This is a genomic window from Marivirga tractuosa DSM 4126 (genome assembly GCF_000183425.1).
In the GTDB taxonomy this organism is placed as follows: Bacteria; Bacteroidota; Bacteroidia; order Cytophagales; family Cyclobacteriaceae; genus Marivirga; species Marivirga tractuosa.
Genome location: NC_014759.1, coordinates 2,418,701 through 3,341,446 on the forward strand (window position 1 = coordinate 2,418,701; position 922,746 = coordinate 3,341,446).

Annotated in this window: 817 protein-coding genes, 7 tRNA genes, 3 pseudogenes and 1 riboswitch (1 of these 828 running past the window's edge); of the genes and pseudogenes, 380 read left to right on the plus strand and 447 right to left on the minus strand. The window is 35.8% G+C overall.

All coding sequences use genetic code 11. The annotated features are described in order from the left end of the window. From FTRAC_RS10155 to FTRAC_RS10195, 8 genes are all read right to left on the minus strand, one after another. Positions 1-1,447 carry the 5' portion of a YfcC family protein gene (locus FTRAC_RS10155; RefSeq protein WP_013454156.1) on the minus strand. Its footprint begins 38 nt before the window's first position, so the window shows 1,447 of its 1,485 coding nt (coding positions 1-1,447); the start codon lies at positions 1,445-1,447; the stop codon falls past the left edge of the window. A 181-nt stretch (positions 1,448-1,628) separates the two neighbouring features. Then, positions 1,629-1,994, minus strand: coding sequence for a DUF2200 domain-containing protein (locus tag FTRAC_RS10160; protein ID WP_013454157.1), 366 nt, complete (start codon positions 1,992-1,994; stop codon positions 1,629-1,631). 93 nt (positions 1,995-2,087) lie between these two features. Next, the gene (locus FTRAC_RS10165; RefSeq protein WP_013454158.1) at positions 2,088-2,762 is read right to left on the minus strand and encodes an MBL fold metallo-hydrolase; all 675 of its coding nucleotides are present in this window, start codon (positions 2,760-2,762) and stop codon (positions 2,088-2,090) included. A 59-nt stretch (positions 2,763-2,821) separates the two neighbouring features. Next, positions 2,822-3,406, minus strand: coding sequence for a Crp/Fnr family transcriptional regulator (locus FTRAC_RS10170; RefSeq protein ID WP_013454159.1), 585 nt, complete (start codon positions 3,404-3,406; stop codon positions 2,822-2,824). Between the two features lie 58 nt (positions 3,407-3,464). Further along, a complete protein-coding gene (locus FTRAC_RS10175; RefSeq protein ID WP_221405898.1) occupies positions 3,465-4,589 on the minus strand; it encodes a glycosyl hydrolase 53 family protein in 1,125 nt (374 codons plus the stop codon). A 281-nt stretch (positions 4,590-4,870) separates the two neighbouring features. Then, positions 4,871-5,743: a DUF808 domain-containing protein gene (locus tag FTRAC_RS10185; protein ID WP_013454162.1), complete on the minus strand. Its 873-nt coding sequence runs from the start codon at positions 5,741-5,743 to the stop codon at positions 4,871-4,873. Positions 5,744-5,971: 228 nt separating this feature from the next. Then, positions 5,972-6,823 (minus strand): ChaN family lipoprotein, encoded by an 852-nt coding sequence (locus FTRAC_RS10190; protein ID WP_013454163.1) that lies wholly within the window; start codon positions 6,821-6,823, stop codon positions 5,972-5,974. Between the two features lie 176 nt (positions 6,824-6,999). Continuing rightward, positions 7,000-7,722 carry a 1-(5-phosphoribosyl)-5-[(5-phosphoribosylamino)methylideneamino]imidazole-4-carboxamide isomerase gene (locus tag FTRAC_RS10195; protein WP_013454164.1) on the minus strand — a complete coding sequence of 241 codons (723 nt, stop codon included), beginning with the start codon at positions 7,720-7,722 and terminating at the stop codon, positions 7,000-7,002. A 226-nt stretch (positions 7,723-7,948) separates the two neighbouring features. Between FTRAC_RS10195 and FTRAC_RS10200 the strand changes: the two genes are divergently transcribed. Further along, positions 7,949-8,566: a SprT-like domain-containing protein gene (locus FTRAC_RS10200; protein WP_013454165.1), complete on the plus strand. Its 618-nt coding sequence runs from the start codon at positions 7,949-7,951 to the stop codon at positions 8,564-8,566. Positions 8,567-8,808: 242 nt separating this feature from the next. On the opposite strand, the gene FTRAC_RS10205 is transcribed toward FTRAC_RS10200, so the two are convergent. The 3 genes from FTRAC_RS10205 to FTRAC_RS10215 form a co-directional block, all read right to left on the minus strand. Then, positions 8,809-9,378 carry a hypothetical protein gene (locus tag FTRAC_RS10205; RefSeq protein ID WP_013454166.1) on the minus strand — a complete coding sequence of 190 codons (570 nt, stop codon included), beginning with the start codon at positions 9,376-9,378 and terminating at the stop codon, positions 8,809-8,811. Between the two features lie 299 nt (positions 9,379-9,677). After that, complete coding sequence (gene murQ / locus FTRAC_RS10210) at positions 9,678-10,490, minus strand: N-acetylmuramic acid 6-phosphate etherase (protein ID WP_013454167.1); 813 nt, start codon at positions 10,488-10,490, stop codon at positions 9,678-9,680. Then, the gene (locus FTRAC_RS10215; RefSeq protein ID WP_013454168.1) at positions 10,487-11,335 is read right to left on the minus strand and encodes an acetate and sugar kinases/Hsc70/actin family protein; all 849 of its coding nucleotides are present in this window, start codon (positions 11,333-11,335) and stop codon (positions 10,487-10,489) included. Before FTRAC_RS10215 ends, murQ begins: the two co-directional genes overlap by 4 nt. 82 nt (positions 11,336-11,417) lie before the next feature. On the opposite strand from FTRAC_RS10215, the gene FTRAC_RS10220 reads away from it, so the two are divergent. The 3 genes from FTRAC_RS10220 to FTRAC_RS10230 are packed head-to-tail and all read left to right on the plus strand — an operon-like array spanning position 11,418 to position 12,954. Next, entirely contained in the window at positions 11,418-11,777 is a 360-nt protein-coding gene (locus tag FTRAC_RS10220) for a phage holin family protein (protein ID WP_013454169.1), read from the plus strand. 24 nt (positions 11,778-11,801) lie between these two features. Next, on the plus strand, positions 11,802-12,203 hold the full coding sequence (locus FTRAC_RS10225; protein WP_013454170.1) for a hypothetical protein: 402 nt from the start codon (positions 11,802-11,804) through the stop codon (positions 12,201-12,203). Next, positions 12,181-12,954, plus strand: a complete 774-nt coding sequence (locus FTRAC_RS10230) for a geranylgeranylglyceryl/heptaprenylglyceryl phosphate synthase (protein ID WP_013454171.1) — start codon at positions 12,181-12,183, stop codon at positions 12,952-12,954. The genes FTRAC_RS10225 and FTRAC_RS10230 overlap by 23 nt, the downstream gene beginning before the upstream one ends. 83 nt (positions 12,955-13,037) lie before the next feature. Here the strand turns inward: FTRAC_RS10230 and FTRAC_RS10235 are convergent, their stop codons facing one another. The 7 genes from FTRAC_RS10235 to panC form a co-directional block, all read right to left on the minus strand. Continuing rightward, entirely contained in the window at positions 13,038-13,961 is a 924-nt protein-coding gene (locus FTRAC_RS10235; RefSeq protein WP_013454172.1) for an AraC family transcriptional regulator, read from the minus strand. Between the two features lie 211 nt (positions 13,962-14,172). Further along, positions 14,173-15,312: an acyl-CoA dehydrogenase gene (locus tag FTRAC_RS10240; protein ID WP_013454173.1), complete on the minus strand. Its 1,140-nt coding sequence runs from the start codon at positions 15,310-15,312 to the stop codon at positions 14,173-14,175. A 79-nt stretch (positions 15,313-15,391) separates the two neighbouring features. Beyond that, positions 15,392-16,087 (minus strand): zinc metallopeptidase, encoded by a 696-nt coding sequence (locus FTRAC_RS10245; RefSeq protein ID WP_013454174.1) that lies wholly within the window; start codon positions 16,085-16,087, stop codon positions 15,392-15,394. A 4-nt stretch (positions 16,088-16,091) separates the two neighbouring features. Beyond that, complete coding sequence (rfaE2, locus tag FTRAC_RS10250) at positions 16,092-16,562, minus strand: D-glycero-beta-D-manno-heptose 1-phosphate adenylyltransferase (protein ID WP_013454175.1); 471 nt, start codon at positions 16,560-16,562, stop codon at positions 16,092-16,094. Next, entirely contained in the window at positions 16,549-17,571 is a 1,023-nt protein-coding gene (locus FTRAC_RS10255; RefSeq protein WP_013454176.1) for a lysylphosphatidylglycerol synthase transmembrane domain-containing protein, read from the minus strand. The genes rfaE2 and FTRAC_RS10255 overlap by 14 nt, the downstream gene beginning before the upstream one ends. Before the next feature lie 3 nt (positions 17,572-17,574). Further along, on the minus strand, positions 17,575-17,922 hold the full coding sequence (panD, locus tag FTRAC_RS10260; protein ID WP_013454177.1) for an aspartate 1-decarboxylase: 348 nt from the start codon (positions 17,920-17,922) through the stop codon (positions 17,575-17,577). A gap of 126 nt (positions 17,923-18,048) precedes the next feature. Further along, positions 18,049-18,897, minus strand: coding sequence for a pantoate--beta-alanine ligase (gene panC / locus FTRAC_RS10265; protein ID WP_013454178.1), 849 nt, complete (start codon positions 18,895-18,897; stop codon positions 18,049-18,051). Positions 18,898-19,022: 125 nt separating this feature from the next. Here panC and FTRAC_RS10270 point away from each other — a divergent pair, with 125 nt between their 5' ends. From FTRAC_RS10270 to FTRAC_RS19785, 4 genes are all read left to right on the plus strand, one after another. Continuing rightward, positions 19,023-19,835 carry a glycogen/starch synthase gene (locus FTRAC_RS10270; protein ID WP_041650598.1) on the plus strand — a complete coding sequence of 271 codons (813 nt, stop codon included), beginning with the start codon at positions 19,023-19,025 and terminating at the stop codon, positions 19,833-19,835. Continuing rightward, on the plus strand, positions 19,774-21,258 hold the full coding sequence (locus FTRAC_RS10275; RefSeq protein WP_041649722.1) for a hypothetical protein: 1,485 nt from the start codon (positions 19,774-19,776) through the stop codon (positions 21,256-21,258). Before FTRAC_RS10270 ends, FTRAC_RS10275 begins: the two co-directional genes overlap by 62 nt. A gap of 8 nt (positions 21,259-21,266) precedes the next feature. After that, positions 21,267-23,102 (plus strand): glutamine--fructose-6-phosphate transaminase (isomerizing), encoded by a 1,836-nt coding sequence (glmS, locus tag FTRAC_RS10280; RefSeq protein WP_013454181.1) that lies wholly within the window; start codon positions 21,267-21,269, stop codon positions 23,100-23,102. Positions 23,103-23,295: 193 nt separating this feature from the next. Beyond that, the gene (locus tag FTRAC_RS19785; RefSeq protein ID WP_013454182.1) at positions 23,296-23,448 is read left to right on the plus strand and encodes a hypothetical protein; all 153 of its coding nucleotides are present in this window, start codon (positions 23,296-23,298) and stop codon (positions 23,446-23,448) included. Here FTRAC_RS19785 and FTRAC_RS20195 read toward each other — a convergent pair. The 71 genes from FTRAC_RS20195 to FTRAC_RS10610 form a co-directional block, all read right to left on the minus strand. Then, positions 23,403-23,612 (minus strand): hypothetical protein, encoded by a 210-nt coding sequence (locus FTRAC_RS20195; protein WP_394359117.1) that lies wholly within the window; start codon positions 23,610-23,612, stop codon positions 23,403-23,405. The two genes, FTRAC_RS19785 and FTRAC_RS20195, sit on opposite strands and share 46 nt — an antisense overlap. Then, positions 23,567-23,713, minus strand: a complete 147-nt coding sequence (locus tag FTRAC_RS19915) for a sodium:calcium exchanger (RefSeq protein WP_221405900.1) — start codon at positions 23,711-23,713, stop codon at positions 23,567-23,569. Before FTRAC_RS19915 ends, FTRAC_RS20195 begins: the two co-directional genes overlap by 46 nt. Before the next feature lie 26 nt (positions 23,714-23,739). After that, positions 23,740-24,534 carry a cation diffusion facilitator family transporter gene (locus tag FTRAC_RS10290; RefSeq protein ID WP_013454183.1) on the minus strand — a complete coding sequence of 265 codons (795 nt, stop codon included), beginning with the start codon at positions 24,532-24,534 and terminating at the stop codon, positions 23,740-23,742. Between the two features lie 7 nt (positions 24,535-24,541). Continuing rightward, positions 24,542-24,748, minus strand: a complete 207-nt coding sequence (locus FTRAC_RS20010) for a GDCCVxC domain-containing (seleno)protein (RefSeq protein WP_013454184.1) — start codon at positions 24,746-24,748, stop codon at positions 24,542-24,544. A gap of 153 nt (positions 24,749-24,901) precedes the next feature. Next, positions 24,902-25,111 carry a heavy-metal-associated domain-containing protein gene (locus FTRAC_RS10295; RefSeq protein WP_013454185.1) on the minus strand — a complete coding sequence of 70 codons (210 nt, stop codon included), beginning with the start codon at positions 25,109-25,111 and terminating at the stop codon, positions 24,902-24,904. A gap of 33 nt (positions 25,112-25,144) precedes the next feature. Further along, entirely contained in the window at positions 25,145-27,409 is a 2,265-nt protein-coding gene (locus FTRAC_RS10300) for a heavy metal translocating P-type ATPase (protein WP_013454186.1), read from the minus strand. Between the two features lie 146 nt (positions 27,410-27,555). Further along, positions 27,556-28,128: a helix-turn-helix domain-containing protein gene (locus FTRAC_RS10305; RefSeq protein WP_013454187.1), complete on the minus strand. Its 573-nt coding sequence runs from the start codon at positions 28,126-28,128 to the stop codon at positions 27,556-27,558. A 132-nt stretch (positions 28,129-28,260) separates the two neighbouring features. Further along, the gene (locus tag FTRAC_RS10310) at positions 28,261-28,701 is read right to left on the minus strand and encodes a hypothetical protein (RefSeq protein WP_041649725.1); all 441 of its coding nucleotides are present in this window, start codon (positions 28,699-28,701) and stop codon (positions 28,261-28,263) included. A gap of 52 nt (positions 28,702-28,753) precedes the next feature. Next, positions 28,754-29,704, minus strand: a complete 951-nt coding sequence (locus FTRAC_RS19920; RefSeq protein ID WP_013454189.1) for a DUF2911 domain-containing protein — start codon at positions 29,702-29,704, stop codon at positions 28,754-28,756. Between the two features lie 28 nt (positions 29,705-29,732). Next, entirely contained in the window at positions 29,733-30,785 is a 1,053-nt protein-coding gene (locus FTRAC_RS10320; protein WP_013454190.1) for a class I fructose-bisphosphate aldolase, read from the minus strand. 24 nt (positions 30,786-30,809) lie between these two features. Next, on the minus strand, positions 30,810-32,045 hold the full coding sequence (locus FTRAC_RS10325) for an MFS transporter (protein WP_013454191.1): 1,236 nt from the start codon (positions 32,043-32,045) through the stop codon (positions 30,810-30,812). After that, positions 32,045-34,132, minus strand: a complete 2,088-nt coding sequence (locus tag FTRAC_RS10330; RefSeq protein WP_013454192.1) for a copper-translocating P-type ATPase — start codon at positions 34,130-34,132, stop codon at positions 32,045-32,047. Before FTRAC_RS10330 ends, FTRAC_RS10325 begins: the two co-directional genes overlap by 1 nt. A gap of 12 nt (positions 34,133-34,144) precedes the next feature. After that, complete coding sequence (locus FTRAC_RS10335; protein ID WP_013454193.1) at positions 34,145-34,876, minus strand: PPK2 family polyphosphate kinase; 732 nt, start codon at positions 34,874-34,876, stop codon at positions 34,145-34,147. Then, positions 34,873-35,196, minus strand: coding sequence for a hypothetical protein (locus tag FTRAC_RS10340; protein WP_041650602.1), 324 nt, complete (start codon positions 35,194-35,196; stop codon positions 34,873-34,875). The genes FTRAC_RS10335 and FTRAC_RS10340 overlap by 4 nt, the downstream gene beginning before the upstream one ends. A gap of 13 nt (positions 35,197-35,209) precedes the next feature. Continuing rightward, positions 35,210-36,514, minus strand: coding sequence for an APC family permease (locus FTRAC_RS10345; protein ID WP_013454195.1), 1,305 nt, complete (start codon positions 36,512-36,514; stop codon positions 35,210-35,212). A 24-nt stretch (positions 36,515-36,538) separates the two neighbouring features. Further along, positions 36,539-37,216, minus strand: a complete 678-nt coding sequence (locus FTRAC_RS10350) for a hypothetical protein (RefSeq protein WP_013454196.1) — start codon at positions 37,214-37,216, stop codon at positions 36,539-36,541. Further along, positions 37,209-38,105 (minus strand): ribose-phosphate pyrophosphokinase, encoded by an 897-nt coding sequence (locus tag FTRAC_RS10355; protein ID WP_041649728.1) that lies wholly within the window; start codon positions 38,103-38,105, stop codon positions 37,209-37,211. Before FTRAC_RS10355 ends, FTRAC_RS10350 begins: the two co-directional genes overlap by 8 nt. Before the next feature lie 3 nt (positions 38,106-38,108). Then, entirely contained in the window at positions 38,109-39,629 is a 1,521-nt protein-coding gene (locus tag FTRAC_RS10360) for a thymidine phosphorylase family protein (RefSeq protein WP_013454198.1), read from the minus strand. After that, entirely contained in the window at positions 39,629-40,999 is a 1,371-nt protein-coding gene (locus FTRAC_RS10365) for an MBL fold metallo-hydrolase RNA specificity domain-containing protein (RefSeq protein WP_013454199.1), read from the minus strand. The genes FTRAC_RS10360 and FTRAC_RS10365 overlap by 1 nt, the downstream gene beginning before the upstream one ends. A gap of 8 nt (positions 41,000-41,007) precedes the next feature. Further along, positions 41,008-41,856: a restriction endonuclease gene (locus FTRAC_RS10370; RefSeq protein ID WP_013454200.1), complete on the minus strand. Its 849-nt coding sequence runs from the start codon at positions 41,854-41,856 to the stop codon at positions 41,008-41,010. Positions 41,857-42,012: 156 nt separating this feature from the next. Further along, entirely contained in the window at positions 42,013-42,561 is a 549-nt protein-coding gene (locus FTRAC_RS10375; protein WP_013454201.1) for a hypothetical protein, read from the minus strand. Beyond that, positions 42,548-43,915 (minus strand): dicarboxylate/amino acid:cation symporter, encoded by a 1,368-nt coding sequence (locus FTRAC_RS10380; protein WP_013454202.1) that lies wholly within the window; start codon positions 43,913-43,915, stop codon positions 42,548-42,550. The genes FTRAC_RS10375 and FTRAC_RS10380 overlap by 14 nt, the downstream gene beginning before the upstream one ends. After that, the gene (locus FTRAC_RS10385) at positions 43,915-44,934 is read right to left on the minus strand and encodes a type II glyceraldehyde-3-phosphate dehydrogenase (RefSeq protein WP_013454203.1); all 1,020 of its coding nucleotides are present in this window, start codon (positions 44,932-44,934) and stop codon (positions 43,915-43,917) included. Before FTRAC_RS10385 ends, FTRAC_RS10380 begins: the two co-directional genes overlap by 1 nt. 1 nt (position 44,935) lies before the next feature. After that, the gene (locus FTRAC_RS10390) at positions 44,936-45,496 is read right to left on the minus strand and encodes a potassium channel family protein (RefSeq protein ID WP_013454204.1); all 561 of its coding nucleotides are present in this window, start codon (positions 45,494-45,496) and stop codon (positions 44,936-44,938) included. Between the two features lie 6 nt (positions 45,497-45,502). Then, positions 45,503-46,831 (minus strand): Na+/H+ antiporter NhaA, encoded by a 1,329-nt coding sequence (nhaA, locus tag FTRAC_RS10395; protein WP_013454205.1) that lies wholly within the window; start codon positions 46,829-46,831, stop codon positions 45,503-45,505. A gap of 122 nt (positions 46,832-46,953) precedes the next feature. Beyond that, positions 46,954-48,636 (minus strand): vitamin K epoxide reductase family protein, encoded by a 1,683-nt coding sequence (locus FTRAC_RS10400; protein WP_013454206.1) that lies wholly within the window; start codon positions 48,634-48,636, stop codon positions 46,954-46,956. A gap of 38 nt (positions 48,637-48,674) precedes the next feature. Then, the gene (locus tag FTRAC_RS10405) at positions 48,675-49,715 is read right to left on the minus strand and encodes an NAD-dependent epimerase/dehydratase family protein (protein WP_013454207.1); all 1,041 of its coding nucleotides are present in this window, start codon (positions 49,713-49,715) and stop codon (positions 48,675-48,677) included. A 48-nt stretch (positions 49,716-49,763) separates the two neighbouring features. Continuing rightward, the gene (locus FTRAC_RS10410) at positions 49,764-50,045 is read right to left on the minus strand and encodes a DUF5676 family membrane protein (protein WP_013454208.1); all 282 of its coding nucleotides are present in this window, start codon (positions 50,043-50,045) and stop codon (positions 49,764-49,766) included. Continuing rightward, a complete protein-coding gene (locus FTRAC_RS19615; protein WP_013454209.1) occupies positions 50,026-50,256 on the minus strand; it encodes a hypothetical protein in 231 nt (76 codons plus the stop codon). The genes FTRAC_RS10410 and FTRAC_RS19615 overlap by 20 nt, the downstream gene beginning before the upstream one ends. A 12-nt stretch (positions 50,257-50,268) precedes the next feature. Continuing rightward, entirely contained in the window at positions 50,269-50,757 is a 489-nt protein-coding gene (locus tag FTRAC_RS10415; protein ID WP_013454210.1) for a hypothetical protein, read from the minus strand. Positions 50,758-50,761: 4 nt separating this feature from the next. Then, the gene (locus tag FTRAC_RS10420) at positions 50,762-51,595 is read right to left on the minus strand and encodes a universal stress protein (protein ID WP_041649734.1); all 834 of its coding nucleotides are present in this window, start codon (positions 51,593-51,595) and stop codon (positions 50,762-50,764) included. Between the two features lie 97 nt (positions 51,596-51,692). Further along, positions 51,693-52,037: a P-II family nitrogen regulator gene (locus tag FTRAC_RS10425; RefSeq protein WP_013454212.1), complete on the minus strand. Its 345-nt coding sequence runs from the start codon at positions 52,035-52,037 to the stop codon at positions 51,693-51,695. Then, entirely contained in the window at positions 52,034-52,246 is a 213-nt protein-coding gene (locus FTRAC_RS10430) for an SHOCT domain-containing protein (RefSeq protein ID WP_013454213.1), read from the minus strand. The genes FTRAC_RS10425 and FTRAC_RS10430 overlap by 4 nt, the downstream gene beginning before the upstream one ends. Positions 52,247-52,385: 139 nt before the next feature. Then, positions 52,386-52,664: a YHS domain-containing protein gene (locus FTRAC_RS10435; RefSeq protein WP_245545947.1), complete on the minus strand. Its 279-nt coding sequence runs from the start codon at positions 52,662-52,664 to the stop codon at positions 52,386-52,388. 75 nt (positions 52,665-52,739) lie between these two features. Further along, positions 52,740-53,129, minus strand: a complete 390-nt coding sequence (locus FTRAC_RS10440; protein ID WP_013454215.1) for a DUF302 domain-containing protein — start codon at positions 53,127-53,129, stop codon at positions 52,740-52,742. A 16-nt stretch (positions 53,130-53,145) separates the two neighbouring features. Further along, on the minus strand, positions 53,146-53,646 hold the full coding sequence (locus FTRAC_RS10445; protein WP_148230069.1) for a hypothetical protein: 501 nt from the start codon (positions 53,644-53,646) through the stop codon (positions 53,146-53,148). Positions 53,647-53,854: 208 nt separating this feature from the next. After that, entirely contained in the window at positions 53,855-54,718 is an 864-nt protein-coding gene (locus FTRAC_RS10450) for a helix-turn-helix domain-containing protein (protein ID WP_013454217.1), read from the minus strand. Between the two features lie 234 nt (positions 54,719-54,952). Then, positions 54,953-55,417 (minus strand): hypothetical protein, encoded by a 465-nt coding sequence (locus FTRAC_RS10455; RefSeq protein WP_245545949.1) that lies wholly within the window; start codon positions 55,415-55,417, stop codon positions 54,953-54,955. Between the two features lie 112 nt (positions 55,418-55,529). After that, positions 55,530-56,189 carry a hypothetical protein gene (locus FTRAC_RS10460; protein WP_013454219.1) on the minus strand — a complete coding sequence of 220 codons (660 nt, stop codon included), beginning with the start codon at positions 56,187-56,189 and terminating at the stop codon, positions 55,530-55,532. Positions 56,190-56,284: 95 nt separating this feature from the next. Next, positions 56,285-56,608, minus strand: a complete 324-nt coding sequence (locus tag FTRAC_RS10465; protein ID WP_013454220.1) for a hypothetical protein — start codon at positions 56,606-56,608, stop codon at positions 56,285-56,287. Positions 56,609-56,633: 25 nt separating this feature from the next. Continuing rightward, positions 56,634-57,794, minus strand: a complete 1,161-nt coding sequence (locus FTRAC_RS10470) for a permease (RefSeq protein WP_049784106.1) — start codon at positions 57,792-57,794, stop codon at positions 56,634-56,636. Between the two features lie 254 nt (positions 57,795-58,048). After that, positions 58,049-58,270, minus strand: a complete 222-nt coding sequence (locus FTRAC_RS10475; protein ID WP_148230070.1) for a hypothetical protein — start codon at positions 58,268-58,270, stop codon at positions 58,049-58,051. A gap of 35 nt (positions 58,271-58,305) precedes the next feature. Beyond that, entirely contained in the window at positions 58,306-58,824 is a 519-nt protein-coding gene (locus FTRAC_RS10480) for a hypothetical protein (protein ID WP_013454222.1), read from the minus strand. A 3-nt stretch (positions 58,825-58,827) separates the two neighbouring features. After that, positions 58,828-60,522 carry a multicopper oxidase family protein gene (locus FTRAC_RS10485; protein WP_013454223.1) on the minus strand — a complete coding sequence of 565 codons (1,695 nt, stop codon included), beginning with the start codon at positions 60,520-60,522 and terminating at the stop codon, positions 58,828-58,830. Between the two features lie 17 nt (positions 60,523-60,539). Then, positions 60,540-60,662, minus strand: a complete 123-nt coding sequence (locus tag FTRAC_RS20100; RefSeq protein WP_262492794.1) for a hypothetical protein — start codon at positions 60,660-60,662, stop codon at positions 60,540-60,542. Positions 60,663-60,673: 11 nt separating this feature from the next. Beyond that, complete coding sequence (locus FTRAC_RS10490) at positions 60,674-61,990, minus strand: APC family permease (RefSeq protein WP_013454224.1); 1,317 nt, start codon at positions 61,988-61,990, stop codon at positions 60,674-60,676. A 3-nt stretch (positions 61,991-61,993) separates the two neighbouring features. Next, positions 61,994-62,206, minus strand: coding sequence for an SHOCT domain-containing protein (locus tag FTRAC_RS10495; protein WP_013454225.1), 213 nt, complete (start codon positions 62,204-62,206; stop codon positions 61,994-61,996). Between the two features lie 129 nt (positions 62,207-62,335). Then, positions 62,336-63,022, minus strand: a complete 687-nt coding sequence (locus FTRAC_RS10500) for a rhodanese-like domain-containing protein (protein WP_013454226.1) — start codon at positions 63,020-63,022, stop codon at positions 62,336-62,338. A gap of 391 nt (positions 63,023-63,413) precedes the next feature. Then, complete coding sequence (locus FTRAC_RS10505; protein WP_013454227.1) at positions 63,414-63,779, minus strand: YHS domain-containing protein; 366 nt, start codon at positions 63,777-63,779, stop codon at positions 63,414-63,416. Positions 63,780-63,835: 56 nt separating this feature from the next. Then, a complete protein-coding gene (locus tag FTRAC_RS10510) occupies positions 63,836-64,426 on the minus strand; it encodes a hypothetical protein (RefSeq protein WP_013454228.1) in 591 nt (196 codons plus the stop codon). 69 nt (positions 64,427-64,495) lie between these two features. Beyond that, positions 64,496-64,735, minus strand: coding sequence for a hypothetical protein (locus tag FTRAC_RS10515; RefSeq protein WP_013454229.1), 240 nt, complete (start codon positions 64,733-64,735; stop codon positions 64,496-64,498). Next, complete coding sequence (locus tag FTRAC_RS10520; RefSeq protein WP_041649737.1) at positions 64,732-64,974, minus strand: DUF302 domain-containing protein; 243 nt, start codon at positions 64,972-64,974, stop codon at positions 64,732-64,734. Before FTRAC_RS10520 ends, FTRAC_RS10515 begins: the two co-directional genes overlap by 4 nt. 32 nt (positions 64,975-65,006) lie before the next feature. Further along, the gene (locus tag FTRAC_RS10525; RefSeq protein WP_041649740.1) at positions 65,007-65,195 is read right to left on the minus strand and encodes a hypothetical protein; all 189 of its coding nucleotides are present in this window, start codon (positions 65,193-65,195) and stop codon (positions 65,007-65,009) included. A gap of 9 nt (positions 65,196-65,204) precedes the next feature. Continuing rightward, positions 65,205-65,591, minus strand: coding sequence for a DUF302 domain-containing protein (locus FTRAC_RS10530; protein ID WP_013454230.1), 387 nt, complete (start codon positions 65,589-65,591; stop codon positions 65,205-65,207). A gap of 92 nt (positions 65,592-65,683) precedes the next feature. Beyond that, on the minus strand, positions 65,684-67,984 hold the full coding sequence (locus tag FTRAC_RS10535) for a multicopper oxidase domain-containing protein (RefSeq protein WP_013454231.1): 2,301 nt from the start codon (positions 67,982-67,984) through the stop codon (positions 65,684-65,686). Positions 67,985-68,138: 154 nt separating this feature from the next. Next, positions 68,139-68,708, minus strand: a complete 570-nt coding sequence (locus tag FTRAC_RS10540; RefSeq protein WP_013454232.1) for an AraC family transcriptional regulator — start codon at positions 68,706-68,708, stop codon at positions 68,139-68,141. Beyond that, a complete protein-coding gene (locus FTRAC_RS10545) occupies positions 68,698-69,138 on the minus strand; it encodes a hypothetical protein (RefSeq protein WP_245545953.1) in 441 nt (146 codons plus the stop codon). Before FTRAC_RS10545 ends, FTRAC_RS10540 begins: the two co-directional genes overlap by 11 nt. A gap of 90 nt (positions 69,139-69,228) precedes the next feature. Continuing rightward, complete coding sequence (locus FTRAC_RS10550; protein WP_013454234.1) at positions 69,229-69,651, minus strand: hypothetical protein; 423 nt, start codon at positions 69,649-69,651, stop codon at positions 69,229-69,231. Between the two features lie 11 nt (positions 69,652-69,662). Then, complete coding sequence (locus FTRAC_RS10555; RefSeq protein ID WP_041650616.1) at positions 69,663-70,181, minus strand: DUF3347 domain-containing protein; 519 nt, start codon at positions 70,179-70,181, stop codon at positions 69,663-69,665. Between the two features lie 156 nt (positions 70,182-70,337). Continuing rightward, positions 70,338-72,128: an efflux RND transporter periplasmic adaptor subunit gene (locus FTRAC_RS10560; protein ID WP_013454236.1), complete on the minus strand. Its 1,791-nt coding sequence runs from the start codon at positions 72,126-72,128 to the stop codon at positions 70,338-70,340. A gap of 1 nt (position 72,129) precedes the next feature. Next, a complete protein-coding gene (locus FTRAC_RS10565) occupies positions 72,130-73,362 on the minus strand; it encodes a TolC family protein (protein ID WP_013454237.1) in 1,233 nt (410 codons plus the stop codon). Continuing rightward, on the minus strand, positions 73,359-77,183 hold the full coding sequence (locus FTRAC_RS10570) for an efflux RND transporter permease subunit (protein ID WP_013454238.1): 3,825 nt from the start codon (positions 77,181-77,183) through the stop codon (positions 73,359-73,361). The genes FTRAC_RS10565 and FTRAC_RS10570 overlap by 4 nt, the downstream gene beginning before the upstream one ends. Positions 77,184-77,295: 112 nt before the next feature. After that, the gene (locus FTRAC_RS10575) at positions 77,296-77,715 is read right to left on the minus strand and encodes an HYC_CC_PP family protein (protein ID WP_013454239.1); all 420 of its coding nucleotides are present in this window, start codon (positions 77,713-77,715) and stop codon (positions 77,296-77,298) included. Between the two features lie 192 nt (positions 77,716-77,907). Continuing rightward, the gene (locus FTRAC_RS10580; RefSeq protein ID WP_013454240.1) at positions 77,908-78,096 is read right to left on the minus strand and encodes a hypothetical protein; all 189 of its coding nucleotides are present in this window, start codon (positions 78,094-78,096) and stop codon (positions 77,908-77,910) included. A 58-nt stretch (positions 78,097-78,154) separates the two neighbouring features. After that, complete coding sequence (locus tag FTRAC_RS10585; RefSeq protein WP_041650617.1) at positions 78,155-79,423, minus strand: hypothetical protein; 1,269 nt, start codon at positions 79,421-79,423, stop codon at positions 78,155-78,157. A 51-nt stretch (positions 79,424-79,474) separates the two neighbouring features. Then, entirely contained in the window at positions 79,475-79,765 is a 291-nt protein-coding gene (locus tag FTRAC_RS10590; RefSeq protein ID WP_013454242.1) for a hypothetical protein, read from the minus strand. Between the two features lie 375 nt (positions 79,766-80,140). Further along, a complete protein-coding gene (locus FTRAC_RS10595) occupies positions 80,141-81,484 on the minus strand; it encodes a dihydrolipoyl dehydrogenase family protein (protein ID WP_013454243.1) in 1,344 nt (447 codons plus the stop codon). After that, the gene (locus FTRAC_RS19620) at positions 81,484-81,702 is read right to left on the minus strand and encodes a GDCCVxC domain-containing (seleno)protein (protein ID WP_013454244.1); all 219 of its coding nucleotides are present in this window, start codon (positions 81,700-81,702) and stop codon (positions 81,484-81,486) included. Before FTRAC_RS19620 ends, FTRAC_RS10595 begins: the two co-directional genes overlap by 1 nt. A 2-nt stretch (positions 81,703-81,704) precedes the next feature. Beyond that, a complete protein-coding gene (locus FTRAC_RS10600; RefSeq protein ID WP_013454245.1) occupies positions 81,705-82,037 on the minus strand; it encodes a heavy-metal-associated domain-containing protein in 333 nt (110 codons plus the stop codon). Positions 82,038-82,044: 7 nt separating this feature from the next. Beyond that, on the minus strand, positions 82,045-82,695 hold the full coding sequence (gene merTP / locus FTRAC_RS10605; RefSeq protein ID WP_013454246.1) for a mercuric transport protein MerTP: 651 nt from the start codon (positions 82,693-82,695) through the stop codon (positions 82,045-82,047). Continuing rightward, positions 82,692-83,066, minus strand: coding sequence for an ArsR/SmtB family transcription factor (locus FTRAC_RS10610; RefSeq protein ID WP_013454247.1), 375 nt, complete (start codon positions 83,064-83,066; stop codon positions 82,692-82,694). Before FTRAC_RS10610 ends, merTP begins: the two co-directional genes overlap by 4 nt. A 1,150-nt stretch (positions 83,067-84,216) precedes the next feature. Between FTRAC_RS10610 and radA the strand changes: the two genes are divergently transcribed. Then, on the plus strand, positions 84,217-85,581 hold the full coding sequence (radA, locus tag FTRAC_RS10615) for a DNA repair protein RadA (RefSeq protein WP_013454248.1): 1,365 nt from the start codon (positions 84,217-84,219) through the stop codon (positions 85,579-85,581). A gap of 237 nt (positions 85,582-85,818) precedes the next feature. On the opposite strand, the gene FTRAC_RS19790 is transcribed toward radA, so the two are convergent. Next, the gene (locus FTRAC_RS19790; protein WP_013454249.1) at positions 85,819-85,974 is read right to left on the minus strand and encodes a hypothetical protein; all 156 of its coding nucleotides are present in this window, start codon (positions 85,972-85,974) and stop codon (positions 85,819-85,821) included. 135 nt (positions 85,975-86,109) lie between these two features. On the opposite strand from FTRAC_RS19790, the gene FTRAC_RS10620 reads away from it, so the two are divergent. Further along, the gene (locus tag FTRAC_RS10620) at positions 86,110-86,562 is read left to right on the plus strand and encodes a hypothetical protein (RefSeq protein WP_013454250.1); all 453 of its coding nucleotides are present in this window, start codon (positions 86,110-86,112) and stop codon (positions 86,560-86,562) included. Between the two features lie 4 nt (positions 86,563-86,566). Here FTRAC_RS10620 and FTRAC_RS10625 read toward each other — a convergent pair whose 3' ends face one another. The 3 genes from FTRAC_RS10625 to FTRAC_RS10635 form a co-directional block, all read right to left on the minus strand. Further along, a complete protein-coding gene (locus tag FTRAC_RS10625) occupies positions 86,567-88,339 on the minus strand; it encodes an ABC transporter ATP-binding protein (protein WP_013454251.1) in 1,773 nt (590 codons plus the stop codon). A gap of 9 nt (positions 88,340-88,348) precedes the next feature. Then, positions 88,349-89,092 carry a tRNA pseudouridine(38-40) synthase TruA gene (gene truA / locus FTRAC_RS10630; protein ID WP_013454252.1) on the minus strand — a complete coding sequence of 248 codons (744 nt, stop codon included), beginning with the start codon at positions 89,090-89,092 and terminating at the stop codon, positions 88,349-88,351. 158 nt (positions 89,093-89,250) lie between these two features. Further along, positions 89,251-89,925, minus strand: a complete 675-nt coding sequence (locus FTRAC_RS10635; RefSeq protein ID WP_013454253.1) for a hypothetical protein — start codon at positions 89,923-89,925, stop codon at positions 89,251-89,253. A gap of 314 nt (positions 89,926-90,239) precedes the next feature. Between FTRAC_RS10635 and FTRAC_RS10640 the strand changes: the two genes are divergently transcribed. After that, positions 90,240-93,194: a glycosyltransferase family 117 protein gene (locus tag FTRAC_RS10640; protein ID WP_041649746.1), complete on the plus strand. Its 2,955-nt coding sequence runs from the start codon at positions 90,240-90,242 to the stop codon at positions 93,192-93,194. A gap of 165 nt (positions 93,195-93,359) precedes the next feature. Here FTRAC_RS10640 and FTRAC_RS10645 read toward each other — a convergent pair whose 3' ends face one another. From FTRAC_RS10645 to FTRAC_RS10655, 3 genes are all read right to left on the minus strand, one after another. Continuing rightward, entirely contained in the window at positions 93,360-94,382 is a 1,023-nt protein-coding gene (locus FTRAC_RS10645; RefSeq protein WP_185094393.1) for a carboxypeptidase-like regulatory domain-containing protein, read from the minus strand. A gap of 2 nt (positions 94,383-94,384) precedes the next feature. After that, positions 94,385-95,542 carry a 6-bladed beta-propeller gene (locus FTRAC_RS10650; RefSeq protein WP_013454256.1) on the minus strand — a complete coding sequence of 386 codons (1,158 nt, stop codon included), beginning with the start codon at positions 95,540-95,542 and terminating at the stop codon, positions 94,385-94,387. 64 nt (positions 95,543-95,606) lie between these two features. Beyond that, positions 95,607-95,846 (minus strand): hypothetical protein, encoded by a 240-nt coding sequence (locus FTRAC_RS10655; RefSeq protein WP_013454257.1) that lies wholly within the window; start codon positions 95,844-95,846, stop codon positions 95,607-95,609. Positions 95,847-96,314: 468 nt separating this feature from the next. On the opposite strand from FTRAC_RS10655, the gene rlmB reads away from it, so the two are divergent. Continuing rightward, positions 96,315-97,091: a 23S rRNA (guanosine(2251)-2'-O)-methyltransferase RlmB gene (rlmB, locus tag FTRAC_RS10660; RefSeq protein ID WP_013454258.1), complete on the plus strand. Its 777-nt coding sequence runs from the start codon at positions 96,315-96,317 to the stop codon at positions 97,089-97,091. Between the two features lie 84 nt (positions 97,092-97,175). Here the strand turns inward: rlmB and FTRAC_RS10665 are convergent, their stop codons facing one another. Then, positions 97,176-98,312: a DUF6340 family protein gene (locus tag FTRAC_RS10665; protein WP_013454259.1), complete on the minus strand. Its 1,137-nt coding sequence runs from the start codon at positions 98,310-98,312 to the stop codon at positions 97,176-97,178. 71 nt (positions 98,313-98,383) lie between these two features. Between FTRAC_RS10665 and FTRAC_RS10670 the strand changes: the two genes are divergently transcribed. Further along, positions 98,384-99,283: a 1-aminocyclopropane-1-carboxylate deaminase/D-cysteine desulfhydrase gene (locus tag FTRAC_RS10670; protein ID WP_013454260.1), complete on the plus strand. Its 900-nt coding sequence runs from the start codon at positions 98,384-98,386 to the stop codon at positions 99,281-99,283. 42 nt (positions 99,284-99,325) lie between these two features. On the opposite strand, the gene FTRAC_RS10675 is transcribed toward FTRAC_RS10670, so the two are convergent. The 3 genes from FTRAC_RS10675 to FTRAC_RS10685 all read right to left on the minus strand — a co-directional run bounded on the left by FTRAC_RS10675 (position 99,326) and on the right by FTRAC_RS10685 (position 102,324). Beyond that, the gene (locus FTRAC_RS10675; protein ID WP_013454261.1) at positions 99,326-99,709 is read right to left on the minus strand and encodes a hypothetical protein; all 384 of its coding nucleotides are present in this window, start codon (positions 99,707-99,709) and stop codon (positions 99,326-99,328) included. 430 nt (positions 99,710-100,139) lie between these two features. Next, the gene (locus FTRAC_RS10680) at positions 100,140-101,330 is read right to left on the minus strand and encodes a THUMP-like domain-containing protein (protein WP_013454262.1); all 1,191 of its coding nucleotides are present in this window, start codon (positions 101,328-101,330) and stop codon (positions 100,140-100,142) included. After that, entirely contained in the window at positions 101,314-102,324 is a 1,011-nt protein-coding gene (locus FTRAC_RS10685; RefSeq protein ID WP_013454263.1) for an aspartate-semialdehyde dehydrogenase, read from the minus strand. The genes FTRAC_RS10680 and FTRAC_RS10685 overlap by 17 nt, the downstream gene beginning before the upstream one ends. Before the next feature lie 106 nt (positions 102,325-102,430). Between FTRAC_RS10685 and FTRAC_RS10690 the strand changes: the two genes are divergently transcribed. Next, complete coding sequence (locus tag FTRAC_RS10690; RefSeq protein ID WP_013454264.1) at positions 102,431-106,111, plus strand: lamin tail domain-containing protein; 3,681 nt, start codon at positions 102,431-102,433, stop codon at positions 106,109-106,111. A 349-nt stretch (positions 106,112-106,460) separates the two neighbouring features. Here the strand turns inward: FTRAC_RS10690 and FTRAC_RS10695 are convergent, their stop codons facing one another. The 5 genes from FTRAC_RS10695 to mfd form a co-directional block, all read right to left on the minus strand. Next, a complete protein-coding gene (locus FTRAC_RS10695) occupies positions 106,461-107,039 on the minus strand; it encodes a hypothetical protein (protein WP_013454265.1) in 579 nt (192 codons plus the stop codon). A gap of 55 nt (positions 107,040-107,094) precedes the next feature. Further along, positions 107,095-108,615 carry a 2,3-bisphosphoglycerate-independent phosphoglycerate mutase gene (gpmI, locus tag FTRAC_RS10700; protein ID WP_041650619.1) on the minus strand — a complete coding sequence of 507 codons (1,521 nt, stop codon included), beginning with the start codon at positions 108,613-108,615 and terminating at the stop codon, positions 107,095-107,097. Between the two features lies 1 nt (position 108,616). Then, the gene (locus FTRAC_RS10705; protein WP_013454267.1) at positions 108,617-109,699 is read right to left on the minus strand and encodes a hypothetical protein; all 1,083 of its coding nucleotides are present in this window, start codon (positions 109,697-109,699) and stop codon (positions 108,617-108,619) included. A gap of 3 nt (positions 109,700-109,702) precedes the next feature. Next, positions 109,703-111,049, minus strand: a complete 1,347-nt coding sequence (locus FTRAC_RS10710) for a DNA cytosine methyltransferase (RefSeq protein ID WP_013454268.1) — start codon at positions 111,047-111,049, stop codon at positions 109,703-109,705. Positions 111,050-111,120: 71 nt separating this feature from the next. Next, a complete protein-coding gene (mfd, locus tag FTRAC_RS10715) occupies positions 111,121-114,489 on the minus strand; it encodes a transcription-repair coupling factor (protein ID WP_013454269.1) in 3,369 nt (1,122 codons plus the stop codon). Between the two features lie 149 nt (positions 114,490-114,638). On the opposite strand from mfd, the gene FTRAC_RS10720 reads away from it, so the two are divergent. Together FTRAC_RS10720 and FTRAC_RS10725 are read left to right on the plus strand one after the other, a co-directional pair. Next, positions 114,639-114,983: a tRNA-binding protein gene (locus FTRAC_RS10720; protein ID WP_013454270.1), complete on the plus strand. Its 345-nt coding sequence runs from the start codon at positions 114,639-114,641 to the stop codon at positions 114,981-114,983. Between the two features lie 23 nt (positions 114,984-115,006). Continuing rightward, a complete protein-coding gene (locus FTRAC_RS10725) occupies positions 115,007-115,624 on the plus strand; it encodes a cytochrome c oxidase subunit 3 (protein ID WP_013454271.1) in 618 nt (205 codons plus the stop codon). Positions 115,625-115,804: 180 nt separating this feature from the next. On the opposite strand, the gene FTRAC_RS10730 is transcribed toward FTRAC_RS10725, so the two are convergent. The 5 genes from FTRAC_RS10730 to FTRAC_RS10750 all read right to left on the minus strand — a co-directional run bounded on the left by FTRAC_RS10730 (position 115,805) and on the right by FTRAC_RS10750 (position 120,383). Continuing rightward, positions 115,805-117,616: a MutS-related protein gene (locus FTRAC_RS10730; RefSeq protein ID WP_013454272.1), complete on the minus strand. Its 1,812-nt coding sequence runs from the start codon at positions 117,614-117,616 to the stop codon at positions 115,805-115,807. A 53-nt stretch (positions 117,617-117,669) separates the two neighbouring features. Continuing rightward, a complete protein-coding gene (locus FTRAC_RS10735; protein ID WP_013454273.1) occupies positions 117,670-118,260 on the minus strand; it encodes a DNA-3-methyladenine glycosylase I in 591 nt (196 codons plus the stop codon). After that, positions 118,250-119,014, minus strand: coding sequence for an SDR family NAD(P)-dependent oxidoreductase (locus FTRAC_RS10740; protein ID WP_013454274.1), 765 nt, complete (start codon positions 119,012-119,014; stop codon positions 118,250-118,252). The genes FTRAC_RS10735 and FTRAC_RS10740 overlap by 11 nt, the downstream gene beginning before the upstream one ends. A 128-nt stretch (positions 119,015-119,142) precedes the next feature. Further along, positions 119,143-119,322: a CPXCG motif-containing cysteine-rich protein gene (locus FTRAC_RS10745; RefSeq protein WP_013454275.1), complete on the minus strand. Its 180-nt coding sequence runs from the start codon at positions 119,320-119,322 to the stop codon at positions 119,143-119,145. Between the two features lie 5 nt (positions 119,323-119,327). Beyond that, a complete protein-coding gene (locus tag FTRAC_RS10750) occupies positions 119,328-120,383 on the minus strand; it encodes an acyltransferase family protein (RefSeq protein ID WP_013454276.1) in 1,056 nt (351 codons plus the stop codon). Positions 120,384-120,495: 112 nt separating this feature from the next. On the opposite strand from FTRAC_RS10750, the gene FTRAC_RS10755 reads away from it, so the two are divergent. Beyond that, positions 120,496-121,047 (plus strand): hypothetical protein, encoded by a 552-nt coding sequence (locus FTRAC_RS10755; RefSeq protein WP_013454277.1) that lies wholly within the window; start codon positions 120,496-120,498, stop codon positions 121,045-121,047. Between the two features lie 127 nt (positions 121,048-121,174). Here FTRAC_RS10755 and FTRAC_RS10760 read toward each other — a convergent pair whose 3' ends face one another. Beyond that, entirely contained in the window at positions 121,175-122,059 is an 885-nt protein-coding gene (locus FTRAC_RS10760) for a diacylglycerol/lipid kinase family protein (RefSeq protein WP_013454279.1), read from the minus strand. Between the two features lie 104 nt (positions 122,060-122,163). Here FTRAC_RS10760 and FTRAC_RS10765 point away from each other — a divergent pair, with 104 nt between their 5' ends. Next, complete coding sequence (locus FTRAC_RS10765) at positions 122,164-123,093, plus strand: App1 family protein (RefSeq protein WP_013454280.1); 930 nt, start codon at positions 122,164-122,166, stop codon at positions 123,091-123,093. 103 nt (positions 123,094-123,196) lie between these two features. Further along, positions 123,197-123,829 carry a peroxiredoxin gene (locus FTRAC_RS10770; protein ID WP_013454281.1) on the plus strand — a complete coding sequence of 211 codons (633 nt, stop codon included), beginning with the start codon at positions 123,197-123,199 and terminating at the stop codon, positions 123,827-123,829. A 91-nt stretch (positions 123,830-123,920) separates the two neighbouring features. On the opposite strand, the gene FTRAC_RS10775 is transcribed toward FTRAC_RS10770, so the two are convergent. After that, positions 123,921-124,148, minus strand: a complete 228-nt coding sequence (locus tag FTRAC_RS10775; RefSeq protein ID WP_013454282.1) for a hypothetical protein — start codon at positions 124,146-124,148, stop codon at positions 123,921-123,923. Positions 124,149-124,417: 269 nt separating this feature from the next. Here FTRAC_RS10775 and FTRAC_RS10780 point away from each other — a divergent pair, with 269 nt between their 5' ends. Next, a complete protein-coding gene (locus FTRAC_RS10780; protein WP_013454283.1) occupies positions 124,418-126,196 on the plus strand; it encodes a chloride channel protein in 1,779 nt (592 codons plus the stop codon). A gap of 477 nt (positions 126,197-126,673) precedes the next feature. On the opposite strand, the gene FTRAC_RS10785 is transcribed toward FTRAC_RS10780, so the two are convergent. Genes FTRAC_RS10785 through FTRAC_RS10800 form a run of 4 tightly spaced genes read right to left on the minus strand, consistent with a single transcriptional unit; the run spans position 126,674 to position 131,805 of the window. Continuing rightward, entirely contained in the window at positions 126,674-127,741 is a 1,068-nt protein-coding gene (locus FTRAC_RS10785) for a S41 family peptidase (RefSeq protein WP_013454284.1), read from the minus strand. Then, a complete protein-coding gene (locus FTRAC_RS10790; protein ID WP_148230071.1) occupies positions 127,738-128,532 on the minus strand; it encodes a hypothetical protein in 795 nt (264 codons plus the stop codon). The genes FTRAC_RS10785 and FTRAC_RS10790 overlap by 4 nt, the downstream gene beginning before the upstream one ends. Beyond that, entirely contained in the window at positions 128,525-129,733 is a 1,209-nt protein-coding gene (lysA, locus tag FTRAC_RS10795; RefSeq protein ID WP_013454286.1) for a diaminopimelate decarboxylase, read from the minus strand. Before lysA ends, FTRAC_RS10790 begins: the two co-directional genes overlap by 8 nt. 41 nt (positions 129,734-129,774) lie before the next feature. Continuing rightward, positions 129,775-131,805: a cation:proton antiporter domain-containing protein gene (locus FTRAC_RS10800; protein ID WP_013454287.1), complete on the minus strand. Its 2,031-nt coding sequence runs from the start codon at positions 131,803-131,805 to the stop codon at positions 129,775-129,777. Between the two features lie 54 nt (positions 131,806-131,859). Here FTRAC_RS10800 and FTRAC_RS19795 point away from each other — a divergent pair, with 54 nt between their 5' ends. The 6 genes from FTRAC_RS19795 to FTRAC_RS10820 all read left to right on the plus strand — a co-directional run bounded on the left by FTRAC_RS19795 (position 131,860) and on the right by FTRAC_RS10820 (position 137,200). Next, entirely contained in the window at positions 131,860-132,006 is a 147-nt protein-coding gene (locus FTRAC_RS19795) for a hypothetical protein (protein WP_185094394.1), read from the plus strand. Between the two features lie 35 nt (positions 132,007-132,041). Then, on the plus strand, positions 132,042-134,426 hold the full coding sequence (locus tag FTRAC_RS10805; protein ID WP_185094395.1) for a TonB-dependent receptor: 2,385 nt from the start codon (positions 132,042-132,044) through the stop codon (positions 134,424-134,426). A 185-nt stretch (positions 134,427-134,611) separates the two neighbouring features. Further along, positions 134,612-134,776, plus strand: a complete 165-nt coding sequence (locus FTRAC_RS19800) for a hypothetical protein (RefSeq protein ID WP_013454289.1) — start codon at positions 134,612-134,614, stop codon at positions 134,774-134,776. 8 nt (positions 134,777-134,784) lie between these two features. Then, positions 134,785-135,786: a sensor histidine kinase gene (locus tag FTRAC_RS10810; RefSeq protein WP_013454290.1), complete on the plus strand. Its 1,002-nt coding sequence runs from the start codon at positions 134,785-134,787 to the stop codon at positions 135,784-135,786. A 2-nt stretch (positions 135,787-135,788) separates the two neighbouring features. Then, positions 135,789-136,448 carry a DUF2306 domain-containing protein gene (locus FTRAC_RS10815; protein ID WP_013454291.1) on the plus strand — a complete coding sequence of 220 codons (660 nt, stop codon included), beginning with the start codon at positions 135,789-135,791 and terminating at the stop codon, positions 136,446-136,448. Then, a complete protein-coding gene (locus FTRAC_RS10820) occupies positions 136,445-137,200 on the plus strand; it encodes a LytR/AlgR family response regulator transcription factor (RefSeq protein ID WP_013454292.1) in 756 nt (251 codons plus the stop codon). Before FTRAC_RS10815 ends, FTRAC_RS10820 begins: the two co-directional genes overlap by 4 nt. Positions 137,201-137,238: 38 nt before the next feature. Here the strand turns inward: FTRAC_RS10820 and FTRAC_RS10825 are convergent, their stop codons facing one another. Further along, positions 137,239-137,997 carry an SDR family NAD(P)-dependent oxidoreductase gene (locus tag FTRAC_RS10825; RefSeq protein WP_013454293.1) on the minus strand — a complete coding sequence of 253 codons (759 nt, stop codon included), beginning with the start codon at positions 137,995-137,997 and terminating at the stop codon, positions 137,239-137,241. A 201-nt stretch (positions 137,998-138,198) separates the two neighbouring features. Between FTRAC_RS10825 and FTRAC_RS10830 the strand changes: the two genes are divergently transcribed. Beyond that, positions 138,199-139,845 (plus strand): RluA family pseudouridine synthase, encoded by a 1,647-nt coding sequence (locus FTRAC_RS10830; protein WP_013454294.1) that lies wholly within the window; start codon positions 138,199-138,201, stop codon positions 139,843-139,845. Between the two features lie 63 nt (positions 139,846-139,908). Here the strand turns inward: FTRAC_RS10830 and FTRAC_RS19290 are convergent, their stop codons facing one another. After that, complete coding sequence (locus FTRAC_RS19290; protein WP_013454295.1) at positions 139,909-143,442, minus strand: PKD domain-containing protein; 3,534 nt, start codon at positions 143,440-143,442, stop codon at positions 139,909-139,911. Between the two features lie 184 nt (positions 143,443-143,626). Between FTRAC_RS19290 and FTRAC_RS10840 the strand changes: the two genes are divergently transcribed. Then, on the plus strand, positions 143,627-144,010 hold the full coding sequence (locus FTRAC_RS10840; RefSeq protein WP_041649753.1) for a DUF6438 domain-containing protein: 384 nt from the start codon (positions 143,627-143,629) through the stop codon (positions 144,008-144,010). Positions 144,011-144,012: 2 nt separating this feature from the next. Here the strand turns inward: FTRAC_RS10840 and FTRAC_RS10845 are convergent, their stop codons facing one another. After that, entirely contained in the window at positions 144,013-144,537 is a 525-nt protein-coding gene (locus tag FTRAC_RS10845; protein WP_013454297.1) for a hypothetical protein, read from the minus strand. Then, the gene (locus FTRAC_RS10850) at positions 144,530-145,066 is read right to left on the minus strand and encodes a helix-turn-helix domain-containing protein (protein WP_013454298.1); all 537 of its coding nucleotides are present in this window, start codon (positions 145,064-145,066) and stop codon (positions 144,530-144,532) included. Before FTRAC_RS10850 ends, FTRAC_RS10845 begins: the two co-directional genes overlap by 8 nt. Positions 145,067-145,179: 113 nt before the next feature. Between FTRAC_RS10850 and FTRAC_RS10855 the strand changes: the two genes are divergently transcribed. From FTRAC_RS10855 to FTRAC_RS10870, 4 genes are all read left to right on the plus strand, one after another. After that, the gene (locus FTRAC_RS10855; RefSeq protein ID WP_013454299.1) at positions 145,180-145,437 is read left to right on the plus strand and encodes a YtxH domain-containing protein; all 258 of its coding nucleotides are present in this window, start codon (positions 145,180-145,182) and stop codon (positions 145,435-145,437) included. A gap of 51 nt (positions 145,438-145,488) precedes the next feature. Further along, complete coding sequence (locus FTRAC_RS10860) at positions 145,489-145,980, plus strand: Dps family protein (protein WP_013454300.1); 492 nt, start codon at positions 145,489-145,491, stop codon at positions 145,978-145,980. A 156-nt stretch (positions 145,981-146,136) separates the two neighbouring features. Further along, positions 146,137-146,913, plus strand: coding sequence for a UDP-2,3-diacylglucosamine diphosphatase (locus FTRAC_RS10865; protein ID WP_013454301.1), 777 nt, complete (start codon positions 146,137-146,139; stop codon positions 146,911-146,913). Between the two features lie 15 nt (positions 146,914-146,928). Next, positions 146,929-147,321 carry a T9SS type A sorting domain-containing protein gene (locus FTRAC_RS10870; RefSeq protein ID WP_013454302.1) on the plus strand — a complete coding sequence of 131 codons (393 nt, stop codon included), beginning with the start codon at positions 146,929-146,931 and terminating at the stop codon, positions 147,319-147,321. An 11-nt stretch (positions 147,322-147,332) separates the two neighbouring features. Here the strand turns inward: FTRAC_RS10870 and FTRAC_RS19295 are convergent, their stop codons facing one another. Next, on the minus strand, positions 147,333-149,834 hold the full coding sequence (locus FTRAC_RS19295; protein WP_013454303.1) for a serine/threonine-protein kinase: 2,502 nt from the start codon (positions 149,832-149,834) through the stop codon (positions 147,333-147,335). A gap of 5 nt (positions 149,835-149,839) precedes the next feature. Then, positions 149,840-150,418, minus strand: a complete 579-nt coding sequence (locus FTRAC_RS10880; protein WP_013454304.1) for an ECF-type sigma factor — start codon at positions 150,416-150,418, stop codon at positions 149,840-149,842. Positions 150,419-150,780: 362 nt separating this feature from the next. Between FTRAC_RS10880 and FTRAC_RS10885 the strand changes: the two genes are divergently transcribed. From FTRAC_RS10885 to FTRAC_RS10900, 4 genes are read left to right on the plus strand one after another with little or no spacing between them, the layout of a single operon-like run. Further along, entirely contained in the window at positions 150,781-151,383 is a 603-nt protein-coding gene (locus FTRAC_RS10885) for an RNA polymerase sigma factor (RefSeq protein ID WP_013454305.1), read from the plus strand. Then, entirely contained in the window at positions 151,361-151,600 is a 240-nt protein-coding gene (locus FTRAC_RS10890) for a hypothetical protein (RefSeq protein WP_013454306.1), read from the plus strand. Before FTRAC_RS10885 ends, FTRAC_RS10890 begins: the two co-directional genes overlap by 23 nt. 3 nt (positions 151,601-151,603) lie before the next feature. Next, positions 151,604-152,263 (plus strand): endonuclease III, encoded by a 660-nt coding sequence (gene nth / locus FTRAC_RS10895; protein ID WP_013454307.1) that lies wholly within the window; start codon positions 151,604-151,606, stop codon positions 152,261-152,263. A gap of 2 nt (positions 152,264-152,265) precedes the next feature. Continuing rightward, entirely contained in the window at positions 152,266-153,708 is a 1,443-nt protein-coding gene (locus tag FTRAC_RS10900; protein WP_013454308.1) for an SLC13 family permease, read from the plus strand. 275 nt (positions 153,709-153,983) lie between these two features. Here the strand turns inward: FTRAC_RS10900 and FTRAC_RS10905 are convergent, their stop codons facing one another. Continuing rightward, positions 153,984-155,237 carry a 1-acyl-sn-glycerol-3-phosphate acyltransferase gene (locus tag FTRAC_RS10905; RefSeq protein WP_041649755.1) on the minus strand — a complete coding sequence of 418 codons (1,254 nt, stop codon included), beginning with the start codon at positions 155,235-155,237 and terminating at the stop codon, positions 153,984-153,986. Between the two features lie 238 nt (positions 155,238-155,475). On the opposite strand from FTRAC_RS10905, the gene FTRAC_RS10915 reads away from it, so the two are divergent. Beyond that, positions 155,476-155,679 (plus strand): PspC domain-containing protein, encoded by a 204-nt coding sequence (locus FTRAC_RS10915; protein WP_013454310.1) that lies wholly within the window; start codon positions 155,476-155,478, stop codon positions 155,677-155,679. 6 nt (positions 155,680-155,685) lie between these two features. Here FTRAC_RS10915 and FTRAC_RS10920 read toward each other — a convergent pair whose 3' ends face one another. The 4 genes from FTRAC_RS10920 to FTRAC_RS10935 all read right to left on the minus strand — a co-directional run bounded on the left by FTRAC_RS10920 (position 155,686) and on the right by FTRAC_RS10935 (position 159,737). Beyond that, a complete protein-coding gene (locus FTRAC_RS10920; protein ID WP_013454311.1) occupies positions 155,686-156,090 on the minus strand; it encodes a DUF4783 domain-containing protein in 405 nt (134 codons plus the stop codon). A gap of 174 nt (positions 156,091-156,264) precedes the next feature. Next, entirely contained in the window at positions 156,265-156,867 is a 603-nt protein-coding gene (locus tag FTRAC_RS10925; protein ID WP_013454312.1) for a DUF2179 domain-containing protein, read from the minus strand. A gap of 436 nt (positions 156,868-157,303) precedes the next feature. After that, complete coding sequence (gene gldJ, locus FTRAC_RS10930; RefSeq protein ID WP_013454313.1) at positions 157,304-158,509, minus strand: gliding motility lipoprotein GldJ; 1,206 nt, start codon at positions 158,507-158,509, stop codon at positions 157,304-157,306. Between the two features lie 205 nt (positions 158,510-158,714). Continuing rightward, the gene (locus FTRAC_RS10935; RefSeq protein ID WP_013454314.1) at positions 158,715-159,737 is read right to left on the minus strand and encodes a radical SAM/SPASM domain-containing protein; all 1,023 of its coding nucleotides are present in this window, start codon (positions 159,735-159,737) and stop codon (positions 158,715-158,717) included. A 44-nt stretch (positions 159,738-159,781) separates the two neighbouring features. Between FTRAC_RS10935 and FTRAC_RS10940 the strand changes: the two genes are divergently transcribed. Beyond that, positions 159,782-160,429: a DUF4230 domain-containing protein gene (locus tag FTRAC_RS10940; RefSeq protein WP_013454315.1), complete on the plus strand. Its 648-nt coding sequence runs from the start codon at positions 159,782-159,784 to the stop codon at positions 160,427-160,429. Positions 160,430-160,474: 45 nt separating this feature from the next. On the opposite strand, the gene FTRAC_RS10945 is transcribed toward FTRAC_RS10940, so the two are convergent. The 9 genes from FTRAC_RS10945 to FTRAC_RS10985 form a co-directional block, all read right to left on the minus strand. Continuing rightward, positions 160,475-161,251, minus strand: coding sequence for a TIGR00266 family protein (locus FTRAC_RS10945; protein WP_013454316.1), 777 nt, complete (start codon positions 161,249-161,251; stop codon positions 160,475-160,477). Between the two features lie 430 nt (positions 161,252-161,681). Beyond that, on the minus strand, positions 161,682-173,003 hold the full coding sequence (locus tag FTRAC_RS10950) for a T9SS type A sorting domain-containing protein (protein ID WP_013454317.1): 11,322 nt from the start codon (positions 173,001-173,003) through the stop codon (positions 161,682-161,684). Between the two features lie 22 nt (positions 173,004-173,025). After that, positions 173,026-174,204, minus strand: coding sequence for a hypothetical protein (locus tag FTRAC_RS10955; protein ID WP_013454318.1), 1,179 nt, complete (start codon positions 174,202-174,204; stop codon positions 173,026-173,028). After that, entirely contained in the window at positions 174,201-175,238 is a 1,038-nt protein-coding gene (locus tag FTRAC_RS10960; RefSeq protein ID WP_013454319.1) for an outer membrane beta-barrel protein, read from the minus strand. Before FTRAC_RS10960 ends, FTRAC_RS10955 begins: the two co-directional genes overlap by 4 nt. Then, positions 175,225-178,356, minus strand: coding sequence for an nSTAND1 domain-containing NTPase (locus FTRAC_RS10965; RefSeq protein WP_013454320.1), 3,132 nt, complete (start codon positions 178,354-178,356; stop codon positions 175,225-175,227). The genes FTRAC_RS10960 and FTRAC_RS10965 overlap by 14 nt, the downstream gene beginning before the upstream one ends. Before the next feature lies 1 nt (position 178,357). Then, positions 178,358-179,818, minus strand: a complete 1,461-nt coding sequence (locus FTRAC_RS10970; protein ID WP_013454321.1) for a DUF4062 domain-containing protein — start codon at positions 179,816-179,818, stop codon at positions 178,358-178,360. Further along, positions 179,815-182,955: a cyclic nucleotide-binding protein gene (locus FTRAC_RS10975; RefSeq protein ID WP_013454322.1), complete on the minus strand. Its 3,141-nt coding sequence runs from the start codon at positions 182,953-182,955 to the stop codon at positions 179,815-179,817. Before FTRAC_RS10975 ends, FTRAC_RS10970 begins: the two co-directional genes overlap by 4 nt. A 256-nt stretch (positions 182,956-183,211) precedes the next feature. Further along, on the minus strand, positions 183,212-183,403 hold the full coding sequence (locus tag FTRAC_RS10980; protein WP_013454323.1) for a hypothetical protein: 192 nt from the start codon (positions 183,401-183,403) through the stop codon (positions 183,212-183,214). Between the two features lie 5 nt (positions 183,404-183,408). After that, complete coding sequence (locus FTRAC_RS10985; protein ID WP_013454324.1) at positions 183,409-184,539, minus strand: serine hydrolase domain-containing protein; 1,131 nt, start codon at positions 184,537-184,539, stop codon at positions 183,409-183,411. 155 nt (positions 184,540-184,694) lie between these two features. On the opposite strand from FTRAC_RS10985, the gene FTRAC_RS10990 reads away from it, so the two are divergent. Next, positions 184,695-185,291 carry a LemA family protein gene (locus FTRAC_RS10990; protein WP_013454325.1) on the plus strand — a complete coding sequence of 199 codons (597 nt, stop codon included), beginning with the start codon at positions 184,695-184,697 and terminating at the stop codon, positions 185,289-185,291. 221 nt (positions 185,292-185,512) lie between these two features. On the opposite strand, the gene FTRAC_RS10995 is transcribed toward FTRAC_RS10990, so the two are convergent. Then, positions 185,513-186,841, minus strand: a complete 1,329-nt coding sequence (locus tag FTRAC_RS10995) for an ATP-binding protein (protein ID WP_041649759.1) — start codon at positions 186,839-186,841, stop codon at positions 185,513-185,515. Positions 186,842-186,937: 96 nt separating this feature from the next. On the opposite strand from FTRAC_RS10995, the gene FTRAC_RS11000 reads away from it, so the two are divergent. The 26 genes and pseudogenes from FTRAC_RS11000 to FTRAC_RS11125 all read left to right on the plus strand — a co-directional run bounded on the left by FTRAC_RS11000 (position 186,938) and on the right by FTRAC_RS11125 (position 216,778). Then, entirely contained in the window at positions 186,938-187,444 is a 507-nt protein-coding gene (locus tag FTRAC_RS11000) for an FKBP-type peptidyl-prolyl cis-trans isomerase (protein WP_013454327.1), read from the plus strand. Between the two features lie 66 nt (positions 187,445-187,510). After that, positions 187,511-187,948: a TPM domain-containing protein gene (locus FTRAC_RS11005; RefSeq protein ID WP_013454328.1), complete on the plus strand. Its 438-nt coding sequence runs from the start codon at positions 187,511-187,513 to the stop codon at positions 187,946-187,948. A 267-nt stretch (positions 187,949-188,215) separates the two neighbouring features. After that, positions 188,216-192,676 carry a fibronectin type III domain-containing protein gene (locus tag FTRAC_RS11015; RefSeq protein ID WP_148230072.1) on the plus strand — a complete coding sequence of 1,487 codons (4,461 nt, stop codon included), beginning with the start codon at positions 188,216-188,218 and terminating at the stop codon, positions 192,674-192,676. Continuing rightward, positions 192,651-193,349 (plus strand): hypothetical protein, encoded by a 699-nt coding sequence (locus FTRAC_RS11020; protein ID WP_013454330.1) that lies wholly within the window; start codon positions 192,651-192,653, stop codon positions 193,347-193,349. The genes FTRAC_RS11015 and FTRAC_RS11020 overlap by 26 nt, the downstream gene beginning before the upstream one ends. 116 nt (positions 193,350-193,465) lie before the next feature. Beyond that, positions 193,466-193,612: a hypothetical protein gene (locus FTRAC_RS19805; protein ID WP_185094396.1), complete on the plus strand. Its 147-nt coding sequence runs from the start codon at positions 193,466-193,468 to the stop codon at positions 193,610-193,612. Further along, positions 193,590-194,108: a hypothetical protein gene (locus FTRAC_RS11025; RefSeq protein WP_013454331.1), complete on the plus strand. Its 519-nt coding sequence runs from the start codon at positions 193,590-193,592 to the stop codon at positions 194,106-194,108. The genes FTRAC_RS19805 and FTRAC_RS11025 overlap by 23 nt, the downstream gene beginning before the upstream one ends. 316 nt (positions 194,109-194,424) lie before the next feature. Continuing rightward, positions 194,425-195,342, plus strand: a complete 918-nt coding sequence (locus tag FTRAC_RS19300) for a hypothetical protein (RefSeq protein ID WP_013454333.1) — start codon at positions 194,425-194,427, stop codon at positions 195,340-195,342. Positions 195,343-195,539: 197 nt separating this feature from the next. Further along, positions 195,540-196,064, plus strand: coding sequence for a UpxY family transcription antiterminator (locus FTRAC_RS11035; RefSeq protein WP_013454334.1), 525 nt, complete (start codon positions 195,540-195,542; stop codon positions 196,062-196,064). Between the two features lie 499 nt (positions 196,065-196,563). After that, positions 196,564-196,761, plus strand: a complete 198-nt coding sequence (locus tag FTRAC_RS11040; protein WP_013454335.1) for a hypothetical protein — start codon at positions 196,564-196,566, stop codon at positions 196,759-196,761. A 37-nt stretch (positions 196,762-196,798) separates the two neighbouring features. Next, positions 196,799-197,086: a nucleotidyltransferase family protein gene (locus FTRAC_RS11045; protein WP_013454336.1), complete on the plus strand. Its 288-nt coding sequence runs from the start codon at positions 196,799-196,801 to the stop codon at positions 197,084-197,086. A gap of 32 nt (positions 197,087-197,118) precedes the next feature. Beyond that, positions 197,119-197,429: pseudogene (locus tag FTRAC_RS20200) on the plus strand (HepT-like ribonuclease domain-containing protein). Positions 197,430-197,564: 135 nt separating this feature from the next. Next, positions 197,565-198,782, plus strand: coding sequence for an ABC transporter ATP-binding protein (locus FTRAC_RS11055; RefSeq protein ID WP_013454337.1), 1,218 nt, complete (start codon positions 197,565-197,567; stop codon positions 198,780-198,782). After that, positions 198,760-199,467, plus strand: a complete 708-nt coding sequence (locus FTRAC_RS11060) for a TylF/MycF/NovP-related O-methyltransferase (protein WP_013454338.1) — start codon at positions 198,760-198,762, stop codon at positions 199,465-199,467. The genes FTRAC_RS11055 and FTRAC_RS11060 overlap by 23 nt, the downstream gene beginning before the upstream one ends. Position 199,468: 1 nt before the next feature. After that, positions 199,469-200,257 carry a class I SAM-dependent methyltransferase gene (locus FTRAC_RS11065; RefSeq protein WP_013454339.1) on the plus strand — a complete coding sequence of 263 codons (789 nt, stop codon included), beginning with the start codon at positions 199,469-199,471 and terminating at the stop codon, positions 200,255-200,257. After that, positions 200,254-201,330, plus strand: coding sequence for a glycosyltransferase (locus FTRAC_RS11070; protein WP_013454340.1), 1,077 nt, complete (start codon positions 200,254-200,256; stop codon positions 201,328-201,330). The genes FTRAC_RS11065 and FTRAC_RS11070 overlap by 4 nt, the downstream gene beginning before the upstream one ends. After that, on the plus strand, positions 201,320-202,264 hold the full coding sequence (locus FTRAC_RS11075; protein ID WP_013454341.1) for a glycosyltransferase family 2 protein: 945 nt from the start codon (positions 201,320-201,322) through the stop codon (positions 202,262-202,264). Before FTRAC_RS11070 ends, FTRAC_RS11075 begins: the two co-directional genes overlap by 11 nt. A gap of 16 nt (positions 202,265-202,280) precedes the next feature. Then, positions 202,281-203,183: a glycosyltransferase family 2 protein gene (locus FTRAC_RS11080; RefSeq protein WP_185094397.1), complete on the plus strand. Its 903-nt coding sequence runs from the start codon at positions 202,281-202,283 to the stop codon at positions 203,181-203,183. Beyond that, positions 203,180-203,953, plus strand: a complete 774-nt coding sequence (locus tag FTRAC_RS11085; RefSeq protein ID WP_013454343.1) for a sulfotransferase family protein — start codon at positions 203,180-203,182, stop codon at positions 203,951-203,953. Before FTRAC_RS11080 ends, FTRAC_RS11085 begins: the two co-directional genes overlap by 4 nt. Then, entirely contained in the window at positions 203,954-204,898 is a 945-nt protein-coding gene (locus tag FTRAC_RS11090; RefSeq protein ID WP_013454344.1) for a glycosyltransferase family 2 protein, read from the plus strand. After that, entirely contained in the window at positions 204,895-205,989 is a 1,095-nt protein-coding gene (locus tag FTRAC_RS11095; protein ID WP_013454345.1) for a glycosyltransferase, read from the plus strand. Before FTRAC_RS11090 ends, FTRAC_RS11095 begins: the two co-directional genes overlap by 4 nt. Next, positions 205,982-207,106, plus strand: a complete 1,125-nt coding sequence (locus FTRAC_RS11100) for a glycosyltransferase family 61 protein (RefSeq protein WP_013454346.1) — start codon at positions 205,982-205,984, stop codon at positions 207,104-207,106. Before FTRAC_RS11095 ends, FTRAC_RS11100 begins: the two co-directional genes overlap by 8 nt. Before the next feature lie 103 nt (positions 207,107-207,209). Beyond that, complete coding sequence (locus FTRAC_RS11105) at positions 207,210-207,878, plus strand: hypothetical protein (RefSeq protein ID WP_041649763.1); 669 nt, start codon at positions 207,210-207,212, stop codon at positions 207,876-207,878. Continuing rightward, complete coding sequence (locus tag FTRAC_RS11110; RefSeq protein WP_013454348.1) at positions 207,875-208,957, plus strand: glycosyltransferase; 1,083 nt, start codon at positions 207,875-207,877, stop codon at positions 208,955-208,957. The genes FTRAC_RS11105 and FTRAC_RS11110 overlap by 4 nt, the downstream gene beginning before the upstream one ends. Before the next feature lie 25 nt (positions 208,958-208,982). Further along, a complete protein-coding gene (locus FTRAC_RS11115) occupies positions 208,983-209,762 on the plus strand; it encodes a glycosyltransferase family A protein (RefSeq protein ID WP_041649765.1) in 780 nt (259 codons plus the stop codon). A gap of 132 nt (positions 209,763-209,894) precedes the next feature. After that, positions 209,895-210,959 carry a glycosyltransferase gene (locus FTRAC_RS11120; RefSeq protein WP_185094398.1) on the plus strand — a complete coding sequence of 355 codons (1,065 nt, stop codon included), beginning with the start codon at positions 209,895-209,897 and terminating at the stop codon, positions 210,957-210,959. Beyond that, positions 210,956-216,778 (plus strand): PKD domain-containing protein, encoded by a 5,823-nt coding sequence (locus tag FTRAC_RS11125; protein ID WP_013454351.1) that lies wholly within the window; start codon positions 210,956-210,958, stop codon positions 216,776-216,778. The genes FTRAC_RS11120 and FTRAC_RS11125 overlap by 4 nt, the downstream gene beginning before the upstream one ends. A gap of 217 nt (positions 216,779-216,995) precedes the next feature. Here FTRAC_RS11125 and FTRAC_RS11130 read toward each other — a convergent pair. From FTRAC_RS11130 to FTRAC_RS11155, 6 genes and pseudogenes are all read right to left on the minus strand, one after another. After that, a pseudogene (locus FTRAC_RS11130) lies at positions 216,996-217,373 on the minus strand (endonuclease domain-containing protein). Between the two features lie 329 nt (positions 217,374-217,702). Further along, positions 217,703-219,115, minus strand: a complete 1,413-nt coding sequence (locus FTRAC_RS11135; RefSeq protein ID WP_013454352.1) for an aldehyde dehydrogenase family protein — start codon at positions 219,113-219,115, stop codon at positions 217,703-217,705. Positions 219,116-219,739: 624 nt separating this feature from the next. Continuing rightward, positions 219,740-220,177 (minus strand): 3D domain-containing protein, encoded by a 438-nt coding sequence (locus tag FTRAC_RS11140; protein WP_013454353.1) that lies wholly within the window; start codon positions 220,175-220,177, stop codon positions 219,740-219,742. A gap of 256 nt (positions 220,178-220,433) precedes the next feature. Then, on the minus strand, positions 220,434-220,784 hold the full coding sequence (locus tag FTRAC_RS11145) for a DUF4260 domain-containing protein (protein ID WP_013454354.1): 351 nt from the start codon (positions 220,782-220,784) through the stop codon (positions 220,434-220,436). Between the two features lie 15 nt (positions 220,785-220,799). After that, positions 220,800-221,285, minus strand: a complete 486-nt coding sequence (locus FTRAC_RS11150) for a hypothetical protein (RefSeq protein ID WP_013454355.1) — start codon at positions 221,283-221,285, stop codon at positions 220,800-220,802. After that, entirely contained in the window at positions 221,285-221,665 is a 381-nt protein-coding gene (locus tag FTRAC_RS11155) for a RidA family protein (protein WP_013454356.1), read from the minus strand. Before FTRAC_RS11155 ends, FTRAC_RS11150 begins: the two co-directional genes overlap by 1 nt. A gap of 49 nt (positions 221,666-221,714) precedes the next feature. Between FTRAC_RS11155 and FTRAC_RS11160 the strand changes: the two genes are divergently transcribed. Beyond that, positions 221,715-222,386 carry a 3-hydroxyacyl-CoA dehydrogenase family protein gene (locus FTRAC_RS11160; RefSeq protein WP_013454357.1) on the plus strand — a complete coding sequence of 224 codons (672 nt, stop codon included), beginning with the start codon at positions 221,715-221,717 and terminating at the stop codon, positions 222,384-222,386. Positions 222,387-222,418: 32 nt separating this feature from the next. After that, positions 222,419-223,837, plus strand: coding sequence for a Glu/Leu/Phe/Val family dehydrogenase (locus FTRAC_RS11165; protein ID WP_013454358.1), 1,419 nt, complete (start codon positions 222,419-222,421; stop codon positions 223,835-223,837). A gap of 181 nt (positions 223,838-224,018) precedes the next feature. Here the strand turns inward: FTRAC_RS11165 and FTRAC_RS11170 are convergent, their stop codons facing one another. Continuing rightward, positions 224,019-225,599: an amidohydrolase family protein gene (locus FTRAC_RS11170; protein ID WP_013454359.1), complete on the minus strand. Its 1,581-nt coding sequence runs from the start codon at positions 225,597-225,599 to the stop codon at positions 224,019-224,021. Positions 225,600-225,783: 184 nt separating this feature from the next. Here FTRAC_RS11170 and FTRAC_RS11175 point away from each other — a divergent pair, with 184 nt between their 5' ends. Then, entirely contained in the window at positions 225,784-227,913 is a 2,130-nt protein-coding gene (locus FTRAC_RS11175; protein WP_013454360.1) for a glycoside hydrolase family 97 protein, read from the plus strand. 57 nt (positions 227,914-227,970) lie between these two features. Here FTRAC_RS11175 and FTRAC_RS11180 read toward each other — a convergent pair whose 3' ends face one another. Both FTRAC_RS11180 and FTRAC_RS11185 read right to left on the minus strand, forming a co-directional pair. Continuing rightward, a complete protein-coding gene (locus FTRAC_RS11180) occupies positions 227,971-228,672 on the minus strand; it encodes a methyltransferase domain-containing protein (RefSeq protein WP_013454361.1) in 702 nt (233 codons plus the stop codon). After that, the gene (locus FTRAC_RS11185) at positions 228,669-229,823 is read right to left on the minus strand and encodes a type III polyketide synthase (protein WP_049784115.1); all 1,155 of its coding nucleotides are present in this window, start codon (positions 229,821-229,823) and stop codon (positions 228,669-228,671) included. The genes FTRAC_RS11180 and FTRAC_RS11185 overlap by 4 nt, the downstream gene beginning before the upstream one ends. Between FTRAC_RS11185 and FTRAC_RS11190 the strand changes: the two genes are divergently transcribed. Then, entirely contained in the window at positions 229,806-230,699 is an 894-nt protein-coding gene (locus tag FTRAC_RS11190) for a UbiA family prenyltransferase (protein WP_013454363.1), read from the plus strand. The genes FTRAC_RS11185 and FTRAC_RS11190 overlap by 18 nt on opposite strands. Positions 230,700-230,741: 42 nt before the next feature. On the opposite strand, the gene FTRAC_RS11195 is transcribed toward FTRAC_RS11190, so the two are convergent. Next, positions 230,742-231,347: a hypothetical protein gene (locus tag FTRAC_RS11195; RefSeq protein WP_013454364.1), complete on the minus strand. Its 606-nt coding sequence runs from the start codon at positions 231,345-231,347 to the stop codon at positions 230,742-230,744. A 144-nt stretch (positions 231,348-231,491) separates the two neighbouring features. Between FTRAC_RS11195 and FTRAC_RS11200 the strand changes: the two genes are divergently transcribed. Further along, positions 231,492-232,139 (plus strand): SDR family oxidoreductase, encoded by a 648-nt coding sequence (locus FTRAC_RS11200; RefSeq protein WP_013454365.1) that lies wholly within the window; start codon positions 231,492-231,494, stop codon positions 232,137-232,139. 49 nt (positions 232,140-232,188) lie between these two features. Here the strand turns inward: FTRAC_RS11200 and recO are convergent, their stop codons facing one another. The 4 genes from recO to FTRAC_RS11220 form a co-directional block, all read right to left on the minus strand. Then, complete coding sequence (recO, locus tag FTRAC_RS11205) at positions 232,189-232,878, minus strand: DNA repair protein RecO (RefSeq protein ID WP_013454366.1); 690 nt, start codon at positions 232,876-232,878, stop codon at positions 232,189-232,191. 3 nt (positions 232,879-232,881) lie between these two features. Further along, positions 232,882-235,044 carry a type IX secretion system anionic LPS delivery protein PorZ gene (gene porZ, locus FTRAC_RS11210; protein ID WP_013454367.1) on the minus strand — a complete coding sequence of 721 codons (2,163 nt, stop codon included), beginning with the start codon at positions 235,042-235,044 and terminating at the stop codon, positions 232,882-232,884. A gap of 268 nt (positions 235,045-235,312) precedes the next feature. Further along, the gene (locus tag FTRAC_RS11215) at positions 235,313-235,891 is read right to left on the minus strand and encodes a thymidine kinase (protein ID WP_013454368.1); all 579 of its coding nucleotides are present in this window, start codon (positions 235,889-235,891) and stop codon (positions 235,313-235,315) included. A gap of 153 nt (positions 235,892-236,044) precedes the next feature. Continuing rightward, complete coding sequence (locus FTRAC_RS11220; RefSeq protein ID WP_013454369.1) at positions 236,045-236,368, minus strand: 2Fe-2S iron-sulfur cluster-binding protein; 324 nt, start codon at positions 236,366-236,368, stop codon at positions 236,045-236,047. Between the two features lie 32 nt (positions 236,369-236,400). On the opposite strand from FTRAC_RS11220, the gene FTRAC_RS11225 reads away from it, so the two are divergent. The 4 genes from FTRAC_RS11225 to FTRAC_RS11240 all read left to right on the plus strand — a co-directional run bounded on the left by FTRAC_RS11225 (position 236,401) and on the right by FTRAC_RS11240 (position 241,062). Beyond that, positions 236,401-237,357 (plus strand): hypothetical protein, encoded by a 957-nt coding sequence (locus FTRAC_RS11225; RefSeq protein ID WP_013454370.1) that lies wholly within the window; start codon positions 236,401-236,403, stop codon positions 237,355-237,357. An 85-nt stretch (positions 237,358-237,442) separates the two neighbouring features. Next, positions 237,443-238,603: an imelysin family protein gene (locus FTRAC_RS11230; RefSeq protein WP_013454371.1), complete on the plus strand. Its 1,161-nt coding sequence runs from the start codon at positions 237,443-237,445 to the stop codon at positions 238,601-238,603. Positions 238,604-238,619: 16 nt separating this feature from the next. Beyond that, complete coding sequence (locus tag FTRAC_RS11235) at positions 238,620-240,008, plus strand: di-heme oxidoreductase family protein (RefSeq protein ID WP_013454372.1); 1,389 nt, start codon at positions 238,620-238,622, stop codon at positions 240,006-240,008. Position 240,009: 1 nt separating this feature from the next. After that, on the plus strand, positions 240,010-241,062 hold the full coding sequence (locus FTRAC_RS11240; protein WP_013454373.1) for an imelysin family protein: 1,053 nt from the start codon (positions 240,010-240,012) through the stop codon (positions 241,060-241,062). A gap of 2 nt (positions 241,063-241,064) precedes the next feature. Here FTRAC_RS11240 and rodA read toward each other — a convergent pair whose 3' ends face one another. The 6 genes from rodA to purH form a co-directional block, all read right to left on the minus strand. Continuing rightward, a complete protein-coding gene (rodA, locus tag FTRAC_RS11245) occupies positions 241,065-242,333 on the minus strand; it encodes a rod shape-determining protein RodA (protein WP_013454374.1) in 1,269 nt (422 codons plus the stop codon). Further along, positions 242,330-244,141 carry a penicillin-binding protein 2 gene (gene mrdA, locus FTRAC_RS11250; RefSeq protein WP_013454375.1) on the minus strand — a complete coding sequence of 604 codons (1,812 nt, stop codon included), beginning with the start codon at positions 244,139-244,141 and terminating at the stop codon, positions 242,330-242,332. Before mrdA ends, rodA begins: the two co-directional genes overlap by 4 nt. Further along, positions 244,138-244,659: a hypothetical protein gene (locus FTRAC_RS11255; protein ID WP_013454376.1), complete on the minus strand. Its 522-nt coding sequence runs from the start codon at positions 244,657-244,659 to the stop codon at positions 244,138-244,140. The genes mrdA and FTRAC_RS11255 overlap by 4 nt, the downstream gene beginning before the upstream one ends. Continuing rightward, complete coding sequence (gene mreC / locus FTRAC_RS11260; protein WP_013454377.1) at positions 244,649-245,485, minus strand: rod shape-determining protein MreC; 837 nt, start codon at positions 245,483-245,485, stop codon at positions 244,649-244,651. The genes FTRAC_RS11255 and mreC overlap by 11 nt, the downstream gene beginning before the upstream one ends. A gap of 106 nt (positions 245,486-245,591) precedes the next feature. Next, the gene (locus FTRAC_RS11265; protein ID WP_013454378.1) at positions 245,592-246,620 is read right to left on the minus strand and encodes a rod shape-determining protein; all 1,029 of its coding nucleotides are present in this window, start codon (positions 246,618-246,620) and stop codon (positions 245,592-245,594) included. A 112-nt stretch (positions 246,621-246,732) separates the two neighbouring features. Then, positions 246,733-248,259 (minus strand): bifunctional phosphoribosylaminoimidazolecarboxamide formyltransferase/IMP cyclohydrolase, encoded by a 1,527-nt coding sequence (purH, locus tag FTRAC_RS11270; protein WP_013454379.1) that lies wholly within the window; start codon positions 248,257-248,259, stop codon positions 246,733-246,735. Between the two features lie 375 nt (positions 248,260-248,634). On the opposite strand from purH, the gene FTRAC_RS19305 reads away from it, so the two are divergent. After that, positions 248,635-249,222 carry a hypothetical protein gene (locus FTRAC_RS19305; protein ID WP_013454380.1) on the plus strand — a complete coding sequence of 196 codons (588 nt, stop codon included), beginning with the start codon at positions 248,635-248,637 and terminating at the stop codon, positions 249,220-249,222. Positions 249,223-249,794: 572 nt separating this feature from the next. Here FTRAC_RS19305 and FTRAC_RS11280 read toward each other — a convergent pair. Continuing rightward, on the minus strand, positions 249,795-250,700 hold the full coding sequence (locus tag FTRAC_RS11280; RefSeq protein WP_148230073.1) for a TIGR01777 family oxidoreductase: 906 nt from the start codon (positions 250,698-250,700) through the stop codon (positions 249,795-249,797). A gap of 172 nt (positions 250,701-250,872) precedes the next feature. Here FTRAC_RS11280 and FTRAC_RS11285 point away from each other — a divergent pair, with 172 nt between their 5' ends. Further along, positions 250,873-251,565, plus strand: a complete 693-nt coding sequence (locus FTRAC_RS11285; protein ID WP_013454382.1) for a coiled-coil domain-containing protein — start codon at positions 250,873-250,875, stop codon at positions 251,563-251,565. Between the two features lie 167 nt (positions 251,566-251,732). Then, complete coding sequence (locus FTRAC_RS11290) at positions 251,733-254,207, plus strand: DUF5916 domain-containing protein (protein WP_013454383.1); 2,475 nt, start codon at positions 251,733-251,735, stop codon at positions 254,205-254,207. A 140-nt stretch (positions 254,208-254,347) separates the two neighbouring features. Here the strand turns inward: FTRAC_RS11290 and FTRAC_RS11295 are convergent, their stop codons facing one another. Then, positions 254,348-255,607, minus strand: coding sequence for a S8 family serine peptidase (locus FTRAC_RS11295; RefSeq protein ID WP_013454384.1), 1,260 nt, complete (start codon positions 255,605-255,607; stop codon positions 254,348-254,350). 690 nt (positions 255,608-256,297) lie between these two features. Here FTRAC_RS11295 and FTRAC_RS19310 point away from each other — a divergent pair. Further along, positions 256,298-257,311, plus strand: coding sequence for a PAS domain-containing protein (locus tag FTRAC_RS19310; RefSeq protein WP_013454385.1), 1,014 nt, complete (start codon positions 256,298-256,300; stop codon positions 257,309-257,311). On the opposite strand, the gene FTRAC_RS11310 is transcribed toward FTRAC_RS19310, so the two are convergent. The 6 genes from FTRAC_RS11310 to FTRAC_RS11335 form a co-directional block, all read right to left on the minus strand. After that, on the minus strand, positions 257,308-257,544 hold the full coding sequence (locus FTRAC_RS11310) for a hypothetical protein (protein ID WP_013454386.1): 237 nt from the start codon (positions 257,542-257,544) through the stop codon (positions 257,308-257,310). The two genes, FTRAC_RS19310 and FTRAC_RS11310, sit on opposite strands and share 4 nt — an antisense overlap. Before the next feature lie 79 nt (positions 257,545-257,623). Continuing rightward, the gene (locus FTRAC_RS20225; protein ID WP_013454387.1) at positions 257,624-258,436 is read right to left on the minus strand and encodes a J domain-containing protein; all 813 of its coding nucleotides are present in this window, start codon (positions 258,434-258,436) and stop codon (positions 257,624-257,626) included. Further along, on the minus strand, positions 258,429-258,584 hold the full coding sequence (locus FTRAC_RS19810; protein ID WP_013454388.1) for a hypothetical protein: 156 nt from the start codon (positions 258,582-258,584) through the stop codon (positions 258,429-258,431). The genes FTRAC_RS20225 and FTRAC_RS19810 overlap by 8 nt, the downstream gene beginning before the upstream one ends. Further along, positions 258,581-260,323 (minus strand): M14 family metallopeptidase, encoded by a 1,743-nt coding sequence (locus tag FTRAC_RS11320; protein ID WP_013454389.1) that lies wholly within the window; start codon positions 260,321-260,323, stop codon positions 258,581-258,583. The genes FTRAC_RS19810 and FTRAC_RS11320 overlap by 4 nt, the downstream gene beginning before the upstream one ends. Before the next feature lie 360 nt (positions 260,324-260,683). Beyond that, a complete protein-coding gene (locus FTRAC_RS11330; protein WP_013454390.1) occupies positions 260,684-261,925 on the minus strand; it encodes a DEAD/DEAH box helicase in 1,242 nt (413 codons plus the stop codon). Between the two features lie 164 nt (positions 261,926-262,089). Beyond that, on the minus strand, positions 262,090-262,461 hold the full coding sequence (locus tag FTRAC_RS11335) for a nuclear transport factor 2 family protein (RefSeq protein WP_013454391.1): 372 nt from the start codon (positions 262,459-262,461) through the stop codon (positions 262,090-262,092). A gap of 119 nt (positions 262,462-262,580) precedes the next feature. Here FTRAC_RS11335 and FTRAC_RS20105 point away from each other — a divergent pair, with 119 nt between their 5' ends. Continuing rightward, entirely contained in the window at positions 262,581-262,706 is a 126-nt protein-coding gene (locus FTRAC_RS20105) for a hypothetical protein (RefSeq protein ID WP_013454392.1), read from the plus strand. 14 nt (positions 262,707-262,720) lie between these two features. Here the strand turns inward: FTRAC_RS20105 and FTRAC_RS11340 are convergent, their stop codons facing one another. The 6 genes from FTRAC_RS11340 to FTRAC_RS11365 all read right to left on the minus strand — a co-directional run bounded on the left by FTRAC_RS11340 (position 262,721) and on the right by FTRAC_RS11365 (position 271,172). Further along, positions 262,721-263,110, minus strand: coding sequence for a response regulator (locus tag FTRAC_RS11340; protein WP_013454393.1), 390 nt, complete (start codon positions 263,108-263,110; stop codon positions 262,721-262,723). Further along, on the minus strand, positions 263,103-264,128 hold the full coding sequence (locus FTRAC_RS11345; protein WP_013454394.1) for a response regulator: 1,026 nt from the start codon (positions 264,126-264,128) through the stop codon (positions 263,103-263,105). The genes FTRAC_RS11340 and FTRAC_RS11345 overlap by 8 nt, the downstream gene beginning before the upstream one ends. Position 264,129: 1 nt before the next feature. Continuing rightward, positions 264,130-264,573, minus strand: coding sequence for a response regulator (locus tag FTRAC_RS11350; RefSeq protein ID WP_013454395.1), 444 nt, complete (start codon positions 264,571-264,573; stop codon positions 264,130-264,132). A gap of 338 nt (positions 264,574-264,911) precedes the next feature. Next, positions 264,912-270,380, minus strand: a complete 5,469-nt coding sequence (locus FTRAC_RS19315) for a PAS domain S-box protein (protein ID WP_013454396.1) — start codon at positions 270,378-270,380, stop codon at positions 264,912-264,914. Positions 270,381-270,552: 172 nt separating this feature from the next. Next, positions 270,553-270,626: transfer RNA gene (locus FTRAC_RS11360), tRNA-Ala, on the minus strand. 48 nt (positions 270,627-270,674) lie between these two features. After that, positions 270,675-271,172 carry a C40 family peptidase gene (locus FTRAC_RS11365; protein WP_013454397.1) on the minus strand — a complete coding sequence of 166 codons (498 nt, stop codon included), beginning with the start codon at positions 271,170-271,172 and terminating at the stop codon, positions 270,675-270,677. Between the two features lie 27 nt (positions 271,173-271,199). On the opposite strand from FTRAC_RS11365, the gene FTRAC_RS11370 reads away from it, so the two are divergent. From FTRAC_RS11370 to asnB, 6 genes are all read left to right on the plus strand, one after another. Further along, positions 271,200-272,615, plus strand: a complete 1,416-nt coding sequence (locus FTRAC_RS11370; RefSeq protein ID WP_013454398.1) for an FAD-binding oxidoreductase — start codon at positions 271,200-271,202, stop codon at positions 272,613-272,615. A gap of 73 nt (positions 272,616-272,688) precedes the next feature. After that, positions 272,689-273,369: a TetR/AcrR family transcriptional regulator gene (locus tag FTRAC_RS11375; protein ID WP_013454399.1), complete on the plus strand. Its 681-nt coding sequence runs from the start codon at positions 272,689-272,691 to the stop codon at positions 273,367-273,369. Between the two features lies 1 nt (position 273,370). Beyond that, positions 273,371-275,104, plus strand: a complete 1,734-nt coding sequence (locus tag FTRAC_RS11380) for a peptidase domain-containing ABC transporter (RefSeq protein WP_013454400.1) — start codon at positions 273,371-273,373, stop codon at positions 275,102-275,104. Further along, positions 275,097-276,473, plus strand: coding sequence for an HlyD family secretion protein (locus FTRAC_RS11385; protein WP_013454401.1), 1,377 nt, complete (start codon positions 275,097-275,099; stop codon positions 276,471-276,473). Before FTRAC_RS11380 ends, FTRAC_RS11385 begins: the two co-directional genes overlap by 8 nt. Continuing rightward, a complete protein-coding gene (locus FTRAC_RS11390) occupies positions 276,470-277,894 on the plus strand; it encodes a TolC family protein (RefSeq protein WP_013454402.1) in 1,425 nt (474 codons plus the stop codon). Before FTRAC_RS11385 ends, FTRAC_RS11390 begins: the two co-directional genes overlap by 4 nt. A gap of 30 nt (positions 277,895-277,924) precedes the next feature. Continuing rightward, entirely contained in the window at positions 277,925-279,820 is a 1,896-nt protein-coding gene (gene asnB, locus FTRAC_RS11395) for an asparagine synthase (glutamine-hydrolyzing) (protein WP_013454403.1), read from the plus strand. Positions 279,821-279,833: 13 nt separating this feature from the next. Here the strand turns inward: asnB and FTRAC_RS11400 are convergent, their stop codons facing one another. Next, positions 279,834-280,709, minus strand: a complete 876-nt coding sequence (locus FTRAC_RS11400; RefSeq protein ID WP_013454404.1) for a cation diffusion facilitator family transporter — start codon at positions 280,707-280,709, stop codon at positions 279,834-279,836. 133 nt (positions 280,710-280,842) lie between these two features. Continuing rightward, complete coding sequence (locus tag FTRAC_RS11405) at positions 280,843-282,753, minus strand: CocE/NonD family hydrolase (protein ID WP_041650654.1); 1,911 nt, start codon at positions 282,751-282,753, stop codon at positions 280,843-280,845. A 170-nt stretch (positions 282,754-282,923) separates the two neighbouring features. On the opposite strand from FTRAC_RS11405, the gene FTRAC_RS11410 reads away from it, so the two are divergent. Continuing rightward, positions 282,924-283,622: an ABC transporter ATP-binding protein gene (locus FTRAC_RS11410; protein WP_013454406.1), complete on the plus strand. Its 699-nt coding sequence runs from the start codon at positions 282,924-282,926 to the stop codon at positions 283,620-283,622. Positions 283,623-283,632: 10 nt separating this feature from the next. After that, a complete protein-coding gene (locus tag FTRAC_RS11415) occupies positions 283,633-286,158 on the plus strand; it encodes an ABC transporter permease (RefSeq protein WP_013454407.1) in 2,526 nt (841 codons plus the stop codon). A gap of 53 nt (positions 286,159-286,211) precedes the next feature. On the opposite strand, the gene FTRAC_RS11420 is transcribed toward FTRAC_RS11415, so the two are convergent. From FTRAC_RS11420 to FTRAC_RS11430, 3 genes are all read right to left on the minus strand, one after another. Next, positions 286,212-286,991: a class I SAM-dependent methyltransferase gene (locus FTRAC_RS11420; RefSeq protein WP_013454408.1), complete on the minus strand. Its 780-nt coding sequence runs from the start codon at positions 286,989-286,991 to the stop codon at positions 286,212-286,214. Between the two features lie 10 nt (positions 286,992-287,001). Next, complete coding sequence (locus FTRAC_RS11425) at positions 287,002-287,757, minus strand: 2OG-Fe(II) oxygenase (protein ID WP_013454409.1); 756 nt, start codon at positions 287,755-287,757, stop codon at positions 287,002-287,004. A gap of 196 nt (positions 287,758-287,953) precedes the next feature. Further along, positions 287,954-288,529 (minus strand): methyltransferase family protein, encoded by a 576-nt coding sequence (locus tag FTRAC_RS11430; protein ID WP_013454410.1) that lies wholly within the window; start codon positions 288,527-288,529, stop codon positions 287,954-287,956. A 190-nt stretch (positions 288,530-288,719) separates the two neighbouring features. On the opposite strand from FTRAC_RS11430, the gene FTRAC_RS11435 reads away from it, so the two are divergent. Further along, entirely contained in the window at positions 288,720-289,283 is a 564-nt protein-coding gene (locus FTRAC_RS11435) for a DUF4256 domain-containing protein (protein ID WP_013454411.1), read from the plus strand. Positions 289,284-289,285: 2 nt separating this feature from the next. On the opposite strand, the gene FTRAC_RS11440 is transcribed toward FTRAC_RS11435, so the two are convergent. From FTRAC_RS11440 to FTRAC_RS11460, 5 genes are all read right to left on the minus strand, one after another. Continuing rightward, positions 289,286-290,014, minus strand: coding sequence for an NYN domain-containing protein (locus FTRAC_RS11440; RefSeq protein ID WP_013454412.1), 729 nt, complete (start codon positions 290,012-290,014; stop codon positions 289,286-289,288). Positions 290,015-290,082: 68 nt separating this feature from the next. Then, a complete protein-coding gene (locus tag FTRAC_RS11445; protein ID WP_013454413.1) occupies positions 290,083-290,763 on the minus strand; it encodes a hypothetical protein in 681 nt (226 codons plus the stop codon). Between the two features lie 116 nt (positions 290,764-290,879). Further along, on the minus strand, positions 290,880-292,064 hold the full coding sequence (locus FTRAC_RS11450; protein ID WP_013454415.1) for an MFS transporter: 1,185 nt from the start codon (positions 292,062-292,064) through the stop codon (positions 290,880-290,882). Positions 292,065-292,337: 273 nt separating this feature from the next. Next, positions 292,338-293,156, minus strand: a complete 819-nt coding sequence (locus tag FTRAC_RS11455; RefSeq protein ID WP_013454416.1) for an SDR family oxidoreductase — start codon at positions 293,154-293,156, stop codon at positions 292,338-292,340. Between the two features lie 53 nt (positions 293,157-293,209). Next, on the minus strand, positions 293,210-293,662 hold the full coding sequence (locus FTRAC_RS11460; RefSeq protein WP_148230074.1) for a hypothetical protein: 453 nt from the start codon (positions 293,660-293,662) through the stop codon (positions 293,210-293,212). Positions 293,663-293,776: 114 nt separating this feature from the next. On the opposite strand from FTRAC_RS11460, the gene FTRAC_RS11465 reads away from it, so the two are divergent. Both FTRAC_RS11465 and FTRAC_RS11470 read left to right on the plus strand, forming a co-directional pair. Then, positions 293,777-294,325: a toxin-antitoxin system YwqK family antitoxin gene (locus FTRAC_RS11465; RefSeq protein ID WP_013454418.1), complete on the plus strand. Its 549-nt coding sequence runs from the start codon at positions 293,777-293,779 to the stop codon at positions 294,323-294,325. A gap of 74 nt (positions 294,326-294,399) precedes the next feature. Beyond that, positions 294,400-296,067, plus strand: coding sequence for a formate--tetrahydrofolate ligase (locus tag FTRAC_RS11470; RefSeq protein ID WP_013454419.1), 1,668 nt, complete (start codon positions 294,400-294,402; stop codon positions 296,065-296,067). Positions 296,068-296,160: 93 nt separating this feature from the next. Here the strand turns inward: FTRAC_RS11470 and FTRAC_RS11475 are convergent, their stop codons facing one another. After that, entirely contained in the window at positions 296,161-296,706 is a 546-nt protein-coding gene (locus FTRAC_RS11475; protein WP_013454420.1) for an RNA methyltransferase, read from the minus strand. A gap of 47 nt (positions 296,707-296,753) precedes the next feature. Here FTRAC_RS11475 and mutS point away from each other — a divergent pair, with 47 nt between their 5' ends. The 8 genes from mutS (at position 296,754) to FTRAC_RS11515 (ending at position 305,326) form a co-directional block, all read left to right on the plus strand. Then, positions 296,754-299,357 carry a DNA mismatch repair protein MutS gene (gene mutS / locus FTRAC_RS11480; protein ID WP_013454421.1) on the plus strand — a complete coding sequence of 868 codons (2,604 nt, stop codon included), beginning with the start codon at positions 296,754-296,756 and terminating at the stop codon, positions 299,355-299,357. Positions 299,358-299,628: 271 nt separating this feature from the next. After that, entirely contained in the window at positions 299,629-300,648 is a 1,020-nt protein-coding gene (locus tag FTRAC_RS11485; RefSeq protein ID WP_013454422.1) for a PAS domain-containing protein, read from the plus strand. 99 nt (positions 300,649-300,747) lie between these two features. Further along, a complete protein-coding gene (locus FTRAC_RS11490; protein ID WP_185094399.1) occupies positions 300,748-302,451 on the plus strand; it encodes a toxin-antitoxin system YwqK family antitoxin in 1,704 nt (567 codons plus the stop codon). Beyond that, complete coding sequence (locus FTRAC_RS11495; RefSeq protein ID WP_013454424.1) at positions 302,448-303,224, plus strand: transporter; 777 nt, start codon at positions 302,448-302,450, stop codon at positions 303,222-303,224. Before FTRAC_RS11490 ends, FTRAC_RS11495 begins: the two co-directional genes overlap by 4 nt. Positions 303,225-303,235: 11 nt before the next feature. Further along, the gene (locus FTRAC_RS11500) at positions 303,236-303,982 is read left to right on the plus strand and encodes a hypothetical protein (protein WP_013454425.1); all 747 of its coding nucleotides are present in this window, start codon (positions 303,236-303,238) and stop codon (positions 303,980-303,982) included. Between the two features lie 120 nt (positions 303,983-304,102). Continuing rightward, on the plus strand, positions 304,103-305,035 hold the full coding sequence (locus FTRAC_RS11505) for an acyl-CoA desaturase (RefSeq protein ID WP_013454426.1): 933 nt from the start codon (positions 304,103-304,105) through the stop codon (positions 305,033-305,035). 75 nt (positions 305,036-305,110) lie between these two features. Next, a tRNA-Gly gene (locus FTRAC_RS11510) sits at positions 305,111-305,183 on the plus strand. Between the two features lie 59 nt (positions 305,184-305,242). Continuing rightward, a tRNA-Leu gene (locus tag FTRAC_RS11515) sits at positions 305,243-305,326 on the plus strand. Positions 305,327-305,377: 51 nt separating this feature from the next. Here the strand turns inward: FTRAC_RS11515 and FTRAC_RS11520 are convergent. From FTRAC_RS11520 to FTRAC_RS11540, 5 genes are all read right to left on the minus strand, one after another. After that, complete coding sequence (locus FTRAC_RS11520; RefSeq protein WP_013454427.1) at positions 305,378-306,352, minus strand: NAD(P)H-quinone oxidoreductase; 975 nt, start codon at positions 306,350-306,352, stop codon at positions 305,378-305,380. Between the two features lie 179 nt (positions 306,353-306,531). Beyond that, complete coding sequence (gene tamL, locus FTRAC_RS11525; RefSeq protein ID WP_049784118.1) at positions 306,532-308,868, minus strand: translocation and assembly module lipoprotein TamL; 2,337 nt, start codon at positions 308,866-308,868, stop codon at positions 306,532-306,534. Continuing rightward, on the minus strand, positions 308,838-313,778 hold the full coding sequence (locus FTRAC_RS11530; RefSeq protein ID WP_041649784.1) for a translocation/assembly module TamB domain-containing protein: 4,941 nt from the start codon (positions 313,776-313,778) through the stop codon (positions 308,838-308,840). The genes tamL and FTRAC_RS11530 overlap by 31 nt, the downstream gene beginning before the upstream one ends. Before the next feature lie 326 nt (positions 313,779-314,104). Continuing rightward, positions 314,105-314,419 (minus strand): type II toxin-antitoxin system RelE/ParE family toxin, encoded by a 315-nt coding sequence (locus tag FTRAC_RS11535; protein WP_013454430.1) that lies wholly within the window; start codon positions 314,417-314,419, stop codon positions 314,105-314,107. After that, positions 314,401-314,637: a hypothetical protein gene (locus tag FTRAC_RS11540; RefSeq protein WP_013454431.1), complete on the minus strand. Its 237-nt coding sequence runs from the start codon at positions 314,635-314,637 to the stop codon at positions 314,401-314,403. The genes FTRAC_RS11535 and FTRAC_RS11540 overlap by 19 nt, the downstream gene beginning before the upstream one ends. A gap of 187 nt (positions 314,638-314,824) precedes the next feature. On the opposite strand from FTRAC_RS11540, the gene FTRAC_RS11545 reads away from it, so the two are divergent. Continuing rightward, positions 314,825-316,012, plus strand: coding sequence for a thiolase C-terminal domain-containing protein (locus FTRAC_RS11545; protein ID WP_013454432.1), 1,188 nt, complete (start codon positions 314,825-314,827; stop codon positions 316,010-316,012). Between the two features lie 84 nt (positions 316,013-316,096). Then, on the plus strand, positions 316,097-317,452 hold the full coding sequence (locus FTRAC_RS11550) for a TlpA family protein disulfide reductase (protein WP_013454433.1): 1,356 nt from the start codon (positions 316,097-316,099) through the stop codon (positions 317,450-317,452). Positions 317,453-317,664: 212 nt separating this feature from the next. Here the strand turns inward: FTRAC_RS11550 and FTRAC_RS11555 are convergent, their stop codons facing one another. Both FTRAC_RS11555 and FTRAC_RS11560 read right to left on the minus strand, forming a co-directional pair. Continuing rightward, on the minus strand, positions 317,665-319,509 hold the full coding sequence (locus FTRAC_RS11555; protein ID WP_013454434.1) for a PLP-dependent aminotransferase family protein: 1,845 nt from the start codon (positions 319,507-319,509) through the stop codon (positions 317,665-317,667). A 221-nt stretch (positions 319,510-319,730) separates the two neighbouring features. Continuing rightward, positions 319,731-321,587 carry a vWA domain-containing protein gene (locus tag FTRAC_RS11560; RefSeq protein WP_013454435.1) on the minus strand — a complete coding sequence of 619 codons (1,857 nt, stop codon included), beginning with the start codon at positions 321,585-321,587 and terminating at the stop codon, positions 319,731-319,733. A 262-nt stretch (positions 321,588-321,849) separates the two neighbouring features. Here FTRAC_RS11560 and FTRAC_RS11565 point away from each other — a divergent pair, with 262 nt between their 5' ends. The 3 genes from FTRAC_RS11565 (at position 321,850) to FTRAC_RS11575 (ending at position 324,284) form a co-directional block, all read left to right on the plus strand. Then, positions 321,850-322,425 carry an RNA polymerase sigma factor gene (locus tag FTRAC_RS11565; protein WP_013454436.1) on the plus strand — a complete coding sequence of 192 codons (576 nt, stop codon included), beginning with the start codon at positions 321,850-321,852 and terminating at the stop codon, positions 322,423-322,425. Next, entirely contained in the window at positions 322,412-323,782 is a 1,371-nt protein-coding gene (locus FTRAC_RS11570) for a TonB family protein (protein WP_041649786.1), read from the plus strand. The genes FTRAC_RS11565 and FTRAC_RS11570 overlap by 14 nt, the downstream gene beginning before the upstream one ends. 157 nt (positions 323,783-323,939) lie before the next feature. Next, positions 323,940-324,284, plus strand: a complete 345-nt coding sequence (locus tag FTRAC_RS11575) for a hypothetical protein (protein WP_013454438.1) — start codon at positions 323,940-323,942, stop codon at positions 324,282-324,284. A 172-nt stretch (positions 324,285-324,456) separates the two neighbouring features. Here FTRAC_RS11575 and FTRAC_RS11580 read toward each other — a convergent pair whose 3' ends face one another. Continuing rightward, a complete protein-coding gene (locus FTRAC_RS11580; protein WP_013454439.1) occupies positions 324,457-324,885 on the minus strand; it encodes a response regulator in 429 nt (142 codons plus the stop codon). A gap of 73 nt (positions 324,886-324,958) precedes the next feature. Then, positions 324,959-328,081, minus strand: coding sequence for a PAS domain S-box protein (locus FTRAC_RS11585; RefSeq protein WP_013454440.1), 3,123 nt, complete (start codon positions 328,079-328,081; stop codon positions 324,959-324,961). Positions 328,082-328,433: 352 nt separating this feature from the next. Here FTRAC_RS11585 and FTRAC_RS11590 point away from each other — a divergent pair, with 352 nt between their 5' ends. Beyond that, entirely contained in the window at positions 328,434-332,924 is a 4,491-nt protein-coding gene (locus FTRAC_RS11590; protein ID WP_013454441.1) for an ATP-binding cassette domain-containing protein, read from the plus strand. A gap of 172 nt (positions 332,925-333,096) precedes the next feature. Here FTRAC_RS11590 and tnpA read toward each other — a convergent pair whose 3' ends face one another. Both tnpA and FTRAC_RS19815 read right to left on the minus strand, forming a co-directional pair. Next, positions 333,097-333,555, minus strand: coding sequence for an IS200/IS605 family transposase (tnpA, locus tag FTRAC_RS11600; RefSeq protein WP_013454442.1), 459 nt, complete (start codon positions 333,553-333,555; stop codon positions 333,097-333,099). A gap of 764 nt (positions 333,556-334,319) precedes the next feature. Further along, positions 334,320-334,490, minus strand: a complete 171-nt coding sequence (locus FTRAC_RS19815) for a hypothetical protein (protein ID WP_185094400.1) — start codon at positions 334,488-334,490, stop codon at positions 334,320-334,322. A 209-nt stretch (positions 334,491-334,699) separates the two neighbouring features. Here FTRAC_RS19815 and FTRAC_RS11605 point away from each other — a divergent pair, with 209 nt between their 5' ends. Together FTRAC_RS11605 and FTRAC_RS11610 are read left to right on the plus strand one after the other, a co-directional pair. Continuing rightward, complete coding sequence (locus tag FTRAC_RS11605) at positions 334,700-335,320, plus strand: hypothetical protein (protein ID WP_013454443.1); 621 nt, start codon at positions 334,700-334,702, stop codon at positions 335,318-335,320. A gap of 26 nt (positions 335,321-335,346) precedes the next feature. Beyond that, positions 335,347-336,747 (plus strand): hypothetical protein, encoded by a 1,401-nt coding sequence (locus FTRAC_RS11610; protein WP_148230075.1) that lies wholly within the window; start codon positions 335,347-335,349, stop codon positions 336,745-336,747. A 215-nt stretch (positions 336,748-336,962) separates the two neighbouring features. Here FTRAC_RS11610 and FTRAC_RS11615 read toward each other — a convergent pair whose 3' ends face one another. The 4 genes from FTRAC_RS11615 to FTRAC_RS11630 all read right to left on the minus strand — a co-directional run bounded on the left by FTRAC_RS11615 (position 336,963) and on the right by FTRAC_RS11630 (position 341,110). Beyond that, complete coding sequence (locus FTRAC_RS11615) at positions 336,963-338,954, minus strand: elongation factor G (protein WP_013454445.1); 1,992 nt, start codon at positions 338,952-338,954, stop codon at positions 336,963-336,965. A gap of 201 nt (positions 338,955-339,155) precedes the next feature. Further along, on the minus strand, positions 339,156-339,359 hold the full coding sequence (locus FTRAC_RS11620) for a hypothetical protein (protein WP_013454446.1): 204 nt from the start codon (positions 339,357-339,359) through the stop codon (positions 339,156-339,158). After that, positions 339,349-339,909, minus strand: coding sequence for an HXXEE domain-containing protein (locus tag FTRAC_RS11625; RefSeq protein WP_013454447.1), 561 nt, complete (start codon positions 339,907-339,909; stop codon positions 339,349-339,351). The genes FTRAC_RS11620 and FTRAC_RS11625 overlap by 11 nt, the downstream gene beginning before the upstream one ends. A gap of 31 nt (positions 339,910-339,940) precedes the next feature. Beyond that, the gene (locus FTRAC_RS11630) at positions 339,941-341,110 is read right to left on the minus strand and encodes a DUF3179 domain-containing protein (protein ID WP_013454448.1); all 1,170 of its coding nucleotides are present in this window, start codon (positions 341,108-341,110) and stop codon (positions 339,941-339,943) included. Positions 341,111-341,519: 409 nt separating this feature from the next. Further along, positions 341,520-341,613, plus strand: a riboswitch (TPP riboswitch). 44 nt (positions 341,614-341,657) lie between these two features. Between FTRAC_RS11630 and FTRAC_RS11635 the strand changes: the two genes are divergently transcribed. From FTRAC_RS11635 to FTRAC_RS11650, 4 genes are read left to right on the plus strand one after another with little or no spacing between them, the layout of a single operon-like run. Further along, entirely contained in the window at positions 341,658-342,383 is a 726-nt protein-coding gene (locus FTRAC_RS11635) for a class I SAM-dependent methyltransferase (protein ID WP_013454449.1), read from the plus strand. After that, a complete protein-coding gene (locus tag FTRAC_RS11640) occupies positions 342,383-343,447 on the plus strand; it encodes an AIR synthase-related protein (protein WP_013454450.1) in 1,065 nt (354 codons plus the stop codon). The genes FTRAC_RS11635 and FTRAC_RS11640 overlap by 1 nt, the downstream gene beginning before the upstream one ends. Beyond that, entirely contained in the window at positions 343,444-344,070 is a 627-nt protein-coding gene (locus FTRAC_RS11645; RefSeq protein ID WP_013454451.1) for a thiamine phosphate synthase, read from the plus strand. Before FTRAC_RS11640 ends, FTRAC_RS11645 begins: the two co-directional genes overlap by 4 nt. A gap of 27 nt (positions 344,071-344,097) precedes the next feature. Beyond that, a complete protein-coding gene (locus tag FTRAC_RS11650) occupies positions 344,098-344,397 on the plus strand; it encodes a Trm112 family protein (protein ID WP_013454452.1) in 300 nt (99 codons plus the stop codon). Positions 344,398-344,480: 83 nt separating this feature from the next. On the opposite strand, the gene FTRAC_RS11655 is transcribed toward FTRAC_RS11650, so the two are convergent. The 16 genes from FTRAC_RS11655 to FTRAC_RS11730 all read right to left on the minus strand — a co-directional run bounded on the left by FTRAC_RS11655 (position 344,481) and on the right by FTRAC_RS11730 (position 358,752). Beyond that, positions 344,481-345,410 (minus strand): hypothetical protein, encoded by a 930-nt coding sequence (locus FTRAC_RS11655; RefSeq protein ID WP_013454453.1) that lies wholly within the window; start codon positions 345,408-345,410, stop codon positions 344,481-344,483. Positions 345,411-345,514: 104 nt separating this feature from the next. After that, a complete protein-coding gene (locus tag FTRAC_RS11660; protein ID WP_338373899.1) occupies positions 345,515-346,780 on the minus strand; it encodes an AAA family ATPase in 1,266 nt (421 codons plus the stop codon). 195 nt (positions 346,781-346,975) lie between these two features. Then, complete coding sequence (locus tag FTRAC_RS11665; RefSeq protein ID WP_013454455.1) at positions 346,976-347,338, minus strand: hypothetical protein; 363 nt, start codon at positions 347,336-347,338, stop codon at positions 346,976-346,978. Positions 347,339-347,810: 472 nt separating this feature from the next. Next, positions 347,811-348,521 (minus strand): ATP-binding protein, encoded by a 711-nt coding sequence (locus tag FTRAC_RS11670; protein WP_013454456.1) that lies wholly within the window; start codon positions 348,519-348,521, stop codon positions 347,811-347,813. 316 nt (positions 348,522-348,837) lie between these two features. Continuing rightward, the gene (locus tag FTRAC_RS11675) at positions 348,838-349,515 is read right to left on the minus strand and encodes a porin family protein (RefSeq protein ID WP_013454457.1); all 678 of its coding nucleotides are present in this window, start codon (positions 349,513-349,515) and stop codon (positions 348,838-348,840) included. Positions 349,516-349,907: 392 nt separating this feature from the next. After that, positions 349,908-350,120: a YgaP family membrane protein gene (locus tag FTRAC_RS11680; RefSeq protein ID WP_013454458.1), complete on the minus strand. Its 213-nt coding sequence runs from the start codon at positions 350,118-350,120 to the stop codon at positions 349,908-349,910. A gap of 77 nt (positions 350,121-350,197) precedes the next feature. Beyond that, positions 350,198-350,824, minus strand: a complete 627-nt coding sequence (locus FTRAC_RS11685) for a Crp/Fnr family transcriptional regulator (protein ID WP_013454459.1) — start codon at positions 350,822-350,824, stop codon at positions 350,198-350,200. Between the two features lie 118 nt (positions 350,825-350,942). Continuing rightward, a complete protein-coding gene (locus tag FTRAC_RS11690; protein WP_013454460.1) occupies positions 350,943-352,457 on the minus strand; it encodes a glutamate synthase-related protein in 1,515 nt (504 codons plus the stop codon). A 67-nt stretch (positions 352,458-352,524) separates the two neighbouring features. Next, complete coding sequence (locus tag FTRAC_RS11695; RefSeq protein WP_148230076.1) at positions 352,525-353,070, minus strand: Crp/Fnr family transcriptional regulator; 546 nt, start codon at positions 353,068-353,070, stop codon at positions 352,525-352,527. A 100-nt stretch (positions 353,071-353,170) separates the two neighbouring features. Next, positions 353,171-353,983, minus strand: a complete 813-nt coding sequence (locus FTRAC_RS11700; RefSeq protein WP_013454462.1) for a crotonase/enoyl-CoA hydratase family protein — start codon at positions 353,981-353,983, stop codon at positions 353,171-353,173. Between the two features lie 208 nt (positions 353,984-354,191). Beyond that, entirely contained in the window at positions 354,192-354,704 is a 513-nt protein-coding gene (locus tag FTRAC_RS11705) for a lactoylglutathione lyase family protein (protein WP_013454463.1), read from the minus strand. Positions 354,705-354,727: 23 nt separating this feature from the next. Then, entirely contained in the window at positions 354,728-355,522 is a 795-nt protein-coding gene (locus tag FTRAC_RS11710; protein WP_013454464.1) for a type 1 glutamine amidotransferase domain-containing protein, read from the minus strand. Between the two features lie 19 nt (positions 355,523-355,541). Then, complete coding sequence (locus FTRAC_RS11715; RefSeq protein ID WP_013454465.1) at positions 355,542-356,543, minus strand: NADP-dependent oxidoreductase; 1,002 nt, start codon at positions 356,541-356,543, stop codon at positions 355,542-355,544. 175 nt (positions 356,544-356,718) lie between these two features. Beyond that, on the minus strand, positions 356,719-357,147 hold the full coding sequence (locus FTRAC_RS11720; protein WP_013454466.1) for a DUF1801 domain-containing protein: 429 nt from the start codon (positions 357,145-357,147) through the stop codon (positions 356,719-356,721). 4 nt (positions 357,148-357,151) lie between these two features. Beyond that, entirely contained in the window at positions 357,152-358,117 is a 966-nt protein-coding gene (locus tag FTRAC_RS11725; RefSeq protein WP_013454467.1) for an NAD(P)-dependent alcohol dehydrogenase, read from the minus strand. Positions 358,118-358,278: 161 nt separating this feature from the next. Beyond that, positions 358,279-358,752, minus strand: a complete 474-nt coding sequence (locus tag FTRAC_RS11730) for a hypothetical protein (RefSeq protein ID WP_013454468.1) — start codon at positions 358,750-358,752, stop codon at positions 358,279-358,281. Positions 358,753-358,921: 169 nt separating this feature from the next. On the opposite strand from FTRAC_RS11730, the gene FTRAC_RS11735 reads away from it, so the two are divergent. After that, positions 358,922-359,122 (plus strand): YwbE family protein, encoded by a 201-nt coding sequence (locus FTRAC_RS11735; protein WP_013454469.1) that lies wholly within the window; start codon positions 358,922-358,924, stop codon positions 359,120-359,122. 50 nt (positions 359,123-359,172) lie between these two features. Here the strand turns inward: FTRAC_RS11735 and FTRAC_RS11740 are convergent, their stop codons facing one another. The 5 genes from FTRAC_RS11740 to FTRAC_RS11760 form a co-directional block, all read right to left on the minus strand. Continuing rightward, positions 359,173-359,547 (minus strand): DUF1801 domain-containing protein, encoded by a 375-nt coding sequence (locus FTRAC_RS11740; RefSeq protein ID WP_013454470.1) that lies wholly within the window; start codon positions 359,545-359,547, stop codon positions 359,173-359,175. A gap of 78 nt (positions 359,548-359,625) precedes the next feature. After that, positions 359,626-361,659, minus strand: coding sequence for a M13 family metallopeptidase (locus FTRAC_RS11745; protein ID WP_148230077.1), 2,034 nt, complete (start codon positions 361,657-361,659; stop codon positions 359,626-359,628). A gap of 99 nt (positions 361,660-361,758) precedes the next feature. After that, positions 361,759-364,617, minus strand: a complete 2,859-nt coding sequence (locus tag FTRAC_RS11750) for a M16 family metallopeptidase (RefSeq protein ID WP_013454472.1) — start codon at positions 364,615-364,617, stop codon at positions 361,759-361,761. A gap of 205 nt (positions 364,618-364,822) precedes the next feature. After that, entirely contained in the window at positions 364,823-365,410 is a 588-nt protein-coding gene (locus tag FTRAC_RS11755; protein WP_013454473.1) for a hypothetical protein, read from the minus strand. Between the two features lie 188 nt (positions 365,411-365,598). Then, positions 365,599-365,958, minus strand: a complete 360-nt coding sequence (locus tag FTRAC_RS11760; RefSeq protein ID WP_013454474.1) for a MotA/TolQ/ExbB proton channel family protein — start codon at positions 365,956-365,958, stop codon at positions 365,599-365,601. Positions 365,959-366,155: 197 nt separating this feature from the next. Between FTRAC_RS11760 and FTRAC_RS11765 the strand changes: the two genes are divergently transcribed. The 5 genes from FTRAC_RS11765 (at position 366,156) to purN (ending at position 370,150) form a co-directional block, all read left to right on the plus strand. After that, complete coding sequence (locus FTRAC_RS11765) at positions 366,156-367,163, plus strand: sensor histidine kinase (protein ID WP_013454475.1); 1,008 nt, start codon at positions 366,156-366,158, stop codon at positions 367,161-367,163. After that, positions 367,160-367,837: a LytR/AlgR family response regulator transcription factor gene (locus tag FTRAC_RS11770; RefSeq protein ID WP_013454476.1), complete on the plus strand. Its 678-nt coding sequence runs from the start codon at positions 367,160-367,162 to the stop codon at positions 367,835-367,837. The genes FTRAC_RS11765 and FTRAC_RS11770 overlap by 4 nt, the downstream gene beginning before the upstream one ends. A 222-nt stretch (positions 367,838-368,059) precedes the next feature. Beyond that, a complete protein-coding gene (nadC, locus tag FTRAC_RS11775) occupies positions 368,060-368,920 on the plus strand; it encodes a carboxylating nicotinate-nucleotide diphosphorylase (RefSeq protein ID WP_013454477.1) in 861 nt (286 codons plus the stop codon). An 85-nt stretch (positions 368,921-369,005) separates the two neighbouring features. Further along, a complete protein-coding gene (locus FTRAC_RS11780) occupies positions 369,006-369,479 on the plus strand; it encodes a YcxB family protein (RefSeq protein WP_013454478.1) in 474 nt (157 codons plus the stop codon). An 89-nt stretch (positions 369,480-369,568) separates the two neighbouring features. Then, positions 369,569-370,150, plus strand: coding sequence for a phosphoribosylglycinamide formyltransferase (gene purN / locus FTRAC_RS11785; RefSeq protein WP_013454479.1), 582 nt, complete (start codon positions 369,569-369,571; stop codon positions 370,148-370,150). A gap of 89 nt (positions 370,151-370,239) precedes the next feature. On the opposite strand, the gene FTRAC_RS19320 is transcribed toward purN, so the two are convergent. From FTRAC_RS19320 to FTRAC_RS11820, 7 genes are all read right to left on the minus strand, one after another. Then, on the minus strand, positions 370,240-371,682 hold the full coding sequence (locus tag FTRAC_RS19320; protein ID WP_013454480.1) for a TlpA family protein disulfide reductase: 1,443 nt from the start codon (positions 371,680-371,682) through the stop codon (positions 370,240-370,242). 88 nt (positions 371,683-371,770) lie between these two features. Then, entirely contained in the window at positions 371,771-372,130 is a 360-nt protein-coding gene (locus tag FTRAC_RS11795) for a hypothetical protein (RefSeq protein ID WP_245545958.1), read from the minus strand. A gap of 40 nt (positions 372,131-372,170) precedes the next feature. Then, positions 372,171-372,923, minus strand: a complete 753-nt coding sequence (locus FTRAC_RS11800; protein ID WP_013454482.1) for a class I SAM-dependent methyltransferase — start codon at positions 372,921-372,923, stop codon at positions 372,171-372,173. Next, positions 372,914-373,648 (minus strand): DUF2071 domain-containing protein, encoded by a 735-nt coding sequence (locus FTRAC_RS11805; RefSeq protein WP_013454483.1) that lies wholly within the window; start codon positions 373,646-373,648, stop codon positions 372,914-372,916. The genes FTRAC_RS11800 and FTRAC_RS11805 overlap by 10 nt, the downstream gene beginning before the upstream one ends. Then, positions 373,645-374,049 (minus strand): DoxX-like family protein, encoded by a 405-nt coding sequence (locus FTRAC_RS11810; protein WP_013454484.1) that lies wholly within the window; start codon positions 374,047-374,049, stop codon positions 373,645-373,647. Before FTRAC_RS11810 ends, FTRAC_RS11805 begins: the two co-directional genes overlap by 4 nt. A gap of 94 nt (positions 374,050-374,143) precedes the next feature. After that, on the minus strand, positions 374,144-374,644 hold the full coding sequence (locus FTRAC_RS11815; RefSeq protein WP_013454485.1) for a DUF3368 domain-containing protein: 501 nt from the start codon (positions 374,642-374,644) through the stop codon (positions 374,144-374,146). Further along, on the minus strand, positions 374,644-374,904 hold the full coding sequence (locus tag FTRAC_RS11820) for a UPF0175 family protein (protein ID WP_013454486.1): 261 nt from the start codon (positions 374,902-374,904) through the stop codon (positions 374,644-374,646). The genes FTRAC_RS11815 and FTRAC_RS11820 overlap by 1 nt, the downstream gene beginning before the upstream one ends. Before the next feature lie 267 nt (positions 374,905-375,171). Between FTRAC_RS11820 and FTRAC_RS11825 the strand changes: the two genes are divergently transcribed. After that, positions 375,172-376,944, plus strand: coding sequence for a hypothetical protein (locus tag FTRAC_RS11825; RefSeq protein WP_013454487.1), 1,773 nt, complete (start codon positions 375,172-375,174; stop codon positions 376,942-376,944). Between the two features lie 115 nt (positions 376,945-377,059). Here FTRAC_RS11825 and FTRAC_RS19325 read toward each other — a convergent pair whose 3' ends face one another. The 7 genes from FTRAC_RS19325 to guaB form a co-directional block, all read right to left on the minus strand. Beyond that, positions 377,060-377,986: an alpha/beta fold hydrolase gene (locus FTRAC_RS19325; protein WP_013454488.1), complete on the minus strand. Its 927-nt coding sequence runs from the start codon at positions 377,984-377,986 to the stop codon at positions 377,060-377,062. Between the two features lie 24 nt (positions 377,987-378,010). Next, the gene (locus tag FTRAC_RS11835; RefSeq protein WP_013454489.1) at positions 378,011-378,604 is read right to left on the minus strand and encodes a hypothetical protein; all 594 of its coding nucleotides are present in this window, start codon (positions 378,602-378,604) and stop codon (positions 378,011-378,013) included. A 260-nt stretch (positions 378,605-378,864) separates the two neighbouring features. After that, positions 378,865-379,545: a hypothetical protein gene (locus FTRAC_RS11840; protein WP_013454490.1), complete on the minus strand. Its 681-nt coding sequence runs from the start codon at positions 379,543-379,545 to the stop codon at positions 378,865-378,867. A gap of 269 nt (positions 379,546-379,814) precedes the next feature. Next, entirely contained in the window at positions 379,815-381,857 is a 2,043-nt protein-coding gene (locus tag FTRAC_RS11845) for a M3 family metallopeptidase (RefSeq protein WP_013454491.1), read from the minus strand. 301 nt (positions 381,858-382,158) lie between these two features. Beyond that, entirely contained in the window at positions 382,159-382,581 is a 423-nt protein-coding gene (locus FTRAC_RS11850; RefSeq protein ID WP_013454492.1) for a nuclear transport factor 2 family protein, read from the minus strand. A gap of 109 nt (positions 382,582-382,690) precedes the next feature. Then, positions 382,691-383,899, minus strand: coding sequence for a hypothetical protein (locus tag FTRAC_RS11855; protein WP_013454493.1), 1,209 nt, complete (start codon positions 383,897-383,899; stop codon positions 382,691-382,693). Positions 383,900-384,039: 140 nt separating this feature from the next. Next, the gene (gene guaB, locus FTRAC_RS11860) at positions 384,040-385,512 is read right to left on the minus strand and encodes an IMP dehydrogenase (protein ID WP_013454494.1); all 1,473 of its coding nucleotides are present in this window, start codon (positions 385,510-385,512) and stop codon (positions 384,040-384,042) included. A gap of 111 nt (positions 385,513-385,623) precedes the next feature. On the opposite strand from guaB, the gene FTRAC_RS11865 reads away from it, so the two are divergent. Further along, the gene (locus FTRAC_RS11865) at positions 385,624-387,252 is read left to right on the plus strand and encodes a carbon starvation CstA family protein (RefSeq protein ID WP_013454495.1); all 1,629 of its coding nucleotides are present in this window, start codon (positions 385,624-385,626) and stop codon (positions 387,250-387,252) included. A 6-nt stretch (positions 387,253-387,258) separates the two neighbouring features. On the opposite strand, the gene FTRAC_RS11870 is transcribed toward FTRAC_RS11865, so the two are convergent. The 10 genes from FTRAC_RS11870 to FTRAC_RS11915 all read right to left on the minus strand — a co-directional run bounded on the left by FTRAC_RS11870 (position 387,259) and on the right by FTRAC_RS11915 (position 399,913). Then, entirely contained in the window at positions 387,259-389,070 is a 1,812-nt protein-coding gene (locus FTRAC_RS11870; RefSeq protein ID WP_013454496.1) for a tetratricopeptide repeat protein, read from the minus strand. A 349-nt stretch (positions 389,071-389,419) separates the two neighbouring features. Continuing rightward, positions 389,420-391,303 carry an Ig-like domain-containing domain gene (locus FTRAC_RS11875; protein ID WP_013454497.1) on the minus strand — a complete coding sequence of 628 codons (1,884 nt, stop codon included), beginning with the start codon at positions 391,301-391,303 and terminating at the stop codon, positions 389,420-389,422. Beyond that, positions 391,300-392,184 (minus strand): class I SAM-dependent methyltransferase, encoded by an 885-nt coding sequence (locus FTRAC_RS11880; protein ID WP_013454498.1) that lies wholly within the window; start codon positions 392,182-392,184, stop codon positions 391,300-391,302. The genes FTRAC_RS11875 and FTRAC_RS11880 overlap by 4 nt, the downstream gene beginning before the upstream one ends. Before the next feature lie 3 nt (positions 392,185-392,187). After that, the gene (mnmG, locus tag FTRAC_RS11885; protein ID WP_013454499.1) at positions 392,188-394,053 is read right to left on the minus strand and encodes a tRNA uridine-5-carboxymethylaminomethyl(34) synthesis enzyme MnmG; all 1,866 of its coding nucleotides are present in this window, start codon (positions 394,051-394,053) and stop codon (positions 392,188-392,190) included. Positions 394,054-394,146: 93 nt separating this feature from the next. After that, entirely contained in the window at positions 394,147-394,575 is a 429-nt protein-coding gene (gene ybeY / locus FTRAC_RS11890) for an rRNA maturation RNase YbeY (protein WP_013454500.1), read from the minus strand. Further along, positions 394,575-394,976: an ATP-binding protein gene (locus FTRAC_RS11895; RefSeq protein WP_013454501.1), complete on the minus strand. Its 402-nt coding sequence runs from the start codon at positions 394,974-394,976 to the stop codon at positions 394,575-394,577. The genes ybeY and FTRAC_RS11895 overlap by 1 nt, the downstream gene beginning before the upstream one ends. Further along, positions 394,973-398,218 carry a DUF4175 family protein gene (locus tag FTRAC_RS11900; RefSeq protein ID WP_148230078.1) on the minus strand — a complete coding sequence of 1,082 codons (3,246 nt, stop codon included), beginning with the start codon at positions 398,216-398,218 and terminating at the stop codon, positions 394,973-394,975. The genes FTRAC_RS11895 and FTRAC_RS11900 overlap by 4 nt, the downstream gene beginning before the upstream one ends. Before the next feature lie 207 nt (positions 398,219-398,425). Then, a complete protein-coding gene (gene xth / locus FTRAC_RS11905; protein ID WP_013454503.1) occupies positions 398,426-399,193 on the minus strand; it encodes an exodeoxyribonuclease III in 768 nt (255 codons plus the stop codon). A gap of 23 nt (positions 399,194-399,216) precedes the next feature. Then, a complete protein-coding gene (locus FTRAC_RS11910; protein ID WP_013454504.1) occupies positions 399,217-399,570 on the minus strand; it encodes a hypothetical protein in 354 nt (117 codons plus the stop codon). Then, complete coding sequence (locus FTRAC_RS11915; RefSeq protein WP_013454505.1) at positions 399,563-399,913, minus strand: carboxymuconolactone decarboxylase family protein; 351 nt, start codon at positions 399,911-399,913, stop codon at positions 399,563-399,565. Before FTRAC_RS11915 ends, FTRAC_RS11910 begins: the two co-directional genes overlap by 8 nt. A gap of 202 nt (positions 399,914-400,115) precedes the next feature. Here FTRAC_RS11915 and FTRAC_RS11920 point away from each other — a divergent pair, with 202 nt between their 5' ends. Then, positions 400,116-400,673 (plus strand): ComF family protein, encoded by a 558-nt coding sequence (locus FTRAC_RS11920; protein ID WP_049784123.1) that lies wholly within the window; start codon positions 400,116-400,118, stop codon positions 400,671-400,673. A 9-nt stretch (positions 400,674-400,682) separates the two neighbouring features. On the opposite strand, the gene FTRAC_RS11925 is transcribed toward FTRAC_RS11920, so the two are convergent. The 3 genes from FTRAC_RS11925 to FTRAC_RS11935 all read right to left on the minus strand — a co-directional run bounded on the left by FTRAC_RS11925 (position 400,683) and on the right by FTRAC_RS11935 (position 402,898). Beyond that, a complete protein-coding gene (locus tag FTRAC_RS11925; protein ID WP_041650668.1) occupies positions 400,683-401,540 on the minus strand; it encodes a substrate-binding periplasmic protein in 858 nt (285 codons plus the stop codon). 361 nt (positions 401,541-401,901) lie between these two features. Continuing rightward, on the minus strand, positions 401,902-402,267 hold the full coding sequence (locus FTRAC_RS11930) for a hypothetical protein (RefSeq protein ID WP_013454508.1): 366 nt from the start codon (positions 402,265-402,267) through the stop codon (positions 401,902-401,904). A 10-nt stretch (positions 402,268-402,277) separates the two neighbouring features. Then, positions 402,278-402,898, minus strand: coding sequence for a ParA family protein (locus FTRAC_RS11935; RefSeq protein ID WP_013454509.1), 621 nt, complete (start codon positions 402,896-402,898; stop codon positions 402,278-402,280). Positions 402,899-402,984: 86 nt separating this feature from the next. On the opposite strand from FTRAC_RS11935, the gene FTRAC_RS11940 reads away from it, so the two are divergent. The 5 genes from FTRAC_RS11940 to FTRAC_RS11960 all read left to right on the plus strand — a co-directional run bounded on the left by FTRAC_RS11940 (position 402,985) and on the right by FTRAC_RS11960 (position 408,268). Then, entirely contained in the window at positions 402,985-403,575 is a 591-nt protein-coding gene (locus tag FTRAC_RS11940; protein WP_013454510.1) for a nitroreductase family protein, read from the plus strand. A 483-nt stretch (positions 403,576-404,058) separates the two neighbouring features. Then, the gene (pheS, locus tag FTRAC_RS11945) at positions 404,059-405,084 is read left to right on the plus strand and encodes a phenylalanine--tRNA ligase subunit alpha (RefSeq protein WP_013454511.1); all 1,026 of its coding nucleotides are present in this window, start codon (positions 404,059-404,061) and stop codon (positions 405,082-405,084) included. 25 nt (positions 405,085-405,109) lie between these two features. Further along, the gene (locus tag FTRAC_RS11950; protein WP_013454512.1) at positions 405,110-405,967 is read left to right on the plus strand and encodes a 3-hydroxyacyl-CoA dehydrogenase NAD-binding domain-containing protein; all 858 of its coding nucleotides are present in this window, start codon (positions 405,110-405,112) and stop codon (positions 405,965-405,967) included. Further along, entirely contained in the window at positions 405,954-406,418 is a 465-nt protein-coding gene (locus FTRAC_RS11955; RefSeq protein WP_013454513.1) for a hypothetical protein, read from the plus strand. Before FTRAC_RS11950 ends, FTRAC_RS11955 begins: the two co-directional genes overlap by 14 nt. A 494-nt stretch (positions 406,419-406,912) precedes the next feature. Beyond that, positions 406,913-408,268 (plus strand): deoxyguanosinetriphosphate triphosphohydrolase, encoded by a 1,356-nt coding sequence (locus FTRAC_RS11960; RefSeq protein WP_316928227.1) that lies wholly within the window; start codon positions 406,913-406,915, stop codon positions 408,266-408,268. Here the strand turns inward: FTRAC_RS11960 and FTRAC_RS11965 are convergent, their stop codons facing one another. From FTRAC_RS11965 to FTRAC_RS11980, 4 genes are read right to left on the minus strand one after another with little or no spacing between them, the layout of a single operon-like run. Continuing rightward, positions 408,269-409,192, minus strand: coding sequence for a Brp/Blh family beta-carotene 15,15'-dioxygenase (locus FTRAC_RS11965; RefSeq protein WP_013454515.1), 924 nt, complete (start codon positions 409,190-409,192; stop codon positions 408,269-408,271). A gap of 42 nt (positions 409,193-409,234) precedes the next feature. Beyond that, positions 409,235-409,684, minus strand: a complete 450-nt coding sequence (locus tag FTRAC_RS11970) for a hypothetical protein (protein ID WP_041649803.1) — start codon at positions 409,682-409,684, stop codon at positions 409,235-409,237. After that, positions 409,681-410,346 carry a hypothetical protein gene (locus FTRAC_RS11975; protein WP_013454517.1) on the minus strand — a complete coding sequence of 222 codons (666 nt, stop codon included), beginning with the start codon at positions 410,344-410,346 and terminating at the stop codon, positions 409,681-409,683. The genes FTRAC_RS11970 and FTRAC_RS11975 overlap by 4 nt, the downstream gene beginning before the upstream one ends. Before the next feature lie 33 nt (positions 410,347-410,379). Continuing rightward, on the minus strand, positions 410,380-411,333 hold the full coding sequence (locus FTRAC_RS11980; RefSeq protein ID WP_013454518.1) for a threonine ammonia-lyase: 954 nt from the start codon (positions 411,331-411,333) through the stop codon (positions 410,380-410,382). A gap of 92 nt (positions 411,334-411,425) precedes the next feature. Here FTRAC_RS11980 and FTRAC_RS11985 point away from each other — a divergent pair, with 92 nt between their 5' ends. Together FTRAC_RS11985 and FTRAC_RS11990 are read left to right on the plus strand one after the other, a co-directional pair. Then, positions 411,426-412,679, plus strand: coding sequence for a hypothetical protein (locus FTRAC_RS11985; protein ID WP_013454519.1), 1,254 nt, complete (start codon positions 411,426-411,428; stop codon positions 412,677-412,679). Between the two features lie 58 nt (positions 412,680-412,737). Continuing rightward, positions 412,738-413,151 (plus strand): response regulator, encoded by a 414-nt coding sequence (locus FTRAC_RS11990; RefSeq protein WP_013454520.1) that lies wholly within the window; start codon positions 412,738-412,740, stop codon positions 413,149-413,151. Here FTRAC_RS11990 and FTRAC_RS11995 read toward each other — a convergent pair. The 6 genes from FTRAC_RS11995 to FTRAC_RS12020 form a co-directional block, all read right to left on the minus strand. Then, positions 413,148-413,963 carry a hypothetical protein gene (locus FTRAC_RS11995; protein ID WP_013454521.1) on the minus strand — a complete coding sequence of 272 codons (816 nt, stop codon included), beginning with the start codon at positions 413,961-413,963 and terminating at the stop codon, positions 413,148-413,150. The genes FTRAC_RS11990 and FTRAC_RS11995 overlap by 4 nt on opposite strands. Positions 413,964-413,970: 7 nt before the next feature. Continuing rightward, positions 413,971-414,639, minus strand: a complete 669-nt coding sequence (locus FTRAC_RS12000; RefSeq protein WP_013454522.1) for a FecR domain-containing protein — start codon at positions 414,637-414,639, stop codon at positions 413,971-413,973. 43 nt (positions 414,640-414,682) lie between these two features. Further along, entirely contained in the window at positions 414,683-415,168 is a 486-nt protein-coding gene (locus FTRAC_RS12005) for an RNA polymerase sigma factor (protein WP_013454523.1), read from the minus strand. A 67-nt stretch (positions 415,169-415,235) separates the two neighbouring features. Then, a complete protein-coding gene (locus FTRAC_RS12010) occupies positions 415,236-415,895 on the minus strand; it encodes a Tll0287-like domain-containing protein (RefSeq protein WP_013454524.1) in 660 nt (219 codons plus the stop codon). 1 nt (position 415,896) lies between these two features. Beyond that, the gene (locus tag FTRAC_RS12015) at positions 415,897-417,816 is read right to left on the minus strand and encodes a GAF domain-containing protein (RefSeq protein WP_013454525.1); all 1,920 of its coding nucleotides are present in this window, start codon (positions 417,814-417,816) and stop codon (positions 415,897-415,899) included. Between the two features lie 96 nt (positions 417,817-417,912). Beyond that, positions 417,913-418,431 carry a YfiR family protein gene (locus tag FTRAC_RS12020; RefSeq protein WP_013454526.1) on the minus strand — a complete coding sequence of 173 codons (519 nt, stop codon included), beginning with the start codon at positions 418,429-418,431 and terminating at the stop codon, positions 417,913-417,915. Positions 418,432-418,688: 257 nt separating this feature from the next. On the opposite strand from FTRAC_RS12020, the gene prfA reads away from it, so the two are divergent. The 3 genes from prfA (at position 418,689) to FTRAC_RS12035 (ending at position 422,393) form a co-directional block, all read left to right on the plus strand. Continuing rightward, positions 418,689-419,756, plus strand: a complete 1,068-nt coding sequence (prfA, locus tag FTRAC_RS12025; protein WP_013454527.1) for a peptide chain release factor 1 — start codon at positions 418,689-418,691, stop codon at positions 419,754-419,756. Then, positions 419,743-421,131: a choice-of-anchor Q domain-containing protein gene (locus FTRAC_RS12030; RefSeq protein ID WP_041649805.1), complete on the plus strand. Its 1,389-nt coding sequence runs from the start codon at positions 419,743-419,745 to the stop codon at positions 421,129-421,131. The genes prfA and FTRAC_RS12030 overlap by 14 nt, the downstream gene beginning before the upstream one ends. Before the next feature lie 122 nt (positions 421,132-421,253). Next, positions 421,254-422,393, plus strand: coding sequence for an acyl-CoA dehydrogenase family protein (locus tag FTRAC_RS12035; protein ID WP_013454529.1), 1,140 nt, complete (start codon positions 421,254-421,256; stop codon positions 422,391-422,393). Between the two features lie 46 nt (positions 422,394-422,439). Here the strand turns inward: FTRAC_RS12035 and FTRAC_RS12040 are convergent, their stop codons facing one another. Next, the gene (locus FTRAC_RS12040) at positions 422,440-425,256 is read right to left on the minus strand and encodes a T9SS type A sorting domain-containing protein (RefSeq protein WP_013454530.1); all 2,817 of its coding nucleotides are present in this window, start codon (positions 425,254-425,256) and stop codon (positions 422,440-422,442) included. 425 nt (positions 425,257-425,681) lie between these two features. On the opposite strand from FTRAC_RS12040, the gene rpsU reads away from it, so the two are divergent. From rpsU to FTRAC_RS12065, 5 genes are all read left to right on the plus strand, one after another. Further along, complete coding sequence (gene rpsU / locus FTRAC_RS12045; RefSeq protein WP_013454531.1) at positions 425,682-425,873, plus strand: 30S ribosomal protein S21; 192 nt, start codon at positions 425,682-425,684, stop codon at positions 425,871-425,873. An 80-nt stretch (positions 425,874-425,953) separates the two neighbouring features. Continuing rightward, entirely contained in the window at positions 425,954-426,835 is an 882-nt protein-coding gene (locus FTRAC_RS12050; RefSeq protein WP_013454532.1) for a tyrosine-type recombinase/integrase, read from the plus strand. A 24-nt stretch (positions 426,836-426,859) separates the two neighbouring features. Then, on the plus strand, positions 426,860-427,159 hold the full coding sequence (gene hpf / locus FTRAC_RS12055) for a ribosome hibernation-promoting factor, HPF/YfiA family (RefSeq protein WP_013454533.1): 300 nt from the start codon (positions 426,860-426,862) through the stop codon (positions 427,157-427,159). A 174-nt stretch (positions 427,160-427,333) separates the two neighbouring features. Then, entirely contained in the window at positions 427,334-428,503 is a 1,170-nt protein-coding gene (locus tag FTRAC_RS12060) for a tetratricopeptide repeat protein (RefSeq protein WP_013454534.1), read from the plus strand. 9 nt (positions 428,504-428,512) lie between these two features. Beyond that, positions 428,513-429,835 carry a hypothetical protein gene (locus FTRAC_RS12065; RefSeq protein WP_013454535.1) on the plus strand — a complete coding sequence of 441 codons (1,323 nt, stop codon included), beginning with the start codon at positions 428,513-428,515 and terminating at the stop codon, positions 429,833-429,835. A 3-nt stretch (positions 429,836-429,838) separates the two neighbouring features. On the opposite strand, the gene FTRAC_RS12070 is transcribed toward FTRAC_RS12065, so the two are convergent. The 5 genes from FTRAC_RS12070 to FTRAC_RS19820 all read right to left on the minus strand — a co-directional run bounded on the left by FTRAC_RS12070 (position 429,839) and on the right by FTRAC_RS19820 (position 436,273). Then, positions 429,839-432,271: a TonB-dependent receptor gene (locus FTRAC_RS12070; protein ID WP_013454536.1), complete on the minus strand. Its 2,433-nt coding sequence runs from the start codon at positions 432,269-432,271 to the stop codon at positions 429,839-429,841. After that, complete coding sequence (locus FTRAC_RS12075; RefSeq protein WP_013454537.1) at positions 432,268-433,605, minus strand: HTTM domain-containing protein; 1,338 nt, start codon at positions 433,603-433,605, stop codon at positions 432,268-432,270. Before FTRAC_RS12075 ends, FTRAC_RS12070 begins: the two co-directional genes overlap by 4 nt. Beyond that, positions 433,592-434,707, minus strand: coding sequence for an imelysin family protein (locus FTRAC_RS12080; RefSeq protein ID WP_013454538.1), 1,116 nt, complete (start codon positions 434,705-434,707; stop codon positions 433,592-433,594). The genes FTRAC_RS12075 and FTRAC_RS12080 overlap by 14 nt, the downstream gene beginning before the upstream one ends. Before the next feature lie 6 nt (positions 434,708-434,713). Then, the gene (locus tag FTRAC_RS12085) at positions 434,714-435,808 is read right to left on the minus strand and encodes a DUF4856 domain-containing protein (RefSeq protein WP_013454539.1); all 1,095 of its coding nucleotides are present in this window, start codon (positions 435,806-435,808) and stop codon (positions 434,714-434,716) included. A 303-nt stretch (positions 435,809-436,111) separates the two neighbouring features. Beyond that, a complete protein-coding gene (locus FTRAC_RS19820) occupies positions 436,112-436,273 on the minus strand; it encodes a hypothetical protein (protein ID WP_185094401.1) in 162 nt (53 codons plus the stop codon). A 186-nt stretch (positions 436,274-436,459) separates the two neighbouring features. Here FTRAC_RS19820 and fumC point away from each other — a divergent pair, with 186 nt between their 5' ends. The 5 genes from fumC to FTRAC_RS12110 all read left to right on the plus strand — a co-directional run bounded on the left by fumC (position 436,460) and on the right by FTRAC_RS12110 (position 441,862). Next, complete coding sequence (gene fumC, locus FTRAC_RS12090; RefSeq protein WP_013454540.1) at positions 436,460-437,860, plus strand: class II fumarate hydratase; 1,401 nt, start codon at positions 436,460-436,462, stop codon at positions 437,858-437,860. 74 nt (positions 437,861-437,934) lie between these two features. Beyond that, the gene (locus FTRAC_RS12095; RefSeq protein ID WP_041649809.1) at positions 437,935-438,585 is read left to right on the plus strand and encodes an SPOR domain-containing protein; all 651 of its coding nucleotides are present in this window, start codon (positions 437,935-437,937) and stop codon (positions 438,583-438,585) included. 142 nt (positions 438,586-438,727) lie between these two features. Then, a complete protein-coding gene (locus FTRAC_RS12100; RefSeq protein ID WP_013454542.1) occupies positions 438,728-441,193 on the plus strand; it encodes a bifunctional UDP-N-acetylmuramoyl-tripeptide:D-alanyl-D-alanine ligase/alanine racemase in 2,466 nt (821 codons plus the stop codon). Between the two features lie 104 nt (positions 441,194-441,297). Beyond that, positions 441,298-441,522: a hypothetical protein gene (locus tag FTRAC_RS12105; protein WP_013454543.1), complete on the plus strand. Its 225-nt coding sequence runs from the start codon at positions 441,298-441,300 to the stop codon at positions 441,520-441,522. 1 nt (position 441,523) lies between these two features. Then, positions 441,524-441,862 carry a hypothetical protein gene (locus FTRAC_RS12110; RefSeq protein ID WP_013454544.1) on the plus strand — a complete coding sequence of 113 codons (339 nt, stop codon included), beginning with the start codon at positions 441,524-441,526 and terminating at the stop codon, positions 441,860-441,862. A 5-nt stretch (positions 441,863-441,867) separates the two neighbouring features. On the opposite strand, the gene FTRAC_RS12115 is transcribed toward FTRAC_RS12110, so the two are convergent. The 4 genes from FTRAC_RS12115 to FTRAC_RS19330 form a co-directional block, all read right to left on the minus strand. Continuing rightward, positions 441,868-442,881 carry an endonuclease/exonuclease/phosphatase family protein gene (locus tag FTRAC_RS12115; protein ID WP_049784128.1) on the minus strand — a complete coding sequence of 338 codons (1,014 nt, stop codon included), beginning with the start codon at positions 442,879-442,881 and terminating at the stop codon, positions 441,868-441,870. Positions 442,882-443,076: 195 nt separating this feature from the next. Continuing rightward, positions 443,077-444,402 (minus strand): ABC transporter permease, encoded by a 1,326-nt coding sequence (locus FTRAC_RS12120; protein WP_013454546.1) that lies wholly within the window; start codon positions 444,400-444,402, stop codon positions 443,077-443,079. An 18-nt stretch (positions 444,403-444,420) separates the two neighbouring features. Next, complete coding sequence (locus tag FTRAC_RS12125) at positions 444,421-445,350, minus strand: ABC transporter ATP-binding protein (protein WP_013454547.1); 930 nt, start codon at positions 445,348-445,350, stop codon at positions 444,421-444,423. Positions 445,351-445,443: 93 nt separating this feature from the next. Continuing rightward, positions 445,444-446,862: a GAF domain-containing protein gene (locus FTRAC_RS19330; protein WP_013454548.1), complete on the minus strand. Its 1,419-nt coding sequence runs from the start codon at positions 446,860-446,862 to the stop codon at positions 445,444-445,446. A 255-nt stretch (positions 446,863-447,117) separates the two neighbouring features. On the opposite strand from FTRAC_RS19330, the gene FTRAC_RS12135 reads away from it, so the two are divergent. The 5 genes from FTRAC_RS12135 (at position 447,118) to FTRAC_RS12155 (ending at position 450,465) form a co-directional block, all read left to right on the plus strand. Continuing rightward, positions 447,118-447,675, plus strand: a complete 558-nt coding sequence (locus FTRAC_RS12135) for a YceI family protein (protein ID WP_049784129.1) — start codon at positions 447,118-447,120, stop codon at positions 447,673-447,675. A gap of 31 nt (positions 447,676-447,706) precedes the next feature. Further along, on the plus strand, positions 447,707-448,996 hold the full coding sequence (locus tag FTRAC_RS12140; RefSeq protein ID WP_013454550.1) for a hypothetical protein: 1,290 nt from the start codon (positions 447,707-447,709) through the stop codon (positions 448,994-448,996). Positions 448,997-449,176: 180 nt separating this feature from the next. Next, complete coding sequence (locus FTRAC_RS12145; RefSeq protein WP_148230079.1) at positions 449,177-449,674, plus strand: hypothetical protein; 498 nt, start codon at positions 449,177-449,179, stop codon at positions 449,672-449,674. Between the two features lie 53 nt (positions 449,675-449,727). Continuing rightward, entirely contained in the window at positions 449,728-450,252 is a 525-nt protein-coding gene (locus FTRAC_RS12150) for a DUF2975 domain-containing protein (protein WP_013454552.1), read from the plus strand. Between the two features lie 3 nt (positions 450,253-450,255). Then, positions 450,256-450,465, plus strand: a complete 210-nt coding sequence (locus tag FTRAC_RS12155) for a helix-turn-helix domain-containing protein (protein WP_013454553.1) — start codon at positions 450,256-450,258, stop codon at positions 450,463-450,465. 163 nt (positions 450,466-450,628) lie between these two features. Here FTRAC_RS12155 and cysQ read toward each other — a convergent pair whose 3' ends face one another. Continuing rightward, entirely contained in the window at positions 450,629-451,441 is an 813-nt protein-coding gene (gene cysQ / locus FTRAC_RS12160) for a 3'(2'),5'-bisphosphate nucleotidase CysQ (protein ID WP_013454554.1), read from the minus strand. Between the two features lie 135 nt (positions 451,442-451,576). Between cysQ and cysC the strand changes: the two genes are divergently transcribed. The 4 genes from cysC to cysN all read left to right on the plus strand — a co-directional run bounded on the left by cysC (position 451,577) and on the right by cysN (position 454,907). Next, positions 451,577-452,173 (plus strand): adenylyl-sulfate kinase, encoded by a 597-nt coding sequence (gene cysC, locus FTRAC_RS12165; RefSeq protein WP_013454555.1) that lies wholly within the window; start codon positions 451,577-451,579, stop codon positions 452,171-452,173. 100 nt (positions 452,174-452,273) lie between these two features. Continuing rightward, positions 452,274-453,179, plus strand: a complete 906-nt coding sequence (cysD, locus tag FTRAC_RS12170; protein WP_013454556.1) for a sulfate adenylyltransferase subunit CysD — start codon at positions 452,274-452,276, stop codon at positions 453,177-453,179. Positions 453,180-453,211: 32 nt separating this feature from the next. After that, complete coding sequence (locus tag FTRAC_RS12175) at positions 453,212-453,559, plus strand: four helix bundle protein (RefSeq protein ID WP_013454557.1); 348 nt, start codon at positions 453,212-453,214, stop codon at positions 453,557-453,559. 55 nt (positions 453,560-453,614) lie between these two features. After that, positions 453,615-454,907, plus strand: a complete 1,293-nt coding sequence (gene cysN, locus FTRAC_RS12180) for a sulfate adenylyltransferase subunit CysN (protein ID WP_013454558.1) — start codon at positions 453,615-453,617, stop codon at positions 454,905-454,907. An 85-nt stretch (positions 454,908-454,992) separates the two neighbouring features. On the opposite strand, the gene FTRAC_RS12185 is transcribed toward cysN, so the two are convergent. The 3 genes from FTRAC_RS12185 to FTRAC_RS12195 all read right to left on the minus strand — a co-directional run bounded on the left by FTRAC_RS12185 (position 454,993) and on the right by FTRAC_RS12195 (position 459,104). After that, positions 454,993-455,466 (minus strand): regulatory protein RecX, encoded by a 474-nt coding sequence (locus tag FTRAC_RS12185; RefSeq protein ID WP_013454559.1) that lies wholly within the window; start codon positions 455,464-455,466, stop codon positions 454,993-454,995. Positions 455,467-455,561: 95 nt separating this feature from the next. Next, on the minus strand, positions 455,562-456,710 hold the full coding sequence (locus FTRAC_RS12190) for an aminotransferase class V-fold PLP-dependent enzyme (protein WP_013454560.1): 1,149 nt from the start codon (positions 456,708-456,710) through the stop codon (positions 455,562-455,564). Positions 456,711-456,755: 45 nt separating this feature from the next. Next, positions 456,756-459,104 (minus strand): glucosidase family protein, encoded by a 2,349-nt coding sequence (locus FTRAC_RS12195; protein WP_013454561.1) that lies wholly within the window; start codon positions 459,102-459,104, stop codon positions 456,756-456,758. Between the two features lie 357 nt (positions 459,105-459,461). Between FTRAC_RS12195 and FTRAC_RS12200 the strand changes: the two genes are divergently transcribed. Next, positions 459,462-460,904 carry a hypothetical protein gene (locus FTRAC_RS12200; RefSeq protein ID WP_013454562.1) on the plus strand — a complete coding sequence of 481 codons (1,443 nt, stop codon included), beginning with the start codon at positions 459,462-459,464 and terminating at the stop codon, positions 460,902-460,904. Positions 460,905-460,978: 74 nt separating this feature from the next. Here the strand turns inward: FTRAC_RS12200 and FTRAC_RS12205 are convergent, their stop codons facing one another. The 4 genes from FTRAC_RS12205 to FTRAC_RS12220 form a co-directional block, all read right to left on the minus strand. Then, positions 460,979-461,386, minus strand: a complete 408-nt coding sequence (locus FTRAC_RS12205; RefSeq protein ID WP_013454563.1) for a response regulator — start codon at positions 461,384-461,386, stop codon at positions 460,979-460,981. A gap of 107 nt (positions 461,387-461,493) precedes the next feature. Beyond that, complete coding sequence (gene amaB / locus FTRAC_RS12210; RefSeq protein WP_013454564.1) at positions 461,494-463,044, minus strand: L-piperidine-6-carboxylate dehydrogenase; 1,551 nt, start codon at positions 463,042-463,044, stop codon at positions 461,494-461,496. Positions 463,045-463,237: 193 nt separating this feature from the next. Beyond that, a complete protein-coding gene (locus FTRAC_RS12215; RefSeq protein WP_013454565.1) occupies positions 463,238-464,716 on the minus strand; it encodes a trypsin-like peptidase domain-containing protein in 1,479 nt (492 codons plus the stop codon). A 121-nt stretch (positions 464,717-464,837) separates the two neighbouring features. Continuing rightward, a complete protein-coding gene (locus FTRAC_RS12220; RefSeq protein WP_013454566.1) occupies positions 464,838-465,278 on the minus strand; it encodes an Hsp20/alpha crystallin family protein in 441 nt (146 codons plus the stop codon). 268 nt (positions 465,279-465,546) lie between these two features. Here FTRAC_RS12220 and FTRAC_RS12225 point away from each other — a divergent pair. Further along, a tRNA-Asn gene (locus FTRAC_RS12225) sits at positions 465,547-465,620 on the plus strand. Between the two features lie 163 nt (positions 465,621-465,783). Here FTRAC_RS12225 and cysS read toward each other — a convergent pair. Then, a complete protein-coding gene (gene cysS, locus FTRAC_RS12230) occupies positions 465,784-467,271 on the minus strand; it encodes a cysteine--tRNA ligase (RefSeq protein WP_013454567.1) in 1,488 nt (495 codons plus the stop codon). A 192-nt stretch (positions 467,272-467,463) separates the two neighbouring features. On the opposite strand from cysS, the gene FTRAC_RS12235 reads away from it, so the two are divergent. The 7 genes from FTRAC_RS12235 (at position 467,464) to FTRAC_RS12265 (ending at position 477,844) form a co-directional block, all read left to right on the plus strand. Further along, positions 467,464-467,937, plus strand: a complete 474-nt coding sequence (locus tag FTRAC_RS12235; protein WP_013454568.1) for a ribosome maturation factor RimP — start codon at positions 467,464-467,466, stop codon at positions 467,935-467,937. Position 467,938: 1 nt separating this feature from the next. Beyond that, complete coding sequence (gene nusA / locus FTRAC_RS12240; protein ID WP_013454569.1) at positions 467,939-469,180, plus strand: transcription termination factor NusA; 1,242 nt, start codon at positions 467,939-467,941, stop codon at positions 469,178-469,180. A gap of 51 nt (positions 469,181-469,231) precedes the next feature. Further along, the gene (gene infB / locus FTRAC_RS12245) at positions 469,232-472,267 is read left to right on the plus strand and encodes a translation initiation factor IF-2 (protein ID WP_013454570.1); all 3,036 of its coding nucleotides are present in this window, start codon (positions 469,232-469,234) and stop codon (positions 472,265-472,267) included. A 327-nt stretch (positions 472,268-472,594) separates the two neighbouring features. Next, complete coding sequence (locus tag FTRAC_RS12250; RefSeq protein ID WP_148230080.1) at positions 472,595-473,215, plus strand: hypothetical protein; 621 nt, start codon at positions 472,595-472,597, stop codon at positions 473,213-473,215. Between the two features lie 34 nt (positions 473,216-473,249). Continuing rightward, a complete protein-coding gene (locus FTRAC_RS12255) occupies positions 473,250-476,231 on the plus strand; it encodes an esterase/lipase family protein (RefSeq protein ID WP_013454572.1) in 2,982 nt (993 codons plus the stop codon). 243 nt (positions 476,232-476,474) lie between these two features. Then, positions 476,475-477,260: an SH3 domain-containing protein gene (locus FTRAC_RS12260; protein WP_013454573.1), complete on the plus strand. Its 786-nt coding sequence runs from the start codon at positions 476,475-476,477 to the stop codon at positions 477,258-477,260. A gap of 98 nt (positions 477,261-477,358) precedes the next feature. Continuing rightward, positions 477,359-477,844, plus strand: coding sequence for an SgcJ/EcaC family oxidoreductase (locus tag FTRAC_RS12265; protein WP_013454574.1), 486 nt, complete (start codon positions 477,359-477,361; stop codon positions 477,842-477,844). A 159-nt stretch (positions 477,845-478,003) separates the two neighbouring features. Here FTRAC_RS12265 and FTRAC_RS12270 read toward each other — a convergent pair whose 3' ends face one another. Then, positions 478,004-481,195, minus strand: a complete 3,192-nt coding sequence (locus tag FTRAC_RS12270) for a T9SS type A sorting domain-containing protein (protein ID WP_185094402.1) — start codon at positions 481,193-481,195, stop codon at positions 478,004-478,006. A gap of 527 nt (positions 481,196-481,722) precedes the next feature. Here FTRAC_RS12270 and FTRAC_RS12275 point away from each other — a divergent pair. The 5 genes from FTRAC_RS12275 to FTRAC_RS12295 all read left to right on the plus strand — a co-directional run bounded on the left by FTRAC_RS12275 (position 481,723) and on the right by FTRAC_RS12295 (position 488,390). Then, complete coding sequence (locus tag FTRAC_RS12275; protein ID WP_013454576.1) at positions 481,723-484,953, plus strand: WD40/YVTN/BNR-like repeat-containing protein; 3,231 nt, start codon at positions 481,723-481,725, stop codon at positions 484,951-484,953. 736 nt (positions 484,954-485,689) lie between these two features. Then, on the plus strand, positions 485,690-486,271 hold the full coding sequence (locus FTRAC_RS12285) for a Crp/Fnr family transcriptional regulator (RefSeq protein WP_013454578.1): 582 nt from the start codon (positions 485,690-485,692) through the stop codon (positions 486,269-486,271). A 66-nt stretch (positions 486,272-486,337) separates the two neighbouring features. Next, on the plus strand, positions 486,338-487,282 hold the full coding sequence (locus FTRAC_RS12290; protein ID WP_013454579.1) for a ketopantoate reductase family protein: 945 nt from the start codon (positions 486,338-486,340) through the stop codon (positions 487,280-487,282). A gap of 10 nt (positions 487,283-487,292) precedes the next feature. After that, complete coding sequence (locus tag FTRAC_RS19825; RefSeq protein ID WP_185094403.1) at positions 487,293-487,448, plus strand: hypothetical protein; 156 nt, start codon at positions 487,293-487,295, stop codon at positions 487,446-487,448. A gap of 216 nt (positions 487,449-487,664) precedes the next feature. Continuing rightward, on the plus strand, positions 487,665-488,390 hold the full coding sequence (locus FTRAC_RS12295; protein WP_013454580.1) for a DUF6090 family protein: 726 nt from the start codon (positions 487,665-487,667) through the stop codon (positions 488,388-488,390). A gap of 56 nt (positions 488,391-488,446) precedes the next feature. On the opposite strand, the gene FTRAC_RS12300 is transcribed toward FTRAC_RS12295, so the two are convergent. Both FTRAC_RS12300 and FTRAC_RS12305 read right to left on the minus strand, forming a co-directional pair. After that, entirely contained in the window at positions 488,447-489,001 is a 555-nt protein-coding gene (locus FTRAC_RS12300) for a hypothetical protein (protein WP_013454581.1), read from the minus strand. Between the two features lie 47 nt (positions 489,002-489,048). Next, entirely contained in the window at positions 489,049-491,397 is a 2,349-nt protein-coding gene (locus tag FTRAC_RS12305) for a TonB-dependent receptor (RefSeq protein WP_013454582.1), read from the minus strand. A gap of 147 nt (positions 491,398-491,544) precedes the next feature. Between FTRAC_RS12305 and FTRAC_RS12310 the strand changes: the two genes are divergently transcribed. Next, the gene (locus FTRAC_RS12310; protein ID WP_013454583.1) at positions 491,545-493,776 is read left to right on the plus strand and encodes a M1 family metallopeptidase; all 2,232 of its coding nucleotides are present in this window, start codon (positions 491,545-491,547) and stop codon (positions 493,774-493,776) included. Positions 493,777-494,179: 403 nt separating this feature from the next. Here the strand turns inward: FTRAC_RS12310 and FTRAC_RS12315 are convergent, their stop codons facing one another. Further along, positions 494,180-495,307 (minus strand): NAD(P)/FAD-dependent oxidoreductase, encoded by a 1,128-nt coding sequence (locus FTRAC_RS12315; protein WP_013454584.1) that lies wholly within the window; start codon positions 495,305-495,307, stop codon positions 494,180-494,182. 156 nt (positions 495,308-495,463) lie between these two features. Between FTRAC_RS12315 and FTRAC_RS12320 the strand changes: the two genes are divergently transcribed. From FTRAC_RS12320 to FTRAC_RS12335, 4 genes are all read left to right on the plus strand, one after another. Further along, positions 495,464-497,902, plus strand: a complete 2,439-nt coding sequence (locus FTRAC_RS12320; protein ID WP_013454585.1) for an efflux RND transporter permease subunit — start codon at positions 495,464-495,466, stop codon at positions 497,900-497,902. A gap of 2 nt (positions 497,903-497,904) precedes the next feature. Then, the gene (gene ileS, locus FTRAC_RS12325) at positions 497,905-501,267 is read left to right on the plus strand and encodes an isoleucine--tRNA ligase (RefSeq protein WP_013454586.1); all 3,363 of its coding nucleotides are present in this window, start codon (positions 497,905-497,907) and stop codon (positions 501,265-501,267) included. Positions 501,268-501,269: 2 nt separating this feature from the next. Next, on the plus strand, positions 501,270-501,866 hold the full coding sequence (locus FTRAC_RS12330) for a lipoprotein signal peptidase (protein WP_013454587.1): 597 nt from the start codon (positions 501,270-501,272) through the stop codon (positions 501,864-501,866). A gap of 123 nt (positions 501,867-501,989) precedes the next feature. Next, positions 501,990-502,733, plus strand: a complete 744-nt coding sequence (locus FTRAC_RS12335; protein WP_013454588.1) for a TMEM175 family protein — start codon at positions 501,990-501,992, stop codon at positions 502,731-502,733. Positions 502,734-502,760: 27 nt separating this feature from the next. Here the strand turns inward: FTRAC_RS12335 and FTRAC_RS12340 are convergent, their stop codons facing one another. The 3 genes from FTRAC_RS12340 to FTRAC_RS12350 form a co-directional block, all read right to left on the minus strand. Then, positions 502,761-503,423 (minus strand): hypothetical protein, encoded by a 663-nt coding sequence (locus FTRAC_RS12340; RefSeq protein ID WP_013454589.1) that lies wholly within the window; start codon positions 503,421-503,423, stop codon positions 502,761-502,763. 213 nt (positions 503,424-503,636) lie between these two features. Beyond that, positions 503,637-504,557, minus strand: coding sequence for a YihY/virulence factor BrkB family protein (locus FTRAC_RS12345; RefSeq protein WP_013454590.1), 921 nt, complete (start codon positions 504,555-504,557; stop codon positions 503,637-503,639). A gap of 196 nt (positions 504,558-504,753) precedes the next feature. Continuing rightward, the gene (locus tag FTRAC_RS12350; protein WP_013454591.1) at positions 504,754-505,977 is read right to left on the minus strand and encodes a PDZ domain-containing protein; all 1,224 of its coding nucleotides are present in this window, start codon (positions 505,975-505,977) and stop codon (positions 504,754-504,756) included. Positions 505,978-506,151: 174 nt separating this feature from the next. Between FTRAC_RS12350 and FTRAC_RS12355 the strand changes: the two genes are divergently transcribed. Then, the gene (locus tag FTRAC_RS12355) at positions 506,152-506,694 is read left to right on the plus strand and encodes a hypothetical protein (RefSeq protein WP_013454592.1); all 543 of its coding nucleotides are present in this window, start codon (positions 506,152-506,154) and stop codon (positions 506,692-506,694) included. Positions 506,695-506,722: 28 nt separating this feature from the next. Here the strand turns inward: FTRAC_RS12355 and FTRAC_RS12360 are convergent, their stop codons facing one another. The 4 genes from FTRAC_RS12360 to FTRAC_RS12375 all read right to left on the minus strand — a co-directional run bounded on the left by FTRAC_RS12360 (position 506,723) and on the right by FTRAC_RS12375 (position 511,212). Further along, complete coding sequence (locus FTRAC_RS12360; RefSeq protein WP_013454593.1) at positions 506,723-507,598, minus strand: CPBP family intramembrane glutamic endopeptidase; 876 nt, start codon at positions 507,596-507,598, stop codon at positions 506,723-506,725. A 13-nt stretch (positions 507,599-507,611) separates the two neighbouring features. Next, positions 507,612-508,364, minus strand: a complete 753-nt coding sequence (locus FTRAC_RS12365; RefSeq protein WP_013454594.1) for a zinc-dependent peptidase — start codon at positions 508,362-508,364, stop codon at positions 507,612-507,614. Positions 508,365-508,427: 63 nt separating this feature from the next. After that, on the minus strand, positions 508,428-510,215 hold the full coding sequence (locus FTRAC_RS12370) for a glycoside hydrolase family 15 protein (RefSeq protein WP_013454595.1): 1,788 nt from the start codon (positions 510,213-510,215) through the stop codon (positions 508,428-508,430). 70 nt (positions 510,216-510,285) lie between these two features. Continuing rightward, positions 510,286-511,212 (minus strand): M20/M25/M40 family metallo-hydrolase, encoded by a 927-nt coding sequence (locus FTRAC_RS12375; RefSeq protein WP_013454596.1) that lies wholly within the window; start codon positions 511,210-511,212, stop codon positions 510,286-510,288. 121 nt (positions 511,213-511,333) lie between these two features. Between FTRAC_RS12375 and FTRAC_RS12380 the strand changes: the two genes are divergently transcribed. The 3 genes from FTRAC_RS12380 (at position 511,334) to FTRAC_RS12390 (ending at position 513,775) form a co-directional block, all read left to right on the plus strand. Continuing rightward, entirely contained in the window at positions 511,334-512,338 is a 1,005-nt protein-coding gene (locus tag FTRAC_RS12380; protein WP_013454597.1) for a hypothetical protein, read from the plus strand. Positions 512,339-512,441: 103 nt separating this feature from the next. Continuing rightward, entirely contained in the window at positions 512,442-513,164 is a 723-nt protein-coding gene (locus FTRAC_RS12385) for an SIMPL domain-containing protein (protein WP_013454598.1), read from the plus strand. Positions 513,165-513,310: 146 nt separating this feature from the next. Beyond that, positions 513,311-513,775, plus strand: a complete 465-nt coding sequence (locus FTRAC_RS12390) for a MaoC family dehydratase (RefSeq protein ID WP_013454599.1) — start codon at positions 513,311-513,313, stop codon at positions 513,773-513,775. A 58-nt stretch (positions 513,776-513,833) separates the two neighbouring features. Here FTRAC_RS12390 and FTRAC_RS20110 read toward each other — a convergent pair whose 3' ends face one another. After that, positions 513,834-513,968: a hypothetical protein gene (locus FTRAC_RS20110; RefSeq protein ID WP_013454600.1), complete on the minus strand. Its 135-nt coding sequence runs from the start codon at positions 513,966-513,968 to the stop codon at positions 513,834-513,836. A gap of 348 nt (positions 513,969-514,316) precedes the next feature. Here FTRAC_RS20110 and FTRAC_RS12395 point away from each other — a divergent pair, with 348 nt between their 5' ends. Then, positions 514,317-515,309 carry a M28 family peptidase gene (locus FTRAC_RS12395; protein ID WP_013454601.1) on the plus strand — a complete coding sequence of 331 codons (993 nt, stop codon included), beginning with the start codon at positions 514,317-514,319 and terminating at the stop codon, positions 515,307-515,309. Positions 515,310-515,387: 78 nt separating this feature from the next. On the opposite strand, the gene FTRAC_RS12400 is transcribed toward FTRAC_RS12395, so the two are convergent. From FTRAC_RS12400 to FTRAC_RS12430, 7 genes are all read right to left on the minus strand, one after another. Further along, the gene (locus tag FTRAC_RS12400; RefSeq protein WP_013454602.1) at positions 515,388-516,230 is read right to left on the minus strand and encodes a geranylgeranylglycerol-phosphate geranylgeranyltransferase; all 843 of its coding nucleotides are present in this window, start codon (positions 516,228-516,230) and stop codon (positions 515,388-515,390) included. 334 nt (positions 516,231-516,564) lie between these two features. Further along, positions 516,565-517,350 carry a Rossmann-like and DUF2520 domain-containing protein gene (locus FTRAC_RS12405; protein WP_013454603.1) on the minus strand — a complete coding sequence of 262 codons (786 nt, stop codon included), beginning with the start codon at positions 517,348-517,350 and terminating at the stop codon, positions 516,565-516,567. Further along, positions 517,347-519,878 carry a cytochrome c biogenesis protein CcsA gene (gene ccsA / locus FTRAC_RS12410; protein WP_013454604.1) on the minus strand — a complete coding sequence of 844 codons (2,532 nt, stop codon included), beginning with the start codon at positions 519,876-519,878 and terminating at the stop codon, positions 517,347-517,349. Before ccsA (FTRAC_RS12410) ends, FTRAC_RS12405 begins: the two co-directional genes overlap by 4 nt. A 15-nt stretch (positions 519,879-519,893) precedes the next feature. Then, the gene (locus FTRAC_RS12415; protein WP_013454605.1) at positions 519,894-520,295 is read right to left on the minus strand and encodes a cytochrome c maturation protein CcmE domain-containing protein; all 402 of its coding nucleotides are present in this window, start codon (positions 520,293-520,295) and stop codon (positions 519,894-519,896) included. Positions 520,296-520,345: 50 nt separating this feature from the next. After that, complete coding sequence (locus tag FTRAC_RS12420; RefSeq protein WP_013454606.1) at positions 520,346-520,600, minus strand: CcmD family protein; 255 nt, start codon at positions 520,598-520,600, stop codon at positions 520,346-520,348. Beyond that, complete coding sequence (gene ccsA, locus FTRAC_RS12425; protein ID WP_013454607.1) at positions 520,587-521,252, minus strand: cytochrome c biogenesis protein CcsA; 666 nt, start codon at positions 521,250-521,252, stop codon at positions 520,587-520,589. Before ccsA (FTRAC_RS12425) ends, FTRAC_RS12420 begins: the two co-directional genes overlap by 14 nt. A gap of 102 nt (positions 521,253-521,354) precedes the next feature. Further along, positions 521,355-522,020: a heme exporter protein CcmB gene (locus FTRAC_RS12430; protein ID WP_013454608.1), complete on the minus strand. Its 666-nt coding sequence runs from the start codon at positions 522,018-522,020 to the stop codon at positions 521,355-521,357. Positions 522,021-522,099: 79 nt separating this feature from the next. On the opposite strand from FTRAC_RS12430, the gene rfbC reads away from it, so the two are divergent. Beyond that, positions 522,100-522,651 carry a dTDP-4-dehydrorhamnose 3,5-epimerase gene (gene rfbC, locus FTRAC_RS12435; protein WP_041649817.1) on the plus strand — a complete coding sequence of 184 codons (552 nt, stop codon included), beginning with the start codon at positions 522,100-522,102 and terminating at the stop codon, positions 522,649-522,651. Here the strand turns inward: rfbC and FTRAC_RS12440 are convergent. Continuing rightward, positions 522,619-523,698: a hypothetical protein gene (locus FTRAC_RS12440; protein WP_013454610.1), complete on the minus strand. Its 1,080-nt coding sequence runs from the start codon at positions 523,696-523,698 to the stop codon at positions 522,619-522,621. The two genes, rfbC and FTRAC_RS12440, sit on opposite strands and share 33 nt — an antisense overlap. A gap of 123 nt (positions 523,699-523,821) precedes the next feature. Between FTRAC_RS12440 and rfbB the strand changes: the two genes are divergently transcribed. The 5 genes from rfbB to FTRAC_RS12465 all read left to right on the plus strand — a co-directional run bounded on the left by rfbB (position 523,822) and on the right by FTRAC_RS12465 (position 529,922). Further along, positions 523,822-524,877 carry a dTDP-glucose 4,6-dehydratase gene (rfbB, locus tag FTRAC_RS12445; protein WP_013454611.1) on the plus strand — a complete coding sequence of 352 codons (1,056 nt, stop codon included), beginning with the start codon at positions 523,822-523,824 and terminating at the stop codon, positions 524,875-524,877. Between the two features lie 87 nt (positions 524,878-524,964). Continuing rightward, positions 524,965-525,834: a glucose-1-phosphate thymidylyltransferase RfbA gene (gene rfbA / locus FTRAC_RS12450; RefSeq protein ID WP_013454612.1), complete on the plus strand. Its 870-nt coding sequence runs from the start codon at positions 524,965-524,967 to the stop codon at positions 525,832-525,834. A 59-nt stretch (positions 525,835-525,893) separates the two neighbouring features. Continuing rightward, complete coding sequence (locus FTRAC_RS12455) at positions 525,894-527,642, plus strand: ABC transporter ATP-binding protein (protein WP_013454613.1); 1,749 nt, start codon at positions 525,894-525,896, stop codon at positions 527,640-527,642. A 474-nt stretch (positions 527,643-528,116) separates the two neighbouring features. Beyond that, positions 528,117-528,677, plus strand: coding sequence for a hypothetical protein (locus FTRAC_RS12460; RefSeq protein ID WP_013454614.1), 561 nt, complete (start codon positions 528,117-528,119; stop codon positions 528,675-528,677). A gap of 279 nt (positions 528,678-528,956) precedes the next feature. Further along, positions 528,957-529,922: a TerC/Alx family metal homeostasis membrane protein gene (locus FTRAC_RS12465; protein ID WP_013454615.1), complete on the plus strand. Its 966-nt coding sequence runs from the start codon at positions 528,957-528,959 to the stop codon at positions 529,920-529,922. 61 nt (positions 529,923-529,983) lie between these two features. On the opposite strand, the gene FTRAC_RS12470 is transcribed toward FTRAC_RS12465, so the two are convergent. Beyond that, positions 529,984-531,237 carry an LETM1 domain-containing protein gene (locus tag FTRAC_RS12470; protein WP_013454616.1) on the minus strand — a complete coding sequence of 418 codons (1,254 nt, stop codon included), beginning with the start codon at positions 531,235-531,237 and terminating at the stop codon, positions 529,984-529,986. 110 nt (positions 531,238-531,347) lie between these two features. Further along, on the minus strand, positions 531,348-532,361 hold the full coding sequence (gene gldB / locus FTRAC_RS12475; protein ID WP_013454617.1) for a gliding motility lipoprotein GldB: 1,014 nt from the start codon (positions 532,359-532,361) through the stop codon (positions 531,348-531,350). A gap of 44 nt (positions 532,362-532,405) precedes the next feature. On the opposite strand from gldB, the gene FTRAC_RS12480 reads away from it, so the two are divergent. Beyond that, positions 532,406-533,038, plus strand: a complete 633-nt coding sequence (locus FTRAC_RS12480; RefSeq protein ID WP_013454618.1) for an outer membrane beta-barrel protein — start codon at positions 532,406-532,408, stop codon at positions 533,036-533,038. Here the strand turns inward: FTRAC_RS12480 and FTRAC_RS12485 are convergent. The 5 genes from FTRAC_RS12485 to FTRAC_RS12505 form a co-directional block, all read right to left on the minus strand. Then, positions 533,035-533,958, minus strand: coding sequence for a lytic transglycosylase domain-containing protein (locus FTRAC_RS12485; RefSeq protein WP_013454619.1), 924 nt, complete (start codon positions 533,956-533,958; stop codon positions 533,035-533,037). The two genes, FTRAC_RS12480 and FTRAC_RS12485, sit on opposite strands and share 4 nt — an antisense overlap. A 23-nt stretch (positions 533,959-533,981) precedes the next feature. Then, the gene (locus tag FTRAC_RS12490) at positions 533,982-534,713 is read right to left on the minus strand and encodes an LOG family protein (RefSeq protein WP_013454620.1); all 732 of its coding nucleotides are present in this window, start codon (positions 534,711-534,713) and stop codon (positions 533,982-533,984) included. A 77-nt stretch (positions 534,714-534,790) separates the two neighbouring features. Then, complete coding sequence (locus tag FTRAC_RS19335; protein WP_013454621.1) at positions 534,791-535,702, minus strand: lysophospholipid acyltransferase family protein; 912 nt, start codon at positions 535,700-535,702, stop codon at positions 534,791-534,793. A gap of 3 nt (positions 535,703-535,705) precedes the next feature. After that, positions 535,706-537,502: an ABC transporter ATP-binding protein gene (locus FTRAC_RS12500; protein WP_013454622.1), complete on the minus strand. Its 1,797-nt coding sequence runs from the start codon at positions 537,500-537,502 to the stop codon at positions 535,706-535,708. A gap of 331 nt (positions 537,503-537,833) precedes the next feature. Then, on the minus strand, positions 537,834-539,876 hold the full coding sequence (locus tag FTRAC_RS12505; protein WP_013454623.1) for a protein-disulfide reductase DsbD family protein: 2,043 nt from the start codon (positions 539,874-539,876) through the stop codon (positions 537,834-537,836). Between the two features lie 82 nt (positions 539,877-539,958). Between FTRAC_RS12505 and FTRAC_RS12510 the strand changes: the two genes are divergently transcribed. From FTRAC_RS12510 to FTRAC_RS12525, 4 genes are all read left to right on the plus strand, one after another. Beyond that, complete coding sequence (locus FTRAC_RS12510; protein ID WP_013454624.1) at positions 539,959-540,189, plus strand: hypothetical protein; 231 nt, start codon at positions 539,959-539,961, stop codon at positions 540,187-540,189. Positions 540,190-540,348: 159 nt separating this feature from the next. Beyond that, positions 540,349-540,630 carry a DUF427 domain-containing protein gene (locus tag FTRAC_RS12515; protein WP_013454625.1) on the plus strand — a complete coding sequence of 94 codons (282 nt, stop codon included), beginning with the start codon at positions 540,349-540,351 and terminating at the stop codon, positions 540,628-540,630. Positions 540,631-540,704: 74 nt separating this feature from the next. Continuing rightward, positions 540,705-541,667, plus strand: a complete 963-nt coding sequence (locus FTRAC_RS12520; protein WP_185094404.1) for a potassium channel family protein — start codon at positions 540,705-540,707, stop codon at positions 541,665-541,667. A 126-nt stretch (positions 541,668-541,793) separates the two neighbouring features. Then, positions 541,794-542,621, plus strand: a complete 828-nt coding sequence (locus FTRAC_RS12525; protein ID WP_013454627.1) for an ABC transporter permease — start codon at positions 541,794-541,796, stop codon at positions 542,619-542,621. Positions 542,622-542,655: 34 nt separating this feature from the next. Here the strand turns inward: FTRAC_RS12525 and FTRAC_RS12530 are convergent, their stop codons facing one another. From FTRAC_RS12530 to pdhA, 4 genes are all read right to left on the minus strand, one after another. Beyond that, positions 542,656-543,975: an aspartate kinase gene (locus FTRAC_RS12530; protein WP_013454628.1), complete on the minus strand. Its 1,320-nt coding sequence runs from the start codon at positions 543,973-543,975 to the stop codon at positions 542,656-542,658. Then, positions 543,972-544,460 carry a 6,7-dimethyl-8-ribityllumazine synthase gene (ribH, locus tag FTRAC_RS12535; RefSeq protein WP_013454629.1) on the minus strand — a complete coding sequence of 163 codons (489 nt, stop codon included), beginning with the start codon at positions 544,458-544,460 and terminating at the stop codon, positions 543,972-543,974. The genes FTRAC_RS12530 and ribH overlap by 4 nt, the downstream gene beginning before the upstream one ends. An 83-nt stretch (positions 544,461-544,543) precedes the next feature. Next, positions 544,544-545,242, minus strand: coding sequence for a tetratricopeptide repeat protein (locus FTRAC_RS12540; RefSeq protein WP_013454630.1), 699 nt, complete (start codon positions 545,240-545,242; stop codon positions 544,544-544,546). A 170-nt stretch (positions 545,243-545,412) separates the two neighbouring features. Continuing rightward, positions 545,413-546,432 carry a pyruvate dehydrogenase (acetyl-transferring) E1 component subunit alpha gene (gene pdhA, locus FTRAC_RS12545; protein WP_013454631.1) on the minus strand — a complete coding sequence of 340 codons (1,020 nt, stop codon included), beginning with the start codon at positions 546,430-546,432 and terminating at the stop codon, positions 545,413-545,415. Positions 546,433-546,541: 109 nt separating this feature from the next. On the opposite strand from pdhA, the gene recF reads away from it, so the two are divergent. Further along, entirely contained in the window at positions 546,542-547,636 is a 1,095-nt protein-coding gene (gene recF, locus FTRAC_RS12550; protein WP_041650698.1) for a DNA replication/repair protein RecF, read from the plus strand. 97 nt (positions 547,637-547,733) lie between these two features. Further along, positions 547,734-548,057, plus strand: coding sequence for a DUF721 domain-containing protein (locus tag FTRAC_RS12555; protein WP_013454633.1), 324 nt, complete (start codon positions 547,734-547,736; stop codon positions 548,055-548,057). A 48-nt stretch (positions 548,058-548,105) separates the two neighbouring features. Here the strand turns inward: FTRAC_RS12555 and FTRAC_RS12560 are convergent, their stop codons facing one another. Next, on the minus strand, positions 548,106-548,795 hold the full coding sequence (locus FTRAC_RS12560; RefSeq protein WP_013454634.1) for an arylesterase: 690 nt from the start codon (positions 548,793-548,795) through the stop codon (positions 548,106-548,108). A 57-nt stretch (positions 548,796-548,852) separates the two neighbouring features. Between FTRAC_RS12560 and FTRAC_RS12565 the strand changes: the two genes are divergently transcribed. The 5 genes from FTRAC_RS12565 to FTRAC_RS12585 all read left to right on the plus strand — a co-directional run bounded on the left by FTRAC_RS12565 (position 548,853) and on the right by FTRAC_RS12585 (position 552,871). Further along, entirely contained in the window at positions 548,853-549,743 is an 891-nt protein-coding gene (locus FTRAC_RS12565) for an SMP-30/gluconolactonase/LRE family protein (RefSeq protein WP_013454635.1), read from the plus strand. A 69-nt stretch (positions 549,744-549,812) separates the two neighbouring features. Beyond that, on the plus strand, positions 549,813-550,499 hold the full coding sequence (locus FTRAC_RS12570; RefSeq protein WP_013454636.1) for a DUF2490 domain-containing protein: 687 nt from the start codon (positions 549,813-549,815) through the stop codon (positions 550,497-550,499). A gap of 7 nt (positions 550,500-550,506) precedes the next feature. Continuing rightward, complete coding sequence (locus tag FTRAC_RS12575) at positions 550,507-550,992, plus strand: DinB family protein (RefSeq protein WP_013454637.1); 486 nt, start codon at positions 550,507-550,509, stop codon at positions 550,990-550,992. A 119-nt stretch (positions 550,993-551,111) separates the two neighbouring features. After that, positions 551,112-552,656, plus strand: a complete 1,545-nt coding sequence (gltX, locus tag FTRAC_RS12580; protein WP_013454638.1) for a glutamate--tRNA ligase — start codon at positions 551,112-551,114, stop codon at positions 552,654-552,656. Then, positions 552,653-552,871: a hypothetical protein gene (locus FTRAC_RS12585; protein ID WP_013454639.1), complete on the plus strand. Its 219-nt coding sequence runs from the start codon at positions 552,653-552,655 to the stop codon at positions 552,869-552,871. Before gltX ends, FTRAC_RS12585 begins: the two co-directional genes overlap by 4 nt. A gap of 49 nt (positions 552,872-552,920) precedes the next feature. Here FTRAC_RS12585 and FTRAC_RS19340 read toward each other — a convergent pair whose 3' ends face one another. From FTRAC_RS19340 to FTRAC_RS12605, 3 genes are all read right to left on the minus strand, one after another. Beyond that, positions 552,921-555,920 carry an endonuclease gene (locus FTRAC_RS19340; protein WP_013454640.1) on the minus strand — a complete coding sequence of 1,000 codons (3,000 nt, stop codon included), beginning with the start codon at positions 555,918-555,920 and terminating at the stop codon, positions 552,921-552,923. A gap of 293 nt (positions 555,921-556,213) precedes the next feature. Further along, entirely contained in the window at positions 556,214-558,385 is a 2,172-nt protein-coding gene (locus FTRAC_RS12600; RefSeq protein WP_013454641.1) for a bifunctional alpha,alpha-trehalose-phosphate synthase (UDP-forming)/trehalose-phosphatase, read from the minus strand. Positions 558,386-558,640: 255 nt separating this feature from the next. Continuing rightward, on the minus strand, positions 558,641-559,924 hold the full coding sequence (locus tag FTRAC_RS12605; protein WP_013454642.1) for an acetyl-CoA hydrolase/transferase family protein: 1,284 nt from the start codon (positions 559,922-559,924) through the stop codon (positions 558,641-558,643). Between the two features lie 366 nt (positions 559,925-560,290). On the opposite strand from FTRAC_RS12605, the gene FTRAC_RS12610 reads away from it, so the two are divergent. Next, positions 560,291-560,764 carry a hypothetical protein gene (locus FTRAC_RS12610; protein ID WP_013454643.1) on the plus strand — a complete coding sequence of 158 codons (474 nt, stop codon included), beginning with the start codon at positions 560,291-560,293 and terminating at the stop codon, positions 560,762-560,764. Here the strand turns inward: FTRAC_RS12610 and FTRAC_RS12615 are convergent. The 5 genes from FTRAC_RS12615 to FTRAC_RS12635 form a co-directional block, all read right to left on the minus strand. Beyond that, positions 560,757-561,161, minus strand: coding sequence for a SpoIIAA family protein (locus tag FTRAC_RS12615; RefSeq protein WP_013454644.1), 405 nt, complete (start codon positions 561,159-561,161; stop codon positions 560,757-560,759). The genes FTRAC_RS12610 and FTRAC_RS12615 overlap by 8 nt on opposite strands. A gap of 174 nt (positions 561,162-561,335) precedes the next feature. Further along, positions 561,336-562,799 (minus strand): glutamate synthase subunit beta, encoded by a 1,464-nt coding sequence (locus FTRAC_RS12620; protein ID WP_013454645.1) that lies wholly within the window; start codon positions 562,797-562,799, stop codon positions 561,336-561,338. Between the two features lies 1 nt (position 562,800). Beyond that, complete coding sequence (gltB, locus tag FTRAC_RS12625) at positions 562,801-567,324, minus strand: glutamate synthase large subunit (protein ID WP_013454646.1); 4,524 nt, start codon at positions 567,322-567,324, stop codon at positions 562,801-562,803. Between the two features lie 221 nt (positions 567,325-567,545). Continuing rightward, positions 567,546-568,661: a PQQ-dependent sugar dehydrogenase gene (locus FTRAC_RS12630; RefSeq protein ID WP_041649820.1), complete on the minus strand. Its 1,116-nt coding sequence runs from the start codon at positions 568,659-568,661 to the stop codon at positions 567,546-567,548. A 427-nt stretch (positions 568,662-569,088) separates the two neighbouring features. Then, on the minus strand, positions 569,089-570,849 hold the full coding sequence (locus FTRAC_RS12635) for an AMP-dependent synthetase/ligase (RefSeq protein ID WP_013454648.1): 1,761 nt from the start codon (positions 570,847-570,849) through the stop codon (positions 569,089-569,091). Positions 570,850-571,035: 186 nt separating this feature from the next. Between FTRAC_RS12635 and FTRAC_RS12640 the strand changes: the two genes are divergently transcribed. Next, on the plus strand, positions 571,036-571,359 hold the full coding sequence (locus FTRAC_RS12640; protein WP_013454649.1) for a hypothetical protein: 324 nt from the start codon (positions 571,036-571,038) through the stop codon (positions 571,357-571,359). Positions 571,360-571,418: 59 nt separating this feature from the next. On the opposite strand, the gene FTRAC_RS12645 is transcribed toward FTRAC_RS12640, so the two are convergent. Further along, on the minus strand, positions 571,419-571,838 hold the full coding sequence (locus tag FTRAC_RS12645) for a nucleoside-diphosphate kinase (protein WP_013454650.1): 420 nt from the start codon (positions 571,836-571,838) through the stop codon (positions 571,419-571,421). Between the two features lie 194 nt (positions 571,839-572,032). Between FTRAC_RS12645 and FTRAC_RS12650 the strand changes: the two genes are divergently transcribed. The 17 genes and pseudogenes from FTRAC_RS12650 to FTRAC_RS12725 all read left to right on the plus strand — a co-directional run bounded on the left by FTRAC_RS12650 (position 572,033) and on the right by FTRAC_RS12725 (position 586,102). After that, entirely contained in the window at positions 572,033-573,076 is a 1,044-nt protein-coding gene (locus FTRAC_RS12650; protein WP_013454651.1) for a DHH family phosphoesterase, read from the plus strand. After that, the gene (locus FTRAC_RS12655; protein WP_013454652.1) at positions 573,063-573,998 is read left to right on the plus strand and encodes an FKBP-type peptidyl-prolyl cis-trans isomerase; all 936 of its coding nucleotides are present in this window, start codon (positions 573,063-573,065) and stop codon (positions 573,996-573,998) included. The genes FTRAC_RS12650 and FTRAC_RS12655 overlap by 14 nt, the downstream gene beginning before the upstream one ends. A 13-nt stretch (positions 573,999-574,011) precedes the next feature. Beyond that, complete coding sequence (locus tag FTRAC_RS12660; RefSeq protein ID WP_013454653.1) at positions 574,012-574,500, plus strand: FKBP-type peptidyl-prolyl cis-trans isomerase; 489 nt, start codon at positions 574,012-574,014, stop codon at positions 574,498-574,500. A 10-nt stretch (positions 574,501-574,510) separates the two neighbouring features. Beyond that, positions 574,511-575,014, plus strand: a complete 504-nt coding sequence (locus FTRAC_RS12665; protein WP_013454654.1) for an FKBP-type peptidyl-prolyl cis-trans isomerase — start codon at positions 574,511-574,513, stop codon at positions 575,012-575,014. Positions 575,015-575,018: 4 nt separating this feature from the next. Next, positions 575,019-575,597: a non-canonical purine NTP diphosphatase gene (locus FTRAC_RS12670; RefSeq protein WP_013454655.1), complete on the plus strand. Its 579-nt coding sequence runs from the start codon at positions 575,019-575,021 to the stop codon at positions 575,595-575,597. Positions 575,598-575,626: 29 nt separating this feature from the next. After that, positions 575,627-576,244, plus strand: coding sequence for a uridine kinase (gene udk, locus FTRAC_RS12675; RefSeq protein WP_013454656.1), 618 nt, complete (start codon positions 575,627-575,629; stop codon positions 576,242-576,244). Beyond that, on the plus strand, positions 576,241-576,933 hold the full coding sequence (locus tag FTRAC_RS12680) for a potassium channel family protein (protein ID WP_013454657.1): 693 nt from the start codon (positions 576,241-576,243) through the stop codon (positions 576,931-576,933). The genes udk and FTRAC_RS12680 overlap by 4 nt, the downstream gene beginning before the upstream one ends. Before the next feature lie 64 nt (positions 576,934-576,997). Then, positions 576,998-577,147, plus strand: coding sequence for a hypothetical protein (locus FTRAC_RS19830; RefSeq protein ID WP_013454658.1), 150 nt, complete (start codon positions 576,998-577,000; stop codon positions 577,145-577,147). A gap of 100 nt (positions 577,148-577,247) precedes the next feature. Further along, the gene (locus tag FTRAC_RS12685) at positions 577,248-578,546 is read left to right on the plus strand and encodes a carboxypeptidase-like regulatory domain-containing protein (protein WP_013454659.1); all 1,299 of its coding nucleotides are present in this window, start codon (positions 577,248-577,250) and stop codon (positions 578,544-578,546) included. Between the two features lie 124 nt (positions 578,547-578,670). Next, a complete protein-coding gene (locus tag FTRAC_RS12690; protein WP_148230082.1) occupies positions 578,671-578,946 on the plus strand; it encodes a hypothetical protein in 276 nt (91 codons plus the stop codon). Positions 578,947-579,352: 406 nt separating this feature from the next. Further along, positions 579,353-580,267, plus strand: a complete 915-nt coding sequence (locus FTRAC_RS12695; RefSeq protein ID WP_013454661.1) for a patatin-like phospholipase family protein — start codon at positions 579,353-579,355, stop codon at positions 580,265-580,267. Next, a complete protein-coding gene (locus FTRAC_RS12700; RefSeq protein ID WP_013454662.1) occupies positions 580,245-580,862 on the plus strand; it encodes a class I SAM-dependent methyltransferase in 618 nt (205 codons plus the stop codon). The genes FTRAC_RS12695 and FTRAC_RS12700 overlap by 23 nt, the downstream gene beginning before the upstream one ends. A gap of 234 nt (positions 580,863-581,096) precedes the next feature. After that, positions 581,097-582,785 (plus strand): sensor histidine kinase, encoded by a 1,689-nt coding sequence (locus tag FTRAC_RS19345; protein WP_013454663.1) that lies wholly within the window; start codon positions 581,097-581,099, stop codon positions 582,783-582,785. Positions 582,786-582,837: 52 nt separating this feature from the next. Next, the gene (locus tag FTRAC_RS12710; RefSeq protein ID WP_013454664.1) at positions 582,838-584,316 is read left to right on the plus strand and encodes a glycine--tRNA ligase; all 1,479 of its coding nucleotides are present in this window, start codon (positions 582,838-582,840) and stop codon (positions 584,314-584,316) included. A 115-nt stretch (positions 584,317-584,431) separates the two neighbouring features. Beyond that, positions 584,432-584,755, plus strand: a pseudogene (locus tag FTRAC_RS12715) (thioredoxin family protein); the annotation flags it as partial. Further along, positions 584,736-584,993 (plus strand): DUF6952 family protein, encoded by a 258-nt coding sequence (locus tag FTRAC_RS12720; RefSeq protein ID WP_013454666.1) that lies wholly within the window; start codon positions 584,736-584,738, stop codon positions 584,991-584,993. The pseudogene FTRAC_RS12715 and the gene FTRAC_RS12720, both read left to right, overlap by 20 nt. Positions 584,994-585,235: 242 nt before the next feature. Continuing rightward, positions 585,236-586,102 (plus strand): substrate-binding periplasmic protein, encoded by an 867-nt coding sequence (locus FTRAC_RS12725; protein WP_013454667.1) that lies wholly within the window; start codon positions 585,236-585,238, stop codon positions 586,100-586,102. A gap of 111 nt (positions 586,103-586,213) precedes the next feature. Here the strand turns inward: FTRAC_RS12725 and FTRAC_RS12730 are convergent, their stop codons facing one another. Further along, entirely contained in the window at positions 586,214-586,522 is a 309-nt protein-coding gene (locus tag FTRAC_RS12730; RefSeq protein ID WP_013454668.1) for a hypothetical protein, read from the minus strand. Between the two features lie 609 nt (positions 586,523-587,131). Here FTRAC_RS12730 and FTRAC_RS12735 point away from each other — a divergent pair. The 3 genes from FTRAC_RS12735 (at position 587,132) to FTRAC_RS12745 (ending at position 590,317) form a co-directional block, all read left to right on the plus strand. Continuing rightward, complete coding sequence (locus FTRAC_RS12735) at positions 587,132-588,445, plus strand: NAD(P)/FAD-dependent oxidoreductase (RefSeq protein ID WP_013454669.1); 1,314 nt, start codon at positions 587,132-587,134, stop codon at positions 588,443-588,445. A 99-nt stretch (positions 588,446-588,544) separates the two neighbouring features. Further along, positions 588,545-589,579: a sensor histidine kinase gene (locus FTRAC_RS12740; RefSeq protein ID WP_013454670.1), complete on the plus strand. Its 1,035-nt coding sequence runs from the start codon at positions 588,545-588,547 to the stop codon at positions 589,577-589,579. An 18-nt stretch (positions 589,580-589,597) separates the two neighbouring features. Next, positions 589,598-590,317: a LytR/AlgR family response regulator transcription factor gene (locus tag FTRAC_RS12745; RefSeq protein ID WP_013454671.1), complete on the plus strand. Its 720-nt coding sequence runs from the start codon at positions 589,598-589,600 to the stop codon at positions 590,315-590,317. Between the two features lie 151 nt (positions 590,318-590,468). Here FTRAC_RS12745 and hemW read toward each other — a convergent pair whose 3' ends face one another. After that, the gene (hemW, locus tag FTRAC_RS12750) at positions 590,469-591,599 is read right to left on the minus strand and encodes a radical SAM family heme chaperone HemW (protein WP_013454672.1); all 1,131 of its coding nucleotides are present in this window, start codon (positions 591,597-591,599) and stop codon (positions 590,469-590,471) included. On the opposite strand from hemW, the gene FTRAC_RS12755 reads away from it, so the two are divergent. From FTRAC_RS12755 to porN, 8 genes are all read left to right on the plus strand, one after another. Continuing rightward, on the plus strand, positions 591,583-593,241 hold the full coding sequence (locus tag FTRAC_RS12755) for a BamA/TamA family outer membrane protein (RefSeq protein ID WP_013454673.1): 1,659 nt from the start codon (positions 591,583-591,585) through the stop codon (positions 593,239-593,241). The two genes, hemW and FTRAC_RS12755, sit on opposite strands and share 17 nt — an antisense overlap. A gap of 29 nt (positions 593,242-593,270) precedes the next feature. Continuing rightward, a complete protein-coding gene (locus FTRAC_RS12760) occupies positions 593,271-594,359 on the plus strand; it encodes a DUF4271 domain-containing protein (protein WP_013454674.1) in 1,089 nt (362 codons plus the stop codon). 25 nt (positions 594,360-594,384) lie between these two features. Next, a complete protein-coding gene (locus FTRAC_RS12765; RefSeq protein ID WP_013454675.1) occupies positions 594,385-595,164 on the plus strand; it encodes a uroporphyrinogen-III synthase in 780 nt (259 codons plus the stop codon). A 113-nt stretch (positions 595,165-595,277) separates the two neighbouring features. Next, entirely contained in the window at positions 595,278-596,234 is a 957-nt protein-coding gene (locus FTRAC_RS12770) for a PorP/SprF family type IX secretion system membrane protein (protein WP_013454676.1), read from the plus strand. A gap of 170 nt (positions 596,235-596,404) precedes the next feature. Next, positions 596,405-597,442: a T9SS ring complex lipoprotein PorK/GldK gene (gene porK / locus FTRAC_RS12775; protein ID WP_013454677.1), complete on the plus strand. Its 1,038-nt coding sequence runs from the start codon at positions 596,405-596,407 to the stop codon at positions 597,440-597,442. Between the two features lie 58 nt (positions 597,443-597,500). Next, positions 597,501-598,313: a type IX secretion system motor protein PorL/GldL gene (gene porL, locus FTRAC_RS12780; protein WP_013454678.1), complete on the plus strand. Its 813-nt coding sequence runs from the start codon at positions 597,501-597,503 to the stop codon at positions 598,311-598,313. Positions 598,314-598,343: 30 nt separating this feature from the next. Beyond that, positions 598,344-599,927 (plus strand): type IX secretion system motor protein PorM/GldM, encoded by a 1,584-nt coding sequence (gene porM / locus FTRAC_RS12785; protein ID WP_013454679.1) that lies wholly within the window; start codon positions 598,344-598,346, stop codon positions 599,925-599,927. A 21-nt stretch (positions 599,928-599,948) separates the two neighbouring features. Beyond that, positions 599,949-600,827: a type IX secretion system ring subunit PorN/GldN gene (gene porN, locus FTRAC_RS12790; protein WP_013454680.1), complete on the plus strand. Its 879-nt coding sequence runs from the start codon at positions 599,949-599,951 to the stop codon at positions 600,825-600,827. A 32-nt stretch (positions 600,828-600,859) separates the two neighbouring features. On the opposite strand, the gene uvrC is transcribed toward porN, so the two are convergent. The 3 genes from uvrC to porW are packed head-to-tail and all read right to left on the minus strand — an operon-like array spanning position 600,860 to position 607,613. After that, positions 600,860-602,668: an excinuclease ABC subunit UvrC gene (gene uvrC, locus FTRAC_RS12795; protein ID WP_013454681.1), complete on the minus strand. Its 1,809-nt coding sequence runs from the start codon at positions 602,666-602,668 to the stop codon at positions 600,860-600,862. An 11-nt stretch (positions 602,669-602,679) separates the two neighbouring features. Then, positions 602,680-604,962 carry a penicillin-binding protein 1A gene (locus FTRAC_RS12800; RefSeq protein ID WP_013454682.1) on the minus strand — a complete coding sequence of 761 codons (2,283 nt, stop codon included), beginning with the start codon at positions 604,960-604,962 and terminating at the stop codon, positions 602,680-602,682. A gap of 53 nt (positions 604,963-605,015) precedes the next feature. Beyond that, positions 605,016-607,613, minus strand: coding sequence for a type IX secretion system periplasmic lipoprotein PorW/SprE (gene porW, locus FTRAC_RS12805; protein WP_013454683.1), 2,598 nt, complete (start codon positions 607,611-607,613; stop codon positions 605,016-605,018). A 114-nt stretch (positions 607,614-607,727) separates the two neighbouring features. Between porW and FTRAC_RS12810 the strand changes: the two genes are divergently transcribed. The 10 genes from FTRAC_RS12810 (at position 607,728) to atpG (ending at position 614,769) form a co-directional block, all read left to right on the plus strand. Continuing rightward, positions 607,728-608,579 carry a M23 family metallopeptidase gene (locus FTRAC_RS12810; protein WP_245545962.1) on the plus strand — a complete coding sequence of 284 codons (852 nt, stop codon included), beginning with the start codon at positions 607,728-607,730 and terminating at the stop codon, positions 608,577-608,579. A gap of 23 nt (positions 608,580-608,602) precedes the next feature. Further along, on the plus strand, positions 608,603-609,043 hold the full coding sequence (locus FTRAC_RS12815; RefSeq protein ID WP_013454685.1) for a bactofilin family protein: 441 nt from the start codon (positions 608,603-608,605) through the stop codon (positions 609,041-609,043). Beyond that, positions 609,021-609,233: an AtpZ/AtpI family protein gene (locus tag FTRAC_RS12820; protein ID WP_221405904.1), complete on the plus strand. Its 213-nt coding sequence runs from the start codon at positions 609,021-609,023 to the stop codon at positions 609,231-609,233. Before FTRAC_RS12815 ends, FTRAC_RS12820 begins: the two co-directional genes overlap by 23 nt. Positions 609,234-609,239: 6 nt before the next feature. Continuing rightward, positions 609,240-609,620: a DUF6168 family protein gene (locus FTRAC_RS12825; RefSeq protein WP_013454687.1), complete on the plus strand. Its 381-nt coding sequence runs from the start codon at positions 609,240-609,242 to the stop codon at positions 609,618-609,620. Positions 609,621-609,740: 120 nt separating this feature from the next. Continuing rightward, positions 609,741-610,811 (plus strand): F0F1 ATP synthase subunit A, encoded by a 1,071-nt coding sequence (atpB, locus tag FTRAC_RS12830; protein WP_041650705.1) that lies wholly within the window; start codon positions 609,741-609,743, stop codon positions 610,809-610,811. A 41-nt stretch (positions 610,812-610,852) separates the two neighbouring features. After that, on the plus strand, positions 610,853-611,041 hold the full coding sequence (gene atpE / locus FTRAC_RS12835; RefSeq protein ID WP_013454689.1) for an ATP synthase F0 subunit C: 189 nt from the start codon (positions 610,853-610,855) through the stop codon (positions 611,039-611,041). A gap of 84 nt (positions 611,042-611,125) precedes the next feature. Beyond that, positions 611,126-611,626, plus strand: a complete 501-nt coding sequence (locus FTRAC_RS12840) for a F0F1 ATP synthase subunit B (protein ID WP_013454690.1) — start codon at positions 611,126-611,128, stop codon at positions 611,624-611,626. A gap of 9 nt (positions 611,627-611,635) precedes the next feature. Continuing rightward, the gene (gene atpH / locus FTRAC_RS12845; RefSeq protein ID WP_013454691.1) at positions 611,636-612,193 is read left to right on the plus strand and encodes an ATP synthase F1 subunit delta; all 558 of its coding nucleotides are present in this window, start codon (positions 611,636-611,638) and stop codon (positions 612,191-612,193) included. 29 nt (positions 612,194-612,222) lie between these two features. Further along, positions 612,223-613,797, plus strand: coding sequence for a F0F1 ATP synthase subunit alpha (atpA, locus tag FTRAC_RS12850; protein ID WP_013454692.1), 1,575 nt, complete (start codon positions 612,223-612,225; stop codon positions 613,795-613,797). A gap of 90 nt (positions 613,798-613,887) precedes the next feature. Continuing rightward, on the plus strand, positions 613,888-614,769 hold the full coding sequence (gene atpG, locus FTRAC_RS12855; RefSeq protein ID WP_013454693.1) for an ATP synthase F1 subunit gamma: 882 nt from the start codon (positions 613,888-613,890) through the stop codon (positions 614,767-614,769). A 53-nt stretch (positions 614,770-614,822) separates the two neighbouring features. Here atpG and FTRAC_RS12860 read toward each other — a convergent pair whose 3' ends face one another. The 5 genes from FTRAC_RS12860 to FTRAC_RS12880 form a co-directional block, all read right to left on the minus strand. Beyond that, on the minus strand, positions 614,823-615,293 hold the full coding sequence (locus FTRAC_RS12860) for a CBS domain-containing protein (RefSeq protein WP_013454694.1): 471 nt from the start codon (positions 615,291-615,293) through the stop codon (positions 614,823-614,825). A gap of 83 nt (positions 615,294-615,376) precedes the next feature. After that, positions 615,377-615,910, minus strand: coding sequence for a class I SAM-dependent methyltransferase (locus FTRAC_RS12865; RefSeq protein WP_221405905.1), 534 nt, complete (start codon positions 615,908-615,910; stop codon positions 615,377-615,379). Between the two features lie 111 nt (positions 615,911-616,021). Beyond that, a complete protein-coding gene (locus FTRAC_RS12870; RefSeq protein ID WP_013454696.1) occupies positions 616,022-620,044 on the minus strand; it encodes an AAA domain-containing protein in 4,023 nt (1,340 codons plus the stop codon). Between the two features lie 67 nt (positions 620,045-620,111). Then, a complete protein-coding gene (locus FTRAC_RS12875; protein ID WP_185094405.1) occupies positions 620,112-620,954 on the minus strand; it encodes a ComEA family DNA-binding protein in 843 nt (280 codons plus the stop codon). A gap of 181 nt (positions 620,955-621,135) precedes the next feature. Continuing rightward, positions 621,136-621,669, minus strand: coding sequence for a 2'-5' RNA ligase family protein (locus FTRAC_RS12880; protein ID WP_049784136.1), 534 nt, complete (start codon positions 621,667-621,669; stop codon positions 621,136-621,138). Between the two features lie 68 nt (positions 621,670-621,737). Here FTRAC_RS12880 and FTRAC_RS12885 point away from each other — a divergent pair, with 68 nt between their 5' ends. The 5 genes from FTRAC_RS12885 (at position 621,738) to purE (ending at position 627,237) form a co-directional block, all read left to right on the plus strand. Beyond that, a complete protein-coding gene (locus FTRAC_RS12885; protein ID WP_013454699.1) occupies positions 621,738-623,324 on the plus strand; it encodes a hypothetical protein in 1,587 nt (528 codons plus the stop codon). Between the two features lie 11 nt (positions 623,325-623,335). Then, positions 623,336-624,760: a DUF5723 family protein gene (locus FTRAC_RS12890; protein WP_148230083.1), complete on the plus strand. Its 1,425-nt coding sequence runs from the start codon at positions 623,336-623,338 to the stop codon at positions 624,758-624,760. Positions 624,761-624,837: 77 nt separating this feature from the next. Continuing rightward, on the plus strand, positions 624,838-625,446 hold the full coding sequence (locus FTRAC_RS12895; RefSeq protein ID WP_013454701.1) for a SiaB family protein kinase: 609 nt from the start codon (positions 624,838-624,840) through the stop codon (positions 625,444-625,446). Between the two features lie 136 nt (positions 625,447-625,582). Continuing rightward, positions 625,583-626,719 carry a 5-(carboxyamino)imidazole ribonucleotide synthase gene (locus tag FTRAC_RS12900; protein WP_013454702.1) on the plus strand — a complete coding sequence of 379 codons (1,137 nt, stop codon included), beginning with the start codon at positions 625,583-625,585 and terminating at the stop codon, positions 626,717-626,719. Continuing rightward, a complete protein-coding gene (gene purE, locus FTRAC_RS12905) occupies positions 626,716-627,237 on the plus strand; it encodes a 5-(carboxyamino)imidazole ribonucleotide mutase (RefSeq protein ID WP_013454703.1) in 522 nt (173 codons plus the stop codon). The genes FTRAC_RS12900 and purE overlap by 4 nt, the downstream gene beginning before the upstream one ends. Here purE and FTRAC_RS12910 read toward each other — a convergent pair whose 3' ends face one another. Beyond that, positions 627,238-629,286 carry a tetratricopeptide repeat protein gene (locus FTRAC_RS12910; RefSeq protein WP_013454704.1) on the minus strand — a complete coding sequence of 683 codons (2,049 nt, stop codon included), beginning with the start codon at positions 629,284-629,286 and terminating at the stop codon, positions 627,238-627,240. It abuts the gene before it with no gap. A 151-nt stretch (positions 629,287-629,437) separates the two neighbouring features. Here FTRAC_RS12910 and FTRAC_RS12915 point away from each other — a divergent pair, with 151 nt between their 5' ends. Further along, entirely contained in the window at positions 629,438-630,007 is a 570-nt protein-coding gene (locus tag FTRAC_RS12915) for a hypothetical protein (RefSeq protein WP_013454705.1), read from the plus strand. A 30-nt stretch (positions 630,008-630,037) separates the two neighbouring features. Here the strand turns inward: FTRAC_RS12915 and FTRAC_RS12920 are convergent, their stop codons facing one another. Both FTRAC_RS12920 and uvrB read right to left on the minus strand, forming a co-directional pair. Further along, the gene (locus FTRAC_RS12920; protein WP_041649833.1) at positions 630,038-630,808 is read right to left on the minus strand and encodes a S1/P1 nuclease; all 771 of its coding nucleotides are present in this window, start codon (positions 630,806-630,808) and stop codon (positions 630,038-630,040) included. A 45-nt stretch (positions 630,809-630,853) separates the two neighbouring features. Next, on the minus strand, positions 630,854-632,878 hold the full coding sequence (gene uvrB / locus FTRAC_RS12925) for an excinuclease ABC subunit UvrB (RefSeq protein ID WP_013454707.1): 2,025 nt from the start codon (positions 632,876-632,878) through the stop codon (positions 630,854-630,856). Between the two features lie 222 nt (positions 632,879-633,100). Between uvrB and FTRAC_RS12930 the strand changes: the two genes are divergently transcribed. Further along, positions 633,101-633,490 carry a DUF302 domain-containing protein gene (locus FTRAC_RS12930; RefSeq protein WP_013454708.1) on the plus strand — a complete coding sequence of 130 codons (390 nt, stop codon included), beginning with the start codon at positions 633,101-633,103 and terminating at the stop codon, positions 633,488-633,490. A gap of 32 nt (positions 633,491-633,522) precedes the next feature. Here FTRAC_RS12930 and FTRAC_RS12935 read toward each other — a convergent pair whose 3' ends face one another. The 4 genes from FTRAC_RS12935 to mutY form a co-directional block, all read right to left on the minus strand. Further along, positions 633,523-634,494, minus strand: coding sequence for a CNNM domain-containing protein (locus tag FTRAC_RS12935; RefSeq protein WP_013454709.1), 972 nt, complete (start codon positions 634,492-634,494; stop codon positions 633,523-633,525). A gap of 35 nt (positions 634,495-634,529) precedes the next feature. Further along, positions 634,530-635,852 carry a gliding motility-associated protein GldE gene (gldE, locus tag FTRAC_RS12940; RefSeq protein WP_013454710.1) on the minus strand — a complete coding sequence of 441 codons (1,323 nt, stop codon included), beginning with the start codon at positions 635,850-635,852 and terminating at the stop codon, positions 634,530-634,532. Between the two features lie 16 nt (positions 635,853-635,868). Next, positions 635,869-636,321, minus strand: a complete 453-nt coding sequence (gene ssb / locus FTRAC_RS12945) for a single-stranded DNA-binding protein (RefSeq protein ID WP_013454711.1) — start codon at positions 636,319-636,321, stop codon at positions 635,869-635,871. 103 nt (positions 636,322-636,424) lie between these two features. Then, on the minus strand, positions 636,425-637,471 hold the full coding sequence (gene mutY / locus FTRAC_RS12950) for an A/G-specific adenine glycosylase (protein ID WP_013454712.1): 1,047 nt from the start codon (positions 637,469-637,471) through the stop codon (positions 636,425-636,427). 232 nt (positions 637,472-637,703) lie between these two features. Between mutY and FTRAC_RS12955 the strand changes: the two genes are divergently transcribed. From FTRAC_RS12955 to FTRAC_RS19350, 4 genes are all read left to right on the plus strand, one after another. Next, on the plus strand, positions 637,704-638,003 hold the full coding sequence (locus tag FTRAC_RS12955) for an HU family DNA-binding protein (protein WP_013454713.1): 300 nt from the start codon (positions 637,704-637,706) through the stop codon (positions 638,001-638,003). 8 nt (positions 638,004-638,011) lie between these two features. Beyond that, entirely contained in the window at positions 638,012-638,848 is an 837-nt protein-coding gene (locus FTRAC_RS12960; RefSeq protein WP_013454714.1) for a tetratricopeptide repeat protein, read from the plus strand. Between the two features lie 187 nt (positions 638,849-639,035). Then, the gene (locus tag FTRAC_RS12965) at positions 639,036-640,589 is read left to right on the plus strand and encodes an Rne/Rng family ribonuclease (RefSeq protein ID WP_013454715.1); all 1,554 of its coding nucleotides are present in this window, start codon (positions 639,036-639,038) and stop codon (positions 640,587-640,589) included. Between the two features lie 158 nt (positions 640,590-640,747). Continuing rightward, positions 640,748-642,997 carry an ATP-binding protein gene (locus FTRAC_RS19350; RefSeq protein WP_013454716.1) on the plus strand — a complete coding sequence of 750 codons (2,250 nt, stop codon included), beginning with the start codon at positions 640,748-640,750 and terminating at the stop codon, positions 642,995-642,997. A 4-nt stretch (positions 642,998-643,001) separates the two neighbouring features. On the opposite strand, the gene FTRAC_RS12975 is transcribed toward FTRAC_RS19350, so the two are convergent. From FTRAC_RS12975 to FTRAC_RS19355, 3 genes are all read right to left on the minus strand, one after another. Further along, positions 643,002-644,546: a tetratricopeptide repeat protein gene (locus FTRAC_RS12975; protein WP_013454717.1), complete on the minus strand. Its 1,545-nt coding sequence runs from the start codon at positions 644,544-644,546 to the stop codon at positions 643,002-643,004. 58 nt (positions 644,547-644,604) lie between these two features. After that, entirely contained in the window at positions 644,605-645,633 is a 1,029-nt protein-coding gene (hemH, locus tag FTRAC_RS12980) for a ferrochelatase (RefSeq protein ID WP_013454718.1), read from the minus strand. Between the two features lie 124 nt (positions 645,634-645,757). Beyond that, complete coding sequence (locus FTRAC_RS19355) at positions 645,758-647,989, minus strand: GAF domain-containing protein (RefSeq protein ID WP_049784141.1); 2,232 nt, start codon at positions 647,987-647,989, stop codon at positions 645,758-645,760. Positions 647,990-648,104: 115 nt separating this feature from the next. Here FTRAC_RS19355 and FTRAC_RS12990 point away from each other — a divergent pair, with 115 nt between their 5' ends. From FTRAC_RS12990 to FTRAC_RS13010, 5 genes are all read left to right on the plus strand, one after another. After that, complete coding sequence (locus tag FTRAC_RS12990; RefSeq protein WP_013454720.1) at positions 648,105-649,532, plus strand: DASH family cryptochrome; 1,428 nt, start codon at positions 648,105-648,107, stop codon at positions 649,530-649,532. A 187-nt stretch (positions 649,533-649,719) separates the two neighbouring features. Further along, complete coding sequence (tpiA, locus tag FTRAC_RS12995) at positions 649,720-650,481, plus strand: triose-phosphate isomerase (RefSeq protein WP_013454721.1); 762 nt, start codon at positions 649,720-649,722, stop codon at positions 650,479-650,481. Continuing rightward, positions 650,481-651,329: a 50S ribosomal protein L11 methyltransferase gene (gene prmA / locus FTRAC_RS13000; protein ID WP_013454722.1), complete on the plus strand. Its 849-nt coding sequence runs from the start codon at positions 650,481-650,483 to the stop codon at positions 651,327-651,329. Before tpiA ends, prmA begins: the two co-directional genes overlap by 1 nt. Next, positions 651,326-656,137: a hypothetical protein gene (locus FTRAC_RS13005; protein WP_013454723.1), complete on the plus strand. Its 4,812-nt coding sequence runs from the start codon at positions 651,326-651,328 to the stop codon at positions 656,135-656,137. The genes prmA and FTRAC_RS13005 overlap by 4 nt, the downstream gene beginning before the upstream one ends. Before the next feature lie 33 nt (positions 656,138-656,170). Further along, the gene (locus FTRAC_RS13010) at positions 656,171-657,550 is read left to right on the plus strand and encodes a dipeptidase (protein WP_013454724.1); all 1,380 of its coding nucleotides are present in this window, start codon (positions 656,171-656,173) and stop codon (positions 657,548-657,550) included. Positions 657,551-657,606: 56 nt separating this feature from the next. Here the strand turns inward: FTRAC_RS13010 and FTRAC_RS13015 are convergent, their stop codons facing one another. Next, the gene (locus FTRAC_RS13015) at positions 657,607-658,653 is read right to left on the minus strand and encodes a sodium:calcium antiporter (protein WP_013454725.1); all 1,047 of its coding nucleotides are present in this window, start codon (positions 658,651-658,653) and stop codon (positions 657,607-657,609) included. 84 nt (positions 658,654-658,737) lie between these two features. Further along, complete coding sequence (locus FTRAC_RS13020; RefSeq protein ID WP_148230085.1) at positions 658,738-660,102, minus strand: hypothetical protein; 1,365 nt, start codon at positions 660,100-660,102, stop codon at positions 658,738-658,740. Positions 660,103-660,252: 150 nt separating this feature from the next. On the opposite strand from FTRAC_RS13020, the gene rbfA reads away from it, so the two are divergent. The 11 genes from rbfA (at position 660,253) to FTRAC_RS13075 (ending at position 671,761) form a co-directional block, all read left to right on the plus strand. Next, complete coding sequence (gene rbfA / locus FTRAC_RS13025; RefSeq protein ID WP_013454727.1) at positions 660,253-660,645, plus strand: 30S ribosome-binding factor RbfA; 393 nt, start codon at positions 660,253-660,255, stop codon at positions 660,643-660,645. A gap of 18 nt (positions 660,646-660,663) precedes the next feature. Next, complete coding sequence (locus FTRAC_RS13030; RefSeq protein ID WP_013454728.1) at positions 660,664-661,890, plus strand: ABC transporter permease; 1,227 nt, start codon at positions 660,664-660,666, stop codon at positions 661,888-661,890. A gap of 105 nt (positions 661,891-661,995) precedes the next feature. After that, positions 661,996-664,926, plus strand: coding sequence for a DEAD/DEAH box helicase (locus FTRAC_RS13035; RefSeq protein WP_013454729.1), 2,931 nt, complete (start codon positions 661,996-661,998; stop codon positions 664,924-664,926). A 36-nt stretch (positions 664,927-664,962) separates the two neighbouring features. Beyond that, entirely contained in the window at positions 664,963-665,589 is a 627-nt protein-coding gene (locus FTRAC_RS13040) for a hypothetical protein (protein WP_013454730.1), read from the plus strand. Positions 665,590-665,685: 96 nt separating this feature from the next. After that, complete coding sequence (locus tag FTRAC_RS13045; protein WP_013454731.1) at positions 665,686-666,255, plus strand: TetR/AcrR family transcriptional regulator; 570 nt, start codon at positions 665,686-665,688, stop codon at positions 666,253-666,255. Positions 666,256-666,258: 3 nt separating this feature from the next. After that, the gene (locus tag FTRAC_RS13050; RefSeq protein WP_013454732.1) at positions 666,259-667,377 is read left to right on the plus strand and encodes a hypothetical protein; all 1,119 of its coding nucleotides are present in this window, start codon (positions 666,259-666,261) and stop codon (positions 667,375-667,377) included. Positions 667,378-667,388: 11 nt separating this feature from the next. Beyond that, positions 667,389-668,096, plus strand: a complete 708-nt coding sequence (locus FTRAC_RS13055; protein ID WP_013454733.1) for an ABC transporter ATP-binding protein — start codon at positions 667,389-667,391, stop codon at positions 668,094-668,096. Positions 668,097-668,191: 95 nt separating this feature from the next. Further along, positions 668,192-669,355 carry an ABC transporter permease gene (locus FTRAC_RS13060; protein WP_013454734.1) on the plus strand — a complete coding sequence of 388 codons (1,164 nt, stop codon included), beginning with the start codon at positions 668,192-668,194 and terminating at the stop codon, positions 669,353-669,355. After that, a complete protein-coding gene (locus FTRAC_RS13065; RefSeq protein WP_013454735.1) occupies positions 669,352-670,626 on the plus strand; it encodes an ABC transporter permease in 1,275 nt (424 codons plus the stop codon). The genes FTRAC_RS13060 and FTRAC_RS13065 overlap by 4 nt, the downstream gene beginning before the upstream one ends. After that, the gene (locus tag FTRAC_RS13070; RefSeq protein ID WP_013454736.1) at positions 670,623-671,369 is read left to right on the plus strand and encodes an outer membrane lipoprotein-sorting protein; all 747 of its coding nucleotides are present in this window, start codon (positions 670,623-670,625) and stop codon (positions 671,367-671,369) included. Before FTRAC_RS13065 ends, FTRAC_RS13070 begins: the two co-directional genes overlap by 4 nt. 47 nt (positions 671,370-671,416) lie before the next feature. Then, on the plus strand, positions 671,417-671,761 hold the full coding sequence (locus FTRAC_RS13075; RefSeq protein ID WP_013454737.1) for a hypothetical protein: 345 nt from the start codon (positions 671,417-671,419) through the stop codon (positions 671,759-671,761). Between the two features lie 83 nt (positions 671,762-671,844). Here FTRAC_RS13075 and rpiB read toward each other — a convergent pair whose 3' ends face one another. From rpiB to FTRAC_RS13090, 3 genes are all read right to left on the minus strand, one after another. Further along, a complete protein-coding gene (gene rpiB, locus FTRAC_RS13080) occupies positions 671,845-672,273 on the minus strand; it encodes a ribose 5-phosphate isomerase B (protein ID WP_013454738.1) in 429 nt (142 codons plus the stop codon). Between the two features lie 148 nt (positions 672,274-672,421). Continuing rightward, positions 672,422-673,612 (minus strand): GlmU family protein, encoded by a 1,191-nt coding sequence (locus FTRAC_RS13085; RefSeq protein ID WP_013454739.1) that lies wholly within the window; start codon positions 673,610-673,612, stop codon positions 672,422-672,424. 267 nt (positions 673,613-673,879) lie between these two features. Then, positions 673,880-674,125, minus strand: coding sequence for a type B 50S ribosomal protein L31 (locus tag FTRAC_RS13090; RefSeq protein ID WP_013454740.1), 246 nt, complete (start codon positions 674,123-674,125; stop codon positions 673,880-673,882). 141 nt (positions 674,126-674,266) lie between these two features. Between FTRAC_RS13090 and FTRAC_RS13095 the strand changes: the two genes are divergently transcribed. The 6 genes from FTRAC_RS13095 (at position 674,267) to FTRAC_RS13120 (ending at position 681,153) form a co-directional block, all read left to right on the plus strand. Then, a complete protein-coding gene (locus tag FTRAC_RS13095) occupies positions 674,267-675,979 on the plus strand; it encodes a capsule assembly Wzi family protein (RefSeq protein ID WP_013454741.1) in 1,713 nt (570 codons plus the stop codon). Positions 675,980-676,096: 117 nt separating this feature from the next. Beyond that, a complete protein-coding gene (locus FTRAC_RS13100) occupies positions 676,097-677,926 on the plus strand; it encodes an ABC transporter ATP-binding protein (RefSeq protein WP_013454742.1) in 1,830 nt (609 codons plus the stop codon). A 119-nt stretch (positions 677,927-678,045) separates the two neighbouring features. Beyond that, entirely contained in the window at positions 678,046-678,435 is a 390-nt protein-coding gene (locus FTRAC_RS13105) for a hypothetical protein (RefSeq protein WP_013454743.1), read from the plus strand. Between the two features lie 9 nt (positions 678,436-678,444). Next, complete coding sequence (gene lpcA, locus FTRAC_RS13110) at positions 678,445-679,026, plus strand: D-sedoheptulose 7-phosphate isomerase (protein ID WP_013454744.1); 582 nt, start codon at positions 678,445-678,447, stop codon at positions 679,024-679,026. After that, entirely contained in the window at positions 679,016-680,554 is a 1,539-nt protein-coding gene (locus FTRAC_RS13115; protein WP_013454745.1) for a YifB family Mg chelatase-like AAA ATPase, read from the plus strand. Before lpcA ends, FTRAC_RS13115 begins: the two co-directional genes overlap by 11 nt. Beyond that, on the plus strand, positions 680,542-681,153 hold the full coding sequence (locus FTRAC_RS13120) for a DUF6134 family protein (RefSeq protein WP_013454746.1): 612 nt from the start codon (positions 680,542-680,544) through the stop codon (positions 681,151-681,153). The genes FTRAC_RS13115 and FTRAC_RS13120 overlap by 13 nt, the downstream gene beginning before the upstream one ends. Here FTRAC_RS13120 and FTRAC_RS13125 read toward each other — a convergent pair. The 8 genes from FTRAC_RS13125 to FTRAC_RS13160 all read right to left on the minus strand — a co-directional run bounded on the left by FTRAC_RS13125 (position 681,133) and on the right by FTRAC_RS13160 (position 691,619). Then, complete coding sequence (locus FTRAC_RS13125) at positions 681,133-683,283, minus strand: sensor histidine kinase (protein ID WP_013454747.1); 2,151 nt, start codon at positions 683,281-683,283, stop codon at positions 681,133-681,135. The genes FTRAC_RS13120 and FTRAC_RS13125 overlap by 21 nt on opposite strands. Positions 683,284-683,462: 179 nt before the next feature. Next, positions 683,463-684,803, minus strand: a complete 1,341-nt coding sequence (locus FTRAC_RS13130) for a RagB/SusD family nutrient uptake outer membrane protein (protein WP_013454748.1) — start codon at positions 684,801-684,803, stop codon at positions 683,463-683,465. Positions 684,804-684,814: 11 nt separating this feature from the next. Next, a complete protein-coding gene (locus FTRAC_RS13135; protein WP_041649837.1) occupies positions 684,815-687,739 on the minus strand; it encodes a SusC/RagA family TonB-linked outer membrane protein in 2,925 nt (974 codons plus the stop codon). Between the two features lie 156 nt (positions 687,740-687,895). Beyond that, positions 687,896-688,981: an ArsO family NAD(P)H-dependent flavin-containing monooxygenase gene (locus FTRAC_RS13140; protein WP_013454750.1), complete on the minus strand. Its 1,086-nt coding sequence runs from the start codon at positions 688,979-688,981 to the stop codon at positions 687,896-687,898. Between the two features lie 70 nt (positions 688,982-689,051). Continuing rightward, entirely contained in the window at positions 689,052-690,089 is a 1,038-nt protein-coding gene (arsB, locus tag FTRAC_RS13145) for an ACR3 family arsenite efflux transporter (protein ID WP_013454751.1), read from the minus strand. Then, on the minus strand, positions 690,086-690,700 hold the full coding sequence (locus FTRAC_RS13150; protein WP_013454752.1) for an arsenate-mycothiol transferase ArsC: 615 nt from the start codon (positions 690,698-690,700) through the stop codon (positions 690,086-690,088). The genes arsB and FTRAC_RS13150 overlap by 4 nt, the downstream gene beginning before the upstream one ends. Before the next feature lie 38 nt (positions 690,701-690,738). Then, the gene (locus FTRAC_RS13155) at positions 690,739-691,215 is read right to left on the minus strand and encodes a DUF6428 family protein (protein ID WP_013454753.1); all 477 of its coding nucleotides are present in this window, start codon (positions 691,213-691,215) and stop codon (positions 690,739-690,741) included. A gap of 68 nt (positions 691,216-691,283) precedes the next feature. Further along, positions 691,284-691,619: an ArsR/SmtB family transcription factor gene (locus tag FTRAC_RS13160; protein ID WP_013454754.1), complete on the minus strand. Its 336-nt coding sequence runs from the start codon at positions 691,617-691,619 to the stop codon at positions 691,284-691,286. Positions 691,620-691,856: 237 nt separating this feature from the next. Between FTRAC_RS13160 and mbhE the strand changes: the two genes are divergently transcribed. From mbhE to mnhG, 7 genes are read left to right on the plus strand one after another with little or no spacing between them, the layout of a single operon-like run. Continuing rightward, on the plus strand, positions 691,857-694,145 hold the full coding sequence (gene mbhE / locus FTRAC_RS13165) for a hydrogen gas-evolving membrane-bound hydrogenase subunit E (RefSeq protein WP_013454755.1): 2,289 nt from the start codon (positions 691,857-691,859) through the stop codon (positions 694,143-694,145). Further along, positions 694,142-694,552 carry a Na+/H+ antiporter subunit B gene (locus FTRAC_RS13170; RefSeq protein ID WP_013454756.1) on the plus strand — a complete coding sequence of 137 codons (411 nt, stop codon included), beginning with the start codon at positions 694,142-694,144 and terminating at the stop codon, positions 694,550-694,552. Before mbhE ends, FTRAC_RS13170 begins: the two co-directional genes overlap by 4 nt. 3 nt (positions 694,553-694,555) lie before the next feature. Then, positions 694,556-694,891, plus strand: coding sequence for an NADH-quinone oxidoreductase subunit K (locus FTRAC_RS13175; RefSeq protein ID WP_013454757.1), 336 nt, complete (start codon positions 694,556-694,558; stop codon positions 694,889-694,891). Positions 694,892-694,895: 4 nt separating this feature from the next. Further along, positions 694,896-696,419, plus strand: a complete 1,524-nt coding sequence (locus tag FTRAC_RS13180) for a Na+/H+ antiporter subunit D (protein WP_013454758.1) — start codon at positions 694,896-694,898, stop codon at positions 696,417-696,419. A 31-nt stretch (positions 696,420-696,450) separates the two neighbouring features. Next, entirely contained in the window at positions 696,451-696,945 is a 495-nt protein-coding gene (locus tag FTRAC_RS13185; protein ID WP_013454759.1) for a Na+/H+ antiporter subunit E, read from the plus strand. Then, positions 696,942-697,214, plus strand: a complete 273-nt coding sequence (locus FTRAC_RS13190) for a monovalent cation/H+ antiporter complex subunit F (RefSeq protein ID WP_013454760.1) — start codon at positions 696,942-696,944, stop codon at positions 697,212-697,214. The genes FTRAC_RS13185 and FTRAC_RS13190 overlap by 4 nt, the downstream gene beginning before the upstream one ends. After that, positions 697,211-697,546: a monovalent cation/H(+) antiporter subunit G gene (gene mnhG / locus FTRAC_RS13195; protein WP_013454761.1), complete on the plus strand. Its 336-nt coding sequence runs from the start codon at positions 697,211-697,213 to the stop codon at positions 697,544-697,546. Before FTRAC_RS13190 ends, mnhG begins: the two co-directional genes overlap by 4 nt. A 10-nt stretch (positions 697,547-697,556) precedes the next feature. Here the strand turns inward: mnhG and FTRAC_RS13200 are convergent, their stop codons facing one another. Further along, complete coding sequence (locus FTRAC_RS13200; protein ID WP_013454762.1) at positions 697,557-698,513, minus strand: hypothetical protein; 957 nt, start codon at positions 698,511-698,513, stop codon at positions 697,557-697,559. A gap of 164 nt (positions 698,514-698,677) precedes the next feature. Between FTRAC_RS13200 and glmM the strand changes: the two genes are divergently transcribed. Together glmM and FTRAC_RS13210 are read left to right on the plus strand one after the other, a co-directional pair. Next, positions 698,678-700,072 carry a phosphoglucosamine mutase gene (gene glmM, locus FTRAC_RS13205; protein ID WP_013454763.1) on the plus strand — a complete coding sequence of 465 codons (1,395 nt, stop codon included), beginning with the start codon at positions 698,678-698,680 and terminating at the stop codon, positions 700,070-700,072. 4 nt (positions 700,073-700,076) lie between these two features. Further along, complete coding sequence (locus FTRAC_RS13210) at positions 700,077-701,225, plus strand: cysteine desulfurase family protein (RefSeq protein WP_013454764.1); 1,149 nt, start codon at positions 700,077-700,079, stop codon at positions 701,223-701,225. Positions 701,226-701,277: 52 nt separating this feature from the next. On the opposite strand, the gene FTRAC_RS13215 is transcribed toward FTRAC_RS13210, so the two are convergent. Next, positions 701,278-702,192, minus strand: a complete 915-nt coding sequence (locus FTRAC_RS13215; RefSeq protein WP_013454765.1) for a universal stress protein — start codon at positions 702,190-702,192, stop codon at positions 701,278-701,280. A gap of 23 nt (positions 702,193-702,215) precedes the next feature. After that, the gene (locus FTRAC_RS13220; RefSeq protein WP_013454766.1) at positions 702,216-704,099 is read right to left on the minus strand and encodes a M1 family metallopeptidase; all 1,884 of its coding nucleotides are present in this window, start codon (positions 704,097-704,099) and stop codon (positions 702,216-702,218) included. Between the two features lie 223 nt (positions 704,100-704,322). Here FTRAC_RS13220 and FTRAC_RS13225 point away from each other — a divergent pair, with 223 nt between their 5' ends. Continuing rightward, positions 704,323-704,688 (plus strand): DUF1987 domain-containing protein, encoded by a 366-nt coding sequence (locus FTRAC_RS13225; protein WP_185094406.1) that lies wholly within the window; start codon positions 704,323-704,325, stop codon positions 704,686-704,688. Between the two features lie 199 nt (positions 704,689-704,887). On the opposite strand, the gene FTRAC_RS13230 is transcribed toward FTRAC_RS13225, so the two are convergent. The 3 genes from FTRAC_RS13230 to atpD all read right to left on the minus strand — a co-directional run bounded on the left by FTRAC_RS13230 (position 704,888) and on the right by atpD (position 708,122). Continuing rightward, a complete protein-coding gene (locus FTRAC_RS13230) occupies positions 704,888-706,102 on the minus strand; it encodes a pyridoxal phosphate-dependent decarboxylase family protein (protein ID WP_013454768.1) in 1,215 nt (404 codons plus the stop codon). Positions 706,103-706,354: 252 nt separating this feature from the next. Continuing rightward, positions 706,355-706,603 (minus strand): ATP synthase F1 subunit epsilon, encoded by a 249-nt coding sequence (atpC, locus tag FTRAC_RS13235; RefSeq protein WP_013454769.1) that lies wholly within the window; start codon positions 706,601-706,603, stop codon positions 706,355-706,357. 10 nt (positions 706,604-706,613) lie between these two features. Then, the gene (gene atpD, locus FTRAC_RS13240; RefSeq protein WP_013454770.1) at positions 706,614-708,122 is read right to left on the minus strand and encodes a F0F1 ATP synthase subunit beta; all 1,509 of its coding nucleotides are present in this window, start codon (positions 708,120-708,122) and stop codon (positions 706,614-706,616) included. 258 nt (positions 708,123-708,380) lie between these two features. Between atpD and FTRAC_RS13245 the strand changes: the two genes are divergently transcribed. Beyond that, entirely contained in the window at positions 708,381-710,825 is a 2,445-nt protein-coding gene (locus FTRAC_RS13245; RefSeq protein WP_013454771.1) for a zinc-dependent metalloprotease, read from the plus strand. Between the two features lie 569 nt (positions 710,826-711,394). Here the strand turns inward: FTRAC_RS13245 and FTRAC_RS13250 are convergent. Further along, positions 711,395-712,618, minus strand: a complete 1,224-nt coding sequence (locus tag FTRAC_RS13250) for a sensor histidine kinase (RefSeq protein ID WP_013454772.1) — start codon at positions 712,616-712,618, stop codon at positions 711,395-711,397. Between the two features lie 585 nt (positions 712,619-713,203). Between FTRAC_RS13250 and FTRAC_RS13255 the strand changes: the two genes are divergently transcribed. Continuing rightward, a complete protein-coding gene (locus tag FTRAC_RS13255) occupies positions 713,204-713,890 on the plus strand; it encodes a DUF6962 family protein (RefSeq protein ID WP_013454773.1) in 687 nt (228 codons plus the stop codon). 805 nt (positions 713,891-714,695) lie between these two features. Here the strand turns inward: FTRAC_RS13255 and FTRAC_RS13260 are convergent. After that, positions 714,696-715,298 carry a DUF3244 domain-containing protein gene (locus FTRAC_RS13260; RefSeq protein WP_013454774.1) on the minus strand — a complete coding sequence of 201 codons (603 nt, stop codon included), beginning with the start codon at positions 715,296-715,298 and terminating at the stop codon, positions 714,696-714,698. Between the two features lie 165 nt (positions 715,299-715,463). Between FTRAC_RS13260 and FTRAC_RS13265 the strand changes: the two genes are divergently transcribed. Beyond that, entirely contained in the window at positions 715,464-716,336 is an 873-nt protein-coding gene (locus tag FTRAC_RS13265) for an AraC family transcriptional regulator (RefSeq protein ID WP_013454775.1), read from the plus strand. A gap of 410 nt (positions 716,337-716,746) precedes the next feature. On the opposite strand, the gene FTRAC_RS13270 is transcribed toward FTRAC_RS13265, so the two are convergent. From FTRAC_RS13270 to tviB, 13 genes are all read right to left on the minus strand, one after another. Beyond that, complete coding sequence (locus tag FTRAC_RS13270) at positions 716,747-717,832, minus strand: glycosyltransferase family 4 protein (RefSeq protein ID WP_013454776.1); 1,086 nt, start codon at positions 717,830-717,832, stop codon at positions 716,747-716,749. Further along, positions 717,813-718,898 (minus strand): O-antigen ligase family protein, encoded by a 1,086-nt coding sequence (locus tag FTRAC_RS20210; RefSeq protein ID WP_013454777.1) that lies wholly within the window; start codon positions 718,896-718,898, stop codon positions 717,813-717,815. Before FTRAC_RS20210 ends, FTRAC_RS13270 begins: the two co-directional genes overlap by 20 nt. 93 nt (positions 718,899-718,991) lie before the next feature. Then, positions 718,992-719,816 carry a glycosyltransferase gene (locus FTRAC_RS13280; protein ID WP_013454778.1) on the minus strand — a complete coding sequence of 275 codons (825 nt, stop codon included), beginning with the start codon at positions 719,814-719,816 and terminating at the stop codon, positions 718,992-718,994. An 11-nt stretch (positions 719,817-719,827) separates the two neighbouring features. Continuing rightward, entirely contained in the window at positions 719,828-720,934 is a 1,107-nt protein-coding gene (locus FTRAC_RS13285; protein WP_013454779.1) for a glycosyltransferase, read from the minus strand. Then, positions 720,909-721,703, minus strand: coding sequence for a hypothetical protein (locus FTRAC_RS13290; protein WP_185094408.1), 795 nt, complete (start codon positions 721,701-721,703; stop codon positions 720,909-720,911). The genes FTRAC_RS13285 and FTRAC_RS13290 overlap by 26 nt, the downstream gene beginning before the upstream one ends. Before the next feature lie 369 nt (positions 721,704-722,072). Further along, on the minus strand, positions 722,073-722,681 hold the full coding sequence (locus FTRAC_RS19700; RefSeq protein ID WP_148230088.1) for a hypothetical protein: 609 nt from the start codon (positions 722,679-722,681) through the stop codon (positions 722,073-722,075). Between the two features lie 614 nt (positions 722,682-723,295). After that, positions 723,296-724,624, minus strand: coding sequence for a phenylacetate--CoA ligase family protein (locus tag FTRAC_RS13300; protein ID WP_185094409.1), 1,329 nt, complete (start codon positions 724,622-724,624; stop codon positions 723,296-723,298). Positions 724,625-724,634: 10 nt separating this feature from the next. Further along, positions 724,635-725,087: a ParB N-terminal domain-containing protein gene (locus FTRAC_RS13305; protein WP_013454783.1), complete on the minus strand. Its 453-nt coding sequence runs from the start codon at positions 725,085-725,087 to the stop codon at positions 724,635-724,637. A gap of 2 nt (positions 725,088-725,089) precedes the next feature. Next, positions 725,090-725,731, minus strand: coding sequence for an HAD family hydrolase (locus FTRAC_RS13310; protein WP_013454784.1), 642 nt, complete (start codon positions 725,729-725,731; stop codon positions 725,090-725,092). Then, a complete protein-coding gene (locus FTRAC_RS13315) occupies positions 725,728-726,900 on the minus strand; it encodes an aminotransferase class I/II-fold pyridoxal phosphate-dependent enzyme (protein WP_013454785.1) in 1,173 nt (390 codons plus the stop codon). Before FTRAC_RS13315 ends, FTRAC_RS13310 begins: the two co-directional genes overlap by 4 nt. Further along, positions 726,890-727,948, minus strand: coding sequence for an NAD-dependent epimerase (locus FTRAC_RS13320; protein WP_013454786.1), 1,059 nt, complete (start codon positions 727,946-727,948; stop codon positions 726,890-726,892). Before FTRAC_RS13320 ends, FTRAC_RS13315 begins: the two co-directional genes overlap by 11 nt. Positions 727,949-727,959: 11 nt before the next feature. Then, positions 727,960-729,258 carry a UDP-glucose dehydrogenase family protein gene (locus FTRAC_RS13325; RefSeq protein WP_013454787.1) on the minus strand — a complete coding sequence of 433 codons (1,299 nt, stop codon included), beginning with the start codon at positions 729,256-729,258 and terminating at the stop codon, positions 727,960-727,962. Then, positions 729,259-730,542, minus strand: coding sequence for a Vi polysaccharide biosynthesis UDP-N-acetylglucosamine C-6 dehydrogenase TviB (gene tviB, locus FTRAC_RS13330; RefSeq protein WP_013454788.1), 1,284 nt, complete (start codon positions 730,540-730,542; stop codon positions 729,259-729,261). It abuts the gene before it with no gap. Positions 730,543-731,053: 511 nt separating this feature from the next. On the opposite strand from tviB, the gene FTRAC_RS13335 reads away from it, so the two are divergent. The 5 genes from FTRAC_RS13335 (at position 731,054) to pyrF (ending at position 736,382) form a co-directional block, all read left to right on the plus strand. Further along, positions 731,054-731,129 (plus strand) — tRNA-His (locus FTRAC_RS13335). Positions 731,130-731,559: 430 nt separating this feature from the next. Next, entirely contained in the window at positions 731,560-731,934 is a 375-nt protein-coding gene (locus tag FTRAC_RS13340; RefSeq protein WP_013454789.1) for an endonuclease domain-containing protein, read from the plus strand. Between the two features lie 345 nt (positions 731,935-732,279). Next, complete coding sequence (locus FTRAC_RS13345; RefSeq protein ID WP_013454790.1) at positions 732,280-734,757, plus strand: FtsK/SpoIIIE family DNA translocase; 2,478 nt, start codon at positions 732,280-732,282, stop codon at positions 734,755-734,757. 18 nt (positions 734,758-734,775) lie between these two features. Next, complete coding sequence (locus tag FTRAC_RS13350) at positions 734,776-735,411, plus strand: LolA family protein (RefSeq protein ID WP_041649840.1); 636 nt, start codon at positions 734,776-734,778, stop codon at positions 735,409-735,411. Positions 735,412-735,566: 155 nt separating this feature from the next. Then, the gene (pyrF, locus tag FTRAC_RS13355; RefSeq protein ID WP_013454792.1) at positions 735,567-736,382 is read left to right on the plus strand and encodes an orotidine-5'-phosphate decarboxylase; all 816 of its coding nucleotides are present in this window, start codon (positions 735,567-735,569) and stop codon (positions 736,380-736,382) included. A gap of 401 nt (positions 736,383-736,783) precedes the next feature. On the opposite strand, the gene FTRAC_RS13360 is transcribed toward pyrF, so the two are convergent. From FTRAC_RS13360 to FTRAC_RS13395, 8 genes are all read right to left on the minus strand, one after another. Next, a complete protein-coding gene (locus tag FTRAC_RS13360; protein WP_013454793.1) occupies positions 736,784-737,518 on the minus strand; it encodes a shikimate dehydrogenase family protein in 735 nt (244 codons plus the stop codon). Further along, complete coding sequence (locus tag FTRAC_RS13365) at positions 737,515-738,462, minus strand: DUF368 domain-containing protein (RefSeq protein ID WP_013454794.1); 948 nt, start codon at positions 738,460-738,462, stop codon at positions 737,515-737,517. The genes FTRAC_RS13360 and FTRAC_RS13365 overlap by 4 nt, the downstream gene beginning before the upstream one ends. A gap of 12 nt (positions 738,463-738,474) precedes the next feature. Continuing rightward, positions 738,475-739,248, minus strand: a complete 774-nt coding sequence (locus FTRAC_RS13370) for a phosphosulfolactate synthase (RefSeq protein WP_013454795.1) — start codon at positions 739,246-739,248, stop codon at positions 738,475-738,477. A gap of 3 nt (positions 739,249-739,251) precedes the next feature. Next, entirely contained in the window at positions 739,252-740,661 is a 1,410-nt protein-coding gene (locus FTRAC_RS13375) for a tetratricopeptide repeat protein (protein WP_013454796.1), read from the minus strand. A gap of 205 nt (positions 740,662-740,866) precedes the next feature. Then, positions 740,867-741,850 carry an NAD-dependent epimerase/dehydratase family protein gene (locus tag FTRAC_RS13380; protein WP_013454797.1) on the minus strand — a complete coding sequence of 328 codons (984 nt, stop codon included), beginning with the start codon at positions 741,848-741,850 and terminating at the stop codon, positions 740,867-740,869. Next, positions 741,850-744,222, minus strand: coding sequence for a GumC family protein (locus FTRAC_RS13385; protein WP_013454798.1), 2,373 nt, complete (start codon positions 744,220-744,222; stop codon positions 741,850-741,852). Before FTRAC_RS13385 ends, FTRAC_RS13380 begins: the two co-directional genes overlap by 1 nt. 9 nt (positions 744,223-744,231) lie before the next feature. Continuing rightward, positions 744,232-744,969 carry a polysaccharide biosynthesis/export family protein gene (locus FTRAC_RS13390; RefSeq protein WP_049784151.1) on the minus strand — a complete coding sequence of 246 codons (738 nt, stop codon included), beginning with the start codon at positions 744,967-744,969 and terminating at the stop codon, positions 744,232-744,234. Between the two features lie 116 nt (positions 744,970-745,085). Beyond that, the gene (locus tag FTRAC_RS13395) at positions 745,086-746,240 is read right to left on the minus strand and encodes a glycosyltransferase family 4 protein (RefSeq protein ID WP_013454800.1); all 1,155 of its coding nucleotides are present in this window, start codon (positions 746,238-746,240) and stop codon (positions 745,086-745,088) included. A 190-nt stretch (positions 746,241-746,430) separates the two neighbouring features. Between FTRAC_RS13395 and FTRAC_RS19660 the strand changes: the two genes are divergently transcribed. The 3 genes from FTRAC_RS19660 (at position 746,431) to FTRAC_RS13410 (ending at position 748,485) form a co-directional block, all read left to right on the plus strand. Then, positions 746,431-747,096, plus strand: a complete 666-nt coding sequence (locus tag FTRAC_RS19660) for a c-type cytochrome (protein ID WP_013454801.1) — start codon at positions 746,431-746,433, stop codon at positions 747,094-747,096. Between the two features lie 105 nt (positions 747,097-747,201). After that, complete coding sequence (gene hflX / locus FTRAC_RS13405; RefSeq protein WP_013454802.1) at positions 747,202-748,380, plus strand: GTPase HflX; 1,179 nt, start codon at positions 747,202-747,204, stop codon at positions 748,378-748,380. 33 nt (positions 748,381-748,413) lie between these two features. Next, positions 748,414-748,485 (plus strand) — tRNA-Arg (locus FTRAC_RS13410). A 102-nt stretch (positions 748,486-748,587) separates the two neighbouring features. Here the strand turns inward: FTRAC_RS13410 and FTRAC_RS13415 are convergent. The 9 genes from FTRAC_RS13415 to maoP all read right to left on the minus strand — a co-directional run bounded on the left by FTRAC_RS13415 (position 748,588) and on the right by maoP (position 757,102). Continuing rightward, positions 748,588-749,496, minus strand: a complete 909-nt coding sequence (locus FTRAC_RS13415) for a ribose-phosphate diphosphokinase (RefSeq protein ID WP_013454803.1) — start codon at positions 749,494-749,496, stop codon at positions 748,588-748,590. A 48-nt stretch (positions 749,497-749,544) separates the two neighbouring features. Beyond that, positions 749,545-750,468 (minus strand): NAD(+)/NADH kinase, encoded by a 924-nt coding sequence (locus tag FTRAC_RS13420; RefSeq protein ID WP_013454804.1) that lies wholly within the window; start codon positions 750,466-750,468, stop codon positions 749,545-749,547. Further along, positions 750,465-751,454 (minus strand): SPFH domain-containing protein, encoded by a 990-nt coding sequence (locus tag FTRAC_RS13425; RefSeq protein ID WP_245545968.1) that lies wholly within the window; start codon positions 751,452-751,454, stop codon positions 750,465-750,467. Before FTRAC_RS13425 ends, FTRAC_RS13420 begins: the two co-directional genes overlap by 4 nt. A gap of 20 nt (positions 751,455-751,474) precedes the next feature. Beyond that, positions 751,475-751,909, minus strand: coding sequence for a hypothetical protein (locus FTRAC_RS13430; protein ID WP_013454806.1), 435 nt, complete (start codon positions 751,907-751,909; stop codon positions 751,475-751,477). Then, positions 751,875-753,341, minus strand: a complete 1,467-nt coding sequence (locus FTRAC_RS13435; RefSeq protein WP_013454807.1) for a nicotinate phosphoribosyltransferase — start codon at positions 753,339-753,341, stop codon at positions 751,875-751,877. The genes FTRAC_RS13430 and FTRAC_RS13435 overlap by 35 nt, the downstream gene beginning before the upstream one ends. Positions 753,342-753,365: 24 nt before the next feature. Continuing rightward, a complete protein-coding gene (locus FTRAC_RS13440) occupies positions 753,366-754,250 on the minus strand; it encodes an NUDIX domain-containing protein (RefSeq protein ID WP_013454808.1) in 885 nt (294 codons plus the stop codon). Positions 754,251-754,366: 116 nt separating this feature from the next. Beyond that, positions 754,367-755,053 carry an NUDIX hydrolase gene (locus tag FTRAC_RS13445; protein WP_013454809.1) on the minus strand — a complete coding sequence of 229 codons (687 nt, stop codon included), beginning with the start codon at positions 755,051-755,053 and terminating at the stop codon, positions 754,367-754,369. Between the two features lie 45 nt (positions 755,054-755,098). Next, positions 755,099-756,652 carry a class I SAM-dependent methyltransferase gene (locus FTRAC_RS13450; RefSeq protein ID WP_013454810.1) on the minus strand — a complete coding sequence of 518 codons (1,554 nt, stop codon included), beginning with the start codon at positions 756,650-756,652 and terminating at the stop codon, positions 755,099-755,101. Between the two features lie 60 nt (positions 756,653-756,712). Then, positions 756,713-757,102: a DUF413 domain-containing protein gene (maoP, locus tag FTRAC_RS19360; RefSeq protein ID WP_013454811.1), complete on the minus strand. Its 390-nt coding sequence runs from the start codon at positions 757,100-757,102 to the stop codon at positions 756,713-756,715. A gap of 176 nt (positions 757,103-757,278) precedes the next feature. On the opposite strand from maoP, the gene FTRAC_RS19365 reads away from it, so the two are divergent. Continuing rightward, entirely contained in the window at positions 757,279-758,325 is a 1,047-nt protein-coding gene (locus tag FTRAC_RS19365; RefSeq protein ID WP_013454812.1) for an AAA family ATPase, read from the plus strand. A 117-nt stretch (positions 758,326-758,442) separates the two neighbouring features. Here FTRAC_RS19365 and FTRAC_RS13465 read toward each other — a convergent pair whose 3' ends face one another. The 7 genes from FTRAC_RS13465 to FTRAC_RS13495 all read right to left on the minus strand — a co-directional run bounded on the left by FTRAC_RS13465 (position 758,443) and on the right by FTRAC_RS13495 (position 766,326). Beyond that, positions 758,443-759,150, minus strand: a complete 708-nt coding sequence (locus FTRAC_RS13465) for a VIT1/CCC1 transporter family protein (RefSeq protein ID WP_041650726.1) — start codon at positions 759,148-759,150, stop codon at positions 758,443-758,445. 134 nt (positions 759,151-759,284) lie between these two features. Beyond that, positions 759,285-759,734: a DUF2141 domain-containing protein gene (locus FTRAC_RS13470; RefSeq protein WP_013454814.1), complete on the minus strand. Its 450-nt coding sequence runs from the start codon at positions 759,732-759,734 to the stop codon at positions 759,285-759,287. Positions 759,735-759,740: 6 nt separating this feature from the next. Beyond that, positions 759,741-762,851, minus strand: a complete 3,111-nt coding sequence (locus FTRAC_RS13475) for an efflux RND transporter permease subunit (protein WP_013454815.1) — start codon at positions 762,849-762,851, stop codon at positions 759,741-759,743. Between the two features lie 12 nt (positions 762,852-762,863). Beyond that, the gene (locus tag FTRAC_RS13480; RefSeq protein ID WP_013454816.1) at positions 762,864-763,919 is read right to left on the minus strand and encodes an efflux RND transporter periplasmic adaptor subunit; all 1,056 of its coding nucleotides are present in this window, start codon (positions 763,917-763,919) and stop codon (positions 762,864-762,866) included. Positions 763,920-763,923: 4 nt separating this feature from the next. After that, a complete protein-coding gene (locus FTRAC_RS13485; RefSeq protein ID WP_013454817.1) occupies positions 763,924-765,261 on the minus strand; it encodes a TolC family protein in 1,338 nt (445 codons plus the stop codon). A 31-nt stretch (positions 765,262-765,292) separates the two neighbouring features. After that, positions 765,293-765,742, minus strand: coding sequence for a hypothetical protein (locus FTRAC_RS13490; RefSeq protein ID WP_013454818.1), 450 nt, complete (start codon positions 765,740-765,742; stop codon positions 765,293-765,295). Further along, positions 765,739-766,326, minus strand: a complete 588-nt coding sequence (locus tag FTRAC_RS13495) for a TetR/AcrR family transcriptional regulator (protein WP_013454819.1) — start codon at positions 766,324-766,326, stop codon at positions 765,739-765,741. Before FTRAC_RS13495 ends, FTRAC_RS13490 begins: the two co-directional genes overlap by 4 nt. A gap of 204 nt (positions 766,327-766,530) precedes the next feature. Here FTRAC_RS13495 and FTRAC_RS13500 point away from each other — a divergent pair, with 204 nt between their 5' ends. The 29 genes from FTRAC_RS13500 to FTRAC_RS13640 all read left to right on the plus strand — a co-directional run bounded on the left by FTRAC_RS13500 (position 766,531) and on the right by FTRAC_RS13640 (position 795,256). Continuing rightward, a complete protein-coding gene (locus FTRAC_RS13500; RefSeq protein ID WP_013454820.1) occupies positions 766,531-767,244 on the plus strand; it encodes a Crp/Fnr family transcriptional regulator in 714 nt (237 codons plus the stop codon). Positions 767,245-767,387: 143 nt separating this feature from the next. Next, entirely contained in the window at positions 767,388-768,875 is a 1,488-nt protein-coding gene (gene nirK / locus FTRAC_RS13505; RefSeq protein ID WP_013454821.1) for a copper-containing nitrite reductase, read from the plus strand. A 6-nt stretch (positions 768,876-768,881) separates the two neighbouring features. Continuing rightward, positions 768,882-769,670 (plus strand): formylglycine-generating enzyme family protein, encoded by a 789-nt coding sequence (locus FTRAC_RS13510; protein WP_013454822.1) that lies wholly within the window; start codon positions 768,882-768,884, stop codon positions 769,668-769,670. Positions 769,671-769,783: 113 nt separating this feature from the next. Continuing rightward, positions 769,784-770,386 (plus strand): SCO family protein, encoded by a 603-nt coding sequence (locus tag FTRAC_RS13515; protein ID WP_013454823.1) that lies wholly within the window; start codon positions 769,784-769,786, stop codon positions 770,384-770,386. Between the two features lie 43 nt (positions 770,387-770,429). Further along, on the plus strand, positions 770,430-770,816 hold the full coding sequence (locus FTRAC_RS13520) for a hypothetical protein (protein WP_013454824.1): 387 nt from the start codon (positions 770,430-770,432) through the stop codon (positions 770,814-770,816). A 63-nt stretch (positions 770,817-770,879) separates the two neighbouring features. Then, positions 770,880-773,144: a TonB-dependent receptor domain-containing protein gene (locus FTRAC_RS13525; protein WP_013454825.1), complete on the plus strand. Its 2,265-nt coding sequence runs from the start codon at positions 770,880-770,882 to the stop codon at positions 773,142-773,144. Positions 773,145-773,374: 230 nt separating this feature from the next. Further along, positions 773,375-774,109, plus strand: coding sequence for an iron-sulfur cluster repair di-iron protein (ric, locus tag FTRAC_RS13530; RefSeq protein WP_013454826.1), 735 nt, complete (start codon positions 773,375-773,377; stop codon positions 774,107-774,109). 23 nt (positions 774,110-774,132) lie between these two features. Beyond that, entirely contained in the window at positions 774,133-775,347 is a 1,215-nt protein-coding gene (locus FTRAC_RS13535) for a hypothetical protein (RefSeq protein WP_013454827.1), read from the plus strand. A gap of 56 nt (positions 775,348-775,403) precedes the next feature. After that, positions 775,404-775,919 carry a c-type cytochrome gene (locus tag FTRAC_RS13540; RefSeq protein WP_013454828.1) on the plus strand — a complete coding sequence of 172 codons (516 nt, stop codon included), beginning with the start codon at positions 775,404-775,406 and terminating at the stop codon, positions 775,917-775,919. Between the two features lie 38 nt (positions 775,920-775,957). Further along, the gene (gene nosZ, locus FTRAC_RS13545; protein WP_013454829.1) at positions 775,958-777,985 is read left to right on the plus strand and encodes a Sec-dependent nitrous-oxide reductase; all 2,028 of its coding nucleotides are present in this window, start codon (positions 775,958-775,960) and stop codon (positions 777,983-777,985) included. A gap of 60 nt (positions 777,986-778,045) precedes the next feature. Continuing rightward, entirely contained in the window at positions 778,046-778,630 is a 585-nt protein-coding gene (locus FTRAC_RS13550) for a hypothetical protein (protein WP_013454830.1), read from the plus strand. Then, the gene (locus tag FTRAC_RS13555) at positions 778,630-779,040 is read left to right on the plus strand and encodes a nitrous oxide reductase accessory protein NosL (RefSeq protein WP_013454831.1); all 411 of its coding nucleotides are present in this window, start codon (positions 778,630-778,632) and stop codon (positions 779,038-779,040) included. The genes FTRAC_RS13550 and FTRAC_RS13555 overlap by 1 nt, the downstream gene beginning before the upstream one ends. A 23-nt stretch (positions 779,041-779,063) precedes the next feature. Further along, positions 779,064-780,308 carry a nitrous oxide reductase family maturation protein NosD gene (nosD, locus tag FTRAC_RS13560; protein WP_013454832.1) on the plus strand — a complete coding sequence of 415 codons (1,245 nt, stop codon included), beginning with the start codon at positions 779,064-779,066 and terminating at the stop codon, positions 780,306-780,308. Continuing rightward, complete coding sequence (locus tag FTRAC_RS13565) at positions 780,295-781,014, plus strand: ABC transporter ATP-binding protein (RefSeq protein ID WP_013454833.1); 720 nt, start codon at positions 780,295-780,297, stop codon at positions 781,012-781,014. Before nosD ends, FTRAC_RS13565 begins: the two co-directional genes overlap by 14 nt. Further along, on the plus strand, positions 781,007-781,774 hold the full coding sequence (locus tag FTRAC_RS13570; protein WP_013454834.1) for an ABC transporter permease subunit: 768 nt from the start codon (positions 781,007-781,009) through the stop codon (positions 781,772-781,774). Before FTRAC_RS13565 ends, FTRAC_RS13570 begins: the two co-directional genes overlap by 8 nt. Then, the gene (locus FTRAC_RS13575) at positions 781,775-782,839 is read left to right on the plus strand and encodes a hypothetical protein (protein WP_013454835.1); all 1,065 of its coding nucleotides are present in this window, start codon (positions 781,775-781,777) and stop codon (positions 782,837-782,839) included. It begins immediately after the preceding gene. Between the two features lie 59 nt (positions 782,840-782,898). After that, positions 782,899-784,011 carry a sensor histidine kinase gene (locus FTRAC_RS13580; protein WP_245545970.1) on the plus strand — a complete coding sequence of 371 codons (1,113 nt, stop codon included), beginning with the start codon at positions 782,899-782,901 and terminating at the stop codon, positions 784,009-784,011. Then, a complete protein-coding gene (locus FTRAC_RS13585) occupies positions 784,008-785,330 on the plus strand; it encodes a sigma-54-dependent transcriptional regulator (RefSeq protein WP_013454837.1) in 1,323 nt (440 codons plus the stop codon). Before FTRAC_RS13580 ends, FTRAC_RS13585 begins: the two co-directional genes overlap by 4 nt. 885 nt (positions 785,331-786,215) lie before the next feature. Beyond that, positions 786,216-786,602 carry a GreA/GreB family elongation factor gene (locus FTRAC_RS13590; RefSeq protein WP_041650738.1) on the plus strand — a complete coding sequence of 129 codons (387 nt, stop codon included), beginning with the start codon at positions 786,216-786,218 and terminating at the stop codon, positions 786,600-786,602. Positions 786,603-786,654: 52 nt separating this feature from the next. After that, positions 786,655-787,665 (plus strand): rod shape-determining protein, encoded by a 1,011-nt coding sequence (mreB, locus tag FTRAC_RS13595; RefSeq protein WP_013454840.1) that lies wholly within the window; start codon positions 786,655-786,657, stop codon positions 787,663-787,665. Positions 787,666-787,822: 157 nt separating this feature from the next. Continuing rightward, the gene (gene nadA, locus FTRAC_RS13600) at positions 787,823-788,758 is read left to right on the plus strand and encodes a quinolinate synthase NadA (RefSeq protein ID WP_013454841.1); all 936 of its coding nucleotides are present in this window, start codon (positions 787,823-787,825) and stop codon (positions 788,756-788,758) included. Further along, complete coding sequence (gene nadB, locus FTRAC_RS13605; RefSeq protein ID WP_013454842.1) at positions 788,755-790,278, plus strand: L-aspartate oxidase; 1,524 nt, start codon at positions 788,755-788,757, stop codon at positions 790,276-790,278. The genes nadA and nadB overlap by 4 nt, the downstream gene beginning before the upstream one ends. Positions 790,279-790,393: 115 nt before the next feature. Continuing rightward, positions 790,394-790,828, plus strand: coding sequence for an RrF2 family transcriptional regulator (locus FTRAC_RS13610; RefSeq protein ID WP_013454843.1), 435 nt, complete (start codon positions 790,394-790,396; stop codon positions 790,826-790,828). Positions 790,829-790,881: 53 nt separating this feature from the next. Next, complete coding sequence (locus FTRAC_RS13615) at positions 790,882-792,660, plus strand: cbb3-type cytochrome c oxidase subunit I (protein ID WP_013454844.1); 1,779 nt, start codon at positions 790,882-790,884, stop codon at positions 792,658-792,660. 12 nt (positions 792,661-792,672) lie between these two features. Further along, positions 792,673-793,695 (plus strand): cbb3-type cytochrome c oxidase subunit II, encoded by a 1,023-nt coding sequence (locus tag FTRAC_RS13620; protein WP_013454845.1) that lies wholly within the window; start codon positions 792,673-792,675, stop codon positions 793,693-793,695. Beyond that, positions 793,692-793,967 (plus strand): hypothetical protein, encoded by a 276-nt coding sequence (locus FTRAC_RS13625; protein ID WP_013454846.1) that lies wholly within the window; start codon positions 793,692-793,694, stop codon positions 793,965-793,967. The genes FTRAC_RS13620 and FTRAC_RS13625 overlap by 4 nt, the downstream gene beginning before the upstream one ends. A 5-nt stretch (positions 793,968-793,972) precedes the next feature. After that, positions 793,973-794,395, plus strand: coding sequence for a hypothetical protein (locus FTRAC_RS13630; protein WP_013454847.1), 423 nt, complete (start codon positions 793,973-793,975; stop codon positions 794,393-794,395). Next, a complete protein-coding gene (locus FTRAC_RS13635; protein ID WP_013454848.1) occupies positions 794,395-794,790 on the plus strand; it encodes a group III truncated hemoglobin in 396 nt (131 codons plus the stop codon). Before FTRAC_RS13630 ends, FTRAC_RS13635 begins: the two co-directional genes overlap by 1 nt. Position 794,791: 1 nt before the next feature. Next, entirely contained in the window at positions 794,792-795,256 is a 465-nt protein-coding gene (locus tag FTRAC_RS13640; RefSeq protein ID WP_013454849.1) for a hemerythrin domain-containing protein, read from the plus strand. Positions 795,257-795,560: 304 nt separating this feature from the next. Here the strand turns inward: FTRAC_RS13640 and FTRAC_RS13645 are convergent, their stop codons facing one another. After that, positions 795,561-795,995, minus strand: coding sequence for an RrF2 family transcriptional regulator (locus FTRAC_RS13645; protein ID WP_013454850.1), 435 nt, complete (start codon positions 795,993-795,995; stop codon positions 795,561-795,563). Between the two features lie 38 nt (positions 795,996-796,033). Then, a complete protein-coding gene (gene queD / locus FTRAC_RS13650) occupies positions 796,034-796,465 on the minus strand; it encodes a 6-carboxytetrahydropterin synthase QueD (protein ID WP_013454851.1) in 432 nt (143 codons plus the stop codon). Between the two features lie 354 nt (positions 796,466-796,819). Here queD and FTRAC_RS13655 point away from each other — a divergent pair, with 354 nt between their 5' ends. The 8 genes from FTRAC_RS13655 (at position 796,820) to ccsA (FTRAC_RS13685) (ending at position 808,537) form a co-directional block, all read left to right on the plus strand. Then, the gene (locus tag FTRAC_RS13655) at positions 796,820-798,928 is read left to right on the plus strand and encodes a ribonucleoside triphosphate reductase (RefSeq protein ID WP_013454852.1); all 2,109 of its coding nucleotides are present in this window, start codon (positions 796,820-796,822) and stop codon (positions 798,926-798,928) included. A gap of 125 nt (positions 798,929-799,053) precedes the next feature. Further along, entirely contained in the window at positions 799,054-799,215 is a 162-nt protein-coding gene (gene nrdD / locus FTRAC_RS19705) for an anaerobic ribonucleoside-triphosphate reductase (RefSeq protein ID WP_013454853.1), read from the plus strand. Next, a complete protein-coding gene (locus FTRAC_RS13660) occupies positions 799,208-799,897 on the plus strand; it encodes an anaerobic ribonucleoside-triphosphate reductase activating protein (protein WP_013454854.1) in 690 nt (229 codons plus the stop codon). The genes nrdD and FTRAC_RS13660 overlap by 8 nt, the downstream gene beginning before the upstream one ends. Positions 799,898-800,259: 362 nt before the next feature. Beyond that, positions 800,260-801,618, plus strand: coding sequence for an ATP-binding protein (locus FTRAC_RS13665; protein WP_013454855.1), 1,359 nt, complete (start codon positions 800,260-800,262; stop codon positions 801,616-801,618). Positions 801,619-801,868: 250 nt separating this feature from the next. Beyond that, complete coding sequence (gene nrfH, locus FTRAC_RS13670) at positions 801,869-802,525, plus strand: cytochrome c nitrite reductase small subunit (protein ID WP_041650740.1); 657 nt, start codon at positions 801,869-801,871, stop codon at positions 802,523-802,525. Further along, complete coding sequence (gene nrfA, locus FTRAC_RS13675) at positions 802,522-804,015, plus strand: ammonia-forming cytochrome c nitrite reductase (RefSeq protein WP_013454857.1); 1,494 nt, start codon at positions 802,522-802,524, stop codon at positions 804,013-804,015. Before nrfH ends, nrfA begins: the two co-directional genes overlap by 4 nt. Positions 804,016-804,038: 23 nt before the next feature. Then, positions 804,039-805,382 (plus strand): alginate export family protein, encoded by a 1,344-nt coding sequence (locus FTRAC_RS13680; RefSeq protein ID WP_013454858.1) that lies wholly within the window; start codon positions 804,039-804,041, stop codon positions 805,380-805,382. Further along, positions 805,382-808,537, plus strand: a complete 3,156-nt coding sequence (gene ccsA, locus FTRAC_RS13685; RefSeq protein ID WP_013454859.1) for a cytochrome c biogenesis protein — start codon at positions 805,382-805,384, stop codon at positions 808,535-808,537. The genes FTRAC_RS13680 and ccsA (FTRAC_RS13685) overlap by 1 nt, the downstream gene beginning before the upstream one ends. Positions 808,538-809,042: 505 nt before the next feature. On the opposite strand, the gene FTRAC_RS13690 is transcribed toward ccsA (FTRAC_RS13685), so the two are convergent. From FTRAC_RS13690 to FTRAC_RS13720, 7 genes are all read right to left on the minus strand, one after another. Continuing rightward, entirely contained in the window at positions 809,043-809,297 is a 255-nt protein-coding gene (locus FTRAC_RS13690; protein WP_013454860.1) for a cytochrome C oxidase subunit IV family protein, read from the minus strand. Between the two features lie 193 nt (positions 809,298-809,490). Further along, entirely contained in the window at positions 809,491-810,090 is a 600-nt protein-coding gene (locus FTRAC_RS13695; protein ID WP_013454861.1) for a cytochrome c oxidase subunit 3, read from the minus strand. Next, complete coding sequence (locus FTRAC_RS13700; RefSeq protein ID WP_013454862.1) at positions 810,081-811,046, minus strand: DUF438 domain-containing protein; 966 nt, start codon at positions 811,044-811,046, stop codon at positions 810,081-810,083. Before FTRAC_RS13700 ends, FTRAC_RS13695 begins: the two co-directional genes overlap by 10 nt. Before the next feature lie 2 nt (positions 811,047-811,048). Then, complete coding sequence (locus tag FTRAC_RS13705) at positions 811,049-812,812, minus strand: nitric oxide reductase activation protein NorD (RefSeq protein WP_013454863.1); 1,764 nt, start codon at positions 812,810-812,812, stop codon at positions 811,049-811,051. A gap of 68 nt (positions 812,813-812,880) precedes the next feature. Further along, positions 812,881-813,657, minus strand: a complete 777-nt coding sequence (locus FTRAC_RS13710; protein WP_013454864.1) for a CbbQ/NirQ/NorQ/GpvN family protein — start codon at positions 813,655-813,657, stop codon at positions 812,881-812,883. A gap of 140 nt (positions 813,658-813,797) precedes the next feature. Beyond that, entirely contained in the window at positions 813,798-815,195 is a 1,398-nt protein-coding gene (locus tag FTRAC_RS13715) for a cbb3-type cytochrome c oxidase subunit I (RefSeq protein ID WP_013454865.1), read from the minus strand. Positions 815,196-815,219: 24 nt separating this feature from the next. Further along, on the minus strand, positions 815,220-815,663 hold the full coding sequence (locus tag FTRAC_RS13720) for a c-type cytochrome (RefSeq protein WP_041649845.1): 444 nt from the start codon (positions 815,661-815,663) through the stop codon (positions 815,220-815,222). Positions 815,664-816,126: 463 nt separating this feature from the next. Here FTRAC_RS13720 and FTRAC_RS13725 point away from each other — a divergent pair, with 463 nt between their 5' ends. The 3 genes from FTRAC_RS13725 (at position 816,127) to FTRAC_RS13735 (ending at position 820,640) form a co-directional block, all read left to right on the plus strand. Next, positions 816,127-817,935, plus strand: coding sequence for a hypothetical protein (locus FTRAC_RS13725; protein ID WP_013454867.1), 1,809 nt, complete (start codon positions 816,127-816,129; stop codon positions 817,933-817,935). Positions 817,936-818,027: 92 nt separating this feature from the next. Further along, the gene (locus tag FTRAC_RS13730) at positions 818,028-818,477 is read left to right on the plus strand and encodes an OsmC family protein (protein ID WP_013454868.1); all 450 of its coding nucleotides are present in this window, start codon (positions 818,028-818,030) and stop codon (positions 818,475-818,477) included. 114 nt (positions 818,478-818,591) lie between these two features. Continuing rightward, positions 818,592-820,640, plus strand: a complete 2,049-nt coding sequence (locus tag FTRAC_RS13735) for an acetate--CoA ligase family protein (protein WP_013454869.1) — start codon at positions 818,592-818,594, stop codon at positions 820,638-820,640. 64 nt (positions 820,641-820,704) lie between these two features. Here the strand turns inward: FTRAC_RS13735 and FTRAC_RS13740 are convergent, their stop codons facing one another. Next, positions 820,705-821,409: a hypothetical protein gene (locus FTRAC_RS13740; protein WP_013454870.1), complete on the minus strand. Its 705-nt coding sequence runs from the start codon at positions 821,407-821,409 to the stop codon at positions 820,705-820,707. A 14-nt stretch (positions 821,410-821,423) separates the two neighbouring features. Continuing rightward, positions 821,424-821,855: a VOC family protein gene (locus tag FTRAC_RS13745; RefSeq protein WP_013454871.1), complete on the minus strand. Its 432-nt coding sequence runs from the start codon at positions 821,853-821,855 to the stop codon at positions 821,424-821,426. Between the two features lie 83 nt (positions 821,856-821,938). On the opposite strand from FTRAC_RS13745, the gene FTRAC_RS13750 reads away from it, so the two are divergent. Further along, positions 821,939-823,180, plus strand: a complete 1,242-nt coding sequence (locus tag FTRAC_RS13750; RefSeq protein WP_013454872.1) for a parallel beta-helix domain-containing protein — start codon at positions 821,939-821,941, stop codon at positions 823,178-823,180. 1 nt (position 823,181) lies between these two features. Beyond that, positions 823,182-824,267 carry an SO2930 family diheme c-type cytochrome gene (locus FTRAC_RS13755; RefSeq protein ID WP_221405907.1) on the plus strand — a complete coding sequence of 362 codons (1,086 nt, stop codon included), beginning with the start codon at positions 823,182-823,184 and terminating at the stop codon, positions 824,265-824,267. A 130-nt stretch (positions 824,268-824,397) separates the two neighbouring features. On the opposite strand, the gene FTRAC_RS13760 is transcribed toward FTRAC_RS13755, so the two are convergent. Further along, positions 824,398-825,195, minus strand: coding sequence for a (Fe-S)-binding protein (locus FTRAC_RS13760; protein WP_013454874.1), 798 nt, complete (start codon positions 825,193-825,195; stop codon positions 824,398-824,400). 34 nt (positions 825,196-825,229) lie between these two features. Next, positions 825,230-826,543, minus strand: coding sequence for a 4Fe-4S dicluster domain-containing protein (locus tag FTRAC_RS13765; RefSeq protein WP_013454875.1), 1,314 nt, complete (start codon positions 826,541-826,543; stop codon positions 825,230-825,232). A 95-nt stretch (positions 826,544-826,638) separates the two neighbouring features. Here FTRAC_RS13765 and FTRAC_RS13770 point away from each other — a divergent pair. Together FTRAC_RS13770 and FTRAC_RS19370 are read left to right on the plus strand one after the other, a co-directional pair. Then, positions 826,639-826,711: transfer RNA gene (locus tag FTRAC_RS13770), tRNA-Phe, on the plus strand. A gap of 237 nt (positions 826,712-826,948) precedes the next feature. After that, positions 826,949-828,370: a sensor histidine kinase gene (locus FTRAC_RS19370; RefSeq protein WP_013454876.1), complete on the plus strand. Its 1,422-nt coding sequence runs from the start codon at positions 826,949-826,951 to the stop codon at positions 828,368-828,370. Between the two features lie 176 nt (positions 828,371-828,546). On the opposite strand, the gene FTRAC_RS13780 is transcribed toward FTRAC_RS19370, so the two are convergent. The 5 genes from FTRAC_RS13780 to dusB form a co-directional block, all read right to left on the minus strand. After that, positions 828,547-829,407, minus strand: a complete 861-nt coding sequence (locus tag FTRAC_RS13780) for a pseudouridine synthase (protein ID WP_013454877.1) — start codon at positions 829,405-829,407, stop codon at positions 828,547-828,549. A 73-nt stretch (positions 829,408-829,480) separates the two neighbouring features. Continuing rightward, positions 829,481-830,044, minus strand: a complete 564-nt coding sequence (gene scpB / locus FTRAC_RS13785) for an SMC-Scp complex subunit ScpB (RefSeq protein WP_013454878.1) — start codon at positions 830,042-830,044, stop codon at positions 829,481-829,483. After that, positions 830,044-830,430 (minus strand): TraR/DksA family transcriptional regulator, encoded by a 387-nt coding sequence (locus FTRAC_RS13790; protein WP_013454879.1) that lies wholly within the window; start codon positions 830,428-830,430, stop codon positions 830,044-830,046. The genes scpB and FTRAC_RS13790 overlap by 1 nt, the downstream gene beginning before the upstream one ends. Before the next feature lie 146 nt (positions 830,431-830,576). Next, entirely contained in the window at positions 830,577-831,470 is an 894-nt protein-coding gene (locus FTRAC_RS13795; RefSeq protein WP_013454880.1) for a DMT family transporter, read from the minus strand. Further along, on the minus strand, positions 831,467-832,465 hold the full coding sequence (gene dusB, locus FTRAC_RS13800) for a tRNA dihydrouridine synthase DusB (protein WP_013454881.1): 999 nt from the start codon (positions 832,463-832,465) through the stop codon (positions 831,467-831,469). The genes FTRAC_RS13795 and dusB overlap by 4 nt, the downstream gene beginning before the upstream one ends. Positions 832,466-832,503: 38 nt before the next feature. On the opposite strand from dusB, the gene FTRAC_RS13805 reads away from it, so the two are divergent. From FTRAC_RS13805 to FTRAC_RS13850, 10 genes are all read left to right on the plus strand, one after another. Then, the gene (locus FTRAC_RS13805; protein ID WP_013454882.1) at positions 832,504-833,442 is read left to right on the plus strand and encodes a CPBP family intramembrane glutamic endopeptidase; all 939 of its coding nucleotides are present in this window, start codon (positions 832,504-832,506) and stop codon (positions 833,440-833,442) included. Continuing rightward, a complete protein-coding gene (locus FTRAC_RS13810) occupies positions 833,439-833,645 on the plus strand; it encodes a putative signal transducing protein (protein WP_013454883.1) in 207 nt (68 codons plus the stop codon). Before FTRAC_RS13805 ends, FTRAC_RS13810 begins: the two co-directional genes overlap by 4 nt. Further along, entirely contained in the window at positions 833,626-834,459 is an 834-nt protein-coding gene (locus FTRAC_RS13815; RefSeq protein WP_013454884.1) for a phosphatidate cytidylyltransferase, read from the plus strand. The genes FTRAC_RS13810 and FTRAC_RS13815 overlap by 20 nt, the downstream gene beginning before the upstream one ends. Positions 834,460-834,548: 89 nt before the next feature. Beyond that, entirely contained in the window at positions 834,549-835,823 is a 1,275-nt protein-coding gene (locus FTRAC_RS13820; protein ID WP_013454885.1) for a Glu/Leu/Phe/Val family dehydrogenase, read from the plus strand. 413 nt (positions 835,824-836,236) lie between these two features. Then, positions 836,237-836,899, plus strand: a complete 663-nt coding sequence (locus tag FTRAC_RS13825) for a phosphatidylserine decarboxylase family protein (RefSeq protein WP_013454886.1) — start codon at positions 836,237-836,239, stop codon at positions 836,897-836,899. 2 nt (positions 836,900-836,901) lie between these two features. Then, positions 836,902-837,354 (plus strand): ATP-dependent zinc protease family protein, encoded by a 453-nt coding sequence (locus tag FTRAC_RS13830; protein ID WP_013454887.1) that lies wholly within the window; start codon positions 836,902-836,904, stop codon positions 837,352-837,354. Between the two features lie 75 nt (positions 837,355-837,429). Further along, the gene (hemC, locus tag FTRAC_RS13835) at positions 837,430-838,365 is read left to right on the plus strand and encodes a hydroxymethylbilane synthase (RefSeq protein WP_013454888.1); all 936 of its coding nucleotides are present in this window, start codon (positions 837,430-837,432) and stop codon (positions 838,363-838,365) included. A 4-nt stretch (positions 838,366-838,369) separates the two neighbouring features. Next, positions 838,370-839,245, plus strand: coding sequence for a peptidylprolyl isomerase (locus FTRAC_RS13840; protein WP_013454889.1), 876 nt, complete (start codon positions 838,370-838,372; stop codon positions 839,243-839,245). Continuing rightward, complete coding sequence (locus tag FTRAC_RS13845) at positions 839,242-840,138, plus strand: SDR family oxidoreductase (RefSeq protein WP_013454890.1); 897 nt, start codon at positions 839,242-839,244, stop codon at positions 840,136-840,138. Before FTRAC_RS13840 ends, FTRAC_RS13845 begins: the two co-directional genes overlap by 4 nt. A 195-nt stretch (positions 840,139-840,333) precedes the next feature. Next, positions 840,334-840,546 (plus strand): hypothetical protein, encoded by a 213-nt coding sequence (locus FTRAC_RS13850; RefSeq protein WP_148230090.1) that lies wholly within the window; start codon positions 840,334-840,336, stop codon positions 840,544-840,546. Positions 840,547-840,560: 14 nt separating this feature from the next. Here FTRAC_RS13850 and FTRAC_RS13855 read toward each other — a convergent pair whose 3' ends face one another. Beyond that, positions 840,561-842,162 (minus strand): hypothetical protein, encoded by a 1,602-nt coding sequence (locus FTRAC_RS13855; RefSeq protein ID WP_013454892.1) that lies wholly within the window; start codon positions 842,160-842,162, stop codon positions 840,561-840,563. Positions 842,163-842,406: 244 nt separating this feature from the next. On the opposite strand from FTRAC_RS13855, the gene FTRAC_RS13860 reads away from it, so the two are divergent. Beyond that, positions 842,407-843,432, plus strand: coding sequence for a hypothetical protein (locus FTRAC_RS13860; protein ID WP_013454893.1), 1,026 nt, complete (start codon positions 842,407-842,409; stop codon positions 843,430-843,432). A 142-nt stretch (positions 843,433-843,574) separates the two neighbouring features. Here FTRAC_RS13860 and FTRAC_RS13865 read toward each other — a convergent pair whose 3' ends face one another. Then, positions 843,575-844,096 (minus strand): hypothetical protein, encoded by a 522-nt coding sequence (locus FTRAC_RS13865; RefSeq protein WP_013454894.1) that lies wholly within the window; start codon positions 844,094-844,096, stop codon positions 843,575-843,577. Between the two features lie 176 nt (positions 844,097-844,272). Here FTRAC_RS13865 and FTRAC_RS13870 point away from each other — a divergent pair, with 176 nt between their 5' ends. Beyond that, entirely contained in the window at positions 844,273-845,082 is an 810-nt protein-coding gene (locus tag FTRAC_RS13870) for a VanW family protein (protein WP_013454895.1), read from the plus strand. On the opposite strand, the gene FTRAC_RS13875 is transcribed toward FTRAC_RS13870, so the two are convergent. The 8 genes from FTRAC_RS13875 to FTRAC_RS13910 form a co-directional block, all read right to left on the minus strand. Then, positions 845,079-846,530, minus strand: coding sequence for a hypothetical protein (locus tag FTRAC_RS13875; protein WP_013454896.1), 1,452 nt, complete (start codon positions 846,528-846,530; stop codon positions 845,079-845,081). The two genes, FTRAC_RS13870 and FTRAC_RS13875, sit on opposite strands and share 4 nt — an antisense overlap. Further along, a complete protein-coding gene (locus FTRAC_RS13880; RefSeq protein WP_013454897.1) occupies positions 846,523-847,257 on the minus strand; it encodes a M15 family metallopeptidase in 735 nt (244 codons plus the stop codon). The genes FTRAC_RS13875 and FTRAC_RS13880 overlap by 8 nt, the downstream gene beginning before the upstream one ends. Beyond that, positions 847,229-848,776, minus strand: coding sequence for an NADase-type glycan-binding domain-containing protein (locus FTRAC_RS13885; protein ID WP_013454898.1), 1,548 nt, complete (start codon positions 848,774-848,776; stop codon positions 847,229-847,231). The genes FTRAC_RS13880 and FTRAC_RS13885 overlap by 29 nt, the downstream gene beginning before the upstream one ends. Before the next feature lie 112 nt (positions 848,777-848,888). Beyond that, the gene (locus tag FTRAC_RS13890) at positions 848,889-849,599 is read right to left on the minus strand and encodes a LytR/AlgR family response regulator transcription factor (RefSeq protein ID WP_013454899.1); all 711 of its coding nucleotides are present in this window, start codon (positions 849,597-849,599) and stop codon (positions 848,889-848,891) included. A 149-nt stretch (positions 849,600-849,748) separates the two neighbouring features. Beyond that, positions 849,749-850,477 carry a YwaF family protein gene (locus FTRAC_RS13895; RefSeq protein WP_013454900.1) on the minus strand — a complete coding sequence of 243 codons (729 nt, stop codon included), beginning with the start codon at positions 850,475-850,477 and terminating at the stop codon, positions 849,749-849,751. A gap of 29 nt (positions 850,478-850,506) precedes the next feature. Next, positions 850,507-852,264 (minus strand): histidine kinase dimerization/phosphoacceptor domain -containing protein, encoded by a 1,758-nt coding sequence (locus FTRAC_RS13900; protein WP_013454901.1) that lies wholly within the window; start codon positions 852,262-852,264, stop codon positions 850,507-850,509. A gap of 215 nt (positions 852,265-852,479) precedes the next feature. Continuing rightward, on the minus strand, positions 852,480-853,688 hold the full coding sequence (locus FTRAC_RS13905; protein WP_013454902.1) for an NAD(P)-dependent oxidoreductase: 1,209 nt from the start codon (positions 853,686-853,688) through the stop codon (positions 852,480-852,482). 74 nt (positions 853,689-853,762) lie between these two features. Then, entirely contained in the window at positions 853,763-854,398 is a 636-nt protein-coding gene (locus tag FTRAC_RS13910) for a deoxynucleoside kinase (protein WP_013454903.1), read from the minus strand. A gap of 239 nt (positions 854,399-854,637) precedes the next feature. Here FTRAC_RS13910 and FTRAC_RS13915 point away from each other — a divergent pair, with 239 nt between their 5' ends. Continuing rightward, entirely contained in the window at positions 854,638-855,396 is a 759-nt protein-coding gene (locus FTRAC_RS13915; protein ID WP_013454904.1) for a bacteriorhodopsin-like, read from the plus strand. A gap of 54 nt (positions 855,397-855,450) precedes the next feature. On the opposite strand, the gene FTRAC_RS13920 is transcribed toward FTRAC_RS13915, so the two are convergent. Continuing rightward, positions 855,451-856,122 carry a DUF2461 domain-containing protein gene (locus FTRAC_RS13920; RefSeq protein WP_013454905.1) on the minus strand — a complete coding sequence of 224 codons (672 nt, stop codon included), beginning with the start codon at positions 856,120-856,122 and terminating at the stop codon, positions 855,451-855,453. An 81-nt stretch (positions 856,123-856,203) separates the two neighbouring features. Here FTRAC_RS13920 and FTRAC_RS19375 point away from each other — a divergent pair, with 81 nt between their 5' ends. Then, a complete protein-coding gene (locus FTRAC_RS19375) occupies positions 856,204-857,400 on the plus strand; it encodes a J domain-containing protein (protein ID WP_013454906.1) in 1,197 nt (398 codons plus the stop codon). Beyond that, complete coding sequence (locus tag FTRAC_RS13930; protein WP_013454907.1) at positions 857,400-858,629, plus strand: M28 family metallopeptidase; 1,230 nt, start codon at positions 857,400-857,402, stop codon at positions 858,627-858,629. Before FTRAC_RS19375 ends, FTRAC_RS13930 begins: the two co-directional genes overlap by 1 nt. Here FTRAC_RS13930 and FTRAC_RS13935 read toward each other — a convergent pair whose 3' ends face one another. The 3 genes from FTRAC_RS13935 to serS all read right to left on the minus strand — a co-directional run bounded on the left by FTRAC_RS13935 (position 858,630) and on the right by serS (position 862,430). Then, positions 858,630-859,853, minus strand: a complete 1,224-nt coding sequence (locus FTRAC_RS13935) for a glycosyltransferase family 4 protein (RefSeq protein ID WP_013454908.1) — start codon at positions 859,851-859,853, stop codon at positions 858,630-858,632. A gap of 66 nt (positions 859,854-859,919) precedes the next feature. Further along, positions 859,920-860,900, minus strand: a complete 981-nt coding sequence (locus tag FTRAC_RS13940) for a YpdA family putative bacillithiol disulfide reductase (protein ID WP_013454909.1) — start codon at positions 860,898-860,900, stop codon at positions 859,920-859,922. Between the two features lie 255 nt (positions 860,901-861,155). Beyond that, positions 861,156-862,430, minus strand: coding sequence for a serine--tRNA ligase (gene serS, locus FTRAC_RS13945; protein WP_013454910.1), 1,275 nt, complete (start codon positions 862,428-862,430; stop codon positions 861,156-861,158). A 252-nt stretch (positions 862,431-862,682) separates the two neighbouring features. Here serS and rho point away from each other — a divergent pair, with 252 nt between their 5' ends. The 5 genes from rho (at position 862,683) to FTRAC_RS13970 (ending at position 868,173) form a co-directional block, all read left to right on the plus strand. Then, entirely contained in the window at positions 862,683-864,263 is a 1,581-nt protein-coding gene (gene rho / locus FTRAC_RS13950; protein ID WP_013454911.1) for a transcription termination factor Rho, read from the plus strand. Beyond that, positions 864,256-865,398, plus strand: a complete 1,143-nt coding sequence (gene corA / locus FTRAC_RS13955; protein ID WP_013454912.1) for a magnesium/cobalt transporter CorA — start codon at positions 864,256-864,258, stop codon at positions 865,396-865,398. Before rho ends, corA begins: the two co-directional genes overlap by 8 nt. A gap of 45 nt (positions 865,399-865,443) precedes the next feature. After that, on the plus strand, positions 865,444-866,154 hold the full coding sequence (locus FTRAC_RS13960; RefSeq protein ID WP_013454913.1) for an SAM-dependent methyltransferase: 711 nt from the start codon (positions 865,444-865,446) through the stop codon (positions 866,152-866,154). An 82-nt stretch (positions 866,155-866,236) separates the two neighbouring features. Further along, a complete protein-coding gene (metK, locus tag FTRAC_RS13965; protein WP_013454914.1) occupies positions 866,237-867,493 on the plus strand; it encodes a methionine adenosyltransferase in 1,257 nt (418 codons plus the stop codon). A gap of 155 nt (positions 867,494-867,648) precedes the next feature. After that, positions 867,649-868,173 (plus strand): hypothetical protein, encoded by a 525-nt coding sequence (locus tag FTRAC_RS13970; RefSeq protein ID WP_013454915.1) that lies wholly within the window; start codon positions 867,649-867,651, stop codon positions 868,171-868,173. A 76-nt stretch (positions 868,174-868,249) separates the two neighbouring features. On the opposite strand, the gene FTRAC_RS13975 is transcribed toward FTRAC_RS13970, so the two are convergent. Beyond that, on the minus strand, positions 868,250-869,551 hold the full coding sequence (locus FTRAC_RS13975) for an ammonium transporter (protein ID WP_013454916.1): 1,302 nt from the start codon (positions 869,549-869,551) through the stop codon (positions 868,250-868,252). Positions 869,552-869,956: 405 nt separating this feature from the next. Further along, a complete protein-coding gene (gene mazG, locus FTRAC_RS13980; RefSeq protein ID WP_013454917.1) occupies positions 869,957-870,766 on the minus strand; it encodes a nucleoside triphosphate pyrophosphohydrolase in 810 nt (269 codons plus the stop codon). Positions 870,767-870,889: 123 nt separating this feature from the next. Between mazG and FTRAC_RS13985 the strand changes: the two genes are divergently transcribed. From FTRAC_RS13985 to FTRAC_RS13995, 3 genes are all read left to right on the plus strand, one after another. Further along, positions 870,890-871,111, plus strand: coding sequence for a hypothetical protein (locus tag FTRAC_RS13985; protein ID WP_013454918.1), 222 nt, complete (start codon positions 870,890-870,892; stop codon positions 871,109-871,111). Between the two features lie 161 nt (positions 871,112-871,272). Beyond that, positions 871,273-872,007, plus strand: a complete 735-nt coding sequence (locus FTRAC_RS13990; RefSeq protein ID WP_185094410.1) for a head GIN domain-containing protein — start codon at positions 871,273-871,275, stop codon at positions 872,005-872,007. A gap of 179 nt (positions 872,008-872,186) precedes the next feature. Continuing rightward, positions 872,187-873,257, plus strand: coding sequence for an alpha/beta hydrolase family protein (locus tag FTRAC_RS13995; protein WP_013454920.1), 1,071 nt, complete (start codon positions 872,187-872,189; stop codon positions 873,255-873,257). Between the two features lie 85 nt (positions 873,258-873,342). On the opposite strand, the gene FTRAC_RS14000 is transcribed toward FTRAC_RS13995, so the two are convergent. After that, complete coding sequence (locus FTRAC_RS14000; RefSeq protein ID WP_041649852.1) at positions 873,343-873,888, minus strand: inorganic diphosphatase; 546 nt, start codon at positions 873,886-873,888, stop codon at positions 873,343-873,345. A gap of 89 nt (positions 873,889-873,977) precedes the next feature. On the opposite strand from FTRAC_RS14000, the gene FTRAC_RS14005 reads away from it, so the two are divergent. Further along, positions 873,978-874,868 carry a mechanosensitive ion channel family protein gene (locus FTRAC_RS14005; protein ID WP_013454922.1) on the plus strand — a complete coding sequence of 297 codons (891 nt, stop codon included), beginning with the start codon at positions 873,978-873,980 and terminating at the stop codon, positions 874,866-874,868. A 494-nt stretch (positions 874,869-875,362) separates the two neighbouring features. Continuing rightward, on the plus strand, positions 875,363-876,244 hold the full coding sequence (locus tag FTRAC_RS14010; RefSeq protein WP_013454923.1) for a PQQ-binding-like beta-propeller repeat protein: 882 nt from the start codon (positions 875,363-875,365) through the stop codon (positions 876,242-876,244). Positions 876,245-876,374: 130 nt separating this feature from the next. Here FTRAC_RS14010 and FTRAC_RS14015 read toward each other — a convergent pair whose 3' ends face one another. The 9 genes from FTRAC_RS14015 to FTRAC_RS14055 form a co-directional block, all read right to left on the minus strand. Further along, positions 876,375-879,272 carry a TonB-dependent receptor gene (locus FTRAC_RS14015; protein WP_013454924.1) on the minus strand — a complete coding sequence of 966 codons (2,898 nt, stop codon included), beginning with the start codon at positions 879,270-879,272 and terminating at the stop codon, positions 876,375-876,377. Positions 879,273-879,443: 171 nt separating this feature from the next. Beyond that, complete coding sequence (locus tag FTRAC_RS14020; protein WP_013454925.1) at positions 879,444-880,703, minus strand: hypothetical protein; 1,260 nt, start codon at positions 880,701-880,703, stop codon at positions 879,444-879,446. A 278-nt stretch (positions 880,704-880,981) separates the two neighbouring features. Then, positions 880,982-881,965 carry an AAA family ATPase gene (locus FTRAC_RS14025; RefSeq protein ID WP_013454926.1) on the minus strand — a complete coding sequence of 328 codons (984 nt, stop codon included), beginning with the start codon at positions 881,963-881,965 and terminating at the stop codon, positions 880,982-880,984. A 129-nt stretch (positions 881,966-882,094) separates the two neighbouring features. After that, positions 882,095-882,625, minus strand: coding sequence for an adenine phosphoribosyltransferase (locus FTRAC_RS14030; protein ID WP_013454927.1), 531 nt, complete (start codon positions 882,623-882,625; stop codon positions 882,095-882,097). Positions 882,626-882,645: 20 nt separating this feature from the next. Further along, the gene (locus tag FTRAC_RS14035) at positions 882,646-883,662 is read right to left on the minus strand and encodes a threonine aldolase family protein (protein ID WP_013454928.1); all 1,017 of its coding nucleotides are present in this window, start codon (positions 883,660-883,662) and stop codon (positions 882,646-882,648) included. Positions 883,663-883,797: 135 nt separating this feature from the next. Beyond that, positions 883,798-884,058, minus strand: coding sequence for a hypothetical protein (locus FTRAC_RS14040; RefSeq protein WP_041649854.1), 261 nt, complete (start codon positions 884,056-884,058; stop codon positions 883,798-883,800). Positions 884,059-884,062: 4 nt separating this feature from the next. Next, entirely contained in the window at positions 884,063-885,580 is a 1,518-nt protein-coding gene (locus FTRAC_RS14045; protein ID WP_013454930.1) for a carbon-nitrogen hydrolase family protein, read from the minus strand. A 117-nt stretch (positions 885,581-885,697) separates the two neighbouring features. After that, positions 885,698-886,585, minus strand: coding sequence for a lipoyl synthase (lipA, locus tag FTRAC_RS14050; protein WP_013454931.1), 888 nt, complete (start codon positions 886,583-886,585; stop codon positions 885,698-885,700). Between the two features lie 25 nt (positions 886,586-886,610). Continuing rightward, positions 886,611-887,330 (minus strand): hypothetical protein, encoded by a 720-nt coding sequence (locus FTRAC_RS14055; RefSeq protein WP_041649857.1) that lies wholly within the window; start codon positions 887,328-887,330, stop codon positions 886,611-886,613. 63 nt (positions 887,331-887,393) lie between these two features. Here FTRAC_RS14055 and FTRAC_RS14060 point away from each other — a divergent pair, with 63 nt between their 5' ends. Beyond that, the gene (locus FTRAC_RS14060) at positions 887,394-887,798 is read left to right on the plus strand and encodes an OsmC family protein (protein ID WP_013454933.1); all 405 of its coding nucleotides are present in this window, start codon (positions 887,394-887,396) and stop codon (positions 887,796-887,798) included. A gap of 36 nt (positions 887,799-887,834) precedes the next feature. Here FTRAC_RS14060 and ytxJ read toward each other — a convergent pair whose 3' ends face one another. The 3 genes from ytxJ to FTRAC_RS14075 form a co-directional block, all read right to left on the minus strand. Then, positions 887,835-888,176 (minus strand): bacillithiol system redox-active protein YtxJ, encoded by a 342-nt coding sequence (gene ytxJ, locus FTRAC_RS14065; protein ID WP_013454934.1) that lies wholly within the window; start codon positions 888,174-888,176, stop codon positions 887,835-887,837. 12 nt (positions 888,177-888,188) lie between these two features. Continuing rightward, complete coding sequence (locus tag FTRAC_RS14070; protein WP_013454935.1) at positions 888,189-889,562, minus strand: hypothetical protein; 1,374 nt, start codon at positions 889,560-889,562, stop codon at positions 888,189-888,191. A gap of 128 nt (positions 889,563-889,690) precedes the next feature. After that, complete coding sequence (locus tag FTRAC_RS14075; RefSeq protein ID WP_013454936.1) at positions 889,691-891,670, minus strand: alpha-ketoacid dehydrogenase subunit alpha/beta; 1,980 nt, start codon at positions 891,668-891,670, stop codon at positions 889,691-889,693. Between the two features lie 170 nt (positions 891,671-891,840). Between FTRAC_RS14075 and FTRAC_RS14080 the strand changes: the two genes are divergently transcribed. From FTRAC_RS14080 to FTRAC_RS14120, 9 genes are all read left to right on the plus strand, one after another. Then, complete coding sequence (locus tag FTRAC_RS14080) at positions 891,841-893,079, plus strand: M16 family metallopeptidase (protein WP_013454937.1); 1,239 nt, start codon at positions 891,841-891,843, stop codon at positions 893,077-893,079. Continuing rightward, positions 893,076-893,579, plus strand: coding sequence for a 2-C-methyl-D-erythritol 2,4-cyclodiphosphate synthase (gene ispF, locus FTRAC_RS14085; RefSeq protein ID WP_013454938.1), 504 nt, complete (start codon positions 893,076-893,078; stop codon positions 893,577-893,579). Before FTRAC_RS14080 ends, ispF begins: the two co-directional genes overlap by 4 nt. Before the next feature lie 2 nt (positions 893,580-893,581). Further along, positions 893,582-894,262: a tRNA (5-methylaminomethyl-2-thiouridine)(34)-methyltransferase MnmD gene (gene mnmD / locus FTRAC_RS14090; RefSeq protein ID WP_013454939.1), complete on the plus strand. Its 681-nt coding sequence runs from the start codon at positions 893,582-893,584 to the stop codon at positions 894,260-894,262. Between the two features lie 32 nt (positions 894,263-894,294). Then, a complete protein-coding gene (locus FTRAC_RS14095; RefSeq protein WP_013454940.1) occupies positions 894,295-894,495 on the plus strand; it encodes a hypothetical protein in 201 nt (66 codons plus the stop codon). After that, a complete protein-coding gene (locus FTRAC_RS14100; protein WP_013454941.1) occupies positions 894,488-894,961 on the plus strand; it encodes a nucleotidyltransferase in 474 nt (157 codons plus the stop codon). The genes FTRAC_RS14095 and FTRAC_RS14100 overlap by 8 nt, the downstream gene beginning before the upstream one ends. 65 nt (positions 894,962-895,026) lie before the next feature. Further along, positions 895,027-896,184: a formimidoylglutamase gene (locus tag FTRAC_RS14105; RefSeq protein WP_013454942.1), complete on the plus strand. Its 1,158-nt coding sequence runs from the start codon at positions 895,027-895,029 to the stop codon at positions 896,182-896,184. A 22-nt stretch (positions 896,185-896,206) separates the two neighbouring features. Beyond that, positions 896,207-896,941 (plus strand): DUF6503 family protein, encoded by a 735-nt coding sequence (locus tag FTRAC_RS14110; RefSeq protein WP_013454943.1) that lies wholly within the window; start codon positions 896,207-896,209, stop codon positions 896,939-896,941. Continuing rightward, complete coding sequence (locus FTRAC_RS14115; protein WP_013454944.1) at positions 896,938-897,384, plus strand: hypothetical protein; 447 nt, start codon at positions 896,938-896,940, stop codon at positions 897,382-897,384. The genes FTRAC_RS14110 and FTRAC_RS14115 overlap by 4 nt, the downstream gene beginning before the upstream one ends. Before the next feature lie 163 nt (positions 897,385-897,547). Further along, entirely contained in the window at positions 897,548-899,050 is a 1,503-nt protein-coding gene (locus FTRAC_RS14120) for a sodium-dependent transporter (protein WP_013454945.1), read from the plus strand. 164 nt (positions 899,051-899,214) lie between these two features. Here FTRAC_RS14120 and FTRAC_RS14125 read toward each other — a convergent pair whose 3' ends face one another. Further along, positions 899,215-899,760 carry a DUF1543 domain-containing protein gene (locus FTRAC_RS14125; protein ID WP_013454947.1) on the minus strand — a complete coding sequence of 182 codons (546 nt, stop codon included), beginning with the start codon at positions 899,758-899,760 and terminating at the stop codon, positions 899,215-899,217. Between the two features lie 82 nt (positions 899,761-899,842). Between FTRAC_RS14125 and tpx the strand changes: the two genes are divergently transcribed. After that, entirely contained in the window at positions 899,843-900,343 is a 501-nt protein-coding gene (gene tpx / locus FTRAC_RS14130) for a thiol peroxidase (protein ID WP_013454948.1), read from the plus strand. Positions 900,344-900,427: 84 nt separating this feature from the next. On the opposite strand, the gene FTRAC_RS14135 is transcribed toward tpx, so the two are convergent. Continuing rightward, positions 900,428-901,366, minus strand: coding sequence for a hypothetical protein (locus FTRAC_RS14135; protein WP_013454949.1), 939 nt, complete (start codon positions 901,364-901,366; stop codon positions 900,428-900,430). A 418-nt stretch (positions 901,367-901,784) separates the two neighbouring features. Between FTRAC_RS14135 and FTRAC_RS14140 the strand changes: the two genes are divergently transcribed. Then, positions 901,785-902,549: a hypothetical protein gene (locus FTRAC_RS14140; RefSeq protein WP_013454950.1), complete on the plus strand. Its 765-nt coding sequence runs from the start codon at positions 901,785-901,787 to the stop codon at positions 902,547-902,549. Between the two features lie 70 nt (positions 902,550-902,619). On the opposite strand, the gene FTRAC_RS14145 is transcribed toward FTRAC_RS14140, so the two are convergent. Further along, complete coding sequence (locus FTRAC_RS14145; RefSeq protein WP_013454951.1) at positions 902,620-904,059, minus strand: aldehyde dehydrogenase; 1,440 nt, start codon at positions 904,057-904,059, stop codon at positions 902,620-902,622. A gap of 1 nt (position 904,060) precedes the next feature. Continuing rightward, a complete protein-coding gene (locus FTRAC_RS14150; protein ID WP_013454952.1) occupies positions 904,061-904,843 on the minus strand; it encodes an SDR family oxidoreductase in 783 nt (260 codons plus the stop codon). Positions 904,844-905,202: 359 nt separating this feature from the next. Here FTRAC_RS14150 and FTRAC_RS14155 point away from each other — a divergent pair, with 359 nt between their 5' ends. The 7 genes from FTRAC_RS14155 (at position 905,203) to FTRAC_RS14185 (ending at position 911,382) form a co-directional block, all read left to right on the plus strand. Next, a complete protein-coding gene (locus FTRAC_RS14155; RefSeq protein ID WP_013454953.1) occupies positions 905,203-905,733 on the plus strand; it encodes a 3-hydroxyanthranilate 3,4-dioxygenase in 531 nt (176 codons plus the stop codon). Further along, the gene (locus tag FTRAC_RS14160) at positions 905,733-906,782 is read left to right on the plus strand and encodes an amidohydrolase family protein (RefSeq protein ID WP_013454954.1); all 1,050 of its coding nucleotides are present in this window, start codon (positions 905,733-905,735) and stop codon (positions 906,780-906,782) included. The genes FTRAC_RS14155 and FTRAC_RS14160 overlap by 1 nt, the downstream gene beginning before the upstream one ends. Then, entirely contained in the window at positions 906,769-907,251 is a 483-nt protein-coding gene (locus tag FTRAC_RS14165; protein WP_013454955.1) for a methylated-DNA--[protein]-cysteine S-methyltransferase, read from the plus strand. The genes FTRAC_RS14160 and FTRAC_RS14165 overlap by 14 nt, the downstream gene beginning before the upstream one ends. A gap of 62 nt (positions 907,252-907,313) precedes the next feature. Next, a complete protein-coding gene (gene kynU / locus FTRAC_RS14170) occupies positions 907,314-908,624 on the plus strand; it encodes a kynureninase (protein WP_013454956.1) in 1,311 nt (436 codons plus the stop codon). 7 nt (positions 908,625-908,631) lie between these two features. Next, positions 908,632-909,969 carry an FAD-dependent oxidoreductase gene (locus FTRAC_RS14175; protein ID WP_013454957.1) on the plus strand — a complete coding sequence of 446 codons (1,338 nt, stop codon included), beginning with the start codon at positions 908,632-908,634 and terminating at the stop codon, positions 909,967-909,969. 64 nt (positions 909,970-910,033) lie between these two features. Then, positions 910,034-910,699: an FAD-binding oxidoreductase gene (locus tag FTRAC_RS14180; protein WP_013454958.1), complete on the plus strand. Its 666-nt coding sequence runs from the start codon at positions 910,034-910,036 to the stop codon at positions 910,697-910,699. Between the two features lie 14 nt (positions 910,700-910,713). After that, entirely contained in the window at positions 910,714-911,382 is a 669-nt protein-coding gene (locus FTRAC_RS14185) for an SDR family NAD(P)-dependent oxidoreductase (RefSeq protein ID WP_013454959.1), read from the plus strand. Between the two features lie 46 nt (positions 911,383-911,428). Here FTRAC_RS14185 and FTRAC_RS14190 read toward each other — a convergent pair whose 3' ends face one another. Beyond that, positions 911,429-911,647, minus strand: a complete 219-nt coding sequence (locus tag FTRAC_RS14190) for a hypothetical protein (RefSeq protein WP_013454960.1) — start codon at positions 911,645-911,647, stop codon at positions 911,429-911,431. Between the two features lie 154 nt (positions 911,648-911,801). Here FTRAC_RS14190 and FTRAC_RS14195 point away from each other — a divergent pair, with 154 nt between their 5' ends. The 3 genes from FTRAC_RS14195 (at position 911,802) to FTRAC_RS14205 (ending at position 914,465) form a co-directional block, all read left to right on the plus strand. Further along, positions 911,802-912,515, plus strand: coding sequence for a Crp/Fnr family transcriptional regulator (locus tag FTRAC_RS14195; RefSeq protein WP_013454961.1), 714 nt, complete (start codon positions 911,802-911,804; stop codon positions 912,513-912,515). 78 nt (positions 912,516-912,593) lie between these two features. Continuing rightward, entirely contained in the window at positions 912,594-913,676 is a 1,083-nt protein-coding gene (rlmN, locus tag FTRAC_RS14200; RefSeq protein WP_013454962.1) for a 23S rRNA (adenine(2503)-C(2))-methyltransferase RlmN, read from the plus strand. A 93-nt stretch (positions 913,677-913,769) separates the two neighbouring features. After that, positions 913,770-914,465, plus strand: a complete 696-nt coding sequence (locus tag FTRAC_RS14205) for an energy transducer TonB (RefSeq protein ID WP_013454963.1) — start codon at positions 913,770-913,772, stop codon at positions 914,463-914,465. Between the two features lie 44 nt (positions 914,466-914,509). Here FTRAC_RS14205 and FTRAC_RS14210 read toward each other — a convergent pair whose 3' ends face one another. Further along, positions 914,510-914,941 carry a (4Fe-4S)-binding protein gene (locus tag FTRAC_RS14210; RefSeq protein WP_013454964.1) on the minus strand — a complete coding sequence of 144 codons (432 nt, stop codon included), beginning with the start codon at positions 914,939-914,941 and terminating at the stop codon, positions 914,510-914,512. Between the two features lie 216 nt (positions 914,942-915,157). Here FTRAC_RS14210 and FTRAC_RS14215 point away from each other — a divergent pair, with 216 nt between their 5' ends. The 3 genes from FTRAC_RS14215 (at position 915,158) to FTRAC_RS14225 (ending at position 920,039) form a co-directional block, all read left to right on the plus strand. Continuing rightward, a complete protein-coding gene (locus FTRAC_RS14215; RefSeq protein ID WP_013454965.1) occupies positions 915,158-915,673 on the plus strand; it encodes a hypothetical protein in 516 nt (171 codons plus the stop codon). Between the two features lie 252 nt (positions 915,674-915,925). Beyond that, a complete protein-coding gene (locus FTRAC_RS14220; protein ID WP_013454966.1) occupies positions 915,926-918,331 on the plus strand; it encodes a TonB-dependent receptor in 2,406 nt (801 codons plus the stop codon). Between the two features lie 124 nt (positions 918,332-918,455). Further along, entirely contained in the window at positions 918,456-920,039 is a 1,584-nt protein-coding gene (locus FTRAC_RS14225; protein ID WP_013454967.1) for a peptide chain release factor 3, read from the plus strand. Between the two features lie 333 nt (positions 920,040-920,372). Here the strand turns inward: FTRAC_RS14225 and FTRAC_RS14230 are convergent, their stop codons facing one another. Continuing rightward, positions 920,373-921,710 carry an aspartate kinase gene (locus FTRAC_RS14230; RefSeq protein ID WP_245545972.1) on the minus strand — a complete coding sequence of 446 codons (1,338 nt, stop codon included), beginning with the start codon at positions 921,708-921,710 and terminating at the stop codon, positions 920,373-920,375. Here FTRAC_RS14230 and fbp point away from each other — a divergent pair. Next, complete coding sequence (gene fbp / locus FTRAC_RS14235; RefSeq protein WP_013454969.1) at positions 921,709-922,689, plus strand: class 1 fructose-bisphosphatase; 981 nt, start codon at positions 921,709-921,711, stop codon at positions 922,687-922,689. The two genes, FTRAC_RS14230 and fbp, sit on opposite strands and share 2 nt — an antisense overlap. Positions 922,690-922,746: the final 57 nt, after the last annotated feature.

Sequence of the window (922,746 nt, forward strand, 5' to 3'; positions counted from 1 at the left end):
GGGCCAGTATCGCATATAGAGGTAACATAAATTTTAGGTATTTTTCATATCCAATCTTGACCAATCCTAATGACGCCAAAACCAATCCAGTTGGGCTAATGCTGTTAAACAAGCCATTTCCCAATTGATAGGCATTTACTATTACTTCACGACCTATATTCACATTGTCAGCAAGTGGGGATAGGATTGGCATAGTTAATACTGCCATTCCTGAACTGGATGGGATGAAAAAAGTCAAGCCTTGATAAATAAAGAAGAGCACATTTACGAAAACGCCTTTATTCATCCCAGTTGTAAATTCACTTGCATAAAATAAAATGCTATCACTTATTAATCCATCATTCATCAGGATTGTAATGCCTCTCGCAAGTCCTATAATGAAAGCCACGCCAAGCAAGTCGCCAGCACCTTGTATGAAAGAATTGATAAATGCACTTTCTTTCATTTTGGCTATAAATCCGATTACAATTGACCCTGCAAAAAAGACCGTGGTCATTTCCACAAACCACCAATCCCATTGCGAAACTCCCATTATCATAATGATGAAACAAGCAGTGAAAACCAGCAGAATTGCACGCAATCTTAATGTTAAAGGAATTTCATTGTCTTTGCTGGCTTCATTAATGTAACTTAAAGATTTGGTAGCCTCAGCATCCACCAATGATTTTGCTGGATTCCTCTTTACCTTTCTAGCATAAAGTAGGATATAAATAATAGTGACCGACATACAAATCACATAAATGGCCATTCGCCCATCTAAACCACTCGTCCAGCTAATGCCTGCTGCATCGGATGCGATGATCGTGGCAAAGGGATTTACTGTGCTGCACATTACGCCAATAGCAGAGCCTAAGAAAATACTGGCGAGTCCAACCATAGAATCATACCCTGCTGCTATGAAAATTGGAATCAATATGGGATAAAAGGCCAAAGTTTCTTCTGCTAATCCAAATGTGCTTCCTCCCAATGAAATCAATAAAGTTGTGAAAATGATTAATAAAAACTCCCTTCCCTTTAATGCTTTCGACAACCAACTCATTCCTGCATTAAATGCTCCTGTTGTATTCATGATGCCGATCATCCCACCAATAATCAAAACCAGGAATATGATATCTGCTGCTTCAATAATTCCTTTTATAGGAGCAGATAGAAAGTCGATCGCTCCTTGCGGCTCGGAGGGAAGTTGCTGATAAGTGTTGGGAATACTGATAGGTTTATAAATTGCCCCACTTGTGAATTTCTCTAAAGGAATCTTAATGTTTATGTCTTCTAAACTCGATTGGCTGGCGGGCAAAATATAACTTGAATCTTGACTATTTATGCTAAATTGATCTGAAGCTGTATCATAACTCAATGAATCATAACTGCCAGCTGGAATTAGCCAGGTTAATATAGTGACTAATGCTGCAATGATTAAAAGAATACTTTGTGCCGCAGGGAATTTCATCTGTATCTTATTGTTTATTTTAGCCACATGGAATCTTTGATTAAAAATTCTTCTTCGATTTGTGTAAAATTGGAAGCTGAATTTTTAATGTCGATTTCATTAAGCTTTGCGATTAGTGAAAAACAAATATAAGAGTATTCACAATAATTCAACCTTTGTATCTATTATTCATTTGTTCCAGCTACTCTCCCCGTAAAATCTTCTCCATCTTCTTTCCTTTTGCTAATTCATCTACTAATTTATCAAGGTAGCGCACTTGCTGTGTTATCCTATTTTCAATTTCCTCCACTCTGTAGCCGCATATTACTCCTGTAATCAACCTAGCATTAGGATTTAAATCAGCTCTTTGGAAAAACTCTTCAAAAGTCACTTTCTCTTCCATGAGTTTTTGCTGCAAGCTTTCATCAAAGCCCGTTAACCACTCAATGACTTGATGTAATTCTGCTGTTGTTCTGCCTTTTTTCTCCACCTTGGAGACATAATGTGGATAAACCGAAACGAAGGTCATTTGAGCTATTCTTTCATCGTGTTTGTGTGTGGTTTTCATCAGAGGCTATTATATAAAATTATCAATTGTTATTATTTCAAGTTAATAAATTTAGCTATAATTTACTTGATGTCTCCTTTAAAATGGCACCAATTACACGCTGACTTTATCGACAAATTTCTCAAAAGAATTATCATTATTTTTCAATACTGGTCCATGGCCAAAGCAAATAATCCGAGGATTTAACTTCGATAACTCCTTTAAAGAATTGATGTTTTCTTCTTTGTCTGAAGTGAATATGGCTGGTGGAAGATACAATCCTGAAATAGTAGTCAATAAGTTCATATTTGTTGCTACATCTCCTAATATCAACACCCCATCCCTTTCTCTAAAAAAAGAAATGTGTCCAGAGGAATGGCCTGGTGTTTCAATTACTTTAAAGCCTTCAACGGAGTCCCCATTTTTCAATGTTTTAGTTACTATATGACCGGATCCTGCCCAATATCTTTGTTGAAATCGAGCAATAATACTTTTATTCGATGGATATTCACTGGTAACTAAACCGGTTTCTGTTCTGACAACTTCCTTTTCATGACACAATAATGGCACCCAATGCTTTTTGCAAATCAGATCACTACACCCTTGATGATCTGGGTGGGCATGCGTTAAGGCATGACTATGAATGGAGACTTCTTTTATGCTTTTTTGAATTTTATTATATGAAGTTCGGATACCTGAGTCAACTAAAACGCCCTCAATTATGTAACAATTTATACTGTTTCTTGGCATTAATGGAATGTGAAAAACATCCTTTGCGATTTTCTGCATTTTTTTCTCTTTTTATGCAAATCTACCGCAGCATTTAGGATACAAAAAGGACATTTGTCCTATGATGTTGTATAGATAGTATCTTTCCTGACTCTGCTTAACGTTCTATGCGTGACACCTAAATAAGAAGCAATATAGCCAATTTGTACTCTTTTGATGATTTCAGGTGAGTGCGTTAAGGTATGAAGATATTTTTCTTTGGCTGATTTATTATTGAGGGTTCTAAGATGTTGCTCTTTTTCAAGGTATTCTTGTTCCATAACCCATGCTAAAATGGATTGCCAAGCGGGATTTTTTTTCAATAACTGATGAAACTGCTTGTAATTGATTACTTGTAATTCACAATCCTCTATAGCTTGAATACTTATTTTTGAAGGCTTTTTCTGGCTAAAGCTTTCATAAGAAGTGATAAACTGATCCTCAAATTTAAAGCAAGTCGTATTTTCCTCGCCATCGGGTTGAATAGCAAAATTTCGTACTGCTCCTTTTATAACAAAGCCGATTTGATTGCATATTGATTGCTCTGCAACAAAAAAATCCCCCTTTTTGAGTCTATCCAGTTCAAATAGTGAAATGGAATAGTCTAGCTCTTCCTGACTCAAAACATTGAATTTTGATAGATATTTATGTAATACTTGGCTCATTTTTTCCCATCAAATTTGATTTATTAATGCTATCATAAAATGCTAATATCACCATTTCCTACAAGGGATTCAAGACTGATTCCCAGGTTTCATATGAGCGCCTTCCTCTTCCATCTTCATCTAACAATCCAGTATCTCTCCATATCCGCCCAAGATCTTTAACTTCCTCGGGAAATGTTTCCCAAAGCGCATCAAAATCTCTGTGAGCCCACCAAATGATATATTCGTAATCGTGGATTTGCGCCTGCGTAAATAATGTCTTCAGATAATCATTTTGTTCGGATTCATTGCCTGCAATAAACAGATTCAATGATTCAACTGATAAATCTTCTGCCAAATGGCTTGTTTCTGCTATTGCAATGGGCTTTTTGATTTTTTCGTGCAAAAAGTCAAATGCTCTCTTAAAGTCTTGCTCTGACTTTAAGCCTTTAAAAAACGGATAAAAACTAATCGTTACTAAATCCATAGTGTTAGCATAATTAGCTATTTCTTCAATAAAACCATCCGGATTAGGAACATCTGGCTGGTAAAAATTGTGCAAAGTAATTGACTCTGAAATTTGCAGGGTGGGAAACTCCTCTTGAATTCTCGGTCTAATTTTAGCCATTAGTATTTTATAGGCCTCCCATTTTTCAGGGGCATTTTTCAATAATTCGTTCACCTCTATAGCTAACAACAGATAATCAGGATTTAATTGCTCAGCTATATATTGTAAGTGCTGAAAATAAGCATCTTCAATTTCCTTATCATTTAAGGCCGTATAATTCGGTATGCTCCCGTCATAATCAAATGCCAAGTCACTTCTCGAACTGTTCAACAAACTTACCGATACGGTGAGTTTGGTATTAGTTAATTTCTTGGAAGCTCTAGACGCTATATCATTTGTAAACTCAGCAGGTAAGGACAAATCATTGATCCATGCATTCCAAGGGATATTGGAATCAATATGTTCTGAATAGATATCACCATTTTCTCCAATGAAGTCATAAGTGTTTTCAACAGATGCTATAGTAGAGGCGTAGGGCCAAGTGCTAAAACCCATTTCAAAATTCCTGGAGTCGAACTCACAGAAAAACTCCTCATTCTCACATTCTGCTACGGGATTATCCTTTTCAGTTTTGCATGAGAAGAAAAGCACCATGACGATGACTATCAAAAATAGATTTACTTCAAATTTCTTCATCCTTCTAAATCTTAAACTAAATGTATCTACACATCTATATTTCATCATTAAGTTAGTTAAAATTTCACAAAATGATTTTCAGAGCTCAGATAGGCAAAACCGCAAATGATCCATCTTTATTGCTCTTCACATGTAGAATGCCATCCATAGCTCTAGAAATTGTGACCTACTGTGCTAGTTTTTCGGTATTAGAAAGTGAGGGAGTAGAGGAGCTAAAAGTTCATAAGAGTACTTTGACTACAGTAATAATTTTAAAAATAATCAACTAAAGCCAGCACTTTCTATTTCAAAGCTCCTTTCACCAGCTTATATAATTCGTAGAGCAATAAGGCAATAACACCCACTAATAACCCTACAATCAGTTCCGCCAACATGGAAGGCAATGCATGAAGAAGTTCATGTAAATACGCTATGTTATGAAGGAAAAGCCCTCCACCAACCAACAGCATGGCAATGGTACCCAAAACTGTTAAGCCTCTTATTATTTTGGGTAAGCTTTTGACCAGAGCTCGACCCATTTTAGCCATGAAGTCTGTTTTATCATCGCTTCGGGCAATTAGGCCAAGACCTAAGTCATCCATTCGTACCAGCAGGCCAACCAATCCATAAACCCCAACAGTAGCTAAGATCGCCACAATAGTCACCACAATAATCTGCATCAAAAGCTCCTCATCCTTCACATTTCCTAAAGCAATCATGACAATTTCAGTGGAAAGGATAAAATCTACCAAAATAGCAGATTTGATCTTTTTCTTTTCAAAAGCTAAGATTTCTTCCTTGCTCATTTTAGCTTCCAAATTTTGATGCTTTTTCTCTTTTTTATGAAAAAAATAAGCATAAATCTTTTCTACACCCTCAAAGGATAAGTAAGCACCACCAATTAAAAGTATGGGCGTAATGACTACAGGTAAATATGCGCTTAACAGAAAAGCGATGGGCAGTATAATCAATTTGTTAAGAAATGAGCCTTTTGTTATTTCCCATAATACTGGCAATTCTCTAGCCGCCACAAATCCAGAAGCCTTTTCTGCATTAACAGCCAGATCATCAGCCAGTAGTCCCGCAGTTTGTTGGGTAGTGCTTTTACTCATTGCTGCCACATCATCCATAAGTGTGGCGATATCATCAAAAAGGGCAAAAAATCCTGAAGCCATAAGCGGTATACTATTTAAAAGGCAAAACTAAGGTATTTTTACAAATTAGCGATTTTTAAGGCTTAAGACTTAGTATGGTCTAAAAGCTGAAAAATACTTGATAAATGCCTGATAAACTTAGAAGGAATTACCTAAATTTAATTTTAAACATAGACCTTTTGGAGTATTACATCAAAATGACAGGCCACTCCTCTTTTATCGATCCAGCACACTTAAGAAATAAAATGATCAATAAGTGGTGGTCATATTATTATCTACGCAAATAATAAAATCAGCAATATTTTTATTCTCGTTCAGCAACTTATTCACGTTTTCTTGGGAAACCGTGGTGATGGTACCATATTTTAAGTTAGGTTCTTTTCTTTTTAAATACCATAAAATCCCTTCATAATTGTCTGAGTGGTACGCTCCATTATAATGTATAAATAAATGTTCTTTCTGATAATTCTTTAAAATAAAATGTGCCATTGTTGCATCCTTTGTGGCTTGTGCTTTTACTAATTCTGGAGTACCATGATCGCCCATCATTTCCAGTATATTTTTATATGTTTTAAGCTCACTGTCAAAGGGTATAGGTAAAGGAGCTATCCATTCCTTCTCCTGATTTGAGAGGGAGTCAAGCACCTCAAAGCCTCCTTTATAGACCTTGTTAGCATATCTTCTTGGAATATTCGTTGCTATAAATGGCAATTGATTATCTTTTGCATAATCAACTAGTGGAGCATAATCCGTTTTATAATTAGGCCATAGTCGGGCAAGCGAATCTAGTGCTTGGTAATTAATTGAGTCTTTAAGATATTGATTCAGTAACACTTGATTGTCTGCTTCTAGCATCTCAGCACCAAGAATTAATTTCCGGCTTGCATTCAAATCATGAGTAAGTTCGTATTGCAACCAGTGAGCTATTGGGTTATTATGTAATTCACCGAATAGCACAATATCCTTATCCTCAAGTTCCTTAATCATCTTTTTGTAAGTGACTTTTTTGCCTTTGGAATTATATATTAAATATGCAGGTTTTTGGCTGTATAGGTTACCAGCGAACAAAAGTAAAACTAGAGCGACTACAATTCTTTTCATTTATTAGTGTTTTTATTGACGGTAACAGCTTAATCAAATCCCCCCTGATGACTAAAAGGAAATGGACAAAATCCAATTTTAAATTACAAGCCTGTATTTTACATTAAATTGAATGCGCTTGGCAGCATACAATACCCCTCCAATCAATTAGATAGGCTAATTTACTTCCGTAAATTCTAAACCAAAAACTCCTTTAAATCAGCAATTTTGATGTTTCCTTCATAATAAGCTTTTCCAAATATTACGGCAAAAACACCCATATCATTTAGCTTACGAATGTCATCCACATTACGTACTCCCCCACTGGCTAAAACGCATATATCAGGAAATTCATCCAAAATGCTTTGATATAAATCAAATGCTGGACCTGACAAAGAACCTTCTTTGCTGATGTCAGTAGTTTTTACATATTTTAAGCCTCTATCATAGAAATAACGGATATGCTCAATAATATCAATATCAGTGTTTTGCATCCATCCTTTATAGGCAATCTTACCATTCAGGGCATCAGCTCCCAAAGTGATTTTCTCCCTTCCATAAGACACAATCCAAGATGCAAAAAGCTCTTTTCTTTCTACCGCAATACTGGCTGCTGTAATATAGTCAGCACCGTATTCGTATGCTTTGCTAATATCACCATCCGTATTAATCCCTCCTGTGAAATCAAGCTCCAAATCGGTGTATCCATGAATGGCTTCCAAAATGTGATAATTCACTGGCGAACCTCTATGTGCGCCATCCAAATCTACTATATGAACGACTTTGATACCACTATCTTCCAGCTTTCTAGCCACATCTATTGGCGAATCATCATACACTTTAGCACCAGCAATATCTGCGCCCTCAACTCTAATAATTTTACCGTCTCTGATGGCGATGGATGGAATAATTTGAATCATAGTTAAAATGGTTTTAAGAGTATGATATTATAAAAAGTTGGCGATTCTACAAGCCTTAGCCCTGTTAATATTTAGTTAAGCTTTAAAGGGCTTTGAAATTACAGCTTAAAATGGAATTTACAAAAGAAATGAGAAGAGAAAAATTCATCTGTATGAATTTAAAATCATGGATTAAGTGTATTAAAAGCAAATTTTACAAGATTTTCTACTTAATTTTGAGCACTTTATGACGCACTACGAAAAACAAATCCACCATAGAATAAGTCGCTTCGTTCCTGAAAATTCTGTTGGTTTAGCTTTTGGTTTGTGGAAGAAGAAACCTTTTCGCTTTGTAATTGCCAAAGCCAGAAATAGCAAACTTGGAGATTTCAGAAAAAAACCTAGCGAAGATTGGGCAGTAATTACGGTAAATGAAAATCTAAATCCTTATTCTTTTCTGATCACCTTTGTGCACGAAGTAGCGCATCATTGGGTTTATGAAAAACATAATGGCAGAGTCTCCCCTCACGGTAAAGAATGGAAAGATGCCTTTAAAGCATTAATGTTACCATTTCAAACACCGGATATTTTCCCAGAAGGAATTTTACGAGCATTAAATCTTTATATGATAAATCCGAAAGCTGCTTCTCTGTCGGATATAAGGTTAGCAAAAGCTTTAAAAGCTTATGACCCAATAAATCCTGATGAGGTTAGTTTATTGGAATTAGCACATGGACAAAAATTCATGCTTGAAAACAGGCTATTCGAAAAGCAAGAAACCCGCAGAACGAGAGTTAGATGTAAAGAAGTAAAATCAGGAAAGTATTATCTAGTTCATAAAATGGCGATGATTATCCCTGAGTAGGGTTCAATTCCGTATAGTTAGGAGCCTCCCTTACTGCGTGTAATTTTCAACCAAAACAAATATAAAGGTAGCCAAAGGCTACTATTACTTCAACCACGGAGATACACAAAGTTTTTCACTAAGTTTCACAAAGAACATAATTTATTAATGACAGCCTTAAGCTGTTACTTTGTGGTCCCTGTGAAATTCATAGAGATACTCGAATGTTCACAATTGTTAAAAATAATAAGGGTTGATTATAATTAGAAATCCAATCTTTTCATCACATGCTCTTCCACCCTTTCACAGAAAACTTGCGGCTTCAAGGTTCGCCAATTTAAATGCTCAAACTGTCCTCCGCAATTGATATAATTATCTACATTGAACTGAGCCCATTCTTCTAAAACAAAATCTCGGAAATTCACACCCACTATCCATCCGTCTTCTACTTCATCGAACCATTCGGCATAATATTCATCATCAGAACCGTGGAAATTCAATATATTTTCGCCTATCAAAACAAATTTATTGATGCCCTGCAATATCATATGCTCAATAATATTCCTTTTCAAATGCATGATGTCATTATGCAAAGTATCATTCCATTCACCGATCAGTTCAATTACTGCAATTCCATCATCATAATTGGCATAAAGAATTTTGATATAAAGCGTTTCCGAACCAATTGCATCCCAAGCCGGATCTATATAATAGCCATAAATAGTATCAGTGTATAGCTCATAATTATATTCTTTTCCGTGGAAAGGAGACAGTTCATCGGATGATGAATCATAATATTTTAGCCAGTTGTAGTAGGGCTCGATGTGGTGCATTTTGCAGTACTAATTTATAGGTTTTAAGTAATGAGTTTAAGAATGGTTTTTGGGACAAAAAAGTTTTAGAAAATCGTGATTTGTTTTTTATTTGGAAGCAAAATTAGAGAGGTTTTACAAGTTTTGGTAAATTATAGATTTTAGTTTCTGGTCGGTGTGCCACCGACTTGGGTAGAATCCGTGGTTGTGTGGCACACCAATGTCGTTAAAGTTTTGGTGAAAACACCAAAACGGGGGACAGTGGTGAGTTGAAATATTCATTTAACGAACCCCTCTTGGAGGTGTTTTCACCTCCAATTTCAAAGCTTTGATTCTTTTCTTCTCTCAACAGCCTTCCTTACTGAGCCATGTTCTAGCAATAGTTTCTTGGCTTCTTCATATCCAATTTCAAGTTCATGCATAATCATTTTTGTGCCTCGATCCACTAACTTATCATTGCTCAGTTGCATATCCACCATTCTATTGCCTTTCACATGTCCCAGTTGGATCATGGCAGTTGTAGAAATCATATTTAATACCATTTTTTGTGCTGTACCCGCTTTCATTCTGGTGCTTCCCGTCACAAACTCAGGGCCAACGGGAACTTCAATCGGATAATCCGACACTTCCACCACTTCAGAATTTGGATTGCAGGTAATACAAGCCGTTTTAATTCCTTTTTCCTGCGCCATTTTCAAACCGCCAATTACATAAGGTGTTCTTCCAGATGCGGCAATTCCAATTAAAAAATCTTTCCTAGAGATATTATATTCTTGCAAATCTTTCCATGCCTGAGATCTGTCGTCTTCTGCAAATTCAACAGCTTTTCGTATGGCACTATCTCCTCCTGCTATGAGACCAATAACCTTGTCATAACCAACTCCAAAAGTAGGCGGACATTCAGATGCATCTAAAATCCCCAGCCTCCCACTAGTGCCTGCTCCTATATAAAAAAGTCTGCCGCCCAATTGCATCTTTTCTACTATTTGCTCCAAAGCTTTCTCGGTTTGAGGCAGTGCTTTTTGAACGGAGTCAGCTACGGTCTGATCTTCTTGATTGATTCCTTTAAGCAATTCGCTAATAGAAAGATTTTCTAAGTTATTGAAATTCGATTCTGACTCTGTTATACTCATGAATGTTTATTTTTATGATAAAGTGTCAAACCTGCTATGGGGCTTTCCATAAAATTTCCTGCTGTTAAATTATTTTTTGTCAACACCATTCGCATGATGGTATTGGCATTAAAGGCCACTCCTCCTACAAAATGAATAGGCAAGTTCTGGTGACTGCTAAATTTCAAAACGGATTTTTCCAGAAATAATTGAAATGCTTTTGAAATGAGCTCAAAAAAGAACCTCTCCTTCTGATGCAATAATGCAAATTGAAAAAATTGAGCAAAAAACCGGTTTGGATATGGCTTCTGATAAATATGTTCTAAAGCAGTTTCCAAATTGATCTCAGGAAAATCATTGCTAAACTTTTCCGCAAGTTTGCTCGGAATTTCATTTTCCAAAAATGATTTTACAGTTAATTTGCCAATATAAGCCCCGCTCCCCTCATCGCCTAAAGCGTATCCTAAAGAAATCATTCTTTCTGAAATATTCTTCCCATCATAATGGCATGCGTTTGCTCCAGTTCCTAAAATACATACAATTCCTTCTTCACTACCACAGCTTGCCCTTGCTGCAGCTAGCATGTCGTCATCTACAAAGATTTGATCGCAATTGAAAAACTCATTAAAAACAGATTTTATTTTTTCTCTATTTTTATGTTGACCGCATCCCGCTCCATAAAAACTAATTTCTTTTATCTCTCGAAAAGCGATATTTTTAAAATCAGCCTCTAAGCTCTCAAAAAGCTCATTTTCTGAAATCAAGTATGGGTTTATCCCACTTGTTTTCAGCTGCTCAATGGTATCATCTTCCTTAATAAGGCGCCAATCTGTTTTACTCGAACCACTATCTGCTATAAGCTGCATTAATCTTTATAATTATTTTACCGTGTAAATTTAACATGAACTGAAATTTATATAACTTAGGAATCAATTAATAGGTAAAGTTGTGAAAAAAAGTAAACTGTTAGGACTTTTGGGACTAGATAAAATAATAGAATCATTACAAAAATTGCTTGAAGTACGCATAGCAATGATTAGAGAGGAGATTGAAGAAAAAATAGCTGAAAAATTAGCTAAGCTTCTGCCACTACTTTTAGTATTTGCCTCCTTAACTCTTCTCATTTTGTTTGGCAGTTTGACCTTGGCATTTTATCTAACAGAAATTATGGCAAGTTATGTTTATGGATTTGGCATTGTCGCCTTAATTTACCTATTATTGACGGTTTCTTTTTTTATACTAAAGGACAGTAAGTTTCTTAAGAAAGTATTTAGTGATTCTATAAGCAAACCAACCAAAGAAGAGTAATTTTAATTTTTAAATTCGAAAAGCATGAGTAATCAGGAAAAGCTATTGGAAAGAAGCAAAAAATACGAACAAGACCTATCGGAACAACTAAAAGAATACTCTGGTAAAGCTGAAAAGTTTGGTAAAAATGCTTTGATGATTGCTGGAGGAGTGTTTTTGGCTTATCAGGCTGTTAAGCTTATCACAGGAGGAAGCAAAAAGAACAAGAAATCACAGGTTTATAAGGAAGTGAATGAAGATGAAAATGAATATGATGACTCACCCCGAATTATTATAAGAAGAGAAGAAAGCAGCGGTGGTGGAATTATGGATGCTCTCAAAGCTGAAGTAGGCGGGATTTTAGTTGCCATAGCCAGAGAAAAAATATTAGAGTTTTTAAGTCAATTAGAAAATCACAAGTCAAATGACAGAGAAGAAGAAGCTTAATCATCTAATTGAGGGCAAAGCAAACGGACAGAAATTTTTTGCTTTGCTTATTGACCCCGACAAGGTTCATGACAGAGCTTCACTGCAACGCTTGATCAATGTGGCTATTGAAAATGAAGTAGACTTCTTTTTTGTGGGGGGAAGTCTCATCGTTTCAGATTTTCTAAGCAGCTGCATTTCCGATATCAAATCTGCCACAGATATTCCCATCATTCTATTTCCTGGTAATAATCAATATATAGATTTGCAATCTGATGCTATCCTGTACCTTTCTTTAATTTCAGGTCGAAATCCTGACTTACTTATAGGGCAACATGTTCTTTCTGCTCCCATATTAAAAAGAAGCAAAATGGAAGTTTGGCCAACGGGCTATATGTTAATTGACGGTGGTAATAAAACATCAGTTTCCTACATGAGTAATACCAACCCCATTCCTCACGATAAAAGTGACATTGCTGTAAGTACTGCAATAGCTGGTGAACTATTAGGACTTCAACTTATCTACATGGATGCTGGCAGTGGTGCAGATAAAATGATTAGCGAGAAGATGATCGCCTCTGTGAAAAGAGCTATTGATATTCCCTTAATTATCGGTGGTGGTATAAATTCAGTTGCTAAAGCAAAAAACGCCTGGAAGTCAGGTGCTGATGTTGTAGTGGTGGGTAATGCCATAGAGCAAAACTCTCAATTATTGATAGAAATGACTGAGGCAAAAATCTTGCTGAATCAACAGTTGCAGAGGATGCAATAAGTAGTATTTAAAACTTGATCATTAAACTTGGGATATTTATCCCGACAGGAAGCTGCCGGGATAAACTTGACTAAAGAGCCCTATTAAACATTCATTAAAGATTCCCTTCTTCTCATCTTCCCAGCAGGAATACCGAACATCATTTTAAATCTTCGGCAGAAGTATGCAGTATCTTTATATCCAACTTCATGACCAATATCTCTGATACTCTTTTTAGAAGTTCTCAGCAGTGTAACGGCTTCTTCCATTCGTTGATATTCGATATAATCCTGAGGATTGATACCTGTCAACATTTTAAAATATTGCCCTACATAATCTTCGGAAACATTTGCTACCTCAGCAAGCTTCTTATTTGATAAATCACCTCCTAAGTGTTCATTAATATAATTGAATATATCAATTAAGCGTGGATCTTTGAAATAGGTACTATTAGTAGCCAATTGCTCCACAAATAATTTATTGCGAACAATATGTCTAAATAATTCTACTAATAAGTATTCCGTTAAAACCTTTACCATACGATCCGAGCCAGGCTCGTCACTTTTCAATTCATCAAACACCTTATCGTGTAAAGATTTGATGGTATCATTACTGAAAATAAATGGAGGAATATCAAGAGAGGCAAAAAAGTTTACCGAATCAAATACTTTAGCTTCAAAAGAAATATAACTAAAACTGTCACCACCTTCAACCAATAATTCATCATGGCTAATAGAATTAAAATATTCCGATTTTCCAGTAATGAATTTATCATTTGTGATAGTTTCAATTTGGCTACCTCTTCCGTAAGTAATTTGATGTACTTTTCCACCAGGAATAAAAGCGAAATCACCTTCCTTCGCTAATAGTTTTTCTTCTCCCAATAGTACTTCTCCTTTATTTACCCAAATTACTTTGTTCTCTACTTCATAGAGATTATTTACTGTTACAGGCTTTTGGATTTTGATATTTTTTGCTTTGACGAATTTAACGCCCAAAGACTCAATGATTTTGTTGTAATCTTCCATTTTCTTGTTTTATGAATGGATTAACTATAAAAAGTAAAAGTATTGTTTTGAATAATTGTATAAATCTAATGAATAATAGCTTTATATCAAAACAAATAAAAAACGCACAACCTATATTTGTATGTAAGGTTGTGCGTAATAACGAGGTTTTTATTGAATTATTTTAAGATTAACACTATGTGAAACCTCTAGATCTTAAAAACAATATGGCTTACTTCAGTATATTTCTTGAGATAACAATCTTCTGGATTTCCGATGTACCCTCGTAGATTTGAGTAATTTTAGCATCTCTCATTAATCGCTCAACATGATATTCTTTAACGAAACCATATCCACCATGAACTTGCACTGCTTCTACAGTAGTATCCATTGCAACTTGAGATGCATATAATTTCGCCATTGCACTAGCTTGGGAGAAATCTTGCTTTTGGTCTTTCAACCATGCTGCTTTCAAGCAAAGTAAGCGAGCCGTTTCAATTTGAGTTGCCATATCTGCTAATTTGAAAGCGATGGCTTGATGCTGGCTGATTTCTTTGCCAAAAGCTTTTCTTTCTTTCGAATATTTTAAAGCCAATTCATAGGCACCAGATGCAATACCCAATGCTTGAGCAGCAATACCAATTCTACCACCGTTTAAAGTCGACATTGCAAAGTTAAATCCAAAGCCATCTTCACCAATTCTATTCTCTTTTGGAACTTTCATGTCTTGGAACATCAAAGAATGCGTATCAGAACCTCTTATTCCTAATTTCTCTTCTTTCTTCCCTACTACAAAGCCTTCCGTTTCTCTTTCAACTATTAAAGCATTGATGCCTTTATGACCTTTTTCTTTATCAGTCTGAGCAATTACCAAATAAACAGAAGCACTGTTTCCGTTAGTAATCCAGTTTTTAGTTCCGTTTACTAAATAATAATCTCCTTTGTCTTCTGCGGTTGTTCTTTGAGAAGTAGCATCAGAGCCTGCTTCTGGCTCAGAAAGACAGAAAGCCCCTAGAATTTCACCAGTCGCTAATCGCTTCAGGTATTTTTCTTTTTGCTCTTCAGTTCCGTACTTTTCTAGTCCCCAGCAAACCAATGAATTGTTAACAGACATGGCTACAGAAGCAGAACTGTCTACTTTGGAGATTTCCTCCATTGCCAATACATAAGAAACAGTGTCCATTCCGCCACCATTATATTTGGGATCCACCATCATTCCCATGAATCCTAGTTCTCCCATTTTCTTAATCTGTTCAGCTGGGAATTTTTCGTGAGTATCTCTCTCGATTACTCCAGGTAATAAGTCATTTTGTGCAAAATCTCTTGCAGCAGCTTGTACGGCTAACTGCTCTTCTGTCAGTTGAAAATCCATCTATTATTTATTTTTTAGTCGTATCGGTGCAAAAACAGAATGTTCCTGCAAAAGTTTTGCAAATATAGGAAAAATCCATTTAATCCCGACTGCCTAGGAACATCATCACATAGTAAAGCAATGTAACTAGTGAAGCAATTGCTGCAACTAAATAAGTTCTTGCCGCCCATTTTAAAGAATCTTTGGCCATATCATGCTCTTGTGGAGTCGTAACACCAGAGGTGGTCATCCAAGCTAGTCCTCTTTTGCTGGCATCATATTCTACTGGTAAAGTGATAAATGCAAATAATGTAAATACAGTATAGCACCCGATTATCACCATCAAAGCTAATTGAGGATTGATTAATTGCGGTAAAGCAAAAGCTCCGAAAAGCATTGCCATAAAAACAAAGTTAATGATTTTAGCACTTACATTCTGCAGTGGCACCAATGCAGAACGCAATTCTAAGAATGAATAAGCTTTTGCATGTTGAACAGCATGACCTACTTCGTGTGCAGCAACTGCAACTGCTGCTGCAGAGCGGTTATTGTAAACATCTGAACTTAAATTTACTGTTTTATTTGCTGGATTATAATGGTCTGTTAATTGCCCTTCAACGGACATTACTTTCACATCATAAATACCATTATCTTTCAGCATTTTTTCAGCAGCCTCTCTACCTGAAATACCAGAGCTTAAAGTGATTTTAGAGTACTTTTTAAATTTACTCTTCAACTTGGATTGCACAGCATAACTAATGATGGCGAATCCGATAATAATTACAATCAAAAACATTCTATTATTGGTTTATTTTATTAATAATATTGGTAGTGGAATAGCCCTCTACCAACTCAATAGTCTCTACTTTTCCACCGTTTCCCATAACGACATCTGCTCCAACAATGTTGCTGATTTTGTAGTCACTACCTTTGACTAAAACATCGGGTATAAGTTGTTTAATCAAAGATATTGGGGTCTGCTCTGAAAAAAACACAACGGCATCTACAAATGATAAAGCGGCAATTATTCTGGCTCTTGCTTCTTGATTATTGACAGGTCTTGTTGGCCCTTTTAGTTTGCTAACTGAAGCATCAGTATTTAAGGCTACTATCAATTTATCTCCTTTAGTACCTGCCTTTTCTAAATAATCAACATGCCCTAAATGCAAAATATCAAAACAACCATTAGTAAACACCACTTTCTGGTCTTTCCAGTCTTGTCTTTTTTTTATCAGAGCTTCTAACGAATATATTTTATCAGCTGTTGGCATAAGCTTGATTTGATTTTCTTTTAGGTATGATCATACTTAAGAATAAAGATAGTGACCCTACTGCAATAATTGCTATTGAATTGGTAGTATGAAGGACAAAAGCAAAAATAATCCCTTCTTTTTCTGGAACACCATATAATAATAAGCCTGCTCCAACCAAATAATGGAAGGCTCCTATCCCACCTTGAACTGGTGCCGCCATTCCAATCCCTCCTAAAACTAACAAAATAAAGCCGGCTGAATACCCAAGATTAGCAGTTGATTCCATGCTAAAAAACACCACATAGGTCATAAAGAAATAGCAAACCCATATTCCTAATGTGGCCGTCCAAAACAGTAATGGACTTTTTAATTTTCTTACGGAGGTGATACCTTCTACTAACTGCCGCAGAAAAGCAGTTAATTTATTGTAATACTTATTTTTTCTTAAAAAAGCTTGATTTCTTTTCAGCAGAAAGAAAATTACAATAGCACCAACTAAAAATGTGATCCCAATTGCGGTTAAAGTAAGAAAGTTTTCCTCCAAACCAGTAGCTTTATCCAAAAAGAGATCTAAGAAAAAGTCATTTAATCTTCGAAATTCAATCACTAGCGTAAATGCAATGATTGCAAGCAAACAAAGCATATCGAAAACTCGCTCAGTTACCACACTACCAAATGCCCTACTAACAGAAACATCATCCGTTTTCTTTAAAATACCACATCTAGAAACCTCTCCCATTCTGGGCACCACAAAATTGGCTAAATATCCCACCATCACAGCCAAAAAAGTCCTTGATGTCTTTAAGTTATAACCCATCGGCTCCAACAACATATTCCAGCGCCAAGCTCTTAATAGATGGCTGACCATAGCCAAGGCTATCGAAAGATATATCCAATTCAGATTTGCTTCTCTGAACCTTGCCACCATATCATTGAAATCAATATCTTTATAGAGATACCAAAACAGAAAGACCGCTATTGCTAAGGAAAAAGTGTATTTAAGAAATGATTGAAGTCCTTTTCTCAATTATCAGGGAAGTTTATTATTGGCATCAGGAAATATTAAAGAAGGCTTGAATGATTTTGCCTCTTCAAAATCCATATGTGCATATCCAATGATGATGATGATATCACCTACTTGCACTTTTCTTGCAGCAGGACCATTTAAGCATACCATGCCAGAGCCTCGCTCTCCCTTAATGACATAAGTCTCCAATCGCTCACCATTATTGATGTTCACAATCTGGACTTTTTCGTTTTCTATAAGATTAGAGGCTTCCATCAGATCTTCATCGATGGTGATGCTTCCAACATAATGTAATTCTGCCTGAGTAACCTTTACTCTGTGAATTTTTGATTTACAAACTTCAATTAACATACTATACTCTTCAAATTGGGGTGCAAAGTTATGAAATTAAATAGAGCCTATAAGGCAATTACATAAGATAATATTATACCTATTGGAAATTCAGCTTCAAATCATAATTATTTATAAAATCGAATACTAGTTTTCATTTAAGTACATATTATCTATTAATCTCACATTTCCCATAAACCCTGCAATGCACAGAACGGTATCTGGTGCCAAGTAGTTCTCTGTTTTTGGAAGTAAATCCTTGTCGCTTACAATTTCAAAATATTCTAACTGCGCTTTATGATTGCTGAGGAGCGAATTTACTTTTTCCTTTGCTGCTACCGCTGATTGGCCTTCCTTTAATATTGCTTTTGCCTCTGATAATGCTTTGTAGAATATTTTTGCTTCCTCCCGCTCTTCTTTACTTAAGCGCTCGTTCCTTGACGACATTGCCAAGCCATGATGCTCCCTTTTGATAGGGACGGAAATTATTTCTAAGTTAAAAAATAATTCCTCTACTAGCTTTTTGATAATAGTCAACTGCTGCAAATCCTTCTGACCAAAAAAAGCACAATTAGGAAGAACTATATTAAAAAATTTCGATACAATTAAAGCCACCCCACTAAAATGTCCTGGGCGAAATTTACCTTCCATTACTCTATCCAAATCCCCAAATTCAAATTTAATAGTATTTCTCCCCGCATACATCACTTCATCAGAAGGTAAGAAAAGAAGGTCGCAGCCATTTTCAGCTAGTAAATTTTTATCCGCATCAATATTTCGAGGATACTGCTTGAGATCATCTTGGTTATTAAACTGAGTAGGGTTAACATAAATACTGCAGACAACGATATCCACAGTTTCTTTGGCAGTAGCAACTAAACTCAGATGTCCTTGGTGCAAAGCGCCCATCGTAGGAACGAAACCAATTTTTTTTCCCGCAGATTTAAATTGAGAGATAAGAGCTTGTATTTCAGCGATTGAGCCAGTTGATATCATAAAAAATGCGCTAAATTAGAAAGTTTTGGAACAAATCTAGCTTATTAATCAAAAAAATAATGGAAAGTGAGTATTTTTTTGTATTTTTGTGCTTCGTTTATGAATTAATCAAATCCAATAAGCATATGTCAAAGCTTCGAATTCTTTACGTAGCCAATGAAATCAATCCATTTTTAAAAACATCAGAAGTAGCAGAATTTGTACGAAAGCTCCCTCAAGCCATGCAGGAAAGAGGAATGGAGATTCGTATTTTAGTACCCCGCTTCGGACTAATTAACGAGCGGAAGAACAGATTACATGAGGTAGTCCGTCTTTCGGGAATCAATATCTCTGTAGGAGAAGAAGAAAAACCTTTAATTATTAAGGTAGCTTCTATTCCAAACGCTAAACTTCAGGTGTATTTTATTGACAATGAAGATTACTTCCAGCGTAAATTTGTATTTCATGATAAGGAGAACAATTTTTATCCTGACAATGATGAAAGAGCAATATTTTTCTGCAAGGGAGCGTTGGAAACAGTTAAGAAACTAGGCTGGGCACCTGATGTAGTACATTGCAATGACTGGATGACCAGTTTGATTCCAATGTATTTAAAAACCACTTATAAAAACGATCCAATATTTAAAGATGCAAAATCTGTATTTACTGTGTATAATACAGAATTCTCTCATAAATTTGGGACAGATTTAGTGGACAAGGTAAAAATGCTTGATATCGATGATAGCATGCTGTCCAATCTAGAATCAGCCGATTATGAAGGGTTCATAAAAATCGGTGCAGAATATGCAGACGCAGTTATTAAAGCAGGTGATGAGTTTAAAGGAAACCTTGATGAATTATTTTCAACATTCGACAAAGAAAAGAAAGTTGACACCATTGAAAAAGGAGAAGATTTTGAAGAATCCTATTTCAACCTATATACAGAATTGGCAGGCTAATACCGCCACCTCAATAATTACAGGGCCAGCTCTCCTGCTGGCCTTTTTTTTCGCCTCTTGTGAAGAGCCAATAGAAGTAGAAAGCGACTTAGTCCCTGGGGGAAACAATGCTGAAATCCGGTATGTTGAAATCCCCTTGGAAATAAACCATGCTGCCTATGATACGCTATTGGTCAGCACAAATGTATCAATACTGGAGGGAGCCAGAGGACAAGTTTTTGTAGGACATCAAAACAACCCAGAAATAGGAAATTTCTCTGCACAAGCCTATTTTGGCGCTATTTTGAGTAATAGTGTTAATAGAGATAGTGTTAAATTTGGAAGTGAAGTTATTGAAACAAGACTTCACTTAGGTTTTAATTACTATTATGGCACTGAGTATGGCAATCCGCAGAAGTTTAGACTCTACCAATTAGCGGACACCTTGAAATCCTCTGGTATAAAATCGATAGAAAATAATAAGGTTAATTATTATACTGTAAATGACGAGTTGAGCACTTCGGAAGAGATAGCAGTGAACGGCACTACTATTATTAATCCTAAAGATACCATTCCTGATTACATCTCTCTTGGAAATAACTTTGGAAATGATCTATTAGACTTAGTTAGAGACGAGGATTTAACACCAGAAGAAATCTATAGTACCTTAAAAGGCTTCAAATTAGAGGTTGAACCAGGTCAAAATAATTTACAGGCCTTAAGTTTAGCGGGTCAGAGCTCATATTTTGAGGTTATCTACCAATCACCCACTGCGGATACACTACAAAGTGTGACCTTTAATTTATCTAGTTCAAGTTTCACACATGTGGATTTCCAGCCAGGAAGCCTGATACCTAGTACGTTTAGCGGAAATAATTCTTTCGATTTAACTGATCCAAGTAAAGCTTACTTCAATAACTTACTTGGTATCAGTCCAAAAATTAATTTGGATCCTTATTTATCTTTTATTGATTCTGTAGATTACATGCAAATTAATAAAGCTGAAATAATTATTGAAAGTCAAAATTTCACCACTTTGGATACTCCTTTTGAACAAGTACGACCCGCTCAAGCAATTATTCCGTACATTCTTGAAGAAACTGGAGGATTTAAAAAGCAGGGTAGAGACTTTTGGGCAATCCAGTCAAATTTTACTTCCAATGGAGGAATAGCAAACCAAAGTGCAGGTACCTCACCAACAAATTTAAGCTATGATGATAGCAAAAATCAAATTAGAGGGGATATCAGCTTTTTCTTACAAGAAATTTACAATGACCCTTCGTTTTGGACTGAGGGAAATAATTTTGTTTTCACTGGTCAATTCATCCGAGTAAACAATGATGCCTTTACAGAAAATCCAATTATCAATATTGGAAACTTTGATAACTTTTTAGTTGACAAAGAGAATATAAAATTAAGAATATATTACACTACTTTTAAATAAATCGCAATATGTGTGGAATTGTAGCATATGTAGGTCATCAGAATGCTTCTGAGATCATCATTAAAGGATTAAAAAGATTAGAATATAGAGGTTATGACAGTGCAGGTATTGCACTTATGAATGACGGTCTTAAGGTTTATAAAAAGCAAGGGAAAGTTAGTGAACTTGAAGCGCATCTTAAAGATAAAAATACTAAAAGCACAATAGGAATTGGTCACACAAGATGGGCAACTCATGGTGCACCAAGTGATCTAAATGCTCATCCGCACTTTTCTGAAAGTGGAGATTTAGCAATTATTCATAACGGAATTATTGAAAATTATTCCTCACTTAAAACTGATCTAGAGAATAAAGGCTATACATTCAAAAGTGAAACCGATTCTGAAGTATTCATCAATTTTATAGAAGATATCTATAAAAATAATGATGGAACATTAGAAGAAGCAGTTAGATTGGCTTTAACCAAAGTAATTGGTGCTTATGCGATTGTGATAATGTCAACTAATCATCCTAATCAATTGATTGCTGCTCGTAAAGGAAGCCCTTTGGTAATTGGTGTGGGTAAGGATGAGTTTTTCTTAGCATCTGACGCAACGCCTATAGTAGAATATACCAATGAAGTGATCTATGTAAATGATTACGAAATTGCTTTAATTAAAGATGGCGAAATCAGTATTAGAGATACTAAAGATGTAAAAACCACCCCATACATTCAAAAAGTGGACATGGAACTAGAAGCTATTGAAAAAGGTGGGTTTGAGCATTTCATGTTAAAAGAGATCTTTGAGCAACCAAAATCTATTAAAGATTGCTTTAGAGGAAGGTTGATTGCTGATGAGGCTAAATTAGTTTTGGGCGGAATAAGAGATTATGCCACTGCTCTAATTAATGCAGAGAGGATTGTAATTGTTGCTTGTGGTACTTCTTGGCATGCTGGGTTAGTAGCTGAATACATTTTTGAAGAATTTTGTAGAATTCCTGTCGAGGTAGAGTATGCTTCAGAATTTAGATACAGAAATCCTGTTATCAAAGAAGGAGATATTGTATTTGCAATTTCTCAGTCTGGTGAAACAGCCGATACCTTAGCTGCTATGGAATTAGCAAAATCAAAAGGAGCTATTGTTCTTGGAGTTTGTAATGTAGTGGGTTCATCCATATCAAGAGTTTCTCATGAGGGAGTTTATACACATGCTGGACCAGAAATTGGGGTTGCCAGTACAAAAGCCTTTACAGCTCAGTTGACGGTGTTGACTATGATTGCTTTAAAGACAGCTTTAAGAAAAGGAACTATTGCTGAGCAGCGTTATAGAGAAATTTTAGTTGATTTAGAAAATATACCAAAAAAGGTAGAGAAAGCTTTAAAAACTGACGAACAGGTTAAAAAGATTGCTGAAATTTATAAAGATGCTAGAAATTTCTTGTATTTGGGCAGAGGTTATAATTTTCCAGTTGCTTTGGAAGGTGCTTTAAAATTAAAAGAGATTTCTTATATTCATGCAGAAGGCTACCCTGCTGCAGAAATGAAGCACGGGCCAATTGCTTTAATTGATGAGGAGATGCCAGTTGTAGTAATTGCAACTAGAGATAGTTCTTACGATAAAATTGTTTCTAACATACAGGAGGTTAAAGCAAGAAAAGGAAAGGTAATTGCAGTTGTTTCAGAAGGCGATTCCTTGATTCCAGGCATGGTAGATCATACAATTGAAGTGCCCGGAACCCACGAATCTTTAATGCCAATGGTTTCCACTATTCCTCTTCAATTACTTTCTTATCACATCGCAGTTATGAGAGGATGTAATGTAGATCAGCCGAGGAATTTGGCAAAATCTGTGACTGTAGAGTAAGGTAATTACATATGCATTTCGCACAACATTAGCTGGAAAGTAAAAGCTAACTTGAAAGACCGAAGCAAATTCTGCTTCGGTCTTTTTAATTCTAACGAGAAATATTTTGCCGCAATTTCGTCTTTATTTAAAATCTCAAAACATTGCGATCAAACAAGACATTTATTAGGTCTAATCAAAATGTTATCAGTTTATGCCAAATTTTACAATCGTTTTCAAAGATGATTCTATAAAGGAGATTGAAGCAGAAAGCAAGGAAGCACTTATCAGAGATTTCAGTTTAGCAGATGCAACCGCTTTTCAAGAAATGGGGTTGTTTTTGAATTGTTTGCGTGAAGCAAAATAGGCTATCGTAACCATGAGGGGAATGGAGATAATATTAGAACCCAGTAAGTTTCCTAAGCCTATATTTGATACACCCCGGGCAGCACTGGTGATGTTAACTGCTACTTCGGGGCTTGCCGTTACAATCGCCAAAAAGCAGCTCCTGCCGAAGCGGTGAGTCCCCATTGTTTCCGCAACATTTTGAGCGGTGTAAGCAATTGGTCAGCTCCCCAATGTGCAGCCCATGCGGCTATTACTAAAACTCCTACCCATAACCATGCATTCATATCTTCTATTTTTATCGGTCAATTATTTATTTAGCTATTTTCAATATCCTTACAGCCCCTCGCATTACGAAGGTGAAAACAATTGCCCCAATGGCCAAATCGGGCCATTTGCTATCAAGAAAATAAACTAACACACCGGCCAGGATCACTCCGCCATTTACAATAATGTCATTGGAAGTGAATATGGCACTAGCCTGCATGTGAGCTTCATCACTTTTAGCTTTATTGATCAGCCAGAGCGAAACCAGATTGCCGATGAGGGCCAGTACTGATATGATAATCATCCATTGAAACAGAGGTGTTTCGCTTTCTCTGAAAAACCTGCGCAATACTTCTGAAAATCCTAATAGCGCCAGTACCATTTGAAAATAACCACTGATTTTGGCTACTTTTTTCTTGCGAGACATTGCTGCACCTACAGCAAATAAGCTCAGGCCATAGACGATGGAATCTGCCAGCATGTCAAGTGAGTCAGCTACTAACCCCATGGAACGGGATATCCATCCGGTAGTCATCTCTACCACAAAGAATCCGAAATTGATACCCAGTACCCACCAAAGTATTTTCCGCTGTTCGGAGTCGTCAGCAGCCAACGGCAACTCAGCTTCATCTTCCGTACTTTCTAACCGGTCATTGAGTTTAAGTTCAGTAATGGCCTGATGGATCTTGTCCACTTCGTCTGTGTGATATACTTCCAGTCTGCGATTGGGTATATCAAATGAAAGTTGCTTTACCTCATTATAAGGCTCCAGCTTCATGCGGATCATTTGCTCCTCTGAGGGGCAGTCCATTTTACTGATATGGAAGGTGGTTTTCTTCATAACTTTTTTAGCAACAACTCCTGTCTTGCTGAATTGGTGGACATTGTTCTGTACCATAGCTACAAAATACACAACAGTCTCCTTGTTTTGGTTTCAGTACTGCTTTGCAGCTTTGACATTCATAAAAGAACTGACAAGCGTCAGTTGGCATTTCTTCTTCTTTTTGATATCCGCAGTTTGGACAGTTAACAATTGATTTATTCGTTATTTCCATCTCTTTATTGCTCTTTTCATAAGTCTTGCGTCTCAGGTAACTGCAAATGATCAAATCAAAAAACTGCCTTTTTATACTTTTAAATAACACGAAAACCTCAGAGATTTTTTCTACCTCTGAGGTTTATTTTAAATTGATTGCAATTATTCTGCACTACACTGCCTCAGCCTTAAAACCCGCTTTCTGTACCGTTTTCTTTACTTCTTCTTCAGTCAGATCAGAAGTTTCTACAGTAAGTATGCGGTCATCACTTTCAAGGTTGACATCCCATTTTTTTATGTTCTTTTCCTCGTTCAAGAAGGGAGTCACTTTTGAAAGGCATCCGCCACAATTGATATTGGTTTTGAATTTTAAAGTGTTCATTATTTAGTCTATTTAAAGTTTATAATTTGATTCTTAAATTTTTGCTGCTTTCAACCGCAGACTATTGGCTACTACCGATACCGAACTGAAGGCCATCGCCATGCCCGCAATCATCGGATCAAGTAAAAAGCCGTTTACCGGGTATAAAAGCCCGGCTGCTATCGGGATACCGATAATGTTGTAAATGAATGCCCAAAAGAGGTTCTGACGAATACCCAATACGGTTTTCTTAGATAGCTTAAGTGCTTTGGGTATGGACTGCAGGTCTGAAGTTATCAACGTCATCTTCGCCACATCCATTGCTATGTCAGAACCTTTGCCCATCGCAATACTCACATCGGCTTGTGCCAGAGCGTGTGAGTCGTTGATGCCATCTCCAACCATCGCCACAATTTTTCCTTTGACTTGTAGCCCTTTTACAAAATCTGCTTTGTCGGAAGGCAATACTTCTGCTTTAAACTCCTTAAGGCCTACCTGTTCGGCAACTGCATGGGCTGTTTGCTGATTATCACCGGTGAGCATGTACACGTTAATGTTTCTTTCCTGAAGGGTTTCAATAGCTTTTTTAGATGTTTCCTTAATCTTATCGGCAATTGCCAGCACAGCTAAAGCCTGATCTTGATTGGCAAAAAAGATGACTGTTTTAGCTTCCTCCCGAAGTGTTTTGGCTTTTTTGTCAAGTTGATTACTCACACTGATATTATGTTCGGCAAGCAATCTTTGGTTACCGATATAGAAGCTCGTGCCATTTTTATACTTTGCTTCAACCCCCCGCCCCGTAATGCTGTTAAACTGTGAAATGGTTGTAGATTTAATGCCTTCCTCTTTTAGCTTTTGAACCACCGCTTCTGCCAAAGGATGTTCCGATTGCGACTCCATGGCCAGTACCATGGGCTTGAGCTTTTCGGATTGCTCCTCATCTTCCCAAAAGATATCCGTAACGACCGGCTTCCCTTCGGTGATGGTGCCCGTTTTGTCTAAAACAACAGCATTTACCTGATATCCTAATTCCAGGCTTTCAGCGTCTTTGATCAGAATATTGTTTTCAGCGCCCTTTCCGACACCAACCATAATAGCCGTTGGGGTAGCTAGCCCCAAAGCACAGGGGCAGGCGATCACCAATACAGCTACCGAGGTAAGCAATGCATGCGTGAAGGCATCATCTCCACCTACCAACATCCAGGTAATAAAAGTCACGATGGAAATAACCATTACTATCGGCACGAATATTCCGGCTATCTTATCCACCAGCTTTTGAACCGGGGCTTTACTCCCCTGGGCTTCTTGCACCATTTTGATTATTTGGGCAAGTAAGGTCTCCCCGGCTACTTTCTCAGCCGTAAAGCGAAAGCTACCTTTCTGGTTGACCGTCCCTGCAAACACTTTTTCACCTTTGCTTTTCTCCACCGGTATGGGTTCTCCTGTAATCATGCTTTCATCCACAAAAGAATTTCCCTCGGCCACTTCACCATCTACAGGTATCTTCTCCCCCGGACGAACCAAAATGGTATAACCCACCTCAACCGAGGCAATGGGCATTTCCACTTCCTCTCCATCCACAATCACTCTCAATGTTTTCGGCTGTAAACCCATTAGTTTTTTGATGGCAGAAGAGGTATTGGATTTCGCTTTTTCCTCCAATACTTTTCCCAGTGAGATGAAAGTGATGATTACGGTAGCCGCTTCATAATACACATGTGGATGTATGCCCCTATTGTGCCAAAACTCAGGAAATAAGGTATTGAACAAGCTGAAAATGAATGCAATCCCCGTACTCAGGGCCACCAACGTATCCATGTTGGCCTTCCCGTGCCTGGCTTGTTTATAGGCATTAATGAAAAAACTTCTGCCAAACCAGAATAAAACCGGAATGGTAAATGCCAGAGAAATCCATCTGCCCGGCACCCAGTCCATGTAGAACATGCCCAGAATGAATACCGGTAGCGTTAAGATAGCAGACCAAATGGTTCGTCTTTTTACTTCCTGATAATGCTTTTCCTGAAGCTCCTGCTGCGCTTCTGATGGGTTTTCAGCGTCAACAATCAAATCATAACCAACTGACTGTAGCGCCTTACGCAAATCCTCTGAGGTGAGTGAATCGTTATATTCTACTAATACCGAACTATTAGCGAAATTGACACTTGCCTTGGCCACACCTTCAGTATGGGTAAGGATGGACTCCACGCTGGAGGCACATGAGGCGCAAGTCATCCCCGTTACAGGAAAGGATTTTTTTAGTGTCTTGTCCATCTTTTGAGATGGTCTTCTTTTTGGTTCAATAATATCTATGGCTTCCATATATCATTTTTAATCTATATGTTCTGAGATGAACAATACAAAATTAGGAAGTGCAGAAGGAATAAGTACTATAGGATTTGCTGAAGGTTTTACAAAATTGTCAGTATGCCGAGCACACGGGATTTCAATATTGAATAATTATATGTTTATATGTTATCCAATGTGTTTCTTTTTCTATCAATAGTACTTTTAAACTGAGAAGGTGTCATACCAGTGACTTTTTTAAATTGACTACTTAAATGTGCCGAACTGCTGTATCCTAACTGAAAGGCTATTTGGCTCAGTGTAAGTTCATCATAGATCAGCAATTCTTTGATGCGCTCAATTTTCTGGCGGATGATATATTGCTCAAGGGTAATGCTTTCTACGGATGAAAAAAGCATGCCGAGATATTTATAGTCATAGTTGAGTTGGTCAGCGATCAAATCAGCCCACTTCACATCTAAAACCTCCTGTGAATGATGAATCTTTTGAACAATCAAATTTTTCATCTGCTCTATCAGTCTGCTTTTGCGATCATCTATAAGCGAAAAACCCACTGTTTCCAGCCCTTCATTTAACCTGCTTTTTTCCTCATCCCCTAATCCTTTTTTGAGTTCAATCTTACCCAGTTCCACATTTTGAAAGGGTATCTCTAATTCTTCCATGAGTTGCTTAACCGCTGTTATACAGCGCGGGCAAACCATATTTTTAATATGTAGAATTTTACTGTCTGTCATTTAGATATGGCATTTATCATCATTTAAATAAACACTTTTTAGTGCGTTATGATTTATAAAATTCGGTGTTTGATGTACGAAATTATTGGCTTATACGGTTTGATGGTTCACTATTTTTATTCAATGAAAATACTACGAAAAAACAATTTTACGAGCGCATATAAAACTCAGTATTGGATTGACTATAATAGCCAGGAATGGTGACAGTCCTATATCTAAGAAAGGTACAACAGGCATTCTTTCATTGTAGCTCCAAAAGTCTAGTTCTACAGCCACCCACTCTGCTGTTAACGAGACTAAGCTGGCCATTATGAGGACGATTAGCAATATTTTAAAATTAAAATTTCTAATCCAGTACTTGTCTTTGAGGACAACAGCAACAAGGCCGTATATGATGAATGTGAGTACAACATCTCCAATCGTGCATCCGAGGAAGTAGATGCTTTTCATAAAGAGATTGTACTCATTATATAAACCGGCATGAAGGTTTTCCCAGATAAAGTTCAGAACGAAAGCTATCAGCGCCATCCATGTTAATAAACTTTTAGCTTTAATTGTCTTAGACTCCTCCATGTTTAAAGTTCAGGAATGGCTTTAATGCAATACCATTCCTGCTATTCTGATTTTACAGTGATTTCACCTCAAAAGAAACCTTCAGCTTTTCCCATACGATAGTTACTTCTGCTGTTGAATTGCCCGTTTCATTCACCGCATAGGTAAGCGCTTCCTGGTTTTCTGATAGTTTCTCAGGGTTCACTTTTATTCTTACTACATCAAGGGATGGATCATAGTCATCACTCATGTGCTGATCCCAGTTTTTATTGATGATCAACGTCCATTCGTTTTCACCAGGAATAGTGAAAAAACCATATTTTCCTGCTGGAACTTTGGTGTTATTAATCTCTACATCTTCTGAAAAATTGATGGCTGTTGCCCTGTGTGCGCCAGTGGCCCATACTTTGTCATATTCTACCAGGCCTCCCCAGATTGTTCTACCCCGCACACTTGGGGAAGAATAATCAATGTGTATGTGTGTATCTCCTGCATTTCCCATAGCTGCCGTCTTTGGACTCTTGGGTTTAGACTTATCATCATTATCTGCACCATGGGCAGCATGATCGTTTGCAGGCTTGTTACAACCTCTGGAGAACTGAAGGTGAACAATCTTCCACATACCTTCCTCTACCTGCATGGAAAGGGTTACCAATCCGGCAGAATTAATCTGCTGGCCTTGCATCTCGCCCTTAATCAAATAATTGCCTCGCAATAATGTCATCTCTTTGTTGACCAGAGATTCGGCAACTTCAACAGAGAATGTCATCTCCTGCATCTCCTCAATTTCTTTTCCCAAATGACCGTCTCTGTAGTGCTCCCAGGAATCATCAACCGATCCCTGTTCGTATATTTTTGCTTTTGGAGAGAAAACTGCATTCAACGGCTCCAGATTTTTATCATTTACTGAACTGACAAATAAGTCCAGCACTTCGTTGGCTGTATTTTTGGGTTTGACTGAATCATTGCAAGAAATCATTAGTACTGATAAAGCCAAAATAGCGGTGGTAAATAATTTTTTCATTATAGATTATTGGGTTAGTTATAAATATTTAAGCAATAGTGATTTTTTCATCCAGGTAAACCTGCTGGATCAGATTAAGCAGTTCAACACCTTCGTTTCTAGGTCTTTGAAATGCTTTTCTTCCTGAGATAAGGCCCATTCCTCCGGCTCGTTTATTAATAACAGCCGTTTTTACAGCTTCAGCATAGTCCGAATCACCGGATGATGCCCCTCCCGAGTTGATCAGGCCTATCTTGCCCATGTAACAGTTGGCTACCTGGTAGCGGCACAGATCAATTGGATGATCCGAAGTATATTTCTCATACATTTCTTTAGAAGTCTTACCAAAATCCAAAGCCTTAAAACCGCCATTTGTTTCAGGCACCTTTTGTTTGATAATATCTGCCTGAATGGTGACTCCCAGATGGTTGGCCTGGCCTGTGAGGTCAGCGGCTGTATGGTAATCCTTGTCCTTGGTTTTGAAGGCTTCATTTCGGGTATAACACCACAAGATAGTGGCCATCCCTAATTCATGGGCATAAGCAAAGGCTTCTGAAATTTCACGGATCTGCCGGTTTGACTCTGCCGACCCAAAGTATACGGTAGCCCCAATGGCGCAAGCCCCCATATTCCAGGCATCCTTTACCGTTCCAAATAAGATCTGGTCATGCTTGTTGGGATAGGTTAGAAGCTCATTATGGTTGATTTTTACGATATAAGGAATTTTATGCGCATACTTTCGGGCGTTAAGCCCTAATACACCAAAGGTAGAGGCTACACCGTTACAACCTGCTTCCAAACCAAGCTGTACAATATTCTCCGAGTCAAAGTAGTCCGGATTGGGGCCAAAAGCACTCCCAGCGGAATGTTCAATACCCTGATCTACCGGAAGAATTGACAAGTAGCCCGTGCCTGCCAGGTTACCACTATTATACAATCTTGATAGTGAATTAAGCACCTGCGGATTTCTGTTTGTATTCAGAAAAACCTGATCCAGATAATCCGGTCCGGGTATGGTAAGCTTTGTTTTGTCAAAGGTTTTGCAGCTGTGCCCTAACAGGTATTCAGCCTGATCTCCTAAATATTCATTTATCTTTTTCATATCCATTCTATTTACAGTTGACAATTATTGACGTTTTGTACTTGTAGATTTTAACCTCGGGACGACCAGAACGGTTACAAGTAGTAATACTGTTCCGATGATCGGGTATGGCCAGGATTTGCCAAAGGTGTACAACCAAATACCCAAAATAGGCCCCAGTACCTGACCGATGCTATTAACAGATGTTTGTAGCGAAAGATTAGCTCCGGTATGATTTTTATCAATGAAAGAAATCATAGCGATAAGATTTGGCGTAACCATGGCTCCTCCTACCGCAAAAACGATGATCATAGCGTAGACAAACAAGTTGTGTGTCCAGAAAGAAAAAGCGAACATGGCCAATGAGGCTATTGCAAAGCCGATAAATAGTTGTGTGTTTATAGACAATTTTTTCTCATCAAGACTGGCAAAGAGGGGCTGTAGTGCCGCCATGATCAAACCACAAAGCATAAAGCCCAGGCCTATCTGTGAAGTAGTAAAAGTAAGGACATCCTTAGCGTATACGGAAAAGACCGTTTCAAATAAGGTAACTGCTAATTGAATAACCAATGACATCAGTAACAGTAATATAAAATCTAATCTGATGCTCAATCTTGATTGCTGTACTTCTTGTAGAATATCAAGGTTACGTCTTTCGGGATTTTTCAACCATCCGATGGTTAGAAACAAAATCAATACCCCTAATAATGCCACCGCAAGGAAAGGAACGCTGAATTTATCTAGCAGTAAATGCCCGAAGCTGGTATTAAAATGCAGGTTGGTTTGAGCGAGATAACCACCGATCATCGGCCCGGCTATCACTCCCGTACTTACAGCCACCCCGGACCATGCCAAGACTTTCCTTCGCTGCATGCTGTTGGTAATGTCACTGAGGTAAGCATTACCAACGGGGATAACCGAAGATGAGAAGATCCCTCCAAGGATACGGGCCATGTACAGCATGGTTAAAGAAGTAGCCAGGCCGGTTAATGCCTGCATAACAACAAAACCTGTCAGCCCCATAATGATGAGTAGTTTACGACCGAAACGGTCAGATAACTTACCCCAAACTACCGCAAATAATAGTTGAAAAAATGGGTATATGCTGGTAAGGATACCAATGTGATAGTTGATATCCTCATCCGCCACTACACCGGACTTTAAAGCAAGTCTTTCCGTATAGTAGGGTAAAACGGGCAGCAGTACGCCATACCCGCTCATAACCACAAAAATACTCAACAGGACAATTATTATCCTGCCAAGGATTTCTCTATTACCCATTACTTGCTACCAATTTTTTTCTTTAAAAGTTGGGCATTGATTGCCACTATAATGGTACTCAAACTCATAAATACCGCACCTACAGCAGGCCCTAATACAAAGCCGGATGTGTAAAGCACCCCTGCCGCAAGAGGAATGGCAACCGCGTTGTATCCCGTAGCCCATATCAGGTTTTGGATCATCTTATTGTAAGTAGCTTTTCCAAACAGGATCAGATTGGCAATGTCTTGCGGGTTGCTATTGACCAAAATAATGTCGGCTGTTTCGGCTGCCACATCGGTTCCTGAGCCCACGGCAATACCTACGTTGGCCTGTGCCAGTGCAGGCGCATCGTTCACCCCATCACCGGTCATAGCGACAAATTCATTCTTAGCTTGTAGGTCTTTTACGATTTCAACCTTCTGGTGTGGCAATACCTCTGAGTAGTATCCGTCCAGGCCTAGTTCTTCACTTACTGCTTTGGCGACTGTTTCATTGTCACCGGTAGCCATCATCACTTTAATGTTATTGTTTTTGAACACTTTAATTGCCTGGGCACTTTCCGGCCTGATCTCATCGGCCAGGGCGATGTACCCGGCCAGTTTATTATCCACCAGCACAAATACAACTGTCTCCGCAGCACTGCTGTAGGCACCATCAGGTAGGGAAATATTCTCATCTTTCAGATAACCCGGGCTCACTACTTTTACATCTTTTCCTTCCACTTTTGCTTCTACCCCTTTACCGGTAATGGCATTGAAGTTTTCCGGTTTGGGTACGGCTATGTCTTTCTCTTTTACTTTTTTGATAATACCAACGGCAATAGGATGTTCCGAACTTTGCTCCAAAGCACTGGAAAGCCGAAGTAGTTCGTCTGCCTCAAATTGCTGATCTACCGCTTCTACACGGGTAACGCCAAAATCGCCTTTGGTCAGGGTTCCGGTTTTATCAAAAACGAGGGCCGAGATCTTTCTTGATTCCTCAAAAGCAGTCCTGTTTCTAATCAGCAGACCATTCTGTGCCGAAACCGCAGTGGATATGGCTACCACTAATGGTATGGCTAAGCCAAGCGCATGCGGACAAGCAATGACCATGACGGTAACCATTCTTTCCAGGGCATATACGAAAGGAAAGCCTAAAAACAACCAGGTAGCCAGCGTACCAAAACCAATGGCCAATGCAATATAGGTAAGCCACTTGGCGGCACGGTCTGACAAATTCTGCATTTTTGACTTAGACTTTTGCGCCTCTTGTACCAGCGTAATTACCTTATTGAGGTAGCTGTCTTTACCTGTATGCTCTACTTTTACTTTTAGTGAGCCATTGCCATTGAGTGACCCTCCGATTACTTTATTCTCAAGGCCTTTTTTTACCGGTTTGGATTCCCCGGTCAGCATAGACTCATTCAGGTAACTTTCCCCCTCTACGATAATGCCATCAGCCGGAACTTTTTCACCGGGTTTAATCAAAATAATATCATCTTTTTGCAAGTCTTCCAGCTTCACATCTTCTACCGTGTCACCTTTGACCCGATGCGCTTCTGAGGGCATCATGCTTACCAATAACTGCAGGGCTTTTGAAGCTCCCAGTACGGATTTCATTTCCAGCCAGTGGCCGAGTAGCATGATATCAATCAGGGTGGCCAGTTCCCAAAAAAAGTCTTCTCCTTCAAGGCCGAACACTGTTGCGGAACTATAAAAATAGGCAACACTAATGGCCATGGATATTAAAGTCATCATGCCCGGGGCACCTTCCTTCAGCTCATCCTTCAATCCTTTCAGAAAAGGCCAGCCTCCGTAAAAATAAACGATGGTAGAAAGCCCGAACAGAATGTAAGCATTGCCCGGCAGCAGCCACTCATAACCGAAAAATCCCTGGATCATTGGCGAAAAAACAAGTATAGGGACAGTGAGTACCAGCGATATCCAGAATCGCTTTTTGAAGTCCTCTATCATCATTTTATGATGATCATGTCCCATTTCACCATGCCCGGGGTTGTGACCCGAATGACTACTATGCCCATGTCCTTCATGTCCGGAATGATTTTCATGCTTTTTACTTTCTTCGTGCTTATGGTGTTTGTGATTATGCTCTTTATGATTTTCCATAACGTCTATATTTTATTTGTCGGGGTACTCTAAATTAAGTTTTTCAAGCTGTTCGGCTAAAATTTTGGCAGCTGTATAATTACGAAACCAGCGCTTGTCTGCAGGGATGATATGCCAGGGCAAGTGATCACAGGCATTAAGTACTGTATGGTATACTTTCCTAAAATCATCCCATTGTTTGGGTATCAGTTCATCTTCCTTCGCGTACTTCCAGCGTTTGTGTGGTTTCGTTTTACGTTCTTCAATACGCTCTATCTGCTCATCAGCAGATATATGCAGGTAAAATTTTAATATCAATGTATTATTGGCCAGCAGGTGATGTTCCAGTTCGTTGATCAAATTGATACGGTGCTCCAATACTTCAACTGACAGGCTTTTATTGACGGTAGGCACCAAAATGTCTTCATAGTATGAGCGATTAAAGACCTTGATCATTCCTTTTTCTGGAAAGTGGGGATAAACACGCCATAAGAAATCATGCTTGACTTCATCTGCGGTAGGTTTCTTAAAAGATTTAACCTGCACTCCTTGCGGGTTCATACCGCTAAAGGCATGACGGATTGTACCGTCTTTACCTGAAGTATCAAGACCTTGTAAGACGATAAGCATGCTGTACCTGCCATCAGCGTAGAATTTATTCTGCAACTGAAAAAGCTCTTTTTGAAGTTTTTTCAGTGTTTTTTTAGTTTCCGCTTTATCAGCATGCTCAGGTGGAAGGGTGGATATGTGATCTAGCTCAATCATCTATCGGTCATTTTAAGTCTTTGAACCATTGCTTCATTTAGGCTACTACTGTATAACCCATAAGCATCAACCAATACACCCTTCATACCATTCTTACCGCTTATGGCAAACACAATGCTATTGTCATCAGGGTTACTCATGCCTTCGAACCGATAAAAAGCATCCACTTCAAAATCTTCCGGATGTAATTGTAGTTTGGAAGTGAGGCATTCCAAACATTCAGGCTTTAGATTGAAGTCTTCTGTATAACCTTCTTTTCTCAAGGCGTTAGTAGCTTCGCTCAGTGTGTCGTAAGATGTATTGCTATTTGCTTTGGTCATGATTTTTAAATTTTTAGTCCTTCTCATTTGTTTCCCATTGTAAAAACCACCTTTCTCCAACAAATACTAAAAACATTAGTACGATGGAAACCACTATTACCAAAGGATCACTGGAGGCCTTTATCCAGAGAAATGCACTCAAAACAATCAGATCAAGTAGAATGGCGATCATGACAATTGCTACGTTGACATTTACTTCTTTTCTAAGATTTTTTAAAACGCCCCACTGGAGTATTATATCCATGGTTAAGTAAAAAATAGCTCCAAGGGAAGCAATACGAGACAGGTCGAAAAATGCCGTGAGCAAAATGGCAATTATTACAGTATAAACTAACAGGTGCTTTTGCAACCCACCGGGCATTCCAAAATGTTTATGTGGGATTAGATTTATTTCCGTAAGCATAGCGGTCATCCTAGAAACGGCAAATATACTGGCAATAACTCCTGAAATAGTAGCTACAATGGCTATACCCACAGTAAACCATAAACCATATTTACCAAATGCAGGTTTAGAAGCTTCTGCTAGTGAAAAATCTTTTGCAGCAATAATCTCTGGGATTGACAAATTAGCTGAAACTGCCAAAGCCACAAGTAAATACACCAGAGTGCAAATAAAGAGTGAAATCATAATGGCACGCCCCACGTTTTTATTAGGGTTCACGATTTCACCACCACTGTTTGTGATAGTAGTAAAGCCCTTAAAAGCCAGAATGGTGAACGCCAAAGCTCCTATGTAACTTGTTAACGTATAATCACCAGAAATGGAGGAAGGTAGGGCTTCACTAAATGAAAAACCTGCTGCCCACAGGCCTCCAATAGCGAAGATGGCTAAGCCTCCTATTTTGATAACTGCCATCATCAGGGAAGACCGTCCAATCACCTTATTGCCAGAAATATTTACTAAAAAAGCAACTACTAATAATAAAACCCCCAAAATAGGTATCCAAATACTATTTTCTTGTACATCAAAAAGCTGTAAGGTATAGGATCCAAATGTGCGTGCCACTAAGCTTTCACCAATCACCATTGAAAAAGCCATTAAAAGAGATCCTGCGGCAGTGATAGTACCTGGCCCATACGCTTTTTTCAGGTACATGGCAATGCCCCCGGCTGATGGATAAGTATTGGATAATTTTATGTAGGTATAAGCACTAAAGCCAGAGATAATGGCACCTACCAAAAAAGCCAGGGGAAACAAATCTCCTGAAAGATCCGCCACCTGACCAAGTAAGGCAAAAATACCTGCACCTATCATCACTCCAGTACCTAGAGCCACAGCTCCAGTTAGACTTAAGCTATTCTTTTTGTAATTTTCCATACTTTTCGTTCAACTATTTAGACACTAATAGCTATCGTCATATTCCATCGTAAAATAAGTTCCATCGTCCTGTATGAATTTCTGACGTTGCAATACAAAATTTTCAGTCAGATATTCTTCAACTGAATAGTTGATGGTTTTAATTTTCAATCCCATCATGTACGCTTCTATCACTGCTTTACTCCTGATAACCAAATTACCATTTTCTGTCCTCTTATCTCTATCTTTTATTGTAATTAGGCTCTTAGAACCGAAAAAACTTAATATTCCTGACTCTATGCTCATCTTCAAATGGATATCCCTCAATTCAGGACTACGTTGCAAATCATACAACTGTTTAAAATCTTTCGAAGTGACATCCACTGTTATCTTTGCATCACGAGGATCGGCAAACGGAAATACATTCAATAGCACATCAAACTCATTGGGATTGCACTTATATGTGGTCGTGTACTTTTCCGTAAGCCGGCCGCTTTCGTCATAGAGCTCGGTTATTACCTTTATCCGATAAGTTTTACCCTGCTGCTCTAACTCACCCGTTAAAAATATCTGCTTGCCCTGCAGGTCTCCATTTTGATCATAGTTTTCACGTACTATTCTTTTTTGCGCTATTTGCTGAATGAACATTTCTTTCTCCTGACCATACAAAATTGCAGGGGCAAGTTGCAGACACGCTATTAAGGTGAGTAGCGCACTACGCATGATGCTTCATCAGTTGGTTAATCTCTTTTGCCAGAATATCTGAAAGGTCAATCTGATTACTTTCATGAGGGATGGTGTTGCACGTGACGACCTGTTGTACCCCTGCATTTTTTAGATCCGCATAGGCTGAGCCAGCAAATACGGCATGTACCCCAACACAAACCGGTGGGTGCATTCCGGCTTTTTTTAAATGGCCGACTGTCTCTATCATCGTTCTGGCGGTGGAAATTATATCATCCACCAGTACCGGGGTGTGGTCTTTGTATTTTGCTACATCGGGGACGGACACTTCCACATCCCTGTCACCGTGCCTCACCTTCTCTAACACCGTAAAAGGTGCTCCGGCTTCTTCTGCTACCTGAGAAACCCATTGCTCACTTTCACCATCCGGGCCGATGAATACCGGCTTTTCAATATTATCGCTCACCCATTTTGAAATGTGTGATGCCGCATGGATCAGTTTATTAGGTACGGTGTAAATCTCACTTAACGAACTTCTACGGTGAAGGTGTGGGTCAACGGTGGTCAACGTTTCTGCAAAGCCTGATATTAATTCAGCAAAATACGTAGAGGTAATACCTTCTCCCGGATTAAACTGCTTATCCTGACGCATGTAGGCCAGATAAGGCGCTACCAGGCACGTACAGGCAGCACCAAGTTCTTTGGCCGTCTTACTTAAAAAGTACAGGGGCAGCAATTTGGCATCCGGCTCGTGTAATGTGCATACCATTACCACGCATTTATCTTTAACCTCAGAGTGAATCTGCACATAGCTTTCCCCATCGGGAAACTGCCGGATGGTTGCCTCTCCCTTTTCAGCCTTAAGGTGTCCTGCTATTTTTTTTGTAAGTTCTTCGTTGCCCGGTAAGGCAAAAACTATCATTTCCATATTTTAAGTCGCTTTGATTTTAATAATTTGTTTTTGTGCATCCAGGTAAGAAAGGGCGTATTCAAGCTCTCCTTGTGACTCAGCATGGATTTCAAACAGAGTATCGTTCTCTTCCACATGAGTACCCAATGGTGTAAGCAGCAAAATGCCTGCTGTCATCGCACCTGGAGCACCGGCCAGCTTAGCCACTTTGGCCAGTCTGCGATTATCAATTTCTGAAACTACTCCACTTGCTGCGGATCTAATCCTATGCTTATGGGGCGCTACCTCAGGTTCCCTGAAAAAACCTTGTGCCTCGCAGATAGCAGTGAATTTTTTGTAGGCGGCTCCACTTTTCAAAACTCTCAAAGCTTCAAGAGTACCTGACCCTTCGGCTGCTTTTCCTCCCATTTCAAGTAACCTGCCTGCCAATATTATTGCTCTTTCTCGCAGGTCATCAGGTGCATTGTTTTCATTTCTCAAGACGGATAAAACATCCTTAGCTTCCAAGGCAGGCCCTATACCCCTCCCCACAGGTTGTGACCCATCGGTTAATACAATATCAATATTCAGCCCGATGGCTTTGCCTACCGCAACCATCTTTTCTGACAGATGCACAGCAGCCTCCTGCGACCGCACCTTAGCCGTAGCTCCAACAGGAATATCAATCACCACATCGGTAGAACCTGCTGCCGCCTTTTTAGAAAGCACGGAAGCGATCATCTGCCCTTCGCTATCAATATCCAAAGCTTTTTCTACACGGATGAGTATATCATCTGCCGGACTTAGCTGTACTGATCCGCCCCAGGCAAGGCAACCGCCTTCCTGTTCCACGACATTTTTCATTTGCCCGGTGGTGAGATTTACGTTGGTGACTACCTCCATGGTGTCAGCAGTACCGGCAGGAGAAGTAATGGCACGGGAAGAAGTTTTAGGGATGGTCAACCCAGCTGCGGCAACAATAGACACTACCAATGGAGTAGTTCTGTTACCAGGCAAGCCACCGATGCAGTGTTTATCATAAACTTTATCCTTGCCCCAGTCCAGTTTAAAACCCACGTTAATCATGGAACGGGTCAGGGCAATCACTTCGTCCTGATTTAATGAGTTTCCAGTGCTGGAAGCCAGAAAGGCGGATAGTTGGATATTGGATAGATTCCGATTGACAATATCTCCGATTATCCTGTCAAACTCGGCTTGGTTCAGTCGGTGTCCATAAATTTTCTTACGGACATCACTCATGGAATCAAGCGCATCTAAATGGCTCAGCCTAAGTAAGTCACCTTCTTTAGTTTCCAAGGCTTCAATAGCGGCATCAGAAAGGCCCAATTGGTCATGACTTAATTGTGACTCATCATCCCAAACGATAAGAGATGCTACAATGGTTTTTTCTCCTTTTGTAACTTTTATACGATTTAAAGCCTCAAACCCTTCCGATATACAAACCGGGCAGTCCTTACGCATAAATACCATATATTCATTGCGGGCATCTATGCCTAGTCTTACTAGTTTTAATACGTTATGTCGGGTATCCTTTGCTTCCATCACAATTCTACCTTTTGATTAAGTTGAGGGATCTCACTGTCCCATTGGTATACTTCTTTGATGTGCTGCTGAAGGGCACTGGCTTGCTCTGCTTCCCCATGAATAATAAACACCTTTTCGGGTTGTTTTTTAATTTCAGAGAGCCAATCAATCAAATCGTTTTGATCACCATGGGCACTCAGTCCTTCAATGTGTTCCATCTGCATGTTGAATGGCAGCCATTTGCCATACACTTTAATTTCTGTTGCACCTTCAAGTAGTTTTCTTCCTCTTGTTCCTTCTGCCTGATAACCTACAAAAAGTAAGGTGTCGTTACTATTGCCTGATCTTGTTTCCATGTAGTTGAGTATTCGTCCGCCCGTCATCATACCGCTACCGGCAATGACGATCTTGGATTTATTGTCTTCCCGCAGTGCCAGGGTTGCCCGATAGTTGCTCACTACCTGAAAATGAGAACACATTTCATCACATTCTTCCGGCTTTAGCTTGTGCCAGTCCCTGGAAGCATGAATTAGATGGAGTACATTAGCACCCATAGGACTATCCATGATCATGGGTATTTTCGGAATCTTTTTCTCTTTCAAAAGCCTCCAAAGCATTAGCATCATGAGCTGAGTGCGCTCTACGGCAAAACTGGGAATGAACAAGCTTCCTCCACGCTCTACCGTTTCGTTGACTATACGTTCCAGTTCCGGGACAATACTTTCTTCTTCAGGATGAATCCTTCCTCCATAGGTGGATTCAATAAGCAGGACATCCGCTTTTTCAGGTTTTTTTGGCGTATACAAAAGCAAATCTTTTTTTCTGCCTATATCACCTGAAAACACCAAGCGGCTATCATTGGTCTCTACTTCAATAAAAGTTGATCCGATGATATGGCCATTGTATTGCCACCTTACTTTAAAGGCATCATCAATTACATGCCATTTACCTTCTGAAACAGGGTTGAAAAGCGGAAGGGTATTTTCAACGTCTTTTAAGTCATAGAAAGCCTCTGCCGGACTGTGCTTACTATAACCCTCTTTATTTGCCCTGGCTGCCTCTTCTTCCTGTATTTTAGCGCTATCCTTTAAGATAATTTCTGCGATCTTAAGTGTTGGAGCACTGCCATATATTTTTCCATTAAACCCAAGCTTAACCAAACGAGCCAGGTAACCGGTATGATCAAGATGTCCGTGAGTAAGCAGGACAGCATGGATAGATTTAGGATCATACTCAGGCTGTTCCCAATTGAGTAAACGTAATTCTTTTAATCCCTGAAACATACCGCAATCCACCATCAGTTTTTTATTTCCGGATTCAAGTAAATATTTGGAGCCTGTAACCGTACCAGCGGCTCCTAAAAAGTTTATGGTCATTTTATCATTCATTTGTTGTGTTACGTACTACCTGAGCAAATTTCCTCTCCCTCTTTGATGATTCTTTTGACTCGTGTATGAGAAATGCCCATTTCTTCAAGTACTTCGGGTTTATCGCATAGCTCCTTACAAAGCACGATCATCTTATCAATCAGCTTTTGCTTCTCAGCCTTTGTAAGGCTGGTAAGACATGTAACAGGGTGCAGACCAGACATATTTATCCGGTCGCTAATGCTTCCTTGCTGTGGATAATCCCAACCTATCAGTATTAGACCTGAACATTTGCCATATTGGATGGCATCTTCGGTAAACCGGGTATTGGTCACCACCCAGCCTTCATGAAATTTTGTCGCGTGTCCTTTGCGCTTTTCCCATTGCTTTTTCACATCCTCAAACCGGGATTTGATATAAAGTGGAATTTTCACATCACACTTATAACCTTGGCGGTTATGAAATTTGCACTCCACCATGAAGTGCTGATTATCTTTCTCAGCCTCCACATCTATTTCATGAGAGACGCAATGCCCCTGAATGATTACCCCGACTTTAGTACGGTACCCCTGATGTTTTAAAATTTCACCTACAAACTTTTCAAAGGGATATCCTGAAGGGCCCAGCTCCAGAATCGCCTGCTTGATCTTATACCTGCCTGCTACAGGTTTTGAGTGCTTCCGTAGCATGGAGAATGCTTGGCTGTAGATTTTCTTTGTGGACATGCCCTCAACAAGCTGCGCTTCAATCTCACTCACAATCCGATCAATAACGGCAGAACCGGCCCCGGCCCTTTCAAGGGAGTGCCTAAGTTTTGTTGGTGAAAATGGTGCTTTTTCTCCGGAAGCCTTGGTTATTAAAACGGTCTTTTCTGGCATTCAGTCTACTTTAACAATCGAATGTTAAAGTTAGAATTTTACACTCGGAGGTATTTATGATATCTCACTTTCGATGTACGAAATTATGCTATTCAAAGTCAGTCTCTGATCACTAGTTGAACACCTAAAATCAAGCCTCAAATAAGTCTTGATTTATTAGTTCCACGTATAGTATCTAATAAGATCTTCCTGATAAATCCAGAAAAATTTACTTATATCAAAGTAGTTCAAAGGAGCCAGGTTGTGCTTTGATTTCATTTCTTTAACTACGGCACCATACTCTAAATAATCATCGGGAGAAAAACAACTTTGAGAAAAAGCTTCAGCAATTTTTAAAGAATGACTGTTCCATAGTGGAAAGTAAGCAGGGCAATGAACTGCACAATATCTTGAGGCAAATTCTATGTTTTCATAATCGATAGAGTTGTTCCCGTTTTGAGCCACGCTAACTGCAATTAATAGCTCACCTTGACCTAACGAACTATCAATTTGCAATTTTTTGATATTATTTTGGAAACCACACCTTATGAAATAATCAGCTTTATCATGGTTGGCCACTGCCATCACCTTTTCTTTGATCACATCAATATCCTGATTGCCCGGTCGGAACCTGATGAAATTGATGAGTTTTTTATCAGTAAGAAAGTAGCCACGAATATCTTTAATATGGTTGATATGTTCCTCTATCATCTTATCCATCTTCATTATCAGCTATTGAGGTTTTATGAGTCATCTTGTTTTTGGTAATGCTACCATACCATTGATTGAAAACCACACAAGCAGTCAGGTCTCCCGTTACGTTTACTGCCGTTCGGAACATACCCAACAAGCGCTCCACCCCAATAATAATGATGATACCTTCGGCAGGAATACCTGCACCACCAAGTACGGAAGCCAGAATAACTACACCTCCACCGGGAATGGCCGGAGTACCTATTGAAGCTGCAACAATGGTTACTATTACCACAATGATGTTCAACAAGCTCATCTCCAGCCCATACGCCTGGGCGATAAATAAAGTGGTTATGGTTTGATAAAGTGCTGTACCATCCATGTTGACGGTAGCGCCTATAGGGATAATAAAGTTGCTGATTGCGGGATCAACTTTCAGTTTTTCTTCTGCTGTTTGCAATGAGAGTGGCATAACGGCTGCCGAACTGGTCGTAGAAAAAGCCAACAATTGTGCATCCCTGATTTTTCCTAGAAATTTTAGTGGATTCCTTCTGCCTGGCAAACTCACTATTAACAAATAGATACCTACAAGAATAAGTAATCCGGCTAGTACAACGGCCACATAATAACTCAGTCCGGCAAGAGAACTTAAGCCTACACTGGAAGTAAGTTGAGCCATAAGCCCAAAAACAGCAACAGGCACTAAAAGCATGGCCCACTTGACTACTGTCATACAAATTTCCTGTATTGCACTCAGCAGCAACCTCACAGGTCTTAACAAGTCTGAGGGTAGTGACAGCACTGCCACCCCAATGATAATGGTGAAAATAACAATACTCAACATTTCTCCGCTAACCATGGAAGCCAGGGGATTTTCGGGGAGCAGATCGGTGATGATAGTTGGCACATCGTTTATCCCAAATGACAATTCTGCACCTTGAGTTCCTTTTGCCAAGGCCTCTTCATGTTCAGCTGCTGCCTGCTGGTGCAAATAGCGTCCCGGTTTGAAAAGTGTGGCCAGGACAGTTCCAATGCTAACAGAAATAATGGTTGTTGCCACAAAATATAAGAGTACTCCTCCTCCAAGCTTTTTGAGGTTGTCTTTGTCATTGCTGGCAATGCCTGTAATGATAGATGCCACAATCAATGGAATCATGATCATCTGCACCAGCTTAAGAAATAACATGCCGGGCAGGGCTAGCCAGTTGCCTAAAACATCTGCAGTAGCTTTGCTTACCCATCCATTTTGTGGGCTTAAAATAAGACCAAAACCCACTCCTAAGAAAAGTGCAATGAGTACCTTTAACCAGAGCTTACCTGCTACCAGTTTTTGAAGATAGGTATTAAGTGATTTGAGAGATTTTATTTCTGTATCAAACAAGCTCATTATATAATCCCTAAACTTTCATTCGTCTTTTTAATAGAGCTTACTGCGCTTTTCTCTATTCCCGTCAATGCCCTTATAGCATCAATTGTTTCCGGTATAACAATAGCCTGGTTATCGACCACATACGCGTAATAGAGTTCATCTCCCTCGACTTTAAGCATATCTTGCCAAAGGGCTACTTCATACATATCGCCCCAGGGTCGTCCCATATCCAGGTACTTTTCTTTGATCGTATTATTGGAAACCAGACCATCGCTGTAATTGATCAAGGTGATTCGCGTAGATGTCTGAAATGCTTCTATCACCTCTTTTTTATCAGCTTTCCAGGTAAGGCGGACATTCCAATAATGCAGGTGGCTAAGGGTTTGAGGTACTTTCACAGCCATGGTTACTATATCCAGTTCAGAGTCCACGCTCTGAGCGTCCGGCCCTTGGTGGCTGGGAATATCTTTCTCCGGAACGAGCGTATTCATGATGCCACCTAAATGGCTTTCCCAGGGATCTGTAGCCCTGCGTAGCAGAGTACCACGAGCACTCTGCAGCAGCCCTGCTTTTTTAAGAGCGGTAAGTGTACGCAAAATGGAGGTAGTGTTGCAAGAGACTACTCGGGTACTGTCCCGGTTCAGGGCAGATGCATAGTTGTTTTCTGCGCTAAAAGAATGGCCGGTGGTTTCATGTTTTTCTCCACCTTGCAGGATAAATTTTATTCCCCGCTCTTTATAAATTTCTACATTTTGTGCAGCTATCTTCTTTGGTGTACAATCTACCACCAGGTGAGCAACCCCTAATAGGTCTGCCATATTACCAGCCAGGGAAATACCGGCCTTTTGCATACTATCTTGGGCATCTTCAGTAGCTGCATATACAGAGTACCCTTTCTTTACTGCAGTTTGTATCCGCCAGTCGCTGATCACATCACATACCCCGGCTAATTCCATATCGTCTTGTCGCGCGATTGCATCGGCTACTCTTTTGCCAATTACGCCATATCCTATAAGTGCTATTTTCTTTTTCATCATGTTATTGATTTCTAATTGTAGTATGAATGTTATTTATGTTGGACAGTCCGAATACGATCAGCACAAAGCTTTGACCGATCTCCATCATCACTAAAATTTTGGCAGGGGTAGTTATTGGCACAACATCTCCATAACCGATGGCAGCAAATGTTACCACACTGAAATAAAATGTCTCGAATAAATACTCGAAGTAATTGAAGCTTTCAAATAGTTTAAACCCCAGAAAAGAAGATCGATTGGCAGCGACCAAACAAGTGAAATCTGCCGCATAGGAGAAAATAATGAGCATGACGAGCAGTCCGAAAATCCAGAGAAGTTGCCCAAAAGAATGACAATGTTTAATGGACTTATTGACCTGCCTGAAGGTAAAAAAGGTAAAGTACCCAGTCTTGATAAAGGCCAGAAAAATAACAAGATAAGGCACCCAGCTTAGGGCATGATCTACAAACTGCATAAGATAGACATACACAAGTGCTACAGTTGCGACCAAAACGAGTGCGGAGCGCATCTGTTTAATAAGTTGTTTTAAAAAATTACTTCTGGTTATTTTATAAGTCATCATGTATCGTCAGTTAATTACCTTTTGTTTTTTGATAATAGCTACTTTCCGGGATTGTCGAAGAATACTTACACCTATCACTCCGGCAAGCACCGAAGCAAATAAAATGGTTAGCTTGGCAATGAAGGTATACTCCTCATTCTGGAAGGCCAATTCCGTGATAAACAGTGACATGGTAAAGCCAATGCCTGCTATCATGGATACTCCGGAAATGTGTCTCCAGGAAACCCCTTGCTGCAACTCTGCCAGCCTAAACTTGACTAAAAGCCAACCGGCTCCTAAAATCCCGGTAAATTTCCCTACCAAAAGGCCAAACGTAATACCCATGCTTACCGGGTGACTCAAAATTTCAATTATATCCCCATGAATATGAATACCGGTATTGACCAGGGCAAATATTGGTAGTATGAAAAACCCTACTATGGGCGCCAGGTGATGCTCTATCTTTTGCAAAGGAGTTTCCGCGTCATCTGATTTTTGTTTGATCTCTTCCAAAATCCCAAGTTGTTCTTCCGAGATGAAATTGCCCTTGATGGCCTTTGTTTCTAAAAATTTTAGATGAAGCTTTTGAAGGTTTTTCAGGTAATCCTCTTCCTTGATTTTGACCCTGCCGGGAATCGTAAAAGCAGTGAGAATACCTGCAATCGTAGGATGTACTCCTGAGAAGAAAAATGCGAGCCAAACACCTCCAATCCCGATAAGTGCATAAAACCAGGCTTTACGAACTCCAATATAATTACCGCCAACCAATAGCAGTATGAACAGTACACCATGAAGTAAATCCACATAAGAAATACCGGAAGTATAGAAAATAGCGATGATGAGTACGGCACCAAGGTCATCAACTATGGCTAGTGCTACCAAAAAAACTTTGAGCCCTGCCGGTACTCGATCTCCCAATAATGAAAGCACTCCAATGGCAAAAGCAATGTCTGTAGCCATGGGGATACCCCAGCCGTGCTCTGTAGGGGTATTTAAATTGAAAATGAGGTAAATGAGTGCCGGAACAACCATGCCGCCAATAGCTGCTCCGATAGGCAAAATAGCTTTTCTGAAAGAAGACAGTTTTCCTCCTATAATTTCCCTTTTCAACTCCAGGCCTACCTGTAGGAAGAAGATCGCCATTAAGCCATCATTCACCCAAAGTAGTAAAGTCTCGGAAAGGAAGAATGAACCAACACCTATTGATATTTCGGTGTGAATAAAATCCTGATATGATTCTTGAAAGGGAGAATTGGCCCAGATCATGGCTGCCAGTACCGCTAGAAAAATCGCAATACCGGAAGCTGACTGGTTGTTTACCAGATTATTTAAGGAGTTGTTTAGGCGGGTAATCATTCAGGTGCATCCTTTTCCAGGTCTTTTTGTAGTGTAAGCATTGGGCTTTTTTAATTATACCAGGACTGGTTTAACCTTTATTGGTCCTTGCGCCCCTACAGTATTCACAAATAAATCTTTCATTACACCACATATTTATCCCACAGGCCATATTTTTCCTTTATTTTTCCTTTTGAAAAAGAAAGTGCCATTACCAAAAGTCCGGTTAAGCTTGTGCTCAACGTAAACGCTACATTGATATCTTCAATAAACCATGGCAATACGACCAGTACCAGGCCGAGCAATACATTTAAGTAGCGTAAACTTCTAATTACTTCAGCCATGGCCATTACCGCAAATACAATTGCAAGGGCTCCTCCCAAATGATTTAAATCGGCAAATGGAGTTTCTATCCCAATCCCGAAAACCGTGGGAGAGACCATCAACCAAATCCCTAAAACTGTTGATATCGTCAACATCCAAGGGAAGCTCATCCCCCAGATTGAAGATTTAAATACCTTCCAAGGACTGTCATTAAATTCTGCTATTTCGGGGGAACGCTGATCCGTTTCAGTGGACAGTGCTTCTCCACCTTTCCAAAACACCTTCCATAAGGAATCCCCTTTTTGTTTTCTTTGAACCATATGTTGCCACATGGCAATCACTTCATCAATTTGTAATGGGATCATTGGAAGCATTACAATAGCTGAAAACAGGCATATCGAACACCATGCCCCTACTGAAAGCGGCTGTGAAACAATTAAAAAAATACTCACGAACCCAAGTGGGATTACCAAAATCCCAAAAAGGGTAACCATCCACGGCATAGTACGCCAACGGGAGGTTCCACCCATATATCCCATCAGAAATTCTAAGGTATATGCAAGTGTTCCCAATGCAGCATCAGAAATTGGAAAAGAGTGAGACATATCGGAATCTAAAACGGTCATGGTGCCGTCACCAAAAAAAGGATCCCAGGCATAATCTATATACCCTAATTGAAAAGCTCCCAGATACCGGGATGCCAGCCACCCGATAAATGCCAGGCCAATCATAATAGAGCGCTGTGGCCAGCTTGAAGGATTATAGCTCCAACCCGTAGGTACGTCACCGCCCATTTTCATAAACATGATCATATTGGGCATACCAGGAATGAGAATCGACAAGGCAATAATCAAGGCACCGACCAGGGTACCGTTATAATAGGCAACAGCCGTTGGAGCCCAGAAAATAAAGGGAGCCATACTGATCCATATCCCGATAAAACAAAGAATCCAAACGCTATAGGGACGGTTAGGCTTGAGGGAACGCCATCCAAAAATTACCAGCAATATCCCACTGATAATATCGCTCCAGCGCATTGCGGCAATACGATCACTAAGGGAAAGCCATACATCTCTTCCGCCACTGGGGTCGACCACATTCTTTCCATAATCAAAAGTGAGTGGTGAAGTAATCATCCAGAAACCAAGCAATACGATTGTCCAGTAAACCCAGAGCGTTTGCTTATGGTGGTCTTGGAGCATCGTAAGGCGGTCATCAGTAGACATTTTCATACCGCCCATGTCCATGTGTCCATGACCGCCATGCTCTTCCGTATGCATCATAGGACGTGTGATGCCTCTTGAGCCCATACCTTCCATTTTGTGGCCTGACATTTCGGTTTTTGCTTCGTCCTTTTTCACTAAGGTCATTCCGCATTTCGGGCACTTGCCTGGTTGATCAGTAACGACCTCAGGGTGCATAGAACAAGTGTATTGTATCTTTTTAGAAGATTTATCCCCATCATCCTGATGGGACATTGAGGAGTGGTCGTGGCTTTTCATACTATGACATAATTAAGTGTTTGGGAATCTATTTATAGCTACTTTTTCAGGTTATTCTCTTGATAAAATTTCTTGGGATTAGCCTTTAAGTTTTCAATCATCTTGGGCAATGTCTCTCGTAAACCGTGTTTAGGCTTCCAACCCAGAATCATTTTAGCTCTGGAACTGTCCATTTCAAAATGATCATTAGCCAGATCAATCATCCAGGGTTTAATAAAAGCTTTGCCAAACAGGTTCTGCATAAATGCCCCCATTTTGGCAAACCACTTAGGAATTGAGATGATAGGCATTTTCTCACCATGGATTTCTGTACTGATGATGTCTTGCAACTCCTTGTACGATAAAGTTTCGTCATCTCCAATATTAATAATCACTTCTTTCGGGAGCTCTTTTCTTTGGTCTACCGCCAAAGCCATTGCATCGATGACATCATCTCTGTGTACATAGGTGCTGCCATGGGCTGTATTGGCCGGATAGAGTCGTGCTGAAATTTGTTTTTCGTAAATACGCTGAACCTGATTGGTGATAGGTATTGAACTACCATCTTCGCTGTATACGCCTGCTATGCGCATCATCACAACAGGTATTTCGCCCCTTTGCTCTTGCATCACTTTTTCTGTAGTAACTTTTGATTTGGGATAATCCCATTTAGGTTCTAACGGTGATTCTTCTGTGATAAGTACTCCTGGTGAGGATGGTTTATAGACCAGCATACTACTTGAGAAAATGAATTGCTCCACTTCAAAATCCTGTAGGAATTTCAATAATCGTTCTGTGCCTTTGACGGTCACTTTATCGTATAGATCGGAGGGTTCCCCTAAAAAATCATAATAGGCGGCCAAGTGCACCACCGCAGCTATTTTGTTGCCGTAGGCGTAGCGGATTCTTTTGAATGCAAACTCCATTCGCTCATCGCTGGTGAGATCCACACATACGCATTCTGCTTCTACGGGCGGAAACGGATAGCCATCTTTGTCGAATCCAACGACATGGTATTTTTCAGCCAGCTTATGAATTACAGAAGAGCCTATCATTCCACTACTTCCTGTTACAATGACAACATCAGTTTTATCTTTCATTTTATAATTATATTTCTTGACTTTTCATGCACTATCAAACTAACTCAATCATCGGTACTTTTTATTAAAAGATATATTGTAGACCGTAGCTATCAGTGCTCCAAATAACCAGCCCAGAATGAACATTTCTATCAGTCCGATGAGTGCTTCAGTCCAGGGCACGTCCATTCTAATCACAGCACTTGTATCCAGCCCGTGTAACAGGCTATTAAAAAACAAGATGGTACCCTCACGGCCTACTGTTGTCATTAAAATAATACAACCCAGGTAAAATATGGCTCCTGCTACTCCCCAGGCTAATGCGAATTTCTTAATGTTGATGTGTTGCATGATCGTTTTCTTTTTTTGATTGTTTATCTTCATGACTTCCGTGCCCTCCATGTCCCCCATGACTGCCCATCATAAAGAGGTGAGCTACGAAAAATATGATGATGAATATAAAAAGTGAATTGGATCCGTTGAACCCAAAAACGGGTAGTAGGAACAGTAACAGGAATATCCCCAGACACCCTATTAACATCCATAGCATGTGATTTTTCATAGTTTTTGTGTTTTAGTGATGGCCAGCATGTTTTTCTGCCCCAATCTTTTCTTTGTTCTTCATCATTGTTTCCTTATCCATCATGCCTTCTTTGTGCATCATCTCCATCATCTGCCCCATCATATTGGGTTTATCTTTCATCATGTCCATCATATGGGCACACATGGACGAATCCGAGTCAGCCATGTTCATCATGTTGCTCATCATATTATGCATCATATCAGGCTTATCTTTCATCATGGCCATCATTTGATCATTGTCTGACATCATCATACCCATCATCTGCTCATTGCCTTTCATCATCATTTGGGTATGATCATCCTCCATCATTTTGGTCATCAATTGTTCAGCGTATTCATGATCGGAAATGATGGTATTAAAAATTTCATTTCGGGTGTCATCATTTTCTAACATTGTGCTTACATCCTTTTGTTGCTGACAGGCAGATAAAGCCGCTATCAATAAAGTGAGTGTTACCACTGTTTTGAAAGTATTTTTCATATCGTTATCGGTTAAGGTTAATGCTTAGTATAGGTATATCGGCATGGTTAGCCAGGTTTTCAGTAATGCTCTTTCCTATCAGGTTAAAAAAGCCGGACCTGCCATGTGTAGTTAATGCAATAAGGTCAGCATTTACAGATTCGGAAAACTTAAGAATGCCGCGTTCTTCATTTAGCGAATTGTAGATGTTGGTGGTGCAGGTTCCTCCACGAGGACAGGTTTCATGAAAATCATGCATTTTCTCAAGGCTCCTGTCCGTCTCCTCAAATGAAAATGGCACATTGACATAAAGAAGGTGAATATTGGATTCGTTGAGATCAGCGAACTTCACCACCGTTTTGAAGGGTTCTTTGACATCTTCTTCAAAATTGGATGCAAAAACCACATTTTTAACGGGCCACTTAGACTTTTCTTTGATGATCAAGACAGGAACCGTAGCGTCTCTTAGTACCTTTTGGGCATTAGACCCGACAAACAATTCTTTTGCACCAGATGCGCCATGGGAACCCATGACCACAAAATCATGATGATGAAAGGGAATATGTTTGAGGATTTCCTCTCTACCCACATCAAACACGAGAAACTGTTCAGCTTTCAAACCTTTGTTTTCCGCTTTCTTTACCAGCTTATTAAGCTCGCTCTTCGCATGCCCGATTTCCTTTAAAGTTTCGGGAAATCGCTGCTCCTTCTCCTTATTAAGTTTGACCCACTGCACTGGCGTGATCTGTAGGTGCAAAAAATGAATCTCCGCACCTGATTTCTCGGCTATGGCAATGGCAATATCCGCAGCCCGGTTAGCTGTTTCTGAAAAGTCGGTTGGAACTAAAATATTTTTCATGTGTATGTAGTAAATTTTCAAAGGCCACATGGAATTCCCATAAATTTATTCACCCTTCCACTGGCATATTTAAGGATGCCTAAAGTTTATGCTCATTTCATAAGTCTCTGTTCTCCAAGTCGGGTTCTAATGTTTTTACTTTGACCATCTCACTAACCTCTGTGATATAAATAATACCGTCCCCGGAGTGTGCTGTTTTTCCATTTTGATGTATAATCTCTAGTGATTTCTTCACTTTCTTGTCGGGTAAAACAACTTCCAGTTTTGCTATTTTAGCATGTGAAAATGGATGCCTCAAAGACGGAAAATCCTTACGCTCATCGGTATAGTGACCGGTTCCCTCTCCTTCAAAGACCGTTAAGCAACAAACTCCTTCTTCACGCAGATGATTTACAATATCAGGTAATCGATCCGGCCTGACGAAAGCCTTTATTTCTTTCATTTTTGCAACGTCTTTTTTATGTCTTCATACTCTTCTTTGCTGATTTCTCCTTTGGCATACCTTTTTTTCAAAAGGTCTAACGGTGTTTCCTTTTTCGTTCTTTGTCCGGGTATATCCCATGGTGTGGCGAAAATCCAGATTATAAATATCACCCAGATCACCCACCAGATGATGTGCATACCCCAATAGTGTCCTTCAAACCAATGCATGATTTCTTATTTTATGATTTCAAATAATTTATCAACCTTTGCTTGTTGGTTGTTATTCAAAATTACGAGAAAGTACCGCTATCTATTTTTGAAATCTTGTCTTTGATGTATGATATTTTGCTATCAAAACATCAATAGCTTAGTGGTTATCACCACTTAGGATCATAACCGTACCCATACCTACTACCATCACTCCGACCATTACAGGAACCCACCATTTACCACGAAAAAGTCCGTGTCTGTCCCCTGAAGCCATACTGAATTTTTCAGGGTTCTTCTTAAATACCTGGAGACATTCTTCACTGTCGAAGTAATACACGTCATCATTATATGAATACTGAAGTGCTGCGTTTACGTCAACGTTATTCTCACAAACAGGATCAGCATGTTTCTTAGATGCCTGGTGATGACGACCCACCGAGCAGGAGGTATTTATGATCACTATAGGCCACACCAAAGTATATAATATTGCTTTTCTTAAGGTTAACATGACCTATACATTTTGTAAGACATCGAGTAATTTCTGGCGAATATTCAAAGCCACTATTTCAAGGTCTTCATTGGCAATTGCCTGCATAGAGCTTATCGGGTCTACAACTGACACCTCGATATGACCATCCATAAGATCCTGCACAATCACATTACAGGGTAACATGGTGCCTACTTTATCTTCGGCCTTTAATGCTTTAAATGCGTACTCGGGATTACATGCACCTAATATCTTGTAGGGATTAAAATCAATGTTAAGTTTGTGTTTCATAGTATCCTGAACATCGATCTCGGTTAATACTCCAAAACCCTCTTTGCCCAATTCTTTAACCACATGATCTACTACATCCTGAAAAGAACTGATTTTAACAAGTTTACTGTGATAATACTCCATGAAAAATCTTAATAAATTATAGTGTTTGATCTAATACCAACTGGTGAATATGTACTTTAATATTTTTGCTTTCCGAAAGCCTGTTTTGAAGAAATTCTGCACTAACCTCAAATGTTAACCCAAGAACACATTTGAGGTGTGACCCTCCTTCAATATGTTCCAGGGAACCTGTTCCACTTATTGGCAGGTCTGACGTTTTATAGTTAAGGGTTGCCCTAAACTCAAAAGTTTTAGGTGGATGCTTGCCTGTATCTATCTTATCTTCACCGCTTTTTGTGATGTTCAGCTGCCCTGCCAATATAATTTTAGCATCCTCCATAGAGGAAATTACAGCGTCCAGAGAATCTACACCGGAATACAAAGAATTGGCGGGAAGGGTCATTTTAAAATAAGCCTCTTTGTAATCCAGTTCTGCAAATAGTTTTTGAGAATGCAGGTTGATCACAGAGTCACCAACTGGGACGATTAATAACACACGGCCATTAGTTGTATGGTATAAATCCTGAGCTTTTGCCATATTTACGCTAAAGAAAATCATACTCGTAATTGCCAATGTGTAAAGTATATTCCTAGTAAAAGAGTCATTTCCCATTTATGAACGAAATGTTAAAATTGGTTTGATCATAGCTTTCCTTTTTATTCAGTCTCTATCAAAAATAAGTGGATTAATGCATGATCTTTTTTCGAAATCTTGTCTTTATTGTATGAGATTAAGGTTATCATTTTCAACCCATTTTTTCACCAGACCCATCTCTCAACTTGTCAGAAAGTCTCCTGAATAGTGCCTTGTTTTGAAGGTTACTATTGTCAATGAGTAGTCCTTTCAAACCATCTTTTGTTTCGATCCCATAAATAACAGACTTACCTGCTGCATCTTCATTTTCATCAAACCGGTAGAACTCTGAAATATTCAATTCCTCAATTTGAAAGCTGGCACACAGATCCTTACATTCCAGGCAATCTTCCTTCCTGTTGAAATTATAGGTGTAGCCTTTTTCTCTTAAGTCGCCCAGTGCTTCAGATAAGTTCTTGTAGTACCGGTTCTCGTTTTTCATTACTTCTTTATAATCAGATACAGAAAGACCGGTAACACGCTTAAATTGACTGGATAGGTAATGGACGGAACTGTATCCGAGCTTAACAGCAATCTCACTTAAGTTCAGTTCATCATACTTTATCAGTTCTTTCACCCTGTCCACTCTTTTGTTTATGTAGTAGGTCTCTATCGTAAGCCCCTCAATTTTTGAAAAGAGCTTGCTTAGAAAATTGTAGTTTTTACCTATTTCGTGTGCCAGAAAATCAGACAACATGATCTCTTTGGTAGATTTTTCCAGCATTTCTATATAATGTTGAATTCCAAGCTTAATCTGTTCCATCAGGATTTCTTCTTTGTCTTCAAGAAGTTCAAAGCCATAAGTATCTAATCTGGACGCAATTTTATCTTTGGTCAGGGTCTCAGGCACTTGTATTGTAGCATGGCCAAGCTGAATTGTTGAAATAAATGCTCCGAGTTCCTCTAATTCATTTTTTACAACCAGAATGCATCTCGGACATACCATATTTTTAATGTTCAGATTTAATGTTTTCATCTGTTATAGGGGTTAAACTTCTTCTGATCCTGGATTAAATCCAGTGAAGGAGTATGGGCCGGTTAAAATCTTTGCTTATTGCGAAATGAATTACTTCAACAATAATTTTTGGCCGGCAATAGATTGCTCTGCGCAGAAAAAGTGATTAAGAATTTTTGAAAAGAATAGAATAAGGCTGAAAAAGCATGGAAGCTAGAAAATGGCAAACTTCATGATTAGCCTAACAGATGAATGCTAATTGAGGAAGGATTGAATAAAAATACGAATATGGTTACCACTAACGGGTGGTGGCAAATTGGTATATAAAAACGGGAGTAATTGTTTATTAAAGATCTCTGCTTCAACATCTAAATTATAAATACGATAAAGCATTTGAAAGGCTGGAGCCTCAACTGGTGTTTGCTTCAACTCATATTTGATTAATGAGGCATACAGGTTATTCACTACTTCGTCACAGCACTCCTCCTCGTCAGCATCATGGCTATGCTTATCATCGTGATGATGATCTTTAGGGGCATTGTGATGATCATCAAGGTCATATACTTTTATTGAATGATGAACCATCTCATTAGTACTAGTTGGGTAATTGCCCCAAGAAATCACTCCAAAATCACAAAAAGCATCACAAACAAATACACTAATAAAACCTGTGAGGAGCAAGGTTACTATGTATTGTTTTATGTTGTGCAATTTTATCATCATACCAATAGAAGTGATAACTACTGCATAAATGTCGGTAAAAATTAGGTATAAATCAAATGATAAATGTTAAGTAAAAACATGATATAAGTCACTATATTGACAAAAAATTTCAATGAGCATGTCCTTCTTCAGATTCAAGGAATTTGCCTTGCGGTCCTACCGCTTCTATATGTACCAGTTGTGCCCCGTAATGACCGGTGCGCGACACCACATAGCCGGAAGCAATAAGTAACAAGGCAACCACTGCTACAGCCCAACGTTTCTGTCTAAAAATAAATTGACTGACCGCCTGAGCCACAAAGCCGGCAATGCTCAAGTATATAGTCCAGTCGGCCCATAGATCATGCTGCGCAAGCACCTGTTTCGCATGCTCCGTTAAATCATGTGTGTGTGGGTGGAACGTTCTCCCTGAAAGATAAGCACCCAACGCACCTACTAAAACCATTCCCGTGATGACCCAATCTACTTCTTTTTTTAGGAGAATCACGTTAACAATAGCTAAGACAGCTCCAATCAATAACAATACGATTGGGAAGTGAACCATAAGCGGATGCAGATTAGGGAAATCGTCCAGGTCTGCTGTGACTTTCTTAGTCTCATGCTCATCGTGTTCATGCTCCTGTTGTGCTTGTATATGAGAATAATCCACTTGGGGCTGCTCCAAATGTGTGGAATCTTCTTTTGTGCTTTTTTCATGTTTCTCCCCTTCATGAGCAGAGAGCACAATGCATGACAACATGAAGTATAATAGTAGTCCTAATTTTTTCATAGCCCTTCAATAATTAAGAAAATTTAAAGCTATGCCCTTTGCCTGGAAACTTCAGTACAAAATCTCAACTTAGATGTATAATATTCTTCAGCAGACTAGCGATTAACAACCAATTTATTGATCATTGCTTCACTCAACGCTTCGGAATAAACACCATAGGCATCTACTAATACGCCTTTAAGTCCATCGGTAGATTTAATGGCGTAAAGAATGGAGTTATCATCCGGGTTGCTCATGCCTTCAAACCGATATACTTCTTTTACTTCAAACTGCTCAGGATGTAGCTCGAGCTTATCGGCCGGGCATTCAATACAATGCGGTTTGAGATTAAAATCGTTGGAATATCCTCTTTCTTTCAGGTCTTTTAATGCTTCAGATAGTGTTTCGTAGGTTTTCATTTTTTTCTTTTTGAAATTCATCCCAGTTACCATGCCATTCAACGGATTATAAAAGGAATATTACCAAGCCAATGCCCACAATCAGTACGAAAGTATATACAACGACTCTTTTGAAAGAAATACCGCCACCTCCGTGTTCATGATCATGGCCTCCATCGGTTTCCATCTTTTTTGTCCTGAAATTGAAGTATAGCATGAGTGCAGTAAATGCAGCAAACACGATGTTAAAATAGAAAGTGTAATCAATCTTGAATTGTGTCACTTCTTTTACTTTCCGGCTGCCTTCGGGTAATACGCCTAATAGATCAAAGCTATAATTGAGGATCAATGCCGTAATGACAATGCTGACGTACATCACCCCTGCAATGTAAAGGGCTATGCGGGTACCATAATATTTTCTATTCATATTGACCAGCGGTGGCACCATTAAGTCAGAGTAAATAAAGCCCATCAATCCGGCAAACAGAATGCCGTTCTCGTTGAGCACAGTCGCCAGCGGTATGTTTCCCATGGATCCAATGAATGTAGCTGCCGCTACAAATGGGGCTACCAGCGCGTTTTCCAGCCGGATCACAAAATCAGGTAATTCCCCCTGCATACCATTTAAAAAAATTGCTTCCCAAAAAGACTGAGGGACTAATACAGAAACGAACCCCGCGATGGTAAAGCCAATAAGAATATCCTCCCAGGCCATTTTCCATTCCATCACAAATTTCTTTCCCACTAAAAACCAGCCCTCTTTCGACTTAATCCTTTCCTTCCAATCAAAATCCTCCTCTTCGGCAGATTCATCCTCAACTTTCTCTCTGGCAGCTTTAATCCATTTTTTAGGGGACGTAAGCTTGATGATAAGTCCACTAATAGTTATCAAAATTAGTCCTCCTATTACTTCAGCTACTATAAACTGCCACCCTAAGAAAATGAATATAAGGATACCAAGCTCAATGACTAGATTGGTGGAAGCAAACATAAATGCGACCGTACTTATGAAATGTGCTCCTTTTTGAAAAAGAGACCTCGCTGCTGCTAAGGCAGCAAATGAGCAGGAAGAAGAAATGGAACCAAACAAAGTAGAGAGTGAAATACTTTTAACATTTCCTTTACCCATTTGCTGAGTCAATTTCTTCTTTGGAACAAAGGCCTGAATCATTGAGCTTATTATATATCCTAACACAAAAGCCCAGCCTGATTTCCAGAAAAACCCAATTGCAGTTTTTGAGGATTCTCCCTACAGATCTAATATATCATTCATAATTCCCATGATTTGATTGTCTTTATTGAAATTTTATAAAATAGCTTTAGGCCACAATAATTTCATTATTCAGGTAAACTTTTTGAATCAAACGAAGCACTTCAATCCCTTCCTTTTGGCCTTTTTTTCGAGCTATGATCTCGTATTTTTCATAACATTAAATGGTTAAACGGATGATTATTCGAAATTAGCTTACAGGTAAAAATTTCTTATTTACCTTCATTTTTGTAATGCTTATAATTCTCAAATCCTTTGAAAACTTTAAAACACCCGACAGCAGATAGAGCTAAAGCAACGATATGGTAGATAAACATTTCAATTTTACCTAAATACATAAGTGTTTCAATTAATCCAGCTAAAAAAAACCACATCATGGCATAGCCAATTTGTCCTTTTACTTTATTTAATTTTGCTTGTTTTTCGTGCTTCATAATTAAAAGTCTAAAATAGTAGTATACTACCCCATTCATATTTTTCTTCTGCTTATGAGAAATATGATCAACGGTAAAATAGAAAATTGTAGGACTGGTGAAAGGCCAACTTCTATGAGAGGAAGCATTGGCATCGTATCAGCATATGACCAATCTCCTCGCCATGTATGCCAAAACTCACCTAAAATAGCCCCTAGAAACCCTACAAGTACTAATAGTAAAGTTCTGGTAAATTTTAAACGTCTGATCCAATAAACGTTGTTGTATATAAGTCCGAATAAGAAGAGTAAAACCAGAACCATGAGCACATCCGCTATTGAGGCCAATGCACAAAAAGAAACGTGTTCAAGATCGTATTGAAAATTTTCATACAAAAATCCGTGAGCTACCTCCCAGCCAAAATTTAGCACAAAAGCTACAACAGATGTTCTAGCTACGAAATACTGATAATTACGCTTATCTGCTGCCTTCCTGAAAAAATGGATATATAACATTATAATCAACGTTAACGTAATAATCGGCACAACAAAAATACCAAAGCTTAGATTATCCATTACTTACACTATTTTAAAATTTCGCATCATTCCCATGTCCTCATGCTCCAGATTGTGGCAGTGGTATACAAACAAGCCTTTAAAATCTTTGAACTGCATGATAACTTTGGCACTCATCCCCGGCATCAACAAAACGGTATCGTGCCAGCCTTCATCAACAAAACCATCTTTTACGGCATCCCATAATTGGGGATCTACATCAGTGACATTTCTTTCTAAAATATTGAACTGCACCTGGTGAATATGGATCGGGTGGGGCATCTGCATCATATTGCCCATCATTCCTCCCCCGCTCATCATACCATCGTCACCTCTCATCATGCCCCCATTATCCATCGTGCCGTGACCATCCATCATGCCGCCACCATCGTCATCATTGTCCATCATACCTCCGCCATTGATCAGTTCCCAAACTTCAATGCTTCCAAGCTTGACGATTTCTTCATCAGCTACTTCAGTCGTTTCCCAGGTACGTCCGTTAATCGTCCATTCCATGTGGCCCATCGCGAAGGTAAATTGCCGCGGGGCGTTTAGATTTCCAGCAGTTGAGGGGTCAATGTAATCCGGCTGAGCTAATTGCCGCGGTAAGGTATAATCATTACTCCCCGAAGCATTGGCAAGCACGGTAAACACAGGATATTCGCTACCTTGTGGCAGGACACTTTTAGCACCTTCCATCATTCCTCCATTGCCCATCATTCCACCAGACATTAACTCAAGAGGGAAAGATGTGTTTTTCATGGTCAATTCAGTGCCTTCGGGTTTGTTGGTCAAGTCCAGCCAAACGTCCGCCCTTTTTGCCGGGCCGAGCATGAGATAGGATAATTCTTTGGGTGCATTTAACAAGCTTCCGTCCATGCCAAAAACAGTCACTGGACTTCCATCTTCCCAGGCCAGTTTGTAGATCCTTGAGTTTGACCCGTTCAGTAACCTCAACCTGTATTTGCAACCTGCTTTCAGGTTTAACCTTTGTTCAGGTCTGCCATTAATCAGTATCCGGTTTCCTAAAAACCCAGTCATGCGGCCCATCTGGCCATTTTCAAGATAGACCAGTTGATTATTATCATCAAAAGTTCGGTCTTGGATCACGACCGGAAGATCAAACTCCCCTTGCGGTAAGTTGAGTTGCTGTTCTTCCTCATCGGTGACCAGTAGAAGGCCTGCCAGACCATTATACACCTGTGGACCGGTGCGTCCATGTGGATGGGGATGAAACCAATAGGTGCCTGCCCGGTTCATTACTTCATATTCGTAGATGTATGTTTCTCCACTATCAATTACATCTTGCGGGTGGCCATCGTACCGTTCCGGCACATGCATGCCATGCCAGTGGACAATACTCTCTTCCGGCAAGTCATTTTGAAAGCGAATACGGACTTTCTGCCCTTTACGTACTTTGATAATCGGTCCCAGATAGCTCCCTTGCAAGGGTAGGAGTGCCTCTTTGTTGCCCTTAATTAATTTTCCTTCATACACCCACACCTTTGTTTTTGAGCCTGGTAAAATAGATAAGTCGCGCTGAACCGCTTTCAGTTCCAAATCTATATCAGGCTGAAAATCCTTGCTGAGTTTAGGCTTTGCTGTAGTAGAAGATTGACTGTCACAGGAAGAAAAGAAAGGCCATATCATGGTTACCGCAGCCCCTGCTCCAGCCTTTGCCAAGAATTTTCTTCTGTTTATTCTGAAAGGTTCTTTCATATCTCTTTAGGTTTAAATTATTTGCGTATCTGCTTTACCAACCAGACAATCAAAAGCACCAGCACTACCAGCAACAGCCCCCAAAAGAGCCACATCCAGCCTCCACCGTGCATACCAAAATTTGTTCCCTGATCCATCATGATTTTCTGTTTTAGTTATTACTTGATTCCACCTTAAATTTCCTCATTTTCAAAAACCACTTTTCACCTGCGATAATCAGGGTTAGCAAAACTGCCGATACTATAATCAGTAGCATGTCACTCTGTGCTTTCATCCAAATGAAGGCTGCCAAAACAACTACGTCAAGCACAATAGTAGCTAAAAGTATGGCTCCATTAGCCTTTATTTCTTTCCGTAAATGTTTAAAGACACCCCATTGTATAATAATATCCATAATAAGGTAAAAAATTGCTCCTAAAGATGCAATCCTGCTGAGATCAAAAAATATGGTTAGTGCAATGGCGATGACTATGGTATAAGTCAACATATGCTGTTGCAGGTTACCCGGCATACCAAAATGCTTATGAGGTATCAGCTTCATTTCGGTAAGCATCGTAGTCATTCTGGAAATAGCGAACACGTTGGCCAAAACACTGGATACGGTAGCAATGATGGCGATTCCAACAGTGAACCATAGGCCATATTTTCCGAAAGCCGGCCTGGCCGCTTCAGCCAGGGAGTAGTCTTTTGCCTCTATAATCTTGGGAACGGAAAGATTGACTGATACCGCAAATGCGACCAGCAAATAGACAATGGTACAGATAATCAGTGATATCCATATCGCCCTTCCTACATTCTTGTGAGGCTCAACAATTTCTTCACCGCTATTGGTGATGGTGGTAAATCCTGCGTAAGCCAGGATAGCAAGCGCGAGGGCACCTAAGTAACTCCCTACGGAATAGTCACCTGAGATTTCTGAAGGAATAGCTTCTCCAAATGAAAAACCAGCCGCCCAAAGTCCACCAATCGCAAAAATGGCTATACCGCCAACCTTGATGATTGCCATGAAGAAGGAAACTCTGTCGATGACCTTATTGCCAGCAAGATTGATCAAAAAAGTGATGACCAATAAAATCACACCCAGCAAGGGTATCCAAAAATCGTTCTGATTCCCATCAAATAACTGCATGGTATAAGACCCGAATGTACGTGCTACCAAGCTCTGGTTAATGACCATGGCGAAAGCCATCAATAGCGCAGCTACAGCCGTGGTAATACCTTTACCATAAGCCTTCTTTAAGTACATGGCTATACCCCCGGCTGAAGGATAAGCATTTGACATCTTTATATAGGCATATGCACTAAACCCTGCTATGATTGCTCCGACCAGAAAAGCTATCGGAAACAATGAACCGGATAATTCAGCCACTTGTCCCAGCAAGGCAAAAATAGCTGCTCCAATCATCACCCCGGTACCTAAAGAGATAGCTCCTGTGAGTGATAGGCTGTTCTTCTTATATTTTCCCACTTTCTATTTGGTCTTTTTCAGTTCTGCTTTTTTTTCTTCAAACTCCGCTTTGTCAATTTCTCCTCTGGCATAGCGGTTTTTGAGTGTCTCCATTGCTGAATCATCATGGTGACTGTCAGCAGTTTCTCCGCTGTTCTTTTGGAAGATACCGCCCCTGCCCAACGCCACAATTAAAACTACAATGAGTATTACCCCAATAATCCATCCGTACATCATAACCTTATATATTTATTTAGTGTAACAATTACAAATATTTTACATGCTCTATAGGTTCACTTGATAAAATAGATTGTACAAGCCTGTCAATGTTGAGCCTGAGCCTTACTTCTTTTTCGCTCATCATTTTTATACAGAGATTTCCTCTACTGGTAAACCTAATGTAATCCAGTCATGCATCCCTCCTCTATAATATAAAATTTTATCAGCTGGATAGCCTGCCTTCAAAAGGTTCTTTATAGCTGTTGAAGATTGAGGGCATTGCGGGCCATTACAAAAAAATATACTGGGATGATTTTTATCTATTTCATCTATTCTTTTTACCACTTCATCGAAAGGAATATTCTTTGAACCAGCAATGCTTATTGCGTCATTTGTATCTGGTTTTCGCGCATCAATAATAGGCAGATTCATTTTTTGGTGATAATGTACTTTCAATTCTTCAACTGTAAGGACACCATGTGCAACCTGCATTGGCTGGATACTTCCCCACGTAGTATCAACCTCTACTAAACCCGGCTCAGCTTTTACACGGTTGGGGATCATGTGGTTATTATCCCTTTTAGGGATTCTTATTTGCGATAGGTCCACATTTCTTGTTTTTAACTCTTCTATTTTTTCCATTCCTGGCATGCCTATAGATTCTACTTGCTCATCTACTATCAACAATGGGGAATGTTTTAATTGATATTTTTCAAGCAGTTCTGGATGCTCATCAAAGTAAATTACTTTGAATGGCAGCCGTGCATGCTTAAGCTCATTTTCAAGAATTGGCCGGTGTGGACACGTCTTGGTTGCAGCTATTGAAATTTCCATAAAAATCTTCTTAAATTAAAAAATCTATTTCTCTCTAGTATTACCTCCTCGCTACGGCAATTTATCTTCATTAACAAATTCGATAACACTAATTGTTTCTTTTTTTTGACCACTCTTAATACTCTAATACAATGTCACACTATACCGGAAATGAGGATTGTCGGGAAAAACACTTGACTTGTATATTTTTGAGTTCAGTATCATTTCTCCAGTTAAGTCGTTATTTCCTAAATCTCAACCATGTTGATTTCGTTCTCAGCATAGCTATCTTTCGATGTTGTCCAGTGCCACTCTTTATTACCTGCCTTACCAAGTATATCGGAATTCCCAAGACTAATAAGCCAGATGAGCAATACAGTCCATCCAAACATCGTAGTATTTCATGTTTGTTTTAATGATTTAATCCAAGAATCATAGCCAGAGTCATCCCAACCACCATTATACCCCCTGTCGCAGGAAGCCACCAACCCATATGTGAAGCATTTACATTCCAGTTTCCACGTGAATCCTTGATAAATTTATTTGGATTTTTCTTAAACACCGAAAGACACTCTTCTGTATCAAAATAGTAGATAGTCCCTTGGTAAGAATAAGAAATAGCCGTATGCTCGTTAACAACTATTCCGCACGTTGGGTCCATGTGTTGACCTGCTGCAAGAGCTATATGTTGACTGCTGCTACAAGAGACCTGAGTAAGCAATAATGACATCAAAGCCAAATATACTGCCATCCTATTGGATTGTTTGAAGTATTTCATAGTGTTACTTTTTAATAATGAATACAAAGATTGTTATACTGTGTACTATTGTATTTTTAATGATGATCTTGAGCACTATCTTTCATTTTATCCATCATTTCATTCCCCTTCATCATTGAACTTTTGTCCATCATGCCTTTGTCATGCATTTTTTGCATCATCTTCTTCATCATTTCGGGATTATCCATCATTTTCTCCATCATTTGGTCGTGGTGTTTTTCCATCAACTGTTGCATCATCATGTCTTTCATGGATTTATCTCCCATCATTTTCTCCATCATTTGTTTTCTACCCTCTTTGTCACCCATCATGTTTTCCATCATCATCTGCTTTTTTTCTTTATTGGCCATCATCTGTTGCATCATCATCTGGCCTTCCTCCCTATTTCCCATCATATCTTTCATCATCATCTTTCTGTGCTCCTGGTTTTGCATCATTTGCTGATGCATGGCCTTCATCGCTTCAGGGTTACTGGAGAGTTGTTGCATGAATTTGTTCATCATCTCACTATCATTCATAATAGTAGTGAATACCTCTTGCTGCTTATTCTCTTTTTTCATCATTTTTTCCACGTTTTGCGCATGCATAATGGTACTTAGTGAAAAGAAGAATAGAGTAGTAGCAGTTGTTAAGATTTTAGTATACATGATTTTATTGTTTAGTTAAAAAATAGATTTATTTTCAATTTGGAATATGTTGTACCATACAGGGTACTATCATCGTTCCATTTCATCGTTCATGTCCATCGAAGTGGTATCGCTCATTATGTGTTCGTCAGACTGCCCATCCTCATGCATGTGATCATTATCACCTTCCATCATTTCGGTCTGGTTATCCTCCATAACATCGCCATGATCCTGGTTTCCATTTCCCCCGGGATTATTGCACGCAGTGGCAAAAACACCAACCAGCATGACCATTAGGACATTTAAAATTTGATCTTTTGTCTTTTTCATAATTTATTGTTTTGATGTTCAACTTCATTTAATGCTTTTTGCAATTGGTCCTTAGCCCTCTTTCCGAGTGATTTTAGTTTTCCATTATCAGCTATCTCCAATGCGGCCAACGGGTCGGTTACAGCTACTTCCAGCACGCCCTCTTCTCCGGTTTCCTGAATGATGATATTGCAGGGAAGCATGATACCCACTTTGTTTTCTACGGACAGTGCATCTATTGCTAATGCAGCATTGCACATGCCCAAGAGTGTATATCGCCTGATGTCTTCATCTAGTTTTTTTTAATATGATTCTGTAAGTCAAAGTGCATGACTACTTCAAAACCATTATTTTCAAAAGCCTTTTTGGAATAATCGATAGCTTCCTGGAAGGTCATGGAACCGAACCTCTTGCTGATGCAATAGCTGGTCTCCATGCTTTCCTTATAATTTTCCTTAGCTATTTTATTTTTATCGCTCATGACAGGAAGTTATAGACCTTCAATAACTGATTCCAATTTGGATTGAATTTCTTCGGCTATTACGGCTAGGTCTTTGTTATCTACTGCCTGCATGGAGGCCAGCGGATCTACTGCCGCAACCTCAACGCCATCATCAACTTGCTGTACAATTACATTGCAGGGCAGCATCGCGCCAATCTTATCTTCGGCTAATAATGCTTTATGAGCAAAAGGCGGATTGCAGGCACCCAGAATCTTGTAAGGCCGAAAATCTTCATCCAGCTTTTTCTTCAGGGTTTCTTTTACATCGATCTCGGTAAGGATACCGAACCCTTCTTCCTTCAGAGCATCCGTTACTTTTTGAATCGCTTCTTCAAAGCTTACGCCTTTTAATGTTTTTTCGTGGTAGTATTTCATGTTTTTAGCTTTTGTTCTTTCTATCTATATAATGAAATTTTGAGTGAAAGTCTGTAACATTTATTACATAACTATCTTACCTAAACTCATAATTAAAAACGGATGGACAAGCCTCCACCTGCACCAAAGCGGTTATCGTAGCTGCCCATTAGTGAGAAATTTCTAGACAGAAAATATTCTACTCCTGCAGACCAAGTGGTTTCTCCTTTATAGTCAATTGGTTCGTTAGTTCCTTCATCCGTCAAAGTATTTACCCAGCCGAAATCGGCCTGATACTCGTAGTTTCCAAAAATGGCGGTTCGCGGGAAGATCATGATCTCCCGACTTATCCTGATTTCAGGCCGTAATTTATTATCTACCCTTACATCAAGATTGAACATATAGGGAGTGAAAAATCGAATACCTGCTATAGCGGTTGCTGAAATTTCATCCAGGCTGTTCTCCGTTTCATTCTCCAGGTTAACTCCGGCAAATACTCGAAAGTAGTCGTATAAATACCGCTCATATGTAAATTCGGCTTCCATATTCTCATTGTAACCCACTTCGGTATTCAGGTTGAATTGATTTCTTATATTGGAGGATACAAGGTTCAGTTCAGTCATGTGCGAAGCGACATCAACCATCCCCCAGTTATAAAAGCGGTTGCCTTCTTTAAATAAGTTTTTGGCTGGATATTTTGCCATACGTGGATCACGTTCTGTATCATAGCTCACTGCTCTGGCCATACCACCAATCATGTGATAAAGCACATGACAATGCAAAAACCAATCACTATCTTCAATAGCGTCAAATTCTATTACCGTCTTTTGCATTGGCGGCACATTTACCGTGTGTTTTAAGGGAGAATATTCACCATGCTTGTTGATGACCCTAAAAAAATGACCATGAAAGTGCATAGGGTGGTGCATCATCGTTAAGTTATTGAAAGTGATTCGCACTTTTTCCCCTTTGGAAATCTTTATCATGTCAGCCTCGGATAGCGGGACACCGTTCATGCTCCAGATATACCGCCACATGTTACCTGTCAGGTTGAGCAAAACGTCCCTTACGGGTTTATCCTCATCTATAACGGTACTGGAAGGGGCTTTTAAGTAATCATAATTATACTCGGAGAACATGTCCATTCCCCGTATTTGATTTTTTGATGAAGCTTTCTTCATGTTCTTGTCATTTTCGAGTTCCATTTGAGAATGATCCATCTCTTCCATTCGAGAATCTACTTTATCACTCTTCATATCTTGGTTCATCTCCATATTCATTTCATCATCCATCTGCATTCCCCAATTTTTCATTAATTCATGAGGCTCCTCTTCAGCAGGATTAAATTTCATAGCGGGAGCGCCCATACGCATGTCCATCTGTGCCATTTGTTTCATCATTCCAATTTTGTCTGGTCTTTCAACCTCAGGTGCCACAATGACCTCACCCTTTCCTAAGAAAGCTGAAGTATATCCCGATCCATCTTGGGCAGTAGCTCTAAATTCAATTTTACCTTTTTCTGGAATGGTGACTATAAAATCATATGTTTCAGCAATCCCGATAAATGTTTTATTATGTTTAACCGGTACCACATTCAATCCATCTGCAGCTACCAAAAGCGGGGCTTTACCTCCAAAAGTCATCCAGTATTGGGAAGAAGCCGAACCATTGATGATGCGCAATCTTACCTTCTCACCCGGTTCAAATTGAGGATACTCTTGTGCTTGTTCTCCATTGGTCAGGAATGCTGGATAATAAATATCTGCTATATCAGCACTTTCCATTCGTTGTCTCCAAAAATTTAACTGCGCACCAAAGGCTCCCCGTGCTATGACCCGATTGAGTGGTGTTGCAGTTCCTTTTTTAATGTTGTACCACTCATTTCCACGCTTGAGGTTTCTCAGGACATTCATTGGCTTTTGATTGGTCCAGTCAGAAAGCACCATGACAAGTTCTTTATCATATTCTAAAGTTTCACCTTCTTTAGGGTCAATGACAATGGAACCGTACACTCCGCTTTGTTCTTGCAGCATGGTGTGTGAGTGATACCAGTAAGTACCAGACTGTATCAAGGGAAACTCATACTTTTGTGTTTCTCCAGGGTGTATAGGCGGTGTCGTTAAATAAGGAACTCCGTCATAAAAATTAGGGAGCAATAAACCATGCCAGTGAACAGAGGTTTCTTCCTCCATTTCATTTTTCACGTATATTATGGCATAGTCCCCCTCCTTAAACCTCATGGTAGGTCCTGGAATGTCTCCATTCACAGTCATGCCCACAACTTCTTTACCAGCTTTATTAACTGTTTCCTGTCTTATGGTAAGGTTGTAGACAGTGGTGTCTATTTGCGCTGACGCAGTAAAACCAGTTAGAATAAATAAAATAATTATAGTTAAGCTATTTTTTATTTGCATAAGTCTAGTTTTCTATGTTGCTATTTAGTTGTTGCTCCAAGATTACGTGAATTTTTAACGTTTGAAAGCTTGATATGGGCAATCTAAAGATAGATTTTATGTATAATATTGTGTTTAATATGTATAAACTTCATACCCAATTGCAAAATCTAAACTAGAGGCCATCAAGAAAAGTCCTATCTGTCCCCGATTTCTTTTTATAATCTGATATTGAAAAGCCAGTGACGTTCTTGAATTGGTTAGATAAATAGTGGACACTGCTATATCCCAAATTCACGGCTATTTCAGAGACGTTGAGCTCATTATAATCCAATAGTTCCTTGACCTTCTCCACACGTAAATTGATGTAATATTTTTCCAATGTATCACCTGTTTGCTTTGAAAATACCTTACTTAAATAATTATAGTTCCTCCCGATTTGGAGGGAAATATATTCGGACAGTTTTTTAGCCCCTTTACCTTTTGAATGTACATGCTTTAGGTAATCCAATATAACTATCTTAATCTGCTCTGTCAATATGCCTTCCGGGTCATGAATAAGCTCAAAACCAAACTTTTTCATTTGCAAATCAATCTGCTCAAGAGTGAGGGTAGCTGGTATTATTACATCGGCATATCCCAACTTAACATCCCTTACCTTGGCACCTAAGGTTTTCAACTCATTTTCAACGACCATAATGCACCTTGGGCACACCATGTTTTTTATGTGGAGCTTAGTTTTCATCCTTTTTCAAGTAAGCCTCCATATTATTTTTAGAAATGAAGTAAAGAACTTCCTTGCCTTGACCTGGCTTCAGCGTAATAAATGCCACTGCTTTATCTACTTTTTCTCCTGAATAGGGATCTGTAGTGTACCGAACGTTACCGGTATTTTCGAGAATCTTGCTTACACACATCTGGCAGCATCCATAGTAAGTTTTGCCATCCGCTTCAACTGGAATTTGCTCTATCCCCATGAATGCGTCATTGACCATACATACCAGTTCATTAGGGATTTGTTCCTCTTCGCTAATATCGACCGGTATTTGACTAAAGTTAAATGAAAACGACCGAAAGAGGGCAGCAATAATTATCGCACCAAATATTGACAGGATTAATATCGATTGCCTATCCATTTTGGTTTTTATCCTGTTCGATTCTCTTTTCTTATTCATGCCTCAACATTTCAGTTCTGTGATAAGGGTACCAGCCAGATTTCACCACCAACCTCTAACTGGGACCACTTGGTCAGGAACTATTACTTCCTAATGTGTGCTAGTTTCATGATCATCCATTAGATCATCCATTGATTGGTGATCGTCATCATGGTGCCCATCTCCCTGATCGTGGCCATTCATCGCATTGGAGCCCATGTGCATGCCGTCTGCATCATGATGATGGTCGTCATGGTCGTTGGAGTGAGAATAATCCTCATGATGTTCTTCAAACAACCCCTCATAATGGTGAAAAACTGAATCATGGAAGTGAATTCCATCAAAATCACCTTGTTGAATAGATCCTTTTAATTCCAAATTTGCATCACTTGCCCTTGTATAAGCTTCTCTGAAACCTTCGAGTGCCACGATGTCATCTTCGGACAGCTTGTTTTGCATGTCATCATCATTGCAGGAATAAAGGCTAATCGATAGTCCCATTACTGCTGTTAATATGATCTTAGTAGTTTTCATAATATTGTATTTTAATTGATTGTTTCTTTTACACTTCCGCACTTCAGCATTTTGTCACCGAAGTAGGGGTTTTTGATTTCCTTTTCGCTTGATAGCCAGTAAGCACCAGTATTTTCATTTGCCATCGGGCAATATTCCAAGTATATTTCACCCATAGAAAGTTCACCACCTTTCACTAAAGTGGACATTTCATTACTCAATGAAGCAAAAGCTTTGCGCTGGCCATCTAAAGTAGCAGCTGAAACCACATTTGCCGCCTCCGCCTTAGCTTCCTGCCCGGAATCTACCGAGACTAAAGATGCTTCTAGTTTGGTTGCAGCCTTTCTTACCTCATTCATCTGTGAGGCAACCAGGGCTTCTTTCAGATGGATATAATGACCGTAAGCAATGCCCAAATCTTTGTCCTTGAACATAGGTTCCATTTTTTGACCCATTCCCTTTTGGTCATCATGATTGCCATGATCGTGCTGTGCAAATGCTCCATAGCTTACTAAGGCCATTGCCATTACTACGATTGTTTTTTTACTCATTACGTTTTTCATTTCATTAACTTTTAAAGGTTTAACATTTAAACAGGGGCTATCCCAGTCATCAGAAGGACTACTGTACCCCAGACGATTCGTCCAGCCCATATTCTTAATTTTGAAGGGGCTTTTTCATTCCCTCTTTTACAGCATTCTTTCATTTTATTTGATATTTTCCTGTACCTCTCCGCAAGTGAGCATAGATTCTCCGAAGTAGGGATTGCGGATTTCCTCTTCGGTACTCAACCAATTTGCTCCCTTATTATCATCTGCCATAGGGCAAAACTGAACGTACAGTGTCTGATCCATGGGTTTAAAGGCTTTGGTCATGGCAATCATTCCTTCAGATACCTGCTGAAATGTAGTGCGTAGTTCGGCTATCGTTTTAAGGTGCTGAACATGTTGCAGTGCATTTTTCAGGTCGCTGCTATGACTCATCCAAGCATTGTGTGACTCACCGGTAAAAGCAGCCATATTCACCTTATCCAGTGTTGTTTTGAGATCAGAAGCGGCTTTTTGAGCCTGATCAAATTCATCAGCCGTTAAGGCATCCTTAAATTTGAGGTATTCAGTATAAAGGGGCCGCAATGCTTCTTTCGCCTTCTGACTAATTGACACTGGCTTAGTCTCTTTTTTATTGACCTGGCCTGACGAAGCTGGCGTATCCATACCCCCGTGGTTATGCCCTGTCATTGCCGGGCCTCCTTCCGGATTCATCATGCTTGGCTTACCAGCCAACTGTGCTGCCGCATCAATGCTGAAGGTGCCATTGACTGCTATCTCTTCACCTTCTTCAAGGCCACTCTCCACAATAAAGCTGTCACCTAAACCCGGCCCAAGCGTCACATCACGCATCATGAAACTTACTCCACTACTAGTGGTATTTTTTACATAAACTACCGAACGCTTGCCTGTCCACATAACAGCAGTTTTGGGAACCACTATGTTATTTGACTTTTTCGGCAATGTAGCTTCTACCGTACCGGATGCAAACATTTCAGGTTTTAGCTGATTGTCTTTGTTGGGCACTTCTACCCTTGCTTTTGCTACTCTTGTCTTAGGATCAATAACAGGATCCAGGAAGGTTATCTTACCTTCAAATGTCTCTCCCGGTAGAGAGGCCACTGTAAAGTTTACCTTATCACCTTTTTTGATCCAGGGCATATCCGATTCATAAACATCAAACAATACCCATACCTTTGAAAGGTCTGCAATCTCATAAATAGCCTCTCCCTTTCGGATGTAATCACCCAGATTTACCATTTTCTCAGTTACATAGCCCGAAACATCAGCTTGAACAGCAAATTCCTCTTTCGGTGTCCCCACTTTGAGAATTTGCTCTACCTGACTGTCGGAAAGTTTCCAATTTTTGAGCTTTTCTTTGGCGGAATTAAACAATTGCGGCTGTGTATCTTTAATTTTTTGTGCTTCAAATAATTCCTCCTGTGCAGTAACCAAATCTGGAGAGTATATATAAGCAATGGCCTGCCCTTTCCTTACGAACTCACCTGTGAAATTGACCATCAGCTTTTCTATCCTGCCCGGTATATGGGAAGACTGAGAAAAAACCAGTCGCTCATCTTCCTGTACCTTTCCGTTCAGTCTAACCGACTTAACCGGATCCATGGTTCCTACAGCGGCAGTTCTAATATCAGCCAGTTGCATGGCCGTTGGAGACATACTAACAGCCATCGGGTCTAGCTCCTCACCATCATCATTATCCAATGGGATCAAATCCATACCACAAATAGGGCAGTCTCCGGGTTCACCCTGACGGATCTGAGGATGCATGGAGCAGGTCCACACGGTCTCTCCGGCTATTTCTGTAGTGTGCTGGTGCTCATCATCCATTTTACTTTCGGATGATGAACCACCAAAAATCAACCAACCCAGCAATAAACCTATTGCCAGCGTTGACAGTGCTATGATTATTATTTTTTTATTTGTGTTCATCTTAATATGTTTTTGCAGTTAAGTAATTGAGTTTGGCCAGGGCAATTTGGTACTGCGTTGCGGCCGTTGCCTTCATCTTTTCATATTTTAAGAGCTGCTGTTGCATACGCAGTACCTCTTCAAATTCATTTCCTGAATTACTGTAAGCCGTAAATAATAGATTTAAAGCCTGATTGGATTCCTGAATTTGTTGATCGTATAGCTCAATCAATTCTTGCTGTTGTTGAATTTCAAACCAGGCCATTTCGTAGTTTGACGTTAGGGTATTGGCAAAGTCCTTTTTTTGGAGTGAATAGCTTTCCTGCATGAGCTGTGCTTCTTTAACAGCGGCTTTATATTTACTCCTGAAAATGGGAATGCTGACAGAAACCATAGGCATTAGAATGTCCTGACCATTGTCGGGAAGTTCCACTTCAGGTCTGTTTCCCACAATAGCATAATCCAATCCTACACCAAATTTTGGAAGCCCTTGTTTGTAAGCGACCTCCTCACTTGCCTCACTGGAGGCTATTTTTAAGTCCAGTTCTTCCAGTACAGGGTTGTTCGTAAGCAAAGAGTCCTTTCTGAAATTATCAGGCAAGGCTTGAGCAACGAGTGAATCCTCTACGGTTACCAATGCGTCCTCCTCTCTGTTGAGTAGTTTATTAAACCGGGTCAGCAGAGGAGCTTCCTTATCGTTCAGAATGGAAAGGTTTGTAGTGGCGTCTTTCAACATAATATCCACACGCAAGAAGTCAACCATCGTACCCACTCCATTTTCAAACTTTTTGTTGGTAATGGTTTTATAAGACTCCAGTATTTCAATATTCTCCCGCTCAATCTCTTTCCATTGATTAAGTTCATAAAGCGGATAATAGGCCGCTGCCACTTGGTAATACAACCTATTCCGAGCGTCTAAGAAGGCTTGATATTTTGCTTCCGCCATTAAAGCTGCGGCATTTCCCTGTGCCCGTAGCGTCCCAAACCAGGGGAACATCTGCGTTAGGGAAAACCTTGCCTTTTGTGGTCCTACCCTCGTTTCCACCGGTGAAATGAAATAACCAAAAGAGAAATTAGGGTCCGGTAAAGTATTTACCTGCTCCACCTTCTGTATGGCCGCTTCAAATTCCCGATATTTCGCCTGTAATCCCGGATTGTTTTCCGCTGCTATTTTAAAATAGTCATCCAGGACCTGCGCCTGACTTACGCTGGTTCCGAGAAAAACAAGTATTACAATATTTACAATAATCTTCATGGTTGTGTCTTTTTAAATTTTCTTTCTTCCCTCATAGCGTATAAAACCGGCACGATGAAGAAGGTGACAGCTGCGAAGAACATACCTCCGAATGCTGGAATAGCCATTGGGATCATGATGTCTGCTCCGCGACCCGTTGAGGTAAGTATAGGCAGCAAGGCAATGATGGTGGTGGCGGAGGTCATCACGGCAGGTTTTATTCTTCGTTGACCAGCTTCCACTGTTGCCGCTCTTATTCCTTTCAGACTGTCTGTTTTATTACGATTAAAACTTTGATCTAAATAAGTAGCCATTAATACCCCATCATCAGTGGCTATACCAAACAAGGCAATAAACCCGACCCAAACAGCCACGCTCAAATTGATAGTATGTATTTGGAACAAGTCTCGGAAATTCGTACCGAAAAGGGAGAAGTCCGCAAACCAGGTCTGGCCATACAACCATAGCATGATAAAGCCTCCACTAAATGCCATGGCAATACCAGTAAACACCATTAATGAAGTCGCTACAGACTTGAATTGGAAGTAAAGGATGAGGAAGACGATACCCAATACCAACGGAACAATGATTGAAAGCCTCTTTTCAGCCCTTACCTGATTTTCATAGCTTCCTGAGAACTTGTAGCTGACCCCGGCAGGAACGACTAAATCACCTGTATCTATTCTTTCCTGAATAGCTGCCTGGGCATCATTCACCACTCCAACTTCCGAGTATCCGTCCCTTTTGTCAAATAGTACATAACCCACCAAAAAGGTTTCCTCACTTTTGATCGCCTGTGGTCCCCTCACATACTCAAAGTCCACCACCTGGCTGATCGGTATTTGTGCTCCTGTAGGTGTAGGCAAAAGGATCTTACCCAATGCTTCAGGATCGTCCCTGAGTTCGCGTGGATAACGTACCCTCACTGGAAAACGCTCCCTTCCTTCCACAGTTGAAGTAATTTTCATTCCTCCAATGGCTGTTTCAATGGTCTGCTGTACATCTTCCACATTAAGCCCATAGCGTGAAATCTCATCCCTGTTGATGTTAAGATGAAGATAGGGCTTACCTACAATTCTGTCGGCAAACACGGCTTCCGCTTTTACCGAAGGAACATTTTTAAGCACTTCCTCCAGTTGCAGCCCAAAGTCTTCTATCGTTTTCAGATCCGGACCATATACTTTGATACCCATGGGGGCTCGCATACCTGTTTGTAGCATCACCAAGCGGGTTTCAATAGGCTGCAGCTTAGGTGCTGAAGTTACTCCCGGTATTTTGGTGACCTTAACAATTTCATTCCAGATATCATCTGGAGATTCAATTTGCGGCCGCCAGTTGCGGAAATAATTCCCGTTATCATCAGGGATGAGTTCCTCCAAAACAACACCTCGGTTAATGGCTTCTTCATTAGAAAGGCTATCACCGCTATTGAGTATGAAGCGATCTTCCTTATCAACTTTGAACCTTATTCGGTGCCCTTTTTCACTGAGCATGTACTCCGGTTTATAGTTGATGACATTTTCGTACATGGAAATAGGTGCCGGATCAAGGGCAGATTCTACCCGTCCTAATTTGCCTACCGTTAATTCTACTTCCGGGATGTTGGTCAGGAGCATATCCAACTGACCAACTACTTTACGGTTGAACTCAATACCGGAATGTGGCATGGAGGTGGGCATGAGCAAGAAACTTCCTTCGTCCAGAGAAGGCATAAATTCTTTTCCTACACCCGGGAAAGTATGGGTCAAGCCTGACCAAACTGTAGTTGTCCGGACATCCCAGCCGAGATTGTCCAATGCTTTAGGAATAAACCCGAAAATGGTATTAAAACCCAACCAAACATTAGCGCCAAGCAAAATCAAGAAAGTAGGTATCAATAAAAAAGTTATTTTATTATCCAGGCACCATTTTAATATAGATTTGTAGTAATATTCTAAAAGCGTGAACGACCCCAGGATAAATCCTACCAATAAGGTCACAAAAACAAAGTTGAGTAACAGAGACTTTGAGGCTCCTAGCGGTAGCCAGTATTTAGCTAAAAGCCAGGTTACGCCAATTAGTACAATGATCAGCTCGGCATAATTGAAGAGAAATAATACAGGCCTGGAAAAGCGTTCCTTTTTAGCGTCAAAGATATTCTTTACAATTGCGATTGCACCAAACAGTACCAGCAGTACACCACCCCATATCTGAGCGGTAAAGAGCCCTATAATTCCAAATAATACTAATGCATAACCACCATATTTCTTAAGAAACCTATTATTGATTTTGAACCCAAAGAACCAATGTGCCAAGGTAGGCATGATCAATAGACTCACCAACAGCGCAGCTACCAAAGCGAAGGTCTTTGTGAATGCCAAAGGCCCAAATAACTTTCCTTCGGCAGCTTGCATGGTAAAGACCGGAATGAAGCTGACAATTGTGGTAGAAACAGCGGTGAGAATAGCGGTACCCACTTCTGAAGCTCCATTATAAATGGTATCTATCAGTTTTTGACCGGGAGGAGCTTCATCTATATGTTTAATAATGTTTTCAGAAAGTATAACTCCCAAATCCACCATCGTACCAATGGCAATGGCAATACCTGAAAGTGCAACTATGTTGGCATCAACACCAAAATAGCGCATGGCTATAAATACCATCAATACCGCAATCGGCAGGATACTTGAAATGAGAAATGAAGCCCTGAGATTATACACCATCACGATCACTACCAAAATGGTAATGAGCACTTGAAGCGAAATGGCTTCTTCCAGGGTTCCCAATGTTTCATAAATAAGCTCGGAGCGGTCATAAAACGGAACGATAGTCAACTGGCTTTCCCTTCCATCTGCCAACGTTTTTTTAGGCAGTCCCGGGGCTATTTCTTTGATCTTATCCTTGACGTTGTTAATGACCTGCAAGGGATTGGCACCATAGCGGGCCACCACTACGCCACCTACCACTTCAGCACCATCTTTATCCAGCAGGCCTCTACGGGTGGATGGCCCCAGGGTAACTACACCTATGTCTTTAATACGGATGGGAACATTTTCCTGAACGGCAACTACGGCCTTTTCAATGTCTTCTACTTTTTTGATGTAACCCAAACCACGCACCAGGTATTCTGCCTTGTTTATTTCAATGGTTTTAGCCCCCACGTCTTTGTTTGATTTCTGTACCGCCTGCATTACTCTATGCAATGGGATATCATAGGCTTTTAGAGCATCAGGGTTAACATCAATCTGATATTCCTGTACAAAGCCACCAATAGAAGCCACTTCCGAAACGCCTTCTGTTGCGTTTAATCCATATTTGACGTAGAAGTCTTGTACGGTACGGATTTCGTGGAGATCCCATCCTCCGGTAGGGTTTCCATCCTTATCTCTGCCCTCAATGGTATACCAATACACCTGGCCCAGTGCAGTGGCATCAGGCCCGAGTGCAGGCTGGACCCCTTCCGGTAATAAGCCGGAAGGCAAGGAACTTAGTTTCTCAAGGATACGGGAACGTGACCAGTAAAACTCTACATCTTCACTGAAAATAATGAAGATACTGGAAAAGCCAAATATAGAAGAACTCCGTATAGATTTTACGCCCGGAATACCTAATAAATAGGTAGTCAGCGGATAGGAAATTTGGTCTTCTATGTCTTGTGGTGATCGGCCCTGCCACTGGGTAAAGACAATCTGTTGGTTTTCTCCTATATCCGGAATAGCATCTACCGGAACGGGATCAGAAGGTAATGCGCCTATCTGCCAACCGAAAGGGGCGGTCACAATGCCCCAGGCAATGAAGCCAATTAAGATGAGAACGGTAACTAATTTATTCTCAAGAAAGTATTTAATAATTTTATTTAGCATATTCTTAATATTCAAATTTGAACGGATTTACAAGGCATATTAATCAGGCATATCAATAATGCCTAAGGGCTTAACGAACTAAGCCTTGACTGCAATCAAGTGAATGGAATGCTTAAATAAGGAACGACTGAACGAGCACAGGTATATCACGTTCAATCAGCGGGGGAGCATAATTTGTAAACTCTGCTTTATGCTTCGTAGAAAGAAATGACCTGCCTGTAAAAGTAACGACAAAAGTAGAGATGAATTCTAAGTTCAAAGAACTACCAAATACTTGATGCTGAAATTCATCTGCCATCTCAAGAGATTGATACTCATTTTCACAGCAAGGTTTTTTCTTGATTTGCTTTTCTTCGGAAGAACCGTTTTCACAAATCTTATCCATATCGGACATTCCACAATTTAATTCGGCATGACCGAGAACAAATTGCGATTCCACGGCCGATCCTCCACAATAGTGAGTAGCTACTGCCAGACCGGAATTACCGATAAGCAAGATAAATAGTAGCGTTATGGAGATTGTTTTTTTCAAAAAGTTGATTTTCGTCCTGTTAATAGTTTCTGAAACGTAAAATTAAGAATAAATGATTCCAGATTCTGTTTAATATCATGTTTTAAATGTATGAAATTTCGCTCCGACATACCTTCCTCTCAAAGGTAATACCGCTATTTAAGCAATTCATTCAACTGACACTTTTACTATAATTTTTGCAATTAACCACCTTTAATCGGTCTTTCCGTTACCTGATGACTTGCGTGAATTATTCTCAAACCTTTCATTATACCATTGATCTAGTAGATCGGCTTTCTCATCAGAAAGAGATTTCAAGGCTTTTTCATACTCCTTCGTTAAAAGTGTTTTATCAAAACTCACTTTTTTAAGAATATCTTTACAGTATTCAAGCTTGTCCATTTTGTAAATCAGTATTCAGAAAAGTGCCGGAAATAGTATCCGGCACATCTTCCCCTGTTTAAAAGCTAATTACTGCCTCAATGTTGATACCATCAAATTCGCCCCCATTATATTTGGTGCCTGTCCAGCCTTCACCTTCATACTTTTGATTTACATATTCCAGTTTGGCCATTACGTTTTTGGTCATATACCAGCCACCTCCTATATTCAGCCGATTTATTTCTTGCGTTAAAGCACTTTCTACCATTTCTCCGGAAACAGTGTTGTATCGTCCTCCCAGATAAAACTGTTCCGTACTTCCAAAACGATAAAGAAGTTCTCCTGCTAACTGTGTAAAAGCTCCTCCGCCTTGATCGTCACTGTTTGAGGCTACCTCGTATATGCCAAAAAATTCCAAACCTTTATATTTGATAAACGGGTTGATCTGAATAGCAGTTAATTCTCTGAATCTTGGGTTAAATCGTCCTTCAAAAGGCCCTCCATCACCATCTAAGGTCTCCATTACGTTATAATATCTGCTCCCTGCACGGTCTCCACCATAGATCCAGGTTCCTGTAGTGGTTCCTTTGTTAATATACCAGGAGCTTGTCAAACGCAATCTGAAATCATCACTCAACTGGTTATCATAACCCAGTTTTCCGAAAAAGGAAGCTTTGTTGTCAGAGTTGTCATTGACTACTACATTTTGATTCAATTTACCATTTGTTATTCCAATGACTCCCAAAAAACCATTTTTCATAATAGTAAGCTCACCGAAAGCCTCGGTAGAAAAAGCATCCATGATATAATTGCCTACAAATGGGTTAAAAATGGCCCGTGCATTATCACTTCTTCTGAAGTGGGCATCTCCATAATTGAACTCGTCCAAGCCAATGGTTATACGGGCTACATCCATAAAACCTTGTAGAAAACCCGGTTTTATAAAGTCTAATTTGTCAATTTGAAGATAACCTCCTTTTACCCATGCCTCCTGGTGATTTTTGGATGATAAATAAGTTCTCAAATGCATTCTCAATCCATCATATAGCTGGACATCAATGTTAAGATTGGCTGTAGGGAGGTTGAAATTTGTACCCAAATCTACCAGACTATCCAATGAGTTGGTTTGGTTTATACTTTGGAACTGCATGGCAAAATCACCTCCGATTCGTACTCTCACTCTATCAAACTCCACGGTGTCTTGCTTGGAAGGTTCAAATACATTAAGCCCGGCTTTATTATTAGGCCGGAAATGCTGTAGGGCAGGCTGCTGCGCATATGCTACACCTGTTGTAAGAAGCACCATTGAAAGTATGGTGGTTCTATACCAATTGTTGCTCGTTTTCATCATTATCTGAATTTTAATTTATTAACTTAAATGTTATTTTAAAGGAAATTTCTAGTTCATCATCGGCTTTGATTGTTCCAAATACAGCTTTTGGAGAATCAATTTTATATTGCGTGAAAGTAATGGGAAATCCCTTACTAACGGAATCGCCCATTCCGAAACCTTGTACTTAATTTGAAGTGGTATCATGCAGGTGCTGGTTACTGCAAGAGTGATTTCACCTTCTCCCTTAAATCCCTGATTTGGGGCAAGTACAAGGGTTTGTTGTGCTATTGACTGCCTGCCCGACATCAACCAAACAACCAGGACAAGAATCCAAATGTATTTTCTAGTGCGTCTCATTAGTTATTTTAGTTTCGTAATCATATCCTATAGGTATATATGAGAAAAAATGCATGATTATTATCTTTTTAGAAATCCCCTTCAAATGTATTTAGATATGCTTGAGTAAGCTGTATAGTATTGTGTCTATTATGTATGAATTCTTGTTTTGACAGGGCTGAATGAAAAATATTGATTTGCCCTGCCTGCTAAGGTGACTCCGGACGAATGCCAATATCAGGAATGGAAGGTGTGAAAGAAGAAGGGCAGGTACAATGGTATAAATTGTATTTGCGGAATTACTGATTAGTATTTAATCTCAGAAGCTAAAAAGGAAATTGCAATTAAGAACATATAGTTGATTTCAGATTTTACGTTTTGATTTCAACACCTTTTTTAAACCATAGATCCGATATCAGATGCCATAGACGGATAGGAATAGACCATGTCCCTGATGTCCGAGACCTTAAGCTTTGCCTTAATTGTCATAGCAAAAAGGTTGATCATTTCTTCAGCATGAGGGCCAATGATGTGGGCTCCTAAAATGTACCCTTCTTTATCGGAAATGATTTTATAAGCATAAGTTGATTCATTGATCCGTTTGGCATTGTACCAACTTGATGCTGAGCTGGCTTTTACCTGATATTCTAAACCTGCCTTCTTTGCCTGTGCTTCCGTCATGCCAACTGCGGCAAGTGTGGGCAAGGTAAAGACTGAACTGGGCATTTCCGTGTAGTCAGGCTTTTTGGAGTTACCCCGTATAATATTGGTTGCCACTGCATGGCCTTCCATAACTGCAACAGGTGTGAGATTGAGACCTTTGCTATCAGCCGCATCACCTGCTGCATATACCCGTTCATTGGTTAAACTTTGTAGGTATTCATTTACGTCAATCCCTTTCTTGCCGTAGGAAATGTTTGCCTTTTCCAGGTTCATGCCATCCAACTCCGGTACTCTACCTGCTGCATTCACCACCAAATTCGTTTGAATAGTTTTTTCACCCCCTTTTGATTCTGCCTTTACGGTATAGCCACTATCCTTTTTTTCAACTGCAACCACATCCCACTCAAGGTGAAGTTCAATCCCCAATTCCTCAGTAGCTTTGACCAAGTGCTTCACGATATCAGACTCAAAGCTTTCTAAAGGCATTTTGCCTCGGTGGAATATGGTCACTTTACTTCCGGCCCTGACAGCCAGGTGGGCAAACTCCATCGCTATATATCCGCCTCCAATAAAGGTGATGTGCTCAGGGAGTTTTCCCAGATTTAGAAAATCTGTGCTGTCAATTGGTAAATTACCCCCTGGAATATCAAGAACAACAGGTCGGGCACCTGTAGCTATCACTATTTTATCAGCTTCCAGTAGGTCGTCTCCGATGCGCACCGTGTTTTCAGATTCAAAGCTGGCTGTTCCATGATACATTTCTACACCTGACTTTTCATAGCCTTTCTCCACATTTTTAGGCATTTTGGAAACTAACTCATTTTTGTAAGCCATCAAATCCTGCCAATTGATGGAGATATGTCCTTGAATACCGATTCCCTTCATTTTATTGGCCCGGTCTATAATTTCAGCAGCTCCGACTAATATTTTCTTAGGATCACAACCGCGTAGTGCGCACGTTCCACCATACGGTCTGGAATCTGTAACGGCAGTCTTTAGTCCTTTTTTAGCACATTTATTGGCAATGGTCATTCCTCCCATGCCTGATCCGATTACAATTACATCGTATTTTTTCATCAGCAGCAATTGTTTTTACCACCTTCCTGAATGGGAGGACAGGCATTTGTTCCATAGCTGCAATACACGCAGCAATCACCTTGTTTTGGCTTTAATACTTCTTGGCAGTTTTCACATTCGTAAAAGTATTGGCATGCATCCGTAGGCATGATTTCTTCTTTTTGATGTCCACAGTTTGGACAGGTAATGGTGGATTGTAATACGATCTCTTTTTCCATTATTAATCGATTTTAGGTTTTAGTACTTCTGCTTTATAGGTTGTTTTTTCTTCAATTGCTGCAATAAGCTGTTCAGGTTGGGTTTGTTTGGGGTCATAATCCACTACAGCTATATCTCCGGGATATTGCACTGAGTTGTCAATCACCCCTTTTGTTTCTTTCAAAACCTTGTAGAGATGACTGGCACAACCGGCACAGGTGAGCCCGGTGACTTTGAGCTTAACTGTCTCACTTTTCTGAATAGTTTTGACTGTTTTTTGAGGATCAGCAGATTGTGCCATTCCATGTCCTGCAAGCAAGAAGATGAATGCTAGGCTGAAAATTATGGGTTTCATTTTTCTATTAATTTAAGGTTACTTCTTTTATAATTTTCTTGCCAGTGACTTTATAGCCAGTGGCTTCCTCCACCGCAGTTGCCAATTGCTCAACAGATACTTTTGATTGATCAAACTTTACCAATGCAATACCGTTTTCGTAGGAAGAAGAAGCTTCGAGAACGCCTTCGCTATTATTAAGTGCTGCATTCACGCTATGCTCACAACCGGTGCAGGTCATGCCTTTGATACTAAGCTCAGCATTCAGAATATCATTTTCACTTACCACGATAACATTGGATGTATTGCTATTGTCAGAGAAAAAGATGCCGGAATAAGTCGGAAAAGCAAGCATCAATACAGCAAAGACGGTAACGATTCCAAGAAACTTCTTAGACTGCCAAAAAGTGGGCTGTTCATCGTCCTCGCAAGCGCATTCAATTTCTTCCTGTGTCCTTGGCTTTAATTTCTGGTACCAGGCAAACCCTAACACCAAAACTGTAAGACCTATTAAATAAGGCCTGAATGGCTCCATCCATGAAAAGGACGATGCAATGCCTCCTATGCCTGCGAGTGTCGCAAAAACAGGGGTGACACAGCATAGTGAAGAAGTGAATGCCACTAACAATCCGGCTCCAATGTTTTTTGATGAGGTATTTGATTGGTTTGAACTACTCATGATATTGGTTCTTTCTTATTGTCAATAAACAAGCTCTCTAATACATGTCTTATGATCTGGATACTACCTTCTACCAAAAAGTAGAACACGGTTTGCCCCACCTTCTCACTTGTTACAAGCCCACCTTCTCTCAATTTCTTCAAATGTTGGGAAATGGCAGGTACGGTCATTTCCAAAATGTCGCTCAGGTCACAGGGACAAAGTCTGGTTTCTTTGTTAAGCAGGTACAGAATTTTTAATCGGACTTCATTGCCCGACAGTCTCAATGCCTTAGCTGCCGTAGTTATTGATGGTGCGACTCTGTTAATTTCTTCTTTGCACTGTTTGATCTGTTCAACATCTGCAAAAACTCTGATACACGATTTACTCATACTTCTAGTTATTTAAGCAACTACTTAAACAACGAAGATAAGAAATAAAAGTTTAAGCAATTGCTTAAATAAAGTGAATTTCAAAAAAATAACTTTAATGCAACTTCGTATGCCAGTTCAATGCCTTTTGAGAGTGTAAGCCTCTGCCACATTGCAAACATTTGAAATGTCTATCTTGCCCGTTTACAGTGTGGCTTTTAGGTTTGTAAACGGGTTTTCTTCTAGCTGATAGCAGATTTTCTGCCACTTTTCCAACAAATAGCTCGGCATAGTTATAGCAGGTCACCGCCAGTACTCCGGATAAAAATACTTTGGTGAAAGCAGTGATTAATTATGGTTCGAGGAATGAAAAAGGATTGTTGTAGGAGCAGCTGATTACGGATTCCTATTTTGAGCGTTACCTGCTTCATTTACTACTGCCGGATTTTTTTGAAACCATTGCGATCATTGATGGGATGAAACTAGGGGTGGGGTTTGGGTATCCGGTGATAGGGGCTTCTCGTCAGCCAACGAGCCACTGTGTTGATTCTGCTAAATGCTGTTCCTTGGTAATTGAGCCACTCTTTTTCTGTGCCATTCCTTTGAATCCTGCCGTAAGTCTTCTCCCAGACCAGTTTGAGGATTTATCGTTCTTCCGGCTCTGAAAACACTAAATCTAGATAAAGCACTTTTCGGGTATACTCCCAGAACTGCAGGATGAGTGAAAGTAAGAAAATACGCCCCGCCTCTAGCTTTTGTTTCTGTTTTTCGGCATTATAATGTCTAACTTGCCTTTTTAAGGTAGCTTTAGCATTTCTTAGAATTTAATGCTTCAAAAGCACCTCAAAAAAATTGGGTTTAAATAGTAATTGGAAAGGATTTTAAATCGTGATTTTATTTAGGGATAAATATTTCGCAAGTATTTATTAGCTTTGAAATGTTAATGTTTGAAAAAATCTTATTATAAGTCTAAATTAGTAACTAATACCTTTGATTCATTTCCTATAGTTAAGATTTTTTGTTCAAACTTTTTTAAACAAAGTCTAAAAATTATGTTCAAACCTTTTTAAACAAGTGTTCAAACTTTATTGTTGAGCCCTATAACTTTAAGGAGCTTATTCAGCTCCTTTTTTTATTTCTTTTTGAATCTATTATTTTAATTTCATAACAATTGGCTAAAGTAAAATCAGCATATTTCTGTCAGGAATGCGGACACGAATCACCTAAATGGGCTGGGAAATGCCCTTCTTGCGGACAATGGAATACCTTCGTGGAAGAGGTAATCACCAAAGAGCAATCCTCAAGTGGCTATCAATCATCTAGCAAAAGAGCCAATAAACCAGTAGCGATACAAGAAGTAGAAAGTACTAGTGAAGCCAGAATCAAAGTAGCTGATCGCGAACTAAGTCGTGTTTTAGGTGGAGGAATTGTACCTGGTTCATTGGTTTTAATTGGCGGGGAACCCGGTATTGGAAAATCTACTTTGATGCTTCAGATTGCCCTTCAACTTTCTAATCTTAAGGTTTTATATGTAAGCGGTGAGGAAAGTGCTCAGCAGATTAAAATGAGAGCTGATAGAATGGAACATGATTCCAAAAACTGCTTTATTCTGACCGAAACCCATACTGCTGATATTTTCAGGGAAGTGGAAGCTTTAGGGCCTGATTTGCTGGTGATTGATTCTATTCAAACTTTACATTCCCCAAAAATTGAATCTGCTGCAGGTAGTGTTGGTCAGGTGAAAGAATGTACCGCTGAATTAATGCGATTTGCTAAGGAAAATAAAATCCCCGTATTTTTGATTGGACATATTACAAAAGATGGAGCAATTGCTGGACCTAAAGTTCTGGAGCATATGGTAGATGCTGTATTGCAATTTGAAGGGGATCGGCATCTTACTTATCGTATTTTGCGGACCACCAAAAACAGATTTGGTTCTACCAATGAATTGGGAATTTATGAAATGATGCAAAACGGTTTGCGTCAAGTTAGTAATCCATCCGAAATACTAATTTCCCAGAAAGATAAGAACAGCAGCGGAACTGCAATTGGTGCTACTTTGGAAGGTAATCGCCCTCTTCTAATTGAAATTCAAGCATTGGTAAGCCCTGCTACATACGGTACTCCCCAACGATCTGCAACAGGTTATGACAACAAAAGATTGAACATGTTGCTGGCAGTTTTGGAAAAAAGAGGAGGCTTTCGATTAGGCATTCAAGATGTGTTCCTAAATATTGCAGGAGGAGTTCGAGTCGAAGATCCCGCTATTGACCTGGCAGTTTGCGTAGCCATTATTTCTTCCTTAGAGGAAATCCCTTTGTCTTCCAAAACTTGCGTTGCCGCAGAAGTTGGATTAAGTGGAGAAATTCGTGCTGTAAACCGTATTGAAAACAGAATAGCGGAAGCAGAAAAATTAGGCTTTACAGAAATATTGGTTTCCAAATTTAGCATGAAAGGAGTAGACACTTCTCGCTACAGTATAGAAATCAAAACTTTTAGTCAGCTTAGTGAGGTAGTGAGCTATTTATTTGGGTGAAAATTGAATTCTAAGGTCTTCTGATTAAAGATATAACTCCTATCAGTAAATACTTTTACAAAATAGATTTGAAATGCTAAATAATCCGGTTCACTGAAAATTTAATATGAAATTAATGGCCTTTGACCGATACTATGGGCAATTACAATAGCGGTGGTTCCATTTGTCGGATGGAGCCTTCAACCGTCCCGAGGGCTTAGCAGGTTTTTTGATTATTTTTACTTCTTAAAAAGAAAGTCATCCCCCGCAACCCATGAACTTTTTAAAATCCATCCCTTCTGGAATAATTCCGTTTCTCTCCTCTTCTTCTTTTTTAGGCTTTTCTTGCTCCTTTTTTTTAGGAGTTATATTTTCAGACTTCTCCTTTCTTTTAAATTGAGTTTCCTTATCCATACATTAAAATACGGGAATCAAATCTATTAGTTCTTAAAAAAAGCTGTCTTTGCTAAATATCATAAACATCGATAAAACTAATTGCTTTGTGAATTTCCTGCCTTTTCGTATCTTTTGGTTTTAATACTAAATTTTATGCTCAAAAAAAGAATTTTTGTAGGTCTTGCCATCAGCTTAGCTCAGATTTTATTGTTTTATGGGGTTTATCAATCGCTTTTTCTATTTGAATCCTTCTTTAGTGAAGAAGCAAAAAGAACAGTTTTTGAGAACCTATTTCTAGATTGGTTTTTTAATGATTACGTTTTGGTATTTGCTTTACTTATTGTTTTGCAAAATACTTTGATCATCATCACATGGCGTAAAAGATGGACTTTTATTCTTCGCATCATCACTAGTATTCTGCATGCCCTATTCTGGATCCAAAACATGGATGCGCTTTACAGTGAGTCTTTAATTTTAGGAGGAACGGGTATTTTACTTATTTGGCTTGGCCCTGCTTTTGAGACAATTTTAATTTCTGCACTTGGTATTAAACATCCTTATAGAGAAAGAGAATTTTACGAAGATTTAGATCAAAAGGAGAAATAGCTTACTAGGACATTTCTTTATATTGCATATTATGTAATTGATGATAAAATCCACCTTTTTCAAGAAGCTCTTGGTGTGTACCTGTTTCTTTGATTTCACCTTTGTCCAAAACAATTATTTTGTCGGCTTCCTGTATGGTAGATAATCGATGAGCTATCACTATACTGGTCCTTCCTTTCATCATTTTCTCTATCGCATTTTGAATCATTTCCTCTGTTTCCGTATCCACAGAAGATGTGGCTTCATCCAAAACAATAATTTTAGGATTGTAAACCATTGCTCGAACGAAGGAGATTAGTTGCCTTTGCCCAACTGATAATGTTGCTCCTCTTTCCATCACATTATAGTCATAGCCACCAGGTAACCTTTCAATGAATTTTCTTGCCCCCACTAGTTCAGCTGCCGCTTTCACTTCCTTTAGGCTTATATCCGGGTTTCCTAAAGTGATGTTGTAGAGTATAGTATCCGAAAAGAGAAAAACATCTTGCAAAACCACTCCTATATTTTGGCGTAGTGCATATAAATCATAATCCTTCAAATCTTTCCCGTCCAATGTGATTTCTCCTTTTTGGATATCATAAAATCTGCTTAGCAAATTAATGATTGATGATTTTCCGGCCCCTGTTGCACCTACTAAAGCAACAGATTGACCTTCTTTTACATCAAATGAAATATTTTTCAATACTACATCTTCTTCATTATAGGCAAATTCCACATTCTTAAATGAAATGTCTCCTTTAACCTTTTCAGGTGCATAATCTCCGCTATTAGGGATGTTCTCTTTGTTATCCAATAAGTTTAAAATTCTGGACGAACTCACAATCCCCATTTGCAAAGTGTTAAATCGATCGGCAATCAAGCGGATAGGTCTGAAAAACATTTGAATATAGAGAATGAAAGCAATCAACATACCTAAAGTAATGCCGGTTTCTACTTCATTAACTACGCCTTTGGCACCATACCAAACCAATAATCCTATTCCGGTTGCTTGAATTACTTCCGCTACAGGGAAATAAATGGAATAATATAAAACAGAGCGAATATTGGCTTTTTTATGTTCCATATTGATCTTTTTAAATTCCTCATATTCCCTTTTCTCAGCGGTGAAAATCTGAACAATAGACATGCCCGTTACATGTTCCTGCACGAAGGAATTTAAATTTGAAACTGCATTTCTTACTTGATTAAAGGCAACTTTCACTTTTTCTTTAAAAATATAAGTGCTTAAGAATAGTAATGGCAAAGTGGCCAGAGAAACCAATGTAAGTTTCCAGCTCATGGCAAACATCATCCCCAGTATAAAAAGGATTTGAAGAATATCTCCAATCATGGCGGCAAGCCCTTGACTAAACACATCGGAAAGCGTTTCCACATCGGATACATTTCGGGTAACTAATCTTCCGATCGGTGTTTTATCGAAAAATTTCAAACGTAAGTTCAGAAGGTGGCGGTAAAGTTTAATCCGGATATCACGAATGATATATTGACCCAACCAACCAGATAAATAAGTGTGGCCGTATTGTACTATGGCTTGCATAACTAGTAGACCGACCAAAATCAAAGTCATGTTTATCAGCCCCTGAAAATCTCCCTGTGCAATGGGGTTATCTATAGCTTTTTGAATAACAAACGGCCTGGCTGGAGCTAATACTGCCAAAGCTAAGGTTAGAAACACTAAAAAGTAGAAGCGACCTTGATAGGGCTTAACAAATTTGTACAAGCGCCTCAGGACACTAGTATCAATTATATTTCCACTTTTTATATCGTCTTTCTTCACTACCTTGTTTTATAAATAAATATCCTTAGGATATTGAACTTCGGTTAAATATAAGCCATGAGCCGGAACTGCTCTCCCCGCTGATTTTCTGTTTTTAGCTTTTATGATCTCCTCAAAATTCTCTATGCTTATTTTATGTTGGCCCACATCCAATAATGTACCGACAATAGCTCGTACCATTCCTCGCAAAAACCGATTTGCTTTGATGTGGAAAACCAAAGAATCTACCTCTTGTTTCCAAATGGCTTCGAATATACTGCAGTTGAACGTAAAAACGTCTGTTTTCACTTTGCTAAAGCTTTCAAAATCTTGATAGTTTAACAATTTTTCTGCTGCCAAATTCATTTTTTCAATTGCCAGCTCTTGAGTAAAAAAATAAGCTTGATCAATAGCAAATGGATTTTTTTCAGTCACAATATGATATTGATAAGCTCTGCTTTCAGCATCAAAACGAGCATGGGCTTCCTCTTTCACAAGCTTCGCATGCTTTAAAGCTACGTCCTTAGGAAGCATTTTGTTGGCTTTAAATACCAATTGCAGTGGATCCAACTCTCCAGAATAATCAAAATGGAATACTTGAGCGGTAGCATGCACGCCACTATCCGTTCTTCCACTACCTACAATCTCTGATTTTTGGTTTAGTATGGTCGAGAAAACTTCTTCAATTTTCTGCTGAACACCAATGGCATTGGGCTGCTTTTGCCAACCATGATATTGTGTGCCTTTATATGCTATGGTGAAAAAATATCTCATAAAAAATGAAAAGCAAATTTAAGGGATTTTATAGGAGTGAGATAATAATATTGATTCTATCTGTTTAAAATTATCGAACCATGTATAAAAAAAGTCTTTGGTTAACGCTGTGCTAAACCAAAGACTTTAAACTCAACCTACAAATATGGTGTTAGTTTTTACAAGACTTTAACATAAGCCTTGATGTAACCATAAGGGTTTTCTTCATTGTATTGAATCTCATAATCCCCAGCTAAAATCATCATTCTTTTAAATTCTGAATTTTTCGATTTTTCCCGGAATTGCTCAACCAACTTATCAGATAAAGGACTGTCTTCTGCAAAGCTTATGGTATTTACAATGGCTTTTGCTAGGCTTTCTTTATCATCAGATTGTACCTCTTCATCTTCCTTCAGCTGTTTTAAAACTTCCTTATAACTTGGAGCATCCCTCTTATCAAGAGCAATATTGACAATTCCAATATCACCTGAATTGATTTCAACAGGATCTCCGTTTCCTCCACCTCCTGAGGTACTTCCAGTCACTATTATTGTTCTACAAAAGCCATTTGGAAATCTACATGGTACAATAGTTTCAGAAACTGGGTCGCAAGGGATGCTATTTCCAAATTCATCTTCACAAGGTCCAACGGGATAAATCCTAACCAGACCTCTAATGGCTGGCAGATCTATGTCAATGTCAATCCAGCCATAGTAAGCATATTGAGCTCGTTGACTTTCAGTTTCAGGTTCATTACCATCTGGTTTAGTCGGTAATTTCAATTCCTCTTCTTGGCAACTAATCATTAAACCAATAGTGATTAGCGCAATCAGCGTTAGTGTTAAATTTTTCATGATTTTAAAATTTATAGTTTAAATAAAACCAAGCTTCGTTGCCTGATTCACTAACAGATCAAGCATTTTTAAAATTGTTACCTGTTTTTTTATTTTTTTTAGAATGTGGCTTTAAAGGTGCTTAAGTGGGCATATTTCATAACTTAAAAATGTCTAATCGAGATATTTACTTACTCTATTTATTAAAAATAACTAAGATTGTAGCATCAAAATATTAGGCTTACTCATTACAATCCTGAATTAATCGTATCGTTCTAATGCCCGAAAGCATGAAATTTCTTATTTTCGCCTCTGTTATAAAAACAAAATTATTTATGATGTCATATCAAAAGATTAACAACATCAGTGGCTGGATCATTTTCTTGATCGCTTCTGCCGTTTATATCTTCACTTTAGAGCCAGTAGCCAGCTTTTGGGACTGTGCAGAGTTTATTGCAAGTGCCTACAAATTGCAAGTTCCACACCCAGCAGGAGCTCCCTTCTTCTTACTTGTTGGCAGGATGTTCTCCATGTTTGCCAGCAGTGATGTAGAGTCGGTAGGCTTTGCGGTAAACCTTGTTTCGGCTTTGAGTAGCGGGTTTACCATTCTTTTTATGTTTTGGTCTATCAACTTGCTTTCTCATAAAATCATGAAGGTTAAAGTTGGAGAAGCAAATACGGCTCAAACTATAAAAATTATTGCAGCAGGAGCTATTGGTAGTTTGGCCTTTACTTTTTCGGACTCATTTTGGTGGTCAGCAGTAGAGGCAGAGGTATATGCCATGTCTTCTTTCTTAATTGCCTTAGTATTTTGGGCAATGTTGAAATGGGATTTGATTGAAGATGAATCTGCAGAAAACCGATGGTTAATTTTGATTGCTTATATCATTGGTATTTCAATTGGAGTTCACTTATTAAACATAGTGGCGCTTCCTGCGCTAGGATTGATTTACTATTTCAAAAAATATAAAAATGTAACCTTCAAAGGAATTTTCTTTGCGCTATTAATCAGTAGTGCAATCCTTATCGTCATATGGCAATTTATCATTTTAGGTGTTCCTAACTTGATTGGTAAATTTGAAATCTTCTTTATTAATTCTATTGGTTTACCTTTTGGTTCAGGTGCTTTAATATTTGGATTATTAATTATTGGTGGACTTACCTATGGAATTTATTATGCGGTTAAAAATGAAAAAATAACACTTCACACATTCCTTTTAGCCTTTACATTTATTCTGATTGGGTATTCTTCTTACTTTATCGTTTTAATTAGATCCAATTACAATCCTCCGATCGATCAAAATAATCCTGAAAATGTAATGACCTTATTATCTTATTTAAATAGGGATCAATATGGATCAAGACCTTTAATTCATGGCCAGTATTTTGATGCTGAAGTTGTTTCACAAGACAAGGGAGAGGCTGTTTACAGCAAAGGTGAAGAAGAATATGAAGTTACAGATTATAAAATCACAACTCAGCACGATCCTAAAAGAACCACTATTTTTCCTAGGATGTATAGTGGCGCTCCCGGTCATCCGGAAGAATATAGAAGGTGGACAGGTTTGCGTCAAAATGAAAAGCCAAACTTTGCAGACAATATCAAATTCCTATTTCGCTACCAGTTGGGTCACATGTATTTCCGTTACTTGATGTGGAATTTTGCAGGAAGGGAAAGTGATATTGAAGGTGCTGGCTGGAAAACCATGTTTCAAGACACCAGTGAAATGCCTGAAATAATGAAAGAGAATAAGGCGAGAAATAATTTTTATATGCTTCCCTTCATTTTAGGTTTAATTGGCATATTCTTCCAATATAGAAAGGACGTGAAAGGCTTTAGTGTGGTGGGCTTATTCTTTTTCTTAACAGGAATAGCCTTAATTCTCTACTTAAATTCACCAGCAACCGAGCCTCGTGAAAGAGATTATATTTATGCCGGTTCTTATTATGCTTTTGCTATGTGGATAGGTTTTGGTGTATTGGCAGTGGCCTCCTTAATAGAAAGAGCCCTCAAAAAACCAAAAGTTGCAGGTGTTGTAGCCGGAGTGATTTGTTTGATTGTGCCTGGTATTATGGCATCTGAAGGTTGGGATGATCACGATCGTTCTGATCGATATTTCTCAGTTGATGCAGCTCGAAATTACTTAGCATCATGTGAGCCAAATGCAATCCTATTTACTGGTGGAGATAATGATACATTCCCGCTCTGGTTTGTGCAGGAAGTAGAAGGCTTTAGAACTGATGTTAGAGTAATCGTTTTAAGTTACTTTAATACAGATTGGTACATCAATCAAATGCGTCAGAACGCTTATGATTCTAAACCATTGCCATTAACTTTAAGTGAAGAACAAGTAGCGCAGGGTGGTAAAAATGATTATTTACCTTATATGGGCAACACAGGTATATCGGGCGCAATTCCTATTGATCGATATTTAAGTTTAATCAGAAATAATAATAAGAGCCTAGAGGTACCGACTTCAGTGGGTAGCTACAACATGCTTCCTTCTAAAGAATTAAGCTTGAAAGTCGATACTGAGCATGTCAAAAGTTTGGGTATTGTTCCTGAAGATAAAAAAGATATGCTAGTAGATAGAATGGTTTGGAATGTGAAAGGTAATGGATTGGAAAAGAAAGACCTGATGATATTGGACATCATGAATGAAAATAATTGGGAGCGACCAATTTATTTCAACACTACCTCACTGAATGGTATCAAAATGGATTTAAGAAAGTATGTAATCCAAGAAGGATTGACATACCGTTTGTTACCAATTGAAAGGAATGATGTTCAATCTGAATTTGTCAATACAGAAGTGATGTATGAGAATTTGATGAATGACTTCCATTTCACTAATACAGCTGATCCAGATGTTTATTATAATGAAAATTATAGAAATTTCTTCTTAAATCATCGCTCTGTTTATACTGCACTGGCCAAATCATTGGTGGCAGAAGGTGATGAAAAGCGAGCGCTTGAAGTGATTGATTTCATTATCAAAAAAGTACCAAATGAAGTTGTACCGTATGATATGACGGCATTAGATTATGTTCAAGTTTACCTAGCAACTGGAAATGAAGAAAGAGCTAATGAAATCATCAATATTTTATGGGAGCAAAACTATGAGCAATTCCAGTATCTTGTGAATAATGAATTGATGTATATGGGCAGAGAAAGACAGATTAGCTTTGCAATTTTAAGTCAGATTGTCCAAATCATGCGACAATATGGAATGAATGAACAAGCGGTAGAATACCAAGATCAACTTAGAGTACTTTATGAGAGGATGTGATATTCAATAGGTAAAAAAAACCATTCTAAAATTGGAGTGGTTTTTTTACTTATCTTTTAAAAAGAACACTTTAATTACGCTCAATATTTAGTTGCATATTTAAGGGTTCTCCCTTATGATTTAAAAGCTGTTTTTGATACAGTGCTTTTTGATAAAGAAACTTTTCTAATACCCCTCTTTTTTTCCCATCAGTTCAAAATTCATTTTAAGATTTTTTGGTATTAATTTTCCATTACTCAAAAGATGATACTGTTGATATATCTCTAGCTTATCAATAGATTTAAGTTTACGTTTTGTTGCTATTCTAAAAAGCGACTTGAATACAAGTTTTTTTGCTTGTAAACTTTCACTTTTTGCAAGGTCAAAATGTAATTCTAAAGCTAAATTAGTTTTGATATCGTAGCATAAGTATCCCAACTTTTCACTTTTTTCCATTATGTAAAGGGTATCTACCCTAGAACTGCCTCTATAATTAGAAAAATCCAAGTGGATTTTTTCATCATTCAGTAAGTTTTCAAAAAGCAAATGATTAAAATAAATGGAATTGTACAAATCAGTTAGGTTACCATATGAAAAGGATAAACTTCCCATAGTATTAGTTAACTCAACGTCATAACTATTAAGTTTAATTTGGCTATCTCTTACATTTACTATATCATCTTCTCTTGTATACTCAATTAAACGTAACTGCTCCCATGCTTTTTGGTCATTTAATGAGGCTTCATAAATTTCATAATAATTTTTGTTTTTTTGTTCAGATAGAGCTTGGCTAGTTTCTTTTTTTATTTTGATAAATATTTCTATTGGGGTTAATGAGTAGACTTCAATGCTTTCAAGCTCCTTTTTTCTCGAATGCAAAGTAATACTGTTAAAGACTTCCAGATTTTTGTATGGAATTTTTAGCGTTTCAAAGCTTACATGACTAATAATCAGCGTATCTTTTTTATCAAGCTTTTGCAGTTGTAATTCAAATTGTCCAGAATCACTACTGTAAGTTCCAACCTTGGATTGTTGAAAATAAACATGGGCATAAGGTATTGCTCGATTTTCATGGTCTTTGATTATCCCCTCTGTAATTTGGGCTTGGATATAATTAGGAAGGAAGCATATCAAGCCAATCATTAGGATATTTTTTATTATTTTTTCTAGTCTTTTAATAAAAATATCACATTGGGGTCTAGGTACCATGTTCATAATTTATCTTTAAGATTAATTGTTACAATAGCATATGATGCTTTCCTATGTTTTTCAAAATCTTTTTCATTAAAATGTAGTCTTTCGCTTTCGTTTTTAACTTCAAAAAGTTGTTGGATAAGTTCTATTTCAGCTAAAAACTTAATGCTATTATTTGTGACTAAATTTTCTTCCATTAGTGCTTCTAGTATTAATAAATCAAACATGTTCATGTTGCTTGGACTTAAATAATAGGAACCATTATCAAGATTTTGTAGTAGTACTTTTACTTTTCCATTGTCTACAATAACTGAAAGAAAGTAATCCTTTAACATGGCCGGATATTCCCACAAAATAGTTCGGTTTCTCTCATTATACTCATCTACCTGAGATGCGTTGGTAAAGGTAGATAGATCGATATCTTTAGCAGACTTAGATTGAAAGTCTAGGAGAAGTTTATTTACAGTATGATTCTTTTTGTTTAAGTAATAAAGAGTGTCATTCATCCACGATGAGAAGTATATCGCATTTTTGTTCTGAAAAACAGCACTTGCGGGTTCTCGATTAAATTTTTCTTCTATTGATTTAAATGGAATTTGGCTTGCTGTTAGCCCATAATCGTTGTTTAAAAGATTGTAGCGATGAAAATTACCTTGTTCAAGAGGTCTTGAATCATTCCAAACAATATAATTATTGTCAAAATAATCTAAGCGATCAGGATTATAATTAAATGGCACTGATCTTAGAAATTTTCCATCAAGATCATACTCAATCATTTTTTTTAAATCCATTATAACGAGCTTTTCCTTTTTGGCAATATAAATCACATCGTATATTTCAAGGTATTCCTTAGGTCCTCCACCAAAGGCATTAATTATATTTATGACATGCAGTTTGTTGTTTAAAACATATATTTCCTGCGCATTTTTTGAGTCAACTAAAATTAGTCCATCATCATATTCAATAATTTTGTCAGGGTAGCCTTCAATAGGAATGACGGAGTCATTTATGAAATCTACTTTAAAATCATGAATGAATTCATCCACACTTTCTTTTCTTTGATCTCCATTTAAGTCTATTCGTATTTGGTTAGTTAATTTATTTTCCTGTGGGGTTTGTTTTGAGCAGGAAAAGAGAAATGTGATACCAATTAAATATAAATACTTCTTAATCATCTACTATGTTTTATGAAATAAGAAAAACAAGAGCCTTGAAACTATGGCTCTTGTTTTAAAAAAATTATCCACAAAGCTGAGGCGTACATGAGCCAGATCCTGATTTGCATTTGACTTGACCTCCTGCCTCAAATGAAACTTCAATAGCCCCATCGCCAGTTGTGTTTCCACCAAGTTTAATAGAGAAACATGCAGCTGTTTTCTGACGATACTGACAATCATCACAATCTTGGGCTTGAAGCTTGGTCGGTGTATTTGCTGTTATCAAAAAAAGGACAGCAAATAAGGTTAATAGGTTTTTCATAAAACATTTATTAATGGTTAAAAAAAATTTAAATCAACTCAATTAACCCTTAATTGTATTCAAATGAAAATTAAATATATCTTTTGGCGCCTTCAAGATAGGAATAATAGTCATTTGCTTTATAAGGGTTTGCTCCAGTTAAACGGAGATAATCTTAACTTTTTACAGTTAAAATTATGTTGATAGTCGAAATAAAAAAAACAAATTACCTTTCCAAACTAATTATTGAAATTTTCAAGAATTATTATATAAAACCTTCTAGAAAAATTATTTATTAAGAGACTTAAAGATTTAAAGAATGTATTGAGAAATATTTACGATCTCCATTCAGTATTAATTTTGGTATGAACATGACAGTGCAGATTGTTATAGTTTTCGAACTCTTTCGTCAAATAGCATTTATTTTATGAAGAGGAATTAGCATTTCCCACAATAGATTCGGAGTTTTGTCATTTAATCTATCATAGTATGACAGCATTTAACAAAAGACCAAAACTTAACGATAAGGATTATATTTTCGGCACTCGTGCTGTCATTGAAGCTATTCATGCCGGCAAGGAAATGGATAATATTTATATTGATAAAGAGGTTCGAAATGATTTGGTGAGTGAGCTGATGGATTTATGTAAAGAACAAAAAGTGCCTTTCACCAAAGTCCCTATAGAAAAATTAAATCGCATCACCATGAAAAATCACCAAGGAGTCATTGCTATGGTTTCTGCTGTGAGTTATGCCTCTTTGGATAATGTGATCAATGAAGCTTATGCCAAAGGGAAAGATCCATTGATCTTGATTTTGGATCGAGTTACGGATGTGAGAAACTTTGGCGCCATTGCCCGTTCTGCAGAATGTGCGGGAGTAGATGCGATAGTAATTCCATTCAAAGGAAGTGCCCAAATAAATTCCGATGCAGTAAAAACTTCTGCTGGAGCATTGCATTATATTCCTGTTTGCAGGGAGAACAGTTTGAAAAACACTGTAGAATATTTGCAGAAAAGTGGCTTACAAGTGGTGGCTTGCACGGAAAAAGGGAAAGATTTAATTTATAATACACCTATGGCACAGCCATTAGCCATCATTTTAGGCTCAGAGGAAGATGGAATTAGCAATGATTTAATCAGAACAGCTGATTTTCTAGCCAAAATTCCCATGACCGGAAAGATAGCTTCTTTGAATGTTTCCGTATCTTGTGCGATTGCAGTTTTTGAAGCGGTTCGCCAACGTAGTGTAATTAATAATTTATAGTTGGATAATTAGTAATTGACTTTGTTCAATGCATTGTTAAAGAGTTCCTAATTATTAATTCGTAATTACGAATTAATAATTAAATCAATTGTCTTTTATTTTAATCTTAATGGTAGGCTTATCTTGTTGCTCTTTACTGTTGGCCTTATTATTACCTTCAGAATTTGGTTCTGGTAAACGTAATTGTTCGTCCAAAATCTCCTCAGTGATCATGCGGTTATTCAGCTGACTAGCATAACTTCTCCCTTTTTTATTTCCATAATCAACATATGATCTTCCAGCCCATTCATGTGCCAGAAATAAGTCTCCAATGATTTCATAACCTACCGCAATATTATAAGCCATTCTGCCTGACTCCTTCCTATCATTAGAATTTCTTAAACCAGTTTTCCATGTATCAATGGCTGATTCCCATTGATTAACACTTGCTTGCCTGGCACCTTTACTTAAATAAATATTATTTTTAGGTTTCGCATAATAACTACGAGAAATCCTAACAGGCATAGGGGCAATTTTGCCAGCATAGGTATTGCCAACAGACTGGGCTAGATACTTTGTAGCTTGTGATTTACTAACTAGTTGAGCTAAAGCTTCTTTTAAACTTGTAGCTGAAGCTTCCCAAGTTTTATTTTGAGTATAGATATCCTGATCAATCACTGTTCTATTTTTAGCATCGTATAATCGAATACCTATTCTGGTGTTTCCAACGCCTTCAGCAAAAAATTCAGTAAATTCTTCTTCTCTTTTATTACCATCTTTATCTTCAACAGTTCTTGTATTCTTCCTTTTCCCATTGGTTACTATAAAGTTGCTGTCAAATATTTCTATTGCCAACAAGGCATCTGTATTGTACTTTCTAGTTAATTGATCTACCTGTCTCCAATCGAGTGGGTCGGGAAAAGAGCCTAATATATTTTGACCTCTTAGTTTTTCCGATGCTAATATCACATCAAAACGAGGAGAAACCCTTAAGCTATTCTGCAGACTTGAAAACATCACCATCACACCATCTTGATCTTCATTAATTCCTTCTCCAGTGAGGATACCTTCAATTACACCAACAGCATCTCTATCGTAAGCAGTTCTGTCCACTAATACTATAGACTGTATATCATTGGGAATAGTAATATCTGCTGGACGTAGCGTATTAATGGAAACAGATTTCATACAAGACGAAAAACCAATTGCCAACAGAATTATAAAAATGGAATATCTCTTCATAAATTTAATTTTATTTCAACAAATATGCGTTGAACAGAATAAATTTAGCTAATTACCCATAAATTAGTCGCATGTCTGTCAAAAAATTCTTTACACCTGACCATGTACCCATTCAAAGAGTTCAGTTTGCTGGATTGATATTTGATATACTTCGCTTAGACAAAATACATGAAGGAGCATCAGGAAACAAGTTTTTTAAACTCAAGTATAATTTTCTTGAGGCAGAAAAGAAAGGGTTTAAAAAAATCTTGACTTTTGGTGGAGCCTTTTCAAATCATATAGCTGCTACCGCCATTTCAGCAAAAGCTTGCGGGTTTCAATCTATAGGAATAATCAGGGGAGAAAAAGTAAATAATCCTACCTTAGAGCTGGCTATAAAGAACGGAATGCAACTGCATTTTATTGATAGAGAAGATTACCGAAATAAAGATCAAAAAGATTTCTTAAATGACTTAAAAAACAAATACGACAATCCTTTCATAATTCCTGAAGGTGGAACCAACGAGAAAGCTATAGCAGGAACCTCGGAAATCCATGAATTTATTCCTGATCATTATAATTTAATTACCGCTTGTTTTGGAACTGGAGGGACTTTGGCAGGCTTAATAAATGCTAAAGCTAGTCATCAAAAGATTTTGGGGTTTTCAGTTTTGAAGGGGGATTGGGTCAAAGATGAATTAAGAAATCTAGTAGATCAAGAAAAAGAAAACTGGGAATTGTCTATTCTCTATCACTTCGGTGGATATGCTAAATGGAAACAGGAGTTGATAGATTTTATAATTGAATTTTATGAGAAAACGGCTGTTCCTCTTGACCCCGTCTACACTGGCAAAATGATGTTTGGACTAATGATGGAATGGAAGAAGGACAACATTTCTTCTGATGACCATATTTTAGCGGTTCATTCTGGGGGATTACAGGGTATTGAAGGCTTTAATAAAAGGTTTGGATTTGACTTGGTTAATAAATAGTTGACTCGAGCATATTCCCAAGCCCTATTTCTAAAGCCTTACTTATGCGTCAAGCCATTTTAAGGCTTCCTCCTTGTTATTAAAATTTTTCTTTGGCATTCCGCTCTCACTAGACACTCCGTCCAATTGCATACTTGCCACACTCTTACTATGCAGTTCTGCTACTTTTTTTACCCCGGCATTAATGATTTTTTCCTGTGCTTTAGAATGAACATCTCTCACATCACCAGGATGGATAGTCATATCAGTAGCATCTGTTAATAAAGTAAAGTCTTTTGTTAATTTATGGATGGCCTCATCCCAATCATGCAGATAGCCAGGAATGTCTTCTTTATTTCTCCAGAAACCATTGATTTTCAAGAAAGCTCTGTTTTTAGAGATATCTACTTTTAAAGAATACTGCGCATTTTCTGCAATTGTGATCATATTAAAAAATTTGTTTGATTCAAATATCGCACAAATGCCTATTTTTGTTTAGGCATAAATGCCTTTTTCGATAACCATTATATTTAACCGGATAAGTAATTGTATTATATTGATTTAATTTTGTTTTGCTTTGGGATACCGCTTTTTATGGGTTACATAAAGCCTTGGTGGGTGCTGTGGTGGAATGATGCACCAAATAGACTGAAGGTGCTGAAATACTTTGGAATTCCTTTTTTGCTTTTACTTATATTAAGATTTATTATTTTGATTCAATCCGGTCTGACTATCGTCTGACCTAAGGAACTATAAAGGTCAGAAGGTAGTCAGACCAGCCTTTTTTACCTACTCCAAACCACCGAAACTTTTATATTTTTATATCAATTTCTTACTTCACAATAAAAATAAGCTAATGCAAGCTCCCAGATCGTGCTTATTTCACCTTTTCACATATCAACAGAGCTTTCTCTTCTCCTTTCATAGTGGTAGCAAAAAGATAATGCTCCCCGCCATCTTTCAAACCCAACTTCTTCTTCAACTGCGCAATAGGCATAGGAAAATTTCGGCTAGCTAAATTGGCTTTCATTTCAGGTAAATATTTTTTCAGCTCCTTTTTTTGCACTGGAATCTGATTTTCTATTTTGAAAACCCTGCCCGGAAAATCTTTTTTAATTTCCTGGCAAGTAAATAGATGAGTATTGGGATGTAGCTTCGAAAGTTGAAATTTTTGAGCCAATTGTTTGAATAACCCTGCTTTCATCATAACTGGAGAAGGTTCGTATAAAAATTGTTGAGGTATTCCGATCTTGATGGAGCTTTCCTCTTCTTTTAGTTTATCCCCGTTAAATGAGAAAATAGGCTTTCCTTCATCCGATAATTGAACTGTATGAATTTCCGGATATTCAACTGCTTCTTTATTTAAAATATAAAGTAATTCCTTTACTTCGCCTTGCCATTCGATGATGTAAACCGATTTAACTTTACTTTCAAGTTCAGCTATTGCTCGGCTAATGTCCTGCATTGGCGCAGCTTTTACCAAGATGTTTTGTGCTTTTTCGAAAATTAGCGGCAAAAGCTCTACTAAGTTTGGGCTGCAATCTTCCCATAAAAAAACTTTCTGGTTACGATCTCCTCTTCTAGCAGGATCAAGGTAAATCCAATCAAGACGGTCTGAGATGGAGGAGAGAAATTGCTCTGAACTTATATTGTGAACAGAAATATCAGCCCCTAGTTCCTGAAAATTATTTTCAGCTAAATCACATAAGTTTTGCTGCTGTTCTACATAATGCCTTTTGGCAAAATTTTGGGATAGATAGTAGGTGTCAATTCCAAAACCACCCGTTAAATCCGCAAAACTACTTCCTGAAATTAGATTTGCTTTGTACTTTGCGGTAGCCTCAGAGCTGCATTGCTCTAAAGACAGTTTGGGTGGGAACCAAACTTTTTCAGAATACCATTCTGGTAATTTCGTCTTTGCTTTTTGTCTGGCCGCAATTTGTAAAGCAAGCTCTTTTAAAGGTAAACTAGGAAATTGCTTTTGCTTTAAAACCAATTGAGCAGGATTATCCTGCTCATGGTCTTTTATAAATTTCCAGTATTCTTCGTTTTTAACGTTCAATTCCATAAGGATGAACTAAGCTGTGCTCAATCATATATTCTGCAATCTGTACGGCATTGGTGGCGGCTCCTTTCCGGAGGTTATCCGCAACTATCCACATATTTAAGGTATTAGCAGCCGATTCGTCTCTTCTGATTCTACCAACAAAAACCTCGTCTTTTCCATGTGCATTCAATGGTAATGGATAAAGGTTATTTTTTGGATCATCTTGCAATACTACTCCCGGAGTATTGGCTAGAATTTCTTTTACTTCTGCGACATCAAAATCATTTTCAAAGGTAACATTGACAGATTCGGAATGTCCGCCCATTACCGGTAAACGAACACATGTGGCGGAAAGCCCAATGGAATTATCACTAAAGATTTTCTTGGTTTCGTTTACCATTTTCATTTCCTCTTTGGTGTAATCATTTTCCATGAACACATCTATATGAGGTAATGCATTCATATCAATTGGGTGTGGATACACTTTCTCACCTACTTTTCCAGCTCTTTCATCCATTAATTGGTCAACCGCTGCCTTTCCCGTTCCAGTGACGGATTGATAAGTGGAAACCACAATGCGTTGCATTTTATATTTTTTATGCAAAGGAGCTAAAGCCATGACCATCTGAATGGTAGAGCAATTTGGATTAGCGATAATTCTATGGTCAATTTTCAATTCATGACCATTAATTTCTGGCACAATCAATTTGATGCGGTCATTCATTCTCCAGGCCGAGCTGTTGTCTATTACCACAGTCCCAATTTCTTCGAATTTTGGAGCCCACTCCAAAGAGGTATTACCTCCGGCAGAAAATAAAGCTAAGTCAGGTTTGGCTTCCACGGCTTCTTCCAAAGTGATAACGGTATATTCCTTACCCTTAAAGCTCATTTTCTTACCCGCAGAACGAGCAGAAGCTACTAAGAGTAATTCATCAAATTGGACATTTCTTTCATCCAAAACCTTTAACATTTCACCACCCACTAAGCCAGTGGCGCCTACAACAGCTATTTTCATGTGTATATCTTTTTAATCCCTATTACAATTTAGCTCAGAAATTTGTTTCGTTTTATGATTTAGAGGCAAAAATAGTATATTTGAAACAGAACCAAGCCAAAACCTGATGATAAAAAACTTACTGACCCTGAGTCTTTTATTTTTCTGTTCATATTTCAACCTGAACGCCCAATTACTCCAAGATGATTTTTCGGATGGTGATTTTAATAATAATCCTGAATGGACAGGAGATACCAATGATTTTATTGTAAATGAATCCTTTCGATTACAACTGAATTTTGAAGAAGATTCATTAAGACCGGCTCATTTATCCACATTAGCAGAAAACGGAAAACTCGATGAAAAAGAATGGCGTTTTGATGTGAGTTTGGATTTCAGTCCTTCCAATTCTAATAAAGTGGAAATTTATTTAGCCAGTACCACTTCCGATTTACGGGATTTTGAAAATGAAGGGAGCATTCAAGAAGGGTACTATTTGGAAATTGGAGAAAACGGAAGTGATGATGGTATCAGTCTATTTTATAGAAATGGAGATAACAAAACATTAATCTCTAGAGGAGGTGACGGAGATTTTGCCTCTGTTTTTGATGTTCGCATTCGTGTGAGAAGGGATGCAGATGCGAATTGGGAAATTGCAGTTGATCCAAACAAAGGTGAAAATTTCACTACAATTGCCGCTGGAAATGAAGCCAGCTTAAACGAACCAGGGTCTCTGGGTTTTATCTGTTATTTTACTTCCAGCAGAAGCACTAGTTTTTATTTTGATAATGTCTATTTGGGAGATTATGTTTTTGATACCATACCTCCGCAGATTTTGGAATATGAAATTTTAAGTGAAAATGAAATTCAGTTATTGTTTTCAGAGGAAATTGCAGAATTATCAGCAATGGATATAAATAATTATGTTTTAAGCCCGAATGACATATCAGCCGCAAGCATTCAACATAAGGAGGATACTGTTTGGTTGCGATTTGAAAATGATTTTGAAAGTGGATTAGATTATAGTTTAGCCATTGAAAATATAAGCGATTTAGAAGGAAATGTATCTGAAAGCGATACCCTTGAGTTTTTCTACTTTATAGTCGAGCAGGCTGAAATTGGCGATGTCATCATTAGTGAATTTTTCCCAGATCCTACTCCAGTTTTGGGTTTACCGGATGAGGAATTTGTGGAAATTTATAACCGCTCCGATAAGTTTATTGATTTAAATGATTGGGAAATCTCCGATAATACAAGCTCTACAGGAATTTTACCAGCTTATATTTTATATCCTGGTGAATATTTGATTTTAGCGCCTTCCTCAGCAGAAGAAAAATATGCAGCGTTTGGAGAGGTGTTAATTCCTTCATCCTGGAGAGCTCTGAATAATGGAGGAGATAGTGTGACCATCTCAAATGCTAAAGGTGTGAAAATTGATAGATTGGGCTATAATTTAAGCTGGTATCAAGATGAAGAAAAATCGGAGGGAGGCTATTCTTTGGAAATCATAAATCCTGATTTAGCATGTTTTGACCAACAGAATTGGAAGGCTTCAGAAGCTACTCAGGGAGGAAGCCCGGGAAGCCAGAATAGCGTATTAGATTTAGAATTTACCGGTAATGCTCCAGAGATCCTTTCAGTAATAGCAACTTCCTCCACTCAATTAGAATTACAATTTAATAAAAGCATGAATTCAAATTCCTTATTGGATGCAGAGTATAATCTGACTCCTGGAAATGATATCTCAGAAGTTTTGGTGGAGGAAGCCGATAATTTAGTAAAATTGAATTTAGCGAGTGAGCTGGTGAATCAGATTAACTACGAACTCAATATTAGCGAAGTCGAAGATTGTCACGGAAATATTTCCACAAATCTATCTTCAAGCTTTTTATATGATATCCTACCACCACAACTGGATTCTTTACTATTCCTAGCCGATTCTCTATTGCTTTTAACCTTTAATGAGTCATTGGATACAGTAAGTGCAGAAAATACTGAAAACTATGCTTTATCTCCTCAAATTAATCTGCATGAGGCCAGGCTATGGAGTGAAAACCAAGTGGTCTTGATATGGGGAAATGATTGGATAGCTGGTTTTCCTTATAATTTAAAAATAGATGGGGTATCCGATTTATCGGGAAACCCAATATTTGATTTTCAAGAAGAGATTATTTTGGTAAGCCCTGCCAAGCCGGGTTTTAATGAACTCATCATCACAGAAATTATGGCCAATCCTAATCAGGATCAGGAACTGCCCAACAGACAATATTTGGAAATTTACAATTCGACTGATGAATTATTGTCTCTTGTGGATGTAAAATATATGGATGAGCGAGATACTGTCTCATTAGGTTTGAATTATATTGAAGCTGGGGAGTATTTGCTCTTAGCCCCTAGTTCGGCTGTAGAAGATTTGAACCCTTATGCTCAAGTAATTGGTTTAAGCCCTTGGCCCAATCTGAATAATAGAGGAGATGATCTACAGTTAATAACCGATGAGACCATTATCAATCAAGCCTTTTATAGTGATCAGTGGTATAAAGAAAATATTAAATATGATGAGGGAGGTTGGTCGTTGGAAATGGTTGATGTCCGAAATCCGTGCTTGGGCATTTCGAATTGGAGAGCATCTATAGCCGATGCACAGGGGACGCCAGGAATGGAAAATTCGGTGACAGAAGAAAATATAGACCAATCTGGTCCTGAGCTGGAAAAAGCTTTTGCTCCTAATCCAAAAACAGTATTTGCCTATTTTAATGAGGTAATTGACATAACCCAAATTCGAAGAAATCAATTTCGTATCAGCCCTTCCATTCAAATTGAAAGCGCAGAAATGCTTGATTTGAGTTCAATAAAACTAACCCTTGCAGAAGAATTAAAAGTAAAAGTTCGCTACAGTTTAAATACTAATAATCTAACGGATTGTGTCGGAAATATTATTAATTCTAATGCTAATCAAGTGAATTTTGCTTTAGCAGAACTACCTCAACAGGGAGATCTGGTATTGAATGAGGTGCTCTATGATCAAAAATCTGGTGGCGCAGATTTTATAGAATTGCTTAATATTTCTGATAAATATATTAATCTCAGCGGTTGGACAGTAGAAGGTAATAGCGATGAAAATGTGATTCTGGAAAATGAAAATATAATCATTGCACCGGGACAATACTTGGCCTTAACACCTGATAAAACAAGTATCATTAAAGATTATCCTACATCTCATAATGAGGGAAATATAGTAGAAGCCAACTTGCCTACATTGACTAATGGAGAAGGAATAGTGAGAATAACTTCAGCCAATAAAGAATTGGAGGAATATTTAGAATATTCAGATGACTTGCATTTGCCTTTTTTACGCACAGTGGATGGAGTTTCATTAGAAAGAATTCATCCCGAAGCGCCAATCAATGAAGCGGATTCATGGAACTCCGCTGCATCAGCGGTAGGTTATGCCACACCGGGTAAGGAAAATTCCCAACTGACGGATGAAAATACGAGTTTTGGAAATATTGAAGCCAATCCAAAAACCTTTGCGCATAATCAGCCCGGCAGAAATTTCACTTTAATCAATTACAGATTAGATGATGCTGGAACAAAAGCAACAGTAAAAATATTTGATATGAAAGGTACCATGGTTAATACCCTAGCTAATAATGAAACCCTCAGCAATACTGGTTTTTTCCGCTGGGATGGAGTAGATTTTGATGGCAGAAAAGTAAGAACTGGTTATTATATTATTTATTTTGAGCTTTTCACAGCGGAGGGAAATAAGAGGGTGGTGAAGGAACGAGTAGCTGTGGGGTTTTAGACCCAGCCCCTTAACCCCCAATGGGGGAAAATCGCTAGGAATTTCTCTGGTTTTTTAATTTGATATTGTTGTCTTGAGTTCAAAGAAGTATTGATTTAAACTGAAATACAAAATTAAATCGGAGCGTCAGTCCTGCGAAGGCAGGAATCTTTTCTTATTGAAACGAAATTTCAATAAGCTTTTGTAAAGCAGAGACTTTATTATCTAAACAAACCCATGGATAGTTTCTTATTAATATCTAATCATAGATTAAAATGGATAGATTCCTGCCTTCGTAGAAATGACGGACAGTGAAAAATAATTAGACTAAGATAAATCATGTAGCAAGGACTTTTTGTTTTCGTACTGATCATTCAACCACTTCACTCTCAATAGAAAAAATCACCTCATCTTTCATGGCCATTTTTTGACGACCGTAGATTTTGTAAGAGTCTAAAACACTATAGTCTTCAGATTTTTTGAAGTTGATTTCAAAATTTCTTTCTGAAACATAAAGTGCGTTATTTTCATGATAGCGGGCTTCCAGTTTGGTTACCGTACTATCACTGTCGAAGTATAAATATAAATACTCTATTCCTAAAGATGGTTTTTCAGTGGTATATCGCCAGATTTTTCCCTCGCTGGTCTGCTCCTCTGTAGCTTCATAAGCATCATATAAAGTAGGCTTATTGATGTCCGCTAATTTGAAAACTTCCAATTCATTTTTCCAACCTATTGAATCGAATTCCATAGTGTCAGTCTCTTGTTTTCCATCTACTTCTATAGACTTTTCAATAGTCGGTTGTAGTTCAGTCAGTAATTGGGACTGTTTGTCAATTAAGCCATCCACATCATAATACTCATTGATGGGTTTTTCCCTTACTGCTGTTTCGCAAGCAAAAAAGGAAACTATAATAATTGCAAAAAGAATACTGTTGAGGTTTTTCATATTTTATAAATGAAAATTGAAAGGGATTTGTTTTTTCAAACCCCTTTTAGATTTATTAATTGATCAGAATATCGCCCGTCATTTCTTTAGGGATTTCAACATCCATAATTTTTAAAATAGTAGGCGCTAAATCTCCTAATTTACCGTCTTTAATGGTGCCATCAAAACCAGGGTCAACCAAAATACAAGGCACTAAGTTGGTCGTGTGAGCAGTATTTGGACTCCCGTCTTCATTCACCATATAATCGGAATTTCCGTGGTCAGCAATAACAATGGTTGCATAGCCATTTTCCATAGCTGCTTCAGTCACTAATTTAGCACAACTATCCACTGTTTCACAAGCTTTCACGGCTGCTTCGAATACTCCGGTATGTCCCACCATATCAGGATTTGCAAAATTCAAGCAAACGAAATCAGCTTCTCCTTTTTTTAATTCAGGGATAATTTTATCACGAATGTCTCCTGCACTCATTTCGGGCTGTAAGTCATAAGTAGCCACCTTTGGTGATGGGCACATAATACGATTTTCCCCTTCAAATTCAGTCTCTCGACCACCGGAAAAGAAAAATGTTACGTGAGGATACTTTTCAGTTTCGGCAATTCTAATCTGCTTTTTACCGTTTTTTTCCAGCACCTCACCTAAAGTGTTGGTCAAATTATCTTTTTCAAAAAGCACTTTCACCCCTTTAAATGTATCATCATATTTAGTCATGGTAATATAATGCAGATCTAAAGGATGCATGTTTTGCTCATGGAATGCTTTTTGAGTTAAAGCTTGGGTTATCTCTCTACCTCTATCAGTTCTGAAATTAAAAGAGATGACTACATCCCCCTCTTCAATTTTTGCAATTGGCTCTCCGTTTTCTGTATTGATAATAGGTTTGATGAACTCATCCGTCACGTCTTCATCATAGGAAGCTTGAATAGCATCTGAAATGGACTCAGTTTGCTTTCCTTCGCCATGAACCATCGCATCATAAGCTAATTTTACTCTTTCCCATCTGTTATCACGATCCATTGCATAGTAGCGACCTGTAACAGAAGCTATTTTGGCCCCAGTTTCTTTTGCATGCTTCTCTACATCTTCCAGATAAGCTTTGCCGCCATTTGGGTCAGTATCTCGTCCATCAGAAAAAGCATGTACAAATAACTCTTTTACGCCTTCTTCATGAGCTAAAGTCATTAAACCTTTCAAATGCCCGATATGAGAATGAACCCCACCATCAGATACTAAACCAATGAAATGGACTTTTTTATTATTTTGTTTGGCATAGCTCATCGCTTCTGACCAAACGGGGTTTTCTTTAATAGACTTTTCTTCTATTGCTTTATTGATTTTCACTAAATCCTGATAGACGATTCGACCGGCACCAATGTTCATGTGGCCTACTTCAGAATTTCCCATCTGTCCTTCGGGCAAGCCCACTGCCAGACCAGAGGCATCAAGTTTACTGTTTTTATATTTTCCATAGAGGCTATCCACGAAAGGCGTGTTAGCTTTGTCTATTGCAGAAACTTCTTTGTTGGTGGCTATGCCCCAGCCATCCAATATCATTAAGATTACTTTTTTGTTCATGTTATTGTAGGTCATTATTTAAATAATCTGATTTCATTTGATGTAAAATCAATTCATAAGTGTCTAATTTACCCTTTAAAAGAAAATTAGCATTAATTAATATTAATTCTATCCAATCATCAATTTTTGAATTTTCATTTGTTGGTGTGTTCCAAAATCCTGACAATTTTTCCTCATCAGTCTCAGTAATGTGATTAAAAACTGATTGAATATTGTTCAATAGGTTAAAATATATCTTGGGTATTTTTTTTAGTTTATGGTTTTTATATTTGAAATCCTTTTTTCCGCCTGCAGTAAAAACATCCCTCAAATTAGGACAAACGATTGACTTTTCTTTAACGAGCCAGATTGCAATTCGCGCAAATTTATCATTGCTATTACCAAATATTTCAGGAAAATATATCATTGATTTTATCATCAATTCAGATTTGTGATCTTGCGATAAGTTTTTCCAAATATTGATGACAAAAGTTTTCGATGAGTCATCATCTTCCCCTATCCACCATAAATCCTGACCAGGTTTCAATCTATTTTTATAATAATTAACAATAGGCTGAATAGGTTTGCTTTTCATTCTAATTTCATCGTAAGGGATTTTAATTTTGTCAAAAATTGTTTTCCCCTCTTCAAGCTCCATATCGATCAAATATCTTGGAGAATGTGTAACTACCACCTCAGCTAAACATTCTTCATATTTTCTAAATTTAAATTCTATTGGCTCTCCTAATTTTCCAAATAACATAAAAATTCTTTCCACATCCTCAACTCTTGTGGATTCCAGTACACTATTTCCGGTCGTTTTCCAATGATTTTTAGTGGTAGTTTTAACCTCAACCCCAAAATATTTATTGGCAATTATATCGGGAAATTTTTGTCCTCCTATTAATTCTATGGTGTTTTCAAATGCTGTCCCAATAGCATTTTTAGCCATTATTTCCTTTATGTACGGTTCCAATTTAATACCGCTTAATTTTTCAATCGAGTTTTTCGAATCTTTTGAAAGAACATTCAATTCATTTACAGTCTTTTCTAAGAGATGTTCGAAATCTTCCAGATTTGAATCAGAATTTAAAGAAATCACCATGCCTTAAATGAAATAGTTATCCCAAACTTCCTCAATTCTTTTAGCAATATTATATGCAAGTAGTGGAGGTACAGCATTCCCAATTAATTTATAAGCTTTAGAGGGACTTACTAAATAAGAGCCTTTCCTGCCGTTTTTGTTTTCGATTACAAATTCATAATCTGAAGGAAATGTTTGAATTAATGCACATTCCCTTGGGGTTAATCTTCTTTCAGCTAATCCGTTTCTTAATTCACTAAGATTTTTTCCTCCGTTTTCAATGGATAACCTTCTGAATTCAATATTGCCATGATGTTCAGCTCTGATTGTGGGGCCAATATGGTTTAATTTTACTTCTGTTTGACCTTGACAATGCTTCCCCATAAACTTGGCTTTGGAATAGTGTCTTTGAGATAAGTCATCGGACTGCTCAGGTTCTTCCAAACCATTAAGAATATCATTTAAGCTTACTGGCTTTTTCAAATAAGGCTCATCTTTTGTGAATGAATGAGTAGGGCTTGGATAGGGGTCAAAAGCAGAAGGAATATAATCATTGCTCAAAGCCTCAAGTGCCTCTTTTTTTAATGCAGATTTTTTAATCCCTATAAAGAAAACCCTCTCTCTTGATTGCGGAACACCATAATCAGCAGAATGCAATACTTTAGGTTTTAAAACTATATATCCATTTTTGCCGATGGTTGAAAAATCTTTTTGAATAATCTCTTTTACGTTCTTTAGGTTGACTAAGCCTTTTACATTTTCAGCAATAAAAATTTTGGGTTTAGTAATTTCAATGACTTCCTTCATCCACATATAAAGATGCCCTCTTGTTTCTGTAGAGGGGTTGTTTTCAGAATATAAATTACCTCTATGGTCTTTATTGGAATTGAAGCCATTTCTTTTCCCAGAAACACTAAAATCTTGGCATGGAAAACCGCCTGTTACTACATCCACATTTTCAGGGAATACATTGACGCCTGATTTATGCAGTTTAACTAAGTCCACTATGCTATCAGTATGAAATACCTCTGGATTAGGTTGGGATTTTTTGAAATAATGCACCCATGCATTTCTTGCCTCTGTTAAAATATCATTTGAAAAGGTCGTTCTAAATCGTGTTTTTTTTAGTTTAATATAACCATTGGCACAAAAACTTTCTATAAAGTCTTTATTTAGGATTTCGTTAACAGATTCTTTTTTTACCTTAAAACCACCTTCAAACCCCAAATCCATTCCACCACAACCAGAAAAAAGTGAAACCACATTTAATTGGCCTTTCTCCTCCTTTTTTTTGGAGACATTATGAAGTTTAAGGGCAATTTGTGGCTCTTTTACTTTACTAATAGTATTGTCTTTGATTTGATTAATCATTCCTAAAGTTAAATATAAGCAAGATTATTTAAGTTATTAAAATAGTCTTTATTAAACAATATATAGTTTAACTAAACCGCCCCGACTTCTTCCCCAGCCATATCAAATATGATCGATTTGGCCTGTTCTATATTTTCTATGTTCTCTATTTTAAGTATTAGTCTGCCTTTATAGTCTTTCATTTTGCATTTTTTTGAATGCATTTGCACGAAAGTTAAAATTCTGCCGAAAATATCTGACTTAAAATATTTTTCATTATCGGCTGGCACGAAATAAGCTTTTAAGCTACCATTTTTAATTAGCAATTTCTCAAAACCAAGGCTTTCAGCTTTCCAGCGTATCCTAACAGTCTCAATTAAATCATAGACTGGCTCAGGAATTGGTCCAAAACGGTCTTGCATGGATTTTTCAAAAACGCCTAATTCTTCTTCATTTTTGATATTATCCAATTGAGAATATAGACTCAATCTTTCCGTGATATTGCCCACATAATCCTCAGGAATCAGAATTTCCAAATCAGTTTCTATGGTGCAATCTTGAGCGATAATTTTAGCCTTTTTGGCTAATTCATCTTTAAATAAATCGGCAAAATGACTTTCTTTCAATTCGGCAACAGCATCATCCAAAATTTTATGATACATATCAAAACCTAAATCGGTGATAAACCCACTCTGTTCTGCGCCCAGCATATTCCCAGCTCCACGGATATCCAAATCTCGCATTGCCACTTTAAAACCATCTCCCAAATCGGAAAATTCTTCTAAAGTGGTCAGCCTTTTTCGGGAATCGGAACTTAAGCCGATGGTTGGCGGAGTTAACAAATAGCAAAACGCTTTTTTATTGGAACGTCCAACTCGTCCGCGCATTTGGTGCAAATCGGACATGCCAAACATGTGGGCATGATTGATGATGATGGTATTCGCATTGGGGATATCCAATCCGGATTCAATGATATTAGTAGAAACCAACACATCATATTCTCCTTCAATAAAGCGCATCATTACTTTCTCCAATTTGGCACCATCCATTTGGCCGTGCGCTACACCTATCCGAGCGTCAGGCACTAATTTTAGAATGATATTGCCAACCTGTTCTATATCTCCAATTCGGTTGTGCACAAAAAACACTTGTCCGCCCCTTTGCAACTCAAAAGCGATAGCATCTCTTAATATTTCTTCATTAAAAGTATGGAGAGCAGTGGTGACGGGCTGCCGGTTAGGTGGAGGCGTCTGAATTACGCTCAAATCCCGAGCTCCCATCAAACTGAAATGCAATGTTCGTGGAATTGGGGTGGCTGTTAGGGTCAGAACATCAACATTAACGCGGAACTGCTTGAGTTTATCCTTTACCGAAACCCCAAATTTTTGCTCTTCGTCAATCACCAATAAGCCCAAATCCTTAAATTTCACATCTTTGTTTACAATTCGATGCGTTCCGATAAGAATGTCCACTTTTCCTTCCTCGGTGCGTTTTAGAATTTCTTTTATCTGTTTCGTGGATTTAAATCGGTTGATGTACTCTACTGTAACCGGCATTTTTTCCAGTCTTTCCGAGAAAGTTCTGAAATGCTGCATGGCTAAAATGGTGGTCGGCACTAAAACCGCGACTTGTTTATTGTTATCCACCGCTTTGAAAGCCGCTCGAATAGCAACTTCTGTTTTCCCGAATCCTACATCACCGCAGACCAACCGGTCCATAGGATGTGGCTGTTCCATATCTGATTTTACGTCCGCTGTGGATTTGGCCTGGTCGGGTGTATCTTCATAAATAAAAGAGGATTCTAATTCGGCCTGAAGGAAACTATCATCATTGCATGCAAAACCAGGAGCCGATTTTCTTTTTGCATAAAGCTCAATTAAATCTTTTGCAATGTCCTTAACCTGCTTTTTGGCTTTCTTCTTTTTATTTTCCCATTCAGGTGAACCTAATTTGCTTATGCTCGGAGTGCTCCCTTCTTTTCCACTGTATTTTGAAATTTTGTGGAGGGCATGAATGCTGACATAAAGCAAATCATTATCACGATATATTAAACGGATGACTTCCTGCTTCTTACCATTATTGTCCACCTTATCCATCCCGGCAAAACGCCCCACACCATAATCAATATGGGTCACAAAATCTCCCGGCTGAAGGTTTTTCAACTCACGAATGGTGATGGCTTTGGATTTGCTTTGCTTGTCTTTAGTTTTATATCGGTGGAAACGCTCAAATATCTGATGATCTGTATAGCAGGCTAGTTTTAATTGTTCATCAATAAATCCAGCCCTTAAAGTGTGGGGCAAAGACTGAAACTTGATGAAGGGATCAATTTCTTCAAAGATATTTTTCAGTCGCTCGGTTTGCGTTAAAGATTCCGAAGAAATGATATTGATTAATCCCGCTTCTTGGTTGCTAGAAAGATTATCCGCTATCAAATCAAAATTTTTATTGAATGAAGGTTGTGGTTTCGCTTGATATTCAAATTCCTGATTTGCCTTTAAATAAAAACGATTGCCAAATTCTATTTTTAGATATTTTTCCAGTCCTTTTTTGAAACTGTCGGGCGTTTCAAATAACATATGGGGCTCTAGGACCACTTTCGTTTGCTGTGTGGTTTCCAATATTTCTTTGAAAGACTGTGAAGCTTTGTCGTAGTATTGCGCTAGCACATCTAACGTTTGCTTATAATCCTTGAACCATATTTTTGTATTGTTAGGAATGTATTCCAGTAAAGATTCTCTGCTTTCTTCCAATAGCTTCGTTTGCACATTGGGAATAATATTGATTTGTTTTACTGTGTCGGTAGAAAGTTGGGAAGCAACGTCAAATGTTCGAATGCTATCAATTTCGTTCCCGAATAATTCTATTCTGTAGGGTTCATCACTGGCATAGGAAAAGATGTCTATAATACCCCCACGAATGGCATATTGCCCGGGTTCGTACACAAAATCAGTAGGCTCAAAATCGTAAGTCTGTAATAATTCTGCAATGAATTCCACATCCAAACTTTCCCCTACTTTGGCAGAGAAGGTATTTAACTTTAATGATTTTTTATTGATTACTTTTTCAGAAAGTGCCTCCGGATAGGACACAATAATTTCTCCTGTGGAGGATTTGTTATTGATGCGGTTTAAAATTTCCGCTCTCATTAGCACATTGGCATTTTCTATATCATCAAACTGATAGGGTCTTTTGTAAGAAGTGGGAAAAAGCAGAGGCTCTTTAAAATCTAAAAGGTTTTGCAAGTCATTTTGAAAATAAGCGGCTTCCTCCTTATCATGCAAAATAATAAGCTGGTTCTGATGATTTAATAGATGTGAAACCGCAACGGCTATGGCATCCAAACTACCCACTAATCCTTTAAATTGGATAGTCTGGTCTTCATTGGGTTTGAGGGAAGCCACCATCGTTTGCAAGATGGCATCATCTCTATATAATTTTAGAAAGTCTTTAATCTTCAATTTATGTGCTATTTAAATTTTGTGCTCACTTTTTCGTTCTAAATTCGTAAACACCCTGCAAAGGTAAAACAAACTAATGGGAATGGGGCATAGTTCAACTTTCACAGAAGGATTTAACAATAAAATAACTAAACGCATTACAAAGAGTTATGAATGAAGAGACTAAAGAAATCAACTGGGATGATTTTTCCAAGATCGAAATGCGGGTTGGCACAGTAGTTAAAGCGGAGGAATTCCCTAAAGCCAAAAAGCCTGCCTACAAATTGCAAATTGATTTTGGTCAGTTGGGAATGAGAAAAACTTCCGCTCAGATTACCAATCTCTATAGTCTGGATGATTTACCAGGTAAGAAAATAGTAGCGGTTGTTAATTTTCCGCCTAAACAAATTGCGAACTTCATGAGTGAATGTTTGGTTTTAGGAGCAGTGGATGGAGACGAAATTAGTTTGTTAAGCGTTGATAAAGACGCCAAAAATGGATTAAGAATTGGATAAATAAGCAAAAGTGTTTTAAAGAAATGGATAAGAATACGAAAAAAGAGGATTTATCATTTTTTGAAAGGGTAGAGAAAATGCACCCTTATAAAATGATTTTTATTTTGAGCTTATTGGGAAGCTCTTTAATCTTTTTATTTCTTCTTTTTTCATTTTTTATGAGCTTGGGAAATGAAGGGCAAAAAGACATTGAAATCCCTGCAGTTTTTGCCTTAAGCACTGTTTTGATTGGGGCTTCTAGTTTTATGATTCATCCTATTCACAGTCTTTTCAAAGCCGAAGAGATTTCATCCTTATTAACCGCCTTGCGATTCACTTTCTTTTTGGGCTTAGGCTTTGCTTTATGTCAGTTTCTAGGCTGGAAAGCCTTGAGGGAATCAGACGTACTATTTTCATCTGACGTAACCTCTTCCTTTTTTTATGTCCTGACTGGCGTGCACGCTCTTCACTTTTTAGCAGCTCATACTTACTTAGGATATCTAATCCTCCAAACGCAAAGAATTTCTAAAGATCCTGTTCAATATCTGATAGCCGAAACGAATCCCTTTTGGCATTTGAAATATGAACTGCTCACCAAAGGCTGGCACTTTCTGGGTATTTTGTGGGCTATTTTGATATTAAGTTTTTGGATTTTTCTTTAGCCCAGCTCCAGCCCCCTAGCCCCGAAAGGGGGAACAGCGCACTGAAATACTTTCGGTTTTTAATTCAATTTAGTGTCGCTTTGTTCATTGTATTGTAAGATCATAGAGGAAAATAGTGATAGTGTCTTAGGTTTTCAACAGATGTAAATCCGTGAGAAAAATTCCCCGCCAGCTGGCGGGCTAGGGGGCTATAATCTCAATCCCCATTTTCCTCATCAACGGCACGGCATTAAAAGTATGGCATGGAGCATTATGCAATTTGTAATCAAATAATATTTCCTGTCCGCTTACATCACTGTTGAAACTATAATTTTGGAAATTATCTAACTCATTTTCCAATTTGGCGAGCGACAAATCATGTGTAGAAATTAAGCCCATACTATTTGTTTTCATCAATTGCCTGATTAAACTTTCAGCGCCAATGTTTCTGTCTTCAGAATTGGTTCCTTTTAAAATTTCATCTAGTAGATAGAAAATGGGACGCTCTTGCGGTACTTTTGTCATATCCACTAATTGTTTTAATCTCTTCAGCTCGGCATAGAAAGAAGAAGTATTTTCTTCCAGATTATCTTGAGTTCGCATGCTGGTAAATAATTGTAAAGGGCTTAATTCAAAACTTTCAACGCAGCATACAGCCCCCATCTGAGCCAAAATCATATTTACACCAAGAGAGCGCTCAAATGTACTTTTTCCACTCATATTCGCACCAGTAATTAGCGTAACTGCACCTGGTCCTGTCATGTTGAAATCGTTGCAAACCCTTTGATCATGAGGCAAAAGCGGATGTCCTAGGTCTTGAGCTCTTAATTCACACTTGGAGTCAGAGATAGTAGCATTTTTATAGCTTTCATGAGCAAAAGCAAAATCAGCCATGCTCATGATGGCTTCCCAATCGCCAATGGCAGTAAACCATCCTTGAATTGATTTTCCGTATTGATTTTTCCAGTTCACTACATTATTGAGCACCCAATAGTCAATCAGCAGAAATGGATTAATGACCCAATACATCATACCTGCTCTAGAATGCATCCAATTAAGGATTTTGGATAATGTATTGATTTTCTGAGAAGCATTAGGATTTTGAAAATGATTCTGTAATCTCTTAAACAACTTTGCTTCCACTTTCTTTTCCTCTGCCATCTTGAAGAGGTTTTTATGCTGTTCCAAATGAACTGCAATCTGTTCCGTTTCAGACTGAAGCCGCATAATGGTTTTCTGAATGGGGATTAATAGCAATATGTTGATAAGAAAGCCTAAGCCTACAAATGACCAAGGTAAAAAGCCAGTCAGTGATAAAAGGAAAAAAATTAACAATTGAGCAATAGCTATAAATGGGATGAATTTGAACACCGGTTTAATTTTTTCCTCTTCTGATCTGGAGAAAAAGTTAAAAAGACCTTTTAGGTCCTCTTCTTCACCCTTTCCTTCTTTCAAACGGCTTTCTGCCCACCACTCTAACCGCCACTCGAATTCATGCTTAATTTCTTCTACTGCTTCCTGTCTTTCTAAGATTTCCTCCTTCTTAGCTGGATTTTTAAACCAATTCGCTAAGCTTTCCTGACCAAAAGTTAAAGCACTTCTATTGACCAATGAAAATACAGAATGTCTACCAAAAATATCCATATCTGGTGCGTATTCGTGCAAAGTTTCATTAAATCGAGCACCTCTTGGAAGACTATCCAATTTTAAATATAGTCGATCAATTTCTTCATTTAAAATCAAGATTCTGTTTCGACCAAGCTCCAATAATCTTTTCTTCGATTTATGTCTATTGACCAGCCATCCGAATACTAAAGGAAAAGGAATAAGCACTAAAGAAGTAGCGAATCCATCTCTTTCATTGATGAAATAAACAGACAAAACAATGGTGGCTAAAAAATAGAAAACACGAAAAGTCCCGAATCGATTGGTAAGCTTTCGGTATTTTTCAACTTCATTTTTAAATAGGTTTATTTTCTTGCTGTAGAATTCAGATTTATCAGCTATAGTCATTTTAATGGCTTTTACTTTAAACCGTAAAGGTAGGGCATGAATGGCATTAAATCTTAGTATTCCTTTACTTCTTTATATCTAAAACAAGAAGTTAAGTGATCATTAACTAAGCCACAAGCTTGCATATGGGCATACATTATGGTGCTACCAACAAATTTAAAACCTCTTTTCTTTAGGTCTTTGCTTAAAGCATCTGATTCGGGGGAAGTGGCAGGTGCATCTTTCATAGATTTTAGTTGGTTGATGATGGGTTTATGATTGACGAATGACCAAATGTATTTATCAAAGCTCCCAAACTCTTTCTGTACTTCCAAAAATTTCTGAGCATTGATGACTGCAGCATTTACTTTTAATTTATTTCGGATGATACCGGGATTTTGTAGTAATTCATCAATTTTATCTTGATCAAATTCAGCCACTTTTTTAGCGTCAAAATTGGCAAAGAGTTTTCTGTAATTTTCTCTTTTCTTTAAAACAGTAGCCCAGCTTAGGCCTGCCTGAGCACTTTCCAAAACTAAAAATTCGAAGTGTTTTTCGTCATCATGAACAGGGACTCCCCATTCTTCATCATGATATTGAATGTATTGCTCAAAACCCAAGCACCATGGGCACCTTTCCTTTTCTTTTGAAATATCAGTGAACATAACTTCCAGCATTAATATCAATAGTAGTTCCAGTGGCGTGATCCATGAGGCCAGACATCAGCATGGCAATAGTGGGGGAGACATCTTCCGGCTCAGTTAATTTTGTAAGCGCAATATCATCCAATGCAAATCCTTCCCCATATTGATCTATAAATTGTTGCGCCATATCCGTTCTGACAAAACCTGGGGCAACGGTAAAGGCTTTTATATTTTGTTTTCCAAAAGCTCTAGCAATGGATTTGGTTAAGGACACTATTGCCCCTTTGGAAGTGGCATAAGCCAAATAATCTGCAGTATCGCCTCTAAAAGCTGCTCTAGAAGAAATGTTAACTATCCTACCACCACTTTCTTGTTTTTGAAATTGTACTACACTTCTTTTACACAATAGACCAACTGCATTAACATTTACATCCATGGTTTTCAACCAATCGTCTGTCCATTCTACAGCATTTTTATGAATATCGGATGATAGTGCGATTCCTGCATTATTCACTATGCCATCTAATCTTCCATTAAAATATTCTAAAGTTTCGCTAAATAATCGGGCTACTTCCATAGCTCCTGATAAATCTGCTTTAATGAGATGGATGCTAGAACCTAATTCCTTTTTTAGCTTCTGAGCACACTCTTCATTTCTATTGTAATGCGCAACAACAGTAGCTCCACACTCTATTAAGGTTCTGGTAATTGCCGCACCAATTCCTCTGGTCCCGCCTGTTACTAATATATGCTGATGTGAACAATCGATTTTCATAATTTTAGGGAGTAGGTTTATTTCATTTCAATTTAGTAAAAATTAAATTCTATTGAAGTCTTAAAACCTGAATTCGAATATTAATTTAGGATTCAGACCGTTTGTAAATAGTGAGTTTAAAACTAAAATCATTGAGCAGGATTTGCCTCGAAATACGCAATCTCACCTTCTTCAATTTCTAAACTTATTTGTAATGGATTGCAGCAGACTTCACAGTCTTCAACATAAGATTGGTTTGAAACACTTAAATCAATCAGCATACTGATTTCCTGAAAGCAATGTGGACAATGAAAGAAATGTTCCAGCATAGGTTTTATTTTCTAAATGATAAAAGTGCTCTTTGTATAGGTAGCTCCAAAAATCTATAAATCAATACTGCTAAAATATTTAAACAGATAAATCGAATGAGTAAATTACTGGAGATTTGAAAATATACAAACTCCGAAAAATAGCCAACATGAATAAGATAAAATGCATAGGCTGAATTGCCCAAAAGAATCATGAATGGTGTGGATAAGAATTTGGAGAAATAAGTTCTTTCAGCGCAAAGCCCTATTAAAAATAATCCTATTGAAAAAGGAAGAAGAATGTGGTTTAACATTAATCCAATAGGATGAGCTATCCCATAAGTATTTTCAGCATCTTGAAAATTTGAAATGATAATTAGCATAATTAGATAAATGAGAGCGCCAGCAAAAGTTGGTTTGAATTTGAGAATTCTTTCGGACATTCTATTATACCATAATTTAGCTACCAGAGTCCCAATTGTAAACTCAAATACTCGCCCGAAAAAGGTATAAATCATTAGGAAATCAAAGTTTGCTAGAAATCCATGAAATGAGATAGTGGAAAAGGAAAACATTAAGCCTAAACCTAAAAGCAAAACCGATAATGGCCAAAACAAAAACCAGTAGTTATATTTCTTAATGCAAAAGAAAAACATTGGCACAGTAAGGTAGAACATCAATTGGACGGGTATAGTCCATGCTTGCCCAACGTAAGCAAATTTAAAATCTTCAAAATAGCTTTGTAGAAGAAGGAACGACAGGATAAAAGATTTTATGGATTCCCATTGCCAAATAGCAGCGATCAATAAGAGAATCCAATATAGTGGCAGAAGTCTTGCTAGGCGCTTTTGAATAAATTTTTTAAATGAGAACTCACTATTATTATACTTATCAAAATAAAGGATGTAGGTTAAGAAACCACTAATAGTAAAGAATATACCCACATGGAATTCTTTAAAAATACTGCTTAGCCGACCGATTTCTACTTCTCCAGCAATATGATGTAAAAATATCATCCATGCTGCTATAATTCTAATTCCTGCTAATGCGGGGAAGAATATTTTGTTTTCTGATTTTTGCATTCTTGCAGCAATTTAGGACTAAAAGCATATTATCAAAAAGTACTATGGGCTATGTGTTTGAATTTTGTAGTTTTGAATAAAACAGAAATCAATAACCAACGTTTCGAATTGTATGAAAAGATTAAGCTTAACACTCGCAGCCTTATTTATTGTAATTAACATATCAAACGCTCAAGTTGGAGATTCTTTTCCTGAAATGACGGGAACCAGTTTGACAGATGATGAAATTACTGTTCCATCTGCCACTCAAGATAAGATGACTCTGATTGGTATTGCATTCAGTAAAAAAGCAGAAGATGATTTAAAAACCTGGTTTCAGCCAGTATGGGAAAGATTTATTAGAGAAGCAGATCCTAATGCATTAATTCCTGAGATGAAGCCTGATGTAAACGTGGTCTTTATTCCAATGTTTACGGGTTTAAAAAGAGGTGCCTCGGGATCAGCTTTAAGAAAAATGCAGAAAGATGTTGATGAAAAATTACACCCGCACGTGATAGTTTATAGTGGTAAAATGGGAGACTATGAAGATCAGCTGAACATGACAGAGAAAGACCAACCTTACTTTTTTGTGGTGAATAAAAAAGGCGAAATCATTTATGCAACAGCAGGCCGATCCTCAATGAAAAAATTAAATGAGGTGGAGGAATTGGTAACAGATTACTAAAGGATTCCCATATATTTAAGAAATTCAAGTACAATATTATATAAGCCAAAAATTGCAATGGCTAATACCAAGATAGCAACAAAGCCCTTTCTGAATGGGGCTTTTTCTTTTTCGAACTTTCTATTTTTCATTTCTGTGAAATTACCCTGAGTGCTCCTTGAAGAATCTCGGCTTTAATTTCTTGATTTACGCCTTTAAGCTCACCATCAATCTGCAATAATTCTGCTTCCTTACAGTAAATCTTCGCTTTTTCAACTTTATAAATTTCAACGTAGGGAGAACTTTTAATATCTCCTAAAAAGGATTCTAAGGTTAAGGAAAGTAAATCTTTTAGCGGAATAGGTTTGAAAATAACTAGCTCAAAAGTGCCATCATCTAATTTGCTTTCAGGATTAATCACAGCACCGGTACCATAACTGGAAGCATTTGCCATCACGATCATTTCCGCCTTTACCGTTTTTTCTGAGCCGTTAAATTCAATTCTAAATTCGTTAGTCTTTTTCTCCATCAAAGATCCAAAAAATGATTTGGCATATGAGAGCATTCCTCTTTCACCACTTTCTTCAAAATCTTTAATCATTTTAGCGTTAAAACCCAGATCACTTAAATGAAGACAGATGAATTCATCATTAATTTGAATTACATCCATTGAAATCGAATTTCCTATCATCAGTAATTCTAAGCTTTCTTCAACATCCTCTTCTATATCCAATTCATAGGCCAATCCATTGGCTGAGCCTAAAGGTATAATCCCCAATTGTGCTGGAGAATTTAACAAAAGCTGTGCAATCATATTTACAGTTCCGTCTCCACCGCAGGCTACCAGCGTATCCGCTTGATATTCATCCTGTTTTTCTTCTATTTTTTCCTTATCATTTTCGCCTGTGGTATAGAAAAGAGCATATTCCTTCTTATTTTTATCACAGACTCTAGAGATTTGCTTTTCCAAAGTGGATTTATCATTATTACCTGACTTAGGGTTGATGATGAAAAGAAGCTTTTTGGGTTGCATAAAAATAAAAATTAGAAATTATTCTACGTACGCTAAATATACGATTTGCCCTTTATTTAAAGCGACTATTAGGTATTATTTCTCCACCTAAAATTGTTCCTTTTATGGGCTATGGAAATCAAAATCTGATTTACCTTAAAGGCGGAGTGCTTGAAAACAGGCCTGAATTTTATTCTAAAGCTACCGATAAGAGAAGAAAGAATTTCAGAATCATGTTATCGCGTTATTTAAGCTCTCCAATTCCTGAAATGAAAGTACTTATTACTTTAGGAGAAGAAAAATTCACAACTCAAACGGATGATTACGGCTATTTCAGCGCATGGATTGAACCTAAACAGGCTTTTAGAGCTGGTTGGCATCAGGTGACATTCAGTATAAATGATGAGAATGAAGAAATATGTCGAGTTCAGGGTGAGTTTTTGATTATTGGAGATAAAGCTGAATTTGGCACAATTTCAGATATAGATGATACCATCTTAGTATCCCATGCCACTCAGCTTTTCAAGAAATTTCGTCTCATCATGACTAAAAATGCTAAGACAAGGCTACCTTTTGAAGGCGTAGCTGAATTTTATAAAAAATTAAAAGGCGCAGAAAACCCTTTTTTCTATGTAAGTAGCAGTGAATGGAATCTATATGAATTCCTACAGGATTTTTTCAAAGTTAGAAATATTCCGAAAGGTCCCTTTCTTTTACAAGAGTATAAATCTGGATTGCGAGATTTGCTTTTTACAGGAGGAGGTAGTCACCAACATAAGCAAGATAAAATTAAAAGACTAATGACACTCTTACCCAATCTTAAATTCATATTGATTGGAGACAGCGGGCAAAGAGATACCGAAATTTATAGACAAGCATTGCACGAATTTCCGAATAGAATTTTAGCAGTTTACATCCGTAAAATTGGAAAGAAGGATGATTTTGATGAAAAAACCACTCAGGAATTTAAGGAAAAAGGAGTGCCTTTGTTGCTTATAGAAAACACCGAAGAGGCAGTAGCACATGCTAAGAAAGTCGGTCTAGTTAAGGATTGATTATCAGTATGGTAGCTAATGTTACATTAAGATACATTTAGGCAAACACATCCCTAAACAAAGCGTTATATTCCTATAATTTAACAAACCAAATTTAAAACTTATGGGACTTAGAATAGGAGATACCGCACCGAATTTTCAAGCGGATACTACAGAAGGAAAAATTGATTTTCATGAATGGTTAGGTGATAGCTGGGGGATATTATATTCTCACCCAGCAGATTTTACACCTGTTTGTACTACAGAAATTGGAAGGACAGCACAATTAAAAGATGAGTTTGCAAAACGTAATACGAAAGTGGCTGTGGTTAGTGTGGATGATGTAAAATCACATAATGAGTGGAAAAAGGATGTAAATGAAACTCAAAATACGACCGTAGAATTTCCAATTATAGGAGATGAAAATAGAGTAGTCGCCAATCTTTATGATATGATTCATGAAAATGCCTCAGCGACTGCTACCGTTCGTTCCGTGTTTTTCATCGGGCCAGATAAAAAAATAAAAGCAAGTATCACTTATCCGGCCAGTACAGGAAGGAATTTTGCTGAGATTTTAAGAGTGATCGATTCGTTGCAGTTAACTGCAAAGCATCAAGTGGCAACTCCTGCTGATTGGAAGTTTGGTGAAGATGTTATCATTACTCCTGCAGTAAAAGATGAAGAAATAGCAGCCAAATTTCCAAAAGGTCATACCATAATTAAACCATATTTAAGAACTACGCCCCAGCCAGAATAAAGAGTTGTACATAAAAAAACCGAAGTTTACACTTCGGTTTTTTTATGTACAATATTAAAAACTGCCTCCAAACGGATAGTTATATAATCCTTCAGGCAGAATTTTTAACGTATTGATTTTCTTGAACTAATTCGAAGTACTCTTCAAATAGAGATTTTGAAATTAATTTGCTTTCAGTTCCTGAGCCCCATTTTGCATTTATTTCAAATAATCCGTTATAAGCTCTTCCTTCGTAATTCTCACCTAATTTAAAACCACTTAATCCAGTTTTCTGGTCAGGTAACTTATTACAAACAAAATTTATTCTATACCTATCCATAACTTAAAAGTTTTTGTAAAACTATACACTAAAGACCAAGATGTGTGCCAAAAGGTTGTGATTTCTAATTTATTTATCGATTAACAGGGTGAATTTTAGGATGAGTAAGAAAACTATAAAATTAAAAGAGGAAGAAAGTGAACTTCATTGAAGTGCAAAAATTCATTATAAATCAGTTGAAAAGCCACCTATCGCCCTCCCTTGCTTTATGTATTAAATTACATTTATTTAAAGCTTGTATAGCTTCATAATTATTTACCTTTGCATTTATGAAATTTAAAGGCCTCTTGCTTAAGTTTCTTATTTGGCGTGTTAAGCATGTCAGCACCACTAATTTTGTAATCATTACTAGTGGGATTATTGGCATTATAGCTGGCTTGGCTGCTGTAACGCTTAAGGAAAGCGTACATGTGCTTCAAAATTTTTTAACTCGAGACTTTCAGCAGGAATTTGGGAATTACTTATATCTCAGTTATCCACTCATTGGCATTGTACTTACACTCCTTCTATCTAAATATATTTTAAAGGAAAAATTGGGGCACGGTATAACTGATATTTTGTATTCCATTTCCAAAAAGTCAAGTATTGTGAAGCGCACTAAAACTTTTTCGAGAATGCTTACCAGTACGCTTACTGTTGGTTTTGGCGGATCAGTTGGGCTAGAGGCACCTATTGTGGTGACTGGTTCAGCCATTGGTTCAAATATAGGACGACTAGTTCACCTAAATTATAAACAGAGAACATTACTAATTGGATGTGGATCAGCTGGTGCAATTTCAGCTATATTTAATTCGCCCATAGCAGGTGTGATTTTTAGTATTGAAGTAATATTAGCGGAAGTCACCATAAGTTCTTTCATTCCACTTTTGATAGCCTCAGTATGTGGAGCATTGGTTTCCTTGACTCTACTAGGAGATGATGTCCTTTTTTCTTTTAACCTAACGGATGAATTTATTGCTTCCGACACTCCTTTCTACATTTTCTTAGGAATTTTTACAGGCTTGGTTGCTTTGTATTTTACTAGAGTTGTCGGAAAAGTAGAAGGAATGATAAAAAATGTGAAAGGTGATTTAAACCGAGCAATTTTAGGTGGTGTATCCTTAGGCTTTTTAATATTCCTGTTACCGCCTTTATATGGAGAGGGCTATGATACGATTACCAAATTACTGGAGGGAAATGCACAAGACATCTTAAATAACAGCTTGTTTTTTGATGATATTGAGTCATTCTTTTTAATAGTGCTCTTTGCTGCAGGTATTATACTAGTAAAACCTGTAGCAACTGCTTTAACTATAGGTTCTGGCGGTAGTGGTGGAATCTTCGCTCCTTCTTTGTTTTTAGGTGGCGTTACAGGATTCTTATTTGCATATTTGATCAATAAGACGGGAATTACGGCTCCTATTAGCCTTAGTAATTTTACTCTGGTCGGGATGAGTGGTGTTATGAGCGGAGTTTTGCATGCACCGCTCACCGCTATTTTCTTAATAGCAGAGATCACCAGTGGTTATACCCTTTTTGTTCCTTTAATGATCGTATCAGCCATTTCTTATAGCACTATATCTTATTTTGAAAAGTTCTCTATCTACACTAAGCCATTGGTGGAGAAGGGAGATTTGATTTATCATGATAAAGATCGACAAGTATTAAGTTTAATAGACTTGAAAAAAGTAATAGAAACAGATTTACTAACAATTGATCCTGATGCTACCCTAGGAGAGCTGGTCGACTTGGTTAGGTTCTCAAAACGTAATATTTTTCCTGTTGTAAATCAAGAACGTGAATTGATGGGGATAGTGACCTTGGATGATATTCGAGAGATCATGTTTGATGAGGAATCCCGAAAAAATATTATTGTAAACACACTGATGCACAGTCCGCCAACCTTCGTTACTGGCAAAGAAAACATGCGCTCTGTCATGATGAAGTTTGAAAAAACTGGAGCATGGAACTTGCCAGTGCTAGAAGAGGGTAAATATGAAGGATTTGTTTCCAAGTCTAGAATATTCAATGCCTATCGCAAAAAACTGATCAGGCAGCAGATCGAATAAGCTAAATTTATAAAATATTACATCTATTACTTCGGTAGTTGTTATATGCTTGGTTTTATGCTAAGTAGTTGGCTTTCTGATCCTTGTCCACATTTTACAATACGCTATAAATATTTTAAAATACTGACCATCAACCATTTATATTATAGATGTGGATAAATGTGGATAACTTACTCATATTGTGGATAAATTATTCTTTGATAACTTGAATCTTTTTTTTGTTAAATATACTGGCTGGTTGCTCCTTCTAATGTAAGGTTTTATAAGCATGGTAACATGTTCTATTAAAGTGCGAAATAATTAAACAAAACACGCCTAAGTAAAAATACTTAAGTTAAGATTACCCCATTTTTATCAGTATGAATTAAATGTTTACTTTAAGTTAACTTTTGCATGAATTGTAAATACTAAAATTCAAGTTGAATTAACATCGGAAAATGGTTTAGACTAGAACACCACCTTATTAGAAAAGTACAATTATTGATCTTTAATAAAATTAATTGCTTCTTCAATCATTCTGTCTTTTCCTCCAGCCAAGTCAGCGGAATCTAATTCTACTGCTATTTCAGGTTTTACACCAAATTCAATGTTGTTTCCATTTGCATCTAAAGTTCGAGTAGAAGAAAACCTGTATCGCCAACCATTTGGTAGTTCATTGTTGATAGGTAGACCGCCACCACCACCAGTTTGGTCACCCATAATTGTGACATTTGGTAAGAAGCTCATCATACTAGCAAAGAAATTTGCCGAACTATAACTGCTTCTATTCACCAAAACTACAATTGGCTTATCAAATTTATACTCCTCATCACCTTCAAATTCAAGGAACTTTTCTTCCGCTTGGGAAAATTCGTCATGTTCTGGACCTATTTTATAAAACCAATCGGCAACTTTTATTTTTTCATCTGCAAATCGATTGGCTATTGTAAAGGCATTACTGATACTGCCACCGCCATTATTTCTCACATCAATTATTAAGCCTGCCACCGGTCCTTTTAAACTATTGAGTTCAAAACTTCCTTCCCGCTCATTGATTAAAAATTTAAATACTAAATAATCCATTAAGGAGGTACTTACATTATCAGAAAAGCTTTCATAATACATATAACCAACCGAGTCGATGATAGTATTATGGATCGGACCCGATATTTGATAATCTTTACTTGGTACTAAATAGTTTCTTTCAATCACATCAAAATTAAAATTCGAAGGATACTTTAAAAACCAATCCCAATTTCTTGATAAGTCAATTCCTGCTGATATATTGACATGCCCGTCTTTCAGTATAAACAACATGTCAGCCAGCACATTAAATAGCTCTATGCTATTCCTTGCTTTTACGGCTTTTGGTCTAAAAACATCTCTGGCGGAATCCCAATCAATACTCTTATCTATGAAAAAGGAGTATTTTTCATCTACAGTTTCCCATAAATGATCAAAAATCACGGCATTCTCTGGTTCTGTTTCCTCTTTCATAAAAAGTCTTTCACAAGAAGAAAAACCTAGAGATATGATCAGTAATATGAGAATATGTTTTTGTTTCATATTTTAAAGAATGTACTAATCATGATTGAATGTTCCCCAGTCTTGATAGGGTTCTGTGCTTTATAGCTTTCATAACTCCACAAATAATCCAACCTTAAGCCATTTCCATTTTTAAAAGGATAATACAAATAATATTGAGTAGACCATTTAAAATAATTGCCAAAACTTATGATTTCCCCGTCACGCACATAATCAAAAAATCCGATTTCCTCTTTATTGACAGAGGCTGGAAAACGAGTAGAAGCAAATAATGGGCGTGTTGCATACGTAAGCAGGGGAACACTATAGAATAAACCCAATTCAAAATTTCTATCCCAAAGTTCAAATGGTCTTGCCAGCATAAGGGCAGGAGCCACAGAAAATCGGGTTTCAATATGTTGGCTGTTGTTCGTAAAACTAAGATGTTGCCTTAGAGCCCATTTGGCTGAAAGATCCAATCCTGACCTTATTTTCCAACTTTTATTGGCGTCATCTGACAATTTCCAGTATCGCTGATAATGTCCTTCTAATCGATAGGTATACATTTCAGCATTGCTAATGCTGCTGGAAGGATTATTGAAATCAAACTTTGCAGAAGAGGTATTTATACTATTTTCTTTTTCTTGAAAATGCCCCAAAATCACATTTCCTCCAATGCCTTTATAAAGTAGAGGGGAAATGCCTTCATCAATCACATTGACATAACTCCCTCCAATCCCTGTTATAAAATGCGTTTGTTTTACCTGCCCCAAACTTGGATGGCAAAAAACGAAAGTAGCAAAGGCGAGGGAGATTATGTATAGTTTATTCAAAGTCAACAATTACTTGGTTTCTTAATAGGTCATCTAAAGACTCTCTTTTCCGAACGAGTTGGTCTTTACCCTCATGTACTAAAACTTCTGCCGGTCTATATCGAGAATTATAGTTAGAAGCCATTGAAAAGCCATAAGCACCAGCATTTTTGATGGCTATTATATCGCCTTGTTTAACTTCTGATAGTCTTCTGTCTGTTCCAAAAGTATCGGTTTCACAAATATAGCCCACTACCGTATAAACCCGCTGTGTATCCGATGGATTTGAGATGTTTTCGATATGATGGTAAGCATCATACATCATGGGGCGCAATAAATGGTTCATTCCTGTATCTAACCCAACAAAGACAGTAGCAGGTGTGGTTTTTATCACATTTACTTTAGATAGAAAATATCCTGCTTCTGAAACCAGAAACTTCCCTGGTTCGAACCATAGTTCTAGATCTTTTCCTCTACTTTTGCAGAATGCCTTAAACCTCTTGCTTACTTCTTTCCCAAGTTCTTCTATGTCTGTAGTGACATCGCCTTCTTTATAGGCTACTTTAAAGCCACTACCAAAATCTATGAAATCTATATTAGGGAAATCTTCAGCTGCTTCAAAAATAATTTCTGTGCCTCTTAAAAAAACTTCAGAATCTAAAATGTCAGAACCTGTATGAATGTGTAATCCCACAACATTGATATTGTAGTTTTCAATAACTCTCAACAAATGACGCATTTGCAATATGGAGATACCAAATTTTGAATCAATGTGACCAGTAGAGATTTTAGAATTTCCACCTGCCATGATATGAGGGTTCAACCGAATGCAAACCGGAACTGTATCGTGGTATCGATGACCAAATTGCTCTAAAATGGAAATATTGTCGATGTTAATCATCAATCCTAAATCCACAGCCTCTATAATTTCATCTATGGAAACACAATTAGGTGTGTACAATATATCTTTAGGCTCGAAACCAGCTTTTAGTCCCAAATAAGCCTCTTGAATAGAAACAACATCTAATCCAGTACCATGTTTCTTCATCCATTTCAACACAGAAACATTACTTAAGGCCTTGGTAGCATATTTAAGCTTTAAATTAATACCTGAAAAGGCATCATTAAGTCTCTTAATTTGAGATGCAATTTTGTCTGCATCATAAACATATAAAGGGGTGCCGTATTTTTTGGCAAGTGATGTTAAAACTGTATTCTCCACTGAATGAAATTTAGTATATAATTGATTCTAAAGTAACTCTTTCAAATGCTGATTTTATCGTAAAATTGTTCCAAATCTTCGGGTTTACCAAATACAAAAATGGTATCTCCTTTTTTTGGAGTGGTTTCCGGTCCAATTTGGGTAGTTAAATCACCCTCTCTTTTCAAACCTATCACTGTAACACCGAATTTATGGCGAATGTTAGTTTCTGCTATCGGTTTATCGGTGATTTCATTGTGGTCTTTTTCAATTTCATAGCAAGCGGTCGTTAAATTTGGAAATTCCTCCGTCAGTTTTTGCATTGGACTCCTTTTGAGAACACCTCTGAGCATTTCATAATTATCTGCTCGTACATTACGGACAAACTCTTTGATTTTTTTCTGGGGGATAAAATATTGATTCAACACCCTGGTGAAAATTTCAACCGAAGTTTCAAATTCCTCTGGTATAACTTCATCTGCTCCTAAGCGAAGATTCTCTTCGGTTTCAGCTATGAATCTAGTTCTCACTATTATATGAATAGTATTGCTAATCGTTCTGATTTGAGTGACAATTCTCTTAGTTGCCAGGGGATCTGAAATAGCAATAACCACTACTTTTGCTTTATAAACGCCAAGACCTTTTAAAACTTCAGGCTGAATAGCATCTCCGTAGTGAATCGGTTCTCCCAATGCTTTATATTTTTTGATCGTATCAGGATTCATTTCACAAATGACATAAGGAATGCCTGCACTTTTAGCTGCTTTAGCCACGTTCTGACCATTCAGTCCAAATCCTATAATCACAATATGTTTATCTAGCTCTTCCTCTGGTATTTCAGCACCTTCTTCAGGGGCTTCGGGAAAAGAGAAGAACATTCTTTGTGTCTTATTACCAATTGCAGAAGCCAATCTACTAGCGGCTAACTTATCTGCCAATTTTGGAGAAATACTCATCATAAAGGGAGTAATTCCCATGGTGAAAAGTGAAACTGATAAGAAATATTGATAGGTCAAATCTGAAATTACAGCATATGTAATTCCTACTGTGGATAAAATGAATGCAAATTCACCTACTTGAAAGATTGAAAAGCCAATTCTGTAGGAAGTTCTCCCTGGATACCCTAAAAAAGCTCCAGCGAGTGTAGCAATTAATGACTTTCCAATTACGGTAGCTACCATCAATCCAATTATGATGAGGAAATGATCTGCTACAAAAAAGATATCCAAAAGCATCCCTATTGACACAAAAAAGAAGGAGGTGAATAGCTCATGAAAAGGTAAGATATTGCTTGCTGCCTGGTGACTATATTCTGATTCAGATACAATAAGTCCAGCTAAGAAGGCACCGAGTGCAAGAGATAGTCCTAAAGCAGAACTCAGCCATGCTATGGAAAAACAGATTAATACGATTACGAGTATGAACAGCTCCTTACTTCTGGTTTTAGCAATTTGATAAAACAGCCATGGCACGATATATCTTGCACTTACTAAAACGAATGCAATTAGTAATGCTGCCTTTAGCACCATCATGAGGATTTCCATCCAGATGTTTTGAGATTCCCCAGCCAAAAGGGGAGTAAATAACATCATTGGGACTACTATGATATCCTGGAAAATCAATATAGCCAAAATGGTTTTCCCATGTGGAGTAGTAGTTTCTCCTTTATCTTGAATGATTTTGAGTACAATAGCCGTACTACTCAGTGAGAAAAGAAAGCCAAGAAAAATAGCGGCACTCAAATCAAATCCTGTATTGAGTGCAATAAGCATTACCAGCAAAATAGTACCCACCACTTGCACTGTTCCGCCTATGAATACGGCACGTTTGATGGAGATTAAGCTTTTGATAGAAAACTCAATTCCAATAATAAATAACAAGAGGATTACACCTATTTCTGCAAATACTTTTACGCCTTCCGTGGCATCAATCAACTGGAAGCCATAAGGCCCAGCTATTATACCCGTGATTAAGAACCCGATGATTGGCGGCACTTTTAGTTTTCGGAAGAGAAGAATTACAAAAATAGAAAGTCCTAAAATGACTACGATGTCACTTAAAATAGGAATATCTACACTGGCAGCTAAAATCATAGGATCTTTAATTTAACCTCAAAAATAATCATATATACTAAACTTTTCAGTTGAATGCCCAACTCAATTATAAATTATTTGTCTTTTATCCTCCATGATAAATACGGTGGAGAAAAATTCAGTTATGATTTTTACGGATTCATCATGAAAATCATCGTCTTGAGTCAGTATTTTTATTTAAGAAAGAATACTCGCCTTTAATTTGCTAACATAAATCAACAGAAATTATGCGAGCTATGAGAAAAATAATTATCACCACGATATTATCCATGACCATATTCATTGGATTTGGTCAAGATGAAAATACAGAAGCAGAACTTTCGCAAAATGTAAGGGGAACCATTGTCGATAAGGTGACTCAATCCCCGCTACCGGGCGCTAGTATCAAAATTATTGATAGTGATCCACTGATTGGTACCACCACAAATGTAAATGGTCAATTTTTGCTTAAAGATATTGCTATTGGGAGAATTAGCCTAAAAGTATCCTACATCGGATATGAAAGCATTTTTATCAATCAGCTGCAAGTTACCAGCGGAAAGGAAGTTGTATTAGATTTAGAATTGCAAGAAAGCATTGAGCAATTGTCAGAAGTAACGGTTAAGGCTAAGCAAAACCCTCAGAATGCTTCTAACGATTTGGCTTTAGTAAGTGCCAGAGGATTTGATATGGAGGAAACCAACCGTTATGCAGGGGCAAGAAATGACCCTGCGCGGATGGCGCAAAACTTTGCGGGTGTTAGCGGAGCCAATGATTCTAGAAACGATATCATCATCAGGGGAAATTCTCCAAGTGGTGTTCTGTGGAGATTAGAAGGAATCGACATTCCTAATCCCAATCACTTTGGTGCTTTGGGAACTACAGGCGGACCTGTCAGTATTCTTAATAATAACCTTTTAGCGAAAAGTGATTTTATGACTAGTGCATTTCCAGCGGAATATGGAAATGCCACGGCTGGTGTATTTGACTTGAAAATGAGAAAAGGTAATTCATTTAAGCGAGAACATATTTTTCAGGTAGGTTTTAACGGCTTCGAATTGGGAACAGAAGGCCCCATCGGAAAAGAAGGCGGAGCATCTTATTTATTAAATTACAGATATTCCACCTTAGCTTTGATGGATGATGTTGGTTTATCGCCCGGAACTGGAAATGCAGTCCCATTTTATCAGGATTTTTCTGCCAAAGTAGATGTGCCAACCGAAAAACTGGGAAAATTTAGCTTGTTCGCTATCGCAGGTAAAAGTAATATTGATTTGCTAGGATCGGAAACCGACTCTACAGAAACTGATTTGTATTCTGAAGTATCTCAAAATATATATAATTCTGCTAAAATGGGAGTAGTAGGACTTTCCAATACGCAATATTATAATGAAGATGCATACGGAATCATCAGCCTTTCTGCTGACTACACTTATACTGGCAATATTGTGGATTCATTAAGTACTGAGAATAGAAATCCGCAGCCGTTTTACAGAAGTAATTATGGATTGACCAAATACAGAGCGCAGTATCATTTTCATCAGAAGATTAATGCAAAAAACAACTACGTGGCAGGTTTCAACTATGATGTTTTATCTTTCAACTTACAAGATAGTATTTATAGAGCCGCGAGCGATGATTTCAGAGAACTGAGAGATGAACAAGGTGTTTCGGGACTAGCTCAAGGATTTTTTCAATGGCAGTTAAGGCTAAGCGAAAAACTGGAAGCAACAGCCGGATTACACTATCAATATTTTGCTTTTAATGGCGCTCAACAACTGGAGCCACGATTAGGGGTGAACTATCAAATGAACAACCGCAATAGCTTGAAACTGGGTTATGGTTTACATAGTCAACTTCAAGCGATGCCGATTTATTTCCTTGAATCGGAAAGGAACGGAGATAAAATCAGAACAAATGAAAATTTAGATTTCACAAAATCACATCATTTTGTTGCAGGCTTCAATCATCAGTTTAATAAGAATTTCAAATTGAGAACGGAAGCTTATTATCAGCATCTCTATGACGTGGCAGTGGAAAGAAATAGCAGTTCTTTTTCAATGCTAAATGCAGGAGCAGATTTTGGCGTTCCTGATGTGGATAGCTTAGTCAATACTGGAATAGGTCACAATTATGGGTTAGAATTGACCTTGGAAAAAAGCTTTAGTAATAATTACTATTTCTTAGTTACCGCATCAATTTTTGAGTCAAAATATCAAGGAAGTGATGAGGAATGGAGAAATACAGCCTTTAATAGTGAGTACGTATTCAATGGATTATTTGGAAGAGAATTTGAATTGGGTTCTAAGAACCGGGTGTTGGCATTGGATATTAAAAGTACTTATGCAGGCGGACAATATGTAACGCCTATTGATTTAGCAGCTTCAAGACAAGCAAAAGAGGCTGTTTATGATACTAAAAATGCCTATTCGATGAAAAATCCGGACTATTTCAGAACTGATTTTAAAATTAGTTTCAGAATGAATAGTAAACAATTGACCCATGAATGGGCGCTGGATATTCAAAATGTATTCAATACGCAAAATCTATTCAGAAGAATCTATAATCCTGTAACGGAAGAAATAGTAAGAAATAACCAATTAGGAATCTACCCAATTCCGCAATATAGGTTAACTTTTTAACAAGATGTTCAGCACTAAAACACCCCTATAATCCCCTCGAGGGGATAGTCCTCACAGATTAAAATTAGAAGTAAATCCGTGTGACTCCCCCCTTGAGGGGGGCGAAGGGGGGTGTTAATTTTGGCAGAGTGCTTTTTAAGAACATCGTTAGCAGAAAAAATATCTTTAATAAAAAAAATCAAATTATGTCAAAAATCCAAAATTTGGAAGGAATCATGAGAAAGAAATGGAATAATCTAAGCAAATTAGAAGTAGCAATTTTTAAGATAATCATTATACTGCTATTAGGACTATTCATTTTTACAATGGGCATAGAAGCAGGAAATACAATTTATAAAGCCATTAATTAAGGTTGAAAATGAAAATTAGGGAGCCATACGATCGATATTTAATGATGCTGGGATTAGCGACTGTCTTAACAGCCACTAATCCCAAAGGCTCTTTTTGGACAGTATTTGTCATCACCCTTCTCTTTACTTTTGCCTATTGGGAAGGCAATTATCATATAGTAAGTTGGGTAAGAACAAAATTTCCTGCATTGAAAGACACCAAAAAGAGGATATCTACCCAAATAACCTGGTCTTTTTTGTACACAATTGCCGTTGCTAGCTTTTTGGTTGTTTTACTACACTTTTTAGGATTTGTGCCCTATTCAGCGAAGTATCACCTATTCAACCTGGCACTTGGATTGGGGATTACCGTGATCATATCCATCATTTACGAAACGATTTGCTATTTCCAACTTTGGAAAGAGGCACTTTTAGAAAGTGAAAGATTGAAGAAAGTAGAAGCTCGATTGCAGTATGAGAGTCTTAAAAATCAAGTCAATCCGCATTTTCTATTCAATAGTTTAAATACGCTATCATCTTTGATTTCGGTCAATCCTGAGAAAGCAGAATTGTTTGTGCAGGAGTTTTCCAAAATATATAGATATGTGCTGGAAGTAAGGGAAAAAAGTTTTGTGCCGCTTAAAAATGAAATCGACTTCGTGGATTCTTATATTTATCTACAGAAAATCCGATTCGATGATAATTTATACTTTGAAAACAGTATTAAAACCGAATTAGATGACTTATTTATTCCACCCTTAATCCTTCAAAATTTAGTGGAGAATTGTATAAAGCATAATACTATTAATGAGAATAATCCACTCAAGATTGAATTGAAGTTGGAAAAGGGCATACTAAAAGTAGTGAATAATTTACAGCAACGAAGTGAGGATTACCCTTCAACGAAAACGGGCTTATATAATATCGAACAAAGATTTAAACTACTCAACGGTGAAGCGCCAAAATTTTATAAAGATAATGGGCATTTCATAGCAGAAATTAAACTTCAAACCCTAAGTACGGGGAATTAAAAATGGAAAGGATTTATGACATATTGTTGGTTATTCATATTGCAGCAGGGTTTGCAGGTTTGTTAAGTGGCCTGCTCAATATGAGTATGAAAAAGGGAGGCAAAACGCACCGAATTGTAGGTAAATTCTTTGTGGGCGGGATGATGACTTCTTCGATTATTGCACTAATCATGGCCAGTATCAAAATCAATTATTTTTTGTTTGTGGTAGGAATCTTTACGATATACCTCGTGGGTACAGGCAACCGCTATATTTATTTAAAGATGTTAGGCAACTCTCAAAAACCAAAAATGATAGATTGGCTATTGACAATAGGAATGTTTTTAATGGGAATAGCTTTTATCATGCTTGGCGTTATTCTGTTAAAAGACCAGAATAATTCTTTTGGGATCGTCCCAATTGTTTTTGCTTTTGTGGGATTTGGAAGTGTGCGTGAGGATATTTTAAATTATAAAGGAAGGATAAAATCACCAAAATTTTGGCTTAAAGCCCATATTTCTCGTATGTCCGGAGGCTTTATTGCGGCTTCAACCGCATTTTTGGCAGTGAACGCAGCTAAAATACCTTTGGAAATTCCAACATTTGTGTATTGGTTGCTTCCGACCATTTTGATTACGCCATTGATTTCTATGTGGCAAAGAAAATTAAGAGCAAAGAGATGAATGCAGTAATTATTGAAGATGAAAAATTAGCCGCTCAAAAGCTTCAAAAAATGCTTGCTAGAATTCAACCTGGTTTGAAGATAGTAAAAGTGATGGGGAGCATTGAGGAAGCAGTGGATTTTTTTCAAAATGAGCATGATGTAGAATTAGTGTTTTTAGATATTCACCTTTCAGATGGCAGTAGCTTTAATATTTTTGATAAGATTGAAATAAAAGCACCTATCATTTTCACTACTGCCTATGACGAATATGCCCTTAAGGCATTTAAGGTTAATAGCATTGATTATCTTTTAAAGCCTATAGCCGAAACTGATTTATTGAAAGCTTTGGATAAGTTAAAAAACATCACTGAGAAGGAAGAGAAAGTAAATGTGGAAAAATTTCTGTCTGCCTTTAAAGAAAACAAACCAGCCTTCAAGCAGCGGTTTTTAGTTTCTTACGGAAGCCAGATCAAATCAATAAAAGCAGAGGAAACAGCATATTTTTATGCAGACAATAAAATGGTGTTTCTGGTTAGTCATTCTGGTCATAAATATGTTACAAATGACACTTTGGATCACTTAGAACATTCTCTTGACCCCATGGAATTTTTTCGAGTCAACCGAACATTCATGATAGGAATCAATTCAATTAAACAAATGCACACCTATTCTCGAAGTCGCATCAAAATCGATTTACTTCCAGAATGTGAGAAGGAATGTATAGTCAGCACAGAGAAATGCGGTGGTTTTAAAGAATGGTTAGGTAAATGAAAGCTATTTTGTCATTTCAAGCAAAATAGCTTTCCAAGTTATGCAGTCATTCCCCCGTCAACAGGATTAACTGTTCCTGTAATAAAGCTACTATCATCACCTCCTAAAAACAACATCAGTTTTGCTACATCCTCGTTTGTAGCATAGCGCTGCAAAGGGATGCTTTGCTCAAATCCTTTTTTAGCTTCTGCTCCTGCACCGGGTGCAAAGCCTTCTTCCAAAGAACGCATCATTCTATTATCGACTGGAGATGGGTTTACAGTATTCACCCTGATTTTATGTGGAGCTCCTTCCAAAGCAGCAGATTTCATCATGCCAATTACTGCATGTTTGCTAGTTACATAAGGTAAAACATTGGGTGTTCCCATTAATCCCGCTACTGAAGAGGTGATGATAATACTTCCGCCATCTTTATTTTTCTTCATAACTGGAAATACATGTCTTAATCCATAATAAACACCTTTAATATTGACATTTACTAATTGATCAAAGACGTCTAAAGGATAATCATCTAGTGGCGATACCTTTCCTTCAATTCCTGCATTATTATAGAAAACATCTATGCCTCCCATCTTGTCTACAGCATATTGAACATATTTTGCGACTTCAGTTTCTTTAGTTACATCAGCTCTAAAGGTAAAAAGTTGCTCTGAAGCTAATTCAGATTTAGCTGTTTGTAAATCCTCATCCTTGAGGTCGGTAATCAAAACTTTGGCTCCTTGGCCTAATAAAGCTTTAGCAAGTGCCTTACCAATTGCCCCACTACCTCCAGTAATTACTACTCGTTTGTTTTTCATGTCTATTGAGTTAGGTTCTAATAATCAAAACGTTAGGATAGCAATGGAGTTGGTGAGCTTAGTTACATTTGGAAATGATTTATATCATGCTTTTTGAATCTAAATAACATTTGACGATAGCTATTGAGCTAAGATTTTATTTACTTAATTTTGTATTAGTAATTTCTATAAAGTCTATAGCAATACATTCTTATCCAATCTATGCAGGATTCCTACTTCATAAAGTTCAAAACTGACACATCTGAATACTCACTACCTGAGAAATTTACATTCCCTTTTTCATATGAACCTCACCCGCTCACTGAATTAGCAGCAAATGAATTGCAAGAAAATCTGAAAGCTGCTAATATTAAAAATGAAATAAGTGGCAAAATGTATGGCGTATTAGTGGTTCAAAATCAATCCGGTGAATTAGGATACTTAACATCCTTCTCAGGACAGGATTATGATGGTGATCCACCTGTCAATTTTGTTCCTCCCATTTATGATCGGTTGGAATTAAAAGGATTTTATAAGAAAGGCGAAGAAGAACTGGTGAAAATCAACCGAAAAATCAAACAACTTGAGGAAGACCGAAATTTCAATAAATTGATGGCGGAGCTTAAAGAGCAAAGTAAAAAATCAAATTTGGAATTAAAATCCGCACAAGAAAAAAAACAAATGGCTAAGGCTTTAAGAAAGGAAAAACGAGAGGAAGGCATGGTCAATCTTAGCCCTGAAGCTTTTGATAAATTGGATGAACAGCTGCGAAAAGAAAGCATCAATGAAGATTACAACTACAAGAAATTAAATAAAGGGTGGAAAAAGAAAATTGCTTCCATACAATCCAAAGTAGCGGTTTATGAATCTCAAATTCAGCGATTAAAGAAAGAACGAAAGCAGAGATCCATCAAATTGCAAAAGCAGATTTTTGATCAATATCAATTTTTAAATGTAAAAGGGCAAAGAAAAGGCTTGGAAGAAATTTTTGAACCGCTTGTTTATCCTCCTTCTGGTGCAGGAGATTGTGCATTACCCAAATTGCTGCAATACGCCTTTGTAAGTCAATATAAGCCAATTGCCATGGGAGAATTTTGGTGGGGAAAAGCACCAAAATCAGAATTACGTAAAGAAGGTAGGTTTTATCCTGCTTGCAGCGGAAAGTGCAAACCTATTTTAGGTCACATGTTAAAGGGCTTAAATCTAGAAGACGATCCTTTGCTACAATACACAGCTGAGGACAAAGTGATTGAAAAACTTTATGAAGATGAGCAAATAGTAGTAATAGTGAAGCCAGCAGGATTGCTTAGCATTCCATCGAAAGAGATAAAAGATTCTGTATTAACTAGAATGCAGAAAACATATCCTAAAGCTACGGGTCCGTTATTAGCGCATAGATTGGATAAAATGACCTCTGGAATAATGCTGATTAGCAAGGATTTGGATAGTCATAAATTTTTGCAAAAGCAATTCATGGATAAAACCATTCAAAAAAGGTATTGTGCTGTATTGGAGGGAACGTTGGATAAAAGTGAAGGAGAAGTAAATTTGCCATTAGCGGTGGATGAAGACAATCGACCTATGCAGAAGGTAGATTTTGAATCAGGAAGAAAGGCATTAACCAAATGGAGGCTTATCAGTAACAATGATAAAAAAAGCATGGTGACTTTTATCCCTGTCACGGGAAGAACACACCAATTAAGAGTTCATGCTGCCCATCCAAAAGGTTTGGATGCTCCTATCATTGGAGATACGCTTTATGGAAATAAAGCTGAAAGATTGATGTTACATGCAGAATATATTCAGTTCAAACATCCTCAAAATGGTAGAATTATGCAATTTGAAAACATGGCATCTTTTGGTATTTAGTCAAAAATAAACCCACAAGATTTGAAATCTTGTGGGCTTAATGTAAATAGAATATTTACCATTCTACTCAATTAGAACCTTAATTTGAGTACTTTGACTTCCTGTAGTAACTCTAACCAAATAAAGCCCTTCAATCGCCTTCTTTAGATCTATTTCTTGGACTTCTTGAGTACTAACTTTATTAAACTTCTCTGAAAATATTCTTCGGCCATTTAAACTGTAAACTTCTACATTATAGTCGCCTAAATATTCATTTTCAAAAGAGATATTTAATGCTCTATTTTTATTTAATGGGTTAGGAAAAGCAGAAAAGCTTCTGGCTAATGGGGAATCATTAGAGGTGATGATATTATCCACATTTGAAAAACCAACACAATTTTCAACAAGAACCGCAACATAATATTGACCATCTTCAATTGCCAAATATGTTTGTTCTGTTGCATCAGGTATTGAATCCCCATTTAAAAACCATTGATAGCTTTCGCCTTCACTTGCAGTTAGTAATACAGTAAAATCATTACTTCTTTCCCCTATTGATATAGAAGGAAAATGATTTAATCCAATATTAATAAACTCCTCTTTTGTCTCCGTTACAAATGCTCCATTCAAGTCCTCTGCAGTCAAAGTAACATCATAACTTCCAGCAGTGCTAAATTTAATTTCATGAGGGCCAGTGCCACTTGCAAATTGTGGTTCAGCACCTTCACCAAAATCCCATTGCAAATCTTTTATAGACCCCAAAGATTCATTACTAAATACTATTGTAGCTCCTTCACAGGCATACTCAACTTCAGCACTAAAATCAGGTATTGCTGGCCCAGCAAGTGGCCCCAATATTTCAAAATTGTCAATTGCCATTCCGGCATCTACTTCAGCCGCATCTGTTAGAAACTTAATTCTAAAACTAACCCTTTCAGCACCTGCTAGGAAAGACACATCAGTAAATTTTTTCACAAATTCATTTTCTGTATTTCCACTAAAAATCGGAACTTCATTACCAAATACAGACTGCGGATCACTTATTTGAGTGTACCAATTATCTTCAAGTTCATCTTTAAGTTTAATCCAATTTTCTCCTCTATCAACTGTATATTCAACAATAAAACCATCCCAATTGTCTTCAAACTGATAATTAGTTTCAAAAGAAAATTGATAATCTCCTAAGCTTTTAAAGTCAAATTCTGGTGTATAGATATAGGCTTCAGAATTGTTTTCATATAATTCTGCATCAGGTGCAGTAACAAAAGCGAAATCACCACTTGCCGTACCTGCCTTTCCAGTTATTTCGCTTCGGCCAAGTACAAAACCAGTTCCGGATACGTTTTGAATGCTAAAATCTACTTCAGCCTGTTCTAAGTTACCACCATCTTCCAACTGATAAGGAACCTGTCGAGTTGGAATAATTTTAATTAAATTTTCCTTTACAACAGTAGCATTACCCGCATCACTAGTTATTGTCAAACTAACATCATAAACCCCACCGCTAGCATAGCTATGGCTAGGATTCTCTTGATTTGAGGTGTTGCCGTCTCCAAAATCCCAACTATATGAAGTTGCTCCTGCTGAAATATATTCGAAATTGATTTGATCCCCCGTGTAATTCAATGCGGTAGAAGTACTAATAAAATCAGCTGTAGGATCAGAACTTAAAATTTCAAAATCATCCACTAATACGCCATCAGCTTCATATCCTGCCTCAGGGAAATCTTGTACTACATAAAATACTAATCTGAAATTCACATTTTGATTACCCCCCAAAAAGCTGACATTATATTTAGCGTTTAAAGGAAGCAATGTAGTATCTCCATTGTTTACTTCATAAGTTTGTTCAATCCAACCAGAATTGTCATTTATAGAAAAAACGCTCGGGGAATTTTCTCTGAAATTATACCAGTTTTCTGCTCTTGGGTCATCTTGAGTTCCTAATACTTCCCACGTTTGACCCCTGTCCAAAGAAAACTCCATTTGAAGCCCAAAAGGCCCCTGATTGAAGAAGCCGTTCGTTGTAGTGGCATTGGCCATCATAAAATTAAAGCTTAATTCTATGTTTTCATTTTCTGAACTAAAATCAAATGTTGGCGAAACCAAAGCACTACTTGAGTTTAAGTCTGCAAATCCAATATCTTCAGATAGCTTCGTTTTCCATACGTTATTACCTGAAATGGCTGAATTTAAAACATTACCTGGTTGGCCGTATTCCCAATGGTTCTCATTACCATTTATTATGATGGATTGCCAATCAGACGCATTTGTTTCGAAATCACCACCCTCAGCAAGTGTATAAGGCAACGACTTGTCTTGTAGTGCTACAATATTTACAGTATAAAATTTGTTCGGTGCATCTGCTGGTGCTGTATAGTTTCGGCCAGTTCCATCTTCAACTCCCTGAAAATAGTATTTGATAGTAGAAGTTTCACCAGGGTTAGGAATACTTGCTGTAAAATCTTTCCCATTTCCTGTATCAGTCATCACTATATTATTACTTGACTGAAAATCATCAAGTGAATAAACTAGCTCGGGAACTTTTTCATTGAATGTAGTATCAGAAAAAACAGATAAATCCACTACAAAATCATCGTTGATATTCTCAGTGATTTGGTTTCCATTTTGATGCTGCATATAGGTATGAATCCAACCCATATCAGCAAAAAGTTCATAAGTGATTCCAGGAGCATGAATAGCTTCACCTGCACCAAATTGAGGAGACATTAGAGAATTTTCATTTCCTGGACCATATTCATTTTCATCCAAGTGAGAATAGCTGGAACCACCATTCCATGTGGATGGAGTATATAATTTTGGCTCTTCTCCTAATTGGTTCACGGAGATAGGCCCATTAAAAAACAAATTGTTGCTTGTTAGAGCATCACCAGTTTCTTCCGAATTATCAGGTAAATCTATTATAGGAGTTCCATCTCCTAGATTTACAAATTCTGTATAAATTGAGGTTTTGCCAGTTTCGCCAGCAGACCACGATCCCTGTGAATTTTCATAGGAGGCCAAACCTATAAATCCTAATCCGTGGCCTAGTTCATGCAAGACGATAGATACAAAATCATATTGTCCAGCAGGAGGATTTCCATCCGTGCCTAAATAAAAATTGAAATCACTATTGAAATTTGAATTGATGTCAGGATTGCCAGGCTTATTCAAATCTTTTCCTGCAATTTTTTCGGCTAGCGCTATTGGATAAAATGTGTTTTGAACAGGCGCCCCGTCAAAATCTCTAACGAAATCTGATGGTCCAGCAGAACCTAAAACCCCTTGACCTAGTGGCACATAGTTAGCATTTACATGAATTGTCACAGGCGATTTAAGAATTGATGCCCATATATCAACTGCATATTGATATGCTACTTTAGCTTCTTCACTAAAGCCATTGTAATTAACAATTATATTAGCAGTGCTTTCGGTGCTTTGATTAGTAACACCTCGAGCAGCTAGTGCCTGAAATTTTTCCGGTGGTGGAACAAAAGTATCGTAAGAATTGTGATCAACTGGACAAATTACAGGATCAAATTTTTTAAATACTTGGGCGTTTACCGCATTAAATCCAAGAAATATAATGCAAATAGCTAAGGTAAATGTTTTTTTCATAATGTAATTTTTAATTAATTTGACTAAAATTAAACATCTTATTTCGTAATTGTAACTTATTAAAAAAATTTCTTGTATGAATAAGATGTCGTTTATAAACCATATGGATATGTATAAATTCTCGTTATTTTTTGTAGTCCCACTCTTTATATTATTATTAATTGCTTGTAAAAGCAACAAAAGCATGAGTTCACAACAAGCAGAGGAGATATTTAGTTTAAACACTACTGCTTGCATGGGGCCATGCCCTGTGTTTGAATTATCGCTTTATGGTGATCAAAAATTAGTTTTTAATGGTAAGGAAAACACAAAAATCAAAGGGAAGAAAGAAGTAAAATTGGACGATGAGCAATTTGAAGCACTTCTAGGTATAATACAAACTGCCGACTGGGCGAATTTAAAAGAAGAATACAAATCTACTATGCAGGATTTACCTACTCAAAACTTCACCTACAACAATAACGGTGTTGTAAAGCAGGTATCAAGGTATGGCGGTGGCCCTGCTTCGATTTCTAATATGAGTGATACTATTTTGACATTTGTGGAAGAGCAAGTCTTTGCAAACTGATTCTATTTTTCGTTAGTTAAATATTCCCGAGGGATTTTCTCATCATCTGATTCATTGCTCCAAAAAACGGATATGATATACCATCGGTCTTTTCCTCTGAGCAATTGAATGCTATTGATTCCACGCCTCTCAATAGGGCCGTTTTCTGAGGTTCGTACTGCATAAGTACTGAAACAGTGTGCTATATTTCCAAATGATTCTGTGATTCTGTGTAATTCTTGCTCGTAAAAAGCTGTTCCACCTCGGTTTTTCTGATACATTTCAACATATTCCTGAGGTGTCCAATAATGATAAGTTACCTCCCCGGACTCAATTTTTTGAGTGGGAATCAATTTGGCATCTTCTGAAAACAGATACTCAAATCTATTCCAATCCCTTTCTCTATCGGCAGGTCCAGAAATTACATCAGTTAATGCTGACATAATGGATTCAATAGATTTGACATCCTCATCATATTCTTGGGCGAAATTTGCCTGTGAACTAGATATTGTTAAAATCAGAACCAGAAGCCTTTTAATATTATTCATCTTTTTTATCAATAATTTTTATCAAATCGGTATTGCTCTTTAATACTGTCTGTAATATGTCCAATAAATTGACATAATCCGCAGATAATTTTTTACTAAGTTCTTCCGTGCTTTCATTTGAATTCATTCGCATTTTATGAAAAGCTCTAAAACCATCAACCATTTTCTGGATATCCTTGTTTTGATCTTTTAACCGTTTGACTTTATCCTCTGCATTATGGTTTCCTTTTAAGGCATTAACACGATCTTTTAGTCCTTGAATGGGGAAGTTTTCTTCAAATATTTTAAAGGGATTTCTATCGTGTTTTACTTTTTTGGTAGAATATTGTAAATCTTCATTTACAATTTGGTGAATATCTATGCCAAAATAATCTGCTATATTAACCAAATTTTCAATACTCGGCTGTGCCAACTCCTTTTCATAAGAAGCAATATTACCTCGTTTAAGCCCAACAGCCTCTGCCATAGCGGTTTGGCTTAATCCCTTTTCAGTTCTTAAATACTTTATGTTATTCGATATTTTTGTCATTTGTCAACAATATTAACATTTTTTGAGTAAAAATGTCAATATATGTAACATTTTGTATAAATGAAGGTTAGTATAAGTAGAATTTAATCAATAACCTTTAAATAAATATCACTATGAATAACGGAGTAAAAATTTTAACAGGATTCAGTTTAGGATTATTAACAGGAGCAGTTGCAGGATTACTTTATGCACCTGAAAAAGGAGATAAAACAAGAAAAAAATTAAAAAAGAATGTTGACAAATCGTATAAAGATTCAATCAAGAAAATTGATGAGTTGAAATCAACATTAAATAAAGAAATCGATAGTGTTTCAAGCAAAGGAAAAGAAACAATCGATCAATTGAAAGAATCAGTAAATTATAAAAACTGATAATTATACTGATATTTTAATTTTTTTTGAATTGATAAATAGATTAATTATATGAGTACTACAGTAGATAAAAGATATAGAAAATTAGGATTTGATAAGTCAGAAACAGAAAGATTGGTAGAGGTAATGAATGCTTTATTAGCAAATTACCATATGCATTATCAGAAATTGAGGAATTTCCACTGGAATGTGAAAGGAGCTGATTTTTTCGATTTGCATGAACAATTTGAAGAACGCTATGACATAGCGAAAGAAAGTATTGATGAAATAGCAGAAAGAATCAGAGTTTTCGGTCACACTCCATTAAGTAATTTGAGTGACTATATGGAGAACTCCAATATTAAAGAGTCACCGACAGATTTACCGGCTGAAGAAATGGTGCAGGAGATCTTAAATGATTACCAAATCTTATTATCGTATCTGACTGATGCCATGAATGCAGCGATAGATATAGGGGATGTAGGTACTGAGGATATGTTGAATACCTTCATCCAAGACATGGAAAAACACCACTGGATGTTAAGTTCTTTCTTAGGCAAATAATTAAATAATAGTTTTTTAATTAAAAGCTGAATCTTGAAAAGGATTCAGCTTTTTTTTTGAGCTAACTTTATACCCCGAGCCCGTGTAAACTATTATTTGTTAAAATGGCAAAAATAGATAAGTTTTAATATGCTTTTTTTAGCTTTGTAACCGAAGATGAAAACCCTAAAACTGGACATACCGGAAGATAAGAAAATATATTTTGCATCAGATTTTCATTTGGGCGCACCCAATTTACAAGAAAGCCATTTAAGAGAGCAGAGGATAGTTAGATGGATGAATCAAATTCAAGCGGATGCTGCTGCTTTGTTTTTAGTTGGAGATATATTTGATTTCTGGCATGAATATAAAAAGGCTATCCCTAAAGGTTTTATTCGGTTTCAAGGCAAATTAGCAGAATTAGCAGATGCAGGATTGCCTGTCTATCTGTTTACAGGTAATCATGACATGTGGATGTTCGGCTATTTTACAGAAGAACTAGGTATTGATGTTTTCCGTGAACCGATTACGTTGCAAGCTAATGGAAGTAAGATACTAGTTGGCCATGGAGATGGCTTAGGGCCTGGTGATCGACAATATAAATTTCTAAAGAAGGTTTTTGAAAATAAATTATGCCAATGGTTATTCAGACAAATTCATCCTGATTTAGGAATAAGCATCGCCAATAAATGGTCAGCAAGCAGTAGAATAAGTAGTAGTACAGATGAAACTGAAAAATTTTTAGGTGAAGGAGAATGGCTATGGACCTACGCAAAGAAAAACGAAGAGCATACTCATTATGATTTCTATGTTTTCGGACATCGGCATTTACCGCTTGATTTAGAAGTCAACAAAAATTCGCGTTATATAAATTTAGGGGAATGGGTTAATTATAATACTTTTGCATCTTTTGATGGCAAAGATTTTGTACTAGATAAATTTAATGAAGAATAATTACCGCCTTTAAATATGATAAGAATTTTACTTATACTTTCTGTACTTTACTTTACGCTATCTATTTCATACGCTCAAGAAGGCTCAAAAGATAGTGTTGAAGTGGAAAGTGTAGAAAAAGACGGCAGAGTAAACTACCCTAAAAAGCTACTGGTAAATCCAGAGTTCGATTTTAAGCTAAAAAAAACAGAAACAGGAAAATTCACCCTCAGCTTTTATAAAGACACTGATAAGTCCACTACAATTAAGATTTATGATTTAATAGGCAATTTAATTAAACAAGAGACGGTCTCTAAAGCCGGGTTGTTTACGAAAGAGTATGATTTAAGCTACTATAACCCAAAGTTTTTTGTTGTGGAAGCGGGAAGTTCGGAGTACAATAAGACAAAATCGATCATAGTAGAATAGTTAAAGAGATTTTACATTCTATTAATACTACTCTTCATAATTTCAGCAATTCGCTCCACATCTTTTTTGTAAAGTTGAGTGTATCGATGTTCTTTTCCTAAGTACTTATTAGCTAAATTGTAGGACTCTTGATAATATATCTGCGCCATTGTGTAGTTTTCCTGCTTTTCAAATAGCTCCCCAAATTTATTATATAAATAAGAAGTCTTTTGATGACTTTCATCAAATTTTTCCTCAATTATATTTTCTGCTTTTTTGAGGTATTCGTATGCTTTATCCAAAGCATTTAGTTCTTTGTAGCAATTAGATAATGAGATATAATCATCAGCAACATAAGGATGATCCAACCCAAAATTGACTGTGTCAACTTTTAGAATTTCCTTATATTCAGACAAGGCTTTTTCAAATTTCAATTGATTATAGTAGATATTTGCCAAACTGTAGCGAGTGGATACAATGAAATTATTATCTGGTTTTAGTTGAGTACTAAATATATCAATAGCTCGGTTGAGAATTGCAGAGGCACTATCGTAATTCTTTTTTTTATAATATGTTCCTCCCAAATTACTTAAAGTAATAGCGATATCTAGATTTGCTTTAGATGCTATTTCCCTTTTCAGACTAATTGAATGTTCAAATGAAGCAATAGCAGAATCATAGAGAGACATATCCCTAAATAGATTTCCTTGATTATTGTAATAAACTGCGAGTGCAGTCTGACTTTCAGGAGTATTTTTCGCTTCTAAAATTTGTATTGCTTTCTTCTGATAGAAAGCAGCAGAGTCAAACTTGGACAAATCTTTAAATACTGATGCGTAATGATTGAATATATCAGCTTTATCTTTTTCAAGAATATCTTCTTCTATCAGCTGACTTGCTTTATTTATAAAATATAGAGCGGTATCATAATTGCCTTGAATCTGTTTTGATTTTCCAAGAGCCAAAATATTTTCAATCTTAAAATCTAAGGGTAGGTTTTCTTGAGGATCATCAATCTTTCGTAGTAATATACCAAATACTGAATCGGCTTTTTGGTACTCTGATAATTCACGGTAATTACCAGCTAGAGTGCTCATGATTTTCAATTTACTAATGTTGTCAACGTCTTGATAATCATTCAATACTTTTTCCGCAAGCGTTCTAGAATCATTCCACAGATAAACATTGGTATAAATATTAGTCAACCTATCATATAAACCAAGCTTAAAAGCACGATCGTCAAACTTTGCCTCAATGCTGCTGGTGCTATTATCTAAAATATCTTTAACCGTTAAACCTCCTTCAGTTTGAACCGGATCTGCATTTTTGAAAATATCCAACAGAAATTCACTTGTCTTAACAGCTTTTTGTTCGTTTTCCTTTGCTATACTAGCTTGATAAGCAGAAATTATGGTTCCTGATACCAATGATATTATCACTAAGAAGGAAAGAGCAATCTTGATCATATTTCTCGCTAGAAACTTTTCGGCTCGGTAAGACCAGTTTTTAGTATGAACATCAACAGGAATGTTATTAGTGTAATTTATAACATCCTGAATGAGAGCTGAAACTGACACATACCGATCTTCTGAAGATTCCCTCAAACAAACCTTAATAATGGAAATTAGTTCTTTAGGGGCTGAATTTGATAGTATCACTTCCCTATCATAAGGATTTTTTTCATGAGGATTTAACGGATTCTTAGATGTTAGGACAATATGAAACAATACTCCCAACTGAAAAATATCTGTCGCTGTTGTGATATCCCCCATTTTAATTTGTTCCGGGGCGGCATAGAAAGGGGTTGCTTTATGAGTGTGTTTTTGAAGCTTAGTCCCGATTTTTTGCGCAATACCAAAATCTAATAATTTAACTTGCCCTTCCCTATTTACTAAAATATTAGAAGGCTTTATATCTAAATGTAGGATTAACCTATTATGTGCATAATTAATGGCTTCACAGATACTGAGATAAAGCTTGATCTTTTCTTGAATACTTAATTGATGATTTTTCAAATATTCATCTATTGGCAAGCCATCCACATATTCCATGATAATGTAATGAATTCCATCATCTGTAACACCTCCGTCTAATATATGAGCTATTCCTGCATGATTAAGATTAGCAAGAAATTGTTGTTCATTTCTAAAATTTTCAAAGAAATTCTCTTTTACCTCTTCAGGAGAAAAGCACTTGACAGCCACTTTTTGTTCAAATTGTTGGTCATTTCTTTCCGCCAAATAGACTTGACCCATGCCACCATGACCTACTTGCTCAATTATTTTATATTTATCAATTATATCACCAGATTGATATATATTTTCCTTTTTTTCCTCAAACCCATCTGCTATCCCTTCTTGAAGTTTGTCAAAGTATTGATCAGCATTTTCTACATCTCTTAGCATCATGAGAACAGTTTGTTTTAAACGCTCATCATCTTTTGCTCTATCTTTAACAAAATTTTCCCGCTCTGAGGCCGGTATTTTCAATGCGCTTTGGAAAATATCTTCCAATTCACTCCAAGAATATCCCATTATTTTTAAGCCGTTTTTCTAGCCTGAATCTGACTGTAAATCCAAGCCTTGATTACTTGCCAATTTCTTTTTACTGTGGAAGGTGAAATATCAAGTACTGCTGCTGTTTCTTCTATAGTCATATTGGCAAAAAACCTACACTCCACTAGTTTTACCTGTTTGCTGTCTTTTCTCTCTAATTCATTCAAGACCTCATCTAATCTTAATAATTCATCTGAACATTCATCCGACAAATTAATTTTTTCTTCCCATTCTTCAAAGCAAAGATGTTGGGCATCACGACCTCTTTTAATGGCATTTTTCCTTCTTGCTGCATTCAATAGAATATGACGCATGGCTTTGCCTGCCACTCCATAAAAATGAGCGCGACTATTCCAATTAGCCTCTGAATTTATTATTTTCAAATATGCTTCATGGACGATCGCAGTGGTGTTCAATGTTTCTATACCAAAATATTGAAAACGAATTCGATGCGCAATATGTCGTAATTCACCATAAATCACAGGGAATATCTTATTGTAAGCATTCATATCCCCTTGATTTACCTGAACTAATAGCTGTGTTATTTCTCCTTGGTTTATCATAATAATTCGATAAATATACCAAATAAACTGTACAAATCTACTATTTTTTAAGATAAAATAAAGATATGTAAAAAACCTTACATAAACAGACTAAATACATTTTATAAAAACAGAAAGCTCTGATTTTAGGCAGAAAAGCATTCTAATTTAAAATTAAGAAACCACTTCTAACGGCTTGAAATTTATTTTATTATATGAATTCCAACCTTTTTTGTATTTCTTCTGTCACTATAAAATAAATCGAAAAATATTTTTGTGATTTAAAATCATTTGAATACTTTCGATGCTATAAAAGAATGTTATACCTCTAAATTTTGACGCTATAGAATAAACTTTTACCAAACTAAACAAGGTGTTTTAAGATGAATAATCAAAAAACAATGCTGGACGACAGCCAATTGGTCGGTCAGTATATCAATGGTAATGAAGTAGCGTTTGAAGAATTAGTAAACCGCCACAAATCAAGAATTTTCACTACTATCTACATGATTGTTAAAGATCATTACGTAGCTGAAGATTTAATGCAAGAAGTTTTCATCAAGGCTATACGAACTTTGAAATCTGGTCGTTATAACGAGGAAGGTAAATTTTTGCCCTGGATTTTAAGAATTGCACATAATTTAGCAATTGATAAGTTCCGGAAAAATAAAAGGTACCCTACCATCGTTATGGATGATGGAAATAGTGTATTCGAAACCCTCGAATTTGCAGAAGGCACTTTTGAGGACGCACAAATGAAGAAAGATGTGCATAAATCGCTTCGTAAATTGATATCGGAATTACCGGAAGCACAAAAACAAGTGCTGATCATGCGCCATTATATGGATATGAGTTTTAAGGAAATTTCCGATCAAACGGGCGTTAGCATCAATACTGCATTAGGCCGAATGCGCTATGCCCTCATTAATTTGAGGAAAAAGATGCAACAATATAATATAGCCTATGACCAAAATTTTTACTCATGACGATTTAATCCGATATGTTTATGAAGAAACAGAGCCGGAGGAAAATCGGCAAATCGAACTGGCCTTAAGTGAGGACATGGAACTTTTAGAACAGTATCATGAACTATTATGGCTGAAAAAGCAAATGGACGGGGGAATGATGGCTCCTTCAGAAAAAACCATCAATACTATTTTAGAATATTCAAAAGCTGTTAATTTGCATCCTGTAAAGGAATAGCAAATGACAAGAAAAGAACGCTACGAAGCATTTTTAGAATATTTTTCTAAAAACCAGCCACAAGCAGAAACGGAATTACATTACGAAAATCCGTACCAACTGCTTGTGGCTGTTATTTTATCTGCCCAATGCACAGATAAAAGAGTAAACATAGTTACCCCTGCGCTTTTCGAGGCTTTTCCCACACCGGAGCATTTAGCCAGCTCACACTTTGATGAAGTACTTCCCTATATCAAAAGTATTTCTTTTATGAATAATAAAACCAAGCATTTGCTTGGTATGGCCAAAATATTGGTAGAGGAATTCAATTCTGTTGTGCCGGAATCCATAGAAGATTTACAGAAGATGCCGGGAGTCGGAAGAAAAACAGCCAATGTAATTGCTTCTGTCATTTATAATCAGCCGGCCATGGCGGTGGATACACATGTTTTTAGGGTTTCCAAAAGGTTGGGTTTGGTCAATCAAAATGCTAAAACGCCTTTGGAAGTAGAAAAAACTTTAATAAAACATATTCCTTCTGAGTATGTGCATGTTGCGCATCACTGGTTGATCTTGCATGGTAGGTATGTGTGTGTGGCAAGAAGACCGAAATGCGAAGAATGCAAAATCACTCATTTATGTAGGTATTTTGAGAAGAACAAACCATTGGAAAATCAATTATAACTATGGATCAAAAAGCCATTTTGAAATATTGGGCTTTGGCATTAGGACCATTACTATTCCTAATAATCCAAATTGCGAATCCCCAATTTTGGTTTCCTGAAATAGGTTGGGATGTATTTTCCATTGCTCTATGGATGATTGTTTGGTGGGTATTTGAAGCTATCCCGATCTTTGCTACTGCTCTTTTGCCAATGGTTTTATTTCCCAGCACAGGAGTATTTAATCTCTCTGATGCTACAACTCCCTATGCTAGCCCAATTATTTTCCTTTTTATGGGTGGATTTATGTTGGCTTTGGCAATGGAAAAACATCAACTCCATAGAAGAATTGCATTAAATTTAATTCGCCTTACAGGCACTAATGCCAATGGAATTATTTTAGGGTTTATGTTGGCTACAGCCGTCCTCAGTATGTGGATAAGCAATACAGCCACAGCGGTAATGATGTTGCCCATCGCGCTATCGGTGGTTAAATTATTGGAGGCACATGAAGACACCTTTTCAGGCTTCAACCGCTTTAAAGCAGCTCTTTTCTTAGGTATTGCATATTCCGCAAACGTTGGAGGTATGGCAACTATCATTGGGACTCCTCCAAATGTAGTTTTAGTAGGATTAGTAAAAAGTATTTTGGGCAAAGAAATTAGCTTTGCAAGCTGGTTAATAATTGGCATTCCAACAGTGGCGATTATGTTGATCATTATTTATCAAATGTTAACTAAAGTGCTTTTCCCACATGGGATCACTAAGATTGAGAAAGCAGAATTATTTATTGGTCAGGAAATAAAGCAGCTCGGAAATTGGAGCAAAGAAGAAAAATGGGTAGCCATCATTTTTAGTATTACAGCTTTATGTTGGATATTCAAATCTCAAGTCAATTCGGTATTGGGAATTGAAATTTTAAATGATACGGTTACTGCTATGTCAGGTGGATTAGCTACATTTTTAATTCCACTCAATAAGTCAGGTAAAATGTTGATGAACTGGGAAGACATGAAAAATCTTCCCTGGGGTATTTTAATATTATTTGGGGGCGGAATGACACTAGCCAAAGCAATGGAAACAGCTGGCTTTGTAGATATGATAGGGGAAGCTATTCGTCAGTATCAAAATATTCCACTATGGTTGTTGCTTTTAATATTAACTACCTTGGCACTTTTCTTAACTGAGGTGATGAGCAATGTTGCGCTCACTACTATAGCGATTCCGATGGTGTTAAGCATAGCTACTGGCTTGGATGTAGACCCGCTGTTGCTGGCTATTCCAGTAGCCATGGCCACAAGTTGCGCTTTTATGATGCCTATTAGCACTCCGCCCAATGCCATTGTCTTTTCAAGTGGTTATATCAGCATAAAGCAAATGGTAAGAGCTGGAATTTTATTAAATTTAATAGCAGTGATTGTATTAGTAGTTGCAGGATATTTTCTCGCGCCCTTTGTTGGGGGTTAACATTACTTGTAAACAGTCAAAGGCTACTTTTATATTGCCACAAAGTGACACAAAAGTTTAACACAAAATTTCTTTAAGATTTCCACAACTTGTCCCATATTTATTTGGAAGGAACACAAAGTAAATGTCTGTAGCTGATCAATAGTGTTTACTTGTTTCTATGGGATTGATAAAAATCCGATTTAACAGCACATTTCTTAGCGTCCTTTGTGAAATTCTCAGTACAATCTTTGTGGTTAAATCATTTCAGCTTTAGCTGAAATATCTTTTATTTTCTATTTGTTTCGCATCAATAGGTCTTTAAACTCCAGTATCAATTCTTGTTCTTGCTTCAAAATTTGCGGTTTTTTAAATATTATAAAGGCATTTTTCAGTTTTTTGAAATGATATTCTGTTTCGTACATTATAATAGAGATTAAAGGGAATGAGCAGACTATCATCCCAGCTAATATCCAACCTATACTTAAACCTAATGCTATAAAAGTTAACAAGTAGTAAATAGGATAAAGGAACATTGCAATTCCTGTTCTTAATGAAATATGCCATGTAATATCTTTAACTCCAGCTATTACTTTTTTTTCAATTATAAATTCGGGTATGAAATTGATGATTTTAGCTACGAACCAAAAAGGTAATCCAGCCAAAACTCCAGTGGCTTTAAAAAACAGTTTAAAAACAGATGGTTTTTCAGCGATATAATCCTCTGTCAGATTATTTTTCTTTACTGATTCAAAATATGAGTTAGTATTCTCCTGCAATACAACTGATTTTTGCTCATCATCCTGCAGCTGGTCTGCGATTTTATTTACTAATTCATTTTCTGCATGAACAATAGATCTATTATTCTCGGCCCATTTTAGAGCATAAGGCTTAAGCAGCGTCCGAACTTTTTCCATGAATTCATATTCTGAATGCCACTTGATATCTATCATTTCAGCTGAAATATCTATTCCTATTTTAGCGGTAAATTGCTTTTGAGCTTTGGTCGGATTTTCCTGATATACTTCTTGGAAATCCTTTACTCGAAAAGCCTCACCAAAATGAATATGTAAATCATACCATCTCTTGGGATGATTTGTATAATGCAAACCAAAAGGAGCCACATTCAGGCCTAATTCGAAATTATTCTCTTCTTCTGCTTGAAAAGCAATTCTTGCTGGCCCTTTCTGCATTGACCTCAAAAATCTCTTAATGGCGTGATTTCCTTCGGGAAAAATTAATAAGGTTTTCCCTTGGTTGAATAAGTCAAAACACTTTTTAAATATTTCATTGTTTTGAGCCACACTTCCCATATTGTCTTTCTTTCTGTATATCGGGATCAAGTGAATAATGTCCAATGCAATAGAAGCCCATTTTGATTTGAAAATATCAGCTCTAACCAGAATATTGGGATTGATATTTTTTGCAACTTTAACTAGAGCCAGACCATCCATAAAAGTGTTTTGATGATTGCTGACAAATAAAGTGGGTTTGCGATCTTTTATTTTATCATAACCTGTCACTATGATATTTCGATAACTAAAGGACATACTTGCATTTAAGAAAATGCGAAGAATGGCATATATTGAGGACTTTATTATATTGTACATTAGGCAAAGTAAAACTTAAAGCCACAAATATAATGATTTTAGGCAGTGTTCAATATGAAAATTATGCGTCCGATTATGAACACTTTAAAAGATTGAAACCGCATTTAAAGCTTACTGGAGCTATATTTGCTATTTGGCATTCATATTGAGTTAATTTTTTAAATAAGAAAATAAAAAAATGGAAAAGAATTTAGAAAGAACAAGAGAAAGAGTTTTTGCCGGTGTTTGCGGAGGAATAGCAAAATATTTTGGCTGGGATGCAGGTAAAGTTCGTCTGCTTTATGTATTGATATCAATTCTTAGCGCAGCATTTCCTGGTATATTAGTTTATATAATACTGTGGTTTGTGATGCCAGAAGAGAAATTGAGTTGGAAAAGGTAAGCTGAGTTACTCCTTAGAAAAATCTATTATATATATTTTTTCTTTGCCATTAATTTTTTTTGCTCTTATTAGAACAAGATAAGTGCCTTCGGAATGGACATAATTTCCTATTGCGTAGTTCAACCCTTCGGGCGAACTTCCTTGATGAGCATATTCAAAACTAATGGGTTCATGCTTTTTGAAAAACTCTTTTAGATATATTTCAGCATGTACATTGCTATAATTTCCTGATTCTCCATTGATGTTCAGCTCAATATTATCATGGAAATGTTGAGATAATTCTTTTGAGCTCCCTGCTTTTAGTGCAGATCTAACATCAGCAAAAAGAGATTCACTTTGTGCATGACTATTACTCAAGCAGAAACCTGAAATAATAATTATTAAGAAATATTTAATAGCAAATTCCTTCATTAGGATTTTAATTCAATTTAAATAGGTCAATAAGCTAAAATTATGCCATACATTGCATATAGTACTTTTATTTCTCTTTATTCAATAGATAATTATAATATTTACACAAAATAGCATAATGGAATTGAGTATGCAAAAAGCATTCATTTATTTTACCTATAAACCGGATTAAATTTATTTACTTCTAATATCTAGCATTTTACCAATTAATATTCCTTTGTTTTCCTTAAAAGAAACCTCTTCATCACTAACTTTTTTCACACCTTCGATAGTGAAAAATGCTTTTGGATTATATTCATGAATTTTAGGAATCAGTTCTTTTAAAGTGTTTCTTTTCACTACAGTAAAAATAATATTTACTTTTCCATCATTTCCAGTAGCATCAATGTTTGAATACCTATGGTTCTTTCTTTCAAGATAATCAATTAAATCATTGGCAGGTAATGCAGTAATGACTCTTACCACTACTCTTCCGATTGCCATTTTCTCTTCTAAGATGATACCTACATAGGTTCCAAAGGCATAGCCTAATGCGTAAGAGATATAACTCACCGGATTATCAATATGCTGAAAAATCTGACCTATAGCCAACAACCATATCAAAGACTCGAAAAAACCTAAGAGAGGAGCCAGTCCTTTTTTACCTTGCATTACCAATATTACTCTTATGGTTCCTATGGAAACATCCGCAACCCTTGCCAAAAAGATCAATAATGGTAGAATTACAAACGCAAATATATTATTGGTGAACCCCAATTCTTGAAAAAACTCTTGCATAAATATCTATTTTGGAGAGAAACCTAAATATCTGAAAATTATTCCAGTTGGAAAAATGGATTGATTTCCATTGAGATATTACTAAATAGGTATCTACTGTATGGCTTAAATGTTTGTAGTAAGCTTTGACAATTTTTTATCGGAATGTTGCGCTGTCATTTCATTTCTCAGCTAGACGATTCCAAGCATACTAATTTCCTTCTCAGTTTCAATGACTTTAAAGATACGAGCTGGTAAGCTCATTCCACTACTCACTTAGCCACTAGCGAAATTCACTACTTTTACAATATGAGCCGGAATCTAAATCTATAAACGTTAAGAAGAGCCAGCTCCGTATAAACTAGCCATCCTGCTATTAATCTGGATATAAATCAAAAGAGGCTATCAAAATTGAATTTGACAGCCTCTTCTTAAAGACAATTAAAACGAATATAAATTATTTATTTCCACCAGCCCTAATCATGGCACAACGGAAACCGATGGTAGCAGTAGATGAATCTTGTTCGATGAATCTTCTTGTTCCCGGAGACAACCAATAAGCAACATCTGCCCAAGATCCTCCTTTGTAAACTCTGATATTGTCATTGATCAAAGAATTAATCGAATTGGGATCTCTAGCACCATTATCATAATTGTTTTGAGGATCTAAAGTTCCATCTCTTCTAACTGGGTTCAAATCTTCGAAATCTTGGAATGACAATGGACGATATAAATCCCAAACCCATTCATTCACATTTCCAGCCATGTTGTATAGGCCATAATCATTTGGAGGGAAATTATAAATGTAGTCAGTAATAAAAGCACCATCGTTTAATTTTCCTGCAATACCACCATAGTCACCACGACCTCTTTTAAAATTAGCAAGGAAGTATCCCATTTCTTTTCCGTACGGGTTTCTTAAAGAATGTCCATCCCAAGGATAAATTCTTTTATAAAGCTGCACTTCATCAACCCACTGTGTACCAATTAAAGCAGTTGCAGCATATTCCCACTCCGCCTCAGTTGGCAAACGATAATCAGGCAAAACGACTCCTGTTTCTAAAGGTATTCTACCTCCTGATTCGGCAGGAACTTCAATTCCAGCTTCTTCAGCTAATTTATAATTCACCATTATAGATCTCCACTTGGCATATTCATTAGCCTGCTCCCAATTCACCCCTACAACAGGATGGTATCGGAAACCTGGATATCTCAAATAATGATCTACGTAAGGATCGTTATAAGCTAGTTTTCTCGCCCACACAGTAGTGTCAGGGTGAACAGACTCATAATAATCTCGAGAAGAATCTAATTTAACGTAATGCAAGAACTCAAGCCAGTGGATGTTGGCTACCTCCGTTTCGTCCATGTAAAAGGAAGAAACTGTTACCGTTCTTTCAATATTATCTCTAGTATGAAGAATATCTTCTTCAAATGAACCTAGTACGGTTCTACCCCCTTCAATGTAAACTAAGTTAGGTCCATCAGGTTGTCCGCGAAACTCAGCCACCTGAAAGCCTTCCTCGCTATTATATTCTAAACCTGTTGTCGTACTCAATACTCCCGGCCCTTTGGCTGTTGGGTTGCCACTACCGCATGCAAACAATAAACCTATTGCTAATGCAAGCATGGCATTTTGGATTTTAAACACAAACTTTTTCATATCCTGTTATTGTATTCGTTTAATATACACTGTTTAATCACTTATATATCAATGCAATATATAAATTATTGGTAAATATAAGCTTACCAAACACTAAATTCAACTATTAAAATGAAATTTTAAAGTATTTTAGTACAAATTCGACCAATATGTAATAATTTTAAATCAGTTACAGTAAAACGTCTGTCGGATTTGCTTTATTGTTTCACTCTTCAGCCCAAACTTTAGTGCCTTCAGTACAATTTGTACAAATATCGATCTCAGTTCTCGATTTTAAAAGTTTATTTCTAAAATCTTCGTATAGCTTGCCTTCCCATATTGATTTAAAACTCGCTTGGTTTAAGTTTCCCAATTGATGACTGGCATCTTTGTCGAAACAACAAGGCACCACCCTACCGTCCCAAGTTACTACACAACTATGCCACATTTTCCAACATTGGTTTAATAGCTTATTTTTGATGGCATATATTCCATTCTCCAATTTTCTATACCTGCTATATTTGGGATTATTGGGTATTAATGGAGAACCATTTTTGTAATCATAGATTTGCGCTGTTTTTAACTTCACCTCATCCACGCCCAGTTCATCAGCTAATTTATAGATTTGAGGAATATCTTGCTCGTTAGGCTTTACCACCAAAAACTGAAAAATAATATGGGGCGTACCGGATTTCAACTCTTTCTTCCATTTGACCACATTTCTTGTGCCTTCCAATACTTTTTCAAGCTTCCCTCCGATTCTATAGGATTCATAAGTCTCTTGGGTTGCTCCATCAATAGATATGATTAACCGATCCAAACCACTTTCAACCGTCTTTTTAGCTATCTCATCATCTAAAAAATGGGCATTGGTTGAAGTAGCGGTATAAATATTGTGTTTGGAGGCGATTTTTACTAAATCCAGAAAATTTTTATTGACATAGGGCTCTCCTTGAAAATAGAACAGCATATAAATTAAGTGTTCCTTGAGCTGCACTAACATATTTTCAAAGGTTTCGGCTTTCAACATCCCAACTGGGCGAGAAAAAGACCGGAGCCCACTGGGACATTCTGGACAGCTTAAATTGCAGGAAGTAGTCGGCTCAATGGCAATAGAAATGGGCTTTCCTTTTAATTTGGAATAGCCAGCATTTTTGGATTGATGATAGCTCCACCATAACAAAAAGCTATTCAGGGCTTTTTTAAATGTTATCTTTTTCAGTAGATTAAGGCTATCTTTATAATGCATAAATATTTTATTGCTTAACGCAAAAACGAACTTAATAAATCCTCATGAACTTTAAAGCAATCATTCGATTAATTCCATGGATTATTGTGCTTGTTCTTCTAGTTTTTCTTTGGCTTAGAAGATTAGGGAACTACACAACACCAGAGCGCACCGAATTTGAGAGCACTTTAGTATTGCAAGAAATTGAAAAGTTGGGCAAATTGGAACTAGTAAAATATAATTATAAGGAAGTAGTGGAGATGGAAAACGTAGCCAAACGATACTTAGATTTGGGCTACTTTTATATTCCAGGTGGACAAGATCAAAAGGCTATACTAATTGCGCAAGGGGAAGCAGTTGCATGCATTGATTTGCAAAAGATCAAAAAAGAAGATATTGAATTAAGGCAAGATACTTTGTACGTAAATCTACCTCAACCTGAAATCTGTTATTATAAGGTCAATTTAGAAAACAGTAAGTTTTATGACCTAAAAACCAGCAAGGACCAGAAGAAAGCTGGCGAATTCGTGGATGAGGTTTATGCTAAAGCTGAAGCCCAAATAAGGGAAGCAGCTGTGCAATCAGGAATATTGGCAGACGCCAAAACAATGAGCAATAGTGTACTGAAACCTTTTCTAGAAAACATTACTGGGGTAACCGTAATACTTAATTTTTCTGAGCAACCAAATCCTATTCAGTTTGAAGTGGATTGAATTGGATTGTAGATGCAGTGTATATCCTGCATCTACAATGTAAATCTACCTCTCCAAAAATTCCCCTAGCAATGAACCCCCTTCTTTTCTGGAATTTTTACTGTAGGGTGCAATTGCCTGAATTAATTTTCTAATTGGCATCGATTGCAACCATACTTTTCCAGTACCTCGTAATGTAGCTAAGAATATTCCTTCTCCACCAAATAGCATAGATTTGATTCCTCCACTTGTTTGAATATCAAAGTCTAAAGAAGATTCATAAGCCACTACACAGCCTGTATCCACCTTTAGTGTTTCATTATTTAACTGCTTCTCAATAACTGTCCCTCCCGCATGTACAAAAGCTCTTCCATTTCCTTGGAGTTTTTGCATAATAAAGCCTTCTCCACCTAATAGACCAGAACCAATTTTCTTATTTAAAGTGATAGAAACTTTAGTACCCATAGCAGCGCATAAAAAGCCATCTTTTTGTACAATTACTTCATTATTGTAGTGGTCTTTCAAATCCAATGCAATTACAGTTCCTGGGTATGGACCCGAAAAAGCTACATGTGCTTTCCCTTGTCCTTGGTGTGTGAAATGCGTCATAAACAATGACTCCCCAGTGAAAATCCTGCTTCCAGCAGACATTAATTTCCCCAGAAAGCCTTCATTGGGATTAGAGCCATCACCCATTTTCGTTTCGAATAAAATCGAATCATCCATGTAAACCATAGCGCCTGCTTCTGCTATTACGGTTTCTTGAGGATCTAGCTCAATTTCTACTAATTGAACTCCATCTCCTAAAATCTTATAATCTACTTCATGTGATTGTGCATGCATAATTTTTAAAGTTTATCAGGCTAAAATACTAAAATAGTAACTATTCAGCTACATTTATAATATAATCACTTACCATTTCTTGTACAACTACGATTTTTTAAGGTGCTTTCGTCTTAAAGTTTCATTGAGATCTAATGGGCTACTCTACGCGTAAGATCGGTTGAAAACACTCACCCCCCCTGCGAGTCCTAAATAAGTATAGATTCAAACGATATTATGAAGGACTGTAAACATACTAGACTTTTTAACCTGAGTTCGACATTAATTTGGAAATTCAGATTTTTAAGTGGACCCTAACTCAAGGGCATTAAGAGTGCTACAGCTATAAGCTTGCTTGTTGGAAGAAAAAGTCCAGATTTCAGGAAGTTAAAACTGATCTCTAAAATCTAGACTGATTAATGTTTGACAAATTAGCAATTCGCAATTTCATTTAATTGGTGACTGCAAATTTCATCATTTTACGCTCTCCATTTTGGTTGGTGAGGATTAGATTATACATTCCTGTTTTTAAAGAAGATGTTTTCATTTCATAATAGCGCTGGCTTTGCAACAGGCTAAATTCTATGATAGTTTTTCCAGTTACATCAATCACTTTAGCTTTAACCTCCTCTTGAAGTGGGCTATCTAATTGAATCTTCAAAAAGTCATGTGCCGGATTTGGATATAGTTCTATATTTAAGGCCCCTAATTCTTTATTCAATGCAGTAACATTTGATAAAGAAAGCAATGGCAAATCCCCTAAGTAAGCTGACTGAATTACTGCTTTTGTGTTAATATTTTGCAAAAATGCCACTACCGCCAAAGGATTTTCATCCGCACTGCTACTCGCTTTGAAGGTAACCGTTTGCTGTCCACTAGTACCGGAAACCTTTGCACCACCATTTCCTGGTAATAATTTGCGTAAAACATTATGGTAGGTAATGCCTTCTTCAGTGCCTTGCTCACCTCCAATAATTTCTTTTTGAAGAACTGCGATGAATAAATTCACATTTTCTCCTACTGGTTCGACAGAATTGAATTTAGCCACTATTTCTAGCTCACTCTCATTAATTTTAGATGCCTCCACATCTATACTTGAGATACTACTAAATAATCGAGCTCGGCTTAACTCATTTATTCCAAAATCACTATCTCCATCTTCACCGGCAAATGAAAAATCATTTATTGCTCCATCAATTGCAAATTGATCCTCGAAAGAATAAGCCTCATAATAGTAAATTCTTGACAGCATCGAAGAGGATGCTTGCTTATAGAGCGGATCGTTTTCATTAATTCTGTAGTTGATCCAAGCAAAATTACCTACGTCATTAAATACAGAATTGATAGTTTCCATTTCCTGAGGATCAGCACTACTTTCAAAATCACCAAAATATTCAACCAATACATTTCTATTTAGGCTTTCAATCTTAAAATTATCAAAAGCAGCTCCATCCCTGTTCCCAAATTCACTTTCACTTAAAGTAGATTTAAATTGGAATCTGAATATTAAATTTTCGCTTCCGTCTAAAGCTTCCAATGAGTGCTTAGCATTAACAGGGACAATGCTTTCAGCATCATTCTCTTCAGACCATCCCACAAATAAGCCATTATTATTAATCCCATCAAGGTTGATGGTTCCAGGTTGAGATTCAATTCGGTCATCATTATACCATTGCAATCCTGAAGAAACATCTCCCAAGAGACGCCATTCCTTCTCAGGATCTTCAATCACTTTTCCATCAGTAGAATATTCTAAAATCAGGCCGTCATCCCCTTCCGCCATATTCTGCCAAAGATCAAAACTCACCACAGGGCGATCAATATTACTGATATCCATAGAAGGGGAATAAACATAAGAAACTACTCCGGATTCGTAAGAGCCTTCAGCATTAGTGATCCATAGGTGTTCGTTAGATTCAATGTTGGATTCTCCAGATGGTATAGCAAAATCCCACAGCCTTTTTTCAGTATTAGCTGTATTCCTTTTAAAGCCATTACTTACCCAGCCCTCCGATGATGTATCAAAATTAAAAACATAGCGATCTGCTACCGTTTCCTCGGGTAGAATAACTATCTCTTTACTTACTTCAGCTGAACAACTCTTTAGGCTAGAAACATTGAAATTAACTCTGTATCGTCCTGCACCATAGCTATTGAAATCTACTGCTATGGTAGAATCATTAACTTTAGTAAAAGCATCCGCCCCAACTAATTGCTCTACCTCACCACTAATATTAGTAATTGTCCATTCAGTAGAAGCTAATGCAGCTTGATTAGGTTTGCCTGTAAAAATAATAGGCTCTTGCCCAAAAGTAGATTTGTTCCAGTCAAAATCAGGATTGTCAATTTTTCTAAAGGTAACTTCAGTAGCATTACTAACACACGGCACTTCTTCCTCTCCTTCACTATCAACATTTCTTCGGATAACATTGAAAGTTATTTCATCTACTGTAGTGAAGAAATCTGGGGTTGGCGAATAGCTTCTACCTTGATGAATTGGCTCGGCATTAAAATCAGTTCCCGTAAACCACAATAATTCCTCATTAGCTTTATCCCCATCATAATTTTCTACTATGGCTGTATCCATTACACCATCCACAAAACATAAATCTGTTGAATTAACAACGGGTTTAGAGGGCTGTCTCCATACTAGAAAATTATATTCTCTTGAGTTCTCACAAGAATTACCATCTTGGTAAGTATAGTTTATAAAAATCCTAATGGAGTCTTCACCATTATCAACAAGATAAGCTAACAATGGTGCCGGGTCAAATTCAAAACCATCTAAACTGTCACCAATGACAAGGCTATCAGGCAATCCTTCATTAATCAACTGAAAGGAATAGTTATTTCCGGTAATACCAATTGGTTCAAACTCAATTTTTTCATCATAGGTACATATACCGGCTTCAATATCATCTATTTCTAATACTGGTAAAGGATTTACAATTACGATTTGCTCTCCCACATTGTCAGCATTATTTGAAGCATCATTTGGATCTTCAATAGAATAGGTAATGGAAATTACACTTGGATTTTCAGAGTTAGGATTACTTTCATAAGCAGTTTCTGGGTCAAAAATCGCTCTTAAAACAGAGATTGTATCATTTCCTACCACGACATCTGTATAGCCAATTTCCGTAATACCTGGTCCATTTATGGCACTTACTATAAACCCATCAGGAACAATAGCATTATCAACGCTTATGGTGTCGGCTGCATCCAATTGACAGTATTCTTCCGCCAAGGCAGGGAAAATTCTTTCGGCATCAAACACATTAAATGCTATTGTATCGGTAGCAGAACAACCAAATTCGTTTGTAAAAGTAAAAAATACTTCATGCACATCTTCCTCGTCCGTGATATCAGTAACACCTAATTGACTGCTATCCAAGAAATAATCACCATTGCTGTTTTGAATAACTCCTTTACCAGAAAACTGTCCGTTTTCACTTGTGGCATCTACCAAATTCCCAGCTGTGCCACCTTCCCCTTCTAGTGGAATTAATGCTGTAGTATTTGAAATGGTAGTGGTGGAATTATACTTAATATTGGCTATTGGCAATGGTTTTAAAGCAATAAAGAAGGTATCTGGTTTACTTATACAGCCCGTATTAGGGTTTAATTCTTGAACTACTAAAGTATCGGTGGTTTCTGTTGTCACCTCTCTAAAATTAACAAATACAAGATTGCTATTGGTAGCACCGTCAAACTGATTTAAACCATTAGTAAAACTCCATTGGAATGTATTTCCAGGAGAAGTTGCATTCATTCTAAAACGTACTTCTTGTTCTCCAGCACAAATAATTTCAGGACCAGAGGATTTAGTTGGGTCAGGTATATCATTTATTCTAATATTGACTTCCCTTGGAGCTGGAATAGCTCCACATCCAACCCCTGAAACCAAAACTGGCAAAACTTCCAAAGTTGATCGTCCTTCAAGCATTTCTTGCGGACTGGCTTTATAAATTGGGTTAAGTACATTAGAAGTTAATGAATAAGCGACTTGGTCTTCATCGTCTTTAAAACCCCATGTGCCATCGTGTCCTGCTTCTTCATTAAAATCATCTACTCTTGTCCACTCCACAGATAGGTCATCGGATGCACTTCCGCCAGAAACTGTACTGGATAAACTTGCAATTGCAATTTGATTTCCATTTTCATCTTCATCCAAACAAATTGCCACGTTTCGATCAGAATTAACGGAAATGCTTTCTACAAATCGAACGGTTACAAAATCACTAGTTCCCACACAAGGGTTTAGTCCTCCAGGGTCATCCGAGGTTAATTCTAGCACAATTTCACCTCTTACTCCATCAGCAAAGCTTGCATAATATTTTACTGTATCGGGTCTGTCCGTTTGAACTGATTTAAGTGTGAAGTCTGGTGAAAAACCACCACCGTTTGAACTTGGCCCTTCATCAATACTCCAAGTACCCTGCTGCACAGTACCTGTTATTTCCGGACTGTTAGTGACTAAACTTAGATCTGAAAAATCAATAACACTTGTATTTGCACCGCACAGTTCAATAACTCCAAATTCTTCATCTTGAGATTGAAAGCCACCTGCATCCACTCTAGAACGGATATATTTTACGACCTCAACATCAGATCCCAAATCAGGCGCACTACAAGTATTGAGATCATCATCTTCATCCGTCAAAGACACAATTCTAACATTATTTTCTGCAGAATCTGGTGGTACGATAGAAAACGTCTGTCCCTCTTCATAACCCGTAATAGTAATAGGATCATTGGTATTAACTTGATAAACCAAAGTATAAACTCCAGAACCACCTACTATATCAACCGAAAATTCAACGTCAATTACATTACCTAGGTCATCAATATCACATATTGCATCATCAGTTGGTTCTACCAGGGCTAATTGCGCACTGCTAGGCCCTACCTTAATAGGATCAACAGAAGTAGTGCTTGCATTTTCTGTATTTCCCGCTTGACCCGTTTGTTTGTCTAATGTAATAGTACCCGGTACCGTACCAGCCGGCACTGTAAATTCAATTGTTTCATCGTCTACCACGATAAAAGTGGAGATGGTAAAAGGAGAAGCACCATTAATATTGGTGCGAATTCTACTAACCCCTGTGAAGTACTCGCCTTGAATAGTGAATGTTTCTCCGACACAAGCACCAATAGAAAAGTTATCGATTCTGGCAGGGCCAAAAGTGGTAAATGACCAAATATTATCTGCTGTGAATCCAGCAAATTCATTTCCTGCACGATCTACCAAAGCACCCGCATCGAATTGGATATAATACTCGGTAGAGTCTTCCAAAATATTTCCAAAGGAACTAAATTCTAAAATAGAGCTGGTATTATTTGTAAAAGCAGTACCAGCATCCAATACAGCCAATACATCTAATGTTTGCTTATCAATTATTGATATGTTATTTGTTCCTTGTCCTGAAACAGGCTCGTTTAATTCAATTGTAAATGTCAATGAATGAGAAACATTGAATTCGCCATTGAAAGGAGTGAATGGATCATTGGCTAATTCAGGGTCTTGTGTATCAATAGTGATGTCGGTATTCCCACTTAAGGAGTTTGCACTTCCAACGGCTGGCAATCCTAAACTTGCATTAATTCCTGCCAAATCCTCAATTGTACCACCATTTAGGTCTATGCTATTTACAGTAGCATATTCTAAATCTGTAACATCCAGAATTGCGCCTCCATCAGAGGCCTCAACAGTATAATTAAAGGTAAGAATGGTAGAATTGGAACCACTCACATATTCAGCATTGGAACCAGTATTTAAAGTGAGCAATGGAATTCCGCTAACCTTCACTGTTTCGTCAAACTCTATTGTTATACCGATTTGATCTCCTGTTGTAAAGAATCCTTGATCGGTAGTTGCTGTCACATTCACAATATCCGCAGGATCGGAATCCACTTGAATATCAGCATTGTCTTGAAGGCGGTTTGGATCAGCAGGCAAAACAATATCAGCTTCATTACTGACTAAATCCCGAATATTACCACCATTCATATCGAATGCATTTACATCCAAATCAAGCGTGTTTTCACCAGAACTAACGCCTCCAACGGTGTAAACAAAGTTCACTTCATTTCCATTTGTAACACTTTGGAAAGAAGCTTGCCCACTTGAATTTAAATCCAATAAAGGATTTCCACCGACCGTTACATCTTCATCGAAAACCAACTGAATATTAATATTGTCACCAGGACTGTACAAACCGTTGGCACTAGCAGAAACGATTTCAAGTATTCTTGGTCTTTGAGTATCTATGGTGAAAGTTCCAGATGTGTTGGTAATGGCAGTATTGCCAACTAAATCTGTCGCTCCAGAAACCTCTATGGTTACATTTTGAATTTCTTCTTCTGTAGGATTATGTATAAAAGTAGCGATATATTCGGTTGCAGAATTCCAGCTTCCATTATCCAATATCAAATTGTTAGATCCTTGCACACTGAAATTTGGAGTTGTGTTTTGATCCATATCTTCATTATAGGTTGCAGTAAGGATCAGTTGATTATTATCACGAGTAATCACCGTTTTATCTAAACCGATTGTTAGGGTTGGTGAAGTAGTATCAATAATTAAATCAGAATTATCAAGCAAACGATTCGGGCTGGTCGGTAAAGTTAAAACGGAAGAGTTGTTCACCAAGTCCAGTATCTCAATCTGAGAATTTGATATCGCAGTCACATTCAAATCAGTAGCGTTTTCTCCTGAAGCAGTGGCTCCTATTGTATAAGTGAAATTTAGTTCGTTCCCGTTTGTGATATTATCGAAAGTAGCCGTAGCCCCAGTATTTAAGGTTAAAGTAGGGGCAGTTCCTATTTGTTGAATAGCTTCATCAAATACAACTTTAATATTGATGTTATCACCAGGGCCGTAGGTTCCGTTTGGAGTTGAAGCTGTAATTTCAGTAATCCTCGGGCTTTGAGTGTCAATATCAAAAGGATCTGAGTCAGCAGTAACCGCTGTATTACCAACTAAATCAGTTGCGCCACTAATTTCAATGATCACATTATCAAATTCTTCTTCAATTAATAAATCATGTTCAAAATCAGCTTCATAAGTCTGAGCATCTAACCAAATGCCGCCTTGAAAGCTAATGTTACTACTATTACTAAATGAGAAGTTATGAGTACTGCTTTGATCCATATCTTCATCATAATTGATTTCTAAAGTAAAGGTCGAATTAGTTTGACTTACCGTAGATGGCGTTATGGTTGTACTACTAATTTCAGGTGCTCTAGTATCAATCTTGATTGGCTTGAGAGTTGATAATTCATCGGCTGGATCAGTAGGTAAAGTTAAAACTGCTTCATTATCTATCGTATTTGTAACGCTTGCTCCTTCTAGATTAAATGCATTTACGTTCAATAAAGCAACATTCTCCCCAGCTAATACTTCATAATTAAAAGTTAGGATGTTATTGGATACATTATCAAAAACAGCAGTTCCTCCTGAATTCAAGCTTAATTCTGGTGTCCCAGAAACAACCTTCATATCTTGATCAAAATAGACTTCAATGTAAATGATATCCCCCGCTTTATAAGTACCAGTTACATTAGAAGCTGTTATAGACTCCAATCTTGGTCGAGAAGTATTGATATTGAAAATATTGGATTCACTAGGATCCATTATATTTCCGGCCATATCTGTGGCTCCTGAAATAAGTAACTTATCAGATATCTCTTCTTCCACAGTCAAATCATGAGTAAGCGAGACGGTATAAATGTTAAATCCATTGCCCACTACTTCCTCTGTCCAAACACCATCATTATTATTATCTAAATTATTGGAAGTGTTGGCCTCTACAGTTGGGTCAATGGTGTTATTCATAGATTTATCGAACTTGACAGACAATTCTATGGTGTTTTGAGGTCTATTCACCAAAGTTTTGTTCAGGCTTACATTTACAGTTTTAGGATTTTCAGTATCTATAGTAAATAGATCTAAAATAGTAGCATCATCGAGTTGATTTCCTGATATATCAGCAGCATTAGAAATCAAAACATCAATATTTTCAACCAACTCATCTTGATCGGATAAATCAAAAAAGAAAGTGTAAACAGTATTTCCAGCGGACCAGCCCCCAGTACCGTTTGGCCCTGCTAGGCTACCACCAGTAATAGGATGCTCATTTGGAAATGAAATTTCAGGATTGAAAAGAATGCTATTATCCATTTCCTCATTAAAAGTAACTTGGATTTCAAGTGCATCTGTTCCTAAATGAGCACCAGATAAAACAGTTGGGGAAGCCGTTACCTGACTGACTTCCGGTTTAGTGATATCCTCAAATGCATAAGTCTTGGAAAAGTTAGATGCATTTATGTTAGCTGAATTAGTGAAGGTAATATGGGCAATATCCAGCCCGACAGTTAAATCAGGTGTATCAAATTCATTAACTGTATTATCCACATCCACAATCAGGAAGTAATTTTTGGTTTCAGAACTTAGGTTTTCAGTTAAGCCTGTAAAAGTAATTGTGTTAGCACCATTATCGATCGTTGGTGAAGAGGCAATTACAGCATCTGTAATAGTTCCGTCATAGGTATTATCAGCTGAAGCGGCCAATCGAATATTATTCACCTTATTGCTTAAATCGAGATTGGTTGAGAATTCGATTGCTTGCATTTGGGTAGTCCCTAATGCATCAATTGCTAAGCCCAATAAAGCCTGATCAGTAGCTCCACTCTGAAGAGTACCGCTATTCAACCCATTCGTAAGTTCTGCTAAACCTAGTGTTGGATTTACTGTAACCTGAGTAGAAGAAACATCAAAGAGACTACTGCCATCTGTTACGGTTAATGTTCCATCACCACTGCCCTGGTAATTAAAATTTGCAGGAAACTCAAATTCTCCATTAGTAAAACTTGGATTCAACGGCAAATTACTCATTGGAATATTATCTGCATTTGTAATGCTAAAGACGCCATAATCTAAGTCTAAATTTCCATTGGCATCCTTAGCCTCTACTATTGCCTGAGGTGTTACATTTTCGCCAGCATTTACTGCAGCAGGAGGGTCAGCTGTAAACTCAAATTCAGTAGCTTCTACAACAATTTCATTATTGCCGTTTCCTGACGAAATAGTTGGAGAAGTAGCGTCAAATTTCGTTGAATTAGCCTCCACCAAAACGTCCGCTGGAGCTAACTCAAACACTAAATTTTTATTGTCAATTTCAGCAGCACTGATTACTTCATTTAATCTGACTTGAAGTTGAAATCTGAGAGAGGTACTTTCCTCTAAAAATCCAATTTCAGTATCATTATCATTTTCATTGCTTGGAATATCAACTGTAATATTATCATTATTCACGGTTATGTTACTTGTCTGTGTTATGCTGCGCGTCACATTAACCAATCTAGCCTCAGCAATTACATCACTCCAGGCTATATTTAAACTACCGAAATAGTCGCCAGCTGCTCTTGAAAAAGTAAAAAACTCAAGTTTAGTATTCACCCCATCATTACCACCTTCAACAGCATCAAAATCTAAAACAGTAATGAAATTTCCACCTGTATCATCATTGTCTACTGAGCTTATAGTTGAGGCTGCCCCATTAAAAGTCAGGGTGTTATTAGATGCTACACCATCTGTTGTTGCTGTGGCTGTTCCAGGAGAGGCAGGAGTTACATAGCAATAACCGTTTGAATTGTAGGCAAAAACAGCAAAATAATATTGCGTATTAATATTTAAGCCTGAAACAGACACGGAATTAGTCGTTCCATTATATACTGCATTATTCCCTCCTGATCGAACTTCAACAGCTTGAGAATAATCACTGTCAACACCTGTTTCGTAAGCTGTGCCTAGATCTGGTTCAAAATTAACCGGATTTCCTTGTCTCACTACCACCAAATACTTATCTGCACCAGTAACAGAGGTCCAGCTAACATCAATGGAAAGTGGATTTATATCTGCTGGATCAATAGTGTTAAAAGAAGACTGCGAGTCAGGGGGAGCACAATCAGTAGTGGATAAGACGGTTTTCTTATCAGTATTATAGCAAAAACCATTAGGATTGTACTCATAAATATCAAATGCATAGTCAGTGAGGGCAGCCAAATTTGTAATTGTAACACTGGTTCCACTACCTGAGTAAACCACAAAATTACCAGTTCCAGTCTGAGCCGTACCTCCTCCGTCTCCAAAACTGGAATTTACATCATAATTAGTATTTAGAGACGGAAGTTGAACTGCTGATGATGCCAGCCTTGCGACCACTAATACGTCTACAGCTCCTGAACTTTTAGACCATTCCACATCAAGTTGACTGGAAGAAACATTGTTAGCTTGCTCTCCGCTAACTGTAGTAGTCGCAGGATCACAATTCGTCTGTTGCGTTATTATTTGCTTACTACCATAACATTCCCCATTATCATTATATAAATAAACATCAAAGGTGTAATCTTCAAAATCACTTAGACTGGTCACATTTACGCCAGTTCCGGCACCATTGAAAACCACATAATTTCCAGTGCTTCCAATTTCTTCTGAAGAGTAACTACTATTGGCATTATATATTTGACCGTCAACAATTGAGGCTGCCGTTTCACCAGTTAGACGTGCTGCTACTAAAACATTTAAGCTATCTGGGTCATCCCAAGTGAGTTGAATACTATTTGAAGTGACGGTTCCTAGTTGAAGATTACTTACAGTTTCTGTTGGCGTAATACATGAAGTTTGGAAAGAGCCTTCATTTGGAGCAGTCTTAGAAACGTAGTTTATGGTAGAAGGATCTGCTCCTTCTGCATAAGGAATTACATAGTAATAATAGGTTCTATCTGCCTGTAATCCTGTTAAGGTAGCCAGGCTATTGGTGACATTTTTTGTTCCCACAATTCCCGAGAAACTAAGATCATTAGGAGTAGTTCCATCTAATACATTGTCTATTTCTGTATCAATAGCATTCTGATCCTGGGTATAAATTACCAAATAACCAGTAGCACCTGTCACATTACCCCAATCAAGATCCACAGAATTAGCTGCAATATTAGTTTCAGTACCTAAAGTAGTAATACCAGCAGGTGCTTCGGATAAGGTCCAATAAGTGCCAGTAGGCGCTCCACTTTTTAAATAGTGAATTGTTTCATCATCGTTGCCATTACTATTGTATATAGGAAGAATAAACGAATATTCAGTTGCAGGATCTAATCCTGAAGTACCTATGACAGTTTTAGTATCATCTGGCTCAAACACGAAATTATCGCCTGGAATCTGCCCAGTCGGTCTACTTCCATTTGTTAAATTAGATAAATCTTCTGGAGAATTTCCTTCTTTATAATATAAAACAAACCCACCATTAGTCGGAAATGTGTAACTATTGAATGTAAAGTATATACTATCAGTAAATCTGTTTTCTCCCAATTGGAAGTTACTTACTGGCGTTAAGGGTTGAGTTGCAAGTGTCCAAAAAGAGCTTTCTGCAGTTGATTGAGTTGAAGCAGGTGAAGTGGTAGTAGCCGTAAACCTATAAAAGTATTGCTCGCCAGGAGTTAAGTTGATAAGACCTTCGCTTACATCACGGCTTGTATTTACAGCAGTTTCCGAGCCTGAAACAGTTGTATATGGACCACCTGAAGTAGTCCCATATTCAAAAGAGTAATTCACATCGGCTGAAGCATCGGTATTAATAGTTGCATTCAGTGTAATAGACACATCCGCTGTATCAGTAGGGTCAAGTAAACTTACACTACTCACCACTTGTGCGTAAAGTTTTTCAGCCCTGCAAACAGCTAAAACAATAAATAATATCAGTAAAAATTTCTTCATATTAAAATTTCCTTTCAACCTTCTAATTCACCAATCTTCCGAACTTATCTGTTTTAATCAACAATAATGTGTTTTCTATCCCAATCTCCGTTGATCCAATAGAATAAATCTGATCATTGATCATTACCGCATCATGCAATTCCTCGTCTTCATCACTTCCAAAAGAATTTGAAAATGACTCTCCACCATTTGGCCCTCTTCTTGACAAATAAAAATCTAAATGACTTCCACCTTCTTGTCCAATAACTTCGGTAGAACCCGCCACTAAATATCCATTTTCAATTTTCTTAGCCCCATTCAGTCGATTTTCACCCTTTTCTCCAAAAATGACGGGATCAGCAGCTGAGAATACTTCATAGAAAAACAACATTCTTTGTTCTTCCTTTTTATTATCAAGCTCCCCTAAGATTACTATTTTGCCCTCTTGAGTTTTAATTAATTTTTTGGACAAAATATTTTCACTATCATCAAAACTTAAAGCATCTATATCATCAATCTGTTGCATACTTCTATTAGGGCTTCTCACTAATTCAGAGTTTCCTGTATTATAAGCCCAAATCAGACCTCCAGTGGCATCTTCTAAAATAGGAGTAGAAGGTAGTGCTTTTGCCTTACTAGTAGTGTACGTTTGATCAATTGATAAATCAGATGCATTTAATTGACCATATAATGTATACCTTTCTGAATCATTCCATTCGGAGCCTCCAAAATATATTTTCGAAGAGGTTTCATCATAAGATATTCCGGTAAGGTCATAATTCTCCATATCCGAACTGTAAAATCCACTTTTTACAGAATCGAGCTGTGCATTAAGCTCTAAAAAAAATAGGCTTTCATTATTATTCCCCACAGTTCCACCTAAAACAATCCTTTGATTTTCTATTACTATAACATCCTTTACGTTCCAAGCTTGATTCAATCCTTCGGGAAAATACTTATCACTACCATTAATCACAGTACCATTTAAATCTGTTCTCAGTATTCTAATTTTATTAGATGAATTACCTCTAATCGTGCTATTTGACACAATCAGCAAACCTCCGTTAAATTCATTGACAGATAATGGCGCATCAGTACCTTTTCCCTGAATGATTTTTATATAGGAATTTTGAGAAACGGGACTTAAGTCTTCTTCTGTATTGCAAGCACCAATTGCCAATATTACCAAGCATGAGAATATGGTATATATTAAGTATTTCATTTTATTAACTCAGGATTAAAACGTGGAAAACGAAAGCCTATTCTCAGTATCAAAGCATGTCCTTTTAATTGCCCGTCTGCATAACCAGCTTGGATTAAATCAGGAAGTGTTTCTAAACGCTCATCAGGATTTAACTCTCTGTTCTCTTCTAGAAATCTATATTGAAAAAGCGCTTCAACTGTCATGAAATTCCTTCCGATTATCTTAAAATTAGCCCGCAGCCCCAAAAGAGCGCTCAAGTTCATTTGGTTTCTATACTCAAGCATATCTTTATTATTAATTTCCTCATTAACCCCCGTTACGCTTAAACTTGAAGAAATTAAATAATGAAAAGAAGGGCCGCCAGTGGCTTCTAAAAGAAAGCGGTTGACCATTGGTATTTTATAATTTACTAATAAGGGTACTTCTACCCACTGTTGAGTTTCACTAATTATTTGAATACCATCTGAATTCCCTTCTGTTCTTTGTATTTGCCTTTCTAGTACTGTTCTTCTAAAATTATAGTGAGTTTCAATATTAGCGGAAAAATCCTCATTGATTGGATACTGGAAGAACAATCCTCCTGAAAGACCAATTGGAGGATCATAACTACCTGGCTGAGCTGATCTGTAAACAAAATTAGGTGCAATGTCTAATATGTTATAAGCAGCAGCACCTTTAAGCCCAAAGAAAAACTTAGGTTTTGTATCATATCTTTCAGATAAAATAATAAGCTCTGTTGGATCTGATTCAAGGTTCACTTGATATTCAGGTTCTATTTTCAGTAATCTCAAATAAGAAGCTTCCGCTTTTTGCTCTTCTTCATCAAATAAATAGGAAAGCGTTACTAATCTTAAGGCTTCTACTTTTTCTTCTTTCGTAAAACCATTATCAATACATGTCAGTAAAAGCTTGGGTAACTCATTTAGTTTTCCTGCATCATAAAAATTTCTGGCTTCTCTCAGGTTTTGTACGCAAGAAGTTTGTGCTGAACCATAAAAAGGAACTAGAACTACCAAAGAGCTCAGAAACAATATAATTTTAATTAGCCGCATCGGATAGTTTTTCTAAATTTTCACATGTTTTTTCATAAGGTAGATCGCTACCCACATAAGTTGCCCATTCAGTTGTGCTCATATTTCGATCCAATTCGTCACACAGCTGATTGCCCATTAAGTCAATAGAATAAGGCCAAACATGAACCATCCCATCTTCAGATACTGAAAATATCCACTCATTATTAGCACTAAAATCTGTAGACCAGACCCAGTCACTATGGTCAGATAATACAATCGGAGCTTGTGTGATTTCTGAGAGATTCCATACCCTAACGGTCTTGTCTTTACCAGCTGATAACATGGCTGCGCCATTGCCGCTTATTTTTAGCTCATCTATTCCACCTATATGACCCGTTAGAGAATTAAAACTAGTGAAATTGTAGTCAGAGAATAATCTTACACCTCCATTCACATCTCCTATTGCTAAAAAGTTATATTTAGAGGTGATAGCTGTAATTGTTTTTCCATTTTGATACATTACGGTATCATTTTCACCAGTTTTATTAATGCGGTATAAATCACCATTATCAGCCGCTAACCATACATACGGCTTATTTTGATCAACTGCAAAATCATTTATTTTAACCTTAGAGTTATATACATTTTGACTTTTTCCATTCTCCATGATTTTAATGGCCTTTCCACCTTCATCCAAAATCCATAACTTATCATCCGCAAAATGCATTTTAACAAAAGAGCCTTTTACTCCTTTAATTATTTCTGGATCTCTACCGTTTTCATTAAGGTCATATTTCTCTATGATCGACTCTCCTGCTTCGTTAATGAACTGACCTGCCGCATAGATATGATTTTTATCTTGATCAAAAATCATTGATTTTACAACTCTTCTATTTCTTATGGAAGCAATAGTATCAGCCACCCATTGATTTCCGGTCTTTTCCCATTTTAAAATACTTCCTTGGGAGCCAGCAGAGAAAAATTCATTATCACTGGTTCCTCCCAGCACTACTTTTGCTGATTTATTGTGACCATTAATTTTATTAGCTAATGGGTGATTAAATTCTTTGAGTGCATAATATAACCCATCGTATATTTCAGGATCATAATTATAGCTGCTATTGCGCTCATCAAATTCGTAGGCTTGTTGTGCCATCAATCCTTGTAATTGCGGATCATTTAATTGCGTTGATTTTACGGCCATAGCATTGGCAATGGCTAAATAACGCAATTGATCTGCTCTGGCTTTTTCTTGTTCAGCCCTTTCTTTTTCCTCTAGTGCCACTTTTTCCTGTTCGCGTGCCTTTTTTGCTGATTCGCTTGCTTCTCCTTCTGCTTTTTCCGCTGCAATTCTCTGTTTTTTGGCGATCTCTGCTTGCTCAGTTGCTCTTATCTCCTGAATTCTAGCAATTTCTGCACTTTCTATTGCTCTCTCTCTTTGCTCATTTGCTTCTTTTTCCTTTTCCTCTGCCAATTTCCTTTGTTGCTCTGCTATTTCTGTTTGTTCCTTAGCACGTGCTTCTTCTTGTTTGGCTAAGTCTAAATTTTTCTCAGCTATAGTTTGTTGATAAAACGCATATACAAGAAATAAAATTGAAACTACCGCAGCTGAAGCCATAATTAAAGCAGTAAGTCTGGCTGTTCTTAGCCTTCTTTTTTGTTGTAATTCCTTAGCTCTTTGTTCTATTTCATATTCCTCCTCAGAATGCTCCAAGAAAGAAATAGTTCTTTCATAAGCTGGATGATAGCGTTGCCCCCAAATCAAGGTTGGATTATGCTTTTCCTGCCAATTCATTGCCAATTGCAAATCAGGTGGACGCCACAAACTGGTTTTGCCTTGCTGAAACATATCAGCAGCCTCGGCTAATCTCTTATACATTGCCACAGCATCTGCTTCATCGTTTACCCAGTTTTTCAGACGGTTCCAAATTCTCATTATACTTTCATGAGAAATATCAATAATTGATTGACTATGCAATGGAACACCATATTGAGGTGTTAATAAAGATCTTCCCGGATCACGGAACTTCTCAATTACTTGGATAATCTTTTCCTCGGAAGTATTGGCAATTGCGGCAATTTCATGAAGCTGGGTTGGTCTTCTAATTCCATAGCTGCCTCCCCCTCTTTTTTCGGTTATTGCTTTAAAAAGAAACTCACAAATTCTTTGTTGCTCCTCATCAAGCTCTTCATAGGCTTCGTTGGCATGCATTGACAATGCCTCTGACATTGTACCAATAGCTTCATAATGCTTGATATCAAGTGGTTCCTCATCATAATCCCTAAAGTGGCTCCAATAATCCCAAGTACGCATTAATGCATGTTGCAAAATAGGCAACTGGTCTGGGTTATCGCCTAAGTCATTTAACAATTGCTGTGTCAATCTTGGAGCTATTTCTGCACTTCCTACCGCTACTGGTCCAGTAATAGCTCTTCTCTTTTGTTCCCGGGTCATTTGCGGGATCAAATATTGGCTGTCATTGATTTGCTTGGTCAATTCAGGAAATTGAGAACACTCCCCAATAAAATCCGACCGCATAGTAATAGCTATATAGATGGGCACATCTGCATGATTGATAGCTTCCATTAATAAGTTAATAAAAGCTAGCGTCTCATTTACTGACTGCAAATTGGAAGAATCTTTAAAGCGGAACAATTCTTCAAATTGATCGACCAGTATTAGATAATTTTTTTCTTTGTCCCCTTTAAATTGCATGATGGTTTCTACCAAACCAACCGAAGAACTCCTTAGGAGTGAAGAAATTATGGTTTTCTTGATTTGTTTATCTTCTTCGGACAATTTTTCATCCACTAAATCTGTTTTAAGAAGGGCTTGAGCCAAATTGTCTATAGGTGCTGCTCCTGGTCTTGTTACAACCACTTCCCATTCTGTGGATCTTCCAGTCAAAAAACCACCATATAAAATTGGCAATACCCCACAATAGATAAATGAAGATTTACCACTTCCAGAAGGACCTATAACACCAACAAAGCGATGTTTTGAAAGCTTTAACAATACCTCATCACTTTGACCTTCCCTGCCAAAAAACAGGTGGCTTTCTTCAATTTTGAATGGGCGCAAGCCCGGGAAAGGATTGTTTTTCTTCCCGTATTTCGATTTCGGTTTTTCTAATATGGTAGTGTTTTGATCCTTCATTTTAGCTATCTCCTGCCATTTCTAGCTGCGTTTTATCAAATGCCGCTTTTATATCCTTTATAAATTTATTCAATTTTTTTGAATCTTCACTAATATCTACCTCAACTTCGTATTGGTTAACATACTCATTCTCAGAGCCCTTTGCCTTCTTAGATTTAAACATTTTGCCTAAAATGGGCTTTGATCTTCCAAAACCGGGCGCCTTCAACAAATCCAACAATTTCATGTAAACCCATTGATTATTAACATTTTCTTGGAATACTATAGCAGCATCCATCTGCTTCAAAGCATCGATATGCTTATTCCTCAATTCCATTAATCCTCCCTGACTTTCCAAAGTCAATATTTTAACTTGTTGGTCATCAATTTTAGAGATTAATCTTTCAGCTTCCTTTTGATCCGACTCATCATAAATTAAATATATGATAGGTAATTTTTGGTCTTCCTGGGGATAGGCGTTTCTTAACTTTTTATTTAATCCGCTATCTAAGAGTTCCTCCCATAAAGTGTTTTTGAAATCTTCAAGAGAGGTTTGCAATACCTCGGCTCCTAAAGAAGATTTATCATCTCTTTTTATATTATGAATGAATGATTTTTGCTTTTCGCTGGCAAATTTCAATGAAGGGCTGATCCATATTAGGCGATTAAAACTATTTGGCGACTCTTCATATTGATCTGCTGCTAAGCCATTTTGAATATCCATAACAGATGAGTCTGAACCATGCGGTATGGAACCATATGAAGCGCCAACCATATGAATGGAAAACTGGCACTTTTTCAAATCCTCTTTAATGGATTTTTTCATTTCTGTGAAATTATGTGGTAATAATCCCTTAGGATAAACCTCATATCCATGACGGCTTAATTCCCGTTTGATTATATTCCTTGCGCCTGCCAAATCTTGACCAGTGTCCGCCAAGTATACCGACCTTCTATTATGAATTAAATCTCCATTATTATTCTCATTGCCCATTTTCAATACGGTTTCATAAATATCAAAGCATAAATCCACCATCTTCATCCAATAGCCCTTTTCAGCCTCTTTGCTGAAAAAGTCTGAAAGTTCCTTTTCGTGATTTTCATAATCCAAATAGAAAATGTAAGCTCTTAATGGACGAAGTTTTTCAGGAATGTCAACAAAGTCTAAAGGGGATTTAAACACCGGAAATACTCTGTCGTGTATCTTTTCACTACTTTTGTTAAGGAACAAGGCTTCTAGTCTATCTAAACTTACTCCAGATAAAATAAAATCTGGTGAGAGAATAGGAATATATATTCCATCCTTCGGTGAAGAGTTTTCAAAAGAATCAGACATCAAATGAATTTGAAATTGCCTGTTCATGGTCTGCTTGAGCATCATACTGAGGAATTTCTCAAAAAAGCTTACCCACCCCCTATTTTGCATGATAGGCTTATTATCATCTTCAGCGTATATAATATTTATATTCAGGTTTTCACTCATACTATTGATTGATAATGTTGGGTTATAGCAGTAAAAATTTGATTAGTAAACTCCTGACTTCTAGACATCAGCGTGTAGAAATTATTAATATTCAATTGGAAAATAACGGAATCAGAGTCAGCTGTAATTTTAGTAGCTTTAAGGTGCTTCTCAGGTACAAATAATTCACCATAAACATCATTCTCTTCCAAGATAATATCTGCTTCAAACTCAGCTTCTAATTTGAATCTTCCTTCAGCTACAACATAGATTGCATTATTTTCAGCATCTGTTAAATCTATTGACTCTCCTTCAGTCATTCGAAGTATATGAGTATTATCAGCCAGATCACAGAGCTGTGCCCCGTTTATGTGAGAAAACACCTTAATTTTCTTCAAAAACATTACTATTTCTACTAAAAGAAAATAGCCATCATTTAATCCATCTTCTAATTGATTGTGAGCAATGGTCTCAATTAAATCATCTTGATCTTCCTGTTTTACCCTTTCAATTACGGCCTCAAATTTATTGGGTGACCTATGGTAAAGTAGCCAGGCAGCAACTTCTTGTAACAATCTATCATCATTAAATATATGGGCTATTACAGCATAGTCGGGTTCATATTCATTCTGAAAAGCCAAATTGTATAATGCACAAGCCTTTATCCATCTGGATAACTGATTAAAATCTCGGTTTAATATATTATTTAGAAGTCTTAACGGCTCAAAATGCTCTCTAGGAAAGAAATGATCTAATGCTTTAATTTTTTCACTTACAGAAATATCATCAATTAAGGGAAAGAGCTTAGATTTTAGTTCTGAATTAATAAACATATCAAGCAGCTCAATTCCATAAGCAATTCCCTCAGATGTTTCAGACAATATATTTTCCTTGACCAACGAAACTGATTCTGTATCATATATCAAGGATAGAAATAAGAAAATCTGCTCATAATTATGACTGATTTCTTCTTTGAAGGCTTGACGAAGAACATAATACTGATCTTCTTTTGGCAGTTCGGTTAAAGCCGCCATGTTCCAAACCGTTTTTCCAATTTCTTCTTCAATTAGAGTAATAATAATTTGTGCTTGATTCCCTTGTGCATTGAAATCTTCATAGCCAAAGCCATTCAGCATTTCGTATACAATTCGTTTGTCAGGAAAGTCAATCTTCTTTAAAAGGAGCTTTTCAGCTTCATCTCCTCCTATTTTACCCATTATCCGAACTACTGCCATTTTTATTTTATCGGATTGTCCCGATTTATGAAAAGCTGACTCCAAATGATGAAGCACATCTCCTCTTGCAGCAACCAAAGCCGCTGCTGCAGCATGCCCGAATTTTTCTGAATCCAACATGTCAATCAATACATTCCAAGTTTCATGGCGCTTCAGAATCCTGGCGGTTTCTATAGCATCCATCCTAACTCTTAGATTTGCATCCTTTAAGAGATCTAGTAGTAAGAAAATATTTTTAGCATCGGCATGTTGCCTAAAAATTCTTGCTGTGTAGAGCCTTTTGTCAGCTTCCAATGATCTTGCCCAGGTACTTAATTGCTCAAATGTTACTGGGGTTACATCTCTCGATTGACTCTCTTTCAAGGCTTTTTCAGCCAACTTTCTTAATGTTAAGCCTGATCCTTCTGAAGAAGCTTGGTTCTTTTCACCAATGTATTCTTGCATCTTGGGTGAAATATCGCCTTTAAAATTCTCTTTAAAAGATGAAAATTCCTCTGGCTCAAGCTTTTCCATTAGCTTTAAACTATAAAGCCTCTTATGTTCCTCCTTGCTATTGACCTGCTTCTGCAATAGTCTGCTGATAGAATTTTCATTTTCATCAACCTTATTCTTTTCTTTATTCCTTACTAATGTGCCTTGCAGCGTTGATCGATAGCCTTTATGTAGTTTTTGTGTCACTAAATACCATATTAGCAATAATGGAATAACTGCGATTGAAATTGTTAAGAGATTAAAGACCTCTACATTGTTTAGTAAAATAATGATAGCACCGGCTATCATCCCTGCAAAAGCATTTACTAAGCCTTGAATTTTTACTTGAATATCAAACCTACTTTCCACATCAAGCGGAAGGAAATAGAGCTTGAACGCAGGCTCATCCAAGGCATCTTTTAGAGAAGTAACAAAGAGTTTACTTACTGCAATAATCACAAAGAAGAAAATAAAAGTTGGGTCATCTGGAGTGAAACCGAAGCCAGCGCCAATCAGACAGGCTGCACCAACCATAATGAGGATCAAGATAGGATTGATCAGTAAGGACACTTTCAACCCATAAAGAGCAATGATCTTATCCGTTGCAAATGTTTGAAATAGAAAGCTGAAAATAATGATTGTACCATTGAAATAAGCTAAAAAGGTAGCTAAGTTGCTCTCATTAAACTGAGCGGAGGCAACACTGAAGAATGAGTAATCAATAAAGGTAATGGCCACAACACTCACTAAAACAAAGCCCACCATCAACAGCATATATTTGTCTGTGAGTACTTTTTTGTACGGAACAAATTTATTTCTACCTGCTTTAATTAAGAATTCTTTCGAACTATTCATTAGCCACAGGAAGGATAAAAACATTCCGCCAAGGCTAATAACACTCATGGTAATTAAATCTTTTTCAGCAAAATCAGGTCGGTTCAATAAATAGGGTATAATGATCAATAAAGCCAAAATCGATGCCGTCAATTGGCCAGTATCAATTCCACCAATAATTCTTTTGGATTGACGTAAATCAAATAAGCGACCAAAAGCACCCCAGAATATCAGTAATATCAGGTATGTAAATGGAAGTACGAAGGTGAAAGTAATAAAATATAAAGGTGATACATCTGGAAGGTACGAATAAGCTATTTCCACTGCAATTAAGAGTAAAAATATGATAAGTAGGGTATATCCTGCTAATCGAACAAAACTGGTTTTTGATTGAAAATAATTGAAAAGATAAGTTGCCACTACTCCAATTGCACCAGAAACCACAATGGCTAAAGGTAAATCGGTCTCTTCATTGAAGTTGTTCAAAAACAAGGACTCTGCACCTACCGAAAGACCAGACACAAAAAAGCCCATAAAGAATCCCATAAGGAGCAATAAAAATACTCGCTTGGACTCCGGCTCTTCTGCATTTAAAATGTTGAGGACCAGCTTCTTCAATTAGACTTAGTTTTCTTAGTTAGTGAATCGAAATTAAAACAAATATTCGTATTGTAATATTTTATCTACAAAAAAGTACTTTTAATTTCGATGAGCGGCAAATATGTGAGGATGGTTATTAATAAGTGTTACAACACATAAGTTCGTTTGGAAAATCTTCTGTAAGGTATGTCACCTCAATCAATAAAACCAGAAAGCAATTTGAAATACTGATAAAACCCTACATCATACTACTTGAATTTCAAGTTCTGAATATCTAATCTTCCTCTTGAGATTTTTTCTTCCTAATATATCTATTTAAAACAAAGGCAGCAGTCCAGAAGGCAAGTGCCACGAAAGTATACTCCATTGCTTGTTCTCCTGCATAACGCAAACTATAGTAGAATACCATAATCATGATGACAACCAATATCCAATATACAATTCTTAAAATCTTTGTAAATTCCATTTCCTCTACTTTAATAATTCATAAGCTGCTTCTACATAGGTAAAAACATCATTTGGATGTTCATCTGTGTAAAGTTTACTTCTACTTTTTCCTAATCTTACTACCACAGCATTTTTATCTTTCAAAACAAAGATGTATTGTCCTAAAATGCCTCTTGCATAAGGAATTTGCTTGCCCTTATAATTCAAAATCCACCACTGATAACCATAATGAGGAATAAGTTCTCCTGATCTGATCAATCGAGCAGGCATAGTGGCCATTTCAATATATTCAGCTGGAACTACTTGCTCCCCATTCCACTTTCCTTTGTTCAAAACTAACTGACCAATTCTGGCAAAGTCTCTGGCCGTGCTATTAAAACAACAAAATGCTTTTTCCATTCCTCCTGCTCTGTCCAAGCTCCAAAGCGCATCTTGCTCAGCCCCTATTTTTCTCCATAAGCGGTTGGTAGCATAGTCGCTTATAGATTGACCAGTAGCTGATTCTAGCACTTCCGCTAAAATTTGTGTATTGATACTCTTATAAGCAAATTCTTGAGAAGGTTCACCTGAAACCTCCAATTCAGCCACTAAACTTTTTAAGTCATTTCCATAATAGGCATCCGTTGTTTTAGAAAAAGGACTCATATAAGCTTCGTTCCAATCAATGCCTGAACTCATGGTCAGCAAATTCTTTATCATGATCTTCGACTTTTCACCTTCTTGAAAAGATTCTAAAAAATCGGAAACAGGCTGAAATACGCTTTCGATTTTACCCTCTTCAATTGCAATTCCTATTAATAAACTTACTATGCTTTTGGCAGCAGAAAACGAATTGGAAATTTCAGTTTCATCATAGCCTAAATAATATTTTTCATAAAATAGAGCTGTATCTTTCACAACCAAAAATGCAGTAGTTTCATAAGACTCAAGCTCTTCTTGATAGGTCTGCCCCATTTCATATTGATTGTATTGAGGGGATTTTTCCCAGGCTTCAGGATTGCTGGCTGCTATAGTTCTATTCTCAAAAATTTCATAATCATCAATATTAGCAGTTAAATGAAGAAATGCCTTTTGTGCATAATTGGGTAAGAAGAAATAAATTATTCCTAACAATATAACTACCAAAATACTGTAGCCGCCAATCTTTTTCAACATAATTTTATTGCTTTGTTTCTAGACTCGATGTAAAAATAAGGTTTCAAAAATCATTTATTGGCATTAATGTAAAATGAATTTAAAAATCAACATTTCTCTGCTACCTTCGTAATCAATATGCTAATGATTTAAATAAAAAACCTAATCTAACTAATATGAAAAAAGGACTTTTAATTACCATAGGCGTAATAGTCGTTATTGTTTTTATACTTTATCGACTTTTTGCAGGTTCCTACAACAATATGGTGAATAAGGAAGAACAAGTGACGGGCGCATGGGCGCAAGTTGAAAATGTGTACCAAAGAAGAGCGGATTTAATTCCCAATTTGGTGAATACAGTGAAAGGATATGCTGATTTTGAGCAAGAAACTTTGCAAGGTGTAATTGAAGCACGATCTAAAGCAACAGGCGTAAACGTTAATGCTGATGATTTGAGTCCTGAAAAATTGGAACAATTTCAGCAAGCACAGCAAGGATTAAGTTCAGCTTTATCCCGACTGATGGTGGTAGTAGAAAGATATCCTGACCTGAAGGCAAATCAGAATTTCATTAAGCTTCAAGATCAACTGGAAGGAACTGAAAATAGAATTGCAGTAGAAAGAAGAAGGTTCAATGAAGTGACTCAGGAATACAATACCTACATTAGAAAGTTTCCACAAACGATGCTAGCGGGAATGTATGGCTTTGAAAAGAAAGGATATTTTGAAGCAGACGAAGGAGCTGATGAAGTGCCTGAAGTGACTTTTGACTAAAAACAATTTAACTTATAAAAAAAAGGCATATCGTCTCTCATTCTAGAAGGTGTTTTCTATTAATCCACCTACCCCCCTTGAAGGTGTTCTCACCTTCAAGATTCTGAGAGACTCAAGAGGCGTTCATTGCAAATTTTTGGGTGAAAACACACAAAAGTAGAAGAGTTTTAGCTTAACAGGATTTTGAATACATTAGGCTTCTGGGAGATTTTCAGAAGCCTTTATTTGTTTTTCCGCTGCATATCTTCTAATGATAAGCCGGTATATTCAATTTTATACTCTTTAAAATCTTTCAATAATTTCTCTGATTTACTTTCAAGCTTTTTTAAATCAATTTTCTTTTTATTAAGCTTCACCTCAGCTAAAATCATCTTTTTTTCTAGCTCATTTATGGCGATTAAATCAATTTCATTTAGATTCCCTTTTTCCCAGTAGTTACCTACCATTGAAAAATTGCCAGACTCCTCAAACTGCTGCCTAAAATACCGTTCCAGCATATGACCGCTGAAAGTATTAAAATCACGATTTACTATTTCTTTTACATAATCATAATTTCCTATTTCAATTGCACTTCTGTTTTTATAAATAAAACGAAACCAAAAATTTAGAAAATTATCTTTTATCTGATATTTGATTTTACGACTGTTTGGCTTTGCAAAAATCGGTTTTACTTTTTCAATAATCTGATATTCATTTTCTAGTCTATCTAAAAAACCTCCTATTGATCCTCCCAGTATAGACTCAATTTCAGTTCGGGATGTTTTGGAAGAAGCTATCAGGGTCAAAATCGAAAAATGAGTATGATAATCTTTTCCTAATTCATCTGTCAAAACATTTTTACCTTCATCTAGAAATAGAGAATTCTCTCTAAATATCTCATTTAAGATAGATTCTAAATCAAAAGCTTCTGCCATAATTAAGTTTTCAACATATTTAGCAACACCTCCAGTAAAAATATAGAATGGAAAAATATTTTGATACGATGCATTCTTCACTTGATCTTGCAGGATTTCCTGAAGCACATTAATCTTAAAAGGTTTTATGTTCATCCGAGCGGTAGCTCTTGAAAAAAGCGGTTCTTTTGAGTTTTCAAAAATGCGCTTCATTAAGGAATAGATAGAGCCACACAAAATTAAATTAATCTGACTTCCCTCTTTATTACTATCCCAAATATTTTGCATTTCACTCATGATTGAAGGATTTATAGATAGAAATTCTTGAAATTCATCAATTGCTAGCGTAAATGGAATTTCTTTAGAAATATCCATCAACCATGAAAAGAGCTGACTGAATTGGGTAATTTCACCATGAGGTTGTTTTTTTAGTTGAAATTGAATAAGTTCTAAAAATTCAGCACATAGAAGTTGCTCGGACTTTTTGGCAACAAAAAGATATACAGCAGTGGAATCTTGATCTATGCTTTTTTTAATCAAACTGGTTTTACCGATCCTTCTCCTTCCCACCATTACAGTCATCTGAGCATTAGTTAGTGACCGCTTTTTAATAAGTGCTAAGTTCTCTAGTTCTGATTCTCTATTGTAAAATCTCATGATTAATTTATTGTAATGCAAATTACGGTAATTTATATTACAATAAAAACAGTTAATTCTAATCAAACATCCGCACTTCTAACAAGTTGATATAATATGGAAATTCAAGAAAACACAGTGGTCACTTTATCCTATCATGTGCGAAAAAAAGATGAAGAAGGAGAATTGGTGGATTTCTCGGGACAATCCTATCCATTAAGGTTTTTATTCGGGACAGGCAAAATGCTCCCTTATTTTGAAGAGCAACTAAAAGGAAAAACTCATAATGAAACCTTCGCATTTAGGCTTCCTGCTGATTTTGCTTACGGCAAAAAAGATGAAAGCCTCATAAAAACAATTCCTATTGAAGAATTTACTGAAAAGGAAGGCTATACGAAAGAGACTTTGGAAGTAGGTGCTTACATTCGATATGAAAACAGTGAAGAATCTCAAAGCGGAAAAATCATAGATAAAAACAAAAAGGAAGTTAAAGTTGATTTTAATCATCCTCTTGCTGGGCAAGATCTTTTTTTTAAAGGAAATATAATCTCTGTCAGAAAAGCTTCTTTTGAGGAGATTGAAAGGCAGCACCATATTGAACCAGATGGTATTCGCTTTCAATAATTGTCATAATCAATAACAATTGCATTTCCTTACCGTATTCCTCTCAAGATTTATTATTTTTACATCATGGCAAAAGACGCATTTACCGAAGAGGAAAAGAAACAAATTGTAAACGCAATTAAAGAAGCGGAAAAAAACACATCAGGTGAAATCCAGGTTCATTTGGAAAATCATTGCAAGGAAGATGTGATGGATCATGCAGCCCATATTTTCAAAACCTTGAAAATGCACAAGACTGAATTGCGTAATGGGGTTCTGTTCTATATGGCCATCAAAGATCACAAATTTGCCATTTTAGGTGATGCAGGTATCAACAATAAAGTGCCTGAGCACTTCTGGGACGACATTAAAGAACATATGCTTTCCCATTTTAAAAATGGAGATTTAACTGCAGGATTGAGCGAAGGCATCAAAATGGCCGGAGAACAGCTGGCTTCCCATTTTCCATATCAGAAAGATGATGAGAATGAATTGCCTGATGAAATTTCATTCGGAAAGAATTGATTAATAAACCTCGCTAAAAATGCTAAGATCTATTCCACAAAAAATTAACATCCAAATCTAGTTAATACTAAAAAATCTCAATAGTTTTTTGAAATCGCCCCAAAACCCATACTTTTGGATTTAAAATAAAGAAAGAAAGAACCAAAGAAATCCCCAGACATTAAACTTCAACCAAAACCATACCTGATAGCGCGAGCTTCCAGCACCAAAATGTTAGCGCGAGCTTCTAGCTCGTGCTCCAAGTACATTTCAAAGCTAACGCACCTTGTGTGCTCATTATCAATTGCCATCATCTTATTAATACCAGCAACGGTATATTCCCAAAACGCCTCCAACCCTGTCCAAGTCACTTCCAACCTGATGACTCCTTATAGCCTGTACCTCTCAGACTACAGCGATGCAAGCCAAAAGAAGTGGAACATCCAGTTGTTGTTGAAGGATTTCACCAAGACCGATTATCAAGCAAAACTTCGAATCACCATAGAAGGGGCAGGAATTAGACTCAGAACCAGGCAAGGCTTCAGTCCTGGTCCAATCAGATTGAACCCCGGAATCCCCTACCAAGTGGATGCCACCGACCTGACCCAATACCTCAACATCCAAAATATGGAAGTCAGCGGCATTAATCGCAGCAAACTGGCCTCTACCCAGAAACTGCCAGAAGGCTTTTATCATTTTAAGATTGAGGTATTGGATTATAACAGAAACAATAGGGTCAGCAATATCGGTACTTCCATAGCGTGGCTGGTGCTCAACGATCCGCCATTGCTGAATCTTCCCTTTCAAGAAAAAATCCGCATACAAGACCCGCAGCAAGTACAGTTCCAATGGACGCCAAGACATACTTCCTCTCCCAACAGTGCCTTCGAAACCGAATATATCTTCAAGCTTTGGGAGATCTGGCCAGAAGGACGGGATGCCAACGAAGTGGCAAGGACAACCCGTCCACTGTTTGAAAGGAGAATCATGACTACCAGTTATTTTTATGGATTGAACGATGCCATGCTGATCCCGGGAAGGAGCTATGCCTGGCAGGTACAAGCTGTTAACCTTAACGGTAGGGATTTATTTAAAAACCAAGGCAAGAGCGAAGTGCGCTGGTTTAAATATGGGGATGAGTGCCTTCCTATTACCAATTTGGGGGCAGAGGCACTGGGCACCGACCGGATCCGCATCACTTGGGAAGGTGGCTGGAACCACAATCGTTATGTAGCCCAAATCAGAGAGAAAGGAGAAGAAAAATGGATCAACTATGGCACCAACATAGAAACCAAGGTGGTCTATGATCTACAAGCTAATACAGAATACCAGATTAGAGTATTGCCTAGTTGTGGTGCCCTAGAGGGAACGGCAGAAAACACCTTGACACTCTCCACTCCTGAACAGGATGTACAAGACTTAGATTGCGGAGCAGAATCTGATCTTCCTTTAATAGAGAACAGGGAGCCCATAGCACAACTAAACGCAGGTGACCAGATAACGGCAGCCGGCTTCACCGTCATCCTGACGGAAGTGATCAAAACAGGTGAAACCTATACAGGCATGGGGTTGATCGAAGTCCCGCTTTTCAACTCCGCAAGAGTGGAAGCAGTCCTGAATGATATCAAGGTAAACACTGACAAGCAATTGATAGGTGGGAATGTGGAAAGCACGCTCAATCCGAACGGTCCATTTATTTTAGATACGGATGAAGTGATTGAAGAACTCAGCGAAGAAGGAATAGGCGAACAGACAGAGAATGCGGATAGTAGTTTCGAGGAGCTACCCGACACCGATATCGATATAGAAGGAGAAATAGCGGATGTGGAATATGATGAAGAAGAGGGCACCATCACCGTGACCGATACGGAGGGCAATACCACTGAAATAGATCCAGAAACAGCAGATGAAAATGAAGATGGGGAAACTGTGCTAGAGGATGAAGAGGGGAATGTGTATGTGGTGGGTGATGATGGGGAGGTGAGTGGGCCTTATAATGACAATCCATCAAATCCGGATGCTGTACCTGAGGATGTTACGATCGATTACCTTGTCCAATTTAGTGCAAGCCCACAGCAGCAATATGGCTTTGATAGTAAACAGTATGAAACCTTAGCGGGAAATTATACCCAAACGACCCTCAATGGAGAGGCTTATTGGATGGCTTGGAAATCAATTTCCAGTGGAAGTGCAGACCCTGTGCTGGCTGAGGCAAAAGGAACGGATGAATTTCCAGAGGAGGTGGTTTTTAAAAACTTATCGACTAACCTTGGGTTTGCACCGGCAGAGGAAGCAAATGAAAAAAGTGTAAGCGTGCAAACGAGCACAGATGATGAAGAAGTAACCGCTTTTGTATTGCAAGAAAGAACCAATGCTGAAGGTGAAACCGAAGAAGAGCAAGTGACGGTAGGGAAGTTGAAGGTGAAGCAATACGATCTAATTAGCAATAAGGTAGTGATTGTTCCAGTGAATGATGCACAAGTTCCAGTTGCTTCCAGTCTTCAACAAGAACTAAATCAAATTTATGGACAAGCAGTAGCTAGTTGGGATTTAAACATAGCTGAACCTTACGAAGTAGGCTCAGAAGTGTTGGAGAGCTTAAATGAAGGAGAGAGTGGATGGCTGGCGAGCTTCCCGCAAAATATGCGGCAGTTTAATCGCGACTATAAGCGCAGTGTAGAATTTGATAATGATGCCTATTACCTCTTTATAATAAATGAAGAGGTAGCCGATATAGCCGGCTTTATGCCCTTTAAAAGACAGTATGGTTATATTTATTCCAGTAATACCAGCAATTTGAGTAAAACAATAGCTCATGAATTAGGACATGGTGCCTTTAGGTTATACCATACATTTAGTGATGAAGGCTACGTATCAGCAAAGAATACCACAGACAACCTAATGGATTACAAAGAAGAGGGCACCGACCTCTACAAACACCAATGGGACTTGGTTCATGATCCGGAGGCTATGGTGAGTTGGTTTGAGGATGATGAGGAGAGTGCGCATATATCAGATAATTTAGATGATAAATTTATTACTTTATTTGATAAAGTATATTCAAATAATAACTCAAGTAATTTAAACTATTTTAACTCCATAGTTAGTGGAATTAATAATGGCGAAACAGCAAACATCCAAATAGAATTTAAAAAATCAGAAATAGAAGGATTAAATGAGGAAGATATAGGTTGGATTGAAAATTGGGAAATAAGAATGAGAAAAAGCCCAGATGTTTTAAAAGATATAATTGAGGCTATAAGAGAAACTGGAAATGGAAAGAGAATTTCTAATATAATAGCACAGAAAAATAAGGTTTATATTGTTAAGGCAATTTATAATGAAGTCGAATATAATGTCGCTATTTATGGAAATGCTTCAGCTACATCCATGAACAATGTTTTCACAAAGGTCGTGGTAAACAAAATGTCAGATTTAGCATTAAGCGAGAACCGAAAACACTTGTATGTAGATTCAAATGAAAGAAAAGATTATTGGATTATTGGACTACTAGAGGAAGGCAAAACTGAACCGTCTTTAATAATTCAAATATGTAGAAAGTATGATAATTTAGAAGCAGAAAAATGGCTACGTTTTCTAAATATACTATTCCCACAACTAGATAATAGTGATTCATTTGACTGGATGGATGATATAGATCTTTCTTCCTCACCAATATCAGATGATGTTTTATCTGGTATAGAAGAAAATTTAAATAAAATTAATGATAGAAGAAATAAAAGTATATATGGAATCAATACATTGAAAGAGTACGGTGATGGAGATGTTTATTTTGGAACTGATTTGGGTTCCCCTACATTTTCTGGAACCGATTTTGAGAAAATTGTAAAAAAAGAGATTTTTAATGAATTGAATAACGAAGGTTCCTATAGTGCAATAAATACATATGATAATGAGCATTTTACCTGGGGAAAAGGTTTCGCAGTAACTGGAGACTTAATGAAAGTTATAAAAAACTTAATAGAGAATGAGTACATCGATTATGATCAAATTTTTGCTAATGTTGGAATTAAAATAGTTGATGGAAAGTTTTGGGTATTAAATAAGGAAGGTGCCTGGTTAAAAGATTCACCTCCTAACTACCAAGCTGCAGATTATATTGCCCGTGATAATCGATTGTTAAGCTTCTTTATTGAATTAGCGGAGAAGTCAGATTATTCTCAAGATATAATTAATGCGCAATATGAAGCAGTAAATGATGGCGGAGCTGGTGATTATCCAGATTATATTTTAAATGAAGATAAGTCAGACTACTCAGATAATTGGAATCATGAATCCGTGACTGTGATTTCACATTTATCTCATTGGGCAGGGTACAGATGGCACGAAGGGCAGGATAGATATAAAGATACCAAAGGTGACCTGGATAAGATACTTTATAAGTATTTATATAATACATTGAAAAATTATTCTGTTATGAGAAGTGGTTCCATCATTCAAACAAATATTTATAGATGGAACAATAATTATAATGTTTTAAGAAACTTAGATCATTGGGGAAATCCTAAATCATGTGGAATTAATAAAATAAATGAAACATGGACTTCTCATGAAATTGATTTAAAATTTGAGGAAGATGTAGATAATATACTAAGAGCCAAAAAGAGTAATGAGAATAAATTCATTAAAAATTCTGAAATTGTAATAATAGAAGCAGATTCAAAATTTTTAATAATCACTGAAGACGCAAACAGTATTTTATATGAAGATTTTGAAGCAAAAGACTAATATCATTTATTTATTTTTCCTAATCTCAACTCAAGGATTTGCACAGGAAACAAATAATGAAATCGATTTGAAGAAAGTTCGTGAAACCATTCTAGAATCAGGAAATTACATGTTCCCTAAATCATTTATTGAAAATCTTGAGTTAGATAAATATAAAACTTTCTATTTTGATGATAACTGTTTAGTACATATACCATATAAAAATAGAGAAGCTAAAAGCTGGGAAAAATTGTCTTTAATATGTTTATTTAAAAAATCGGGTACTACTTGGCAATTTCACTCTATTTTTCCATACTATTACGATTTAAAAAAAATTAAAGAAAGCTCACATTTGTTTATGTCTACTAATTTATTCTGCGAACCCGATGGGTCTTGTAATAAATTTGTAGTGGTAAGTTTATTTAAAGATAACACATTGTCAGATTTAATTAAGGAGCGAGGATTCAATAATGAGCTGTATTTACAACGTTTACAGGTATTCAATCATATTTCACAGGTTAAAACTTACCAAGGAGATACAATATGTAACTTACCTAGCCTTTCTGCATTAGATTTTTATAATTCAAGTTTAAAATCATATACAGTTGAACGAAAGATTATGATATTAGAAAAAGTTACCCAAGATTCTCTCACAATTAAGAAATTTTTAGATGAGGAATTTATAAAAGAGTAAGTGAAGAGTGGAATAAGAGATATCCCAATGATAAAAAAGAATTTCATGGTAAAGACATTGATGAACTAGAAAATAATGTTGAAATAGCAATGAAAGCTTCCTTGATTATGTAGGAAATGGATGATATGAATGATCTAGCCGATGAAGGAACTGACTTTTCTACAATTAAATTAGTTACTAAAAAAGTAAATGGAGGATATAATGGTTTACCAACGAGGAAAAAATATCCGGACAAAGCAAATGAAGTATTTGATAACGATTAGAAATATAAAGAAATTAACTTTGTGTGTTTTTCTTTTAATTACTTATCATGTAAGTTATTCTCAAAATAGTTTGGATAAAGCACAAGGGTTTTGGGAAGAGGAAACTGAAGGATTTGAATCATATATAGTTATTGAGAACCATTACCTGTATTCGATAACTATTTTTGAGGGGGTAATGGACATTTCAAAGGAGCTGTTTGGATTCTATGATGATTCTGAAGCTAGTAGAATTAATCCTAAAAACCTTTCTGATAGTGGAAAGTACGCTGTTTTTTTGATCTATAGAAGTTCAATCAAAAACTATAATGACAGTATTAAGAGAGGATATTATAACTTTTATGAATATGATCTAAATGATGATTACTTTATTTATTATGCAAATGTGCCGGTAGTATTGAAAAAAATTGAGACTTTACCTAAGAATATTCAAAAGGACTTTGAAACTAAAAAATCTGAACTTGAAGATCAATTTACTTTTTTTGAAGGTAAGAATTAAGATGATCCCACTTTCGTTTTCGTCTGAAAGGTGGATGCTTAGTGCAAACTTTGGCAATACTTTCAATATCTCTTAATATTTAAACATAAAAGTAGCAGAAGTAATAGTTGATAAGTCTGTTATTCATTCTTCTCCAAATAAACGTACTAAAATGTAAATGGCGTCAGGAGATGTGCCTACTATATTAAAAGATAAAGGTGATTGGCTTAAAATAGAATATTTGGGATCTCGATTAGTTACAGGATGGATACAAAAATCAGATGTAGATTTTTAAAAAGTTTATTATTTAGGAAAAAATCATAATTTTAACCCCCCCATGAAAACCCTCCTAACCATAACCCTACAATTTATCTCGATTATAGTTTTAGCACAATCCCCAGTTGCTCCACTCAACCAATATTTCCAGGAAGCCAAAAATGGTAGCTATGCCACAGCACCTCAAAGCCTGTTTGATCAGGAAAATAATTTTGATGTGTTGCTTTCGGAACTGGTAAAATATCAATCCGATAGCACAGCTCGGATTCGTGCGAAGGCCTATCGTTTAGGCAGTAGATTTGCTCAGGTTTCTGATGATGAAGCAGTAAAACAAAAAGCAATTGATCAGCAAATAAATGCATTAAATGATAAGGATAGAGGAATAGCAGGAAATGCTATCTCGGCTATGACCAATTTCAATAATACCATCTTCACAGAAGACCAAAAGACTCGAATTCTAAGCCAGCTAGATGCTGAAACACCTCACTTTAATGATTTTGTAAAGCTCATAGGCTTTTTACAAATCAAATCTGCAATCCCAAAACTTGAGAGTTTTTTAACTGTAAAGAAGAACGCAGTAACAAGATGGAATATCAGATTAGCTTTAGCCCGAATGGGAGATGAAAATGCTATCGACTACATCAGCAAACGATTACAAAAAGCGCCCATAAATGATGCTTTGGCCTATGATATTGTACCCGGTCTGGTCTATACCCGACAGCCGACAATATTTGAATTTTTAGAAACCCAAATTCAATCTAATGAAGCCAATTGCAGTGTGCCCAACCCAAATAGCAATCAAAAAATCACATGCGCCTATCGAATTATGGAAGCTTTGCCACATGCTATAGAAGATTTCCCTATTCCCACGGATGAATTTGGAGAGTTAATGGTAAGCGATTACGAAAAAGCCCTTCAAGACTTAAGAAGATGGTTTAATGAAAATGAATCCTATGACTTTAATAACAAGGTGTACTAGTTGAACATAGATTAAATGCATAATTCAATATCAGCGATTAGCAAGGGTGCAACTTCTAGCTTCCAACTCCCCTCTTCAAACATATCAACCACGAAACCTGCTATCTCGTCAACTTGCCAAGCTAATCCATCGAAATCACTAAAAATCCTTTTTATAAAGTCTATGAAAGCTTAATTTTGTATATTATAATGAATAATATGGAGTATTGGTTTGCCATTTACACGAAATCCAGAACGGAGAAGAAGGTTGCAGATAGGCTTGCCGATCAGCATATAGAAGTCTATTGCCCTACTCAAACGGTGATGAGGCAATGGTCCGACAGAAAAAAGAAAGTAAAAGTAGCCGTTTTCCCGTCCTATGTATTTGTAAAGTTTCAAGATGACAATGAGCGCTTACGGATATTGCAAACTCCCGGAGTGGTGAATTTCGTACGTCATTTGGGTGCTGATGCAAAAATTCGTCCAAAGGAAATTGAAGCCATACAAAATTTGTTAGGGGAATATGAAGAAGTGAGTGTAGAGCCTTTTCAAGTTGGTGATAAAGTGCAAATACAGCACGGAGGTATGAAAGGACAGGAAGGTAAAGTAATTTTAGAGCAGAAAGACAGAGTAATTGTATATATTGAAAGTTTAGGCTTAAGCTTAAAAGCAGAAGTAAGTAAAGCTAAGGTTAAAAAAGTAGGAAAAGAGGAAGACAATAAAGGTGGGAAGTACCATTTTTAATGGAGTTACTGCAATAGCGCAGGCGTCCGCTTGTGCTTGTTTGCAGATACTGAAAAGCTGGTATTGTCGAGAAAGCTGGTCCAAGCGGATGCTTGAACCATTGAGAGGATTGTTTTAGCATATTAGTCTGACGGTTGTAACCGTTTGACTGCTAAAAAGAGAATAGTGATAAATTTTCTTTCTACTACTTAATTAAATTCTGTGCCCATCCCCCTTTGGGAGATTATAGGGGGCTAGCTAAGTTCCAAAAATGGGACTGAAAGGGCGGAGCCGTAGGTAATTAGTAATTAATAATTACATAATTAAAATAGCCAGAAGTGAAAATTCTGAAACAAAGGATTTAAGTATTAATTTCAATACTATAGTTCAAATCGGACGCTTGAAACATTTGCCAGATAGAATCAAACTGAAATAGCACAACAATAGCGCAAGCGTCCGCTTGTGTTTGTGCATATTCCGAAGCCGAACCTCCATGACCTAAACATTGTTAAATTAAATTATGACAATAAAAGAAAAACTAATACAGAAGATTAATGCGCTGGAAAAGCAAGAAAATTTGCTGAATGAAACATATAACTATCTTTCTTATCTTGAATCACAAGAAGAAGATGATGTTTTCAGAAAAGCTTACGAGAATAGTCTAAAGAAAGTTTGGGATAATACAGAAGATGACATCTACAATCAATTTGTTAAATAGATAAATACTAGGACAAGTCAATTAATTCTATATAAAAATGACTTCTGAACAATTGTATTCAAAGCTTACTTCCTTAAAAACTGAGTTAAAAGAAAAATATTCAGTTGAGCAATTAGCCATTTTTGGTTCTTATGCTAAGGGTATGCAAAAACCAGAATCGGATATTGATATATTAGTTTCATTTAAAAAACCAATTGGATGGTCATTTTTTGATTTACAAGATTATTTGGAAAGTCAACTTGGAAAAAAAGTAGATTTAGTTACCCCCAATGCTTTAAAAGAATTGATAAAACAAAATATTCTTGATGAAGCCCATTACCTATGAAAAATAGACCAATGCTACTTTACCTTTTGGATATGCAAACTGCTATCCAACGAATATTAGATTATACTAAGGATTTGGACTATGATGGTTTCGCTAATAACTTCAAGGTCGTGGATGCAGTTATCAGAAATTTTGAAATTCTAGGTGAAGCGGCTAAAAATATTTCACCACAAATTAGAGAGGAGTATCCAACTGTTCCATGGAAAAAATGTATGCGCTGAGAAACATGGTAATACACGAGTATTTTGGGATTGACCATTATCTAATTTGGGATATAATCAAAAATTATCTTCCTGAAAATCTTGAAGATTTAAATGAGGCAATTGAAGAAATAAAAGACTAACCAGCCTATATAAACTGCTGTGAACTTTATTTTTTTAATATTGAGTAATCTTTGTGCCTTTGCGACTCCCGACTAAAGTACGGGACAGGTTTTGTGGTTAGCCCAAAGCCTTAGGCTTTACATTAAAAACATAATATGACAGACACCGCCATCAGCGTACAAGGCTTAGGCAAGCAATACATCATCGGCCATAAAAAAGAAGGAGACTTCCGGCATGCCATTGGCAATAAACTAAGAAATATTTTCAAACCCGATGCCAGCGAAAAAGAAGTCTTTTGGGCACTAAAAGATATCGACTTTGAAATTAAGAAGGGTGAAGCAGTAGGCATTATTGGCAGAAACGGAGCAGGAAAAAGTACACTCTTAAAAATACTCAGTCGCATTACCGATCCTAGTACAGGCCGCTTTGAAATTAACGGGCGAGTTTCTTCTCTACTTGAAGTCGGCACTGGTTTTCACCCAGAACTTTCAGGTAGAGAGAACATCTACCTCAACGGCACCATCTTGGGTATGAAGCGAGCCGAAATCAGGCAAAAATTTGACGAGATAGTGGACTTTAGCGGTGTAGAAAAGTTTTTGGATACCCCTGTAAAGCACTACAGCTCCGGCATGAAAGTACGTCTAGCTTTTTCAGTTGCTGCCCACTTGGAACCCGAAATTCTCATTGTAGATGAAGTACTGGCAGTAGGGGATGCCGAATTTCAAAAGAAGTGCTTGGGTAAAATGGATCAAGTAACCAAAACCGATGGAAGAACAATTGTTTTTGTAAGTCATAATATGGGTGCAGTACAGAATTTATGTAGTAGGGGGGTATATTTAAAAGATGGCTTAATGGAGTTTAAGGGTGGAATAGAAGCCACTTTGGAAAATTATATGTTTTCAGTAAATAACCAAATTAAATCTAGCGAGTGGATTAATGATAAAGAATCAGATTCAGTAATTCACCTTAAGAGATGCAAAATTAAATTGATAGGAAAACAGCCAAATTTAATTTTAGAAATTAATACAGAGATAGCTTCAAATAAAAAACATAATAAATTATTTGTAGCATATGATATCACATCGGCAAGTGGCACACCCATATTTCAATCAATACCTATTCAAACACCGTTTATTGAATATAATTTATCATTGCAAATTGTAACTTCAAAAATTGAATTACCTAAACTAATTCCGGGGTTATATTCTGTTTCTGTTTGGTTTGGGGAGCACTTTTCAAGAGGAGTACTTTGGGAAAAAGAAATAGTAAATTTTGAAATAGAGAATTCCCCAGAATTAAATAGAACCTACCCACATAACCATAAGAATGGATTTTTAATAGAAAAATCAGATGTCACAATCACTCAGAAATAAGATTAATTCATTATTGCTAATAATTAATATTCAATTAATTAGAGTTAAGCCTATAGAAAAAATTGCTGATAAATTATTTAATAAATATCGTCAATATACTATGGTTCCTCTAATTACTTTTAAGGATAATTTGACCTTGATAGAGGATCATGTTCATAAAAAAGATGGTATAGTTGTGGAATGTGGCGTATGGAGAGGTGGAATGGCTGCTGCCATAGGTGAAATTTTACCAAATAAGAAATTCTTTTTATTTGACAGTTTTGAAGGCTTGCCAGAAGTACAAGAGATTGATGGAAAAGCAGCAAATGAATGGCAAAGCAATAAGGAAAGTATCAGGTATAGAGATAATTGCAAAGCAGAGATGTATGAAGCAGAAACAGCAATGAAAAAGGCAAGGGCTAATTTTCAATTAGTAAAAGGATGGTTTAATCAAACGCTTCCTGATTTTAAATTTGATGATAAAATAGACTTGTTACGTTTAGATGGTGATTGGTATGATTCAACAATGGATTGTTTTGTAAATTTATATCCTAAGGTTAAAAAAGGAGGGCTTATAATAATAGATGATTATTTTGCATGGGATGGATGTTCCAGAGCTACCCATGATTATTTAAGTCAAATTAAATCAGAATCTAGGATTCAAATGAGTAAAAACGGAGTTTGTTATATTATTAAAAAGGATTAGAATGAATCAAATTGAGGTAAAGCATTTTTATGATTCATTTAAAAATAAACTAATAAATGACTTTTTAGCCCCAAATATTAGAATTGAAAATGCAATCAAATTAGCTATAAAAAATATTCCAAAAAGTTCTAAATCTGTTTTAGATTTGGGGTTTGGTTTAGGGTGGAGTTCCTATGAAATAGCTAAGCATTTTCCAGAAGCCCAAATCAATGGTTTTGATATCAGCGAAGAGTTAACCAGAACAGCTAAGGACTTATTTAAAGTTTCTAACTTAAGTTATAAGTCTATGGATTTAACACAATTCTTTCCTAAAGGAAGTTTTGACGCTATTGTTTTACTTGATGTTTTTGAACATATTCCTGTTTCTGCTAGAGAGACTTTTTATGTGAATATTCAAAATTCATTAAGTGAACAAGGAAGAGTTATTCTAACTTGCCCTACTATTTTTCACCAGAATTATCTGAGAAAAAATAATCCAGCGGGGCTGCAACCAGTAGATGAAAATGTTGATTTAAATGTTATTTTGGATTTTGCCTCTAAAACAGAAACGAACTTAGCTCATTTCGAATATTTAAATATTTGGAACAGTCGAGATTATTTTTTTGCTATAATTGAACGTCCTTATAAATATCATACTAGTCATATAAATCAATATGAAAAAAAGATTAATTTACTAGATTTTTATTCTAAATATTCACTTCTGAAAGTAAGTAATTTATCAAATAGCATGCTCCCTGAGCTCAGCTTGAAACAAAAATTAAAACTTCGATTAAAATCCACTGCGAATTGAAAAGACTCTGCATTATAACACCATCATTAGGTAAATATTCAGAAACATTCATTCAAAATCAAATAGATTATTTGCCATTCGAAAAGTTTGTTGTTACTACTGGAACAGGTGAGTTTGCAGATAAAAATGGCATACCTCTAGCTAGTCCCAGTTTTTATGCAAAGACTAAGAGAATATTAAATAGAAAAATAAAAAAAGAGGATTATAGGATTCAACAAATTAAGCTACTGGAGAAGTTTTTTCAGCAAAATATAATTGACCATGTTTTATTTCAGTATGGCACTACTGCTGAAAAAGCTTATTTGGCTTGTGTTAATTTATCCATACCATTTACAGTTCATTTTCACGGTTATGATGCATACTCTCTTAAATATGGAAAAAGCTATTATAAGTATATCTTGGAATATTGCTCAAATGTAATTGTAGTATCTCAACACATGAAGAACCAACTTATTTATTTAGGTTGTCAAGCAGATAAAATATCACTTATCCCGTATGGGAGCAATTTCGAGATTGATCATAATTTAGTTGAATATAAAACTATAAAGAGAAAGTTTTTAGCTGTTGGAAGGTTTGTTGAGAAAAAAGCTCCATATATAACTATTTTGGCGTTTGCTGAAGCGTTAAAAATAAATAAAGAAATAACCTTAGATATGGTTGGCGAAGGTGATTTACTCCCTGTTTGCAAAGACATTGTGATTGGATTAGGGTTGGAAAACAATATAAAGTTTCATGGGGCTTGTAGTCACGATATGGTTAAAAGGATGATGCATGAAACCGATGTTTTTATTCAACATTCCAAGAGAGCTGAAAATGGTGATTGTGAAGGATTGCCAAATTCAATTATTGAAGCTTTAATGTTAAAAAAGCCAGTTATTTCAACATTTCATTCTGGCATACCTGAAATTGTAAAAGATAGTGTGAATGGATTTTTAAAGAATGAAGGAGACTTAATAGGGACCAAAGATAAAATATTAGAAGCAATTGAATATGATTTTGAATTTCCTGAAATGGAATATTTAAAATTAGAGAATAGCATTAAGAGATTGACATCAGTTTTAAATGGGCAGTAAAATAGAACCGGTATTATCCATAATAATGCCAGCTTATAATGCAGAAAAGTATATTTCAGAAGCAATTGAATCAATTATAAATCAAACTTATACAAATTGGGAGCTATTAATATGTGATGATAATTCTACAGATAAAACTTATGAAATTGCAAAAAGTTTTATGGATGAAAGGATAAAACTATTTAAAAATCCTGTAAATAAAAAAAAACCGAAAACGACTAATTGGTTATTTACTAAATCTAAAGGAGAAATCATCACAATACATGATGCCGATGATATTTCGCATCCACTAAGATTTGAGAAACAAATAAACCAAATTTTAAAATCACCAAATTATTTCTGTGGCTGCGATATGCAGTACATCAAAGAAAATGGCAAATTATTAAATAGAGGCATAAAAAAAATAAATATTTTAAATAGAAATTATCCAAGAGTTGGAGATGCAACTTTAGTTTTTTATAAATCTGCAATTGATAATGGTGTTATTTATAGAGATTTTTTTTCAAATAATATGGATTACGATTTTGGATTAAGATTATTAAAAAATTATAGTTATAAAAATGTAAATGAGTATTTGTATTACTACAGGAATGTCCCATTTTCTATAAGTAAGAATCATTTAAAAAAAGATATTTTTATAAATCCAGAACTTGTTAGGTATTTTCATGATCAAAGAACAGTCAATAATATTGATTCATTAGATTTAAATAATTTTGAGGATATTGAAAACAAAACAAAAAATATTCTAATAGAACTTCAGTCTGACAAATCAGCCTTGGAACGTAAGGCTGTAGGGTTTTTATTAAATCTTAAGATGAATAAAACAGCCCTTCGAATTTGGATGGTAGGCTGGAGAAAAGACTACTTGAACATTGATATTTATAAGAATTTATTGTGGCTCATTAGGAACACATTTCTAAGGAAATATGATTGAAAAATTGTCAATTATAATGCCAGTTTATAATGCTGAAAGATATTTGGAGCAAGCAATCCAGTCACTTATCAATCAAACTTTTCAAAATTGGAAATTACATGTTTGTGATGATGCGAGCCATGACAATAGTTGGGAGCTAATAAAAAGATTTGAAAAACTTGATTCTCGAATTCAAATTTATCGAAATGAAGCGAATAAAGGGAAAGTAAAAACAGTAAATGATTTACTCAAATATTGTAACAGTAAATATTTAACGGTTCATGATGCTGATGATTGGTCAGAGCCAGATCGATTTGAATATCAAGTTTCTTTTTTAGAGGGTAATCATGATTTTTATCTTTGTGGGACTTCATTTTATGAGCATAATAGAAGAAATAAAGAAATTATTCACCAACCCACGAATTATTCTTTAATAAAAGAAAAGTTGCCAAAAACAAGTCAATTTCACGGACCAACAATTGTTTTCAAACAAGAAATAATAAATGAGATTGGGGGTTTTTATAGATACTTTAAATGGGGAGAAGATATTGATTTTTGTGCCAGAGTTGTTGAAAAATATAAGGCGACAAATATTGACCGTCCTTTATATAATTATAGAGTTCATGCAAATTCACTCACTAACAATATAAATCAATTATCACTTGAAAGATTTATTGGTCCAAAGATCCGAATATTCTTAGCAAATCAAAGAATAACAGAAGGTTCTGATTTTTTAATGCGAGGAGAAGATTATTTATTAGAAAAATATGTAGACAAACTTCTTAGTAACGTAAATTATGGACAAGTCTATAGGGAATTTAGTAATTATCTTTATCATAAGGGTTTCAAAAGAAAAGCAATCTTAGCAGCTCTAAAGAGTATAATTAATACTCCTTCTTTCTCAAATTTTAAAAATCTATTAGTATTATCCATTAAATGAATTTAGAAGATAATATTTTATGGTTTAAATCATTAAGAAAATTCAACTACTTAAATGTATTGAAATTTGCTAAAATATATTTCAACCCAATTATTATAGTAGGGTGTGGTCGGTCTGGCACTTCCCTTTTATTATCCATAATATCTTCCCATTCAAATGTATTTGGTTTTAATAAAGAAACCGAAGTGTTAATGCATGAAATAAAATATGGCAAATTATTAACTTTAATAAATAATTTTAGAAAATTATTACCATACACAGGCAAAATTCCTATTAAAAAATCAGCAATGTACTGGTGTGAGAAATCTCCAAGGAACATCAGGTTTATAAAAAGTATATTACAAACTTATCCTAATGTTAAAATAATTCATATTGTAAGGGATGGTAGAGCAGTAATTACATCTAAACATCCTCTCACTAAAAATTACTGGTTGAGCAAAGAGAGATGGATATATGATGTTAATAAAGGATTGAAATATAAAAACGATCCAAATATTATGACCATCAAATATGAAGATTTAATAAATCAAACAAAGAACGCAAGCATTCAACTTTGTGAATTTTTAAATATACCATTTGATGAAAAGATGTTGAATTATGATCAACATTCTGATGTGAAAAATATGCATTCTTTTCATGGTGGAGCAGTAAATAAAATTTATAAAGATGCACTATTGAAGTGGAAGAATCCCGAACACGAAAAGTTAATAGCTGAAGCCTATAGTGATAAAAGTTTTTTGGACTTACTTAAGAAATTAAATTATATCTAAATGTTAATCAGTGTTTTAATGCCGGCCTATAATACTGAAAAATATTTAGCCGAAGCTATAAATTCTATTTTAGATCAAACGCACCAAAATTGGGAATTACTAATATGTGATGATGCATCCACAGATAAAACATATCATATTGCTAATTCATTTGAAGACAGTAGAATCACGGTGTTTAAAAATGAAGTTAATTTAAAAAAACCTAAGACAACTAATTGGTTGTTTAAGCAATCTAAAGGTCAAATTATAACAATACATGATGCGGATGATTTAAGTAGCTGTGATAGATTTGAGAAAATCATAGATAAATTTAAGAAAGACAAAAGTATTTATGCTTGTGGGCATGAAATTCAAAGAATATCAGAAAAAGGAAAACATCTAAATTTATATAGAAGAAAATCTGTTCAATTTGAGGAAATACAGGAATTAATGGCTCATGATAATACGGATGGAGATCCTTCCCTCTTCATAAAAAGAGAGGTTATTGAAAATTTAGGTGAGATTTACAGACCGTATTTTCAAAATAATATGGATTACGATTTGGCACTAAGGATTATAGAAAATTACAAAACTACTAATATTACAGAAGTATTATCCTACTACAGAAATGTGCCGGATTCTATATCAAAAGAGGTAAAAAGTTACAAAAAATTAATTACCCAAGATATAACCAAATTTCTAGCTAGTGAAAGGAAAGAAATTGGTTTAGATGCGTTACAAAGGCAGGATTGGAGTCTAATAAAAGCAAAAGAAGAGGAGTTTTCCAAACCATATGTAAAGGATAAAACTCTTCATTTAAGGAAAATGGCATCTTTTTTCATGTATGTTAAGATGAATAGAACCGCTATAGATTATATGCTAATTGCAATTAGAAAAGAGCCATTTAAATTTGAAAACTGGAGAACAATTCAATATTGCCTGAGAAAATCAATATTTAAAATATGAAAATTCTTCATATAACTAATTGGTATCCTAACCAATTTAATAAATATGAAGCTAAATGGATAAAAGAACATATTGATGCATTATCTGTAAAAACTGAAAATAGAGTTATTCATTTTGAATTATTTAAACATGAAAGGTTTAGAGTTATAAAAAATAAAACTAAATACTTATCACAATATCTAATTCAAATACCTTTTGAAAAGTGGTTTATTTATGAAGTTATTCACTTTTCTTTTTTGGTTTATATTCTTTTAATTAAGAGGAAAAGTAAAGAATTTGATGTTATAAATTTTCACATTGCCTATCCTATGCTTACTTATTGGCATTGGATTAAGCGCTTTATAAAAAAGCCAATCGTCATTACAGAACATTGGAGTGCTTATCATTATAATTTTGGGGTGAATAAAAATCTCCCAAGAATAAAAAAGATATTTAGTCAAAAATTACCAGTAATTACAGTTTCAAAAGCTTTAGCAAATGATATCAAACAATTTGCAAATTCGGATTTTCCCTCATTTTTGATACCTAATGTTGTTGACGAAAATATATTCTATCCTGGAAACAATACAAAAGAAAATTTCTATTTTATGGTGAGTCAATGGAAATCACCTAAAACTCCACTACTTGCCATGAAAGCATTTATTAACTCTTCATATGTAAATGATCACCAATTAATAATTGGTGGATATGGTTCATTATGGAATGAAATGAAACAATATGTGAGCTCAAATAATCTTGAAAGTAAAATAAAATTTGTAGAAAAGCTGAACTCTAGTCAAATCGCAAATTATATGAGAAAATGTAAAGCATTTCTTCATCCAACTGATTATGAAACTTTTTCTGTAGTATGTGCTGAGGCCATTGCTTGTGGTGCATTTGTAGTTGCTCCAAATTCAGGGGGTATTCCAGAAGTTATCAAGAGTAATGGTTTTTTATTATCGAAAAATACATTAGATGCATGGGAAAAGGCTTTTGAACTAGCGTCATTTAAATTTAACAGTATTTCTGTTAATCAATTTTCAGCAAAGACCATAGGAGACAAGTATTCAAAAGTTTTAGAATCTCTAGTTAGGAATAAAATTAATGATTAAAGGGCTGTTGATTGAGTTTTTAGTTTATCTTATTGATAAAAAATTCACTTTAAAATCCATTAACAAGTATTTATATGATTGGGATTATAGTTTTAAAGAAACTATATATTATAATAGTTCCTACACTAAAGATTATAATTCAGAAAATCATAATTTCGACTTTTCATTCTTAAATAAGGTTTTTAAATTAAATCATTGGGTTCTGTTTTTACCCAAAGCAACAGTTTTTAATGAGACAGGAGTGATTGTTATAAATGGGAAAGTTCTATGTGATACAATCTATAATTCAAAAGGATATATAAAAAAATCAGGGCTTATTAAGCCTTACTTCAAATCAATCATAATTAAACCTAAAATACTTTCTGGTATTTATTTTCATCTTTCGGGATTATTTAATTACAATTTCTTTCATTTTTTAATAGAAGTCTTGCCTAAGATACTTGACTACATGATTTTGAGAAAAAAGAAACCTGAAATAAAATTGCTAATAAACAATAGAAATCCTTTTATAGAACAATACTTAAGCTTAATTGGAATACAGGATAGCGAAATTAAATATTTCCAAAATAACGTGATGGTTCAAAACTTATATTATTCTAATAATAAGTTTGTGTATGAGAAATTATTGGATGGCTATTGGAATAAACATATTTACTCAAAATACTATTTGAGAAAGATGGCTGAAAAGTTTCTATTATCTAATAACCCCAATTTAAATATTAGCAAAATAATTTACTTATCAAGAGCAGATTCAAATCGTGTTTTAATAAACGAGAGTGAATTCATGGAACATTTTAATCATTTTAAAATTAAAAAACTTGTACTAAGTAGGATGTGCATTTCCGATCAAATATTTTATTTTAAAAACGCATCTTTAGTTATTGCAATCCATGGTGCTTCATTGTCTAATTTAATTTATTCAAGTAATTGCAAAGTTATAGAGCTCTTTCCAAAAGGAAGAAATTCAAGTACCTTATATCAATTAAGGCAGATTAGTCAGATTGGAGAAAATAATTCCCACCACTTAGTTGAAATAAGTAATGTTGATAAAAATCAAAATATTTTAATCAATCAAGACGAGATACTTAAAGTAGAGAAGTTAATGTATGGCTATTAAATTTATATTTTGTATCAACTCTGGTAGATCCGGATCTAATTATTTATCTCACCTATTTAACGAGTCCTACAATTGCAATTCCTTTCATGAACCAAAGCCAGTAATGAATGGAGATTTCATTTATAAATATTTAAATGGTGGGAATTATGATTTTAATGCAGCTTTAAATATTAAATTTGAAACCATTATAAAAAGTAAAACAAAGGCTAAATATTTCGAAGCTAACCATACTTTTATAAAAGGATTTGGGTGGTTTACAAATAAATTTTTAACTCCTGAAGAAGTTGCAATAATAATATTGAAAAGAAATCCAAAGGAGGTAGCATTAAGTTTTATTAAAAACAATGTTTCACCTTATAATGTTGTTGGAAGAAATTGGATAATTCTTCCTACCTGTAAAAATCCAATAATATCTCCAAAAAAATTTGTAAGGCATTCGTTTTTAGTCTTTCACATTCACAAATTTATTTATTATTGTATTTATTGGGCTCATAAATTCTTTAAAATTCAAATAAAAAAGCCAAGTATTTTAAGGAATACCGAGTTAAAGTTTCTTAGATGGTACGTGGTTGAATTAAATGCAAGAGCAATTAAATTTCAGACAGACTTCCCAGAGTATAAGTATATTCATTTAGATTATAGTGAACTGAACAGTAGAAAGAAGATACTCGATATTGCCAAAACTTTGGGTTTAAATATAAATCAAAATTTCATAGATTTTATTGGTAATAGAAAAAATGCAACTGGTGATAGGAATAATGATCTATCATGAACTTAAGTAATAAAAATATTCTATTAATCTCCCCTGAATCATGGGATCATATTTTTGTTTCTAAACATCACTATGCTACGCATTTGGCAAAAAGCAATAATAAAGTTTATTTTTTAAATCCCCCTAAAGAGATAAGTTCTATATCGGTGAATAAAACTACTTATGAAAATCTATTCACCATTGATTATAAAGGATTTATCAAGGGGTTAAGGTTTTTACCAAGGATAATTCGAAAATACTTTATCGGACAAAAATTCAAAAAATTGGAGAAGGCTGCTAATGTTAAATTTGATTTGGTTTGGTCTTTTGACAATTCTGTTTTTTACGATTTTGACTCTTTACCGAAAGAAATTTATTCTATCTCTCATATAGTAGATTTGAATCAGGATTTTAACACTAAAATTGCAGCAAAATCAGCTGATTTATGTATTGGGGTGAAAAAAGAAATTGTGGATAGGTTGAAATGCTTTAATAAAAATACAATATTAATTCCTCATGGGGTCCAAGAATTTACACAAAGTTCAGAAAAAGTAATCCTACCAGGTAAAAATAGAATCAAAGCACTCTATATGGGTAATTTAGCAATGAAGCATATTGATTGGGAGTTATTGAATATGGTAGTAAATAAGAATGTCAATGTTGATTTCATATTAGTGGGTGATGGAATAGATCAAAACGAAAATAAATTTAATATTACTGAACAAAACAACATTTACTTAATAGGAAGAATTTTCTCTACTGAAATTGGCTTATATTTAAATAGCGCTGATATACTTTTGAGTTTATATGATGGATCTTATTCATCAAACTACGCTACACCACATAAAATAATGGAATATTTAGCTTCTGGAAAAATTATTTCTTCGACATGGATGGCGGAGTATGACCTGCTATATGAAAATGGTTTAATATTAATGTCTAAAACACAAAAAGAGTTTTTGGAAAATTTCAAAAAATTAATTGAGAATTTGGATGAGTTTAACAGCAAAGAAGATCAAGATAAAAGAAAAGTAATTGCTGAATCTAACTCTTATTTCAAGCAATTGGAAAGGATTAGCGAAAGCATAAAATCTATATGATTTGAGGAATCTAGTTTCGATAATTATGCCTGTATATAATGCAGAAAATTATTTAGAAAATTCGATTAAATCTGTTTTAGATCAATCATATAGAAATTGGGAACTAATCATAATTAATGATGGCAGTACTGACAAATCAAAATTAATTGTATCTAGTTTTCAAGATTCTAGAATCCGATACTTTGAACAGCCTAACAATGGAGTTAGCTCTGCAAGAAATCTTGGTTTAGCTAATATGAGAGGAGATTATTTTTGCTTTCTTGATGCAGATGATGCGTTTCCAGTTCATAGTTTAAGATCTAGATATAATCTTCTTAGAAGACATCCCTTATTAATGTTTGTTGATGGAGAAGTAAAAAAATTTGACCAAAGTATGAGGCAAATTATACAAACTTGGAACCCAAACTTAAAAGGTAATCCTTTTACAGATTTAGTGCGGCTTGAAGGGAATAGTTTTTTAGGACTTACTTGGATGATTAGGAGGAAACATGAAATAAATTATAGATTTCATGAAAATATTACTCATTCTGAGGATTTATTATTCCTGATGGAATTAACGAAAAGTGGGGGAAATTATGCTTATACTAATGAAACAATATTGTATTATAGAAATACTCCTGATTCAGCGATGAAGAATTTAAAGGGATTAGAGGCTGGATACCGATATATTGAAAATCAAATAAAACATTGGCTAGAAGTAAATGATACGGATTTAAGAATTTATCAAACACGTTATAAAAGAGCTATGGCTCTGTCTTACCTCCGTAAGAAATATTTTAAAGATGCTTTTAAAGTTTGGCTATAAATTATTATATCTAAATTCAAGAAATTTAATTTGACTTATAAAATACTTTTTTTAGGCTACTGGAATTTGGATGATGGTTTAACCCATTCAACTATTTTTCCTCATTTAAAAATTCTTAAAAAAATCCAAAGTGTGGAATATTTACATTTTTGTAACACACAAAGAGAGGAAATTACGGAAGAAAATCTTAAAAAAATTTCAAATTTAGATATTGACTACAGTCCTTTATATTCTAAAAATCTATCTTTTAATCATCTGAATAAAATCTACGACTTTATTCATTTCCCTAAATTAATTCAGCGGTTATGCGTTAAACATAAAATTAATTTGATCATTAGCCGAGGTGCACCAGCTGGCTCGTTAGCTTTTTTGGCAACCAAAAAAAATAAAATTCCTTTTGTAGTGGAATCTTTTGAGCCACATGCTGATTATATGAAAGCTGCTGGACAATGGAAAAGTTATGGTTTAAAATATTTATTTCAAAAGCATTGGGAAGCACAGCAAAAAAAATATGCCAAAGCTGTAATCACGGTAGCAGAGAATTATCGAAATTGTTTAATAGAGGAAGGAGTTAATAAAGGTAAAATTTTTGTAGCCCCCTGTGCGGTTGACCAAAATATTTTTTATAAAGATATAGGATTAAGGAAAAAAATTAGATTAGAATTAAATATTCCTGATAATGCAGTGGTAGGGGTATATGCTGGAAAGTTTGGCGGCTTATATTTAGAAGAGAAAGCTTTTCAAATTTTCAGCAAAGCTTTTGAGGAAATTAAAGACTTTCATTTATTGCTTTTGACTAATACAGATTCAAATTGGCTGAATGAAATGATATCTCAATATAATTTACCTTCCAACCGAATATATATAAAATTCGTCTCTTATAATGAGGTAAACAATTATTTGAATGCTGCTGATTTTGCTTTTGCACTATATAAAATTAATATAGTTAGTCAGTATTTAAGCCCCGTAAAAATTGGAGAATATTGGGCTTGTGGTTTAGCAGCTTATATAACTCAAAATTTGGGAGATGAAATGCATTGGATAGAAGAGAAAAAATTAGGAGTTATCTTAGATGGAAATGAGCAAAATATATTTAATAATTTAATGGATTTTTCCTCTCAGGAAATAATAAGAAATGGAATTGAAATCAGAAGTATAGAAAAAGTAAGTCAAGTATATAAACAAATATTAAATTGATTAAAGGAATATACATATTGATTTTATGCACTCTAATACCTTATCAATTATTTGCTCAGGTCTCTGCGGATTTTAATTTACCATCTGAGGTTTGCTTAGAGCAACAATTTCAATTAGAGAATACCTCAGTTAATGCTGATAACTATGAATGGGATTTTTGTTTTGAGGACTTTTCTACTTTAACCCCTAGTTTTGATTCTTTTTCCAGTTCGGGACTGTCATTGCCATTTGAGGCACGAATCATTCAAAGTGATACAAGTTCTTTCGTTTTCATCCCTAACCGTAATGGCAATACAATTAGAAGGTACCATGTATCAAATGATTTTAACACTATATATTCAGAAAATAATGTTGAAAACATTAATTCTTATTTTCAAGAACCTATTTCAATAGATATAAAACATATTAACAACAAATGGATAGGTTTTGCTTCTGATTTTTCTTTAGATAAAGTGTTTATATTGGATTTTGGGAACAACCTAAATGCTGCACCCAGCATTGAAGAATTGCAATTGAATACCATTGCATTAGATGGTGCGACCAGGATCCACATTGAAGACGGAAATGACTCTACATTTTTGTTTTTAAGTAATTTCGGAACCGCTAAGCTGTCAAAAATTGTATTAGAAAACTCAGACTTACTAACAACAGTTGTTGAAAATGAATATACAATACCAGGAGCTGGTGGCCTTTCCTCATTTGATATTATAAAATACAATCCCAATAACTGGCTGATGTTGCTTGGTCAATCAAGTGGGAACACTCTAATTAAATTAAAATTTAATTCTTCACTAAATTCAGATCCTGTAATTGAAAATTTAGCAAATACAGGAGATGCTTATACTAAACCTACTGGGCCACAAATTTTTAGGGAAGGGGATAATTTTTATGCCTTACTAATAAACAGAGGTGGACAGTTTTTCAGATTGGATTTTGGCAATGATATAGAGTCTGTTCCTGCGGTTACTAATTATGGTATTGCCACAGGGTCCAATGCCAGTTGGTCATTTGATCTAATAAAAAATGATAGTTCAAGGTTTATTGGGTTCTTTACAAAATTTAATTCAAATCTAGCAATTAAAGTTAGTTTTGATGATCCTTGTAGTGCTAGTCCAGTTTATTCTAGTGAAGTAGAACCTATTGTTAAATACAATTCTTCAGGCACAAAAAACATTAATTTAAATGCGTTTAACTCTAATGGAGAAGTTAATACAATTTCAAAATCATTAAATGTTACAGTTGACAAAGCACCTATCGGTCAAATTATATTAGACTCTGTCTATTGCATAGCTGATAATATTAGTTTTTCCTTCGATACCCAAGACGATATAAAAATCTATGACTGGGATTTTGGGGACGGCAATACAAATACTACTATTTCCCCCACGCATCAATATGCAACAGAGGGGGAATATATTATAAGTTTGGAAGTAGAAAGCGCGGCAGGGTGTCCCAATATTTTTTATGATACCTTGACTATTTTGCCTGAGCCCCAGCCGGAATTCTCCACGACAGATACAGAATACTGCACTTTTGAATCCATTGCCTTTAACAATACCACTCCTTTTGATTTTGGTGAGAATGTAGATTGGTCATGGGATTTTAATGGAGAGGGGGGCAGTACGGAAGAAAATCCTGACTTTATTTTTGAAAGTGCTGGCACTAAAACCATCACCTTGGAAGCTAATGTATTGGGCTGCTTGCAGACTTTTCAATCCACCTTGGAGATAATAGAGGGCCCGGAAGTAGATTTTTCTTATGACAGTAATTGCTTGGGAGAGGCGATTCAATTTACAAATCTAAGCACGGGGGCGAATATAACGGGTTACCAGTGGGATTTTGGAAATGGAGAAAGCAGCACCTCCGAAAATCCACAAATGACTTATAATAATGGGGGCATTTACTCAGTAGCTTTAACTGTCACTAATGCCAGTGGCTGTGAAAATATCACAACCCAAAACATTCAAGTTTTTGAGCAAGTAGTCGATAGCATCATGGCTACCGAAGCAATAGAAAACCTTCCATTTAATTTGGGTATTGACTGGAGAAATGATTTTGATAGCACTCAAACCCTTAGTTACGAATGGAAAATTGATGGAGAAACTCAAGTAGCGGATACCGCTACCTATACTTTACCTCAAGGAATATACTCAGTGAATTTAGAGATTACAGCAGAAAGTAATTGCCTTTTTACAACACAAAGCTTTGTTGAAGTTAAAGTCTCAGAAAGCCCGACTCCAGATTTTAACTTACCTTCTGAAGTTTGTTTACAGGAACAATTTGAAATAGAAAACACCTCGATAAATGCAGATGCATTTGAATGGGTCTTTTGTGTAAATGATTATGATAGCCTAAATCCCAATTTTAATTTAGTATTGGATAATAAATTGTCTCAGGCTTATGAATCTCGAATATTTTCTAGTTCTGAAAGTGAATCATATGTTTTTATTCCAAATAGAGGCAGTGGAGAAATAAGGAGATTAAAATCTTCTGATGATTTTGAAAGTATTGATTCGGATAACCTACTAAGTTCAAAATATTCTAATCAAAACGGGCCTGTTTCAATCGACCTTATCAAGCTTAATGATAGTTGGCAGGGGTTTGTAATTGATTTCTTTAATGAAGAATTATTCTATGTGAATTTTGGTAGTTCGCTGGATAATGAGCCTAGCTTTTCAAAGGTTCCCATAACAGGCGCTCCATTGAATGGCCCTTTTAGAGTTGAATTAGTTGAAAATGATTCTGAACATTACTTAGTCATTTCTAATTATACTAGTCAGATATTGAAGGTTATTAAATTTCAAAATTCAGTCCTCACTGAAATTGAATCAGAACAAGATATCTTTATTCCTGATGTCACTAATTTGACTAGTTTTGATATAATGAATGTAGAAGGAAATAAATTTATACTTTTACTCGGTGCCCAACAAAATAATTTAGTCAAACTTGAGTTTCCAGATGGACTGAATTCAAATCCCTCTATTTCAAAAATTAACCCCAATAACTTAACGCTTCAAAGGTCAACAGGGGTATATATGTTTGAAGTTGCTGGTAATTATTATTCTTATATTCAAAGTAGAGATGGAGATTTTTATTTGTTAAACTTTGGCAATAGTTATTTAAATGTGCCAATAGGAAGAAATTTCGGAAGTATTGATGATTCTAATATAACTTGGAGTATAGACTTTTATAGAACAAATTCTATCCGTTTGGTTGGATTAATTCCAAAATTTTCAAACAACAATCTTTATAGGGTTTCTTTTGAAGATGAATGTTCATCAAGTTTACCCAAATCTGAAGATGTGAATCCCGTTACATCCTACTCCCAACCCGGCACCTACCCCATCACCCTAACCGCCTACCATCCCAACGGAAATTCCGCTTCCATCACCAAAGAAATCACCGTAACAGAAAACCAAGCTCCAGAGATAGTATTTGCTACAGGAGAGGATTTATGTGTGGGTGCACCTATTCAGTTTTCAAGCGAAAGCAATAAAGAAATAAGTTCCTATAGCTGGGATTTTGGGGATGGCAATACTTCCACCGAAGCCAATCCCGACCACCTTTTTAGCAGTGCTGGGGAGTATTTAGTTGAGCTATCCGTAACCGATACGGCAGGCTGCAATAATCTTTTTCAAGATAGCATAAGCGTTTATGCTGAGCCGCAGCCCGATTTTCAGGCAAGTGCACAAGGCACTATCTGCTCTCAAAAGCCAGTTGTTTTTGAAAATACAACCTCTTTACCTACTACCGCCTCTTTCCAATGGGATTTTGGAGATGGCAGTACTTCAACAGAAGAAAACCCCGAACATATTTATGCAGAAGAGGGCGAATACATCATTAATTTTCAAATTGAAATGGCGGGCTGCCTGGTAGAGAAAACCGATACCATTTCGGTAAACCCTGGTCCTTTGGTGGATTTTAATTATAATGATGATTGCTTTGGTCAGGTGGTTAATTTTGAAAATAGCAGCACAGGCGAGTTCCTGCAAAGTTTCCAATGGAATTTTGGGGATGGCTCGCAGTCCACCCAAACAAGCCCCAACCATAGTTACGATTCCGCTGGCAGCTACAATGTAAAGCTCAGTGCTTTCACCAGCAATGGTTGTGATTATACCTTCGAAAAGCAAGTAGTCGTTCATCCGGTAGCCACCGTAGCTTTTCAATCGGAAGTAGCTTGTGCTAATCAGGCCGTGCAATTCAATGAGCAGGTTACTTTACAGCAATCCAATGTCACCGATTACCTCTGGGATTTTGGCGTTGCAGGAACCACTTCTGATGTATCCACTTCAGCCAATCCGCAATTTGCTTTTCCAGCTGCGGGTAATTATCAAGTACGTTTACAAGTCACCACAGCAGATGGCTGTACCACATCGGGCACGCAAACGGTAGCCGTGCAAGCCCTTCCGCAGCCAGCCTTCACTTATGAAGACAATTGCCTCAGCAATGCCATTTTGTTTAGCCCTCAAAATACAGATAACATTATTGCCCATTTCTGGGAACTACAAGATGAGACCGGAGCTGTAGTCTTTACGGCTCAGTCTGAAAATTTCTCTTACGCATTTGAAAATCCCGGCACTTATCAATTGCGCTACCGACAGCAGAATGAAAACCTATGCAGCAATTCCATAACGGAAAGCATTGAAATATTGCCACTACCAACCCCTGATTTTCAAGTAGGGAGCATTTGTGCAAACGCGGCCATTACTTTTGAAAATTTAACGGATTTAAAAGGGAATATTTTGAAAAATTATAACTGGAGCATTAACGGGGACGTGATTTCCACCGATTTCCGGCCGCAGTACAGCTTTCAGAATAGCGGAGACTTTCTCCTCGGTCTTCAGGTAGAAACCCAAAATGGTTGTATCCAAAGCATCGAAAAAACCATTACCGTTTCCCCATCACCAGAAGCCTTTTTCGAACTCGAACAAACCCTAGCCGCCTATCCCTACACCCTCAGCCTCAATGCCGAGGAGTATCAAGTATCAAGTATCAAGTATCAAGACGAACAAGCTACAAAAATGGCTAACCGCACTGTCCCAGTTTCCCCTTTGGGGACTAAGGGGCTTTCAACTTCCCCTTTGGGGATTGAGGGGCTTTGGACCCTAAATGGCGATACCATCTCCACGACTCCAGCACTCAACCACACCATCACCCAAACCGGCACCTACCTACTAGGCTTAATCCTAACCAATGAGGCAGGCTGTACAGATTCGCATTTTGAGCAAATCAGAATACGAGAGCCAAATTTGGATATTGCGCTAAGTAATTTAAGCATTACGCAAGATGACGATTTCACAAGTTTTGTATTAAATATCAGCAACAAAGGAACCTTGGTGCCAGAAAGACTGGACCTAGAGATTGATTTAGGCAGCTATTCGGTTACTGAAACCATAGAAGAGCCCTTATTGACAGAGAGAAATCGAAATGTGGCCTTGAGCATAAAGCTGACGGAAGAACAAATCAGAGGCTTAGCCAAAATTTGTATTCGAGCAATTCCGCAGTCTGCGGCATCGGATGAACGCAACGAAAGCAACAATAGAGTATGCACCAATATAGAAAGCGGATTAAATATCATGGAAATTTATCCAAATCCGGTAGTCACCAACTTTACCCTTCCCATGATCCTTCCTGAAAATGCCAATGTCACGCTAAGCTTAGAGCAAAGCAATGGACAAAACGTTAAAGTCTATTCCTATGATTTGGAAGCTGGCTATAACGAAATCCAACTAGACAGAGAAAACCTCAAGCCTGGCATCTACTTCCTCCGTATCCGCTACCAAGGCGAAGAAAAAGCCAAAAAGATTATTTTTCAGTAGTGTATTCAATACCGCTGCAGTCCTTCAAGCAACACCCCTATAATCCCCTCAAGGGGATATTCCTCACTGATTTTATTTAGCAGTAAACATTACCTTCCTCACTATTGTTCATTGATTTTCCATTCTAAAAAATTTAGAAAAGCATTTAGCTTTCAAATTAGAATACAAAGGTAATTCCGAGCGACTCCCCCCTTGAGGGGGGCGAAGGGGGGTGTCTTTAACCCAAAGACAGCTTTTCAATACAATCCTCAATTGACTTCAATATTGATTCAATTTGACGTTTAACATCTAAATCATCAAATCTTAAGAATCTAACGCCAAATTTCTCCAGCCTTTTTTGCCTCTTTTGGTCATACTTAACAGTATCTTCATTATCATGCGAAGACCCATCTATCTCAATTGCCAACATTAATTAGTGACAATAAAAATCTACAATATAATGATCTATTGGAACCTGTCTATGAAACTGAAAGCCTAGTTTTCTTCCTTTAATTTGCTCCCATAGCAATATTTCAGATAGGGTACTATTTTTCTTTAACTCTCTAGCTAATTCTTTAAGATAAGGTTTATAGGGGATGATTTTATTTTTGGTCAAAACAGAATAAATTTTTAATTTTAATACAAGTCTAATTAGATTATATCAGTACAATATCAAATTTAAAAAAAATAAATATTTCTGTGCGACTTTCTTCTCCTCTCAATTTCAAGAAACACCCCTATGGTCCCCGCCAGCTGGCTGGACAATCTCATGGATTAAATATAGCAGTGAACAATAACTTTCATCATTATTAATCATAGATTTTCCCTTCTAATATAATTCAGAAAAGCATTTAGCTTTCGAATTAAAATACAAAAGTACTTCTGTGAGAATCCCCCCTTGAGGGGGGTGAAGGGGGTGTTCTTAGTGAATAGAAGGGTATAGGCCTACTTCATCAAAAACCGAATCATCTTCATACTATTTTGATCGAAAGGCGGATATTTTTTCCTTAAATCAAACCAGGTGCCCGATTTCAAAATGGACTTTTCATTAGAAAACGCCAGAAAGCCTGCCCTTCCATGATAACTACCATTTCCACTATTGCCTACCCCACCAAAAGGCAATTCAGGATTTGCTAAATGAACAATGGTATTGTTCACGGAACCACCGCCAAACCTGACCCTATCCAAGAAATAATTCTCTGTTTTTTTATTAGAAGTGAAAATATAAAAAGCCAGTGGATCAGGATTTTTTTGAATAAACTCCAATGCTTCCTCATTCGTTTTATAAGTAAAAACAGGTAAAATCGGCCCGAAAACCTCTTCCTGAAATAAGGAATCCTTCTCTGTAATTCCTTCAATAATAGTCGGTTCTATTTTCCTTTTTTCATCATCAAAAGCCCCTCCAAAAACAATTTTCCCTTCTTTCAAGTAAGTCTTTAATTTATCATACCTTTTTTGATTGACGATTTGAGCTAAATCCTTACTTTCTGTTGGTGAGATGCCATAAAACTCCATAATAGTAGCCCGCAACTCATCTACGAACGCATCCTTTATTTTTTCATTTATTAATAAGTAGTCAGGCGCTACACAGGTCTGGCCTGCATTAATTAATTTACCAAAAGTTATTCTTCTGGCCGCTACCGTTAAATTGGTTTTTTCATCTATAATGGCCGGTGACTTACCTCCCAATTCCAGAGTGGCCGGAACTAATTGTTCTGCTGCCATTTTCGCAATAATTCTTCCTACTGGAACACTGCCTGTAAAGAAAACATGGTCAAAACGGTGGTTTTGCATAAGCTCTGGCACCACAACTTTTCCCTCCCCCATGATTACTGCTAAAAACTCTTCATTGAAATATTGAGGGAATAATTTCGCAACTAAATTTGAGATATGAGGCGTTTCTTCAGGCGGTTTAATAATGCAGGTATTCCCTGCTGCGATGGAAGCAACTACTGGGGCTAATAATAATTGAAAAGGATAATTCCAGGGCCCTATAATTAAGGTCACCCCTTTGGGTTCATAAATAATCTTGCTTTTTGAAGGAAAATGAACTAGTCCAGTACCCACCTTTTTAGGCTTCATCCAAGACTTCAGATGCTTTAAAGTGTAATTGATTTCATCATACAAAAAGCCGATTTCCGTCACGTAAGTCTCAAAGTTTGGCTTGCCAAAATCTTTAGCCAATGCCGACATGATGTCCTGCTCATTAGCTTTTATCATTTCCTTCAATCGCAATAATTGCGCTTTCCTAAAGTCGTAACTTTTGGTTTCTTGATTATTGAAAAATGATTTTTGTGCTTGAAATACAGCTGATTGCTTTTCCAGCGGACTGTTTACTATTGCAGAGGCTTCTTTCATATTATTCAATTTACTGTCCGTTTAGAAGAGTCAATTTATCATTTTAATTCTGAATTCGGAAAAGCAGTTGAATTTTAGTTTTACAAACAACAATCATACTCTAAATACTTTGATGGCGGCTATTCAGTAACAGATGATCGGGAAACCAGCTGAGCAAGCTTTCCAGCTCTAGCTGGTAAGAAATACCCAGCTGGAGCTTCCCTTGCTGGTGCGAGCTCAATGTCGTTAAGTTAAGGATTTTATTATATCTCGGGCATCTGTTTTTACTCATGCCTGACATTTCAGTTTAATTATATCTTAATAGAAAATTAATAAAATCCGCCAGAGGCGGTAGTAATTTCCACTAGCCGGAGGCTAGCGGAAGGAAATTATTTTTCTATCGCCATCCTCTGGATGGTGATGGTTACTTGCGCCTCTGGCGCTGGATAATAAGACTGCAAAAGTTTCTTTGTCTCCAATTATTCAATAAATGCTTCAGGTTTTTTTGAATAGCGATTTGTATTCATTTTTGAAGTCTCATACTGGTGTAAAAGTATTAAACTAGAGCAGTTTTTCTTAACTTAACGGCATTGGGTGCGAACTTCCCCAGCTGGTGCGAGTTTCCTAGCTGGTACCAGCTCGTACCTATTCCATTTCCACAGTATCAACAGGAATATAGAGCTCAACTTCTTGCTTACCCCAATTTCTTGCAGCTTCCTCATCAAGTCCCATATAAATATCAATTTTGCGGGTCCATCTTTTATTCATCTTGTCTAAAACAGTATAAGTGCTGTCTAGGCCTTCGATCTTAACCACTGAATTATGCTCTAATAAATCTTCTTTCAGGAAATCTCTGGAAATCGCAATGGCTTTCATGCCTGGTTCCAAGGTATCTCCCCAAGCTGCTAGCGCTGGGTTTCCCTTCTTAGTTTGTGCCTCAATAGAATTGTAAGCCGTGGCAGTTACTTTTATCGTGTCATACTGAATCACCTGTTTTTGCTGTTTGGATTGCTTTTCAGTGCTGCATGCAGCTAAAATTGATATACTTAATATTATAACTACTTTCGGAAAATTATTCATCATCAATCTACCCTCTTTGTTTCAGTTATTTAACTTATAGAAATTGATGATGTTCAATTTTATTCTAAATCACGAGCTCAGAAGCTTTAGCAAGTTCTAAAGCCTTCAGTTAAACTTTTACAAAATCAACTGCATTCTTAAATTTTTGTCTTAGTTGAATAAGTTTTATCTTTTGTTATAAAAGCCATAATAACAAGAGATTATTACTTGAAATATTGTTAAAAGAAGTGACAAATCGTCTTAGCTGACCCTGCTTTCTTCATTTGCCAATCTCCCCCAAATGCGTAAACTTAAAGCCTTTCTCGTATTTTAAACCGTAGCCAAATATTCTATCCAAACTGGCATGACCGAACAATAGAATTCCAGAAAACAATAAATAATCATTGCTTAACACCCAGCCTAGGGCGTAAATTAAAATGGCAATTCCTTTATGGTGAAAAATATTATAGGAATAAGCCCCTATTTTATCATTAAAAGCGTATCCAATCATTCCGAGATCTGGAGCTAGAATTAAGACAGGAAACCACCACCATGCGAATGGTAGATTAGCGAAAAGTAAAATGGATAAAGCAAACATTGCTGCCTCCTCCAAACGGATCAAGTTTTTCATGAGTATATTATTGTTTTAACCAATTAAGCGCATTAATTCCTTTCGGCTTTTTTGATAGGCATCATTAAAACGAGAAATGATTAAGGCATAACTTGCTAGCAAGATAACAAGAGGAAAGATTATGGTCAATAAATCATCTTCTTGAACTATAGAAATAATTGAAAACAAAAGCATCAACATTATCCAGAAAAGCAAAAAGTATTTGATGCTAGGGAATAAACTGAACTCTAAATGAACTAAACTGCCACTTTCACCTCCTTCTATTCTTCCTTTAATCAAGGGCAAAAAATTATTGGGTCTACTAACAATTTTAGAAATTGCAAAACCGTTGGATCCAACCTTACCATTAAAAAGGAAAGCTTCCTCCTCAATTTCTCCTAAAGATCTATTTGAAAAAGATTGGAACTTTACCGGCTTTACGGCCAGCTCCATACGTCTAATTATTTCATGCTGCCCATGTGGGCTCAGAAACATTTCCGTTTTAGCTGGCCATAATTGCATTACTTTATGGCTATGCAGCTGATTTCCACATTCACGTCTTTGGGTAAACGTGCTACTTCAACCGTTTCTCTTGCTGGTGGGTTTTCTTTAAAATACATGCCGTAAGCTTCATTTATTGTAGCAAAATTACCCATGTCCTTTACGAAAATACTGCACTTTACCACATCCGAAAAACCCATTCCTGCTTCTGAAAGGATTGCTTCTAGGTTTTTCATCACTTGATGTGTCTCTTCTGTAATATTCTCATTAATCAATTCCCCGCTTTGTGCATCCAAAGCTATTTGCCCTGAAACGTATAGCGTTCCACCCGCTAAAATCGCCTGATTATACGGCCCGATGGGAGCTGGTGCTTCTTTTGTTTGAATGATTTGTTTACTCATCTCGCTTTTTATGATTAGTTCCTTAACTTTGGTTCAAAACTAACAAATTATGAACATACTTGTTGTTGGAGACCCGAAAAACCAAGAGGAAATCACAGCAAAATTTGGAGAAAAACACCAAATCATTTCTTTTGACGATTTAACAGAGATCACTAAGGAAGCTTTTTTTGAAGCAGATGTAGTTTTTGATTTCTTCGTAGCAGAAGAACCCGAAGCACTGGATTTTTATGAGCAACGTCCTGATTTGACCATCTTCACTAATATGGCGATGAGTTGTTTTGGAAATTTGACCTTATTCCAAGAGAAAACCCAAAACACAGTATTTGGATTCAATGGCCTTCCTTCCTTTATTAATAGAAGCGTCTTGGAATGCACACTTCAAGACGAGAAGGAAAAAGAGAAATTAAATCTGCTCTGTGGGAAATTAGGAACCGATTTTGAAATAGTTGAAGACCGAGTTGGAATGGTAACGCCTAGGATTATTTGTATGATTATTAATGAGGCTTATTATACCGTGCAGGAAGGTACAGCAGAAAGAAAAGACATTGATTTAGGTATGAAGCTAGGTACCAACTATCCATTTGGGCCATTCGAATGGTGTGATAAAATTGGTGTTGAAAAAGTTTATGAACTTTTGGAAGCCGTTTACGATGATACTAAAGAAGAACGCTATAAAATCTGTCCAATCTTAAAGAAAGAATATTTAGCTGCAATTCATTAACAATAAATTAAACTAAAAAATATAAGCTTACTATGGCACACAATGAAGAGTATAGCCTGTTTGAAGATGTTTGTAGTTTCGTAGATGATGCTGCACAGCACATGGAATTACATCCTGGTTTATTAGACCAAATCAAACAATGCAACAGTATTTATAAATTTCATTTCCCTATTCGCATGGAAGATGGTTCTTATCAGGTAGTGAAAGGCTACAGAGTCCAACACTCTCATCACAAGCTTCCAACCAAGGGCGGTATCCGATTCAGTGAAATGGTAAATGAGCAGGAAGTAATGGGATTATCTGCTCTAATGACTTATAAATGTGCAATGGTTAATATTCCTTTCGGTGGTGCCAAAGGCGGTGTAAACATTGACCCCCTAAAGCACAATACTCGTCAGCTAGAAAAAATTACCAGAAGATATACTTCAGAACTAATCAAAAAGAAATTTATAGGCCCCGCAATTGATGTTCCAGCTCCTGATTATGGAACTGGCGCTAGGGAAATGGCTTGGATCGTGGATACTTATGAAGCTTTTAATCCGGAAGCCATTAATGCTAAGGCTTGTGTAACAGGAAAGCCACTTTCTCAACACGGAATTGAAGGCAGAACTGAAGCAACGGGTATGGGGGTTTATATCGGAATTCGTGAAGCCGTTAGCGTAGAAGAGGACATGAAAGAATTAGGTCTAACCACTGGGCTAAAAGACAAGAAAATCATCATTCAAGGACTCGGTAATGTAGGATTTTACTCTGCAAAATACTTGACAGAAGCGGGCGCCAAGGTAATTGGCGTGGCAGAATGGAATGGCGGTATTTGGAACGAAGATGGTATTGATATTGAAGATTTAAAGAAGTATCAAGTTGAAAACAAAACTTTTAAGGGCTATGGAAAAGGGAAGTTTGTGGAAAACTCAATAGATCTATTAGAAAATACTTGTGATGTATTAGTGCCTGCTGCATTGGAAAATCAAATTACAAGCGAAAATGCTCCGAGAATTCAAGCCAAAATTATTGGAGAGGCTGCCAATGGCCCTATCACGAAGGAAGCAGAAAAAATACTTTTGGAAAAAGGAATCATGGTGATTCCTGATATGTATTTGAATGCTGGTGGTGTTACAGTATCCTATTTTGAATGGCTGAAAAACTTGTCCAGAGTTTCTTTTGGTAAATTAGAGAAGCGTTATGATATGGAAAAATACAAGTTTTTGGTAGATAGCATAGAGAATGCTACCGGTGATGCCTTTAATCAAGAACAAAGAGATGCGATTATTAAAGGAGCAAGTGAGCGTGATTTGGTAATTTCAGGATTGGAAGAAACCATGGTGACTGCTTATCATGACATGAACCAAAAACGAAAAGATAAGAAGATTAAAAGTTTGAGAACAGCCGCTTTCATTTTAGCTATTGATAGAATAGCGGTTAGTTATACTGATATGGGAATTTTCCCTTGATCAATCATTTTTAAAATCTGTCAGGTTAAGAAGCCTGACAGATTTCCTATCCTAGTCCAAGCGTCTCGCTTGGACCTTTAATTACCTATAAGTCATTGTCTCCTGCTACTTTTGAAACTATGGAGATAGAGGATAGAGTATTAGCGAAACGCTAAGACTAGAGAAGAATTAAAAGGGGGCTTTATTCCATGCCCGGCTGCTTAATTTCATAGCCCGTTTTATCCTTTTCTTCTTTCACCATCTTTTTAACATCTTCCAAAAGCTTTTTAGCATCATAAATAATACCATCTTTAATGGTATATTTCACTCCTCCTGCTCTAATTACTTCATTATCTTCTGTTAATTTGATGGCACCAGTTCCGTACAAGACCTTCAAATTCTCTAGTGGATTTTCCTCCACAATCACAAAATCAGCCATTTTCCCTATTTCAACAGTTCCAATTTTGTCTTCCATTCCCAAGGCTTCAGCACCATTCATAGTAGCCGACATCATAATTTCCAATGGGTGAAAGCCAGCCTCTCTGAGTAATTCCATTTCTCGGATGTAGGCAAAGCCATAGAGCTGGAAAATAAAACCTGAATCAGAACCCGTAGTCACTCTTCCTCCTCTATTTTTGTATTCATTTACAAATGTCATCCATAAATCATAATTTTTACGCCAGCTGGTTTCTTCTTCAGTTCCCCAATAATGCCAATAAGAACCATGTGACACTTTACTTGGCTGATAGAATTCCCAAAGGGATGGAAGCGTATAGTCATCATGCCATTCTGCTCGGCTTGTGCGCATCAAGTCACGACTGGCTTCATAAATATTGAAGGTAGGATCTAAAGTAAAATCAAGTTCAAGCAGTTCATTCATTACCTCGTTCCATTTGTCGGAATAAGGAGGAGCCGCTTGTTCCCATAATTTTCCAGCCTCAGAAAAACGATCCTGTTCATTGTTGTAATTATAGTCTAATTTGTAATGCTGAACAGTTCTATCTGTAAATAATGCTTCTGGCAATCCATACCAATGTTCCATAGTGGTCAAGCCTGCCTTTGCAGAATTTACCACATTCCAACGTGCTACATCCATTTGCGCATGGTGCATGGCAGAACGTAAACCTAAACTTTTGTTTTCTTCTAATGCTGCTTGCATGATCTCTGGTCTCGCACCAAAGAACTTGATACCATCTGCACCTTTCTTAGCATTTTCTTGCACCCATTCTCTAGCTAATTCCGGAGAACTAATTGGCTTATCACTTCCTTGCCCGAAAGCAGTATAAGCTAAAATTCTTGGGGCTGTAATTTCATTTTTAGAACTCTTGTTTTTGTGTTCCAACACCCAATCTAATCCATTTCCAGCAGATGGATCTCGAATGGTAGTAATCCCATGACCCATCCATAATTTAAAAACATACTCAGCTGGAACTCCTTGAGCTTCTCCGCCAATATGACCATGCATATCTACAAATCCAGGCATTAAATACATGCCAGAAGCATCCAATTCTTTGCCACCTTTTTTTAATTGAGGCCTTTTATCTTCCTTTATTTCTACTCCGGGGTAACCTACTGTTTTAATTTCTACAATTTTATTTTGCTCCACCACTATATCTACTGGACCCGTAGGTGGTGCACCATTTCCATTGATTAGGGTTACTCCCCTTATTATCAATTGAGGCCAAGGCCCTTCACCCTCTGATCTTTCCGGAGCATCTTTGATTTGTGCCCAAACAGGCACTTGAATCAGTGCAATAAGTACTATTAGTATTAGTTTTCTCATAATATTCTTTTTTCAGTAGAAGCAATATAAGAAAGTTTGATTTAAAGAAACAAGGCTGTTTTATGAGTGGATAATTTCTAGTTCGTTGATCCCGAAATGAACTTAGTGTAAAAAATACACTAATAAATGCTTTGGAAGTGAACATTTACTATTTTTACGTTCCAATAGAAAAATTTACATTACTATGAAACGGACTTTTACACTAATTTTATCGCTTCTCCCATTTCTTATGATAGCGCAAGAACTAAAATCACCAAATGAAAATTTCAAGTTGAAATTTACTATTGAAGAGGGAAAACCAACTTACCAACTCAATCTTAAGAATAAGGAGATAATTAAACCCAGCACCTTGGGTTTGGAACTAGTGGATGCTGAAGACTTACTGGGAGATTTTGAAATCATAAGCACTAAAAATTCAACCTTTGATGAAACATGGAAACCAGTTTGGGGCGAAACTGCCACTATCAGAAATCATTATAATGAATTAGTAGTCTCTTTAAAGCAAAGGCAAACAGAGCGAATAATGACTATTCGTTTCCGCTTGTTTAATGATGGTTTGGGATTTCGATATGAATTTCCTCAACAAGAAAAGTTAAGCTATTTTACCGTAAAGGAAGAAAAAACACAGTTTGCTATGGCTGGTGATCATAAAGCCTGGTGGATAGCTGGTGATTATGATACTCAAGAATACGATTACACGACTTCAAAGCTATCTGAAATCCGAGGTTTAATGGATAAAGCCATTACATCAAATGTATCGCAAACTCCATTTTCAGAAACGGGCGTTCAAACTGCTTTAATGATGAAGTCAGAAGATGGCATTTATATCAATTTGCATGAGGCAGCATTAACTGAATACTCTGCCATGCACCTTGAGTTAGATGATGAAAATATGACTTTCACTTCTCATTTAACTCCAGATGCTATTGGTAATAAAGCTTATATGCAAACGCCAACGCAAACTCCTTGGAGAACTGTAATTGCATCTGAAAAGGCAGGAGATATTTTGCTTTCAAATATTACTTTAAATTTGAATGAACCAGTAGCTTATGAGGATGTTAGCTGGATTAAACCAGTGAAATACATAGGCGTTTGGTGGGAAATGATTACTGGTAAAAGCTCCTGGGCTTATGCTGATTTGCCTTCAGTAAAATTGGGAGAGACAGATTATACGAAAGTGGAATCTAACGGAAGACATGCAGCGAATACAGATCATGTAAAAAAATATATTGATTTTGCTGCAGAACATGGATTTGATCAGGTATTGGTTGAAGGCTGGAATGAAGGTTGGGAAGATTGGTTCGATAAGTCAAAAGATTATGTATTTGATTTTTTAACTCCTTACCCTGATTTTGATGTGGAAGAATTAAGAGATTATGCAAAATCAAAAGGCGTGAAATTGATGATGCATCATGAAACTTCAGGTTCCATCAGAAATTATGAGCGCCATATGGATGCTGCATACCAATTTATGGTGGACAACAATTACAATGCTGTAAAAAGTGGATATGTAGGTGATATAATCCCAAGAGGTGAACATCATTATGGTCAATGGGCGGTAAATCATTATTTGTATGCAGTTAAAAAAGCAGGCGAATATGGCGTGATGGTGAATGCTCATGAAGCAGTGCGACCTACTGGTTTACGAAGGACTTACCCCAATTTATTAGCTAATGAATCTGCCAGAGGAACAGAATATGAAGCTTTTGGTGGAAATAATGTAGATCATACTACGATTTTACCATTTACTCGTCAGATTGGAGGGCCAATGGATTATACTCCAGGGATTTTTGAAACCGATATCAGCAAACTAAATCCTAACAATGGGTCAAGAGTGAGAACCACCATTGCAAGACAATTAGCATTATATGTTACCATGTATAGCCCATTGCAGATGGCAGCCGATTTACCCGAGCATTATAATCAACATTTGGACGCTTTTCAGTTTATAAAAGAGGTGCCTGTAGATTGGTCTGAAACGCTGATTTTAGAAGCTGAACCAGGTGATTTTATCACTTATGCTAGAAAAGACAAAAACAGTGAAAATTGGTTTGTAGGAAGAACAAATGATGAGGAAAAAAGGACTTCCAATATAAAATTTGATTTCCTAGAGAAAGGAAAAGATTATGTAGCCACTGTTTATAAAGATGCAAAAGATGCGCATTGGGAAACTAATCCAAAGGCTTACGAAATCATAAAATATAAGGTAAATAGCAAGTCGAAATTATCAGTAGATTGCGTTCCTGGCGGTGGATATGCCATCAGCATAATGGAAGCCGAAAAAGGAGAATTGAAGGGATTGGAGAGGTTGTGATTTAAAATAAAAAGCTAAAAGTATAAGCCTTTCCGAATAGAGAAAGGCTTTTTTATTTCAAAAAACAAGCTTCCACCGAAAAGCCCATCGCCACCCTAATTCATAATTTTTAATTTCTGCCAATTTTAAAATCTCTTTCCAGTCTTGTTTAGTGAATGCTCTCCAAACTGAAAGACATGCATCATTTTGAACCATTGGAGATTTACTAAACAATCTTGTAATCCATTTAATGGAATAATAGGCAAATGAGTGACGATGCAAATCATTAATAATCACTCTCTCTGATTGCACTTTGAACTGCTTCAATAATTTGACCAAGTCCTTTTGTGGAAAATGATGGAGGAAAAGTGTGCAACAAATCACATCAAAATTTCTATTTCTAAAGTCTTCTGAAAAAATATTTTCAGCATGAAATGCTATTTCAGGATAGCCTTTGCAATGCTCCTCTGCATAGGCAATCACATTAGGATTAGCATCAAAACCATGCAGTTGTACCTGAATATTTTGAGTTCTGCACCATTTAGCAATTTTCAGCAATATTTCTCCACTTCCGCACCCTAAATCTGCAAGTTGCCATTCTTTCTGACGATTTGTTTTGAAGATTTTTTTAACTGCTTGTAAAGTAATGGCATTTCCTCCCAACCACTGATTGATGATATCCAATTCCTTTAGGGCACGATAAAGTGAGGGACTATCATCTGACAAATCATCCATGATTTCCTCTTCCTCCGAACGATAGGATAAATCTACTTTTTTCATTTCTCAACTCGCTCCAAGAGCATACTTTCCATGGTTAAGCCCGGTCCGAATGCAAAACTCAAGACTTTATCTTTAGGCTGTATTTTATTCCACATTTCATGCAAGACGAAAAGCACAGTGGGTGAAGACATATTCCCAAATTCTCTTAAAATCTTATACGCAGATGCATTAATTTCTGAAGGCAATTTCAATCCTTTTTCTACTGCCTCTAGTATTCTCTTTCCACCTGGATGAATGGCAAATTGGTTAATGTCTTTTAAAGTTAGGGAAAGCTTTTCCATCAGTTCCTCTCCTAATTTAGCAATGTTTTGAGCAATAACTTCCGGTACATAGCTGCTTAGCTTCATTTCAAAACCTAAGTTGCCGATATTCCAGGCCATTTCTTGTTCGGAATCATTTTCCACCACACTTTTAAAAGCTTTCATTTCAAGTGCATCCTTTGTTTTTTCATTACTGACCACAACCGAAGATGCACCATCTCCAAATAATGTATTCGCCAGTAAATTATCTTCTGAAAACTCAGACTGAAAATGAATGGTACACAATTCCACACAAACAATCAGCACTTTAGCATCCTTCTCAGATCTCGCAATATGATGAGCAGTTTTCAAAGCGTTAAATGCTGCAAAACATCCCATAAACTGAATGGAAGTGCGTTCAATGTCGGAATTCAGCCCTGTTTTTTTGATCAGTTGAATATCTAGTCCAGGCGCAAACATGCCAGTACAACTTACGGTAATTAAATGTGTAAACTCTTTTGCTTCATATCTCTCAAAAACTTTTTCTAAGCTTTTTTGAGCTAAAGGCAAAGCATGTTTTTCAAATAACTGCATTCTATCTCCAGTGTTAGGAAGTGCTTTTCCATTGTTTAATGGAGGATAAAATGACCAATCTTTATCATCGGAAAATTGATAATCAGGAATCACGGTATGTCTTCTTTGAATACCTGACATCCTAAAAATAGCCCTCAACTTTCGGCTATTTTCATCGTTCAAACGCATGGCTTTCTGCATAAAGCCGGCAATGTCATTCTGAGCAATGCTTATTTCTGGATTTGCAGGAGAAATCAGGTTAATATATGGCATAGATAATTCTTGATTGACTATATTAAGCAAAAATTTCGACATTTGTTCATGAAAAAAGCTATTCATATTTTACAGCATCTGAGGATTCCATTTTCTTTCTTTCTATTGCCTGTATATATTTTCGCTTTGGGAATAAGTCCCAACATTGGAGCGGATAGGATTATCTTAACCTTCGTGATTTTGCATTTCTTTATTTATCCTGCCAGTAATGCTTATAATTCTTATTTCGATAAAGATGAAGGCAGCATAGGTTTAATTAAAAAACCACCTCCCGTCTCTATAGGCTTATATTATACCAGCTTGATATTTGATTTTATAGGCATTGCCTTAGCATGGCTAATCAGTATGGAGTTTGCCCTTTTGGTCTTTTTATATGGGCTTGCCTCAAAAGCCTATAGTCATCCAGGGGTTCGTCTCAAAAAGTATCCTTGGCTAGGATGGCTAGTAGCTGGATTCTTTCAGGGAGTGTTTACTTTCTATATGGCTTATGTAGGCATCAATGATTTTGGATGGGAAATTGCCTTGAAATGGAAAGTGATTTTACCTGGCCTATTAACTTCTGCTTTTTTATGGGGCTCCTATCCCATGACCCAAATTTATCAACACAAAGAGGACAGCAAAAGAGGGGACAATACACTTTCAATTGTTTTGGGCATCAAAGGAACATTTCTGTTTACCTTGGTGACCTTTCTTGTAGCAACTTTAGGGTTTGAATATTATTTCCTGAATTACCATAACGAAAAAATGGGCATTGCTTTTTTACTTTTTATGGCTCCTACTGTAATCTACTTTTTGATATGGTTTGCATTAGTGCACAGGAATGAAAAATCTGCCAATTTTGGATGGACGATGGGGCTAAATTTGATTTCAGCAATTTGCTTAAATGCTTTCTTTATCTATTTTTTCTTACAAACAAGTCATTTATATCAATTGAATATGTGAATTGAATAATTTCTTTATGGTTTAAAGTGATCACTGAGTTTCTCAATTTGAAAAGACGATAATGCCTAATTGTAAATTGATTCCTATGAATGCTCCCGCTCCTGCTGATGTAAATTCAATACCGGGCTGAATAGCCATATCAAAATTTAAACGCTTGAAGAAATTCCTTTGTAATCCATAAGACAACATTATATCAAGAATTGCTGAGCCTTTTGGATAATTTTCTGCATTGGTTAGGAACAATCCCTCATCATAAAACCTAGCGGCAAAACCTACATAATTTGCGGAATTATAAGCAGTGTTTTTGTCAGATGCCGCTCTTTTACTGAGATTATGATAAAACCGCGGTTGCACCATAACTTGTGGGGTTAGAACATAATATGAACTAACACCATAAGTGGCTTGTGAAATGCTTCCACCACCGTAGTGACCCAGAAGACCCATCATACTATAAATAGCAAACTCTTTTCTGATTTTCATTTCGTAAGAAACCCCCAACAAATTTGGATAAAATGTTTCCACCTTTACTAAATTCTCAGCGACCGAAGCGGATTCTCCTTTAATGAGAGCTGCGGGTTTATTCTGAGCAGTAATTTGAAATGAGGCAAAAAGAATTAGTGCGACAACTAGAATTGAAAATCGTTGCATTTTTAAAAGGTTAATTGTTTTACTATATCGGTTCACTTTCAAATGTAAATATGCCAAAAATTAAACTTAATTGTAAAGCGGAATCAAAAATTAAACTTCTGATTTTCTCTCCGTATACTATAGCATAACTATAAACACAAAATTATGAAAATATTAGTAATTGGAGCCAATGGTAAAATTGGTCAGAAAATAGTCAATAAAATTCATAGTAATTCACCACATGACGCCATTGCCATGGTAAGGGAGGAGTCTCAACAAGATCAATTTGAAAAAAAGGGCATTAAAACAGTTCTAGGTGATTTAGAAAAAGACTTCAGTCATGCCTATGAAGGCAATAATGCAGTGGTCTTTACGGCAGGAAGCGGTGGTCATACTGGCGATGATAAAACCAAAGCAATTGACCAGCAAGGTGCCATCAAAGCCATAGATTTAGCTGTTCAACATAAATATATTCGCTTTATGATGGTAAGTGCTTTTGGTGCTGATTTTAATCCTTCTGATTGGCCAGAAAACATGGCTGCCTACTATAATGCCAAATCAGCAGCAGATGATTATTTACAGCAAACAGGCTTGAATTATACCATTTTTAAGCCCGGTTTATTAACCGATGATGAACCAAAAGGAAAGGTTGATTTTGGTGAAAGAACAGATGAAAGAACGGGCTCAATTCCTCGTTGGGATGTAGCTGATGTGCTAGTGAAAAGTCTGGAAGCCGAAAATACCTATCGCAAATCTTTAGAATTACTTTCAGGGCCTTACAGAATTGAAGAGGCGATTGAAAACGTGAAATAAAGCAATTCTAACTTTCCCAAGGCTATTGGCTTTGGGAAAGTTTTATTCCCTAACTCAACACCTCATGCAATATCCGCAAGGACTTTATTTCTGTAAAGGAGTGGCTGTGAATCTGGTAAAAATGAATCAGGACTTTCAATAACTGCTGTCTTTGTTCCCCATTAATTTTTAAATGATAAGTTAAATCATTGGATAGTAACTCTTCCAGTTTCACCAATTCATCTGGCCTTAATTTAATAGGATGATAGTGAGAAACTTCATCCATAATTTCCACTGCTCCTGAAGGTTTGAATCCCAAATAAGTAGTAAGCTGTGCCAAAAACTGTAAGTGAAAATTGATATAATCTTCTCCTTTCTGGTCGAAATAAGTAAGGCTGTCATGGATAAATCCAAACATCACAGGATTATCCTCTTCCTCCCCACGGAGAATATGATTCAGAAATTCTGCTAAAAATATACCAATTGAAGACTTGATGATTTCATACGGAATAGTCCGATAAGGCGGATTCACCTTAATTTCCGACATGCGATTGATACTACTATTAGCTTTTTTATAAACCACTAAATCGAGCAAAGTTAAAGGCTGAAAAATGGCCATTTTGTGTTTGGCTTTTGCCTTTCGAACGCCATTTTCAATATAAGATTGTATTCCGAATTTTTCAGTATAAACCTGTATGATGAGAGAGCTTTCACCATATTTAACATGCCCGAGTACTATGCCTTTTGTTTTGTGAAGCATAGCTTATGGAGTTAGCGCAAATTTTGTCCGATAGGTTTCCGTGCCATCTGCATTGATAGAGAAAACCAAATAGACTCCGCTTTTGGCTCTAAAGCCTGAATAATTCCCCAAATCCCAAGAAAATGTACCTCCATTTGCTTTTCCTTTATGAATTAGATTTCCTGCAATATCGGTTATCATCACTTCATTATTATAGGCTAAACCTCGAATAGTGACCGTTTTATCAGCTGATAGCCTTACAGGATTTGGAAATACCTCCACATCGGTATGGACTGCACCCGCGCGGGTGGCATCCGTTCTATATGAAAGAAATTGGGATGATGAACTTATGAAAAGCTCCCCATTTAAAGGGTTAACCACCATTTGTTGGACATTGGTATTCACAATAGGGCTGTTTGACCTTCTCAAATGCACAATATTTCGTTCCGTATTTTCATCAAAAAGCCATAAACCATCTCTTGTACTCATCCATTTTCTATTACCACCATCAATTGTAATATGATTGACAGGAATTCCGTCAAACAAGAAAAATCCTTCAAAAATTGGCTGCGAAGCATCGACATTATCTCCTTCTAAAACTCCTTGAAAGCGATTGAAAAATGCTACTCCACTTTCAGTAGCTATCCATAATTGTCCGTTTAAATCCATCGCCAAATCCTTAATTCGATTATTAGGTAAATTTCCATTTCCTAAAACCGTATTTAACCTTCTTTCCAAACCACTTTCAGGATTGAAAACATATAATCCAAAATTAGTCGCAAGGTAATGATCTCCATTTGAGACTATCAAATAATCATTAATAGTGCTGTTGGCAGCTAAATTCATTTCTACCAACTCTTCATTTTCAGGATTGAAAAGCCCATATAAATTACCCTCCGTTTTCACCAATGCCCAATAGCTCGCTTGTGGACTTTCCGCTAAGCTGACCCAATCAGTAATAATTGGATCTTCTAAATTCAATTGGCTTATATTTTCAGTATCCCAGCTATACAATCCATCAGTTTCGCTAAGGAAAATACCATTTCCAGAAATCAAATCTAAAGCTACATCTCTGAAAATGGGCAAATCCTGGCCTTCTGAATCTGAGCCTGTATAGATCCATCTGCCATTTTCAAAATAGGAAAAACCTCCTACATTTTCTGCTAAATGAAAAGTGAATTGCTCTAGCTGATGAAGGCTTTGGGTTTTGCCTTTTGGTCCTTGAGGTGTTAATCTTTCAGTTGCTCCATCTTGGTAGCGGATTAAACCTGAGTTGTCATCTGCAAGAAAAAATTGGTTTTCAATAAAACTAAAATCGTTAATTTGATTTGCTTCAGAAACTGAGAATGCTAGTTCAAAATTGTTTCCATTCAACTGGAAAAGCTGATTGGAAGAAGAAAGGTATAATTGATTATTGACTGCATTTATTTGTTGAATTGGCTCGTTTGATCCAAAAACACTTTGCCATTCATTATTTTGAAACCGATAAATACTGTCATTATTTGCCAAGCCGTAGAGATTCCCCTGGTGAAAAACCGTTTGCAAAAGTGCTGCTCCTGAGTTGCCAATAGAATCTCTATTCCAATTCTGAAAATCCTTGAGATTGATATTTCCGGATAAATCTCCAGTCAATAATCCTTCGGCAGTACTCAAGTAAAGTTTTTCATTATCAGTGCTAATTCCATGAATAGCAATTCTTTCTCCATCCTCGCCCAAATTCTGAAAAGCATCTATCAATTCATTTTCTTTGATGTTATATAAAACCACTCCAAAATCTGTAGCCAGATAAATAATCTCCTCCCCAATTACCGCCTCGTTTATTTTCTTATCTCCTCTTAATTCTGATTGGAAAATATCTTCAAAAGTGGAGATGCTAAGCGCTTCATCCATTACATCTACCAAACCATCTTGATAGCCAATCAGCAATAATTCACCAACCACTTCCAGCATGCTGATGTTGATACTACTTAAGCCATCTGTTGTGTTTAGTGTGTTAAGACTACCATCTTCTCTGTCAAAATAAAAAAGCCCGTTATTAGTGGCACAGAAAACCTTATTATCAAAAATAGCTGTCTTCTGAGCTGTGGAATAATCTGCATGATTTCTCCAGCTTCCCATAGGGATATCCTGAGCGGAGAGGCTCCATGAAAAGAAGATAAGTAATAAATAAGAAACTGATTTGAGCATGGTTCTTTTAATGCATTGAATTATGTTTTCAAATATAAGGATTGGTAGCTAAGATATTGGCCCCCTAGCCCAAAAAGACCCCGTTTTATTTTCCGCCAACTGGCGGAGAAAAGCGCACAGAAATAATTACGATTTTTAATTTGATACTGAATAATGTTAGTAAATTTTTGAAATAATATTTAGATTATTAAGATGAAGTTTAGTGTTTTCTGCTGATGTAAATCTGTGGGGAACATCCCCCTTTGTGGGATTATAGGGGGCTGGCGGGCTAGGGGGCATTAAAACACTTCCTACACCTAGGCTCATATTTATCCTTTTCCCCCAACATCACTTTTTGTTTTTCTTCGCTCAAGCGGTAAGAGTAGGAGGCAATACCTCCACATTTTACGCAGATGGCGTGCACCTTAGTGACATATTCTGCAATAGCCATCAATTCAGGCATAGATCCAAATGCTTTTCCGCTAAAATCCATATCCAAACCTGCTATGATGACTCTTTTTCCTTGATCTGCTAAAGTATTTACTACATTCACAATCTCTGCATCAAAAAATTGAGCTTCATCAATGCCTACTACTTCAGAATTTCCTGAGAACAATAAAATATCTTCTGCGAAATCAACAGGAGTAGATCGAATTTTGGTTTTGTTGTGCGAAACCACTTCGGATTCATCGTAGCGAGTATCTAGTTTAGGCTTGAAAATTTCGATTTTTTGCTTGGCTATAAGCGCTCGGTTAAGCCTTCGGATAAGCTCTTCTGTTTTTCCGCTAAACATAGAACCACAAATCAGTTCTATCCAACCTTTCCCCTTACCGCCTTCTTCTCTTCCTATATGTGGTTCTACAAACATATTTTTAATTGCTATTGCTCTGTGTTAAACTAATTACTGGTTGGTGTGCCACTGACCAAGGTCTAAGGTTGCAGTGGTGTTCCCGTTGTTGGTGTGCCACCAACCACCATACTCACCCTCTTTAGGTGTTTTCCCCTAAAGGATGATGGCATTTCAATCCGAATATTCCATATGCGGAAATTTATTATGTTCCGCTACTTTTATTTTAATATCGCCCAAAACTACTGCCTGACATGCCAATCTTTCATTATCTGCCAATCTTTTCTGATTTCTAAACTTTTCTTCAGCAGCCGTTAATTCTCCCAAGTTTTCCATCCCTTCTTCCACTATCATTTTGCAAGTGGTGCACCTCCCTTTTTTCCCACAGGCATGCATCCAATCGATAAAGTTTTCGTGTATAATCTCTAACGCTCTTTTTTCTGTGCTATTAGTGATTATCTTGCGTTTATAAAGATTAGATATTTCTATTTCGGGCATAAGAATAAATTGCAAAAAAAGTAAATTAAATAATGGAGAGCAAATTAAATCATCAGGCAATTGATGCTTACAGCAAAGCCTTGGCAAAACAACTGAGTCAATCTTTCTTCAGTAATTCATCTCACATCAGCGGAAAGGAAATTTTAGAGCTGAGCCCCAACAAACAAATTAATTTGATGGTGCTCAAAAATCTTTTCAGAAAATGGAAAAAGGAGAATGCAAAATTGCAAAGCCCGTATTTCGATTACCATAGTGCTGAGGTGAAAAAAGCCATGAAAGATTTCATGAATACGCTCTCCCGCCATATTCATGTTAAAAAAGAGCATTTCGAACCTCTATTAAAAGAATCCATCAAAGATAGCGTTTTGTTGGCTTTCTCTCCCTATGATTTCTATTCAAAGGAAATTAACCAAAGGGATGACAGCCGATTACGATTATCCGATTTGAAAGATTTGAAAAAATATATCAAGTTCAATGACTTCCTTCTGGATGGATTAATTGAGCATTTCGAGTCGCATAAAGAAGATGTGGTTTTCAATGATACTGCTTTTGAGCTGTTCAATGAAGTTTGCAGTAATTCAGAAGAACAACCAGCCGATATTCAACCTCTTTTAGCTGAATTCTCCAAAACATTGCCGCTTTCTCTTGCAGATATTTATTTGGAAGAAGAAAAAGTGGAAGCTGGCATGCTTAATGACTCCTTACAAAGCAAGGACAAACAAACCCTTGCCGATAAACTTGCCAAAAGTGGTGGGAAAAGCATAATGAAAATGCTGACCCTCAACCAACGATTTATGTTTGTCAACGAATTATTCGAAGGCAATCAAAATCAATTTCTATCTGCTGTGGAGCAAATAGATGGGATGGACAGCTATAAAGAAGCCTCCACCCATGTCAAAAAATCATTTGCTGACAAATACGATTGGGATATGGAAACTGAGGAAGTGCAGGAATTTATGGAGTTGGTAGAGAAGCGCTTTGGAGCATAAAGAGCTTTAAACATTATTGTGAACTTCATTTCTTTTCAAAACATTCTGTATTAGTTTTGTATTATATTTAATAAATCTAAATAAAATGAAGAGCGCTCTTTCCATAGTCATCCTGGTACTATTTCTATTTTCTTGTAGCACAAAGCAAGAAATTTCTAAAAAAGAGGTCGTAGAAAACTATGCTAACATAGTTTATGCAAATTATCTAGATGCACATGAACATGCCTTGGCATTAAGAAGGGAAATTAAACATTTTACTGAAAACCCAAGTCAAAATGGGTTTGATAGAACAAAGGAAGCTTGGCTTTTAACAAGGGAAAGTTATGGTCAAACGGAAGCTTTCCGTTTTTACGGTGGACCAATTGACGGTGAAAATGGTCCCGAAGGACAGTTGAACGCTTGGCCATTAGATGAAGCCTATATTGATTATGTTGCCTCAGAAAACAACAATGCTAACATCATCAATAGTCCGGAAACTTTTCCTGAAATAACAGCTGATTTTATTGCCTCCATGAATGAGAAAGGGAGTGAAACTAATGTAAGCTCAGGTTATCATGCTATAGAATTTTTACTGTGGGGACAGGATTTGAGCGATGGGCCTGGAGCAGGAGAAAGAAAATATACTGATTACATAGATGGAGAAGAGGCTACAGCTAAAAATGCTAACAGGAGAAAAACCTATTTATTGGAAACGGCAAACTTACTTGTCAGTGATTTGAAATCTGTAATGGAAGAATGGGCGCCTAATCAACAAAACTATAGAGCTACATTTATATCGAATCCTGATCAATCTATAGAGAAAATTGTTTCTGGTTTAGGTAAATTAAGTAAAGGTGAGTTGGCCGGAGAAAGAATGTTTGTAGCTTATGATTTAAGGTCGAAAGAAGATGAACATTCTTGTTTTAGCGATAATACTCATAGAGATATAGTAGCCAATGCTACGGGAATTCAAAATGTATATTTAGGAAAATACAAAACCTTCAGAAATGACAGTACTATTAGTGGCCCTTCTATTTATGACTTAGTAAAGCAACAGGAAGAGGCTTTAGCAGAAGAATTAAAGCAAACAATCGCTAACGGATTAGCTGACAGTAAAAAAATTGAGGCTCCTTTTGATCAACAAATAAAAAATGAGGAGGGTAGAAAACAAATTGCTAAAACAATCAGCTTATTTAGAAAACAAGGTGATTTACTGGCTGCATCTGCCAGCAAATTTGGATTTAAATTTGACCCCGAAGCTATTTAAAAATTAATCCTTTGAAATGCGCTCCATATTTTCAATTACCCTCCTTTTAGGAATCCTGAGCATATTGAATTCCTGTGACAATAAACAAACTTATGAAGCGGTGAGCGAGTCCGCTCTTTATCCGGGAGGTGATGCTACTACTGATGACTTTTCAGTGAATGCCTTTGGTCATGCTGCGCCTAATATTTCTGATGACAAACAAATGCAATTTGTGACTGGTAATGCCTTTTTCAAAAGAAATTGGGTCACAGCACCTTCTTCAACAGCCGATCTAGACGGATTAGGAGCACTTTTTAATGCCAAATCATGTTCAAGCTGTCACTTTTTGGACGGGAAAGGAGAACCTGGTTTTGAAAAAGGACAATCTTCTGCACTGCTTTTTAGGCTAAGCGTACCTGCAGAAAACAAGACTACAAAAGCAGAACCCTATTACGGAAACCAATTTAATCACCTTGCTATTTTGGGCGTAAAGGAAGAAGGTGATGTGAAAATAGAGTATAAAGAAATACAAGGTGCATATCCAGACGGGGAAACATATTCACTCAGGAAACCAATTTACTCTTTCACAAATTTGAACTATGGCGAAATGCAGGAAGATGTGATGATTTCTCCTCGAGTAGCTCCTCACATTATTGGTTTAGGACTATTGGAGGCGATAGATGAAAAGGATATCCTTGCTCTAGCCGACCCTGAAGACAAAAATAAGGACGGCATTTCCGGAAGACCCAATTATGTAAAAAATGTGGCTACTAAAAATCTGGAATTAGGAAGATTCGGGTGGAAAGCTAATGAGCCTAATGTAAAACAGCAAGTTGCAGCTGCTTTTCAAGGGGATATGGGATTAAGCAGTTCTCTGTTTTCTGAAGAAAATGAAACTAAATTACAAGCTCAGATTACCAGTACAGAAACGGGGGGAAATCCTGAAGTTTCAGATGATATATTAGAACGAGTTACGCTTTATTCACAGGTATTGGCCGTTCCGAAAAGAAGAAATGCAAATGATGATAAAATTCTATCCGGGCAAAAGATCTTTTATGAAATTGGCTGCAACAATTGTCACAACCCAAGCTTCACAACTTCCAAGCATGAGGGTATCCCAGAGTTCGATAAACAAAAAATTTACCCTTATACCGATTTGCTCTTGCACGATATGGGAGAAGATCTTGCGGATAATAGACCAGATGGAGAAGCTTCCGGAGTAGAATGGCGCACTCCACCTTTATGGGGAATTGGTTTGGTTAAAACTGTAAATGGGCATACCACATTATTGCATGACGGTAGAGCTAGAAATGTGGAGGAAGCCATTTTATGGCATGGGGGTGAAGCTGAAGAAACCAAAAACCAATTTAAAAATCTTTCGAAAACCGAAAGGGTAAATTTAGTAGCCTTTGTAAACTCTTTATAATATGCAATATATTAAAACAATAGCCTTCCTAAGCTTTATCATTTTGTCTGCCTGTACAAATACGAATCGGAATACTGATTTTGATAAAAAGCCCATGTTGGAAAATATTGCTCAAAACTTGGCAATTCCAGCTTATGAAAATAGCCTTAAATCTTTCATTTCATTAGATTCCTCCATAAGCTTACTCAAGCAAGAAGATGCAGATAAAAATTTAGCAACTGTCCAAGAGCTATGGAAAAATGCTGCAATTAGCTGGGCTGAGACTATCCCCTATCATTTTGGCCCCATCGATGAGTTGCTCATTGGCAACAACTTTCATTATTTCCCAATTGACACTTTAAAGATCAATAAAGCATTGCTAGATTTTGAAGGAAATGACCGTTTCATCAATCAATTAGGCAGTAATTTAAGAGGATTAGCAGCTTTGGAATATCTACTTTACTCAAAAGAAAACCACTTAAACCTACATACTGTCGCTTTTGCTAAGATGCTAAGTGGAAATCTGGTCAAATTAAATCAGCAACTACTAAATCAATGGAAGCCCGATTATGCACAGTCTTTTATCAGTAAGAATGGAAGTGATATAAATTCGAGTATGACACTTCTAAGCAACCAATGGATTGAACTAGTAGAAAAAATCAAAAATGATAAGATTGCTATACCCGCAGGAAAAATAGCTGGCACAAATCAAGATATAACTATACTTCAAGCTCCTTATAGCAAAATTTCGTTGATTCTTATTAAAGCAAATCTCATAGCATTGCAGCAGTCAATTAACGGTGGCGAAGGGAAAGGTGTAGATGACTATTTAACTGCTTTGGATATCAAAGACCAGGAAGGTGAGCTTTTAAGTAACAAGATCAATACTCAAATTGAATTGCTTATTCAACTCACAAATAATGAAAAAGAAGATCTAGCCAATTTGATGCAAAAGGATTCTGAAAAATTAGATGAAATTCAGCTAGAATTATTAAACCTAAGCATTCTTCTTAAAACTGATATGATGAGTCAATTAGGTTTGATTACAACCTTTAGTGATAGTGACGGAGATTAAAACTAACGAGTCAACACTTGCATCCTATGCGCATCAAGCTTTATCAGCACGAAAAGCAAAATAGTAAACGACCAAAGCGAGGAACCTCCATAACTAAAGAAAGGAAGTGGAATTCCTGCTACTGGAAATAAGCCGATGGTCATACCTATATTTATTCCGAAGTGGAAAAAAAAGATTCCTGCCACTGCATAGCCATATATTCGAGCGAAATTGGACTTTTGTCTTTCCGCTAAAAAAATAATCCTGACCATCAGAACTAAGAATAAAAATATCAACACAAAGCTGCCTGCCCAACCATGTTCTTCTCCTATGGTACAGAAAATGAAATCGGTACTTTGCTCAGGTACAAAGTCAAATTTGGTTTGGGTTCCTTCCAAGAAGCCTTTTCCGAAAGTTCCTCCTGAACCAATAGCAATTTTAGATTGGGTCACATTCCATCCATAGCCCAATGGGTCAGCATCAGGATTGACCAAAGCTTTCAGCCGATTCTGTTGGTGAGGTTTTAATACATCAGAAATCACATAATCTACACTTTGAATTACGCCTATTACTAAAACCGCAGCTAAGATAGTAATGCCTATATTTTTCAATCGCTTATTGTTAATGACAACCACAATTGTAGCTAAAACAATAACACCTATAGTTAAGTATATTTGATCAACTAGCAGGGTGAGAATAAAAATAATGGCAGCCGACAATCCGGTTATCACATAAAATGACGGAAGTCCCTCTCTATAATAAACAATGATAAAACTAATGAAAACCATGGCAGTTCCTGCGTCTCCCTGCAATACTATCAAGCCCAAAGGCACCAATACAAAAAGGGATGATTTAATCTGGTCTTTAAACCGGTCGAGACGGACATTATTACTGCTAAAATATTTGGCTACGGCCAAAGCAGTGGCAAACTTGGCAAATTCTGAAGGCTGCAATCGAACGGGGCCGAAAACAAACCAAGACTGGTTTCCTGCAATCTCAGTACCCACTAGCAGAACCAAAACCAGCAAGACTAGTACTACCGCATAAATATAATAAGCAAAGGAGTCAAAGAATTTATAGTCGAGAATCATGATAGCAATAATGATGACTAAAGAACCTGCAATCCAGATTAATTGCTTGCCTGAGTTAAGATCAAAACTGAAAATATTTTGTTCTTGTTCCACATCATACACCACAGCATAAATATTAAGCCAACCTAAAATGACCAATATAAAAAACACGGCTATCAATAACCAATCTACCCTATTCCATAAGCTATCCTGTCTTCTCATAAATTATTCAAATACGCTTTGGTCATCACATAATTTTCTACCCAAGCTCTGTTGGAAGCTACTTCCCCTTTAATATACTTTTCAATAAGCAGACCCGTTATGGCAGCGGCAACTCCACCACCCCAACCTGCATTTTCCACATATACAGAAATTGCAATTTGCGGTTTTTCTTTGGGTGCAAATGCCATAAAAGCAGAGTGATCAAAGCTGTTTTTATTCTGTACTGTTCCTGTTTTTCCTGCTATCTGGATGTCCTTTACTCTTGCTACCCGAGCTGTGCCGTCCACTATTTCTCCCATCGCATCTACTACCGTTCTAAAATGCACCGAATCAATTCCTGTTTCCTGCCGATCATATTGTAGTTTATAATAAGAATCAGGGGTATCAATTCCTTTTACCAGGTGAGGACGGATGTAATAACCTCTATTAGCTAAGATGGAAGCTAAATTGGCAACTTGCAGTGGGGTTGTTAATAGTTCTCCTTCTCCAATACTTAAAGAATATATAGTGTAGAAATTCCAATGGTCTTTTTGATAATATCTATCATAATAAGTAGGCCCCGGAACCATGCCGGAGTTTTCATTTGGGATGTCAATCCCTAATTTCCTTCCAAAACCAAAATCACTTAAATAATTGTTCCAGGTGGTTAAGCCTACTCTTGCGTCTTTATTCATGCCTTCTACCTTTCCTTGTTGAACAATCCTTTTAAAGGTTTGATAAAAATATGGATTACAAGAATATTTAATGGCATCATGAAGATCAGCATTAGTATGGGAACCGTGGCAATTAATGATCCCTCTGTTGCATACAATTCTAGTGGAAGGCGCAATTACACCTTCTTGCAAGGCAATTAATGATTGAACTAATTTAAATACAGAGCCTGGACGATATTGCGCCATGATTGGTCTGTTGAAAAGTGGATTTAGAGTATCTTTATTTAATTCACTAAAATTTTTACTATAGTTCCTCCCTGCCAATTGATTGGGATCATAGGATGGGCTGTTAACAAAAGCTAAGATTTCACCAGTAGAAGGTTCAATAGCTACTATACTTCCAACCTTATCATCCATTAGGTATTCAGCATATTTTTGCAATTCCAAATCGATGGTGGAAACCAAATTATTTCCAGGAACTGAGAGTGTATCAAATTTTCCATCATTAAAAGAGCCTTTTTCAATTCCCCTCACATTCACTAGCTTATATTTCACACCCCTTTTTCCTCTGAGTTCTTCCTCATAAGCGGCTTCTATTCCTGAAATTCCGATGAAGTCACCTTGTTTATAATAATTGGTGGTGTCTCTCTGTAATTGTCTTTTACTAACCTCACCAATATAACCCAAGCCATTTGCGAGAATTGGTTCCGGATATTTACGAACAGTACGCGCTACAGGATAAAAGCCTTTATATTCTACCAAACGGGTTTGAATTTTGGCAAATTCTTCATTGCTTAATTGTGGATAAAAAAGGGATTGCTTAATATAAGAATATCCTTTCGCCTTTTGGATTTTACTGTTGAATTCCTCTTCGGTGATATCCAATAAATTACAAAAAGCGGTCGTATCTTGAACTTCCACTTCTTTTGGCACCACCATTATGTCATAAACAGGTGTGTTATGAACAATAATCTCATTATTTCTATCAAGAATTAAGCCTCTGTATGGATATTGCACCACCTTATTAATCACATTATTTTCAGCTGCCAATTTATATCGGCTCTCCATTACCTGAATAGAGAATAACTTGACGAGGAAAATAACTCCTACTACGATAATTAAAATTTGGATGATGTACTTCCTGTTTTCTATCATGAAAACCTCCCTTTTGAATAAAATAGATATTGTAAAATCACCAACACCAATACGGTCAATAAAGTGCTCATCAACACCTTAGAAATCACATAAAAAAACATATGAAAACCTCCTGCTTCTATAAAAAACACTACGGAAAGATGTATAATTAACAAAGGCAATGCATAAGCCAGGAACCATGACAAACTTAAATCTTTAATTGAGGGGCTATCAACATTTTCATATCCTCCTCTGGGTGTAATCGCATTCAACCATATAGGGCGAATGAATGCTATCAACGTCATAGCCGCCATATGCGTTCCCAAACTATTGTAAAAAATATCAATGATAAAGCCAGTAAAAAAACCTAACAGCAAAATATTATTTCTGGAGATGCCTAATGGAAGTAAAAGCAAAAAGCCTACATAAACAAAACAGAAAGCGCGGTTGTATAACACAAAATTTTGTGCAAACAATATCTGAGAGACTACAAAAAGCACCCATATCAATATCTGCTTAAGATTATTACTACTGTTCATATTCTGTCTTTAGTTCCTGTTCCAAAGAATCTTTTTCTTGCTTCAATTTATTACCAATTACATACACATAATCGAGACTAAAGAAATCCGCAGAAAGCGCCACTTCTATATCGTAGAAAGTAGCTTCCTCATCAATTTCTACACTTTTAACCGTTCCTAGTTTTACACCTTGTGGGAAAATTGCATCATAACCTGAGCTGATCACTTGCATTCCTTCCTGCACCTTGATATGGCGAGGCACATACTTTAATGATATTTCGGTTGGATCTTCACCTGACCAGTTTGCCGTGCACAAAGTCTCTGTTTCATCTATCAATACTGAAATCAACAAGCTACTATGCAAAGCCGAATAGGCTGTGGAGAAATTAGGGGACACGCTCTTTATTTTTCCTACCACACCTTTGGGGTTGATTACGCCCATTCCTTCTTCAATCCCGTCTTCACTACCCTTATTTAAAGTAAAATAATTTCTAAATCGATGCACAGAGTTATTGACTACTTTTCCTGTGATAAATTCATACTGACCATTAAGTTCGAAAGGGATATCTGCTGAGTCTGAATCTATCTTAGCACTATCAACTGCCAGACGATTTCTTAAGCGCTCATTTTCCTCCACTAAATTTTTATTGACTTTAGCCAATTGGAAATAATCCTGTACGGCTTGCTTATTTTCATAAACATTTCCTGCAAAAGCACTGGAGCTATTAAAATAGGAAGCACTGATGTAATCATTATGATTGACTACGAGCCAACCACTAATGACTTCCAATAGCAAAAAGATAAAGAAAGCCCGATATTGATAAATAAACTGAAATAACCTACGCATTTACCTTTAGGGTTACAGGCAAAAAAATAAATTGCTTTAAAAAGGAAAAAGGAATGCCTTTGATAGGATTCCCTTTTCCAAAAATATTTTGTATTGAGTAATTCATTTAACTCATTAAAACTGCTTTGTAATGATTTAAATTTTTCAAAGCTATTCCAGTTCCACGAACTACCGCTCTCAACGGATCATCGGCTACATGAATCGGAAGCTTTGTTTTAAGTGCCAGTCTTTTATCAAGTCCTCTTAATAAAGCACCACCACCTGTTAAATGAATTCCATTATCATAAATATCGGCAGACAATTCGGGCGGTGAAATCTCCAAAGCTTTCAGCACGGCTTCTTCAATTTTTGATACCGACTTATCAATCGCAAAAGCAATCTCAGAATAAGATACTTTAATAACTTTTGGAATACCCGTCATCAAATCACGACCTCGGATTTCATAATCCTCAGGTCCGTCATCTAATTCCGTTAAAGCCGCTCCTACTTCAATTTTTATTTTCTCCGCAGAACGCTCCCCTATCAAAAGGTTATGCTGTCTACGCATATAATCTAAAATGTCTTTGGTGAAAGTATCACCTGCTACTCTGATGGATTGATCACAGACAATACCTGAAAGGGCAATAACTGCAATTTCAGTAGTTCCTCCTCCGATATCCACTACCATAGAACCAACCGGTTGCTCAATGTCAACGCCTATTCCGATACTTGCCGCAATAGGCTCATGAATCATATAAACTTCTTTTGCACCTGCATGCTCGGCTGAATCTCGAACGGCTCTTTTTTCAACCTCCGTAATACCTGAAGGAATACAAATTACCATTCTATGCGATGATGGCATGAAACTTCTTTTTCCGCCATCAATCATTTTAATCATCCCACGAATCATGTGCTCTGCAGCATGGAAATCTGCAATTACCCCATCCTTCAAAGGACGAATTGTCTTTATGTTTTCGTGAGTTTTCTCATGCATTTGCATGGCTTGGCGCCCGATGGCCAAAACTTTGTTAGTAGCTTTATCAATGGCAATGATGGAAGGTTCGTCCACCACAATTTTGTCTTTATGAATAATTAAGGTATTGGCTGTACCTAAATCTATGGCTATGTCACTTGAAAAGAAATCAAATATCCCCATGGATGTTCTTGTATAATATATTTAAAAATTTACGCTTTGGAAATTTACAAATTACTTTGATAAATTAAGCGGTTCAACGAAAATATTTCCAGATTTATCTAAAGATTAACTTTTAATGCTTAAAATGTCTTATGCCAGTGGTCACCATTCTCATACCATGAGCATCACAATAATCAATGCTATCTTGATCCTTAATAGACCCTCCCGGCTGAATAACTGCTGTTATTCCTGCTTGATCTGCAATTTCAACGCAATCAGGAAAAGGAAAAAATGCATCGGAGGCCATAACAGCTCCCTTCAAATCAAAATTAAAAACTTTCGCTTTTTCAATTGCCTGCTTTAACGCATCTACTCTTGAAGTTTGACCAACTCCACTAGCCAACAACTGACCATTATTAGCTAATACTATGGCATTTGATTTTGTATGCTTACAAACTTTCGAAGCAAATAATAATGCTTTTTCCTCTTCGGCAGTTGGTGCTTCTTTGGTCACCACTTTCAAATCTGATTTGCTGTCCGTGTGTAAATCTCTGTCTTGCTCAATTACGCCATTCAGCAAACTTTTAAACTGCTTTTTTGTAGAAAGATTCGTTTTCTTTTTCAGTAAAATCCTGTTCTTTTTACCTTTTAAAACTTCTAAGGCTTCCGCAGAAAAATCAGGCGCAATTAAAATTTCAAAGAATAAGGAATGCATTTCTTCAGCAGCTTCTTTGTCTACTTTTTCATTCGTAATCAAAACGCCACCAAAGGCTGAAAGTGTATCGGCAGCAAATGCTTTCTGGTAAGCTTCTTTAACTGTATTTCCTAAAGCCATACCACAAGCATTAGTATGTTTCAAAATTGCAAAAGCCGTTTCGTTTTGAAATTCCTCAATTAAACTTACGGCTGCATCTACATCCACCAAATTATTGTAAGATAATTCTTTACCATTTAACTGATCAAAAAGCTCTTCCAAATCACCATAGAAAACACCTTCTTGATGTGGGTTTTCCCCGTAGCGTAAAGTTTTATTTTCACAAATGCTATGCTTAAAACCTTTGATTGCTTCTTCTTGATTGAAATAATTGAAAATGGCAGTATCGTAATGAGAAGAAACATTAAAAGCATGCGCTGCAAAAGCTTTTCTGTCTTTCAAATCCGTCCTTCCATCTTTTTCTTGCAATACTTTTTCTAAATCACCGTATTGATTTTGAGAAGCTACAATCACTACATCTTTAAAATTCTTAGCAGCTGCTCTAATCAAAGAAATTCCTCCGATATCAATTTTCTCAATAATATCTTGCTCGCTTGCTCCGGAAGCAACTGTTTGCTCGAATGGATATAAATCTACAATTACTAAATCGATTTCAGGAATGTCATATTCTTGCAATTGGGCTTTATCCGATTCTAACTCTCTTCGACCTAAAATGCCACCAAATATTTTTGGGTGTAAAGTTTTAACTCTCCCTCCTAAAATGGATGGGTAGCTGGTTAAGTCTTCAACCGCTATGACTTCAGCTCCTTGTTCCTCTATGAACTTTTGAGTGCCGCCCGTGCTGTATATTTTAACGCCTTTATCTTTCAATATTTGAACGATCGGCTCTAAATTATCTTTGTGAAAAACTGAAATAAGTGCTGATTGGATTTTTTTGACTGACATTTTGATAATGATTATATGGATTCTGAAATTAGCTTACACAAAAGCTTGTCATTTGATTCTAATTTTCAAATAGTGACCAATGGTTCTCTTGTATTTACCTAATGGGCTCTATTTAATTTTTGCAAAACTAATTGATTTTAGCCGAAATAAGTATATAATAATGTATTAATGAATAGTGACGATAATTTACTTTTAAAAAAATCCTAGTATAAATTATGTCACGGTAAACTTTTTCGCCTATCCTTTAAAAACTTTATGCAGTTAGATTTAATAATTTTTCAGATTATAGCCATTTTGCTAATCTTTCAATCCTTAAATGTGTTAGGTAAGTAAGGTGAAACATAAATTTCACTTGTATTAAAAATTAGAATTTGAATGTCCTTCTTTGATCAAATAGTAAAAAAGATATTTCCTAAAGAAAAGAAAAATGTAATCCTCACCAATGAGGTTCTGAAGAGAAGTCAACATGAATTTGACTCTTATGATGAATGGCATGCTTCTGATGTAAGCAAGGAAATTTTGGATAAGATTTTCAGGGCTTATCATTTAAAAAAAACTGATATTAAAGATCCTATTCCAATTGCCCTTTTGGAAAGTGATAAAGCCAATGGTTTTGCCATAGCCAATTGTAGCAGTTTGCTTGACTCAGATTACAAAATGCTATTGGAGCACTTCAAAAAGCAAATTTTAGGAATAGGTTATCGTCAGTCAGGTTCGAACAGAAAAGTGACAGCTGAACAAGACCGAGTCATTACCAAAGAGTTTTATTACTTGAAACCACCTATTCAAATGGAACCGCCTATTGATCAAAGATATGGTAATATCAGTCTGGAATTGATCCTTTATGATGACAAACCACACTATCTAAAGCTAATGGCAAGTGTGTATTCCGATAGGTTGTATTCAGAGCCTGAAAGCTTTTCAGATTTGGTGGAGAAACTTTTTGAGAGGGGGGGAGAGTAAGTTAAAACAGTTCGATAACTAATTTTTAGTTCTTATAATAACTGGTTCTATAAAAACCCATCAGAGTGCAATCCGAAAAAAATACGGCTAACATTTTTTCGATAAATCAGGCTAAAAACATAAACTCTTACTTTTTAATTCTTTGCCTTTCTTTTTGCTTGAACAAAAAGAAACAAAAATTCAAGAAAGTTTAATGCTTCCTCCCTCAATGCGAACGCTGGCCCGCTAAACTTTCCCCCAGCCCGCTCCCACAGATTAACTTTTTACGAATTATCAACATTGAGTTTTCAATTATACTTGATTTATCTCTCTATAAAGAATAAGACATTTCTATCACAAATGAAATGACGGAAATGAGTTTAGATAGGTCGGAATTGAATAAGGAATCAAATAGGAAATTTAATTAAATAACAGGGGTTTCTTCATTAAGCCAATGATATTAAATCTTTTTCAACATATTCTTTTAAGGTATTAACTCTTTTTGCTCAATGTTTATCATATCATAAAATTAATGATTTTTTAAATACGATGATATTTGCTTATTGTCTTCAGAATTCTTTTCTACAGCAATATTAACGGTAAATATCCTTCAAAGCCTCATCTAAATCCTCATATTTAAACTTAAAGCCTGAATTCAAGGTTTTTTCAGCACTTACTTTATTGCCGCCCAAAACCATTTGTGCCATTTCGCCTAAGATTAATTTCATGGCAAATGGAGGTACATTTGGTAAAATTAAAGGCTTATTCAAGGCTTTGGCCACGGCTTTAGTGACTTCTTTATTGGTAGCTGGACTAACGCCTACACCATTGTAAACTCCCGTCAACTTCTTTTCCAAAACATGTAAAAACAAGCGTGATAAGTCTTCTATATGAATCCAACTCATCCATTGTTTGCCTGAGCCTAATGGGGCTCCAACGAATAGTTTAATCGGCTGAGCTAACTGAGGAAGTGCCCCACCTTGGTCTGTTAAAACAATTCCAACTCTAATTTTGGCAGTCGGAATTTGAAGAGATTGAAATTGATCAGCCGAAGCTTCCCATTTCTTGGTAACCTCTGCCAGAAAATCACTTCCAGGATCAGAATTCTCATCAACTAATTTATCTCCTGTATCCATTCCATAATAACCGATTGCGCTGGCACTTATATACTGCTGTGGTGCATGCTCTGGTATTTTGGCAATAGTTTTGTGCAAAAGTGCTGCAGATTCTGTTCTGCTGTCTATTATTATTTTCTTTCTGTTATCTGTCCATTTTTCATCTGCAACTCCTGCACCTGCTAAATGAATAACAATATCAGCAAATCGTATGGCTTCTTCTTCCATTGTTTGCTTTTTAATGTCCCACTCAAATTGCGGGTAAGGATAACCTTGCTTTTTGCTTCTGGTCAGATGAGCAACTTCATAGCCTTTTTGTTTCAAAAGAGCTGAAAGTTCTGTCCCAACTAAACCAGAACCGCCTGTAATTAATACTTTCTTCATAATCATATATTCTAATCATTTTTAACTTATGAAAGGCAAATAAGTTGGATAAAACCTCTTTCTTCAAATAAGGCTTGGTTTTTGTATTGTGCTTTCCATATTTATAAAATACTAAATTTACTATATCATATTGCCTATATTTGCGTTTGCAGGCTTAAAGAATCGAATTGACATGCTAAGATTTATTTTAATTTTCAGTCTACTTATTTTCCAAATAAATTTGTCCTTTGGGCAGTTTCAAACTGTCGCTACCGAGCATTATGTGTTAGGAGTAGATGTTGAAGGCTTTGAAATTGACTTGCCATTTTCAAAAGAAAAAACAGAAGAAAGCTGGAAAGAGTATGCCAAGGATTTTGGAAAAAGTGAAGAGACACAATCACATAAAACCTATCAGACTACTTTCAAAACGGATATCTATGCTGAAGAAATTTTAATTTTTAGTCAACTTAGTGGTAACAAGCAGCAAAGCACCATTTGGGTTGGGATTGATCCACAGGGAATTCCTAAAGACACATACCCAAAACTGCAGGAAGAAATGGAGCTTTTTGTTTATGATTTCAATATTTACATGCGGAGAAATCAAGCTCAAAAGAAAATTGATGAATCAGAGCAGGCGGCAAGTTATTTAAGCAAGGAGTTTGAAAGTTTGAAAAAAGATGAGCGTAGAACGCTAAAAAACCAAGAAAGAACTAATAGCAGGATTGCATCTTATGAAGAAAAATTGATGACGCTTAGAAAGGACTCCACACAAAATGCACAAAAATTAGAAACGTTATCAATTGAAATTGATTCTCTTTACCTTGAAATTGAGGAAATAAAAAAGGTGATGGAGAGCTTCCGACAAAAAATGGACGAAATAAAATAATTCATAAGCTTCCCATTCATTAAACCTGTAAGCTTTCTTTAAAATTCCATCAAAACTTACCGTTCAAACATCTTAATTTGTATTAATGTAATTTCAGATGCGATTACACTTTAAATGTATTCTCTTTGCTTTATTGAAGGCATTGCTATATTGAAACTATTACCGAAATGACGAAAAACACCATATTACTCTTATTGCTACTTTCTTTATCTGTTGTAACAATTAAAGCAAAGGCGGATGAAAAAAAGAGAATACGAGAAATGGAAACAGAGTTGGTTGAAGACATTACACCAAGTATTGATGGTAATTTAGATGACGAATTTTGGCAAGGTATCAGGGAGACTGAAAGTCAATTTATTGCCTTTGTACCAGAAAACGGTGCCAAATCTAACCAAAAAACATATATCAGAACGGCCTACACTGATTTTGGAATATACATTGCTGCTAGAATGGAAGACACAAGCGGTGAACCGATCCGCCAGGAATTAGGAATAAGAGATGACGATAGAAGAAACGCAGACCAATTTGGAGTTATTTTAGATACGTATCAAAATGGACAAAATGCATTTTACCTGAAAGTAAGTGCTGCTGGGGTTCAAACAGATATTTTCATCAACAGAGGGAGAAGTGATTACAACTGGGATGCAGTATGGAATAGTGAAGCTAAAATAACAGAAACAGGTTGGCAAGTTGAAATGGAAATTCCATACTCAGCCATTAGATTTCCAAAAGATCAAAACCAGGATTGGAATATCAATTTCATGAGAAAAATACAGAGCAAGAATGAAACTTCTTATTGGAACTATGTAGACAATTCTATTGATGGATTAGTAAATCAATCTGGCGTGTTAAAAGGCTTAAAGGGAATTAAACCGCCATTGAGATTGTCTGTTTCGCCCTACATTACCACCTACTATAATAAGCGTGGCAGTGAAAGCGGAATGGACATTACTGGTGGAATGGATTTGAAATACGGGCTTACTGAAAGTTTTACTTTGGATATGACTTTAATCCCAGATTTTGGTCAAACTGTTTCCGATAATTTAGTTTATAATTTGGGTCCTTTTGAAGTTCAATATGCAGAAAACAGAGCATTCTTTACCGAAGGCACGGAGCTCTTCAATAAGGGCGGATTATTTTATTCTCGAAGGGTCGGGCAATCTTTTGGTTCTGTTAATTTAGAAGATTCCGATTCTCTTATTAGCAGACCTGGCGAAGCTCCACTATTAAACGCTTCGAAAATTACAGGAAGAACAAAAAATGGTCTTGGAATAGGTTTTTTTAATGCCATTACTAATAAAACATTTGCTGAAGTTTACGATAAAGAAACAAAGCAAAAAAGACTGGAGCAAGTAGATGACCTAACCAACTTCAATGTTATGGTGGTGGATCAAAGTTTGAAAAACAATAGCAATATAAGCTTAATCAATACTAATGTTCAACGCTTTGATGGTGGAAACGATGCCAATGTTATAGGATCCGATTTTCGCCTTAGAGATAAAAGCAACACTTATCAAATCGATGGTTTTGGTGCTTACAATAACATCCAAAACCCTGAAGGATTTGTTGAAGATGGATATAAATATAATGTGAGTTTTGCTAAAATTAGTGGGAAGTATCAATTTGATATTGGCCGAAATGTTGAAAGCGATACCTATGACCCAAATGATATGGGCTTTTTACGCAATCCAAATGAAATAAGTCACTTTGCTTCGCTTGGCTATAACCAATTTCAACCAACGGCTCTCTTTAATCAATATAGTATTTGGGCAGGCACAAGTTATAGCCAATTATACGAGCCTAAATTATATCAAAATTTTTCGATCTGGAATCAATGGTGGGCACAGACGAAAGATTTTCAATCATTCTCCTTAAACTTGAATTATAGACCTACAAAAACCTTTGATTACTTTGAGCCTAGACTAGAAGGTGCTAAGTATTTTAGAACATGGAATTATAGCACTAATTTTCGCTATTCATCTGATAGTAGAAAGGCATTTATGAGCAATATTTCCGTAGGCGTCTGGAATGCTCCTGATAGAGAACAGTTTGATTATTGGATTAATATTTCTCCACGTTATCGATTAAACGATCAATTTTCAATAAACTATGGAATCAACTACAGCAAACAATTTAGCTCTATTGGTTTTGCTGAGCATTTTACTAATCAGGAAGGCAATGTTGAAGAAGTTGTTTTTGGAGAAAGAGATATTGATGTGATGTCAAATATATTGGGCTTAAATTATACCATCAATAACAAAATGGGCTTTAACTTTCGATTAAGACATTATTGGAATAAGGTAGACTACTTCAATTACTTCAGCTTGACAAATGAAGGAGATATTAATCCAATAACATATAATGGTAAAGATTTATCTTCTGATACTTACGAAAAGCATGATGTGAATTTTAATGTATTTAACATTGATGCGGTTTACTCTTGGCAAATTGCACCTGGAAGCTTTGTAAATGTTGTATGGAAGGATGCAGTTCAGGAAGTAAACAAAATGGTAGACATGAATTTTTCAGAGAATTTTAGAAATGTATTATCTACTGAGCACCAACAAAATTTAAGTATCCGATTGATCTATTTTCTGGATTATACACAAATTAAAAGAGATTGGGCGCTTAATAAAAGCTAGAATTCAATTGATAAAGATATTAGAAAATTTAAATAGTTCCATTTGCTAATTCTAGCTCAACTAACTTCTAGAATCACATAAAAAAAGGGAGCTTGAAATCAAGCTCCCTTTTTTTACATTCTAATGAATCAATGATCCTCTTAGTAAACTAAGATTGGATCGGCAGTTCCATCAGGATCACCATTAACAGTACCGCTTGTTGAGTTTCCTCCTAGCAATAATACACCTGCTGCATGAGGAGCAGCCATAGAAGTACCACTGATAGTGTTATAACCTCCACCTTTCCAAGTAGAATTGATTCCAACACCTGGCTGGCAATAATCTACTGGAGGGTTAGCATAGTTAGAGAAAGAAGCAAAGTTGTCATTGCTATCCATTGCAGAAATAGTGTAAACATTATTTCCATTTACTCTAGCAGGAGAAGAGTTATTAGCATCAGCGCTTTCGTTTCCAGCAGCTAATACCATTTTTATTCCATTTTGAGCAGCAGCTAATACTGCAGCATCCAAGGCATCAGAAGTCGGCCCACCTAAACTTAGGTTTGCAACATCTCCAGGATTTCCGTTGGCAGCTACGTGGTCAACGCCAGCGATAACTCCAGAATATGAACCACTTCCTCTTGAATCCAAAACTTTTACAGGGATAACAGTTGCTCCAGCAGCAACACCAATAACACCAACGCTATTATCTAAAGCTGCAACAGTTCCAGCAACATGAGTACCATGACCGTTTCCATCATCTGTGCTTTTGCCATCTCTTCCAGAAGTGAAGGCATTGAAACCTCTTGAAGCATCAACATTTAAATCTTCATGATCTAAGTCAATTCCTGTATCAATAATCCAAGCTACTGATGAACCAGTATATGATACACCTCCATTTACTCTATTAATTCCGTAAGGAGTTACTTGAGAAGAGCTTCCATCTCCTCCACCACCATCACCTGGATCATCACACGGACCACCATTAGGGGTTCCACATGGTGGCGCCAATGTTACAATTCTGTCTGGCTCAATTTGCGCAACTCTTTTATCAGAACGTAATTCTTTCAATTCTGCATCATTTAATTTTAATGCAAAACCTTTAACTGTTTCAGAAAAAACAGCTAAAACATTTTCTTTTGAAATGTTTCTTTCAGCCAATAAATCATTGGTAGTACTAATCATAGCCTCTTTTCTAGCTGCGGGAGAAGCTAATCCACGCATAGATTGGTTGGTAGTTGTTTCACTGTAAGTTACAATGTACTGGCCTGGTATAATTTGGCCATTTTTCACATCACTTATTTCAATAAGCTCTGCGGGGTCATTGATTTTCATTTCATCCTGCTGAGTACAAGCCGTAAAAAATACAGCCGCAACTAGTAAGGATAAAACACTTTTTGTTAGTCTTTGTAGTGAAAACATAATGTAAGTATTTAGTTATAAATTAGTTTACACAAAAGAGAACTAAATGTGTTATATTAACAAATATTAAAAGCTAGAACTTACCATTTCGCAAATAATTTCCTGAATAATACAATAATAACCATATATTATTAAATCTAAATCAATATAAATCGAAATTACATAAAATCACCGTTTATGTGCTCACAAGCTTTACGGCTTTGGTTATTTACTATTTCTAGCGGTAATTAGCAGTAATAAACGGCAAATTAACTTGCTAAAACATTTTAAACTCATACTGCTATTTATGTAAGAATATACTTTTTAAGTGAGGTCAATACTTGCAAAACACAAGTTATATAATCCTATAAAACTCATTTTTTTGGTTCACAATTCAAAAGCCATCTATTAAGATTCTATTCCCTCCTTTTAGTTTTCTTGTCTTGAATTGCCGCAGCTAAAGTATAGTACTATATTTTTTCAACTGCGTATTCATTCTTTTAAATTTGATTTCAACATCAGGATGCAATAGATATTAAATTAGAAGTGAATCTAATCATGATCCTAGTTTCTAGATATGATGATAATGTCTCGCATGAGAGTATATTACTGTATATGAATACAAAATAAAATAGCCATCCATAATTGGCCTTATTAAATCGAAACAACATTCACTTCTTCAAAACGTTCTTTTTTGGAAGCCTATTATGAATGAAAGATAAAATATACACCTATTTTGATGTGCTCAATCAGCACAGTATTATTTCTGCTACCAATCTTAAAGGGGAAATAAAATATGTAAACGACCAATTTTGCGAAATTTCAAAATATAATAAAAACGAGTTGATTGGGTCGCCTCATAGCATTGTAAACTCAGGATTCCATAATAGAGACTATTTTAAAGATTTATGGAGAACTATAGGTAGAGGGAAGGTTTGGCAAGGAAATATTTTGAATGAAGCAAAAGATGGTTCAAATTATTGGGTAGCGACAACTATTGTCCCGATTACTGAACATGGTAAAGTGAAAGAATATTTTTCCGTTCGGATTGAAAAAACCGAGCAAATGAGATTGGAAGAAGAAAGGAATTTGCACGAAAGAAGATTTACTCAATTGTTTAATCATATCAGTGAAGGAGTCGTTGTGATGAAACAGGAGGAGAATAAATTTATCATTTCTGATTATAATCGTGGCGCAGAAAAATTAGATGGCAAAAAGAAAGCTGAAGTATTAGGAAAAGAGGTTTCTCAAATATTTCCTGGCACAGAATCTGGTGGATTTTCTGATTATATTAAAGAAGCATTTCAAAAGGGGTATGCAAAATTTCCTATTTTACATTATCAAGATGATCAAATTGACTCTTGGCGTAAAGGAGAATTTTATAAACTATCCAATAATGAGGTAGTATGTGTCTATCATGACATTACAGATGAAATCAACCAACTGGAGCAATTAAAAAAATATAATGAAAAGCTTGAAGAGATTGCTTTTAAGGCATCGCATGAAGTGCGAGCACCTGTTGCCAGTATTTTGGGACTCATGCAGCTAATCGATTTTAATAATTTATCAGAAAACAATAAAACTGCATTACAACATATGGCAAGTGCTGTTGAAAAACTGGACTATACCATTCGTGATATGGTGCAAGTCAGCTACGATACGGAAGAAGGAAAAGAATTATTTGCTAAGTTATCGGATTTGAAAGAACACTTTCATAACGCTTAATTTTCAAGCTCTTCATAACCTATTCGCAATAGTATATATGCCATAGTACCGGCAATCATTAAACCTATGATTGGAATAAAATAAAGTTCCCAGTTATAATTCCCATTTAAAAAGACTGCTTTATAGATCATTACCAAAAAGCCAACTACTGACATTACTGCCGTAATCAAACTCCCTATTCCAGCATATATGGCTAAGCCGCCATTGACTCTTTTTTTCAATTTTTTAGACATATCAAGATATTCTAAGCTCTATTTTTTACACAATCACTTCTTTAAAAAATTGTCTAAAAATCAACGATTTATTCAGTAGCTAAATTATCAAAAACAGCTGAATAATGAAAAAAAGAATTAGAAGTAAAAATATAGTCAGTTTATAATCATTATTTTCCACAAAGTGAAAATAGGCTATTACCAAAGATAGCGAGGCCGGAATTAATAATCCAAATATCCTAAAGACACCGTACTGATTATAAACAGTGATCTTAGCATTTTTATCTTGCAATAATTCTGCTTCATTAAAAATTCGGCTTCTTCCCAGTATAAGCGATTCATCAATATCGATCTTATTTAGCTCTCTTTGTTTAAATTTAAATGTCAATCCATTATCTAATTCGGCTTCATAGCTGTAATCTTTTCTCGAGCTCCCATCGTTCGCTCCATGTCGATTCATAATTTTTGTTGTATGCATCTGTAATACATGAACTTCTTCAAATACAAGTGGGAGAAAGTAGTCTACAGCTAAGAGGCTATTGAATATGAAAATCACCAGAACAAAAAGCCTTACCTTGGCAAATAACCATTCGAACATTTGAGCCTTCTGAGCAGCTTCATTTGCTTTCTTTTTTCTTTGTCTCGCTTTGTAGGCTTTTCTTCTACTTTCATAATCAGTTACAGCACTAGGTGTGTAAGCTTCATTTTCCAGTGGTGGATCAGGGTGCTTTTTTAAGAAGTAGTATGCAGAACTAATCTCTTTAAACTTTTCCCCATTATCTAATTTATAAACATCAGGATGATACTGCTTGGCCAATTTCCGATAAGCCTCTTTTATCTCTTCCAAAGAAGCACCAGCGGTCAGTCCCAAAACTGAAATTGACTCTAAATATGTTTTTGTTGTTCTAGCCATCAGATCGAGCAATATAGAAATAGCCTAGACCCAAGGCAAAACCTATTCCCGTAAACAACGAAATATTATCAAGCCAATATCCCAAAAGCATTCCTGCCAAAGTGCATAGTGTAGTTTTAAAGAATGAGTTTTGCCAAAGCTTTTTCATTTTCCATTAAGCCTGTAAACAGGGTAACGCTTATGTGCTTTTTCGTAATGCTTCGATCTTTTAAAGATCCAGTCCAATTGAGCGTAATTGTTAGCAGCAAAAACTGAATCCTCCTCTTGCTTTTCATAGAATTCTTCTTGCTCTTGTGAGGGCAGATTTGCTAAAATATCAATAGCTTTTGGCTCAAATACATAAGCTGAGAAATTTTCTTTTTGCTGTAAAATACTGTCGAAGAAATTCCAGTTAAAAAATGAATCCTGAGCTTCTGGCTCCAATGTTTCAACTATATACCTTTTAGCTTTCTGTTGGGTATCTATCAAATAATCGCCTTTACGGAATGCTATTTTCTGAGTTAATTTTTTCAACTTAGTATTATAATGTAAATAATGGCCTTCATATGGATTGGACACTGTCTTAAAATCTTCAATATGATATACTTCAACTGAAATAATAGTATCCTTTTTCAGAGCTTCCATTTTCACACCGTTCGCTTTCAGTCTGTTGATAACCTCAAACCAAGCCTGCGGAATAACATAATAATTCGGCACTCGAACTGATTTTTCTACTTGGTAATAGTTATAAAATGGAACATCTTTTTCAAAAGTATCATTTCGGTCATATTTCAGTAATGAATTTCCGGTTAGTTCACTTTCAGGTTTACTCGTTGAATATCCTTCTAAAGTAACCATCTTAAACTCGTCCTTATTGTTTTTCCACATGACGGGCAATGAATCAGCCTTCAGAAGCTGTTGTCTGTCTTCTGCTTTTAATTTTTGAATCTTAGAACCTTCTTGAGCCGTCAATTCAGCTGCAATGTTTAAAAAATCGAAAATATTCTCTACTCTAGTTTTATAATCTTTCCACATGTGGTCTTCGGTCATAAAACCAAAAGTTTGAAACAAAGTAGTGTATCCAGTGGAATATCGAGGAGCATCCCAAAATTGCGTCCAACCATTTTCGGGAGTCGTTCCATGTACATTCACATATTCAATTGGGTTTCTACCTTTTGCTTCCATTTCTTCAAAAATCATGGGCTCAAACTCCTCTTCTAGATACTCTCCTAGATTTCCGCCTAATTTATTATGTTGAGTGGTTAAAACCGTCACTACATGCTGATGATCGGAACCATTGGTCACGTGCGTATCGATAAACACATCCGGATCGAGTTGATGGAAAATTTCAGCAAAGGCAAATGCATTTTTGGAATCCATTTTGATGAAATCTCTATTCAAATCATAGTTTTGAGCATTGCCTCTGAAGCCGTATTCTTCTGGTCCATTTTGATTAGTTCTGGTAGTACTATTGCGGTTCAGCGCTCCTCCAATATTATAAAACGGGATAACCGCTACAATCACATTATCTAAAAACTGATGCTGGGAAATGTTTTGTGCCCAATTTCTGAGCATCATCATAGAGGCATCTATTCCATCTGATTCACCCGGGTGAATGCCATTATTGATAAATAATATTGGCTTTTCAGAATTTTGCAATTCACTAAAGCGAAATTTTTCTTCTTTATTAAAAACTACCAGGTGCAAAGGTTCTCCGCTATCCGTTTTACCCATTTCCCTTATGTCAATTTGAGGGAATTGCTGAGCTAACTTTTTATAAAACTTAATTCCTTCTTGGTAAGTGGCTGTCTCAGTTCCGTTGGATTTTTCATATGCTGTTATTAACTCTTGAGCATTTGAAAAAAATGAACTTAAAAAACATAAAATGAATAATAGAGTACGCTTCATATCGAATATTTTGACTTGAAATATAAAATTACGAAATCAGAATTGATTAGTCTTAATTTGTCACACTTCATTTTCATCACTAATCCGTGTGTATGCCTGCCAATGCTATTAAGTTAAAACTTGGAATCTCATATTTTACTGCAATCCTTAAAAGTAACTTTAGATATTTTCTTTTGTGTTCTGTTGTCTCTTTTGTGGTTAAAAAGTAATGTTTGTTAATCTGTCCTACCAATAGCAAATTTCCACCATGACTTGTCCCGTATTCATCGGGAAAAGAGGCAAAAGAAAACAATAGGTTTTTCGCTAAAGTGAAAAATAAGATAATAGGATTAAAAGAAATTAAAGAGTATATAGAATATTTTACCTTCTTCCTCCTCTATTTCCATTTTTCTTTCTATTGGCAAAAAACTCCTGCTTTCTGCGTTGCTTTTCTTTCTCAAATTCTTTTTTCTCCGCTGTTGTCATCGGTTTATCCGTTTGAGGAAATGGGTTGTCTTTAACTACAGGAATCTTTTGATTGATAAGTTTTTCAATATCTTTCAGATAATCGTTTTCTTCAGGTTCGCAAAGAGAAATAGAAACACCCGCTTCACCAGCTCTACCTGATCGGCCAATTCTGTGGACATACGTTTCCGCCACATTAGGGATATCGAAATTGATCACATACTGCAATTTATCAATATCGATTCCACGTGCCGCAATATCAGTAGCCACTAAAACTCGGATTTCTTTATCTTTAAATTGCGTTAAAGCTTTTTGTCTTTGGTTTTGTGCTTTGTCACCATGAATTGCCGCTGCTGAAATATTCTTCTTCTTCAATTCTTTTACAATTCGATCTGCACCATGTTTGGTTCTGTCAAAGAGTAAAACCTGATCCATTTTAGAATCTTTTAAAATATGCAGCAATAGGTCTTTCTTTGTAGATTTATTGGTATAATATAAATACTGTTGAATAGTTTCCGCAGTCGAAGAAACGGGGGTAACAGCAATTTTCTTCGGATTAATCAAAATCTTTCTTGAAAGCTCCACTATAGTATCGGGCATAGTAGCAGAAAAGAAAAGTGATTGTCTTTTACTAGGCAATACAGCTATCACTTTCTTAATATCATGGATAAAACCCATATCCAACATTCTGTCGGCTTCATCTAATACAAAATACTGAATATCCTTCAGGCTAATAAAGCCTTGATTCATTAAATCCAACAATCGACCTGGCGTTGCAATCAGCACATCCACTCCATTTCTGATAGCAGCTGTTTGTTTATTCTGATTTACCCCTCCAAAAATCACCGTATTCCTGATGGAAGTATATTTGCCGTAGGTTGTAAAGCTTTCGCCAATTTGAATTGCTAACTCCCGAGTTGGGGTCAAAATTAATGACTTAATCTTTTTGGAATTTGAGTTGTCCTTCTCAAGATGCTGTAGAATAGGAATTGCAAAAGCTGCGGTTTTTCCTGTCCCTGTTTGGGCACTTGCCATGATGTCATTTTTTTGCAACAATAATGGAATGGCTTGCTCTTGAATAGAAGTAGGTTCTGAATAATTTTCTTCTTTTAGCGCTCTTAAAATAGGCGCAATAATATTAAGTTCTTCGAATCGCATATTTAGGATTTAATTGTTCCTATCAACGAATAAACGACAAGGAACTTTAGGTGTGAAAAATAAAAAATCAAAGGTAGGTATTTAAGCTGTGTAAACAGCAGATTTGGGGAAATATAAAATTAAGCGTTGCCCATAGTTAGGCTTTTTCTTGAATTGTAAAAAGCTTACAGCATGCCTAGTTCATTAATCATTTGGTCGGGGAACTCCTGTCCTAAATCCCAAAGTTCCAGGATCTTATCTTCATTGAATTTAAAAAAATGAACCAAAACAAAGCCTTTGTCTTTCGGATTCTGTTTTACATGAGAATGAATTGCCACTAAATCCCCATCTTCTAAAGACCTCAAAATTTTCAATTCCTTTTTTGGGTTGGCTTTAGCATCTTCCTTCATTGCTTTTTGCAAGGACAATGCATCTGATTTAAAATAAGGGTTATGATGTTTAAAACCTTCTGATACATATAATTCAAAAGCCTGCTCAATTTTAGCTTCGCCAATTAGATTTAAAAAATGAGTTGCTTTTTCTTTATTTGAAATCATAATAGTAATATATTAGTTCTTGAACATGAAAAAATAGGAATTTAAGTAAATATAAAAGCACAAAACTCAACTAAAATAAAATTGTAGCCGTTAGTGCTAGTAAATTAAAGATATACAAAATGAACAAAGAACTTATTATTCAGACTATAGTCATCACATCAGCAATAATATTCCCATTTATTACAGGTTTTATCAATTCGAAAAAGCAACAAAAGCAGTTGGTTTATCAAAGAGTGAACAGTTAAAAGATTGCTCTTTTCTATTTGTTTATCAGTTCCTGAATTTTGTTTAAATGCTCTGTTTGCAAGGGTTTAGTAAAGTAGCCTTTAACTAAGTCAATTGTATTTGATTTTTCTATGTCTGATTGATCTGAAGAGGAACTTAACATAAATACGTATGTGTTTTGCGCAGATACAAAGGGTTCAATACTTTCCAGAAACTCCCAACCATTCATTAGAGGCATGTTAATGTCTAGAATAATAGCATAGGTTTTATCATCAGAATAATCCTGTTTTAAATATTCCAGTGCATAAGTTCCGTCCAAAAATTTTTTGGGTTCTTCAAAAAAGGAATCTTTTTCGAACATCATTTCGGATAACATTAAGGAGATTTCGTCATCATCTACTAAAAGGTTCTTCAAATTACGCATTTGTCTGGTTGTTTATGTTTACTTCTTGTGACTTATTAACCACAGATTTCACTATATCGTCTAGTTCGTCAGCAGATTTCAAAATATGATTATAGAAAATCATTTTATCACTTTCGCTAATCTTTTCATCCTTCATGGCTTGCACCAAGCCCATTAAACGAGCTAAGGGTGCTCTTACCACATGTGATTGGGTCCAGGCAATGTCTTTTAATATTTCGTTTTGTTTTTCAACTGCCTCTATATGAAGTTTCCTTTCTGTGACGTCATTTACTAATATAATTTGAGCTTGCCGTCCTTTATATTGAAAACTATTGGACCGTATTTCCACCTTAATTTTTTCCCCATTCTTTTTTAAGTGGGTAAATTCACCATGAAATATATTTTTATGTGGTTTTCTTTCTTTTTTTATAGAGTTTTTCAATGCCGGTAGTTCCTCGTTGGGCCTAATTTTAGTAATATCCATTTTAAGAAATTCCTCATAAGAATAACCATAATGTTCTATGGCCGCATCGTTTACGTCTAAAAATTTGAGTGTCTCCTTATCAAATACCCACATGGGTAATGGACTAAAATGAAATAGATCAGAATACCTTTGCTCCGATTCCTTCAAAGTCACCATTATTTTATTTCGCTCAATATTATATAAAATGCTTTTATGAAGTACCGTAGCATTTAACACATCTTTTAATAAATAGTCAGATGCGCCCAAAGACAAGGTTTTTATAGCAAAATCTGCATCAGGATATCCAGTTAAAATGATAATGGGTATATTTTTAGAAACATTTTTAATTTCATTGATTAATTCTTCTCCATGTTTATCCGGAAGAGAAAGATCAAGAAATATCAAATCAATGTGAGCCTCTTGATCATTAAGTATTTGTGTTGCCGACTTAAAATCTTTTGCCCATTTGATGCTTTTAGTCACATTGGTTTCATCAAGAAAATCCTCTACCAAAAGATAATCACCAGGATTATCTTCCACAACTAATATATCATATCGGCTTAAGTTCTTTGACATATCACTTTTTAACTCTTGGTAAACTTACAATGCTAAACCAAAATTGCTCAATCCCTGAAATGGCTTCCATAAACTCGTTAATTTCTACAGGTTTACTAATGAAACAATTTGCATGATTATTATAAGCTTTGTTGATATCTGTAGCTGCAGAGGAAGTAGTGAGCATAATAACAGGTATTTGCTTTAGTTCTTCATTATTTTTGATTTCAGATAATACTTCATGGCCACTCATAATGGGTAGATTTATATCCAATAAAATTAAGTCTGGCTGAATTGCATCTTCGTATCCCTCGTTCTTCATGAGATAATCTAATGCTTCTCTACCGTTTCTAGCGACATCAACGGTATTAATAAATTTATTTTCCTCCAAGGCCTCTTGCGTTAATACAATATCCCCTTCATTATCTTCAACTAAAAGGATGTGGATGCGTTTTGGTTTCATCATTCCTGTTTTCTTTACTTAAAGCTAATAAAGTTTTTAGAAGCTCATTTCGCACTCTACCCTAAATCATTACATAAAAAAAAATTCAATATTTTCATTAAGTCACTATTTGAAATGGTATAAAATTTAAATCGACAAAATTTAAACCATAATCTAACACCTCTCAAAATCAATGACTTTTGTCATAGTTTTTAAAAATGCATAGTTTAAATTAAAATATTTATAAGAAAATTACATAAATTAATCGAGAAATAGTATATATAAATAGTAATTTTATATTTGCTACTCGTTTATCTAATGACAAATAAATATTACATCAATAGTTTTGGAGGGGAATGATTTTATTTAGGTATAGTAAAGTAAAAAGTTGTGCCTTTTCCAACTTTTGATTCAAGCCAAATTTTTCCCTTTTGGTTTTCAACTATTTTCTTTACTATAGCAAGCCCCATTCCGGTGCCTGAATAGGCTGTTTTATTATGAAGCCTTTGGAAAATGTTGAAAATTCTGTCAAAGTATGCTTCTTCTATTCCAATTCCGTTATCCTTCACTGAGAATTTCCATTCCTTTTTTAATTCTCTGCCTCTAATTAAAATTTTTGGCGGAATATTAGGATTATTATATTTCAATCCATTTGAAATCAAGTTTTGAAATAGCTGTATCATGGGAGATGGGTGTCCCTGAATAGTTGGCAAATTGTCAAACAGTACTTCCGCATTTAATTCTTCAATCTGCTTTCTGTGCAATAAACAAACTTCGTTTACTACATCGTTTAAATCAACATCAACAAAGTCCTCTTCGTCCTTACCTATTCTTGAAAAATCTAATAAATCCAAAATAATTTGACGCATTCTTTTTGCTCCATCTACAGCAAAGTCAATATATTGATGAGCTTTGTCATCCAGTTGGTCTCCATACTTTTTTTCTAATTGTGTTAAAAAACCTGAAACCATTCTTAACGGCTCTTGCAAATCATGTGACGCCACATAAGCGAACTGTTCTAATTCTGCATTAGAAATCTCCAAATCTCTTGCATGCTTCTCTAATGCTAAATTAGCTATCCTAATTTGTTCTTCTGCTTTCCTTTTCTCTGTTATATCTACAATAATTGAATCCCACACGACCGATCCATTAGGCTTTTTCATCGGATTTCCAAAGCCTTCATGCCAATAAATATTGCCATCTGGGTGTTGGTACCTCCATACTGCATGCCACTGGCTTAAGTGTTTAGCAGATTTAAATATTGTTTTTTTCATCTGCAGCATGTCACCACCCGCTTCAATAAGTTTCCATATTTTATCGGTGCTTTCCATGCAGGCTTCTGGCGTAAAGCCAAAAATTTCTTCCGAACCTTTACTTACAAAATCCAAAAGATCAGTACCATCAGGTTTTAAATGATATTGAAAAATAACTCCTGGAATGTTGTTAGATATATTCTCTAATCGGAGTTCTATCATTTTCCGATCATTTATATCTTGGAAACTACCGTAAAGTCTAACACATTCTCCATCTCTCATTTCGACATTCCCGATTGCTCGTACCCATTTTTCATTTCCTTTAGCAGTAATGATAACTGCTTCAAAATCAAACTCTTCTCCAAATTTTATGGCTCTTTCTACTGCATTCGATACTGTTCCTTGAAAATCCGGACGATAAAAATTTATTGCTTCTTCTAAATTAGGAGAGAAGTTTTCAGAAACCTCATGAATTATTTTTGTCATAGGAGACCAATAATGTTCGCCTGTTAACTGATTTACTTCCCAGCCTCCAACTTTTGCTAATTTGGTAGCATTATCAACGGTTTGCTGTAATTCTATTATTTCAGTCACATCTCTACCATAAGAAAACACCAGTCCTTCCTGACCAAACGGATCGGAGGAAAACCATGAAATCCATTTATAATGTCCATCTTTGGTTTTGTAACGATTGATAAAATTATTGGCATGCCGCTCTCCCGTAACTGTTTCATTAAATTCAGCTATGGTACCCTGCAAATCACTTGGGTGAAGAAAATCAGTAAAGGGCTGATTTGTAAGCTCTTCTTCATTATAGCCCAATAAATTACAAAAAGCTGGATTGACCTTTACAAAATTACCATGGGGAGAAGCCACAGCCAAGATTTCTGGTGCGCTTTCAAAAAACAAGCTAAGTTCTTCTTCTTGTTGCTTACGAACTATTTCTGCTCCTAAATATTGATTCAGACTATTATAAAAAAGCACATCGCGATCATACTTTTTCAATTTCTTATCTGAAAAAAGTACTAAAACCCCTATAATCTCTTCCTGGTAAAAAAGTGGATAAGCGGTAGCAGATTTCAATTTAGCTTGTTTCGCTAATTTATGTCGGATAAAAATAGCGCTTTCATCAATTTCATTCCAGACCTCATTTTTGAGCGTTTTCCAAACAGTTCCCGGTAGGCCCTCACCAAATTGAAAAGTTTCTACTGTGTTTTCATCATAAAAAATTTCTTTATCACCACTTTTGGCGTAAAAAGTTGACAGATTAAGTTCTTGCTGGTTATGACTCAATAACCAAATTTCTCCTGCTTTAAAACCACCAAACTGACTCAAAAATTTTACACTTTTCTTAAGTACTTTACTTAGACTTTCATCTTTTTTAAAAAATTGCGAAAGCTCATAATGAAGCTCTTGTCTAATTTGATCTTGTTTGTATTGTGTTTGATCTCTAAGGGCTCCTATCATTCTTAATGCTTGCCCCTTTTCATCACGTATTAGATAGCCAACTTCTTCCACATAAGCATATTGTTCGTTTATGTCTTTGAACCTATATTCATAAGACCATTTGGATCCTTCTGGATTTGCTAAGAACATATCTAGATTTTGCAGGACTTCATCCCGGTCATCTGGATGTAACCAATTAGCCCAATCTCTCAAGCTAAATTTGTTTTCATTAATTTTGTGACCAAAAACACGGGTTAAACTATTTCCCCAATAAAAAAGGTCTTCTTTTACATTCCAGTCGTAGATAGCATTATTAGTAGCCTTGTTGATATATTTAAATCTTTCATTACTTTCTTGGATACTTTTGATATAATTGAAATTTTGAAGAATAAGTGAAATAAGTCTGGCTCCTCTTTCAAAAATGTTAAGCTCCAAATCTTCAGGTTCTTTTACGGTGTCTGTGTAGATAGCAAAAGTCGCTATCACGCTTCCTTTAGTATCAAAAATAGGTTCAGACCAGCAAGATTTAAATTTGTACTTTATGGCTAAATCCTTATATCCATCCCATCTATCATCTTCCAGAATATTTTTAACAATTATTTGTTTCTTCAAATAAGCAGCTGTTCCGCAAGATCCTTGATTTATTCCAATCGGTATGTTTTCAATTTGTTCTAAATATTCTATTGGAAGATTGGGAGAATTGAAATCTTTTAGCCTATTTTTTTCAATAAATGATACGGATGTTTTCATTCCAGAGAATAAAGAATCTATTCCCACCAAATAATCATGTAATAATTCTTGAATTGATTTGTCTGCTTTAATACTGCCTTCCATCAACTCTTTCTCTATCTCATCTAGTTTATCATTTAAGTACTGCTGACTTACATCTTTAATGGCACCTACTGCGCGAATGGCTATCCCTTTTTTATCTCTTAATATCAGCGCTCTATCCTCAACCCTAGCATAGTCCCCATCTTTTTTCTTAAAGCGATAGCTTCCCGTCCATTCGGTAATTTTCGGATCCGCAAGCGCATCTAATTTACTTGATTTTAATTCCTTGAAATCTTCTGGATGAATAAGCGAATCATGTAATTTGATATTACTTAAATTTCCAGAAGAATTAAAGCCATATTTTTTTTGGTACCCCTCACCCAAAAATAGCTCGTCTTTTACGGGGTCATAATCCCAAATGCTTTCAGAACCAGCTTTCATAACAAGCTTTAGTCTTTCATTTCCTTCCTTTAATTCCCTTTCGATTTCAATTCTTTCCGTTACATCCCTAGAATTTGCAACTATGCCTTGAACAGAAGGCTCTTTTAGTAAATTTGAAATGCTAGATTCTAACCATCTCCATTCATCTTTATTATTTCTAAAACGGAAAGGAGCCAATTGAACATTTTTCTCTTCTTGCAGTTTCTCAAATTCCTTGATTACCCATTCCTTATCATCAGGATGTATAAAATCAAAAGCATTCTCACCTATAAATTCATCTGGTTCAATACCTAAAATAGTAGTAGATGTGGGGCTTACATATTTGTAATTTCCTTCTAGATCTAATATCCCTATCAAATCACCCCCCTCCTGCACTAAGGCTTTAAATCTGCTTTCACTTAATTTTAATTGCTCTTCAGCAGTATTCTTATCGGTGGCATCCCTTGCAACGCAGTTCATCAGATTCTGCTCTTCTTCCCAATATGCAGACCAAACTACTGGAACAATCGTCCCATTTTTGTGTCGATATCGGTTTTCGAAATTTCTATATTGCCTGCCGCCTTTTATCTCTTGAGCTACTTTGCTGGTTAGATCCTTATCTTCTGCTATAACAAAATCCATAAAAGATTTTCCTTCCAATTCTTCCGGTTTATAACCCCATAATTGTTCCGATGATCGGCTAACCATTTGAAAAATCCCGTCTTCATCTATAGTACAAAGTGTGTCCAATGAACTGTCCAGTACCTGTTGTAGTTTTTGCTGGCTCTTTTTGAGTGCACTATTTGCAATGTGAGATTCTGTTACATTAAGTGAAGTTATAAATATGCCGTTTACCTTATTATCTTCTGATAATATAGGTTTGAATTTCAACTCATAATACCTTTTCTTCCCATCAATTGAAACTTTTAGGATAGCCTTTGCTTGCTGTTTCTTCCAAACTTGTTTTATAATGCTACTTAATTCCTTTTGTAGATCTTTTTTTGCTAATTGTGTTAATTTAAGTCCTTTCTTGAGTTTCTTGTTAAACAATAAATCGTAATGAGTCTTCATTTGATGGTTGTAGGAAACCACATTTAGCTCTTGGTCAACATACATAAAGGCTTCATCCGTATTGCTAATTAGCAATTCCAATTCGTGTAAGAGGTGAAGCCTTTTACTTATATCAGTTCCAGTACCAAAAATACACCGCTCTCCTTTATATTGAATAGTGGAAGCAGTAAAATATAAGGGGATCTCTCCATTACTTTTAGTGGTTAACCAAGCTTCGAGCTCAGTATACCCAATTTCCAATACCTCTTTAATGTGGTTTTCAACCTTGTCTTTCTCCTGACCATTATATAAATCAGGAGGTGAAAGAGAAGCTATTTCATTATGACTATAGCCAGTAATTTCTTCCAATTGATTGTTCCATAATAGGTGTTGTCCTTTTTGATTGAAAAGAAAGAATGCCGAAGGTAAATTTTGAATGATGTCACTAGTGAGAGAATTCTGCTCTTCAATTTGATGCTGAGATTCAATAAAGTCGCTAATATCTTGAAAAACCCCTATGAGTTTAATAGGATTCCCATTTTCATCTTTAAAAATATTGGCTTTTGAGCGAACATAAATAATGTTGCCCGGTTTGGTGACTAATCGTTTTTCAATGAAATAATCTTGATCATTTTGTAAAACATCTTCCAGTAAGACTGTCGCTCGCTCTCTGTCATCTGGATGAATTACTTCCACTCCTTTTTCAAAACTTACTTCAAATTCTTGGGGTTCGTAACCCAACATTCGAAAAACTCCATCAGACCAGCATAAATTATTCCCAACTAAATCTAATTCCCAAGTACCGGATTTGGTTAAGGATTCAACTTGGGCTAGTAAGAAATTGCTTTCAAAGTTTTGCTGTTTTTTACTATTTGAACTTTCATTAGCCATATATGCAATACAGAAATAGGTAAAAACCCTTTTGAGTATTCAATATAATAAAAACTATAAAGAAAAGGTGATTTTCTTTTACTCAAATGAAAATAACAGAATGGCCGTAATCATGGCATTTTTTTTCTAGAAAAAGGAAATGAAAAAAGCTACCTCTTCCGAAGTAGCTTTGTGGAGCATATCGGAGTCGAACCGATGACCTCTACGCTGCCAGCGTAGCGCTCTAGCCAGCTGAGCTAATGCCCCTGGAATTATATTACTAAAGGCTTGCAAAGCTATACAAAAAATCCATTTCTAAAAATACCTCCTAGCTTTCCTGAATTTCTTTTTATAATAATCTGTATAAATATTGGCTTCCACCACGCCTACACTTGAAGAAGCATGGATAAAACGCACATCATTTTTACCCCTCACTTCTGTTACCAGACCTGCATGGGTAATTTTTCTTCTACTTTTCCCCATGGCAAAAAAGACTACATCACCTTCTTCTAGCTTTCTGAATTTCACCTTTTCTCCTACCTTAGCTTGGTCTCTAGAAACTCTTGGAATATTTACTTCTCCTGCTTTAAAACTCACATATAATAAACCCGAGCAATCCATTCCTGAGCGGTTTACTCCTCCCCATTTATAGGGTGTTCCAGTGTAAGAGCGTGCGGTCTCAATAATAATATCTAGTCTCTTCTCTCTGACCTTTCGTTTCTTACTTGCGGCACATCCAGACAGAAACACAACAATCAGCAATAATAAAATCAGTTGGTTGGAATATATTTTCCTAAATTTGTGTTGAAGCATAATTCAAGGTCAGAAATCAATTAATTCATGGATACAGTTACAAATCAAAGCATTTTTGAGGAATTGGTCAGCATTGTAGGGTCAAAAAATGCCTTTTTACAGGATGAGGACAAATATAAATATTCTCACGATCACACTGAGGATTATTCCTTTATGCCTGATGTGGTTTTGAAGCCTTCTACTCCAGAAGAAATCAGCGCCATTATGAAAAAATGTAATGAACACTTAATCCCAGTAACTCCTAGAGGTGGTGGAACGGGTTTAAGCGGTGGTGCCCTACCTACCAAAAAAGGAGTGGTCATCAGTATGGAGAAATTCAATAACATTTTATCCATAGATGAATTAAATTTGCAAGCGACTGTGGAACCCGGTGTTATCACGGAAGTATTTCAAAATGCTGTAAAAGAAAAAGGATTGTTTTACCCGCCTGACCCCTCAAGTAAAGGCACTTGCTTTTTGGGTGGAAACTTAGCAGAAAATGCTGGTGGACCCAAAGCTGTGAAATATGGCGTTACCCGTGATTATGTTTTAAACATGGAGGTGGTTTTGCCCAATGGCGAAATCATATGGACCGCGGCTAATGTATTGAAAAATAGTACTGGATATAATCTGACCCAGCTAATGTGTGGAAGTGAGGGTACTTTAGGCATCATTACTAAAATCGTTTTCAAACTAAGACCATTTCCTAGAAAGGATGTGACATTACTAGCGCCATTTACTAGCAATGAAGAGGCCTGCAGAGCTATTGCTGCTATCTTTAAGGCAGGAGTAGCTCCTTCAGGAATGGAGTTTATGGAAAGAGATGCGATCGTAAAAACCCAAGCTTATATTCAAAATGAAATGGGAGAAACGGTGAGTGTAGACTTACCAGAGGAGGTGAAAGCACATTTATTAATTGAACTCGATGGAAATGACGAAGAGGTTATGATGAATGAGGCCGAAATTATTTTGAATGTGTTAGAAGATTTTGATACAGCCGGAGAAGTGCTCTTTGCCGATACACAAGCCCAAAAAGATGAGCTTTGGAAGTTAAGAAGAAATGTAAGTCCAGCCGTGAATGCATATTCTCTAACTAAAGCCGAAGATGTGGTAGTGCCGAGAGGAAATCTACCTGCCTTAATTGTTTTCATTAAAGAAGTGGGTGAAAAATATGGCTTTAATTCCGTTTGTTATGGACATGCAGGAGATGGAAATCTCCACATCAACATCATGAAAGAAAATTTAAGTGATGAATATTGGAATAAGGAAGTGAATGAAGGCATAGGAGAAATCTTCGAAGAAGTAGTTCGTTTGGGAGGAACACTTTCTGGTGAACATGGGATAGGAATTGCAAAAAGACCTTATATGCAAATGGCAATGGGAGACGTCAAACTGGGCTTGATGCGTGGCATCAAAAAAGTGTTTGATCCAAACAATATTTTAAATCCAGAAAAAATATTTTAAATTTTTCTAAACAAGAAGAGTAGTTATTCGTTTTTCGGTAGTATTACTTTTAATATTGCGTGTAAAATTACGAATGGCAGACAACTTACTTTCATCAATTAAAATTGAGCTTAACCCTCATCTTTTTCAGAAAGACCCAGAATCTTCTGAATTAGGCAGGAAAATACTGTCTAAATCTTTGCAAATGATAGATGAAATGGGACTAGAAAGCTTTACTTTCGGCAAGTTAGCAAAAGCATTATGTACTACGGAAAGTTCCATTTATCGCTATTTTGAAAGCAAACATAAATTATTATTGTATTTCTATAATTGGTATTGGAGTTGGATAGACCTTCAATTAGCTTTTAATACTCATAATTTGACTGACCCTGAAACCAAGTTGCGAAGAGCTATTGAAGTAATTTGCAAGCCTACTTCGGAGGATAAAAAACAACATACACTTAATTTCGATCAGCTCGTCAATATTGTGATATCAGAATCATCCAAGGCTTATCTAACCAAGGATGTAGATACAGAAAATAAGTTTGGATTATTTCTTACTTTTAAGAAAGTCTCAAGACGCCTGGCGGAGATTATGGAAGAAATTAAACCTGGGTTTGATTATGGAAATACTTTAGCATCTACCAGCATAGTAGGCATATTACATCAGCAATATTTTGCTATGCACATGCCCTCTTTATCAGATTACCAATCTGATAAGGATGAGTTATCTACCATTTTCTATCATATTATTCTTAACAATTTGAACAACTAAGATGGCAGACAATTATAAAGTACATCCCTTTACGCGTTTCATTCAGCTACTGAGACCAGAAAAAAGCCTGGTTTTTACCATTTATATCTATGCTATTTTTGCTGGTCTCATAAGTCTTTCCTTGCCATTAGGAATTCAAGCGATAATTAATTTAATCATGGGTGGGCAAGTAAGCACCTCATGGATTATTTTAGTCGTTTTAGTGATTTTAGGTATAATTGTAAACGGATATTTGCAAGTTAGGCAATTAACTATCAATGAGGTTTTACAACAAAAAATCTTTACTCGTGCATCCTTTGAATTTGCTTATAGAATTCCTCGTTTTAAGATCGATCAGATTAAAAAACAGTATCTTCCTGAGTTGATTAATAGATTCTTTGATACAATGTCGGTTCAGAAAGGTCTATCAAAAATACTAATCGACTTTTCTACTGCCTTTTTCCAGATCATATTTGGCTTACTATTAGTTTCTTTTTACCATCCGTTCTTTATTGTTTTCTCTTTCTTTCTAATCATTTTGATTTTCCTTATTGTAAGGTTGACGGGGCCAAAAGGTTTAAAAACTAGTTTGGTAGAATCTAACTATAAATATGAGACGGCTCATTGGTTAGAAGAACTAGCAAGAAATGTAGAAAGCTTTAAGATGGCTGGAGAGTCTACTCTTCCTTTAGAGAAAAACGATGGAAATACTGAAGCCTATGTGAAAGCCAGAAAAAAGCATTTTAATGTGATAATCAATCAATTTTCATTAATGATCGGTTTCAAAGCTGTAGTAGCTGCTGGTCTCTTACTTATTGGTGGAATTTTAGTGATAGAGCAACAAATGAATATTGGTCAATTTGTTGCAGCAGAAATTATCGTCATCCTAATTATCAACTCCGTTGAAAAAATAATTTTCACTATAGAATCCGTTTACGATGTGCTGACTGCAGTTGAAAAAATCGCCAAAGTTACTGATCTACCTCTAGAAGAATTTCTTTCTGGTGATAAGCCATTGAATGAATCAGAAGGGATGAACATAAAAATAAGAAATATAAATTTCACGGATTATGAAACTGGTCATCTATTTCTAAACAATATAAACCTTGATATAAAAAGTGGAGAGAAGGTGGCAATTGCTGGAAGTTCTAATGCAGGGAAGTCTATCTTACTACAATTTATCTGTGGGTGGTACAGCAATTATACTGGCAATATTTTATACAATAACACCTCATTACAAGAACTAAATTTAACTGACATAAGGCGTCAAATTGGCGATTGTATGACTACTGCAAGTATCTTCCAAGGAACTATTGAGGAAAATATATCTATAGGATCTCCGATGAGCAATTTTAAAGAACTACAAAAGGCCGCTAGTATCACCGGACTAGATCAATATCTTGAGCATAATAAAAATGGTTATCAGCAAATGCTTTACCCTGGAGACAAAACTTTCCCCAAAAAGGTGGTTCAGCAAATTTTATGGACAAGAGGAATTTTGGGAAATAAATCAATGATACTTTGGGAGGATGTTTTCGGAACAACCTCTCGGCAAGAGAAAATGAAGTTTGTTGATTCTTTAATCGATGATAAAAACCAGAAAACAACTCTTTTAATTACTAACGATATGGAAATCTTAGAAAAATGTGATCGAGTTATTGGTATGGAAAACGGGCAAATTATACACGATTTGCCTTCCTCGGAAGTTGGAAGTATAGAATGGTTTCAAAAAATTTGCCTAAATAAAAATGCTTAATATTAGCCCCTATAGTATCAAAGATAAGGTCGATGAAAAAAAATATCGATCCTTCAGTTTATTTGAAGAAATTAAAGCTGACAAAATACTGAAAAAGCTATTATTAAGCTTCTTTCTTCTGTTTTTAGCAGTTGCTTTTTTACCTTGGACTCAAAATATTAGAGGCAATGGTCAAGTAACTGCCTTATCACCCTCTCAGCGCCCACAGGAATTGAATTCCGTAATTGATGGTAGAATAGAGGAATGGTATGTTCAAGAAGGAGATTATGTAGAAAAAGGTGATACAATCATCTTTATTCGAGAAATTAAAGATGAATATTTTGATCCAAGATTATTGGAAAGAACTCAAGCCCAAATTGACGCCAAAAGGCAATCCTTAGGTTTTTATGAAGAAAAAATTGATGCTCTAAAAAGTCAAGTTGTTGCAATTGATGAAAACCGTCAATTAAAACTTAACCAAGCGAAAAACTACTTAAGACAGGCAGAGCTACAAATTCAAGCTGACAGCATCGATTTTGAAGCCGCTCAAACCAACTTAGACATTGCAGAAAAGCAATTACAACGACAAAGGGAATTATATGATGAAGGCTTAAAATCCCTTACTGATTTGGAAGCAAGGACTTCAAAATTTCAAGAAGCTTTAGCCAAAAAAATCAGTGTTGAAAGCAAATTGTTAAGTAGCAGAAATAAGCTTTTAAATGCAAAAATTGAGTTGAATTCCATTTACAACGAATATACTGATAAATTACAAAAAGCTCGATCTAGTCTTTTTGAAACCCAGTCGATGTTGCAAAATGCCGAAGCAGAAGTTGTTAAAATGGAAAACCAGCTAACCAACTATCAAATGCGATTTGGAATGTATTACATTACGGCACCGCAAAATGGGTATATCACTAGAGCTGTAAGTACAGGTATAGGTGAAAACATTAAAGCTGGCGAATCTTTAGTTTCTATTATGCCTGCAGATATAGATTATGCTGTGGAAATGTATATTATGCCAAGAGATTTACCTCTATTTAATGTAGGGAATACGGTAAGATTGATTTTTGATGGCTGGCCTTCCATTGTTTTCTCCGGTTGGCCAATAGTAACTTATGGTACTTTTGGAGGAGAAGTGGTGGCTATCGACCGTTTTATTAGTCCAAATGGAAAGTATAGAATCTTAATTGCACAAGACCCTGAAGAACCAGAGTGGCCAGAAGCACTAAGAGTTGGCGGAGGCGCAAATGGATTAGCATTACTAGATATTGTTCCAGTATGGTACGAAATCTGGAGACAAATCAATGGCTTTCCACCAAATTTCTACACCCCTGAAAACACAGGTGCTTCTAGTGATAAAAACAAACTTGATTCAAAGGATAAAAAATGATTATCAACTTTAAAAATATAGTCATTTTAACTGGATGCTTATTATGGATGCAATTTTCCTTAAAAGCTCAAGAAACACTCCTTTCTGAAAAAATTAGTGAACAGGATTTTCTATCATTAGTTATGGAAAACCATCCTTTAATTCAGCAAGCAGAAAATTTAAGAGAAATGGGTGACTTTGCGGTAATGGCTGCCAAAGGCAATTTTGACCCTCAACTGTTTTCCAAAAACAAACAAAAATACTACGATCAAAAGAATTACTATCAATACAGTGAATCCGGAATTAGTTTGCCCACTCGAACTGGAATTACCTTGCAAGGAGGTTATGATTGGACAGCTGGAGAGTTTTTAAGTAATGAAGCTACTCTTCCAAATTCTGGACTTTGGTATGCAGGTGTTAGTGTCCCTGTTTTACAAGGTTTATTTATTGATGACAGGAGAGCTGCTCTTCAAAAAGCTTTTGTAGATAGAAGAGCTTTTGAAAATGAGGCCCAACTTCTACTTATTGACATCCTATTAGAGGGTAGTAATTACTATTGGCAATTTGCCAAATTTCAATATCAAAAGAAGGTAATTGAAGATGCAATTGAACTGGCTAATGATAATTTTGAAAACTATAAAAAGGCGTATGAGCAAGGGGATAAGCCGGCCGTAGACACCTTAGAGGCTTCCATTCAACTTCAAAATTTATCTATTCAAAACCAGCAGCTGGAAGTTGATTTAGAAAATGCCAAGTTGAACTTGTTTACATTTTTGTGGGGGAAAGAACAACCAATAGCAGAATTTGATTTGAAAGCTTCAGCTATTAACGACATTTCGCAAAATAGAATTGACAGCTTAAGAGCCAGTTTGCCAATTTTCATACAAGAACATCCTGCTATTAGAGAAAGTGAATTTAAAATTCAGAAACTTCAAATAGAAAATCGATTAAAAAAGGAAAAGCTTAAACCAAAATTGAATTTAGAATATAATCTATTGCAAGATCCAAGAGGAGATATTAGCGAAATCCAAAATTTAGATAATTATAAATGGGGGTTAAGTTTTAGCATGCCATTACTATTAAGACAGCCTAGAGGTGAATTGAGAATGAATGAAATCAAATTGGAAAACACCAATTTTGAGCTACAACAAAAGCAATTATCTATTCGCAATAAGGCCAGACAATATGAAAATACATTTGAAAATATTGAGCAACAGCTGGAAACCTATCAAAATATTGTGGTGCAGTATGAAAGCTTACTAAAAGCAGAACTGCGTAAATTCGAAATTGGCGAGAGTAGTATTTTCCTCATCAACTACCGCCAGATGAGCTTAGTGAATGCTCGCATGAAATACATCGAACTACAAGCTAAATATCGATTATATTATCGTCAGTGGTTGCATAGCTTGGGTGCGAAGCCTGAATTGTGGGTGAATCAATAAGTAAGAAAAAATATTGATTATCTTCGCAGCATGTGCGGCATAACAGGAGTATTTGCATTTAATGAAATTGGCAGGTTCAACCTTCCTAATATTTCCTTGGCTACGGAAACTTTAGAACACCGTGGACCTGATTTTCAAAAAGTTTTTGTTGGTGATTTTGTGGCTTTGGGGCACAGGCGATTGTCAATTATTGACTTAAATCCTCAGTCACACCAACCTATGTCCGCAGAAGAAGGGCGCTATCAATTAGTATTTAATGGAGAAATCTATAATTATAAAAGCCTTCGTCAAGAACTTGCTAGTAAAGGCGTTTCCTTTGAAACAGAATCTGATACCGAGGTTTTATTGCAACTACTAATTCATGAAGGAAAAGATGCTTTAAATAAGCTTAATGGGTTTTTTGCTTTTGCCTTTTATGATCAACAGAATGAGGAAATGTTGGTGGCTCGCGACCGATACGGTATCAAACCTTTATACTATTTGGAAGACGAAGACCGCTTTATTTTTGCGAGCGAATTGAAAGCAATCCTAAAATTCGGAATTGAAAAAAGCATCGACACCAATTCTGTTTATACTTATCTGCAATTAAATTATTTGCCTGCTCCCATGAGCATGGTAAAAGGCGTGAAGAAATTGATGCCAGGTCAATATGCAAATGTTAAAAAGAAATCAGTTGAGTTCAATTCCTTTTATGAATTGAAAACCACTTTTGAAAAGCCTTTTCAGGGAAGTTATGAAGATGCCCAAGTTCAACTGAAAGCCTTAATGGAAAAGTCAGTTGGGCGAAGATTAGTAGCCGATGTTCCTTTAGGCACATTCTTGAGCGGAGGAGTTGATTCCTCTATCATTTCAGCTATTGCAGCAAAAAAGGTAGAAAGCTTACATACTTTCTCAATTGGTTATAAAGGACATTCGTTTTTCGATGAAACTGAATATGCCAATGCCGTGGCCAAACATATTGGCTCCAAGCATCAAGTATTTTCTTTGAGTTTGGATGATCTATATGGCTATTTACCCAAGTTGCTTAAGAGTTTCTCTGAGCCTTTTGCTGATAGTTCTGCTTTGCCTGTTTATGCTTTAAGCCAACTGACCAAAGAAAATGTAACGGTTGCTTTATCGGGTGATGGAGCAGATGAGCTTTTTGCTGGATATAATAAACATGAAGCACTTTACCGACTTTGGCATCCCGGAGCTAAAGAAAAAATGGTAAGCACATTAAGTCCAATATGGAATATATTACCCAAGTCCAGAAATAGTCCATTAGGAAATATAAGTAGACAATTAAAGAAATTTGCTGATGCTTCTCAACTCGATATTCAATCACAATATTGGATGCTGGCAAGTTTGCAAAGTGCTCGAAAAACAACAGATTTATTGTCAAATGCAGTTTTAGAAGATGTTGATTTTGAAGGGTTTGATTTGTGGAAAGATCAATTGTTATCCACTCTTAGTTCTAAATCTATAAATCAATCTTTACAACTTGATCAAGAGCTGGTTCTTCAAGGAGACATGCTGCAAAAAGTAGATTTGATGAGCATGCAACATGCATTGGAAGTTCGGGTTCCATTTCTGGATCACGAATTAGTGGCTTTTGCCAATAGCTTGCCAGAAGAATTTAAAGTGAATGGCAAAGGGAAGAAAATGATTCTGCAGGATACTTTCAGAGAAATTTTACCAGAGAAAATTTACAATCGCCCAAAACATGGTTTTGAAGTTCCGCTACTTGATTGGCTCAGAAAAGACTTAAAATCTGATATTGAAAATAAATGGTTAGATAAAGATCGAATCGAAAAACAAGAAGTTTTTGATTGGGATGGCATCCAAGCATTAAAGAAAAAGCTATTTTCAAGCAATCCCGAAGATAGCCATGCACACATATGGGCTCTTATTGTTTTTCAGGAATGGTGGGAACGGTATATGGAATAAAGAATAAATAAAATCACTGAATCAATTTCTTATTCTCATCCAAGCCATGTTCAAATTGAAGGGTGATATGTCCTATCGAAAAATTAGTGTGTAGCAATTCTTCAACCCTTTTTTGGATTTCATGCGTTTCGCTAACGTTCAAGTCCTTTCTTAAATCTACATGAGCTTCCAAGTGAATCGTGTATTCATCCAATTGCCAAATATGAATATGATGGATATTCTTTACTTCTTTTAGTTGCTCTACCTCCATCACCAAATGAGGAATATCTATCCCTTCAGGTACAAACTGCATCAATATTTTAGCAGAATCCCAAAGGAGTCGCCAGGAGGTAGCTATTAAATAAACACCAATTAAAATTGATAAAACGCCATCTACCCAAGTAACACCATAATATTTCATCGCTAAACCTCCGCCCAATACGGCCACGGAAAACAAAGTGTCAGAAAGTAAATGCAAGAAAGCTGATTTCATATTCATGCTATTCTTAGCATCTTTTGCTAAAAATACAACGCTTAACCCATTTGCTACTATAGCAATACCCGCTAACCAAATCACTAAGTCATTATTTATTTGTAGGGACTGACTAATCTGTAGGCGCTGAATACTTTCAATTATGATGTAAATAGCTACAGCTATAATAACTGCGGAATTAACAAAAGCAGCTAATACTTCTGCTCTTTTATAGCCAAATGATTTGCTGTAAGTAGCTTCTTTTTTAGCCAAAACTATGGCTACCAAACTTAACGCTAATGCTGCAACATCACTGAAATTATGCATAGCATCAGAAATCAGCGCCATAGAGTTACCTACAATTCCGCCTACTATTTGCGAAGCTGTAATGATAACATTAAGCAAAATAACCCACTTAAGCCTGCTTTCTCTTTTCATAGAAATCAAAAATAGGAAATCGATAATTGAAGTGCTAAGGTCCTATTAATTTTAAATATAAATAATTGGCATATTCCAAAAAAAGCCACCTACAGTCTATCTAGGTGGCTTTAAAGTTTTTCCTGACGATAGATTACTTGTCTAACTCTAATTGCAGAGACTGCGGTGTAGTTTCCAATTCTCCAATCTCAATTTTTGAATCTCCTTTTACTGTAATGGTAGCTTTAATAAAATCCTCTTCTTCAGCTTTATAAATATTCTCTACATATTTCTGTGGGTTTCTGTCAATGTAAGGGAACCAAGTACTATGAATTTGCACCATTACTCTATGCCCCTTTTTGAAGGTATGTAGGATATCCTGTAATGCAATTTCTACTTCATCCTCCTCATTAGGAACAAAGGGTTTTGGGTCAGCAAAACTGTCTCTAAATCTTCCTCTGAAAACCTCCGCCCTAACCAATTGCTGATAATTCCCCATCACAATATTCTCAGGATTATGGTCGTAGTTTTCATGATCACCAGGATAAACATCAATGATTTTAACGATGAAATCAGCATCGGTTGATGAAATCGCTACTTTTAATTTTGCTGCTATTTCGCCAGCCAATGTTAAATTTTCCTCTAAAGGATCTGATTCCCATACCAAAACATCGGGTCTGCGAGCAGCATGACGCTGGTCATCCGTCATATATGCACGAGGAGTGAAAGACAGACCTTCGGTAAATGAAGTATAGGGAACTGGTTTAGAAGGGTCTGAAACATAACTGAACTCATCTTCATTGCTTCCTTCATCATTAATTAAAAGCTTCCCGTTTTGCGCAAATCCTAAAGTAGTTTTCGGAATTTGTGGTGGCCAAACATCGAATTTTTGCCATTCTTTCAAACCAGTATCAAACATATACGCTTCTGGTAAAGCTGGCTTTCCTTTTCCATCTCTTAAGAAATGATTAAAGAAAGGACGTTCTATTTCTTTTTGATAGAAAGTCGAAATACTATCTCCAAAATAGATATGATTAACTGCTTGAAAACCTTTTTCTCTAGCCCAATCTCCATGACTCCAAGGCCCAAAAACGATTGTATTATAGGCTTCAGGACTTGTTTTTTCTATTGTTTTGTAAATATTGAGCGGGCCATATAAATCTTCGGCATCGTACCATCCGCCTACAGTCATAACTGCGTGATCGATATCATCTAAGTGAGGAATAATACTTCTCTTCTGCCAGAACTCATCATAGTTAGGATGCTCTACTGTTTGCTCCCAAAATTCATTATCAAAGTGTAATTTTTTGGTAATGTTTTTTAATGGCCCCATGTCAAGGTGGTAATCATAGCCATCTATAGCATTTGCTGTTCTCATCCTAGCAAAAGCGTCATTGTACCATGATTCTTTTGTTGGTCCCTCTGTTTGGTAACCAAATACCGGATATGCCGCTGTATAAGACTGCAAATAAGCGCCATTGTGATGAAAATCATCAAAGAAAAAATCTCCAATTGGTGCTTGTGGTGAGCTTGCTTTCAAAGCAGGGTGTGCATCTGGCAATGCTGCAGCAGTATAAAAACCTGGATAGCTAATGCCCCACTGACCTACTTTTCCATTCGTTTTCCCCTTTAAATGTTTTAGCAGCCACTCGATAGTGTCATAAGTATCAGAACTCTCATCCGCTTCTTTTTTATGTTTATTTCCAGGAATATTAGGCGTCATATTGGTGAACTTACCTTCCGACATCCATCTACCTCTCACATCCTGATAAACAAAAATGAATTTATCTTCCATCAAGTATTTTGAAGGACCCAGCGAACGCTTATAGGCATCGGCTCCATATGGAGCAATACTGTAACAAGTTCTTTGCATCATGATAGGATGCTTGCCCTTTTCTTTTGGTGTGTAGATGGCTGTATATAATCTTGTGCCATCTCGCATAGGAATATAGACTTCCTCTTTGTCGTAATTTTCTTTAACATAATTACTTTGCTCTTCCTGAGCCCAAGCAGCTGGGCTTAAAAAGAGGCAAATACCAATTAATAATAGAATATTTCTCTTCATTTTAATAAAGTTTAATTTGAAAGGATAAGTTAGTAAATAAGTTTTTGAGATAGATGAGTTGAAAAAAAAATTTGATAGGTGGTCATCTTCATATTTACCTTTCATCAATTTCATTAAACTGTTTCCGTCTTCAACCGTTTTCCATTAAGTTATAGCAGATAAAACAATAGATGAATCAAATATTAGCAGTTCAAAACTTGAGCAAAACCTACCAATCCGGGGAGAAATCTTTAACTGTACTTTCCGATATTAATTTTGAAATTAACCCGGGAAGCAGTTGTGCCATTATCGGTCCCTCTGGAAGTGGTAAAACCACCTTGCTTGGACTATGTGCAGGCCTGGATGAAGCAGGAACAGGTTCCGTTACGCTTGATGGAAAACAATTGGAAAAGCTTTCTGAGGATGAAAGAGCAGCCGTTCGAAATGCTTCAGTCGGTTTTATTTTTCAAAGCTTTAATTTATTGCCCACACTTACAGCCTTAGAAAATGTGATGGTGCCGTTGGAGTTACTAGGCAAGAAACATGTTAAGCCTATTGCAATTGATTTATTACAGAAAGTAGGATTAGGTGACAGAATGGATCATTATGCTTCACAACTGTCTGGTGGTGAGCAACAAAGGGTTTCCATTGCCAGAGCATTTGCCAACCAACCCAAAATTTTATTTGCTGATGAGCCAACTGGAAACTTAGATCAGGAAACAGGTGAAACCATTGAAGCCCTCATCTTTAACTTAAATAAGGAATTGGGTACCACATTAGTTTTGGTTACTCATGATCATGATCTGGCGAAAAGAACGGATCGAATCCTACAACTAAAAGGAGGAAAACTGATAAAAGATTCTGCCAACTTAACATCCCAAGAAGCTTAAAACCATTCTCATGCAAAATTTAAACTGGTTATTGAAAATGGCTTGGCGCGATAGTCGTAGAAACCGTTCGCGTTTGTTTCTGTTTATGAGCAGTATAGTGCTGGGCATAGCAGCACTGGTTGCCATTAATTCATTTGGAGATAATCTCACTGAACAAATCAATTCAGAAGCCAAAGAACTTTTAGGCGCTGATGTGGAACTGGAAAGCAGAAGTCCTTTCCCGGATTCACTTTACCAATTCTTGCAAAATGAAAACTTAGCCCTCTCAGAGGAAAGGGCTTTTGCCAGTATGGTGTATTTTCCTAAAAATGGTGGGACCAGATTGATAAATGTTAGAGCAGTAGAAGCCAATTATCCTTTTTATGGCACTATTGAAACTACGCCCTTTGAATCTGCAGAAAACTACAATACGCAAGAAAAAGCTTTAGTTGACCAATCATTAATGCTGCAGTTTAATGTAAATCCTAAAGACTCTGTCCGAATAGGAACTAAAATGTTTTCCATAGCAGGTGAAATCAATAAAACGCCTGGACAATCAGCCATTACCACTACGGTGGCTCCTCCTGTTTTTATTCCATTTTCTAAACTGGAAGAAACGGGCTTGATGCAAAAAGGAAGTCGCATTAATTACAAACTCTACATCAAGTTTCCGGATGGCATTGACGATCAAAAATATTTCAATGAGGTTTTAAAACCTCGTTTGGAAAAAGAGGAAATCCGATTTGATGATGTGGAGGAGCGAAAAGAAGAATTGGGAGATGCCTATTCTGACCTAACTGGATTTCTTAATTTAACAGCATTTATTGCCTTGCTTTTGGGCTGTATTGGTGTGGCCAGCTCTGTACAGGTTTATGTAAAAGAGAAAGTAAAATCAGTGGCCATATTGCGCTGTTTGGGTGCTTCTTCTTTACAAGGAATGTGGATTTTCTTAATCCAAATTGCTGTAATTGGATTAATTGGTTCCGTAATTGGTGCTTTGATAGGAAGCAGTATTCAATATTTCTTGCCACAATTATTTGCGGATTTCTTACCATTCGAAATTGAATTGACTTTTAGTTTTAGTTCTTTCCTTCAAGGCATAGTGATTGGTCTTTTGGCTTCAATCTTATTTGCTTTGGTTCCGCTTTTACAAATCCGAAAAGTCTCTCCTTTAAATGTATTGAGAAGTTTAGGCTGGGGCAAAACCTCAAAAGCCAGTCGTTTTGTTTATGTATTAGTTATCTTCTTTGTATTTGGTTTTTCCTTCTTACAGCTAAATTCTCTTGAAGAAGCAGGGGTATTCACTGCTTCATTGTTAGTGGCCGCACTAATCTTAATGGGCGTAAGTAGATTAATCATTTGGGCAGTAAGAAAATATTTCCCTGAAAAGGCGGCATTTACTACAAGACAAGGCTTGGCTAATTTGTATAGACCCAATAATCAGACTTTAATTCTGGTCGTGACGATTGGTTTGGGCACGGCCTTGATCACTACTTTAATGCTCAGTCAAGATTTACTACTAGACAAAGTAAAATTGAGCAGTAGTGAAAAACAACCGAACATGGTCCTGTTCGACATCCAAAGTGACCAAGTGGATCAGGTAATCGATATCACTAATAATGACAGCTTGCCTGTGATTCAGGAAGTGCCGATCGTTACCATGAAGCTCCATAGCTTAAAAGGTGAATCGGTAGATGCCATTAGAGAGGATACCACTGCTGGAGTGAGAAATTGGGTGTTGAGAAGGGAATACAGAGTGACTTATCGTGATAGGTTAATTGATTCAGAAACAATCTTAGAAGGAGAGTGGAACGGGAAAGTTGAATATCCAGGTGATTCTATTTTCATTTCTCTAGATCAAGGTTTAGCTGAAGACATGAAAGTTGGTCTTGGTGACCCCCTTACTTTTAATGTGCAAGGAGCACTGATTCAATGCTATGTTGGTAGCATTAGAGAAATCGACTGGCAAAGGGTACAAACCAATTTCTTGGTTGTTTTCCCAGAAGGCGTTTTAGAAGAAGCTCCTAAATTTCATGTGTTGTTAACTCGCTACGAGAAAGTAGAGAAATCTGCCCAATATCAGCAAAAAGTAGTGAGTAAATTCCCCAATATCTCCATCATCGATTTAGACTTAATTTTGAAAACAGTGGATGAAGTATTAGGTAAAATCTCTTTCGTGATCCAATTTATGGCTTTCTTTAGCATTATCACAGGCGTGATTGTATTGATTGGGGCGGTAAATATCAGCAAATTCCAAAGAATGCAGGAAGCCGTTTTATTAAGAACCATTGGTGCAAGCAGAAAGCAAATAGTTCGGATCAATTTTATGGAATATTTCTTTTTAGGAAGCATTTCCAGTTTGACTGGAATCATTATCGCTATTTTATCTGCATGGGGGTTAGCTTACTTTAGCTTTGAAACAGTGTTTATTCCAAATCTTTGGGCTGTGGTGATTACTTATATTGCTATTACTGGCCTAACGGTTTTCATTGGATTGACCAATAGTAGATCGGTAGTAAATAAACCTCCATTGGAGATATTGAGGAAAGAGGTTTGATAAGTATAAAAATGAAAAGTGAATCCAGCTTGAAATAAACTCCTTCGCTGGATTTATTTTTTTTCCAAAGTATAAAATAAGTCTAGACTTTCTTCAGCATTTTCATTTACGAAATAGTCTGCAACAGAAATTGATTTAACCAATGAATTGTCAGCTTGGTCAAGCTTGTTTCGGTTAAGTCTGTTTAAAAATTCGTAAGGAATTCTGAGAAGAGGGGCTGGTAATCTGTATTGCAGATTTAAAATATCAAAGCGAGTTATTTTCTTAACCGACTCACGATTTTTATCATGATAATCCATCACCTTATCGTTTCCAGCAATTCCATTGGCTTCTACTTCTGAGAAAATAGATTTACATAATGCCTCAAGTTCAGGAGCAAAATATTCCCTTACATGCCAAGGATTTCGCGTTAAAGTCATTTTCTTATTTGGAGTAGAAATTATGGCTTTCCCACCTGGTTTTAACACTCTATGAATTTCTTTTAAGAAGGATTTATCATCCTTTATATGCTCAATTACTTGAAAAGAAACCACGGTATCAAAAGAATTATCAGCTATATCCGATAAAGGCGGAATATGCATAGAAATAAATTTTGCTTGAGGATATTCCTTTTGCAGTTCATCCGTCAAGCTTTTATACTTATCTATTCCAGTATAATGTTCTGCTGCGTTCACTAATATCTCCAATCCTCTTCCTGTACCGCATCCTATTTCTAATAATTCCCCTTCGATTTGTGGCTGAGCATAAACGTATGCTGCCAATAATCTTTGATGGATAGGGTTATCTGATGCAATAGAATCAGAAGTGATTTCTGTGGTTGAGACTTTGGACATAATATATAGCTTAACTGACTTTTAAAGCCTTTTTTATACTGTCAAAAAATGAGGGTTGTGGTTTTTCTTCCTGGTGCTCAGGGAAAATGGTATCATGAAATTTAATATCCTCCTGTTCCTTTTTGGTATAAAAAGTAGCAGAAAACATTTTTCTTTCTTCTTTATCCGGGCACTCTAAAGGTTTAGTATATCCATAATAAGAAGTATCCTTCACTTCAAAAATAACCGCTCTGTTAAATCTACAAGAAACTGCTTTTTTACATTTTGAAACGCAATCGTTCCACATTTCCAAAGCACCATTCCATTCAGGCTTCCATCTTGGAGTAAGGTAAAGCTGTAAATTTAATCTACGCTGTACATCCTTTTCAGGGTGAATATTGAAATCAACATGAACATCCTCAAAAGAGCCTTTTTTGCCTTTTTGAATACCAACTCCAAAGCCATCATTGGTAATGAAAGCATTTTTAACACCTGTCACTTTCTCAATAAACTCTAGAAAATGTGGTTTTGCTATCTCCTCTTTCAGTAAGTTAAACAACCGAGGATATTCATCGAACTTATCACCCTCCAGCTTATTCTCATGCCTGTCCTTTTTCGGCTTATTGAAAAGCTCATCTTCAGGAAAGAAATTATGGAGTTTCTCTGCAGTTTCTGTTGACAAAAAGTCATCCAGAATGACGTGGTGAAAAGGTTTGGAAGATTCGAACTCTTCCTTGTACTGATCGATTTGTTCTTGACTAAAATGCTTATTTTGAATAAGTTCCATAAAGGAATTTAAAATTTCGTGGCGCAAATATACACTTCAAATGTAGTTTGCTCACATAAAATTTAAAATATTTAAATTTAATTTTCTATTACTTTCACAATATTTCGATAAACACCACAAAATGGCAGCGTAATCAAATGTATAAACCCTTTTCTTTTCTAAAAAGTGCCAAAATTATAAGTAATATTATAAAATTTCAACGGAATGATGTAGGAAAAAGCATAGGGGTCTGCTCTTTGTACCTTTTATAATCCTTTCCAAAGTGTGCTATCAAACGCTTTTCCTCAAAATGAATCCCTATAATCAGGTAAATCAGAATACAAATTGCATGTACTAAATGTGTGTAAGTAGGATTAAAAATGACAAAGCCTACTAAACCTAAGATTAAAGCCGTATAAAGTGGATGCCTCATTCTGGCATAAATTCCTTTGGTTATTAATTTAGGTGCTTCTTCCTTTTTTATTCCCAAAAATTGAGAAAAACTGATAGTTTTAAAAGCCAGTTTGGCTAACAAAAACCCAAAAGTGGCAATAATCAAACCTACTGATTTAGTTGCTTGCCCTTTAGGGAGAAAATATTCTGGTGAGATAGTACTTCCCATGAAAAATATAAACATCACCGCAAGAATTGATATGATATTGTAAAGTCTACGGTAATTAACAGGCTGCAAATTGACTCTGTCTTTAATCAAACTTGAAGCAAGAACAGAATGAAGAACGCCAAACAGCAACCAAGCTAAAATTATTGGTAGATATGCAATTATATAAGACATAACATGATCTCTTTTTATAAAGGTAGAAATAATTTCTAGGGATAATATAATGATACATAATAACATCAGAGCGTCATCTTGGATATTATATTTTATTATTTCAGACTAGAATAAAATTATCCGGGATTTCAAGCTTGAAATCAAAAGGTAATACAAGAAAAATCAACAAGAATTTTATATCTTTAGTTACATGGAACGCAAGAAAAAATTAAGTCCTGAAGAAATTGAAGTTTTGATCAAAACCCTGAAAAAACGATTTGCAAACAACCTCCACCGGCACGAAAAACTTGAATGGAATAGTATTCAGGAAAAGTTAGAAGCCAATCCTGAAAAAATGTGGTCTCTGAATGAGATGGAAAAAACAGGAGGTGAACCAGATGTAGTTGATTATGATGAAAAAGCTAATGAATATACTTTTTGTGATTGCTCTCCTGAAAGCCCAAAAGAAAGAAGAAGTGTGTGCTATGACCGTGAAGCTTTAGAATCACGGAAAAAATATCCGCCAAAAACAAGTGCTATAGATTTGGCTACCGAAATGGGAATTGAGATTTTAAATGAAGCACAATACGAACATCTGCAAAGCCTTGAAAACTTCGATCAGAAAACTTCAAGCTGGCTAAAAACACCACATGAAGTCCGAAGTCTCGGTGGAGCAATTTTCGGTGATTTCCGATTCGGAAGAGTATTCATTTATCATAATGGCGCTGATTCCTATTATGGAGCAAGAGCCTTTCGAGCTTTAATCAGATTATAAAATCACCTCTTCTTTAACCTCACATAAACCAATTTCAAATTGTTTTTATTACCGACTCGCTCTTCAATTTCAAAGTTCTTAAGGGATTTGATCAGTGGTGTTAATTTTGCAAAACCATAATTCCTAGAGTCAAAGTTTGGTTGTTTCTTTTGAAGCAAATTTCCCACATCACCTAAAAAGGCCCAGCCATCATCATCTGCCACATCAGTAATGGTGCTTGCAACTAACTTAATATCTTTTTGCGTGACTTTATCTACTGCTGGTTTAGCTTTAGATTTCGTATCCTCTGTTTCTTCAGCTTGATTATTCAGGATTTCTATATAAATAAACTTATCGCAAGCTACTATAAATGGATTTGGCGTCTTCTTTTCGCCTATCCCATAAACTTTCATGCCCGCTTCTCTAAGGCGAGTGGCTAAGCGTGTAAAATCACTATCGCTGGAAACCAAACAAAACCCATGTACCTTTTGGGAATATAGAATATCCATGGCATCAATAATCATGGCAGAATCTGTAGCATTTTTCCCAGTGGTATAGCCATATTGCTGGATAGGCGTGATGGCATTTTCCAGCAATAAGTTTTTCCATTTACTTAAATTAGGCTTTGTCCAATCTCCATAAATTCTTTTGATTGTCGGATTCCCATATTTGGCTATTTCTTCCATCATTTCCTTCACATTAGCTGAAGGAATATTATCCCCATCGATTAATACTGCTAAATTGATATCCATATTCTATTTAAGAGATGTTTTATTTGTATACTCTTAAAAACTGCAAGAGTTGATGAAAATACATTTATCTATTCCACTAAATCGTAATACACTTCAAAATCTCCAAATTCTTCTTTGGTCATATTTTGGAGAAAAGTAGTAGATATCCAAGCATCCCCGAATACAGATTCATATTCAATAAAAAACATATTATTGTTCATGCTAAAATAATTATAGAAAAATTCTTTAACAGGACCTAATCCTAAGCTACCACCTCTTGCCGAAAAAAGCTCCATTTTTTCTCCAGGACTCAATACAATTCCTTCCACAATTGAGGCAGAATTCCACGAATATACTGTGTCAGTATTTTTATTATCGTAAAACATTTTGAGGTTAAAATGCAGAAAAGTAGAATCTCTCTCCTTAATATATAACCCTTTTATAAATGCAGGACCAAGACCCTTATTTTTAATATTTATGGAGAAAACATCATCTCCCGACTCGTCAATAAATTGAAGATAAGGAAGTACTGAGGCTTTTTGCTGCTTAACTGTAAGTTCATACTGCTTATCCAAAATATGACTTTGATATAATAAAACTACCAAAGTAAAGAGTGCGATTGCCATGGCAGACAAACTTACTATTTTATCGGCATTCCAGAATTTCTTTTTAGCGGGTTGAGGTTTATATCTTTTCTTATAATAAGGCTTTCTGGAAGGTTTTTTTTCAGTTTGGCCTGAATGGTTTTGCTTATTTTGCTTTTCGTCCATCTGTTTTAAGCTTGGTTTGTTTTTTTAAATCGAAGTTTAAGAATACATCTGATTTATTAAGAATGCAAGAAAACATATCTTTATAGTAATGTTTTCTACTGGAATGCTAATCTCAATTAAGTTTGGTTTATTGATTTTTTTCCATAGAACAAAGCCCACAACCCTAAAGCAGGCCCAATTACCAGAATGATATATAGAAAGACAGGACTTATTTCTAATCTAAGAATATTCAATAATTGGATACTTACAATCGTGATGGAAAAGCCAATGGAATTCACTATAGTCAAAGCAGTTCCTTTTTGTTCAGAAGTGGCGTTTTGCGCGACTAAAGTTGAAAAGAGAGGAGAATCCGCTATAACTGCCATACCCCAAAAAATCAGAAATATTATAAATACTATTGCTGGAGCATAAAGTATTACTAAGGGTGAAAGCAAACAGCATATGCCTGAAAGCAAAAGAAATGTGCCTGCAGTTTTCTTCGCTCCATATTTTTCTGAAATATAACCGCCAATTATGCACGACAAACTCCCGATGCCTATTATGTTAAAAGACAGAAGCGGAATATTAAATTCCATATTGAGATGCAATTCTTGATAAACTAATAAGATAACTGGCACAAAAGCCCAAAAGGCATACAATTCCCACATGTGACCGAAATAACCAAAAGCAGAAGCCCGAAAATCCTTTTTCTTAAAAACTTGGAAAAAGGCTGAAAAATCAGGCTTTTGACTTCTTTTTTGGAAAGGGCCATCGGGTACAAATGTTAGTAGCAATATTCCGCCCAGGATAGCCAGCGTAGATGTAATGTAAATAACTAATTGCCAATCAACATTTTGAGTCAACTGTTTGAGAAGATGCGGAAAGGCTGTTCCTAAAACCAAAGCCCCGACCAAAAACCCTAAAGATTTACCTAATCCTTTTTCATAATAATCAGAGGCGATTTTCATCCCAACAGGATATATCCCCGCCAAGAAAAACCCAGTGGCAAAGCGGAAACCGATTAAGCTCCCTAAAGTATTTTCTTCCCAAACTGCGCCTAAATTAAAAAGGGCTCCTATCAATGCACAAAAGAAAAAAACTTTAGAGGGAGAAAATCTATCAGCTATGGAAAGCACTGCAAAAACTAATGTCCCTATGATAAAGCCAAACTGAACAGCCGAAGTCAGACTCCCTAAGGCAGTTGGCTCCAAATTAAAATCCAAGAGCAAATTAGGCATCACCGCATTGCCTGCAAACCAAAGTGACGTACAGCAAAATTGAGAGAAAACGATGATGGGAAGAATACGGGAAGGTGGGTTCATGAAGTTCTAATTTCAATTTGAGCCTTAAAGATATTATTTGCTTACAGTTATTTCTAATTATCTACATTTTTTGAAACCTAGATTAACCTATTTGCGACTATCCGACACCCCTATAATCCCCTCAAGGGGATAGTTCTCACAGATTTACATCAGAGAAAATGAATAATTTGGCTCATTTTTCTTCGAAGATTTTATGTGAAATAAATTAGAAAAAGTAATATTGGTCAGGTCTACTAAATATGAATTGAGATCGCTCTTATTGCATGATGATAATCAAAACCCTTCCACCATCTTCTCGCTTTCTTCCCAAAGTCTATCTCTTGCAGCTTGACTGTTGGCTAAGGAAGAAGCTTTATTCACTTTCTTATCTTTAAAATATGCCCCGTTTTTATCGGTCGGCAAATCATTAGTTGCTAAATAAATAGAAGTTGAGGCGCCTTCTCGAGAAGTTTTCATAAACGGTTTTCCTAATTTCCACATCAATTTAAAAAGGCCTGGTAATTGGTCTCCAAAACCAGAATCGATCACTCCCGGATGAAGCGCATATGAAGTCAATCCTTTATCTGCTAATGATTTGGTGAAGAGGATATTGTATAATTTAGCATTTCCGTAACCCAAGATAGTAGAGTATTTTTTCTTTAAATTCAGATCAGACCAGTCTGGTTTTCCAGCTCTATGGGCTTCAGAACTCACGTTAATTACCGTGGTATTACTTTTTTCTAATAGAGGCATCAAAATTTTGGTGAGTAAAAAATGCCCCAGATGGTTGACTGTCAAATGCAGTTCAAAGCCGTCTTTGCTCTCAAATCGCTCATTGAATGTCCCTCCCGCATTATTAATTAACACATCCAATTGATCCATTTTCTCCAACAGTTCCTCTGCTGCTTGTCTTACCGATTTCAAATCTGCCAAGTCACATTTGATAATTTTGACATTTTCTTTTTTATCCCACTTAGCAATGAGCTGTTGGGCTTTTTCAGTGTTGCGGACAAAGAAAATTAAATGGTGCCCTTTTTTCAATAATTCTTCAGAAGTAGCCAATCCAATTCCTGATGTGGCTCCTGTAATGGCGATGGTTTTTTTATCATTCATATCCTTACCAAACTTATTCTGTGGGAAATGGTTAAGGATTATTAATTTTTTTACTATTCTACTTTTTGAAAGTAGTTATCGGCTCCATCGGAAGGAGACCCGTTAAAAAGCATATAATCCTCTGAAAAATATATGGTTCCAAATGTATTTGAGATAGGGGCTTCTGTCTCTAAATAAAGGCTGCGTTCATAGCGCTCATCAAATTCCCAATATTGAGTTTGGTCAAGACTATTATTTGTAAAAACTTTTACACTATCCCCTTTGAATTCCAATAGAAAATATCCCTCTTCAATGGACGCCCAACCAGTATTTGGTGACATAGGACAGCAATAGGTATGAGTTAATTGCCATTTGCCTTGAAGATGCTCTTTTGCCGACACTTTTGTCCAATTCGCAGCTTGATGATTTTCATAAAACTCTTGATTATCGAATGGAGGTCTAGCTTCATCTTCATTACACGAAAGAATGAAGAAGGCAATGATCATTAAGTATATGAAGCGTTTCATATCCAAGAGACCCAATTTCGTAGTCAAAAGTTGTATTTGCTCACAAAAAAATAGGCTTACTATGCAGATAATCAAACAACTACAAGTTCAAACTAGTTAGTCAAAATAAAAACTATGAAAGCTTTAACGATCTTAACTCTGCTATTTTTCTCCCTAAGAATAAACGCACAAGAGCTACTTTCCATGGAAGATGCGGAAAGTAGAGAATCTTTATCTATGAATGAGGTAACAGCCAATAGCTCTGATGGAACCTATCGTTATTATGCAAAGGGAGCAAGAGAACCGTTTACAGGAATTCTATTCTCTAAATTCCCAAATGGTCAGTATGACTCTTATCAACAGTTTGTGGATGGCGTTGGTCAAGGCCAATGGGTAAACTTTTATGAAAACGGTAATTACAAGGAAATTGGAAATTATGAACAAAATAAAGTGACTGGTCCAATTAAAAAGTTTCATGAGAACGGTGAATTGGCTGAAGAGGGGATCTACAAAGATTGGAGAATTAGGATCGGAAAATGGAAATTTTATAATCCTGAAGGTAAGCTTATCGACAGTGTAGATTATGGTGAGAAAGGAAGTATAGTAGAGGTCCAAGAGTATTACGATAAAGGGGATATTTCCTTTAGTTGGTATAGAAGTATATTGGATGAAAATGGATTTTAATCATTAACAAAAATGACATCCATCAGGCTTTTAGGTCTAATTGTGTAGTATATTTATAATCTAAAATTAAGTTTATGACAGATTTAGAAATAGCCAACAAAAGCAAATTAAAGCCTATACAAGAAATTGCCCATAAATTAGGAATTGTAGCTGACGATCTTGAAATGTATGGTAAGTACAAAGCCAAACTCCCACTCAATATAATTGATGAAAGTAAGATTGACCAAAGCAATTTGATTCTAGTTTCAGCTATTTCCCCCACACCTGGAGGTGAAGGCAAAACAACCATGTCAATCGGTCTTTCAGAAGGCTTAAATCAGTTGGGAAAGAAGACCACAGTGGTTTTACGAGAGCCATCACTCGGTCCTGTTTTTGGAATGAAAGGAGGCGCAACTGGTGGAGGCAATGCGCAGGTTCTTCCAATGGAAGATATCAACTTGCACTTTACGGGGGACTTTTCCGCAATCGAAAAAGCAAATAATTTACTATCGGCCATCATTGACAACAACCTTCAAAGCAAAACCAATTCATTGGGAATTGATCCACGGACAATTGCATGGAAACGTGTTATGGATCTGAATGATCGAGCATTACGAAATATAGTCGTAGGATTAGGTGGGACAACTAATGGAATTCCACGAGAAACGGGTTTCGATATTACGGCAGCTTCAGAAATCATGGCGATTCTTTGTCTTTCTTCTGATTTAATAGATTTAAAAAAACGACTAGGACTTATTTTTGTAGGCTATACTTTTGATAAAAAACCTATTTATGCACGTGATTTAAAAGCAGAAGGTGCTATGACGGCTTTGCTTAAAGATGCCATCAAACCCAATCTCGTTCAAACCATAGAAGGAAATCCAGCCATTATTCATGGAGGTCCTTTTGCCAATATTGCACAAGGAACCAATACGGTGATTGCCACCAAAATGGGCATGTCCTTATCAGAATATACTGTAACTGAAGCAGGTTTTGGGTTTGATTTGGGCGGTGAAAAATTCTTAGATATAAAATGTCAAAGTGCTAACTTAAAACCAAAGGTGGTGGTGCTGACTACCACAATTCGTGCACTGAAATATCATGGTGGAGCAGAATTGTCAGCCCTTAAAGAGCCGAATGTAGCACAATTAAAAAATGGATTTCCAAATCTAGAAAAGCATATTGAAAATGTGCAGAAATTTGGAATCACGCCAATCATTGCGATTAATAAATTCAATACAGATTCAGAAGAAGAAATTGAAGCTGTTTTAGAGTTTGCTCGATTAAAAAATATTCAAGCTGCTGTTGCAGATGTTTGGGCAAATGGAGGAAAAGGAGCCTTAGATTTGGCCCAATTAGTAATTGATTCAGTTAATGCAGAGCTTTCAGACTTCAAACCATTATACGATTGGAACAGCCCGGTTTTGGATAAAATAAGCAAAATAGCTCAAGAAATATATGGAGCTACAAGAGTTGAATATGCAGCCAAAGCAATGACAGATTTACGAAGAATTGAAAACTTAGGATTGAGCAATCTTCCGATTTGCATGGCTAAAACCGAAAAATCGCTATCCGATAATCAAAAGCTATTAGGAAGACCAAAAGATTTTGTCATCACAGTAAGAGAAATAGAAATTGCAGCCGGTGCAGGTTTTATTATCCCGATAACTGGCACCATTATGCGAATGCCGGGCTTACCAGCGCATCCAGCATCAGAACAAATTGATGTGAATGAAGAAGGAAAGATTACAGGGCTTTTTTAAATATTGAAAATAATTTAAGCTATTTAGTTCTAGCTTGTTACTTTCATTGGTTTTCTGATGTAGTTGATCTGTGTATTATCCCCGATTGGGGGATTACAGGGGGCTTTTGGGGGCTAGGGAGCCTAAAACTGAATGCCAAAGCACCACGCCTATACTCACCGAAATATTCAAAGAATGCTTAGTGCCAAACTGAGGGATTTCTAAACAATGATCACTTTGATCCACTACTTCTTGTTCAACTCCGTAGACTTCATTGCCAAATATAAAAGCATATTTTTCATCAGCCTTGGGCGCAAATTTTTCCAGACTTAAACTATTTTCTGCTTGCTCTACACTCATGATTTTATATCCATCTTGTTTTAGCTTAGCAACGGCATCTAAAGTGTTTTCAAAATGCTCCCATTCAACAGTTTCCGTTGCCCCCAAAGCCGTTTTGTTGATTTCCCTATGAGGAGGCTGAGCAGTAATACCGCACAAATAAATCTTTTCAATTAAAAACGCATCGCCTGTTCTGAATGCAGAACCCACATTATTCATGCTTCTGACGTTATCGAGCACCAAAACGATTGGGTTTTTCTTGACCTTCTTGAATTCATCAACTTCCAATCGATTTAATTCTTCATTGGCTAATTTCCTCATATTTTATCATCTTTGAAGTGCAAAACTAAGAACATTTCCCTAAAAGCATGGCGAAGACTCAAGAAGCAAAGGAAACTCCTTTAATGAAGCAGTATAATCAGATAAAGTCCAAATATCCTGGAGCTTTATTATTATTCCGTGTCGGTGATTTCTATGAGACTTTTGGGGAAGATGCCGTTAAGGCCAGCAAAGTCCTGAATATTATTTTGACCAAAAGGGCAAATGGTTCCGCTTCTCATATTGAGTTGGCAGGCTTTCCCCATCATGCCATGGATAATTACTTGCCAAAATTGGTAAGAGCAGGACATAGAGTCGCCATTTGCGACCAGCTGGAAGACCCAAAATCCGTAAAAGGAATTGTCAAAAGAGGGGTTACAGAATTAGTAACGCCAGGTGTTAGTTTTGATGATAATGTGTTGGAAACAGGTAGAAACAATTATTTGGCTTCTATTCATTTTTCTAAAAACACATTAGGAGTTGCTTTCCTAGATATTTCCACTGGTGAGTTCATGACTGCTTCTGGAAATGCCTCTTATATCGATAAATTACTGCAGGGATTTCAACCTTCGGAAATTATCTATTCCAAATCAGCTAGAGAGCATTTCTCGCATAAGTTTTCAGATGACTATAATGTACATCATTTAGAAGACTGGATTTATGCTTTCGATTTTGCCTACGAAAAACTAACCAAGCAATTTAAAACCAACTCTTTAAAAGGCTTTGGTATTGAAAATTTGGAGGAAGGAATCATTGCTGCGGGTGCCATTCTACATTATTTGGAAGAAACCGAGCATAAAAAAATTGAGCATATTGCCTCCATCTCCAGAATTGAAGAGGAAAAATATGTTTGGATGGATAAATTCACCATCCGAAACTTAGAATTAGTTTACCCCCAACAAGAAGGAGGAATTCCGCTCATTCAGATTCTTGATAAAACCCTAACGCCTATGGGTTCGCGCCAAATCAAAAAGTGGATGGTGTTACCTGTGAAGGACAAAGCGGTCATTGAAGAGCGTCTGCAAATTGTTGAAGCTTTTCACAGTAATCAAGATTTAACGGAACAGTTGAGCGCTTCCTTAAAATCTATGGGAGATGTGGAAAGGTTGATTTCCAAAGTAGCGGTAGGCAGAGTGAACCCGAGAGAGCTGAATCAGTTGAAAAAAGCTTTGGGCTTAATGGTTCCTTTGAAAAAAGCATTGGAAGAATCCGAGGAGCAGGCCTTGAAAAAACTTTCCAATCAGATCAATCTTTGTGAGTATTTATATGAATTGATTGATAGTCAGTTGATGGAGGATGCTCCTTTGCACACCAATCAAGGAAACTTGATAAGGGAAGGAGTAGATCCTGAGTTGGATGACTTGAAAAAAATAGCTTTTTCAGGGAAAGATTATTTGCTTCAATTGCAAAAACGAGAAATGGAGAAAACGGGCATTACTTCATTGAAAGTGGCCTACAATAAAGTCTTTGGTTACTATTTGGAGGTGACCAATTCTCATAAAGATAAAGTGCCGCAAGAATGGATTCGAAAACAAACTTTGGTGAATGCAGAAAGATATATCACCGAAGAGCTAAAAGAATATGAAGAAAAGATATTAGGGGCAGAAGATAAGATGGTGGTGATTGAGCAGAGAATTTTTCAATCGCTCTTGCAAAATGCGATGGATTTTGTGAGCCCTATTCAGCAGAATGCCAAAATCATAGCACAAGTAGATTGCTTACTGAGCTTTGCAGAAATTGCTCGTGCTAATGATTATGTAAAACCTCAAATTTCTGAAACCACTGCTTTAGATATTAAATTAGGTCGACATCCAGTAATTGAACAACAACTGCCACACGGAGAAGAATACATTCCCAATGATGTATTTTTAGATAATGAAAGCCAACAAATCATGATCATTACGGGTCCAAACATGGCAGGTAAATCGGCATTGCTGAGGCAAACGGCATTGATTGTGTTGATGGCACAAATGGGCTGTTATGTGCCAGCTAAATCTGCTGAAATTGGTCTGGTAGATAAAGTATTTACCAGAGTGGGCGCATCTGATAATCTCTCTAAAGGAGAATCAACCTTTATGGTGGAGATGACGGAAACCGCTAGTATTTTGAATAATCTTTCTGACAGAAGCTTGGTGTTAATGGATGAAATCGGTCGTGGAACCAGTACTTACGATGGCGTTTCCATAGCCTGGAGTATAGTGGAGTTTTTGCATAACCATCCGAAGTCAAAAGCAAAAACACTTTTTGCCACCCATTACCATGAATTGAATCAGCTAGCACACGATTTTCCGAGAATCAAGAATTATAATGTTTCAGTGAAAGAAATAGATGGTGAAATCATCTTTCTTCGAAAGTTGAAAAAAGGAGGAAGTGAGCATAGTTTCGGTATACATGTGGCACATTTAGCCGGGATGCCAAATCCTGTGGTGCTGAGAGCCAATGAAATTATGCACCATTTGGAAAAAGATAAAATCAGGGACAAGGCCAACCGAAAAATGCATGAAGTTCCTAAAAATAATTATCAACTCAATATGTTCGAGGCGGATCCAGTTTTATCAGAAATTAAAGATTTATTAGATAAGCTAGATATTAATTCCATGTCACCAGTGGAAGCCTTATTGAAATTAAATGAGTTAAAAAGTAAGTTGAATTAAGCTAAAAATTGGAATACAGCTTGTTGATATAATTAAATCATTCCAAGTCTGAATATGATGTTTCTTCTTTCCCTCAAAAAAAGGTAAAATTATTTTAATTTTTTAATAAATCAATCCAGCCAAAGGAACGATTGAAAAGTGCAGTAGGAGCATCACAACATCAATGTATTTACATTAAATACATTGGCAGGGTTTAGCTAAACAATATTCCACTACAATTTGAAGCAGGAATTTCTAAACAATTGAGTATCGGGCCTGTTTAATATTCCTTATGGAAAAAGTTATAAACATTCAACAGGCACAAAAGGCAAAAAAAGATCCGATCGACTACTTGTCTGATAATGTTGTGCTTTTATCTCTTAATGAAAACTTTGATGTGCTTTCTGCCAATGAAACATTTCTTAAAGTAACAGGAATTAAAAGAGACGATTTAGATCAATTAAATTTCTTCCAACATCTATGTGATGAGCTGCCAGACTATATTCAAGATGAATTAAGTTATCTATTAAGACAACAAAAGTCATGGAATGGCAACTTTGCCTTTCCCAACACTGAAGGAAATGCTTCTTGGTTTCATACTAATATTATTCCTTCCAGAGATGAGAATGGTAGCTATATTGGATTTAATCTGCTTGCAACGGTTGGTAAATCGCAGCAAAGCATGATAACAGAAAAAGAAACTACCGAAAGCTGGATGAAGGCAATATTTAATGATGCTGATGAAGGTAATATTTTAATTGGCCTAGATGGAGATGTGATTGAATTCAATGCAACAGCTTATGAATTTTTGTCTTGGTACACACATAAAGAACTAAGACTTAATGAAAGCATGTCTCATTATTTTGGGGGAAGTTTTTCCAATACGTTTAAAGCGCTTTTTCAAAAAACTAAGAATGGACAGAAACAAAAATTTTGTAGAACCTTTAAAAATCTTAGCGGATACGAAAAAGTAGTTGATATGGAGCTGAAACCTGTATCAGATTCCACTGGAACGATAATGGGGGTGATCTTAAATTCGACAGATATTACAGAGGAAGTAAATCTAGAAAGAAGGATCAGAGTTTCAGAGAAAAAATTGGATGATATTGCATTCATTAATGCCCATGAAGTAAGGGCTCCGCTAGCATCGATTTTAGGTTTGTTGAATTTACTTGATTTTGAATCAGTGGATGAAAGTGGAAAATTAATCTTAAACCATCTAAAAAAGTCCGCAAACGATTTAGAGAAAATTATCCATAAGGTTTCAGAAAGCACATATTTGACTAACTCTGATTCTAATAAATCAGCATAAATTTAACGATATTCCATTATGAATAAAATACTTTTACTCCCCTTCATAGTCCTATTTTCAATTCAACTTAATGCCCAAAACTTAGACAAACTAAGAATCATGTGCGTTGACGAAGTAACTGCGTCACATTACAATGGTGAATTATCGCAGGATCAACTAAAAAATCAAATTGCAGCTCTTGGTTTCAGATACATTGAAAATGGTCAAATTAAATATCACCAAGACTTAATTGTTTATGATTGCAATACCGGACATGTAAAGTTTACAGCTGTTTTCGATGAAAATAAATTAGTAAAGGAATTTATCTTATATGAGGCAAAAGACGTTCCCGCCAAAACAATCTTTTTTACTAAAAGCAACACTTCGGATCATGTAGACTTGACCTTCAACTATCAAGGACAAGAAATTCCTGCATATCCAATTGGCAAAACAAAGGTTTTCAAAGACGGTCATTTGGTACAATCAATTCTCTTTAATGAGAATGGGGAACCTCCAGTGGTAAGCAATTATGATCAAAACAAATTGAAAACTTCAGAAGGTCCAGGATCAGTTTCGGGGGATATTCAAAAAGAGTGGGAAATCATCAAAAGCGGCGAATGGAAATATTTTGAAGGAAGTAACCTAACCTCAATATCAGTTTATGATCAGAATGGAAATAAAAAAGCAGAAAATCTCTACAGCAATGGAGCATTGATTAAAGAAAATAAATTTATCGCCAATAAGGCTTCTGAAACTACTGTCTTTTTTACCGATGGTACGATCAAAGAAACAGGTACTCGGCAGAATGATAGAAAAATAGGAACATGGAAATATTTTAATTCAAAAGGACAACTGAAGTCTACCGTGACCTATCGCAATGGAGTAGAGCATTTGAAATCGGTTTATGAAAGTCAAGGCAATCTTGTAAAACACTTAGAATTAAAAACAGATCAGGAAGAGTTGCCTAAATCAATGCAAGCATTAGATATGATTTACAAAACCACTACTTTTTACCCCGATTCGACAGTACAATCTTTGGGCTATACTCATAAAAACAATCAAATTGGTGTGTTCGAATACTATAATTCAAATGGTGAACTAAGTGAAATCAAAGAATATAATTTAGAGGGCGATGAAATCAATAGCTTAGAGGCTGACACCTACGTAACAATGAAGGAAAAAGAACGCGCAATTTTCCGTGAACTTCTGCTTGCTAAAACGACTCACCCACTTAACCTTTCAATTGAAAGTAAAATCCAACCACTAGCAGACTCTTTGCAATTAGATTTTGACAGTTTAATGATGAATTATAATTATACGAAAGAATACCAACAACAATATTCAAAATTATCAGAGCAAACTGCCTACTTTGGGAACTTATCAAACAAGATTGTTTGGTATGATTCTTTGTTAGCTTCCACTGTGGACTTTGCAAATGAAGTGTGGTCATATTCCCATGATTTACATGAAACAGAACTATTCCTACATAAGGAATTGGCTAATTTAAAGTTAAACCAAAAGATAGATTGGCTTAGAGAAAACTATACCAGATCGAAAAAGACGCTGTTTGGCAAAAAGTTGATTGTAGTAAATAAACAAGACGAGATTTACAATGTAATCATAAATGAGATACATCCAATTATTAAGGAAGAAATCACCTATTCCAACAATAAATATCAAGCAGTAGCCTTATCAGAAGAATTTGTATATTTGGTAAATAAAGCTGCTTCCATAATTGCCCAGCCCGATAAACAATTTCAGGAATCATTGAAGCAAACAAAATCTATACAAGATAAAAAACAATTGTTTCTATCGATAAAATGAAAAAAGTATATCTTCTCTTCTTGCTGTTTCTGCCCTTTCTGAGTCAAGGTCAATATAGCGAAAGCATTGCAACAGCAAGACCGGGTGCTGCCAATGGTGCTGGAACTGTTGGAAAAGGAATTCTGCAATTTCAGACAGGCATTCAATTTGATAATTTGTCTGACACATCCGGTTGGTATGTTAACAACATATCGGAACATCTAGTGGTTCGTTTTGGAATCCGTGAGCGTTTTGAAATTAGCGCAGTTATGAATCACATCAATTCCACAGAATACCTTAGTGCAAGTGAAGAATCACTAGTTCGACAGGGTTTAAACACCAGTCTACTTAGAGCAAGAACAAAAATCAATGATAACATGGCACTTCAAGTCGGCATTGAAACTCGATTGAGAGGAAAAGACTATCAAATCAAGTACATAGCGCCAAGGTTTCGTTTAATGTATAATACTAACTTAGGGAAGAACTCGAGTCTAACAACCAATTTGGGTGGCGTTTGGAACGGTAATGATAGTAAGCCTAGAGGTTTCTATGTGTTTAGTTATTCCTTGTCCTTGACTAATAAGTTATCACTGATTGCAGAGAGCTACGGGGATTTTATCAAATCTGGAATCAACAATTATTTTGATATTGGTTTGGGTTATAATATTAACAAGGACATGTTAATTGATCTAAATGGTGGATGGGGTGAAAACTATCCGTATAAAAGCTATTTTATCACAGCAGGGATTTCCTATAGAATGATCACTAAGTTTAGACCAGAGGACATGAAATAGTATTGGTGCACATGAAATCCTTCTTCTTACCTTATTTACTTCTTTTCTTTTCAGTTAGCATTTCTGCACAAGATCTTCCGTCACTGGTATTCTCTGGTGGAAAGAATTTTGTAGGAAAAAACGTTATCCAAGTTGAATACGGGCTCAATTTTGAGCGACAGATCAAAAGTATAAGTAAAATTGACCAACAAGCATCACAATATGGTTTAGTAAAATATGGCGCACTTAAAACATTAGACCTCTCCATCAGCTATAACTATATGCGAGAACAAACTTTCGTTTCTGATCAAATGCGGAGATCAAACGGCTTGTCCAATATCACCGCTGGCTTCAAAAAAAAAATAGCGCCTAACTACTCATTAAAAACAGATCTTGGCTTTTCAAAAAACGAATTGGGAAAACTACTAGGCAGCTTTCAAATCTTAGGAATCTCTGAACATAGTATTGATAGTTTTCTGGCATGGGAAAACAACATTGGACTTAATTGGCAAAACGGAAAGCCACAAGCCAATCTGGTTTATTTATCAGGGCTAACTTTTACTATCCCATATCCTTTGGATTTAATTTTTGAGTTCTATGGACAATATGGGGAATTAGCGTGGAACAACTACACAAATATTGGTGTCGGTTATTACTTTAATGCGGACTTGATGCTGGAGGCATATGCGGGCTATGGCAATACACTTAATCAACAAAGCAGTTATTTTTCTATTAACTTTTATTGGCGACTGGTCCCCTCAAGCTACAATAAAAAATAAATCAGAGAACCTTTAGTCAATCAGAACTATTTTTGAAATCAATTCGTTTTGAATTTTCAGGATTTAAAAAAGGAATAGTCCTATCTTTGTACTTACTTATTTAATTACATAATATTCAAAATGGCAGTTGCAGTAAAAGAAAACCTAAAGATTCGAAAAAAAGGGACCTGGAAAAAAGAAATTAGTTTTGCTATCGTACATTTATTGCCCTTAGGCGCAATTTGGACTGGTGCTACTTGGTTCGATTGGACAGTCTGTGCTTTCCTCTATGTTTGGAGAATGTTTTGGGTTACGGGTGGTTACCACCGATATTTCGCCCACAGAAGCTACAATACTTCTCGTTGGTTCCAGTTTTTGATAGCTTTTTTTGCGCAAACATCAGCACAAAAAGGTGCTTTATGGTGGGCTTCTCATCATCGTCACCATCACAGAAACAGTGACACCTTAAAAGATCCACATAGCATGTTGCATTTTGGATTTTGGTATTCTCACGTTGGCTGGATTATTGGTTCTGATTTTAAAAAAACTGATTTTAAAGTAATCTCTGATTATAGTAAGTATCCAGAATTAAGATGGTTGAATAAAAATTATTTAGTTCCACCCGTTATTCTGGCATTAACCGTTATGGCACTAGGAGGTTTGGTAAATGGTGGTACTATTCTAGCCATGTTTACAACTGCAGGATTCTCAACGCTATTCATTGGCTTCTTTTTAAGTACAATCATTTTGTATCATGCCACTTTTTCCATTAACAGTATCATGCACAAATTTGGTAACCAGCGATATGAAACTGGAGATGAATCCAGAAATAGTGTCTGGTTAGCTTTATTAACTTTAGGCGAAGGTTGGCACAATAATCACCACTATTATGAAACATCAGCCAGACAGGGGTTCTTTTGGTGGGAAGTAGATCTAACGTATTACGGATTAAAGTTTATGTCAATGCTAGGCTTGATTTGGGATCTTAAGCCAGTGCCGAAACACATTAAAAAGTCACGGAATAAACAGGAAGCAAAAGAGCTGAAAGAGCAATTTAAAAAACAAGTAGCATAATTTTTAAAAAATTTTATGGTTTGCTATTGTATTTTAAAATCAGCCTATTAAATTTGCAATCCCATTGAGGGAAAAGCGAGAGTAGCTCAGCTGGTAGAGCGCAACCTTGCCAAGGTTGAGGTCGCGAGTTCGAACCTCGTCTCCCGCTCAGAAACAGATAAGTGAGCAATAGGCTCACTTATTTTTTTGACACCTACAATCATTCTAGCCGGGATGGTGAAATTGGTAGACACGCAAGACTTAAAATCTTGTGAACATTAGTTCGTGCGGGTTCAAGTCCCGCTCCTGGCACAAAAGCTTCTCAGAGATGAGAGGCTTTTTGTTTTTTAGGACATTCCCTCATTATATTTCTAAAACAATCTTCCCAATATGCTCACTGCTTTCCATAAGCTCATGAGCCTTGGAAGCTTCTGCTAAAGGGAAGGTTCTATAAATAACAGGCTTGATTTCGCCTATTTCAATTTTAGGCCAAATATTCTTTTTGAGTTTTTCTGCAATGGCTCCCTTAAACTCAGGAGAGCGAGCTCTTAAAGTGGAACCTGTAATGGTAAGTCTTTTTACCATCACTTTTTTCATATTGATGGTGGACTCTGCATTTTTCATGGCATTGATTATCACTAGTCTGCCTTCAGGATTTAAGATATTAATGTTTTTTGCTGTATAATCCCCGCCCACCATATCCAAAATCACATCTACCTCCTCTTTTTTTTCTTTTAGATATTTTTCGAAATCCTGCACCTTATAATTGATGGCAAGATCAGCGCCTAGGTTTATTGCAACATCACATTTTTCTTGAGTTCCTGCGGTGGTAAAAACTTTTCCGCCCATGCTTTTCACCATTTGAATGGCCGTTACGCCTATACCTGATGTTCCTCCATGCACTAAAAAGCTTTCTCCTTTTTGAAAATTTCCTCTATCAAACACATTAGACCAAACCGTGAAAAAAGTTTCTGGAAGGGAAGCTCCTTCTACAAAACTGAGTCCTTGCGGAATAGGCAGGCATTGCACTGCTGGAGCCGTAACTTGTGAAGCATAGCCTCCGCCCGCTACCAAGGCACAAACTTTTTCGCCAACATTCCATTGCATTACATCCTTTCCAACTTCCTTTATAATTCCTGCCACTTCCAAGCCAGGAATATCATCTGGTGCACCTGCCGGAGCCGGATATCCACCCATTCTTTGGAAAACATCAGGTCTATTAATTCCAGCTGCTTTCACTTCTATCAGAACTTCACTGGGTTGGGGCTTTGGGCTCTCCCTTTCTTTTAATTGAAGAACCTCGGGGCCTCCTGGGTTTTTGATTATGATTGCTTGCATATTTTTTTAGTTTTAAGTCGTAAGTGTTAGGTTTTAAATAAATCTACTGAGTATAGAGGACAAAGTTGGCTCTCAAAATATTTCAATCTTATTTCTATGGTGCTTCTATATAGCTTCCTGTACTGACCTAATCGTAACCCAACCTGTCAACCAATTCCCCCTTTGGGGGTTAGGGGGCTTTAAAAAGGATACCCTATCCCAAAATTCCAATTGATATTCTCTTGTCTCCAGGATTTGTTGCCCATTTCGAAACTATCCTGCCACTGGAAACCATTATCCGTAGGCTTACGAAGTGGTGTGGCTACATCCAAACGAATCACAAAAAATTCAATGTCCAACCTTAAACCAATCCCTGAGCCTATAGCCATTTCATTAATCCAGTTGGAGGTAAATTGTCCATTTCTTCCATCTTCATTTCTGAGCCACACATTTCCTGCATCTGTAAAAACAGCTCCTTTCAAGAAGGAGATCAAAGGAAAACGGTACTCCAAATTGGCCTCTATTTTAATATCTCCTGCCTGATCAAAAAAACTTGTTCCGTCTGTTGCGTCTTGCGTTTGATAATTTCCTGGCCCTAAACTTCTGATTCTAAAAGCTCGAACTGAATTAGGCCCCCCCGAAAAATACTGTTTAGAATAAGGTAAGCTGACCGAATTCCCATATGGCAAGCCGATTCCAGCAAAAATACGACTTACTAATTTGCTTTCTTGGCCAATGCTTTGATAGTTTCGGAGATCAAAGTCAAAACGGGAAAACTGAGCATAACTCTGTCCCCAGAACTTTTTGTTGTCGCCTGTGACACCTCCAATATTTTGTGCTAAAGCCAATGCATTTCCAGCAAAATCGGCACTAAATGCAAAATAGAACCTATTCCTTTTTATATTCCTAACCAGCTGACTCCATTGGAAACTGTAAGATAAACCGGGAATGAATTGCTGTTCAAAACTTCGGGCTAAAAATGGATTCCCGCTTAGTAAATTTTCAAATGCTTCACTTTCATTTCCAATATTGATATAGTTGATGGAAACAGGATTTAAATTATGGGTCACAAAAATATTGGGATTCCATTCGAAACCATAAACAGCTAAAAAGGAATTGAGATTGAACCACTGAGAACGGTTTAGCAAATCATAAGATAACTTGAATTTTGTTTTAGGAATAGAGTAACGGAATTTTTCTTCAATCGGAAATGGTGTTACCATTCTCGGAATTATTAACTCTGCCGCTACTCCCGTTTCAATACTATTCAAACCAGTTGAAAGATTGCCACTATTAAGTTGTGCTTCATAACCAAGCTTACTTGACAACCGAAGAGCTTCTCCACCTTTGAATAAGTTTCTGTTAAGATACTCAAAATTCAAATTAGGCCCTACAAAGTTATTGGATTTACTGACAGCTTGTAATTCTGAACGAAAGGAGCGTTTATTTAAAGGAGACAAGTAAATATTAGCTGTTAGTTGTCCATTCCCATTTTCGAAAGTACTATCTTCTAGATATCGAATGTTGACAAATCGATAAGTTTTTAAGGAATTTAGTCTCTTGTTTGTATATCTTTCGCTTTCAGGATTGTAAAAATTGCCCTCCTTGATAAATAGGTAGGGATAAAGCCTGTCAGGTCTAAAAAAGACCTCTGATTGTATAAACTCCACCTCATAAAGAACCGTAGTATCAGCATTATTGGCTCCTTGAGAAGTGTCTAGAGAATACTTAGGGAATACATTGATTTCCTTAATTTTGAAAGGAACTAGTGCAAGTTCAGAGGCATTGTCTTTTATACGAAGTTCCATGATAGCTTCATTTTCTTTCTCTGTGCTTATTGTATCGGCTTCAAATATCAAATTGTCAGATGAAAAATAGTAGTACCCCTGCTTTTTAAGGAAATCAGCTATTTCGGTTCTAGTTTCTTTTAACTTTTGAAGAGAAAAAGCTTCATTTTTTTTAATCGGCTTTTCTTCTTCCAAATAACTTATTATAAGGCTGTCTACCTTTTGTTCGGCAACTTTTTTATAATGAATGGAATCAATATGTAATCTTCTTCCCGGTCTTATTTCAAATTCGATATATCCTGTCCTCTTCTTTTCAACAACTTCATGATTAATTTTACTATTGAAATAACCTAAATTCTCCATTCGGTTTTTCATTAGTTTCTTCACACTATTGCTATTGACTTGATCTAGGAATACTGGTTTTTCTCCAATTCTTTTATTCACCCATTTAGCGTAGAAACTTGCCCTATCATTTTCGACTCTTTGATGTGCCCATAAGCCTATTCGCACGCCAGCTATCTTTTCATTAGGCTGTGGTCTATTAACCTCTTCTAAATCGCGCTTTAATTCGTTTTTATACTTAGAACTTTCTGTTTCTTTTAACTTGATTTTTCCCCCTTCATACAATTTCTGTCCATCTTGCAAGTTTTTAGTGGTTTTGCAAGAGTAGAAGGAACCTCCCAAAAGGCTAATCAATGCGATATGTATAAAAGCCTTTCTCAATCTTCTTCCTCTTTTGGTTTTTGCCAAAGCTCATCAAACTTCTCAAATTCTTTACTAAATTGAATGGATATACCCGTTACGACTACTTGTCCATCTATCAATCCTTCATATTCATTTTTCCTGTAGCCACGTAGTTTATAGCGTCCATCTTCGGTCAATAAATATTCCACCATAATATTTCCTATTATGTCAGTGGCTTGTTGCTGACTTCTTTGCTGTCCTTCCAGGTCAACCTGACTACCTACTTCCACTCGAAAGCGGTCATTAAATAAGTTTTTACTTAAGCTCATCTCTAGTTGCGTTCGATCTTGTGCCGTTCCACTTTGGTAATCTTCATAGGAATTTAAATCTAGGTTGAGGTTTACGCCTTTCACATATTGGTTGCTTAATTTATTGAGCTGATTACTTAAAATCTGACTGGCGCTATTTCTTGCTATAGCTTCTGAATTTGGTCCACCGTTGCTACTTCCACTTGGGAAAAACTGATTTAATACTAATAAGGAGAATACTTGTTTATTCAATCGAGTTTCATTGGATTTGATGGTTTGAACTTGTTGATAAATATTGCCACCCAATGCTCCACGACTTTGTTCTGGCATGTCTAAGCCAAATGATATTTCAGGTTTACTCAAATCGCCACCAACAAAAAGTTGAACCAAAAACGGGAGTTTTTGTCTGTATTGTGTTTTTACTGAAGCAGATGCAGAAGATATTTGGTCTTCCATTAAAGTATTCACAGGTGCTTCTGTTTTATACAAAGCCGTAATATTCAAAGTGGCTTCATAAGGATCGCCCGACCAGCTTATTCTTGAACCCGATTGAATTTCGAATTTACGTTTGACTAAATCATATAAACTTAATTGATAATAACCCTCATTGACCTCCACATTACCATTTAAACTGATAGCTCCGTTTTTCCTTAAAATAAAATTCAAGTCCGTATCTCCGGAAACCGTTAAATAATCACCTCTTCTTTCATCTACAATCACTTTAAATTTCGCATTCTTATCAGTATTAATAATAGCGTTTAATTCCATACCGCCAATATCAGCCGTTCTTTTCAATTCAGATTCAGAGGACGAAATGGTGTCCGAGGGTACATAAGGTTTTTTGAATGTAACTATCCCTTCCTGCTCTACCACATCTATTTGACTTTCCGGGATGATATAGACTAAGTCTGTTTTTTCATTTAAACCAACATTAGCCTGAACTCTAGGTTGATTTAGATTTCCTTTTAAATCAATGGTTGCATTGAAAAATGCTTTGCCGAAAAATAAATCACTATTGTCCTTATTAGTGTTCAGTAATTGAAAATTGTCAGCTGTTAAACTTAGATCAAACCTGGGATTCAGTAAATCTTCAGTGCTAACTTGACCATTCAATTGCATTTTACTGTTTTGCTCATCCAGCATGGTAAAATTGTTCAGTTGGATTTTTTCATTCTTCAAATTGATTACTTCATTCGGCAACTGATATGTCATATTCAAGTATGGAAAAAACAAAGAGGCATCTTGGAAATTGAGATTTCCGTCATATTGAAAGTCTTCTGTATTTCCACTGAAATTAAAATGGCCTATTAAGTTCCCACTTGCTTCCCGAATTAGGCCTTCGGAAAAGTTTGTCAAAAACGGAAGGGAAACGCTGTCCATATCCAGTTCAAAATCAAACTCTGGAATTTCAGGGTTATTGTCAAACCAACCCTTGCTTCTTAGACTAACTTCTCCCTTCGAACTCAATGCAAATTGATAGCGATTATCTGACTCTTGTTGGGCATTTAATGAGATATTACCCACTTCCTCATCCAAAATATTGAGGCTGTCTATATCCAGAGAAGCAGAAAAAGCCAGTAGATTTTTCAAATCCTCCAGCACAACTCCTCCTTTTAAAATACCTTTAACAGGGCTTTCCTCAGCATTTATAATGGCAAAGAAGTTCTCTATTCTAAAATTCTCGAAATTGAATTGAAGTGCTGTTGCTTCCTCTTTGCGTTCTGTTCTTACTTCAAATAATTGCTTATTACGTTCAAAAACCATGCTTTGAATCACAATATTGGCAGTATCAAAGTAAAGCCTATTTTCAGGATCCATATTCCAATTTTCAGCATTCAGAATTAAATTTTCAGGCTTTAATGACCAAAAGAGTGAATCTTCTTTTCGTTCTGCAACAGCATCCACATGGAATAAGCTATCTGCCATAGCATCTTCCATAAACAAATTAAACAAAGCTTTTTTAGGTGTGATATCTGCTCTTAAAATGGTAGGATAGATGTTTAAATCCCCTGAGGTAATTCGCTGAAAATTTGTGTTAATGTGAAATTCTTCCTCTGTATTATTTATACTCAAATTCAAACTATCCAAATCAATATCCTGATAATGGAAAGACGGAATATTTAGCTGAAATTCTACAACTTCATTTGCACTTTTGTAATTACCAGTCGCATATATTGGTTTAAAACTGATGTTTAAGGGGAGAAAATCTAGTAAGTTTTGGCTTTCTTCAGCCTTCAGGGAAAAAGTAATTTTCATAGGCCGATCTGTAGTATCCACTTTAAAGATTTTAGCTTTTTGTAACTTTGCAGCATCTAAATCGGCAAGTGCTAATTCTTCAAATCTGTGGTTCATATTCAGGTCAAAGGCAATATTTTCCCATTTCAATTTAACACTTGCACTATCTTCTGCATTAAAAGCAAGTAACCTTAAAGGGGTGAAAGATATCGTTTGGTTGGGGCTCGTTAATTTGGTCTCATTTAAATTTGCATCTATGGATTGATGAAGGCTGTCTATTTGTAATTTTACTTCGGCATTAGTTGCGACCCAGACGGCACTATCTGAAATATTAAGCGCCAATAAATCTAATTGTTTGATATTGGCTTTTAAATTGATTTTCTGCTTAATGGAATCAATCTTCCCAGAAGCTGACAAATCAAAATCCGCTATGGAGTCTGAATAATTACTGCTGAATTCCAACTGGCTTTTCACTAAGGAGGCAGACATATTGATTGTATCAAACTCATTCGCCATATAACTACAATTTCGAATACTCACTTCTGCTTTGGTATTCATTTCAGAAGGCTTTAATCCTTTTCCATTTATGGCAATGTCAATATTAGCGGTGTTGAAATTAAGACTGTCTTGCAACCATCTAGCTAATTCCAAATCCGTTAATTTTATATCAGCTTGATAGCTTTCGGGCTGCTTGGAATTGAAATTTCCTTTGACTTTTACTCGAGTAATATCATCCAGTTTGGCTGATAAATCGCCAATTATTTTTCCTCTATTATAATTGCCTTTTCCGCTCAAATTTACTTTTTGCGGATAATAATCTGGATAATCTTTAGGCATGAAATATGGAAAATCAGAAACATTACTTTTTAGCTCTAAGTTTTCAAAAGAAGCCATTAGATTTTCTCCATCTTGCCAATTTTTGAGCTTGGCATTTAAGGTTACCGAGGTTTTATCCCCATATAATAGACGGAAATTTTGCAAGTCAATATCCTTGTCATTTCCCTTGATTTTTCCGTAAAGCTTGGCAGGATGTTTTGAAAGTGCCAATAAGCTGCTGTCTTCTTTCAGTTCAGGAGAAAAATAGAAAGCATCTCTTATATTCAGCGTTGTAGGCAATTTTAAATCTAGCTTGAATTGTGATTTATAAAAGCTACCCGCAAATAAAGAATCAATAGAAACAAAATTAATATTGGCATTTGTATTCAAAATTGAATGGACTGTTTCTACTTTAAAATCATTTACTGACCCGGAGGTTGCATTGAAATTAATCCCACCACTCAATTCTTTCAATTCAAAACTTTTACTGTCTTTAGCAGAGAAGCTGAAATTTTCAATGTCTAAATCTTCTGCTAAATATTGAGCATTAACTAAATTGAGCTTAATATCTTGAAACTGCATATCCTCAGGATTAAAACCTTCAATTTCGTTAATTTTTCCCTCTGATTTTATGTCCAAATCTGCCAAATTAAAATTGAAAGTGTTGAGTTTTATTTTGTAATCAGGAAATTCAAAAGGAGAAGGACTTTCATCATTTTCTTCTTGAGTGGAATCCGAAGATATTGGTAATCGCATTCTAAAATGGCTGATTTTATTATCGAATTTGTCTAGTTCAATTTCATTTTTGGCTAAATCTACTTTTGCATTTCGAATATCCAACAAATTAATAAGCGAAGACATTTGCAGCCTGTCAAAAAGGGTTTCGTATTCTAAATCAATTTCGTTTAAGCTTAGCTTTTGGACATTAATTTTGGGTAAAGTGCTTTCGGTAGTGTCTTCTTCTGAAGGAGGGAAAGCTAAACCTTGCGAATAATTTGCTTTCACATTTTTCAGGACGAATTCTTCAACATCAAAATGTAAGCTGTCCAAATTAAATGTATTTAAAGAAAGCTCGAGTTCTCCTAGCTTTAGATAGGTTTTCATTTCCACACTAATATCCTGAAAGTTTAAGTCAATATTTTCCAATAGGATATGGCGAACATTGATAGTAGTGGAGGAAGTAGTATCGGTTTCTTTTTCAGTGCTTGTAGAATCAGCATTTGCAAAAGCATCAATCAAAAATTGAAAATTATAACTACTGTCAACCGAATTATTGTGGACTTTTCCTGTGATTCCCTCTAACTCCAAGTTTTTCACGTCCACATTACCATCTAAAAGTGGCTTCCAGGCTACATCTGCTAAAATGGAATTGGCATAAATTAAGGTGTCCTGATTGCTATCTTCTGCGTACAGCCCTTCAATTTGAGCAGCGCCTAGAAAAGTAATGTAGAGGCGGTCTATTTCAAATTTGGTCTGCGTTCTTTCGCTGACAAATTTTGTGGCGTAATTGGTGATTTTCTGCTGAACTACAGGCAATCTTAAGGAAAGTATCAAGATTACTAAGAGCAATAAAATGCTCCCTAAAATATACAATATGATTTTTCCTGTTTTCTTCAAATTAATTTCTGTAACACAATTTTAGTGAGATATCCAGCTTTATCCTAACGGAAGAGTGAGTGATTGGATTTTATTGGGAGGATATAATTTTAGATATAGGGAAAGGATAGTTATAATCTAAGATTAGCCAAGAGATTCTTTGGGTGAAGGTTTCAAAATTAGTTTTTCATTCCATATTAACGATATCCTTTGAATTCGTATGTTCAATACAGTCTTCTATTTTTTCCGAATCCGACATATTCAATATGTCTAAAATTTCATGGGGTAAGTCTTGAATTGCGGTTTCTTCAGATTTTTCCAATTCTATTCTTTTAATTGTAGTTTAATTAACCTTTGCTTTCTAATATTTTCAATAATTTTCTAGGATCCTGTCGATTATCCCAAAATGCATAAATAATTATATGTTTTTCAGTGACTGAATAATACAGACTGAAATTCTCTAATGAAGCAACTCTAATATCTTTATAATCAGTTAGTTTATAAATATATGGACTTTCAGCAATCAGTTTGGTTTTTTGAGACACTAAACTTATAAGTTTTTTCGAGTAAGTGTTAGATTTATTTCTGTTTACCCAGTATTCTAAAATCCCTATAAATTGAATATCAGCTGTTTTTGTCCAAATTACTTTGCGTTGAGCCATTCAAGATTTCTTTTCATCATTTCCTCTTGAGAGATTAAATTTCCTTCTTTTACATCCTGATCACTCATTTTCAACATTGCTTTTTGCTCGTCAGTCAGTACCTCAAATTCAGATTCTTTGACATTAATAAAATTCTGAAGCGCTTCTAAAACTTCTCTATCCTTAATCGAATGAATTTTATCAATCAATCCGCTTTTTATCTGTTCTACTGTTGCCATTCCCTTGCTAATTTTAGTTATAAAAATGCTAATTATTAATGGATTTTCATAATCAAATCTTTTTGCCTCCGATTTCCTTAAGCTATTCTAAAACTGTATCGCTTTATCATAAATTCCTTTTCCTAAAAAATTAATCTATCGGACATTTTTAAGACACTTTTATTAACTTGACCTAAAAGAAAAAGAAATGGATTTAGGGGTAAATATAATTGGGGCTTATCACTCTTCATTTGGCAAATTAGAAGGCGAGACTTTATACACGCTTTATGAAAAAGCAGTAAAAGGAGCTTTGCAAGATGCAGAAATTGAAGCAGCAGCTATTGATGGAGTATTTGTAGGCAATTACAGTGGAGGAGCTTTCAATAGGCAGGAAAATATCGCTTCCTATGGTGTAAATGCTATACCTGAATTGCGCCACAAGCCGATGTATAGAACCGAAACAGCTTGTTCATCTGGTTCTTCTGCTATTCACATGGCGATTATGGCAATAAAATCAGGCATGATGAAACGCGTTTTAGTGGTTGGATTAGAAAAAATGACGGATTTGGATATTGCTGGAGTCACAGAAGCTTTAGCCCTAGCTACTTACTGGCCTGAAGAAGGTAGTAAATCGGTAACAGCTCCCTGCATGTTTGCGGATTTAGCTAAAGGCTGGATGAAAAAATACAATTATACCGAAGAACAATTAAGACCTTGGTTAGCTCAAATTTCTTCTAAAGCTTATACTACTGCTGCGGAAAATCCATTAGCCCAATTGCAAAAACCAAAATCAGCAGAAGATATACTTTCATTGCCCGATGAAAAGAATCCGATGATATATCAGCCACTTCGACTGCATGATTGTTCATTAGTTTCAGATGGTTCTGCGGCTTTAGTACTGGAAGATGCCACTTTAAGTAGTGGCAAATCTGTTGCCATCAAAAGTTTCTATAGCGCAGCTGATTATTTGGATAGTTTTGGCAAAAGTAAATCAGACTACTTTCTGGAAGGTGCAGCTTTTGCGGTGGATAAAGCCTTAAAAGGAGCCGCTCTTAAAATTGAAGATATAAGTCTGGCTGAAGTACATGATTGCTTTACCATAACCGAGCTTTTATTGTACAGTGCCATAGGAATTGCTCCTGCAGGCCGTGAATTTGAAGCTCTGGAAAGTGGAAAAGTATTTCCTGATGGCACATTACCAGTAAATTTATCAGGCGGATTAAAAGCCAAAGGTCATCCCATTGGAGCAACAGGAGTTGGAATGCATGCCTATATTTACAAGCAGTTGATGCAAGAAGCTTGGGGACATCAAGTAAAAGATGCCCAAAGAGGCCTAGTGGTAAATATTGGAGGTTCTGGTACTAGTAATGCGGTTTCGGTTTTGGAATCCTTTTAGTTTCATCCAAGAGATAAAACGCATGTCCATCAATTTAATCTCCACCTTTATAAATCTTTCTTAAGTTTGTTTAATTTCGTCCCCATGAAAAAGATCATTTGTACATCTTTTGCCCTGATTATCGGTTTTTCACTAATGGCTAAATCTGGTAAATTAGTGCTTACTGGAGCAGTCCAAAACCAATCTGCGACCACTATCGCTATCACAGACCTTAACAATCAAAAAATTGCCTCAGCAGAACTAGATGAAAACGGAGATTTCAGCATGTCCTTCAAGTTAGAATATGACGGTTACTACTCTTTTGACTATGGTCGCAATGCAACATATATTTATCTGTATCCTAAAGATGAACTGCACATTAGCTTCGATGCCAATAACTTTGAAAGCACACTCACTTTTGAAGGAAAGGGTGCGACTCGAAATAATTACTTGGCTAATAAATCAAACGTACAAGCCGAACTCACTAAAGACTTGGAAGCTTTTTATAAGGTGTCTGAGACGGATTATCTTGAAAACCTAGCAAATGTTAAAACTAGACATGAGGCATTGCTGGCTACCTATGATGTGCAAGAATTCTTTAGAAATGCAGAAAAAAGAGCTTTAGAGTATAACCGCTTGCTAAATATTCAGAATTATAAGACCAGCTATAAATTCTACCTTGGGGAAGATATTTCACCATCAGATGAATTTTATGCGCCCATTAGTTCTGTGGATTTAGGAGATGAGGAGGAATATAAGAAACAGCCATATTACCGTTATTTGGTAAACTCAGTTTGGAGCGATCGCATCGCAGCTGCCTCTGATGTAGATGGTATGTTGGGTGTTTTGAGCCAAGTGTCTTCCCAAGCTGTACTTATTAGTTTGGTAAACGGATTTTATTCAAAGATCTCTTCAAGTGAAGATCGCGCTAAAGATTACCTCAATCTTATCAAACGTGTAACTACGCACCAGCCTTTTATTGATGCGGCAGAAAAAAGATACCAAGAAGTAATTAGTGAGAAAGGCTTAACTCAAGGTGATATTTCTCCGGAATTCAATTATGAAACAGTGGATGGCAACACTGTTAGTTTGAGCGACCTAAAAGGAAAATACGTATACATCGATGTTTGGGCTACCTGGTGCGGACCTTGCATCAAACAAATACCCTATCTGAAGGAACTGGAAGAACTATATCAGGATAAGAATGTAGTTTTTGTGAGTATCTCCGTTGATAAAGAGACCGCCAAAAATAAATGGAAAAAGATGATAGCAGAAAAAGAACTTGGAGGACTGCAACTCTTTGCTGATAAGTCCTTCGATAGTGAATTTATGGAAGCCTATGCAGTCAATTCTATTCCACGTTTCATCTTGATAGATCCTGATGGGAAGATTGTTAATCCTGAAGCACCAAGGCCGTCCTTCCAGAAAACCAGAAAGCTTTTAGATAGCTTATTAAAGTAGTTTTAGGTTTTAAAATTCCCGTATTTATACTGTTTCATGGCTAAATGGATTTCTACCATCCTCTACTTCCCATTAAAATTTAATATCCCACTGAAAAACAGCAGTAGGAATGCATGACAACATCAACAAACAACTGGTGCAACAAGCCTGGGCAAAACAAATGAAAAATGTCCAAACAGGCTTAGCGGTGAATATTGGAGGCTCGATGGGTGCTACATTTGCCCCACAAAATCCGAAAAAACCTTCTTATGGTGCTCCAAATCCAAATCAGGAGAAACGGATACTCTGGCGATATAATCCTTGTCAGATTCCTTTGTAGTTCCTTGTGTGGAAGTTGCAGGAATTGTCCAGTAACAGCCTTTTAGCTGACCATAACTCACACAGTATTTACTTTCCTCAGGAATTTCCGTGATCATCATATTGATCAGTTTAAGATTTAGAGCTCTCTTATAGTTTTCTCTTTCTTCCTCTGTTTCGCCTTTGGTAGGAAGGTCTAAAGAAAAGACTGAAGGCGTAAAATCTTGCTCTGCTAATTCTTCTGAAACGAAATTGATCTTAGCTGTTGGTAAAACTTCTTTGATGTGATTTACAAATTCCCTTGTATTTTTATAAGCATCCACAATTCTTTGGTTCATGGAAGGCAATTGCTCAGCTAATATTTCAGTTTGCAGATCGGTAGCTTCATTATCGCAAAGGATTAAATGCTTTTCTATATTTCTCATCAAATCAGATCCTTTTTGATTTGATGAAACATAACCTGCCGTGCATTTTCCACCACTTGGAAACTTAGATCCGCTTACATAAGAAATCACACGGATGTCCGAAAGAATCCCATCTTCGCTTAAAAATTGAATGTTCGGACAAAAGGTTTGATCTAAAATAAATACCGGATCAATTGCCTTTTCACCATATGGAGTTTTTCGCTCTTTACTAAGTGCGGCTCTTAATTGCTCCATATCTGGAACTTCCACTCTTGGGTTTGTTGGAATTTCCGCAATGATATAAGGAACTGCATTTTCTTGTGCTACACGATCTAAAACTTTATCCGTGCTTTGCACCATATCATTATCGCCATCTACTGGAAGATCCAAGATTTCGACATTTGGAATGCATGCCGCTACTCTTCTAGCTTGGTCATTTGTTCCACCATAGCAATTAGGGGGAACTATAATTTTGATTTCTTTGCCAGGGTGATTTTGCAATGCCTCCTCAACTAAGCCCATCATGATGGCATATTGTACGGAAAGACCACAATTTCCTAATAAAGCTTTTGTATCTGCAGCTGTTATTTTTTTAATGGAATCTAAAACGGAAGCTTTATCTGATTCGAATTTAGCTTTGTCGTGCTTCGGTGGATTTTGACCTTGCAATAATTGCAAAGCAGTATAACAATTTTGAGGTGTCATACTTATCGTTTCTCTTCTTCGCACATGCTGAATTGCAGAAATGTAAGCTTCATTTTGTTCTCCATTCACCAATATAATACTTCCTAATTGGCTATGGATACTGAGATAAAAATCAATATTTTCGTTGAGGGTTACTTTTCCTATTTCATCATTTTGTGAAATAAAAATAGTGCTGCCGTCAAATGCAGAAATATCTTCTATATTTTCAACTTGCTTTAATTCAAAATTGTAGTTATAAACAGATTTTACCGTTTCCAAATCAAAATAAGAAGGTAATTCACCTTTATAAGCAATTATTGTTTTCTTTTCATCAAATAGATTTTTTCTTAGTACCGCTAAAATCGGAACTGTCCTTGATGAAAAACTGATGACCTGATCAGCTTTTAAGTTGTTAAGTTTAGCAATTCCCCATTCCAATACGGAAGATAAAGGATGCCCTAATCGAATATAATCATAAGCAGTCGGCAGGGCACTTAGTTTGGAAGTCTCAGCATCCTCCTGAGAATATAGTCTTTCAAAACGCTCCAAAAATTCTGTTTTGGCTAAGTCTTCCTTATAAATATCCAATCTATGGGTGGTGAGTTTCAACCAATCAGATGGAACATTTTTCACTACATTATCTATATAATTCAGGGCTCTGCTATCGTTCATTATCTTCTTTTGCTATTAGATGTTTCCGTATAATACTCGTGTTATAAATAGATGTTGTCCTAATTTGTTTTTAGGTGCACAAAAGTAAAACAATTTGTAGAGACGCGATGCATCGCGTCTCTACAAATTCCCCCAATCATTAAATGTATCCCCCCGCCAATTCCGCGGATTATATTTAATATATTCTGAAATACGAATTTTAAACTTTTCACAATTAAGAACTAATTCTCAACCATCATACTGCTCGATTCTACCAGCTTGATGAATTCAATTCTATAACCATTTTCATCTTTTCCTTTTGCACTTCTGGCCAAATCTGTCACTAGCTTATAATCCCCTTTTTCAATATAATCCGAATCCTTTAAAAGCATCCCATAAGTAGCCACAGCAGCCGACCAACGAAAGTTATCTGAAGTTTTATCAAGGGCCCTAACACTATTGTCTACCGTTTTCACAATTAACTTACTGACCTCTCCATCAGGCGCTTTATATCTGAATTTTACGGTGAGTAACTCGTCACCATAATTGCTCTGTTCTGTTTTTCCTTTATTCTGCTGATACTTCAAATCATCGATAGGTTTAAAATAACTATCCACCCCTTTAGGGATAATTTCATATAAAGCCGTAACCGTATGACCAGAACCTAGCTCCCCAGCGTCTTTTTTATCATTGTTAAAATCCTCATTATTGAGCTTTCTATTTTCGTAGCCAATTAGTCGATAGGCTGTAACGTTGGCGGGGTTAAACTCTACCTGTATTTTCACATCTTTGGCAATGGTAAAGAGAGTACCTCCAAACTCATTCACTAATACCTTTTTCGCTTCTAAAATATTGTCGATATATGCATAATTGCCATTACCTTTGTCAGCCAATATTTCCATTTTTGAATCCTTGTAGTTACCCATTCCAAAGCCTAAAACTGTAAGAAAGACGCCTTCTTTTCTTTTCTTCTCAATCAAATCTTCCATGGCTTCATTTGAACTTGCTCCCACATTAAAGTCACCATCAGTAGCTAAAATGATGCGATTGTTGCCTTCTTTTATGAAATTTTCTTTCGCAATTTTATAAGCTAATTCTATGCCTGCTCCACCGGCAGTAGAACCACCTGCCTGTAAATTCTGTAAAGCTTCAATAATTTTGTCTTTTTCGTTGCCAGAAGTGGGAGGAAGCACACATCCTGCTGCACCAGCATACACCACAATAGATACCTTATCCTCTTCTCGTAGCTGGTCAACCAACATTTTCAGGCCTGATTTCAGCAAGGGCAGTTTATTTTGAGCAAACATAGAACCTGACACATCTAATAGAAAAACCAGATTGGAAGCTGGCAGATTTTCTGTGGGGATCACCTTACCCTGCAAGCCTATGTGCACAAGTTGATGCTTTTTGTTCCAAGGTGCTTGCGAAACTTCCGTATTGATAGAAAATGGGTCTTGACCGCTTGGTTGTTTGTAGTCATAATTGAAGTAGTTAATCATTTCCTCTATTCTCACTGCATCTTTAGGTGGATTTTGACCACTGTTGATAAATCTTCTCATATTAGAGTAAGAAGCAGCATCTACATCTATTGAAAAAGTGGACAGCGGATTTTGGGTAGCTTCCTGAAAAGTATTTTCGTCAAGACCTTGGTATTCTTCAGTATTAGAATTATGGTAGGGTGCTTCAGCATCTACTGGGAAATAACTTTGATCGGCTTGATAGCTTGCCACTTTTCTTTTTGAGAATATATTCCGCGAAGGAGTACCCGTGACTACCACTTCCGATAATTGGGCAACATCAGCTTTCAATTGCACATCAATAACACTTCGCCCTTTTATCAGCACTTCCTTTTTCTCCATTCCAATGTAGCTAAAAACTAATATGCCTTTTAGAGAAGGCACCTTGATGGAGTATTCTCCATATAAATCAGTAGTCACCCCTGTTGAAGACCCTTTCAGTAATACATTGACTCCCGGTAAATCTTCGCCACTATTGAAATCTGTGACTTTCCCGCTGATAGTGATTGATTGTGCAGCTAACATAGCTGAACTGATCAAAATAAGACAGCTTATTCTTATTACATCCCTTAACTTTTCCATGATCGATAATTTTATGTGAAACATTTTTGTATACAGGATGCAGGCTCTACATAAATTCCATAAAAATATTTTCAGTTTTTTATTTATTGAAAAGAAGCTAGAAGTAATAATCAATCAAATAATCATATAAAACTCTATAAATCAAGCGTATGTGAATAAATTTAACTTTGCGATTTACTACTGAATTAAACTTAGAATTTCAGTTTTCTGTATTTTATTGACATATAAAAAATTAACTTAGCAAATTCCACAGCAGGATTGAGTGACAGATAAAAACGACATACAAGAAGAAAAACTATTGCTTGAACAATTCCGAGAAACTCAGGATCTTGATCTGTTGGGCAAGTTATACCAACCTTATATGCATCTGGTTTATGGAGTTTGTCTAAAATATTTGAAAGACAAAGCTTCAGCCCAGGATGCTGTGATGGCTATTTTTGAAGAGTTAGTGATAAAACTTCCCAAGCACGAGGTGGAAAACTTTAAAAGTTGGCTTTACGTGCTAAGCAAAAACCATTGCTTAATGGAATTGAGAAAGCAAAATCGTCAAAAAACGGATAGTTTTGATTTTTCAGACCTTGAGCTTATGGAAAATGGTCAATTGAAGCATCATGAAGAAGACTATGCTGTTCAGGACGACAATCTGGAAAAATTAACTGCATGTATTGCGCAATTAAAGAAAGAACAAAGGCAATGCGTGGAGTTGTTCTACTTGGACAAAAAGAGTTATCAAGAAATTACGGATAGTACTTCTTACGAATTAAAGAAAGTGAAAAGCTACATACAAAATGCGAAACGAAATTTAAAACAGTGCATGGAACAAGGTGAAGAAAGATAAAAACCATAGTGACCCTATTCGAGACCTGAGCATAGAAAAAATGCAAGCGTATCTTGATGGCACTTTAAGTCCTGAAGAGCAGCATCAAGTTGAAAAATATTTGCTGAATCATCCTTTCGAGGCAGAGGCTATGGAAGGTTATTTAGAAAATCCAGATGCGCTGCATGATTTGCCAAGTCTTAAGGCCAATTTAAGGGCTAGAACTACACCTAAGCAAGAACAAAAAATAATTCCTTTGTGGAGAAAAGCATTGCCATATGCTGCCGTCTTCTTATTGCTTATTATTTCTAGCGTACTCATTATCAATTTTTTTCAGCAAGATGAATCATTTACTCCCTTGGCTATTAAATCGGAAGAGGCCGTAAAATTTGAAAAAAATGAAAGCCCTGCAAACCCGCCCAGCCCTTTACAAGCTGAGAAAATAGAAAAGGAAGCAGAGAATCTACCAAAGGCAACAGTTGAAAGTAATGAATCTGAAAGTAAACAAGAAATAGAAGTGCCTATCAAAATAGTCGAAGATGCTGAACGCATTGCTCAAAATGAACCGATCAGTATTGAAGAGGATTTAATTGTTTCAGAGAATGCTGTTCCTTATGAAGATAGCTTTCAAGAGTTAAATAAGGACTCAATTGTGGAAAAAGTAGCAGAAATTGAGGCTGAACAAAGCAAACCTTCAGCAGCAAGAAGTAAAAAGGCCAATGAATTGGCATCTTCTATCGCTCCAACTAATGATGAAACGGATCAAGCAGATATTAGAAAAGTTGCTGTCTCCCCAAGGATTTCAGGAGAAGTGCTAGATGCTGAAACGGGAGAGGCTATTCCAGGAGCTAATGTAATAGTCAAGGGTACTTCCATAGCCACTAGCACTGATTTAGATGGCATTTTTGAGATTGAAGCAGAGCTAAATGATGTTCTCATCGTGAATTTTATAGGCATGGAACAGCAAGAATTTGTTGTAAGTGAAGAGAAGGATAATAAGATATTCTTAAACGCAGATGTTGCTCAATTAAGCGAAGTCGTTGTTACAAGTGTCGGCCAAGGGAAAGAAGAAGACAATACCTATAGTGCAGCAAGACCCAGCATCGGTTTTTCTGATTACCGTGATTATCTCAAAGATAATTTAAGATATCCTACAAAAGCCATGCAGGAGGGCACAGAAGGAAGAGTCAGATTAAAATTAAGTATCAATACCTCTGGTACTATTACGGAGATAGAGGTACTAAAAGGACTGGGAAATGGCTGTGATGAAGAGGCAATACGCTTAATCAAAGAAGGACCAAGATGGGAACCTGCTAAAAAGGGAGATACCTCCGTGGCTTCAAGCAAGAAAATTACGGTTCGGTTTAAAATTGAATAAAACATCTGCTGTTGTTGTATCTGTTCTTTCTTAGTTGTAAAATCAAACTCGCTTAGCAGTGAACCTTACTTTTAAGATTAGTTATCCTTAAAAATACATCTAGCCATCCTATAACCTTTCTATATTTGTCCGTTCAAAAGAGAAACAAAAAATCTTTATGCGCATCAAAAACGCCCACCAAAACAATCTCAAAAACATTGACTTAACAATACCTGAAAACCAACTAATTGTGGTTACTGGATTATCAGGTTCAGGAAAATCTTCTATGGCCATGAGTGTTATTGCGAATGAGGGCTATCGCTATTTCTTGGAAAGTCTTCCGGCATATAATCAGCAAAATGGCCAGTTAATTCCTACCGCTGAAGGAGTTTTACCTAATAATTTATCTCGTGGGCTAAAAGCTAAAGGACATCCTATTGGCTCAACTTGCATTTCCAAGCGTCCATATATTTATAGCCAACTACTGCAAGAGAGGCGTGGGGAAATCAGGCTGATAATTTAAACACAGGTATAATTCTTAATATTGGTGGGTCAGACACCAGGAAAGCTTTTTCAATAATGGAACGAAAATAATCCTTTCCCCGTCCCGAGATAAACTAAGGAGTTTAAAAATTATAATAGTAAACCATCAGAGGATTTTTTAGAAAAATAGTATAAAAACAAAATACATGAGATTACTTCCTAGGGAGTCTGACAGTATTGTTCCAGTAATCTCTAATAGCTTCTGCAAGATTATCTAACTCATAAATATCGTCTGGTTTTACGATGTAGGAACTAGACTGCTCTTGATATGCCCTTAGAATATCCTCTTTTCTTGATGACGTAGTTAGCATTAGAACGGGAACATGTTTGACTTCTTCTATTGATTTAATTATTTTTAAAGCTTCATGCCCATCCATAACGGGCATATTAATATCCATTAATATGAGATCTGGTGTTTCTGCTTCTGAGTAGGGTTCCTCCTTTTTCAGAAAATTAATAGCTATTGCACCATTCTCGACATGGTACAGTTTATCTAGAAATGTAAGCCCTTCCAATGCCTCTCTGATAAGAAACGCATCTTCCTTGCTATCTTCTACCAAAAGTATATTTAGTTTTCTCATTTTATTTTCACTTAAATTCCGGTTTCCTTGGTCGGTGAATTAGCACCAATAAACGAGTTTTAACTCTAGCTCTTTATCTTTCTATATTATCTTTTGTCTTTGGTATCGTAAATACAAACTTAGTTCCTTGGGATTGATTTGCCTCGAACCAGATCTTCCCACCGTAGGCAGAAACAATTTTTTTACAAGTGGCTAAACCTATTCCCGTTCCACTATATTCACTATTTGAATGCAACCTCTTGAATACCTCAAATACTCTATCCTGATGTTCCCTTTTAATTCCTATTCCATTGTCTGCAACTGTAAAAACCCAGTTCTTTTCGTCTTCTTCTCCATAAATATCTACTTGTGCCCTATTTCCCTTGCTCTGGTACTTTATTGCATTATCTATTAAATTAGTAAATAATTGAATAAACGAGGTAGTATCGCCAGTTAAAACAGGTAAATTAGATTTGGAGAGTACCAAATTATTCTGATTTATATCATTTCTGTAGTTATCAAAAATTGTGTCTAAAAGACTATTAAGATTCACCTCTTTTTGCTCAATTACACCAGTTTTGGAAAAATCCAGAATATCAGAAATTAGAGTTTTCATCCTCTTTGCGCTGTGGGAAGCTATGTTAATATAGCTATTTGCTTTTTCATCTAAATGTGTACTATACTTTTTTTGCAAGATGGACAAATAAGAGGTGATACCCCGTAATGGCTCCTTTAGATCGTGTGCAGTTATATATGCGAACTGTTCGAGCTCTTCATTTTTTTGTTCAAGCTCCTTTTGTATCGATTTGATTTGGCTAATATCTGTTGCTGCAAATAGATAGCCATCTGTATTTTTATCTTGAATAATTTCACTAACAGACAATAATACGGGTACAATTATACCATCTTTCCCCTTCATAGTCCATTCACCTAGGTTGTGCTGTTTATTATTAGCTAGTGAATGTAGAAAATCTGCTGTCGAATAATTTTTTGTTGAGCTACCCATAAGCTCTCTTGCTATTTGATTCCACTCTTCTTCTAAAAAAAGGATGTTCTGAATACTACTCCCAGTGATGGATGCCTTATCATATCCTAATATTCTTTGAACGCCAATGTTTGTATCAAGTATGTTTCCCTCTTTATCCGTTGACACAAAAGCTACCTCGGTTGTCGCATCCATTAGTGCTTTATTCTCTGCTAATAAAGCCTTTAGGCGAATTTCAGTTTTTTTTAACTTCGAAATATCAATAATCTGTGATATAAAATAAAGTACATTTCCTCTTTCGTCTTTAACCATCGAAACCGCCAGAATAATATAGACAATATGACCTTCCTTATGAAAGTACCTTTTTTCCATTTGGTAATGATTTCTCTTACCTTCCACTAATTCTTGCAATAAGTCCAGATCAGCATGAAGATCATCAGGATGGGTAATGTCTTGAAATGTAAGTTCTAATAATTCCTCCTTGGAATACCCTACAGTTTGACAAACATTTTTATTTACTTTTAACCATTTACCATTTTGATCTAGCAATGCCATTCCAATAGCGGCATTTTCAAAATTACCTCTAAACGCCTCTTCACTAATTCGTAGCGCTTCTTCCTTCTGCTTTCTCTCCGAAATATCTTGGTGAGTGCCGTACATCATCAATGGTTTTCCCTCTTTCGTCCATTCAAAGACTTTTCCCCTGTCAAGAACCCATACCCAATGTCCGTCCTTATGCTTCATCCGGGCTTCAAAATCATAATATTCTGCCTTTTTCTCAAAGCATTCATTTAGCCGCCTACCAGATTCCTCTAAGTCGTCCGGGTGAGCTAAATTCATCCATGTATCTATACTGATAGGTGCCAGTTCATCCAGGGTGTAGCCCACTATCTCAGCCCAACGTTCATTAAATTCTGTTTCACCTGTTTGTACGTTCCATTCCCAGGTCCCCACATTTGTCCCTTCAATAACGGATTTATATTTCCTTCTTGCATCCACAATTTCCTGTATTGGGCTACCTTCAGGTAAAACATAAATGACTTTCCCAAATTCATCAAATATGGGTTTCATACTAAAGAGAATTGTGATGGGGGTTTTGTTAGAAAGCCACACTTCCACTTCATAAGATACAGTTTCTCCACCAACGGCTTTCTGAAAATTCCTTTTGAGCTCTTTTTGAGTTTGTGGAGATATCTGCCACCAATAGCAATCCCAAAAATATTTGCCGATCACATCTTCATGCTTTAAATCGGCCAAACCAATTGCAGTATCATTTGCTTCTAATAAAATACCTTCCGTACTCAGAAAACCAATAAAAGTAAAAGTTGAATTAAATATACTTTTAAATTTTAGCTCGCTATCCTTAATTTTTGTAATGTCCTGAAAGCTACCGATAATCTTATTTTCTACCTTTCTACCTGTACTGCGCACCCATTTTTGCCTGCCTTTGGCAGTAATTAATTTGCATTCTAGGTCGAAGGGCACGTCATTCTGCATAACATTTTCAAGGGCTTGTGTTATTAAACTTCGATAGTCCGGGTGGTAAAACTCAATTGCTTTGGCTTTATTATGATCATAATCTAACGGCAATTCATGAATTTCATATACTACCTTACTCCAAACAGTCTGTCCAGAAGCAATATCGAGCTCCCAAGTCCCTATTTGATTAGCCTCCTCTGTGACAGTTAATAGTTGATTTTTTTTGTTTAGGTCCTGATTCGACTCGACCAATCTCCTTTGAGACCGCCTTAGCTCTAAGAGATTCAACGTCTGTTTCGCTAACTTCTGTAACAACTGAATTTGCTCCTCATTGAGCTTTTTTGGAGCATCATCAATTACGCACAATGTCCCAAGCGGAAATCCGTTTTTATTTACTAAAGGAATTCCAGCATAAAAAATTACATTTGGATCGCCTGTAGTTATTGGATTATCGAAAAAACGAGTATCTTGACGAGCATCTTCGACAATAAATGCTTGGTCAGGAATGTTAATAGCATGAGCGCAAAATGAGATGTTTTTGGACGTCTCTCTAACTTCTACTCCATGATGAGACAGAAACCATTGCTTATCTCCAGTGACTAAGCTAATCAGCGAAATCTTGCTTTCGCAAATCTTTGCTGCCATCGAAGTGATGAAATCAAATTCATCTTCTTCATTCAATCCAATGATTTGGTAGGACTCTAACTCCTTTTGCCGATCTCTTTCGTTTATGGGGATTTGAGGTTTTTTCATTCAGCTTGCACGGTTCGAATTGGCGGTAATGAAACAGCCAAAATTTAGAAAAATACGATTTGTTTAATATGTATCGTACTTTATTAAAAGTACAAATAAAAACGAACTTTCAAAATACATTTTATAATGGGAGACGGAAATATTCCATCCTCTATTTCTTCTCATAATAGTATATTTTTCAGCCTTAGATATCTTCATTAATTTATTAGAGACCAAATTTTTTTAGCCCTCTCTTTTAAAAAGCACATCCAACTGGGCCAAAATCATCATCGATTTAAAATACAAGATTAAGGTTGAATCATCATGCTGTAATATTCTTATTACCTTTAAATTTTTAAAAGAAAAGCAGAATATGAAGATTATAAACGCCCACCAAAACAATCTTAAAAATATCTCCTTAACAATACCTGAAAACCAACTAATTGTGGTGACAGGCTTGTCGGGCTCCGGCAAATCATCTCTCGCAATGGGCGTTATAGCCAATGAAGGCTATCGCTATTTCTTGGAAAGTCTTCCGGCATACAACCAACAAAATGGGCAACTTATTCCCACTGCGGAAATGGATGAAATACAAGATTTACCACCTGTGATTAAGGTGGAACAATCCAAACGCTTCCAATCCATCAATACCACTTTTGGTACGCTCTCAGAGCTGACGGCTATTTTTAGAATTCTATTTGCGCGCTATTCAGCTGAGGAAAAGATGAGCAAATCGCTATTTTCCTTTAATCACCCATTGGGAGCATGCGAAGTTTGTCGAGGTATTGGCGAAGCAGAATATATTGACCTTAATAAACTAATAGGAGACGAAAATAAAACGCTGAGAGAAGGGGCAATTACCACCACCCTCCCTGGTGGCTATATTGTTTATTCTCAGATTACCGTAGAGGAACTCAATAAGGTGTGCAAAGCGCATGGCTTTAATGTAGATATTCCATGGAAGGATCTTACGGAAGAGCAACAAGATGTCGTTTTAAATGGTAGTAATCGGCTCAAAGTGTTTTATGGAAAACATGGCTTGGAGTCTCGATTGAGATGGCAAGGCATTAAGGCAAAACCCAGAGAAGAGGGCTATTATAAGGGGATGCTGCCGATCATGCAGGATATTCTCAGAAGAGATAGAAACCCCAACATTTTGAAATTTGCGAGCTCAAAAGTGTGTCCGAGTTGTAAAGGCGCAAGGATCAAAGCAGAGCATTTGAAATTCAAATGGCAAGGGCTAAATTTTCACGGGTGGATGGAGCTCTCGTTAAGCGAAATGTATAAAAAATTAAATTCGCTTCAACTTTCAGCCGGTGAAAAAGTACTTGCAGATAAGATCACCATTCAGTTATATGACCTCATTCGGCTAGGCATGGAAGATTATCAGTTGAGCACAGCAAGCACCGAAATTTCTTCCGGTGATGCGCAACGGATCAAACTGATCAACCAAGTGAATAGTAATCTTCAGGGCATTTTATATGTTTTTGATGAGCCTTCAATTGGCTTATCGGCAGACTATCAGCAATATTTACTACACGTTCTAGATCGGCTAATTCGAAGAGGAAATACAGTGATGGTAGTGGAGCATGACCTAGAATTTATCAAGTCGGCAGATTGGATAGTGGAGCTGGGCCCAGAAGCTGGAGTTCATGGTGGGAAAGTTATTTTCAATGGCTCTATCAAGGATTTTTTAAAGGCCCAGAAAACAAACAGTCCAACTTTGAAGGCCTTGAATCAGGGAAATTCAATTGATGTTGAGCCTCCGAAAAACTTCTCGGAAACCGAGTTTACTCCAGAAGCACAGGAATTGACAGTCATAAGCCGAAAAACTCCTGGACTGCTTCAAAGCATTTCGAGCTTTTGCGAAAAGCAGGACTTAAACTTACTCACCGTAACAGATCAGCCAATAGGAAAAACTCCCAGAAGTAATCCTGCAACTTATACTGGGCTAGCTGATAAAATACGAGACTTGCTAGCCAAAACCTCTGAAGCAAAAGAATTAAAGCTAGCGAAGGGAGCTTTCTCTTTTAACAACAAAACCGGAAGATGCGAAGCTTGCGAAGGTGCAGGTGTTATTACGCTTTCTATGAGCGCGCTGGGAAATATCAATCAGATTTGTCCGACATGTAACGGCAAACGATTTAAGCCTGAAGTGCTTCGAGTGCATTGGAATGAAAAAAATATTGCAGACCTCTACAATCTTAGCATAGAAGAAGCTTATGATTTCTTCTCTGGGGAAAAGAAAATTACTGAAACCCTGTCTTTGATGCTACAGTTAGGCTTAGGCTATATCAAATTGGGACAACCTTCCAATACCTTATCGGGTGGAGAGGCACAACGGATAAAACTCACCAAGCATTTTGCCAAGAAATCAAAAAAGACGCTTTTGTTACTTGAAGAACCGAGCATCGGATTGCACCAACAGAATGTAAGACAATTGCTCCTTGCACTGCATGAACTGAAGGAACAAACGGCTGGCATCATATGCTTTGAGAATCATGCACTTTTCCAAAAAGGATGCGATACTTTAGTGGATAACGCACTGGAAATGCAAGCTGTCGAAATTCAAGAAGAACTGAATCAGCAAAGAGAAAAAATAATTATTCAGGGAGCTAGAACTCATTCCCTGAAAGACTTGAACTTGGAACTACCCAAGCATAAATTATCTGTAGTTACTGGTATTTCAGGTTCAGGCAAATCTTCTTTAGTAATAGACACTTTGCATGGCTACGGACTGCAAGAAATGACTAAGCAGTTTTCTAGTTATCAACAGTCAAGAGTCGGTGTAAATTTTCAATTTGAAGTCAACCATATCGAAGGACTTACGCCTACAATTTGCATTACTCGAAAGGAAAAAAACTATTCGATTAGAACGGACATAGCCAAGCAAACGGGCATTGATAAAATCTTACGTTTTGCCTTTTCACGAAAGGCGCAGTATGTAGGCGAAGAATTATCCGCCAGTCACTTTTCGAATAATCACGAACTGGGGAAATGCGTAGTTTGTCAAGGCATAGGTGAAGAATTATTGCCTGATTTGAACAAATTGGTATTGGATGAAAACAAAAGCATAGCCGATGGCCTCTTTGCCCACAATAAAGCCATTGGATACTATGGGGATCCTGCTGGTCAGCACATGGCGATTTTAAAGAAAATTGGAATAGAACATGGCTTTAGCCTGGCTACGCCTTTCAAGGAATTAAGTGAAGTACAAAAGGATATTCTATTTCATGGGACAGGAGAAAAAGTATGGAAGGCTACCTGGGAATACAAAACGAAAACACGTACAGGCACCCAAGACTTGAACATGAAATGGGAAGGTCTTTTTCAATATTTGCAAGAGGAATATTACAAAACCAGAAAGAATAAAAACATTAGCCAGCTGACTTCATTGTTTTCGTATAGCAAATGTAGCCATTGCGAAGGCAGTGGATTAAAGCAAGAAAGACTGGCTTTTACTATAGATAATAAATCCATCCATGAAATTAAATCGATGGACTTTAAAACCCTGGGCAAATGGTTAACTGCACATGATACAGATAACACTGTTGACGGAAAATTACTCGCTAAAATTGAACCGCATTTAATCAACACCATTGAACGGGCAAAGCAATTACATATTGACCATCTGCAACTCAACAGAAAATCTCCTACTCTATCCGGTGGGGAAAACCAAAGGGTAGAGTTGATCAAACAGCTCAATAGTCCACTAAAAGGGGTCACCTATTTATTGGATGAGCCTTCTGCAGGCTTATCGAATGATAACATTCCTAATCTAGTTAAAATTCTGAAAGAGCTGATCGAAAAAGGAAATACGATCATTATCATTGAGCATAACAAAGCCATTATCCATGCGGCAGATCATCTGGTGCAGATTGGTCCAAAGGCAGGAAAACAGGGTGGCTATATTACCTATCAGGGAACCACTAAAGAGCTTCTGCAACAAGATGATTGCCACCCATTCTTGAAGGAGCCAAGCAAAGCGCTGCAGCTCAATGATGGAAAGAAACATATCCATATTCGTAAGCTAGCAAAACATACTTTGGTGCGAGATGAGCTTAAACTACCTATTGGCAGCATCACTGCTCTTACAGGAAAATCAGGAATTGGAAAAACCACTTTGGTTAAAGACATCCTGATCCCAAGCATTCAAAAGGGAGGTCCCGTGAATTGTGAGCAGATTGAAATTCCTAAAATATATGACAGTGCAGAGTATTTTGAGCCTAAAAAACTAAATAGCCATTCGGACACATTATTAGTTGACTATTTAGATTTACTGAAAGACATTACGAAAATATCTGCATCTGAAACAGGTGCAAAGGCTTCCGACTTCTCCTACAAAAACAAGAGCAGTCAGTGCCCCGCTTGTAAAGGAAAAGGCTATGTAGAAACTAGCTTGGATGTTGCTGCTAATGCCATTGAAAAATGTGAAGACTGCGATGGAAAGCGCTATCAAAAACACATTTTGAAATACAAAATCAAAGGAAATAATATTGCTGAAATATTAGCGCTTAATATTACGGAATTGAAAGCTTGGTTTACGGATTTCAAAGTGTCGAATTCTAGGCTTAACTTCCTCAACAGCTTAGAAGAAATAGGTCTGTCACATTTGAGTTTAGAGCAAACTGTACAATCGCTTTCATCGGGTGAAAAGCAACGCCTTCTGCTGTTAAATTGGCTACAGGATACTCCAAAAAATCAGCTCTTCATTTTGGATGAACCGAGTACTGGCTTGCATTATGCAGATATAGACCTGCTTTACAGGATCTTAGAAAAGCTTAGCATAGATAATGATGTTTTAGTGATTGACCATAATTTGTATTTGTTGGAGAAGATTGGAGTTGGAACAGTTTTGAGTTGATGAAGTGGTCATTGCTCTCTTTCAAAACTTACAATTTTGGTAGAGATAAACATGATCCAATTAAGCGCCAAAGTTTGCCTGTTAATAGCCCCTATAGGGACCTACTTATGGTAACTGAAAACTGTCAGCTAATCCCAAGCTCCGTAGGTGCGACCTTATTGCCTCCAATCTCTCAATAAAACTCAAACAGATATCTCTCCTCATATTCAACATTAAACTTTTCAAGAAATCCCAGATACTCTTCCTTAAAACTCATGGTTCTATGGTGCTCCTCTTGGTTCATTATGTAATTAATTACATTTGACCGTTGTGATTTTGAGTAAGAAAAAGCACCATAACCTTCTTGCCATCTAAATTCACGATTATTAAAATAATTATCATTTAACCACTTTGAAGAAGTGGATTTAAGCATCATCATATGGTCTGCAATGGACATCTTCGGGGATAGTTCAAAAAATACATGAATTTGGTCTTTCCATCCGTTGATTGCTAATGGAAAAGCATTATCATTTTTTAATATGCCATGCATGTATCTGAACAATTCTGTTCGTATTTCTTTGGTCAAAAAATATTTTCGTCCTTTCACTGCGAATATGCATTGGATGTTGATTTGTGAATAGGTATTGGCCATGGTTGAAATTGTTTGGACTCAAAAACTAAACATTACATTTTAATTTTTAAAACTTCTGGCTAATTCTTCTCATATAAGGTCGTTCCGCTGAAACTTAGTTTTTATGCTAATTGTAGATTCTCACCTCCATGATCTTTCCTCATTTTATGCTTACAGACAGATTGGTTAAACTAAACGAAAATCTAGAAGCATCATATGCTAATGTGTACATTACCTTTGCCCCATCGGGGACTGAATTATGGTAATCAGTTGCTACAAGCTATAACGTAGCTCCGTAGGAGCGGCCTTATGATACGCAGCAGCCCATCCATTACCTTTAGATCGTGCATCTTCCTCATAAGGTCGTTCTGCTGGAACTTAGATTATGAGCCAATTATAAAAGCAAGCAAGAAATCTCACTGCAAAGATGCTTCATCCTGTTTTACTGGCTACTAGATTAGCTAAAGCAACATTTGGTAGCATTATTTGTAAACCTGTGCCCAATCCTAGCCCCATCGGGGCGGACATATGGTAATCAATAGCTATATACTATAACCTAGCTCCGTAGGAGCGGCCTTATTATTAGGTAGCAGCTGAGTCTGTAAATTGATCGTGCAGTTCACAGAAGGTCGTTCCTACGGAACTTGGGTTCTCTTCACCTGATTCTGTTACCGTAAGGTCGTTCCGCTGGAACTCAGCTTTTGTACTATTGCTAAAAAATAAAAAAAGTCTCACCCCATCATCCTCTCATCCGCCTTAAAAGCACCGCGCATGTGCAAAATCCATTACGATTCATCAAGTGGTGAAACGCCTTTGTAGGGACGGATTTTTTCTTCTGTTAGTGTGGTTTTTTCATAGCCCTCCAAGCTGAGTTTTAATCTTCCTTTGCCTGAAGTGGTGGCATTGAATTGGATGGCATAATCCATGGCTTCTGCTACGGCAACTCGACCTTTCACTTAGTTCAAGTCTGTTTGTACTAATACTGGCTTACTTATTTTTGAATTTAAAACAGCACAGCCAGATGCTTGTACTTATTCTAATTTTATTGAATATAAATAAAGCGCTTAAATAATAGGGTAAAAGTTTGAGGTTTGATTTTTAATACATTAGTTTTAAATTTTACGTTAACCGTTACTATTTTTTAAAGATTAAGTTTCTCATTTAAATGAAAAACCCATTCCTTACGCTATTAATTTTTGCGTTATTAATTTCTAGCCAGAATCTGCTCGCTCAAACGAATATGATTTCTTTTAAGACTTATTTTGAGTCTCCACTGGATGAACAGAAAGACTATTTTAATACCGCCACGGCTCCTACGCTAGGCTATTATTCTTTAGATTCCTACAAAAGAAAAACTTCGAAGTGGGGTGTTGAGCTAGGTTTTAGCAAGGCAGGCCCTGCTACAGACACTGTGCTGATAGACTCTGATAACAATACAGAAAAAAGAGTTTACAAGCAATTCCAATCTATCAATCTCCAATTATCAAAAGGTGCTGACTTTGCTTTGACTTCAAGGTTCTATTTAACCTATGGATTACAGTTCACCTTCAGATATGTTACTTATGATTACAACATAATTAAAAATAATTATGTCAATGAAGAGAGCATTTTGCAGTTCAGGGCAGGAGGAATGCCGAAAGCAGGTCTAAAGTTTAGAGTATTTAAGGAAATGTACATAGGACTAGAAGCCTTCTATTTACTTTCTATTAACAGCGCAGGAGAGTTTGGAGAAAACACATTAAATAGTTATGCGGGTATATCACCCTTACTATCAGTCAAATTTTAAAATCAAATAAACAACCCCCAATGCAAATGAGATATCAAAAATCCACATTACTAATACTGTTTAGCTTATTCCTTCTTTTCAAGCTGTCAGCTCAGGATGTAGAAAGAGTAAAATTAAATACAGAAGGACGACTTCTTAAAACCCTGCCTGTTGAAAATGGTGTTGCTTTCGTTACCATTAAGGGAATGAATATTAAAATCATCCGTTATGGAAATAGCTTAGATAAGGAATGGAGTAATGATTTAGATGTGGCCTATAGAGATATTCGTATCCCCCTTATCGAGACGGTAGCATCTCCATCAGGAAAATTTCTTTATACAACTCAGGTTCATTCTAATGGCTATCATGGCAAAACACACTATATTAGTAAGTTAGACACAGAAGGAAAGCAAACGAAATTTGAAATAGAAGGTAGGGACGAACTGGGAAAAGAACTTCAAACCATATTCTGCAATGATGACTATTTTTACTATTTAGCTACAGATAATGGTCACCAGAAACATGACAGAAAGAAAAAAGATGAAAAACTTATCCTTAATTCATTTGGTGCTGATGATTTTTCCTACTCTAGAAAAATATTAGATTTACCTCCTGTAGAAGGCGAAGAGGAAATTTTCTGGGAGTTTATCGGTCATACAAACTCAGAATTTTACGTAGCTTCTAAGAAAGTTGATTATAAGAATAATTTTTCCGAGGTAAGTATCATCACATTTGATAACACAGGTAATCGTAAAGGCAGTATTACGCTAAATGTAAATCTTGACGAGGCCTTTATTAGACCCGCGCGGTTAGATAAAACTACTGCTCAAATTTACTCTGATCAAGCTAATTTAGATTACACTGTTAATCCTCAGAACAGAAATATATATCCAACGGAAGGTGGTTACACGGGAGTTGACTTTAAGGGTAATCACTTTTACCTATATGGTTTACTTGGTCCAGACAGATTTAGAAACATAGGAGCAAGGTTTGAAGGTGCTTACGTGATAAAGTATGATCTGAATGGGAACAAAATCTGGAAAAAAGAGCTGACTGATAATACCGAGATGATCAATAATAAGCATTTCAATAAGCACGGCACCCCTGGTATGAGAGGCCTTTCATTTAATGTATTACCTGATGGTACAATCAATTATAGCATTAGTGTTGCACAAAGATTGTCGGCTGCTATGTTCAAATTTGTAATCAGTCCTGATGGGGCTAATGCAAAAGTGGAAAATATAGACAATATGAGAAAAAGCTCTAAATCTAAGCTTGCCTTATATTACGATGATTCCAAAAATCACGGAAAGCAGTTTATTAAAACCACTGATATAGGGAATGATGAAGAGGCCTTATTTGGGAACTTTCTCTACGATAATTTAGAGGTTCTCTATCAAATTGGCGGTAAAGGTCTATTAATTAAAGACATTTACCTTCTTAAATAATTCTATAGCCCCTACTGATGTTTTAAGTAGGGGCTTCTTTTGATCAATTAATTCTAAATATTATCTAGCGAATTACAAAATTAGCTTAAGGTAGACGCCTCTACTATCCTATTGCCTTCCATTCTGGCACATGGTTCAAGGATCGGCTTTGTTCAATTAGGTAGTTCCTTATATCGGTCAGTCGGTTCCAACCGTCAGACTGAGGGTGGATTGTTTTAACCCATCATCCTCTCATCCGCCTTAAAAGCACCGCGCATGTGCAAAATCCATTGCGATTCATCAAGTGGTGAAACGCCTTTGTAGGGACGGATTTTTTCTTCTGTTAGTGTGGTTTTTTCATAGCCATCCAAGCTGAGTTTTAGGCGACCTTTTCCAGAGGTGGTAGCACTGAATTGGATGGCATAATCCATGGCTTCGGCTACGGCAACTCGACCTTTCAAAATGAAAAATTCTCCATCGAAAAGAGGACTTTCCAAAGTAGCTCGCATCTGGCTTAAATCGCTAGAAACCGAACCAAGATAATCCTGATGGGCTTTGATTTCAAAGGCATACATGGGTTCCAAAAGATCAGTACCTGCATTTTCCAATCCTCGCATTATACCCATTGGGGTTGCTAATAAAAAGTCACCCGGATTCGAGTGCACATTATGCTCTTCGCCTTTGATCAAAGTAATCTTGATATCGGTTACTTCATAGCCATGCAGTCCTTGTTTCAAGGTCCACGGAATGGCGCGTTTCACTTCATTAATATATTTTTGACTGATATCGCTAGTGCGAACTTTGTTTTCAAAGTTTACACCACTTCCCGCTTCTCCTGGTTCAATCATGAAAGTCATAATCGCCCAGCAAGGTTTCGGCATCCAGTAGCGGACAAAGCCTTCGGCTGATTGAGCAGGTGTTTCTTTGTAAATCACTTTAGGTGGAAGGAATTCTGCTTCAATTTCCCACCTTTGGCTCAGGCTGTCTTTTAAGACTTCGGTTTGAATAGGCCCCAGAATTTTGATGTGAAACTCTCTGTCTTCCTTAAACCATTTAAAATCTAAAATGGGATCTTCCAGATTAAGAATCTCTAATGCTTCTCCTAACTTTTGATAATCTTTATCTTCTACGGCTTTTACCTCCACCGCCAATACGGCATTACTGATTTTTGAATAGGAATCCGCTAGTTTTTCATTGCCCAAAATATCTCCTGCCAAGATTATGTCAGAGGTAGTGATCAAACCGATTTCTCCCTGATTGAGCTCTGCGACTTGTTCCAATCCTCCCGCTTCGGCTTTAAATATTTGGTTGATTTTAATTTCTTTGCCCATCTCCTGGGAAGGAATGCTGTCTTTGGTTTTTAGCAAACCGCCATAAGATTTGATATAAGCGAGTCTTCCGAGTTTATCGTGGAATTCAACCTTAAAAACCTTGGCAGCAGGATTACAAAAATAATTTTGAGGAGTAGAAATCAGCTTTTCTAACTGATCTAATAACTCATAAATCCCAAGCCCTAGTTTAGCACTTCCAAAAAGAACAGGATGAAGACTGCCGTTTTGAATATGCGGCAAGGCTTGCGCCAAAATAGTGGACATTTCGCCAATATTTCCTTCCAGGTATTTTTCCAGAAAAGCTTCATCACATTCGGCTAGGTTCTCTAGAGAGCTATCAAGAATTGCATGATCCGTATGATTCCGGCAAGCTTCAAAAGGCATGACTTGAATTTGCTGGGAATCCGATAAATCAGGAAGGTTTAAAGCAAATAGTTTAGCGCCTAATTCTTTCTGAAAATCATTAAAAACCTGCTCTGGAAAAACACCATCTCGATCGATTTTATTAAAGAAAATGATGACGGGGAGATTACGCTCTTTCAGATTTTCCCATAAATTTAAAGTGTGCGCCTGAACGCCTTCTTTAGCTGAAACCACTAAGATCACCGCATCTAAAATGGAAAGTGACCGATCCACTTCTGCCGCAAAATCAATATGACCAGGGGTATCGACCAACTGGAATTGCGTTTGTTTCCAGCTGAAATTTACGGAAGCTGCCTTAATGGAAATTCCTCTGCTTTTCTCCAACGCCAAGCCATCTGTGATGGCAGAACCTTTATCCACACTCCCTTGTGCTTTAGTCGCACCAGCCTGGTGCAGCAAGCACTCCGTCAATGAAGTTTTGCCCGCATCTACATGGGCTAATATTCCTATGGTTAGTTTTCGTTTTGCGGACATCCGCTTGCAAACTTATCATTTTGCTTAGAATTTATGATGGGCTTGAAGAGAATTTTGTATTGAGTCAGGAGACAGTTCTAGCAAATAAGCACTATTGGGGATGTCAGTCAACTAATCTCATATATGTAATAAGCACGAGGTACTAAGCAGCGCGATTTCCCAACTTCTCATTAAAATCCTTCAATTTAATTGATATTCCCCTTAGTTTTTGTTTCGTGGTGTTTTGTTCCTTCTTCCTTGGTCAATTAATAGATAAATGGCAATAGAAAGCATCACAATTCCTATGGCAATAATATTGGATAGCATGCCGGCATGAGTATCGACACCAGTATGAGCCCAAACGCTTGCTGGCCTATTGAGGAAAATAATTAAAATAAATAAGTAGACTGGTTTGCTAAGTTTCATTTCTTAATTTTTTAGTCTCTCTGAGGGTGATTATTAATCCATACCATGCCGGAATGAGTGGTATGGCTGCGGTAGCTACACCTGCGGTATATTGCCATTCTCCATACAAAATGAAGGGAAATATAAAATGAGTCAGTTCAGCAATCGTCATGGCCACAAAGAAAAAGGCAAGAAAATAATAGCCAATAGCCCATTCCTTTATAATAAATATGGCACCCGATACCCACATGATAGGCGCAAAAAATGCCGCAAAAGTTAACAAACCTTCTTGAGTAACTTCTTGTCCGCTTAGCTGAGAAGCAATTTTCTCAAAACCAAAAATGTATTCTTCATACACATGAATTATAAAAAAAATGATGGTCAGCAAGTAGGCTACAATCACTTTTGAGGTGTCAAAACGGTATTTATATCCGGTTTTCAAGTATAAAAGAAAACCTCCAGCACTTGCACCCCCAATTACTATGGGACCAATTTTTCCTGCAAAAAGATAGGTGATCAGACACAAGAAAATAATAAAGATGCCTGGACCAATTATATCTAGATGTTTCATAACAACTCTAATTTATGTGTCTATTTTAGTATTAACTTTTCAATCTAATGAGCTTCGATTGTTCATGAAATTTAATCCATGAAAACCAATATTCATCTGAAATAGCAATTGGTTCCAAATCTGCTTTCAGCTCTCCAGAAATATATTTTCCTCTGATATTCCACTTTGTATTGCTGTTTGCATCCCTTAATTCGTTACCGTCTAATCTTATTGCTAGCTTTTGAGCTTTCAAAGTATTTTTGTACGCATTTACTGTTTTTCCAGCCCCTATTAGGACAAATCCGTATTCCTTATTCTCCACTACCTTTTCTGATAATACCTCCTTCTTTAAATAAACCAACCGGTCTTTTATCGAGCTATCCGTTATTCCAATTACATGAGTACGTGCAGGGAATGTTTTATCACGGTTTTTTGAGGCCAGCCCTGGAGTAGCTTCAGAAGCCACTAACTTTTTCCAAATACCCGGAATTGGTAATTCAAAATCCTTAAAATCTTTTTCGCTTACTTTAACGACCTGAGGCGATTCAATTGTTTGTTTAACTTCTAGCCACGAAAGAATTTGAAATGGGATCATGGTCAACTCATAAGGATGCAGCTTACCTATTAATGATTGAAAGGTAGATTGCTGGAAGAAAGTATTAGTCCTCACATCTGCCACTATCATATTGGCATTTTTAAATGAGCCTACTTTTAATGGTCCTATTGCCGTAACATCAAAAGGGATGATGCTTCTACACATGGCACAATAGGTTAGTGCTACAATTTTATCTTCAAAATGGTCATTGATGATGTGGTGGTGAATGACATAATCTAAGGGGTAGCACTTCGTAATGCCCTCATATTCAATCACGGCCATTTCCATTTGGTCATCAAGAGGTAGTTGATTAGGATCTTTCGCCATTGCTGGAAAAAACACAGCAGGAAATGCTTTCTCCTGATGCATTTTATAAGTTAAAACCAAGGCAAGTCCTGTGATCAATAAGGGGGCAATGACCCATAATGGCATTTCATTACTTTGGTAAAAAATTACGCCTGTCCATACTAATAGCCCTATAAAAATGAACCAATTGAGGGGCTTTCGTAAAAAATAATGGTAGTACAACCAACTTAAAGGAAAAGCTTCTACTAAAGCCATGTAAATGGCAGCAGTTCCAATTAATAATGATGCAATAGCCAATCCATAAAAAAATACTAATTCCATAAGCTTACTATTTTCGGCTCAAACCCAACTATTGGATTAGCACCGCATCTAAAAGTGGGCGTTTCCTTGAATGAAAATGTCCGATGCTCTACTAAATTTATTAAAAAATAGGGACTTCTGGAAGTGCTATCTGAAATCTATTTTCTTGGGAATGTGGTGTAAGTGATGATCTTTCAGCTAGTTACCTGATCATGAGATGGGAACAGAGCAATTTTTCAAGTATAAACAGTCCAAGCGTACGCTTGAACTAGATGGTTTCACTTTTATACAGCACAGGCGGACGCTTGCGCTAGGGCGGTCCAGCCAAACTACCATCTGGTTCAGGCATCCGCTTGGATCATTACCCTATACCTAAGGGATAAATTTTAAATGCATTGCGTAAGTATCTAATTATCCTTAGCTTCGTCTTATATTTTAAATGGGGTGCCAACTGAAGGGCTGAGATTATACCCAAATAACCTGATCTAGGTAATGCTAGCGTAGGAATTGTGAAAACCAATCGAACTTCATCTTCCCCTGCATCCCTAGATCTTAAATTCTTAGATCGATGACTCAAATTTCAAAAAAGGAAAAATTCGATGTCGCCACCGGTGAATTGCGCAATTGGCAAGGAAGACAGGAGTGGTTTTTTAATAGAGATGATACCGACCACTACGAGGCCTATTACGAAGGACCCTATAAGCGTCAGGAAGTTTGGCAAAAAAAGACGTTGGAAGGACTTATCAAGAAAGACAGCCGAGTTGAAAGCTTATTGGAATATGGCTGTGGTACTACCCGTTTCACCAGATGGTGGCATGAAATAGGAATTCAGGCTACAGGCGGTGATATTTCTCCTTTTATGTTGGCCCAGGGTGTTCATCTGTTCGATGGAGATCTTGTTTTAGCTGATTCCCATCATATGCCATTCAAAAATCATACTTTTGATGCGCTCGCCTTCATCACCACTTTTGAATATTACAAAAGACCTATTGAGGTAATCCGTGAAGCCGCAAGAGTAGGTAAATATGGAATCATTTTCGGAATGATGAACCGCAATACACCCAAATTAGTGCGAAGAAGAGTGCAGCAGTTATTTGGGCAGAACAATTATTACGTAACGGCTAACTTTTATACGCCCGCTTCTTTGAAAGAACTCATTGCTGAGGCGCTCCCTGACCGGGATTATAGCATTCAGTGGAATGCGACTGGCTTACCTAAGTGGTTTCCACGTCAGCAATGGAAATTACCTTATGGCGATTTTTTTGGTTTGTATGTACAATTTAATGATGTGTGATGGCGGCTTTTGATGATCAATATGGAAAAGTAGATGCTCAGGTCTTTAAAGAGGATTTACTGAATAAATGTGGGGCAAAAAGACCGGAAGTGATTTGCGGTCCGAGATTTGGCGTTGATACCGCCATAATTGAGTTGGGCAATGGAAAAGCACTGGCCACTTCCAGCGATCCGCTATCTCTGATTCCTTCTCTGGGCATGGAAATTTCTGCACACTTATCCGTGCACTTATTAGCCAATGATATGTCAACCACTGGCTTTGCACCTCAGTTTGCTCAGTTTGTGCTCAATCTTCCGGTCAGCTTGACGCGAGAAGATTTTAATTTGTATTGGAGTCACATTGATGCACTCTGTAAAAAATTAGGCATTAGTATTACGGGTGGCCATACCGGCCAGATTCCGGGGCAGGAATCTACCATTTCCGGAGGAGGCACTATGTTTTTGCAGGCTCCGAAAGATAAAATATTAAGCAGTAATAATGCAGCCATAGGGGATAGCATTATCATGACCAAACATGCGGCTTTATCATCTTCTTCGCTTTTAGCCAATGCGTTTCCTGAAACGGTCAGTCAAAAGTGCGGTGAAGAAATTCAGAAAATTGCCGCCCACAACTTTTGGGATCTTTCTGTAATGAAGGAAGCCTTAGCCGCCTCCAGCATTTTGGAACCGAACCAAGAATTGCATGCCATGCATGATGTAACGGAAGGCGGGATTTTAGGAGCATTGGATGAAATGGCAGATGCCTCCGGCTGCGGTTTCACAGTGGAATTGGATAAAATTAAGCTCAATGAGGAAGTGAAGCAGATTACAGATCTGTTTGAGATCGATCCCTTTATCTCCATAGGTGCTGGTTCTATGTTGATGGCAGTAAAGCCGGGACATGAAGACCGCTTGATCAAAGGCCTTTCTAAAGAAGGAGTTGAAGCTTGTAAAATTGGCGTTTTCAAGGAAGGTTCTGCAAAGCAAGTAGTGGATGCGAATGGCAAGCAGAGGTCTTTTACTTTTGATGGAGTGGATCCTTATTGGGCCGCATTTTTCAAAGCATTTCAAGCAGGATGGCAATGAAAAAACTAGCAGGACTTTATTTGGTGATTGACCCTAGTCAAGAGCATGATAGCTTGTTGAATAAACTTCATACGGCTTTGAAAGGGGGCATTGACATTGTACAGATTTGGGATCATTGGCCAAAAGCTCAGGACAAGGAAACGCAATTAGAATTTATAAAGCGAGCAAAAAAATTGACAAAGGATTTTCAAGTGCCGCTGCTCATGAATCAAGATTGGGAATTGGCAGTGGAAACAGGATTAGACGGTGTACATTTTGACCGACTACCTGCCGATTTTCCAAGTATTCAGCCCCAGTTGAAAGGCCAGTATATTGGCCTTACGGTCACGAATAATCTGGAAGAAGTGCAAATGGCTGAGCAAAACAGCTTGTCTTATATCAGCTTTTGCTCGGTATTTCCATCTCCTTCGGTTGACAGTTGCGATATTGTGCAGCCCGAAAGCATCAAGAAAGCAAAGGAAATCAGCAATATGCCCATTTTTCTTTCGGGAGGGATCAATCAAGAGAATTTCGAGCAATTGAAGGCCCTACCTTTCAATGGCATTGCGGTTATTTCAGGGATCTTAAATGAAGAGGACCCTGAAGCGGCTGCCAAAAAATATAAAGAAAAATTGCAGGATTAAGAATATAGGAATTGAGATAAAAAAATTATGCAAAGCAGACTATTAGAGAAAATGTGCTGCCCTTTTGATAAGGGTGATTTGAATATCAGTATTTTTAAACAGGAGGAGAACGAAATTATTGAGGGACTTTTGACTTGCTCAGATTGTCAGCGTTATTTCCCTATTATTTACGGTATTCCGATCATGACTCCTGATGAATACAGACAAAAATCATTGGAGGCTCCGGTTATGAAGAAGTGGGGATTGGAATTGCCTGCAGGGTACCAAAGTTTTCGCTTGGATGGGCCTACCACTGCAAGGGCTTTGGAGATGGGTGATAATGGATGAAAAGTGAGTAGGCTAAGTGAGCTGTTGTACTGCGAGATAATGGCAAGGACACACGCGACACGCGTGCATCAACGGGGATAACTTTATTCATTTTCTTGATACTCAAAACACGTTAAACAAGTTTCTTCACAATCATAGTCGTGTATTACGTTCCCTTTGCACTTATCTTCTACACAATCTTTTCTTATAACATTAAATTCAGCATCACAATTAATGCAATGAATGTTAGTAGAGTCAGGCTTGTTAGGTTTTAGGAAGGCCCATTTACTCTCTAAATAGCCATAGTCACCGTCAATCGTTCTTTTGCACTCAGGACAAAAATATGCCCTTCCTAATATGTCAGTACTTAGATATTTATTCAGCTTCTTTTTACCCAAAATGTCCAAGGCAAAATCTAAATGTTTATACGCTACTGCATATTCAATGTCCCAGTCAAAATAACCAAAAAGAGGATTTTCATAATTGAAACTTCTTGTCTCTAAAAACCAAGCGTCTTTACCAAAACAATAAGTATATGCGTTAAAGATATGGTCTAAAAGTTCCTTAGCCTTAATTGAAACGTTGTTAGCACCGTGAATAGCTTCGTTTCGTTTTTGTCTTACCGTTTCAATAAATTCAATAAACTCATTAGAGATTTTCTTTTCAGAAACTGCGCAGAACGTTGTAAGAAGTGCTTCGCCTGAAATTGTGTATAAACTGTCAAATTCTTTGTCTGCTCTTGACGGTAATGTAGGCCAATCCGCCCTTGTTTTTTCGATTAATAAAAGTGGGGTCGTTTTACAAATCGCGGATTTCATATAGGTTTCTATTCCTTGATGTAGAAGAATTAATGAAGTCCTTATAGTACCAGAATTATGTGTCCAAATTTGCTCTAACGAAACTTCAGCTCTTATTACTTCGTCATCATATTCATCGTATTCGTCATAAACTTTGTAGAGCAGGTTAAACGCTTGTGTCAAACATTGTTTTGAAACATCTTCAAAGTCTTTATATGTAGGTAATCTTGTTATCACAGTCGGATTTTATTATATCTGCTAACGTTAAATGTATGAATCGTAGCTTTGGTCTGGGAGTTTGCCTTGTGCGGCTACGATTTCTTACATAATGTTGGCGGCTTTTAATTTAAAGTTTCTTCCAAAATATCAAATACTACTCTAAAGTTTTCAAAGTCCTTTAATTCACCGTTCTCACATATCCAATCACAAAGATTTCCTTTTTCATCTTTGTTAACTGTCCACTCTTCAGGAACAGTAATTTCTTTACCTCTAACGGTTTTTACAAATGTAGGAAAAACGTCAATAAAGGCTTTTTTTGCTAAAGTTGCCTTGGTTAAAGTTTCTTTGGATAATAAGTTTTCAATTCCCTTTTCAACTGGGTTAGATTCTTGACAAGGAATAACTCGTTTAAAAACATTATCTTTTTGAGCACCTTGTTTATTTGTGTCGCAATCATAAAGAAGTAAGATATTCTGGGGAGTAATACTCGAAAGATCGGAATTAAAATGTTTCCATATTTTATCAATGTTTCCGAATCCATTTGAATCTTTCAATTCAACTTCTTCAATCAATTCAGTTTTTTTTAGAAATTCTGCAGCTTTATTTAAATATCTTATATCATAATCTCCTTCAACAAAGACAATTGGTTTCCTCGACTTAATTATGGCATCTCGAATAGATTCTTGATATCTAGTTGACTCTCCATAGGCATTATAGGCGGTATGAAATTCGGAAAAAAGTTCTGCTGATATTCTTTCGCCTTTCGGAAGATTGAGAATGTCAAAACCATCATATCCATAAGTTTTATTCATTCCTAATAAAAAAAGTGGGGAATGTGAAGTAACGATAAATTGTACATTTGGGAAAAATCGTAGAAGTTTGGGAAGAAGTTCAAATTGAAATGATGTGTGAAGGTGTAAATCAATCTCGTCAATCACAACTAGACCTTGTACATCATTAGTGGATGAAATGTTTTGCCCAGTTTTATCAAAGTCTCTTAGGATTGAGCAAAATAGAGAGAAAATTAACGCTTGCCCTGTTGATAATTGCTGAATGTCAGGCACAAAGGCTTTTTCGTTTCTCATTATAGAAATCACGCGATTATTTTTGCCTCCTATACCTATACGATAAGTAGCTGGATCACTAAAGAGGGTTGACAAAAAACTGTTAATCACTGCCAGCAACTGGGAGTTTGGTCCTTCATAACTCCCTCCGCCAACCACCGCTTGCAGTAATCTGATTTGATCAACTTGATTGTTTTGAGGATTTAGTAAATCTTGAATTTGAATATTTTTTCTCTCTAAAACTCTGCTATCAAAAACTACATCTAGTAGCCAATTTTTCGTCTTACTTAAAGTAGTATCACAAATTATCTGTCTATTCGACAAATTCCTTAATTTAGGTTCCTCTGAAAATTCTACTTTTTTTAAGTTATGGTGATTGATCCATGCTGGTTCTTCAAATCGATTTGGAGGAAAATAGAGCAAACTGTTTTTTATATAAATATCCCTGAGCGCTTGAGTGTTAGAATTGAAATTTGAATTGAAAAATGAATACTCTTCGTTCGGAATTGAATTCCAATCTTAATGTAATGGGGTATACTTCAGTTTTTCTTCGAATTCTTTTCTTGTTAAGTTTAATTGAAACTCTGAACAATAAAAACTACCTAAAAGCTCTATTTTACCATGGTAAAAATCTTCACCGTTCCTGATATAATTTGATGATCTAAGTTTATAAACTTTCCCTTTTTCTACCTCAACATCATCAAAAATAACTTGCTTACCTGCAATAATGGAATTAATTATAAATGATATTGCTATGCTTTTTCCAGAGCCATTCCTACCAACTAATACGAGAGGTTTTATAACGTTATCTTTTGCTTCAAATGAATGATTAATATTGTGAATAGGTCCAGTATTCTCTAATATCAGTTTTTTTAAAATCATAAATCTATTGGTTTCAAAGCCTTATTCTAACTAATTTTTTATAACATATTGAATATAAATATTTTATAATTTATTGATTTTCATTAATTCATTCAATTTCTTGCTCTCCCGTAAGCTTGCAAGGTCGATTGTTTAGCTCTTTGTGTTCATGAGTACTAAAATTAATAAAACGATAGCCTCAAGAATAATCTATTTGGAAATACTCGTTTTAAATCCAACTTCCAGAAAGCTTATGAAATTTTTATACTCCCAAGCAGAAGGCCTAAAAGTAGGGTTTCTAAAGGTTTCGGTTGATGTTGATTTGTAAATATAGAAATACCGTTCTAGTTTTCACCATATAAATATCACTATTCATCGAAAAAAAGAGAATTTAGTAATGAATTATGAATGAAGGATTGTGGTAAGGCTAGCGCATAAGCCTATATGTTCTAGCAATACCCAATTAGAGGAGGCTCATGAAACGCCTTAAGAATTACATTACCAGACTTAACAAATACCAGTGTTTACGTCTCTTGATCAGCTTAACCTTATTTAACCTATCGGAATTATATCCAACTGCAATTTCAATTACTGCGGTATCTTGATTAATAATTGGTTCACCCATAATTCGACCTTCAGAAAGTATATTGACAAATTCATTTTGTACTTCTGATGGAAACGCTTCTATAGTGGTTAATTCATAAAGCCCTTCACCTAATTCACCATAAGGATCACCTATATGTCGCAATTTTGAAAAATCATTACTCTTTGCAGCTTCAAACAAATAATTAATGGTTCCTTCTGGAGTGCATTGGAAATCAAACGACTTAAATAAATTTGTCTTGGCTAATTCAGTTTGCAAATTAGCCTTAGTGGTCTTTAGTGTAGAAATAGTTTCTCTTTGTTCTCGCAATTGTCGTTTCTTAGTTGAAAGAGATCTTCCTATTACAAAATCATCTATTTCTTTCAATCTATTATTAGCATGTCTGAGCTCAGTATCTATTTCCTCGATCATATTTTTGATCCAATTTTGTCTCAACTGTTTTCCTACCTCTATTTTCTCATTATGGATTCTTATTTCTTCATTTATCCTCTTTATTGAGTCAGCTACAAAAGCCTCTCGCTCTTTAATTTCTTCCTCTGTTGGACCACATGATACAGCTATCATGGATATAAAGAGTACTAATAGAAATGGATTTATCATTTTTCTGACAGATTAAAAAATTGGAGCTCTAAATTCCTTGGTAATATTCATTCACAGAAGGGGATAAAGGCTCTGGCTTTAAAACATAAATATACGGGATGAGTAAATTAATTCAAAGATATAACTATATGCAACAATAGATTTCGATAAACAATATCAAAGTATAGAACAATAGACTGGTAATAAGGATGAATTCCCCTAGACCTCATTTGCAAAGCGGCTTCTATAAATAATGAGTTTTCAGATCGAGTTGGATTGTTATCTTTTGCTGAATTAGACCCACACAACACGCTTGCGCCAACGGTAGCAAAACTTTTTAAAATTTATACCCCAAAGTAATTCTGGCAACGGCATTTCTTACCGATTCTTCAAGCGGAATGTCTTCATATTTCATTGTCCTGTAAAATCCGTAGTCGTAAGTGGCTTGAATAATGTATGACTTTACCTGCGTACCTAGACCAACTTGAATTCCATAGTCAATTCGGTTACTAAATTTTGCTTCAAATTGATTTTCAAATTCCCTAGCTTCGCCATCTACAAATAATTCCGTAGTGCTATCATCAAATAGTAATAAATTAACATAAGGTCCTGCTAAAGCATATAATTGTTGCTCTCCAAGCTTAAAATTGAATTTTAGGGTTATTGGTAAATCAAGATAATACTCATTAATAGAAGATTTAAAATCATATCTGTAAGATGCATTGGTGTTATCAAATCTGGGAATGTATATCGTTGATTCGCTGTATTCTCTTTTTAAAGAAAACAGTAATGCCGGGATAAGATCAAAATGATCGTTCAGTTTCATAGCAACGGCTGGGCCAATATGAAAACCGGGTCTGTACTCTATATTGATTGAGGATGTATTATCTTTTTGATGTCCCAAATTAGAAAAATTGATCCCACCCATAAGAAAAGCATCTTGGCCGTGGGCTACATTACTAAATAGCACAAATGATAAAATATAGATTAAAAGGGCTTTGCTTATTTTGCTCATACTAGAGTTTCATTTTTCTTTCTCGTCATCTTTTTTCTAAAAGGAAGGCTGAAATTACGCATTTGTAATGCAGATGCAATGATAGAGGTTAAGCAAAACAAATCCAATTTGAGTTGAAAATGATAACTATCTAGTTTTTAGGCAAAAAGCACAAGCGGACACTTGCGCTATTGGGTGGATAGGCAAATGTCACTATTGATCCTTCGCTTCTTCTTTTCTAATCACATTCTTGTTTCTTGATCTAAGTCCAAGCGGACGCTTGAACTAGTGGTGAGCTATCATTGGAGGAAAAATAAAAAAGCAAGAGCGGTTTAAAGTGATTTGTGCACTCCACCTAAGAAGTGATGGATCACCTTAACCGCTAGTGCTTTTATTCAATCTGTAGTGATTTCTTATTTACTTTCTTTCATAGGACAGCTGGAAATCCCGAAAGGTGCGTAAAGAGGGCAAAAGCTTATCAAGCTGGTTAGTACAAAAACTCCTGCTAGTACTAGAAGCACTATACCTACTGTTCCTGAAATGATACCTGTGAAATAAAGAACTCCTACAATTGCAGCGATTATTACTCTAATAATTCTGTCTGCTGATCCCATATTTTTTTTCATCTTCTTAAAATTTAAATTGTTTTGCTTTATGATAGTATAAAGATAAGCGGTGCTCAATTCCTAGTCAGTGACTGCGGTCACCACTCGCCAACAATTTTTATTTCCCCAGCCTTTTGTACCACTTTCTCTTCATTTTCCAGCTTTTTCAGCACTCGGGTGATCACTTCACGAGCTGTTCCTAATTCGTTCGCAATCTGGCTATGGCTCATTTTGATGGAATTAGTACTGGTCAGGGCGGATTTCTTTTTCAGATAATCATACAGGCGCTTATCCATTTTGTCCAGAAGCAAATGGCTTATAGTTTCCAGTAATTCTGAATACCTCAGGTTGTATTGAGTATAAAAGAGTTCATTAAAATCCGGGTATTTTTGCAGCCATTCAGGTAATAGCTGTACGGGAATTAAGATGATTTTGGAATCGGTTTCCGTAGTGGCAAAGACTTTACTTGGGCTGTTTTTTAGTGCCGCATTGAAGGTCATCACACAACTTTGAGCTGGTTCTATATAGTACAGCAGTAACTCCTTCTCTTCAAATTTTGAATATACTTTCACTAAACCATCGAGGACAATGGGTAAGACCTTTACATATTGCTGCGCTCTTAAAATTTCAGTTCCTTTGGGAAATTCTTGTACAGTTGATTCTTGCAGTATTTTTTCCACCAAATCAGGTTTTAAAAAAGACAATATCTTCTTTTCAGATTCCATTAGTTGTGGTTTTAAAGAGTTTATGTACGCTGCTGTAAAGATATAGCTTTTCTGAATAAAGACTATTTATGAGAGATCCTCCGCTCGAGCTCGATACAAACCAATTTACAGCCTATCCTCACATAAGCCCACCAAACTGAATCCCCGTCAATTCTGCCATGTCTTTCTTCCAGGTAGTGATGTCCTTAGGATTGAATTTATTCAAATGATCATGCCCACAAGCCCTGGCCATTACTTGCATAAGCTCGGTGGAGGCGCTAAAGAAATTATGAAGCTGCTGAGCTGATTTATCGATATTAATCAATTTCCTTAATTCCGGTTTCTGGGTGGCTACGCCTGCCGGGCAGTTGTTGGTATTGCACATTCTGGCCGCCACACAACCAATGGATTGCAATGCTGAATTGGATACTGCAATCCCATCTGCACCCAGCGCTAAAGCCTTAATAAAATCATCTGGTATGCGGATGCCGCCTGTTATAATTAAGGTCACATCTTTTCTATCCATTTTATCAAGATACTTTCTAGCTCTGGCCAAAGCGGGTATAGTCGGTACAGAAATATTATTTCTGAAAATCAAAGGCGCGGCCCCTGTTCCGCCTCCTCTGCCATCTAAAATGATGTAATCCGCACTGGCGTCTAAGGCAAATTGTATATCGGCTTCGATGTGATTGGCCGACAGCTTAAAACCGATGGGAATACCACCCGTTACTTCCCGAACTTTATCGGCAAAAGCTTTAAAGTCTTCAGCAGAGTGCAAATCATCAAAAGTAGGCGGTGAAACGGCAGCAGTGCCCTCCTTCAAATTCCGCACTTCTGCAATTTTACCCACTACTTTATTGGCAGAAAGATGTCCGCCTGTTCCGGTTTTAGCGCCTTGTCCGCCTTTAAAATGGAAGGCTTGCACGCGCTTTAGTTTCTCCCACTCAAAGCCAAATTTGGCGGAAGCGTATTCATAAAAATATCTGGAATTAGCGGCTTGCTCTTCATTCAGCATACCGCCTTCGCCAGAGCAAATGCCAGTTCCGGCTAATTCCGCTCCTTTGGAAAGGGCTACTTTAGCTTCTTCAGACAAAGCACCAAAACTCATATCCGACACAAATAAAGGGATGTCCAGTTTTAAAGGTTTTTTAGCATTAGGACCGATGATTAGTTCGGTAGCCACAGGGACATCTTCCATCAAAGGTTTGGTAGCCAATTGGGCTGCCAGAATTTGGATATCTTTCCATTGCGGCAATTCTGGGCCTGGTACACCCATAGCACCCATTTCTCCGTGATGCCCGGTTTTCGATAAACCGTCTTTGGCCAGTGCTTTAATAAAAGCCAAAGTAGGTTCTTCTTTGGTGGAACCCGAAGAAGGAACCGCCTCGCTTTTGGCGCTATCGTTTGATTCTTCTTTTAACGTGGCATGTGTTCCATCGCAATAAGGCGGATTTTTGCTATGCTTACACATGCAGAGATAGGCATCGCCCGTTTCTTCGGCCACAAATTGCTTTGGTGTTATATCAGTTTTCCTGTGGGAACCATCACAAAATGGTTGGTTCTGACTTAATCCGCAGGCACACCAATATTTTTCTTCGCCTTTGGTGAGTTCAACTTTAATGGGTTTTCTGTCGGCTATCTTAGGTTTACTCATGATGGGTTATTTTTAAAGGTCAAGTTCAGTAGTTAAAATTTATCCTGCATTCATCTAGATTAATAAATTACGGCTCTTCCAAAAAAGTCATTTTAGATCTAAGTGTGCTAAGGGCCTGAGGTGTAATCCCTAAAAAAGCAGCTATCATTCGTTGCGGGATTCGATTGGGGAGTTCGGGATAAGTTTTCAGAAAGTATTGGTATCGATCTATGGCAGGAGCACTCATCAACATCAATACCCTGCGCTGCAAAATTCCCATTCTTCTGTATAAAAGATGGGTATATTCTGTAATTTCCTGATTTGAAAAACTGGCAATGGTGAAGATATCCTGATCAAAAATCATTACCTCGGAATCTTCCAAACAATCTATAAACAGTTGTCCAGGCTGGTCGTATTCCAATGATTCTATATCGCCCACAATCCATCCTTCAGGTGCAAAGCTAAAAATATGTTCTTTGCCTTTACTATCAATAATGTAACTTCTTAATATGCCTTTTTTAACATAATATCTATGGGCATTGAGTTCACCAGAGTGCTGAATGATTTCTCCCTTACGATAGCTTTTGGTTTTGACGCTTGGATTATTTTCTAGTATGGATGCTAAATTCTCCATTGAGTAAATATAATAAATTTGCATGAGGAATTTAGTAACTAAACTAGGCAGACAAAGTAGCAGCACTAGCAATATGCGGCATTCATTCGATGAATATTGCTTAATCTTTAAAATTAGGGGCGTGTTTTTCCATGCTCGCTTTAAAGGCTTCACTCAAATCATCAGACAATAGCATTGCGCTGTTCCATGTGGCCATGTAGTTTAGCGAATCATCAACGCTATGATCTCTGCTGTATTTCAATACTTCTTTAGTGCCTCGAATGGACAAAGGAGATTTTGAAGCTATAGTGGTGGCCAGTTTATGAGTGCTTTCCATCAATTCATCTCTTGATGGTAAAGAATGATTCACTAAGCCAATTTCTTTGGCTTCTTTTCCATATACTTTTCTGCCCGTATAAGCCATTTCGGAAACTATGCCAGGAGAAATTAATTTGGGCAGGCGCTGCAAAGTTCCTGAATCGGCTACCATTCCTAAGTCGATTTCTTTTATGGTGAAATAGGCATCATCACTGCAATAGCGCATATCACAAGCGGCAATGATATCGACTCCTCCACCAATGCATCCGCCATGCACTGCGGCCAATACTGGCTTTTTGCATTTTTCAATGGCATTAACCGCTTCTTGAAGGATTAATACCAATCCTCTAATTTCCTCACTTCTTCTTCCTGCACATTCAATCTTTTGATATTGACTCACCGACATCAGCAATTCTAAATCGATGCCCGCGCAAAAGTTTTTGCCTTCTCCTGCTAACACAATGGCTCTTACTTCTGCTGTATCAGATAGTGTATCAAAGATTTCCTTCAACTCTGTCCAGGCTGGCTTATGTAATGCGTTTGATTTTTCTGGTCTATTGAAGAAAACAGTGGCTACTTTTTGCTCGATTTCAACTTTGAAATAATGATTATTCATGATGCAGTATTTTTTTCTTTTGTACTCAATTTTTTAGTTGCCTACTTCAATTTACGGATATTTACTTTTTTATCATGTATTTAACTATATCAAAAAGAAATTATTTGCCTGATGACTGCTAAAAGTGATTCATAAAGCAATTTAGGTTTTAAAACAATAAAAAAGGCTCAGAATTATTTCTGAGCCTTAATTTTGTAAGGTACTTTTTTTAGTCAGGTGAATAGGCACCTGAAGAGTAAGTTAGTTCATAGCTATGGGAATAGATTTCAAATACAATTCCGAATGGGTCTTCCACATATACCATCTTAAATGGTTTTTCTTTAGGGTAATATTCCCTGATCGGCATGCGCTGCTTACCGCCATTTGCTACAATTTTATTCGTTAATCCTTCAATATCTGGGTCTTGCACACAAAAGTGAAACAAACCTGTATTAAAAGGATTAAAATCAGGTGCCTCTTTTACACCATGCGGAAAGGAGAATAATTCAATGCCAATACCATCCGAAGTTGACATATGTGCTATTTCAAATTGCTCCCAATCATCTCCAAATACATCTATGCACATTTGGCCAATTGCTGTGTCTGATTCTTTTTTCACAACAGAAGGCTCCATAATGGTATACCAGCCCATTACATCGGCATAAAAAGCAACTGCCTTTCTAATGTCAGGGACGGTAATTCCAATGTGTGAAAATGATTTAGGATAGGTAGATTTCGCCATGATTTCTTTATTCTCCATTTTAACTATTGCAATTTCTGTAATAGCAACTCTGCAGCTTTTTTAGAGGAAGCAGGATTCTGTCCAGTAATCAAATTACCATCTTCCACTACATGTACACTCCAGTTTTCTCCCTTGGTGAAGGTACCTCCTTTTTCTGCTAACATATCTTCCAATAAGAAAGGAACTACTTCGGTTAACTGAACCGCCTCTTCCTCTGCATTGGTAAAGCCGGTTACTTTTTTACCTTTTACTAAAGGCTCTCCATCTTTTCCTTTGACTTCTTTTAAAGCTGCTGGTGCATGGCAAACAAATGCCATTGGCTTGTCTTGCTCATTGAAGGTTTCAATCAACTCAATAGAAGTTTTGTCTTCTGCCAAATCCCAAAGTGGGCCATGACCTCCAGGATAGAATACAGCATCATAATCTGCTGCTTTTACCTCTGACAATTTCTGAGTATTGGCAATGCGCTTTTGCACTTCCTCATCATTATTGAATCGCTTTGTGGCTTCCGTTTGGCTAGCTTCTGATTGACTTCTTGGATCAATGGGGGCTTTGCCTCCTTTTGGCGTAGCAATGGTAATGTCTACGTTTTCATCTTTCATGCTATAGTAAGGAGCAGCAAATTCTTCTACCCAAAAGCCTGTTTTTTCTCCTGTATCGCCTAATTCATCATGAGAAGTTAATACAAAAAGGACTTTTAGTTTTGCTGCTTTCTCTGTCTTTTCTTCGGTATTTTCTGCTTGCTTAGTATTGTTAGAATTGCATGCTGCAAACCCCATTACCATTACTGCTACTATTAATAATTTAATGCTTTTCATCTCTTATTTTATTCTCTAATTATAATTTAACAATCATTTTTCCTTTGTTCTTTCCTTCGAAAAGATCTAAAAAGGCTTGCGGTATTTGCTTGAACCCTTCTTTAATCGTTTCGGTATAGTGCAGTTTTTCTTGCTGCAACCATTCCGATAATTGTTGAATGGCTTCTTTGTTTTTATCAGCGTAATCTGTTACGATAAATCCTTGCATCAGCGAACTTTTCTTCACCAAAAAGGGCTGCACACTCATACTCTTGGGTGCTTCGGTATTATTGTAGACGGAGATAGCTCCACAGTTAATCGTTCTTGAGAATTTGTTGATGTTGAAAAGTACTGCGTCTGAAATCTCGCCTCCTACATTGTCAAAATACACATCTACTCCGTTTGGACATGCTTCAGCAATGGCTTCAGTCATGTTTTCTGTAGTTTTATAATTGATGACTTCATCGAATCCGAATTGAGATTTTAGCATCTCCACTTTTTCGTCCGATCCGGCAATGCCTACAACCTGCATTCCTAGAGTTTTTCCGATTTGACCGACTATACTACCTACTGCCCCGGCTGCTCCTGAAACAATTAAGGTTTCGCCTTTTACTGGTCTTCCAATCTCCATCAAACCGTGGTAGGCAGTGAGTCCTGTCATACCTAAAACACCCAAGTAAGCTGATAAGGCTGCTTGATCAGGATCTACCTTCATTAAACCATCTCCTTTCACCACTTGCTGTTCTTTCCAGGCCAATTCTCCCACAACAAATTCTCCTTTTGCAAAAGCATCATTTTTTGATTCTAGAACTTCTGCTACTACGCCCGATTTGATCGGTTTATTAAGTTCGAAAGGTGGAACGTATGAAGGCGCATCGCTCATCCTACCTCTTAAATACGGATCGACTGAAACGTATTTTGCGCCCAACAAAAGCTCGCCTTCTTGCACTTCAGGAATCTCTGAGGTGGTGATATCGAAATCGTCCAAAGAAGGTCGTCCTTTCGGTCTATTTTTTAAATTAATTGTATTGTTTGTACTCATTTTTCCTCTGTAAAATTTAATGCGTAGAGGGGGCTAACGAGCAGCTATTTCAGGAGTTGTTGGATTGGCGGTTATTTTAAAAAAGGTAGTGATCCAAAACAGAAGTAATGGATGCACAAATTTTCTTGCTGTGTTTTTACAGGCATTCTCCTATTTAAATAATTTCTTACTTCATTTAGATCCCCAAAGTCATCAAGTGTTTTACTTCATGATAGGTGAGCGTTGCTTTAATACATTCTTTTAACTGCTCGATCGGGAGCTTTTGGTTCATCTCAAAAATAATGGCACGATTCCCTTCAAATTTGAAATCTTCCTCAAAAACTATCCTAAAGGTTTCCACCAATCGGCTGCTACATTGGAAAAATAGCGCATACTGCTCGGGTGTTTTCGCTTTCCAGTCCATTCGTAACGTACTTCCATTTTTGGTGATATAACTTGGCTCTCCCCATTTTAGGGTTTCCTCTAAAACATTAACAGAAGGCGTTTCTTCTGCTGTTTCGATCACCAAAGCTCTAAGGCGATTCATTTTATCCCGTACGTACTCAGGATATTTATCGAAAACTGCCTTGACTTTAGGATCACTTTTTAGTTCGAATGTGCTCATGAGTCTATAGTTTAATCACCACTTTTCCGGTATGCTTTCCTTCTCCAAAATATTGAATCAATCGTGGGATTTCTTCGAATACGTAGGGACCATCAATTGAGGGTTTGATTTTACCTTCGGCATATAATTGGTTAATATAACTTAGCCCTTGATTCGGTTGTAGTGCTACAAGCAGAAACTTCTTGCTGGTCAAAATAGAGAGTAAACCGCTGCTTAATCCAAATAGTATTAAATTAGCGGCCGTACCACCCACAGTTACATATTTTCCTTTGGGCTTCAAAGCTTTCAAATAGGCCCAAGTCGCCTGAGAGGTCTTTGCATCCAGAATCAAATCATAGCGTTCGCCCCTTTTTGTGAAATTCTCTTTTTTATAGTCAATGACCTCATCATAACCGATGGCTTTCATATTGTGGAGCTTTTCGCCTGTATCAACACCCGTTACTTCTGCATCATACATTTTGGCTATTTGCAATGCAAATGTACCTACTCCGCCACCAGCACCATTGATTAGAATATTCTGCCCTTTCTGAATTTTGCCTTTCTCTACCAATCCCTGATAAGCAAGCATTGCGGCATGCGGAATAGCAGTGGCTTCTTCAAAACTCATTTCCTCTGGTTTTAATACCAATGCTTTTTCATTGATGGCAATGTATTCAGCGAAACTTCCGAAGCCATATTCAGAAATATCTCCATAAACGGCATCGCCCTTTTTGAATTTTGTAACGCCTTCTCCGATATCTTCAATCAAGCCAGATAATTCCATTCCGGCAATAGGACGTCTAGGTTTTGTAAGTCCAAATATTAAGCGATACAAATAGGGTTTTCCTCTCACCATGCCCCAATCATAGTCATTAATGGCAGTGGCATTTATTTTTACCAATACTTCATGTTTAGCTGGAAATGGAGTGGGCACCTCTTTGATTTTGAGTTCTTCTGGAGAGGTGTAATGAGAACAAAAAATGGCTTTCATCTGATAGAGGTTTATAGTTTTTGAGCAACAACAAATTACTCATTTAATGAAGATAGCATTTTACATTGAATGTTGATAAAAAACGGTTTGTAATCTTCCTGACTCCAGATCAGTTATAAATCTGGGCATAATTCATATTGCTTCCATTACTGACGCCCTGTTCAAGCAAAGACTAAATAAGCGGCTGCCAACAAAGTAGGATATGATCTGTAAAGAATAGGAATTACCGTATGTAGATTCTTTACATTTATTACTCGCAAAACCAGCAGAATGACGGTAGTGATAGCAATAGTGATTCCTCCGATAGTGAGTAAATTTTCAGCTCCTTTAAAATCTTGCAAGAAAAACAAAATTCCTATGGTGGCCACAGCCGTTCCGATCCATAGTACTTTTGGCACAATTACAAATCCTAATAATGTCTGAAATCCGCTGCTTTTATCTTTTTCATTGCTTTCAGTTGAAGAAGGTTCTTCCTTTCGATTCGGGACTTGAGCGAATAAAAAGAAGACCAATGCTAGTCCAGCCAAACTGATGAGATATAAAACATCCAACTTTGTACCAATTGATTCTAGGACAACGGCTATAGCTAATAAGCCTAAAAGTAAAAATTCAGCTTTGGAAAGGTATTTAATCATTAGATTCTATTTAAGGTTTGAATAGTACCAAACTTAAGAAAAAAGTTAATTCTATCACTTGTAATCATCTAAAAAGCTCAAAATTTGCAAATTCGGAAGCTTGTAAAGGCTATCTTTTGAGAGAGAAATCCTTTAACTTGCATTCCTTTCATAAACCAAATTAATAGCTATGACAGACGGAAAAAATAGAAACAATATAAAAATTGGAGATGAAGTGGAGATTGTGCAAAAGCAAGATCAGCGAAGTGGTGATCTGACCAATGGGTTTGTGAAAAAGATATTGACGAAATCTTCATTTCATCCGCATGGTATAAAAGTAATGTTAGAAACCGGTGAAGTGGGGCGCGTTAAAGAGGTTGTAGAGGAGTAGTTTGCTAAGAACAGTAGGTTTGTCTGATGATGTATTCCTTAAACTGTAGTTTAAGGAGATTTTGATTTTCGTTTATTATATTTCATTTCATCAAGCATTAAAGCTTCCTGAATAACTTCATACACCAGATCCACAGGAATTTCTTCCACTTTTGAAAACCTAATGCCAGCAACCTGCTTTCGACCATTGGCTTCCAGTAATCCCTGCTGATTTGATAATTCTTGCCCAAACAAAAATGCGAGTTCTACAGCATTCTTTTTTATGGGATTTAAATAGCAAACCCAAGATTTGTGATAATAAAAAGGGATTTTAAACCTTATTCTATCTTCTAATTCTAATTGGTGTGCGAGTAATTCATGAAAATAGAGCATGATCTCTTTTTGGTCATTTTCTAGTTGGCTTATAAAATCTTCAACATTTCCCATTCTGTTAATTTTGGAAAATTCTGAATTAGAAAAAGTGTGCAAGGAATCTAATTTAGTCCCTGCACCTCTATTGTTATTTTACCAAACGGCTACTCTTTCCTCTTCAGGTAAATACATTTTATCTTCTGGCTGAATGTCAAAAGCCTCATAAAACCCAGGAGTATTCATAAGCGGACCGTTAACACGCCACATTGGGGGTGAATGCGAATTCGTTTTGATCCACAAGCGAAGATATTCATCTTTCATTTTAACTCTCCAGATTCTGGCCAATGACATAAAGAATCTTTGATCTGGTGTAAATCCGTCTATCTTGGTAGTATCTTGTCCTTGCTCAGTCATTTTAAATGCATCATAAGCTACAGCTAATCCGCTTAAATCAGCAGTGTTCTCTCCTACTGTCATGGCGCCATTGATATGCAATGTATCTTGAACAGTGAATGAACTGTAAAGGTCTACCACGGCCTGCGTTCTGGCATTAAATTCTTCATAATCGGATTTAGTCCACCAGTTATTAACATTTCCATCTTTATCAAATTGTGCCCCTTGATCGTCAAATGAATGGGTGAGTTCATGTCCGATCACCATACCAATTCCACCATAATTTAAAGCATCATCGGCTTCATAGTCGAAATAAGGAGGCTCTAAAATTCCCGCAGGAAAAACAATTTCATTTGCGGAAGGATTGTAATAAGCCGTAACCGTAGATGGCGTAGTATACCACTCATTTTTATCTACTTGCTGACCAAGCTTAGCTAAATTATAATCATATTGAGCTTTTGAGGCAGAGAGTATGTTAGCGAAATAGTCGTTGGGCACGACTTCCACATTACTATAATCTTTCCACTCATCTGGATAGCCAATCTTTTTAGTGATAGAGAATAATTTTTCTTTTGCCTTCACTTTTGTACTGTCTGTCATCCATTCCAGTTGATCAATTCGGTTCGCATAAGCCTTTTGTGCATTATCTAGCAAATCCAACATCCGAACTTTAGCAGATTCAGGAAAGTATTTTTTCACATATAATTGCCCTAATGCTTCTCCCAACATATTATCAACAGCGCTTGCCATTTTTTCACCTCTTGTTTTTTGAACAGTCTGACCAGAGATCACTTTAGTATAGGCAAATTCCGCATCCACAAATTCTTTGCTCAAGTTGTCAGCATAGTTCTGTAAAGTGGTGGCCTTTAGATAAAGCTTCCAATCTTCAAGGGGAATGCTGGTTAAGAGTTCATTCAATTTTTCATAATAATCGGGTTGACCTACATCTACAGAATCCGTCTCGGCTCCCATTTCATTTAGTAATCTACTCCAAGCTATATTGGGATGCATTTCATTTAAATCTTCAACAGCCAATTTATTGTAATTGGCTTTTACATCTCTTAATTCTACTCTCGTTCTGTGTGATTCTGCTATTTGCTTTTCAATTTCATAAACTGTATTTGCATTGTTGACCGCTTGCTCAGCTGAAGTTCCACTCAATTCAAAAAGAGTAGCCAAATATTCTTTATACGCTTTCTGGATGCCGAGGCTAGAAGAATTATTCTCAAAGTAATAATCCCTGTTAGGCAATCCTAATCCTGTTTGATATGCATGTGCAATATTCACTTTACTATTTTTGTCATCGGGCGCTATATAAAAACCAATGATAGAATTATTTTGATACTTAGTTTGAGAGGCCACAAAGCCCATCAAAGTTGGGACATCGCTTATAGATTCCACTTCAGCAAGAATAGGCTGAATCGGTTGATATCCTTTTTTATTGATGGCTACTGTATCCATTCCAGAAGCATAAAAATCGCCTACTTTCTGCTCTAGGCTTCCTTTTGCATTATCCAATTGTGATACACTATCCAATAAATTTTGAAGGCGCAACCTTTGAGGATAATTCATAAAGCGATAAGCACCTACTCCCGCCTGTGTTTCCGGAATGGAGACAGAATCATACCAGATTCCATTAACATATTGAAAGAAATTGTCCCCTGGATTTCTGGTGGAATCGATGCCTTCAATGGCAACATATTTTACTTTGGTGGCCGTTTCTGGTTTTTGATCCGTACAGCCTGTCATAATTAGAAAAAGAATGATGGCTGTGGAAAAGAATTTCATGCTCATATTATTTGATTTTGATCTTTTTAGCCAATCAAGATACACAATTTTTATAATATAACTGACTTGCACATTTCCTTAAGTTCAATTTTTAATTAAGCTCCCTTATTCAACAAAAATATCATCCATTTCCAACTCCACTACTTTTCCCAAGGATTTTAATTTATTTAGGTCAAAGCGTGAAGCATCACCATAAATGGTAACAATCACAGGTTTATCTTTTATGTTTTTTTCATAAAAAGAGACAATGTCCTCAAATTTTAGTTCAGGATATTTTCTATAATTAGTTTTATTAGGATCCTCTTTATAGCCGGTTTTCAAAAATGTTTCCGCAGTCCTTGAGATATTTCGAAAATCTGATTTGCTCGAACTAGACTCCAATATCAAGCCTTCTTTAATGGAAGCTAGTCTCTCCTCATATTCTGGCATATCTTGAATTAAGTTCATCACTACCTCTACGGCATCAGTAGTTTTATCTGCTTGAGAGCCAGTAAACAATACTAACCTTCCTCTCTTATTAGGATCATAAATAGGATCAATGTAATTTCCTCCAACAGAATAAGCCAACGATCGAAACTCTCGAACCTCCTGGAATAAAAGACCCGAAAGACTATTGGTATAATACGAATTGAAAGCTTCTTTCTTAAAGTCATCTGCATAATTCAAGTGCTCCCCATTTACTATATAGTAAACATAGCTCTGCACTGCTTTTTTGTCATTTAAAACATAGAAGGTGGTTTCTGCTATATCTTGTGCTTCCAAGAATTCATATTGATCTACATTATTTTTCTTAAATATTGAATTTGCAGAAAGCAATCCTGATAATTCTGCATCATTTTTATTCCCCACATGATGAATGGAAGAAAAGCCGTTTTCTAAAAGCGTTGATAATTCTTCTTTTAGCATCTGAGGATCAAGTCTTTTCAATTCTTTTTCGGGAATACGTGATTTGTAAGATGACTTTTCACCATAAAGCCCATAAACATATAAGATTCGACCCCCTGTAGCCGGATTATTCATATCCAGTTTATTTTCAGTCTTCCTCTTATTGTATAGGAGCTTTGTGGTTTTTTCTGTAGGGTTAAATTCATTAAGCAAAAGTGATAATAACTCAATTGTTTCATCAAATTTTTCATTAAGCCCAGTCAATGAAATATCAAAGGAATTATAGTCCACAGTAAAACTATAATTGGCTCCTAGTTTTGAGAATTTCGACTTTATTTCTTCCGCTGATAAATTTGACGTTCCGGAATTATTTAAAGCATCTGCTAACAATCCATACTGGGAATCTTTATTGAAACCACCTGCAATGATCAGCTTAAGCGTAAACACATCATTCAAGTCATTTTGACTATTGTAAATGTATCCATCCAGAATACTGAAATCTTTCTCCACATTTATAAAGTTGGAGCTAATAGGATTTTCCGGTAATTTATTAAAGCTTTTTGCATAGACTGATTGCTCTTCCGTTCTTGCTGAGATTGGTTTAAATGATGGTTTCTCCAGCTTTGTTTTTTTAGGAAATCCTGTTCTTGACTGCAAAGTAAAGTAATTGTCTCCATAATATTTTTGGGCTGCCTTTTGAACATCTTCTTTGGTCAGCTGATTGATGTTCTCAGGAAAATCAAGGAAATCCTCATAGCTTGTGTCATAAATAAAGCTTAAGCCTAAATAGCGACCACGTGCACTTAATTGTTCGAGTGATAATTCAAAGTTTTTATAAATGCCATACTTGATCGATTCAAAATATTCATCACTAAAATTGCCGTCCGCAATATCCTGAAAAGAATTTTTTACTTTTTCTTCAAATTTTTTGAGGCTTCCACCAAAAATTTTGGGTACATAAAAAATAAAGGTCGAGCCATCTTCTTCTAAAAAGCTTTGATTAGCACCAGCGTATAACACCTCATTATTTAAATTCCACTTATCTATAAAGCCCGTTTGGCTACTATTATTCATCATGCTCCCTATTAATTCCAATGCTGGCCTGTCCGGATGAGTGACTGGCACTAATTTATAGCCCATAAATCCAGCTTTAATAGGTGTGATTCTCACTTTCTCTACTTCTCTCCCTTTGAAACTACTACGCTCATATTCTGGAAATTCAGGAACTTTGCCACTTTTAAGTGCGCCAAAAGACTGTTCAATTAGGGGTTTAATTTCCGAGCTTTTGAAGTTACCACAAAGCACTAAAGCCATATTATTAGCAACATAATAATCTTGAAAATATTGATACATTTTCGTTAAGGAAGGGTTTTTTAAGTGCTCAACACTACCTAATACTGTTTGCGTACTGTATGGATGGTCACCATACATAAACTCATCAAATTTTTCGAAAACCCTGCGTTGTAAATCATCCTGTGCTCTATTTTTTTCTTCATATACCGCTTCCAATTCACTTTGAAATAAGCGGAAAACAGGATTTTGGAAGCGATGAGCATAGATGTCTAACCATTTGGACATTTGGTTGGCCGGAAAAAAGTTATAATAATAAGTATAGTCGAAATTGGTCCCAGCGTTTACACTAGTTCCTCCAATTGATTTCACCAGTCGGTCAAATTCATTTGGTATTGCATATTGAGAGGCCTTTAAGGTCTGTTCATTAATCAAATTCTGAATTTTCAGTTTGGATTCTTGGTCTTCCGCAACTGCTAATTGGTCATAAAGAATTTTGATAGAATCCAAATGTGGTTTTTCCGAGCTGTAATTTTGTGTGCCCAGTTGATCTGTCCCTTTAAACAACATATGTTCAAGATAATGGGCTATGCCAGTTGCATCTGCCGGATCATTTTTTCCTCCAGCATTTACCCAAACAGCTCCATAAACATTACTAGCGTTTTTGTCTTCATTTAAATACACTTTCAGACCATTGGCTAGCTCATAATATTCAATTTGGATTTTTTGATCTTGCGCTATAAGTGCGCTGGTAGATAAGCAGAACGCTACAACTAATAAAATTCGCATTTTGGTAATTTAAAGGTTGATAATCCCTTAAATATAAATGATTTATTTAAAAATAGGTAAAATAATGAGTCAGATCATTAGTTGAGAATAATTGAAAAAAAGCCTATTCCCAATAGACATAAAACTATTGGGAATTGAACCAATGCTTTTGAGTAATTCCTTTTTATTTTAATGATGTAAAGGTGAGAAGGTCAGGCTTCAGTGATCATTGGATTCCAAAAGTAATACCCATCTCCAATATAATCCCTCCTGGTGCAACTAATTGCAATACTTGCTGTTCAAATTGAGATAAAGTCGATCCGTCTTTTACTGCCCAAGGTTGGTTCTTAAATGGTAAAGCATATCCAATGTTCATATTGAAAGTGTTGTGTTTACCAAACCACCAATTATATCCCGCCTTAAAGTTAAGGGTGCTGGCAGCATCAAATCGCATATTCACTTCATTGGGTGAACCATTGCCCGAGTCAAAGGTCATTACTATATCACCAATGCCTGAAGATCGTACTAGATTGACACCTAGAGTAAAACCATTGGTATAAGAATGGTCATAACGAAGCCCGATTGAAGACCTGATCCCCCATGAGCTTAATCCAAGTCCGCCTTGCACAAAAAGGGTTTTATCTAAAATGTAATTAGCGGATATTCCTGCTAAACCGGTAAATGTATTAATGCCTGTTCCAAGTCCAAAATAGAACTTAGGACGGTCATCTACATCATAGTATTTATTTTCGTCCTGAGCCTTGAGATTTAATGCCAGCAATAAAACACCGATAATTAATAAAGACTTTTTCATTTCAGTTTAGCTTAATATGATAGTTCAACAAACTTATAGAAGTTTTTTTAAACAGCTGCAGTGTACATTAAAAGAATTTTAGTACATAAAAAAAGCACACATCCTTGAATGTGTGCTAAAGTTTCCAGAAAGGTGGGAATTACCTCATGAGACTAGGTTAATACCCAACCAAAACACTATGGAAACGGCTACTTTCGAGTGAACTGAAAACCAATTTTGAAAAGCTTTGCCAGCAGAAAAATAAAAAATCCGTAGAGCGTGGTATAAGATGAAACTTTTAAACCCCCTGCCAAAAGCGCCTGAGAAACCTCTCCAACTTGTTCAATAGCTTGGAAAGCACCTACCAAGCCTACTAATTGACCTAAAATGCCGAATACTAAAGCAAATAGTGCAATCTCTTGCGAAATTTTCAGCCATTTTTTAGCTTTTGGCTGATCCGCCTTATTTTTAATTACTAAAACGGAAGTAGCAATTACCCCAATTAATAGAAAGAATAATATCCCCATAAATAAGATCCCTCCCTCAACATGAATTTCAATAATGTTCATAACTTTTGTTTTTTGGTGATGTACAATGCTATAACCTTTTCAGCTAATAATTTTCAAATATCGATAACTGACATTTTTCTAAAGGTAGAAAACATAAATGCAGTATTGGAAGGTATATTTTGCATTCTGCCTACTTAAAGCAGTATTTGGTCGATAATAAATGCTTCTTATCTGAACTTGATTAAATTTACCTTCTCATGAAGCAAAATTATTTCTATCATATTCTTTTTTGGCTCCTATCATTTGTGCTCTGCGCTTTTCTGCTTAGTTATGATAACAATTGGAAAGAGGCATTACTACTAGCCATAATTTATTTGCCCATCACTATAGTTTCCGCTTATTTAATCTCCAATTATTTAATTCCTACCTATTTATTGAAGGGTAAAAAAGGAAGGTTTGTAGTTTACGTCATCTATCTTATTATCTCAGCCATTTTCTTAACATTGCTTATCAACACTCTAGTTTTCATCTTGATAGCCGATCTTCAGTATAAGTTGATGCCACCAGCCACTCGGGATCTGGCTATTCTAAATACCGTTCTATTTTTAATTGTATTTCTTTTTGTGGCGATCAATAGCATAGAAAAATGGAGAAAAACCGAAAATGAGAAGAATGAGGCAATCAAAAATATGGCAGAAGCAGAGCTTCGGTTTTTGAAAAGTCAGCTGAACCCGCATTTCTTATTCAATACTATGAATAATTTATATGCTCTTAGTTTGAAGAAATCTGATAAAGCTCCTGAATTGATCTTACGCCTCAGTGCCTTGCTTGAATATATATTGGAAAACAGCAAAAAAGATCTCATCAAGTTTTCCGATGAAATCAAAACTTTGGAAGATTACATTTATGTGGAAAGTTTTCGCTTTGGCGATAGATTGGTAATTGAAAAGAGCATTGAAGTTCAAAATCCTGAAATCATTAAAATTCCGCCTCTAATATTGATTACTTTAATGGAAAATTGCTTTAAACATGGAGGCAAAAATAATACTGAAAAATTATTCATCAACTATTCACTCCATGCAACAAATGATAAATTGGAAATTTTATTTTCTAATAGTTTTATCCATAGTGAACATAATCCAAAAGCCATAGGACTCAAAAATATTGAAAGTCAATTGTCCTATATTTACAATGAAGATTACGAATTGAAAAAGGATGTGGAAAATGGCATCTTTAAAATGGAAATTACAATTCCTGCAAGATGAAAAAGTGGAAATGTATCATAGCAGATGATGAGCCTCTAGCAAGAGAATTGATAAGCGATTACGTGGCTCAAGTTCCCTTTCTGGAAGCAAAAGGAGTTTTCAGCAATGCTTGGGAAGTACGAGATTTCCTGCAGAAAAATTCGGTTGATTTATTATTTATCGATATTGAAATGCCTGGTCTGGATGGACTGACATTTATCAAAAGTTATAATGTGCAGCCAAAAGTAATTTTCATAACAGCGCATAGAAAATATGCTGTGGAGGCGTTTGAAGTAAAAGCTCTGGATTATCTGCTTAAGCCGATTTCTTTTGAACGCTTTCTGAAATCTGTGAATGAGTTGGACACAAAAGCAACTAAAACTGCTCAAAAAATAAATCATATATTTATTTCAATAGATCGTCAACAGGAAAAAGTCCTATTAGATGAAATTTTGTATGTAGAAGCTAAAGGAGATTATTTGAGGTTTGTGCTTCAAAATGGTAAGCCCCTACTCAGCAAAATGACGTTGAAATCTGTTATAGATCAATTGCCAGATAATTTCACCCAAATCCACCGCTCTTTTATAGTCAATCAAGATAAAATTAGTGCCTTCCAGAAAGACAAAGTAAAAATTGGCGAAGAATGGTTGACTATTTCTAGATCATTTCAAAAGGAGGTTGATTTTAAACAATAGAAGAATCATAATAATCTTTCCTTAGTTGGCCTCCTGATATTGGGAATTATTCCTGCTAAGCAGCTTTTCGTATAGATGAGAAATGAATTCTGGAAAAACTGAAATAACAAACATTATATTTTCCTTTGCAAAAAATCATCGGCTTCCCGAAATTCGGAACAAGTTAGCGGCTTTGCGAGATTTTAGCCGTATCTTTGCAGCTTTAATTAAATCGCTTAAACATTGGCATACCAGTACTTAACCAAAGAAAACATACAAAAATTTATTCAATCTGCTTTAGCAGAAGATATAAGGGAAGGCGATCATTCTTCGCTTGCATCTATTCCTGCTGGAACGCAAAATACCGCTCAATTAATTATTAAAGGAGATGGTATTTTAGCAGGTATGGAAATGGCTGAACATATCTTTAAGGCTGTGGATGAAAAGCTTGAAATTGATTTTTTCAAAAAGGATGGTGATAAAGTTACGTCTGGAGAAATTGGCTTGAAAGTGCATGGTTCTGCTGTTTCTATTTTGAGTGCTGAGCGATTGGTTTTAAATTGTTTGCAACGCATGAGTGGAATTGCCACTTATACACATAATCTTAATGAATTAATTAAGCATACTTCCACCAAACTTTTGGACACGCGCAAGACCACTCCAAATTTCAGAATTGCCGAAAAATGGGCAGTGGCTATTGGTGGTGGACAAAATCATCGATTCGGTTTGTTTGATATGGTGATGCTGAAGGACAACCATAATGATTTTGCCGGTGGAATTACGAAAGCGGTTGAATCTACTCAGGAATATTTAAAGCAAAATAATTTAGACCTCAGAATAGAAGTGGAAACCCGCAATTTAGATGAGGTGAAAGAAGCTTTGGCTGTTGGCGGAGTAGATGTGATTATGTTGGACAATATGGACATCCCGGAAATGAAGCAGGCCGTGGAAATAATCAATGGAAAATGCGAAACTGAAGCATCCGGAGGCATAACTGAAGATACTATTAAAGCCATCGCAGAAACAGGCGTGGACTATATTTCAGTTGGTGCTTTAACGCATTCTTATAAAAGTTTGGACATGAGTTTGAAAGCAGTTTCCTGAAACCATAAAAATCGAATATATTTGCAATCCGTTTGGGGGAGCCCAAACAGAAAATCAGATTTTACACAATTAATATTTTGCAGCAATGCTTGTTAAAACAAAAAAATATAAGCTGGATAACGGCACTTACATTAAAACTGGATTAAAGAATATCGTCAAAGAACAATGGTGGGTATTTTTGATTGCCTTGGCTATTTGCTCTGGTTACGCCTGGATTCCGAACATTTGGTGGTTTATAGGTTCTTTTATTGCTTTATTATTATACTTCCTTTTTTGGTTGATTCAATTTGCTGGAGTAACTCAGCTTGATCAATACAAAATCCTTTTTGAGCGACTTTCCTATGAAATCAGTTCTCAGCAAATTTTAATAAAATTAAATGCTAAGCAAGGCATGCCTATTAAATGGGATCAAATTAAAAATGCCAAAGTAGGGAAAAAAGCTTTTACTTTAGTGCTTTCCAAGGCTCAATTTGTGTACCTTCCATATAAGGTATTTAAAACAGAGAATGAAAAGAAATTTGTGGAAACCATATTGAAAAGGAAGGAATTGATTAAATAGAAGCTACTAGGCAATTACATGAGAAGAGTTCGTAATTACCTGATAATCAAATAACCTTTTTGTGTAATTAAATTTAGAATCTTATAATCATGACCGCAATAAAAAAACTTGCCATATTAGCTTCCGGATCAGGCAGCAATGCAGAAAAAATCATCCAATATTTCAAGAGCAATAAAGAAATTGAAATTGTTGGGATTTTAACCAATAATGAAAATGCGGGCGTGACCGCCAGAGCAGAAAAAGCAGGCATTGCTTATCATGTCTTTTCAAAATCAGAATTTGAAGATGGCGCTCCAGTTTTGGATTTCCTAAAATCCCACGATGTGGATGTGGTGGTTTTAGCAGGTTTTCTTTTAAAAATTTCCCCTAAAATAACGGCTCAATATCCTGATAGAATTATCAATATTCACCCTGCTCTTTTACCAAAATATGGTGGAAAAGGAATGTACGGGCATTATGTTCATGAAGCGGTTATCAACAATCAGGAAACTGAAAGTGGTATCACCATTCATTTAGTGAATGATGAATATGATGAGGGAGAAATTATCTTCCAGGCGAAATGCAGCATTCATCCGCAAATGGGCTCCAAGCAACTAAGTGCGAAAGTGCAGCAATTGGAGCACCAACATTATCCTAAGGTTATTGAGGATTTTGTGGGGAAGCTTGATTAAAGCTTAATCAAATCTTTTATTAATATTATTAAGAAATTATATAAAACCCATTTTCAATCATTAAAATTGGATGGGTTTCTTACTTTACTTTAATCTATTTTAGCCTTCTCTTTCAATAACTCATCAATTACTAGATCAATATTTTCACTTGCCCTTCTACATTTATTCTTTACTACTATTCCGTTCCAATCTATTAATGTGCTATGCGGGAGACCCTGAATTCCAAAATCCTTTTGAAGCTTATCATTCCAGTTTCCGTTGGCATATAAATTAGTGGTTTTTAGATTGTATTTTTTTAAATAAGATTTCCATTTTTCCTCTTCCGAATCAATGCAGATATTGACAATTTCAACTGGCTGATCCTTATATTTTTCAGCTAATTTATTTTCCTCTGGAAATTCTTTAATGCATGGTTTGCACCAAGTTGCCCAAAAATTTATCAATAGAATCTTTCCCTTGAAATCACTTGACTTATATTCATTACCAGCACTATCCGCCAGGAAAAAGTAAGGTGTTTTTGCGCCTTTTGGTAAGATAGGATTAGCTTTCATAAGGTCTTTCACATACTCTTGTAATTTTGGATCATTGATTTTTTTTATCCACTCAGTTTGGAAGAGGTATGCTCTTCTCTCCAATATATTTCCCAATGAAAAGGCTAGATATGTATCCCTTACTTCACCTTCCAATTCTTTCTTGGCAATGTCAAATCCGTCTTCGTAAAACTTAATCCATTCCGCCAAAGAAGAAGGTTTTGGACTTTGGTATAATGGATCGCCTAAAAAAGCTAAGTAGTCACTTAAAAAATTCATATAGCGATTGTTTCCTAGCATTTCAGCATCATTTATGGATAATGTGCCTACAGTATTTTCTAAGAAATTTGGAGGTAAACTATCCGACATATTCATCATTCTCACTCTGTACATCAAGCTATTTAGTTTCCAATGCGCATTTAAATATTGAAGTCGTTTTTCTTCAAACTCTACATACCAATCTGGCAACTCGTTTTCATGTTTTGTTAAATATTGTTGATGCAAAGCTGTGATGGAATCATTTACCTTAATCAAATTAACAAAGCTTATATCTCCGTGAGTATAACTTACTCTTGCCTTCCAATCTGAACCAGTAGTACTAAATTTTTGCTTAAGAAATTGATTGACGCTTTTTAATGTCCCTTGAAACTCCAAATTTCCATTGTCCGATAAAAGCAATTTATTTTGGGCATTTGCATTTGGCTTGCTAAAAACTTTATGACTTTGTCCATCAACTTTTAAGTCAAAATAAATTTTGCCTTGCGTAATAATTTGAAAATCTAAGGCTTGCCCTGCTGAAATAGTAGTGTCTATTTCTTGTACGTGCCATGGCAACAAATACCAGTTTTCAATCGCTATCGTAACAGCTTCTGAAGTTTTGTTTTCTATTTGTAGATTGCTCTTTCCGTTGAGCTTAAATCCGTCAACTTTTGTTTGGCTGTTGCAAGCAATAAGAAGTGATAAAATCAGAACTAATAAATATTTTAGATGGCTGTGGTTCATATCAGCAATTTTTGTGAAAGTTAAATATAACTAAATTATTAGTGGATTGTGAAATTGCTGAGCCATAATCCATTCTACTTATCTTATTTCACCTCAAATAATTCATCCAAAATATTAAACTTAAATATATCCATAGCCCTGTAAAGAAAATATGAACCACAGTTTCAAAGGCTTTTCCTTTCCATAGTTTGGCGGAATATCCGAAAAACTGAGTTAAGAGCCGTAAGCTCCAAAAGATGGCAAGCCCAAGTGAAATAGTCTTTCCTAATTTTGTTTCTACTAGATCTGAAGATGAAGTAAGACAAAGTAAGCCCATTAAGAAAACCACAAGTGCAATGAAAAAGGTATGAACAGTCATCATTTGTCTGTTTATTAAAGTCAATGGCTTTAAATCTTCTTTCCATTTGAAGTATTTTGGGAAGATTAAGTGGACGAATGCAAGTGTCACAAGTAAAATTCCGATAATGTGAAAATGAATTTGCATAGCATTAAGGACGAGAAGTAAAGATAGACATGAATGGGGTGAACTTGCTTTCTTCAAAGGAAGAAAAGCCCGCTTCTTGAAATGCTTTTTCCCATACTTTTTTTGAAAAGAAATGGGTAAAGCCAATGGTAAAGGCAAAAAAGTTAGGGAAATCTCTTAAATGCTCAACTGTAATGATATTTCCGTTTGGCTTGCAAATTCTGTGGCATTCTCTCAAAAAGGCTACCTTTTCTTTATGAGTTCGGATTTCATGAGCTGCAGAAAGTAAAAAAATAATATCTACCGATTGATCTTCTAAAGGAATTTCGTCAGATTTTATTTGAAGTGTATCAGGATATACCATGCTGACTTTTCGTGCTCTTACTATTGCCAGTTCTGTGTGTTGCTTTGCATTATAGAAATCAAAAACTTTTAAAGTGGCTTCTGGGAAATTGCTTTTGAGTATAAAGCTCGTTTCATCAAAACCTGCATTGATATTCACAATTTGCTTTGGTTTTTGATCATTTAAATGAAGCTTTTTCAACCATTTGAAATCGTAATAACCTGAAAAATCATAAACATAGGCAGAAATCACCAATGGCATAATAAGTCCATAAAGAAAAGCAGCTGCCACTATCCAAATCCAAAAATTTGGAACTTTAAAAAACAGCAAAGCCGCAAGAGTAAAAGCTAAAACCATTAATCCTATTACATAAAAATGCCGATTAAAGCTTAAAATATTGAGAACGCCTTGAAATTTCCGTCTTTTTAATTCCATTGCTCTACTTTTCCTTTTTTCCAGTAATAGGGAATATTACTCACCACAAAAGCATTCGCAAGATGGATATTTTTAAATCCTTTATCCTCTATAAAGCCTACTTCTGCTTTTTGAATTTCTAGCGGTTCGGGTTTCCAATTTTGCCTGACGCCTTCAATAATTAGAACCTCATTTTTCCCCTGATTGTAAGTGAAAGTAAAAGGCAATGGCCCGGCAAATCGCCTAGCTTCTTTACAATCTTTAAAAGGGGAGTTTTCAGGTAATTTAATATCATGATTGGCGGAATTAACCGCAACATCTAAAGCGGACTTTTCAGATTGAATTGTAAGAAGTTCACCTTCTTTTTTATAGCTGATATCTGTAGTGGTATAATTGTAATGTGTAAAAATATTACCAAAGAAAGCCATCTTCCTTTTATTGGTTTCTGATTTTAAAATATATAAGCCTCTTAATCGCTTTCCTCTCTTATCGGTATAGCGCACGAAAACCCGAAATCCAATTAGAAAGAAATCATTACCCAACAATTTAGGAAATCCTTTTGGTCTCAAGCTTTTGGTGTTCACCATGGCTACCGCAACAAAAGCCCATTTGTTATCAAAAGTATCCAGCTCTAAACATTCCGGAATCATATCCTGCAATTCTTCTTTGGCAATAGCATAAGACAACACAATAGAGTTTTCAAAATAGGTTTCAACTGCAAAAGGATGATTTTTTAGAAGGTTCATTGGGTGGATTGCTGGTTTAGTTTCTTATTCAGGATGAACTCATTATAATACACAAGACTTATGAAAATAAATGCAAAAATTATATTGAATCTTCCCCAAAGCAAAAGCTCCGGGACAAATATAAATTCCAAAGTATTCATAGTTGCTACGGTGATTATTTGAACTATGGCATTCAACTTTGATTTGAATTTTGTTAGAATCCAAATTGCCATTATTATTTCAGAAAGCCCTATTAAAACGGTAAACAATCTTGAATTTTCATCACCCAAAATGCTTGCAACTATTTGCTCATGCCTTGGAACAAGATTTAGCACTTTGCAAGCAAGTCCATTTATAAGCCAGACTGTGGCAATTAGGAGGGTTAGGGTTTTATGGAGGGTTCGTAGTTTAATTGCAGGTATATATGGTTTGTAGTGAAATTACAAATCTTTCGTATTAAAATAAAAAGTAAAATACTTTCGATTGTGTATAGATATTGCGCATAATAATGCACTATTATGCTTTTAGTTTTATTTTATGTTCCTTATGTCTTTGTAGAATTTTATTCAATAGTTTAACCGAATAATATCTGTTATTATCAAGAAAGGTTAAAAATAATGGTCTTAATTCTTTTATTAAGCCTTTATCTTTTGCAACTGACAAAATCCCTAAAGTCCCAATACAATTTATATCAAAGTTTTCAGCAATATTTCTAGCCTTTTTATCATCTATTAGCAAGAAATCAGCATTAAGTTCTTTATATAGAATTACAGATTCGGATTCCCCATAATCCATAACAAATGTCAGTTCATTAAAACCTTTAATATGGCTGACTTTATCTTTAAAAAAGAGTGATATTTTATTATAAAACTCAGTGCTTTTGTCAAGAGTTATTTCATCCCAGACCGCTTTTGATATTTTTATTTCATTAAAGAGTTGATTCAAAAGTTCTAATTTATCAACAATTGCTAATGAAAAAATAGGTCCAGCATCAGCAATGACAAGTCCGTTATTCATTATTTTAATTTTTCAATATCGCCTAAAACATCTTCTTCGGTCAAATTTGAAATTGATATTTTATTTTTAGAAAGCTCCTTTTCAAAATCTAGGCGTGTCATTCCGGAAAGCTGAGCAGCTTTTCCAATAGTCAACTTTTTTGATTTATATAATTCTACAGCCAAGGTTAATTTTATCCTATTTTTCAAATCAGTTTCTGACTCGTTTAAAGCCAAAAAAATATCATTGGGGAAATCTATTGAAATTGTTTGAGTACTCATTTTATCTGCCTTTATTCAAATTTAACGTTTTCCTGTAAAGTTTAATTCAATTATGGAGATTTTTGCATCAAAATTAAAGCCTTAGTAAACCAACAGCTTTTCGAAAGGTATTAAAACGGTAAACACTCTTGAGTTTTCATCTCCCAAAATTCTTGCAACTATTTGCTCATGTCTAGCAACAAAGTTTAGCACTTTGCAAACATGTTCATTTATTGGTACTTTAGTTGCATAATTACCTACATTAAATCCTAATTTAATTACTTTATCATGCTTTCTATCCGCTATTACCTCTACTCACTTTCCTCCATACTGTTATTAAGTATAGCTACTACTGGATGTTCTGACTCAAACAAAGATTCTAGTGTTTCACAAAGTTCTCAATATACCTCCATATTTGGTCAAAATGTCCTCGTATTTGACGATTCTATGGATCTGGATAGTATTAAGATGAGGCTTGAGGCATTACACGAGCAGCAAAAATATAATGAGTTTGGTTCGGAGAGATATGCACTATTATTCAAACCCGGAACTTATGATTTAGATGTGACGGTCGATTATTATGTTCAAGCGTTAGGTTTAGGAAGATATCCAGATGATGTTACCATCAATGGAGCAGTACAATCCACTTCATCTACAAGTGACAATAAAGTAACCACTATGTTTTGGCGTGGTGCCGAGAATTTCAAAGTTGTCCCGAAAAATGGCGAAATGATTTATTGGGCAGTTTCGCAAGCTGCTCCTTACCGAAAAATGCATGTTGCGGGTGATATAAATTTTGATAAAGGAAGTTGGGCAAGCGGTGGCGTACTTGCTAATTCTGTTGTAGAAGGCAGGGCTGGTTTAACCACTGGACAGCAGTGGATGACAAGAAATTCAAGCATCGGTAAGTGGGAAGGCGGAAACTGGAACAGGGTGTTTGTTGGAGTGGAAGGCGCTCCGAATGATACATGGCCCGCTCAACCCACAACCGTAATTGACAAAACACCAGTAGTTCGTGAAAAACCATTTTTGACTTATACGGAATCGGGCGATTATGCGGTATTTGTTCCCGAACTGCTAAAAGAAACTTCCGGTCCTTCTTGGATAAATCGTGATGAAAAAGGTGAGCTAATATCCATAGCTGATTTTCATATCGCTTTTCCCGATAAAGACAATTCCACTTCCATTAATCAAGCACTCGCAGGTGGCAAGCATATTTTGTTTACACCAGGAATTTATGACCTAGATGAAACCCTAACAATAAAAAAACCTAATACTGTAATTCTGGGGATTGGATTACCTACACTCATTCCTCAAAATGGAGAAATTGCGGTGGCTACCCATGATGTCCCTGGAGTAAAATTAGCCGGCTTTATGGTAGATGCAGGTCCAGACTTATCTCCAAGCCTAATTCAAATTGGGACAGAGGATTCTGATGAGGATTTTTCTGCTAATCCCATTTCTCTTCACGATATCTATTGCCGAGTTGGCGGTGCGGTAGTTGGTCAAGCCGAAACCACTGTAACTATCAATAGCAATTATGTAATTGGCGATCATTTTTGGTTATGGCGGGCCGATCATGGTACGGGAACTGAATGGATGGACGGACAAAATAAGCATGGGCTTGTGGTAAATGGGGATCATGTCACCATCTATGCCTTGTTTAATGAGCACTTCCAAGGATATCAAACGCTCTGGAAAGGAGAATACGGAAGAACTTATTTTTACCAATCTGAAATCCCCTACTCCCCACCTAGCTTAGAGCTTTGGAATGATAATGGAAAGCCTGGTTATGCTTCTTATAAAGTTGCAGATAGCGTTGAAAATCACAATGCCTATGGCTTGGGTATTTATAGTTTTTTCCGTGGTGAGCCCACGGTCTCCAATAATGTCAGGTTAGAAAATGCCATGGAAGTCCCTGATAATTCAGGCATAGTAATAACACATATCTCAACATTTGCTGGGCTCAATGGCGGCATCAATCATTCCATTAATGGAATGGGAGAATCCACCGAAGTGGGGGAGCTTAAGCTTTATGATGGGTTTAAGGGGAAAGAATAGTATTGCTTTTTGAGGCGGTTTCCTGTCCACCCGTCACAAAGGTAGCGAAGATGAATGACCTTTGCGGCCACCATTATTAGATCCATGTTTTCTTAGGTGCTATTAATACCTATATTTATTGATTCTCGTTCATAAAATTCAATATTATTTCTTTAAATTCTTGTGGTTTTTCAATAAATGGAAAATGTCCGCAATTGTCGATGATTTTAAGCTTTGATTGATCAATTGCATCATGAATTCTTTGTCCTGCAGTTTCGGCCAACGGGTCATCGTCTCCATAAATCAACAATGTCGATGATTTGATAGCTTTTAGGTCTGCATGAAAGTCATAATTCATTAAGTCCTTGGTCAAATTTTGCAAAAGCCCGCTAGTTTTCTTGTAATTTTCATTAAGGTCAAGACCAAGACTGTCAATGAGGGAAGAATTATGAAATTGATGCTTAAAGCCAATTTTCATGAGCTCTTCAATTGTTTTGGGATCTCGTTTTTGAAAAGCCTCCATTTGGATAATATTCACTCTACTTATGCTGTCTTCTTGCGTGAAACGGTCAGCTAAGATTTGATTTGCATTGGCATTGATGTCACTACTTGCACCGGTAGAGTTAATAAGAATTAATGATTTTATCTTTTCGTGGTGTTTGATAGCGTATTTCATAGCCAATAGTCCGCCCCATGAATGTGCCATCAGGTTAAGCCTTTTTATTCCAAAAGATTGTCGTAAACCCTCAATATCTTTGACGAAATTGTCAATGGTAATGGAGCTGGTGTCAACATTTAAAGATGACTTTCCACAAGCTCGTTGGTCGTAAAAGATTAGCTGATAATGGTCAGCAAGTGTAGAAAGGTGCGAAAAGAGATAATTGTGATTTAATCCTGGTCCACCATGCAAAACAAGTATGGGTTCTCCTTTTCCTATTGTTTTGTAATAAAGCTGTGTCCCGTTGATTTCTTTAGTTCCAAGGTCTGAATATTTGTGTTTCGGTCTATCCGAACAACCTATTAGAAGAAACAGAAGTATATTTAATATCAAAAGTTTTTTCATAGCACAGAATAATTTGGGCAGTTTTTATTCAATTTCAAAGTGGTTTAGCCATTCTTTTTCAGTCCGAAAATCACCATGTGCATCCTTTTCCATAAATAACGCACCTTGCTGTTTATCGATTAATAGAGTGTCTGGTATAAAGCTATTTTCGTATGGCTTTTCGCTGAATATTATCAAATCATTTTCAATTTTATACTTGCCTTTATAAGTCTTTGAAAAACCAAATGGTCCATTAGCTTGATTTTCAACATTTCCATTTTCCCTTAAAATCAGTCGGTAATGGTAAAGATCATCCTTTAGAACAGCGCTCATAATGGTAGCTGATTTGAAAATTTCCGAGTGATACAGATTAAAAGCTAATATTGCAAAAATTACAATTCCGTGGGCACTTAGTTTAACTTTACTTGTTTGTTTACCAGTTCTGGCTAATGATATAAAAGTGTCAAAAAATGAAAAAATGTAAAGTAGTATTATGGGAGTTATTAAAAGCCAATATGACAAGAGCCAAATAACCATCCCGCCATAAAAGTCTGTAATTATCCAACCAATCAGCCCTATTGCTGATACAATGGCGATGATATCATATACTGATATTTTGTATTTTCTTTTTACAATCATTAATAGCTGGTTTCTTCAAACTGGTAACAACATTCCGCTATCAACATTGCTGATACACATTATTATCAAATAAATATATCAAGCTATTGTCAATTAAAAGTTCAGTTACATACCAAATATAAAAAATTCAAAGTGAAACCCTTAGTAAATTCCAGCCATTTGATAAGTCTTAAAACTCGAAACAAAAAAGCGTCTCAGATAAACTCTCAGACGCTCTTGTGGGATTTCAAAATTTTAAAACTCGCTATTTATAATCAAATTTAAAATGAATATCCAATTCCTATAGAAGGCATAGTAAAGGATGGTTTTTCTCCAAATATTAAATCCATTCCGTAAATCACGGCATTTCCAATTGCCATTTCAACCAGATCATCAGATGCAAAGCCCAATAAGGTTGTAGAAGTAAAACCTACCTGAAAAAATACACTGTGAGATGGTTTTTGGAATCGATAGTGCATTGAGAAGGTGCTTGTTGGTATTCCGTAGTTTCTTGTTTCCTCTTGTCGGTTGGAGTACCATTGACCGTAATAGCCAGCCCATCCAAAACCCATGGTAAACAAATGACTTTTTCGGCCCACCAACATATTAAATTCAAAGCTGGCATTTGCCAGAGTCAATTCATTATACTCTGGGAATTTAAAATAAAAGCCACCAATTTTTGCTCCAAAATTTATTAGACCATTCTTCGTTATAATTCGCTCATAGTTAAACGATGCGGGAACAGAAGTCCCAAAGAGATTAACATAAAAAGTGTTTCTACTGAACTTTTCTCCCTTAATTCTTTGCTCTTGTCCATTTACTCGAACTTTGGGCGTAGTAGTAGCTTGTTCAGTAGTAGGAGTATTCGTAGCTGGTTTTGTCTTGGGCTTTATTTTAATGCTTGTCTGCGCAACTGCAGATAAACAAGAAAGCACTAATAGTAATGTAAATAATTTGTTCATAGAATTTCATTTAAAAATTTAATATCAAACTTAGTGCCAGCAAAAAAAGTCTGGTAGTTTTCTATTTCAATCAATTGGTAAGAAACAAAACCTCTGTCGTGAAAAGCTACCTCAAAATTAATATAAATATTCTAATTTTTATTTAATTATTTTCATTTCTAGTCTGACCTCTCTTTCGATGTCAAATTTGCTTAGAAATAATCAACACAAAAAAAGCATCTTAGCTGAGCTAAAATGCTTTTCAAGAAACTTGACCATTTTAAATAAAATTATTTCAACCCAGCCCTTTCCAACAAAGCCTCAATTTTAGGTTCTCTGCCTCTGAATCTTTTGTATAATTCCATTGGGTGTTCGCTTCCTCCTTTTGAAAGGATGTTGTCTTTAAAGGATTGGGCTACTTCTTTATTGAAAATGCCTTTTTCCTTGAATAAAGAGAAAGCATCTGCATCCAATACCTCTGCCCATTTGTAGCTGTAATAACCAGAGGCATAGCCACCCGAAAATATATGTCCGAACTGGGTGCTCATTAAAGTCCCTTCCACCTTGTCAAATAATTTAGTTGGCGCCATGGCTTTTCCTTCAAATTCAGCAACATCTTTAATATTTTGTGCTTCTTTTCTATCTAAACTGAAATACCCCATATCCAGAAGTGCTAAACTTACTTGTCTTACGGTAGCATAGGCTTCATGATAAGTACTGCTGGCTTTTATTTTCTCCACATATTCTTGTGGAATCTTCTCGCCTGTTTCATAATGCTTGGCAAATAAATCGAGACATTCTTTTTCATAACACCAGTTTTCAAAAATTTGGGATGGCAATTCCACGAAATCCCAATAAACATTGGCTCCGGACAAACTTCCGTAGCGGCCTTTACCTAACATGGCGTGCAGCGCATGACCAAATTCATGGAACAAAGTGGTGACTTCATTGAAAGTCAATAAACTCGGATTGCCCGGTGAAGAAGGCGTGAAATTACAAACATTGGAAACCAAAGGTCTATTGTCTTCTCCGTTTTTTCGGTATTGATCCCGATAAGTCGTCATCCATGCACCTCCTCTTTTTCCTTCTCTCGGATGAAAATCGGCATAGAAAATGGCAACATGTTCACCTGAAGTTGTGCTTACTTCATAAGTGGTTACATCTTCATGATAAACCGGAATATTTTTGACTTCCTTAAATCGGATATCATATAATTTTTCAGCCGATTGGAATACGCCATCCAAAACATTTTCTAATTTGAAATAAGGTCTGAGCAATTCATCATCAATGGCATATTTCTTCTTTTTCAGCTTTTCAGAATAATAGCCCCAATCCCAACGCTGTAAATCACTGTCATCACCTAGTTCTTTTACAAATGCTTTTATTTCGGCTACCTCTTCTTGTGCTTTTGGTAAGGCTTGTTGTAATAGGTCGTCCAAAAAAGCTTGCACTTTATTGGTACTTTCAGCCATTCTTTCTTCCAGCACATAATCTGCGTAAGAATCATAGCCTAAAAGACTGACTTTCTCACTTCTCAGATTTACGATTTCCTGAATAATGGCTTTATTATCTCGCTCATCATTTTTATTGGCTTTGGACATATAAGCTTTGTAAAGCTGTTCCCTCAATGAACGATTATCCCCATTTTCCATAAAAGGAACAAAGCTTGGGGCTTGCAAAGTGAAAACCCATTTTCCTTCTTTGCCTTTTGCCTTGGCTGTATTCGCAGCTTGTCGAATGGCAGAATCAGGCAATCCGCTCAAGTCTTTTTCATCTGAAATCACCAATTCATAATCATTGGTTTCTGCCAGAACATTTTCACCAAAAGTCAAGCTGAGTTGGGAAAGCTTTTTCGTGATTTCCTTAAAGCGGGCTTTGTCCTTTTCATTCAGATCCGCTCCGTTTCTGATAAAGGCTTTATAGGTTTTGGTCAACAGCATTTCTTGCTCATTATCGAGCTGCAACTGCTCCTTTTGATTGTAAACTGCTTTTACACGCTCAAATAAATCGGCATTTTGCCAAATGTCATTGCCAAATTCTGATAAGATGGGAGAAGCTTCTCTGGCTACTTCTTGAATTTTTTTATTGGTTTCGGCACTGTTGAGGTTGAATAAAATGGAAGTTACTGAGCTTAATTTTTCTCCTGCAAATTCCATTGCTTCCAAAGTATTTTCGAAAGTAGGCGCTGTACTTTGAGAAGTGATGTCCTCAATTTCTTGCTTAGCTTCTTTAATGGCTTCTTCTATAGCCGGCATAAAATGCTCGGATTCAATTTTATCAAAAGGAGGAGTTTGAAAAGGGGTATCAAAGTTTTTTAATAATGGGTTATCCATGGAAAATTTTTCTTTTTAAAATATCGAATGCAAACTTAAGTTGTTTATTACGGAATTGAAGGTAGAGAAGATTAAATTATAGGAATTGATTTAATGTTTTTTCTGATAAAAACTATATATCAGCTAGGTCAATCGACACCCCTGTAGTCCCCTCAAGGGGACAGTCTCACAGATTTATTATTGTAGAAAATAAAAATTGATAAAATATTACTAGTTCAAATTAAAAAACAAAAGTAATTCCATGCGGCTCCCCCGCCAGCTGGCGGGGCGAAGGGGGGTGTGGCTCATCTGGGTTACCTTATTATCTCTTCGACAATTTCTTTTTTATGCTCCGGATTATTCCTCCCAAAAGAGGAATGTTTTCATAGAACAACTCCCCGGCATCAAAGTAGTCTCTTTGGCTGATTATTTTATCTTCCATTATCAACACCGAAATTCCAGATGCTTTTACATTCTTTTTCGGTCTTTTTAATTTTAAATCCATTTCCCAGGATAAATATGCTTTATTATCCACTATGGATTCTTCTGTAAAACGGAATGAGCCTTCTATCAGATTGTCATTTAGTTTATTGAAGTATTCTTTGAGGTTTTCAATTCCATGAATTTCGTGAATGGGGTCTTTAAAAACTATATGATCCGAATAGATTTCATTTAGAATAGATTGGTTCTTGAAATCTATTGGAGAGAAGTATTGCTTAAATTTTTCAACAACATGAATATTCATAACAGTAAGTTTTATAATTGCCTATAAGTAGCAATATCAGATTACAGATAGGCAATTAAAAATAGTTAAAAATAATTGCATCTGTGTTGACTATTACAATTTCTAACAGTTAATGAACCTCTTTATCAAATTTAAAAGACTCTGTTTTATTAGTGACCACAATTTCATATCCTCCGCTCTTTAAAGCAAGATGGCATTTGTCTGTATTATTTTCTACTTCCACAATATCGATGGGCACGGCCTCATTAATATCTTCTCCTTTTTTGTAAGCCAAAACCATAACCGGAAATTCAATTGGAATATCCTTCAATTCTACTGAGACATTCTGATTTCCATTTTGAAATAACCAATTCGGTCTATTATTAACATATTCAGTTTTTGGATGCAGAACTGCAATATCAGCCCAAGCTTCATCTCGTTCATACTTTAATGGATTATTATCTTCATCAATCAAAATGGAGGATTCTTTGATATCAAATGCCTTTAAAAGTGGTTGATTATATTCCGTTTTACTTCTTTCAGAATATTCTTCTTGATTAATGGTTAATGGATTGATCCCAGTATATTCAGTTAATCTTCCAGCCATCGCTTTTTCCCATCCGCTATAATTCCCTTCCATTAGATGGGCAAAACCACAATGAATTAGAAATTTTTCGTTTGGTTTTGATTCAATTACTTTCTGAATGTTCTTGGCTTGCTCAATTTCTCTTGGTTTTCCTCCTCCCTTTTCCATATTCTCATAAGCGAACAAATCATAACCAATTTCTAATGCATCTCTTACCAAGTTTCCAAATTGCGGATCTTTTATATAATAACCTGTTATTTGAATAGGATATCCTCGGCTCTTTAGTGCTGCATCTAAATCCACCCCATTGTTTAAAGCTTCCAAACCCAAATTTTTGTACCCATTATCGAATAAATTCTGCAGCAATGATTTTGTAAAAACTCTATGCATAGGATTATGATGTGCCTCATTAATTATCACAACTTGATTTTTTTTAGCTTCCTGAAGTATGTATTCTTTAGCATTGATAACTGAATAGTTTGAACGAATAGAATCTATTTCTGATTGCTTATAATTCCAATTCTGGCTAGGCATTCCTAAATCCCAGAGAATCAAGGCATTTTTGTAATCTCCCTTTTTTGCATATTCTGATGCTGCAATTTGGTATCTTCCAGGAATTGTATCATTCATTAAATTCTCCTCTATTTCAGAATTGAATTTATAATCAGTAGAGAAATTAATTTCTTGGATTTCTTTTTGTTTACAAGCTGCCAAAAGAAATATTGGGATTAATAATAAGGTTGTTTGTTTCATTGATCCTTCAATTATATACTATGATTAAATTATAATTCTACATATAATAACAGACAATCTAACCAAAAAAAATAGCGTTAGTCTCCCAACGCTATTTTGAAAATTCTTATGTCTAGAATCTAGATTCTAAAATCTAGTCTCTATTTTCTACTATAATTCGGTGCTTCTCTCGTTACATGCACATCGTGCGGATGACTTTCAGCAACACCAGCAGCAGTGATTTTTACAAATTTCGCTTCTTTCAATTGCTCAAGGTTTCCTGCTCCGCAATATCCCATACCAGCTTTTAGTCCACCTATCATTTGGTGCAATACTTCCGAAACCAAGCCTTTGAATGGAACTCTACCTGTAATGCCTTCAGGAACCAATTTTTTGATGTCATCTTCTGCGTCTTGGAAGTATCGGTCTTTACTACCCATATTCATGGCTTCGATAGATCCCATACCTCGGTAAGATTTGAATTTTCTTCCTTCAAATAAAATCATTTCGCCTGGTGCTTCTTCAGTTCCTGCTAAAAGCGAACCAATCATTACACTGTCGGCACCACCAGCTAAGGCTTTCACTATATCTCCTGAAAAACGAATACCGCCATCGGCAATAATCGGAACACCAGTATCTTTTATAGCTTTATAAGTTTCATAAACTGCTGATAATTGTGGCGCACCTACTCCGGCTACTACTCTGGTCGTACAAATACTTCCAGGACCAACACCTACTTTTACGGCATCTGCTCCAGCAGCTACCAACGCTTTGGCTGCTTCTGGTGTAGCAATATTTCCCACTATCATTTCCAAGTCTGGGTAGGCTTTTTTAATTCTGGTTGCGGTATCAATTACCCCCTTGCTATGTCCGTGGGCAGTATCAATGGTCACCACGTCCACTCCGGCCTTCACTAGAGCATCGATTCGTTCTTCAATATCTCCTGTAACCCCAACTGCTGCACCTACTCTCAGCCTTCCGTATTCGTCTTTGCAAGCATTGGGTTTATCTTTTTTCTTCAGAATATCTTTATAAGTGATCAAACCCATTAAAATACCTGACTTATTAATAATCGGTAATTTTTCAATTTTATGCTCTTGCAAGACTCCCTCGGCACCTTCTAAATTGATACCTTCTTCAGCTGTGATCAGTTTTCCGCTGGTCATTACTTTCTCAACAGATACTTTACCGTCCTTTTGAAATCTTAAATCACGGTTAGTGACAATGCCTACTAATTTTTTGTTGGAATCAACAACCGGAATACCTCCGATTTTATTTTCCCTCATGATTTTTAGTGCATCACCAACGGTGCTTTCGATATGCAAAGTGATGGGATCTAAAATCATCCCACTTTGAGAACGCTTCACTTTTCTAACCTCCATAGCCTGTTGCTCAATGGTCATGTTCTTATGAATAAAACCAAGACCACCTTCTAATGCAATAGCAATAGCTAAATGATGTTCCGTTACGGTATCCATAGCTGAGGAAACCAAAGGAATGTTAAGCGTTATATTTCTAGTTAATTTTGTGGAAGTGTCAGTGTCTCTCGGTAAAACTTCTGAATATCCTGGAAGCAATAATACGTCATCGTATGTTAAAGCTTCATAAACGAATTTGGATGTGTCTAAGCTCATAATGCAAATAATTTGCTGTTATTATTTGCAGGGCAAAAGTACGAAGATAGTTCCATTATTGGAAATTAATTATTAATATTATTTTATTAAGAGTCAATAAATAATAACTATATGAGTCTCCCACTACTACTGCTTTTTTCAGCTATTGTATTAATCAGCGCTTATTTCACTTATGGTCGGTTTATCAGTAAAAAATTTGATATAAAAAATGATACACCCACTCCTGCCCATGCACAAAAAGACGGAGTAGATTATGTGCCATCGAATAAGCTTGTGGTTTTGGGTCATCATTTTGCCTCGATTGCTGGGGCTGGCCCAATCGTTGGCCCTATTATAGCCGTTACTTTTGGTTGGGTTCCAGCGGTTATTTGGATTTTAGTGGGCGGAATTTTTATAGGTGCTGTACATGATATTGGAAGCATGGTGGCTTCATTGCGGCATAAAGGGAAGTCCATAGGCATCATTATCCACCAATATATTGGCAGAAGTGGCAAAAGACTTTTTTTGATCTTCAGTTTTTCCACCTTAATTCTCATCATTGCTGTTTTTGCGGATATCATTGCAAAAACTTTTGTGAAAAATCCCGGAGTGGCTTCTACTTCCGCTCTATTCATTTTGCTTGCTGTTGTCTTTGGATTTTTCAACCGGAAATTAGCTCATAAAAAACCTGCTTTCTTATGGCTTTCCATCATTGGCGTCTTCTTGATGTACTACTTTGTGATACTAGGAAACAATATTCCATTTGAATTGAATTATGTTTTTTGGGTAGGATTATTATTGGCTTATGCTTTTGTGGCATCGGTTACGCCCATGTCGGTTTTATTGCAGCCAAGAGATTATCTCAGCAGTTTTTTGTTATATGGCTTAATTATATTGGCAATTATTGGGGTTTTTGTAGCCAATCCGGAAGTAAAAATGGATAGTAATATCATTTTCAAAAGTGAAGATATTGGGTATTTATTTCCCGTACTTTTTATAACCGTTGCTTGTGGAGCCATTAGTGGGTTTCATTCTTTAGTGGCATCGGGCACTACTTCCAAACAGATCGATAAAGAAACCGATGCAAAAGTTGTGGGCTATGGCGGAATGTTAATTGAATCTTTTTTGGCAATAATTTCTGTTTGCGCTGTGATGGTGATTAGCCGAACAGATTATGAAGGAAGTTTATCTGCTGATGGACCTGTGAATATGTTTGCCGATGGAATGGGTTTTGTGATTTCTTCTTTGGGAATTGAAGAAGGCTTGGCCGTCAATTTTGTGGCGCTTACGATTTCGGCTTTTGCCTTAACTACTTTAGATACATGCACCCGTTTGGCAAGATTTACTTTTCAGGAATTTTTTGAGGAAACTGAAAATGAAAAAGTTCAGAGCATTACTCAAAATAGATTTTTATCTACCACAGTAGTCGTGATTTTGTCTTCCCTTTTTTTACTATCTGGTGAGTTCACTACCCTGTGGCCTATTTTTGGATCTGCGAATCAATTACTTGCGGCTTTAGCATTATTGGCTGTTGCAGTATGGATGATTAAATCGGGAAAGAAGGCGGGCTTTTTATTAATCCCGATGTTTTTCATGTTTGTGGTGACGCTTAGCTCATTATTTGTATTGGCCTTTCAGAATTTCGAAAAAGGGATTTACAGTATTTCCATAATTGCCGGATTATTATTTGTATTGGCTATTGTATTATTAGTTTTAGCTAAAAGGTGTTTGAAGAAGGAGGAACAAAAGATAGAAGTATAAAAAATGTTATTGCGTAATAAAATCTCCTCTTAATTTTCTAAACCTTTTACGTGCTTCTGCCACGAAAATACTGCCAGGAAAATCTGTTAATAATTGTTGGTAATACTCCTGAGCCTTTTCTTTATTCTCAATTAATTCTTCATAGACCAAAGCCATTTCAAAAAGGGCATCATCGGTTAAAATTCCATAAGGCATATCAAAAACGATTTGACTTAGCAATTCTACAGCAATTTCATATTCCCCTTTTTCTTTGCTGAGTCTAGATTTCAACCAAAGCAATTCATCCAATATTGGATGTTCTTTATATTCTTCAATTAATGAATCAAGTGTATGATTAGCTTTTACCGTTTTATTTTGATAAAGCATCAAATCCACATCAGCATAGGCGCGAAGCGCCTTTTGCGTACTATCCAAAATGGTGTTGTTTTTAATTAATATGCTTAGATCCATTGCATCGTTAGCAATTTCCCGTCTGGTAGCATTTTTCAAAATATCAAGATGCTCCTGAGCCAATTCAAATTCACCACGGTAAAAAGAAAGCTTTGCATTCTTCAATTTTGCTTCTTCTCCTAAGTTCTCATTTTTATGACTTTTCTCCACTTGATAGTAAAGCAGAACTGATTCCCATGGTTCATCAGTAATAATATATATATCTCCTAAATTCAATTTTGCTTTGGCTATTAAATTTGGCTCTGCATTTGGGTAATTAATAATTTCATTAAGCATTTCTATTGCTTTTTCCGTTTCATCAAGATAAAGAGCATGAAGTAAAGCCTTCTGTCGATAAGCTTCCAATGTATAAGTCGATAAGCCAATTTGATCAATTAAATTCTGATAAGAAACTGTTAAATTTCTGATAGCTGCAGTGTCTATAGGAAAATGGTTTTTGATTTTCATTTCCTGAGTTTTTATTAATTGTTGCTTTGCGTGAATATAATTTTGAGAATTAGGAAAATTATCGACTACATATTTAAAAATCATTTCCGCTATATCATATTCTTCGTTTTCATACGCCAGCTGACCTATTTCCATACTGTTCTCACCTTTCAACTGATTTCTTTTATCAATTGCCCTAGCTTGAATAAAAGCCGGGTAAAAATTTTCTAACTGCAGATGCGCCCAGATTAACAAGTCTCCATACAAATCCTTGTTGTCATTCTTTTGCATATTTTCCATAACCAATGCCACAAAAGACTCCAACTCTTCTTCTTCCGTTAATGACAATTGTAGCATATTCTTGACATATCTCAAATTACCTTGTCGCTCTTGTGCATAAGTCAAGTATTCTCTCACCATTTTGTCTTTTTGGTTATTATATCGATATAGTGTAGCCAATTGAATGGCAAATGCATTTGGATCTCGCATTCTTTCCCTTGCAGATAAATACAATCTCTCTGCATAGCTCCTGTGCTGTTTATTAATAAAAAATTGAGCCGCTGATCTGAGATAACCTAAATTTTGTAAGACTTTTTGCTCCACATCTTTGTATTGCTTTTCTGCTGTGGAACTATCATTAACTGTTATGTAATAATCAATTAAATCCACATCATATTTGATATTATTGGGAGACCAGCGCCTAATTTTCTTTAAATATTTTTCTGTCTCATCATTAAGTTGCTTTGTATATAAAATCTCTAAATAATTATTGTGAATAAAAGAGATGTTCTGGGGTTCATCGGCCAGTTCCCTGTAAATACTTATTGCCTTATTCAAATCGCCTTCCTGATAATATGCATTAGCCAAAGAGATTTGTTGATTACTTTGAGGTAAAGCAATTACAGCGACAAAATAAAAACATGTGAAAAATAATATTCTCATTTCAATTCATTTAGATATCCACTTTCTCCACACACATAATATTATATTATTTATTTATATATAAACTATTATATATTGTTAAGGCTGTGGATATGTGGATAAAACATTAAATTTTGACTTACAGTTTAGTATTCTTTATTATATGTGTATTACTTTGCTATTTATTAACTTATAATCAATTGAAGTTTAATGAATTAACACTTTATCGTTTTGATGTGAATAAGTTCTGCATCTAAATTTGTTTGAGTATTTGTGTGGATTAAATTGTCGATATATTAAAGTTATCCTAAGTTATACTCACACTTTTGGAATTTAGCGTACTTGGCTATTGTTCCTTGTTAGTGAATGTTTATAAATCTTCATTTTCTTCACCTTCGTTAACAGTCTTATCCACACTAAAATCAAAGTTTTTGTCAATAACTTCCCAGTTAGCTTTAACGGTAATTACTTCTTCTAAGTAATATATGTTTTCAGCAGGAGTTAGTGTTAAAGGGTTACCTGCATCCCATTTCTGATTTCCATTCTTGTCTTCAATTAGTCTTAATCGATATGATCCAGATTCTACATAATTGAATTGAAACTTAGAGCTGTTGATTACTGTATCTTTTAATTCATACTTTTCTGTTAGCAATTGTACAATGTAATCAGACTCTAGATTTTTAATCTCCCCTTTTATGGTTCCATAATCTTCGGCTTTTTTAAATTGTATAGAGGTAGTAGATTGGTCCGTAGAATCAGATTCTATTCCTATAAATGCTCCTCTACCTGTATAAAGTTGTAAGGTATAATTACTTGTACCCGAAGTAGTATTTCCACGTGGAACACTTGCGTTTTCTGTTGTTGGCTTATTGTCGTTGCGTGTTAGTTGTCCAGTGTCTCTATTTGGCATACCATTTTTGCTGTTCCTTTCTATGTTGGAATCAGTACTGTCATTTTGGTTCTGAATAGAATCATTATAATTTTGAATGCTGTCAGATACTAATTTTAAGCTATCAATTAATTGATTTATTTCAGTTTCCTGAATAATAGTAGTCAATCGAACTTCTTTTCTATTAAAATTGAAATGTAGTTCTTCTTTGTTAAATGTTTTGATGGGTATAGTATCTATTCGTAATTGGATTGAGTCATAATTAATAGTATAAATAGGTTTGCTAAGATTGTAGGTAAATTGTTGTTGACCAGATATAGTTTTGCCATTTGGTTTGTTCTCTATTTTTATTTTATCATTAGTAATTCTACTTTCCCTGATTTTGAAAAATACTGTGTCAGTTCTAGACTGAGAAAGTGAATCTTTTACTGTAATAAATAATTGAACCGAATCGGTTTCATACTCTAAATTAGGAAAGTTTTCTTTGTATATTTTTAGGTATTGTGATGCTTCTACACCATTAGTGTAAATATGTTGATCTGGATTTTTGGGGTTAATGATTTCATAGCTAGAAAGGCCTTTGTTGTATTGCACTATAAAATCTTTACCTACTGGGCTAAATTTTTTAAGCTTAAGTGTATCTTCATTTCTTTGGTAGGTGCTGATTGCTATAGGTGGTATGCTATCAAATAGAGTGAGTGTATCGGAGTGAAATCCATATGATTCTGCTTGGGGGTTGTTGATTAGATTATCATTTTTATCTTCAAATGTGTAAAGTAAGTATTTACCGGCCTTAAGATTTTGCATCCGAAAATTGCCTTTTTCATCGGTGGTAGTAAAGTAGACTGGTTTTCCTTCTCTTAGATTGGCTGTATCAGATTTTGCATCATACAAGCCAACCAAATATCCTTTGCCGGGTTCCTGAGTCATTAGTTTGGTGATAGTACCTTCTACCTTAAGTGAGTCAAGGTATGGACCAGTGCTAAAGGCTAAAACTGGGTTTTCCCATAAGTTGCCTTCTGTTATATCAGATAGCGCCTTCCGAAAATTAAATGTATAGGTGGTAGAGTCTTCGAGCGGTTGTTTTAATTCTATAGTGAGCTCTTGTTTTTTAAGGGCTGCTTCATATTCAATATCTGCTCTCGGAGTTATGATTAGTTCTTTATTGATTTGTTCTAGTTTCATCCATTCGTTGAAAAACAGCTTAATTTCATTCCCCTTGAAATTTGTAGATTGATCTTTTGGACTAGATTCATATAAGATTGGAGCTTTTTCATCCTTTTCACCGCCTGTAGGACTTTGTACAGTTGCACAAGCATAGACAACAATTAGGATAAACGTTAAGCTTAGGTACTTTTTGATCATTTCTTGATAATGTAAATTAAACTTGAGTAATTGTTCCGATTAATATTTGCATAACGATTTGATTTATAACCAGTTATGAATGATTTAAAGAACTTATTTTTGTTATATTTATATTTATTGCTCAGTAAACTGATATAATAAGCATCCAATTTCATGGGATACACCTTTTTTACTTTAAGGCCGTGTTTTAACATAAGTGTTTTCATAGTGTCTTGGCTGAAATGATATAAATGACGAGGTACATCATAGGCAGCCCAGTCATTTTCAAATATACTTTGTTCGTAGCTTTCTATATTCGGTACTGCTATAACAATCTTTCCTTTTTCTTTTAGGATTGTTTTTAAGATCTTGATTGTATGATTGATGTTATGAATATGTTCTAAAACATGCCATAGTGTGATGATATCAAACTTCTTGTTCTTAAGATTTAGCTCTTCTATGTTTGCTTTAACCTTTGTTTTGCTTTTAGCGATGTCTCTTGCTTTTTCATTTGGTTCTAAGCCGTAAGTTTTCCAGCCATCTTCTTTCATCGTTTCAAGGAAATAGCCGGTACCACATCCATAATCTAGTAATCTGCCCTTTTTATCTTTAGCCACAGAGTTAATGAGTCTCCTTTTGGTAGCCAAGGCATATTTTCTCGCCATTTTATATAAAAAATTGATGGGAGAATTTGCTTTGTCTGAATGAGAAATATATTCTTCTGATTGATAATATTTACCTATTTCTTCTTCACTAGGTCTAGGGTTAGTAAATTGGAAATTGCAATTATCACAAATCATTATGTTAAAACTTTCCTGACTGACGGAATGATCTTTAACAACCAAATGATTTTTTAAATTCGAAGCACTACAAACTGGACACTCGTTAAGCTTTTCGTACATAATTTATCTTCCTAAATAAACCATTAAAATTGAAATATCTGCAGGTGTTACTCCACTTATTCTAGATGCTTGCCCTAATGTTTGAGGCTTTACTTTTCGAAGTTTTTCTTTTGCCTCAGATGATAAAGCAGGAATTTGACTATAATCTAATGAATCTTTGATTTTTAAGTCCTCCAGATTTTTCATCTTTTCAATCATCTGATTCTCCTTTTGAATATAACTCTCGTATTTGATATGGATTTCAGAGGCTTCTATTACCTCTTTGCTGTATCCATTGATCATTTGATTAAGTTCATCTTCTATTTGTTGTAATTCCTTAAAACTGATTTCAGGTCTTTTTAATATGCTATAGGCATTAGTTTTTTCCTTAATTGGAGATGAATTGATTTTAGACAGGTTTTCGTTAACTATATTAGGTTTGACTTTATGCGTTTTTAAGTTTTTAATAAAGGCATCAATATGTAATTGTTTTTCTTCTACATATTTCATTCTCTCATCAGAAGCTAATCCAATTTGATGACCCAATGGAGTTAAACGTACATCAGCATTGTCTTGCCTTAAAAGGATTCTATGTTCAGCTCTTGAAGTGAACATACGGTATGGTTCATCTGTTCCTTTGTTTATTAAGTCATCAATCAATACCCCAATATAAGCTTCAGACCTAGTAAGAACAAAGGGTTCCTTTTCATTTATTTTTAAGTGTGCATTGATTCCTGCCATCAATCCTTGACAAGCAGCTTCTTCATAACCAGTAGTACCATTTATCTGCCCAGCAAAATAAAGGTTTTCTACTAGTTTTGTTTCTAGCGTTGTTTTTAATTGTGTTGGAGGAAAGAAATCATATTCAATTGCATATCCTGGTCTGAACATCTTGACATTCTTAAAGCCTTCTATTTCTTTGATTGCTTTGTGCTGAATATCTTCAGGCAAGGAGGTAGAAAAGCCATTTACATATACTTCTACTGTGTCCCAACCTTCTGGCTCTACAAATATTTGATGTCTATTTCTTTCTGCAAACCTATTAATTTTATCTTCTATAGATGGACAGTACCTTGGGCCAAGTCCTTGAATGCGTCCATTAAACATAGGAGATTTCTCAAATCCTTCTTCTAATATCTCATGAACTAAGGGGTTTGTATAGGTAATGTGGCAGCTTCTTTGTCTATCTAATATTTTCGTTTCCTTAGAGAATGAGAATTTTTCAGGATGTTCATCCCCTTTCTGTTCTTCTATTTTGGTATAATCTATAGTCCGTCCATCCACTCTTGGAGGAGTTCCTGTTTTCATCCTTCCTGATTCAAACCCTAATTCTTCAAGTTGTTCAGTAATTCCTTTGGATGCTCTTTCCGCTGAACGTCCACCACCGAATTGTTTTTCCCCTATATGAATTAATCCGTTGAGAAATGTACCATTGGTTAAAACTACCGCCTTGGCTTTTATCTTAAGACCCATACTGGTTTCTATCCCTACAACTTTGTTATTTTCCACTATGATTCCGGCTACCATTTCTTGCCAGAAATCAAGATTTGGAATTCGTTCTAGTTGTAATCTCCATTCTTCAGCAAAGCGCATCCTATCATTTTGTGTTCTAGGACTCCACATTGCGGGACCTTTAGACTTGTTCAGCATCCTGAATTGGATCATTGATTTGTCTGCAATAATGCCTGAATAACCACCAAGGGCATCAATTTCTCGGACTATCTGTCCTTTGGCTACTCCACCAACTGCTGGGTTGCAAGACATTTGGGCAATTGTATTCATATTCATGGTGGCCAACAACACCTTTGAACCCATGTTTGCTGCAGCGGCTGCTGCTTCGCATCCTGCGTGACCTCCTCCTACTACTATTAAATCGTAATCTTGAAACATAATAATGTTTTATTTATTAGATGTTCCACGTGGAACACCTTGTCATTTATTGTTGAATTTATTTTAAGTGTTTCACGTGGAACACTTAAATCTTCATAATAATTCTATTGCTTTATTTTCTGCCTCTCTCATTTCCTGCCGGTCTGCCTCAGATTTGTCGTTAAATCCAATAAGGTGTAGCAATCCATGTGCCATTACTCTAGCAAGCTCCTCTTTAAAGTTTAAGTTTAAATTCTCGGCATTTTCAGTTACTCTATCTATACTAATGAAAATGTCAGATTCTATAGCATTGTTTCCTGTTGTACTTTCCTTCAGATCAAAAGTGATTATATCAGTATAAGTATCATGATCGAGAAAATCGACATTGATTTTGTGAAGAAATTTATCGGAACAAAATATGTAGTTAAGTTCATCTATTTCGTGATCATAGATTTTAGCCAGTTGTTTAAGCCAAGCTTTATGTTTCTGTAGCTTCCTTAAATCAAAATGACAGTCTTCTTTAAAAAAGTAGATGTTATTCATTAACTGATATAGAAACTTAGTTTGACCTTTTTACCTTCATCTTCAAAACTTAATTCATCACTTAATGCTTTCATTAAGAATATTCCCCTTCCGCCTGGCTTGTCAATGTTTTCAGGAGCCGTTGGATCTGGAAGCGAATTATAATCAAATCCTTTTCCTTCATCAGAAATATTGAAGACGATAGAATTGTTTTCCATATTTAGTGTGAGAAAAACGTTTTTATCTTTATTTCCTTCATTTCCATGAATGATTGCATTGTTTACAGATTCAGTTACCGCAATCATAATGTTGCCATAAATGTCATCGTCCAATTCAAACTTCTCTTTTGCATTGTCAATAAAGCTCTCAACAATTCTGATATTCTCGCTGAGAGACGGAATACTTATACTGATTTCACTCATCGTAATAGGTTTTCTTTAGATTTTAATCGATTATAATACTTATTAATTTCATTTTTATAGTAAGGCGAGAAATTTGGCGGCACATTTCTTAGCTGCTCAATTTCTTTTTCCTTTTCTTTTATATACTCTTCAAAAGCATTAGGGATTCGCTCACGTTCATATTCTGTAGCAGTTTCTCCTTTTCTTTCATCCTTTTCTTCTTGTTCTTCTCTTGCTTTTTCTGACTCCAACAACCTAGTAACAATTTGTTGTTGTCTTTCTATTAATCTTCGATCCAGCCTTTTATTTACTAGATCTTCCTCTATCTTTTCCATTTCCTCAGAAATATCACCTGGAGCTCCTCCGTTCTCCTCACCTCCTTCTTGCCCTTCTTTTCCTAATTGCTTTTCAAGCTCCTCCATCATTTTCCTAATTTTAGCTTGCTCTCCTGCTAATTCGCCAAGCTTCTCCGAAAATTGCCTGCCTTGCTTTTGTCCTTCATTAAGCTCTTGGGTTTTTTGATTTAAGGATTTTTGCATTTCAGAAAGGCTTGGGGTTTGCTCGTTGCCTTGGGATTGTTGACCCATGCCCATTGAAGATTGCATTTGCATCTGCATCTGTTCTAATACATCGTCTAACATAAGGGCAAGGTTGTTCATTGAAGTCATGGCAAATTGCTGTTCTCCTATGGCAATCCCGTTATCTCTTTCTCGTAAGGCTTCTATACTGCTTTGCATGGCCTCATTCATTTTATCCATTTCCTTTGTTATAAAGGATTCTAGTTGAAAAACTCTTTGAGCAAGGGTAGTAAGACTGTCCTCAATGATTTTTGCATCATCTTGCATCGCTAACTGTTTTTCCGATAATGTTATAAAGCGGGGATCACTAGGATTTACTTGCTTAAAGTTGTTCATCAGTTCTTCCTGTCTGAAGGAAAGTTTTAGCAGATTATCTACAATATCTTTTAAATCGTCTATGTTTTCTTGCAGCATTTCCATTTCCATGCCCATTTGCATTGAAGAAAGCATTTCAGACATTTTTTTCATTTCCTCAGCTGATTTCTTTTGTTGCTCACTAGCCCCACTTTTATTGTTTTCCTGAATTTTTTGCAGGCTGTTTTGCTGCTGCAAGTCAATCTCAGTTTCTTGCTCTTTCGTATCTTTTAATTGGTTGGGTTGCTTTAAAGACTGATTACGTTTTTCGATTTCTCTTAAGTCCTCTTGAATTTTTTCAAATTCTTCATTAACTCTTTTTTGTTCATCTAAAGCTTTTTGCTTTTCCTCTTCAGAAGAAAACTGTTCATTGTCGGATTGATTCTGATCTGAATTAGGATCATTTAATTCTTCAGACTTATTATGATCTTTTGATTGATTTTCTTCAGCTAATTCTTTTTGCTCTTTTTCTAATTCCTTGAGGCTCTCTCCTACTTGCTTCATGTCGTACTGAATCTCCATTCTTTTAAAGAGTTCCATCATACGTTCCATTTCCTTAAGCTTGTTCTTTTCTTGTTTTTTAAGGTCTTCTACAGATTCACGGAATTCATCGGATTGGTTTTGTTCTTCCAAGAGAGATTTTATTTTTTCCATTAGCTCCTCATTCTCATCTTTGAGCATTTCCTCCATTAAGCTTTCTAATTGCTCGGATTTCTCTCTTAAGTCAGGATCATTTTTATTAAAACGATCTCTTTTTGCTTGGTTTTTTTCTAATTCTCTTTTAATTTTTTCAAGCTCCTTTTTTCTCCGCTCTTGTTCCTTAAGAATTTCTTCTAAAAGCTTTTTGTCTTCCCAGTTTAAATTTCTTTTGCCTTTAAGTATCCGCTCTAATTCTTCTAGTTTTTGATTAGTTCTTTCAGAGGCTTTAATGTTTCTATCTAGTTGATTTTCAGCACTTTGACTAGTATTTTCTATTTCTTTCTGAATCTTTGCTTCATCTGGTAATTTAAATTGATAGGTTGAACTTTTAGAAATTTTAGCCCCATTTATTCCATCATTGTCAGCAACTTGAACGTAATAATCTAAAACAGTTCCTTCTTCGTTTAGCAAAGAGTCAACTTTCCAAACTTTGAAATATTTTTGGTTTCTAACTTGAGTATTAAAGGACAATGGAATTTTTCCGGTTCCAACAATATTATTACCCTTCCTTTTGGTGTAAATCAATTGTAATCTAGAAAATCCATAATCATCACTGATCTCTCCTGCAATTGCTACTTGACTAAAATAGATACTGTCATTAATTGGATTCAAGGTTATATCAGGATACTTATCTTTAATTACTTCAACTGAATAGTCTATAATTTCATTATAATTAGCTTCAGAATTAAATAAATGCAATTTGTAATAACCGGATTGAGTTAGGTTTTTTTGCAGTCTAAAAGTATTCTCGTTAACTTTTTCAAAAGAAAGACTGTCATCAAGCAATTCAATAGTAATTCTGTCACTCGAGGCACTTTGGATTAACCATTCTGCTTTCGTTCCTTCTGGTATAATCAAATTTCCTGAGTTAATTATTCTTTCTGAAGATGTACCTACATAATCAGGATAATCCAAGCTGATGTTCATGTTCTGAATTCTCGGTTTTTCAAAAACTTTTAATTCGTATTCAGCTGATTTGAATCCAGCAGCTTCAAGCTGGAATTTCATATCTTTTTGGAGGTTTTTTAAGTTGAACTGAAAACGGCTGTTGCTTAGCTTTTCAAATTTTTGTTTGACCTCTTCTTTTTGTATGAAAAGTTCAGCAGGTAATTCCTCACCAGTTAATTCTGCCCTAATTGTGAAATTTTCTCCTTTAAAGGCCTTTAATTCTTCATTGTGTATGGAAAATTTAAATGGTGCTTTTGGAACAAAGTCTTCATTGAATTTAATGATTCTGTAGCTTCCTTCTGTAATCATGTAAGGAGCAAACATTAGCATTAAGCTTATAATAATAGCTGGAATAGCCACATAAGGTAGATAGCTAGCATTTGTTGATTTAAGACTGATACTGTCCTTGAAATTCAGTATGGATATTTTTTCGGATTTCTGAATTATACTAGCTGCAATCAAGCTGTTTTGTCGACTACTTAATTCTTTTAACTGAATGATATTCAGTAGTTTATCATCAATTTCAGGAAAATATTTTCCGATTTCTAGGGCGGCCTGTTTATCGCTCAAGGCTTTTCCGTTAGTCAACAAATGATAAATAGGAAGGAATATGTATCGTGTTACAAAATATATTAAAGTTATACCGACTACTATGAAAACAATAGTCCTGGAAATACTGCTCATTTGTAACTTATATTCAAGCCAACTAGCAGTTATAAGAACGAAAAGAAATATAGCCAAGCTGATCAATAAACCCTTTATTAGTTTGTTGACATAGTATTTCCTTTTGTACTCTTTGAGTTTTTTAAGGATTTCAGCTATATGGTAATTTTCGCTCACTTTTCTTGTAACGTGAATTTGAAAACAATGATTTCCAATATTTTATGGAATTTACGATACATCAAGTTCAACTTTAATCGGACAATGATCTGAATGTTTTACGTCTTGTAATATATCGGCTGCTTTTAACTGATTTTTTAGATTCTCTGAAATCATATGATAATCAATTCTCCATCCCTTATTCCTTTCCCTTGCAGCAGATCGATAACTCCACCAGCTATATTGATCAGGTTCTTTATTTAGATGCCTAAAACTATCTATAAACCCATCATTTAAGAAGTCGGTCATCCATTCACGCTCCTCAGGCAAAAAGCCTGAACTATTTTTATTTCTTACGGGGTCATGTATATCAATTGCTTGATGGCAAATGTTATAATCTCCACAAATTAGCAAGTTTGGAATTTCTTGCTTTAAATCTTGTATATAAGCTCGGAAATCGGACAACCATTGCATTTTGAAATCCTGCCGTGGGTCACCACTTGACCCGCTGGGCATATAAGTGTTAAGCACGGAGAAATTTTCAAAATCTGCTCTAATGACTCTGCCCTCTCTATCGTAAATATCCATATTACAACCTATTTCCACATTATTCGGTTTTACCTTCGTAAAAATACCAACTCCGCTATATCCTTTTTTCTCTGCCGAATGCCAGTAAATGTGATAGCCTAAATTCTCAAAAACTGAGAGATCTACATCCGAACGATTAGCTTTCAATTCTTGTAAGCAAAATACATCTGGCTTTTCTTCTTCGAGCCATTGGCTTAGCCCTTTTCTTTCTGCTGCCCGGATTCCATTTACGTTATAAGATATAATATTCATAATCTATAAAGATAATACAATTTTTATAAGCCGATTTCTTCTTCAAAATACTCAATTACGTGCATTTTAAGTAATTTTTCTTGTTCCAACAGGTCAAAATGAGGAAGCGGCTTTACTAATTTCCAATGTGGCCAACCTGCTTCATCCACACCTTCCAATTCATAAAAGCCTGAGAGACTTAATACTTTGCAAATTGCAATATGCATTAAGTCTTGCTTTTCCTCTTTGCTGAAAGTGTGTGGGCCTTTGCCAAGTTCTTGAACTCCAATCAAAAATAACACAGCATTCATATCTTTAGGCTTTTTGCCTAAAGCATCTTTAAGCTGAAGCCGCAATGCTTGCCATTTTCTTTCGAGTTCAAGATCTTTTTTAATCATTGCCGTTTTCTTTCAAATATTCCCAATATTCCACTGCTCTTCTTAAATGAGGAATTACAATGGTTCCCCCGATCAAATTCGCAATTGAGAAGATTTCGAAAACTTGTTCATCGTTAACACCCAATTCGTAGCATTTGCCCAAATGGTAACGAACACAATCATCGCACCTTAAGACCATGGACGAGGATAACCCTATCATTTCCTTGGTTTTTTTATCTACACTACCTTCTGCAAACGCATTGGTATCTAGATTAAATATGCGCTTGAGAATTTTATTATTGCTTCCTACAATTTTATCATTCATTTTTGCGCGATACTCGTTGAACTCTTCTACTTTATTCATATATTAACCTATCAATCAATAAATAGTAAATTAACCTGCAAAGTTAGCCGTTGTGAAGCTACGAACCCAAAACTTTTCCGTAATAGTATCAGATTTTCTATCATTATTTTTTCCTAACTACTGCGCTGCCTGTAATTTAACCCTTAGCAAGTCGGAAAATCTAGTTTGTAGCCATTGTTTAGCCTCAATTCATCAAACCCATATGCATACAGATCAACCTAATCAGTTGCACAAGCGCTTTTTTGAAATTCCTAATTTGAAATATGCCATGTCTTTTGCTTGGTTTCAAAAAGGAAGTGTGATACAAAATCTTTTACATCAGCTGAAATATGAGGGAAACGAAGCAATAGGTGTTTTGTTGGGGGAACTTTACGGTGATCAGTTATCAGACATTTATAGCGAAAAATGGGATATAATTACCGCAGTCCCCATACATATTAAAAAGCGAAGACAAAGAGGATTTAATCAAAGCCATAGAATAGCTGAAGGCCTAAGCCATAGATTATCAATTCCATTTGTTCCGTTATTAGAGAAGTCGGTACATAAAAGAAGCCAAACCAGGAAACATCGAATAGACCGATTTAGTAATGTGGAATCTACTTTTCAATTGAAGAAAGCATCCACAAGCTTAAAAGGCAAAAGAATTTTGCTTGTGGATGATGTTTTAACGACTGGTGCAACGGTACAAGCTTGTAGTGAACCCCTACAAAAAGCTGGTGCCGAAATTTCTATTGTCACAATTTCGGCTACCAAAAATTGAAGTATAAAACTATTCATTTATAGCATCTAGCATGGAAACTACATAATTACCCAAGGAATTAGCTACTATCTTTTTATACTCAGTAGAATTGGTAAAACCACCATTTTTGTTGAAGAACTCATTTATTATAGGTGCCCAATCACTATTTTTTGGCATAATAAAACCAAATTCCTCACCTGTTTTATCTCCTGCAGGATGTCTTTTTATATCTTTTGCATCTTCAATAGCTGATAAATAAGAGGAGAAGTCTAAATAGGTAAAGTAATTATCACTTTGATTCACTTTTTCATAACATTCTTGAAATGAATTAACAGATTCAATTGTCAAGACAGGAAACGAGCTATCTTTCAGTTCTTTAGCTCTCTTTTCATGGGTAGTACCTCTTTGAACAATCATGGTCATGCCTTTGAATTCAGAAGAAATATTATCAAAATTCTGCAAGTCAGGAACAGATTTATTAGTTAGCAAAATAGATACATTAGAAAAGAATGAAGGACTAAACTGAACCTCGCTTTTTCTAGCTTGTGTTATGGTGACATCTGCCAATCCAAAAACACCACCTTTGGCATTTTGAACACTGCTATAGAATTCTGAAAAATTCACAGCATTATTGGGCTGATGAACATTCACTTGCAAATTCACATTATGGGTGCTTTCTACGTATTCCACAAATTTATCCCATATGTTGATGCATAATCCATCCAACTCATCACCATTTTTATATATAAACTTTCCTGAGTAATTGTAGGTAATGGTGACTTCCCCACTTCCTTTTGATTTTGTTTCTTTCCAACTATCACCCGATAATTGAGCATTAACTGTGAAACTTAAAAATACTGCCGAGAATAGTAATATTAAATTTTTCATATCTGTCAGATTTAATGATGATCGTTGAATATACATTATATCCAATTTACCCATTTCTAATATCAATTAAAACAGATATGGAGTCAAATTTGTTCTATAGTCTAAATACTATCATTATTTCCATACTTGGAAAAATCTAATTTTATGTAAGGTATGTAGACTTAATTATCTTTCAGAAAGACAGCAGTTCATTTTAAAAGAAGTAATCTTACCCTTGGTGTGTTATTTTTTGGAGATGGTCGAAATCACGACTCCTTTAATATAGCGTGATTTTAGAATCAAATTAGTTTAAAAGAAATTGTGGAAATCTCATGAGATTTTTATCATTACTAGTTTTAATAATCAAATATGTTTTAATAATTTACTTAAGCTTTTCCATTATTAAATCTTGATGATGGAGATAGAGCACCATGTTTTCTAGCATAATATCAGCACTTTCTTTTTGATTTACCTGATCTAGCACTTTTTCACAAACCTTATAAAGCACTTGTCTCTCACTAATTTGATGCGCACTGGCAGTTTTTTTTATGAACCCAGCAATTTCATCCTCAAGTAATGCTCCTTCGGGAAGCTTGTTCAATTTTTGAACTTCGGACTTTAATGATTCTACTTGTGCCAAAGTTGTTGGCTTTTTACTCATGTAGTCTTTATTATCGCCCTCCTCCTTGGGAGATTGACTTTTCATAAATTCATTTAAATCTTTTAAGGTGTCTTTTTTCTTAGCCATTTCAGTTAATTTAAATATGAGCGAGGATTGCTTTTGCTATTGGCAAAAATTCTTTTTCAGCTAATATAGTGCTGAAATTAGCGAATATATTTTTTGCTGGTACTTTAACTTCTAAGATCTCTGCATCCAGTTCGGATAAAGCTTCTTTGACCGTATCAATTTTGGTAGCAGAATGCACTCTATTAGGTAAAACCAAAATTTTCAACTTTTTATTTTCATTCAAAGCCGGCTTAATATCTTCAACCGTTTGATAGGTAACCAATAAATCATTGGGGGTTAAGCTGGTAGGTACAATTACCAAATCACTCTGAATACTTAGCCTTTTGATATGCTCATCAGTGGTTTTGCCGGCACTATCCACAACAATAAAGTCGAGCTTTTTAGCTTTTATCTGATCAATGTCCTCCAAAACTCGATGATCTTCAGATCCAATTATCGGAAAAACAGCTGATTCTTTTGCTCCGGTTTTGTACAATTCCATTTTTCTCAATGTATTGAGCGTATAATTGGTATCAGTTTCCAGCATCACGAGTTTATGCCCTAAACTATGCAACATGGTGGCAAAATGAATAGCGCTGGTAGTTTTTCCAGTCCCGCCTTTTCTTGAGATAAATGAAATTATTTTAGTCATAGTAAAGAATGAATATCAATAAAAATACATAGCTGTAACCCTTTTTCCAAATGTAGGTTAAATTTGCAAAAAAGATAATCATAAAAATGTATAATACAGCCGAGATTAATAAGCTTATTCAAACTAGGAGATCAATTTACCCAGCACAGTATTCGGGAGAAAGAGTGGATGATGAGATTGTTCAACAAATGCTGGAAAATGCCAACTGGGCACCCAATCATAAACACACTGAGCCTTGGCGATTTATTGTTTTTACTGACAAAGGGCTTGATCAGCTTGGTAAATTCCAGGCGGACATTTATAAGCAAGTTTCAGCAAAGAATGAAAACTTTGATGAAACTAAAATGGAGAATTTAAGAAATAAACCACTTACAGCTTCGCATGTAATTGCAATTGGTATGAAAAGGGATGAAAAACATAGTATTCCTGAAGTTGAGGAAGTTGCGGCCGTGGCTGCTGCAGTGCAAAATATGCAATTAACGGCTAGTGCTTATGGAGTAGGTTGTTACTGGGGCTCAGGTGGAATCACTTATATGGAAGAAGCCAAAAAAGCATTAGCTCTTGAGAAAGAAGATAAACTATTGGGCTTTTTGTATGTAGGAATGCCTAAAGATGGTTTTTGGCCTCAAGGTAAACGCAAACCGATCAATGATAAAATTAATTGGGTTCGAGAATAAACCACAAAGTAACAGCTAAAGCTGATTGTTTTTTTACCACAATAGACAAAAGAGAACAAAAGGACAGCTAAAGCTGTCAAAGTTTTACCACAAAGTTCCCCAAAGTGGTTCACTAAGATTCACAAAGTGACAGCTTAAACGGATTTTATTTTTGTGAATCTTAGCGTAAGTCTCTGTGCAACTTAGTGTTAGTATCTGTGTAACTCAGTGGTTAAAGAAACAATAGCCTTTGGCTATCATTTGTTTTCATTAAAGTACTTATGTTTGAGGCATGAATAGTTCAAAAGAATTCATTGCCAAGATAAAACACTTCTATTTTACGTTACTTTGTGCAACTTAGTGTAAGCCTCTGTGCAACTCAGTGGTTAAAGTACTAGTAGCCTTTGGCTACCATTTGTTTTATTGATGTTATGCTGCTTTATTTAAAATTCCGCCATTTTCGTTTAACTTTGTTTTTTTAGAATAAAACTGATTTGAAATTCAATGTCTGAAAAGATAAAAGCATTAAAAGCTGAAATATCAGCAGCAAAGGCTAAAACTCAAGAAGAGTTGGAGGCTTATAGATTAAAATTTATTAGTCGCAAAAGTGTATTAGGAGATCTTTTTGCCGACATTAAAAATATAGCTCCAGAAGATCGCAAGGCTTTTGGTCAGGAAGTAAACGAAGTAAAGCAATTAGCAGAAGAAAAATTCAAAGAGCTAATTACAGGATTGGAAAGTGCAGATACTGGAAGCAAATCTTCAGCCCCAGTAGACTTGACTCTTCCTCCCAATATTAATTTGGGAACGGTTCATCCGCTTACCTATATCCACAATCGTATAGTGGAGATTTTCCAAAAAATTGGCTTTAATGTGGCGGATGGACCAGAAATAGAGGATGATTTCCATAATTTCACTGCATTAAACTTCCCTGAAAACCATCCGGCTCGTGAAATGCAGGATACTTTCTTTATTGAAAGTAATCCTGATATTGCTTTGAGAACCCATACTTCTTCTGTGCAAATAAGAATAATGGAAAATCAAAAACCTCCATTTAGGACTTTAGCACCTGGCCGTGTATTCAGAAATGAAGCCATTTCAGCTCGTGCACATTGTTTCTTTCATCAGGTAGAAGGCTTTTTTGTGGACAAAAATGTGGGGCTAGTAGATTTGAAACAGACTTTATATTATTTCGCCAAAGAGCTTTTCGGACAAGACACTAAAGTTCGTTTCCGCCCTTCTTATTTCCCATTCACTGAGCCAAGTGCAGAAATGGATATTTCCTGTAACATCTGTAAAGGGAAAGGCTGTAATATTTGTAAATATTCTGGTTGGGTTGAAATCTTAGGCTCAGGAATGATTGACCCGAATGTGTTGGAAAATTGCGGTATTGATTCTGAAGAATATACAGGCTTTGCTTTCGGTATGGGAATTGAAAGAATTGCCATGTTGAAATTCCAGGTAAATGATTTAAGGCTGTATTCTGAAAATGATGTTAGATTCTTGAATCAGTTTAAGCATTTGAGTTAGTCAAAATCTATACTAAAAAAAGATTATGAAATTAGATGATATCAAAAGCATTGGCATTGTAGGTGCAGGTACCATGGGTTCGGGCATTGCCCAAATGAGTGCTATGGCTGGTTACCAAACTTTTATTTTCGATATTCAAGAATCCGCCTTAGATAAAGCCAAAACTGCCGTTACCAAAAATCTTGAAAAAGGAATTGAAAAAGGTAAAGTAACGACTGAGCAAAAAGAGGCTTGTATTCAAAACATTAGTTTTATATCTGACATGAATCAGTTGAAAGCTGATGTCATCATAGAAGCGGTAATTGAAAAATTGCAGGTAAAAATTGACATTTTTAGTCAGTTAGAAAAGATTAATTCTGCTAACACCATTTTAGCCACCAATACTTCTTCCATTCCCATCACTCAAATTGGTGCAGGGCTACAAAATCCTGAAAGATTGGTAGGGATGCATTTTTTCAATCCTGCCCACATTATGAAATTGGTAGAGATTATTTCTGGTGCTGCAACCAATCCTGAAATTGCTGAGACGACTAGAGCCTTGGCTGAAAAAATGGGTAAAAAAGCCGTGATGGCAAAAGATTCACCTGGTTTTATCGTTAACCGTGTGGCGCGCCATTTTTATGTCGAGTCTTTAAAAATAGCCGAAGAAAATGTAGCCGACTTCGAACAAATTGACAGATTAGTGGAAAGTTCGGGATTTAAAATGGGTCCTTTTCGGTTAATGGATTTAATAGGCGTGGATACTAACTTTTCGGTTACCAAATCTATGTTTGAATCATTCTATTATGATAGCAAATTCAGACCAAGCAGAATACAACAACAAAAAGTGGATGCCGGCCACCACGGAAGAAAAAGCGGCAAAGGGTTTTATGACTATAATTAAGAAATTATCTTTTCTATTATTTTTTCCACTGGTATTGCTTTTAGGCTGCGCAGAAGAAAACCCAGAGGTTTTTGTTGATGAACTCCCTTTACCCGATCCTTTTCAATTATCTCTAAACCTTGATTTGGTCAGTTTCCAAAGCTTGCAATTCGAAAAAAACGTGATTTTACCTGATGTTGGCTTAAATGGCGTGATTGTAGTCAAAAGAGCAGAAAATGATTACGCTGCTTTTGAAAGAACCTGCCCTTATGAGCCCGAAAAAGATTGTTCCATCATTTCCATGAATGCAGGTCAACAATATTTGGAATGTGAGTGTGGAGATTCATTTTATAACTTAAGCGGTTACCCAACGAATAGTCCTTCCCCCAGAAAACTGAGAGAATATTATACTAGCCTGTCTGGAAGGAATTTATATATCGACAATACGATTGTTAGAAGTGAGAATAGGTAGTTAACAAAGTCAAAAGTGGGTGCTTCTGGCTTTTTGATTTGACACGAGCTATGAAGCTCGCGCGAGCTCAAGGAAGAAGAGAAAAACATTTCAGACCAATCTTAATACCAATACTTGCTTGTTAATGACCCCATCGGGTTCAACTTATGGTAACTGAAAACTGACGACCAATCCCAAGCTCCGAAGGAGCGACCTTATCGCCTACAAGCTTTCAATATAACTCAAACGTTACCTTTCCTGTAAGGTCGTTCCTACAGAACTTTTTGGGACTATATTGTTTGTAGTTACCATAGGGTCGTTCCTCTGGAACTTAGAGAGATTAATTGATAGATTTTAATTTCTTGCTCAGATTCGCGCCTTTACCTTATGCTTGCTCAGTATTAGATGTTTTTTTCAACACATTCTCAGACTGCGACCGCTTATTTTTTATCCTTTTCTCTCAAATCTCTAAGACTTAAATCACTTGTTTCAATTCTTTCCATTAATTTTAAGCTATGGAAAAAATGAACTGGCTAAAATTACTGAACCCAAATCGACTAGGACAGAGTACGAATAGCAATCAATCCTCTGCACGCTCATTTTTCGAGCAAGATTATGATAGAATTATTTTTTCTCATCCTTTCCGTAGGTTGCAGGATAAAACCCAGGTAGTTCCTTTACCCGAGGAAGATTTTGTACATACAAGGCTGACACACAGTCTGGAAGTCAGTAGTGTCGGAAGATCATTGGGTAAAAAAGTAGGAGAATCCATAGTTGATAAATACCCAGAATTAAAAGAGTCAGGTTATTCGGCTTTTGATTTCGGAGCTATTGTAGCAGCTGCTTCCTTAGCGCATGATATTGGAAACCCGCCATTCGGTCATTCAGGTGAGGATGCTATTTCAGCATTTTTCAAAAACAGTTCATTAGGTAAATGGATTCAATCTCAAGTTTCAGTAGAAGAATGGGCAGATTTAATAAACTTTGAGGGAAATGCACAAGGCTTTAGATTATTCAACAGACCTGATAACCAAGGTATAAAATTAACTTACAGCACTTTAGCGGCATTTAGCAAATATCCGCGAACTGCCCATCTTTTTGAAAAAGATGACAGCAGAAAAAGCCAGAAAAAATATGGGTTTTTCCAGACAGAAAAGCAATATTTCGAAGAACTGGCCAATGAGTTAGGTTTAATTCGCTTGTCTAACGAAATGAGTTGGGTCCGGCATCCACTTACCTTTTTAGTAGAAGCAGCTGATGATATTTGCTATCATGTAATTGATTTGGAAGATGGTTGCCGTTTGGGCTGGGTTTCATATGAACAGGCTCGTGATTTGTTAGCCAATGTTTTAGGAGACTCCTATTTGCCGGAAAAGCTAGAAAAAACAAAAGGCAAAAATGAAAAGATAGCTTATTTAAGAGCTTTATGTATCAATAAACTCATTAATGAATGTGCTGAAGTTTTCATGGAAAATGAAGAAGACATTTTGACTGGAAAGTTTGATTCGGCTTTAATGAGTAAAGTTCCTTCAAAAAGAGTTTTGAGTAATATCATAGAAGTATCCATTCAGAAAATCTACCGATCTCACTTGGTGTTGGAGACCGAAGTAGTGGGACACCGAGTTTTAGAAGGTTTGTTGGAAGAGTTTTTAGGGGCAGCCATTGCTCAAAAAGGCGTTGAAGAATCCAGTAAAAAGGATTTAACGGTTTTCAGATTATTGCCCGAAACCTATCAAGAACTAATTACCGATACGGCTAGTCTTTATGAAATCAGTTTGTTGTGTATTGATTACATTAGTGGTATGACAGATCGATATGCAATAAACCTTTACAGAAAACTAAAAGGAATAAGCCTGCCAGGAATGAAATAATCACGACCTTTTTTGAAATTTTTGATACCAATTATCCATGACAATACTATGTGGCAATGTTAAAACGGAAAGAAAAATAATGGTGAGGAAAAAGGGTGATATATTAAATTTATAATAAGAAAAAGCAAAGAGTAAAGTAGAAGCCCCAATTATGCTTATAGCAGAATAAGGAAGCAGTTCTTTAATAAATTTCTTTAAATCAAATTTCTTGCGCTGTTTTCCAAGATAAATATATTCTTGATAAAGCACTTTCAAAGAATGCCAAATAGCAAAGTAGAGAGAAAAAGCCAGCAAGGGGGGAATAGTAAAGAAGGCTAAGTGTAGAAGTAAAAATATTACAAGCTCTGTACCAAATCTATTTCTATTTTTAGCTTTACCTACTATTATAATAATCATCAAGACCACAGTAATAATGCTGCTTATAAGAAAGAAAAACATTAAATTTATTTCAGTAATTACTGAAGAAGTGGCAGAAAAATGTGAGGTTTCAGAAAAGAAGCCAATCAGTTTCTCATAATGATGATAAAACAAACCACTAATAATCGACCCACCCCACAAAAGATAAAGTGCTTTTTTGATGATGTTCTTTTCAGAGATGTTAATATCACTAAACTGTGATTGTCCGAAATGATAAAAGGAGATCAAGAAAAATAAGACTAAACTTAAATAAGGAAGTAAAATCCATAAACCAACATAAACTGCTATTAGCCCTAGATAGAAACCATAAAAACTAAATTGATCCTGTTTAGACGGCTTCTTTCTTTGCATTAAAACGTGATCAATGGCTCCATGTGGAATTCCCACAAGAAAAATCATAGCTAAGGTGATCTGCAGTTGAGTCTCAAATGAGAGGGTTTCCAACCAAGGATAAATGGAAATTAGCACTACAGTTATTGCAATATGTAAAAAATTGGTTTTTAGCATTTTGAATGATAAAACCTGAATACCGGCATTTTGTTTTTTTGCTTATTCTATTTCTTCAATCAAAATACTTTTGCCATTCCAAACCACCTCTTCCCCTACCATTTTATCAATCATCTGCTGAGCAAGAGGAGTAATGGCAGAAATCATGAAAACCTGATCTTTTTCGATTGTTATTTTTCCGTATGAGATGGAAATAAAATACAAAGCTGCTGATGTTCTAACTATTGATCCTAAACATACTTTCTGGTGCTTAATAGAGGTATTAATTTTGCTCAGGGTTTCTAATTGTTGATTTAAGACAGCCATTTGAGATTGTAATTTACCCTTTTCCTGATTCATCATTTCCCGACTCGTTTCATACTTATCTCCAGCCGAACTTTTGGTTTCAGCACCCAATGAAATTTTCAGGTTTTCCATCTCTTGCTCAATTGCTTTTATCTTGGCAATTATTTCAGCTTTACATTTACCGATTAAGGCTTTTTTTATCATCATTTTTTAATGCGTTCAAACATTGATTCTAATTTATGCCGGTTTTGCCTTAAATCCGCAAGTTGACACTCGTAACTTTTTAGGGAGAAGATATTGGGAAAACTTAATTTACCCATGGCAATAGAATAACTGATGGTGATAGGTAAGTAATTTAAAAACATGATGACTTTTTGAAAAGATTGGGTGTGTACCTTTTTAAATCCTAGCCTCGATGCTGTGTGAGGATTTATAAAGTAAGCATTTGCCTTTATTTTTAAATCGTCATTTCTTTCGTTAAAGCTATCCAATAAATTTAAAAGCCCTTCCATGTAGCTGTAGAGAATAGTCTTTTTGTTTCTGGACTCGCTCTTTTGAATGCTAAGGGTGTAGTAGTAGTCGAAAAGTGTTCCCCCGTGCAAATGAATGCTATTGTTTTTTACTGCTGATGACAAAAGTAAAGGGGAATAATAAACTATTTGGCCACTATTTCTGCCAGTAGGAACATCAATAAATGAGGCAAAAATGGAGATTACTGGCTGAATTAAAACCAACAAAACCCAAAGACTAGTGCTCCATGCCATGAATACAATCACCGCAATAATGATCAACATATTGAAAACAAATGACCATAATTTTCTTTTTTGGTCTCTTTTCGGAAGAATATAATAGCGGTGAACAACTTTCATAAACCTTTAAAACTAGTTTGCAATTATGCTATATCAAAAAGGGAGCTTTTTTAAATCTACATTGCCACCACAGAGGATTACTCCTACTTTTTTTCCTTTATATTTTTCGGCAGTTTTCATCATAGATGCAAACGGAACAGCACCCGAAGGCTCAACCACCAATTTTAAATAATTAAAAATTAAACGCATGGCCTCAATTATTTCTGCATCACTTACGGTAACAATATCAGTAATGTAATCTTGAATAATAGGAAAGTTTCGCTCTCCCACTGAAGTCCTGAGCCCGTCCGCAATGGTATTTGGGTTTTCCATTTGAATAAGTTTTCCTGCCTTCCATGATCGATAAGCATCATCGGCTCCTTGTGGTTCAGCCCCAATAATTGGTATTTTATGTCCAAAATATTGAGAAGAGAGTAATGTTCCCGCCATTAATCCACCCCCACCTATTGGTGCAAATATTGCTTTTAAGTGATCAGTATCCTCTATCATTTCTTTAGCACAGGTTGCTTGCCCTGCAATTACATCGTAGTTATCATAGGGATGAATAAAAGTAGCCCCAGTTTTTTCAATTACATCATTTAGGGTTTCTTCTCTTGCCATTAAATTGGACTCACAAAAAATAACTTCAGCACCGTATTTTTTTACCGCTTCAACTTTCACCTCAGGAGCATTTTGAGGCATTACGATGTAAGAAGGTATTTTTGCTATTTTTGCTGTTAGTGCTATAGCTTGTGCGTGATTGCCTGAGGAATGAGTGGCAACCCCTTTTTTAAGCTGCTGTTTTGTTAATGACAAAACAGCATTAGATGCGCCACGCATTTTAAAAGCCCCAACTTTTTGTAAGTTTTCACATTTAAAATATACGTTTACTCCTAACATTTCATTTAGTTGGGTTGAAGTAAATACGGGAGTGCGGTGTACATAATCATGAATTCTTTTTTCTGCAGCTAGTATATCCTCTTTTTTGGGTATTTCTTGAAGGAGCATAATGTTTAGTTTATATTATTTCGATATATTGCTTACTTATTTTATAAAATGCATTTCATAATGCAAGGATATTTTGAAAACAACACATAACTATGCAATCTAATAAGTTTCTACGATTATTTTTCTTCTTATCTATGCCTCTTTTATTTTGGGCTTGTGATAATAATGAATTGGAAGATGAACTGGAAGATGAATTTGAGTTCCAACATGTTGTAAGCTATGAATTTTTAGATTCTATATCATCAGAAGAAATATCTGCTCGGTTTGGTGAAAATAATCCTGCCAGTGGATTTATCAATTTTGATATAACTGCCCATAAGATTACTTACATGACAGAAAACTATGATGGAACAGAGGTGGAGGCTTCAGGCTTAATTTTGATTCCAATTGTAAGCGGCTCTTCTAAATTAACAAGTTTTCAACATAGTACTTTAGCAAAAGACCCAAACCCAGAGATTGATCAGGAAAGTAGAGCACCTTCTTATTTGTCAGTTGATAATGCCGAAATTCATTTGTCAGCATCTCTTTTTGCAGCAAATGGATATATGATTTCTGCTCCAGATTATATTGGTTATGGAAGTACTAAAGATATGTTTCATCCTTATGAACATGCCCAAACCACCGCAACAACAAGTTATGATATGCTTGTAGCAGCAAGAGAATATGCTGAATTCTTAGATGTAAAAATTAGAACAGATAATGATACCGAAGAAGAAGAATTATACCTTCTTGGCTATTCTCAAGGAGGAAATTCAACTATGGCTTTACATAAATATATAGAAGAAAACCATAGCGATGTATTTACAATCACTAGAAGTGCGATGGGCGCAGGTGCATATCATAAATCAGCGGTTGGAGATTATATATTCAATTATGAAGGCGATTTAGGGTTTTCCATTAGCCTCTACTTATGGGTGATGGATACTTACGATAGAGTTTACTTGCAGAGGGGAATGGATTATTATTTGCAGGAACCATATGCAAGCGAAGTAAAGAATAACGGTTATTTCGCATTAAGTAACACTAATCCACAAGAAATATTTACGGAAGAATTTATTGCTGAAGTTAATGACCCAAACAGTGAGTTTTCTTTAGCTTTAGCAGATAATGACATCCATGATTGGAAAGCAGAGGCTCCAATAAAATTGTATCATCATGAAAATGATCAATTAGTGCCCTATTTCAATTCTGTTGATGCATATAATAATATGACAGATAATGGAAGCACCGAAGTTTTATTTGAAACTTATACATTTACGAATGTAAGTCCTGAGGAAATACATGGTGCTGCGGGTGGTAACTTTTTTGCAGACGTGATTTCACTGTACTTCAGGTCTGGTATTTGAACTTACGTAGTTTGGATTTCAATCTAATATTCTAAATTGTATATAACCAAATTAAAAAATGCCTTTACCTAAAAAGAACTTTGAGGTTTTAATCGTTGACGATGATGACATGACTGTTTTTCTGCATCAGGTTTATGTAAAAGAAAATGAGTTTCACTTAGATCCAAAGAGTTTTTACAATGGTAAAGATGCAGTAGAGTACTTTGAAACTTATTTTAACGCTAGTAAGCATTACTGTGTATTATTAGATATAAATATGCCAATTTTAAATGGTTGGGAATTTATGGATCACATTATAGAAAAAGGCATGAACAAAAATGTTTCGGTTATAATTTTAACATCCTCCATTAATACTGCTGACCGCGAGAAAGCTAAGCATTATGATCTTGTAATCGATTATATTGAGAAACCGCTTTCTTCAGATTATTTAAGTCAATTAAAAACACAGGACAAAATGAAGGCATTCTTTTAGTTTGAGTTTTTTTTACTCTGTTCATCATAAAATAATTTCAGTCTAGCATTTTGTTTCACCCCTTCTTTGGCATAAATAATAAAATAATATATCCCAGTCCTTTCACAATGAGTTTTCATTAGGTTGTTTTTATCCTCAACTTCATTTAAAGGTTGCTTTTCCCGCTTAAGGTCTGTTACTTTTAATTCAAGGTTTTTATTGTCCTCCCATAGGAAATAATAGTCAGTGCCCTTTGTAAACACATAGGTATATTCTTTAAGAACAGGTAGGTCATCCGTTTTTATATCCAAGCTGTATTCTTTCAAGAAGGTCAGTGCTTTCAAATCTGTAGTTTGATTGAGATTGCTCATGGGAATTTTAATTTCTCCTTCCCGCTTTCTTTTCAGTTTTGAAAGGCTAATACAACTGCCATCAGGGTTTTTAGAATACAATACAAGTTTATAGTTACCGCTTTGATGCTTATCCAAAGAAATAAGTAATTCTCCTTTTTCTTCTAGTTCAATCGTTTCAATTTCAATTTCAGTATTGTCCCAGTCAAAAACCTTGTATTTTAAAGAAGCATCTGGATTAACTTTCTTTATCACAAAGTATTGTGGATTTTTAGAGGAAGACGTAAATCTGGTTTCTTCGTAAAAGGGAATATCTTCATAAGCTTTAATTGATAAAATCAGGTTTAGATCAACCTTTAAGGAATCAGGTTCAAGAGTGGATGTAAAACTCAACAGCTGATCGGTACATTTTGTCTGGGAAAATGCAGTAATCGAATAGGTGCTTATTAGCAATAGGCGTATTAGTTTGATTGCTTTCATCATAATGAATTTAAAGGTTCATATAGTTTTCAAAAATAAAAAGGGGCCGTTTGGTAGTATGTTTATTATTTAATAATACAGTTTTACCATCTTTTGTAAAGTGCAATTTTTCTCCCCCAGCAAATGACACTTCCTCCGGTGTAACTGATGGGTTTAACCACCTTATGTTTCCTTTATTAACAAAGACCTTCATTTCTTTTTTCTCAATTGTCTGAATTTGTAAAGAAGAGTTTCCCTCAAGCATCAAATACCCATTTGGAGTTTCAATTAATAAGTGTTCATCCGGCTCAGTACTTACTTCAGCAGTGCCATTTATTTTAATCCATTTGGTTGATGCAAAGCTTAATGAATCGAATTCAAAATATGAGTTTTTAGTAAGATTGACCTGACTGCCATCTGATAACACAAAACTTTGTGCAGGGCTATTGGAATCAATTGAATCGAGAACCCAGAAGGCCAAAGAAAACAGCAATAATAAACTTGCTGCTGCCCAGTACCATTTTGTGTTGCGTTTCGGGCTAGAAGAAGGAAGGCTGATTTCATTGAAATCTTCGACAACCTGATTGAAAAAAACTGAATTTCGTTCAGATTCACCTATCCAATTCATCAACTCTTCCTCCTCCTTTGTTGATAGTTTACCCTCTAAATAGCCCCATATTTTTGAATAAGAGTTTTTCATTTTTTTAATTCTATATAGTAGAGGAAGAATTGTCTCTTTACCCCTAATGATCGCTTAGATATTTTTTAATTTTTTTGATGGCAATGGTGACCTGGTTTTCTACTGTCTTCTTGCTAAGCTTTAAATAGTCAGAAATCTCTCGATGAGTTAAGCCATCATCAACTTTTAGCCGCATAATTTTTTTGCACTTTGGAGGGAGGGAATCGATTGCTGTTCGCAATTGTATTAATCTGTTCTCATTAGTTTCCACTAGCCTTTTCTCTTCTGCTTCCGATTTGAGAAATTGGAGATTGACTTCCTTTTGTTTCTTTTCTTGAGCTAAGATGGCGTAAGCTTCAAATTTGGTGCATTGAATGAGGTAAGGATAGGGTTTTTCGATTTCTGATAATTTGTCAGAAGCCCATAATCTACGGAAAACGTTGTGTACGGCTTCCTCAGCATTTTCCTGAGAACGCATTAAAGCAAAAGCAAACTTAATTAGCTTTTCTTGGTAATCCTGATAAAATTGTTGAATGAGTTTCTGTTTCAATTCAATTTTTATAATTAGAGAAAAAAATTTCTAGACCCCCCTAAAAGAAGGCAAGAAAAATTTAATCTTATAATCCTTGAACGATTTCCTTTTTCAGAAACTTGAGGCTCCACATTCCCCTAAGGTCACCAACTTTATAACCAATGGCTTTATCATTTGGATATTCCTGCTTTAAGATGGCCTGAACCTCTTTAGAAATTTGGCTTGAGCTGCCATGGCAATTCAAACAAAGCTCAGAGGGTATTTTTATGGGATTATTGTAAAGTATTGTGTCTCCTGGGCGGATAAATTGAACGTTTGCTGCGATATCATCACCTTGTTTAACTGAATATTCGTAAGCTTCTAAAACTTGCTTTTCTATAACAGATGGAATGTTTTTAGGATTTCTGTTTTTGTTGCTGACCCTTTTTAGAAAAACTTTGTATTCATTCGCTAAACTATCCGTTAGTGGATAAGCCTGCATACTGCAAAACTTAGCAGCGGCTTTATATCCACCTTCGGCATATTGTTGGGATATTTTGCTCATGAATACGGAAGCTGCTTGTTTCGTGATAGAATCCCCAAGCTTTCTTGTTCTGTTGATGATGTCAGCTTCAGAAACTCTTTTTACTTCTCTTTTTTCTTGAGTATCCTCAATTCGTTTGGGTCTTCTTTTTTCAGTCGAAAAACCACAAGCCCAAACTATCAAAAGAACCATGGCCAATGATAATTTGGTTGAAAAAGACATATTATATTAATTCTTCATTTGAAACTACAGCTCCTATCATCAGATAACTGCTTCCACCAGAATCTTGACTACTCAATGGCCCACAAGAAAATTGAGCATTTACTATATCTCCTGTCTTGTTCTTTAGTTTTAGAACACCGGACCACGTCTTACCAGCTTCTAAAGATCCCTTCAATGATTTTAAAGCATCTTTGGATTCAACTATTTTAGACAATTCATTTCCACTTAAATCAGAAGAAGAGTAGCCTAATTTATCTGAAACCACGTTGTTGGTGCTATTAATATAAAAAGAACCATCAAGTTCAACCATCATATTGGTGTAGTTGATGATTTTTTCCTTGTCTTCCCTTTCACGTTGAGCACGCTCCATTTCTTCTTGTGTTGCCTGAAGCTCCTCCATGTTTTGACGCATCTCCTCTTCTTGTGAACGCATTTGCTCTGTCATCTCTCTCGATTCTTCCAGCAATTTGGAAGTTCTTTCATTGATTTTTACAGAAGAAATAGTAGATGCAATGTTTTCAGCAATTTTCTCGACAAATTCCCGTTCGTGTTCAGCGAATTCATTGAATGAGGCGAGCTCTATTATGCCGTAAGTTTCATCATTAACCTTCAATGGGACAATTAATACACTATTTGGATTTGCTTCGCCCAATCCTGAAGTAATCATCACATAGTCCTGAGGAACTTCGGTCATATAGATGGTTTCAGCTTCTAACCAGGCTTGACCTGTTAAGCCTTCACCTTCGTAGATTTTTTGCTCTAAGTATTTCTTTTTATCCCATGCATAGCAGGCAGTTAATTCTAAGAATGGATCATCATCGTCCTCTCTATTTATAACAAAAATACCCCCTTGATTGGACTTGGTATATTTCACTAAATTTGAAATAATATCATCTGAAAGAAGGGAAATATTATCATTGTTTTTTCTTAAAATATCTCCGAACATGGCCAAGCCTTCTGTTGACCAATTACGTTTTTTATCTTCCTCTGCCACTTTACGCAAGTTGCCCCTCATGTTAATAAGAGCATTTCCTAGAACATCTTCCTCACTTAAAGGCTCATAATCGGAATCGTATTTTCCATTACCGATATTTTCAGCGAAATATGAGGTGTCTTTTAGTCCATCTACTAATTGACCCACAGCCACAGCCATTTCACCAATTTCATCATTACCGAATTTCCTATCATTATTTTCAGGTAGTATTCCTTTTCCTAGTTTTACAATGATATCTTTAATGTAATTTACAGGTTTAGTGATAGAGGAAGCCAACCAGAAAGCGCCTATTAATCCTAATACGATAAAGACTATTCCTAGAATAATAGATGTGTTTCTCAAACTATTGGAGGAATCTAATACATTGGCTTCATATTGTTCCGATTCATTTTGTTTTTGTACAAGAATCTCGTTCAGGTGTGCAACTACAGTATCTGTTCTTGGGATAACTTCTCTTTCAATTGTTTCCGAAGCCATAAATTTCACGATGGGATCCTCATAATCTTCGAAAGTCACTAAACTTTCCATCACCTCTTTCTGAACGGCTAGCAAGTCCTCAAATTCTGAGAAAACAGTATCCATTTCGAGCTTTTGTTCTTTGTTATCCCAGTTTTCTTTTAAAGTGGTAATCTTTTCTTTCATGGCAGGATATTCCTCTTCATGAATAGCTCGCAAACTTTGTTTGTCGGTTTCGCCACTTTGGAGGTGCACCCAGTTGGTTACTAGCATTTTTGATCTGATAATCAGAAGGTTGAAATCTTTAATGCTGGTTAAAGAAGGCTTAATTACATTGGAATTAGTTGCGGTTAAATTACTGTTTTGAGAGACAGTAAATATGGTGATACCAGCATAAACAATAAATATTAATATAAGGGTTATAAACCCACCCAATATCTTATTACCAATAGTAAATCGAAAGTTTTTCATCTTTTGGCCTTTAAAAATTATTCTTTTTTAAACTTAATGAATTTTATTGAATTATAAATTCAATCCAATATTTATGCATCTTGTTTTATGTAATATTTAATTTATTTCTTCTCCAAAACGAGTTAGTTCTTGAGACATTTTTAAACCTGAACTTTCCAGTTTCTGAGTATTTACTTCAAATCGTAATTTGCCATTTACATCCTTAAAGTTTATCATGGCTCCATTTCTTGCCATGCCTTCAGATTCGGTCACTAACAAACATGGCTGGTTATTTAGTGCAGTCTTAATAGCTCCGAAGTTTTGGTTTTGTTCCGAAGGAATAAATAATATATGATAAAAGTCACCTGCGTTTACTTTGTCAAGCTGAACGACCTTTATATTTCTCTCGCCTACTTTTTTAATTTCTGCCATTTCTTTTAATAATGGCGTAATTGCTGATTCTCCCATTACCGCTATGATAAAATCACCTTTCTTTTTTTCTTGTGGCCAATCAATATATTTTGTAAAACTGTAAAAAAACACCTTATGAAATCGGTAGTTCTTTTCTTGAGCGGTACTGACCTTTGCTATAAAAAGGAATATTAATAATAAGGGAACGATTTTTAAGTGACGCATCCGTTAATGAGTTTCTCTGATTCTTTAATTTTTAATGCAAGTTATATTATACAAGCGTAATTTAACCTACTTCTATTTATTTTTAAAGTGAAAAAGTAGTCATTTTTCAGTGAAAAAAGAAGTAATAATCGCTGAACAGCATTGAAAATCCTTTGAATTCTACTGGCAACTTATATTTATGTTAAAATATGATGTGTTTTGGGCTTTACTCTATTGATTAATATTTAGTAGTTTTGCATAGATAAATTGATTGCTTGATGTTAGACAGACTAGAACGTATGAAAGAACGCTTTCAGGAAGTGGGCCAACTAATGGTTCAGCCTGATGCTATGGCCGACATGAAAAAATTTACCGAACTCAGTAAAGAATATGCTGATTTGGAAAAGGTAGTGGAGGTCTACGATGCCTATACCAAAGTTTTAGATGATATTAAGCAAGCCAAGAATATTTTGGAGAACGAAAAAGAACCTGAATTTAGGGAAATGGCCAAAATGGAGTGGGAGGAGTTAAAACCAGAAAGAGATAGGCTTGAGGAGGAATTGAAGAAAATGTTGATCCCCAAAGATCCTAATGATTCTAAAAATGCGGTCTTGGAAATCAGGGCCGGAACTGGGGGCGATGAAGCGGCCATCTTTGCTGGCGATCTTTTTAAAATGTATCAGCGCTTCTGTGATAAAAATGGTTTGAATCTAACTGTCCTCGATTTAACTTTTGGAACTGCTGGCGGATATAAAGAAATTATTAGTACCGTGACAGGAAAAAATGCATATGGAACTTTAAAGTATGAGTCTGGTGTGCATAGAGTCCAAAGAGTGCCACAAACGGAAACCCAAGGAAGAGTACATACTTCAGCTGCTACAGTTGCTGTTTTGCCTGAAATTGATGATGTTGAGGTAGAAATTGACATGAATGATGTTAGAAAAGATACTTATTGTTCATCGGGGCCTGGGGGACAGTCTGTAAACACTACTTATTCTGCCGTTAGATTAACTCATGAACCAACTGGACTAGTAGTAACTTGTCAGGACCAGAAGTCACAAATTAAAAACTTTGATAAAGCACTAAGAGTATTGCGTTCTCGTTTGTATGAAATAGAGTTAGCAAAACAAAATGAGGAAGTAGGCGCACAAAGAAGAAGTATTGTACGTAGTGGTGACCGATCAGATAAAATTAGAACTTACAACTATCCTCAAGGAAGGGTAACGGATCACAGAATCAACTATACAGTTCATAATTTACCGAATATAATGAATGGTGAAATTGAAGACCTTATCGAAAATTTACAGATTGCCGAAAATGCCAGCAAACTGGATGAAACGGCTTAATAAGGCCTTTATATTAGTGGTTAGTGGGCTGTCTATTTTAGCATTTGCCTCTTGTTCCTATGAACCAGAACCAACAACAGAACCTGTAAACCTGATTTTTTCTACGGATACTCTCCAATTTGACACCTTGTTTGCTGAAAGATTAAGCATTACAAAACGTCTAAAAATTAAGAATCCTTCTAGTAAAGCGGTCAAAATTTCAAATATTGAGTTCAGAAATCAAAGTCAAGCATTTCAATTGACTCTAAATGGTAGGACGCAAGCTTCCTTTTCTGATCAGCTACTGTTGGCAGAAGATAGTCTACTATTGTTAGTTTCAGCAAATATTGATCAAGGGAACGAAAATAATCCTTTTGTAATCAGAGATTATTTGGAAGTAGTAAACCAAAACAATGCACAATCAGTAGTTTTTGAAGCCTGGGGTCAAAATGCAAACTATCTTTCGGATACAATATTAGCTTGTAATTCCAGGTGGAATTCGGATAAGCCTTACGTTTTATCAGGTGTAATCCAAGTGGATTCTTCTTGTGTATTGAGCATTGAAGCTGGTGCTCGAATTTACAGTGCGACAGAAACATTTTTAGTAGTAAACGGTAGCTTACAGGCCGAAGGAAATCTAGAAAATCCCATTTTTTTCACTAACGACAGGTTAGATGAACCATTTGCAAGTTCACCTGGACAATGGGGCGGAATTGTTTTTCTGGAAGGAAGTAAGAACAATTATTTTAAATATACTACTATTAAAAATGCTCTTTTTGGAGTTAATTTAAATATTTTTGACCCAGACAATGAGCCAGATTTAACAATGGAGAGTTGTTTTGTGGGAAATATGGCTATATCATCTGTAATTTCTTTAAACAGTGATTTTGCTGCCTTAAATTCTGTTTTTTATAACACTGCTTCAGGTACGGTGTTACACACTGGAGGAGGGAGTGCTTACTATACGCATTGTACTATTGCTAATTATTTTAATAATACTACTCGAGAGGATCCAGCTGCTTTCTTTTCGGATTTAGCTGTAGATAATAATGACAATGAAATTCTGGCAGCAATGGATGTTCAACTGTTGAACAACATCATATATGGAAGAATACCAGATGAAATACAATTTTTTGAGCAACAAGATGGGAACTTAAACTTTTCATTTTCCCATAATTTATTCCGCAGCACCATTGAAGCACTTAGCGAGAACAATTCAATTAGAAACCAAGAACCCTCTTTTGTTGAAGTGGGGAACCAAGATTTTCGCTTGAGAGAAGATTCACCTGCTATTGGTTCAGCCTTGTCCACTGAGATTGCTACTGATATCCAAGGAGAAGTGAGAGGAGCTTCCCCAGATATAGGTGCATACCAGTATGTTAAGATTGAGGAATAAGTAGCCACTTCTAAAAACCCTATTTTATTCCAACCTTTTTAACCTAACTAATGTTAGTTGGGTAAATAATACAAACTTGATTATCTTTGAATTTATTTCAGGAAACGACTAATTAAATATTTATGGATTTTGGATTGAATGAGAACCAACAAATGATCGCACAAATGGTGCGTGATTTTGGCGCAAAGGAAATTACCCCACAAAGAGATCAATGGGATGAAGAACAATATTTCCCAATAGAAGTAATGAAAAAGTTGGGTGAGTTAGGCCTAATGGGCGTTTTAGTGCCACAAGAATATGGTGGCGCTGGTTTTGGTTACGAAGAATATGTTACTGCTATCATGGAGCTTGCAAAAGTAGATCCTTCGATCGGTTTATCTATGGCTGCACACAACTCATTATGTACAGGTCATATTTTGCAATTTGCCAATGATGAACAGAAAAAAAGATGGTTGCCGAAATTAGCAACTGCTGAATGGCTTGGAGCATGGGGCTTAACAGAGCCTAATACTGGTTCAGATGCTGGAAATATGAAAACCACAGCTGTTCAAGATGGTGACTATTGGGTAATCAATGGTGCTAAAAACTGGATTACGCATGGCATATCTAGAGATATTGCGGTAGTTATTGTGAGAACTGGAGAGATTGGTGACTCTCATGGCATGACGGCTTTCGTTATTGAAAATGGAACTGAAGGCTTCAAAGGAGGCCGAAAAGAAAATAAATTAGGAATGCGTTTGTCAGAAACCGCTGAAATGATTTTTGAAGACTGCCGAGTTCATAAAGATAATATATTGGGAAATGTTGGGGAAGGCTTCATCCAAGCCATGAAAGTATTAGATGGCGGAAGGATTTCAATAGCTGCTCTTTCTCTTGGGATTGCGGAAGGTGCTTATGAGGCAGCCTTAGCATATAGTAAAGAAAGGCATCAGTTCAACCAGCCTATATCAAGTTTTCAAGGCATTGCATTTAAGTTGGCAGATATGGCAACTGAACTGGAAGGGGCTAAATTATTAACCTTCCAAGCTGCTGATTTAAAGAACAATGGTAAAAGTGTCACTAAAGAATCTGCAATGGCAAAATATTATGCTTCTGAAGTTGCGGTTAAAAACTCAGTGGAGGCAGTTCAGATTTTTGGTGGATATGGTTATACCAAAGACTATCCTGTTGAAAAATATTATAGAGACTCTAAGCTATGTACGATCGGAGAAGGAACTTCTGAAATTCAGAAACTGGTAATCAGTAGATCTATTTTGAAATAGTTTTAGATAAAAAATATAAAGAGGAAAAGGGGCAAACGCCCCTTTTTTATTTTTTAATAAGTTTAATTGGCTTATAATTCGAGTTAGTGGGTATCAAAAAATACAGCCCTGAGTCTTGTTCCTCTAACGATATAGATATAGTTCTTTCATCAAGATTTATTTTCTTAATAAGTTTACCAGACATATCTACTAAGTAGAAAGATAATGAGTCTTTAAGATCCAATTCAACTTCATTGATAAAGTATTTTCCGCTACTAGGGTTAGGAAAAAAGGTAATGTTTTTAGTTTTTTTACTTTCATTTGCTGTTACAGTTGCATAGCTTACACTAAGCTTGTTAGAAGGCTCAGATATATTTGCCTCATTAAATGCTTCGACATTAAACCAAATTTCATCCGTATTGCTGTCAAACTCTTTTAATTCTTCTTCAGTTAAAATAAGCTCATAGGCAACTGCAGAAGTGTTTGTAGATACAGTTCTTATCCTACTGGATGAGCTTTCTCCAACACCCCAATTTATGTAATAACCATCTTCCGTCTCATTGTTTCCTAGCCACTCAAGAGATATGTTCTTTTTTTCTTGAACATCAGCTAAAATCAAGTTAGGTTTTTTAAGTACAGTGTTTTTTAGGTTAACAATTACGAGATTATTTACAGGCACATCATTCATAAATGAAAACTCTCCTATAGTGTATATAGAGTTATCATGATATCTCATTTGATTTAGATTCCCTTCAAAGCTTAATTCAAAATATTCATCAATTTTTTCTCCTTCTAGGTCATACTTAAAAATTGAATTAGAGACGTTAAATATCACCTTCTTATCATCAGTTAGAAAAAAATTATTTACCACATCGTTATTTGAACTTTCATGAGTATATAAAGTGAGTGTATTGACTTTTTCACCCGTTTTAATGTCGTAAACATAAATCTTATATTCAAGTCCGAAATTGTCGTTTATTATTATTAGCTCTACATCAAATAAGTATAATGAATCACCCACAAGCTTTGCATTTTTATAGGGGTTGATTTGTGGGTCAATTATTTTACTCTCTTTTACTTTGTTTTCTATATCGTATGTGATAATCTGATATTTTTCATTTGTATCAGTACTTTCAAAAACGGCTGTAATGATATTGTCTGAATTAATCTTAATAGTATTAAATGGGTAAATCGCATCCTCTAAAAGGAGTTCAAAATCAGGGTCAAAGGATCCATCTGCTTGAAGTTTTCTTACATAGGGCGTATAGCCTTGTTCGGTAGGTTTTGAATAGGTAATAAAAACATCGTCATTTTCACTTATATTGATACTTATAATACTATAAATACTTTCTTGATAATCGAAGCTATCTTTTTCCTCTCCTGAATAATCAATTATCTTAATATCATTTGTGCTTGTTTGTATTAAGAGTAAGTCTGTATTTTTAAACGGAATTACTCTTTTAGGCTGATCTTGGTTCATATGGTCAGGTTGTTGTTGACCAACGGAGAATTTCATTAAATCAAAATATGAGGTGGCTCCTTGATATAAAAATTTACTTCCAAATACTTCTCCATTCCTACCAATTACAAAATTGCTAATTTGACTAATGTTTTGAGATAATAATATTTCAAATTGTGTGTCTCTAGCGCCATTAATTGAATATCTTTTTAAACCAGATTTTATGATTCCGTTATTATTGCTGTACGATCCGGTTAAAAGATAGAATTTTTGTAAAGCTTTATCAAACGTCAATGAATTATTGGAAAGAAAGGTATGGTCAATAGCAATACTATCCAAAAGATTAAGATCTTTATTAAACATAAATATTTTAGTCTTCCCATTAGATATATCATTTGCGATAATGCTTACTCCCCCATCTTGAAAACCTTTCAAATAATTACTAGTGCTACGAAAACTCCCGCTTTGCTGATAATTATAAATATTCAAATTGATATTTTGCATTATTGTGCCGTCCGGGTTCAATGCCACTGATCCTTTATAGGAGTTATTGTTGATTGAATCAAAATCACCAGTTAGCAGAATTAAGTCTTCAGAAGTAACTTCAAAGTCATAATATAAATTATTGTAGTCACCAGAAGTAAAGTTGGTAAATGCTTCATCAACCGCCCCATCTGGATTAATTTTTACAAGACCTCTAACATTAACATCGTTAATCTCAGAAAATACCCCCGCCACTAATATTTGACCATTTGAGAGCTCCTGTATATTTGGTAAATCCCTTCCCAGACCAATAGGATAGTTTCTGTTTTCATACTTCCCTTTAAATGAGGCATCTTTAGTACCGTCTGAATTTAATAGTATTAATCTATCAGTAAACACTTCAGTTGAGCCATCCGCTTTTTCACTATCACTGTGTATGCCAATACCAGCTAGTAAGATTTTTTCATTTTTTAATACAAGCATTTCATTCAAATATCGCATTTCAGCACCTATGGGTTCAATATGAAAACTTTCATCAATACTCCCATCAGCATTTAATCTCGTAAGCCATATTCTGTAATGATGAACTTCTCTTCCAAGAAGAACTTTCCCGTTCTCCAGAGGAACTATGAATTTAATCTTGTAGTCATTTTCTTCTACTGGGGGACCCTCAGGAGCATTTTCAAGATTAATATCGGCATTGAAAGTGGTATCAAGTACCCCTTCGGAGTTTAGTTTTATCAAATGAGAAGAGGTTGTTTCGACTCCGTCAACCTCCGTAAAGTATCCAGCAACATAAACATTCCCTTGTTGATCGTTGCCAATTGCTTCCACATTTCCGAAGTCCTTTATTCGTGGGCTCCATTGATCATTTACAACTTGTCCTAAAATATGAAAAACATAAATATTAAGTATTAAAATGGTTAGTAGGACTTTTCTCATAGAAGATCTTTTAATGGCGCAATGATTTAGTTTCAAATATAATGATAAAATTATAGAGTCATTTGTTATAGTACAGCTAATCTGTTTTGATTAGTAATCCATCAGCTGGTTTTTTGAAAACATTGAGCATAACAGCTCATCTCATGATTCCTATTGCTAAACAAATATTCGATTAATATATGCTAGAATCATAAAATGCTTCTATCATTAGATTGTAAATAGCGGCTTACAATGGCTTTAGACAAGAGAAGAATGTGTAATTTTTTAAAGTGAATTTCTTGATTGAAAATAGATGGAACTATCAACTGAATTAGGTTTTTCAAAACAATCATTCTACCTTTGCAGTCCTCAAAACAAATAGCTAATTCATTGATAAACAAAAAGCTACTGTTTTGGGAGAAAATTCACGAGAGGAGGTGTAAATTATGATCGTAGTAAACGTAAAAGAAAACGAATCGATTGACAAAGCTTTAAAACGCTTTAAGAAGAAGTTTGAAAAGACTGGTGCTTTAAAAGAAGTACGTTCTCGTCAACACTTTGTGAAACCTTCTGTTGCAAGAAGAAAGGAAGTTATCCGTGCAGCATATAGGCAAAAAATGAGGGATTTAGATAGCTAATTTAAGTTAGCTTTTATCAAATAATTTTATTAAGTTAGTATTCATTCGCTGAATTGCGGAATCGAATACTAACTTTTTTTATGCGCGATACTTTCTTCAAATATCTTCAGTTTGAGAAACGCTACAGTTCTCATACTTTAGTTTCTTACCAAAACGATTTAGATCAATTTTCGAAGTATTTAGAAGATCAATTTCAAACCTGCGACTTACTAAAAGCCGAGCACCGACATATTCGGTCTTGGGTTGTTAATTTGATGCAAGATGGTGTAAAACCCAGAAGCATCAATCGAAAGATTATTGCGCTTCGCAGTTTCTACAAATTTGCCATTTCAAGAGAAGCAATTCACCAAAACCCAACTCAGAAAATAAAGGCATTAAAATCAGCTAAAGAACTACCTCAATTTGTTCAGGAAAAAGAGATGGATAATTTATTGTCTCATATAGTATTTCCAGAGGATTTTGAAGGAAACCGGGATGCGTTGATAATGGAACTGCTATACGGAACTGGCATGAGGTTAGCAGAATTGATTGGTTTGAAAGAAGATGATTTCAATCGACAAGCTGGCACTATAAGAATATTAGGAAAAGGAAATAAAGAAAGAGTAGTGCCGTTTCATCTTGAAATTGGTAGGCGTTTGGATAAGTATATTTTTCATAAAAAAGAATTGTTTTCGCACAACGGGCAGAGCCCTTTAATCGTTTCTAATAATGGAAGCAAAGCCTACCCGATGTTGATAAACAGGATAACAAAAAAATATTTAGATCAGGTCACAACGATCAGTAAAAGAAGCCCTCATGTTCTGAGGCACACTTTTGCAACACATTTATTAAACAAAGGGGCAGATTTGAATGCAGTAAAAGATATGCTGGGACACAGCAGCTTAGCCGCAACACAAGTCTATACCCATAATTCGCTTGACAAACTCAAAAAAGTGTTTGATCAAGCACATCCTAAAGCGTAAGTTTAACCGTAAAACACAAAAATCATGAAGCTACAAATGCATTCGATCCACTTTGACGCAGACGCAAAATTAATTGATTTCATCCAGAAAAGAATTGACAAACTGGAGACCTTCTACGACCGGTTTATTGATGGAGAAGTTTTTTTAAGATTGGACAAGGATTCTAATAACGCAAACAAAATAGTCGAAGTAAAATTAAATATTCCAGGAAACCAGCTATTTGCAAAAGAGAAAAGTGATTCTTTTGAGGCTGGTATAGATAGCGCTTCGGAAGCATTAAGAAGACAAATCAAGAAGTTTAAGGAAAAGCAAATGGCACATTAATTGCACATACATATTACAACAAATAACAAAGCCCGGTTTCGATCGGGCTTTTTATATTTTCTAATGTTACATATATTATATTTGCCTTTTACCAATGTAAATTGAAAACTAAAATCTTTTCTATAGGATTACCCTGAAAACCACCTTGTTTTGTACAGCAGTTTTAAAAGTTTTATGATCAATAAATTAATTATACTCTTCTTGGCAGTTTTATTGGCTTTTGGTGCAAAAGCTCAATATGTGATGGAACAAGATTCATCCATTTTGCTCAATAATATGTATATCCAAATGGAAGTGAATGCTTCTGTAAATGCAATATATAATGCAGAGCATGATAAGGTTGAAAAGGATTTTAAATGGTTACGCTATCGTTTCCCTAACCACCCCTTACCTTATTTTCTTTATGGACTTAATGAATGGTGGAAAATTTTACCCGAACCCTCTTTACATCCCGATAATGAAAAAATGATAGCTTACTTAGATACTGCTCAATTTTATGCGGAGTCAATGTTTGAAAAAGATGAGGAGGACATGGAAGCAGCTTTTTTCTTGGCAGCAATTCATGGTTTTAAAGGACGCTTTTATGCAGAAAACCAAAGTTGGACGAAAGCAACTTTTGCCGCAAAAAAAGCCTTGGATTTTATGGAAATCAGCAAGAACAATAAAAATCTGAGTCCGGAATTTCTTTTTGGGGATGCTTTATATAATTACTATGTAGAGTGGGTGCCAGAACATTATCCTATTCTAAAGCCAGTATTAAGGTTTTTCGAGGATGGAGATAAAGAGTTAGGTGTAAAACAATTAACTCAGGTTGCCCAAAATGCTTTTTACACACGAACTGAGGCACAATATTTTTTAATGAGAATATGGGCTTTGGACGAAGGCGAATTGCAAAAAGGACTACAGTTGTCGGAGTACTTACACGAAACCTATCCTCAAAACGCATATTTTCACCGGTTTTATGCTAGGTTGCTGTATACAGCAGGAAAAATTAATGATGCTGAGCGAGAATGTTTAGAAATTTTCCAGCGTATTGACAGTGCTAAAGCCGGATATGGTGGAACCTCAGGTAGATATGCAGGTTTCTTTTTAGGTCAAATTTATGAGCGTAAGCAAAACTTAGATGAAGCAAAGCATTATTACAAAAGAGCAATGTTAGCATCTGAAAGTGTAGAGGAAGAGGAAGCAGGCTATTATTTGTATAGTATTTACCATCTTGGACTAATTGCAGAAGAGCAGGGAGATGAAGAACTAGCAAAGGAATATTATAAGAAAACAAAAAGTAAAGCCAGCAGAAAGCAAGGCGTTCATAAAAATGCACGAGATAAGCTGAAAGATTTGTAGTTTAGAGCAGTGAAACCCATTGATTTTATTATAGCGCCTCTTACCCTTTTTGTATTATTGCTATTGGGTTATTTTTTAAGAGAAGTATCAGCCACTGAAGAAACTAAAAAATATTTCTTTCCTGCACTTCTATTAAAAATGGTGGGAGCTATTGGAGTTGGTTTGATTTACCAATTTTATTATGGCGGAGGTGACACCTTTAGTTATTATACTCATGGAGCAGCACATATAGTTAATGCGTTTTATGAAAATTTTTCAGCGGGCTTAAAGCTTTTAACTGCAAATGGAGAATTTGATGCTGATACCTATAAATACTCTTCTAAAATTTGGATGTATCGAGACCAGACATCCTACTTTATAGTCAGAATAGCTGCTATTTTTGGAGTTCTAACCTACAATACTTATTCTTCGGTTGCCTTATTATTTGCTTTTTTCTCTTTTTGGGGTTTATGGTTAATGTACCAATCATTTTACAAAATCTATCCTGAATTAAATAAGTGGCTTGCCATTTCTATTTTTTTCGTACCTACTGTTTTCTTTTGGGGCTCAGGAATTTTGAAAGATACTGTCACGCTAGGAGCAACAGGTTTTTTGGTTTATGCTTTTATACAATTAGTATTTGAAAGAAAAAACATCATCTGGAATAGTATACTATTGAGTTTGTCAATTTATATAATTGTTTCAGTGAAGCTATATATATTCTTAAGCCTAATGCCAGCTTTAATACTGTGGTTTTTCTTGTATAGAATTGGAAGAATTCGATCCACTGTTGCAAGAGCCATAGTTGCCCCAGTTATGTTAGTAGTGGGCATATTCTTAGCCTATTATGTTGCACTTAAGGCTGGTGAAGATAATAAAAGATATGCTTTAGATCAGATTGCTGAAACTGCTCAAGTAACGGCTTATGACATCCGATATTGGACGGGAAAAGACGCAGGTTCTGGCTACTCATTAGGGGAATTGGATGGTACTTTTGCTAGCATGATAAAATTGGCTCCTCAAGCTATTAATGTAGCATTATTTCGTCCCTATCTATGGGAAGTAAACAATCCGCTTATGTTACTGTCCGCCTTGGAAGCGTTATTTTTATTGGGCTTGACTATCCGGCTCTTCTACCGAAACAAATTAGTGCATATCGGACAAAGTCTTAAGTCTCCCATAATTCTTTTTTGCTTAGGTTTTGCTATTATTTTTGCTTTTGGGGTGGGGATTTCAACCTATAATTTTGGAACCCTGTCTCGTTATAGAATCGTGATGGTACCGTTCTTTCTTATTGCTCTTTTTCTGTTGGATTTTCATGCCCAATCAAAAAAAACAGAAAAAATTGAATAAGTTTTAAAATTTTAAATCTAAAGTCACATAGAAATTTCTTCCTGCAGAAGGAATGATTCCAGGACCAGGATAGCCTGTTGCCCTTCTGGTGAAATAGTAATTATTGGTTAAGTTATTAACACCTGCTTCCAACTGCGCAAATTCGTATTTGTATTTAGCGCTTAAATCTAAAACGTGAAAGGAAGGGATTATTCCATCAACGCCCGTTGCAGTTCTTTCAGCATTTGTTGCTTCTGTATACTGTTCGCTCAAATAGGTAAATTGTAAAGTAGATGAAAAGCTTTTCCAGTTGTAGTTTATACCGGTTTTAATGTTTACATCGGGCACTAGTTCTACTTTATTTCCAGCAATTGAACTTTCCTGATTGTCTTTTCCATATCGTCCTCTAATAAATGCTGCATTTATAAATGTGGAAAACTCATGAATGGGATCTGGATAGAGAAATTTACTCCAATTCATTTCAGTATAGGATTCTACACCTGCAATAGCTGCATTGCCCACATTAGTTCTATATCTGTAAACTCTTGGGAAACCGTCAATGGCATCATCATAGCGCAATAGGGCGCCTAATCTGTCATTATAGGCTAAATAGAATAAGCTCCAGTCAAAATTTAAGAAATCACTGTAATTACCCCTAAACCCTAAATCAGCATTATAACCACTTTCATCTTGAAGGTTAGGGTCAACCAAAATGTTGGTGTTGTTAACTCTTAAATCATTAAAGTTTATACCCCTGTAGTTCATTGAAATATTTCCATACACTTCTAAATCTGCAGGTGTTTTGTAGCTTATTCCCAGACCCGCTAGCATAAAAGAGCGATCTAAAGTCTTAGATTCATAAATAGTAGTGTCTGAAATGACATTTCCAGCCAAATCTTCCACCATATTTCTGTAGTATCCAGAACTATTGGTGCTAATATGTTCCCACCTTAGACCAGGCGTAACACTCAAATTGTTATTAATATTGAAGATATTTTCCGCAAATAGCGCAATGTTTTCTGAAGGATAGCGGAATGACAGGTCTTCTAAATTATTAGGATTGTTGTATTGAAAATCAGCATCGTAGCCTGCTGGGCCTAATCCTTGTCTTTGTTGAGTATTACCTTTGAAATATCTCGCACCAATCGCTAAAGCTTGAATTTGACCCATGAAATCGTAACGATGCAATAGACGCAATTCAGAACCAAAGTTTTCGTAATCATCCCACAGTAAATTTCTTTCTTCTTCAGGAAAATCTACCTGGGTTACTCTTTCGAGATTTCCTAATGCTTTTCTTGAACCTATTAATCCGAAGGTTTTCCAGTTAATTTTAGTTGAAGTATTAATTTTGTAATCCAAAATAATTGCTGGAATATTCCATTGTATTCCGAACCAATTACGCTCTCTAACAGATTGTCGTGGATCTTCCTCAAACATTCTGTCTGTTAACCCTCCTGCTTGTTGAGCTAGATAGTCCATATGAGTGAATTCAAAGCAGAGATACAATCTATCTCCAATGTCGAAATTAACATCGGCAAATAGCGTATTGGATTCAAAAGATTCATTATCTCTAAATCCATCACCTTGTTTCCGTTGGTAGTAAACAAAATAGTCCATCTTTTCAGTATTGCCTGATAAACTGTTGTAAGAACTCAATAGACCAAATGAGCCAAGGGTGTTTCTAGTATGGAATTGAATAGGCGTGTCTTCTGGGGCTTTTTTGAAAAGAAAATTGATCATTCCTCCAAACTGCGAACCATACTGGAGAGAAGCCGCTCCCCTTACCACCTCAATTTTAGAAAGGGCTTCTACTGGCGGGGTGTAATAGCTTTCAGGGTAGCCTAATGGGTCGGCAGAAATATCATAGCCATTCTGTCTGGTATTGAAATTAGATGTTCGGTTGGGGTTTAATCCTCTCCCACCGATTCCTAATTGAAGTCCCCCACCATCACTTTCCCAAATATTTAATCCTGGAACTTTCGCAAATACTTGGCGAGCATTATTGGTGGCTAGGTTTCCGTTAATTTGGTCAATTGAAATAACCTCGTTTTTCTTGGCTTCATAAATCAGTGTGCCTTCTACCGGATTCAACCTGGTAACATTAAAAACCTCTGACTTTTTACCAATTGCTTTAACTTCCTCCAATGTTTCTAATAAAGGATCTAATGAAAAATTGATGGTTTGCCAATCCTCTTTGACTTGAACTTCCTTAATTTGACTTTGTCTTCCTAGGTAAAATGCAGCGACTTTGTGTTTCCCTGCTGGCAAATTGAGTCTATAGTTTCCTTGAGAATCAGTAACGGCCTTTTCTTGGCTGTCCAAAACAAAAACTTCTGCCAGTTCAATGGCTTTTTTACTTTCGGAATCAACTACTGTTCCTTTTAAACCTTGGGCCAACAGCGAATTAGTAAAAATACTGATCAACAAAATTGTAATATAGAAAAACTGCTTCTTCATTGATTATAGGGTAAAACCCAATTTTTATTTTGATAACCTCTTTTAATAGATGCCAAATTCACATTTGGACTGATGAAAGGACGACTTCCCTTTCCATTTATACTGGCATAACTTTCTACAAAAACTTCTGTTTTTGCATTATATTCAGCTTGATATTTGTCCCTTAAAAAATGGGCAAATTGTAAAACCATATCTGGTTGTGTATTCATCATTTTTTCCTGAACTGGAGTTAAATATTTATGTGGAAATACTTTAAATGATTTATTATTATCAGGAATGTTTACAGTAAATTCTGAGTAGCCAACTTTTTCCATCAGCATTACTCGCCATGAAAACCTATAGCCTTGTTCCGTCCAAAATAAATTACCGGGATAAAGCATATAGCGGAAAGGCAATAGAACTTGCAAACTGAAATAGATGGCAAAGCAATATTTTAAAGCAACTGGAGTTCCAAATACAGCTGAAGCGGACAACTTTTCTTGTCTTTGAGGAAATAGCTTTGCCCATAATTTTTTGTGAAAATCTTCTGAGAAAAAGATTAATGTGCTGACTACCATGATATATGGAAACATACCAATTTGGAACAGTGCGGCAGTCATAAAATGAAAAGCTATTACTGTTAGGTAAGCAAAAACTCTTGTTCTTTTCCACAATAGAAAAAATGGTATGGTTAAATCATAAAATGCACCAAACCAGCTGAAAAAATAGGCAGTCCACTTATAGTCTAGTAGCGTACCGATAAGTGGTGTATTTGCCTTTGAAGGCAACCAAATTTTTAATGGAAGGGCTTCCACCAACCAATCGGGCTGCAATTTGGCTAGTCCAGCAAAAAAATAAACCAAGCTTAACTGTAAAATGATAATATCAATACTCCACGCAGGCACATAGAGTTCTTGCTTCTTTTTTCGCCAAGCATCAATGGAATAAGCCTTATTTGCAGGCACTAAAATCAATAGAAATGCAATGATGCTTACAAAATAGTAGTGATTGAGGTAATTGGTTTTGTCAATAAGCTCCACATAAACAAAACTCAAAAAGAAAAGCGCTGCGCTAATTCTATAAAAAGCTCCTAAAGCTATGCCAACAGCGGCAACTCCCATAATTCCAAAGAGAATATACATTCCTGGGTTTCCCCATGATTGTATCCACTCAAATCCATAATAGGGAAAATAAAACTCAGGTTCAATGTATTGTTTTGCTATCCAGCCATTCGACCAAAAGCGGATTATGGAGGCTAGCATCATAACACCAAAAGCTACTCGGAAAGTAGCTAATGGTGCAATGTGTTTTGCTTGATTGAATCGATATGTTGGCAACCAATTAGTCACCATCATTATCTTGGAATGTAATTGAAACAGATAAAGCGGAAGTCATGTCCACTTTTATTAGGGGAATTACAGCTTGCAATGCATTGTAAACATTTACCAACTGACTTCCTTCTGTTGTAGCAACCTCGCTGTAGGGCGCATTAATTTTTTCCATTTCCTCCAAAGCGGCAGTAGACTTATTAATAATTGCTAGGCTTAATAATTGATCATTTCGATCTCTAGCATCTAATGCATCTAAATAATCATCTAATCCAAGACCGTCTTCAGAGGAATTAAAATGCTGACCTTTGAATACGGCAATTGAAGAATTAACGGCTTTTTGTGCTAATTCACCTGACCAACCTGAGAAATAGCCTTCAACATTTTGAGGTGAGACTACTCCGCCAGTTCTAGGGTTTCCACCTGAAGGAAATCCGATTTTTGCATTTTTGATTCTTATATCAAATTGAAAATTATATTCGTTGACTAGCAAACTAGTGCCACTCCCAACATCAGTTCCCGTATTTTCAACAAAAGTTGATCTGTAATCAGGCCAGCCTTCTGAAATTAGATTGGAAGTAGTTTGAATATCTTCTACTAAATCAATTAAATATTGCAGTCTATTTTCACCCAAATCGGGGTTTCCGAAATAAGCCAGAACTTCTTCTTCAGTACTTCCTGTTCCGAAAAGTAAATAATCCAAGGCTGGAAAACCTTTAGCCGCTACATTTGCAGCAGAACCTAAAACATAATTTTGAGAATTTATATTCTCATCTATTAAATCAGTATTAGTAGGGAAGATATTTACTCGATCCCTCAAATTTACACTAGAGACTGGCCCCACATGCACAAAGGCCAAATGCTGATAACTTAGCCAAGTCTCTTTAAGCTCAGATCTTAAAACATTTAAGCTTTCTATAGAAATATTTGTGCTAAAAGAGTTGGTTGCCGCACTCAATCCTTCTGCATTTGAAGCAAATTTTTCAATTGAAGGCTGGATAACATGATCAGCCATATTTTCTAGAAATGCTTCTCTGTCAAAATTCACTTTTTCACTGCCAGAGTCATTATCGCAGGCAGTGAAAAAAGTGATAAACATTATGAAGAAAGAAAATTTGAAATATCTCATTATGTCTTATAATTGGTCTTGAATATCTTCAAATCCGTAAGCTTCCACTAAGGTTGCTTTTGCAGCATTAATTTGCTCTGTAGTGATTTGGTAGAAATTAGTACCTAATTCATCCAAAATGCTCTGAACTTCAGTGTTACTTACTTTTTGATTTGGGTTATACTTTAATGCATGAATAAATGCCCAAGCTTCAGATAAAGTATGGTTTCTGATAGCATCATCAGCAAATCCTGCAATAGCTTCATTTAAATAATGAATTGCAGTTGCAGCAGAAACTTTTTCCCATTCATTTCTGATGATTTCAATTTGCTCATCTCTAGTATCTAAATCTTTATTTGAAATAGCTGCTCTACCTTTTATGAAAGCATTCATGGCCGCTTCATTTGAGCCTAATAATGCATCTCTTCCGTTTGCGTATTTGCCCCAGAATCTGATACCATCTGTATTGGAAGGGAAATCAGTTGGGACACCAAAATAACCGAAAGCTTCATCCCAGTGGTGTTCCATTGCTGTACCTTTTCCAGCTTCAATAGTTTCATTATCTACATCCATTTTTCCTGAACCTAAGTAGATAGAAACTCCTTGGAAATAGAAGCATGAACCCATTAAGCCTTTTTCAATTAGTTGGATATGCTCTAAGCCATTCGCATCAAAAAAGTATTGCTTGGAGCCATCGTTTGAAGTAACTACTCCAGGAGTACCATCACTTCCTTCACCACCATTAGCTTCAGCTGTTGCAGCAGCAAACTCTCTAATAAAACCTTGAAACTTGCTGATATCCGATTCAACAGTTTTGTTTTCTAACTGCTTAGTTGATTCATTCAATTCTGCTTTAGAGAAAGCATTGTTTTCGTTAGCATACATGTCCAACATGCTTTGTGCATCTAAAACAGCACCTTCATTTGCTGTTTTCATGTACACGGTTAATTCTTCTAACATATCCAAACGCTGAGTTTGGCCAGAATAGCTTACATTTTCGAAATCATAAGTCGATGGAATTTCATAAGTTTCCTCATTTTCACCAGCTGTGTTTTCATCGTCACATGCTGTGAAAGCAAATACTGCTAAAAGTGCTAATCCTAGTAATCTTAAATTTTTCATTTGTGCAAAATTAATATTTGTATTTAGATTGATTCTAATGATGATGCAAAATTAATTTTATTTAGATTGGTTACAAATAAAAAAGCAATTTTATTTAGATTAGATTTAAATAATGCTCAAATAGTTTGATTTAGTCACTTTAAGGAGGAATTATACGGAAGCAACATTCTTAAATGTCTGCTTAATTTAAATAAGTGTAATTAGTGTTTTGACTAATTAAGAGACTCTAGGGCACAATAATTTCAGTAAAAATTGCGATATCAGAATTTTTATTCTTTCTCCCAAAAAAGTAAATGGAATCAATTAGGGGAAAACTGCATAAGCAGCGGAAACATTAGATAAGTCTTTTACTGAAGACATCACTTTTTCTCCCCCTCTTCTTAATTGATGGCAATAGCTTACTGATAATACGCAAACGAATATCATTAGTAAACTGATCATTAGCCTTCTGTATAAGTTATTCATTCAAGCCTTTGTGTTGTTGTGAGGCAAAATTATTGGAATTTTACATCAAAAGCTAAATTATTATAAACTATTTAATATTCTATTTGATTATATTCATTTGTTAGTGTTTCTATTTTAGCAGTTAATCATAGCAATTCATGCGATTAATTGTAATTTTACGCTATTAATCGAAAAAAGCATTTTGTAATGGAATATAGGATTGAAAAAGACACAATGGGTGACGTTAAAGTGCCCGCTGAAAAGTATTGGGGAGCCCAAACGGAAAGAAGTAGAAATAATTTCAAAATAGGGGCTGAAGCTAGCATGCCTTTGGAAATAGTTCATGGATTTGCATATCTTAAAAAAGCAGCTGCCCACACTAATCACGATTTAGGTGTCCTTAGCCAAGAAAAGAGAGATTTAATTTCTAAAGTTTGTGATGAAATTTTAGATAATCAACACAACGATCAATTTCCTTTGGTTATTTGGCAAACTGGTTCTGGTACTCAATCAAATATGAATGTAAATGAGGTGGTATCGAACAGAGCACAAATTTTAGCAGGTAAAACTTATGACGATGAAAAGATTGTGCATCCTAATGATGATGTAAACAAGTCTCAATCGTCAAATGATACTTTCCCAACAGGCATGCATATCGCTTGCTATAAAATGGTAATTGAAACCACAATCCCCGGCATTGAAAAACTTAGAGATACTTTAAAAGAGAAATCGAAGGCATTTGAAAAAGTAGTGAAAATTGGAAGGACTCATCTAATGGATGCCACTCCTTTAACGATAGGTCAAGAATTTTCGGGCTATGTTTCTCAACTGGAGCATGGTTTAAAAGCATTGAAAAACACTTTAGATCATTTATCTGAAATTGCACTAGGCGGAACTGCTGTAGGAACTGGTATCAACACACCAGATGGATATTCTGAATTAGTAGCTGAAAAAATAGCTGAATTTTCTGGTTTGCCTTTCAGAACTGCTGAAAACAAATTCGAAGCTTTAGCGGCACATGATGCTATAGTTGAATCTCATGGGGCATTAAAACAAATAGCGGTGTCCTTAAATAAGATTGGAAATGATATCAGGTTATTAGCTTCTGGACCAAGATCTGGAATTGGAGAAATTATTATTCCAGCAAATGAACCAGGATCCTCTATTATGCCAGGAAAAGTAAATCCGACTCAGGCAGAAGCCTTAACAATGGTTTGTGCGCAAGTAATAGGTAATGATGTGGCCATCACTGTTGGTGGAACCCAAGGGCATTATGAATTAAATGTTTTTAAACCTGTAATGGCAGCTAACTTCTTACAATCTGCCAGATTGATCGGAGATGCATGCGTTTCCTTTAATGATAATTGCGCAGTAGGAATTGAGCCTAATTACGAGAGGATTAAAGAACACTTAGATAATTCTTTAATGTTAGTGACTGCTCTTAACACAAAGATCGGTTACGAAAAGGCTGCTAAAATTGCTAAAACGGCTCATGAAAACGGCACTAGGCTTAAAGATGAAGCTATAAACCTAGGTTATTTGACTGCAGAGGAGTTTGACCAATGGGTAAAACCAGAGGATATGATTGGCAGTTTGAAAAAACAATAAATAGTATTATTTGTCTTTATAATAGTTATTTACTTACTTTAGTTGTACAAATTTGAATAAACCGAATCGATAATATGAAAAGCAAGATAAGTTTAATCGCCATCCTTATGATTTTTTGCATGGCTTTTTCAGTTTCTGCTCAGTTAAGCAGAGCAGAAAAGAAGGAAATGAAGAAAATGGCTAAGGAGCTGAAAAGAAATCCTGAGCAAATGAAGGCAATGGTTGAAGAAAATGAAAGCCTTAAAAGCTCTGTTGCTAGCTTAAATGCTCAAGTAGAAAATTTGCAAGGCCAATTAAGCAATAAAAATGCAGAAATTGCAGCAGCAAAAGCTGAGGCTCAAGAAGCAAAAGCAATGGCAGAAGCTCAAAGACAAAGAGCTAATGAAATGGCAAAGAAAGCAAAAAATGCGCAAAATGAAGAGCCAGAAGCTTTAGATGAAAGTGGAACTTGGTTCAAGGTTCAAGTTGGTGCATTTGAAAATATTGACATGTCAGAGTATTTCAAAAACAACCCTAATTTTAGTGGAGAAGAAACAGAGGATGGATTGCAGAGAATTACTTTAGGTCGATTTAGAGATTATTGGGAAGCTGATAAATTCAAAAAGACTTTGAGAAAAATGGGCGTTAAAGAAGCTTGGATTGTACCTTACAAAGAAGGCGTAAGAGTTCCTTTGAAGGAAGTTTTAGAAAACCTTTCAGCTAAACCAGAAAACGCTGGAGAATAAATTTATTTAATTATTATTCAGGCTTGTTTAAAAGTTAATAGAGGTCAACTTGGTCTTCAATACTGTTTTACTTTTTGTTGCAGTAAACTTTTAGACAAGCTTTTTTGTACTACTGAAATTAGTAATTCACACCAACCCATCCTTGAAAATTGAATTCTCATCGCTACCTACTATTCTGAATGGAGAGATTTGCCAACTCCAGAAAGACTACACTATTGAGAACATCTTCATCGACAGTAGAAATGCTGTTTCCAACATCAAAAATTTGTTTATTGCCATTAAAGGGGAAAGGCACGATGGTCATAACTTTATAGCGGATCTTTATTCTAATGGAATTCGAAATTTCATTATTGATGAAGAAATTAAAGTTGATAAATACCCTGAGGCGAATTTTTTTAAAACGGAGAATAGTATCAATGCCCTCCAAGCTTTGGCAGGATACAAGAGAAAAAACTTTAAAGGCAATCTAATTGGGATAACGGGTAGTAATGGTAAAACTATCGTAAAAGAATGGTTAGCTAAATTAATAGAATCAGTTTATTCAGTTTACAGAAGCCCAAGAAGCTATAATTCACAAGTAGGTGTTCCCCTATCGCTTTGGCACTTAAATCATTATCAAGATTATGCCATAATTGAAGCAGGAATTTCCAAAATGGGGGAAATGGAAAAGCTTGAAGCCATTATAAAACCGAAAATTGGCATCTACACTAATTTAGGTACTGCCCATGACGAAGGTTTTCCAAGTTTGGAGGAAAAAGCACATCAAAAAGCGCAATTATTTAAAGATTCTTCTACAATAATATTTTGCAAGGATTTTCCAGAAATTTCGAATGCTTTACACAGTCTTCCAAAATTGGAAGAAAAGGAATTTATTGGATGGTCATTTGAAGATAATACTTCCAACTATTTTGTGGAAACAGAAGGAAGAAACAACGGGACAGCTATCAGAATCCCGTTTGAAGAGCAATTCCATATCTTTCAAGTTCCTTTTCAAGATTATGCATCCTTAGAAAATATCACACATTGTCTGTTACTCTTGCTTCATGAAGGTTTACCAATAAAAGTCATTCAAAACACTTTAAATGATATCAAGTCATTAAACATGAGGCTTGAAACCAAAAAGGGTAAAAATAGCACTTATTTAGTGGATGACTCTTACAATAATGATTTAGTAGGGCTTGATACGGCTCTTCAATTTTTTTCGCAGCAAAAGCAATTTCAAAAAAGAATTCTCATATTATCAGACCTGCTAGAAACGGGATTAAGTTCTGAAGTTTTATACCAGCAGTTAGCCGATAGAATAGCACTAGAAAAGCTAAACTTAGTTGTGGGAATAGGTAGTGAAATTAGAATGTTAGAAAAATTCTATACTAGTGATTTGAAATTATTCCCTAATACAGCCTCATTTTTAGAATATGAAAAGGAAAACTCATTTCAAGAAAGCTTAATTCTAATAAAAGGAGCAAGAAAATTTAATTTTGAATCTATTGTTCAGCGCTTAGAACAAAAAATTCATGGGACAGTCTTAGAAATTGACCTTAATAAAATCACCCATAATTTAAATTTTTATAGGGCAAGATTAAAGCCAGGTGTAAAAACCATGGTGATGGTAAAAGCATTTGCATATGGTAGCAGTAGTCATGAGATAGCTAATTGGTTAGAATTTCAGAATGTAGATTATTTAGCTGTGGCTTACGCAGATGAGGGAGTTATCTTGCGTCAACATGGAATCCAGTTGCCTATAATGGTCATGAACCCAGATCCTCGTTCTTTTGAACTCCTTCACCAGTATAATCTTGAACCAGAGCTTTATAGCGAGACTATTTTTAAGGACTATGCTAGCTATACTAGAAATCATAAAAGCTTGCTTAAAGTCCACTTAAAGTTAGATACAGGAATGCATCGGCTTGGTTTTGAGGCTCATGAAATTGAACAGCTTCAATTGCTATTACGGCATAACCCACAACTTAAAGTAGCTTCAATATTTAGTCATTTAGCTGCTTCTGATGAAGCCATGCACAATGGATTTTCTGCTCAACAAGCCATGTCCTTTAAAAAATTAGCAGAAAGCTTAGTTGACTTTTTGGGCTATAAGCCAATTCTTCATTTATTAAATAGTCCAGGGATTAGTCGATTTCCTGATTACCAATTTGATATGGTTAGATTAGGGATTGGGCTTTATGGTGTTGATCCTACAGGCATTTATTCAGGTCAACTACAGTCAGTCTCTACTTTAAAGACAGTAATATCTCAAGTAAAACATATCAAAAAAGGAGAAACAATTGGTTATGCTAGAAGAGGTGTTGCAAATGAGGATATGAAAACTGCTACCATTTCAATTGGCTATGCGGATGGATTTAACCGAAAATTTAGTCAAGGAATAGGAAAAGTCTTGATAAATGGAATATTGGCTCCCGTAATTGGTAATGTTTGCATGGACATGACCATGGTGGAGGTGACCAATATTGATTGCAAAGCTGGAGATGAAGTGATTGTTTTTGGAGAGGGCCCCAACATTTCTGATATGGCCAGTGCCATAGATACTATTCCCTACGAAATTCTTACCAATATTAGTGAAAGGGTAAAAAGAGTGTTTTATACTGAATAAGAAAGCTCTTTGAAGTAATTTAATATAACTTTTTCGAAGAAATACCCATAATTAGGTATTGCCATTAAGATAAAAACCATCCAACTTTATTAAAAATTTAGGGGATGAAGTTTTTCTTAGTTATATCAATTATTGCCTTTTGGTGGGTTCCCATGAACTCACCAGGCAATATTGGTATTTCAAGCCATCCGCTCTCAGGCAAGTTATTTCAACCAAAAAACGAAAAATCTTTAACTGGAACTGGAAATCAAAACACAGTGACCAAAAGAAAGATGGATCATTTTGGCTTTCAAAACAGAAGGCATTTGTTGCGAAATAAATTGTATTAAGATGGAAGTTTATCAAAATCTTTTAGAAGGAATTCAAGGAAAGTGGAATTGCACTAAAGCAATTAATCAATATTCTGATCAAAGTTTGAACATAGAATTTTCATTGTTAATATCTGAGAATCTAATTTCAAGATCTGGACAAGGCGACCAATATTGGCCAAGTATCAGCAATTTTGAGCTAGTGGGATCTATCAAAGACGGCTATTTTTACAGAGAAGATGGCTGCTTTTTACAAGTAAAATCTTTAACAGAAAACCAGATGGTAATTGAGCTTTCTCACAAATCTTCCGAAGGCCAGCTGATCATTAACAATTTTACTTTTACAAGAGATAGAGAATAGGGATTTTACTCTGTCCCATTTTCGACTTTTTCATCTGCCAAAATTTCATCTGCAGTAGTTACCTCTAGTTCATCACTATTATCTTTTGTTTTGGCCAAGTATAATTGCACATAAATTGGAAAATGGTCTGAACCAATACTTTCCATTCTTTTCATATTTTGTAATCGAAAATGACCTGAACAAAAGATATGGTCTAATGGCCATCGAGCTAGAGCGTGTTTAGCGTGAAAGGAGCTGTAGAAACCCCTTCCCCTTCTGGGATCTAAAAGCCCACTGATTTTTAAGAATAATTCTGTAGTATAGCTCCAAGCCACATCATTTAAATCACCAGCCACTATGGTAGGCTTTTGGTCAGCATTAGTTTTTTTTCCAACTAATAGTATTTCGGCATCTCTTGCTGTGGATTTGGGGTTTTCTGAAGGAACGGGAGGCTCTGGGTGAATGGCATACAATTTAATTGCACGCTTTTCCAATATAATATCGGTTTCTATGGATGGTATTTCATCCTTTACCAAATAATGAATTTGAGTGTTTCTCAACTCCAATTTGCTATATAGCAACATCCCATAAGTATTTTCACGATCTTCTAAAACTTGGTAAACATATTCGCGTCCAAAAGAAGAGTTACATTTATTCTTCCACCATTCGTCTGTTTCTAGAAGCAAGACTACATCAGGCTTTTCTCGATCGATCATACAAGAAAGTTTCTCCCACTCTCTATTCTCTTGATATACATTGGCAATTAGCAACTTAAGACTTGGCTTGAAATCGAGGTTTACGGAATCGATCTGCTTTTTGGCCATGGGTAGATACGGATAGATTTGGTAGCTTAAATACAATTGGTTTGCAACTATCAAGATAAAAAAGCCGAAAGAGAAATAAGCATCTGAAGGGAAGAAAATTAAAGAGGCAAAAAGTATAATAAGATTGATGACCCATTTTTGAGCTCTAGGGAATTCAAAAACTCTAAAAACCCAATAATCATTACGAATTAAAGGAAGTAGGCTGATAAAAATCATAATACCACCCAAAATGTAAATTATTGTTTGTAGAAAGCTTATCAATTTAAATTAGTCATACTTTTTTTGAAGTTAGACAAAAATAAATCGCCATCCTTTTAAATCTATTTTATTTTAGTGAAGATGGATAAAGAAAAATCTGCCAAGCTCAAAAACTAGAGAAATCTATAGCTTGACAGATCAACTAATAATGGGCTAACTATTGGTTTTAACCCATTTTAATAGAGTCTTATAATTTACTTTAGTGCCATGCATCAAAATACCAATTCTATAGATTCTACCGGCCATCCAAATAGTGAAAAGAAAGCCTACGACCATTAACCCCATGCTTAAAGCAAGCTCCCAGGCGGGAACACCGAAAGCTACTCTAGCCATCATGGCGACTGGTGCAGTAAATGGAATAATAGACAACCAGAAACTGACATTACCATCTGGTTCTGGCATCACGAACATGAAAGTCCCCAAAAATCCTATAATCATAGGCATAGTTATGGGCATGGTAAATTGCTGAGCATCTGAAATATTATCAACTGCGGATCCCACAGCAGCAAATAATGCACCATATAGTAGATATCCACTAATGAAGAAAAAGGCGAAAACAGATATATAGTAGGCATATGGAATATCATATACTATATTCAATATTTCTCCCACTTTAGAATTTTCCATCATTTCTTGGCTCTCAGAACCGCCATTCATGCCAGACATACTTTGCTGAGCCGTTTGCATATCGGCCGGATTTAGATCAAACATGCTGAAAACAGCAGATGAAAGTACAAAAATCAATACCACCCAAATCGTAAATTGCAATAAACCAACAGATGCGACACCGATTACTTTCCCTATCATAAGTTGAAAAGGCTTTACCGAGGAAACAATAATCTCAACAATTTTACTTGATTTTTCCTCAATTACTCCTTGCATGATTTGGGTTCCGTAGATCAAAACAAACATATATACTAGAAAACTGAAGGCATAAGCAATTCCATAGGCAACACCAGCACTACTTGCTTTTTCCTCGCCCGTATCCGATACATTGATTGTGCTTAGACTGATATTGGTTTTTAAACTTTCCAATTCAGCCTCATTTATGCCGCTTTCTTTAAGTTTTTGATCTCGAATTTGAGATTCTATTTGATTTTCGAAATAGGAGCTAGCCTGAAGACTGGGATTCTTTTTAGCATACATTGTAATCCCTTCTGGATTAGCCAATTCAAATTTAGGAAAGTATAATAGTGCGTAGGCTTCGCTTTCAGTAAAAATGGTTTTTGCTTCCTCTAGATTTATGTTTAATTCTTCGAAGGCATATTTTTTATCATTTTCAAAATTGATTGTTCCTGACTCATCCAAAACATAAACTTTTTGTTGTTCTGCATTTTTGGATTCCTCAATGGCGAAATAGAGCATTCCGCCTATAATTGCAGGAAAAAGCAAAGGCACTAATATTGTTGCCAATAGAAAGCTTTTCTTTTTTACTCTGCTGTCGAACTCCCTCTTAATTACTAAGCCTATCTTACTCATTTGATGGTTGTTTTAAGGTTATGATGTTGGAATGTTTTGTTTATCTCCTTTTACCAACTGGATAAAAATATCGTTGATGGAAGGAATTTCTTCTTGAAAAGAAACTATATCTACTTTTTGATTGATCAATTCTTGCAATAATTGATTAGAGGATGTTCCGGATATCAGCTTTAAGTTTGATTGGACTAGCCCTTCCCCTAATTCTTTTTTGCTTTCCAAATTAAAAATATCATTAGAAGAAATACCATTTCCTCTATGAACTAATGAGTACTGATTGGATTTGAAATCATTCTTGATTTTTGACTTTTCCCCATCTAAAATCTTTTCTGATTTATTGATTAAGGCTATATAATCACACATTTCTTCAACAGATTCCATTCTGTGCGTACTAAAAATGATAGTACTTCCTTTTTCCCTAAGGCTCAAAATTTCATCTTTAATTAAATTAGCATTAATAGGATCAAAGCCGGAAAAAGGCTCATCCAAAATGATTAATTCCGGTTCGTGCATTACAGTTGAAACAAACTGGACTTTTTGTTGCATCCCTTTGGATAGGTCTTCAATCTTTTTGTTTAACCAATCTGAAGCCTCAAATCTTTCTAACCAAACTTTAATTTTCTGAACGGCTTCTTTTTTGGAGAGTCCTTTTAGTTGTGCCAAATACAACAGCTGGTCACCCACTTTCATTTTTTTGTATAAGCCTCGTTCTTCTGGCAGATACCCTATAGTACCAATGTGTTTGGGAGCTAGATTTTCACCATTTATCTGTATCTGACCTGAATCGGCATTGATAATTTGGTTGACTATTCGAATAAATGTACTTTTTCCTGCTCCATTTGGCCCTAATAAACCAAATATAGATTGCTTAGGAATTTCCAAGTCTACATTGTGAAGCGCAACATTTTTGTGAAATGTTTTATTTAGGTTCTTCGCGGTAAGTATATGCACGTTGATATTGTTTTTTTACAAATGTATCCCAATAATTATTAACTGCAATAAATAGATTTATTATTGTCCTATTTAACTGATGAGTGGTTTTTATCAATCAGTTTGTAATTTTTTGATTAATTCCTCTTTTTGATCCAATTGCTGCTCTAAAGCTTCTTTCGCTCTTTGCACTTCATCTAATTCTGCTCTCAATTCCCTTTCTTGACGCTCTTGTTGTTCTTGAGTGGCCTGCAATTCTTCCATATTTTGTCTCATTTCTTCTTCTTGAGAATGTAATTGCTGCGATTGTTCCTGCATTTCGGCTAACAGCTGTTTTGTTTTTTCATTGTTTTTCAAACTATTGAGCTGCATGGCTATGTTTTCACCCATTTCCAGCATAAAGTCAATTTGATATTGTTCGAAAGTATGAAAGGAGGCTATTTCAAATATTCCATATACTTCTTCATTAACAATCATAGGAGTAATCAAAATAGATTTGGGGTTAGCATCACCTAAACCACTTTTAATGTTGATATAATTCTCTGGGACTTCTGTTAAATAGATATAATCTTTTTCTAAGTAACATTGACCTACCAAGCCTTCTCCTGGATTCATCTTTATATCGAGGCGTTTTTTGCGCTGAAAGGCATAAGCTGATTTCAGATGTAGTTTTGTATCCTCATCATTCTCATTTTCCAATAAAAACAATGCTCCCTGATTAGCCTCTAAATACTTTACTACAAAGGTTATGATTTTATCTGTCAACACTTTTAAATTCTCTTCTCCTCTAAGAATGGCACCAATTTCTGCTAAGCCTTTGGTTGCCCAAGCTCTTTTCTTTTCTTCTAATTGGGCTTGTTCCAGTTTTCCTAAAGAATCTTCTAATTCTTTTTCTTTTTCAGTAGCTCTGCGATTCTCTTCGGCAAATTGATTTGTTAATTCTTTAGCTTTTAGAAATTCTTTTTGATTTAGCCTTTGTAAAAAGATGAATAAAAACCCCCCAAGGAAAAAGGCACCAAATAATACCGTGACCCTGATCCAGGCTTTTTGGAAAGTAGTATTGTCAAACCCAATGTCAAAATAGTCATTGAGTTCATAAATATACAGGATAGGCAAAATGGAAATCACGAAAGCTGGCAACCAAAATTGTACACGCTTGTAATCAAATAAACTGAAAGCAATTAACGACCCTACTATTTGGAAAGCATAGATTTCCTTAAAAATTATATCTTCTTGCTGCATGATCACGGCATGTAACATTCCTATCACAAGAGCAGGCATAATAGCCATTAAAAATCTACTAAGGACATTCAAACCAAAATAAGAAGTGCCTAAAATGATTAAATAAGCTACAAGGCCATATAAACAATAAGGCAAAACCTCTGGAATGACCAATCCGGAAATGATGGCATAAAAGCTGATAATGATAATTAACGCTACGTTTAAAATATTTCCTAATCGTATTTTGGTTTTGACCGAATCGGATAAATTATTATTCATCCCAAACTCAACAACCTTTGAGATAATGTTCATTATAAATTGGTTTAATTGAAAAATATAATAATTAAATATAAACCATTATACTTTATTTTGAACAAGTTTTGAGTTGAAAATATAATCCATTTGCTAAAGTAACTTCTTTTGTTTTAGAACCTGATTAACACTTTCTTATTAAAACATCCTTTTAAATGCCCTCAGGGCGTTAAATCATACTTTTCCATGACCTAAGTCATGGTTTCCCTAACATTTACCTGCCACCTTTACATCATAATTAAAAAGTCAAAAGCTATGAGAAATTTAATGATCATAATGATGCTGTTTTTCGCACCCCTGGTGTATGGGCAGCAATTAACGGTAAACGAAAGTAATACTAAATTAAGTGTAGATGGAACTTCAACTGTTCATGACTGGACAATTGAAGCAGAAAAGTTTGATGGTAAGGCAGACGTAAAAATAGAAAACAATGCTTTACAAAGTATCAATAGCTTAAGCTTCAATATTCCTGTGAAAAGTTTAAAAAGTGGAAAGTCAGCAATGGACGACAACACTTATGAAGCTTTAAAAGCAGATGATCACCCAGTAATTAAATACCAATTCCGATCAATGGATAATGTGAGTGTAGATGGAAACACTACTACTATGGACACGAAAGGTCTATTGACAATTGGAGGAGTAAGTAAAATAGTGAATATGAAAGTGACTGCAGAAGCTAGCAATGGAATATCCTTCAAAGGAGACATAACATTCAAAATGTCTGTGTTCGAAATAGACCCTCCAACTGCGGTGTTTGGAACCATCAAAACAGGAGATCAGATTACAATTAATTTTAATGCTCAATATAAATAACACAAAGACAACAATTTAAATAACAGAAACCATGAAAACGTTTTTAAGATTCACAATGATTGCCCTATTAATGGGATTTGCGCAAGTGCTTTTCGCACAGGATGGCAGAAACTTGCAGTTTTTCAGACCAGTTGGTCAACCAGGTTTGAATGTATTTGAACCTTCAAAAGCTGATACAGTAGAATATGAAGGTGTTAAAGTTAGAGTTGGTGGTGATTTTGCCATGCAATTTCAAGGATTAAGCCAAAGTAATGATGCTGCAGCTGGTTCTGGTTTAGAGTTAAAAGAGCTAGGTAATAATTTTAACTTACCAACCGCTAACTTAAACCTTGATGTTCAGATGTATGATGGGGTAAGATTACACTTACGTACTTATTTGTCTGCTCGTAACCATGCTGAAGCTTGGGTAAAAGGTGGTAACTTGCAAATTGATAAATTAGACTTCATCAAAGAAGGATTTATGGAAGGTATTATGAAATATACTACTGTTACCATTGGTTTAGATGAGTTTAATTACGGTGATGCTCACTTTAGAAGAACTGATAACGCAAGAGCTATTTATAACCCTTTTGTAGGTAATTACATAATGGATGCGTTTTCTACTGAAGCTTTTGGTGAAGTAACTATCCAAAATAATGGACTACTTGCAGTGGTTGGTGTTACTAACGGTAAATTAAACCAAAGTGTGACTTCTGGTAATGATAATAAACCTTCTTTCTACACTAAATTGGGATTTGATAAACAAATCAGTGATGATTTCAGAGCTCGTTTAACTGGTAGCTGGTATGTTAATACAGGAACAAGCACTGGAACCTGGTTATACGGTGGAGATAGAGCTGGATCTAGATATTACCAGGTATTGCACACTGTTGGTAATGAAGACTTAGGCGTTGCTTCTCAAGGTGGTAATTTTGATGGCAGATTTAACGCAAGATTTACTAAAATATCTGCTGTGCAAATCAACCCATTCATTAAAGCAGGTGGTTTTGAGTTCTTCGGTATCTATGAAGTAGCTAGCGGATTAAATGAAGGTGACGGTGCGATGACTCAAATTGCAGGTGAAGCGCTATACAGATTTGGTGCTAATGAAAGATATTACATTGGTGGACGTTACAATACAGTAAATGGTAAAATGGCAGAAACTGCTCCAGAAGACATGAATATTAGCCGATTAAACTTCGGTGGTGGTTGGTTCTTAACTGACAACATCATGACCAAAGTAGAGTATGTTAACCAACAATATAATGGAGATGCTTGGGCAGGAAGATTTGCTGGAGCAGAATTCAAAGGTGTCATGATTGAAGCTGCAATTAGTTTCTAATCTTGGTGCATCTTGTTTAGTTGAAGGCGATGGAGCAATGCTTCATCGCTTTTTTTAAATCATAAAGTATATGTAATTTAACTTCTTAATACATCTAGGATGAGGGTTTCGATTTTACATATTTTATTAATTACAGTGTTAAGTTTTTCTTCTGCATATTCTCAGTCAGAAAAAAAACGAGTGAAAATTAACACGCAATCTTCTTACGTTGAAATCCACGGAACCACAAATGTCAACAGTTTCAATTGCCATTATAACGCAAAACTTCCTGAAAACGAATTTGAAGTTAAGCTGATAAAGAAAGGAGAAGTGATCGAAATTCAACATGAAGCACTCTTCCTAAAAGTGCTAAGTTTCAAATGTCCCCACCCTCAAATGACAGATGATTTACATGATCTCTTAGAGTATGAGAATTATCCGTTTATCATTTTTCAGCTAAAAAAAATAAGCAACAATAAAATTGCCCATATCATGATTGAAATGGCAGGAGAAAAACAGTTTTATAAAGTCAACCTCAACAACAGTCTTGATAATAATCAACTTGTTTCTAATGCGATAATGGAATTATGCATTTCAGATTTTGGCTTGAAGGCTCCTGAAAAATTCTTTGGAATGGTGAAAGTAAATGAAAATATAGAAGTAGAATTTAAAATTGATATGAATATTTACGATAAGTAATTATTGTTTATCGATAATATTATATAGTTTTGCGATATATAAATGGTAAAACTATGAAGAAGAATATTATTTTATCAGTCAGCTTAGTAAGTATGCAAATTCTGAGAATTCTCATTTCTTTATTTGCAGCAGTTCATGTGGTAATTGTGATGGGTTTCTTGGTAAATGATTTCCCGTTGCAGGAGAACATATTTGGAATGCAGTCTTTGATTTTCAATAATAGTGATGGATTGCAAATACATGAATTGCAAACAACAAATCCATGGTTACTTTATGTTATTATAATTAAAAACCTATTTACGCTAGCCATGCTATTCAGTATTTTAGGATACGGTGTAGAAATTAGCAGAAATATTCAGCAAAATAGAACCTTTAGTAAACTTACTATTACAGCATTTGATAAAGTGAGTCAATTGGCAGTCATTTTGTTTTTTGTACAATTCATAAAATTAAGCACGACAAAAGTCGGCATAGGATTCGAATTCAGTTACTTGTTTTTGGCGTTTGGCGCCATCATTCTAACGCAGGTATTTAAGGAAGGTCACCGATTATTAAAAGAAAACGAATTAACCGTTTAAGCCATGCCAATAGTAGTGAATGTAGATGTCATGCTGGCTAAGCGGAAAATGCAATCCAAAGAATTAGCGGATAAGATTGGAGTTACGGTTGCCAACTTATCCATTTTGAAAACTGGTAAGGCTAAAGCGGTACGCTTTTCTACTCTTGAAGCTATTTGCAAAGCTTTGGATTGCCAGCCTGGAGATTTATTGGAGTATCAGGAGGAAGATTAGAAGTTTAATGGTTGGGTTTTATGTTTTAGTACCTTTCTGCTTACTTTTTATTTACAACCGTACAAAGCTCGACTTTCCACTTCCAGCCATCGCTGATCTGACCTGCCGTACTGACCTAAGCAGCCATCAACCTGTCAACATGCCAACATGAAAATCTGCCAACCTAATCAAACCCCAAACATAAAAAGCTACCATTCAATAAATTGTCTTTATTATAATGGAATCGCTCTTTTTCTTCATTTCCTGTAAAGACTTTCCCTCCTGCAGCTTCCAAAATGGCCTGGCCTGCACCAGTATCCCATTCCATCGTTGGGCCGTGACGATAGTAGATATCTGCTTTTCCTTCTGCTGCCATGCAAAATTTCAATGAGCTTCCTTTAGAGATGCTATTTTTCACATCATATTTCGCTAATAATTCATCTTCTTCAGGAGAAGCATGTGATGCACTTCTGACGGCTATTCTATCCGAATTTTTGTTATTTACTTTCAATTCCGTTTTTTTACCGCGCTCTTCTTTAAATGCGCCTAATTCACTTCCATAATAAAAGGTATCAGTTGCGGGAACATAGATAACACCCATTATGGTGAAATGATCTTTTATTAAAGCAATATTCACTGTAAACTGCCCATTTTTTTTGATAAATTCTTTTGTGCCATCCAGTGGATCAACCAACCAGAAAGTATCCCAGTCCTTTCTTTCTTCATAAGACATTTTTTTACCTTCCTCAGAAAGAATGGGGTATTGAACAGGAAGTTCTTCCAGACCTTTTTTTATAACCTTGTCCGCTGCTTCATCCGCCAATGTTAAGGGGCTGTCATCTGCTTTATAGTCTACCACTTGGCTAAGGTCTGCATCGGTGTAAATTTTCATGATGGCAGCTCCTGCATTTTTGGCAATAACCTTGACTTCTTCTACTAAATTCTCAATTTTCATATAATAAACTTCTTGATTTTTAATTCCGAATAGGAATTTCATAAATTTTTTTTCTTCAAAATCGCCCTCTATTAGCCTACAAACCCAATAGAGTTTAAATATTTTTGGAGAACTGCAAAATTACGCAAGAAATGCTTATAAGTATAATTTTATCCTATTAACTTTGCCAAAAATTATATGAGTTTGGAAAATATATATCCCATATTCGATACTATTTTGAGCCGTTCCGATAAGGAAAAAATGCTCAAGCAAAAATCCATTGTTATTTGGATGGTGGGTCTGTCCGGTTCAGGAAAAAGCACCTTGGCAAGAGCACTTGAAAACAGCTTGCATGAAGAAGGCTATCTAACGCAATTGTTGGATGGGGACAATATGCGAACTGGCATCAATAATAATTTAGGCTTTAGTCCTGAAGACAGAACGGAGAATATTAGAAGAGCAGCGGAAACCGCAAAGCTTTTCATGAACGCTGGTTTGGTCACGATCTGTTCTTTTATAAGCCCTACAGATGAGATCCGGAAAATGGCAAAGGAAATCATTGGTGATGGATATGTTGAGGTTTATGTGGATTGTCCTGTGGAGGTTTGTGAAGAAAGAGATGTGAAAGGACTTTATGCTAAGGCAAGAAAAGGTGAAATTCCTGATTTTACAGGTGTAAGTGCCCCATTTGATGCCCCGAAAAATCCTGAAGTGGCTGTTGATACGGCAAACCAAACATTAGAGCAAAGTCATCAGGAATTAGTTAAAGCAATTATTGAAAGAATTAAATATTAATTAGAGTCCGTTAAACAATCAAAATATTGCTCCAATTTTGGGGCTTACGGCAAAATAAAAGGCAATACATCTTAGAATTAAATTTTTGAATTTACAATATATGTCATCTTACAATTTATCACATTTAGATCAATTAGAGTCAGAAGCTATTTACATTTTTCGTGAAGTAGCGGCTCAATTTGAAAAACCGGTTATTTTATTTTCCGGTGGAAAAGACTCCATAACCATGGTGCATTTGGCTCAGAAAGCCTTTTGGCCTGCTAAAATACCTTTTCCATTATTACACATCGATACGGGACACAATTTCCCAGAAGCTTTAGAGTTCCGTGATAATTTGGCGGAAAGATATAAAGTGAATTTGGATGTTGGTTTAGTTCAGGATTCTATTGACAAAGGAACCGCAGTAGAAGAAAAAGGACTTAATCCAAGTCGAAACACTTTACAATCTATCACCTTGCTGGAGAAACTGGAAGAAGGTCAATATGACGCAGCATTTGGTGGAGGACGTAGAGATGAGGAAAAAGCCAGAGCAAAAGAAAGATTCTTCTCCCACAGAGATGATTTTGGACAGTGGGATCCCAAAAACCAGCGACCAGAATTATGGAACCTTTATAATGGCAAGAAAGCCCCAGGCGAGTCATTTCGAATTTTCCCTATCAGTAACTGGACTGAAATGGACGTTTGGCAATACATTAAAAAGGAAAAGATTGCTTTGCCAAGCATTTATTTCTCTCACAAAAGAGAAGTAGTGAACAGAAATGGTGTATTGATTGCCAAATCTCCTTACAATACTCTTTTGGATGGAGAAGAATATGAGGAAAGAGTTATTCGATACAGAACTTTGGGATGTATGACCATCACAGGTGCTGTTGAGTCAGATGCTGATGATTTAGATAAAATTATCGAAGAAGTTGCGGCTGCCAGACAAACAGAGAGAGGTGGGAGAGCTGATGATAAAAGATCAGAAGCAGCTATGGAAGAGAGAAAAAGACAGGGGTATTTTTAAAGATGAAACTGGAGATGTAAAAGTTGAAATAAATGGAGAACCAAGACCTTAAAATAAGAACCAAAAAATTTGCTCTTGAGATTATCACCTTATATAGGAAATTACCTAAAAGTGCCGAATTTCAGACAATTGGGAAGCAGCTTTTACGATCTTCAACATCAGTCGGAGCTAATACCAGATCTGCTTATAGAGGAAGAAGTAGAAAGGAATATATCGCTAAAATAGGGATAGTAATAGAAGAAGCCGATGAATCTGGCTTTTGGATAGAGTTATTAGAAGAAATAAGTATTAATAATAAAGAGAACTTGTTGGAATTACGAAATGAAGCTAACGAATTAACAGCAATTTTTACATCGATTGCCAAAAAGTACAAAGCTTAATAAACTGAGCTTTTTTAGCTTTCAGCTTTCAAATTTCAACTTTAAATAAAATCAGATGCGAGATACAGAAGAATATAATAAAATTGATACAGCAGGTTACCTAGACATGGACTTACTACGTTTTTCTACAGCAGGTAGTGTAGATGACGGAAAAAGTACTTTGATCGGCCGATTGATGTACGATACCAAATCAATCTTCGAAGATCAGATTGAGGCTGTGGAAAAGTCAAGTAAAAACCGAGGCGATGAGCATGTTAACCTTGCCCTATTAACAGATGGTTTGAAAGCTGAGCGAGAGCAAGGAATCACCATTGATGTGGCTTATCGCTATTTTGCCACGCCTAAGCGAAAGTTCATCATTGCCGATACCCCTGGTCATGTTCAATATACCCGAAATATGGTAACGGGTGCTTCCAATGTGAATCTAGCCATTATTTTAATTGATGCACGTAAAGGTGTGATAGAGCAAACTAAAAGACACTCTTTTATTGCATCACTCCTGCAAATCAAACATGTGATTGTTTGCATCAATAAAATGGATTTGGTCGATTACAAAGAGGAGGTTTTTGAGCAGATTAAAAAAGACTATTTAAGCTTCGATGCCAAGTTAGAAATTCCTGATATTAGATTCATCCCGATTTCGGCATTGAATGGTGATAATGTAGTGGATAAGTCTGAGAATATGGACTGGTACAAGGGACCTTCTTTACTTTGGACTTTGGAAAACGTTCAAGTAGCTTCTGACCGAGATTTAATAGATGGTAGATTTCCAGTTCAGTGGGTAATCCGACCGCAGTCAAATGAATACCATGATTTTCGCGGTTATGCGGGCTTAGTTAGTGGAGGAATCTTCAGAAAGGGTGAAGAAGTGGTAGTTTTACCATCAGGTTTTACCTCTAGAATCAAATCCATAGAAACAATGGATGGAGAATTGCAAGAAGCATTTCCTCCAATGTCTGTTGCTATGACCTTGGAAGATGAAATTGACATCAGCAGAGGAGACATGATTGCTAAAGTCAATAACCAACCAATTAAAGGTCAAGATATTGAATTAATGGTATGTTGGTTGAATGTTGACCCGCTTAAATTGGGGGGTAAATACCTAATAAAACATACTACTAACGAAGCTAGAGGTATAATAAAGGAAGTAAAATACAAGGTAAATGTAAATACGCTTGAAAAGAACGAGGAGGATAAGGAAGTAGGCGCAAATGACATTGCTAGAATTACTTTAAAAACGGCCAAGCCTTTATTGTATGATGCTTACCGCAAAAACAGAAATACTGGATCATTAATTATCATAGACGAATTCACTCAGCAAACAGTGGGTGCAGGAATGATTATTTAATCAAGTTTTGAATAAACCCTCTTCCATTACTAAAGTGACGGAAAGAGGGTTTATTCTTTTATGATATTCCTATTCAGTTCTCCTTTTAGTCTTGTAAATTATTTACCACTCCCCAAATCAAATCAGCTTCGAAGCCCTTTTGCAATAAGTAGCGCACTGTTTTTTGCTTTTTTATGTACAAGTTGGATTCTTTTAGAGTGCGCCATTTTTTTTCTACCAAGGACTGAATAGTATTTTGATAATCTTCGGGATCAATTTCTTTCATGCCCATTTTGATGCAGTAATCTGAGATTTTCTTCTGTTCAAGCCCCTGCTTAATTTTTATGCGACCCCATTTCTTTTGATTAAAATGACCTCTTACATAGCTTTGAGCAAAACGTTCTTCATTAATGAAATCTTCTGAAATTAACCAGGCAATCACTTCTTCAACTTCATCACTAAATAAGCCCCAATCATACAACTTATCCCTCACCTGCTGTTGACTTCTTTCTTGCATAGCACAATATTTTGCGCCTCGAGCTTTTCCTTCTTTAATGGTATATATTAATTGTTTTGCCATATAATTTATTGCGGTACTTGTGGTGAAGGTTTATTATCCTAAATATATAGACTTGGCGAAAGTAGATATCGGCTTTTCATTTGTATTGATAAGAATTAAAAGTGCTTATCTAAAACAGAAATTAAGCTGTTGATATCGTGAGCATCATTATAAACATGTGGCGAAATTCTAATAGAATTTCCTCTTGCTGATATATGAATATTATTTCCTTTTAAGTCCTCCATTAGCTTATTTAAATCGATGCTGCTGGGTAGAAACAAACCATATAGATGAGCACTAATTAATTGGTCTTTATCTTTTGCGATTCTCTTTTCTTCTAAAAACTCCCGTAATGGGCTGAGCAGACTAAAGCAGTAATTTTGAATATTTTCTGGCCCCCATATTAAAATTTGTTCTAAGGCTGATTTGACCATAGGCAAGGCAATAAAATTGCTAAACTCTCCAACATTGTAGCGCATAGCCCCACCACCAAATTCCTCAGGATAATCTGTCAGTTTGCTGAAATCATGACCATCCTTTCGGGTCATCCATGAGTATTCTATAGGCTCACCACCATTGTATTTTGTACTATAATATGCTAAACCGGTTGAATATGGCCCCAATAGCCATTTATAGGATGCACATATTAATGCATCAATGTTACATTCCTGTACATCAATAGGCAAAGCGCCAACCGATTGTGTCCCATCAACTATAAAATAGGTGTTGGTGGCTTTGCATTTTTCACCAATCATTTTTAAATCAAACTTCAGACCTTCCATCCAATGAATAGATGACATCACTACTACAGCTGTGTCTTCACCAATATTTGCCAGAATTTTTTCTGTCCATTCTTGTGTTCTGCCTAGAATGGTATTGGTGGGCTTAATTACTTCTAATTCTATCTCATTCTCTTGACAGAATTTTCTTAAAGTAAGATGATCGCTTGGAAATTCTTCATTTACAGTAATAGCATGCTGACCTTTTTTTACGGGTACATTTCTAATTGCATTCATTAAACCATAGGAAGCGGATGGAATTATGGCAATTTGCCTAGAGGAGCCGTTAATTATTTGACCAAAAAGTGATTTTACTTCCTCTGCAGGTTGAAAAAAGTCATTTTCTTTAATGAAAGTAGGATTTGTTTTTCTTCTTACTCCTTCTATACCAGCCTGTTCAACACTTTTTAAATTAGGTGACATATAAGCACCATTCAAATAGTGAATATCTTCAGGAAGAGTGAACAAATGTTTTTGGTTTTCCATATCGGAAGTTATAAAATTTCGAACTTTATTTTTATGCAATTTGGACTAAAATTCAACTTGCAAATTATGAAGCCTGTCGTATAATTCGACTTTACTACCCTTTATCTTATTTCCATCGTAAATGATATGTTTTGCTCCTTTAAAATCAAAAATGATTTTCCAATTGTGTAATTGTGAGATGCGGAACTTGATAACATTGTCTATTCTTTTGGCGGAAATATCTACCAAGTTATCTCCGATTTTAATGCGTTCTAAACTCACGTCTTTCCATTCGGTTGGAAAATTGGGTTTAATAACAACCTCATTTTTCCAAGCTTTTGGCTGAATTCCAAAAAACTCCTCAACCACTGGAACAGCTACGGCATAAATATTCCATGCCTGTGTCATCATGCCAAAATCAGGGCTAACTTCATACATTGAGCCGGGCAATGCATAGCTAAATGAATTTTGAAGCATTTTCAAATACTCTAATGCCTTATCCGGATTTCCATACTTAGCTTCTGCTATAGCTTGAACCCCTGTTGGCAGCGTCATCACTGCCCCAACATAACTAAAGGATTTCCACTTGGAAGCTTTTTCTTGTTGCTCGTCTCGATCAATACCGGTAACGAACATCCCAAATTGGTTGCGATAATTCTTAGCAGTGTGTAATGCTTTTTGTGCTTTTTCGTCTTCGGCTACGCCCACTTCCATAGGAGTATTTACAATCCAATTGTGGTGAACTACGAAAGGTGATGTGCCAGCAGTATCAGTGGTGTTTATAGATGTTAAAGTCGATTTTAATTCTGCAACAGACCAGGGTTTGTTAATACTATCTGCACGAATAATGGCATCTTCGGTAAGTTTTACTGCTTGTAGTTGAGTCGAACGGAAGTCAGCAAAGGAGTTAGACTCATTCACCCACCAATCGGTATTAATCTTCTTTTTAAGGTTTTCAGCCTTTAGTCTGTATTCATCAGCCAAAACATTTTCGTTTTGAACTTTAGCAAAATTTGCTGCAGCCAAATACATTTCATATTGATAAGCTACCACATCTATCATTTCGCTATCCAGTCCATGGATTTCCATCATCCCAGCACCGTCTGGGTAGCCATTTCCATCTTGATCTTGGCTTTCCATCCATTCTACCGAATTTTTAACTAAGTCGTAATGCTTAAGCAAAGTTTTATCTCCAGTCCAGGAAAAAGCTTTCCAAAGCATGCTCACAAATTTTGGGGTAGTATTTAAGTTGCCTGGGTTAAAAACGACCCCGTTCGTAGAGGCTTCGTGCATAATCCGTCCATTTTTGCCGTTGGCTTTCTTAGATAGTTTTACAATAAGATCGATGGTTTCTAGGGCTTGCTCATGCATTCCCGAGGCTAATAAACCTTGTACTGCATAGCTATTATCGGTTCCAAACCACCAGGGATAATCAGGACTTCCAGCTGTTAGCCCCGTTCCAATTTCAGGAACTTCCTGCATTAACCATTCTGAATTATATTTTAACCAGCGGTACATTTGGTTAAATCTTTCATCGCGCGTAATTAAATTGTTGCTTTGCTCTATTTTTTGGTAGCTAGCAATTTTATCTTCTAGCAATTGTCTTGCATTTTTGCTTAAATATTTATGAGTTTGTAAGGCTGCTTTTTCACTTTTATCCGATCCGCTTACAATGAAAAAGACAGTTTGTTTTTCGCCCCCTTCTAGCGTTAAGGATTTGCTCAGTGCTTGGTCAAAACCTTTGCCCTTTCTTTTTACCTTGCAGGAATTTTCTAATTCTGGTAGCTGAAAGCCTTTCCCACCAATGACAGAAAACCAATTGTTGTTTTGGTCTTTTGCTAGATAAACTGACCCTCGATTTTTCCATTCCCCTTCATCTTTTCCATCTTCAATATTAAGGGAGTCAGCAAGCCATACGGGTCTTAAATCGATAGAAGCATTGACTGAAAATGTGAATTGATTTTCTTTGGCTTGAGTGTTTTCGAATTGATAAGCTATTATTAGCCCATTTTCATTTTCAGGAACAAAATGGAACTGAGAAACATTGAGCCCGCTTTCTTTTAAATTAAAAACCTGTTTACTTCCAATCGGGTAATTGATAAACTGATTTGCATGCGTCAAACATTCTTGTATGTTGTTATTTTTTATTTCAGCATGATAGCCATCTAATAATTTTATCGGATGTAGCCAAACTCCACCCATTTCTCCTTTTACATGCCAGCCTAAGTCAGGAAAGGAACCGTTTTGATAACCTACTACATAAAGCCTTCTACCAGCACTTAAAAAAGGGCTTTCGATGTATTCTTTTTTGCCTTTAATATTTTCAAGCTGGTTTACTTGGGTAAAAAAATCTGATGGATTGTCAGCTTGACAACTAATGAGAAATATTGAAATGAATAGAAAAATGTATTTCATAATATGTTCGAGTGATTAAATACTGATAAACTTAAATTTAATCGTTAATGGTATCAAACCACCAAAAGATTGTAAATTTATGAGATAAAACGGTCCCTAAATAAAATAATTAGCTTTAGATGTAAGGTTTTTTGATAAATGTTGAACTTTTTTATGTGATTTTCATCTAAATAATTAACTTTCCTTTGAAAAGACACAAAATCGATCGTTAAAATTCAGATTTGAAGTTTAATCAACTCGCAATAATGTTTACAAGAACCTGATAATTCTCAACTAGAATTTGTTTTGCTGGGTATAATGTGCGAGTCTATTAAGAAGTAAATATTATACACATGAAAATGCTGAATATATAAGAATATGGCAAAACTCAAGAATATTATCATGCAACTTTCAGATGCTGATTATTTGGCAGTACATGAAAGTTTATCTACAGGTGGAGCGGAGAAATCTGCATATTTGCTTAAGTCCATGCGTGAAAGTTCTTCTAGTGATCACGCCATAATGGAGGAGCTTGAAGTAAACACCAATGCCTATTATACCTTAAGATCTAGGCTTAATCAAAAAATTGAAGAATATCTTTTGCAGCAAATGGAAAATCCAAGAACGGATATTCTTAAAAAGGTTGCTAACATTAATGAGATAATATTCACCAAGAAAAAAGCTATTGCTATAGCGACATTAAAGAAGTTGGAAAAGGAATTAATTGATTATGACCTCTCCAATGAATTAACCATTGTGTATAAAGCCCTTAAAAAACTACATCAAAATACAGAAGAATATTTTGGGTACAGTCAATTGTATAACCGGCATGTGGCCTATATGCTGGCTGTTGATAAAGCGGAAGATTTATTAAGCAATTACTTTATTAAATTTGGCAACTATTCTTTGACTGGCGATGAGACTAATAAGTTAGAATTGGTTTTGCTTAATAAGGAAATGCTTAACACCTGCAAAATTTATGATTCTCACCGTTTGTTTATCTATAAAAACTGTTTGAACATATTCCACCGTCTGTTTGTGGAGGAAGATGAAACAGATGTAGAGCTTGATCCAATTGAGGATTTATTAGCTAAAGCTGATGGAATATTTGAATTGTACAGCTTAGATTCAATTTATTTCCATTTAAAGCTGGTATATGAATTCCTAAAACTAGAGTATTATAATCACTATAGATTGTATAGAAAGGCAGAGAATTATTTCGAAGAAGTAAACGAGTCATGTGCTGCTTTTTTATCAAACTTTAATTTATTCACTTATCCTGCTCAATTTCTTATTACAAAATTGCAGCGCGCGAAAAGAATGCCTGAGAAAGTGATGCTTTCAGAAGAGAACGCAGCATTGTTCCAGGATTTTGAACCAGATAGAGATGATGTGCCGCAGTATATTACTTATGCTACTTACCGCTCTTTGAGTTGTCATTTTGATCAAAAGTATGAGGATGCTGCAAAATGGTTAAATAATTTATTGAATGATGTAAGCCTTAAAAGATATCAAAATGCTCAGCTTGAGATCAAAACACTTTTGGCGTTAGAATATTGTTTAATGAAGGACTATGAATTGTTTAATCAGTTGATAAATAGTATTCAGAGGCAGATTAGAATTATAGGGAAAGAAAACTGTATGAATATTCAAGTGCTGAATAAAATTATGAAAATCTCCTTGAGCGAATCAAAGAGAAACAAAGAAGAGAAAATTGCAGAACTGGTTAAGAGATTTAAAACCTTGGAACCTATTCAACATTTTGCTCCTACCTTATTATTAGAGTTTAATGATGATATGATCAAAAAATTAGTAGGGTAATAGTATATTTAATCAAACATAAAAAAGCCATTTGATTAGTTTCAAATGGCTTTTTTATGGGTAAAAAGTTTTGTTTAGATAGAGAGATCAGTCAAGCTTTCTTGTGATAATGGCTTGTTAAGATACTTCTTTACTGCATCGTATTTTTTGGATTTGCTAACATCCTGGGGGTTGATAGATGAGGTAAGCATCACTATTTTACATTTTTCTCTTGTGCTATCTTTCAACTTATTGAACTCTTCCAAAAATTGGAAGCCATCCATTAAAGGCATATCAATATCCAAGAATATTATATCAGGCAGGACACTGGAAACAATATCATCTTGTAATTGCTCAATATTCTTTAAAAACTCTATCGCGCTTTTCGCACCAGTGTGTGTATAAATATATTTTGACAAGCCTGCAGCTTCAACCATTTTCTGGTTTATCAAATTATCGATTTCATTATCATCGATTAACATGACGGAATGATACTTACTCATATTGAACAATTTTTAATTTGGAAACAAGTTAATAAAATCAATACTGTTTAAAAACAATTCAATATAGAAAATGCACACGAATATTCGTGTGCATTTCATCGAAAATATTAAATATCGAATTTTATTCCTTGAGCAAGCGGTAGTGAATTACCGTAGTTCAATGTATTGGTTTGTCTTCTCATATATGCTTTCCACGCATCAGAGCCAGATTCTCTTCCTCCACCAGTCTCCTTTTCTCCACCGAAAGCTCCACCAATTTCTGCACCGGATGTCCCGATATTTACATTGGCAATTCCACAATCAGAGCCTCTAGAAGAAAGATAACGGTGTGCTTCTTGCATATTATTTGTCATAATAGCTGAAGATAAGCCTTGTTTTACACCATTTTGCAATGCAATAGCATTTTCAACATCTCCGCTGTATTTCATCACATATAAAATTGGGGCAAATGTCTCCTCTTGAACAATTTCAAAATGGTTTTCAGCTTCTATGATCGCTGGTTTAACGTAACAGCCGCTTTCATAGCCTTCACCTTCCAATACACCACCTTCAACTAGAACTTTTCCACCTTCTGCTTTTGCTTTCTCAATAGCTTTTAAGTAGTTATTTACTGAATCTTGATCAATTACCGGTCCAACATGGTTTTTCTCATCCAAAGGATTACCAATGCTAAGTTGTGCATATGCATTCTTCATCTTATCGATCAATTCATCGTAAATATCTTCATGGATGATTAATCTTCGAGTAGAGGTGCAACGCTGACCAGCAGTTCCAACTGCCCCAAAAACGGCACCTATTAGGGTCATTTTTAAGTCAGCCTCTTTTGAAATGATCATAGCATTATTACCTCCTAATTCTAGGATGGACTTACCTAATCGAGAAGCAACTTCCTGCCCAACAATTTTTCCCATTCTGATTGATCCAGTTGCAGAAACTAAAGGAACTCGGGAATCTTTCGTCATCATTTCCCCTACTTTATAGTCCCCATTTACCAAGCATGAAATACCTTCTGGCATATCATTTTCCTTCAATACTTCTGCTATGATATTTTGGCAAGCAACACCGGTTAAGGGTGCTTTTTCAGATGGTTTCCATACAGTAACGTTTCCGCAAACCCAAGCTAAAGCTGTGTTCCAACTCCAAACAGCAACGGGGAAATTAAAAGCAGAAATAATAGCAGTAATTCCTAAAGGATGCCACTGCTCTTGCATAGAGTGATCAGGACGTTCTGACTTGATGGTTAAACCATATAATTGACGGGATAAGCCTACACCAAAATCACAGATGTCAATCATCTCTTGTACTTCTCCCCATCCTTCTTGTAAAGATTTTCCCATTTCATAGGAAACTAATCTTCCTAATGGATCTTTCAATTCTCTTAGTCTATTTCCAAACTGGCGAACGATTTCTCCTCTTGCTGGAGCAGGCATGTTACTCCATACTTTAAAGGCTTCTTCTGCAGTTTGAATAGTTTTTTCATAATCCTCAGCTGTAGTTACTCCTACAGAAGCAATTTCTTTTCCATCTACTGGTGAAACAGAACTGATTTTACCAGTACCTTCCATCCAGTTACTTCCTGTTGAAGTACCTCCGTTATGGTCTTTTACTCCTAATTTTTTCAAGGCATCTGCTAAGCCGTAAGTTTTTTTAATGTCCATAGTATTCAATAATTATAAAAAAAAGTGTTAATAGGTCTTTAAATAGTTTAAAGTATGTTTTTAGCTCAAATCCGATTATTTGAGCGGGCAACTTGTTTTTTAATGGCACAAAATTGGCTTTTTTTAAAGGATAACAAAAGAAAAAGGCACCCAGATTTGAGTGCCTTTTAAAATTATTTACTAAAGTTGGTGCTTATTGCCAGCCCATTCCATAGTATTCTTTTGTACCGTCAGGATACATTCCTTCTATTAAAACACCACCTTGTACGCCTTGTAGGGTGGATATTAATTGTTCTGTATTTTTTATGGCTACTTTGTCGACTGCGGTGACAATGAAGCCTTCTTTAATACCAATTTCCTTCCATTTTCCATCTTGGATTTCCACTACTTTAGAACCCCCGGAGATATCCAATGCTTCCATTTCATCTTCGGTTAAGTCTTCAAAAGTTGCTCCACCTAGCTTTTGGGTAGTATTGGCTTTTACTACTTCGGTGGTATTAGTTAAGCTTTTTAATTCTACTGATGCTGTTTTTTTCTTGCCATTTCTTAGGAATGTCACTTCTACAACTTCCCCAGGGCTGAATCTTGCAATTTGCTCTTGCAATTCGGCTACATTGGAAACATCCTTTTCATTAATTTTAATGATGATATCTGCTTCTTTCATACCAGCTTCATCAGCGGCACTGCCGGGAATGGTACCTGCTACGAAGATTCCTGAATTAGTAGTAAATTCACGCCCTTCTAAATTGGGGTCATTCAAATCGGCAATATTTACTCCTAATACAGCTCTTTGAACAACACCATACTCTTTTAAATCATTGACTACTTTTTTAACTAAGATAGATGGCACCGCAAAGGAATATCCTGCATAGCTTCCCGTTGGTGTTGCAATGGCCGTGTTGACACCAATTAATTTTCCAGATAAATTAACTAAAGCACCACCGCTATTTCCAGGATTAACAGCTGCATCTGTCTGTATAAATGACTCAATGCCATATCGGTTTTGTCCGTTTAATATATTGATACTCCTCGCTTTGGCGCTCACAATTCCCGCAGTAACGGTAGAAGTTAAATTAAATGGATTTCCAACGGCTAATACCCATTCGCCAATTTTTGCATTATCAGAATTACCAAATTCTACAAAGCTTAAATCCTTTTCGTTTATTTTTAATAATGCAATATCTGTATTTGGATCTGCTCCAATTACTTTAGCAGTATAGCTTCTATTATCATGCAAGACCACTTCTAGTTTAGATGCGTTTTCTACTACATGATTATTAGTGACAATGTATCCGTCAGGCGAGATAATAACACCGGAGCCTGAGGATTGCCCTTTTCTAGGTTGTGACCCTCCGCCACCGTGAAATTCTCTAAAATATTTTTCAAAAGGTGACATGCCTCTTGGCATATCTCTTTCTACCTCTGCTTTTATATGAACTACTCCTTTGGTTACTTGCTCAGCAGCATAAATAAAATTAATCCCTTCTGGCACATTATATTCTGTTTCATCTAAGAAACTTGAGAATCGAGCATTTTTGGATTGAATTTCATCAAAATTTTGCTTGTCTGTTGCTGATGGATTTGGATTAAAATATATGTAGCCACCAACTGAAATTAACGCACTTAATATGGATGCGAAAATAATTCCTATAAAAAATTGTCTCTTGTCCATCTCTTATTCTTTTAAATTTTCTATACTCAAACGCAGAATAAACGCTACTGTTCTAAGGCTTATTGTCAAAACATAGAAAAAGGGGCCACTTAGCCCCTTTCAATAATTCTGCCTTTAAGGATTACTTAATTTGAATTGTTCTTTTCAATTCTTTTTGCTCATCTTTCGGAATCACAATATTCAATATCCCATCTTGATAAGAAGCTTCAATTTTATCTTCTTTAATATTATCAGGTAGATGGAATGTTCTTGAAAATGAACCATATTGTGTTTCTACCGAGTGATAATTTTTTTCATCTTTTTTCTCCTCAAATTTTCTTTCACCTGATATTGTGATTGCACCATCGCTCATATCGATGTTAAAATCAGATTTTTTCATACCTGGTGCAGCTACTGATATTTCAAAAGCTTTTTTGCTTTCTGCAATATCAACTTGAGGAGCAAAGTGCTGCATCTCTTTACCGATTCCGTTGAAGGATTCGTTAAAGAATCTGTCAAGTAAGCTTGAAAAACTCTTGTTTTCAGTACTTGGTAAACTTGGGTTATACTTTATAAGTGTCATAGCTTTTATTGTTTTAAGGTTTAACATTAAATTCTATCAACACTATAGAAAAATCTGTACCAATTCAATTTTAGCTCAAAAACAAGTCATAATGGCACAATTCTAATAATCAACATTAATATTATATGACAAAATGACCGTATTGCAAGAATTTTGGATTTAAGGAGCTGACAAAAAACGTCATGAGAAATAATTTTTATTTTTTTTGAAAGAAGTGTTTGGAAATAATAAAAGAGGCTTGCATATTTGCATTCCCAAACGGAAAAATTCCTCTTTAGCTCAGCTGGTTAGAGCATTTGACTGTTAATCAAAGGGTCCTTGGTTCGAGTCCAAGAAGAGGAGCAAAGCCTTGCAGAGATGTAAGGCTTTTTTTATGCTTAATTTTTTGAATAGGTCTACACATTAATTACTAATAAGCCCCAATTTGCTTTGAGACAAAAAAGGTGAACCAACTCTGATTTGATTCACCCATTTATTTATAATTGATAATACAATATATCAGGACCTATTCCTCATACCCCCAGTCAACTCCAGTCTTTAAATCTTTAATGATTAATTTATTTGATTTTAGAATTGTCCTTATTTCATCAACTTGATCATAATTCTTTTCAGCTTTTGCCTTTTTATAAAATTCAAGCAAGGCATCAATTATTGGATCCACTTCAGTAGGTGTTTCTTCTTTTAAGCCCAAAATTTCTACCATAAAGGTTTGGTAGGTGTTGGAAAGATTTTCAAAAGCATCTTGTCCAATTTCACCAAATTTTAACTGACCCGTATGCAGTGAATTAATCTTCTTCAATAATTCGAAAAGCTGAGCAATGGTTTTAGCTGTATTGAAATCATCATTCATAGATTTGTAGCAGCCTTCGCATGCTTGCTCTATCTGGCTGATGGCTTTTTCATTTTTCCTGCCATCATCATTTTTGAAAACCAGGCTTTTGATAATTTTTAGACCATTTGCCAATCGCCTATAGCCTTTTTGTGCTGCCTTCAAAGCTTCATTGCTAAAATCCAATGTGCTGGAATAATGCGTTTGCATCATGAAAAAACGCACCGTCATTGGCGTGTACCCTTGCTCCAACATATCATGATTCCCACTCACCAGTTGAGTAGGCAAGAAAGAATTACCTAAGGATTTACTCATCTTTTGACCATTTACAGTCAGCATATTAGTATGAATCCAATAATTAACGGGCGTCTTGCCATTGGCTCCAACTGCCTGCGCAATTTCGCATTCATGATGTGGAAATTTCAAATCCATTCCTCCACCGTGAATATCAAAAGTCTCTCCTAAATATTTTGTACTCATTACAGTACATTCCAAATGCCAACCAGGGAAGCCGTCACTCCAAGGAGAGGGCCAGCGCATAATATGCTCATCCGAAGCTTTTTTCCATAAAGCAAAATCAAGTGGATTTTTTTTGTCATCCTGACCGTCCAAAGTTCGAGTATTGCTTTGAAGATCTTCTATTTTTCTTCCGCTTAAAATCCCATATTCATGCGCTTCATTATATTTGGATACATCAAAATAGATGGAGCCGTTTTTTTCGTAAGCCCAGCCATTTTCCAATAATTTCTTATTGATTTCAATTTGTTCTACTATATGGCCAGTGGCAGTTGGCTCAATATCTGGCTCAAGAATATTAAATAAATCCATCACCCTGTGGAAACCATTAGCATATCTCTGCACGATTTCCATAGGTTCCACATTTTCCAGCTTGGCTTTTTTTCCGATTTTATCTTCTCCGTCATCCGCATCATCAACCAAATGACCAACATCGGTAATGTTCCGGACATATCGTACTTTATATCCTAAATGGCGTAAATAGCGGTTAATGACATCAAAACTCATGAACGTTCTAACATTTCCCATGTGGGCGTCACTATATACAGTAGGGCCACAAACATACATTCCCACAAAGGGCGGATTGATAGGTTTGAAGATTTCCTTCTGTCTTGTTAGCGAGTTTTGTATCTTTAATTCTTTGTCCATAAGGCAAAATTATAAATAAGATTCTCTTTTTAGGCACAAAATCGAGATTGAATTTACACATCTAACTTAATAATATGTAAATCTGTTACCCCACACTATTTGTTTTGCTCAATTATTTACTCTAAATTTGCAACAAAGTTAGTAAAACAAGATGACGAGGGGGCTTTTAAGTCCCCTCTTTTTTATCGTAGAATGATAGGTTTAGACGAAAAAATAAAAGCTTATTTAGGGGAGATTATCACAGAACCGCAGTATTTTATTGTGGATATTGTGATTAGTGGAAACGATAAATTGAAAATCGTTGTACTACTAGACGGTGACGAAGGGGTTTCAATTGATTACTGCGCAAGCGTAAGTCGTCAGTTGGCGCACCGAATGGAAGAAGACGAAGTGTTGGAAAAAGCCTACGTGCTGGAGGTTTCATCACCAGGATTGGATCACCCTTTAACGAACCTTAGACAGTATTTAAAAAATATTGGAAGGAAAGTTAAAGTGGATACCACAGATGGAAAAGCCATCAGAGGGGAACTTTTGGAAGCAAAAGAGGACTTTATTCTTGTAAATCAGGAAATAAAGGAAAAAGGGAAAAAGAAAATAAAGTTGGAGGAAACGAAAGTTTCATTCGAAAATATAGACAAAACAAAAGTCTTGGTTTCATTTAAGTAACATGGACACATTAAATCTAATAGAATCGTTTGCCGATTTTGCAAGGCAAAAAAATATCGACCGTCCCACCATGATTCGCATCCTGGAGGATGTGTTTAAAACCATGATTCGTAAAAAATACGAAACGGACGATAATTTTGACATTATTATAAACGCTGACAAGGGTGACCTTGAAATCTGGCGTTTCCGCGAAATTGTGGATGATAACTCAGAAGATATCTGGGATCATGATAAAATCAGTTTGACTGAAGCCAGAAAAATTGAGCCTGATTTCGAAATCGGTGAAGAGGTTGCTGAGGAAGTGGAACTAGAGCACTTTGGAAGAAGAGCTGTGACTACTGCCCGTCAGACCTTAATTCAAAAGGTAAAAGACCTTGAGAAAGATATTTTATTTAATAAATACAGCGAACTTGTTGGAGAAATCATAGCAGGTGAAGTTTACCAAATCCTGAGCCGTGAAACATTGTTAACAGATGCGGATGGCAACGAATTGGTGTTACTGAAATCTGAACAAATCCCGAAAGATAGATTTAGAAAAGGAGATTCTGTTCGTGCAGTGGTCCACAGAGTGGAAATGCAAAACGGAAATCCAAAAATTATTCTTTCGAGAACTTCTCCGGTTTTCTTGGAAAGATTATTCGAACAAGAAGTACCAGAAGTTTACGATGAACTAATTACGATCAAGAAAATTGTAAGAGAACCAGGCGAAAGAGCCAAAGTATCGGTTGAATCTTATGATGATAGAATTGATCCAGTGGGAGCTTGTGTTGGGATGAAAGGTTCAAGAATCCACAGTATAGTTAGAGAATTGCAGAATGAGAATATTGATGTAATCAATTATACTGAAAATATGGAACTTTACATTCAACGTGCTTTAAGCCCTGCAAAGTTAAGTTCTATGAAAATAGACGTAGAGAATAAACGAGTTTCTGTATATTTGAAGCCAGATCAGGTTTCTTTAGCAATTGGTAAAGGAGGTCAAAACATCAAATTGGCTAGTAAATTAGTCGGAATGGAAATCGATGTTTTCCGTGAACTAACTGATGCTGAAGAAGAAGATGTATTGATCGATGAATTCAATGACGTATTGGAAGATTGGGTTATTGAAGAGTTGAAGAAAGTAGGGCTTGACACTGCCAAAAGAGTGTTGGAATTAGGTAGAGAAGAATTGGTTAGAATGACCGATTTAGAAGAAGAAACAATAGACGAAATATTTAAAATATTTAGTCAGGAATTTGAGTAAACATTTTTAGTACTCAGGTTCAATAATTTTTTAGCAGAATACAAAGCATTTATGTCAGAAGAAAAAATGATGCGACTCAGCCTTGCGGCAAGAAAATTGAATGTAGGATTATCTACAATCACAGACTTCTTGGGCAAAAAAGGTTATGAGGTGGATAGTAAGCCAAACTCAAAAATTTCAGAAGAGCAATTTGGAATGCTCGCAAAAGAGTTTGCCTCCTCTGCACAAGAGAAGGAGGAAGCATCCAGTCTGTCCATTGGTAAAAAGCATAATAGCAATGTAGTGGTCGATTCAGATGCCGATCGTAATGATGAAAATGATGACGAAGAAAAAGTCTTGATCAAAAATGCAGGTGAGGGCAAAGAGAAAAGTACTCAACCAGAACAAAAGCCTGCCGATCAGCCATCTGCTAAAAAAGAAGAAGCTAAAGAAGATGTCTATAAATCAGAAAGCCCAAAATTATCCGGGCCGAAGGTTTTAGGCAAAATTGATTTAGACGATCAGAAAAAAGGCAAAAAGCAGGAAACTCCAAAACCGGCCGATGAACCTAAGAAAGAAGAAGGCCCTGTTGCTGAAAAGAAAGAAGCTGAAGAAGCTCCAAAAGGAAAAGTAGAGGCGAAAGAAGAGAAAAAGGAGGAGCCTAAGAAAGAAGAGCCTAAAAAAGAAGAGAAAAAGCCAGAGGAGAAAAAAGAAGAAGCTTCCCCTAAAGCTGAAAAACCAAAAGAAGAAGGTAAGGAAGAGAAAAAAGAAGAGAAGCCTAAAGCTGAAACTCCAAAAGAGGAAGCCCCAAAAGCTGAAAAGAAAGCAGAGGATAAGCCAACGGAAAAGCTTCCTTTAACCGAAGAAAAGCCAACCGATTCTACTATTGCTGCTAAGGCGGATTCATTAAAAGGTCTTACGGTTTTAGGTAAAATTGATTTACCTAAAGAAAAGGAAAGAAAAGGTAAAAAAGGCGTTAAGCCAGTAGCTTCTTCTGATGATAAGAAAGAAGCAAGAAGAGGCAAACGTCCAAGAAAAAGAATTGCCCCTAATAAACCACAAGATTCTAAACCGGGTGGCGGTTCAGGTGGGCCTGGCCAAAGTAGAGGGCCTGGTTCTGGTCAGCAAGGACAAAATAGAGGTGGCGGAAGCGATAGAAACAGAGGCAGAAGAGGAAGAGTTGAAAAAGCGGAGCCTACTGAAAAGGAAATTCAAGAACAAATTAAGCAAACCATGGCTCGTTTGAGTGGTAAATCACCAGGAGCTAGTGGTAATCGTTCAAAATATAGAAAAGAGAAACGTCAAACTCAGGCTGATAAAAGAGAAGGAGACCTTCAGCAGCAAGAGCAAGAATCTAAAGTTCTTAAAACAACGGAATTTATCTCAGCCAATGACTTAGCATCTTTAATGGATGTGAGCGTAAATGATGTCATTGCGAAATGTATGAATTTGGGAATTTTTGCATCTATCAATCAAAGATTAGATGCGGAAACTATCACAATAATTGCTGATGAGTTTGGCTATGATGTGAAATTCACGGAAGCTGACGATGAAACGGAGGTAATTGAAGAGGAGGATAATCCGGAAGATTTGAAGGACAGAGCTCCTATTGTTACCATCATGGGTCATGTTGATCATGGTAAAACCTCATTATTGGATTTCATTCGTGAGTCAAAAGTAACAGCTGGTGAGGCTGGAGGTATTACGCAGCACATTGGTGCTTATGATGTGATGACTGAATCTGGCAAAAAAGTAGCATTCTTAGATACACCTGGTCACGAAGCCTTTACAGCTATGCGTGCTCGTGGTGCTAAAATTACGGATGTTGCCATTATTGTAATTGCGGCTGATGATGCAGTCATGCCACAAACAAAAGAGGCAATCAATCATGCTCAAGTTGCAGGAGTTCCAATGGTTATTGCTATTAATAAGGTGGATAAGCCAAATGCAAATCCAGATAAGATCAAAGAACAATTGTCCGCTATCAATATATTAGTGGAGGATTGGGGTGGTAAATATCAGTGCCAAGAAGTTTCGGCAAAGTCGGGCGCAGGTATTGAAGATCTATTAGAAAAAGTACTTTTAGAAGCAGAGGTCTTAGAGCTTAAAGCAAATGCTAATAAATCAGCTGTAGGTACAGTTGTTGAAGCAGAGTTAGATAAAGGTAGAGGTTATGTGACCACTATCATGGTTCAAGCAGGAACATTAAGAGTTGGAGATGTAGTATTAGCTGGTGCCCATTATGGTAAGGTGAAAGCCATGTTTGACCATAAAGGACAAAAAGTAAATGAAGCAGGCCCATCTACTCCGGTATTGATGTTAGGTTTAGACGGAGCACCACAGGCCGGTGACCGTTTCAACGTAATGGAAACTGATCGTGAAGCAAGAGATATTGCGAATAAACGTGAGCAAATTCAGCGTGAGCAAAGTATGCGAACTAAAAAGCATATTACCCTTGATGAGATCGGACGTAGATTGGCAATCGGGTCATTTAAAGAGCTAAATGTTATTGTTAAAGGTGATGTGGATGGTTCTATTGAAGCATTATCGGATTCATTATTGAAATTATCTACTGAAGAAATTCAGGTTAATATTATTCATAAAGCGGTAGGTCAGATCTCAGAATCTGATGTGCTATTAGCCTCAGCTTCGGATGCCATTATTTTAGGTTTCCAAGTTAGACCTTCACAGAATGCTCGTAAGATTGCAGAAAATGAAGAGATAGAAATCAGATTATATTCTATTATCTACGATGCAATCAACGAGTTGAAAGATGCCATGGAAGGAATGTTGGCGCCAACTACTGAAGAAGTGATTACAGGAAACATTGAAGTTCGTGAGATTTTCAAGATTTCTAAAATCGGTACTGTTGCAGGTTGTATGGTGACGGATGGATACGTAATGCGTAAGAACAAAATCAGGTTGATTAGAGAAGGTATTGTGAAGTATGAAGGAGAAATCGATCAACTGAAGCGATATAAAGATGATGTTCAGGAAGTGAAGAAAGGATTCGAATGTGGTATTAGTATCAAAGGCTACAATGACATTAAAGAAGGAGATGTGATTGAAGGTTTTGAAGAAAGAGAAGTAAAAAGGACTTTGAAGTAAACTTTAAGGTTTCAAAATAGATTAAAAGCCGATTAGACGAAAGTTTGATCGGCTTTTTTTGTTTCATCAGAGTCTACTGAGAGTGCTTTTGATAAATAGCTTTGAGTCTCTAGGTCAAAAAGTTCCCATTCTTTGAATAGCTCTTGTTCGAAGGGAGTGCGAGGGAATACAAAACAGCTGGGCAGCATGGATAGGCAAGCCAGTGTTGGGTTTTCGGTGAAAAAATTGTTTTATTACATTTTAACTATAATCCAAAAGTTCTTATATAAACATGTGTACCTAATAAAATTTTGTTTAACTTCAATAATGAAATCAAAACCTAACATCATGAAAAGTCACTTCAATTACTTTCTACTCTTTTTATCCTTTGTTTTTATAGCCTCTTCTTGCCAAAAAGAAGATATTAAAGTAGAGGATGAATTACCTCCTATCACCCAAGAAGGCTTAAATACTTTCGGTTGCAAAATTGATGGGGAAGTTTTGGTACCTAAGGATGGATTTTCGACAAATTTATTTACTGGTGGTACTTTAGTAGGTTTAGAAGCAGGATACCCGAGATTTGGAGAGAATCCAGTGAAAAATTATTTCTATATCAGGGCAGGAAATTTCGTTGATCAAGGTGGTGATATTATATATTTACATTTACAAGATATTGATAGTACAGGAGAATTTGAATTGTTCAATAGTACTGGAAATTCATTGTATGAAAATACAAATCCATATCACAGTATTATAAGGTTATTTGATAATTCGGATAATGAATCAAGATACTTTTCTTTTGAAAAAGGAGGTGTTATCAGAGTCACTAGATTTGACACGCTAAATCATATAGCCTCAGGCACATTTGAATTTGATATAGTAAAAGAATCGGACCCGCTATCTGACACGATATCCGTTACAGATGGACGGTTTGATATCAATTGGAATACATTAAACGAACAAGAATAAATTTTTAATTAACTAAAACTAAAACCTTACAATTATGAAAAGTTTTTACCTTTCAGCATTATTATTAATGCTATGCATGCAGAGCTTTGGTCAAACCGACCAAAAAAGATTCACTCCTGAAAAAAGCAGGTATATTCAGAAAATGGACAGTGTTTTTGAGGATTTGGATAAAACCAAAATTAGTACGGGTATATTATATGACAGAGTGCCCTCTTTTGCCAATATTGAGCAATTTAACAAAGCATATGATACGGCTAATTTTAACCTCTTTAGGCAGGCTTGGAGTGAATTATATAGGGCCAGTTATACCCCTGATTTTATGAACTTGCCTGAGAAAATCAATTCCATGAAAAAGAAAGACGATTATGACCAGATAAGTATTGGTTTGATCAACATGGAGTTTAACACTATTAATAAGGGAAAGGGGCAAGAAGAAAAAGGCTTCCAAATGCGTAATGGCAAATTAGCACCAGTTGAAGGCAAAGCTTTGTACAAGAAAGAGACCCTTGTTATGCTGGCACCCTTAAAAGAGAGAGTGTGGGGGCAAGATATTACCTTCAAATTTGATGAAGACTTTTGGCTTCAAGAAACAGAACAGCCTATTGAAAACCTTTCGGCTGATTTTGGAGATGGCAACTGGCATACATTGGTAAACAGAGGGCAGAAGACCATGTCTGAGTTAAGTGTAAATTATGAAGAAAGCGGGAGCAAACTCTTACGATTTCAGGTTACTTTGCAAAACGGAATCCAATACACTACGCAAAGTACTATGGATGTACAGCAAACAAGCAGTGCGAGAGCGGACCCCTTGGTCGAGGATAATAATATTGAAGCCAATATTGCTTTTAAGGGTTATAATGAATCGGTAGCCATTAAAGGTAAAAATGATTATCGTACTTTTTACAGAACAAAAGATGGAAATACCACACCCAACCTCCAAAAACCCATTATTATTTTGGACGGCTTTGATCCGTTGGATGAAAGAAAGATTGATGAAAATGATGAAGGTCATGAAGCACCTGAATCAATTTTGCAGTTAATGGAATATGGTAGTGAGGATAATAATCTTGTGCCTACCTTAAGAGATGAAGGCTACGATGTAATCATTGTAAATCACAGTTCTTATGAGGCGGATGAAACTGGGGAAACAATTGTGGCTGGCGGTGATTTTATAGAGCGAAATGCCATGGTATTAATAGCCTTAATTCAAAGGGTAAATACTGAATTGGCCAATAATGGTTCTACTGAAGAATTAGTGGTTGTGGGCCCCAGTATGGGTGGATTAATTAGCCGTTATGCCCTGGCCTATATGGAGAAGCACAGCATGGATCATAATACAAGGCTTTGGGTAAGTTTTGACAGTCCGCATTTAGGGGCCAATATTCCTATTGGTATCTCTCAGGCGCTGCACTTTTTTGCTTATACAGGAGGGCAAGAGAATGCCAGAGAGTCATACGAAGAGAAACTCACCTCCACAGCAGCTAAGCAAATGCTTATAGAGCAATATTATGGTGTAAACAACCAAAAATTGAACAACACTGCAGGGTTCAGACAACAATTTATAAATAGCCTAGAGGGCAATGGATTAAGAGGCTCAAACGGCTTTCCAGTTAATTTAAGAAAAGTTTCCCTCTTAAATGGTACTACTTTGGGTAAACGCAATAATTCCTTGGGCGAGAAATTTCTAGATTTGAAAGGTAAAAAACTGGGTGTAAAAGTAGCTGAAGTGATGACCAATTTTATGACAGCCCACAATACTCAAACAAGGACGTTTAAGGGGGTTGTTACAGATTACTCATTGTGGTTACCAGGACTGGGAGTTGATGGGATTGAGGTAGAAACTTCGAATGCAAATCCTAATGGTTCTATGGATGTCACGGCTGGAGCTTATCATAATACAGGTGAAATTATGCACAATGATTTTTTAGAAGGCTTCAATGATGCTAACCTTAATATCACTACAGATTATCATCTACCTAATCATACGTTTATCCCCACAGTTAGTGCCTTGGCACTAGAAAATGCTAATTTTAATTGGTCAAATTCCTTAAACAGAAATTTGGTTTGTACAGGTGAAACGCCTTTTGATAGTTATTATGCCCCCAATGAAAATCAACAACATATTTACCCAACTACAGAAAATGTAGCATGGATTATGGCGGAGATAAATGGAAATGAACAAACACCAATTGTACGATTAACGGGTGATGATTTAACAGGAAGTGATTTTGTATGCGATCAAAATACTACCTATTCATTCGAAAATTGTAAATTGGGTAGTGGGGTAAGTTCATGGAGTACTTCTTCTAGTTTGCAGATAGTTAGCAGTAACGCCAATAGCATAACTGTAAACCCATCTGCAAATAGTCAAAGTAACAATAGTATAACCGCTTATTTTAATGATGGGACTTCGGTTACAAAAAATGTTTGGGTGGGCACTCCAGCAAATATACTCCAACCAGACGACCTAGAAGGCCCAGAATGTATTAAAAGAGGAACAACAGGCCTGTTTCACGGACTTCCTTGGCCTACTTATGTTCCTGGCGCCACTGAGTACGAGCCCCAAATAGTTTTGGGAGGCAATAGTAGTGGTTTTACATTTTGGTCGGATGTAAATAGGGTTTACGTTGAAGTTACCGTAGCACAGAGCGTACCGGATGGCTACTATGTGCTTCAGATCCTGCCTAAAAACAGCTGTGGCTATGCCGATGGAGTATTTGCTGGCTTTAATGTATCAGGGAGTAAATTCTGCAGTCCAGTATCAATTATGCTCTATCCTAACCCTACGGCTGATGAGCTAACAGTGGAATGGGAAGAAGAGCCAGTAAGCAAATCCAAGCAAAATTTTGAATATCAATTGACCATTGTCAGTGAGGAAGACGGAAGTGTAGTGCATGATAAGTGCCACCGGAAAATTAAAGAGAAAATCAATATGAGGGCTATGAAGGCGGGCTACTACCGAGTGCGTGTAAACTACCAAGATGAACACTATAGTTATAGAATACTGAAACAATAGTAGCCCTGTTTTCCAAATGGGGGAAGTTTCTGTGATTAGGCCTCTATGCTTAGGAGGAAAAGAATAGAAGTAAAATCAAAGTTAAATCATAAAGTTTAAAGCCGATAAGTTAATGTTGAGGTAAAAATGAATTTTGGAAATCCTTTAAGTTGTACAATAAAACTAAATTATCCTCAGGTTTTATTTCCTGTCTTTTGAAAAAAACTTACATTAGTTCGAAATTTCAAAACCAAAAAACTAACTATGAAAAATTATTACTATGTTTTAAGCTTTGCAATTCTAGCTTTAGGACTGTTTTCTTGCTCAGGAACTGAAAATAAAGAAAAAGAAGAGCAATCTACAGTTCAGGAAGAACCCCTTCAAAAAGTTGATGCCGTATCTATTTGGGATGGTATATCAGTCAGAGAGGAGCCAACATCAGACGGAAAGTGGATATCTTCAATAAGTTTGGGAGAAAAAGTATTGATGACAGGAAAAACCGCTGTTGATTCTTCTGAAGATAACCGAGAATATGTGGAAATTAAATTGGGAGATGATAAGCAGGGTTGGGTTGTGAGTGATTTTGTAGAAGAAGGAACTGCTGTAACCGCACTAAGAGAAGCTCAAATTTTTAAACGACCGGACTTGCTGACGAAAACGGACAAAAGCTATAGTCCTATGGACGTGTTAGTCTTGATGGAAACTAAAGATGAATGGGTGGAAGTAAAAGGTAAAAGTCAAGGCGAAAAATGGTTTTGGTCTGGCTGGGTTAAACGAACTGACTTATCCGATAATGAAGTAGACATCGCAGTGGCTGTTTATGCACAAAAAGCTATGGAAATTGAAGATGAAGAAAAGCGTAGTGAAGCTATTCAAGAAATCTTAGAAAATGAGTCCTTTACTTCTTCTCAGTTTATGGTGGATTTAAAAAATGAATTGAATGAACTAAATAGTGATGAGGAAGAATTGATGGCTGAACCAACCGAAGAAATGGACAGTGTGGAAGCGGACAAAGAAGTTGAAGAAACGGAGGAAGCTATTAGTGAATAATATTACTCCATCTTAAATCTTAAAAATAGCCGCTAATTTAGTGGCTATTTTTATTTTAAATGCGTTGACTTAAACTTTGATAAAATTATTCAAGTATAATGGCTGATTTCAATGCTTTAATCCTTAAAGAACCTGTGGAAATTCCTGTCGCTTTCATAAAAGCCTGGAACTTAAAAGACGCCAAAATGCTGGCTTCCATTTTTGATGAGGATGCAGAATTTATCAATGTTACAGGCTTGTGGTGGCATGATAGAAACGCCATTTTTAAAGCCCATGATTATGGTTTAAAAGTCATCTTTAAAGATTCAGAATTGTCATTAAGGAAAACAAAAGTCAAATATTTATCTGATACGGTTGCTGTGGTAAATGCACGCATGCATTTGGAAGGTCAAACTTCAATAGATGGCAAAAAAGCCCAGGCTAGAAATACCATTTTCACATTTGTAGTGCATCAAAATGAAGACGGAAACTGGAGTTGTGCCTCAGCTCAAAATACCGATGTAGTTCCTGGGAAAGAAACTCATATAATTGATGAGAATGGAAATATGGAGGGGGTGGATTACCGGCCGAATAATACAGATTAAGCACAAGCGGATGCTTGCGCTATTTTAAGTTCTTGCAAGCTGCTTCAATTTAAGCATTGGCACTGGTTCAACCGTCCGCTTGGATCTAGTACAAATATGCCGCATAGGCCTAAAACGCAAACCTTGAACTATGAAGCCGTAGATTTTAAAGAATAATTTCTATCGCTTAACGATCTTCCGTACTTCCACTTGATTTTTCATGTACACGTATAGAATATATGTGCCAGTTTCTAAAGATTGGGTGTTGATTTCCCAATTGTTTTGACCTAAATATTCATTTGTTATATTAATTGCATTACCTGTGATATTTTTCAACTCAATTCTTTCAACTGAATTTTCACCATTGGTTTTCACAAAGATTTTATCTGTAAATGGATTTGGAAATACTTCAGTTCTGTTGACTCCATACTCAACTCTAAGAGCTTGTGAGTATTCAAACTTTCCATCAGTATCCACTTGCTTGAGTCGGTAATATTGTGTTCCTGAAATAGGATTTATATCTGTGATGGAATATTGAATCAAGGTATTTGAATTAGTAGCACCCTCAACTGTTGAGATTTTTACCCATGTATTATCTTGTCCTTTTTTCTCAACTATAAAGTGGTCGTTATTTTTTTCAGATGCCGTTTCCCACTGAATTTGAATTTCTCCAAGTAGCGTTTTGGCAGAAAATGAAATGAGTTCTACTGGTAACGGGTTATTTTGATCAGTACCGGTAAAATAACTGAACCCATTATCAATATTACTAACCGAGAAAACCCTATCGACCGTATTTACAGCAGTAGGCCAAGATGTCCAGTCATTTACCCCATCAGAGCGCTTTGTAAGAAGAATATCCGTGGTTGAAATTCCAGCAAGCAAAGCAGGTTCATAAGCTAATTCGAGATCATATTCATACCCACTGCCACCTGTAGCGTTAATCTGTACGTATCCATTAAATACAGGATAACCTCCTGTACCAGGCGGAAGATTTCCTGGGTAATAATTCACTTCTAGAGCCGATGGAAGACTTCCCCCATTTGCGTCCCAAGTCAGTGACATTATTTTTCGGTTTGCCACATAAAAATCGGTTATGGCAGCATCTGCAATAACACCATCCTGATAAGCAGGCACAGGCTGGGTGTTAGCCGTAAATTCAAAAGCTCCCAAACTTGGTGGGATTGCAGTTATATCTGTGTTTCTGGAATTTCCTGAAAAGTCCTCATTCATGCCCACTAAATGGGTGCCGGCTGCATTCATTAACCAAGCCTCTTGTTGAGATTCATCAATTGCTAAATATTCCCCAGTTCCTTCACTTACGGCTGTGAACAATCTTTCGGGATCAAATGTAAATCCTGCCCCATTAAATGTAGCAATATCTCCACTTGAAGCTCCGATCGAACTTAGGTCTGCCCCGCTCAAGGTTTTTAAAGTTTCCAATGATGAAGCAGCACTAGAAAAATCACTGGCCAACGATTCAGTTCCTCCAGCAATGCTTCCTGCCTGACTATAATAGAAATTGTAATCAATATCAGGGAAATGATCGGTAAATGTTCCTTGATAAGCAATTGCGGTATATCCAGCAGGTTGTGCACCGCTATTATCACCGCCTAAGGTATTGATCAATAGGTTGTTCTTTAATGTGTTGATTGTTGCTCCAGTGCCAATAGATAAACAAGCCGTATAAGAATCCGCATTTGCCGTAAGAACATTGCCTCCTCCTTCTTTTAAATATATTGAGTTGTTTAAAATTGATATACCGGATTGATTTCCTTCAACAGCAATCCCAATTGCATTATCAAAATAAGTAGCTGTATAATCCCAGCCATCTGCCGAGATATTATAAATCATATTGTTCCTGATCTGAATACCTGCATTCAAAGTATTGCTTGCTAAAGAAATTCCGTTCGCTCCATAAAGATTACCATGTGCTAAATTATAGATTTCATTTTTTTCGATTAGTACATTTGATGAATTTGCACCCAAACGGATTCCTTGAATATTGCTGTTATCACTTGAATTTATATTTCCAATAATGTTGTGTAAAATATCAATGTTATCTGTACCATTAATTTCAATTCCTGTGAGCCCTTGTGGGTTAATATTATCATCCATGGAATTGTTTTGAATGCTTAGTCCAGAACCATTAGCAGTCCCATTATCTCCAATAGCATAAATTGCTTTTTCTCCCCCTGAAAAATTATTATTGGAAATAGTGACCGTATTGAATGAACCGGGCGCAGTTCCGTCATTATAATTACTGATTAATATTCCAGTTCCAGTTGTACCACTTAAGTCAATATTACTGTTTTCAATCGTTATGTTTTCATTCGTTATTGTAGAACCAATATCAGATCCTATTTGAATGCCAACTGGATTAGTGCCACTATTATTTTCAATTGAAAGGTCATTTGAAACAGTACCCCCATTGTCTCCATTTATCGTGATATTGCTTGCTCTGTCAATTAAAAATATGCTATTTCCTCCCTTTACCCCACTAATTGTGGGCGTTAAGCTTCCGTTTTGAAGTGGCTGTAAAACAAGTTCAGCATTTGAAACTGTTGAATTAGGATTGGAATTGAAATCTTCAATACGGAGAGGTAAATCACCAGTTTTTATGGTATAATCTTCATCTGTCAATTCAAAATTTATATTTCCAGAAACCCCATTGATATTGAGTAAGGCAGTGGCATGCATGATACTGTCGAATCGCTGAGTCCCGGCTGAATTTTTACCGATTTGGTAGGTGCCATCAAGAGGTGCTGTTGCATCTCCATCTGATATAATGATGTTGTCAACTGCTGCTGGCACCCCATCAGTAAGCATGTCATCGTTTACCCAAAGGAGAACCAATCGATACGTATTTCCCCTAACAGTGCTGTTTTGTCCGGGTGTTAGTGGGTAGTTACGCATTGTAAAAGAGCTCTGCTCTACAAATCGATTCTGGGTACCAGGACCCAGAATTTCAAATCCGTTCACTTCGTTTTCTAGATCAGTTTCATTTAGTGAAGTAGTGGTAGGGACCATAAAAACGCGGAAATAATCGTAAGCAACTCCTCCGTCAACATCACCAACGCACTTCCAATCGAATTTCACGTAAAAAACTCCAGTGGAAGGGAATGCAATATCTTTATAGGCATAAGCTTCAGAGCTAGTTGCCTGATCATACCCAAAATTTGCCTCATCATTTGAAATATAGGTTGCTTTTGACCCATTGAGAACGGCATTAGTATCAGTTCCCCTAGTCCACTTATTTGCTGGTAGTTCATTTCTAATCCAATTTCCACTACCAGACACTCCTTCCCAATCCTGGACATGTATGATAAATTGAGAAAAAGTACTATGTGATTGAAATATTAGACAAAAAAACACAAATATAATATATTTTAACAGTCTAAGTAGAGCTTTGGAATTTTTGTCAAAATATATACCGCATTTAAAAAATACAATTTGTGTAAGCGTCATATTGTTTGTCTTTTAGTATTTGTCGATGCTTTCCAACATGCAAATTAATAGTATAATTCTATTTTATTATTAAGTAGTCTATTTTTTACGGGGTTTTTCGACTAAAGTACAAATTAATCTGTTGAAAATTGAACGCAACCCAGCTCTCGAACATTTTGTCCTTATTGGTAAAAGTCAATTGAAGGTTTTTTAAGTGTATACGTGCTTAGCAATAACACAGATAAAATTGTTCTTTTGCAGGAATTGATATGAAGATGTAATATTTGATCATAAATAATATAAAAGTACGGAAAGAGGTGCCTTATGACTTAGAAGTGCATTTTATGGTGTTTTGGGATTCAAGAGTAGTCACATATTATTTCGACCCTTGAAGTAAAATTCGTTTGCATCTAAGCATTCATGTTACGAGATTGAAGAAACTTAAAATTCGTAATATGAGGAAATCATTTATAAAACAATGGATTTTTACTTTGCTTGCTATAGGCTTTTATTTTACAGCCTTAGCACAAGAAGTAGATTTAGAAAAACTTAAAGGCATTGATGTCCGCAGCATTGGCCCTGCTGGCATGAGTGGGAGAATCACCGCCATTGATGTTGTGCATGATAATCCGCAAGTGATGTATGTCGGTTCCGCTTCAGGTGGTCTATGGAAATCTGAAAGTGGAGGTGTGGATTGGAAGCCAGTATTTGATGAAGAACAAATCCTTTCTATAGGTGCCGTGGCCATTCAGCAAGATAATCCTGATGTGATATGGGTAGGTACTGGAGAAGGAAATCCTCGAAACAGTTTGAATGGAGGATATGGTCTTTATAAATCCTTAGACGGAGGAAAAAGCTGGAAACTGATGGGTTTAGAGAAAACCCGTAACATCCACCGAATCAGAATTGATCCCAAAAATCCTAATACAGTTTATGTTGGTGCAATAGGTTCTCCTTGGGGAGAGCACCCTGAAAGAGGCGTTTACAAAACCACAGATGGTGGTAAAAGCTGGACGAAAAGTCTTTTTGTAGATAACAAAACCGGGGTTGCGGAATTGATCATGGATCCCAATAATCCCAATAAATTATTTGCTGCCATGTGGGAACACAGAAGAAAGCCGTGGACATTCACATCTGGTGGTCCAGGTTCTGGTTTATACATGACTGTGGATGGTGGTGAAAACTGGAAAAAGTTAAGCGATGAGGATGGTTTGCCTAAAGGGGATTTAGGAAGAATAGGTTTAGCCATTTCAGCTGCAGATTCCAAAACCGTTTATGCTTTAATTGAATCTAAAAAGAATGCATTATATAAATCAACTGATGGCGGCTATAAATGGAAAATGATCAATGCGGACATGGGAGAAATCGGTAACCGCCCATTTTACTATGCAGAATTATATGCTGACCCATCCAATGAAAATAGAGTTTACACCATTTTCACCTATGTAAATGTAAGCGAAGATGGCGGAAAATCATTCAAAGAGTTAATGCCTGCTTACGGTACTGAAGTAGGGGTTCACCCCGATCACCATGCTTGGTATATCCATCCGGAAAATCCAGATATGATGTTAGATGGAAATGATGGTGGTTTAAATATTACTTATGATGGGGGCGAGACTTGGAGATTTGTACAGAATCTTCCGGTTGGACAGTTTTACCATGTCAATGTAGATAATGATTATCCTTATAATGTGTATGGCGGAATGCAAGACAACGGCAGTTGGATTGGCCCGGCTTACGCTTGGAAGTCACAAGGAATCAGAAATTCCTATTTCCAGGAATTAGCTTTTGGCGATGGTTTTGATGTAATGCCAGATCCTGACAATTCGAGATATGGATTTGCTCAATCTCAGCAAGGTTTTGTGGTTCGTTATGATAGGGAAACAGGTAACAATCAAATTGTAAGACCCACACATCCTGATAAAGATGTGTTGTTAAGATTCAATTGGAATGCGGCCATAGCTCAAAACCCATTTGATAATAGCTCTGTTTATTTTGGTAGTCAGTTTTTACATAAAACCACCGATAAAGGGCAAACCTGGGAAATCATTTCACCAGATTTGACAACCAACAATCCTGAAAAGCAAAAGCAATTTGAAAGTGGTGGCTTAACTTATGACGCTACAGGGGCAGAAAATAATACGACCATTACGGCAATTGCTCCATCTTCACTAAAAGAAGAAGTAATTTGGGTAGGTACTGATGATGGAAATATTCAGCTTACGCAAGATGGAGGTCAAACATGGAACAAAGTAAGCACCAACATTAAAGGCTTCCCGGCTGAATCATGGGTAGCGCAAATTCAAGCTTCAACTTACAATGCAGGTGAAGCATTTGTTGTGGTGAATAATTATAGAAATTTTGATTTTAAACCCTATTTATTTCATACAACAAACTACGGTAAGAGTTGGACTAATTTAACTTCAGGTGAAGATGTTTGGACATTTACCTTAAGTGTAGTCCAAGATCCTGAAGAGCCGAACCTAATGTTCTTAGGAACGGATGGCGGTTTATATTTTAGCATTAATAAAGGCCAGAACTGGCAAAAATGGACCAATGACTATCCTAATGTTCCTACGCGTGATATGGTGATTCATCCACGTGAGCATGATTTAGTAATTGGTACTTTCGGTCGAGCCATTTATGTGATGGATGATATTCGTCCTCTACGGGAATTAGCTACTGAAGGCAAAACGATATTAGATCAGCCTTTGAAATTATTTACCCCTCCAACTGCTTATCAGGCCGTAAATCAGCAGCCAAGTGGTTCTCGCTTTGGAGCGAATGCGCTTTTCAATGGAGAAAATAGAAATTCGAATGCGATGATTTCTTATTTGATTAATAAGCCAGAACAAAAGGAAGAAGATAAAGAGGAGAAAAAAGGGGAGGAAGAGGAAAATGATGAGAAAAAAATTACTTATGATTCCCTCAAGCTTAAAGTTTACACGATGGATGGTGAATTGATCCGTACCTTAAGAGAGAAAGCTCCTAAGGAAAATGGCTTACACCGCATGTATTGGAGAATGGATGAGGCGGGACAACGAGGCCCTAGCAGAAGATTGACCAAAGAAGATGCTGAAGAGTCAGGCGGAGTGGATGTAATGCCAGGAAAATATAAGTTGGTGATGCACTTTGGCGAGCATAAAGATTCCACAGAGATTGAAGTGAAATTCGATCCTCGTTTGGATGTAGATAAAGCAGACTTAAAAGCACGATATGATTTCTTGAAATCCATAGAAAAGATGCAAGAGACTGCATATGAAGCCAGCCAAAGGATATTGGAAGCTAAAGAAACTGCTGATCATTACATTAAATGGATGAAAGAAAAAGATAAAGAAGCCTTCAAAGACCAGATTAAGGCGAGCAAAGCCATAAAAGATACCTTGGAAGTATTATTTGAGCCTTTTGTTGGAGAAGACTTTAGTGAAAAGCAAGGGATTATTAGAACGCCAATTCCAGACATAGGCGATAGAATCGGGAATGCTTATTACTATACGGCCGCTAGTTTTGACGAACCTGGTGATACTCAGGAAAGGTTGAAAAAGCAGGCAGAAGAAGCCTTAAAACCTGCTATTGATGCTCTTAATGAATTTTTTGCAGAAGATTGGAAAGCCTATCAAGAAAGCATTAGCGAATTGGATCTTTCCCTTTTTGAAGAATATGAGGCAATTGAAGTAAAAGAATAAGTTTAATTTTAATGATGATGGGAAAGCCTGTGGTGGAAATGCTGCAGGCTTTTTTGATAGAGAATATATTTTATCTATTAAGCGATAAGATATATGTTTTCAGTTTTTTTAAAAAATCAGTTCTTCTACAACCAAAACCTAAATCTGCTTCATTTTTTGGCATGTGATTATTGATCAAATAAATAAGGTTACGTTCAAGAAATCCACTTTAATTAAAGTGAGAAAAAGCGCAGCATTATACATAATTGAATCTCAATTAACATTTAAAACTATAAGCATGAAAACTCAAGTGAATCTAAATGCACTTCCATTTGGTCTGCGGATAATAAAGTGGAAGTCACTAAGACTTATCAAATTGATGGCTGGCCTTATTTCTTTTTGATTAATAAAGAAGGAACCATCGTAGAAAAGTGGTTTTTGAAATAATGAAAAAAACTCAACAAACGAATTAGCAGGCATTTAAAATGAGGTTGCACCACCTCATGACAAATCATAGCTTTTGGTAGGATATTGTTCTGTTGGCTTTTGGAGATCACTAGTCAAGAATTTGCTTTAGTAAGCAATCCTTCGGAATTCTTCAATAGTAAAAGAGCTAATTAGTATTTAGAGTTCTTGCAGAATTTTGAATATAGCCTACGTATTTATTGACTTCTTATTCCTTTCGTATTAGGTTCACTAATCTAAATATTAATCCTATTATTGAATTCTAACATCCTACAAGGTCAAAAGCATATTAATGGATAAATCTATTCTCAAGCATTACTTTCATTCTTTATTCCCCATCGAGGAGGAAATTGTAAATAAAATCACAGAAAAGTTTGAATACTTTGAGTTAGCTAAAAACCGAAATTTAATTGAGGAGAAATCTATTAGCACCAAAACCTACTTTCTTGAAAAAGGCTATATGCGCGCTTACATCATGAGTGAGGAAGGGGAGGAAGTTGCCACTAATATTTATTCGGCTCCTTGTTTTGTAAATGATTTCCTCTCGTTTTTTAAGCAACAGCCTTCCAAACAAAATTACCAAAGCTTAACTCCATGTGAGTTTTGGGCTACGAGCCTAGAAAATGTCCAATCAAATTTTCATAATATTCCTGATTTCAGAGAGTTTAGTCGGCTTCTTTTTGTAATTAATTACGACAAACTTCAGGATAGAATGATTCAGATGGCGAGTCAAAAAGCGGAAAGCAGGTACTTAGAACTTATCAAACAAAAACCTGAGATTTTTCAGCATGTGCCTTTAAAAATCATTGCTTCCTATTTAGGGATAAAAGATAGTTCGTTGAGTAGAATTAGAAAAGAAATCAGTAAACTTTAATTTCTTGTCATTTGTCAAGTGTTCCTTTCGACTTTCATGTTGAGATTTGTGTAAAACAATATGGATATGAAGAAAAAACACATTGCTATTATCGGTCTAGGGGGAGTAGGCGGATATTTTGGATTTAAAATCTGCCAAAACAAACTAAGTGAAAAGCACACGGTATCCTTTGTAGCAAGAGGTGAAACTTATCGAAAGCTTCAAGCGGATGGACTTACTTTACTTTCTGAAGAACACCCTAATCATAGAACCCAAGCCGATGCGCTATTTCAAAATATAGTAGAAATGCCACGGCCTGATTTGGTTTTAATCTGCGTGAAAGAATATGATTTGGAAAATGTTTGTCAGCAGCTAAAATCAGTAATTAGCGAGGATACAATAATACTACCCATGATGAATGGAGCAGATATCCATGAACGAATTCGACTAGTTTTACCCGAGCAGACAATTTTGCCTTCTTGTATTTATGTGGCTTCTCATATCAAAAGTAAAGGAGTAGTTGAACATAAAGGTAAATCAGGTAAATTAATTTTGGGAAGAGACCAGGAGCATTCCAAAAGGCAGCTAGATTGGGTGCTTGAGTTACTGGAAAACAGCAAAATTAATTATGAGTTTAAAGACAATTCATTAGTTGATATTTGGGAAAAATTCATCTTTATCGCCAGCGTTGGATTGGTTTCAGCAAAATACAATTCATCTATAGGGGAAGCATGCAATAATCCACAGCAAAAGGATGAGACCAAAAGAATAATGCAGGAAATAAAAGAAATTGCAGACAAAAAGGAAATTGGTTTAGCTACTGATATAGTGGATCAAACGCTGGCCAAGTCTTCTGCATTTCCTTACGATACACCTACTTCCATTCAGTTGGATATTAATGCAGGAAAGAAACATAATGAACTAGAGTTATTTGCTGGAGCTATCATCAAATATGCTACGGCCCTGCAGTTGGCGACTCCTTATACTCAGCAAATATATCAGGAATTAAAGGCTAAGTTGAATGTAGCTTGATGATTCAAAGATGAATTCTAGTGAAATTAAAATCAAGGCAGAATGGTTATGCCCTTTCCGACAGTCTAAAACAGCAATGGAAGCCTTAAGCAAATTCTTTGCTGACGATTGGAAAGTCTGCAAAGAAAGCATCAGTGAATTACATCTTTCCCTTTTTGAGGAATAGGAAGCTATTGAAGTGAAAAAGTAAGTTAAATTTTGATAATGATTGGAAAGCCTGTGGTGGAGACGCTACAGGTTTTTTTGTGTACTATAAGAGTCAATTAATCAAAAATACTTGGCGGTTTTAGATCAGTTCACCAAATTGAAATTACTAATTTAGTATAGAAAATGTAGTATTTGATCTATTTGAAAGCCCGCATTAATGATTAATTGAATTACTATGATTAAATTTTTTCAACGAATCAGAAGAAAACTACTTACTGAAAATAAATTTAGCCAGTATTTAGCTTATGCTCTTGGTGAGATTTTACTGGTGGTTATTGGTATTTTAATAGCTCTTGCAATAAATAACTGGAATAATTTCAGGCATGATAGAAACCTTGAAGAGAAGTACCTTAAAGAAATCGCCAGTAATCTAAAACAAGACTTGGAGGATATAGATTTTAACTTGAAGTTTAATCAAGACAAATATCAATCCAACCAAATTGTATTAGAATTCATAAATAACAACATGAATTACAATGACTCGCTCAACAGACATTTTGGTAATTTGCTTGGCTCCACCAGATCAATAGTGAATAGAAGTGGTTATGAAACACTTAAATCAAAAGGTCTCGAGATTATATCCAATGACTCCCTTCGTCAAATGCTATCCACACATTATGAAATAAAGTATCATAATATTATAGATTTTGAGTACAAAGATGATCATCAGCATCAATATCAGATATTGTGGCCAGAGGTTATAAACTCAATTTATATAAAAGATATGTGGGAAAATGGAAAACCGATTGACATTGCAAAAATTAGAGATAATTATTCTTTAAGAAGTGCTTTAGCAGCAAATTTATTTTTGAGAGAGTATATGATAAGTAATTACAATAGAATTTATGATAATACTGTTAAAGTAATTACTGCAATAGAGAAGGAATTGGAAAGGGAATAAAAAAGCAGCAACCCTCTCTAATCACTGCTTTAAGCTTAACCTAAAATTATTTTCTGTTACTCAATCACCACATCAAAAGTAGCTTGAATATCAGTTTCTCCACCAGCATTGCTTGGGTCGCCAGTTATAGCCCCTTCAGCAGATTTATCCGGTTCATGTCTTAATGTTACAGTCAGTGTTCCATCACTTGGGTCACCTGCAGTAAAAATCGTACTTAGCCCTATTGGGTCTCCATTATCATCAGCATCGTCATAAGCAAAATCTAAGAGCAAGCTTACTGAGGTTTCAAAGAAAAACTGATGTTCTTCATCCTCTTCAATAATTTCCAAGGTGATATCTTCACCTTCTTCATCATTTCTCACTTCAATCGAAACATTGTAATCTGTATTAGCAGCTAATTTTCCATTAGTGTAAACAGGTTCTATTGGCCCATCTCCATCTTCATCATAAACAGAAAATACCACATCATCTCCTCCACCTACTGGGCTGAAGGTCATTTCTAAAGTGGTAATTAATTCTTCTTCATTTTCCGGCTCCGGATCTTCTGTATCACATTGTGAAAATAGCAATACTGCTACTAGCAGTAACATACTTCTTGTTTGGGTTTTCATTGTTGATTGTTATTTATAGGGTTACTAATTATTGATTTATTAAATTATTAAAAGATATAATTGATTCTTAATTCAAAATTCCTACCTGTTTCGGCTGCATAAAAACGCAAGCGATTCAGATAATCGGTATAGTCTGTATTCATTAAATTGTATATACTTAAGCCCACATTTAGCTGTGCATTCTCCAATTTTTTTGTTGTATCCAATGAAAAATTAGTAATGAAATAGCCTTCTGGGACAGGAACGGTTTCTCTTTCATAAGCTTCCGTTTCCGTAATAGGCGCCCGATGTTGTTCAAATACTTTTAGCCCACTTAAACTGAAGTCAATTTCCTTAAACCCCATTTTATTAGATAACCTCCAATTTAGGGTGTTTTCCCAACGGTCGGATGGCATAAAAATCAATGGTAATTCGTTTGAAATATCATTTCCCCTGATAATGGAGGCCTTGGTGTTTAATGTGAAATGATGAAAAAATTCATAACTACCTATAATGTCTGTGCCATAAATATCAGCCAAAGTCTGTTGATATTGATAAACAGGAAATGCTCCACGAATAGTTAGTCGCGGTTCTTCTGGTTGTAAATAGATATAGTTTTGAATTCTACTGGCATAAGCATCCACATTTAACCTGAGTTTTTCATTAAAGCTAAACTGTAAACTATGCAACCATTTTATGGAGGTTTCTGGTGAAAGCTGATCATCTCCTTCCTCTATAGCCGCAACACTATGATGCAAACCTTGGCTATACAATTCATTGATGCTAGGTGCTCTCTGACTCCAACTTATATTTGATTTATATTTTAAATTGTTACTGAAATCATATCCACCTCCCACAATGCCAGAAAACATATTGTATTGATGCTTTGGATTGATTAAATCATCGTTTTCATCGAATTTTAATACATCAATGGCTATGGCATCAAACCTAAGTCCCGCTTCAAGATTCCAATTTTCTTCTGTCCAGGCTTCGTTTAAAAATATACCCGTTTGAAAGCTCGAATAATTAGGGATTAATGGTGTGGTGCCTGTTCCCGGAACATTTTTATTATTCTGATATTCATAGTCCAGTCCTATTTCCCCACTTAAATTATTCCAAATAGGTTCGTGGTGGAAAAGAAGTTTTGCTACATGACTATCCAATTGCAAATCAACGGAAGGCCTATCACTTCTGCCTCCTCTTCTGATATCAAATTCTTGTCTAGCATTTTGTTGATAGGCATATATGAAATCAAAATCACCATAATCTGAGCGATCCAAATGTATTTTTGCTTTCAATAATTGATGCACTACATTTTGCTTAGGATTATTGATTTCATATGAAAATTCTTCTGTGAAAAATGGCGGACGTCTATCTAAAGCCTCGAAGAAATTATCCACATTTCCGATATGCGCACCTCTCAAGATCCCGATTTCAGTGGAGAAACGACTATAGAAAATATCTGCTTGTAAATCTTCTTTGATGTAATTAGCGGCTGCTGAAAAGTTCAATTCCTCGCTTCCAGTATTCGTTAAATTGTAATTTGCAGCATGTTGATCTCCCGATTTCTTGGCAGAAGATTGAAGTCTCCAATTAATGGATTCTTCCATATTCAGTAAAAAACTTCCCGAAAGCATAGCGGACCCAATTCCACCTCTTCCGTTAGTGAATCCTACTAAATCCAAACTGCCATGCAATGCTGAATCAGGCACTAAAGGCTCTGGTTCTAATAACAAAGCACCACCAATAGCTCTAGGCCCGTATTTTACAGAGGAGGCTCCTTTTACAATGGTAATTCGAGATGCCACAAAAGGATCAATTTCTGGAGCGTGGTCTACTCCCCACTGCTGTCCCATTTGAGCCACTTCATTATTCACTACTTGAATTCTACTTCCATAAAGTCCGTGAATCATCGGCTTATTAATGCCAGGGCCCGTTTTAATATTGTAGACTCCAGGCAAAGTACTCACCGATTCAGAAAGCGATTTACCTTTTAATTTCCTTAATTCTCTTGTGGATAATACACTTTCTACATTGCTCAGCAATACTTCTTCTCTTTTATGAGAGTGTACACTAACTGCTGATAGGACATTATCTTTTGGTGTTAAGTAAAAGTTTCTTTCAAAGTCTTTAATCCCTATATCTATAAAAGAACTTGCTGATTTAAATTCAACTTGACTTATAATGACTTCATATTTGTCGTGACAAGGAATTTTAATGGTAAAATAGCCATTTTCATCTGTTTGGGTACCATTTTCAAGGCTAGGGAGATAAATACTGGCAAATGCCACAGGCTGATGCTCGCCCTCTGAGAGTACTTGACCTGAAAAGGTCACAGAGCAATCCCCTTGTCCGAAAATATCTTCCGATGCAATAATGCAGGAGATGATAAATAATATTTTTCCTAAACGCAACATTGTTGCAAATATATAAAAGTTGCGTTAATAAAAGGACCCTTTAAAAAAATCTTTTGCCCTCTGGTGTAATTTTGAAATGCCAAAAATGGATGCCACATAAATTTTTAGTAGTATTGGGATATATTTTTAGCTAATAATATAATGACTATGAAGAAACTATTGATCATGATTCTAATCTGTGCCCCCTTTTTATCTGTGGCACAAGAGCAAGAATACAAAGAGCGTTTTGAACAATTAGGAACTATGTTGCCTACTCCTAATTCTTACAGAACAGCATCTGGAGCGCCAGGTGAGGATTATTGGCAGCAAAAAGCTGATTATTCTATTAAAGTAAAATTGGATGAATCATCCAATAAGATTACCGGATCGGAAACCATCACGTATTACAATCAGTCACCACATCCGTTAAACTATCTTTGGTTACAGTTAGACCAAAACATGAGAGCAGAGGGTTCAGACAGCGAATTAATAAGCACCGCTACTTTCTTTAACGATACTATTCCAGCCAAATATTTGGAGCAATATGTAGCCAATGGAGGGAATTCTTATGACTTCCCTGGAGGGTTTAACATTGAAGCAGTAAAAAATGCTGATGGAAAAGATATGGACTATTTGGTTCAAAAAACCATGATGAAAATCCGTTTACCTGAAACCTTAAAGCCAGGTGAAAATATTTCATTTTCAGTTGACTGGAATTATTTTGTAAACGACAGAATGAAAGGTGGAGGAAGAAGTGGATATGAATATTTCGAAGAAGACGGTAATGCACTATACACTATTGCCCAGTTCTTCCCAAGAATGGCTGTTTATAATGACGTTGAGGGCTGGCAAAATAAGCAATTCATAGGAGCAGGAGAGTTTGCGCTAACTTTTGGCGATTATGATGTTGAAATCACGGTTCCTGATGATTTTATTGTTGGAGCTACCGGAATGGTGCAAAATCCTAAGGAAGTTTTAACAAAAGAACAGGCGAAAAGATATGAAAAAGCATTAAAGTCAACGGAACAAATTTTTATTGTAACAGAAGAGGAAGCAATAGAAAACGAAAAGGAGAAGTCCACTAAATATGAGACTTGGAAGTTTACAGCCGAAAATGTGAGAGATTTTGGCTTTGCTGCATCAAGAAAATTCATTTGGGATGGTCAAATGGTGGAATTAGAATCTACTAAGCCATTCGCTCAATCATTCTATCCAAAAGAAGGAAATCCACTTTGGGAAGAAGAATCAACAAAAGCAGTAAAGAACACCTTAGAACTTTATTCGAAAAGAACTTTTGATTATCCATATCCACAAGCAACTTCAGTTCATGCTGCTTCAATCGGAATGGAGTATCCAATGATTTGTTTCAACTTCGGGAGACCAGATAAAAATGGTGAGTATTCTGTAAGAACTCAATTAGGAATGACCTACGTGATCGTTCATGAAATTGGGCATAACTTCTTTCCAATGATTGTTAATTCTGATGAGCGTCAATGGGCTTGGATGGATGAAGGTTTGAATTCATTCTTGGAGTCAAATGTGATGTTTGAATACTATCCTGATTTACCTTATTCAGATAATATTCCTCAAGCAATAACAGGCTACATGAAAAGTAGCAAAGATCAGCAAAGACCAATCATGACTAATCCTGAGCAAGTATTGAGATTAGGGCCTAATGCTTATTCAAAACCAGCTGCTGCTTTAAATTTATTGAGAAATACTATCATGGGTCCAGAGCTTTTTGATGAATCATTCAAAGCTTATGCTCAAAGATGGAAATTTAAGCACCCAACTCCTGCTGATTTTTTCAGAACAATGGAAGATGCTTCTGCAGTTGATTTGGATTGGTTCTGGAGAGGTTGGTTCTATACTACTGATCATGTTGATATTAGTGTAGATGAGGTGAAATATTTCCGAATTGCACAGGATGAATCAGACATGGAGAAAAATGCTAAAGCTCCAAAAGGAGATTTAGGAGAAAAAGAAGAGGAAGAATTGAACACAGATTTTAGTGATGGTCCTTCCTACATTTCAGTTTCTGAAACCCCTGAATTTTGGTTTGGTGAGTATAGATCAAAAACTGATGATGAAGCCATTAAGGCAAGATATGCAGATAAGCATTTCTATGAAATTACTTTAAGCAATGAAGGCGGATTAGTTTCTCCACTTTTATTCACTATCGAATATAAAGATGGCGAAAAAGATGAAAAATATATTCCTGCTGAGATCTGGAGAAAAAATGAAACTAAAACTCGTAAGATGTTAATTCTTGACAAAGAAGTTTCGAAAATCGTTTTCGATCCTGAAGGAGAATTAGCCGATACAGATAAATCCAATAATGTTTTCCCTAAAACAGAAAGCAAAACCAAATTGGATGAGTTTAAAGAGAAAGGCGAGTAAAAATATTTTTAATGAGTGAGAAAAGCCCTTTTGGAGATAATCTGAAAGGGCTTTTTTATTGGTTTAATTATGGATAGTAATTCTATAATTAAAGGAGATGAAGTAAATTAACTTGATAATTTGTGCTCGGTGCGTCATCCCTGCGCAACCAGGGATCTTGCCTTATTGAAACGCAGTTTCAATAATCTATAGTTAGACAACAGGATTTAAATGGATAAGCGTAGAATGGTAATAATAGCATTGTTAATATTTTAACCTTTGGTTAAAATTAATAGATCCCTGCCTCCGCAGGGATGACGCACGGAACAGACAGGTAGCAAATAAGCCATCTGCCAGAAATATTTACATCTATAACCATGATCGGGTGGCACACTAAACACCCACCATTAGCATTTATCATTCCTCAAAAAACATCTCCATGCGTCTGCTGTATAAGCTTTTTCGCCAATGAAGGAAAGTTCCTTACAAACCCTACAGATAGCCCAGCTCTCATTTGATTTCCAAATAGGTTTTGCGTTTTACGACCCACCCATAATCTTTTAGAGAAGTTCTTTTTCCATACAGTGCTATACTCACTTTCAACTTCATGCCTATTTCTCAATTGTCCTTGATAGAAATTGATAATGGAAGTACTGGCCAAATAACCGCTATGAATTGCCATTGCCATTCCGTTTCCACAAAGTGGAGTGATGAGCCCTGCAGTATCCCCGGCCATCAGCATATGATTTTCTACAGAATCTTTTTTCTCAAATGAAATCTCATTTATCACCTCCGGTTTTTCAAAGAGCATTTCAGCATTTTCCAAAATCTTTTCTAATATTGGGTTTTGGTATAAAATTGCTTTTTCCATTTCAGCTATTCCCCCATAGCCTTTCAAATTTTCCCTTCTACTCAAATAACAGATATTGACTTTATCATCTTCCACATGACTAACTCCACAATAACCTCCTTTAAAATTATAGAGCCCAATCACATCTTTAGGGAAATCAACTTTTGCATGATATTTTACGCCTAGAAATGGAGATTTCCTTTTAATAAAATCCCTGTCAAAAACTTTATCTAGTTTTGACCTTTTACCATAAGCATTGATGACAAATTCAGAAGTGAGACTTTCTCCAGTTTTCAAACTGACAGTAAATTCATTTTCATTAAATCTTATATCATTCACTTCAGTTTTGGTTTTGACTTCCACTCCAGCATTCAATGCTTTTTGATATAAAAACTCATCAAGCCGATATCTACTAACACCAAAACCACCTAGAGGCAATTCAACTTCTGCAAGATTTCCTTTAATGTCTGATAATTTAAAACGGCTGAGCTTTGAAGTTTTAATGTGCTCTGGGAATAAATCCATTCTTTCCAAAAAAGGCTTTACTTCATTGGAAATATATTCACCACAAACCCGGTGGAAGGGATAGCTTTTCTTTTCAATTAGAAGTGTATTCACTCCTGCTTTTTGGAGACAAATGGAAGAAATCAATCCTGCCAAACCACCACCAACCACTATTACCGGAATCTTATTTTTATCCAAAATCTTGATTTTTAATAACTCTTAAACACTCTCTTCGTCAAGTAGTTTTACATTATAATATTAAAATACATAAAAATACTACATTCAAGCTGAAAAGCATGGTTTTTGGAGTGACTCGACTGGAAAAATCATTACCTTTGTGGCTTGTTTAAAAATATGTGGACACAACTAGCGCATAACGTAATAAAATATCGACTACCGCTCATCATTATTTTGGTTTTGGTGACCATTTTTATGGGTTATCGTGCCCGAAATGTAGAGTTGGATTATGACTTAGCAAAATTGGTTCCTGAAACGGATCAAGACTATAAAGCTTTAAAAGAATTTGAAGAAAATTTCGGGGTTGATGATAATATCCTTGCTCTTGGAATTAAAGATAGTTCGCTTTACACCCCTCAAAGTTTTGCTAGGCTTCAGTATTTCTCAGAAGCTCTGAAAGATGTAAAAGGAGTAAATAATATTCTGTCTATTGGAAATATACAAAAACTTCAAAAGAATACAGAAGAGCGTAAATTCGAGATGAAGCCCTTAGTGCAGGATTTGCCTGAAGACCAAGCAACACTCGATAGCTTATTACAGGAAATTAAAGAGCAAAAATTCTTTTCATCTCAATTACTGAATAAAGAAAACGGTGCTACTGCTATCATCATCACTTTAGACGAAAAAATATTTAATTCTCCTGAAAGAGAAAGATTAATGTCTGACATCACTCAATTGGGCGATGCTTTTGAAGAAAAGACCGGGATAGAATTACATTATGCAGGACTGCCGTTTGTGCGCTCTACGATGATGAGCAAAGTCCGACAGGAAATAATTCAATTGTTGGTGCTTTCTGTGATCGTAACAGCACTTATTTTGTTAGCTTTTTTCCGCTCATGGGATGCAGTGCTTTTCCCATTATTGGTAATTTTCTCTGTAGTAATTTGGTCTGTGGGGACCCTTGATTTACTCGGTTACAAAATCACGATCTTAACCAGTCTGATTCCAACCATAATAGTCGTCATTGGAATACCAAATAGCATTTACTTACTAAACAAATACCATCAGGAATTTGAGGAGCATGGAAATAAAATAAAAGCCATCAGTACGATTACTAGGAAGATTGGGATAGTAACTTTGATTACTAATTTCACAACTGCTGTTGGATTTTTAGTTTTAGCTTTTACTGAGATTAAGCTATTAACAGAATTTGGTATTGTAGCAGGGATCAACATATTTGCCACTTTTATTGTCAGTATTATTTTAATTCCTGCCGTTTTCTCCTACTTGCCAGAACCTGGGAAAAAGCAGTTGAAGCATATGAACTTCAAAATGACGGATTATGCTTTAAGGTGGCTTAATAAATCTGTCCACTATCACAGAACGATTATTTATTTCTTTACAGTGGTAATTGTAGCTATCGCATTTATTGGCGGTTTCCGATTAAATTCCATAAGCCACATGGTGGATGATTTGCCTAAAGATGGCAAAACTATTCAGGATTTACGTTTTTTTGAGAATAACTTCAGTGGAATAATGCCACTGGAAATAGTAATAGATACTAAGAACAAACGAGGGATTGTACAAAGGAATACGCTTAGGAAAGTGGATGAATTCCAACAGTTTTTGGATAGTATTCCCTCTATTAGTCAGCCCCTTTCTGTGGTAAATATGATAAAAGCTGCTCGTCAAGCGTATTATAATGGCAATCCAGCTTTCTATGATTTACCGAATTCAAGAGATTACAATTTTATCATGCGATATCTTCAACAAGATGAAGATGATATTTCCGTAATGAGTAATTTTACTGATGAGGAGCTCTCGACCATGAGGATTTCATTGAAGATAGCGGATATCGGTTCGGATAAAATGAATGTCCTCTTGGAAGAATCAATCAAACCCCGAATGAATGAAATATTTGAGGGAGATGATTTTGATATTCATATTACGGGTACAACACCTATATTTATTAAGGGGAATGAGTATTTGGTTGAGAATTTAAGGTTTAGTCTTTTAATAGCCTTTGGAATTATTGCTATAGTAATGGGTATCCTTTTCCAAAATATTAGAATGATTGTAATTTCATTAATTCCTAATGTCATTCCATTGTTAATAACCGGTGGTTTGATGGGCTATTTAGGAGTACCACTAAAGCCAAGTACTGTTCTAGTATTTAGTATTGCATTTGGTATTTCTGTGGATGACACTATTCACTTTTTGGCAAAATACAGACAAGAATTGTTTGCCAATAATTTCTTTGTGCCCCTTGCGGTAACCAAAACATTGAAAGAAACTGGCAAAAGTATGATTTATACTTCTGTTGTGCTTTTTGCTGGCTTTATTATTTTTGTGACTTCAAGTTTTGGAGGTACAGTAGCATTGGGAGCTTTAACTTCCACCACACTTTTGGTGGCAATGCTTACCAATTTACTAGTTTTACCTTCTCTCTTGCTCACATTTGATGATGGAAAACGAAGGAAAGGAAGTCATCCATTAATTGAGCAATATGATGACGACTTCTATATGGAAGCTGAAGACGAAGAGATCAATATTAAAAGAATTAAAAAAGCAGAACCTAAAGTTCCTTATAAGCCAGAGGATCAGAAAGAATCATAAAAATGGGTCAATATAAAGAATACAAAAATCTGAATTATGCCGAGCTGGCAGATGAAGTCCTAGAGTTTTGGAATAAGAATGACATTTTCCAGAAATCAATGACTACTCGTGAGGGAAAACCGACTTTTACATTTTATGAAGGGCCACCTTCAGCTAATGGTACTCCTGGTATTCACCACGTGATGGCTCGTGCCGTTAAAGATATTTTCTGCCGCTATAAGACCTTAAAAGGCTTTCAGGTAAAAAGAAAAGGCGGGTGGGATACCCATGGGTTACCTGTTGAATTGCAAGTGGAAAAGGAACTGGGCATCACCAAAGAAGATATTGGCAAGAAAATCACTGTTGCCGAATATAATGATAGATGCAAAAAAGCAGTCATGAAATTCAAAGGCGAATGGGATGACTTGACCCGAAAAATGGGCTATTGGGTAGATTTGGATGATCCTTATATCACCTTCGATCGCAAATACATGGAGACCCTGTGGCATTTGCTGAAGAAATTTCACGATAAAAATTTATTATATAAAGGCTACACTGTTCAGCCCTATTCTCCTGCTGCAGGAACTGGTTTAAGTTCACATGAATTGAATCAGCCTGGTTGCTATCGTGATGTGAAAGACACATCCGTTACGGCTCAATTCACAGTGAAAAAAGATGATAAATCGGCTTTCCTTTTTGAAAGTGAGGAGGAAGATGTTCGCTTTATCGCATGGACTACAACACCATGGACATTGCCTTCTAACTGTGCACTAGCAGTGGGCGAAAAAATTGAGTATGTAAAAGTTAAAACTTTCAATCAATACACTTTCGAGCCAGTATCGGTTGTCTTAGCTAAAGATTTGGTAAGCAAACAATTCAATGCCAAAGCCAAGGATTTAAAACTGGACGACTATAAAGCAGGTGATAAATTAGTTCCTTTTGAGATCGCCCAGACTTTTAAAGGTAAAGATATAGTGGAAACTCGCTATGAACAATTGATGCCTTATGTCACTTCTGAAGATTTAGAGAAAAATGCGTTCCGTGTAATTCCTGGTGATTTCGTAACTACTGAGGATGGTACTGGAATTGTACACACCGCTTCTGTTTTTGGTGCAGATGACTTTAAAGTAGCGCAGCAAAATAACGTCCCTGCCGTAATGGTGAAGGATGAGCAAGGAAAAGATACGCCTTTGGTAGACAAAAAAGGAAGATTTGTTACTGAGGTAACAGATTTTGCTGGCAAGTATGTGAAAGAAGAATATTATGACGATGCCACTCGTAATGATCCTGACTTCAAACCGACTGACGTACTGATTGCCATCAAATTAAAAGAAGATAATAAGGCATTCAAAGTAGAAAAACACGAGCACTCTTATCCGCATTGCTGGAGAACAGATAAGCCGATATTATATTATCCATTGGATTCTTGGTTTATCAAAACAACTGCCATGAAAGATCGATTGGTGGAGCTAAACAAAACCATCAACTGGAAACCGGCTTCAACTGGTGAAGGTCGTTTTGGGAACTGGTTAGAGAACTTAGTAGACTGGAATTTAAGTCGCTCACGTTATTGGGGAACTCCTTTACCAATTTGGGTAACCGAAGACCGTAAAGAGCAGATTTGTATCGGTTCTTTAGAAGAATTAAGAAATGAAGTGAATAAATCTGTGAAAGCAGGTTTTATGGAAGAAGAATTGGCGGAAGATTTCGATTTGCACCGCCCATATGTTGATGATGTGATTTTAACCAGTGAATCTGGTCAGAAAATGTTCCGTGAACCTGATTTGATTGACGTTTGGTTTGATTCAGGTGCTATGCCTTATGCGCAATGGCATTATCCTTTTGAGAATAATGAGACTTTCGATAAAAACTATCCTGCTGATTTCATAGCCGAAGGAGTAGATCAAACCCGTGGTTGGTTCTTTACTTTGCATGCTATTTCAGGAATGTTGTTCGATTCAGTGGCTTACAAAAATGTTATAGCCAACGGTTTAGTGTTGGACAAAGAAGGGAATAAAATGTCCAAAAGATTGGGCAATGCCATCAATCCTTTTGAAACAATAAAGAAATACGGTCCTGATGCCACACGTTGGTATATGATCGCCAATGCTAATCCTTGGGACAACCTGAAATTCAATTTGCAGGGTGTAGAAGAAGTGCAAAGAAAGTTCTTCGGAACCCTTCAAAACACTTATAATTTCTTTGCGCTATATGCCAATTTGGACGGTTTCACTTTCGAAGGCGAAAGCATTCCATTAGAAAAACGAACAGAAAGTGACCGTTGGATTTTATCAAAACTAAATTCCTTAAAGAAAGCAGTTGATGTTGCTTATGATGATTATGAGCCTACCCGTGCTGCTCGCTTAATCCAGGATTTTGTTCAGGATGATGTGAGTAATTGGTATGTGCGGCTAAATCGTAAGCGTTTCTGGAAGGGAGAATACAACGAAGACAAAAAAGCAGCTTATCAGTCGCTTTATGAATGTTTGGAAAGCATCGCCATATTAAGTGCCCCAATTGCTCCTTTCTATATGGATAATTTATTCCAGAGTTTGAATAATATAAGCAACAGGATGGATTTTGAATCTGTGCATTTGGTAGATTTCCCAGTTGCAGATGAGAATATTATTAATAAAGATTTGGAGGAGCGCATGTTCTTGGCGCAACATATCAGTTCATTAACACATTCTATTCGTAAAGCACAGAAAATCAAAGTAAGACAACCTCTACATAAAATATTGGTGCCTGTTTTAAATGATAAAACACGCAAGCAAATTGAAGCAGTGGAGGATTTGATTATCTCCGAGGTGAATGTTAAATCTATTGAGTATATAGATGACGCTTCAGGTGTTTTAGTGAAGAATGTAAAGCCTAACTTCCGAAAACTAGGACAGCATTTTGGACCTAAAATGAAAGCGGTTACTCAAATCATCAACCAGTGGGGACAGGAAGAAATTGCTAAAATTGAGCAGAATGATGCATTCGAAATAGAAGTAGATGGCGAACAGCATACTTTGACTTTGGAGGATGTTGACATCACTTCTCAGGATATTCCGGGCTGGTCCGTTGCATCTGAGGCTGGCATAACTGTTGCTTTAGATATTAGCATAGATGATGATTTAAGAAGGGAAGGCTTTGCTAGAGATTTGGTGAACCGTATCCAAAACCTAAGAAAAGAGAAAGGATTGGAGGTTCAGGATAAAATAGCAGTGGCTGTCAAACAAGGAAATGAATTAGTGGACACAGCCATTTCACAAAACAAAGATTACATTTGTTCCGAAACTCAGGCAGTTTCATTAGATTTGGCTGAAAATTTAACCGAAACCACAGAAATAGAGATAGACGATTTAAGAATTGAGTTGTCCGTAGTGGTGAAAAACCTATAAAAGTGAAATACGCAAAATATTTTTTACTGACTTTCTTTTTAATTGCCCTTGACCAAGCCGTTAAGCTATGGGTTCATACTAATATGGAAATGGGCATAGCCGGGCAAATTGAAGTCTTTGGCGACTGGTTTAAATTATACTATACACTTAATCCAGGAATGGCTTTCGGCATGCAGTTTGGCTCTGAATATGGCAAATTAGGCTTAAGCTTATTCCGCTTGGTCGCTATGTTTTTCATTGCTTACTATCTCTATAAATTAGCTAAAGAAAAAACACACCCGGGTGTTCTCTGGAGTATGGCAGCGGTTTTAGCCGGAGCAATTGGTAACTTAATTGATAGTATTTTCTATGGAGTTTGGTTGGACAATGCACCTTATAACGCCATTTCTCCGTGGTTCCACGGCCAAGTTGTGGATATGTTTTATATTGACATCTGGGAAGGCCGAGTAGCTGACTGGGTGCCGCTTTGGGGAGGAGATTATATTTCCCTCTGGCCAATCTTCAATATTGCAGATGCTGCAATTTTCTGCGGAGTAGCTGTAATTTTGATTTTCCAGAAGAAGTTTTTTAAGGCGGTGAAGCAGGAAGTTGCGGAATAATTTTCTGTAGGCATAATTAGAAATAGTGAAAATTGATAGTGCCTTTTTGTTTTGATATTACCTCAATTACTGCTACATTAGAAAAAGTATTTTATCATAGATAGACAAATAGGAAGAGCACTTATGAGGAAAGTTTTTGAAACAGTAGTAGGGTTAAATCCCAACTTTTCTTTTAGGGGCAAACAGCAAACTAGGATAGAAACTTTTAGCGATGCGGTTTTTGCTTTAGCGATTACACTCTTGGTTCTATCTTCAACTATTCCAGAAACCTTTGAGGATCTATGGGCATCCATGCGCGATGTGATTCCATTCGCCATTTGCGTAGCATTGATCATAGTGATTTGGTACCAGCACTACATATTCTTTTTGAAATACGGTCTCCAAGACAAGGTTACAATTTTGCTCAATACTATCTTATTATTTGTTCTTTTGGTATACGTATACCCATTAAAATTTTTAGCAAGATTTCTATCCGAGATATACGGAGGTATTTTTGGTATAATTGAAACGGACCTCTCACGATTTGGTGAGTACAGCCACCAAAATCTAAAACTATTAATGGTTAATTATGGTTTAGGAGCCTTTGCCATTTTCTTGGTGTTTTCTTTGATGTATTGGAGAGCCTATAAAATGAAATCACTTCTTGATTTAAACAGTTACGAAATATTTGATACCAAAAGCAGTATTATTGCAAATTTATTAATGTGTTCCGTTCCTTTGCTATCGTTAATAATTACGCTCATAGATCCATGGGGCAATTTTAGAACCACGATTTTAAGCGGATTTTTATATTTTCTCTACGTGCCAATAATGATTGTTTTTGGAAGGATTACATCCAAGAAATCCAGGAGGCTTCTCCAGGATTAGTGTGACATCAATTTGAGGATCGGAAAGTTACTCAGTAAACTTCTCTAGCTGCTTAATACACTTCTTCTGCGCTTTAATGATATCTTTATAGATATTCTTATTCTGTTCTGATTCATCAGTTGCCTCATAAGCATTTACGGCTTTTAAGTAATACATTTTGGCATTTAGAGCTAAGTCAATCATCATGTTTACTTCAGCTAGGATATAGAATTCCTTATAACTAGGGTTTTCCTTTTTCTCTATTAACTCAATTACTTTTAATAAAGATGTTTCAGATTTTACTCTGTGCTGTTCGGCAAACTTTAAGGGTAAATCAAAGTCTTTAAATAGCGAAAGATGAGTAGAGGCCTTAGTCTTTAGGTAGAGTGCATTTTCTGGATCTATTTTAAGGGCTTTATTTAAATTTTTTAAGGCTTCTTGTTCTTTGCCTTTCACAAATTGTAAGGCAACACCCTTATAATAATAACCATCAGAAATTTCAGGAGATAACTTAATAACTGTATCTGCATAGGAAGATAAACGATCAAATTCTTTTGTTCTTTCTAATACCTGACATGCCAATAGTGTCAAGGCTAAATTTTCAGGATCATTTTCTAATTCTGCAGTAATTTTATTAAGAGATGGTCTTACCTTGCCTGAATAATATAAAGTTTTAAGCGCTTCATAACTGTTTTTGTTTTCCTCCTTCATTTTCTCCTCTTTACCTAATTTTTATATATTCTAAGAATTAATAAGACCCAAAGCTATTGGGTGAACTGTTTAGCTGAAATGCAAAGGTACAAAACCTATAGCTTATGAAAAGAAAATAATGAATTCTATTATGAATTGATTTTAGGTTAATACTTACTTCATACAATTGATTTTGAAATTGAGGGGTTTTGATTAGAGATGATCGAAATATAATTATTCAGCCGTACCCCTTTCCCTTTCAACTTCTGTAACACTCACTGCAACTGCCCCCTCTTTTGGTAGAATAATCCTTCCCATTTCCTTAGAATAAATAAAAGTAACCTGTGCGCCAAATAATAGAATTAATACAGAATAATAAACCCAAACCAATATAGCTACAAAAGACCCAGCTGCTCCATAAGAATCTGTAAGATTCGCAGTTCCTAAATAGAAGCCTAAAGAAAATTTACCTGCTACAAATAACACGGTGGTTACAAAAGCACCTACCCAAACATCTCTCCATTTAAGTTTAGCATCAGGAAGGACTTTAAATATTATGGCAAAAACTAGGGTAATAAAGCCAAGGGATATGGCAATATTCATGATCTGAATGATGTAAATGGTTGCTCCGTCTAAAATCTCCTTTATATGTGTTTGTATAAATGAGATGACCGTATCTGCTAACAAAGAAACCAAAAGTAGAAAGCCTAAAGCAGCTATCATCGCCAAAGAAAGTAATCTGTTGATTATAAATTTTACAATCCCCTTTTTAGGTTTTGCTTTAATGCTCCAGATGGTATTCAAACTATCTTGTAAAGAAATAAATACTGTAGTGGCACTAAAAAGTAAAGTGCCTATCCCTATTATTTGAAATAAAACACGGTCAGATTGTACTGTGGCAGAGGACAACAGACTATCGATTTGCTCAGAACTAGATTCACCCATTAATTGGTTGATTTGATCCAAAAACTGGGTTCTAACCACATCATCTTCATAGAAATATCCTGCAACAGTAATGGCGACCAGGCCAATAGCAGGTAAGGAAAATATGGTGAAATAAGCAGTTGAAGCACTGTGTTTAAATGGGTTTTCTTCAAAGAATTTAATGCCTGAGTTCTTAAATATTTGAAACCACTTAATTAAAAATTTAGCCATTTTTATAATTCTCGGATTGTTTTATTGAGTAATAAGGCAAACGAGTAGAATAAGAATAAGATTAGTGTAATTAATATCTCGCCATTTATATCACACTCAAATTGTAGTAGAAAAAAGCCGTGGCATTTTTCATAGTAAGTTAACAAAGTAGTTTCTCCCTTAAGGTCTCAGCTGTGGTATTTTGTTGATTTAATCCCTAAAAAATAGCTCGCTTTATAATCTGCACATTTCTAACAGTATCTTGATGCTTTACTTCAATGGTAAGAGTATCTTGTCCAGAAATAGAATTCCGCATATCACAGTATTCTTGCTCATTAAACATGCTTAAGCCATTTACTGACAAAATTTCATCTCCTATTGATAAGTTCGATTTAGTAGCAGGAGAATCTTCCGTTAATGAACTGATCATTATCTTTTTATGCTTCTTAACAAAACGAGTTCCCATCCCAGCAGTTTTACCAAGGAAATTCTGAACAGAATCATTAGGCTCAAGGAAAAGTAGATCATCTTTCCAGCTGATGGTAGTTTTGTATTTTTTGAAAAACCCCAGACCCAATAAATTTAGACTATTAGATTCTGCGCTAATTGGGAAATTATTTATACTATGACCCGAACCCACAAAACTGAGCGTGTCAATTAAATAAATCCTTCCTTCAAATTTTTCATCTACTGCATCGCCTAAACCAGAAGCACCACTACCATAAAACCTTTTTGAATCAAATGATAAGGAATCCTCTATAATGTAATTTTCATCAATACTCAAATTTGAATTACTGCCCAAATCAACTAAAGGGCTTATTATTTGTCCTGATTCAGATAATTTAATAGGTATTCTCAATTGATGTCCAAAAGAGTTTTCCGAAAGTTTGAATTTCAACGCATTTGGAGAAATAGAATCCTTATTGATTTCATCAGAAACAATGATCACGCTCTTTTCAAAATCGATTTGCCAATCAAGATGGCGCATAATTCCAGTACCTATTAAACCATAAGCTTCAAAACATTCTGCATTATAATCTACAGACTTTAGATGAATGTTCTCAAAAGTCAAACTTCCCAATTGAATCTTATCCAGCTTTTTTATTCTTGACCAGAAAAAGTTTCTACTTGCACCTATTCCAAATGAAAAACCATCATTCTCTAGTTCAATATCTGAATCTTCCTTATTAAAGATTATGTTACTTGCCCCACTATCTAGAATAAAAGGATATGTTGTCGTATCGTCTTCTAGGCTTACATCTATTAAAATATGCCCTGAATTTGAATAGTAAAAGGGAATTGTATCATTATGATTTTCATTCACTATTTCAGCATGTCCTAACTTTTCAAAATTAGAATACATCAAGTAGATAAATGAAATGAATAGAAGTAGCAAGACTGCGAATGAAATCGCAAAAATTTTAAGGCCTTTTTTTATCATTTTTTACTAAAATCTTGTAATTATGGTTCGTTTTGAAAGGATGTTTAAAGTGAAAACAGTTGAATCAAATATTGATCAAAACTATTCATACTGTTGAAATAAAAAAACTCTTAAGTGATGAATTAAAAATATTTACCTAATTTTTATTAACTTATAGAGACAAAAAAGGAACTTATGAAAACCCACACCTCGTCATTTGTATTGTTTTTATTGATTTTCACTTCAGGCACCTTTCCGAATAAAACTGATTTCTCAGGTAAGCTTAATATGAAAATTAAGGGGGAAAGTTACACTTTTGATGCTATGAAGCGATCTGATTCCCGGCTATCTTTTCAAGACAAAGGCATTGCAGTTTACATCGTAAATCCGAAAGGTGAAGGTACCATAGCAGAAATCACTATACTTTCAAATAGTATTTATGATATGAAATCACATAGATATGAATTAGGAACAAAGAAACAGAAGCCTAAAACGATGATGGATATCTATAATAAAGATTCGAGCAAAAATAAGGATATTCTCAATTTCAAATTCCGAAGAATTGACCAAATGGATCAAGAAGAGTATTTTGAATTATCAAAAGGAACCGTTAATCTTGATTATGACGATGAAGCAGGCTACTTTAAGATCTCTTTTGTCGGAGAAGATAAGAATGGCATTTCAATATCTGGGCTTTTAGAACTAGACAATCCGTATGTAATAGACAGAAGAGATTGAAACTATTGCTGAATTAAAATCTTGTCTTTTATATATCCTTTCTGAAAATACTCGATGGCTTAATTGATTTTTTACTTTGATAATAGATCCAAATCCAAATAATGGCAATTAGGTGAGCAACAATGGCTAGAGTCGATCCTTCGAAACCAAAGGCACCACCATTTAGCAACGTTTCCTGATGAATTTTAAACTCAATTAAAGAGTAAGAAGAGCTTCCACTTACATTAAATCCTAACAAAGATTGAAAGAAATTCCAGCTAAAGTGGAGTGCAATAGGGAACATAAGATTTCTCCTATAGAGGTATGGTAAACCCAATAATACTCCCGCTAAAAATAAGTTAGTAAATCCTGTGAAACTAGTATTCGGATTAAAACCGTGCATTAAAGAGAATAGCAAGGAAGAGATAATTAATGCCAGAAAAGGAGGGAAAGAAAGCATGAAGTTTTTCAGTACATAGCCTCTAAACAAGACTTCTTCTGCTATTGCCACCATGATGAAAAGCAAAAGCATTAAGAATAATTCCCCTGGATCAAAATGGAATTTTTGAAAATTTATTTCTCCTAGAATTAATAATATAAGAAAGCCTAATCCCATAATGAGCAGTCCGAGTCCCAAACCTAAAAACAAATCTGAAGTTCTGTTTTTAAAGCTTAACCCTATGGAAGTTGGATGTTCTTTATCCACAAAACGGACAAATAGCCAAACAGTAAAAAGGGTAGTAATCAAAAAAGAAAAAACAGTAAGAAGACTTCTCTCTATAGTTCTTGTAGCATCAAATTTAAAAAGCTCAATTCCTACAATTTCCCCTATCAAATATTGAAAAAATAATAAGGTAATACAAAATGGGATGATGATTCCTAAGACTCGTAACCATCCATTATGGTTCATTTTGGTGGTTCTCATTTATTTAGGCTTTCTAATTATTCATAAGCAATTTTAAGGGATCCTGCTTCAACAACTTAGTAGTCTTTTCATACAGAACCGGACTATAAGCTTTCAAGGCTTTGGGCCTTTCAAAAAAGTTCTCAAGGAGAACTGCAAAAAACTCATGATGATCAATAGCAGCAGCAGATCTAAACATCGAAGTATCTCCTTCTTTTACTTTAAACATTTCAAATTCAGCAAGGTCATAATATTTCTTCCATAAATTCTGATCTAAAAAACCATACTCATAATTGGAAATTCTGTTTTCGAGATGAATGGCATGGGCTAATTCATGTATACCTAAATTCACACCATCCGATTCATTTGCTATGCCTTCTACCAGGTTCTTCCATGACAGAACTATAATCCCAAATCGAGGATTCACCTCGCCTTTGTGATATTGTTTATTAATAGTAGAATAGTAATTATCTGGATAGATTAGAATCTTCTTAAAGTGTGCAAGATATACACGAGGAAGCCCAAAAGTTATTTGAACAGACAAAGCAGCCACCACTACTTTCATTTCTTCTGTTACTTCCTCCATCCCTCTAGAAACGAACTTTTTAGCGCTAATGAACTGACTCACTCGCCACATAAACTCTTTCTGATATTGCAATTTCAGTTGCCTAAAATATGGAGAATACTTTTTGAGCTTCCTTACTTGTTCCTGATTAAGACGGCCGAGGCCGAAAATTCCGAAATAGTTTAAGGTTGCTTTTATCACATCCCTCACTGCCTTCAACATTAAAAGGACGATTAATAACGGAAAAGATAAAGCAATTGCTAAAAATATATAATCAACCAAAACTTAAGGCAAAAAATCAGGTTTGTCCAACTTATTATTTATTCTGTAAGCAGCATTTACCAAACCTACATGGCTGTAAGCCTGCGGGAAATTTCCCCACATGGAACCGTCTGATGATTTTACATCCTCACTTAACAAGCCCACGTGATTAGAATAGCCCACTAGTTCTTCAAAAGCTTCCATTGCTTCTTCTGTTCTGCCCACGCAAGCAAGTGCTTCCACATACCAAAAGGCACAAATCAGGAAGGTGGTCTCTGGTTCACCAAAATCATCTGCATGCTTATATCTGTAAAATAAGCCTTTTCCTACTCTTAAGTCTTCCTCTAATGCCTTAAGATGATCTTTAGCTTTTTGGCTATCATGCGGAATATAATTCATCATAATGAGTTGCAGAGTGCTGGCATCCATTCTATCCACTCCCTCAGCTTGTGCATAAGCTTTTCGGTTTGGCGCATAACATTTCTCAAGATGAGCAGCAGCTTGCTTCAATAATTTCTCCGCTTTTCTTCCTAGTTCAATTTCTCCAATTTCTCTGGCTATTTTCATAGCAGCATGGCTCCCAGCCCATTGGAAAAGATGAGTATAGGCATGTTTTTGTTTCAGGTTTCTGAATTCCCATAAACCAGCATCAGCCTCATCCATTGTAAATTCAATTTTATCTAATATAGTCTGTAGTAAATAAGAAGATTGGGATTTCTCCATATTAGCAAATCGCTTATCTGTGTAGAGAGGCAAAATAGCTAGTAATATTTGGCCATAGACATCATTTTGAATGTGAGTGTAGGCGTCATTACCAAGACGAACCGGTTGATTTCCCATATAACCTGGCAGATCTAGCTCTTTCTCTATTATAGTGCCTTCTCCCACCAAATTATAGAGTGGTTGAACTCTTTCTTTGCCTCGCATTGGAATATTGGTGAGATATAAAAAATAATTTTCCATCTCTTCGAAGTGCCCAATATTATTGAAAGCGGTAAGGGTGTAGTAAGTATCTCGCATCCAACAATAGCGATAATCCCAGTTTCTGGTGCTGCCAGGTGATTCAGGTAAAGACATTGTAGGCGAGGCAATGATTCCTCCTGTATCTTCATACTGGTGAATTTTTAGTGCTAAAGATGAACGGATGACCTCTTCTTGATAATGTTGCCCAATACTGGTGGATTTTACCCAATTTTGCCAATAGAAAATGGTTTTACTAATGAAATTTTCAGCCGTCTCCTGCAATTCTGCTTCTAAAGGAGCACCATAGGTCATCACCATATAGCGTGTCTTGGTCAGCACAAACGGACTGCTGTCCATGACCATATTGATTGGAATATTTGTGGTCAGTCGCAAGGTTTCAGGTAATCCAAAATAGCGAATATGGCTGCTTCCCCTTTCACGAGTCAATTTTTTCTGTCCATAATCTCCTACTGGATTACAAACTACCCTCAATTGTGGCAAGCCTCTTAAAGGCTCGATTTTTCTGATCAACATTTGAGGTCGATAATAGCGATCAAACTGGCGGAAACGTGGCGCACAATCAGTGATTTTATAGGCAAATTCATCCGTTTCCACTATTGTTTCCAATACATTTGTATTGGGGATATATGCTTGGGTTACTTTATAGTTTTCTGAAGTGGGCTTAATGGAAAATTCTCCTCCTTTTTCCCCGCCAATCAAACTGCCAAAAATAAATGAACTGTCAAATCGGGGCATGCACATCCATTTAATGTCCGTATCTTTTCCGATAAGTGCCAAATAAGCACAATTGCCAATCATTCCAAGGTCGTAGGTATGTCTCTCTTGCATATTCTTGATTTCTTAAAGTCCGTAATTTTTAAAATTATTATGAAGGAAAAAAGTATAATGCCTCAAAACATTATTTACCATAAACAATCTCGCCCAAATTAGCATCAAAAATTTCGACTGCCTCTTTAATCAGACGAATGGCTTCCAAATAAAAATCGGGGTTAATTTTATCCGCAGTATCGGTTATTTTATGGTAATCAGGATGATCATCAACTCCAAAGTAAATAAATGGGATTTTAGCCTTATGAAAAGGAGCATGGTCAGAAGCAGTAACCCAATTAGGTTTTTTCTTGGGTTCATCCCTCCCAAATAACAATTTAATACTTTTGTCTTTTGCAGCTTCTGTTATCAAGGGTTTTAAAAAAGGAGTGAAATAGGTACCTACTACATATAATTCGTTTTTATCGCCACGACTTACCATATCCAGATTAACATTCATTATAATTTTACTGGTATCCACTACAACAGACTGCATAAAATGTTTTGCACCTTGCAATCCCATTTCTTCTGCATCAAAAAAGGCAAAGAGTAAATTGTTTTCAGGCTGGTTTTCTCTGAAGTATTCAGCTAAAGATAAAAGTGCAGTTATTCCACTGGCATTATCATCTGCTCCATTATAGATTTTTGTGCTATCTTTCATGCCAACATGATCATAATGTGCAGAAATTACTATAAAGTCTTCACCTGAATATCCTTCAATAAATCCTAGAACGTTAACAGCTGAAATCATGTCTTTTCCAAAAGTAAATGATTGTGTATAGTCTTGAACATAGGCGGAAACTCCTAGTTTTTGCAATCTTTGAATGATATATTTTCTAGCTATTTCATTGCCCATTGTGTTGGTTTTTCTGCCTTGCAAAGAATCTGATGCTAAGAAATACAAATCATTCATTACCTTGCTAGAATCAGGAAAAACTAAGGTTGAATCTTTTTGGGCAAAGCTCGGCTGTGCAATCAACACGGCAATAAAAACAAGGTAAAATTTCAATAACTTCATTTTAAAAAAAGGTTCTGTTATATTGTTCCGTTTTGGATGATAAAGAATAAATTTATAGATAATGACGTTAAGATTCAGCTGATTATCCAAAAATATTTAATTTTCCCTGGAAATTAATTTTATGCGACACTACATATTTACTGTTTTATTAGTTTTTTCAAGCCTGATGGGCTTTTCTCAGGAGCCTTTTCCCTTTTTGAATAAAGGCAGTCAACTGCCTACCGATCTTCTTAGCAAAAGGGCTGTGGTTTTTATGAATGTAAATTCCCTAAATTGGGAGGAAGAAGCACAAAAAATTCATAATAGTTTCATTGAGATTGGAGTAGATGCAGTAGCCTACTATGCTTTGTCTGATATAATGTCCGGGGAAGATGCTACCACTGCATTCTATGCTGACATTACTCAAAGAAGCATAAAAAACATGCTTATAGTCCATCAATCTGATGATGGATTTGAGCTTTATGCAACCAAAATACCCGAGGAAGGAGGATTCTTCCAAAAAGGAATGCAGGCTTTTTTTATGAAGGCGAATTCTTTAAAAGAGTTGGGTGCTGATTTAGAAATATTAGTGAATAAATCAGGTTTGGAAAGAGAAAACTTCCTTATTATTGATGTACCCGAAACTTTCAAAAGAACCAATGTTATAAAATCTAGAAGGGTCGCCAGTTTTAATCCTGATATAAGGATAGATAAGTTGGCGGTGCCTAAATTTGAAGAGAATATAATGCTTGATGTAAATGTGGAAAAAGCTAATGAGGAGTTAGATTCTATTATGAAACAGCATTATCCTTTTAAATATGGCTTGGTTGACCCTGCAATGAGTGCTGATGATATGATAAGTGAAGGCTATTTGATGGTGCTCAAGAAATTGCAAAATAATGGAGAAAGCCTCCGTAGAATGTTGGGCTACAACTTAGCGGAGGGCGAAACACTGTTGATTTCGGTTAGAAAAGGTGAGAATGAAAAGGTAATGAAATACCGAATAGATGAACATGTTCATAAATATTATGTACAGCAGCTATATACTAAAGATATTTATTTGGGAGACAGCTGGGATGCAGGCAAAACCTGGCAGGAAGCACTTATCAATCATGTGGAGAACTTAAAAGCTAAATTGCAGAAGTAATTCTTTCTAAACTATAGTTTCACAGGAACTTAAATGTATTGCTGGGATAAGAGGCACGGGTTTTGATAATGAAGATTAAATCTTTCAAAATTTATTATAAAATATGAAAAAGCTCAGTGCATTTATTTTCGCCATTTTATTGATGTATGTGACTCCGATTTTGAGAGCACAAGATAAATCATCAGGTAATAACCTAAGAACCATTTCTGTAAGTGGATTAGCTGAAAAGGAAATCCAGCCAGATATTATTTATTTCACTATTTCTTTAAAAGAATATCAATTAAAAACGGGCAGCAAATTCGAAATGAATGAGTTGGAGAATCAATTAGTCACCGCAGTTGAAAAAGCAGGAATAGAAAAGGAAAGCTTGACTGTTGAAAATGTATATGGCTACAATTACAGCTGGAACAAAAAGACAGAAAACAAAGACTTTATGGCAAGAAAACAGTTTCAGCTTAAATTACCTGATGCCAAAAAATTAAATGTAATTCTCTCCAAAATTGATCCGAAGGCAATTGAGTATGTACGTGTAAGTCAATATACTCATTCTAGATTACAAGAACTTAACCAAGAATTACAAGTGGAGGCGGTTAAAAATGCTAAAGAAAAAGCAGAAGCTTTGCTAAAACCACTCAATGAAAAAGTAGGAAAAGTAATGGAGGTGAATGAAAACCAACAAAATTTTCAACCTATTTATTATAAATCCTATCAAAACAACCGTATGATGTCAGCATCGGCTGATGAAAGTGCTTCAATGGAATCTGACTTAGACTTTAAGAATATCAAATTAAAAGCAGAAGTACATATTGTCTTTTTGATTCAGTAAATTGTAAATAAGCTTATATATTGCAGCTGAAAATACTAGTGCCTATCAGGCAGTAGTAAGAAAGATCATCTAAACCTTTGACAGGCAATGTCAAATGATGATTTTGTAAGTGATGAAATTTCAGAATCAATATAAAAACTTTTACTATGCAACCAATAGAAATCAGTAGCTATGAAGATTTTAAAGCCTATGAGGGACAAGAATTAGGCGTCTCTGATTGGCATACAATTGACCAAAATCAAGTGAATCAATTTGCCGATGCCACTCTTGACCACCAATGGATTCATTTGGATGAAGAAAGAGCTGCCAAAAGTCCCTTTGGGGGCACAATTGCACATGGGTATTTAACGCTGTCATTAGCACCATATCTTTGGGAGCAAATTGCCCATGTTACAAATCTGAAAATGATGATTAACTATGGAATTGAAAAAATGAAATTCAATCAGGCTGTGAAAGTTGGTTCAGCGGTAAGGTTAAAAGCAAGTCTAAATTCTATAGTAGATTTACGAGGGGTGAGCAAAGCTCAAATTGATATTGTAATGGAAATCAAAGATGAGAAAAAGCATGCTTATACAGCATCACTCATATTTTTATATCATTTCAATAAATAAGATGTATCAGAAAAATACAATATAATTAAATAGAAAAGGATTTTTTGAAAAGAGATACTTAGACAGTAGCTTCTATGTTGCTGTCTTTTTTAACTTCTTCAGAGGCATAAGTTGGACATGTTCTCTGTGCACATGCTGAAGCAAAAAGTATTAATCCTGATATTGCTGCGAATAATTTGATAGATTTTTTCATCTGGTTCTTATTTTAAAGATTTATAACACAAATTTAGTTGGATATTATTTTAGAAAAAAGACGGATTGGCTGATTTGTTACTTCTTCTCGATTAATATGTCTGCTGGAAACTATAATCGATAAACGGTAAATTTTCAACAACAAAGCCTTAAAATCACAAGATTAAAAAAATTTATCTTTTTCATTAGGCTGTAAGGTTAAACTTTTAACCGTAGCAAGACTAATAAAGTTTACATTTGCGTATAAAATAATACATCAAAGCGAGTGTTATTTATTTATCAATATTATAATTTTTAAGTAAAATTTAAATCAAAATTTCTAAATTCTTAATTTTGAAAAAACACATATATGAAAAACATCATTTCATCCGTATTTATTGCCTTATTTCTCATTTCCTGTGACACTTCTAAAGAAAAGAAGGAAGAAACTTTAGGAGAATCCGCGGAAAAGGATTTACAAGTTCCTTCTTTTAGTGGCGGAAATGCTTATCAGTATGTTCAAGAACAAGTGAATTTTGGCCCAAGAGTTCCTAATACTCCACCTCATGCTGCAACTGAAAAGTATATCGTAAATCAATTGGAAAGTTTTGGTGCAAAAGTACAAACTCAAAAATTTGAAGCAGACACTTATGATGGAGAAATCTGGAATCTAACCAATATAATTGCTTCCATTCAACCGGAGAAAAAGAAACGTATTATATTAGCTGCACATTGGGATACTCGAAAAATAGCGGATAAGGATGCTGAACGAAAAGATGAGCCAATAGATGGAGCAAATGATGGCGGAAGTGGTGTTGGTGTAATCTTAGAAGTGATTAATGCTATTCAAAAGGCTGAAAACAAACCTAATGTTGGGGTAGATGTGATATTTTTTGATGGTGAAGATAATGGCGAGCCTTACGGATTATCCACTAACGATCCATCCAAAACTTGGTGGTGTTTAGGCTCACAGCATTGGAGCAAAAATAAGCATGTGCCAGGTTATTCAGCATATTATGGAATTTTATTGGATATGGTAGGTGGAGTTAATGCGCAGTTTCATAAAGAGGGTTATTCCATGAAATATGCTCCTAGTATAGTTGAGAAAGTATGGAATACAGCTGATCAAATTGGCTTTGGTCGGTATTTTATTAATAATCGTGTTGGTCCGATCACAGATGACCATTACTTTGTAAATGAATTTGGTAAAATTCCAATGATAGATATCATTGCGCACGAACCAACCTCAGGGGATTTTTTCCCTGATTTCCACCATACCCATAAGGACAATATGGATATTATATCGCAGGAAACTTTAAAGGCAGTCGGGCAAACTTTACTGCAGGTTATTTATGAAGAATAAAGTCACCCTTAACTAAATAAAAGGAGTTTTCAGTATTATAAGATTACTTTATGAGCTAAAATGTAACCTTAAGTTCTGCTAGAAAAATAGCATACTTAATATACCACTCAACATAATAACCTTACAGAAGTTGCTCAAGAAATGATAATGTTTAATAGTATCGGCAAGACTTAATTTGTGAATAAAATAGATAACAAAAAGTGTTAACCCTGAGAAATAGAAATATAGAATATCATTTTCAAGAAATTGAGTCATATAAAAAATTAGGAAGTAGAAAACTGCAATAAGAATATACAATAGCAGTTTAGTCTTTCGAACCCCCCAAATAATCGGCAGTGTTTTACAACCAAAATTGGCATCTCCTTTCCAGTCTTCCATGTCTTTTACGATTTCACGAATCAGGCTGATGGCAAATGCAAAAAGAGCATAAGTATGAACTAAAACAGGTTTTTGCCCAAAATATAGAGAAATGATCGATATTGAAAGTCCTGTTAATGCTGCTACTATAAAATTCCCAATAAAGGGCAATCTCTTCAATTGATTAGAATACAGCCAAAGCATAAAAGCAGCTCCAAAGTGAATCGCTCCAATCTTCCAATCCAATAATGTACCGATAATAATGGCGGCAAAATTCAAGAAAGTATGCCAAAATAGGACAACTCTTCGTTTAATCACCTTCCCGACTATAACTTTTTCGGGCTTATTGATGTAATCAATTTTTACATCATAATAATCATTAATGATATATCCAGCTGCTGCTAGAAAAACAGTGCTTAAGCTCAGAAGAAAGAGTTCAAGATTGAAGACAGAAATTCCATCCAATAAAAATAATGCTGTAAGGTATTGAGTAAGCACTATAATGAGCAGATTTTGAATTCGAATCAGCTTTACAAAACCTGGAAATGAAAAGTTTTTGGGCAACTGCTGTGTCATTTATAGCGTGAACTGATTTTACTTTTTAAATTTCACCATTCAATTTCTTTTGTCCTAATAGGCCGTCTTTTATTTTTCGGAAATTATCATGTTCTCAATGTCAGTAGCACATTCCCACCACAAAACAAAAGGTAGCCAAAGGCTACTATTACTTTAACCACTAAGTGCCGCAGAGGCATTCACAAAGGTCAATAATTAACCATATACAGCTGATTATTTCACTGTCATGCCTTTTCTCCCAACCTAATCAAGAATCAAACATACGAGAAACAAGAGAACACAATAGAAAATAACCTTGGCTATTTTTCCAAACGATACATTCTCACTGGTTATCCAAAATATTCTGGCTAATCAATCTGTAAATTTCCTGCACATTTTCATCGCTTTGAAGCATTTCCATATGCTTATCCAAAGTTTCCAGATCACCTCTTTTAGCTGGACCGGTTTGTACAGATTTCGGAGAATGTTTTAGTGCTTTTTCTATAGTTTCCAAAACCAGTGGATGAAGCAAAGAAAAATCCAGCTGAGCATTTTTCATGATATTCTCAGAAATGCTCATCATGTGATTGGTGAAATTGCAAGCAAAAACTGCCGCCAAATGCATTTGCTTTCTTTGTGCAGTAGAAACAATTTTAATGTTCTTGCTTAAAGATTTTGCGAGAATATTTAAGATTTTTAAAGCCTCCTTATTTTCACTTTCTAACAGAAATGGAATTCTTTCAAAATCTAGTTTTTTGCTTTTAGAAAATGTTTGCAAAGGATAGAAGACACCTGTTGCAGCTGCTGATGAATATTCCATTGCATCCAGACCTTTGCTACCTGATGTATGCACCATTAAGCTTTGTTCAGGCAGTTTAATTTCTTGTGCAATGCTTTGGATAGCATCATCTGGAACAGCTAAAATGAAAATTTGTGATGGGCTATCTGAAAAATCTAAGCTTTCTTTAATCTTTGCATTATACAGATTACCCACCAATTTCTTAGCTGATTTTCCATCAGGCGTATAGACTTCATTCACAAAATGGCCAACGTTTTCAAGGGCAGGTGCCAAATGCCAGGCTACATTTCCTGCACCTATAAAACTGATATGGTAAGCTGCATTTTTCACTCTAAGCCTTTACGCTTCATTTTATAAAATTCCGAATATCTTCTATAAATTGCCATTCCAAAACCAATAGTCAACACCAAGGTGCCAATCCAAAGGAGATTTATCAATGGTTTTTCAAGTGCTTTTAGGATGATATAATCTTTTTGAGTAGTTCTTACTGAAAGCGTAAAAGTATTGGATTCAGGTTTGATATTTTCGATATTCAACTTCACACCGATTTCCCTATTTTCATCAGAGATTCTGCCTGCCATATTATCACGAATTAGGTAATATGGATTTAGGATATAATCTTCTCCATCTCCATACACTTTTATCGTAGCTCTTACAGCTAGATCATTTCCTTTCAATTTTTCACCCTCGATTTCATCCACTCTATTTACCTCTTCCAAAACAGTGACAAAGTCATTCAAGAAAAACTTCTCGCCAAAGGTAACTTCCATTTCCTTAGCTTCAGACCATTCAATTTCTTGAGTGGGGTCTGGAACGGAAGAAACGTGTGTGTATAAATCTTTAGTGAGTTTTCTTTTAATGTCCGGAGAAGAAATCAGTCCGCCCATATCAGCATTAATTTGAGCACGAGGGAAAAGAGAAAATTTATCTCCGTTCGCATGCAAATAATCTACTTTATAGTAATGGTTAGCTCCATAAACTTGTAATGTATCCCCCACATTCAAACTTTCATCTTCTCGCTGGATTTTTCTTTTGACAATCTTTGAGTTTTCATCTGGAGTATTTTCCAAATAACCGGCTTTTACATATCCTCCATCATAAGTTTCAAAAAACCGCCCTTTGTAAGTTAAGGTATATTCGCCCATCGTTTGTGGGTCGTTAATGAATAGTGGAATATTTTCCTGATTAAAGTTGTCCTCTACTTCTTCCGAATTGGTTAATAATAATCCAGTTTCATTCAAAGAAATGGTTCTTGAATAACCTGTCGAGAATAATATTCCCAATAGCATCATTCCTATGCCAATATGCGCAATGGCACCTCCTGAAAGCTTATAATTACTTCTTACAATTTTTATGAAGATTTTAGCATTTGCCGCTATCGTATAAATTGATGCAATAATTAATAAGATATATGGAATATTTGTAATTCTGCCTAATACAATAATTAATGCAGAAACTACTAATGTGATCAAAATTGGAAACAAAAGGGACTCCTTCACTTCTGATTTTTTCATCTTCTGCCACCAGAAAAACTGACCGGTTCCAGATAAAATCGCTAATCCTATTGCGAACCACATTTGCCATTTGGTGTAAAAAGCAATTTGATCAGCTGGAGGCGCTAAATTAGAAATGCCTCCGAATGATTGAATGATAGAATTATAAACTGGAATAGAGGTTGGCAATAATATTTGAAAGCCCATTAAACATAATAAAGTGGCTCCCATAAAAATCCAGAATTCTCTGGAATAGGTAGAAACTTCTTTCTCTGTAGATGGAATATGTTTCCAACGAACTACTGCCAATACAATCGAGACAATTAAGAAACTTAATAAGTATAAAAGCAATTGGCCTGACAAGCCTAAATCAGTGAATGAGTGTACAGATGATTCACCTAGCACTCCACTTCTTACCATGAATGTAGCGTATAAAACCATGAGAAAAACTGAAAGCACCAAAATAATAGAAGCTTTCAGTGCAGTTTCGCTCTTTTTATAGGTAATCATGGTGTGAATACTGGCCACTAAAACAAGCCAAGGCACCAAAGAAGCATTTTCAACTGGATCCCAATTCCAAAAACCTTCAAAGTTTAAAGTTTCATAAGCCCAATAACCACCCATTAAAATCCCTACACCTAAAATAGAAGCGGAGAATAAAGCCCATGGTAGAGCAGGCCGAACCCAACCTTTAAAATCTTTTTTCCATAACCCAGCGATGGCATAGGCAAATGGAATTAAAGTGGTAGCATAACCCAAGAATAATACGGGCGGGTGAATCACCATCCAATAGTTTTGCAATAAAGGATTAAGACCTGTCCCGTCCTCAGGAACGTAATCAGGATTGATGTTGAAAATTGGGGCATCCATTGCATCTCTTAATAAAATGAAAGGAGAACTACCAATTTTAAAATCACCAATCACCACGCCCAAAATCATGGAAGCTAGGAAAGCTTGCACCACTGAAAAGCTGACCATCACAGATGGAGCCCATTTTTTATTGGTCAGTAATATGATAAAACCTAAAAGGACATTCCAGAAAGACCAAAGCAAGAAACTACCTTCCTGTCCTTCCCAGAACGAAGAAATGATATATTCTACTGGAAGCACTTTAGAAGAGTGGCTCCAAGCATAAAAATATTCATAGTAATGATTGGAAATGATGGTAAAGAGCGTAATGACAATGCCGAAAACCGCTAAGCCATGAATGATATAAGTAATTTGCCCATTTTTCATCCAGCCTTTTTGCATTTCAGGCAAGGGGCTTTTTTCTGCTTTGTAAAAGTTAAATATGGAAATAAGGGCGGCTACAAAGCTTATAATAACAAAAAGGTGACCAATGTCACCTATTGTAGTATGTATCATATTTTATGAATCAAATTAAATAACTGTTTCTTCTTGATATTTTGACGGGCACTTCATTAAAATTTTATCGGCAACAAAAGTCCCTTTTTGGAATGAACCAATCACCACCACTTGCTCCGAGCGCTTGAAATCTGCTGGCATAGGTTCATTGTAAAATACTTCTTGTTCTATTCCATTTTCATCTACCATCATAAATGTAAATGAAAGTTTATCATCAGATGGGTTTAAGCCAATAATTTCACCTTCAGCGCTTTTCTTTAATTCACCCACCACGTGGATTTTTGTATTATTTCCATCCAATGCCATGTCGTGGGCATCTTTGAAAGTAACATAGGAACTGGCATCACCCGCAGTGGAAACAATCATCATAATAGCGGCTGCGATTACAATTATGCCAAAAATATAAGACTTCTTCATAACTAAAATTTATTCTCCGATTGAAACAAAGGTACTGTCTAAAAAATTCTTTATTCCCTCTCTTTTAATGATTTTTCTAATTTTTTTACTTTTCGTTCGGTCATGATAACATAAATCATAAATCCCGCAAAAAGTGTTACGATAATGGCCACCAAAACGTATATTTTTCCATCGGCTCTCATGCTATCTGCCATTTCAATTTGAGAATTGGAATAGTCCTCTTCTGCTATTTCAGTCTTTTGCGCAGATAAGCCTAAACTTACCATGAGCAATGCAAAAACCAATATATATTTAATCTTCTTCATCAAATTTCGATTTTATAAATGATAATCTAATTCTTAATTCCGTCAGCCAAACGCCCAATAATGTCCATCCTATTACGGCAGGATAAAAAACCATTCTTAATCTTCCGTCTAACTCGTAAGCATTAAAACCCGGATTCCCTCCATTTCCTGGATGTAAAGAATCCGTCAATCGTGGTAAAATGAATAGTAAGGGAATTAAGGTGGCGTAGGCAAAAATATTATAAACTGCTCCAATTTTAGCTTTTTGTTGGGGGTCGGTTATGGAATTTCGTAAAAGGATGTAGGCAAAATAAATTAGCATTCCGATTGCAGAAGCATTTTGCTTTGGATCTCCGCTCCATGGTGCTCCCCAGGTGTAATTTGCCCAAATCATTCCTGTAGCTAAACCAAGTATTCCAAAAAGAATAGAAGTGTTTACGAGCTCTATTGCATAGGTATCGTATTTTAAATTACCAGTCCTTAAATATCTTATAGAAAACACTGCAGAGGCAGTCAACATAATCACCATTCCAAACCACATAGGCACATGAAAATGCATGGCGCGGATGGTTTCATTTAAAATTGCTAGTCGAGGAGCTTCGATGAGTAATCCAGCGATAAGTGTGTAAAACACCAACGCAACCCCTATAATTTTCCACCAAGTTTTTCTCATTTCATATATAGAATAATAATAAATCTAACAAACACTTATTAGTTGGTCCTCATTATCAAGCAGAGACAAGTTCATCTCTTGTATTTGCCTAATAGGCTCTATTTAATTTCTCCAGATAAAAGGAAATAAAATATATGCCGTAGTGATAACAATTGCATCTACGGATATTAAAGTAAACAGTTTGTCATTCATTAAGCTAATGTTAATTCCGTCTATTGCATTTTCAGAAAGCCTTACAGACATCAACAATATGGGCAATAAAATTGGGAAACTTAATACTGCCATAAGTGCTGTACTATTATTGGCTTTGGAGACAATCCCAGAAACCAAAGTTAAGACGCCTGAAAACCCAATGGAAGCAAATAATATAGTTAAAAGGAAGTAGACATAATTCGAGACTGGGTTTCCCAGAATTAGCGCATAGACTGAAAAGCCAATTAAGGCAATCAAAACCGAGAGCAAAATATTGAAAATAAGCTTACCACTTAGGATTACCTGTGGTTTACATAAGCTGTAGTAATACAGCATCCTGCCCTCGCCTTCTTGCAAGAAACTTTTGGCAACTCCATTGATATTAGCAAAAACAATGATAATCCAAAACAATGCATTCCAAGTTATACTCTGCATCTGCCCTGTCTTCAAATTGAAGCTTAAGTAGCAGATGAAAATGGTACTGACCAAATACAGCAATATTCCATTGAATGCGGTTTTATTTCGCCATTCTAATTTCACTTCTTTTTCAAAAATGGATATCACTTGTTTTATCACGCTGCAAATTTAATAGATAAAGCCTAATAAGACATGGTAAAAACCGAATGTTGTGCTTAATTTGCGCAAAAATTTAATCATGAACATTACACCGACCGATTTTGATGACTTATTTATCATTGAACCCACTGTTTACGAGGACTCAAGAGGCTATTTTTTTGAAAGTTTTCATCAAAAGAAATTCGAAGATGCGACAGGTATTAAATGTGAATTCGTTCAAGATAATCAATCTCGCTCACTACATGGAGTAATTCGTGGACTACATATGCAAGTTCCTCCGATGGCACAAGCTAAATTAGTTAGGGTTCTGAGAGGGGAAGTATTAGACGTGGTGGTAGATTTAAGAAAAGACAAGCCTACTTTCGGAAAATCATTTTCTATTCACCTTTCTGCTGAAAATAAGCAACAACTGTTCATTCCAAGAGGTTTTGCCCATGGTATTGCAGTTTTAAGTAAGGAAGCAGAATTCTTCTATAAATGCGATAATTATTACAGCCCTGAAAATGAAAGAGGCATCATCTACAATGACGCCTCCTTAAATATTGATTGGAAAATTGATTCTGAGAAAAGGATTATTTCTGAAAAAGATCAGAAAAATTTAGATTTTTTTAGCTTCAGCTCGCCTTTTTAAATCTTCTTTAGCTTGTCTGGTTTTCTGTTCAATTTTATCTAAATATTGAAGAAATAAACTTAGTGCGATAATTATACCCGCTATACCTAATCCGGTTAATCCACCATAAAACCCTAATTTTATAAGTCCTGCGCTGGCAGGCTGAGAATAAACTGTGAATCCATCGATTAATTCAAATTGAGGTTCTAAGAATAATTGACGCTGAATATCAAGTTTCTTTTCATAGGCTTTTCTTGATTCATTGAAAACTGATATAGGATTGGTTGTTTGTTCGTCAGCTAAAATGACATTATTAGAGCCATCTCTATCTCTTTCTCCTAAAGTTCTAAAGTTTTTGAAAAGAATTTCTTTTAAGCTATCTAATTCTGCTAACTCTCCTTCAATATTCTCGGCTTCAAGTTTTAAATTCTGCTCTTGGATTTTTAGCCTCTTCGACACAAATGGATTCTCCTTAAAGTAATTTAACAAAGGTTCTTCCAAATCATTTATAATACTTCTATCTAAAACTTCTACAAAAATTCGATAGGTAGATTTATTATCCATACTCAACCTTTCAACAAATCGGTTAATTACCTCTTCATCTTCTATCTCCCCCCTTAATTGCTCTTTGAAAATTTCTAACTCTATAACTTCCTCTTCGGATACGAATGGTTCATAAGAAAAAGCAATGATGTTGTTGGCTGTAGCAGTATCGATTTTCAGTACTTTCGCAAGTTGGGTACGGTTATCTTCTTTAGTTAAAAGATCCAATTTATCAATAGAACTTTCCATTAACCGACCACTTAAATAAGTTGATCTTAGTAAAATAGAACTCTTGTAGATGTCTGGAGTTACAAAATGAACTATTATACCGCCAATCCCACCTAAAAGCCCTAAAATGACAATCAACTTAATATTGTTAAGAATAGCATTTTTGATTGCAACTATAAAGAGAATGATATTTAGAAAAATATTGCTGAAGAAGTTTCCAATAGCGGTGAATAATTCTCTCAAATCAATTTCATCTGAGCTATTGTTTGGTTTCTGGGTTTTATCTACCTCTGACATATTCTTAAAAAAATTTTTACAAATAAACGGAAGTTTTGCCAACTATTGAAATAAAAACAGTAATGAATCCTTGATTCTGTCATACAATCTTTATTTTTGAATTCAGTTAAATAGAAAAAAGCATTGAAAACTATCTTAGTCACAGGAGGAGCGGGCTTCATTGGCTCACATGTTGTTCGATTATTCGTAAACCAATATCCAGATTATAAAATTATTAATTTGGATGCTTTGACATACGCAGGAAATCTGGAAAACTTGAAAGATATTGAGGATAAACCTAATTACGTCTTTGAAAAAGGGGATATAACTGATGAGGCTTTCATTTTTCATTTATTTGAAAAGTATGATTTTGACGGAGTGATTCATCTTGCTGCTGAATCTCATGTAGATAGATCCATTAGCAACCCTTTAGAATTTTTAAAGACAAATATTTTTGGAACAGTGACTTTGTTGAATGCCGCAAAGGATCAATGGAAAGAAAATTTCGAAGGAAAGCGTTTTTATCATGTATCCACCGATGAGGTATATGGTTCAGTAGATGATGGTGGTTTTTTTACTGAAGAAACTTCTTATGATCCGCAGTCACCCTATTCAGCCTCTAAGGCAGGTTCAGATCACTTCGTAAGAGCTTATGCGAATACTTATGGACTACCGATTGTGATTAGCAACTGCTCCAACAACTATGGCCCGAATCAATTTCCTGAAAAGCTGATTCCATTATTTATCAATAATATAAGAAATAATAAAGCCTTACCGGTTTACGGGAAAGGGGAGAATATCAGAGACTGGCTTTATGTGATCGACCACGCCACGGCCATTGACTTGGTATATCACAAAGGAAGAAACAAAGAGACCTATAATATTGGTGGTTTTAACGAATGGAAAAATATAGACTTAATTAAAGTCATGTGTAGAACCATGGACGAAAAGCTAGGTAGAGAGGCTGGGACGTCAGAAAAGTTGATCACCTACGTGAAAGATCGAGCCGGTCATGATTTAAGATATGCCATAGATGCCAACAAGATCATGAATGAATTGGGCTGGAAACCGAGTCTTCAGTTTGAGGAAGGGATTTCCAAAACCATTGATTGGTATCTGGATAATGAGGAATGGCTGAAAAATGTTACCTCGGGTGCTTATCAAAAGTACTATGATGAAATGTATAAAGAAAGAACCTAGATATTAGAATTTAGACACTTAAACTATAAACAAAGATCTATAAAAATCTGTCTAGAATCTAGCTTCTAGACTCTAAAGTCTATCGATATGAAAGGAATAATATTAGCAGGTGGATCGGGTACAAGATTACATCCGTTGACTATAGCACTGAGCAAACAACTGATGCCTGTGTATGATAAACCGATGATTTATTATCCGCTTTCAACTTTGATGCTAGCTGGTATAAAAGATATTTTGATTATTTCAACACCTGAACATACAGGTCTTTTCAAGCAATTATTGGGAGACGGCTCTCAACTTGGCTGTAATTTTGAGTATGCGGTGCAAGAAAAACCTGAAGGCCTGGCACAAGCATTTGTAATTGGGGAAAACTTTGTGGGTGCTGATGATGTGGCCCTCATTTTGGGTGATAATATCTTTTATGGCTCTGGAATGTCCACTTTATTGCAAGCCAATACTAAGCCCGAGGGAGGAATAGTTTATGCCTATCATGTTCATGACCCGGAACGCTACGGGGTGGTGGAATTCAATGAGAAAGGCAAGGCTATTTCCATTGAAGAGAAGCCAGAAAATCCAAAATCATCTTTTGCTGTACCTGGTATTTATTTTTACGATAATCGAGTGATTGATATTGCTAAAAACATTAAACCAAGTCCGAGAGGAGAATTGGAAATCACTGATGTGAACAAAAAATATCTGGAAGAAGGTAAATTAAAAGTAAGTGTTCTCAATAGGGGGACCGCCTGGTTGGATACCGGAACATTTTCATCCTTGATGCAAGCCTCAGAATTTGTGAGGGTAATAGAAGAAAGACAAGGTTTAAAAATTGGTTGTATTGAAGAGGTAGCTTTCCGAATGGGCTTTATTGATAAGGAGCAATTACAGAAATTAGCAAAACCATTGGTGAAAAGTGGTTATGGTGAATACTTGATGCGTTTAATCAAACAATCAAAATAAAAATTGTGTATTGAACTTTTTAAGAGGTTGCCCGTAAGTATTAGCTTTCCAAACAACTTATGGCACAGCAAGAACAATCCTCTAAAACTACTTTAGCTAAAGCATTTAAAACCATTATTTGGCCTAGAAGAAAATATATTCTGATCGGCCTAGTTCTTATCATTATCAGCAGAGCGGCATCACTGGTTTTGCCAGGGTCCAGCAAAATATTAGTGGATGAAATTGTGCCAAATGCTGATATGGAAATGTTAAAATGGCTGATTTTTGCTGTCGTTGGAGCTCTCATAATTCAGTCAGTCACTTCTTTTATTTTAACACAGATATTAAGCGTTGAGGCTCAAAACCTTATTGCTCAGCTCAGATCAAAGGTTCAGTCACATATTTTAAAGTTACCCATCCGCTATTTTGATAATGCAAAAACAGGTGAACTGGTCTCTAGAATAATGACGGATGTGGAGGGAGTAAGAAATTTGGTTGGTACAGGCTTGGCACAAATGGTTGGTGGAATTTTGACTTCCATAGTCTGTTTAGCAATCCTCATAACCATTAGCCCTATGATGACCCTTTATGTATTGGTTCCAGTGGCTATTTTTGGCTTTATTTCCCTTAAAGCCTTCGGACGAATTAGACCCATTTTTAGGGAAAGAGGTAAAATCAATGCTGAAGTAACAGGTAGGTTAACCGAAACTTTAGGTGGAATAAGAGTAATAAAAGGCTTTAACGCAGAGCTTCAAGAGATTAGAGTATTTGCAGAAGGAGTAGATAGATTGTTCAAAAATATAAAGTCAAGTTTGACGGCCACTAGTTTGATTACCAGTTCAGCTACTTTGCTTTTAGGATTGGCTTCAGCAGGTATTATGGGCATTGGTGGTTGGATGATTATGAATGACCAACTGACTTTCGGAGATTTTCTTGCCTTTACGCTTTATTTAGGTTTTATGATTGCCCCTATTGTTCAAATGAGCAATATTGGAAGCCAGTTGACAGAAGCATTTGCCGGTTTGGACAGAACAGAAGAAATTATGAATACGCCAGTTGAAACAGACGATCCAAACCGAACAATTGAATTGAACGAAGTAAAAGGGCATATTGAATTTCAAAATGTTTCTTTTGCTTATGAAGAGGATAAAGACGTAGTCAAAAATATTAGTTTTGAAGCCAAGCCAGGTTCTGTTACTGCTTTTGTTGGAACTTCGGGTTCTGGTAAAAGCACTATTTCTGGTTTGGTTTCTTCATTTTTGAATCCAGACGATGGAAAAATTATGGTAGATGGCCATGATTTAGAGAGAATAACTTTAGAAAGTTATAGAAGTAAATTGGGCGTTGTATTGCAAGAAGATTTTCTCTTCGAGGGTACAATACGTGAAAACATATTGTTTCCTAGACCAGATGCAACAGAAGCAGAATTATTGAATGCCGTAAGATCTGCCTACGTCAACCAATTTACGGATAAATTTGAACATGGACTAGATACCGAAATTGGTGAAAGAGGTGTAAAATTATCCGGAGGGCAGCAGCAAAGAATAGCCATTGCCAGAGCTATTTTGGCAGATCCCAAAATATTAATTTTAGATGAAGCCACTTCAAATTTGGACACCGAAAGCGAACATTATATTCAATCAAGTTTGAAAGAATTGATGAAAGGTAAAACCACTTTTGTAATTGCACACAGATTAAGCACCATAAGACAGGCTGATCAAATTTTAGTTATAGAAGATGGAGAAATAAGTGAGAGAGGCAAGCATGATGAGTTGATTGACAGAAAAGGGAGGTATTTTGACCTTTACACCTATCAGGCAAGAATCTGATTTGAGAAATCGCATTCGTATTTTACTCATGTATTAAAAACATACTCTTCACTTTAAAATTGTTGTTTATTGACAGTTTTAGAGTAACATATGCTTGTTTGCACTATTTTAATATGAGTTTTAGATCGAAACATCTTGTAGTGTTTTGATCTAAAAATTACCAAACATGAAGTAAAGAGAGAATCTGAATTAAATATTACGCTTTGTAAAATAGCAGTTTTAGATGATTTGTAAGCGGCAAGCTATATTTGTTGCATGATATTTAATGTATTTAGAATTCTGAAAAACTCTAGGCTTAATGACAATCTGATTAAGGGGGCAATTTTTGCACTTCTTTTTATTGGAATGCTAATTAAGTCCTTCCTTAGCAGTTAAGTTATAAATTAATTACATAGCTTAAAAAGTGGTCTTAATGGAATTTTTGAGCTTTGGCATATTTTTTGGTTACTTTTAGGTAATCAAAAATCTAAAGCCATGAAAAATCTTTTCAATTTTATTTTAGCAAGTATTGTTTTCTTCGGGGGTTGTACATTTAATGGACAAGACGGTGCACCAGGCCCTAGAGGGCCACAAGGACCTCCAGGAGAAGATGGTATGGATGGTCAAGAAGCCTTTGTATTTGAATATGTAGATTTAACATTTTCAGCTTCCAACGAGTACAGCTTATTGTTAGAATTTCCAGAAGATTTCCAAATGCTGGAATCAGATAAGGTCTTGGTGTATTTTTTATATTCTGATCCTCAGGCAGATGAAACAGATGTCTGGAGATTACTTCCTCAGACAGAATTTACAAATTTTGGCACTTTAATTTATAATTATGATTTCACAATGTTTGATGTGATTTTGTTTTTAGATTCTAATTTTGACTTGAATTTATTAGGAGCCAGTTTTACCGATAACTGGATCGCCAGAGTAGTGGTTGTGCCAGGTCAGTTTGCCAATGGACGAACAGCAAACGCTATAGATTATAGTGATTATAATGCAGTTATGGAATATTATAATCTATCAGATCAGAGTGTTGTAGAGGTGAAATAGTGGAATCTTTCTTCAAAAATGTTGGGCAAGCTAATGAATGAGCTTGCCCTTGGTCTTTTAAATGCCCAACCTTAACCGTCAAATCTTTTAATTAGTCTAAAATTGGCAGCTATAGTTGTCGTAATTTTAATTTAAACTTACATCTATTAAGTGTGTGTCTAGCTCATAAAATGTAGCTTTCTGGAATATTTAGATAATTTATTCATAATTTTCTGTATTAAATTTAATAAAAAGTTACAAATAAATTATCTTTCGGGTACAATGGGGGCTAAATAATTTATGGATAGTATTTTAAGTTTTTTTGATAACACAGAACATGTCCTTTATAGTATATTTGGAGCTGTTATCGTTATTTTCCTCATTTTTGATTTGGGGTTTTTTAACAAAGATGCTAAAAAAGTATCCTTAAAATCTGCTTCCTATCAATCTATTTTTTGGATAGTAATTTCAGTTGCTTTTGGATATTTAATCTACCAGTTTTATGGTGGGTCTGTAGTGATGTTAGAATATTTTTCCGCATACGTTGCTGAATATGCTCTATCAGTTGATAATATTTTTGTGATATTATTAATCTTAAGATATTTTAAAGTTGAAGAAACATATTACCATAAGATATTATTTTGGGGGGTTTTAGGTGCTATTGTTTTTAGGGCGATATTCATTTTCTTAGGAGCTTTCTTAGTTGCGGAATTTCATTGGATACTTTACATATTTGGTGCCTTTTTGGTTTACAGTGGTGTTAAAATATTCTTTCAAAAAGAAGAAGATGATTTAGATCCTGAAAAAAATGTGATTATTCAATTTGCTAGGAAATACCTCAATATTACAAAAGGTAATTTTAGTGGGAAGTTCGTCATCAGAAGAGGGAAAATGATATTGTTCACTCCACTTTTTCTTGTGATTCTTCTGGTTGAGTCTACTGATTTAATATTTGCTGTTGATTCAATTCCTGCCGTTTTTGCAATAACTCAAAATGAATTTATCCTTTATACATCCAATATATTTGCAATCTTAGGATTAAGAGCAAAATTTTTCTTATTGGCAGGAATCATTGACAAGTTCTATTTATTGCAAAAAGGGTTGTCTTTCATTTTGATTTTCATTGGAGCAAAAATGTTACTAGAGTTCGTTCATGTACACATTAATACCCTTGTTTCCTTTAGCGTGATTTTCTCTACCTTGTTGCTTTCTATTCTACTTTCGCTTTTAATTCCACAAAGAAGCAGTTCAAAGGATACAGTATAAGATTATTATTTGGGGAAAAAGTAGTCAAAGTAGGAATTGTTGCAAAGCAAGTAGGAAAATTTTAATTCTGAAAACCGGAAGGGAATACACTTTTTGGCAGCACTTTCAGCAGCAGTGGTAGTGTTAAAAACGATCCGGGTAATGCAATTATGACAAAAGCGGGAATGGACTTAAGGATGTCGATTAATTGAACTCTCATTTTTTCTTTTTCATCCTCATCTAAGGATTCAGTTTTAGATTTCTCAAACAAATACCACAGTTCTTTGCTTTCCTTGATCTCTTGTCCTATACTTTCTTTGTGTTTTTTTAATACAAATGAAATCCTTTGAACGATGGTGTCACTAATTACCTGAAAGGAATGCTTGCTTTGAAGAAAATACACTTCTTTCCAGTTTTCTATAACAAATGATTCAATGGCAATTAAGCTGATATCAAGTTCCTCTTCAGAAAAACCTAAACGAGTTGCTAACTTGTTTAAAAATGCTCTTTCTTCGGTGCTCACAACCTTGTCTGCCCATATCATCAAAATAGCAAGTTCTAGTACATACTTTTTTAACAACCAAGTGTCAGCTTGCCTTAAGTCTATTTGATCTAACGTAATCCCGTCCCGAAAAGCTTCTTTGGCTTGTTTGCTTTGAGCTTTCGAAAGATTTGAAGATCTCAAAAAAGTAAAAAACATATTGCGTTCTTCTCTTTCAATTATTTGGTTGGCATGGGCAGCTGAAGCAATAACTTTTAGCAATAACATTTTCATGGCATCCTTATGCCATTTCATATTGTGGAACTTACCTGCACGCCATTCCCCAAAATAGTAGGTGTCAAGGAAAAGCAGACTATTTTGAAAGAGACTAGCCCAAAAGTTATCCCAACGCGACTTTAAGAATAATCTTTTATGAAGAATTTGCTCTGTAAATCTAGAGTCTTCTATTTTTGGTTTACTGAAAATAAAAAACTTCTTTTTTCTTATTTGGGGATCTAAAGTAGAATAGAACCGACCAATAGATTGGCTGGTTTCCATATAGAAATCTTGCCAATCATTTGTTGTTTGGGGTAAACTATCTTGTTTTAAGCTGGCACTGTGTAAAAAGCTTTCTAGCAATACGATCTTCATTTTGCCTAAGCTATTCCATCTTTGTTCTTTCGGATGTTGAATTCCTGGGGCATGAATTGGATGCCCGTAGATCAAGCCTGTTGGTTGAACAATCTTATAAAGTAAGCTATCTTGATCCTTAATATGATATTGGTTCAAATCTATGGGGTGTGGCCCTCTAAACTTTAAGTATTCTTTTAGCCAACCTTTTTCCGCAGGATTCATATCGTAGAATTTAGCTTTTTATAATTGCTTATAAATTAGCTAATTATTTCTACAATAGGAATTAAGAAATTGTATTTTTCGATTATTAATATACTGACTAACATAAAAGGCTAACCTTTGGGCTTGTATTTTGATTGACTAAAAATCTCTTGGGCATTAGTATTCTCCATCAATTCTTGAAGCGTCACTTCAGGATTTTTTTTCATATAGGATTTCACAATTTGCCATCCTACCCATATTCCAATCCTACCTGGACATTGCTGGCTGATTTCAAATGTTTTTGGTCTTTCCCCTATGAACTTGTTTTTCATAAAATGGCTGGTTTCATAGAGTAAATCATTTTCTAGAAAATTCGCCCAAATGATATGCTCATTTTTATTAATGTCTTCCATTTCTTGAGCAGTGTATCCAATTAATAGAGAATCAGGAGTACATGGAATGGTCATTTTGGTCATATAGTATGATTTTCCGTAAAAGATCATATCTGCCAAAAGACTTTGGTCGCTTTGATCAGTTTTGTTTTGCTTTTGGGTAAGTAGAAGCATACTCATAGGAACAATATATTCGCTTTCATATCGCATTAATATATATTCAGGCACTCCATTAGGTACATACGCAGCATCTGGCCCTAAAAAATAATCTGCAGCTATGCTAACTAGGCTATCTGATACAAAGAGGTCTTTTTGTAATCCCGCCAACACTATTTCTAACTTGGGTACCACCACATTAGGGTAATAGTGTTTGTAATATTTAAAAGCATCCTCAAAATCTGACCTAAGAGTATTAAACTCACCAAAGGTATTTTTCACCTGTTGATACAGAGTGTCTTTGTAAGAAGGATTTGAGAAAATGTTCACCATTCTATTGGCAACAATAGAATCTGCACCATAACTCCTTCTTTCGAAAAAGTAATCTGCTACAAAAGGATTTTCTTGTATGAAATTAAGGGCTTCTTCTTGACTTCTCAAACCTACCATTTCTTCTGTGAGATCATTTAATGGAATATCGACTTCTACATTAGTGATATTTGGGGCTTCTTCACAAAATTTATCCTTGTCGCTACACGATGAAAAAACAAAAATGAGGATAAGAGAAGTTAGTATATAATATTTATTACTTTGCATACGTCATTGTTTATATTTGTCTTGAATAACAAAACCCAAAATAAATGAAAAAATTGCTCTTTTCTGCCTTATTCCTGTTTTCAGTTTTTATTTCTGAAGCGCAAGTTAGATTTGGATTTAAAGCTGCACCAAATATTTCTTTTAATAGAATAGATGCAGAAGCAGATAATACTGATTTTAACACAGAAGGAGTGGGTTTAAGATTTCAATTAGGACCTATCTTTGATTTTGAATTTAAAGAGAACCATTATTTCAGTACTGGAATTATATTCACTTCTAAAAGATCTGCTTTTTCGGCTGATTCAACCATTACTACTCCTCCAACAAGCTATAAGGAGGATTATAGTCCCCAGTATTTACAAGTCCCAATAACTTTAAAGCTCTTTACAGAGGAAATAGGATTGGATAAGAAAATATATTTTCAGTTTGGTGGGACAATTGATTTTATGACAAATAGTGAAGGGGAAGATGAAAATATTGTTCAGAGTTTCAGATTTATTGATTTGAACTCTTTATTAGCCGTAGGCATGGAATATGGCATTGGGATTAACACCAAATTGTTTGGTGGATTAATCTACCAAAGGGGCTTATTAAATGCAATCAACAAAAATATTTATGGTGATAGTTTTAAGCTTAGGAATGATTTTGTAGGTCTTGAAGTAGGAATAATTTTCTAATTTTTTGCTGGTAAACTCACTACGTAAGATTCATTTCTGCCTATCCTGATGTCTTCATCTTGAATCCAAGGATTATAGATTCTTAAAGTTTTATAAGTTGTGTTTTGTTCTTTGGCATAATCAACCCAATCTGTTGAGTTACGAACTGTATCGTAGCGATAGACATAAGGCTTATACAAATGTTCTTTAAGAATATTCAGCCCATAGTCTTTTGGGCTTTCAAATATTTGCTTGATAGCCAAAATTCTAAAAACATAGCGAGAAGTCTCATCATTCAACATTAAATCATAATAATTATCTACTTTTTGATGATCTAAAGCATTTTGCATTCCGCGCATTCCTCTATTGTAGGAAGCCGCAACTAATGTCCAGTTGCCAAATTTTTCATATGACCTTTTGAAGTACTTGCAAGCTGCTTCCGTGGATAAAACTGGATGATATCTTTCGTCTACATCTCTATTTATTTCTAGTCCGTATTCCTTACCAGTACTTTTTAAAATCTGCCAAAAACCTACTGCTCCAGCATAGCTTGTGACATTTTCCAAACCACTTTCAATCAGGGCTAAATATTTGAAATCATCAGGGATTCCATTTTTCTTTAAAATAGGTTCAATAATTGGAAACCAGCGATTAGCTCTTTTAAAAAGAAAAATAGTATTGTTATGCCAGTATGAATTAATATGAAGCTCTTTGTCCAATCGCTCTTTAACATCATCTACATGCAAGGGAACTTTTTCACCTGCTAAGTCAATTCTTTCAGGTAGAGGAATTGTTTTAGCATTTGTAAAAGCGATAGGGTCTGTGGGCTCCAAAACGGGCTTATGTGTTTCCACTTGGTTTTGGTTCCCATAAATAACCACTACTAAAAAAGTTACTAATGATGCTATTGAAATATAAAGTGCAAATTTACTGTCTGTCATATAACTGTTAACTGCTATAAAAATTAGAAGTTTGGAGAAAGCATGAATTGAGAATAGAAATTATCAATAACTTTTACTGCTTCTGTTGGGGTATCCACCACGGTAAACAAATCCATATCTTCAGGGCTGACATTATTTTCCGCCTCTATTAAGGTATCTTTGATCCAATCAATTAAACCAGACCAGAATTTTTTACCAACCAACACAATTGGGAATCGACCGATTTTATGAGTTTGGATAAGGGTTAAAGCTTCAAATAGTTCATCCATAGTGCCAAAACCACCAGGCATTACCACAAAACCTTGTGCATATTTCACAAACATTACTTTCCTTACAAAGAAGTAATCGAAAGTGATTAATTTATCTGGATCGATATAGATATTGTTGAATTGCTCAAAAGGAAGGACAATGTTTAAACCAACGGATTTTCCGTTTTCACTTTTAGCTCCTTTGTTTCCAGCTTCCATAATACCTGGGCCACCACCTGTAATAACACCGTAGCCATGACGAACTAGTTTAGCAGCTACTTCCTCTGCAATTTTATAATAAGGATGATCAGGTTTAGTTCTGGCAGAACCGAATACAGAAACGCAAGGGCCAATTTTTGCTAATTTTTCAAATCCGTCTACAAATTCAGACATGATTTTGAAAATTGCCCACGAGTCGGAGCTTTTGATTTCGTTCCAATCTCTGTCTTTAAAAGCCTTTCTTATCTTATTTAATTCTAGTTTATCTTCTTTATTTGATTCGCTCATTTTGATTTTTGATTTAGGTTAATTTAACATTTTTTACTTACTGAAAAATGCGAGTTTCTATTTTTAATTCTTGGTTCTTATTGTTGTTGAGGTCTTTTTTGCTCATAATCAGCAGGTTTGCCTCGTTTCCATCTTTTATGAGTCCAAAGCCATAGATGAGGGCTTTTATATATGTCAGCCTCTAATAGCCGCATATGTTTTTCGGTAATGTAGCCATAAGGTGTTTCTTTTGGACTATCTGTAATAACCTCCAAGTCAATCTCAAATCTTGAACGACCCATTTTTTTAACATGTGCGTACACGGGAGCCAGATCAAATTTCTTACTGAATTTTTCGACACCGAAGAATACACCCGTTTCTCTACCCAAAAAATTCATCCAATAAGAGTTATAAACATTAGCTGGAGACTGATCTGCAGCAAAACCCAAGAGATAATGTTCATCTTGATGAGCAAGAACCTCACGAGTAGCATTGTTTTTTGGAAACAGATAATTTCCAGGGAAGCGAGTCCTATTGTCCTTCATTAATTTATCCATTACCTTATCTTTCAAAGGCTTATACATTATCAAGACTAAAGGCTGATTTCTTTCTACCATAAAGTTAAATCCTTGTGCAGCCCACTCCCAATTAGCAAAATGTGGAAGTATCATAGTGATATTTTGCTTTTCGTCCAATAGTTTTTGTACTGCAGGGTTAGGATTGATTTTATACCTTTTTTTAATAGTGCTTTGAGAAAAACCAAATGCTTTAATGCTCTCAATCAGCAAATCTGAGAAATGGTAATAAAATTTATTGGCGATTTTCTGGATCTCCTTTTCTGATTTTTCAGGAAAAGATTTCCTCAAATTGTCCATCACTACTTTGTATCGATAGATCTTAGTTTTTATAAATAGAAATCCAATCAGAGTTGATAGGCCGTGATAAAACCAAAATGGAATTTTACTCAACAGCCAAAAAATAGCTTTTAAAAAATAGTATTTAACCTTCATAATTTAGTCTTGTAACTGAAGTTTAACTAGGTTACTATATGTTCCATTTTCGGATTCCAATAGTTCTTGGTGCGTACCTTGTTCAGTGATTTGCCCTTCATTCAATACAAAGATCTTATCCACTTTACGAATAGTTCCTAATCGATGTGCAATAATAATGGTAGTTCTATCTTTCATCAACTCATCTAAGGCCTGTTGAACCAAGTTTTCAGATTCAGCATCTAAGGAGGAGGTCGCTTCATCCAAAATTAAGATTTTTGGGTCTTTCAAGATCGCTCGGGCAATGGCTATTCGCTGTCTTTGTCCTCCAGATAACTTAACGCCCCTTTCACCCACCAAAGTGTCCAATCCTTCAGGAAAATCTTTTATGAACAACCATGCATTAGCTTTTTCTGCAGCAGCAATAATTTCATCATCGGTAGCTTCAGGCTTTCCATAGGCAATATTTTCACGGATAGAACCTCCAAATAATATAATCTCCTGGGGTACTATGCCTATATTTTGTCTATAGCCAGTAATCGACAAGGAATCAATATTCTGATCATCCACCTTAATTTGACCAGAGTTTAATGGATAAAACCGCATTAGTAATTGAATAATTGTAGATTTTCCAGCTCCGCTATGTCCAACAAGTGCTACTTTTTCACCAGCCCCAACAGTTAAATTCAAGCCTTTCAATACTTGAACATCCTTACGAGAAGGATATGAAAATTGAACATTTTCAAATCGGATTGCTCCTTGTAAATGTATTTTTTCTTTTTCTTCTATTTTAAATTCTTCTTCCTCTTGCAATATTTCCATCACTCTTTCTGAAGCACCAATTGCTTTTTGAATTTGACCGTATAAATCACCCAGTCCAGCAATTGAGCCACCTATAAAAGTTGTATACAGTACAAAACTTAGCAAGTCACCAACGCTCATACTTCCTTCTTGCACTAAGCTGGCACCATACCATAAAACAGCTACTATTCCACCAAACATGGCAAAAATAATGAATGAGATAAATGCTCCTCTGAAGGTTGCGGACTTCAAAGCTACTTTCACTACTTTGTCAAGTGATTTTCGATATCTCAAAACTTCAGTTAATTCACTGGTAAAGGCTTTTACAATATTGATGGATTGCAAAGTCTCTTCCACAATAACATTTGCAGAAGCTAACTCTGATTGTGTTTTTTTGGAAAGCTTACGGATAAATCTTCCAAAAACCATAGCAGCTATTACCAATACTGGAAAGGTTGCAATCATGAAAAGTGCCAACTTAGGGGTGAAATAGAATATGATTGCTGCACCTATAATTAATGTAGAGATTTGCCTAATAAATTCCGCTAGTGTTACTGAAAAAGTATCTTGCAGTAAAGAAACATCGGATGTAATTCGGCTAACTAATTCCCCAACGCGGCTTTTATCATAAAAAGCCATTGGTAAGCTCATTAATTTAGTATAGAGCTTAGCTCTCATGTCAGCCATTGCTCTTTCACTAACTTGAGCAAAAAGATATACTCTGAAAAATGAAAAGAAACTTTGTACTGCTAGAATTCCAATCAGGATAAAAGCCACCGTATTGAGTTCGGTAAAAATGCCAGAGGTTTTTCCCTGCGCTACATCTACCAACTTTCCCATCACATAAGGAAAACCTAAAAGTGTTGTACTGGATATTAGAAGGAAAAATAATCCAGCTATAAAATACCCTTTGTAGGGCTTTATAAACTGAAAAACTCCCGTAAGCTTTTTAAAATTTTCTTTATTGAGTGGCTTTTTCTCTTCCTCATTAAGCGGTTCGCTCTTTCTTCTTTTTGCCATTCTTAAATATTCTCTCTATTGAAATGATTATAACCCCGCAAAGGTACAATAGTTCTTTAATTAGGGCTTGCTTAAAAACAGATTATTTAACAAAAATGAACTTAATACCTGTCTTGGTAGTGATTATTGAATAATAGTTTTTCAATTAGTGTAATTCTTTTTAAGGAAATAACTAATATTGTTTGTACTAGAAAATCAAAATTTGATTTTCTAGTACTCTAGCCTCAAGCACCTCATCTACTTCCCGGGCTAAAGCTCGAAGTATACCAATACTCCTTCACTTAGCCCGATTGTATATGAGGCACTTGAGACTTTTTAAGCAAGCCCTAAATTAAGGCCTGTTTTTAGCTTCGAACTTTTCTTTTCCTTCATCAAGAAAATCTACAAACTTGCTGATACTTCTTTCATAAGCGATTGGCTCAATCAATAATTCACCATTTGTATCCAACAGAACATAATAGGGCTGTGCATTATTGTTAAATCGTGTAATCTGAAAATCTGCGTTTTGCTTGCCAATAGATTTCTTTACTTTTCCATCATATTCGCTGGTATACCAATCCTTTTCAGGTAGTTCAGTCTTTTCATCAACATATAAAGCCAACATCACATAATCGTTTTTCAATCGGCTTAACACTTTTGGATCTGACCAAACTCTGGCTTCCATTTCACGGCAGTTTACGCAACCATGACCGGTGAAATCCACGAAAATAGGTTTTCCTTGCTCTTTTGCACAAGCTAAGGCTTGCTCATAATCGAAATAGCCTTTAATTCCATGTGGAAAATGTAGCATATCTCCATATAACGGTTCTTCGCATAATTGATCTTCAGCACTTATGACTCCTGAGCCTCCACTATTTTCTCGAATGAGTGTAGGCAGATCAAAATCATGAGAGCTCATAGGCGGAAGATAGCCCGAAAGTGCTTTTAAGGGAGCCCCAAATAATCCTGGAATCATATATAAGACGAAGCTGAAAGTCACTAAGCTCAGCATCAATCTTCCTACTGATAGTTTTTCAATTGGGCTGTCTCCAGGCAATCTTAATTTCCCTAATAAATAAAGCCCAAGCATTGCAAAAATGACAATCCAAAGCACTAAATAGATATCTCTGTCTAAGATCCCCCAATGATAAACCTGATCGGCTATGCTTAAAAATTTCAATCCTAAAGCCAATTCTAAAAATCCTAGCACTACTTTTACTGAATTTAGCCATCCACCTGATTTTGGTAAATTATTCAGCCACTCAGGGAAAATAGCAAAAAGTGTAAAAGGGATTGCAAAGGCCAAACTAAAGGCAAACATTCCCATTAGTGGTTTGATCACCATACCGCCAGCGGATTCAACTAAAATACTTCCAACGATTGGGCCAGTACAGCTAAATGACACCAAAACCAAAGTAAAAGCCATAAAGAAAACGCCTCCCAAACCACCTTTATCAGCTTTAGCATCGACTTTATTGACAAAACTTGAAGGTAAATTGATTTCAAATAAACCTAAAAAGGAAAGTGCAAAAATGAAGAATACTAAAAAGAAAAATACATTTGGAATCCAATGAGTACTCAGCCAATTGGCAAATTCAGGGCCGTTGATAACCGCAATAATGGTTCCTGCAACCACGTAAATAACAATAATTGATAACCCATAAATTACTGCCTGACGAATAGCTCCTGCTCTGTTTTTAGCCTTTCCGGTAAAAAAGGTAACCGTCATAGGAATCATGGGGAATACACAAGGCGTTAATAGCGCGGCTAAACCGGCTAAAAAAGCCACCACCATAAAACCTAAAAGAGAATACGGGGAGTTTGAGTCTTTTTGCTGAAGATCAATTAGTTTTTTTTTACCTTCTTTTTCGGATTTATCGCTGGTTGATGCTTTGTCTTTTTGGTCAACTTCTGAAGTGCCAGCAGATTTAATTTTTTCACCGAAAGCAAAATCATCACTGAAAGGAATACATTTACCATCTACATCTGAACAGACTTGATAGCTATTGCTAGTTTTAATTTTAAAGGGAACTTGTTTTATGATTACTTTTTGCTGAAACTCTCCTTTTCCTTTGAAATAAGTGTAGTCTCCTTCCCAAATTTCATCATAGCCTTCGGAAGGATTGATTGGAATAATGCTATCAACCAATTGATAAGAATCGTCCTTTACGAATTCGAATTCAGTGAGCATTGGTCCCAAATCTGGATCAAAATCCGATGAGTATAAATACCAATTTTCATCTATTTCTGCTCGGAAAGATAGCGTAGCCGTATCGCCTACTTCTAAATCTTCTTCTAAAATCGAGCTTTCCCAACTGATGGGTTTAATAACTTGAGCAAAAGTGTTTTGCAAAAATAAACCTACTAAAAGTAGACTGTAAACTAAATATCTCATAAACTTTTAATAACGCCTGTTCGTCTTAAAAACTAAAACACGAAGATAGTTAAATTTTGTTGGAACAAATGTTACTTATGTCATGCAGGCGATAAAGCAAAAATGGTTATTTTTTTCAATTTTAGGGTTAATTTTAATAGGTGCAGGTTTAAGCCTGGGTATTGATGCTGGTTTTTACAAGATGCAAAACCCAGAAGGCTGGAATTGGATTTACTATGGAACCTTTGCCTTGGTGGTATTTAATTCTGGAATTTGCTCTTTTGGGCAGGGTGTTATTTATAAATTAAGGCTTGATGATAGTAAGTCAAAATAAACCTGACAGATTTTTAATCGAACTGTAAGTGGTTGGTGTGCCACCAACCATGGGTCATACCCTTATACCCCGGTCGGTGGCACACCGACCGGAGATTGTAATTAATAAAAAATCAACCTGCAAGATTTAAATTAAGTTAGTAGACTAAAATCTAAAAAAATGAAAGCAATTTGGAACAATCAAGTAGTAGCGGAAAGTGATGACACAATTGTTATAGAAGGAAATCATTATTTTCCTCCTGAGTCAATCAAAGATGAGTATTTTGAAAAGACAGATTATCATACTGTTTGTCCTTGGAAAGGGACTGCTTCTTATTACAGCCTAAAAGTGGATGGCAAAGAAAATAAAGATGCCGCATGGTATTATCCTGACACTAAGGAAATGGCCAAGAAATTTGAGAGTTATGTTGCTTTTTGGAAAGGGGTTGAAGTAATGGAATAGAATTTATTTCCTTTTAGCTAAATTGAACTATGCAATCGGCCTTAAAGAAACTTCTATATGCTTTTTTAATGATAATGACCAGTATATTACTCGGGAGTTTGGGTTATATGCTTATTGAAGGTTATGGCTTCAGAGATGGGGTGTACATGTCTGTTATTACTTTTTCTACAGTAGGGTTTAAAGAAGTTCAACCTTTAAGTGATCAGGGGAAACTATTTACGGTATTTTATATTATCATAAATTTAGGTTTATTTGCTTATACAGCATCCGTTATTTCTTCTTACTTATTTGAAGGACGTTTTAAAGAGATTTATAAAACTTATACTGATAAAAAGGCATTGAAAAAATTGAAGAATCATATTATCATTTGTGGTTTTGGCAAAAATGGAGAGATTGCTGGCACTGGATTGATTAAATCTCAAAAGGAGTTATTGTTTATTGAAAAAAATGCCGATTTAATCAATAGTTATAATAATGAAAAAGGATATCAATTTCTGCACGGAGATGCAGTCTTAGAGTCGGTTTTGATGGAGGCCGGAGTTGAAAAAGCAAGTACCATTATTACTACCTTACCCAGTGACGCAGACAATGTTTTTATAACCTTAACTGCCAAAGAATTAAATCCGCAGATTCAAATTATAGCCAAAGCAACCGAAAGAAATACAGAAAAGAAACTCAGAAGAGCTGGAGCTGATCATGTGGTGATGCCCGATAGAGTGGGCGGTTCTTATATGGCTTCTTTGGTTACCAGACCAAGTGTAGTGCAGTTTTTGGAAATACTCAATGGTGATCATGATTCAGAATATTCATTGGAAGAAATTAATCACAATTTGCTAAAGGATAAATTCAAAAATCTTTCATTAGGAGAAATGGATGTGAAAAATAAAACTGGCGCAACTGTTCTAGCCTTTAAAGATAAAGAAAAAGGCTTTGTATTTAATCCTAATTCTGAAGTGGTATGTGATGAAGGCGATGTTATTATTTTATTGGGAGATAAAAAGTCATTAAAGGCTTTTAAAGAGGAGTTTGTCGAATAAAAATCTATATGTATATCTCTCCCTAATTCTGACATTCCTCTTCCAACTCTTTCTACTATATTTGTAAATTATTTAATAGATTGGGTTTATCCGATATCTCAATACCCATTACTCAACACCAATAAAATGGAAAAATTAGTTGTAGACGCATCCAAACCAAAATGGCACATCAATTTGAAAGAATTATGGGCTTATAGGGATTTGTTTTACATATTGGCTTATAGAGATTTGAGAGTTCGATATGCACAGACATTTCTTGGATTGTTATGGGCATTTATTCAGCCTTTGGCAACTTTATTAATATTTACGGTAGTTTTCGGAAAGGTAGCAGTAGTGGATACAAGTGGAGTGCCTTACCCTTTATTTGCTGTTTGCGGAATGGCTTCTTGGTCTTATTTTTCATTTGTTTTAAACCAATCGGGAAACTCCATAATTGGGGCCCAGGAGATGGTGAAAAAAATCTATTTTCCGAGATTGGTTATTCCTCTTTCAAAGGCGCTAGTAGGCTTTGTTGATTTTGCTATTGCCATGTTATTTGTGGTGATCTTAATGATTTATTATGGATTTATTCCATCCGCAAATATTATTTACTTGCCCGTATTTATCATTTTGACCATTATTTCAGCATTAGCAGTTGGGATTTGGTTAAGTGCATTAACTATCAGATACCGTGATTTCCAACATGTTGTACCTTTCTTAGTACAGTTCGGACTTTATGCCACTCCAGTTGGCTATCAAGCAAAAGACGTGATCAAAAGATTACCGGATTGGGGCTCATTCCTTTATTACGCTAACCCAATGGCCGGAATTGTAGAAGGCTTTAGATGGAGCCTTTTAGGTGGAGATCCTCCAAGTATATTTGCTTACTTCTCTTTTAGCATAGTCATCCTTCTATTCATAACAGGTCTGTTATATTTCAAAAGAGTAGAAAAGGTGATGGCGGATATTGTTTAGCAATTTATAACCTAAAACTTACCACTTCAAACTCCTAAAAAACTCCATCATTCAATCTCTTCAAAGCCTCTGATTTATATTGCGTATCGACCACTACAGAAATATTATGACGGCTACCACCATAAGAAATCATACGCACTGGAACATCTTGAAGGGATGCAAAAATCTTGCTTACCAAACCTGGTTTTTCAGCCACCATATTGCCCACTAAACAGATGATACTTTGCTCCTGATCTACTTCCACTTCTCCAAAAGGGCGCAATTCACTTAAAATACTGTCTAAATAATAAATATTATCAATTGTCACAGATATGGCTACCTCAGAAGTCGTAATTACGTCAATTGGTGTTTTGTACTTCTCGAAAATTTCAAACACTCTTCTCAAAAAGCCATAAGCCATCAACATTCGCAAGGATTTTATTTTGATAGCGACTATTCCATCCTTAGCAGCTATGGCTTTAATGCCTTCTCCACTGCCTTCTTTGGTATGAATCAAAGTACCAGGCGCTTCAGGCTTCATGGTGTTTTTCAAGCGAACAGGAATCGTTCTTTTTTGTGCAGGTCTTATACAAGAAGGATGTAAAATCTTTGCTCCAAAATAAGCCAACTCTGCTGCTTCTTCGAAAGAAAGTTCTGGAATGCTAAAAGTTTTTTCAACAACTCTTGGGTCATTATTGTGCATGCCGTCAATATCCGTCCAGATTTGGATTTCGTCAGCATTAAGCGCAGCACCCACCAAAGATGCTGTGTAATCACTCCCACCTCTTTTTAAATTGTCGACATTTCCTTCTGCATTGCGGCAAATATAGCCTTGGGTTATAATTAGATTCGTTTCGGCTGGCTGCTTTACTAAAATATCCGATAATTCCTTATTGATGAAGGCATCATCAGGTTCTGAGAAAGCATCGGTTCTCACGAAATCCAAAGCATTGATCAAGGCGCTGTTTAATTCATGCTCCTGCAAATGTAAATTGAAAATATTGGTGGACATCAACTCGCCTTGAGCCAGTAATTCTTTATCAATCGAATTGGTGAAAGGTTTTTCCAAGCATGATTTAATGAAATCCATGCTATCAGCAATGATAGCAGATGCCTTATTTTTGAATGATTCAGTTTCAAAAAGCTCTTCTAAAAACTCATCATAACGCTTTTGTAGCTTTTTGATGACTTTAGTTGCTTGCTCCTTTTCTTTTTTGCGCAATCTCTCTCCTATCTCAACCAAGGTATTGGTCACTCCGCTAAGGGCCGACAGCACTACTAACTTTTTATTGTTGTCTTTCGTGATGATTTCACGAATCTGATTCATTCCTTGAGGCGTTCCAACAGAAGTTCCGCCAAATTTTAATACAATCATAATCCTTTTGCTAATCCTAACATTTTTAATGCGGTAAATGCAGCTTCATCTCCTTTGTTGCCGTGCTTTCCTCCAGCTCTGTCTAAGGCCTGTTGCTGTGTATTGGGAGTCAAAACTCCAAAAATAATCGGTTTGTTATACTTTAGACTGACGTTGGTAATTCCATGAGCCACTGCATCACAGATGAAATCAAAATGTTTGGTTTCTCCTTGAATTACACATCCTAAGCAAATCACAGCATCAATTTCTTTTCTTTCTGCCATCCATTGTGCTGCTAAGCTTAATTCAAAACTTCCTGGAACATAGTGTTTTTCTATGTTTTCTTTAGAAATTCCATTATCCAGCAATGTTTCGTAAGCACCATTGTATAAGGATTCTGTTACTTCTTCATTCCATTCTGAAACCACAATTGCAAATTTTTTGTCTTGCAATCCCTTCATATTTTTACCGGAATGCTCACTAAGGTTTTTAAGATTTGATGCCATATTTCTTGAGTATTTTCCAACAAAAAAGGGACAGGCTTTATCAACCTATCCCTTTTTCCTTAATTAATTTTTTCTTAATTCAATTATTTTTGAGCCTCTAGTCGGGATAGGTATTTTTGTGCTTCCGTCTTCTGTTTGGAATCACTGAAATCCTTAACCACCTTTCGATAGCTTCCCATTGCAGCTTCTAAATCGTTAGCTTTTTCATAAGCTAAGCCTTGCTTCATTAAATATTCAGGGCTAAATTCTTTATTGCTTTTATAATTTGCGGCTTTTCCATAGTGATCTGCAGCTGTTGAATAGTTACCTAATTCCATGTAAGCATCGCCTATTAAAGCATAAGCTCTGGCTTGGACCAATAAATCATCACTGCTAAAATCTTCTAAATAATCAATAGCGGTTTCAAATTCACCTTGCTGAAGATAAATGCTACCTAAATAGAAACTAGCTAAGTTTCCAGCTTTAGTTGATCCGTAATCTTCGACAATAGCTAAAAATCCGAAGTTATTACCATCACCGTTTAAGGCTAAGTCATATTCTTCATTCTCATACCAATAAACTGCCTGGAACATTTCCTTTTGAGCTTCTTGGTTAAGATTATTCATATAGTATCGGTAACCAAAAAAAGCTACGATGATCAAGGCGATAATTCCCCCTAAACCGAATACTATCTTTTTATTGTTTTCAATAAATTCTTCCGTTTTAGAAAGTTGCTGAGCTAATACCTCAGGATTTTCGTAAAACTCGGAACTTTGTTTCTCTTTAGTTTTTGTTTTTGCCATTGCCACTATTTTAAGACCGCAAAGCTATAAAAATTTATTTATTAATACCCAATTCCATCGTTTAATAGTTTAAAGCTTTGGGATTTAAATTATTAAAACTAAAAATCGGTTAATTTTATTTAGGTTATATGCTGGTCGGTGGCTCACCGACCAGTACAAACCTGATTATTTTAATCCACTATAAAAGGATAATCCTCCTGAGCGTAAACATCTCTGTAAACCTCATCAACATGAGGGAAATCAGATTCTTCAGCAAATTTCACACATTCTTTTACTTGCTCTTTTGCTGCATTATCAATTTCTTTTAACTCATCCTCGGTAGCATATTTATTTTTCAAAATAACTTCTCTAGCCTGCTCAATTGGATCTTTTCCTTTGTATTCTTCCAATTCCTCTTTAGTTCTATACTTAGCAGGGTCAGACATTGAATGCCCTTTATATCTATAAGTTCTGAATTCCAATAAAGTTGGACCATCACCTTTTCTTGCTCTTTCAGCAGCTTCTGCCACTGCATTATGAACGTTCTCCACGTTCATGGCATCAACTCCTTTGGAAGGCATATCATAAGCCTCACCTAAAGTGTGCAATTCAGTAACGTTAGATGTTCTTTTTACGGAAGTACCCATAGCATAACCATTATTTTCAATAGCAAAAATAACAGGTAATTTCATGCTCATGGCCATATTCAAAGCTTCGTGAAAGGCACCTTGACGAACCGCACCATCACCCATATAGGTGATGCAAACATTATCAGTTCCTTTATACTGCTCAGAGAATGCAATACCAGCACCCAAAGGAATTTGTCCACCTACAATTCCATGACCGCCAAAGAAATGGTTTTCTTTATCGAACATATGCATAGAACCACCTTTTCCTTTAGAAACACCGGTTTCTTTTCCGAATAATTCCGCCATTACGTACTTAGGATCTGTCCCTAGGCCAATTGGATGGGCATGATCTCTATATGCTGTGATATATTTATCACCTTTTTTCAATGCACTAACAGCACCGGCTACGCAAGCCTCCTGTCCAATGTAAAGGTGGCAAAAACCACTTATTTTTTGTTGACCGTATAATTGACCGGATTTTTCCTCAAATCTTCTCATCAAGGTCATGGACTTGAACCATTCCATATAGGTTTCTTTATCGAAACTCTTTTTATTGGCAGTTTTTGATTTCTTTGTAGCCATATTGCTTTTACTTTTTTCTATGAATTTCTTTCGTCACAAAAGAATAACTTAACTTTGTTTCTCTTGTTCCGGGATGCGAAAATAACGAAAAAACCCACAAGTGCGAAAAATGAAGCTCCAAAATATCCGATTAGCCCAATTCAAAAACTATCCGCAAGCAAATTTCTCATTTGTGGATGGTATAAATTGCTTTTTAGGGCGAAATGGGATCGGTAAAACTAATTTGTTGGATGCTATTTATTATTTGGCTTTCACCAAAAGTGCATTTAATGCGATAGATAAAGATAATATTTTGCACGAAGAGGCTTTTTTCTCAATCAAAGCAAATTTTGAAGTAGAGGACAAGAATATAGAAATGCTTTGTGCCGTTCGCTTGGGTGAAAAAAAGGTGGTAAGATGGGGTGGGAAGGAATATGAAAAACTAAGTGAGCATATAGGCAAATTACCCCTTGTCATGATTGTTCCGCAGGATACTGATATTGTCAGGGAAGCCAGTGAAATGCGCAGAAAATTTTTTGACAACTTACTTTGCCAGCTGGATCAAGAATATTTAAAGTTATTGGTAAATTACAATCATCTTTTGAAGCAAAGAAATGCATTATTGAAATCCTTTTTGGAGAAAAATCGATTTTCAGCTGATCAGCTAGCTCCTTATGACGAATTGATGATTCCTTTAGCTATGAAGATTTCTGATGAGCGAAATAAGTTAATGGAAAATTTCTTACCAATCTTTCAAGAATTTTATAAAGATTTATCGGATAATCAGGAAGAAGTGGCTATAAATTACGATACCCGAGTTACAAAATCATTCCAGAGTGATTTTAAAGGCCAACATCAAAAAGATTTTCGACAAGGTAGGACTACGATGGGAATTCATAAAGATGATTATGTGTTTCTTTCTGAAGGAAAGCCCGTGAAAAAATTTGGTTCGCAAGGACAACAAAAATCATTTGTTATTGCGTTAAAATTAGCCCAATTTGAATTGCTGAAATCTACTAAGAACCAAAAACCGTTACTTTTGTTGGATGACATTTTTGATAAATTAGATGACAAAAGAATAGCGTATTTATTGAAAATGATGGCAGATGGTCGGTTCGGTCAAATCTTCTTGACTGATGCCAGGCCCGAAAGAAGTAAAGAGTACTTGAAAAAAATTGATACAGAAAAGAAATTTTTTGAACTAGACCTAAATAGAGCCTATTAGGCAATAAATGAGGAAAGGTTGTTTCGATATGATATTATGTACCAAAAAAAGGAATTTGTGAGATAAACTATAAGATTCCGCATAAGACTCCAAGAAAATGTATAAAAAGAAAAATCCACATCCCGCAAGCATCAGAAAATCGGAAGCTACTCCGCTTGGACAGGTCATCAATGAAATGTTTGATGCTTATCACCTCAACAGAAAAGTAGATCAAACACAAGTAGTGAATTTGTGGCCAAAAATAATGGGCAAGGCTATTGCAAGTAGAACAAAAGGTGTTTTTATGAAGGACAGCAAACTTTTCGTGACGGTTGAATCTAGTGCCCTCAAACAGGAGCTCCATATGAGCAAAGAAAGGATCATATATTTATTCAGGGAAGAACTAGGTAAAGAAGTGGTGAAGGAAATAGTGTTGCTATAAGTGTTGAGGTTTTGAAGTTATTAAGTGTTTATGTTTATAGGTGTTGGTTTACTTTTCAAGCATTTCCTTCAAATTTTTCCAAACAGTTTCCGCTACAATTTTATGACCTTCAGGTGTTGGATGGATGCCGTCCGGTAGGTTTAAGTCTGCTTCACCGCCCACATCTTTCAAAAGAAAAGGAATGAGATTTACATTTTTTTCTTCTGCTATTTTAGGGAATATCTTTTGAAATTCTTCTGCATAAGCTTGTCCCATATTTGGAGGTACCATCATGCCTGCGAGCAGAATTTTTACATCAGGATGGATTTTCCTGACTTTATCAATTATCGCTCTTAGGTTTTTATTGGTTTCTTCAGGTTTAATACCTCTCAAACCATCATTTCCTCCTAATTCCAAAATAAAAATTTCTACTGGCTGACGTTTTACAACCCATTCTACTCTTGATAATCCGCTGGCTGTAGTCTCCCCACTTACTCCGGCATTGATTACATTGTATTCGTAGCCTAATGAATCCAATCTTTCCTGAATCAAACCGGCAAAAGCTTCTTCCGCTTCTACTCCATATCCTGCTGTAAGACTGTTACCAAAGAAAATGATGTTGTTTTGTTGTTCTGCTTTTTCAGTAACTTTTTCCTCTACTTTTTTTTCAGTTGTTTTTTCTTCCTTCTTTGGGTTTGAATTACAGGCTGTAGTCAAAACAATTAGTATCGCCAATAGATGATTGAATGAGAATTTCATATTTTGCGTAAATTAAGCTTAGTAATAGAAAGTTTAATCTACGCAAAATGTTATAAAATGATTGATTTAAGAAGTATTCTTCTGATAAGCTTTTCTGTATGTTTATTTTTTGGGTGTAATCAACAGCCAAAAATGCCCGTTTCGGAAAATGCTGAAATAATGAAAATTGCAGAGGGTTTTGATTTCACTGAAGGCCCAACAGCCGATAGGTCAGGAAATGTCTATTTCACCGATCAACCCAATAATAAAATTTATAAATATGCTCTTAATGGGGAACTAAGTATTTTCACAGATAGCTCTGGCAGATCAAATGGATTATATATTGATCATAATCAAAATCTCTGGGCTTGTGCAGATGGAAAGAATCAATTGTGGAAATTCTCTTTAGATGGTGAGAAGGAAATCATTTTAAATCCATCGGGAGATTTAGCTTTTAATGGGCCGAATGATGTTTGGGTTCACAAAAACGGAAATCTTTATTTTACAGATCCGATTTACCAAAGACCATATTGGGAAAATCAGCACGATACCGTTGGGCATCAATCTGTTTATTTATTGAAAAATGCTGAGCCAATTTTGTTGGATTCAACGCTTGTTCAAGCCAATGGAGTGGTCGGAAATTCAGAAGAGAACTTGCTGTTTGTGGCTGATATTGGCGCTGATAAAACTTATCGCTATAAAATTAATAAAGAAGGGATGCTCGTAGACAAAAAACTTTTTGTTTCACAGGGTTCAGACGGAATGACTTTGGATTCAGAAGGAAATTTATATTTGACAGGAAATGGAGTGGATATTTATGATAAGGATGGGAGTTTTCTCCAACACCTTGATATTCCTGAAGATTGGACAGCCAACATTTGTTTTGGAGGTAAGGATTTTGATCGATTAATTATTACGGCATCCCGATCCTTGTACAAAGTTAAAACCAATGTGAAAACCGTTCGTTGAAAAGGCTTTGCAGAAAGAAAACACCCCTTCTATTTTTGCATCGATTTTTAAATTTTCAAATTCTTCAACATGACTTTTAGAGTAATTATTATTTTAACTTTTTTATTTTCCTTTAGCCCAGTTATAGCTCAAGATGATCCGGATTTAGGTGCTTGGTATATGTATTTTGGTGGGGTAGAATTTGAGAACAGTCAATTTGGAATTCATGCTGAGGCTCAATATCGAAATCACAATATAATTGGTGATTTAGAACAATTGCTATTAAGAACTGGGATGCGATATCATTTAAAAGATGGGTCTGCCACATTCACTTTAGGCTATGGAAATATAACGACCCAAGCCGTTGGCGAACCCAACAATACGGTTGTAGAAAACCGGATTTATCAAGAAGCTTTATTAAAGCAAAATGTGTCAATAGTTTCCTTAAATCACCGTTTCAGATACGAGCAGCGTTTTGTGGATAATCAAGATTTCCGAACGCGATTGCGATATGCCTTATTTATCAATATTCCACTATCAGATAAAAAATTTAGCAAGGGCGCATTTTACATTCCAATTTACAATGAGATTTTCATAAATGGTGAAAAAATGGAAAACATAGAGTATTTTGATAGGAACCGCCTTTATGGAGGTTTAGGCTATGTTTGGAAAGAAAACATGAGATTCCAAGTGGGTGTGATGGAGCAAACACTCAATAGTGATTTTAGTAAAACCCAATTACAGTTTTCATTCCATCATAATTTTCAATTTAATTAGAACTCAAATGAGAAATCAAAGCTATGTCGATTTTGCAATTTATAATATTTGGGCGAATAACAAGTTTATAGATGCACTCTCGAATATTAATGAAGAACTGCTAAACCAAAAAATTGAAGCAAGTTTTCCCAGTATTATTAAAACGATTTCTCACTTGTGGATGGCTGAAATGGGCTGGCTTTCTAGGCTTCAAGATAAAGGTTGGGAAGTCTCGGAAATCACCAACTTTTCAGGTAATGCTAAGGAGCAATTAAAATCATGGCAAAAAACTTCTGCCGCTTTTAAAAGCTTTGTAGAGAATCAAGATTTAGAACAAAAGCTTCATTTTGATCATAAAGGTAAGAGTTACTCCATTCCTTTTCGTGAAATTGCTCAAACAGTCTTTACTCATGGTAGCTATCACCGCGGCCAATTGGTGATGATGATGCGCCAGCTTGGAATTACAAATATTCCTAAAACAGATTATATCGAGTGGGTTAGGCAAAATGTTTAAACTATTAATTCAATATTGAACTAATATTCTATTACACTCATCAGATTATTTGCATATTAGTTCAATTTTGAACTAAAATGACTAATTTTGCAGCCCAAATTGCAATAAAAAAGAATCTCATGAGTCAAGCTGTACGTGTACGTTTTGCCCCAAGTCCTACGGGACCTCTCCACATTGGAGGAGTCAGAACGGCTTTATATAATTACCTTTTTGCTAAGAAAGCAGGAGGTCAATTTATTTTAAGAATAGAAGATACCGACCAAAACCGCTATGTTAATGGTGCTGAAGATTATATTCATCAAACCTTAAAATGGCTGGGGATAACGCCTGATGAAAGTCCTTGGAATGATCAAGGAGAAGTTGGACCCTACCGACAAAGTGAACGTAAAGAGCATTACGCTAAGTATGCTCAGCAATTATTAGATGATGACAAGGCTTACTATGCTTTTGATACTTCTGAAGAGTTGGATGAAATGCGCGAGCGATTGAAAGCGGCCAGAGTGGATACGCCACAGTATAATGCTATCACTCGAATGCAAATGAAAAACTCCTTGACTCTATCTAAAGAGGAAGTAGAAGCCAAATTGGATGCAGGTGAGCCTTATGTGATTCGTTTAAAAGTACCCCGAAAGGAAGAAGTTCGCTTAAATGACAAAGTTCGAGGATGGGTGATGGTGCATTCCACGCAGATAGATGATAAAATCTTAATGAAATCTGATGGAATGCCGACTTATCATCTCGCCAATGTGATCGATGATCATTTGATGGGCATAACTCATGTAATCCGTGGGGAAGAATGGTTACCGTCAGCTCCTTTGCATGTTTTGCTTTACCAATTTTTTGGTTGGGAAGATACAATGCCAGAATTTGCCCATTTACCTTTATTGCTAAAACCAGACGGTAATGGAAAATTAAGCAAGCGAGATGCTGAAAAGCATGGGTTTCCAATTTTTCCGATGGAATGGAAAGACCCGGCTTCAGGAGAGTTTTTAGCAGGCTTTAAAGAGGAGGGATACCTTCCTGACGCACTATTGAACTTTCTGGCATTTTTAGGTTGGAACCCGGGTAATGAGCAAGAAATATTCAGTTTGGAGGAATTGATTGAAGCTTTTACCATAGAAAGAATTGGAAAAGCCGGAGCTAAATTTGATATCCAAAAAGCCAAATGGTTCAATGAGCAATACCTTAAAAATAAATCCAATTCAGAATTGGCAGAATATCTAAGAAATGATGTTGAAGCAAATGGAATTGAGGTTTCTCAAGAAAAATTGGAGCGCATTGTTCATGCACTAAAAGAAAGGGTGACTTTTCCAACGGAATTTTGGACTCAAGGACAGTATTTCTTCCAAAAGCCTGATAGCTATGATGAAAAAGTAGTGAGAAAGAAATGGAATGCAGATGTCGATAAAGCCTTAAGCTTATATGCGGATGCTTTAGAAAAGGTTGATCACTTGGATGCAGGCAATGCCAAAGCAACTTTTGCCTCCGTTTTAGAAGAGGAAGGAATTGGCATGGGGAAAGTAATGCAGTCCTTAAGGGTAAGCATTACTGGACAAGCTGGAGGTCCTGATTTAATGGAGATTATAGAAATTTTAGGCAAGGAAGAAATAACAGAAAGGATTCGTTTAGCGTTAGAAAAGCTAAAGGATCAAATTTCTGAATGATGCCAAAAAAGAAAGACGATAAAAAGAAAGAGAAAAAGCCTAGTGTTAATCCTAAGTTAGAGGGATTTGATGTAAAAATCGATCCCTTTGGTGAAATTCAAACTAGTTTTGATATCGATAGGATCAACCAGTTTTTGAATAACGAAGTGGAAGATAAAAAATTAAAGGATAGGGAAGATATTGAGGATTTGAAAAATAAAGACGAGGAAGAGTGAAATAATCCCAAGAGCAATTTTATTCGCTCTTGGGATTATTTTTTTGGTTTTATTTGACCATTATTTTTCTTACAACCACATTTTCTGAATCTAGAACTTTTAAAACATAAAGACCCGATTCTAAATTTGTCACATCAATAGTACTAGATTTTGCATTCAAATTTCCACTTTGCTCTATTTTTCCAGAAAGTGAAATGATTTGATAAGCGGTAGCCTCCATTTTTCCTGTAAAAATTTCCAGTTCAGAAACAGCAGGATTTGGATGAACATTAAACCCAGCTGACTCAATTTCTGAGGAAAGTCTTTCTGTATTAGTCAAGCTTCTAAAATTATTGCCTACACAAAAGCTTGTGCTTTCGCCACTGCCGAAACTTCCTCCCGAAACAATTACATTATTTCCGTTGCTTAAAGTATAAGAACCACTTCCGTAAGAACAGCAAATTCCATCGCCATAACTATCATAAATAATGAAATCATAACAGCCTTCTGGAACGGTGATGGAAACATTAGCAGTACTTCCGTCTGCATAATTTCCATAAGGACCTCCTTCTGCTATTACAGTTGAACCCTCTACAATTTCCCAGGTGGTTTCTTCAGGATAGTTATCGAAAGTCAGCGATAAATCAAGTGTGCTTTCAACAACTGGCTGAGAAGTGGATACTTCTAAATTATCAATGGCTATATCTCCTTGCCATGTATCAGCTGTTTGACCTACAAATCTTAGTTTTATGGTTTCTCCCAAATAGGCTGATAAATCTATATTCTCAGCTAGCCAAGCAGTGGCTTGATTACCTGATTTTGTCCACAAAGTATTCCAATTAACTCCATCTGTGGTAATTTCCAAAGATAAAAAACCCATATTGCTAGCTCCATACATATGGTAATTAAAATTAAATGAAGCTTGATTTTCACTACCTAAATCAAAACAAGGACTTTCAATAGTGGCTGTTTTATAGGAGTAATTTGGACTGGAAGCCTCAATATAGAAATAGTAATTACCGTCAAAGGCGCTGGCTGGACCTGTGTTGGAAGAAGCTGTTCCTCCTGAATTGATCGTCCAATCAAAATCATCGCTAGTGGATTGAAACCAATCACTTCCACTTTCAAACCCTTGGTTATAGGGAAATGAATTTATGGTATTTTGGCAATCCAAGCTTGGTGCTGGAGCAGAAGTGGTTACCCCTACATTTGAGCTTTGGTTAGATTCATTTCCACCGGCATCTTGTGCAGAAAGACTTACTAAGTAGTTCGTTGAAGCCGACAAGCCATTTACTGTTGCTGTTGTGGAACTAGAATTAGCATATAAACTGCCGTCCAAATAGATTACGTATTGATCCACGCCTACATTATCTGTAGAAGCATTCCAGCTGATATCAAAAGAGGTTTCTGTAACATTGCTTACTTGTAAATTAGCAGGAACTGAAGGCGCTTCCGTGTCTCCTCCGCCTGAACCGGCAATCGAATGACTTCCTAAAAAGCTAAAGGTATCGGAAGAATATCCATCCCATTCTGAAGTAGAATAAGTTGCATTAGGTTCTGATATGGTTTCCTTTCTTACTAAAGTGGTATTCTGACCAAAACTTGAACTGCTATTGAAATTACCTATAACATCAATTAGTTGTCCGTTTTTGAATAATCCAATTGGATCATTTCCATTAAATGACAATGCTGCGCTACTTGAAATTAAATCAGCCTCAGCTTGCATAGCAGATGCAGCATTTGAATTCACTACAACAAAAACATCTTCGTGTGCGATTGATCCATTTAAGGTTAATTCTCCTGTCCATGAGCCAGAACCATTGGTTTGCTTCATGATGGAATAAGCTGATAAATCAACCAGTGAACCAGTAAAATTGGCAATTTCTAAACCTTTATTGTAAGAAGAGCCTTCAATGTATTCAGAGAAAATAAGCTCACTGGTTGATCCACTTCCTCCACCTGAACTTATTACATTTACCGTATAGTTTTGAGAATTGCTTGCTGATCCATCAGAAACATTTAGGGTAACAGAATAATCTCCTGCTGTTTGAGTACTACCCGTGATAGTTGCAGAACCGCTGCCATTATCCGTAAAGCTCATCCAATTTGGTAAAGTAGAAGCAGAGATGCTAACATCATCTCCATCAGGATCAGTAGTTGTGATTGAATACGAATAGGTACTCTCAGCAGATAATGTTGTTACTGGACTAGAAGTAAAATAGGGCGCAATATTTCCACCAGAAGTTGAGCAGCTATAAATTTCACATACATATTCAGGGTGATCTATGAAAGGATTTCTATTATTCTGATAGCTGTAGATAACATTATTTCTTTGAATTTCAGCTGCACTTACTGGGTCTTGTTGATGCCATTCTAATAATACAGATAGCTTTCCGTGATATGGAGACTTATCAGTACTTCCCAATAAAGTTTCGGTCAGTTCTAAATCGACATCACCATTTTCTCCTTCATAGCGAGTTGCCATATAGAACATCATTCGTGCTACATCACCTTTAACTTCATCACGTGGTTCCCAAACATCTGCTGTACTGCTTGTTTTTGATAAAGTACTGCCAGAGTAAAAGCCTTGGGTATCGGTATAAAAAGTATCTCCATAGTCAAAATTCATATTGCCTCTAGCACCATTTGTAGAAATATCAGCTACTGCCAAATGATGGCAATCCGTTCCTGGGCCTTCACTGGTACCAAAATCCCCTCTTGATTTAGCCCATACGTGCTCTCTATTCCAGCCGTCACCATTATTGTATTCTGCAGAAGCATCCATTGAAAAACCCGAATAAATTCCAATTACATTGGCTGAATTGTTCGGGTCTTTATCAGCTTCTTTTAAAATGTCCCACACATCTATGCCTGAACTGCTATAGGGATATGTAGTGTGTCCGCTAATAATATCATTTAGAGCGGCTTTCAGTTGATCTCCTGTTTTACCATTTGCGGAATCGTAATATCCTGAAGGTATTTGAGCTTGTGAATGATGAAAAAGTAAACCCATCAAAAGAAAAAGCATTAGACTTCTGATGAAATCTCGGGTTTTAAATTGAAATAGCATATTAGTTTAGTTAAATTGGTTTAATGCAATTACATCAACCCCTTAAGTTCCTCAATCTCTCATGGTTGATTTATATTTATTGAAAATTGATTTCGCAATAAAGCAAGTAAAATTCTTGAAATGAAGTAATTATGGAATAATAATGATTTGATAATATTAAAATTATTCAAGATTGATTTTAAGTAAGTTTACCGATAAAGTACAATTTGTATAAACAAAAAAGCGTAGATAATTTTCATTAACTACGCTTAGTTGCTCTATAATAGGTATAAATGTTATCTCTATAGATAATTCTATTCTTGTACAAAAGACTGTAAAAGCGCTCTCACCTCCTCATTATTTTCAACTGCATATTTCGCATAAGAAAATCCGCTACCCACTTTCACTGTTAAAGCTTGTTTTGGTAGTGCTTCAAATGTGTCTTCATCTGTTCTGTCATCTCCAAAAGCCATAATGAAGTCAGCTGTTTCATCTTTTAATCTTTCTAAAGCAGCTTTACCTTTATTAATAATCGATGGTTTCACCTCAACCACATGATCTCCTTCAATTACATCCAAGCCTTTATTGGTCATGAAATGTTTCAAGTGACTGGAGAGCTCACTTGATCGCAAGCTACCAAGTCCCTTTTCTACTTTTCTATAATGCCAAACCAATGTATGCTCTTTTTCTTCTAAAAATGAGCCTGGTGTTCTTTGAATGTAGAATTCTAAAATATCTCTTGCCTCATTTTTCCACCCATCATTTTGTAAATCTCCACTCACTTGCCATTTAGCCCCCGCTCTTTTGGTTTTGATACCGTGCTCGGCTATCAAGTCAATATTGAATTCATCAAGCCATTCTTCTAAGGTTGCCGCTTTTCTTCCACTTATAACTACCAATTTAGCTTTTACAGCCAATTGATGTAAAATTTGAGATAATTCAGCATCTGGCGCACATTCATCAGGGTTTTCATGGAATGGTACTAAGGTTCCATCATAATCAAGGAAAATTATAGGGTTTTTTGCCTTTTTAAACTCCTTGGTAATATTACTTTTAATCTTATCATTTAGCTTTTTGGTAGCCATCGATTGTTGTCGCTCCTTGAGATCTTTTAAATTATTCATAAAAAGATCCACCCATTGGAAAATGGTATATTTCTTCACTGTTCTCTGCATGATTTTCATCCTGCGCTTTTGCTCATTCAGCGGCATTTCCAAGGCTCTTTTAATGGCTTCTACCATTTCATTTTGATCATTTGGGTTAACCAAAATTGCATCAGATAACTCTTTAGAAGCACCTGCCATTTCACTCAATATTAATACTCCATCCTCATTCTCCCTACTGGCAATATATTCCTTGCATACCAGATTCATCCCATCTCTTTTTGGCGTGATCATGGCGATTTTGCACATTCTGTAAAATGCTGAAAGATCATCTAAGGGGAAGCTTCTATAGTAGAAATGAACAGGTACGTAATTAATAGTTCCGTATTTTCCGTTCACGTGTCCGACTAAGAACTCCACCTTTTCTTTTAGTGCTTTATAGCTGGCAACCTGATCTCGTGATGGAACCACAATTAAAAATAGTGAAACTCTGCCCTGATACTCTGGATATTTTTCTAAGAACTTGTCAAAAGCTTGCAAACGCCCCGGAATTCCTTTTGAATAATCTAGTCGATCCATTGAGAGGATCAATTCCTGACTCCCAAGAGAATCTCGATAGCTGATTTCTTTTGCTTTCGCCAATTGGCTGGTAGCAGACTGCAGGTATTTTTCATAGTCAATTCCCATTGGGAGAGAATCAGCCTCTACTAGTCTATTTTTAACTAGAATCTGATTGCGTTCGTAACTATAACCTGCCAAGCGGTGACAGCTACTTAAAAAATGGCGCATATCATCATAAGTATGAAAACCAATGTAGTCTGCACCTAGTACTCCATTCAGCAGCTTTTTTCTCCATGGAATCATTCTGAAAACTTCATATGATGGGAAAGGAATATGCTGAAAGAAACCTATTGTTACATTCGGAAATTGTTTTCGAATCATTTCCGGAACAAGCATTAACTGATAGTCATGTACCCATATAATATCATCGGGCTCTAACCATTTAGAAACAGCATCGGCAAATTTCCTATTAGCATTGTAATAGGATTCCCATTCCTCATCAACAAATCGCATGTGATGAATGAAGTAATGAAAGGCAGGCCATAGGGTTTGATTGCTGAAGCCTAAGTAAAAGTCTTCAACATCATCGTCAGTTAAAAAAACCGGTCGCATATTACGATCTATCAATTCTTTCTCTACTTCTTGCTCCTCTTCATGATCTAATGAAATGCCAGGCCATCCAATCCAAATGTTATTGCCTTCTTTGTATATCGAACCTAATCCAGTAGCTAAACCTCCTTCGCTCGTCTTGTAGACTTTTTGCCCATCTTCTTTCTCTATTCTGATTGGTAATCGATTGGATACAATTATTGTTTTTGCCATAAGTGAGATAGTTTACAACCAATTTAAGAGATATGCCTTTTAAATCATAAAAGAAGGGGAATTGTTTTGCGTAAAATATTGAGTCATAAAGAGAAAACGGTAAACATGTTCGAAAACAGCCACAATGATTCAGGCTTAAATAAATTCTATTTCGAACGTAGGGTTGTGAAAAACTCTGTTGCTGTAAAGTGAAAAAGGCACGCCTCATTGAGGAGTGCCTAATAAAAATGGCTCATGAAAGTCGATTCGAACTAATTAGATTGTTTTAAATCTGTCAAAGGCAGCTTTTTCTAATTCTTCCCTCGCATCTGGATGTGCAATTGAAATTAGGGCTTTGGCTCTTTGTTTCAGGTTTTTGCCATACAGGTCAACTACTCCGTATTCAGTCACCACATAATGCACGTGAGCTCTTGTGGTGGTTACGCCAGCACCTTCCTGTAAAAATGGAACGATTTTACTCACTCCCTTTTTAGTTGCAGCCGGCATGGCTAAAATTGCTTTTCCTCCTTCAGACAAAGATGCACCTCTGATGAAATCCATTTGTCCACCTACTCCTGAAAATTGCATCTTTCCAATTGTATCGGCACAAACCTGACCTGTTAAGTCGATTTCTATGGCAGAGTTAATGGCGGTTACTTTCGGGTTCCTTCTGATGATTGCCGTATCATTAGTGTAGGCCGCTTCTTTCATGTGGACTAAAGGATTATCATCCATAAAGTCGTAAAGTTTTTGAGATCCAACTGCAAAACAAGTTACCAATTTGCCTGTTTTGACTTCTTTTTTGCTACCGTTAATCACCCCACTTTCTACTAATGGTAAGATGCCATCAGAGAACATTTCAGTATGAATACCCAAGTTTTTATGGTTTCCTAAATTTTGTAATGCTGCATTTGGAATGGCGCCAATTCCCATTTGCAGGGTAGCTCCATCATCTACTAACCCGGCAACATGTGCTCCGATTTGCTGTTCAATTTCAGATGCTAACACAATATCATGGGCATGAATAGGTTCGTTTGCTTCAATGGCATAATCAATTTGACTAACGTGTATGATGCCATCTCCATGAGTTCTTGGCACATTAGGGTTAACCTGTGCAATTACAAGTTTTGCGGTTTGGATAGCAGGAATCGTCACATCTACCGAAACTCCTAAAGAGCAATATCCATGTCGGTCAGGAGTAGAAATTTGAATAAAGGCTACATCCAAAGGCAAGATATTTCTTCTGAACAGCCAATGCACTTCACTTAAGAAAATTGGAATATAATCACCTCTTCCAGCTTGAATTGCTTTTCTAACATTTCCGCCCACAAAAGCACTATTGATTCTAAAAGATTTATAATAGGGCTCTTCCGTATAAGCTGCTCTTCCTTCCGTGTGGAGGTGCATTACTTCCACATTTTCTAATGATTGATATCTATTGGCCAAAGCATCTATTAATGTTACTGGAGTCATAGCGGCTCCTTGAATAAATACTCTGTCGCCTGATTTTACGTGTGAAACAGCCTCTTCGGCTGTTACTATTTTTAATGAATTATCCATATTTCTTGTTGTTTTGCGATTGCAAATTTACTATCCATAAGATAAGTATTATTGAGTAATACCAATGAAAAGAATGATAAATGTCAGGGTTTTGTATTCGTGCATAAACAAGCCTAAGGCTTGAGGTGATTCACCAAAGGCACAAACCTCCCTGTCGTCAGACAGGGGGGCAAAGACCTCGCAAAGGGATTTAACAACTGCTTCCCAGAAATGTCAGACATTTTAATGTAGGGACATTTGTTCGCAATAGAGCAGTTAGCTTAGTTATTGATGTCCGACTTTTTCAAAGTCTGACATTTGCACAGAAAAAGCTATATCTAAAGTACTCATTCTTTTTTACTAAATTAGAATCAAACTTCAGTTAACATGAACAAACAACCTTTTTTCAATCTAAAGAACGGATTACTCTTTCCTATTCAATTTCAAATTTTGGGCTATGTACTCTTATTTGCAGGGCTAGCCCTCATAGTTATCAATATTTGGGCAAGTATTATCTTCATTTTGCTTGGAGGGGTAATTGTTACTGCTTTATCAGGAATTGAAATAAAGAATGATAAATTTCGAGAATATAATTCTTTCTTTTTCATAAAAAATGGTAAGTGGGAACCTTTAAGAAAAGTTGAAAAGATTTTTATTAAGAGAGTTAAAGTCAGTCAGAAGTTTTATGGCAGAGCGAACCAGAGCTCAACTAGTAGAAATGTTGTTTATAAAGCTTTTTTGAAGTTTGAAAATGGACAAACCATATTTTTATCCGATCACAAAAATAAAGGCAAGGTGGAAAGTAAATTAAAAGAAATAGCCGATTTTCTAAAGACTGAGATTATTGATTACACTAATTAGCTACTTTGGCTTTGCTGATTAACTCTTCAATCCAAGACTCTGCTTCTTCTGAATTTGAGAATATTTTATAAGGAACGGGTTGGTTCTGAAATGAAAAAATCATTTTTAAAACCGCCCTAATAGCAGCGCTTGGTATTACATATGCTGTTCCTAGACAATAATTTTCCATTAATTTCCAATGTTGGCTGAGCCAAAGGGCTTGTTTTCTTTGATGGGATAATTTTGGAATAACAGCCTTGTTGGCATCAAACGTTATTGCTATTTGTTGCCTATCGTCATAACAGCTTTGCAATTCGTCTAAATATTGCTGAAAATTTTCATCAGTACTTTTTTCACCTGTAAAAGTTACGGTGATAATGGGTTTCGTAGAAGAATCAACTGTGGCGTAGGACTTCATTTTAGATTTTTTACTATTTTGATTTTAACTACGTAAAGTCATTAAAGTTTAGATTTAAGAATTCGAATTAAATTTTTTCAAATCAAAAACCAATTTCATTTTATCTATAGCTAGCACTTCACGGAGCTAAAACCAATTTCTAAATACAACTCTCTGAATATCTCCAGTGGAGGATTAAATAGAGCTCGCCACATTAAAGAAAGAATCATCTTTTGCAGGCAATTCAGTTTTTCCCATCAAATATTGATCTACCTCTCTAGCCGCTTCTCTACCTTCTGAAATGGCCCAAACCACTAAAGACTGACCTCTTCTAGCATCACCAGCTGTGAATATATTATCCACATTGGTTTTGTAATGATTGGCCTCTACGGTTCCAGCTTGCGTTGTATGCACTCCTAAGCTTTCCAATAAGTGGTTTTCAGGTTGGGTAAAACCAATGGCTAAGAGAGCCAGTTCGCAAGGAACATCTCTTTCAGTACCTTGAATCTCCTGCATATTTTGTCTTCCTCCCTGATTTACCCACTCAATATCCACTAAAGTAATATGAGTTAATTGTCCTTTTTCATTCCCTTTAAATTCCTTGGTCAATACTCCCCATTTTCTCTCTCCACCTTCTTCATGAGATGAGGAGGTACGTAGAGTCATGGGCCAAAGTGGCCAAGGATCAGATTCACCTCTGTTTTGAGGTGGTTTTGGCATTAATTCCAATTGTAAGACTGAGCTTGCATGTTGTCGGTGGGATGTCCCTATACAATCAGAGCCTGTATCTCCACCGCCAATTACCACTACATTTTTTCCATGAGCTGATATTTTATCTTTTACTTCATCACCTGCAACTTCTTTATTCTGCATGGTTAAGAAATCCATTGCAAACTCAATTCCAGTTAAATCCCGTCCTGGAATAGGTAAATCTCTAGGCACGGTAGAGCCAGTACAAATCACAATGGAATCAAAATCATCTTTGAGCATATCCGGATTAATGTTTTTACCCACTTCTGCATTCACTTTAAAGCGAACACCTTCTTCATCCATGATATTGATTCTGCGCTCGACATATTGTTTTTCAAGCTTAAAATCAGGAATGCCATATCGCAATAAACCACCTATTCTGGTTTCTCTTTCAAAAACCGTAACCCAATGCCCCGCTTTATTCAGTTGATCAGCAGCGGCTAAACCTGCTGGGCCAGAACCAATGACGGCTACTTTTTTGCCAGTTCTTTCCTGTGGTGGATCAGCTTTGATATAACCTAATTCATACGCTTTTTCAGCTATGGTCTTTTCGATATGCTCAATGGCAACTGCCGGCTTGTTGATACCTAATACGCAACTTGCTTCGCATGGAGCAGGGCAAATTCTCCCTGTAAATTCAGGGAAGTTATTGGTAGAATAAAGAATTTCAGCGGCTTCTTCCCAGTTTTCTCGATAAACTGCATCATTAAATTCAGGAATGATATTGCCAAGCGGGCAACCAGAATGGCAGAATGGAATTCCACAATCCATACATCTAGCAGCTTGTTTTTTGGTTTTCACTTCAGGAAATGGCTGATAAATCTCTTTGAAATCTTCTACTCTCTTTTTGGGAGATCTGCTATCGGGCAACTCCCTATCAAATTTTAAAAATCCGTCTTGTTGTCCCATTCTATGCTACAATTTTTTCGTTCTTATTCTTTTCTTCAGCTTTTTTGGCTTCCAATATGCGTTTGAAGTCGTAAGGAATTACTTTGATAAATTGCGGTAAATACTCCCCAAAATTTTCCAGTATCCTTTTTGCTTTTTGGCTTCCCGTGGATTGCGCATGGTAGCTGATTAATGATTTTAATTCTTCTGTATCTTCCTCGGAAGGACTTTCCAGACTTACCATTGCTTTGTTGCAATTACCTTCAAATACTTTCTTTTCGTCTAATACGTAGGCTATTCCGCCACTCATACCTGCTGCAAAGTTTTTGCCGGTTTCTCCTAATACCACTACTCTTCCGCCTGTCATATATTCACAGGCATGATCTCCGACTCCTTCTACTACAGCTCTAACTCCTGAATTTCTCACGGCAAATCTTTCTCCCGCCATGCCATTTATGTAAGCATATCCAGACGTGGCACCATAAAAAGCTACATTTCCAATAATAATATTCTCGGATGCATCAAAAGCCGAATTTTTAGGTGGATATATGATTAGTTTACCTCCCGAAAGTCCCTTTCCATAATAGTCATTCGATTCCCCTTCTATTTCAAATGTGACTCCTTGTGCTAAAAATGCACCGAAACTTTGCCCTGCCGAGCCGTCAAATTTGTATCGGATGGTATCTTCAGGAAGACCATCTGCTTTGTATTTCTTACTAATTTCATTGGATAAAATAGCTCCTACTGCTCGATTAATGTTCCGAATTGGGAAAGTTTCTCTTACCGGTTTTTTATTCTCCATTGACTCTTTAGCAACTTCCAATAACTTCCAGTCTAACACTTCTTCCAATTCATGCTCTTGTTCAATTTGTTTGAAGACTCCTACTTGCTCAGGAATATTTTCTTGATAGAGGATTGGGCTTAAATCTAAATCTTTCAATTTCCAGAACGGAACATCATTTCTAACTTTTAGCACTTCTGAATGCCCCACCATTTCATCTATTGTTTTGAATCCGAGTTGTGCCATGATTTCCCTTAAATCTTCTGTTAAGAAGCGGAAGAAGTTCACTACATGCTCAGGTTCACCAGTGAATAACTTTCTTAACTCAGGATTTTGTGTGGCAACTCCTACAGGACAAGTATTCGTATGACATTTTCTCATCATGATACAGCCTTCCACCACTAAAGCCGCAGTGGAAATTCCCCATTCTTCAGCTCCTAAAAGTGTTGCAATGGCTAAATCTCTTCCAGTCCTCATTTGACCGTCAGTTTGCACTGTAATTCGACTTCGTAAATTATTTTTTACTAAAGTTTGATGCGCTTCTGCCAAGCCTAATTCCCATGGTAAACCTGCGTGGCGAATAGAACTTAAAGGAGACGCCCCAGTTCCGCCATCTGCTCCGGAAATTAAAACTACATCTGCATTGGCTTTAGAAACACCAGCCGCAACAGTACCTACTCCAGCTTGGGAAACCAATTTTACATTAATTCTAGCTGCACGATTAGCATTTTTTAGATCGAAAATCAATTGTGCCAAATCCTCAATGGAATAGATGTCGTGATGAGGAGGGGGTGAAATTAATCCTACGCCCGGAGTGGAATGTCTTACCCTACCGATCCATTCATCTACTTTATGACCTGGCAATTGACCACCTTCACCCGGTTTAGCACCTTGCGCCATTTTAATTTGCAATTCATCTGCATTGGTCAAATAATAACTGGTTACTCCAAATCTACCGGAAGCCACTTGCTTGATCGCAGAGCGTTCCCAATCGCCATTGGGTTTTACTTCAAACCGTACTTCATCTTCTCCTCCTTCTCCACTATTACTTTTAGCACCAATTCTATTCATGGCAATTGCTAAAGTAGAATGAGCCTCATGAGAAATTGAGCCAAATGACATTGCTCCAGTGGCAAATCTTTTCATGATATTTTCAGCGGGCTCTACTTCAGATAATGAAATGGGTACTCGCTTTTTGAAATCGAAAAGCCCTCTCAACGTCAGCGTATCTTTTACCTGATCGTTGATTTTGGAGGCATATTTTTTATACAAAGAGAAATTGGCTGTCTTAGTTGAATGCTGCAGCAAATGAATAGTTTCGGGGTTGAAAAGATGCTTTTCTCCTCTTAATTTCCATTGGTAAACACCGCCCACTTCCAAGCCTTTTTTGACTTGCTCATTTTTTGGAAAAGCTTGTAAATGTCTTACCAACACTTCTCTTGCTAATCCGTCAAAATCTATTCCTTCAATTCTGGAAATGGTTCCGGTAAAGCATTTTTCAATTACAGTAGAGTGCAATCCTAAAGCTTCAAAAATTTGAGCACTTTGATAAGATTGCAAAGTACTGATGCCCATCTTGGATAAGATTTTTAGCAATCCATAGCCAATAGCTGTTTGGTAATTAGCAACTGCTTCTTCTTTTGTAATTTCTTCACCCAATAAATTTTTATCATGTAAATCTTCTATGGATTTAATAGCCAAATATGGATTGATGGCACTAGCTCCATACCCAATAATAGTAGCAAAATGATGGGTTTCCCTAACATCTCCAGCTTCAATTACCAAACCGGTTTTAGTTCTTAAATTCTTTTTAACTAAATGCTGATGCACCGCACCAGTAGATAATAATGAAGGAATTGGTGCGTGATCGTCATCTATATTTTTATCGGAAAGAATTAAAACCACTTTTCCATTATTGGCCGCATCTTCTGCCTTAGCACAAATCGCATTTAACCCCTCTTCCAATCTTCCGGGAGCTCCATCTGCCTTGAAAACACAATCGATAATTTCATAATCGAAGCCTATGTCTTTCAGATACATAAACTTAGCAATATCGGACTGGAGCAAAACAGGTTGAGAAATATGCACTTGTTTAGCGTGTGCTGGAGTTTCTTCCAAAATATTTAAACTTTCCCCAACTCTTGTAAACAAGGACATGACCATTCGCTCACGAATAGGATCAATTGGCGGATTACTTACTTGGGCAAAAAGCTGTTTGAAATAATTGGCTATATGCTGACTTTGCTTACTTAAGATTGCTAAAGGAGTATCTGCCCCCATGGAGCCGATTGGCTCTGTGGCACGAAGTGCCATGTCGGCCAAAATCACTTTCAATTCTTCTGATGTATAGCCATAAGCTTTTTGCTTTCTTAATAGAATATCTCCTGAGATTTTCTCTGTCTTAATTTCAGGTGCAGGTAAATTTCTCAATTTGACTCTGTGAGCCACAATCCAATCTTGATAGGATTTATTAGCTGTTACGCCTTGCTTAATTTCTTCATCGAACAATACTTTTTGCTGTTCGATATCTGCCATTAGCATTTTTCCTGGCTGTAATCTTCCTTTTTGGATCACATCATCTGAAGCAACGGGTAGGGCACCCGCTTCGGATGATACGATCAATCGACCGCTTTTGGTAATGCAGAATCTGGAAGGACGTAGACCATTTCTATCTAATGTAGCCCCTACTTTTTTACCATCTGTAAAAATGAGAGCAGCTGGTCCATCCCAAGGTTCCATAATGGAAGCATGGTATTTATAAAAAGCTTTTCGGTCTTTGTCCATCATGCTATTGTCCTGCCAAGCTTCTGGCACTAACATCATTAATACATGCTCCAAAGGACGACCGTCCAACACTAACATTTCTACTATTCCATCTAAATTGGCAGAATCGGAATGTTCCGGGTTGGTAACGGGTAACAATTTTTCCAACTCACTACCCGAGAAAACCTTAGAATCGAAATTGGCTTCTTTTGATTTCATTTTTGTCACATTACCTCGGATGGTATTGATTTCACCATTATGCGCTATAAACCTGAAGGGCTGTGCCAACTTCCAATTTGGGAAAGTGTTAGTGGAAAATCGAGAGTGGATAATGGCAAAGGCGGATTTAAAACGTTCATCTCTTAAATCATCAAAGTATTCACGTAATTGATTAGTTCGTAACTGACCTTTATAGATTACGGTATTGGTGGACAGACTGCATACATAAAATGCTTTGTTATTTCCTTGGACGTGATGTCCAATATAGTGCGTACTGTAATTTCTCAGGACGAATAGTTTGCGCTCTAGCTCATCTCTTGTCAAATCATTTTCGGGCTGAATGAACACCTGTTCAATTAATGGTTCAACTGGCTTTGCACCTGAGCCAGGTACTTTTTCATTGACTGGTATGGTTCTGTATCCTACTATTTTTAAACCTAATTCTTCGGCATGTTGATTAATAACAGATTTACATTCATCTGCCACCTGATTCACTTTAGGAAAGAAGAAAATTCCTGTTCCAACAGCTTTATTTTTCTCTATAGCGATGCCGGCATCTTTTGAAGTCCACTCTATATAGTGTTCGTCAATTTGTAACATAATCCCAGCACCGTCACCAGTTTGCTTATCGGCTCCAGTTCCCCCTCTATGTTCCATGTTTTCCAACATGTCCAGTGCATCCTGAATCAGTTGAAATTCTTTATTTCCATTAATATTAACGATTGTGCCTATTCCGCAGGCATCATGTTCAAAAGCCGAATTGTAAAGAGAATTGTTGCGCATAAATTTGATAGTCAGTCAATTGTAAAATATAATTTACTGATAAATACTAATCCAAAAAAGTAAAAATTGTTGGAATTTACTGTAGATACTTAGTGTCTAAGTTACACTAACTAATTTTAATATGCAAATTTAAGTTTAGGCAAAAACTTTGAAAAGAGACATAAAAAAACAGCCCTATGTGATTTGAGAGAGATAGGGCTGTTTTTAGGAGGATAAAAAAGTTATTTTTTTGGCATGAGTTTTACAATTTTACCAGGGCCTTCCACCGCAACATATATATAGCCTTCTGGACTTTCAGCAACATGTCTCACTCTACCTATACCTTCTAATAATTTTTCTTCTTTTACATACTTTCCATTTTCATCAAGTACGACTCTATTCAAATATTGAAATTTAAGGGAGCCCATTAAAATGTTGTTTTTCCATTCTGGATAGTGTTCACTGCTTACAAAGGTCATTCCGCAAGGAGCTATAGAGGGATCCCAGTAATGAACGGGCTGCATCATGCCTTCTTTTTCGGTTTCATCTGTAATAATGCTTCCATCATAATCAATTCCATAACTGATTTCTGGCCAGCCATAGTTTTTGGCTTTTTTAACAATATTCAATTCATCCCCACCTTTAGGGCCGTGTTCATGGGCCCACAATTCACCTGTTTGTGGATGAAATTGCATACCTTGAGGGTTTCTGTGTCCGTAACTCCAAATACTATGCTCTGCATCAGGTATTTTCACAAAAGGATTATCTTCGGGCACATCTCCGTTATCATGCAGTCTGTGTACTTTACCAAATGGATTGCCAACGGACTGTGCATTATCCATTTCACCCCTTTCACCTACAGTGAAAAATATATATCCATCTTTGAAATCGATACGGGAACCAAAATGGACACCAGAACGGGTTTTAGGAAATGATTCATAAATAAGTTCTTTTTCAACTAAATTGTCACCTTCTAATTTGGCTCTCATAATAGCAGTGCTACCGCCTTCATCTCCGGGTTTTGCGAAACTGAAATAGATCCAGCCATTATTTTCATAATCAGGGTGTAATTGAATATCCAATAATCCACCTTGGTTGTTATGATAAACCTCTGGAACGCCACTAATCTCTTTGCCAGAATACTGGTCATTCTCAATTACTAAAATTCTTCCACTTAATTCTGTTACTAGCATTCTGCCATCAGGCAACCAGGTCATTCCCCATGGATTATCTAATCCATCCGCAACGGTAACGACTTCAAAGTCGGTAGCAGTTGTCTCTTTTTCAGGATCAGCTTGGCATGAAATGACAATTAATAAACTGAATAGCACTGCTGGCATAAAAATCGAGTTTTTCATAGTTTGTGATTTTTGATCTATTTTATTATACCGTTTTGGGAGATTATTGTTGGATCGTTATGATGGATAGTAAAGACACATATAATAAAGTTATGAAATGGCGAAAATTATTATGCGCTTTCAGGGCTTTGTTGTTTTTTAAATTTTGAAGCGTAGGATTTCACCCCAAGCTTAGGTATGCCTTCGGGACTAGCTTTATCCAATGTAATTTTGAGTATATTGTGGTATCAAATCAATTCAATCAGTAAAACCTATTATTGTGAGATTTTGATTTGTAGGCCTGAAAGCTCATTATATTCTAGCACAGGGTGAAGCCCTGTGCCAAGAAACAACAACAATCCCTAAGCCCCGAAAGGGCGAAACTCCTTGAAAATAGTACAATCGTTCAGGAAGTTAAAAACCAAATTGCTTTAAAGATTGATCATTATTAATCCTCATAAATACTCTCAATCTCTTTCTGATAATTGGCCTCAATAATTTTTCTTTTTAAGCTCAATTTTGCGGTTAGCTCATGATTTTCAACTGTCCAGGATTTTGGCAAAAGCACAGTTTTTTTGATTCTTTCCCACTGTGCAAATTGCTCATTGGCATTATCAATCTCTTTCTGAAATTTATCGATGATGTTTTGCTGCTTCACCATTTCTGCACCAGAAGAATAAGCTATGCCCTTATGATGACACCATTCCCTTAAAGCATCAAAATTTGGAACTATTAGAGCTCCAGGGAATTTTTGTCCGTCACCTACCACCATTGCCATTTCAATCAATGTGGATTCTTTCAGTTTGTTTTCGATATATTGTGGAGCAACATATTTTCCACCTGATGTTTTAAACATCTCTTTCTTGCGGTCTGTGATTTTAAGAAATTTTCCGTTCACCATTTCGCCAATGTCACCAGTGTGAAACCATCCATCTTTGTCAATTACCTCATCTGTTTTTTCAGGTTGATTGTAATAGCCTTTCATGATATTAGGACCCTTTGCTAGAACTTCTCCATCTTCCGCAATTTTAATTTCAACTCCTGGCAGTGCAGGTCCAACAGTACCTATTAGCATATCTTCTTTATTATATCGGTTGAATGCAATACCCGGAGACGTTTCCGTAAGACCGTAAGCTTCCAAAACTGGAATTTGAGCTGACCAGAAGATAGTGGCTAACCGAGGTTGAAGTGCGGCTCCACCCGAGGCAATCAATTTTATATTTCCTCCAACCGCTTCTCTCCATTTGCTGAAAATAAGTTTGTTGGCTAACCTCAACTGGAAGTTATACCAAGCACCTTGATTTTTATTTCGATCAAATTTGTGTCCTAAATTTAAAGCCCAAAAGAATAGTGATTTTTTAACCCCTGTTAGGTCCATTCCTTTAGCCACAATCTTATCATAGATTTTTTCTAGAAGCCGTGGAACTGTTGTAAACATGTCTGGCTGTACCTCTTTCAGATTATCACCAATTTTTTCAAGGTTTTCAGCATAATATACCGCCACACCTCTGTACAAATAGAAATATACACTTGTTCTTTCAAAGATGTGGCAGAGCGGTAAAAAGCTCAATGATTTTCTTAAACCATCCACATCCAGATTTTCATTAACTGCCTTTGCATTACTCAAAACATTATGATGCGTTAACATCACTCCTTTAGGATTTCCTGTCGTTCCTGAAGTGTAGATTAAAGTAACCAAATCTTCTGGGTCAACTTCATCTCGGTAAGGCTGTAAATTTGTTTCATCACTTCCCCCACTTTCTTTAAGCTCAGTCCAATAAGATACTCCATCAAGTTTTTCAAATGAGTAGATATTTTTGATAAAAGAAAGACCCTCAGAAGCCTTTTTAACTTTATCATATAATTCTTGGTCTTCAGCAAATACATATTTTAAACCAGAATCTTCAAATATGAATTTATAATCTTTTGGTGTGATGGTGGGATACATGGGTACACTTACTGCTCCGATTTGCTGTAAAGCCAAATCTATAAAATTCCATTCTGGTCTGTTGGAAGAAACAATGCCAACCTTATCGTTTTTTGCTAATCCTAGTTTAAGAAATCCTCGAGAAATGGAATCAACAATATCAATTACATCATCAGTGCTATAACTTTTCCAGTCGCCATCATACTTATAGGAAAAGGTATCTTTAAGAGGGTTATTATCTTTTTGGTAGCTTAATAAATCAAACAGTCGAGTAGGTTCCATAGTAGTATGCTTAAATTTTTCATTAATATAAATGAAAAAAGAGCTATTGCCATTGTAAACAAAAGGAAATTTTATTTTTGAGACGAAATAAACTTAAACCTTACCTCTGTTAATAAGTTATCAGTAGCTTATTGATATAAATTCATATTTATTCAATATATTTGATAACATCAAAATGTAATAGCCATGTTAAACTTCAATAAAGCTGGTATAATTATTTTATTACTTGCTACGTTTTTAGCATTTGATGTTTCAGCCAAGAAGAAAGAAGATAAAAAGAAAGAGAAAGATAAGGTTGAAGCGGAACCAGATAAGAAATGTGAAAAAACAGATTCCTTAAGTGAATTAAAACAGAGGGCAGTGGTGCAAGATAGCCTAAATCAGCATAAGAGCAATGTTCCTAGTTCCATGTCTTCAATGTCGTACAATATATTATTTCAAGTAATTTACAGATACAGTTTTAAAGAAATTTTTGATTCCCCGGCAGCATCTGATATTGTAACTAATTAAAAAAAGCGTCCGCTAGTTAGCGAACGCCCTTTTTGGTTTTATATTTCCAAAGTCTATTGCTAGAATTTTTCAATATCAGCAAAGAAGAAACCTCCTTCGATTTGTGCATTTTCATCGGAATCAGAACCATGAACAGCATTTGCTTCAATAGATGTAGCAAATATCTTTCTGATCGTTCCCTCTTCAGCGTCTGCAGGATTTGTAGCGCCTATTAATTTTCTAAAATCTTCAACAGCATTATCCTTTTCCAAAATCATAGCCACAATATTGCCACCAGACATATATGCTACTAAATCTTTATAGAAAGGACGTTCTTTATGTACAGCATAAAACTGACCAGCTCTTTCTTCGCTTAATTTCGTCATTTTCATAGAAACAATTCGGAATCCACCTTCCTCAATCATTTTAGTAATTGCGCCTATGTTATTTTCGCCCACAGCATCGGGCTTAATCATCGTAAATGTTCTGTTTCCAGCCATTGTGTTAAATTTATTAATTTGAATATTTTACAATGCAAATTTAAAGGATTAATCTGATATGAAATATTATATTTCCTTAAACTCACAATGAAATTGTTTTTTTCACAATGGCTCAGACTTTTAGGCGTTTGTTTTTCATGATTTTCTTGTCAACTTTGCAGATCAATTTAATCCCCACAGGGTTAATCTGATTCATGCAGGACATATTAAAACTTAAAGAGGTATTAGATACACCTCAAAATATTGTAATAACAACCCATCAAAAGCCAGATGCTGATGCGCTGGGGAGTAGTTTGGGAATTTACAATTATCTAATAAAAACTGGGCATAACGTCACTGTGATTACGCCTACGGATTACCCAAAATTTCTTCATTGGATGAAAGGTAATGAGAATGTAATTGTCTTTAATGAGAAAGGCAATGAGGAGAGGTCGAAGAAATTGGTGGAGGAAGCTGATCTTATCTTTTGCTTGGATTTTTCAAATCTTAAAAGGATAAATGAACTTGGAGAGGCAGTAGCGGCTTCCAAAGCTCATAAGGTTTTGATTGATCATCACCGTGATCCAGAGGATTTTGCGGAGTACGTTTACCATGATGTTGATTCTGCTTCCACAGCTCAATTAATATTTAAGCTAATCAAGCTTTTTGGAGATAAGGAACAAGTGGACAGTGATACAGCAGATTGTTTATATGCTGGAATCATGACGGATACCGGTTCATTTAAACATCCGAATACCACACAGGAGGTTCACGAAATAGTAGCTGAGTTAATCAGTTTAGGAGCAAATAATTCAGAAGTTTCAAGGTTAATATACGACACAAACTCTTTAGATCGTTTGAAATTCTTAGGCTTTGCTTTGAGTGAAAGACTTAAGGTTTTTGAAAAGGAACATGCTGCTTACTTTGCTATTTCAATGAAAGATCTTGAGAGGTTTAATTCCAAAAACGGTGATACGGAAGGTTTAGTGAATTACGCTTTGTCCGTTGATGGTATTACAATGGCTGCCCTTTTCACAGAAACTGAAGATGGCACAAAATTATCTTTGAGGTCAATTGGCGATTTTGAAGTGAATTCGCTAGCAGGTGAATATTTCAAAGGAGGTGGTCATAAGAATGCCGCAGGAGGAAAAGTTGAAAAAAGCTTAGAAGAGACAGTCAATTTATTTGAAAGAATTATTAAAGAATACGCAACACAATTACAGAATAGAGAAAAAATAGAAGTTTATGAAGAATTATAGTAAGTTATCATTAGCATTGTTTTTATCCTTAACTTTAGTTTGGGCATGCAATAATGAGAAGAAATTGGAGACACCCGAAGGTGTTGAATATGTCCTTATAGAATCTAAGGATGGAGAAAGTTTAGAAGAAGGAGGTTTTGCTATCTTTTCCCTTCGATTAGAAGATAGTAAAGATTCTGTTTTGCTCAATAGCGAAGAAGTTGGCGAATTGCCTATTGCAGTTCAAGATTCAGTTCTGTCGACAAGAGGGCCTTTGTTTTCAATTCTAAAAACATTAAAAATTGGGGACAGCATCAAGACCAAATTAACTGCTAGCGAAGTATTTACTCAGGGTTTCAAACAACCTGTTGGGCCCAATATAGAAAAGACAGATAGGCTTACCGTTTATGCTAAAGCTATCCAGAAGTTTGATACTGCAGGCTTTATGGAGTGGCAGAAGCAAATGCAACAGGAAGCAATGAAAAGAATGCAAAAAGAAGCTGAGAAGCAAAAAGGAATTGACGATGAGTTAATAAAAGATTTTCTTTCTGAAAATAGTATAGAAGCTCAAAAAACTGAATCTGGCTTATACTATATGGTTACCAAAGAAACTTCTGGTGAAAAAGCTGAAGCAGGAGACACTGTCAGAGTTAATTATGTAGGTAAATTGATGGATGGAACTGTTTTTGATACTTCTTATGAAGATATAGCTAGAGAAACTGGTGCCTATAATGAACAGAGAGAGTATGCTCCGCTCGAATTTATTGTTGGAAAAGGAAGAGTGATAAGAGGTTGGGATGAAGGCATCATGCTTTTAAACGAAGGAAGTGAAGCTACTTTGTATATTCCATCTGGATTAGGCTACGGGCCACGTGGTTCAGGTGCTGTAATTCCGCCAAACTCTCCATTGATTTTTGATGTTGAGCTAGTGGAGGTGAAATAATATGAAAAGAATTATGATTTTATTAGTAATTGGGGTGGTTTCCACCTTGATTACTTCTTGCGATGAAGATTGCGAAAACCTACGAGGCGAATGTCCTGATGAGCAATTAGCGGAAGATATTAGGCTCATTGAGGAGTACCTTGATCAAAATAATTTATCTGCTGAAAAGCTACCAGCTTACGACCTATATTATATTATAGAAGAGCAAGGTACAGGTGAAAGTCCTGTGAACCAACAAGAAGTAGAGGTTAATTATGTTGGTAGATTTCTCAATGATAAGGTATTCGATTCTTCTGATACGCAGAATGAACCTTTCAGCTTTGTAGTAGGCTTAGGGCAAGTTATTTTAGGCTGGGATTTAGGCATTAAATTAATTAATGAAGGAGGAAAAATCACCTTGTTTTTGCCATCTTATTTAGCTTATGGTCCGAACAGAAGAGGAACAATTCCACCTAATTCTGTATTAATTTTTGAAGTGGAATTGGTTAATATTTTAGATTAAAAAAAATCAGATGCTGAGATATATATTTCAATTTGCATTATACTCTTTAGTTTTCACTTTGATGTCTTGTTCTGATGAACTTGATTGTAATAGTAGTCCAGATTTTGAAGTTGACCAGTCGCAATTAGATATTGAAATTGCCGAAATTGAAAGCTATCTTGAAAATAACGGGATAGATTATGAAACTGATCCTTCTGGAATAAGGTATTCTGTGGTAGAATCAGGAACTGGTGCGGGCCCCAATTTTTGTTCAACAGTATTTGTAGATTATACAGCAACTATAATAGGCGATACACGGGTTTTTGCTTCGGGAATAGATAGTCAATTTCCGCTAAGAAACAGTAGTGTTGTGCCAGGATTTAAACTGGCAGTTACCAATATGAATAGAAATGCTGATTATAGAGTCTATGTACCAGCATCTCTCCTATTTGTCAAAGGTGTTAGTCAAACATTACCGGCAAATTTACCCGTAGAGGAAAATGTTGAGTTTAGAATAAGATTAGTAAGGTATTAATCTCATGAAAATCTGTTTTGCCACCAATAATCCAAACAAGATTAAGGAAGTAGCGCTTCTTTTAGGGGGTGATTTTCAACTGCTTGGTTTAAAAGATATTGAATGCAATGAGGAGTTGCGTGAAGACCAAAGCACTCTGGAAGGCAATGCTCAGCAAAAGGCTGCATACGTATTCGAAAACTACAATATCGAATGTTTTGCAGATGATACTGGTTTAGAAGTGGAGTCTTTAAATAATGAGCCTGGTGTTTTCTCAGCCCGATATGCTGGCCCTCAGCGTTCCGATGAAGATAATATGGCACTACTGTTGGAAAGATTAAATTCATCATCCAGCAGAAATGCTCGATTCAGAACTGTTATTTGTGCCTTCATTAATAATAAGAAGCATTTTTTCGAGGGGATTGTGGAAGGCGAAATAACAAAAGAGCATAGTGGAGATAAGGGCTTTGGTTATGACCCTATTTTTATTCCAAAAGGATATACCCAAACTTTTGCTCAAATGAGTACGGAGGAAAAAAATAAAATATCCCATCGATCAATTGCAGTAAGAAAGCTAGTCGATTTTTTAAAAACAAATTCTTAAAAACAGTATAAAACTGTAGTTTTGCATTCATGAACAATCCATTCATTGTAGGTATTACAGGAGGAAGTGCATCAGGAAAAACGATGTTTCTGAAAAGCTTGCTCGACCATTTTCCGAAAGATGAAATCTGCCTAGTATCTCAAGATAATTATTACAAAGACCGACATCTCCAGCCTAAGGATGAGAATGGAGTGGAAAACTTTGATACTCCACAGTCTATCGAGTTTGATGATTATGCCCGAGACATCAAAATGCTGAAAGAAGGGAAACCCGTAAGTCGAAAGGAATACACCTTTAATAATCCAGATGTTGTACCTAAAATGCTGGAATTCAAACCTTCTAAGATTATAGTAGTAGAAGGCTTATTTGTCTTTTATTTTCCAGAGTTATTCAAATTGCTAGATTTAAAAGTATTTATTGATGCGAAGGATTATGTAAAGCTCAAAAGACGAATAATGCGAGATAATTCAGAACGAGGATATGACCTAGATGATGTTTTATACCGCTACGAGAAACATGTGGCACCTACTTACGAAAAGTATATTGACCCGTTTAAATATGATGCCGATATCATTGTGCCTAATAACAATAAATTTGATAAAGGTCTGGAAGTTTTAGTATCTTACCTCAAAAATGTGAGCTCATGACCAATCGTTTTGCAGTAATCGGATTAGGACAATTTGGGGAATCCATCGCCCGCACCTTGAGTGATAGTGGCGCGGAAGTACTAGCCATTGACATCGACCTTGACAAAGTAGAAGCTATTAAAGATGATGTGGCCTATGCCGTTGCCTTAGATTCCACAGATGTAAAAGCGCTAAAAGCACAAAACATCCAGGATATGGACGCAGTAGTAGTCGCTATTGGGGAGAATTTCGAAGGGCTTTTATTGACTACGGTTTTGTTGTTGGAACTGGAAGTAGAACGAATTATTGCAAGAGCAGCCAATGCACAGCAGCGTATGATTTTGGAGAAAATGGGAATTGAGGAAATTCTTTCTCCAGAAGAAACGGTTGGTAAAACCGTGGCAGAAATGTTATTACACCCCAATATGAAATCCTTCCTTCCCTTGCCTGACGATTATGAAATTGTGGAAATTAATACGCCAAGCAGAGTAGTAGATCAAACCATTAGTGAAATAGGGCTAAGAGAAAAATATAACCTTAATTTGATTACAGTAAAAAGGTTGTATGATGAAAAAGTGGAAGGTCAACTGCAGCAAGTGGAGCATATAATAGGCGTTCCCCGTGCCGATACTTTTCTTAAAGAAACCGATATTATGATCATCTTAGGCAAATCGAAAGATGTAAATAAGTTTATTGAGGTGAATAAGTAGGGATTTCGTAACAATTAAAGCTGTACGTGGTTCTTTAAGAAATCTTATCTTCAAAAAAAATATCATGTCGAACATCACCTTTGTCAAAATCCTTTTGCTTATCGTATCCGGATTGATTTTTATTTTTGATGCTAAGGCAGGCTTTATTTCCTTGGTAGTCATGCAAGGCACAATACTATTATTAGAATACAGAAAAAGAAAATGGAAGGCGTAATTAATAGAGGAAGTTAATTTGGGATAGTATTCTATTTACTTAGTTAAATTAATATTTTTCTGTAAATTGAATTCAACCTTATTATTTACAGAACCGATACATGAGATATATAATTACTGCTTTTCTATTCCTATTCTTTAATTTAACAATATTAGTATCTCAAAAACCCAAGCTCGAAAACAAAGAAATCAGTGGGACTTTGTTGTCCAAGGCTGACTCATCCGCTATTCCCTTTGCCAATATTCATTTAAAAGGCACTATGTTGGGCTCTCATTCCAATGAACAAGGGCAATTTAGCTTTCGTTTTCCACTTAAAGAAAAGTACGATACTGTAGTGATTTCGAGCATTGGCTATGAAGATTTGGAATTGCTGGCCTCCAATTTAAAAAGCCAAAAGTTAAATTACTATTTAAGCCCAGAAAAGGGGATGCTTGACGAAGTTATTGTAAGGCCCAAAAAAGATACACTTCGGGCGATTGTCGGAGAGGCCATAAGGAAAATTCCATTTAATTACGCTCGTAGAGCCTTTCTTCTGAAAGGTTTTTATCGCGAAATGGTAGTAAGGAACAATAGCTATGTTCGTTTACTAGAGGCAGCAGTTTCCGTTCAAGATAATGGTTTTGATGTTCCCTATAGCCGATTAAAAATACGTTTGGATGAATTAAAAAAGAGCGAGGATTATATAGATTATAGTTTTTTTGAAAGAGTATATAAATACTTCATGAGTGGAGACGAAAATAATTTGTATAAATCTTTTGAGTTTGATGGTATCAGAGGATATAACCGAATTGAAGAATATAAATTATTAAATGATATCCACAGTAGATATGATTTTGAGTTAGATTCAGTTATTCAGTCGAGTGAAGGATTGATATATGTTTTAAGTTATTTCTCTCCTTCTTTCCACCTTGGAGGCCTTCAATCATTCGGAAAAATATATATTAATGCTGATGATTTTGGAATGTTAAAGTTGGAATTTAATAGTCAATTTTTCGCAGTTGAAGATTCCAATGAAGCTAGATTTAATAGGGATCAAGAGAAACTGTTTTTGAATAGTATTTATAAACAATCAGTTGTGTCGTATAGAAAAATCGGCAAAAAGTACTATTTAAGCTACATAAAATGGAAGGCACCAGTAAGAGATGCTTGGCAAACAGAAACGGAAGATGGAGAAAATGCTGTACAGTTTTATGATGCCGCTTTTTATGTAACGGATGTAAAAACCAGAAGAAGAGATTTTAGAAGGATTAGGAATAGAGAAACTATAGACTTTGATCAAGATTTATTCAAAGTCGAAAAGCCATATAATGAAGAGTTTTGGAATAATTATAACTCAGTTATACTTGATCCGAAACTTGAAAAAGCTAAAAGAGATATAGAAGAAATGGGTTCTAAATGAAGGATTGATTTTGTACTGTTCCCAAAGAGACCTTGGCAATCCACTTTCGTTCTTTTTAAAAACTTTAGAAACAATCACCATTGCCAAATCTTTTACATTTCAGGAATTTCAATTATTCTTGGGTATGAAATTTATTAAATTCCTTAGCAAAATTGGATATGCTGCTACAACATCCTTTGGTTTTGCAGCATTAATTACCGGATTTATTTCTGTAACTAGTTTAATAATAAGATTTAAATCTATCCAGAGTTTTTCTGAAGCAATGGAAATAAATCATTCAATTTTTAGAATATATGTAGGGCCTTTAAGCATGTTTGTATTTTTTGTCGTGCTAATTACTTACAGTATATTTGCTGTTTTGGGCAAAAGAAAATTAATAGAAAAACAGATGCCATTTTAAGAGCATTAAATTTATTTGCTTACTTCAAATTCAGGATGAAAACGCTCAAAATATTATTGCAAATAATCATTGCGATATCTTGTCTCTATTTTTTCCTGTTCACATAACAGATCAACAGATTTTATATGGGGTGGAATTATCGTTTATATTTCCATTGCTAGTTTTTGCACTAGCAATTGCTGCTTTAAAGTTTGTTGGAAAGAATAAATAAAGCTTTAGGTATAGAAGCCTATTCTGCTTCTCTTATTTTTACTAAATTGCCTGTCAGCCAAATTTTTTAATTGACATGAAATCGACATTAAAAATGTAGCTTCGAATTTTACACCAACCGAAGATAGCTTGCCTGCCTATGGCAGGAATTTTTAATCAAAGATTCCATGTGGCCTTAATAAACAATGATATACACATGAAACAAAAAGTAGCCTTAGTTTTAGGTAGTGGTGGCGCCAGGGGGGTTGCCCATATTGGCGTAATTGAAGCATTAGAGGAAAAGGGTTTTGAGATTTCTTCTATAGCTGGTTCAAGCATGGGTGCTGTCATTGGAGGATTGTATGCTGCAGGAAAAATGCAAGAATACAAAGATTGGGTGACTCATTTCGATAAAATTGATGTCTTTAAATTGTTGGACTTTACGCTGAGTTTGCAAGGTGTAGTTCGTGGCGAGAAAGTGTTCAAAGAGATGAGAAAGCTATTAGGCGAATTTAATATTGAAGATTTTCCTATTCCTTTTACTGCAGTTGCTTCCAATATTAGAACACAAAAAGAAGTGCTTTTTTCAGAAGGGAATTTAATGGATGCGTTACGGGCTTCCTGCGCTATACCAACGGTAATGACTCCTGTGTACCTTGAAAATGAGGAAATAGTTGATGGCGGAGTGCTAAATCCTATCCCTTTAAATAGAGTGAAAAGAACTGCTGGAGACATCTTAATTGCGGTTGATGTAAATGCCGAAATTCCTTTTGAGAAAAAAGTAGCAGTCACAGCAGAAGAAGTACAGCAAGATGAAAAAAACAAGCAGTTTTTGGATGAATTCACAGCTCGTATTCGAAGGTATTTACCGAAGAATACTGGGAAAGAGGCAAGTACCACCCCTAAAAAATTAGGTTATTTTGATTTGCTCAATAGATCTATTGATTTGATGCAGGAAAAAATGACCAGCTTGCAAATGGAAATCATTAAGCCGGATATGTTGATTCAAGTTTCTAGAAATTCATGCGGCACTTTTGAATTCTACAAAAGCAATGAGCTAGTGGAATTAGGAAAAGAGGCATTTAATAAATCTTATAGCCAATATAGAAATGGATTGGAAAGAACTGAATAATGAGCTAGGGAATATTGATTTGTATTGGTTGGATTTTATCCTAAAAGGGTATTTACATGATGATGCTAAAATATTAGATGCTGGTTGTGGAGAAGGTAGAAACCTCATTTATTGTCTTAATAACAATCTAGATGTATTCGGAATTGATCAAAATCCTGAAGCTATTCAATTCTTGAAATTAATTGCCAAAAAGAATAAGCTTCAGAATATAGATGCCAGATTTCAGCTAATGAAGCTAGATAAAATTCTTTTTCCAGATTCATCTTTTGATGTGATTATCTGCAGTGCAGTTCTTCATTTTGCCAAAAGCGAAGAACATTTTCATATGATGCTTATGGAATTAGTCCGTTTGCTTAAACCTAAAGGTAAAATTTTCATTCGAACTATGACAGATCTCTTCATTCCAGATCATGCATTGGAGGTTGAACATCAGATATATCAGTTTCCTTATGAGCAAATTAGGTTTGTGGTGAATAAGGATAGATTTATAGAAGATTTGAATAGGCTTAATATCGAGCTTATTGAGCCAGCAAAAGAAGTAGTAGTTCAAAATCGGCATACAATGGGAACTTTCATGCTTCAAAAAAGTAGTTGAAAAAGAAGATTTAAGCGAAAAAATTGTCTCGTTAGCCCTTGTTTTTGTTTAATAAAATAGTTTGGTATTTATTACATGCATAATTCTCTCCCAAATAGCATAACTCACTGCGTAATAATATTTAAACAGATATTATCACCCAAATTGGGTTAAAATAATACATCTAAGGTCATTTGTTACGTCTTACGTAATTAAAAATATTTCGAAAAATAAGTATATTTACTGATTAACAGTATGAAAAAATATTCATTTCGAAATATTATACTGGGTCGAGGGACTCACATAAAATCTGAAGGAGATTACCGCAAGGCTTTATTGGTTGGCGTTTGTTGCTTAATTCTATCCTTTATTAGCACCGTCAATGGATTATTGAATGTGTTTTTATGGGATATTTCCTTAACACCATCATTTATGGTGGGGATTTTTGGTGGAATTTTTGGATTCTTGCTAAATCGTTTTGGAAAATATGAATTAGCCAAGCATAGCTTATTACTCATCGCGATATTTTTTGTGTTTATTTTCATGTCCAACGAAGGGAAATATTACGGCTCTCAACTTTACCTTTTCCCTATTTTAGTGGCTTCTATTACCTTGTTTGGATATAAAAACGTAAAAGTTTGGCTTTTTTATGGGATGATTGCTTTTGCTTGTTTTGTGATAAGTGAGTTAACAGCCTACAAGATTGTAACAGTTGATACTATCAATGAAGCTAAAGAGGACAAAATTTACTTCCTTAATTATTTTTTCACTTTCGTGGGGCTAATTGTGGTAATTTACTTCCAGGTGAAACTGCAGTATAAATCTGAACAGAAGATTTTGGAGCAAGACCGTAAATTAAAGGAAAGTGAAGAAAGATTTCGCTTAGCGGTAGAAGGCACCAATGCCGGTATTTGGGATTGGGAAAACATTAATAAAGATCAGCAATGGTGGTCTCCAAAGTTGTATGAGCTATTGGGTTATAACCCAAAAGATTTTTCTCCCGGTCAAAATGCTTTTAAAAATCTTTTGGCAGAGAAATCTGATTATCCTCGATTGGTAGGCGATTTTAAACGTCATCTTCAGAACAAAGAGCCTTTTTCAGTTGAATATAAATTAAAATGTAAAGATGGGAGCTATCGGTGGTTTCAAGGATCGGGGCAAGCCAAATGGTCTAGTGACGAAAAGCCAATAAGAATGGTGGGCTCTTTGGTTGATATCACAGAAAAGAAAGTAAGGGAAGAAGAAATTAAAGAAAAAAATCAGCTGCTGGAGCAAACCAATGCTGAGTTGGATAGATTTGTTTACAGCGTATCTCACGATCTACGTGCACCATTAAATTCCATACAAGGCTTAATCAATATAGGCGATACCACTGATGATACTCAGGAGCTGAAGCAACTGCTTGGCATGATGAAGAATAGAGTAAAAAAGCTTTATACATTTATCGATGAAATCATCAGTTTTGCTCGTAATACTAGAACGGAAGTCATTAAGCAATCGGTAAATATTCGTGAATTGGTGTCCGAAATTTTTGAGAATACGCAGTATCGGGAACTCTCTGCTGATATTGATTTTAGAATGAGAATTGAAGAAGACACTATATTAAAAACTGATAAGGGTAGATTAGGTGTAATTCTTAATAATTTGGTCGATAATGCCATTAAATATCATCGTCATGCTCATTCGGGAAAGTATGTTGCCGTCCAAACCGAAGATTTAGGGAAAGAGGTTTTGGTAAAAGTTGTCGATAATGGTCAAGGGATTCCCAGTGAAGCTCAACCGAAAATTTTTGACATGTTTTTTAGAGCTTCAGAAAATTCTAAAGGATCCGGATTAGGTTTGTATATCGTAAAAGATATGGTAGAACGATTGGGTGGAAGCATAAATCTCGAATCTGAGAGAGGCGAAGGAACTACTTTTAGTATAAAATTGCCGAAATCCTAAAATTTCAAACAATCCTTTCTTATCCATAATTGAATTAAATTATCTTTGCGGCATGGCAAAGAAAGAACAAACCCCCGAAAACACACTTTTTAGAGATATAATTGCTCACGCAAAAGAATATGGTTTTGTATATCCTTCAAGCGAAATTTATGAAGGCCTGCAAGCTGTGTACGATTACGGGCCATATGGAGCAGAATTAAAGAAAAATATCAAAGAGCTTTGGTGGAATACTATGACTCGATTCAATGATGATATTGTTGGCTTAGATTCTGCTATTTTTATGCATCCTGATACATGGAAGGCATCGGGTCACATAGAGAGTTTCAATGACCCCATGATCGACAATAAAGATTCCAAAAAAAGATACAGAGCGGATGTTTTATTGGAAGAAAAAGCAGCCGAATACGAAAATTCTGGAGATCAAGAAAAGGCAGATACCCTATTGAAAAAAACAGGACAATTGCTTGAAGCGGAAGACTTGGAAGCTGTTAGAGCTCTAATTATTGCTGAAGATATCAAATGTCCTATTTCGGGAACAGCCAACTGGACAGAAGTGCGTCAGTTTAATTTAATGTTCTCAACACAAATGGGAAGTGTATCTGATGGTTCAGGGAAAATTTATTTAAGACCTGAAACTGCCCAGGGTATTTTTGTTAATTTCTTAAATGTTCAAAAAACAGCCAGAATGAAAGTCCCTTTTGGAATTGCCCAAATTGGAAAAGCTTTCAGAAATGAAATAGTTGCGCGTCAGTTTATTTTCAGAATGCGTGAGTTTGAGCAAATGGAAATGCAATTTTTCGTACGCCCTGGTGAAGAAATGGAGTGGTATGAGAAATGGAGAGATATGCGCTTAAAATGGCATAAAGCCATAGGCATTGCAAGTGAGGATTTGCGTTTGCATGAGCATGAAAAGCTCGCCCATTATGCAAATGCTGCAGTTGATGTAGAATATAAGTTTCCATTTGGTTTTAAGGAGGTTGAGGGAATTCACAGCCGTACGGATTTTGATTTAAAGAGCCACCAAGAGGTTTCGAAAAAGAAATTACAATATTTCGACCCGGAAATTGGCAAAAATTACATTCCTTATGTCGTGGAAACTTCAGTGGGTTGCGATCGACTGTTTTTAATGTTGTTCTGTAGTGCGTTTAAAAATGAAGAAGTAGGAGAAGGAGATAAAATAAAAACAAGAACCTATTTGAAGCTCCATCCTGCTTTGGCTCCTGTGAAAGCTGCAATTTTGCCCTTAACCAAAAAAGATGGCTTGCCAGAGAAAGGACAGGAGATATACAAATCCTTGAAAGGTGCTTTCAATGTAGTTTATGAAGAAGCAGCATCTATCGGGAAGCGCTATACTCGTCAGGATTTGATCGGAACACCATTTTGTATAGCTGTAGATCATCAGACATTAGAGGATGAGACCGTTACGATTCGACATAGAGATAGTACCGAGCAAGAGAGAATGCCAGTAAGTGAATTAGAATCATATATAATGAAGTCAACTTCTTTTAATAGAATATATGAGCAGTTATAATCTGCTTCTAAAGAGATAGATTTTGTCTATAATCATATGCAAACAATCAATTTAATTAATCGTAACCTATTCGTAATTTTGTGGTTCATTTAAGTAGAAATTAAAAAGAACTTTAAAGAATTTGAAAATGATAGAATTAGCAGAAGATAATTTACAAGAGATAGTTAATGATAATGAGTTGGTAATGGTGCAGTACGGAGCTACTTGGTGTGGCAATTGTAAGATTACCAAACCTAAATTTAAAAGGTTGGCAGGAGAAAATGAAAACATAAAATTTGTGTACGTGGATGCCGAAAAACAACCGAACTCAAGGTCATTAGCTGAGGTGAAAAACTTGCCTACATTTGCCGGGTTTAAAAACGGTAAATTAGTAAATTCTATTTCAGGAAATAAACCAAGTATTATAACAGATTTATTAGATGAGGTTACCAATAATTAAGCACGTAGTAGAGTTTATTGAAAAAAACGATGAAGATTATGTGGTAGAAAGCATGGATCTACTCGAAGATTTGATTGAAGCAAAAGGCATAAAAGATGAGGAGCTGGAAGTAATAGGAGAACTGCTTTCCAATTTATCGGGAGCCTTAGAAGTTCACAAGGATGTGAAGTCCGGCACACCAAAAAAGGAAGCCTTGAATGGTTTTATGCAAAGAGTGATGGGCTCTATTGACAGTTAAACTATTAGAGCGGTAAGCATGAAAAGCGCAGTTTCACTGGAAACTGCGCTTTTTTTATGGTTATAGGAAATATTATTATATTAACTTAGAAAAATTATATGTTAAGCCTTTCCAAAGTAATATTTAACCATTCACTCTTTTATTAATTTTATTTTATCGATAAAAGTATTTGATTTACAGAAAATTACTTTCTAATTATAATCGATTTAAGTACTTTTCAAATTGGACACTAAATTATTACTATGAAACAGTTACTACTCAGGTCAGTATTTATCATCTCTCTACTTTGCTTAGGGTTCGAATCTCAGGCACAGTTTTCAGGCGATACATTTGCAAAGGCAAAGGAAAGCAAAACGGCTAATTTAACATATGTTTATTCTGAAGCTCCAGGCTTTGCTGCTAACATTGGTGGGGAAGTTACAGGGGTTTGCGTGGACATTATGAGCGATTTTGAATTTTTCCTTTTGGATAAATATGGGATCACCGTCAATTCGACTATTGAAAAGCAACATGCTAATAACTTTACAGATTATTTAGGGGCAGTTAAAAAATCATCAAATGGAGTATTTGGTTTAAGTAATACTACAATTACGGCAAAAAGAAAAAGTGAATATAATTTCAGCCCTCCTTACATTACTAATATAGCTATGCTGTTGACTAATAAAGAGGTTCCTACGCTAAGTGATATTACCAATATTTCAGATGTATTTGCAGGTAAAACAGCTATTACGATAAAAGGAACTACCAATGAAGAGCAGATAATGAAGATTAAAAATAAGCACTTCCCTGATTTAAAAATTGAATATGTTAATTACTTTGATGAAGGTATGGTAATGATTGGTAGGGATGAAAACTATTTTATAAATGTAGATTTCACTTATTATTTAGACGCTCTACAATCTAATAAACCAATTAAGAGACATCCGGCAGGAGATCAAACTGCCGAAGAGTTTGGGATTTTGATGCCAAAAAATAGTGATTGGGTGAAGCCATTTAACGAATTCTTAACCGAATCGTACAGAAATAGCCCTAGCTACAGGAAAATCATTGCAAAGCATTTAGGGCCAAATGCCTTGAGATTATTAGACTCAGTTGCAAGTGGTAATTAATTACTAAGAAAAGGTTTTATAAAGTAAAAAGCCTCCTGCTTTTCAGCGTGGAGGCTTTTACTTACCAAAACATCAACCATTCACTATGAATTAAACTATACCTAATAAAGCTTAAATATTAGGGTTTAGTTCCGTCATTTTAATAAATATTTTCTGTGAGTTGGTTTCCATAATAAAATCGGCATTTCTCATGGCTATAGGATCAATATTTTCTTTTTGAAAGCTATGTAAAAGTTTTCCTTCAATGCTGTATACCAACACATCTGGCTCTTCCTCTAACGAATCTATGAAATAGAAAGGCTTTTCCATTTCAGCCTTTACTTCCTTGATTAATTTTTCATCAATTGATACTTTCTCTTCATTAGCATATAGATTTCCAAATGTAAGAATGAATGCTAAAATTACTATTGCCCTTTTCATAATATTTTGTTTTAGGTTCTTATGTAGGGAGGACGCAGAATATTATAGGAAAGTTGCTTCCCATTATTAAAAAATAATTTGGCAAATGTACTTTACATGTAATATATATCCGTAAAAGGAAATATTTGTAGATATATAGGATATTCTGATTTTTCCATTGATATCATAATATTATTTTAAATTTAGTTGAATTATATTCTTTAGTCGGCCATAACTTACTTTCTTATTTCATTTAATTCTACTGAGAATTTATTTTGTCTTGATTTAAAGCTATTTGTTGTAAACCACAGGAAATCAGTCATTTGTAAAAGATCGTTGATTTGGTAAATTTTAGTAAAAATTTTATCAAATTGGACTCAATAAAGTTAGAATGAAATTAATCTTCGTTTAAGTAAGCTAAACGAAGGTTTGGTTTATTTTTATTATTTCGTTTTTGAATTCTTTCAAGAGGTTTAAAAGGTAATGATTTAATATAAAAACACCCTAAAAATTTATTCACTTATGTAAGAATAAATGAGTGTTAATACTATATAATTACCTACTTAATCCATAAAACCTAATAATTTTAAAGGAGTTAATAAAGTGTCTACTTTTTAAGAATAATCATTTATGGATAAGCCAAATTCGTTTAAAATACCTAATACAAAACAAAAGAGAATAGTGATTATTGGCGGAGGGTTCGCAGGAATCACGATGGCCAAAAAGTTTGCAGGTCAGGATGTGCAAGTAGTATTATTGGACAGACACAATTACCATACTTTTCAGCCATTGCTCTACCAAGTTGCAACTGCAGGCTTAGAACCCGATTCAATAGCTGGACCATTGCGAAAGCTGCTTGAAAATCACAAAAATATATTTTTTAGAATGGCTACTGTTTCTAGAATTGATAAGGAGGACAGTAAGGTGATGAGTAATGTAGGTGAATTGTCCTTTGATTATCTGATTATCGCAGCAGGTTCAAAAACAAACTTCTTTGGTCAAAATGAGAAATTTGAAAAGGCATTTCCGCTTAAACAAATCCCGCAAGCATTGGATTTTAGAAGTCATATCTTACAAAATTTTGAGGAGGCGGTATTGAGCTCTGATGAAGAAAAGATAGAACGTCTGATGAATATCGTGATTGTGGGAGGTGGACCAACCGGGGTTGAGTTAGCGGGAGCTTTAGGAGAGCTTAAAAAGCATGTGTTACCAAATGATTATCCTGATTTAGATTTTAATAGGCTAAACATTTATTTGGTTGAGGGAATGGACAGACTTTTAGGAGGGATGTCTGAGTTTGCTGATAAAAAAGCACAAAAATACCTTAAGAAATTTGAAGTAAATGTAAAGCTCAACACCATGGTGGATAGCTATGATGGAGAGAAAGTAGTCTTTAATAATAATGAAACTATTCCTGCTGCTACTCTTCTTTGGGGAGCGGGCGTTATGGGCAATGTAATTGAAGGACTTTCTGAGCAAAGTGTAAAAAACAGCAGGTATAAAGTGGATCGTTATAATTTGGTGGAGGGCACCGATAATATTTATGCTGTTGGAGATATCGCTTTAATGGAAACAGAAGATTTCCCTAAAGGGCATCCTATGCTTGCTCCAGTTGCAATGCAACAAGGAGAAAGACTGTCAAAAAATATTCTAGCCTCTTTAAAAGGAAAAGAACAAAAGCCATTTAAGTATTTAGATAAGGGAAGTATGGCAACTGTAGGACGTAACAAGGCAGTGGTTGACCTACCTAAGAACCTTCATTTTGGAGGCTTTTTTGCCTGGTTCATATGGATGTTTGTTCATTTGATTTCTATAGTTGGCTTTAGAAATAAGATTGTGATTCTCAGCAATTGGATATGGAACTATTTCACTTATGACAGAGGAACGCGTTTAATAATCCGCCCGTTCGTCCCTAAAATAAAAAGCCAGAAAGATAAAACTTAATACTTTATGATTTGATAGACGGTTTCTTAAATCTATAAAAAGAAGCTTATTTTGTACTAAGTAAAAAATGAATTATCCATTTTTTGAGCTTATAATATAATGAATAAAAAGTTACTGTATTGGACACTTCAAATTGTTGGTTGGTCTGCCTATGGCTTACTCAATATTTTTTTAGCATACTTTGGAGAAAATCTTTCTACTCAGCAAATAATTGTCCAGCTCATTCTTGTCCCTTTTTATATTTGCCTCACCCATATTTATAGAAACTTTATTATTAGAAACGGTTGGCTGAAAATAATTATTCAAAAACTCGTAGTTAGAGTAATCATTGCATGCTTTATTCTCAGCATTATTAATTACGGGTTTTTATTTGGGCTGTCATCATTACTAGGTTTTCTAGACCCTGCTTTTGATCTTAACCCTAGGGTGATTTTTCTAAATATTCTAGCCTATTTGATCTTGTTCTTTCTTTGGTCATTAGTTTACTTCATGTATCACTATGTTGAGAATTATAATCGCTCGCTCAAATTTGATGCAGCGATGAATGAGATTGAATTGAATAACTTGAAATCACAGCTCAATCCACATTTTATATTTAATGCTTTAAATAGCGTAAGGGCATTGGTGGATGAAGATCCTGCAAAGGCAAAGAATTCTATCACACAATTATCCAACATACTTAGGAACTCTTTAATTTTGGATAAGAAAAGATTGATTAACTTCAATGATGAATTGAATACAGTTATTGACTTTTTGGCATTAGAAAAAATAAGGTATGAGGAGAGGTTAACCACGGAATTTGTAATCCACCCTGAATCTTATAAATATCAAGTTCCTCCTTTAATGATTCAAACTTTGGTAGAAAACGGCATCAAACACGGTATTTCGAATCTAACGTCTGGAGGAAAGCTTTCTATAGAAACGCAGCTGGATGATAAAAAATGTTTGAAGATCTCCATTAGAAATTCAGGCAATTTTAAATTGGATAAAAGAAGAAAGCATAAAGGTTTTGGAATTGAGAATACAAAACAGCGATTAAAGTTAATCTTTGAAAAAGAGGCTTCGTTTAGTATAAAAAATGAACAAGAAGGTGTAGTTTTAACCACTGTTAAAATTCCTCAGATCAGTTATTGAAAATTTTAATTTAAGAATATGAAGGTATTAATTATTGATGATGAAAGGTTGGCTCGGAAGGAATTGAGCAATTTGTTAGCAGAATATAAGGATATTGAAATATTAGGTGAAGCAGCCAATGCAGACGAAGCAGAAGAAATGATTGACAAGCTGAGTCCAGATCTTATATTTTTAGATATTCAAATGCCAGGAAGAACGGGTTTTGAGCTATTGGAAACTTTAGAAAAGACTCCAAAGGTTATATTTACTACTGCCTATGATGAATATGCCTTAAAAGCTTTTGAATTCAATGCGTTGGATTATCTCTTAAAACCAATAGAACCCAAAAGATTAACAGAGTCCATCAATAAAATCAGGCAAGAGGTAGCGACTAAAAATGAACAAAACAAAAACAGCAGTCAGCTTACGGTTAATGATCAGGTATTTGTTAAGGATGGCGATAATTGCTGGTTCGTAAAATTGAAGGATGTCCGCTTATTTGAATCAGACGGCAATTATATCAAAGTATATTTTGATAAAAACAAGCCCATGATTCATAAGTCATTAAATGCTTTGGATGAAAAATTAGACAATAAGCATTTTTTCAGAGTGAGCCGAAAGCATATTATCAACTTGGAGTGGATAGATGAAATTGAAACTTGGTTTAATGGCGGCTTAATGGTTAAATTAAAAGGCGGTGATAAGGTAGAAGTAAGCCGTAGACAAGCCACTAAATTTAAAGATTTGATGAGTCTTTAAAGCACGATGTTACCATGGTCGGTGGCTCACCGACCATCTGCTTATGATACTCGCCTTTTCTGCTTCCGGTCGGTGAGCCACCGACCGGGGGATAGCTTTGCGGCTTGAGTAAAAATATTTGAGTAACTATTTTTTATTTTCCCTGCAAGAATCAATCCACCAAAAACAAATCAGAAGCCAACTTATCAGCTAATAGCCTTCCTTTTAAAGTAAGCTTCAAATAATCATCTTCTAAAATGCAAAGCCCGGAGCTTTTCCATTGCTCAATTTGAGGTTTTGCATTTTTTAGTAAATCATATTGAAGCTCATTTATTAAAAATGAAAGGTTGCAACCAATGGAAGTTCTCAAAGAAGTCATCAAATACTCATTGATACGGTCTTCAGCGGTAAGCAAATCTAATTCCGCAGGGATTTCATTCGTTTGAATAGCGCTTAAATATTTGGCGTTATTAGAAATGTTGAATTGTCTGTTTTTCCCATCATAAGAATGAGCGGCAGGTCCAATTCCTAAATAAGGCTTTTGCTGCCAATAACTACTATTGTGTTTAGAGTGAAAACCTGCTTTTCCAAAATTGGAGACTTCATAATGCTCATAATTAGCCTTTCTTAAATATTCAGCTAAATGGTAGAATTGCTCAGAGGCATAATCTTCAGATGCTTCGTTAAGCTTTCCTTTTTGTTTCCATCTTCCAAAAACAGTATCCGGCTCAATGGTCAAACAGTAAGATGATATGTGAGGAGGTTGAAAATCAACCAATGTTCTTAAATCCTTTTCCCAAGTCTCATGGCTAGAAATAGGAATCCCATAAATTAAATCCAAACTGAAATTATTGAATTCACTTTCATTAATCCACTCCAAACACTGAAAGGCTTGTTTGCTATTGTGCGCCCTGTTCATCCACTTTAAAACGTCTTCGTCAAAAGATTGAATGCCCACGCTTAACCGATTAATACCATTTTGGAACAGCTCATCTAATTTCGATGACGTGATATCGTCAGGATTAGCTTCAAAAGTAATTTCAGCTTCTGAAGAAATTCTATGATGCTTATTAAGTTTAGTAAAGATGGACTTTAAATGGCCTTCATTCAAAACAGAGGGTGTTCCTCCACCAAAATAGATGGATTCAACTAGCTCGCCTTTCAGATAATCTTGCTGAAGTTCAATTTCTTTGCAGATTGCTTCCACCATTTCGTTTTTAATCGCCATATTGGTGGAAAAATGAAAATCACAGTAGAAGCATGCCTGCTTACAAAAGGGAATATGTATGTATATACCTGCCAAAACTAATGCAAATCTAATTCGAATTTTACAGAAGTACCTGCTATTGTCTCTTCTATATTTTACAGGCTTGTCAATTTCTTTAGCGCAAAATCCAGTTGATAGCCTCTCTCAACAGAAAAAACTAATTCAAGATTCCTTAATTAGAGCCGGATATTGGGAAGCTAAGGTAGAAATTGATTCTGAGCGAAATCTCCAAGTACAAAAAGGGAAAGCTTTTTACTGGAAAATAATTAAAGTCTTTGAAGACAAGTTGCCTACTGAGATTCCCCTTGTCCAAAATTTGGAAGGCAAGATTGCGAATCAATTTCTTTTAAATAGAAAGCTAAACGAATTTATAAAGTCAAATTACCATGAAAATGGCTATCCTTTGGCAAAAGCCAATTTGTCAATAGTTGATTTAGATAAAAATGAGGTTGTAGCCTCAATTGATATAGAATCACAAAACTTTATCCTCTATGACTCATTAGATATGGAAGGAGACAGCCAGTCAATAAACATAGGCTATTTAAGCAATCTTTTAGAATTGAATTACAATGAACCTTTTAATATAAAGTCATATTCTAGTATTGCTGATAAAATTACCGAATTAGATTTTCTTAGTCTTTCGTCTCAACCGGGATTGGCATTTGAAAATAATAAGGCAATCATTCGTTTAACTATTAAGGAAGAGAGTAGTAATCAGTTTGATGCTATAATCGGCCTGGTGCCCGATGGTTCCCGTACAAATTTAACAGGGCAAGTGGATGCTCGATTGCGGAATCTATTTAAAAGAGGAGTTGGCATGGATGTGTTTTGGCAAAAGTACTCTGCAAGTTCCCAATTTCTTAATATTAACCTGCAGCAATCTTATGCTTTTAGAAGTCCAATGGGTCTTAATTCTGGCTTTGAGCTTTTGCAAGAAGACAGTACCTTTTTACAAACAGATTTACAATTTGGGAGTCATTACCCTTTGTGGCGCTCTTTACAAATAGGATTGTCCTATCAAAGGTTGACTAATAATGTATTAAGAGAATTTTCACAGCAAGAAATTGCAACTTTGAATCCGTTGAGAAGTTCAACAGTCAATGCAGTTTTGGTAGATTTAAAGTGGAAGAGGATTTTAACTTATCCTCAATTGAAAGATTATGCGTTTGCACAACTTAATTTTAGTTTAGGACAGAAGGAAATCACAAATTTTTCAACTTTGCCCATGTCATGGCAGAATGTCCCAGAAAGTAGTAATACTTTCAGCGGAGGATTTAAAGTCCATTTGCAAAAAGTACTATGGAAGAGGTTTTTAATCCAGGCGGTTCCGCAATATATGGCAGTTCAAAATCCAGCACTAGCTCAGAATGACTTATTGAGATTAGGAGGGCTTCAAAATTTGAGAGGTTTCGATAGAAACTTTTTTTATACTCGATATTACGGCTTATTAAATTTGAATTATAGATATTTTTTAGATCAAAAGTCGAGCTTTTTCCTTTTAACTGATGTTGCAAAATTACAATCCAATATTGGGTGGGTTTATGCAATGGGAGCTGGTTTAGATATTAAAAGTAAGAATGGTTGGTTTAGAATAATATATGCCTTGGGAGAGGAAGCAGGAAATATGCCTGATTTTTCACAGGGGAAGGTGCATTTTGGTTATATTGCAGTTTTTTAGACCACAACAAAATAATACAATAATTATTAATGTATAGGCTAGTATTCTTCTTTTTGCTATTTTGTTTCCTTTCTTGCAGCCAACAAAACCCTGAGAAGGATGGAGTTAAGGCAACTTCTGAGAAGGAATTGCGAGTTTGGCACCAAACGGATACTATTTACAATTCTGTAAAATGGGCTTCCGATAGTTTAAGGCAAATTAAGCTAAAGGTGGGTTATTCTCATGAATTGCGGCTTGAGGCGAAGTCAGATGCCCCTGTTTATTTATTTCAAGAAAACAGTTTATTAGCTAAATCATCCGATGGCTTATTAAAATACTCTTTCAAAACAGGAGTTAATAATGAAGACATATTTTTAACATTAGATAGAAGTCTTAGAAAATTAAGCTACGGCCTTTACTCTATTAAGTATGAAAATAAAAGCACAGCTTATTCAAGCTTGCAGATTGAGGGAAGGGAGAAACAATGGATTTCAAATAATATATTAATGATCCTTCTAATTGGGGCATCCATATTTTTGGTCGTTATCAAATTTAACTATGCAAAGCGAACAGGAGATATATTTTCTTTCAATAAAATTTTCACAACGAGGCTGAATGAGGGGGAGCAATCCAGAGTTCGAATAATGGATCAAGATAATATAGTGTTTGCAGGGTTCTATACATTTCTAACAGCTGGGCTAATTTACTTTTTAAGTTTAGGAAAGAATGTTGGCTTTTTGGGGATAGAAGCCAATGGAATAATGGAATATTTGAAAATATTAGCAATAGTAGCTGTAGGATTAGCTGCAAAAGTAATATTGATTGCAATTGCTTCTAATTTATTTGGCAATAGCAAAATACCAGCCTTTTATGTTAAGGAAATGCTTAATATCAATCTTTTTTTTATCGCAATATTATTTTTTAGTTCAATTTTTATATATCTATTTATGGGTGAAATTCCTACCTCTTGGTTAACTATAGCATTATATGGTGTGCTAAGTTTTTATATAATCAGACTATTATTGCTATATTTTAAAATATTAAAATTAAGCAGTTTCAGTAATCTCTATTTATTTTCTTACTTTTGCACCACAGAAATATTCCCATTTTTAATTGGACTAAAATATTTCATGAGATAAAACTTTTCAAAGTAGACCTATTAACATGTCAACATCTGTAAAAGACCGATTTTATCCGGTAAAAAGTATAATGGTTTCGCAACCTGAACCGGCTGATATTTCTAATTCTCCGTACCATAAATTGGCGGATAAGTACAAAATTAAAATTGATTTCAGGCAATTTATCAATGTAGATCCTATAGACTCGAAAGAGTTTAGGAAGCAAAAGATTGATATACTGAAACATACTGCTATTATATTTACCAGTAGAAACGCAGTAGATCATTTTTTCAGGATATGCAAGGACAGCAAGATCGAGATGCCACCTGAAATGAAATATTTTTGTATTTCAGAACAAACTGCGAATTATCTTCAAAAATATATTGTAGTTAGGAAGCGAAAAGTTTTCGTGGGTGAAAGAACCGCACAAGATATTTTAAACGTAATTAAAAAGCACAAGAACGAAAAGTACTTGTTTCCGTGTTCCAACATCAGGAAAGATGATATTCCCTCTTTTATGACAAAGAATGGATACAATTTCACTGAAGCTACTATTTACAAAACTGTAGCTGCTGATTTATCTGATTTAGAACATATTACTTATGATATATTGGCGTTCTTTAGTCCTTCAGGAATCAATTCATTATTTGTGAATTTCCCTGAATTCAAACAGAACAAAACAAGAATTGCTGTTTTTGGTCCTACAACTGCTAAAGCAGCAAGAGATGCAGGTTTAATTATTGATATTGAAGCACCATTACCAAATGCCCCATCTATGACTGGCGCATTGGAACTTTATATTAAAAAAGCTAATGGTCTTAAATAATTGAATAATAGGTGTTTAGACACCTATTATTCTATAATAACTTTAAATTTATTACATAATAGCTTGAACAAAAGTTATTTTTATTATATTTATCCTTCTAAAGTGTTGAGGATATGAAAAAATTAGTACAAATAGTATGTGTTTTTCTTTTAATAATTAGCTTTCAAAAGCTGAATGGGCAGGACGTGCAGTTTTCACATTATATGTTCAATAACCTTTTTAACAACCCAGCTTATTCTGGTGTTGAAGGGTATACAAAATTAACTGCAATGCACAGAACCCAATGGGCTGGATATGCTCCAACCAATGGTCCAGTTGGCGGGATAAATTCTCAGTTGGTTTCGTTAACTTCTCCTGTAATGAGGTATAATAGTGGTTTTGGTTTTTATGTTTTGAATGAAAACATCGTAAACCAACTTAACTATATACAAGTACAAGCCTCTGGTGCTTATCACTTAGGTATTAAAGAGTCAAAAATAAGCATAGGGTTTAGAGGAGGAATTATAACTCAAAATACTAATAAGGATGCTTACGTATACATCGATCCAGATCCGGAAATCGAAAATATTCAAGCCACGCAAGTAAGACCCGATTTTTCACTAGGAGTTAATTTTCAGCATAAAGATTTCTACGTAGGTGCGGCTTTTAATCATTTGATTGAAGCGGAATTTGGATTTGGAGCAGACAGAAATCGAAACCCATACCCTAAAGATCTTTTATTAACTGCGGGTTACACATTTCCTATAAATTACGATGTTAATTTAACGCCAAGCTTTTTAGTAAGAACTACGGAGTTTAGTTCTTACACTTTTGATGTTTCGGCAGTTGCTACTTATAAAGAAAAAATTTGGGGCGGGCTTTCATTTAGGCAGCAAGAGGCTGCTATTTTGATGTTGGGCTATAGTTTTCTTAAGGAAAATACTTTAAAATTTGGATATGCGTTTGATTATATCCTTGTAGAACAAAGTGCAAAAAGTGCAACATCACATGAAATTATGGTGAGTTACAGGTTGCCAGCAATATCTACATCGGGAAAAAAGGTAGTGCGAACGCCAAGATTTAGACATTAATCGTAAAATGTTTGTTTAATAGATCTTTTTTGTGAAAATTGTGAAGATATTTCTATAAATTATATAAAATACAATAAAACCTTACAAATTAAGGTTAAATTTAGTAGGTGTAAAAAATATATTAGACAATTAATAATATATTAGCGTTTAGTTAGAAACAAATAGGTGTTATGAATAATAAAGGTGTTTTGAAAAAATTAACCCTATCAATTTTGTTTGTTGCTACTCTTTTCCTTGAAGGCTGTGGTCTTTTTGGAGGCGGAGCAGGAGACGGTGGCAATTTGGTAGGAGTTCCAGGTAGAGAAGGTTGGTATATGGCCACTCCTTATGGTATGCGATCAGTTCCTGCGGGAACCTTTCATATGGGTCAAGCTGATGAAGATGTTGCAGCTAGCCAAATTAATTTTAACAGACAGGTGACAATTGGTGGGTTTTATATGGATGAAACCGAAATCACTAATAATGAATATCGTCAATTTGTCCAGCGTATGATGGAAGACTCAGCATCAACTTTAGGTAGAGACTATATTATGAAGGAACTTTATCCTGATACTACAGTTTGGATGAAGGATTTTACAAACCATATGGGTGACCCAATGCAAGAGTATTATTATATGCATCCGGCTTTTGATGATTATCCGGTTGTTGGTGTTGATTGGGAAGCCGCAAAAGTATTTGCTCAGTGGAGGACTGATTACCTAAACTCTTATAGAGAGTCAATGGGTGAATTTCCTATGCCTGCATTTAGATTGCCTTCTGAAGCAGAATGGGAATATGCTGCAAGGGGAGGAAGAGACATGGCTAAGTATCCTTGGGGGAATCCATATATAAGAAATGCTAAAGGTTGTATGCTAGCAAATTTTAAACCCGGCCGAGGTAATTATTATGATGATGGTAATGCATATACTGCTGAAGTAATGTCGTATTTCCCCAATGATTTTGGTTTATTTGATATGTCAGGAAATGTTTCAGAATGGTGTGAAGATGCTTTTAATCCGGCATCAGTGCCTTTAGTATGGGATTTAAATCCTACGTTTTTTGATGAAAGCGAACCTCGTAAGGTAATTAGAGGAGGGTCTTGGAAAGATATAGCTTACTACTTGGAAACAGGTACGAGAGCATTTGAACATAAAGACTCAACGAGAGCATATATTGGTTTCAGATGTGCAATGACTTATCTAGGTCGTTCATCAGGAGCAGAATTTTAATTGACTTTTTAAAAAAATAAAACAATATTTAGGACATTAACCATTAAAAACTACAAACATGAGTAATAAAAAAGGCGGATTCCAGGAGTTACTATTTAAGACCATAATGCCCAAGGTTTATGGTATAGGTGCGGCTATCGTAATTATCGGAGCCATGTTTAAGATTCTACACCTTCCAGGTGCATCTTTTATGTTGGGTGTTGGTTTAAGTACGGAAGCCATTATTTTCTTATTAAGTGCATTTGAGCCTGCGCATGAAGAGGTTGATTGGAGTAAAGTTTATCCAGAATTGGCCGAAGAGTTTGATGATGAGCCTGCTCCAAGAAAAAAGCAAATTTCATCTGCTTCTGGAGGATCTACTTCACAGCAATTAGATAAAGTGCTTGAAGAAGGAAAAATAGGGCCAGACTTGATAAAAAGTTTAGGTGATGGTATGAAGAGTATGGCAGATTCAGCAAAGCAAATGTCAAATTTAAGTAATGCAGCTGTTGCTACTAATGACTATGCAAATAACGTTAAACAAGCAAGTAAGTCATTAATGGAAATGAATAAATCCTATGATACTACTGCAGAAGCTATGAAACAAATGGCATCAGCAACAACTGATTCAAAGGAATATCATTCTCAAGTACAAGCGGTAACTAAAAACTTGACGGCTTTAAATCAAGTTTATGAAATGGAATTGCAAGATTCTCAAAATCATGTGAAAGCAATGAATAAGTTCTACAAGAACTTATCAACTGCTCTAGACAGTATGACAGAGGCAAGTAAGGATACAGCACAATTCCAAACTGAAGTTAAAAACTTAACAACTAATCTTTCTCAGTTAAATAAAGTATATGGCAATATGCTATCTGCTATGAAAGGTTAATTCGTTTATAAAGCTTAAAAAATAGAATCTATGGCTGGAGGAAAAGAAACCCCAAGACAGAAGATGATCGGCATGATGTACCTGGTACTGACTGCCCTTTTGGCGCTTAACGTAAGTGTTACGGTACTCGACAAATTCATCGACATAAATAACTCTTTAGAAGTATCTGTTGATGCAGCTAAGGAGCAAAATGGCAATACTTTAAGGAGAATTGAAAATGCAGTGGAGGAATCAGGTAGTCGCCCTGATGATGTGAAGATTCTCGATAAAGCAAAGGAAATCCGCGAGAAAACCAGCGCTATGATTGCCGAATTGAAAACATATAAGGATACTTTCATTGAGATTACTGGAGGTTATAATGAGGAAGGTGAAATGGAAGGTAAAACCGATTACGATAAAGTAGGGAACTATATGATGCCGGAAAATCAAAATAACGGCATTAAACTTCAAAAATCATTGAACGAGTACGCAAAATATGTTGATGAAACAGTTGCGGATTCTGTTGTTAGTTTTGCCCCTCTAGCATTAGATGCCAATGAAAATCCAAGGTTTAAAGATGATCCTAACCAAAAAGGAAAAGACTGGGCTACTTTAGAATTTATGGGTGCGCCAACTCCTGCGGCATTGGCTACGATAAGTGATTACCAAAATAAGGTAATGGCATATGAATCAAGAGCATTGGATGTTTTGGCAAGAAGAGTGGGTGCTGGAGATTTGAAATTTGACTTGATTCAATTAGTGGCTTTGCCAGAATCTAAGGTGGTGGCCGCTGGAGCAAAATATAAAGCCGATTTAATTGTTGCAGCTTCTTCATCTGCTGAGGATCCTGAAATGACCTTAAACGGAAACCCAATTGAAGTTGAAAATGGTTCTGGAAAAATCGAATTTACTGCCACTCCAGGTGCATATGGAGAAGATGGAACGGTAAGAAAAACATTTGAAGCTACTGCTAAATTAAAAGATAGTGTTTACAGAGATGAAATTGAGTATTTTGTAGCAAAGCCTGTGATTCAGGTTCAGTCTGCTTCACTCAGTACTTTATATTTGAATTGCGGAAATAAACTAAATGTCGGAGTTCCAGCTTTAGGAACATCTTACAATCCAAGCTTTTCTGTTAGTGGAGGTACCTCAATTCAAGGAAAAGAGAGAGGTCTGGTAACTATTATACCGAGTGCGCCAAAAGTTACTTTGGGTGTGAGCTCCGATGGAAATAAAATTGGTAATGTTGAATTTGACGTTCAACGTATCCCAAAACCTGAAATCAAAGTTTTTAATGGTTCCAAACCTGTTAACTTAAGACAGGGAGAAAGTGCTGGTTCATTAAGAGTATTGAGAGCTCAAGCGATTGCAGATGAGAATTTTAAGGCTCAATTACCAGATGATGCAAGGTATAGAGTAAATAGATGGACTATTACTTTAGCAAGAGGACCAAGAGCAATTGGTCAGCCAATCAAATCAACTAGTGAAACAGCTAATTTGTCTCAATTAATGTCTAATGCAAGACCAGGAGATCGTTTGGTAGTTGAAATTGATCAGGTATTAAGAATGAACTTTAGAGGTAATACCGAGGAAGTGAATATAGGCGAGGAAGTGATTGCTATTACTCTAAATTAGTGATATTTTAAATTTGTGGTTATGAAAAAGTTTGTGTTATTATTTATTGGAGCTTTACTGATGGTATTGGTGATACCTGTGAAGGCTCAAGAATCCTCCAACGATGGGTATAATCCTAATTCGGTCTACCCGATTCATGAGGATAATATTATGTTTAAGAAGCGTGTATGGAGAAGAATGGATTTGAGAGAAAAACAAAATCTTCCATTTTTTTCTTCAGGTAACGAGATTACCAAGCACATAATTGAATCTGCAAAGGCAGGAATAATTCCTATATATAAGGATGATTCACTACAAAATCGAAAAACAAAAGAAGAGTTTTTAGAAGATTTAGAAAATCCACAGTTGCAAGACTTAAATGCAGGTGGCGATGATGCTTGGGGTAGTTCTGATGACAGTGGCTGGGGAAATGATGACGGCTGGGACGATACAGGTGGTGAAGAGGAAGAGGAAGAAGATACTGCGGCTGAGGAAGTAGATACGAAATTTTCTAATAGACAAGTATCGATGTTGGAAATAGTAGAAGATATGATTTTTGATCGACAACGATCTGTCTTAGTTTGGGATATTCAAGCAATCAAACTGGTAATTCCTGCGGAAAACTTTACTTCTGGGCTTGAGAAAGTGATTGGGGTCTTCAAATATAAAGATTTGGTTGACTTATTCAGAAGTAATCCTGAACAAATGATTTGGTTTAATCCCCAAAACAGTGCCGAACATAAAAATCTTGCAGATGCATTTGCACTTAGGTTGTTTAGCGCTCGAATTGTTAAGGTTGCTAATCCAAGCGATAATATGATTATAGATATTTATGATGAAAGTCCACGAGAAGGTATTATGGCATCTCAATGGATTGAATATGAATTGATGGAAAAAGAACACGAACTGTGGTCTTATTAAATTCCAAATAAATTATTGATAAAAGGAAGGCTTCAGTCTTCCTTTTTTTGTTTGAATGCTTTTATAATTTGTTCTGCTTTACTATTTCCAATAATAGTACTTAGCTTTTCAAATGAAGCCTCTTTAATTTTCTTCACAGATTTAAAGTGGGCAAGTAATTGATCTATCGTTTTTTCTCCTATTCCCTCAATTCCTTCTAATTCACTTGTAAAAGAATTTTTGCTCCTTATTTGCCTATGGAATGTAATTGCAAAACGGTGTGCCTCATCTCTTAATCTTTGTAAGAGCTTAAGGGACTCGCTTTTCTTGCTTATATGAACTGGATAAGGATCTTCTGGAAAATATATTTCTTCCAGTCTTTTGGCTATCCCGATAATTGGGATATTACCGTATAGATTTAGCTTGTTCAAAGCTTTGACTGCTGCACTTAGTTGACCTTTTCCCCCATCGATCACTATCAAATTCGGAAGTTCTTGTTGTTCTTCAACAAGTCGTTTATACCTTCTGCCAACTATCTCAGTCATGGAGGCAAAATCATCTGGCCCTATTACTGTTTTCACATGGTAGTGTCTGTATTCACTTTTTTTAGGCCTTCCATTTTTGAAGTGAACCATTGATGCAGTGGGATTTGTGCCTTGCATATTAGAGTTGTCAAAGCATTCGATTTTGATGGGCAGCTCTTTTAGCCTTAAGTCAGATTGAAGTTGTTTTAAAACTCTAAGCTCCTTAATTTTTGAAGATTCATTTTGATTAAGCTTTTCCTTCTTAAAGAATAAGGCGTTTTTTAAGCTCATTTCCACCAATTTTTTCTTGTCCCCTATCTGCGGTTTAATAAAATGAAATGTTTCTGGCGGGTTCGTAATATCTATATTGGTTAGAATTTCATTTGTATTACTTTCGTATATCTTTCTGAGTTCAATTAATGCCAATAAGAGAAGTTCCTGATCTGTTTCGTCTAATTTTTTCTTGAGTTCAATTGTTTTTGTGACATTAATACTTCCATTTTTTATTCGCATATAATTAACAAAAGCATATTTGTCTTCTGAAATAATGCTGCAAACATCTATGTCTGTAAGTTTTGCGTTAACGACTAGTGATTTGCTATGAAATTTCTCAAGTAGTTCAAGTTTCTCTTTATAGCTTTGGGCTTTTTCAAAATTTAATTGCTCTGCCGCTTTTTGCATGTTTTCCTTAAAGTGTTGTTTAGGGATATTCAAATTACCTTTAAGAATTTCTGCTGCCTGGTCAATATCATTCTGATATTCTGCATGCTTTTGCAAGCCTTCACATGGCCCCTTACAATTTCCTATATGATATTCTAAGCAAACTTTGAACTTGCCAGCCTTAATGTTTTGGTCGGAAAGGTTTAACTTACATGTTCTAATTGTATATAATTTTCGAATTAATTCTAAAACATTGTTCATAGCCCTAACACTAGCATATGGGCCAAAGTATGTTCCATTTCTCGCTATTCGCCTTCTTGTAGAGATAATTCTAGGGAAAGGCTCATTGGTAATACATAAGTAGGGAAATGATTTATCATCCTTTAAAAGGATATTGTATTTGGGTTGTAGTTCTTTTATTAAAGAATTTTCCAAAAGCAGAGCGTCAAACTCTGAATTTACAATGGCAATTTCAATTTTTTCAATTTCTCTTACCAGGCGAATTGTTTTTCGATTATGGTTGGCAGATTTATTGAAATAGCTTGTGACTCTGTTTTTTAAATTCTTTGCTTTTCCAACATAAATAATGACCCCTGATGAGTTATGAAATTTATAGACTCCAGGAAGTTGGGGCAGATCATTTATATCTTGTGGCTTAAAGAAAACCGCATCATACATCTAACAATGGTTTATTGAATGCCATCAACATTGAATTTTTGTATTTGTTCAGTTGAATCGGTCATATTATTCTGCTGCATTTTGTAATTGTCGCAATCCAATTCTATTGAAAAATTGGAAGGTTTATTAAATTCGCCCTTAGAAACTGGTAAACTTTCATCTTCATAAACTTTTTTCATGAATTTTTCCCAGATAGGCATGGCCATTCTTGCACCCTGACCTAATCCAATATTTCGGAAGTGTATGCTTCTTTCATCTCCTCCAACCCAGACACCTGCCGCTAAATCTTTAGTAACTCCAACAAACCAACCATCAGAGTAGTTTTGAGTTGTGCCAGTTTTGGCTCCTATTTCGTTATTTTCTCGTAATTCTCTGTCCAGTCCTAAAGCGGTACCTCCTGATATTTCTGTAGAACCTTTTAACATGTGAAGCATGGCATAAGCCGTTTCCGAACTTAAGGCTTCGCCTGTCTTTGGTACAAATTGTTTTAACACTTTCCCGTTTTTATCCTCTATTCTTTCAATATAAAACGGCTCCGTGTAGAAGCCTTCATTTACAAAAGTGCTGTAGGCACCAATTAGTTCATATATCGAAACATCTGAAGTTCCTAAGCATAGTGACGGAACAGCAGCTAATGGGCTCTCAATTCCCAATCTTCTAGCATAATCTACAACTGTTTGTGGTCCTATTTTCTGCATAACATAGGCTGTTCCTGAATTAAGGGATCGTGCCATGGCTTGGCGCAAGGTCATGGTTTCACCAGAAAACTTACCGCCTGAATTGGAAGGAGTCCATGTAGGAGGATCCCCTGGAACTTCAAAAGTTACAGGCACGTCTTGAATTTCATAACAAGGTGAATATCCATTGTCTATAGCTGCGGCATATACCAGAGGCTTAAATGTTGATCCTGGTTGCCTTCTTCCTTGTTTAACATGATCATATTTGAAATATTTATGGTTTATACCTCCTACCCAGGCTTTAATATGTCCATTATTTGGATTCATAGCCATAAAACCGGCATGAAGAAATTGTTTGAAGTATCTAATAGAATCCATTGTGCTCAAAGTGGTATCAATTTCGCCTTCCCAGCTGAACACCTTCATTGGTTTCGGTTCGTTTAATTTTTCAAATATTTTATCTTCGTCATCTCCATATTGATTTTGCCAATAGCTGTAAGCTTTTGTTCTTCTAGCTTCATTTTTAACAAAATCCTTTAGTACTCTTCCAGATTCATCTCTCCACGGTTCTTTACCTTCCCAATGCTCATCAAAAAGCTCTTGTTGAAATTTCATGTGCTCTTCAACTGCTTCCTCTGCATATTTTTGCATCCGGCTGTCAATCGTAGTATATATTCTAAGCCCGTCTTCATAGAGGTCATAGCCATTTTGTTTGGACCATGCTAATAGATCCCATAATATTACCCCTCTAAAATATGTGGCTAAACCATCATTATGATTTTCTACATCATAATCCAACTCAATGGGTTTTGAAGATATTGAATCATAAGCTACATCTTCAAGATAGCCGTACTTTCGCATTTGGTTTAATACTACATTTCTGCGTTGGAAAGCATTCTCTGGTTGGTAAACAGGACTATATAAATTTGGATTTTTACAGAGACCTACTAGGACGGCTGCTTCAGGCACAGTAAGTTGGTCCGGGGTGGTATTAAAAAATGTTTGAGAAGCGGTTTTAATACCAAATGCATTACTTCCGAACTCAAAAGTATTCAAATACATCGCAATTATCTCCTTTTTTGTATAGGATCTTTCCAATTTAACGGCAACAATCCACTCTTTCATTTTAGCTATAATTAAGCCTAAAACGGGGACATCATTTAAGCTTCCATTGGATAAATCACTTCTAGTTCTGAACAATATTTTTGCTAATTGTTGACTTATTGTGCTACCCCCGCCCGCACTCTTGTCAAACATTAAAATAGATTTGAAGAAAACCCTTCCCAAACCGTATAAATCAATTCCAGAATGTTTAGAATATCTTATATCCTCTGTTGCAATTAAGGCATTGACTACGTTTGGAGACAATTCGTCAAAAGTGACTTGACTTCTATTGTATCTGTAATATTTCCCCATCTCTTTATTGTCCGCAAAATATAATATGGAGGACAAATCACTTTTGGGGTTCTCTAGTGATTTCAAGCCTGGCAATTCACCATACCAACCATTAAAGTTTATGCTAATGCTATAGATAAAAATTGAAAAGCCGAGTATGGCCAAAAAGAAGATTGACCATAATGCAATTATTAATTTTTTATATTTTGTTGAATTTTTCATATTCAGTTTAATCTATATTTTTTACAGGAAATTCTCAGTATAATAGTTATCTTCTATTGCGTTATTTCATAATTTAATTTGAAAAAATCAGTATAGCTATCTACCATTTTAGCTTGATAGAAGATCTGAAAATTATCCTTAGAGATGATAAAATTACTAAAATTTAAGGTGCTGAAATTCTTTAATGGTGATAAATCACTGTTAAATTTTTTATAGAACGCCTCTGCTGTTGCTTTACCTTCAAATTCACTTAATAGTATCATTGAATTTTCACTATCAAAGACTAAATTTCCAGCATTTAAGTCTTGATCTGGAAAGAATTTTTCTCCAAATTTCTCGATTTCCTGTGGCAGTATTCCTGACAATGCTTTGTTGTTTTCATATACTACCACAAAGTAATGAGCTTGGTCGAAAAATGGAATGTATTTAATCTTTTCTTTTTGTTGTTGTTTTTTATCCAAATCATCAATTGCAGCTAATAAACCTTTGGCAAAATCATAAAGTTCACTGTTAGGATATTCTTTTAAAAATGATTGTAACTTAAATTTATAAGGATTTTTTCCGTCAGTAATACCAGTGATTAGTGCTTCTAATAATTTTAGGTTGTCTTCATAGTCATTTTCAGGATAGTCATTGAGACCATTGTTTATTTCTTCCGTTGCTGCCTTATAATCTTCTGCTTCATAAAGTCTGTATGCCCTCTCATAAATAACTTTAACTTTTGCACTTGCCAAGTTACTCTCTTCTTGATAATTAGGGTTTTCTACTAGTTTAGCAAAAATGGTTTCAGGGAATTTAGCCAGTAGCTCGGAAGAATAGGTTTTTGATTTAGATTCATCTTTGTCTTTATAATAAATGTATAAAAGATACAAAAGCTCAGCTTTATATTCAGTTTCAGGATATCTTGAAAGTAAGGTTTCATAGGTGTTTACTGCTTCTTGCTTTTCTTGTAGATCAAAATTGTATATGTTTCCAAGTTTATAATAGGCTACTTCCATCTCATCTTTCAACTGGCTTTGTTTTTCTTCATCAAATGGTATTGCAGAGAAAAACTTTTCTTTTTCTTTAGCTAATAATTCTTCTTCACTCATTTCAGGTTGCTGTTCCTGTTTGGCAGCTGCTTGCTTTTCCAGTTCTTCGGCATCTTCCGAATCGAAAACTTTACCTCTATTAGTTCTCCAATTATCCTGAAGTGAGCGATCTCCCCATGTTCTTTTAAAAGTATTTTTTCCTTGCCCTACTGTTGATGCATCATAAAAATAAAATCCACCGCCTGGGGCTGTATTGGTTTGTATATTGGGTTCATCACCAAAAGAACTGCTGTTGGTATTGGCACTTCTGATCCTTTTTTCTCTTTTCTGTCTTGCAGCTTCCTCCTTTTCTTTTTTAAGTTTTTCATCCTGAAGCGTTAAAAACATCTCATTTAGAGAAGCACTATCCATTTTAGCCAGTGATAGTAAGCTGTCATTCTCATTAATAGTGTTCATTTGTTTAATGAAGTCGGATAATACAGATTGTCTTGTCTCTACTTGAGGATAAACCTTTTCATCTTTTGGCATAATTTGATAAGCACTGTCATAATAAGCCTGTGCTAGAGGATATTCTTTTAGTTCATCAAAGTAGAGTAGTCCTAATTTATGATAAGAAAAGGATTTTTGCCTTTCATTATTTATGCTTTCGGCAATGGATGATTTATAATAAGGAATGGCTTCTTCTATGTTTCCTTGTTTTAATTCAAATTCAGCCATTTCGTAGTAAATTTTATCCCTGAATTCAATGTTTTTGCCGTCTTTCAACAATTGTTCAAAGTATTTTCTGATTTTTTTAATATCCTCTCCTTTCGATAGCTCGGTTACTTGAGCCATATTAAGTCGAGCATAAAATGATAATTCATAAGGCGGTCTGTTGTTTAAAACCTCTTTGTAGTTTTCGTATGCAAATGCATCTAAGCTTGATTTTTGAAAAAGCTGACCCAAGATAAAGTGATATTTTGCTTTTGTAGGCCCTCTACTCATAAGCTCAGTCGCTGCAGTCAAATATTTGATTAGGTTATTGGGATCATTGGCAATTTGAAAATAGTGCGCAGCTTGCTGATAAAATTTACGTTTATTAGATTTTGATAATTTTTGCCTGTTGAGATAGTCAATTACAGCAAGGGCATTATTTAATTCATTGTATTCTGTGAAAGTTCTAACAAGATAAGTTAATGCTTCATAACGAGTTTGTTCATCCTCACTATTAACATTGACATATTTAAGAGTTTCAATAGATTCTTCATATTCTTGATTAAGCATTCGTGCAATCCCAACCAAGACATAACTATCGTCTACCCATTTGCTCACTTTATGTCTTTGAATAGCAATTGAAGCTTTTTTTATTACGTCCTCAATTTTTTCAGTATTAGCATTTACGATATTAGTATCGATAGGAGCTTTTACTTTCAAAACTCTATTGAAATTATTCTGATGGGCTTCGTCAATTTCCAATAATACCTCTTGCAACTTTTCGTTTGCAATAAAATATGCATTGTATTTGGCGGTCATATTGTGATAACCATAACTGACTAATCCCGAATTTTCAGGTGAACAAGCCGCTAGAGGCAATAGAAGGCCTAATATTAATATTCTATATAGTTTTTTTCTCTTGTTCATTATTATTTGAAACGACCAATTTAATCGATTCATATAAGAAAAGTATTGAGAGTTGATGATATTATGTATTTTTGTGTCAAACAATAATTAACAAAGTTGCGAATTAGAAAAACAATGTCCAATTGGCTTACCACTCGATATCAAATGGTGGTAAGAAACGAAGAAAACCTAGCTGAAGTATCTACTTTTAACTTCACTTATGCAAAAGTAGTAGTTATTAGCTTATTAACATTTGTTTTGATATTTATTGGTGCATTATATTTATCTCAATCTCTATTGGCACAGTGGTTTGACCCCAGGCATACGACCATGGAATATAATCAGAAATTATTGACTCTTACGATGGAGATGGATTCATTGAAATCTAGATTAAGAGCTCAAGATCGTTTTATAGCCAATGTGCAAACTATTTTGAAGGGAGATGTCCCTACTGGTGAAACTTACAGAGAACCAGATCAAATTAAAACAGATGATTTGAATAAAGATATGAACCCGCAAAGCATGAATGCAGGGGATTCTATTATAAGACAAGAATTTGAAGAGCAAGATTTCAGTTTAACAAGCTATTCTAGTAATAATTACTCAGAGGAATTAAAGGATATCTTCTTTTTCCCACCTTTGCAGGGAATAGTCAGCTCGCCTTATGATATGAGTATAGATCACTACGGGATAGATATTGTAGCAAAAACTAATGAACCGGTAAAATCTATAGCAGATGGAACCGTTATATTATCATCATGGACTCAAGATGGAGGCTATGTGATTGCGATACAGCACAGAGCTAATTTAATATCTGTAGTGAGACATAATTCTGCAATATTAAAAAAAGTTGGTAATTTTGTGAATGCAGGAGAAGTAATCTCCATAATTGGTAATTCTGGGGAACTAACTTCAGGACCACATGTTCATTTAGAAATATGGTATAATGGTAATCCGGTGGATCCGGAAGAATTTATTACTTTTTAATTATATAGGAAAAGGAAACGGAAATGTTTAATAACAAGCAAGATAAAATACAAATGGCACAAGATATCACAAGTTCCAGTAATACTATTGGAAAAGGAACTACTATTAACGGAGACTTAGAAACCTTTGGAAATATTAGGATAGACGGAAAGGTAATTGGAAACATTAAAACTAAATCTAAATTAGTTTTAGGGAACACTTCTCATATTGAAGGAAATGTGTTATCACAAAATGCAGAGATAGAAGGAGAAGTTAAAGGAGTGGTTGAAATTACAGAATTATTGATTTTGAAACCATCTGCAGTAGTTCATGGTGATATTATAACCAATAAGCTTATTGTAGAATCGGGGGCTACTTTTAATGGCGAATGTAAAATGGGGGTTTCTAACAAAACCATCAAAATAGGTGAAGAAACCGCTAATGGACAATCAAACCCAAAAATTGAAAAAGCAAAAGCCGTATAATAGTTATTTAAAGTATTCTGGTCTTGCTATTCAAATGGCAGGAACCATATATTTGGGTAATCTATTAGGTAAATATATTGATAAAGTGGCCGAAAGTGGTTCTGATATTTTCGCAAAGATTATTACCCTTTTGGCTGTTTTCCTTTCTATGTTTGTCATCATCAGACAAGTGATAAAGTCCCAAGAATAAATTTTAATGATCAAAAGACTCGTTATTTTTACAATTGCTATAATGGTAATAGCAACCTCTGTTCTTTTTTGTCAAAAGTGGTATATCTCTTCTCAAGCAGAAAGCTTATCATATTCTCTCAATGCAATTTATATATTTCATTTCATTGCTTATTTAATTATTGTTGTGGCTGTAGAATTATTAAGCAAGAAATTACCAAATCAAGTTGGTTTCTTTTATTTGGCAAGTGTGTTTATAAAAATCGGTTTTTTTGTGCTGATTTTTAAGGATGCAATTTTTGCTGAAATCGCAATGAATTTTCTAGAAAGAATATCCATTATAATCCCGTTTTTCATGTTTTTAGTCTTTGAGGCAATCTATAGTGGAAGGTTGATGAATGCGCAGTGATTCTGTTGATTTTTAAGAGGGTAAAAAACTTAATAAAAAAATTATGTTTATTAAGAAAATGATTACCTTTGCCCCCAAATTAAGGCTATCGAAAGAAGTAGAATGATCAATCCAACTAGAATGAGAAACACATTGTTGTTCGCACTTTTAATATCGCTTATTAACGTAAACACGTTATTTGCGGTTGCAGGAGATTCAGAAGAAGGTGGGCAAATTAACACCAAAGAGGAGATAAACGAGTATATCCAGCATCACTTGCAAGATTCTCATGATTTCATTTTTTGGACTAGCGGTAAAACTGGAACTCATTATGGTTTCCCTTTACCAGTTATTTTGTGGTCTGATGGCGTGCATGTTTTTTCTTCCTCAAAATTTGATCATGGTCATGAAGTAGCCGAATCAAATGGAAAGTATTTTGCTCTTTATCACGGTAAGGTTTATGAAACCAATGCCGAGGGAGATATTGAGTTGGATGAAGCAGGTCATCCGACAAACCCTAAACCCTTAGATCTTTCCATCACTAAAAACGTGGTGGGGATGTTATTAGCATCTTTATTGTTGTTCTTAGGTTTTAATTCTTTAGCTAGAAGCTATAGAACAAGGTCTATTCCTAAAGGAATTGGTAGAATATTAGAGCCTTTGGTGATTTATGTGAGAGATGAAATTGCTCGTCCTAATATCGGCCCTAAATATGAGAGATACATGTTTTATCTTTTAACTGTATTCTTTTATATCTGGATTTTGAACTTAATGGGCTTAACTCCACTTGGGTTTAATGTAACAGGCAATATTGCTATTACTGTGGGTTTAGCGTTGATCACATTTGTTGTAGTGCAGTTTAGTGGAAATAAAAATTACTGGAAACACATTTTCTGGATGCCAGGCGTGCCAATTCCAATGAAAATAATTTTAATGCCAATTGAGGTGTTGGGAATGTTTACTAAGCCTTTTGCATTATTGATTCGTTTGTTTGCAAATATCACTGCTGGGCACTTTGTGGTTATGAGCTTAATTGCTTTAATGATTACCATGAAATCAGCTTTTGGTTTAGTGGCATCAACAGGTATGGCATTTGCCTTAGCGTTTTTTATTACTATAATTGAATTACTAGTTGCTTTCTTGCAGGCTTACATTTTTACTATGCTTTCGGCATTGTTTATTGGTATGGCAGTGGAAGAAGAGCATCATTAATAAATAAGTATTTTTGTTTAATTTAATATAAATCAAATCTCATGTACAATTTAATTGGAGCAGGATTAATCGTAATCGGTGGTGGAATTGGCTTAGGTCAAATTGGTGGAAAAGCAATGGAAGGTATTGCTAGACAGCCAGAAGCATCAGGTAAAATTCAAACCGCTATGATTATCATCGGTGCATTATTGGAAGGTTTAGCATTTGGTGCTTTAATCTTAGGTCAATAATCTATACCGAAGGAAAAAACAAATGTTGTTTGCAGCGCTAGGCTGTAAACAGCATTTTTTAAAAACATTTAATTAAACACAAGAATGGAACAATTAGTAAATGATTTTTCTCCTGGGTTGTTTTTCATGCAACTCTTCATTTTTGGTGTCCTCTTGTTGCTTTTGTCAAAGTTTGCTTGGAAGCCAATTTTGAATTCGTTGAAAGCAAGAGAAGGCAGCATTGCAGATGCATTGCAATCAGCTGAAAATGCTAAAGAGGAAATGGCAAAATTGCAGGCTGACAATCAAAAATTATTGCAAGAAGCAAGATTGGAGAGAGATAAGCTTTTAAAAGAAGCAACTGACATTGCTAATAAAATAAAAGAAGAAGCTAAGTCTGATGCTGCTAAGCAAGCAGATAAAATGATTTCTGATGCAAAAAATGTAATTGAAGTAGAGAAAAATGCTGCTTTAAAAGAAGTTACAACTAAAGTTGCAGAACTTTCATTGGAAATTGCAGAGAAGCTTATTCGTAAAAACCTATCTGATGATAAAGCACAAAAGGCTTTAGCAGAAGATTTTATGAAAGATTTAAAACTCAATTAATCTGATCAAATGTCAGAATATAGAATTGCATCCCGGTATTCCAAGTCTTTAATGGACCTCGCAGTTGAGAAAAATCAATTGGAGGATATTAAAGCTGATATGGAACTATTATCTAAAGTCTGCAAGGAAAACAGAGAGTTTGTCCTTATGCTTAATAATCCTATTTTAGAAAGCGTAAAAAAAGCTGCTGTAATACGAGCAGTATTCAAGGACAAAGTACAGGAAATGACTTCTTTATTTTTTGACATTGTGTCAAGAAAGCATAGAGAGTCTGTTTTGCCAGAAATGGCAAAAGTTTTTAAGCAACTTTATAATGAGCATAAGGGGATCATTACAGCTGAGGTAACTACTACATTCAAATTAGATGATAGTTTACGTCCAGAGGTAATCAAAATTGTAAAGGAGATTTCCGGTAAGGAAGTTGAATTAAATGAAAAAGTTGATGAAGCTTTGATTGGTGGCTTTTTAATCCGTGTGGGTGATAAGCAAATTGACGAAACCATTCAAAGCAAATTAAATGATTTAAGAAGGGAATTAACCCGGAATCAATATATCAAGCAGATTTAAAATATTAATTAACCTATAATAACAGAATAATGGCAGAGGTTAGACCAGACGAGGTTTCAGCAATATTAAGAGAACAACTTTCAGGCTTCAAAACAGAAGCTGAACTAGAAGAAGTTGGTACCGTCCTTCAAGTTGGTGATGGTGTGGCGCGTATTTACGGCTTAACACAAGCGCAATCAGGTGAATTGTTAGAATTTGAAAACGGTTTACAGGCATTGGTTTTGAACCTGGAAGAAGATAATGTTGGAGCTGTATTATTCGGTAGTTCGCAAGGAATTAAAGAAGGTGACGCTGTAAAAAGAACAGGAAAAATTGCTTCCATTAAAGTGGGTGATGGTATCGCAGGTAGAGTTGTGGATACATTAGGTCAACCAATTGATGGTAAAGGTCCTATCGAAGGAGAGCTATTTGATATGCCTTTAGAGCGTAAAGCACCAGGTGTAATTTTCCGTGAGCCGGTAAGTGAGCCTTTGCAAACAGGTATTAAATCTATTGATGCGATGATTCCTGTTGGTAGGGGTCAGCGTGAGTTGATCATTGGTGACCGTCAAACAGGTAAGACTGCTGTGGCGATTGATGCCATTATCAATCAAAAAGAATTTTATGATGCTGGTGAACCAGTTTATTGTATATATGTTGCCATCGGGCAAAAAGCATCTACAGTAGCACAAATTGTGGCTGAGTTAGAGAAAGCCGGTGCTATGGCTTATACTACTATTGTTTCGGCCTCGGCTTCTGATCCAGCCCCATTGCAGTTCTTTGCTCCTTTCGCAGGTGCCGCAATAGGTGAGTACTTCAGGGATACAGGTCGTCCAGGATTGGTTGTTTATGATGATTTATCAAAACAAGCAGTTGCTTATCGTGAGGTGTCACTGCTATTAAGAAGACCTCCAGGTCGTGAGGCATACCCAGGTGATGTATTCTACTTACACTCTCGTTTATTGGAGAGAGCTGCGAAAGTAATCAATGATGATACGATTGCACAGGACATGAATGACTTGCCTCCTTCATTGAAAGGAAAAGTTAAAGGCGGTGGTTCATTAACAGCTCTTCCAATTATTGAAACACAAGCTGGTGACGTTTCAGCTTATATTCCGACAAACGTAATTTCGATTACGGATGGTCAGATTTTCTTGGAAACTAATTTGTTTAACTCTGGTATCAGACCAGCGATTAACGTAGGTATTTCAGTATCTCGTGTGGGTGGTAATGCTCAGATTAAATCAATGAAGAAGGTTTCTGGTACCTTGAAATTAGATCAAGCACAGTTCCGTGAATTAGAGGCGTTCTCTAAATTCGGTTCTGATTTGGATCCAGCTACTAAGAAAGTTATTGAAAGAGGTAAGCGTAACCAAGAAATCTTGAAGCAAGGTCAGTATTCTCCTGTTGCGGTTGAGCAACAAGTAGCTATCATTATTGCATCTACAAAAGGATTTTTGGATAAAGTACCGGTTGATAAAGTACGTGCTTTTGAAAAAGAATTTGCCATGATGATGGAAAATCAAGAAAAAGAAACGCTTGAAGCATTTAAAGCAGGGAAAATCAATGATGACTTAATCGCAGTAGTGAAGAAGGTAGCTGACGATTTATCATCTAAATACTAACTTTTAATGGAGCTTTTAAAAAGCTCCCTTTTATATTTTAAGATTAACATTTTCCTTTTTAACTAAAGGTCAAAATAGATATAAGGCTGTATGGCAAATCTAAAGGAAGTAAAAAATAGGATTAATTCAGTTGTTTCGACTCAACAAATTACCAAAGCCATGAAAATGGTGGCGGCTGCTAAGTTGAAGCGTGCTCAGGACAGAATCACCATGATGCGTCCTTATTCCCAAAAGTTATCTGCTATTTTACAAAACGTGAGTGGTAGTGGGGAGGATATGAATAATCCTTATGCTAAGGAAAGACCCATTGAAAAAGTTTTATTGATTTTGGTGACTTCTGATAAAGGACTTTGTGGCGCTTTTAATAGTACGGTAACTCGAAGAGTGAAAAGCTTAATGGAAAGTGAGTACAAGTCAATTGCTGAAAGTGGTAATTTGCATTTTATGACAATTGGTAAGAAAGCTGCAGATTACCTAAAAAGGAATAAGCTTCCGAATAATGCTGACTACATTGATTTGTTCAATAGATTGAACTATGAAGATGTTAGTGAAGCTGCTCAGTTTGTTATGGACGAATTTGAGAAGGGAACTTATGATAAAGTTGAAATCATTTATAATGAATTCAAAAATGCAGCGACTCAAGTTTTAAATCAAGAGCAATTCTTACCAATAGCTAAAGCAGATAGTGAAGTAGGTGCGGATACAGATCATGCTTACTCTTATGAGCCATCAAGAGATTATATTGAAAAGGAATTAATCCCAACTTCATTGAAAACGCAATTATTTAAAGCACTTTTAGATTCGAACGCATCCGAGCATGGTGCTAGAATGACGGCTATGGATAAAGCGACTGAAAATGCTGGTGATCTATTGAAAGAGTTGAGGTTGACATATAACAGAACTCGTCAAGCAGCAATTACAACAGAAATATTAGAGATTACAGCTGGAGCGGAAGCTTTAGCAGCTGAGTAATTCACAACAAAGCTTATAATTTAGAAAGCCGAAAAATTAGTTTTTCGGCTTTTTTAATGCTTCCAATTTACCTCTTGACTATCTCTTACAGCGCGCATAATATCTCGCTGGCTTATTTGTCCAATAAGTTTTCCTTCTTTTAGTACAGGAAATCTTCTAAAACGCATTCTTAAAAACATATTGGCAGCTTCAAAGATATTGGTTTCTGGATCAATATGAATCACATTGGTAGCCATATAATCCTTTACTAAGCCAGGTAACTTAGGGGAATTATTATACTTTCCCTTTACAATTTCTTTAAGGCAATCACCTTCTGAAATTACCCCAATTAGATTATTGTTTTCATCTACTACAGGACCACCCGAAATTTTCTTTTTCATTAAAATATCCATGGCTTCATAAATTGTTTGATGTTCATTAAAAGTGATAAGATTCGTAGCCATGTAGTCTTTTACCGATACGCTGTTAGGCTCTTCTTGCTTTGTTTCTTTTTTGATGAATGCTCCTTGATAGCTCTTTACCATGATTGAAAAATAGTTTAGTGTTGTATAATATACACTTTTATTTTTTTGAATCAAATATAAGTAGTTAAAAATCAGGATTTTGATTAGTTGATTAATATAGCAAGCCTTCCTTCAATCTCAACTGATTTGAATCCGAAAGTTTCTTTGATCCAATCAAACGTGGATTTTTGATAGAAAAAAACATGAGTGGGATCATTTTTGTAATACCAATCTTCAAAATAGATTTCTTCATCGTAAAGGTCTGTCATGATATAGAGTTTACCGTTTGGTTTCAATAGAGATTTCAGTTTTCCAAACTCTACATTTGGCTCATGAAAATGCTCAGCTACTTCGCAACAAGCAATATAATCGTAAGCGTCACCTAATACTTCTGGCTTATAATCGAAGTATGGGTCATAAGTTTTTATGTTGTATCCTTGTTCCCTTAAGACTACGGTAATAACTGGACCTGTGCCAGAACCAAAATCTAACCCATGATGGTTTTTATTGAAATCTCTAAGAATAGCAAGTGTGATAGGTGAAACAAATCTTCTGTATCTTGGATCTTTTACATCGTTGTTATGAGTGGAATAGCGATCAATTTCAATACTATCATTTGGCAGGAATTGCTTGGACATGAAGATTCCTGAGCAGTTTGGACACTTTAAATAATACCTGTCTTCATTGATGTAAAATATAGGACTAAGGGTGTGACATAAGCTGCAATTTTCTTTTTCATGCATCATATTTCAATCGTTCCTCTTAACAAATTGGACTACTCTTTCCATCAGTTCTTCCTTATCATTCCAGAAATTTCTACTTTTGACTTGAATGTAGGGCCAATTCATTTTGGATAGTAGGAAAGGGGTATAAGCAAAAATGTCTTTTACCGAAGGATTATCATAAAATAGATTGTCGTCTGAAAGCAATAAGCCTTTGTATTCAGTATTGTCCTTAAAGCTTATGTCAGCAAATGGTAATTCTTCTTCAGCTTTAATACTTTTAACAGAGGCTTGTAATTCTTCCCTTACTTTCGTTTTTAGAAACCAATTGCTTTGGAAATTATTAGCAGGTTTCGGTTTCGGTCTAAAGTTTCCTTTCGAAACATCCAATGCATATTGCAAATAGGCTTTCAATAATTTAGGTCCATTATTTTTGGCATCATCAACCTTTAACTGATCAGGATAAAGGCTGCTGATAATTATCACTTTCTCACGAGCTCTAGTAATGGCTACATTTAATCGATTTTCTCCTTTTGGAGCGTTGATGCTGCCAAATTGCATTTTCAGTCTACCTGACTTATCGGGAGCATATCCAGTACTGAAAATAATCACGTCCTTTTCGTCACCCTGAACATTTTCAATGTTTTTCACAAAGAATTTATCTGGTAAAGTTAAATTTCCTAGAGCAATCTGGTCTTCCAAAATATCCCAAATTAGACCCTGCTGAGGAGCATTGAAGGTGACTACTCCTATTTCTTTTTCAGGTTCATTTTTCAAATATTCTTTAATGATATCCACCACATTGCGTGCCTCAATTTCATTCGAATTTTGCTCCCATACCCCGTCTACTTTTATGTAATCTATCCCGGGATCTGCATTATTGATATAATGAAAGTCAGGTAATAATCTCAATCTATCTTTATAGAAGTGATGATTAGAGAATTCTATCAGATCCAAAGATTTGCTTCTATAATGTCCTGCTAGTTGAAGATTCATCACATATTTATTGGCTAAGTCAAGAAGAGAATCAATTTCCAAATCCGGATGATCCACTTCTTCTTCCTCCCAACGAACTTTATAGAGATCATTCGGACTTAATTGCTTGTCATCACCGGCAATAACAACTTGTCTGCCCCTGTACATGGCCGGAATTCCTTTTTCTACAAAACATTGGGAGGCTTCATCAAAAATTACCAAATCAAATATTTCTTCCATTGGAAAAATGGCAGAAACAGATTCAGGGCTTGCCATCCAGCACGGAATAAGATCAAATAATTCTTCTTGAAATTCCTGAATCACTCTTCTAATTGGCCATATCTGACGTTTTTTTGTGACTTGATGACTTAAGTCTCTATATGAAATCCTATTATTCAATCGATTGTATTCAACATTGGTAAAGGTTCTCTCCCTTACTTTCAGGTTTAAGATTTCCGTGCTAAGTTTTAATTTATCTTCAATAGAATATTGAAGTTCCTCTGTTTGTTTATCGAATTTTCGAGTAGATACTTCCCTCAAAATAGGATACTTTGTCTCTATGTGATCTAGCCACTCTAAATAAATACTATTAAGAAAAATAGCTTTAATATTTTCATGGGTAATAGTGTAGCCACTTTCATTCAGTAGCTTGACCACTTCTTGTTCAAAGTGCTCCATACCCTCATAAAGCTGATCGAACTGGACTAGTTCATCAAAATATCGTTGAAAGGTTTTAATATAACTAGCGGGTAATCTCCCTTGTTCTAATTGGTCTATTTGAGTTCTTGTGAGATATTTTTTCCATTGATCCTTCTCTTCAATAGTATCTCTGGAGAGTTTGATAATGGCTTGAATTTTAGATAAGAATTCACTGAGTGATTTACCCTCAGTTAATGAAAATGCTTTGAAATTAGTGAATGATCCAATTATTTCTTTGGCTTTTATTGCCTGGGTTTGTTCTTGAAACCAATGATTTAACTCAATTTGATTTTTAGTGTTTGGGATATCTTTTAACCAAGTCTGTTTTTTGAGTTTTGTCATGTTGTGCTCAAAATTCAGCCTGTTGTCGAGTCTTTTTTCAAGCTCTTTAACCCCTGCACCATTAACAGTTAGATTATTAGCCACCAAAACCTTTTTCAAGAAGTATTTCTCTTTAGAGAAAAGAATCCAATGAATCCATTTTGTTGGCCTTTTGCGTGATTGCCTTCGTAATTGAATCACCTTTTGCAATGCCCCTAAGTCTTTGGAAGACAAACTGCTTTCTATGCCGCCATCTTTAAAACAGTTGTTTATCACTCGTTGTATATTACTCAGCCATAAAGCGTTGGTGTTGTCGTCTGAGTAATTAAACATGTAGATTAGGTATTGATAGGAAGTCGTATTTAACAGATCTCCCAAGGCATTTAATTTATCTTGATGTTCTACTACATCCTCGAATTCTTTGAGGCTCATTTGTGAACCAACAAGGGTTTTTGATTTTTTGGCAATTTCCTCAAAATAGGATGGAATTTTCTCTAATAAATGAACAATTTCCTTTTTATCATTCAATCCAAAATCCTTAAAGTTTACTCGGTCTTGCCAGATGAAATCATCAGTGCTAAAATCGTCCACGTAGGTTTGGAAATGAACTAATTTACTGGCAAATTCTTCAATTTCTTTTTTGTGAAAATGACGATGAATCTGTTTTAAGTTGATTTTAATGTGATTAAGGTCACAATTTAAGTACAATTCCTTTGCGGAGATTCCACATTCCGATTCATCAAATAAAGCTAATCGGTATTCTTCCTTCTCCTCTACTATTTGGTCTATGATTCTACTGGATTTTAGAAATTCTCTTTGGATTTGTACTGAATCTAATCCATTGTTTTTGGCTTCATATTCTTCCAATCGTTCTATTTGGCTCTGGATTTGCTCAAAAATAGCTTTTCTATCATTCTTAAAATCATGAACCAATGCTATAAAAGGATGCATGTCGATTGATTTCATTCTGTCATAGATCACATCTAATGCAGCTCTTTTTTGACATACCACCAACACCTTTTTTCCTCTGGCTATGAAATCAGTAACTAAATTGCTTATAAGCTGAGACTTTCCTGTTCCAGGAGGGCCCTGAACTACCAATGAGTTGCCCTTTTTAACAGCTTTCAATGCATTTTCCTGATAGGCATCCATAGGAAATACTGTAAAGGTTTCTTCCTCTTTAACGCTTTCAATAAAACGATAGCGCTGCTTATAATCTGCAGGATCTTCTGTTTGTTTGTCTGGATTTCTACTTAAAAAGAATTCTTCTATGTCTTGTACTTCTTGCTCTTTCTCAAGCAAGTAAGAATAGTCGGGAACTAAATACGATCCGCTTTGTGGAAAAATCCCTAAGACAGCTTCCGGATATAATTTTAATTCACCTTCCTTTTCATTTTCCTCAAAATCCGGCTTTTTAAAATCCTTAAATTGATGAAGTATATCCATAAAATTATCCTGATTGAAATTTATTTCAATAGGACTTTCTTTGAATATTTGGTAAAGGTCTGTTCTGAAAACACGACTATCTGGATCATAGATTTCAAATACCTTTTCAATTAACTCATCACTAATTTTAATTCCATGGAAATGAGCATAGGCCAACAGGAAAGATTTATTGAAGGTAATGTTGACATCTTCCCTTAATTCCATCACCCATTGGTCATTTACCTGTTTTATTTCTATAGGGAAAAATATAAGTGGACAACGTACGGATGTCCCACCATGAAACTTTCCTCTTACAAATGGCCAGCCTACATATAAATCCTTTGCACCTCTTTCATCATAAATAAATTTTTCAATTCTCTTTAATTTTTTCAGCTTACGACTCATGATGTTGTTCTTCTCGAGCCTAGGATCTGAGATGGCTGCCAATGGTATGTGTTTCTTTCTTCCTATTAAATCTTCAATTAGGGAAAAAGAGCTTTTATTGAGCAGGAAATCAAAATCATGTAAATCTAAGGTTTGGTCAGAAATCAAGCGAAGCAATAATAAGGATCTATTACTTCCAGAGAGATTTGTGAGCCGTTTTAAATAGTGCCTTAGGATGTCGTGCATGAAAAATAAATTAGCAAAAAATCAATTTAAGAAATTATTATCTTATTTGTAAACCTTTATTTGGTGCTTAATCAAAAGAGAGATAGGGGGCTGTCTTTTTGACCCAGATACTATCTAATATTTTGATAGCTAATATGTCATCCATAGAGCTATAGTTCCCATGTTGATTTCTATAATTAACGATCAAATTTGCTTCTTTGTATGAAATATACGGATGTTGTACCAAACTGTCTGCATTTAGTTTGTTAACTTTTAGTTTCCTTAAATTTAGCTCGTTGGCTAGAAAAACATAATTTTTGAGGGAATCTAGATTCTCTTTTTTTAAACCATATACTTCATTGAGCTGGTTAAGGGAGTGGAATCCACCTAGATAATTCCTGTACTTGAGTATCCTTTTTGAATATGCTGGGCCGATGCCATAAATTTTTTGTAGCTGTGTGCTATCTGCTTTATTCAGATCAAAAGCAGATAATTCGAACTTTTTTGCTTCTTTCTCAGGATATTTCTCTTCCTTGATTTTGTTAGTTGTGCTTGTTTCTTTTTTTACTGGTTGGGGATCAGGCTGAATATTTAATATAGTAATTTTGATATAAGGATAAATCTCTTGGTAGAAAGCACTGTCAATCCCATATATCTTAAGAAGCTCATCCTTAGATTCGAAAGGATTGACTTTATTTCTATATTTCACTATCCGTTTGGCTAGATATTGAGGAAAGCCAGAATTGACCAGTTCTGCTGAAGTTGATTTATTTAAGTCGAAATAATTGTACTCCCTTTCTTCACTTTTTTCGTTATGGGTTTCAATGTTGTCTTTTAGTTCTGATAGTAAAGAATTTAGATTTAATCTATGAGCTTTTGATTGCACAGGCTTTTTATAATATGAATAAATGCTTTTTGATATAAAAGGCATCGATAAAATTAGGGCCATCAATAAAAGAAGAATTATAAACCCGTTGGTTTCAGTTCTGGAAAAGCCAAAAAAATTGCGAAGCCAAATTCTAATTTTCTGCTTCATTACTTAAGTAAGGTTTTAGTTCATTACTAAAGTAAGGAAGTGAATTTAATTGTACAATTTTATGTGTGGTCTAATTTCAATTCTTTGAAAATATATCCCACGAATTACCATTGTGCTTAAAAACAGTAATGGCATTCGCCCGAAAACTTTCCTTAAAATCCCTATCTTTTACTTCATTCCATATCTTGGAGAAAGTTGGTTTTTTCAAGTCCCGGAAGGCAACAGTTATATGAGGAGTAAAGCCATTATTTTTATGCGTGCTGTTAAAGACTTGAAATTTTTTCATAAGATGCTCTACAGATTTTTGCAATGAATCCAGTTCTCTATTTTCATCAACATTAATAAATATCACTCTTGGTTCGAAATTTCCAAAATCTTTCAGTTCAATTTTAAAGGTTCTTTTTCCAGCAAGCATGTAATTCAAAGCGCTAATAAATTGCTCCTCTTTATTGATGGCTAAATTGAATGGCATTTGTAGGGTAATGTGTGCTTTTGAACGAAATCCACCTTTGACCCCATATTTTTGACGAAACTCTTCTTTTATCCCATGAATCCGTTTTTCCAGAGGATGAGGAGGGCAAATTCCGATAAAAAACATTGATTTTTCCATATATTTTAATTGCTATATTTTATTTATATCCTTCAATTTTCAATAGATTTGAGGTAAAATTAGTAAATATGAAAAAGATCATTCGTAAACCCTACTTTCTTTTTGGCATATTAGTAAGTATGTTCATTGGAGGTTGCTATTCTGAACTCAGTGATTTGGAGATTGGAAAGTTGCAATGGAGTCCTGAATTAGGAGTGCCTTTGGTTGACTCAAAATTTACTTTAATCGATATTTTGGAGGCTAATTCAAGTGACATTGACGTAAGTGCTGATCCTAGTACTGATGTCCTCGTTATTAGAATATCTGATGACAGTTTGTTTAGTCAATTTGCTACTGATTATTTTTCATTGAGCAATCAAGTGCTGAATATACCGCCAATCATACTTACACCGGAAGAGATTAATGACTTTAATGCAAATGGTCAAGTTACTGTAAGTAGAGAAGAATTGATTGATTACCCCAATCAAGGAGATTTGGATCGAATCATAATTGATCAGGGAACAATACAAACTGAGGTTACAGAAAATTTTCCTGCAGATGTTGATTTATCATTTGACATGGAAGATCCAACGAGTACGCCAATTTTGAATTACAGTAATTTGTTCAGTTATGATGGTTTTAATCCCATAAGTTCTGATCAATCTACTGATCAATTTAATGATGTAGAATTTACATTTAATGCTGATCCCAGTTTAAGACAATTATTGTTGAGCTTTGATGTTACGTTGACTAAGGTTAATGGTCAAAATCTAGTTTTTGGTGCAAACAGCATTGATCTTAACATCGGGGTTGAAGATTTAGCATTTGAAGCATTATACGGTGATTTAAGCTCTCAAAATATAAGTACTGAAGAAAATACCATCCAAACGGATGCATTTAGCCAAAATGAACTCCTAACTGAAATTGATTATTATTTTGAAGACCCACAATTTAGATTAGTTTTCACAAATTCTATGGGAGTACCGATTAGATTTGATGTTAATAATTTTACTACCTATAAAGATGGAGCAGCAAACCAAGAACCTATTAATACAGCAATAGAATTAGAAGCAGCAACTACAGGTTCCCCAACTACATCGGGAAATAATTTCGACAATATTTTTAAAAGTATAATTAATAATGTGCCAGATTCTGTTTCCCTACAAGTTGATGGTTTGATCGACCCTAACAACACACCTGATAATTTTGTTACAAAAGATTCTTATTTTCAAGCTGGCTATGAAGTTAGTTTACCCTTAGAATTTAGATTGGGCGGCTTAGAAATTAATGAAACGGTTTCTTTAGATGGTATTGACCCGCAAGAATTGCAATATGCATTGTTCAAGTTCACTTCTGAAAATTCTTTACCTATTGATCTTAATTTTAGGGCAGATCTTTTGCGTGAGGACAGTACAGTCGTAATGAATTTATTTGACGGAAAATTTTTGGCTGGAGGCAGTGTAGAAAGCCCAGAACCTATCAGTGACTTGATTAGGCTAGAAGATGATCCGGAGACTACTAATAATGAACTAGAGGAGTTGATCAATGTAAAAAGGGTTGGGATAAGGGCAACCATATCAACTACAAATAACGGTAGTGAGGTCGTAACAATTACATCTGGTGCTTCAGTCAAGTTTAATTTGGCGGTTCAAGCAAAATATAATGTGAATTTTTAATGAGAGTGACTATGAAAGAGATCAAATATTTCGCATTAATCGTTTTTCTATTCTGGAATACAACTTCAGCATTGGCTCAATCAGATATGATTGGATATGGTTTATATAAAACATTACCTCAAGCCAATAACTTGAATCCTGCCTTGTTACCTGATTATAAATTTTCGTTGGGTTTACCTGGACTTTCAGGATTTCATATCAATACGGGGCAAAATTTCACAAACTTGGAATTGCTTACTGCAGTTGATGAAAATGGAAATATCAATACCGGTGATATCTTCCGTAAAATGAGAAGGAATAACCGGGTAACCTCCAATAATACAATTAATCTTTTTCATTTAGGGATTAGAGGTCTAACTAGTTATACAGCTTTTAGCATAAATACTAAAACCTTTGCAAGAGCAAGTTTACCCAAGGAACTTTTTGCACTTGCGCTATATGGTAATGCATCAGACGAATTGGATGATGGGCTGGTTGACCTTAGTAGGGGCTCCGTTAAAACAATGGCTTATACAGAAATAGGGATTTCTCATGGAAGGGAAATTCTAGCTGGAAAAATGACAGCTGGAATCAGGCTTAAATATATGATTGGACATGCTTATGCCGATATTCCAACTATTGATGGATCCTTACAGACTTATGGAAATTCAGAATTTAGAGGAGATTCTATTTCTTTAAATGTCAACCAATTTGAAATTAGAGGTGGAGGAGCAGCAGGAGCTTTAATGAATGGAGATGATATTGGGGATGATATTAGGTCAGCAGTTACTGGAAATTCAGGCTTTGGATTAGATATTGGTGCCACTTATGAATTTTCACAGAAAATTAGATTCTTTGCTAGCCTTAATGACTTGGGGTTCATCAATTGGAATCAGGGAAATTCTTATCTGGGAACCGTTCCATCCATGAGCTATACTTTTGGAGGTGCTGACGTAGTAGAATTAATAAATGGGGAAGATCTTTCAGTAATTGATGAATTAGATAGTGTAGTGAATAATTTAGAATACAATGAAACGAAAGAATCATTTACAACATCTTTAACAGGGAAGTTATATGCTGGGGCTTCATATCAATTCAGCAGAAGGCAAACGGCCTCAGCTATTTTATATTCGGAATTGTATAAAGGGGCATTGATTCCTGCCTTAACAGCCATGTATAATTTTCAAGGAGGCACTTTCTTTAACTTTGCTTTTTCCGCCACCATGATGAATGGTAGAGTGAACAACTTTGGTACTGGAATTACTTTAAACCTAATTCCTTTTCAAGTAGTATTAGCAACCAATGACTTATTATCAATTGTTAATCCAATGAATGGTCGGGCAGTCGATTTTAGGTTTGGTATAAATCATACATTTGGCAATGTTAATAAAGGGAAATCAAGAGCTAAAAAGAACAGTAAAAATACAATTGACACAATTGATTTAGGAATTGACTGATATTTCAAAAAAAATCCCCTATTTTGAAGAAAATTTTAAATTAAAATATTTTTGAAATCTAAATATTCATAGTATAAATGATAGATAACATAAACGAAAACAAGATGGATTTAAACGTAAATTTCATCAAATCGGTATTGAGCCTTTTTTCTGAAATGCAAGGGAATGGAATCTCATTGGTTTATTTAGGGGAATTCAATCATGAAATTACAAAAATGTTTACTTCCATGGCAGAGTCTGACATGGAAAGAAAAAAGGAAGACAGATATGTGAAGAAGAGGGTTTATCATGTAATGGTTGAAACCCTTCAGAACATGAATAAGCACTCGGATGAAATTACTGATGCCCAAATTGGTAATGGACTGTTTGTGATAGGTAATAAAGAGGATATATATTATGTCATTACAAGCAATAAGGTTGCAAGAGATAAAGTAGAAGATTTAAGGTCAGCTATTGATGAAGTAAATGCAGCTAGTGCCGATGAGTTGAAGAAAATGTATATGCAACAAATCAAGCATGGGAAGCTTTCTGACAAAGGTGGAGCAGGACTTGGATTGATTGATATTGCTAGAAAAACAGGCGAAAAATTAGTCTATAAATTTTTACCAATTGATGAGGAATTTGATCTTTTCATTTTGAAGGTAGAAATTAACGCTGATAAAATTAAAGACGTTAAGAGCAAGTAATTAATATTATGTGACGGATTATTGAAAGCCTTTTCATAAATGAGAAGGCTTTTTTTGTGTTTATCAATCTCAAGAATACCCATTATTCTCGGCTAATAAATATTATATTTGCCTTTCGATTAATCAAGTGAATCTTATGAGTTTTAATACAGATTTAAAAATTGGAGTTTTAGGAGGAGGTCAATTAGGTAGAATGTTGATTCAAAGTGCTATCAATATTAATATTGATTTAAGAATGATGGATCTTGATCCCAATGCGCCTTGTGCAAAATTAGTTGCTGATTTTACAGTAGGTGATTTGGAAGATTTCAACGCAGTTTATGAATTCGGCAAACAATGCGATATTCTAACTATTGAGATTGAAAAGGTCAATATTGAAGCGATGAAAAAGCTGCAATCGGAAGGTGTCAAAGTATATCCACAACCAGAAATCATAGAGATGATTCAGGATAAAAGAGTGCAGAAGCAGTTTTATCAAGACAATAATATTCCTACAGCGCCATTTGTATTAACTGAGAATAGAGCTGATTTGGAGAAATTATCCGATAAATTTCCAGCAGTACATAAAATAGGTAAAGGAGGTTATGACGGTAGAGGAGTTCAAGTCGTAAAAACTAAAGAGGATATAAATAAGGGATTTGATGCACCATCATTATTAGAAGATTTTGTGCCTTTTAAAAAAGAATTGGCTGTAATAGTAAGCCGAAATGAGGATGGAGAGGTGAATACATTTCCCGTAGTAGAAATGGTTTTTCATCCAGAGCATAATTTGGTAGAGTATCTACTATCACCAGCTATTATTGAAAAATCTGAGGAACAAAAGGCAAAGGAAGTAGCGATTGATATTATTCAGAAATTGGAAATGGTTGGGATTCTTGCTGTCGAAATGTTCTTGACTAAAGATAATGAAATAATGGTTAATGAGATTGCGCCAAGACCTCACAACAGTGGTCATCAAAGCATTGAAGGTAACTTTGTTTCTCAATATGACCAGCATTTAAGAGCTATACTCAATCTTCCATTAGGAAATACCTCTACTAAGATAAGTTCAGCAATGGTCAATATATTGGGAGAAGATGGATTTACTGGAGATGCTAAATATGAAGGAATGGAAGAAGTAATGAAGATATCAGGTGCATCTGTTCATTTATATGGTAAAAAGTTGACAAAACCATTTAGAAAAATGGGGCACGTCACCATTACTGACCCTAGTTTAACGTCATTGAAGAGAAAGATTGAGAAAGTCAAATCTACATTAAAAGTTAAAGCATGAGCAAGGGTAAAATAGCAATAATAATGGGCAGCCAGTCAGACCTAAAGGTGATGAGTGAGGCTGCTAAAATATTAGAAGAATTGGGGGTTGATTTCGAATTGACCATAGTTTCTGCGCACAGAACTCCAGAAAGAATGATGGATTTTGCCCAATCGGCTAGAAAGAATGGTTTTCATGCTATAATAGCTGGTGCGGGTGGTGCTGCACACCTTCCAGGGATGGTGGCGGCTTATACTACTCTTCCAGTTATAGGCGTTCCCGTTAAATCTAGTAATTCTATTGACGGATGGGACTCGGTTTTGTCTATTTTACAAATGCCAGGTGGAGTACCAGTGGCAACCGTTGCGTTAGATGGTGCTAAAAATGCTGGTATTTTAGCAGCTCAAATTATTTCAAATTTTGATAATGAGGTGGCTAAAAACTTAGAAAATTATAAGAAACAAATGAAAGATAAAGTATTGAAAACTGCTGAGGAAGTAGAAACTAAAGGGTGGAAATCAGGTAAGGTAGGGTTTTAATCATTTTTCTATGAGTGGAAAATATAGGGTGAACTCACTATGTTTTCCAACTTCAGTATCCAAGTTGATTTTACCGTTTAATCTATCCACTAAAGTTTTTACAATAGCTAGCCCTAATCCATTTGAACTTTCTCCTCCAGTAGGTTTGGCACTTAATTTCTTAAACTTCATGAATAAGCTGTTCTTGTCTTCCTCGGTAAACCCAGGCCCAAAATCTTTAATGCTAATCCAATAGTCGTTCTTATTTATTCCAGCACGTAATGTGATTTCCGATTCTAAATCAGAAAATTTAACAGCATTTGATACTAGATTTTCCAGTATTCTATTGAGATAGTTTTTATTGGTTCTTATTTGAAGCCCCGGTTCAGCCTCAACTTTGCATTCAATTTGCTTATTTGTTAATTCAACTATAAAATTCGATACTGTTTCTTCTAAAAGTTTTTTAAGGTCTAATGATTCAGTTATTATTTCCTCTTTTTCTGCTGACATCGAATTTACATCCAATAAGTCATTTATTAAATAGGCACCATGTTTGGCATTATTTCTTATCATTTCAACATATTGACTTTGCTCTTCATTTAAGCCTGATAACCTTAAAAGCTCTGTTAATCCCTTAATACGATGAAATGGTGCTTTCATATCATGTGCCACCAAGTTCAATAAAGAGTCTTTTTCATTATTTAAGTCATCTAATTCTTTGTTTTGAATAATGAGTTCATCGTTTTGTGCTTTTATCTCTTTATTCTTTAGTGTTATATTTTTTTGTTGTTCTTCAATCTTATTGTTCTTAAGTTGTAGTATTTTGTTATGCTGCCTTCTCTTATTGGCAGTTATCCAAATGATAACCAATAGAATAATTGCCAATATTATAGTTGCTGTAAGGGCTATGTTGAAAGCTTTTTGCTTCTGAATGACCTGTTTATAAGCTTCTTCATTTTGTTTCAGTAGCTGATTTTCAGTTTCTTTAACGTCTAACTCTAATCGGGCTTCTAATCTTTCAATTTCGCGTGCTGTATTTACATTTTCTGTCTTTTCTTTTAACGCATGGTATTTTTTAAAATATTCAAATGCTTGCTGCGTATCGCCCCCTTTCTCATAGATTTTTGAAAGATAGAAATAGGCGTCTTGTTCAAATGTAATGTCATTATTTGTTGCTAAACCGCTGACTTTTAAAAAGTAATCTTTAGCTTGGTTATACTCATTTCTATAAAAGTGGATTTCACCTAAAAGTGAATATACTTGTATGATAAGATTTACATTATTGGCTTGAGATGCAAATTCTAGTGCTTCAGAAGCATTTGTTAAAGCAATTCTTAATTGACCTCTTTTAGTATTCATTCTAGCTATTGATAATTTTATAATAGCTAAGTTGGCTTCGTCATTTATTTTGGAAGCAACTTCATATGCTTGAGTAAAGTATTTCAAGCTGTTGTTATAGTTCTCCATTTGCCCATAGATGTCAGCTATTTCTAAATAAATTGAAATTATTCCAGAGGGGTCATTAAAGGTTTTTCTTATTTCAGCGGTTTTTAAAGACATTTCTAATGCCTTTTTAAGATTGTTTTGAGATTGATAAAGTTCAGCCAAACTTTTATAGCCATAACTTAAAGAAACCGAGTCGTTAATTTCTTTGAAAACTTCTAATGCTCTGAAGAAATTATCGTAAGCAGAAACATAATTTCCTTGATTAAAAAAGAGCCTGCCAATATTGTTGAGTGAATAGCCGTATTGTAAAGAATCACCATACAAAAGTGCTGAATCTTTTGCTTGCTGATATAGGTCAAATGCTTTTAGATTTTCGCCTTTATAAAAGTGGCCTACACCTTTAAAGTTTAAAGACTTCACGATCTGTCCAACTAATTCAGGACTATTTCTCGATAATTCTATCGCTTGCTGACTGTAAAAGACAGTACTGTCAGGAAAAGATTTTCTATATTCCCAAGCCAGTTGATTATAAGATTCAATTTTTGCGGATGGGCTTGAATCACTTATGCTGCATTTTAGGCTGTCTATTACAGTTCTGTTTTGTGCCAATAAGCTGCATGGCATCAAAATAATTATCAGATATAATAGTATGCTAAACTTAAGTCTCACAATTCTTGAATGTTTCTGCAATTTATAGTATTTCAGCTATAAAAATGCAATTTGCTTTATTCTAATTACTAAATTTATGAATTAAGCACAATTAAATTCAATATAAATGTCATCTCATCACATTATTAGAGACGAACAGGAGCCACCAGTTCTGGTTTTCCAAATAAATGATAATTGGGAAGCGCTGTCAGAAATTTTAGGCTGGTCTCCAATTCTAATTATCAACCCTTATTTAAGAGAAACCTTCGAATTGAAGCAAACTAAAATTGATGGTTATGTAATTAAAGAGGGAGAAGTAGTAGAGCCTAATAAGCATGATTTAATTTATAACGAAAGCCAGTTGCATGATGATTTATTGAGATGGATCAGGGAAAGAAATTGTACTGCAGTGAATATTTTCAGTGATTTTAATATTACTATCGACTTATTCAATCAATTGGATGGTGATATTTTAAAAATTCCTTTAATATTTTTTACTGAAAATGGTAAGTATATTATGAAGCCAAATTCTAGTTTTAAAAAGTGGTATCCAGAAGGATTTAAAATGGATATCATTAATGACGATATCACAAGGACGGAAAATCTAATTAAACTTGGAAGTGGATATCAAGTTGCAAAGGAAGGATTTGTAAAAGTAGAGATTGAAGGGGATTTAATATTATTAAAAGAGAGATGAGCTAAAATTAACCTCATCTCCCTTTATTAATTAACCATATATTTCATTTAAAAGTCCAGCTAACCTTATGCCTGCTTTTTTCAATTGAGTCTGAACCGTTGCCCAATTTTTGTAGCTGTATTCATATCCCAAATACATGTCTTCTGGCAATTCATATACTTGATTCCTTAATCCCATAGCTTCTTTGTACCAATCATCAATGGTACTATTTTGAAGTGTATTAATTTCATCTTTTGTAGTGATGTTTACTGCATTTGCCAATTCAGTATAGCTAAAAGCTTTAGAATCGATCATTTCGCTGTCCCATACCCGATGTAAGTTAGAATTCTGACCAAACCATTTAACTTTTACAGCATTTCCACCAATATCTTCTCCATTTCCAACATGACAAGGCTGATGAATATCACCCACTAAATGGATCAACATTTTAAGTTTTTCTTGTTCGCTTTTAGCATCTAGATTACCTTCCTTTAGCTCCTTTGTAATTTTTTGAATCATCATGATGATATCTCCATCAGGATTTTTTTCACTTTCTTCATATGTCATACCATCTGGAATGGTAACATAATGCCAAGGTTTAGCATAATCCCAATTATCATCTGATTTTATATTGTCCATCCACACACTTGCAACTGCCATGGATTCCCTATTCAATATCTCACTTACCTTTTTTTCAACCTTCCTTTTTAAATAGAAAGAAGCCACTTCTCCTACTACTCTATGTCCTGTTTGTCCCCATGCTAAAGCTTGAGAGATGCTGAAAATGCTTAAAATAAAAAAGCTTATTACTCTAATCTTCATATTATTAAATTTTTGCAAAGATAGTTATTTAGTATTACCAATAGTTTATTTCTTATCCCGTAATTTTTGAAGTTCTTGCCATTCATCTCGTAATCTCGCTGCCTCTATGAAATCAAGTTCTTTCGCAGCTTTCTCCATTTTCTTTTTCGTGGCGGAGATCATTTTATCCAAGCCTGTTTTATCCATATATTGAACTACAGGGTCTGCAGCAACGGAAGTTTCTTCTATGCCTGCATAATATTTCTTTTGGGAGGTTTTCTTAGAATCAACAGCAACCGTTTGGCCTAAAATACTTTCCCTAGATTTGAACACGGTTTTTGGTGTGATGCCATGTTCTTCGTTATAGGCTTTTTGAATGGCTCTCCTTCTATTGGTTTCATCCATCGCTTGTTGCATAGAGTCGGTAATTTTGTCGGCATACATGATCACTTTTCCTTTTTCATTTCTTGCCGCTCTACCGATGGTTTGAACTAGTGATCGCTGATTTCTTAAGAAGCCTTCTTTATCGGCATCCAATATGGCTACTAAGGAGACTTCTGGTAAATCTAATCCTTCCCTCAATAGATTTACACCTACTAAAACATCAAATTCCCCTAATCTTAAATCTCTCAGGATTTCCACTCTGTCTAAAGTATCGACTTCAGAGTGAATATAGCGTGATTTCACCCCTGCTCTACCTAAGAATTTATGCAATTCCTCTGCCATTCTTTTGGTTAAAGTAGTACATAACACTCGCTCATTCAGTTTGACTCTTTCATCGATTTCTTCCAATAAATCGTCAATTTGATTCCCACTTGGGCGCACATCAATTTCAGGATCTAGTAAACCTGTTGGTCTGATTACTTGTTCTACTACAGAGCCTTCAGTTTTACGTAATTCATATTCCGCAGGAGTGGCACTCACAAATATGGTTTGGCCAATCAAATTTTCAAATTCATCAAATTTCAAAGGTCTGTTATCCATTGCAGAGGGTAATCGGTAGCCATAGTCCACGAGATTGATTTTTCTGGCTCTATCTCCTCCATACATTGCTCGAACTTGCGGAACGGTAACGTGGCTCTCATCAATTACCATTAGGAAATCATCAGGAAAATAATCCAATAAGCAGAAAGGTCTTGTACCTGGAGTTCGCCTGTCAAAATAGCGAGAATAATTCTCGACTCCTGAGCAGTAACCTAATTCACGCATCATCTCAATATCAAATTCGGTTCTTTCTTGAAGTCTTTTGGCTTCTAAAAATCTTCCATCTCTTTCAAAGAATTTGACTTGCTCCACCATGTCATCTTGAATTTCTTTGATAGCTTGGTGCAAAACATCTTTACCTGTTACGAAAAGATTGGCAGGAAAAATACTAATGATTTTTTCTTCTGATATTTTCTTTCCGGTTTCAGGATCAATTCGCTGGATGGACTCTATTTCGTCTCCCCAAAACATAATTCTATAGGCGAAATCGGCATAAGCAACAAAAATATCTACCGTATCCCCTTTTACTCTAAAAGTCCCTCTCTTGAATTCTGCTGTAGTTCTGTTGTAGAGAATATCAACGAAAGCAAAAAGCAACTGATTTCTTGCTACTTTATCACCTTGCTGTAGACGGATAATATTTTTCCCAAATTCTTCAGGGTTTCCAATACCGTAAATGCAGGAAACCGATGCTACCACAATCACATCTCTTCTTCCTGAGAGCAAGGCGGAAGTAGCACTTAATCGTAATTTTTCAATTTCTTCATTTATTGAGAGATCTTTTTCTATATATACATTGCTGGAAGGTATAAATGCTTCAGGCTGATAATAATCGTAATAGGAAATAAAATATTCAACTGCATTTTCGGGAAAGAACTGTTTGAATTCACCGTAAAGTTGGGCAGCAAGAGTTTTATTATGACTTAAAACTAAAGTGGGCTTTTGAACACGTTCTACTAAGTTGGCTATGGTAAAGGTTTTTCCCGAACCAGTTACCCCTAAAAGAACTTGATCTTGTTCGCCTTCTTCAACCCCTTTTTGAAGCGCTTGGATGGCTTTTGGCTGGTCTCCAGTTGGTTGGTATTCACTAGTGATTTTAAAATCCATACCTACAACAAACGATTAAGTTGGAAAATGTTTACCAGCAAATATAATCAGATTTTAGGCCATTGGGCAGATTAATTCTACTAATGTTTTATTTATTCAGTTGGTTTGGATCCATTAATGTAACAATTATCACATATAGCTTTTTTATTTGAGTATTTAGATGCCTTCTGCCAATCAATATAAAACTAGCAACGTATCAACAGTAAATAAAAAGAGATAAATATGAATTACTATCATTCAAGAATATTGAAAGGAAGAGATTTTAGTGCGGTAAGATCGGAAGTGGAAGCAGCATTGAAAGAAGAAGGTTTTGGGATTCTGACTGAAATAGACTTTAAAGCTACCATGAAGAAAAAATTGGGCAAAGATTATTTGCCTCATGTGATTTTAGGAGCTTGCAATCCTAGCTATGCCGATAAAGTAGTTTCAATTGAGCCTCATATCAGCACTATGTTGCCATGCAATGTTACCATAAGGGAAATGGAAAATGGAGAAATAGAAGTTGCGGCTATGGATCCTGCAGCCGTAATGAAGGTAGTGGAAAACGATAAAATTATTCAACACGCTGTTGAAGTAAACGAATTGCTTAAGAATGTATTGAAAGCATTATGATTATTTTAAAGGGGCTGCATCTATGTTGCCCTTTAATCAAATTCATCTTCAATATCACCCACAATAGTTTCCACTAAATTTTCTAAAGTAATCATTCCGATAATTTTATCCTCATTGGATTTTACCATTGAGATGTGAAATCTATTTTCATTCATTTTTTTCAATAGATTGATTATTGGAGTATTTTCATTAATGAAAATAATTGGCCGTATGAATTCTGTTAATCTATTTTCTGAATTTTCTTTCTCATTTAATGCAATTTCTTTAAAATTAATGTAGCCATATACATCCTCTATAGAATCAGTACTGCTAATAGGATAACGAGTATGCTTATGCCTACTTGCAAGGTTAAAATATTTATCAAAACTTATATTCTCTTTAAAGTAGATGATTTTTTCAACAGGCAGCATTATTTCTTTTACAAATCGCTTTTTTAAAGTAGAAGTGTTGATAATGATGTTTTCTTGATCAGTATCTATTATTTTCTCCATTTTTGCCATTCTAGCAATGGTTCGGATATCATCTAAGCTATAAGGATTGCTTTTTTTTCTTTTGCCAACCAATAATTTGGTGAATGCTTGAGTAATTACGATGAATGGATGTAGAATTTTAATGATCAATTTAAGTGGCATTGCCATTCTTTTGGATATTGGGTTTGATTTATTTACTCCAATAACTTTGGGAATGATTTCGGTGCCAAATAAAATGACGATAGTGAATATTAGAGAAAATACCCATATATATTCTTCTCCATATATTTTGTCGAATGCACTTCCTGCTATGGTGGCTCCACCCGTATGGGCTATTGTATTAAGTATTAGTATGGCAGAGATTGGTCTGTCAATATTGGATTTGAGGTTATGCATTATTTTTGCATAAGTCATCCCTTTCTCTTTATCGGTCTCGATTTTTACTTTATCCACACTAAGCAATACTGCTTCAGCCATGGAGCATAAGAAGGATACAAAAACTGCAACGAATGTGCTGATTACGAATACAAGCATGGTAATCTAGTTTAATTTTAGAGCAAGGCTCAAAACTAATTTTTAGTAAATACCCTTACTCTTTTAATTCTTTTTTGATCTACTGCAACAACAGTGAAAGTGAAGTTTTTGAATTTGATTTTTTCACCTGTTCGAGGCAATTTGCTGTTGATTTCCAAAATTAAACCTCCCAAAGACTCGCTTTCGCCTTTAATTTCATCAAAGGTGCTAGACTCTTCATTAATAATTTTGCAGAAATCATTCAATGAAGTTCTTCCTTCAAAAATATAGGTGTATTCATCTAGTTTGTTGTAGGCCACATCCATATCCTCATCAAATTCATCATTAATTTCTCCTACAATTTCTTCAATTACATCTTCTAGGGTAATTAGACCTGAAGTACCACCATATTCATCCACCACTATGGCCATATGAACCCTTTTTTCTTGAAAATCTTTTAAAAGGCTATCAACTTTTTTCGATTCCGGGACGAAAAATCCAGGTCTTAAAAGCGACTGCCATTCAAAATTATCTTCCTTCTCTATATAGGGTAATAAGTCCTTGACATATAGAACACCTTCAATTTTGTCGATGGTATCTCGATAAACAGGAATCCTGCTGAAACCGTTTTTGTTGATTTGATCCATCAACATATGATAATCATCTTCAATATCAAAAGCGGTTATGTCCAAGCGAGATTTCATGACTTGGCGTACTGAAAGAGTGCCAAAATTAACGATGCCTTTTAAAATACCTTTTTCTTCTTCTGTAGTGTCTTTGTCTGCTGTTATTTCCAATGCATGATGTAATTCATCAATTGAAACACTGAAGCCTTTTTGCTCCACTCTCCTCTCTATAATGCCACTTAAGCTCATTAAAGGAATTGAAATGGGGCTAAACACTTTTGCTGAGAAGTTTAAAGGAAACGCCATTCTTGAAGCGAAACTCAAATTATTTTGATTGGCGTAGACTTTAGGGACTATCTCACCATAGAAAACGATTAAAAATGTAATTATAGCAGTTAAAGTGACTACCAATAAGCCTTCAGTTTCTTTAGTTCCTACAATTTCCCAAGTAACATAGGTGGAAAGCGTGACTATCCCAACATTAATAAAGTTGTTTAAGATAAGAATAGTAGCTAGTAAACGCTTTGGGTTTTTTAATAGCTCCAGAATAGTTTGATCCTTAGGCTGATTGCTAGTTTTGCATTTGGCTAAATCTTCATGAGATAAAGAGAAGAATGCAACTTCTGAACCTGAAACTAGAGCAGACATCATAAGTAAAAACATCATCAATACAGTATTGATGATGTAAAACCAATGATTGCCGTTTTCGGCTATACTTGCTAATAAAAATATACTAGGGGAAGGGTCTTCCAATTTTTATTTTGTTTATTTAAAATGGTAAATCGTCCATTTCGCTGTTCGTATCTGGGGTTTGGCTTGGTGCCGCTGCCGCCTGATTATTAGATTGATTCCCAGCATTATTTGATGACTGACCTGAATCATCACCACTTTTCTTTCCACCAAGCATAGTCAATTGGTCGCCTACAACTTCAGTTGTGTACCGTGTAACGCCATCTTTCTCCCATGATCTGGTTCTAAGTTTGCCCTCAATATAGACGCTATCGCCTTTTTTTAAGTATTTTTCAGCTACTTCTGCTAAACCTCTCCAAAGCACAATATTGTGCCATTCAGTTTGATCAACTCGTTCTCCTGAGTTTCTGTCTTTATAGGTTTCGGTTGTTGCAATTGAAAAATTAGCAACGGAAGCTCCGTTGTCTAAGTGTCTTACCTCTGGGTCTTTTCCCAGATTTCCAATCAAAATGACTTTGTTTACTCCTTGCATAAATTAAAAAGTTTTAGTTCAAAATTACAGTTAATAGTTGAAGCAAACTGCTTTTTTCAAGGAAATATTTCAAAACAGTTTAAAACTTCAAAGATAAATTTACCTAAAAATCTTTGCTTGTCAAATAATTCTCAATCAATCTGGGCTTTGGCAGTTCTTCAACCTCCTGTTTTGTAAAGTATTTTAAACTATGGTCACTTAAAACATTTTCATTTTTTGATTGTAATTCCACAAAAACTGCTTGCAAGCGCTGATGTGAAAGTATATGTTTTACTGGTTCAGAGATTTCAACTAATTCAACATTGCTGTATTGTTTATTTACTTTTTCATATATTTCTTCTATTGTTAAAGGATGGTTAGTTTCAATTAAATCAAAATCAAATAAGCCTTGCCAAATATCATTGGGGCCTCTTTTTTTCATAGCCAGTTTATCTCCTTCTTTCCAAATCAAATAATAAAGAAATCGATGTCTGATTTTTATTTTCTTTTTTTTTACAGGTAATTCGGATTGTTTATGATGAATTCTTGCTTGACAATCTAATGATAAAGGACAATTTTCACATTTAAATTTCCGTGGCGTACAGATTGTTGCGCCAAGTTCCATTAATGCTTGATTAAAAGAAGCTGCTTGGTTTTCAGGAATTAATTGCTTTGCAACATTGAAAAATGTCTTGAATGTTTTTGGCTGCGAAATATCATCGGAAATATCAAGATATCTGGCAAGAACCCTAAAAACATTACCATCTACTACAGGTACTGCCCTGTCAAATGCAAAAGATGCTATTGCTGCTGCAGTGTATTTGCCAATGCCTTTTAGCTTTAATAACTCCTCATAGGTATCCGGAAATTCTCCATCATATTGATTCACGATTGATTTAGCACATTCGTGAAGATTTCTTGCTCTGGAATAGTAGCCTAATCCTTGCCATAATCTCATCACTTCATCTTCAGGTGCTTTTGCTAATTCATGCACGGATGGATATTGATTTATAAATTTATTGTAATAAGGTAAGCCTTGATCTACCCTAGTTTGTTGTAAAATGATTTCTGACAGCCAAATTCTGTAGGGGTCTGAGGTATCTCTCCAAGGCAAGTCTCTTTGGTGCTGGTTGTACCAATTTATAAGAAGGTTTGAGAAGCTCTGATTCATATAATTGCAAATATGGGAATTATTAAGTTAAATAAATAAAGAATAAAAAGTTGGGGTTATTGATAAGTTTTTTGCATAAATTGCTGAGAATTAAAAAGTTAAATTTTAATTAACAGTAAAAAGCTTACATATCTTTAGAAGATTTTACTTTTAAATTCAAAAATGTAGGGTTACCTTTGCAGACCCAAAATGAAAGGGAGAATTTTTTTAATAATTTAAATCAAAAATAAGCGTGACTAAAGCAGACGTTATATCAGAAATTTCTGAAAAAACAGGTATAGACAAAGCAGATGTAACCGCTACAGTAGAAGCATTTTTCTCTGTTGTGAAGGATTCAATGGCTGATGGTGAAAATATTTACGTGAGAGGTTTCGGAAGTTTTGTAAATAAGAAAAGAGCCAAGAAAATCGCTCGAAATATTTCAAAAAATACTGCCATCGTTATTGACGAGCATTATGTGCCTAGTTTTAAGCCATCAAAAGTTTTTGTGGAAAAAATCAAGAGCTCAAATAAGATAACTGAAGAGGTTTAAGTTCCGTTATGCTCAAATCCCGCATCATATTAATCGTTATAGCCATTGTTTTAGTAGCTGTATTTTTCAGTTTGCCTAAAGTAGTGGTTGATAACGAAAATGAAAATCTTGACAAGGGTGCTGAAACAGTGGAAAGCAATACATCTTCGGATGAAGAGCCTTCGTCTTCCACAAACAATATAATGACTGAATCCCATGGTGGAAATATCCCGAAAGAGGTTAAGGAAGACATTGAACGGCTAAGAAATAGTTATTTGTTAGCTGAAAATCAAGAAAATAGTTCTATATTTGCGGATTCTTTAGCCAATGTGTTTAGAGAACTCAATAGACTCGATAGTGCGGCTAAATATGTTGAATTGTCCAAGGAAGACAATGAATTGATAGGAAACGCCTATTATGAAGCTTTTAGTTTTGCAGCTGATGTTGAGAAAGCTAAAAGATTGGCAGTAAAAACGAGAGAATACTTACAAAAGGTATTGGATGAAAATCCTGCAAATAATAGTGCTAAAATCAAATTGGCAATGACTTATGTTTCTTCTGACAACCCAATGAAAGGGATTTCGATGTTGTTAGAAGTGGTAAAAGAAGACCCCAATAATGAGGAAGCATTATTTAATTTAGGAATTCTTTCGATTCAGTCTGGTCAGTATGGCAAAGCTATTGAGCGATTCGAGAAGCTTTTAAAAAGGCATCCTGAAAATGTTCAGGCGGAGTTCTACTTGGCTTTAAGTTTGATGAATAGCGGGCAAAAGGCGAAAGCCAAGAAGTTATTTACAGAAATTAAAAATAAAAGTAATGATGAGCAACTGCTAGCAGCTGTTGAGAGTTACTTGAATGAATTATAATAAAATTGTTTAACAAAAAATTTTAAAGTTATGCCTTGCGGTAAAAAAAGAAAAAGACACAAGATTTCAACTCATAAGAGAAAGAAAAGACTAAGAAAAAACAGACATAAGACCAAGAAGTAATCATTACTTCTTGTTGTCTTTTTATAAGACATTTTTTTAGTTTTTCACTTAAACTTATTGAGCTTTGAGCAATGAATTAATTATTAATTCAACTCAAAATGGCAGTCGTATTGCCCTTCTTAATGATAGGAATCTTATTGAGATTCATTATGACAATAAAGAAGAGCAGTTTAGTGTGGGTGATATTTATTTAGGGAACGTCCGAAAAGTAATGCAAGGCTTAAATGCAGCATTCGTGGATGTAGGTTATGAGAAAGATGCATTTTTGCACTATCATGACCTTGGACCGAAAGTGAACTCACTTTTAAAATATACTAAATTTGCCACTACTCGTAATAACACCTCATACAAATTAAGTAAGTTCAAATTAGAGCCAGAGATTGATAAATTAGGCAAGATCTCACAGGTGCTCTCCAAGAACAAGCAGGTGTTGGTTCAGGTTATAAAAGAACCTATCTCTACGAAAGGGCCAAGACTATCATGCGAGTTGTCACTAGCAGGAAGGTATTTGGTATTAGTACCATTTGCCAATGGAATAAGCATATCCAAAAAGATATCAACAAGTGAGGAACGCAAGAGACTCACCAGATTGATTTCCTCCATTAAGCCAGAGAATTTTGGCGTAATTATCCGTACTGTTGCTGAAGGAAAAGAGGTGGCAGAACTTGATACAGACCTAAGAAATTTATTAGATACTTGGGAAAATGGAGTTAAAAAGCTTAAAGATGCTAAGCCTAAGGACAAAATTATAGGTGAAGTAGGAAGAGCTTCTTCAATATTGAGGGATATGATGAATGAATCTTTCGATAGTATTCATGTGGATGATGAAGAGACTTTCAAAGAAATTCAAACGTATATCCAGAAAATAGATCCCAGTAAAGAAAAAATTCTAAAGCTTTATACTGGCAGAAATAAGATTTTCGAGCATTTCGGGATTGAAAGGCAATTAAAGTCATTATTTGGTCAATCTGTTAATGTAAAAGGTGGTGGTTATCTCATAATTGAGCATACAGAAGCTTTACATGTGGTTGACGTGAATAGTGGTAACAAATCCAGTGGTGAAGAAAGCCAGGAAGATACCGCTTTAAATACAAATCTGGAGGCGGCCAAAGAGATTGCGCGTCAGTTGCGATTAAGAGATATGGGTGGGATTATAGTGGTTGATTTTATCGACATGAAGAATCCGGACAACAAAAAGCTTCTTTTCAAAAAGATGAAGGAGTTTATGGAAACAGATCGCTCTAAGCATACCGTTCTCCCACTATCAAAGTTTGGATTAATGCAGGTAACCCGACAAAGGGTGAGGCCTGAATTAAATATTGTAACTAAAGAAAGTTGCCCTACTTGTAATGGAACAGGTAAAATAACTGCTTCAATTTTAGTTTCGGATAAAATTGAACAAGATTTGGATTACTTATTAACAAAACAAAATGAGAAATCCTTAAGTCTTGCAATTCACCCGTTTTTATACTCTTATTACACAAAAGGTATTATTTCCTTACGTGTGAAATGGTTTTTTAAATACGGAAAATGGATTAAGTTGATACAAGATAGTTCATTAGCTTTAACTGAGTACCATTTCATGAATTCCAACCAGGAATTGATAGAAATGGAATAGAGTATCTTAAATTGTATTAATTCAATAGCCCATATTTTTATCAAAAGTATGGGCTATTTTTGTGCCATATTACATCGAAGGCAAATGCTTGTTAGTCTAAGTTATTTTTTGGGGACTTAAAAATTATCTAAATTTAAGGTATCTTGGATTTTTTTTATATGGCAATATCAAAATCATTGTTTCGTACTGAGTTTAGGGGACTCGGGCATTTAGTGATGCTGACACTTATTTTGGGTGTCCTCTCTTTTAAGGGCTTTTCATATCAAGTTGCTGATACTGTTAAAAATACGTCAACTGATTCTATTATTTTCCACAAGTTTGATGGGTCTTCATACAGAGCTAGTTCTTACAGCTACAGAGCCGTAGAAGATGAAGATGGTATCCTGTTTTTTGGGAATGAAAATGGACTACTGGAATTTGATGGAACTCATTGGGAATTGCACCAGAAGCCTAATTTTGGACCAATAGACAATTTAAAGATTTTAGGTGATAAGATTTATACATTAGGAGCAGGGGATATTGGTTATTTTCAAAGAGATTCTATTGGACAAATGAAGTACTATTCTTTGAATGACAAACTTGATGAGGATGAGATGCCCTATGCTTGGTTTATCGTTGAGAATAGAGGGAAAATATATTATAGTAGCGTTTATGAAGGTGTCTACATATATGATGGTGAACTGGTAGAAAGCATTTCGGTTAAAGATGCTTACTCAATGGTTGAAATTAATAACGAAGTAATAATTTCCATATTTGGAAAAAATGGAGGATTGGCCAAAATAGTTGGAGATACTATTGAATTCGTCAATAAGGAATTCAGTTTTGAAGTTGATGCCGCTTATAATATTTTACAAAATAAGGATGACCAATGGTTGCTTTTCACTTCAGAAGAAGGTTTTTATAGCTTGGATCCCGAAACCTATCAGACAGAATTATGGGATACGGAAGCTAACAAGTATTTTCAACAGGATAGCATGTATTTGTGGACAGTGGAGAAATTTAGAGATTCTCTTTTTGTAGCTAGTAGTTGGGAAAATGGTCTAGTCGTTTTCAATGATGAGGGCAAGATTTTAAAGGTTATAAATGAGGAAAACGGATTAAACACAAATTTTTACAATGTTGTGAAAAGTGACAGGAGAGGAAACTTGTGGATAACAAATACTCCTGGAATAAATTATCTTAAATGGTATAATGAAGATGAAAAACTTGATTTCGATCCTCAAGCAAAAGTTCGCTCAATGCGTGTTGGTGACAGTACCATTTATGTCAAAGGGATTAAGGATAAGGCTATTTTAAGAGGTGAAAAGTCAAAGAGTTTTGTTTTGTACTTTTCGGTTCCAAGTTTTATTAAGGAGGATTTAGAGTTCTCCTATTACTTGGAGGGATTTGACGAAAAGTGGTCTGATTGGACAACAGATACTAGAAAAGAGTACACAAATCTAGCCGGTGGAGACTATAAGTTTCATCTGAAGGCTCGATATATCCATAATTTGGATTTAGAAATACAACCATTCGAGTTTAATATAATAGTCCCTACAAAGTGGTATGAGAGCTATGTAACCTATGTTGTTCTTGGGTTATTAGTCGGCTTATTGATTTTTGGTTTTATCAGATATCGTACTCATAGATTAAGCATTACAAATAAAAAGTTAGAGTCTATTGTTAAAGAAAGAACTTCAGAATTAAGATCCCAGAAGGAAAGGCTTAAAAAAGCCAATGAGGAATTAAAGACCATTAACAACGAATTGGATAATTTCGTTTATCGATCATCTCATGATTTAGTAGCACCCTTGAAATCATTAAGAGGATTAATTTCTGTTGCAGGAATGTCAAATAATCCTGATGAAATTAAAGAATATTTTAAGCTAATGAATATTAGCATCAACAAGCTAGAGGAATTTATTAAAAGCATTATGGATTTCTCCACAAATACTAAAAAGCCACTAGAGATGAAGCTTGTTAAGATGGATACAGTGCTGGATAGCATTGTAGAAGATTTGAAATTTTATGCAAATGCTGATAAAGTAGAGCTAGTAAGAGCCTATGATTCCGATTTTGAAATTAAAACGGATCCTAAAAGATTAAATATTGTATTGAGTAATTTGGTAACCAATGCTCTTAAATATCATGACTTTGAAAAAGATGAAGCGCCATATATCAAGGTTAGTGCAAAAGTTGAAGACAAATCTTACATTATAGAGGTTGAAGATAACGGTTCAGGAATTCCGAGTGAATATCAAAACAAGATATTTGATATGTTTTTTAGGGCTCATCAGGGAACAGAAGGATCGGGATTAGGATTGTATATTGTGGTTGATACTCTAAATGTATTAAAAGGTAAAATCGGATTTTCGTCTAAAACTAGAGTTGGAACAACCTTTACAGTTGAGCTGCCTGTTGTAGATTAAAGAACTAGCCTTCTATTTCTTCATCCAAATCTAAGAGGTTTTTTAAATTGTAAATCACTTTATCCAATTCCATAGCGCTGGTCTTTAGATGATTTAATACAATCGGGTCTATTTTCCCATCTTTTGTTAACTCCATTACATTAATTAATCCCAAGACGTTGGCAACAGGGGCTCTCAATTTATGGGAATTATAATAGGTGAATTCAGCGATTTGTTTATTTCGCTCATTCAATTTTTGGGTTCGTTCCATTACCCTTTGCTCCAAATTATTATTGAGGTTATGTAAATCCTTATTCAATTTTGCAAGTTCCAATGATTTGGAAGAAATTTTCTGTTGGTTTTGTTCAATCTCTTCTTTCTGTTGTTTGAGTTTGAAATGGGCAGTTTTCAATTGGATACTTTTGCTTCTCAAGTAGATTATTAATACTACAGAAATAATAAGCGCAACTGCCAGTAGAATTAAAAACTGTGTCCTATTCTCAATTTTATTTGCTAGCTGAGATTGATCTAAAGCTAATTTATATCGTTCTTTTTCTTTCTGCGCTAAATCATATTGAATACTCAATTTGTTAATTTCTGCCCTTGATTCTGAATTGAAAATTGAATCTTTAACTTTTAGGTATTGATCAAAATTGTAAACCAAAGAATCTTTACTTCCCCGGATCCTATATAAATCAATTTTAGATTGATAAATCTTTAGTAGAAGATCTAAGGCATTAATTTTTAAAGCCAAGGCTTCAGCCAATTTTAAATGCTGATTGGCATTGGAATAAATATTTTGCTTAATATATACTCTTGCAATTTCAATATTGCTTTCCACAATTCCCCGATCATATTTTATCTCTTCCCAAAGATTTAAACTTTCTCTTAGGTAGAATTGGGCAGAATCATTTTGACCTGTTTTGCGATTTACTATTCCCTTATATAGAAAGGTAAATCCTTTTGATCGAGTGCTAACACTATCTTTATTGAGTATTTGATTGAGATAATAATTAGCACTGTCAAAATTTTCTTTGAGCATAAAAAGTTGCCCTAAATTTACCAGAATCAATTCTGGTGAGAATTCTTCTAACTCATCTAATTTTTCTAATGCCAATTTTATGAACTTTGCAGATTGGGCATAGTCTTCTTGCTTTTTATAAGTTTCACCGATATTGTTCAGTGTTTTTACAATTTCAATTTTATTATTGTCTTCTTCGAATATTTTCAAAGCTTCAAAATATGCTTTTAATGAAGCGTCATATACCCCTTGAAGCCAATAAAAAGTAGCCTTTTTACTCAATATGTAGGCCTTTCCACTCTTATTATTGTTTGCATCTAATTCTTGTTCCAATGCCGAAACATAATACAAAGCTTCAGCAGGTGAATCAGAATACAACTTGCTGGTAAGATCAAGGTAATCTAGTACACTTTGCTCTTCACTGAATTCATTTTCTAAAAGCCGATTGTTTAATAGTCGTTGTAAAGAATCTGATGCAGCTGAAAATGCCGAATGTATAACTAAGCATAGTAAAAGGGGCGATATGATTTTAAACCATTGTCGATTCATATAAATTATCGCCAATAATTTAATCAAAAATATCTAACGTTATGAATGTAGAGTTAACCTAATTCTTCATAACTAATGTTTTTAAGGTTTGAACCCAATCTTTGTTGTCATTTAAGCTTTCAACCAGATCCCATCTTTCACCGCCAGCTTCCTCAAACTCTTCCTTGAATTCCTCGCCCACTTCAATAGTGGTTTCTAAACAATCCGATACAAATGCTGGTGAGAATGCTAATACTGATTTCTTTCCATCCTTAGCCAAATCCTTCAATACATCATCTGTGTAGGGTTTTATCCATGGATCATTTCCCAATCGGCTTTGAAACGTAACAGTGTATTTTTCCTCAGGAAGGTTCATTTCATTTGCAATCAAGCGAGCAGTTTGGAAGCACTGAGCCCTGTAACAAAATCTGTTTTTATCATGATAGACATTGCAGCAACCCCCTAGCTTACAATAGTTATCTACTGATCCTTTTCTGATTTGGCGTTCTGGTAAACCATGGAAACTAAAAAGGACATGATCATAATGATGTTTATCCAAATATTTCTGACCTAAACCAGCAAAAGTCTTGTAAAAACCGGGCTCTTCCACAAATGTACTGATGAAATTAAGCTGCGGAATAATCTGCCATTGCTGTACTATTTCCATCACCTTATCGTGTACAGAACCGCTTGTTGCAGAGGCATATTGTGGGAATAATGGAACTACTATTATTTTAGAAACTTTATGATTTCTTAATTCTTCTAATGCACTTTTAATACTTGGTGATTGATAGCGCATTCCTAAAGCCACTACATAATTTTCATCTAGTTCTTCTTGGAGCAAGTCTCTTACGTCTTCTCCATAGAATTTTAAAGGAGAACCTCTTTCGACCCATAATTTCCGATATTCTTTGGCAGATTTCGGAGCTCTAAAAGGTGCAATAATCAAATTAACCAACATCCATCGAAATAAAAATGGAATATCAATCACCCTTTTATCCATTAAAAATTCTCGAAGGTATTTTCTTACATCTCCTGTTTTGGTAGAATCTGGAGTTCCTAAATTGACTAATAGTACGCCTGTTTTGCCTTGATTTGTTTTTTTCATATTGGGTGGAATAACCTGAAATTTGCGTTATATGTTTTTAATTTTTTCTAAATGATAGAATTAAAAGGTATCTATTTCGATTCTTGAAAATTTCAGATAGAATTTATTAGATTTTGAATCTATTTTAAGAAATGCCCAAATCCCTTTTTTGTTTTTCAAGGGTGGATTTTAACTCCGCCTCGCTTTTTTGAAGCTTTTCGATTAAAGTCTTTTTCATTTCTTTTTGATAAGCCTTTAACTCATCTAGTTCATTTTTTTCAGTATTTTGAATTTTGCTCTCTAAGTCTTCCAGTTGACCAGATAGTGTTTCTTTCTCACTTTCTAAAGCGGCAAGTTTTTGATAAATATCGGTTACATCAAATGCAAATTTAATGATTTTGGTTATTTCATTATTTTGATTTCTCAAAACTGTATAGGAGCCCTTTATTTGGATTTTATTGCCCGTTCTGGTATATCGATCGAATACTCCTGATTGAATCTTACCAGCTCTTAGATTTTCCCAGAAAGCTTGGTAATCTTGGGTTTTAGCATACTCCTCACTGACAAATATCCTGTGATGGCGATCTTTTATTTCATCTACAGAATTGTATTCAAATAATTGTAGAAAGGTTTCATCAGCAGTCAATATATCGCCACTCGGTGTAAATTCAACATAAGCCAAACCGCTTTTTTCCATGGCATTTAATCGCTCATTATTTTCTTTTTGAGAGCGTTCCATTTCTTCTTGGGTGGCTTGTAGTTCTTCCATATTTTGGCGCATTTCTTCTTCTTGAGCGCGCATTTCCTCCGTCATCTGTTGAGAATCTTCTAAAAGCTTGTTTGTCCTTTCATTCACTTTAACCGATTGAACGGAAGAGGCTATGTTTTCCCCCACATCCTCAATGAATTTTCTTTCATTCTCTGTAAATTCAGTAAACGTTCCGATTTCTATCACACCATAAACTGTTTCATTTGCGATTAATGGAACTATAAAGATGCTTTTTGGAGTAGCTTTCCCTAAACCGGAGGTAATTGAAATGTAATTGTCAGGAAGCTCTTTTAAATAGATAGATTGTTTTTCAAGGTAAACCTGCCCAACTAATCCTTGGCCGGGCTGAATGGTTTTTTCCAAAAATTTCTTTCTATCATAAGCATAAGTAGCAGATAGTTGAAGTGCTTCCTCTCCATTGGCATCTTCATCAACTATAAAAATACTTCCCTGATTTGCATTAAGATAGTTTACCATGAAGGTAATTACATGCTCGCTAAGCTCACTAATATTGTTATTAAATTTCCTTAAAATATCACCAAATTCAGCAGAACCTTTGTTAGTCCAGTTTCTAATTCTGGCTTCCTCTGAAACATTTTTGAGACTATCCCTCATTTCAGCTAATGAAGTCCCAATATCTCCTTGATTATTGAAAACAGAAATTTCACTATCAAAACTGCCTTTACCTACTTCCAGAGCAAAATTTTTCACATTGGCTAAATTGCCGGAAAGTGTATGAATTTCCTCTAATATAATGTCAAATTCATCATTGGTTTTAGATCTGCTTTCAGGGATGTTTCCTTCACTTAGGATTTTCACCTCATATTGTAATGAATTGATGCTACTTTTGAATTGTCTGCGTGCGAAGCGATATAATATAAAACATAAGAGAATTGCTATTATGATAATTATTGATTCAACTATTACGAATTGATCACGGGCACTATATATTTCTTCAGCCGAATCCCATGATTCTTCCTCTATGTTTGCATAAAGGGTTTTGGCTTTTTCATCAAACTCATCGCTTAATGACTTTAAATTATCTGCAAATAAACTACCATTAGGGTTGCTGCTGGAGCTTTGATTACTGAGTTCGTTATCAATCCACATTTGGAGGCTATCCATATTGTAAATAGTATCTCCTTCAATACCTTCATAGTCATAAAGTGATAAACTAATATCTCCTCCTCCAAATTGGGCCTTATTAATCAACTCTTTTTGCTTAGTATGGATTCTGCTACCTAATCTGTTAAGCTTTTCATATAAAATAAGGTTCTCAGGATTTTCCCAAGAAGCTTTTAATGAATCGATGCTGTCCTTGGCCGACTGAATTTCTTTTTCCCAGATATCATCTATTTCATTTTTCAAAGCCTCATTTCCTGAAAGTAAGTAGCTTTGCAGGGTGACATTGGAATGGCGGACTCCACTTTTAAATGCATTTACATAGATGCGAGATGGTTGCTTGTTTTCTAAAACATCATTCCCCATCTTCATAATATTGGCAATTTGCGAAAGCGTTATGAAAACAACAATTACGATTAACAATGCCATGCTCCCATAGCCGATTATCATTCTACTTTTGATGGAATTGAAGTTTATTTTTCTCATAATGCGCACCCTATCTTTTTCCAAAGGTCAATTTATCTTTTCTCGACCTAATTAAAAAGCTTCAAACATAAATTTTGATCAATCGGTTATGATGACATATTAAAAATCTGGAAAAATGAAAAAAAAGCATCGAAAGTCGCTTATTTGGTTTAGGAAAAACTTAAGGCTGAAAGATAACCAAGCACTGTTGGAAGGTGTCCAAAATTCAGAAAAGTACCTTTTACTCTATATTTTTGATGAGAGAGAATGGAAGAAAAATCCTGTAGGACTTAAAAGGTCGTCTGACAAAAAATTAAATTTTCTTTGGCAATCTGTTCTAGATTTAAAGCAAAATATTGAAGCTAAAGGTGGACAATTGGTTATGCTAAAAGGCGATGCAGAAGATCTTATTCAGCGACTATCGATAGAAAATAAATTTGATGCCCTGTATGCTCCAAAAGAATCTGGCACTGAGGAATTTGAGTTAGAGAAATCCGTTGAAGATTTTTTTATTAAGCATAGAGCAAAGGTGGATTTTTATGCCCAAACCACGCTTTTCCATGAAGATGATATTCCTTGGCCAATCGGAAAGTTACCAGATATTTTTACTCAATTCAGAAAGGAGAATGAAAAGCAAACTGGGGTTAGAGATCTATTTGAATCGCCAGAGGATTTATCAGCGTCTATCCCTGTAAAGGAAGTTTTTGAATTTTCAGATTTAGCGATTGGAAGTATTAGCCCAGAAGAGAAATCAGTTCTAAATTTTCAGGGAGGAGAAACACATGCCTGGGAAAGGTTGGAATATTATTTCTGGGATTCAGATCAATTAAAAGAGTATAAAAATACTAGAAATGGATTATTGGGCGAACGATATTCTTCGAAATTCTCACCATGGTTGGCTTTAGGATGCATTTCTCCCAAATCCATATATTATCAGGTTAAACAATATGAAAAGGAACGGAAGAAAAATCAATCTACTTACTGGATGATTTTTGAACTGATTTGGAGAGATTATTTTCATTTTGTGTTAAAAAAATTTGGAGCGCAGCTTTTTCAAAAAGAAGGTATAAAAGGAAAAGGAGTAGATTGGAAGTGGGATTTAGAGCTTTTTGAAAAATGGAAAACTGCTGAAACGGGTGTCCCTTTTATTGATGCTAATATGCGGGAATTAAATGCTACTGGTTTTATGAGCAATAGAGGTAGGCAAAATGTAGCTAGCTTTTTAGTAAAAGATTTAGGGTTGGATTGGCGAATGGGTGCTTGGTATTTTGAGCATCAATTGATTGATTATGACGTGGCCAGCAACTGGGGAAACTGGGCTTATGTTGCAGGAGTTGGAAATGATCCAAGAGAGAATCGTTATTTTAATATTCTGAGCCAAGCTAAAAAATATGATGTAAAAGGAGATTATGTAAGACATTGGATTCCAGAATTGAAGGAAATCGAAGGCTTTAACATTCATAAAGTATCCTTGATGAATGAGGTAGCGTTGGAAAAACTGAATTTGATTATTCCTGATATTTATTTAAGGCCAGTAGTGGATATGGGCAAGTGGGAGTATTAGGGTTAAAATTCAAGTTCTCTGGCATTTCTGAACAAGCAATTTATCTGAACAGTTAAGTATTTCCGAACTGTTCATTGATTTTCATTTCTCTTTACTTGTTCCTTACATCTTAACTTACTATCCCTTAGCTTTATGCTCAAATCTTCTTATTTTTGTTTTTTAGCGGATAACAAAATTTGAAAATAAGATGAGACAGAAAATAGTAGCAGGAAACTGGAAAATGAATAAAACTTTAGTGGAAGCACAATCCTTAACTTCTGAAATTGCCAATATGGTCGAAGATGAGGCTCCTTCGGATGTGAAAGTGGTGATTGCTCCTCCAGCGCCTTTCATATATGCAGTAGAAAATTTAATTCCTGAAATGGGACAGATCGTTTTGGCTGGTCAGAATTGTCATCAAGAAGATGCTGGTGCTTTTACAGGTGAAGTTTCGGCTCCTATGTTAAAATCTTTAGGTGCTCAATATGTGATTTTAGGGCATAGCGAAAGAAGAGAACATTTCTCTGAAACCGATGAAGAATTAGCCAAAAAGACTGATAATGCTTTGAAAAATGACTTGAAGGTAATTTTTTGTTGTGGTGAGCCTCTTGAAATTAGAGAGGCGGATACTCAAAATGAATATGTGACCAAGCAATTGACCAACAGCTTATTTCATTTAACCCCTGAGCAATTTAAAAATATCGTAATTGCTTACGAACCAATTTGGGCAATTGGAACGGGTAAAACAGCTAGTTCTCAACAAGCTCAAGATATGCATAAAACCATTCGTGAGCATATTGCTGCAAAATTTGGACAAGATGCTGCAAATAAAACGTCTATTTTATATGGCGGAAGTTGTAAACCTGATAATGCGAAAGAGCTTTTTTCTCAACCGGATGTTGATGGAGGTTTAATTGGAGGGGCATCTCTGAAATCAAGAGATTTTACTGATATAATCAAGTCTTTTTAATGAGTTATATATCGTTAGAAGTAAATTGTCATGAAGAATTCATTGAAATATTCATGGCAGAGTTGGCAGAAATTGGATTCTCTACCTTTCAAGAAAAGGAAGATGGAAACGGGCTTTTTGCTTATTCCGAAGAAAATCAGAAAATAGAAGCTTCTCAAATTGAGGAGCTTTTTCAACAATATGAAAGTTTGACTTCTGTCACCTATGAATTGGGTTCAGTGGAGAAAGAAAACTGGAATGCGGATTGGGAGAAAAACTATCAGCCCATTGAAGTAGAAAACAAGATTTTAGTCCGTGCTGATTTTCACCCATCCAACCCGAAATTCCCTACTGAGATTGTTGTAACTCCAAAAATGTCCTTCGGAACGGGACATCATGAAACTACCTATCAAATGCTGAACTTGATGCATGATATGGATTTGAAAGGGGCGGAAGTTTTAGATGCAGGTTGTGGAACAGGAATTTTAGCTATTTTAGCTGCAATTAAAGGAGCTGGAAAAGTGGAAGCTTATGATATAGATGAATGGGCAGTTGAAAATACTAATGAAAATTTTTTATTAAATTCAGTTGATAGTTCGATTTACAAGGTTTGGCAAGGCGAAGTCCAAACTATTCCTCAAGCATCATCTTACGATTTGATTTTAGCCAATATCAATAAAAATATATTGCTAGCAGACATACAACATTTGCAGAAGCACATTAAAAAAACTGGATTTCTAATGTTGAGCGGGTTTTATGAAAATGATAATCGAGATATTTTAAATGAATGCGAAAATTGTTCGTTAGAACTTATTAGTCAGTCTGTAAGGAACCAATGGTCAGCACTTTTGCTTAAGAATAATAAATGAGATTTTTCTATATCACCATATTAATCTTTCTTAATTCATTTTGGGCATATTCCCAAAATGATGCGGTTTCTGAGGAAACCGATAAACCTGATTTCTTAAAATCAGTTCAGATGGATTTGGCAACTTTGAATTCTGAAAAAGGAGAAGGGGTTTCTTTATTTTTTCAAAATTATTGGAATCAAGATAACTTATTTACTGATTCTAATAGAAAAAAGATAAAGGAGATTTACGGTAAAATGGTGGATCAAAATTTTAGTGTCCGAGAATATAGACTTCCATTTATTAGCACTTTATCTGGTGGAGCATCAAATTTGAAAGATCCAGCTGCGGCAATCAATTCTTTTCTTGAAACAATAGAGAGAGCATTTGAAGAGTTAGAATCGAGGCAGTTTAAAGAACTTCTACGTGTTACGGAACAAATTTTAGAGAAGAAAGCAATTTTCTACAGCAAGTATTATCAAGTAGTATTTAGTGACGGAAGCGTTAGTTTCGAATGGCCTTCCGAGCCGGAGGTTGAAGTATTTGAAGAGGTTTCTGAGCCTGCTGAAGAGGCTGAAACAGACACATGGGGAAGTGAATCTAATGATGACTGGGGTAGTGATGATGGTTGGGGTGAAAGTGAAGACGATGGTTGGGGCAATGATGATAATTGGGGTGAAGAAAGTGCAGATGCTAATGCTGGGCAACAAGCAGAGGAAGTAGATGCTCCTGCTGCAATATATAGTGAACCAATGCCTACATTGCAAGGCCCCATAGTAAAGTTGAGAAATATAAACTTAAAGTTCTTAACGTCAACTGATTCTGTTAAAATTAATAATGTGACGGGAAGTATGGAGCTTATAGGGTCAACTTTTGTAGCGGAAGGAGGAGAACTAACGTGGGAACATCTCGGTGTTGCACCTGATCAGCTATATGCTGAGTTAGCTGATTTTACTTTTGAAGTAAATAAGAAAGATTTTTATGCGGAACAATCTACTCTTCATTATCCTGCAATTGTTAAAAGACCTGTAAAAGGAATCGTTGAGTTTAAAGCTGAAACCAGAAGCAATAGACCTTCAACTTATCCTTACTTCCAATCCTATGCTTCAGATTATGACCTGAATTTTGTTGATAAACAAGGCTTGTACGTAAAAGGAGGTGTTACTTTAAAAGGAAAAACACTCAGTACAGCTTCTATGGATAGCGGTTTTGGCAGTATTGAATTACAGGGTCAGGCATTAAAAAAATTTAGGGCTGAATCAAGAAATTTTGTTTATAAGGATAGCACATTTACCTCTGATCAAAGTAGTGTCTCTATTTATCAGAGAAATGATTCAATATATCATCCTGGTTTAGCTATTAATTATAAGGTTAATGAGAATGATCTAATTCTCCTTAAAAAGAGTGGTAATTTTAGTAATACACCCTTCTACGCTAGTTTTTTTAATATGGATTTCACAGCTGATAAAATTACTTGGGATATGGATTCTTCCGTAGTTGATATTTCGGTGTTGTTGGCTGGAAATAGAGTTCCTGCATTGTTTGAATCCGCTGAATATTTTAATGAGTATAGATATAATAGTTTGTCAGGATTATATCCTTTTCATCCCCTACAAGTAGTGGTTCATTACAGCAGAGAAACGAATAAAAAAGAATTTTATGTAGATGAAGTGGTAGAGGAGATGAAGCGGATCGAAGATAAAAAACTCCGAGCAAGCATGAAGTTGTTGATGGCAAATGGATTCATTAAATATGATCAAGTAAGTGGGAAAATTGAAATGTTAGACAAGGGTTTCCATTACGTTGATTCAAGGTGGGGCAAAAAAGATTATGACAATGTTCAGATTTCTTCAGTAGCTTCTGGGAAACCAAATGCTAAGTTAAATTTGGATCAGGGAACCATGGATATAGTGGGTGTCGAGGAATTTATTATTAATGATAAACTGGGAGTAAGGGTGACTCCAGACAGTGGAAGAGTAACTTTGAAGAAGAATCGAGATGTCCAATTCAATGGGACCGTATATGCTGGTAACTATGAATATTTTGGTTCTGATTTTGAAATGGACTATGATAGCTTCTTGATATCTATGCCACAGATTGATAATATTAAATTTAATTTAGCAAAAGGAGATAAAAACAAACAATCAAACAAAGAGCAAATTCAAAACCAATTAGTGGAAACTGCTGGAGTGCTATACATCAATGAGCCAAATAATAAATCTGCAGAGAAAGAGTTTCCAAAGTATCCTATATTCAATGCAACCAAAGGGGCAACGGTATATTTCTTAGGGGAAGAGATTCTGGGAGGAGTTTATGATCAGAGTTTATATTTCGTTATTCCACCATTTGAGATAGATTCAGTAAGTAGTAGTGATCCTAATTCAATTGCGTTTGAGGGTCAGTTTCATTCTGGAGATATTTTTCCTGAATTCGAAGAAAAATTACGGGTGATGCCAGATAAATCATTGGGATTTGAACATCCCATTGCCGAAGAAGGGATTGATTTATTAAATGGGCAAGCAAAGTTCTACGGAAGTATTCGATTGGATAATCAAGGGCTAAGAGGCGGCAAAAAAATAGAATATTTGAGCTCTACCATTCTTTCTGAAAACTTCACCTTTTTTAAGGATTCCATTAAGGGTTTAGGAACTTATGCTAAAATTGAACCCGGTGAATGGGAAGGAGTTTCTTTTCCGAAAATGGAGATTTCAAATTTTGATATTCGTTGGCTAACTTTCAAAGACAGTCTTTACTTAACCAATAGGTCAGATGCATTTAGAATGTATGATGAAACTGCCTCACTAGAAGGAACTACAATTATTTCTAAAAAAGGGCTTTTTGGTCAAGGTGAAATGAAAACTCGTGGATCCACTACCACATCTAAGAACTACAACTTTAAAGAGCATAGATTTTCTGCACGACACGCCAATTTTGAAATTGAATCCTCTGATACTATCCCGGCCCTAGCAGCAGATGATGTACGTTTAGATTTTGACTTTCAAGCCAATATTGCCACCATAAATCCTGAAATTGAAGGTGATGCAGCCTTGAACTTTCCTTATGCAAGTTACAAGACATCTATTCCATCTGCCTTATGGAAATTGGATGAAAAAATTGTAGAAATGACTAAGCCGAGCAATATTAATATCAGCAATTCGTACTTTTATTCTACAAATCCAGAACAAGATTCCTTGGTTTTTAATGCAACTAAAGCGATTTATGATATTGAAACGCAATCATTGAAAGTTTCAGGAATTCCATCAATTACTGTAGCGGATGCGAAAATCACACCAAGTGGAGGGGAGGTAATTATTGGTGAAAATGGAACTATCAATAAATTGTATAATGCGGCTTTATCACTTGATACGTTAACAAATTACCATAATCTGTATAATGCTGAGATTGAAATTATTTCTAGAAATAAATTTATTGGTAATGCGACTTATCGATATGTAAATTCCATTGGAGATACTTTTTCAATAAAAATGGGTGAGTTCAGCTTGGAACCAATCCAAGACCCTGGGGATAGTGATCGTAAATTAAGGACTGTATCTTCTGGAGTTGTCACTAAGGATGACCGAATGTTGATTAGTCCGGGCATGTATTATAAAGGAGATGTCACCATGTATGCAGATAAGCCAGCTCTTGAACTGAAAGGTTATGTTCAGCCTGATCTGCAAGATATACCCAATTATGATACTTGGATTAGCTACACAAGTGATGGAAGTAATAAGGAAGTGGTAATTGATTTCGATAATAGCGTAACTGAAATGGGTGAACCTCTACAGGCAGGAATTCATTTCGATAAGGTTGATAATGAATTATATGCCACATTCTTGAATGAGAAGAGAGACTTTACAGACAGTGATTTTTTCCTACCAAGTGGAATGTTGACTTATAGTGCATCTAAAAATCAATTTATCATAGAAGATAAAGACAGGAAAAGTGGAAGCTCCTTGTCAGGTAAATATTTTTCCTATAATGAAAAGGAGCAAAAAATTAATTTTGAAGGGCCTTTTAAATTTATAGAGAGTAGAGATGAAGCGGAATTTAGAAGTGCAGGTTCTGGGTCAGGAGATTTGTTGACACAAGAATTTGTATTCAATTTAATGATGACCACTGAGTTTGATTTACCTAACTCATTTACTACAATTATAGGCAATGACATGATTGAGGTTGTGCAGCGCTTAGGATTACCAGAATCAACTAAAGACTTGGATCGTCTATTGCCTAAGTTAGCCGAATTAGCAGGAAATAGTGCTGCTAAAAGATATGAGGAATATATTTTTAATGAGTATATTCCTTTGCACTCATTATCATCAAGCCTAACGAAAACGCTGGTATTAAATAATCTTGACATGAAATGGTCTTCAGAAGAGCAGGTTTGGTACAATGTTGGGAAGATTGGTTTGTCAAATACGGGTAATGTCGATATAAATGCTAATGTGGATGGTTTTATTGAGATTAAGAGATTGGAAATGGGTTCTGCAATTAAAATCTTCCTGCAAATTTCGCCATCTTGTTGGTACTTTTTTCACTATGAGGAAGATAGATTGATTTTCTTTTCATCCAATGAGGAAGCTAATGAATTGATTAATCGTAAATCAAAAGCAGAGAAAGCTAAATTTGGTGAGTTTGTGTTTTTGACTGGAGATAAATTAGAAGTGACAAATTTTGTTGAAGAATACCGCAAAAAATATTTCGACATTGATGCACCATATTACCTAGAAATGTCTAGCGAAGCTGGAGCAGCAGCTGCACCAGTAAATAATACGCCTCTTCCCCAGCAAGATGATACGCCTACAGAGGATGATGACGATGGATTTTAAATCAACAGATTATTTTATATAAAATTTCAATTAATGATAACGAAAGAAGAAACAGGAAAATATCTAAGCGAGAACAAACAACGGTTTTTGGATGAGTTGTTTGAATTATTAAGAATACCAAGCGTAAGTGCTGATCCGAAGTTTAAAGCAGATGTAAAAAAAGCAGCACAATATGTAAAGGAAAAATTTGAAGCTGCTGGTGCTGATAATGCAGAAGTTTGCGAAACCAAAGGACATCCCATTGTTTATGCTGAGAAATTGATTGATCCAGAATTACCAACAGTTTTAGTATATGGACATTATGATGTTCAGCCAGCCGATCCGTATGAATTATGGGATTCAGAACCATTTAATCCAGTCATAAAAGATGGAAAAATTGTAGCTCGTGGATCTGCTGATGACAAAGGGCAGATGTATATTCATATTAAAGCCTTCGAAATGATGATGCAAAATGGAGGAGTTCCATGTAATGTGAAATTCATGATTGAAGGTGAAGAGGAGGTTGGTTCAGAAAATTTGGAAATCTTCATTGCTGAGAATAAAGAGAAATTGAAATCTGATGTTATAGTTATTTCGGATACTTCAATGATTGCCAATGAGCATCCTTCAATGGCAGTAAGTTTGAAGGGTATCAGTTATTTGGAAATCGAAGTGACTGGTCCGAATAGAGATTTACATTCTGGGGTTTATGGTGGTGCTGTTGCTAATCCCATTAATGTTTTGTGCAGAATGATAGCCTCACTTCAGGATGAAAACAGAAAAGTGACCGTGCCGGGTTTTTATGATAAGGTGTTGGAGCTTACTCAAGATGAAAGAGATGAAATGAATAAGGCTCCTTTTATCTTAGAAGATTATAAAAAGGATTTACTGATAGACGATGTGGAAGGCGAAGCTTCTTATAATACGCTTGAACGAATGGGAATTCGTCCTACATTAGACGTAAATGGAATTTGGGGTGGGTATATTGGTGAAGGTGCTAAAACAGTACTTCCATCAAAAGCACATGCTAAGATTTCTATGCGTTTGGTACCAAATCAGAATCACTATGAAATCACTAAGCTTTTTAAGGAGCATTTAGAAAGTATAGCACCAAAAAGTGTGAAGGTGAAAGTGACACCGCATCATGGTGGAATGCCATATGTAACTCCTACAGATACTGATTCTTATAAAGCGGCAGAGAGAGCTTTCGAAAAAGTTTGGGGTAAAAAGCCAATCCCGACTAGAGAAGGAGGTAGTATTCCAATCGTTTCTTTGTTTAAAGATATTTTAGGGTTAGATAGTATTTTGATGGGTTTTGGATTGAATTCAGATGCTATTCACTCACCAAATGAAAGCTTTGGAGTAGAAAATTACTTGAAGGGGATAGAAACTGTAGCTTTATTTCATCAGTACTTTGCTGAAAAAGCTAAGTAATTTTTTTTATAGGTAGTTATTTTTTGAAAGCTCGCTGTTCAAATAGCGAGCTTTTTTCATTTTATAACGAACGAGGTGATTCCTAAAGTTTCAAATATCATCCATACCACAAAGAGCACGTATAGTGCCAAAAGAACAATTCCCTCCCATCTAACTAAGGCTAGATTTGTTCTTAAAAATACAAACATGATAATGGTGATTAATGCCAAGAAAAGCATTAAAGGTGCAGCTACTGTAAAATTCACAATTGCAGTGCCTGCTATTAAAACACCGACTGGAACGGCTACCAGAAGATCGAAAATGTTACTTCCAATTACATTTCCTAAGCTAATTGAACCTTTGAATTTTCTGGCAATTTTGATGCTTACTACAGCGTCAGGAATACTTGTTGCACCTGCTACTATCGTTATACCCCATATAAAATCAGGGGTATTGAAAAACTCACCCAAGAAAATAGCTCCGCTTACTAAGCCTTCCACACTAGCAACTATAAGAACTAAACTAATAATTAATTTAATCCAGTCCTTTCTGATGTTGATATTTTCTTTATCTACGTCTACCCCTAGTACAGCTCTTTTGCCGTGATCCCTTCTATAGTCCCTCGTTTCCATTCCTTGAATAAACAAATACAGTCCGTAGAATACTACAGGAATTAAAGCAATCCATCTGGTCATTGTGCCTTCCATATTGTTAGGACTAATCACAATTGGATGATAGATATAAGCAAGTGCAAACGATATAAATAAAATAAATATAGAAATGATGTAATACTGCGTGTCTTTATAGATTAAGCTTAAATCCGCTGGCATTCTTTTGACCAAAACTGCCGAGATACCAGGAATTACTAATATATTAAAGATAGCAGATCCAACTATAGCAGAAACACCTAAATCGAATTTTCCATGAAGAAGTGTAGAAAGAACTGTTGCTGCTAATTCAGGGAAACTAGAGCCAACCGCTGTAATTATAGTTCCTTGAATTAATGGCGGCAAATGATAGAAATCAGATAACTTTTCTGATGACTCCTCCAATAGGCTGCCACCTTTCCAGACCGCCCAAGTTGATACTGTTATTATCCCTATATATAATAGTAGTTCTCCCATAAATTATTCCAAATATCAATAAAATACTATTATAAAACAATGCTAAAGGCACACGTCTTAAAAATAATTGTTGTAACAGTTAATTTATCTTTCTTTATTTATCAGTTGGTATACATTTTTGCTTTTGCAACTGTACTGAGATTCAATTGTTGGCATTTCCTTTAATGAATCTTTAAAATAACCACTTAAATCTATGATGACTTCTGGCTTATGTTTGTCAATATCATCATATAGATGAATCAATCGCTCTTTTTCACTCATGTCACCCAAAACCTTGCTACTTAATTCAGGGTGGAGATATTTAGTAGCAACACTTTTTGCCTCTCTATAAATATTCGACTTAGCTCCCAAAATCATGACTTTTTTATTGTTTAACAAATTCTCATAAAGATTTTGAGAAGTTTGAAGCTTATTCAAATCACCATAATGATGAAGGGGAGTATTTTGATAATATAAGCTATATCCTATTACGATTAAAGAAATGGTGAATGCAAAAGTGAAGATTTCTGCCCTAATTTTTTTGTTGAATTGTAAAATGAAATGAGTGATAAAAAATGCAAAAGAAGGTATAAATAACAACAGTTCGTATGGAGCTCTTTCATCAGAAAACCACCAACAGCCAAGTGCTGCTAAAAACATAATGAACATTACTTGCTGAACTCTGACCTGGTAATTTGTAAATCTTCCTACAGCGAACGTTTTGTATAAGGAAAACAGGAATACTGAAACAGGTAAACCTATAATGATCAACATCGATCTAAAGTCAGTAATGGGAACTACTTGATTTAAAAAACTAAATTCAATCCACTGGAAAATTAAACTTTTCAAACCATCCTGCCAGAAAAAGTAAATAAACACAATCCCAAATGGAAACAAAAAGCCATAAAGGAAAAGCAGATATCGTCTTAATACTAAACTTGTTAGCATTGCAAAAGAAAGTATTGTAGCCACAAAAAATACTATGCTAGGCAAGTAAAACAAAACTGCAAGCCCCATGAATAGCCCAGTTTTTAAAATAGTAGCATCATCTAACTTATTTTCAATTCTCAAATAAATATTATCTAAGACTAGTAGAATAAAGGTTAGGCTAATGAGTGTGGGCGATAATGTGAAGAAATCATAGAATGTAAACATCATCACTGCATATATCAATGCTGGAATGTAGGAGTTTTCATTATAGGCCTTATTTCTCAACATGATGTTGTTAAAAAGGGAAAACTGATAAGTTACCAACAAAACAGATAATATTTGTAATGCTAATATTGATTTGCCAAAAACAAATTCTATGATCATATACACCCATGCAGATAATGGTGCAATTGGGCTAATCAAATCTTTATACAAAACTTTTCCCGAATTAAGGGCTTCTCCAATCAAGAGCCAATTGGTTTCATATACCAAAGGTTCCGACCCAATTAAATAGGGTAAACGCAATAGAAATACTGCCAAAAAAAGTATCAGTAAGCGATAAGGATCGTTTATTCGGAAAAAACCTAACAATAGTCTTTGGTTTTGTTTAAAATTCGATTGCTAAATTAGGCGATTAAGCACAAATTGTATAAAATATCGTGCATATTTGTAAAGAAATTATAGAATAATATGGCTGCAGGTTCAAGACAGAAAAAATATTCCAGTTTATTACAGAAAGATTTAAGCGAAATTTTTCAAAAACAAATGGCTAATGCCTTTGGAAAAGCTTTTATCACCATAACTGATGTGGAAGTGTCCCCAGATTTAAGTTTTGCTAAGATTTATTTAAGCCTAATGCTGTCTGACAATCCAAGCGAAACGCTGGAAATGATTAGAGAAAGAAAAAGTGAAATCAGGAAACATTTAGGAAATAGAATTGGAAAGCAAGTTAGGATTGTTCCTGAGATCGCATTCTTTATGGATGACACCTTGGAAAGGGCAAATCGAATTGATGATATTCTATCTAAACTTGACATTCCACCTGAGGAAAAGGATGAGGATGATGATGAAAATAAGGAATAAAAATTCACCATTAAAATATTGAAGAACCTATCATTTTTCATAGCAAGAAGATATTTCCTTTCTAAGAAGAAAAAAGGATTCATTAATGTACTGTCCATTATTGCCATGGTAGGTGTTGCAATTGGAACAGCCGCATTGGTCATTGTGCTTTCGGTTTTCAACGGGCTGGAAGATTTAATCCGTTCATTATATAGCTCTTTTGATGCAGATATCAAGATCAGCTTAAATGAAGGTAAATTCTTTGAATATGATGATGAGCTTCAAAAAGCAATTGAAGAAAGTGAAGGCCTTGCAACCATAGTGCAAGTCGTTGAGGACAATGTGTTGGTGCGCTATAATGATGGTGAATCAGTAGTTCGGATGAAAGGGGTAAGTCCTGAATTTGTTAAAAATAGTCGTTTAAAAAATCATATTACCGAAGGCCAATTGAAGCTGACGGAAAAAGAACAGAACTTTGCAGTTGTGGGACAAGGCATTCGATATGATTTATCCATCAACTCACGTAACGATTTTTTAGCTTTGCAATTTTATTATCCGAAAAACATTAGTCCTGGTAGAACTAATCCATCTAGCATGTACAATTCTGGAATTTTGATGCCGGCCGGGGTTTTTGCTATTGAAAAGCAATATGATGAAAAGTATATTTTTGTGCCAATACGCTTTGCTAGAAAATTAATAGGGAAGAAAAATGAATGCACATCCATTGAAATTAATTTGGATGCCGGAGTTTCAATTGACCAGGTACAAGAATCCTTACAAAAAGATTTAGGAGATGAATTCGAGGTTTTAAATTCTGACGAACAACACGCTTCATTGCTCAAAGCAATCAAAATAGAAAAATTATTTATATACCTCACTTTCAGTTTTATTTTGGCTGTTGCTTCTTTCAATATCTTTTTTGCACTTACTATGTTGGCACTTGATAAGAAAAGAGACATTAGCATATTGTATGCCATGGGCACCCCTATCAAAACAATCCGCAATGTTTTCTTAAAAGAAGGTGCGATTATTTCTTTATCGGGAGCGCTTACTGGTGGTCTTTTTGGATTTATTATTTGTCTACTGCAGCAAGAGTATGGACTAATCTCAATGAATATGGCGTCAGCTGTGCAAGAGGCTTATCCTGTTAAGATGATTGCTTCAGATTTTATTTTCACCATGCTGACAATTTCTGTCATTACTATATTAGCATCTTTCAAGCCCGCTCAAGTTGCAGCCAAATCGGTTGAAATTCAGCGATTGTAGGAAATTATTGAAAAAAACATTACCAGTTCCATCCTTATTTATTAAATTTCAATTCTGATTTTTCTAAAAAATTAACAAAAGCTGTTTGATTGATAAGTTTTATCCATGAAGGTATACACCACTCAACCGTTTCAACTAATATATTCACTGTTTGAACATGAATATTTGGGCTACACATTTGAATCTTTTGTAGTGCAAATAAACAGTAGAGGTGAATTAACTTTTTCGCATCAAAACATTTCTTCTAAAAATGCCAAGGAATTTGGAAAAGGCTTGGATGATGTTGATTATGAATTGATTGAGCTAATGGATGAAATGCAGCAGGATGTGGTGGTAAGGAAGTTTGCGAAGAAGAAAATGAAGCCCGCTGAATTTTTTGATAAATTTTATAATATAGAAGGTGGTAATGACCTAGTGAAGGACGAAATAGAGCGCTATATGGAAAGAAGGCGTTCGGAAATTTTAAGCCGAATAAAAGGCAAAATGCTTTTTGAGATGGGTAATGATGGTGAACCCGCCTGGCGCCAAATTGAAATAATGGAAGAAAAAGCCACTATCCTTTTCCATTTTGTAAAGAATGAAGACAATACCCACTATTTCCCTACTATTAAGCATAATGGTGAAAAATTAGAGTTTCAGTATAAAGGAGCCTATCTAATTTGTAATGAACCGGCCTGGCTTGTAGTGGATCAGAAATTATACTCATTTGAAAAAGATCCTGAGGGCAAAAAGATCAAACCTTTTCTCAATAAAAAATTCATAGCAATTCCTCAGAAGGTAGAAGAAACCTACTTCAAAAAATTTGTTGCCCCGCTGGTTGCCTCCTTTGATGTTTTTGCCAGAGGATTTAAGATTAAAACTTATCGCGAGGAACCCTTTCCCAAATTGAAAATTTCAGAATTAGCTGCTACAGCAGGAAAAAATCTTGATCTATTTAGTAATGGCGATAAAGATATAGAAGACGAAGGGAAATTATTAATGGAACTGAAGTTCCAATATGGAGAACATACTTTCCCGCTTGGTAAAGGAGAGGGAGTTTCGGTAAAAGTTGAAAAGGAAGATGGACAGTTCGTTTTTAAACGTTTGGTCAGAAATATTTTGAAAGAAAAGAGCCTGAGAGATGCCATGGTAGATAGAGGTTTGAATATTTTGAAAGGAAAAGTTACTGCTCCTAAAACGCAAGCCTTTAGCTGGATTTCTAAAAATGTGGATTGGCTGGATGAGAATCAGGTTGAAATACAGCAAGAAAAACAAGTAAGTGATAAGAACTACTTTGTTGGTAAATCTTCTATTGAAATTGATATATCAGAAGGTATCGATTGGTTTGATATCAATGCAGTAGTTATTTTTGGAGACTATGAGATTCCTTTTAAAGAGCTCAGAAAGCATATTTTGAATAATCAAACTGAATTTCAATTACCTAATAATCAGACGGCAGTAATTCCATCGCACTGGTTTGAAGATTATTCAGAGCTTTTCAGCTTTATGGAAAATGGAAATGAAGATGCCATGAAAATGAGGAAGCATCATTTGTCATTGGTGAGTGAAATGGAAAAAAGTAACCTTGCGAAGGTGCAAATGGACCGAAAGTTAGCGAAGCTTAAGGACTTTACTCAAATAGATGATCACCCAATGCCTGAAGATTTCTCAGGGGAATTACGTCCTTATCAAAAGGAAGGATTTAATTGGCTGCAATTCTTAAATCAATATAATTTTGGCGGTTGCTTAGCTGATGATATGGGATTGGGGAAAACCGTACAAACACTGGCCATGCTGCAATCGGAGAAAGAAAGTGGCAGGACTGCGGCAAGCCTATTGATCATGCCTACATCCTTGGTTTATAACTGGCAATCAGAAGCAGAAAAGTTTACACCTGAATTAAAAATATTTGTCTATACAGGGACAAACAGGATCAAAGACAGTAAACAATTTGAAGATTACGACTTGATTTTGACTTCTTACGGTATTACCCGCTTGGATGTAGAAATCCTTTCTGAATTTTTATTTAATTATATTATTCTGGATGAATCTCAAGCAATCAAAAACCCAGATTCCCATATCGCCAAAGCAGTTAAAAAATTAAAATCTCGTAGAAAATTAGTCTTAACAGGTACACCTGTGGAAAACAGTACAATGGATTTATGGTCTCAAATGTCATTCGTAAACCCTGGTTTGCTAGGCAATAAGAAATTCTTTAAAGATGAGTTTGTGACACCAATTGAGAAAAAAAGGGATGAGCAAAAATCCCAAAAATTGGCAACACTGATTAAGCCATTTATTTTGAGGAGACATAAATCACAGGTAGCAACCGAACTTCCCGATAAAATTGAGAATGTCCATTATTCTGGCATGACCACCATGCAGGAAGAGAAATATGAGGAAGTAAAAAATTACTTCCGTGATATGATTTTGGATGAAATTGAGAAAAAAGGGATTCGCAGTTCACAAATGATATTATTGCAAGGCTTAACTCAGTTGCGACAAATTGCTAACCATCCAAAAATGGTAGACCCTGAATATCAAGGCGATTCAGGAAAAATGGAAGATGTTACCCATATGTTGACTTCAATTATTTCAGAAGGGCATAAGGTTTTGATATTCAGTCAATTTGTAAAACATTTGAGCTTATTTAAAGAATTCATGGAACGTAGTCATATAAAATATGCCTATTTGGATGGTACTACCAAAGATCGTCAAAAGCAAGTAAAACTGTTCCAAGAAAATCAAGACCTATCAGTATTCTTAATTTCTCTAAAAGCTGGTGGATTGGGTTTAAACCTAACAGCAGCAGATTATGTGTTTTTACTGGATCCATGGTGGAATCCTGCCATTGAGCAACAAGCAGTAGATAGAGCTCATAGAATTGGACAAAAGCAACAAGTCTTCACTTATAAATTTATCACAAAAAATACTGTAGAAGAAAAGATATTAGCGCTACAGGAGAAAAAATTGACCCTGGCTAGGGATTTAATTAGCACTGAGGAAAGTTTTATGAAGAGCTTAAGTAAGGAGGATATTCAGGGGATTTTGTCGTAGCTTGACTTTGCTTTGATTTGATAAAATCATTTTTAGATGGATGAATTGAGCACTCATATTTGGTACGCTAGCTACGGCTCTAATATTTCTATAGAAAGGTTTAAGTGCTACATCCAAGGAGGAAAGCCAGAAGGTGCTACGAGAACTTATCAAGGTTGTATAGATCAAAAGCCACCAATAGATCAACAACCTATCCTAATACCACATGAATTATATTTCGCTAAAAGTGCTGGAGTATGGAATGGAGGAGGCGTTTGTTTCATCAATCCTGAGAAAAATAATAAGGCTAAGACATTAGGCAATATGTATCTGATTACTCGGCAACAGTTTTTGGAGGTTGTTCAGCAAGAGAACAATACACATGAGCCAATCAAAATTGATTTTAATAGAACCCAAAAGGAAGAATCCTTAATTGTAAGAGAGAACAGCTGGTACGGGAATTTACTATATTTAGGGGAAGAAGGTGATGCCCCAATCTTCACTTTTACGAATGAAAAATACTTGGTAAATGGAATAAACTCACCGAACCAGCATTATTTAGGAACCATCATCAAAGGATTAATTGCTACCCACCAGCTCAGCATATCTCAATTGGAAGATTATTTTGTTTACAAAAAAGGAATTAAAAAGGCAATGCTCACTGAAGTGATCAATCAGTTTTAAAAGGCGTTAAATCACAAACCATTTCTTTAATGTTACGTATTTAAAAAATAATACTATTATTGTAACATAATATTCAATTAGTAACATTTAAAGTAAATGACTAAAAGTCAAAAAGCGATATTAGAAAGTGCCAAAGCTTTATTTTGGAAGTATGGTTTAAAGAAAGTAACCGTGGAGGAAATTTGCGAGCAGGCAGACGTAAGCAAAATGACCTTTTACAGGCGCTTTGTAAATAAGGAACATGCTGCAGAGGAAATTTTAGAAGCGATTTTGGAAGATAACCTGAGAAGATATTCGGCTATCATGGATGAAAAAAAACCTTTTCCAGAAAAAATTAATGAGGTTTTAAAACTTAAACATCAAGAGTCCAAAAATATAAGCAAGGAATTCATTAATGAAATCTTAACGGAAGATGGCTCAGCGCTAAGCGAACTTGTTGAGAAGCATACCTTAAAATCTTATAAAGTAATGATAGCTGATTTTGAAAAAGCTAAAAAAGAAGGCTGGGTCAGAAAAGATCTAAAACCTGAATTTATTATGGATATGTTGGGAGTGATTCGAACTAAAATGCAAGATGAGCATTTCCTGAAAATGTTCAAGAGCATCGATGAAGCCATAATGGAATTAAGCAATTTCTTCTTTTATGGGATTTTTGTCAAACGATGACTCATGAGACAATTAATTATCATATTGCTAATTTTTGCCCCTTTCCTTCTGAAAAGCCAGATTTCTTGGGATGGACAAGTTTCTGCTTTTGGTAATTACAGTCCGGATAATCAGTATTATTTATTCATGGGTGGACGCTATATTCCTGAAATCAATTACACATATGCTATAGATTCAGGCAAAAGCTTTGATGTTTTAGCTGCTGCCAATATCAGTGGTTCTATTCTTTCAGACCCTTTTCAAGACAACCAAACTAATGGAAATATAGACCCCTATCGATTATGGGCGCGTTATGCTGGCCAAAATTTTCAAATTCGGGCAGGCTTGCAAAAACTGGATTTTGGCGTGGCCACTTTGCTTCGTCCTTTGCAATGGTTCAATCAAATTGACCCTCGCGATCCTTTGGCTTTAACAAATGGAGTATATGGCGTTATGGGAAATTACTATTTTCAAAATAATGCGAATATTTGGCTCTGGGGTCTATATGGAAACAACAAGAGAAGAGGCTTTGATGCTGTCGCTACAAATAAAAATGTACCTGAATTCGGAGGGCGTGTTCAACTTCCATTGCTCACAGGAGAAATTGGCTTTACATATCACCATAGAAAGGCCGATGCAAGTAGTTTTTTAAATGATAATGCATTCAACAATATTGCTGAAAACCGCTGGGCAGTAGATGTTAAATTAGATTGGGTAGTCGGACTTTGGCTAGAATCTACTTATATTCATAAAGCTGAAAATATTGGTGTTTTGACTAATCAAAATCTAATAAATCTTGGAGCCGATTATACTTTCGGCTTAGGTAATGGACTCACCGTCATTAGCGAACATCTATTATTTGGAAATAGTGAAAGTGGCTTTTCTGATAATTACGCCAATATCACAGCTGCCAGTTTAAGTTATCCTTTAGGTTTTTTTGATAGCTTGAGTGGCTTGGCCTACTACAGCTGGGAAACGGAAAGCACTACTTTTTTTCTAAATTATCAGCATCAATTCAATAAAATCATAGGCTATTTAATGGCCTATTACAATCCGTCTGAATTTCAGGGGATTCAACAAAATGAATTAGTCAATAACTTTTCAGGGCCAGGTGTGCGCATTATGCTGGTCTATAATCACTAAATTATCTGCTTATGGAACCTATCATCAAAATTGAAAATGTCACCAAAAAATTTCCTGAAGGAGAAGGGGAGTTTGTTGCCTTGAAGAATATCAGTCTCAATTTTGAGAAGGGTGAATTTTCAGGAATAGTTGGTCCCAGTGGTTCTGGTAAAACAACACTGCTGAATATCATAGGATCTTTGGATCAGCCGAGTAGTGGAAATGCCTGGGTGATGGATAAAAACGTAGCAGAATTAAGTCATAAAGAATCTGCTCAATTGAGAAATCTGCATTTAGGTTTTATTTTTCAGGTATACAATTTATTGCCTGTCTATACGGTATTTGAGAATGTAGAATTTGCTTTACTCTTGCAAAACAAAAGCAAGGAAGAGAGAAGAAAAGCAGTGATGCAAGCGTTGGAATGGGTGGGGCTGGAAAATATTCCTAATAAAAAGCCCTCAAAACTTTCAGGTGGAGAAGGGCAAAGAGTCGCTATTGCAAGAGCAATGGTGAAAGAACCTAAAATAGTGTTAGCCGATGAACCAACGGCTAATTTGGATGCAACTAATGCTCATGCAATCATTCAGACCATGAAAAAGCTCAATGAGGAGCTGGGTACTACTTTTTTATTTTCAACTCATGATGAAAAGGTAATGCAGTATATGAACCGCATCGTTCACCTAAAAGGTGGTGAGGTCGAAAAAGATGAAATCATAACTGCTCAAAATCCAAAGTCATGAAATGAGCATAAATCTAGATTCCCTAATTTACCAACAGAGGGATGAATAGATTTATGGGAATTCCATGTGACAATTTAAAAACAAACACTATACACATGAAACTTGCATTACAATTAGCATATAAAAATTTAGTCGGTGCGGGTTTGCGCAGCTGGTTAAATATTGGAATTCTGGCTTTCACTTTTATTGTTATTATATTTTTTAATGCTTATCTGGATGGCTGGAATTTACAAGCACAGAGAGAAAGTATAAAATGGGAATATGGCCATGGTCAATTACGGCATCAAGATTACGATCCCCTTGACCCCTTTTCCATAAACGAAGCACATGGAAAATTAAATACTTCCCAAAGTGAAAATTTAACAGCTGTTTTGATCCAACAGGCATCACTTTATCCTGAAGGAAGAATGGTTTCTGTTTTGATGAAAGGTATAGATTCAGCTCAAAAAATATTAGAATTGCCAACTGAAGCATTCGCCAAGTCTGATGCCAATATTCCAGCTTTGATCGGTAAACGAATGGCCTCATCCAATAAACTGGAAGTTGGAGATCAACTGCTATTAAGGTGGCGAGATAAAAATGGGACCTTCGATGCCGCAGAAATTACAATTGCTGACATTTTTGAAACCGATGTCACTTCTGTAGACGCGGGTCAGATTTGGATACCTATTGAGAGGCTGTGGAACATGACCGGGTTAAAGGGAGAGGCTACCTACTTTATAGCAGGTGAAAACTATTCTCATTCGCCCGTGGACGCGTGGTATTTTAAATCACAAGCAGAATTATTAAAGCAGTTACAGGAAATTATTGAAATGAAAAGTGCTAGTAGTTCTATCCTGTATTTTCTGCTCTTAGGAATAGCCTTGCTCGCTATTTTTGATACTCAAGTGCTATCGATTTTTAGAAGGCAAAAAGAAATAGGAACCTATATTGCGTTGGGGATGACACGCTGGCAAGTGGTTCAATTATTTACAGTGGAAGGAAGTATGTATAGCATTTTGGCTAGCATAGTAGGTACAATAATTGGCGTTCCGATATTTTGGTATTTTTCAACCTTTGGGATAGGGATGCCTGATTATGTTACACAGCAAGATATGGGGGTTACAATCGCGCAACGCATATACCCTGCCTTCACTATCGGGCTTATTATGGGTACTATCGCACTGGTGGTATTATCCGCAACCATTGTTAGTTTCATTCCATCGAGGAATATAGCAAAAATGGATCCTGTTGATGCACTTAAAGGAAAAGTCCAATGATACAGTTTATTTTAAAAGGAATAGTAAGAGATAAGAACAGAAGCCTTTTACCCATAATCATTGTGGCATTAGGTGTTACTTTAACGGTGTTTCTAAGCGGCTATTTAGCAGGCGTTTTTCAGGATGTTATTCAGCAAAACGCCCGATTTGAAACTGGTCATGTCAAAATAATGAGCAAAGCCTATGCGCAAAATAAGGATCAGCTGCCAATAGACCTGGCTCTTTTGGAAACTGAAGAACTAAAGGATGAATTACAGGCTGAATATCCTGACATGCAGTGGGTTCAAAGGATAAAGTTTGGAGGCCTTCTAGATGTTCCTGATGATGAGGGCAATAGTAGAAGTCAAGGCCCAGCTGCGGTGATGGCTGTTTCTCTTCTTTCAGAAAATAGTATGGAATTAGACCGACTAAATATCAGAAACTCCATTATAAAAGGTAATCTCCCTAAGGAGAATGGTGAAGTGCTGATTTCCAATGACTTTGCAGATAAATTAGAAATAGAGATTGGAGACCAAATCACTTATGTTGGTGCCACTATGTACGGTAGCATGGCATTTCAGAATTACACCATTTCCGGCACCGTGAAATTTGGGAACATTGGTTTTGACAGAGGTGCAGTTATCATGGATATATCAGATGCGCAGCAAATTCTAAATATGGAAAATGGAGCTACTGAAATATTAGGCTTTTTCAATAATGAGCAGTATCAAAGTGAAAGTGCGGAAAACATCGTCAAAAAGTTTAATGCTCAATATGAAGACACCGGGGATGAATTTGCTCCTGAAATGCAAAGCCTTGAAGATCAAAATGGATTAGGTGAAATCCTGGCATACAGCAATTATATGTCACAAATCATTGTAACTGTCCTGATTTTAGCTATGTCTGTAGTGCTATGGAATACCGGTTTATTAGGTGGACTCAGAAGATATAAGGAATATGGAATACGCCTCGCATTAGGAGAATCTAAAGGTAGTATCTACAGAAAATCGATAATTGAAGCCATTTTGATAGGAGCAATCGGAAGCATCATTGGAACCCTTTTTGGTCTGCTTGCTACATATTATATGCAGGAAGTCGGTCTTGATATTAGTGATTTATTAAATCAGTCCAGTATGATCATGCCGTCTACCATACGGGCTAAAATTATTCCAAGTCAACTATATATTGGCTTTATTCCTGGTTTGGTAGCTATGGTTTTAGGCAATATGCTATCTGGCATGGGAATTTACAAAAGAGAAACCGCTCACTTATTTAAAGAATTAGAAGTATGAAAACCTTGCTAAAAATATCACTGATTGGATTATTAATTTTGCTTAGCTTCTTTACCCAAGCTCAAATTACGGCAGATCAAGTATTGGATAAAGTCAAAGACAATATGAACGCTAACTCCACTATTACTGAATCTAAAATGGTCATTAGAGGAAAGCGTAACACCAGAGAAATTGTATCAAAAGGATATGCGGAAGGAAATGAGAAATCATTTACTGAGTACCTCTCTCCTGAAAGAGAAAAAGGTACAAAAATGCTAAAATTAGAGGATAAATTATGGATTTATAATCCCTCCACTGACAGGACTATTCAATTATCAGGGCACATGTTAAGGCAATCTGTGATGGGTTCCGATCTATCCTATGAAGATATGATGGAAGACAGAGAATTGAAGGAAATATATGAAGCTACAATTGTTGGCGAAGAAAAAATTGGTGATCGCACTTGTTATGTACTTGAACTAAATGCAATTGTAGAAGATGTTAGCTATCAAACAAGAAAAACCTGGGTAGATACTGAACGCTTTGTTCCGCTCAAAGAAGATCTCTTTGCCAAAAGTGGGCAATTATTAAAAAGAGTTAAGTTGGAGGATGTAAAAGAAATCGATGGGCGTTGGTACCCCACAAAAATCAATTATAAAGACATGTTAATGAGTGGAGAAGGCACTGACTTTATTGTGCTTGATATTCAGTTTAATCCTGAAATTCCAGATTACATTTTTAATAAGGCTTCTTTGAAGCGCTAGCAATATCTTGAAAAATTTGCTATTTTTATTTACATCAAAAGTAATCTATGCATTTTTTAAAAACTATCAGCTTGTACTTGTCAATTCTATTCATCATTGGCTGTTCAGAGAAAGCCATTGAAAGAGATTGTATTGATGAAAAAATGGATGAATATGAGTTGACTCCATATAAAGGAGAGACTTTGAATAGCTGTGATTTCCGCATGGAGCTTTATATTCTAGACAACAAGCAATTTTTCAATGTTTATCAGCCCTGTACTTATAATTTAACTTATCCTGAAGACTGTGATGGAAATATTGCCTGCTGTGCAGAAAATGGTGGAGAAAGGTTGACTGATTTTTATGAAAATGCGACCTACGAAGGGATAGTCGGATTTCGGAGATCAAAATGACGACTATCCGATCTTTGCGCTAAGTCTAGACTGATTCTTTTTTGATCTTCAAGGGAATCAGTACAATGCTCTCCTAAAGTCAATTAACAACCAATCTTGTCAACTCTTCTTTCATGTCTGCCACCTTCAAACTCAGTCGCTAAGAAAGTTTTTACAATAGATAATGTTTTATCATAATCAATAAAACGAGCTGGGATGCAAATGACATTAGCATTATTGTGCTGACGAGTAAGTGCAGCTAATTCATCTTCCCAAGCAATACCTGCTCGGATTCCCTGATGCTTATTGGCCGTCATAGCAACTCCATTCGCGCTTCCACAAATTAATATCCCTAATTCAAATTCACCTTTTTCAACAGCTTCTGATAACGGATGTACATGATCTGGGTAATCAACAGAGGCATCTGTATCCGGACCGAAATCTTTTACTTCATGCCCTTCTTTCTTAAGAAATTCAACCAATTGCTTTTTGTATTCAAATCCGGCATGATCGCCACCTATTGCTAATTTCATCTTTTGTGTTTTTAGTATTAAATGTTTTAAAAAAGACCTTTCAGGGTAATTTATATTTCGCTAATTCAGATTCCGGTCGGTGTGCCACCGATCGTGGGTACTACCATGGCTGGTGGCACACCAACCATCCTAGCTAAAATTTAAAATCTCATTCTTTCTCCCAAATCCTATCTAACTTGCTTTCCTGAAAATGCTCAGTCAGGATTTTTTGTTCCACTTCGTCCAATGTTTTATCTCTTCTTTCCATAACTTTCTGCGCCACTTCAAATGCTTTTTTCACTTGAAAAGTAGAGAATCCAGCTGCTCCTCCCCAAGCAAAAGAAGGAATGAAATTCCTTGGAAATCCACTTCCAAAAATGTTGGCACTAACGCCTACAACCGTTCCGGTATTAAACATCGTATTGATTCCGCATTTGGAATGGTCGCCCATCATTAAACCACAAAATTGTAAACCAGTATCTTTAAATCCGCCTTTGGCATAATCCCAAAGCTTTACATTGGCGTAATTATTTTTCAAATTGGAAGTATTGGTGTCCGCGCCTAGATTACACCATTCACCTACTACAGAGTTCCCGATAAAGCCATCATGTCCTTTACTGGAATAGCCAAAGAATACTGAATTACTTACTTCACCACCTACTTTGCAGAAAGGACCAATGGTAGAATCGCCCTTTATCTTTGCTCCCATATTCACATGCGAATTATCCAGCATAGCAAAAGGACCTTTAATAATGGCGCCTTCATGGATTTGTGCATTTTTACCTATGTAAATTGGACCGTTCTCGGCATTCAAAATTGAAGCTTTAATGGATGCTCCTTCTTCTATGAAAATATTCTTTTCTCCGTAAACGGAAGTGTGTGGATCATTGACATGTTGGGTATTTCTTCCCGCAGTGATCAATTCAAAATCACTTCTGATTTCATCTGCATTTTTCTGAAAGATATGCCAGCTCTGAGTGATCAAGTTAATATCTCCATCATATTCAGCAGCTTCTTCCAATTTTTGCTTAGGATCAAAAAATCCTATTTCTTCTTCTGTGGCGGCCGCTGAAATTAAGACACCATCTTTTTTCAAGCTTGCGCCAAGCTGAATTGCCTTTACTAGCTCAGGATTAGGGCAAACAGAGCTATTGATTAATATATTCTGAGCTTCGGTTTTTGTTGGGTATTTCTCACTTAAAGTGGGAGTTGATATATGAGACAATGATCCATCTAAATGTTTTTCCCACTTTTCACGAATAGTTAAAATTCCCACTCGAATTTCCGCTATTGGGCGCGTGAAAGTAAAGGGTTTAAGTTGATTTCTAAAGTCGGCTTGTTCTATGAGCAAATAGTTCATGTCCCAAATTTACAAGCTTCATTTTATAAATCTGAAATTCTACGAATGAATTTCAAAAGAATTGGAAACATAATTAGTCATACTTAGTCATATTATTCTGTTATCTCAACATCCTCAGCTTTCACTTTGTGCACTTAGTGAAATTCTTAGAGATACTTAGTGGTTAAAAGAAACAGCCTTGGCTGTCTATTTTGTGGTCAAGGCATAAAAAAACCTCTCCGAATTTGAAATCGAAGAGGTTTTGAACTCTTTTGAAAGAAATATAAATTATTTCTTCTTGTATTTTTGGTTGAACTTCTCCACACGACCTGCAGTATCCAAGAAAATTTTCTTTCCTGTATAAAAAGGGTGAGAAGCTGAACTTACTTCTATTTTAACTACCGGATATTCTTTGCCATCTTCCATTTTGATGGTTTCGTTTGAGGACATTGTTGACCTCGTTAAGAATTTCACGTCTGCTTGAGTATCCCAGAAAACAACTTCTTTGTATTCCGGATGAGTATCTTTTTTCATAACTAATTAATTAAATTATTGATTTCCAACCAATTCTTTTAAAAGGAATGCAAAAATAAGGCAAGCATTTGTTCTTTCCAAGCCTTCCTTTATTTATCCACTCTAATATTTTAGCTATCTTGCAGCCTTAATTTATTCTATATGAGATTAATATTCACCATTGCACTTCTTTTCTCTGGATCAATCGCTTACTCTCAGGCTGTAAATGCACCACTAAATCGTGACTATTACCACCTTTTAGAGCGCTTTGAAATAAATAGTGGGAAATTTTCTGATAGTTTTCATGCTTCCATGAAGCCTTTTAACCGAAAAGAAATTGCTCAGTTTATGGATAGTTTAGATACAGATAATTTTAATAGGAGAGATAAATTTAATTATAACTACTTGAAGAATGATAGCTGGGAATGGGCAGATAGCACCAATTACAAAAACAGCAAAGGTATTTTCGGTCATATTTATAAAACCAAACCTGATTTTCTAAATGTGCATACTGAAGAATTTGATTTGCACATTAATCCTGTTCTAGCTCTTTCTGTTGGTCAAGAAAGCATCAGTGATAACAGATTATATACCAATACTCGTGGATTGGAAGTGAGAGGGTTGATTAACAATAAGCTTGGATTTTACACTTTTGTGGGAGAAAATCAAGTTGTATTTCCCAATCATGTTAATACTTATATTAGTGATTTTGATGCTGTTCCTAATGAAGGATTTTGGAAGCCTTATGGTGATAATAAACAAGGAGTAGATTTTTTCACCGCTCGTGGTTATATTTCTTTTCAAGCTACCAAAAACATCAATTTGCAATTTGGGCATGATCGGTTTTTTATCGGCAATGGAGAGCGCTCGTTAATATTAAGTGATTTCGCAACAGGCTACATGTTTTTAAAAGCCGAAACGAACATCTGGAGATTGAATTATACAAATCTGTTTGGACTTCAAACAGCTGATTTAATTTCTAGTGGGAATCAACTATCGGGTACTCGAAATAAATATCCAAGAAAATTTATGTCGCTTCATCATTTGAGTTACAATATTACCGATAACATTAATATTGGGATATTTGAAGCCATTATGTCGGGTGATTCTTCCGTGGCGCAAAATCCAATCGACCCTGTGTATTTCAATCCAATTATTTTTTACCGTGCTTTGGAACAGCAAGATGGCAGTACGGGTAATGCTTTAGTTGGTATGGATTTTAGAGCACTGTTCCTGAAGAGATTCAGCCTATACGGACAACTGGTATTAGATGAATTTTTAATTGATAATTTGCGACAAGGTGGCTGGTGGGCCAATAAATGGGCGGTTCAAGCTGGTTTGAAATATATTAACGTCTTTGAAATCCCAAATTTGGACTTGCAAGCTGAATATAATGTAGCACGGCCTTTTATGTACGCCCATGATTCTAATTTCTCGAACTATGCAAATTATAAACAGCCTTTAGCACATCCATTAGGCGCAAACTTTGAAGAATGGATAGCGACTTTGCGATATCAAATAAGTCCGAGAATTCATTTTAAAGCTCAGGCAGTGATGGCCGAATTTGGGACTGATACCACAGCTAATGCTCATTTTGGTGGGGACATTTTTAAAACTAACAATAGCCGATACAATCATATCAATCCTGATACGGGTAGCAGATGGCAGTTTGGCCACACTATTGGACAGGGGGAAAGCAATACTTTAAGGTTTGTGAAATTGAGTTTAAGCTATATGCCCTATCACAATGTTTTCATTGACCTTAATTACAGCATCCGAAATCAAGTAAGTGAGTTCGAAAATAATAATTCGGAAAACAGCTTCTTCGGTGCCTCAGTTCGGGCAAATATTCCTAAGAGAGAAAATTTGTTTTAGATAAGTTCGTTCTCCTTTCCATAATTTAACTCGTAAATTGCACTCCATTATAAGAATTGGAGTATCTCATAGCTTAGCACAGTTAATGTTAGGGCTAAAAACAATTAAAAAATACAAATGAAAACATATTTTAGAGTGCTTACTTATGCAAAACCTTTGGGCTGGTTAGCACCTCAATATTTGATATATGCATTATTTCAAACCGTATTTAGTGTCATTACATTAGGAGTGCTAACTCCCGTGTTGAACGTACTATTTATGGTGGAGACCGATGCAGCTGAAATCCCTGAGTCCATTCCTGATTTTTATTTGGGGTTACAATATTTCAAGGATGTATTTAATTATTATTTCCTTGATCTTGTACAAGAGGATCGGTTTTTAGCACTTCAATTCGTTTGCGGGATTTTAATCGTTAGTATATTTCTTTCCAACTTATTCAAATATCTGCTGGCTGTAATTTCCGCTATAGTTCGAGCAAATGTGATTTCCAATCTAAGAAATGCACTCTACGATCGCTTAATAAATATGCACATCGGCTACTATACCGAAGAACGTAAGGGTAATATCATGTCGAAAGTAATGGCAGATGTACAAGAAGTTGAAAATACAGTGGTGAATAGCTTGAAGGTGGTGGTTAAAGAACCTTTAATGTTGATTGGTTATTTTGTTGCTTTATTCTTCATATCTGCAAAGCTTACGGGCATTACATTAATTATTTTACCATTATCTGGCTTTATCATTTCTTATATTGCAATCTCGATAAAGAAAAGAGCGATAAAGAGTCAAGAAACTATTGGCAATATTTCAAATATTTTGGAAGAGACCATAGGAGGTATGCGTATCATAAAAGCATTTAATGCTATATTATTTTCTAAGAAAAGATTTGAAGGTGAGGTAGATGTTTATGCTAAAGTAAACGTAAGCATGCAAAAAAGACAAGCGCTGTCAAGCCCAACATCAGAATTTCTGGGAGTATTTGTGGTTGTAGCTGTTTTATTGATTGGAGGATCCATGATTCTTGGTGGAGAATCTGAATTAAGCGCAGGAAGCTTTATCACATTTATCGCCATTTATTCCCAATTGTTGGTGCCAGCTAAAGCATTGTCAACAGCTTTCAGTAATGTGCAACGAGGTTTGGCCTCAGCTGAAAGGATTTTTGGAATAATAGATTTAGAACCCGCTATAAAAGATAAGTCCACAGCTAAAAAATTAGTGGAATTTAAAAGGGAATTAAGCTTCAAGAATGTATCCTTTGCTTATGGAGAAGAAAAAGTATTGAATAATATCAATATCAACATTCAAAAAGGAGAAACAATAGCGTTGGTAGGTCCTTCAGGGGGAGGGAAATCTACTATGGCCGATTTGATTCCTCGTTTTTATGATCCCATCGAAGGCGAAGTACAAATTGATGGTGTTTCATTGAAGGATTTAAGAGTGGAAAGTATAAGGGAAAAAATGGGAATCGTCAGTCAAGAGTCCATTTTATTCAACGATACTATTTTTAATAATATAGCTTTTGGTAAACCTGAATGTACTTTGGAGGAAGTGATGCAAGCAGCAAAAGTAGCCAATGCTCATGAGTTTATTTCCCAAATGGAAGGTGGCTATGAAGCTAAAATGGGTGAAAGAGGAACTAAACTTTCTGGTGGGCAAAGACAAAGAATTAGCATTGCACGAGCTATTTTGAAAAATCCAGACATATTAATTTTGGACGAAGCGACCTCTGCCTTAGATTCGGAATCAGAAAAATTGGTGCAAGATGCATTAACTAATCTGATGAAAAATAGGACTTCTATAGTAATTGCACACAGATTAAGCACCATTCAGGAGGCTGATAAAATATTTGTGATGCAAGAAGGAGAAATCATAGAAGAAGGTCAACATGATGATTTGATGGCAAAGGGCGGTGTTTATAAAAAGCTGATAGAAATTCAATCCGTATCCTAAAGTCAAGCATGTAATTAATTTCCTGCAATTTGCTATTCATGTGATCTCGAAGCTTTAGTTGTTAAAATATTTCTATATTTGTTTATATTCATAATCAAAACCATCAGAACATCCTTTTTATGAAAACTTTTAGAACTATAGTTTTTGTGGCACTCCTTATCTTTCATATAGCCACAGTTGTCATAATATCAATAGGTAAGAATGACCTCAACTTTTTATTTGATTTATTTAAGCAAATGGATTTGGTTCAATACAGCTCTATTGCTGGCCTTGTTCTATTCATAGTGGTTATTTTTCTATTTAAGCAAGAAGAAAAGTCAAGAACTAAATTGAATGAAAAACATGAACAAGAAATTAATCAATTCAAAGCTAAGCTTTATGATAAAAAAGAATCTGAAAGCACTTCTCCTGTGAAAGCTCAAACTTCTAGCAATAAGGATGAAAGTTCTAAAAATGAAGCTCCAGAAGAAGATTCAACCAAAACTGACGATACTAATCCCCAATCATAATAGACCTGAATGATTAACCTTATTAAAAACGAACTAAGTTCAGCTCAAAAAACGCTGGATGATTTTTTAAACCAACCCGAGCAGTTAGCCAATATAGAAACGGCAGTAGAATTGATGGTCGAGTCCTTTAAGCAAGAAGGAAAAGTAATGAGTTGTGGTAATGGCGGGTCTCATTGCGATGCCATGCATTTTGCGGAAGAATTAAGCGGTAAATTTAGAGAAGCTCGTCCAGCAATAGCCGCCATGGCTCTTTCAGATATTAGTCATACCACTTGTGTTGGCAATGATTATGGTTTCGACTTTATTTTCAGCAGGGCTTTAGAAGCCTTAGGCAGAAAAGGAGATGTTTTACTTGCCATCAGCACTAGCGGAAATTCGAAAAATATTCTAGAAGCTTGCAAGGCTGCCAAAGCCAAAGGATTGAAGATTATTGCACTTACAGGCAAAGATGGTGGTAAACTAGCTAAAGAGTGCGATGTGGAAATCCGAGTTCCACATAATGGATATGCAGACAGAATTCAAGAAATTCACATCAAAATAATTCACATTTTTATTTTACTGATTGAAAAAAGATTAGGGTATGCTAGCTAAATCTTATGGAAGTTCAGTTTTCGGAGTAGATGCCAATGTAATTACCATAGAAGTAAATGTCAGCCAGGGCACAAAGTTTCATATGGTGGGCTTACCCGATAATGCCATTAAAGAAAGTGAACATCGTATTGATGCCGCTATAAAATACAGTGGTTATAAAATGCCGCGCCAGAAAGTTGTGGTGAATTTGGCACCTGCTGACGTGAAAAAAGAAGGTTCTGCTTATGATCTACCCATAGCATTGGGGATTTTAAGTGGATCGGAACAGATTTTCACCGAAGAATTAGGGGAATATATGATAATGGGTGAACTAGCTTTGGACGGAACGCTAAGACCCATAAAAGGGGTTTTGCCTATTGCTATAGAAGCCAGAAAGCAAGGATTCAAAGGTTTTATTCTTCCACAAGAAAATGCAGCAGAAGCTGCAATTGTTAATAATTTGGATGTAATCGGAGTTTCAAATCTTAATGAAGCCATAGGTGTGCTGGAAGGTACTTCTGACATCAAACCAGTGGAAATGGATACTCGGGATATCTTCTTCACTAATATAAACGATTATGAAGCTGATTTTGCAGATGTGCAGGGTCAGGAAAATATAAAAAGGGCATTGGAAATAGCTGCTGCTGGTGGTCATAACGTAATTATGGTTGGACCTCCAGGTGCTGGAAAAACAATGTTGGCAAAACGGTTTCCTTCTATTTTACCTCCATTGAGTTTGACTGAAGCATTAGAAACTACAAAAATCCATTCTGTAGCTGGTAGATTGGGTGCCAATGCTTCTTTGATTGCTACACGTCCATACAGGGCACCTCACCATACCATTTCTGATGTGGCTTTAGTGGGCGGTGGCGGCATTCCTCAGCCGGGTGAAATTTCATTAGCCAATAATGGCGTGTTGTTTCTTGATGAGCTTCCGGAATTCAAGCGCACGGTCTTGGAAGTGATGCGACAACCACTCGAAGAAAGGAGAGTAACGATTTCCAGAGCAAAAGTCTCGGTAGATTTTCCTGCCAATTTTATGCTATTGGCTAGTATGAATCCATGTCCATGTGGATACTATAATCATCCAGAAAAAGAATGTGTCTGCCCTCCTGGGTCTGTAAAGCGTTATTTAAATAAAGTCAGCGGACCGCTTTTGGATAGAATTGACTTGCACGTGGAAGTCACGCCAGTTTCTTTTGACCAAATGACAGCTGACCGAAAAGCAGAAAGCAGTGAGACGATCAGAACAAGAGTAATAGCAGCCAAAGAGGTACAAAAAGAGCGATTTGAGGGTTTAGAGGATATTCATTCCAATGCGTTGATGCCCTCACAAATAGTAAAGGAAGTTTGTGTAATAAATTCAGCTGGAAAGGCGTTATTAAAGAATGCCATGGAAAAATTAGGACTTTCGGCAAGAGCTTACGATAGAATTATGAAAGTATCTCGTACGATAGCCGATTTGGCAGGGAGTGAAGATATAAAGATTGAACATTTGGCGGAAGCTATACAATATAGAAGTTTAGATAGAGAGGAATGGGCAGGTTGAAGTTTGTTATAATTACAGTTATCTTATTAAATAGTGCTATCGGACTTGCCCAAGAGCTAGTTTATGATGTCACCATTCAAGGCAAACCAGTGGGCAACATGCTGGTTACGAAAAAGGCATTGGATAGTGGAAAGGTTTATTATTCAGCCGTCATGGATTTGGAATATAAGCTTTTTAGACCCACGGAAATGGTGCAATTGCATGAGGCTATTTATCAAAATGATACCTTACGCCAAGCCTATTTTGTAGAGAAAATAAATGGCGAGAAAGCCGAGGAAGCTAAAATCGAGCAATTGCTTGGCAAGAAATACTATAGGACGACAATTGACACTACCAAGGCCTGGCACGAAAAACCAGTGATAAATAGCTTGGTAAAAATGTATTTTAATCAGCCTCAAAAAAGAGATTCAGTATTCTCGGAAAGCACTCATAAATACAATAAAATAGCAAAATTACCCGAAGAGAATCGTTTTATGATGTTAGATGATGAAGGGGAAAAATCTATTTATGAATATAATGAAAAGGGTGTTTGTGTTCAGCGTAATTTCAATGTAGGTGCTGTTGAGTACGAAATAAAACTAAGTGAAAGGGAAAACTAATGTGAAAGTTGTACCCTCTTCTAATTTACTTTCTACATTTATTTCTCCACCTAAGATTTCCATTTGACTTTTCACTAAGTATAAGCCAAGTCCTTTACCTTCAACATGGGTGTGAAATCTTTTATACATACCAAATATTTTCTCTCTATTTTTCTCTAAATCAATACCTACACCATTATCGCTAAAAATGATATATTTTTTGTCGTCTTCTATTCTAGTGGTGATTTCAATTATCAACTTTCTTTTTTCTGAGCGATATTTGATGGCATTTGAAATAAGATTATAAAAAATACTGTCTATATATGTAGGATTACTTTTTATCTCCTTGAAGACACTGTTGTCAAATTGAATTTCGGCATTACTTATTTCAATTGAGTTTTTTAGAATTCTTTTGGTTTGTTCTAGTCTTTCAGATAGATCTATCCATTCTTGATTTTTTTCTGCCTCTTTTCTTAAGTCCAAAATTGCATTTAGATCTTTTATAACGGCATCCAAACTATCCCCTTCTTCCTTTATTTTAGAAACAATAGTTTGCCACTCTGACTTTTCACTATCTGGACTGATTTGCAATAAATGGGTTAATCCTAATAATCTGGCAACTGGAGCACGTAAATTATGAGCAGTCATAAAAGCATATTGCTCTAATTTTTGGACGTTTTGAGCTAATTCTGTATTCGTATCTTCCAAATCTTTGGTACGCTTAGCCACTTGCGCTTCTAAGTCATCCGTATATTCTTTTAGCTGTAAATTTTGTGCTTCTATGATCTGCTGCGCTTCGGTAAGTCTTTCATTTTTTGAGTTTAATTCCTCATTTTGAGTTAAGATTTCCTCCTGCTTTTGTTCTAATTCTGCTGTTCTTAAAGTTACTTTTCGTTCCAGTTGTTCATTTTGTTCCTGTACTAATTTTTGGCTCTGTGCCATTAAATCTAATGCATTTTGTTGTGCTTCATTTTTTTCAGTTTCTAAAAGACGATATTTATAGCCAAGAGAAACAGAAAGTAAAACAATTTCTGTTATGGCACCAAATTCTAGAACATGAGAGGTTATGGAGGTAACAGGTAAAAAACCGAGATTTCTTAAAGTATATAGCAAAACACCAACTAGATAGGCTGTCCAGGCTAACGTAAAAATACTGGCTACTTTTATCCTTTTGATCCAAAAATATATTCCGCTGAAAAGCAGTACAAGACAATTGACTACTAATGAATAGTTTGAAATTTTCAGACTAACAGAATAATCTGCGATAAATGCCATAATGATAATCAAGAGACCAACCAGCTTCATTGTTTTGAAAATCCAATCATATCGAGGGAAATATTTCCTGGTTTCCAAGAAGCTAGCAGTAAATTGATTGCCCGCTAATATCCACAGACCTATACCAAATACAATTACATGGTTTCCCCACCATGGCATATCGTACCATAAATACATGAATGCATGGCCATTGAGAGCAGAGAGTGTCAATAGGTTTCCTAAAATAATTCCTACATAATAGATGTAATTTATAGAGCGAGCTGAAAAAGCTAAAAACAAATTATAAAGGAGCATAACCAGCATTATCCCGTAGAAAATGCCGTAAAATATTTCTTCTGGGATATCATCAGAAAATAACTGTTCTTTTGGTTTTATATTTAAAGGTAGAATGATGGACCCTTTATTATTAATCTTTAAGTAAATAGTGGAGGCTTCAGTTTGATTCAGTTCTAAGGGGATTATAAAGTTTTTATGATGAATTTGGCGTTCTGAAAATTTTATGCGATCACCGAGAAAACCTTTTTCAACCAAATTATTTTCTTGTAAAATAAAGTAATTTATAGAATCAAAGGTGGGGTAGCCTATTTCTAAAATATAGGGTGTCTCAAACTGCTTTGAATGCTGAATTTCTATTTTCACCCATAATGTAATGTCTTCCAGACCGTAAGTGGGGATTTCTTGTTTACCGTATGTAAAGCGTGACTGATATTGTGGAGATTGAATATTTTGAAATGTTAAGTTATGGCTCGGATCTTCTAAAAATTGAATTTGCTTTCCTAACCTTTTATAAGTTTGACCAGGGCTTATATAAATTTCATTTTTGGCAAAGGAATTACTAAAAATGAATAAACAGAAAAATATGTAGAGCAGTCGCAAGATTTTGGGTTGTATTTAGTAACAATCAATGGTATAAGAAAACTAATGATTTATACAATTACAAACAAGAAAAACGGGAGGATATAAGAGTCGTTAATAGTAGATGTAATACAATAAATGAAAAAGCCCTCCAATTTTCATCTTGAAAACAGAGGGCTTCAAAAATTAATCTAAAATTATTATTCTGCTTCTGTTAGTGGGATTGGGAATTGAGTAAAAACTTGATCCCCCTCTCTATCTACGGGTAAATTGTCGGCATTTAATCTACCATATCTTCGCAAATCGACCATGGTATGACCTTCACACCATAAGGAATATTGCCTTTGAGTTAATAATTCGTCAATAACAGCTGCTCTAGTTTGTGCGCCACTGTAAGGATCAAGACCAGCATTATCTCTGATAATATTCAAGTCTGCTATTGCACCAGGTATATCATTATTTTGAAGCTTGGCTTCTGCAGCAATTAATATAAGTTCTTCATTTCTAATAATATCTACTGGTGAAGTAGGGCTGTTGTATAATGCAGTTTCTAGTTCTCCATTTAAACCGTCTTGAGAAGCCGCATTTTCTCTTACTGCCATTTTGGTCAAGATTCGTAAGTCCAAAGTATCAGCACCTTCCTCTGCATTTTCAAGAAATCTATCGTGAACCACTATCATGTCGCCATTATTACCTGGAATCTTGAATAAGCCATTTAACTGATCCCCGGAAGCAGTAGAAAAGCTATGCTTAGGGCCAATAGATAAATCACCATTAGGGTCGTAGAATGAATCTGCAAGCAGTCCGGCTACTGATCCCCAATCTTCTCTATAAATAGCTACTCTCGCTGCTAAAGCTCTATTAAATTGAGCGAAGGTCTCAGGAGTATTAAATCCATCAAACCCTGATGAAAGGCTGAATGGAAATTCTGCACCAGCATTAGCAAGTTGAGTATTAGCAGAATTCAATAACTCTGCAATGTGTGCTAAAGCTGCATCCTTACCTACAAAAGGGCCTAAATTATCAGGGTCGGCAACATCAATTCTGATTCCATTTTCGTCTAGCATATTCAATACGCGCAATTCCTGTAAGGCAATAACGGTATTTGCAAATCCTCTATATCCAGCTTTTTCTTCATCAGAAACGAATTCCGTATTTTCCAATGCATTTAATAGAATGTTAGCATTCTTTACGTTGGTATAGCTTCCATTGTATGGGCCATTCAAGTAGAAGACATTATTGTCTAATTGTCCTCCATTTTTACCTAATAAGTCCTCTGTATTTCTAGGATCAGCATTAAATAAATATAATTCTCTGGCAATAGTACCTGTTGAGGTAACATATAATGTTAATCCATTACGCATTCCTGATTCCATTCCAACAACAATGTTATTCAACTCATTGACAGTTGCGTCTTGATTGTATTGCTGCAAATTCGGATTATTTGGATCTACTTGATCTTCAAATTCACATGAATAGAAGAACAGCAAAGAAATAGCTAATAATCCCGATGCAATTGATTTTATATTAAAATTTTTCATAATTTTTCTTTTTAAAATTCTAAGGCTAGGTGAAAATAAACTTGCTTAGTAGAAGGGAAAGGGTTGACATCCAAACCTGTTGAAAGTCCTGTCCCACCTTTTGCAGAAACTTCTGGATCATAGCCTGTATATGGAGTTATTGTCCATAGGTTTCTACCAGATGCACCAATCTTAATTTTATTAACAGCTCCATTGAATACGCTGACAGCAGATTCAGGTAATCTATAATACAATGCGATCTCTCTGAGTCTCATGTAAGACGCATCTTCAATAAATCTATCAGTATTAGGATTAGATGTTCTCTCTTCCCCTGATGGATCATCTAGATCACCTGTTAAGCCGGCTAAATCAGTTAAATATGTTGTGAGGTTTAAATTACTACCTCCCTGTTTTACATGAATCAAGAAGCTGAAATCAAAATTCTTAAAAATTGTAAAGTTGTTTAGAAATGAAGTTTGAAAGTCAGGTTCTGCATCCCCTACAGTTACAACTTCGCCATCAATTGTTCCTTTAAGTTGAGTTACGGGTTGACCTTCCTCAATAAAAGCAGTACCCAAACCTAAGCCGAAACCTGAGCCTGCAGGCGCAAATGCTGGAACATCTAATCTTGTAATTTCTGATCTATTGAACCAGAAGTTTGTAGTAGATGTCCATACAAAATTTTCATTTTGTACTGGGTTTGCATTTAACGCTAATTCTAACCCTTGATTTTGTAAATCAGCAAGGTTCGTTACCTCTAGACTAAATCCTGTTGATGGCTGTAAGGCTCTCTGAAGGATCAAATCGTTTATATTTCGATTGTAATAAGTAGCAGTGAATGATAATTTGTTTTCTAGCAATGTTACATCTATACCCGTTTCAAATTCAGAAGCTGTTTCAGGAATTAATTCTTCACTCCCTCTTAATCCGCCAACAGAAACTCCAGGTGAACCGCCAATATTAACTGCTTGGAAACTTGTGTATAATGAACCAAAGGTTGCACTTGATCCTGTTTCACCATAAGCTGCTCGTAATTTAAATTGATTGAACAAATCTAAATTCCAGAAATCAAAATTAGCTAAGTTTAAAGCTATTGATGCTTTAGGGAAGTAGTAGAATTGATTCTGATCAGCATTCAAGGTAGATTTATCAGCTCTGATACCTAATGTACCAATAATTTTATCTTCATAATTCAGTTCTTGCTGAGCAAAATATCCGAATTCCTTGACGTTTTCTAAGGTTTGGTCAAACTCTTGTGTACCAGATTGTCCTAAAGTAGTTTGTCCTGGGATTAACTGTGTAGCTTGATTATATACTAAATCTCTATCAAACGTAATGTAGGTATATCCCACTTGTGAGGTTAATTGAATTGAACCACCACTCAGATAATTGTCCCAAACTAAGAAACCTTGATTGTTAGTGTTAAAAATACTGTTTTTACCTACTCCAATAAATCCGTTTTGTAGACCTCTTTGTGCTTGGTGATACTCAGGCACGTACACATAAGTGTCTAAACTGTAGCTGTCAAAACCACCATTCCATTTGAATTTTAAGAAAGATTGGTCAGTTTCATACAGGCTTACATCTATACTTGCTCCCTGTATGTAGCGATTAATGACTTCATCATTAATTGCTCTGTCTCTTACCAATAGCATATTACCAGCTGCATTTGGATTATCCGGGTAATTGCCAAATTCATCAGGATAAAGATTTGCCCATGGTCTTGTAAAAGCCATATTATATCCCATACTCAAGCCTCCTTCATTTTCATTTCCCGTAAAACCTCTTTGAGTAGTAGAATTGACAAAATTGCTGGAAGTTGTAAATTTAATTCGATCAGTTAACTGATGGTCTATGTTAGCTCGGATACTAGCTCTTGTATAACCAGTGTTTTTAATGATACCCTCTTCATCTCTTAAAGAAGCGCCAACATAGAATTTAGTATTTTCACTGCCCCCAGTAGCGCTAATTTTGGTATCAGTGATTAAACCGGTTTCTCCATAGATTTCTTCTTCATAATCAACTAAACCTCGTCCATTTATGGCTGCATTATACCTCGCTACTTCATCTGAGCCAAATACTTCTTCAACTAAGGAAGGCGTCCAATCTCTTTGACCAATACCTACTTTTCTTTGTATTGTACTGAAACCTACATCCTGAGTTAAATTTACTCTAGTTTCTCCTCTCTTACCACGTTTGGTAGTAATTATTACAACACCAGCATTCGCACGTGCACCATATATTGCAGCAGCAGAAGGACCTTTCAAAACTTCAATATTTTCAATATCACTAGGTGCCAAATCGGCTATTCTGTTAGAAGCATTTTCTTCATTTCCTGAATTTGCTCCTGAAGCATTTCTTAATCCACTTGGGATTTCTGCATTGCTGACATAAACACCATCAATTATAAATAAGGGTTGATTATTTCCTGTAATAGAAGTAACTCCTCTAAGTCTCATGGCAACACCACCACCTGGCGCTCCTGAGCTGGAAGTTATATTTACTCCAGTTACCTTGCCATAAAGGGCATTGTCCATTGTCGGTTGATTGGTCATTCCTGTTAACTCTTCGGAAGAAACTGTAGCTACAGCATTACCCAAATTCGATCTTTTCACACTTGAAGCCAAGCCTGAAACTACCACTTCATTTAATTTCGTGATATCTTCTTCAAGCCGTATTGTTAAATTTTCAGTTTGATCTGGATTTACAGCGATTTCTTGTTCGGCAAAACCGATAAAAGAAACAACGAGCACTTCTGGTTTTGAAAGCTCAATCTTAAACTTTCCGTCTAAGTCTGTTGTAGCACCAGAAGTAGACCCTTTCTTTACTACTGTAGCTCCTATCAGTGGTAACCCGTCACTGGCGCTTACCACCTTTCCTTCTATCACCCGATCCTGAGCGTATGAAACCGTCCCGATCAGGAACAGAATAATCATCATTAGATACTGTTTTTTCATGGATTTTATATTTTGGTTTTAACTCAATATGAGAAATAAATACAAATTAAATTAGAGTTAAGCCGAATAAGTTATATATATATTGGAATAATTACATGTATTCTTCGTAAAAGAAAACAAGTGTATGTTTTAAGAACTAATGGTCGTTAGGTAGTATCACAAATTAGCTTGATAGTTTTCGTTTCCATCTAGAGTTGTTTGTATTTCTTTAATGGTGGCTCTAGCTGATCTTCCAACCCCAATCAAAGTAGCAGAAGCAAAGCCTGTCCAGCCGCCATAACCCACTAACCATAGATTTTCTTCTTCAACAGAGCGAGTACCTTTAGTCTTAATTTTGCCTCTTTCATCCGTTGAGATAATCTTTTTTAGATGGTCTGTGGCAAAACCAAAACCAGTGCACCAAATCACGGCATCAAATGATTCTTCTTTTCCATTTACCCAAAGCACTCCTGATTCGGTAAATGCTTTAAATTGTCCTTTTGAATGTAAGACATCTCTTTTTCGAGCTTCTTTTACTGAAGGTACCATCACAATATTTCCTAAATTATATTTTGAAGCATCAAATTTCTCACCTTTCTTTTCAGCATAATATTTAGCGGATGCTTGATCAAATAAAACTCTACCATCTACATCATCAGGCAAAAATTCAGGAGTTTTACGTGTAGTCCAAACTGTATCAGCCACTTTGGAAACTTCAGCCAAAATTTGAGCACCAGAATTTCCCTCTCCCACTATCAATACTTTTTGATCAGTAAAGCCTTCTGGCTTTTGATAGTATGCCGAATGCAATTGTGTTCCTTTAAATATTTCTCTACCAGGAACATTAGGAATAAATGGGGTGCCGAAAGTGCCAGTAGCTGAGATTATGGTTTTGGAGTAGAAATTTGATTTATCAGTGATTATAGTAAAGTAAGAAGCTTCTTTTTTGACTTCTTTTACTTGAAAAGGTCTTTCAACAGGTAATTTATAACGCTTCTCATATTGACATACATAGTCAATTACTTCTGTTTTGGTTGGAAATTCATGTTCTGATTTAGGCATCAGCCAACCGGGCAAGGAACTGTGTTCCGCAGGCGAAAACAGAGTTAACGAATCCCAAGCATGTGGCCAGGCACCCCCGCAACTTACCTGATTATCTAGAATGACATACTCTAAATTGGTTCTGCGAAGATAGTAACCGCAAGCAAGAGCACTTTGGCCGCCTCCGATAATTATAACATCATAGATTTTATCTTCTAGCATAGGATAATTTTTCGATTTTATAAAAACCTGTTAGCTTTTCGCAAGTTGGCGCATGCGTGTGCCTGTACACCTAATACTTCCACTTATTTGCCAAAGCTACCAAAGATAGCATAACAGGAACTTCTACTAATACTCCCACTACAGTCACCAATGCGGCAGGACTTTGCAACCCGAATAAAGCTATGGCCACTGCCACTGCTAGTTCAAAGAAATTACTGGCGCCAATCATGGCTGCTGGCGAACAAACGGCATGAGAAAGCTTTAACTTTCTTCCGGCAAACCAGGCTATGAAAAATATAAAATAGGTTTGAAGAATAAGCGGAACGGCAATTAGTAAAATGATAATTGGATTGTCTAAGATATTAGGTCCTTGGAAGGCAAACAGCAAAATCAAGGTTAAAAGCAATGCAATGATGCTTACTGGTTTGAACTTTGGTAAAAACACTTCCTGAAACCATTTTTCGCCTTTTTGGGCTACTAAGATTTTATTGGTAATCACGCCAGCTACTAAAGGAATGACAACGAAAATAATGATGCTTGCTGCTAGTGTTCCATAAGGAATTGTAATGTCAGTTATACCCAAAAGAAAACCAACCAAAGGAATAAAAGCCACCAAAATAATGAGGTCATTAACGGAAACCTGCACTAAGGTGTAATTCGGATCACCATCGGTTAAATAGGACCAGACAAAAACCATGGCAGTACAAGGTGCTGCACCTAACAAGATAGCTCCTGCAATATATTCACCCGCCATTTCAGGAGCAATAAAAGCGGAGTACAAGTGCTCAAAGAAGATCCAGGCAAAAAATGCCATGGTGAAAGGCTTGATCAACCAATTGATAATGACCGTCATGATCAATCCTTTTGGCGCTTTACCAACTCCTTTTATACTGGAGAAATCGATTTGCAGCATCATAGGATAAATCATCATCCATATTAAAATAGCAATTGGGAGATTGACTTTATAAATTTCCATATCACTCAAAAAGGAAATGTCATCTCCTGCTAAATACCCTATCAAAATTCCCGCTCCTATACATAAGGCTACCCAAACGCTTAAATAGCGTTCAAAAAATGCCATTTTCTTCTTTCCTGTGGCTTCACTCATGGCTTCTTAATTTTAGAGAATACGTAAAAAAGTTCAGTTGCAATTTGACGACTTCTTTCTTCATATTTACTTTTTTGAAGCGGACTGTCATCAAAAGCTTTTGGGTCTTCATAATTTAAAGCAATTCTTTTTTCCGTCCCTGGTATGAAAGGACAATTTTCATCTGCATCCGAGCAAGTCATCAAGGCGGCAAAACCAATAGATGGATTAAATGGATGATCGCAAGTCTTTGAAAAAGCAATGATAGGATGACTATCCGCATTGTATTTTATTGCAAAAACTGGATTATCTTCTTTAGAAAGTTGAACAGTTTCAAAACCAGCTTCTTCCAAAACTTTTATCACCATTGGATATATAGCTGTAGCAGCTGTTCCGCCAGAGTAGCAAGTAACTTGATTCAATTGGAAATGCTCTGTCATTGTTTGAGCCCAAATTTGAGAAAGATGGCTTCTGCGAGAGTTGTGGGTACAAATAAAATTCAGGGATATATGGAGCCCTGAATTGATCTTCTCCTGTATATAATCAATAAAAGACCCCAGTACTTCCTTTCTCTCCGCTGGAATAAAGTTCGGATCTAATTTTCCGATGTAATCAGTTAGTTTCTGGAACATTTTAAATAAGTGTTAACCAAAATGTCTTTTTAGAATTATTAGCAACATCCACCGCCAGGTTCACATGAATTTGAGCTAGAACCTGAAACATCAGCCAATTGCACTTTCGGTTTTGATTCAGGAATTCCACATTTATCTTTGGCTAAACAATCTGTTTGAGTATTAAGCAATACAAAATTTTCACCATTGAAGTCCAAATGATATTTACCGATAGTTGCGCCTTGATATTCCACTTCTACTTCCAAATTATCATCTATGCCTAATTTATCTTCGGATAGGGTGATAATATCATGAAGTTTTTTAGCTCCCAGTCTGTGGTCATAATCACCCGCCTCCCATAATTGGAAATTCACAGTCTTTTCATTTCGCATGGTACCGCCACAATCAATAAAATTGCGCGTGATGATGCCTACTTCTGTAATGTGAAAATGCTGAGGAACAAATTCTCCATTTGGTAATTGAAATTTGACTTCGCTTAAGTTTTCTAATCTTGATTTGATTTCTATAAGTTTCATGATTTTTTATTTATAATTTCTCTTAAATGTATTATCGTTTTATTACGATGATTAATGGCAAAAAAATATCAGCAGCAGTTCTGCTGATTCGGATTTTTATATAACTCAAAAATATCGCTGAAAAGATTTTTTACTTCCTCCCAGCGCTTGGGATTTATGCAGTAACTTACTGATACACCCTCAATGGTACCTTGAATTATACCAATATCTTTCAAAGCGCGTAAATGCTGACTGATGGTAGCCTGTGCTAAACCGAGCTCCGCCACTAAATGTCCGTTGATACAGGCATTGGATTTCAATAAATATTGAATAATGGCAATGCGAGCCGGATGTGCAAATGCTTTTGCCACATTTGCTAAGTCATTTTGCTCTTCTGTGAATAAATTTGATTTTGTTACGCCCATTTCGCTATTAGTATATTGCAATATTACGATATAATTTTAAGAACGCAAAAGCATTCTCTGGGGTTCCATTTATTTGGATTATGAAGGTTTTGTATGGGGTAATTTTTTGCAAATGAAACCACATAATTGGATAAGCGTGTAACATTATATTCGATTGCCCATTAACAATTTCTCCTTTAAGTAATTGAAATAGAGTGTTCTACTTCATTTACATGATTTTTTAATGACAAAGAGAATATGATAATATGTATCCTTTCTATTTTTATTTTAGCTTTTTTGGTGCCTTTGTTCCAAAAATTTCTTGCTGATAAATTATCATTCTTTCTCTCAATTGCACCGCTTTCCATTTTCATTTCGCTTTTGCACCTCTATTTAACCAAAAAATCTTTTCCAATTTCTGATAGCTTGGAGTGGAATTCTTATTTCAATTTAGAATTAGCATTCTATTTAGATGGTTTAAGTTTTCTCTTTAGTCTTTTAATTAGCGGAATAGGGTTTTTGATCTATATCTATGCTGGATTTTATATGAAGGATGCTAAACATAAGGGTCGGTTCTTTATGATATTGACGCTCTTTATGGGAGCAATGTTAGGCTTAGTATTAGCAGATAATTGGTTAAGTATTTTAGTATTTTGGGAATTGACCAGCATTACCTCATTTTTATTGATTGGGCACAATAACGAAAAAAAGTCGGCTCGCTATGCTGCTTGGCAAGGATTGCTTATAACTGCTTTTGGAGGACTGGCTCTTTTAGCTGGATTGGTTTTAACTGGAATAGTAACGGATGAATACACTATTTCAAACCTTAGCCAGCATCATGAGCTACTGACTCATCATACACTTTACATTCCTATCTTACTTTGCGTAGCAGTAGGGGCTTTTACGAAATCAGCACAATTCCCATTTCATTTTTGGTTGCCCAATGCAATGGCAGCGCCTACACCAGTTAGTGCTTATTTGCACTCTGCCACTATGGTGAAAGCTGGGATTTATTTTTTCGCTAGGTTTTCTCCGATTTTGGGCGGAACTGTTGAATGGCAAATGTTACTTTCATCCATTGGAGGGATTACCATGATAGTTGGGGCAATTATGGCTTTCAAATCCGATAATATCAAAAAGCTACTGGCTTACTCTACGATTAGTGCCTTAGGAATTATGACAATGGCTTATGGAATAGGAACGGAAACAGCTGTTTTCGCTGGAACGGTTTATATTATTGCTCATGCACTTTATAAATCTACGCTATTCATGATGGCGGGTATTTTAGATAAACAAACTGGGACAAAGAAGATCAGTGAGTTTCCCAAATTGCTTTATAAAAAACTTCCTGTGGCTTTTGTCATTGTTTGTTTGGCAGCCTTTTCTTTTGCTGGGATCGCCCCATTTTTTGGTTTCGTAGCTAAAGAATTGCTTTTAGAAATGGTTTTGCATAGTTCCCTGCTTTCATCGTTTTACATTGCTGCAGTGCTTATCACTTCAGTGTTCTTTGTAGCAGTATTTTTTGTATTAACCCATAAAGCTTTCTTTAGTAAGGAAGTAAAAGGCGAGCTTAAGAAAGTTCATAAGGGTATTTTTGTTGCGCCACTTGTCACCGCTCTAGCTGGATTAGCTTTCGGTATTTTTCCAGATACATTATCACATTCAATTTCTAAAGCCTCTGCTACTATTTTTCCAACTTTTGAAGCCAAGCATTTGGCTTTATGGCATGGGTTTAACGATGCTTTCTATTTGAGTTTGTTGTCCATTTTGTTAGGAACCGCAATATATTTTACAAGCTTAAAGCTGAATTGGAAATTAAAGTTGAGTTTTTTCACATCACTACAGCCTTCAAAAATATATGATAGGTTGTTTAAGGGCATCATATCTTTAGGGAAATGGCAAACTAGTAAAATTCAAACAGGCTACTTGCGAAATTATGCCATGGTAACCTTACTGGTTATTTTGATATTGACTGGCTATACATTTCTTTTCAAAGCAGGAATTAGAATCGATACAGCAGCGATTGACGTCTATTTTTTCGAGCTGATATTAGGCTTAATAGTCCTGATAGCTTTAGGATTTACGTTATTTACACGATCTAACATTTCAGCTCTGTTATCATTATCAGTAGTTGGGATTGCCATTTCAATCATATTTTTGGAAGCGGGTGCTCCTGATTTAGCGATCACATTCATTCTGATTGATGCTTTGACCATCACTGTTTTTGTACTTATTCTGCATAAGCTGCCCAAGAAAATGCTACGAAAGCGAAACTCTGCCAGAGTAAGAGATGCAATTATTGCTTTAGGAACAGGTCTTTTGATAACCTTAATTCTATTTTCAATTACCTACGATCCTTTAAACTCTAAGCTAAAGGAATTCTATGCTGAAAACAGCTATTCAGCTGCAAAAGGGAAAAACATGGTCAATGTTATCTTAGTTGATTTTAGAGTGTTGGATACCTTAGGTGAAATATCTGTTTTGGCAATTGCCGCACTAGGCGTTTTCGCATTAGTGAATTATTCAAAAAATAGAAAATCGCTATGAATTCATTTATTCTGAAAAATAGCGCCCGAATTATAGTGCCATTTATGCTGCTTTTTTCCCTATTCCTTCTCTTTAGAGGGCATAATTTACCAGGTGGAGGATTCATTGGTGGGCTTATGGCTGGTGCGGCTTTTATACTTGATGCTTTTGCTTATGATGTTCCTCATAGTTTAAAGAAACTGCGATTGCCGCCTGCTAAAATCATGGCACTTGGCTTATTACTAGCGGTCTTAAGTGGTCTATTAGGAATGATTTTAGGAGGAGGATTTTTCAAAGGCTATTGGTTGGACATTGAGCTACCTTTAATTCCAAAACTTGGGACACCTCTTCTTTTTGATATTGGGGTTTATGCTTTGGTATGGGGTATGGTATTAGAATTAGCATTACCTAACATAAAAAACGATTGAGCGATGGAGTTTTTATTATCCATATTGGTTGGGCTACTTTTCTCAGCAGGAATTTATCTATTGTTGCACAGAGATTTTGTGAAGTTGGTCATCGGCATAGTTATTATTGGAAATGCTACCGCACTGTTCATTTTTGTGGCAGGAAGAATCGTGCGTGAAAATGCACCTTTTATTCAAGAGGATGGAATGCCACCAGAGGTTTTTGCAGATCCAGTTCCGCAGGCATTGATTCTTACGGCTTTAGTGATTGGTTTCGGGATTCAAGCCTTTGCATTAATTCTTTTCAAGAAAGTTTATGACTTGCCGAAAGTGGATCAAATTGATGACCTAAAAAAATAATTGAATGGGATACGAAGAAATTATCATTTTGCTTCCCCTAATATTTCCGCTTGTAACGGCTACAATCAGTCTGTTTTTCAAGAAAAATACGAGTTTAAATGATATCATTTCCATAGTTGGAAGTTCATCGCTTTTGGTAATATCAGCTGCATTTTTATTTCCTCTCATTATTGAAGAAGGTATTGTAACTACTCAAATCGGAGGCTGGGAAGCACCTTTTGGTATAACCATAGTAGTTGATATGTTTTCAGCCTTAATGTTATTGATTGCCTCCATTGTAGGCTTAATGGTGACTATTTATGCTATTCAAAACATAAGTTCCAAGAAAAAGGGATTTGGGTTTTTTGTCTTCTTCCACTTACTCATCATGGCGGTAAATGGGGCATTCTTGGCAGGGGATATATTCAACCTATATGTATGGTTTGAAGTCATGCTCATTGCTTCTTTTGTTTTATTGGTTTTAGGAAACGGTAAGAAACAACTGATAGCTACAGTCAAATACACCCTGCTAAGCTTTATAGCTTCCGCTTTCTTATTAATTGGTGTTGGCATGATTTACGGAATCACTGGAAGCTTAAATATGGCTGATGTAGCACTTTTTGTTCAAGAAAATGATAATGAACCTCTTATTACAGTAGCGGCTGTTTTGTTTATGCTACCGTTTTCGATTAAAGCTGCCTTGTTTCCACTGTATTTTTGGCTTCCAGATTCCTACCATACTCCTGATATAAGTATTTCTGCTTTGTTTTCGGGCTTATTGACCAAAGTTGGTATTTATGCAATGATTCGTTTCTTCACCCTGATTTTTATTCATGATATAAATTATACTCACACTATTTTATTGGTTGTAGCAGGTTTCACAATGTTAAGCGGTGTTTTTGGGGCGCTTTCCAAAATGGATATGCGTAGAATTCTATCTTTTCATATTGTAAGTCAAGTCGGCTACATGATTTTGGGCTTAGCTTTGTATACGCCATTGGCAGTTGCAGGCGCTATATTTTATGTTATTCAGCATATACTAGCAAAAACAAATTTATTCCTAATAACAGGTCTTGTCGAGAAAATAAAGGGTAGTTCTAACTTAAAAGAAATCAGTGGGCTATACCACAGATTTCCGATTGTCTCCATCATATTTTTAATAGTAGCTTTATCTTTAGCTGGTCTTCCTCCTTTTTCTGCGTTTTGGGCAAAATTCATTTTGATTAAAGCAGGCTTTGAAGTTAAGGAATACTTTGTAGTTGCAATTGCTTTAATTACGGGTTTACTCACCCTTTTTTCAATGGTCAAAATTTGGGTAAACGCTTTTTGGGGAAAAGAACAGAAAGAGCGAGAACGAAATTTGATAAAAAGTGAAAAAAGCTTATTTAAAAATCAATTAAACTTAATTTTCCCTGTGGTTATGATTGCATTGGCTACTTTATTTATCGGCTTGTTTTCTATGCCACTAATGGAATATGCAAGTATTGCAGCAGAGCAATTAATGAATCCTGATTTATATATTAAGGCGGTATTGGGTAGCTCTAATTAAACATATGAATTGAAATACGTTAATGATAGAAATGAAAAAGGTTTTTATTCTTCATCTAATATCTAGCATTGGCATTAGTTATGGCTTAATTAATTTCGTCAGTATTAGTTTTACAGGACTGGAAATTTTTGCTGTAGTAGCTGCCTTATTATTAGTGTTTTGGTTGTTGACCTATGTTTTTCACCGCCTATATTTTAATACTTTCAGAGCTGGAATAAATTTAGCCTTTTACTTTATGAAAGAGCTTGTCGTCTCCAATTTCAGGATTATTAACTTCATACTGTCGCCAGGACATCAATTCAAACCTGCAATTTTGGAATTGCCCTTAACACTGAAATCAGACTTTAGTATCACGCTTTTGGCTAATCTTATCACTTTAACACCTGGCACTATTACCTTGGAGGTAAGTAGGGATAAAAAGTATTTATACTTTCATATCGTGGATGTTCCAAAACAGGATATTGAAATGGCAAAGCAAAAAATTAAAGAGGGATTTGAGAAGAGAATAATGAAAATCAAGGCATGAATTATTTCGAAATTTCTTTATGGGGAGCACTTTTAGCGTTGGTGGTGGCCTTATTGATTACTTTAATTCGTTTTATTTATGGCCCTAAATTTATGGATCGCATTGTAACTTTTGATTTAATGACGGCAAACCTTATAGGAATCATTACTATTTATGCCATTGTTTCCGATAATGATTTGCTATTAGATGTAGCCTTAGTGCTGGCCATGATTGGCTTTTTCTCCATTATTGCTTTTGCCTATTACGTCAAAAAAAGAACTGAAAAATGATGACTGAAATTATCATATTAATTTTAATATTCTCAGGAGTTTTTCTGATGTTTATAGCCTCTGTAGGTTTGTTTAAAATGCCTGATATATATACTAGAATGTCAGCCGTAACAAAAGCCGTCACATTTAAAGTTGGGTTGATTGTATTAAGTGCTTGTATTTATTTCGATAGTTTTCCGGTGATTTTAAAATCAGGCTTCATAATTTTATTATTATTGTTGACAACACCTGTTTCTTCACATTTATTAGGAAAAGAAGCGCACGAAAGAAGTGCTCCTTTATGGAGAAAGACCATAATTGATGAACTAACTAACAGAAGGAAAAATAAATAATTGAATTGGTTCAGTCCTCATTATTATTACCCGAATCTACTTCTTCTAATGTTTTATTAATTTCATCAATAATAATATTAAGTTCTTGCGAGGGAGGTCTTAATTTTTCAAACAAAGACCTTAATTCTTTTGGATCGTCAGAATAATGAGAAATGTTGATTAATCCCATAATTCTAGCCAAAGGGCCTCGTACTTTATGTGCATTTATATTAGCGTAATCAATTATCTGCCTGTTCTTTGAATCAATAACTTTAGTTCTTTCTTCAACCAAAGCCTCTAAATTACGGTTGATTGCTTCATATTCCTCATTTTTAGCAATCAGCTCTTGTTGTGTTTCTTCTAGTACTTTATTAGTACTTCTCAAACGTTTTTCATATTGAGTATTGGTTCTATTATACCATAAAAGAGTGGTGGTTGAAAAAAATGCTACAAAAAGGGGCGGCAATTTAAAGTCACTAAAATTCGTCACTAATTCTTTCATGGCTTCCGGTGGATTACCATATTGTAGTAGTAGTTTATCAATGAATAAGGTTACTAGAAGGTAATAAATAAAAAATAGGGTGATGTAAATTTTTTCATTGTTGTGGTTAAATAGAATAAAAGGGATAGAACAAAAAATTGCTCCTGCATATTGAAACCAAATAAATTGCCCAGGAAAAATGTCACCAATAATTATCGGAACTCCCAGGAGAATAAATCCAGGAAAAAATAGAAAGATACTTTTTGATAATCTATAATGCTTTTTATGGTTCAAAAATGGAATCAATAGCATCAAAAAAAAGACTCCAGCTCTTCTGTATGCAGCTAAATAATTTTCTGTATTGAATATATCGTTTAGGAATACCAATATCATGACAACAGCTAAAAACAGAGCCATAGCATTAGTAAGGAAGACTTTTCTCTTCTCATCATCATCCATATTTGAATGAATCCCAGCTTTTGTCCAATATTTTATATATTCCGGCAACCTTATTTTATGTATAAGCTTTTCTATAACTCAAAATAGAAAATAAAGTTGATATTTTAGAAAAATTACGACCAAGGATATCTTTCTTTCTTTGAAGTGGGATTTTTGTTCATTGGCTTTCCATTTTTTAGTACCTTTGCCGATTGAAACAAACAATAGTTTAAGTGACCTTAATAAAATCAATTTCCGGCATACGAGGAACCATAGGTGGAAAAACGGGAGATGGATTAACGCCCGTTGATATCGTAAAGTTTAGTAGCGCATATGCAGCTTGGTTAAGAACCAGATCGGAGAACAATAAAGTAGTGATAGGCAGAGATGCTAGACCTACCGGTGAAATGGTGTCTAAATTAGTAGCTGCTACGCTACAAGGCATGGGAATGAATGTAGTAGACCTTGGTTTATCTACCACCCCAACAGTAGAGATAGCGGTTGTGTTGGAAAAAGCTGCAGGTGGAATTATCCTGACGGCTAGCCATAACCCAGTTCAATGGAATGCTTTAAAGCTCTTAAATGAAAAAGGAGAGTTTATTTCAGGTGATGATGGGCAAGCAATTTTGGATTTGGCTGAAAGTGCGGATTATAACTTCAGTGAAGTAAAGAAGATAGGAAAATACACTACTCAAGACCATTACATCCAAAAGCATATCGACATGGTAATTGATTTGCCTTTGGTGGATGTTGCCGCTATTCGTGAAAGAAAGTTTAAGGTCGTAGTTGATGCTGTTAATAGTACTGGCGGCATTGCAATTCCTAAGCTATTGAAATCTTTGGGTGTTGCAGAAGTCAGGGAGCTCTATTGCTATCCTGATGGGAATTTCCCACATAACCCAGAGCCGTTGCCTGAAAACATTACACATATCAGTAATGAATTAGCAAACGGAAGCTATGATTTAGGGTTTGTTTTAGATCCTGATGTGGACAGGTTAGCTATAGTAAACGAAGATGGTACTCCCTTTGGAGAGGAATATACTTTAGTGGCTGTAGCAGATTATATCTTAAGCCAGCAAAAAGGAAATACGGTGTCCAATCTTTCAAGTACCCGTGCATTGAGAGATGTGACTGAAAAAAGGGGAGGCAAATATGAGGCTTCGGCAGTTGGAGAAGTAAATGTGGTAACCAAGATGAAAGAGACCAATGCAATAATTGGTGGAGAAGGAAATGGTGGAATTATTTATCCTGAATTGCATTACGGAAGAGATGCTTTAGTGGGAATTGCATTATTTCTTACTCATTTAGCCAAGTCCGGAAAGTCTTGTTCTCAACTTAGAGCATCTTTCCCAAGTTACCATATTTCCAAAAATAAAATTGAATTAACACCTGAAATTGATGTTGATGGTATTTTGGAAGCCATTCAAGTGCGCTATAAAAACCAGCCTATTAATACAATTGATGGCGTTAAAGTAGAATTTGACAAAGAATGGGTGCATTTGAGAAAATCAAATACAGAGCCCATTATCAGAATTTACTCTGAATCCGATTCTGAATCAAAAGCAGAGCATTTAGCGCAGAAAATGATTTCGGATATTAAAGAGATTATTGCATATAAAGAAAACTAATATTATGGCAGGGATTTATTTAGATAATGCAGCAACTACCGCTTTAGACCCTGAAGTTTTTGAAGCGATGAAGCCTTATATGCTGAATCATTATGGCAACCCTTCCTCCATCCATTCTCATGGACGAGAGGTAAGGACTGCCATTGAAAAATCAAGAAGGACAATTGCTGAATTGTTGAACACTTCTCCTTCTGAAATATTTTTCACCTCTGGAGGAACTGAAGCAGATAATACGGCTTTAAGGTGCAGCATTGAACAAAAGGGAATAAAGAAAGTACTGACATCTAAAATTGAACATCATGCAGTTTTGCATACTCTTCAGCATTTAGAGAAGTGTGGACAAATTGAGCTGGATTTTGTCACTTTAGACAAAAATGGCTCAGTTGAATTAGATGCTTTGAAAGATTGGTTGAGCAAGAATCCTGATAGTTTAGTTTCCTTAATGCATGGTAATAATGAAATAGGAAATATTCTGGATATTGAAGAGGTGGGCTGGCTTTGTAAACAGTATGGTGTTGTTTTTCATTCCGATACAGTTCAAACTATGGCGCACTACAACCATGATTTACAGGAAATCAAGGCGCAGCATATAGTTGGAGCTGCGCATAAATTTCATGGGCCTAAAGGTGTCGGATTTTTATATATAAATAATGAGCATAAAATTCATCCTTTTATTCATGGCGGTGCGCAAGAGCGAAATATGCGTGGAGGAACTGAGAATGTGTATGGAATAGTAGGTTTGGCAAAGGCAATGGAAATTGCATACAGGGATATGGAAGAGCACCAAAACCATATTCAGGGCTTAAAAGACAGAATGATACAGAAGTTAAAGGCTAAAGTTGAAGGCGTGGGATTTAATGGGTTATGTGAAGATCCTGATAAAAGTCTGTATACAGTATTAAATGTTTGCCTGCCGCCATCTGATATGAGCGATATGCTTTTATTCAATTTAGATATTAAAGGTATTTCAGCAAGTGGAGGATCAGCCTGCAGCAGTGGAAGTGATGTTGGCTCGCATGTAATTGCAGAATTAGGGAAAGCCTCCGAAAGACCAAATGTGAGATTTTCATTCAGTAAATATAATACAGCCGAGGAAATTGATAAAGCAGTAGACGCTTTAGCAGAAATTTATGAGAAGAAGACTGTCGGCTAATTCTTAGACTTTTCCAAAGTTTTAAAACTTTGGAAAAGTTCATTTCTAGCAATTAAAGTTTAAGCAAAGCTTTCAAAAAGCCCATATTTTCGCCTTTTTCTTTTACAATCATCAAAGGAATCTCGCTGTCATAAATTACTACTTTTTCTGCTACGCTTCCTAGTAAAATAGAGGCTAGCCCAGTTCTTCCTTTTGAGCCCATAATAATCATGTCGGTATTTTGATTCGAAGCAAATCCAAATATTTTATCAGCTGGCGAATCATCATCATCTAATACATAATGACATTCTAAATCTGCCGGAAAGTCATTTCTTTTTATAAATTCATTGAAATCAGTTTTGGCATGCCCTTTCATAATCGTAGCAAATTCATCATAACTTTTGCCTGTTTTATGATAGCCGACAGGAACTCTAAATACATTTAAAAGAGACAAATCAATGTTTTTATCTTTAGTAATAGCTAAAGCTTCTTCTACAGCTAGTTTAGAATGCTTTGAGAAATCCACTGAGACTACTACTTTATCCAATTTAAAATTAAATCCTTCAGGCACCATCATAAGTGAAGTTTGGGCTACTTTGGCTATTTTATTAGGGACAATTCCTCCGCCTTTTAGTTTTCTCTTCCTACCCATCACCATCATGTCAACATCTTTGATGTTAACCCATTTTAAAATTTGTTCAGATGGATCTCCTTCTTTGATTTCAATTACTTTTTCACAATCATAGCTACTTTCCCAGGCTTTTTCTACCACTTTGTCTATTGAATCCGCAATAGATTCATCATTGGGCGCCATTAAATCAGGGTAATTTTTTCTTAAATCCTCAGGTAATTCTAAGTCTTTGGCGACATGGATAAAATACACTTTCTCACTTTTTAAAAATTTTGCTAAATGAGATGAATATTTAATTAATTGTTCATCCATTTCAGATAGATCAAGTGCAATTAAGAGTCGTTCTATTTTATACATTTCAATTCTATTTATTTAAAAATTCAGTCAGTTTCGTAATTTAATAATTTATCTAACGAAATGTAGCTGACATAGTGGTAATTTTCTCTTGCTTTTTTATAGATGTTTAATGCTATACTTTTACCAGTTTCAGTTTTAATAAGTTCACCATATATAGGCATTAAGAATTTTTTTCTCCCAGTATTGATTAGGAAGTTTTCCATTGCTTTATAGGCAGGGAGATAATCTTTCTTTATAGCTAGTAAAAACCATTCAGTTAATACTTCTGCATTACCACTATTGGTAAAATTGAATTTCTCATCTACAGCTCTTACTTCACTATATCCAATTGAATCTGGAAGTTGATGAAAAAAATGTAAGAATTCATGCGTGCTCCAATCTTGAGTTTTTAAAGTATCAATACTTTCAGTATTCAACCAATTTGCAATTGATTGCTCTACATTTCTGAATCTTTCAGAATTTGGTTTTGGTAAATCATCAGGAATTCCAGCACTATAAATCCAATTGGAGAATAAATCCTTTGGAAGCTCAATACCTTTTTTTGCAAATAGATTCTGCTCCATATACAAAAGAAATTGCTCAGTATTGATGCTTTGAAAGGCGTGCTCGTTGAAATATTGCTTTAAGAAAGTGTCGAAATTTTCTCTTCCAGTTAGCTCTTCGATTTTTCTTAAAAAGAAGTAGCCTTTGTCATATGCAATGGCGGCCATTCCCACATCTGGATTTCGCCCTTTTAAATCTAATTTCAAATGGGTGTCTTCGGCATTTTCATTGTCAATTAATTCTTGAGATTCCTCTTTTAATTCCTTTAAAGAAATAGAGGCTAACATTTCGGAATAATCCTTACTATAAAGTGCTTCCATAATGCGATATTCAAAATAAACCGTGAAGCCTTCATTCAACCAGAAATCATCCCAAGTGGCATTGGTCACCAAATTTCCTGACCAACTATGAGCAAGCTCATGAGCAATTAAAGAAACTAATGATTTATCGCCCGATAAAATCGTTGGGGTTGCAAAGGTTAAGCGAGGATTTTCCATTCCCCCAAAAGGAAAGCTCGGTGGTAAAACCAATACATCAAACTGTTCCCATCTATATTTTCCATAAAGCTCTTCAGCAGTTTCCAAGAATGATTGTAAATCTTCTAAATCTGCTATTGCTTTATCTAAAGTAGTTGATTCAGCGTAAATCCCAGTTTCATCACCAGTTTTATGATATTCCAAATCACCAACAGCTAAAGCCATCAAATATGCAGGAAGAGGTTGTTCCATCTTAAAGCTATAATTTCCTGTTGAATCGATTTTTTGCGGATTTTCAGCGCTCATTAAGGCTAAATTTCCTTGGGGCACTTTTACTTTAGCTTCATAAGTAAATCTTATGCCAGGTGAATCTTGGATGGGGATCCATGATCTACACAAAATAGCTTGAGATTGGGTGAATAGAAATGGAGAAGCTCCAGCAGTTTGTTGTGCATTTAACCATTGTAATGCCTCAGCACTTGGAGGTGTTTTATATTGAATACTGATTGTCTCCGTCTCTTTCGATAGTCGTATGTGCAGAGCTTGCCCAAGTATTTCATCTTTTTCTTTTAATTCAAAATTAGTGTCTTCATTTTCATTTAGCCATACCTTTTCAATATGCAAGTTTTTAGTGTCTAGGATTATTTTTGTGGCATTTGGTGCTTTACTAATATCATATTGAGCTATAGCTTGTATGGTTTTATTCTCAAAATTGATATCCGCTGTCCACTTGAGATGAGTAATTACAGCCTCTTTCGGTTTGGAAAAAGAATGTTGATCAATTTCCTGTAAATTTTTAGTGATTATTCTAGTTCTTTCCATTTCTTTATTTTCAGTACAAGAAAATAACCCTAATATTATAGAAAATAATAAAGCTGATTTTTTCATTTTTAGTGATTAAAACTCTAATTATAGAACTGTTATTTTAAAATATTAAAGCTGAGGCTAAATTAGTTAAATGAATTCATCCTACCTTAAAAGCAATTTATTATATTTAAATGGCACTGAAAAAAGTAGTGTTTAAAGTAAAAAAACTGATAACTATCGAAAACCACGATAAGATTTTGAAGTTAACGTAATTTGTTATCATATTTGATGCAGTATGTTTAGAATGTCAGGAACACATCAGAGACCCACAGTGGTCATCGATATAGAAAAAGGTTTTTTTGAAATCTCAGGATCCTCTATTCCTGAGAATCCAATGGATGTTTTCACACCAATATTTGATCATCTTAATCGATATATGGAAGACCCATGTCCGGTTACAGAATTACATTTCCGTTTAGATTACTTTAATACCAGTACTTCCAAGTTGATGCTGGATATGATTCACAAAATGGAATCCATCAAGGAGCAGAATGGTAAGGATGTAAAAATCAAATGGTTTTACAGAGAGGCAGATGATGATATGATGGAAATAGGAGAGGATTTCGCTAATCTTTGTAGATTGCCAATTGAAATTATTCCTTATAGTTAAAGAGCTCCCAAGCCCCCAGCCCCCTATAATCCCCCAAAGGGGGATGTGCGCACAGAATATAGTTTTGATGCAAGATATATGTCAGATTTTTCCAAAGTCTGACTAAAATACAGACTTGGTTGTAACTTTGTGCTCTTTGTGAAATCCTTAGTTGCTCTTTGTGGTTAAAAGAGAAAAGCCTAAGGCTTTCATTTGGATCTTAAACTTCCGTTAAAAATAGCTCCAATTTTTCTATAGTAACATGATCCATTACTACTATTTTATACCATTTTGGGCTTTTATGATTATCAGGAATCAAGCCGTATTTTTTACAAACTTCTGGTTTTAAATATGATGCTTTTATGGTTACAATATTAGCATCAGGATATCTGTAAAACTCAAAATTCTTATCTTTTAATGCTTTGCAAAGCCATTGGGTTCTATGATTCAAAACCAAGGTTTTCTCATACCATCCATTAGGGCCATAAGTCATTAAGATCATCCAGATGGCAATAGCATTAGCACTAGAACGTGATCCAATTAATGTGAAATCCTGTCCTTCTACATAACTGGCCTCTTGCGTATTTGCGAAATGCATCCAGTCTTTTCGGATTAAAAATATCCCTGTACCATACGGAGCTTGTAACATTTTATGTGCATCCAATGTCACTGAATTAACATGTGGATTACTAAAGTTTAAATCATTTTTAGACTTAGCAAATGGATAGAAAAATCCTCCATAAGCACCATCCACATGTAATTTGAATTCTAAATTTTGCTCTGTAAAATAATCAGTATAAATGCTTACATCATCCACGGAGCCAAACATGGTAGTCATCATATTAGCCATAATAATGAAGTACTTTTTCCCATCTGCTTGTGCTTGAGAGATAGTCTCTTCCAAGGCTTCTTTACTAATAGCACGATTATTTTCGTTAACCTTCACTTTGTAAAAGTCGATCTGCAAAACATTTGAAGCTTTTGCAGAGGAATAATGAGCATCTGATGAGCTGATAAGTGCTATTTCATTTAGGTGGGCTTTGTGCTTTTGCATGAAGTAATTTCTGTAAATCCACACAGCCTGCATATTAGCTTCTGTTCCTCCTGAAGCAACATAACCATCATAATCAGTGGTGCAGTGTAAAATGTCTTCTGCACAAATCTTAATCACTTCCTTTTCAAGTTCCTGAGTGCCCTTGAAAAAGCTTTCCGATTCGCCTAAGGTATGGCAGCCAATATGATTCGGATTATGAATTAAGGTAGATAAATAAGGAGCATCTTCTAAAAAAGGTGCATTTTGATAAAACACCTTGTCGTCCAGATGTGAAGCAGGTAAACCAATAATATTTTCAGTATAGTAATCTACATTTTCTGAAAGTGCAGAAAATATCCTTTGTCTGATCTCTATTTGAGATAGCTTTTTCCACTTTTGCATAATAAGAAATTTAATGAGTTTCTAAATTGGTCAGATTCCTCGTGCGGAGATCCTGGATATGAAATGTAAATGTAAGGAAAATGAAGTAATAAATAAACTCAAAACGGTTCGGTCAACTAAATAATAGAATACTGTGAAGGATACTTCATATGATTTATCAAAGGGATCTTAGCTTTAATGAAGATCAGAAATAAAAAAAGCCGATTCACTTCTAAGTAAATCGGCTTATTATTTTATAAATATTTAACTAAACTACTCCTCAATAACCTTTTCAGCCAGAACAGTAATATTATTATTTAATACTTCTACCACTCCACCATCAACTACAATAGTTGTGTTGTTTTTTCCATCAGAGAATTTTAAATCTCCCTTGTCCAATGAACTAATTAAAGGTGCGTGGTTATTCAAAACCTGAAAAGAACCATTGCTTCCCGGAAAAGTAGCAGAATCTACATTTCCTTTAAACACATTTTTTTCCGGTGTAATGATTTCTAAAAGCATGATTTTTATTTTAAGCTTCTGCTAACATTTTCTCTCCTGCCTCAATGGCTTCTTCAATTGTACCTTTCAAGTTGAAAGCTGCTTCAGGAAGGTGATCTAACTCTCCATCCATAATCATATTGAAACCTTTGATAGTATCTTTGATATCAACCAATACCCCTTTCAAACCAGTAAACTGCTCTGCAACGTGGAATGGCTGAGATAAGAATCTTTGTACTCTTCTTGCTCTATAAACTGTTTGTCTATCTTCTTCAGATAATTCATCCATACCTAAGATGGCGATGATATCTTGAAGTTCCTTATAACGCTGTAAAATCTCTTTGACTCTTTGTGCACAATCATAATGCTCATCACCAACAATACTTCTTTCCAAAATTCTAGAAGTTGAATCCAATGGATCCACCGCTGGATAGATACCTAACTCAGCAATCTTACGAGACAATACCGTGGTAGCATCCAAGTGAGAGAAAGTAGTTGCAGGAGCAGGGTCAGTTAAATCATCCGCAGGAACGTAAACCGCCTGAACGGAAGTAATGGAACCATTTTTAGTTGAAGTAATTCTTTCCTGCATGGCACCCATTTCAGTAGCCAAAGTAGGCTGATACCCTACAGCTGATGGCATCCTACCTAAAAGGGCTGATACCTCAGAACCTGCTTGAGTGAAACGGAAAATGTTATCAATAAAGAAAAGAATATCTTTCCCTGTCTCATTACTGTCTTTATCACCATCACGGTAATACTCAGCCAATGTCAAACCTGACAAAGCAACTCGAGCACGAGCACCTGGAGGCTCATTCATTTGACCAAAGACGAAAGTAGCTTTAGACTCTTTCAAAGCTTCTTTATCTACTTTCGAAAGATCCCATTTGCCTTCTTCCATAGAGTGCATGAATTCATCACCGTATTTTACAATACCTGATTCCAACATCTCTCTAAGCAAGTCATTACCTTCACGAGTTCTTTCACCCACACCAGCAAATACAGACAAACCACCGTGTCCTTTTGCAATATTATTAATCAACTCTTGAATCAATACGGTTTTACCGACACCGGCACCACCGAACAAACCAATTTTACCCCCTTTTGAGTAAGGCTCAATTAAGTCGATAACTTTAATTCCTGTATATAATACTTCTGAAGAAGTAGATAAATCTTCAAATCTTGGAGCATCTCTATGGATAGGTAATTTTGTTTTACCTTCTGGTTGGTCAATACCATCAATAGCATCACCAATTACATTAAATAACCTTCCTTTGATATCCTCACCAGTTGGCATTGAGATAGGTTGTTCAGTATCTACAACTTCCATACCTCTAGTCAAACCTTCAGTACCATCCATTGCGATGGTTCTTACCCTGTCCTCACCTAAATGTTGCTGACATTCCAGAACGATTACAGAACCGTCAGATTTTTTTACTGTAAATGCATCAAAGATGTTAGGTAATTTTGCGCCTTCTGCTTCAAAGCTCACATCCACTACCGGGCCAATTACTTGGGTAATCCTACCAATATTTGCCATGATTTAATAATTATAATAAAATAAAATTGCTCTATTCTTTCAGGGTGCAAAGCTAAGGTTTAATTCAATTATAACAAAGCATTTTTAGCTTTCGGTTGTGGTTCACATAGAAATTTTATCAACTAATGTCTACTGCTTATTGATGAATATACTTTTTCCATTAGTATCACCCATTTTTCCACTCATGGAAAAGAGAAAAAAATTATAAACATAATCAGCCTACGGTGTTAGATTAGCAGAAAATTAAATGTATATACAATGAAAAAAGTAATATTCAGTTTTGCATTAATGGCATTTATTGGTTTTTCTGCTACAGAAAGCCAAGCACAGCTATTTGGCAAAAAGAAAAAAGACGAAACCAAGAAGGAGAGTAGTCCAAAATCAAAGTATCAGCCCTATTCTAAGGTAATTACATCAGATGCAGAATCTGATGAGGGTTTGTTTACTTTCCATAAAGTAGATGATAAATACTATTTTGAAATTCCTCAAGAATTATTGGAAAGGGAAATTTTAATTGTTTCCAGGATTTCAGGTCATGTTAAAGGATTGAATTTTGGTGGTGCAGGAATGAAATCTCGTCCGCAGCAAGTAATACGATTCCAAAAGAAAGATAATCAATTGCTATTGCGCTCAGTATCGTACAATTCAGTGGCCAATGAGGAAGATCCAATTTATGAATCTGTAAAGAATAACAATTTTGAGCCTATTGTTCATACTTTCAAAATTGAAGCATTGGGTAAAGATTCTTCTTCTTATGTAATTGATGTAGAAGATTTCTTCACTTCTGATGTTCCAATGATTGGCGCTTTATATGACTACCAAAGAAAGGCCTTCAAAATCTCCACGGTGGATAAAGGCAGATCTGTAATCGTTCACGGCAAGGCATTTCCTGAAAATGTAGAGATCAGACACATTTTAACTTATAAAGGAAGCGAGATTCCTGATAACCAATTGACTGGAGCACTATCAATTGAAATGAATCAATCCATGATTTTGTTGCCTGAGGATCCGATGGTGCCTAGAAACTATGATGATAGAGTAGGGTACTTTTCTATTCGTCAATTAGATTATTCTAAAGATTCTCATAAAGCAGACGACAATCGTTTTATTACTCGATGGAAATTGGAGCCTTCAGACTGGGAAGCTTACAACAAAGGCGAGTTAGTTGAGCCTGTTAAGCCAATTGAATATTATATTGACCCTGCTACACCGCTTGAATGGCGAGAATTCATCAAAAAAGGTATCGAAGACTGGCAGCCTGCATTTGAAGCAGCGGGATTTAAAAATGCTATTGTGGCCAAAGATGCACCTACAAAAGAAGAGGATCCAGATTGGAGTCCTGAAGATATAAGATACTCAGTAATTCGCTATATCGCTACGGATATTCAAAATGCACAAGGACCACATGTTCACGACCCAAGGACTGGTGAAATTTTGGAGAGTGATATTTTATGGTACCATAATGTCATGAACTTATTGAGAAACTGGTATTTTATCCAAACTGCTGCGGTTAATCCAGAAGCACAAAAAGTTAAATTTGAAGAAGAATTGATGGGTGAATTAATCCGATTCGTTGCCGCACATGAAGTGGGTCATACCTTAGGTTTACCTCATAACATGGGCTCAAGTGTAGCCTATCCGATTGATTCCTTACGTTCTGCTAAATTCATGGAAACGCATGGTGTGGCTCCATCAATTATGGATTATGCCAGATTTAACTATGTAGCTCAGCCAGAAGATGAAGTTAAAAACTTTTTCCCTATGGTGGGAGAATATGATAAATGGGCAATTGAATATGGGTATAGAGCTATTCCAAATATTGACACTGCTGAAGAGGAAGAATCTATTTTAAATGGATGGATTTTGGAAAAAGCGGATGATCCAGTTTACCGTTATGGCCGTCAGCAACGTGGAGTAGTAGATCATACTGCCCAGACTGAAGACATTGGTGATGATTCTATGATTGCTTCTGCCTTAGGTATTAAAAACTTAAAGAGAATTGCAGAAAGATTAATCGAGTGGAGCTCGGAAGAAGGAGAAAATTATGATGAGCTTTCTGAACTTTATGGAAATGTAGTAGGTCAATATAATCGTTATATGGGTCATGTTACTGGAAATGTCGGGGGAATCAGCGAATACTATAAAACATCTAATCAAGAAGGTGCTATTTACACGCATGCTTCAAAAGACAAGCAAACAAGAGCTATCGCATTTTTAAATGAGCAATTATTTGAAACGCCTGAATGGTTGATTGATGCTGAGATTTTAGGGAGAATTGAATCTTCAGGAATTACAGATAGAATCAAGGCTTTGCAAACTAGAACACTTGGGAGTCTTTTTAGTGCTGATCGAGTAAAAAGAGTATTAGAAAATGAAGCTTTAAATGGAAATAACGCTTACAAGGCCACTCAAATGATGAGTGATTTGAGAACTGGCATTTTCTCAGAATTAAGAACTGGAAGAAGCATTGATACATACAGAAGAAACTTGCAAAAAGCTTTTGTTGAGCAATTGGGGGATTTAGTAAATATTGAAGATGATGATATTCGCACTACTGATATCCCATCACTTTCAAGAGGAAATTTGGTGACATTAAGAGCAGAAATCAATAGAGGATTAGCTAGACAAAGTGATCAAATGTCCCGATATCATTTACAAGATTTAGTAAGTAGAATTGATCAAATTTTAGATCCGAGAGGCTAAGATTTATTGAAAGATAGTTTAGTTTAGTTTTTTGCCTTTCGGTTATCATTAATCGGGAGGCATTTTTTTGTCAAGTGAATTAGATTTGAATAAGCAATTGACAGGTATATCTATCAGATGCCAAAGTCTTCAGTAATGCTATTAAGTTAGGCTTTGAAACCTCATTAAACAATCCTGAAAAATAACCAAGGTTATTTTCTTATGTGTTCTCTTTTCTCTTTGTGGTAGGAATTTGCTACAGGTGGTACTGATTAACAAGCCTTAGTTTTGAACCACAAAGGATCAAAAGAAAACAAAGGTTTTTCGCTTTAGCGAATAACTTGTAAATAGCAAATGCTTATCTTAATAATATTGAATCTGGTAGATCGAGAAAGCAATACCTATCTCATAATTGGATATCTGAAAATGATTTAATTTCTCACTTCCACTTTTAGGTGTTTTCACCTAAAACCTATGAAATGCTCTTTCAATCTATGCGATAAATTTTTGGTGAAAACACCAAATAAGGGGTGTAATGAACATATAGTTCAGTCCTTTTAATAACCGAAACCAGTATTTTTAAAAACCCTCTATTTTCTTAAGATAATCCTAAATGTAGTCCCTTTATTTAAGATAGATTCTTTAACTGAAATTTTACCATTATGGTAATTCTCAATAATTCTTTTTGCTAGAGTTAAGCCCAATCCCCAACCTCGTTTTTTGGTGGAGAAACCTGGCTGGAAAATTTCCTTGATTTTACTTGAAGGAATTCCTTTTCCAGTATCTTTTACATCAATCAAAGCATCACCATATTTACCTTCCTTTAGAGTGATGGTGATTTCACCTTCACCACTCATGGCATCAATCGCATTTTTACATAAATTTTCAATTACCCAATCGAAAAGTGGTTTGTTAATATCTGCTGTAATTAAATCATCTTTGCACTCGAAATAGAGATTCACCTTTTTAGATGTTCTTTTCTTGAGGTAATTAACGGTTTGTTCTATGATTTTAGAAATATTTTCCTCCTTTAAAACTGGAACGGAACCAATACTTGAAAATCTTGAGGTAATCAATTCCAGTTTGCTAATGTCCTTTTCCAACTCAGTGACCACTTCTTTATCCTTAATATCATCATCAATTTTCATGATTTCCAGCCAAGCCATTAAAGAAGACAATGGTGTACCCAATTGATGTGCAGTTTCTTTTGCTAGTCCCACCCAAACTTGGTTTTGTTCCGCTTTTCGGGAGTAGGAGAAGGAAACATATCCAAAAAATACAAAAGCGGCAATTACAGAAAGTTGAATATAAGGGTAATAGCGTAGTCTGTAGATCAAATCAGAATTTCGATAATAGATATATTGATAATCGCTAGGATCATTTGATCCCGTCCATGAAATGGTAATGGGCTCATATTCCTGCTCCATAATTTTGAGCTCCTTCTTTAATATTTTCTTTCGCTCTTCTTCATCATGCTTACTGCTGTCAATATCAATGTTTCTGTAAATGCTTGGATTGCCATCTGCATCTACCACAATCACAGGAATGGAGTTATTTGGCGTCACGATTTCTTGGAAAATGAAAATGAGGTTTTCGCTATTGTCCGGATCGCTGGTATATTCCTGTGTTTTGGCAAAAAGCTCAATATATCTCTCTTCCCTTTCTTTTAGCTCTTCCACAATGCTATTGGTATAAAGAACGGAAGCGATACCAATAATAAGTGAAAAAGCTAAGGCAATCCATTTTAAAGCAGCTTTGCTTTGGTAAATGGATGCAGCATTGCCCATAAAAGGATTTTCAGAAGGAGTTACCATTGATATTTTTCGAGCAAATTATAAAAGTTTAAGTGATAACGGAAAAAATGAACCTTATTACTTAAATAAAATAAAATATATTTAGCACCAGAAATAGAGCCAGAGCACTTTGCATCTGTGCAAATAGATTTCAAAAAAGCTGAAAATTTACTAACCATAAATGAGAAAAAAGAAAACAAAAGGTAGCCAAAGGCTACTCTTTATTTAACCACCAAGTTGCACAGAGGCTTTCACAAAGATTCACAAAAATACTAGACTTTCACTTTGTGTGACTTTGTGAAATTCTTTGAGAATCGCTTATGCTTAGTTATTAAAAATAATAAACTGTGCTTATGTAAGACATTGCAAATGTCGAACATTAATCAGTTCGATTATCGCAATTTTTTTTAAAAATTTCTAAGAGTGCCAATATAGTGTCTGAAATAGAATAATTCTCTTAGTGAAGCTCTGAGTTTAACTTAGTGAATCTCCCGACTTTCAGTACGGGACAGGTTCTGTGGTCAAAAAGAAAACAGCCATGGGTGTACTTATTTCTCTTTCGGTATTTGAAAGTAACCATTTTATGACTTTTTCGATACATAGTACATGGAAAATATTGTGCAAATTGAATTATGGGGTATCAGAATAGATGAACCTATTGTTACCCTTACCGATCTTCTTGTTAGCTTTCTTTGTTTCCTATATTTTTATAAAATGGTGAAATCTCCACAGCAAGGGAAAGTTTTCACTTATTTCAAGTATTATTTTTTGGTTATGGGGTTGGCTACCACTTTTGGAGGCATAATAGGCCATGCATTTTACTATGAGTTTAGTAAAGCCTGGAAATTGGTGGGTTGGATTATTAGCATGTTTGCCATTATGCTCATTGAGAGAGGAGCTATAGAGCATACTCGCATCGTATTAAATAAAAAGTATGTTAAAGCTTTAGGGATAATCAACATAGTAGAGTTTTTGATTTTCCTTGGATTGGTCTTCTATACTTTAGACTTTTTTTACGTTCAGCTCCACTCTGGCTACGGTTTAATGTTTGTGGTTTTCACAATTGAAACGCTTTTATTTTATAAGACTAAAAATGAAGCGACTAAATACATTATGGCAGGAATTGGGTTTGCTGCACTTTCAGCTTTGGTTTTCGCTACAGAATTCAGTATCCACCGATGGTTTAATTATTTGTCTTTAAGTCATGTAATGATGGCAATTGCTACGGTTTACATTTATGGTGGCGTAAAGCGAATCAAAGTAAATGAAGGGAAGGTAAAAGAAAAGGTTTAATTCTATTTCAAATTAATATTTAAGAGGCAAATATTAAAAATAAACAAGCCAAAGGCTTGAGGTGACTCTCGCAAAGGCGCTAACCTGTCTGGCGGCAGACAGGGGCGAAAAGACCTTGCAACGTAAGAAAATAAGCCCCTCTGTCCTTCGGACATCTCCCCTAAAATAGGGGAGCAGCAGAGCGTGCTAAAAATTAGCAGATTGCCTAAGAAAAGAAACTTAACCTTAAAAAATAGATAAAATACGCAATTTCAGATATATATAGGATCTATTTGCTCGAAGTAACTCTCTTTTTATTAAGTCCACATCCTTTATCCTTCTCTTGTTGGAGAAGGAAAATTACTCAGCTACCCCTATAATTTAATCTTTCACTACTTCTCCTACAACTACTCCCCCTTAAATGTGTTTTCACCTTCAAGTTTCTGGGAGATTGAATGCTAAAGTTTGGGTGAAAACACCCAAACGAGGGAGTGAGTGCTAAATAAGTTTAGGTAAAGCGATTTTAGGAAACGAATTGTATTCAACTTTTTCTTGGTTTTCTTTCTACAAACAGGGGATAGGACTTATACAGATGGAAACATAATTACTGTTTATTTGGTAGGTAAGTAGTTACAAATAATCTTGATTATTTTTATTTGTTCTCCTTTCCCGATGAATACGGGACAAGTTGTGAAAGCCTCTGTGCAACTTAGTGGTTAAATTTAAAGTAGCCTTTGGCTACTATTTAAAATTCCGTGGTTACAAAAAAAGCCCATCACTCTCCAGTGACAGGCCCTACTATGGAAACGACTAATTGAATACTATTTTATAAAGCGATACTATGTTTAAAGTTCCTATCGCCAGATTGAACCATTATCTGATATTCGCCTTTATCCAAAGAAGAAATATCAAATCTCTTTTCAATACCTGATTGACTTCCTAAATCTTCCTTATAAATCACATTTCCTTTAGAATTAGTGATTAAAACAGAAGTTTTATTGCTATTAATGTTCAGATAATTGAAATCCACAATTCCATTTTGCTTTAGTTTCACAAATGGCTTGTGAATGGTATTAAATTGATTTTCTGCTACTGTAACAGAGTCCCAAGTGATAGTAATGGGTAATACTTCAATATTTAAAGCATTTTCCAGTTCGATACTATAACGACCAGATTCTAAATGTCTCAAGTCGAAATTTTTCAAAATACCATTTACGTTTTCAACTGTTTCAGTGTATAACACTTGACCAAATTGATTTTTTATCCTAATATTGGTCAAATCAGACTCGGCTGATCCTACCCTTAATGTGATCATTTTGTTTTCCTTGCTTGTCAATTTCACAAATGGGAAACCATCTGCAAAGCTCAATAATGGTAGTAAAACCAATACTGCGGTTACAACCGATTTTTGAATTTTTAAATTGTTCATAAGCTTTTTCTTTTAAGTACATTACAAATGTAGGGCGGATATTTGCCACTAACTATGTGAAGATTTTCCAATTGTAATACTATTTTAACATGCCGATGTTATTTAAATGTTAAGAAGAGGTAATATGCAATAACAAAATTAAGTCTCAATCGTTTTAAAGCTATTATGCAATTTTATAAGCCTACACTCGAGCAAATAGAACCCAGCTTCGGAAGCTCAGTTCTCATCAAAAAATTTGAGCAATCAAGACCCAATAAAGAGCCATTTTGGCATTTTCATCCCGAAATTGAATTGGTTTTCGTGCGAGGAGGGAATGGAAAAAGACATATAGGCAATCATATTTCCTATTATCAAGATGGCGATTTAATGTTGATTGGATCTAATTTGCCTCATTACGGCTTTACAGATCGATTAACAGGAAATGAATCAGAAACCATCATTCAAATGAAAGAAGATTTTCCTGGACCAGTATTTTTAAATTTACCGGAGATACAGCCCATCAAACAATTAATAGAGAATGCAAAGCTTGGAATAGTCTTTACTGGGGAAACCAAAAAGAAGATAGGTGATGAAATAGAAAAACTCGTGGACAAGCCGCCTTTTGACAGGCTTATTGGTTTGATTTCTATTTTAAAGGAGCTTTCAGAAGTAAAGGATTATTATTTATTGAATTCAGAAGCCGTTTCCATTGAAGCAAAAGCAGTGGATCAGCAGCGAGTAAATTTAATTTATGATTATGTCCGAGATAATTTTAAAAGAAATATCTCATTAGAGGAAATTTCAGCAGAAGCTGCCATGACTGTACCTGCTTTTTGCCGCTATTTCAAGAAGATATCGAATAAAACCTTTACACATTTCGTGAATGAACATAGAGTAGTGCATGCTTCAAAGTTATTATCAGAAGGTAATCTGAACATCACAGATATTTGCTATGCCTGTGGATTCAATAATATTTCCCATTTCAACAGACAATTCAAAGAAATCACAGGTAAAAGCCCATCGGATTATAGGAAGGCGATTAGGAGGGTTGTCAGGTGATGATGTATTTAGGTTTTGAGGTGTTGAAGTTCAGAAAACTCTGATGGAAATACATTGAAAACTAGGGTTGATCGAAATAAGGTAGAACTTTACCTGTTACCAGCCAATAGCTGTTAAGCCTCTGGATGAGAACTGAACTTCATAAGAGATAACTAGGTAATTGCAATATTAGAGCATGGTGAAAATAATTGTATTTTTCTACTGATTTAAATCTGTGCGACTGTCCCCTTGAGGGGACTTCAGGTGTGTTACTAGAATGGTTTAAAGTGATTTAGTCAGAAGAAAAGGAATCTAGTTTTTTATGCCCAACTACTTTTGTTTTTAAGTATGAAGCTTCAGGAGAACTGAACTTAAAACCTACAACTTAATACTTAAAACTATCTCACTACTCACTACTCACTACTGCGAAGCTAATCCCTTCTAAAATTCTTAACCACCTCTTTTTTCTTTCTTCTGATATTAGCTTTCAGAATTTCATCTAGCATTAAGCTTAATAAAATACATAAGCCTATAATTAGAGGAACTAAAATATTATCACCCAAAAAATCTAAAGCCAAAGCCGTGCAGATAATGGCAATATTGGTGGCTATCATAATTAGAGTAGTCCCTGAATGACTGAAGCCTAGACGCATAAGAATATGATGCAAATGGGTTTTATCTGGTGAAAAAGGAGATTTCTTTTTCATAGCCCTGGAGATAAAAACTCGGAGCGTATCAAACAATGGTATAATTATAACTGAAATTCCCACTGCAACAGAAGATGTCAATTTGAAAGGAGTCTCTTCGGGTAAATAATGATTATAATCGATGAATTTAACGGTAATTACTGCTAATGCAAAACCTATCAATAAGGCTCCAGTATCACCCATAAAAATCCGGGAAGGTTCCCAGTTGAAATTTAAAAAAGCTATCAATGCTCCAATAAAACCAAAGCAGACCATAGAATAGTAGGTTTGACCCACTAAAAAGAAATATATACCGAAAAAGAAAAAAGCTATAATTCCTATACTACTGGCAAGCCCATCCAACCCATCTATCAGATTATAGGAATTGGTAATTACGATTAAAGTGAAGAGTGTTAAAACTATACTGATGATATAGGGCACCTCTTCAATAGATAATAATCCGTAAAAAGATTTTAAGGTGATATCCATTAAGAAGATAACCATAAAGGAGGCTAAGAACTGTGCTCCTAACTTTACAATAGGTCGAACGGGCACTAAATCATCCCTTAAACCCACCATAAACATTATACCCATAGCGCCATAGAAAAATTTAAAACGTTGTAAACCAACAAGTGGCATAAAAATTAATAAGGCTATCATTACACCAATAAAAATGGCTATCCCACCCATACTAGGCGTGTCACCGGTATGAATTTTTCTTCCACCAGGCTTATCCATGATATTACGCTTTTTAAAAAAGCCAATCACTAATGGTGTAACCAAAAAGGTTAGAATAAATGAAGTAATTAAACTAGCTAGGGTTTGAGGCATTATCTATTCTTTTTAAATCTAAAGATAAACATATATTAATCATTAATGAAAAATACAAAACTCCTTTTTGTGCTGATAAAAGATTTTCAAAAAAAGAAAATATAAAAAAGTTCAATACTATAGAAAATATGAACATATGCATAGGCGATTTCTTGGAAAACTTACTTCTATTGGACTTATAGCTTCTAATAAATGGAATCAAGAAAGTTATAAAACCGAGAATACCCGTCACTGATAGGATGTGAAGAAAAAGGTTATGTGAATTATACCCGAACTGTATGCCTGCTCCATAACCTATTTTCTCATACGAAAGAATTATCTCGCTACTAATTTCATGTATTCCAACTCCAAGAATTGGGTTGTCAAGAAAAATTACCAACGCAGTGTGCCACTGGTATATTTTACCTGAAATATAGTCAAAACTTAAAAAACGTTCGTTGAAGAAAATAAACGATGAAACCAAAATCAGAAAAAGAGCTATAACAAGTATATTTGCTTTGGTCATTTTTGGACCACGTATGACTACCAATAGTATTAATAAGACTACAATTGATAAGATTACTGTTTTGGATTTCAACATTAATAGGGGAACCATTAATATGATATAAGTATAGTTTTTTCTAACAATTAATTGAAAAAAAATCACATGTACTATGTACAAGGATAAATATCCAGGATGAATCCTCCCTATAAAAATTGTGATTAGATCTCTATGAAGCCAATAGTCATTTCCGCTTTCCAAAAAGTAGAAATACAATGAACTAGAAAGAAATAAAAGGCAAACAAGAAAAATAACGTGTGAGAAAATTTGATTGATTTTATAAAGAATAAACTCTTTGTTAGAATTATTCAATGGAATAAAAGTAAACCACATAAAAAACAAAGCCGCCTTAGTTTCTAGCTGAGCATCCCATACAATAGTGGAGTTGACTATTAAACTTAATACTACGACTACGTAGAACAGCGAAAAAGATGAGAAAAAATCCTTTCTCAATTTTTTTCTTGTAATACTTCTCTTTTTAAATATTATACTCATAATTGATAATACAATCAACAAGACCACCATGTAATTAGTCCGAAGATTGTAAAATGGGAGTAGAGTCAAGCTTAAGTAATAAACCTGAAAAAAAAGATCTTTAGTAAGAATTTTAAAGTTCACTTAGCGAAATTTATTATAAGCAATCCGTTTCAGGAAAGATGGAAGAAAGGCGTAAACATAAATCAAAAATGCGATTAAGTAGTTAAAGGCTGATAAATCCAACTCCCTAATTGCCTTTCTTCGAAGAAGAAACAAATTTTTTGCTCTTGTCTTACTCGATCTCCTGCCACTAAAAAAGCTTTCATCGATTCTATGATAAATTATTTTATTTGGCAAATTATTAAAAATACAATTATTTTTCAGAGCTCTAAACCATAATTCATAATCCTGTCCTTGTCTAAAATGTTCTGAATAGTATCCCGCCTTTTTGAAGAAATCAGTACGTGCCATCACAGCTGGATGAATTAATGGACTTCTAAAAATAAATTGCCTTTTAAGTTTATCGTGTTTTAAGGGTAAAGATAAATCACCTATTATGTTACCTTCATCAGAAATCGTTTTTGCTTGCCCTCCAATTATATCAACATGATTATTTGACTTTAAAAAATCAACTTGTAACTGGAATCTATTCAAAAAGCTAATATCATCGGAATCCATCCGCGCTACAAGGTCATAATTATTTTCGATTGCGTAATTAATTCCTTCATTTAACCTATGAGGTAACCCTCTATTAATTAGGTTACTATTAATGATTATCCTTTTATCCCCAATATATTTTCTTAGATAATCTTCTATTGACTTATCTATTGCACCATCTATATTTAGAAAAATGGTAAAGTTAGGATACGTCTGATTTAAAATACTTTCTAAAGCTTTAGAAAAATACTTCTCCTTATCATTCTTATATAAACAAATTAAAACTAATACTCTGTTGCTTTCAGCCATACAATCATAAATTAACTTTTATAAAGTTCACTGTACTGTCTTGAATTTTCTACTGCGGAAAATCTATTTGAAATTGATTCAGAGATAAGAACTTTGTTTACGGAATATTTAAAGGCCTCATTTAATTGCTTACATAAAGACTTCATGTCCCCTTCCTCAAAAATAAACCTTTCATTTTCAGGAAGTTCCTGTGCAATTTCAAGGTGAGGGGGAATGTTACTTAATATAAGTCTGAGACCACAAGCACCCGCTTCCAATACAGTATTTGGAAGCCCTTCCAATCTCGATGCAGAAATAAACATGTCAGAGGCTTTTAAATATTCGGAAACATTATCAATTCTTCCTGTGAAATGAATGTTTTCATTATGCTTTCTTGCTTTACCTTTGAGTTTGTTAAGCTCACTTCCTGTACCAACAAAAATTAAAGAGATTTTTTCTTTTTCACAACTAAAACTTATGAAAGAATCCAAAATAAGCTCAGGATTTTTTTGATATTCAAGATGTCCAACACTTATTAAATAAGTGTGGTTTTCTTTTAAATTAAGCTCTTTCCTTAACTCATCTTTATTGGATGGATAATTATTTGAAGTATCAACCCCGTTTTGAATATAGGTGATATTTTTATAATCATTTCGATCAAATTGATCAAATAAATTCTTAGAACAACAAACCGTATAATCTAATCTTCTTAAGGCAAAATTATGAATTATACTTGACATATTTCCCACTAGTCTACCGTACTTAAATGAATAGTCAATATTTGGATTAGTCCGTAATGTAGCGATCGATTTAATGTTTTTCTTTGAAATAAGTGAAGGAATTAGCAAATTCAACAAGTCACCTCGTATGCCTTGAGAATGAATGCAATCTATATTCTTTGACTTAATCAAAGGGATAAGTTTAGGTAATACCAAAAAAGGAAATAAAACCCTTGACAACCTTAACTGTATTATCTCTAAATCTTTAATACTTTGAAATTTTTTTAAATCAGAATATTCAGGTTCATGAGACAATGTAAACAACACCTTTTCATAGCTTGAACAATTATTTAAAATATTAAATAGCTGGTTTGTCGGGCCTCCTTTCTTCAAACTAGAAACTATATAAGCTATTCTCATTGTTCTTGTATTGCGTGGTTATAATAAATAATAGTACGAATGGAATATAAAGCAAATTAGTGAATACGAATGACGTTATTGTATTTAAAAATAGAAATACTATAACTGCTAAGGCATTTAAGGTAAATTTATTTTTAATAATTAGCCAAACAAATGGCAAGTACCACAAAGTTAATCCAATAATTCCAAATTGATAAATTCTCATTACAATTTCTGAATCAACATACTGTTTAAAATAATATATAGAGTATCCTCCAAACAATAGCTTTGGAAAATCTAAATTGAACAAATCGGTATACTTCATAAATCGGTGTGAAAAGCTGTGCGTGCTGCCAATTTCACCGTTTATAATTTTATCAATAGTATATTGAAAAAACTCTATATATTCATAAGCTACTAAACTTGCAATAACTAAAATAAAAGGGCTAACTGAAATAAAAATTAATTGGGACTTTGTAATGTACCTAGAGTGAAAAAATTTAGTTACTTCGTACAATAAACTTGCAATAAGTACCATTCTTGCTCCGGAAACTAAAATTATTAGATAAGTAATGACTTTCACATAAAATTTCTTTTCAACTCTAAAAATACTTTCCCCAACAATAAAAATTATAAAAGCAAGCTTTATTGGGTTTCCAATTATCCCAATGGGTCGCATCATTAAATATTTGTAGTGGAGCGAATCAGCTCCAGAAACAGAAATACTGAGCGATTTATACAGATTTTCGAATATCTGATTTGTACTTAAAACATCGAAATATTGAAACATTACAGCTATGAAATTTATAAATAAAAAAATTTTAAGGTGTTTTATTAATAGCCTCCTATAGCTTTTAAAAAGATGATTAAGTGTATAAAAAGAAAATAAAATATAGACAGGAATAAATAAAAAGAAAATATCCTTAAAGCCAAATAGCATATTGAAAACGATTACCAACAATTGATATAATAGAAAAGGTAACCAAAGGAGAAGAAAAATTATTTCTTCTTTTTTGACGTTTTTTGTAGACAGAAACAAAAGTGTTACCACTAAAATGGACATCAGGAAATCTAGCTTTAAAGGGATTCCTGCTATTCTTAAAGTGTTAAAATAGAGAAGAACTAAAAGATAACCATTAAGAAATAGTTTCATTTATACTTACAGGTTTTGTAATTTTTTATTCGCAAAAAATAAATTAATAATACAAAGTACAATTTGTGCAAAAATCATATTAAACAAAATTGATTCGGGGGATTTAGCAAAAAAATATAGTACCATGAAAATTAAAATGAATGAAACATGTGAAATAAGAACTGCTCTAAAATCTCGAAATGCAATTAAAAAATGTTGAATGGGGAAAAACATAATAACAACTAGATAGAAAAGTGACAATAGTAAGAAGTACCTCTTCACTACCGCTATGTTGTTTATATCTACATCAATCATGTCTAATTTTAGTAAGTATGGCAAAAGAAAGTAAGTCGCTAAAAAACCGATAATATATAAAGTTAAAGTTTGTGATAAAACACTTTTATATAAAGAGAAATATTTCTTTCTTTCAGATTTTTCAGAAACTAAATTATTTACTTTTGTTATAAATATGTTCATTATTGGTGCATTAGCAATTAAATTTAAAGCTGTAGCAAACTTTAATGAAAACGCATAGATCGAATATAAACCAGGTCTGCTTTCGAAAAACTGAACAATAATTATATCCTTCAGATTATATAAAATTGATCCAGATTTCAGAATAAATGATTTTTTCACTATCCCTTTTAAATATACATCAGAAAGTGCGTATTTGTATTTAGAATGGTTTTTCCTTAGTAAAGAGAACTGAATGATTATTATAACAACTCCACTAAATAGAACTGAATAAGCTAGAAATTCAATCTGCTTGAACATTACCATTACTAATATATTAATAGCATTAATAAAAATTTCAACTATAAACTGTGTAGAATAATATTTATTTAAATTGAGCGTAAAGTTATTGAAGATGATTATAGCTCTAATTGGGAAATAGAGGATATAAAAATTTAGAAACTGTATCACATGTTCTTGAAGACCAAAATGAAAGCCGTTCAAAACAGTCATATAGTAAATTGCAACTATTGGAATTGACAATCCAATATTCAGCTTCAATAATCTTCTATAAATAGCAGTGGACTTGGACGAGTTTTTTGTAAGATTTTTTACATAATAGGGTATAAAAGCGTCCCATGTTGTTTGAACCGCAATCACTAAGAAATTTAAAATAGTATGGGAAATGAAATATTTGTCACTTTCATTTGATAATCCGAAGTACTTAGATATAAATAGTATAAAAACAAAGCCGAGGGCTATGTTAATTAGTGAAAGAATGTTGTAAAATATTGATTTCATTTTACGTAGGATACCACTTGGGTTATTTTACCTCCTGATGAAGGTGGAATTCTGTCTACTTTTTCCCAATCTACATTAACGTTAGTTAGAGCATTTTCCACTAGATTTTTCACTAATAAAAGGGAGTCTTCTTCGTTATTTTTTGTACTGCTAATTATATATTTTATAACTACCTTATCAAGTTGGTACTGGATAATTTGATATTGAATCAAATTTGGACACTTTTTCATATAATTATGCCACAGATGAGAAGAAATCATTTTCCCATTGGGTAGTTTTATTGCGTCATTTGTCCTGCCTAATAAGTTTGTGATTATCCCCCCGCTGATTCCGCAAGAACACTCAAAATCACACTTAATAACCCCCTTATCCCCATTTTTATACCTAATTAACGGCAAGGCTCTACTATAAAAATCTGTAATTATTAATTCTTCTGTTCCTTTTTCAGATTCTACTAAACAGTGACCATCTAAAATATGTAAATAATGATTTGAGTCACTCTGAACATGGCACTCATGTGCAATAGCAGAGGTTTCTGTCCCTCCGTATCTATTGTATACATGACAATTAAATGCTTTTTCTATTTGTTCTCTGTCATTATCTTCAAGTTGCTCTGCTCCTGTAACAATGGACTTTAATTGATAGGAAAGGTTTATATTATTTGTTAGCATATGGTTAGCAAACAGGGTTAATGCACTAACAAACCCTTCAATGACAGGGGGTCTTTTCGATTCAATTTCACTTAATATTTCATTCAGTCTTTGGCTATCTAAAGCCGATTCATTTGGTTTTGTGGGATCATAAATAGATATTACATACTGACCGGAAAAGAAAAACTTTATTTTATCAAAGAAAGTTGGTTTTAAGTTTGCTCTCCATAGTCTCACCCATGCAGTTCCCGGCATATTGTAATACCAAGAGCCTAAATATTTTGACAATCCAAATCTCTCAGCAGCGCAGTTCCTATTTTTAATAACTTTAAATGGATTACCAGTTGATCCTGTTGTATAATCTATTACATTTTTTTTCTTTTTGAAAGGCTCACTAACTAATAAACTTTCTTCTTGCCTTTTTAAATCCTCCTTAGTTACAATAGGGAAGTTCTCTATATCATCTAGAGATTTAATATTTATATCTACCTTATTTTCATCCCATAATTTTTTGTAAAAATTATTATTGTCATAAGCGAATCTTATTATTTCTTTAAGCTTTGTTAACTGATCCTTTTTAACCCATTCTAAATCTTGGTATTGATTCTTCTTATATAATTTATAATATTTATACGATCTTCTTTTAGCTATTTTTAAAGTAAATAACCTAATCAAATTGAATATTCTATTGTTCAAATTCATTTTTGACGGAATATATCGTTGATAAAAGAATAATTGGATAGTAATTATTGTTGTGATCCTTTATATGATGAAATGAAGACTTAGGCTCTAATAAAGATCCACTTAAGCCTGCTTCAACAATTCTCTCTTTTGAAATTTTTTCGTCCGGGTCAACTACAATATACTTTGATGCATAATCTAAATAAGTCACAGGTACTTCACTAATTCCTAAACTTACCAAAGCATGATATCTATGATGACCGTCAATAATAACATTTGTTTTATTGCAAACAAGTATGGACGGTAAAATAATATAAGGTTTTAAAGACTCTAGATAATTCTTTAGAGAAGAGAATCTAGATTCTACTACTTTTTCGTGAGCCAGTACCAAATCTTTATCAATTACTGCAAAACCAGTTACTGGGTTCTTATCCAATTGGATTTGATAATTATCCATTTTTATACTTTTATATATTTAAAATTATTTTTTACCACCCAACTAGGAGTTAAAGTTTCTTTTCCCACTACTATTGGTTGATCAGACAACTGCAGTAGTGGTAAATCTGAAATGTGATCAGTAACAAATACTAATTCTTCGATATCCACTAAATCAATTTTTTTCTTTAAGAGTAGGATTTTGTTTTTACCCATGCAGTCATCTCCAGCAATTTTTCCAGTACAGATGCCCTCTGAAAATGATATTTCGGTAGAAATTCTAAAATCAAAATTGAACTTTTCAGCAAAAAGCTTAATGTAGGGCATATAGCCACCTGATATTATACCAATTTTATAATTATTCACTTTGTATTCTTTTGCAAGGCTTAGTATTTTATTGTTTATGTTTCTTAACAAAATATCATCTAAGTACTTTTGCGCATAGAACTCAATTTTTTGCTTCGAAACTCCTTTGATTTGAAAGAGCTTAAAACGTTTATTTGAATTACCTCGGAGTAAATGAAGTTTATGTAATGTCTTTCGGAGTCCTTCAACAAAATTATAGGATTTATTCTGTTCCTGTTCAATGATGAAATCAACAAATAAGTCAGCAGTTTGCCGGGATATTAATGTTTCGCAGAAATCAAATATAGCTAATTTTGTCATTTCAAAATCTCCTGAATTGCACTTATTATATATTGGTTTTCTGATTTAGTCCTTCCTCCTATTCTAATAAACTCTCCATTCAAACCAATTTTATCTTCGCAGTTTCTTGAGTATACTCCTTTTTCAATAAGTAATTTATTACAAAAATTCTCCGCTGTAGAGCCTTCGATCAATTCCAGTAAAACAAAATTGGCCTTTGTAGGGTAAGCTTTGATACCTTTAATCTTTTTTAATTGATTATAAAATGATTGAAACTCTGTTATGTATTTCTTTCTTAATTTTTCATATTCTTTCCTAAATTCATCACGAGTGTATAATTCAAAAAAGTACTCAGAAAGGCCATTTGAATTCCATAAGAAGCCATTTTTGAGTAAATGGCTTACTTTGGGTTTTGAAGAAATCAGATATCCCGATCGAATGCCTGCAATTCCAAAATCTTTGGACATACTTTTCACTATAGATAGATTAGGAAACTCGTCAATTAAATTTGAAGCACTTTCTAATTGAAGCATTTCATCCTCATACGCAAAATGTATGAAACTTTCATCTAATATAATGTTTTTTACATGCTTAAGGGCTTTCAACAACTTTGTCAGATCTTTCTTCTTTAAATAAGATCCGTTTGGATTATTTGGATTGATTAAAATAACGTTATCAACATTATTATCAAATATAAATTTTATATAATCATCAACATCTAATTCAAAATTCTTGTTTGCGCTAAGTTGATAAAAACAAATATTGTCAGGATTTTTTAAAAATTCGTAGTATGAAGAGAAAGTTGGAATTGGTAAGCTAGTTTTACCTTCCTGACAGAATTCATGCATTAAAGCCTGAATTATTTCTACTGCACCATTGCCTATAAATAAATTCTCCTTATTCACACCCAGCTTCTTACTTAACTTCTCAGCGATAAAGACGTTTTGAGATGGGTAATATTCAACTAAATCTCTAAATTTGCCTGTTTCAATAATTTCTCTTTGTAAGTATTCAATGAATAACTCTGTCGCATACGGATTTGATAAATAACAAGCATCCACTTTAAACTCTATATCAGGCAATAGATCTTGAAGTACAAAAATACTAGGAGAATGAGTTCCAGCTTCATTCTTTACTTTTCTGAATTTTTTCAGAATATCTTTTTCATTTTTAGTCAGTTCAATTGCCATAATTATAAAAATTTAGGTACCATTCGATAAAATTTGCAACACCTTCTCTAATATTAGTTTTCGGTTTATAATCAAAATTCTTGGTCAAATCAGTTACATCTGCATAGGTGAATGGAACATCACCTGGTTGAATAGGCATCTTGTTCATTTTTGCATTCATCCCAAGTTTTTCTTCAATTGCTTCAATGAAGTCTAATAGCTTTATTGGTGAAGAATTACCTATATTATAAATATTATAAGGAGCCTTTGAAGAAGCTGGATCAGGACTATTCGAATTCCAATCTTCATTAGGTTTTGCAGGATTATCAATAGTTTTAACTATTCCTTTAACTATATCATTAATATACGTAAAATCACGAACCATATTTCCATAGTTAAAAACGTCAATCGGTTTCCCCTCTATTATTGCTTTAGTAAATATGAATAAAGCCATATCTGGTCTTCCCCATGGACCATAAACAGTAAAAAACCTTAACCCTGTAGTTGGCAAGCCAAACAGGTGACTATATGTATGTGCCATCAATTCATTACTTTTTTTAGATGCCGCGTACAAAGAGACAGGATGATCAACATTGTCGTGCACAGAAAAAGGCACTTTTGTGTTTGATCCATAGACTGAACTAGATGAGGCATAAACTAAATTTTTAACATTATTATGCCTGCAGGCTTCTAGGATATTAACAAAGCCCTCTATATTACTTTTAATATATGCCTTGGGGTTTGATAGACTATAACGTACACCTGCTTGTGCCGCAAGGTTTATCACAACATCAAATTTATGTTTATTAAAAAGATTTGAAAGATAAATATCGTTTTCTAAATTACTTTTTGTAAAGGTATAGTTTTGGTAGATAGAACTTTTTATTTCTTCTTCCTCTTTAATATCATTGGCATATATACCTGACTGCTTTAGTCTACCATACTTGAGGTTTATATCATAATAATCATTAATAGAATCTAAACCAACTACCTCATCTCCTCGCTCTAATAAATAATTTGCTAAATGATAACCTATAAAGCCAGCAGATCCAGTTACTAATACTTTCATATAATTAATCTTTATCTTCCTATGCTGAAATAAGTGAAGCCTAATTCTTTCATTTGCTCCACTTCATACAAATTTCTTCCGTCCAGAATCAAAGGCTCTTTCAGTTCCTTTTTCAATTCCTTGAAGTCAGGAGTCCTGAATACCGGCCATTCGGTCATAATCATTAGAGCATCTGCTCCCTTTAAAGCGTCATAAGGGTTTTCCGCATACTCTATTTTATCACCCAGCAGTCCTTTTACGTTTTCCATGGCTTCGGGATCGTAGGCCTGAACTTTTGCTCCGGCATTTAATAATGCTTCTATATTGTATAAAGCAGGAGCCTCCCTGATGTCATCGGTATTCGGTTTAAATGCCAATCCCCACATGGCAATTGTCTTGCCTTTCAAATCATTTTTGAAATAAACATCCAAGTTGTCCATCAAGCGGGTTTTCTGGGTAGTATTCACATTCATAACCGCATTCAATATCTTGAAATCGTAATCCACATCTTTAGCTGATTTTGCCAGCGCCTGTACATCTTTTGGAAAACAACTTCCACCATATCCGATGCCAGCAAAGAGAAATCTCTTACCGATCCTGGTATCGGTTCCTATACCCTTTCTAACCATGTCCACATTGGCACCTAATTTTTCACAAAGATTTGCGATTTCGTTCATGAAGGTAATTTTAGTAGCTAAAAATGAGTTAGCCGCATACTTGGTTAGCTCCGCTGATTTTTCATCCATGAATATAATGGGGTTGCCCTGACGAACCAGTGGTGCGTAAAGTCTCTCCATGATCTTGGTAGCTCTTGGAGACTGCGTTCCAATCACTACTCTGTCCGGCTTCATAAAATCATCTACCGCTACTCCTTCTCTCAAAAACTCAGGATTAGAGACTACATCAAAGTCAGCTTTAGCATTTTTGGCAATAGCAGCATGCACTTTATCGGCTGTACCCACCGGCACCGTGCTTTTATCTACTATCACTGCATAATTATCCAGAATATGACCTAAATCATCTGCTACTTTAAGTACAAATCGTAAATCCGCTGCGCCATCTCCACCAGGAGGTGTTGGAAGCGCTAGAAATATCACTTCAGCATCTTTAATTCCTCTCTTAAGATCCGTAGTAAAATCCAGTCTTTTTTGCTTTACGTTTCGTTCGAAGATAACCTCCAGGCCTGGCTCGTAAATCGTTATATTTCCCGACTGTAATTTCTCTACTTTCGCTTCATCTATATCTACGCAAGTTACGTGGTTACCTGTTTCGGCAAAACATGTGCCCGATACCAATCCTACATAACCTGTACCTACTACTGCTATTTTCATTTATAATCTTTTATCTGCTTTACCTCTCTCAAAAAATCCTTTAATGTCATAAGTGACTCCATTACTGTTTAAATGGTTGGATAAGTTGAAATCTTTAAATTCTTTATGCGAAACAGCCAATACGATGGCGTTATAATCTGAACTTGGTTTGTCAATTAATTCAACCCCATACTCATGTTTCACTTCTTCTTTATCAGCCTGTGGATCGTAAGTTTCAACATCAATTCCATAAGACTGTAATTCCTTTATGACATCTATTACTTTACTGTTCCGAATATCGGGGCAATTTTCTTTGAAAGTAATACCCATTACTAAAGCTTTTGAGCCTTTAATGACCGAGCCTTTTTGTGCCATCAATTTTACTACAGAGCTGGCCACATGAGCACCCATGTTGTCATTGATTCTTCTCCCAGCTAAAATTACTTGTGGATGGTAACCTAAAGCCTCTGCTTTATGCGTTAAGTAATATGGATCAACTCCTATGCAATGTCCACCCACTAAGCCTGGTTTAAACGGTAAGAAATTCCATTTTGTGCCGGCTGCTTCTAATACATCGGCAGTATCTATGCCCATTTTATCGAAAATCAATGCTAATTCATTAACGAAAGCAATGTTTAAATCCCTTTGAGAGTTTTCTATCACTTTTGCTGCTTCTGCAACTTTAATAGTGGCTGCTTTATGGGTGCCAGCGGTAATAATTTCTTTATATAATTGATCTACCTCTTCAGCAATTTCAGGAGTGCTTCCTGAAGTCACTTTTTTAATAGTCGGTAATCGGTGCTCTTTATCTCCCGGATTGATTCTTTCTGGTGAATAACCACAGAAAAAGTCCTGATTGAATTTTAATCCACTTTCTTTTTCCAAAATAGGGACACAATCATCTTCCGTACAACCCGGGTAAACCGTAGATTCATAAATAACAATATCTCCTTTTTTTAATGTCTTACCAACTGTGGCAGAAGCCATCTTTAAAGGAGTCAAATCCGGTTGCTTATATTCGTTGATAGGAGTAGGAACTGTTATAATATAATAGTCAGCCTCCTTAAGGTCTTCAATTTCAGCTGTATACTGAAGATGCTTAGCGCCTTTCAATTCATCACTGTCAACTTCTAATGTTCTATCGTAACCATCTTTAAGTTCTTGAACACGTTTTTTATTAATGTCGAAACCTAAGACTTCTCTGTATTTTCCGAATTCTGCTGCTAGAGGTAATCCCACATAGCCCAATCCAATTACTGCGATTTTTTTCATACTATAATCCAAATGAAATGCAAAATTAGTCATTTTTGATTACTTAGGAAGTGAATGTGCTTTTAATATTAAATGTATTGGAAAAGTGTAAGTCAGATTGGAAAAGTGAAATGGGTTTTAACCACGGAGTTATGCCTTTTAACCACAGAGTTACTCCAAGGATTTCACTAAGAACGCAAAGGACAGCCGAAGGCTGAAAATTATCTCACGCCAAGACGCAATGCCGCAAAGTTTACGCCATGTTAAAAATAAGTTTAAATTCACACTCACAATTAATCAAGTTGGAAAGGATTGATATTATAAAAAGTTAAAATTTTTAGTCTTTGTGAAAACTTAGCGGCTTTGCGTGAAAAATAAATCTCGCTTTAGCGGAAGTCTTAAATATTTTTGAAATATACTTTTTTGAAATGGAATTTCCTTCTTACCTTTGTGAGCTCAAATGGTGGTTGTAGTTCACTTGCACTGACGATTTACAATGTCAACACATGAATCTACAAAATCATTTTCATCAAATCAACAGGGTTTGATATCAATGTAAATATATGGTGGTTGTAGTTCAGTTGGTTAGAACGCCTGATTGTGGTTCAGGAGGTCGTGGGTTCGAGTCCCATCTTCCACCCATTGTTAAATAGCTCAAATCTTAAGTGGTTTGGGCTATTTTTTTGGCAAAAAAATAATAAAACCCCTCAGTCCTTCGGACAGCTCCCCTAAAACAGGGGAGCAGCAGGCCTGTGGCCCATATGGCCAGAATGCACATTGACTTTATTTTCTGTAAATGAGGATAAAACGATCAAAAATAAAATACAAAACTACTTAGAAGCAGTACCCCGCTCCCCTTCTTACAAAAAGGAGGGGTGCCCAACGGGCGGGGTGGTTGTAAGACAAGTTTTTTTAGAATAAACTTTAAACATTGAGAATTTAACTCATTCATTTTAATAATTTAAGGTTAGATTATAAATGATTTTAACTATATTAATTCCCATATTCTATAACTGTTTCGAGCCATTTCCTTGAAAAATTGAGAGGCATCAACCAAAACCTATTAACCCCATGAAAAACTACCAACTTTATAATAAACCTGAATTAAAAGAAAACAGAAAGAACCTTAGAAACAATGCAACACCAGCGGAAGCTTTTTTATGGAATTACTTAAAATGTAAACAATTAAAAGGCAGAAAATTCAGAAGACAATTTAGTGTGGGAAACTATATTTTAGATTTTTATTGCCCTGCCGAAAAACTTTGTATTGAATTGGATGGTGCCGACCATTTTACTTTAGCTGGTTACCAATATGACGAGGTAAGGACAAAGTATTTAAAACAACTGGGAATCACAGTAATTAGGTTTGAAAATCAAACAGTTTTTGATGCAACTGAGAATGTTTTGGAAGAAATTATGAGTTGTTTTAAGGAAGAAGAAAAGTAATCTTTTACCCCTCAGTCCTCCGGACAGCTCCCCTAAAACCATTTTAACCCCTCTGTCCTTCGGACATCTCCCCTAAAACAGGGGAGAAGCTGGTTTGTGCTAAATATTAGCAGTTTAATTAATTAAAACCTTTACCTAATAAACTAAATCAAGGATTCAGGGAATGAAATAAACTAAATCAATTTGCTCGGAGCAGCTCCCCTCCTTACGGCAAGGAGGGGTGCCCGAAGGGCGGGGTGGTTGTAAAACAAAACCCTCCCAATAGCAAAAATTCTAATTGAAGATTCGTATTTTGCGCTTAAATTGAATTTATGCAAATTTACTGTTGCTTAGTAAGCAAAATCTATGGCAAAGAATACTTATAAATCTAATACTTTTAAAAAAGGGGATAAGGAAAAGAAATCCAGCAAATTGAATATCCAATGGAATTTTCTGAAGGATAGAAGGTTGCACTTGGCTTTTGGTTTCTTTTTGTTAACAGCCTCTATTTTTCTATTTACGGCTTTTGTCTCCTATTTATTTACAGGAAAATCTGATATGAGCGTTTTGCAGTCTGTTTCTGAAACAGGAGTAAAAGCTTCTGGAGCCGAAATGGATAATTGGCTTGGGCTGCTAGGCGCACAGTCTGCTTATTATTTTATTTTCAAATGGTTTGGCTTGGCTGCCTTTCTAATACCACCCTTTTTATTTTTAGCGGGATATCGCATTACCTTCAATAAAGTAATTTTCTCCATCAAAAGTGCTTTCACTTTTATGGCGTTTTTCCTTTTTTGGTTTAGTTTACTTTTGGGCTTTATGGTTTTCGAATCGGGGAAAATCACAGCTTTCTCCTTTTTGTGCGGAGGAATAGGTTATGAATTGGCGGTTCTTTTCAATAGCCTTTTTGGCTGGGGTACTTATTTGATTCTAATTCTTTCATTGTTAATATTCATTGTTTTCTATTTTGATGTAACCTCATTACTATTCTTTAATTCTAAAAGTGCTAATGACAACCAGGCAGCAGATGAGGAAGAAAAAGTAAGTTTTGCTGAAGAGAAAACACATGCTGATCAGGAGGAGACTAGTATGACTTCCGAAGAAGTACATGATGAATTTACTGAAGAAGAAGAGTCTTTAGATGATGCTAGTACTTGGACGGTATCAGAACAGAAACCAAAGAAAGCTCCACCTCAAGAAGAGTTGACCATGGAAGTGGAAAATACCTTAGAAAATAAAGTGGTTCAGGAAGAACCTCCCAAAGAAGAAGAGAAACCAGAAATGGAAGTAGAGGAGTCTAATTTTGATGAGAAATTGGGTAAGAAGGTGGAGAATTATGATCCTACTTTAGATTTGTCTTCTTATAAATATCCGACTTTAGACTTATTGGCTGATCATGATTCTGGGAAAGTAAAGGTTACACAAGAAGAACTTGAAGCCAATAAAGATAAGATTTTGGAGACTTTGACCAACTTCAAAATCAAAATTCAAAGTATTAAGGCCACTATTGGTCCAACGGTTACGCTTTATGAAATCGTGCCAGAAGCAGGAGTTAAAATCTCCAAGATCAAAAACCTGGAAGATGATATTGCATTAAGTTTGGCTGCTCTTGGAATCAGGATAATTGCACCAATCCCAGGCAAAGGAACGATTGGTATTGAAGTTCCAAATAAGAACCGTGAGATGGTGAGCATGAAATCGGTATTGGCGACTGATAAATTTCTGAAAAGCGATAAGGAATTGCCGATCATTATGGGGAAAACCATTAGTAATGATGTCTTTATTGCAGATTTAGCTAAAATGCCTCACTTGCTCATGGCAGGAGCAACGGGTCAGGGTAAATCAGTGGGTTTGAATGTGATGTTGGCATCATTGATTTATAAAAAGCATCCTTCGCAATTGAAGTTTGTTTTGGTAGATCCTAAAAAAGTGGAGTTGACGGTTTTTAATAAATTGGAAAGGCACTTTTTGGCTACTTTGCCGGGTACTGAGGAGCCAATTATCACGGATACCAAAAAAGTGGTGAATACCTTGAATTCTCTATGTATAGAGATGGACAATCGTTATGATTTATTGAAAGATGCAGGCTGCAGAAATTTGAAAGAATACAATAATAAATTTATTAGCAGAAAATTAAATCCTGAAAAAGGGCATAAATTTTTACCATACATTGTTTTGGTAATTGATGAATTAGCTGATTTGATGATGACGGCAGGAAAAGAGGTAGAAACACCCATTGCACGATTAGCCCAATTAGCTCGGGCAATCGGGATTCATTTGATTATTGCTACACAAAGACCTTCAGTAAATGTTATTACTGGTATTATTAAAGCCAATTTCCCTGCGAGATTATCATTTAGAGTAACCTCGAAGATTGATTCCAGGACGATTTTAGATGCCAGCGGTTCAGAGCAACTAGTGGGAATGGGAGATATGCTACTTTCGCAAGGATCCGATTTGATCCGTTTGCAGTGTCCATTCATTGATACGCCTGAGATTGACGAGGTAGTAGAATATATTGGCAACCAAAGAGGATATGAACAAGCCTATCAATTACCTGAATTTGCTGGAGATGATGACGATAGCAAAGTGGGAGAAGTGGATTTATCTGAAAGAGATGCTTTATTTGATGAAGCTGCCAAATTAATTGTATTACATCAACAAGGAAGTACTTCTCTCATTCAAAGGAAATTAAAATTAGGCTATAATAGAGCTGGTAGATTAATTGACCAGTTGGAGGCAGCAGGAATAGTGGGCGCATTTGAAGGAAGCAAGGCTAGGGAAGTATTAATTCCTGATGAATATAGTTTGGAACAATTATTGAACAATATCGATAACAATCATTAGAAAAGAATAGAAAACGAAATGAGAAAATTCACACTAATCATGATGCTATGTGTTTATAGCATCTCGTCATTTGCACAAAATGATCCAAAGGCTAAAGAGATTTTGGATAAGATGAGTAAAAAATACAGTAATATCCCCGGTTTCACTGCCACTTTCACTCAAACACTTGAAAATAAAATGGAAGATATCACCGATACTTTTAAAGGTGAGATTGTAGTGAGTGGTGATAAATTCAAGGCAGATGTAGCTGGACAGTTAATCGTAAACAATAATGAAACAGTTTGGACTTACCTTAGGGATGCTAATGAAGTAACGATTAATAATTATGATGAGGAAGCTGGGGAGATGAATCCAAGCAAAATTTATAAAGCTTACCAAGAAGGCTATAAATATTTATACATGGCAGGAGAAGGCAATGCTCAATATCATGTAATTGATCTGGTTCCCGAAGATAAAGATGAATCATTTTATAAAATCAGATTGAAAATTGATAAGAAAACCAATTTGCTTGATAAATGGACAATTTTCGACAGAGCAGGGAATATCTTCAATTATGAAGTAACCAATTTTAAAGTGGTCAATTCGTTAACTGCAGAAGATTTTGTATTTGATCCATCTGAATACCCTGATATTGAAGTCTTAGATTTTAGGTAATTCATTTGTTTGAATGAATTCTAAACCTGTTAGACATCTTCATAATGGTCGGTGTGCCACCGACCATTGAGACAATTCACCCCGGTCGGTGGCACACCGACCGGGATTTAACTCCTAAATATCGGTCAATTTTATTTGCTATCCTTTTTTAAACTATGAACTACCAAGAACTTTCCCATCAAATCAATTCCAAATCAAGCTATCTTTGTGTGGGTTTGGATACGGATATCAATAAAATTCCACAGCAGTTATTGAAAGAAAAAGACCCAATCTTTGAATTCAATAAGCAGATTATTGATGCCACTATCGATTATGCCGTGGCTTACAAGCCCAACATAGCTTTTTATGAGGCATTAGGCATAAAAGGTTGGGAGAGCTTACAGAAAACTATTGAATACCTACCGAAAGATGTTTTCACCATAGCCGATGCTAAAAGAGGAGATATAGGCAATACATCCAAAATGTATGCGAAAGCTTTTTTTGAGCAAATGAATTTTGATTCCATCACTGTGGCACCTTATATGGGAAGCGATTCAGTTGAGCCATTTCTGGAATTTGAAGATAAATGGGTGATTTTGCTAGCATTAACTTCCAATGAAGGCGGAAAGGATTTTCAGTTTGAAGAATTAAAATCTGGTGAAACACTTTATCAAAAAGTGTTGGATGTTTCTCAGAAATGGGGAACGAAAGAAAACTTGATGTATGTAGTTGGAGCTACTCGTTCGAAAGAATTTCAGGAAATTCGCAAATCAGTTCCTGATCATTTTTTACTGGTCCCTGGCGTAGGCGCACAAGGGGGTGATTTGGAAGAGCTTTCGAAATATGGCTTGAATGAAAATGGTGGCTTGTTGGTGAATTCTTCCAGAGGTATTATTTATGGTTCATCGGATACGAACTTCGCTGATGTAGCTGGAGCAAAAGCTAAAGCTATTCAAGAAGAGATGAAGGGGTATTTGGAGCGGGTTTGTTGAAAATATAGATCTTTAAATTAATTGAGAAATAAGGGGCATTTATTGAAGAGACTTATTATCAAGCGCCTGAGGCGCGAGTAATCATCACCATCCAGAGGATGGCGATAGACTACAAATATTTTCCTTCCGCTTGCCTCCGGCTAGTGGAACTTACTATCGCCTCTGGCGAAATTTGAAGAATATATTATCTGATATATTAACTTCACAGATTCCCCTAGTCTTAGCGTCTTTCGTTATGACTGAAATTATTTGTACTCTTAGCTAATTATTGATCCAAGCGAGACGCTTGGACTAGAGAGTAAGAAATTTAAGCTTTGACTTTGCGTTCTTTGTGAAATTCTTTGAGTCACATTGTGGTTATAAGAAAACAGCCTTAGGCTGTCTTTATGGGTTTATTGCGGTTAGCTTCGATTCCATATTTCCCAAGACTTTTCGGCCTGGCCAATCAACATTTCCAATCCATTGATAACTTTTGCTCCCTGGCTTCCCCCTTCTTTCATAAAGGCGGTTTTCGCTGGATTGTAAACTAAATCATACAAATAATGATTTTGAGTTAATGCGTGATATGGGATATGTGGCTTTTCTTCAACTTTAGGAAAAGTCCCCAGTGGAGTTGTATTGATAAGTAAATGGTATTCTTGAAGAATTTCAGCTTTTGAGTTTAACTCTTCATAAGTAAAATCAAATCCCTCTTTTCTAGAAACGACCTTAAAAGGAATAGATAGGTCTTTCAGTACTTGTTTGATGGCTTTGGATGCTCCACCAGTTCCTAAAATTAGTGCTTTGGACCCCAATCCTTCAGGGATAAAATCTATAAGTGAATCTTTAAAGCCATAATAATCTGAATTATAACCTTTGGTTTTTCCATTTGTAAATTGAATGACATTCACTGCGCCAATTGCTTTAGCATGTTCATCCAATTCATCTAAATATGGAATTATTTGTTCTTTGTAAGGGATCGTAACATTTAAGCCAGCAAGATTTTGTTCTTTTAAGCTGTCAAAAGCTTTAATATCTTCAAGTGGAAATAATCTATACTCACAATCTTGAATCTGCTCCTTTTCAAATTTATCAGTAAAGTATTTGCCCGAAAAGGAATGTTCAAGCGGATAACCGATTAAACCAAAGGTGTTCATTTCCCTGCTTTTTTAACATTGAGGACAGAGGCGATCTTCTCAATCGCTACTACAATAAAAATACCCAAACTGGCCAACAAAATAGCTTGCATTAATTGTGGGTCTTGACCTGTTTCATTTAAATATTGCTGTGGCAATACATTATGATCGAGAAAAGGTACTTGTTCTCCATCGCTATTCATTCTGAAACTATCTACAATTTTCCATGGCCAAACTTTATTAAGCGAGCCAATCATAAAGCCAGAAAGAATCGCTACAGTAATGGATTGGTAGTTTTTCAAACTCCAAGCAATGAGTCTTGAAAAGCTTAATAATCCTACGATGCATCCAAGGCCAAAAAGTGCAATGGAAATAAGATCTACATTATCCAAAGCTTCAAGAATGAACTTATATTTCCCTAATAATAGCAAAAGAAAAGCCCCAGAAATGCCAGGAAGGATCATTGCACAAATGGCAATAGCTCCTGAAATTATAAGAAACCACCAAGCCTCTGTGGTCTGTGCAGGTGATATGGAAGTGATGAAATAAGCAATACAGGCGCCTACTATTGCAGCGATTATGGCCTTCCAGTCCTTTTGTTCAATGTCTTTAGCCACTAAGGCTGCAGATATCACTATTAAACCAAAGAAAAATGACCAAACTAAAATAGGATATGTTGCCAGTAAGTGACTAAGTAATTTTGCTAAACTGACTACACTAATACCTATTCCTAAAACTAATGTGAATAAAAAGGAGCCATTGATATGGCTCCAAAATTCTTTTAGCTTAAACTTGAATAATAGTTTAAATGCTGTAGCATCTACCATTTTGATACTGTTCAGCAATTCATCATAAATCCCTGTGATAAATGCTACTGTGCCTCCTGAAACTCCAGGAACAACATCGGCACTCCCCATTGCAATGCCTTTTAAAAGCAATACAAAATATTCTTTAATCGACCGCACTACAATCTGCTTTTAAAGTAAATCTTTATTATTTAAAAAATGGTGAAAGGTATCTCCCCTCAATCCCAAACGAATGGTTTCCAACGGAATTATTTCATTTGGCGCAATATTTCCTAGATTAACATTTGCACCTACTAGTTTAATGAAGTAGACTTGTTGGGCTTTTTGAGGCGCTTCCCAGATTATTTTTTCGAATGGAATTTTAGTTAAAATCTCTTGTACCAAACCTGAACGCACTTCACCACTGGCACGAAATAAACCAACATTTCCTGCTTCTCTTGATTCTCCAATTACTTTCCAGGCTCCTGCATCCAACTCTGTTTGCATTAGGTCAATCCACTGATATGGCGGAATAATTTTCTCAGCATCTTTTGAACCAACTTCAGAAAGAACTGTCACTTGTTCAGAAAGCTTGCTGATATATTCACATTTTAAATCGTGCGGCAATTCAATAGAGCCATCCGAAACTTCCGCAAATGGCATGTCATATTTATCCAATAACTTGCGGTAATCCTCAAATTGGTCTCTAATGATAAAAGCTTCAAAAAGAGTTCCTCCGAAATAAGTAGGGATCCCTGCTTCTTTATAGAGCGCTAATTTATCTTTCAGATTAGAAGTAACATAGGATGTAGCCCATCCTAATTTTACAATATCGGTATACTCACCACTGCTATCGATAAAATCTTCTACCTCTCTAAGGCTTAATCCTTTATCCATGGCCATGGTAAATCCTACATCTCTTGGTTTGGCTGGTCTTTCAGGGATGTCTTTTAATTCGTAGTTCATGTTTTACTGGTTATCTTTTCTGAATTGATCAATGATTTTGAACAATGCCTTTTGTGTTTCTACCCTTGGGAAGAACTCATAAAGCACCGTATGCATTTCAAAGTCCAAAACTAATGCATTTTCCAGAAAGATAAAGGCTTCTTTGTATTTACCGTACTCAATTAAGTAAGCCGTCATTCTATAATAAAGCTCAGAAGCATCAGGATTGTCCTCCATTCCCTCTTTGATTATATTGATGGCTACTTCCAAATCACCAGATTCGTAGTAAATAAAAGACCAGTCTAAAAATAGGCTAACTTCTTCAGGATCAAGCGCTACAGCTTCTTCATAAGCATCAATAGCTGAATTTTGATTTCCTAATTGATATTCAGCATTGGCTAATGCTTGCCAATACTTTGATTCATGTTTATTAATTTTGATTGCTTTTTTAGAGTAATGCACTGCTTCAATCCATTTTTCTTGTTGGATGAGGCAAAGTGACATTCCAAAATAGGCTTCATCATAAAGCGAATCGAATTTTACGGCTTTTTGAAAATATTTAATGGCTAAGTCAGCCTGATCTAATTTGTCATAGGTTTCAGCCATTCTGCAAAATACTTCAGCACTTGGTCCTTCAATTCTTAGAGTTTGAGAGAAAGCATCTAATGATTTATTATTTTTCTCAAGAGCCGAATAGGTGTTGCCCATGTTGAAATAAGCTGAAGCAAAATTCTCATCAATGGCTACAGCATACTCATAAGCTTCTATTGCTTTTTCATATTTCCCTAGTTTATGAAGTACAACGCCTAAATTGTACCAGGCGTGGTAAGAATATGGGTCTGCGTCGATGAATTTTTCATAATAAGCGATGCTGCCCTCCAATTGGTCAGTCACATCCAAGCAGTAAGCCAGTTCATAAATAGCACTTTCGTGATCAATATTTTCTTCTAAAACTGCTTTATAATTTTTTATTGCTTCCTCATATTTGCCGAGTTGCTGATAGGCCATACCCATCTGAAACAATACTTCATCCTTGTCTTCTGCAAAAGTAAGGGCTTTCTCAAGACATTCTATCGCCTCTTTATTTCTATTGGAAATGCTGAGTACATTAGCCTTGGTCAACAATAAATCTACATCATTAGGCTGAATATTTTCGGCTCTGTCCAATACTTGAAGTGCACTGTCATATTTAGTATTACTCGCTAAAACATGTGCATTGAGAATTAAAAGCTCTACTGAAAAAGGAAATTGTTCTACAGCAAATTCACTGGCTTTGAGGGCCTTCATGAATTTGTCATTATCCAGATATAATTCAACCACCTTTTCTAGTTCTTCCACATCGAAAAAGTGGAAATCTTTGCCCTGAATATGATTCTCGAATTTTTTAATCAACTCTTTTTCTTCGTCTTTTCTGTTTCTGAAAAATTCGCTCATAAATAATATATAAGTGGTTATCCTACTTTGTCATTTTGCTATCATTCGCCTCTGCCTAGCTTTGATCTTCACAAAGCTGAAATTAGCTTCTTAAAGCTGTAAATCACAGGCTTTGGCATAATTTGTCGAATAGAACAAAATAGTGTTAAATAAATTTACTTATTTAAAGGTGAAAATCAAGCAACGTTGAATTAAATTTTAAAGTTTATAATTCACCTCTTTTCTGCATTTCTTTCACTGTCCATTGAACAGATTGTTCTAAGGTCGTATAAGAGATATTGAAGGCTTTATTCGCCTTTTTTGCATTATATATATTCTTGTTTCCTGCCATTTTAGCAGTTTCCATCGTTAGTACGGCAGGGTTTCCACTGATCTTACTTAGAATGTTTTCAAGTGCGGCTCCAAAAACGACCATGAATTTAGGAACGCCAATACTTGGAGCTTTTACATTGAGCTGTTTTGCTACAGTAGAGAAAAAGTCTTTATAGCTAATGCTTCCAGCATTTAAAACAAACTGCTCATTAATTCTATTATTAGCCAAACTTTCTACTACAATTTTAGCCACATCTCTGACATCAATATAATTGATTAAGCCTTTGGTAAAAAATGGTTTCTGATCGCTTACATAGCCGAGCAATTGTGCGCTACTCTGATAACGATTAGCGGGACCAATAATCACAGAAGGGTTAAATATTGTAATGGGAAGTCCTTCTGATGAGAATTTCCAAAGTGCTTCTTCTGCTTGCCTTTTACTTTTTCCATAATTACTTAGAAATTCCCTATCTGATTTTGGTGTATTTTCATCTATAACATTATTGGTAGCATTTTTCCCTAGGGCAGAAATACTACTGATGAATACAAATTTTTTAACCCCTTCTTTTTTAGCATCTTGAGCCAATTTTGAAGTCCAATCTCGATTGATTTTAAAAAGTTTTGATGAATCAGACTTTTTATAAGAAACCAAAGCAGCAGCATGAATTACATAATCAACTTGACTCGGAACTAGTCGGAAGAGATCGTCATTGATGGAATTTACTTCAATCCAGTGGAGGTTTTCGGATTCAATAGGTATAGTTGAATGGGCTCTTTTGACTGCATAAACTTGATATTCTGTCCCTAACAGCTTGAATAAAATTTGTCGCCCAAGAAGTCCTGTAGCTCCCGTAATTAAAACTGTACTTTGCTTCATCAAATATTGAAGAGCCTTTTTAGAGTGGAAATTGATCTACTGCCGTTATCATTGTAGTAGTCTTGATAATAACCGTAGCCTTTATTTTCTTTTTTGACGGCATTGAATATTATTGAAATATTTTGAATATTATTCAAGTTGAGGCTTCTATGCAAATCATCTATGAAAGAACGTTTGGAATAATCAGCTCTTACCACAAAGAGTGAATGATCAGATTTTTTCAATGCAATGATTCCGTCAGATACCAATCCAATGGGTGGGGTATCTAGCAAAATAATATCATATTCTTGCTTTAATTCGTTTAGCAACTGGCTGAAATGATCACCTTCTAATAATTCTGCCGGATTTGGGGGCAGAATGCCTGAAGGGATAAAATGTAAGTTTTCGGTCTTGGTAATATTGATGCATTCTTTCCAGTGTATTCCTCCACTCAAGATAGAACTAATACCCATTTCATTCTGCTCTAAATTAAATGCATACTGGGCACGGGGTTTCCTCATGTCTAAGTCAAGAATAATCACTTTCTTACTTGACATAGCTAGAATTGCAGCCAAATTAACTGAAATGAAGGTCTTTCCTTCACCACTAGTGGTGGAGCTAATGGAGATTACTTTTTTACCATCTTTAATTCCAATGAAATCTAAGCTTGTTCTTAAAGTTCTGAAGGCTTCGCTAATTTGTGACCTTGGTTTTTCTGAAACTATTACTCCGCTTTTCTTTGCCACATATCGTTTTAGTCTACTTATTTTAGCAATAATTGGAATGTTTGTTAGTCTTTCAAGCTCGTGAATGCTGTTAATTTCATCATATAGCAAGTATCTTAGTCCTATAAAAATGAAACTAAGTATGAAACCGACTGCAAAAGAACCAATATAGATGAGGTTGGTGGAGGGGCCAATAGGATCTTTAGGTAAATTTGCTGGGGTTAAAATATCTACTTCAGATAAAGTACCCGCCTGGGCAATTTCAAATTCAGTTTTCTTTTGCATCAAAGACAGATAAAGCTCTTCATATAAGGAGTAGAACCTCATTTTCTGGTTAAGTTCATTGGTTTTGGCTGGGAGCTGATTAAATTTATTTTCTATTTCTCGCTTTCGATTTAGAATGGTGCTTTTTCTGTCTTGTAGAATTTCAACTTTATTATTTAAGTAGTTATTAATTCTATCTTTTAACGCATTAATTTCTAGATTTCTCTGAAGGAGTACTTGGCTTTCCTTTTTATAGCGAGTTTTAGCCATTTGGTAATCCCGCTTTAATTCAGAAAACTCTTCAAATAAAGGTTGCATATTAGAAGGCAACACTAGGTAGTTAATTTTATCAAAGCTTAGCGTATCTTTATCAAGTTGGCTTTGAATATTATTTATTTCCGCAAGCTGATAATTAATTCCATACAAAATGGAATCCATTGATACCATTTCCGAGATCAACCTGCTTACATCTTGAGACGGGTTAACTGTTTTGTTTTTTATAGTAAATTCTTCAATGTAAGTCTCGTAATTTGAGAGTTCATTTTCGGTTTGCTTCAATTGCTTGTTTAAGAACTCAATTTTCAGCTGATTTGCCTTGTTTTTTTGCTCTTTACTATACTTCGTATAAAGCTCACTTACCTGCTCAACTATCGCTTGAACTTTGTAGGGATTGTAATCTTCAAAGGTGATTTTGATGGTATTAGCATTCAAGTTTTCTGGAGCCACAGAAAGATTTGACTCTACATAATTTATTAAGCTCTCAGGGGTGGATATTGTAAAAAAGAGTCTTTCAGTATTGAAAAAATGTGGTGTTGTTTCCAGCTTATAACCACAACCATTAAAGGTGAAATACTCGCCAAACTTTTGGTTAATCCATTGATCTTCATCAGGATTAGTTGTTAGTTTAAAGTTTTCTTTATCAATGATATCAACATAAAATTTTTGATCATAGTTAGCGCAAGATTTTTCATAACTAACTGTAAAAGGCGAAAACCTGTAGCGTTCTTCATTCTTAAATCTACCAATAACATGATAGGATACATCAAGTGGTAATTTGTCTATTACTTGCTTTAAAAAGAGTTTTGACCGAATAAGTTCGACTTCTCCTGATAATGTATTAAGGTTTGAATTCTCTTCTTTTAATGGATTAAATCCAAAAACACTGGCCTCACTTCTTTTATTAAGTTTTAATTCAGCATAGGATTGGAATTTGACATTGGTGTATCGGACATAAATGAATGCAACAAATACTGCTATAGCAATGAGTAATATTGCCCAGGGGAGGTTTTTCTTGAGGATTGTTTTTAATTTATAAAAATCAACTACTTCTGACTCTTGATTCTGAGGTTTCTGTGAAGTGTTTCCTTCTAAATTTCTTTGATATCGTGTTTGCTGATTGCTCATTGATTGCGACTATCTTAAATTTTCGATCACAATAAACAAGGTCACCACATTGGTGACAACTCCAATAACGGGTGCAATATCTCGAACAGATTCAGTGAATATTCTCCTTATTGGTTCGATATAAATGATATCATTAGGTAAAACTTGTAGGTTGGCTTTTTGCATTCCATCAATAGTGGATAAGTTAATTACCTGTACTGATGGATCCTCTAAAGGTCCTCTGATTAATCGGATATTTCTGCCTTTAGAATCTCTGTTTAGTCCTCCTGAAAGTGCTAAAATTTCTAGTACAGTCATTTTTTCATTTTCCAAAGGAATAACTTGACCACCTAAAGCACCCAAAACAACCACGCGTCTGTTTAAATGGCGAACCCTGACGTATGGCTGTATATAATATTCAGAATATTCTGCTTTCAGTTTTTCTTGTAGCCCGGCAATAGAATATCCTGAAATTTTGATTTCTCCAAGCAATGGAAGAATAGCGGTTCCAGTTGGTAAAACCTCAAATTCTTTATCTGGCATAAAGCGTCCACCACCTGCTCCTCCGCCTGTTATACTATTCAATTCCATGTTTGGATCGATCACTCGCTCCCCTTTGTTGGTATAAACTTCGATATTGATTTTATCACCCGCTTGGATTTTATAAGCGCCTTCAATTTTGGCTACTTCTTCCTTGAAGTTTTCAGATTTAATATCTGAATCTGATTGAAGGATAATATTCTGCCGATACACTTTACAACTGCTCATAGTCAGTACAAGTGCAAGAATACTAATTGGATATAGGTAGAATTTTTTGATAGTTTTATTCACTGATTGTAAAAATATAACCAATTAAGCAAAAGACAATAGTTTATTGAAATTGCTTACAAATTATTTGCGTAAGCTGCTCTAAGTTCGGGTTTTAAAGTCGCATTTTGATCAATAGCTTTCAAATATCGTTCAATTACTAAATTATGATCAAATCTTCTTTCTACTATTTCCCTTCCTTTTTCACCCATTTTATGGCGTAATTCAGGAGCCATGTAATACATTTCCTTCATTTTCAATGCAAGATCATCTTCATCCTTTACTTTGCAAAGGATACCGTTTAATCTATGGTCAACGATGTTGTTGCAGCCAGGTACATTCGAAGCAACTATTGGTTTGGCACAAGCAGCTGCTTCCAATAATGTCCTTGGTGTTCCTTCTCTATAACTTGGTAAAACCACACAGTCAGCATTATTTATAAAGGGACGAACATCATCAGTACTGCCCAAATAATTGATGTAACCTTCTTCTATCCAGAAATTTAATTCTTTAGCTGATATACCCCTTGAATGTAATTCATCTAATTTACCTAGAAGGTTGAATTTTGCATTCATTCCCCTTTCTTGCAAAATAGCCGCAGCTGCAACATATTCCCTGATTCCTTTGTCAATGATCAATCGAGAGATCATTAAAAATTCGAAAGGCTCACCTTCAGCTTTTTCTTGAGGAGGGTGTGGAGTGAATTCATTCAGATCAATGCCTGATCCTGGAATTACTTCACAAATATTTCTTTGGATCAGTTTTTTGTCCATAAAGAGTTGGTAATCCTCATGGTTTTGGAAAAACACCTTTTTAGGGAATTTAAAGGAAAATCTATACAAGCTTAATGCTATTTTTGAGATCCAATCTTCGTTCAGGAAGATTGTGCCTAAGCCACTTACGTTATTGATGACAGGAATTCCTAGCCAAGCTGCAGCCAAAGTCCCGTAAATATTAGGCTTTATTGTATAGTGTAAAATGATATCAGGCTTCACCCTTTTATAGATATTATGCAATTCAAAGGTTAGTCCAGTATCTCGAATTGGGCTTGCGCCTCTACTGTCCATGGTAACATCTTCAAACTCACAGCCAGCTTCAATTAGCTTAACGGTATATTCATCATGGGGTGCAATAGCCACTACTTCATGCCCGTCTTTTATCAGTGCTTGAATAAGTGACATCCTAAAATTATAGATGTTCCACGAGGTATTTAAAGTGATAGCGATTCTCATATTGTAATAACAAATCTACAAATAATAACACTTACGGTTCTTTTAAGTTGGGGAGATTTCGACAGGTAAGAGCTAAAGGCAGATTAGTTTGTACTATTCCACTTTAAAATACCTATAAAATTCAAATATAACGGACAATATGAAATAATTCCCATAGGCTTTATTATTTTTGTACAAAAAACAAGTAGATATGGAAATTGGAATGCTTCACACCCACGTATTAGTGGTCACTTTATTTTTATTATTTTTATTATTCAAGACCGTTTTATTGTTGATCAATAAAAAAGAACTTTTGGCTAAAGTCAGAAAATTTAAAATGGTCGAACCTATTTTAGGAGTACTCATGTTGGCAACAGGTGGGTATTTATTGTCTTTGTACGGATCAGCTGCCCCTACTTATTTGTGGGTAAAATTGATACTAGTCCTGATTATAATCCCAATTGGAATTGTTGCATTTAAAAAAGAAAACAAAGCCATGGCAATTATCGCATTATTATTGACCTTTTACATTTACGGAGCTTCTGAAGTTGGAAGCCTTACTTTTTCCAAAGATGAAACAACTACTGTTTCTAATGATAGCCCAGCTAATGATGCTTCGGAGGTTGTTATTGAAGGTGAAACAGCTGAACTTTTAAAAAATGGAAAGGAAATTTATTTAGCTGAATGTAAAAAATGCCATGGCGCAGATGGTAAAAAGGGTCTTTTTAAAGCCCCCGATCTAACAGAAAGCCAACTTAACCTGGCGGAAAGTGTAGCATGGATTAAAAAAGGAAAAGGTGTGATGCCAGCGTATGAAGAAGAGTTGAGCGAAAACGAGATTGAGGCAGTGGCATTGTATTTGGATGAATTGAAATAAGCTCATTTGATTAATAAAATGAGGAATAATTGTGATTAACTGTATTTCAATACCCAAGATGGATTTCATACGTAATCACATAATAGAATATCTATAAAACAATATATGCAATATAATTCTGCAGAGGAAAAGAATGAGAAGAAGGCCGTTTTGGTGGCTATCATTACGCAAAATCAAAACGAAGAGAAAGTCAATGAGTATTTAGATGAATTGGCCTTCTTAACCTCTACATTAGGAGCGAAAACTATCAAAAGATTTACCCAGAGATTGGAAAAGCCTGATGTGAGAAGCTTTATTGGAAAAGGTAAACTAGAGGAAATCAATGCTTATGCGCAAGCAGAAAAGGCAGATTGGGTAGTTTTTGATGATGATTTAACACCTTCTCAATTAAGAAATTTAGAAAAAGAGTTGAAAGTCAAAATCTATGATAGGAGTTTGTTGATTTTAGACATTTTCTTGAATAGAGCTCAAACAGCTCAAGCGAAAACTCAAGTAGAATTAGCCAGAAATCAGTACTTACTTCCTCGGCTTACCCGTATGTGGACGCACTTGGAAAGACAGCGTGGTGGAACCGCAACACGTGGTGGTGCTGGTGAGAAAGAGATCGAAACGGATAAAAGGATAATTCGAAATACCATTACAAAACTCAAAGAAAGGCTTGCTAAAATTGAAAAGCAGAGCAGAACCCAGAGAAAATCAAGGGGCAAAATTGTGAGGGTTGCCATAGTAGGCTATACCAATGTGGGTAAATCTACATTAATGACACGCCTTTCGAAATCGGATATTCTGGCAGAGAATAAATTGTTTGCTACAGTGGATTCCACCGTTCGAAAAGTCAATTTTGAAGATATTCCATTTCTCTTATCCGATACTGTTGGTTTCATCAGGAAATTACCGACACACTTGATCGAATCTTTCAAATCAACATTGGATGAGATAAGGGAAGCAGATATTTTAATTCATGTGGTGGACGTGAGCCATCCTACATTGGATGATCATATTAGTGTGGTTAACCAGACCTTGACGGATATTGATGCAGGTGATAAACCTACCTTATTGGTCTTTAACAAAGTTGATTTATTAGAAGAGGAGGAAGAAATAAGCGTTGAGGAAAAAATTAAAAATCTGAAAAATACTTATTGGAATAAAGAACAGAATGATGTCGTGTTCATCTCAGCGACCAATAAGGAAAACATAGAAGAGCTTAAAAATAAATTGAGAAAGTTGGTAGAGGCCAAGCATTTCACAATTTTTCCGAATTATTTGAAAAACACTTATTACTAATTTAGCTTTGCAGCTTTGTTTTTAAGCAAACTTGGTCTCGTAGTTCAATGGATAGAATAGAAGTTTCCTAAACTTTAGATGCAGGTTCGATTCCTGCCGAGACCACAAAGTTTCCTAAATTTTAGATGCAGAGCCTGTGTCGATTTGTCTTTACTTTAATATTTAATTGAAGCATTGAGAATTTATTAAGTGAAATTTTCATCCTTCTTATTTTAAATTATCCACTATAAGTCTCGAGATACTTCTAACCTCTAAAAAATCATCTTTAATAAGTTGTGTGTTGGGATGGGTATCAGTGCAAATTACCTTCTCAATTATATTTGAATTCTTGATTTTTTCTAATCCATTATTAACGAAAAGTCCGTGACTGGTTATGACAAAAATTTTATTTGCCCCTGCATTTTTATAGGTTTTGGCTGCATTAATTATACTTCCCCCAGATCGTATCATGTCATCATAAATGATTACATTTTTTCCTTCAACATCAGCATTTACGGCATTTACCTCCGTTTTGTCACCTTGTAATCTTCGTTTTAACACAAATGCAGCATTCACATGCATATCATTTGCAAGGGATTCCACCCATTTCGCCCTGCCCGCATCAGTACTAGCCAATACAAAATCATCACCTCCAAATTCTCGACAGGCTTCTATTATTAATTCTTTGCAATAAAGGTGAATAGGAAATAAATTTCCTTCAAAATAGTGAGGCAAACCTTCTGTATGTAAATCAAATAAATATATGTGATTTCCTTTGTTGCTTCGTGGGATAGATGAAAGGAGACGTGCACGAGTTTTTGCTGTCACGACTTCACCTGTAGCCACTGCTCTTTCCATAGTTGAATATCCAAAATAAGGCACTACTAAACTTAATGAATTTGCTCCATAGCTAACTAAAGCAGATGCAAGGTCATAAAGCTCTAAGGTTGCAGAATCATTTACAGTACCCCCAATTAGAATTACATTTCGATTTTCAACTTGAGATAATATTCTTTGATATCGTTCTCCATCAGAAAAGGTATTTGTTTCTAATTCTCCTTTTTCAAATTCACCTAGTTCAAGAACCTTTTGAGCTAAGTATTTATAGTCTGAAGTATTAAATATGATTTTTTTCATTTCATTAATTTTTACTAAATGGAATTTTCATCTTTAGCCATGCCCATTTTATATAATGAGCTTAGCTTTGTCATGAGCCTTGGTAATAGTTACAGTTCTACCCGAATTAAATACAAGGTAATCTTCCATGATGCCATCACTAAAAATAACTCCATCATCAGGCATTAAAGATTCAATTATTAATTTTTCATCTTTATTGACGTATCCTGCCACCATATCTGTGCTAAAATTCGGGCTTTTGTAGGGTTCTCGCACAATATAGCATAATTTGTCATCGTCCCATTCCATGCTTTGAAATGTGCCCGTGCTTTTATAACCTAAAAACTTTTCCAACCCCCTGAATTCATTTAGTACAGAGCTTAGCCATGCAGTTGATCCAGCACCAGTGGAAATAATAATTCCGCTTGAAGATTGGTTTTCATGCCTACCTTGATAAATAATTTTGTAGCGTGAAGAGCTGTGATTTGATTTACCAATATAGAAATCATTGAAAGCCAGTAATTCTTGCCCATCGTTCATTTTAGCTTTTGCTAATGTGATATGCTTGCATTCATTCTGCCCCCTTAGTATTCGTTTATACCCTTCTGACAAACTATTTAAATCAAATGGCAATAAAGCACCCATATTTCTTTCTAAATCTGGATTAATTGCAAATATTGGATTTGTGGATACATATTTGGCAGTATTCGCTACTAAACCGTCCTGTCCAACTACTACTATCAAATCATTTTTCTCAAACAGAAAAGATGGCAGGAAATTTCTTTCGAGTACAGTGGATTTTAGCTGTCTATTAATAATCTTTTTAGCATAGTTAAAGCCATTGTAAAACTGTTCATGTTCCGATTCATATTCAGAAAAATCGCCTCCATTATGGTTAATATAAAATTGCGCTTGAGATTTGCTGTTATATCGATCAAGAAGCTTTTCTAACCGTGTTTTTCCTTTTATAATTATAGCTCTTTCGTAATTCATCTCTTTTCTTTTTCTTGTTTGAGAAGCATGTCAAATAAATCAGGACTGATATTTAAAGTACCAATCTTTCCTGCATTTTCTGCAAGTTCCCTAAAGGCTAAAGCAATATTGTTGCGAGCATCACCTGATTGCTGATTTAAAGCAGAAAGGAGTCTCCAGTCTAAATCTCTGTAAGGCTTTATCATTGCCTCAACTGCATAGCCCTGTGATTCTGCAGATTTCTTTTCATTGCTTACTTGGATATCTATCAGGTCTTGGCGCTTGGATTCAACAGAAAAATCTGCTGTTACTTTCATTTCTCTTATTTTTCTATCGTTTTCAGCTTCAGCAACATCTCTTTCCATTTGTTTTTCAGCAATCTCCTTCTCTTTTTCAACAATGGCAATTTCAGTATTCAACTCACTTTGCTTGATCATGCGTTCTTGTTCAACTGAGAAATTGCGCCTTTCATAGATTGCTAAATCTGCCTTTTTCAGTAACTCCTCCCGTGCTTTAGATTCTAAAGCTTTTTGTGTTTCTGGCGTTGCTTTTATTGATAGGATATTTATTTTTAATGGAATAACCCCTAGCTGAGAAATCGCATTTGAATCTTTCAAATTCTGATAAATTTCAGATGAAAGTTCTTTTGAACTATTGATAGAATCCACTAGGTCCATCTCTCTAATAAAAGAAGCCGTAGCTGTTTGAGCTTCATTTATCAATCTTTCATCTAGCTTTTCAAAGTCATTTTTTTTGTAGTTACCATTACCGTCAACTGTGTAATCAAGTAGTTCTGCGAGTTGACGAGGCTTTTCAATTTTATAGGTAATATGCCCCTGAATGCTGACTTCCTGAAAGTCTGAAGTTGTTTCTGTAAAAATGAAATTGATATCATTACTGCCAGTAGGAATGGATGCAATAGAAGAGTTTGGTGAAAAGTAAAAGAATGATAAGCCTTTACCTTCTCTAGCTATTTTTCCATTTTTATACTGAATGACATAAGTCATTGAATCGAATTTAATATAATTTATACCGAACATATCTCTTGATTTTTATTGATTATTTTTAATACTTCTTTCCAATCGTTTTCTGCATCGAAACCTGCTTTATCCTCAAAAAGAACATTGAAATAGGGTTTCTTTTCAAAGTACCCATAGTTTTTGCTCACTACTTCAGGGTTTTCGTTTACGTAGTCAAAGTGAATCCCATTTTGTCTAAAAAAAATCAGATATTTCTCTAATTCCTTAGGATGGGTACATGTATATAAAATGCTTGTAACATCCGTTCTCTGACTGATTAACTGTAATGCTTCCTTTGCAAAAGGATAAAATTCAGTTGATATTTTTTCAGTTGACCAATTGGGTTTTACAATGGTCTCATGAATATCAAATGCCCAAAAAGTTTTACCCCATTTCTTTTGTTTAGCATTATGTAATGCTCTGTATATTGCTTTTGAGATCATATTGTTTATCGTTTAAAGTGTTATTTGCATTAGCTCTCACTTGTTCAAAAGTCCAATCCTGAATAATTTCTCCATTTTCAAAAACGGTAACAAGCTCGTCCTCAATTTCTGGATATTCATGCTCATTAACAGTTTTGAATGCTCCCTCACTTTTGATAAGCTTTAGACGCCCTCCTTTACTTTTCTTGAAACTTTCAGTGATATTTCCATTTTCATCCATCTCAGTCGGGCTTTTCTGGACAATTACTCCTTCGTCATTTATTTCAGCATAGCTGCATTTTAAAGCGAATTTCTGTGTATCACGATCCAGCTTTTGGAGCAATGCCCCACCCATGCCTAATACTAAATTTTCTGCACTGATTTTATTTTCTTTTAGTGCTTGAAAGATGTTTTTTATGGCATCGTAGTTTACCCCATCTCCTTGAATCACTCTTACTTGAGGAGGAAGCACCTTATATCCCCTATCATTTATGATATAGCCAAACTTTTCAAATAGGATGTCAAAAATTCTCAATAGGGTCTTAATTGGATCACCACTGTCTGGTCTGATGACCAACACACCTTCTCTTTCCATTATCTGGGTTTTCAAATCTTCGCCCCAATATTCTTCACAAGCTTTGAAAATATTATAACTGTCGGAAACACAAGCTACTATTCCTGTTGGAAAGCTGTTTAGCACATGCTTGAAGATGTCGAGTTCTCCTTTCTCCCCTAATAATGTGCAAATACTGTGTTCTGTTGCGGGCACACTTTTTCCGTAAATTGTAGAAGTATTGTAATACTTTTGCGCCAAGACAGATCCAATGATTGTATCACTTCCTTGAAAGTTTACCAAGTGAGCACTACCGCCTAATCCTGCACTTTCAACACTGCTGACTCCCCGCAAGCCAAAATCATTTAGCACATATTCGATACCTGCCTCAGCTCCGTTGCTTGCTGTCTCGCTATAGAATTTAGTCAATGTCTTTTTAATTTCTTTGCTAATTGTGGCAACAGTTATAGGATACCATACCTGCATAAGCAATGATTCCAAAAAGTTGGTTAACCAAAAACAATTGGGATCTGTATTTTCAATAGTCAACAGTACATTGCTTACAGGAACTTCCGTACCCTCTGGAACGGCTTTTATTCTTATGGGCAGTTTTCCATTATATTTATCTAATATGTATTGGAATTTACTAGGGTCGAAAACATCATCCCTACCAAAAACTTCTTTTAAAATTGGAATTGCCTCATCCAAATCTTGTTGGGTAAAAGCTATACCTTCTAAATATGCCTTTATGAAATATTGAAGTCCATAGAAGACAGTAGAATTGAATTTCCCACCTCTACTCTCCAAATAGCTATATACTTTATTTGTGCCTGGGTAATATAATTTGTGGTGAGAATATTTGTAGGCATCGGCTAATAATATTAAGTTATTTCTATTCATGGCTTTATTATTTAATGGTGAATATTATTTTTTCAAGAGGAACTGAAATAGTGCTATATGCTCCTCAGTTATTGTTTTATCCTTTATCATTTGAAATAAGTCATTGACTTTTATCCATTCCAGATGCTCTATGTCGTCTAAAGGAATAGGATTTCCAGATTGATGATCACAGCTAAATAAAGTGGTGATAATTTTATCAGCTTCATTTCTATACCGCCAATCGTTAATCTTGAGTGAGGTTTCGTATTTTAAATTACTGACCGCTATTGGTCCGCATTCCTCAGTTAACTCTCTTTTTGCAGCTTCCTCAAAACTGGAATCTTCGGCATCGGCAAAACCACCAATAAGTCTCCATTTCTTGTTGATTACCTTCTGCCCCAGCAAAATTTCAGTTCTATTATTTCTAAAGACAGCAACATCAATAGTGGGATAAACTTTTGTGTACTGATTATGATAGGCATATAAAATACCTGCCCTGAAATCTTCAGAATTTGTAACTCTATCAGAATATTGTTTTCGGATATCTGTAGAGTTATAATCACCATGCTGTGGTAATTCTGCTGTTTCATATTTTCCGCTGTAATAGGAAATGAAACTGTCCCTGCTACCATATAAAATGAATCCTTCGGTAGTGAAAGTATTTTTGAGCAAACTATCCAGATTTTGCGACCACACCTTATCATCAGGATGATCAGATAAGGGGAGTACAATTACTTCGGGATAGCTGTCTTTTATCATTTTTTCCCTGGTATAATAGTCATAAGGATTTCGTTTGCTACCAGCAATTGGTGCAATACCCAAAATGATAATGAGCTTATTGTGATTAGCTTTTACAGATTGAATTAATTCTGTATGACCACTATGTAAATACGGGGTCTGAAATCGTGCTATTATTACTGCTGTCTTCATTTCTAATTGCGTTTAGTATACGCAAATATAAATAAGTGTAATTAATACACAAAATATTTAATGTATTATTTACGCAAATAGAAAAATAAATTTATACAGCTTTAATTTTCAGCGAGTTATATTTCGAAGTTTATACCTTCTTTTTTGAGTTGGAAGTATTTCTCCTGATTAAATTGAAACAAATTACCAGGTCTGCCAGCACCTGACAAGCTTTGCTTTTCATTGGTTTCTTCTAAGAAACCGAATTTCATGATCTTTTTTTTGAAGTTTCTTCTATCCAATGGTCGATCCAATACTGTCATATACAGTTTTTCTAATTCTGAAAAAGGGAATTTTTCATCGAGGAGTTCAAATCCAATAGGTTCATAAGTGATTTTACCTTTAAGCCTTTTGATAGCTTCAGAAATAATTTCATTATGATCAAAAGCTAAAGTTGGAAGTCTTTTTACTTCAAACCAAGCAACATCACTTGCATCAGTTGCAGCTTTAAGTTTAAAAATATCAGGTTTAACCAATCCGTAATAAGCAACTGATACAACTCTATTTCTTGGGTCTCTTTCTGGTTTTCCAAAAGTGTATAACTGCTCCAAATAATTAATGGATACTCCTGTTTCCTCATTTAATTCTCTGGTTACAGCTTGTTCTAATGATTCACCCTCATGGACTAATCCTCCAGGAAGTGCCCAGGTACCATGAAAAGTGTCACTTTTCCTTTTTATTAATAAAATGGATAGCCCATCAGTTGAATTATAGCCAAAAACTACTGCATCTACAGCAACCTTAATATTTTGAGTTATAGTCATACTGATAAAGTTAGTTAATTATGTAATTATTACACAAATTAAGAGCTAGAGTTTTTTTGCAATCATTAAGGCATTGGTTGGTGGATAGGGTAATTCTTGCATCTGTTCATCAAACAACTTTACTTTATCAACGAATCTGTTATTAGCAATCCATGGATTAGTATAAGCAACCGAATTATTTAATAATTCGAAACCTACTGCGCTTAATTGTTCTTTCCATTCCTTGATGCTCCAGAAACAGAAACGTTCATGCATTTCGCTATTCCAATTGTCATTGTAGTCCTTGGTCAACATAAATTCGGCAGCATCTTTCAGTTCCAGTAAAACATAGGTTTTCCCTTCAATAGTTTTTAGACTAAAGCTGATTTGATCATTTTCTTCTTTTCTAAAATCTTCTGTAAACCTCAGGAATCTTGAAAAGGTAGAAAGACTATTAAGGTGGTTTGCTAACTCTGTTTGGTTTGAAAAAGATTGATAGATATTTTCATTTGCTCCATCTTCATTATTTAAGAGCATTAAAACTTTCTTTTCGCCATCTTCAGGACCGATTACATCTCTATTGATCCATACACCACCAGACTTTAGTTCATCAAAACGATTTTGAATAAAACTCAATAAATCTGATCTGCTTCCATAAGATTCAATTTCATGAGTCAGTGAAGAAGTATGGATTGTATTCATTGACTGCTGTTCGAAGACTAAAGAAGTGACAGCATTTTTTTGTGCAAAGAAGACATTCGGATTTTTGAATTCACCATTATGCTTTCTTTGAATACATACATCATATAACTGCCGTGCTACTTCAATTCCATAAAAATCTGATTCCCTCAATTCAGATACTTCGCATGCCTGCTTAATCCAAGATCCTACAGCACATCCAATATCTCCAATTCGACCCGATAAAATATACGGGCTTGTTTCTCTGAATTTAAGCTCTGCTATTTCATCCATTTGACGAACATAGGTGTTATAATCCCTTGATTCTGTAATATCTCCGTCTTCCCCTATTATTGGATCCGATAATATCTTTCTTACTTTGCTTCCAAGATTATAAGTATTCCAAATTTTAAAACTTGATTCATGAATTAACTGAACGATATTTTGATCATTTTCCCAATTTCTATTTTCAACAATCATTTCCACTATATCCCAAGGTAGTTTAGCATGATATTTTTGAGTGTTAATATCTTCCAATTCAGCAGGAAGAATAGTAAAGCCCAACTCTTGGTACATTTTCAATACTGGTGTGGAACAAATAACAGAAGTGTTTTCGGGGGTAAGATTTAATTCCCCATCAGATTGATGTTTAATCTGTTTAACTGTATAGTTTGCAAAATTATCAATGGTGCCTACATCATCAATTCCGAAAACGTAGGTGGGTACATCAAGATTATTTGAAAATTCCTGTATCATCATAGCTCGCAGATAAAAAGGCACAGGATTGCGTTTTGTTCCACTATGATTTGCCGAAGTAACTGCAAAAATAACACCCACTATATCATTTGAAGCACTTTCAGAATATGACTTTATTGTTTGTGTAAGATATTCGAATTGAAATGAGGTAAGTATATGATGTCTTCCCGGAAATAAAATATACATGTTTTAAAATCTAATATTTGACATTGGCAGCCAAATTTAAACTTAAAAATTATAAACCACTTAAGCCCAATGATTTTTCCCCATTGTGCTCATTTGACTTTTTCTCAAATGTTTAGCACCTTCCCTGGAATAAAATGGATCAGTTTTTAATTCTGGCCTGGAACTCAGCACATGTCCATGTTTTTCTTCTATTTCCTTTCTTTTAGTATATTTAAACCATGTTTTTTCTTCTATAGAGATGGGATGTCGTTCGTTTTTTGCTGCCTCTATAAATAGTTTTTGTTTTTCAGTATAAGGTTCTAATTCACCAGAAATCAAAGCCTTGAACCAATGTCCGTATTTTTCTAAAATCGCTCTTTCTTCATTACTAAAAATAGCAAGGCTACAGTCCATTTTAAATCTCCCTTTTTGAGTAATTAATTTTAGGTGGGAGTCTTTAGTGTTTTTCATTCTTGATAGGTTTAGTTGAAAATATATAATATAATAATTCCATTAAACTATGTAATATTTATTTTACAACCAAGTATTCATCATTTTTGAACTGAACCTCAAATGAAATTTAAATTAATTTGAATGCGTTGCTATATCCGCTAATTTGGCATTTGAGAATCATAAAATAACACATAATGAAGAGCATCCATCAAAACCAGCAATCAATTCAATGGACTTTGTCTCCATTTGATTTTCAAGGGGACATAAATGCGGGGCAAATATTTTTTAGTCGTTTTGAAAAAGTACCCAATACTTTTGAAATGTATGAGGTTGACATCAAGAAAATTAGTGAATGGCTAGAAAAGAATTTTTCTGATGAGATTAGCAGCAAACATAAACGAGAAAAATTTTCTGAAAAGGAGGGAGAGGAAATGCTTTCTACTATTTATGTTTTTAATGATGAGATTGTACTTGAGATCGCCTCGAGCATGATGCAAATGGCATATGGTGAAGACTCTAAGTTGAAAGGCGAGCTAATAGAGGGGATGAAGACTTTTGTGAATAAAGAAAAGTCAGGAATATCGATGATTGTGCAAAGCAAAATGGGTTTAATGCCAAAAGACCTTGAAATTAAAAAGCAGGATGTTGATTTATCATTACATTATAATGAAGGCTTTGATGCAGTGGATGAACAACTGAAAAGGGAACTCTCCAAAGAAGATGGTTCGGGTCTTTATTTGCTTTATGGAGCCCCCGGAACTGGTAAAAGTTCCTACATCAAATACCTTATTCACCAAGTAAATAAAAGGATGGTGTTCCTCCCTCCGAAAGTTGCGCTTAATTTAGATGATTTCGCATTAACTGATTTCTTGTTAGATAATAGAAATATTATACTGGTGATAGAAGATGCTGAGGAATTATTAAAATCTGATAATAGTGCCAGAACATCAGCCATTTCCATGTTATTAAACCTGACTGATGGAATTTTAGGTGATGGATTGGGCATAAAAATTATTGCAACTTTCAATACTGAACTGCACCAAATAGATCCGGCCTTAATGCGAAAAGGTAGATTGAAATTAATGTATGAGTTCAACAAATTAAGCATCCCGAAATCTAAAGCTCTACTTGAACATTTAGGAGTAAAAAAGGAAGTCCATAACCCTATGAACCTTTCTGAAATATATTATTTGGAAGAGCATCAGTATGAATTGAATAAGAATAATGGGATTGGGTTTTAGTAGTGGAGGTTTATTTAGGTAGTTTTTTACTTTAATGAATGAATTATTGGAACCATTGAAATCTAATTCTCCTGCGATCTTCATTTAGAGTTTATCATGAATACATATCCACCTAATTCATACGTTCACTCCAAAAATATAGCCCACTAATGCAGAAAGTCCCATAGCTAATGTCCCCCAAATGCTAATTCTTACTATAGCTTTTGCCATACTGGAACCACCTGTTTTTGCCGAAACTGCTCCCAAGATTCCTAAAAATATAGTCGTAAATCCATATAGCCAATATTCCATTCCCAGCACTGGTATAAAAAGCACTACCAAAAGTGGTAGCACTCCCCCAACAAGAAATGATGTTCCTGATGCGATAGCTGCTTGTATTGGGTTGGCTTGACTTATCTCATTTATCCCTAATTCTTCTCGCATATGTGTCCCCAAAGCATCTTTTTCTGTTAATTCTATAGCTACTTGCTGGGCTGTTTCTTTTTTAAGCCCTCTTTTTTCAAAAATTTGAATTAAAATATTCAACTCTGTTTCGGGCATTTCTTTAAGTTCCTGCTTTTCCCTTTCAATGTCTGCTTTTTCGGTATCAGTTTGTGAACTTACTGAAACATATTCACCTGCTGCCATCGATAAAGCTCCTGCAACTAATCCGGCTACTGTAGCTAACATTATTGGTTCTCTGACGGAACTCGCAGCCGCTACACCAATAGCAAGGCTTGAAACAGATATTATTCCATCATTTGCTCCCAAAACAGCAGCTCTTAACCAATTACTTCGGTTTATATAATGGTTGTCTAAATAATTGTCTATTGTTATCTTTTCCATTTTATTAAACTTGGGTTGTAACTTTTCCATTTAATAAGAAAGGCTTTATTTAGCTTTTTTCACTAACTGGGTAATCGATGACTTTATCTCTTTAATGACATATGTGGTTAATTTTTATGATGGATAATTCCACCTTACATATAAATCACCTTTACACTCATTGATTTGTCTTCATTTACTGTAAAACTTGCTTTTGAAAAGGTGGGTTTGTTCTTAAAACTAATTGATTGAAAATTAGAGAAACCAAATCCTTCTATTGGCAAGATAAATCCTTTGTCAATTTTACCATTCTTGTTTTCATCATGTAAAATGTTTACTGCATATTTTCCTGATGGAATATTATTAAAAGTTATTGTAGATGAAGCATTCACAATTTTTCCTTTTAGAATTTTGTAATAATTCTTATAGTTTTCATCGGGTATTGAACCGTTTTTATTATACAATGCAATTTGAACCTCGCCCTTATCATTTCGTAAATTCTTTACTCTTATGGTAAGGGAATGAGTGTCAACATTGAGATCGTTAAATGAATAAAGAGTAAGTGATAACGCAAATGCGATTATTGTTTTTATTTCGATTTTCATTTTTAATTATTTTCTCTGATATATTCTTTCTTTTAATTTATCTACCAGATAATATACCATTGGCACTAAAAATATAGTCAAAATTAAGGAAGAGAGAAGTCCACCTATAATCACCCAAGCCAATCCATTTTTCCATTCTGATGCTGTTCCACTGGCCAATGCTATAGGTAACATCCCAAAAACCATTGAAAGTGTTGTCATCAAAATGGGTCTAAGCCTTCCTTTTCCAGCTATCAGTAATGCTTCTTTAAAATGCTTGCCTTCTAGTTTCAATTGATTCGTAAAGTCAACTATCAAAATGGCGTTTTTTGTTACCAAGCCCATCAACATAATTAAACCTAATAAGGCAAATAAACTTAAATTACTTAAGGATAAGTTTAAGGCTAAAAATGCTCCGATTGCAGCAACAGGAATCGAAAACAGAACTACAAAAGGATAAATATAATTATCATATAATGCGACCATGATGAGGTATATTAATAAAAAGGAAATAAGCAAAACAGAGCCTAATGCCCCAAAACTATCATTTTGACGCTTTATATCACTTCCCCAGGTCATTTCTAGTCCTTCTGCTAAGGGATTATTTCCTAAATAGGCTACCACTTCATCTGCCACAGTTCCTGAAGGACGACCTAAAGCATCAGCTGTTAGCGTTACTGCAGGTTGTCGATCTTTTTTCTCCAAAAGTGAGGGTGAGTTATCCAATTCGATCTTAGCAAATTGTTCTATTTCTATAGCTTGTCCCTTTGGATTAATAATGGATAATTGCTGTATGTCCTCATAGTTTTGTCTGCTAAATTCATCTAGCCAAATTCTAAGCGGATATTCAATTCCATCCTCCGTGAGGGAAGCATCATCGTTCCCAGTAAAAGCTGTTCTAATATTTAATCCTACATAAGCAGTGCTCAGTCCCAGACGCTGCATCTTATCTTTATCAGGAATTATTTTGTATTCAGGACTTCCTTCTTCAACTGAAAGCCTTACATTATCAGCACCAGGGATTTTCTCGATTATAGCTTTTAATTCATTTGCACTTTGCATAACGCTATCTAAATGACTGCTGCTTAAGGTAATTTCTATGGGTGCCGTGCGCGGAATTAATCCTAAGGCAGACATAGAATAATTTATTCCAGGAAATTGCTTTTGTAAATCAGTTCTTAATTTCCTCATGAAAACTTCCGTATCTTTTGCTTCTAGACCTGAGGCTTTCAATTCTTTTTTAAAGGTTTTTAATTGAATGGTGAATTCGGTTTTATTAGCTGAACCTACTCCCAAACTTCCAATTCCGGTGCTTGGTCCTCCGATATTGCTGAATACAGTCGATACTTCCGGTTGATTTAAAATGAATTCCTCAATTTCAGTAGATACAGCATTATTTTTTTCTATAGGGGTAGATTTATCAAATTCCAGGGCCATTTTGAACTTTCCTTGATCACCAGTGGAAATCAACTCTTTGCCGATAATGCCTTGCCGCATGATGCCTAAAGTCATAGCAAATAATAGGATTACTATAGCAGTAAAAGCAATTTTATGCTCTAACACCCAGTTAAGCAGCTTTCCATACCAATCGGTAAGGGCATCAAGTTGTCTCTCAAACCATAATAGAAACTTGTTAAAGAAATTAGTGGGTTGTAAATCTTCCTTTTTACCAATTCGTGAAGCAAGCCAAGGGGTAAGGGTAAATCCAACTAATAAACTGGTAAGGGTTGAAGTAATAACTACTACAGAGAATTGTTTTAGCATATCTGCCACAAAAACCTGAAGGAATAGGATGGGTAAAAATACCACCACATCAACGAGGGTAATGGATAGAGCCGAAAAACCGATTTCCATTCTTCCGTCCATGGCAGCCTCTCTTTTTTTCTTGCCCATATCCAGATGGCGTTGAATGTTTTCCAATACCACGGTTGCATCATCTACCAAAATCCCAATAATGAGGGACATGGCTAATAAAGTCATCAGGTTTAAAGTATAACCTAAAAGCCACATTACGGCAAATGCGGTTACTAAGGAAGTCGGAATAGCCACCAAAACGATAATAGCGTTTCTAAAACTTCTTAAAAACAATAACATCACCAGAGAAACCAAAACAACTGCTAAAATAAGATCCACAACTACTGAATTTACTGCAGCAATAGTATTGTCTGTACTATCATCTGCAATAATGAATTGAACATTAGAGGCTTTATTTTGCTCTTCGATTGTCTGAAATCTTTCTCTAACTGTCCTAGAAACTTCAACTGCATTCGCATCTCCTTGTTTTTTGAGTAAAAGCCCTATTCCTTCTTTGCCGTTATATCGACTTAATGAGCTTATTTCTTTAGTGCCATCAGTTACAATTGCTACATCTTTCACGTAAACAGGGCTGCCAGGAAATGGCATGTCAAGTTGCACATTTTCTATATCTTCTAATGTTTTGAATTTACCAGTCAATCTTACGGAATTCAGTGCTTGATCTGTTTTTAAATTACCTGCAGGAACATCCACTCCAGATCGATTGATAGCTTCCACCACTTGCAATAAAGAGAGCTTATGCAGTTTTAATTTATTTTGATTTACCTTTATCTGAATCTCTCTTTCCTCACCTCCTAGCATGGTGATTTCCGCTACCCCAGTTATTTGTTGAATTTGAGGTAGGTATTCATCTTTCATTTTCTGATAAAATTCTGTGGAGGATAAATCAGAAGTGGCACTAATGGACATAATTGGTAAGTCGTTAGGGGACACCTTACTCATCACCGGACTTTGCACATCTGCGGGCAAATCTTTTTTAATATTGTCAATATAGCGCTGTGCATCCTGCATAGTTTTATCCAAATCAGTTCCATAATTCAAATTAGCTATGATAATGGATGCATTCGGTAAAGATTTTGTCACCAAAAAATCCACTCCTTCTAAGTTTGAAAGTGCATCTTCTATTTTTTCCGACACGGAACTTTCAACTTCCTTTGGCTCTGCTCCAGGATAAATGGTTTTAATTACAACTACGGGCTGATTGAAATCGGGCATTAATTCATAGCTCAATTTGTTAAAACCAATAATACCCAAGAGGGTGAAAATGCTGAATAATACTATAATCAGCGAGGGTCTTTTGATAGAAATTTCAGTAATATTCATTGTTTCGCTGATTTAATTTAATTCCACATTTGCACCGTCAAAAAGATTGATAAAACCTTCGGTTACTATCACATCCCCTTCCTTTAATCCTTTGGAGATAATGGCTTTATCTTGAATTTTATGGGCTACCGTTATTTTCTGTAAAACAGCATTGTTATTTTTGATCAGATATACCTGCGCATCTGAAGAACTGCCCACCAAAGCAGAAGCAGGAATGCTAATCAATTTGTTCGGGCTGGTTTTCAATATGCTAACTTCTCCATACATGCCGGATTTTATTTTTAAGTCTGAGGTGTTTTCAATTTCAAATTCTATCGGGAAATGGTTGCTCATATTGGCTTTGCTTCCTATCAAAGTAATTTTTCCGGTGAATAATAAATTAGGGTATGCATCGGCTATAACGGTATGGCTTTGCCCTAATTCAAATAGATGAAGCACTGTTTCCGCTACATTAATGCTGAATTTGAGTGTTGAAATATCTGTTAATTGAATAAGCGGCATTCCAGGAGCCGCAAAACTTCCAATTTCGCTCATTTTAGCAGTGATAATTCCATTAAATGGTGCTTTGATTTCTGTTTTGCTAATTTTATCTAAGGCTATTGCTTGCTTAACTTTAGCACTTTTTAATCCAGTTTTAGCCTTTTCAAGCTGAATTCCTTTTATAGCATCACTCTCAGCTAATGATTTATATCTTTTAACATCAGATTCTAAATCCTCTATTTGAACATTGATATTTTCTAAATCAAGTCTTAATAATGAGTTATCTAATTTGATTAAAGGCTGACCTCTCTTTACAATATCTCCTTCTTCAACTAAATACTGATTTATTTTTCCTTGTATTTCAGCGCTAATCTTGCTTTCTTTTTGAGCTTTAAAACTACCTGTATAGCTTGTTTTATGTTGAAAATAATTGAAAGAAATGGTGTCTACCTTAACAGCAATAGCTTTTTCTTTATCATATTGATAAATCTTATTTTCGGAAATGGCTTTATTGCTTTTCAATTTCATAGCCATCACTACTATTAGCGCTATGCCTATGATTATACCGATTATTTTTTTCCAGTTCATTTCTTTAGTAATTAATATTTCTAATATTTCCTCTTAATTTCTTGAGCTCTAAATCAGCCTTTAGATAATCTATTATGGCAGTAAGGTTTGCTTGCTGAGCTTCCCTCAAAGCATTTTCTGCTAATAAGACTTCCGTTAAGTTTACTAAGCCTTCATTTTTTTGAAGGAGGCTTTCATTGTAAATTTTCTGTGCTAGTGCTATCTGTTCTTCCGTGGTTAGCAGTGATTTCTTTGTCATGTCTTTTTGCATCTCAGCATTTTCAATTTTCATAGCATTTGCCTCACTAATAAGCTCTTGCTGAAGCGCATTATTCTCCAGTTCAAACTGTTTCTGCTTCAATTTTCTTTTTGTGACCCCTTTATTGAAAATTGGATAAGAAAGTTGCAAGCCCACAAAGCTCATTGGAAAGAATTTTAAAAATTCATTAGGGGATTGATCGTAGCCGAAACCTGTGGTACCATAACTACCCACTAGGTTCACATTTGGGATGAATCGAGACTGATTTAACGTACTTATTTCACTTTGAATTAATTGCTCTTGTGTTTTGGCAATTTGATAATCCAAGATAATTCCAGACTCTTCCTGCAAACTTTCCTCAAATCTGATGTCAGTTTCTATTTCCATATTAAGATCCAAGGAAACTCCCATAGTAAATTTCAAAGCGTTATTTATTTGGCCATATTTATAGCTTAAATTTTGCTCTTGGTTTTTCAGCTGTGAAACTTGCAGCTCAATTTTACTAACATCGGTTCCTGTGGCTAGCTTTTCATCCTTTAAAGACTGAAGATTTTCAAGCAGTTTTTCAGCATTTTTTAAATTAGCTTTTACAAAATTGAGCTGATGGCTAATTATTTTGGCATTGTAGTAGAGGTTAGAAATCTCATAATACACCTCTTCCTCTGATTTTTGATATTTCAATTCACTTAGTTCCAATGCTAGCTTAGTGTTTCTGATAGCACCATTTATATCAGCGCTATATAAAGGAAGTGCAATTTGAAGGTTAGCATTGATATTATGGGGAACCCCGAATTGTATTTCGTTGAATTGTCCTTCCGAAGCCGCAGGATTGAAGGTAGAAAGAGGCATTAACTGATAGGGCAAATCAGTGAAATATTTATAATCTGCATTAGCCGTAACTTTCGGTAGTAGATGAGCTTTTGCCTCCTTTTCTCTTTCTTTGCCAATAGCAATAGAATTTCTTCCGCTTTCTAAGTTATTATTGTGGACTAATGCAGTATCAATACATTGCTTTAGAGTCCAAACTTGACCACTGGCTATTTCCATTTTCAATAACAGAAAAAGCATTAGCAAAAGTAGTTTGTGAATATTTACTAACTTCATAAGTTAAATTTTTTTTAGTTAATCAATTCCTTTATTGAAAGTATTGGTGAAAAGTATCAAATGAGTTTTTCAATTTTTGAATTATTTTGTCAGCTTCTTTTTCATTTTTAGCTTCTAGGAGTGAAGTAGTTAACTTCATATGAGGATGCAGCCATTTATGTAACTCATCATGACTTTTGCCTTTCATAGTACACGTTTTTACCAACTCGTCATTATTGGCTTTCAATTGCTCGGCAAGAATTTCATAATTCTTCCCATCATACTTATTCAATGAGATTTCACTACGCTCCAAAGGTGGTTTCATTTCTTGATTTACCTCCCACTTTTGTCCATTATTCAGTTCAATTCCAAGTTCATTCTTATCATGCTGAAATTGACTCTTTTCAGCTACATTCTTTTCATTTGTATTATTATTGCAAGCACTCATAGTAAATAACAGCACTATTGATAAATAGGTAATAAAGCTTAATTTTTTCATCATTTCTTCTTTATAAGTGTTAAAAGTGTTTGTGTCATTTTATGTCCTGGTTCCTCAATGTCATATTTAAAATCAGCAATTCGCCATTTAAACATAAATAACCTAAAAGAGCCCATAACTACATTTAGTAATTCCTCTACTGATATTTCATTTGTAAAAATGCCACCTTCTTGCCCCTGCATGATGATGGGTTTTAAGTGTTTCATTTTTACAGTCATGATTTTATGGATCGTATCATTTACTTGCTGACTTTCTTCCATTAATCCATCAGAGAAAACCGCTACCACGAAATATGGATTACTTTTGAAAAATGTAAATTGGCTGGTAAAGAGGTTAATGAATTTTTCTTCCACAGATTGATCCTGGGAAATTGCTACTCCATATCTTTCGTCCATATTTTTTGCCAAATACTCAAGCATGGCAATAATAATATCTTGCTTGCTTGAAAAATGACGGTAAATTGCGCTTTCAGAAAAACCCATTTCCTTAGCCAAATTTTTTATGGTTAATCCTCCTACGCCAGAAGCAGTAAGTATTTTGCCCGCTGCTTCTATGATTTCTAACTGTCTATTGGTAATCTCTTTCATAGTAAGTAAGTATTCACTAACAAAGATATATACTCTTTTTAGAAATAAAAGTTTTCAAGAGTAATAAATTTCTATTCAGGCCAACATTGTAAATTTGAAGAGTTTTAGTTTAATGTGAATTTGTTTTCGATTTATTGATTATTCAATTCAAAGGGATTACTTTTAAAAAGTTACTGAGAAGCTATTATTGAATAATATTTCCTTATGCCCCAAAAAACCAATAAAATAAGCTGCGAAGAATGTACTACCACGTCATGTTTTGTAAAAAAGACAAATCCGCAGTGGTTGGCTAAAATCAGTGAATTCAAAAATCAAGTGGTTTACCCAAAAGGGCAATATATTTTCTCTGAGGGCTCTCCAGTATTTGGCGCCTATTTTATTCAGTCAGGGGATGTTAAAATTGTGAGTAGTAGTTTTTCAGGCAGACAAAATATTGTTCGATTAGCAAAGAATGGGCATATGATGGGACATAAAGGAGTGGCAAAGGAAAATTATCCAGTAGGTGCGGTGGCACTCAACGATGCCCGTGTTTGTTTTCTTAATAATGAGTTGCTATATGATGCTTTTTTGAATAATACGCATTTCACTATTGAGATCATGATGTTCTACTCAAAAGAACTTCGTAAAAGTGAAATGCGAAACAAGTTCTTTGCCCAAATGACCACAGATGAAAAGGTAGCTTACGCTATTGTTTATGCTGGAGAAATAGTAGGACAGAAGAATAATAAAGGGCAAATTATGATTACGCTCAGTAGACAAGAACTTGCACAGATTGCCGGAACCAATGCCGAACAAGTTAGCCGAACCATTAGCCATATGAAAAATGATGGCTTATTATCCTTGGATGGACGTTGTATTTGCATTGAAAGCCTCCCAGAGATGTATAATTTACTCTCCGAGTACGAACAGTTTATTTAATTTCCTGCGTTTTCGCAGACTTATCTCTGTGAATAAACTTCTCAATGCCTGATCTGGAACATTTCTATTCTAAAGTTCTCTAGTGATATTTGTATCAATCAAAAAAGGATAAAAATATCCGAATATAATTAAAAGCATAGATTATGAAAACGCATAGAAAGACTCAGAATCGAATCACTTATTTGTTTTTTGCCCTGCTATTTCCTTTTCTTTTTTCGGCTTGTCAGCAACAAGAGGAAATTGTGAAATCGAACAGAAATAAAAATGAAGACATTAAAGTTCTTGGTACAATGAAAGCGGAATTAACCGCTCCACCTCATGTTCCAAAACCCATAGGTAAAAGAACTGCCAAAAGGCTTTTTGTGGATATGGAAATCATCGAAGAAGTGGCTGAAATGGATGATGGTGTAGAATATGTTTATTGGACATTTGGAGGAAGTGTACCAGGTTCATTTATTAGAACAAGAGTGGGAGATATAGTAGAATTCACACTTAAAAATCACCCTGATAATAAATTGCCACACAACATTGATTTACATGCTGTAACAGGTCAAGGTGGAGGAGCGGAAGCTTCATTTGTTGCACCTGGTCAACAGAAAACCTTCTCTTTTAAAACGCTCAATCCGGGATTATATGTTTATCACTGTGCTACGGCTCCAGTTGGAATGCACATTGCAAACGGTATGTATGGACTGATTCTAGTAGAACCATTAGGAGGATTGCCACCTGTAGATAAAGAGTACTATGTAATGCAAGGTGATTTTTACACTAAAGGAAAACATGGAGAAAAAGGCTTGCAGGATTTCGATTTGCAAAAAGCAGTAGATGAAAATCCTGACTATGTGGTGTTTAACGGAAAAGTTGGTGCCTTAACTGGTGAAAATGCACTTACTGCGCAAGTAGGAGAAACCGTGAGAATATTCTTTGGAAATGGTGGTCCAAATCTTGCCTCTTCATTTCACGTAATCGGTGAAATTTTTGATAGAGTTCATTTAGAAGGTGGAGAAAGTATTAATAAAAATGTTCAAACCACTTTAGTTCCTGCTGGTGGCTCAGCAATGTTGGAATTCACAGTGGAGTCTCCTGATAATTTGGTGTTGGTTGACCACTCTATTTTTAGAGCATTTAATAAAGGAGCTTTGGGCATATTAAGTGTATCAGGCGAAGAAAACCATGTGGTATATGATGAAGGAACAGAAGCTATTCCATATAACCCACAATCGGAAATTGCTGAAAGTACTCCTCCTGAAGAGAAGAAGGTAGAAGCACAGGTTGAGGAACAAGCTCCGTCACCCGCTGATTTTGATCTACAAACCAGCATTGCGAAAGGGAAAAAGATTTACTCTCAAAACTGTCTGGCATGTCACCAAGCAGAAGGTCAAGGTATTCCTAAAACCTTTCCACCACTTGCTGGATCTGATTATATAAATGGTCACCCAGAAAAGGCGATCAATGCAGTGGTAAATGGTTTAACAGGTGAGATTAAAGTAAACGGTGAAACCTATAATAGCGCAATGCCTGCTCAAAGATTGAGCGATGAAGATGTAGCTGCTGTGCTCAATTATGTTTACAGCAATTGGGGTAATAATGGAACTACCATTACACCCGAGCAAGTAAAAAATAATAAATAAAATACCATGCTTAGATATTTCACACTCGCAATCTTTTTCCTATTCCATTTAAATGTAAATGGACAGGAAATTGAGATGCGCAAAATTGAAGGGGGAGTTTATATCCCCCTTTATGGAAGCCAAGAAGAAGTGCAGGTAGAAATAGAACCATTTTACATGGATGCTAAACCTGTTACGCATCAAGAGTTTGCCGAATTTATCAAGAAATATCCTCAATGGTCAAAAGAAAATGTGAAAGCATTATTTGCAGATGCCAGCTATTTGACCAAATGGACTGCTGATGGTGAAGTGCCTAAGCATTTAATAAATAGCCCGGTGAATAATGTCTCTTGGTATGCAGCCAAAGCTTATTGTGAATGTCAGGATAAGCGACTTCCTACCACAGATGAATGGGAATTTGCCGCAATGGCAAGTGAAAATTCAATTGATGCTAGAGAAGACAGTTTATTCAATCAAAAAATAGTATCAGGCTATGAAAAACCTAAAACTTATTTGAAAGAAGTGGGGCAAAGCACTCCTAATTATTACGGAGTTTATGATTTACATGGCTTGGTTTGGGAATGGGTATATGATTTTAACAGTATCATTATTACAGGAGAATCAAGATCCAACAATAATACAGACGCTAATTTATTTTGTGCAGGGGGAGCTGTAAGTGCTAATGATCTCATGAATTATGCCGCTTTCATGCGCTATGCCATAAGATCAAGTTTAAAAGCTAGAAATACCATGAGCAATATGGGCTTTCGCTGTGTAAAAGATTACGAAAAGAATGCATTAGAATTAAATCAATGAAAGTCCTGAAAGGACGTCATATTTTAACACAGGGTGAAGCCCTGTGTTAAAAAAAAAACTATCTCCAAAGCCCTGAAAGGGCGTAATACTAATTAATTTAAAATACAATCGCTATGAAAACGCTAATGATGTTTCTCGCTACTATTCTATTTTTCGCTTGTGATAATGTCGAAAAACCGGACTCAAATGATGAAGATAAAGGTATTACTTCCAAAGAAGAATTTAATGATTTATCTATTTATAACATTCCCTCTGTTTGGACTACCCAGCACAATGAGCAAATAGAATTCAAAGATTTGCAAGGAAGTGTTTTGGCTGTGGTAATGGTCTATACTTCTTGCCAAACAGCATGTCCAAGATTAGCTGCTGATATGCGCAATATTGAAGAGCAAGTAGCTGAAAAAGGAAAAGAAAATGTGAAATATGTATTAGTGAGTATTGATCCGGAAAATGATACACCAGAGCGATTAACCCAATTTGGAGAAGATTATCAATTGGAAGGCGACCAGTGGTTATTCTTAAGAGGAACTGAAGAAACCGTTAGAGAATTTGCCAATATCGTGGCGGTTAAATACAAACAAATCTCTCCCATTGACTTTTCTCATTCCAACATTATTTCTGTTTTTGATGCAGAAGGGGTAATGCAACATCAGCAAGAAGGCTTAGGCGTAAATAATAAAGAAACGATTGAAAAAATTATTGAATTAAGTAACTAATGGCACATAATATATTTTATGATTAAGCTACCTTCGCAGCAAAATGAAAAAACGAATAGCTATATCTTTTTCAATTCTTATCTTGGCATTGCCTATAGTAAAGGTGGCTATTCTTATTCAATTCGGTTTTAATCGTGATTATATCATTGAAAATCTCTGTGTAGAACGTGATAATGCAATTAATACCTGTCAGGGACAATGTCTTTTATCTCAAAAGTTAAATGAAGCCTCAAATAAGGAAAAAGAACAAGAATCTTTTCTAGTAAAGCTTGTAGAGCAACTTTTCATAATCAAAAACAAATATGTTGGCATCAAATCTAATCATATCATAGGCCACATTTCAAAAACACCAGTTACTAATTCCTTTGTTATTAGAATATTTGAGAGTCAAATATTTCACCCACCTATTTTTTTGAATAGACCATATTGAGACAAAAGGCAGCAATAGTTTTGCTGCAAAATCAAATTATAATCTATTCAAATTTATAATATTATGATTCATTCTATTACTATGCCCAAAGCAATTTTATTGCTTCTGGCTGTGCTAATAGGCTTATCTGCCTATGCGCAAAAAAAAGAAAAATTAAAATTTTTGGATGCTGACACCAAAGAGCCTATCGTTGGTCTATATTATCAATATGCAAAGCAATATGGAGCTTCAAATGAAAGTGGAGAAATTGAGCTTTATTTTGTAGAAGGTGAAAGATTGGTGTTAAGCCATATTAATTATGGTAAATGGCAGCTAAAATCGAATGAAATATCGGAAGCATTAAAATCTAATGAGCCATTACTTAGAACTAAGCATATTGAAATTCTTCAGCCGGTAAGCGTCATTAGCTTAAGACCCAATTTGGCAGAAAAAGATGAGCAATTAAGCTTAAATGATACAGAAAAAATTCATCATGATGCTGGCGCTATTTTATCACTAAATCCAGCGATAAACGCAATCAGGAAAAGCCCAGCTTTTGGGTTTGATCCTGTTATGAGAGGCTTTAAATATGATCAGCTCAATGTAGTAATTGACGGACTTCAATCTGCTAATGCTGCTTGCCCTAATCGAATGGATCCGGGAAGCAGTCAAATCATGCTAAATCAAATTAAAAAAGTGGAGATCTTGAAAGGCCCTCATGCTTTACGTTATGGAAATGCATTCGGAACCATCAATTTCGTGTCTGAGTCACCAGTTTTTACACCCGAATTGGCCTTAAGAGGAAGAGCTTCTGCTTTGTACGAAACTAATGGAAATGTAATCAGAAATGAAGCGAAAGTAGGCTTAAGTTCTGCTCAGCTCAATGCTGGTTTGCTTTTTTCTTATTCAGAAGGGAACGATTATACCGATGGAAATGGGAAAACCGTGCCAAGCAATTTTCTAAGAGGTAGTTTGGGTGCTTATCTTCATTACAAACCTTCAAATGCAGACCTTTTTTCTTTAACTGTAAACAGGAATTTTGCACGAGATGTAGATTTCCCAACACTCGGAATGGATTTAAGAACAGATGATACTTGGATGCTTAATGCGGAATATGAGCGCATACTTCAAGGTCGATTTTTTACCAAATGGGTTAATAAAGGATATTACACTAAAGTAGATCATTTGATGGATAATCTTTTGAAGCCTTTAGATCCCAGAATGATGAATGCCTCTACACCAGCTGAAACAGAGAACTTTGGTTACCGCTCAGAATTACAGAAATTAAGTGAAAATGCACAGTTTTATCTCGGTTTAGATTATAAATCCGAATCTGCTGAAGGTGAAAGAGAGCGAGAATTCGTAATAGGGCCTAATGCAGGAATGAAGCTATATGATAATCCTTGGCAAAAAGGGAAAATTGAGAAATCTTCTGTTTTTTCATCTTACGCTTATCAGTTAGGCATCCATTCTTTTCATGCTTCTGCAAGAATAGAATATAACCGAGCACAAAGTCTTAATACAGAAGAGGCCTTTGAAGATTTTTATGAGACCACTAATGCGAATCAAGTTAATCCAGCTATAAGCTTAGGATATAAAGCCGAATGGAGTGATAAATTGTCGACTGCCATTTGGTTAGCACGAGCACAGAGAAGTGCGGGCTTGACAGAGCGCTATATCAATTATTTTGCCGTTGGAATGGATCCTTATGAATTATTAGGAAATCCGGGACTGAAAGCTGAAAAAAACAATCAAATGGATTGGATTATCAGTTATGATGAAATTAATTGGCAAGCAGAAGTCAACTTATTTGCATCCTACTTAACTGATTATATAGGAGGTGAAAAAACTAACCTACAGCCAAAATTAATGAACAGCCCAGGAGTAAGACAATTTGTAAATATTGGAGAAGTATTTAAGACTGGTTTTGAATTCAATTTCAATCATTTGATTTCAGAAAATTTCAGTCAGTCGGCACAATTGGCATACACTTATGCGGAGAACCTCAGCTGGGAAGAACCACTAGCCGAGATTGCACCGCTTGATTTACGATATTCTATTTCTGCTAATTTTCTAGACAATAGAGGATTGATTAGTTTGAATTTCCGCTATGTAGATCAACAAAATAGAGTTTCCACTGAGTTTGGCGAAATGGACTCTCCTTCATTTTATCTGCTTGGATTTGAATCTTCTTTTAAGTTTACTACTGATTGGCAGTTAAAGCTTGGTGCTAGCAATTTATTGAATCAGGCCTATTATGAACATCTAAATCGCCCAATTTTAGCGACAGGAGAAAAAATTTACGCTCCAGGAAGAAATTTTTACACAATGCTAATTTATAGGTTCTAAACCTTATAAGCTCATTTCTAATTTAAAATTGATAGATGTGATTCATTTTGTTTGAATCGCGCCTATCAATTTTTTTTTGAATAAAATAAGCTAACAAACATCATCTTTTTTAAAATTATTTCGTAATAAAAGATAAAAAGACCAAAATATCCTTTTATATTTGTATCAATAAATAAGTACTCAGAATTGGGAATAAGTAAAACAAAATTCTATATTTAAATACAATTGTTATGAACGTTTACAAAGAAAAAACCATAGGAGAATGGGTGGCAGAAGATTACCGATCAGCCTCAGTTTTTAAATCATTTGGCATTGATTTTTGCTGTAAAGGTGGAAGGTCAATACAGGAAGCTTGCGAAGCTAAAAACATACCTGAAAGAGAAGTAGAGATTGCTTTAGCTGAAGCCGTAATGGATAAACCTGAGCAGGGAGATATTGATTTTAAATCATGGCCTATGGATCTTTTGGCTGATTATATAGAAAAAACACATCACAGATATGTTGAAAGAGCGATTGAAGAACTTAAACCATATCTTACGAAAATTTGCAAAGTGCATGGAGATTCAAATCCAGAATTGCATGAGGTTAAACAACTATTTTTTGAGTCAGCCGGGGAATTGACTGCCCATATGAAAAAAGAAGAATTTATTCTTTTCCCTCATGTGAGGAAATTAGAAAAGCATTTAAATGATGGTAGTTCTGTAGAAGCGCCTCATTTTGGAACGGTCAAAAATCCAATTAAAATGATGATGGATGAACATGAAGCTGAAGGGGATCGATTTGAAGAAATTGCAAGATTAACAAATAACTATACTCCACCAGCACATGCTTGCAATACTTATAGAGTAACATTTGCATTGTTGGAGGAATTTCAAAACGATTTACATAGACATATTCATTTAGAAAATAATATACTTTTTCCTAAAGCTGTAAGGGTAGAGGAAAGTTTTAACTCTTTGAACTGATAAAATAGCCTTTGGCTAAATTCATGAAGAAAACTTGGTTAATAGTTAGTTTGGTTAATTTTCTTATAGCTTCTCTGATGGGCTTGCTCCTCAGAGGAGCTTTTGTTTGGGAAATTGAGTGGTTAGACTATAGAAACATGTTGCACGGACATTCACATGTAGCACTACTCGGCTGGCTTTACCTAGGGATTTTTATTATGCTTCATGCTAAGTTGCTACCTAAAGAAAAAGCCGCTAAGCCAATTTATACTTGGCTGTTTTGGTTAACTCAGCTAACAGTCATAGGAATGGCAATAGCATTTCCAATTCAGGGTTATGCAGCCTTTTCTATTTTCTTTTCCACTTTGCATATAGTTTTAAGCTATGTTTTTGCTGTACGAGTTTGGAAAGATCACAGTAGAAAAGATTATAGAAGCTCTCTTTTATTAAAAACCGCCATCTTATTTCTATTTATTTCTACTGTAGGCGTTTTTGTGGTAGCCTACATTATGGCATCTAAAAATGGCGCTAATGTCATTTATCAAATCGCTATTCAGTTTTATTTACACTTTCAGTTTAATGGTTGGTTGCTCTTTGCTTTGTTGGCTCTATTATTCAACCGTTTTGGGACTATCCTTAAAATTAGCAATAAAGCTTTCAATCAGTTTTACTGGCTTTTCTTGCTGGGAAATATTCTGAGCTATGCATTAGTCCTTTATTGGGGATATCGATGGGAATTCAGTTATTATGTTAATGCTATTGCGGTGGTGTTACAATTATTAGCTGTCCTTGCCTTACTAAAATCATTTGGTGGCAGTTGGATACAACTCAAGAATTCATTGAGCGCAGTGCAAAAACTCTTATTGAAGCTATTAATTGCAGTTTTTTTAACGCGCACACTTTTTCAGTTTACCTTAGTGGTTCCTGAAATGGCAGAAATGGCTGTTTTACTCAGGCTTTTCATTATTGGATTTATCCATTTGAATATGTTGGGCTTTTTTACTGCCTATTTATGGTTAGAGTATCTTTCAAATGAAAATAATAAAACATATACTTTACATAAACCAGCAGTAAACCTTCTTTTGATTGGCTTCCTTTCAACGGAGTTCATCATGTTTTTGCAAGGGTTTTACTATTGGCAAGAATTAGGAAAGCTACCTTTTTTTCATGAAGGCTTATTTTATGCAAGCATTTTACTCCCCATTGCAATCCTTCTGTTTTTATTACCCTTTAGATATATGAATAAAATCAAAACTTAATTTGAATATTTTGCATTAAAAACAATAGTAACTATATTAAAGAAAACAAAAATGCTATGAAAAAAATAAAAATTTTAACGACAGCACTAGTAGGAATGCTTTTTATTTATTCTTGCGGTGGAAACGAACAAAAAAGTAAAGACACTGCTCAAAACAAAGCTGAAAAAGTAGAAGAAAAGAAAGTTCCTGAAACCATAAAAATGGGTAAAGGGGTAGGAGAATTCACAGAAGTTGAAGTTTCTGATCCATTAAATGAAGAATGGGTGGAAAGAGGACAAGCCATCTATGATATGAAATGTTCTGCTTGCCACAAATTAACTGATCAGCGTGTGGTAGGCCCTGGTTTTCAGGGTGTAACTAATCGTAGAAAGCCAGAATGGATCATGAACATGATTACTAATGTGGATGTGATGCTAGAGGAAGACCCAACAGCTCAAAAGCTTTTGGAAGAATGTATGACTAGAATGCCAAATCAAAATATCAAGCCGGATGATGCTCGCAAAATATTAGAATTCTTTAGAAAGAATGATATGGAAAAAGCCGGTAAAAAAGACGGTGCAATTAAATCTTAAACTACTCAAGTAATTTTTTAACTAAACTAAAACGTAACATGAAAACACATTATTTAAATTATGTTGCAGGATTAAGTCTGATTTTTTTAATGGCTTCCTGTGGCAATCAAGGTTCAGAAACCTCCCAAGTTTTGGGAGGTAGCGCAGCGGAGCAGGCTTATGTTGCTCCCGGTGAGTATGATGAGTTTTATGCTTTTATGTCTGGTGGTTATAGTGGACAAATCACTGCCTACGGATTACCTTCAGGAAGATTATTAAAGGAAATTCCTGTTTTTTCAAAATATCCTGAAAATGGATATGGCTACAGTGAAGAAACCAAGGCCATGTTCAATACTTCTTATGGAGAAGTGCCTTGGGATGATTCTCACCATATTGAACTTTCCCAAACAGATGGCGAGTTTGATGGCCGATGGTTATTCGTAAATGGTAACAACACTCCTAGAATTGCCAGAGTGGATTTAAAAACATTCGAAACAGTTGAAATCTTGGAAATTCCTGATGTGGCGGGTTTGCACTGTGCGCCTTTTATAACCGAAAATTCTGAATACCTAGTTTCAGGTACTCGTTTTTCTGTCCCTATCCCTCAAAAAGATGTGCCTATCGATACTTACAAAAAGAATTTCAAAGGCTTAATCAATTATGTTTCGGTTGATCCTGAACATGGTCACATGGAATTAGCCTTCCAAATTGAAATGCCAGGCTTTAATTATGATTTAGCTAGAAATGGGAAAGGAAAATCTCACGGATGGAGCTTTTTAACTACCTACAATTCTGAGCAAGAGCACAGTCTTTTGGAGGTAAACGCATCCCAAAAAGATAAAGATTTGATGGCGGTGATCAACTGGAAAAAAGCTGAGCAATACATGAAAGAAGGGAAATTTACAGAAAGAGAAACTTCCTATTTCCATAATTTAATGAATGAAGAAACTAGCATTGCGGAATCAGAAGAAAAAACCTTAACTAAAATATTGGATCCTAAAGAATGTCCAGATATGGTTTATTTCATTCCGGTTCCAAAATCACCTCATGGTTGCGATGTTGATCCAACTGGTGAATACATTGTAGGGAACGGAAAGCTTTCTGCTGATATGTCTGTTTACTCATTTGACAAAATCATGAAAGCAATTGAAGAGAAAAACTTTGATGGTGAATTTGATGGAATTCCAATTATTAGCTATGAAGCTGCTCTAGATGGCATTGTTAAAAAACCGGGCTTAGGACCATTGCACACAGAATTTGATGGAAGAGGAAATGCTTATACTACTTTCTTTATATCATCTGAAGTAGTGAAATGGGATGTAGCATCTAAAGAAATTTTAGATCGTCAATCAACCTTCTATTCTCCTGGTCACTTAGTAATTCCTGGTGGAGAAACTAAAAAACCAGATGGCAAGTATTTAGTGGCAATGAATAAAATCACTAAAGATCGTTATTTACCAACAGGTCCTGAATTGGCACACTCTGCTCAATTATTTGACATCAGCGGTGATAAAATGAAATTGATTTTAGATTTCCCAACCAAAGGAGAACCGCATTATGCGCAAGCTATTGCTGCAGATAAAATTCAGCCTAATTCTGTCAAATTCTATGATATTGAGAAAAATAAGCACCCTTATGCTACCTTAGGTGAAAGTAAAACTAGAGTAGAGCGTGATGGCGATGAAGTGCATGTTTATATGACTGCAATTAGAAGCCACTTGGCTCCTGATAATATTGAAGGATTTAAAGTAGGAGATAAAGTATATTTCCACCTAACCAATTTAGAACAGGATTGGGATGTGCCACACGGATTTGCAATTCAAGGGGCTACTAATGCTGAATTGTTAGTAATGCCTGGGCAAACTAGAACCTTACTTTGGGAACCTAAAAGACCAGGAGTATTTGCATTCTACTGTACTGATTTCTGTTCCGCGCTTCACCAAGAAATGTCTGGTTATGCTAGAGTTTCTCCTAAAGGCTCAAATGTTCCTTTAAAATGGGGATTAAATGAGAAATTGAGAGAGAATGAACAGGCTGCTCATGATTTCTATGAGAAAGCTAAACAAAATGCCAATATTGGTAAATAATTTTGATAAAACTGCTGGCAACTAGTCAGCAGTTTTCTTCACCTATTTAAATAAATTAAGATGTCACTCAAGCAAAAAAGCAGATTACCGCAAATCCTGATGCTATTGGGCGTGTTATCACTTGGAGCCGTTTTTTTATTTCCTTTATGGCAAATTACATTAGACGCAGCCCAATTTCCGGGTGGTTTGAAAATGCACATCTGGATCAATAAAATTTCGGGTAGTGAGAAGAATATCATTCAAAATATTAATATTCTGAATCACTATATCGGGATGCAATATATCGAGCCTGACTCTATTCCAGAATTGAAATATTTTCCGTTGGTGGCTTATAGCATGATGGCAATAGGATTGATTTCATTAGTCCTCAACAAAGCTTGGGCTTATTTATCTTGGTTTATTATTATAGCTATTTTAGGAGCGCTTGGGATCTATGATTTTTATTTATGGTTATATGATTATGGGCACAATCTTGATCCCAAAGCTCCTATTAAAGTTCCGGGTATGACTTATATGCCTCCGCTTTTAGGTGAAAAGGATTTACTAAATTTCTATGTAACCTCCTATCCGCATTTAGGGAGTGGATTTTTAGGATTATCCACTTTTCTAGGATTTGGAGCATTCTGGTTTAAAAGGAAAAATTAATGAGATATTTAAAGATTCTTTGTGTCCTTGCAGTCATTGTATTTGTATCAGGGTGCTCAATAGAGCCTGAGCCAATTAATTTTGGCAAAGACCATTGCGTCTATTGCAAAATGACAATAGCAGATCCTAAATATGGAGCGGAACTTGTCACAAAAAAGGGACGAATATATAAATTCGATGCGATCGAATGTATGCTTCCCTATATGAAAGAAAACGCTGATACTGAATTTGGTCATACTATGGCGGTGGCATACGATAAACCTCAAAGTCTCCAAAAAGTTGAAAGCTTATATTTTGTGAAAAATGCACATTTCAAGAGTCCTATGGGTAAAAACTTAGCTGCTTTTGTTAAGCAACCTCAAGAATTTGAAAGTATGACTTGGACTCAATTAACAGAAACTTTCTACTGAAACCATTTAAACATTAGCATTCAATGACTCGCTACTTTCTGCTCTTCTATTTTGTTCTAATATCAGTCAGCGTATCAGCTAAAACCATTTTTGTTGCCTCAAGCAAATCCGATAATTCGATTAAAGATGCAGTACTGAAGGCGTCTGAAAATGATACCATATTCATTAAATCTGGAGTTTATTATGAAAACCTGATCTCTATTGAAAAACCACTGACCATCATTGGCGAAGAGGGAGCCATAGTAGATAGTCAAGAAGGAGATGAAATATTCATTGTTCAAAGTAATGGTGTGGTCATTAAAAATCTAACACTGAAGAACATTGGAGTAAGTTATATTAAAGACCGAGCCGCTATAAGATTAAACAGAGTTAGGGATGTTAAAATTTTAAATAATACCCTCATCAATACCTTTTTTGGGATTTATCTACAAAAATCTAACAATTGTATTGTTGATGGGAATAAAATAATAGGTGGGGCCACAGATGAATCTACCGCGGGAAATGCAATCCATATTTGGCAAGGAAAGCGCATTCAAGTCACTAATAATGAAGTCTCATTTCATAGAGATGGGATCTATTTTGAATTTGTAGATGAAAGCTACATTGCCAAAAACCTAAGTAAAAATAATATGCGCTATGGATTACACTTTATGTTTTCCAATTATGACCAGTATGAGAATAACCGCTTTCAAGACAACGGATCCGGTGTGGCAGTGATGTTCAGCAAGCATATTGAAATGAGAGATAATCAATTTCTTGATAATTGGGGAGGCGCCAGCTACGGTTTGTTATTAAAAGAAATTTCAGATGGGAGTATTGAAAACAATGAATTTTCACGAAATACAGTAGGTATATACGCAGAAGGAGCCAACCGTCTGTCGATTAAAAGCAATCTCTTTCATAATAATGGTAAAGCCATGGACATTAAAGGCAATAGTCTGGATAATAAAATTGTAGAGAACGATTTTGTAGGCAATACTTTTGAAGTCCTGACTAATTCAAAATCAAACCTTAATCACTTTGAAGGGAATTACTGGAGCCAATATACGGGCTACGATTTGAATAAAGACGGAATTGGAGATGTACCGCATCGACCGGTAAATCTTTTTGCCATTGTCACAGACAAAATTCCAGCTGCCAGTATGTTATTGCACAGCTTTTTGGTGAATAGTTTGGATGCGGCAGAACGGCTGTTTCCGCAATTTATTCCTGAACAACTTATTGATCAAAAACCCAAGATTAAACCCAATCACTATGATCAAAATTGAAAATTTGAATAAGCATTTTTCCAAACATAAAGTATTAAATGAAATTAATCTCCATTTCAGTGCTGGAGAATGTGTGGCTTTAATTGGACCAAATGGATCAGGTAAAACCACACTTATAAAAAGCATTTTAGCACTAGTCACTGTTGAAAAAGGAGAGATTCATGTGCAAAATGAGAATATCCGAAATCAAAGTGACTATCGATCAAAAATAGGCTATATGCCCCAAATCAATAGGTTTCCTGAGCATATGTCTGTGCAGCAACTTTTTAAAATGATGAAAAGTATAAGAAAGGATGTGACTGATTATGATCTTTCCTTATATGAAGCATTCAATATCGATAGTATGCGCAAAAAGAAACTGGGGATATTATCTGGCGGAATGAGACAAAAGGTAAGTGCTGCCTTGGCGTTTCTTTTCAAACCCGAGATTTTAATTTTGGATGAGCCTACTGCCGGTTTAGATCCTGTATCAAATGAAATATTAAAGAAAAAGTTGAAAGAGGCTATTGAAAAGGAAAATAAATTGGTATTGATAACCTCTCATATTTTGAATGATCTGGATGATATAGCAGACCGGGTGGTCTACCTGATGGATGGAAGTTTATATTTTGATAAGCAAATGACTGATCTAAAAGAAGAAACATCTGAAAGCCGATTAAATAAAATTATTGCCAGCATTTTAAATACCGAAAATCACTATGTTTAAAATAGCCAAATTTATAACAGCTGACTTACTGAAAAATAAAGTCATGTTGCTCTACTTAATATTTTTGTGGACAGTGTGTTTTGGTCTTTTTAGTTTGCAAGGGCAGGGAGATAAAGCTTTAACTGGCATACTGAATGTTAGCCTATTAGTGACGCCCATGATATGCCTGATTTTCGCTACCATATATTTTTACAATATGTATGAGTTTATGATGCTGATGCATGCACAGCCAATCAAGAGAAAAACGCTGTTTATGGCATTGTATTTAAGTCTTGCTGTAGTTTTTACTTGCGTTTACCTACTCGGGGCAGGTATTCCTCTACTCATTATGAATGCTGGGGCCGCTTCCATATTTATGATCATAGGGACTGCATTTCTTAATTTCATATTTGTTGCGCTTGCTTTAGGAGTAGCTGTTTGGACCAAAGACAAATCAAAAGGAATGGGATTCTCACTTCTGATCTGGGTATATTTTGTACTCCTTTTTGATGGAATTATTCTGCTTTTAATGTATAATTTCAGCGACTACCCAATTGAAAAGTTAGTCTTATATATCAGCTTTTTAAACCCTGTTGATTTGATGCGAATCCTGGTTCTGATGCAAACAGAGGCAGCGGCTTTAATGGGCTATAGTGGTGCTATTTTTCAAAAAGTATTTACCGAGAATTGGGGCATCAGCATTATTTTGCTAGTCATGCTGGTATGGACTGTTCTTCCACTTGGATTATCACTAAAAGCCTACAACAAAAAGGATTTATAAATGCCAAAGCACATCTGGATATTGCCCTTTGTGATGCTTTCATTGATAATGGGCATCATTGGCGGTTGGTTGCGCTTGGGTTGGGCACAATTTAACATTACAGAAGCTGCTTTTCATCATGGAATCATTATGACAGGAAGTTTCTTGGGTGCTTTAATTAGCATCGAAAGAGCTGTTGTGATGAAAAACAAAGGTTGGTTTTTCGTCCCCATTCTGGCAATTTTGGCTTTGCCTTTAAACTTGTTTGGCTTCACACACATAGCAATTATCAGTTTGGTGTTATCATCTGCAGGCTTGACTTTTCTGATGTACATCCAAAGTATGAGGGTGAAAGAAGCCTCGCATTATGTGATCGCATTAGGAGCTTTTTGCTGGGCTGTGGGGAATGCATTATTACTAAAATCAGATTTTATTCCTATGGTGGTGCCTTGGTGGATTGCATTTTTGCTTTTTACCATAGTGGGCGAAAGATTGGAGTTGAGCAGGTTTCTGCCTGTCAAAAAGATCTTTATTATTCTTTTATATGTCCTGATTGCAGGTGTGTTCACAAGTTTTTTCATCCCTTTTCATTTCGGTGGAAGTCGAATAACCGGAATTTTGATTGCCTTAATTGCACTTTGGCTTTTAAGATTTGATATGGCAAGAAAATCCGTTAAGAAAAAAGGAGAATATCGATACATTGGATTAGGCTTAATAGTAGGATTTGTTTGGTTATTATTCCATGCGCTTATTATGATTTTCATGGAAAACCATGCACTCTATTATGATTTATGGGTGCACAGTTTCTTTTTGGGCTTTGCCTTTTCGATGATCTGGGCGCATGCTCCTATCATTTTTCCAGCAGTAGTGAAAGTTAAGAGATTAATTTATCATCCTATGTTGTATGTCCCCTGGCTATTATTCCAATTATCTTTAATTGGAAGAGTTTGGACTTCATTTGCTGGAAATATAGAACTCCGCCAATTCTTTGGAGTAGCCAACGGCTGGATAATCCTATTAATGTTTTTGAGTATGGCTTTAAGTTATTTTTGGAATAAGAGTCGGGATTTTAAAGCTTTTAACTAATTTCTCTGTTCAATACCAATTCTATTAAAATGAGTTAGTGAAACCGAAAATTAGTAAGTTTGAAGAAACTACTACTAATGGAAGCTGAAAACGTAATAGAAACCTTAAACGAACGGATAAAGGAATTAACCTGCTTGTATGAAATATCCAATATAATTACTCTTCATCATAATTCTTTTGATAAAACCATGAATGCAATTGTTCAGGCGATTCCCAAAGCCTGGAGGCATTCTGAAAGTGCGATTGCAGAGATTTCATTGCGCAAGGGTCACTTTATTTCTGGAACTCTTCAAGGAAGTACAATATTTCAGTGTGTAAACATCGAAGTTAATGGAGAAGAAAAAGGAAATTTAATTATTCATTACCCCGATCAAAAATTTAGTAAGACAGATTTTCTTCAAGAAGAACATCAGCTTCTGGTCAAGCTTGCAAAAGAAATAGGGACTTTTATTGAAAACTTTGAACATAGACAAAATGAGGAGTTGATGGAACGAAAATTTAGGCATAATGATCGTTTGGCAATATTGGGACAGATTTCTGCTGGAATTGCACATGAGTTAAATACGCCATTAACGAGCATTTTGGGATTTGCCCAACTAATTCAAAAAAGTGATAAGAACATACAAGATGATATTGAAAAAATCATCAATTCAACACTTCATGCCAGAGAGATAGTTAAAAATCTGATGTTTTTTGCATGTGAAATGCCACAACAGATTAGAGCAATCTCTATCAATTCATTAATGGAGGATTCCTTAAAATTGCTTAAACCAAGTTTTCAAAATGCTGAAGTATCGCTAAACCTACAGCTTAGTTCCGAAGATATTGTTGTGAAACTTGACCCTATTCAAATCACACAAGTAATATTTAATTTGGTTATCAACGCTATTCAAGCAACGCCACCAGGTGGTTATATTATCGTTAAATTGAGAAAAGAAGATAATCAATTAAAAATGTACTTTATTGACAATGGAAAAGGAATGTCTTCACAAATAAATGACAGAATTTTTGAACCGTTTTTTACTACCAAGCCAGAAGGTGAAGGTTCTGGCTTGGGATTGAGTGTAGTCCATGGTATTATTAAAAAACATAATGGCACTATCAATTTTTCTTCTGAGGAAGAGGGCGGTACAACTTTTATTGTTTCACTCCCATTACAACAAAAGCAATGAGAAATAAAACCGTACTAATTGTTGACGATTCTTACGAAGTCTTGGAAGTGCTTTACAGACAACTTTCCAAACTAGGCTATCAGACATTTAAGGCTGTTGATGTAACTGATGCAATAGAAATTCTGAAAAATTCTGAAATAGATTTATTATTGACCGATTTAAGGATGCCTGGAATAGATGGCATGGAGCTGATAAAATACACTTCTGAACACTTTCCTGATATACCTGTATTGGTTATTACTGGATTTCCCTCTGTTTCAGGTGCTGTGGAAGCGGTGAAATCAGGCGCTATGGAATATCTCATTAAACCATTTACTATTGAAGAATTAAAATCAGCAGTAGAAAAAGCATTTAATGAAAAAGAAGAGGCTTGTATTTCGCAATCTGCAGTTAGCCCATTGAAAAACATCGAGAAATCAGGGCTTATTGGTAATTCTCTAGCTCTAGAAAAAGTTCTTTCTCTGGTACACAGAATTAAAAATAATAGAGCCACCGTACTAATAACAGGAGAAAGCGGCACAGGAAAAGAATTAGTGGCTAGAGCTATACATTATAATAGTAAATATTCGCAATCCCCTTTTGTAACAGTTAATTGCGGGGCAATACCTGAAAACCTTTTGGAAAGTGAGCTTTTTGGATTTGTAAAAGGATCGTTTACTGGAGCGAATGAAACCAGAGCTGGATTTTTTCAGGCTGCAGACGGAGGAACTATATTTCTTGATGAAATAGGGAATGCTTCCTATGCAGTACAAGCCTTGTTACTTCGTGTAATTCAAGAGAAAGAAATTACGATGATTGGAGCCACTAGAACCCAAAAAATCGATGTGAGAATAATTGCTGCCACTAACAGTGATCTTCATGCTATGACTAAAACGAATACATTTCGTGAAGACTTATACTACCGATTAAATGTAATATCTGTCCACACACCATCTCTTAGAGAAAGAAAGGAAGATATTCCTCAACTAACTCATCACTTTATCGAAAAATATTCGAAGGAATACCAAAAAGATAATATTAACATTACTCCTAAAGCCATTGAATTATTAATACGACACAGTTGGCCCGGCAATATAAGAGAATTGGAAAATATTATACAACGCTCTTTAATAATGGCTGATGAAATTATAGATGTTGCCCAGCTACCTGAGTATATTAAAATTCCTGTCCCTAATGTAAAGGAAGAAGAATACAAGACCCTGAAAGAGATGGAAAAAAATTATATTCTAAAGGTTTTGCAATCAGTTGATAATAATAAGTCAAAAGCAGCGGAAATTTTAGGTATCGACAGAAAAACTTTACGAATGAAAATAAGCTAAGACCTTTTAACTAAGAACCTGAGTTCGATTCTTGCTTTAAATTCAGAACTCCTTAAATCATAAATTCCAGCTGTATATCTATGCTTAAAAGTAAATCAGCTGTAATTTTTGTTGTTATTAAAGACGATAATTATTGAATACTACTTGTGCAATTCAAGGTCAGGTATGTGAGATCAAAGACACCATTGTTTGTGTTGACTTTTTGTGATATAAGATTGCCCCTAAACCCTATTTTGTTCTGATTAAAATTGAGTAATTATACCCCAGCGGGTAATTTTGACCCACCCCATTTTCTTTTATAGATGCGATAAAAATGTGTAGTTCCTTCATTATAAAGGGGTTAAGCATAGTGTCACTTTAATGGCATACAAATTGGTATTAAGTCGAAAAGCCGTAGCTGATGAATATTTGTTTTAATTGTGTTAATCGAACTAATTGTAGCCTAAGAAAGGAAAATAGTGGCTTAATATGGGATTGTTCGGAGTTTTCAACAAGCAGCAAATCTACAGCCTTATCTTCTACATTGATTGAAAATGATACACATACAGATAGAGATGCCGATAAAGTCAGCGGGCTTTGCCAAAACTGTGAGTTAATTGATAATTGCACTTGGTATCGAAAAGATGCAGTGATTTTTCATTGTGAACATTATCAGTAAAATCTTAGCCTTATGATAAATAAAATGAACAATAGAGTCTTCCTGCATATGCCTAAAAGTCAATAACTCAGCAGTACTTTTAATTCTTATCAAAAAATATAAGTAAAAAGTTTAATTCTAGCTTATCGAGTAGCAATATCTTAAGCATTATTCTTCTGTAGCAAATGGAAGCTAGTGCTTCATTTGTTCAAATAAATAAAAAGTCTAAATCAAACAATTATACCATTATGAAATACAATCAAATAATTCTGGAGGAGATGGAATTTCAATTTATTCAAAATCTAGTGAAGAAATTTTTAGCTTCAGATGAAACACAAAATGAAGCATGGATAATTAAATTAACTAATGAGCTCTCTAATGCTATCGTAAAAAGAGAAAATGAGATGCCCGTTGATGTAATAAAAATCGGGAGTAAAGTGGATGTGGAAACTCCGTATGGCAGAAGAAACAACATTATTTTGGTGAAGCCAACAGAAAAAAATATAAATGAAAATAAAATTTCTCTTTTATCGCCCATGGGGTCGGCTTTGATTGGTTATGCTAAAGGAGATGAAGTTGATTGGGATTTGCCCAAAGGAAAAAGTACAATTAAAATTTTAAATGTCGTGAACTAATAAGTCCGTAAAGGGAAGCAGCAACTTCCCTTCTAATTACAAATTCATCCTAATGGCTAATAAAAGAGATATTACAATCGATCTTGGTAACAATAATACAGTTCTGACGGGCATGATCAATACTTTGTTTTCAGAATCAACAGTTGTAGCACTTAATAGTAAAAAGAATAGCTATTTACTTGCAGGTAAAGCTGCACTTGAGATGGAAGGGAAAATTAATGGGGACACCAAAGTAGTAAGACCTCTAAAAAATGGGGTTATTGCTGATTTAAATGCTACTACGAAAATGCTGAATGCTTTTGTGAAAACACTCTATCCTAGTAGGTCCATTTTAGGCTTTCATAATATAATTGCGAGTGTACCCTATGGTACTACGGAAGTAGAAAGAAGAGCTTTACGCCTTGCTTTAGATCAGTTCAATTCAAGGAGTACTAAACTAATTTTTGAGCCAGTAGCTGCAGCCTTGGGGATGGGATTGAATATAAAAGAGCCTGATGGGAAGATGATAATAGATATTGGCGGAGGACTAACGGAAATCAGTTTAATTTCACTGTCAGGTGTAGTTACATATATGGCTTTAAAAGTAGGTGGTGACACTTTTAATTCTGACATAAGGAATTATATAGAAAAGAAATATATTATATCAATTAGTGAAAAATCAGCGGAAAAAATCAAATTACAGATTGGTGCTGCCACTGAAAATAGTATCCCTTTAAATGAAGATTGTACTGTTGTAGGAAAAGATAATCTTACTGGAATACCCAAGCAAATTAGTTTGAATTATAAGGAGATCGCAATGATATTAAACAATACTTTAACAAAAATTGAAGACTCTGTTATTAAGACCTTAGAACAATGTCCTCCAGAGTTAGCCGGTGATATTTATACGAATGGCGTGTATCTTACAGGCGGTGGGGCTTTATTAAAGGGACTAAAAGAACGTTTGGAATCCTCAATTCAATTAAAGGTTCATCTATCAGATCAATCATTATTATCAGTTTCTAAAGGAATGGAAATAGTCCTATCCCAAATGGATAAACATAAAGCACTAATTTTCAAATAGTAATTCCCCTCATAGACCTTAGAAAGATAGTAAGGCAAATTCCCAAAAACAATGACATGAATCAATCTGACTGCTGATGAGTGTCATATTATTTAGGGATTCAAAATTTTAACTTTGTTTATGCATTGCATTAACATAAAGAAAGAAGAGGGAAGAGATGAATATAGCAAATAAAATATTAGAACTCAAGAAAGAGAAAAATGCGGTTTTATTGGCGCATTACTATCAATATCCTGAAATTCAAGAAATAGCTGATTTTGTGGGTGATAGTTTGGCTTTATCGAAAAAGGCATCTGAAACAGAAGCTGATATTATTGTTTTTGCTGGAGTGCATTTTATGGGGGAAACTGCCAAGTTGCTGAGCCCTCATAAAAAAGTGATTATTCCTGATTTGGCTGCTGGCTGTAGCTTAGCAGATTCTTGCTCAGCTGCTGATTTAGAAACATTACGCAATGAATATCCAGATCATACAGTAGTTACTTATATCAATTGTAGCGCTGAGGTTAAAGCCTTAAGCGACTATGTATGCACCTCTTCAAATGCGGTTGAAGTCATTAATAATATCCCAAAGAATATACCTATAATTTTTGCTCCGGATAAAAACCTCGGTAAATATCTCATTAAAGAAACCGGTAGGGATATGGTGCTTTGGGATGGAGCATGTGTGGTACACGAAGCTTTTTCTTTTGATAAATTATTAGATTTAGTAAATACCTATCCGGATGCTGAAATCATTGCACATCCAGAGTCAGAACCTCATTTTTTAAAGGTTGCCCATTTTGTTGGTTCTACCGCTTCACTTTTGAATTATGTTGATACATCTGATAAAATGGAATTTATAATAGCCACGGAGGTGGGGATTCTTCATGAAATGCAGAAAGCAGTACCTGAGAAAACTTTGATTCCTGCACCGATTGATGAGGACAACACTTGCGCATGCAGTGAATGTGCCTTTATGAAAATCAATACCATTCAAAAAATATATGACTGTTTGCTAAATGAAACCCCCGAAATTCTAATTGAAAGTACTGTATTGGAAAAAGCTAGAAAGCCTATAGAAGCCATGTTAGAATTTTCTTATTCAATAAAATGAAAACGGATATTCTCATTATTGGCAGTGGACTTGCCGGTATGGCAACGGCACTTTATTTAGCTGAACTACGTCCAGAATTACAAATTCTGATTGTAAGTAAAGCAAAAAAGGACGAATCGAATACTAAATATGCTCAAGGAGGTATCGCAGGAGTTGTCCAATCAACAGTTGATAGTTTTGAACAGCATATTGAAGATACTATGAAAGCTGGACATTTTTTGTCGGACAGAAAGATTGTGGAACTAGTGGTGAAATCTGCTCCCAAAAGTATTCATGATTTAGAAAGATGGGGAGTTAATTTTGATTATAAAAAAGAAGGTACTTATGAATTGGGGCTGGAAGGCGGACATTCCAAGCATCGAATCCTGCATCATAAAGATAGTACCGGTAAAGAAATTTACGATAAACTCAATCAGAAAGTAAAACAAAACTCCTCTATTCAGTTAATCAATAATTGCACGGCTTTAGAACTCTTTAAAAATCAAAATAATGAAATTGAAGGAGCTTTATTTCTAAATATTGAGAGCAACCAATTTTTCAATATTACAGCCCCAAGAACCATTTTGGCAAGTGGAGGTATAGGAAGGGTTTTTGGGCATACCAGTAATCCGGAGGTGGCTACTGCTGATGGTTTGGCAATGGCTATACGGGCTGGAGCTGAATTAAGTAATATGCATTTTGTTCAATTTCATCCTACCCTTTTTTACAAAACGAATAGGAAAAAATCATTTTTAATTAGTGAAGCACTAAGAGGATTTGGAGGTTATTTGGTAAATAAAGATGGATACCGATTTATGCATGAATATGATGAAAGAGCTGAATTGAGTCCTAGAGATGTAGTAACCTCTGCAATATTTGCAGAGATGAATAAACTGAATTCAAAACATGTTTTTTTAGATTGCAGGCATTTAGATGAAAGAAAGTTAAAAAATAGTTTCCCCTTCATATATTCATCATGTCTGGAAAATAGCGTGGACCCTGCCAAGGATTTAATTCCGGTTATACCTGCATCACACTACCATTGTGGAGGGGTAAAAGTGGATGTAAATGGTAAAACTAATTTGTTAAATTTATACGCAGTAGGAGAAGTAGCTGAAACGGGACTTCATGGTGCAAATCGTTTAGCGTCAAATTCATTGCTGGAAGCAGTTGTTTTTGGTAGACAAGTGGCGGAAAGTGTAGTAAATGAAATAAAGGAGATTAGATATCCAATTACAAGCAATTTAACCGCTTACAGTAAAATAAAAGATTGTCAGAACCAAGAATATGTTGTGTATCCTGAAGAAAAAAGTCTAAAGCTAACGGAATTAATTAGACGACTATTTATTGAGACTGACAGCAATAGAAAAATAATTTTTAAAGAAAATGCTGACAAAATTATTAAGGAATTAACTGAGCATTACATTTACCCCTCTAAAAATGTTAGAATAAATGAATTACTCAATATGTCAATTGTCGCTGGAATTTTAGTGGATTCATTGTCGTTCTATAAGGCAGGAAAAGTTTCAGTAAGTACATGACCATTCCTTATTTTAATATATGATGATTTATATCATAAAAAACTCAAAATAATTTACGATAAATTTGTCTTAAAATAGATTTATAATTTACCTTTGCCTAAAATATTAAAGGTAAATGTTTTCAAAATCTTGTGAATACGGTATCAGGGCAGTAATCTATATAGCCACACAATCAAAGAAAACAGATCGTGTGAAAATTGGAGATATTGCTGAAAAAATTAACTCTCCTGTTGCTTTTACAGCTAAAATTTTAGGCTTACTGGTTAAAAACAAGATAGTATCTTCCATTACGGGTCCAAAAGGAGGCTTCTACATAGAACAAAACCGCTTGGATAAAGTATTCTTGAAAGATATAGTTGAAGTGATTGATGGGAATAAAATTTACAAAGGTTGTGGGTTAGGTTTAAATGAATGCTCAGCTAGTCAACCATGTCCTGTTCATCATAAATTTGCTAAAGTCAGAGCAGAAATTGATTATATGTTATCCACTACCACCTTGAAAGAATTAACTGAAGGCTTGGATCAAAAATTAACATTTTTGATGAGATAAAAAAAATTTGAATCTATTTACGATAAAAATATCTTAAATATAAAATTAATATAATGAAGAAAAGTATTTTGCTGTTTTTAAGTCTGTTTTTCTCTCCCTTGCTAGTATTAGCTCAACAAGAATCGGTCAGTACGGAGGACTGGTACTTTAGCCCGGGTATTATTGGGACTATATTTTTGATTATAGTAGTGCTGATTTTAGCCATTATTATCCTTATTGGTAGAGTTAATGGATTTGTAAATCGCTTTAATAAAAAAGATAAGGCAATTGAGCGAAAGCGTATATTATCTGAGTTGAAAAATTTAGATGAATGGGAAATAGATAAAATACTACTAGAAAGGAAATCGGCTATTCAAAATATATTAAAGGGAGATGAATTGGGCTCTGAGATGAATGTGTCCGATAAACGTGCATTAGTCAAGAGGATTTATGATGATCCTGATAATATATTCTTTGAAGAAAAGAAAAAGACAAGCTTAAGTATAGAAACTCCTCAGAATTTAAAAAACGTAATGCTCTATTATTTGGGAGCGGGGATTTTCTGGTTGATTTTTGGTACACTGATCGGTCAATACCTAGGAATGAAATTCATTTGGCCAGATATGGAATCAGTAGCATGGCTTTCATTTGGCAGACTGCGTCCAGTTCATACCAATACCGTATTTTGGGGTTGGTCTTCTCTTACTATGATAGGGCTGGGATATTTTGTTATTGCCAGAACATCAAATACAAAAATCCATAGTATTAAATTGGCATATATAGCTTTCATCCTCATCAATCTATGTGTAATTGTTGGCAATATCTTATTGATGGCCGGTATTAACAACGGTGGCGGAGAGTACAGAGAATATGTATGGCCGGTTATGTCATTATTTGCAATTGGCTTGATTATTACATTTTTTAATTTTTATAAAACGGTAGCCAACAGGAAAATATCAGAAATTTATATTTCCAACTGGTTTATTTTGGCCGCATTGATTTGGACAATTGTTCTGGCCATTATTGGATATTTACCCTTTTATCAGGACGGTCTGGGCGAAACTGTTACTCAAGGGTATTACATGCATCAAGGTGTTGGTATGTGGTTTATGACCTTTACATTAGGTTTGGTTTACTATTATCTGCCTGCTGCATTAAACAAGCCTATTTATTCCTATTCTTTAGGGGTTCTTGCTTTTTGGACCCAAATGTTGTTTTACACATTAATCGGGACTCACCATTTTGTATTCAGTCCTTTGCCCTGGTGGCTACAAACGGTTGCCATTGTGTTCAGTGCTGGAATGTTCATCCCTGTTTTAGCAGGTACTACCAATTTTCTGCTCACTATGAAAGGTTCATGGGCACAGATCTCGAAAAGTTATGTCCTTCCTTTTTTCTTAGTAGGTGTGGTTTTCTATTTTGTAGGTTCTACTCAAGGAAGTTTTCAAGCTTTTAGGTTTACCAATTTTGTTTGGCACTTTACTGATTTTAATGTGGCTCACTCCCACATGACCATGTATGGAATTATTGCTTTTTTCCTATGGGCATCAATTTATGCCATAGTACCTAAAGTAACTGGTAATGAACCACCTCAGATATTAGTTGGGGCTCATTTTTGGTTTGCCTTCATAGGTTTATTTGCTTACATGATTTCCTTAATGGCTGGGGGTACCTTGAAAGGCCTAAGTTGGATTGAAGGCGAATCATTTATTGAATCTGTCATCCTGATGAAGCCATACTGGGTTTGGCGGGCGATTGGAGGAACACTAATGTTTCTGTCACACATCATATTTGCCTACAACTTTTATATAATGGCCAGAAGCAATAGTGGTGTTATAAAATTAAAAGGATAAACTAGACTAAATATGTTTAATTTTCATAAAGATCATAGAAAATTGGTATTGACAGCACTCTTAGTGTTTGTATTTCTAAGTACAATCATAGCAATAGTACCTTCATATCAAATGCAAGATGTAGAACCACTCCCTCAACAAGAGGAATTGAGTGAAGAAGCGATTAAAGGACTTCAGGTATATGTATCAGAGGGCTGTGTAGCTTGTCATACGCAACAGGTCAGGAATATTGAAATGGATAAAGTTTGGGGTTCGCGGCCATCTATGCCATCTGATTACTACTACAGCATGCAAAGAATGAATACTTGGCAACAATCCCCCTCTCTTTTAGGCAGTGAACGAACGGGACCGGATTTAACCAGTATTGGAGACAGACAGCCAGGTGCTAGTTGGCACCTTCTACACTTTTATAACCCGCGTATTGTGGTAAATGAATCTGTTATGCCTGCCTACACTTATTTATTCGAGCATAAAGAAGAAGATGAAGTTCGTGTTGGGGAAAAAGTTGTAGATATACCATCAGAATTTCTGAAAGAAAAAGGAAAGGTGGTTGTTGCCTCTGAAAAAGTGAATAATCTTATTGCTTATATGCAATCATTAAAACAAACTGAATTACCATCTGCAAATGATTTTATCCCATCTAAAAAACAAGAATCTAAGTCCTCTACTAATTTAGAGGGTAAAAGAAATGAAGATGGGCTTGATGGAAAGCAGTTATATAGTCAGTCTTGTTCTGCATGTCACCAGCAGAATGGAGAAGGCTTAAAAGGAGCATTTCCTCCATTGAAAGGTAGCGAGGTAGTCACAAATGAAAATCCTGAATTATTAATAAAAATTATTTTACAAGGATATGACGCCAGAAGTGAATATGGACAAATGCCTGGTTTTGCAACTCAACTTTCAGATGCAGAAATTGCAGCAATAGCCAACCATGAACGAAATACATGGGGAAATAGTGCTACTAAAGTTTCTGAAGAAGAAGTGAAGAAAATAAGAAATATGGTGATGGAAGAAGCAAAAAATAAGGAACTATGAAAAAGATAGGGCTAATCATAATATTGGCAATTTTTATATTATTCTTGAATCCTAACACTGCTTTGACATGTGACGTTTGTGCAGAGAACCAGCCTGCTGGTTTAGAAAATATTACGCATGGTGAAGGCCCTACGGCTATTTGGGATTACATCATTAGCTGGGGCGCTGTTATAATTGTTGGATTTACATTGGTGTACAGCTTGAAATATCTGATTAAACCCAAAGAAAATTCACAATCGCACATTAAGAATATTGTAATTGATAACCTATAATTAGGATGGAAGATAAAAGAATAGTAAAAGTTTATTTGGATGATGAAAAGGAACCTTTTGGTTCTTTTAAACCTCCGGTAAAATTTGATTTGGATACTACAAAAATAACCGATGGCAAGCACAAACTTAAAATTGTGGCAAAATCATCTAGTGGTGTTGAAGGAATAAAAGAGATACCATTTGAAGTAAAAAACGGACCTGAAATATCCGTTATTGGTCTTAGAAAAGACGAAATTGTGGACAGTACCACTTCCATCACTATAAATGCCTATGGAAGTGAAACCAATGATGAGTTTGTAATTAAAGGATCTGAAACACCTAAGGCCATTCCGGCATGGGTTTGGGCTATTCTGATAGCATTCATTGGTTTTGCATTGTTTTATCTTATTATGTATTGGGATTCGGATTTATATAACTCGTTTTTTTAATGGAGACTTCAACTACAATTCAAAATATAGAAGATATCAAATTGCTTGTAGATACTTTTTATGGAAAAGTTAGGCAAGATGAAATGCTTAAAGATATCTTCAACGAAAGAATTAAAGACCAATGGCCTGAACATCTGGAGAAAATGTATCGATTTTGGCAAACGGTTTTACTAGAGGAGCATACCTACCATGGAAGTCCATTTGCACCTCATGCCAATCTGCCTGTAGAAACAGAACATTTTAAAAGGTGGATTGCACTTTTTACTGATACTGTAGATGAACTGTTTACTGGAGATGTAGCTGAGGAGGCAAAATGGAGAGCTGGAAAAATGGCAGAAATGTTTAATTTTAAGATTCAGTATTATAGAGGTTCCAACGAAAAACCGATTCAATAATATGGAAAAGAGAAAGCCGCTTAAAAGAAAGGAAGAGATGAAACCAGTGAGTAGAGATCATCATCACTCACTTTTACTTTGCTGGAAAATCAGGACAGCCTTTAAGAATAAGATTTCGGTGGAAAGAGTAAAAAAATATGCAGATTGGTTTTATCAAGAGCATGTTTTGCCTCATTTTGAATTGGAGGAGAAATATATTTTCCCTGTGCTGGGTAATGAGGATGAATTGGTTAAACAGGCTTTAGCAGAGCATAGGCGACTTAAAAGACTTTTTGAAAATGAGGAAGATCCCCTAAAGTCCTTAAGTTTAATCGAAGAAGAACTGGAAAAACATATTCGCTTTGAGGAGAGAGTGCTTTTTGAGAAAGTACAAGAAATTGCGACAGAAGGTGAACTAAAAGCCATTGAACTCCACCATGCTTCAGGAGAATTTAAAGAAAATACGGAGGATGTTTTTTGGATGTAGAAGATAGTGTAAATACTATCATTAAAAAGAATAATAAATTTGTTGCCTTGTATTTTAAAGTAGAAACTAGAAGTCTTTGTAAAGCATAAATAGGACTAACTCGACCACTTCCGAGGAACTCGGAAAAGCGGGAAGGAGGAAAGTTTAGCGGGCCAGCGTGGGCAATGAGGGCAGTCCGCCAACTGGCGGATCTTGATTTTTTCTATCTTTTTTATCAAGAAAAAAGATTGTGAGAAAAATAGATACAGCCATTAACTTTTAGTAAGCTCTCTTCTAAATAAAATATTTGTGAGATGAAAAACTTTTACAACCTTAAAAACGTCTCCCCTCTTTCCAGCTTTTCCAACAGAATTACCATATTGGTGTTTTCCAACATGCGCTTTAACTTAGTTCTCACTTCTTTAAATTGGAAGTGAATTGGACAGGGCTTTTCTTCAGAGCATTGACTTAATCCTAGACCACATCCATCGTAAGTTTGCGAACCATCAATACAACGAACCACGTCTATTAGATATACCTCCTTTTGCTGTGTTGCACTAAGGCTAAATCCTCCATTAGGACCTTTAATAGAGGAAACTAAATCGTCTTTCACCAATTTTTGCAAAATCTTGGCCGTAAAAGCTTCAGGGGAATCAATATTTTTGGCAATGTCTTTTAGACCAACATTAGTACCCTCTTTGCTTTTATTGGCAATGTAGATAGTTGCTCTAATAGCGTATTCACAAGTTTTTGAAAACATCTTCTTGAAATAAAATTAAATAAGTAATAAAAGTAAATTCATTTTTCCCATTCTCCAAAAGAGGTGGCTGTTTCGTAGAGCTTCAGTTTCTTTAAAAACACAGGTTCTGCTAAGGAGTTTTGAATTTGTTTTCTGATATAATCTAACAATCGTTCGACCGTGGGCTCAAATTCCATCCAAAAGATATTGCTATCAATGTTCTGTGCTAATTTGGTGTTTTCATCATTACGTTTTAAAACCAAGGCATGATCGAAAGTTTTAATCACCTTCTCATTGATGATCTGCTTCAATTCTTTAAAATCAATGATCATGTCATTTTCTTGAATTTCGTCTGCGGAAACCGTGACAAATAATCGATAGGAGTGACCATGAATATGTTTACATGAGGCTGGATGATTGCTAATGCGATGAGCCGTTTCAAAACTGAATTCTTTGGTGATGCTAATCATAAAATCTGAATATATCTTCAAAGTTATCAATATGATTTAATAAAAGATATATTTATCCGAAATATTTAGCTTTTGATTTTCATAAGGAGGACATAAATAGTTAGAAAAATTGCTAAACCATTTTTTGACAGTGTGGATAACTGTTTTGCTTCAATCTTTTGCTTGCTTATTTTCATTAATGAAGCAGGTGAAGCAAGCGTTTGTAAATAGCTGATTAATAGAGATAAAAGAGTCTTTTATTCTCAAAACTGCTTGCTTTATAAGCTATTTTGTGGATAAATAAAGACCTTTGCATCCTTTGAATTCAGGTGCAAATACTTCTATATTCGGATATCGGACTCCTGTATTAATGACGCAAGAAAAAACTAAATCAATATGGAAAATTATGTAATCAAAAGAAACGGGGAGTACCAGCCTCTCAAGCATTATAAAATTGAAGATGCTATCAAAAAGGCATTCAAAAGTGTAGGGGTTGAATATGATGTTATTATCTTAAAAAGTGTATTAGAAAAGCTGGAAGAAAAAACCACTTGGGCAGTTGAAGAAATACAAGACATCATAGAATTGCAGCTTTATCATTATCACTATTTTAAAGTGATGCGTTCTTTTATGCTGTATAGGCACACGCGTAAACTTCAACGAAACCAAAAGAAAGGCATAAAGCATGATACCACCTGGGTAGATAGCACCCAAACCATCAATGAATATATTGGAAAGGATGATTGGCGCATTAATGCTAATGCCAATACTTCTTATTCCAATGCTGGATTAGTTAATAATGTGGCAGGAAAAGTAATTGCGAACTATTGGCTTGATAAAGTATATAATAAAGAAGAAGGATATGCCCATAGAAATGGCGACATCCATATTCATGATTTAGATTGCTTAACAGGCTATTGTGCCGGTTGGAGTTTGCGCGTATTACTAAATGAAGGCTTTAATGGCGTGCGAGCAAGGGTAGAAAGCAAACCACCCAGTCATTTTCGTGAGGCGCTCGGTCAAATGGCTAATTTCTTAGGTATCCTTCAAAGTGAGTGGGCTGGAGCTCAAGCTTTCAGTTCATTTGATACTTATCTAGCCCCTTATGTTTTCAAAGATCAGTTAAGCTATGAAGAGGTATTAAAGGGCATCCGTAGTTTTGTTTATAATTTGAATGTTCCCGCACGTTGGGGGCAGTCTCCTTTTACCAATATTACACTTGATTGGGTAGTACCGGAAGATTTGAGAGAACAAATTCCAACTAAAAAGGACCAACATCTTTTCTCAAATGTTCAGGATGAAATCTTGAAACAAAAAGCCCAAGCCAGAGGAGCAAAATCAATGGAGGAATTGACTTATCAACATTTCAAAGAAGAAATGGACATGATCAATAAGGCTTATTATACTGTAATGACTGAAGGTGATGCAAACGGACAGCCTTTCACCTTCCCTATCCCAACGGTAAACATTACAGAGGATTTTGACTGGCATGGTAAGAATACAGATATCCTTTTTGAGAATACAGCTAAAATCGGCTCCTCCTATTTCCAGAATTTTATAGGTAGTCAATATACTTATGATGAAGAGGGCAATAAAATTGAAAACCCATTAGCCTACAAGCCTAATGCAGTAAGAAGCATGTGCTGTCGATTGCAATTAGATTTGCGAGAGCTGTTAAAAAGGGGAAATGGACTGTTCGGAAGTGCAGAAATGACGGGAAGCATTGGGGTGGTCACCATTAATATGGCGAGACTTGGGTATTTGTATAAAGGAAATGAAGAAGCTTTCTATGAAAGACTAGATTTTTTATTGGGTATAGCGAAATCCACTTTGGAGAAGAAAAGGAAATTCATTCAAGAAATGTATGATAGAGGGCTTTATCCATATACAAAGCGTTATCTGACGCATTTTAGGAATCATTTCTCCACCATTGGAGTGAATGGAATGAATGAGATGATTAGGAATTTTACTGATGAAGAATTTGACATTACTTCTCATGAAGGAATGAAATTATCTTCTCAAATTCTAGAATACATCCGAACGAGAATGAAGCAGTATCAGGAAGAAACTGGCAATTTATATAATTTGGAAGCCACACCGGCTGAAGGCACAACTTACCGATTTGCCAAAGAAGATAAAAAGCGTTTTCCTGAAATACTGCAAGCCGGAATGGAGGAGAATATTTATTATACCAATAGCTCTCAAATTCCTGCTAGTCATACGGATGATCCATTTGAAGCCTTAATGCTTCAGGATGATTTGCAGTGTATGTACACGGGCGGAACTGTTTTGCACTTATACATGCGTGAAAAAATCAGCTCTGCCGAAGCTTGCCGAAATTTAGTCAAGAAAGTGATGACTAATTTCAAATTGCCTTATATCACTGTTACACCAGTTTTCAGTATTTGTCCGACACATGGTTATTTAACAGGCGAACATGAATATTGCCCTAAATGTGATGACAATCTGAAAGAGCAATTAGAAGTAGAAGAATCTGAATTTTGAATAGAATCTAATAATTGATATCACAAAAACATGCGGTTTGGTACTCAACATCAGTATGTTATAATCTTTGTTCATGTAAAAGGCTCATAGCCTCTATGTAATTTAAACTTTAAAACAGAAATAAAATGGAAGCACAAGTAAAGACAGCGACAAAATTAGAGAAAAGCAATGAATTAAGGACTAAATGCCTGGTTTACACAAGGGTAATGGGCTATCATAGACCAGTAGAGAGCTTTAACATTGGTAAAAAAGGCGAACATAAGGAACGTAAACATTTCAATGAGTAAGGGAACACCCATATATGATATTACGCCTTTTACCTTATTGGACTATCCTGATAAAACGGCCTGCATCATTTGGTATGCAGGCTGTAATATGCGATGTGGCTATTGCTATAATCCTGATATTGTATTAGGAAAAGGTAAGATTTCAATAGAAGAAGTACTACGGTTTTTAAAAAGCCGAAAAGGACTTTTGGATGGAATAGTGATGAGCGGAGGAGAATGCACTATGCATCCTTCTTTAATTACTTTTGCTCAAGAGGTAAAAAAATTGGGAATGTTAATAAAAGTGGATACCAATGGAAGCAGGCCAGGAGTATTAAAAAAGCTTTATGAAAATGGAACATTAGATTATGTTGCACTTGATTTTAAGGCCACACCTCAGAAATTCCAATCTATAACTAAATCAAATTTATTCACACCATTTGAGAAAAGTTTGTCATTTCTGATACAGCACCAAATTCCATTTGAGGTACGGACTACTGTTCACTCGAAGCAATTATCATCTGATGATATTTGCAAAATGAGAGATTATCTCTCCGAAAAAGGCTATAGAGGCACTTATTACCTCCAACATTATGTAAATGATACCAAAACAATTGAATCTTTAAAACCTTCTGACAAGAATATGTTAGATCAAAATTTTTCTAAGCAAAACTTGAAAGTGGAAATACGCTCTTCTTTGTAAATTTACTTTATCCTGTTAGTTTTTTCAATGATATGCTGCATATCATCATTAATAGTGCAGAAAATGCCATTTCAAAAATCTTTTAAGGGAAATTAACCCCGACAATTTATAAAAACTTAAGAGGTCAAGTTTGGGTGTTTTATAATTTCTGTTTAGGATGAATTTTATCATATAACTAACTTATAATTTGTTTCTTATAAATTGTCGGTTCTTTGGACGGAAAATTCATATGAATTTTTCGGGTTAAGATACTTGAAATATATAAAAAGGTATCGCTTTGTTACAAAAAATAATAAAAATTACCCATTCTTTGTTACAATATTTGATTAATATTACCCTATCTTTATAACAACTATAAAAAAATGGCATATTATCGTAAGCAAATAGAAACACTATTAAGCTGGAAAGAAGAAAATAATCGAAAACCTTTGGTACTGCGTGGGGCAAGGCAAGTAGGTAAAACCACTTTGATAAATATCTTCTCACAAAACTATAAGCAATTTATCTCCCTTAATTTAGAAAAAAAGAAGGATGCCAATTATTTTAAAACGTACAAAGAGGCAAACGTTCTGCTAGAGGCTTTACTCTTGATAAATCGCTTACAAGACGTTGAAAAAAAGGAGACGCTCTTGTTTATAGATGAGATACAAGAATGCCCGGAAGCCATTGCACTTTTACGTTATTTTTATGAAGAACTTCCGCATTTACATGTAATAGCAGCTGGATCGCTACTGGAGCACTCCTTATCACAAGTAAAATCTTTTCCTGTTGGGCGTGTAAAGTATTTGTATATATTTCCTATGAATTTTCAGGAGTTTTTATTGGCTCATAAAATGGATGCTCTCCTAGAACAATTAGGAAAAATACCAATAAATCAGGCAGCGCACCAAGTCGCAATGGATTGGTTTCATAGCTATGCGCTCGTAGGTGGTATGCCCGAGGTGGTAGCGAATAATACCAATCAAGAAGGCATTAGTCAATTATCCCCTATTTATGAAAGTATATGGGCAAGCTACCAAGACGATGTACCAAAATATGCCAAAAATGCCACCGAAGAAAAAGTGATACGACATCTGATGCGAACTGCTCCTTTGTATCTGGATGCACGGGTTACTTTTCAAGGCTTTGGTAATAGCAATTATCGCTCGCGTGAGGTGGGCGAAAGTTTTAGGGCTTTAGATGATACTAAAATTATTCAACTGATTTATCCCGGTACTTCAGTTGATTATCCATTGGTTACAGACTACCGGAAAAGTCCTAGACTTCAATTTTTGGACACTGGTTTGTTAAATCATGCTCTCGGCATACAGGCTGATTTGCTCGCAGTAGAGGATTTGAGTACTAGTTATAAAGGAGCTTTATTGCCTCACCTAATTACTCAAGAATTGATTTCCATGCAAGAGCAGTCATATCAAAAACCTAATTTTTGGGTACGTCAAAAGAAAGATGCACAGGCCGAAGTAGATTTGGTATATTCTTATCGTGGCCATATTATCCCCATAGAAATAAAATCGGGTAAAGTAGGTAAACTGCGTTCACTGCATCAATTTATTGATGCCGCTCCCCATCCTTTTGCTGTTCGTATGTATGCAGGAAAATTTAGTATAGAAAGCCATAAAACACCTAAAGGCACTCCTTATCATTTGATGAATTTACCCTATTATTTAACGCTATATTTAGAAAAGTACTTGACTTATTTTATAGAGAATACTTCGGTATGAAAATAAGCAAACGTAAAGCTAAACCTAAATTGAAAGGCTCCTAATCCTTCCATCTATTCATCATTAATCCTACATTTAAACCTCTGATGGTTGTCAAACCTATATAAACTTGATAATGATAGAATAAAAACTAGTGTAAATGATAATGTCTTAAAATTTGATTGTTTGTATATAAACAGTTAATTTAATGACTTATGTCATAAATGCATTTGGATGTATTTTTTACTTTTGTTTTAGAGAGCAAATAAACATGGACATTTTACAACCAATAAAAAAGCTTCTTATTAAAATTGGCCTGGAACCTGGCCGGAAATGGAAAAAAGTAGCTATTGTCTCTTTTGCTGCTTTTGTGGGCTTAGGATTTTATATATTAAAGGTTAGCCATGCAGTTTCCTATCTTTCTGATGATCCTCAAGCTTGTGTAAACTGCCACATTATGATGCCGCAATATGTAACTTGGAATCATAGTTCTCACAGGGAAGTAGCCACATGTAACGGATGTCATGTTCCTCACGATAATATTTTTAATCAATATTTTTTTAAGGCTAAAGATGGTTTATACCATGCCTCAGTTTTTACTATGCGTGCAGAACCACAAGTAATTCAGGCATTGGAAGCCTCACAGGCAGTAATTCAAAGTAATTGTATCAGGTGCCACGAAGACCAGGTAACAGATGCTAAAATGGGTTCGTTCGTGGAAGACCATCATTCCAAAAGAACGGATAGAACTTGCTGGGAATGCCACAGAGATGTGCCTCACGGTAGAGTTAAAAGTCTTTCATCAGTAGGTAGTCAAATTGAACCTATTAAAGTTCATGTGCCAGAAGACAGAGAGATTATACCGAAATGGCTTAAAGAATCCATGAAAGAAGAAAATTCGCAGAAACCTAAAACTATATCACCATGAAGAACTGGATACTATTTGGTATAACTGCTATAGCAGTATTTTTACTTGCCATGTTAGCTTATACCATCATCGATAGAAAGGCAGAAGCTAGATTTGCCTATCAGCCTAAAGTTGAAATCCAAAGTATTGAACCTAGAGATTCTGTTTGGGGCTTAAATTATCCAAGGCAATATCAATCCTACATGAAAACAGCAGATACCACTTTCAAAAGCATGTACAATACCAGTGGTTTTGCAGATATTCTGGATGAACAATCTGAATTGGTAGTTTTATGGGCAGGATATGGTTTTGGTAAAGATTATAACCAACCTCGAGGTCATGTTTATGCAGTAGCAGATATATTGAAAACACTAAGAACTGGTGCTCCAATGAAACAAGGGGATGGGCCAATGCCAAGCACTTGCTGGACTTGTAAAAGTCCTGATGTTCCTCGCCTAATGAAGGAAATGGGTGCTACTGAGTTTTATAGTAAGCAATTTTCGGATTTAGGCAGTGAAGTGATAAATCCAATTGGTTGTGCTGATTGCCACGATCCTAACACAATGAATTTAACCGTCACTCGACCAGCTTTAATAGAAGCTTATGAAGCAATGGGAAAAAATATTAATGATGCCTCACATCAAGAAATGCGCTCACTGGTTTGTGCTCAATGCCATGTGGAGTATTATTTCGATAAAGATAAGCCGGGTAAAGAAGGTGCTAATTATCTTACCTTTCCATGGAAGGATGGAATGGATGTGGAATCAGCAGAAGCCTATTATGATAAAACAGATTTTGCCGATTGGGTGCATCCAATTAGTAAAACCCGCATGCTAAAAGCGCAACATCCGGATTATGAATTATTTCAACAAGGCGTTCATGCCAAACGCGGTGTGAGTTGTGCCGATTGCCATATGCCTTACAAATCAGAAGGAGGGCAAAAATTCACGGATCACCATATTGGGTCTCCTTTAGAAAATGTGGAAAATTCATGCTTTGTTTGTCATAGAGAAAAAGTTTCTGATTTGGTAAGTGATGTTTATGAACGTCAAAGAAAAATAAAAGAAGGAACTTCAAAATTGCAGACTTTAATAGCTAAAGCGCATATAGAAGCCGGAAAAGCATGGGAATTAGGAGCTACAGAGGAGCAAATGAAAGAAATTCAAAAAGGTATCCGACATGCACAATGGAGATGGGACTATTCTGTAGCCTCACATGGTGCTGCTTTTCATGCTCCCTTGGAAACGAGTAGAATAGTTACCTCGGCTACCAGAATTATAATGGAATCTAGATTAAAATTAATGCAATTACTCAATTCTTTGGGCCATTCGGGAGATGTGGAAATGCCTAACTTAAATAGTAAAGAAGCCCTTCAAGAATATACCGGAATAGATATAAAGAAGGAACGCTATAATAAAGAAAAATTTCTGGAGGAAATTGTACCTAAGTGGATGAAAGAAGGGAAAGAAAGAGAAGCAAAAATGAATGTAAAAGAAGTGGGATCTAAATAGCCGATCCAAAAAACTCATTAATTATGAAAACCATAGCAAAATTTGGATTGAGCCTATTATTGGCTTTTTCCGCACAACTTTCTTATGCCCAATTTTCAGTTGAGGGACAAATAGTTCAGCGAGCTGAAGTACGGAATGGTGCAGGTCGCTTGATTGGTGTTGATCAAACACCTGCATCATTTATTGCTCATAGGGTTCGACTACAAACCAAATATGAGATGGAGGGCTTCACTTTCTATGCTAGCATTCAAGATGTGCGTACTTGGGGAAATGCTCCTCAAGTTAAAGCTTCGGATGGATTTTTGTCTTTGCATGAAGCATGGGCAGAAACTTCTTTGGGTGACTATTGGAAGATAAAGCTGGGAAGGCAAGAATTGAATTACGATAATTTCCGATTTATTGGAAACCTGGATTGGGCTTTACAAGGAAGAGCCCATGATTTTGCATTGGTAAAATATGAAAAAGAGACCATGAAATTCCATTTTGGTGGAGGCTATAATCAGGATGCGCAAGGCTTAACTGGTAATCTTTTTCAAACGCCCAATCAGTACAAAGTGGCTCAAATGATGCGATATGAAAATAAATGGGGAGATTTTCAGCTTTCTGCACTTTTATGGAATGATGGAAGGCAATTTATAAGCAGAGATTCTTTGGGTGCAGTGGTGGATAGTGATTTATACTACCGACAGACTATTGGTTTACCAACCATAAAATACAAATTTGGGAATACTTTAATATCAGGCTTTTATTATCATCAGTTAGGGAAAGATCCTGTGGGCAGAAATGTAAATGCTTATGATGTGAGTGCTCAACTCACTCAAACTTTAACTTCAAATGCAGATAAGGGGAGTAGTTTTAAAGCAACTTTAGGCTTTGAAATTCTAAGTGGAACCCCGTCAAATTCCGCTGCGGAAAATACTTCTTTCAGCCCCCTTTATGGAACTAACCATATTCATAATGGATATATGGACTTTTTTTATGTGGGGGGAAGATTTGGAGACAATGTTGGCCTACAAGACTATTATCTAAAAGGAAGATATCAGTTTAATTCAAATTTTTTCACACAACTTGATACACACGTTTTTTATGCAGATGCAGATGTAACAGGCTTTGGAGTAGGAGGCCCATCTATTACTCCTGCACCAATTAATTTTGATTCTTATCTTGGGACAGAATTAGATTTTTCTATTGCTTATATCCTAAATAGAGCTGTTTCTATTCAGGGTGGCTATAGCCAAATTTTTGCTTCAGAAACATTTGAATTTTTGCAGGGACAAACTGAATATAAGAGCACTCAAAATTGGGCTTATGTGATGTTCATTTTTAGACCTACAATGAAAAACAGATTTATAGGAATACTACTCTAATGACTAAATTTTTTAAAATAATACTTTCGACTAAGGTCACACTGGTTTTGCTTCTTGCTTTTGCAGGTGCTATGGCTGTGGCTACTTTTATTGAGAATGATTATGGAACAGAAACCGCTAGGGCAATGGTGTATGAGGCATGGTGGTTTGAACTCATCATTGCATGGATGGCCGTTAACTTTCTTGCACACATCAATAAATACAAACTTTTCAGCAAAGGAAAATGGCCGGTTGGCTTGTTTCATGTAGCCTTTGTAATTATCGTTTTGGGAGCAGGTATCACGCGCTATTTCGGTAAAGAAGGCATGATCCATATTCGTGAAAAGCAGGAAGAAAGTACTTTCTATACGAATGAACGCTATTTACAATTGGAAGCATTAGATCATGAAAAACCGCATCATTTTAATAAGAAATTAACTTTTACTCCTAAAACATTCAGCCATTTTGAAACAGATGTAGAACTGGCCGGCAAGGATTTAAAAGTGAAAGTTGCTGATTACATTGCTGCTGGTAAGGAAAGTTTTATTGAAGGGGATCAAACCTATGTTTCACTTGCTGTAACTATGGGAGAAGGCAGAGAAGACTTTCTACTCAAAGAAGGTCAGCAAGTCAAACTGGAAAATATAGCAATTGCAACGAAAAAGGATACTCAAGCTGAAGTAAAGATATTCAAGGAAGAAGGTGAATGGCTGATTGAATCGGATAAACATTTAAGCATAATGGAAATGTCCACGCAAAAAATGGGCACTTTGCATAAAAGTGAGAAAAAACCACTTCAATACATGAGCTTATATCAATGGGACGGAGGAGCATTTTTGGTAAAATCCATAAATGAAAATTCGGCCTTGAGTTATAAAACAGAAGAGGACGAAAAGAAAGCTGAGAATATGACAGATGTGGCTCATTTAGTGGTGGAAGACACAAAAGGCAATAAGCTGACCGATGCATTTGTTCATGTTGTGAGCATTGAACCAGACTGGACAAAATTTGAGTATGAAGGTCAGGAATATGGCATTACTTATGGTCCTAAAGCCATGAAACTTCCGTTTAGCTTATACCTTTCAGATTTTCAATTGGAACGTTATCCTGGAAGTCGAAGCCCTGCCAGTTATGCCAGCGAAGTAGAAGTGAGAGACGGGGAAAATAGTTTTCCTTTTCGGATTTTTATGAATAATGTGCTGGATCATGCAGGCTATCGCTTTTATCAGGCATCTTATGATACTGACGAAAAAGGAACGGTACTTTCCATCAATCAGGACAGACCAGGAACCTACATTACCTATTTGGGCTATACATTATTAACCTTAGGTATGCTCTTGACCCTTTTTGCAAAAGGTAGTCGTTTTTCCTTGCTCAATAAAAAGCTTAGCAGAATGCACAACCATAATACGTCTAAAATAAGCCAGAAATCTACGCTGATTTTAGCCTTACTTTGCTTTAGCTTTTTAGGATTACAAGCACAAGATAAATCAGCCATTGAGCATTCTGTGGTGCCCAAAGAAAAGGCCGATGAATATGGAAAACTGATTGTTCAGGATATGGATGGGCGAATGAAACCGCTCAATACCCTGGCACATGAAATCGTGCGCAAGCTTAGCGGCAAAACATATATGCCAATCCCATTAGAGAATGAGACTGTAAAGTTAAGTCCGGAACAATTTATACTCGCTGTACAGCTTGACCCTATCACCTATGGCAATTTGCCTTTGATAAAGATTGATAAGGAGAAATCACTGGAAGCTTTCAAAGCTTTGGGAATAGAGCCGACAGGTCGATTAAGTTTTAGGCAGTTTCTCGCAGATGATGGAGCTTATAAATTAAACCATTTAGTGGAAACAGCTAATAAGCTAAAACCTTCAGAGCGAAATGAAGGCCACAAGGAGTTGTTGAAAACCGATGAGCGTTTCAACATATTTTACGCCTTGCTTTCAGGGGATTTCTTACGACTTTTTCCATTAGAGGGTGAAGAAAATAATACATGGTTCACTAAAAATCAGTTCGATCAGGGCTTTGGTGAAGAAGACGGACGATTTGTGAAAGATATCATTCCTCTTTATCTGCAAAATCTGGATAAAGGGATTAAAGAAGGAGATTGGACTGGAGCTGATGAAGCTTTGGGCTATTTAAGTCTTTATCAGGAAAAAATAGGTGAGGAGGTTTATCCTTCCGAAATGGAAATTAAAGGTGAGCTACTTTATACTGAATTGAATTTGGGAAGCCGATTATTTGGTCCTTTTTGGCTCATTGGTATAATTATGCTGGTTTTTGCTATTCTTTACCTCTTTTATGATAATAAATTCCTTAGAATTGGATGGAAAGTAGGCACTGTTTTAAGTTGGTTAGGATTATTGGTTTTCACTTTTCATTTAGGGTTAAGATGGTATATAGCCAAGCACCCGCCATGGAGCGATGGCTTTGAAATGCTAGTTTTTGTAGCCTGGGGTGTTTTGTTCTTTGGCTTATTGTTCTCTAGAAAATCGCGCTTTACCTTGCCTTTGGGATTACTTTTTTCAGGCACACTCTTATTTGTTGGCTTTCTGGACTGGCTAAATCCTGAAATCACCAATCTGATGCCAGTACTAAATTCATATTGGCTGAAAATTCATGTGGCTATTATTGTCAGTGGGTATGCACCTTTAGCATTGGCAGCCATAATTGCACTTTTAAGTTTAATACTCTTGATATTCAAACCAAAAAATCCTACTAATCAATGGTGGAAGAGCATGGAAGAATTAACCATTGTAAATGAAATGTCAATTACAATTGGCTTATTTTTATTAGCGGTTGGGACATTCTTGGGAGGTGTTTGGGCTAATGAAAGTTGGGGCAGATACTGGGCTTGGGACCCAAAAGAAACTTGGGCACTGATTTCTGTGATTGTTTATGCCATTGTGCTGCATATTAGGTTAATTCCGAATTTAAGAGATTACTTGATTTTTAACTTAGCTAGTTTGTGGGCTTTTTCTTCCATCATCATGACATCCTTTGGAGTAAATTACTATTTATCAGGATTGCATTCCTATGCAAAAGGAGACCCTGTTCCAATTCCAGGCTGGGTATATTGGGTTGTCGGAACATTACTAGTTATCTCCGTTGGAGCTATTATAAGAAATAAGCAAATGAGATCTCAGGAGAAGTTGAATGTGACTACTTAGATGTTGACCCGATGTATATGGCAGTATATTGCACATTTGATTGAGCAATTTTAATAATAATTGTTAAATGTGTTGTGCATTTAGTATGTATTGGCTTTCCATTGTAAATTCACTTTTGGTCCGACCTAAATGACATTAAGGATATTATTGTACTTCAGGATACTCTTGATAAATACCTCGAAATCTCTAAACCAAACATAATTTGCCTTATCCTCGTTTTTCTAAATGTTTTTATTTTACAAGAGAACCCTCCCTTAGGCATTTAATTTTTACAAATGCCTGACATAGTAGTTTAATAGTTCATTACCAAAAATAAATAGAATCCGCCCGAGTCGGTAGTAGTTTCCACTAGCGAGACGCTAGCGGAAGGAAATTATTTTTCAATGGCGGTTTCCATTCATTATTGAACTCTCTAATGCTCGTGTAAAAGTATTAATCTAGGGTAGTATTTTTGAAATCAATGATTTTCGGTACGATCTGAGAAGCTCGTACCACTTAGTCAAATCTAAATCTGAACCCCTCCAAAAACCCCTACAATTAAGGCTGTTACTACGGCTAGTAGGATAACACTGAATTTCCAAATGCCATGCGCTCTGCGCAATTCCATATATTCCATTACCACCAAAATAAATTTGAATACTGCAAGAGTCATTACAATTCCTGCCGGAATCCATGCCTGAGCCATTTCAATACCCGAAACATAAGCACTCACAACGGTTAATATTATCAAAATGAGGTAAATCAAAATCAATCTTTTCATTTATTAAAAATTTGAAGTTTCAATCATTAAAAAACTAAGTAAATTACATTTCCACGTTTGGGTGTTCTCACCCAAACTTTTACATTAAAGCCCATTGATATCTCACAGAAACTTGAAGGTGATAACACCTTCAAGGGGGAGTGTTTAATAGAATAATCAATTGTTTCACATTAATTTTTTATTATTTCAATTATTAAAAAACCAGATATAGAGCTGGGAAAATCAGCAGCCATATTAAATCACACATATGCCAAAAAGCACCTCCTGATTCAATATCCTCTATTTTAAAGGCTTTCTTATTATTAGTTATTTTCACGAGAATTAAGCTGAGAATTACTAAACCTACTATCACATGAATGAAATGGAAGCCTGTTAACAACCAGTAAAAGGTGAAGAACATATTTTCCTCCACCCCAAGGCCCACATTAAGTTTTTCTTCATATTCAAACCACTTAATGAACAAAAAGGCAGAGCCGATCAAAATAGTAGCAAGCATGGAATAGATGCCGTTTTTGATATTCTCTTTTTTAAAGAAATGAACTGCTGCCGCCATGAAAAATCCACTTGTTAATAATACAATGGTGTTAATACCTCCCAGCGTTTTGTTTAATACGGCAGTTGATTGTGCAAATAACTCAGGCTCTTGAAATCTGTAATATATAAGACCTGCTAGCGCTAGTCCAAAAGTAAAAAGTTCTAGTAAAATCAAAATCCAAAGCAAGATTCCTCCTGGAGGTGATGATATTGCTTTATAGTTCACTTTATTCTGCTGAATTCTTGTTGTTAGCTCCATTCCAATAATCTTTTTTCTCCTTCAATATCTTTTATGTCTGTAATGTCTTGTGACATTTCTACTACACCTTTGTAATTCTTCTGATCGTCCAGAACAGCGAAGTATCTGATGTAGATTAAGCGTCCTTTGAAATTAATCCAGAAAGAAGCCTCACTCTTACTACCAGCTCTGAAAGCCTCCAAAATTTGTAGGACTTTCCCTACACTTTTCGGGGGATGGCAAAATTTAACTTCTCTGCCGATAATGCCCGCACTTCTAGGAAATACTCGCTCTTCACCTCTGTTATAGAAAATCACCTTGTCATTTTCATCCACATAGGTGATGTCAACGGGAATGGTTCTGAAAAGCAAATTAACTTGCTCCACCGTCATGTAGCCCTCGTCATAATGGGCACTTTTTTCATCTAGAAAAGTGAGATCTTTGGCTTGTTCATCCTTGGATGGGTGCACATATTCTGGTGTTTCTTTAGGGGAAGGTTCACATTCGGGCATCCAGCCAATTTCCACCTCTCCTTTTTCCATTTGTCTCCAATCTTGTTCTTCCAATATTTGGAGCGCATTAGGAAATAAAACAGTTTGCTCTACTGCCATCAAATTATTGATGCCATCTAACAGATAGTGAATATTTTGATCAATTTTTTCGAATTCTCTTTCCTCAAAGGATTTTCTCAATAGTCTAATTTGATCTCTTAAATTATCATGAAAGGACCACATGTTTTGAGACGGGCCGTTCCATCCTCTTTTTTCCAGATAAGGAAAAAGTTGGTTTTCTTTACGCTCAAACCTTTTGTCTATAGTGGTCAATTTGTTGAAGAGATTGAAAAACACTTGCGGCTCCTCTGAAGCCTTTACTGTTCTTAATTCCCAGATGATATTTTGTATTAAGTCAATCTCTTTTATATAATGATTAAGCGGATGCCATTCGGGCAATTTTGCTATTTCTTCAGGTATTTGCATAACTATTGATTTTTAATTTTTGTATATAATTTCACTAAAGAGTGAATCAAATCATCTGGCTTGGAAAGAATCTGATAATGGTTTTGTCCAAACATCTGAGGTAAATAATATTTGGCTTGCGATTCTATGGCTATTGCATAGGAGTTAATATTATTTTGGTTGAATTCTTTCAGGGCTTGCTTCACATCCTGCACACCATATTTTCCCTCATATCTGTCATAATCATTTGGCTTACCGTCACTGAGTAGAATCACCCATTTATTCTGGCTTTCCCTGCTTTGCAGTCTGGTGCCAGCATGCCGAAGCGCAGTTCCAATTCGAGTGTAGCCGCTTGGTGCAATTGCTCCCACTTTATAGCGGGCATTTGACCATTTTTCATCAAAATCTTTAATTGTAAGGTAGCTAGAATGATTTCTGGTTTTGGAATAGAAGCCATCAATGCAGAAATCAATGTTAAACTCATTCAATATTTCTCCAAAAAGAATAGAGACCTCCTTTTCAACATCCAATACTTTTCTATTATTGACATAGCTATCGCTTGAAAGGCTTAAATCCAACAATAATGTTAAGGAAAGGTCTTTTTCTTTTTTCCTGTTGTCAACATAGATATTCTCATCAGGCGATTTTTTGGCTTGAATATCAGTATAGAAATCCACCAAAGCATCAAGGTCAAAATTGCCTCCTGAAGTAAGCCTCTTTTGTTGTCGGGCTTTGTTGTTAATGGATGCGACCATCTTTCTTAAAGAATTCAATACACTTTTATTCTTCTGGATGGTATTTTGATAATAATGAATATCTGTTTCCTTCAAAAAATCAGGAAATAGTTTACAAAAATCCCTTTTATAGCTATTGGTTTTAAAATTCCATTCATCATAAGGAATATAAAAGGAATCACTCTCTTTTTCCGCACTTTCAGCTATGGTAGTTTGCTCTACGAAATCTGCCTGATAGACAGAATGAACGGCTTCATCAACCCGTACCGTTTGTCGCATTTTAAGTTCTTCCAATGCGTCTTGATGCTTTTCTAACTCATCTGATCCATCAAAATCTCGCCATACGCCATCATGCTCCTCTGCAGTTTCTACTTTTTCAAAATTGTGTAGAAGCACATAATCTTCCTGTTGCTTTTTGTCTATGGTGAGACTTTTAATCTCTTCTACTGCCTTGGTTTTTATGATGGTATCTGCCTTATCTTGGGCTTGGTGCAATTTGTTGTCAAAGTTCTCTAGTTTGTCAGGATCTTGCTCGTTTTTATGTGGCTTCATCCATTTGCCATAAAGCATGTGAAAGACTAGCGGTTGATTAGCTTCAGACTTGTCCTTAAAAAACTGGTAAAAATTAGCGTGTAATTCTTCTGCTATTGGAAATTCTGCAAAAAGCTCCGGCAAAATCTCTTCTGCACTTTGAGCGGCCATTTTCCTTGAAAGTAGAAGGTCATCTTCAGGATATTCCCAATTGATATTTTTTTCCTTTTGAACACATAAATAGATGAGTCTGAAAAAATAGAAAGAGAGATTTTCTTCTTTAGTCGATAATTCTGAAAAACTGATAGGTAGAAAGAAATTATTGCCCTTCCAGCCTCCCTCAGCTTCGGCAGGGTAGATTTCTATAGCACTTCCGGTGATAGCACGTGCTAGTAAAGTAAGCCTAGGTTTAATTTCATCCAGACTTACTTTTTGAGGAAGCTGCTCATTCTCTTTTGCTTTCTTATTTTTGAAGTATTTGGCTACCTTACCAAATATCCATTCATCCGGCTCAAATCCCATGTCTTAAAATTTTAGAATGATCTATTTTGAATTACTCCATCAGTAGTTCAGTAAAGAATTTTGGGTGATTAAATCATTAAATCACATAGGTCTCTTAGTGATGTTGTAGTATGTTCATCATCAGAAAGTGGCTCTACTACCGCCACATGCATACTTTGTCTTTTCGCCAAACCACTCTTAATCAGAATAGAGGCGTCAACCAATAGTCTCGTTGAAACTGTTTCTGCCAAGCCTAATTCAGTCAGATTTCTGATTTTATTGCCGATGTTTACTATTTTCTTGGCATTGCTGTGGTCAATTCCACTTTCATTTTCCAAAATCATCATTTCAATATCCGCTTTAGGATAATCAAATGAGAGAGCAATAAATCGTTGTCTAGTGGAAGGCTTTAGTTCTTTATAACCTTTTTGATAACCTGGGTTATAAGAGGCTACCAGCATAAAATTTGGATCTGCTTTAATCGTTTCTCCCAATTTATCAATAAAAAGTTCACGTCTGTGGTCGGTCAAGGAGTGGATAGCCACAATTACATCTGGTCGGGCTTCTGCTACTTCATCCAGATATAGAATAGCACCTTCTTTCACTGCTTTCGAAAGTGGACCATCTATCCAAACGGTTTCAGCTCCTTTGATAATATACCTACCAATTAAATCTGTTGCTGATGTTTCCTCATGACAGCAAACTGTAATCAACTTTTGCTGAAGTTGTTCTGCCATGTATTCCACAAATCTCGATTTGCCACTTCCAGTAGGTCCTTTTAGCAAGAGCGGGATTTTGTTTTTAAAGCTATGTTCAAAAACTTCCTTTTCATTATTTATTTCCTGATAAAAAATTGAATTTTCCATCTTTTAAGTGTTTAAAGTGTTGAAGCAAAGAATTAATTTGTCTTATCAAGCGAAAATGAAAGGGCGGAGACTTTTTTGAGATTTTACATCACAAAAATGACAAGCAAACTCCGCGCCTTACAACCATCACTAACCACAATCTATGATACTAACTCTGCTTGATTTTTTTGATTACTCATCTTATCATTATCCTCATCAAAAGGATTTTCGCTTTCCAGAGCCTCATCCGTTGGCTTTCCATATTTGATGAATTCATATATGTAAAAACCTATTCCTACAGTGAAAAGTGTTGCGCATAGAAGCATTACCACAAAGTGGATTTTAACTTCTTCCTGCACTATCATAAATTCCATTTTTAATTTTCTTTCCAGATAAACTTGAACTACGCCAGCTACTCCCATGGCGGTCACCATCCCGAGCATTCCAATATTTGAAAGCCAAAATGCTAAATGCCCATTTGTGTTGTTGTATCTTTTTCTGCCTGTCATATTCGGCATACTGTAACTAATAATCGCCAATACGATCATAGCATACGCACCCCAGAAAGCATAGTGACCATGCATAGCGGTTACTAAAGTTCCATGGGTATAAATATTAGTTTGAGGTAAAGTATGAGCAAATCCTAAAAGACCAGCTCCAATAAAGGAAACTATGGAAGCTCCAATCGTCCAAAATAATGCGATTTTATTAGGGTGATTCTTTTCGCCTTTCCGATACATATAGACTGCAAAAAGTGCCATTGCCAAGAAAGCAAGTGGTTCCAGTGCAGAGAAAATACCTCCTACAATAATCCAGATTTTATTTACTCCTATATAGTAATAGTGGTGTCCTGTTCCTAAAATACCAGAAAGGAAAGTAAGCCCAACGATTACATATAGCCATTTTTCAATTACTTCTCTGTCTACACCGGTAAGTTTGATCAAGAGGAATGCTAAAATACCACCCATGATCAATTCCCATACACCTTCTACCCAAAGGTGTACTACCCACCAACGGAAAAATGAGTCCGTTACCTGACTGTCAAACCATATCATGCCCGGCAGATATAAAAGTGCTGCAAAAAATAATCCCATAACTAGTACTATCGAAGTGGTAGTTTTGCGTTTTCCTTTATATAATGTGGCTATGATAATGCCTAAGAAAAGTAGAACATTTACTACTACCAGATAATCTAACTCTCTTGGGATTTCAAGAAATTTTCTTCCTTCCCAAATGTTAAAGTGATAGCCAGTTATGGCGACCACACCTACCACAGCTAGGGAAATTAATTGCACATACGCCCACTTGACGCTTACCAATTCTCTTTGTGCTTCTTCGGGTATTATATAATATGCTGCCCCCATAAATCCACTTAGTAACCAAACAACCAATAAATTAGTGTGTACAGCCCTAGCAGTATTAAAAGGGACAAAATCGTGTAGAACATCAAAACCTATTCGAGCAAATCCCATGACAAACCCGTAAACAATCTGCAAAGTGAAGAGTAGCATACACAGTGCAAAAAACCAATACGCAACTTTTTGTGATTTATATTTCATCTTTTTAAAATTTTAATTGCTTTTTTATTTTCCTTTAGCTTTATCTTTTGCCAAAGGCGATACCATATGGTCAAATCCATTGAGGTCGATTTCTCCAATCCATTTAAAATATTCTATCATAGCTTCGGCATCTTCTTCACTCATGTTATAAGCCACCATTTTCCTGCCGTTTGGCTGCCACGGAACCGGTGACATCAGAATAGCTTTGATGATAGGCTCACCTTTTCTGTCCACTACCTTTGTTAATTCAGGGGCATAGTAACCTCCCTCTCCAAGAATTGAATGGCAGCCCATACAATTATTCTCTTCCCATAGATGCTTTCCGCGCTTCACTTCCTCAGTGATATTTTCATGATTCGATTGATCATTGCTGGGCATCATGGAATAAACTGTTAACCCAATAAAAATCAGAAAGGTGACCAGCGTCCCTCCCAGAAAAAAAGCTTGTGCTTGCGATTTTGATAACATGACTGTTTGCTTTTGGTGTATAATTAATAAAAAGGGATATATATGTCCTTTATTATTCAAAGGTATATCTAGATTTTATAATTTTCAATAGGTCATTAAAAAAATGAGAGAGAGGTAGTATTGAATATTTTATAAAAAAGGTTTTTAAATCGTTTAAATAGACTTTCTAGGTAATTTTAAAATCTTTTAAATGCCAAAAAACAGCTTAAGATTTGATTTATATCATAGTTTTTGAATGCTGTAAAAGTGGGTTTTAATCATCTTTTGATCAAAGTTGAGCTTAATCATAAGGGGTAGTTTGATTTCGATTTATAATTATTTTCAAAAAGCTTGACCCTTCTCATTTTATTGGCTGACTTAAAGCATGTTTAGTATTAAAACAAGCTCATACCTTTGATATTTTCAAATAAGTTTAATGGATTCACAAAAAATATTTGTGTCCGGATAATTTTAAAGTTACTCTATGGCATTTTCAACTCACCAGCATTCTTTTCATATTCCTGTAATGGGATTAGCCTATACTATTGATACACCAATCAGAATTGCACATTTAGGCATTAACTCGGTAGTTTCATTAGGGGATGATGTTTTAATAGAAAGAGTGAGAAAATTCTATTCTCAAAAATTCGATTTCGAGTTTATCCCTATTTTATCTTCAGAATTAGATGCAAGAGCTAAGAGGATTACTTCTTATCTTAATCTAATGCATAAGATTGTGGTTCAGAAGTTTGAAGAGCATAAGGTGAAACTTGCTACAGACGATAATTATCTTAATAATTTTCTTGAGCTCTTACCTGATTACTCAACTGCTAAAAGGAAGCTTATTGAGTTTGGTAAAAAGCTTAGTCAAACCGAATTTTTAGATACTTTACATAAAACGCTGAATCCTGGGAAGATTGATGTGAATATCATGACTAAATTGGATAAAACCAATTACCATGAAAATGAAGCGCTTCCCATTAAATATAATGATGGGCATTCATCATTTAGGGCATTTGCAGACAGTAATTTGTCTTCATCGGTAGTGCTGTCAGCAGGAATGAATCCTAAATTATTTAGTTATATGGCTGAATTTAATGATTTTCTTCCGGATGCTTCGGGCAACTTTAAAAAGGAAGTGATTATTAAAGTAAGCGACTACCGGTCTGCATTTATTCAAGGGAAGTTACTTGCCAATAAAGGAATCTGGGTTTCGGAATATAGAGTGGAATCTGGTTTGAATTGCGGTGGACATGCATTTGCAACCCAAGGGAAACTTATGGGGCCAATTCTTGAAGAATTTAAAAATAACCATGAAAATTTAGTCAATACTTTATTCCCCATTTATCAAAAAGCTTTATCGGAAAAAGGAATTGTTCAAGAAAAAATGCCTGCAATAAAAATTACAGCACAAGGTGGAGTGGGCAATGCTGAAGAACATGATTTCCTTTTAAGTCATTATAAATTAAATTCAGTAGGTTGGGGAAGTCCGTTTTTATTGGTTCCGGAAGCAGTATCAATAGATGAAGCTACTCGCCAACAATTATCTGTGGCAGAGGAAAAGGATTTTTATTTAAGTAATGCTTCTCCATTGGGAGTGCCATTCAATAATTTAAGAAAATCCTCTAGGCAAAAAGAAATGTCCAAAAAATTACAGAATGGAAAAAGTGGAAGTCCATGCACCAAAAAATTTCTGATGTTAAACACAGAATTTACGGATAAACCAATTTGTACAGCTTCTACTAAATACCACAAGCTTAAATTAAAGCAGCTCCAATCTGAGAATTTAAGCAAGGAAAAATACCAAGAGGAATATTCAAAACTAATGGAAAAGGAATGCTTATGTGGAGGGCTATCCACTGCTTTTTTCTATGAGAATAATATGGATACTAATTTGGAGGGATCTGGCGTGACAATTTGCCCTGGACCAAATCTTGCCTATTTCAGTGGTAAAATTAGTCTCAGGAGTATGATCAGGCATATATATGGGAAAAAGGATGTGTTAAATCAAACTAGGCGTCCTCATATGTTTATTAAGGAATTGGAACTTTATCTACAATATCTCTTGAAAGAACTGGATAAATTTCAAGAAGCACCTAGTAATAAAGCGGCAAAATATTTAAATGATTTTCAAGCTAATCTCCTTGATGGCATCGATTATTATAAATTCTTATTTCAAAGAGAAGCAGCCTTTTCAACTAAAGTAATTCAGGATGCTCTGGAAAAACTAAACCATATTGAAGATCAACTTAAATCAATTACAGTTTCACAAAATTCTTCAGTTTTGACCTGATTTATTATGGAATTTAACTGCTTGTGTAACAAATATTACAATTTAGAAGTATATTAAAAGATAAATTTGTCCTAAATTAAAATATAAAGAAAATGGAAGTCAAACACACTTATAATTTAGACCTTGAATGGCAAGAAGGAAGAATTGGTTTAATGAGCTCACCTGAGCTTCATAAAAAAATAACCGTAGCAACACCACCTGAATTTCCTGGTGGGGTAGAGGGAATCTGGTCACCAGAGCATCTTTTTACAAGCGCAGTATTGTCTTGCTTTATGACCACCTTTTTAGCAATGGCTGACTATTCTAAATTAGAATTTTCAAAATTTGATTGCAAAGCAGAAGGTGTTCTGGAAAAAGTAGATGGCAAATTCAAGATGTCAGAAATTATCTTAAAACCTTCTATAGTATTGCATGACGAGTCCAAAACGGATAAAGCAATTCGGCTTATGGAAAAAGCGGAGGCTGCCTGCCTAATTAGCAATTCAATTACATCATCAGTAAAGTTGGACTTTTCAGCAATTCAAGTTTCTGAGCCTGTTTAATAAATAGTTCTATATTTCAAGGAGGCCAGATAAAACGGGCCTCTTTTTTTTGTGCAGGAATAATTCTATTTTGAATTAGAATATAAAATACTATTACATTTAATAAAAACCAAAATGCTCCAAAATTCAGTCTTAAATCCAGAACAGATCGCGATAATAGGTGCATCTGAAAATCAATCAAAGCCTGGAGGCAAAGTGATTTATAATTTAATTTCTGGAGGTTTTAAAGGGAAAATATATGGAGTAAACCCTAAAACAATTTCAATTAAAGGAGTAAAACATATTGCCAAAGTAGACCTTCTCCCAAAGGTAGATTTAGCCATCCTAAGTATTCCAGCTTTTTTATGCGTTGAAACAGTGGAAACTTTGGCTCAGGCTGGAACTAAAGGATTTATTATTTATTCAGCAGGATTTGCAGAAGCTGGTGAGCAAGGTGTTGATCTGGAAAATCAACTTATCTCCATAGCCGAAAAATATAATGCACAAATTATTGGTCCGAATTGCATTGGGATTATAAATGGTCATTATAAAGGAGTATTCACCACACCGGTTCCTCATTATTATGAAGAGGGATGTGAATTGATATCGAGCTCAGGAGCTACAGCAGTTTTCATTATGGAAGCTGCACATGCTGTCGGGTTAAAGTTTTCTAATATTTATTCCATAGGAAATGCAGGTCAAACTGGGGTGGAAGAAATATTAGAACATATGGACGCTACTTTTGATCCTGAAAGAAGCCCGAAGGTAAAGTTACTCTACTTAGAAAATATTAAGAATCCATTCAAATTCTTAAAGCATGCTTCTTCTTTGGTTCGTAAAGGATGTCACATCGCAGCCATTAAATCAGGATATTCGGAAGCAGGAAGTAGAGCGGCTTCCTCTCATACAGGAGCAATTGCTACTTCAGACACTTTAATTCGTGCACTTTTTAAAAAGGCCGCGATTGTTTATTGCCACAGTAGGGAAGAATTAATAAATGTTGCTGCAGTATGGCAAGAAAATAAAGCCATCGGAAAAAATATTGCCATCATCACCCATGCAGGTGGCTCAGCCGTAATGCTTACGGATGTTCTAAGTAGCAATGGATTGAACATTCCTCCAATAGATGAACAAAAAGCCAAAAACCTGCTAAAGAAGCTTCATCCTGGGTCTTCCGTTTCAAACCCTATTGATTTTTTAGCGACCGGAACGGCAGATCAACTAGCTGAGATTATTGATTTTTGTGAAAATCTGAACGAGATAGATGCCATGGTGGTAGTATTTGGTAGTCCTGGACTTTTCAATGTGGGTGACGTATATCAAGTTTTGCATGAAAAATTAAAAAGCTGCAAAAAGGCTATTTTTCCAGTACTGCCGTCCTTGGTCAATGCTGGTAAGGAAATTCAAGAATTTTTAGATAAAGGTCATGTGAATTTTCCTGATGAGGTGGTTCTGGGAAAAGCCTTGGCAAGTGCGGCCAATATTGATGGTCCTGCTTATGGTAAATATGATTTGGCTGAAATGGATTATAGCCGCATTCGGGATATCATTGCTGAATCCAAATCCGGATATCTAGACACCCAAATTGTTCGAGAATTGCTATTAGCTTCAGGAATTGAGATGGTAAAAGAGCAGGAATTCTATGATGAGAAAAGTCTTGGGAATATTCATAAATCCATGGAATTCCCATTGGTAATGAAAGTATTGGGCCCTATCCATAAAACAGATGTGGGCGGAGTAAGCTTAAATATTAATTCTCAAGAATTTCTGAAAAAGGAATTTAACAGAATGAGGAAAATATCTGGTGCCAAAGGAGTGCTCATTCAGGAAATGAAAAAAGGAGAGGAGTTTTTTGCAGGTGCAGTTAAGAAAGGAAATTTTGGGCATCTGGTACTTTGTGGAATGGGTGGGATCTTTGTGGAAATCATTAAAGATGTAGCGAACGGACTAGCCCCACTTAGCAAGAGAGAGGCAGAAAAAATGATTCAGTCTTTAAAGACCTATCCTATTATTCAAGGATATAGAGGTAGAGCAGGAATAAATGAAGTAGCCTTTGCAGATGTTATCGTCCGACTGGCTTCTTTGGTGCATTTGGCTCCTGAAATAGAAGAAATTGATATGAATCCGTTAATCGGAAACGAAAAAGAATTAGTAGTGGTGGATGCGAGGATAAGGCTGTCCTAACTATTAAAATAAAAGCCCTTCTTGAATATCACCCAAAGTTGAACTTATATTTTTTAATAGCATTTTAAATCCCCAAATCAACCCTATCACTCCAAATTTCATAAATAGGATCACCTTTGCTGCTTTTTCCGCTATGGTGCCATTTTCCGTCTTTTAATTCATAATCAAAAGTAAGTTCTGCACCTACTCGGCTTCTGTCTCTTGAGAAAAATTTGATGATTTCGGTATATTTTCCATTCTTGGTGGTATAATCTCCTCCGCCAGTCCCCATGAAATCACCTGTTTCACTATTGTAAGCAATCCACTGAAAATAGGTTCCAGATAAAATTTTCATAGTTTTTCTAGCACCTGGCGTCATAGTGTTCATTTCTCCGTTACGCTCCCTTCCAGTAATTACCCATGCGCCCGCCAATTCTCCTGGTTTGTTATCGTCTCTTCTTTTCCATGTTAAATCTTTAATTTCTAGTTTCTTCCCATCTAAAGTGTAATCCATCTCTTCTGTTTGACCTACTTTCTCTTTGTCATCGGTATGAAATCCGTAAGTAATTTGGATTCGATTATTATTGGTGAGCTTCCAACTTCCACCATAGGTGTATTTGAATTCATTTCCTTTATAGAAAGTAACAGCAAAATGCTTTTCGGCCATGATCCACTGTCCAATCAATCCTTCATCAGTTTTAGTCTCCCAACCTCCGCTTAAATTATTCGATTTTTGATAGCTAAAGGCGGTTAATAAAAAAACGCTTATTCCTAAAATTAAAGTTTTCATAATTGTATAGTTTTTTAATAGTCATTATTTACTTCCACCCAATAGCCATTAGGGTCTTGAAAGTAAATTTGTTTAACACCATCCACTCTATTAGTAATTTTTCCACTTTCACCAGGCCAATTCTCAAAAGGGACATTTTCAGCCTTCAAATTTTCAATAAAACTTCCCATGTCTTCTATGCTGAAGCATAAATGGTTATTTTTATTAATAGTGGGTTCTTCCCATTCTCCTTCTATCAGGTGCAATTGCGAATTGCCTAATTTGTACCATACATGTAATCCATCTTTAAAAGGTTCTTCTATTTCTTTCAAACCGATAATATTGGAGTAAAAGGATTTACTCTCTGTTAAATCTTCCACATAAACGGCTATATGATTTAATTTAACCTGTGCTTGAGAGAAATGAAAGGTGAATATCAGAATTGCGCTAAGAAATAGATTTTTCATGGTTTTGCTGTAAAGTATATGCTCAATTTAGAAAGTTTTCCAGCTATCCACAAGAATTTGTATATTGATGGAAATTTTTTGATATGCAACGACTACTTTATTTTTTACCTATTCTGTTTCTAGCAGCTTGTGACTTTGAATCTGAGGTGGCAGATAGAAGCAATGCCAGTTGGCAAAACATCGAAAAAGATTTGCAAACGGCTTTAATTATGGCAAGTGATGGCGATACAATCAATATACCAGAAGGCTACTTCAAGTTTACCAAAAGCTTATTGCTAGATGAGAAATCTAATATTGTATTCAAAGGCGCTGGAATCGATAGGACTGTTTTATCCTTCAAAAATCAACAAGAGGGAGCCGAAGGTCTGAAAATAGCAGATTGTAAGAATATTTTATTGGAAGGGTTCACCATTGAAGATGCTGCTGGGGATAATATTAAGGTAACGGACACGGACGGCATCACTTTCAGAAAAGTGAAGGCTCAATGGACTGGTAAAGTAAGTGAGAAGAATGGAGCTTACGCACTTTATCCGGTGCTATGTAAAAATGTCCTGATCGAGAATTGCATTGCCATTGGTTCTTCGGATGCAGGTATTTATGTCGGGCAATCTGATTCCGTGATTATCCGAAATAATGAAGCCTATCAGAATGTAGCGGGTATTGAAAGTGAAAATTCCAATTTTGTGGAGATATATGAAAATATCGCCATCAATAATACAGGTGGAATATTAGTTTTTGATCTACCAGGTTTAACTCAATATGGAGAAAACATTAAGGTTTATAACAATGTAGTGAAAGAAAATAACCATAGAAATTTCGCTCCTGAAGGAAACATTGTGGGCGTTGTTCCCCCAGGTACAGGTATTATGCTTTTGGCCACAAGGAATGTAGAAGTGTACAAAAACGAGATCAGGGATAATCGTTCAGCAGGGATTGCTATTATTAGTTATGAACTAGTCGCTGCAATCAGTGAGGAAGAAACTGAGGAGGCCAATGAAGAGCAGGCAGGTTCTGCTCAGAGAGTAAACAGTAATTATGATTTAGATAAAAACTATAATCCTTTTCCATGGGAAATCAGCATTCATAGCAATGTGATTAAAAACGATAAATGGTTTGCCACTTTTCAACATGATTTTGGATTGCTATTCAACTATACTTATCCGTTCAATCCACCAGATATTATCTTTGATGGATTCATAGCGGAAGGCAAAAGTCCAAAAGATATTCTATGTATAGATCAGAAGGATGTGCATTTTGTCAACTTAGATGCACCCAACGAATTAGAGAATATGAATGAAAACTTGGATGAATTTGTTTGCGATTAAAATGAAAAACTCTTTACTCATCATATTAGGTGTTGTCTTTTTACTTTCTTGCGCTAGTAAAAAAAATCAAAAGCAAGAAATCCAGGAAAGTACTCCATCCTCATTTAGCTTCACTTCCAATAAAGCACTAGGAAAAGAAAAGCTTTCAGATTACGGCTTTTTCAAAGGTGAATTGTCAGATTTAGCTCCCAATGAAAATGTACATCCCTACAAATTAAATTCAGCGCTCTTTTCGGATTATGCTCATAAAGCTCGTTTTGTGCAAATCCCAACTGGAAAAACCGCTGAATATCATCCAACAGAAGTAATGGAATTCCCAGTGGGCAGTATTTTAATTAAGAACTTCTATTATCCCAATGATTTTTCAAAGCCTGATGGCGAAAGAAGAATTTTAGAAACCAGATTACTCATTCATGAAGAAGAAGGCTGGAAAGCTTTGCCCTATGTTTGGAATGATGAACAAACGGAAGCTTTTTTGGAAGTAGCCGGAGCTACAAAAAGCGTAAGTTGGCGAGATACCGATGGCAACGTACAGAAAATCAACTACAGCATTCCTAATATGAACCAATGCCGAAGTTGTCATTTAAAAGATGGTAAAATAATGCCTATAGGTCCATCAGCCAGGCAGCTCAACGGAGATTTTGATTATGCAGACAACGGAGAAATGAATCAATTGAAATATTGGCAAGCTCATGGATTATTATCGAATTTGCCGACAGAAAATTTACCCAATTTAGTGAACTATGAAAACGATTCTGAGCCTTTAGCTGATAGAGCTAGAGCATATCTCGAAATTAATTGTGGTCATTGCCACCGTCCTGAAGGTCCCGCCAAAAACTCTGCCTTGAACTTAATGGCTTCAGTCGATAATCCTGCAGCATGGGGAGTGGGGAAAACCCCAATAGCTGCTGGCAAAGGCTCAGGCGGATTGAAATATGATATCGTAAAGGGAAATGCAGATGAATCCATCTTAGCCTATCGTATGGAATCAACAGATCCTGGGATCATGATGCCTGAATTGGGACGGAAAATGGTTCATCAAGAAGGATTGGCTTTGGTTAAGCAGTGGATTAATGAAATGGAGTAAAAGTTGACAAGTTTTCAAGTTAAGGGGTTGTCATGTTTTCAAGTTGAGCATATTGCTTAAAAAAGAAAAGACATCAAAGTGGCAATGCACCCTGATGTCTAATTACGTATAACTTAAAGCCTATAACTAATCAAAGTCCTTCATTTTTAGCAATTAACTCTGCTAAATCAAAGACCTTTACATTATGCTCTCTTTCTTTGTTTTTCACACCATCCGTCATCATGGTCATGCAGAATGGACAACCAGCTGCAATCACTTCAGCTCCTGTATCTAAGGCTTCTTCGGTTCTTTCGATATTGATTTCTTTATTGCCTTTTTCAGCATCTTTGAACATCTGCGCTCCACCAGCACCACAGCATAAACCTTTGGTTTTGCATCTTTTCATTTCTACTAATTCTGCATCTAAAGCCTTGATGACATCTCTAGGAGCTTCATACACGCCATTTGCACGACCCAAATAGCAAGAGTCGTGGAAAGTGATCTTCCTTCCTTTAAATTCGCCACCATCTTTTAAAGTGACTTTTCCTTCATTGATTAATCCTTGCAAGAATTGCGAATGGTGCACTACATCATAATTCCCTCCCAACTCAGGATATTCATTTTTAATGGTATTGAAGCAATGCGGACAGGCCGTTACAATTTTCTTGATGTTATAGCCATCCAAAACTTGAATATTACTCATGGCTTGCATTTGAAATAAGAACTCGTTTCCAGCTCTTCTGGCAGGATCTCCGGTGCAACTTTCTTCCGGTCCTAAAACTGCAAAATTAATTCCTACTTTATTTAGGATTTTGGTAAATGCAATAGTTACAGCTTTGTAGCGGTCATCAAATGAACCGGCACAGCCCACCCAAAAAAGCACCTCTGGAGCTTCTCCTTTGGCACTCATTTCTTGCATGGTTGGGACTTTATATGTTGAATCGCTCATAATATCTTGATTTTAAATTATCGTTTCCTAAAATTTATTTTTCTTCTTCTTTTAATTTATCAGCCCATTTGAATCGGTCGGTTGGAGGGAATTTCCAAGGAGCAAAGCTGGTTTCCACATTTTGGAACATTGCATTCCATGACTGCGGTGAACTGCTTTCTTCCATGGCCATATACCGTCTTCCTTGTAAAATAATATCCAAAGGATTGATATTGATAGGGCAAGCTTCCACGCAGGCATTGCAACTCGTACAAGCATTTAATTCTTCTGCTGATATATAGTCATCACTAAATAATGGACTTCCTTCCTCTGCTTCTTTTCCGGCTTTGATATTGTCACCAATTTCGGTAATTCTGTCTCGCGTATCCATCATGATTTTCCTTGGAGAAAGTTTTTTGCCGGTAATATTGGCAGGACATTCAGCCGTACACCTACCGCATTCTGTGCAAGCATATGCGTTCATCAAATTCACCCAAGTTAAGTCTGTAGCATCCTTGGCTCCTAATCTTGCTACTTCAGCAGGAGGATCTCCTGCATCCATACCCAACATGCTTTTCACTTCAGTAGTCACCTCATCCATATTGTTCATTTTGCCTTGAGGGGTAATCCTAGCAAAATAAGTGTTAGGAAATGCCATGAAGATGTGCAAGTGCTTAGAATAAGTTACATAAACAGCAAATGCTAAAATGCCTATGATATGGAACCACCATGCGAAACGCTCAGTAAATACTAAAGCTTCTACGCTCATTCCTTCAAAAATTGGCATTAAAAAGCTGCTAAAGAAGAAACTTCCTGTTTGAACATAATGATCGTCTTTTCCTTGCAATAGTTGATCAGTTGCGTTCATAGTCAAGATGGCAAACATCAAGATGATTTCAATTACCAAAATTAAATTACCATCTAATTTAGGCCAGCCTTTCAATGATCGTAATCGTGGTACACTTAAAACATTTCTTCTCAGAAGGAAAGCCACACAAGAAACTAATACCAATACAGCCAAAAATTCAAATATGTTGATTGCTATAGTATAGGCATCACCTAAAAAGGGTGCAAAGATTCGGTGCGTTCCAGCAACTCCGTCAATAATAAATTCCAAGACTTCTAGGTTTATTACAAGGAATCCTACATAAATCATAAGGTGTAAGATAGCTGGGATTAATTTTTTGAACATTTTCTTTTGCCCAAAGGCAATAAGTAAAGTGTTTTTCCATCTTTGTCCTTTATTATCACTTCTATCAACCTCTTTTCCGAGATTGATATTTTTTTTAATGCTTCCTATTCTTTGTGCAAGAAAGTAACCAGCGATCGCAAGTACCAGTAAGAAAGCGATTTGCGAGATGTATTCCATAGTTATTATTTAGTCGTTTAAAATTTTTTATTACATTTTTTTTAAAATCCTTTTGCAGGATAAAATTTTCACCTACTTTTGCACCACTCTATCACGGTGCTGTAGCTCAGTTGGTAGAGCATCGGACTGAAAATCCGTGAGTCGGTGGTTCGAATCCACTCAGCACCACAAGCCTTGCTTTCAGAAGCAAGGCTTTTTTTATGTCTTTTATGTGAATACTATTTGCTGTCATTATTTTTCTAAATTCTAATAAAGCTTACACTTGAAATTTAAAAATAATAGTTGAGTTTAAAAATAGTATGCATACATACTATTTTTGTGGTAATTTAAAATCAATACAGATAAGCATTTACTTACTAAATATGATTTAAAATATTACTTTAGTATTTATAAAACAACTATACATTGATTAATCAATCTATTTTCGATCAATATTTTGAAAGCATACTCATAAGCTATTCAGGTCAAGCAATTTGGAGTATTGGGTTAGCGCTTATTTTATGGTATTTTTTTAATTTATATGAACGAAAGCATTTGAAGCTCTGGTCTTTTAGCTGGCTTGCATTTGCTGCTTATGTTTTATTTTCATTGCTAACACTTTATTGTGCTAAGAATCAAGATATCGGGCCGTTCTGGCAGAATGTCTTTACGTTCTTGTTTCAAATCGCAGGTTTAATGCAGGTAGTTTGGCTTTTGCAAGGTACCTTTCATCTCATCCACAGAAAAACCTTAAGCTTAAAGCAGGAATATCTTCAATATACTTTGGTGGTTCTTTTAGCGCTCCTCGGTTCACTATTATTCTTATTTGAGCAAGAGGGAGGATATGTTTATTCCCTTTTAGTTCCTTTCTCTATCAAATCATTAATTGTAGGAACGGCATTTGTTTTTGCAGGAATTCAAATTATGAGAATCGGAAGGAGAGACGCAGCTGTTGGTAAAAAGCTTTTATGGATTGCTTTTCTTTTATATGGTTTTGAAAATTTGAATTATGCTCTAGGAGGGATTCGTATGATTTTGGACGATAATTACATTGTTGATTTTGATAACACCCTGGGAGTCATTGATTTCTTGTTGCTTTCTTTTATAGGAATTGGAATGATTATATGGCTGCTGGAAGAGGAACGTTCAGCATTGGAAAAAACCAACAGAGAATTAGATAGTTTTCTATACAGCACTTCTCATGATTTACGAGCTCCCGTAGCATCATTATTAGGCTTAATCAATATTGCTAAACATGATATTAAAGATGAATCAGGTCAACAATATGTCAAAATGATGGAGGAGCGAGTGAAGAAGCTCGATCATATTTTCGGTGATATTTTGAACTACTCTCGCAACATCAAAACAGAAATAAACCTCAAAACTTTTAGGTTGGGAGAAATGGTCGAAGATGTGATCACAGATGTTAAATTCAATCAAGGGGCAGATAGCATAAGGCTAGATTATGATGAGCAGATTCACCATATCCTGAAAACTGATTATTATCAACTTAAAGTTGTGTTAGGGAATCTAATCTCCAATGCGGTTAAATATCATGATGCTAAAAAACCTGATCAATATATTGCTGTTAGATTTGAGAGGCTGAGCAGAGACGTACATATTTCAGTAGAGGATAATGGAATTGGTATCGCCCCTGAAAGTCAGCATAAAGTATTCGATATGTTTTACCGAGCAACGAGCGAAGCTGAAGGCTCTGGTTTAGGCTTGTTCATTGTTCAGCAAGCATTGGAAAAAATAAATGCTAGAATTACCTTGGTGTCAGAATTAGGCAAAGGTAGTATTTTTAAAGTGATCATTGAAAATGCAGGGGTGAAGTTGGATGATTAAGGCCAGCCCACAGCCCCCTAAATCCCTCAAAAGGGGACTTTTCGCACAGAATTTCTCTTGCTTTTCAAATCTTTAATTTTTCTACGATACAAACACAAACGGACACTTGCGCTATTGCATTATTATTTATACATGCTTATAGTTCAAGGGCCCGCTTCGACTAAAATATCTCACTCTCACCTCAAATGCTTCAAATTAATTACTTCTTTTTCCTTTAAAAATCTCCATTTCCCTCTTGCTAAATCTTTTTTGGTGAGACCTGCAAAGGTGGTTCGATCTAATTTTACAACATCATAGCCCAAATGTTCGAAAGTTCTTCTGACAATTCGGTTGCGTCCCATTCTGATTTCCATACCTATGCTTTTAGCATCAGGAGTAAGGATGGCTAAATTATCCACTTTTACTTCCCCATCTTCCAAGGTAATGCCTTCTTGAATTTTCAGGAAATCTTCTTCAGTAATGGGCTTGTCCAGTTCAACTTGGTAGATTTTTTTGATCTTATGTTTAGGGTGGGTTAATTTTTTTGCAAGTTCTCCGTCATTGGTAAACAATAAAAGCCCAGTTGTATTTCGGTCTAACCTACCTACTGGATAAATGCGTTCATCACCAGCAGTAGCAATTAAATCCATTACGGTTTTTCTGCCTTTTGGGTCGTCCATGGTGGTAATAAAGCCTTTTGGTTTGTTGAGCAATACATAAACCAGTTTCTCTCTCTTTATTGGTTTGCCTTCGAAAGCTACATCATCCATAGGCTTTACTTTAAAGCCTAATTCTGTAACCACTTTATTATTCACCTTCACTTTGCCATCAGCTATGTGCTTGTCAGCTTCTCTTCTTGAGCAAATGCCCGCATTTGAAATGAATTTATTCAAACGAATGCCTTCCTTAAGTTCCTTTTCTTTTACTTCGGCAGATTTAAGTTTTGAAACATCATATTCAGGTGTTTCTGCTTTTCGCTGGCCGGATTTTTTTTGAGCCTGATGAGATTTCTGAGGTTTTTGTGGCTTATGACCTTTAGGAGACTTCTTATTATGCATAGCAATGAAATTTATTAGCTGACCAACATTTGTCCGTCATTATTTCAATTACAAAACTACGCTTCTATTCTGACTAATCCTCGTTTTCTTTCCCTATTTGGTTTTCATCTTGGGAAAAGTCTTTTGGAGTAGGCAAATCTTTCAAATCATTGATGCCGAAATATTCCATGAAATTTTGGCTAGTCCCATAGAGGATAGGTCTTCCGATTGCATCGGCTTTGCCTTTTATTTCAACCAATTCTTTTTCCAAGAGCTTTTGTACGGTATAATCGCAATTTACTCCTCTTATTTGCTCCATTTCCCCTTTGGTGATAGGCTGTTTGTATGCAATAATGGAAAGCGTTTCCAAAGCAGAAGTAGATAATCTTTTCTTGGATTGCTGCTTAAGCATGATGCCGATACTAGCTTGATAGGCAGGTTTCGTCATAAACTGGTATCCACCTCCAACATGCTCCACCTGAAAAGAATATTCGTCTGATTCGTATTTTTTGAGGATTTTTTCTAGCGCCCCCTCAATATCTTCTTTTGGGACATCTGCTTCAAACATTTCAGACAAGCACTTCTGAATTTCTTGCAACTTCAAAGGTGAAGTTGCACAGAAAATCAGTGCCTCAATATGGTTAAGCAGAAAATCCATTAATTATCTTGCGCTAACTTTGCTTCAATAGATTGAGTAGTGTGCGGAACAGCTCTTAATCTTTCTTTAGAAATTAATTTTCCTGTCACAGAACACACTCCATAAGTACCATTTTTAATTCTGACTAAAGCATTTTCCAAATTAATGATGAATTTCTGTTGACGTGCTGCCAACTGATTCATGCTTTCTTTTTCCATGGTGTCAGCACCATCTTCCAAAACTTTTACATTTCCTGAAGTACCATCTGTTCCTGAATCTCCAGAACGGGTAATGGTAGATTTGATATACTTTAATTCTTCTTTGGCTTTATCTAATTTATTAGTGATTAGCTCTTCAAATTCTTTAAGCTCATCAGCACTATATCGGGTTTTCTCCTTATCACTCATAACTATAATAGGTTAGTTTAATTGCGGCAAAAATAAATGCTTTCCTTGAAAACAAAAACTATTTAACGAATAATTAAAGTGTTTTCTAAATGTTAACCAAAATTAAATCAATGGAATATTTTATTAATATTAGAATCGTCCAAATATTATTTTTTAGGACGATTAGCAAAAGCCACTCCCAGTATAATAAGTACAATTCCAATATAATGTCCAAATACTAAAATTTCTCCATCAAATAATCCCCATGCGATTGCAACTATTGGGATTAAGTAAGTTACAAAACTGGTGAAAACAGGTGAAGTTAGCTTGACTAGTCGGTTAAATAGTATTAAAGCGAAAGCTGTTCCTATTACACCTAAAATGCATATATAAAGCAAAGCCAACCACGCGCCTTCGTCATGCTGCATTTTATTTACAAAATCACTGGAGCCAAATAAATATCCGCCAGCTAAGGGGGCAATGAGGACTAAGGATATACTTGTTATCATTCTTGGGGTAAGAATGCTAAACTGCGTTTTAATGATATTAAGATTTATTCCGTAACATAGCGTGGCTAAAATCACAAAAATGGCATAAAAGTTAAAATTGCCGAGTTCTCCTCCAGAGCCTGCTACTATCAACACAATAGTTCCACCAAAACCTAGAGCAATTCCCAAGCTATCTCTTAATTTAAGTTTTCCTTTAAAAAAAAGTACGCCCACTAAAAGTGCAAAAATGGGTGTCAGGGCATTTAAAACACCCGTAATACCACTTTCTAGCTGTGTTTGAGCATAAGCAAATAGGAACGCTGGCCCAAAACTACCTACCATTCCTGAGATAAACAGCCATTTCCATTGGCGCTTATTTAAAGATTTAAGTTTTGGTAGGGACAAAGGAGTTAAAACTAAGGCAGCAGAGAATATCCGAATTGCACCGACTTCTCCTGCTGAAAATATAAGTAGGCCTTTCTTAATTAGAATAAAGGAACTTCCCCAAATTAGGGCCAATAAAATTAATAATCCATAAACTAATATAGGGCTTACTGATTCTTTTTCGCTCATAAATTCTCCATTATTTGAGCGGAAAACACTTCCTGAACTTCGTCCAAGGTGTCTAGAACTGCCTGATAATTTTCTCCTTCTACCAATCTTGTTCGATATGGTTTAAAATGAGGAATCCCTTTGAAATAATTGGTGTAATGTCTTCTCATCTCAAAAATTCCTAATTTTTCGCCTTTCCATTCTACTGAAAATTTAAGATGCTTTTTAGCCGTTTCAATCCGGTCTTCCAAATTTGGAGGAGGTAGCACTTCACCTGTTTCGAAATAGTGTTTTATTTCATTGAAAATCCATGGATAGCCGATTGCAGCTCTGCCGATCATCAGTCCGTCAACTCCGTATCTGTTTCTGTATTCTAAAGCTTTTTGAGGAGAATCAATATCTCCATTTCCGAAAATCGGAATATTGATTCTTGGGTTATTTTTCACCTTTGCAATAAGAGACCAATCCGCCTCGCCCTTATACATCTGTTGGCGAGTTCTGCCGTGAATAGACAATGCCTTAATTCCTACGTCTTGCAATCTTTCGGCTACTTCTTCAATGTTTTTGGAGCTCTCATCCCATCCCAATCGAGTTTTTACTGTAACGGGCAAGTCTGTAGATTTCACAACAGCCTCAGTGAGCCTGACCATTAAATCCACATCTTTCAATACTCCAGCACCAGCGCCTTTGGTCACTACTTTTTTTACTGGGCAGCCAAAGTTAATGTCAACCAAATCAGGTTGGGTAACATTTACGATGCTGGTTGCCATGGACATAGCTTCCTCATCGCCCCCAAATATTTGAATGCCGATGGGTTTTTCGTAATCGAATATGTCCAGTTTTTGCCTGCTTTTAATAGCGTCCCGAATCAATCCTTCAGATGAAATAAATTCTGTGTACATCAGATCAGCGCCATTTTCTTTGCATACTGCTCTGAAAGGCGGATCGCTTACATCTTCCATGGGTGCTAAAAGCAATGGAAATTCGCCTAATGATATGTTTCCTATCTTTACCAATTTGATAATCTTAATTTTGGTGTAAATTTACGCACTATATGAATTCTTTAAAGCATAACAACCCACAAATTCTCCATAAAAATCCCTGGACTTCAATTTTTTACCTTGTATTGCTGTTTCTGGCTTGGAATCTTTTTAGTCAATTAATCGGCACAGGTATAGCTGTAGTGGTCACAGGGGTTGGTTTTATGGAAACCCAGCAACTTTTGGAACCGCCTTTTGGACCTGAAAGTAAAATCTTTATGTACGTGGCTCAAGGAATAAGTCATTTCTTAGGATTTACTATTTTTGCCCTCTTTTTCATTAAGGCGATTGATAAAATGAGTTTGAAAGCTTATTTTAACAAGAAAAATATCGGCTTTCAACCTTCCATTTTAATTGCCCTTACTACTTTTTCTTTTATGATCTTCAATTCCATCATCATTGAATGGAATATGAATATTGAATTTCCTGAATTTATGAAAGGCTTTGGGGAGTGGGCAAGAAATATGGAGGATCGTCTGATGCAATTGACGGAGTTGCTGAGTTCTTATGATAGTTTTGGTGAAATGTTAATAGCGTTGGTCATTATTGGTGTTTTTCCCGCAATTGGTGAAGAGTTGGTATTCAGAGGATTATTACAAAATAAACTACATGCTGCCACCAGAAATGCTCATTTAGCCGTTTGGATCAGTGCTATTATTTTCGGGGTATTCCACATGCAGTTTTTTGGAGTGGTGCCGAGAATTATGTTGGGAGCACTTTTTGGTTATATTTACCTCTACTCAGGCAATATTTGGTATCCAATCCTGGCTCATTTTGTAAACAATGGCTTGGCGGTTATAATTATGTACGTGGGGCCAAAATATATAGATGATTTTGATGCAACTGAGGTCGATACTGCTGTTCCTTTCTATGTATCTATAATTGGATTATTCGCTTGTATCATATTTTTCCGTTACTTTATGAATTTAATAAAAGAGGCGAAACAGGAATGAAAAATTGGAAGACTGTTTACAAAACGGATAAGCTCTACCAAGTGCAAATCGTTAAAGATTATTTGCAGGATAAAGAATTGCATGCGATTATTGTAGATAAGAAAGATTCTGCCTATCAGCTAGGTTATTATGAAATCGTGGTGGCTGTGGATGAGGTAATGCGTGCGATTAAACTAATTGAAGATGATATCAAATTTGAATAAATATAATAATTTAACTCAAAGGATTATTGCTGCACTATTAGGTGTTGCTATTATCCTTTCAGCAATTGTATATAGTGAATGGACCTATTTTGCGGTCTTTTTTATTCTTTGTGCCATGACCCAACTGGAATTCTATAAATTGGTTGGTCTAGATGGCATGTTGCCTCTTAAATTCTGGGGTACAATCACAGGCTTATCTATTTACAGTATCACCTTTTTAGTGCATGCCGAACACTTAGACCCTCGAATATATTTTGCTATTGCCCCCATAGCCTCTACGGTTTACTTTGTTAAGCTTTATAAAAAGAATGATAAAAAGCCTTTCACTAATATCGCCTATACTTTTTTAGGAATTATATATGTGGCAGTCCCTTTTGCACTTTTACATATAGCAGTCTTTTATAATGATAGTTATAGTTTTCAGATTATTATAGGGGCACTATTTATTCAATGGGCAAGTGACACCGGGGCTTATTTTGCAGGAGTGAAGTTTGGAAAGAGGAAGCTTTTTGAAAGGATTTCACCCAAGAAGACCTGGGAAGGTGCGCTAGGCGGAACGATCTTGGCATTTGTTTTTGCGATAATCATGGCGGCAAATTTTGATGAAATTGCCGATTGGCAATGGCTGTGCATTGCAGGAATAATAGTAATTGCGGGTACCTATGGTGATTTGGTAGAATCTCTATTCAAAAGAAGTATTGAAGTTAAAGATTCAGGCTCTATAATTCCTGGTCATGGCGGCTTTTTGGATAGATTTGATGGACTTTTGCTATCCGCACCATTTATTTCTGCTTTTTTGATGCTTTTTGAATGATTTTTACAACATTAGTACCTGAAAAAGTAAAAATCACTTAACAAATACTTAATTTTACCGCAAAGTTTTTAAAAAAAACAATTACTACTATGGGTTATATCGAACCGGCTCCAATTAAAGACTTAGAAAATCCTTTTGAGTCTATGATGTCGCGATTTCATATCGCTGCTCAACACTTAGGTTTAGACGATGAAATTTACAATGTATTGAAATCTCCTGCTCGTCAGGTGATAGTCAACCTTCCCATCACGATGGATGATGGTTCTATTCAAGTTTTTGAAGGCTATCGTGTGATTCATTCTACTATTTTGGGTCCATCAAAAGGTGGTGTGCGCTATGATATGGGAGTGAATATTGATGAGGTGAAAGCACTGGCTGCCTGGATGACTTGGAAATGTGCTGTTGTGGATATTCCTTATGGCGGTGCCAAAGGAGGTATCAAGTGTAATCCAAGAGCAATGTCAGCTGGAGAAATTGAAAGATTGACTCGTTCTTACACGGAGTCAATGGTGGATGTATTTGGTGAAGATAGAGATATTCCTGCTCCTGATATGGGTACTGGACCTAGAGAAATGGCTTGGATGATGGATGCCTATTCAAGGTCAAAAGGTATGACGGTAAATGCTGTTGTAACTGGTAAACCTTTGGTTTTAGGTGGATCATTAGGAAGAACAGAAGCAACAGGCCGTGGGGTTATGGTTTCTGCTTTGGCGGCTATGGAGAAATTAAAGATCAATCCTTATAAAGCTACTATGGCCGTTCAGGGATTTGGTAATGTGGGTTCTTTTGCTGCTTTATTATTAGAAGAAAGAGGTGCGACTATCAAATCTATATCTGATATTTCTGGTGCTTATTTTAATGATAAAGGAATTGATATTAAGAAGGCAATTGAATACAGAAATAATAATAACGGAACATTAGAAGGTTTTGATGGCGCTGAAAAAATTGAAGGCGATGATTTATTAACTTTAGAAGTAGATGTTTTGATTCCTGCCGCTAAAGAAGATGTAATTACGCATGAAAATGCCAGCAAAATTCAAGCTAAGTTAATTGTAGAAGGAGCAAATGGTCCTACTTCAGCAAAAGCCGATAATATTATAAATGAGAAAGGAATTATGGTAGCACCAGATATTTTAGCAAATGCTGGTGGTGTGACCGTTTCTTATTTTGAGTGGGTGCAAAACCGATTAGGTTACAAATGGACTCGTGAGCGTGTAAACAGACGTTCGGACAGAATTATGAAAGATGCGTTTGAAGCTGTTTATAAAACTTCCCAAGAATATGATGTGCCGATGAGAATTGCAGCGTATATAGTAGCAATTGATAAAGTAGCACAGACTTATAAATATCGAGGTGGATATTAATTTATTGTTTTAAGAAATATTCGATATAGTTAAAAGCGCAGGAGACTGCGCTTTTTTTGTGAATTGTGAATTTCCTACTTCATTTGTTCCGTGCGTTACCCCTTTGAAGAAAGGGGGCTTTTCATATTGAAACGAAGTTTCAATTATTCTGCCCACCTAAAATCACTACTCTTCCATAGCTGGTTGGACACCTGGTATCTACGGAAGCGGCAATTGATATTTTAACTGCAGGTTAAAATGGAAAGATACCCGTCTCCATGGGTAATGACGTTCTAATCTAATTGGGTAGTAAAAATTCAGATAATTTACTTTGTTCAAGCTTATTTTAAAACGAATTTTCACACATAATTAACAATTACCTCATGAAATCAATTCATTAGTAATTATATTTGATTGTTTTTTAAATTAGAATTATGACTTTACATAAAGAAGGAAGGAAAATTTTATTTTTCTCATTGATTATATTCGTTGGAGTATTCTTTTTATTTGAATATGCACTGGATACTCCCACATGGGTGAATAATGCGGTATTAGTTGCTTTAATAGTGCTTTACTTGGTGATTCTGCAATTTTTTCGAAGTCCGAAATTCATTATTAATAAGGATGAGAAACACGTATTAGCGCCAGCCGATGGAAAAGTGGTGGTAATTGAAGACACCGAAGAGCAAGAATATTTTAAGGGGAAAAGAAAACAGATTTCCATTTTCATGTCTCCTGTTAATGTGCATGTAAACCGCAGCCCAATTTCAGGTGTAGTTAAATTTTGTAAATACCATGCAGGAAAATATTTAGTAGCTTGGCATCCAAAATCAAGTACTGAAAATGAAAGAACTACCATTGTGGTAGAAACTGCCAATGGTGTTGAAGTACTTTTCAGACAAATTGCCGGAGCTATGGCAAGAAGAATTAAATGGTATGTAAATGAGGGTGATATGGTGGAGCAAGGAGGAGAGTTCGGCTTTATCAAATTCGGTTCTAGAGTAGATATATATTTACCTTTAGATTCGGAAGTAAAAGTTAACATTGGAGATAAAACCAAAGGAGGTAGAACTGTAATTGCAGAATTGAAATCCTAAATTTGAAGACCAAAAAGACCATAGGCAGAATTGACAAACTCGATTTACCAGAGCTAGGGTTAGAAAAAGTTCAGGCTAAAATTGATACGGGGGCTTATACATCTGCAATCCACTGCTCTAAAATTCATATAGAAAAAGCTAAAGATGGCACCGATTTATTGGTTTATACAATAAGTGGAAAGCGTTTAGGTCAAGGAATGAAAGCTAAAAAATTCAAAACAGCTGATTTCAAATTGAAGCGTATTAAAAGTTCTAATGGACAAGTACAGGAGCGCTATGTGGTGAAAACAAAAATTAAGATTTTCAATAAAATATATAATACAGAATTTTCCCTATCAGACCGTAGTCACATGAAAAACCCGATTTTATTGGGTAGGAAATTATTGAGTGGTAGATTTGTGGTGGACGTAACAGAAGAAAATCTTTCGTATCAGTATCATCAAAACGGTCGTTGACTGACTTTTTACTGAGGTCAAACTGAGCATTGATTTATTTTTGAACCAAAGCACGAAATTTTTACAATTAATAAAATGAATATTAGAATTGGCACCCGAGGCAGTAAGCTTGCATTATGGCAAGCCGAATATGTAAAGACTCGAATTGAGAAAGCTGGACATACTGCTGAGATTAAAATCATTCAAACGAAAGGGGACAAAATTTTGGATGTAGCCATTTCCAAAATAGGGAGCAAGGGAGTTTTCACTGAAGAAATTGAAGCCCAGCTAGAAGATGGAAATATTGATATTGCGGTGCATAGTGCCAAAGATATGCAATCTGAACTCCCTCAAGGCTTTGATTTAATTGCTTTTACGGAAAGAGAAAAAGTCAATGATGTCTTGGTTTCCCATAAAGATTCTATAGATATTAATGATAAAGATAACCCTATTGTCATTGGAACATCTTCTACAAGAAGAATTGCCACTCTGAAGCATTTTTATCCTCATATCAAAACAGTGGATATCCGAGGAAATCTACAAACCAGAATCCGAAAAATGGAGGAAGGTTTGTGCGATGCTATTTTGCTTGCATATGCAGGAGTTCATAGAATGGAATATGATGATAAAATCAAATTAGAGCTGTCTACCCAAGAATTTATTCCTGCTGTTGGACAAGGTTCTGTTGCTATTGAGGTACATGAAAGTATAGAAGATGATAAAAAGCAGATGTTGAGATTTGCTCTAAACCATAGAAATACAGAATACTGCCTGCGGGCAGAAAGAGCCTATTTACGTCATTTACAAGGAGGATGTAGCATTCCTGTTTTCGGATTAGCAACCTTAAATTCTAATTCAATTGAAATGGAAGCAGGAATAATCAGTTTAGATGGGCAAGAAAGAATTTCGATGAAGTTAACGGATGAAACTTCCCGAGCAGAAGAATTAGGGACATTAATAGCTCGTCAAATTTTGAAAAAAGGTGGCGACAAAGTTTTAAAAGAAATTAGAGAACAACTTTCAGAAGATTAAAAAAATGAAAAACAGAAACAGTTTAGTAGTAGCATTTTCCTTACTAATAGTGATGGCTTCTTGCCAAACTTCAAAAGATTCAGTAGTTGTATTTCATACAAAATATGGTGATATGACAGCTATTCTTTACGAAGAAACCCCAAGACACAAAGAAAATTTTCTTGAGCTAGTAGAATCAGGTAAATATGATAGCACTATTTTTCATAGAGTAATTGAAAACTTTATGGTACAAGGCGGAGATGTGAACAAAAAAGAAGGAGTTGAAGATGAAGATAAAGTAAGTTATACTATTGATGAAGAGATTCATCCAGACTTTTGGCATGTGAAAGGAGCCTTAGCTGCAGCTCGTCAAGGAGATAATGTTAATCCTGAGAAAAAGTCTAGCGGCTCACAATTTTACATAGTTCATGGGCAAAAATTTACAGAACAAGATTTACTTCAACTGCCAGAAGGAAGACTATATCAGCAAAAGCAAATGAAATTACGAGAGCTTTTGGGTATGAAAAAATATGCAAGTGTCAGAAATGAAGTGATTGAAATGCAAAAAGCCAAGGATATGGAAGGTTTGCAAAACTTCATGGAAACCATGGCAGATTCACTGGTGGAAAAGGAATTTGGTAAATTAGAACTGTACGAATATTCTGATGCTCAAATTGAAGATTATAAAACAATAGGAGGTGCGCCACACCTGGATGGAGAATATACTGTATTCGGAAAAATAGTAGAAGGCTTGAATGTGGTGGATTCTATAGCCGCTGTAAGAACTGCTGCTGCTAATAAGCCAGTGAAGGATATCTTCATGACTGCAGAAATTGAAAAAATGTCAAAAAAGAAAATTACCGAACAGTACGGTTACGAATATCCTAAAGAAGAAAAATGAAAATATTAATTACAGGTTCTAACGGGTTATTGGGTCAAAAATTAGTCAAACTAATCATTGCTAACGGAGGGCATGAATTAATCGCCACTGCCAGAGGTAAAAATCGACTGCCAAAAGAATCTGGTTATATTTTTGAAAGCCTAGACATTACCAGTGAACAGGAAGTTCGATCTGTGATAATGAATCATCGACCAGATGTCATCATTAATACAGCAGCCATGACTAATGTAGATCAATGTGAGACCGAACAAGAGGATTGCTGGAAATTAAATGTAACGGCAGTAAAACACTTACTTAAGGCTTCGGAAGCTTGTAATGCTTTCTTTCTACAACTGTCCACAGATTTCATTTTTGATGGAGAAGATGGTCCTTATACTGAAGAGGCAATAGCTAATCCTGTAAGCTATTATGGCGAAAGTAAATTAGCAGCTGAGCAATTGATCTTAGAAAGTAAAATCGATTGGGCAATTGCAAGAACTGTATTGGTTTATGGAATTGCTCATGACATGAGCCGCTCTAATATCATTCTTTGGGTTAAGAAATCTCTGGAAGAAGGTAAAGATATTCAAGTTGTGGATGACCAATGGAGAACCCCAACTCTTGCAGAAGATTTGGCCAAAGGATGCTTGCTGATTGCTGAAAAGAAAGCGAAAGGAATTTATAATATTTCAGGGGATGATTTACTAACTCCCTATGAAATGGCAGTTAAAACAGCTGAATTTTTTAATTTGCCTCAAACTAGCATGACCAAATCGGACAGCACTAAGTTTAAACAGACTGCTAAACGCCCTCCTAAAACAGGTTTTATTTTAGATAAAGCTAAAAGAGATTTAGGCTTTAAACCTCATTCTTTTGAGGAGGGGATTCAGGTATTAGCCGAGCAGATTAAGTAGATAATCTTCTGTTAATTGGAGATCAGTTAAATGCAGTTGAAATTGATCTTGCAAGAATCAAAACTAAAATTCTCTAAGTATTTGTTTGTCGAAACAAAATAAGGCTTAGTGGAAAATAAGCTATATTTATCTAATTGGGTTAAACATTAAGCTTGAACAAAGCATCTATCAGTTGAAAAAAATAGTAAGATGCTTATGCCAACTTTTAGTATTGTTTATAAAGATGACACCACTCAAGACTTTGAAGCAGATAGCAAGGAATCTTTGATCCGAGATTTTAGCATTAATGATGCTACTGCTTTCCAAAATGATGTGAAAGAAATCCACTGGAAAGACCATCAACATCAGTTTGTTGAAGAGATTTCCAGTGGAAAAGTGATAAAAAGGCCTATAGTTATTGAGAAATAAAATCTATGAATGGTTTACTTTACATAAACTAATTTTATCCCTTCATATTTATTTTCCAATACTAATTGATTTGCTGTGACTTTTGATATGGCAAATTTCTCAATGGTTTTACTTCCTCCAGAATGATACTGAACTAAAACAAAATCTATTTCCTTTTCTTTTGGATTTCGACTTTGCTCATCAAAATACTTCCATTCTGCGTAATTGATATTATGCATTTTTCGATAACCGCCTTGATAAAATAGACTGCCATCAGACATCAACGTAATTTTAATAGGTTTTCCTTCTAATTTACCTTTTTCGTAATTACTTGTTTGGTCAATTCCATCCTTGAAATACTCTGAAAAAACCCATGTGTCAACAACAGCTGAAAACTCACTTGGAATATTGGCAGGAGCCTCTTCGTTGGCGGCAGGTTCCGTTGCAGCGCTAAGGTTTTTCTGTACCCTGTCTACTTCTTCGAATATATATTTTATCTTGTTAGGAAAATTTTCTTCGTACCAAAGGTTATACTCCCTGATAATGGCATCTAGGTCTCTAGCCCTATACCCGTCTTCTTTATCCAGAATTTTTTGAGCCATTTCCTTATTTTCCTTTACCAATTGGCTCATTTTAGTCTTGAAATTAAGGCTAAGTGAAATGGTGCTTTCAGGGCTTAATCCCGTCTTTTGAATTAAATCGGTGGTGAGGTAATTTCCTGTTTTATCTCTGGCTACCCTGCCAAGTTTATTTATCGCTCCTTCTACTAATAGTATATCCCAAAACTCACCTGTAAATACAAATAATTGACCACCAACATAAAAGGCTTCCGCTGCATTGGGTTTGTTTAGTGTGGTCTTGGATCTATCAATATCTACTTTTAGTGGTATATTATTATTCTGAAGCAGTTCTGGTGCCTCATACAGAATTTTTAGATTTTGCTTGATGTAATTTTTATCAACAATGTAACCATCAAGATACTGTCCAATCAAATCCATATTATAAAATACGGTATGGGCTTGAGTACCTTTCATGATAAATTTCTGTCCTTGGTAAGCAAATTCATTTACTCCTTGCTGGGCTTCATTTTGTTTTTGATCCAATTCAGTAATTTTTCCAAGTAATCCGCCTGATGGTTTTTCTTTCCTTGCATTATTTTTATCCATCATTTCTTGAACGCCCTCTCCAGACAGTTCTATGGCATCACCAAGCACCCATGTTCGATTGGTTTGTATGCAATTTTTCAGAGTCAGGTCTATTTTATCCCCCTTAAATTCACAATGCAATATGATATCAGCCACTTTTATAGGCTTTTCTTTTATTATTTTCAGCTCCGTTTCATCAAGTTTTCTATAGATGCCATTTTCATTAAGAAAATCTACATCTGCCTTTAAATGCTTGTTGTTAGCTTCAACTTGCGCTTTAAGTGCCTCAATATCCTGGCCGGTCTTTTCGTGAATATATTGAATGGCTTCTTCATCAGGACTGCCTTTTGTGACATCATTCAGCATGTATTTAATCACTTTCTTGGCAAAACGTTCATGATCATGGGTCTTTTCCGGTTTTTGAGCATTAACACTCATCGAACTCATAAAAATGAAAAGAAATAGGGACGGAATTAAAGCTTTGTACCTCATAATAGTTTGGTTTTAAATTCTAGTAATAAGGTAGAACTTTTACCCGTGATAGCTTTTAAATACTTTGTAAACAACAGAATTTCTTTGTAAACAACAATTTTGTAAATAATGTGGATTCACTTTATCAAAGTTTTATTTGAGATAAAGCTGTCACTTGCAAAAAATATCTGTCGTTAGTAAAGAAAAGTTAATTGATATCATTATGAATTGCTAGCTTAAGAACTGTATCCAATCAAATACCAATATGAAAACTAGACACATTTTTAATTTTAATTCATTTTTAAAATTTAGTTTCATCATTTTCTCTCTTTTAGTTTTATCCAATTATTTATATGCGCAACAAAAGAGTCTTTTGATAGAAGGAAACAATATTTGGGTTCGTGATAGGCCCGGTACCGGAGAAGTAGTAATGAAACTCAATGACGGGGATAGTTGTGGATTTGATTTCCCTAGGCAGTTTGAAATTATTAGAGGTACGCCTCATTATTGGTACCCAATTCAATACAAAGGCCAGTATGGTTATGTGTTTGGGTCTCAAACCAATCAAGAGTTTACAGACTTACCATTAAAATCGGCAAATCCTGAGGAACTTTGGGAGCGATTTAAAAACCACTACTTGACCCAAGCTAAAAAGCAAAAAGAAGAATGGGATGACTTTGATTACGAATTTGAGGATAGGGGGAGTTCATTTCAATACAATTTTGTCGAAGACGGACCAAGTGATCTTCTTTTTTCTTTAGACACTATTGTAAATAGAGAGATTATCATTATTAAGCAGGAGGGAAAGATTGCAGGGGCGGCTGGTTTTGCAAATAGCTTTAAAAGTTTTGTTGGTTTGTACAGAAACGGAAATTATGAACTTTATCCAGATTTTAAGCAGTCATTTCAGGGAGTGCTTAAACATCTGATTCCCATAAATGAGAATGAATATTTAATGGCATCCTTTTATGATTCTGGAGATGGAATAGCGATGTTCAGAACCAGTTATTTTGAGGTATACTATATCAATACAAAAGACCATACAATACGATTGATAGCTAATGAATTAGGAAAAGCTATTGATGGTGTTTATGTGGAAGATGTGAAAGTAGAAAATCTCTTCAACACAAAAGTGGATATGAAGTACAAAAATGGAGATAAACATTTCACACTTATTGAACATAGGGCTAAAAAAACAGATGAATATTTAGGATTTGAACCCCATGATATCTTAAAGACAAAATATAAATGGAATGTTCGTCAATTTACCTTAGAAAAGCTCAGTGATTAAAAGTCATCAAGTGGTTTTTTAAAAAAAATAAACGCAAAGTTGGAACCATTTGAGTTAAAAGATATACCCATTGATCTTTCAAGTAGTATTATTATATATGAAAATTTTGCAGCCGCTAGCTTCCTTTTTTGGTCAACAGATTTTACTTTTCCAAGATTTGTCCTGATTCGGCTATTGAATAATTGTAAACTGTCGAGTCTTTTAAACTGCCCTTCTCATAAATACCTTCTTCACTTTCCACCAATTTATATTCATAATCAATCAAGTCAAAAGTAGAATCTGAAAGCCATTTGATAGTCATAGGGTCAACACCTTCTGTTTCTTTTCCGGTTTCAATGGTTGATAGTAATTCTCCGTTTTCCTTTGAGAAGCTTTTAATAAAGTGCTTTCTAACAAAAGTTCCATTGTCCGTTGTCTTTACAATAACAAAATCATTGGTTTCTTTAATTGTCATTAGATCAACGGATGGATCGTTTTTGACGACTTCAGCTTTGTCCATATCAAAATAAATAGCCTCATAAGGCTTACTTGCTGATTCCTCTGTAATTTCTTCCTGTTCTACTTTTTCTATTTGCTCGTCAGCAGAGTTTTCAGCTGTTTTTGTGTCTTGGCCACATGACCATGACACCAAAACTGCAATTGGGATCAATATTATCTTTTTCATAATTGAGAGTTTACATCAATCACCACTTTTCAAGTGTATTTAATTGAGTACAAAAATTTTTCATTTTTGATTACTATGCCTATTCAAATTAGCTAAATTTATGTTAGCAACTAAATTATATTTGTAAACAACTGATTTACTTTATAAACTACACCAAAAATTACTTTTTTCAAAAAATGAATGTCCCACAACCCATAATTCGCTCTAAACTCAGAAGAAAACTTGGAAAAGAGTTTTACATTTTGAAGCGTAAATGGGATTGGATGAAAAAATCTCAGTCATTTGCCAAAACCCAAATTCCGGAGCTCCTTCCAGAAGTAGTTTTTAGCCATAAATCCTTTTTGTTGCGGCCTTTAAAGGATGTGGATATGCAATTGCAAATCAATAAAATCACCAATTTGGAATTGGCGAATGAGCGAATTAGTAAAATCGTTATTCCTCCGGGGAAGACTTTTTCATTTTGGTATTTGGTAGGAAAACCCAGCTCGACTAAAGGCTACTTGCCAGGATTAATATTAAACCAAGGAAGAATTGAATCAGGTGTTGGTGGAGGGCTCTGCCAATTGGGCAATCTTTTGTTTTGGATGATTATGCATTCCCCATTGGAAGTAACAGAGCGCTATCGGCACGGCTTTGATGTTTTTCCCGATGTGAATAGGAAAATACCCTTCGGTGCAGGAGCTACTTTAGCCTATAATTACATCGATTTTCAATTTAGAAATACCACTGATATTAACTTTCAGTTGGAATTATATCTTACTAAAGAATACCTTAATGGCAACTTAAGGGCAGATAAGCCACTTCAATACAATTATGAATTATATGAGGCGGACCATCTTATCCAACACCAAAGTTGGGGCGGTTATACACGGCACAATCGGTTGGTGAAAAAAGTGACAGATAAAGAAAGCAAAGAATTAATTGAAGAAAACCTAAAGGTAGAAAATAATGCCATTATGATGTATGAGCCCTTTTTGGAAGCTTAATTTTTCAATAAATAGGCAGGCCTAATTTCATGTGGATTTTTCCAATTTTGGTGTAACTCATACATTGCTGCATTTTCATGCTTTTTTAGATTCGTTAGAAATAGTTGCCAATCGGATTCTTTTATGTAATAATAATTTACTGCCAATTGGTAAGGTTTTTCATGAAGATAGTATTCATAAAGCCGGTCAAAAGGCAAGTAAGCTATGCGATAAAGTTTGTCATCTTCTACTTCATATTCCACCTGCCATGGAAGGACATCCACCTGCGTATGATAAGTTATTATTTCGGCCATTGATTTATGGCCAATTATGAGTTCAGGTATGCTATTTTTCATCCAGTAGGATTCCAGTTTTCCCATCATTTTTGAATAGGTCTTGTAATCCGGATCATGCTTTTCTGGCGTATAAGTTTTCCAGCTAAAAAAAGAAGAAATAATGATGATGAATGTCAAGCTTTTAACCAGCCATGAATTAAGATTCAGGTTTTTAAAAGATACCAAGAACAACAATGGTAGCAGTAGCAGCCCAGCATGAAAAAGTCTGTAAGGAATATTGTCGGAGGTCATTTGATAAAAAGGGAACCAAAGGATAATGAAGATAATAATTATCACAAATTGGAAAGGAGGTATGCTTTGTTTTTTTATCAGCTGCCTGATGAGCTTTCCGATCACAAAGCTGAAAAATAAAATGCTCAAAATCATTTCCATTCTCCACCAAATAGAGGTTTTTTCGGTTTCGAACAGGTGAAAAAATGATAAATGAGGCAATTGCAATTGAGTACTTAATAAGGAATTGAAGCGCTCAAAATCATAAAATGAAATTAGGCCAGGCACAAAATGAAAAATACCCAGACTCAATAAGCCTAAAGTCACTATTCCAATCTTGAGCCTTAGATTTATTTTTTTGTTGAAAATCCATAATGCCACGGTGATTAAACCCAAAACGGCTGCCATCCTATGGGCAAAAAAACTCACTATCAATAAGGCAATAATGAAATACCAAGACCTCTTAACTAGGGCCGTTAAAAGCAAAACATAAACTATAATTCCCAATAGATTTTTAGGCCATTGAGAGGCAAAATAGGTAAGTTCGGGGCTGAAAAGCAGTAAAGCTAATAGTAGAAGGATATACTCAAAACGAATCTTTAGCTGAATGGCCAATAGATAAAAGGCATACATCAATAGAACCGTCAAACTTGCGGACAGGAATTTAACGGCAGTCACGGAATCCGTGAAGAACCAATCAGCAACGATAAGGAAGGGATAAAACAGATTCCATTCAGGTGAATGCATTTCTCCCGTGTTCTGAAAAGATGCTAATTGAATTAAATAATAGTAAGTGTCCCAGCCATTTGCAAATTCGCTCTGTTGGAGAGCTAACCATCTGAGCACAAATCCTGTAACTAGTAGACCAATCACTAAAAGCTTTTGGACCAGCGGTTTATTCATTACAAAGTGCTTGATTTGAAATAGGATAAACTTCACCTATAAAGCTAAAATGCCACCATTCCGTTCTAATTCCTTGGAAACCATTAGCCTCCATTACCGAGCGTAGCAATTTCCTATTTTCTTGGACTTGTGCAGGAAGCTGGTCATAATCATAATGTGCTTCTTTTCCAAAGTAATCAAAGTCAGTGCCCATGTCCAATGCCTTATTGGTTTTGATATTCACTAATGTGATGTCGACCGCATCGCCTCTATTGTGGATAGATCCACTCTTCGGATTGGCTACATATCTGGCATCGGGCATTACTTCCCACATTTTGTACTGCACTGCCCTTGGTCTGAAGCAATCGTAAAATTGGATCTTATAACCTTTTTTGACAAATTCCTTATTAGCTTGAATCAAAGCCTTCACCGTTCGTGCTCTAAGCCAGCAATTAGCGCAGTCATATACTTTTTGCCCTAAGAAATTATTGTCTGTAGCATAGCGCATATCATATTGAAATGAATCACTCACCTTGCGTAAATTAACAAATGCCGAGTCAGCCAATTCTTCGATGGCTATAAGATTTTGAACTTTATCTTTAACAGTGCTTTCTTCCTTTTGACTGGAGATATTCTGATTATTAGTATCTCCTTCTTTTTTCTTTTCTTGCTGACAGCTCAGCAAGAATAAAGCAGAAGTAAATAGTATGGTAATGATTTTATTCATTTGATTCTCGTACAATTTCATGGTTTTGAATGAACTTTTCTCCCTCAATCTTATCATTTGTAAAAGTTACAAAATCCTGAAATATTTGTATGTAGGAATCCTCTGATGACCCGGCATAATAATCTATGGTTCTGGAAATATTCATTAATTTTCCAAACACTCTGATTACCGCTTTATCGGGTCCTAATTCCTTTATCTCCCAATTCCCATCTGAGATCGTTTCTTTTAAAACTTCATCTCCTTCTCTTTCCTTATAGTAGGAAACAAATGTATAGTCGGATCTGAGAATGAAAGTACTACTGTAGCCATCCATTTCCCCATACCAAAAATCAACGGCATTGTCTAAGTAGTTTTGAAGCACTGTGTTTTTAGATTTTTTAATTAGTTCCCTTTTCAAATTTTCTTGCGCTTGATTCGAAACCACCATTAAATTGTCCCCTTGTAAAAATTTTAGCTCGCTTATCACTAAGTCTTCATAAGCAGTACCCTTGAAGCCACTATTAATGGTCATTGTGATATTTTTCCCATTTAGAGGTTGTTGGAAGTTAATGTACTGCTCGTCCATTTTATCTTCCAGCTTGAGGATGTTCGTATTGCCTTTTTCATCTTCTATTTTCAATTCCTTCACTCTTGCGTTTGCCTTAAAGTGGCTCTCAGAACGCTGGAAGCCATTATTGACTAATATCCCCGTGATTTCAGTTTCTGAGTCAAGGTTTACATTTATAGTTTCTCCAATTCCTAAACCTGGAGCACCTTCTACCCAGGCAAATTCTTTATGGGAATCCATTAGGTTTTGTACGCCATAAGCCTCATTTGGTGAAAGTGTAGAACTGGCAGTGAAACTACCAGGCAGTATTTGAGGAGCTTTTAAATTTAATCGATTTCCACCATGCATCATTTGAATTTCTGTTATGCCAATGGATTTATTTTTATCGAAAAATGAAGACCTCATGTATTCTCCATCGAATTTATCGGTTCTGCTAATATCCGATAGCCGCTCAAATTTAATATACAAGGAAAGTATGTTTTCAGCTTCCAACTCGATGAATTCATTATTTAGACTATGGATTCCTTCTTTACTTCCATTTGTGTAGATTTCTACTGCCTCCAACTTCGCAAAATTACCACCACTTTTTTGATTGATTTTCAAAAAATTAATTGCTGTTGGCTCTTTAAAGTAAAGCATAATGCCTTCATAAGGTCCTGCGCCCTTCATACTCTCCCAAAATGTGGTTGGTTTTCCATCAAATAAGTTCGCATATGAATACTGGTTGTGTGGCATTTTAGTGGAAGTCACATAGACACCTTTTAAATTCACATCAATACTTTTGTTTTTTGTTGGATCATCGAAAGGAGAAGACACTTCGGCTTCCATTTCTTCAGGAGCTTCCCCCATCGGTTCTTCGGTGGCTTCCATCACTTCTTCAGTTTCGCTGGCACTTTCATTTTGAGCGTCTGATTTGCTTGAAGAATTACAGGAATACAAATAAATACTAATGACTACAAGTGAAAATGTAAAATATAATTGATTGCATTTCATGAGCTTGATGTTTAAACGGAATAAAATATTTCAGAAAGAAAAATTACAGAATATCTATTGAAGAAGCGTTTATTTTCTTGTAAACGACTATTATTTTTTATAAACAGCATTATTATGATAATTTATTAATGATTTCCCGAACTGAGCTTTTATAATTTCTTCCAATTGGTATGGCACATCCATCAATGTATAAATTTTGTGTATCTACACTTGCTATTTTTCTGCTGTTGACTAAATAGGAGCGATGAACTCTTATGAAATGTTCAAACTGTAGTTCTTGCGCACAATTTGTCAAATTTTTGGATATCAGATATTCTTTATCAGAAGTAATAATCCTACAATAACTTCCCTCCGCTTTGATAAAAAGGATATCAACCTCCATTACTTTGGCATATTCACTGTTGGTTTTAATAAAGAATGCTTTGTTATTAATGTCCTTCGATTTCAGTTTAGTAAAATTATAGAAAGCCAATTCTAATGAATTGATCAGGTCTCCCTCACGAAAAGGCTTTGTTAAAAATACAGAAGGATTAGTACTATAAGCTCTTTTTTTAGTTTGGAAATCAGAGTTTGCAGTTAGAAATACTACTGGAAAAATATCGTATTCTTGCTGTAAAGATTCTACGAGATCAATACCATCTTTGTCTCCATTCAAATTGATATCAACCAGTAAAACATCTGGATTTGTATTTTGATAAGCTGAAAGTCCTTCTTCAAATGATTTTGCAGCTTGAGATACATGAAATCCATTAGAAATTAAAATCTCTTTTAAATCTAAAGAAGTAATGGGGTCGTCTTCTATGATCAGTACCTTGATTGTCAAAATTGGCTAAATTTCTAGTTACTAAATATAGCAATATTTATATAAAAAGCTTTTTTAGTGCCTAGAGAATTTTTCAGTAAGTGTGATTGAAGCACCAATAGACAGCTTAAATGATAGATAAACTGCATCTTTAGATGTTATTTAAACTTTCAGTTTAGGTTCTTAATTTTCTGTTTGATAAAGAAAGGTAAATAAAAAATTAAGAAATACGGAATTAAAATAATATCCATCCAAATAATGTAATAGGGCCATCCACCCAGTAAATCAAGAAAAGATGCATTATGCGGTTTGGTATTCAAAAATAAGTAATTGGAGTCTAGAAATACATTAAGAAGAAAAGAAAAAAGAACATGAGCTTGCACGAATAGAAAGGCCCAAAAAACTCCTTTAAAGCTTGGTCTTCTTTTAAATATGGTAATTTCGTAAAGGATGAAAATAATCAAGCCAGCATGGACTGACCAAAATTTAATATATTCATAATGGGGGAAGCTCATTTTTAGTCCAGGCGTTATAATAGCTTGGATTGCCCCACCAATAATGATGTAGTAAATAATATTAAATAGAAGAGAGTTTCGCTTAAATATGAATACGTAAAGCGGCAACAATAGTGCGATGAAATTGCAAAACACTAAAGGTAAGTCTTTATCTATTTCAAATCTCCCTAAATTGATTTCAAAAACACCCCATATAATTACAGTGCTTGAAATGTAAATGGATAAAAGTTTGAGACAGTTTTTCTGGAAGTCGATCTTCTGTTTCTTTGCAAAGAAAATCAAAATAACACCTATTAAAATGGCGAAAATAACACTTACCAAATGTTCCGTTCCAAACATTTTGAAGGACTCTTCTGCATGGTATATTGATTTTAAAAATTCCATAACATATAAGTTTTCAGAATAGCGATTTTCTACATTTTCATCTCAATCTGAACAGCAAAACCATTTTCATCTTGATCAAAACTAAATTGACCTTCATTTTTCTCTACAATTGCTTGGATAATACTAAAACCTAGACCAGTCTTATCGACATTAGATGGCGTATTTTTTCCATTGTCTCGAATGTTCATTTTTATAGATGAATCTTTTTCTGAAATATCAATTTTCAATTCAGGGTTATTATGATTTTCAAAGCCGTATTTAATGCAATTGGTAGTCAGTTCGTTTAATATCAGACCGATATAAATGGCTTTTTCAAAATGAATTTTGATTTTCGGTATTTCAAGAAACAATTGAATTTCTTTTCCATTATGAATATTGATAATAAGCATTTGAATTAAATTCTTAATATATTCATCTAATTGGATATCCATAAAATCTTCGTGATGATATAAATGTTCATGAATGAGAGCAATGGATTTAACCTTATTTTTAGTGGAAGCAAGCATTTGTTGCATTTGAACGGACTTCATCCTTCTCTCCTGCATGTTCATAAGGCTGATAATAACCTGCAGATTGTTTTTAACTCGGTGATGAACTTCCTTTAAAAGCATTTCATTTTCCTCTGTCCTTTTCAGTAAACTTTTGGTTCTTTCATTTACTTGCTTCTCCAACTTGGATGTATATTCTTTTTGGAGGCTCTCATTCAATTTTAGTTGTTTGATTAATTCTTTACTTGATGCGCTATGGTTTTTTTGAATTTGGTCTACCCTTACTCCTAAACCAAGGGAAAGAATAAATACTTCCAATATAAGTCCTGCCTGTATTACATAATTAATATTGTCCATTGATTGGGAAGTGGAATACAACTGACCTCCTAAAGATGCAATTAGCAGGATAAATACCCCTACCAAATAATAGTTTTTAATTTTGTTTTTAATTTTTGTAATCCTAAAAAGCGCAGCACCTATTAATATAAATTCTATGGTGATTGTAGGGATTTTATAGAAATAGGAATGTTGAACATCAAATCTAAAAACATAAAGCAGAGTGGACAGAGCAAATAGAAAAAACATATAGTAGATTCCCCATTTAATAACTTTATAAGCTTTGAATTCAACAGATTTCAGGTTGAAATATTCAATAGTAAAAAGCGCATAGAATAAAGTGATTGTGAAAGGGAATAACCAAAACCACATTGGGGAAATTTTATTGAAAATGGGTATAGCACTTCCTAATAAGCCATATTGATAGGCAAAGAACCACATTATAGAAAATAAGTAGAGACCGTAGTAAATATATACTTTGTCACGGCTTTGGAAGTAAAAGAAGATTGAAATAAGAATTAGAAATATTAATATGGATTGAAAGCAAGCTTGCACAATGTCCTTTTTGGTTTTCGTTTCCATAAATTCAAATAAATCAAATTTAGTTATTTGAGATATTCCAGCAGATTTCTCATCGGTAAAGGGGTAGTAAATGTAAAAGGTGCTAATAGTGTCTTTGGAATCTACTATTATGTGGTTTCCTTTTTTCAGATATTCACCCTCATGATTGTAGAAAATCAGGTTTCTCATATACCATTTTCCACCTTGAATAACAAAGGGCTTTTCTTCTGCTGATGAGATTTCAATTTTCACCCAATAGGATTCACCAATTTCAGGATTGAAATCATTTGGTAATGGTAAGAAATTCTCTGGAATAGAATCTTTATTCCCCGCAGCATATTGCAGTTGAAGTGTATTTTCAAATTGCAATGTGAGGAACGATATGAGTAAAATGCAATTCATTTTTAATCAATATTGAGTCAATTAGAAAGACTCAATTGATTATTATGATTGAAATGAGGTTGTTTTATATTCTGATTCACTCAATCATCGATTTAATTATATACAAACGAATATAACTAAAGTCTTATTAAAATAAAGGGTTTTAGGAAATAAAATGGCTCACATATTATTTCGATTTAGTTGGTAATTACTCTCCAAAAATAAGGTGAATGTAATTATTGCCCATCCACATATCCTTGCAAATAGCTGTATCTTTCAGTCAGCTTGCCATTTTCAGCAATAGTAGCATTTTTTATCACATCCTCTTTATCCTCACCTAATAAGTGTGGTAAAACATTGTCAATCATTTCTTGTCCAAAGCTTTCGGAAGCATCTCTTGGAAGTTCACAAGGTAAATTGTCTACAGCCATAACTGTAATGTTACTTTCTTCACTAAATTCAGGCTCAATAGTGTCAGTAGTAGGATTATAGTCATAAACAGGATCATCAACTGTCGCAGGCTTTTTTGTGCTTGGAATAGATCCTTCAATGTCACAAGTAACGTCCCCAATGATTCTTGTTTTAAATTCAGGACTGACAGCGTCTTCTTTGGTAAATAGAACAGGAGCACGAGGATCCCAAAAAGCACCGGCAATTAACATATCAGCTACTTTAGCATATTTTAGGAAATCCCCTTCGTAAAGCCCTGGATTTTCATAAAATTCATCTCTATTAAAAGCACCACCATCTTTTTTCTTGTGATAAGTATGACTGCTTAACTGTGCAAAGACGGGTCTGTCAAATCGTTCATTCAAGAATTCATGAGGGGAAACTTGCAAAATATTCATGCCATACATTACTTCCATGGCTCCCTTTGCAACTCTGCCACCACCAGTAATAGCAATTTTTATAGCGGGTAATTCTACCTTTTCAAATTCAGTTTTCATATCAGCTAAATCATAGCATTCATGAGCTCTTCTGATATTAAATAGATTATAACGCTGACCAAATGTCCATATCGTATTGTAAGCCCCTACGATTCCTGCAAATCGCCCAAAAGCAACAATCCTTTGATTCGTTTTGGAGTCGAGCAAGCATTCATAATCCACAAGCTTGATTTTTTTCTTCAGAATAGTTTGCAAAAGCTCACGGTTATATTCTTGCTCTTTTATGGTATGAGAAAAAAAGAAGTAGGTTTTTTCTGCTATTAATTTTTCCATCGGAACCTCCTTTACCCCTAATAGAATATCACTATTACTGATGTCATCGACCATTTCAATTCCGTGTTGTGAATATTCTTCAGGTAGGAAAACCCTAACATCACTTTTTTGAACTTTTACATCTACACCAAATTGATTAGCCACCATTTGGCATTGAGCTGGGGTTAGAGGCGAACGCTTGTCAACGGGTATTTTATCCTCTCTAATGATTCCTACTTTTAACATAAAAATGTAATAATTACTTATGGATTAATCCTTAAAGGTATTAAAAATAGTGGAGGTAACATGATAAAAAAAGCTTATTGACTAGAAAAAAGTCCATGAACTTCTGTGTCAATTTTACTTACGATTAAAGCAAAATCTTCCACATTGTTTAAATAGTCTAATTGGTTAACATCTATAATAATGAGTTTGCCAATATCGTATTGTTTCACCCAGGCTTCATAATGCTTATTCAGATTTTTTAGATAGTCAATCCTAATGGTTTCTTCATAATCCCGGCCCCTTTTTTCAATTTGTCCAACTAATTTTGGGATGTCTGCACGTAAATAAATAAGTAAATCGGGTGGTGTTATGACAGCTGCCATAGAATCAAACAATTCCAAGTAATTGTGGTAATCCCGATCGGACATATTGCCAGATTCATGAAGGTTTTTAGCGAATACATAACAGTCTTCATAGATGGATCGATCTTGCACAACGGTATGTTCGCTTTCCCTAATCCGTTTAACTTGCTGAAGGCGACTATTTAAAAAATATACTTGCAGATGGAAAGCCCATTGTTTCATGTCTTTATAAAAGTCCACTAAATAGGGATTATCTTCAACAGCTTCAAATTCAGTTTTCCAGCCGTAGTGATGAGATAATTTATTTGCTAAAGTGGTTTTGCCGGCACCAATATTCCCAGCTATGGCTATATGTTTTAATTGATCCATTCTGTTTTCCATCTGAGCACAAAAGTAAAAAATATAAGCTTTTCAACAGTTATATTTTGTGATATAATCTTCATTTAGTTTTTATTTGGACAAAGGCCTGGTTGCCAAATAATTGTTTAACTTTTTAGTAAGTGGCGGAACAAATGTTAAACAAAAGTAAAAGAAAATTAAACATATGTGGAAATAAAAACCTTTTAAAGCTTTTTGTGTTTAGCGTTTATAACTAATAATTAAACACTATGGAAACACTATTTCTAGCTGATGTTATAGACATCAAATCGGATGACCCAGTAGCTTTTACATTTTTTACTGGCTACATGGCAATGTTTGCAGCTTCTGTCTTTTTCTTCTTTGAAAGACAACAGGTTGATGGTAAGTGGAAAACTTCACTTTTGGTATCAGGGTTAATCACCATGATTGCGGCAGTTCATTATTACTACATGCGTGATTATTATGCAGCTACAGGTATGAATCCAACGGTATTACGATATATTGATTGGACTTTAACAGTTCCTTTAATGTGTGTTGAATTCTACTTATTGTTAAGACCAGCAGGTGCTAAGCAAAGCTTTTTGTGGAAATTAATTGCAGCTTCAGTATTAATGCTTGTTGCAGGTTATATAGGAGAAGCTTTCACAGACGGTTCAATGTTCCACTCAGTGTTCTGGGGTGTTGTTTCAACCGTAGGATACGTTTATATCTTATACTCTGCATGGGCTGGTGAAGCTGCACAATTAGCAAAATCTAGTGATAGTGCTGCAGTACAAAAAGGTATCAGAGCATTGGCTTGGTTCGTGTTAGTTGGATGGGCAATTTACCCTATTGGCTACATGGCAATGCCAGGTGGATGGTTAGGTGCAGATGGTCTAGGTTTATTACGACCAAACGACTTAGATTTAATCTATAATATTGGTGATGCCATCAATAAAATCGGATTTGGTTTAGTAGTATATAATATTGCAATGACAGAAACTAAAAAAGCTAAAGCATCAGCATAATTCATTTTTTAGTTAAAATTAGTTTGAAAGAGGAGCCGGAAAAGGCTCCTTTTTTTATTCTAGATGTTCTAGTGCTAAGCGAAAAAACTTATTGACAGGGAAAGCTTTTTCAAACCTATCTGCACAAAAATTAACTAATTTATCGTCCGTTATTTTATTTGCCGGATAGCGTTTCATAAAATAAAACTGCTTTTGAAATAAGATAGGAATCTCTTTGCCAAACTCCTTAAATGGGGGTTTTAGTATTTTATTTTTTTGTCCTTGTAGTTTGCCAAATTCCTCCTTAAACCCGTTTGAATCAAGTGCTTCTTCCAGCTGCTTCTCATTATAAAGTATTTCCTGTCTCACTTTATAAATATTTTCTGTTGAAAGATCGTATAAACCACCCCCTAGCCAAATCCCTTCAGCATCTAAATGCACATAATAACCAGGGAACTGTTCTTTCTTTGAAATCCTGGAGATATATGCTGCTACATTGTTTTTGTAGGGTTGCTTGTTTTTAGAAAACCGAATGTCTCTATTGATTCGGAAAATGGCATCCGTTGGTTTGATCATGATTTCAGGGTCAAACTTCTGAATAGCTAGAATTAAATCACCAACAAAAGCTTTAAAAGGGTTTTTAATTTCCTTTTCATATCTTTTTCTATTCTCATCAAACCACTCTTTATGGTTGTTTTTCTCCAATTCTTCGAAAAACTTTACAAAATCATTACTGAAATAAGCCATTGTTTCTATTTTTATTGGAACTAAAATAGCAATAAATAATTGTTATGTTTGTTTAAGAATAGTTCTATTATTTTCTCCCACATGGAAAATTATTACCAAATATTAGGTTTGAGTGAAATGGCAACATTATCAGAGATAAAAGTTGCCTATAAAAAGCTTGCAAAAGCATACCATCCTGATATTAATCCTACTTCTGCAGCGGAAGAGAAATTTAAAAGTATTTCTACTGCTTATACCATTCTCAGCAATAATGATTTAAGAAGGCAATATGATGTGAAATTGGCTCAAATGCGGCTAAATGCTAAGAGAGCTAGCATTCGTGCACAAGAAACGAGGCAAAAAGCATATAGAAATCCTTACCGAAATTATACCTATAGACCACCTGTATATAAGCCGGCAAATAATGCTAGTACAGAACGAAAGGCGACCTATTATGCACTGGGTATTGTGGCCTCGGTGGCACTTCTGCTTTATGTTGGAGTTACTATTTATGACTTTTATCAAGAAAGAAAGCTTCAACATATGATTAGTCAGTTCGATGAACAAGTGAAATATGCAGACAGTCTCTATTATTCTGGTAAAGTGCAAGCTGCACTGAATTTTATTGATGACATGAAATCTTCCAATAGTGACTACACACCTATCAAAAGGTATGAGATTGATTATTTGAATTTTAGAAGAGAACAAGCTGATATAGATTACAAAAATCAGTCTTACCAAGATGCACTTTGGGGCTATTTATTCTTTATGGAGTACAGTAAAAGTCAAAACCCTGATTTGCAGTACAGGCTAGCAGTTTGCTATAAGAACCTGAATGAGCCCAATAAAGCGGTGTTTATCTTAAATAGATTAATGAATAGTAATTACAAGCGAATGCGGATGATTTCACTCATTGCTGAGATCTACAAGGAAGAATTGAATGATTATGAAGTAGCCATGCAATATTACCAAATGGGTTTAAAGAGTATTTTGGCAGAATTTAAAAGTGTTTATGGCAATGCTTACCGCTTATTAGTTTCAGCAGAGAGAACCCCTGAAAGTTATAAGTCGATTTATTTTAATGCCTCTGAGATTCTTTATGACCAAGAGAATTATATTGAAGCATCAAAATTATTAGAGTGGGTTATATTTTTTAAACCAGAGAAGAAGCTTGGTTACCAGTATTTAATCGAGTGTTATCACCAGTTGGGAAATAAAAAGGAAGCATGTAATATTTTAAAAAAGGCAGAAAAAATGGATATTCGCCCCAGTATTAACTCTGAACTAAGCTGTAATTGATGCGACACCTCTTTATTCTATTCTTTTTCTTTAATATTACTTGTGGGATCAGTCAAAGTGATGAAGCCCGTAAACATATAAATATTTTAACTGCTGATTCTTTAGCTGGCCGTGGTTTTACAGAGAATGGACAAGAAAAGGCAGCAGATTTTATTGTTGAAAAATTACAGCAATTTGGAGTTAAAGCGGGAAGTGAGAATGGCTTTAAGCAGAAATTAACTTATTCAGTCAATACTTTCCCTGGTAGGGTTCAATTTTCTGTGGATAATGAGAAAACAGTAAAGATTTATTCAGCAGGCAAAGATTTTCTTTTTCATTCAGCATCTGGCCCAATTGAGATTACTGGAAGAATTAATGAAATAAGTGCTGGCTTTAAACTTCCGAAGAAAGCTAAGAATGAAGTTTTCTACATTGAAAAAATGGCTGATAACACCCAACCTATTCAGGAAATGACACAATCCTTTTTGTTTGAAGCAAAGGCCAAAGGCAATTTATTAATTATACAAGATAGTACTAAATGGAGTTGGTTTCCTTCTTCAAAGCAATCTGAGAACACTATTTTATATGTAAAGGATAAACTGGAAAATCGAGCGAAGATTAGCACTTTGAATGAAGCCAAATTTTTATCAGGTTTCCAATCATCAAACGTAATTGGAAAAATTAAAGGGAAAAGAAGTGATTCTGTGATCATGTTTTCTGCGCATTACGATCATTTGGGTCAAATGGGAAATGCTATTTTCAGAGGTGCTAATGATAATGCATCAGGCGTTGCTATGCTCTTAGCTTTGGCTCAATATTATGGCGCAAATCCACCAAAATTTGACACTTATTTTTTATTTACCACTGCCGAAGAAATAGGGTTGTTGGGTAGTTATCATTTTATTGAAAACCCTCCCTTTGATTTGCGCAAAATTAAAATGCTGGTCAATCTAGATATTGTAGGAACTGGTGACGATGGGATTACCATGGTGAATGCCAAAAAACATAATCGATATTTTGACTTGTTTCAAGAACTAAACAATGATAGGTTAGCCGAAATTAAAGCTAGGGGGGAAGCATGCAATAGTGATCATTGCTTATTTGATAGGATTGGAGTTCCAGCAGTCTTTATTTATACCTTAGGTGGAAAACAAGCTTATCATGATGTGTTAGATAATGGAGAAGACTTAAGTCTAGAAGCTTTTGATGAATTACATGACCTTATTATTGAGAGCTTAAAAGTTTATTGATTAAGCACTCAAACTAAAAATGGATCTTATTTCAGCTTCATGCTGATAATTTTTACCCTCTACTGCCTGTACAAAGTGATGGCTTAATTCTCTTCTGCTGAAGAACTGTTCTGCTGTACTTCTGGAAGCTTGTTGGTATTTATTTAGTAACTCAGACGAATCAATAAAAGGTTTTATCTTCTCTCCAAACTCAGCAGGAAAATCTGAATCAGCAAAAAAACCGATATGGCGTTTTTCAACCAATCCTCTAATCCATCCTTGAATATTAGTGATGATCAATTTACCTGAGGCAATAGCATCGAAAAATTTATTTGGTGAATTGGTTCTTAAAACTGGCTTGTGTAGAAATGATACATAGCAAGCATCCGTTACATTCATCACATCCCGAACATCCTCTTTAGTGCCATAAGGAATAAAAAAAATGTTTTTTAGTTGATTTTTGGCCACATAATCCTTGATTTCTGGCAAGCTGGAACCTTCGCCCATAATCAGAAATCGCATGGGCAAATGCATGCTTAATTCAGCACACTTAATTAAACTCATCAAATCATTCACTGGGCCAACTGCACCAAAATAACTTACTACAAATTTATTTTTAACTCCATATTGAAGAACCAAATCTTCGTCTTTCTTTTCAACTCTCTCAAAAAAGTCACAATCGGCAACATTTGGGATTAACTCAACCTTGACCTTAGGAGCGATTTTTTCTATATGATTTCGCATTCCAGGAGAAAGTGCAATGACTCTTTCAGCACTTTTATAAAATCTTAATTCTTGCTTCTTTAGCCAGAATTTCAGAAATGGATTTTTAATAACACCCATTTGAATAGGAGCCTCGGGCCATAAATCTCGCACTTCAAAAATAAAGGGTATATCAAACCTTTTTTGAGCCCATACAGCTATAAAGCCTACAGTGAGTGGTGTGCTAGTTGCAATTATTTTATCAAATTCATTGTGCTTATTAATGAAGTTTTTGCAAAGTATGATGAAATGTAGGAAAGCTTTAATTCGTCTTAAAAACCCAAATTGGTTTTCATACCGAACTGGTAAATAATGCACTTTTAGTCTGTCTATATCCTTGGAAACAGCCTTTTTCTCATTGTGAGCAGTCAGGATTTCTACTTCATGCCCTTTTGCTTTTAAAGCCTGCGCCATAAAATAAGAGCGATTGGCACCGCCTTCATCAGGGGTTTTGAAATATTGATGGATGTAAAGGATTTTCATTCGAACACTAAAGTAATTGCTTTAGGTTTATAACAAATAACAATTCAATTTAATTTTTTGCAATTCTCAATTTACTAATGTCCGCTTACTTTTTATATGCTCCATAATCATATCAGCATGAATCCTACTATTTTCAATAAACCATTTGTTGGTTTCCATTCCACCACAAATCACGCCTGCCAAATAAATGCCTTCTACATTGGTTTCCATGCTTTCAGCATCGTAAACTGGGGCATAGGGAGGTTCGGCTATTTTTTTAACACCCATTTTGCTTAAGAAATCATAATTGGGTTCATAACCGGTCATGGCTAAAAGAAAATCATTTTCAATGGTGATATTTCCTTTAGGAGTTTTGATATCAATTTCATCTTCTCTGATAGCAGTTATTTCACTTTGGAAAAATGCTTTAATGCTTCCTTCTTTAATTCTGTTTTCGATATCAGGCTTCACCCAATATTTCACCGTTTTACGAATTTCTTCTTCCCGAATTACCATGGTGACTTCCTTGGCACCTTTTCTGAAGCATTCCAAAGCGGCATCTACTGCAGAATTAGCAGCGCCCACAATAGCCAATTTCATATCATAATAAGGATGGGCTTCTTTATAGTAATGCGCTACTTTTGGTAAATCTTCTCCTGGAATTCCCAATTTATGAGGCAAATCGTAAAAACCAGTCGCCACTATTATATTCTCTGCCTGCAGGTCGAATTTATCTGTTTTTACCTTAAACCCACTATCATTTTTCTCAACTTTCTTCACTGCGTTGTATAGTGAAGTTTTAAGATTATGAGAGCTGGCAACTCTTCTATAATATTCCAATGCTTCCATTCTGGTTGGCTTTGGATTATGAGAGATAAAAGGTACTCCACCAATTTCCAACTTATCAGAAGTGCTGAAAAAGGTCATTCCATAAGGATAATGATAAAGCGAGTTAACCAAAGTGCCTTTATCAACGATTAGATAAGATAACCCTTCAGATTCTGCTTTTATTCCACAAGCCAAACCAATTGGGCCAGCACCAATTATTAAAACATCTATATTTTGCATCTAATTAATATCTTGATTTGCTATCAATATCTTAATTAATACGATAAGTGTACTGAAAGTTTTGGGAAATGCGCTTTTTATGAAGATTCTTATGTTTTAAGAAGAAAGACAGCCATAGAAACCTATCAGGTTTCAAGATTAAAATGGTTGGTGTGCCACCAACCATGGAGGTAGCTTACCCTGATCGGTGGCACACCGACCAGTATATAAGATATCATAAATTTGATAAACCTGACAGGTTTTGTGAGATAATATTTAATCAATCCACTCAAAACCAGTATAAGATTGCAGCACTTTAGGTACTCTAATTCCTTTTTCTGTCTGATTATTTTCCAAAATTGCGGCTAAAATTCTAGGGAATGCTAGAGCACTACCATTTAAAGTATGCAATAAGTGTTTTTTCTTATCCGCATCTTTGTAACGCAGTTTCAATCGATTAGACTGATAAGTTTCAAAATTAGAAACGGAGCTCACCTCTAACCATTTTTCTTGTGCCGCAGACCAAACCTCCATATCATAAGTCAAGGCAGAAGTAAAACCTAGATCTCCACCGCATAATCTCAGAACTCGATAAGGCAATTCTAATTTAGTTAGTAAGCTTTGAATATAACTGCTCATTTCCTCCAATGCCTGATAAGATTTATCAGGATGTAGAACTTGCACAATTTCCACCTTATCAAATTGATGTAATCTGTTCAATCCTCTAACATGTGCACCCCAAGAGCCCGCTTCTTTTCGGAAACAAGGCGTATAGGCAGTTAATTTTATAGGTAGATCTTCTTCGTTGATGATTTCATCTCTCAAAAGATTAGTAATAGGTACTTCTGCTGTAGGGATCAAATACAAGTCTGTATCTTCAATATGATACATTTGACCCTCTTTATCCGGTAATTGGCCTGTTCCGATTCCAGAGGCTTCATTAACTAAAACGGGTGGTTGAATTTCTTTGAAGCCTTGTTTTTCGGCTTCATCCAAAAAGAAATTTAATAGAGCTCTTTGCATTCTTGCACCCTTGCCTTTGTAAACAGGGAATCCTGCACCAGTTATTTTAATTCCTAAATCGAAGTCTATAATGTCATAATCTTTTATCAAATCCCAGTGAGGTTTTTTCCCTGAGTATAATTCAGGTTTTTTGCCATGCTCTGAAAGGATTTCGTTGTCATCTTCGCCTTTCCCTTTTTTTACATCTTCATGCGGCACATTAGGGATTTGATAGAGACTGTCCATTAATTCTTTTTCAATCTCCTGAGATTCTTCCTGCAAGATTTTGCTGCGTTGCTTGAGTTCAGCGGTTTTGGTTTTTACTTTCTCGGCTTCTTCCTTCTTACCTTCCTTCATCAAAACGCCAATGCTTTTTGAAATTTGATTTGATTCGGCCAATACTGAATCCAATTCAGTTTGAAGAGCTTTCCTCTTATCATCTAAGGCAATTATTCCATCGATTAGAGATTCAGCATTTTCAATATTTCTTTTCAATAAGCCTTTGACTGCATTGGCTTTATCCTCACGCAAATTTGCAACTTGTAACATTTCTCGAAATTTTTGGCAAAATAAGCTATTTTTAGTGGTATTATAAACAGAAACCTATCTTTAATGCCAATTTCTATTTTATATTTCTTAAATTGCTTGACAATTAAAAATGCTTGGCATATCATTGTATTATCTAAAAAGAATTCGGGACAAAGTTCAATGGTCTCGTTCAAAAAAATCCAAAAACATAATATCAAATTTATCATACCAACAAATCAGGATTTCAAGTCCTGAACAAGTAAAAGTCCCTTTATGTATAACATTGAAGAATTAAACTTAAAGCTACTTTCTGAACTTAAAGAAATAGCAGAAAAACTGGGAGTATCCCAGTACAAGAAATTGCCGAAGAAAGAATTGATTTACAAGATTTTGGACCAACAAGCACTTTTGCCTGAAAGTGATTTACCAAAAAAGGGTGAGGAAAAATCTACTCCTAAATCAGCACCGGCATCCAAGAAGGAATCAGCTCCAAGAGCTAAAGCTCCTAAAAAGGAGGAAAAAGCTGAGACTAAACCTGATAAAAAAGCTGAAGAAGCTCCATCTAAACCCCAAGCAGAGGGAGACGATAAGCAAGAACGCAAGCCTCGTCCAGCACCAAAAGATAAAAGGCCTAGACCAGAAAGAGCTGAGCGTTCGAATGATAAAGGCGATAGACCTCCTAGACCAGAAAGGAGCGATAGAAATGATAACCGCTCTAAAAAAGCTGACATTAAAGATTTTGACGGTATCATAGAAAATGAAGGTGTATTGGAAATGATGCAAGACGGATACGGTTTCTTGCGTTCTTCTGATTACAACTATTTAGCAAGTCCTGACGATATTTATGTTTCTCCATCTCAAATCAAATTATTTGGTTTAAAAACAGGAGATACTGTGAAAGGTCAAATCAGACCACCTAAAGAAGGAGAAAAATATTTCGCCTTATTAAGGGTTTCTTCCGTAAATGGAAAAACAACCGAGGAAATCAGAGACAGGGTTCCTTTTGAATACTTAACTCCTCTTTTCCCAGAAGAAAAATTCAACCTAAGCACCAAGCCCAATAAATATTCCACTCGTATTCTAGATCTTTTTGCACCTATAGGAAAAGGACAAAGAGGTATGATTGTAGCTCAGCCCAAAACAGGTAAAACTGAATTATTAAAAGAGGTTGCGAATGCAATGGCGGAAAATCACCCAGAAGCTTATTTATTGATTTTATTAATTGATGAGCGACCTGAGGAGGTAACAGATATGGCGCGTTCTGTAAAAGCAGAAGTAGTAAGTTCTACTTTTGATGAACAGGCAGACCGTCATGTGAAAGTTGCCAGTATGGTATTGGAAAAAGCCAAAAGGATGGTGGAATGTGGGCATGATGTAGTGATCTTATTGGATTCCATCACACGTTTAGCTAGAGCATATAATACAGTGGTTCCTTCATCAGGGAAAATATTATCAGGTGGTGTGGATGCTAATGCATTGCATAAGCCAAAAAGATTCTTTGGTGCTGCCAGAAATTTAGAAAATGGTGGTTCTTTAACAATTTTGGCTACGGCTTTAATTGAAACTGGTTCTAAAATGGACGAAGTGATCTTTGAAGAATTCAAAGGAACTGGTAATATGGAATTAGTATTGGATAGAAAATTAGCTAATAAGCGTATTTATCCTGCAATTGATGTTCCTGCTTCTGGTACAAGAAGAGAAGACTTGTTGATGAGCAAAGAAGAATTGCAAAGAGTATGGATATTACGTAAATTCATGGCAGACATGAACTCAGGAGAAGCAATGGAACTTTTATTAACTAAAATGAAAGGCACTGTGGACAATGATGAGTTTTTGATTTCCATGAATGGATAAACTGACAAAGAAAATAATTGATTTACCTAAGCGGCTTCTTGTGGAGGAGCCGCTTAATTTATATTCTGGCATTCGTGGAATGTTTCGGGAAAGCTCCAAAATTGCCGGTCTTCCTCCAGGAAGTGCTGTTTATACCGGTTTCCGAAAAGACACCCCATTCAATATTGACCTTTTTTCCTACAGCGAAAACACGCTTGAGGAGAAAAATAATATCTCAATAGAAGAGATTATTAATTTACCTAAGGACGGAAATTTCAATTGGATAAATATTGAGGGCATCCATCATGCTGAAAAGGTCAAAGAAATTTGTGAGGCGTTTGGAATCCACCCGCTTACGATGGAAGATATTTTATCCGTTGGTCAGCGTCCGCAGATTGATGATACTGAAAACTATCTTTTTGTAGCTTTAAAAATGCTGCAATTTGATTCCAAAAAAAATAAAACCCTTAATGAGCAAGTTAGTTTTGTGTTAACCAAGGATTTGCTGATTACCTTCCAAGAAAGGAAAGGCGATACTTTTGAAGCCGTTAGGAACAGATTAAGAGCTGGCAAAGGAAGGATTAGAAAAGAAGGACTTGACTATTTGCTTTATGCCTTGGTCGATACCGTGGTTGACCACTATTTTATCGTGCTGGAAAAATTTGGAGATATTTTAGAGGAGATTGAGGAACGCATCATGTTTCAAGGTCAGAAAAGAGATTTTGACTTACTTTATACGCTTAAGCGAGAATTAATTCATATTCGCAGGTCTGTTTGGCCCTTACGAGAAGTGATTAGCAAATTAGAGCGCGATGAAATAAAATTGATTCGAAAGCATACTCGTCTATATATCAGAGACGTTTACGATCATACCATTCAGGCTATTGATTCAGTAGAAACCTATAGAGATTTTATTTCCAGTTTAGGAGATTTATATCAGTCAGTCATTAGTAATAAGCTGAATCAGGTCATGAAGACGTTAACCATCTTTTCTGTTATTTTTATTCCTTTAACCTTCATTGCAGGGGTTTACGGAATCAATTTTGAAAATGTACCTGAATTCCAATGGGAATATGGATATGCTTACTTTTGGTCTTTATTGATTGGAATGGCGGTAATTACATTAGGGATTTTCAAGTATAAAAAATGGATGTAGAGCATAATTATTAATTTATGCCAGTCTTAATAAGATTTTAAATTGATGAAAAAAGGAGTTCTTTATCTAATCCCAACAATTATTGCTCCCAATACTGAATCCAAAGCATTGCCTGCTGATTTGGTTGATGTATGTAGCCAATTGGATTATTATTTGGTCGAAAATTTGCGCACTGCCAGAAGATGTTTAAGTGCGATGAACATCAACAAGCCTATTCCTGAAATCACTTTTCATGAGCTAAGTAAAAATACAGAAGATACCGCTATTCCTAATTTAATGCAACCGCTTTTTGAAGGTAAATCAATTGGAATAATGTCGGAAGCAGGATGTCCAGGCATTGCTGATCCAGGAGCACGTGCAGTAGCGTTTGCGCATGAAAATGATATAAGAGTGGAACCTTGGGTAGGGCCTTCTTCTATATTTTTAGCCTTAATGGCTTCGGGCTTTAGTGGTCAATCTTTCGCTTTTTCTGGCTATTTACCTATTGATAAGAAGGAGAGGTTGCAAGCTATTCGAAATTTGGAGCAGACTTTTTTTAAAACAGGTCAAACCCAGATTTTCATGGAGACACCCTATCGAAATAATCAGTTGTTGGAAGATATTCTGAGAATGTGTGCCCCTCAATTGAAATTATGTATAGCAAAAAACATCAATTCAGAAGAAGAAATGATTAAAACTGATACCATTCAGAATTGGAAAAAAAATATTCCTAAGCTGCATAAAGTGCCGTGTATATTCCTGTTCGGAATGAATTGATAAATGGCTGACATTTATCACTAATAAATTAAAATTATTATAAATAGTCTGTTAAATTTGCCCCTTGAAAAATTAAAACGTTATGCCATATTTATTTACCTCAGAGTCGGTTTCAGAAGGACATCCTGACAAAGTAGCCGATCAGATATCAGACGCATTATTAGATAATTTCTTAGCTTTTGATCCTCAATCAAAGGTGGCTTGCGAAACGCTGGTTACTACTGGTTTGACTGTTTTGAGCGGTGAAGTACGCAGTAATTCGTATGTAGATGTGCAGCAAGTAGCCAGAGATGTTATCAACAGAATTGGTTATACAAAGGGCGAATATATGTTTGATGGAAATTCCTGTGGTGTAATTTCTACTATTCATGAGCAATCCCAAGATATCAATCAAGGTGTTGACAGAGGTAATCCTGAAGAGCAAGGAGCTGGTGATCAGGGAATGATGTTTGGCTATGCTACCAAGGAAACTGAAAATTACATGCCATTGGCATTAGATCTTTCCCATAAGATTTTGATGGAACTGGCTAAATTAAGAAGAGAAAATAATGATATTCAATATCTGAGACCAGATTCAAAATCTCAGGTGACTATTGAATATTCTGATGATAATGTTCCGCAGAGGATTGAAGCTATAGTGGTTTCTACTCAACATGATGGATTTGATAATGATGATGAAAAAATGTTGACTAAAATCAAAAATGACATCATCAATATTTTAATTCCTAGAGTAAAAGCTCAATTAAAACCTGAATTGCAAAAGCTTTTTAATGACGATATCAAGTATCATATTAACCCAACAGGAAAATTTGTAATCGGAGGTCCTCATGGTGATGCTGGTTTAACTGGAAGAAAAATCATAGTGGATACTTATGGAGGAAAAGGAGCTCACGGTGGGGGTGCTTTTTCTGGAAAAGATCCTTCAAAAGTGGATAGATCTGCAGCTTATGCAACGCGTCATATTGCCAAAAACTTAGTGGCGGCTGGTGTGGCTGATGAAATATTAGTACAAGTATCTTATGCCATTGGTGTAGTTGAGCCAATGGGTATTTATGTAAGTACTTACGGAAGTGCCAATGTAGGTATGACGGATGGTGAAATCGCTAAAAAAGTTTCTGAAATATTCGATATGCGTCCTTATGCAATCGAAACCAGATTGAAATTAAGAAACCCAATGTATAGCGAATCTGCTGCTTATGGGCACATGGGAAGAGAACCAAGAACTGAAAAGAAAACTTTCCATGCTAGTAATGGAGATGTTTTCTCTCAAGAAGTAGAGCTTTTTACATGGGAGAAATTAGACTATGTGGATAAGGTGAAGGCAGCGTTTGGGTTGTAAAATTCAATTCATTTTTGATCATCAACAAATATTAGCACACGTTTTTGTAGCGTGTGCTTTTTTATTTTCAAGTAGGAAAATTAGTTATTTGACCATCACTTGTACAAACTTCTATTAATTTCTTTAATTTCGATATACAGTTTTAATAATCACTTATGAAAAAGACATTATATGTAATTGCATCGCTTTTCATTATTTCATTGATAGTTTATGCATTTTTAGGAGGTTTTAAAGAAGTAGGCAAGTCTATGGAAGAGGATGTTTTAGTTCATATAGCTGGAACAGAATACAAAGGAAAAGTGGGGTCGGACAGTTTGGGCATGTTATTTATGCAAGCAAAAGATTTGGTTGAATCTGAAGCTACGGCTAATGCTATTGCAATTGTATATTACGGTGAAGCGGATACTAAAACTGGTGCTGTTCATAATTTTATTGGAGTGGCTATTGGTGATGAAATGATATACAAAATGCCTGAAGGCTGGGAAATTAAGACTTTCGAGCGTTCAACTTCTGTGAAAGGTTGTATAGAAGCAAATGTTTTGGCCATGCCAACCCCAGATGATATGCTACAAGAATTAAAAATGTATGCCATAGATAGAAATGTAGCTGTTGATTCAATGTTTATTGAGCTTTATCCTGGTCCTAATCAATTGTGTGTGCAGTTGTTGGGGGCTGAATAAATTAAAGCACGAGCTGGGAAGCTCGCGCTAACTTTTAAGGTTTAAATCTTCCGCAATGCTAATTTGAGCTCATGTTTTACTCATAAGTTATCGTATATCCTCTAATACCATGTTCGTGGCTGTCTAAACCTTGCTCTTCATGTTCTTTAGAAACTCGCAATCCGATAGTTTTCTTCAATAAGTAAAACAAAATGATGGCACATCCAAATGCAGCAGCACCACAAATTGCTGTTCCAATCAATTGATTCAAAAATTGATCCCAGCTAGCTTTTGCTCCAAATATACCAACGGCCAAGGTTCCAAATATTCCGCAAGTTAGGTGAACAGAAACTGCACCAACCGCATCATCCAATTTCAACTTATCTAATCCAATTGCAGAAAGTACTACTAGGTTACCTGCTATAAATCCAATAAGAAGAGATAAGCCTGGTGTCATTAAATCAGCGCCAGCAGTAATTCCGACCAATCCAGCTAAAGTTCCATTTAGTACCATGCCCAAGTCAAGTCTTTTGAAAGTGAGATATCCCATGACAAAACCTCCTAATGCACCAGCAGCAGCTGCTAGGGAAGTATTCATGATAACCAAAGAAGTTGCTTTTGGCTCTGCTGATAGTACAGAACCTCCATTGAAGCCGAACCAGCCAAACCACAATAAAAACACTCCAATGGTTGCCAGTGGTACACTGGATCCTTCTTTATCAATTACCTTTCCATTTACATATTTCCCTATTCTTGGCCCTAAAACTATAATGCCAGCCAAAGCACCCCAACCGCCAACGGAATGAACTAATGTAGAACCTGCGAAATCATAAAAACCCATTGCATCTAAAGCTCCACCGCCCCATTTCCAGCTGCCAATTGCAGGATAAACAAAGCCTACGAATATGATGGTAAAAATAAAATAGGCTGAAATTTTAATCCTTTCTGCTACTGCACCAGAGACAATGGTAGCGGCTGTAGCAGCAAACATGGCTTGGAATAGGAAGTCTGTCCAATAAGTATAGTTTTGATTATAATCTAAACCTGCAAAATCATCCAAAAAGAATCCATTGAAATCAAACCAGCCAGGGCCGTCTGCAAATTCAGGATACATCAGGTTAAAACCAATAATAGTGTAGGAAACTAGTCCGATTGCTGGAGTTAAAGTATTCTTAAAAAGAATGTTGACAGTGTTTTTTGATTGGGTGAATCCTGCCTCAACACAGGCAAAGCCCAAGTGCATGATGAATACTAATGCAATGCAGAGCATCATCCATAGATTATTTACTGTTAAAATTTCTAAGTTGATTTCAGAAGCTGCTTTAGTTGTATTTTCAATATTAGCTGCCAATAAGGGTGAAAATAAGCCCTGAATTGATGATAGAAATGATAAATCCATATAAATTGGTTTGATTTAATCCCAAATTTATAAAAAAATACAAGCATGAAAATATTTTAGGGTAGAATTTTAACTGATTTGGACTTTAAGTGTGAAATAATTCTATTGAAAGGTATTAATTATGACTTAAAAAATTGAATACTTTAATAAGTGACTTAAGTTTGGTTTACTTTTAGACCTCTACAAATATGAGCTGTTGTAAATATCCTCAAATACTCAAAAGTTTTGCCAAAGTTCCATCGGAACGACCCTAATATTAGGCGGGTAATTATCTTTAGGTTTTAGTGAATATATAAGTGCTATAGGGCAATTTTTATTAGTAAAGTTCTTATTTCTGAGCGTAAAGCCAAATTAAGCACGAGCTAGGAAGCTCGCGCTAACTTTTTTGGTTTAATAACAGACCATTTATAGTTTCTTAGCCTTTTCCCAATAAACATCCATTTCCTCTAAGCTCATTTCCGAAATTTGTTTTCCGTCCTTCTTGCTCTCGGCCTCCAAATAGTTGAATCGTTTGATGAATTTTTTGTTGGTTTTTTCTAGGGCTTCTTCTGGATTTATGCCAGCAAAACGTGCATAATTAATCAAGCTGAATATCAAATCACCAAATTCTTCAGTGGCTTTTTCTTGATTGCCCGATTCCTCTTCGGTTTTAAACTCTTGCATTTCCTCCTCCACTTTTCCCCAAACTTGTGATTTTTCATCCCAGTCAAATCCTACCCCTCTTGCTTTTTCCTGAATACGAATTGATTTGATTAGAGCAGGTAGGGATTTAGGTACACCACCCAAAACAGATTTATTTCCTTTCTCTTTCAGTTTGATTTTTTCCCAGTTTTCTTTTACCGCCTGTTCATCATTGGCTTCCACGTCAGCGTAAATGTGAGGGTGACGATTGATGAGTTTTTCAGAAATCCCGTTGAGTACATCAGCCATATCAAAAGCTTTTTGCTCATCTGCCATACGGGCGTAAAAAACAATGTGAAGCATTAAATCACCTAATTCTTTTCTAATTTCTTCCAAATCATTATCTAATATTGCATCCGATAATTCGAATGTCTCCTCTATGGTTAAATGGCGAATACTTTCTATAGTTTGTTTCTTATCCCAAGGACATAGATTCCTGAGTTGATCCATTATTGTCAATAATCTATCGAAGGCTTGTAGTTTCTCTTCTCTTCTGGAATCTGGGTATTTTTGGACTTCTTTCATATTGTTCATATAACGGTATTGAGAAAAGCGCAAGTTAAGAAACTTTGCTTTCTTAGTAGGCGTTATGAAAATAGAATGTTAAATTTGTGAATTGATGATCAGGGCTGCTTTACAGCTCTTAAAATTAAAAATATGACTACTTTTTTATTAGCAATCGGATTAATAGGTGCGTTTTTTATTTTAATGTCGGTTAGATTATTATTTATAAAAAACGGAGAGTTCAAAGGAACTTGTGCATCACAGAGCCCTTTTTTAAATAAAGATGGGGAAGCTTGTAGTTTCTGTGGAAAGCAACCAGGAGAACAATGTGCTAATCCAGACTCTGAAGTAAATAAGGTATTGAATAAATTCTAATTAAGTAATAAATATATTTACAAAGGCGCAGTAAAATCAATTTGCTGTGCTTTTTTTATGTCTAATATTTTTGGTGATCCAAGGTGGGGCAAAATAATTTATACTTAATGCAACCAATTAAATTTATTCGCATCTTTACTGAGAAACTAACTTATAAAGACATGAAAAATTTAATACTAGTATTTGTTCTTGCCCTTTTTGCATGCCAGGCGCAATCTCAAGAATCTGAAACACGCTCAGTATCTGACTTTACATCGGTATCATCTTCTCAAAGCATTAGAGTTACTTTGAAGAAAGGAAGTGAACCAAAAGTTGATGTGAGCACCACAGGTGAATTGGAAAATGTAGTTACTGAGGTGAAAAATGGCAATCTTAAGATAGAAATGGAATCCAACATGACTTTCAGAAATGTAGATGTTGAGGTGACTGTTTATTTTCAGGAATTAGAAAGTTTGAAAGCGAGTAGTTCATCTAGAATGATGTCCGAAGATTTAATTGAAGCTAACAATATGGAAATTAAAGGATCAAGCTCGGCACGAATGGATCTGAATATCAAAGCTTCTAATATTGAAGTTTCGGGTTCTAGTTCTGCACGTATTGTTTTATCAGCAGAGGCAGTAAATGTGGAGGCGCAAGTAAACAGCTCATGTAGATTTACTTTGGATGGCAACGCAGAAAACTTTGAAGCTCAAGTGAGCAGCTCAGGAAGAATTGATGCATCCGAATTTACTTGTGATAATGCTGATTTGGCAGCAAGCTCTTCAGGTAGAATAGAATTGAATGTACAAGAAAAGTTAATCGCAAAAGCCTCGTCCTCAGGAAAAATAACTTACGGTGGCAAACCTACAATTGTGGATGCCAACACTGGTTCAGGAGGAAAAGTATCCAAAATGTAAATGCCAAAACTCTAGAACCCTCTGAATCCTTAATCATGCTATGACTTTTTTATTTAGCGTTAGTCGCTGATTCTACAAATATTAGTCATGGCATGATTAAAACCCTAATTTACAATAATTAGTAAAGTTGCTTGCTGATATTATAGGGTTTTGATTAACTAGAATTTGAATAAAGAACTATGAACCATAAAATATTTCTAATACTAGGAGTATTTCTAACTACCCTGATTTCTTGTGGATATAACGATGATTTTGTACAAATCAGCCATCAAGATTTCCTCAAAACCCACGATTTCAACATTGGACAAACGACTGTAAATTTGAAGGACAATGAAAGAAATCGACCAATTAAAGTGGAAATATGGTATCCTACAAGAGACACAACTAAAGCAAATATAACAAATCAATATCCCTTTAAGCTTCCCCCAACATCAAGAGATGCAGATTTAATATCTGACAAATTTCCTTTGGTTTTACTTTCACACGGCACAGGTGGGAATAGGATAAGTCAAATGTGGTTAGCTAGCGAATTAGTAGGGAATGGCTATATAGTTGTAGCAGTTGATCACTATGGGAATACATTGGACAATAAAATTCCAGAAAATTTTGTTAAAGGCTGGGACAGGCCATTAGATATCAGTTTTGCACTTGATGCAATTTTAAGTAGTCCGAATTTCAATTCTATCATCGACACAACAAAAGTAGGAATGGCAGGTTTTTCATTTGGTGGATATACATCAATTGCTTTAGCAGGTGGAGAAATAGATTACAATCTACTTAAGGCATTCTCGAATACTGAAGAAGGAAAAAACGAGTTTGATTTACCAGAATTGGGAGATATTTCAAAATTAATAACCCCCGAATTAATTGAAAAAGGAAATACTGATTACAAAGATCTTAAAGATGATAGAATAAAAGCATTTATCGCTATGGCGCCCGCAATTGGACAAGGTTTCAAGGAAAAAGAGCAATTTTCTAATATTCAAAACCCTGTACTAATAATTGGAGCAAATAATGACAATAGGACACCTGTACTCACGAATGCAAAACATTATGCTAATTTGATAGAGGGCTCAGAATATGTTGAACTAGAAGGAGAAGTTGGACATTATATTTTTATGAATCAGGCAAAAAACGGATTAAAAAGAAATGCTCCTTTGATTTTTGTGGACGATATATCCATCGACAGAAAAGAAATACATAAGAAAGTCGCTAAATACGTGCTTGACTTTTTTAATTCTGAATTGTGATTTAATATTTCATTAAATCACTATAAAAGAAAAGGCTATCTAATTTCTATTTAGACAGCCTTTTTTGCAGAGGAGTTTTAATCTCCTATTTTCTGAAAGTTTTGTCATAAAGCTCAATACTTTCATTAATAACATTCATAGCTTCCTTTTTATCAAAGAAATCTTCCACTACCACCTTTTTGTTTTCTAATTGCTTATAATCTTCAAAGAATCTTTGCATTTCTTTAGAAGTGTGTGGAGGTAAGTCATTAATATCATTCATATGGTTTACTGACATATCATTCGCTGCAACTGCAATGATTTTATCATCAGCCTCTCCCTGGTCCATCATTTTCATTACACCTAATACTTTTGCTTTCACCATACACAACGGAGGAAGCTCTATTGAAGTAATCACCATAATATCTAATGGATCTTTATCATCGCAATAAGTTTGTGGAATAAAACCATAGTTTGCAGGATAGTGAACAGAACTAAAAAGTACTCTATCCAACATCAAGTAACCAGTTTCCTTGTCCAACTCAAATTTTCCCTTGCTGCCTTTAGAAATTTCAATCACGGCATTCACGTACTCAGGCACCTCATCTCCGTAGTGGATATCGTGCCAAGGGTTTCTTTTCTTATCTATCATCTTTAATTTGTAAAATATTTTTACAAAAATAAGGGATGAAGCTGAGAGCACCTACTTATAGTGTTATTAGATTGTTATAACTTTGTCATATGAATAGAAAATCCATTACCCCTACCATTAATCTAGAGCGAAAAAAAAGAATCTGGTTTTTAGTAAAAGCAGTCATTTTTATTGGCGCTCTTTTTGGTATTGATAATTTTAAAAATCAACTCATTGATTTTGGAGTAGAAGAACACTACTTGAAAGCTTTAAGGTTTTACCTTTATGCAGACCTTTGGATTTCTTTCATTAGGTTGGGCGTTGTTTTTTATTATCAGCGAAAGCACAAATTATCGAAAGGAGTCAAAAGTAATTTCATATTGGGGATCAATCATATTGCCAATATCATTCACACATTTGTATTAATTGGTGCAATTCTGCTTTTGTTCAAAATTGATCCTATCAACTTAATTACATCTTTAAGTATAGTGGCAGCAGCAATAGCAATTTTATCTAAAGATTACATTGCCAATATGATCAATGGCATGTTAATTATCTTCTCTGAAGAAGTAATGATCGGTGATGAAATTAAAATAGGAGAAGTAAAAGGAAAAGTATCGGATATTACCTTAGTGAATATGCATATTGTGAATGATGATGAAGATTTGATATACATTCCCAATTCAATGGTTTTTACCTCTCAGATTTTCAATTATACAAAAAGAGCCATCCGCAAAGTAAGTTTTGATTTTGATTTGAAAAATGAACTGGCAACTGATGTCGCAGCAGTTGAAAGACATATAATTGATGTCCTGAGTGAATACCATAAATATATTAAAGATGATAGTTATGTATTAAGAATTATCAAAATCAATGAAAATTTCACTTCTTTGAAATTTCAGTTTGTTTTGCACAGACATTCAGAGGTACGTGAAAAGGATATTCGAAAAGCAGCTTTAAGGCATGTGCTAAAATACATAGGAAATGCTAAGCAAAAGTAATAATCCAAACCCCATACCCATTATCCATCCTCTTTTAGGTGTTTTCACCTAAAACCTATGGAATGCCGCAGATAGTTGAATTCAATATTTTTGTAAAAACACCAAAATCTGGGTTGGGATATTAAATCTACACTTAAGTCCAGTGTGGACGACCATATGGTAAATCTACCAATTGTATAAAATCAAAGCCCTCTCTGTTTCAAAATCCCTCTTGATCCAAGCTACAGGAATTAATACCAATTCTAGCCTCAATGTAGATTTTATAGCTCCATGAATGGAACGTTTTTCTTAAGTAGAGTAAGCACAAGCGGACGCTTGCGCTATTGGAGGGTATATTAAGTCCAATAAGGACGACCTTATGGTAATGTTATCACAATCAAATAGCTACAGCCCCATAGGGGCGACCTGATTCTGAAAGCATCTTTTCCAAAATACTGAAACACTTGCGATTGCAATCAGTTTTGTATCTTTATAACAAACCAACACAAAAAACTATGAAAAATACAGTATTCGTGCTGGGTTTGGCATTGCTAATATTTGCATGCCAACCCGCTAAAAAAGAAAGTCAAGAAGAAGAAACACAAGAAAAAGAAGTAGTAGAACAGTCAGCCGACCCAAAATTGGTAAAATTATGGGAAACTGATACCGTGATGACTACATGTGAGTCCGTATTATTCGATGGAGAAGGAAGCAGATTGTTCGTTTCCAATATCAACGGGAAGCCATTGGATAAAAATGGAGAAGGATTTATTTCTATCTTAAACCTTGATGGGAGCGTTCAAGAGTTGAATTGGGCAACGGGATTAAATGCGCCAAAAGGAATGGGTATTTTTGATGGTCATCTTTATGTAACTGATATCGATCGAGTAGTTGCTATTGACTTAGAAACAGGAGAAGTAGTTAAAGAATTTACTCCAGAGAAAGCCGAATTTTTAAATGATATCACCACTTCTGCAAGTGCAGTTTACATCTCGGATATGGGCTTAGGCTTGATTCATAAAATTGAAAATGGTGAATTATCTACTGTAGCTGAAGGAGTTGAAAGCATTAATGGTTTGCTTAGCAAAGGTGATCACTTAATGACTTTAGATGCTAAAGGTTTAAGAGCTTATGATTTGGCTGAAAATAAATTCGAGATGGTAAACGATTCTGTTACTGGTGGCGATGGTTTAACCATGCTAAATGATGAAACTTATATCGCCAGCAGATGGCAAGGTGAAATTTATCATGTGGCAGGTAATAAAGCAACTTTATTATTAGACACAAAAGCAGAAGAATCACAAACTGCTGATATTGGATTAGATCCTGATAAAATGATAGTCTATGTACCTACTTTTTTCAAGAATAAGGTAGTAGCTTATCAGTTAGAGAAATAATTGAAGAGCGCATAAAAAAAAGTGAAACCTGCAAGATTCTGACTCTTGCAGGTTTTTTGCCTAGAGATGAAAAAGACTTTCAAGTTTCCCTGAAAGCCTTATCAATATTAATAAATCAACCGAAACTTTATTATCTTAATTTATAGGTAAATCCAACGTTAAAAGCTCTACCTGGATTATATCTGGTAAACACTTGCTCTTGCGCTTGATAACCTTGAAAGAATTCCTCTCTCAAATCACCTAAGATATTACTTACACCAATGCTTAACTTCATTTTGTCATCCGCACCGAATGACTTATTCATATTGAAATTTAAGTTATGGAATGGTTCAGAATAAATATCTGATCTGTTTCCAATACCTACAAAAATTAATGTTGGTCCTTGAACATTATAGAATAAACCACCATCAATACCTGTTTCGAAATCAGTATATGACATTCCAAAGTTTAAGATATAGGGAGATTGTCCAGCCATTTCTCTTGTGTTTTCAATTTCCTGTCCATCTCTAGCATTATTGCTTCTAGAAGCAAACTCATTTGGTGCCATTTCAATTTTAGATTGCGTAATTGTTACATTTCCATTTAAAGATAGGTTTTCTAGAGCTGGTGTAATAAAGCTTAGGTTTTTTCTAAACTCAGCCTCAGCTCCTACAACTTCACCACTCCCAACGTTCCTTGGCTGGAAGAAACCAGCAATTTGTACATATTGAACCATCTCAATAGGGTCTGTAAATTTCTTGTAGAACCCGCTTAAAGAGAAAGTTTGTCCTCTTTCTTGGTATAGCTCCCATCTTAAATCAAAATTATCAATATATGTAGGTCTTAAATTACCATCCCAAACTATTTCTCCAGAAGCGTTTTCATCTGGGAAGAAACCACCAATGAACGAACGACCTGAAACTGGATCCAAAATTTCTGCAAAAGATGCTTCTTTAAATGAAGGTCTTGCGGTAGTTCTTGAATAACCAACTCGTAAATTTTGTTTTTCTGCTATAGAATAGATCAAATTAGCAGCAGGAAATAAATCAAGAGTTTCTAAAACTTGCTCATTATCTAATAATGTGCCCTGCTGGTTTAAACCAGTGTAATTTTGAGTATAGTATTCAGCTCTAACACCAATAATTGTTTTTAAATTTTCAATCGGATTAAATTCATTTGAAGCATAAGCTGCTGATGAATTAATAGAAGCATCATATTGATTTGTATTATTTGGAACAAACTGTGGCTCAAAGCGAGTACCACTGAACCCATTTTCATCAGCAGGCCATAAATTTTCTTCCTCAAACATATCGTTTGCATTTAAAGTAACTTCTACTCCATTCGGGATGATTTGATAGTTTTCAATTTTATAATCTCTTCTTTTAAAAGTATTTCCACCACCAAATTTAAATTTAGCATCTTCACCATTAAATTTATAAGTCCTAGTTAGGTCTGCTTTTGAGGCCAAATTGTCCTCATTCAAATATCTCCAAATTCTTTCAGGGTATCCTGATTCTGAACCAATGGTTAAGTTTTCACCGTTAAATCCCTCATCTCTGATTCTTGTAAATCGAATATCAGGATCGGTAATGCTTGAACGAGTAGGTGAAACTTTCCATTCTAATCTCCAGTCTCTTCCATCGATGTAATGCTCACCAGCTAAAAGAATATTCGTTAATCCCTTCTGAGTATATTCAAGGTTTTCTTGACGGGCATCAAAGTTAGCACCTTGATCTGTATTTCTGTATTCAAACTCACCTGCTTTTGATTCGCCATTCTGTAAGTGCAATAAGTTTAATTTGTACTTTGAATTAGCTGTTTTTAGTGCCAGTCCACCCATAGCACTAATTAAAACCTCATTCGTTCCGTAATCACCAATTTGAGTTTCTCTTGCCTCTAATTCATTTACAGATCTGTCATTTGCTAATCCGAATCTTCCAAATTCAGCATCTTGATAAAATTTTGTATTGTTTTTATAATTCAAGGAAAAGCTGTGCCCTAAAGTCATTCCGCTAAGTGCTTTTTGGTTGCCGAAAGTCAGACCTGCACTGTAATCCATGAAACTATTTTGTCTCATAGCATCAAGAGTTGGATTAAAATCTCTTAGAATTGAACTAAATTTTTGTCCTTCTTCACTATCGGGATTACCGATTACATTTCCATAAAGTGGGATTTCATTTGATGAATATTTATCAGCAGGGTTTCCTCTAGTTCCATCATCAAATCCCAAGAAATCAGTATTACCTCCTTTATAAGTCAAGTAATTTGAATTAAAATGCATGGCAGGATTGAAGCTGCCTCCAATTGAGATATCAAAAGTTGGTTCTTCAGGAAATTCCTTTGTATCAATATTTATCATTCCTCCTGTAAAATCAGCTGGTAAATCAGCAGTGAAAGATTTGGTAACCATTATATTATCAATGATTCCAGTAGGAAATAAATCCATTTGAAGGGAATTTCTGTCAGGGTCTAATCCTGGGATATCCACTCCGTTTAATATTGATTTGGTATATCTATCACCTAAGCCTCGGATATAAACGTATTTACCACCTTCCACAGAAATACCAGGAACTCTTTTTACTGCTGAAGCAGCATCACTGTCACCTATTTTTCTGAAATTAGCAGATGATATTCCATCTAGTACATTAGGAGATTTTCTTTTAACTGCTAATAATGCTGCTTCTGTTGATCTAATAGCTTTTGCAGTCACTACAACTTCTCCTAATTGCTCTACATCTTCGGCAAGTGAGATGTTATCAATTATTTTTACTTCCCCAGCATCAACCGCGACCCCCTCAATGGTAACAGTTCTATAGGTTACAAATGATGCTTGTATGTTATAGGTTCCTGGATCAGCGTTGATTTGGAATTTACCATCAAAATCAGTAACAGCGCCAATGCTCGTGCCTTCGATGACTACATTCACACCAAAAAGTGCTTCGCCATTAGAGGCATCAGTAACGGTACCTCTAATTATGCCTTTTTGTGCAAAGCTTAATGCAGGTAATAATAATACTAGTAAAACTGAAATCAGAAATTTGTTATTCATCTCTTTATTTTATTTGATGTTACAAAAGTCCGATTAAAAATGGAGAAAAGGTTTAATAGTAAATTATTGAAATGTTAAATGATTGTTATTATCGTAATATTGCAATAAAGAACAAAAAAAATCCCGGCCAATTGACCGGGATTAAACAATTAAATTATGAAGAAGTTCTTCTTAGAAATCAGCTAATTCGCCATTAGCATCAGCCCAAGTCCATCCTGTGAAAGCAGATTTGTCTGCACCTACTGTTGGCGTTGTAACAATTGAGGCTTCACCTTCTGTGATATTATCAAAAGCACCGCTTTCAGTAGTATCATTGAAAATATCAGCGATTGTCATATTTCCCTCGTCTAAGTGACTTACGTTAAACTGCAAGTTGCTTAATACTGTTGCTCCTGAAGTGTAATTTGCAGCAGAACCAGCATCATCTAATTCTACATCAGCTTCGCTTCTAAAGTTGAAGAAATAAACATTTTCAATTCTAGTTGCAGCTGCATCTCTTAAGTCAATGTAATCGCTTCCATTATCTGGTAATCCCTTGATGGAACCATTGATTAAAGTGTACCCACCATTATCTTGAGGACCTTCAGGACCATCTAATTCCATTCCGTGATCTGAATCTTCTCCTAATATACCAATGAAGTTGTTGATAGTACCAGTGTAATCTTGATCACAATCGAAACTGTCATCACCTGCATTCCAAACTAATACGTTAGAAACGTCTACAGTACCACCAAATGGCTCAATTCCATCATCTTGATTAGCAATAATTTCAATGTTCTCGATAGTTGTACCTGATCCTACGCCACCTAAAGTTAATCCATTGATTTCGTTACCTTCACCGATGTTAGCACCACCATGACGGATAGAGATATATTTTAAAACACCAGAATTGTCAGCAGGATCAGCAGCATCACCACCACCATACAAACCGTTTGTATCAGAAGGTGGAATACCTTCGATTTGAGCAACCCCATCAGGAGTAGAGATAGGAGCATATCCTAAAACAATTAATCCACCCCATAATCCATCAATATCTGGATCTAGGTTTGGAGAAGCAATCATGCCTGGCTCAATTTCATCTGCAACTGAAGTGAAAATGATTGGTGCATCAGCAGTACCTTCTGCCATTAATGTACCACCTCTTGCAACAACCAATGCAGTTGCATTTGTACCTGTTCCAGCTTCACCTTTAATTATAGTACCTGGTTCAATAGTTAATGTAGCACCTTCCAAAACGAAAATTCTACCACCTAATTGGTAAACCGTTTCGTTATCCCAAGTTACATCCTCAGAGATATTTTCAGTTACAATAATAGTACCTTCTGTTTCTTCATCATCGTTAACCACTGGATCAACAGGATCATCATCACATGCTGTGAACCCGAATGCTAATGCTAAAAAAAGCAACGCTAATAAATTAATTTTCTTCATCGTGAGTAATTTTTAAATAAGTTTAAATTTCTTTGCGACAAAGGTGGTTTTTAATTGTTAACTGAATTTGTCAGTCTCTTTAGCAAATTGTTATCAATTTCACACACTATTAATTTTGTGTTAAAAAGAGCCTATTAAGCCTTTAACTGAGAAACTGATTTAGATTTTTGATATTTAAATATCATTTGAGAGGATATCATTTGATTTGTAATATGATATATAACAAAAAAAGCGTTCCAGTTGGGACGCTTTTCATAGTGTTTTCAAATTAATGCTAATTAACCAATAGGCACTTGTTTTAATATTTTCTCGATGATGTCTTTAGTAGTAACACCATCTGCCTCTGCTTCATAATTGAGCAAAATTCTATGGTTCATCACATCATAAGCTATTTCCTTGATATCTTCTGGCAATACATAATCCCTGCCTTCCATATAGGCAACAGCTTTTGCACTGAGATTTAAATTAATACTGGCTCGAGGAGATACTCCGTATTGGATATATTCTGCTTCTTGCTTCAATCCATAATCTAAAGGAGACCTTGTGGCATATACCAATTCGATAATATAGCGTTCCAATGATTCAGAAATCTCTACCTGATTGACTTGGTCTCTAATGCTGAATATTTCTTCTTTAGTTAGAATGGTATTAACATCTTTATTAAATGTCATATTTGACATTCTTCTCATTACTTCCAGTTCCTGAGATTTTGTTGGATAACTCACAGTTACTTTCAACATGAAACGGTCAACCTGCGCTTCTGGTAGTGGATAAGTTCCTTCTTGATCCACTGGGTTTTGTGTCGCTAACACTAAAAATGGTCGATCTAAAGGAAATGTAGTTTCTCCAATGGTTACTTGCTTTTCCTGCATCGCTTCTAACAAAGCAGACTGAACTTTTGCTGGAGAACGGTTTACCTCATCTGCCAAAACCAAGTTTGAGAAAATAGGTCCTTTCTTTACTTCAAAGTTTCCCTGCTTCTGATTGTAAATCATGGTTCCGATTAAATCAGAAGGCATTAAATCTGGCGTAAACTGAATGCGTTGAAAATCCAAATGCAAAACATTTGCTAAAGTATTAACTGTTAAAGTTTTGGCAAGTCCAGGAACACCTTCCAATAAAACGTGCCCATTGGTGAATAAACCGATCAATAAACGATTGACCATATATTCTTGTCCAACTACTACTTTAGCTACTTCAGACATTACGTCCTTTACTTTCTGTTGCAATGCGCTTTTATTCTCTATCTGTGCTTCTTCCATGATTGCTTTATAAATCTCTTTTTGTTATCTAAATATTAATAATTAACTACACAAAATTTTTGCATTTGGCATTAAATATCAATGTATCTCATTTAGTGCCTAATAGGCTCTATTTGAATTTCAAATATATTAATAAGTAACGATACTATAAACCGCTTCATTTTCTTTGGCTAGCTTTTTTTTGCCTTCCAAAAACCCTAACTCAATCAGAAAAGTAAAGTTGCCTACTTTTCCACCTAATTCATTCACTAATTTGGCTGCTGCCAGGGCTGTACCTCCTGTAGCTAGCAAATCATCATGAATCATTACTTTTTGTCCTTTTTTGATAGCATCCTTATGAATTTCCATAGTGGCACTTCCATATTCCAAATCGTAAGAATATTTGATGGTTTCATAAGGTAATTTTCCTTCTTTCCTTACGGGTACAAAAGGAACTCCTAATTTCTCTGCTATCATCATTCCAAATAGAAAACCTCTGGATTCTACTCCTACTATAACATCGATCCCGTCAGTTTTAGCTTTCTCTACAAACCAGTCAACAATTTCTGTCACTAATTTTGGATGAGAAAGAACAGGCGTTATGTCTTTAAATATGATACCGGGTTTTGGAAAATCAGTAATATCTCGAATTTGGTCATTGATTTTTTCTGCTAATGTCATAATGAAGGGTAAATGGGGTTTTAAATAGCTTTTAATTTTTTGATTAAATCCTCAAGCATATCATCATCAAAATCGAGATGTGTTACAAATCTAACGTCAAGCTTTCCAAAAGGAACAGCCAAAATTCCCTTTTGCTTTAATTTATTTACAAAATCAACTGATAATGCATTATTTGCGAGTTTGAAAATGACGATATTGGTTTCAACGGGCATTACTGAGTCTACAAATTTTAATCCGTCCAGTGCTTCCGCTATTGCTTTTGCTCTTATATGATCATCTTCTAGTCGCTTAATGTTGTGGTCCAAAGCATAAATGCCTGCAGCGGCTAAAAAGCCGGCCTGTCGCATTCCACCACCCAAGACTTTCCTTACTCTTCTGGCTTTTTTGATATCCTCTTGAGTTCCTAATAATAAAGAACCAACCGGACAGCCCAAGCCTTTGGAGAGGCATATTGAAATAGTATCAAAATGCTTACCATATTTTTTGGGGTCATCATCTGTGGCAACTAGTGCATTGAATAATCGTGCTCCATCCAAATGGAGTTTCAAGTTTTTATCTTTACACAGTGAGCTAATCTTTTCAATTTCTTTGAAATCATAAACACAGCCACCGCCTTTGTTCATGGTGTTTTCTAGTGAAACTAAGGTTGAAATGGGAGCGTGCACATCATCAGGATTGTTGATGTTATCTTGTATCATATCAGCAGTTATCCTACCTCTATCCCCATGTAATAATCTAACGGAAGCAAATGAATTATAAGCAATTCCACCTCCCTCGTATAAATAAATATGAGACTTTTCATCACAAATGACTTCAGTATGCGGTGCAGTATGCACTCTGATGGCAATTTGGTTGGTCATGGTACCGCTGGGACAGAAAATAGCAGATTCCATTCCGAAAAAATCAGCAGCTTTTTGTTCTAAAGCATTTATGGTGGGATCTTCTCCAAAAACATCATCCCCAACTGGGGCAGCCATCATGGCTTCCTTCATTCCAGTTGTTGGTTGGGTTATAGTGTCACTTCTTAAATCTATCATTTTAATTCAATATTCAATCTGTCCATACTTTAAATCCATCAGTTATGAATTTAGCTAAGATTCCGGTCGGTGTGCCACCGACCGGGGTAGCCGCTATGGTTGGTGGCACACCAACCATTCTAACTTTAAATCACTCTAAGAAACTTTCTCAAACCAATGCGGTAGTTTCACCTGATCTGTATAGAATTTTTTCCTGCTGTGGTTACTATCGAATGGGACAATTTTTTCTATTCGATCAGTTTTAGGATGATAGAAGGCTTCCACGTAAAAGTCATTCAATAAAAAGAGATTGACCTTATAGCGATAGTATCGAATAGAGGTTACAAATTCTCCATCGACATATAAAGTCTTTATTTTCTTGAATAAACTTAAATTTACAAATTCTTCTACCTTCACCGACTTACTTCTTTTTAATGGTGTACAAATCTTTTCTTCTATCCTTCAAATTACGCACGCTTCCGTAAGTATGCAATTCTTTTAGCAAATTAACATCTACATCTGCAATTACAGTCATTTCTGTATTGGGTGTGGCTTCTGTTTTCACGCCATTAGTTGGGAATGCGAAATCAGATGGCGTAAAAACCCCAGATTGAGCAAACTGAATATCCATATTATTTACTTTAGGCAAGTTGCCTACACTACCCGCAATCGCAACATAACATTCGTTTTCAATAGCTCTTGCTTGAGAGCATAATCTAACTCTCATATATCCATTTTGTGTATCGGTTAAAAATGGTACGAAAAGTATTTTAACTCCTTCGTCAGCTAAAAGTCTTCCCATCTCAGGAAATTCTACATCGTAGCATATATTGATTCCTATTTTACCACAGTCGGTATCAAATGCTTGTATTTTCTTTCCACCTGTCATACCCCAAGCACTCACTTCTGCCGGTGTCATATGGATTTTCTCATAAGTCTCACTTGTACCGTCTCTTCTGCATAAAAATCCTTTGTTGTATAATTTCCCTCTATTCATTACCGGCATACTCCCTGTAATGATGTTGACATTATAATTGATGGCGTATTCCTGAAATATCTCCTTTAGTGGCTCAGTATATTTAGCTAACTCCCTAATAGCGGTTGCTTCATCCAAATGATTGAACTCTGCCATCAATGGTGCATTGAATAATTCTGGAAATAATATAAAATCGCATTGATAACCACTTACCACATCAATAAAGAACTCAATTTGCTCTTGCATTGCCTTTAAAGAAGGAGTAGGACGCATTTGCCATTGAACTAAACCCAATCGAATAACTGTCTTTGGAATATGAACATATTCCTCAGAAGGTTCATAGTAAATGTTATTCCATTCTATGAGGGCTGCAAATTCAGCCGATTGTTTGTCTCCTGGTAAATAACCTTTTAAAACCTTCTTAACATGGAAATCATTAGATAATTGGAAGGATAAAGTTTTGTCATAAACCTCTTTCGCAATTACTTTTTGGATGTATTGCTTTGGGGTAAATTTCTCAGCGTACTTAGAATATCCCGGAAGCCTACCTCCGGCTATAATTGACTTAAGGTTTAATTGTTCGACTAAATCTTTTCGGGCATCGTACATTCTACGACCTACCCTCATCCCTCTAAAGTCAGGATGTACAAATACATCTATACCATAAAATACGTCCCCGTCAGGATCATGCGTATCAAAGGTTTCGTTTCCAGTAATTTCTTTATAAGTATGATTATCTCCAAATTTTGAGTAATCTACCACAATGGATAATGCACAGCCCGCTACTTGTCCATTAACTAAAACGCATAATTGCCCTTCAGGAAATTTATCAATCAGTGTTTTGATGTGTTCCACTTCCCATAAATCATCCCATCCCGCATAAGCCTTTTTCATAGACTTAAGTAAACTTCGGTAATCCTTTAATTTGAGATTCTCTAGGGTAACAATAAAATTGTCTTGCATAATAATGATTAATTGGCTTTTGAATTGAAGCCTATAAAAATACGTTTAAAAAGAAAAAACCACAGCAATATAAGCGAATTTCACTTGAGCTGTGGTTTCAAAATATTTTTGGTTCTCTTAAATTGGAACGTTTACGTGTCTTTCAGCATGGTAAGAAGAACGAACTAATGGACCTGACTCCACATATTTCAAACCTCTTTTCAAACCTTCTTCTCTGTACATATCAAAAACTTCAGGATGCACATATTCAATCACATCATGATGTCTTTTGGTGGGCTGTAAATACTGGCCAACAGTTAAAATATCACAACCATGGGCAACTAAATCATCCATGGTAGCAAACATTTCATCTTGTGTTTCACCTAAACCCACCATGATTCCGGTCTTAGTTCTTTTACCGTATTCCTTAGTAAGCTTAATTTGGTCTAAACTTCTTTGGTATTTAGCCTGAGGTCTCACCCTTCTATAGAGACTAGGAACAGTTTCAATATTGTGAGAGACTACTTCCTGTCCTGCTTCAATCATTCTATAAAGAGCATCCCATTTTCCTTTTACATCTGGGATTAAAGTCTCTATTGTCGTTTCGGGAGATAATTCTTTGGTTTTAACAACAGTCTGATACCAAATTTCAGCACCTCTGTCTTTTAACTCATCTCTATTTACTGATGTTAAAACGGCATGTTTTACACCCATTTTTTTGATAGCTTCTGCTACCCTCTGCGGCTCTTGCTCATCATATTCAGGTGGACGACCAGTTGCCACTGCACAGAATGAACAACTTCTAGTACATACATTTCCCAGAATCATGAAAGTGGCAGTTCCTGCACCCCAGCATTCTCCCATATTTGGGCAATTTCCGCTTTCGCAGATGGTGTGCAATTTATTTTCATCCACAATCTTGCGAACATTTGCATACTCTTTACCCACAGGTAATTTCACCCTTAACCAATCCGGTTTTTTATTCTTCTTTTTTTCTTCTTGGCTTACTACCGGTAAATCTATCATATCAAACTATTAATCGATTCTTAATCTATTTTCTTGACCCAAACAGTATACTTACAAATGCAGCTGGGTAAAAGTTATAATTTTTTGTACTTGTTGGGACTATTTCTATTTCTCTACCAAAAATTTCAGCTAAAAACCCCACCTCAAATCCAGTTACTTTGCTTTTAAATGATCCAAATTCAAATAGCAATGAGGCTCTTAAATGTGCACCCAATGCAACTTCCATTTGGTCTAAACTTGAAAAATAGCCAGCTGATCCTAAAATGGCAGTAGAACCAGCTCCGTTTATAAATTGAGAATAGGTTACTAAACCACCTCCTTCACTTCTTAATAAATAAGGGGAAACCAATCCTAATGTAGGACCTCCAGCTACAACACCGTTAATTTGCACTCCTTTTTGCTCTGCTTTTTTAAATAATAACAGATCATAACCATACATTAAGCGTGTACTTACAAGGTATTTTTCTTTGCCTTCATAAAAGGATGTGCCGAAAATTGACGGAGCTTGTCTTCTTCTTTCCTGCGGGTGTCTGATATTGGCAATCTCTATACCAAATGTATGAAAAATACGGTCTGATTTTTTATAGCTATATCTGAAAAAACCGCCAGAGACAAATCCACCATTAGTAGCTTTACTGACTCCGAAAAGGAATTCTTGACCATAGTCAAATGGATCATCCTTTTGACTTTTTGCTTCCGCCAAAAGGAAAAGTAGTAAGGAAGAAAATATGATCAGTTTTTTCATTTCTGTTAAATAATTCCACAAATTTAAGCTTTTAAATCAAACGATAAAAAACTCTCATAGTTTATGATAACTTCATCAATAAAATACATACACCCCTTAAAAACAAATGCCACCCATAATCGTTCCGGCAATTCTTTAATTACTGATGCTCCCATCGATAATAATGGGGAAGGAGCTTATTTTTCCCCAACAGACCTAGCTGCTACTTCTCTTGCTAGCTGCATGTTAACTGTAATGGGTATTTATGCTGATCAAAACAATTTAGAATTAGGTGAGATTAAATGCGATTTACAAAAGGAAATGGCAGCTAACCCACGAAGGATAAAAGTTATCACAATCAATATTGACTGGAAAACCAATTTGCCTGAAAATGAAATTCAGAAATTAAAAAATGTTGCCTTGAATTGTCCAGTTTCAAAAAGTTTGCATCCTGAAATTGAGCAAAACATATCCTTTAAGATGCTGTGATTTTTTCTCACTTTTAGAAACTACTAGTGGTCTTGATTAAGCAGCAATACCTGACTTCAAGTTTTGATAACTGATTCCCATATGTGAATCATCATAAACACATGCACCATTTTTTATTAGCAAAATTTGTGGAGACTGATGCATTACACCAAATTTTTCAGCAACTGCATTCGAAATATCACGATAGGAAATCAAATCTAAATAGTAAGCTTTCACTTCGCTCATTTCACTTTCATTCCAACTTCTTTCTAATCTGTTCAATGCCATAGCACTGATAGAACAACTTGTACTATGCTTAAATATTACTACAGGGTTTTCTTTAGAATCTTCTATGATTTTGTCTAGCGTATCTATGTTGTCTAACCTATTCCAATTCATGTTTTTAAATCTTTAATTATGTTGTTCTCCTGATTCAGCCTCTTGCTTTTTCCATTCATTTGGGTGAACGGAATTATCCCAAATTTGGCCTTCATTTTTATCTCGTTTTTCCTTACGCTTTTTCCTTGTCACATAATTTGGTTGGGTATTATCCGTCCAGATACTGCTGAAAAACAAGGAAACAGTCTGAAAAGTTTTAGCTAAAAACGGAACCTTAGTATTTTCTGCTGCTAATAATTTTGTACCAGGATGTGATTCACTAGTTACATAAAAGTGTCTTTGGTAATCGCCTTCCAATTTTGAAATTTCCTTGCTAGTTTCTTTCATTTCATCAGTAGGCTTTTTTCGCTCCAATACGGTCAGTAATCTGTCATCATGCAAATCCTGCTTTTTAGGTTTATTGACTGTGGCCGTCATCAATTTATCATTATCAAACTTCTTACGATCAGGATTGGCAGGAGTTGCTGTCATGAGCTTGTCATCATCAAAAGGCTTTCTATCTCGGTCTCCATGCTGCGCTGTCATTAATTTACTGTCATCAAAAGGTTTTCGTTCCCTATTGGCTGGTTCGGAGATCATTAGTTTTTTATCATCAAATTTGTTCCTTTTCCCATCTTTCACTTCAACGGTCATTAATTTATCTCCATCTGGCTTATTTGATTTATAATCTGCGTGTTCAGATACCATCAACTTATCATTATCCATTTTAGCATAATCCTCTTTCTTTTTTCTGAACATGATTTTATCATCATCCATTTTAGGATCTAAATCAGGCACGGAAGCAGTTTCCAATTTATCGTTATCAAATGCTTTTCTATCCTTATCTTTACCCTTGCTATATAGCTTTTTACCATCTGCTTTGCTTCTTTTGTCCTTTTTTGGAGCTTTAGATAAGGTTTCCGATGGGTCATTTAGGTTAATAAGTTTAGGAGAATCTTGTGGCCCTCCATTTTGGAGGTTAACATTTTTTGGTTTTCTCTTTTTTTGTAAAACTGGGCCTTCATCTGCAATTCTACTATCGTAGGGGATCAAGGGTTTTTCTAGTTTTGAAGGGTTAGTGATAGCCTTTCTATCTGCAGATTTATAATTTGGTTTATTGTCGTATGTTTGTCTTTTAGGTCTTTTGTCTGGATTATAATCTTTGGTTTCGTAATCACTTTTTCTTGCTTTAAACCACATTACCTTATCCCAATCCCATTTAAATGGATTTATGACAATTACTTTATTGCTTCCTCTATTGGGATTGCCTTTTGCTTTCCGCCTTTTAGAAGTCCTGATTTTCTTATTGTCCATTTTTTCAGGGCTGCTCTTTTCTGAAACCTCAAGTTTTTTTCCACTAGTATCCTGTCCGAAAGATTGAGACGGGAAAAAGAGGAGACTTGCCATGAAGAAGGTAAGACCAAATCCTAATGAATAGTAATATGTTAAATGTTTTATCAAAATTTTCTTCTAAACCATCAATTTACTGCCAATTTCTCGGAATATGAATTTTTTATTATGTCAGATATTACATTTTAGTATTCTGCCAACTTTTTAAGCTTTGCTTTAATTCTTTCTTTTGGCAAAAAGTTTAGCTCCAAATCAGCATTAAAAGGAACTGGCGTATCTAGGCTTCCTTCCCTCATTACCGGCGCATCTAATGCTTCGAAGCAATTTTCACTGATCCAAGCTGCTATTTCTCCGCTAATGCTTCCTGTTAAACAATCTTCATTACAGATTAATACTTTCCCTGTTTTTAAAACACTCTTTTCAACCGTTTCGCTATCCCAAGGCAGCAACGTTCTTAAATCAATCAACTCAACAGATAAATCAGACAAATCATTCATTGCTTCCTTTGCCCAATGCACTCCCATGCCGTAAGTAATAATGGTGATGTCTGTTCCTTCATTGATAATATTGGCTTTACCGATTTCTACGGTATAATAATCATCCGGAATTTCATCAGTTAAAGAACGGTACAGTGCTTTATGCTCAAAATACATCACTGGATTTGGATCTTCTATGGCTGCAGTCAACAAGCCTTTTGCTTCATAAGGATTGGAAGGGAAAACGATTTTCAATCCGGGAGTGTGAAAAAACCAGGCCTCATTTGATTGAGAATGAAATGGGCCTGCTGCTACTCCTGCTCCAGTTGGCATTCTTACCACTACATCAGCATTTTGCCCCCAACGATAATGTGATTTGGCGAGATTGTTTACAATTTGGTTAAACCCGCAAGTTACAAAATCAGCAAATTGCATTTCAATTACTGATTTTTGCTTTTTAATGCTCATACCCAAGCCAATTCCAATAATAGCAGATTCACAAAGGGGTGTATTGCGGATTCTATCTCTACCAAATTGATCAATAAATCCTTCAGTGATTTTGAAAACTCCTCCGTAATCAGCAACATCCTGTCCCATTATCACTAATTCAGGATGTTTTTCAAATGATTGCTTTAATCCATCCGAAATAGCATCTACATATCTTTTAGAGCTTTTCTTTTCTGATTTTGGAGGGATAGGTTTTGTGTCATTAGGCAAAAACAAATCAGCCAATTGTTGTTCCGTGTTTACTTCAGGATAAATATCCTCACCAGCAAGTTTTAATCCTTTATTTATATTGGCTTTAATCTCAGCTCTTAAATCATCTATCTCTTCTTGAGAAATGACTTTTTCTTTTAATAGAAATCTCTCGTAATTATCGACAGGGTCTTTTTTAGCCCATTTGTCAAATAACTCCTGTGGGACATATTTTGTGCCCGAAGCTTCTTCGTGACCTCTCATTCTGAAAGTCATAGCTTCTATTAAAATGGGCTTAGGATTTTTTCGAATTTTTTTAGCGGCTGTATCCACTGCATGAAAAACATCCAAGATATTGTTTCCATCAACTTTAATAGCTTCCATGCCATAGCCAGGACCTTTATCTACGAAGTTTTTGAATTTGAATTGTTCACTGCTCGGAGTAGAAAGGCCATATCCATTATTTTCTATCATGAATATAACAGGCAGATCCCAAACAGCGGCAACATTTAATGCTTCGTGGAAATCACCTTCGGAACTTCCTCCGTCTCCGCTAAAAACAAGAGTTGCTTTATTTTCATTGCTCAATTTATTGGCTAGTGCAATTCCATCTGCAACACCTAATTGCGGGCCTAAATGTGAAATCATTCCAACAATATGAAATTCATTTGTTCCAAAATGAAAGGAACGGTCTCTCCCTTTGGTGAAACCTTGCATTTTCCCTTGAAATTGGGAGAACAATCTGTTAAGGGGGATTTCCCTAGTTGTAAATACACCAAGATTTCGGTGCATAGGTAGAATGTATTCGTCATTTTCAAGAGCAGCAGCGGAGCCTACTGAAATTGCTTCTTGCCCGATTCCTGAAAACCACTTGCTAATTTTGTTTTGCCGAAGTAAAATCAACATTTTCTCTTCTATCATTCGGGGCAACAAAATCTGCTTATAAAGGTTAATCAGTTGTTTGTCGGATAATTTTTTTCTATTGAATTGCATGAAAAAATACCTTAAGTAAAGGCTTTAGAGGTTTAAGTTTAGTTTTTAAATTACTGTTTCTATCTTTGGGTTTCCTAAAAAAATCGGAAATTATTATCCAACAAATTTAAAGTAATGGTCTTATCTGCAAAAGCCATTATATTTTTTATTTTTGATTCACACATTAGCTTATGATAAAATATAATTCTTTTACACTTGATAATGGTTTGCATGTATTCGTACATGAGGACAAAAATACACCATTAGCGGTTGTTAACCTACTTTATGATGTAGGATCAAGAGATGAGAAGCCAGATAAAACAGGTTTTGCTCATTTGTTTGAACACTTGATGTTTGGTGGATCAAAAAATATTCCTAATTATGATGAGCCGCTTCAAAGAGTTGGTGGAGAAAACAATGCATTTACAAGTCCTGATGTTACGAATTACTATATAACCCTGCCTGCTCAGAATATTGAAACTGCTTTTTGGCTGGAATCTGACCGTATGCTATCTCTTTCATTTGACCCAAAAGTGTTAGAAAATGAAAAAAGCGTGGTGATTGAGGAGTTCAAGCAGCGTTATTTGAACCAGCCTTATGGCGACTTATGGTTGAAGATGCGACCCTTAGCTTATGACAAGCATCCTTATCAATGGGCTACAATCGGAAAGGAGATTTCACATATCGAAAATGCTACTATGGATGATGTAAAGGATTTTTTCTTTACACATTACAGACCCAATAATGCTTACTTAGTAGTAGCTGGAAATGTTGAAACAGAACAAATTAAAGAATTGGCAATAAAGTGGTTTGGAGATATTCCATCAGGAGAAAAACGAGAGCGAAAATTACCAGTTGAGCCAAAGCAGGAAAATGCTAAGTTTTTGGAAATTGAAGCGGACGTTCCTGTTGATGCTTTATATAAAGCTTATCACATGCCAGCCAAGACGGACGAAAAGTATTATGCTACGGATTTGATGAGTGATGTTTTGGGAAGAGGGAAGTCCAGCAGGTTGTATAAGAAATTAGTCAAAGAAGCTGGTGTTTTTTCAGGTCTGGCAGCCTATGTGACGGGTTCAGTGGATCCTGGACTATTGGTGATAAGTGGTCAGGTTTCATCTGGCATTAGTTTGGAAAATGCTGATAAAGCTGTCCAACAGATTATTAAAGAATTACAGGAAGAAGAAATAGCCAATAAGGAATTGGAAAAAGTTAAGAATCAGGCTATTTCCACCACCGTTTATGGCGAAGTTGATATTTTGAATCGAGCAATGTCTATAGCTTTTGGAGCAGCTATGGGGAATCCTAATTTGGTTAATGAAGAAATAGATTTAATCAAATCAGTAAGTACGAAAGACATTCATATAGCCTCAGAAGAAATATTGAGAGACGAAAATTGTTCTACTATTTATTATAAAGCAAAGAAATGAACTTCAGGATAGGATATGGTTATGATGTGCACCAATTAGCAGAAGGTGAAGAATTTTGGTTGGGTGGAATAAAGCTGGATTACCATAAAGGTGGAGTAGGACATTCCGATGCCGATGTGTTAATCCATGTGATTTGTGATGCCTTATTAGGTGCTGCAAATCTTCGTGATATTGGATTTCATTTTTCTGATCAGGATGCTCAGTACAAAGGCATAGATAGCAAAATTTTGTTGGAAAGAACCGTTGCTTTACTGAGAGAAAAAGGATACGAAATAGGGAATTTAGATGTCACAGTTGGTTTACAAAAGCCTAAAATCAATCCTTTAATTCCTGAGATGAAAACCGTTTTGGCAAAAGTAATGAAGATAAGTGAAGAAGATTTATCCTTAAAAGCGACCACCACAGAGAAGTTAGGGTTTGTTGGTAGGGAAGAAGGGGTGGATGCACATGCAGTGGTATTGATTTATAAAGTAGAGCATCAAGGCGATTTAGATCAATAATTATGGATAAAATCAAAATTATTACTACTGAAGATGGTTCTCATTCCCTTTACCATGAAGGTTTAAAAGAAACCTATCATTCTTTCCATGGTGCCTTACAGGAATCTGTTCATGTTTTTATTGAAAAAGGATTGCGTTTTTGGCGAACAAAATCCGGTTTACCTAAAGAAGTAAACATATTCGAAGTGGGTTTTGGAACTGGTTTAAATGCTTTGCTTGCAGCTCAGTTTGCAATAGAAAATGAAGTAAAAATCGATTTCACTACTATTGAGCCTTATCCATTGGATATGGAGATTATAAATCAGTTAAACTATGTGTCGTCAATTGGTGAAGATAATTTAAAAATCGTTTTTGAAGAATTACATAAATGTGAATGGGGAAAGAAGGTGGAAATTAATCCGTATTTTGCCATTAATAAAATCAAAACGAAGCTTGAAGATGTTGAATCAGAGGAAAGATTTGATGTGCTCTTTTTTGATGCTTTTGCCCCAAGCAAACAAGCAGAATTATGGACAGCTGAATTAATGCAAAAATGTTTTAATTTACTGAAAGATGGTGGTGTATTTACTACCTACAGCGCCAAAGGGCAATTAAAAAGAGATTTGAAATCCGTAGGTTTTGAAGTGGAAACTTTACCTGGCCCTCCAGGGAAGAAAGAAATGGTGAGAGGAATTGTGAATTAGAGTCATTTCATAAAAGTTTTTAAATTTAGAGTATGAAAATGATTAGAAAGCCAACATTTGCAGGTAAAATACAGGAGAAAGATGAGAGAGATATTCGTTTTTGGGCGTATGAAAAAACAGCTGAGGAACGAATTCAAGAGGCTTGGAGATTACATTGTGCAAACCATAATATAGATCCTGTAAATGTGAAATTGGACAGAACCAAAATGAGAGCTTGGAAACACGATGCTTAATATATTTAATGCTGATTTTAAAGAATATATTCAAACTTTAAATAAATATAAAGTTAGTTATTTATTGGTTGGAGGATTAGCAGTTAACGTATATGGTTATCGTAGATCAACTGGAGATATGGATGTTTTTGTGAAGGCTGATTCTGAAAATCATAAAAGAATGAGAAAAGTTCATTCAGAATTTGGGATGCATATGGGAGAAATGGAAGTGGAGGAATTTTTTGTAGATAACGATAGATATGATGTTTTTACATTTGGAGTGAGTCCTGTTCAAATAGATATAATGACTAAATGTAAAGGATTAAAATTTGATGAAGCATTTGATGCTTCAAAAATTGTTAATATCGAAGGAGTGGATGTAAGGGTTGTGAGTAAGCATGATTTGATTGTAGCAAAACAAGCTTCTGATAGAACTAGAGATAGGGCTGATATTGAGGAATTGAAGAAATTAAAAGATAATCTCTAAAAATCTTTACTACCATTTTTCTGTTAAATTAATGCTCATCAAATTATTGTTATTAAATTCATGCCATGGATTTAAGACTTTTCTTTAGCCCCGTTCCCGAGGAGATTTTTTCCGATATCAAAAAACAGGGAAGCTTCTACAAAAATATTCAAGTCTATCAGGAGAGATTTCCGGATTATAAGAGTGCAGATATCGCCTTGATTGGTATTTCTGACAAAGGCACTAATGAGGAAAATGCCGGAACAGCAGGTAGCGCAGATGCCTTGAGAAAAAAGCTTTATCGACTATCAAAAGGATCTGGTACATACAATATTGTGGATTTAGGAAATATTTCTGAAGCCATTGATACCGAGCAAACTTTTGGAAGAGTTCAGGAAGTTTGTCATGCCTGTATCGAAAATAACGTATTACCCATTCTTATCGGTGGTTCACATGACATGAGCTTTGCGCAGTACCTCGCTTACGAGGAAATGGAAAAACTCATCAGTGTATTAAATATAGATGCATTTTTAGATATGGAGGATAAAGATTCTCCTGCCAATCAACAGCATGTACAAAAAATGCTGATGCATCAGCCCAATTATCTATTTAATTATAGCCACCTGGCTTATCAGACTTATTTGGTTAATCCTCAAGCAATCACTACACTAGAAAAGCTATATTTTGAAGCTCATCGAATTGGGGCATTGCGCCATGATATCAAAGAAATGGAACCTGTAATTCGTCAGGCAGATATGATGAGTTTTGATTTGTCAGCCATTAAGTCCTCTGATTTCCCGGGATCCGCTCAAGCCCAACCTTTTGGCCTTACTGGAGAAGAAGCCTGTCAATTATGCTGGTATGCAGGAATTAATGAAAAATTGAGTGCTGTAGGCTTCTATGAATTTGATGTCTCTAAAGATGATCAATCCAGTAAGTCAGCAGCAGTTTTAGCTACCATGATATGGTATTTTATCGAAGGGTTTTATAACAGAAAAGAGTCAAGGGATTTCCGTTCTAATGACTATATGAAATATGTGGTTTCAATGCCAATGGAACCAGAAATTTTGACTTTCTATAAAAGTAATTTTATAGAAAAGTGGTGGATGGAAGTACCAAACCCTTCAGGGAATAATCGTTTCAATAGGAACACCATTGTTCCATGTAGTTATTCGGATTATCAACAAGCCTTAAAGGGAGAATTACCTGAAAGATGGATAGTAATGCATTCCAAACTTTTTTAAAATTTAGGCGTACTATTGATTTATGAAAAACTTTTTAGGGATTACATTATTTTCTATCATAATATCTGCCTGCAATCCTGCAGATAAATCTCCAGAACAACATATTCAAAATGCTGTAGAGCAGCATGGAGGCGATGCCTATGCAACAGTGGATGTGGACTTTCAATTTAGAGACAAGTTTTATTCCCTCAATCGTTTAGGTGAACAATTTAAATATGAAAGGATCTTTGAAGATTCTCTTGGTAATAGAATCAATGATATTTTAGATAATGATGGTTTCAAAAGATTGATTGGGGGAGAAAAAGTTGAATTGTCACCAAAAGATTCTGCCGCCTATGCAAATTCTGTGAATTCGGTACATTATTTTGCATTACTGCCTTATAATCTGCAAGATGAGGCTGTCATCGCACATAATAAAGAAGATGTATTAATTCAAGGGCAGCCGTATAAAACCATTGAAGTCAAGTTTAAACAAGAAGGTGGAGGAACTGATTACGAAGATGTTTTCATGTTCTGGTTTAATGCTGAGACTTACGATATGGATTATTTTGCTTATTCATATCAAACAGAAGGAGGTGGCGTCCGCTTTCGAGAGTCTATAAATAAAGAGCAAGTCGATGGTGTTATTTTTCAGGATTACAATAATTTCAAAGCTAAAAAGGGGACAGAGTTAGCGAACTTGCCTGTAATGTTTGAAAACGGTGAATTGGAATTGTTGTCTAAAATTATTTTGGAATTTGATGTTGAGGCTTTATGATTGTTTCAAAACCACGAATTAATACGGTATTCGCTCTAAGTATTTTTCTAGTCCTTGTTTTTGGCTCTTTTTTTCTTTTACTAGATAGTCTATTAAAAAGTGAATCATTTTTCATTGTTAAACTGATTTTAACTCCTGTCACATTAGTAATTGCTTTATTGGTTTTGGGTAAGCTATTAGCCGCCATTAAAATTGTTAAGGCAGGGAACAACAGATTGAATATATTTTTTCCGATTAGTCGAAGTCGAATAGATTTGCCATTAAGTGAAATAAGAGGCTGGAGGGAAGATGTTGTGAAAACCAAACAAGGGGAATTCAAAGAAACCAAGATTCTTTACGGCAAGAAAAAAGTTATTAAACTTTCGAATAAAGAGAATACTGAATACGATAAATTAGTGAAATACCTTAATCAAAAAGCAAAAAAGCAGAAAGCAGGCGGATGATTTTTCACACATGCTACTAGTATAAGAATCACTTAATTTAATCACGAAAGAGTTAAAAATCATGGCTATTTCCTTCATAAGCCCCAAATGAATCTACCTATAAGTTTGACAAAGTCATATGTTTAGCTAAATTCGGCTTGTTTTAAAACCAAATAAGACATTTATGGCGGAAAAAGTTGAAGAGTTTAGTAGTAGGTGGAGTATAATACTAGCTTCATTAGGAATGGCAATTGGTGCCGGAAACCTATGGCGTTTCCCAAGAATTGCTGGGGAATATGGAGGTACTTTTATTATACTCTGGATGTTATTTCTTTTAGTATGGTCCATTCCTTTATTAATGGCTGAATTGGCTTTGGGTAAACATTACCAGAAAGGGACTTTAGGTTCTTTGGGTAATTTAGCGGGAAAGAAATTCAATTGGATGGGAGTTTTTATCACCATTGTAACGCTGGGAATTGCCTTTTACTATTCAGTAGTTACGGGATGGTCACTCCGATATTTTATCCTCAATACAGAAAGTTTGATTGGCTATCTTTTTGGTTCTGGTGAATTGAACACAAAAATTGGTGAAACTGACTTTATGAATACATTCTGGTCAGGCCTATCCAACTCCAGTTGGGTAGCAGTTGTTTGTTATATGGTCACCATTTTGGCTGCTATTTGGGTATTAAGTAAAGGAATTAAGAATGGATTGGAAAAGGTAAATAAGCTATTGATCCCAACTTTATTCATCCTATTGATGGTAGTTTCTGCTTTTGCCTTAAATATGGAAGGAGGTTATCAAGGATTAGAGTATCTTTTCACCATTGATCCTGAAGGTTTTTCGAATCCTACTATTTGGATTGAAGCCATAACGGATTCCGCCTGGAGCACTGGTGCAGGTTGGGGATTAATGATTACCATTGGTTCTTTCTCTAATAAACGAGAAGATGTTACACTGAATACTTTTTTAGGTGCTTTTGGAAATAATACTGCAGCTCTTTTAGCCGCTATGGCAATTTTGCCAGCAGTATTTGCTATGTCAGCTACTCCTGAAGGCGCTATGGATTATCTCCATTCAGGTAGCCAAGCGTTGACCTTTACGGTGATCCCACAGTTGTTTGCGCAAATGCCAGGAGGGCCGATTTTATCCTTCATTTTCTTTGGGGCTTTTCTAATGGCGGCCTTTAGTTCATTACTGCCTATGATGCAATTACTGATCAAAAACTTAACAGATTATACGCTAACTAGAAAGCAGGCTGCTTTTGTGGCTGGTGCATGTTGTTTCATTATTGGTTTTCCATCAGCCTATTCCTTAGATGTATTTAAAAACCAAGACTGGGTTTGGGGATTAGGATTACTGGTAAGTGGTATTTTTATTGCTTTCTTAATTATCAGATATGGGCCAACTAAATATAAAAAGGATTTTATTGATGAAAGCTCCGATTTCACTGTGGCTAATTGGTATTTCAAAATTATGGTCTATGCCATTTTCCTGTTCGGACTTTTCCTTGTGTATTGGTGGATGAGTCAAGGCTATAGTGATTATCCTTGGTTTGATGCAGAAGGGAACTGGAATGTGATGGACGTTTACAGTAATGCCAGTATCGTAACCCAATGGGGAATTGCATTAGTAATTGCAATAGTATTTAATGGATGGTTTTACAAAAAATTTGTTAGAAAATGATGAGTACTGAAGCAATAATCGGAATGGTAGTTTGTTTGACTATTACCTTAGGAGGCTTTATAGTTCTAGTGCTAAAGGCACTTTCAATGGATAAGAAAAAAGAAGAGGAATAGAAATCTCTAGAAACTAAAACTTATAAAAAGGGGAATCGATCGGTTCCCCTTTTATTTTTTCAGCTCCAAAAATTCTTTGACCACTTTTTTAGGTAGTACGTGATAGCCGTTAATTGGCTTTAAGTTTTCATGCTTATCTGTCGGTCTGAGATGAACATGATATCCATCCAATTCTTCAATAGCAATCATATCATCAACTTCATATAGATCATCTTTATGAACTTCATCATATCCCTTCAATAATTTTTCTTTGGCTCTTTTCTTTATTTCAGTAGCTAACCTGCCCACCAGAAAGGTATTGGCATGATGCTCCATGAAATCACCCTTCTTGTATGCACCCAGATTTATGAAAAATAATTTTTTGTCCTTTTCAAGGCTTTTTTCCTTTTGCAAGCTAATTTCATATCCATCTACGACATTCAATTCCATATATGAATCGATATGCATCTTCTCAGGCAGCCCAAACCATTTTTCGAGTAATTGAAAATAGCAATCCTCTATAGTGGTGCCAACAGTAAACACCACATCATGCAGTTCAGTATTAGATTTTTCTGCTGAGCCGCCCAAGACGACTGCATACAATTTTAATGAGTTCATTTTTTTAAATCTTTGTGTAAATTCAATAACTATTCAATGCGAATCAAGTTTAGCAAAGGTAAACTAAATTAAAAATAAAAATATGGCAGAAATAACATTAGGCGGAAATCCGTCAAACACAGTAGGAAACTTACCTTCAAAAGGCCAAAACGCCCCTGATTTCAAACTGGTAAAAACAGATATGTCCGAAGTTTCACTTTCAGATTTTAAAGGAAAAAACGTGATTTTAAATATTTTCCCAAGTGTTGATACTGGTGTTTGCGCTACGTCTGTAAGAAAATTTAATGAAGAAGCAGCTGCATTAGATAATACAGTTGTTTTATGTATTTCAAAAGATTTACCTTTTGCGCAAGCTAGATTTTGCGGAGCCGAAGGAATAGAAAATGCTATTCCAGTCTCAAATTTCAGAAATGATAGCTTTGGGCAAGATTACGGAGTTGAAATCCTAGATGGAGGATTCAAAGGTCTAAATGCTAGAGCCGTGGTAGTAGTCAATCCAGAAGGAGAAGTGATCTATAATCAATTGGTTCCTGAGATCGGAAATGAGCCTGATTATGAGAAAGCATTGGAGGTTGTTAAGTGATAATATATCCAGTAAATTGGATCAAAAAAAGGCTCGGAAATTAATTTCCGAGCCTTTTTAATACTATTGTTTTCTTAGAATTTATTAATCTTGAATTAAAACCTCTATTTCAATATAATCATTAGTTTCAATCCCTGGTTCAATAGTAATTACTTTAAATACACCGTATAAACCATCTTTGTTGTTTGGATCAAGTTGAAATGCAACAACATCTCCTACTTCAAGATTGGTGATGGTTTCACCTTCATTTACATTATCTTCTCTGTTCCAAACTGTCTCTAAATCAGCAGATGTACTTAAACCTAGGTATTCCTCATCGCTTATTGTAGTTAATTTAAATTCAGTTGCATTTCTGGTGTTCCAATCGTCAATATTAATACCAGCCAAATTATAGGCATTAGGAGACGCAATACTTGCAAAGTCACTATTTGCTCCATAGTAGTAACCAAAATCTACATCTGAGGAATTTGGTGCTGACGCTGAATTGACTTCCGCTTCAGTAACAGTTTCACCTAAATTAGTAGAAAACCACGTGTTTGTGCTTCCATCACCTGCAGGAGCGTAAACAAGAATATCAGTATATGAAACTAATGGGCTAGAGCTTTCAATTACTTCAAAACTTGCTTCTGTATTTGTGGTTGATTGGTTCTCCCTGTCAATCAAAGTAACTTCCACATCAATTATAGAACCAGCTGAATTCTCAGGTGCGGTTAAAGTAAAATTCAATGAACCAACAGAATCTTGTGCACTAAAACCTAATTCCGATTCCGTGAAAGTGGTATCTAAAGCAGTACTACCGTCAACTAATACTACATATTGAACTTGGCCAATTTTTCCAGGGGCTTCCCATTCATAGGAGAGATCTACATCTGTCCCTTCTGCATATTCAGACTCCAGTTCACTTGTTAATGAAAGAGTAGGAGCATTTATTGGAGTTTCCTCACCATTTTCAGGATCACAAGCTGTAAATAATAGTGTTCCAGCAGCAGCTAACATCAATCCATTTCTCAAAAATTTTTTCATAACCTTTTTTTCTTGTTTAATTTTTACAAAAAATATATTAAATAATCCTATATCTGGATTTGTTTCCAGATAATTTAAAGACCCATTTTACAGGTGAAGGGTTGTGTCAAAACGAAAAAAATATTTTTTTATTTGATGATTTAATGTTTTCCATTTTAATATTGTTAAATTTATTTTTAATATTGAAATGTGTAATTATTTGTTTTATAGCTAGTTACTTGCTTCTGGTTTGAGTAAAAGCTTAACTATATGTAATAAAAAAAAATTTTTTTAGGTATTTCAATTAATTTATATAACTTTATTGATAGAATTTTAAGTAATTAATTTTAACTTGCTTGAAGTTTCGTTGTACTTTTACAAAGAATTGTTAATATTTCGAATTAGAAAACTAAATTTACCATCACTAAAAAACTGAATTATGGCAGAGAATAACCAAAGCATCTTTGACATGATAAACCAATATGGTCCTTACGTAGGTATGGCCATCATTGGGATAGCCGTCTTACTTGTTTTATTATACTACTTAAGGTTAGGAACCTTAAAAGAGTTTAAACAAAAATATGATTACATTAATAAAAATGAAATCGATGTTTTATGGCGATCTGCTGTAATTATATTGATTGGTGCTGTTATTTGGGTTAATTCCCTTTTTGGTGAAACTGAATTTTTATGGCTAGCTGTGAAAGTTTTTGTTTCTGCGATGTTAGCGCTTATCATTGGTGTAATTATCCAAAATGTACTAAGGTTTTATTTCCCTTTCTACATTGAGAAACGTCTTAAGAAGTTAAGATATACTCCAAGAATTTCTCCTAAAACTGGAAAGCCAATGAAGCTTTTAAGTGAGGAAGAAGAAGATGTTTACCTAGACGAAGGTATGCAAGCAGAGGAGGATATTTTCTCAGTTGATTATGATGTTTGGGTGGATGAAGAAACTGGGTATACAAAAATTGAGAAATATTCTGGTCACCTGCATGCATTGCAATGTTCAGAATGTAACTACCAAACGCTTAAAGTTGTGAAGGAAGAGATCATTAAATCTCCTACTGTAACTGAAGATGGTGAGCTAATGAAATATTTCAAATGTTCTTACTGTGGACATAAGGCCAGAAAGACTTTCCATATTGCGAAGCTCAAAGAGCCTAGTGAGGAAACCTCAACTTCTGATAGCTCAGCCTCTGCATAAGAATTGAAAGTGAATAAATAGTATGAAGCCAATCAGACATCCTGATTGGCTTTTCTTTTTTATAAGGTTTTTAAAACTGAATACAGATGTTCTTAGGCTCAGTAAAAAACCGCAAGGCTTCAAGTCCGCCCTCTCTGCCTAAACCACTGTTTTTCATACCGCCAAATGGAGTTCTTAAGTCTCTATTCATCCAGCAGTTGACCCAAACAATGCCTGTTTCAATTTGAGCTCCTATTCGATGTGCTCTCGATAAGTCGGTAGTCCAGATGGTAGATGCTAAACCATACTCGCTCTCATTAGCAAGGACAAGAGCTTCTTCCTCACCCTCAAATCTACTTAGACTGACTACTGGGCCAAATATTTCTTCTTGGTTAGTTCTACACTGGATTGGTAAATTTTCAAAAACATGTGGTCTTAGAAAATACCCCTGCTTATTATTTCCTTCTAATTCAAAAGCTTCATCTCCACATAGCAATTGCCCGCCCTCTTCTTTAGCTAAAGCTATATAGTTTTTTACTTTTTCTAAATGCTGAGAGGATACTAAAGCTCCCATATTATTTGATTGGATTAATGGATCCCCTACTTTTAAAGCTTTTACTTTGTCAATGAATCTAGCTTTAAAGTCCTCGTAAATTGAATCTTCAATATAAATTCTAGATGCACACAAACAGATTTCACCCTGATTAGTAAATGAGGCTCGAACTAAGCCTTCTACTGTTTTGTCTAGGTCACAGTCGGCAAATACTAATGCTGGATTTTTACCGCCTAATTCTAGAGAAACCTTTCGAAACATAGGCGCTGAAATCTCAGCAATTTTTCTTCCTGTTGCTGTTCCGCCCGTAAAGGAAACGGCTTTAATTTTCTTGTTTTGGACGATGGCATTTCCTATTTCTGGGCCAGTTCCGTGCAAAATATTTAAAACTCCTTTTGGTAAACCAGCTTCTACGCATATTTTACTGAACAAATAGGCAGTATAGGGAGTGATTTCAGATGGTTTGGCTATTACACAGTTTCCAGATGCTAATGCTGGAGCTATTTTCCAAGTAAATAGATAAAGCGGTAAATTCCATGGTGAAATACAGGCCACCACACCAAGAGGCTTTCTTAAACTGTAATTAATGGAATCTTTTCCTGCGTGTGATTCACTGCTAAATTGAGTAATTGCATGGGCAAAGAACTCCATATTAGAAGCTGCTCTAGGTATATCGACCGTTTTTGCCAACTGAATAGGCTTGCCCGTATCCATGCTTTCAGCCATTGCCAGTTCTTCTAAATTCTCCTGGATAAGTTCAGCTATTTTCATCAAATAGTCGGCTCTTTCTTTAGCTGATAATCCACTCCATTCTTTAAATGCTTTTTCTGCTGAAGTTATTGCATCTTGTAAATCTTCTTCATCTGACAGTGGGATTTTGGCAAATATTTCTGCTGTTGCAGGATTTACATCATCTAAATAATCAGACGAATGAGGAGGTTTTAATTCTCCATTGATATAATTGGCTATCATTTCCATATCAAATGCAGTCTAATCGCCCTCCATCCACAGGTAAATTAACTCCATTTATATAAGATGCCTTTTCTGAAGCTAAAAACAGTACGGCATCCGCTACTTCATGAGGTTCTGCAAATCTACCAGCAGGAATTTTGGATTGCATATCTTTGCTAACTTCATCTAAACTTTTGCCACTTGATTTGCTTTTGCTTTGAATTAATCCTTCCAGTCTGCCGGTCATTGTAGCACCTGGTAAAACGTTATTTACTGTAATGCCAAAAGGCCCCAATTCATTGGAAATGGTTTTGGACCAACTTGCGACTGCTCCTCTAACCGTATTGGAAATGCCTAAATTAGGAATGGGCTGACGAACGGAAGTAGAGATTATATTAATTATTCTCCCATATTCTTCCTTTTTCATTTGCGGGATTACGGCTTGTGCTAAATATTGATTACAAATCAGATGTTGCTGAAATGCAATGATATAATCTTTACCCAATGCCTCATGCGCTTGCCCAGGGCTCGGTCCTCCAGTGTTATTGATTAATATATCAACTTGATGTTTAGCGCAATATTCTAATGCTAGTTCACGCAAAGATTCTGGGTGGCAGTAATCAGCAACTAAAATATGATGATTTTGATTATTGTTTGCTAATTCATTCTGAGTGGCTTCTAATTTAGCTTTATCCCTAGCGATAAGGGTTACGTTTGCACCTTCTTTAGCAAAAGCATGCGCAATGGCTTTTCCAATTCCTGCTGTGCTTCCACCAACCATTATTCTTTTTCCCAATAAATTTAAATCCATTTTAATTATTTTTATAGATGAATATAGTCATCTGTTAATATTATATTTCTGATTTTAAACTCCGTCTTAACCCATATTATTCATAAAAAAGTTATGAATAATGACGATAATCAATTGATTATGTCAGGTTAAACCCAGACATTTATAAAAACTACATAGCCCAAATTTGGGTATTTTAACTTTTATATTTCAACATGAAAATAAAAATGTAATTAACTAATTTTAAATTTTTTATAAATCGTCTGTCCTTCGGACGAAAAATTCAAATAAATTTTTCGGGTTAATTTCACTAAATTTAGAGGATTAACAAAATCAATTAACAGATAAGACTGTTTTAAGCTTTATAAAACTGGAAAACGATGGCAATTAAAAAACCTTTTAACTTAACAAAGTGGGTGGAGGAAAACAGAGATTTGTTAAAACCACCAGTAGGGAATAAGAACTTATATACTGAAGCGGGTGATTATATCGTAATGATTGTTGCTGGCCCAAATGCCCGTAAAGATTATCACTTCAATGAAACTGAAGAGCTTTTTTATCAATTAGAAGGAAATATTTCCGTAAAAATTCAGGAAGATGGCAAAGCAGTTACCATGGATTTAGGTCCTGGCGATATGTTTTTGTGCCCTGCTAAAACACCTCACAGTCCTATCCGAAAAGAAGGTTCAATAGGGCTGGTTGTAGAAAGAATCCGAAAGGGAACTGACATGAAAGACGGTCTGCTGTGGTTTTGCGATAACTGTAATCATAAATTGCATGAGACTTATTTTCCTTTAGTGGATATAGAGAAAGATTTTCAACCTCGATTCAAAGAGTTTTACGCTTCTGAGGATTTGCGCACCTGCAATAATTGTGGACATATAATGGAAACTGATCCAAGATTTGTGTAATGGAAAAAGTAGCAGACATAGCAACAAAAAGACCATTAAAGGTTGATATACATACGCATATTTTGCCAAAAAACTGGCCAGATCTGCGTGAGCGATATGGTTATGGTGGCTTCATTCGTTTGGAGCATCATAAACCTTGTTGTGCACGCATGATGATGGATGACAAGTTTTTCAGGGAAGTAGAAGATAATTGTTGGGACCCTAAAACACGAATGCACCAATGTGATCATCATAATGTAGATGTACAGGTTCTTTCTACAGTTCCTGTGATGTTTAGCTATTGGGCAAAGCCAGCAGATGCACTAGATTTATCCATGATGCTGAATGATCATATTGCTGGAATTGTTGATAAATATCCTGATAGATTTATTGGTTTGGGAACTCTTCCTATGCAAGCCCCTGATTTGGCCATTAAGGAATTGGAGCGATGCGTTAATCAATTAGGTTTGGCCGGGGTTCAAATCGGATCACATATTAACGACTGGAATTTAGAAGCCCCAGAGGTTTTTGCAGTTTTTGAAGCAGCTCAAGATTTAGGAGCTTCTATTTTTGTTCATCCTTGGGATATGATGGGAAAAGACCAAATGCCCAAATATTGGTTGCCTTGGTTGGTGGGCATGCCTGCAGAAACCTCAAGAGCAATTTGTTCTATGATTTTCGGTGGCGTTTTTGAAAAACTTCCTGACTTGAAAGTGGCTTTTGCACATGGAGGAGGTTCTTTTCCTGCAACTATCGGTAGAATAGGGCACGGCTTTGATGTGCGCCCAGATTTATGTGCCATTGATAATCCTCATCATCCTAGTAAATATTTAAAGAAGTTTTATGTGGATTCTTTAGTTCATGATCCTTCCACTTTAGAATATTTGATTAAAACCATGGGAGAGGATTTTATTGCTTTGGGAACCGATTATCCATTTCCATTGGGTGAACTAGAGCCTGGGAAGATCATTGAGACAAGTAATTTCACAAATGAGCTAAAATCAAAACTTCTGGGTCAAAATGCTTTAAAATGGTTGGGCTTACACCAAGAAGAATATGCAGGGCATTGAACAAGAATTTTTCATTGATACTAAAATTGGGAAGCTTTTAATTGGAGTTTCTCAAAATAAAATTTCCAAAATTTCTTTTAATCAACCAAACAATAGCCTTAAAGGAATAAAACCTAAAGTAGTCACTACTTTAGAAAACCAATTATTAGAATATTTCAACGGACACAGGAAAACGTTTCAGATTGAATATTCTTTAACAGGAACAGAATTCCAGAAAGAAGTTTGGCAAAAATTGCTCGATATTCCCTTCGGAAGAACGATAAGCTATGGTAAATTAGCAGCTCAATTGGGAGATGTTAAAAAAATTAGAGCAGTTGCTAATGCAGTAGGTAAAAATCCAATTCCCATTGTAATTCCTTGTCACAGAGTGGTGGGGATGCATGGGAATTTAACCGGGTATATTGGTGGATTAGCAAACAAGAAGTTTTTAATAGAATTGGAATCAAACAGGCAACTAGGCTTATTTTAAATACTTCTAATTTGAAGAGTTAACAATTATAATCCATAAACGACTATACATTAATTCAAGGAATGGCAGAAAATTATCAGAATACGCTTGAGTATGCGCAGAAAATGGATCAAGAGGATCCTTTAAAGAAATATAGAAATGAATTTCATATTCCAATTATTGATGGGCAGCAAGTAATTTATTATACAGGTAATTCTTTAGGACTTCAACCCAAAAGAACTCGCTCTTTTATAGAAAAGGAAATGAAAGATTGGGAGCTTTTTGGAGTAGAAGGACATTTCAATAAGAAAAAGGAAAACATCTGGTATAAATATCATGAATATGGAAAAGATGCCATAGCAGAAATAGTGGGTGCAAAGCCTATTGAAGTGGTGCCAATGAATAATTTAACAGTCAATCTTCATCTTCTATTAGTTTCTTTTTATCGGCCTACAGCTAAAAAATTCAAGATTATAGTTGAAAAAGGCGCTTTTCCATCCGATCAATATGTGTTCGAATCTCAATTAAACTTCCATGCATTTCATGGTGGGCAAAAATTATTTGATCCTCAAGAAGCTTTAGTGGAAATTGCTCCTAGAGAAGGAGAGGATACCTTAAGAACTGAAGATATAATTGCCACTATTGAAGAGCACCAAAATGAACTATGCCTTGTGATGATGGGTGGTTTGCAGTATTATACCGGCCAATTTTTCGATTTGAAAAAGATTACAAAAGCAGCGCATAAGGTAGGAGCTTATGCTGGGTTTGACTTGGCACATGCTGCTGGAAATATCGAATTAAAACTCCATGATTGGGATGTGGATTTTGCTTCTTGGTGTACCTATAAGTATTTAAACTCTGGACCGGGAAATGTCTCAGGAGTTTACGTTCATGAACGTTTTGCAAATGATAAAAGTCTTCCTCGGTTTGCAGGTTGGTGGGGACATGATGAAAAAGAGCGCTTCAAAATGGAAAAAGGCTTTATCCCAATGGAGGGAGCTGATGGCTGGCAGTTGAGTAATACCAATGTACTAGGACATGCAGCCCATTACGCATCTTTAGAGATTTTTAAAGAAGTGGGCATGAAAGCACTAAGAAAGAAAAGTGTATTGTTGACGGGCTATCTTGAGTTTTTAATCAATGAATTCAATAAGCAAGAGAAGATATTTGAAATTCTTACACCAAAAGAGCCAGAAAACAGAGGTTGCCAATTATCCTTATATTTATTGAAATATGGGAAGCCATTATTCGATGAATTAATGAAAAGAGGTGTATTGGGAGATTGGCGTGAACCTGATGTGATTCGTTTAGCGCCAGTTCCATTATACAATACTTTTGAAGAGCAATATCTATTTATAGAAAAGCTTAGAGAAGCAGTAGAAGCCTTAAAATAAACTGATTTTGAAGAAAGAAATTAAACATATCGGAGTTTTGGGTGCAGGTTTAGTAGGTGCACTCTTGAGTATTTACTTAAGGAAAAGGGGGTATAAAGTAAGTCTCTATGAAAAACGGGACGATATGCGAAAGTCTTCTGCAGATTCTGGCCGCTCGATTAATTTGGCTTTAAGTCGAAGAGGAATTAAGGCTTTGGAAGATATAGGTGTAATTGAAGAGGTTGAAAAAATCATGCTTCCGATGGAAGGAAGGATGATGCATAGCCAAGATGGTGAGCTGACTTTTCAAGCATACGGTAAGGAAGGGCAATATATTAATTCTGTTTCGAGAGGAAATTTGAATAAGATTTTATTGGAAAAAGCAGAAGCAGCAGGAGTTGAAATCAAATTCGAGCATACTTGTAAATCTGTTGATTTGGAAGGAACTAGTGTGACTTTTAAAACTCCTGATGCAGAAAAAACCATGCAATTTGATCTACTTTTTGGATCTGATGGGGCATATTCCAAAATGCGTCAAGCTATGGTGAAAAAAGATAGATTCAATTACGAGCAATATTATATCCCCCATGGTTATAAAGAACTTTCTATTCCGCCCAATGAAGATGGTGATTTTGCAATTGCTCCCAATGCTTTGCACATATGGCCAAGAGGGCAATATATGTTGATTGCTTTGCCTAATTTAGATAAAAGCTTTACCTGTACTTTGTTTTTTCCATTTGAAGGTCAACCGTCTTTTGAAAGTTTGCAAACTCCTCAGCAAGTCTTGAATTTTTTCAAAAATACCTTTCCTGATAGTTTACCCCATTTAAAAAATATTCAAGAGGAATATTTCGAAAATCCAACTTCCTCACTAGTTACTGTTAAATGCGAACCTTGGGTCAAAAATAATTGTGTCCTTATTGGTGATGCCGCGCATGCTATAGTGCCTTTTTACGGGCAGGGAATGAACGCAGGTTTTGAGGATTGCTATGAGCTCAATTTGTTGTTGAATAGGCATGCGGATGACTGGGAGATGACCTTGGATGAATATCAAGAACTGCGTAAAAAGGATGGAGATGCCATAGCAGATTTAGCATTACATAATTTTGTAGAGATGCGAGACTTAGTGGCAGATGATAAATTCTTAGTTCAAAAGAAAATTGAAGCCAAACTACATGAAAAGTTTCCGAAGAAATGGATGCCACTTTATTCTATGGTGACTTTCAGTGATTTGCGTTATTCCGAGGCTTTTGAAATAGGGAAAAAACAACAAAGCATAATGGATGATGTAATGCAAAGACCAGCTATTTTGGAAAATTGGGAAAGTATTGATTTAGAAGAGATTGTCCGAAAATTAGAAGAATAGGATATTTTCTTTAAAACATAATTTGTTTATTCCGTTTCTATTAGAGAACTAAATCTAAATAGTAATGGCATATACAATAAAAATTACCAATGTGCTTTCCCTAACGCACAATGTTAAGCAGATTACAACCGAAAAACCAAAAAATTACCAATTCACTCCAGGCCAAGCCACAGAAGTAGCCATCAACAAAAAAGGATGGAAAGAAGAAAAAAGACCTTTCACTTTCACCTCTCTTCCAGAAGATAAACATTTAGAATTTGTTATTAAAACCTACCATGACCATGAAGGTGTTACTCATGAAATTGACAGCCTTCAGGAAGGAGATGAATTGATCATTGATGATGCCTGGGGAGCTATTGAATATAAAGGAACTGGAACCTTCATTGCTGGTGGTGCTGGTGTAACTCCTTTTATAGCAATATTCAGAAATTTGGAGAAGAAAGGTGAAATCGGTGAAAATAAGTTGATTTTTTCCAATAAAAGAGGGGACGATGTTATTTTGGAATCTTATTTTAATGATGTTTTAGGTGATAATTTCATTTCTACCCTTACACATCAAAATATTGAAGGGCATGAAAATAAGTTGGTAGACATGGATTTCCTGAAAAAGCATTTAGAAGATTTTACGCAGCATTTTTATGTGTGTGGTCCTGATGCAATGGTGAAAGACATCAGCAAGCACTTAGAAATGTTAGGAGCGAGTCCTGAAGCAATAACTTTTGAAAAATAAACGAAAATATAATTATGAATATATTAATAAGCGGTGCAGATGGAAATTTGGGAAGTGCGGTAGTACAAAAATTAAAATCAGAGGGGCATAAAATCTATGGTCTTTTTGGTAAAAAAGAAAATGCCAAAAATTCGGAAGAAGGCTTTAAAAAAGAATTAATTGATTTAACGAATCCAAAAGCTGCATCAGATGTAGTTGATGCCGCTAATAAGGCTTACGGAGAAATCAATGGTGCCGTTTTGACAGTTGGTGGTTATGCTGGAGGAGGAATAAAAGATGTAACCATTGATGATATTCATGGCCAAATCAAACTTAATTTTGATACAGCTTTTAATTTAGTAAAGCCATTATTAGAAAAAATGCCTAAGGGTAGTCAACTGTTTTTGATTGGAGCTAAACCGGTTTTGTCAGCCAATGAATTAAAAAATGTAGTTTCTTATGGATTGGCAAAACAGTTAGTTTTCAGCTTAGCTGATATTATCAATGCAGATTTTTCCGAGCATGGAATTAGTGCACATGTAATAGTGCCAAGTATTATTGATACACCCCCAAACAGAGAAGCAATGGCAGATATGAATTTTGATGATTGGGTAAAACCTGAGCAAATAGCAGAGACTATTTCTTTTTATTTGCAACATCCTGAATTAAGAGCAGGGGTAATAAAAGCCTATGGTAAGATGTAAAGTGATTGTCTCAAAAGTTATTATAGCTTTTGAGACAATTGTTATTTTATGATTTCAATAAATTTCTTATTCCCAATAAAGCAATAACACTTCCCGCCACCAGTGAGGTGTAGTACCATGCTTCACTCATGCGATAGGCATCTTCTTCCAGTAAATCATTAACTTTTTCTCCTATAGATGCATTTGGACTATGGTCTATTGCCCAATAAATTACAAATGCTCCAATTGCGACTAATATAATTCCGCTTAAAAGTCCTTTTTTCATAATTTAAAAAATAATTGATTTATGCAATTTAATGAAAATATATAGAATTCTTGGACTCAAATTAGTGTCTGTTTTTTAAACTATTTAAATTTATCCTATATTTATATTAACAGACCACAACTAATTTTTTGAGCTTACGATTAGCCTAATAGATATGTCTAAGAAAGTTAAAAATATACCGTGTGATTTATGCCTTAGTAGGCGAAAATCAATGTTCAATGGACTTCCTAATGATGCATTATGTGCATTAAGTGAGCATAAAAGTACTTTGGCGCACAATAAAGGTCAAGTCCTTTTTTTAGAAGGTACACAGCCGATGGGTTTATTTTGCATTAGTGAAGGCAAAGTAAAAATCTATAAAACTGATGATTCCGGCAGAGAACAAATTGTACGTTTAGCTCAAGAAGGGGATTTTTTAGGTTATAGAGCTTTACTTTCTGGTGAAAACTATAATTCTTCTGCGACCATTCTTGAAAATGCAAAAGTTTGTTTTATTCCTAAAAGCAGTTTTACAGAGCTCATTTCCAAAGACCAAGGTTTCCAAAATCGATTGATGCAAGCTGTTTGTCATGATTTGGGAATTATGGAACAAAAGATGGCTGATATGGCAAATAAAACGGTTAGACAGCGATTAGCTACTACCTTGTTAATGTTAAAAAGCTCATACGGGGTAGATGGCGATCAAAAAACGGAAATAGATATTGCATTAACAAGAGAAGATTTAGCCAAAATCGTTGGGACTGCTACAGAAACACTTATTAGGTTGTTGTCTGATTTCAAGAAAGACGGATTGATTGACCTCAACGGCAAAAAGATAAGTGTCTTAGATGAGAGAGCCTTGGCAAAAGAAATTGACCTTTTCGCATAAGCATCTAATTTTTCCATAATCTCTGAACTAATATCACATCATTAGGCTTATGTCTGCTGATTATTGTAATTTTGTGCTATGCAAGAGAAAGCAGTCCATATTCAGAAAGAAGTAATAGAAGTAAATCTTAGCAAAAAGGATATTCGAAAAATGTCCATTGATGCTATTGCAGAAGATTTGACCGCATCGGGTGAGAAAGCTTTTAGAGCCAAACAGATTTATGAGTGGCTTTGGATGAAATCTGCGGCTTCATTTGAAGAAATGACCAATCTGTCCAAAAACTTAAGAGAATGGCTGGATCAAAATTATTGCATCAATAGAATTACAATTGCCGATAAGCAATTAAGTTCAGACAGAACCATTAAAGTAGCTTTCCGATTGCATGATGGAAATGAGGTAGAAGGTGTATTGATTCCTACAGAAAACAGAATGACGGCTTGTGTGTCTTCTCAAGTAGGTTGTTCCTTAAGCTGTAAATTTTGCGCTACAGGTTATTTGAAAAGAATGCGTAATCTCGAAGCAGCAGAAATTTACGATCAAGTGGTGATGATCAAAGAATTGGCAGAAACTCACTATGATATGCCACTTTCCAATATTGTTTATATGGGCATGGGTGAACCACTCTTGAATTACAAAAACATGATGGAGTCCATTGAACATATTACTTCAGAGAAAGGATTGCATATGTCTCCTAAGAGAATTACCGTTTCCACCGCAGGTATTTCCAAAATGATTAAAAAATTGGCGGATGATGACGCTAAATTTAATCTCGCGCTTTCCCTACACGCGGCCAATGACGAAAAGAGAAGCCAAATCATGTCAATTAATGACAGCAATAATCTACCCGTTTTAAGAGAAGCTTTAGAATATTATCACTCAAAAACTAAAAACAGGGTGACATTTGAATATTGCGTTTTCAATAATTTCAATGACAGTTTGGAAGATGCAAAAGAATTGTGGCAATTCACCAAATATGTTCCCGCCAAAGTCAATCTAATTGAATATAATCCAATCGACCAAGCGGATTTCACCAATACGGATGAAGATAAGCTTGATAAATTTGCCGCTTTCCTTGAAGATAGAGGTGTCATTGTGAATGTGAGAAGGAGTAGAGGTAAGGATATTGATGCAGCTTGTGGACAATTGGCCAATAAACATTAAAAATGTTCTGATAAATTATACTTAATGCAAACTTCTTGCGTTATGGTATCAGGTGTATGAATAATCATGTCTAACTCTAAATGATTATTCACTATGGAACATTTCAAAAATGCAACTCGAAAATTGTATGCTAAACGTCCGTTATTTTTCAATATTGGATTAGTTATAGCGATTAGTCTCTGTTTTATTGCCTTTGAATTTAAGGTGTTTATCGCAGAAGAAGAGAAAGTTGAATTACCAGAGGAAGAACCTTATGTTTTTCTAAACAATGATGTGATCCGCACTTCCCAGCCGCCTAAGCCTCAGCCTCAGCCTAAAAAATTACCGGAGCCTAAAGGCGATGTCAATATTGTGGAGGTAAAAGAATTGCCAAAGAAAGATGAGCAAAAAGAAATGATTGATATTGATCAGACACTTGAATCACTTGCAAAGGAATTTAAAATGCCAGATGAAAAAGTGGAGGATAATAGCATTCATATGTCTTCAGTTTTGGAAGTAGCTCCTCAATTTAATGGAGGCTTAGAAGCCTTTTATCAATATATAGCTGATGCTATCGAGTATCCTTCTTATGAGCAGAATAGGAATATAGAGGGTAGAGTTGTTTTATCTTTTGTCATTGAAAAGGACGGCTCTTTATCCCAAGTTGAAGTTCTTAAAGGAGTTTCAAAAGGGATTGATAAAGAAGCAATAAGAGTAATCAAAAATGCTCCAAAATGGGAAGCTGGCAGACAGAGAGGACAAGCCGTAAGAGTGCGAATGAATATCCCTATATATTTTCAATTAAGATAAATTCTAATATAAAATTATAGAATGAGAGCTTTATAGCTTTCATTCTATCCTTCAAAGCCAATCTTGCTATGACTTCCATCGCAAAACGGCTTATTCCCTGAAGCACCACATCTGCAAAATGCGGTTACTTTTTCTTTACTTTCCATTTCTCCATTGGAATGTTTGATTTCAATGCTTCCCTTCACCATCAAAGGCCCGTTTTTGCTGACCTCAACTTGGGTAGTCGAAGCCTCAGACTTATTTTCTTGTTTTTGATTTTTCCAGTAACCTGAAAGAGCACCAGATGGACAAGCTTCCAGCTGCTGCATTATCCTTTTATCTGCTGCCCCATCTGTATTTACCCATGGTCTTTCATCTTTTCTGAATACTTCTGGCAATCCTCGCCAGCATTTTTCGCTATGCGTACATAGTGAAGGTTGCCATTCCACAACCAATTCATCTGATTCGTATGTTTTTTTAGTTGGTTTAATTTTCATTTCACTTTAACCGTTTGATTCACTGATTAAGTTAATGAAATTTTAACACAGTTTTGAAAGGAACTAAAAAATTGATTTCCCTGTCATTATTTGAATATACTTAATACATACTTTTGACCATTTGTGGAAGAGGTATTTTAATTAAGGTAGAATCAATCAAAAATCTTTAAATTTACATTAATCCTGATTATTGATTTGAAAAAGCAGTTTATACTTATGTCGCTCATATTTTGCCTCTTAGCCCCGGCTTTGGTGACCTGCCTATGGCTTAAACACCAAAAGAGACAAGTTAAGCGTGAGGTAAAATGGAAAATTATCGATGGGATTGATAAATCAGAACTGGTATTAATTCAACTGACTAAAGCTGAAGCCAAAGAGAAACTGCATTGGGAACATTCCAGGGAATTCGAATTTAAGGGTGAGATGTATGATGTGGTGGAATTTGAAGAAACTGCAGATAGCATCAAATACTGGTGCTGGTGGGATTATGAAGAAACAGCATTAAATAAGAAATTGGCTGAGGTGGTCAATAACTTATTTGGGAATAATCCAGAAAAGCAAGAAAAGGAGCAAAAGCTTATTTCATTTTATCAATCTCTGTTTTCAGAAAAAGTCTTTCAATGGCAAGCACTTCAATTTTTTGGAATATCAAATCCAATTACGGGATATAAATTTTATTTAGAAGATTTTATCAATTCTGTTCCCTCTCCCCCTCCTCAAATAGTCGTTTGAATATTTTATTTTGCTTTACTGATTTAAATGGAATTGATATATGTATTCTATTCTACTTAGTAAAGTCTTCTATTTTTTAAACTACTAATCCCTAGTTTGTCAAGTGAATTCTTTCGCTTCTGATTTGTGCCTGTCTTGGCAGACAAGTCTGTGCAGAAAGATCTTCAAAAATCCATTTTGAGCTGTGAAAACGCAGCTCTGGGCTATAATTGGATAATGTGACAATGTAGGGTTATAAACTAAAAAGTTATAATGAGGAATATTTTATGTCTCTGTTTGTTTTTAGTCAATTCCACTATTGGCTACACTCAAACAATTACAGTCAAAGATGCTAATACTTCTGAGCCCATTGAAATGGTAACAATTGTCAGTGAAGAGCTGCAGGAATTTATTAGTACAAATCAATACGGTAAAGCTAACATTTCAGCCTTGGCAGGAGCTCAAGCAATACAGATTCAAAGATTAGGTTACCAATTGAAAACCTTAAGCTTTACAGCTTTAAAGGCTTCTAATTTTGAAGTTTTGCTTCAGCCTAATAATTTCAATTTGAATGAAGTGATCGTTTCTGCTACAAGGTGGAGGCAGAGTTCTGGAGATATACCATCCAAAGTGATATCGATTTCTCCAAAAGAGGTAGAACTGCAAAATCCACAAACAGCCGCAGATTTATTGGGCGTTTCCGGAAAGGTGTACATTCAAAAAAGCCAGCAAGGTGGAGGAAGCCCTATGATCAGAGGTTTTGCAACAAACCGATTACTTTATACAGTGGATGGAGTCAGGATGAATAATGCGATTTTTCGTGGAGGAAATATTCAAAATGTCATCAGTTTAGACCCTTTTGCAACCGAGAATACAGAAGTGCTGTTTGGGCCTGGTTCAGTCATTTATGGTAGCGATGCTATCGGTGGCGTGATGAGTTTTCAGACCTTATCCCCCGAGTTTTCTGGTTCAGGATCTGCTAAGATTTCAGGGAAAGTCAATTCCAGGTGGTCATCAGCTAATAATGAGAAAACCATCCATGCGGATATTAAATATGGCTGGGAAAAATGGGCGTTCGTTACGAGTGCTAGCCGTTGGGATTATGATCATTTAAGACAAGGGCGAAATGGACCAGATGATTATCTCAAAACCTATCACGTGGAAAGAATTGAAGGAGAAGACAGAGTAGTGGAACAAGATAGTCCCTTAATTCAAGAACCTACTGCTTATAGCCAGAAGAATTTGATGCAAAAAGTGAGATTTCAGCCCAATGATCGCTGGGATTTTCAATATGGATTTCATTATTCTGAAACTTCCGAATATGGAAGATATGATCGGCATAATAGGGTTAGAAATGGAGAGCCGCAATATGCAGAATGGAGATATGGCCCTCAAATGTGGATGATGAACAATTTAAATATCAGTCATTCAAAAAAATCCAGGTTTTTTGATCAACTCTCTATCCGACTAGCACAACAACAATTTGCGGAAAGTAGGATAGACAGAAATTTTCAGGATAATATCCGAAGAAATAGATCGGAAGAAGTAGATGCCTATTCTGCTAATCTCGATTTTATCAAAAAGCTGGGAAAGAAAAGTACTGTCTTTTATGGGTCTGAATATGTATTAAATATTGTAAACTCCACTGGACAAGCTGAAAATATTGAAACAGGAACAGTTAGTAGTTCGGCTTCCAGATATCCTGAAGCTAGCTGGAGTTCTATTGCAGTTTATACCAATTATGAATATAAACCTTCAGACAGAGTTACAGTGCAAGGAGGAGTTCGCTATACTCAGTTTTTATTGAATGCAGAATTTGATACAGCCTTCTATTCTTTTCCTTTTACAGAAGCTAAGATAAATAATGGAGCCCTGACTGGAAGTTTGGGAATGGTCTATCATCCTGGAGATTCATGGTCTCTCAATGCTAATTTTGGTACTGCTTTTCGAGCTCCAAATGTTGATGATGTAGGGAAAATCTTTGATTCGGAACCAGGTTCAGTTACTATTCCAAATCCTAACTTGAAGGCGGAGTATGCTTATAACTGGGATATAGGTATTGCAAAAATTTTCAATGATTTTCTTAAGGTAGATTTTACAGCTTATTATACATTGCTCAACAATGCTATGGTGAGAAGGGATTTTCAATTAAATGGAGAAGATAGTGTTATTTTTGACGGGGTAAATAGTCAGGTTCAAGCCATTCAAAATGCAGCAGTGGCTAATGTATATGGCATTCAAGCTGGTTTGGAAATGAAGTTTCCAGGAGGAATTAATCTATCATCTGATTTAAATTATCAAATAGGTGAAGAAGAGCTAGACGATGGATCAGTTAGTCCTTCCAGACATGCAGCTCCAATGTTCGGAACTACCAGGTTAAATTTTAAATCAAATGATTTTTTAGTCCAAGTTTATGCTAACTATCAAGCTGAGCGCAAACATTTAGATCTAGCAGTAGAAGAGAGAGGGAAAACAGAGATATATGCCTTAGATAAAAATGGCAATACCTTTTCTCCTGCTTGGTACACGCTAAATTTTAAAATGAGCTATCAGCTTTGGGATGACTTTGGTATAAATGCTGGTATAGAAAATATTACAGACCAGCGGTACAGACCTTACAGTTCAGGAATGTCTGCTCCTGGTAGGAATTATGTTTTTTCTTTAAATTATAAGTTTTAGAACATATTTAGTATTCAAGAGATGAACTTAAGCAGTTTGTCTCTTGAATCTTTTTTTGATTTGAACTTTCAATTCCTATTGCCAATCATTATTCGTAATTTTGCAGCTTCATTGAGGAACAGATATGAATAAGTTAGAACAAGAGATTAGCAAGCGAAGAACTTTTGGCATTATTGCTCACCCAGATGCCGGTAAAACTACATTAACAGAAAAGCTTTTACTTTTTGGTGGAGCCATTAATAAAGCTGGAGCTGTAAAATCCAATAAAATTGATACGGCTACCAAATCCGATTGGATGGAAATTGAAAAGCAGAGAGGTATCTCTGTGGCTACTTCCGTAATGGGCTTTGAATATAAAGATATCAAAATCAATTTGCTGGATACTCCTGGTCACCAGGATTTTGCAGAGGATACTTATCGGACACTAACTGCTGTGGATAGCGTGGTGATGGTGATTGACTGCGTGAAAGGGGTTGAGCAACAAACCGAGAAGTTGATGGAAGTTTGTCGGATGCGAAATACTCCTGTGATTTGTTTCATAAATAAACTAGATAGGGAAGGAAGAGATCCTTATGATTTGCTCGATGAAATTGAAGAAAAATTAGATATTCAAGTCCGTCCACTCACCTGGCCGATCGGAATGGGTAAAACCTTTAAAGGAGTTTATAATTTATTTAGCAAAAACTTATTGCTTTTCAAAGCTAGTAAACAGCAATTAACTGCTGAAGGTATTGAAATCAAAGATCTAAACAATGAGGAGCTCAATAAGAATTTAGGCGATACACTAGCAGACCAGCTGAGAGAAGATGTAGAGTTAATCGAAGGCGTTTATCCTGAATTGGATAAAGAAGAATATTTGTCAGGAAAAGTGGCACCCGTATTTTTTGGTTCTGCTGTTAATAGCTTCGGAGTGAAAGAGATGTTGGATACATTCATCAATATTTCACCACAGCCAAAAGAGCGATCAACTGAAGAAAGAATCGTTAAGCCGAATGAAGAAAAATTCACTGGTTTTGTATTTAAGATTCATGCTAATATGGATCCTAAACATCGAAACAGAATTGCTTTCGTTCGTATTTGCTCAGGTAAATTTCAAAGAGGAAGTAGCTATTTGAATGTGAGGCATGATAAAAAATTCCGTTTTTCTAATGCTACAGCTTTTATGGCGCAAGATAAAGAAACGGTGGATGAAGCGTATCCAGGAGATATAGTGGGATTATTCGATACAGGAAACCTGAAAATTGGAGATACCTTATCGGAAGGCGAAAAAGGTATTTACAAAGGCATTCCATCTTTCTCTCCTGAAATTTTCAAGGAAGTAATCAATAAAGATGCTATGAAAACCAAGCAATTGGACAAAGGCTTAACGCAGCTGATGGACGAAGGTGTTGCGCAATTGTTTGCTTTCGAAATGGGAGCAAGAAAAGTAGTAGGTGTAGTGGGTAATCTGCAGTTTGAAGTAATTCAACACCGATTGAAGAACGAGTATGGTGCTTCTTGTGAATTTGCACCAATGAATTTATACAAAGCCTGTTGGTTCAGCAGTAAGGATAAAAAGAAACTAGACGAATTTGTAAAGTCTAAGTATCGCCATATTGCAAGAGATAAAGATGGGAAAATGGTCTTTATGGCGGAAACAAAATCATGGCTACAAATGGTAGAAGATAATTTCCCTGAAATTGAATTCCATTTTCAGTCGGAGTTTTAAATTGAAACTCACAATGTTACCATGGTCGGTGGCACACCGACCATCTTCCGATTTAGCCATTTTTACCGCTTTCGATCGGTGTACTACCTACTCAAGGTTAAGGTGAATGGGAGATTACCAACAATATAAACTCAAGACCCAAGAGATAGATCGTTAAAAGTATTAAGAAAATCCGCCAGAGGCGGTAGTAATTTCCACTAGCCGGAGGCTAGCGGAAGCAAGCCTTTGCTTTTCTATCGCCATCCTCTGGATGGTGATGATTACTGGCGTCTCTGGCGCATGGTAATAAAACTGTTACCATGATCGGTGGTGTGCCAACCGGGAAAGTAAAACTTAAACCCCTTTAACAACCTGATAATTTTTGCGGGTTCTTTGTTCCATATAAATTTCTTTATCTGCTCGCATGCGTTCAACCAAGCTATCATTGCAATTTTTTATGGTAATTAATTCTAGGCCTTTATTATAAAGAATAGAAAAATCATTTTTCAATTCATTCATTAACTGATCTAATCGATGCAAATCATCATTTACACAAATGGAAAATGAAATGGCAGTATTTTGCATCATGTTGATTTTAATATGGTGCCTATTTAATGCTTCAAAAATTTTCCCAAAAAGTGCTTCCGTTATAAAAGTAAAGTCTGTCAATTTGAAAGTGATTAGACTTTGTTTTTCTTTAATGATAATACAAGGAATTTCATGAACAATTTTACAGTCATGAATGATAGTGCCTCCTTTTTCAGGCGAGCTAAATGACCTAACATGCATCGGAATACCAGCATTAGCTAATGGCTTGATTGTTTTTGGATGAATAACAGATGCGCCATAATACGTCATTTCTGCAGCTTCTTGATAAGATAATTCTTGATATAAAACAGCATCCTTTATTTTCTTAGGGTCACCATTTAGTATACCTGGAACATCCTTCCAAATCGTAACTGCTTTAGCATTGGTACAATATGCAAAAATAGCAGCACTAAAATCTGACCCTTCTCTTCCCAAAGTGGTGGTTTTGCCATGTTTAGTTCCACCTAAAAACCCCTGAGTAATTGCAAATTGATTTTGAGTGAATTCAGATTCTATTACTTTTTTTATTAATTTTTTGCTTTGCTCCCAATCAACCAAAGCATCTCTGAATGTTTCATCTGTTCTGATACAATCTTTTGCGTCAATTTTTGAAATAGGAAATCTTTCTTTTACTAAAAATTCTAATAATATTGAGGAAGAAATCATTTCTCCAAAAGAAATGATGCTGTCATAGGATTCATCGTACTTTGATTTTTCTATTTCGGCTAATTTTATTTTTAAATCTTCAAAAATTTGTTCTAATAACTGAAGTGTTTTCGCTTCATCATTCTCAAATAATTTGGCGATTATCGAAGCGTGGTATTTAAAAAGGTCTTGAATAGCAGTGTCAATTGATAAATCTTCCAGTTTTAGGTGTAATATTTCTTCTAATGCATTAGTCGTTTTACCCATAGCGGAAACCACTATAATTATTTTTTCATCGGGGAATCTTTTTAGGATTTCCGACATATTTCGTACTGCTTCTGCATCTTTTATAGATGCCCCACCAAATTTAAATACCTGCATACGTTCCTTTTTGTAATGAATGGCAAAATAAGCTGCAATTTTTTCATAATTTAGCGTCAATACAAATAAATATTCCATGCAAACTAAATTAGCCACATCTGTAGGCATCACTTTAGACCGTTTTATCAAGAAAAAACAAAATGATTTTGCCTTTGCTTCGGGTGAACTTTCTCAATTGCTAAGAGATATTGCCTTAGCAGGAAAAATCATTCATAGAGAAGTTAATCGTGCAGGCTTATTAAACATTGGAGGTGCTTATGGTACTGAAAATGTGCAAGGTGAGGAGCAGCAGAAATTGGATGTTATTGCTAATATCAGATTTATTAGAGCATTGAAAAATGGTGGAGAAGTTTGTGCTATTGTATCGGAAGAAGATGATGAAATCCTAGATTTAAATAATAAGGATGGAAGATATATTGTATCCATGGATCCTTTAGATGGTTCTTCTAACATTGATGTAAATGTTTCTATAGGAACTATATTTTCTATTTTCAGAAGAGTTTCCCCAGTTGGTAGTAAAGTGACTAATGAAGATGTTTTGCAAAAAGGCTCTGAACAAGTGGCCGCAGGATATTTGTTGTATGGTTCTTCCACTATGCTAGTTTATACTACTGGTCGTGGTGTAAATGGATTTACTTATGATCCTTCATTGGGTGAATTTTTCTTATCGCATGCTGATATGAAAATCCCTGAAGACGGGAAAATATATTCGATCAACGAAGGAAGTTATAGAAGTTTGGAACCTAAAGTTCAGCAGTATATTGAAAACTGTAAGGATAAAAAATACACCGCTCGTTATATCGGCTCATTAGTAGCTGATTTTCATAGAAATTTACTGAAGGGAGGAATTTATATTTATCCTTCAACCGATAAAGCTCCGAATGGAAAATTGAGGTTAAACTATGAATGCAACGCCTTGGCAATGATTTGCGAACAAGCAGGAGGATTAGCAACGGATGGAAAAAACAGGATTTTGGATATTCAACCTGAATCCTTACACCAAAGAGTTCCTTTTTACACTGGCTCTAAGAAAATGGTGGAAGAGGCTATGAAATAATTTGCATCTTAAGATGTTATACTAAATTCAAGTCTAAAAGCTAGCGCGAGCTTTTTA

What these genes read in the sequence shown, in the direction of transcription:
- FTRAC_RS10360 (WP_013454198.1), bottom strand. Translation starts at nt 39,629, where the DNA reads ATGGAAGCAAAGGATACCCGACATAACGTATTAAAACTAGTAAGACTA.
- FTRAC_RS12470 (WP_013454616.1), bottom strand. Translation starts at nt 531,237, where the DNA reads ATGAATCCTGCGGAAAAAGGTTGGCTAAAAGAATACTTAAAGTTTAGA.
- FTRAC_RS12670 (WP_013454655.1), top strand. Translation starts at nt 575,019, where the DNA reads ATGAAAATCTGTTTTGCCACCAATAATCCAAACAAGATTAAGGAAGTA.
- hemC (WP_013454888.1), top strand. Translation starts at nt 837,430, where the DNA reads ATGAATATTAGAATTGGCACCCGAGGCAGTAAGCTTGCATTATGGCAA.
- FTRAC_RS13510 (WP_013454822.1), top strand. Translation starts at nt 768,882, where the DNA reads ATGCTTAGATATTTCACACTCGCAATCTTTTTCCTATTCCATTTAAAT.
- FTRAC_RS11380 (WP_013454400.1), top strand. Translation starts at nt 273,371, where the DNA reads ATGGCAGACAATTATAAAGTACATCCCTTTACGCGTTTCATTCAGCTA.
- FTRAC_RS12610 (WP_013454643.1), top strand. Translation starts at nt 560,291, where the DNA reads ATGAACAAACAACCTTTTTTCAATCTAAAGAACGGATTACTCTTTCCT.
- FTRAC_RS14030 (WP_013454927.1), bottom strand. Translation starts at nt 882,625, where the DNA reads ATGACATTAGCAGAAAAAATCAATGACCAAATTCGAGATATTACTGAT.
- FTRAC_RS11390 (WP_013454402.1), top strand. Translation starts at nt 276,470, where the DNA reads ATGATTATCAACTTTAAAAATATAGTCATTTTAACTGGATGCTTATTA.
- FTRAC_RS10740 (WP_013454274.1), bottom strand. Translation starts at nt 119,014, where the DNA reads ATGAAAATCGATTGTTCACATCAGCATATATTAGTAACAGGCGGGACC.
- FTRAC_RS13480 (WP_013454816.1), bottom strand. Translation starts at nt 763,919, where the DNA reads ATGAACTGGAAAAAAATAATCGGTATAATCATAGGCATAGCGCTAATA.
- FTRAC_RS11490 (WP_185094399.1), top strand. Translation starts at nt 300,748, where the DNA reads ATGTGCGTTGACGAAGTAACTGCGTCACATTACAATGGTGAATTATCG.
- FTRAC_RS11745 (WP_148230077.1), bottom strand. Translation starts at nt 361,659, where the DNA reads ATGAGCATGAAATTCTTTTCCACAGCCATCATTCTTTTTCTAATTATG.
- FTRAC_RS14000 (WP_041649852.1), bottom strand. Translation starts at nt 873,888, where the DNA reads ATGATAGATAAGAAAAGAAACCCTTGGCACGATATCCACTACGGAGAT.
- FTRAC_RS10955 (WP_013454318.1), bottom strand. Translation starts at nt 174,204, where the DNA reads ATGAAATACTTAATATATACCATATTCTCATGCTTGGTAATATTGGCA.
- FTRAC_RS12140 (WP_013454550.1), top strand. Translation starts at nt 447,707, where the DNA reads ATGAAAACGTTTTTAAGATTCACAATGATTGCCCTATTAATGGGATTT.
- FTRAC_RS11720 (WP_013454466.1), bottom strand. Translation starts at nt 357,147, where the DNA reads ATGAGCACATTCGAACTAAAAAGTGATCCTAAAGTCAAGGCAGTTTTC.
- FTRAC_RS11955 (WP_013454513.1), top strand. Translation starts at nt 405,954, where the DNA reads ATGACTATAATTAAGAAATTATCTTTTCTATTATTTTTTCCACTGGTA.
- FTRAC_RS13060 (WP_013454734.1), top strand. Translation starts at nt 668,192, where the DNA reads ATGAAACTTGCATTACAATTAGCATATAAAAATTTAGTCGGTGCGGGT.
- nirK (WP_013454821.1), top strand. Translation starts at nt 767,388, where the DNA reads ATGAAAACGCATAGAAAGACTCAGAATCGAATCACTTATTTGTTTTTT.
- FTRAC_RS11505 (WP_013454426.1), top strand. Translation starts at nt 304,103, where the DNA reads ATGGCAGTTGCAGTAAAAGAAAACCTAAAGATTCGAAAAAAAGGGACC.
- asnB (WP_013454403.1), top strand. Translation starts at nt 277,925, where the DNA reads ATGTGCGGCATAACAGGAGTATTTGCATTTAATGAAATTGGCAGGTTC.
- FTRAC_RS11620 (WP_013454446.1), bottom strand. Translation starts at nt 339,359, where the DNA reads ATGAAACTTAGCAAACCAGTCTACTTATTTATTTTAATTATTTTCCTC.
- FTRAC_RS14110 (WP_013454943.1), top strand. Translation starts at nt 896,207, where the DNA reads ATGAAAAACTTTTTAGGGATTACATTATTTTCTATCATAATATCTGCC.
- gldJ (WP_013454313.1), bottom strand. Translation starts at nt 158,509, where the DNA reads ATGAAAAAGTTTGTGTTTAAAATCCAAAATGCCATGCTTGCATTAGCA.
- FTRAC_RS13635 (WP_013454848.1), top strand. Translation starts at nt 794,395, where the DNA reads ATGGAGACTTCAACTACAATTCAAAATATAGAAGATATCAAATTGCTT.
- FTRAC_RS12075 (WP_013454537.1), bottom strand. Translation starts at nt 433,605, where the DNA reads ATGATGGTGACTAATTGGTTGCCAACATATCGATTCAATCAAGCAAAA.
- FTRAC_RS14045 (WP_013454930.1), bottom strand. Translation starts at nt 885,580, where the DNA reads ATGCAAGACAATTTTATTGTTACCCTAGAGAATCTCAAATTAAAGGAT.
- FTRAC_RS12285 (WP_013454578.1), top strand. Translation starts at nt 485,690, where the DNA reads ATGGATAAATCTATTCTCAAGCATTACTTTCATTCTTTATTCCCCATC.
- FTRAC_RS13470 (WP_013454814.1), bottom strand. Translation starts at nt 759,734, where the DNA reads ATGAAAATCGAAATAAAAACAATAATCGCATTTGCGTTATCACTTACT.
- FTRAC_RS13340 (WP_013454789.1), top strand. Translation starts at nt 731,560, where the DNA reads ATGAAAAACTACCAACTTTATAATAAACCTGAATTAAAAGAAAACAGA.
- FTRAC_RS11455 (WP_013454416.1), bottom strand. Translation starts at nt 293,156, where the DNA reads ATGAATGATAAAAAAACCATCGCCATTACAGGAGCCACATCAGGAATT.
- FTRAC_RS11460 (WP_148230074.1), bottom strand. Translation starts at nt 293,662, where the DNA reads ATGAAACGCTTCATATACTTAATGATCATTGCCTTCTTCATTCTTTCG.
- FTRAC_RS13930 (WP_013454907.1), top strand. Translation starts at nt 857,400, where the DNA reads ATGCGACACCTCTTTATTCTATTCTTTTTCTTTAATATTACTTGTGGG.
- FTRAC_RS14025 (WP_013454926.1), bottom strand. Translation starts at nt 881,965, where the DNA reads ATGGAAGAAGCACAGATAGAGAATAAAAGCGCATTGCAACAGAAAGTA.
- mrdA (WP_013454375.1), bottom strand. Translation starts at nt 244,141, where the DNA reads ATGATAGAAAACAGGAAGTACATCATCCAAATTTTAATTATCGTAGTA.
- FTRAC_RS11700 (WP_013454462.1), bottom strand. Translation starts at nt 353,983, where the DNA reads ATGAATAATCATTATTTCAAAGTTGAAATCGAGCAAAAAGTAGCCACT.
- FTRAC_RS11080 (WP_185094397.1), top strand. Translation starts at nt 202,281, where the DNA reads ATGCCAGTTTATAATGCTGAAAGATATTTGGAGCAAGCAATCCAGTCA.
- FTRAC_RS10325 (WP_013454191.1), bottom strand. Translation starts at nt 32,045, where the DNA reads ATGGGTAATAGAGAAATCCTTGGCAGGATAATAATTGTCCTGTTGAGT.
- FTRAC_RS14165 (WP_013454955.1), top strand. Translation starts at nt 906,769, where the DNA reads ATGCAGGGCATTGAACAAGAATTTTTCATTGATACTAAAATTGGGAAG.
- FTRAC_RS10485 (WP_013454223.1), bottom strand. Translation starts at nt 60,522, where the DNA reads ATGAAAGAACCTTTCAGAATAAACAGAAGAAAATTCTTGGCAAAGGCT.
- FTRAC_RS11985 (WP_013454519.1), top strand. Translation starts at nt 411,426, where the DNA reads ATGCAATCTAATAAGTTTCTACGATTATTTTTCTTCTTATCTATGCCT.
- FTRAC_RS12910 (WP_013454704.1), bottom strand. Translation starts at nt 629,286, where the DNA reads ATGCCATGCAGCTTATTGGCACAAAACAGAACTGTAATAGACAGCCTA.
- FTRAC_RS19915 (WP_221405900.1), bottom strand. Translation starts at nt 23,713, where the DNA reads ATGAATGCATGGTTATGGGTAGGAGTTTTAGTAATAGCCGCATGGGCT.
- FTRAC_RS13090 (WP_013454740.1), bottom strand. Translation starts at nt 674,125, where the DNA reads ATGAAAAAAGATACTCATCCGGAATACAAAGAAGTTGTTTTCTGGGAT.
- FTRAC_RS12745 (WP_013454671.1), top strand. Translation starts at nt 589,598, where the DNA reads ATGAAGGTATTAATTATTGATGATGAAAGGTTGGCTCGGAAGGAATTG.
- FTRAC_RS13975 (WP_013454916.1), bottom strand. Translation starts at nt 869,551, where the DNA reads ATGGATTTATCATTTCTATCATCAATTCAGGGCTTATTTTCACCCTTA.
- FTRAC_RS11980 (WP_013454518.1), bottom strand. Translation starts at nt 411,333, where the DNA reads ATGCTCCTTCAAGAAATACCCAAAAAAGAGGATATACTAGCTGCAGAA.
- FTRAC_RS19365 (WP_013454812.1), top strand. Translation starts at nt 757,279, where the DNA reads ATGAAGAGCATCCATCAAAACCAGCAATCAATTCAATGGACTTTGTCT.
- FTRAC_RS12655 (WP_013454652.1), top strand. Translation starts at nt 573,063, where the DNA reads ATGAAGAATTATAGTAAGTTATCATTAGCATTGTTTTTATCCTTAACT.
- FTRAC_RS12885 (WP_013454699.1), top strand. Translation starts at nt 621,738, where the DNA reads ATGAAAAAGATCATTCGTAAACCCTACTTTCTTTTTGGCATATTAGTA.
- mnmD (WP_013454939.1), top strand. Translation starts at nt 893,582, where the DNA reads ATGGATAAAATCAAAATTATTACTACTGAAGATGGTTCTCATTCCCTT.
- FTRAC_RS12275 (WP_013454576.1), top strand. Translation starts at nt 481,723, where the DNA reads ATGAGGAAATCATTTATAAAACAATGGATTTTTACTTTGCTTGCTATA.
- FTRAC_RS13085 (WP_013454739.1), bottom strand. Translation starts at nt 673,612, where the DNA reads ATGAACTATTTGCTCATAGAACAAGCCGACTTTAGAAATCAACTTAAA.
- recF (WP_041650698.1), top strand. Translation starts at nt 546,542, where the DNA reads ATGAAGCTCCAAAATATCCGATTAGCCCAATTCAAAAACTATCCGCAA.
- FTRAC_RS12960 (WP_013454714.1), top strand. Translation starts at nt 638,012, where the DNA reads ATGCTCAAATCCCGCATCATATTAATCGTTATAGCCATTGTTTTAGTA.
- pdhA (WP_013454631.1), bottom strand. Translation starts at nt 546,432, where the DNA reads ATGGCTACAAAGAAATCAAAAACTGCCAATAAAAAGAGTTTCGATAAA.
- FTRAC_RS11215 (WP_013454368.1), bottom strand. Translation starts at nt 235,891, where the DNA reads ATGTTTGTAGAACCACATATAGGAAGAGAAGAAGGCGGTAAGGGGAAA.
- atpC (WP_013454769.1), bottom strand. Translation starts at nt 706,603, where the DNA reads ATGCTTTTAGAAATCATTACACCGGAAAAAAATGTGTTTAAAGGAAAT.
- FTRAC_RS10780 (WP_013454283.1), top strand. Translation starts at nt 124,418, where the DNA reads ATGAAATTTAAAGGCCTCTTGCTTAAGTTTCTTATTTGGCGTGTTAAG.
- tnpA (WP_013454442.1), bottom strand. Translation starts at nt 333,555, where the DNA reads ATGGCCAATACCTATTCACAAATCAACATCCAATGCATATTCGCAGTG.
- FTRAC_RS13700 (WP_013454862.1), bottom strand. Translation starts at nt 811,046, where the DNA reads ATGCAAATACCTGAAGAAATAGCAAAATTGCCCGAATGGCATCCGCTT.
- FTRAC_RS14060 (WP_013454933.1), top strand. Translation starts at nt 887,394, where the DNA reads ATGATAACTTCATCAATAAAATACATACACCCCTTAAAAACAAATGCC.
- FTRAC_RS12085 (WP_013454539.1), bottom strand. Translation starts at nt 435,808, where the DNA reads ATGAAAAATTTAAGATTACTAGGATTAGCACTTTTAGCAGTATTTGCT.
- FTRAC_RS19785 (WP_013454182.1), top strand. Translation starts at nt 23,296, where the DNA reads ATGCCAAATTTTACAATCGTTTTCAAAGATGATTCTATAAAGGAGATT.
- uvrC (WP_013454681.1), bottom strand. Translation starts at nt 602,668, where the DNA reads ATGTATGATGCGGTTTTCTTTAAGCCACAAGATATAAATGATCTGCCC.
- FTRAC_RS13750 (WP_013454872.1), top strand. Translation starts at nt 821,939, where the DNA reads ATGCAACGACTACTTTATTTTTTACCTATTCTGTTTCTAGCAGCTTGT.
- FTRAC_RS10430 (WP_013454213.1), bottom strand. Translation starts at nt 52,246, where the DNA reads ATGCATTGGTTTGAAGGACACTATTGGGGTATGCACATCATCTGGTGG.
- FTRAC_RS13765 (WP_013454875.1), bottom strand. Translation starts at nt 826,543, where the DNA reads ATGGAATACATCTCGCAAATCGCTTTCTTACTGGTACTTGCGATCGCT.
- FTRAC_RS11165 (WP_013454358.1), top strand. Translation starts at nt 222,419, where the DNA reads ATGGCACACAATGAAGAGTATAGCCTGTTTGAAGATGTTTGTAGTTTC.
- FTRAC_RS11445 (WP_013454413.1), bottom strand. Translation starts at nt 290,763, where the DNA reads ATGGACGAAAAGCAAAATAAGCAAAACCATTCAGGCCAAACTGAAAAA.
- FTRAC_RS12310 (WP_013454583.1), top strand. Translation starts at nt 491,545, where the DNA reads ATGAAGAAACTATTGATCATGATTCTAATCTGTGCCCCCTTTTTATCT.
- metK (WP_013454914.1), top strand. Translation starts at nt 866,237, where the DNA reads ATGCCATATTTATTTACCTCAGAGTCGGTTTCAGAAGGACATCCTGAC.
- FTRAC_RS13845 (WP_013454890.1), top strand. Translation starts at nt 839,242, where the DNA reads ATGAAAATATTAATTACAGGTTCTAACGGGTTATTGGGTCAAAAATTA.
- FTRAC_RS11825 (WP_013454487.1), top strand. Translation starts at nt 375,172, where the DNA reads ATGCTTTCTATCCGCTATTACCTCTACTCACTTTCCTCCATACTGTTA.
- FTRAC_RS12585 (WP_013454639.1), top strand. Translation starts at nt 552,653, where the DNA reads ATGATGCCAAAAAAGAAAGACGATAAAAAGAAAGAGAAAAAGCCTAGT.
- FTRAC_RS11095 (WP_013454345.1), top strand. Translation starts at nt 204,895, where the DNA reads ATGAAAATTCTTCATATAACTAATTGGTATCCTAACCAATTTAATAAA.
- porN (WP_013454680.1), top strand. Translation starts at nt 599,949, where the DNA reads ATGAAAAAGTTTGTGTTATTATTTATTGGAGCTTTACTGATGGTATTG.
- FTRAC_RS10950 (WP_013454317.1), bottom strand. Translation starts at nt 173,003, where the DNA reads ATGAAGAAATTTTTACTGATATTATTTATTGTTTTAGCTGTTTGCAGG.
- FTRAC_RS10345 (WP_013454195.1), bottom strand. Translation starts at nt 36,514, where the DNA reads ATGGAAAATTACAAAAAGAATAGCTTAAGTCTAACTGGAGCTGTGGCT.
- FTRAC_RS12035 (WP_013454529.1), top strand. Translation starts at nt 421,254, where the DNA reads ATGGATTTTGGATTGAATGAGAACCAACAAATGATCGCACAAATGGTG.
- FTRAC_RS10960 (WP_013454319.1), bottom strand. Translation starts at nt 175,238, where the DNA reads ATGCGGCTAATTAAAATTATATTGTTTCTGAGCTCTTTGGTAGTTCTA.
- FTRAC_RS20210 (WP_013454777.1), bottom strand. Translation starts at nt 718,898, where the DNA reads ATGGTGGTCTTGTTGATTGTATTATCAATTATGAGTATAATATTTAAA.
- FTRAC_RS10915 (WP_013454310.1), top strand. Translation starts at nt 155,476, where the DNA reads ATGGAAAAGAATTTAGAAAGAACAAGAGAAAGAGTTTTTGCCGGTGTT.
- FTRAC_RS10290 (WP_013454183.1), bottom strand. Translation starts at nt 24,534, where the DNA reads ATGAAGAAAACCACCTTCCATATCAGTAAAATGGACTGCCCCTCAGAG.
- FTRAC_RS11420 (WP_013454408.1), bottom strand. Translation starts at nt 286,991, where the DNA reads ATGTCCAAAGTCTCAACCACAGAAATCACTTCTGATTCTATTGCATCA.
- fumC (WP_013454540.1), top strand. Translation starts at nt 436,460, where the DNA reads ATGGAATATAGGATTGAAAAAGACACAATGGGTGACGTTAAAGTGCCC.
- FTRAC_RS11635 (WP_013454449.1), top strand. Translation starts at nt 341,658, where the DNA reads ATGACTCAAATTTCAAAAAAGGAAAAATTCGATGTCGCCACCGGTGAA.
- FTRAC_RS10870 (WP_013454302.1), top strand. Translation starts at nt 146,929, where the DNA reads ATGATAAGAATTTTACTTATACTTTCTGTACTTTACTTTACGCTATCT.
- FTRAC_RS11230 (WP_013454371.1), top strand. Translation starts at nt 237,443, where the DNA reads ATGAAGAGCGCTCTTTCCATAGTCATCCTGGTACTATTTCTATTTTCT.
- panC (WP_013454178.1), bottom strand. Translation starts at nt 18,897, where the DNA reads ATGATATCAACTGGCTCAATCGCTGAAATACAAGCTCTTATCTCTCAA.
- FTRAC_RS13725 (WP_013454867.1), top strand. Translation starts at nt 816,127, where the DNA reads ATGGCATTTTCAACTCACCAGCATTCTTTTCATATTCCTGTAATGGGA.
- FTRAC_RS11680 (WP_013454458.1), bottom strand. Translation starts at nt 350,120, where the DNA reads ATGAAAAAAAATATGGGATCAGCAGACAGAATTATTAGAGTAATAATC.
- FTRAC_RS13640 (WP_013454849.1), top strand. Translation starts at nt 794,792, where the DNA reads ATGGAAAAGAGAAAGCCGCTTAAAAGAAAGGAAGAGATGAAACCAGTG.
- glmS (WP_013454181.1), top strand. Translation starts at nt 21,267, where the DNA reads ATGTGTGGAATTGTAGCATATGTAGGTCATCAGAATGCTTCTGAGATC.
- FTRAC_RS12040 (WP_013454530.1), bottom strand. Translation starts at nt 425,256, where the DNA reads ATGAGAAAAGTCCTACTAACCATTTTAATACTTAATATTTATGTTTTT.
- FTRAC_RS12385 (WP_013454598.1), top strand. Translation starts at nt 512,442, where the DNA reads ATGAAAAAGCTCAGTGCATTTATTTTCGCCATTTTATTGATGTATGTG.
- nrdD (WP_013454853.1), top strand. Translation starts at nt 799,054, where the DNA reads ATGGAAGCACAAGTAAAGACAGCGACAAAATTAGAGAAAAGCAATGAA.
- FTRAC_RS13995 (WP_013454920.1), top strand. Translation starts at nt 872,187, where the DNA reads ATGAACCATAAAATATTTCTAATACTAGGAGTATTTCTAACTACCCTG.
- rodA (WP_013454374.1), bottom strand. Translation starts at nt 242,333, where the DNA reads ATGAGAAGACAGGATAGCTTATGGAATAGGGTAGATTGGTTATTGATA.
- cysS (WP_013454567.1), bottom strand. Translation starts at nt 467,271, where the DNA reads ATGGACAAAGAATTAAAGATACAAAACTCGCTAACAAGACAGAAGGAA.
- FTRAC_RS10815 (WP_013454291.1), top strand. Translation starts at nt 135,789, where the DNA reads ATGGAAAGGATTTATGACATATTGTTGGTTATTCATATTGCAGCAGGG.
- FTRAC_RS14125 (WP_013454947.1), bottom strand. Translation starts at nt 899,760, where the DNA reads ATGAACTCATTAAAATTGTATGCAGTCGTCTTGGGCGGCTCAGCAGAA.
- FTRAC_RS11335 (WP_013454391.1), bottom strand. Translation starts at nt 262,461, where the DNA reads ATGATTTCAAATAAAGAAAAAGCAACTCATTTTTTAAATCTAATTGGC.
- FTRAC_RS10235 (WP_013454172.1), bottom strand. Translation starts at nt 13,961, where the DNA reads ATGGAAGATTACAACAAAATCATTGAGTCTTTGGGCGTTAAATTCGTC.
- FTRAC_RS19315 (WP_013454396.1), bottom strand. Translation starts at nt 270,380, where the DNA reads ATGGCTAATGAAAGTTCAAATAGTAAAAAACAGCAAAACTTTGAAAGC.
- porZ (WP_013454367.1), bottom strand. Translation starts at nt 235,044, where the DNA reads ATGCTCAAATCAGTTTCTTATTTATTACTTATCTTCTTTTCATGGAGC.
- FTRAC_RS10760 (WP_013454279.1), bottom strand. Translation starts at nt 122,059, where the DNA reads ATGCAACCCAAAAAGCTTCTTTTCATCATCAACCCTAAGTCAGGTAAT.
- FTRAC_RS13810 (WP_013454883.1), top strand. Translation starts at nt 833,439, where the DNA reads ATGAAAAATTGGAAGACTGTTTACAAAACGGATAAGCTCTACCAAGTG.
- nadB (WP_013454842.1), top strand. Translation starts at nt 788,755, where the DNA reads ATGAAAACGGATATTCTCATTATTGGCAGTGGACTTGCCGGTATGGCA.
- FTRAC_RS19345 (WP_013454663.1), top strand. Translation starts at nt 581,097, where the DNA reads ATGAAAAAATATTCATTTCGAAATATTATACTGGGTCGAGGGACTCAC.
- FTRAC_RS13215 (WP_013454765.1), bottom strand. Translation starts at nt 702,192, where the DNA reads ATGTATAAAATAGAACGACTCTTAATTGCACTTGATCTATCTGAAATG.
- FTRAC_RS13475 (WP_013454815.1), bottom strand. Translation starts at nt 762,851, where the DNA reads ATGAATATTACTGAAATTTCTATCAAAAGACCCTCGCTGATTATAGTA.
- mutY (WP_013454712.1), bottom strand. Translation starts at nt 637,471, where the DNA reads ATGAATCAGAGCTTCTCAAACCTTCTTATAAATTGGTACAACCAGCAC.
- FTRAC_RS14035 (WP_013454928.1), bottom strand. Translation starts at nt 883,662, where the DNA reads ATGATAGATTTAAGAAGTGACACTATAACCCAACCAACAACTGGAATG.
- FTRAC_RS19340 (WP_013454640.1), bottom strand. Translation starts at nt 555,920, where the DNA reads ATGCTATTTCAATTTAAAACCCGAGATTTCATCAGAAGTCTAATGCTT.
- FTRAC_RS12615 (WP_013454644.1), bottom strand. Translation starts at nt 561,161, where the DNA reads ATGAAGTCCTACGCCACAGTTGATTCTTCTACGAAACCCATTATCACC.
- FTRAC_RS11025 (WP_013454331.1), top strand. Translation starts at nt 193,590, where the DNA reads ATGAAGTATTTGATAACGATTAGAAATATAAAGAAATTAACTTTGTGT.
- FTRAC_RS13050 (WP_013454732.1), top strand. Translation starts at nt 666,259, where the DNA reads ATGAGACAATTAATTATCATATTGCTAATTTTTGCCCCTTTCCTTCTG.
- FTRAC_RS13065 (WP_013454735.1), top strand. Translation starts at nt 669,352, where the DNA reads ATGATACAGTTTATTTTAAAAGGAATAGTAAGAGATAAGAACAGAAGC.
- FTRAC_RS11180 (WP_013454361.1), bottom strand. Translation starts at nt 228,672, where the DNA reads ATGAAAAAAGTAGATTTATCCTATCGTTCGGAGGAAGAGGAAATCATG.
- FTRAC_RS13990 (WP_185094410.1), top strand. Translation starts at nt 871,273, where the DNA reads ATGAAAAATTTAATACTAGTATTTGTTCTTGCCCTTTTTGCATGCCAG.
- FTRAC_RS14095 (WP_013454940.1), top strand. Translation starts at nt 894,295, where the DNA reads ATGAAAATGATTAGAAAGCCAACATTTGCAGGTAAAATACAGGAGAAA.
- FTRAC_RS10370 (WP_013454200.1), bottom strand. Translation starts at nt 41,856, where the DNA reads ATGCCAGAAAAGACCGTTTTAATAACCAAGGCTTCCGGAGAAAAAGCA.
- FTRAC_RS11735 (WP_013454469.1), top strand. Translation starts at nt 358,922, where the DNA reads ATGACAGACGGAAAAAATAGAAACAATATAAAAATTGGAGATGAAGTG.
- FTRAC_RS11870 (WP_013454496.1), bottom strand. Translation starts at nt 389,070, where the DNA reads ATGAGAATATTATTTTTCACATGTTTTTATTTTGTCGCTGTAATTGCT.
- FTRAC_RS13630 (WP_013454847.1), top strand. Translation starts at nt 793,973, where the DNA reads ATGGAAGATAAAAGAATAGTAAAAGTTTATTTGGATGATGAAAAGGAA.
- FTRAC_RS11575 (WP_013454438.1), top strand. Translation starts at nt 323,940, where the DNA reads ATGCGCATCAAAAACGCCCACCAAAACAATCTCAAAAACATTGACTTA.
- FTRAC_RS13985 (WP_013454918.1), top strand. Translation starts at nt 870,890, where the DNA reads ATGACTACTTTTTTATTAGCAATCGGATTAATAGGTGCGTTTTTTATT.
- FTRAC_RS14115 (WP_013454944.1), top strand. Translation starts at nt 896,938, where the DNA reads ATGATTGTTTCAAAACCACGAATTAATACGGTATTCGCTCTAAGTATT.
- nth (WP_013454307.1), top strand. Translation starts at nt 151,604, where the DNA reads ATGACAAGAAAAGAACGCTACGAAGCATTTTTAGAATATTTTTCTAAA.
- FTRAC_RS12825 (WP_013454687.1), top strand. Translation starts at nt 609,240, where the DNA reads ATGATCAAAAGACTCGTTATTTTTACAATTGCTATAATGGTAATAGCA.
- FTRAC_RS13115 (WP_013454745.1), top strand. Translation starts at nt 679,016, where the DNA reads ATGCTAGCTAAATCTTATGGAAGTTCAGTTTTCGGAGTAGATGCCAAT.
- FTRAC_RS10765 (WP_013454280.1), top strand. Translation starts at nt 122,164, where the DNA reads ATGGGCTATGGAAATCAAAATCTGATTTACCTTAAAGGCGGAGTGCTT.
- FTRAC_RS10675 (WP_013454261.1), bottom strand. Translation starts at nt 99,709, where the DNA reads ATGATCACAATTGCAGAAAATGCGCAGTATTCTTTAAAAGTAGATATC.
- FTRAC_RS11135 (WP_013454352.1), bottom strand. Translation starts at nt 219,115, where the DNA reads ATGAAAGAAGCCTCTGCAATAGTAAACAGTCCGCTGGAAAAGCAATCA.
- maoP (WP_013454811.1), bottom strand. Translation starts at nt 757,102, where the DNA reads ATGAAAAACACTAAAGACTCCCACCTAAAATTAATTACTCAAAAAGGG.
- FTRAC_RS10495 (WP_013454225.1), bottom strand. Translation starts at nt 62,206, where the DNA reads ATGATGTACGGATGGATTATTGGGGTAATACTCATTGTAGTTTTAATT.
- mnmG (WP_013454499.1), bottom strand. Translation starts at nt 394,053, where the DNA reads ATGTTTCAAGATTACGATTTAATAGTAGTAGGAGGAGGTCACGCAGGA.
- FTRAC_RS11350 (WP_013454395.1), bottom strand. Translation starts at nt 264,573, where the DNA reads ATGATGAAACCAAAACGCATCCACATCCTTTTAGTTGAAGATAATGAA.
- FTRAC_RS10375 (WP_013454201.1), bottom strand. Translation starts at nt 42,561, where the DNA reads ATGAAGATGGATAAGATGATAGAGGAACATATCAACCATATTAAAGAT.
- purE (WP_013454703.1), top strand. Translation starts at nt 626,716, where the DNA reads ATGAGCAAGGGTAAAATAGCAATAATAATGGGCAGCCAGTCAGACCTA.
- FTRAC_RS11580 (WP_013454439.1), bottom strand. Translation starts at nt 324,885, where the DNA reads ATGAGAAAACTAAATATACTTTTGGTAGAAGATAGCAAGGAAGATGCG.
- FTRAC_RS11880 (WP_013454498.1), bottom strand. Translation starts at nt 392,184, where the DNA reads ATGTACGAAAAGCTTAACGAGTGTCCAGTTTGTAGTGCTTCGAATTTA.
- FTRAC_RS10425 (WP_013454212.1), bottom strand. Translation starts at nt 52,037, where the DNA reads ATGAAAGAAATAAAGGCTTTCGTCAGGCCGGATCGATTACCTGATATT.
- FTRAC_RS12540 (WP_013454630.1), bottom strand. Translation starts at nt 545,242, where the DNA reads ATGGCAAAAACAAAAACTAAAGAGAAACAAAGTTCCGAGTTTTACGAA.
- FTRAC_RS10165 (WP_013454158.1), bottom strand. Translation starts at nt 2,762, where the DNA reads ATGCAGAAAATCGCAAAGGATGTTTTTCACATTCCATTAATGCCAAGA.
- FTRAC_RS14155 (WP_013454953.1), top strand. Translation starts at nt 905,203, where the DNA reads ATGGCAATTAAAAAACCTTTTAACTTAACAAAGTGGGTGGAGGAAAAC.
- FTRAC_RS13015 (WP_013454725.1), bottom strand. Translation starts at nt 658,653, where the DNA reads ATGGGAGAACTACTATTATATATAGGGATAATAACAGTATCAACTTGG.
- FTRAC_RS12505 (WP_013454623.1), bottom strand. Translation starts at nt 539,876, where the DNA reads ATGAGATATTTAGTTTACAGTCTACTTTTAGTAGGTTTATTTTTGCAA.
- FTRAC_RS19825 (WP_185094403.1), top strand. Translation starts at nt 487,293, where the DNA reads ATGAATTCTAGTGAAATTAAAATCAAGGCAGAATGGTTATGCCCTTTC.
- FTRAC_RS11695 (WP_148230076.1), bottom strand. Translation starts at nt 353,070, where the DNA reads ATGGAGAATTTAGCATCCATACTAGAAAATAATCCAAGCGTCAAAACC.
- FTRAC_RS12725 (WP_013454667.1), top strand. Translation starts at nt 585,236, where the DNA reads ATGAAACAGTTACTACTCAGGTCAGTATTTATCATCTCTCTACTTTGC.
- prmA (WP_013454722.1), top strand. Translation starts at nt 650,481, where the DNA reads ATGAGTTATATATCGTTAGAAGTAAATTGTCATGAAGAATTCATTGAA.
- FTRAC_RS14180 (WP_013454958.1), top strand. Translation starts at nt 910,034, where the DNA reads ATGGCATATACAATAAAAATTACCAATGTGCTTTCCCTAACGCACAAT.
- FTRAC_RS11000 (WP_013454327.1), top strand. Translation starts at nt 186,938, where the DNA reads ATGGAAATTCAAGAAAACACAGTGGTCACTTTATCCTATCATGTGCGA.
- FTRAC_RS13360 (WP_013454793.1), bottom strand. Translation starts at nt 737,518, where the DNA reads ATGAACACCTTTGGTTTAATCGGTTATCCGCTTGAACATTCCTTTTCG.
- recO (WP_013454366.1), bottom strand. Translation starts at nt 232,878, where the DNA reads ATGCTTCACAAAACAAAAGGCATAGTACTCGGGCATGTTAAATATGGT.
- FTRAC_RS12200 (WP_013454562.1), top strand. Translation starts at nt 459,462, where the DNA reads ATGGCAAAACTCAAGAATATTATCATGCAACTTTCAGATGCTGATTAT.
- FTRAC_RS13645 (WP_013454850.1), bottom strand. Translation starts at nt 795,995, where the DNA reads ATGTTTTCAAAAACTTGTGAATACGCTATTAGAGCAACTATCTACATT.
- FTRAC_RS12260 (WP_013454573.1), top strand. Translation starts at nt 476,475, where the DNA reads ATGAAAAATTATTACTATGTTTTAAGCTTTGCAATTCTAGCTTTAGGA.
- FTRAC_RS10245 (WP_013454174.1), bottom strand. Translation starts at nt 16,087, where the DNA reads ATGTTTTTGATTGTAATTATTATCGGATTCGCCATCATTAGTTATGCT.
- FTRAC_RS10905 (WP_041649755.1), bottom strand. Translation starts at nt 155,237, where the DNA reads ATGTCCTTTAGTTATCGAAATATCATAGTGACAGGTTATGATAAAATA.
- FTRAC_RS12710 (WP_013454664.1), top strand. Translation starts at nt 582,838, where the DNA reads ATGGCAAAGAAAGAACAAACCCCCGAAAACACACTTTTTAGAGATATA.
- FTRAC_RS11430 (WP_013454410.1), bottom strand. Translation starts at nt 288,529, where the DNA reads ATGTCTTATATAATTGCATATCTACCAATAATTTTAGCTTGGTTGCTG.
- FTRAC_RS19375 (WP_013454906.1), top strand. Translation starts at nt 856,204, where the DNA reads ATGGAAAATTATTACCAAATATTAGGTTTGAGTGAAATGGCAACATTA.
- FTRAC_RS12565 (WP_013454635.1), top strand. Translation starts at nt 548,853, where the DNA reads ATGATTGATTTAAGAAGTATTCTTCTGATAAGCTTTTCTGTATGTTTA.
- FTRAC_RS12340 (WP_013454589.1), bottom strand. Translation starts at nt 503,423, where the DNA reads ATGAAGGAGGAAAACAAAAACAGTTATGAAGCGCTTAAAACTTTATAT.
- mbhE (WP_013454755.1), top strand. Translation starts at nt 691,857, where the DNA reads ATGATAATATGTATCCTTTCTATTTTTATTTTAGCTTTTTTGGTGCCT.
- FTRAC_RS11220 (WP_013454369.1), bottom strand. Translation starts at nt 236,368, where the DNA reads ATGCCCGAAATAGAAATATCTAATCTTTATAAACGCAAGATAATCACT.
- FTRAC_RS12815 (WP_013454685.1), top strand. Translation starts at nt 608,603, where the DNA reads ATGTTTAATAACAAGCAAGATAAAATACAAATGGCACAAGATATCACA.
- FTRAC_RS19660 (WP_013454801.1), top strand. Translation starts at nt 746,431, where the DNA reads ATGGAAATTGGAATGCTTCACACCCACGTATTAGTGGTCACTTTATTT.
- FTRAC_RS11855 (WP_013454493.1), bottom strand. Translation starts at nt 383,899, where the DNA reads ATGAAACAAACAACCTTATTATTAATCCCAATATTTCTTTTGGCAGCT.
- FTRAC_RS13280 (WP_013454778.1), bottom strand. Translation starts at nt 719,816, where the DNA reads ATGGCTGAAAGCAACAGAGTATTAGTTTTAATTTGTTTATATAAGAAT.
- atpD (WP_013454770.1), bottom strand. Translation starts at nt 708,122, where the DNA reads ATGGCAAATATTGGTAGGATTACCCAAGTAATTGGCCCGGTAGTGGAT.
- ytxJ (WP_013454934.1), bottom strand. Translation starts at nt 888,176, where the DNA reads ATGAATTGGAATAGGTTAGACAACATAGATACGCTAGACAAAATCATA.
- FTRAC_RS11020 (WP_013454330.1), top strand. Translation starts at nt 192,651, where the DNA reads ATGAAGATTTTGAAGCAAAAGACTAATATCATTTATTTATTTTTCCTA.
- FTRAC_RS13615 (WP_013454844.1), top strand. Translation starts at nt 790,882, where the DNA reads ATGAAGAAAAGTATTTTGCTGTTTTTAAGTCTGTTTTTCTCTCCCTTG.
- FTRAC_RS14120 (WP_013454945.1), top strand. Translation starts at nt 897,548, where the DNA reads ATGGCGGAAAAAGTTGAAGAGTTTAGTAGTAGGTGGAGTATAATACTA.
- FTRAC_RS11005 (WP_013454328.1), top strand. Translation starts at nt 187,511, where the DNA reads ATGGCAAAAGACGCATTTACCGAAGAGGAAAAGAAACAAATTGTAAAC.
- FTRAC_RS10980 (WP_013454323.1), bottom strand. Translation starts at nt 183,403, where the DNA reads ATGGAATTTACAAAGATTTTAAGAATTGTATATTGGATATTGGTTGTC.
- rpiB (WP_013454738.1), bottom strand. Translation starts at nt 672,273, where the DNA reads ATGAAATTAGCAATAGGTGGCGATCATGCCGGATTTGAATACAAAAAG.
- FTRAC_RS13655 (WP_013454852.1), top strand. Translation starts at nt 796,820, where the DNA reads ATGGAAAATTATGTAATCAAAAGAAACGGGGAGTACCAGCCTCTCAAG.
- FTRAC_RS14210 (WP_013454964.1), bottom strand. Translation starts at nt 914,941, where the DNA reads ATGAAAATTAAACCAACTAAAAAAACATACGAATCAGATGAATTGGTT.
- FTRAC_RS12640 (WP_013454649.1), top strand. Translation starts at nt 571,036, where the DNA reads ATGTTAAACTTCAATAAAGCTGGTATAATTATTTTATTACTTGCTACG.
- FTRAC_RS10405 (WP_013454207.1), bottom strand. Translation starts at nt 49,715, where the DNA reads ATGAAAGATAAAACTGATGTTGTCATTGTAACAGGAAGTAGTGGAATG.
- FTRAC_RS10175 (WP_221405898.1), bottom strand. Translation starts at nt 4,589, where the DNA reads ATGAAGAAATTTGAAGTAAATCTATTTTTGATAGTCATCGTCATGGTG.
- FTRAC_RS10845 (WP_013454297.1), bottom strand. Translation starts at nt 144,537, where the DNA reads ATGAATAATATTAAAAGGCTTCTGGTTCTGATTTTAACAATATCTAGT.
- FTRAC_RS10510 (WP_013454228.1), bottom strand. Translation starts at nt 64,426, where the DNA reads ATGTATACTAAAATCTTAACAACTGCTACTACTCTATTCTTCTTTTCA.
- FTRAC_RS12930 (WP_013454708.1), top strand. Translation starts at nt 633,101, where the DNA reads ATGAATTACTATCATTCAAGAATATTGAAAGGAAGAGATTTTAGTGCG.
- FTRAC_RS11995 (WP_013454521.1), bottom strand. Translation starts at nt 413,963, where the DNA reads ATGATGAAAGCAATCAAACTAATACGCCTATTGCTAATAAGCACCTAT.
- FTRAC_RS13265 (WP_013454775.1), top strand. Translation starts at nt 715,464, where the DNA reads ATGCAATTTTATAAGCCTACACTCGAGCAAATAGAACCCAGCTTCGGA.
- FTRAC_RS12215 (WP_013454565.1), bottom strand. Translation starts at nt 464,716, where the DNA reads ATGGACAAGAGACAATTTTTTATAGGAATTATTTTCGCATCCATATTA.
- FTRAC_RS14205 (WP_013454963.1), top strand. Translation starts at nt 913,770, where the DNA reads ATGGAACATTTCAAAAATGCAACTCGAAAATTGTATGCTAAACGTCCG.
- gldB (WP_013454617.1), bottom strand. Translation starts at nt 532,361, where the DNA reads ATGCAAAGTAATAAATATTATATACTAACTTCTCTTATCCTCATTTTT.
- FTRAC_RS11840 (WP_013454490.1), bottom strand. Translation starts at nt 379,545, where the DNA reads ATGAACAAATTATTTACATTACTATTAGTGCTTTCTTGTTTATCTGCA.
- FTRAC_RS10455 (WP_245545949.1), bottom strand. Translation starts at nt 55,417, where the DNA reads ATGATAAAATTGCACAACATAAAACAATACATAGTAACCTTGCTCCTC.
- FTRAC_RS13940 (WP_013454909.1), bottom strand. Translation starts at nt 860,900, where the DNA reads ATGCAAAATATAGATGTTTTAATAATTGGTGCTGGCCCAATTGGTTTG.
- FTRAC_RS10800 (WP_013454287.1), bottom strand. Translation starts at nt 131,805, where the DNA reads ATGATTTTAGCTGCCAGTGTAGATATTCCTATTTTAAGTGACATCGTA.
- FTRAC_RS19355 (WP_049784141.1), bottom strand. Translation starts at nt 647,989, where the DNA reads ATGAGAAAAATAAACTTCAATTCCATCAAAAGTAGAATGATAATCGGC.
- FTRAC_RS10320 (WP_013454190.1), bottom strand. Translation starts at nt 30,785, where the DNA reads ATGAAAAAGATAAATGAATATTTAGGAGATCAGGCTGAATACCTGTTA.
- FTRAC_RS11370 (WP_013454398.1), top strand. Translation starts at nt 271,200, where the DNA reads ATGGATACAGTTACAAATCAAAGCATTTTTGAGGAATTGGTCAGCATT.
- FTRAC_RS10825 (WP_013454293.1), bottom strand. Translation starts at nt 137,997, where the DNA reads ATGAAAAACAAACGAGTAGTAATTACTGGAGGTAGTGGGGCAATTGGT.
- FTRAC_RS10880 (WP_013454304.1), bottom strand. Translation starts at nt 150,418, where the DNA reads ATGATAAACCAAGGAGAAATAACACAGCTATTAGTTCAGGTAAATCAA.
- FTRAC_RS11770 (WP_013454476.1), top strand. Translation starts at nt 367,160, where the DNA reads ATGAAAAAGTGGAAATGTATCATAGCAGATGATGAGCCTCTAGCAAGA.
- FTRAC_RS10570 (WP_013454238.1), bottom strand. Translation starts at nt 77,183, where the DNA reads ATGCTAAATAAAATTATTAAATACTTTCTTGAGAATAAATTAGTTACC.
- FTRAC_RS13565 (WP_013454833.1), top strand. Translation starts at nt 780,295, where the DNA reads ATGATCAAAATTGAAAATTTGAATAAGCATTTTTCCAAACATAAAGTA.
- FTRAC_RS19290 (WP_013454295.1), bottom strand. Translation starts at nt 143,442, where the DNA reads ATGAAAAAAACATTTACCTTAGCTATTTGCATTATATTTCTTGGATTT.
- rho (WP_013454911.1), top strand. Translation starts at nt 862,683, where the DNA reads ATGTATAACATTGAAGAATTAAACTTAAAGCTACTTTCTGAACTTAAA.
- FTRAC_RS11330 (WP_013454390.1), bottom strand. Translation starts at nt 261,925, where the DNA reads ATGCGATTCGAAGAACTTAATATTATTGCGCCTATTTTAAGAGCGCTA.
- FTRAC_RS11200 (WP_013454365.1), top strand. Translation starts at nt 231,492, where the DNA reads ATGAAAATATTAGTAATTGGAGCCAATGGTAAAATTGGTCAGAAAATA.
- FTRAC_RS13805 (WP_013454882.1), top strand. Translation starts at nt 832,504, where the DNA reads ATGAATTCTTTAAAGCATAACAACCCACAAATTCTCCATAAAAATCCC.
- gltB (WP_013454646.1), bottom strand. Translation starts at nt 567,324, where the DNA reads ATGCGCAACAATTCTCTTTACAATTCGGCTTTTGAACATGATGCCTGC.
- FTRAC_RS10545 (WP_245545953.1), bottom strand. Translation starts at nt 69,138, where the DNA reads ATGAATAAGAAAAGAGAATCGAACAGGATAAAAACCAAAATGGATAGG.
- FTRAC_RS12720 (WP_013454666.1), top strand. Translation starts at nt 584,736, where the DNA reads ATGAGGTTACCAATAATTAAGCACGTAGTAGAGTTTATTGAAAAAAAC.
- FTRAC_RS10310 (WP_041649725.1), bottom strand. Translation starts at nt 28,701, where the DNA reads ATGGAGGAGTCTAAGACAATTAAAGCTAAAAGTTTATTAACATGGATG.
- FTRAC_RS11935 (WP_013454509.1), bottom strand. Translation starts at nt 402,898, where the DNA reads ATGACTAAAATAATTTCATTTATCTCAAGAAAAGGCGGGACTGGAAAA.
- FTRAC_RS12345 (WP_013454590.1), bottom strand. Translation starts at nt 504,557, where the DNA reads ATGGCTAAATTTTTAATTAAGTGGTTTCAAATATTTAAGAACTCAGGC.
- FTRAC_RS12605 (WP_013454642.1), bottom strand. Translation starts at nt 559,924, where the DNA reads ATGGATAATTCATTAAAAATAGTAACAGCCGAAGAGGCTGTTTCACAC.
- FTRAC_RS10690 (WP_013454264.1), top strand. Translation starts at nt 102,431, where the DNA reads ATGATAAAAAACTTACTGACCCTGAGTCTTTTATTTTTCTGTTCATAT.
- FTRAC_RS14105 (WP_013454942.1), top strand. Translation starts at nt 895,027, where the DNA reads ATGGATTTAAGACTTTTCTTTAGCCCCGTTCCCGAGGAGATTTTTTCC.
- FTRAC_RS12120 (WP_013454546.1), bottom strand. Translation starts at nt 444,402, where the DNA reads ATGAGTAAGATAGGCTTAGTAATTAAGAGGGAGTTCGACAGCAGAGTA.
- FTRAC_RS10580 (WP_013454240.1), bottom strand. Translation starts at nt 78,096, where the DNA reads ATGGACAAGCTTGAATACTGTAAAGATATTCTTAAAAAAGTGAGTTTT.
- FTRAC_RS11645 (WP_013454451.1), top strand. Translation starts at nt 343,444, where the DNA reads ATGAAAAAACTAGCAGGACTTTATTTGGTGATTGACCCTAGTCAAGAG.
- FTRAC_RS13190 (WP_013454760.1), top strand. Translation starts at nt 696,942, where the DNA reads ATGAATTATTTCGAAATTTCTTTATGGGGAGCACTTTTAGCGTTGGTG.
- FTRAC_RS12300 (WP_013454581.1), bottom strand. Translation starts at nt 489,001, where the DNA reads ATGAAAACCCAAACAAGAAGTATGTTACTGCTAGTAGCAGTATTGCTA.
- FTRAC_RS12770 (WP_013454676.1), top strand. Translation starts at nt 595,278, where the DNA reads ATGAAAAAATTAGTACAAATAGTATGTGTTTTTCTTTTAATAATTAGC.
- FTRAC_RS11865 (WP_013454495.1), top strand. Translation starts at nt 385,624, where the DNA reads ATGAGTCTCCCACTACTACTGCTTTTTTCAGCTATTGTATTAATCAGC.
- FTRAC_RS10340 (WP_041650602.1), bottom strand. Translation starts at nt 35,196, where the DNA reads ATGACCAAAGCAAATAGCAATACATCTTACGACACACTGAGCGAAGCT.
- FTRAC_RS12350 (WP_013454591.1), bottom strand. Translation starts at nt 505,977, where the DNA reads ATGATAAAAAAAGGCCTTAAAATTTTTGCGATTTCATTCGCAGTCTTG.
- nusA (WP_013454569.1), top strand. Translation starts at nt 467,939, where the DNA reads ATGGACACATTAAATCTAATAGAATCGTTTGCCGATTTTGCAAGGCAA.
- FTRAC_RS11675 (WP_013454457.1), bottom strand. Translation starts at nt 349,515, where the DNA reads ATGAGCAAAATAAGCAAAGCCCTTTTAATCTATATTTTATCATTTGTG.
- FTRAC_RS13780 (WP_013454877.1), bottom strand. Translation starts at nt 829,407, where the DNA reads ATGCATAATAAGAAGTCTCCTAAAGGTCATAAGCCACAAAAACCTCAG.
- FTRAC_RS11535 (WP_013454430.1), bottom strand. Translation starts at nt 314,419, where the DNA reads ATGGCTCAACGCAAAGTAATTTGGACAAAAACAGCTGATATTCAATTT.
- FTRAC_RS12500 (WP_013454622.1), bottom strand. Translation starts at nt 537,502, where the DNA reads ATGGCAAAAAGAAGAAAGAGCGAACCGCTTAATGAGGAAGAGAAAAAG.
- FTRAC_RS13865 (WP_013454894.1), bottom strand. Translation starts at nt 844,096, where the DNA reads ATGAAAAAGATAATATTGATCCCAATTGCAGTTTTGGTGTCATGGTCA.
- FTRAC_RS10620 (WP_013454250.1), top strand. Translation starts at nt 86,110, where the DNA reads ATGCTCAAAAAAAGAATTTTTGTAGGTCTTGCCATCAGCTTAGCTCAG.
- purN (WP_013454479.1), top strand. Translation starts at nt 369,569, where the DNA reads ATGACCGCAATAAAAAAACTTGCCATATTAGCTTCCGGATCAGGCAGC.
- FTRAC_RS10640 (WP_041649746.1), top strand. Translation starts at nt 90,240, where the DNA reads ATGATGTCATATCAAAAGATTAACAACATCAGTGGCTGGATCATTTTC.
- FTRAC_RS12220 (WP_013454566.1), bottom strand. Translation starts at nt 465,278, where the DNA reads ATGACACTTATAAAGTATAACCCAAGTTTACCAAGTACTGAAAACAAG.
- FTRAC_RS10190 (WP_013454163.1), bottom strand. Translation starts at nt 6,823, where the DNA reads ATGAAAAGAATTGTAGTCGCTCTAGTTTTACTTTTGTTCGCTGGTAAC.
- FTRAC_RS13905 (WP_013454902.1), bottom strand. Translation starts at nt 853,688, where the DNA reads ATGTTAAAAGTAGGAATCATTAGAGAGGATAAAATACCCGTTGACAAG.
- FTRAC_RS13885 (WP_013454898.1), bottom strand. Translation starts at nt 848,776, where the DNA reads ATGAAATGCAATCAATTATATTTTACATTTTCACTTGTAGTCATTAGT.
- FTRAC_RS13270 (WP_013454776.1), bottom strand. Translation starts at nt 717,832, where the DNA reads ATGCCTCAAACCCTAGCTAGTTTAATTACTTCATTTATTCTAACCTTT.
- atpA (WP_013454692.1), top strand. Translation starts at nt 612,223, where the DNA reads ATGGCAGAGGTTAGACCAGACGAGGTTTCAGCAATATTAAGAGAACAA.
- FTRAC_RS11900 (WP_148230078.1), bottom strand. Translation starts at nt 398,218, where the DNA reads ATGAGCAGTATTTCCAGGACTATTGTTTTCATAGTAGTCGGTATAACT.
- FTRAC_RS10920 (WP_013454311.1), bottom strand. Translation starts at nt 156,090, where the DNA reads ATGAAGGAATTTGCTATTAAATATTTCTTAATAATTATTATTTCAGGT.
- FTRAC_RS11255 (WP_013454376.1), bottom strand. Translation starts at nt 244,659, where the DNA reads ATGAACAGTAGTAATAATCTTAAGCAGATATTGATATGGGTGCTTTTT.
- FTRAC_RS13820 (WP_013454885.1), top strand. Translation starts at nt 834,549, where the DNA reads ATGGGTTATATCGAACCGGCTCCAATTAAAGACTTAGAAAATCCTTTT.
- FTRAC_RS10860 (WP_013454300.1), top strand. Translation starts at nt 145,489, where the DNA reads ATGAGTACTACAGTAGATAAAAGATATAGAAAATTAGGATTTGATAAG.
- mutS (WP_013454421.1), top strand. Translation starts at nt 296,754, where the DNA reads ATGGCGAAGACTCAAGAAGCAAAGGAAACTCCTTTAATGAAGCAGTAT.
- FTRAC_RS12680 (WP_013454657.1), top strand. Translation starts at nt 576,241, where the DNA reads ATGACCAATCGTTTTGCAGTAATCGGATTAGGACAATTTGGGGAATCC.
- FTRAC_RS13290 (WP_185094408.1), bottom strand. Translation starts at nt 721,703, where the DNA reads ATGTTTCAATATTTCGATGTTTTAAGTACAAATCAGATATTCGAAAAT.
- FTRAC_RS11780 (WP_013454478.1), top strand. Translation starts at nt 369,006, where the DNA reads ATGCTTGTTAAAACAAAAAAATATAAGCTGGATAACGGCACTTACATT.
- FTRAC_RS10830 (WP_013454294.1), top strand. Translation starts at nt 138,199, where the DNA reads ATGCAGGATTCCTACTTCATAAAGTTCAAAACTGACACATCTGAATAC.
- hflX (WP_013454802.1), top strand. Translation starts at nt 747,202, where the DNA reads ATGCAATATAATTCTGCAGAGGAAAAGAATGAGAAGAAGGCCGTTTTG.
- FTRAC_RS13970 (WP_013454915.1), top strand. Translation starts at nt 867,649, where the DNA reads ATGAAAAAGACATTATATGTAATTGCATCGCTTTTCATTATTTCATTG.
- FTRAC_RS12870 (WP_013454696.1), bottom strand. Translation starts at nt 620,044, where the DNA reads ATGCACGACATCCTAAGGCACTATTTAAAACGGCTCACAAATCTCTCT.
- FTRAC_RS12205 (WP_013454563.1), bottom strand. Translation starts at nt 461,386, where the DNA reads ATGAGTAAGTATCATTCCGTCATGTTAATCGATGATAATGAAATCGAT.
- FTRAC_RS12395 (WP_013454601.1), top strand. Translation starts at nt 514,317, where the DNA reads ATGAAAAACATCATTTCATCCGTATTTATTGCCTTATTTCTCATTTCC.
- FTRAC_RS11450 (WP_013454415.1), bottom strand. Translation starts at nt 292,064, where the DNA reads ATGAACCCACCTTCCCGTATTCTTCCCATCATCGTTTTCTCTCAATTT.
- FTRAC_RS12080 (WP_013454538.1), bottom strand. Translation starts at nt 434,707, where the DNA reads ATGAGATATTTCAAATTTTCTTTCTTCATAATGTTTATCACTTTTTTC.
- FTRAC_RS11665 (WP_013454455.1), bottom strand. Translation starts at nt 347,338, where the DNA reads ATGATTTTAAAAAAACTGATATTAGAGAATACTGGACCTATTCACAAT.
- FTRAC_RS14195 (WP_013454961.1), top strand. Translation starts at nt 911,802, where the DNA reads ATGTCTAAGAAAGTTAAAAATATACCGTGTGATTTATGCCTTAGTAGG.
- FTRAC_RS12490 (WP_013454620.1), bottom strand. Translation starts at nt 534,713, where the DNA reads ATGAGCGAATCAAATAAAGAAGATAAACTAGAATTAAATAAGATAAGA.
- FTRAC_RS11365 (WP_013454397.1), bottom strand. Translation starts at nt 271,172, where the DNA reads ATGCTTCAACACAAATTTAGGAAAATATATTCCAACCAACTGATTTTA.
- FTRAC_RS13855 (WP_013454892.1), bottom strand. Translation starts at nt 842,162, where the DNA reads ATGAGGTACAAAGCTTTAATTCCGTCCCTATTTCTTTTCATTTTTATG.
- FTRAC_RS13660 (WP_013454854.1), top strand. Translation starts at nt 799,208, where the DNA reads ATGAGTAAGGGAACACCCATATATGATATTACGCCTTTTACCTTATTG.
- FTRAC_RS13690 (WP_013454860.1), bottom strand. Translation starts at nt 809,297, where the DNA reads ATGAAAAGATTGATTTTGATTTACCTCATTTTGATAATATTAACCGTT.
- FTRAC_RS13450 (WP_013454810.1), bottom strand. Translation starts at nt 756,652, where the DNA reads ATGTATATTTTATTTCCGGGAAGACATCATATACTTACCTCATTTCAA.
- FTRAC_RS12975 (WP_013454717.1), bottom strand. Translation starts at nt 644,546, where the DNA reads ATGAATCGACAATGGTTTAAAATCATATCGCCCCTTTTACTATGCTTA.
- FTRAC_RS11500 (WP_013454425.1), top strand. Translation starts at nt 303,236, where the DNA reads ATGAAATCCTTCTTCTTACCTTATTTACTTCTTTTCTTTTCAGTTAGC.
- FTRAC_RS13910 (WP_013454903.1), bottom strand. Translation starts at nt 854,398, where the DNA reads ATGGATCAATTAAAACATATAGCCATAGCTGGGAATATTGGTGCCGGC.
- FTRAC_RS14070 (WP_013454935.1), bottom strand. Translation starts at nt 889,562, where the DNA reads ATGGCAAGTCTCCTCTTTTTCCCGTCTCAATCTTTCGGACAGGATACT.
- FTRAC_RS10890 (WP_013454306.1), top strand. Translation starts at nt 151,361, where the DNA reads ATGACCAAAATTTTTACTCATGACGATTTAATCCGATATGTTTATGAA.
- ssb (WP_013454711.1), bottom strand. Translation starts at nt 636,321, where the DNA reads ATGCAAGGAGTAAACAAAGTCATTTTGATTGGAAATCTGGGAAAAGAC.
- FTRAC_RS14190 (WP_013454960.1), bottom strand. Translation starts at nt 911,647, where the DNA reads ATGAAAAAAGGACTTTTAAGCGGAATTATATTAGTCGCAATTGGAGCA.
- prfA (WP_013454527.1), top strand. Translation starts at nt 418,689, where the DNA reads ATGTTAGACAGACTAGAACGTATGAAAGAACGCTTTCAGGAAGTGGGC.
- FTRAC_RS10450 (WP_013454217.1), bottom strand. Translation starts at nt 54,718, where the DNA reads ATGAAAACATTAAATCTGAACATTAAAAATATGGTATGTCCGAGATGC.
- FTRAC_RS13040 (WP_013454730.1), top strand. Translation starts at nt 664,963, where the DNA reads ATGGATGAATTGAGCACTCATATTTGGTACGCTAGCTACGGCTCTAAT.
- FTRAC_RS12920 (WP_041649833.1), bottom strand. Translation starts at nt 630,808, where the DNA reads ATGAAGATTAGAGTAATAAGCTTTTTTATTTTAAGCATTTTCAGCATC.
- FTRAC_RS13590 (WP_041650738.1), top strand. Translation starts at nt 786,216, where the DNA reads ATGAAATACAATCAAATAATTCTGGAGGAGATGGAATTTCAATTTATT.
- FTRAC_RS20105 (WP_013454392.1), top strand. Translation starts at nt 262,581, where the DNA reads ATGAACAAAGAACTTATTATTCAGACTATAGTCATCACATCAGCAATA.
- FTRAC_RS10550 (WP_013454234.1), bottom strand. Translation starts at nt 69,651, where the DNA reads ATGAAAACTACTAAGATCATATTAACAGCAGTAATGGGACTATCGATT.
- FTRAC_RS12730 (WP_013454668.1), bottom strand. Translation starts at nt 586,522, where the DNA reads ATGAAAAGGGCAATAGTAATTTTAGCATTCATTCTTACATTTGGAAAT.
- FTRAC_RS12895 (WP_013454701.1), top strand. Translation starts at nt 624,838, where the DNA reads ATGATAGATAACATAAACGAAAACAAGATGGATTTAAACGTAAATTTC.
- FTRAC_RS13880 (WP_013454897.1), bottom strand. Translation starts at nt 847,257, where the DNA reads ATGAAATTGTACGAGAATCAAATGAATAAAATCATTACCATACTATTT.
- FTRAC_RS11150 (WP_013454355.1), bottom strand. Translation starts at nt 221,285, where the DNA reads ATGCAATTATGGCCAGCTAAAACGGAAATGTTTCTGAGCCCACATGGG.
- FTRAC_RS12840 (WP_013454690.1), top strand. Translation starts at nt 611,126, where the DNA reads ATGGAACAATTAGTAAATGATTTTTCTCCTGGGTTGTTTTTCATGCAA.
- FTRAC_RS12380 (WP_013454597.1), top strand. Translation starts at nt 511,334, where the DNA reads ATGCGACACTACATATTTACTGTTTTATTAGTTTTTTCAAGCCTGATG.
- amaB (WP_013454564.1), bottom strand. Translation starts at nt 463,044, where the DNA reads ATGGACATTAAAAAAACTTACGGCTTAGCAGATGCCTTGAAAAAATTA.
- FTRAC_RS10935 (WP_013454314.1), bottom strand. Translation starts at nt 159,737, where the DNA reads ATGCATTATAAAGATAGCCTTAATCTACTGAAAAAGATAACATTTAAA.
- FTRAC_RS10565 (WP_013454237.1), bottom strand. Translation starts at nt 73,362, where the DNA reads ATGAAGATTATTGTAAATATTGTAATACTTGTTTTTCTCGGAACCAGC.
- FTRAC_RS10775 (WP_013454282.1), bottom strand. Translation starts at nt 124,148, where the DNA reads ATGGATAGGTATAGAATAAATTTTGTTTGTAATAAGTTACCTGACCAG.
- FTRAC_RS13585 (WP_013454837.1), top strand. Translation starts at nt 784,008, where the DNA reads ATGAGAAATAAAACCGTACTAATTGTTGACGATTCTTACGAAGTCTTG.
- FTRAC_RS11290 (WP_013454383.1), top strand. Translation starts at nt 251,733, where the DNA reads ATGACGAAAAACACCATATTACTCTTATTGCTACTTTCTTTATCTGTT.
- FTRAC_RS10710 (WP_013454268.1), bottom strand. Translation starts at nt 111,049, where the DNA reads ATGATTAATCAAATCAAAGACAATACTATTAGTAAAGTAAAAGAGCCA.
- FTRAC_RS11075 (WP_013454341.1), top strand. Translation starts at nt 201,320, where the DNA reads ATGGGCAGTAAAATAGAACCGGTATTATCCATAATAATGCCAGCTTAT.
- FTRAC_RS12305 (WP_013454582.1), bottom strand. Translation starts at nt 491,397, where the DNA reads ATGTTGCGTTTAGGAAAAATATTATTTATCATCTCCTGCATTATTGCA.
- ccsA (WP_013454604.1), bottom strand. Translation starts at nt 519,878, where the DNA reads ATGATACATACTACAATAGGTGACATTGGTCACCTTTTTGTTATTATA.
- FTRAC_RS11705 (WP_013454463.1), bottom strand. Translation starts at nt 354,704, where the DNA reads ATGGCGAAATCTACCTATCCTAAATCATTTTCACACATTGGAATTACC.
- FTRAC_RS13210 (WP_013454764.1), top strand. Translation starts at nt 700,077, where the DNA reads ATGGCAGGGATTTATTTAGATAATGCAGCAACTACCGCTTTAGACCCT.
- FTRAC_RS11040 (WP_013454335.1), top strand. Translation starts at nt 196,564, where the DNA reads ATGACAATAAAAGAAAAACTAATACAGAAGATTAATGCGCTGGAAAAG.
- FTRAC_RS19790 (WP_013454249.1), bottom strand. Translation starts at nt 85,974, where the DNA reads ATGGATAAGGAAACTCAATTTAAAAGAAAGGAGAAGTCTGAAAATATA.
- rfaE2 (WP_013454175.1), bottom strand. Translation starts at nt 16,562, where the DNA reads ATGCCAACAGCTGATAAAATATATTCGTTAGAAGCTCTGATAAAAAAA.
- FTRAC_RS13870 (WP_013454895.1), top strand. Translation starts at nt 844,273, where the DNA reads ATGAATGTCCCACAACCCATAATTCGCTCTAAACTCAGAAGAAAACTT.
- FTRAC_RS10440 (WP_013454215.1), bottom strand. Translation starts at nt 53,129, where the DNA reads ATGGAGTATTATCACAGTAAACTTGTTAAAATCAGTTCTTTTCAGGAT.
- FTRAC_RS10785 (WP_013454284.1), bottom strand. Translation starts at nt 127,741, where the DNA reads ATGAAACAAAAACATATTCTCATATTACTGATCATATCTCTAGGTTTT.
- guaB (WP_013454494.1), bottom strand. Translation starts at nt 385,512, where the DNA reads ATGAGCTTAGACACATCCAAATTCGTTTATGAAGCTTTAACATACGAT.
- FTRAC_RS12690 (WP_148230082.1), top strand. Translation starts at nt 578,671, where the DNA reads ATGAAATTTATTAAATTCCTTAGCAAAATTGGATATGCTGCTACAACA.
- FTRAC_RS12530 (WP_013454628.1), bottom strand. Translation starts at nt 543,975, where the DNA reads ATGATTGTATTAAAATTTGGCGGAACTTCTGTTGGAACGCCTCAAGGA.
- FTRAC_RS13795 (WP_013454880.1), bottom strand. Translation starts at nt 831,470, where the DNA reads ATGAGCGAAAAAGAATCAGTAAGCCCTATATTAGTTTATGGATTATTA.
- FTRAC_RS13575 (WP_013454835.1), top strand. Translation starts at nt 781,775, where the DNA reads ATGCCAAAGCACATCTGGATATTGCCCTTTGTGATGCTTTCATTGATA.
- FTRAC_RS12375 (WP_013454596.1), bottom strand. Translation starts at nt 511,212, where the DNA reads ATGAAGTTATTGAAATTTTACCTTGTTTTTATTGCCGTGTTGATTGCA.
- FTRAC_RS11085 (WP_013454343.1), top strand. Translation starts at nt 203,180, where the DNA reads ATGAATTTAGAAGATAATATTTTATGGTTTAAATCATTAAGAAAATTC.
- FTRAC_RS13665 (WP_013454855.1), top strand. Translation starts at nt 800,260, where the DNA reads ATGGCATATTATCGTAAGCAAATAGAAACACTATTAAGCTGGAAAGAA.
- FTRAC_RS11100 (WP_013454346.1), top strand. Translation starts at nt 205,982, where the DNA reads ATGATTAAAGGGCTGTTGATTGAGTTTTTAGTTTATCTTATTGATAAA.
- FTRAC_RS12030 (WP_041649805.1), top strand. Translation starts at nt 419,743, where the DNA reads ATGAAACGGCTTAATAAGGCCTTTATATTAGTGGTTAGTGGGCTGTCT.
- FTRAC_RS12735 (WP_013454669.1), top strand. Translation starts at nt 587,132, where the DNA reads ATGGATAAGCCAAATTCGTTTAAAATACCTAATACAAAACAAAAGAGA.
- FTRAC_RS12935 (WP_013454709.1), bottom strand. Translation starts at nt 634,494, where the DNA reads ATGCTTGTATTCGTAATCAGCACATTCGTTGCAGTTTTTGTATCCTTC.
- rpsU (WP_013454531.1), top strand. Translation starts at nt 425,682, where the DNA reads ATGATCGTAGTAAACGTAAAAGAAAACGAATCGATTGACAAAGCTTTA.
- murQ (WP_013454167.1), bottom strand. Translation starts at nt 10,490, where the DNA reads ATGAGTATAACAGAGTCAGAATCGAATTTCAATAACTTAGAAAATCTT.
- FTRAC_RS10865 (WP_013454301.1), top strand. Translation starts at nt 146,137, where the DNA reads ATGAAAACCCTAAAACTGGACATACCGGAAGATAAGAAAATATATTTT.
- cysD (WP_013454556.1), top strand. Translation starts at nt 452,274, where the DNA reads ATGTCATCTTACAATTTATCACATTTAGATCAATTAGAGTCAGAAGCT.
- FTRAC_RS11560 (WP_013454435.1), bottom strand. Translation starts at nt 321,587, where the DNA reads ATGGAAAAGTTAAGGGATGTAATAAGAATAAGCTGTCTTATTTTGATC.
- FTRAC_RS11410 (WP_013454406.1), top strand. Translation starts at nt 282,924, where the DNA reads ATGAATCAAATATTAGCAGTTCAAAACTTGAGCAAAACCTACCAATCC.
- FTRAC_RS11065 (WP_013454339.1), top strand. Translation starts at nt 199,469, where the DNA reads ATGAATCAAATTGAGGTAAAGCATTTTTATGATTCATTTAAAAATAAA.
- scpB (WP_013454878.1), bottom strand. Translation starts at nt 830,044, where the DNA reads ATGGATTTTCTGCTTAACCATATTGAGGCACTGATTTTCTGTGCAACT.
- FTRAC_RS11295 (WP_013454384.1), bottom strand. Translation starts at nt 255,607, where the DNA reads ATGTTTTCACTACAAAGACTAACAAAAAGTGTTTTATCCTTACTAGTT.
- FTRAC_RS12190 (WP_013454560.1), bottom strand. Translation starts at nt 456,710, where the DNA reads ATGGAAAACCAAAAACATTTGTTCACTCTTCCTGAAGATATTCACTAT.
- FTRAC_RS13610 (WP_013454843.1), top strand. Translation starts at nt 790,394, where the DNA reads ATGTTTTCAAAATCTTGTGAATACGGTATCAGGGCAGTAATCTATATA.
- FTRAC_RS10225 (WP_013454170.1), top strand. Translation starts at nt 11,802, where the DNA reads ATGAGTAATCAGGAAAAGCTATTGGAAAGAAGCAAAAAATACGAACAA.
- FTRAC_RS11235 (WP_013454372.1), top strand. Translation starts at nt 238,620, where the DNA reads ATGCGCTCCATATTTTCAATTACCCTCCTTTTAGGAATCCTGAGCATA.
- rlmB (WP_013454258.1), top strand. Translation starts at nt 96,315, where the DNA reads ATGACAGCATTTAACAAAAGACCAAAACTTAACGATAAGGATTATATT.
- FTRAC_RS11345 (WP_013454394.1), bottom strand. Translation starts at nt 264,128, where the DNA reads ATGTCAAAGAACTTAAGCCGATATGATATATTAGTTGTGGAAGATAAT.
- FTRAC_RS11485 (WP_013454422.1), top strand. Translation starts at nt 299,629, where the DNA reads ATGGAAAAAGTTATAAACATTCAACAGGCACAAAAGGCAAAAAAAGAT.
- FTRAC_RS13260 (WP_013454774.1), bottom strand. Translation starts at nt 715,298, where the DNA reads ATGAACAATTTAAAAATTCAAAAATCGGTTGTAACCGCAGTATTGGTT.
- FTRAC_RS11185 (WP_049784115.1), bottom strand. Translation starts at nt 229,823, where the DNA reads ATGAATAGCTTTTTTCATGAACAAATGTCGAAATTTTTGCTTAATATA.
- FTRAC_RS12875 (WP_185094405.1), bottom strand. Translation starts at nt 620,954, where the DNA reads ATGCCTTTTATATCAAAAAGCATTTATTCATATTATAAAAAGCCTGTG.
- lipA (WP_013454931.1), bottom strand. Translation starts at nt 886,585, where the DNA reads ATGATAGATTTACCGGTAGTAAGCCAAGAAGAAAAAAAGAAGAATAAA.
- FTRAC_RS11625 (WP_013454447.1), bottom strand. Translation starts at nt 339,909, where the DNA reads ATGAAACATCTAGATATAATTGGTCCAGGCATCTTTATTATTTTCTTG.
- FTRAC_RS14215 (WP_013454965.1), top strand. Translation starts at nt 915,158, where the DNA reads ATGTCGCTCATATTTTGCCTCTTAGCCCCGGCTTTGGTGACCTGCCTA.
- FTRAC_RS19310 (WP_013454385.1), top strand. Translation starts at nt 256,298, where the DNA reads ATGAAAGATAAAATATACACCTATTTTGATGTGCTCAATCAGCACAGT.
- FTRAC_RS11910 (WP_013454504.1), bottom strand. Translation starts at nt 399,570, where the DNA reads ATGATTAAAAAAGATCTTGAACTCGAAAGAAAATGGCAAGCATTGCGG.
- FTRAC_RS13225 (WP_185094406.1), top strand. Translation starts at nt 704,323, where the DNA reads ATGTCAGGAACACATCAGAGACCCACAGTGGTCATCGATATAGAAAAA.
- ispF (WP_013454938.1), top strand. Translation starts at nt 893,076, where the DNA reads ATGAACTTCAGGATAGGATATGGTTATGATGTGCACCAATTAGCAGAA.
- FTRAC_RS13915 (WP_013454904.1), top strand. Translation starts at nt 854,638, where the DNA reads ATGGAAACACTATTTCTAGCTGATGTTATAGACATCAAATCGGATGAC.
- FTRAC_RS13710 (WP_013454864.1), bottom strand. Translation starts at nt 813,657, where the DNA reads ATGGAAAATTCAATTTTTTATCAGGAAATAAATAATGAAAAGGAAGTT.
- FTRAC_RS11340 (WP_013454393.1), bottom strand. Translation starts at nt 263,110, where the DNA reads ATGCGTAATTTGAAGAACCTTTTAGTAGATGATGACGAAATCTCCTTA.
- FTRAC_RS11415 (WP_013454407.1), top strand. Translation starts at nt 283,633, where the DNA reads ATGCAAAATTTAAACTGGTTATTGAAAATGGCTTGGCGCGATAGTCGT.
- FTRAC_RS14145 (WP_013454951.1), bottom strand. Translation starts at nt 904,059, where the DNA reads ATGGAAATGATAGCCAATTATATCAATGGAGAATTAAAACCTCCTCAT.
- FTRAC_RS13875 (WP_013454896.1), bottom strand. Translation starts at nt 846,530, where the DNA reads ATGAATAAACCGCTGGTCCAAAAGCTTTTAGTGATTGGTCTACTAGTT.
- FTRAC_RS10645 (WP_185094393.1), bottom strand. Translation starts at nt 94,382, where the DNA reads ATGGTACCTAGACCCCAATGTGATATTTTTATTAAAAGACTAGAAAAA.
- FTRAC_RS19335 (WP_013454621.1), bottom strand. Translation starts at nt 535,702, where the DNA reads ATGAAGGTTAAATACTATTTTTTAAAAGCTATTTTTTGGCTGTTGAGT.
- FTRAC_RS11920 (WP_049784123.1), top strand. Translation starts at nt 400,116, where the DNA reads ATGCATACAGATCAACCTAATCAGTTGCACAAGCGCTTTTTTGAAATT.
- FTRAC_RS13495 (WP_013454819.1), bottom strand. Translation starts at nt 766,326, where the DNA reads ATGAAAGAGATTACCAATAGACAGTTAGAAATCATAGAAGCAGCGGGC.
- FTRAC_RS13625 (WP_013454846.1), top strand. Translation starts at nt 793,692, where the DNA reads ATGAAAAAGATAGGGCTAATCATAATATTGGCAATTTTTATATTATTC.
- pyrF (WP_013454792.1), top strand. Translation starts at nt 735,567, where the DNA reads ATGAACTACCAAGAACTTTCCCATCAAATCAATTCCAAATCAAGCTAT.
- FTRAC_RS12365 (WP_013454594.1), bottom strand. Translation starts at nt 508,364, where the DNA reads ATGTTGAAGGCAGTGAGGGATGTGATAAAAGCAACCTTAAACTATTTC.
- FTRAC_RS10730 (WP_013454272.1), bottom strand. Translation starts at nt 117,616, where the DNA reads ATGACTATAGCTGATAAATCTGAATTCTACAGCAAGAAAATAAACCTA.
- FTRAC_RS10240 (WP_013454173.1), bottom strand. Translation starts at nt 15,312, where the DNA reads ATGGATTTTCAACTGACAGAAGAGCAGTTAGCCGTACAAGCTGCTGCA.
- FTRAC_RS11590 (WP_013454441.1), top strand. Translation starts at nt 328,434, where the DNA reads ATGAAGATTATAAACGCCCACCAAAACAATCTTAAAAATATCTCCTTA.
- FTRAC_RS11550 (WP_013454433.1), top strand. Translation starts at nt 316,097, where the DNA reads ATGAAAAAGATCATTTGTACATCTTTTGCCCTGATTATCGGTTTTTCA.
- FTRAC_RS10695 (WP_013454265.1), bottom strand. Translation starts at nt 107,039, where the DNA reads ATGAAAAACCTCAACAGTATTCTTTTTGCAATTATTATAGTTTCCTTT.
- ileS (WP_013454586.1), top strand. Translation starts at nt 497,905, where the DNA reads ATGGGTCAATATAAAGAATACAAAAATCTGAATTATGCCGAGCTGGCA.
- FTRAC_RS10195 (WP_013454164.1), bottom strand. Translation starts at nt 7,722, where the DNA reads ATGATTCAAATTATTCCATCCATCGCCATCAGAGACGGTAAAATTATT.
- FTRAC_RS10205 (WP_013454166.1), bottom strand. Translation starts at nt 9,378, where the DNA reads ATGCACCACATCGAGCCCTACTACAACTGGCTAAAATATTATGATTCA.
- FTRAC_RS12860 (WP_013454694.1), bottom strand. Translation starts at nt 615,293, where the DNA reads ATGGTAAAGAGCTATCAAGGAGCATTCATCAAAAAAGAAACAAAGCAA.
- FTRAC_RS11110 (WP_013454348.1), top strand. Translation starts at nt 207,875, where the DNA reads ATGAACTTAAGTAATAAAAATATTCTATTAATCTCCCCTGAATCATGG.
- FTRAC_RS12335 (WP_013454588.1), top strand. Translation starts at nt 501,990, where the DNA reads ATGAGGAAAGTTTTTGAAACAGTAGTAGGGTTAAATCCCAACTTTTCT.
- FTRAC_RS12115 (WP_049784128.1), bottom strand. Translation starts at nt 442,881, where the DNA reads ATGATTTTTATCAGCCTACTTCCTTTAATTCGTAATGATTATTGGGTT.
- FTRAC_RS13960 (WP_013454913.1), top strand. Translation starts at nt 865,444, where the DNA reads ATGAAAAAAGGAGTTCTTTATCTAATCCCAACAATTATTGCTCCCAAT.
- FTRAC_RS12250 (WP_148230080.1), top strand. Translation starts at nt 472,595, where the DNA reads ATGAAAAGTCACTTCAATTACTTTCTACTCTTTTTATCCTTTGTTTTT.
- FTRAC_RS11465 (WP_013454418.1), top strand. Translation starts at nt 293,777, where the DNA reads ATGAAAGCTTTAACGATCTTAACTCTGCTATTTTTCTCCCTAAGAATA.
- FTRAC_RS12880 (WP_049784136.1), bottom strand. Translation starts at nt 621,669, where the DNA reads ATGGAAAAATCAATGTTTTTTATCGGAATTTGCCCTCCTCATCCTCTG.
- cysN (WP_013454558.1), top strand. Translation starts at nt 453,615, where the DNA reads ATGCGAGATACAGAAGAATATAATAAAATTGATACAGCAGGTTACCTA.
- FTRAC_RS13440 (WP_013454808.1), bottom strand. Translation starts at nt 754,250, where the DNA reads ATGAAGACAGCAGTAATAATAGCACGATTTCAGACCCCGTATTTACAT.
- FTRAC_RS12415 (WP_013454605.1), bottom strand. Translation starts at nt 520,295, where the DNA reads ATGAAGAAGTCTTATATTTTTGGCATAATTGTAATCGCAGCCGCTATT.
- FTRAC_RS10385 (WP_013454203.1), bottom strand. Translation starts at nt 44,934, where the DNA reads ATGATGAAAAAGAAAATAGCACTTATAGGATATGGCGTAATTGGCAAA.
- FTRAC_RS14005 (WP_013454922.1), top strand. Translation starts at nt 873,978, where the DNA reads ATGAATAGAAAATCCATTACCCCTACCATTAATCTAGAGCGAAAAAAA.
- cysC (WP_013454555.1), top strand. Translation starts at nt 451,577, where the DNA reads ATGAGTTTGGAAAATATATATCCCATATTCGATACTATTTTGAGCCGT.
- FTRAC_RS13385 (WP_013454798.1), bottom strand. Translation starts at nt 744,222, where the DNA reads ATGAGCAATCAGCAAACACGATATCAAAGAAATTTAGAAGGAAACACT.
- FTRAC_RS12095 (WP_041649809.1), top strand. Translation starts at nt 437,935, where the DNA reads ATGAAAAGCAAGATAAGTTTAATCGCCATCCTTATGATTTTTTGCATG.
- rfbC (WP_041649817.1), top strand. Translation starts at nt 522,100, where the DNA reads ATGAACATTACACCGACCGATTTTGATGACTTATTTATCATTGAACCC.
- FTRAC_RS10420 (WP_041649734.1), bottom strand. Translation starts at nt 51,595, where the DNA reads ATGAAAAATATTTTAGTTCCAACCGACTTTTCAGAAACAGCTAACCGG.
- FTRAC_RS13900 (WP_013454901.1), bottom strand. Translation starts at nt 852,264, where the DNA reads ATGAATTGCATTTTACTCATATCGTTCCTCACATTGCAATTTGAAAAT.
- FTRAC_RS13185 (WP_013454759.1), top strand. Translation starts at nt 696,451, where the DNA reads ATGAAAAAGGTTTTTATTCTTCATCTAATATCTAGCATTGGCATTAGT.
- FTRAC_RS19615 (WP_013454209.1), bottom strand. Translation starts at nt 50,256, where the DNA reads ATGAAAAATCACATGCTATGGATGTTAATAGGGTGTCTGGGGATATTC.
- FTRAC_RS11765 (WP_013454475.1), top strand. Translation starts at nt 366,156, where the DNA reads ATGAAGCAAAATTATTTCTATCATATTCTTTTTTGGCTCCTATCATTT.
- FTRAC_RS13350 (WP_041649840.1), top strand. Translation starts at nt 734,776, where the DNA reads ATGAGAAAATTCACACTAATCATGATGCTATGTGTTTATAGCATCTCG.
- FTRAC_RS13100 (WP_013454742.1), top strand. Translation starts at nt 676,097, where the DNA reads ATGAAAACATATTTTAGAGTGCTTACTTATGCAAAACCTTTGGGCTGG.
- FTRAC_RS13305 (WP_013454783.1), bottom strand. Translation starts at nt 725,087, where the DNA reads ATGGATAATTATCAAATCCAATTGGATAAGAACCCAGTAACTGGTTTT.
- FTRAC_RS11470 (WP_013454419.1), top strand. Translation starts at nt 294,400, where the DNA reads ATGACAGATTTAGAAATAGCCAACAAAAGCAAATTAAAGCCTATACAA.
- FTRAC_RS10885 (WP_013454305.1), top strand. Translation starts at nt 150,781, where the DNA reads ATGAATAATCAAAAAACAATGCTGGACGACAGCCAATTGGTCGGTCAG.
- porL (WP_013454678.1), top strand. Translation starts at nt 597,501, where the DNA reads ATGAGTAATAAAAAAGGCGGATTCCAGGAGTTACTATTTAAGACCATA.
- FTRAC_RS12265 (WP_013454574.1), top strand. Translation starts at nt 477,359, where the DNA reads ATGGCTGATTTCAATGCTTTAATCCTTAAAGAACCTGTGGAAATTCCT.
- FTRAC_RS12195 (WP_013454561.1), bottom strand. Translation starts at nt 459,104, where the DNA reads ATGAAATACATTTTTCTATTCATTTCAATATTTCTCATTAGTTGTCAA.
- uvrB (WP_013454707.1), bottom strand. Translation starts at nt 632,878, where the DNA reads ATGGATTTTAAAATCACTAGTGAATACCAACCAACTGGAGACCAGCCA.
- FTRAC_RS13445 (WP_013454809.1), bottom strand. Translation starts at nt 755,053, where the DNA reads ATGACTATAACTCAAAATATTAAGGTTGCTGTAGATGCAGTAGTTTTT.
- FTRAC_RS14230 (WP_245545972.1), bottom strand. Translation starts at nt 921,710, where the DNA reads ATGGAATATTTATTTGTATTGACGCTAAATTATGAAAAAATTGCAGCT.
- FTRAC_RS11630 (WP_013454448.1), bottom strand. Translation starts at nt 341,110, where the DNA reads ATGGAATTAGTATTTTTTTATGGATTGGCTATTGCATCATTATTAATT.
- nrfH (WP_041650740.1), top strand. Translation starts at nt 801,869, where the DNA reads ATGGACATTTTACAACCAATAAAAAAGCTTCTTATTAAAATTGGCCTG.
- rfbA (WP_013454612.1), top strand. Translation starts at nt 524,965, where the DNA reads ATGAAAGGAATAATATTAGCAGGTGGATCGGGTACAAGATTACATCCG.
- FTRAC_RS10300 (WP_013454186.1), bottom strand. Translation starts at nt 27,409, where the DNA reads ATGGAAGCCATAGATATTATTGAACCAAAAAGAAGACCATCTCAAAAG.
- FTRAC_RS12460 (WP_013454614.1), top strand. Translation starts at nt 528,117, where the DNA reads ATGAAAAATCTTTTCAATTTTATTTTAGCAAGTATTGTTTTCTTCGGG.
- udk (WP_013454656.1), top strand. Translation starts at nt 575,627, where the DNA reads ATGAACAATCCATTCATTGTAGGTATTACAGGAGGAAGTGCATCAGGA.
- FTRAC_RS12990 (WP_013454720.1), top strand. Translation starts at nt 648,105, where the DNA reads ATGAAAAAAAAGCATCGAAAGTCGCTTATTTGGTTTAGGAAAAACTTA.
- FTRAC_RS11670 (WP_013454456.1), bottom strand. Translation starts at nt 348,521, where the DNA reads ATGATAAATCCATTTCTATTAGTACTCTTTATATCCATGATAGCTGTA.
- FTRAC_RS12485 (WP_013454619.1), bottom strand. Translation starts at nt 533,958, where the DNA reads ATGACAGACAGTAAATTTGCACTTTATATTTCAATAGCATCATTAGTA.
- FTRAC_RS10415 (WP_013454210.1), bottom strand. Translation starts at nt 50,757, where the DNA reads ATGAAAAATACTTTCAAAACAGTGGTAACACTCACTTTATTGATAGCG.
- porK (WP_013454677.1), top strand. Translation starts at nt 596,405, where the DNA reads ATGAATAATAAAGGTGTTTTGAAAAAATTAACCCTATCAATTTTGTTT.
- FTRAC_RS10480 (WP_013454222.1), bottom strand. Translation starts at nt 58,824, where the DNA reads ATGGATAATCTAAGCTTTGGTATTTTTGTTGTGCCGATTATTACGTTA.
- xth (WP_013454503.1), bottom strand. Translation starts at nt 399,193, where the DNA reads ATGAATATTATATCTTATAACGTAAATGGAATCCGGGCAGCAGAAAGA.
- FTRAC_RS13095 (WP_013454741.1), top strand. Translation starts at nt 674,267, where the DNA reads ATGAGATTAATATTCACCATTGCACTTCTTTTCTCTGGATCAATCGCT.
- FTRAC_RS12455 (WP_013454613.1), top strand. Translation starts at nt 525,894, where the DNA reads ATGGCACAGCAAGAACAATCCTCTAAAACTACTTTAGCTAAAGCATTT.
- FTRAC_RS11800 (WP_013454482.1), bottom strand. Translation starts at nt 372,923, where the DNA reads ATGGAATTAAAAAGACGGAAATTTCAAGGCGTTCTCAATATTTTAAGC.
- FTRAC_RS13740 (WP_013454870.1), bottom strand. Translation starts at nt 821,409, where the DNA reads ATGAAAACTTTAATTTTAGGAATAAGCGTTTTTTTATTAACCGCCTTT.
- FTRAC_RS12740 (WP_013454670.1), top strand. Translation starts at nt 588,545, where the DNA reads ATGAATAAAAAGTTACTGTATTGGACACTTCAAATTGTTGGTTGGTCT.
- FTRAC_RS10540 (WP_013454232.1), bottom strand. Translation starts at nt 68,708, where the DNA reads ATGAAAACTAAGCTCCACATAAAAAACATGGTGTGCCCAAGGTGCATT.
- FTRAC_RS12755 (WP_013454673.1), top strand. Translation starts at nt 591,583, where the DNA reads ATGTATATACCTGCCAAAACTAATGCAAATCTAATTCGAATTTTACAG.
- merTP (WP_013454246.1), bottom strand. Translation starts at nt 82,695, where the DNA reads ATGAGTAGTTCAAACCAATCAAATACCTCATCAAAAAACATTGGAGCC.
- FTRAC_RS13230 (WP_013454768.1), bottom strand. Translation starts at nt 706,102, where the DNA reads ATGCAAAAGTGGAAAAAGCTATCTCAAATAGAGATCAGACAAAGGATA.
- FTRAC_RS13395 (WP_013454800.1), bottom strand. Translation starts at nt 746,240, where the DNA reads ATGAGAATCGCTATCACTTTAAATACCTCGTGGAACATCTATAATTTT.
- hpf (WP_013454533.1), top strand. Translation starts at nt 426,860, where the DNA reads ATGAAGCTACAAATGCATTCGATCCACTTTGACGCAGACGCAAAATTA.
- FTRAC_RS11835 (WP_013454489.1), bottom strand. Translation starts at nt 378,604, where the DNA reads ATGATTGTAAAAAGAAAATACAAAATATCAGTATATGATATCATCGCC.
- tpx (WP_013454948.1), top strand. Translation starts at nt 899,843, where the DNA reads ATGGCAGAAATAACATTAGGCGGAAATCCGTCAAACACAGTAGGAAAC.
- FTRAC_RS13420 (WP_013454804.1), bottom strand. Translation starts at nt 750,468, where the DNA reads ATGAATTACGAAAGAGCTATAATTATAAAAGGAAAAACACGGTTAGAA.
- FTRAC_RS12070 (WP_013454536.1), bottom strand. Translation starts at nt 432,271, where the DNA reads ATGAAGAAGCAGTTTTTCTATATTACAATTTTGTTGATCAGTATTTTT.
- FTRAC_RS13920 (WP_013454905.1), bottom strand. Translation starts at nt 856,122, where the DNA reads ATGGCTTATTTCAGTAATGATTTTGTAAAGTTTTTCGAAGAATTGGAG.
- FTRAC_RS14185 (WP_013454959.1), top strand. Translation starts at nt 910,714, where the DNA reads ATGAATATATTAATAAGCGGTGCAGATGGAAATTTGGGAAGTGCGGTA.
- gltX (WP_013454638.1), top strand. Translation starts at nt 551,112, where the DNA reads ATGAGTCAAGCTGTACGTGTACGTTTTGCCCCAAGTCCTACGGGACCT.
- FTRAC_RS13555 (WP_013454831.1), top strand. Translation starts at nt 778,630, where the DNA reads ATGAGATATTTAAAGATTCTTTGTGTCCTTGCAGTCATTGTATTTGTA.
- FTRAC_RS10535 (WP_013454231.1), bottom strand. Translation starts at nt 67,984, where the DNA reads ATGCAAATAAAAAATAGCTTAACTATAATTATTTTATTTATTCTAACT.
- FTRAC_RS10670 (WP_013454260.1), top strand. Translation starts at nt 98,384, where the DNA reads ATGTCTGTCAAAAAATTCTTTACACCTGACCATGTACCCATTCAAAGA.
- FTRAC_RS11710 (WP_013454464.1), bottom strand. Translation starts at nt 355,522, where the DNA reads ATGAAAAGCATTAAATTATTAATAGTAGCAGTAATGGTAATGGGGTTT.
- panD (WP_013454177.1), bottom strand. Translation starts at nt 17,922, where the DNA reads ATGTTAATTGAAGTTTGTAAATCAAAAATTCACAGAGTAAAGGTTACT.
- FTRAC_RS13850 (WP_148230090.1), top strand. Translation starts at nt 840,334, where the DNA reads ATGCCAACTTTTAGTATTGTTTATAAAGATGACACCACTCAAGACTTT.
- FTRAC_RS13315 (WP_013454785.1), bottom strand. Translation starts at nt 726,900, where the DNA reads ATGGCAATTGAACTGACTAAAAATGAAAAAGATATTCTGAAAAAATTC.
- FTRAC_RS13375 (WP_013454796.1), bottom strand. Translation starts at nt 740,661, where the DNA reads ATGAGCGAATTTTTCAGAAACAGAAAAGACGAAGAAAAAGAGTTGATT.
- FTRAC_RS11520 (WP_013454427.1), bottom strand. Translation starts at nt 306,352, where the DNA reads ATGCAAGCAATCATAATCAAAAACCCAGGAGGCCCCGAGGTTCTTCAA.
- FTRAC_RS11320 (WP_013454389.1), bottom strand. Translation starts at nt 260,323, where the DNA reads ATGAAGCGTACTCTATTATTCATTTTATGTTTTTTAAGTTCATTTTTT.
- atpB (WP_041650705.1), top strand. Translation starts at nt 609,741, where the DNA reads ATGAGAAACACATTGTTGTTCGCACTTTTAATATCGCTTATTAACGTA.
- FTRAC_RS12370 (WP_013454595.1), bottom strand. Translation starts at nt 510,215, where the DNA reads ATGCAAGAGAGACATACCTACGACCTTGGAATGATTGGCAATTGTGCT.
- FTRAC_RS11755 (WP_013454473.1), bottom strand. Translation starts at nt 365,410, where the DNA reads ATGAAAAAGTCTTTATTAATTATCGGTGTTTTATTGCTGGCATTAAAT.
- FTRAC_RS11585 (WP_013454440.1), bottom strand. Translation starts at nt 328,081, where the DNA reads ATGAAAAAACCTCAAATCCCCATAAACGAAAGAGATCGGCAAAAGGAG.
- FTRAC_RS10330 (WP_013454192.1), bottom strand. Translation starts at nt 34,132, where the DNA reads ATGGAAAATCATAAAGAGCATAATCACAAACACCATAAGCACGAAGAA.
- FTRAC_RS13550 (WP_013454830.1), top strand. Translation starts at nt 778,046, where the DNA reads ATGTCACTCAAGCAAAAAAGCAGATTACCGCAAATCCTGATGCTATTG.
- FTRAC_RS10500 (WP_013454226.1), bottom strand. Translation starts at nt 63,022, where the DNA reads ATGGAAATTTCAATAGCTGCAACCAAGACGTGTCCACACCGGCCAATT.
- FTRAC_RS11195 (WP_013454364.1), bottom strand. Translation starts at nt 231,347, where the DNA reads ATGCAACGATTTTCAATTCTAGTTGTCGCACTAATTCTTTTTGCCTCA.
- FTRAC_RS12665 (WP_013454654.1), top strand. Translation starts at nt 574,511, where the DNA reads ATGCTGAGATATATATTTCAATTTGCATTATACTCTTTAGTTTTCACT.
- FTRAC_RS10160 (WP_013454157.1), bottom strand. Translation starts at nt 1,994, where the DNA reads ATGAAAACCACACACAAACACGATGAAAGAATAGCTCAAATGACCTTC.
- ccsA (WP_013454607.1), bottom strand. Translation starts at nt 521,252, where the DNA reads ATGAGAAAAACTTGGTGGAAAATTATAGGGGTTGCGTTGGTGTTTTAC.
- FTRAC_RS11060 (WP_013454338.1), top strand. Translation starts at nt 198,760, where the DNA reads ATGTCACAATCACTCAGAAATAAGATTAATTCATTATTGCTAATAATT.
- FTRAC_RS11960 (WP_316928227.1), top strand. Translation starts at nt 406,913, where the DNA reads ATGGAAAAAATGAACTGGCTAAAATTACTGAACCCAAATCGACTAGGA.
- FTRAC_RS10900 (WP_013454308.1), top strand. Translation starts at nt 152,266, where the DNA reads ATGGATCAAAAAGCCATTTTGAAATATTGGGCTTTGGCATTAGGACCA.
- FTRAC_RS10940 (WP_013454315.1), top strand. Translation starts at nt 159,782, where the DNA reads ATGAACTTTAAAGCAATCATTCGATTAATTCCATGGATTATTGTGCTT.
- FTRAC_RS13010 (WP_013454724.1), top strand. Translation starts at nt 656,171, where the DNA reads ATGATAACGAAAGAAGAAACAGGAAAATATCTAAGCGAGAACAAACAA.
- FTRAC_RS13840 (WP_013454889.1), top strand. Translation starts at nt 838,370, where the DNA reads ATGAAAAACAGAAACAGTTTAGTAGTAGCATTTTCCTTACTAATAGTG.
- FTRAC_RS12020 (WP_013454526.1), bottom strand. Translation starts at nt 418,431, where the DNA reads ATGCGTCACTTAAAAATCGTTCCCTTATTATTAATATTCCTTTTTATA.
- FTRAC_RS10650 (WP_013454256.1), bottom strand. Translation starts at nt 95,542, where the DNA reads ATGATTAAGAAGTATTTATATTTAATTGGTATCACATTTCTCTTTTCC.
- FTRAC_RS12235 (WP_013454568.1), top strand. Translation starts at nt 467,464, where the DNA reads ATGATAGGTTTAGACGAAAAAATAAAAGCTTATTTAGGGGAGATTATC.
- FTRAC_RS11730 (WP_013454468.1), bottom strand. Translation starts at nt 358,752, where the DNA reads ATGATTAAATACCTTTCCAAAGCTGAATTTTTACTTTTAGGCTTATTA.
- FTRAC_RS12630 (WP_041649820.1), bottom strand. Translation starts at nt 568,661, where the DNA reads ATGAAAAACTCGATTTTTATGCCAGCAGTGCTATTCAGTTTATTAATT.
- rlmN (WP_013454962.1), top strand. Translation starts at nt 912,594, where the DNA reads ATGCAAGAGAAAGCAGTCCATATTCAGAAAGAAGTAATAGAAGTAAAT.
- FTRAC_RS11225 (WP_013454370.1), top strand. Translation starts at nt 236,401, where the DNA reads ATGGAGAGCAAATTAAATCATCAGGCAATTGATGCTTACAGCAAAGCC.
- FTRAC_RS13935 (WP_013454908.1), bottom strand. Translation starts at nt 859,853, where the DNA reads ATGAAAATCCTTTACATCCATCAATATTTCAAAACCCCTGATGAAGGC.
- FTRAC_RS13390 (WP_049784151.1), bottom strand. Translation starts at nt 744,969, where the DNA reads ATGAGCAGTTGTAAAGTGTATCGGCAGAATATTATCCTTCAATCAGAT.
- FTRAC_RS12440 (WP_013454610.1), bottom strand. Translation starts at nt 523,698, where the DNA reads ATGTCAGAGGTAGATAAAACCCAGAAACCAAACAATAGCTCAGATGAA.
- FTRAC_RS11925 (WP_041650668.1), bottom strand. Translation starts at nt 401,540, where the DNA reads ATGAAAAATTTAATATTACTATTCTCGGCAGTATTTTTAAGTTTCACA.
- FTRAC_RS11690 (WP_013454460.1), bottom strand. Translation starts at nt 352,457, where the DNA reads ATGAGTAAACCTAAGATAGCCGACAGAAAACCCATTAAAGTTGAACTC.
- FTRAC_RS19320 (WP_013454480.1), bottom strand. Translation starts at nt 371,682, where the DNA reads ATGAACCACAGCCATCTAAAATATTTATTAGTTCTGATTTTATCACTT.
- FTRAC_RS12355 (WP_013454592.1), top strand. Translation starts at nt 506,152, where the DNA reads ATGAAAACCCACACCTCGTCATTTGTATTGTTTTTATTGATTTTCACT.
- FTRAC_RS10215 (WP_013454168.1), bottom strand. Translation starts at nt 11,335, where the DNA reads ATGCAGCTTATAGCAGATAGTGGTTCGAGTAAAACAGATTGGCGCCTT.
- FTRAC_RS11930 (WP_013454508.1), bottom strand. Translation starts at nt 402,267, where the DNA reads ATGGCTAAGAAAAAAGACACCTTAAAAGATTTAAATGAATTTATGAAA.
- FTRAC_RS11545 (WP_013454432.1), top strand. Translation starts at nt 314,825, where the DNA reads ATGGATTTAGGGGTAAATATAATTGGGGCTTATCACTCTTCATTTGGC.
- rbfA (WP_013454727.1), top strand. Translation starts at nt 660,253, where the DNA reads ATGGCTGCAGGTTCAAGACAGAAAAAATATTCCAGTTTATTACAGAAA.
- FTRAC_RS11155 (WP_013454356.1), bottom strand. Translation starts at nt 221,665, where the DNA reads ATGAGTAAACAAATCATTCAAACAAAAGAAGCACCAGCTCCCATCGGG.
- FTRAC_RS12570 (WP_013454636.1), top strand. Translation starts at nt 549,813, where the DNA reads ATGACTTTTAGAGTAATTATTATTTTAACTTTTTTATTTTCCTTTAGC.
- FTRAC_RS13695 (WP_013454861.1), bottom strand. Translation starts at nt 810,090, where the DNA reads ATGGAGCTAACAACAAGAATTCAGCAGAATAAAGTGAACTATAAAGCA.
- FTRAC_RS13135 (WP_041649837.1), bottom strand. Translation starts at nt 687,739, where the DNA reads ATGAAAAAACAGTATCTAATGATGATTATTCTGTTCCTGATCGGGACG.
- FTRAC_RS14100 (WP_013454941.1), top strand. Translation starts at nt 894,488, where the DNA reads ATGCTTAATATATTTAATGCTGATTTTAAAGAATATATTCAAACTTTA.
- ribH (WP_013454629.1), bottom strand. Translation starts at nt 544,460, where the DNA reads ATGGCATCAAATCTTAAAAACCTTAGTGAGCATTCCGGTAAAAATATG.
- FTRAC_RS11375 (WP_013454399.1), top strand. Translation starts at nt 272,689, where the DNA reads ATGGCAGACAACTTACTTTCATCAATTAAAATTGAGCTTAACCCTCAT.
- FTRAC_RS12620 (WP_013454645.1), bottom strand. Translation starts at nt 562,799, where the DNA reads ATGGGACAACAAGACGGATTTTTAAAATTTGATAGGGAGTTGCCCGAT.
- FTRAC_RS12555 (WP_013454633.1), top strand. Translation starts at nt 547,734, where the DNA reads ATGTATAAAAAGAAAAATCCACATCCCGCAAGCATCAGAAAATCGGAA.
- FTRAC_RS14220 (WP_013454966.1), top strand. Translation starts at nt 915,926, where the DNA reads ATGAGGAATATTTTATGTCTCTGTTTGTTTTTAGTCAATTCCACTATT.
- FTRAC_RS11405 (WP_041650654.1), bottom strand. Translation starts at nt 282,753, where the DNA reads ATGAAGAGAAATATTCTATTATTAATTGGTATTTGCCTCTTTTTAAGC.
- FTRAC_RS14015 (WP_013454924.1), bottom strand. Translation starts at nt 879,272, where the DNA reads ATGAATAACAAATTTCTGATTTCAGTTTTACTAGTATTATTATTACCT.
- FTRAC_RS19325 (WP_013454488.1), bottom strand. Translation starts at nt 377,986, where the DNA reads ATGAAAAAACTTTTGATATTAAATATACTTCTGTTTCTTCTAATAGGT.
- FTRAC_RS13245 (WP_013454771.1), top strand. Translation starts at nt 708,381, where the DNA reads ATGAAAAAAGTAATATTCAGTTTTGCATTAATGGCATTTATTGGTTTT.
- porW (WP_013454683.1), bottom strand. Translation starts at nt 607,613, where the DNA reads ATGAACAAGAGAAAAAAACTATATAGAATATTAATATTAGGCCTTCTA.
- FTRAC_RS14150 (WP_013454952.1), bottom strand. Translation starts at nt 904,843, where the DNA reads ATGGATTTAAATTTATTGGGAAAAAGAATAATGGTTGGTGGAAGCACA.
- FTRAC_RS11990 (WP_013454520.1), top strand. Translation starts at nt 412,738, where the DNA reads ATGCCTTTACCTAAAAAGAACTTTGAGGTTTTAATCGTTGACGATGAT.
- FTRAC_RS13285 (WP_013454779.1), bottom strand. Translation starts at nt 720,934, where the DNA reads ATGAGAATAGCTTATATAGTTTCTAGTTTGAAGAAAGGAGGCCCGACA.
- FTRAC_RS20195 (WP_394359117.1), bottom strand. Translation starts at nt 23,612, where the DNA reads ATGGGGACTCACCGCTTCGGCAGGAGCTGCTTTTTGGCGATTGTAACG.
- FTRAC_RS10770 (WP_013454281.1), top strand. Translation starts at nt 123,197, where the DNA reads ATGGGACTTAGAATAGGAGATACCGCACCGAATTTTCAAGCGGATACT.
- FTRAC_RS12660 (WP_013454653.1), top strand. Translation starts at nt 574,012, where the DNA reads ATGATTTTATTAGTAATTGGGGTGGTTTCCACCTTGATTACTTCTTGC.
- corA (WP_013454912.1), top strand. Translation starts at nt 864,256, where the DNA reads ATGGATAAACTGACAAAGAAAATAATTGATTTACCTAAGCGGCTTCTT.
- FTRAC_RS13120 (WP_013454746.1), top strand. Translation starts at nt 680,542, where the DNA reads ATGGGCAGGTTGAAGTTTGTTATAATTACAGTTATCTTATTAAATAGT.
- FTRAC_RS12295 (WP_013454580.1), top strand. Translation starts at nt 487,665, where the DNA reads ATGATTAAATTTTTTCAACGAATCAGAAGAAAACTACTTACTGAAAAT.
- FTRAC_RS10585 (WP_041650617.1), bottom strand. Translation starts at nt 79,423, where the DNA reads ATGAAAACGAGCAACAATTGGTATAGAACCACCATACTTTCAATGGTG.
- FTRAC_RS12155 (WP_013454553.1), top strand. Translation starts at nt 450,256, where the DNA reads ATGCCAATAGTAGTGAATGTAGATGTCATGCTGGCTAAGCGGAAAATG.
- FTRAC_RS11035 (WP_013454334.1), top strand. Translation starts at nt 195,540, where the DNA reads ATGGAGTATTGGTTTGCCATTTACACGAAATCCAGAACGGAGAAGAAG.
- FTRAC_RS14135 (WP_013454949.1), bottom strand. Translation starts at nt 901,366, where the DNA reads ATGAAAAAATTTTTGAGAAATGGATTGATGTTAGCTGCTGCTGGAACA.
- FTRAC_RS10680 (WP_013454262.1), bottom strand. Translation starts at nt 101,330, where the DNA reads ATGGAATTGAACGTTAAAAACGAAGAATACTGGAAATTTATAAAAGAC.
- FTRAC_RS13720 (WP_041649845.1), bottom strand. Translation starts at nt 815,663, where the DNA reads ATGTTATCAAAATCGCAAGCACAAGCTTTTTTTCTGGGAGGGACGCTG.
- FTRAC_RS10985 (WP_013454324.1), bottom strand. Translation starts at nt 184,539, where the DNA reads ATGTTGAAAAAGATTGGCGGCTACAGTATTTTGGTAGTTATATTGTTA.
- FTRAC_RS12390 (WP_013454599.1), top strand. Translation starts at nt 513,311, where the DNA reads ATGCAACCAATAGAAATCAGTAGCTATGAAGATTTTAAAGCCTATGAG.
- FTRAC_RS11055 (WP_013454337.1), top strand. Translation starts at nt 197,565, where the DNA reads ATGACAGACACCGCCATCAGCGTACAAGGCTTAGGCAAGCAATACATC.
- FTRAC_RS12110 (WP_013454544.1), top strand. Translation starts at nt 441,524, where the DNA reads ATGGAAGTTTATCAAAATCTTTTAGAAGGAATTCAAGGAAAGTGGAAT.
- FTRAC_RS12060 (WP_013454534.1), top strand. Translation starts at nt 427,334, where the DNA reads ATGATCAATAAATTAATTATACTCTTCTTGGCAGTTTTATTGGCTTTT.
- FTRAC_RS11425 (WP_013454409.1), bottom strand. Translation starts at nt 287,757, where the DNA reads ATGGAACTTATTCAAAATAAGCATTTTAGTCAAGAACAAATCGATCAG.
- FTRAC_RS13325 (WP_013454787.1), bottom strand. Translation starts at nt 729,258, where the DNA reads ATGAAAATAGCAGTAGTAGGTACAGGTTATGTAGGATTGGTATCGGGC.
- FTRAC_RS12480 (WP_013454618.1), top strand. Translation starts at nt 532,406, where the DNA reads ATGAAAAAATTGCTCTTTTCTGCCTTATTCCTGTTTTCAGTTTTTATT.
- FTRAC_RS12800 (WP_013454682.1), bottom strand. Translation starts at nt 604,962, where the DNA reads ATGAAAAATTCAACAAAATATAAAAAATTAATAATTGCATTATGGTCA.
- FTRAC_RS10520 (WP_041649737.1), bottom strand. Translation starts at nt 64,974, where the DNA reads ATGTGCAATGCTGCATTAGCAATAGATGCACTGTCCGTAGAAAACAAA.
- FTRAC_RS13160 (WP_013454754.1), bottom strand. Translation starts at nt 691,619, where the DNA reads ATGGGCGTAACAAAATCAAATTTATTCACAGAAGAGCAAAATGACTTA.
- FTRAC_RS11280 (WP_148230073.1), bottom strand. Translation starts at nt 250,700, where the DNA reads ATGAAGAAAGTATTAATTACAGGCGGTTCTGGTTTAGTTGGGACAGAA.
- FTRAC_RS13825 (WP_013454886.1), top strand. Translation starts at nt 836,237, where the DNA reads ATGACTTTACATAAAGAAGGAAGGAAAATTTTATTTTTCTCATTGATT.
- FTRAC_RS13435 (WP_013454807.1), bottom strand. Translation starts at nt 753,341, where the DNA reads ATGAATAGAAATAACTTAATATTATTAGCCGATGCCTACAAATATTCT.
- hemH (WP_013454718.1), bottom strand. Translation starts at nt 645,633, where the DNA reads ATGAAAAAAACAAATCAAGGCAAAACAGGCGTACTATTAGTCAATTTA.
- FTRAC_RS10595 (WP_013454243.1), bottom strand. Translation starts at nt 81,484, where the DNA reads ATGAAAAAATACGATGTAATTGTAATCGGATCAGGCATGGGAGGAATG.
- FTRAC_RS12650 (WP_013454651.1), top strand. Translation starts at nt 572,033, where the DNA reads ATGCAGGACATATTAAAACTTAAAGAGGTATTAGATACACCTCAAAAT.
- FTRAC_RS11615 (WP_013454445.1), bottom strand. Translation starts at nt 338,954, where the DNA reads ATGTCCGCAAAACGAAAACTAACCATAGGAATATTAGCCCATGTAGAT.
- FTRAC_RS13155 (WP_013454753.1), bottom strand. Translation starts at nt 691,215, where the DNA reads ATGAAACTTATAGAAATCAAATCAAGATTAGAAAACTTAAGCGAAGTC.
- atpG (WP_013454693.1), top strand. Translation starts at nt 613,888, where the DNA reads ATGGCAAATCTAAAGGAAGTAAAAAATAGGATTAATTCAGTTGTTTCG.
- FTRAC_RS10750 (WP_013454276.1), bottom strand. Translation starts at nt 120,383, where the DNA reads ATGCAAAAATCAGAAAACAAAATATTCTTCCCCGCATTAGCAGGAATT.
- FTRAC_RS11555 (WP_013454434.1), bottom strand. Translation starts at nt 319,509, where the DNA reads ATGAACGATAGCAGAGCCCTGAATTATATAGATAATGTAGTGAAAAAT.
- FTRAC_RS11805 (WP_013454483.1), bottom strand. Translation starts at nt 373,648, where the DNA reads ATGAACCTTCTAAAAAATCATCCTTTTGCAGTTGAAACCTATTTTGAA.
- atpE (WP_013454689.1), top strand. Translation starts at nt 610,853, where the DNA reads ATGTACAATTTAATTGGAGCAGGATTAATCGTAATCGGTGGTGGAATT.
- FTRAC_RS13570 (WP_013454834.1), top strand. Translation starts at nt 781,007, where the DNA reads ATGTTTAAAATAGCCAAATTTATAACAGCTGACTTACTGAAAAATAAA.
- FTRAC_RS10560 (WP_013454236.1), bottom strand. Translation starts at nt 72,128, where the DNA reads ATGAACACAAATAAAAAAATAATAATCATAGCACTGTCAACGCTGGCA.
- FTRAC_RS12520 (WP_185094404.1), top strand. Translation starts at nt 540,705, where the DNA reads ATGACCAGTATATTACTCGGGAGTTTGGGTTATATGCTTATTGAAGGT.
- lpcA (WP_013454744.1), top strand. Translation starts at nt 678,445, where the DNA reads ATGATTAACCTTATTAAAAACGAACTAAGTTCAGCTCAAAAAACGCTG.
- FTRAC_RS11975 (WP_013454517.1), bottom strand. Translation starts at nt 410,346, where the DNA reads ATGAAAGTTGTTCACCGCTATTATATTCTTCCGAAAAGAGACCAAAAA.
- FTRAC_RS10355 (WP_041649728.1), bottom strand. Translation starts at nt 38,105, where the DNA reads ATGGAAATGATAGTTTTTGCCTTACCGGGCAACGAAGAACTTACAAAA.
- FTRAC_RS10755 (WP_013454277.1), top strand. Translation starts at nt 120,496, where the DNA reads ATGAAAAGATTAAGCTTAACACTCGCAGCCTTATTTATTGTAATTAAC.
- nadA (WP_013454841.1), top strand. Translation starts at nt 787,823, where the DNA reads ATGAATATAGCAAATAAAATATTAGAACTCAAGAAAGAGAAAAATGCG.
- FTRAC_RS13895 (WP_013454900.1), bottom strand. Translation starts at nt 850,477, where the DNA reads ATGGAATTTTTAAAATCAATATACCATGCAGAAGAGTCCTTCAAAATG.
- FTRAC_RS11685 (WP_013454459.1), bottom strand. Translation starts at nt 350,824, where the DNA reads ATGGAATCTGAAAAGAAGATATTGTCTTTTTTAAAACCTGATTTGGTG.
- FTRAC_RS10705 (WP_013454267.1), bottom strand. Translation starts at nt 109,699, where the DNA reads ATGGTGATTTCTTTAAATTCTGATTCAAATCTGGAAGATTTCGAACAT.
- FTRAC_RS13540 (WP_013454828.1), top strand. Translation starts at nt 775,404, where the DNA reads ATGAAAAAAATAAAAATTTTAACGACAGCACTAGTAGGAATGCTTTTT.
- FTRAC_RS14020 (WP_013454925.1), bottom strand. Translation starts at nt 880,703, where the DNA reads ATGAAGAAAATTAATTTATTAGCGTTGCTTTTTTTAGCATTAGCATTC.
- FTRAC_RS20010 (WP_013454184.1), bottom strand. Translation starts at nt 24,748, where the DNA reads ATGGAAATAACGAATAAATCAATTGTTAACTGTCCAAACTGCGGATAT.
- FTRAC_RS10685 (WP_013454263.1), bottom strand. Translation starts at nt 102,324, where the DNA reads ATGAAAATAGCTGTTGTAGGCGCCACTGGCTTAGTGGGTGGTGAAATG.
- FTRAC_RS11105 (WP_041649763.1), top strand. Translation starts at nt 207,210, where the DNA reads ATGAATGGAGATTTCATTTATAAATATTTAAATGGTGGGAATTATGAT.
- FTRAC_RS13430 (WP_013454806.1), bottom strand. Translation starts at nt 751,909, where the DNA reads ATGATCTCAAAAGCAATATACAGAGCATTACATAATGCTAAACAAAAG.
- nosZ (WP_013454829.1), top strand. Translation starts at nt 775,958, where the DNA reads ATGAAAACACATTATTTAAATTATGTTGCAGGATTAAGTCTGATTTTT.
- mazG (WP_013454917.1), bottom strand. Translation starts at nt 870,766, where the DNA reads ATGAACAATATGAAAGAAGTCCAAAAATACCCAGATTCCAGAAGAGAA.
- FTRAC_RS11240 (WP_013454373.1), top strand. Translation starts at nt 240,010, where the DNA reads ATGCAATATATTAAAACAATAGCCTTCCTAAGCTTTATCATTTTGTCT.
- FTRAC_RS12420 (WP_013454606.1), bottom strand. Translation starts at nt 520,600, where the DNA reads ATGAAGAAGATTAAATATATATTGGTTTTTGCATTGCTCATGGTAAGT.
- FTRAC_RS10655 (WP_013454257.1), bottom strand. Translation starts at nt 95,846, where the DNA reads ATGAAAAACCTATTAACCTTATTTGCTGTCCTTTTTTTGATAACAGCA.
- FTRAC_RS11760 (WP_013454474.1), bottom strand. Translation starts at nt 365,958, where the DNA reads ATGAACATTATTGAAATTCATGTTGAGGGAGGGATCTTATTTATGGGG.
- kynU (WP_013454956.1), top strand. Translation starts at nt 907,314, where the DNA reads ATGGCAGAAAATTATCAGAATACGCTTGAGTATGCGCAGAAAATGGAT.
- FTRAC_RS12105 (WP_013454543.1), top strand. Translation starts at nt 441,298, where the DNA reads ATGAAGTTTTTCTTAGTTATATCAATTATTGCCTTTTGGTGGGTTCCC.
- FTRAC_RS19330 (WP_013454548.1), bottom strand. Translation starts at nt 446,862, where the DNA reads ATGAACATTATCTCAAAGGTTGTTGAGTTTGGGATGAATAATAATTTA.
- FTRAC_RS13730 (WP_013454868.1), top strand. Translation starts at nt 818,028, where the DNA reads ATGGAAGTCAAACACACTTATAATTTAGACCTTGAATGGCAAGAAGGA.
- FTRAC_RS14080 (WP_013454937.1), top strand. Translation starts at nt 891,841, where the DNA reads ATGATAAAATATAATTCTTTTACACTTGATAATGGTTTGCATGTATTC.
- FTRAC_RS13715 (WP_013454865.1), bottom strand. Translation starts at nt 815,195, where the DNA reads ATGAAATATAAATCACAAAAAGTTGCGTATTGGTTTTTTGCACTGTGT.
- FTRAC_RS10720 (WP_013454270.1), top strand. Translation starts at nt 114,639, where the DNA reads ATGAATGAAGAGACTAAAGAAATCAACTGGGATGATTTTTCCAAGATC.
- FTRAC_RS13815 (WP_013454884.1), top strand. Translation starts at nt 833,626, where the DNA reads ATGATATCAAATTTGAATAAATATAATAATTTAACTCAAAGGATTATT.
- FTRAC_RS13465 (WP_041650726.1), bottom strand. Translation starts at nt 759,150, where the DNA reads ATGGAAAAGATAACAATAGACAATTATTTAGACAACCATTATATAAAC.
- infB (WP_013454570.1), top strand. Translation starts at nt 469,232, where the DNA reads ATGTCAGAAGAAAAAATGATGCGACTCAGCCTTGCGGCAAGAAAATTG.
- FTRAC_RS13370 (WP_013454795.1), bottom strand. Translation starts at nt 739,248, where the DNA reads ATGAACTACGAATTAAAAGACATCCCTGAAAGACCAGCCAAACCAAGA.
- FTRAC_RS12645 (WP_013454650.1), bottom strand. Translation starts at nt 571,838, where the DNA reads ATGGCTGGAAACAGAACATTTACGATGATTAAGCCCGATGCTGTGGGC.
- FTRAC_RS12290 (WP_013454579.1), top strand. Translation starts at nt 486,338, where the DNA reads ATGAAGAAAAAACACATTGCTATTATCGGTCTAGGGGGAGTAGGCGGA.
- FTRAC_RS10555 (WP_041650616.1), bottom strand. Translation starts at nt 70,181, where the DNA reads ATGAGTAAAAAAACAATCGTAGTAATGGCAATGGCCTTAGTAAGCTAT.
- FTRAC_RS13220 (WP_013454766.1), bottom strand. Translation starts at nt 704,099, where the DNA reads ATGAAAAAATCAGCTTTATTATTTTCTATAATATTAGGGTTATTTTCT.
- FTRAC_RS19800 (WP_013454289.1), top strand. Translation starts at nt 134,612, where the DNA reads ATGTCAAAAATCCAAAATTTGGAAGGAATCATGAGAAAGAAATGGAAT.
- tviB (WP_013454788.1), bottom strand. Translation starts at nt 730,542, where the DNA reads ATGACTAATTTTGCATTTCATTTGGATTATAGTATGAAAAAAATCGCA.
- FTRAC_RS10335 (WP_013454193.1), bottom strand. Translation starts at nt 34,876, where the DNA reads ATGATTGAGCTAGATCACATATCCACCCTTCCACCTGAGCATGCTGAT.
- FTRAC_RS11850 (WP_013454492.1), bottom strand. Translation starts at nt 382,581, where the DNA reads ATGAATATTCATGTTGTTGAAAAATTTAAGCAATACTTCTCTCCAATA.
- FTRAC_RS12050 (WP_013454532.1), top strand. Translation starts at nt 425,954, where the DNA reads ATGCGCGATACTTTCTTCAAATATCTTCAGTTTGAGAAACGCTACAGT.
- FTRAC_RS13035 (WP_013454729.1), top strand. Translation starts at nt 661,996, where the DNA reads ATGAAGGTATACACCACTCAACCGTTTCAACTAATATATTCACTGTTT.
- FTRAC_RS19305 (WP_013454380.1), top strand. Translation starts at nt 248,635, where the DNA reads ATGTCCTTCTTTGATCAAATAGTAAAAAAGATATTTCCTAAAGAAAAG.
- FTRAC_RS12560 (WP_013454634.1), bottom strand. Translation starts at nt 548,795, where the DNA reads ATGAAATTCTCATTCAATCATCTATTGGCGATACTAATTGTTTTGACT.
- FTRAC_RS11940 (WP_013454510.1), top strand. Translation starts at nt 402,985, where the DNA reads ATGTATAATACAGCCGAGATTAATAAGCTTATTCAAACTAGGAGATCA.
- FTRAC_RS13070 (WP_013454736.1), top strand. Translation starts at nt 670,623, where the DNA reads ATGAAAACCTTGCTAAAAATATCACTGATTGGATTATTAATTTTGCTT.
- FTRAC_RS11140 (WP_013454353.1), bottom strand. Translation starts at nt 220,177, where the DNA reads ATGATGAATAATTTTCCGAAAGTAGTTATAATATTAAGTATATCAATT.
- FTRAC_RS11310 (WP_013454386.1), bottom strand. Translation starts at nt 257,544, where the DNA reads ATGTCTAAAAAATTGAAAAAAAGAGTCAATGGCGGCTTAGCCATATAT.
- FTRAC_RS11540 (WP_013454431.1), bottom strand. Translation starts at nt 314,637, where the DNA reads ATGGCAACAGTAGAACAGATAAAAAGCGGATTGATTGATAAAATTCAT.
- FTRAC_RS13075 (WP_013454737.1), top strand. Translation starts at nt 671,417, where the DNA reads ATGCATTTTTTAAAAACTATCAGCTTGTACTTGTCAATTCTATTCATC.
- FTRAC_RS11845 (WP_013454491.1), bottom strand. Translation starts at nt 381,857, where the DNA reads ATGGATAACCCATTATTAAAAAACTTTGATACCCCTTTTCAAACTCCT.
- FTRAC_RS10745 (WP_013454275.1), bottom strand. Translation starts at nt 119,322, where the DNA reads ATGCTGGAACATTTCTTTCATTGTCCACATTGCTTTCAGGAAATCAGT.
- FTRAC_RS12000 (WP_013454522.1), bottom strand. Translation starts at nt 414,639, where the DNA reads ATGAAAAACTCTTATTCAAAAATATGGGGCTATTTAGAGGGTAAACTA.
- ccsA (WP_013454859.1), top strand. Translation starts at nt 805,382, where the DNA reads ATGACTAAATTTTTTAAAATAATACTTTCGACTAAGGTCACACTGGTT.
- FTRAC_RS11435 (WP_013454411.1), top strand. Translation starts at nt 288,720, where the DNA reads ATGGAACGCAAGAAAAAATTAAGTCCTGAAGAAATTGAAGTTTTGATC.
- FTRAC_RS13380 (WP_013454797.1), bottom strand. Translation starts at nt 741,850, where the DNA reads ATGAAGCAAAGTACAGTTTTAATTACGGGAGCTACAGGACTTCTTGGG.
- FTRAC_RS12150 (WP_013454552.1), top strand. Translation starts at nt 449,728, where the DNA reads ATGAAGAAGAATATTATTTTATCAGTCAGCTTAGTAAGTATGCAAATT.
- FTRAC_RS11915 (WP_013454505.1), bottom strand. Translation starts at nt 399,913, where the DNA reads ATGAATAAAGTAGAAGAGTTCAACGAGTATCGCGCAAAAATGAATGAT.
- FTRAC_RS13680 (WP_013454858.1), top strand. Translation starts at nt 804,039, where the DNA reads ATGAAAACCATAGCAAAATTTGGATTGAGCCTATTATTGGCTTTTTCC.
- FTRAC_RS20225 (WP_013454387.1), bottom strand. Translation starts at nt 258,436, where the DNA reads ATGGCTAGAACAACAAAAACATATTTAGAGTCAATTTCAGTTTTGGGA.
- FTRAC_RS11725 (WP_013454467.1), bottom strand. Translation starts at nt 358,117, where the DNA reads ATGAAAGCCATTTTTTGTTCTCATTACACCTCTCCAGAAGAACTCAAA.
- FTRAC_RS10365 (WP_013454199.1), bottom strand. Translation starts at nt 40,999, where the DNA reads ATGAATGATAAAATGACCATAAACTTTTTAGGAGCCGCTGGTACGGTT.
- gpmI (WP_041650619.1), bottom strand. Translation starts at nt 108,615, where the DNA reads ATGAACAAAAAAGTAATCTTAATGATATTGGATGGCTGGGGCATAGCC.
- serS (WP_013454910.1), bottom strand. Translation starts at nt 862,430, where the DNA reads ATGTTACAAGTTGCAAATTTGCGTGAGGATAAAGCCAATGCAGTCAAA.
- FTRAC_RS10925 (WP_013454312.1), bottom strand. Translation starts at nt 156,867, where the DNA reads ATGCAAGAGTTTTTTCAAGAATTGGGGTTCACCAATAATATATTTGCG.
- FTRAC_RS13705 (WP_013454863.1), bottom strand. Translation starts at nt 812,812, where the DNA reads ATGGGATTTGAGCCGGATGAATGGATATTTGGTAAGGTAGCCAAATAC.
- FTRAC_RS11170 (WP_013454359.1), bottom strand. Translation starts at nt 225,599, where the DNA reads ATGAGAAAACTAATACTAATAGTACTTATTGCACTGATTCAAGTGCCT.
- FTRAC_RS12010 (WP_013454524.1), bottom strand. Translation starts at nt 415,895, where the DNA reads ATGTCTTTTTCAACCAAATTATCATTGGCCATGGTTCTTTTGATAGTT.
- FTRAC_RS12185 (WP_013454559.1), bottom strand. Translation starts at nt 455,466, where the DNA reads ATGGCAAAACAATTAATATATACCATTAAAGAAGGAAAAGCTCGAGGC.
- FTRAC_RS11495 (WP_013454424.1), top strand. Translation starts at nt 302,448, where the DNA reads ATGAAAAAAGTATATCTTCTCTTCTTGCTGTTTCTGCCCTTTCTGAGT.
- FTRAC_RS12600 (WP_013454641.1), bottom strand. Translation starts at nt 558,385, where the DNA reads ATGGCAAAAACAATAATTGTATCCAATCGATTACCAATCAGAATAGAG.
- FTRAC_RS20100 (WP_262492794.1), bottom strand. Translation starts at nt 60,662, where the DNA reads ATGATGGATCAGGGAACAAATTTTGGTATGCACGGTGGAGGCTGGATG.
- FTRAC_RS14075 (WP_013454936.1), bottom strand. Translation starts at nt 891,670, where the DNA reads ATGCAATTCAATAGAAAAAAATTATCCGACAAACAACTGATTAACCTT.
- FTRAC_RS14160 (WP_013454954.1), top strand. Translation starts at nt 905,733, where the DNA reads ATGGAAAAAGTAGCAGACATAGCAACAAAAAGACCATTAAAGGTTGAT.
- atpH (WP_013454691.1), top strand. Translation starts at nt 611,636, where the DNA reads ATGTCAGAATATAGAATTGCATCCCGGTATTCCAAGTCTTTAATGGAC.
- FTRAC_RS14055 (WP_041649857.1), bottom strand. Translation starts at nt 887,330, where the DNA reads ATGAAAAAACTGATCATATTTTCTTCCTTACTACTTTTCCTTTTGGCG.
- FTRAC_RS11190 (WP_013454363.1), top strand. Translation starts at nt 229,806, where the DNA reads ATGAAAAAAGCTATTCATATTTTACAGCATCTGAGGATTCCATTTTCT.
- FTRAC_RS12515 (WP_013454625.1), top strand. Translation starts at nt 540,349, where the DNA reads ATGAAAGCAATTTGGAACAATCAAGTAGTAGCGGAAAGTGATGACACA.
- FTRAC_RS11160 (WP_013454357.1), top strand. Translation starts at nt 221,715, where the DNA reads ATGAACATACTTGTTGTTGGAGACCCGAAAAACCAAGAGGAAATCACA.
- FTRAC_RS10185 (WP_013454162.1), bottom strand. Translation starts at nt 5,743, where the DNA reads ATGGCTTCAGGATTTTTTGCCCTTTTTGATGATATCGCCACACTTATG.
- FTRAC_RS13620 (WP_013454845.1), top strand. Translation starts at nt 792,673, where the DNA reads ATGTTTAATTTTCATAAAGATCATAGAAAATTGGTATTGACAGCACTC.
- FTRAC_RS12765 (WP_013454675.1), top strand. Translation starts at nt 594,385, where the DNA reads ATGTCAACATCTGTAAAAGACCGATTTTATCCGGTAAAAAGTATAATG.
- FTRAC_RS10820 (WP_013454292.1), top strand. Translation starts at nt 136,445, where the DNA reads ATGAATGCAGTAATTATTGAAGATGAAAAATTAGCCGCTCAAAAGCTT.
- FTRAC_RS11115 (WP_041649765.1), top strand. Translation starts at nt 208,983, where the DNA reads ATGCCTGTATATAATGCAGAAAATTATTTAGAAAATTCGATTAAATCT.
- FTRAC_RS11440 (WP_013454412.1), bottom strand. Translation starts at nt 290,014, where the DNA reads ATGGATATCAATTTAGCAGTATTAATCGATGGGGATAATATTCCTTCA.
- FTRAC_RS11145 (WP_013454354.1), bottom strand. Translation starts at nt 220,784, where the DNA reads ATGAAAAACTTGATCCGTTTGGAGGAGGCAGCAATGTTTGCTTTATCC.
- FTRAC_RS11385 (WP_013454401.1), top strand. Translation starts at nt 275,097, where the DNA reads ATGCTTAATATTAGCCCCTATAGTATCAAAGATAAGGTCGATGAAAAA.
- FTRAC_RS12915 (WP_013454705.1), top strand. Translation starts at nt 629,438, where the DNA reads ATGTCATCTCATCACATTATTAGAGACGAACAGGAGCCACCAGTTCTG.
- FTRAC_RS13755 (WP_221405907.1), top strand. Translation starts at nt 823,182, where the DNA reads ATGAAAAACTCTTTACTCATCATATTAGGTGTTGTCTTTTTACTTTCT.
- nosD (WP_013454832.1), top strand. Translation starts at nt 779,064, where the DNA reads ATGACTCGCTACTTTCTGCTCTTCTATTTTGTTCTAATATCAGTCAGC.
- FTRAC_RS11740 (WP_013454470.1), bottom strand. Translation starts at nt 359,547, where the DNA reads ATGGGAAATGTTGAAGATTTTATAAGCCAACTAGAAAATGACCAAAAA.
- FTRAC_RS10305 (WP_013454187.1), bottom strand. Translation starts at nt 28,128, where the DNA reads ATGACAGACAGTAAAATTCTACATATTAAAAATATGGTTTGCCCGCGC.
- FTRAC_RS10530 (WP_013454230.1), bottom strand. Translation starts at nt 65,591, where the DNA reads ATGAAATACTACCACGAAAAAACATTAAAAGGCGTAAGCTTTGAAGAA.
- FTRAC_RS11400 (WP_013454404.1), bottom strand. Translation starts at nt 280,709, where the DNA reads ATGAAAAGAGAAAGCAGGCTTAAGTGGGTTATTTTGCTTAATGTTATC.
- truA (WP_013454252.1), bottom strand. Translation starts at nt 89,092, where the DNA reads ATGAGATATTTTTTCACCATAGCATATAAAGGCACACAATATCATGGT.
- FTRAC_RS10805 (WP_185094395.1), top strand. Translation starts at nt 132,042, where the DNA reads ATGAGAAAAATAATTATCACCACGATATTATCCATGACCATATTCATT.
- FTRAC_RS13345 (WP_013454790.1), top strand. Translation starts at nt 732,280, where the DNA reads ATGGCAAAGAATACTTATAAATCTAATACTTTTAAAAAAGGGGATAAG.
- FTRAC_RS11970 (WP_041649803.1), bottom strand. Translation starts at nt 409,684, where the DNA reads ATGATGATAAAAAAAGCCTTAATCGGTAAATGTAAAGCTGAAATAATT.
- FTRAC_RS13150 (WP_013454752.1), bottom strand. Translation starts at nt 690,700, where the DNA reads ATGTTCCAGAAACTAACTGATTACATCGGAAAATTAGATCCGAACTTT.
- FTRAC_RS19830 (WP_013454658.1), top strand. Translation starts at nt 576,998, where the DNA reads ATGTCGAACATCACCTTTGTCAAAATCCTTTTGCTTATCGTATCCGGA.
- FTRAC_RS13415 (WP_013454803.1), bottom strand. Translation starts at nt 749,496, where the DNA reads ATGAAAAAAATCATATTTAATACTTCAGACTATAAATACTTAGCTCAA.
- FTRAC_RS11875 (WP_013454497.1), bottom strand. Translation starts at nt 391,303, where the DNA reads ATGATCAAAAAGTACCTAAGCTTAACGTTTATCCTAATTGTTGTCTAT.
- FTRAC_RS11950 (WP_013454512.1), top strand. Translation starts at nt 405,110, where the DNA reads ATGAAATTAGATGATATCAAAAGCATTGGCATTGTAGGTGCAGGTACC.
- mnhG (WP_013454761.1), top strand. Translation starts at nt 697,211, where the DNA reads ATGATGACTGAAATTATCATATTAATTTTAATATTCTCAGGAGTTTTT.
- FTRAC_RS13140 (WP_013454750.1), bottom strand. Translation starts at nt 688,981, where the DNA reads ATGCTAGAAGATAAAATCTATGATGTTATAATTATCGGAGGCGGCCAA.
- porM (WP_013454679.1), top strand. Translation starts at nt 598,344, where the DNA reads ATGGCTGGAGGAAAAGAAACCCCAAGACAGAAGATGATCGGCATGATG.
- FTRAC_RS10735 (WP_013454273.1), bottom strand. Translation starts at nt 118,260, where the DNA reads ATGTTCACTGATATTTCAAAAGAAAAGGAAAGGTGCCCATGGTGCTTG.
- FTRAC_RS13490 (WP_013454818.1), bottom strand. Translation starts at nt 765,742, where the DNA reads ATGATGAAAAAATTAAGCTTTATTACCTATTTATCAATAGTGCTGTTA.
- FTRAC_RS19805 (WP_185094396.1), top strand. Translation starts at nt 193,466, where the DNA reads ATGGATGATATGAATGATCTAGCCGATGAAGGAACTGACTTTTCTACA.
- FTRAC_RS10460 (WP_013454219.1), bottom strand. Translation starts at nt 56,189, where the DNA reads ATGAAAAAATTAGGACTACTATTATACTTCATGTTGTCATGCATTGTG.
- FTRAC_RS11895 (WP_013454501.1), bottom strand. Translation starts at nt 394,976, where the DNA reads ATGAGTGAAATCAGTATAAGTATTCCGTCTCTCAGCGAGAATATCAGA.
- FTRAC_RS13320 (WP_013454786.1), bottom strand. Translation starts at nt 727,948, where the DNA reads ATGAAAGTATTAGTAACTGGATCTGCTGGCTTTATAGGTTATCATTTA.
- FTRAC_RS10600 (WP_013454245.1), bottom strand. Translation starts at nt 82,037, where the DNA reads ATGAAACCCATAATTTTCAGCCTAGCATTCATCTTCTTGCTTGCAGGA.
- FTRAC_RS19795 (WP_185094394.1), top strand. Translation starts at nt 131,860, where the DNA reads ATGCCCAACTCAATTATAAATTATTTGTCTTTTATCCTCCATGATAAA.
- FTRAC_RS10400 (WP_013454206.1), bottom strand. Translation starts at nt 48,636, where the DNA reads ATGAAAAGCCACGACCACTCCTCAATGTCCCATCAGGATGATGGGGAT.
- FTRAC_RS12700 (WP_013454662.1), top strand. Translation starts at nt 580,245, where the DNA reads ATGGATTGGAAAGAACTGAATAATGAGCTAGGGAATATTGATTTGTAT.
- FTRAC_RS10465 (WP_013454220.1), bottom strand. Translation starts at nt 56,608, where the DNA reads ATGAATTTCAAAAAGAAAAAAATGAAAACCTACGAAACACTATCTGAA.
- FTRAC_RS10390 (WP_013454204.1), bottom strand. Translation starts at nt 45,496, where the DNA reads ATGATGACTTATAAAATAACCAGAAGTAATTTTTTAAAACAACTTATT.
- FTRAC_RS12685 (WP_013454659.1), top strand. Translation starts at nt 577,248, where the DNA reads ATGAGATATATAATTACTGCTTTTCTATTCCTATTCTTTAATTTAACA.
- FTRAC_RS12510 (WP_013454624.1), top strand. Translation starts at nt 539,959, where the DNA reads ATGCAGGCGATAAAGCAAAAATGGTTATTTTTTTCAATTTTAGGGTTA.
- FTRAC_RS12465 (WP_013454615.1), top strand. Translation starts at nt 528,957, where the DNA reads ATGGATAGTATTTTAAGTTTTTTTGATAACACAGAACATGTCCTTTAT.
- FTRAC_RS19300 (WP_013454333.1), top strand. Translation starts at nt 194,425, where the DNA reads ATGAAAACCCTCCTAACCATAACCCTACAATTTATCTCGATTATAGTT.
- FTRAC_RS10525 (WP_041649740.1), bottom strand. Translation starts at nt 65,195, where the DNA reads ATGAGCGATAAAAATAAAATAGCTAAGGAAAATTATAAGGAAAGCATG.
- FTRAC_RS19810 (WP_013454388.1), bottom strand. Translation starts at nt 258,584, where the DNA reads ATGAAAAAGCTTTGGCAAAACTCATTCTTTAAAACTACACTATGCACT.
- FTRAC_RS13525 (WP_013454825.1), top strand. Translation starts at nt 770,880, where the DNA reads ATGATTCATTCTATTACTATGCCCAAAGCAATTTTATTGCTTCTGGCT.
- FTRAC_RS13045 (WP_013454731.1), top strand. Translation starts at nt 665,686, where the DNA reads ATGACTAAAAGTCAAAAAGCGATATTAGAAAGTGCCAAAGCTTTATTT.
- FTRAC_RS10410 (WP_013454208.1), bottom strand. Translation starts at nt 50,045, where the DNA reads ATGCAACACATCAACATTAAGAAATTCGCATTAGCCTGGGGAGTAGCA.
- FTRAC_RS12695 (WP_013454661.1), top strand. Translation starts at nt 579,353, where the DNA reads ATGAAACAAAAAGTAGCCTTAGTTTTAGGTAGTGGTGGCGCCAGGGGG.
- FTRAC_RS10350 (WP_013454196.1), bottom strand. Translation starts at nt 37,216, where the DNA reads ATGCGTAGTGCGCTACTCACCTTAATAGCGTGTCTGCAACTTGCCCCT.
- FTRAC_RS13175 (WP_013454757.1), top strand. Translation starts at nt 694,556, where the DNA reads ATGGAGTTTTTATTATCCATATTGGTTGGGCTACTTTTCTCAGCAGGA.
- FTRAC_RS20110 (WP_013454600.1), bottom strand. Translation starts at nt 513,968, where the DNA reads ATGAAAAAATCTATCAAATTATTCGCAGCAATATCAGGATTAATACTT.
- FTRAC_RS10990 (WP_013454325.1), top strand. Translation starts at nt 184,695, where the DNA reads ATGAAAAAAGGACTTTTAATTACCATAGGCGTAATAGTCGTTATTGTT.
- FTRAC_RS13735 (WP_013454869.1), top strand. Translation starts at nt 818,592, where the DNA reads ATGCTCCAAAATTCAGTCTTAAATCCAGAACAGATCGCGATAATAGGT.
- FTRAC_RS10855 (WP_013454299.1), top strand. Translation starts at nt 145,180, where the DNA reads ATGAATAACGGAGTAAAAATTTTAACAGGATTCAGTTTAGGATTATTA.
- FTRAC_RS10270 (WP_041650598.1), top strand. Translation starts at nt 19,023, where the DNA reads ATGTCAAAGCTTCGAATTCTTTACGTAGCCAATGAAATCAATCCATTT.
- FTRAC_RS13255 (WP_013454773.1), top strand. Translation starts at nt 713,204, where the DNA reads ATGGAAAATATTGTGCAAATTGAATTATGGGGTATCAGAATAGATGAA.
- mreB (WP_013454840.1), top strand. Translation starts at nt 786,655, where the DNA reads ATGGCTAATAAAAGAGATATTACAATCGATCTTGGTAACAATAATACA.
- FTRAC_RS11265 (WP_013454378.1), bottom strand. Translation starts at nt 246,620, where the DNA reads ATGGGGATATTTGATTTCTTTTCAAGTGACATAGCCATAGATTTAGGT.
- FTRAC_RS12865 (WP_221405905.1), bottom strand. Translation starts at nt 615,910, where the DNA reads ATGTCCAAGCAATTCCTGCCAAATGATAGTATTGAAATTGATCGCTAT.
- FTRAC_RS13310 (WP_013454784.1), bottom strand. Translation starts at nt 725,731, where the DNA reads ATGACAAAATTAGCTATATTTGATTTCTGCGAAACATTAATATCCCGG.
- FTRAC_RS10725 (WP_013454271.1), top strand. Translation starts at nt 115,007, where the DNA reads ATGGATAAGAATACGAAAAAAGAGGATTTATCATTTTTTGAAAGGGTA.
- FTRAC_RS10170 (WP_013454159.1), bottom strand. Translation starts at nt 3,406, where the DNA reads ATGAGCCAAGTATTACATAAATATCTATCAAAATTCAATGTTTTGAGT.
- FTRAC_RS11820 (WP_013454486.1), bottom strand. Translation starts at nt 374,904, where the DNA reads ATGAGTACTCAAACAATTTCAATAGATTTCCCCAATGATATTTTTTTG.
- FTRAC_RS13520 (WP_013454824.1), top strand. Translation starts at nt 770,430, where the DNA reads ATGAAAAAACGAATAGCTATATCTTTTTCAATTCTTATCTTGGCATTG.
- FTRAC_RS13535 (WP_013454827.1), top strand. Translation starts at nt 774,133, where the DNA reads ATGAAGAAAACTTGGTTAATAGTTAGTTTGGTTAATTTTCTTATAGCT.
- FTRAC_RS13055 (WP_013454733.1), top strand. Translation starts at nt 667,389, where the DNA reads ATGGAACCTATCATCAAAATTGAAAATGTCACCAAAAAATTTCCTGAA.
- FTRAC_RS11750 (WP_013454472.1), bottom strand. Translation starts at nt 364,617, where the DNA reads ATGCGAATTTTATTAGTTGTAGCGTTCTGCTTATCTACCAGCGCACTT.
- FTRAC_RS13250 (WP_013454772.1), bottom strand. Translation starts at nt 712,618, where the DNA reads ATGGTAACTCCTTCTGAAAATCCTTTTATGGGCAATGCTGCATCCATT.
- FTRAC_RS12575 (WP_013454637.1), top strand. Translation starts at nt 550,507, where the DNA reads ATGAGAAATCAAAGCTATGTCGATTTTGCAATTTATAATATTTGGGCG.
- FTRAC_RS10945 (WP_013454316.1), bottom strand. Translation starts at nt 161,251, where the DNA reads ATGCATGCACAATCACATGAAGTAGATTATAAGATTTTAGGAGATGGA.
- FTRAC_RS13425 (WP_245545968.1), bottom strand. Translation starts at nt 751,454, where the DNA reads ATGACTTATGTCATTCAGTATAAAAATGGAAAAATAGCTAGAGAAGGT.
- tpiA (WP_013454721.1), top strand. Translation starts at nt 649,720, where the DNA reads ATGAGACAGAAAATAGTAGCAGGAAACTGGAAAATGAATAAAACTTTA.
- FTRAC_RS19350 (WP_013454716.1), top strand. Translation starts at nt 640,748, where the DNA reads ATGGCAATATCAAAATCATTGTTTCGTACTGAGTTTAGGGGACTCGGG.
- FTRAC_RS13860 (WP_013454893.1), top strand. Translation starts at nt 842,407, where the DNA reads ATGAAAACTAGACACATTTTTAATTTTAATTCATTTTTAAAATTTAGT.
- FTRAC_RS12175 (WP_013454557.1), top strand. Translation starts at nt 453,212, where the DNA reads ATGGAGAACCAAGACCTTAAAATAAGAACCAAAAAATTTGCTCTTGAG.
- FTRAC_RS13500 (WP_013454820.1), top strand. Translation starts at nt 766,531, where the DNA reads ATGCCCCAAAAAACCAATAAAATAAGCTGCGAAGAATGTACTACCACG.
- FTRAC_RS10995 (WP_041649759.1), bottom strand. Translation starts at nt 186,841, where the DNA reads ATGAGATTTTACAATAGAGAATCAGAACTAGAGAACTTAGCACTTATT.
- FTRAC_RS19295 (WP_013454303.1), bottom strand. Translation starts at nt 149,834, where the DNA reads ATGGGATATTCTTGGAGTGAATTGGAAGATATTTTCCAAAGCGCATTG.
- FTRAC_RS13515 (WP_013454823.1), top strand. Translation starts at nt 769,784, where the DNA reads ATGAAAACGCTAATGATGTTTCTCGCTACTATTCTATTTTTCGCTTGT.
- purH (WP_013454379.1), bottom strand. Translation starts at nt 248,259, where the DNA reads ATGTCAGTCAAAAAAATCCAATCAGCACTTATTTCAGTTTTTCACAAA.
- arsB (WP_013454751.1), bottom strand. Translation starts at nt 690,089, where the DNA reads ATGAGTGAAGCCACAGGAAAGAAGAAAATGGCATTTTTTGAACGCTAT.
- FTRAC_RS10610 (WP_013454247.1), bottom strand. Translation starts at nt 83,066, where the DNA reads ATGAGTAAATCGTGTATCAGAGTTTTTGCAGATGTTGAACAGATCAAA.
- FTRAC_RS10515 (WP_013454229.1), bottom strand. Translation starts at nt 64,735, where the DNA reads ATGAAAAAGACAAAAGATCAAATTTTAAATGTCCTAATGGTCATGCTG.
- FTRAC_RS10295 (WP_013454185.1), bottom strand. Translation starts at nt 25,111, where the DNA reads ATGAACACTTTAAAATTCAAAACCAATATCAATTGTGGCGGATGCCTT.
- FTRAC_RS13005 (WP_013454723.1), top strand. Translation starts at nt 651,326, where the DNA reads ATGAGATTTTTCTATATCACCATATTAATCTTTCTTAATTCATTTTGG.
- FTRAC_RS11605 (WP_013454443.1), top strand. Translation starts at nt 334,700, where the DNA reads ATGAAAAACCCATTCCTTACGCTATTAATTTTTGCGTTATTAATTTCT.
- FTRAC_RS12760 (WP_013454674.1), top strand. Translation starts at nt 593,271, where the DNA reads ATGTATAGGCTAGTATTCTTCTTTTTGCTATTTTGTTTCCTTTCTTGC.
- FTRAC_RS10665 (WP_013454259.1), bottom strand. Translation starts at nt 98,312, where the DNA reads ATGAAGAGATATTCCATTTTTATAATTCTGTTGGCAATTGGTTTTTCG.
- FTRAC_RS13485 (WP_013454817.1), bottom strand. Translation starts at nt 765,261, where the DNA reads ATGAAGTTAGTAAATATTCACAAACTACTTTTGCTAATGCTTTTTCTG.
- nhaA (WP_013454205.1), bottom strand. Translation starts at nt 46,831, where the DNA reads ATGATTACCCGCCTAAACAACTCCTTAAATAATCTGGTAAACAACCAG.
- FTRAC_RS13130 (WP_013454748.1), bottom strand. Translation starts at nt 684,803, where the DNA reads ATGAAAAATTTTAATATAAAATCAATTGCATCGGGATTATTAGCTATT.
- FTRAC_RS10230 (WP_013454171.1), top strand. Translation starts at nt 12,181, where the DNA reads ATGACAGAGAAGAAGAAGCTTAATCATCTAATTGAGGGCAAAGCAAAC.
- FTRAC_RS10810 (WP_013454290.1), top strand. Translation starts at nt 134,785, where the DNA reads ATGAAAATTAGGGAGCCATACGATCGATATTTAATGATGCTGGGATTA.
- FTRAC_RS14140 (WP_013454950.1), top strand. Translation starts at nt 901,785, where the DNA reads ATGGCAGAGAATAACCAAAGCATCTTTGACATGATAAACCAATATGGT.
- FTRAC_RS11175 (WP_013454360.1), top strand. Translation starts at nt 225,784, where the DNA reads ATGAAACGGACTTTTACACTAATTTTATCGCTTCTCCCATTTCTTATG.
- FTRAC_RS12635 (WP_013454648.1), bottom strand. Translation starts at nt 570,849, where the DNA reads ATGGAACCTACTCGACTGTTTGATTTATTAAGCTACCAAAAAGATAAT.
- FTRAC_RS11475 (WP_013454420.1), bottom strand. Translation starts at nt 296,706, where the DNA reads ATGAGGAAATTAGCCAATGAAGAATTAAATCGATTGGAAGTTGATGAA.
- FTRAC_RS11090 (WP_013454344.1), top strand. Translation starts at nt 203,954, where the DNA reads ATGTTAATCAGTGTTTTAATGCCGGCCTATAATACTGAAAAATATTTA.
- ybeY (WP_013454500.1), bottom strand. Translation starts at nt 394,575, where the DNA reads ATGAATAACATCTACTTTTTTAAAGAAGACTGTCATTTTGATTTAAGG.
- FTRAC_RS12890 (WP_148230083.1), top strand. Translation starts at nt 623,336, where the DNA reads ATGAAAGAGATCAAATATTTCGCATTAATCGTTTTTCTATTCTGGAAT.
- FTRAC_RS10380 (WP_013454202.1), bottom strand. Translation starts at nt 43,915, where the DNA reads ATGAGCTTGTTTGATACAGAAATAAAATCTCTCAAATCACTTAATACC.
- FTRAC_RS12810 (WP_245545962.1), top strand. Translation starts at nt 607,728, where the DNA reads ATGTCCAATTGGCTTACCACTCGATATCAAATGGTGGTAAGAAACGAA.
- FTRAC_RS11045 (WP_013454336.1), top strand. Translation starts at nt 196,799, where the DNA reads ATGACTTCTGAACAATTGTATTCAAAGCTTACTTCCTTAAAAACTGAG.
- FTRAC_RS12525 (WP_013454627.1), top strand. Translation starts at nt 541,794, where the DNA reads ATGGAAAAATTAGTTGTAGACGCATCCAAACCAAAATGGCACATCAAT.
- FTRAC_RS10445 (WP_148230069.1), bottom strand. Translation starts at nt 53,646, where the DNA reads ATGGCAAAAGCTCAGGATTTATACCATACAACTAATGGCCGTGTGTTA.
- nrfA (WP_013454857.1), top strand. Translation starts at nt 802,522, where the DNA reads ATGAAGAACTGGATACTATTTGGTATAACTGCTATAGCAGTATTTTTA.
- FTRAC_RS19920 (WP_013454189.1), bottom strand. Translation starts at nt 29,704, where the DNA reads ATGAAAAAATTATTTACCACCGCTATTTTGGCTTTATCAGTACTAATG.
- FTRAC_RS10965 (WP_013454320.1), bottom strand. Translation starts at nt 178,356, where the DNA reads ATGAAGGATCAAAACACTACCATATTAGAAAAACCGAAATCGAAATAC.
- FTRAC_RS11815 (WP_013454485.1), bottom strand. Translation starts at nt 374,644, where the DNA reads ATGAATAACGGACTTGTCATTGCTGATGCTGGACCTATTTTTTCATTA.
- FTRAC_RS10590 (WP_013454242.1), bottom strand. Translation starts at nt 79,765, where the DNA reads ATGAGACGCACTAGAAAATACATTTGGATTCTTGTCCTGGTTGTTTGG.
- FTRAC_RS14225 (WP_013454967.1), top strand. Translation starts at nt 918,456, where the DNA reads ATGAATAAGTTAGAACAAGAGATTAGCAAGCGAAGAACTTTTGGCATT.
- mreC (WP_013454377.1), bottom strand. Translation starts at nt 245,485, where the DNA reads ATGCGTAGGTTATTTCAGTTTATTTATCAATATCGGGCTTTCTTTATC.
- FTRAC_RS10970 (WP_013454321.1), bottom strand. Translation starts at nt 179,818, where the DNA reads ATGAGTGAAAACCTGAATATAAATATTATATACGCTGAAGATGATAAT.
- FTRAC_RS13745 (WP_013454871.1), bottom strand. Translation starts at nt 821,855, where the DNA reads ATGAAAAATCTATTTCTTAGCGCAATTCTGATATTCACCTTTCATTTC.
- pheS (WP_013454511.1), top strand. Translation starts at nt 404,059, where the DNA reads ATGTCTGAAAAGATAAAAGCATTAAAAGCTGAAATATCAGCAGCAAAG.
- FTRAC_RS10505 (WP_013454227.1), bottom strand. Translation starts at nt 63,779, where the DNA reads ATGAAATACTTCAAACAATCCAATAGGATGGCAGTATATTTGGCTTTG.
- FTRAC_RS19820 (WP_185094401.1), bottom strand. Translation starts at nt 436,273, where the DNA reads ATGAATAACTTATACAGAAGGCTAATGATCAGTTTACTAATGATATTC.
- FTRAC_RS12135 (WP_049784129.1), top strand. Translation starts at nt 447,118, where the DNA reads ATGAGAAATTTAATGATCATAATGATGCTGTTTTTCGCACCCCTGGTG.
- FTRAC_RS11650 (WP_013454452.1), top strand. Translation starts at nt 344,098, where the DNA reads ATGCAAAGCAGACTATTAGAGAAAATGTGCTGCCCTTTTGATAAGGGT.
- FTRAC_RS11965 (WP_013454515.1), bottom strand. Translation starts at nt 409,192, where the DNA reads ATGCTAAAAACCAATTTTTTACATATTGCAATAACTGTAGTGCTAATT.
- FTRAC_RS12900 (WP_013454702.1), top strand. Translation starts at nt 625,583, where the DNA reads ATGAGTTTTAATACAGATTTAAAAATTGGAGTTTTAGGAGGAGGTCAA.
- FTRAC_RS10635 (WP_013454253.1), bottom strand. Translation starts at nt 89,925, where the DNA reads ATGAAAAATTTAACACTAACGCTGATTGCGCTAATCACTATTGGTTTA.
- FTRAC_RS10475 (WP_148230070.1), bottom strand. Translation starts at nt 58,270, where the DNA reads ATGAAGCACGAAAAACAAGCAAAATTAAATAAAGTAAAAGGACAAATT.
- FTRAC_RS12015 (WP_013454525.1), bottom strand. Translation starts at nt 417,816, where the DNA reads ATGAAAAACTTTCGATTTACTATTGGTAATAAGATATTGGGTGGGTTT.
- ric (WP_013454826.1), top strand. Translation starts at nt 773,375, where the DNA reads ATGAACGTTTACAAAGAAAAAACCATAGGAGAATGGGTGGCAGAAGAT.
- FTRAC_RS12255 (WP_013454572.1), top strand. Translation starts at nt 473,250, where the DNA reads ATGAAAAGTTTTTACCTTTCAGCATTATTATTAATGCTATGCATGCAG.
- FTRAC_RS10200 (WP_013454165.1), top strand. Translation starts at nt 7,949, where the DNA reads ATGACGCACTACGAAAAACAAATCCACCATAGAATAAGTCGCTTCGTT.
- cysQ (WP_013454554.1), bottom strand. Translation starts at nt 451,441, where the DNA reads ATGAAATTCCTATTCGGAATTAAAAATCAAGAAGTTTATTATATGAAA.
- FTRAC_RS13170 (WP_013454756.1), top strand. Translation starts at nt 694,142, where the DNA reads ATGAATTCATTTATTCTGAAAAATAGCGCCCGAATTATAGTGCCATTT.
- FTRAC_RS11640 (WP_013454450.1), top strand. Translation starts at nt 342,383, where the DNA reads ATGGCGGCTTTTGATGATCAATATGGAAAAGTAGATGCTCAGGTCTTT.
- FTRAC_RS11285 (WP_013454382.1), top strand. Translation starts at nt 250,873, where the DNA reads ATGCTAAGATTTATTTTAATTTTCAGTCTACTTATTTTCCAAATAAAT.
- FTRAC_RS10840 (WP_041649753.1), top strand. Translation starts at nt 143,627, where the DNA reads ATGAGTTCACAACAAGCAGAGGAGATATTTAGTTTAAACACTACTGCT.
- FTRAC_RS13790 (WP_013454879.1), bottom strand. Translation starts at nt 830,430, where the DNA reads ATGAGTGATAAGGAGAAAACCCGATATAGTGCTGATGAGCTTAAAGAA.
- FTRAC_RS13105 (WP_013454743.1), top strand. Translation starts at nt 678,046, where the DNA reads ATGAAAACTTTTAGAACTATAGTTTTTGTGGCACTCCTTATCTTTCAT.
- FTRAC_RS13760 (WP_013454874.1), bottom strand. Translation starts at nt 825,195, where the DNA reads ATGAGCGATTCAACATATAAAGTCCCAACCATGCAAGAAATGAGTGCC.
- FTRAC_RS12360 (WP_013454593.1), bottom strand. Translation starts at nt 507,598, where the DNA reads ATGAGAACCACCAAAATGAACCATAATGGATGGTTACGAGTCTTAGGA.
- FTRAC_RS11715 (WP_013454465.1), bottom strand. Translation starts at nt 356,543, where the DNA reads ATGAGTACAAACAATACAATTAATTTAAAAAATAGACCGAAAGGACGA.
- fbp (WP_013454969.1), top strand. Translation starts at nt 921,709, where the DNA reads ATGCAAACTAAATTAGCCACATCTGTAGGCATCACTTTAGACCGTTTT.
- FTRAC_RS19620 (WP_013454244.1), bottom strand. Translation starts at nt 81,702, where the DNA reads ATGGAAAAAGAGATCGTATTACAATCCACCATTACCTGTCCAAACTGT.
- FTRAC_RS13180 (WP_013454758.1), top strand. Translation starts at nt 694,896, where the DNA reads ATGGGATACGAAGAAATTATCATTTTGCTTCCCCTAATATTTCCGCTT.
- FTRAC_RS14010 (WP_013454923.1), top strand. Translation starts at nt 875,363, where the DNA reads ATGAAAAATACAGTATTCGTGCTGGGTTTGGCATTGCTAATATTTGCA.
- FTRAC_RS11610 (WP_148230075.1), top strand. Translation starts at nt 335,347, where the DNA reads ATGAGATATCAAAAATCCACATTACTAATACTGTTTAGCTTATTCCTT.
- FTRAC_RS12320 (WP_013454585.1), top strand. Translation starts at nt 495,464, where the DNA reads ATGTGGACACAACTAGCGCATAACGTAATAAAATATCGACTACCGCTC.
- FTRAC_RS10850 (WP_013454298.1), bottom strand. Translation starts at nt 145,066, where the DNA reads ATGACAAAAATATCGAATAACATAAAGTATTTAAGAACTGAAAAGGGA.